This window comes from Nocardiopsis sp. iso_238, from assembly GCF_056173325.1.
In genome coordinates this window covers 4,388,273-5,311,018 of sequence record NZ_CM149668.1, presented here as the reverse complement: position 1 = coordinate 5,311,018, position 922,746 = coordinate 4,388,273, and the positions used below count along the sequence as shown (strand labels likewise).

The following is a 922,746-nucleotide window of genomic DNA, read 5'->3' as shown; positions in this document are numbered from 1 at the left end:
ATCACCGAGGGCATCCCGGTCCACGACACCGCCGCCTTCTGGGCCTACGCCGGCTCCAAGGGCAACAAGACCCGCATCGTCGGCCCGAACTGCCCCGGTCTCATCACCCCGGGCCAGTCCAACGCCGGCATCATCCCGGCCGACATCGCGAAGCCGGGCCGCATCGGCCTGGTCTCGAAGTCGGGCACGCTCACCTACCAGATGATGTACGAGCTGCGCGACATCGGCTTCTCGTCCGCCGTCGGCATCGGTGGCGACCCGATCATCGGCACCACGCACATCGACGCCCTGGCGGCCTTCGAGGCCGACCCGGACACCGACGTGATCGTGATGATCGGTGAGATCGGCGGCGACGCCGAGGAGCGCGCGGCCGACTTCATCAAGGCCAACGTGACCAAGCCGGTCGTCGGCTACGTCGCGGGCTTCACCGCCCCGGAGGGCAAGACCATGGGCCACGCCGGCGCCATCGTCTCCGGCTCCTCCGGCACGGCCGCCGCCAAGAAGGAGGCCCTCGAGGCCGTTGGCGTCAAGGTCGGCAAGACCCCGAGCGAGACCGCTCAGCTGGTGCGCGACCTCTTCTAGGGGACGTGCCCCGCAGGGCGCTCGTTCAGCACGGCTCCGCCCCGCCGCCGGTGACATCCGGTCGGCGGGGCGGAGCCGTTTCGTGTGCGGGGGTCAGCCGTTCCGGTCCCGGCGCCCGCGCCGAGCGACGAGCTGCCCGACGAGGGGGCCGATCACCATGAGGCAGAAGAACCCGAGGAAGACCGTGATGGCGTAGACGTTGCCGCTGACGAAGGAGGGCGTGCCCCACACCAGGAGGAGGAAGCCGCCCCAGCCGAGGAGGCCGCCGACGTTCACTCCCTTGTCCTTCTCGGAGACCTCGGCCGTGTCCTCGTCGGGGACGGCGGGTGAGGCCGGTTCGGGGACGGCGACGGCGTCGGGGGCCAGCCCGGGCGGGAGGTCGTCGAAGAGCGGGACGAGGTCGGCGCTGTTGACGGCCCGGAGGGCGGCGTCCGAGCGCTGTTCGTGCTCCTCGGTGTCCAGCCGCCCCTCCTCGAAGGCCACGCGGAGCTTCCCGAGGGCGTCGTCGCGTTCGGTGTCGGACAACCGGTAGCCGCGGTCGGGTTCGAGCTCTGACATGGGGCGTCCTTCGTGCGGGGGGCGGGCTGTCATCTTACGACGTATCGCGTTTGTCGGGCGTTCCCCCGAGGTGACGCGGGCACGACACGCGCCGCCCGGATACCACGGAGCATTCCGGTCCCTGGCAGCATAAGTCGGGTGAGTACGCCAGGATCTCCCCCCGACCGAGGCCGACAGTCGAAGCGGTCCACGAGCACCAGCGACGGGGCCTCCGAGGGTGTGCCCGCGTCACCGCCGGAGGCGGCGGGCCGTCCGATCTACGCGACCGGCGGGATCGCCGCCGCGTCCGCGGCGGGCATCGGCCTGGCGGTGATCGTCACGCTCACCCTGGCCGGGTGGGTGGCGGCGCCGCACGACACCTTCGGCGAGGACATCGCCGACCTCCTGCGCGGGGCCGTCCTGGCCTGGCTGGTGGGCCACCACGTCTCCTTCTCCTTCGCGGAGGGGCAGATCAGCCTGCTGCCGATGGGCCTGGTCCTGCTGCCGGGGATGCTGCTGTACCGGTTCGGCCGCTGGCTGGCGCGCGGCTGCGTGATCGGGCGGCTCCGGCACGTGCACCGGGCGGCGCTGGCCATCGCCGGTCCCTACGCGGCGATCGCGGGCACGCTCGCGCTCCTGGCCCGCACCGACGAGGCCGTGCCGAGCATGCCGCGCGCGCTCCTCATGGGGTTCGTGATCGCGTTCATCGCGGGCGGGCTGGGGGTGCTGCGCCAGCTCATGCGGGACAAGGGCGTGGCCGCGCGCGACCTGCTCGACCTCATGCCCGCGCGGTCGAGGTCGCTGCTGGTGGGCATGCTCGCGTCCACGGGAACACTGCTGGTCGGGGGGCTGGTGCTGTTCCTGGTGGCGTTGGGGCTGAACCTGCCGGAGGCGGTCGAGATCACGCGGTCGCTGGGGCCGGGGATGGTCGGCGGGACGCTCCTGCTGATCGTGCAGCTGGCGTACCTGCCCAACGCGGTGGTGTTCGCGGTCTGTTACGCGCTCGGTCCGGGGTTCGCGATGGGGGCGTCCACGGTGGTCGCGCCGACCGAGGTGTCGGTGGGCGCGGTTCCGGCGCTGCCGATGCTGGCGGCGCTGCCCTCCAACGGAGCCGCCCCGGTGCTGTCCCTCGGCGCCCTGGTGGTGCCGTTCGTGGCGGGGGCGATCGGCGGGGTGCTGACCCAGCGCAGCGCGCCGGACGTGGTCAGCGAGGCGGCGCCCCTGTGGGGGTTCGTGTGCGGTGTGACGACGGGCTTGCTGTTCGCGGCCCTGGCCGGGGTCGCGGGCGGTTCCCTGGGGGCGCAGCGGCTCAGCGAGGTGGGCCCCTCGGCCTGGCAGGTGGGTGTGGTGGCCGCCCTCGAAGTGGGGGTGGCGGCCGCGGTGGCGGCCTGGATCGCCAACTGGTGGTACACGCGCAGGCAGTCCCGGCGGGTCGCCGCCGAGCGGGGGGAGACCGCCGCGGAGCCGCGCCCCGCACCCGCCGTGCCCGTGGTGGAGCTGCCCGACGACGTGCCGGTCGGCAAGGGGCTGGCCACCGTCACGGCGCTGCGCCCCCGCGAGGAGGAGCGGGTGGTGGAGGAGGTGCCGGAGCCGACCGTCGCCGAGCGCCGGGCGGCGCTGCGCCGTGTACGCCGGGCCCGCGGGCGCGACCGCGTGGTGGAGCGCCGGGCGCGCAGGGACGCCCGCCGGGAGCTGCGGGCGCAGCGCCGCGCGGACCGGCGCGCCGAGGGCGGCTGGTGGCGCCGCGGCCGAGCGGACGAGGAGGCCGAGGAGGAGATGTACGGCATCACCTACGAGGCCGCTCCCGACGAGGTGGAGCGCCGCGACTGAGGTCGGGGGACGAACGTGGGGGCACGGCCGTCGGCCGTGCCCCCACTGTCTCCTCCGGGGAGGTCAGTCGCCCTTGGGGACGACCCTGCGCTTGTCGGGCTCGAAGATGGAGTTGACCAGGTCGGTGCACCACTTGAGGAGTTCGAGGTCGCGCAGCGGCTTGCCGCCGAGCCCGCCCGCCTTCGGGACCGGCACCAGGAGGGTCTTCGCGGACTCCTTCTGGATGGATCTCGGGTACATCCGGCGCAGCCGCAGCTCCTGGGACTCCCTCAGCTCCACCGGGGAGAAGCGGATCTGGTTGCCCTGCATGACCACGTCGGCCAGCCCGGCGGACTTGGCCAGCACCCGGAACCGGGCCACCGCCATGAGGTTGTCCACCTGCTGCGGCGGGGTGCCGTAGCGGTCGGTGAGCTCCTCGTAGGCGGCGAGGATGTCCGCCTCGCTGGTGACGCTGGCGATGCGCTTGTACGACTGGAGGCGCAGGCGTTCGCCCGGCACGTAGTCGTGCGGGATGTGCGCGTTGATCGGCAGCTCCACCTTGGTCTCGACCTCGGCCACCGCCTCCGGGTCGCCCTTGAGCTCGGCGACGGCCTCACCGACCATGCGCACGTAGAGGTCGAAGCCCACACCGGCGATGGTCCCGGACTGCTCCGCGCCCAGGATGTTGCCCGCGCCCCGGATCTCCAGGTCCTTCATGGCCACGTACATGCCGGCGCCGGTCTCGGTGTGCTGGGCGACGGTGGCGAGCCGTTCGTAGGCGGTCTCGGTGAGCGGGCGCTCCGGCGGGTACAGGAAGTACGCGTAGGCGCGCTCGCGGCCGCGCCCCACCCGGCCGCGCAGCTGGTGCAGCTGGGACAGGCCGTAGGTGTCGGCGCGGTCGATGATCAGCGTGTTGGCGTTGGGCACGTCCAGGCCGGACTCGACGATGGTCGTGGAGACCAGCACGTCGAAGTTCTTCTCCCAGAAGTCGACCATGACCTTCTCGAGCTGCTGCTCGTTCATCTGGCCGTGCGCGTAGGCCACCCGGGCCTCGGGGACCAGCCGCTTGATGGAGGCCGCCACCTTGTCGATGGAGGCCACCCGGTTGTGCACGAAGAACACCTGTCCCTCGCGCATGAGCTCGCGGCGGATGGCGGCGGTGATCTGCTTGTCCTCGTAGGGCCCCACGAAGGTGAGCACCGGGTGGCGCTCCTCGGGCGGGGTGAGGATCGTGGTCATCTCGCGGATGCCGGTCAGACCCATCTCCAGGGTGCGCGGGATGGGCGTGGCCGACATCGCCAGCACGTCCACCTGGGTGCGCAGCCGCTTCAGGGCCTCCTTGTGCTCCACACCGAAGCGCTGTTCCTCGTCGATGATGACCAGGCCGAGGTCCTTGAACCGGGTCTCCTGCGACAGCAGGCGGTGGGTGCCGATCACCACGTCGACCTCGCCGGAGCGCAGGCCCTCGCGGGTCAGCTCGACCTCGCCGTCGGTCTGGAACCGCGACATCGGCTTGACCGTGACGGGGAAGGACGCGTAGCGCTCGGTGAAGGTCGACAGGTGCTGCTGGACCAGCAGGGTGGTGGGCACCAGCAGCGCCACCTGCTTGCCGTCCTGGACCGCCTTGAACGCGGCGCGCACCGCCACCTCGGTCTTGCCGTATCCCACGTCGCCGCAGATCAGCCGGTCCATCGGGACCGACTTGGACATGTCCTTCTTGACCTCGTCGATGGCGGCGAGCTGGTCGGGCGTCTCCACGTAGGGGAAGGCGTCCTCCAGCTCGTTCTGCCACGGGGTGTCCGCGCCGAACGCGTGCCCGGGGGAGGCCTGCCGGGCCGAGTACAGGCGGATGAGGTCACCGGCGATCTCGCGGACGACCTTGCGGGCGCGGCTCTTGGCCTTGCTCCACTCGGCGCCGCCCATCTTGGACAGCGTGGGCGCCTCGCCGCCGACGTACCGGGTGACCTCGCTGAGCTGCTCGGTGGGCACGAACAGGCGGTCGCCGGGCTGGCCGCGCTTGGAGGGCGCGTACTCGATGAGCAGGTACTCGCGGGTGGCGCCCTGGATCTGGCGGCTGACCATCTCCAGGTAGCGGCCCACACCGTGCTGTTCGTGCACGACGTAGTCGCCCGGCTTGAGCTGGAGGGGGTCGACCGTGCCCTTGCGGCGGCTGGGCATGCGGCGCATGTCGCGGGTGGAGGACTTCTGCCCCACCAGGTCGGTCTCGGTGAGGACCACCGTGCGTACCGACCGCAGCAGGAAGCCGTGGTCGACCAGACCGGTGGTGACGGTCGCGATCGCCTCCTTGGGCGGAGCGACCAGGTCGGCGGAGAGCGCGGCCCCCAGCCCGGCGTCCCGGAGCATGGCCACCAGGCGTTCGGCGGGACCGTGCCCCTGGGTGACCAGCACGACGCTCCAGTTGTCGTGCAGCCAGCTCTTGACGTCGGCCAGGGCGCGCTCGGTGTCGCCGCGGTAGGAGTCGGCGGGCACCGCGCCCACCACGACCGCGTCGTCCTCCTCACCCGCGTCCTCGCCGGCGCTGAAGGGGGTCAGCCCCCACCAGGGCAGGCCCAGACCGCTGGCGACCGAGCGCAGCTCGGAGATGGACATGTAGGCGGACTCACCGAGGTCGATGGGGGCCTCGCCGCCGGAGGCGGCGTTGATCCATGAGGCGTCCAGGAACTCGGCGCTGGTGGCCTCCAGTTCCACGGCGCGGGTCCGGATGCGCTCGGGGTCGCAGCCCACCACCATGGCGTTCTTCGGCAGGTACTCCAGGAAGGGTTCCATGCGCTCGGCCAGCACCGGGGCGAACGCCTCCATGCCCTCGACCGAGACGCCGTCGGCGATCTTGGTGAGCACCTCGGCCAGCGAGGGGTGCTCGGCGGCCAGGGCGCGGGCCCGCTCACGCACGGTCTCGGTGAGCAGGAGCTCGCGGCAGGGCGGGGCGAACAGGCCGGAGGCGGCCCGGGAGTCGGCGGCCTCCCCGTTCTCACCGGGAGTGATGGAGCGCTGGTCGGCCACCTGGAAGTACCGGATGTCCTCGACGGTGTCGCCCCAGAACTCCAGCCGGAGCGGGTGCTCCTCGGTGGGCGGGAAGACGTCCAGGATGCCGCCGCGCACGGCCATGTCGCCGCGCTTCTCCACCAGGTCGACGCGGGCGTAGCCGGTGTTGGTCAGGGAGCTGACCACGTCCTCCAGGGACGCCTCGTCACCGGGCCGGATACGGACCGGTTCGAGGTCACCGAGCCCGGCGACCAGGGGCTGGAGGACGCTGCGGACCGGGGCCACCACCACACGCAGCGGGGTGGTGAGGGGGTCCGAGGGGTCGGGGTGCGCCAGACGGCGCAGGACCGCCAGACGCTGGCCCACGGTGTCCGAGCGCGGGGAGAGCCGCTCGTGCGGCAGGGTCTCCCAGGCGGGGAAGAGCGCGACGGAGTCCGCGGGCAGCAGTGAGCCGAGCGCGTCGGTCAGGTCGGCGGCCTCCCGCTCGGTGGCGGTGACGGCGAGCACCGGCCGGTTCGCGCCCACGGGGGAGTCGGCGGCGAGCGCCCCCACCATGAAGGGGCGCAGAGCCGCCGGGGCGACGAGGTCGAGATGGGGATCGCGGCCGCTTCGGGCGGTCTCGATCGCACTGTGCAGTGCCGGGTCCGTGGAGACGTCGGCGAGAAGTCCAATGAGGCTCATAGCACCAAAAACTGGAAGTGGTCCGGTTCAGGAGTCGGGTCCTGCCCTGACGCCGACACCCGCGTGCGGCGGGCACGGTTGCCGCCGTCCCGCGAGTCGAGTGGGGACGGTCCGGTGACGGTTGTGGGCGGCCGTGTGTGTGGATGGGCGTGGCCACCCGGCTTCCCTCAGCTTATCCAGTACCACCGTCGCGCGCGGGCCCGGTCGCGAGGTCGGCGGTTCGGTTCCCGCGCGTCCCCGACCTGCCCTCGGCCACGGTGATCCGGAGAGGTCACAAGGAGGAGAACCCGCTCTGAACTGCTGATATTCCGGAGTGACGGGTTCGCCGCCGGGGCGGGCGATCCGCCGGGCATACGCTGGACGCTCGTGGAGGGTTCCGCTGAACGGCCAGAGAAGAGGAAGCGCGTGGTGAGTGCCCACAGACACGGGAGCGGACGGGACGGCGACAGCGGCCGACCGAGTGCCCCGGCCTTCGCACCAGGTCCGGACGGCCTCGCCCACTTGGAGCTCATCCTCAGCGGCGCCTACCCGCTGGCCGGGTTCATGACCCGCGAACAGGCGGAGTCGGTGGCGCTCCGGGGACGTCTGCCCGACGGTCGGCCCTGGCCGGTTCCGGTCACCCTGGAGGTGCCGGAGGAACTGGCGGGACGGGAGCGGCTCACCCTCACCGACCTGGAGGGCGCGCCCCTGGCCGAGCTGGTGGTGAGCGAGAGCTGGGAGTCACCCGGTGAACCTGGCGTGCACCACGTGGCGGGGGACGTCACCCTGCTGCGGCCGCCGACCTACGGGGTCCTGAGGGAACTGCGGTCCACCCCCGCCGAGGTCCGCGCCCAGAGCGGGCTGGAGCCCGACCGCCCCCTGCTGGCCGTGGTCACCGACCGGCCGCTGCACCACCGGGCCCTGCACCAGATCCGGGCCGAGGCCGAGGCGCTGGGGCGGGCCGAGGTCCTGGTCATCCTGGACACCGGCCTGCACGACGCGGGACTGGCCGACGCCGTGCTCGCGGCCGAACCGCTGCTGCCGCCCCGGACGTCGTTCGCCGTCGTCACCCTGCCCCGGTCCCGGGCCCGCGCCACGGGCGCGCTCGGCGGCTCCTGGACCGAGCGGGACGCCGCGCTCGCGGGCCACGTCGCCGCCGCCTACGGCGCCACCCACCTGCTGGTCGAGGCGGGCGGGCACGCGCCCGAGACCGAGCGGGTCATGGCGCAGCGGCCGCCGCTGACCGTCCTGGACCCCGAACCGTGGCGGTACGACGCGAACGAGGCGCTGTGGAAGCCCCTCACCCACGTGGACCCGCGCACCGTCCTCGCGGAGCCGACCGACGAGGAGGTCGCGGCGGAGCTCGCGCACGGCCGCGAACTGCCCGCCTGGTTCACCCCGGCCCGGGTCGGCGCCGAGCTCGCCCGGCTGCGCCCCGCACGCACCCGGCGCGGCCTCACCCTGCTCTTCACCGGCCTGTCCGGTTCGGGCAAGTCCACCATCGCCCGCGGTGTGTGCGACGGCGTCCGCCGCTCCGGCCGCACCGTGAGCCTGCTCGACGGCGACGTGGTGCGGCGCGTGCTCTCCAAGGGGCTCACCTTCTCCCGGCAGGACCGCGAGCTCAACATCCGGCGCATCGGCTACGTGGCCGCCGAGATCACCCGCCACGGCGGGGTGGCGGTCTGCGCGCCGATCGCGCCGTACGCGTCGGGCCGGGCCGAGGTCCGTGCCATGGTGGAGGAGTTCGGGGACTTCTTCCTGGTACACGTGGCCACGCCCCTGGAGGAGTGCGAGGCCCGGGACCGCAAGGGCCTGTACGCCCAGGCCCGCGCGGGGGAGATCCCCGAGTTCACCGGGGTCTCCGACCCCTACGAGGAGCCGACCGACGCCGACCTGGTCGTCGACACCGTGGGCGCGGACCCCTCCGAGTCCGTGGCCCTGGTGCTGGACGCCCTGCGTGCGGGCGGCTGGCTCCCCTCCGACCAGCACGTGAGCGAGGACTGATGACGAGCGACGCCCCGACCCCACCGGTGCCCGGGCACCGGATGCTCCGCCTGGTCGAGGTGATGGAGACGCTGCGCCGGGAGTGCCCGTGGGACAGCACCCAGACCCACGAGTCCCTGGCGAAGTTCCTGATCCAGGAGTCCTACGAGACCCTGGAGACCATCGAGGACGGTGACTACCCGCAGCTGCGCGAGGAGCTGGGGGACGTGCTGCTCCAGGTGGTCTTCCACGCCGCGATCGGCGCCGAGCGCCCCGAGGGGGACCCGGCCCGGTTCACGGTGGACGACGTGGCCGACGCCATCATCGACAAGATGACCCGTCGCCACCCGCACGTGTTCGGCGGCCAGGACGTGTCCGGCACCGACGAGGTGTGGTCGAACTGGGAGGCCATCAAGGCGGCCGAGCGCTCCGCGAAGGCCAAGGCCAGGGGCGGCAGCGGTGAGACCTCGGTACTGGACGGGGTGCCCTTCGCCCAGCCGGCCGTGCTGTTGGCCTACGAGCTCCAGAAGCGGGCCGTGCGCAACGGGTTCCCCGCCGACCTGGTGGGTGACGACGGTTCCGAGGGCGGGGAGCTGTTCGCCGCCGTGGCCGCGGAACGGGACCAGGGCCGTGACCCGGAGAGCGACCTGCGCCTGGCGGCCCGCCGCTTCGACACCCGTGTGCGCGCCGCCGAGGAGGCCGCCCGAGCCGAGGGCCACGAGCCCCGCGAGCTCACCGACGAACAGTGGCGCACGTACTGGTCGAAGACCGGATAGGCGGAGGGTGACGGCCCCGGCGCGGTTTCCCGCCCGGGGCCGGAACGCCACGGAGCGGTCCCGGCCTGCGGCCGACCACGGTGCACGCGACCCGGTGGGAGTCGCGCTCCGCCCCGGCGTCCGGAGCAGCACGATCGTCGCTCCCCGCCCCGTTACGGCGGGTCCACCCGTCGACCGCACCCCGCGAACGGCTGGGCCAGCTCGGAAGAACCTCACATAGGTCAAGTTGATCTTGACTCCCGTGTGACCCGTGCAACACAGTGCTCTCACCTCGGGGCCCGGGGCTCCGGCACCCTCCGCCGCGGTCCGGGCCCCCGTACACGTGGGAGCCCCTCATGCGCCGCTTCGGAAACGCCCTCGCGGCGTTCAGCACCAGATGGGTGCCGGACGCCTTCGTCTTCGCGGTCATCCTGTCCGCCCTCGTCTTCGGGATGGCCCTGTTCCTCACCGACCGAACGCCGATCCAGCTGGTCGGGGACTGGTACGGCGGGTTCTGGGGCCTGCTGGAGTTCGGCATGCAGATGGCCCTGGTCCTGGTCACCGGGTACGCACTGGCGTCCTCGCCCCCGGCGCGGCGGGCGATCCTCCGGGTGGCGGGGCTGGCCCGGGGGCCGCTGACGGCGGTCCTGGTCACGGCCGTGGGCTCCGCGCTCCTGGGCATGGTGCACTGGGGGCTCGGTCTGATCGCCGGTGCCCTGCTGGCCGTGGAGGTGGCCCGCTCCTGCAAGGAGCGCGGGATCAGGGTGCACTTCCCGCTGGTCGTCGCGGGCGGCTACACGGGGCTGATGGTCTGGCACAGCGGCCTGTCCGGTTCGGCGCCCCTGCTGGTCAACACCCCCGGGCACTTCCTGGAGGACCAGATCGGCCTGATCCCGCTCAGCGAGACCGTCTTCCAGCCCTTCAACCTGGTCTTCCTCGCGGCCATGCTGATCGGCGCACCGCTGCTGCTGATGAGCATGACCCCCAAGGCGGAGGAGAGCGAGGAGATCGGTGACACCTCCGACAGCGAGCCGGGCCCCGGTCGGCCCGGCCGCGACGAGCTGCGCGCCCTGTCCCCGGCGCAGCGCCTCATGCACAGCCGGGTGCTGGTGTACGCGGTGGTGGCCGTGGGGCTGGTCCACCTGGTGCCCGCGCTCGTGACCAACGGTGTGGTGGGCATGGACATCAACCTGCTCAACTTCGCGTTCCTCATGGCCGGGCTGGGCCTGCACGGGACGCTGGCGGGCTACTCGGCCGCCGCCGCGGAGGGGGCGCGGAACGCCTCCGCCGTGATCATCCAGTTCCCCTTCTACGCCGGGATCATGGGGATCATGGACACCTCGGGGCTGCTGGAGGTCATCACCCAGTGGTTCATCTCGTTCTCCACCCCGTTCACGTACCCGTTCTGGGCCCTGATCAGCGCGTGCCTGGTCAATCTCGCGGTGCCCTCGGGCGGTGGCCAGTGGGCCGTGCAGGGGCCGGTGGTCATCGGCGCCACCGAGACCCTGGGCATCCGCCCCGGGGTGGGCGTCATGGCCGTGGCCATGGGCGACCAGCTCACCAACGGCATCCAGCCGTTCTGGGCGCTGCCGCTGCTCGCCCTGACCAAGCTCAGGGCGGGCCGCATCCTCGGCTACTCGGCGGTCGTGATGCTCTTCGGCATCCTCGTCGCCTCGCTGTGCATCACGTTCCTGACCTGAGTCAGCGGATGCCGTCGGGCAGGTCGCGCACGTTGATCACCTCGGTCGAGGGGTCGCCGGGCGCCAGCCCCGAACTGAACGACTCCTGCGGTCGGCGGGCGGACTCGCTGATGGTCAGCAACAGACCCACGATCAGCCAGTTGGCCATGAGCGCGGATCCGCCCGCCGACATGAAGGGCGTGGTCATACCGGTGAGCGGGATGATCAGCGTGGCGCCGCCGAGCACGATGAAGACGTCGAACGCGGTGATGAACCCGTAGCCCAGGGCGGTGAGCTTCAGGAACACGTCGCGGCAGCCCAGGGCGATGCGCAGGGCCCGCTGGGCGAACAGCAGCAGCAGGGTCAGCACCGCCATCAGCCCGGTCAGGCCCAGCTTCTCGCCCGTCGACACCAGGATGAGGTCGCTGTCGGCGGCGAACAGGTTCTGCGCGTTGCCGCCGTCGAACCCGGTGCCCAGCAGCCCGCCGTAGGCCAGGGCGATCATGCCCTCCACCACCTGGAAGCTGCCGCCCGCGCTGTGGTACACCTCCGGGTCGAACGCGTTCAGCCAGATCCGCACCCGGTTCTGCACGTGCCCGAACATCAGGTAGGCGACGTACGCCCCGCCGGAGAAGGCCACCAGCCCGATCAGCACCCAGGACTTGCGGGCGGTGGCCGCGTACAGCACCGCCAGGAACGTGCCGAAGAGCAGCAGCGAGGTGCCCAGGTCCTTGGTGCCCACGAGTAGCAGGATCGCCACGCCCCAGCCCACGGCCATCGGGGCCAGGTCCCGGGCGCGCGGCGCGCTGAACACCTTCACCCCGCCGATCCGGAAGGTCCGGGTGACCAGCGCCATCACCTCGCGCTGGCGGCCCAGGTACGAGGCCAGGAAGATCACCAGGAGCACCTTCGCGAACTCCGAGGGCTGCATGGTGAAGGGCCCGATCATGATCCACCGCCGGGCGCCGAGCACCTCGTGGCCCAGCGGCGACAGCGGGAGCAGCAGCAGGACCAGCGCGACCAGGGCGATCAGGTAGGTGTACATCGTGAGGCGGCGCGGCTGCCGGACGAACGCGATGGCGGCGGCGCACAGGACCATGCCGACCAGCGTCCACATCAGCTGCCGGTCGGCCTCGCTGCTGCCGGGCGCCTGGTCCCGTGTCATCTGGAGCGCCCAGATCATGGTGAGCCCGATCCCGCTGAGCGCGGTGGCGACGGGGAGCAGCACGGGGTCGGCGTAGGGCGCCACGAACCGCATCAGCACGTGCAGGGCGAGCGCTCCGGCGCCGAGCACCAGTCCGTAGACCAGGACGCGGTTCTCCACACCTCCGGTGACCGACAGCGACGCGTAGAGCAGGGCCGCGAAGGTCACCCCGATCGAGGCGAGCAGCAACGCCAGCTCGGCGCGTCTCTGTCGTGCGGGGCGCAGGGCCCCGTCCACCGGGTCGGTCTTCGGGTTGGCCATGCTCGTCCTCTACCGTTCACGCGGGGCCGTGGCTGTTCCGGGCACGGATGGGGGGACGGTGGCCCTCAGTGGGAACTATAGACAGGCCCGTGGACCCGGCAAGGGGAACGGCCACTTCCGGGCGGTTCGGTTTAGCCGGTTCTGGGCGGCGCGGGGGCGTCCAGGTCGATCCCCTCGGCGGCGTCGGCCACCCGTGTGTCCAGACCGGACAGCCGGGACAGGAGCCCGCTGAACCTCAGCAGCACGTCGCGCCCGACCAGGCCCAGGCGGGAGCGCGGCGCGAGGAAACCCAGTCCGGTGTCCGCGATGGCCTGGTTGGCCAGGACGTACGGGCGCATCCGGGCCTCGTACGCGTCGAGCGCGACGGCGGGGGCTGCGTGCCGGGACAGCTCCTGGGCCAGCACGTACGCGCCGACCAGCGCCAGAGTGGTGCCCTGGCCGGACATGGGGGAGGGGCCGTACCCGGCGTCTCCCAGCAGCGTCACCCGTCCCCGGGACCACCGGTCCATGCGGATCTGTGTGACCGAGTCGAAGTAGAAGTCGGGGCTGTCGTCCAGCCCGTCCAGGAGTCGCGCGCACTCCCAACCGGACCCGGCGAAGCGTGCGCGCAGGTACGCCTTCTGCTCCTCCTCCGGAGCCCGGTCCACGCCCCGCGGCTCGCGCTCGTGTATGAGGAAGAGGGCCTTGGCCCCCGGGAAGCGGGGGGAGGTGCTGATCCCGGCGGCGCGGCCGGGCTCGTTGTACAGGCGCACCTCCCGGTCCTGGCCGAGGAGGTCGGGGACGGTGGCGATGCTGATCAGGGCGCCCAGGTAGCGGGCGTAGCGCTCCTCGGGGCCGAAGACCAGTCCCCGGGTGCGGGAGTGCAGGCCGTCGGCGCCCACGACCAGGTCGAACACGCGGGGTTCGGTGCGCTCGAAGGTCGCGCGGACCCCGTGCGGGGTCTCCTCCAGAGCGGTGACGGTGTCGTCGTACAGGTACTCCGTGTACGCGGTGGTGGGCTCGTGCAGGATGCGGGTGAGATCGCCGCGCACGACCTCCAGGGACCGGTCGTGGTCGGTGTCCATGGTGGTGCCGATGTCGGCGCGGATCCGGCCGTCCGCGCGGACGAACACGGTGCGGGAGGTCTCGGTCACACGGGCGCGGAGGGCCTCCAGCACTCCCATGCGCCGAGCGACGTCGACGGCGACGCCGCGCACGTCGACGGCGTGCCCGCCGGTGCGGGGAGCGGGGGCCCTCTCCACCACGGTGACGCGGATCCCGTACCGGTGGAGCCAGTGGGCGAGGGCGGGTCCGGCGACGCTGGCCCCGGAGACAAGGACGGTTCGAACAGCGGTCACGGTCGACAACTCCTTGGGTGTCGAGGATCCCTCACGCTAGACCGAGAAGCCTGGGAGGACCAGCGGGGAGGGGCTCCGGGGGCCGATGACCCGTATGGACTAGACCAATGTGGCAGGGCGGACGCCACTGACCGGCTCAGGGGTCGCTAGTCTCGTGTCCGGGTCCGGAACTGTGGGCCCAGACACCGAAGATACGGAGAGATCGTGGCGTCCATCGAGTCAGTCCAGGCGCGGGAGATCCTTGACTCCCGGGGCAACCCGACAGTCGAGGTCGAGGTCCTGCTCGACGACGGGACCATCACCCGAGCTGGTGTCCCCAGCGGTGCCTCCACCGGCAGGTTCGAGGCGGTCGAGCTGCGCGACGGCGGCGACAGGTACGGCGGCAAGGGCGTGACGAAGGCCGTCACCGCCGTCAACGACGAGATCGCGGACGAACTGCTCGGCCACACCCCCGACGAGCAGCGCATCATCGACCGCGCGCTGATCGACCTGGACGGCACCCCGGACAAGTCCCGGATCGGCGCCAACGCCATCCTGGGCACCTCCCTCGCCGTGGCCAAGGCCGCCGCCGAGGAGGCCGGTCTGCCGCTGTTCCGCTACATCGGCGGTCCCAACGCGCACGTCCTGCCCGTGCCGATGATGAACATCCTCAACGGCGGCGCGCACGCCGACAGCAACGTCGACATCCAGGAGTTCATGGTCGCGCCCATCGGCGCCCCGACGTTCTCCGAGGCCCTGCGCTGGGGCACCGAGGTCTACCACTCCCTGAAGGCCGTCCTGAAGTCCCACGGCCTGGGCACCGGCGTCGGTGACGAGGGCGGATTCGCCCCCGACCTGGAGAGCAACCGCGCCGCCCTGGACCTCATCGTCGAGGCGATCGAGAAGGCCGGGTACAAGGTCGGCACCGACATCGCGCTGGCCCTGGACGTGGCCGCCAGCGAGCTGTTCTCCGACGGCGTGTACACCTTCGAGGGCAAGACCCGCACGGCCGAGGAGATGGCCGCCTACTACGCGGAGCTCGTCGACTCCTACCCGCTGGTCTCCATCGAGGACCCCCTCGACGAGGAGGACTGGGACGGCTGGAAGAAGCTCACCGAGCAGCTCGGCGCCAAGGTCCAGCTGGTCGGGGACGACCTGTTCGTCACCAACCCCGAGCGCCTCCAGCGCGGCATCCTCGCGGACACCGCCAACTCGCTCCTGGTGAAGGTCAACCAGATCGGCACCCTCACCGAGACGCTGGACGCGGTCTCCCTCGCCCAGCGCAGCGGCTACACGGCGATGATCAGCCACCGTTCCGGCGAGACCGAGGACACCACCATCGCGGACATCGCGGTGGCCACCAACGCCGGGCAGATCAAGACCGGGGCCCCGGCGCGCAGCGAGCGGGTCGCCAAGTACAACCAGCTTCTGCGCATCGAGGAGGAACTGGACGACGCCGCCGTCTACGCGGGCGTGTCGGCCTTCCCGAGGTTCGCCAGGCGCGGCTAGTCTGCCCCAGTGTCCCGCGAATCCAAGCAGCCGCCCACAAAGGCCAAGAAGGCGACCAAAGCCGACAGGCCTGCGAAGGCCGCTGCCCGGAACGGCGCCAGGCGCGCCGGTGACGCGGGCACGAAGGACTCCGGCGTGGGCCGCACCTCCCGGGTGCGGCCCATGCTCACCAGCCGCGCCGCCATCCTCGCGCTGGTCGTGTGCGTGATCGCGCTGAGCCTCGCCTATCCGCTGCGCGAGTACGTGATGCAGCAGTCGCAGATCGCGCAGCTCAAGGAGGACCGCGCCCGCATGGAGGAGAACGTCGCCGACCTCCAGGAGCGCGAGGAGGCGCTGAGCGACGAGGCGTTCGTGGAGCGCGAGGCCCGCGCCCGGCTCCACTACCAGTACCCCGACGAGACCGCCTACATCGTCATTCGGCCCGAGTCCGAGGCCGAGACGGAGGCTGACCCGGCGGAGCCCACCGAGCCGTGGTTCACCGAGCTGTGGCGCACGGTCGAGGAGGCCGACAGCCCGGACCCCGACGCCGGTCTGTAGGCCCCGCGGACCCGGCCCGTCCGGGTGCGGCGGCAACTATGCTGGGCTGGTCATGACTTCCGCAGATCAGCCCGTTCCGGGGCACACCGATGGCGGTCCCGCGTCCGAACGGGACCTCGCCGCGATCGAACTCCAGTTGGGCCGCCAGCCGCGCGGGGTCCGTGCCGTCGCGCACCGATGCCCCTGTGGCCTCCCCGACGTGGTGAAGACAGCTCCCCGCCTGGAAGACGGCACCCCCTTCCCGACGTTGTACTACCTGACATGCCCGCGAGCCGCCTCCGCGATCGGTCGTCTGGAGAACGAGGGCCGCATGCGCCGGATGCAGGAGCGCCTGGGGGAGGAGCCCGAGCTCCAGGAGGCCTACACCAGGGCCCACGAGTCCTACCTGGAGGAGCGCGCCGAGCAGGCGCGCGCCGACGGGTTGGAGCCGTTGCCCGAGGGCATGCAGAGCACCGGTGGCATGCCGACGAGGGTCAAGTGCCTGCACGCGCTGGTCGGCCACGAGCTGGCCGCGCCGGGCACCAACCCGTTCGGGGCGGAGGCCCTGACCGAGCTTCCCGAGTGGTGGGCCAAGGGCCCGTGCGTGTGCGTGGACGAGAGCGCCCCCGAGGGCGCTGAAGGGACGGACGCTTCATGAGCGGTGTCGCGGCGATCGACTGCGGAACCAACTCGATCAGGCTGCTGATCGCGGACGTGGTGTTCCTGGGCGACGACGAGGTCCAGGTGGTCGATGTCGACCGCCGGATGGAGATCGTGCGGCTGGGTCAGGGGGTCGACGAGACCGGCGCGTTCGCGCCCGAGGCCCTGGAGCGGACCCTGGAGGCGCTGCGCGGCTACGCGGAGACCATCGAGGCGCACGGCATCGAGCTGGGTCCGGACGCGGTGCGCATGGTCGCCACCAGCGCCACCCGGGACGCCAGCAACCGCCAGGAGTTCGTGGACGGTGTCCGCGCGATCCTGGGTGTGGAGCCCGAGGTGGTGACCGGTCTGGACGAGGCCGAGCTCTCGTTCGTGGGCGCCACGGCCGAGCTGGAGGCGCAGGCCGCCGAGGGCGAGGCCAACGTGGACTTCACGCCGCCGTTCCTGGTGGTCGACATCGGCGGGGGCTCCACGGAGTTCGTGCTGGGCGGCCTGGACGACGACGAGGACCTCGTGCGCGCGGCCCTGTCGGTGAACGTCGGCTGCGTGCGCATGTCCGAGCGCCACCTGCGCGACGACCCGCCCACCAGGGAGCAGATCGAGGCGGCCACGGCCGACATCGACGCCGCCCTGGACGAGGTGGAGAAGGTCGTCCCGTTGCGGGAGGCCGGTTCGGTGGTGTGTGTGGCGGGGACCGCGACCACGGTCGCGGGGATCGCGCTGGACCTGCCGGAGTACGACTCGGAGCGGATCCACCACGCACGGGTCTCGGCCGAGGACCTGGAGCGGATCACGGGTGAGCTGCTGGCCTCACGGCACGCGGAGCGCGCGGAGATCGGCGTGATGCACCCGGGCCGCGTGGACGTGATCGCGGCGGGTGCGCTGGTGCTGTCGCGTGTGCTCGCGCGCACCGGCGCGGACCGCTTCACCGCGAGTGAGCACGACATCCTCGACGGTGTCGCGTGGAGTCTCATCGCCCCTGAGTAGAATCAGGGCAAACTGGTACTAAAGAGGACATAGCCTCCTCGAAGGGGACCTTCGGCCGATCCGGAGGGGTCCTTCGAGGGGGGCCCACAGGGCCCCTGGGTGAGACGCGTCACCCGGAAGACTCTTGTGAATGCATTCACAACCCGCCTGACCTGCATAAACGTCGTCGCCTTGCACGTGAGGATGGTGGGAAGGTGGGCGAATGTGAACCTTCCTGCGGGGAGGGGCTTGTGAAAGAATGCACAAGCAGGACGAACCACGGCACCACGGACCCCGGTGCGGGGCACCGAAGACCGTGACAGCCTTCGCGGCCCTTGAGGCAAGGGCGCCAAAGATTAACCGTTAGGGCGGAAATGCGATGACCGAGAGCAGGAACTACCGGCTGGTGCACGGCGGCGGGGACGAGGCGGAGATCCCGCACATCCTCATCGTCGGCGGCGGTTACCTCGGGATGTACACCGCGAGGCGACTGGAGAAGAAGCTCGGGTCCGGTGAAGCCCGCATCACCGTCATCGACCCGAACTCCTACATGACCTACCAGCCGTTCCTGCCCGAGACGGCCGCCGGCAACATCTCCCCGCGCAACGTCGTGGTCCCGCTGCGGAAGGTCTTCGACCGCGTCCGCGTGCTGGGCGGCCGCGTCGTGCGCATCGACCACGCCGACAACACGGTCCGCTACGAGCCCAATGTCGGTGAGCCCCAGACGCTCCACTACGACTACCTCGTGATGGCGGCCGGAGCGGTCTCGCGCACCCTCCCCATCCCCGGCCTGGCCGAGTGGGGCATCGGGATCAAGACCGTCGAAGAGGCGGCCTACCTGCGCAACCACGTGCTCAACCAGCTCACCATCGCCGACTCCACCGACGACGAGGCCGTGCGCGCCAAGGCGCTCAACTTCGTGTTCGTCGGCGGCGGGTTCGCCGGTGCCGAGGCCATCGCGGAGCTGGAGGACATGGTCCGCGACGCGGTCCGCCTCCACCCCTCCATCGACCTCTCCGACGTGAACTTCTACCTCATCGAGGCCGCGGACAAGATCCTGCCCGAGGTCGGCCCGGAGGTCGGCGGCAAGGCGCTCAACCAGCTCCGCCGCCGGGGCATCGACGTCCGCCTCAAGACCTTCCTCGAATCCGCCGTCGACCAGCGCATCAAGCTCAGCGACGGCGCCGAGTTCGACGCGGGCACCCTGGTGTGGACCGCGGGCGTCAAGCCCAGCCCGGTCGTCTCCGCCAGCGACCTGCCGCTCGGCCCCAAGGGCCACGTCGACACCAGCGAGTACCTGACCGTCAACGGCACGGACAACGTCTTCGCCGGCGGTGACAACGCCCAGGTCCCCGACGGCAACGGCGGCTACTACCCGCCCAACGCCCAGAACGCGGTCCGCCAGGCCCCGGTGCTCGCGGACAACGTCATCGCGACCCTGCGCAACGGCAAGCTCAAGGCCTACCAGCACAAGAACCTCGGCGCCGTCGCCGGGCTCGGCCTGCACAAGGGCGCGGCCCAGCTGTTCGGCAAGATCAAGCTCAACGGCCGCCTCGCCTGGTACGCGCACCGCTCGTACCACCTGCTCGCCGTGCCCACCTTCAACCGCAAGCTGCGGGTCCTCTCCGACTGGACTCTCGCCTTCTTCCTGCGCCGCGACTTCGCCGCGCTCCCGGAGATGTCCGAGCCGCGCCAGGCCTTCGAAGAGGCCAGCCAGCCCCAGGTGGAGGACGGCCGCCTGCGCCGCGTGAGCTGACCCCGCGCGACGCCTTCGGCTGCGAACACGAACGAAACGACCGGCTTCCTCGCGAAGCCGGTCGTTTCGTGTCCCCATCCGGCCAAGCCGAACCAAAGTGGGCAATCGGCCCGGCCGGTATGATGGGCCACGCCCTCGTAGCCCAATGGAAGAGGCAGGCCCCCTAAAAGGGTCACAAGTGTCGGTTCGAGTCCGACCGGGGGTACTTTGTCTTCCTGCATCTCCGCTTCGCTGTGGTGCGGGTTCAGGTGTGCTTGCTTCGCTTCGGCCCGTGTTCGGTCACCCCCAGCGGCTGAGGTGCACGGACGGGACTCACAGTTGGGGGTGAGGGCCCGGGTGGGTCTCACGGCCCGTGGTTGAGGAGAACGGTCGGGACCCACGGTTGAGGTGACCAGGTGGGGCTCGCAGGCCGGGCTGGCCGGGGACCCGTGTGCGGATCAGCCCTGTTCCATGAGGAGCTGGAGCTGGGTGAACAGGCGCTCGCCCGGGTCGGAGAGGTCGATCCCGCTCACCGAGGCGGCGCGGCGCACCCGGTACCGGAGCGTGTTCGGGTGGATGTGCAGCCTCTCGGCGGCGGCCCGTGCGTCACCGAAGGCCTCCAGGTAGGCCAGCAGGGAGTGCACGAGGTCGGCGCCGCCCGCCCGGTCGTACTCGATCAGTCGGCTCACCCGGGGGTCGCGGAGCGACGGGTCGGCGCGCAGGTGCGCCAGGGTCTCGCTGATCAGCACCCGGGAGCGCACGTCGGAGATGGTGGCCACCTCCCAGTCCGTGCCGCCGTCCAGGTCGCGGCCCATCGCGTCCAGCACCCGGTCGGCCTCGCCACGGGACTCGGGCACGTCGCGCAGCCGCTCCACCAGTGAACCCACGGCCGCCTGCACGCGCAGGCCCAGGGCGGCCCGTGCGGCGGCCACGGTCTTGCGGGTCAGCGCCAGCACCGACTGCTCCACACCGCGCCAGCCGTCGCCGCCGGGGCCGCGGGCCAGGTCGGGCAGCAGCACGTACACGCGGCCGTCGAGCTCGGTCACCAGGGAACTGCGCCGGTAGGCGGCCGTGTGCACGGACACCAGGTCGATCAGCTGGCGTCGGCGCAGCTCGCGTACGGGCCGGTCCGGGCGCTCACCGTCCGTGCCCTCGGGTTCGGCCTCGGGCTGGCTGAGGGAGAAGGCCGCCACCAGGGCGGCCCGCTCGGTGTGCACCTCGACGGTGTCCGCGAGGGCGCTCGCGTCGATCCGCCCCTCAAGCAGGCTGGACAGCAGGTCCTCGCGCAGCCGGAGCCCGGCGCTGGTCTGGGTACGCTGCCGGATCATCTGGAGCGCGGTCGTCCGGGCGGCGCCGAGCAGGGCCTCCTCGGCGTGCTGGGAGAGGGGCTGTGAACCCTCCTGCACCCAGATGGCGCCCAGCGGTTGGCGTCCGGCGTGGATACCCACCGCGAGGCGGCGGCGGATGCCGAGCTCGGGGTGCTCCTCGATCCGGACCACCTCCTCGCCCGCGCGGAGCTTGGTGAACACGCCCCACTCCCGCAGGAGCGCCAGATAGGACTCGGGCCCCTGGCGGCCGAGCACGGACAGGCGCCGCAGCTCGTCCACCTCGGCGCCGCTGGAGTAGGCCAGGACCCGGCTGGCGGAGTCCTCGATGCTCACCAGCCCGCCGGTGAGCTGGGCGATGGTCTGCGCCATGGAGAACAGGTCGCCGGTGGCCTCGCCCAGATCCTCGGAGGTGGTCAGCCGGGCGTCGTCCACGATGCTCTGGCACACGGACTGGAGCTGGTCCCAGCGCACCTCGGGCCGGACCGCGAGGAGGGCCACGCCGTTCTCCTGGGCCTCGGCGCGCAGGGTCCGCAGCTCGTCGGCGCCGGACCTGGACCGGCGGGACTCGGAGGAGGGCGGGATGGTCTCCTCGGCGGGCGCGTACCCGCCCGCCTTGACCGCGACCGCCGTCGCCCCCTGCGCGGCGAGCGCTCGGACCAGGCGGCGGGCGGCCCCGCCGCGCACACCGATCAGGAGGACCAGGTCCCCCTCGCGGGCCTCCACCCGGTCCTCGGGGTCGATGATCACGACGTTGTCCACCTGAACATCCAGCCCGTCCGGTGCGGCGGCGACGTCCAGAATCGGGTCGCCAAGGGCCAGGAGGAGTCTGCGCAGGGGCAGCCCCGCGCCTTCTTCACTCTGTGATCCTGATTGACCAGGCATCATGTGGTTCCTCACCGGTCGGGTCCGGGAACCGACACTACTGGAGGGGCGAGGGAGCGGCGCCGGGGCGCGTGTGCCTGAGTTTGTTCTGGTGAACAAATAAGGCTGGCAAAGAGTGGCCCGTCCCACAAGGTCGGCGGGGGGCGGTTCTGGGACTGTTGAATCAGTCAACCCTGCTCATTCAGGGACATTCTTTCCAGGGAGGTGCCCATGGACGCCGTGACCAACGTCCCGCAGCCGGTGAACGAACCCGTTCTCACCTACGCGCCCGGGAGCGCGGAGCGCGCCGAGCTCGTAGCCAAGCTCGAGGAGCTCGGTCGCGAGAGCATCGACCTGCCGATGCGCATCAACGGCGAGAGCCGTATGGGTGGCGGCGAGCCGATCGACGCCGTCCAGCCGCACAACCACGCGTCCGTCCTGGGCACCATGCGCAACGCCACCCACCAGGACGCCCGCGACGCCGTCGCCGCCGCGAAGGCCGCCGCCCCCGCCTGGCGCGCCATGTCCTTCGACGACCGCGCCGCGATCATCCTCCGCGCCGCCGAACTGCTCGCCGGCCCTTGGCGCGCCACGATCAACGCGGCCACCATGCTCGGCCAGTCGAAGACCGTCCAGCAGGCGGAGATCGACTCGGCCTGTGAGCTCATCGACTTCTGGCGCTTCAACGTCGCCTACGCCCGCCAGCTCATGGAGCAGCAGCCCCTGAGCGTGCGCGGCGTGTGGAACCGCATGGAGCAGCGTCCGCTGGAGGGGTTCGTCTACGCGATCACCCCCTTCAACTTCACCGCCATCGCGGGCAACCTCCCCACCGCCCCCGCCCTCATGGGCAACGTGGTCGTGTGGAAGCCGTCCCCGACCCAGCAGTTCGCCGCCGAGCTCACCATGCGCCTCCTGGAGGAGGCCGGGATGCCCCCCGGCGTCATCAACATGGTCACCGGTGACGGCCTCGCCGTCTCGGACATCGCGCTCAACGACCCCGAGCTGGCCGGTGTGCACTTCACCGGTTCCACCAAGACCTTCCAGCACCTGTGGAAGAGCGTCGGCGAGAACATCTCCAACTACCGCTCCTACCCGCGCATCGTGGGCGAGACCGGTGGCAAGGACTTCATCGTCGCGCACCCCTCCGCCGACCCGGAGATCCTGCGCACCGCCATCGTGCGCGGCGCCTTCGAGTACCAGGGCCAGAAGTGCTCCGCCGCCTCGCGCGCCTTCGTCGCCCGCTCGGTGTGGGAGAAGATGCGCGACGACCTGGTCGCGGAGACCGAGGCCCTCACCATGGGCGACGTCACCGACCTGTCGAACTTCGTCGGCGCCGTCATCGACCGCCGCTCCTTCGACAAGCTGGCCAAGGTCCTGGAGGACGCCAAGTCCGACCCGACCCTGACCATCGTCGCGGGCGGCACCGTCGACGACTCGGTGGGCTACTTCGTGCGCCCCACCATCATCGAGGGCACCGACCCGACCAACGACGTGTTCCGCACGGAGTACTTCGGTCCGGTCATCGCCGTCCACGTCTACGAGGACGACAAGTTCGAGGACGTCCTCAAGATCGTCGACGAGGGCTCCGCGTACGCCCTGACCGGCGCCATCCTGGCCAACGACCGCGCCGCGGTGGCCAAGGCGACCGAGGCCCTGCGCTTCGCGGCCGGCAACTTCTACATCAACGACCGCCCGACCGGCTCCATCGTCGGTCAGCAGCCCTTCGGCGGCGGTCGCGCCTCCGGCACCAACGACAAGGCCGGTTCCGCCCAGAACCTGTCCCGCTGGGCCAGCCCGCGCGCCATCAAGGAGACGTTCGTCGCGCCGACGGTCTCCTCCTACCCCCACCAGGGGTAGTCACCGGCGGCCGCGCCCCCTCCTTCCGTCCGAAGGGGGCCGCCGCCACCACGGGGCCCGCTCCCCGGTGCCGCGAGCACCGGTGGGCGGGCCCCGGCCCCCCGAGGAACCCACCGCGCGGACGGCACACCGCCCGCGCGCATCGCCCGCGCCAGCCCCTGCGGCTCGCGCACGTCTCTTCGAGGTCACCATGCTTCGTAAGCCCCTGTTGCTCGCCGCCAGGTCCGCCACCTGCCGCAAGATCGTCGAGCGCACTCCCATGACCCGGGCCATGGTCACGCGCTTCGTCGCGGGCTCCAGCCAGGAGGAGGCCCTTCCGGCCGTCCACGAGCTGGCCAAGGACCGCTTCGTCACGCTGGACTTCCTTGGTGAGGACACCACGGACCTGTCCCAGGCCACCGCCACCGTGACCGCCTACCAGGACCTGCTCGCCGCCCTCGGTGAGGCCGGTCTGGGCGACCGCGCCGAGGTCTCCGTCAAGCTGTCGGCCGTCGGCCAGTTCCTGAACCAGGACGGCGAGAAGATCGCGCTGGAGAACGCGCGCCTGATCGCGGAGGCCGCGCAGGCGATCGGCACCACGGTGACCCTCGACATGGAGGACCACACCACCACCGACTCCACGCTGGGCATCCTGCGCGAGCTGCGCGAGGACTTCCCGTTCGTGGGCGCGGTGCTCCAGGCCTACCTGCACCGCACCGTGGCCGACTGCCGCGACCTCAGCGGCGCCGGTTCCCGCGTGCGCCTGTGCAAGGGCGCCTACGACGAGCCCGAGTCGGTGGCGTTCCGCGACAAGCACGAGGTCGACCGGGCCTACGTGCGGGCGCTGAAGGTCCTCATGGAGGGCGACGGCTACCCGATGGTCGCCTCGCACGATCCCCGCATGGTGGCCATCGCCGGTGAGCTGGCCGCCGCCAACGGCCGCGGCGCGGACGACTACGAGTACCAGATGCTCTACGGCATCCGGGACGGCGAGCAGGTCCGCCTGGCCGCCGAGGGCAAGCGCATGCGCGTCTACGTCCCCTACGGCGACGAGTGGTACGGCTACTACATGCGCCGCCTGGCCGAGCGCCCGGCCAACATGCTCTTCCTCGCGCGGTCCCTGGTGACCCGCAACTAGGAGTGGCCGTCGCCACGTGCGACGGCGGCGGGGCCCGCACCGACGTGAGTCGGCGCGGGCCCCGTTTCGCAACGGTGACCTTGGCCCCGGAACCCCTGGTCCGGGCCGTACGTTACTTTGTGGGCAGCAATCCACGCGTGAAAGGCCATTACTAGACATGCGGATGCGGAGTTCCAACCCCGTCCTCAAGCGGGCGCTTCAGCAGCAGTCCGGACCCCAGCAGGGTTACGGACAGCCCGGCTACGGTCAGCAGGGCTACGGGCAGCAGGGTTACGGACAGGCGTACCCGCAGCCCTACGGCCAGCAGGGTTACCCCCAGCAGGGCTACCCGCAGCAGGGCTACCCCCAGCAGGCGCAGGCCGAGCAGCCGATGACGATCGACGACGTCGTCGTGCGCACCGGCATGACCCTCGGCGCCGTCGCGCTCTTCGGCGTCATCAACTACTTCCTCTTCTTCTCGGGCAACCCGGGCCTGGCCATGGGCCTGATGTTCCTGGGCATGATCGGCGGGCTCATCCTGGGCCTGGTGATCGCGTTCAAGCAGATCACCAACCCGGTCGCGATCCTGTCGTACGCGGCCCTGGAGGGCCTGCTCGTCGGCGGTCTGTCGGCCGTGCTCGGCAACATGCTGTCGATGCAGATGGGCGACCCCTCGGCGGGCACCTCTCTGGTCTCCCAGGCCGTGATCGGCACCGTCGCCGTCTTCGGTGTGATGCTCGCGCTGTACAAGTTCCGCATCATCAAGGTGACCGACGGCTTCGTCAAGGCCGTCTCCTACGCCGTGCTCGGTGCGGCCGCGCTGATGCTGGTCAACTTCGTGCTCAGCTTCTTCATCGCGGGCGGCATGGGCCTGCGTGAGCCCACCTGGCTGGGCCTCGGCGTCGGCATCGTGTTCGTCGTCCTGGCCGCGCTCACCCTCGCCATCGAGTTCCGCGGCATCGAGGAGGGCGTCAACGCCGGCATCCCGAACAAGTTCGCCTGGCAGTTCGCCTTCGGCCTGACCGTCTCCGTGGTCTGGCTGTACATCGAGATCCTGCGTCTGCTCTGGTTGATCAAGACGATGTTCGCGGACTAGTAGGCAACGCCGCACGTGACGAGGGGCCGTCGCCCGGGATCTTCCCGGGGGCGGCCCCTCCGCCGTGTCGGCGGGTCAGGCGGACTTCGGGCGGGGCGACGGGATGGAGCGGTTCCGGCGGCGGCGGTCGTACTCGGTGACGATCGCGTGCGCGTAGCCGTGGGTGAGGTCGTACTCGTCGGCGAGCCAGCGCGACCGGTCCGTGGGGCGCAGGAGGCCCGGTCCCTGGTCCAGCGAGTCGAACCACTCGTGGAGTCCTCGGCCGGTCACGACCGGGATGCGTTCGATGAGCTTTGCGTGGATCTCCGGCGAGTGGGTCACCGTCATAGGCACCTCCGCAGCGCGTTGAACGTGTGGCACTTACCTGTGACCCTGCATCAGGATTCCGACGGGGACAAGACCCGGCCACCAGCTTTTACCTTGGCGGAGTGGGAACGTTTGCCCCTGGGACATCCGCAGGCGATACGGGGGCGCCGCGCGGTCCGAGGGCACGGAAAAGGGGCCCCGGACCGGATCCGGGGCCCCTTCCCGCACGCGGCGCGTACTAGCTCAGGCGCTCGAAGACGGCGGCCATGCCCTGGCCACCGCCCACGCACATGGTCTCCAGACCGAAGGTCCTGTCATGGAACTGGAGGCCGTTGATCAGGGTGCCGGTGATGCGGGCGCCGGTGCTGCCGAACGGGTGACCCACGGCGATGCCGCCGCCGTTGACGTTCAGCTGGGAGTCGATGTCGATGCCCAGCTGGTCGGCGGAGGGCAGCACCTGGGCGGCGAAGGCCTCGTTGATCTCGGCCAGGTCGATGTCACCGATGGCCATGTTGGCGCGGGCCAGGGCCTGCCTGGAGGCCTCGACCGGGCCCAGGCCCATGATCTCGGGGCTGAGTCCGGTCACGCCGGTGGAGACGATGCGGGCCAGCGGGGTGATGCCGAGCTGCTTGGCCTTGGTGTCGCTCATGATGACCAGCGCGGAGGCGCCGTCGTTGAGCGGGCAGGCGTTGCCCGCGGTGACGGTGCCGTCGGGGCGGAACACCGGCTTGAGCTGCGAGACCTTCTCGTAGGTGGTGCCGCGGCGGATGCCGTCGTCGGTGCTGACCACGGTGCCGTCGGGCAGGGTGACCGGGGTGATCTCCCGCTCCCAGAAGCCGTTGTCCAGCGACTTCTCGGCGAGGTTCTGCGACCGGACGGCGAACTCGTCCTGGCGCTGGCGCGAGACACCGGTGATCTCCGCGACGTTCTCGGCGGTCTGGCCCATCTCGATGTAGGCGTCGGGCAGCAGGCCGTCCTCGCGCGGGTCGGTCCAGGTGCCCTGGCCGCCCTCCTTGCGCCTCTCGGTGCGGGCCTTGGCGTCGGCGAAGAGGGGGTTCTCGTTCTGGGGGTTGTCGCTGCTGCCGTTGACGAAGCGGCTGACGGTCTCCACGCCCGCGGAGACGAACACGTCGCCCTCGCCCGCCTTGATGGCGTGGTAGGCCATGCGGGTGGTCTGGAGGGAGGAGGAGCAGTACCGGGTGACGGTGGTGCCCGGGACGGTGTCCAGCCCCAGCTGCACGGCGACGATGCGGGCCAGGTTGAAGCCCTGGTCGCCGCCGGGGAGGCCGCAGCCGAGCATGAGGTCGTCGATGCTCTTCGGGTCGAGCTCGGGGACCTTGGCGAGGGCGGCGCCGACGATCTGGGTGGTCAGGTCGTCCGGGCGCAGGTCCTTGAGGGAGCCCTTGAAGGCTCGGCCGATCGGGGAGCGCGCGGTGGCGACGATGACTGCTTCGGGCATGTTCTTCGTCCTTGTTCGGGTCACGGCGAGACTTGTTACTGACCAGTTAACCCGCCGGGCGCCCTCACGCGCCACCCGGGGTCGGCCTTGGCGCGTCCTCCTCCTCGGGGGACTCGGGCGGTGTCGGCCGGGTCCCCGCGCCGAGGCGGAAGGGCCCCCGGACCAGCGCCGTCCACCTGCCGTGGACCCCGCTCGACGTCTGGTCGGCGGCGCGCGTGACCTCCGTGCCGGGGGTCTGCGCGGCCACCACGGCGGCGCGGTCCACCGGCAGGACGCCCTCGGTGCGCCCGGCCTCGTCCAGTTCGGGGAGCAGGCCCAGGGCGGCGCAGGCGGAGGGCAGGACCACGAAGGCCGCCTGCGCGTACCCGCGCGCGGACGGGTGGAACCGGTCCGGCCCGAACATCGAGTGGGGGTCGGTGCGGAAGTCGTCCGCGAGGATGTCGCTCAGGGAGACCGTGCGACCGCCCGCCTCCGTCACCGCGATGGTCTGCGCGGCCGCCAGCTGCCGTGAGGCGCGGCGGGCCACCGACCGCAGCGGCCAGCCGATGGGGCGCACGGTGCCGAGGTCGGGGCAGGTCGCCACCACCACGGGGGTGCCCAGCCCGACCAGCTCGGCGGTGACCTCGCGCAGCGCGGCCACGGCGTCGTTGGGGCGGACCCGGCGGATGACGTCGTTGGCGCCCACGAAGACCACCGCGACGTCGTAGCGCCTGTCCGGCTGGCGGGCCCCGGACCGCTCCACCTGGGAGTCGAGATCGGCGGAGGTGGCACCCGGGCTGGCCGTGCAGCGCAGCCACACCGGGCGGTCGGCGGCGGCGGAGATCCCCGCGGCGAGGAGGGCCCCCGGCGTCTGCCAGGACTCGTCCACCGCGAATCCCGCGGCCGTGGAGTCACCGAGCATCAGCAGGCGCAGCGGCGGCCCCTCACCCTCACCGAAGGTGCCGTTGGCCCTGGGCCGGTCCCACGGGGTGTGGCCGATCGCGTTCTGGGCCAGCCGGGCCTGGAGGTAGAGCAGGGCGACGGTGCCACCGCCCACCAGCGTGAGCCCGCCGCCGCCGAACGCGGTGGCGGCGGCGATGCGCCGGGCTCGCGCGGCTCGCAGCATCGGTACCCCCCGGAAGCGTCCGACCAGCCAGTTCTCCCCACCGACGTTACCGGCGGGCCTCCTCGGGGTCACGTACCCGAAGGGCACACAATCGTGCCCGGGGGTCACCGAAGTCGGTCGCCCCGGTACGGGGTACCGGTCCACTGGTCCGAACCGGTCCACACCGCGCGTCGGCGCCTTGATCCAGGTGAGCGGCGCGAGACCGGTGAAATCGGCCTAGAGTCTGGTGGGGAGCCGGACCGGCCCCATCTGCCTCGGACGTCACCGGGGAAACAACACGGGCGGGCCGAAGACCCGGTCGCCACGATGCGAAGGAGCGAAGTTGCGGGTACACGACTCACTGATCGACCTGGTCGGAGACACCCCCCTGGTCCGTCTTCGGAAGGTCACCGAGGGGTTGGCCCCGACGATCCTGGCCAAGGTCGAGTACTTCAACCCGGGCGGGTCGGTCAAGGACCGCATCGCGCTGCGCATGGTCGAGGCCGCGGAGAAGAGCGGAGAGCTCAGGCCGGGCGGCACGATCGTCGAGCCCACCTCCGGTAACACCGGAATCGGTCTGGCCCTCGTGGCGCAGGAGAAGGGCTACCGCTGCGTCTTCGTCTGCCCCGACAAGGTCGGCCCGGACAAGCTGTCGGTGCTGCGCGCCTACGGGGCCGAGGTCGTGGTGTGCCCGACCACGGTCGCGCCCGAGCACCCCGAGTCCTACTACTCGGTCTCCGACCGCCTCGCCGCCGAGATCCCCGGTGCCTGGAAGCCCAACCAGTACGAGAACGAGAACAACCCGGAGTCCCACTACCACTCCACGGGTCCGGAGATCTGGGACCAGACCGAGGGCCGGATCACCCACTTCGTGGCGGGTATCGGCACCGGCGGGACGATCAGCGGCACCGGCCGGTACCTCAAGGAGGCCTCGAAGGGCTCCGTCCAGGTCGTCGGCGCCGACCCCGAGGGTTCGGTGTACTCGGGCGGCAGCGGCCGTCCGTACCTGGTCGAGGGCGTGGGCGAGGACATCTGGCCCGGTACCTACGACACGGCGATCTGCGACGAGATCGTGCCGGTCAGCGACAAGGACTCCTTCCTCATGACCCGTCGCCTGGCAAAGGAGGAGGGCCTGCTGGTGGGCGGCTCCTGCGGTCTGGCGGTCGAGGCGGCCCTGCGCGTGGCCAAGGACGCCGGTCCGGACGACGTCATCGTGGTGCTGCTGCCCGACGGCGGCCGCGGTTACCTCGGCAAGATCTTCAATGACGAGTGGATGGCCGACTACGGCTTCCTGTCCGCCGAGACCGAGGAGGCCACGGCCGGCCAGGTGCTCGCGGACAAGGAGGGCGAGATGCCCGACTTCGTGCACAGTCACCCGGACGAGACGGTCGGCACCGCCGTGGCGATCATGCGCGAGTACGGCGTCTCCCAGCTGCCGGTGATGAAGGAGGAGCCGCCGGTCATGGCGGCCGAGGTGGTCGGCTCCATCGCGGAGCGGGACCTCCTGGACGCCCTGTTCGACGGTCGGGCCGAGCTGGACGACCTCGTCGAGACGCACATGGGCAAGCCGCTGTCCACGGTGGGCACGGGCACGCCGGTGAGCGACTGCGTGCGTCTGCTGCGCACCTCGGGCGCGCTGGTGGTGCTCCGCGACGGCAAGCCGGTGGGCATCCTCACCCGTCAGGACCTGCTGGCCCACCTGTCCGGCTGATCCCGGCTCCCCGGGGTTCCGAACGAGGTTCGGGCCCCGGGGTTCACGCACCGGACACAGTGCCGCATACTCGGACACTGCTAATGTTCGCGTCAGTATGTACTGGCCGGTAACTAAGTAGGTGCACCCGTGTCGCGGCTCCTCAACTGGATCATCCGCTCCGCCTGGTCGTACGCGCGGAGCCACGGAGAGATCCGAGCCGACTCCAGGGCGGCCCGGAAGTTCGCGCGCTTCGGCGTCGGTTCCGCGATCGCCTTCCCCACGGCCACCCTCTACGGTGAGCCGTGGATCGAGATCGGCGTGCACACCGTCCTGGGCGGGGACATGACCCTCGCGGCCGGGATGGGGCCGGACTACGACCTCGGTGAGGGCACGGTCGTGCGCATCGGGTCGGGCTGCGCCATCGGCCGGGGGTCGCACATCGTGGCGCACCGCTCGGTGGACATCGGGGATCACGTGTACACGGGGCCGTACGTCTACATCACCGACCAGAACCACGCCTACGCCAACACGGAGATCCCCGTGGGCCTCCAGTGGCCCGTGGACGACCCGGTGAGCATCGGGGACGGGAGCTGGCTCGGCGCCAACAGCGTGATCCTGCCCGGGGTGCACCTGGGGCGGAACTCCGTGGTGGCGGCCGGGACCGTCGTGCGGCCGGGCCGGTACCCGGACCACGCGGTGATCGCGGGTGTCCCCGGGAAGGTCGTGCGCACCCACGACCAGGAGCTCGGCTGGGACCCGCCCCTGCGCGAGACGGGGACGCCGACCCGCGTCCCGACCCCGGTCTCCGGGCTGCCCCCCGAGGCACCCACGGAGCCTCCCGAGCCGGGTTCCCCGACCCGCTTCCCCCCGGCCTGACTCACGGCCTGAGAGCGACGCGCAGCCCGGTGGGCGGGTGGGTGACCGGCTCGTCCGACGCGCAGGTGGGGCCGGACCACGCGAGGAGCTCGTCTCCGGCGCGCACGGTGTACCTGCTGGACAGGCAGGGGCCCAGATCGGTGGGGACCCTGAGGGACACGAGGTCGTCCCCGCTACCCGGATGGACGCCCACCGCGGCGTCGCGCACGGACAGGAGCCGGTCCCCGTCCCAGACGGTGAACGCCGGAAGCCCGCCGCGTACCCCGGTCCCGCTGGCCGGGACGAGAAATCCGTGGGGGTCGGTGCGCACCAGGGTCCACTCGCCCTCCGGTCCGGGGTCCCGCCGGTAGAGGCGCGCGGTCAAGGCCTCGGCGAACTCCTTGCTCTCGGTGTTCGCCAGCAGGACCCACAGGGCGCCGTCGGGGTCCGGGGCGACCGCGAGATTGGACCACGGCCCCGGCCCGATCCCTGCGGTGGACAGCCCCCGTGTGCTTCCGTCCACGGGGGAGAACAGCGCGGCCCTGGCCTCTCCCTCCGGGTCGACGCCCACCAGGGCGACTTCGCCTTCCGGGGTGGGCGCGCCGTCGACCACGGTGAAGTCCACCTCCTCCCGTGCCCACGAGTCCGCGGCGACGTCATGGACGAGAACGGTCTCCCGGGCGACCGTGACCATGTGGTCTCCGGCCATGAACGCGGTGAGGGACCCGGTGGAGGCGGGTGCGTCCGAAACGGGGCGCCATCGGTCGGTCCGAGGGTCGTACGCTGCGCCGTCCACGAGGCCGCCCCCTCCCGCCCGCCCCTGGGAGACGATCATCTCCTCGCCCGTCCAGACGGCGGTGTGTCCGTGCCGTCCCCGAAAGCCCTCGGGGCGCGCGATGGCGCGCCACGTGTCCGTCTCCGGCGTGTAGGCGGCACCGTCGTCGAAATCCGTTCCCGCCTGACCTCCCCAGACGATCATTTCGTGCCCGGTCCACACCACGGAGTGTCCGTAGCGTCCCTGGAGCGGAGCGTCCTCGATCAGGGAGGCCGCGGCGTCGACCGGTTCGGGTTCCGGGGAACACGACGTGGTGTACAGGACCGCCAACGCCGTGGCGGCGGCTCTGAGGGGGACGGAACGGCGCATGGACTTCATTTCTATGATGAGAGGGCTTCCGAATTCCTCCGGAAGCCCTCATGCCAAGCTCACAAACTGCTCTGAGGATCTACCAGGGAACCCATCCCAGGTCCCGCCAGAGAATAGTGTCGACGTCGGTCACACCTTGGGGGCCCCGGTGGCGTACCTCGGTCCACGTGTAGTCGGCAAGCTTCGGGACCAACGCCGGACTGGTGGCCTCCAGGAGCATGCCGTAGCTCAAAGTCTTCTGACGGTCCTCTGTTCCGTCGAAGATCTGGCCGAGCTTGCCCTGGGTAGGAACCGCGTCGATCCAGGTGTGTTCGCAGTCGGTGATGGGGAAGGTGAGCGACGCTACCCCGGACCCGATGGTCACCTCGGCTCTGTCCGTGCAGTCGACCTCCATCTCCTTCGGTGCCCATTGGACCATCTCGCTAACGAACCCTTCGTCCCCGTTCCAGGGTTGGGTGCGAGCAGAGAAGTCAATGATCTGAGGTGAAATGGCTGGCCTGTTGTTCGGGATCGCGTTGGTCCACACTGCGGTTCGGTAGTAGCCCCACAATGTGGTTCCCGATTCGGCGAACTTCTCGTAGCAGGTGGTCAGGTGGTGTTTCTGATTGAGTTCGGGAACGCTCTGATCCGGAGCGTACTTGGGTTCGTAGAAGAAGTCGAGGCAGAATCTGTGGTCCAGGTACATGTTCTCAGGATTGGCGACGGATTCGTCGTTGGCCACAGTGCGCATGTCAACGGCGTTAGCATCTTCCTCCACCAGGGCGCCAAAGCCGGTCTGGCCACCGTATTCACCGAAGTCGGCATAGGCGACATCGATCGAAGAAGGCTTGATTCCGACGTCCCAAACTACTTCGATATCACCGCCGCCAGCAGTTGGGTCGGTGATTCGGGCGTAGTTGACATCCTTGGCGGTGGCGTTCCAAGAAGTACGTTCCGGACTGGCCAGAGTGAGCGCTACGGCGTCGATGCTCTCGCTTGGATTGGAAATGACATCGATATCGTCGAATGCGATTCTAGAGCTCGTGATTTCGGCATCCGCCTGGGATGAAGCTTCGGTCATCGCGGAAGCAGGAGCCACTGTCGTCAGCGTGAGAGAGAGTGCGATGGCACTGATCACTGACGTTCTGGCCATGGAATGGCAGAGAGAAGGCATGGGGGTGCTCTTCCTTCGTGGGGGATATTTCGTTTTCAGGTTAGGGAACTCAGTGGCATCGTGTCAATCGCTGGGAGGATGTCGAATCGGTGGGGCCGCTTGGTTTTGCGATTGTCGCTAAGGCTCTAAGCAGGCCATATGGTCCAATGTTGCATTGGTGGAACTTAGGGGCTCAGTATTGGTGTGGAATGCCCCTGTGTCGAGAATTTCGAGAATTCGCAGGTCAGGTCCACGGGCTCCGCGGGAAGCCGCGAGTGGTTCCTGTGTGACGAAGAGCACCCCGCCCGCCGCGACTTGGGTCCGAGGGCCTTCGCCGTGTCGGCTCCAGCCGAGCCGGGCGGTGCCCGGGAAGAGGGTGACCACATCCTGAGATATGCCTGTTGACAAAGGGTTCCGGCGGGGTTCGGGGCACTAGGCTGGACCCATGAAGTTCGACGGTTTTGAAACGCTGGCCATCCACGCGGGGCAGGAGCCGGACGCCGGTACCGGCGCCGTGGTTGTGCCGATCTACCAGACGAGTACCTACGCCCAGGACGGCGTCGGCGGGATGCGACAGGGGTACGAGTACTCCCGCACCAAGAACCCCACGCGCACCGCGCTGGAGGAGTGCCTGGCGGCCCTGGAGTCCGGGGCGCGCGGCCTCGCCTTCGCCTCCGGTATGGCGGCCGAGGACACCCTGCTGCGCGCGGTCCTCTCCCCGGGCGACCACGTCATCATCCCCGGTGACGCCTACGGCGGCACGTTCCGGCTCATCTCCAAGGTGGTCGAGCGCTGGGGCGTCAGCTGGGACGCCGTCGACCAGACCGACGTGGAGGCGGTCCGCGCCGCCATGCGCCCCAACACCAAGGTGGTGTGGACGGAGACGCCCACCAACCCGCTGCTGGGCATCACCGACATCGAGTCGGTCGCGCAGGTCGCCCACGACGCCGGCGCGCTGCACGTCGTGGACAACACCTTCGCCTCCCCCTACCTCCAGCGCCCCCTCACCCTGGGCGCCGACGTGGTCGTGCACTCCACGACCAAGTACATCGGCGGGCACTCCGACGTCGTCGGCGGCGCGCTGGTCGTGGCCGACGCGGAGCTGGGCGAGCGGCTGGCCTTCCACCAGAACACCATGGGCGCCATCCCCGGCCCGTTCGACTCCTGGCTGACCCTGCGCGGGGTCAAGACGCTGGGCGTGCGGATGGACCGCCACAGCGAGAACGCCGAGCGCGTGGTGGCGGCCCTGGAGGGCCACCCGGCGGTGCGCAAGGTCTACTACCCGGGCCTGGACAGCCACCCGGGGCACAAGATCGCCGAGCGGCAGATGCGTTCGTTCGGTGGCATGGTCTCCTTCGCGCTGCGTGACGGGGAGAAGGCCGCCCTGGAGCTGTGCGAGCGGACCCGGGTGTTCACCCTGGGTGAGTCGCTGGGCGGGGTGGAGTCCCTGATCGAGCACCCGGGGCGGATGACGCACGCGTCCACCGCTGGTTCCCCGTTGGAGGTGCCGGCCGACCTGGTCCGGATCTCCGTGGGCATCGAGTCCGGTGACGACCTCGTGGCGGACCTGACGCAGGCCCTGGAGGGCTGATCTCCCGGTTCGGGGTGCCCGCGTCGAGCCGCGCGGGTCCCCCGGCCGTGTGCCGGGCCCGTCGCGGCCTGTGCCTCGGTGGTGCTCCTCGGACGTGGGTCCGGTCAGACGGCGGTGGGGGTACGGCCGCTGTCCGGAAGCTCGCGCCGGTCGTCCCGGAAGCGCAGGCCGACGACGGCCCGGCTCGAACGGGAGAGCGCGCTGTGGTTGCCGTCCTGGCGCAGGGAACGGTAGGTGCCGTTGCGGTCCTGGCGCCGGATGCCGATGGACACGGCGAGAAGGAACCCCGTGGCGAGTCCCAGAAGGAGGAGTCCGGCGAGGATGAGGAGGGCGAAGGCGATCTGCATGGGGAAGTTGTCCTCTGTGTCGGTGGTCGTCAGTTCCTGGTCGGCCCCCTGGTGCACCGGGGGAGAGTAGGGCTGGGGTTCATCGGTCGCGGGTTCCTCTGGCGGTATGGGGCGGGTGGTCCTGGAGGGGGCTGTGCATGCGGGGGATCTCCGATTCGGGGCCGGGGCGCCCTGTACTGAGGGTCACCTTCCTCTAGGATGGGTTCAGGAAAACCAGTGGGACCTGTTCTGCTGGCGTAGCACCTAGCTTGTTGGTACAAGCTGTGTTGTTGGTCTTTTACCCCTCCTAGGGCGGACTTATGCGGGCAGAGAGCAGATATCGACAGATCGCCCGTGTCCTGCGGCGGGAGATCCAGGACGGGAGCCTGCCCCTGGGTGGGCAACTCCCCTCGGAGAAGCAGCTGGAGGAGCGCTTCGAGGCCTCCCGCAACACGATCCGCCTCGCCCTGGGCATGCTGCGCAACCAGGGGCTCATCGTCAGCAGGCCCGGACGCGGGCACTTCGTGCAGGACGTGGTCCCCGAGATCTTCTACGCCACCCGCAAGGCGGGCGGCCCCGACGGGCTCAACGAGTTCAACATGAGCGGACTGACCCTGGAGGAGCTCCAGCTGCTCAGCGCCACCCCCGACATCGCCAGCCGACTCCGCGTCCCGGAGGGCGAGATGACGGTGGTCCGGCGCATGCACCGCTTCTCCGGTGAGCGCTCGGGGTCGATCAGCTCCGCGTACTACCCGGTGGACCTGGTCCAGGGCACCTCACTCATGATCCCCGAGAACGTCGAGAGCGCCCTGTCCGTCCTCCTGGAGCACGGACACCGGCAGGTCGGGTACGTGGACGAGCTGGAGACGCGCATGCCCACCCCCCAGGAGGCCTCGGAGCTCGAACTCCCGCCCGGGGTCCCGGTCCTCAACGTCCACCGCACCGACTACTCCGACGACCGCCCCCTGCGGATGGTGCACACTGTCCACGCGGGGCACAGCATCCGCTACCAGTTCGAGCACGGCAACCTCCAGGCCTACTACCGGGACTGATCCAGCCAATGAGCGCGACGAAGAAGACCGTGGTCGCCGACTACCTGCGCGAGGCCCTGTCCAGGGGCGACTACCGTCCGGGCGACCGGCTCCCCGGTGAGGAGGAGCTCGCGGACGAGCTCGACGTCTCCCGTGCCACCGCGCGCCTGGGGATGCGCATCCTCCAGGACGAGGGCCGCGTCTCCATCCGCGTCGGCCGGGGCGCCTTCGTCTCGGACCACCACCCGGTCATGCACAAGGCCACCCCGGACGGATCCGACGACCCCGCCCGGTTCGACCTCGGCTACCACGACCGGCTACGGCAGGCCGGATACAGCAACATCGACGAGAAGGTCAAGGTCAGCCTGGACACCATGCGGCCGAAGGTGGCCAAGCGGCTGGTCGACGCGGTCGACGGCCAGGCTGCCGGGGGCGGACTGGTCGTGATCCGCTCCTCGGAGTACTACGTGGACGGCGGCCTGTGGCAGTCCCACGTCACCTACTTCCCGTTCGGGATCGCCAACAACACCCCGCTGATGTCGCCCGAGTACCTGGAGAACGGCATCGGCTCGGTCATGCGGGAGCTCGGCTTCCACGAGAACTGGAACTGGGACGTCGTGGGCGCGCGGATGCCCTCCCAGGACGAGGCGGACGCCTTCGGCCTGGGGCCCGGCCTCCCCCTGCTGGTCCAGGAACGGGTGACCTACGAGGGCCAGCGCCCGCTGCGCTACACCCAGACGCTCATGCCCGCCAACCGCCACCAGCTCCTGTACGCGGGCGGCGACGCCCCGGACGACCTGCCGGTCATGGACTCCGACGTCAGCGTCTTCGAGCACTGACCCGTCTTGGGGCACTGACCCGCCTCGGGTACCGACCCGTCCTCGGGCACCGACCCGGCTCAGGGGCGGCGCCGCAGGTACCGGTCGATCACCATCGGCCCCAGGGCCTCCGCGTCCGCGCCCACCACACCCACGCCCCGGCGGCGTTCGAGCAGCCCCCGGAACTCCCGCAGCCGGGGGTCGTCCGCGAGCAGGAAGAACGTGATCCCGGCGCCCTCGGCCAGCGCGGCGTCGAGCTCGGCCGCCGTGAGCTCCACCGTGCGCGGTGCGGGCGGCCAGGCGAACCGGGCGTCCCCGTCCTCGCCCAGGTGCGCGGTGGGCTCTCCGTCGGTGACCACCAGGACCAGGGGGCTCAGCCCCCGGTGGCGGCGCAGGTGCCGCCGGGCCAGGTGCAGCGCGTGCTGGAGGTTGGTGCCGGGGACGCGCCGCCAGTCGTACTCCACGAGTTCGGCGGGGGTCATCTCGCGGGCGCGGTCACCGAACCCGACCAGCAGGACGCGGTCCTCGGGGTACCGGGTGCGCACCAGGGTGTGCAGGGCCAGCGCGGTGCGGGTGGCGGCCTCGTGCAGGCCGCGCGCGGTCATCGAGTGGGACAGGTCCACCAGCAGGCACACGGCGGCTGCCCCCGCCGGTTCGGTCTCCGCGTACCGGACGTCCTCCGCCCGCAGGGGAGCGGCGGACACACCCTCGGCGGCGCGGCGGAGCATGGCCTCACGCAGGGTCGCGACGGCGTCCAGGGCACGGTCGCGGCCGTCGTGGGCGAGCGCGGCACCGGTGGGTTCGCCGCCCGCGCCGTCGCCGCCCCGGTGGCTCCCGGGCGCGGCGCGCCGCGCCGACTCGATCTCGCCCAGCGCCACCTCGCCCAGCCTGTGGAGTTCGCGCGGGGTCAGCCCGTGGTCGGCGGCGTCCAGGCGTTCCAGGAGCCCGGACGCGGCGGCACCCAGGAAGCCCCGCAGAGCCCCGGTGTCCCATCCGGCCAGGGCGTCGCGGTCGCCCTCGGTATAGCGGGTCAGCGCCTCCTCGGCGGCGGTGAGCGCCTCCTGCGGGGCGTCCTCCTCGGAGCGCTCCCCGGCGATCATCTCCAGCAGGCTCTCGGCGGCCCGCACCGCCTCCTCAGGGGGCGGATCGGGCTCGGCCAGGGGGTCGGGGCCACCCATGTACTCCCGGTACCTGAACCTCATCAGAAGCGGTACACACCTCCGTCGGGCACGGTGTCCTTGGACAGCCGCCGTTCCAGGTAGAGCCCCTCCAGCGCGAACTCGACCACGGCGGCGGCCAGCCCCGGCGTGGGCGGCCCGTCGACCGACTCGGGGGCGGCCCGCTCCAGGAGGTCGGACAGCCCGGGCACGGTACCCACCCGGCGCAGCAGCTCGGCGGCGCCCACGAGGTCGCCGCTCTCCACCGTCCCGCCGCCAGTGAACCGGTCGCTGAGCGGTTCCAGGTCCGCCTCACCCAGCCGGGCGCGAAAGGTCTCGGCCACCGCCCGGCGCAGCAGGGTCTCCAGGACCGACGCCTCGCGGCCCTCCGCACCGGTCTCGAACTCCACCTTGCCCAGGAGCGGCTCGGCCACCCCGGACAGGTCGCAGACCCGGGCCACCGGCACCTCCTCCCCGGTCAGGGCGGCCCTTCGCAGCGCCGAGGCGGCCAGTGTCTCGGCGGCGGCCACCGAGAAACGCACGGACACCCCCGAACGCTGGTCCACCCGGTTGGAGGCGCGTACCAGCCTGGTGAAGCGGGCCACGCTCTCCAACAGGTGCGACGGGACGGTCGTGCCCGGGGGCAGGGCCGCCTCCTGCCGGATCAGGGCCAGCTCGTCGTCGAGGCCGGGCGGGTAGTGCGTGCGCACCTGGGCACCGAACCGGTCCTTGAGCGGGGTGACGATGCGGCCCCGGCTCGTGTAGTCCTCGGGGTTGGCGCTGGCCACCAGCAGCAGGTCCAGGGGGAGGCGCAGGGTGTGGCCGCGCACCTGGAGGTCGCGTTCCTCCAGCACGTTGAAGAGGGCCACCTGGGCGCGCGCGGGCAGGTCGGGGAGTTCGTTCACGCAGAACACGCCGCGGTTGGCGCGGGGCAGCAGGCCGTAGTGGATCGTCTCGGGGTCACCGAGGGAGCGCCCCTCGGCCAGCCGGGCCGGGTCCACGTCACCGATCAGTTCCGCGGTGCCGGTGTCGGGCGTGGCCAGCTTCTCGCCGTACCGGGCGTCGCGGTGCCGCCAGGCCACGGGGAGGCCGTCGCCCTCGGCCGCGCTCCGGCGCAGGCAGGCGGGGCAGACCGGGGCGAAGGGGTGGTCGTTGACCGGACACCCCTCCACCACGGGACTCCACTCGTCGAGGAGCCCCGCGACGGTGCGGATCAGCCTGGTCTTGCCCTGGCCGCGCTCACCCAGCAGGACGACGTCGTGCCCGGCGATCAGCGCCCGTTCCAGCTGGGGCAGCACGGAGTCGTCGAATCCGTGCACCCCGGGGAAGCGGGGGCGGCCCGAGGCCATCCGGGCCAGCAGGTTCTCACGCACCTCCGCCGTGGTCGTGCGGAGGACGTGGCCGGACTCGCGCAGCGCGGCACGGGTGCGCGGGAGCCCGCTCGGAGCTTGTGCGGCATGGGTCACAAGGGGAGTGTAGGGCGTGCCCGGCCGGTACCGCCCTCCCCGTAAGGGGGGAAGATCCGGGGCACACACGCCGGGGCCGGGGCGTTTGAGCGGCCACCAGGAGGAAAGCTCCTGTTGGGAGTCCGGATGGAAGAATGAGACGGCAAGGTTCCCAGGGACCGGTCCGCACGACCGGTGAAGGCGGGGGTGGCAGCTGGTGGCTAGGTTCGGCGATGCACTGACGACGGGGGCCGACCTCGTGAACGCGGCCGAGCGCGCCGCGCTTCAGGCCCTGGAGCAGATGGACGGCCCGGCCGACCTGGTCTGCTTCTTCGTCAGCGGGGCGGACCCGGACGAGGTCACGCTCGCCGGCAGGCGGGTCATGGAGCTGACCGGCGACGCGCTCACCCTGGGGTGCAGCGCCACCGGCGTGGTCGGCGGCGGCCGGGGCGTGGAGGGCCAGGGCGCGGTCAGCGTGTGGTGCGCCCGCCTGCCCGGGGTCGAACTGACCCCCTTCCGGCTCGACACCGTCGTGGAGGGCGACCAGCTGGCGGTGGTGGGCATGCGTGAGCCGTCCCCGCGCGACCGGGCCGGAATCCTGCTCACCAACCCCTACGAGTTCCCCACCCAGGCGTTCGTCCGCGAGACCACGGCGGCCCTGGGCGGCCTTCCGCTGGTCGGGGGCATGGCCGACGGGCTGCGCGGCGAGGAGTCCGTGCGGCTGTTCTGCGAGGGCGAGGTGGCCGACAACGGCGCCGTCGGCGTGCTGATCGGCGGCGAGGGGGTGCTGGGCACGGTGGTCAGCCAGGGCTGCCGCCCGGTCGGACCGAGCATGACCATCACCAAGGCCGACGGCAACCTCGTGCTGGAGCTGGCCGGGACCAACGCCTACGAGCGGTTGGAGAGCCTGGTGGAGGAGCTCTCCGAGGAGGACCGCGAGCTGGCCTCGCGCGGGCTGCACATCGGGATCGCGATGGACGAGTACGCCGACCACCACGAACAGGGCGACTTCCTCATCCGCACCCTCAGCGACGTGGACCCGGAGTTCGGGGCGCTGACCATCGACGAGATGGTGGAGGTCGGCCAGACCGTCCGCTTCCAGGTCCGCGACTCCGGCACGGCCGACGAGGACCTCGCCCGCAAGCTGACGGAGTTCGGCGCCGAGCACGCCGTGGGCGCGGGGCTGCTGTTCTCGTGCAACGGCCGGGGCGAGGCGCTGTTCCCGCAGTCCGACCACGACGTCCTCGCGGTCCGGCGCATCCTCGGGGCGGGCCCCGTGGCGGGCTTCTTCGCGGCGGGGGAGATCGGCCCGGTCGCCGGGGTGAACCACGTGCACGGCTTCACGGCCTGCCTGCTGGCCTTCGCCGCCTGAGAGCCGCCAAGTCGGACTTTTACCCTCGGATCACCAACACCCTGACCAACCTGCTTGAGTGCGGGCACACCAGGGTGATTACTAAGAGTGACTAGATTCATCACTTTGCGTGTTTGGTGAGAGAAGGAACGATGGCCGACAACCGGCGCACGACCACGTCCCTCGTTGCCCTCGGGGCGTTCGCCCTCCTGGCTCCGCTGGCGACACCCGGCGCCGCCCTGGCCGAGTCGGCCTGGCTGGAGCAGGACCTGTCCTCGGCGGACCGGATCGGGCTCACCCTGGACGCCGAGGGGCTGCGCCTGAACACCGGGGAGGCGACCGAGCGGCTCGGCGCCTCCCCGCGCCTGGACCCGGCCCAGCGGCGCGCGGGGCTGGCGACCTTCCCCGAACAGGAGCTGGAGGGAGCCACCGACACCCTCGACGTGGCCGTGCGCGTCACCGGGGACGCCGAGGAGGTCCTCACGGAGGCCCGGGGCGTCCGCGCCGACGGCATGTGGACCGAGTGGCACCCGACCGGAACCGGCGGTGGCCGGGTGACGCTGCCGGAGGCGGTCAGCGAGGTCCAGCTGAGGGTCGGGGTGGAGGCGACGGGCGCCTCGGCGTCGCGGGAGCGGGGCGATCGGACCTCGGTCACCGAGGTCAGCGTCCGCGCGGTCGAGGGCACCGGAACCCCTCCGGACCCCCGGACCGGGGATCCGGAGGTCTCCGTCGAGGGCTCCGGCGGCGGAGCGGAGGAGGCACGGGGCGACGACCTTCCGAGGCCGTTCTCCGCACGCCTCTTCGCCACCCGCATCGGCCTGGTCGGCAACAAGACCGCCAACGGCCACACGGTCCGCACCGACGACCAGTTCGCGGCGCTGCCCTCACGGCGGGGCCTGTCCACCCGGGGCGGAGGGGAGTACACCGTCCGGGTGTGCAGCACCGGCGCGCTGGGCCCCGACGCCAGCGGCGACACCGAGAACCACGTCCCCCGCTGTGCCTACCTGCCCGTGTGGGACGTCGGACCGTGGAACATCACCGACGACCACTGGAACGACGACCGCGAGTCCTGGCGGGACCTGGACCGGGGCCGCCCCCAGGCGCAGGCCGCCTACACCGAGAACCACAACAACGGCCTCGACGGTTTCGGTCGCCAGGTGCGCAACCCCGCGGGCATCGACCTCGCGGACGGCGCGTTCCACCAGGGGCTCCAGCTGCCCACCAACGGGTGGGTGCGGGTCGACTACCTGTGGACCGCCGAGTACCGGGCCCGCGCCGAGATCACCACGGCGACCGGCACCGATCCGGTGGTCGTGCGGGAGGGGCCGGGCACGGGGTTCGACACCGTGGGCCTGGCCGCGCACAAGGCCAACGTGGACGTGGCCTGCCGCACCACCGGAGACCGGGCCACCGGACCCACCGGTGTCTCGGACGTCTGGTACCGCATCGGTGAGGGCCACTACGTCCCGGCGGCCTTCGCGGAGGGCGGAACGAACGCCCCCGAGTGCGTCAGGCCCTAGCGGAGGCACGCGGACACACGACAGGGGCGGCCGGAGCCGCCCCTGTCGTACTGCTCATACGCGCCTGGTCCACCCGGTGGCCGTACGGCGGCGTGTCACATGCCGCTGTAGGGAACCGCCTCGATGATCTCGACACCGAGGCTCTTGCCGTTGGGCAGGTTGTAGCTGACGGTCTCGCCGACGGGCTTGCCGTTGATGGCGGAACCGAGCGGGGACTTGGGGGAGTACACGTCGATGGGGGAGCCGCTCTCCTCACGCGAGGCGAGCAGGAAGGTGACCTCCTCCTCGTCGCCGTCGAACTTGACGGTGACGGTCATGCCGGGGCCGACCACGCCTTCGGTGCGGGGCGCTTCGCCGACCCTCGCCGTGCGCAGGATCTCGGTGAGCTGGAGGATGCGGGCCTCCATCTTGCCCTGTTCCTCCTTGGCGGCGTGGTAGCCGCCGTTCTCCTTCAGGTCGCCCTCTTCACGGGCGGCCTCGATCTTCTCCGCGATCTCGATGCGCCCGGGCCCCGACAGGTGGTCCAGCTCTCCCTTGAGCCGGTCATACGCCTCCTGGGTGAGCCAGGTGACGTTGTCATCGCGGGTCTGGGTCACGGGAACTCCTTGTGTACTAGTAGCAATGGCCACCAGGCGGCCAGAGCTGAACTCACGAGAATATCACCGTGCGCGATCGCGCACCGGTGACGCCGTTCTCGGGGGCTCCGTTCCGGTACCTGGGCCGAACAGGGGGAAGGCTCGGTGGATCAGTCTTGCGAACCTTGTTCCCTGCACGAGGCCACTTCTACCGTGGAAGCCTGACGAACCGTTTCAACGGTCTGGCTGACCATTCGGTTCCCGCCCTCCACCTCGACCCGTTCGGTCCCGACCTCGACCATCTGGCTGTCCAGCGCGCGCAGCAGGCACTCGGCCCCGTTCTTGCTGTTCACCTCGAAGTCGATCCGGGCCGCGTCACCGGTGGGCGCGGTCACCGCCACCACCTGGTGGTACACGCCCCCGCTCAGCCCGGTGTAGTTCATGACGGAGTAGCCCCAGCCGACGCTGACGGCCACCGCGAAGACCGTCGCGACGACGAAGAAGACGGGCCCGTTGCCGTGGCGCTTGCGTAGCGCTGGCGCGGTGTCGGCACTGTTCACGGCATCATCTTCCGGGGTCGCTGACATTGGGAATCTCCGAGCGAGGGGACGGTGTTGTCTAAGATATCCCCGACCTGACAGCCCCCCTACGCGGCCCGCACGTGAGTCGTCCACGCCGTGATCCGGGGTGGTGTCGGACAGCCGCGTGCAGTGGCCGTCGACCGAGCCAAGGAGAAGCCTTCGTTGTCCGAGCGCCTGCGGCTTATGGCCGTCCATGCCCATCCCGATGACGAGTCCAGCAAGGGTGCCGCCACCATGGCGCGCTACGCCCGCGAGGGCGCCGAAGTGCTGGTCGTCACCCTCACCGGTGGCGAACGCGGTGACATCCTCAACCCCGCGATGGAGCGCCCCGAGATCCGCGAGAACATCGCGGAGGTACGTCGCGAGGAGATGAACCGCGCCCGCGAGATCCTCGGTGTCGAGCAGGAGTTCGCCGGGTTCGTCGACTCCGGCCTGCCCGAGGGCGACCCGCTGCCCCCGCTCCCCGAGGGCTGCTTCGCGACCCTTCCGGTGGAGGAGGCCGCCGAGCCCCTGGTGGCCGCGATCCGCCGCTTCCGCCCCCACGTCATCCTCACCTATGACGAGAACGGCGGCTACCCGCACCCCGACCACATCATGACCCACAAGGTGTCGATGCACGCGTTCGACGCCGCGGCCGAGCCGAACGCCTACCCGGACGCCGGTGACCCCTGGCAGCCGCTCAAGCTGTACTACTTCGTCTCGTTCCCGCCCGAGCGGTTCGAGGCCCTGGCGAAGATCCTGGCCGAGCGCGGCCTGGACAACCCCTTCGAGGAGTGGATGGAGCGCCTCAAGGACCGCGAGCGCCCGCGCTGGGAGATCACCACCCGCGTCGAGTGCAGCGAGTACTTCGACATCGCGCACGACGCCCTGCGTGCGCACGCCACCCAGATCGACCCGAACGGCTTCTGGTTCGCGGTGCCCAACGAGGTCGTGGCCGAGGCCTGGCCGACCGAGGACTACCACCTGGTCCGCTCGCTCGTGGACACCGAGGTCCCCGAACAGGACCTCTTCGCGGGTGTCCGCGAGGCAATGAGAGTATGAGTGACATGAACACCCTTCTCGCGTCCACCACGGTGCTCGCCCAGGACTTCGCGCTGGACAAGGACACCGTCACACCCGGTGTCCTGGGCTTCCTCGCGGTCTTCGCGATCGGCGTGTGCCTGTACTTCCTGATGCGCAGCCTCGTCGGCAAGCTGCGCGGCGTCTCGGCCCGGGCCGAGACCGAGGAGGCCGAGGAGACGGCGGAGAAGGACGGTCAGGAGGCGACCTCCGGGGTGGAGGCCGCCGCCGGCGGATCCGCCGAGGACTCCTCGACCAGGGCCTGACCCCGCGTCCGCCCCCGCCGCGCACCCGCGGGGGCGGTCCCGGCGGGCGCGTCCCCCGAACGGGGGGAGTGCCTACGATGGGGGGATGCAGCCCGAGCCCTCCCGAACCCCCTCCCTGCGTGACCGGGTCCACGACCGGCTCAGGTCGCGCATCATCGACCTCGAACTGCTCCCGGGGCACCGGATCACCGAGCGGGAGGCGTCGGCCGAGCTCGGCGTCTCACGGGTGCCGCTGCGTGAGGCGCTGCGCCTGCTGGAGGCGGAGGGACTGGTGGTCCTGGTGCCCCGGCAGGGCGCCATGGTGGCCAGCTGGTCCCGTGAGGACGTCGTCCGGCTGTTCGAGGTCCGCGAGGAGCTGGAGACGCTGGCCGCCCGTCTGGCGGCCACCCGGCGCACCGACGCCGACCTGCGCCGGATGCGCGACCTCCTCGACGACGCCGAGCACGCGCTGAAGGCCGGTGACGAGTCCGCCACGGCCGCGGCCAACGCGGGCTTCCACCGGGCGGTGGTCGCCGCCTGCGGCAACCCGCTCCTCCAGCAGATGATGGCCCCGCTGGACTCCCGCGTGCAGTGGCTCTTCCACCTCACCAAGCACCGTGACACCCGCGAGCAGCGCGAGGAGCACGTCCGCCTGCTCGCGCTCGTCGAGGCCGGGGACGGCGACGGCGCCGCCGCGCTCTACCGCGCGCACATCGCGGCCGGACTCGAACCGACCCTGGCCGTGGCCGAGACGTGGGAGCGGTTCGACCCGGTGGACGTCACCCGCACCCGTACCCGGAGGTAGGACCCCGCTCCGTGGGACGCGGCTCCGTGAGGCTCCGCCCGAGGGTGTCCCCGCGTCCCGATTAGTGGTATACCGCTATTGCACGGAAGTGGACCCACGGAGAAGGCACCGATGACGCTCATCCTCACCCGTTCCGAACTCGCCGGTCTCGTCACGCCCCGCCAGGCGGCCGAGGCCGTGGAGACCGCCTTCACCGACCTGGCCGAGGGCCGGGCCGCGCAGCCCCACGCGGAACCCGCGCGCCTGGCCGGAGCCGACCCCCAGTTCGTCCCGATGGTCGGACTCCTCGGCAGCGGCGGCCTCGCCGTCAGCAAGCTCCTCAGCGACATCCCCGGCAACCGCGAGCGGGGGCTCCCCACCCAGCAGTCGGTGGTGGTCCTGGCGGACGCGGAGACCGGCGGACCCCTCGCGATCCTGGACGGCGCGGTCCCCACCCGCCTGCGCACCGCCGCCACCACCCGCGTCGCCACCCGCCACCTGGCCCGCCGGGGCTGGGCCACCCTGGGCGTGGTCGGCGCCGGACCGCTGGCCGCCGCGCACGTCGTCGCCCTCGCCGACGAACGCGACCTGGAACGGGTCCTGGTGTGGTCCCGCTCCAGCGCCACGGTCGAGGCGCTCCGGCGCACGGTGGCCGAGGAGGTCCCCGGGCTGGAGGTGGTCGCCGCCGCCTCCCCCCGCGAGGCCGTGGAGGGCGCCGACGTCATCTGCACGGTGACGCCGTCCCGCGAACCCCTCGTACAGGGGGCCTGGCTGCGCCCCGGGCAGCACCTGAACGCGGTCGGCTCGCCGCCTCGGACCGACCACCGAGAGGTCGACGCCGCCGTCCTCGGCACCGCCCGGGACTCCGGGCTCCCCGTGGTGGACTCCACCCCGGCCGCCCTGCACGAGTCGGGCGACGTCGCGCACGCGGTGGCCGAGGGCGCGATCACCGCCGAGGACTGCTCGCTCGAACTGGCCCGGGTGGTCGGCGGTCGGCATCCCGGACGCACCTCGGACCGGCAGGTCAGCGTGTTCAACTCCGTGGGCATCGGCCTGGAGGACGCCGCTGTCGGCCGACTCCTGCTCGACGCCGCCCGCGAGCGGGGCCTGGGCACGGAGATCACCCTGTCCGCCTGAGACCCGTCCGCCTGAGAACGGGCGCGGGACCGGGCCGCGTGTCCCGGCTCCGGAGTGGCACAGTGGAACCATGCCCAACCGCCTGAGCGACGCGACCAGCCCGTACCTGTTGCAGCACGCCGACAACCCCGTCGAGTGGTGGCCCTGGGGTGAGGAGGCCTTCGCGGAGGCCCGCCGCCGCGGGGTCCCCCTCCTCATCTCCGTCGGCTACGCGGCCTGCCACTGGTGCCACGTCATGGCCCACGAGTCCTTCGAGGACCCCGAGACCGCGACCCGGATGAACGCGCTGTTCGTCAACGTCAAGGTCGACCGCGAGGAACGCCCCGACGTCGACGCCGTGTACATGGAGGCCACCCAGGCCATGACCGGCCAGGGCGGCTGGCCCATGACCGTGTTCGCCACCCCTGACGGCGCACCGTTCTACTGCGGCACCTACTTCCCCCGCGACCACTTCCAGCGCCTGCTCGAAGGCGTCGGCACCGCCTGGCGGGACCAGCGCGCCGACCTCCTCGACCAGGGCCGCCGCGTGGTGGAGGCGCTGGGCGCCCCGCGCCGCCTGGCCAGCTCCCCGCCGCCCACCGCCGACGACCTCGACCTGGCGGTGCAGGCCCTGATCCGCGACTACGACGTCGTCAACGGCGGGTTCGGGGACGAGCCCAAGTTCCCGCCGTCCATGCTGCTGTCCTTCCTCACCGCGCAGCACGAGCGCACCTTCCCGTTCCAGAGCTCCGACGAGCCCACACCCGCCGCGCTCATGGCCGGCGGCACGGCCGTGGCCATGGCCCGGGGCGGCATGTACGACCAGATCGGCGGCGGCTTCGCCCGCTACACCGTCGACGGCGCGTGGGTGGTCCCGCACTTCGAGAAGATGCTCTACGACAACGCGCTGCTGCTGCGCGCCTACACCCGCCTGTCCCGGCGTCCGGTGGGTTCCGACCCCGCTGCGACGGCCGGTCGGGCGCTCATGCTCAGGGTGGTCCAGGAGACCGCCGACTGGATGCTGCGCGACCTGCGCACCCCCGAGGGCGGGTTCGCCTCGGCCCTGGACGCCGACAGCGAGGGGGAGGAGGGCACCTACTACGTGTGGTCCCCCGACCAGCTCACCGAGCTGCTGGGGGAGGAGGACGGGGCCTGGGCCGCCGCGCTCTTCGACGTGACCCCGCAGGGCACCTTCGAGCACGGCACCTCGGTGCTCCAGCTCCGTGAGGACCCCGACGACCCCGAGCGCTACGACCGCGTCCGCGCCGCCCTGCTCGGCGCCCGCGCCGACCGGGTCCCGCCCGCGCGCGACGACAAGGTGGTCGCCGCGTGGAACGGGCTGGCGATCGCCGCCCTGGCGGAGGCGGGCGCGCTCCTGGAACGCCCCGACTGGATCCGGGCCGCCCGTGAGGCGGCCGACCTCGTCCTCGACACCCACCTGGTCCACGGGCGGCTGGTGCGTACCTCGCGGGACGGCCGCCCCGGACCCAGCGCCGGTGTCCTGGAGGACTACGCCGACCTCGCGGAGGGGCTGCTGGCCCTGCACGGCGTGACAGGGGAGGCCCGCTACGTGCGGGAGGCGGGGGACCTGCTCGACACCGTCCTGAACCACTTCGGGGACGAGGACGGCGGGTTCTACGACACCGCCGACGACGCCGAGCGGCTGTTCAGCCGTCCGCAGGACCCCACGGACAACGCCACCCCCTCGGGCCGGTTCGCCGCCGCCTCCGCGCTGCTCTCGTACGCGGCCCTGACCGGAGGGGAACGCTACCGGGCCGCAGCCGAGGGAGCCCTGAACGTGGTTCCCCTGCTGGCGGAGAAGGCCCCGCGCTTCGCCGGTTGGGGCCTGGCCGCGGGCGAGGCCCTGCTGAGCGGGCCCCGCGCGGTCGCCGTCGTGGGCGAGCCGGGCGCCCCGGAGACCGAGGAGCTGGTGCGCACGGTGCTGCGGTCGGCGCCCCTGGGCACGGTGCTCTCACGCGGGGACGGCGAGGACAGCGGGGGAGTTCCGCTCCTCGAACAGCGGGTGCGCGTCGGAGGCCGGGCCACCGCCTATGTCTGCGAGGGCTTCGTCTGCAAACTCCCCGTCACCACCCCGGAGGAACTCCGGGCCCAGCTGACCCTTTAGTCGGCCTCGCCGCATTTGGTTGAAAAATCAACTTCATTCGCCATTGGCCGCCCGGACGGCACCCGTTCTTCGGGTGCTCTCCGAGGCGCTCCCAATGGTCGAACGGCAGGCCACGGCCACAGGGGGGTTATTCGTTCGGGGAGTCCGGCCGTTCCGCCTCGAACACGCGGAACACCGCCGAGGGGAAACGGCGGTCCCGGGTCAGAGGATTTCGATGCCTTCCACGATCTCGTCCACGACGTCGGGACGGTACTCGGGCTGACGGATCTCCAGGTACACGGTGCTGGGGGTGTCCGGCGGGTGCACGGCGACGGAGCTGAACGCCCCGTTGCCGTTGCACTCGGGCCACTCCCAGACCAGGCCCTGCCATTCGTCGTCGTTGATCGCCCGCTCCTCCGGCGGCCCGGGGCACGGCTTGGTGTCCGCGACGGAGTCCAGGTTCGGCGCTCCCGGGACCACCGTCGCGTAGACCCCGTAGGCGGGGACGTCGGTGGAGTGCCAGTCGTCCACGTCCGTCGCGGCCAGCAGGCCCGGTCCGGCGCCGGCCTCGGCGACGGAGTCGCGGGAGTCCTGGTCGGTGTGGAACTCCCGGGCCCACACCGAGGGCACCTTCACGCGGATCTCCAGGGCGGAGTTGCGCACGGTGGTCAACATCATGCCGGGCGAGCCCAGGGAGGAGCTGACCCCCGCCAGGAGGAGGCCGCAGGCCAGGACGAGGGCGCCCGCACGCTGCCAGGGCATCCGGTAGCGCCGCCACCAGGAGGAGTCCTCGGGCACGTTGGGCGCCATACGGATGGCGCGGACCCGGTCGGTGAAGGTCTTGGCGTCGGCGGGGCGGCTCTCCCGGTCCACCGACAGCGCGGACAGGATCAGTTCGTCGAGGGCCGGCGGCAAACCTGGCCGAATCCGGCCAGGCGCGACCTTCACCGGCGGGCGGGACGGCGGCCGTCCGGTGATGAGCTCGTAGGCGACCGCGCCCAGGGAGTACACGTCGGAGCGGACGTCCAGGTCCCCGCCGGGGATGCTCTGCTCGGGGGACATGTACCCGGGGGTCCCGGCGGCGGCGGTGAAGCCGGAGGCCTCGTCGATCGCCTTCGCGAAGCCGAGGTCGGCCACCAGCACCCGCTGGCCCACAGGGGAGGACTGGAGGAGCACGTTCGAGGGCTTGATGTCCCGGTGGATCGTGCCGTGGCCGTGCAGCACGGTGATGCCCTGGCCGATCTCCGTGAGCAGCCGCAGCGCCTCGTCCAGGGGCAGCTGGCCCCGGTGTACGAGGTCGGCCACGCTGCCCTGGTCGGCGTAGGTCATCACCATGTAGGGGCGCCCGTCGGGCAGCACGTCGACGTCGTGCACCGCCACCAGCCACGTGGAGTCGGTCTGGCGCAGGATGCGCGCCTCCTCCAGGAACCGGTGCTGGATGTCCATCTGGTGCGCCCAGTTCTCGGCGAGTACCTTGATGGCCACCGGGTAGTTCAGCAGATCGTCCTGCGCCAGCCAGACTGTGGCGAAGGAACCGGAACCCAGGCGCCTGATGACGCGGTAACGTCCGAAGGCCTCCGGTTGGCTCATCTTCGCCTCGGTCTGTCGGGGGTGAATACGCGGTCGTTGCCCACTAATACACCATCTGCGCCTTCACGTTGACTTCCGTGGATATGATCCCCTCCCCCGGGTATCGTCGACGCCTTCGGGGCATGGAGACTGGAGGTGCCCTTCGAGTTCCGTGCGCCCATGTGCACCGGGGCGGAGATCATGAGGATTCGCGAGGCGGGAGCCGAGCGGGGCTCATAGACGTCCCATTGACGTGTGACCCTCTCATAAGTGGGCGCGTACGCGTTCGTACGGACGATCGGACGTCTGCCGCAAGCCAGGAAGAGAATGAGCCATGCACAGTAGTGACAACTCGGAGAACGAGGAGACCCCCACCCCCCGACGTCGGGTGGCCAGCAACGTCGACGAGGAGCTGGAGGAGCTCGCGCGCCGCGCCAAGCACGGTGACGCTGTGGCCCTGGACGACCTCCTGCGCCGCATCCAGCCCGAGGTGCTGCGCCGCTGCGCCCGGTTCCTTCCCTACCGCCAGGACGCCGAGGAGGCCTGCCAGGACGCGCTCCTGCGGGTCGCCCGCAAGATCGACAGCTTCAAGGGCGACTCCCTCTTCACCACGTGGCTCTACACCGTGGTGTCCAACTCCGCCCGTCAGACCTACCGCTCCATGAAGCGCCGGTCGGCCGAGTTCCCCACCGAGGCCGAGCGCATGCCGCACCAGCGGGACCCGCGCACCACCAGCGTCATCGCCGGTTCGCGGATCGACCTGCTGGAGGCGCTGGACCAGCTGGAGAAGGACCGCCCCAACCTGGTCGCCCCCCTGGTGCTCCGCGACCTGTGCCAGATGGACTACAACGAGATCGCCTCCGAACTGAACCTCGCCCTGGGCACGGTGAAGTCCCGCATCCATCAGGGCCGCAAACACGTGCGCAAATCGCTCGCCGTGACGTGACGCCCACGGGCGAACTACTCTGGAGGCATCCCCGTCGGCACATCCGTCACAGGAGTGCGCCGTCCCAAGATCCAGCTCTGAGAGGTTTCGCCAATGGGGCTCCGTGACCCCCTGTACTGGCTGTACGAGCGGCGTCTCGAACGCGGCCTGACCAGCCAGGAGATTCCCAGGCACGTCGGTGTGGCCATGGACGGCAACCGGCGCTGGGCCAAGAGCAGCGGTCTTCCGGGCGCCGAACAAGGCCACCAGGCCGGGGCGAACAAGATCTTCGAGGTGCTCGGCTGGTGCAACGAGATCGGTGTGCAGGTCGTCACGTTGTGGATGCTGTCCACGGACAACCTCACCCGTGACGAGACCGAGCTCGGTCCCCTCGTGCGCATCATCGAGGAGACCATCGCCCGACTGCGCAAGGAGGGGTGGAACACCCGCCCCGTCGGAGCGCTCGACGTGCTGCCCGATTCCACCGCCCGTGCCCTGAAAGAGGCGGAAGAGGCCACATCCGGCAACCCCGGGCTGGTTGTCAACGTCGCCGTCGGGTATGGAGGTAGACGTGAGATCGCTGATGCGGTTCGGTCCCTCCTCCAGGAGGAGGCGGCCAAGGGCACCGGTATCCAGGAGCTGGCAGAGCGCCTGGACATCGAGGACATCGCTCGGCATCTCTACACGCGCGGACAACCCGATCCGGACCTGCTCATCCGGACCTCCGGCGAGCAGCGCCTCTCGGGTTTCATGCTCTGGCAGAGCGTGCACTCGGAGTTCTACTTCTGCGAGGTCTTCTGGCCCGCGTTCCGCAGAGTGGACTTCCTGCGCGCGCTGCGTGCCTACGGCGCGCGCAACCGGCGCTTCGGCTCCTGACACCCGCACCCTCGTCCCCACCCGCCCCCGTTCCGCGGGGCGCGCCGTGTCTGTCCACGGCGGGTCCGTAACGCGGAGTTCACCGGATGGTGGGCACGGGACCTGGAAAACGGGCTCTCGGCCGCGTAGCGTCGACAACAGCGGATGGCGTTCGCCCATCCGTTCGGGAGGCCCCGTCTCGTTGATCTTCTCCGCCCCGGCGGGATGTCGAAGAGGAGGGCCGGACCCGGCCCTCGTGGGCCTGGTCCCGGTCCTCCATGATCCCGTGACAGCAGGGCACCCACGCGGTGCCCAAGGGGAGAACGAGTGGCTAGTTCCTCGACCGATCACCGCGACACCCAGTCCCCCGCCGCCCCTGAAGCGGAGGTGGGAGAGGGCACGCGCGTCTACGTGCTCGACACCAGCGTCCTGCTCGCCGACCCGATGGCCATGGCCAGGTTCGCCGAACACGAGGTCGTCATCCCCGTGGTGGTGATCACCGAACTGGAGAGCAAGCGTCACCACCCGGAACTCGGGTACTTCGCTCGCAACGCCCTGCGTCGGCTGGACGACCTGAGGGTCGCCCACGGCCGTCTGGACGTGGCCGTCCCGGTGAACGACATGGGCGGCACGCTCCGGGTGGAGCTCAACCACAGCGATCCGACGATCCTGCCCGCGGGTTTCCGGCTCGGTGACAACGACACCCGTATCCTCACGGTCGCCCGCAACCTGCAGGCCGAGCGTGCGGACGAGAACTCCGTCATGCTGGTGAGCAAGGATCTGCCGATGCGGATCAAGGCCTCCTCGATCGGCCTCCCGGCCGACGAGTACCGGGCCGAGCTCGCCATCGAGCACGGGTGGACCGGGATGGCGGAGCTGGACGTGCCCGCCCACAACATCGGCGAACTGTTCTCCGCCGGTGAGAGCGAGATCGAGCAGGCCATGGACCTGCCCTGCCACACCGGTCTGGTCCTGGTCTCCGAGCAGGGCAAGGCGTTGGGGCGGGTGCAGGCCGACAAGTCGGTGAAGGTGGTGCGCGGGGACCGGGACGTGTTCGGTCTGAAGGGGCGCAGCGCGGAACAGCGGGTCGCCCTCGACCTGCTCACGGACCCGGACGTCGGCATCGTCTCCCTGGGCGGCCGCGCGGGCACCGGGAAGTCGGCGCTGGCGCTGTGCGCCGGTCTGGAGGCCGTCCTGGAGCGGGCCCAGCACCGCAAGGTGATGGTGTTCCGCCCGCTGTACGCGGTGGGCGGCCAGGAGCTCGGCTACCTGCCGGGGAGCGAGAACGACAAGATGACGCCCTGGGGTCAGGCGGTGCACGACACGCTGTCCGCCGTGACCAGCGAGGACGTGATCGAGGAGATCGTGGACCGGGGGATGCTGGAGGTCCTGCCGCTCACGCACATCCGGGGCCGCTCGCTGCACGACGCCTTCGTGATCGTCGACGAGGCGCAGTCCCTGGAACGCAACGTGCTGCTGACCGTGCTGTCCCGGTTGGGGGAGAACTCGCGGGTGGTGCTCACCCACGACATCGCCCAGCGCGACAACCTGCGGGTGGGCCGCCACGACGGGGTCGTCGCGGTGATCGAGAAGCTCAAGGGCCACCCGCTGTTCGCCCACGTGACCCTGACCCGCTCCGAGCGCTCACCCATCGCCGCCCTCGTCACCGAGATGCTGGAGGCCTAGGTCTGGGCCCTCGGTTCGGGCCCCGAACCGGGACAGCGTGAGTGCGCCCGCCGCACGAGCCGTGCGGCGGGCGCACCCGTGTGCGCGGCTCGGGCTACCGGAGCCGGGAGAGGTACCGGCCGACCCGCCTGAGGCGGGCGAGGCTGGCCTCGTAGCGGGCGCCCACGAACAGCAGTGCCGCGCCGATCACGGCGAAGGGCAGCCAGTTGGGCGCCAGCTGGCCCAGCTCCCACAGGGGCGGCCCGAAGGCCCGCAGCGACGTGACGAGCAGGGTGAGACCCCCCAGGACCAGGACGGCGAGCAGGCGCTGGCGCAGGCCCCACACGGTGACGGCCAGAGCCGTGGCCAGCACCGCCGGGAGCCGCCAGACCGTGTCGTCCCCCATCAGCACCTCCCACACCGTGGGGCCGAGGAGCAGCGCCAGACCGCCGCCGTAGGCGAGCCAGCTCGACGGAACCTCGGCGGACCGGCGCGACCACTCCCAGCCGATCACCAGGAAGGCGAGCGCGGGCGGGGCGGTGTACGCCTCCGGGACGGTGACCTCCCACGAGGCGAGGGCCGTCCACAGGGCCAGGAACATCAGCACGGCTCCGACCCCGGCGTACCACCGGCGGTGCGGGCGGACGGCGCTGGCCAGGCTGATCACCCCGACCACCGCCAGGGCCGTGGCCACCAGTTCCAGGCGTCCGCCGTGCAGGACGGAGAGCAGCAGGGTGACCCCGGCCCACGCGGCGGCGGGGATCTCGGCCGCCGTCACCAGCGGCTCACGCAGGCGTGGGGCGACCGCCGCCACGGCGGCGACCACGGCGAGCGGGGCGAGGGCCGCGTACTCGACCGGAGCGTCCAGGGCCAGCGGCAGCGCGAGGGCGAAGCCGCCGGTGGCCGCCGTGGACACCGAGGTGGAGGTGATCGCCACGAACCTGGTGCGGGCGAGAGCGGTGACGACGGACAGGAGCGCGGCCGCCGCCATCAGGACCGCCACGGTGGAGTAGCGCTCCGAGAGCGCCCAGCTGAATCCGAGGGCCAGCGAGAACAGGCCGCTCGCCCACGGGATCCAGGAGACCCGGCCGTCGCGGAGCAGCGCGGCCCCGGCGAGCAGCAGGGAGCCGACCACGAGGGTCCACAGCAGGGCCACCAGGAAGGGCAGACCCAGCGCCACCGGCAGCGGGAGCAGGGTCAGGGGCGCCACCAGCGCGCCGACCGGGACCAGCAGGGACCGGTCCACGAGGAGGACGGCGAGCAGCGCCAGCGTCCCCGCGGTGAGCAGCCCCGCCGCGACGGTGAGCGCGCTCAGGGCGTCACTCGGTCCGGGAACACCCACGAACACGTGCGCGGGCTCCAGCAGGGCGGAGAGCGGTGCCCCGCCGAGGACGTGGGACCTGGAGAAGAGGGCCAGGGCCGGGAGCCCGCGCGGGCCCGCCAGCAGCGGGACCAGAGCCATCAGCAGCACGCCCGCGGTGCCGAGGGAGGCCGGGGCGAAGGGTCGTTCCCGCCGCACCGACCGCTCACGGTCCGTGCGGCCCAGCACCAGCGCGGTCGCGCCCAGCACGAGGGCGGCGGCGGCCAGCAGCCACCCGGTGGCCTGACCGGCGGCTCCCACGACGGAGGAGGCGACCAGGAGGGCGAGGCCCGAGGCGAGGGCGAGGGCCCACGCGGTGACGGTCAGCCCGTACACGAACCGCTCGGGGGAGCCCGCCGCGCGCGGATCCAGGTCGTGGCGCAGCCGCGCGGAGACCAGCGCGGCGAGGGCGAGCAGGAGCAGGGCGACCAGCGCGGAGTACTGCTGGGGGAGTGCCCAGACGAGTCCGAGCAGCATCGTGGCCAGACCGCTCACTCCGGGAAGCCAGGGGAGCGGGCCGCGGAGCCGGGAGGTCCAGAGGAACAGGGCCGCGCCGACCAGCGTCGTCCACACGACGGTGGGGAGGAAGGGTGCTCCCACCAGCACGGGCAGCGGGACCAGGGTCGGCGGTACCGTCAGGGCCGCACCGGCCGCGAACCAGCGGCGGTCGACGACGGCCACCAGCCCCAGGACGAGGAGGCCCGCCACGAGCACGCCCAGAACGAAGAGGAGACCTGTCTGGGCGGGCACCCCGAGCACCGCGTGCGCCGGGTCCCACAAGGCCGGGACCGGGGCCGACAGCGGCGCCGTACCGGGGAACGGGGACAGTGCCGGGGAGTCTCCCGGCAGGGCCAGCAGCGGGGCCGCGGGAAGCAGCGCCAGGCCCACCGCGCTGAACAGCCAGCGCGGGTCGGAGGCGGACCGTGCGGCGTCGGCGGTCCCGCTGGGAACCGGGGGCGTGACCCGGCCCAGAGTCAGGGCGGTCGCCCCGGAGAGCAGGGCGGCGGCGGTCAGCAGCCACCAGTGGGCCTGGACCGTGTCGTCCGCGCCCCGGTTCCCGAGCAGGAAGGCGACGCCCACCACCAGGGCCAGGGCCCACAGCAGCGTGGCTCCCATGTGGAGGGTCGCGGCCCGGCCGCCCGGTTCGGGGCGGGCCCCGGTGGAGAACCGGCGGGCACCGACCGCGCAGACCAGCGCCGTGGCGGCCAGCATCAGCACGGCGGCCAGGGTCATGTACCGCTCGGGCAGCGCCCAGACCAGGCCGGTGACCAGGGTGAGCGTCCCGGTCACCACCGGGACCGCGCCGGTCCACCGGCCCAGGAGCACGGAGCCCAGCACCAGGCCGCCGCCGACCAGGAGAGCCCACACCACCGCCACGACCTGGGGAAGCCAGAGGAGCAGCGGGAGCGCCAGCAGCGTGGCGGGGGCGACGAGGGACAGGGCGACCGGCAGGGCGGAGCGGCGCAGCAGCCGGACCGTCCCCACGGCCAGCGCGGCGGCCACCAGGACCCCGGCCAGGTACACGAGGTTCAGCGGGGGCAGCGTGCTCGCCCGGTCCAGCTGGAGGAGCTCCGCGGCCGGGAGGAGCATGGCGGACGGCTCCAGGCTCCACGGAACGGCCGTGAGGCGGGGCAGGACCGGCAGTTCGGCGGGACCGGCCACGAGCGGGGCCAGGGCCAGGGAGCCCAGGCCGACCACCGCGGACGCGGGCCAGGTCCTCGGCGCGGTTCCGGCCCGGGGCCACCGGGCCAGCAGCAGACCGGTGGCCCCGGCCAGGATCAGGGTGGTCGCCATCGACCACCAGCCCACGGGGTCGGTGGAGGCGTGGACGGCCGCGGAGAGGACGGCGACGGCGGTGGCGACGAGGGTGAGTACCCACAGGACCACGGCGGACACCCGCAGCGTGCGGACCGGAATCCCGGGCCGGGGTTCACCGAGGAGCCGCACGGCGACGAGGTCCGCGAGCGCGGTGGCGGTGATCACCGGCAGCACCCAGCCCGGATTGGCGTCGGTCGGCAGCGAGACCACCAGCAGCACCGGCACCGGCTGAGCGAACAGCGCGGCCAGGACACGGGGCGAGCGGAGCGGCACCAGGGCGGGGTAGAGCAGCAGGAGCGCGCTCATGACCGCCAGCGCGGCCGCCGTGTACCCGGGGCCGTTGCTGATCCGGTCGCTCAGCAGCCAGAGGGCGAGCGCGTCCACGCAGAGCAGGCCGGCGGCCACCGATCCGAAGGTCTCGGCGGTGGCGCGCAGCCCGCGCCGGTGCAGCGGCAGGGCCAGCCCGGCGAAGGTCAGGGTGGTCAGACCGAGCACCGCGGCACGGGTGCCGGTGCTCAGGTCGCTCCACGTCCAGATGGCGAAGACCAGGGCGGCGACGCCGATGAGGAGGCCGCCGAGGCCGAGGATGACGTTCTGGGCCGAGCGCTGGCTCACCTCACCGGACCGCTCGGGCCCCGGGGCGGACCGCTGCTGGGCCGTGGCGGGCGGCCCGACAGCCGCCGGGGCCGGGACCGGGGCCGGGGGAGCGGGCACGGGCACCGCACGGCTCGTCAGCGCCACGGACTCGCGCCGCAGACGGCCCAGGACGTGGGGGCGCTCCTGGGAGAGCGCGCGCTCCCGTCCGCGCAGCGTCGCCAGCTCCGTGTCGATCCACCACAGTCGCTGGGCGGTCGGTCCGACGAGGCTGAGCCCGCAGCGCTGGCACGCCTGACCGGCGGTGCCGAGAGGAGCCGCGCAGTCGGGACAGTGGCGTGGGGCGCCGGGGGGTGGCTGGGGGAGTCCGTGGGCGTTCATACCGGCCATGCTCCTCGCGGACCCGGCGCGGCGCATCCGTACGGGTACTCAGTCGCCGGTGCGCGGCCCGGGAAGCCCGGTGACCTCGGTCTCCCCCAGCGACGGTGGAGATGAGTGACACAGGGCCAGGGCGTCGGGGCGCCCCTGACTCTTTGTGTTCCCTTGCAGGTCAGAAGTGCGCAAAGTGCGCACATTCCGTGATGTGAGTCAGGACACGGTAAAACTGGCGTTACTTCACCGTGACGATGATGCAGGCTGAGTGCGCTGCACCGAGAACCCCCTCCCGTGTGGGAGCCCCGCTCCGTGGACGGTCGAACGGCGACTCCGTCCCCTCCACGGCAGACACGACGGGCCACGCGGTCCCATGGCGGCGACCCACACCACGCGAGATCCCAGTCAGGGCACGCGTGCGTCAACGTGAAAGGGCGATCTTGATAGTCAACCGGATCTCGCTGCGCCAGATGAGCGCGGTCGGAGCCGCGGCTCTGGTCGCGGGCGGCATGTTCACCGTCTCGGCCTTCGCACAGACCGGCGATCTCGACCCCGGTCAGGCCGCCTCGGCGGCGACCCCCCAGGAGCAGCCCGAGCCGCCCCGGGAGGAGTTCTTCGCGAGCCCTCCCGCGGTCGACGACGCCGAGCGCGAGACCCAGCGCGAGCAGGGCCGGGACGACGTGCGGACCGCGGCCGAGCAGGCCGTCCAGTCCGCCAGCGGCACCGGCGCCGAGATCGCGGAGCCGGAGCCCGAGCCCGAGGAGGAGGAGACCTCCGACACCGGTTCCTCCGACGGTTCCGGCTCGTCCGGAAACTCCGCCCCCGCCACCCCGGTCCCGGCGGGCTCCGCCAAGGAGATCGCGCTCCAGATGGTCCTCGACCAGGGCTGGGACGCCGACCAGTTCCACAGCTGCCTCGAACCCCTGTGGGAGAAGGAGAGCAACTGGAACCACACGGCGGAGAACCCCAGCTCCGGGGCCTACGGCATCCCGCAGTCCCTGCCCGGGAACAAGATGGCCTCCCACGGCTCGGACTGGCAGACCAACCCGGCCACCCAGATCTCGTGGGGCCTGAGCTACATCAAGGACCGCTACGGGAACCCGTGCGGCGCCTGGTCCCACTCGCAGGCCAACAACTGGTATTAATAGGTTTTTCCCTGCCATTAACCCCCTTTTGGGAAAGGCAATCGTGCTACTCAACCGAATGTCGCTGCGTAGTACCGCGGCGGTCGGTGCGGCGACCCTGGTCGCCGGTGCGACGTTCGCCGTCTCCGCGTTCGCGGACGACGGTGTGGACCCGGACGTGGCGGCCAGCGCCGCCGTGCCGAGGTCCGAGGAACCCGCGGCCGACACCGAGACCGAGGGCGACGAGTTCTTCGCCGCCTCGGAACAGTTGACAGAGGACGAACTCCTGGAGCTCCGCGAGCAAGCGCAGAGCCAGAGGGACGCCGCCAACGGCCAGGGGGTGCAGTCCACCCAGGCCAGCGGTAGCGACATCGAGGAGGAAGAGGAAGAGGAGGAAGAGGAAGCGGACGAGGAGCCGACCTTCTCCGGCGACCCCAAGGGCATCGCCCGCCAGATGGTCGCCGCCGAGGGCTGGGGCGCCGACCAGTTCGACAGTTGCCTCGAGCCCCTGTGGGAGAAGGAGAGCAACTGGAACTACCAGGCGCAGAACCCCAGCTCCGGGGCCTACGGCATCCCGCAGTCGCTTCCCGGCGACAAGATGGCCTCCCACGGCTCGGACTGGCAGACCAACCCGGCCACCCAGATCTCGTGGGGCCTGAGCTACATCAAGGACCGCTACGGCACCCCCTGCGACGCCTGGGCGCACTCCCAGTCCGTCGGCTGGTACTGATCCGGCACCCGGTCCCCCCATCCCCCGAACGACGAGAACGGCCCCGCGCACCCGTGCGCGGGGCCGTTCCCCTGTCCGGCGGTGGTCGCCGTCCGGACCTACTTGTGGGGGGTGAAGGTCTCGATCACGTCCTCGTGGACGTTGTCGAAGTCGTCCGCCTCCGCCAGGGGCACGTTCACGCTCACCAGGTAGAACACCCGGTGGTCGCCCTGCTCCATGATCACCGCGTACGCCCAGAGCCGACGCTCCTGCTGACCCCAGTTGGTGTTGACGAGGTCGGCCTCGACCATGGCGACGTCCAGCCCCGCCAGACCGCCCTCGAAGTCGTCCCGGTCGAAGTTCTCGGAGTCGTGCTGCGCGTAGCCGCTGGTGGCCTCCTCGATGTCGGTGCCACCGCTGGTCTGGGCCAGGAACTGCTCGGCGGTGCCGGTGAACTCGGTCTCCTCCCAGCCCTCCACCACGACCTCGTGCTCCATGCCCGGAGCGACGAACACGGCGATGGACTCGGAGATTCGGCTGTCGTCGGGCGACCAGCCGCCCGGGTAGGCGATCGAGAACCACTCGGAGTCGAAGGTCTGGAGGGCCTCCTCGTCGTACTCGGGGGGAGTCCCGTCCACCCGGATGTCGCTCTCCGGGGTGTCCTCGACCTGTTCGCGGCTCTCCGCTCGTCCGGGCTCGAAGACCTCGGGCTGGGACGCGTCGGGGGGCCCGGAGGGGCGCATGGCCAGGGCCACCACGAGGCCGCCGACCAGCAGCACCGCCAGGACCAGCGTGCCGACCGCCAGCACGGCGCCGAGACCGCACCCGCGCCTGCTCTTGGCCGCCGGGGCCGCCGCTCCGTGCGCCGCGGCCGGCTGGGGGCCGCTGTGGCCGCCCACGCCGTGGCCGCCGTGGTCCCCGTGGCCGCCGTGCCCGACCGAGCCGACCGAGCCGACCGCCTGCGTGTACCGCCCCTGGTCGTGGCCGGGGTAGGAACCCTGCCCGTAGTAGCCGCCGGAGGGGTGCGCGGCCGGATGGGGGGTCTGCGGGCCGCTCACGGCGGTGGCGGCCAACGCCGCACCCGCGGCGCCCGCCGCGGCGGCCGTGCCCGCCGAGGCCGGGCCCTCCCCGTCGCGGCACCGCCGCAGCAGGTCCAGGGCCTGTTCCACCGTGAGCCGCCGGTCCGGGTCGCGGTCCAGCAGACCGGCGATCACCGGCTCCAGCCACGCGGCCCGCGTCATCGGCGGGAGCTGCGCGGAGATCACCGCCGCGATCGCGGCGGTGATGGAGTCGCGGCGGAACGGGGAGCTCCCCTCCACCGCCGCGTACAACGTGACGCCGATGCTCCACAGGTCGCCCCGGTGCTCCGCCGGGCCGCCCTCCAGCCGCTCGGGCGGCATGTACTCGGGTGAACCGATCAGCGCGCCGGTCCGCGTGATGGCCGGACCGCCCTCCATGGTGGCGATCCCGAAGTCGGTGAGGATGACCCGCCCGTCGGCGGACATCATGATGTTGCCCGGCTTGATGTCCCTGTGCAGGACACCCGCCGCGTCCGCCGCGCGCACCGCCTTGAGCAGCGACTCCGCGATGTCCGCGACCTCCTCCGGCGGCAGGGCCCCGGACCTGCCGAGCAGGTCCTGGAGCGAACCGCCCTCGACCAGCTCCATGACCACCCACGGGTCGTCCTCGTACTCGAAGACGTCGTGGATGGTGATGACGGTGGGGTGGTTGATCCGCGCGGCGGACTGGGCCTCGCGGCGCACCCGCGCGTGCGCGTCGGCGCGCTCGGCGTCGGTGAAGTGGCCGGGGAGCAGTACCTGTTTGATCGCCACGACCCGGTCCAGGGCCGTGTCGTGCGCCTCCCAGACGATCCCCATGCCGCCACGGCCCAGCTCACGGAGCAGGACGTAGCGGTTCGCGATGGTCGGCTGGCTGTTACTCGACATCTGTCGCCCTCTCGGAGCGGGCTCTGTGCGTGAAGTTCTGACTACTGGTTCCGATGTCCACGGTAGGGGGATGGTTCCGGCGGCTTGGCCGCCGGTTCCGGATCGGAACGGTGAGGTGACGCACGAGGGGCACCCCGCTTCCGCGAGGTGCCCCGGGGCCCCGTGGACCCGTGTCGACGACTACTGCTGCGAGTTGGTCATCTTGAGGACGTCGAGGGCGGCGTCGAGCTGCTCCTCGGTGAGCTTGCCGTCCCGCACGTAGCCGCGCTCCAGCACGACCTCGCGGATGGTCTTCTTCTCGGCCAGCGACTGCTTGGCGACCTTGGCGGCCTCCTCGTAGCCGATGTACCGGTTGAGCGGGGTGACGATCGACGGGGAGGACTCCGCGTACACGCGGCACTGCTCCTCGTTGGCCCGGATCCCGGCCACGCAGCGGTCCGCGAAGACCGTGGAGACGTTGGCCAGCAGACGGATCGACTCCAGCACGTTGCGCGCGATCATCGGCAGCTGCACGTTGAGCTCGAAGTTGCCGGAGGCGCCGCCGAAGGCCACGGCGGCGTCGTTGCCGACGACCTGCGAGGAGACCTGGAGCATGGCCTCGCACAGGACCGGGTTGACCTTGCCCGGCATGATCGACGAACCCGGCTGGAGGTCCGGGAGGAAGATCTCGGACAGGCCGGTGGTCGGGCCGGAGCCCATCCAGCGGATGTCGTTGGCGATCTTGCAGTAGCCGACCGCGATGGTCCGCAGCTGGCCGGAGAGCTCGACCAGGGCGTCGCGGGCGCCCTGCGCCTCGAAGTGGTCGCGGGCCTCTGTGAGCGGCAGGCCGGTGTTGGCGGCGATCTCCGCGATGACCCGGGCGGAGAAGCCCTCCGGGGTGTTGATGCCGGTGCCGACGGCCGTGCCGCCCAGGGGCAGCTCGGCCACGCGCGGCAGGACGGCCTCCAGGCGCTCCACGCCGTAGCGGACCTGCGCGGCGAACCCGGCGAACTCCTGGCCCAGGGTGACCGGGGTGGCGTCCATCAGGTGGGTGCGGCCGCTCTTGACGATCGAGGCGAACTCGATCGACTTGCGGGTGAGCTCACCCTCCAGGTGGCGCAGCGCCGGGACCAGCTCGTTCTGCACGGCCGAGGTGGCGGCGATGTGGATGGAGGACGGGAACACGTCGTTGGACGACTGCGAGGCGTTCACGTGGTCGTTCGGGTGAACGTCGAGGCCGGTGCGCTCCTTGGCGACGGTGGCCACGACCTCGTTGGTGTTCATGTTGCTGGAGGTGCCCGAACCGGTCTGGAAGACGTCGATCGGGAACTCGTCGTTCCACTTGCCGTCGGCCACCTCGAGGGCGGCCTCACGGACGGCCTTGCCGAGGTCGTCCGAGATCACGCCGAGCTCGGCGTTGACCTTGGCGGCGGCGGCCTTGATCTCGCCGAGCGCGGCGATGTGGGCGTTCTCCAGCCCCTGGCCCGAGATCGGGAAGTTCTCGACGGCACGCTGGGTCTGGGCCCGCCACTTGGCCTTGGCCGGGACCTGGACCTCACCCATCGAGTCGTGCTCGATACGGAACTCACTCATTGCAACCCATCTCTCCTGGGAAAACCTGTGACCTCAAGCCTGCCAGACGCAGGAGGACACAACGCACCTCACCCTGGGTTCCCGGTGTTGCACGTGTCATGTTGACATCAGCGCAGGTCACCACCTTCGCACCGACCCCGCCCGTCAACCGCCGAGCTGGCGGCGGGCCCGGCGGCGGCCGAGGCGGAGGCGGCGCCTGGGCGCGCGGACCCGCACCGTCCCGAACAGGCAGAAGCCGTCGATCTCCAGGACCGGCGGGTGGGACATCGCGCTGCCGCGGGCGTTGGTGCTGCGTCTTCCGAGGAAGGACCACCCGTGGAGCCGGACCTCCACACCCTCGGGGACGTCGATCACGACCCGGCCGAGGAACGTGCTGACCGTCATGCGGTGGTGGTTGTGTGTGAGCAGCGCCTCGCGCATGTCGATCTCGGCGCGCCCGCACACCGCCCCGGCCTGTTCGTCGGGGAGCGCCACCCAGCGCCCCTTCCGCCGGAGGGTGGTGAACCAGCTGACCATGGGTTCCGGGTCCAGTTGGAGCGGCTGCTCCTCGGCGGGCAGCAGGTCGGCGGTGAGCTCCGGCAGTTCCCCCAGGGTCCTGGCCGCCTCGACGCGGTCGAGGCGCTCCTCGAACTCCTCCATGTCGATCCGACCGTCGGTCACAGCGGAGCGCAGGACCTCGCTGACGCGTTCACGGTCACTGTTGGACGCCCTCATCCGGGCGGGGGACACATCCTCACTCACCCCACCGAGCCTAGGCGAGAGGTGGCGTCGGGGCGGTCGCGACGGCGGCGGCCGTGGGGCCGGGCGGACCCGGCCCCACGGACGACCACGGGTCGTGCCTGATCAGAGGCGTGTCAACGCGCGCCGGGCCGGGGTGGCGGCCGAAAGCGGCCGCACCGCGATCCGCACCAGCGCGCGGGCGTTGTCGTCACCCGCGACCCGGTTGGCGCTGAGCTCGCCGCACGCCAGGCAGCGGTGGACGACCAGCCATTCGCCGTCCGGACGGGCACTGACACCGGCGGCCTCCATCCGGCCCCGGCAGTCGGCGGCCCGGTCACCCGGGACCCGGCCGTCCACGTGCAGGCTGGTGAGGCAGTGCGGGCAGTGGTTGCGGTGCGCGGTGCCGGGCGCCCGCAGCGGGACGTCCAGCCGACAGTGGGCGCAGCGGAACGACTCCCCGGCCTGGCCGTGGTGCCGCCCCTGTTCGCCCCGGGCCCGCAGGACGGTCTTCGGGCGCTGCTGTCGGCGCTGGCCGCGCCGCTGGTTGCCGCGACCCACGCTCACACCTCCCCGAACATCTCGAGCGGGAACGGCGGCTCGGCGAGCGGGCGGACGGCGATCCGCATGAGGACCAACGGGTTGTCGTCGGCGGTCACGGCGCTCTCGGAGAGCTCGTCGCAACGCACGCAGCGGTGGACGAGCCGCCATCGGCCGTCACGGGCGACGACGACGGAGATCGGGGTCATGCGGCCCTCGCAGTCGCTGACGCCGTCCTCGACCTGGTCGTGGACGTGGAGCGAGGTCAGACAGCTCGGGCAGTGGTCACGCGGGGTGCCGTCGGGGCCCAGGAGGGCGACGGACAGACCGCAGAGCACGCAGCCGAAGACGGTGCGCGCGGACGCGGTGGTACTTGGGTCGAAATCGTGGTGGGACAACCCGGAGGCTCCTTGCTGGAGTGGTGTGGAGACGACAGCAAGAGCGCCGAGCGGTTCTCGACGGGGAACGGGTCCGTTCAGACGTCCGAAGGGTGTCGGGGCATGAGGAGACCCGCGCGGCTGTGAGGCGCGCTCGGCGCGTTCCGGGGCATGGTCCTCAGTCCTTCTAGGCCTGGGCGCGGCGTGTGCCCCAGACACCGTGATCGGTTCCGACCCCTCAACGGTAGACACGGGCCGGGGCGCGGCGCAACGGGTTTTCCGCGCCTGTGGACGGCCGGGTCGGCGGCGGTGGGAGCCCCCGAACAGCGTCCGGCGCGTGCGGATAAACGATGGATTTTCACCCGGTCCGCTGCCTACCGTGTTCCCATGACCACACCAGAGCCCGGTCGGGCCGTACCGGGGAGCGCCGCCATGAGCTCCCGGGAGGCCTCCGCCGTGCCAGCCCTGAACCTGCGCGGCGTCGTGAAGCGCTTCGGTTCGCTCACAGCCGTCGACGGCCTCGACCTGGAGGTACCCCAGGGGACCGTTCTCGGCCTGCTCGGTCCCAACGGCGCGGGCAAGTCCACCACCATGAAGATGCTCACCGCCCAGTCCATCGCGGACGAGGGCACCATCAGCATCCTCGGCCACGAGATCCCCGCCGAGTCCAAGTGGGCGCGGGCCCGCATGGGCGTCGTCCCCCAGCACGACAACCTCGACGAGGAACTGACGGTCGAGCAGAACCTCCGGATGTTCTCCTTCCTGTACCGGGTCCCGCGTGCCCGCCGCAAGGAGGCCATCGCCCGGACCCTGCGGCTGGCCCAGCTCAGTGATCGGGGCGACACCCCCGTGGACGACCTCTCCGGCGGGATGCGCCGCCGCCTGCTCATCGTCCGCGCGCTCCTGCACCGGCCCGAGCTGGTCCTCATGGACGAGCCCACCGTCGGTCTGGACCCGCAGGTGCGGCAGGAGCTGTGGGGGGTGATCACGGCCCTGCGGGACGAGGGCGCCACCGTCCTGATGTCCACCCACTACATCGAGGAGGCCGAGCGCCTCTCGGACGAGGTCGCCCTCATGGCCAGGGGGAGGGTCGTCGAGCGCGGCGCGCCCGCCGACCTGGTCGCCAAGTACGCGGGGGCCAGCGTCGAGGAGTACACACCCGACGCGGACGGGATGGCCGCACTGGAACGCCTGATCAACGGCTACGGCTTCACCACCCGGCGCACCGGCACCACGCTGTCCGTTCTGCGCGCCGAGGAGCTTCCGGAGTCGGCGCGGGACCAGCTGGGCACCCCCGTCCGGCGGGACAGCAACCTGGAGGACGTGTTCGTGACCCTGACCGGGGAGTCCGTGGAATGAACCTGTCACAGCGTCACGAGGACGCCCGCCCGGAACGGCACGCCCGGCCGGGCCGGTTCGAGGCCGACGCGGTCCGCGGGGTGGTCGCCCGCGAGTGGATCCTCTACGGGCAGTCGTGGCGGGCCACCACCTTCGCGGCGGTGGTCGAACCCACCCTCTACCTGCTCTGCTTCGGGTTCGGCATGGGAGCCCTCATCGGCACCCTCGCCGGGTTCAGCTACATCGACTTCCTCGGCACGGGGATCGTCGCCGTGTCGGTCATGTTCCAGTCGATGATGCCCGCCGTCATCAACACCTTCATCAAGCGCCGCTTCCTGCACACCTACGAGGGCATCCTCGCCGCCCCCGTGGACGTGCGCGAACTCGTCACCGGCGAGGCCCTGTGGCTGGCGCTGCGGTCCGGCGTGTACGGCTGCGTACCGCTGCTGGTGGCGATCGGCTTCGGCCTCCAACCCGGTTTCGGGATGGTGCTGGTGCCGTTCGTCGCCTTCCTCGCCGGGTTCGCCTTCGCGCTCTTCGGCATCTGGATCTCGGCGGTGATCACCTCGGTGCGCTCCATGGACTACGTGTTCAGCGGCCTGTTCACCCCGCTGTTCCTCATGGCGGGCACGTTCTTCCCGCTCACCGAGCTGCCCGACTGGGTCCAGACCGCCGCCATGGTCAACCCCCTGTACCACGCGGTCGAACTCATCCGAGGGGCGGTCTTCGGCGGACTGGACGTCCTCGGGGCCCTCGGCCACGTCGGGGTCCTGCTGGCCTTCGTGGTGCTGATGTGGAACCTGGCCGCCTTCCAGATGCGCCGCCGGGTCGTCAACTAGGCGGTCCTCAACCAGGGGAGCGGCCGCGACGACGACGGCGCGGGAGGGTCGCCCCTCCCGCGCCGTCGTGTCGTTCACGGGTCACCCCGGGGTGATCAGCCCCCGCTGGGCGCCCAGCGCAGTTCGACCACGGCGCGCTGGCCCTCCTCGACCACGCTCACGCCGACGCCGACCGCGCCCCACTCGCCGGGGGCCTTCACCTCACCGCTGACCAGCAGCTCGCGCAGGTCGAAGTACCCGGCGACCACGGCGTCGTCCATCTCCTGCATGGTCTGCTGGAAGACGTCGTCCTCACCGAGCTGGCCGGACCCGGTACCGCCGTGGGTGACCACGACCGTGTCGCCGTCCTGGCTCACCTCGGGCATCACCATGGACGAGTAGGGGCCGCCGAAGGACTCCTCCAGGAAGCCCTCGATCGCCGCCTGGTCGCCGCCGACCGCGTGGTACGCGAAGGACGGCTCCGAGCCGAGGGAGACCTCCTCGAAGCCGGAGAGGCCGACGGCGGTGGAGCCGCCCAGCAGGGAGGTGAAGCCGTCCGGCAGCGGAGCGCCGACCGAGTTGAAGAACGACTCCATCTCGCTGCGGGAACCGTCGTCGAGGAACGGGAGGCCGTCGTTCTCCCAGGCGGTGGCCAGCGCCTGGTCCATGCCGCTCCCGGCGAAGGCCGCCGTGGTGCCGGAGGGCAGGCCGCCCATGGCCTCGACGCTCGCGCCGGGGGCGTCGGCCAGCCAGGTCAGGCCCTCGTTGTCCACCTCGAAGCCGAAGACGTCCATCCGGGCCTCGAGGTAGTCGCCGTCCACCCGCACGGAGGCGGTCATCCGGCCCTCGACGGTGGCGTCCACACCGGTGCCGAGCTCGGCGGCCAGTTCCTGGTCGACCCCGGTCAGGTTCCCGAACGCGCCCAGGTCCATCCAGGCCAGGGCGATGCTGCCGCTCGGCACGTCGGCGAGGTCGCCGCTGTAGGTGTCGTTGGACTCCAGGTCGCCGTGGGCCGACATCTGCTCGTTGTACTCGCTGATCGCCTCCTCGTCATCGGAGATGACGACGAAGTCGTCGACCAGCACGTAGTCCAGGTCGCCGTCCTCACGCAGCCCGTTGAGCGTGGCCTCGGCGGCACCGGCGTCCTTGACGGACAGCGCCATCGCGAGCGCCATGCCGTCGTCCACGATGGCCCCCTCGTTGGCGGCGGGCCAGGCGGCCATCCCGGCCTTCTGCCCGATCCACGCGTCCACCTCGGCCTTGTCGACGTCGAACTCCTCGGCGAAGGCCTCGGCGAAGACACCCGTGGTGTCCTCCTCCACCTCCCCGGTCTCCTCGGTGATCTCGTCCGGGAGCTTCTGGGAGAAGCGGATCAGGTCCATGACCTGGGAACCGTTGATGTCGAGATCGACCTTGCCGAAGGCGACGGAGTTACCGGGCAGGACCGACTCGGGCTGGGGACCGCCGAAGTCGACCAGCGAGACGGCCGCCCACAGGGTGCCGCCCATGACCACGACGGCCACACCGGCCGCCGCGGGGATCAGCCACTTGCGGCCGCCGCGCGAGGGCGGGACCTGGCCGCCCGAGTACTGGCCGCCGTAGGGCGGCTGGCCGGGGCCTCCGGGGCCCATCGGACCGCCGGGACCCATGGGGGCACCGGGACCGCCCGGACCCATGGGGGCGCCGGGGCCCTGCGGGGGCGGGCCGCCGGCGCCCGGGTACTGCTGCCCCGGGAACTGGCCGCCGGGACCGGGCTGCTGGGGCGGGGCGAACTGCGGCTGGCCGGGGCCCTGCTGCTGGGGGAACCCCTGGCCCGGCTGCTGCGGCGGCTGCCACTGGGGCTGCTGTGGGGGATCTGGGTAGGACATCGGACCTCCGACGAGGATGTACGTGGGACAGACGCGGGCGCGGGGCCAACGACGAGTCTGATGCCGGGAAACACCGAGTTGTTCACTCGCACCCGAAACACGAAACCGGCGGTGCCCGTCCAGGTGGACGGGCACCGCCGGTTCGCGGTGACTACTCCGGGGCGGAGGTGAGGTCCACGCCGCTGTAGGCGGACAGTTTGCTCAGACGGTGCTCGCTGCGGACCTGGCGCACGGTGCCGCTGCGGCCGCGCATGACCAGGGAGTCGGTGGTCACACCGGTCGACTCATACCGGACACCGCCCACCAGCTCGCCGTCGGTGATGCCGGTCGCGGCGAAGAACACGTCGTCCGAGGAGACGAGGTCGTCGGTGAGGAGCACGCGGTCCAGGTCGTGGCCCGCGTCGACGGCCTTCTGGCGCTCCTGGTCGTCCTTGGGCCACAGACGGCCCTGGATGACCCCGCCCAGGCACTTCATGGCGCACGCGGTGATGATGCCCTCGGGCGTGCCGCCGATGCCCAGCATCAGGTCCACGCCGGTGCCCCGGCGCGCGGCCATGATGGCGCCCGCGACGTCACCGTCACTGATGAACTTGATCCGGGCGCCCGCGTCGCGCACGTCCTGGACCAGCTGCTTGTGGCGCGGACGGTCCAGGATCACGACCGTCACGTCCTGCGGCGACTTGCCCTTGGCGCGGGCCACGGCGCGGATGTTCTCGGCGGGCGAGGCGGCGATGTCCACCACGTCGGCGGCCTCGGGGCCGGTGGCCAGCTTCTCCATGTAGAACACGGCGGACGGGTCGAACATGGTGTTGCGCGGGCTCATCGCGATCACCGCGATGGCGTTGGGCATGCCCATGGCGGTCAGGGTGGTGCCGTCGATCGGGTCGACCGCGACGTCCCAGTCGGTGCCGCCGCCGTCACCGACCCGCTCGCCGTTGTAGAGCATGGGCGCGTTGTCCTTCTCGCCCTCACCGATCACCACGGTGCCGTTCATCGACACGGTGCTGATCATGTGGCGCATGCCTCGCACGGCCGCACCGTCGGCGCCGAGCTTGTCGCCCTTGCCGACCCAACGGGCCGCGGCGAGCGCGGCGGTCTCGGTGACGCGGACCAGTTCCAGCGCGAGGTTACGGTCGGGCGCCGAGTGCTGCGCGGACGGGCTACTGGACTGCGACATGGACGTGACACCTTCCGTCGGGAACAGGGTGGGGTTCTCTCTTAGGGTAGTCACCCGACGTGACCTCCGTTTATCGCGGACCCCGGGGAGGACGGCGCGCGTGTCGGACGCCACCCGGGACGAGGAGCGCCCGAGCGGGGGCGGATCGTGTGCCAGGTCGGGTGATCCGGGGGCGGGTGGTCGGGTAACGCCGAGCCCGACGCGGCCCGTAACATCGTGGACCTGTACCGGATCGACCACGACGTGGCGGTCCCGGCTGCCGGGAGAGCAGTCGTCAGGCGCGTCTGTCGCGTCAAGCCCGCCGCCACGAGGCAGGGGGGAGTTCCCGTGGTCTCCCAGGGGAACGCTTCAGGTTTGCGGGGACCCGGACAGAAGTGAGGGCGTGACAGTGGACAAGACGGACAGGCCCGCGCGGGTCTCGCCGCGCGGCGCGGCCACCCGCAGTGCCCTGCTGCAGGCGGCGGCCCAGGTGTTCCGCACGGTGGGGTTCGCCAAGGCCGGGGTGAGCGAGGTCGTCTCGGTCGCCGGGGCCAGCGTCGGCAGCCTCTACCACCACTTCACCGGCAAGGCGGACCTGTACGTCGCCCTGTACGAGGAGTTCCAGCAGCGCCAGCAGGAGCGCACCCACCAGGCGGTCCGCGACGCCCGCTCCGAGGGTGAGAGTGATCCCACACGGCTGATGAACATCGCCGCGCACGCCTACCTCCTCGGCTGCATAGAGGAGCGCGACACCGCGCGGCTGTTCTTCAGCGGCGACGGCCCGCCCGGGTTCGACTACCAGCTGCGGTCCCGGCTCACCCAGTGGACCGACCGCAACGTGGCCCTCTTCCGCAAGGCCGACGAGCCCGTCGACGAGGCGCTGCTGATCGTGGTGAGCGGTTCCATGCTGTTGGCCGTGGCCGAGGTCGTGCGGCGCGACGACGCCGACGCCCACCGGCTCGCGGACGAGATCACCGGGCTGCTCACCGAACTCGAACCCCGCCACCGCCAGCGGGACTAGGCCGCCGCGCCGAGCGGGCCGGGTTCGACTGGGTGGAGGTCCCCGCGGCCCGGCACCCTCCCGTCGTACGCCCTGCTCTCGGAACGCGTCGGGCAGCGGCGGGCGCCGCGCCGCCACCGCGCCTGGCTGTCCGACCGGAGGGACGCGGCGCCGACGGCCCGGTGACCGAAGGTTCCCGTCCGGGACGAGTCGCCGCTCACGTGCGCTAACCGCACCCCAGGTCGAAGCGGCCCGGGCGCTGGGGCAAGCTGGTCATGTCATGAGTTCATACAGCCGGGCCAACGCCACCTTCAAGAACTACGCCATCTCCCTCGGGGTCGTCGTCGCGATCATCCTGGTGATGGCGTTCGTGGTCTCCACGCGATCGGGTGAACGCATCCCCGAAGTCCAGTTCCGCCCGGACATCGAGGTGCTCCGGAGCAGCGCCGAGTATCCGGTCACCGCACCCGACGAGAACCTTCCCGAGGGTTGGACGCCCACCAGCTCCACCCTGGACCTGAACGGCCCGGTCGAGTGGACCGTGGGCTTCGCCACTCCGAAGGACAGCCACGCCAGGCTGGTCCAGAGTGACGACGACCCCGACACCGTGGTGCGCGACACCGTCAAGGACGCCGAACCGGTGGGCACCGTCATGGTGGGCGACCGGGAGTGGGAGCACCTGGAGTCCGAGGACTGGGGCGCGCTCGTGCTGCGCGAGGAGGGCTGGACCCTCATCGTCGCGGGCAGCGCCGGTGTCGACGAGTTCGCGGAGCTGGCCGAGCACCTGGAGACCTTCCCGGTCCCGGAGCCCGAGGCCGCCGAGGAGGGCGACGAGGCCGAGCCCTCCGAGGGCGCGGACGCCGACTCCTAGCCCGCCGGGCTCCCCGGTACGTGACGAAGGGCCCCGCCGAACCGTGTGGTTCGGCGGGGCCCTCGACGTTCGGGAGGCGACTACTCGGCGCGCAGGTCCCGGCGGAGCTCCTTGGGCAGCGAGAACGTGAGGGTCTCGTCGGCCGTCGTCACGGGGCTGACCGAACCGAAGCCGTGTCCGGCCAGCTTGTCCAGCAGTTCGCGGACGAGGATGTCGGGCACCGAGGCGCCGCTGGTGACGCCCACGGTGGTGACGCCCTCCAGCCAGGCCTCGTCCATCAGGGTGGCGTTGTCGATCAGGTACGAGGCGTTCGCCCCGGCGTCCAGGGCGACCTCGACCAGGCGGACGGAGTTCGAGGAGTTGTCGGAGCCCACCACGATGACCAGCTCGCACTCCGGAGCCATCGCCTTGACGGCGTCCTGGCGGTTGGAGGTGGCGTAGCAGATGTCGTCGCTGGGCGGGTCGAGCAGGTTCGGGAAGCGCTCGCGGAGGGCGTCGACGGTCTGGTTGGTCTCGTCCACCGAGAGGGTGGTCTGGGACAGCCAGGACACGTTGTCCGGGTCGCGGACCTCGACCTTGTGGACCTCGTCGGGGCTCTCCACGATCTGGATGTGGTCCGGGGCCTCACCGCTGGTGCCCTCGACCTCCTCGTGGCCGATGTGGCCGATGAGGATGATGTCACGGTCCTCGGAGGCGAAGCGCTGGGCTTCCTTGTGCACCTTGGTGACGAGGGGACACGTGGCGTCGATGGTCTTGAGCTGGCGACGCTGGGCCTGCTCGTGGACCGCGGGCGAGACACCGTGAGCGGAGAAGACGACGATGGCGCCCTCGGGCACCTCCTCGGTCTCCTCGACGAAGATCGCGCCCCGCTCCTCCAGGGTGCGCACGACGTGCGTGTTGTGCACGATCTGTTTGCGCACGTAGATCGGGGCACCGTACTGTTCCAGTGCCTTCTCGACGGTGATGACCGCCCGGTCGACTCCGGCGCAGTACCCCCGCGGGTTGGCGAGAAGCACACGGCGTTGGTTCGTGGCAGTCGTCATCGCACTCATGGGACACATCCTAGGTGTGATCCGGCGCCGTGGGTCCGTGTGTGGGATAGGGCACGGAGTGGGTAGGTCCATGGCGGGTCCGCAGGCGGGTGGGGTCGGTGCGACCGAACGCACACGATCCGGCGGCGAAGTGGCGGAATCGTTCACTTCCCGCCCGCTCATGCTGCTACTCCCTCCTCTATCCTGGTTCACCATCGCATCTGTTATGAGGCGGTTCGCCCTCAACTCGGCCTTGCCTTGTTCGCTGGACGCGCGCCGCCGGCCCAACGCCGAGAGCATCAGGAGCCCCCGTCCTATGTCGAACCCGACCATCGTCACGAAGCTGACCACCCTCGTCAGGGGCATCTTCGGGCGCAAGGACCCGGTCATCACGACCGTGCAGGACAAGAAGGACGAGATCCCCGCGCAGGAGAGCGCGGAGAAGGTGGAGACCCCCGCCACCGCGGACGCGGCGTCCGAGGAGAAGGCCGTGAAGGCCGAGCCCGCGACCGAGAAGCCTGAGGTCGAGAAGCCGGAGGAGAAGGCCGAGGAGAAGGCCGAGAAGCCCGAGGCCCCCGCCGAGAGCACCCCCGAGACCGCCCCGCTGGTCGAGGAGCCCAGGGACGAGCCCACCGTCCCGGCCACCGCCGACCTCCCCGAGGACGGCCCCGCCCTGGCCGAGGAGCTCGAGGCCGCCGAGGCCCACACCACGGTCGCCAGCGACGACGTCCTGGAGCGCGTCCGCAAGGAGGCCGCCCCCGCCGCCGAGGACCTGGCCGTCCCCACCTACGACGAGCTCACCCTGCCGTCCATCCGGGCGCGCCTGCGCAAGCTCACCATCGAGCAGGTCCGCGACCTGCGCGCCTACGAGGTCGCGCACCAGGGCCGCCCCGAGTTCATCAAGATGTACGACAACCGGATCGCCAAGCTGGAGTCCGAGGCCTGAGCCCGGACGTGTCCGCGGGCCCGCCCCGGACCGCCCCCGCCGTCGTGCCCGCCCCGGAGGCCGGTGCCCGGACCCCGGTCCGGCACCCCTCCGTCTCCGGGGCCGCGCGGCCGCTCCTTCACAGAACTGTCCTCACCCTGGCCTAGGCTCTGGAGCCATGGGCATGGAGAGTTCGGCGGAGTCACCGCAGCCGGTCAGGACCGTACTCCAGGCGGTCGGCGGCTGGATCGACCGGCTGGGCGCCATCTGGGTCGAGGGGCAGATAGCCGAGCTCAACTCGCGCGGACGCATGTCCTACATGACCCTGCGCGACCCGGTCGCCAACGCCTCCATCCGCGTGCTCTGCGAGACCTCCGTCCTGCGCCGCCAGGAACCGGCCCCCGGCCCCGGCGACCGCGTGGTCATCCACGCCAAACCGGACTTCTACCAGCTCAAGGGCACCTTCTCGCTTCGCGCCCGGGAGATCCGGCACGTCGGGATCGGTGAGCTCCTCGCCCGGCTGGAGCAGCTGCGCCGGACCCTGACCGCCGAGGGCGTCTTCGACCCCGCCCGCAAGCGCCCGCTGCCCTTCCTGCCCAACACCGTCGGCCTGATCTGCGGCCGCGACTCCGCCGCCGAGCGCGACGTGCTGGAGAACGGACGCCGCCGCTGGCCCGCCGTGCGCTTCGAGGTGCGCCAGGTGGCGGTCCAGGGCGACCGGGCCACCCGCGAGGTGATCGAGGCCCTGCACGACCTGGACACCCGCCCCGAGGTCGACGTCATCGTCATCGCCCGGGGCGGCGGCTCCATGGAGGACCTGCTGCCCTTCTCCGACGAGGCCATGGTCAGGGCGGTGGCCGCGGCGGGCACCCCCGTGGTCAGCGCGATCGGCCACGAACAGGACGCGCCGCTGCTGGACCACGTGGCCGACGTGCGCGCCTCCACCCCCACCGACGCCGCCAAGCGGACCGTCCCGGACGTCGGGGAGCAGCTGGAGATCATCCGTCAGCTCCGCGACCGGGCCCGCCGCGTCATCCGGGGCGGGGTCGACCGGGAGCTGGCCTGGCTGGAGAGCGTACGCTCCCGCCCGGTCCTGGCCGATCCGGTCCGGGAGACCGAGCGCCTCACCGAGCAGGTCCTGGAGCTGCGCGACCGCGCCCGCCGGAGCCTCACCGCCGCCCTGGACCGCGCGGCCGACGCCATGGTCCACACCGAGGCCCGTCTGCACGCGCTCTCTCCGGCCACCACGCTGGCGCGCGGCTACGCGATCGTGCAGCGCGAGGACGGATCCGTGGTCCGCTCCGCCGCCGAGCCCGCCGTGGGGGAGACCCTGCGCGTACGGTTCGCCGAGGACGGCCTGAGGGCCACCGTCGACGCCCTGGACGGCGAGGGTGAGTCCGAGCCCCGCCCGGCGGGGAAGAAGGCGGCCACGGGCGGCTCACGCGGCAGGAAGAAGAAGGCGGCGCCCGCCGCCGAGGACACCACGGACAACCCAGCCACCACAGAGGGGGAGTAGGCATGGCCGACCAGAGCGAGGCCCCGGAACTGAGCTACGAGGAGAGCCGGGAGGAGCTGAACAACGTCGTCCGGAGACTGGAGTCGGGCGGCCTCACCCTCCAGGAGTCCCTGGAGCTGTGGGAGCGCGGCGAGAAGCTGGCCCGGGTCTGCGAGCACTGGCTGGAGGGGGCCCGCGCCAAGCTCGCGGCCGCCATGGACGAGCGCCGGGCCGACGAGTCCGGGAACGACGACGCCCCGTTCTGAGGGGGCTGGGTCTTCTTTGCGCCTCCGCTTCGCTTCGGTGCGTGTTCGGCGCCTTTGCAGAGGGATTCTTCATCCTCGTCTACGCCTGGCTCGTTCCTCGCTGGCGGCTTGACTTGTCTTGCAGAACCCTCTCCGGCGCTTTCACGTTCTTTGCGCCTCCGCTTGGCTTCGGTGCGTGTGCGGAGGAACCTTCGGCGCCTTCGGTGTGATGGCTCGTTCCTCGCTGGCGGCTCGCCCCGTCCTGCGCAGCGCCTGCTGGAACCCAGACTCTCCGCTGCGTTGAGACGCGGTCAGCTGGCCGCGTGGGTGTGCCCCGTGACTTCAGCGTCTCGGGGGAGCGCTCGGGTTCTACTTACGGCCGTTGAGCTCGTCACCGAGGTTGCGCAGGTTGCCGGGCAGGCCACGGAAGACCGCGACGACCAGGACCAGCGCCGTGCCCAGGAACAGCCACGGGGCGACCTCGGCCAGGCGCGAGGCCAGGCCGAGGATGAGGACCCGGGCGAACCCCTCGTTGCCCAGGGCCAGGATGCTCTCGGCGGCGACCACCGCGACGAAGTAGGCGATGGGCGGGCTCACCGACAGCGACAGCAGGTCGGCGGGGCGGACCAGGGCCGCCGTCGTCAGGCAGGCCAGGGTGAAGGCCAGCCCGGGAGCGGCCGGGGTCGACGTCAGGTGGGCGATCATGGTCCCGGCGAAACTGAACACGACGATGATCAGCACACCGCCCCGGCCGGTCAGCCGTGGAGGTTGCCAGGCGGGGGCCGCCGCCTTCGGGTGACTGCGCGCTGTCCTGTCCGGGTTCGGGTGGCTGCGCGCGGACCTGTCCGCACCCGCCGCCCCCCGACCGCGACCGTTGGACCGCACGAAGTACGGGGCCTGTCCGGGATCCGGACCGTCCGACTTGCGCGGGGGCATGGTCGTCCGCCTCCCCAGTTTGTTACTCACAGTGTTTAGTGTGTCACTTCTCGTGAAACTTCGGGGGTCATTCCTGGGATCGTGTCGTCATTTCGGCCACTTGCCCCTTCCGGGGCGATCGCGGCTTCCACCCCTTGGACGCCGAGATCTCCCCTCCTGGTTCCGGCTGGTTCCGGGGTCGGGGCCGGTCGGTCACTCGCCGTGAACGGCTCCCCCCGGTTCCATTTGGGTCGAACCGTTGCGGACGTTACTCCCATGCCGAATACTGCCGACATCGGCGGCACCGGCGAGCTTCAGGTCCGACATGTCCGTATCGTGCGCGGACGTCTCCGCCATCCCCGCCGACGTCTCCGCGAGCTCCGGTGCCGCCACCGTACGCGGCCGCTCCTCCACCCCGGAGAGCCGGTCCAGGTCACCGTCGACCAGCCCCAGCTCACCGAAGCGCCGCGCGGTCACCAGCACCCTGCTCTCCAGCGACCCCACGGTCTGGTTGTAGGCGCCCACCGTACGGTTCAGCGCCCGGCCCAGCCCCTCCACGTGGCCGCCCAGCTTCGCCAGCCGCGCGTACAGCTGCTTGCCCAGGTCGAACACCTCGCGGGCGTTCTCGCTCAGCGCCTCCTGCTGCCACGCGTACTGCGCGGTCCGCAGGAGCGAGATCAGCGTCGTCGGCGTCGCGATGTGCACCCGCCGCCCCATCGCGTGCTCCAGCAGCCCGGGGTCGTACTCCAGCGCCGGGGCCAGGAACGCCTCACCCGGGATGAACAGCACCACGAACTCCGGCGCCGGGGTGAACGCCGACCAGTACGACTTCGCCGCCAACTGGTCCACATGGGTGCGCACGTGCTTGGCGTGCGCCCGCAGCCGCTGCTCCGACGCGGCGCCCTCACCGGCCTCCACCGCGTCCAGGTAGGCGGCCAGCGGCACCTTCGAGTCCACCACGATGTTCTTGCCGCCCGCCAGCCGCACCACCATGTCCGGCCGCTGTGCCCCGGACACCGCCTGTTCCTCGAAGTCGCAGTACGCGGACATCCCGGCCAACTCCGCCACCCGGCGCAGCTGGAGCTCGCCCCACCGGCCGCGCGCCTCCGGCCTGCGCAGCGCCGTCACCAGCGACTGCGTCTGGTCCCGGAGCCGCTCCGACCCCACACGCACGTACTCCACCTGCTTGGCGAGCTCCGCGTGCGCGGCGGCGCGACCGGCGTCCACCTCCCGCAGCTGGGTCTCCACCCGGTTCAGGGTCGCCGTCAGGGGCTCCACCATCCGCTCCACGGCGCGGCGCCGCTCGTCCAGGTCGCCCCCGGCCTCCGCGCTGACCGCCCGCAGCCGCCCCTCAGCGAGTTCGAGGAAGCGCTGGTTGGTCTGGTCCAGGGCCTGCGCGGACAGCGCGCGGAACCGGTCCGCGAGCTGCTCCTCCACGTAGGCGGCGCGCTCCTCCGCCGCCCTCGCGTCCGCGCGGGCCTCGGCGTCCCGGCCGCGGGCGAGCAGCCAGCCCACGGCGGCGCCGACGGCCAGACCGATGACGAGTACGAGTACGAGAGCGAGGGCGTCCATGGCGCCATGCTCTCAATCCCCGAGGGTCGCGCGCCCGGCAACGCGCAGGACTCCGCGCGTCGCTCCGCACGGCGGCCCTGACCGGAACCGGCCACGGGCGGGGGTTGCCGCGGCGGAGGCCAACGCCGACGCTTGGAACCCCCGTGACGTCGGGGGCGCGACACCGGTGGAAACCGCGCCCACCACGCGGCGCCCGAGAAAGGTCACCCACATGCGCCTCGCCACCCACACCAGCGGAGCGGGGGACCGCCGCGCCCTCCTCGTCCACGGCGGCGCGTCCCTCCACCGGACCTGGCACGCGGTCGAGGCCGAACTCCTCCGGCGCGGGTACCGGGTGACCGGCGTCGACCTACGGGGACACGGCGCGAGCCCGCGCGGCGCGTACTCGGTCGAGGCGCTGCGCCAGGACCTGGTGGACACCCTCCCTCCCGGCGCCGAGCTGGTCATGGGCCATTCCATCGGCTGCCTCGCGCTGTCCCTGGCCCTGGACCACCTGCGCCCGGAACGGGCCGTCCACGTGGACCCGGCCTTCCGGATCCCGCCCCAGACCGAGGGGGCCAGCGACCGGCTGCGCGCGGCCGTGGCCACCGCCGACGCAGCCCGGGTGCGCGAACTGCACCCCGGTTGGAACGACGAGGACGTACGGATCGAGCTCGCCGGGTTCGCCGCCACCGACCCCGACTTCCACACATGGGTGATCGACCACGTGGCGGGCGTGGACAACTTCCCCAAGACCGCCGAGGTGCCCTCCCTGGCGGTCATCGCGGGAGTGGGCTCCCCGATCGGCCCCGAGGGCGCCCGCACCCTGGCCGAGCGCGGCTTCACCGTCCGCACCGTGGAGGACGCCGGGCACCACGTCCACCGCGACGACCTGCCGGGGCTGCTCGCGGCCCTCGACGGCTGGATCTGACCGGTCGGCGTCAGGGATCCGACGGGCGGCGGCACTCCCCGAGGGCCGCGCGCCACACCGTGACCGAGTCCCAGAAGCCGCTGGGGGGCTCCTCCGGGGCGAACATCCACATCCGCTCCCACGCGGGGGAGGCCCGGCCGGAGATCTCCTCGCGCGCCTCGTAGGGAGGGTCGCCGCTGATCGGGAACCACCGGTACTCCAACGGGTCCATGAGGGCCATCAGCCGCTCCTCCACACCCCGGTCCGGTCGCACCTTGGCCATCACCCAGGGGCGGTACCGGCGCAGCACCTCCAGCCCCCCGGCGACCACGTCCGGCTCGGTTCCGGAGGTGTCGATCTTCACCACCGTCGGGAAGGTCGCGGCCGTCTCGTTCCAGCGGGACAGGGTGGCCGTGCGCACGGTGATGTGGGAGAGCCCCAGCCGCGCCGAGCGCACCAGCCGGTTGCACATGTCGTTGTGCAGGGCGCGGCGCAGGTGCCCGCTGCCGTTGTGGTTGCTCAGGGCCAGGTCCACGACGCTGAACCCGAGGTCGCCCGAGGCGGAGACGGCGCGCGCGGCGGCGGCCAGCTCCGGGGTGGGCTCGAACGCGAAGACCGGCCGTCGGGTGCGCGCGGCAGCGAGCATCGAGTAGACGCCCACCCCCGCTCCGACGTCGAGGACCGAACCGGGAGGGGTGTGGTCGAGGATCGCCATGAAGCTGGCCAGGCTGTCGGGTTCGTGCCTGGACAGGCCGGAGGCGGCGAGGCGGCGCGGAACCGTCAGGTCACCGGACAGCTGGAGGGTGATGGTGTCCGGTCCGACCCGGCGCCGGTCGTCCTCGGGGCGGGGCAGGACCAGGGTGAACCTGCGGTTGCGCGGCGGGACCCGGGCGGGGTCCAGTCCGCCGAGCCTCCTGGGCAGGTGGACGCGGAGCTGTCGGGTGGCGAAGCGCACGAGCGGATACCGGTGTACGAGTGCGCGCAGCTGGTCCTGGACCACAGTGTCTTCCCCCCAAGAGAACGGAGCCGCGGTGACTGCTGCCGGGGGCCGTACGACGCTGTCCTGTCGGCTCGTTCCCTGCTCGTGGTGCCCGGCCGCACCTCGAACCTACTCTTCGTGTCCATGTGAGCGCACTCTGTTTCCATGATTGGCCGCCGGTGTCCGGGTCGGCCCACCCGCCGCTCCGCATAGACTCTGACCTTGTGAGTCTGTCTATCGGGATCGTCGGCCTGCCCAACGTTGGCAAGTCCACCCTCTTCAACGCGCTGACCAAGAACGACGCTCTGGCGGCGAACTACCCGTTCGCCACCATCGAGCCCAATGTCGGAGTCGTGGGCGTGCCCGATGCCCGGCTCGGGAAGCTGGCCGAGATCTTCGGCTCGGCGAAGATCCTGCCCGCCACGGTGGACTTCGTCGACATCGCGGGCATCGTGCGCGGCGCCTCCACCGGTGAGGGCCTGGGCAACAAGTTCCTCGCCAACATCCGCGAGAGCGACGCGATCTGCCAGGTCATCCGGGCCTTCGAGGACGCCGACGTCACCCACGTCGACGGCGACGTCGAGCCCTCCCGCGACATCGAGACCATCAACACCGAGCTGATCCTCGCGGACCTCCAGACCCTGGAGAAGGCGATCCCGCGCCTGGAGAAGGACGCCAAGCGCAACGCCAAGGACAAGGACTCCCAGGAGCTCCTCAAGGCCGCGCGGGCGGCGCAGGAGATCCTCGACGAGGGCGTCTCCCTGTCCCAGGCCAAGGACGTGGACCTGGACCGGCTGCGTGAGCTGAGCCTGCTCACCGTGAAGCCGTTCATCTACGTGTTCAACCTCGACACCGACGAGCTCGCGGACGAGGCCCTGCGCGCCAAGCTCCAGGACCTGGTCGCCCCGGCCGAGGCCATCTTCCTCGACGCCAAGATCGAGGCGGAGCTGGCCGAGCTGGACGACGACGAGGCCCAGGAGCTGCTGGAGTCCCTCGGCCAGACCGAGTCCGGCCTGGCCCAGCTGGCCCGGGTGGGCTTCGCCACCCTCGGCCTCCAGACCTACCTGACCGCCGGGCCCAAGGAGGCCCGCGCCTGGACGATCCGGAAGGGTGACACCGCCCCCGAGGCGGCCGGGGTCATCCACACCGACTTCCAGCGCGGCTTCATCAAGGCCGAGGTCGTCTCCTTCGACGACCTGGTCGCGGCCGGGGACATGCAGTCCGCCCGCGCCGCGGGCAAGGTCCGCATGGAGGGCAAGGAGTACGTGATGGCCGACGGCGACGTGGTGGAGTTCCGCTTCAACGTCTGAGCCACACGCGAACCCACGAGGGCGGGCCGATCCACTCGGCCCGCCCTCCGTCGTCTCCGGGGTCCCCTGGTGCACGCGAACACGCTCCACCCCGCCGCCACGGGGCCGCGGGGTGGAGCCGCCGTCAGCGGTTTCCTGCGGGACGCATCCTCAGAAGACCTCGCGGCCCTGGGCCGCCGAGGTGACGAGGTCGCTCTTGGCCAGGGGCCTACCGGCACGCGACGCGGCTGACCAGGCGTCCACTTCCGCGACGGCGGCCCAGTTCGAGTGAAGCAGGGCCATGAGGGTTTCGTGGACCTGTCGGGCGGACGCCCTGCCCGCGTCATTGGCGATGTCGATCGCGCCGGTCGCGTCGGAGAGGACCTCGACGGCGAAGCCGAGGGGTTCGGCGGAGGCCGCGGAGGAGAGCACGCAGTTGTTCGTCATGTATCCGACGAGGGTGATCGTGTCGACGCCCTGGTCACGCAGCCAAGCAGCGAGATCGGTGCCGTCGAAGACACTGGAGAAGTGCTTGCTGACGCGCTTGGCCGCGCGGTCTTCGAGGGCGGCGATCTCGGAGTGGTTCTGGTAGGTGGCCGAGCCGGAGGCGAAGACCGGAGCCTCGGCGGGGAGTCCGTGCTGGACGAGCACGACCGGAGCGCCGGACTGCTCGGCCACGTCGACCGCGGCCCGGATGCGGGCGATGGACTCGTCACGGTCCGGGTACTGGATCGGGAGGAGGCCGTCGAAGTACTCCTGCTGGGCGTCGATGACGATCAGTGCTCGTTGTGGTGTGGTCATCCCTGATCTCCTGTGGATCGATGGAGCGGTGGCGACGGGGCAGCGGTCGTCCTGAGGACAGTGCCGCCTCGGGCCAGCGCGGACAGTGCGAACGGTGGGGTGCCCGCTGAGCGCCCGGACTACGGGTGAAGCCTCGTGTCTCACGGAAAAAGAACGCCTTAGACGTGATGAGACTGTAGCAGGTGCATCATGGAAAATCATTGGTGTTACCGTGAGGGCGTGATGGAGACCGAACAGATGACCGTGCCGGGCGTCGCGGAGCATCCGTGCCTCGCCCTGGTCAACAGCGTGAGTGAACTGGTCGCCGGAAAAAGGCGTGACGAGCTGGCCACACCCGAGGGCCTGCGGGCCTGGCTGGTCACCCGTGATCTGATCGACCCGGACGCCGTGCTGCACGAGTACTGCCGAGGTCGTGTCACGGCCCTGCGCGACCATGTGCGGGACCTGCTCACCGCGTACACCGGTGGAGACGTCCCCCCACCCGAAGCGGTGCGAGCCGTCAATCAGGCGCTGACCAGTGCTCCGGGGGCCCTGCTCCTGCGCTTCGAGCCGACGACGGGTTTCACCCGAGGCGCCGATCATCCGGTCACGCAGGTCGTCGAGCACGTCATGGCGCTCATCGCGGAGGACGCCGCCGCACTGCTCACCGGTGACGACGCGCCGATGCTGGCGATGTGCGAAGCGAACGGGTGTCAGTGGTTCTTCCTTCGCACGCATGCGCGACGGCAGTGGTGTTCGACCCGCTGCGGAGACCGGACGCGCGCGGCGCGCGCCTACGCCCGTAAACGAGTGCGACGCGGAGCGCACTCCGACTGAGCGGGCCCGCCCTCTCCTGGCTCAGCGGGAGCGGGCGCCCCGCCGTGGCTGACCGCCGCCGCGGTCTGGGGCGCCGCCGGGTGGGCGAGCGTGCCGACGGTGCAGCAGGCGCTCACCCACGACCGGCCGGACCGGGCGATGCCGATCATCGCCTTCCAGATGGCCGCCATGTACCTCGGCTCCGCCGTCGGAGCGGCGCTCGGCAGCGGTCTGATCAGTGCCGGGACCCGCGCCACCGACCTCGCGGGGTGGGCGCTGGTCCCGACCGGGGCGGCGGTCCTGCTCGCGGGGTGGATCAGCGTCACGGCGCTCCGCACGCGGGGCCGGGCACCGACGGAGGAGTGCCGCGTCTGACCGGACGGCCGTCAGGCGGCCGACCCGTACCCCGTCCCCTTCCTGGCCACGGCCGGTTCGGTGGGCCCGTCGCCGCGCGGCCACAGCAGCGGCGCGGCGACGGTGCCCGCCACGGCCAGAACCGCGAGGAGCGACCAGGCCGGGACAGGGCCCGCGGCCGTGCCGAGCCAGCCCGCTATCGGATAGGTGACCAGCCAGGCCAGGTGCGACAGGGAGAACTGGGCCGCGAAGACCTCCGGGATCGCGTTCGGCTCCACCGAGGACCGCAGCACCCTGCCGGTCGGGGTGACGACCAACGCCATCCCCGCGCCGACCACCGTCCACACGGTCGCGGTGCCGGACCAGGTGGCCGCGTCCGCCACGACCATCGCCACCGCACCGAGCGTCCCGGCGACGAGGACCCCGGCGCCGACCACCATGACGGTGCGCTCGGGGACCCGGTCGAGGACCCGGGGCAGCGCGAGGGCGGCCAGCAGCGTTCCGCCCCCGGAGGCGGCGAGCATCCAGGCCACGTCCGACTGCGATCCGCCGAGCTGGTCGCGGACGTGGTTGACGGTGTTGACGACCACGATCGACCCGGCCGCCGCGACCACCAGGTTCAGCGCCATCACGCCGCGCAGCCTCGGGGTCCTGACGAAGGTGCCGATCCCCGAGACCACCCGGTCCCGCAGGTTCGCGTGGGGGCTCGGCCGGGCGTCGGGGACGCGCGTCGACACGACCAGCAGCGCGGAGAGGACGAACCCGGCGGAGGTGCCCAGGAACAGCAGGTCGAAGCTGAGGAAGAGCAGTGCCACGGCGGCCAGGACCGGGCTGAGCAGGCTCTCCATGGTGTAGGCGACCTGCGAGGCGGACAGCGCCCGGGTGTAGGCCGACCTGTCCGTGACGATGTCCGGGATCACGGCCTGGAAGGTCGGGGTGAACGCCGCCGACGCGGCCTGGAGCAGGGCGATCAGGACGTAGACGTGCCACACCTCGGTGACGAAGGGCAGCGCCAGGACCACTCCGGCGCGCACGAGGTCGAGGAGGACCAGGAAGCCCCTGCGGGGCAGCCGGTCGGCGTAGGCGGCGGCGAACGGGGCGACGACCACGTACATGACCATCTTGATGGTGAGGGCGGTGCCGAGGACCGCCCCGGCCCGGGGCCCGGCCAGCTCGTAGGCGAGCAGTCCCAGGGCCACCGTGGTGAGTCCGGTGCCGAACAGGGCGATCACCTGGGCTCCGAACAGGAATCGGTAGTCGCGGATGGCGAACAGGCGCATGGTGTGTTCCTTCCGTGTGCCCGCGCGGGCGGGGCCCGGCTTCGGGGCCGGGTCCCGCGACACGGGACCGGGACGGGGCTACGCACCGGAGTGGGGGCCCGGTGCGGGACCGGCGATCGGGGTGACCGCGCCGGTGCGGGTGTTCGTGGCGGAACGGGCGGTCGGGCTCGGACAGGTCATGGTCGTGCTCCTCCGGGGGCGCGGGTCAGTGGTGGCCGTGCGCGGCGTGCGCCGGGTCGGGGTCGGGGTCCGGGGCGGTGGCCCGCACGGTGAACTCGGCGGTGCGGACGACGCCGTCGTGCCGGAAGTCCAGGAACAGGCGGTAGGTACCCGCCGAGGGGGCGACCGCCACGAAGCTGATTCCGGGACCGGGAGCGGTGACGCCGGGGCCGCCCTCCGGGTGGACGTGCAGGTAGCCGAGGTCACCGACGCGCAGCGCCACCAGGTGCCCGTAGGCGGCCAGGTAGGGCTGGAGGTCGGTGACGGGGCGCCCGCCCCGCTCGACGGTGAGGGTGAGGGCGCGGGCCCGGCCGGAGACCAGGGCTCCGTCGAGGGTGACGGTGTACCCGCCGGTCCGGGCGGTCCGGGTGGCCTCGGGGAGTGGGCGCGGGTCGTAGTGACCGCCCACGGCGACGTCGATCCCCAGGGTCAGGGTTCCGTCGTGGCCGACGGGGTGGACGTCCGCGAGGAACCGCCAGTCACCCGGCTCCAGGGCCACCTCGACACTCCAGACGCCCTTCTCGTCCCGTACCGGGTGCACGTGCTGGAACCCGGCGGTGTCGCGGCGGACGACGACGAGGTGGAGCTCCTTCTCGTGTTCGGGCACGAACCGGGTGACCGGCCGCCCGTCGGGGCCGAGGACGCGGAAGGTGACCGTCCGTCTCCCGGCGGCGAGGAGCGTCGAGTCGAGGTCGAGGGTGTACCCGTGCTCGGAGACCGCGAGCCCGCCCGGGCCGCCGTGGCCGGTCAAGTCGTGTCCGGTGTGGTCGCTCATGGTGCCTCCCGAGGTCTTCCGCCGGTCCCCGTGGTCGGGGGCGACTGCGCCGAACATATACCCCTGGGGGGTATATCTGCAAGAGGGGGATTCCCGGCTCCGGTTCGGACGACGGCGCGACCGTTCGCGCCGGTCAGCGTGGCCGAGGGGCGTTCACACCCCACCGGGAGGGTCGTTCCGGCGCCACGGCGAAGGGGTGGGGGAGAGGGGTATCCGTTCCGTGCCGGAGTCAGACGCCCACGGCATGCCTCTCCGATGCGGCCTCACGGCGGAGGAGGCCCAGGACGATCAGGACCTGGGCGGCGATGTACGTGCTCATCACCAGGAGGTCGCGCTGGGGCAGGTCCAGGCCGGGGACGAAGGCGTTCAGGGCGATCAGGGAGTCCGAGACCAGGAAGAGCGCGCCGCCCGCCGCCACCCACGGGCCCATCCCGGTGGCGAGGACCGCCATCAGACCCAGGATCAGGCCGTAGAGCAGCACGGGAATCAGCAGGGCACCGGCGTGCGGCGCGCAGACCCACACCAGGACGGCCACGTAGGCCGCGTACGGGACGAGGAGGAGGCGCCTCCGGTGCAGGAGACTCCCGGCCCGATGGGGCCAGAAGGCGGCCACGAACACCACCTGCGCGACCAGGAAGAAGCCCACCATCAGCAGGAACGCGGTGTCCCCCGACGCCAGGCCCGGGGCGGAGTCACCGAGCCAGGAGAACCCCAGGGCCACCAGCGCCAGCCCCAACAGCCGACCGCGCGGCCTCCGGGACGCGGCGAGCAGCACCAGGGCCAGCGCGGGCATCAGGAGGACCTGGGTGGGGCGCGACCAGGCCTGGGGCCCCAGCACCTGCACACCGAGGTGGACCAGGGACAGCAGGCCGAGGACCAGCAGCGCGGCCCGCACCAGGGGAGCGTGTGGGATCATCGCGCCATCCTGGGCACCGGCTTCCTCGGAGTCCCGGCCGCCTGTGGGGCCCGAGGGCCGGGAGTGTCTCTGGTTACATCCGGTCAACGGTTTCCTGACCTCTCAGGACACATCTTGCTCACCAAGCGGTGACCAATCCCTTTACGGTCCGGACAGAAATGCCCTGACGTGCACATACGTGAGAAGAGATCAGTGGTGAATTGCCGTACTCTGCACCTTTTAGGTAGATCCTTCGCTCCGGGCAATGTGACCTCGGTCCGGAAACACGGACCCGTCCTGGCCACTCCCAACCCGCACAATGCCTCACTATAGGGATGGGGTAGACAAGGGCATGGCGGAAAGCGTCGGCGACGACGCGCGGAAGACCGGCGTCGGCGCAGCGGCCGACGCGTCACTGTGTGCAGGATCAGGAGGCGGGGATGGCCAAGACGGCGCGGCGCGACACCGCGGTGCGTGACCGGGTGGACGACGTCGAGCACGAGCTCGACGCACCGCGCCCCCGAAGGCCACGCGCCGGTGCGGGCGGGCGCTGGTGGGTCGGCGTCGGACGCGTACTGCTGTGGGCGTTCATCATCGTCGTCATCTTCAACGGCATCTGGTTCCCCATCCGCAACGGTTTCTCCCTTCCCAGCACCGGTGCGGAGCCCGAGGTGAGCGAGACCCTCGACTTCCCCGAGACCTCCGCCGCGGCCTTCGCGCTCCGCTTCGCGGAGACCTACCTCGACACCTCCGACCCCGAGGCCCGGCTCACCTCCCTCGCGGCCTTCGTCCCCGACGGACAGGTCAGCGACCTCAACCTCCCCGCGGACAGCATCTCCGGCGAGAACCTGACCGTGACCGCCGTGGACGTGCGCGACGGGCACAACGCGGTCGTGGCCATCCGCGCCGACGTCAACGACGAGGCCATGAGCCTGGAGGTGCCCGTCTACAGCGACGGCTCCTCACTGGTGCTCTCCGGGCGCCCCGCCCTGCTGGCCGCGCCCAGCCAGGCGGAGCTGCCCGCGGGCCCCTCCTACGACACCGACTCCCAGGCCGCCGAGCAGCTCGAGAGCGTGCTCACCGGCTTCTTCGAGGCCTACGCGGAGGAAGCCGGGCACCTCGACCGCTACGTGGAGCCGGGCGCCTCCGTCACCCCACTTCCGGCGAACAGTGTGGAATTCAGCGAACTGTCCGTTATGCCGGTGCCATCCAAGTCCTCGACCGGGGATGATGACGTACGACAGGTGGCGACCACCGTGGTCTGGGGCCTCCCTTCCGCCGACGCCGGCGACGGTGCGGGGGAAGCCGGACAGCTGGTGCAGAACTACCTGGTCACGGTCGTGAACTCCGGAAACGAGTGGTACGTGCGTGACATCCAGGGCGCCCCGCACTCGTTCGGTGACTGACCGACGACGGGGCCTGTAGGCAAGGAGACGAGACCAACCATGCGCACACCAGTAACGACAGCGGAGGAAGGCGCCTGACATGCTCCCCCTGTTGTCCGCCACGGCCGACACCATGACGGCCCTCGGCGCCGCCGACCCGATCTCCCTCGCGGTCGAGGCCACCCCCGCGCAGAACGCCCCCGACACCGGCGGCCTCGCGGACTTCCTGCGTGGCTTCTTCGGGCCGCTGTTCCTCGTCATCGTGTCCATCGTGGCGATCTTCTTCCTGTTCACCAGGGAGATCACCCGCTTCATGCAGTTCATCATCCTGGCGATCTTCATCGGGATCGTGTTCTACGTGCCCGGCATCATCGAGGTCATCGCGGTGGCGCTCGCCCGAGCGATGGGCGTATCGACGGAATAGGCGAGGGAGGCCGGAAAACGTGGATCTGCCCACGTACACCAACATCTGGCGTATCGAGAAGCGGCTGTACAAGCTCTACGATTTCCGGCTGCCCATGCCGCTCCCGGTGGGGACCTTCGGGGTCGCTCTGGGCGTGTTCGCGCTGTGGGTGGTGCTGCTCAGCATCCTCAACGCCCCGTTCGCCTTCGGTAACGGCTGGCACCTGGTGCTGTGGGTCGTCCCGCCGGGAGTGATCACCGTGCTGGCCACCCGGCCGGTGATCGAGGGCAAGCGCCTCACGGAGCTGCTCATCTCGCAGGCCCGGTTCCTCACCGAGGCCCGTGTGTTCACCCGGCTCGCACCCGAGTACGAGCCCGCCGAGATCAGGGTCTCGGTCCGCGTGTGGCACCGGGACGCCGAGGCCGGGCCGCTGCCCCTGCCCCGGGGTGCCCGAAAGGTCCAGGCCGAACCCGAGACCGAGACCGCCGAGGTCCACGTGCCCGAGGAGGCACCGGCCCTGGAGAGCGGCCGCCGTGCCGCGCCTCCGCTGCGCGGCATGCCCGCGCGCCCGCCCGTCCCCGTCGTCGAGCACGACGACTCCGTCGAGTACACCCCCGCACGGAAGGTGCCGGTCGCCGTCGCCGCGGGAGCCGGAGCAGACCAGGAGGACGACGGCGTGGCGGAGCCCGGGGACCGGTCGGACGACACCACGGAGGAGCCCCGCCCGGGCGTCGGCCGTCGTGTCCTCAACTACTTCGGCTTCGGCCTCCCGGACGCCCAGGAGGAGCGGCGCGAGCCGACCCCCGCCGGTGGGTTCGACGAGCCCCTGTACGTCACCGAGGAGGACGAGCAGCGCGACCGCGACGAGTGGTTCGCGCGGCTGCGCGCCTCCTCCGGGGAGACGCCCCTGGGACTGACCGCCAAGAGCGCCTACTCCGACAGCGACACCGGTGCCATGAGCAACGCCGAACTCAACGAGGCCGTCACCCCCCGGCGCAGGGCCGAGGAGATCATGGCGGCGTCCACGGACGAGGAGTCGCCCGCCGCCCGCCGCCTGCGCGGCCGGACCCAGGGCATCCGGGTGGCCAAGGACCTCGCGGACCGCCGCGAGCACACCTCCGAGCCCGCCCGCGAGCGCGCCCAGCAGGCCCCGCCCGCACGGCCCGCCCGCGCTCGCGGATCCGCCCTCCCGGACACCTCCGAGGACCAGCCGGCGCGGCAGCGTCGCGAGGGTCGGCCCCACGCCACCCCGTGGGCGATCGAGGAGAACCGCACCGAGTACCCGGACCTGTCCGACTACGCCACCCGCTTCGCCGCCGCCACGGGCCGCCCCTCGGCGGTCGGGAACGTGTCGGCCGCCCCCTGGCTGCCCCCGGCCGCCGGGACCCCCGAGGAGCCCGAGGGCACGGACGAGCAGACCGGCCGCTCCGAGGCGGGCCCGCAGGTCTCCCACGCCACCCAGAGTGTGGGTCGTCCGCCAGCCGAGGAGGCGCCCAAGCCGCCGTTGCAGCTGGACCACGGCACCGGAGAGCACGAGGCCATGCCGGTGGAGAAGGGGCACGGCACCCAGTGGAACGAGCACATGTCCGTGCTCGACCGCCACCTGATCAAGGCCGACACCCCGGCTCCGCCCCGGCCGAAGTTCGCCGACGCCGTGCCGAGCGAGGAGCGGGACGGTGAGCACCGCGACCCGGCGGACTGGTTCGACGACGGCAAGCGACGCCACCCGGACCAGCCCAAGGTGGGGGACCGGGACAACCCGGTGATCGTGGTCAGCGAGCTCCGCGAGGAGCGCCGTGCCGCCGCCGAGGCCCGCGAGGAAGCCAAGCGCCAGAAGGCCGAGAAGGCGCCGAGGCCGGAAGCGGTCCAGGACTCGAAGGACACCGGGGCCGAGTCGGTGGCTGCCCAGGGGACCGCGCGGGTCCAGGGCTCGAAGGACGCTGGGGCGAGTACGGAGGCCCCGGAACTCCGGGACCAGGCGTCACTGTCCGGCGAAGGGGCAGAAGACTCCCGCGACACCGTGCAGGTTCACGGTCCGAATACCCAGGACGTCGCGGAGGCCGTGCAGGACCACGAGGCGGCCCACGAGCCGTCAGTCGTCCAAGGTGCCGGAGAGCCTAGCGACAGCGATCGGGTGGAGCGGGCTCACGGCTCGCAGGACGTCCAGGAGGCCACGGAGACCGAGCAGCGGGGTCAGGAAACGGTGGCCGCCCAAGGGTCCGACCACACCGAGCTTGCGGAGGCCCGGGGGCAGATCGCGCAGCCGCACGGGCGCGAGTCGCAGTCGGGCCACGGGGCAGAAGACTCCCGCGACACCGTGCAGGTTCACGGTCCGAATACCCAGGACGTCGCGGAGAGCGTGCAGGGCCACGAGGCGGCCCACGAGCCGCTTTCCACTCAAGGCACCGAAGGGTCCGACCACACCGAGCAGGTTGAGCAGGCTCCTGGCTCGCAGGACGTCCAGGGCGCCACGGAGGCCGAGCAGCGCGGTCACGAAGCAGCCCACGAAACGATGTCCGCCCCGGAGGTCGACGGGTCCGAGACCAGGCGGGCTCAGGGCTCGAAGGCGCCGGAACTCCAGGCGCCGGAGGTGGATGCCGAGGCTGAGACGGTGCAGGAGTCTCCGGACGCGCGCGAGCCTCGCCCCGCTCAGGCGGTGGACAGCGACGAGGCGTCTCCCGAGGCGCAGGCCCAAGGGGACCAGGCGACTCGGGAGTCCGTGGAGGCCGCACGGCTTGAGGCGGTCAGCGAGCCCGACCACGTCGAGGGGCCCAAGCCGCCGACCCAGCTGGACCACGGCACCGGCGAGCTCGTCAGCTTCGCGGAGGTCCGCAAGGAGCCCCGCGCCCCGAAACCCAAGACCCCCGCACCCCGGCCGACGGAGGACCCCGCGCACCGGCCCACCGAGGCCGAACTGGCCGAGGCCGAGGCAGCGGCGCTGCGGGCACGCCAGCCCCGGACCGAGCCGGACCAGGAACCGGAGGCCGCCGCCCGCGAGGGCGGTGACCCGGGCGAGCACGACCCCCACGACGGGGTTTTCCACCGGGTCGCGCAGAACGCGCGCCGGATCGGCCAGCTCTTCGGACAGCCCACCCCGGGGGAGGAGCCGGAACCGCCCGAGACCAGGGCGGACGCCACCAAGCCCGACCTCGAACTGGACCACGGCACGGGTGAACAGGCCCGGCTGGGCGACACCCCCAACGGGGTGCCCTCCCAGCGGCCCGAGCCCGAACCCGCCAGGCCCGAGGAGGAGCCCGACTCGGGAGCCCACTCCGGCGGCACCCGGGGCTGGCGCCGACTGGCCAAGGTCGTCACCGGCGGCGCGGCACCGGTCCGTTCCGACCTGCCCTCCAGCGACATCGAGCGGCTGCGCACCCCGCTGGCCGAACCCCGGTCCCTGGTGGTCCTCGGCTGCACCGGCGGCGCGGGCCAGACGGTCACCGCCCTGATGATCGGCCACACCCTCGCGGCGCACCGCGACGACCGGGTGGTGGCGGTCGACGTCAACCCCGGTCCCAACGGTCTGTCCCGCCGGGTCGGGGCCCAGGCCCCGGAGACGCTGACCGCGCTGCTGGCCAACGCGGACTCCGTCGACGAGTACGAACACATGCGCGCCTACGCGGGCCGTGCCGGGACGGGGCTGGAGGTCGTGCAGACACTCGACGACCCCTACGTCCAGACCCTGGACGACCGCGACTACGGCCAGCTCACCGGGCTGCTCGGCGGGTTCTACGGTGTGACGCTGCTGGACCCGGCCGCCACCGGTGTGGCGCGGGCCCTGCCGGTCACCGACGGCCTCGTCCTGGTGGCCCCGGCGAGCGCCGACGCCGAGCGCGCGGTGTCGATGACCTTCGAGTGGCTGGACGGCAACGGGTACGCGACGCTGCGGGCCAACTCGATCCTGGTCGTCAACGGGGTCAGCAAGCGCAGCCTCCAGGACGTGGACGCCGCCGAGCGGGTCGCGCGCGGCCGCTGCCGGGCGATCGTGCGCATCCCCTGGGACGACCACCTGGGCTCCTCGTACACGAAGATCGACGTCGGCGCGCTCCGTCCGGCCACCAAGCGGGCCCACGGCGCCCTGGGCGGGGTCCTGGTCAACACCCTGGCCCCGGCCTGAGCCACACACTTGTGGCCCGCACCCGGGACCGGGTGCGGGCCACAGTGCTCCTAGCGTCCCGCGGGGGTGGTCTCCCTGGCCGCGAGGAACTCCGGGCGGGCCCGGTTCGCGCTGAACGGCTTCGCGCACGCGTTGTCCACGCTGTTGAACACCACGAACACGTTGGAACGCGGGTAGGGCGTGATGTTGCCGCCCGACCCGTGCATGCAGTTGGAGTCGAACACGGTGACGTCGCCCGCCGAGCCGGTGAGCACGTCGATGCCGTGCCGGTCCGCGATCAGGTTGAGCGACGCCTGGTCGGGTGTGCCCACGTGCTGGCTCTGCAGCGAGGAGCGGTGGTGGTCGTCCGGGGTCTGGCCCACGCAGGAGACGAAGGTGCGGTGGGACCCGGGCATGATCATCAGCGCGCCGTTGTGGGTGTAGTTGTCGGTGAGCGCCACGGAGAAGCTGACCGCCCGCATCCGGGGCATACCGTCCTCGGCGTGCCAGGTCTCGAAGTCCGAGTGCCAGTAGAAGGAGCCGCCGCCGAAGCCGGGCTTGTAGTTCACGCGGCTCTGGTGCACGTACACGTCGGAGCCGAGGATCTGCCGGGCCCGGTCGACGAGCCGGGGGTCGTTCACCAGGTCGTGGAAGACCTGGCTCACCTTGTGCACCTCGAAGACCGAGCGCACCTGGTCGGAGGAGGGTTCGACGACGACGCGTTCGTCGGCCCTCAGCACGGGGTCGGCGCTGAGCCGTCGCAGCTCGGCGCGGTAGGACTCGATCTCCACCGGATTGACGATCGACTCGACCTGCGTGTAACCGCGGCGGTCGTAGCCGTCGAGTTCCTCGGCGGTGAAGGGGCCGTCGGCCGCACCGGGCCAGACGACGGGATCGCGGCGGTAGAGCAACGCGGGCTCGGGCGCCTTACGGGTGGGGTAGTCGTCCGCTGTCGGAAGTTCCATTTGCAGAGTCATGGCGCTCCCCTCGGCGGGGGTGCTCCTCTCGGCTTGGGGTCCTTCTTACGACATGTGAACCTAACAAACCGCGCTTTCACGAATGAGATCGACTTCTTCTCGCCGTGTTTACACGTTCACTATCTGGGTATTACTGGTCTACTATATAGGCGAAAACAGGGAAACCCGAGAGATCTGCTTTCGTGTTCTGATTCGCCGGTTGCTGTTTTTCCGGGTGCTCACCTGCGCGAGGTCCCTCCTGGTCCGTGTCTCGGGTCCCACCCCTTCTGCATCCCTCGTCGTCGCAGCTCATCGCGGTGCGCGGTGAATCGTTCAACCCTGCGCCGGTCCGAGGCGCCGGGATCCTGTGATCTATTTCACGAGCACTTGCCGCAGGGCTCGGTGCAATGAAACACTGCCGCGCTCCAACCGTTATTCCCGAGTGACCTCCGATTCACTCGGAATTCTCGCGTGGGGGCTGGCGTGCGGGCTTTCGTTACCGCACAGTAGTGGGGTCCGGATTTCCTCGACCCGCTCAAGAGGAGAAACACAGTGCCCCCCTTCCCCCGTGTGCTCGCACGCACCGCGGCGACCGTCTCCGCCGCCGCCGTGGCCATGGTCCTCGTCTGGGCCGCCCCCGCCTCGGCCGACCACACCCTGCCCCCGAACATCCCCAGCGAATCCGAGGCCCAGACCCAGCTGAGCTCGCTCACCGTCGCCCCCAAGGGCCCGCAGACCGGCTACGACCGAAGCCTCTTCCCGCACTGGAACGTGGTCGACAGCCCCTGCACCGCCCGCCAGGTGGTGCTCCAGCGCGACGGCCACGACGTGGTCACCGACTCCAACTGCCAGCCCACCTCGGGCAGCTGGTGGAGCGCGTTCGACGACGAGTGGGTGTACGACGTCCCCGGCGACATCAGCGTCGACCACCTGGTCCCGCTCAGCGAGGCCTGGAAGACCGGCGCCGCCGACTGGTCCACCAGCCAGCGCGCCGACTTCGCCAACGACGTCACCAGCTCCCAGCTGTGGCTGGCCACCCCCTCCAGCAACGGTGCCAAGGGCGACAAGGACCCGTCCGAGTGGATGCCCGACAACACGGCCGTCCACTGCGACTACGTCAAGTCCTGGATCAACGTGAAGCACGTCTACGACCTCACGATCACCTCCACGGAGGAGTCCACCCTCCAGAGCACCCTCGACACCGCCTGCTAGCGGCCACGGCGGCTGACCTCCGTGAAGACGACGGAGAGTGACGCGGTCCGGCCCCCGTGAGGGGTCGGGCCGCGCCCGTGTTCCCGGTCGCGCGGTATTTCCGGTTTCTGGCGCACCGACGTCTCGGCTTCTCACCCCCCGGCCTGATGCAGCACTATGGGTGATGGCTACGGGGCGGAACTCGTCAGCGCTGTCACGAGGAAGGGCTAGCAGATGACCGGTACCAGGGGCACCCGGGGCGCGACCCGTCTCGCGGTTCGCTACTTCGACGACCGAGTGCTCTTCAGCGACAACGAGGCCTGGGCCTACTTCCGGCTCCCCACGGTGTCCTACGAGTTCACGACCCCCGAGGAACGCCAGGCGCTGGCCACCAACATCACCATCGCCCTCGCCGCGATCCGGATGAACGACGCCGAGGTGCACCTGCGCGTCGCCCACCGCACCTACCCGGCCGCCCAGTGGGCCACCCGCCTGGACGAGACCGCCGACGCCGGGCCCGGCTGGTACGACTACCTCGAAGAGATGTACCGGCACGTGTGGGCCAAGGACTTCTGGACCAAGGAGGTCTACCTCGGCGTGCGTCTGGGGCTCCGCAACGCCGGTGCGGGCCTGGGCCTGTTCTCCCAGTTCTTCGGCGCCTACCAGCGCACCGAGCAGGTCCTCGGGATCAACGACGACGCGATCGACGACAAGGAGATCGCCCGCTGGACCGACCAGTCCGAGCGCCTGGGACGCGCCCTGGCGGCCAGCTCCCTGCACGCCCGGCACGCCACCTCCGACGAGATCGCGTGGCTCATCCGGCACGCGGTCAGCGGCACCGCCGAGGAGATCCACCCGTCGGCCACCGGCCGCCGCACCTGGGGCCGGGGCGAGATCGAACAGCTCGTGGACGGGGTCATCCACAACGGCCGCTCCACGCTCCGCCTGGAACAGCCCGCGGGCTCCACCCACGTGGCGTTCCTGTCGTTCGCCCGCTTCCCCGACCTCATGCCCTTCCCCGACGGCGAACCGTGGCTGCACCACGCGGACGCGCTGCCGTTCCCGGTGGAGATCTCGCTGCGGATGAAGCTCATCCCGCCGGCGAAGGCCTCCAAGGACGTGGGCCGCAAGCTCGCGCACGCCCGCGACATGGACGCCCACATCCGCGAGGCCGGGGTGGAGGCGCCCATCGCGCTGGCCGAGCAGATCGACGCCGCCCGCATGCTGGAGCACGGCATCACCAAGGAGCGGCTGCCGTTCGTCTACGGATGGCACCGGCTCATGGTGTCCGCGCCCACGGAGCGCCTCCTGGGCCAGCACGTCGAGGCGGTCGTGGAGCACTACCGCGACATCGGCATCGACGTCATCAACTCCACCGGCGACCAGTTCTCCCTGTTCAACGAGTCGCTGCCCGGCGACCGCATCCGACTCAACGCCTACGCCCAGCGCCAGCCGCTGCGCACCATCGCGGGCGGCATGCCCACCGCCACCGTGGAGGTCGGTGACCGCACCGACCACCAGGGCGGCGGCTGGGTCGGCCCCTACGTGGGGGAGACCATCGGCCGGGCCCGGTCCATCGTGCACTTCGACCCCATGGTCGCCGCGGCCCGCAACCGCCCCACCGCCATCGCCATCACCGGCGAGCCCGGCGGCGGCAAGACCACCCTCGCGCTGCTGATGATCTACCAGCTGGCCCTGCGCGGGGTCACCGTCGCCGCCATCGACCCCAAGGGCGACGCCGAGTCCCTCGTGGAGCTGCTCAAGCACCGGGGACGCAAGGCGCGCATCATGTCGCTCGGGTCGGCCCAGCCCGGTCTGCTCGACCCCTTCGCCTTCGGGGACGACCTCGCCGCCAAGAAGACCATGGCCACCGAGACACTGCGGCTCCTGCTGCCCCGCATGAGCGAGGAGCGCGAGTCCGCCATGATCCAGGCGGTCGCCACCGTCGCCAACCAGCCCCAGCCGTCGCTGGCCAAGGTGGTCGACCACCTCGTCTCCGCCGAGGACGCCGCCTCGCGCAACCTGGGTGCGGTGCTGGGCTCCATGGCGGAGATGCGGCTGGCGTCGCTGTGCTTCGACCCGCAGGGGGAGGCGCGCATCGACACCGAGGGGTGGACCACCGTGTTCACCCTGGGCGGGCTCACGCTCCCCGACTCCGGGGTCAACCGCGACGACTACTCCTACGAGCAGCGCCTGTCCGTTGCGCTCCTCTATCTGGTGTCCCAGTTCGCCCGGCGCCTGATGAACGGCCTGGACCGGCGCCTGCCCAAGGCGATCTTCCTCGACGAGGCGTGGGCGGTCACCTCCACCCCCGAGGGCGCCAAGCTCGTCCCCGAGGTCTCCAGGATGGGCCGCTCCCGCAACACCGCGCTCATCCTGGTGTCCCAGAACGCGGGGGACATGCTCAACGAGCAGGTCACCAACTGTCTGTCCTCGGTGTTCGCCTTTCGCTCCAGCGAGGCCCACGAGGTGGCCGACGTGATGGCGCTGCTCGGGGTGGACGTCAACGAGGACCACATGGCGGTGCTGCGCAACCTCGGCAACGGCGAGTGCCTCTTCCGCGACCTCGACGGCCGCTCCGGCCGGATCGGCGTGGACCTGGTCTCCGAGGGACTGCTGCGCTGGCTGGACACCAACCCCACGCGTGAACGGCCCGCCGGCGACCCGCTCGTGTCCGCTAACGGCCGCGACCAGTAACACGCGCTCCGGGGCAGGTCAGCGGCGGCCAGCACGGCCAGGGGCGGACATCGGATGACAAAGGGTGCGGGGAAGTCGGGTTCGGGCATGACGAGGATGGGGATCAAGGAGATTACCCCCAGCCCTCCGAACCCGGCCCGCTGAACCCAGCCTCCCCGCACCCCCCGACCGACACTCACGAGGGACCGCCCATGAGTGAGGACGTCATCCGGCCGCGCCCCGTCGTCGACACCGCCCTGCCCGAGGAACTACGCGAGGACATCCTCCGAGAGGCCAGCGCCCCGGAGCCCGGACGCCCGTGCGACGACGGGGAGGCCCCCGGCCGCGCGCTGCGCCTGCGCGAGGGCGCGGTCCAACTGTTCGGGGTCGGCTTCACACTCGTCCTGGCCATGCTCACCGCCGGGTGGTACCTGGGCATGGTGATCGTCAGCATCGGCCTGGTCGCCTACGTCGGCGCGCTGGCCGTGCGCAGGGAGGCCGACCCGATGGTGCGGGCCGTCGGCGGCGTGATCGGCGCGGGCGCCTTCGCGACCGCGCCCCTGTGGCTGTTCGACTTCCTCCCGCAGGACCCGCCCGTCGGCGTCCCCTGGCTGATGTTCGGCCTCCTGGCGGGCCTGGTCACCGCCGACACGCTCACGGTCCGGGACCACGAACCGACGGAGGAGCGCCACCGCGACCGCGTCCTGCTGCCGGAGGACATCAGCGCGGCCGACCACGGCCTCCTCGTGGCGGTCCAGCAGACCATGGACAGGGTCACCGACGCCCGCGTGGAGCTGGGCTCGTCCGACACCCTGGACACCGCACGGAGCCTCAGCGTCCTTCGGGAACAGGAGTGGCGGATCGCGTCCCTGCTGGCCCGCCAGCGCGAACTGCGCCGGGGGTACGTCCGCCGCTGGCAGCGGGCGTCCTCACCCCGGGTGCGGGAGGTCCTGCGGCCCCAGCGCGAGCACCTCGTCGCTGTGGAGGCGCACATCCGCGCCCGGGTGGACCAGATCGTCGAGTACGGGCGCCTGGTGGACGAGTCGGTCCTGGCCCACCGCGAGTGGGAACAGTGCCAGGAGGCGCTGGCCGCCATGGACGCCTACGCGGACCTGAGAGCCGAGGCCTCCCTGATGTCCGTCCCCTCCCCGGAGGTCGCGGAACTCACCGACACCGCCGAGGTGGCCCGCCGGGTGCGCGACGACAGCGTGGCCCGGGTCCACGCCGCCGCCACCGACCTCGCCGAGCTGCCCGAGCGCCAACCGGGACCGAGGTAGGCGCCGAACTGGCCTCGCGGGCTAGGCTGGTGCTCCCGTCTGCCGCCTGCTTCCCCTCGCCCTCCCCGGCACCGGTGATCGTGCGACGGCCGTCCCGCGTACGCGGAGGCAGCAGGTCCGGCCGACCGGCGCGAACCATCCTCGGACTGCACGGGAACGACTCATGAGCGACACCAGTAGCGGCACCACCGAAACCGAAGAACCCCGCGTGGAACGGACCGTGGCCTTCGTCGCGGACCCCGGGGCGACGACCTTCCTGCTGCGCGCGACCGTCGCCCGCCTGGTGGAGAGCCTGGGTGTCCAACGCGGACTGGTGGACCTGACCACGCTGCCCGGGGTCGCCGTCGCCCTGGCCCTCGAAGGCGAGGGCGTGCCCTACGACCTGCTCGACTTCGGTCAGCTGACCCCGGGCGGGGACCCGAACACCGAGCCCGTTCCGGTACCCGGGGAGGACGTCACCATGGCGGAGGCCCCGCGCCTGCGTGAGGCGGCGGCCGGAACCGTCAGGGTCGAACCCGACCGGATCGGTGCGCTCGACGCCAACCTCATGCTCATCCCGACGGTCCGCGAGGACGGGGCACCGCAGGCCGAGTTCGGCATCGGGACGCTGCCCGGTCTCGTGCTCGACCAGGCCGAACAGCTGGGGCTCCGCATCCTCGTGATGTGCCCTCCCGAACAGGGCGTGCGGCGGTACCAGGACGGCTCCTGGGTGCGTCAGATCATGCACGTGACCACCGAGCGGGAGGCCGCCGAGGCCAACCGGCGGCCCCAGGGCGAAGCGGAGAACGCCTAGGTGGACGCTCCGAGTGTGCGCACCGAACGGTCGTCCTCCTGGTGGGCGATCGGCGCCCAGTGCGCAGCCGGGCTCGCCCTGTACGTCGCCGTCTCGCTCTCGGTGGCGCTTCTCTCGGGCTCCGCGGTCCTCGGCGCCGTCGTCTCCGGTCTACTGACTCTGGGCGCGGTCGTGGCCTGGCGGCGACGGCAGCGCGGCACCTGGGCACCGGGTCCGCTGTCCGCCCGTGCGCAGGATCCCGGGTTCTGGGGGCTGGTCCTCTTCGGCCTGGTGCTGTGCTTCTTCGGAGGCCAGTCGTTGGCCCTCTGGCTCCACGACCGGTACGGCTCCTCGGGCTTCGACTCCGTCCAGGGCGCCCAGAACGCGGTTCCGGTGCTGCTCCTGCTGTTCGCCATGGTCGTGGCGGCCCCGGCGGGGGAGGAGGCGCTCATGCGCGGCCTGGTCTACCCGCTGCTGCGCCGCCGCTGGCCGGTGGTCGTCTCGGCCCTGGTCAGCTCGCTGGTCTTCGCCGTCCTGCACGGCAACCTGGTGCAGATCGCGGTGGCGCTGCCGCTGGGAGTGCTGCTGGCCTTCGTCTACGAGCACGTGAACCGGCTCTGGCCGGTCGTCGTGCTGCACGCGCTGTTCAACCTCGCCTCGGCCCTGGTGCCGGTGTCCCTGATCGAGGTGCTGGCGACCCCGGCCGTGTTCTCGATCGCACTGTTCGGCGCCGCGGCCGTGCTGGCGGCGGTGCACCCGGTGCGTCAGCCGCGCGGGCTCGGGGTCACCAGCTGACGGAGCAGCCGCTCGGCGGGCCCGCGCACCCCGTGGCGTTCCGCCACCCGGCAGAGCAGCACCGTGACCGACCAGACGACGACCGCGACCACCAGCTGCCAGACCAGTGCCAGCGAGTCCACCCCGACCAGACGCAGCACTCCGGCCGTGGACGCCATGAGCACGGTCTGCGCCAGGTAGGCCGACAGGGCACGCTTCCCGGTGGCCGTCAGCGCCCGCCCGAGGAGGCCCGCTCCCACCGTGCGGCAGGAGGCGACCAGGGCGATGACGGCCAGACACGCGGCGCCCGCCAGGACCCCGGCCAGCCCCTGGTGCCAGGCGACCAGCGCACGGGCCAGGATTCCGGTGCCGCCCGTGCCCGCCCAGAGCAGCGGGGTGACGGCGACGGGCACGACGAGCCCGACCAGAACCAGCACGGCCAGCCGTGGCCGGTACCGGTCAGGGCGCTCGATCGGACCGCGCCCGGCCAACCAGGCGCCGAGCAGGACACTCGGCAACACCATGGACGTGAGCACCGTCGCCGGTGCCACGATGATCCACAGCGCGAGGTTGGTGGCGACCCCGAGCAGCCCGTCCTCGAACAGGAGCCGGGCGGCCGAACCGTACCCGCGCGACAGGGCCGCCTCCGGGCCGACCACCAGCAGGAAGATCGTGGAGAGCGCACAGACGACGGCGCCCAGCACCAGGGCCACCCGCCAGCGGCGGGCCGTGACGATCCCGGCGACCAGGATCGCGACGATCCCGTAGACCCCCAGGATGTCCTGTGCGAAGACCAGGGCGTGCGCCCCGCCGAACACCACCAGCCACATCCCCCGCCTGCGCAACAGCGAGACGGTCCTGCGTTCCGCCCCCTCCCGGTCGAGCCCGGAGTCCAGTCCGGCCCGAACCGACCGGCGCGCCAGCATGGCCAGGCCGAAACCGAGCAACAGCGAGAAAAGCGGATAGACCCTCACGTCCACCAGGAGAAACAGGAGCATGGAGAGGAGGTTCTCCAATGCTTCGGACGCCCCGGGATCCTGCCGGAACCAGAAATGCACGTTGCCGACGGCCACGAGCAGCAGTGCCGCTCCGCGTGCCAGATCCGGCACCAGCAGCCGTGAACGGGCGGGGGCCGTTGTGCCCAACGCCGGAGTTTCTTCCCGTCCGTCAGTTCGCATGTCTGGAAACTAGCAGCGGGGAATGGGCCTCATGACAACGGTGCGGTCACCAAAACCCGAGGTGAAGCGGTGGGTCGGGTGCTTCCTCGGCACTTCTCGGTCACTGGTGCGTCGTTGCGGTGCGGGTGACGTCCCGGGGTCTGGGATTCCGGAGTTCATCGCGGTGCGGTAAAACAGAGAGCGTTATGATCCCTGGGTTTCAGCCGAGTTTGAGGAGATCAACCCCGTGACCAGCATTAATCCTCCTGTGCGGCTGGCGGCTGCGAGCCTGGCCGCTGTGTTCGCCCTGACTGCCTGCTCTTCTTCTGAGCCGTCCGAGGGGGCTGGTTCCGCCGATGATCCGGTGGAGTCGGCTGGGGACGCTGAGTCTTCGAACGTGTTCGATTTCACTGAGTTGTCCATGGGCCCGGCTGAGACCATCGAGTTCAGAGTTCCTGATGAGCTACTCGAGATGGATCAGGAGTATTCGCAAAATCGTGTTGTCGATTCCGTGACCCTGACTGCGACCGAAGCCGAAGACCCCTCGCAGTGCGCTGTGAAGTACGACTTCGAATACACCGATGCTGACTTCGCGCGTCTCACCGAGTTCGCTGAGAATCACTACGAAACCAGGCCACCGCAGGAAGCTGCGTTCAACGCCTTTACCAATGAAGCCCCGAATGATACTGACATGGAAGAGGACTACTCCTCGGCGGTGGTCCAGCTGAAGTGTGGCCTCTCGCCGACCGATGACGGTGACACCGCCGAGGTGAGGTTCGTGCGGACCAACGACAAGGGCGGGACCACCTTCTTCATTGGGGCCGAGGTCTCCGTCATGAGTAGTGGTGAACTGTTCGTCCATGGTATTGAGGCGCGTAGCTGGCAGTTGGACAGTAACGGAAGTTGGGTCAAGGGATAGCCTTCGTCCCCCACCGTTCACTTACTCCCCTCCTGTAGCGCCCGAGAGGCCGTGTCTCCCGGGCGCTACCCTTGTACTTGTTCGCTTCATGCCGGCAACCAGGGAAGACAGTAGTCCCAGCGATTCCTCTTCGGTGACGTTGAAAGACCGGGTCATGTCCGGGATAATATGGCATTTGAAGAAATGATCGACTCGAGATGGTGAAGGCAGTGGCTATCTGCGTCAGTGCCCAAACTGGGAGGTCGTGAAGCAGTCAACATGAAAAAATCCACTGTTACGTCAACTTGCTCATCCATAACGAAACGGCCGCACCGTGGAGCCACTACTGGGTCGACTCGCTTGGTCGAAGGGCGCACCAGGCACACGACGACGGTCCATCGCTGAACTGAGGCGGGGCACAAGGGACAAGGAAGGAACTGGCCGTGACGAAGGTGCAGAAGAAGAGGAAGCTGGATACCACCCGGTATCCGGAATCGGTGTCATCGGGTTCGGGCACCAACGGCGGTCCCGGCACTGGTCAACCGACGCAACGTCTCACCAGTAAGGTCGTCCCGCAGCGGCTCCAGCAGAAGGCGTACGACAATGGAGTGGAGCGCAGGCAGAAGAAGGCCAAACGCGACGCCCGTGGACGCAACCCCGACCCGGCGGCCCAACTCCAGGTCGACCTGGACCAGGCACGGTCGAGTTACCTCAGGCAGATGCGGGCCTCGGGCATCACCAGTCCGGGTGAGACCCAGGACGCCCAGCGCCGAAAGATGCGGCGCAAGCACAGCGGCCTCGCGGCGAAGTCGGCGCGCGCCTGCCTCGGCGCCGTCAAGCTCGGCCTCCTCCCCAAACGCATGGTCGCGAAGGTGACCGTGGGAACGGCGATGTGGGCGCTCTCGCCAAAACGTCGCAGCAGAGCGGGTGGTGACCGTCCGGGGGTGCTCGCGGCCGTCACCGACAAGGTCAAGCGCCAGGAGCGGCGCGAGGCCCGGATCGTGGACAAGGGCGCGGTCTCCCGCCAGAAGGAGAGCGAACGCCTCGCCAAGACCGGTGAGGGCCGCGAGAGCATGAGCCGTCGGCACCGCAAGCGGTTGGAGCGTATGGACCGGGTGGAACGCGACAACCGCGACCCGTTCACCGAACACAGCGCGGCACTCACACACGTGGCCATCCTCCAGAACGCCCACGACGAGATGCGCAGGCCCGGCGCCGACCCGGCGAAGGTTAAGCAGCAGTACGAGAGTGCGCTGAACCTGCTCTACAGCGACGCGCAGGCAGACGGGCTGGACCGCGCCGCAGTCGAGCGCAACACGCGCGTCATCGCCGGTCAGCTCATGGAACGCGATCCCGCGCAGGCGGCGACCTTCGCCGAACTGGGGCACGGCAGGCTCGCGAAGTCCGACCCTCAGGCGGTCAGGATGCCCGGTTCCACCGAGACCGCGCAGCTCTGGACCGGCGACTACGACGACGCGTACGGGGGCACCAGGAAGTCGAAGGGGGCGATGACCCCGCGTCGGCCGATGGGCCCCAAGGGGCACAGGACGGCGGTGGCCCGGACCATGTACGGCGAACTCGCCAGTGCGCGGACCCCTGCTGAGTTCAACGAGACCATGAAGCAGTACGCCGCCGGGGCCGACGTCCGCAAGCACCCGGAAATGGCCGAGATGACCGGGGACCCCAAGGCACGCGCGCGCATGGGCCGGTCCGGGGCGATGTTCTCGTCCATGCGCGCCGACGGGCTCACCGACCAGCAGCAGAGGGTCGCCTACATGAGCGGGCTCCAGGAGTCCGTCAGGACGGTGGAGCGGACGCATCCCAAGAAGGCGGCGGAGTTCCGGCGGACCGCCGGGCCCGAATGGGAGCGGGACACGCGGGACCTCGCCGGGAAGTACCGGGCCTCCGGCCAGAAGGCCGCTCGCGAACGCGGACAGCGGGACGAGCCGCTCCTGGCGGGGCCGGACACGGGATCGCTCCCGGAGCCCTACGAGGACTACGTTTCCTACGGCGAGGCGGCCGACGGAAGGACGGGGCAGGGTGGACCCACCCCGCAGGCCGCCCCCAGACAGGCCTCGGCCGACCAGCGGAGCTCCGGGCAGCACCCCGCACCGGCCACCCAGTACCGGAACCCGGGGCCGGAGACGCTGCACAAGCAGGCGTCGGCCAAGGGCGGCGTGCGCAGGAAGCCGTCCCAGGTGGGTGCGGAGCTGCGGAGACTGGCCTCACGTGACCGGTCGCGCGTGCGGACGAACCAGGTCCACGGCGGTGTGCAGGGTCCCGATTACGGCGGCTGAGCGGGCACCACGGCGGGATGACGGCGAACCGAACGGACCGGAGGAAGGCAGAGCATTGGAAGAGCCGAAGGAATCGATCCTGGATGCGATCGACTTCAAAGGACTCCTAGGTTTCGTCCCCGGCGAGGACGACGAGCTCTGGGAGGAAATGGAGGAGTCGCGGCGGGACCGTGAGGCTCGGGGCGGGGGCATCGGCTGGGATGCCCAGCGGTCGGCCGAGACCGACGGGTACCCGGAACAGCGGAACTGACATCCCGGCCCGTCGAACCTCAGGCATCGGTCCGACTCGTGGGAGCGGCAGGGCAGACGAAGGGGTGCACGGGAGGTCCTCCCGCGCACCCCTTCGTGGTGGTCTGGCCTATTCGAAGATGAAGAACAGCACCAGCATGTGGGGGATGGCGATCGCGGAGAAGGCCAGCAGTTGACCGCCCCAGTCGATCCCCAGCGGATCGTTGATCATCGCGATCACGTGCTCGATCGCGGGACCGGCCAGTTCCACCAGCGGGGCGGCCAGTCCGGACTGGAACACCAGCCAGAACAGACCCCACAGCATCGCCACGGCGACGAACGCGCCGAGGAGACGGCGCAGACTGAGTGAGCGCCGCCTGTGCCAGGTGGCTCTGTTCGGGGGCATGAACTCCTCCTCGTGTGCGAGCCGATTCGCGCACTACCTTATGACTTGTCGCTTATTGTGGTGATTCCTCGGTAAAGGGAACTCAATCCTCAAAGGCCTTTCGGCGCGGCCGCACCGACCGCCCTGGAGTCGCTGGAGCGGTGATACGCGCGGAAGTACCGTGAGATCCGGAGAGCGTGCATTCATGGCGAGAGGCCGGTGGACAGCCGATGAGCGACGGTGCGACGGGTGGGCGGCCCACGACCGTCGGAGTGGTGGCCTCACTCGTCGGGGTCACCGTCCGCACACTGCACCACTGGGACGAGATCGGTCTGGCCGGGCCGAGTGAGCGCTCCGCCGCCGGTTACCGGATCTACACGGCCGCGGACATCGCCCGCATCCACCGCGTGATCGTCTACCGGGAGCTCGGGGTCTCCCTGGAGGAGATCGCCCAGCTGTTGGAGGCGGACGCCGAGGAGGCCACGGAGACCCTGCTCCAGCAGCGGGACCGGTTGCGAGAACGCATCCGGAAGCTGGACCGCATGGTGGACGCCCTGGACCGAATGGCCGAGGCTCGGCGGGAGGGGGTCCTGCTGTCAGCGGAGGAGCAGGTCGCCATCTTCGGTGCGGACTGGCAGCCCTCCTGGGCCGCGCAGGCCCGTGAGCGCTGGGGCGACACCCGGCAGTGGGCGCAGTTCGCCGAGCGCGCGGCGGAGCGAACCGCCGAGGACTGGCGACAGGTCGCGAAGGAGGTCACAGCACTCAACGCCGATCTGGCGGACGCGCTGCTAGCCGGAGTCGAGCCGGGGAGCCGAGAGGCGAACGCCCTGGCCGAACGGCACCGGGGGTCGATGGGTGTCTACTTCGACTGCACGCACTCGATGCAGGTCATCCTGGGCCAGACCAACGTGGACGACCCGGGGTTCCGCGCGCACTACGACGGGCTCGCGCCCGGCCTGGCTGTCTGGTTGCGCGACGTCATCAACGCCAACGCCCGGGCCCACGGCGTCGACCCGCGGACCGTTGTGTGGGAGTGAGCGGGGCCTCTGCCCGGCCTGTGAGCAGGGCGGAGCCGGATTTCGTTACCACCTGGCGATTTATAATGTGAAGTGCATCACATGGCCGATTTCGGCCATCCGCCACATTCTTCGCCCGGTGTGTTCCCGCTGTGCGTTTGACCTCGCGCGACACCTGAGGCCGTCCCGGGAACCCCTCTCCGTGTAGTGGAAGTGACAGCCACGGGGCGAGATAAATCCTGTCAAAATGAGAACTGCGGATACGCGCAGCGCAACTCACACCACGCAAGGCGATCTGGCCGTGTGGGCACGAGAGCGGAGAAGCAGACCCGTGAAGTTCGAGTTCACCCCACAAGAGGAGTGGGACTCACCCCCGAACGCGATCCAGTCGACGAGCGTGAACAGCCGAGGGAGAGACCCCCTCCTCCTCAGCGCTGCTCGCTTCGACCGGAGGGTGACTCGATATGCGGGCACGTGCGGACCCCGCCCAACCGAACCGCCGACCGGGTCGAGTCCGCCACACGGTCGACTCCCTACTTCCCGACCACGGGTCGCTCTGGCCCGCTTATCCCGATGAGCAGGGCGTGGAGGTCCTCCCCGAGACCCGTGAAGCCGACCGCGGTCGGCTGACCCCCTGACCGACCGACCCCGACAGTCACCGCCCGGCTGCGGTGCACTGACCAGACCACCGACCGCACGGACCGACGGTGGCGGAGCGCCCCGGCTCTTCGCCGAGCTCCGCTTCCGCAGGCAGCTCGTGTCGGTGGGACGCGCTTGGATGAGTCCGACGGTCGAACCGCGGGCACCTTCCCTTCGCGTTCGCACGGAATTGCTCGACTACGAGTGGAAACGGAGTACGTGGCGTGGCCAAGAGCACCTTCAAGATCCCCACCAGCCTGAACCGGTCCTTCCTGGACCACGAGATCGCGCTGGCCGGCGGCGGGTTCCAGATGCGCCCGGTGCCGACGAAGGTGCTCCTGTTCTGGCTCGCCTCCGTGATGATCCTGTTCTGGGTCTGCACGTCCACGTTCGTGTCCAGCGCCGACGGCTGGCTCATCTTCCTGGTGGCTGTCTGGTGGCTGGCCGCCACCGCCTTCTTCGGCCGGTACTCCAACACCAAGGAGATGCGGTTCACCTCCCTGCCCGCGCTCCTGGAGTACGTGCCCCGCCCCGCTCGCCGTGTCGTCACCCGGCGCGGTTCCGACCCCAGCCCCTTCGCCTCGGTGACGAACATCAGGGGCGTCGACGACAACGGTCGCATCGAATGGGCGGACGGCTCCGTGGGCCAGGCCTACCTGGTGGTCGGTTCCGCCTCGGTACTGGTCTTCGAAGAGGACAAGAAGGCCATCCTCAACCGGGTCGACGCGTTCTGGCGCAAGGTCGACACCAGCGTCGACTACCTCTGGATCACCACCAAGGAACCCCAGCGGGTCTACCGCCAGCTCGGCAACCTCGAACTGCTCAACCAGGGGTTGGAGAACCGCGATCCCGAGTTGTTCGAACTGCTCGACGAGCGGTACTCGATCCTCAAGGACTACGTGGGCGGCCAGTTCAACTCCATCCACCAGTACCTGGTCGTGAAGGCGGACAACCTGGAGGCCCTGCGGCGGGCGCACGCCCTGGTGAAGGCCGAGGTCGAAGGCTCCAGCCTGATGATCAAGCAGGCCTCCATGCTGGGCGCCGACGACCTCTTCGAGATGTTGCGGACCATCTACACCGCCGAAGGGTGAGACGAGCCCGGACATGACGCTGCGCAGAGTATCGGCCGACGAACGCGGAGAAAGTGAAGGGCGCGCATGAGCACCGGAGCACAGTTTCCTGGCGGCGCGTCCGGGCCCCCGCACGGGCAGTGGCCCGGCGGGCGCCCGGACGGTGGTCAGGGCTCGGCGTCCCCGGATCAGGACGCGCTCGCCCAGTGGACCGGTCAGCCGACGAGCGCGAAGGCACCGACCTTCAGCGAGCTCTTCCCCGACCTGGCGGGTAGTGGCCCGAGCGACGATGAACCAAAGGGCGGCAAGCGCAGGGGGGACAAGGGCAAGCGCAAGTCGGGCAAGGCACGCAGGGGCAGGGACGGCCAGCGCGGGGGCACCGAGACGGGCGACCCGGAACAGGCGGACGCCGAGCGGGAACTGACCGACAAGGAGCGCCGCGCCGCCGAGAAGGCCGCGGAGAAGGAGGCGACTCAGCTCTCCGGCACCTTCGACGACTATCCGCACCTGCTCGCGATCAAGCCCAGGGAACGCTACGTCTTCCGCAGCGACTACTTCCGGGTCGACAACCGCTACGCGTGTGTCCTCGGCTTCTTCCACGACGACGGGGCACGTGACGACTTCGGAGCGTTCTGGGGCATCAACCGCATCCCCAACGGGCTGCCCGACGGGGTCACCGTGGTCATGTTTGAGCAGGTCCGCCGTATGGGCGAGAAGTGGATCGAGGAGAAGCTCAAGACGGTCGAGAAGCTCGACCGCATGGAGGAGGGCGAGCAGGCCCAGTCCGGCACCATGACCTCGCGGCGCAAGTCCGCGAAGATCAGCGACGACATGGAGATCGTCGCCGGTGAGATCCAGGACGGCTCCAGCTACCTGCACGTGCACAACCGACTGCTGGTCCGTGGACCCAGCCTGGAGGTCCTCGACGAGGCGGTCGAGCGGATCAGCAGGCTCTACATCGACCGCTTCGGCACCGTCAAGGTGGCCGCCTACCCGGGCGAACAGCGCCAGGAGCTCACCAACCTCTTCGGGAAGAACGAGCGCAAGCGGGGGAAGGGGTTCCACTTCACCAGCGTGGAGTTCGCCGGATCGCACTCCCTGGTCACCAACGGCCTCAACGACCCGGCGGGCGAGTACGTCGGGTCCATGATCGGTGACGTCAACAACTCCGCGGTGCTCTTCGACGTCAACGACTACGAGCACCACGTGGTCGTGGCCGACAACGGCGTCAACCCCGTGCTCAACCGGGCGCACATCCCCGACATGTGGGGGTCGAAGATCTCCCAGTCGGCCCTGCTGTCCAATGCCCGCACCGTGCACATCGTCCTGAACGGGGCGCGCCTCGACGACCTGGGCCCGCGGCTGGACAGGATCACCGCCCGGCTGGACATGAACTCGGGCGACATCAACATGTTCGAGATGTTCGGCAAGACCGAGGACGAGCTGGGGATCTTCCCGGCCCACCTGGAGAAGGTCGTCCTCATGGCCGAACAGGCCTACGAGACCACCGACTCGGACCGCTCCATCATCCGCGGTTCGCTCAAGGAGACCCTCACCCAGTTCTACGTGGACAAGGGCATGTGGGCGCGCAACGCCAAGCACAACCGGGACCGGTTGCGCGTGGTCGGCATCCCGCACACGCAGGTGCCGCGCCTCCAGGACATCGTCACCTACTTCGACACCCAGTACCGGGCGCTGTCCAACTCCAGCGCCCGCGACGACGAGATGCTGCACGCCTACAACATCCTGCGTCTGGTCTTCAAGGACCTGCTGGACAACAACGGCGACCTGTTCAACACCCACACCAACGACGAGATCGACGGGGTGGCCGACGCCCGCCGAGTGCTCTACGACTTCTCCCGGCTGCTCAAGCGCGGCAAGGGCGTGGCGATGGCCCAGTTGGTCAACGTCATCGGCTTTGCCGTGGACAACCTCGGCCTGGGAGACACGGTGATCCTGCACGGTGCCGAGAACATCGACGACCGGATCAAGGGCTACCTCAGCGAGCAGTTCACCCATCTGTTCCTTCGTGGCGGCCGGGTGGCCTACCTGTACAACGACGTGGACAGGATGCTCGCGGACGAGGCGTTCAACCGTTTCGACGCCGCCGACTGGACGATCCTCGGCACGATGCGCGACGCGACCGTCACCAACTACCAGCGCCAACTGCACCAGGACATCCCACCCGACCTGGAACGGTTGGTGACCACACGCGGGGAGAACCTGGCCTACCTGCGCCGGGGGCACACCAACGTCGTCTTCCATATGGACCTGCCGTTGGGAATCAACCCAGCCCGCGCCGAACGCCGAGCCCAGATCCTGGGCGCGGCACAGCGGGGGCACGACGACCGCGTCAGCCCCGAGGAGTCCTCGGCCATAGCGGCGGCCCAAGGCGACATGGCCGAGGAGAGGGCACAGCGTGTGGCGGTGGAGGGTGCCGAAGCACGGTTGGAAGCCGAACAACGTGAGCGTATGAGGCCGAGCCGGAAGAAGCGGAGCGGGAAACCGACCCAGCCACCGAGCAAGGGCAGGCAGGGCCAGAGCCCGTCGAATGAGGGCAACCGCGGAAAGCGGGGCCTCTAGATGGACGTGAGGGAACAGCAGCGACCGGAGGAGCAGGATGCGCTCGGGCGCGGTCAGCGAGGTCCGTCCTCTGGTCATGAGCGGACCAGCGCCTGGCGGCGTCTGGCTGTGTGGTTGCGCCTGGCCGTATTGGCGATGCTGCTCGCCTTCCCGTTGGCCATGCTGCCAAGTGACACGCTGCCCGCGCACGCTGACAGTGACAACGAAGAGGAAGTCCAACAGGACGAGGGAGACGAGGACGAGGAGGAGTCAGCAGACATCGGCGCCAGGGACGGTGGCGCCGGAGGTGGAGACAGCGGTGGTGAAGAAGACGAGCTGGACAGCCTGTCGTTCTACCGGCTCTCCTCGTCAATGACGGCTCTGTTCTCGACGGCCCAGGAGCCGGGCAACACCATCGAGCTCGGGGGTAACTGGGAAGGGCTGATCCAGAATCCGGCCAGTTCCGGATCGATGCTGGGGTACCCCGACGAGCAGTACAACATCCTGCGGGGATGGATCGACTCACGCAATGCTCAGTCCTCCAACGACGTCGGTTACGGTTCGTTGGTGGGAGCCCAAGGGTCGGGCTTTGATCACGCCTCAGGGGCCCGTAACTACGCGCTCTTCGGGGCAAGTCTCAACGGCTTGGGCCTCGACTCCACCAGCTCTGGTCTCGCCCTCGGATTCTCCAGTTGGATGATGGGCGGGATCGTCCTCATCCTGTTCATGGTCGCGGCAGCCATCGACTCCCTTTGGTCGATCATTCTCAGTACTCTGATTCTGCTCAACCCCTTCAGGCTGATCTACGACGGGGTTCAGGCCACCTCCGGTCCAAATTTCGCCGACAATATGACCGGCGGCCAAGGGGGGACCGACACTAATTGGCTAACCGATAACTTCGTTGCCCTGGTCGGTTACGGCTACGGTCTGCTGGTCGGGATTTCATGGGCTGTACTTCTGCCGGTCTTTCTTGGTGTCTTCGTCATGGGTCTCCTGCTGTTCAAGCGAATGGACCGTGGAGCTGCGACGAAGAAATTCCTTATTCGATTCGTCTTCATCTCTGTTGGGGTGCCGATTATCGGCGCTATGTACAGCGGAGTGCTCAACTCGATGCAGGAGGCGACGAACGAGGGAAATTCAGCCGCAACGGAAGTGGTGTTCTCCACGTTCCTCGATTTCGAGTCCTGGGCCATGCGGGAGCGCCTGCGTGTGCCCTCAGGTGCGGTAATCGAATGGGACGTGAAGGATCAAGCGCCATCCGGTGATTCTCAAATAGCTGTTCGCGACACCGCTTTGCTGATCAACGCCAACTCTCTGGGGTTCTCGGAGGGGAGTGTCCGGCTCTCAGGGGAGGAGGCAACCTGGGGTAGCGACATGTTGGCCGGAGACAGCTCGACTTACGAGGATTCGCACTACGCGGCGGTCAGTGACATGCTGAACCGTTACATGAATGTCCATCACGTCAACGCCGCCTCGTTCGAGTCCGAGTCCAAGTCGACCGTGGCCGCCGAGGACATGGAAAACGCGACCAGCTGGTTCGATGAGTATATGGCGCGTCCGTCAAGCCTCCAAGATCTTGAAGACGCCCAGTCGAACCCGTTGCTCTCCGTCGCTCCCGACTCTGGGCTGACTGCAAATCGGGAAATGGCATCGGGAGAAAATAGAAGCGACAAGATCCATTTTAGTAGCGAGCGGGGGACGCAAACGGCGTGTGGGCGCAAGATCGCTGACACGGGAGGTGTACCCGCAGCCTGCAACCTCGCTCCGCTGGCGATGTACAACTACCTCAACACGGATTTCGGGCCGTCCTCCTACACCTCCTACTCCTCTGGCAAGTCCACCAGTGAGGCGACCCGGTACATCCACAATTCGGTGAACCTCGTGGGTACCGGCATCATGAGCTTCATCTACTGGATCCATGCCGTGGTTCTCCTGGGCGCGTTCGTCGTCATCGGGCTCGGCTACTCCCTCGGGCTGTTGATGGCCAACATCCGACGCACTTTCCAGTTGATTGGATCGATCCCGTTCGCGGTGGTGGGCGTGGTCTCGGGCATAGCCAAGTTCATCATCTACACGGTTGCGATGATCATGGAGATCCTGGTCACGATCTTCCTCTACAAGCTGGTGTTGGCGCTTCTGCTCGCGATGCCGGAGATCATCTCGGCCCCGTTCTCCGGAGCCCTGACTGGCAACGAAGCGCCAGCTCCGCCGGAATTCGTGGAATTCCTGAAGGAATCGGGATTCCTGCACATGGTCGTCACCCTCGTGTCGATCGTCGCCGTCATCCTCTTCACGATCATGGCGATGCGTGTGCGCAAGACCCTGGTCAAGGCGGTGGAGGACGGCGTCACCAAGGCTGTCGAGAAGTTCGTCGACAGCAAGGCCCAGACGCCCCCCAACACCATGCGGCCGCACAGGCCCGGCAGCGGGAAGGCTTCGGCTGCGGGCGGCAACCGGTCGATGAACGGTGCCCGAGGGATGAAGAACCCCAAGGGCCTCAAGGGCGCGAACGCGGGCGGGACGAACACCGGTGCCGCCGCAGCAGGTCTCGGAGCCGGAGCGGGTGCGGCCGCAATGACGGCCGACAACAACACCAAGGTGAGTGGCGACGTCGACACCGATGGCAAGTTGGAGACCGACGACCCCGCGATGTCCGGTGGAGGCAGTTCCGGTGCGGGTCTGGAGCCCAGCGCCCAGGAGCGGAACGCCGCAGGGGAGGCCGAGCTCGGCCGCCGGGTCGAGAGGGACGGACTCTCCGACAGCCCGATGAAGGCCACGGGCGAATCTGTCCAACAGTCGGCCGCGGGCTATGTGGAGGCGGACAAACGGCGGCTGGGTCTCGGGGACAAGGCCGGAGCGGTCGAAGCGGCGGGCGGGACCGCGGAGAGGCGCGGTCCGACCATGTCCAGTAACTCCGAGCCTGGCAGGGCCGTGCAACAGGCCGGGAGGCAGCCCTCCCCCGATACTCCGCAGACCACCCCCAGGGTCGACCGGCGGGTCCAGAAGGGCCAGCAGACCTCGGGCACCGGACGCAACGTGTCCGACGTCGCCGGAGCGGTCGGTGGTGTCAGCGGTGGTGCGCCCAAGCCCGCGCAGCCGCAGCCGACCCCGAAGAAGCCGCCGAGTGCGGGTGGGGCCACCCCGCCGCGGAACCGGAGGCGCGGACCCAAGCGAAAGTGATTTTGGTAACCGGGAAAACCTTTGATCACTGAGCGGAAAGGCGGGGGGTGAAGCGGCTTGGTCTCACACATGTTGGCCGGAGTAGGTCAATGTGACGCTGTTCGGAGTTTCCCCTGCTCCAGAGCTAACAATGTGATGGACAAAGTTGCCGCTCGCGACAGCCGACAGTTAGAATCAGCCCTCAGAGAGCCCGCATTGGAATACGGAAGACCCAGGTACTGGCACCCTCATCCGTACCCCAGGCCTGTTGAGCTTTCTGCCCTCACACTCCCTCACAGTCGAACCAGGCCAGGACCAGAGGACAAGGACTACCGAAAATGAACCTGAGCAACCTCCCTTCCGCGTCATGGGACCTCCTCTCATTTCTGGAGAACGCCACCAACTACGTGCGACTGGCTGGCGGATCCGCCCTCGCCCTGATGGGTACCGTCGGCGTTATCTGGGGCGGTGTTCTGCTTATCAAGAAGCTCATGGCCACCCAGCAGGACCAGACCAGCTGGGGCAAGGTCGGCGGGCTGATCCTTGTCGGCGGAGCCCTCATGGTCGGTGGATTCAGCCTTCTCTCCACCATCGCCGCTGGTGGTAGGGCCACCATCGAGGACCTGGGCGGCGGCGCCATGATCCTCATGGGGCTCGTCTAGCCCACGGCGGGGCACCACCGCACCATCGTCCTGAATCATGGTTGTGCATCGGTAGGTACGAATGAGGGTCGGCGGCGCGAGAAGCCGTCGACCCTTCGCGCATTCCACAGGTCAGCCCATGTTCGAGCGACACGGCAGGAGCACGTCACGTGAGTTTGAAGGAAACCATAACGACGTACGCGAAGAAGATGAAACTGGGTCCCCATCACGCCATTGAGCGTTTCGGGGTCATGACCGCCTGTTTCACCGTCACATTCGCCATGCTCCTGACCGGGACCATCGCCTCGGCCGTCGCCAACAACCGGTCCCAACTGAGCGAGACCGCGCTGTACACGGCTTCGTTCACCACCTCCAGGACCGAACTCTCCGGAACCGTCGAGGGGATCTACACCAACGGTGACGGTGACCGCGGACTGGTGCTCATGAAGTTCAGTGACTCCAGCACCGGGTCGTTCTCCGCCGACGCGGCCAACTACCAGGCGTTCCTCACCGGGTCGAACGAGCGCCTCGACACCCAGGCGCTCGGTACGAACATCACCGGCTCCATCATCGTCTTCGGCTCCACCGGATACATCGGGGTGGTACTCGACTCCGACGCCCCGTTCGCCCAACAGATCATGAGCCTGACCCTGCGGGCCAACAGCGAACTCGTCTACACGGAGGACGCGGGCCGCAACCTCAGCGAGGACCTTCGCGACGACGGCAGCTTCGCCGAGTTCGACCAGTGGCGGGTGTTCGTCAACCCCGGAGCCTCCGGCACGGTGGAGGCCGCCTCCCTGGACAGCAACCGGGTCGACCCGGTCGCCATCTACTACGAACTGGTGGTGGCCCAGCAGGAGGAGGAGCTCCGTTCGCAGATGGACGAGCAGCTCCTGCAGATGCGCGCGGTGCTCAACCGCGTCGCCGAGTACGACGGTGAGATGAGCCGGATCAACGTGGACGGCGTGTTCATCGAACCTCCCGAGGTTCCGGTGCAGCTCGCCGGTGACGCAGTCACAGGCGACGAGGCCGAGGGCGAGGACGAGTCCACGTTGGAGCTGGAAACCGAATGGGTGCACCCGCGCGGCTTCGACTTCGACTGGCGTTCGGGTTCGGTCGAGGAGGGCTACCTGGACGCGATCATGCCCTCGGACGAGAGTTCCTACGTCACGTTCCTCAACGAGAAGGCCCGGGCCGAGGAGGGGAGCACCCTGTTCTCCGGCAACGAGATGGAATGGATCCTCACCGACGGCAACGACCTGCAGGAGTACGGGCACTCGAACCAGTCCATGAAGCCTCTGCGGGACATCATGAACAACACGACCCAGGCCTACCAGGAGTACCTGGGCCTGAAGAGCGCCTACCAGGTCGACTCCTACAGCGAACTGCTCGAACTGGAAGTGACGCTGCGCGGTGTCGACTCGGCCGGATCGGTCAACGCGGACGAAGAGGTCCTGCTCACCTACTGACCCCGACCGAGGGCGGGGCGGTTCAGGAAATCCAGACGGTGCGCTGAGGGAAGAGGAGAGGGCGTCATGGTCGGCGGCGAGGACGAGATTCCGCAACTCCCGGGCTCAGGATCGCGAGGCGACCGGACCCGTGGTCTGGGAGCGGCGAGTGACGCCGCCGGTATGGCGTCGGGGGGCAACGTCCCCGGTCTCGGGTCGGGCGGCGGCGGTGTCCCGGGCGTCGGTGGAGAGGACAGCGTCCCCGGTGCCAAACAGGCGGGCAAGCGCATCCTGGGCGCGATGGCCGACGACGGGGGTGACTCGGAGGAGGAGGGCGACCCGTCCAAGAAGGCGGCGGCCGGGGGTGCTGAGTTAGGTGCGGCGGGCACCTCCCCGGCCGCCAAGAGCGACTCCGAGGAGGACAAGGGCAAGGGCGGGGGAGCAGGCAAGGGCGCTGGGGTGGCAGCGGTCGCCCCGGCGGTCAACATGGCCTCCCAGCTCATGGTGCTCCTGAAGTTCCTCAAGTGGCTCAAGGGCATGGTCACCTCGATGGTCGCCTCGGCGATCAACCTGCTGCAGATGGTGGCGTTCTGGGCCACCGTCGCGGTCAAGTTCGCGGTCGGCGCCGCTCTGGTCCTCGGCGGGATCGTCGCGGCGGCCCTGGGCGGAGGCGTGATCGCGGGGGCGATCGTGGGGGTCGGCGCCGTACTCATGGCCTTCGCCGTGATCGCCATGGTCGCGGTGGGTGTCGCCGGGGAGGGCAACACGGCCGCCCAGCACGACGGCAGTGTGGACGACTGCCGCCCCCAGACCGAGGCGGTCGTGAGCGAGATCGACGACAACTACCAGTCCGGGGGCGACAGCGACTCCATGGACGAGATGGCCGAGCAGATCTACGCGGTCCTGTCGGGCATGGGTATGCGGGACGAGAACATCGCGGGGGTCCTCGGCAACTTCGAGCAGGAGTCCTACATCGACCCGACCACCGTCGAGACGATCTACAACGAGCGCTACCGGGTCGGGCCGCGGACGAAGGACGCGGAGGAGAAGGGCTTCAAGGTCGAGCTGATCGACGCCGGCTACGCCGCGGACTGGCCCGCCATCGACCTGGTGGGCATCGGCCTGGGGCAGTGGACCAACGGTCGCAACTCGATGCTCACCGACTACGCCGACAAGGTCGACGGCGAGTGGTACGAGCTCGAGACCCAGCTCAGTTTCATGGTCACCGACGACGACCCCACTCGCGTGCGGTTCGTCAAGGCGTTCATCGAGGACTCCGACAACTCGATCAGGCAGGCCACGGAGGACTGGATGGTGAAATGGGAGGGTCTGACGCTGGACAATTCCGTGAACCAGCCAAGGCTCGAAAGCCGCTACCAGAACTCCCGTGTGTGGTTCTCGAAGATGAAGTCCTGGGAGGCCGACGAGGAGCTCGCGGACTCCATTCTCGAGCAGGCCTCGATGTCGGTGGGCAACGCCAACCAGAACCGTCGCGACGCCGCGATCCAGGAGTGCCGTACCGCCAGCACGGGCGGTGGGAGCGTGGTCCAGGCCGGTGACACGGTGCCCTGCGACTCCCTGGGCCGGATGCACCCGGACGCCTGTGACATGCACAAGGTCCTCCAGGACGAGTTCGGTGGCTTCTTCCTGACCGCTGGCGGCCAACGCAACGAACCGAGCAGCAACCACCACAACGGTCAGGCCATCGACTACATGATGGCTCCGCTCAACAAGGTGCCCTCCGCCGAGATGCGCAGATCGGGGGACACCATCGTCAACTTCGTCATCGCGAATTCCGAGGAACTCAACATCAGCGGAATCCTGTGGAACGAACGCAAGTGGGCGGCCGGAAACGACCCCGTCGGAGAATGGAACGAGGAGAACACCCGGTACGCGGGTGGGCGAGGGAGCAACACCCAGAACCACGTCGACCACGTGCACATCAGTGTGGGGCCGGATCCGTTCAAGTAGCGCCGTGTGGGACCGACTGACAGGCACACGGGAACCAGGAGAGGAGCGCGACGGTGTCCGACGAAGAACACGGGGAACGTGCCGACCGAGCCGAGGACCCGTCGGGTGACGGAGCCTCCACGGAAGGGTCGGAGAAGAAGCCCTGGCACCGGATGAGCCGCGAGGAGGTGATGGAACGCCTCGACCGGTTCGAGGCCAAACAGCGGCCGAACCGCCGGAGGATGACCGGCGACGACGTGGAGGAGATGTTGCGTGAGCGTCGCGCCCGGCGCCAGGGGCGCAGGCGCGAACGCGGGGAGCGTCGCACCGCCTCCCAGCAGGCCGAGCGCGACCTCGGCGGGAGAGTGCGGTTGGGTCTGGGCGGGGCGCTGTTGGTCGGGGCGATGGGCTTCGGGGCCCTGGCCGCGTCCAGCACCGACACCACGGAGGCCCGGGCCCAGGCCAACGAGGAGTCCATCGCCATGCTCAAGGGGGACATCCGGGGTCTGGAGTCCGAGACCTGGGACGAGGACGACGCCGCGGCCTTCGAGGAACAGCTGGAGCAGTCCGTGTCGGAGGCCTGGGAGAAGGGCGGACAGGTCGCCGAGGCACAGAACACCTACCAGGAGATCTTCGCCGACCTCAACGACGAGGAGCTGTCCGGGGACGGGGACGCGGGAGAGATCTACGCCCCGGTGGGCGAACACCGCGAGGAGCTCATCGGCCTCTTCGCGGAGTCGGCGCGGATCATCGAGGACGAGGAGGACTACGCCCCGGGAGCGGACGTGTTCTACGGTCCCGGTGAGATCGACGTGCTCGCCCCCTGGTACACCCGCTACGCCGACGAGGGCCTCACCACCTACGCGGAACCCACGGCGAACTCCTGGGAGCTGGTGGCCGTCACACCTCGGGGCGGATCGTCCCGCACGGTGAACGTGGCCTGGCTCAACCGTGACGCCTCCAGCGGTGACCTGCTCGCCTGGGCCAGGGCCGCCTACAGCTCCGACGCGGGGACGTTCCACAGCCTCTACGTCGGTGAGACCACGATCGGTGAGCGCGCCGCGGGCGGGCCGGACCGGGAGGAGGACTGATGGGGTTCCTGCAACGCAATGCCTTTCCCCTGGTCGGGGCCGGGGTCCTGGTCGTCGCGAGCGTCTCCTTCGCGCTGACGCGTGGCGCCCAGGAGGACGTCCTGGCCGAGCAGGAGCAGCAGATCGTCGAGCTCGACGACCGCAGGGCCGAGCTGGTGGCTGAGCAGGAGGAGAGGGGCCGCCTGGCCGCTGACGACGTGGTGGGCACGAACGTCCACCGGTTGGCCGACGACGAGGCACTCATCGAGGAGGTGCTGGGCACCGCGCTGACGTGGGAGAGCCATGCCGAGTACGAGGCCGCGCGCACCACGATGACGAACGTCCACGGGGTTCCCGAGGACTCGGCGTTCATGACCGAGTTCCTGCCCAGCGCGCCGGTGAACGTCGAAAGCGGGGGAGAGGAACACGCCCTCATCGACCTGCTCGGACTCGACTCGCGGGTGAACAGTTTCCAAACCGACCTGATATCGATTCAGGGCACCGAGTACGCCTATCTGGTGGTGGTCGACGTGCGGACCACCTCCGACGACGGTGAGGCCAGTGCCCTCAGCACCGCGACGGTGCTGTTGACCACCGACGGCAACGGCGGCGTGGCGGAGCTCGAGGGGTACGCCACGACCTCCCGGGTGCGTTCCTCCGGTCCCGACTGATCCGGTTCGGGTGGGTCGGCGCCGGGGTCCACCGGTGCCGGTGGCGCGGAGTTCATCACTATTGTGTGGGTTGAGAGAGCCATTCTGTTTCCGAGAAGAAGTACCTCGTGGTCACTGAGGAGAGGAGGTCAACGTGGCCGATGGTGAAAAAGGGTCCGAAAGGCCCTCGACGTCGCCGTTTGTTTCGACGGCCCCCGCTTCCTCCGCCGAGTCGGACGAAAGCCCCTCACCCCGGCGCGCCAAGGTCGGATGCAGGACCCTGCTGCTGCGCTTCGTTTACTGGTCGGGCACCGCGCTGTTCCTCCTGGGCGGGCTGGTGCTGCTGGTCATCGCGGCCGCGATCAGCTCCCACCACGAGAGCCAACTCCAGGAACAGGCTCAGGACGGCTTCGACGCTCAGCGGAACATCGGCGTCGCCGAGCAGGGGCTGGAGGACCTGCCCGGCGAGGAGGAGGCCAACCGCTGGCTGAGCCAGGCCACCACAGTGGGCGAAACGGTGGCCGAGGCGCAGAACACCTACCTGGAGCACGCCGGGCCGCTGCGCCTGGACGAGCTGCCCGAGAGGACGCCCCGGTTGGGTGAACGGGACGAGTGCGTCTCCTATCTCGACGAGCGGCCCTCCGACCCGCGTGAGTACACCAACGAGGAGCTCACCGCCTGCGCCGAGGGTTTGCGCCAGGAGGGTGTCGGTGGCCTGAGCCGCCATCTGACCCCGCATTTCGCCGCGCACGTGCGCGACGACAGCGGCTTCAACGCGGTGAGCCAGTGGCATTCCGAGGTGGCGGTTCTGGACGCCCTGGAGGACGAGGCCGCCGTCGCCGAGTACACCTGGACCGCTCATGAGGCGAAGGTCTTCGAGCGGGACGGGATGATCCCCATGGTCTGGACCCTGACCCACGAGGAGACCGGCCAGATGGTCGCCTGGATGCACGGGACCTACGACCCGGTGGTCAAGAAGTTCGACCAGATGGTGCTGGGGTCTGTCGCCGTCAGCGACGACGAGGAGGACGCCGACGACGAGAGCGTCGGCACGGACTCCGGTGAGGACACCGGAGACGGTGGGGACGAGGACGGGGGTGACCAGGGATGAGCCTGGCCGAGATCGAGGCCTACGAGCGTGAGCGCGAGCTCCGCCGGAAGAGGATCCGGCTCGTCCTCTCCTGGACGCCCCTGGCCGTGGCCGTGCTCCTGTCGGCGGTCGGCGGGTTGGCCGTGTGGTCCGCCTCCTCCGGACACGACGAGGACCGGGCCGAGGTCGCGACACTGGTGGAGGGGCTCCAGGAGGAGGACGCGCAGGCCCAGGCCGAGTACCGCGCCGGCTGGGTCGAGGCGCTGGAGAGCTCCTCGTCCGTCCGCGTCGAACGCGTGGAGGCCGACAGCGAGTGGATGCGCGAGCTGTTGCTGGAGGTCGTGGAAGCGGAGGGCGACGCCTCGGTCGAGCCGAGGGTGCCCGTCGAGGAGGAGTCCCTGCTCCCGGCCCAGGCACTGGCCGAGGACGGGGTCCCCGGTCTGGGCCCGGACGCGAAGGCCAGCCTGGGGGAGTTCTCCCCGGTCGTGGTCGAGAGCAGGAAGGCCGACTACTCCTACTTCGCCTACGTGGAGGTCTTCGACGCCGACGACGTTCCGGAGGACGGACATGACGAGGAGGACCCGGTACCCCCTGTCGCGACGCTGTCTGTGGCCTGGACGACCGACTACGCGGGTATGGTGACCCACTTCGACGTCCAGTGGACCGACGAGGCCCCCCAGCGCTCCTGAGGCGCCCCGCACACCCGCCCCGCCCCGGGGCACTCCGAGACCTCGACCCCCGTCCCCGCCAGGAGAACCACTCATGAGCCCCGCTCCACCGCCGGCCAGGAAGAAGGCGAAGTCCGCCTCGGTCGTGACGCCCAAACGCGAGAAGAAGCAGCAGGACGAGGAACAGGACAGGAAGGCCCCCGCAGGAGCGACCACCGACTCCGAGCGGCCCGACGGGAACGGCTCGGCACGGCCGCCGCTGGGTGCGCGGATCCGCTCGCGCCTGGGGCGGTCGGGGACGAGGGCGCTGCTGGTGGTCGTGCGCTCCGGCCTCCGGTTCGGAGCGGTCGCGGCCATCTACGTGCTGGGGATGTTCGCCGCGGTGACCGTGGTCCCGAACGTCTTCCTGATGGTGTCGGGCGGGAGCGGTGTCGGTCCGGCGTCACCCCTGGAGATGCAGGTGACGTACTGGCTGGTGCCCGCCCTGTTCCTCATCGGTCTGATCTTCGTCCTGGTGCTGGTCGTGGCCCGGTGGCTCTGGCGTGCCCAGTACCGGCTGGCCGCGAAGGCCCGGCGCTCCCTGCTGGGAGAGGCGACCAGTCGGTGACCCCCGCACCCGAAGAAAGGCGAACGCGTGAAAATCGCACCCCTGAAGCTCACTGACCCGTGGCTCCACCGCCTGGCCCGAGACAGCGAGGCCGACACGGAGACCCTGAGCGCGGTTCCCTGTGAGATCTCCGTGCGCATGGAGACGGTGTCGGTCCTCCACCACGGCGTCGACCAGAACCACCGCCCGTACCTGCACCTGCGCGGGCAGCTCATCCAGGTCCAGCCCGACGTCGCCCTGCCCTACGGCATCACCGCGCTGCCGTTCCGCTCCGGGTCGGAGCCGAACTTCGACGCCTTCTACGAGTTCGGCACCGACCAGCTGCTCGAACTGGTCCGCAAGGGTTACTTCGGTTCCCGTTTCCAGGTACCGGAGTCCATGACCGGGATCATCTGGGAACTGCCCGCCGAAGCCGACTTCCTCCTGGTCGCGCCGGAGCGCATCGATCAGCCGCCGCTGGCCTTCGTGGGCGTACGCAACCAGAACAACACCGAGCTCAACGAGGGGAACAGCGGCTACACCCTCGCTGAGTACTTCCCCGACTACTCGACGGAGGAGCCCGAGTGGGCGGCGGCCGAGAACCAGCCCGCCGTGTCCGAGCGCTCGGAGCAGATCGAGGACCTGTTCGCCGACGAGGAGTTCGACGTGGTCCAACGCGGCCAGACGGGTCCCGGACGCCGTGACGAGGGCTCGGGTCCGAGCGCGGTGAACCAGGTCCCCGGAGGGGTGTTCGACCGTGTCCTGGAGGAGGTGCGGGCCCAGCGCCGCGCGGAGGAGGCCACCCTGCGACCCGGAGTGGACTACGTCGAGGACAGCCCCGAGGGGATGCTGCGGTCGAGGATCCATCCGGGTGTGGCGGCGGCGCTGTCGGGCCCGGAGCGAGGGGCCCCGACCGGCCGGCACGGTGCCGGACACGTCGCCGGGAGCAGTGGCGACCCCGACGGCTTTCTCGACCTGGACGACGACTAGGACCGGTGCCGGGGGGCGAGGACGGGAGAACCGTACGGACTAAGCGCGCGGGGCCGGTCGGCTATCGCGGAATCCGGAACTCGACTCGGCGGTTCCGGGTACGGCCCCGTGCTTTCTTCTCGCGTCTTTCGCGCATGGGTGCGGTCGCCTTCCCCTCCGTTTGGAAGGCGACCCCCGGCGGCATTTACGGTCGCCTCAAACAGGGAATCCCGTTGGTCCTTGTCGGGGTGCTGCGTGCTAGGATATTGCTGATTTATGAGCACAAATTGAGCGGCATCGAGACGAAGCCGTAACCTTCTCTCCCACAGAAGGTGGTGTTGGTTGTTCACCCGGTCCGACGGTTCCCTCGCTGAGGACCTCAACGAGCTCTACCCGAAGCTGGCCAAGTACAGTGATCCACTCAAGGCCGCCGAGCGTGAGATCGTCGGTCGAGAACGTGAGATCTCCCAGCTCATGGCCGCCATGTCCCGCCCCGAATTGTGCAACGCCCTTTTGCTCGCTCCCCCCGGGTCGGGAAAGACCGCCCTGGTCCAGGCGGCCATGACGGCGGACACCAAGCGGCTGTACCTGGAAGTGGATCTGGCCCGGATGATCGCCGGTCTGAGCACCCCCGACGAAATGGCCGCGCTGCTCAAGGGCCTGTTCGACGAGGCCGAGCTGTTCAGCAACGACGAACAGGTCGAGCTGGTGCTGTTCATCGACGAGTTCCACCAGGTGGTGCAGCTGAGCGCGGCCTCCGTCGAGGCGCTCAAGCCGGTGCTGGCGGCCTCGGGTGCGCGCGGTATCCGGGTCATCGCGGCCACGACGTTCGACGAGTTCCACAAGTTCGTGGCGCCGAACCAACCGCTCATGGAACGCCTCCAGCGCATCAACGTGAACCCGCCCGACCAGAGCACCACGGTCCGGATCCTCAAGGGGATGGCCCGGCGGTACGGCGTGGCCAACCAGTTCTACGACGACCACCTCTTCGAGCTGATCTACGAGTACACCAACCGGTACATCCCGGCTTCGACCCAGCCGCGCAAGTCGATCCTCGTGCTCGACTCGATGGTGGGCTGGCACCGGCACAGCGGGCGCCCGATGGACCGCGCCCTGCTGGCCGACGTCCTTATGGAGTCGACCAACGTCAACGTGGCCTTCAGCGTCGACGCGGTGAAGATCAAGCAACAGCTGGACAGTGCGGTCTTCTCCCAGGACTTCGCCACAAGCGTGGTCGCCAAGAGGCTGCAGCTGTGCGTGGCGGACCTGAACGACAAGACCAAGCCGATGTCCTCCTTCCTGCTCACCGGCTCCACCGGTACGGGAAAGACGGAGCTCACGAAGCAGCTGGCGAAGCTGTTGTTCGGTGACGACCAGCGCCACCTCATCCGGTTCGACATGTCCGAGTTCGCCCGCGAGGAGTCCCTGGACCTGTTCCGCTCGGAACTGACCAAACGCGTGTGGGACCTCGGGCACGCGGTCCTGCTCTTCGACGAGATCGAGAAGGCCGCCTCCGCGATCACCCGGGTTCTGCTGCAGGTGCTCGACGACGGCAGGCTGACCAACGACAACGGCCGCCAGGTGTCCTTCCTGAACACCTACATCGTGCTCACCACCAACGCTGGCTCCGAGATCTACGAGACCATCGCCCAGTACAACGAGGACGACACCGGATCGGGAAAGGAGCTGGTGGAGAAGATGAAGGAGATCCGCCGCTCCATCGCCACCACTCAGGGCGACAACAAGTTCCCGCCCGAACTGCTGGGCCGTATCGACGCGATCGTCCCCTTCCAGCCGCTCTCGCGCGAGACCCAGCGCAAGATCGTCAAGAACAGGCTCCGTGAGATGCGGCGCGAGATCATGGTCAAGCACGGGGTCCGGGTCGAGATCGCGGAACGGGTGCTCCAGTACCTGATCGACGACCACGCCGACACCGATTCCAACGCGGGCGGCGCGCGTGCGGCCATCGCGAAGATGACCGACGAGGTCACCATTTCCCTGGCCGCATTCATCAACGCCCACCCCTACGAACGGGTTCTGCGGGTGGACGTGCGCGGCATGATGCGCAGTGAGAACAAGGGACTGCGTAAGAGTGATTCCTATGTCGAGGTGACTGCGGCCCGATAGGAAACGGCCCGGGCTGCGGGGGTTTCCCGCGCCGGAAAGGCCACTGTTTTCACTTGGTTGAAAAAATCGATTCGTTGATTCAGTACAGGAACGGGAGAGGGTGTGCCGATGGGACTCATGGACAACATGCGGCAGCAGGGGGCGGACGACGGCACGTCCTCGGAGAACACGGAGGCGGCCTCCGCTCCGCCGAGCGGTGACGGCAGGAAGCGCCGCAAACGGAGGAAGCCCGAGGAGATGCTGGCCAGCGTGGTGCGGGAGAGCGCCGTCAACGCCGCCGTCGATCTGCTCAGGCAGAACGAACGCTTCTCCCTGCCGGGCAACAACTCCTGGGTGGCCCTCGCCCTGCCGGTGGCCGAGATCGGGGGGTTGAGCAAGAAGCAGCAGCGGGACGAGGCCAAGGGTTCGCTCATCGAGCTCATCAACCACGACCTCATCCAGGCCATCACCACTAGGGCCCTCCTCGACGAGGAGATCCTGGGCATCATCCCCACCCCCCAGACGCTGGAGCGTATGGAGGAGTACTCGCTGCTCACCAACGCCACCTACTTCTGGATGGTGCTGAGCCCGAGCCAGCACGGCACGGAGCTGACGGTCAACCCCGTCAAGGACAAGCCGGTCACCTACGCTGACGCGGTGGCCGTCGCCCACGGCAACCGCAGTATGTCCGAGTACCTGCCGCACGTGTGGGCCTGGACCCAGGCCATCGACGCACCCGCCGACACCGGGGTCGCCCCCATGGGTCCCGCGGGCGCCACCGGGCACGGCACGGGTCCCAACGCCGCACCGGCGTTCGGTACGGGGCCGAATACTGCGCCCGCGTTCGGCACGGGTCCCAACGCCGCTCCTGCGTACGGCACCGGCCCCAACTCCGCGGCGCCCGCGTTCGGCACGGGTCCCAACGCCGCACCGGCGTACGGCACCGGCCCCAACTCCGCGGCGCCCGCGTTCGGCACGGGTCCCAATGCGGCTCCGGCGTACGGCACCGGCCCGAACCCCGCGGCGCCCGCGTTCGGCACGGGTCCCAACGCCGCACCGGCGTACGGCACCGGCCCCAACTCCGCACCCCTCGCCTACAACCCCGCGCCGCCCCCGGCCGCCCCCCAATCTGGCGTGGGCGGCGGCTTCGGAGCACCCGCTCCCACCGGGGCCGGTCCCTTTCCCGGTGCTCTGCCTCCCGAGGCCAACGAGGGCTTCGGCCACCCCCAGCCCGCCGACGGACCCTCCGAGGGCGGTGAGGACTCGCTGATGTTCAGCGAGGAGGCCGACGACGTATTCGCTGAGGAGACCGACGAGGACCTGGGGATACTCGACCCCGAGGACTTCCGCGACGACGACGCGGGAGGGTTCGACGAGGGGTTCGAGTACGAGGAGGAGGTCGAGGAAGAGGAGGACGAGGAGACCGCGACCTGGGAGGAGTACGCCGAACAGCACCGGGACCGGGAGTTCACCGAGGACGAGGTGCGCGCGACGATCGCACGGCGTTTCCTGACCGGGGACCTGGACCTCGACGTCACCCTCGACGAGTTCGAGGCCACCTTCGACACCAAGGCCCCGGCGGTCCTCCTGGACCTGGACGACCCGGTCACGGACAAGCCCACCGACTGGCTCGGTGAACAGGTCCACCAGCTGGCCAAGCAGGCCAACGCCGAACTGGCCAAACTCCACCACAAGCACCGCGGTGAACTGCGCAGGCTCTTCGTCGAGACGATGAGCCTGCACGCCGAGTCGGTCATGCGCGAGGTGGACGAGGAGCGCGAGGGCTCCGTCTACCAGAGGCTCGCGGCCGCCACGGAGCGGGAGTACCGCGAGCTCAAGACCAGGGCCCCCGAGGAGGTCAGCAACCAGCGCTCCGAGATCACCCGGCGCTACGAGGAGGACGCCGACCAGCGGGCCGAGCTCGCTGCGGCCCAGGCCCGGCAGGTGTTCTGGGACCGGGCCCGGCCGGAGTTCGAGCGCAAGATCGCCGACGTCGCTCCCGAGATCGAGCACCGCAACGAGGAGCGCCACGTCCACCAGCGCCAGCTGGTGCTGGAGATGCGCCGCAAGGACGCGCACACGCGGATGCAGCTCGGCGCCACACGCGCCTTCCAGCTGCTCTCCGAGCGCGAGGCCGCCCAGCGCGAGGCCGAGACCGCACTGCTCACCCAGTGGAACGCCAGGCTGACGCGGTACATCGACGACAACCGCAAGCAGGACATCGCCCGTGCCGAGGCCCTGGCCGTGCAGCTGCGGCTGGACAACAGCATCGAGAAGATGCAGTCCTCCAACGCCCAGCGGACGGCGGAGCTCAAGTCCGAGCACGAGGCGCAGACGCGCAGGCTCACCAGCGAACTGAACGCGGTCAAGGCCGAGCTGGAGCGTACCCGCGAGCACGCCGAGGCGCGGATACGGGAGCGCGAGCTCGAGTGGCAGCACAAGGCCGAGACCAACAACCAGATGTACACCGGTCTGGCGGATCGGACCCGCGGCCTCACCGACACCATGCACCAGGAGTACGCCAACCAGTTGATGGCGGTGAACCGCGCCAACCAGGCCAGCATCGAGGAGCTGGACCGCGCCAACCAGGTCCAGCGGCGGGCCAACAAGATCCTCTTCGTGCTCATGGCCGTGGTCTCACTGGCGGCCATCGGCGTGGGAGTCATCCTCGGCTGGTGGATCGGGTTCAACACGTTCGGCAGCAGCGCGATGGCCCTCCCGGTGTGGTTCGACCAGTAGACGCCCGCTTCAACGCCCCACCCGGGCCCGCATGACCGCACGGACCAGGGCCCGCCCCGGGGCCACGTCGAGTGCACGCATCAAGGAAAGGTCGCACCATGGCCAGGAGGAGTTCCAGCCCCAAGGCGGACGCCTGGGACAATCTCTCCTCACGCAAGACCGAGGAGACGATCGCCAACCGCGACGTCTACGAGTCCCAGCAGCTCGAACGATCCAAGATCGAGCACAAGAAGACCCGTACGTCGGGCACCGTCCTCGCCGCCGCGGCGGGCCTGGTCATCGTCGGGCTGGTGTGGTCCCTGTGGTCGGTGGGCGAGTACGCGGTGGACACCGTGAGCAGCACGCTCAACGCTCCGACCGCACCCGAGTACGTCGAGCGCGAACAGGTGTCCACCACCCAGGTCTGCTTCCGGGTGCTGGACGAGGCCGGGGAGGCCCTCCCCGGCCAACCGTGCCACGAGACCCGCGCCGCGGCCGAGGAGGAGACACCCCAGTGGGTGCTCGACGACATGGAGGCGCAGCAGGCGGAGCTCGACGCCGACCGCGCCGGCGTGCCCAGCACCCCCCTGGGCTGGCTGGTCCGCCCGACCCTGCTCAAGCTGAGTGCCGCTCCCGGCGCGGGCCTGCTCGCGTTCGGCCTGGTCTACCTGCTGCTCATGCGCAAACGGGACTCCCAGAACCTGCTGCACGACACCAGCGACATCAACCAGTACACCGGTGACCAGCACATCGCCCTGCCGCAGGAGATCGTGCGCAAGTTCGACTGGTTCCCCGACGCCGGCGCGCACTCGGCGGTGCAGCCCAACTCGATGATCAGTCACGTCATGATGACCAACAAGGGACTCAAGCAGGTCCCGGTCGCCCAGCGCGCCCAGGAGGAGATCCTCGACTCCGACGGGGACATCGAGTACCTCAAGGGCGAGATCCTGCTCGACGACGACGCCCGGGCGATCACCAAGAAGAAGCCGCTCATCGACGAGAGGTTCGGTGAGGACCTCTTCGAGGCCTCGGGCCTGCCGAAGGACAAGTCGCTCCGCAAGCGGTTCGACACGACCGGGATCCCCTACAACCCCGACGGCAAGGACCGCGAGAAGCTCGGTCGGTACAAGACCGTCGCGGACATGATCAACGACGACTGGACCTTCCCCGAGTACGAGGTGCAGCGCCCCGCCGGTGCGTTCATCGTGGACACCGCCCCGGTCAACACCATGGTGCTGGCCATCACCCGGGCCGGTAAGGGCCAGACCTACATCGAGCCGATGGTCGACATGTGGTTGCGGGAAAAGCGCCCCAACAACATGGTCATCAACGACCCCAAGGGCGAGCTGCTGGTCAAGCACTACGTGCGGGCCACCATGCGCGGCTTCCAGGTGGTGCAGTTCAACCTCATCAACGCCATGAAGACGGACATCTACAATCCGCTCGGCATGGCTGCGGAGGCCGCCCGTGAGGGCGACTCCACCAAGTGCGCGATGTACATCGAGAACATCGCCGACGTCTTCTTCCCGCTCGACGGCGGCGAGGACCCGGTGTGGCCCAACGCCGCCAACAACGCCTTCAAGCGCGCCGCCTACGGCCTCATCGACTACTACCTGGAGGAGGAGCGCGAGCTCCGCGACTACGCCGCCCGGGTGAACATGGACCCCAAGGTCCTGGAGACCAAGCTCGACGAGCGGTGGGGCAAGGTCACGCTGTACAACTGCTACCAGCTGTTCGTGCAGCTCTCGGCCAAGAAGGTGAAGAACCCGGTCACCGCGGTCGAGGAGAAGGCGCAGAACGGCGAGTACGGCAGCCCGGACGACGGCACGTTCCGCGAGGAGGAGGCCGTCTCCGAGATGGAGGAGGCCCAGCGCCGCGAGTTCCTGTGGGAGGGCAAGGAGGAGCTGGACATGCTCACCCTGTTCTTCAACGCCACCAACGGACTCCCGCCCAACTCGATGCGCACCCTGGTCGGCAACGCCGACAACGCCCTGCGGGCCATGGGCGCGGCCGAGAAGATGCTCGCGTCCGTGTACGGAATCGCGATCACCGCGATGAGCTTCTTCACCGACCCCACCATCTCCACGCTCACTTCGGGCACCCCCAGCCAGAACACGGACCTGGGCGGGCTGAGCTTCCCCCGGCGGATGGGCGTGCGGTTCGCGACCAACTACCTCAAGCGCGACCACCTGATCGGTGCCCAGGCGAGGTGGGACGCCTTCGCGGACGCCGGGTTCACGGAGTCGCTGGGTCAGGACTTCGAGCACGACGACATCGTCTCCCGTGAGGGCTGGGCCCGCTTCTACTTCCAGGGCAAGTTCCCGAGGGACGTCGCGCACGTGCGGCTGCGGTTGCTGAACCCCCAGACCGGCATGCTGATCCGCACCTTCTACTTCCGGTTCACGAAGGACTACCAGACCTCGCTCAACGGCAGGTTCTTCGTCACCGACCCGGTGACCGGCAAGAAGATCGTCCGCAACGGCATCCTGCTGGAGCTGAAGAGGAACGACGACGGCTCGTTCGCGCCGGGGCGGACCACCTATCCGCAGATGCGGCTGACCAACATCACCGGGGACCTGCCCGAGAAGGAGATGGGCCAGGCCAACGCCATCACGAACACGATGGTGCGCTACTCGGAGCAGCCCAAGGCGGTCTTCCTGGTGACCCCGCCGCACCTGATGAAGTACGCCAAGCTGATCCTGATCCTGATCAAGCAGCTCGTCGACCTCAACTTCGACAAGTCGTACATGACCAAGGAGAACCAGAAGCCGCTGTACAAGACCCGGTTCATGCTCGACGAGCTGGGGAACCTCCAGTCCGAGGGGCACGGCATCTCCGGCTTCGAGACGATGCTGTCCATCGGTCTGGGCCAGGACCAGCAGTTCACGCTCATCCTCCAGACCCTCCAGCAGCTGCGCGAGGTCTACGGCGAGAGCGTGGACAAGATCGTCCAGGGCAACACCTCCAACATCGTCTTCCTCAAGAGCACCGACGACTCGATGCTCGAGACGCTGGAGAAGATGTCGGGCAAGCGCCACACCACCTACATGGACTCCAAGACGGTGACCCAGGACAAGGGGAAGCTGCTCAAGGGTTCGAACGTGGAGGGCAAGGTCTCCTACACCATGGCGACCAAGGAGGAACCGGTCATCTCCTACAACGACCTGGCCTTCATCTCCGAACGGAACTCGATCGTCTTCCGTGCGGGCGACTCGCCGGTGTGGAACCGCAACGAGATGATCCTGCCGATGAGCTGGCGGCTGTTCAGGGACACGATCGTGCACCCCGGCCACGACTACACGCTCCAGACCATCCCCACGCTGTCCAGCGCGCTGGACTTCGACGTGCGGATGAACCAGCCCGACTTCGAGTCGATGCTGGCCAAGCGCATGCAGCAGGCCGAGCTGGCCGTGGCGTGCCGTGAGAAGTACCAGAAGGCACACGGCCTGTCCCCGGTGGACGTCTCCAGGTTGGATCCGGACACCTACGCCAACGAGGTCATGGAGCTGGTGGACGCCGCCCGCGGCGAGGAGTATGCCGAGGAACAGGGCATGGGCGCGTCCGAGGAGGTCAACCCGGAGGACCTCCAGGACGACCTCGGCCTGGACGACCTCGACTGGGAGTTCGACGAGTCCCTGCAGCAGCTCGTCGACATCCAGCAGGCGCGGATGGACGACTTCCGGACGATGCGCTACGCGAACAGGACCGTCAGCCGGGACATGTTGGTCAACTTCTCCTCCGACCCGGAGCGCCCGCACGCGGGGGCGTTGGACGGCACGTTGGACAGTCAGATCATCGAGGCGTACAAGCTGGCGCGGTACTACATGGAGCAGGACGGCGACCACTTCTCGACGGGCCGGGACGGCTCGTTGCGCAGCGCTGACGGCTCGCGGGTCTTCATCTCCCACCAGGACGAGTCGGACGCGATGCGACGGCTCCAGCAGGCCAACGACAACGGTCAGGAGCGGGTGTACGCCGAGGACCCCCAGCAGTTGGCCGACCTGCACGGGTTCCAGGTGCACGGGGCGTTCTACGAGTTCCTCGCGGAGCGGGACAACTGGACGGACCTGGGCCGCGGTGAGTTCGACCGGGCGATGGCCAACGTGATGCGCGAACAGGAATAGGCTCCCGGGGCGGAGGAATCCGCGGAGGAGCGGATGAGGGGCGTGTGGCCGGTCGGCGCACGCCCCTCAGCTGTCGGTTCCGTGCCGTGAGCGGCGCTGGGACACCCTGGCGGGTGCCGGCCCTGGGACGCGGTTCCTACACATCCGGGCCGTCGTCGTCCTCAGGGGTGTCGGTGGACTCGGCCTCGTCGATGATCTTGGCCAGCTTGACGGTGCTCTTGGCCACCGTGGAGCCGCCCTTGGCGAGCGAGAGCAGGCGCTTCCTCGTGGCGGAGCGCCCGGTGCTGGGGGGCGTGGCGGTGGGGGCAGAGCCGCGCGGGGCCTGGGTCATCGCATCCTTCGCCGCACGGGTCGGGTCCGTACCCGCGGTGGCCGCCGGAGCCGGAGGGGTGGCGCGTGCCTTCAGGTCAGCGAAGGACGAGGCCCTCCGTAGCGCCGCTGTCTCCCGGTCCCGCTCGGCGTGCAGTCGGGGCGGGAGCGTGATGCCGTCCAGTCTGTCGGCCAGGGCCCTCGGGCTCGGGCTGCTCGCGCGGTAGTCGTCCAGCGTCACCTGAGCACGTACCGCGTCGTGGGCCAGGAACCGGTTCAGACTCTTCGGTAGGTGCGGTTGCTCGGGGAACTCGGTGACGAACTCGATGTTCTCGAGCCCGACGTTCGGGTTCCGGATGAGAGCGGGCAGCTCGGTCTTCGCGAGGGCGCTTCCCGGGTGTATCTGAGGGGCGAAGACGCGAACCCTTCCCTCGGCTGCCCGGGCCATGGAGGCGGAGAGCTCGGTCCGCGCCTTGTTCCTGCTCGCCGTGGTGACCGTGGTGGGGACTCCGTATTCCGACTTCAGATACTGGACGACATGGTCGTCGTGCAGCCTGTAGCCGTCCAGGCGCCTGCCTGCGGAGGTTTCCGAGAGGACCTGGTAGCCCCGAGTCCTGGCGCAGGCCTTGGCCTGGAAGTGGCTGCCGACGGGGGGACCTGACGCGTCGGGCGAGGATCTGAAGGCCCAGAACGCGAAGTCCTTTCCCCTGGCCCCGTCCACCGGGTTGTTGGCGGCGTAGTCGTTCAGGTACCCCGCGATGTCGGGATTCCCGTGTGTGACGTAGCCAGCCCTGCGGCAGTCACTGACCAGCCTCTCCGCGGCGCGTTCGAGTTCGCCCGAGGAGACGGAGTTGTAGGAGGACTCGATCCTCCGCGCGTCCGCCCACTCCTCGCGGGTCAGCCCTCGCCTTCCAGGGCTAACCATGCGTGTCACCCGACGCCGGAGGGTGGAAGGAGACGTTCAGCAGCGCGGCGGCAAGGTTGTCGGCCTCCCAGGTGAACCGGGGTACCACCAGGGTGAGCAGCACGACGGGACCGCCTCCACCGCGCGGCGGCGACCAGAAGGTGACCCGGAACGGGTTGTCGGAGGAGGATTCGGGCTTCCTCCAGGGGCCGGATACCGGAGAGTCAGGGAAATCGCCGTCCCCCGCACTTCCGGTCCAGGTCGGCTCTCCCCAGACGTGGGAGATGAGCTTGCCGAACCGTTTCCACTCCGTGATGCCCCGCTCCACCACTGCCCTCTTCTCGTGAGCCTCGGACGTCCTGACCTCCGCCGGTGAACAGTCGAATCTCACCGCGTTCACCGGACCCCAGTTTCCGTTGGAGGCCAGCGTGATCTGGCTTCCGTGCCTCGTGACCACCGTGAGTTCCCGCTCGACGGTCTGAGGCCGCCAGTCGTAACGGGAGCACCACGCGTCGAATCCGGGCAGGCCGGGCTCCGGGGGGCCTCGCCAGATGTCAGGCCAGTCCACGCGGGACAGGTCCTTGACGTCCTTCAGAAAGGATTCCAGTGGCAGGGGTTCCTCGGCCTGCATAATACTGATTCCTTTCTGTGGAAATCCACGGCCCCGTGGTCCTTGTCGATATTCAGGGGGATGTTCGCGGCGATGGGCATAGGATCTCTTCGGAGGAATATTATCGTGCCGACGGGCATCCTTCAGTTTTGGCCCTCAAACGAGGGTAGGTCCCATTGTCTTGAGGTGGTTGACCTCGTTGTTCGCGGGGTGGACCTGGCGCCTGGAGAATGCGTGAGGGGGCGTGCGGCCGCTGGCCGTACGCCCCCGGTTACGTGTTGCGGATCAGGCTTCGGAGACCTCAGGGAGGTCGAAGCCCGACTTCCTCAGGTACTCGGCTTCGGGGCTCTTCGGGTCGAACGGGCGGGCCGCGGTCATGATGACCCGGGTGTTCTCCGGGGTGGTGACCTCGACCTCGATCGTGCCCCACGGCATCTGCCGGGGCCCGCTGGTGGAACCGGGACGAAGCTTCTCGCACGCGGCCACGATCCCGTCGATCTGGTTCAGTACACAGGAGAAGGTGACACTCGACGCCTGGGTCTCGGTCGGGCGTTCTCCCGGTACGAGAAGGACGTCCTGGAACGCCCAGCGCCGCAGGTGCGTGACCTGGCCGGGCACAGTGAAGAGGTCGAAGAAGCCGAGCCCTTCGGTCCAGAACTCCGTGGAGGCCGCCAGGTCGCTGGTCGGCGCGGTCACGAACATGGGCATGCCGTAGATGCCCCGGAAGAGTTCCGGAGGCGCGGTGTCGGGCCCGGGCTGCGGGACGGGGCTGATGCTGAAAGCTGTGAAGTTCTCGCTCATGTGGACCATCGTCAAGTCTCACGCCGCGTGAGGGTCAAGCTGAGTCGGAGTCCAGTTCTCCAGGGGGCCCGGTGCTTCAGGGGGCCGGATCCCCGAACCTCGCGTGTGGGAGGTGGGCCGGGGTGGGGGTGGGAAGGGGTGCGAGGCCCTCCGTTTCGGTCCTTCTCCAATAGGGGCTGTGGGTTCTGCGGAAGGCCGGGGCGGTACCGGGTCTCAGTCCGCTTGGTTGTCGTATGTCCACTTTTGACGGCGAAAGGTTCTGTGACGCCCCTCATAGTCCACATCTGGTGAGCAAATTGTGGCCTTGAGGTTTTTGGGTGTTACGGCCCGCCTTGGAAGCCCGTTACCTGCGCAAACGAGGAGAACGCACCCCTTTGGTCACGTGTCTCCGGCCTGTTCCGGGGCACAGACCGAAAAACCGGTCGCGTTGCAGCCATCTCCCAACCCGGTGATGGCGCACCATAGAGGATGGGGTAAAGACATGCGGGGGCCTTGTGGTCGCGCGCGGTCGCCCGCCTGACGGTGCGGCGGTGCGTGCGCGGTCGGGAGGCCCTGGTGTCTGCCAACGATTTTCCCGCACGAACCACGACGCAGGAGCTCAGCAGATGAGGCATCAGCACGTCCACCGGCGGGGTTGGCGACGCATCCTGATGACGTTCCTGATGCTGTGCGGACTCATCCTCATCCCACTGAGCTCCGCACAGGCGAACCCCATGTGCGCGGGTAACCCGGCGCCGCTCCCGGAGTCCGCTGGCAGTGGTTCGGACGGCCTCCTGGTTCCGCCGCAGTCGCAGTCGGCGATCGAGGGCTCCCCTGACGGCATGCCTCCCGACGCGAGCATGTACGGCCAGTACGGGACCGCCGGTCAGCAGTGGCACATGATCACCGAGTCGTGTGTGGACAAGATGGGACTGGGCGCTCAGGCCACCATCGCCAATTCCGCCTGGGACCTGTCGAAGACCATCAACCAGTCCACCATCACCGTCTACCAGGCGGCCACGTCGGACGGACTCCTGTCCAGTTTCACCGAGACCGTTGAAAACGTCATTGTTGCCCTGCGTGAAGGGATCTGGCGTCCGCTCATCCCCACCATCGTGATCCTTGGAGCCATTTGGCTTGGATGGTATGGGCTCATTCGCAAGCGGATGACACTGACAATCGAGTCATCCGTGTGGATGGTCGCGGCAACCGCGCTCGGAATGTGGATCCTCGTCAATCCTTCCCAAGTAATGGGTCTGGGGAGCACGTTGGTCAACTCCGGGACGCAACTGGTGACGAGCGCGGTGGGACAGGTTCCCTATGGTGGAGGCTCGGGTTCCTGTCCCGCCGGTGCTGAGCCTCCGGAACGTGCCAGTTGGGAGTCCGAGGCTGATTTCCAGGTCCGCAGGAACGCGGACATGATGTGGTCGAGCCTGGTGTGTCAGCCGTGGACGGCGGGTCAATTCGGTAGCGGAGAGATCGCGGAGAACGCCGCGATGCACCACGCGGGTGATCTCATCGCCGCACAGGGGATCAGCAGGATCGAGCAGCAGCAGATCGCCGATGGTGACATCGAGGCCAATGCTCTGATCACTGCGAAACAGGAATCCTATGAAGAGATTGCGTCGAGCATTGAAACCTCCTACCCGAGTGTCTACCCGCTGTTCTCTGGCGATGACCAGGGCAGTCGTCTTGGGGTTGCGACTCTGGCACTCTTCGCTTCCCTTTTCGCGGGTGGTCTGATCCTTGCCGGTTCAGTGGCGCTCATTGTATTGAAGATCGGTTTCATGCTGCTCTTCATGCTTTCCCCGGTCTTCCTGCTTATCGGTATCCATCCAGGATATGGGCGGATGGTGCTGCTCAGGTGGGTGGAGCTCATGGTCGGTTTCCTGCTCAAACAGATCTTCGTGGTTCTGTTGATCGCCTTGTTGGTCATGAGCTACGGAATGGTCATGTCGACGCCGCTCGGGTGGGGCTTGCAGATGATCCTGCTCGCCCTGTTCACTCTGGCGCTCTTCATCTACCGGAAGACGTTCGCCTACCTCTTCGCCTCGGTGAACGCGAACACCTTCACTTCGCGCATCGTGACCGACGCCGCTCGCAGCCAGGCGCTGGACAAGAGCGCGATGGTGCTTCCTCCGGTCGCCTACCTCAAGACACAGAACTGGGGCCGTCGCCGGGGCGGCATGATCGCGGGTGCGGCGGCAGGTGTTCCCGCTGGGGGCGGCACGGCTCCGGGGGCCACCGAAGCCCCGGAGGAGGTCCCCGAGGGCGGCAGCGCCCGTGCCGAGGGCGCTCGTGTCCGTGGAGTCGGCGGCTACGGGCGGGTCCGGGGCAACGACAACGCTCCGCCGCTCAACGTCAGTCGGAGTGGTGGGGCTGGTGCTCCGCGCCCGACCACCGGTTCCCGCAACGGTGACCAGGCCCCGAGTCTCTCCGGGAGTGGTGGTGCGGGCGGAGCCGGCAGCGGCGGAGCGATCCCGCCCCGGCCCGCTGGCGGCTACACCGGCACGGGCGACAGCGGATGGGCCGCCGTCTTCGGCACCGGTGGCGGAGGCGGTGGTGCGAACCGCAACGGCGGAGGCGGCTCCGACTCCCGCTCCGGTGGGGGCGTGTTCGGGGGCGGAACGAGCCACTCCCGCGCGGCGAGCGCGGATCGCCCCGAGCCCAGCACCGGGCGAGGAATCTTCAACGGGCGTGAGGACACCCCGGCACAGGGCAACCTCGGCGGCCGGAGTTCGCGCTGGGGCGGCCCGAAGGAGAAGCGCGAGCGCCCCGCCCCACAGCGGCCAGCACGTCCGGCCCCCGCAGATCGCGGCAGGCGGGGCGACGGTGAGGGCGGCTGGCTGACCGGTTCCGGCAAGAGCAAGGACAACGCCCCCATCACCCCGTTCTGGGGGGAAGGCGGCGCGGCCAACACCCGGGATCGTAAGCGTGACGTCCCCTTCTGGCTGAACGACGACCAGTGACCCGGTCACAGAGCAGACGACAAGGCAACCGACCACCATGCCCAACCCTCTCCCCGAACGCACCCAGCGATTGGTCGTCATCGGCCTGATCGCCGCCCTGGCCGGATTCGGGATCTACTTCAGCCTCGGCGGGTTCGGGGACGACCCGGCGGAGGATCCCGGCGGTCCACCCCGTGATCCCGGTTCGGCCCAGGGGGAGCCCCCCTCCTCCAACCCGGGTTCCCTGGCCACCGTCCCGCCCAGCCCGATCCCGACCACCGCCGCCGAGGACCTGGACGTCCTCGGCTGGTTCCCCTTCTCCGAGGAGGAGTTTCAGGCGGCGGGAGCGACCGCACAGGCCTTCGCTGAGGCCTACGGGACCATCGACTACTCGCGGGACCCCGAGGCCTACTACGCCTCCATGGAGGCCCTGGCGACCGACGAGTACGCGGAGGTGCTCTCCGACGCGAACCGGGTCGGTGCCTTCTGGGCGGAGATGAGCGAGGCCGAGGCGGTCGCGGAGGGGCGCGCGGAGGTCCAGGAGATCCGGACCTTCGGCACGGACTCGATCACCTTCGTGGTCACCGCGCAGTCCATCACCGAGACGGGTGCCTCCGAGTTCGACGAGGACCTCGGAGACTTCGCCGTCACCCTCGTCCGCGACGGCGGAACCTGGGCGGTCTTCGACTTCCAACCTGCCGACGCAGGACAGTTCGGGGAGGAGTGAACGCTTGATCTCCGCTCTTCGTACCGCGGCCCCCAACGAACGAACGGGTTCCTGCCTGACCAGAGTCGCCGTCCTGGCGGCCGTCGGTGTGGCCGGTCTGGTCTTCCTGACCCTCATGGTCATCCCGGCGCTCACCACCAGCACCCAGGTGGGTTCCTGGCTGGCCTCCGGAGTGGTGTGCGCGCCCAACGCCGACGCAGACCAACCGGACAGCAGCGCCTACGCGATGGACACCATCCCGGAGAACTACCTGGAGCTGTACAAGGAGGCGGGGGAGGACCGGGGGATCCCGTGGAACATCCTGGCGGGGATCGGCCAGGTGGAGTCCCATCACGGGCGCTGGGAGGGCCCGGGGATCACCGAGGGCCACAACGACTGGGGCGCCTCCGGTCCCATGCAGTTCGGATCGCTGGACGGGTCCGCGGCCGGGAACAGCTGGGGCGGTGAGCCGATCCAGCCGGTCGACGAGCGACCGGAGCTGGGCTACGGAGTGGACGGCAACGACGACGGCATCGTCAACGTCTACGACCCGGCCGACGCCATCCCGGCGGCCGCCGACTACCTCCTGGCGCACGGCCTCGAGGACGACGTCCGGCAGGCGATCTTCGGCTACAACCGCGCCTGGTGGTACGTGGACGACGTGTTGGAGTGGGCGGAGCGGTACGCCGACGGCGACTTCAACACCTCCAACTCCATCCGGACCGCGGTGCTCTGCGAGTTGGACGAGGACGGAGTGCCGATCGGTCAGGCGCCGGACGACCTGACCCAGGCGGTCGTGGACTGGGCCCTCGACCAGCGTGGCAAGCCCTATATCTGGGGCGGGACCGGGCCGGACGGATACGACTGTTCCGGACTGACGATGAAGGCCTACGAAAGCATCGGGGTGACGGTTCCACGGGTTTCCCAGGACCAGTGGAAGTTCGGTCCGGAGGTTCCTCAGGGTGAGGAACAACCGGGTGACCTGGTCTTCTTCGATGTGACCCGCGCCGGAGAACCGCCGGGACCCGGTCATATGGCAATGGTGATCGGGGACGGCCTGATGGTCGAGGCCTGGTGCACCAACTGTGGGCCGATCGCGGTACGCGAGTACGATGACCCCAATCGTGCGGACATCGTGGGGTTCACCCGTCCGCTTGAGCACCCCGAAGTGAAGGCTCAGCTGGAGGCGCAGGCGTAACCGTGGCGGACACCGAGGAAAAGGACGCGAAGCGCGGCAAACCAGCGAAGAAGGGCCTGCACGGTTGGAAGGCGGCCCTCACGGTTTTCGGCTGCGGAACATTCGCCGCCTTCGGCGTTTTCGGTGTGATCGTCGGTGTTCTGGGTCTGGTCATCAACACGGCCGCCACCGGGGTCTCCGGGGGTGCGCGGGAGGAGAGTCCCGTTGAGATGATCGGTGAACCTCAGGCTTCCATCGATCCTGGGGATCTGGATCTGTGTTCAAGGAATCTGACTTCCGCCCCTCAGCTTAATCTGACTCGAACTGACGCGGAAGATGAATACTCGGACTCCGAAGTAGACGGAGAGCGTAGGGTCCGCGACAGTTGCGAGTGGGAAATGGTCAGTGAATACAATGCGACGCAGCGTTGGAACCTCGTCTACTCGTACGACGCCGTCATCGATTCGTCGGAGGGGGATCGAATTGCGGCGGCCTCGCAGGATTTCGAGGATGCGCTGGATGGGATCGGATCGGAATTTGTTCGTGTCGAGGAACAAGGTGTAGCTGGATTCGCTGACCGTTCCGAGTTCGTGTACGGAGAAGTTAGGCCCGGGGTGAGCGGTTACGTTCTTCTCGCGCAAACTCGCAGCGCGGTCTATGAGATTCGCTTGGAAGCAGAGGCGGACTCCACACAAGAGGGTGCCCTGGTTCCCCTGATACCGATGCAGAAGGAGGCCGAGAAGCTGGTCAGGATTTCCGCGATCGAATTCGAACTTTGGATTCCAGGGAAAGACGACTGAGGCTTCGCTCCTACGCCACGCCTGCCATGAAGTGGTGGCGGCACAGGGTCGTGTACGACTCGTTGCCGCCGATGTGGACCTGCTCGCCCTCGTAGATCATGACCCCGTCGACCACGCGGGCGTTGTGCGTGGCGCGGTTCCCGCACCAGCAGCGGGCGTAGACCGGCAGGATCTCTATCTTGTCCGCGAGCTCGACCAGTCTCTTCGACCCCGGGAACAGCGCGCCCTGGAAGTCGGTCAGGATCCCGTAGCAGTACACGTCGATGCCCATGCCGTCCACGACGCCCGCCAGCTGTCCCACCTGCTTGAACGACAGGAACTGGGCCTCGTCGCAGATGACGTAGGAGGCCTTGCGGTCAGCGACGTCGTCGTACAGGTCCAGGGCGTCTCCGACCTCGACCGCCGGTGAGGTCAGGCCCAGCCGCGAGGAGATGATCCCCGAGCCCGCGCGGTCCTGTTTCGTGTACAGGACGCCCTCGCCCCCGCGGGAGTGGTGCTCCTGGAGGGCCATGGTGCTCTTGCCCGAGTTCATCGAACCGGTGAAGTACTTCAGCTCCGCCATGTCTCTTCCTCGGTCGCGGGCGCTGCTTGGGGGAGGCCCGACTGCCGTCGAGGCCAGCAGCGAAGATATCAGCGGGGAGCGGGGCCCGGTCACACCCGTCGGCACCCTCCTGTTCCGGGGCCGCGCGGCGGGGCGAGGGTTCGCGGGCGGTTGCGGGGGTTGGGCGCACCGGGATGGTGTCGGTCCGAAACCGGGTGGGGACGGCGTGTGGGAAGTCGCACGCGCGGATGACCTCCTGCGGTTATGGGTTCGTGACGTACCGGGGGGTAGGGGAGCGTAGCGTCCTGGGGTGCGCGGTTCTCCCGTGGTGCCACCGGATGGTCGCCGTTGGCGCTCCCGGGCGTCCGAGGGTGGGTTGGGAGCGGTTCCGCGCAAAGGATGACGCGCTCGGAGTCGTCCGAAACGGCTTCGATATATTTGTGCGCGCCTTGTCCTCATTCAAGGTGCGGGCGTGAGGGGGAAAGTGACGTTGCGGCGGGATCAGGTCACCCAGATCGTGGAAAGCCGTTGGTTCTCCAACACCATGCTTGCCGTGATTCTGGCCAATGCCGTCATATTGGGCTGGGCGACCTATGGCGGTTCCGCCCTTCCGTATCTGGAAGCCGTCGAGCGGTTCGTGATCGGTCTGTTCGTCGTCGAGATGATCCTCAAGCTGTACGCCTGGCGCGGGGGTTTCTGGCGGGACGGCTGGAACTGGTTCGACTTCGGGGTGGTCGTGGTCTCGCTGATCCCGGCGAGCGGGCCCTTCGCGGTGCTGCGCATCCTCCGTGTCCTGCGGGTGCTGCGTGCGATCACCGCGGTCCCGCAGATGCGCCAGATCATCGGGGCCCTCTTCAAGGCGGTGCCCGGCATGGGCACCGTGATCGGCCTGCTGCTCATCGTGGTCTACACGTCCGCGATCCTCGCGCAGCAGATGTTCGGTGAGAGCGTCCCGGAGTTCTTCGGTGACCTCGGCACCTCCCTGTACACGATGTTCCTCCTCATGACCACGGAGAACTGGCCGGACGTCTCGGACGAGGTTCTGGCGCACCACCCGTACGGCTGGATCTTCTTCGTCGTCTACATCGTGCTCACCGCGTTCATCATCCTGAACCTGGTGATCGGTGTGATCGTCACGTCGATGGAGCAGGAGTACGGCAAGGGTCGCTGGGAGGAGGACCAGGAGCTCGAACTGATCCAGCACAACGCGGTCATGGAGCGGCTGGTGGAGCTGAGCGAACAGGTCCAACGGCTGGAGGGCAGGCTCCCGGCCGAGGGCGCCGCCGAGGCCTCCGTCGTGGGCGGTGAGGCCCGCGAGGCGGAGACCGGAGAGGGCGGGACGAGGGCCCGGGAGTGACGGGCCCCCGAACCCTCAGGCGCTGCGCAGGATGACCAGCCGCTGGGTCGCGCGGGTCATCGCGACGTAGCGGTCGACCGCGCCCTCCACTCCTTCTCCGAAGCGCTCCGGGTCGACGAGGACGACCAGGTCGAACTCGAGGCCCTTGACGAGGTCCGGGGTGAGGGAGCGGACGCGGGGCGTGGCCCGGAACTCCGGATGGCCGATCACACAGGCGGTCCCCTCCGCGTTCTCGGTGATCCAGGAGTCGATGACCTCCCGCAGGTCCGACAACGGTCCGTGCCGCACGGGGATCCCGCTGGCCCGGACGGAGGTCGGCACGTTGGCGTCCGGCAGCTCGGCGCGGATCACCGGCTCGGCCTCCGCCATGACCTCCTCCGGGGTGCGGTAGTTGACGCTGAGGGAGGCGAGGGTGACCCGGTCGAAGCCCACCCGCTCCAGCCGTTCCCGCCACGGCTCGGTGAACCCGTGCCGGGCCTGGGCACGGTCACCGACGACGGTGAAGCTGCGGGACGGGCAGCGGAGCAGCAACATCCGCCACTGGGCGTCGGTCAGCTCCTGGGCCTCGTCGACCACGATGTGCGCGAACGGTCCGGCGAGCAGGTTGGGGTCGGCGGCGGGAAGTCCGCCCCCGTCGACGAGGGTGTCCTGGAGGTCGCGGTGGTGCAGCATCGTCACCAGGCCCTCGCCGTCGTCGTCGGCCTCCAGCAGGTTGTCGATCACGGACGACCGGCGCTCGTGCTCGGCGGCGACGGAGGCCTCGCGGCGGCGTCGGCGTTCGGAGGCCTTCGGGTCGCCCAGCCGCTGGCGGGCGGCGTCGAGGAAGGGCAGGTCGGACACGGTCCAGGCCTCGGGGTCCTCGCGCTGGAGCCGTCGGATCTGGTCGGCCTCCAGCCACGGTGCGCACAGCCGCAGGTAGGCGGGGACGGTCCACAGGTCCCCGACGAGGTCGGTGGGTTCCAGCAGGGGCCAGGCCCGGTGCAGGGTGGTGAGCAGTTCCGCGTCCCGGAGCAGCGTCGCCCTGAGCGTCTGCGGGGTGACGTCCTCGTCGGTCCGGTCGGCCAGCTGGTCGGACAGGATCTCCACCAGCTCGTCGAGGATGGGCTCGCGGGCCTCGTTGTGCGCGGTGCCCGAGTCCACCGACCCGAACGCCTCGGCCCAGTCGGCGGCGCTCAGCCGGAGGTCGCACCAGGGGGTCGGGACCGTCGTCCCCGTCTTTGGCGGTCGCTCGTAGAACCGGACGGCCGGTTCGATCGCGTCCACCAGGTGCGCGGACTCCTTCAGGCGAGCGGCCTCGGGGTCGGCTTCGGCCCTCGTGGTGCCGCCCTCGGGGACCAGGTCGCGCACCGTGCAGGTCTGGACGCCCTCCTCGCCGAGGCTGGGCAGGACGTCCGCGACGTAGGCCAGGTACGGCTGGTGGGGGCCGACGAACAGCACCCCGCCCCGGCGGTGGCCCAGGCGCGAGTCCGAGTAGAGCAGGTGCGCGGTGCGGTGCAGGGCCACCACGGTCTTGCCGGTGCCCGGGCCGCCGTCCACGACGAGGGCGCCGCCGGATCCGGCGCGGACGATGGCGTCCTGGTCGGCCTGGATGGTGCTGAGTACGTCGCGCATCCGGTCCGAGCGGTTGGCGCCCAGGCTGGCGATGAAGGCTGACTGGTCGTCGAGCGCGGCGTGGCCCTCGAAGCCGTCCTCGGTGAAGACCTCGTCCCAGTAGTCGCTGACGCGGCCGAGGTTCCAGCGGTACCGGCGGCGGCTGGCCAGGCCCATGGGGTTGGCGTGGGTGGCCGCGAAGAAGGGTTCGGCCGCAGGGGAGCGCCAGTCGATCAGGAGGCGCCGACCCTCGCGGTCGGTGAGGCCGAGTCGGCCGACGTACACCGGTTCGAGGTCGTCGGCGCCGACCATGCGGCCCAGGCACAGGTCGGAGCCGAAGCGGCGCAGCGTGCGCAGGCGGGCCGACAGCCGGTGCACCTCCATGTCGCGGTCCAGGACCTCGCGCACCTTGCCCGTGGGTGCCCTGCGGCGCTCGTCCAGCCGGGCGGAGAGGTCGCTGATCGACTGTTCGAGGGTGTCCCGGACGGCGGCGAGGTGCCGTTCGTCGTCGGACACCAGGGCCGGGTCGGCCTTGGGAGAGTCCGAAAGCTCGAAGACGCTTCTGGCCTGCTGTTTCACAACGTCCCCCGTGTCGTTGGTTCTGCTCACGGTGGACCATTGTGCGGGGCGAGGGGGGTCTTGCGGCAAGCCCCGGGGTGAGCTATAAGTTAAGAGTGGCGGGGAGTGTCCTGAGACCCCCGCACCCCACCGACCTCCGCCGGGTGCACGGCGTGGCAGGTCGGATCCCTCCTTTCGAAGGTCTCCTCCGGCGTGCCGCGCGGCCCTGACGGGCGGCCCCAGCTCCGGACCGCCCACCCGGACCGAACCCGAAAACGGGCTCACCGAGCGCTCTCGGACAGAGACCGGTGTCGGCGTTCGATGGCCTGTCCGTTTGCGGGGGGAACATCCTCTGTCGCGTCGTGTGTCTGTTTGGTGCCGAGAATGTTCTGGGTCGGCCTCGATCTTGGGTTTTCTCTGTTCTCCGGGCCGAAAGCGTTGTAGGAACGACGGGAAAGCCCAGCGAACGCTGCGTGCCCCCAGCTGAGGAGAGAGCGGACATCGATGGACGTTGAGCCCGAACACGACGGTCGGACCCCCAGACAGCGGGACCGGGACCGCAAGTACCGGGAGCACGTCGCCAGAGTCCAGCGCCGGGACCGGCTCGACAGCTGTGTCACCGACGTGCGACTGATCTACCAGGCTCTGCGGCACCGGGCCGAGCGCGGTTCCCCGGAGTGGAGCGAGTTCGACCGGCTCTGGCGCTACCACGGAGAGGTCGAGAAGACCGTCTCCCAGTTCACCGCCGCCGAGCAGGACCAGATCCTGGACGAGTACCCGAGGCTCGCCGCCCACCTCCGCGCCGAGTACCGGCTCTGAGCCCGACGGGTGCCGTGTCGTCCCCGGAACCGGGGGCCGCGCGTCGGTAGTCTGCCGACCATGACCTTCGCGAACGTCGGCATCCTGGAGACCGCCCCGGGCAGGCGGGACGAGGTCGTGGCCGTCCTGACCCGGCACAACCCCGAACTCGGGGCGGCCGGATGCCTCTCGTACGAGGTGGGCGTCGACGACGCGGCACCCGACACCGTGTTCGTCACCGAACTCTGGGAGTCGCAGGACGCGCACCGGGCCTCCCTGGAACTGCCCGGGGTCCGGGCCTCCATCGTCGAGGCACGGCCCCTGCTCGCCGGGATGGACGGGCGGCGCTTCACCGTGGTCGGCTCTCCCCTGCGGTCCTGATCAGGGTCAGATCCAGGACTGGTTGAGCGCCTGGGGGCCGGTGGGTTCGTCGTTGGGGTCCACTTCGTGGTTGCCTCCGTTTCCGTTGGTCCCGTCCTCGCGCGCGCCGCTGTCGTCGGGGTCGCGGTCGCTCGGTCGGCGCTGCGCCCGGGCCCGGCGTTCGCGCCGCAGCCGTTCCAGCTGACGCAGGCTGGACAGGGTGTCGGGGTGTTCGTGGCCCTGCACGCGGCGGCGGTCCGCCACCAGCTCCTCCAGGGCGCCGACCGCTCCCTCCGTGTCGTGCGCGCGCGCCTGCCAGCAGGCCAGGTTGTGCCTGCTGGTCAGGGTGCCCGGGTGGTCCTCGCCCAGCACCTCCTCCTGGACCGCGACCAGCTCGCGGAGTTCTTCCACCGCGCCCTCGGGGTCTCCGGCGACACCGCGCCAGTGGGCGAGGTTGTGCAGGGTGCTGAGCGTGTTGGGGTGGTCGGGCCCGAGGTGCTCGCGCTGGTCCGCGAGGAGTGCTCGGGAGGCCTGGACCGCCGTGACCAGGTCGCCGGACTCGGCCTGGCACACCGCGAGGTTGCCCCGTGTGCTCAGGGTCTCCACCCGGTCGGCACCCACCACGCGGTCCAGGTCCTCGAGGAGCCGCCGGTAGCGGGTGATCGCCCCCGCGGTGTCGCCCGCCTGCGCGCGGAGGTAGGCCAGCCCGTGCCGGGTGCGCAGCGTGTCCAGGTGGTCGGGGCCCAGCACCCGGAGCTGGCGTTCGTGGAGGTCCTCGAAGGCGCGTTGCGCCTGCGACAGGTCCGCGGCGGCCCCCGTCCAGTACGCGAGGGGGTCCGTGATGACGGGCGCCCCGCCCTGGCCGCCGTGCCGGAAGAAGTGCCCCGTGTGCTCGGCGGGGTGGGCCCCGGGTTCGAGGGTGTGCGCGACCGCCTCGGTCAGCACCTCCCAGTACGTCACGGCCCACTCCACCTGCCGGGACGTGTCGAGGCCGCTCCCGGCGCGGAAGAGCACCGGGTGGATGCCCTCCTCCCACAGCCAGCTCCACACCCGGACCCGGCCCGTGGTGCGTTCGCGCAGCACGGCGGTGTTCGAGCGCAGGCGGCGGCCCAGGGCGGAGTCGCGCGCGGTGTCCGGCCACACGTCCACCAGCCCGTCGGCGATGGCCCGGACCGCCTCCCGGGTGGGCCGGGTGCGGGTGTGTTCGAGGGTGGCGCGCTGGGTGAGGAGGTGGGCGACGATCACCAGCGGGGTGTCCCGGACCACCAGGTTGAGGCGTTCCAGCGAGGCCAGCGCGAGACGGACCTCGTGGCGGGTCAGGGTGCGCGCGGGGAAGGTGCGCCGCCCCAGGTAGGTGCGGATGGGACGGGAGACGGCGACCTGTTCGGGCGTGGCGGCGGAGTCGAGGAGGGCGATCAGCCCCATGAGGGGACGGGCCACCCCCTCGGGTCGGTGGGCGTCGGCGCGTTCCAGGGCCAGTTCCCAGGTGACGGCGACCGGCGAGTCGGTGTCCCAGTGGGGGAAGGACGTGCGGCGCTCGGCGGCACGCCGGTGGAAGAGGGCCAGGTAGGCGGCGGGGGAGAGCTGGAGGTCGGCCATGTACGCGGTCGCCTGCGCGAGGGCCAGGGGCAGGTGGTCGAGGGCGGTGGCGAGCGGGCGCAGGTCGTCGCCGGTGTGCGCGATCCCGGCCTCCACGAGTGAGGCCCGGAGGTAGCCGTGCGCCTCGGCGTCGGAGAACCCGCGGACGATGTGCGGGAGGGGGCCGTGGGGGGAGGGATCGTGGCGGGTGGTGACGATCATCCGGCCGTGGGCGCGTTCCGCGGGCGGCCACAGGTCCTCGACCTCGGTCGGGTCGGTGAGGTCGTCCCACACCACCAGCCAGCGGCGTTCCTCGCCGTCCACGGGTTCGTGCAGCCAGGAGAGGAACTGTCCGGCGGCGAGCTCGGGGTCGTCGGGGACGCGCGCGAAGAGCTGCCGCGCGGCCTGGGCGTAGGCGAACACGACCCCGTCCCGCGTGGCGGCGTCCGCCCACAGCAGGACCTCGGGGCGCTGGGACGGCACGGGGTGGCGGCTGAGGGACCGGACGTGGTGGGCGGCGAGCTGGGTCTTGCCGACCCCGCTCGCCCCGGCCAGCACCTGGTGCGGGGCGGGGGACCCGAACCCGCCCAGGATCGCGTCCAGGGTGTCGGAGAGGGCACGCCGACGGAGGTGTTCCGCGGGTTCGGGTACCAACCCCACGCTGATCGGCCAGTTCACCGGGTTTCGGCCGGTGTGGAAGTCAGTTCCGGGGGCCGGAGTTCCCGTGGGGACGGGGAGTTCGGGGCGCGCGCCGAGGTGGTGGTCCTCGGCGTTCGCGCCGTTGCCGTGTTCGTGGCCAGAGCTCAACAGCCACACCCTTCCCGGGGTCCGAGGGAGTCGCGCGCCCAGCGTGCTTACGTGTCGTATGCCCCGATCGTGACTCGGGAACCCCGGGGGCAAAGGGGTTTCGGTCGATCCAGTTCCCATCACGGAGGGGAGTCAACCCCATCGTTTGCGCAATCCCAGGTCAGTGCTCCGTGGCCGTCGCCCGGCGGTGCCCGGGGCTTCGGAGAACTCTTCGTGAACGAGGGCGTCCGCCCGCCCCCTGAGGGCTCAGCCGCCCCGGAGGACGTCCTCGATCAGGGCGGCGCGTTCACCGGGCGCCTCGGCCCGCAGGGTGCGGGCCACCGTGAACAGCAGTTCCGGGGCGACGGCGCCGCTGGGGTGCACGCTCGCGATGGAACCGTCCTCCAGCCGGGTGCGGACCTCGCTCAGGCGCGGGGTGTGACCGCCGTCCTCCGTGCCGCGGTGCACGACCACCATCGAGTCCTGCACGGAGCACTCGACCCCGGGGAAGCCGCACCCGCCGCGGATGCCCGCGTCCCGTTGTTCCGGGGTCCAGCTCAGCACGTGCAGGGACCCGGGGGCGTTCTCGTCGGACCGGTCCGCGCCCACGCCCGGGCCGGCGGCGACCGCCCTCGTGGCCGGGGGACCGTCGGGGGCGACGCGGTGCGGGGCCGGTTCGGTGCCGTCGGCCCGGGGCGGGACCTTTCGCTCCGGCACCGTGCCGAGGGGGTCGGAGCCCTCCCCGGCGACGTAGGTCATCCGCAGGCCGCCGTGCACCTCGTGGACCCCGACCGGAGCCCACGTGGGATGGTCCAGGACCGCGATCGTGTGCCCGAACTCGCTGATCTGGCTGATCGAGCGCCGCTCGGTGGAGCGGTCGCGCGTGTGCTCGGCGGCCATCGGCAGCATCAGCAGGCCCGCCGCGGCCACCGCCATGCCCGGCAGGACCCCGTGCCGCTCGTGGCGCTGGCCGAACAGGACGCACGCGCCGAGCGCGGCCGTGGCCACGACGGCGCTCACCACGGCGGCGTTCACCGGGGCGTCGCCGGGCACGGGGGAGAAGGTGGGCGACTGCAGGGCCATCACCAGGGGAGTGGCCAGGGAGGTCCCGGCCACCAGACAGGCGCACGAGGCCGGGTGCCGCACCCCGGTGCCCCGGAGCACGAGCGCGGAGAGCAGGACCATCAGGACCGTGCCGCCGACCGCCACCGGGGTGACCAGCAGGGTCTCCAGTTCCGGACGGCCCAGGCCCAGGCCGAGGGCGAGCTCCCACACGGCGGCGGGGAACAGCGACATCAGCGGCGCGCCCACCAGGCACACGACGAGGATCGCGCCGACCGCGGCGACCCGGGGTCGGCCCGTGGTCGTTCGTGTGAGCACGCCGTCCATCAGACCCGAACCATCCTCCTGCGCGGGGACGCCACGTTACGCCTGTCTTCGCCCACACGCCAGGTGCGGGAACCGGGTTCGGTTCCCCAGACGGCCCCGCACGGCCTCAGTGCCCCAGTTTGCGCACGTACGGGCGCCTGGCCTGGTCGAACTGCTGCCACCTGGGGTCCAGCTGGGTGCGCAGCTGCACCTTGCCCTCGGGCCAGTCCTTGAGCATGTCCTCGAACTCGGGCAGCACGCCGGAGTCCGGGTCGAGGTAGTAGACGTACATCCGCTGCCCGGCCACGGTCTGCTGCATGAACAGCGCGCCGTTGTCACCGAGCAGGCCGGACAGACGGGCCTCCAGGTCGGCCAGCGACACGACGGAGGTCTCCTGGGGGAGCCGGTCGGCGTCGGCGTCCGCGTACGGGACGAGGACCTGCACGAACAGGGAGAGCGCGGGGAAGTCCCGGCGGGTCACGGGGTGGCGGACCTGGACCTCGATCGGGCCCTGCAACGGCAGCCTGCCGTGGAGCGTCACCCAGCCGTCGGTCCCGCCGAGGAGGTCACCCATCTGCTTGGCCACGGCCGGCATGGAGGTCGGCGGGAGCGGGTCCATCGGACGCTCGTCCAGCGACGTCACCTTCCCCACCCAGCGCACGAACTGGTCCTCACCCAGGGCCAGGAGGGTGACGTGCTCCGCGACGGCCTGGCGGGTCTCGCCGGACAGGAACATGTTGTCCGGGTGGTAGACGCCCACCTCGATCCGGCTCGTGCCCTGGTTGACGCGCATGGACACGGACACGTGGGACAGGTCCAGCTCGTGGTCGTCCCAGCGCACGGTGTTGCCGAGCTGGTCGTGGTCGGCGGGGCGGACCGGGAGGAACCGCCACTCGGCGTCCTCCGGGGCCGACCGGGACCAGCGCTCGGACTGCACGCGCGCCTCCTCGGAGGCGCCGGGGCGCAGGGTCAGCGCGTAGGAGGGGGCGTCGGTGAACCTGGAGGGGTCGTCCAGGGACGCGAGCTGTTCCAGGAGCTTGGCCGGGTCGACGTCGGCCGACAGGTCGAGGTCCTCCAGGCCGCCCTGCGGCTGGGGTGCGGGTCCCACCTCCCAGTCCAGGTCCGGGTGGATCGCCTTGACCAGCGCGGAGACCCGCTCGGACACCTCGGAGGGGGCCGGGGTGTCGGACTCGACGGACTCGGCCAGGGGCGAGCGCACGGTGGGCCAGGCGTCCCAGAAGGCCGTGACGGCGGCCGTGGACGCGGAGTCGGAGGTGTCGGCGGAGCGGCGACGACGGAACAGAGCCATGCCCATGATTTTCGCAGAACCAGACGACCACCCTCGCCCCGCCCCGGTGCGGGCGCGTCCCGGAGCACACCGCCGGGCGGGCCCGGGCGTGGCCCCCTCCTCCGCGGGGCGCATAGGCTGGGGGACGTTATGACTTTGCGTGTACTGGCCGCCATGTCCGGCGGGGTCGATTCCGCGGTAGCCGCGGCCCGTGTGGCCGAGGCGGGGTACGACGTCACCGGCGTTCACCTGGCCCTCTCCAAGAACCCACAGTCCTACCGCACCGGCGCCCGGGGCTGCTGCACCGTGGAGGACTCCCACGACGCCCGCCGGGCGGCGGACGTCATCGGCATCCCCTTCTACGTGTGGGACATGTCCGAGGAGTTCGACCGCGAGGTGGTCCAGGACTTCGTCGCGGAGTACGAGGCGGGCAACACCCCGAACCCGTGCCTGCGCTGCAACGAGAAGATCAAGTTCGAGGCGGTGCTGGACCGGGCCGTCGCGCTGGGCTTCGACGCGGTCGCCACCGGGCACCACGTCCGCAAGATCGACGGCCGCCTGGTGCGCAGTGTCGACGAGGGCAAGGACCAGTCGTACGTGCTGGGCGTGCTCAACGCCGAACAGCTCGACCACGCGATGTTCCCGCTCGGGGACTGCACCAAGGACGAGGTGCGGGCCGAGGCCGAGCGCCGGGGGCTCTCGGTGGCGGACAAGCCGGACAGCCACGACATCTGCTTCATCGCGGACGGTGACACCGCCGGGTTCCTGAACCGGCGCCTGGGCGAGAAGCCGGGGCCGATCCAGGACGAGGACGGCAACGTGGTGGGCACCCACAAGGGGGCGCACGCGTTCACGATCGGCCAGCGCAAGGGCCTGGGGCTGGGCGGAGCGCCGAACCCGCGCTACGTGCTGTCCATCGAGCCGGTGAACAACACGGTGACCGTGGGCCCGCGCGAGGCCCTGCGGGTGGACGAGATCGTCGGGACGCGGCCGGTGTGGAGCGGCGGCGGTCCGCTGTCCGAGCCCACCGAGTGCCACGTCCAGCTGCGGGCGCACGGCGAGGTGTACGCGGCCACGGTCGTGCAGCGTGAGGCCGAGGACGGGCCGGAGCTGCTGGTCCGGCTGGCGGAGCCCGCGAGCGGCGTCGCCGCCGGTCAGGCCGTGGTGGTCTACGACGGCGACACGGTGCTCGGGTCCGCGACCATCCGTTCGACCGCGCGTTCGGAGGAGGCGCGAGGGGCCGCGTCGGCGTGACGGTCGGTGCCCGAACAGGGGCGAAACCGTCACAGTAGGACACACAACACGCGCTTTCTCGCCCGCGACCCTTGCCGAAGTTAGGTAAGGCAATGCAAAGTTGTGGGGTCAAGGTGTAAGGGGTCCGGTCCATGCCGCAGTTCGCGTTTCTCGAGGGTCAGCCCTTCTGGGTCATCTACTGCACCCTGCTCGTGGTGATCCTGCTGCGCGCCCCCGCGACCTACTGGATCGGCCGGGGCCTGGGGGCCGGGGTCACCCGCAGCCGCATGGGCCGACGCCTCGGGCCGAAGCTGGACTCCGCCAAGCGTCGCATCGACCGCTACGGCGCGCCCGTGGTCACCCTCAGCTTCTTCACCGTGGGCATGCAGACGGCGATCAACCTCTCCGCCGGTGCCGTGCGGATGCGCTTCCCCCGCTACTTCGCCGCCGTGTTCGTCGGCGGTCTGGCCTGGGCGGGCCTGTGGGGCGTGGTGATCGCCGGGCTGGTCGGCACCTGGCTGGAGCTCTTCCTCAAGTCGCCGTGGACGGCGGTGGGCGTGGTCGTGGCCGCCGTCGGGGCGGTGACCGCCCTGGTGGTGCGCGCGCGCCTGGCCGCCCGCTCCCGTGGCGACCGGACACCGGACGCGGAGCCGGCCCGCGTCAGCGAGCCCGCCGAACCCGACGCGCACCGCTCCTGAGGGGCGTGCGTTCCCGGGCTCCCCGAACACTCCGGAGGGGACCGAGCCGCCTCCCGCGCGCCCTCGCCCTCTAGCGTGGGGGCATGCGTATCTCTGTTGACGCCGTCCTCTTCGACATCGACGGCACACTCGTGGACTCCACCGGCGCCGTCGAGCGGACCTGGCGGCTGTGGGGCGAGGCCCACGGCATCGACCCGGAGGAGATCCTGGCGGTCTCCCACGGCAGGCGCTCCGAGGACACCGTCGCGATGTTCCTCCCCGAGGCCCAGGTGGCCGAGGCCACCGCCGAACTGGAGGAGCTGGAACTGGCCGACCTCGACGGCGTGACCGCTCTGCCCGCCGCCCGCGAACTCCTCTCCGCGCTGCCCTCCCGGCGCTGGGCCGCCGTCACCTCGGGCTCACGCAGGCTCATGCGCACCCGCCTGGAGGCCGCCGACCTGCCCGTTCCCGAGGTTCTCGTCACCGCCGACGACGTCACCGAGGGCAAACCCCACCCCCAGGGCTACCTCAGGGCCGCCGCCGCGCTCGGCTTCGACCCCGCCCGCTGCCTGGTCGTCGAGGACGCCCCCGCCGGTGTGCGCGCGGGACTGGCCTGCGGCGCCGCCGTTCTGGCCGTGGCCACCTCCCACAGCCGCACCGACCTGGAGGGTCTCGGCGCCACCGAGCTCGTCGACAACCTCACCTTCTGCACCCTGGAGACGACCCGTGGCGGGCTGGTCCTGAGCACCCCCTGACGCCGCCGACGAGCCGCGCCGGGCCGGTTGCCCTAACCTTGGGCAACGTGAGTCAACAGCAGCCACAACCCTGGCCCGTCGCGTCCGCAACCGGAGTCGGTTCCTGGCCGGGGGAGGACCCCGACGAGGCCATGCGGACCATCGTCGGCGAGCTCCCCGACCTCCCGCACCTGCCCGAGCTCCCCGCACGGGGCGCCGGCGCCGACATGATCGGACGCGCCGCCGGTCTCCTCGTGGACCTCCCCGTCGAGGTCCAGCCCACCGGATGGCGGGTCGTCGACACCCCCGGCCGCGACCTCGCCCGCGCCGGAAGCTTCCTCTCCTACGACATGGACGCGCTCACCGAGCACCTCCACGCCTACGAGGGCCCGCTCAAGGTGCAGGTCGCCGGGCCCTGGACCCTGGCCGCCGCGATCGAGCTCCGCAACGGCCAGCGCGTGGTCTCCGACCCCGGGGCCCACCGCGACCTCGCGGAGTCCCACCTGGAGGGCGTCCTCACGCTCGTCGCGGACGTGCGGCGCCGCGTCCCCGGCGCCCGGGTGATCGTCCAGGTGGACGAGCCCACCCTGCCCGCCGTGCTCCTCGGCCGCCTCCCCACGGCCAGCGGCCTCAGCGTCCTGCCCGCCGTGGACCGGGTACGGGTCGAAGCGGTTCTGCGCACCCTGTTCGCCGCGATCGCGGAGAGCGGCGCCGTGCCCGCCGCGCACTGCTGCGCCGCCGGGGTGCCGGTCGACCTCCTGCGCCGCAGCGGCGCCCGCGCTCTGAGCCTCGACGCGCGCCTGCTCACCCGGGCGCACGACGAGATGGTCGGGAACGCCGTCGAGGCCGGGGTGGGCCTCCTCCTCGGAGTCGTCCCCCCGACCGACCCGCCCGCCCCCACACGGCCCTCCGGAACCGCCGCCGACGCCGCCACGGCCGCCCGAAGGTCCGCCGGAATGTCGGACCCGGCGACTATCGTCGACCCCGTAAGAGAGCTCTGGAACCGGTTGGGATTCAGCCCTGACCTGCTGTCCCAGGTGGTCGTCACCACGCCCGCCTGCGGGTTGGCGGGGGCCTCCCCCCGGCACGCCAGGGCCGCCCTGGAAGCTGCCCGGGGCGGGGCCCGGGTCCTGCGGGACGAGCCCCGCAAGTAGCGACGGCGGACGCGGGGTCCACCCCCGGCCCCCACCCCCCGGTCCCGTCCGACACCCCCGATCCGGCCCCGTGAGAGCGACAAGAAAGGCAGCCGTGAGCGCGCCCGACAACACCACCGTCCCCGACGAGGTACGCGCCCGCCACGCCGAGCTGTGCCGTGAGCTGGACGACCACAGCTACCGGTACTACCTGGGCAAACCGATCGTCTCCGACGCCGAGTACGACCGGCTCATGCTCGAACTGCGCGGCATCGAGGACCGGCACCCGATCCTCGTCAGCCAGGACTCGCCCACGCAGAAAGTCGGCGCGCCCATCAGCGTCGACTTCGCGGAGGTGGAGCACCTCGTCCGGATGGAGAGCCTGGGCAACGCCTTCGACTCCGAGGAGCTCTCCGCCTGGGCCGACCGTGCCTCCGCCGAGGTGCCGGTCGACGCCTACCTGTGCGAACTCAAGATCGACGGCCTGGCGGTCGACCTCGTCTACGAGCGCGGACGCCTGATCCGGGCCGCGACCCGGGGCGACGGCCGCGTCGGTGAGGACATCACGCTCAACGTGCGCACCATCGGGGTGGTCCCCGAACAGCTCGACGAGAGCGTCCGCCCCGCCCCCGAGCTGCTGGAGGTGCGCGGCGAGGTCTTCCTCCCGGTGGAGGACTTCGAGGAGCTCAACCGGCGCATCGCCGCAGACGGCAGCCACGCGCCGTTCGCCAACCCCCGCAACGCCGCCGCCGGTTCGCTGCGGCAGAAGGACCCGAGGGTCACCGCGACCCGGCCGCTGTCGATGATCGTGCACGGCGTCGGCGCGTACACGCCCGCCGCGGGGGAGGAGACCGCCTTCACCAGCCAGTCGCAGGCCTACGCGCTCCTCGGTGAGTGGGGGCTGCCGCTCAGCGACCGCTACCGGGTCGTGGGCACCATGGACGAGGTCCGCGAGTACGTCGCGTACTACCAGGAGCACCGGCACGACCCCGCCTACGAGATCGACGGCATCGTGGTCAAGGTGGACGACATCTCCCTCCAGCGGCGGCTGGGCTCCACCAGCCGCGCGCCCCGGTGGGCGATCGCGTACAAGTACCCGCCGGAGGAGGTCACCACCAAGCTGGTGGACATCAAGGTGGGTGTGGGCCGCACCGGCCGCGTCACCCCCTACGGCGTGATGGAGCCGGTCGTGGTGGCCGGGTCCGAGGTCGAGTTCGCCACCCTGCACAACGCCCAGGAGGTCACCCGCAAGGGCGTCCTCATCGGGGACACCGTCGTCCTGCGCAAGGCGGGCGACGTCATCCCGGAGATCGTCGGTCCGGTGCTCGACCGGCGCGACGGCACCGAACACGAGTTCGTCATGCCCGAGCGCTGCCCCGAGTGCGGCACCGAGCTCGGTCAGCAGAAGGAGGGCGACGTCGACCTGCGCTGCCCCAACGCCCGTTCCTGCCCGGGACAGCTGCGTGAGCGGGTCGCGTTCATCGCCGGTCGCAAGGCCCTCGACATCGAGGCGCTGGGCTACGTCGCGGCCACCGCGCTCACCCAGCCGCTGGAGCCGGTCGAGCCCGCTCTCAGGGACGAGGGCGACCTGTTCGACCTCACCGTCGAGCAGCTGCTGCCGATCCGCACGCACGTTCTGGACCCGGACACCACCGAGCCCAAGACCGACCCGAAGACCGGCGAGCCCAAGGTGGTCTCCTTCTTCGCCAACATGAAGGGCGAACCGAAGAAGACGGTCGAGAAGCTGTTCGAGCAGCTGGAGGAGGCCAAGAACAAGCCCCTCTGGCGCGTGCTGGTCTCGCTGTCCATCCGCCACGTCGGCCCCCGCGCCGCCGAGGACCTGGCCCGCCACTTCCGGTCCATGGACGCGATCCGCGCCGCCTCCGAGGAGGAGCTGGCGTCGGTGGACGGGGTCGGTCCGACCATCGCCCGGTCCATCCACGAGTGGTTCGCCGTGGACTGGCACGCCGAGATCGTCCGAAAGTGGGCGGCCGCGGGTGTCCGTATGGAGGACGAGGGGCAGGAGCCGGGCTCCCGGGTGCTGGAGGGCGTGACCGTCGTGGTCACGGGTTCCCTGGAGGGCTTCACCAGGGACGGCGCCAAGGAGGCCGTCGCGGAGTGCGGCGGCCGGGCCACCGCCTCCGTCTCGAAGAAGACCGGTTTCGTGGTGGTCGGGGACGCCCCCGGCTCCAAGTACGACAAGGCCGTGAAGCTCGGCGTCCCGGTACTCGACGAGGCCGGGTTCCGGGTGCTGCTGGAGGACGGCCCCGAGGCGGCGGAGAAACTGCGCATCAACCCCGTGGAGGAGGCGGCGGAGGAGTAGGCTCCGCCGCACGCCCACGATCGCGAGCGTCCCTCCGGGGCGCGGGCAGGGACCCGAGCCGGGTCCCTGCCCTTTCTGGCTCGCGAATCTCTTCACGGATAGTTCATGTGATGCGACAGTTGGTGACGAAACCCCGTAAGCTGTGCGACAACACCACCGGATACGGACAGAGCCCTATCCGGGATAACGGTCATCAGTCACGAGGTCACCGATGAAGGACCCCATCAGCACCCGGGACATCGGCCCCCGGGTCGGGACACCGCTGTGGCTCTACATGGCGGCCGCCACCGCCGCGGGCGCGGCACTGCTCGGCGTGTCCAGCGTCGAACTCGGTCTCGAACAGCTCACCAACCTGGCCAGGGAGCCGCTGGTCTGGGTGCTGCTGTGCATGGTGATCCTCGGTGAACTCAGACCCATCGCCATGCCCGGCCAGGCGCCGGGCAGCGGTGCGCCCACCTCGCTGCCCTTCACGTTCGCGCTGGTCATCTTCTACGGGCTCCCCGTCGCCGCCCTCCTCCAGTGCGTCGCCACCGTCGTCGCCGGGGTGGCCCGCCGCCACGCGCCGCACCGCACCGCCTTCAACGCCGCCCAGTACGTGCTCTCCCTCGGCGTGGCCGACGCCGTCCTGCGCCTGACGCTCCCCGAGATCGTCACCTCCCCGTGGGTCCCGGCCGGGGGAGAACTGGTCGGGGTCGCCCTCGCCGGAGCCGCCTCGTTCCTGGTCAACCGGGTCCTGGTGCTCTGTGCGGTGGCCATGCACGAACGCGTGCCGCTGCGCCAGGTGATGTTCAAGGGCCTGGGACAGCAGGTGTACGTGAACGCCGTCCTGCTCAGCCTGTCGCCGCTCATCGTCATCGCGATGACCCACTCGGTGCTCTACGTCCCGCTGTTCGCCTTCCCCCTCGGTGCCCTCTACACGAGCGCCCTGCTGCTGGTGAAACGCGACCACCAGGCCAACCACGACGAACTCACCGGGCTGGCCAACCGCAAACTCCTCACCGTCCGCGCCCGGCGGGAGATCGACCAGGCCCACCAGCGCGGCACCCGCGTCGGCCTGCTCCTGCTGGATCTGGACCGGTTCAAGGAGGTCAACGACACCCTCGGCCACCCCACCGGCGACCGCCTCCTCCAGACCCTGGCCCGGCGGCTCATCCACAGCGTGCGCCCGAGCGACCTCGTGGCCCGTCTGGGCGGCGACGAGTTCGCCATCCTGCTCCCGCAGGTGCGCGACGCCGCCACCGCCCGGGAGGTGGCGCTGCGCCTCAAGGGCGCGCTGGCCGAGCCGGTGCGGCTGGACGGCATGGACTTCGACCTCCAGGTCAGCACCGGTATCGCCCTGTACCCGGACGACGCCCCCGACTTCGAACTCCTCATGCAGCGCGCCGACGTCGCCATGTACGTGGCCAAGGCCGACCGCACCGGCGTGGAGTGCTACGACCCCGGCAAGGACCGCAACTCCACCGCCAGGCTGAGCATGTACAGCGAGCTGCGCCGAGGGCTGGCCGAGGGCGCCCTGGAGATGCACTACCAGCCCAAGGTGGACCTGGCCGACGACCGCCCCGTGGGCCTGGAGGCCCTGGCCCGCTGGCGGCACCCGGTGCGGGGCCTGCTCACCCCGGACGAGTTCATGCCGGTGGTCGAGCACTCCAACCTGTTCCGCGCCTTCACGGGGCAGGTCCTCGACATCACCCTGGCCCGGACCGCGCTGTGGCGGAGCCAGGGCCAGCACCTTCCCGTCGCGGTCAACCTGGGCGTGCGCGAACTCCTGGACCCGGACCTGCCGGAGACCGTCGCCTCGGCCCTGCGCGAGCACGGTGTCCCCCCGCACCAGCTGGTCCTGGAGATCAGCGAGCGCACCCTCATCGAGGACCCCGCCGCCGCCACGGCGGCCGTCGGACGCCTGCGCACCCTCGGCGTGGGCCTGGCGCTGGACGACTTCGGCACCGGCCACTTCACCCTCGCCCAGCTGGCCGGGCTGCCACTGGACGAGGTGAAGATCCACGAGTCCTTCACCGCCCGCCTGGTGGACGGCACGGCCAACGGCCACACGGTGGTGCGCGGGGCGATCGCCCTGGTCGGCGCCCTGGGTATGCGGGCCGTCGCCGAAGGCGTGCAGACCCGTGAGCTGGCCGAGGCCGCCCGCGACACCGGCTGCCACTCCGCGCAGGGGCACTACTTCGCCCGCCCGATGATCGCCCGCGACGTGGTCACCTGGGTGGCCGCCCACGACACCGGCACCCCCGTCTAGCGGAGGCTTCATCACTCCTGCCTGGCGGGATCCGAGTTTCGCCACCTGGTCAGGTCTGGCCGAAGGTGGCCATGGGAATGGCAGTGGCCGATTCCGCAGACCAGGCGAGTATTCGCATCCCTGGGCTGCCACCCTCCGTACCTTCGGGGAACGATCTCCGGTGGTGACTGCTAACGTGATTGCCTCATCCATTCCCACGTAGCGACGGAGGGTCCCTTCATGCCTGGACACGAACTTGGCGTCAACGTCCAGGACGCCTTTGGTGCTGGCGTCAACGCGGAAGTCTACGCCGCCTCCTTCGAAGGCCTGCACAGCGACTTCAAGGATCTTCTGGACTCAGCGAAGAACGCCTGTATGGATGAGCCCAGAGTTACTGGCTGGTCGAGCTATGGAGAGGAGCAAGCCGAATCCATTGCTGAGGTTGAGCACCATGGTGTCAGTTTGGCTGAGAATATTCAGAGTGGTGCATCGGAGGCGGCTAACACCGATGATCAGGCCGGTGAGACATTCGGAAATGTGGAGGTTCCTTCAGGGCTTCCTGGGACTTACCACTGACCCTCAGTTTGTGCCCCAGAACTCAGTTTAGAATCCAAATCTGACTCCGAGGTGGACCGTGTACTTCTCCCCCGAGCCCTGTGATGTGGACACCGGAAAGCTGGACCAAGCAGCCGACGATGCACTCAACATAGTTGGCCGCATCACAGGAAAAAGTGGTGATCTCAAATCTCTGTTCGATGACGGAGCTAAAGAATTTTCTGATCTGGTGGCCAGTGATATCCACGCGACTGCAAACGAGAATTCCGGTGCTTGGAACTCTGCTTTGGCCACCTGTTGGCACGTTTGGGGGGTGCTGACAAAGTGGAGTGGAGATGTGGAACGGTACAAGGCGAAAATCGCTGGCTTGCAAGAAGAGTGGGACGCGGCGGTCGCCAGCAATTTCGGATTTGATCTCGATGATGGTGGCGCAGTGGAGGCTCGTAGTGCTCTGGCGGGTGCCCTTAATGATCGTGCAGAGGGATTCTGGTCGACTTTGGAGGAGGAGGCCGACAATAATTCTTCAAATCTGCGGGGTGGGCCAACTGTGTCCAACCTTCGAGAGCTCATCGATGCCGGTGTTCTCGGATTCGCAGTCTACAATGCCACTCGACAGATTCTGTACTATCCATCAACGTTCGACACGGGTGAACGGGATGGCGAGACTCTCCTTCCGTACCTGAACGGGGAGAAAGAGCCCGATGAGGAATACTACCGCCTGATCGAGCAACTCGCGGCGATAAACGCACTTGCCGCAGATGCGAAGCGAAATGAGGATCCACTTCGGGACTTCCAGGTCGAATACCTGGAAGAATTTTATGCCGCCCTGGATGAGGGGTCCGAGAATGGTGTTCCTGGGATCCCTGGTCAGCTTAGTGGCGAAACTCTAAGTAGGCATGAACGTGATAAAGCGTTGTCTGCTCTGGGTGATGGGCTGCTCGTGCTATCGGATGAGAAAGTCGGCGGTGGCTATGAGGTTCTTCCTGAAAGTGTGCGTGCTGTTGCTGAAGGTGCTGACTTCAGTGGAGATAAGTCCGGCCGTGGTGCAGGAAATATCTTTAATTCCTGGATGGACCAGGCTGAGGGTCTGAATGATTTGCTCTCCCACTCAAGTGACGATCTGGAGGGTGGGGCACAGTTCTCCACCACCATGGCAGTTGCTGTAGGTGAAGGAATCGAACGACTCGAACTTCTGGGACGTACTGATGACATTGTGATGTCGGGCTTGTTGGCGACGGCTACACGCAACGAAGACGCCAACTTTGCGCTGCTTACTGGCTCCTATCCGGATGGCGTGGACGCTGAGCTTCCTTGGCCAGGTGAGGGGGAACACGCCGAGCAGAATCGGATCAACACATTGGAGAGTCTGTTCACTCATGACTGGGACGATGAGGGGGAAGCGGCTCGTGGAGTAACCGACTGGATATCAGACGGTCCAGCTGACGGAGAAGAAGACTCTGAAGGGCGGCTTCGGGAGGATGCGCTCATGGGACTTATGGAGCTTATGGATGATGAGGGATTTAAAGATTCCATGTTTAATACAGGGAGTCACGTCACCGACGATGATGGTGACACCTGGCATAATGTTTCAGCTGGTCAATTGAACCCAGAGGTCGCTGACGGGTTCGCTGATATCTTCATTGCTTTTCAAGAGGAATTTTCAAACACTGACGGATTGCCGAACAATCAGGCGCTTGGTCTGGGTGAGGGGCTCGAGTTCACTCCGGAATCCAGAGTTTCATTTGCGCAATTGGCTGTGGGTGATTCGGATGCTGCAGCAAAGATCTACACCGAGTCTCTGCTTAATACTGCGCGTGCAATGGAGGAATATGCAACCAATACCGAAATGAGGACTCAGGCTGGCTCAGTGGAAGCTGGCAGCCTCCAAGGGCTCGTTGAGGTTGCGCTCATGAACGAAAGCATCACGCGAGCGGGGAATGATGAGGAGTTTGTCGAATACAGGGACAAAATCAACTCCTCTGTCATCAATATTTTGGGCGGAAGCGCTGGAGACGGTAGTGCGCCTGGATTAGTGGTGGAGCTGGGAAAGGTGATGGCGCAGGAGGCGCTTGAGGTCTCGGAAAACGCCGCAGAGCCGCATGTGCCGTTGAATGGGGATTGGGTCCAGCCTGAGCGTCTTATGGGATACGCCGTCGGAGTTGCTGCGGAAAATGATTCAGAGCTTATGGAGGAACTTTTGGGTGAGGGGATTGCAAAAAAGGATGACTCAGGGTCCTTGTACGTTTCTCCTGATCACGCTGAGTGGGACAAGAGTGGATCCGATGTGGATCTTCTTGACTTTTATGGAAGGATCGAAGATGGCGAATGGCCGGATGGAGAAAGTTCAACCAAGAACGCCGTTGAAGCCTTCCTTAGGGGATTTGGGAGTGCCTCAGGGAAATGGGAGCATTACCTGGAAGGCTAGTCAGTTAGTGGTGGGGTCGAGGTGTGTCGATTGACGGGTGTACTGAATGTTGTCCAGGAGGAATGAGGAGCCTTGCCTTACTTGCGGCCCATTACTTTTTTGATTTTGGTCTCTATTGTTTCCGGATGCTCGTTTTCTGGTGTTTCCCACGTCGTTCATGAGCTAACAGGGGAGGCCGAAGGGGAAGCGGTGTCGGTCGATGAGTTGTCGTGGACCTGGGATCCGCCTGAGGAGGCCGGAGAGATCGTTGTTCGATCTTTTGACGAAGGTGTCATTGCCCTCGTTGAGGACGGAGTTTTCGCGCTCGCGGGGGAAACAGGGGATGTGCTGTGGTCCTACCGGGATCCGGGGCAGGAGTTTCTGAGTAACGTCACCACCGATGGTGAACACGTGGTGCTCCATGATGAGGAGAGCTCGCGGACGATGCTCCTGGACAGGGATAGCGGGCGGATAACGCATGAGTTCTCCCTGGACATGTCGGAATACGATCACACCTACCGGGTTCGTGATGACCATCTGTCCGACGCGTTGAAGACTGTGTCAGGGAATTCATGGGTGGTCCGTTGGCAGGACACGGTGGCCTCCCACGCGCTGGGGGACGGCGGCACCTCCTGGGTCACTTCAGATGTCGCCGAATGCTCGTTCCAGGGATCGGTCGACAGTATCTCCGTCAGTGAGAACGTAGTGGTCGCGGCCACCACTTGCTATGAACAGCCCCAAGGGCAGGAGTCGGTCGAGTGGAGTGAGGGTTGGGAATTCACTTCCGAGTTCGTAGGGCTTGACCCTGGCACGGGAGAGGAGCTCTGGCGGATCGAACACACTGTTGGCCGGATGCCTCGGGAATCCCTTCAGCGTGAGATGTACGTCTGCTCCGAGGGCCTGCTGTGCGTTGCGTATCTGGACTCCCATGATGAGGAACTGTCCCTGGTGGATCCCGAGTCCCGAAAGGTGACTGATCTGGGGGCGCGGAACCTGTTGTGGATTTCGGATGACGGTGGTCAGCGGGGATTGTGGGACACCGAGACCGGTACGTATCGGATCGAGGATCTTGCGGGGAACGTCGAGCGCGAGTCGGAGCGGGGCCTCGTGCCGATGGACGAGGACATCGTGCAGGACGGCCACAGGGTGGGCTTGGAGGGCGGTGTGCTCTATCTGGAGGAGTCGACGGAGGACGCCTCCGCTCCTGAGGGGTTCGCGCGTTTCGAGGGCTTCGAGGATTCCACGGTGCTTACCTGGGACTCTGAGGAGAGTCTGTCCGTCATCGACGCGATCAGCGTTCCCGGGGCGGTGGCCGTCGCGTACGTGGCCGACGGCCGGGCCGGTGTGATGGGCCTCAGGTGAGGGAGAGCGGCACCGGGACCGGCGGCGGGACAATAGGATTGTCCTGATCACCCGTCCGCCGAAGAAACGGTTCTCACCTGATGACCGCCATCACCCGTGATGAGGTCGCGCACCTCGCCCGGTTGTCGCGGCTGGCGCTCGACGAGAGCGAGCTCGACACGCTCGCCGCCCAGCTCGGTGACATCCTCACCGCCGTGGCCAAGGTGCAGGAGGTCGCCCAGGGCGACATCCCGCCGAGCTCGCACGCCCTGCCGCTGACCAACGTCTACCGCCCCGACGAGGCCCGGACCGGCCTCACCCCCGAGCAGGCCCTGGCCGGAGCCCCCGCGGTGGAGGACCAGCGCTTCCGGGTGCCGCGCATCCTTGGGGAGGAAGAGTAGATGAGCGACGTCATCGGGCTCAGCGCCGCCGACCTCGGCGCGGCCATCAAGGCCGGTGAGGTCTCCTCCGAGGAGGCCACCACCGCCTACCTCGACCGCATCGAGTCGGTCGACGGCGACATCAACGCCTTCCTGCACGTGCGCCGGGAGACCGCGCTCGCCCAGGCCCGCGACGTGGACGCCAGGCGTTCCGCCGGTGCCGACCTCGGCCCCCTCGCGGGCGTGCCGGTCGCGCACAAGGACGTGTTCACCACCAAGGACATGCCCACCACGGCCGCGTCGAAGATCCTGGAGGGCTGGCAGCCCCCCTACGACGCCACCGTCACCGAGCGCCTGCGCGGGGCCGGTCTGGTCATCCTCGGCAAGACCAACATGGACGAGTTCGCCATGGGGTCCTCCACCGAGAACTCGGCTTACCAGATCACCCGCAACCCGTGGGACACCGACCGCATCCCCGGCGGCTCCTCCGGTGGTTCCTCGGCGGCCGTCGCCGCCTTCGAGGCGCCGCTGGCCACCGGCACCGACACCGGCGGATCCATCCGCCAGCCCGCCGCCGTGTGCGGCCTGGTCGGCGGCAAGCCCACCTACGGCGGCTCCTCCCGGTACGGGATGATCGCCTTCGCCTCGTCCCTGGACACCCCGGGCCCGTTCGCGCGCAACGTGCTGGACGCCGCCCTGCTCCAGGAGGCCTTCTCCGGCCACGACCCCCGCGACTCCACCTCGATCGACGCCCCCGTGCCGCCGGTGGTCGACGCCGCCCGGATGGGCGACGTCGAGGGTCTGCGCGTCGGCGTGGTCAAGGAGCTGGACAACGACGGCTTCCAGCCCGGTGTGCGCCAGCGCTTCCGCGAGACCGTGGAGCTGCTGGAGTCCCTGGGCGCCAAGGTCGTCGAGGTGTCCTGCCCGAGCTTCGACGCCGCCCTGTCCGCCTACTACCTCATCGCGCCCAGCGAGGCCTCCTCGAACCTGGCCCGCTTCGACGCCATGCGGTACGGCCTGCGGGTGGGCGACGACGGCACGCGCAGCGCCGAGGAGGTCATGTCGCTGACCCGTGCGCAGGGCTTCGGCCCCGAGGTCAAGCGCCGGATCATGCTGGGCACCTACGCGCTGTCCAGCGGCTACTACGACGCCTACTACGGCAGCGCCCAGCAGGTGCGCACGCTGATCAAGCGCGACTTCGACGCCGCCTTCGAGAACGTGGACGTGCTGGTCTCCCCGACCACCCCGACCACGGCGTTCCCGATCGGTGAGCGCGCCGAGGACCCGATGGCCATGTACCTCGCCGACCTGTGCACGATCCCGTCCAACCTGGCCGGGAACGCGTCGCTGTCGGTGCCGTGCGGCCTGGCCCCGGAGGACGACCTCCCGGTCGGCTTCCAGATCATGGCCCCGCCGCTGGCCGACGACCGCACCTACCGGGTCGCGGCCGCCGTCGAGCGCGCCCTGACCGAGCGGGACGGCGCGCTGATCGCGCGCAGCCCCTACGCGGTCTCCTAGGTCGTACGACGCCCTCCGTTCCCCGGTGGGGAGCGGAGGGCGTTCGCGTGTCAGCCGATCAGCTTCGCGATGTCCTCGTGCAGGTCCTCGGGGACGTCGACGCCCCACCGCCCGGCGGCCTCCCGGGACAGTTCACGGCTCCACGCCCAGCTGTTCTCCAGCGCCCGGCGGACCTCCTCCGGTTCGGCGCTCCCGGTCGTCCCGGTGTGGCGCGCCACGTCCAGGTCGGGCAGGTCCGCCTCCAGGGCCCGACTGGGTGTGAGCCAGTGCGCGGTGGAGCCGCGCAGCAGCCGCACCAGCTTGAGCTGGTGCGGGGAGACCATCGTGGCCAGCGCCGCGTGGGCGCGGGCGGCCTCGCCGCGGGCCAGCACGTGGGCGGTCATGAGCGTCCAGTTGGCCAGCTCTCCCATGAGCTGTTCGGCGGTCGGCACCGGGTCGTGCGCCACGGCCCCGGCGAGCGGGCGCACGGCCTCGGTGAGACGGCCGGTGCGGTCCAGCAGTACGGCTGCGTTCGGGTCGGGCAGGTGGATCATGCCCTTCCAGGTGGCGATCTCCGCGATGGCGGACCCGGGCTCGAAGTGGAACTCGCCGCGCATGAGGTCGTCGAAGACCACGGCGAGGATCCCGAAGAGGTTGGTGTAGGCGAGCCGGACCGGGGCGACGCGGGAGACGAACTCCCGGCCGTCGAGGTCCTCCGCGAGGTACACGTAGGCGTCCAGGTCGGAGAGGGCGTCGGCCTCACCGGTGCTCCAGGACCCGTAGAGCAGGACCGCCTCCACGCGCGGGTCGGCCTGGGCGACCTCGCGCAGGCGCTCGACGCGCTGGGCCAGGGCGGTGGGTGGGGTGCGGTGGTCGTCGTGCACGGATACTCCGTCGTCTCGGGGTGTTCCGGGCAGTACGAAGGCACCGCCCGGGAGGGAAACCGTTCGGGCGGCGGGCCTCCTGACGAGGGTTCCGCCGTCCCTAGGAGGGACGGAGCTCGGTGACCGCGATCGCGCACATGGTGACCATTCTACGGCCGTTGCCCGGTGGACCCGCGGCGCCGGGCGAGGTACAGGGCGGCGCCGCCGCCCGCGAGCGCGACCAGCGCGGCGGCGACCAGGGAGACCACCGCGCCTCCCGTGACGGCCAGCCCTCCGGTTTCGGGCACGGCGGCCCGGTCCGCGACCGGGGAGGTACTGGGCCCGTCGGTGGGGTCGACCACCGGCGGGGTGCCGCCCGCCGCGTCCCAGGCCACCGTGGCGGACTCGGAGACGACGATCTCGCTGTCCTGGGCCGTGATGAGCGTCTGGGTGGGTTCGTCGGGGGCCTCACCCTTGAACAGGCGGCCGATCTCCACGGAGGCGGTGGTCTCCAGCACGAGGGTGGCCTCGCCCGCGTCGGCGTCGGCCGGGACGGAGAAGGCCACGGTGTCGCCGCCGCCGACCTCGTCGAGGCTCCGTCCGGTCCCGGCGTCGACCAGTTCCACGCCGTCGGGGGCCTCCAGGCGCACGGGGACGCTCTCGGCGCTGGTCTCGACGGTGAACGGGCCGATCTCCTCACCGGCCAGTCCCGATCCCCGGGACGGGCTGACGGTGAGCGCCGAACCCGGTTCGTTGGCCAGCTCCTCGGCGCCGTCGACCAGGTGGTCGTACAGGTGGGTGACGTTGCCCGCGTTGACGTTGCCGTCGAGCTCGGGGCTCCGCTCCACCCGTTCCAGGTCCAGTCCGTTGCTGAAGTGCCAGATGGCGGCCTGGGTCGCGGTGAGCGCCTCGGACTCGGTCAGCCGCGCCATCCCGGCCCGCTCCTCCAGCTCCCCGACCCCGACCACCGGGTAGGAGTTCCGCAGGATCCAGTTCACCCGGCCGGGTTCGGCGAAGTCGCCCTGCCCCGGGTAGCTCTCCCACTGGTCCTCGCGGTACCAGGCCTCCTCGACCAGCCCGGTGCGGAAGTCGATGCAGTACGTGGTGAGCGTCTGGTCGCCGTCGTCGAGGCGCACGTTGAAGGTGGCCGTCGTCGTGAAGGGCTCACCCCGCATGGTGACCGCGTGGCCGTGCTCCGCGACGCCCGTGTACTGGCCGCGTACCGACCCCTGGTAGGGAGCGGGTTCGGCGGCCGAGGGGGCCGCGAGCCCCACCATGAGCAGGGCCGCGGCCACGGCGGCGAGGGGTGTACGAGCGCGGAGGGACACGTGCGTCACTTCTCTTCCTGAGGTGTTCCGCCCGACGGCGGGAAACAGCGCGATTCAGGTGGTGAAGAGGCTTTGGGGGTGGTGCGTCCGTCGGACGAGGTTTTCACGGGACCCGCGCACCCCACAACGGAGTCCTTTGTTCTGGCCGATAGCAGCCAAATGCGGGATCACGTGTAAACCGATCGCCGTATTGTGCGTGGTCCGTCGGAAAGGGGACTTCTGTTTTGTCCGCGCATGACAAAGGGCCCGCCCCGCGAGTGGATCGCGGGGCGGGCCCTGAGCGGGCGGACTACCTACGCGTCAGCGTCGGTGTCGGCACCGCTGCTCCGCCGCTTGCGGCTCAGGTAGAGGGCGCCGCCGCCGGCACCCAGGGCGGCCACACCGGCGGCCACCAGGCCGAGCAGCGCGCCACCGGTGACGGGCAGGGTCGGCTTGTCGTCCTCCTTGCCCGGGGCGGGCTTGTCGTCCTCGGAGGGGGACTCGCTCGGGGTGGGCTTGGGCTCCGGCTCGTCGGTCGGCTCCGGGGTCGGCTCCGGGTCCGTCGAGGGCTCCTCGGACGGCTCCGGGGTCGGGGTGGGCTGGTCGGCCTCGGACCACTCGGCGGAGGCGGCGGCGTTGACGGTGACGTCGCTGTCCTCGGCGGTGATCAGGGTCTGGGTCGCCTTCTCGGGGTCCTCACCCTTGAACAGACGGCCCTGCTTGATGGTGGCGTTGGCCTCCAGGCTGAAGGACGCCTCGCCCGCGTCGGAGTCGGCGGGGACGGAGAAGCCGACCTTGTCGCCGTCGGACAGGGTGTCACCGACCGGCTGGCCGGACTCCAGGTCGACCAGCTGGACGCCCTCGGGGGCGGTCAGGTCGACGGGGACGCTGGCCGCGTTGGTCGAGATGACGAACTCGCCGACGGTCTCACCGGCCTTGCCGGCGGCGCTGCCCGGGGTCACGCTCAGGGTCGGCGCGGGCTCCTGGGGCAGCTCCTCGGCGTTGGCCACCAGGTAGTCGTAGATCGCCTTGACGTTGCCCTGGCCGCGGTCGAGGGTGGCGCCGTTGCTGTGGTGCCAGATGGCGGCCTGGGTGGCGGCCAGCGCCTCGGACTCGGTGACGCGGGCGGCGTTGGCGCCCTCGGCGGCCTCGGCCAGGTCCTTGGCGCTGACCGACGGGTAGCCCTGCTGGAGGATCCAGTGGACCTTGCCGGGCTCGGCGAAGGAGCCCTTGCCCGGGTAGTTGGCCCAGCTGTCCTCCTTGTACCAGGCGCTCGAACGGATACCCGTCTCGATGTCGATGCAGTAGGTGATCAGCTCGCTGCCGTCCTCGAGCCGGAGCCTGAAGAGGTTGGTACCGATCCTGCCGGTGCTCATGGTGACGGTGTCGCCGGACTGGTGGTTGCCCACGTACTGGGCGCGCACGGAGCCCTCGTAGGTCTCCAGGGGCTCCGCGGCGGCCGGAGCGGCCAGGCCGAAGGTCAGCAGCGCCGCGGCGGAGACCGCGAGACCCGCGCGACCGGTGCTCCGGAGGTTGGGGGAGTGCTTCACGTCGTGTCCTGTCATGAGGTTCCGCGCCGTACGGCCCCGGGGGCGTGCGGCGGCGGGAGGAGGAAGAGGTGCGCGTCCGGGAGGGGCCGGAGGCGGCTTCGGGCTTCGAGAGAGCCCCGAGGCACAGGGGAAGAAGTTTGTGCCTGTCCGATATTAGCGATCTGTCGGGGTACCTCCAAGCCGAATCAGGGCGATTTCTCGGTGCCACCGGCCTGAACTGCGGCTTCTCCAGGAAAGACGGAGGGCCCGCCCCCGTGATCTCTCACGTGGACGGGCCCTCGCGGGGTTCGCTCCCCTACCGGTCCGTCTCCGGTGTCCGGAATCTCGGCTCGGCCGGGGTCGCGGACCCAGGGAGTGCGTCCCTAGGCGTCGGTGTCCTCACCGTTGGCCGCCTTGCGCTTGCGGCTCAGGTAGAGGGCGGCGCCGCCGGCACCCAGGGCGGCCACACCGGCCGCGACCAGACCCGTGAGCGCGCCACCGGTCACCGGCAGGGTCGGCTTGTCGTCCTCCTTGGGCGGGGTCGGCTTCTCCTCGGCCGGCTCGCTCGGCTTCTCGGCGGGCTCGGAGGGCTCCTCACTGGGGGAGGGGGTCTCGCTGGGCTCCTCGGTCGGCGGGACCGGGGTCTCGGCCTTGGTCCAGGTCGCCGAGGCGGAGGCCGTGGCGGTGGTGGGCTCACCGTCGACGGTGATCAGCGTCTGGGTGGGCTTCTTCGGGTCCTTGCCCTGGAAGAGACGCCCGGTCTCCACGGTGGAGGTGGCCTCCAGGCTGAAGGACGCCTCGCCGTCCTCGGCGTCCTCGGGGACGGCGAAGCCGACCCGGTCGCCGTTCTCGACGGTGGTGACGGCCTCGCCGGACTCCAGGTCGACCAGCTCGACGCCCTCGGGGGCGGTCAGGTCCACGGGGATCTCGGTGGCGTTGGTCTCGATGACGAACTCACCGACGGTCTCACCGGCGGAGCCCTCGGCGGAGGACGGGGTGATGCTCAGCGCCGCGCCGGGCTCCCGCTCGGTCTCCTCGGCGTTCTCGACGAGGTGGGCGTAGACCTTCTCGACGGCCTCGCTGTTGCCCTCGCTGAGGTCCAGGTCGTTGCTGAAGTGCCAGATGGCGGCCTGGGTGGCCGCGAGGGCGTCACCGTTGCTCAGGCCCTCGACACCGGCGGCCTCACCGAGGGCGGCGGCGTCGGTCCGGGGGTAGGAGTTCTGGAGGATCCACAGGACCTTGCCGGGCTGGGCGAAGGAGCCCTCACCGGGGTAGTTGGCCCAGTCGTCCTCCTTGTACTCGGCGCCGCCGACGATCTGGGTGCGGAAGTCGATGCAGTACGTCGTGAGGACGCTGCCGTCGGTCAGCTCCAGGTTGAAGAGGCTGGGCCGGACCTCCTCGCCGTTCATGTGGACGTTCGGGCCGTTCTCGGCGTTGCCGGTGTACCTGCCTTCGAGGGAACCCTCGTAGGTCTCCACCTCGTCGGCGGCCGCGGGGGCGGCCAGACCGAGGGCGAGGAACGCCGCGGCGGTGGCGGCGAGACCAGCGCGTCCGGCGGTGCGGGGGAGGGAGAAGTTGCTCAAGTTGTGTCCCGGTGTCTGCTAGGGGTTACCGGATGGAATCCGCCCAGGTCGATGGGGAGCCGTGTGCGGAGGGCGCGGTCGCCACGGATGGGAGCCCTCGTCGATGAGGGAGGGCTGTCGGGTGCGCCCCCGGGGTGTCGCACGATGTCGGGGGCAGGGGCGCGGTGGCCGTTCAGGCCGGAAGCGGTCCTTCCGATCGGACTCGCTCACGCGGGAGGCGGGCCGCGTGCGCCATGGGAATGGCGACCGCCCGCCCGATACTAGCGATCGGATTCCCCACTTCCAACCCGACTCACTGAAAATGTGACGAATAACGGGCGGCGGAGAATTCCGGCGGGGCGAAGCCGCATTATGTCGCGATGTTATGGAACGCCAGTTCGGAGAAGGACGAGTTCCCTGGTTCTCAGTCGCGTCGTTTTCTGCCCAGAACCAGGATGAGCAGCCCGGACACGACCAGTGCTCCGGCGATCACCAGCAGACCGGACAGCCACGTGCCGGTGAGCGCCAGGCCGCTCCCGGTGTTCCGGTCCTCCGCCACCGCGGTCGGGGTCTCCTCGGGCTCGGGCTCCGGTGAGGGCACCTCCCGGACCTCCGGGGCCTCGGGCTCCACCGTCTCCGGCTCGGGCTCCTCGGTCCGCTCCTGCGGCTCCTCGCCCCGCCAGGTGAACGTCGCGCTGGTCGAGCTCGTCGCCGAACCCGGCTCGGCGGTGATCAGCGGCTGCGTCCGCACCCCCTCGCGGCCGGTGAACAGGCGGCCCTCCTCCAGAGGGACCTCGTCGCCGCGCATGTGGAGGGTGACCACCCCGGCCGGAACGGACGGGTCCACGTCGAGGAACAGCTCGTCCCCGTCGTGGGCCTGGGAGACCTCCTGTCCCGCCGCGTCGACCAGCCACGCCGCCGGGGCGCCGCGCAACGAGAGCCGCACCGGCCCCTCGCCGGCGCTGGAGACGGTCAGGGGGCCCAGCGGCTCCTCGGGGGAGACCGCCTCGACCTGGGCGGGGGAGACCTCCACGGAACGGGCGGTGGTCCCGCCCCCGGCGTCCACGCTGCCCTCCACCAGGTACGTGTAGAGGGCGGTGACGTCCGGATGGTTGGCCTCCGGGTCCGGCTCCACCCCGTCCAGCACGTTCCACAGCGCGGCCTGGGTCGCCGCGATGGCGTGCGCCTCCTCCAGGAACAGCACCCCCGAGGCGGCGCCCAGCAGCGGCAGGGCGACGTTCGGGTAGGAGTTGCTCACCACCCAGTTGGCCCGGTTCGCGGGGGCCGGGGTTCCGGTGGTTCCGGTCCACTCCGGGCGGTCCGCCCACGACGACTCCACGTAGGCGGTGCGCGGCCGCACCTCCTCGTCCACGACCAGCGCGTAGGCGCGCACCGAGTCCTCGTCGGCCACGCGCAGGCTGAACAGCGCCGTGTCCACCTCGTCGCCGTCAGTGAGCACGACGGGCAGACCCGCGACCGGGTCTCGGTCGAGACGGGAGAAGTCGTCGGCCGCTACGGGGGCGGTGGTCAGGGTGCCGATCAGCGCGGAGGCGGAAAGCAGCGCGGCGCACCGAAGCAGGATGCCGGACATGCGCGGGCGCTCCTGTTGGGACGGGCGGAAGGGGGCGAAGGCCCCTACCGGCGAAATCGTGTTCCTGGGCAATCAAGACTAACGGCCCGGCGCCCGTCACCGAGGAGATCGTCTCCACAGCGACCCAATCGTGTGCTTGCCGTGACATCCGTCAGCCGCACCCCACCCGGGGACGGGACCGCCGGACCTCTCAGCCTCGGTAGGCTGACCTGGAAGGTATGTCCTCTACTGAAACGGGTTTGCGGCGATGGCCCACGCGGTGACTCCCAGCTTTGAACAGGCGCTGAACACGTACGAACCCGTGCTCGGCCTGGAGACCCACATCGAGCTGGGTACCGCCTCGAAGATGTTCTGCCCCTGCCCCACCGCGTTCGGCGCCGAGCCCAACACGCAGGTGTGCCCGGTCTGCCTCGCCTTCCCCGGCTCCCTGCCGGTGGTCAACGAGAAGGCCGTCGAGGGCGCGATCCGGCTCGGTCTGGCGCTCGACTGCTCGATCGCCCCGTGGGGGCGGTTCGCGCGGAAGAACTACTTCTACCCGGACATGCCGAAGAACTACCAGATCTCGCAGTACGACGAGCCGATCTGCGTGGACGGGCACCTCGACGTCACGGTCGACACCCCCGAGGGGCCGCGCGTGTTCCGCGTGGAGATCGAGCGCGTCCACATGGAGGAGGACACCGGCAAGTCCTCGCACGTCGGTGGTTCCACCGGTCGTATCCACGGCGCCAGCCACTCCAACGTCGACTACAACCGCGCGGGGATCCCGCTGCTGGAGATCGTCACCAAGCCGATCACCGGCACCGGCGAGCTCGCCCCGCTGGTGGCCCGCGCCTACGCCGCCGAACTGCGCGACCTGGTCCGTTCGCTCGGCATCTCCGACGTGCGCATGGAGGAGGGCTCGATGCGCTGCGACGTGAACGTCTCGATCAACGAGCGCGGCGCCGACAAGTGGGGCACCCGCAGCGAGACCAAGAACGTGAACTCCCTGCGCTCCGTCGAGCGGGCCGTCCGCTCGGAGATCGAGCGCCAGGCCGGCGTCCTCGACGCGGGGGAGCGGGTCGTGCAGGAGACCCGCCACTTCCAGGAGCACCTCGGCCGCAGCACCTCCGGCCGCTCCAAGGAGGAGGCGCAGGACTACCGCTACTTCCCGGACCCCGACCTCGTCCCGGTCGCCCCGTCCGAGGCGTGGATCGAGGAGCTGCGGGCCACCCTGCCCGAGCTCCCCGCCGCCCAGCGGGCCCGGGTCACGGCCGAGTGGAACCTCTCCGACACCGAGCTGCGCGACCTGGTCAACGCCGACGCCATCGGCCTGGTCGAGGCGACCGTCATTGAGGGTGCGCCCTCGGCCGAGGCCCGCAAGCTGTGGCTGAACGAGCTGTCCCGCCGCGCCACCGAGCAGGAGGTCGAGCTCTCCTCCCTGCCGATCACCCCGGCGCAGGTCGCCCGGGTCATCGCGCTCGTCGCGGAGGGCACGCTCACCAACAAGCTGGCACGCCAGGTTGTCGAGGGCGTCCTCGCTGGTGAGGGCGAGCCCGACGCCGTCGTGGAGGCCCGCGGTCTGAAGGTCGTGAGCGACGACGGTGCCCTGGGCGCGGCCGTCGACGAGGCGATCGCCAACAACCCCGACGCCGCCGACAAGGTGCGCGGGGGCAAGGTGGCCGCGGCCGGTGCCCTGGTGGGCGCCGTCATGAAGGCCACCCGGGGCCAGGCCGACGCCGGTCGCGCGCGGGAGCTCATCCTGGAAAGGCTTTCCGCGTAGGAGGAGGCGGGTCGCACCGCCCCTCGGGGCAGGTGTGAGGTAGGGCTCCTCCGTTCGGCCCGGGTGCGCGGAACCGCCACCGGGTCCGGTTCGTTGCCCGGTGCGTGAGCGGCGCCGCGGGGACTCGGTCCCCGCGGCGCCGACGTCCCTTCGGGGGAGGGGAGCACCCGGCTGACGCTTACTCACGGTGATGGTTCTGTCGTCATCTCTCGTCCGCTCCTCAATCGCTGTGTGACCTTGGTTGCGTAGGGTGTCCACGCACGGGGGTGAGTCCGGCCCGCCGGTTCCACCCCGCCGCCGTTCGTCCCGGTCCCGCGAGTACTCCGGGCGGCAACCAGTGGTGCGGCACGGCGCCGCGTCCTGACGCGAGTGATCACGAGGTGGGTGCTCCATGTTCGAGGAGAGAGCGCGACGGCGGCCGGGGGCCGCCCGGGTCGCCGCGCACCCGCTGGGAGGCCGGTGATGGGAACGAGGGCACGCCGCCTGGGACTGTTCGGGTTGGGCGCGCTTTTCCTGCTCTACCTCGCCGGGACCGTCGTCCCGGTGGGGGACGCCACGCTGGCCGCCTCCCTGGGGCAGTGGCCCACCGCCGTGGTGGCCGGTGTCGCGGGCGGTTCGCTGCTCTACGCCCCGCGGCGCTGGGCCCGGACCGGCGCGGACCGGGAGGCCCACGTGGACGGGGCCGACGGCCCCGCCGCGCTGCGCTTCCTCGGACTGGCCGCACTGGCCTGGTGCGCGGGTGGTCTCACTCACGCCATCACGCGTTCCTTCAGCGGGGCGTCGGTCCTTTCGCTCACGCTGGGTGATCTCTTCGCGCTCGCGGCGCTGCCACTCTTCGTGATCGGGTTCACCCGGTTCGCTCCCTGGCCGGGCGGCCTGCGCACGGCCCTGCGGCACATCACCGACAGCTACGTGTGCGCCGCCGCCGTCTTCTCCGTGGTGTGGATCCTGCTGTTCTCCCCGCTCTACGAGGAGCTGGGCGAGGGGGCCGGGTTCCTCGGTTTCGCGCTGGTCTACCCGGTCGCCGACATCGTGGTGCTGTGCCTGCTCATACCGCTGGTGTTCATGTCGCCGCACAGCACCCGGCGCGCGGTGCTGGTGGCGATCGGCGCGCTGGTCGTCATCGCGGGTTCGGACATGGTCGGCGCGGTCACGCGCCTGACCGGTCCGCCGGTGGCGGGCGGCGTCGAGCAGCCCGTGCGCTTCCTCGGCTTCGCCCTGCTGGGCGCGCTGCCGTGGCTGGTGGAGCACCGGCCGGGCGCCGCCCCCCGGAGGATCACCGGTCGGGGGCTGTACCGGTTCGCGCCGGAGATCGCCGCCGTGGCCTCGGTGTTCGTGGCCACGGTGGTGCTCACCGTGGCGGCGCTGCGCCTGCCGGACGTCGCCCCCGTGCTGCCGCTGGCGGCGGGCACGGCGGTGCTGGTCCTGCTGCTGCGGGTCGTCGGGATGCTGGAGGAGAACTCCACGCTCGCCCGCATGGTCCGCAACCGTGAGGGGCACTTCAACGAACTGGCCCGCAACAGCGGCGACGTCATCCTGGTCCTGGACCGCGACGGCGGCGTCCACTACATGAGTCCGGGCACGGCGGAGGCCTTCGGCTACCGGCTGGACGACGTCCTGGCCGCCCCGGTGACCACGCTCATCCACCCCGAGGACCTGGCGCGGACCAAGGCCGTCACGGACCTGTTCACCGAGCGCGCCAGCCAGGGCGTGCACCTGCGCCTGCGGGTGCGCGCGGCGGACGGCACCTGGCGGCACACCTCCTCGACCATCTCCCTGTACGAGCAGCCGGGTGAGCCCGACCGCCTGCTGGTCACGACCAGCGACATCAGCGCCCAGGTCGCCCTCCAGGACGAGGTCCAGCACCTGACCTTCCACGACGGCGTCACGGGCCTGCCCAACCGCGCCTACCTGGAGGAGCGGGCCAGCGACGTGCTGGCGCACCGGGCGATGAGCGAGGACCCCTCGGGGGACGTCGCGGTCATCTTCCTGGACATCGACGGGTTCACGGCGGTCAACGACTCCGCCGGACACGTGCGCGGCGACCACATGCTGGGACAGGCCGCCCGCCGCCTCCGGGGCGAGCTGGGCACCGAGGCCACGCTGGCCCGCTGGGGCGGGGACGAGTTCGCGGTCCTGGTGGAGGACGTGCCGAAGGCGCAGCGGGTGGTCGACCTCGCCGAGCGGCTGGGCCGGGTGATCGCCTCGGAGCCCTTCCAGGTGGCGGACCGGGACATCCTGCTGACCGCCAGTATCGGAGTGGCCTTCGCGGACGCGGCCACCGACAGCGGTGAGCTGCTGCGCAACGCCGACGTCGCGATGACCCGGGCCAAGGAGCGCGGGGCCGGGAACGTGGAGGTCTACGCCGCCCACATGCACGACATGGTCGTGTCCCGGCTGGAGCTCCAGATCCGGCTGCGCCAGGCACTGGCCAACAGCGAGTTCTTTTTGGAGTACCAGCCGGTCGTGGACCTGGGCACCTCGCAGGTGAACGCGGTGGAGGCGCTGGTGCGCTGGGACCGCGACGGCGAGGCGGTGGGCCCGGCCGAGTTCCTGGGCGCCGCCGAGGAGTCGGGCCTGATCGTTCCCCTGGGTGAGTGGATACTGCGGGAGGCCTGCGAGAAGGTCGCCGTGTGGCGGGTCTCCGACTGGGACATCGGCCTGTCCGTGAACCTGTCCGTGAAGCAGGTGCTGTCCCCGAGGTTCGTGGAGACGGTCGAGGGCGTGCTCGCGGAGACCGGTCTGCCCGCCGAGGTGCTCACCCTGGAGGTGGACGAGGAGGTCCTCCTCGACGACGGGGGAGACGCCGTCGCCCGCCTGGGCGAACTCCGGGAGCTCGGCGTGCGCCTGGCCATCGACGACTACGGCATGGGGTACGCCTCGCTGGCCCACCTGCGCGAGCTGAGCGTGGACGCGATCAAGATCGACCCGTCCTTCATCGCGGACCTGGGCCGCGACGACACGGTCACCCTGCTCACGCACACGATCATCCAGCTCGGCCGCGATTTGGGCGTCCAGGTGGTCGCGGAGGGCATCGAGCGCCCCGAACAGCTGGAGCAGCTGCGGGTGATGGGCTGTGACCACGGCCAGGGGTTCCTGGTCGCCCGGCCCATGGCCGCGAGCGGCGTGGAGGCCCTGGTGGGCGGGGAGGCCGGGGCCACCCTGTAGTCCGTCCGGAACCGGGCGACATGCGGTGTTAAGTCCGGCTTACGAAGGAAGTGTCGAGCCCCTGTCGCGTGTTCTGCGTTACACGCGACGGGGGCTTCGTCGTTGTTCGCCCAGGTCAGCGCGGTGGTGCCGGTGTCGGGTCGGCCGCATTCTGACATTTCTGTATCAAATAGTGAGACAAACTTCAGTTCTGGTTGACGCGCGACCGTCCCGTCGGCCAATGTTGTCAACGTGCAGAACAACTCCCTGATTCTCGTACTTGGTCGGCGCGCAGCCCACTGAGCTACTTCTGCTGCGCGCCACCCTCGACCGCCACCCGGCGGTGGGGGTTTTTTTATTGCCGCACCAGGCCGAGAACCAGAACCACCACCGCCAGAGCCGCAGTACCGCTCTGGACCCTCGCTGAAGGATCTTGAGATGACCGAGCAGATGACCGGCGCCCAATCGCTGATCAGGTCGCTGGAGCACGTCGGCGTTGACACTGTCTTCGGGATTCCCGGCGGCGCCATCCTCCCCGCGTACGACCCCCTCTACGACTCGGTGAAGGTGCGCCACATCCTGATGCGCCACGAGCAGGGAGCCGGGCACGCGGCCGAGGGCTACGCCTACGCCACCGGCCGACCCGGAGTGTGCATGGCCACCAGCGGTCCGGGGGCCACCAACCTCGTCACGCCGCTGGCCGACGCCCACATGGACTCGGTCCCGATGGTCGCCATCACCGGTCAGGTCGCCTCCCCGATGATCGGCACCGACGCGTTCCAGGAAGCCGACATCTGCGGCATCACGATGCCGATCACCAAGCACAACTTCCTGGTGAAGGACGTCCGCGACATCCCCCGCACCATCGCGGAGGCCTTCCACATCGCCTCCAGCGGCCGCCCCGGCCCGGTGCTCGTCGACATCTCCAAGGACGCCCTCCAGAACAGCACCGACTTCGTCTGGCCCGAGCGCCTGGACCTGCCCGGCTACCGCCCGGTCACCAAGCCGCACGGCAAGCAGGTCCGCGAGGCCGCCCGCCTGATCGCGGACGCCAAGCGCCCGGTCCTCTACGTCGGCGGCGGGGTCCTGCGCGCCGGAGCCTCCGCCGAGCTGCGCGTCCTGGCGGAGCTCACCGGTGTCCCCGTCGTCACCACGCTGATGGCGCGGGGCGTCTTCCCCGACAGCCACCCGCTGAACGTCGGCATGCCCGGCATGCACGGTGACGTCGCCGCCGTCGGCGCCCTCCAGAAGGCCGACCTCATCGTCGCCCTCGGCGCCCGCTTCGACGACCGCGTCACCGGCCGGCTGGACAGCTTCGCCCCCGACGCGAAGATCGTCCACGCCGACATCGACCCGGCCGAGATCTCCAAGAACCGCCACGCCGACGTGCCCATCGTCGGTGACTGCCGCGAGGTCCTCGCGGACCTGGTCGTGGCGGTCCGCGCCGACCAGGAGAAGGGCCGCCAGGGCGACTACGAGGCCTGGTGGCACCGGCTCAAGCAGCTGCGCACCACCTACCCCAAGGGCTTCGACGCCCCCGACGACGGCACCCTGTCACCGCAGGCGGTCATCCAGCGCCTCGGCCAGGTCGTCGGCCCCGAGGCCACCTACGTGGCGGGCGTCGGCCAGCACCAGATGTGGGCCGCGCAGTTCGTCGACTACGAGCGCCCCGGCTCCTTCGTCAACTCCGGCGGCCTCGGCACCATGGGCTTCTCCGTCCCGGCCGCCCTGGGCGCGAAGGTCGGCGACCCCGACCGCGTCGTCTGGTCCGTGGACGGCGACGGCTGCTTCCAGATGACCAACCAGGAGCTGGCCACCTGCGCGATCGAGGGCATCCCGATCAAGGTCGCCGTGGTCAACAACGGCAACCTGGGCATGGTGCGCCAGTGGCAGACCCTGTTCTACGAGGGCCGCTACTCCAACACCAACCTCCAGACCTCGCCGCTGGACGAGAAGGTCCGCATCCCGGACTTCGTCCGCCTGGCGGAGGCCTACGGCTGCGTCGGCCTGCGGTGCGAGAGCCCCGAGGACATCGACGCGACCATCGAGAAGGCGATGGCGATCAACGACCGCCCCGTCGTCGTCGACTTCACCGTGAACCACGACGCCATGGTCTGGCCCATGGTCGGCCCCGGCGTCAGCAACGACAACATCCAGTACGCGCGCGACATGGCGCCCAACTGGGAACACCAGGACTAGGAGTAGGGCCGAACCACCATGAGCCGTCACACGCTTTCCGTTCTGGTCGAGGACACCCCGGGCATCCTGGCCCGGGCCTCCGCCCTCTTCTCCCGTCGTGGGTTCAACATCGACTCGCTCAGTGTCAGCACCACTGAGTACACCGGACTGTCCCGGATGACGATCGCGGTCAACTGCGACCTCCACCCTTTGGAGCAGGTGACCAAACAGCTCAACAAGCTGGTCAACGTCGTCAAGATCGTGGAGATGGACACCACCGCGTCGGTGCAGCGCGAGCTGCTCCTGGTCAAGGTCAAGGCCGACGCGTCGAGCCGCACCCATGTGCTTCAGACGGCCGAGCTGTTCCGCGCGCACGTCGTGGACGTCAGCCCGGACGTCGTCGTCATCGAGGCCACCGGCGACCCCGAGAAGCTCGATGCCCTGGTCAGGAACCTGGAACCCTTCGGGATCCGGGAACTGGTGAAGTCAGGGCTGGTCGCCCTGGGACGGGGTCCCCGTTCGATCACCGACCGCTCCCTGCGGGCGGTCGACCGCAGCGCCTGAGCCGTCACCGGCGAAACGGCACCCGGCGGAGCCCGAACTGAGAGGCTGTCCGGACACGGCCGGACGGCACCCCGCCCCCAAGAACGTGAGAAACAAGGAGCAACACCAAGTGGCAGCAGAGATGTACTACGACGACGCCGCCGACCTCGCGCTCATCCAGAGCAAGAAGGTCGCCGTGATCGGTTACGGCAGCCAGGGCCACGCCCACGCGCTGTCGCTCCGGGACTCGGGCGTGGACGTCCGGGTCGGCCTGGCCGAGGGCTCCAAGAGCCGTGCCAAGGCCGAGGAGGAGGGCCTGCGGGTCGTCACTCCCGCCGAGGCCACCCGCGAGGCCGACGTGATCATGATCCTGGTCCCGGACCACATCCACCGTGACCTGTACGCGCAGGAGATCGCGCCCAACCTGGAGGCGGGCAACGCCCTCTTCTTCGGGCACGGCTTCAGCATCCGCTACGGCCTGATCGAGGCCCCCGAGGGCGTCGACGTCGCCATGGTCGCCCCCAAGGGCCCGGGCCACCTGGTCCGCCGCCAGTACGAGGCCGGGCGCGGCGTGCCCTGCCTGGTCGCGGTCGAGAAGGACGCCAGCGGCGAGGCGTGGGACCTGGCGCTGTCGTGGGCCAAGGGCATCGGCGGCACCAAGGCGGGTGTCATCAAGACCACCTTCACCGAGGAGACCGAGACCGACCTCTTCGGTGAGCAGGCCGTCCTGTGCGGTGGCACCGAGGAGCTGGTCAAGGCCGGTTTCGCCACCCTGGTCGAGGCGGGCTACCAGCCGGAGATCGCCTACTTCGAGTGCCTGCACGAGCTCAAGCTCATCGTCGACCTCATGTACGAGGGCGGCATCTCCAAGATGAACTGGTCCGTCTCGGACAACGCCGAGTACGGCGGCTACACCCGCGGCCCGCGCCTCGTCACCGAGCAGACCCGCGAGGAGATGCGCAAGATCCTGGGCGAGATCCAGGACGGCTCCTACGCCAAGGAGCTCATGGACGAGTTCGACGCCGGTCAGCCGACGTTCTCCAAGCGCCGTGAGGCCGAGCAGAACGAGCAGATCGAGAAGGTCGGTGCCGAGCTGCGTCCGCTGATGAGCTGGCTCAAGGCGTAGTAGCAGCCGACGTTTGGCGAACTCCCCACCGGGGCGGGGCGGGTGCTCCGCCCCGGTGGCGTTCGCGGGGGAGGGTGACTCTTCTTTCGTCGGAGGTCCCCCCTCCGCCCGACGGGCTTCCCTACCCCGCTAGTAGACTTTTGACCGGCCGTCACACCCGACTCGGGCAGCGCCTCCACCTGCGCGATCGGGTCGCACCACCCGAAAAGGAACAGTTGTGACCAAACCCGTCGTACTCGTCGCGGAAAAGCTCTCGCCCGCCGGAATCGCGCTTCTCGAGGAAGACTTCGAAGTACGCCATGTGGACGGTGCCGACCGGTCCCAGCTGCTTCCCGCCCTGTCCGGCGTCGACGCCCTGATCGTGCGCAGCGCCACCCAGGTGGACGCCGAGGCGGTCGCCGCGGCCAACCGCCTCCAGGTCGTCGCCCGCGCCGGAGTGGGCCTGGACAACGTGGACGTGGACGCCGCCACCAAGGCCGGTGTCCTGGTGGTCAACGCCCCGACCTCCAACATCATCAGCGCCGCCGAGCAGGCCATCAACCTGCTGCTCGCCAGCGCCCGCAACACCGCCCCCGCCCACAACGCCCTCATCAACGGCGAGTGGAAGCGCTCCAAGTACACGGGTGTGGAGCTCTACGAGAAGGTCGTCGGCGTGGTCGGCCTCGGCCGGATCGGCGCCCTGGTCGCCCAGCGCCTGCTGGCCTTCGGTACCCGGGTCATCGCCTTCGACCCCTTCGTGCAGCCCGCCCGCGCCGCCCAGATCGGCGTGGAGATGGTGACCCTGGACGAGCTGCTGGAGCGCTCCGACTTCATCACCATCCACCTGCCCAAGAACAAGGACACGGTGGGCCTGATCGGTGACGAGGCGCTGAGCAAGGTCAAGCCCTCGGTGCGGGTCATCAACGCGGCGCGCGGCGGCATCCTCGACGAGGAGGCCCTCTACCGCGCGCTCAAGGACGGCCGGGTGGCCGGTGCGGGCATCGACGTGTTCGCCAAGGAGCCCACCACGGACAGCCCGCTGTTCGAGTTCGAGAACGTCGTGGTCGCCCCGCACCTGGGCGCGAGCACCGCCGAGGCGCAGGAGAAGGCGGGCACGCAGGTGGCCCGCTCGGTGAAGCTGGCCCTGTCGGGCGAGTTCGTTCCGGACGCGGTGAACGTGCAGGGCACCGGGGTCGCGGAGGAGATCAAGCCGGGTCTGCCGCTCACCGAGAAGCTCGGCCGGGTGTTCACCTCCCTGGCCGGGGCGCTCGCCGCGCGGATCGACGTCGAGGTGCGCGGTGAGATCGCCCAGCACGACGTGAAGGTCCTGGAGCTGGCCGCGCTCAAGGGCGTGTTCACCGACGTGGTCGAGGACACCGTGACCTTCGTGAACGCGCCGCTGCTCGCCAAGGAGCGCGGTGTCGAGGTCAACCTGGTGACCAGTGACGACAACAACGACTGGCGCAACCTGATCTCCGTGCGCGGTGTGCTGGCCGACGGCACCCGGGTGTCGGTCTCGGGCACGCTGACCGGTCCCCGCCAGTCCGAGAAGCTGGTGGAGATCAACAACTACACGATGGAGATCGGCCTCGACGAGCACATGGTGTTCCTCTCCTACGAGGACCGCCCGGGCATCGTCGGCAAGGTCGGCGCGCTGCTCGGCGACGCCGAGGTCAACATCGCGGGCATGCAGGTCATCCGGGACCAGGAGGGCGGCAAGGCGCTGATCGCCCTGACCGTGGACTCCGCGGTGCCGGACGACATCCTGACCTCGATCTCCGCCGAGATCGACGCCGAGATCGCCCGTCAGATCGACCTGGAGGACTGACGGCCCGAGCCGGTCAGAACGGGGCCGTCCCGCCCGGATATCGAAAATTCGACATCCGGGCAGGGCGGTCCCTTTTCGGTGTCCCATGAATTTCCCCTATATGTCCCTATGGCGATTCATTCCATCTTTTGTATTCCGCCTCAAAATGGGCGCAAGGGATTGGCAAACATCGTGGTATGCGTGCCAGCCTGGTTCTTCGTTGCGGTAGTGGCGGTGGAACTGTGGGCTCGGGTGGGTCGTGGGCGCTTCTTCCCTCCGGCTGGCCCTGGGGAAATCCGGTGTTCCGCGCGAATGGGGTTTGAATTGCGATTTCTGCGGCGGCGTCTCGTTCTCATGGCATTTCTTTCGGTGCTCGCGGTCTCCGGGACACTCGGATTCCTGTACCTCCTGGGGCTGATCGACCCGTGGTCTGCCGTGCAGATCACCGCCCTGGCGGTGCTCTGCGGGCTGGTCGCGCTGCTCGTCGTCCAGTCACGACGCACCGCCGCCCAGGTCAGGCAGCTCCGTAAGGGCCTCGACCGGCAGGTGCGGGAGGTGGCCGAGATCGCCGGTGAGAACCGGGCCGAGATGTTCGGCCGCGCCGACGACCTGACCGACCAGCTGGACACCGTGGCCGAGTCGGTGGCCGAACTGCGGACGGAGGTCCGCGGCCGGGTGCCCGACGTGCAGGTGATCAAGGGCGCGCCCGTCCACTCCCGGGCATCCCTGTGAGGGAGGGGCTCCTGGCGGAGGCCCTTCGGGGCCGCGGCTCGGGGCGCCTGCTCCTGTGCCACGTCGGCGCGGGGACCGATCCGGGCCCCGGCGCCCACGGGAGCGGTGTGGAGACCGTCGACCTGCGCGGCGCGGGTGGACGGGCGGTCGAGGGGCCGGTCGAACGCGTCGTGCTCCTCGCGGCGACCACGGCCGACCTGCGAGCGGCGGTCCCCCTGAGCGAGGGGCTGCCCTCGGCGGCCGAGTTCAGGGTGGTGGTCGAGGCCACGGCCCCGCACACCGGCCCGCCCTTCCCCGCGCCGCCCGGCCTGGGGCAGTGGCAGGGCCTGCTCGACTTCCACGTCGGCCGCCTGTCGGACCGGGGGTGGACGTGCTCGTTCGCCTTCACCGACCCGGTCGACACGCGTACGGTCCTGCGCGCGGTGGCCCAGGGGATGGTGGGGGGACGGCGCGGCCAGGCCCCGTCACCGCGCGAGGCCCCGGACACCGCCCCCGCCCCGGCGCCCACCTGGGAGGGGCTGGGCCGCCCCGGAGCGTTGTCCGCCCGCCCCGTGCTGCGCGAACTGTCGGTGGACGACGTGCCGGCGCTGGACGAGCGCGTGGTGAACCCGATGGGCTTCACCCGGGGGTCGAAGTCCCGTGTGGGCAGTCTGGTCTCCCGTGGGGGCCGCTGGGTCCTCATCGCGGGTGGCCGGGTGCTGTGGCGGGTGCCGGAGGACGGCTCCGTGTCGGACGTGGACGTGGTCGGCCTGCGCGACCTGCGCGCGGTGCGCGTGGAGTGGGGTCGGCACAGCGGTCCGCTGGAGGCGGTGCGCGCGGTGGCCGGACTGGCCGCCTCGGGGATCCCGCTGGTGAGCGGGCCGATCCCCGGATGGGCCCGGTGCCTGGGCGGGGAGCTGTCGGACCTCGTCTCCTCCGCCGAGGAGCGGCTGATGGCGGACCCGCAGGCGCGGGAGGAGCACAGTGTCCGGCTGCGGCGGGCCGCCCTGCGCACGCACGGGTCGTACGGGCGGGCGCGGCGTCTCGCGGAGGCGGGCGGATCGCCGGTTCCGGCGGAGCCCTCGGTGTCGGTGGTGCTGTGCACGCGGCGGCCGGAGATGGTGGGCTTCGGTCTGCGCCAGGTGGCCCGCCAACGCGGTGCCGAGGTCCAGGTCGTGCTGGCGCTGCACGGGTTCGGGGTGGAGGCCCCGGGCGTGGCGGCGGCGGTCGCCGAGTACCGGCGGAGCGGGCGTTCGCTCGTGGTGTGGGAGGCCGGGACCGACCTCGTCTTCGGTTCCGTGCTGAACGGGGCGATCGAGCGGGCCAGCGGCACCCTGGTGGCCAAGATGGACGACGACGACTGGTACGGACCCGACCACCTCTCCGACCTCCTGTCGGCCCGCCGGTACTCCGGCGCCGACCTCGTCGGGAGCATCGTCTCCTTCGCCTACCTGGAAGCCCTCGACCGCACGGTACGCCTGGCCGGGAAGACCGAGGCCCTGTGGCACCGGGCGGCCGGCGGCACCCTCATGACCGACCGCAGGACCCTGGAGGAGGCGGGCGGGTTCCCCCTCGTCTCCACCTCCGAGGACACGCACCTGCTCGCGGCGATCGAGCGGATGGGCGGCCGCGTCCACCGCGGGCACGGCTGCAACTACGTGCTGCGGCGCAAAGCGGGGGGTCACACCTGGGGTGTGGGCGCGGGCTACTTCCTGCGCCTGTGCGGGGAGCGACAGCTTCCGGGGTGGCGTCCGAGCGCCCTCCTGGAGCCGGACCCCAGGGACCTGCCGCCCACCGCCCTGGCCGGGACCTGGACGGACCTGGCCGAGTCGGAGGACGAGCGGGTCCGTGCCTCGGGGGCGGCACGGTGATCGAGGCGTTGCTGACCCGTGCGCTGCGTGCGCACGGGGCGCGGACGGTGCTGGTCGGCCACACGGGTCCGGGGAGCGCGGAGACCGCAGGAGTGCTGGCCGGGGGGCCCGGGGCCCGGGTCCTGGACCTGGGCCGAGGCGGTGGGGGCACGGGCCGGAGGGGGAAGGAGCCGGTCGACCTGGTCGCGATCGTCGCCGCCACCTCGGGCGACCTGCGCGCGGCCGTGCCGCGCGCGGAGCGGCTGCCCTCCGCCACCGGGTTCGTGGTCGCGGTCCGGGCCACCGCGCCGGGCCAGCTCCCGCCGGTGGTCGCGCCGCCGGGGCTGGGCGAGTGGGCCGACCTGCTGTACTCGCGGACGCGCCGACTGCCGGACCAGGGCTGGCTGTGGGAGTTCTCCTTCACCGACCCGGTCGAGGCCGCGGTGGTCCTGGCGGCCGTGGCGCGCGGACTGGTGGGCGGCCGCCGGAGCCCGGCCGTCCCGTCCGGCGCGCGGAACCGGCCGGTGGCGGGACCGACCTGGGTACGCCTGGGCGGCCGGGGCGCGGTGTCCCGTGCCGCGCGGGTCTCCCGTCTGTCGGTGGACGACGTTCCGGTGGTGGACGAGCGGGTGGTGAACCCGATGGGGTTCACCCGGACCTCGACCTCCCGTGTGGGCCGACTGGTCTCGCGCGGCGGTCGCTGGGTCCTGCTCGCGGGTGGCCGGGTGCTGTGGCGGGTGCCGGAGGACGGCTCCGTGTCGGACGTGGACGTCGCGGCCCTGCGTGACCTGCGCGCGGTCCGGTTGGAGTGGGGTCGGCACAGCGGTCCGCTGGCGGCGGTGCGCGCGGTGGCCGGACTGGCCGCCGCGGGGATCCCGCTTGTGGGCGCCCGCCCGCCGCTCTGGGCGCGGCCCCTGGGCGAGGAGCTCCACGACCTGCTCGCGTGGTCGTTGGAGGAGGAGCTCGCCGACGAACTGATCCGCGAGGAGCACAGCATCCGGTTGCGGCGCGCGGCCCTGCGCACGCACGGGTCGTACGGGCGGGCGCGGAGTCTCGCGGAGGCGGGCGGATCGCCGGTTCCGGCGGAGCCCTCGGTGTCGGTGGTGCTCTGCACGCGGCGGCCGGAGATGGTGGGTTTCGCGCTGCGCCAGGTGGCCCGTCAGCGGGGCGTCCGGGTGGAGGTCGTGCTGGCGCTGCACGGGTTCGGGGTGGAGGCCCCGGGAGTGGCGGCGGCGATCGCGGAGTACCGGCGGGGCGGGCGTCCGCTGGTGGTGTGGGAACCACCGGGCGACACCGTCTTCGGGTCGGTGGTCAACGGCGCGGTGGCACGGGCCAGCGGCACCCTGGTCGCGAAGATGGACGACGACGACTGGTACGGACCCGACCACCTCTCCGACCTCCTGCTGGCCCGCCGCTACTCCGGCGCCGAACTGGTCGGCGGCGCGACCGAGTACCACCACCTGGAGCACCTGGGCCTGACCGTGCGGCGCCTGGTCCCGTCCGAACGCTTCGCCCAGCACGTCACCGGCGCCGCGATCCTGACCGACCGCACGACCCTGGAGGAGGTGGGCGGCTTCCGGCCCTGGCGGGCCAGCGTGGACGCCGGACTCCTCGACGACGTGCGGGACGCGGGGGGTTCGACCTACCGGACCCACGGACTGGGATGCGTCGTCCGCCGCAGGAGGGTCGGCCACACCTGGAACGAGGACACCGGCTACTTCCTGCGCGAACCCCTGCGCCAGTGGCGCGGATGGCGACCCAGCGCACTGCTGGAGTCCAGCCCCGAGGACGCGCCGGGCCCGGTGCCCGAGACGACCACACCCGACTCTCCGACAGCTGGGAGCGACCGATGACGCTTGTCCAGGGCGGCCCGGCACAGGCCCCGTCGACACTCCGTCCGTTCATCCGCCGCAACGACTACTCGGTGCTGGAACCGCCGCCGCTGGGGGAGTGGGAACCCGCCCTGTCGGTGTGCGTGGTCGTCCCGGCGTACGGGGGGCAGGAACGGCTCGACCTGACGCTGGCGTCGATGGCCGCGCAGAGCTATCCGGCCGCCCTCACGGAGGTCGTGGTGGTGGACGACGGCAGCGAGCCCGCCCTGCGGCTGCCGCCGATCCGCCCCGAGACCACCCGGATCGTGCCCAACGAGCCCGGCGGGTGGGCGCGCGGGCACGCCCTGAACACCGGCGCCGCCTCCACCGACGCCGACGTGCTGCTGTTCTTCGACGCCGACATGATCGCCTTCCGCGAGCACGTCGAGGCGCAGATGCGCTGGCACCACCTGGCCGACTACCTCGCGGTCACCGGCCACCTGCGCTGCGTCGACCACGCGCCCGGGACCCTGTTCCCGGCGGCGGTGCTCGACGCCGTGCGCGGGGGAGAGCCGGAGGCCCTGGTGGCCGGTCCGGGTGAGGAGCTGAAGTGGCTCCAGCGCGCCTACAAGCGCACGAACGGCCTGCGCGAGGCCGGTCACCGGGGGTTCCGCTACTTCATCGGCGGGACCGGATCGGTGCGCCGCGCCTTCTTCGAGGAGTCGGGCGGGGCCGCGTCCGCGCTCGTCCTGGGGGAGGACACCCACCTCGGCTACCGGTTCGCCCAGAACGGGGCGGTCTTCGTGCCCGAGGGGGAGGCCGACAGCTGGCACCTGGGGCTCCCGCAGATGGAGAGCCGCAGGGAGGAAGGCGACCGCTTCCGCCGCCCCTTCGTCGGGACCCGGCTCCCGCTCGTCGACGAGCGTCGGGACCAGCGCGGACGCCAGTGGGAGGTGCCCCGGGTCGACGCGGTGGTCGACACCGGGGAGTCGGGTTTCGACGAGGTGGCGGAGACCGTGGACGCGCTGCTCGCCGGTGACCTGGCCGACGTCCGGATCACGGTGGTGGGCGAGTGGGACCGGGTGACCCCCGGTCGGCACCGGGTGCTGGACGACCCGGCGCTGGACGTGCGGCTCCTCCACGAGCACTACCGGTGCGAGCCGAGGGTGGTCCTGGCCCCGACCGCGCCCGAACCGGACCCGGACGTGCCCTTCGTGCTGCGGGCGGCACCCGGCCAGCCCCTGGTGCGGCGGGCCCTGGACGACATGATCAGGCTGGCGGACGAGACCCAGGCGGGTCTGGTGTGCGCCACCGGGCCCGACGACGACCTGGGCGGCCCCCGCCTCGAACGCGCGGCCGCCTTCGCCCGCGCACGGCGGCTGCGGGCGGCGGAGGAGGACCTCGACGACGTGGTGGACCGGGTGGCCGGTGTGCACTGGGTCGACGGCGCCTCGGTGCTGTCCACGCGGAAGGAACCGGCGGAGGCGCCCCCGGTGAAGGCGGTGGCGGGGCCGCCGGGCGACTGGCGGGAGCGGCTGGCGGAGGCCCAGGCCCTGGCGGAGTCGCAGCGGGTGCGCGCCGAGCGGCTGGAGGGCCGGTTCCACTGGTTGACCAGGAGCCGAACCGGTCGGCTCCTGTACCGGATCATCGGCTGAGGACATGGGACGGCACATGGCGAACGACGGCGCGCGGGGCGCGGAGGCCGATTCCGGAACGGTGCGGGGAGGGGGCCGCGACGGGCGGCCCAGAGTGGTCCGCAACGACTACTCGGTGCTGGAACCGCCGACCCTGGGGGCGTGGGAGCCCGAGCTGACGGTGTGCGTGGTCATCCCGGCGTACGGGGGGCAGGACCGGCTCGACCTGACCCTGGCCGCCCTCACCGCGCAGACCTATCCGGCGGCCCTGACCGAGGTCGTGGTGGTGGACGACGGCAGCGAGCCCGCGCTCCGGCTGCCGTCGATCCGCCCCGGGAACACCCGCCTGCTCGTCGCCCCCGAGCACGGGTGGGGCCCCGGCCACGCGCTCGACGCCGGGATGGCGGCCACCCGGGCGTCCGTCGTGATGCGGTTGGACGCGGACGTGGTGGTCGGCCGCGAGCACGTCGAGGCGCAGATGCGCTGGCACCACCTGGCCGACTACCTCGTCGTCATGGGCGCGGTCGAGTTCGGTGACGGTCCCGACGGCGGGCTCACCCCCGACGAGGTGTACGAACGCGTGCGCGCCGGGAGGTACGCGGACCTCACGGGCGGCGACACGGACACCATGGGGTGGATCACCGAGCTCCTGGAGCGCACCGACGGGCTGCGCACCGCTGGCCACCGGGCCTGGCAGGTGTTCACCGGGGCGACCGCCTCGCTGCCGCGGGCGCTGTACTCGGCCGCCGGAGGATCGGCGTCCGGACTGGTCATGGGCGAGGACAGCGAACTCGGCTACCGGCTCGCCCAGCGGGGCGCGGTGTTCGTCCCCGAGCCCGTGGCCACCGGCCTGCACCTCGGGCGGCCGACGACGGAGCTGCGGGGGCCGGAGGCGGCGCGCTTCCGGCGCCCGTTCATGGAGAACCGCGTGCCCCGGCTGAACTCCCGCCGCGTCGCCCCCGGGCGGACCTGGCAGGTGCCCTTCGTCGACGTGGTGGTCGACACGGCGGGCCGCGGGTTCGACGACGTGACCGCGACGGTGGACGCCCTGCTGGCCGGTGACGTGGCCGACGTGCGGATCACGCTCGTCGGGGAGTGGTCGAGGGTGACACCGGGGCGGCACGCCACCGTCGACGACCCGGCGCTGGAGGTGCGGCTCCTCCACGAGCACTACCGGTGCGAGCCGAGGGTGCGGCTGGCCGAGTCCGAGCCGGAGGCCGACCCCGACGTCCCCTTCCGCCTTCTGCTGTCACCCGGCCTCCGTCCGACGCGGCGGATGGTGCGCGCCCTGACCGGGGCGGCGGACCGGGAGGGTGCCGGGCTCGTCCGGGTGCGCGGCTCCGCGAGGCGCCCCCACTTCCTGAGGCTGGAGCGCACCGCGGCCTTCGCCCGCGCGCGGCACCTGGGGGTGGACGCGGTGGACCGGGACGCGGCCGTGGCCGCCCTGTGGGGCGTCCACCTGCTGGACCGCGCCGGGGTCCTGACCGAGGACGAGGAGGAGGGCGACGGCCCGCCGAAGGACTGGGACAGGAAGATGCGCCGGGCCGAGAAGGAGGCGACCCGCTGGCAGACGGAGGCCGAACGGTGGGAGCGCCGCGTCCGCGCCCTCACCCAGGGGCGCTGCGCCTGGCTCCTGTTCCTGGGGCTCCGTAGGTGAGACCGGGGCCTGAGCCTCGCTCGGAGGTCTTCGAGGTGCGGCCGTGACCTGCCGAAACGCCGAAGCGTCTCACAGTGTGGGAATCTCTGGTCATATAGTTGGACCTCCGATATTCTGACGTCCTAGGAGTCAGTGGTGTCGGCTCCACCGCCGCACACCACGGTCCAGCGCCCATCCGCCGCCCGGGCGCCACCCTTGTCCGGGCGCACCTGACGCGGTGCTCCGCGTACAGGTCGTGTCGGCGCCTCCGGCAGACGATCCCGCCGGGGCGAGCTCCTGTCCCATCTGTCGTGGACAACGTCGCCCACACCGCGCCCGCCCGGGCCGACCCGGCTCCGCCGCCGTCGGGCCCCGGGGCGCACCACCGTCGACCGCCGACGGCCGAGCCGTGCGCTCCCGCCGTCACGCAGAGCCTCCGGAGGATCACATGTACGACCTGATCGAGTACCCGTCCACGCCCGACTCCGACGACGAGATCCACCGCGCGCTCCAGGACGCGATCAACCGCCGCGACTGAGCGGAGCCGAGGTCGGACGGCTGTACCGGTCACCCGGGCCGGTACAGTTGTCTCACCTACTGTTCCCTTGATCTCGCCAGGTGAGACGACCGTGGTGGGGTCACGTCCGAGTTAGAGGCAGTCCAATGGCAGCTCGCACCGTGAAACTGGCCGTCATCCCCGGTGACGGGATCGGCTCCGAGGTGGTCGCCGAGGGTCTCAAGGTGCTGGAGGTCGCGGCCTCCCAGTACGACCTGGCCGTCGAGACCACCGAGTACGAGCTCGGCGCCAGGCTCTGGCACCGCACCGGCGAGACGCTGCCCGACTCGGTCGCCGCCGAACTGCGCGAGCACGAGGCGATCTTCCTGGGGGCCGTCGGTGACCCGTCCGTCCCCAGCGGCGTCCTGGAGCGGGGGCTGCTGCTGCGCCTGCGCTTCGACTTCGACCACTACGTCAACCTGCGCCCCGTGCGCCTCTACCCCGGGGTGGACAGCCCCCTGGCGGGCGTGGCCCCCGAGGACATCGACATGCTCGTCGTCCGTGAGGGCACCGAGGGCCCCTACGCGGGTGCCGGGGGCGTGCTCCGCAAGGGCACCCCGCACGAGATCGCCACCCAGGACAGCGTCAACACCCGCTTCGGTGTCGAGCGCCTGGTCCGCTACGCCTTCGAGAAGGCGGCGAACCGCCCCCGCCGCAAGCTGACCCTGGTGCACAAGGACAACGTCCTCACCTTCGCGGGCGAGCTGTGGCAGCGCACCGTGCGGGAGGTCGGCGCCGAGTACCCGCAGGTGACCGTGGACTACTGCCACGTGGACGCCGCCGCGATGTTCTTCGTCAACCAGCCCGGCCGCTTCGACGTGGTCGTCACCGACAACCTCTTCGGGGACATCATCACGGACATCGGCGCCGCCATCACCGGCGGCATCGGCCTGGCCGCGAGCGGCAACATCAACCCGGACCGCACCTTCCCCAGCATGTTCGAGCCGGTCCACGGCTCCGCGCCGGACATCGCCGGCCAGGGCAAGGCCGACCCGACCGCCACCGTGCTCTCCGCCGCCACCATGCTGGACCACCTGGGCCTGCCCGAGGCCGCGCGCCGGATCGAGGCCGCCGTCTCCGCCGACCTCAAGACCCGCGCCCAGGACGGTGTGGTCCGCACCACCTCCCGGATCGGCGACGACCTCGCCGCGCGAGTAGCCGAGCAGGGCTGACACCATCGGCGTCGGCCCTGCCACTCCTGAGGCGCGGCCGACGAACGAGCCAACCGTGATCGTCAGCGGGCGCGCCGGAGACCCTTCCGCGCGCCCGCTGTCCGTGTGACCCGACCTGGCACCGGGTGCGCTCTTCCGACACACTAGATCCCAGGTCGGCGGCGCTGCCGACCGGTTGCATCCGAGAGGACCACCGACGACATGAACAACAACACCACCACCACTGGGTTGACGTTCGACATCCAGCTCTCCGACCAGCGGAAGACCCCGCAGGAACGGGAGGCACTGCTGGAGAACCCCGGGTTCGGTCAGGTGTTCACCGACCACATGGTGAGCATCCGCTACACAGAGGGCAAGGGCTGGCACGACGCCAAGCTGGAGCCCTACGGTCCGCTGAGCCTGGACCCCGCCACGGCCGCCCTGCACTACGCGCAGGAGATCTTCGAGGGGCTCAAGGCCTACCGCCACCCGGACGGCTCGCTCGCCTCGTTCCGCCCCGAGGCCAACGCCGCCCGCTTCAACAGAAGCGCGGCGCGGATGGCGATGCCCGAGCTGCCCGAGGAGCTCTTCCTCAGGTCCATCGAGCTGCTGCTCGAGCACGACGGCGACTGGGTCCCGTCCAAGGAGTACTTCAGCCTCTACCTGCGCCCGTTCATGGTCGCCACGGACGTGGGCCTGGGCGTCAACAACCCGTCGCGCAGCTACGTCTACCTGCTCATCGCCTCCCCGGTGGGCTCCTACTTCTCCGGCGGCGTCAAGCCGGTGACGGTCTGGCTGTCCAAGGACTTCACCCGCGCCGCCCCCGGCGGTACGGGCGCCGCGAAGTTCGCGGGCAACTACGCCGCGAGCTTCCTGGCCCAGGCCCAGGCCGTGGAGAAGGGCTGCGACCAGGTCGTGTGGCTCGACGCCCGTGAGCACCGCTGGGTCGAGGAGATGGGCGGCATGAACCTGTGGTTCGTGTTCGGTGAGGGCGAGAACGCCCGCCTGCGCACCCCTCCGCTGACCGGCACGCTGCTGCCCGGCATCACCCGTGAGTCGCTGCTCAGCCTCGCCCCGGACCTGGGCATCCCCGCGGAGGAGGAGCCGCTGTCCATCGAGGAGTGGAAGGCGGCCGCCGAGTCCGGCGAGATGACCGAGGTCTTCGCCTGCGGCACCGCCGCCGTGGTCACCCCGGTGGGCCACGTCAAGAGCGACGACGGCGAGTTCACCATCGGTGACGGCCAGCCCGGCCCGGTGACCATGCGCCTGCGCGAGGAGCTCGTGGGCCTCCAGACCGGCCTGCGCGAGGACAGGCACGGCTGGATCACCCGCTTCTAGGAGCGGGGCCCGCCCAGTCCCGACAGGGGCCGCCACCGGACGCCGGGGCGGCCCCTGAGACGTTCCGAGGGTCCTTCGAGGTGTACGCCAGGTGCCCGGAGTGTCCGGAATGAGGATTGTACGTCTCACACAGTGAGACATCTCGGCCCCGAGCTGCGACTCCGCCGGGGTCGTGTGGCACACTGACCACATGCTGTCCCAGGTACTCATTATTTTGGGGCGCGCTGGCTGACGACTTCCCGCGTAGACGCAGGGAAGAAACCGGACCCTGCCAGCGCGCTGACCTCTCGTGTCCACGAGGGGTCTTTTTTGTTGGCCGGGGCCGCCACACACAGCATCGACCGGGAGTTCCACCCATGAGGAACGACAGTTTCCACGTCTTCGACACCACGCTGCGCGACGGAGCCCAGCGCGAGGGGATCAACCTGCGGGTCTCCGACAAGCTGGCCATCGCGAAGCTGCTCGACGACTTCGGGGTCGCGTTCATCGAGGGCGGCTGGCCGGGCTCCAACCCCAAGGACACCGAGTTCTTCCAGCGGGCTTCACGAGAGCTGACGCTGGAGCACGCGCGACTCACCGCGTTCGGCGCGACCCGCCGACCCGGTGTGAGGGCCGCCGACGACCCCCAGGTGGCCGCACTGCGCGACAGCGGCGCGTCGGTCGTCACCCTTGTCGCCAAGAGTGACGACCGGCACGTCGAACGGGCCCTGCGCACGACCCTCGACGAGAACCTCGCCATGGTCGCGGACACCGTGGCGTACCTGCGCGAGCACGGGCAGCGCGTGTTCGTGGACTGCGAGCACTTCTTCGACGGCTACCACCACGATCCGGAGTACGCCCTCTCCGTGGTCCGCGCCGCGTCCGAGGCCGGGGCCGACGTCGTCGTCCTGTGCGACACCAACGGCGGCATGCTCCCCGGCGACGTCACCCGCGTGGTCACGGAGGTGCTGGAGGCCACCGGCGCCCGTCTGGGCATCCACGCCCAGGACGACACCGGCTGCGCGGTGGCCAACACCCTGGCCGCCGTGGACGCGGGAGCCACGCACGTCCAGTGCACGGCCAACGGCTACGGCGAGCGGGTGGGCAACGCCAACCTCTTCTCGGTGGTCGGCGCGCTGGGCCTCAAGCGCGGCATGGAGGTCCTGCCCGAGGGCTGCCTGGCCGAGATGACCCGCGTGTCCACCGCCATCGCGGAGATCGTCAACCTGGCGCCGGACACCCACCAGCCCTACGTGGGGGTGTCGGCCTTCGCGCACAAGGCCGGGCTGCACGCCTCGGCCATCAAGGTCGACCCCGACCTGTACCAGCACACCGACCCCGAGCTGGTCGGCAACCGCATGCGCATGCTCGTCTCCGACATGGCCGGGCGCGCCTCCATCGAGCTCAAGGCGCGGGAGCTGGGCCTGGACCTGTCCGGCGACCGCGAGCTGTCCGGCCGGGTCGTGGAGCGGGTCAAGAGCCTCGAACTGTCCGGGTACAGCTTCGAGGCGGCCGACGCCTCCCTGGAGCTGCTGCTGCGCGAGGAGCTGGGTTCGCCGGTCCGCTACTTCGACACCGAGTCGTGGCGGGTTCTCACCGAGCGCCGCCCGGCCGTGGGGGCCAGCCCGCTGTCCAACGAGTACGAGAGCCTCAGCGAGGCCACCGTCAAGCTCCGGGTCAAGGGCGAGCGGGTCATCGCCACCGCCGAGGGCAACGGTCCGGTCAACGCCCTGGACCGGGCGCTGCGCAGTTCGATGGAGAACGTGTACACCGCGCTGGCCGGGCTGGAGCTGACGGACTACAAGGTCCGCATCCTGGAGGGGACCTCGGGCACCAACGCGATCACCCGCATCCTCGTCAGCTTCAGCGACGGCGCCGAGGAGTGGACGACCGTGGGCGTGGGCCCCAACGTCGTCGACGCCTCGTGGGTGGCGCTGGAGCAGGCCATCACCTACGGGCTGCTGCGGCAGGGTTACCCCCGGGGCTGATCCCGCGCCGGTGTACGGCGACCCCCGCCCGGGTGTCCTCCCGGTGACGTGATCGCCACGGGCGGAACCCCCACGTCACACGACCGCCTGACCTCGAAGGTGGAGGTCAGGCGGTCGAGCCTTACCTGGGGGTAAGACAGACCTGTCCTTGAGGCCATAGCCAGTGTGTCTCCGGTCACTCGATACTGCGGACTTTGACGATGTCCGAAATGTACGAGTGGTGATAGATGCCGGTCATAACCAACGTGCGCGCTTTCGTTGGCGCGCAGTTCGCCCTCCAGCGAACCGCAGGCCACCTGCCCCGTGAAGACTTCGGGTCGTGTCCTCACCCACCATCCGACGGGGCGGGGGGAACGGTGTGACCCACGGTTCGGTGACGGAACGCCGCGCCGCGTCGCCGCCCTCCCCCACGTCCTCGAACAAGCGCGCCCGCCCCGGCCGGGACGCGATCCTCGCCTGGGGCTTCCTCGGCCCCTCCGTGGCGGTCTTCGCGCTCTTCCTGGTCTATCCGCTGGGCCGGACCGTCTACCTGTCGATGCACGGCAACGACATCATCGGCCAGCCCAACCGCTTCGTCGGGCTGAGCCACTTCGCCGAGATGGCCTCGCCCGAGTTCGGGCGGATCCTCCTCACCACCCTGGTGTTCACCCTCGGCGTCGTCGTCCCCGGCGTCGTGGGCGCCCTCGCGGTCGTCCTCCTCCTGGAGGGGGTGCTGCGGGCCCAGCGGTTCCTCCGCGGCGCCTTCGCGCTGCCCTTCGCCTTCTCCGTGGCCAGCGCCTCGGTGATCTTCGCGGTCTTCTACAGCCCCGGGAACAGCGTCCTCAACGGCGTCCTCTACCGGATGGGCCTCGACCAGGTCCCGTGGCTGACCTCCCAGGAGATGGCCCTGTGGTCGGTGGCCCTCACCACGGTGTGGATGAACCTCGGATACGGCGTGCTCGTGCTCGCCGCCGGGGTCGGCTCCATCCCCAAGGAGGTCAACGAGGCCGCCCGCATCGACGGTGCCACCGGGCCGCGCCTGGCCTGGGACGTCACCATCCCGATGCTCGGCCCCCAGCTCTTCTTCCTGATCGTCATCTCCACGATCAACGCGCTCCAGAGCTTCGGCCAGATCCACATCCTCACGGCGGGCGGACCGGTCGGGTCCACGACCACCCTCGTCTACTCCATCTACCAGGACGCCTTCGCCTACGGAACCAGCGACTTCGGTCGGGCCAGCGCCCAGGCGCTCGTGCTCCTCGTCGTGGTCCTGGTGTGCACCGTCGTCCAGTTCGGTGTCATCGAGCGGAAGGTGCACTACTCATGAGCCGGACCTCCGCGACCGCCACCGCCGACCGGATCGCCCGGAACGAACCGGTCCGCGCCCGCCACCGGCACGGGGCCGGCCACGTCGTCGGCCGCGTCCTGCTGTACCTCATGCTGGCGGTGCTGCTCGTCCCGGTGCTGTTCCCCGTCTACTACGTGTTCGTGGGAACCCTCATGGAGCCGGGGGAGCTGTCCACGTTCCCGCCGCGCCTGCTCCCCACCGGTGTGAACCTCGAGAACATCCAGGGCGCGCTCGGCGCCGTCCCGCTCCTGCGCATGTACGCGAACTCGCTGGTCATGGCGGGGATCATCACGGTCTGCCAGCTGGTGACGTCGGCCCTGGCCGCGTACGCGTTCGTCTTCCTGCGGTTCCGGGGCAGCGCCGTCGTCTTCGCCCTGTTCCTGTCCACGCTGATGGTCCCCGCCGAGGCGACCTTCATCCCGAACTACCTCACCCTGACCGGGTGGGGACTGGGCAACACCTACGCCGGTCTGGTCCTGCCCTTCCTGGCCTACGCCTTCGGCACCTTCCTGCTGCGTCAGAGCTTCAGGCAGTTCCCCCGGGAGCTGTACGACGCGGCGCGCATCGACGGCATGGGACACCTCAGGTTCCTGTGGACCATCCTCATGCCGCTCAGCAAGCCGGCCCTGACCGCCGTCGGCATGTACGTGTTCATCACCAGCTGGAACATGTACTTCTGGCCGCTGATCATCACCCGCAGCACCGAGATGCAGACCCTCCAGATCGGCCTGAACAGCCTCAAGGCGGGCGAGGCGGCCAACCCGGGCCTCGTCCTGGCGGGCGCGGCACTGTCCGTCATCCCCACCCTCGCCCTCGTGATCTTCGGACAGCGCTTCATCGTCCGGGGCCTCACCGCGGGCGCGGTCAAGTAGGTCCCGAAACCCAGTGGAGACGAAGAACCCATGACACGTATCCCCCGACGTCGCGGCGTGCAGGCCGCGGCCCTGCTCACCAGCCTCGGCCTCGTCCTCAGCGCGTGTTCCGGCGGAGGAGGCGGCGGTGGCGGCAGCGACCTCACCGCCCCCGGGCCGGAGGTCCTGGACGACCTCGACGAGGCGGTCCAGGTCGAGTTCTGGCACAGCATGGACGCCACCAACGGCCAGGTGCTGGACGGGCTCATCGACGAGTTCAACGCCCAGAACGAGGGCCGGGTGCAGGTCACCGGCTCGTTCCAGGGCCAGTACGACGAGGCCCTGGCCAGCCACCGCGCGGCGATCCAGCAGGGCGACACCGCCGAGATGATCATGATCTTCGACCTCGGCACGCAGTTCATGATCGACTCCGCGCAGACCGTGCCCGCGCAGTCCTTCCTGGACGTGGACGACTACGACACCTCGTCGATCGAGGACGCGCTCCTCAACTACTTCACGGTCGGCGGGGAGCTGCGGTCGTTCCCCTTCAACAACTCGACCCCGCTGATGTACGTCAACCGGGACGCGTTCGAGGAGGCCGGACTCGACCCGGACGCGCCGCCCACCGACCTCGCCGGGATCCGCGAGGCCGCCGAGAAGCTCACCGTCAGGGACGACGACGGCACCGTGGTCCAGTACGGCTTCGGCGCCTCCGTGTACGGGTGGTTCATCGAGCAGTTCATGGCGCGTTCCGCCACCCCGTACTGCGACGCCTCCAACGGCCGTGACGGCCGCGCCTCCGAGGTGCTCTTCGACGACCCGAAGATCGTCGAGCTCGTCGAGTGGTGGGACCAGATGATCGAGGACGACCTGGCGGTCCAGATCGGTCGCAACACCGACGACGGCCAGGCCGCGTTCACCTCCGGCCGCGCCGCGATGACCCTGGAGTCCACCGGCTCCCTGGGCGGCTTCATCGAGCAGTCCGACTTCGAGGTCGGCGCCGGGTACTTCCCGCTGATCAGCGCGGACGACCCGGGCGGCTCGATCATCGGCGGCGCGTCCCTGTGGATCAACGGCGAGGGCCACACCCCCGAGGAGATCCGCGGCTCCTGGGAGTTCGTCCAGTTCCTGCTGACCCCGGAGGCGCAGTCGGTCTGGCACGCGGGAACCGGATACCTCGCGGTCAACACCGAGGGCTACGACGGGCCGGAGGCCTCCGAGCGCGCCGAGGAGTTCCCGCAGTTCTCCGTGGCCGCCTCCCAGCTGGCGGACTCGGAGATCAACGAGAACACGGCGGGCTGCATGATGGGCGTCATGTCCGAGGCCCGCGTCGCCGCCGAGGAGGGCTGGGAGACCGCCCTGACCAGTGACACCTCCGCCGAGCAGGCCATGGCCGACGCGGCGGCGGGCGTGTCCCGCACCATCGGGGAGTACAACGCCTCGGTCGAGGACTGACCCGGGCGGATGACCGGAGGGGCCGCGGTGGTGCCACCACCGCGGCCCCTCGCACGTTCCCTCAGGCGAGGACGATGGAGTCGCCGTCGACCCTGATCCCGACCTCCTCCAGCGGGCTCCGCGCCGGACCCTCGGTCGGGGAGCCGTCCTCGACCGAGAAGCGGCTGCCGTGGCAGGGGCACACGATCTGCCCGTCGACGACCTGGTCGACCGGGCAGCCCTCGTGGGTGCAGGCGGTGGAGAAGGCGCGGAAGACACCCTCCTCGGGCTGGGTGACGACCACCTCGTGCTCGCTGAGGACCGCACCCTCGCCCACGGGGATCTCGTCGGTGGTGGCGATCGGGGCGTCCGTGTCCTGCTCGGCGTCCGTCCCCTGCTCGGCGTAGCCGTCACCGCCTCCGTCCTCGCCGCCTTCGGAGCCGCCGCAGGCGGTCACCACCCCGGCCAGCGCGCCGCCCCCGGCGACACCGAACGCGGAGCGTCTGGTCACCTCGGGTCCGACGGCCTCGGATCGGGCTGCGCGGCAGTCACACATACGGCCTCACTCTCTCGCCCGACGCGGCGCGGGCGGACCCCCGCACGGGGCGCGGACCCCCGTCACGGGCGACGTACGGCCCCAGGGTCGGCGGGGCCAACCCCATCGAACACGGTGCGGCGTCCCCGTGTCCGGGAAACCCGGCAGCTCTTCGCGGGTCTAGGCCGTGTTTTTTGGATGCTTTCGCCGGTGGCGGCGGAGCCGCCATCGATGCGAGCGGCCGTCCAGGCAATCTCTCGCAAGACGATGAGTGAAGGTCAGCCCGGGTTTGGCTGTCCGAACTTCATCGGCGCAGTGAGAGGCAGCCTGGTGGTCGCGAGCGCGGAATGATCCAAAAAACACGGTCTAGGGGTACACCCAGCCGTTGGCCTCGCAACCCTGGAGGCCCAGGGTCTGCTGCTGCATGACCGGGGCGAGCTCCCCCTCGCCCGGGCAGTCCACGTGCCCGTGGCCCAGGGTGTGGCCCACCTCGTGGTTGATCAGGTAGATCCGGTAGGTCTCCAGGTCGTCGCCGAAGTCCTCGACGCCCGACACCCAGCGGTTCTGGTTGATGATGGCGCGGTTGCCGTTGGCGCAGGACACGTACCCGTTGGTGTTCAGCGGCGCGCACAGGCGGTCCACCGTGTCCGGCGCGGCCAGCAGCACCCGGATGTCCGCGTCGTCGCCGTCCACCCGCTGGAGCGAGCGGTCCCCGTCGTTGCCCCAGCTGCGGTCGTCCCCGAGGATCTCCTCGACGGCGTCCGCGAAGTCCCCGGTCCGGCCGGGCAGGCCCTTCTCCACCTCCACGGCGAAGGTGGTGAGCGGGCCGTCTCCCATGACGTCGCCCTCGCCCTTCACCACCTTGAGGTCGCCGTCCGCGGTGTCGACCTCCTCCACCACCGAGCGCAGCAGGAGGGGGAGGTCGTCCTCGTCGGTCGGTGACGCGCTGGGGGAGGGGTCCGCCGCGCCGGATCCGGAGTCCTCGGAGCCGGGGTGTCGGCGGGTGCTGTCCTCGGGCACCCCGTCGCCCACGGGGCCGGTGGCGGAGGTCTCCTCGGGGGAGTCGAGCTCGGATCCGGGCTCGGGCACGCTGACCATCAGCACGGCGGACGCGCCCGAGACCAGGCACAGCCCGAGGGCCAGTCCCATGGGATACCGGCGGCGTCGGCGGTGCTTGGCTCGGGGAGCGGAAGCGGGCACGAGGCTCAACCTCTCGACGGTGGACGGTGGTACCGCCGGGACTCCGGCGGCGTGAGGTGCGGCCTCCCGCGCCGTCCGGCGGTCGTGGGACCGCTCCGACCAGCGCGGTCGGTGGAGACGCCCCACACGGCTGGCCGAATGTCGCGGCGGCCAGCCCGGACGGAGTCACCACGCACACTGGTGGTATCGCCGACCTCCGGAACGACGGTTCCCGGGGGCCTCGGACCACGATCCCAGCATGCCAGAGTTCGCCCCCGGGAAGGGCCAGGTCGCGTTCCGGGAAGGGTGGGTGTGTCACGCCTTCGGGCGTTTGCCTTCATCATATCGTGAACGACTCGTCACTCTGGGTGTCTGGTTCTGGATCGGCTCGGGCCCCGCACACCCGGACGTACCGGGCGCGGTCGCGCCGGGCGCCGCTACGCTTCAAGCGGCAAGAACGAGCAAGAGGGCTGCTGGGAGGCATCAGGTGCGTATCGCACGGTTCGCGGCCGGTGACGAGGTCGGGTTCGGCCTGGTCGAGACGGACACGGACAGCGGAGAGGAGTTCGTGGCCCGGCTGACGGGGCATCCGCTGCTGGGGGACATCAAGCTGACGGGCGAGCGGGCCAGGCTCTCCGACGTGCGCCTGCTGTCGCCGGTGCTGCCCACCAAGGTGGTGTGCATCGGCAAGAACTACGCCGACCACGTGGCGGAGATGAAGGAGGTCACGGGGGAGTCCACCGACGAACCGGTGGTCTTCCTGAAGCCGTCCACCGCCGTCACCGGCCCGTACGACCCCGTCTTCTACCCCTCGGTCTCGGAGTGGGTCAGCTACGAGGGCGAACTGGCCATCGTTATCTCGCGGCCCTGTCGCGAGGTGCCCCGCGAGCGCGCCAAGGACGTCATCTTCGGGTACACGGTGGCCAACGACGTCACCGCCCGTGACCTCCAGAAGACCGACAAGCAGTGGACGCGGGCCAAGGGCTTCGACTCCTTCTGTCCGATCGGGCCGTGGATCACCACCGGCCTGAGCATCGAGGAGGCCCAGGACCTCGCGGTCACCACGACCGTGGACGGCGAGGTCCGCCAGGATGGACGTACGTCACAGTTCATCCACGACATTCCGGGCATCATCTCCTACGTCACCTCCTTCATGACGCTGCTCCCGGGCGACGTGGTCCTGACCGGCACTCCCGCCGGGGTGGGCCCCGTCGAGGTCGGCCAGGAGGTCGCCGTCACCGTGGAGCGCCTGGGCACCATCACCAACAGGGTGGTCACCCGGGACTGATCCCGCACTGCCGGGCGGGGGCGCACCACGGCGCCCCCGCCCGGCGGCGCCCACCGACGCACCGAGCGGAAGGTCCGAACCCCTTGGCACCACGACTGGCACGACGGCCCGGCCTCGGCCGCCCCGCGATCCTCGCCGGGGTCCTCGCCCTGGTCCTGGCGCTGGTGGGGTCCGGCCTGTGGCTGGTCACCCGGCCGGGCCTGGGCGCTCCCGACCCCGCTGACGAGGCCGACCGGGGAGCCTGGTTGGAGGACCGCGCACGGGTGCGCGTGATGCTCGCCGGAGACTCCATGACCCACGGAGCGGGCGGTGACCGGACCTGGCGCTTCCACCTGTGGAACCACCTCGACCTGCACGTGGGGAACCTGGACTTCGTCGGCCCGTACTCCGACCCCGCCACTCCGGAGCAGATCATCCCGCCGGAGCTCTTCGGCGGTGACGGTGACGGGGACGGGGGCCAGGACGGCCTCCTCGGCTCCCTGGAGGGCGGGGAGGCGGCGGAGGAGGGCCCCGAGGCCCCGGCCACCCCGGAGCCCACCGGGTCCCCCGACCCGGACGGCGTCACCTATCGAGACCCGGACTTCGACCAGGACCACAACGCCCGCTGGGGGCGCACCCTGGCCGACGCCCTCACCACCATCGAGGCCGACGTCGCCGCCCACCGGCCGGACGTGCTGTGCGTGATGATCGGCATCAACGACCTGCTGCACCCCATCACGGCCGAGGACATGGAGCAGCGGCTGACCTCCTACGTCCAGGCTGCCCGCGAGGCCAATCCGGAGATCCGCGTCCTGTTCGCCGAGGCGCTCCCCATCACCCTCGCGGACAAGGACCAGGGCTTCGCCCTGCGCGTGTACGTGTACAACGAACTCGTCCGCTCCGTGGCCGCCGACCTGTCCACGGAGGAGTCGCCGGTGGTCAGCTTCGACCTGGCGGCGGCCGAGGCCTGGGACCCCTACACGGACACCTACGACGGCACCCACCCCAACGACGACGGTGAGATGAAGATCGCCGCCGGGTTCGCCGACGCCCTCTCCCGCGAGTTCGGCCTGGGCCCAGTTCACGCCCGACCGCTGCCGATCCGGCCCTGACCGGGACCTCGGCGGCTCCCTCCCCGTCCCGTGGCCCTCTCCGGGACTTCCCACAGGTCATCCCGGGCCACCGATATCCTCGGAAGCGTGACTGAGACTCCGATTCGTACCCGCTTCGCCCCGTCCCCCACGGGCATGTTCCACGTCGGCGGTGCGCGCTCCGCCCTGTTCAACTGGGCCCTGGCCCAGCAGCAGCCCGAGGGCCGCATGGTCCTGCGCATCGAGGACACCGACGCCGCCCGCAACCGTCCCGAGTGGACCGACGGCATCATCCGCGCGATGTCCTGGATCGGCATCGACGAGAGCGACCCGCACTTCGAGGGCCCCTACTTCCAGTCGGCCTACGTCGAGAAACACCGCGAGACCGCGCAGGAGCTGTACCGCTCCGGCCGCGCCTACTACTGCGACTGCACCCGCGAGCAGGTGCAGGAGCGCCGCGACAACCCGAACCTGGGCTACGACGGCTTCTGCCGCGACCGCGGCCTGGAGCCGGGCCCCGGCCGGGCACTGCGCTTCCGCGTGCCCGAGGGCGGCCCCACGGTCGTGCGCGACCAGATCCGCGGCGACGTGGAGTTCGACCACGCCGCCATCGAGGACTTCGTGATCGCCCGTGCCGACGGCTCCCCGCTGTTCGTGCTGGCCAACGTGCTCGACGACGTCGAGATGCGGATCACGCACGTCATCCGCGGCGAGGAGCACCTGTCCAACACCCCCAAGCAGCAGCTGCTGTGGGAGGCCCTGGACCTGACCCCGCCGGTCTGGGCCCACCTGCCCGTCATCGTCAACGAGCAGCGCAAGAAGCTGTCCAAGCGCCGTGACAAGGTCGCCCTGGAGTCCTACCAGGAGGAGGGCTACCTGGCCGAGGCGATGGTCAACTACCTCATGCTGCTGGGCTGGGCGCCGGGTGACGACCGCGAGATCATGCCGTGGTCGGAGATGATGCCGCTCTTCCGCGTCCAGGACGTCAACAGCTCCAGCGCGTTCTTCGACGAGAAGAAGCTGCGCGCGTTCAACGGCGAGTACATCCGCGCGCTGGGCGTCGAGGAGTTCGTCGAGCGCTGCCAGCCCTGGCTCACCGGCGAGGGCACCCCCTGGGACGCCGCCGACTACGACCCCGCGGTCTTCGCCGCCGTCGCCCCGCTGGCCCAGAGCCGCGTGGCGGTGCTCAGCGAGATCGTCCCCAACGTGGACTTCCTGTTCCTGAAGGAGCCCGCCGAGGACGAGAAGAGCTGGAAGAAGGCGATGAAGCCGGGCGTCGGCAAGGAGATGGTGGAGGCCGCCCTGGCGCGCTACGCCGACCCTGGGCTGGAGTGGACGGCCGACGCGCTCAAGGACGCCACCGAGGAGACCGGGACGACGCTCGGCCTGAAGCTGGGCAAGGCCCAGGCCCCGGTGCGCGTGGCGGTCACGGGACGCACGGTGGGCCTGCCGCTGTTCGAGTCCCTGGAGCTGCTGGGCCGTGAGCGGGTCCAGGCGCGTCTGGAGACCGCCCTGGAGCGCCTGCGCGCAGAGGAGAAGGACACCGACGGGAGCTGACCCGCGGGGGTGGTCGGGGCCACAGACCGGCCACCCCGTTTCCGGTTCGCGAGCACTCCGAATGTCCGCTAGAGTTGAACACGTCGCCAAGGGGGACAGGGAAGCGAAAGCGACCAGGTCCTCCGAAAGCAATGGCCTATGGTGTAATCGGCAGCACGACTGATTCTGGTTCAGTTAGTCTAGGTTCGAGTCCTGGTAGGCCAGCGCAGATCATGGTTATCCGTGGTCGGCCCGGGTCCTGTGACCCAAGGTGCGCCCCCGTCGTCTAGTGGCCTAGGACGCCGCCCTCTCAAGGCGGTAACGGCGGTTCGAATCCGCTCGGGGGTACCAACGGCAGGAAGCTTCCACTCGGTGGAGGCCCTCCTGTTGACCGGTGCTTGTCACCGGTGTCCGGTTCGCGTGGGTATCGTAGTACTACGGTTCACCCGGACCAGCGGTCCGCGCGACCGTGTAGGCCCCCGTCGTCTAGTGGCCTAGGACGCCGCCCTCTCAAGGCGGTAACGGCGGTTCGAATCCGCTCGGGGGTACCAACGGAGAAGGCTCCATCCACTGGATGGAGCCTTCCGTCGTTTCCGGGGGACCCCGCGCCTACCCGGCGGGGGCCTCGATCTCCAGCGTGCGGATCACCGTTCCCGCCCTGAGGTCACGCGCGTGCACGGCCACCGCGCCGTCCGCCGCCACCTCGATCCGCAGCCCCTGCGCCGCCGAACCGTCGATCGCGCGCTCCCCGCCCCGGCCGTCCGGGCCGAACAGGGTCTGCACGAACCCCGTGTTGACCACGGCGAACCCGCGCGGGTCCCCGCCGGAGACCACCTTGCGCACCGCCCAGTCGTCGCGCTCCAGCGACCAGTGCGTGTGCCCGGACAGGAAGACCGCGTTGGCGTGCCCGCCGAGGATCTCCAGGAGATCGGTCTCGTCCACGAAGTCCTGGTCGTAGAAGCGGGCCGCGTCGTCGCCGGTGGTGCCGGACACGCTCTCGGGGAGCACGTGGTGGCTGAACACGAACACCGGGCGGCCGGTGCCCGCGTGGTGGGAGAGCCGCTGGTCCAACCAGGAGAGCTGTTCCGCGCCGAGCGTCACGAACGGGCCGCTGGAACCCGCGATGGGCGCTGTGGTGCCGACGGTCAGCAGCGGTACGCCCCCCACCAGCCGTTCCGAGTACACGCCGGGCATCCCCGTGTACTCCAGGAAGCGGTCCACCTGGGTGTCGAAGGGCGCGTCGTTGTACTGCTCGTGGTTGCCGATGGTGCTGACCACCTGCTCCGGGTGCGGGTGCGCGTCCAGGACCTCCCGGTAGGCCTCGTACTCGGACACGTGGCCGTTGGCGACCAGGTCGCCGTTGACCACGAGGGCGTCGGCGGTCCCGAGGGAGTCCAGGTGGTCCAGGACGTGCGCGAGGTCGGCCAGGTCCCCCTGGACGTCCGAGATCACGTCCAGGGTGGTGGCGGCGCCCTCACGGGCCAGCGCGGTGCCAGCGGGCAGGAACGTGAGGCCGGTGGCGGCCGCGGCGGCGCCGGTGAGCGTGGTGAGGAAGCCTCGTCGGTCGGTTCCGGGGTGCGGAGAGCCCGTCATGGGTGTGCCCTTCTACGGCGGGGAGGCGGACGATCCGCACCGTAGGCCCCGGTGGTGGCCCGGGGACGTGGGCCGGGTGTACACGGGGTGACCACTCGTTCCTGGATGTGACGGGCGGGCCCGTCGCCGCTCAGCCCGTGTGGGCGGCCAGGAGCTCCCGTTCCTCCCCGGGGCCCCCGGCGGCGAGCAGCATGGCCGTCAGCTGGTCGAGGAGCCAGTCCGCGAGCTCGTCACGGGACATCTGCCGTTCCCGCAGCCAGGACATCACCGCGGTCTCCACCGCCGACACCCAGCAGCGCAGCGCCAACAGCAACAGGGGCGAGGGGTCGGTGACACCGACCCGTTCCAGGATCAGCGCGCGCACGCCGTCGCGGACGCGGTCGATCTGGGCCTCGGTCTCCTCCGTGGAGACCACCGATCCGCCGTTGAGCAGGGCGGCGTAGGAGGGGGCGTAGGAGTCCGCGAAGTCAACGAAGGTGCGCAGGGCCGCCCGCAGCTGTTCCGCCGGGGGGAGGTCGTCCGGCGGGGCCAGCCGCGACATGAGCTCGGACATCGCCTGTTCCAGCGCGGCCCGCCGCAGCTCGGCCATGTTGGGGAAGTAGCGGTAGACCAGGGCCCGGGAGACGTCGGCCTCCTCGGCGATCTCCTCCGGGGTGACGTCGCCGGGCGGGCGCCGCGCGAACACGCGCAGCGCCGTCCGGATCAGGTCCTCCCGGCGTTCGTGCGGCGCCATGCGGCGTGGCCGCCGCCCGGCCCCGGGTCCGTGGACCGGGGCCGCCGAACCCGTCACCCGCGCCTGGTGACGGTCGGTCCTGTGGGACACCACCGCTGCCGCTACCTCCCGAGCCCTTCGCCCCCGCCCGTCGTCGGGGTCCTCCTCGAAACTACCGCCCCCGGAACCCCCTCACAGGTCGAGCACCAGCCGCTCGCCCTCGTCGGCGCGGGAGACGCACAGGGCGAACTCCGCGCCGCGAGGGGACCCGCCGGTGGGCCGGTCCCGGTTGTCGGGCGTCCCGGACAGCAGCCCCACCCTGCAGGTGCCGCAGAAGCCCTGACGGCAGGAGTAGGCGGTCTCCGGGCGGGTCCGGAGCACCGCGTCCAGCGCGGACTCGTCCTCCGCCACGGCCACCACCGGTCCGGACCGGCCCAGGCGCACCTCGAAGCGGCGGCCGTCCACGACGGGCGGCGGCGAGAAGCGTTCGGAGAAGAACGGGGTGCCCGGGGGCACCCGTCTCCGCGAGGCGTCGATCAGCGGGGCCGGTCCGCACACGTACACGGCCGTGCCCGGGGTGATCCCGGTCAGGAGCGCGTCGGCGTCCGGGCCTCCGTACTCGTCGTCGGGGCGCACCGTCACGTCCGCGTTCGCGGACGGCTCGGGGAGCTCGTCCAGGAAGGGCATGCTCTCCCGGCTCCGGCCGGTGTAGACGAACCGGAACGGGCGGCCGGCGGCGTGCGCGGCCCGGACCATCGGCAGGATCGGGGTGATTCCGATGCCGCCCGCCACGAAGAGGTACCGCTCGGCCCGGGCGAAGGGGAAGGCGTTGCGCGGCCCGCGCAGTGCGAGCGCGTCCCCCTCGGTGAGCGCGTGAGCCAGGCCCGAACCCGTGCCGCCCTCGATCCGGCGCACCGCGATCCGGTAGGCGGAGCGGTCCTCCGGGTCTCCGCACAGGGAGTACTGGCGCACCACCCCGTCACCGAGGACCGCGTCCACGTGGTGGCCGGGCTGCCAGCGGGGCAGCGTCGTCCCGGGCCGGGCGGGGACCAGGGTGAGGGCCGCGACGTCCGGGGCGGGGCGCTCCACCCTGGCGACCCGCACCGGCAGGTCTCCGGTGGGCGCGGGCGGGGGTCGGCCGGGGCGCCAGCGCGAGGTGACCGGTTCGATCCGAGCGGCCAGGCGCTCCAGGGCCAGCATGAACCGGTCCGGGCCCCCGCCCCGGCCGAACAGCGACACGGGGGAGTCCGGGTGCGCGTAGGACTCGGCGCTGTGCGCGATCCTCCGGTCGCCCCGGTCCGGGCCGTCGGCGTGCCGGAGGGATCCGTCCGTCACTGTGGCCCCTCCCCGCGTGCCGCCTCCCGCTCCGCGGCGTCGGCGGCCCGGGCGGCGGGGGAGACCGCCAGGTAGGCGACGGCCTGGCTGGTGGAGCCGTAGTGCGAGGGGTGGTACCTGCGGCGGAGGTACTCGGGGATGGCGCGGGCCAGACGGCTCAGGTGCGGGATCAGGCCGCGTCTTCCGTCCCGCACGGCCCAGGAGGCCCTCGGTCTGCGCCCCTCGATCCTGCCTCGGAGGTAGGGGTCGTTGGTGACCAGGAACCGGACCCCGCGCACCCACAGCGCGGCCAGGGCGAAGGCGGCCACCCCCATGGCGAGGGCGCGGCGCGGGTAGCCGCCGTCCAGGTGCGCGTACAGGTCGTAGGCGACCGCGCGGTGCTCCACCTCCTCCGCTCCGTGCCAGCGCAGCAGGTCCAGCATGGTGGGGTCGGTGCCGACCTCGTCCAGCTTCCGGGCGTCCAGCACCCACTGGCCCAGGACGGCCGTGTAGTGCTCGATCCCGGCGATCACCGCGAGCCGGGTCCGCAGCCACGCGAACTCGCGGTCGCCGGTCAGGTCGCGGTCTCCGAGCACCACCCGGAACATCCAGGCGATCTGTTCCACGTAGGGGCGCGGGTCCAGACCGTGCGCGTCCATGTGGTCGAGGACGCCCGCGTGGGCCTCGGCGTGCACGGCCTCCTGGCCGATGAAACCGAGCACCTGTTCGCGGAGCTCGTCGTCGGTGATGTGCGGGACGGCCTGTTTGAAGACCTCCACGAACCAGCGCTCCCCCTCCGGCAACAGCAGGTGGAGGACGTTGATGACGTGGGTGGCGAAGGGTTCGCCGGGGATCCAGTGCAGGTCCAGTTCGCTCCAGTCGAACCGGACGTCGCGGGCGTGCAGCACGAGCCGGTCGGGCTCGTCCACGCCGGTCGGGGCGGGTGTGGTGGGTGTGAGGGCGTCGTCACCGCTCATGGGCGGCCTCCGTGAGGGGTCGGTGTGGGCGGGGGTCGGCTCAGGACGGTGGGGCCACGCGGGCGTAGGCGCGGACGGCGGCCGGGGAGAGCCGGGACAGGGCCAGGCCGATGTGGGCCTCGGCGGTGACCGGGACGATCTCCGGGCCGGACTCGACGGCGTCCGCGATCCGCCGGGCCGCCCTCTCCGGGGTGTAGCCGCGCAGCCGGTACAGCCGGTTGAGCCGTTCCTTGGCCCGGGAGACCTCGCCCATGCCGGAGAGGCGGGCGTCGGAGATGATCCCGGTGTCGATCAGGCCCGGGCAGACCGCGGTGACGGACACTCCCCGGCCCGCGAGCTCACCGCGCAGGGAACGGCTCAGACCGAGGACCGCCGCCTTGGTGGCCGAGTAGGCGCCGTACAGGCGTGAGGGCAGGTAGGAGGCGGCCGAGGCCGTGTTGACGATCCGGCCGCCGCCCCCGGCCTTCACCATCATCGGCGCGAAGGCGCGGACGCCGTTGACCACGCCCCACAGGTTGACGTCCACGACCCGCTCGAGGTCCTCCCTGCTGGCCTCCAGGAAGGGTCCGGCCACACCGATCCCGGCGTTGTTCACGACCATGTCGGGTACCCCGTACTCGTCGCGCACCCACGCGGCGAGCCCGTCCATGGCGGTGGAGTCGGTGACGTCCACGCGCCGGGCGGCGGAGCCGGGTGTGACCAGGGAGCACAGCGCGGCGGTCCGTTCGGCGGCGGGCCCGTTGACGTCGACCGCGACGACGCGCGCGCCGCGCTCGGCCAGCTCGAAGGCGAGACAGCGCCCGATACCGCTGCCCGCCCCGGTGATCACGGCGACCTGGCCGGCGAACGCGCCGCCGTGGCGGCGGGCCTGCTGGGCGGTGAGGTTGCGGACCGGGCGCGGCGCCCCGGACCCGATCTCGGCCACGAACGCCCTGACGCGGCGGGCGACGGGGGCGGGCCGGGAACGGAGCGACCAGTGCCCGCCCTGGAAGCGGTGGAACCGGAAGTCGTCCGCCCAGCGTCCCGCGTTGGACTGGACCTGGTCGACCATGAACGCGTCGTGGGTGGGGGCCAGGGCCTGCACCGGCACGCTGGTGCGGCGTTCGGTGGGGCGGGTGAAGCGGCGGAGCATGTTGGCACGGTAGAGGGCCAGCCCGTTGAGGTAGTCGCGGGTGGCGCGGCGGGCGGGCACGCGGGGGCCGCCGCCGACGCGTTCCAGACCGGCCAGGGCCAGTCCGCCGATCCCGCTCAGCCAGGCGGCCTCGGGCAGCCCGGGGGTGCCGAAGAACCCGATGTAGCTGGAGCGCACGGCCTGGCGCAGCACGTTGCGGACGCCGTCGGGGGCCTCCCGGAGCCAGTGGCCCGCGTGGTCGAGGTCGGGGCCGGAGATCGAGGTGAAGGACGCGAAGCGGTGGGCGTGCCGGGGCTCGGTGACGGCGTGCCAGGTCTGGATGGAGCCCCAGTCGTGGGCGACCAGGTGCACGGGGTGGTCGGGGCTGACGGAGTCGACCACGGAGCGCAGGTCGTCCGCGAGCTGGTCCAGGAGGTAGCCGGAGCGGTCGTCGGGGGCGGTGGAGCGCCCGGCTCCCCGGACGTCGTAGGTGACGACGTGGTGGTCGGCGGCCAGGTCGGCCACGAGGGCGTCCCAGACGGCGGCGTTGTCCGGGTAGCCGTGGACCAGCACGAGGGTGGGGAGGGCGGGGTCCCCGGCGGAGTAGACAGCCAGGCGCTGGCCGTCGGTGGTGGTGACGCGGTGGTGCGGTCGGGTGCTCATACGGTCACGGTCTCCTCGCTGGTCGCGGCGGGGTCGGGGGACGTCCGGGCCCAGCGGCGGACGTGCGGCAGGTCGTCGTCGAGCCAGTGGGCGCCGTCCTCGGTGACGACGAGGATCTCCTCGAACTTCACCCCGATGTCGCGGAAGCCGATGTGGGGTTCGACCGCCCACATGCCGGGGGTGGCGGGGTGCGCGGAGATGTCGCCGTCCGCCCACAGGGGGGAGCGGTGGTGCAGGCGTTCGACGACGAGGTCACCGACCAGGGTCTGGAGGGAGCGGACGCCGAACCCCGCGACGATCGCCCGGGGCAGCCGGGACTCGACCCTGCCCACCTGGTGGGCGATGACGCGACCGGGATAGACCCGGTGCCGGTTGTCGTAGCCCTGTTCGCGGATGAGGGCGTCCACGGCCCGGTAGACGTCCTGGAGGGTGTCGCCCGCGCCGACCCGCTCGACGATCAGGTCCCGGTGCGCGCGCAGGTCGTCCATGAGGAGGTCGTGCAGGGGGTTCTCACCGAGGTAGCCGGAGTAGCCGATGTCCGCGACGAAGCCGTTCCGGACGGGGGCGCAGTCGAGGATGAAGGGCATGCCCTCCTCCAGTCGGCGTCCGGTCGGGAAGAACTGGAGCGGCACGCGGAAGTTCCGGAAGGCGGTGCGGTCCCCGAACCAGGCGAAGGGGGTGTGGAACCAGTCCTGGACGCCGCGCGCCTCCAGGTTCTGGCGGATGCGCCGGGCGGCCTCGCGTTCGGTCACACCGGGTTCGAGGGCGGCAGCCACGTCGCTGGCGGCCTGGTAGGCGAGCTGTTGCAGCTCACGGAAGGCGTCGAGCTCGGCCCGGGAGGCTGTGTTCCCGGTCACGTTCTTGTGAGACATTCCGTCATGTTAGACAGAGTGTCAATAAGAGTCCAGGGGCGGGGCCGGACTTTCGCGCGGTTCCGTCGCTGACCCGCGGCGGCCCCGCGCGGCCCCGGGCGGACGGGTCCGGGCACGACGGCGGCCGCGCCCGCCGGGGTTCGGCGGACGCGGCCACGGGCGCGTTCCTGTGTACGGGGGAGGGGATCGGGCGGGGTCCGGTCCGGGATGGTGCGGTGGTCGGGGCGCTGCCTAGTGCGAGCCCTCGTAGGTGTGCAGCGACTCGCTGATCTTCTCGGCAGCCGACACGACGGCCTGCGAGTGGATGCGGCCGGGGGAGCGGGTCAGGCGCTCTATGGGGCCGGAGACGGACACCGCCGCGATCACGCGCCCCCCGGGCCCGGACACCGGGGCGGAGACCGAGGCCACGCCCTGCTCGCGTTCCGCGACGCTCTGGGCCCAGCGGCGGCGCCGCACCTGGGCGAGGCTGGCGGCGGTGAAGCGGGCACCCACGAGCGAGCGGCGGATGCGGTCGGAGTCCTCCCAGGCGAGCAGGACCTGGGCGGCCGAACCGGCGTTCATGGGCAGCTCGCTGCCGACCGGGACGGTGTCGCGCAGGCCGCTGCTGCGTTCGGAGGCGGCCACGCACACGCGCAGGTCGCCCTGGCGGCGGTAGAGCTGGGCGCTCTCGCCGGTCAGGTCGCGCAGCTGGACCAGGACCGGCGCGGCCACGGCGAGCAGGCGGTCCTCGCCGGTGGCGATCGACAGCTCTCCCAGGCGCGGCCCGAGCACGAACCTGCCCTGGCTGTCCCTGGTGACCATGCGGTGCCGTTCCAGGGCGACGGCGAGACGGTGGGCGGTGGGGCGGGCCAGACCGGTGATCTGGACCAGCTGGGCCAGCGACGCGGGCCCCGACTCCAGGGCGTCGAGGACGGACATCGTCTTGTCCAGGACACCGACACCGCTGGATGAGCTAGAGTTGTCCATGGCTTGATATTGCCGTCTCGAAATATGGAATGCAAGTCGGCCGCACATCCGTGCGCGAGGCCAGCGGCCCTGGCGAAGCACCCCGTGACGAGGCGAGCACGAGACGCGACACACGAGAGGGGCGATCGCCCATGGCACGCACGATGGCCGAGAAGGTCTGGGAGGAGCACGTCGTCCGGCGTGCCGACGGCGAGCCGGACCTGCTCTACATCGACCTCCACCTCGTCCACGAGGTGACCAGCCCGCAGGCCTTCGAGGGCCTGCGCCTGGCGGGTCGCGGCGTGCGCCGCCCGGACCTGACCATCGCCACCGAGGACCACAACGTCCCGACGATGGACCTCCTGGCCCCCATCGCGGACCCGGTCTCCCGCAAGCAGGTCGAGACCCTGCGCAAGAACTGCTCCGACTTCGGAGTGCGCCTGCACCCCATGGGCGACATCGACCAGGGCGTCGTGCACGTGGTCGGCCCCCAGCTCGGCCTCACCCAGCCCGGCATGACCGTGGTCTGCGGCGACAGCCACACCAGCACCCACGGCGCGTTCGGGGCCCTGGCCTTCGGTATCGGCACCAGCCAGGTCGAGCACGTCCTGGCCACCCAGACCCTGCCGATGCAGCCGTTCAGGACCATGGCCGTCACCGTCAACGGCACGCTCCGGCCCGGGGTGTCCGCCAAGGACATCATCCTCGCCGTGATCGCGAAGATCGGCACCGGCGGCGGCCAGGGCTACGTCATCGAGTACCGGGGCGAGGCCATCGAGGCCCTGTCCATGGAGGCCCGTATGACGGTGTGCAACATGTCCATCGAGGCGGGCGCCCGCGCCGGGATGATCGCCCCGGACCAGACCACCTTCGACTACGTCCAGGGCCGCCCGCACGCGCCCCAGGGTGCGGACTTCGACGCCGCCGTCGAGCACTGGAAGAGCCTGCGCACCGACGAGGGCGCCGAGTTCGACGCCGAGGTGGTCCTGGACGCCGACGAGCTCAGCCCGTTCGTCACCTGGGGCACCAACCCGGGCCAGGGCGTTCCCCTGGACGCCGAGGTGCCCGACCCCGCGTCCTACGAGGACCCCTCCGCGCGCGCCTCCGCCGAGAAGGCCCTCAGGTACATGGACCTGAGCCCCGGGACGCCGATGCGCGAGGTGAGCGTGGACACGGTCTTCCTCGGCTCCTGCACCAACGGCCGGATCGAGGACCTGCGCGCCGCCGCGGAGATCGTGCGCGGCCGCAGGGTCGCGGACGGCGTCCGGATGCTCGTGGTGCCCGGTTCCATGCGGGTCAAGGAGCAGGCCAACGAGGAGGGCCTGGGACAGGTCTTCCTGGACGCGGGCGCCGAGTGGCGCGAGGCGGGCTGCTCGATGTGCCTCGGCATGAACCCGGACCAGCTCAAGCCGGGCGAGCGCAGCGCCTCCACCTCCAACCGCAACTTCGAGGGACGCCAGGGTCGGGGCGGTCGCACCCACCTCGTGTCGCCGCAGGTCGCCGCCGCCACCGCCGTGCGCGGCACCCTGTCCTCGCCCGCCGACCTGGACCCGCAGTAGTCCCCGACCCCGTCAGGAGAGTCCTCCCATGGAGAAGTTCGACGTCCACACCGGTCGGGCCGTCCCGCTGCGCTCCAGCAACGTCGACACCGACCAGATCATCCCCGCCGTCTACCTCAAGCGGGTCAGCCGCACGGGGTTCGAGGACGGCCTGTTCGCGGAGTGGCGCAAGTCCGACCCGGACTTCGTGCTCAACCGCCCCGAGTACGAGGGCGCGTCCGTCCTGGTGGCCGGGCCGGACTTCGGTACCGGCTCCTCCCGTGAGCACGCCGTGTGGGCGCTCCAGGACTACGGCTTCAGGACCGTGCTGTCCTCGCGCTTCGCGGACATCTTCCGGGGCAACTCGCTCAAGGGCGGCCTGCTGACCGTCCTGCTGCCGCAGGAGGTCATCGACCGGCTGTGGGCGGCCGTCGAGGCCGACCCCGCCACGGAGGTGACCGTGGACCTGGTGGCCCGCGAGGTGCGCGCTCCGGGAGCGGACGTGCGGGAGCCCTTCGAGCTCGACGACTACACCCGCTGGCGTCTGCTGGAGGGTCTGGACGACATCGCCCTGACGCTCCGTCACACGGACGAGATCGGTGCGTTCGAGACCACGAGGGAGCCCTGGAAGCCGGTCACGCTCTAGCTTCGGAACGCCTCTCCGACACGGGATCGGGGGTCGCTGTGACTCAGCGCACCCCCGGTCCCGAATAATTTTACCTTTACTTGACGTGAGCGCTCGCTTACGGTCTTTGTGTCCTTAAGCGCGGCGCGGCCGGAGCCCGGAATCCGGTTATACGTAGGCTTTTGAGGCCCACAGAAGGGGGCAAAAGGGGCTGGTTCACCACCCCCGTCCCTTGCTCCCCAACCGTCGCGGAGGGTGACCTCGCAGGTCGGAAGGGGCCCGACACGCCTTGCCCGTGGGCGTTTGTATTTGTGTAAGGGCCTCTGCTTCCCCTAATTTCGTGCGAGCAAGGGGGAACCGGAGGAACCTTATGAACAAGCGTGACCTGATCGACGCGATCTCCGACCGTCTCGGAGACAAGAAGACCGCGACCGAAGCGGTCAACGCTGTGCTTGAGACCATTCAGGCCACCGTGGCGTCGGGCGACAAGGTCGCCATCACGGGCTTCGGCGTTTTCGAGAAGTCCGAGCGTGCGGCTCGTACCGCCCGCAACCCCGCCACGGGTGCCACGATCAACGTCCCCGCGAGCTTCGTTCCGAAGTTCCGCGCTGGCGCTGACTTCAAGGCGCTCGTCAACGGCGACAAGAAGTAGCCTCACCGCCACCAGGCGGTCAGGACGCACCCGCCCGGGTTCCCGTCAGGGGCCCGGGCGGAGTGCTGTCCGGGGGCGGCCCGGGACGCCGCCACCAGGGAGGCGCCCCGTGCCCCGCGCCACCGGGACATGGGCCTCAGGACCGGGCCCGCCCGCGCGTCCGGTCCGGTGGGACGGTCGGGAGGCGCTCCAGCAGCGCACGCGTCCGGGGCCCCACGCCCATCTCCGAGACGGCCGCCAGGTCCTCCGGGGTGTCCACGTCCCGCCGGACCGACCCCACACCGGGGATCAGCAGCTCCCGTGCCCCACCGGCCAGGTGGCGGGCGCGTGAGGCCCCCTCGAAGGCCGGGGCCAGCCGTCCACCGGGCGCCACGGCGAGCAGGGTGGTTCCCACACGGGGCGTGTCGGCCAGGAACGACCGTCCGTGGGCCGAGGCGGCCGCCAGGACCCGCTCCAGCTCCTCCGGGCGCAGCGCGGGCAGGTCGGCCGAGAGGGCGCACACACCGAACCCCGGGAGCCTCCCCGCCGCGACCCGGGCCCCGTGCTCCAGGGCGGGGTTCAGTCCGCCGCCCGGTTCACCGCCGACCACCGCCGCGCCCAGCTCCGTCAGTTCGGCGCGCGCACGGGAGTCCCCGGTGACGGCGAACACCGCCGCCGTCGCCTCGCACGCCAGGGCGGCGGCCACCGTGTCGCAGGCGATCGCGAGCGCCAGCTCCTCCCGCAGGTCCCCGGCGGCCCGGGCCAGTCGTGTCTTGGCCAGACCGAGGTGCTTCACTGGGACGATCAGGGACCAGCGCACTCCGAGGTGCGAGGCCCCGTCACGCTCTCCAAAGCCGGTCACGGTTCCCCCGGGACGTCGATACGGCCACGACAGTGACGAGGGTAGGCCTTCGGGGTACGGCGCGGCGCGGGCGCCCTGGGCGTGTCCGTCCGGGCCGGTGACGGCGTCACCCGGAACTTCGGTACACGTCCTAGACTGAGTCGGTTGAGCTTCCGTGGTCCGGACCGGGCCGGGAGCGAGAAGTGAGGAGTCCCCCGTGGCCAAGCAACGAGAATCGCGATGGGTCAAGTGGGTCGTGTCCCGCATCGTCCGGTTCGTCCTGTGGTTCGTGACCAAGCCCGAGTGGAAGGGCACCGAGAACGTGCCCGCCCAGGGCGGGGTGATCATCGCCGCCAACCACCTGTCGGTGACCGACCCCCTGACCGTCGCGCACTTCCTCTACATCGGTGCCCGCCGCTGGCCGACCTTCACCATGAAGGACGGGGTCATGAAGATCCCCGTGGTCCGCTCGGTGGCCAGGAGCACCGGCCAGATCCCGATCAGGCGCGGCAGCTCCGACGCGGTCAAGGCGCTGGGCGAGGCCGAGAAGGCGCTGGTCCAGGACGGCTCGTCGGTGATCTTCTACCCGGAGGGCACCTGCACCCGCGACCCCGAGCTGTGGCCGATGACCGCCAAGAACGGCGTGGCCCGGCTGGCCCTGACCACCGGTGTCCCGGTCGTCCCGGTCGCGCACTGGGGCGAGCAGAACATCCTCCCCTACGGTGAGAAGAAGCCGCGGCTGCTGCCCCCGCGCAAGCGGATCCAGTTCAGCGCCGGTCCGCCGGTGGACCTGTCCGAGTTCCGGGACCAGCCGCTCACCGCGACCGTCCTCGACGGGGCCACCAGGGCGATCATGGCCGACATCACCGCCCTCCAGGCCGGTATCCGCGGTGAGCAGCCGCCCGCCGAGCCCTTCGACTACCGGAAGGCCCGCCAGCAGGAGGCCGAGACCCGGCGCGCGGAGCGCGGGGAGGCCGCGGACGACACGGGGGGCGCCGGGGACGCGGGCGCCGACACTGACAACGGGAAGAACAGCACGGGGGCATGACCGACCAGATGAGCGCTGAGAACGTGAAGGTCGCGGTTCTGGGCAGCGGGTCCTGGGGGACCACGTTCGCCAACATCGTCGCGGACGCGGCGGACCTGGCGCGCAAGAACGGTGAGGGCCCCGTGGCCGAGGTGGTCCTGTGGGGTCGCCGGGCCGAGGTGGTCGACGCGATCAACGAGTCCTCGGAGAACCCGGACTACTTCCCGGGGGTCACGCTCAACGGGGGACTGCGCGCCACCACCGACCCGGCCGAGGCGCTGACCGGCGCCCGGGTCGTGGTCCTGGCCGTCCCCTCGCAGACCCTGCGGGAGAACCTGGCCGCCTGGCGCGCGCACATCGCGGAGGACGCGGTGGTCGTCAGCCTCATGAAGGGCGTCGAGCTCGGCACCCTCATGCGGATGAGCCAGGTCGTCGGTGAGGTCCTGGGCCTGCCCCGGGAACGGATCGCCGTGGTGTCCGGCCCCAACCTGGCCCGGGAGATCATCGAGCACCAGCCCGCCACCGCCGTGGTGGCCTGCCCGCACGAGGAGACCGCCGTCCACCTCCAGGGGCTCTTCAAGTCCGCGTACTTCCGCCCCTACACCAGCACCGACCTGGTGGGCGTGGAGATCGGCGGCGCGATGAAGAACGTGATCGGCCTGGCGGTCGGCGTCGCGGAGGGCATGGGCTTCGGCGACAACACCAAGGCGTCGCTGATCACCCGGGGCCTGGCCGAGACCACCCGGCTCGCGGTCACCCTCGGCGCGGACGAGCACACCCTGTCCGGGCTGGCCGGGATGGGTGACCTCGTGGCGACATGCTCGTCCCCGCTGTCGCGGAACCGGACCTTCGGTGAGAAACTGGGCGCGGGCAAGACCCTCGAACAGGTCGTCGCGGAGACGAGGCAGACCGCCGAGGGGGTCAAGTCCTCCGAGTCGATCCTCGAGCTCGGGTGGACCCACGGGGTCGACATGCCCATCACCGAGTCCGTCGTCAAGATGATGCACCACGACATGAGTCCGGCCCAGGCGCTGCTGGCGTTCATGTCACGCAGCACCAAGCCCGAGCGCTACGGGGTCTGAGAGCGAGCACGATGACACACACACCCGGTTCCGGGAGCGCGGGGGAGCACACGCGGGCGGTCCGGGCCCCGGCGGCCCCGGTGCCCTCCGAACGCCCCATGCGGATGCCCGTCCACCGCGCCACCACCTACGCGTTCGACACCTCGCAGGGGTTCGCGGACGTGCTGGCCGGTACGCGCGACGGCTACTCCTACGCCCGTATCGACAGCCCCACCGTGGACGCCTTCGCGGACGCGGTCGCGGCGCTGGAGGGCGCGGGGCTCCCGGACCGGGTGCGCGGCCAGGCCTTCGCCTCCGGCATGGCGGCCATCAGCACCGTGCTGCTCGCCCTCACCGAGGCCGGCGCGCACGTGGTGGCCTCCCGTTCGATCTACGGCAACACGTACTCGCTGCTGGACCGGCTGATGCGCCGGTTCGGCGTGCGCACGGACTTCGTGGACATCACCGACCTCGACGCCGTGGCCGCGGCGGTCACCCCCGAGACCCGGGTGGTGTTCACCGAGACGCTGTCCAACCCGGCGATGACCGTCTCCGACCTGCCCGGGCTGGCGCGGATCGCGCGTGCGGCGGGCGCCGCCCTGGTGGTGGACTCCACGTTCGCCTCCCCGGCGGTCTGCCGCCCGCTGGAGTTCGGCGCGGACGTCGTCGTGCACTCGGCCACCAAGTACCTGGGCGGGCACAGCGACACCACCGGCGGCGTGGCGGTGGCCGCGCCCGCCCTGATCGACCGCGTCCGCTCGGCCCGGATCGACCTCGGACCGTGCCTGGCCCCGGACGAGGCCTACCTGCTGCACCGGGGGCTGGAGACCCTGCCGCTGCGGGTCGAGCGCCAGTGCGCGACCGCCGCGGCCTTCGCACTGGCCCTGGAGGGGCACCCTCAGGTGGAGCGGGTCGACCACCCGTCGCTGCCCTCGCACCCCGGGCACGCGCTCGCGGGCAGGCTCTTCGACGAGGGTCGCCACGGTGCAGTGGTCACCGTGCACCCGCGCGGTGGCCGGGCCGAGGGCATGGCCTTCGCGGACCGCCTGGAGGTGGCCACCATCGCGGCCTCGCTCGGCGGCACCCACACGCTGGCCGGGCACGTGGCGTCGACCTCGCACCGGAACATGAGCGAGGCCGAGCTGACCGCCGCCGGCGTCTCCCCGGGCGCGGTCCGGTTCTCCATCGGCCTGGAGGACCCCCGGGACCTCATCGGGGACGCCCTCGCGGCGCTCGACGGGGGCAAGTGACACACGGGTGCTTTTCACCCGTACCGGATTCATCAGCAGGCGAGATAGGGTCAGGCAGCATGTCGTCCGAGCAGCGCAAGATTCGGGTCGCCGTCGTCTTCGGCGGTCGTAGTTCCGAGCACGAGATCTCCTGCGTCACGGCGGGCAGCGTCCTGTCCGTCATCGACCAGGACCGATACGAGGTCGTCCCGGTGGGGATCACGCCCACCGGCAACTGGGTCCTGACCTCGGGCGACCCCGAGAGCCTGCGCATCGACGCGGCGACCAAGGCCCTGCCGACCGTCTCGGAGGAGGGCGTCGAGATCGCGCTGCCCTTCGACGTGGCGGGCCAGCTCATGACCGTCAGCCCCGACGAGGGCACGCGGCGGCTGGCCGAGGTCGACGTGGTCCTGCCGCTGCTGCACGGTCCGTTCGGTGAGGACGGCACCATCCAGGGCCTCTTCGAGATGATGGGCGTGCGTTACGCGGGCGCCGGGGTCTTCTCCAGCGCCGCCGCCATGGACAAGGTCTTCATGAAGGCCCTGCTGGTCGGAAACTCCATCCCCACCAGCGACTACGTGGCGATCACCGAGCGCACCTGGCGGACCGAGCGCAAGAAGGTCCTGGACGACGTCGCGGAGCTGGGCCGGACGGTGTTCGTCAAGCCCGCCCGCGCCGGGAGCAGCGTCGGCATCAGCAAGGTGAAGGACTCCTCGGACACCGACGCCGTGGTCGCGGCCGTCGAGGCCGCCCGCGAGCACGACCCCAAGGTGCTGGTCGAGGCGCAGGTCATCGGCCGCGAGATCGAGTGCGGCGTGCTGGAGTCCGAGGACGGCGGCACCCCCGACGTCTCGTTCCCCGCCGAGGTGCACGTGGCCGAGGGCTTCGACTTCTACGACTTCGAGGCCAAGTACCTGTCCACGAGCGGCCTGACCATCCCCGCCGAGATCCCGGAGGAGGCCGTCGCCCGCCTGCGCGCGATGGCAGCCGACGTCTTCGAGGCCATGGGCTGCGAGGGCCTGGCCCGGGTGGACTTCTTCTACACCGAGGACGGCCGGATCCTCGTGAACGAGCTCAACACGATGCCCGGCTTCACGCCGTCGTCGGCCTTCCCGCAGATGTGGGGCGCCACCGGCCTGGACTACGCGGCGCTCGTCGAGCGCATGATCACCACGGCGCTGCGCCGTGACCCCGGTCTGCGCTGACCGCACGGGAACGAGGGGAGGGGGCGGGCGACCTGGGGTCGTCCGCCCCCTCGCGTGTCCGGGGGTGATTCAGGGGTGCCACGGAGGGCTGAGGCGGCTACTGGGGCCCCTGCGGCGCCTGGGGTGGGGCCGGGTCGGGGTCCGTGGGAGTGCGCGGGTCCTGGGGCGTCTCGGGCAGCAGCTCGCGCGCCAGGATGGTGCCGCCGGCGGTCGCCGCCGGGAACACCGCCACGGCGACGAACGGGATCGCCAGCAGGAAGTACGTGGGGACCGCGAACCCCAGCGCACGCCAGCGCCGGGTCCCCATGAAGCGGCGCCGGTCGCGGACGCGCAGGTGGCCGCGGCGGTCGAAGGCGCTGGCCGTGAGTTCGATGCACAGCAGCCAGCCGCCCATCACGGCGGTCAGGACCGGTCCGATCATCCAGCCGAGAAGGGGGACGAGCCCCAGCAGGAACGCGCAGACGGTCACCACGAGGGATACCAGCACGATCCCCACGGACTGGCGGATCGAGCGGGCCAGCCCGGCGGCCAGGGACTCGTCCTGGCCCTCGGGCGCTCCGCCCAGCTCCTGCTCGACCAGCTCCGCGATCTTGTCGTAGACCGGCGCGCCCAGGGCCAGGGTGACGGTCGTGAACGCCACCACCATGACCAGGACCGCTCCGGCGAGCAGACCCACGGACAGGGCGCCGCGCACCAGCCCCTGCCAGGCGGTGTCCCACTCCCGGGCGAACGGCGTCGCCCACGCCACCAGGCCCTCCAGGTTCACCGCGAGCGCGATCAGCGCCGCCAGGAACAGCAGGGACGTGACGAGTGCGGGCAGCGCGCCCAACAGGAACAGGCGTGGTCGGCGCAGCACGATCGCCAGACCGCGCAGTAGAACACCGAAACCACCGAAGACCTCACGTACGGGATTCACGGGCGAACACTAGCGCCCGGGACGGACCGGTTCCACCCGTGGCCCGCCGCCGCCAGCCTCAACGGTCGCCTACGGTGCGGTACCAGCCCGCCCGTCGCCTGCCACCACCCTCAATGGACGTCTACGGCGCGGTACCGCCCGCCCGTCGCCCGCCACCACCCTCAATTGACGCCTACGGCGCGGTACCAGCCCGCCCGTCGCCCGCCGCCACCCTCAACGGACGCCTACGGCGCGGTACCAGCCCGGCTGCTCCATCAGCTCCGCGTGTGTCCCGGACTGGATCACTCGGCCGTCGCGGACCACGATGACGCGGTCCACCCGGTCCAGCCCGGTGAGGTCGTGGGTGATGAGCAGGGTCGAGAACCCCTCGGCGGCGTCGAGCAGGTCGGCCACCACCGCGTCCCGGGTGTCCGGGTCCAGGTGCGCGGTCGGCTCGTCCAACACCAGCACGCGCGGCGCGGCCAGTACCGCGCGGGCCAGCGCCAGCCGCTGCCGCATCCCGCCGCTCAGCCCCATGCCGTGCGAACCCACCTGGGTGTCCAGACCCTTGGGCATCGCCTCGACCTCACCGGCCAGACGCACCGCGCCCAGCGCCGCCCACAGCTCGTCGTCCCCGGCCCCCGGGCGCGCCAGCCGCAGGTTCTCCCGCAGCGTGGACGCGAACACGTGCGGGTCCTGCGGCACCCCGGACACCACCCGGCGGACCTCGTCGGCCGGGTAGTCGGTGATGTCCACCCCGCCGATCTCCACGCGGCCGCCGTCCGGGTCCCGGAAGCGCAGCAGCACCGAGGCGAGCGTGCTCTTGCCCGCGCCGCTCGGACCGACCACCGCCACCGTCTGCCCGGCGGGGATCTCCAGGTCCACCCCGTCCAGCGCCCACGGTTCCTCGGGGCCGTACCGCACGCGCAGGTCGCGGATCCGCACGGTGGCGTCGGCGTCCGGGTCGATCTCCAGGCCCTCCCTCGCGGGCGGCGCGACCCCGGGCGGCGTGTCCAGGACACCGAACAGCCGCTCGCCGCTGGCGCGGATCGAGCCCAGCCGCGCCGCGACGGCGGGCAGCGGGGCGACGATCTCGAAGGCGGCCAGCGTGGTCAGCACCAGCACCGCCAGCGCGGTCGGGCCGATCGCCCCGTCCTCCACGGCGAGCACGCCCAGGAACAGCGCGCCCCACACGGTCAGCCCGGTGATGAGGGCGGTGGCCCCGGCGCTCAGCCCCAGGGTGGCCGCGTCCCGCCGGGCCACCCGCGTGAGCTCCGCGTCCGCCTCGTTCACCCGGGCCACCTGACGCTCCATGGCCCCGTAGGCGACCAGGTCCGGAGCGCCCTGGAGGGTGTCCACCAGGGCTGTGGAGAGTCGGCCCCGCGCCCGGGCCTCCCGCCGCCCGGGGCCGCGCCCCAACGCGGCGGCGGCCAGCGGCACCGCGAGCCCGGCCAACAGCAGACCCGCGGCGAGCAGCAGGCCCCCGGGGACGTACACCACGGTCAGGAACAGCACCGTCGCCCCACCGGTGACCACCGACACCAGCGGCGGGGTCAGGCCGCGCACCAGCAGGTCGAGGGTGGCCTCGGTGTCGTTGACCAGGCGCGACACCAGGTCGCCGGAGCGGAAGCGGCCGAACGGTTCGGTCCGGGCCAGCCGCTCGTACACCCGGACCCGCACCTCGGCCAGGGTCCGGAACGCGGCGTCGTGGGTGACCAGCCGCTCCAGGTAGCGGGTCACGCCCTTGCTCACCCCCAGCGCCCGGGTGGCGACCACGGCCACGCTCAGCGCGGTGATGGACGGATGGTCGGCGGCGGTCGCCAGCATCCACGCGGCCACGCCCAGCAGGGCCACACCCGACCCGGTGGCGGCGGCGCCGAGCAGCACGCCCAGCGCGAACCGCGCGCTCCTGGGCCGGGCCAGGCCCATCATCCGGCGCAGCGGGTCCCGGCGCCGTTCCCGCTCGTCGACCAGCGGGGCCGTCTCGGAGCTCATCGGCGGGCCTCCTGAGTGAGCAGTGGGAGTGCGGTGGTCCGGAGGCGCACGCCGAGCTCGGACTCGGCCCATCCTGTGTCGTGGGCGACGATCACGGCGGTGCGCCCCTCCAGCAGGCGGGCCACGGCGGTGCGTACCGCCCGGGCGTTCTCGGGGTCCAGGTGCGCGGTGGGCTCGTCCAGCAGGACCAGCGGCGCGTCCCGGCACAGCGCCCGGGCCAGGGCGATCCGCTGCCGCTGCCCGGCGGACAGGCGCGCGCCCCGCTCACCCAGCAGGGTCCCGTACCCCTCGGGGAGCGCGGACACGAACGCGTCGGCCTCGGCCAGCCGGGCCGCCTCCCGCACCCGCTCCATGTCGGCGTCGGGCGCGCCCAGCCGGATGTTGTCGGCGACGGAGACGTCGAACAGGTAGGGGTGCTGGGGGACCCAGGCGACGCCGAGCCGCCAGTCGTCGGCGGGCACGTCGTCCATCGGGGTCCACTCGCCCCCCGGCGCCCGCACGCTGATCCGCCCCTCGGTGGGTTCCCCGAGCCGCAGCAGGAGGGACAGCAGGGTGGTCTTGCCCGAACCGCTGGGGCCGGTGAGCAGCAGGTGTTCGCCGGAGCGGACGGTGAGGTCCAGCCCGGCCAGGGCGGGCACGTCGCGGCCCGGGTAGAGCAGGCCCACCCCCTCGAAGCGGATGTCGCCCGCGGCGGCGGGGGCGGCGACACCGGTCGGAGCCGGGGCGGGCCGCTCCTCGCCGTCCCCGGCCGGAGCCCGCGTCCCGCGCCTGCGGTCCAGTTCGGTGAAGACCTGGTCGGCGGCGGCCACGCCCTCCATGCTCGCGTGGAAGCGGGCGCCCACCTCGCGCAGCGGCAGGTAGGCCTCGGGCGCGAGGATCAGGACCAGGAGGGCGGTCTGGTAGTCCATGTGCCCGCCCAGCAGGCGCAGCCCCACCTCGACGGCGACCAGCGCCACCGCCAGGGTCGCCAGGAGCTCCAGTGCGAAGGCCGACAGGAACGCGATCCGCAGCGTCCCCATGGTCGCGGCCCGGTGGTCCTCCCCGACCTTCCGGATGATCGCCGCCTGCGCCTTGGCGCGGCGGAACACCGCCAGGGTCGGCAGCCCCTCCACCACGTCGAGGAAGTGCCCGCCCAACCGGCTCAGCAGCCGCCACTGGCGTTCGGTGCGCTGCTGGGTGTGCATGCCGATCAAGGCCATGAAGATCGGGATGAGCGGCAGCGTCACCAGGATGACGATCCCGGAGATCCAGTCCGCCCAGAACACGACGGCCAGCACCGCGAACGGCACGATGCAGGCGAGGACGAGCTGGGGCAGGTAGCGGGAGAAGTACTCGTCGAGGGCGTCCAGGCCCCGGGTGGCCAGGGTGACGAGTTCCCCGGCCCGGGGCGACCCGTCCTCCCGGTCACCGCCCTCGGCCAGCCACACCTTGCCCGAATCGGTGACGTGGGCGACCAGCTGGCGCCGCAGCTGCGACTTGGTGCGGGCGGCGCTGTGCAGCGCGGAGGCCTCCGCGAGGTAGGACAGCAGGGCGCGGACGACGGCGACGGCGGCCACCGAGGCGATCATCCATCCCAGGGCGTCCAGTCCCTCCCCGGCCCAGGCCCCGGTGACGACCCGGGCGAGCAGCCAGGCCTGGGCGAGGATCAGGCCGGTGATCAGCACTCCGCTGACGACGGTGACGGCCAGGTGGGTCCGGACCGCGCCCGCGGTGCGCACCAGTCGTGGATCGAGCGGTTTCATCTGCGTGGAACCTCGTGGCGTCGGAGCCCGGCCGGGGCGGTGGGGCCGGTGGGGCGGATGTGTCGGGGACACGGGGCACGGTGCGGTCCGGTCCCAGTATCCAGGGAGGCCTCCGGCGGTGCCGTACCCTCCGCGTCCCGGGGCGACGCGGGAGGCGGAGGGTACGGGGACACGGGCCGCGGCCGGTTCAGGCGGCCTGGTCCGGGCCGCCCCCGCCGGTGGTGGCGGGGGCGGACATGCTGACCTGTTCGCCGGTGACCCGCTTGCGGAACACCCAGTAGCTCCAGGACTGGTAGCCGATCACCAGCGGCAGGAACACCAGGGCCACCCACGACATCACGGTGAGCGTGTAGTCGGCCGAGGAGGCGTTCTCGACGGTGAGGCTGAACGCCGCGTCGGTGGTGGACGGGAGCACGTCGGGGAACAGCGACCCGAACAGCGCGGTCACGGCGGCGAGGATGGTCACCGCCGTGGCCACGAACGACCACCCCTCGCGCCGGTACCAGGCCGCGACCACACCGGCCACCAGGGCCAGGGCGGCGACCAGCACGAGCGGCAGCGTCCACGGCTTGCCGTGGGCGAACTGGGTCCACAGCAGGAACCCGGCTCCCGCGGGGACCGCCACGCAGGCGGCGATCAGCGTGGCCCGGCGGGCGCGGACCCGGACCGGACCGTCGGTCTTGAGGGTCAGGAAGACGGCGCCGTGCAGGGTGAACAGCGACAGGGTGGTCACCCCGCCGAGCAGGGCGTACGGGTTGAGCAGGTCGAGCAGGGACGCGGTCACGATGTGGTCGGAGTCCATCGCCACGCCCCGGACGATGTTGGCGAAGGCCACGCCCCACAGGAACGCGGGGACGGAGCTGCCGAAGAAGATCGCCCGGTCCCACCAGTCCTGCCAGCGGGGGTCGTCGCGCTTGCCCCGGTACTCGAAGGCCACGCCGCGCAGGATGAGCGCGATGAGGATGAGGAACAGCGGCACGTAGAACCCGCTGAACAGGGACGCGTACCAGGCGGGGAAGGCGGCGAACATGGCTCCGCCCGCCGTGAGCAGCCACACCTCGTTGGCGTCCCAGACCGGGCCGATGGAGTTGATGGTGACCCTGCGGTCCACGGAGTTGCGCTTGCCCATGAAGGGCAGCAGGGTGCCGACCCCGAAGTCGAATCCCTCCAGGACGAAGTACCCGATCCACAGGACGGCGATGGCGACGAACCAGATGACGGCCAGTTCCATGGTCGTTGGCTCCTAGTAGCTGAAGTGGGGGATCTGGGACTCGTCCTCGTCGTTCTCCAGATCCGGGACGAGGTGTGAGGGGCCCTTCTTGACGTACTTCCACAGCAGGCCCGCCTCGATGACGAACAGCAGCCCGTACACGGCGGTGAAGATGCCCAGGCTCATGGCGACCGTCCCGAGGCTGACCCCGGGGGAGACGCTGTTCGCGGTGAGCAGTTCGCCGTGGACGGTCCAGGGCTGGCGGCCCATCTCGGTGAGCACCCACCCGAAGATGTTGGCGAGCAGCGCGGCGGGCAGCGCCGCGATCGCGGCGTAGTAGAACCACCTCGTCCTCGGCAGCCGCTCCCGTCCCCGTGTGAGCCACAGCCCGAGCGCGGCCACGGCCACCCCGAACATCCCGAAGCCCATCATGAGGCGGAAGGCCCAGTACACGACGAACACGTTGGGGATGTAGTCGCCCGGGCCGTAGAACTCCTCGTAGGCCTCCTGGAGGTTGTTCATCCCGTGCACCTCGCCGTCGAAGTGCCCGGTGGCCAGGAAGCTCAGGATGTTGGGGACGCCGACGTCGATCGGGTTGTACCGCGCCTCGGTGTCCCCGACCGCGAACGTGGAGAAGGGCGCGCCCTCCTCGGTCTCCCACAGGGCCTCGGCGGCGGCGAGCTTCATGGGTTCGTACTCGGCGGCGAGCTTGGCCTGGTGGTCGCCGGAGACGAACGTGAGCGCCCCGGCCAGGAGGGTGAAGACCAGGCCGACCTTCAGGGTGGAGCGGAAGAGCGCGAAGTCCCGCTTGGGCGGGGTGACGCCGACCTCGCCGGTGTCGCCGTGCCGGGTGTTGCGCCACAGCTTGAAGGCGCTGACCGCGACGACGAAGAGTCCGGCGGTGACGAAGGCGGCCGAGACGGTGTGCAGGTACGTGGACCAGGCCTGGTCGTTGCTGAGCACGGCCCAGATGTCGTTGAGCTCGGCGCGGCCGTTCTCCGGGTTGATCTCGTAGCCGACCGGGCGGCGCATCCAGGCGTTGGCGGCCAGGATGAAGTACGCCGACAGGTTGGTGCCGATCGCGACCATCCAGATACAGGCCAGGTGGAGTCCGCGCGGGAGCCGGTGCCAGCCGAAGATCCACAGTCCGATGAAGGTGGACTCCAGGAAGAAGGCGAGGAGGGCCTCCATCGCCAGGGGCGCCCCGAAGACGTCCCCGACGAAGCGCGAGTACTCGCTCCAGTTCATGCCGAACTGGAACTCCTGCACGATCCCGGTGACCACGCCCATGGCGAAGTTGATCAGGAACAGCTTGCCGAAGAACTGGGTGGCCTGGAGGTACTCGTGCCTTCCGGTGCGGTACCAGAAGGTCTGGAGCACGGCCACGATGAACGACAGCCCGATCGTCAGGGGGACGAAGAGGAAGTGGTAGATCGTGGTGACGCCGAACTGCCACCTCGCCAGGTCTAGTGCTTCCATGCCCGCCTCCCAGTTACCGACCGCCGGTAGTACTACGAACTGTAGTGCTACTGCTTGTCGTATGTGGGGGCACCCCCCTGAGAGACCGGACACGTCGGGATCGGCAGGCGGGCGGGCGCCCCCGGAACGCCCCTGGGTAACACGACGGCGCGCCCCCGCTTCGGGGGCGCGCCGTCGTACTGCCGTGTCTTTGCCCGCCCGGGCGTCCGGCCGGGTCGGGGGCTCGCTGAGCGGAGGCGGGGCTACCGGCGCAGCTCCAGCAGCCGCTCCATGTTGTCCACCTCGGACTGCTGGGCGTTGACCATGCCCTGGGCGAAGGTGGTGACCAGGTCCTCGTCACCGAGCTCCACCTCGGCCTCGGCCATGTCGATCCCGCCGAGGTGGTGGGCGATCATCAGCTCCAGGAAGAGGACCTCGGCCTCCTCGCCCTCGGCGTCGGTGAGCCGCACCATCTCCTCCTCGGTGGCCCAGCCCGGCATGGTCTCGGGCACCACGCCCTCACCGCCGCCGTGGTCGTGGGCGGCCATCCAGGTCATCGGGGGCTCGGAGGCGCGTGCGTTCAGCCCCCACGAGCTCAGCCACCCCTGCATCATCCCGATCTGCGCCTGCTGGGTCCGCGCCATGTCCGTGGCGATCGTGTGCAGCTCGACGTCGTCGGTCTTCTCCATGACGATCAGCGCCATGTCCACGGCCTGGGCGTGGTGCGTGCTCATGTCACGCAGGAAACCGGCGTCGGCGCTGGTGTCCAGCGGGTACGACGGACGGCCCAGAAGCAGCCCTCCGACCAGCGCGAGGGCGACCAACGTCACGGTCATCCAGAGCGGAACCGAGCGTCCCGGTGAGGGGGGAGCGCCGGTGTCCCCCTCGTCCTCCGAGTACGCGTCGGGCTCGGCCGTCCCGTCCTCGCGCGACTCCTCGTCGGCACGGTCGGCCTCGTCGGACGCCGCCCCGGTCACATGCCCCATCTGAACCACCCTGGTCAAATCGCACCACTCTGATGCCAAAGTAGAGGATAGGAAAGTCCCTTTCGACCACATCCAGCCCAGGAGAACCAGTGGCCAAGAAGACGAAGGCGGAGGAGCGTCGAGCTCGCGCCGCCGCCCTGCGGGAAGAGCAGCGCAAGAAGGAACGCCGCGCCAAGATCCTCAAGATCGCAGGGATCAGCGTAGCCTCCGCGGCGGTCCTGGGTCTCCTGGGAACCGCGGTCTTCATGGAGTTCCGCTCCCGCAACATCGCCGGTGTGCAGGAGTACGCCATCGACGAGTACAACCACGTGCCGGACGGGCAGCGCGTGGACTACGAACAGTCCCCGCCGGTCGGCGGCCAGCACTGGAACAGATGGCAGAACTGCGGCGTGTACACCGAGCCGCTGATGCCGGAGTTCGCCGTCCACGCCCTGGAGCACGGCGCGGTCTGGATCACCTACGAACCGGACATCGCGGAGGACCAGATCGAGGCGCTCCAGGGTTTCTACAACCCCGGCGACTACCTGGTCATCAGCCCCTACGAGGGTGACATGGACGCGCCGATCGTCGCCTCCAGCTGGGGCCGCCAGATCACCGCCGACAGCGCGGACGACGAGGACCTGGCCCGCTACATCCAGTACTACGAGCGCGGCCAGGACGTCCCCGAGCCCGGCGCCGCCTGCTCCGGCTCCATCTCGTTCACCGCCGCCGAGATCGAGGCGGAGATCGCCCAGGACGGCCCCGACGCCGAGTCCCTGGAGGGCGCGGACAGCGACGAGTCCGGTTCCGACGCCGACAACGAGGACACCGACGCCGAGGGCACCGACGAGCCCAGCGCGGCCCCCGAAGAGGGCACGGAGTAGGACCGACCCCGAACACACCCCCCAGGACACGAACGTGGGGCCGAAGGCGATCCTCCGCCTCCGGCCCCACACGTGTGTCAGGGGGTGAGCGCCGCTCCGGCGCGGTCACCGACCGCTGTCGGCGCGCTCCTCAAGATGCTCGGAGATCAGGTCGCTCAGCTCGCTGAGGGCCGGAGCCGGGGCGCCGTAGGAGGGCGGCACGCTCAACTCGACGTAGGCCTCGCGCTCGACCGCCGTGTACACGGTGGGGGCGTCCTCGGGTTGGGGAAGCCACGCCACGCCGTTGACCTCCTCCAGGATCGAGTCCATCTCCAGGGAGGAGGGCCGGGGCACGCCGCACCGCAGGCCGATGGGCGGGTCGCCCCAGGCCGCCATGACCTCCGACTCGGGTTGGACCGTCGCGCGGTCGGCGTCGAGCAGGGTGTCCGGGAGGTCCGCGACCAGCGCGGCACAGGCCTCGGCGGTCTGCCCGTCCGTCTCGGGGGGCTGCATCTGCACGGTTTGGCCGCCGCAACCGGCCGTCACCAGGACGACGGCGAGAGCCGCTCCGAAGTAGCGCTTGTGCACGGGCAACCTCGCTCCGTCGACTCGGTCGACCTCAGATGTTGACGATGGGACAGGTCAGGGTACGGGCGATGCCGTCCAGACGCTGGATGCGGGCGACCACGAGGGAACCCAGGGCGTCCATGTCCTCGGCCCGCGCCTGCACGATCACATCGTAGGGACCCGTGACGTCGTTCGCCTGGTCGACCCCCGCGATCCCGCGCACGCGCTCCGCGACCTCGGCGGACTGGCCCACCTCGGTCTGGATCAGGATGTATGCCTGCACCATGTTGACTTCTCCTTCGTGCCGGGCCGGAGGGGGTGGCGAGCGGACGCGGCCCCGGCCGGAGGGCACAGCCGATGACGAACGGATGAAACGTGGGGCCTGACCACGGGGTCTAGACCTCTGCGCCGGAGCGTCACCGTACCCTGATCTGTGTGTTGAGCACCATTGGGGGTCTTGGCGAGTTCGCTCTGATCGAGCGCGTGACGAGCCAATTCCCCAGGACGGACGACGTAATCCTCGGACCCGGCGACGACGCCGCGATCGTGGCCGCGCCCGACGGGCGTACGGTCGCGACCACGGACCTCCTCGTCGAGGGCCGCCACTTCCGACGGGACTGGTCCACCGCCCGCGACGTCGGGCACCGGGCCGTGGCGCAGAACTACGCCGACGTCGCGGCCATGGGCGCACGCCCCACCGGGCTGCTCATCGGCTTCGCCGCGCCCCCGGAACTCCCCCTGGCCTGGGCCGAGGAGTTCACCCTCGGGGTGCGGGACGAGTGCGCCAGGGCCGGGGGAGCGGTGGTGGGCGGGGACACGGTGGGATCGGACACCCTGACCATCGCCGTCACCGCCCTGGGCGACCTGGAGGGGCGCTCCCCGGTCCGCCGTGACGGCGCCAGACCCGGTGACGTGGTCGCCTACACCGGCCGTCTCGGCCTGTCCGCCGCCGGGCTGGCCCTCCTGGAACGGGGCGTCGACGGACCGGCCGAGTGCCTGTCCGAACACCGCAGGCCGAGCCCGCCCTACCTCGCGGGCCCCGAGGCGTCCCGGCTCGGGGCGACCGCCATGCTCGACGTCAGCGACGGGCTCGTCCAGGACCTGGGGCACGTCTGCCGGGCCAGCGGGGTGAGCGTCCGCCTGGAGTCGGAGGGGTTCCGGCCCGAACCCGCACTCCTCGAGGCCGTCCGTGTACTCGGGGCTCCGGCGGGGAAGGCTGAGGAAGCCGCCCGTCGCCTGATGGTGGCCGGCGGCGAGGACCACGCGCTCGCGGCGGTCTTCCCACCGGAGGTCGTGCTCCCGGAGCACTGGCACCGCGTGGGGACCGTGGGCGAGGCGCCGGAGGAGGACGGACGGGCCTCCGTCACGGTGGACGGGAACGTGGTCGAGCGTGGTGGGTGGGATCATTTCCGACGGGACTGAGCCCGTTTGGATTTGTCCCGTTTGGCGATGGCGCTAGGCTTTGCCATCGCGGTCAGCGTTGGTCTACGGACAGTGGTCCGGCCTCGCGGGGCCCGAACCCGCGACGATCCACCGAGGTGAGAACCCTGGTCGGCGCGGCCGTCGGCCCAGGGTGAGCAGGGCGAGCGGAACAACGTCGGAGGGCGGCACATGGGGCGGCATGGCTAGGCGGCACGGCCATCGTCGTGGAGCCCACCGCAGCGAACCGGAGAACGCCGGGGCGCTGCGGCGGATCGGTGGACTCCTGGAGAGCACGGTGCCCAAGCGGGTCGAACCGCCGAGGCTGCTCAACGTGCTGGTCGTCTCCGGGGTGATCCTGGGGCTGCTCCTGTTCGGCTACAGCACCACACAGATCTACCTCCAGTTCGGCGGCCCTCCCGGCGCGACGGAGGCCCCCGGCCCGCAGGACGGGGCCGACCCCACCCAGGACGCCTCCCCGCGCCCCGACCGGGGCGGCGCCTCGTCGGGATCGGGAGAGGGGAACACCGGGCCGCAGACCCAGGCCGGGTCGGAACCCACGGCCGTCTCGTACCAGGTGCTGGAGGCGACGTCGGTCGGCTTCACCAGCAGGGTGACCGTCACCAACATCTCGCGGACCCGGCTCGACGCGTGGGAGCTGGCCCTGGCCTTCGAGAGCGCCGACGTCACCGAGGTCCACGACGCCGACTGGGAACCGCTGGAGGACGGCATCCTGGCCCGCCAGTCCGGGACCGAGGGGCACCTGGATCCCGGTGAGTCGGCCACCCTGACCTTCGACGCGATCGGCGTCTCCCAGAGCCCCGTGCGGTGTTCCCTCAACGGTCACGTGTGTGATCTGTAGCTCCGCTGCGCTGGCTCTGATCGCCACTCGCGTCGCACGCTTCACCCCGGCACCGGTTCCGGACAGCACGAAGGCCCCCCGACCGGAGTCGGAGGGCCCTTCGAGAACTACGGGTGGGAGGAGACCCTAGCGGGTCACCTTGCCAGCCTTGATGCACGAGGTGCACGCGTTCACACGCTTGGGCGTGCCGCCCACGCGGGTGCGAACGGTCTGGATGTTGGGGTTCCAGCGGCGGCGGGTGCGACGGTGCGAGTGGGAAACACTGTTACCGAACCCTGGTCCCTTGCCGCAGACGTCGCAGACGGAAGCCACGGTAACTCCATTCAAGTGCTCGGGATCGCGCACGTCGCCGCACGCGAGAGGTCATCCGGCCAGAGGAGGCCGGGTGGGCAGGCTGGCGAGGACGCCAACCGGGAAAGAGTACACGAAGGACATGCCCGAAGGTGAAATCAGACCACTGGCGGGCGTCCGTACGCGCAACGGCGGGGAACGGCGCGACCGAGGCCTCACACACCCACCGGAGCATCGAGATCAGCCACGCGGGCATGGCGAAAACGCGATGAACTCTGACGAGTATACCCCGGTTGGGACGGCCAAGCGTCAAGCTTGGCTTGACCCCGGTCGTCACACCGGAGGTCTACGGTGACAGGGACGGGCGACCCCACGAGGCCAGGACGGGAACCACAGTGAGCACCTGGGACGAGCCGCTGCGCAAAGGACCGCTCGGCGGCAGGACGGCGAAGGCACTCGCCGACAAACTCGACCTCCACACCCTCGGTGACCTGCTGCGCTACTACCCGCGCAGGTACGACCGCCGGGGTGAACTCACGGACCTCGCGCTCCTGCGCGAGGGTGAGGACGTCACCGTGCAGGCCAAGGTCCTGGACGCCCGGCGGCGCACCATCCCCGCCCGCCAGGGCCGCCGCCGCATGGACATGATGGAGGCCACCGTCACCGACGGCACCGGCCGCCTGCACCTGACCTTCTTCAACCGGGGGTCACACCACCAGAACACCCTGGTCCCCGGGCGGCTGGCCATGTTCTCCGGCCGGGTCTCCACGTTCAAGGGCCGTCGACAGCTCGACCACCCCGAGTACGTGCTCCTGGACGACGAGGGCCTCGAAGGCGAGGCCGCCCGCGCCTACGCCAACGAGCTCATCCCCGTCTACCCGGCGGTCAAGGGGCTGGACTCCGCCACCATCGCCCGGTCGGTCGGGGTCGCCCTGGACTACGCCGTGGACCTCCCCGACCCCCTCCCGCCCGAACTGCGCGACCGCAAGGGGCTCCTCGACGTCCACCGGGCGCTCGTCCGGATCCACCGGCCCGCCGAGTGGGCCGAGGTCGGGGCCGCCAGGCGCCGCCTGAAGTGGGACGAGGCCTTCGTGCTCCAGCTGGCCCTGGCCCAGCGCCGCCAGCAGGCCGAGGAACTGCCCGCCAGGCCGCGGCCCGGCGCGGACGGCGGGATCCTCGACGCCTTCGACGCCCAGCTCCCGTTCACCCTCACCGAGGGCCAGAAGGAGGTCGGTGAGCGGCTGGCCGAACGGCTGGACGCCACCCACCCCATGCACTGTCTCCTCCAGGGCGACGTCGGTGCGGGCAAGACCCTGGTGGCCCTGCGCGCGATGCTGCGGGTGGTGGACTCCGGCGGCCAGGCGGTCATGCTCGCCCCCACGGAGGTCCTGGCCCAGCAGCACCACCGCTCCATCAGCGCGATGCTCGGGGCGCTTGGCCGCGCCGGGCAGATCGACGGAGCCGACACCGCCACCCGCGTCGCCCTGCTCACCGGATCCATGAACACCGCCGCCCGGCGCGAGGCACTGCTGGAGGCCGCCTCGGGTCAGGCGGGGATCGTCGTCGGCACCCACGCCCTGCTCCAGGAGCACGTCTCCTTCGCCGACCTCGGCCTGGTGGTCGTGGACGAGCAGCACCGTTTCGGAGTGGAGCAGCGCGACGCCCTGCGGGAGAAGGCCCGGGACGGCCGCCCGCACGTGCTGGTGATGACCGCCACACCCATTCCGAGGACCGTCGCGATGACGGTCTACGGCGACCTGGACGTGGTGGCCCTCACCCAGCTGCCCCAGGGGCGGGCTCCGATCTCCACCCACGTCGTCCCCGCCCATGAGAAGCCGCACTTCCTCACGCGCGCCTGGGAACGGGTCCGGGAGGAGGTGGGCCAGGGCCGCCAGGCCTTCGTGGTCTGCCCCCGGATCGGGGACGGTTCCGGCGGCGCGGAGGCTGGCGACGAGGTCGACACCCCGCCTGAGGACGCTCCCCCCGGTGCGCGGCCCCCGCTCGCGGTGCTGGACGTGCTGGCCCGCCTTCAGGAGGGGCCGCTGGCGGACGTGCGGGTGGAGGCCCTGCACGGGCGGATGGCCCCGGACGACAAGGAGGCGGTGATGCGCCGCCTGACCTCGGGCCAGACCGACGTGGTCGTGTCGACCACCGTCATCGAGGTGGGCGTGGACGTGCCCAACGCCACGGTCATGGCGATCATGGACGCCGACCGGTTCGGGATCTCGCAGCTGCACCAGCTGCGCGGCCGGGTCGGCCGCGGCCAGCTGCCCGGCCTGTGCCTGCTGGTCACCGAGGCGGAGGAGGGCAGCCCCGCGCGTGAACGGCTGGCCGCCGTCGCCTCGACCACGGACGGGTTCGAGCTGTCGCGCACCGACCTGGAGATGCGCAGGGAGGGCGACGTGCTCGGTGACGCCCAGTCCGGGGCGCGGTCGAGCCTGCGCATGCTCACGCTGGTCAAGGACGAGGAGCTGATCGGGGAGGCCCGTGAGGAGGCCACCCGCCTCGTGAGCGAGGACCCGGGGCTGACGGGCCACCCGCCGCTGGCCGACGCCCTGGCCGCACTGCTCCCCGAGGAACGCGCGGAGTACCTGGACAAGACCTGACCGCGGCTGCCCGCGCCCGTCGTCCACGGGAGGTCCCGGTGACGGACCAGGGTCTCTGACAGGGCGGTCCCCGGCTCGGTGCTCGTGGTGGCGGAGGCATCTCCCGGTCCGGCCCCTGCGGTGCTGTCCGTGCCGCGGCCCCTGTGAAGGGCCGGTGGCCCGTGGGGAGCGGGTGGCTGCGAGCACGAGGTGGCCGCTGGCGGGTCCGTTCTGGGCTCCGTGCTCATGTGACGGGGTCTCCCAGCCCGGCCCTGGGCGCGGGTGCGGTCCGGTGGAGAGCGAGCCGGTGTCCTTGGTCCACTGGAGCGCTCCCGGTTGTCCAGAAGGCTGTCGGATACCCGGCTGTGCACAGGGTGGGGCTCGGTCTCCACCGGCGGGCGGCGGTCCCGGCTCGGCGCTCGCGCGGCGGACTCCCGTTTGTCACTGGGGGTCGAATCCCCGGTTGTCCACAGGCGGGAAGGCCCCCACTGGCGTGCCGAGCCGCCCCGGTGTTGACTCGATATCGGGGGAGCCTCCTCCTCCGCCAGCCTCGGCGTGCCCCGGGGCGCACTACCGTGGGGGCCATGACCCGCATCATCGCCGGGGCGGCGGGCGGACGGCGCATCTCCGCCCCCGACGGCCGCACCACCCGACCCACCAGCGACAGGGCCCGCGAGGCGCTGTTCTCCTCCGTCCAGTCCGACCTCGGCTCCCTCGACGGGCTCCGGGTGATGGACCTCTACGCGGGGTCCGGGGCGATCGGCCTGGAAGCCCTGTCTCGCGGGGCCGCGCACGCCCTGTTGGTGGAGGCCGACCACAAGGCGGCCCGGGTGGTGAGGGAGAACATCGCCACACTGCGGCTCCCCGGGGCGGAGCTCGCCGCCGACCGGGTCGAGCGGGTACTGGCGCGCGGCAACCTCGCCGCCCCCTACGACCTCGTGGTGGCCGACCCCCCGTACGCGGTCACCGACGAGGAGGTCGCCTCGGTGCTGTCGACCCTGGTCGAGCACGGGTGGCTGGCCCCGTCCGCGATGCTCGTGGTGGAGCGGTCCAAGCGCGGTGCCGAACCGGCGTGGCCTCAGGGGATCGAGCTGGACCGCAGCCGCAAGTACGGCGAGGCGATCCTCTGGTACGCCCGCACCACCGAGTAGATATCGGGCATACGCCACGTTTTCCGGCGCCGCGCGGGGGAAGGTTCAGACGACCCGGTGGGCTCGGCCTCCGCCGTGCCCGCGCCGGGTGTGAAAGCGGACACGGGGGACCGCTAAGTGGGAGTTGCCCGAAATGGGACGGGAGTGAGCCCCTACGATCGCTGTACCCGTGAGTAGTACCTGAGAGGGGCGATCCACCGTGCGCCGAGTCGTCTGTCCGGGCTCCTTCGACCCGGTCACCTACGGACACATCGACATCATCGGGCGAGCCGCCAAGCAGTACGACGAGGTCATCGCCGCCGTACTCAACAACGTCAACAAGCGGGGGCTCTTCACCGTCCCCGAGAAGCTCGACATGCTCACCGAGGGCACCGCCGAGTTCGACAACGTCCGGGTCAGCGAGTTCGACGGACTCCTCGTCGACTTCTGCCGCGAGAACGGCATCGAGACCATCGTGCGCAGCCTGCGTTCGGTCAGTGACTTCGACTACGAACTCCAGATCGCGCAGATGAACTACCGGCTCTCCGGCGTGGAGACCGTCTTCATGACGGCCAACCCGCAGTACTCGTTCCTGTCGTCCAGCCTGGTCCGCGAGATCGCCCAGCACCGGGGCGACGTCTCCAGTCTGGTCACGCCCCACGTCCAGGCGCGCCTCAAGGAGAAGTACGCCGAACGCGCCCAGGGATGACCCCCGCCCGCGAGCGGCTTCGGGGGGCTGATTTGGGTGGTCGGGGACATGGTAGGTAGAATCTGGGTTCGACCATGGGCGTCGCCGGTCCTCGGCGTGCGCTCAGGCCGGTCAGCACCACCGCGACAGCCCGATCTGCACCATGTCGGCGGCCCGTGCCCGGCACCCGGAACACTCTCCTGAAAGCGCGATCACCCTGTCTCGTCTAGATGCCCGCGACCCGTACGTGGTCGACACCCGCCAGCTGGGCCGCCAGCCGGGGTCGATGCGTACCGTCAACCGAATCGTGACCGTCCCCGACGCGCTCGAGACGGCGATGGCCAGCGTGCCCAAGGGCCAGGAGATCGAGCTGGACCTGCGCCTGGAGGCGGTGATGGAGGGCGTCCTCGTCACCGGGACCGTCAATGGTCACCTCACGGCGGAGTGCTCCCGCTGCCTCGACCCCATCTCCGAGGAGCTGGAGGCGGGCTTCCAGGAGATGTACCGCTACGCCGCCGACGACGACGATGTGAGCGTCCGAAGCGACGAGGACGCGGACGGCGATGATGAGGACTACTATCTAGAGGGCGATCTGCTCGACCTCGAACCAGTGATCCGAGACGCCGTCGTGCTCGCGCTCCCACTCTCACCGCTGTGCGGCCCGGACTGCCCCGGCCTGTGCGCCGAGTGCGGTGTCAAGCTCGCCGACGCCGGGCCCGACCACGGTCACGGCGACGGTGTCGACCCGCGTTGGGAAGCGCTCCGCGACATCGCGGAGAAGCCCGACCAGCAGTGAGTCAGTGAACCGATCGCGTGTGGTACCCACAGGGAACCGCCGACGACCGGAGCACACCTCCCCGCCACAGCGCGCGGGGTGACCAGATAAGCGACCTCCCGCGACCGCGGGGGTGACCCAGGAGGATTGAAGTGGCCGTCCCGAAGCGGAAGATGTCGCGGAGCAACACCCGGACCCGCCGTTCCCAGTGGAAGGCGTCGCGCCCGGTGCTGGTCAACTGCCCGCGCTGCCGTGACCCGAAGCAGCCCCACATCGCGTGCCCGACCTGCGGCACCTACAACAACCGCCAGGTCACCAACCCGGCCTAACCCGGACGTGCCAGGCTTCGGGCAGCTGCCCGATCCCGTACTCCCGGACATCATCGGGGCGGAACCCTCTGAGGGCTCCGCCCCGAAGTGCTGTCCGGGAACGGCCGTCCTGGGGGCCACTGTCCCCAGGGCTTTGTAGAGTGAACCCGACGGACCGTGGGAACACCCATGTTCCGTGGTGTCCGACACCGGTGATCCCGGTCCCACAGGGGCTCCCGAGATCGTGGTGGCCGCCGGGGGAGTGACCGCTCCCGCGACGATCACCTCGTTTTCGAGCGTCCTGGACGGGTCGGGGGACACCTCCACCTCCGCGCGCCGCCGCCGGCGCGCCCAACAGGGAAGCGAACTCGCGTGGCAAGTCAACTCTCCGTCTCCGAGGCCAGGTCCTTCCACCGTGCGATCGGGGTGGAGGTGGACCCGAAGATCCTGCTCCGGGCCCTGACCCACCGCTCCTTCGCCTACGAGAAGGGCGGTCTGCCCACCAACGAGCGCCTGGAGTTCCTGGGGGACTCCGTGCTCGGCCTCGTGGTCACCGACACCCTCTTCCGCAAGCACCCGGACCTGCCGGAGGGCCAGCTCGCCAAGCTGCGCGCCGCCGTCGTCAACATGCGGGCCCTGGCCGACGTCGCGCGCGGTCTGGGCATCGGTGAGTACATCCGGCTGGGCCGGGGCGAGGAGGGCACCGGAGGGCGCGACAAGTCGTCGATCCTCGCGGACACCCTGGAGGCGATCATCGGCGCGGTCTACCTGGACCGCGGCCTGGACACCGCCTCGGAGTTCGTGCACCGCCTCTTCGACCCGCTGATCGCCACGGCCTCCGGGCTGGGCGCCGGGCTGGACTGGAAGACCTCGCTCCAGGAGCTCACCGCCGCCGAGATGCTGGGCGTGCCCGAGTACCACGTGGACGAGAGCGGCCCCGACCACCAGAAGACCTTCCGCGCCACCGTGCGGGTCGCGGGCGAGAGCTACGGCCTGGGCGAGGGGCGCAGCAAGAAGGAGGCCGAGCAGCAGGCCGCCGAGTCCGCGTGGAAGGCCATCCGGGCCCGCGCGGACCGCGCCGCCGAGGAGGCCAAGGGCGGCTCCAGCGGTAACGGGCGGGGCTGAGCGGTGCCCGAACTCCCCGAGGTCGAGGTGGTCCGGCGCGGCCTGTCCGAGCACGCTGTGGGGCGCCGGATCGGCGCCGTCGAGGTGCTGCACACGCGCTCGGTCCGCCGCCACGTGCCCGGCCCCGCCGACTTCGCGGCACGGCTCGGTGGGCAGACCCCCACGGCGGTGCGCCGTCGCGGCAAGTACATGTGGCTGGTGCTGGACAGCGGCGACATGCTCCTGGCCCACCTGGGCATGAGCGGGCAGATGCTGGTGCAGCCCCAGGGCAAGCCCGACGAGCGGCACCTGCGGGTGCGGATGCCGCTGGACGACGGCAACGAGCTGCGCTTCGTCGACCAGCGCACCTTCGGGCACCTGCTGCTGGACCGCGAGGGTGAGCGCGCCGAGGTGCCGTCGTCGGTGGACCACATCGCGCTGGACCCGCTTGACGCCGCGTTCGTCCCCGAGGCGTTCGTCAGGGCGCTGCGGGCCAAGCGGACCGAGGTGAAGCGGGCGCTGCTGGACCAGTCGTTGATCAGCGGTGTGGGCAACATCTACGCCGACGAGGCGCTGTGGCGGGCCCGGCTGCACTGGTCCCGTTCCACGCGGGGGCTGTCCAACGCCCAGGCGCTGGAGCTGCTCGGCCACGTCACCGACGTGATGACCGAGGCCCTGGAGGTCGGCGGCACCACGTTCGACGGGTTGTACGTGAACGTCAACGGCGAGAGCGGCTACTTCGAGCGGGGGCTCAACGCCTACGGGCGGCGGGACCGGCCGTGCGGCCGCTGCGGCACGCTGATCGTGCGGGAGGCGTTCATGAACCGCTCCTCGTTCAGCTGCCCGAGCTGTCAGCGCACACGTTGACAGAAGCCTCACCGGTGCCCACACGTGCAACGGTCACTCGCGTTCGCACGACTCGCCTCGACTCACTGCCGGGTGCGGACAGTGCCTGAACTCCCTGGAGGCGAGGTTGTGCGCCGGGACTCGCCCCGAAACGCGTACGGCGGCAGCGACCCCTGGCCCTGATCCTGTCGGCGATCGACGCCGCGTCTGCCGAGCGGCCCTCTGTCGGACAGCGCGAACGCTCGATGGGTCGGGCGACCGCACGCCTCCGCCCACGCCGAGCCCGGATCGGCAGGCCACGGCGGGGTGAAAGGGCTCGGACGTTCCGTTCGTCATCGTCGGCCTCTCCTCTCCACCGTGTGCGCGAGTGCCGCCTCCTTGCGTCTGACGCAGAGGGTGACCAGAAGCAGTCCTACCGGTATGGCCGAGATGCTCACCGTGAGCGCGACACCAGGGTGGAACCAAGCGGGGAGGTCGGTGAACATGTCGCCGCCGAAGACGATCCCGCCCGACAGGATCGGTGTCAGCGCGAGCCCGGCCCACATGACGACGAAGCCGCAGCTCGCGAGGACGCTCCAGATTCGGGCGCGGAGCGCGCCGGGGCCCTCGTGCCGGACCGGTGCCAGCGCTCGACGCGCCACCGGTGGCCACCGGGTGACGAGAATGTCGTCGCTGTGGTCCGGGTCGTAGGTGGTGTGCCGGAACTGGACCTCGTGTCCGATGAGGCCGCGACCGCTGCCGGGCGTCGGCAAGGGGCATGAGATCCGCCGGTGGAGGGTTCCATGGCCCGGGACATCGGCACTGATGATCAGTTCGTCGGCCCCTTGCACGTCTTGGCCGGGTGCGTCCTCGATCCGGTCGTCGATCGTCCCGAGGGCGAGATGTCCCACGGCGAGCTCACTCTCGCTCGGCGCTGGGCGCGGCTCCGGTGGTGGAGTGAACTCACTGACGATCGCTTTCCAGACGCGTCGGAGCAGGGCCGGGCGCCCGTTCACTGCTGAGCCCGGTCTCGCCGCGGCGCGTCCTCGTCGACGAACCCGACGAACAAGATGTCATGGAGGTCGTCGGGGTCACCGGTGTTGTGCCGGAAGCGCACTGTTCTTCCTTCCCGTTTCGCGAGTGCCCGCGGCTCGTCTCTCTGGTCGATCTCGCGCAGGAGGGTCGTGCCCTCCGGCAGTTCGGCGCTGACGAGGAGGCGGTGGGTCGTGAGGCCGTCGGCGTCCTGTGGGAGGGCGACGGTCTCGACGACCCGGCCCGGGAAGAGGCGTCCGTCCGCGAACTCGCCCTTCTCGCGGCGATGCTGCGCGATCAGGGCTCGAACCTCCGTTTCGAGTCTTCACGGAGGAAGGGCGATCCCGGCCCTGGTGTGACCGGACCGCTTTCGCCTCCGAGTCGGACGCCGTCGAGCTTGTAGCCGTCGCGCCAGACATCGTCGTGCGCCTCGGTGAGGAAGACGACGGAGTTCGCGAGTCTCGGGTCGCGGAAGGCGTAGACCTGCCAGGTCGTGCCCGGCGTGAACTCGCCCAGCCAGGAGTCGTCGATGAGGTCGGCCAGCTCCGCGTCGTGCTTCTCGCCGTCGACGCCCCGGTAGCGCACAGTGACGCCCTGCCTGCCCTCGGAGTCCTCAGTGTTGAGCGTCACCCGCGCCGACCGTGGCGTCCGGTCCAGTGCCGGGAGCGGCTGTCTCGTCTGTAGCCGCATTCCGAGGGCCGCGATCGCCGTGAAGACCGCTGCTCCGACGCCAGGGACGGCGAAGGACCACTCGGGAAGGGTGTCCGGGCCGAGCCAGAAGACGTAGGGGATGCCCGCGGCCAGTGAGACGGTCATGGCGCTCCACCCGAACGCGGTGAGCGCTTCCCCCACCCACACCGCTGCGGGCTCACCCGCGCGGAGGCTGCGCCACGGGTCGATGGCGAGCCAGACGGTCATGACCAGGCCGAGCCCGAGTCCGAGCCACACCATCGTCAACCGACCCCAGTCGCTCAGTGACAGCACCACCATGCCGCCGACGATGACGATGGAGCCGATCACGATGAGTGCGATGAGATGTTCGAGCCAGAACGGCACCTTGTCGTCCTCGCCGTAGACGACGGTGTGCTCGGAGGAGGTGATCCTGGCTCGCTTGCTCAACGCCTGTCCCTTCCGCGCCGCGAGCGCCGCTTCTTCCTGTCGGGCCAACCGGCGAAGCGCACGTCGTCGACCTCCTCGGGGTCGAGCGTGTTGTGGAGAAACCGCATGCGGTCCCCGACGTGACGCTCGAACCCTTCCCCCTCGACGTGCAATCGACGGCGCAGCGTTGCCCCGTTCGGGAGCTCGGCACTGATCCGGAGGTCGTACCAGGTCTTGTCCTCACCGCTGCCGGGATGTTCGATCGCCCGATCCAGTGTCCCCACGGTCACCCAGCCGTCGGCGAAGCAGGCTTCCTCGCGCCGCCGAGTGGCGATCAGGTCCGCGACGGTCCCGCACGCGGTCACGCCGATCGCGACGCCCCAGATCCACCAGTACGGGTCCGGGCGGTTGTTGTCAGTGGCACTGGACCAGACGGCCACCGCGATCGACGCGAACGATGCCAGGACGATGAGCGCGATGCCCACCAGGATCGTCGTCATGCCGAGGGTCTCGACCTTCGACCAGCGCCGGATGCGTGCGCGAGTCTCGGGCGTGCGCGCCGCGGCCATCCATCCCCGGGTCTGCTCGTCGGTCGTGAACAGGGACTGTAGCGAGACGGTGATCTCACGTGTGATCATGGCGTGCTCCCTCCCGCTTTCCGGCGGAGTCTGCGACGAGTCCTTTCGAGCTTCTTCGGCACGGGGACCGGTGTGACGATCACGTCGCCGTCACCATCCTGCGGCTCGGTGATGAGCATCCACGCGTGATCGGCGGTCGCGCCGGCGGTCGCGGAGACGGGGAGGTGGAGGAGGAAGTAGCCGCCCGCGGCCTCAGCACCGAACAACGTGCTTGAGGAGATCGGACCCGAGCCTGCGGGAGGCAAGCCCGCCCGCGCGATCCACTGCTCGAACGCGGCGTGGATCCGCGCGGCCCGCTGGTCGTCGATGCGGTGGTCGAGGGCGATGTAGGTGGCCCAGCTCGCTTCACCGTCATAGTCGAGGGACGCCCGGTGGATCGAGTGCGCGATCCCGCTCTCGAAGATCCGCTCGTTCTCGACACGCAGGTCCCGCTGAATGCTCAACCGCAGGACAAGCACGCAGACAGCGACGAGCAGCCACATGCCGACGCCGATCCACGCGAGCCACGGCACCCACCCGGGCCAGGAGTCGTGGCTCTCACCGTTGATCGTGATGTTCCAGCCCGCGCCCGTCGGATCCGCGATCGTCTGCTGGATCAGGAACCCGAGCCCGGCGAGGGCGAGCAGTACCCAGAACACCGGCGCGTAGACGAGTTCGACGCGGCGCGAATCCTCGCTGCCCGCCCATGCGGTCACTTCTTCGACCGACTCCGGCTGCGGGACGTCGTCAGGGCGGGCGATCCGCGGACACCGCGACGCCGGAACGCTCGCGCAGATCGCGGATGGATGACCGGAAGACGTGTCAACCCTCCTGCTCTGGTCCATGCCGCCTTCTTTCTCTTCCGGTCAGGGTCGCCACGAATGCAGTTGTCTGTCGTACCGATGCGCATGTGCGGTGAGCCGGGATGCGAACGTCCCTGCTCTCGTTTCCGCATTGTCCCATGTCTGGTGATACCCATCACATCTGGCATTTCGGGGAGACGTCCAGGCAGTACGGGAGCGGGTCATGCTTCTGGGGTGGGATCGACGTCGACGGGGGAGTGGAGGCTTTCCTCGTGCAGCCGGATGTGGAAGCCGTCGGAGTCGGGCAGCAGGATGACCAGGCCTTCGCTGCTCTCGTCGGCGAGGACCGGATCGCTGCCGCCGGTCGACTGCTCATTCGGCTGGCGATGCATGGACGTGTCCATCGTGTCGAGTCAGGATGCTTCGAGCGGGGGCTCAACTCCTACGGGCGGAGGGACCGGCCGTGCGGCCGCTGTGGCACGCTGATCGTGCGCGAGGCGTTCGTGAACCGCTCCTCGTTCAGCTGCCCGAGCTGTCAGCGGGACCCGCGGGTCCTGCGGGCCTGAGCCGGGCGGTCGTCGTGGGCCAGGGGACACGGAACGTAATATTTCGTCCCTTTTTTGGTGCCTTTGTGGTCTCGCGTGGCGTGTCGGTGAGCAAAGTGTCTCCGTGAGGTAAGGGAGAGTTCGGGGCCGTGGGGCAAGAGGGAGAGCCGGTCCGGCTGACCGCGTGGGTACGGGGCCGGGTGCAGGGCGTGGGTTTCCGCTGGTGGACGCGGGCCCGTGGGTTGGAACTCGGTCTCACCGGTGCCGCCACGAACCTCGACGACGGCCGGGTGGAGGTCGTCGCGGAGGGGTCACGGGAGTGCTGCGAGAGGCTGCTGGGACACCTGAGAAGTGGCGAAACCCCCGGAAGAGTGGACTCCGTGGTCGAACGCTGGGCTTCGCCCGGGGGTTCCTTCGACGGTTTCGTCGAGCGGTGAGTATGCTGGAACGGTAACGCGGTTCGAGCAACGACCGTGGGGCGGCGCGACCGGGCAGCAGACGGGCGCCGGGATCCACGGGGACCACCGCGCAAGCCGTTCGAGGCCGTGCGTACCGGCGACACCGCCGGGGGTGGATCACGTTCTGACCGTGCGGTGCCACGTGCCCGGGTGGTTTCGGCCTGGGGTGTGGTCGTTACGGACTGTTGTAATCCAATCTTGACCAGCGGCGCGCGGAGTGAGACTCTGGAAGGCACACCGCGCAACTTCCGCCCGTGGCGGCGGCCCTGAGTAACCGGGTCGACAGGTGCACACGGGGACACGTATGCGCGCATCCAACTGGTCACTCAGTGTGGAGGACCCACATCATGGCGAAGGCTCTGTTTGGCCACGTCGGCGGCTCCGACCCTCGTATGGTCTCGGAGATGCGACGGCTTCAGAAGCGGGTACGCGACCTCGAGGACGAGATCAGCCGTCTTCAGGCGAAGAACGACCAGCTCAGCATGGCCGTCACCGACGTCGCCTCCAGCGCGACCGACCGCGAGCCCGCGCTCGCCTGACACCGTGACGTCGTGAGGGCCGTCCGCGACGGCCCGGAGACGACACACGGAGGATGATCCACTGACGGGGACGCCGAAGCCACTTCCTGGCGTCCCTGGCCGGATCTCCACCGGACAGTCGAGGACTCGACGCCCGATCGGCCGGTACCGGATGCGTTCCGGCGCCGAACGGGAACCCGAAACCACGCTCACTTTCCCTTCCCTTGCGGTTTCCTTTACCGTTGTACCCGGCGGAATCTCCCGCAACCCTCCGTGTTCACGGGACATCCCCGCCTTCCGGCACCTCTCGGGCGTCGGCACCGTCGGAAACGTCACGGTGTCGCAGCTCATCGCCCCCGGGTGCCCCCAACGCCGCACTTCGCGCGCCGCTTCATGGCACCCTTGAGGTCGGCCCCGTGGCGACCGCCCGTGGCGACAACGGTGACCGTCGTGGGAGGCGCGGGTGTACCTCAAGAATCTGACGCTGCGCGGCTTCAAGTCGTTCGCGTCGGCCACCACCCTGCGCTTCGAGCCCGGCATCACCTGTGTGGTGGGACCCAACGGGTCCGGCAAGTCCAACGTCGTCGACGCCCTCTCCTGGGTGATGGGCGAGCAGGGCGCCAAGTCCCTGCGCGGCGGCAAGATGGAGGACGTGATCTTCGCGGGCACCTCCACCCGCCAGGCGCTGGGCCGCGCCGAGGTCAGCCTCACCATCGACAACAACGACGGCGCCCTGCCGATCGACTACACCGAGGTCACCATCAAGCGGACGATGTTCCGCAACGGCGGCTCGGAGTACGCGATCAACGGCGACACCTGCCGTCTGCTCGACATCCAGGACCTGCTCAGCGACTCCGGCATCGGCCGCGAGATGCACGTCATCGTCGGCCAGGGCCAGCTGGACACCGTCCTGCACGCCGGCCCCGAGGAACGCCGTGCCCTCATCGAGGAGGCCGCGGGCATCCTCAAGCACCGCAAGCGCAAAGAGAAGGCGATCCGCAAGCTCAACGCGATGCAGGGCAACCTGGACCGCGTCACCGACCTCACCGCCGAGCTCCGCCGCCAGCTCAAGCCTCTGGGCCGCCAGGCCGAACTCGCCCGCAGAGCCGCCGTCATCCAGGCCGACCTGCGCGACGCCCGGCTGCGCCTGCTCGCGGACGACATCGTCACCCTCACCGAGCAGCTGTCCAAGGAGGAGGCGGACGAGAAGGAGGTCCGCACCCGCCGCGGGGCCGCCGAGACCGCCCTCAACCAGGCCCAGGAGCGCGAGGCCGAGCTGGAGGAGCGCTCCACCGCCGCCGCCCCCGCCCTGGCACGGACCACCGAGACCTACCACGCGCTGTCCCGCCTCACCGAACGCCTCGACGCCGTCCGGGGGCTGGCGACCGAGCGCCACCAGAACCTGGTCGCCGTCCAGGGCGAGGTCGTCCAGCGCCGCGATCCCGAGGAACTGGAGATGGAGGCCGAGGAGGCCGCCGCCCAGGAGGAGGAGCTCCAGACCCGTCTGGAGGAGGCCCGCGAGGTCCTGGAGACCAGCGTCACCGAGCGCGCCGCCGCCGAGGACGCACTGCACCGCGAGGAGCGCCGTCTGGAGGCCGCCTCCCGCGCCTCCGCGGAGCGCCGCGAGGGCATCGTCCGGCTGGCCGCCCGGGTGGAGGGGCTGCGCGGGCGCCTGACCTCCAACGAGGCCGAGATCACGCGGCTGGAGGAGGCCGCCCAGCAGGCCGCCGAGCGGGCCGCGACCGCCCAGTCCGAGTACGAGATGGCCGCCGAGGAGGCCGCCGGACTGGACGAGGGGGACGCCGAACTCGACGAGACCCAGGAGCGGTTCGCCCGCCAGCTGTCCGCCGTGGACGCCGAGCTCAACCAGCTCCGTGACACCGAGCGCTCCGCCGAGGGCGAGCGCGCCGCGCTGGCCGCCCGCAAGGAGGCCCTCGAACTGGGCCTGGCCCACAAGGACGGCGCCGGAACCCTCCTGGAGGCCGGGCTGCCCGGCATGCTCGGCAGTCTTGCCGCCCTCGTCCAGGTCGATCCGGGCCACGAGACCGCCGTCGCCGCCGCCTTCGGGGTGGCCGCGGGTGCGGTCGCCGTCAGCGACGAGGCCAGTGCGGCCGCCGCCCTGGAACTCCTCAAGTCCGAGGACGCGGGCCGGGCCGGGATCGTCGTCGCCCGAGCCGTTCCCTCCGCCGACCGCGCCAGCTGGCCGTCCCTGCCCGGGGGCGTCCGCTACGCCGCCGACGCCGTCACCGCCCCCGAGCACCTGTCCGACGCGGTGACCGCGCTCCTGGACCGGGTGGCCCTGGCCGCCGACGCCCCGGGCGCCCGCGAGCTGGTGTCCGCCCTACCGCAGGTGCGCGCGGTCACCCCGGACGGCGACGTGTTCGCCGCCGCCATGGTCCACGGCGGGACCGCCGCCGCGCCCAGCCTCCTGGAGGTCCAGGCCGCGGTGGACGAGGCCGCCGAACGCCTGGAGGCCGCCACCGAGGCCGCCAAGCGCGTCGCCGTGGAGCTGGACGAGAAGAAGCGCGAGCGCGCCGAGATCGCGGAGGCCGCCGAGGAGGTCACCGCCCGGCGCCGCCAGGGTGACCGCAGGCGCAACGAGTCCGCCCAGCGGCTGGGCAAGCTGGGCGGCCAGGCCCGTTCCGCCGAGGCCGAGTCCGAGCGCTACGCGGCGGCCGCCGCCAAGGCCGCCGCTTCGCGGGGTGAGGACGCGCAGAAGCTGGAGCGTCTGGAGGAGGAGCTCGCGGAGGCCGAGGAGATCGCCGCCGCCGTCGAGGAGGAGGCGCCCGACGCCGACCACCGCGACGAACTCTCCGCGCTGGCCTCCCGCGCCCGCGCCACCGAGATGGAGCGGCGGCTGGCCGTGCGCACCGCTGAGGAGCGGGCCCGTTCGATCGCGGGCCGCGCCGACGCCCTGCTGGCCCAGGCCACCGAGGAGCGCCGGGCGGTGGAGCGCGAGGCCGAACGCCGCCGCAGCCGGGCCGCCCAGGCCACCGTCGCCCAGGCCGTGGTGGAGAGTGCTCGGCTGGCCCTGGAGCGCATCGCCGTGTCCCTGGCCACCGCCGAGACCGAACGCGTGGCCGCCGAGGCAGAGCGCGAGGCCCGCGACGGCGAGCTCAAGACCGTACGTGCCCGGGTCCGCGAGCTCTCCGTGGAGCTGGAGAAGCTGACCAGCTCCGCGCACAGCGGCGAGGTGGCCCGCGCCGAGCGCCGGATGCGTCTGGAGCAGCTGGAGACCAAGGCGCTGGAGGAGCTGGGGGTGGACGTGCCCACTCTCATCGCGGAGTACGGCCCCCGCGTGCCGGTGCCCCCGGCGGCCGACGCCGATGAGACGGCGGTGCCGCTGCCCTATGTCCGCGAGGTGCAGGCCAAGCGGCTCAAGGTGGCCGAGCGCCAGCTCAACCAGCTCGGGAAGATCAACCCGCTGGCGCTGGAGGAGTTCGCCGCCCTGGAGGAGCGGCACGCCTTCCTCAACGCTCAGCTGGAGGATCTCAAGAAGACCCGCCGGGACCTGATGGACATCGTCGCGGAGGTGGACGCCCGGGTGCAGGAGGTGTTCTCCTCGGCCTACCTGGACGTGGAGCGGGAGTTCGCGGCGATCTTCGGCCGTCTGTTCCCCGGCGGTGAGGGCCGTCTGGTGCTGACGACCCCCGAGGACATGCTCACCACGGGTATCGAGGTCGAGGCCCGGCCGCCCGGCAAGAAGGTCAAGCGGCTGTCCCTGTTGTCCGGTGGTGAGCGCTCCCTGACCGCCGTGGCCTTCCTCGCGGCGATCTTCAAGGCCCGTCCGTCGCCGTTCTACGTGATGGACGAGGTCGAGGCGGCCCTGGACGACACCAACCTCCAGCGCCTGCTGGTGATCTTCGAGGAGCTGCGGGAGTCGTCGCAGCTGATCGTGATCACCCACCAGAAGCGCACCATGGAGGCGGCGGACGCCCTGTACGGCGTCACCATGCAGGGTGATGGAATCTCCCAGGTCATCAGCCAGAAGCTCGACCGCCCCGCCTGACGGGGCTCGGGTGACGGAGGTCACTGCCTCCACGGTGTCCCGAAGCGGGCCTCGGACGGGCCGGAGCCCTAGCCTGGCGGTTGCAGTGCCAGCACCAACCCCAACCTTCAGGTCGAAACGGACGCCGTGTTCTTCATCCCCCTCGTGCTGTGGGCCCGACAGCGGATGCGCCACTTCCCAGGCGCGGTCCGCGCCAGTGTGGCGGTCGGGGGTACCGGTGTCTTCACCATGATGCTGCTTCTGGGTACGTCGTACCGGGTGCAGCCGCCGCCCGGCGAGGAGGGCCGGGTGCGTTGTTCCCCAGTTGTGTGGGTGGGGCCCGCCCTGTGGGACGACCGCCGCGACTGGGGTGAGGACATCGAGCAGATGATTCGGCAGGAGTGGGTGGACTCGTCCTGTTCGGAGCGGCAGAAGCGCCGCGCCGCCCTGTCGTTGGCGCTGGCCCTGCCTTCGAGCCTGTGCTTCGCCTACGCCCTCGTGAAACTCCCCAGGGCGAAGGACGGGGATTCCTAGCGGGCCTACGATGGGGAACGAGTGGCTGTACGCGTTCTACGGGCAGCGGAAAGAGCTGAGATGATCGTGGCGAGTATGGGTGAATTGTCTGTTTCTCAACAACTTGCAGATTTGGCGTCTTTCCGCTGACAAACGTGCAGGTCAGTGAGACTGCTCCCCGCGCACGCGGGGATGGACCCTGGCGCTCCTCGACATACACGTCCGAGAACCACTGCTCCCCGCGCACGCGGGGATGGACCGACTGGGGACGTGACCAGGTCGAGCTCGCAGCCGAAGCGGGAGCTGACGTCGTTCTTCTCATTGGGCCAGCTTCGATCGCCAGTGTCTCCTCCGCAGTCGCGGCCGCTCGTCGCCTCGGGGTCGCGCTCACGCTTGACGTTCCACTTGAACGCCTCACCCCTTCATGGCTGCGCGATATGGAACGTACTGGCGTAGACGGCTTCGTCGTCACCACCAACATTGACCTCGGAGTCGGCGGTAACCACCCCCTCGCTCCCGCCAGAATGATTCGGGCATGCAGTCAGCTGCCTGTCGCCATCTCAGGTGGCTTCAGCGCGGCTGACGACGCCTTCGCCAGCAGTCGCGACTGGGATATCGTCATCGTCGGCCGTAGCATCGCCGATGCCGTCGCTCCTTCCGACATGGCACACCAGCTGTCCACCATCGTCCGCAAGATCAACAGATAGGAACTCTGTGATCGTTACCCCCCTTCAACTTGAACATATTGGCGAGGTCCAGCGGCTCATGGAGCTCGGCGGGCCCTACCTCCATGCACGCACCCTCTCCGATTACTGGCTTTACGCAACGCTGTTCTCCTCTACGTGCCCTCTTGCTATCGCCGATGACGGCACCGTCATCGGAGCAGTCATGGCGTTCCGAAGCCAGGACGATCCCGCTGACGTTTACGTCCAGGACGTCATCGCGCATCCGCGACATCGCCGCCGGGGCATTACGCGGTCCCTCCTGCAGAGCGTGCGCTCCCAGGCGCAGGCATGGGGCTGTCGGCGTCTCTATCTAACATCGGAACCTGACAACGAAGCGGCGCACGCCGCCTGGGCGTCCCTCGGCTTCGTGAACGTTGCTGGTGATCACCAAATCAACGGAGTCTCTGTCGTCACCGATTTCAAAGGGCCGGGCCGTAGCCGCGCCGTGTACGAGTTGCCGTTGAGCTGAACTTCGCCAGGTAAGGGCTGATGGGCGAGGGCTGCGGGGGAACGAAGCGCAAACTATCGCGCCTGCACTCACCGATCCTTTTCGGTCGCAGATCGGCCTCATCAGGCTGTAGCGGCGGTAGCTGTGAGGTATCGCGAATTCCCCACGATGAGGAGGAAGGGGACCGTGCGGGCATGAGCGTGATCGAATACGAGGCCAAGGTCCTGGATATCGACTCCGCAAAGGTGGCCGGGCTCATTCTCGACAAGGGTGGTGCTGACCTGGGTGAGGTGCTTCAGCGGCGCTACGTGTACGACATCGAGCCGGGGGACACGTCGCGGTGGGTGCGTCTGCGCGATACCGGGAGCCGGGTCACGCTCACGGTGAAGGAGATCGACTCGGACGCCATCGGCGGTACTCGGGAGACCGAGACGGAGGTCGGTGATTTCGAGACCGCCAACGCGTTGTTGGGCAAGCTCGGTTACACACCCAAGGCCTACCAGGAGAACCGACGGCACAGCTTCACGCTGGATGGCGCCCAGTTGGAGATCGACTCCTGGCCGCGGATCCCCGCGTATCTGGAGATCGAAGCGGACAGCCGCGCCGAGGTGGTGCGGGTGGCCGCGCTGCTCGGCTTCGACGAGGCGGCCCTGACGGGGGAGAACACCACCAAGGTCTACGACCGTTACGGCATCGACTTGTCCGGCATCGCGGATCTGCGCTTCGATGCCTGAGAAGGGTTGATTGATGTCTTCGGCCTTCGTTCTAACGCTTGTCGGCCCGGGACACCTCTCCTGAGCGCAGTGCACGGCCTGCTGCAAATGGGCACTGTCGGGTCCCACCTCGGGTGGAAGCACACCTGCTGCTGTGTCGAGGAGCCCCAGACCCTGAGCGCCTCAGTGAGGTCCCCAGCGGCGGGGTGCCCGTCGAGATCATCGACGAGGTGGAACAGCCGAGGCGCGTGTGTTCGCACGAAGCGACCAAGCCGAGACTGATTCCAGGACACCGGCAGGTCGCAGCGGCCCCTTGGAACGGCCTCCGGGAGCACGGGCGCGCATTTCGACACCAAACGCCCTGAATCCGCGTATACGTTCGACTACGGAAAGATAGCCCGAACGTCGAACAACCCGCCGAGGAGCTTCCCCGGATGAGTGAGAACACCCGGTTCGAGCGCGGACGCCCCGTCGTCCTGCGCGGCGGAACGGTGCTGCCGATGGACGACGCCCGCACCGTCCTGCCCGACACCGACGTGCTCGTGGTCGACGACCGCGTCGCGCGGGTCGGCCGCGACCTGGCCGTGCCCGACGGCGCCGCGGTCGTCGACGCCACTGACGGCATCGTCATGCCGGGAATGGTCGACACCCACCGCCACATGTGGCAGACCGCGATGCGCGGTTACGGGGCCGACTGGACCCTGACCCAGTACTTCGTCTGGTACTACCTGGAGGGCGGCAAGCTCTTCCGCCCCGAGGACGTGCACGCGGGCAACGCACTGGCCGGGGCCGAGGCCCTTGATGCCGGGGTGACCACGGTCGTGGACTGGTCGCACGGACTGAGCACGGTCGACCATGCCGACGCGGCCGTGGACGCCCTGAAATCGGTTCCGGGCCGGTACGTTCTGGCCTACGGCAACATCCAGGCCCAGCCCGGCGAGTGGGCCACCGACCCGGCCTTCCGTGACTTCGTACGCCGCCGCTTCGACGGCGACCGCGACATGCTTGACGTCCAGATCGCCTTCGACGTCACCGGCGACCCGGACTTCCCAGAGAAGCGCGCGTTCGAGGTGGCCCGCGAACTGGGGTTGCCGGTGACCACGCACGCGGGCGTGTGGGGCGCCACCGGCGACGACTCCATCAAGCTCATGCACGAGCACGGGTTCATGACACCGGAGACGGTGTACGTGCACGCCGCCTCGCTGTCCACCGACTCCTACCACCGCATCGCCGCGACCGGCGGCAGCGTCTCGGTCTCCACTGAGAGCGAGCAGAGCGCCGGGCAGGGCTACCCGCCCACCTGGAGGCTGCGCGAACACGGCATCCCGGTGTCGCTGTCGATGGATTCCAGTGCCTGGTGGAGCGGCGATCTGTTCTCGGCCATGCGCACCACCCTGGGCGCCGACCGTTCCCGCGAGCACCTGGAGGCGCACGCACGCGGGGAGACGGTCACGCACGCGTCCCTGCGCGTGGACCAGGTCGTGGAGTGGGCGACTCGCGGTGGCGCCGACGCGCTGGGCCGCGCCGACCTGGGTCGGGTGCGCCCCGGGGCCAAGGCCGACCTGGTGCTGATCAAGAACGAGCACTCCCCGGTCTCGTTCCCGCTGCTCAACCCCTACGGTCACGTGGTCTTTCAGGCTCAGCGCGGTGACGTGCACACGGTCCTGGTCAATGGCAGGGTCGTCAAGCACGAGCACCGCCTGGTCGGTGTCGACCTGGGCACGATCCGCCGGAACGTGGAGTCGACCCTGGACCACCTGCGGGGCGCACTCGGCGGCGAGGAGTGGGTCAAGGGCATGAACCCCGACGTGCCCGAGCCCACCCTGCTCGACAACCCGTACTCCTACACCGACTACAAGAGCTCCTCCACCCACGGTGGCTGAGTTCGCTAGCCCGGTACGGGGGCCTACGAGCGCTTGAACCTACGCGGTGCGCAGAACACCATCCACCCGCACTGCCCTGAGTGGAACGAATCACCCCAAGGGCTACGCGGTGAGCGGGGCCTGACCACGGCTGGGGTTATGAGCCGGTCTGCCGTAGAGGATTCCCGCCACAGCAACTCAAGTCATAGAACGGTGATCGGCGCTCAGCTCTAGCCGGTTCTGCGGTGCAGGTGACACGTTGTCCCAGCCGACGCTTATGTGGACGCTGATTGCGGAACGGAGTAGCCGTGAGCGCCGGGTAGGCGGTAGAAAGAGCAAAGGAGATCGCCACGAGGATGGGTGAAATGTCTGTTTCTCAACAACTTGCAGATTTGGCGTCTTTCCGCTGACAAACGTGCAGGTCAATGAGACTGCTCCCCGCGCACGCGGGGATGGACCCCGCGTCTACGAGGCCACCTACCCCGGGGCGCTCTGCTCCCCGCGCACGCGGGGATGGGTGGGGCCCGACGTCTGCCGGGCCCCACTCACTTGGTGGTTCAGGTCGGGATGCCGATGTTGTGGGTGAGGGTCTGCCCCAGGATCTCCAGGGTGGTCAGGCCCAGGAGGAGCGCGGAGCTCAGAGCGGTGGCGGGCCACCCCCACCAGGGGCGGGGCGCGCGGTGGCGACCTCGGGGGAGGACTGCTTTCGGTTCAGTCCGGGTCGTGGCGGCCTCCCGTGCCTTCCGTTCGCGCTGTTGGCGGGCGACGTGCACCCAGTGCGGGAGGGGTCCGTGTTCGAGCATGTAGGCCACTCGCGGATTGCCCTGCATCTGGCGCAGGAGGCGTTCCTGACGGGCCTGGTGTGACTCTGGGCGGGTCGGGCGGGGGAAGCGGTGGCCTCGGGGTGAGGCCAGGACGGACCGGACTCCGGCGCTGACCTGATGACCGGTCATCGGGCACACCTGCCAGCGACCAGGGCAGGGAGGGTGAACTCGGCCCAGATGACGGTGCCCAGCCCTGCGCAGAACGGGAAGTCCAGCACCGGCCGGAACCCCCACCGCGTGGCGAGGTGGTCGAGTAGGAGCAGGCCGCGTCCGCGTTCGGCGCGCTCCTGCTGCTGCCTGGTGCGCCTGCGCGGGACCTTCGGAACGTTGTCCGTGGTGGTGTTGGTGCGGGTGCCGTCGTCGATGATCGAGATCCGCACCGTTCCTGGACGGGGCAGGTCGAGGGTGCGGACCACCCTGCCGTCGGGGTCTTCTCCGGAGCGGGAGTGTTCGCAGGCGTTGGCGAACATCTCGCTCACGCACAACACCATCTCCTCCTTCACCTCGGCGGTGGGGGAGAGCAGACGGTGGAGGTCGGCGTCCAGGTCTGCTCGGACCTGGCTGGTCTGGGAGAGCTGTCCGGGGTAGACGCGGCATTCCCACCGGGGGGCGTTGTCGGGTGGGCTGTTCGTGTGGTCGAGGGCAGGGGTGTGCGGCACAATGGTCATGTCGGCAATCTCTTCTCTGCAAGGGGTTGGGGTGTCGGCCTGCTCTGGGGGTGTTGGTGCACCCGCCAGAGCTTTTTCGTGGAACGGCTTCGGGCCCACTCAGGCAGCGGGCGGAGGTTCCGGATCGCTCCTGTGAACGCCGAGGTGGCGGTGGGCGAGCAGTCGGAGGAGTTCGGTGCGGTTGGGTGCGGTGATGCGCTCGTAGGGGTCGCCGTCACCGGTCCAGCCCAGGGGGCGGCGGGCCACGAAGGTCTCGTGGGGAACCTGGCCCTCCACGGTCATGTTCCAGTGCTTGTGCAGCAGGGTGCAGAGGACGTGTTCGGGGACCGGGAGCCCGGGATTGGAGTCCTTGTGTTTCGGGGCCGTTCGCGCCACGGGCCTGTTGCCGGGGACCCGCGTGGGTGCGGGGTGGTCGTGGATGGCCTGGTCGATCAACCGGACCGCCAGTTCCCCATCGCTCTCCTCCCGCGCGATCCGTAGGGCTTCCAGGATCACCGGGATGCGGTTGCGCAGGGTGTGGTTGTGCCACACGTCCATCTGCGCGGGAGTCAGATGCGTGGGGGCGGCCAACGCGTCCTCTGCGGTCGCGAGCAGGTCCCTGGTGTCGATGTCCAACATCACTGCTCTCCCTCGATCCGGGTCCACGGGTTGTCGGTGAGGTCGTAGGACAGGTGGAACCAGACCTGCCGGAACTTCGGGTTGCCGTTATCGCCCCACCGGTCCGCCAACGCGTTGACCAGGCCGAGACCCCGGCCGCTGCCCGGACCCGCGTCGGGGGCCAGGGTGGCGAGGTCGGTAGCGGTGAACGGGCCAGGTTCGACGGGGTGCCGGGCGCCCTGGTCCTGGCAGATCAGCGTCATCCCGGTCGCTCCCCGGTCGACGGTGAGTGAGTAGGTCTGGCCGTGCTCACTCGACAGCGAGTGCGCGATCGAGTTATTGGCCAGCTCCGAGCCGAGCAGTGTGAACAGGTACCGGAAGTCGATGGAGCGTTCGGCGGCGCTGGTATCCAGGAACGCCCGCACCAGCGGCATCAGGCTGGGGAGACCGGTGAAGGCGTACTTGCGCTTACGGAACGGCGTGCCCACGGTCCGGGAGAAGTAGTGGGCGTGGAACGGCTTGATGAAACTCGCTAGCGGGACTGTCGCCTCGCGGCTGGTCAGTTCGGGGGAGAACACGCTCACGTGGCCACCGCCAACCGTCGCAGCCCAGACAGGAGGGCACACAGGACCTGCATGGGGGCGGACTCGATCGGCCTTCGGGGCGCGGGGATCAGCGGACCACGGGAACGAGCAGTGGTGCAGCGGGGGTTGGTGGGTACTCGGGTGAACCACCCAGGTCGAGGCGGCAGGCGGTCAGTGCTCATTTTCGTCCAGTTCTCTGTTGAGGGTGTGTTGTGGGTTGGCGACGCGAGGTGTGAGGGGCGGGAGTTCCCGCCGGGAAATGCGGTTCGGCTCCCCTGTGTGGCGGGAGGTGAGGGTGGTGGGTCAGCTGAGGTCGAGGACAACCTCGACGGTGGTCTGCTGGATGCGGTCGCCGTCCCAGGTCCAAGAGGGGGTCCAGGACAGGGAGAGGCGGTTGAGGACCGCCAGTCCGGAGGCGCTTTCTCGGGGGTTGAGCTGCGGGTACTGCGGCCGGATGGTGTCTCGCGGTCCCTGATCAGTGACGTAGAGGTGGGGGAGTAGCGGTCGGGACTGGTCCAGGACCACGCGGACGGTTCCGCCGGGCAGGCCCGACCGGGAGTGCTGGTGGGAGTTGGTGACGAGGATGCGCGTGATGCGGGCCAGACGGGTGCCCTGAACGGGAAGCATGTTTCGACACCAGGCGGAAAGAGCTCGGTACTCGCGAGTGGGTCCGAGCAGGATGCCGTGGCGTGCGGGCTCGGAGAATCGGAGCGCGCGAGGATAGCGCCCGAAATGGGTGTTTGGTGTCCTGGAGTGGTTCTGGGTAGCCCGCATCTGTCTCACCTCGGGTGCTTCGGGGTGGGTCTTGAGCCCAGTCGGCTGCTCTAGACATTGGCCACCGAGATTCCTCTGTGGTCAGGAGATATCCCAGTGAAAGTTGGGGGGATTTGAGATGTCCGTTTAGGCGTAATGAATCCCATGTCGCCCTGAGTTAATCGTTGGGCAGGCTCCGTTGGGATCTCCCTGAAAAGAGACAGGAGTCCTGTGGTGCCTGAACGGAACTCTGCCATCGGGACGACGAGTGTTCCAGATTGATCGCTAAAAACGGTCAAGCTCGTATAGAGTGCGATACAAACAGATAGGCGGGCGATATTGGTGGTGGGGTATGGGATCAAGCGATTCGCCGCAGCAGCGTTTTGGCAGGCTGCTCAGCGGTCATCGCACCGGAGTGGGCATGACTCAGCAGGAGTTGGCGCGTGCGGTGCCGATCGCTCAGAGCACCATTAGCGATCTTGAGGCGGGGAAGAAAGGGACAAGGCGTGGCAAGATCGAGCAAATCGACACAGCGCTAGGGGCGGGCGGGGTGGTTCTGAACTCCTGGGACGCCCTGTTCTCTCCGACGGGGATGATCAGCTACTTCCGAGAAGTCGCTGAGGACGAGCAAGTGGCGTTCGAGATCCGTGAGTACGCGCTCGGTCTTGTGCCAGGCCTGGTGCAGGTCGAACAGTACGCGCGCGCGATCAGCGAACTCGCGTCCCGCTACGCTTCGCCAGGAGAGATCAACCAGATGGTGCAGGCACGGCTCTTCCGGCAGCAGATCCTTGACCGCGATCACCCGCCGGTCATGATCGTGCTGCTGGACGAGTCGGTCCTTCGTCGCCGCTTCTCCGATCCGTCAGTGATGCCAGCCCAGATCGACCACCTGCTGGAGCTCACACATCGCCCCCGCATCACCATCCAGATCATCCCAACCGATACCGAGGACCATGCTGGTCTAAGCGGTTCGTTTAGGCTGAGCACTGCTCCTGACGGCAGCCCTGTCGCCTACGTGGAGGGGCAGGAGTCGGGCATGTTCCTCAAGCAACCCGAGATCGTGGCAAGCTACGAACGAACGTTTGCTGACCTGCAAGGCTCTGCCTTGCCGGTGCCTGCGTCACGATCATGGATGGAAGAGATTCGAGGCAGCGAATGATGACCGATGGTTGGAAGAAGTCCAGCTATAGCAACGGCCAGGGCGGGAACTGCGTGGAGGCTCGCACCACCGAGCAGGGCGCTGCGGTGCGGGACACTCAGAATCGCCACTTGGGCCACCTGAACGCGTCCGCCCGCGAGTGGAAGGCGTTCGTGGAGGCCGTGCGCCTCTGAGACCAAGTGAATCGGACCCCGCCAGTGATGTTGGCGGGGTCCGATTCGTGTTATGCCTGTTCAGGCTACCTGTCGAGGAGAAACAACTCCAGGACCAAAGACCTGAGGAAGCTTTTGCCACAATGGCCCCATCCTCCGCTCTGGTTCGTGACGCTCGACTACCTGCGGAAAAGCTCTTTTCTGGAGAGACCCCGAGGGGATGAGATCGTGGATGTGGCGTTCGAGATGTCGACGCTGTTGGGTGAGATGCGGTCCGGAGGTCGCTTCCTGAGCGCACAGCTGGACCTAAGGAAGAAAGCGGAGGATCCCGATGACAGAGTGGCGCAAGTCTTCGTACAGCACTGCTGGTGAGAACTGCGTAGAGGTGTCGGAAGGCGCCAAAACCTGTGTGCGGGACACCCAGCATCGCCACCTCGGCCAGCTCGACGCGTCCGTTCGTGAGTGGGAGGCGTTCGTGGCGGCCGTGCGCCTCTAGGGCGCAGGACACCCGCGTCGGATCAACCGGGCTCCACCCTCAGTGATCAGTACACCTAGGGCTGGTCGAGGCTTCCGATGAACCGGGACGCCTCGTCCTCAGTCATCCCGGTCTCCTGAGCCACCATCCGGACGGCGTCCGCCACACGGTCCTGCGCTACGAGTTCACGCACCCGGTCGGCCAGGCTCCGGTCCGGAGCGGGCGCCCACCGCCCCGCTTCAATGGCCTCGGAGAGGTTCTTGGCCTCCAGCAGCCCCATGCCCGTGAGCTCCCGGATCCGCTTGATGGCCAGGATCTTGTTGTCGGTCCTCAGGAGATCCAGCACCTCCTCGTACCCCTCCCGGGTGAGCTCCGCGCGTACGGGCTCCGGCTCGGGATTGCGGAAGCGGTCGAAGAATCCGGCCATGGGTCGGTGGGTCCTTTCAGAGCGGGAGAAACGGGGCGATCCGTCCAGGTCCCGCAGTGTACGCCCGGCCGGTGACCCGCCCTTACCCCGCACCCGTACGCGGACGGGGCCGCCCCCCAAAGGGAGACGGCCCCGCGACGTTCACCAGGCTGGATCAGCCCCGGTCGATGGTGATGACCGGGGACGTCCAGGTCTCCCAGTGGTCCGGGTTCTCCGGGTCACCGAGCGCCTTCAGCGCCCGGGCCCGCAGACGGTAGTCCCCGTCACGGACGTCGGTCACCCGGTTCCGCGAGTCCACCACGGTGCCGTCCCAGACGTAGCTGAAGAAGGCGGTGCTGGTGGCGCTGCGGTTGACGTGGTCGACGCCGACAGCCAGGTTGCGGTCCGGGTGGACCGGGCGGCCGGTGCGCTCGTCGACGACGGTCATCTCCAGCCGGGTGACGTGGTGGTCGAAGTGCGCGATCACGTACGGCACGTCCGGCAGACCGTCCACCCAGTCCATCGAGAAGGTGGCGCCGTCCGGCTGGTTCCGGAAGGTACCGCCCCCACTGTCCGCGCACTCCAGGCCGGTGAAGACCTCGCACTGGGAGATGCGGGTCAGCCACGGCAGCTCGTGCACGTTCCCGTTGGCGTCGGTGATCGGGGTCATCGCCTCGATCTCCTGGTAGTCGCCGTTGTAGGCGGCGTACGGAACACGGACGGTGCCGGTCTCCGCCGCGCCACCCACCTCGGTGACCTCGACGTAGCCGCCGTAGAGCATCTGCGCGTACTCACGCGCGGGCGGCGTGACGGTCACCTCGACCTCGGCGGACTCGCCGGGAGCCAGGGTCACCTTGTCCTCGCTGAGATCGGCCCTGGCGTAGGAGTCGTTGAAGGACGGGGCGAAGGTGTCGCCGTGCGTGCCCAGCGCCGGGGTGTGCGCGATCTCGTACGTCGCCTCCTCGTCGCCGTGGTTGGTGACGGTCACGGTCTCGGTGACCGGCCCCTCGGTGGCGCCCAGGGGCAGCTTCGCGGGGGACAGGCCGGTGGTGGTCAGGACCGAACCCGGGACGTCGAGCATGCCCGCGCCCTGGCGGTGGACATTGTCCAGGATCCCCAGGTCCGGGTTGCCCCACCAGGCGGTGGGGTCGGCGGTGTTCTGGAGGACGTCGCGCACGTCGTGCGCGGCCAGGTCCGGACGGGCCTCCAGCAGCAGGGCGACGCCGCCCGCGACGTGCGGGGAGGACATCGAGGTGCCGCTGATGGTGGCGTAGCCGCCCTTGGCCATCGGGTACGTGGAGTTGATCAGGCCGCCGGGCGCGCCCAGGTCCGGCTTGATGTCCAGGTCGGCCGACATGCCGTAGGAGCTGAAGCTGCTGATCAGACCCCCGGTCGGGTTGGGGATCGTGGTCTCCTCGCCGGTCCAGGTGAGGGTGACGGGCTCGCCGCCCTCCAGGAGTTCGCGCAGGTGCGCCCCGGCCTCGTCGGAGACGCCCACCGCGAACGCGCCCTGGTCGACGATGCCGCCGCCCGCGAACATGCCGGGCAGGTTGTTGTGGACCACGACGCCGGTGGCACCCGCTGCCAGCGCGGCGTCGTACTTCTCACTGAAGGCGCACTCGCCCCGGACCATGAGCGCGGTCCGACCCTCGGGGTCGCCCTCCAGCTCGTCGCCCGCAGCGAGACAGCCACGGCCGACGTACACGAGCTCGTCGGTCTCACCGGAGGCGGGCGGCGGAGTCGCGTCGTCCATCTCCATGTAGGCGACGGTCTCGCCGCTCTGGGTGACCTCGGCGGCGTCCGCGCGGATGTGGGTGTTGTCGTAGGCGGCGACACCGATCACGTCGGCGCCCAGACCGGGGGCCCCGGCGGAGTAGAGGCCGGAGGCGCCCTCGTTGCCGATGGAGGCCACGACCACCATGCCCTCGTCGACCAGGTTGTCCGAGGCGACGGCGGTGGGGTACTGCGGCCAGGAGTGGGCCGACCCCACGCTCATGTTGAGCACGTCCATGTCGTCCGCGAGTGCCTGCTCCATGGCGGCGATCATGATGTCGGAGGTGGTGGAGCCCGTGCAGCCGAACACCTTGTAGGCGCCGAAGACGACGTCGGGCGCGACGCCGGTGACCTCGCCCTGGGCGCCGATGATGCCCGCGACGTGGGTGCCGTGGCCGTTGCAGTCCTGCGGGTCGTCGTCGGGGACGGGGTTGTTCTTCGCCGGGACGCTCGCGTTGAAGTCGTCGCCGACGAAGTCGTGTCCGGCGACCACGCGCTCGGACGGGAAGCCGCCCGGCCCACCGAGGTCGGGGTGGGTGTAGTCGACACCGGTGTCCATGACGGCCACGCGCAGGCCCTCACCGGTCAGTCCGAGCTCGCTCTGCGCGATGTCCGCCCCGGTCATGCCGAGCGCGGTGTCCATGTCGGGTGAGCTCTCGTCGTGGTCGGGGAGCTCGTGGCGGACGACCGGGTGGACGGCGGCGACGCCGGGGATCTCCCGGGCCGTGCTCACCTGGGCGTCGTCCATCTCCACGGACAGGCCGTTCCACAGTTCGTTGAAGGACAGCCGCTCGGTGTACTGGAGACCGAACTCGTCGGCCTCGGCGCGGAACTCGGCGTGCTCGTCCTCGACGCGCGCGGAGGCCGTTCCCTCGGAGGTGGGAGGGCTCTCCAGTTCGATGAACCACAGGTCCTGGACCTGGTGGGTCAGTTCGCCGTTCTCCGCGGTGGGCGCCGGGTGCAGTGGTGCGAGTTCCGAACCCTCGTCGGCGCCTGCCGGTGTGACCGCGGCGAGTCCCGCGATCAGTGTCAGCCCGGCGATCGAAGCCAGACGTGACAGGTTGCGTGCCACCTTGTCAACACATCCCTTCTCGTGCGCGCCTCAGGACACAGGGGGAACGGCACCCCGCCGGGTGCGGAGGAACGCGCACGGGGGGATACGCCGCATGTGGTCCGTGATCGGATATTCGACGCGCATGGCAACGAGATCATTGCCTCGTGCGATAGAGGTGTCAATGTGCTGTGAGGATCAATATGGCCACACAATGGATTCATGTGGTTCAAGTTCCTCTGGAGCCTCATCTCCTAATAAAGGGGACATAAAGCGCTTGTGGTACGAAAGGGCGCCATACATTCCGGCGGTGACACTCGGTGCCGAGTTCCGCTGCCCGTACGCTCCCATGAAAAGCACAGGTGAGAGCGGTGCGCGCGCCCAGGCGGAGGTCGCTGAGGTGCCACCGGGGCCCGGGAGTACCGCCGAGTAGAGTGGAGGGGTTGTGCCGCCCTCCGGCGGTGCGACGGGTGTCGAACGAGCGAAGTCCGGTCCCGCGGCCACCACGGCCCGCGCAATCCGGCGCTGCCCCGCAACTGTGATGCCCCGCGCGTGCGCGGGGACGAGCCAGGTCGCCTCCTCGGCACCGACGAACCCCGTCCTCGTGGGAAGGACCGGCCGTCCCCGACCGGGTCGTGCTCTTTCCCCTGCTCACCGAAGGAGCACCGCACCGTGCGGATCGCCCACCAACTCCCCGTCGCACTCCTGGGCGCCACCCTCGCCCTCACCGCCTGCGGCACCACCGAACCCGAGTCCGAGCCCGCGCAGGAGACCGAGACCGCCTCCGCCGAGTGCGGGGCCCCCGAGCCCGCGGCCGACCGCGCGACCGTCGGTGACGGGACCTTCCCCGTCACCGTGACCGACATGGTCGGAGAGGTCACCGTCGACGCCGCCCCCGAGCGCATCGTCTCCCTCTCGCCCAGCAACACCGAGATGCTCTTCGCCATCGGCGCCGGTGACCAGGTCGAGGCGGTCGACGACTACTCCAACTACCCCGACGAGGCCCCCACCACGGACCTCAGCGGCTTCACGCCCAACGTCGAGGCGATCAGCGAGTACGACCCCGACCTGGTGATCCTCGCTGACAGCGCCGTCGAGACCGCCGACCAGCTCGGCGCCGTCGACATCCCCACCCTGGTCCTGCCCGGCGCCGCCGACCTGGAGGACGTCTACGCCCAGATCCGCCTGCTCGGGGACGCCACCGGGAAGACGGAGGAGGCCGACACCGAGGCCGACCGGATCGAGGACGAGTTCAACGGGATCGTCGAGTCCGTCTGCGCCGAGATCGGTGACAGCGAGCTCACCTTCTACCAGGAGCTCGACGACACCCTCTTCTCCGCCACCTCCAGCACCTTCGCCGGACAGATCTACGACTCCTTCGGACTGGTGAACATCGCGGACCAGGCGGACGACGGCGAGAGCGGCGGCTACCCGCAGCTGTCCCCGGAGTTCGTGGTCGAGGAGAACCCCGACCTCATCTTCCTCTCCTACGGTGACGAGTCCGCCGTCGAAGCGGTGGAGGAACGCCCGGCCTACGACACCGTCTCCGCCGTCGAGACCGGCTCGGTCCACCTCCTCGACACCGACATCGCCTCCCGCTGGGGCCCGCGCGTGGTCGACTTCGCCCAGTCCGTGGGCGACGCGGTCATCGAGACCGCCCAGCAGTAGGTCCGGTACCGCCCGGGCCGCGCGCCCGGGCGGACGGGAACGAGAGCAAGGAGAGCTGGACGTGAAGGGCTTCGGGGTTCCCCTGGGCTGGGTGCTGGGCGGCGCGGTCGCCCTGTTCGCCGCCGGGGTCTTCGGCGTCGCGGCGGGCGCCGCCTCGATCTCCGCCGGTGACATCCTCCGCCACCTGCTCAGCCTCCTGCCGTTCGGGGCGGTCGAGACGCCGCTCACCGAACGGCAGGAGGCGCTCCTCATGGAACTGCGCCTGCCGCGCGTGGTGATGGGCGCCGTCGTCGGCGCCCTGCTGGCCACGGCGGGCGGCGCCTACCAGGGCGTCTTCCGCAACCCGCTGGCCGACCCCTTCCTGCTCGGCGCCGCGGCCGGGGCCGGACTGGGCGCCACCATGGTCATGGTCTTCGGCCACGAGGTACTGGCCGACCCGCGCGCCCTCGTCCCGGTGGCCGCCTTCGTCGGAGCGCTGGCCGGTGTGGCCGCCGCCTACCTCCTCGGCGCCACCGCCGGGGGAGGGGGCACCGCCGCGCTGGTCCTGGCCGGGGTGGCGGTCTCCTCGTTCCTGTCCGCCGCCCAGACCCTCGTCCAGCAGATGGGCGTGGACCAGCTCCAACGCATCTACGCGTGGCTGCTGGGCGGGCTCGGCCGGGGCGGCTGGGACGACGTCCGCCTCATCGCCCCGTACGCGATCGTCGCGCTCGTCGTCCTGCTGCTCTGCGGCTACCTGCTGGACATGCTCGCCCTGGGTGACGACAAGGCGGTCAGCCTCGGCCTCAACCCCGCCGCCGTGCGGATGGTCGTGATCGCCGCCGCCTCCCTGGCCACCGCCGCCGCCGTCTCCGTGAGCGGGCTGATCGGGTTCGTCGGCATCGTCGTCCCGCACATCGTGCGCCGCCTCGTGGGCTCCAACTACCGGGCGATCCTGCCCGTCACCGTGCTCATGGGCGGTGCCTTCCTCGTCCTGGTGGACGTCGTCGCGCGCACCATCGTCGCCCCGGCGGAACTCCCCATCGGGGTGGTCACCGCCTTCCTGGGCGCACCCTTCTTCGTCCTCATCCTGCGCACCACGCGACACCGCGGCACCTGAGAGCGCGGCGGCCACCACCGGCATCGTTCCCGGCACGCCACCGGGGCGTGACGCGAACGCGTCGGACACTCTGGGAGACTGGTGAACGCTATGGACATCACCTTGCTCGTAAGCATCATCGTCGTCGTCGCCCTCCTGGTAATCGGCGGGTTCTTCCTGGTCAGGGCCGGACGCTCGGTCAAGCCGGGTGAGGAGGAGACCAAGCCCGAGGTCACCGGGGCGCCCGAGGCCACCGCCCCCGAAGAGGACCGTGAGAAGGACGGGGGAGTCGCACAGACGCCCCCCGCCCACGCGCCCCCGGCCGAGGACGCCGCCGCCACGGCCCCGGCCGAACCCACCGCACCCGAGATCGAGACCCCGCCCCCGTCCGCCGGGCGCATGGTCCGCCTGCGGGCCCGCCTGGCCCGCTCACAGAGCTCCTTCGGCCAGGGGCTGCTCAGCCTGCTCTCCTCCAAGAACCTGGACGAGGACACCTGGGAGGAGATCGAGGACACCCTCATCACCGCCGACATCGGCGTCGCCTCGGCCACCCAGATCGTGGAGAACCTGCGCACCCGCGTCAAGGTGCTCGGCACCCGCGAGACCGACGAGGTCCGCGCCCTGCTCCGCGAGGAACTCCTCAAGCAGATCAACACCGACGCCGACCGCGCCGTGCGCACCGAACCCCACGGTGACCGCCCGGCGGTCATCATGATCGTGGGCGTCAACGGCACCGGCAAGACCACCACCACCGGCAAGCTCGCCCGCGTCCTGGTCGGTGACGGCCGCAGCGTCGTGCTCGGCGCCGCCGACACCTTCCGTGCCGCCGCCACCGAACAGCTCCAGACCTGGGGCAGCCGGGTCGGCGCGCCGGTCGTGCGCAAGGAGGAGGGCGCCGACCCCGCCAGCGTGGCCTTCGACGCCGTCGCCCGGGGCATCGACGACGGCGCGGACACCGTGATCATCGACACCGCCGGGCGCCTGCACACCAAGACCGGCCTGATGGACGAGCTGGGCAAGGTCAAGCGCGTGGTGGAGAAGAAGTCCCAGGTCGACGAGGTCCTGCTCGTCCTGGACGCCACCACCGGCCAGAACGGACTGCGCCAGGCGCGCGTGTTCGCGGAGGTCGTCAACGTCACCGGCATCGCCCTGACCAAGCTCGACGGCACCGCCAAGGGCGGCATCATCGTCCAGGTCCAGCGTGAGCTGGGCGTGCCCGTCAAGCTCGTCGGGCTCGGTGAGGGCCCCGACGACCTCGCCCCCTTCGACCCCGAGGTCTTCGTGGACGCCATCCTCGGCTGACCCGGGGGCACCACGAGCACCCGGAAGCACCACGACCACCAGACGGCCGGACACCCGTGACACGGGGTCCGGCCGTTGGTCGTTCGCCCCTTGAGCACGGTTCGTTCATGACGGCTTAACACCGCGCGCCGCCCTTTTACCCCCGCGCAACACGTCGGGTCCGACCGGGAAACACCCGGGTCGGACAGTGGTCGCCGTGGCCAGCGCATCGGGCCCGAAGACGCGCTCGCTGACCGCCGCATCTCACGACCATCCCCCGTCCGTGCAACGGAGGCGACGACATGATCGACACCGGCAACACCGCGTGGCTGCTGATGAGCGCCGCGCTGGTGATGCTCATGACCCCGGGCCTGGCCTTCTTCTACGGAGGCATGTCGCGGGCCAAGAGCGTCCTCAACATGATGCTGATGAGCTTCGGCAGCATCGCCATCATCAGCGTCCTGTGGGTCCTGGTAGGCCACTCGCTGACCTACGCACCCGGCCACGGAGTCCTGGACCTCTTCATCGGAGGGTTCGACTACGTCGGCCTGAGCAGCATCATGACCGAGGTCGAACCCGTGGACGGCACCGACGGCGGCTACCCGCTGCTGGTCGACGCCGGCTTCCAGCTCATGTTCGCGGTCATCACCGTGGCCCTGATCAGCGGCGCCATCGCCGACCGCGCCAAGTTCGGCGCCTGGCTGCTGTTCGCCCCGATCTGGGCGCTCCTGGTCTACTTCCCCGTGGCCCACTGGGTGTGGGGCGGCGGCTGGATCGCTCGCATGCACGAGTTCACCGGCCTCCCCGAGGTGATCGACTTCGCGGGCGGCACCGCCGTCCACATCAACGCCGGCGCCGCCGCCCTGGCCCTGGTCATCGTCCTCGGCCGCCGCAAGGGCTTCGGCTCCGAGTCGATGCGCCCGCACAACCTGCCGTTCGTCCTGCTGGGCGCCGCCCTGCTGTGGTTCGGCTGGTTCGGCTTCAACGGGGGCTCCGCCTACGCGGCCAACGAGCAGGCCGCCCTGGCCCTGGTCAACACCCAGGTCGCCACCGCCGCCGCGACCGCCGCCTGGATGCTGGTCGAGCGCCTGCGCTACGGGAAGGTCAGCGCCCTGGGCTTCGCCTCCGGTGCCATCGCCGGACTGGTCGCCATCACCCCCTCGGCCGCCAACGTCACCCCGGTCGGCGCCATCGTGGTCGGCGCCCTGTCCGGTGCCGTCTGCGCCTACGCCATCAGCTGGAAGTTCCGCTTCAAGTACGACGACGCCCTGGACGTCGTGGGCATCCACATGGTCGGCGGCATCGTCGGCTGCCTCGCCCTCGGGTTCATCGCCTCCTCCGCCGTGCCCGGCGGCGGCGACGCGGGTCTGCTCTTCGGCGGCGGCCTCGGCCTCCTCGCCGCGCAGGCCGTCTCGGTGATCGGCGTCATGGTCTACACCTTCATCGTCACCTGGGTCATCGCCAAGGTCATCGACCTGCTCATCGGTTTCCGCATCACCGAGGAGGTCGAGACCAACGGCCTGGACCACGAGCTCCACGCGGAGTCGGCCTACGCCTTCGACGAGCTCGACGAAATGGAGGGAGCGACGGCCTCCTCACCGACGCCTCCGGGTGAGGAGGCCGCCCCACCGCGGGTCGGGTCCTAGCACTCAACGTCGAGGCGACCGGTCCCGAACCACCGACACGGTGGGGCGGACACAGGGGCCGACGGGGGATTTCTCCCCGTCGGCCCCGTTCGCGTTCTGGCTGTTCGCCCCGCCCGCGCCCCACGGATTCCGCTGATTTGTGCGTGTTCATGGAGTGGTGTTGGCAGTGGTGCGTGCTCGTGTTCGATACCCTTTCTGGGCGGTGCGGCGGCCAGCCCGGTTCCGGGGGAACGGCGAAGAGCGCCGGATGGGCCGACCCACGGGGGGCCACCGGACGCAACCGGCAGGTTCGCGCCCGCATCCCATGTCGCGGCGAGGCGGGGCGGTGACGACGCCCGGGAAACACCTCCCGACGACTTCCTTCACGCGCATTCGAATCAGCACCCCACAGGTCGGGGTCAGGAGGCAAGATGGCGCCGGTTACTCACAACAGGGGTCGCGGACGCGGACGGTTCGCCCTCGCCGCGGTGGGCACGATCACCGCACTGGGACTGGCCGGATGCGGCTTCGGCGGCGGTGACGACGAGCCCGCCCCCACCGAGGACGCGGCCGAACCGGTCGACGCGGCGCCCCTGCTGGAGAACGCCCTGGCGGACCTGGCCGACTACCCGGCGCTCACGGCGAACGGGCAGGTCGCCCCCAGCGTGGGCGGGGACATCCAGGAGGCCACCGTGACCGTCGCCGACGGCGGCGCGACCAGCGGCACCGTCCGCGCCAACGGGGTCGAGGCGGAGATGATCGCCGCCGACAACAAGATCTTCCTGCGCGCCGGTGAGGAGTTCTGGCTCGACAAGAACGTCTTCGGGCCCGACAGCGACCAGTTCGACGGCGCCTGGGTGCGCTCCTCCACCGCGCAGGCGGGCATCAACCCGCAGAACACCCTGGCCCCGCCCGCGCTGGCGGCGATCCTGGAGGAGATCGGCCTGGAGGGCGACGAGGCCGTCGAGGAGACCCTCGACGACACCCGCGCCTACAAGGTCGACCTCAACGGCGAGCGCAACCAGCTGTGGATCGACGCGGAGACCAACCAGATCCTGCGCGTCGAGGTCGAGGAACTGGTGCCCGAGGGCGGGGAGAAGGGCCCCCAGGTGCGCCTGGACATCGCCCAGGCCGACCAGGCCGCCGCCGAGGAGCTGTACGACAACCTGACGACCGTCACCGAGGAGGAGCTGAACGGCTCCCGCGACGCCCGCATCGAGGTGAGCTGGGACGGGCAGCCCGCCATGGAGTGCGTCGACGGCCCGCACTGCACCTGGTCCGGCACCGTCCGCGACTCCGGGGCCTCGGGCAGCGGCACGGTCCTGGTCCGCATGGACGTCACCTTCAGCCAGGAGCAGATCGGTGACGAGGAGTGCACCGACAGCGGTGCCCTGGAAGCGGGCGGTTCGCTCGATCTGTCCTGTGACGCCAACTACAACATCGTCACCTCCGAGCCCAAGACCTACGAGGACATCCAGGGCGAGGCCCGACTGTCCACCCGTGGCCTGAGCGGTGAACAGCAGGAGGAGATGCTCGCGGCCCTGGCCGAGCAGCGCGAGGCCACCCTCGCGGGCGACACCGAGGAGTCCGAGGGCGCCGAGGAGAGCGACGGCGCCGAGGCGCAGGAGACCGAGGGCGAGTAGCCCCGGACCCCGCACACCCGAACCGGCACCCGTGTGCGGGCTCGGGTACCCGAGGAACGGGAACCGGGCGGGGGCGCGTCCCCCGCCCCTTCCGTGCCGGGAGGCCCCGGCCGGACCTGGGCTTCGTGCCCGGTGACGGCGGGGCGGTAGGCTAGGAAGTCAAACCCGACGACGAAGGACTGGCCAAACTCGTGTTCGAGACGCTTTCCGACCGGCTGACATCGGTCTTCTCCTCGCTGCGCGGCAAGGGGCGGCTGTCCGAGGAGGACATCAACGCGACCGCGCGCGAGATCCGTCTCGCGCTGCTCGAGGCGGACGTGGCGCTGCCCGTGGTCCGTGAGTTCATCTCGCGGATCAAGGAGCGCGCCCGCGGTGAGGAGGTCTCCAAGGCCCTCAACCCCGCCCAGCAGGTCATCAAGATCGTCAACGAGGAACTGGTCGAGATCCTCGGTGGCGAGACCCGGCAGATCCGCTTCGGCAAGACGCCGCCCACCGTGATCATGCTCGCGGGTCTCCAGGGCGCCGGTAAGACCACCCTCGCGGGCAAGCTCGCCAAGTGGCTCGCCGCCGACCGCAACACCCCGCTGCTGGTCGCCGCCGACCTCCAGCGCCCCAACGCCGTCACCCAGCTCCAGGTGGTCGGTGAGCGCGCGGGCACCCCCGTGTTCGCTCCCGAACCCGGCAACGGCGTGGGCGACCCCGTCGACGTGGCCCGCGACTCCATCGAGCACGCGAAGCGCAACAACCACAACGTCGTCATCATCGACACCGCCGGGCGCCTCGGTGTGGACACCGAGATGATGCGGCAGGCCGCGGACATCCGCGACGCGGTCAACCCCGACGAGATCCTCTTCGTCGTCGACGCCATGATCGGTCAGGACGCGGTCAACACCGCCCAGGCCTTCCTGGACGGCGTCGGCTACGACGCGGTCGCGCTCACCAAGCTCGACGGTGACGCCCGCGGCGGTGCGGCCCTGTCCATCCGGCACATCACCGGCCGCCCGATCATGTTCGCCTCCACCGGCGAGAAGCTCGAGGACTTCGACCTCTTCCACCCGGACCGGATGGCCTCGCGCATCCTGGACATGGGTGACGTCCTCACCCTCATCGAACAGGCCCAGCGCACGTTCGACGAGGCCGAGGTCGAGAAGATGGCCTCGACCATGGCCTCGGACGACGACTTCACGCTGGACGACTTCCTCCAGCAGATGGCGATGGTCCGCAAGCTCGGCCCGATCGGCAACCTGCTCGGCATGATGCCCGGCATGGGGCAGATGCGCGAGCAGATCGACGGCATCGACGACAAGGACCTGGACCGCATCCAGGCGATCATCCAGTCGATGACCCCCGGTGAGCGCGCGAACCCGAAGATGATCAACGGCTCCCGCCGACTGCGCATCGCCAACGGTTCCGGTACGCAGGTCAGTGACGTCAACGGCCTGGTCACCCGCTTCTTCGAGGCGCAGAAGATGATGCGCAAGATGAAGAGCGGCGGCGGTATGCCGGGGATGCCCGGGATGCCGGGCGTGGGCGGCAACAAGAAGAAGGCCAAGGCCCAGGCCAAGAAGGCGAAGAAGGGCAAGCAGCGCAGCGGCAACCCGATGAAGGCCCGCCAGCAGGAGGCCGAGCGTGAGGCCGAGCGCAAGCGGCGCCAGGAGGAGGGCGGCCAGGAGATGCCCCAGCTGCCCCCGGGCCTCGGCGGCGGTGGCGGCGGCCAGCCCACCCTCCCGCCCGGTTTCGGCGGACCGAACATGCCGGACCTGTCCAACTTCAAGCTGCCGAAGAAGTAGTCGCGACGGCACGCGACAGTGACACCCACCACGGCCCGCCCGGGGACTTCCCCGGCGGGCCGCGGTCGTTCCCGAACCGGGCCGCGCGCACCGTGGTGTCCTGTCCAAGGAACACGTCCGCGTCTGGCACAATGAGTAGTCGACTAACGGTGGCCGGGTCAGCCCTCTAACTAACCCGCCGCCCACGTCCTGCCTCGACGGGTTCCACAACCCCACGTGGGTCGCCCATCAGGCGCTAACACCGTTATACGGGAGAAGACCACTCCAGTGGCTGTCAAACTGAAGCTCAAGCGTATGGGCAAGATCCGTACGCCCCAGTACCGTGTCATCGTCGCCGACGCCCGCAACAAGCGTGACGGCAAGGCGATCGAGGAGATCGGCAAGTACCACCCCAAGGAGCACCCGAGCCTCATCGAGGTCGACTCCGAGCGGGCCCAGTACTGGCTGTCCGTCGGCGCCCAGCCGACCGACGCGGTGAAGGTCCTCCTGCGCAAGACCGGTGACTGGCAGAAGTTCAAGGGCCTTGCCGCCCCGGCGCCGCTCCAGGTCGCTGAGGCCAAGGACCCCGAGGCCAAGGAAGCCGCCTTCCAGGCCGCGCTGAAGGAGCTCGTCCTTCCCGGCCAGGAGAAGAAGACCAAGAAGGCCGAGAAGAAGACGGACAAGGCGGCCGACAAGCCCGCCGAGACCGCCGAGGCTGAGAAGAAGTCCGAGGGCGAGGCCTAATCGTGCTGGAAGAGGCGCTTGAGCACCTCGTGAAGGGGATCGTCTCGAACTCCGACGACGTCCAGGTGAGAGCCAAGCGGCTCCGCAAGGGCAAGGTCCTGGAGGTCCGGGTCCACCCGGACGACCTCGGCAAGGTCATCGGCCGCAACGGCCGGACCGCCAAGGCGCTCCGGACCGTCGTCGGCTCCCTCGCAGGCGGCCGGTACGTCCGCGTGGACCTGTTGGACCTGAACGAAGTGCGCTGAAGCGCCTCTGGGGGCGCCGACCGCTGACGGTCGGCGCCCCGCACTCGTGCCCGGGGACCGTGTGAACGGCCCCGGGCACGGCTTTCCCCGGGGCCGTTCCCGGTTCGGGGACACCGAGGGGACCCCGGACGCCGGGAGACCCCGTGTGACGTCCGGGAACCGAAGAACGACCCGAAGGAAACACTGCTCATGCGACTCGTGGTGGGCCGGATCGGCCGCGCGCACGGTATCCGCGGCGACGTCGCCGTCGACGTGCGCACCGACGACCCCGACGCCCGGTTCGCCGTCGGCGCCGTCCTCCAGACCGACCCGGCCGCGACCGGCCCGCTGAAGGTGGCCTCGACGCGCCGCCACAGCGGCCGGATGCTCGTCCGCTTCGAGGGCACGGCCGACCGCGACGCCGCCGAGACGCTGCGCGGCACCCTCCTCATGGTGGACTCCGAGGACATCGCCCCCCTGGACGACCCCGACGAGTTCCACGACCACGAACTGATCGGCCTGACCGCCGTCACCACCGAGGGCGCGACCGTGGGCGAGGTCGAGGACGTCCTCCACCACGCGCAGGACGTGCTGGTCATCACCGCCGAGACCGGCGGACACGAGATCCTGGTGCCGTTCGTCGCCGCCCTGGTCCCCGAGGTCGACGTCGCGGGCGGCCGGATCGTGATCGACCCGCCGCCCGGCCTGCTCGACCTCCAGAACACCGACTGAACGAGTACGCAGTGCGCATCGACATCATCAGCATCTTCCCCGACTACTTCGCTCCGCTGGATCTCTCGCTGATCGGTAAGGCGCGCGAGGCGGGCCTGCTCGACGTGCGCGTCCACGACCTGCGCGACTGGACCCACGACCGGCACAACACCGTCGACGACACCCCCTACGGCGGCGGCCCCGGCATGGTGATGAAGCCCGAGCCGTGGGGCGAGGCCCTGGACGCGGTCGTGGCGGAGCGGCCCGCGCGGCTGGTCCTGCCGACCCCGAGCGGACGCCCCTTCACCCAGGCCGACGCCGAGCGGCTCGCGGGTGAGGAGCACCTGGTGTTCGGGTGCGGGCGGTACGAGGGCATCGACTCCCGGGTGGCCGTGGACGCCGCCCTGCGGATGCCGGTCGAGGAGATCAGCATCGGTGACTACGTCCTCAACGGGGGCGAGTCGGCCACGCTGGTGATGGTGGAGGCCATCACCCGGCTGCTGCCCGGTGTGCTCGGCAACCGGGAGTCGCACGTCCAGGACTCCTTCGCCTCGGGTGGGATGGAACACCTGGTGGAGGGGCCGGTGTACACCAAGCCCGGCACGTGGCGCGGCCAGGAGGTGCCCCCGGTGCTGCTCTCCGGCAACCACGGGGCGGTGGACCGCTGGCGCCGTGACCAGGCGCTGCGCAAGACCGCCCGCAACCGGCCCGACCTGGTCGCGGCCACCCCCGCCGACAGCCTCGACAAGCGGGACCGCGAGGTCCTGACCGAGGCGGCCGACCCCGCCGGCGGAGCCGAGTGTGGTGAACGGCCGGTTCGGGACGGCCGGGATCATGTGGCAAACTAGGTGAGTTCCCCCCTGGTGACCCCCAGGCATCCGCATGCCGGCGGTACGACGTCGGCCTCTGTGTCGGTCACCGGGTGGTTCGACTGGTCAGACCCAACAGGGCCTCGCCCGCGCACCCCCTCCCCGGAACAGCCGGGGGGCAGGACGCGGCGCGCTATTGATGAGGATTCGCGAGATGCACACCGCCATTCAGGAGCTTGAGAAGGCTCAGCTTCGCACCGACGTTCCGGAGTTCCGCCCCGGCGACACCCTCAACGTCCACGTCCGCGTGACCGAGGGCACCCGCACCCGTGTCCAGGTCTTCAAGGGCGTCGTCATCCGCCGTCAGGGCTCGGGCAACCGCGAGACCTTCACCATCCGCAAGGTGAGCTACGGCGTGGGCGTGGAGCGTACGTTCCCGATCCACACCCCGGCCGTCGAGAAGTACGAGGTCGCCGCCCGCGGTCGCGTGCGTCGCGCCAAGCTGTACTACCTGCGCGACCTGCGCGGCAAGGCCGCCCGCATCCGCGAGCGCCGCGAGCCCATCAACAAGTAGGTCTGGGCTGATCCGGCCGGAACCACGCCGCCCCACCGGGCGGCAGGATAGGCTTTCGGCCGATGAGCAAAGACGAGAGGGACCTCGGCTCGGACGCGGTCCCGGACGAGGATTCCGCCCGGCCCGGCCCGGAGGAGCACAGCTCCGCCACTGGCTCCCAGACGCATGAGCGCCTGGGAGCCAGTGGTGTATCCGATGCCGCTGGCCAGGGAGCGGAGGAGAGAGCTGACGCCGACATGAGCCAGTCCCAGAGCAGTGCGAAGAAGGGGTCGTTCTGGAAGGAACTCCCCATCCTGGTCGTGATCGCCCTCGTGCTGGCGTTCGTGATCAGGACCTGGGTGATGCAGGCGTTCTACATCCCCTCGTCGTCGATGGAGAACACCCTCCTCGTGGGTGACCGGGTCCTGGTGAACAAGGTGGTGTACGAGATCCGCGACATCGAGCGCGGAGAGGTCATCGTGTTCAACGGCGACGGGTCGTGGGACGACCCGACCGTCGTGCAGCCCCCGGAGTCGACCAACCCGGTCAGCCGCGGTTTCACCTGGGTACAGCAGCAGCTGGGCGCCGCGCCCACGGGCAAGGAGTACATCAAGCGGGTCATCGGCCTGCCCGGTGACACCGTGGAGTGCTGTGACGAGCAGAACCGGGTCCTGGTCAACGGCGTTCCCCTGGAGGAGGACGCCTACCTGTACCCGGGCAGCGTGGAGAGCCACACCGAGTTCGGCCCCATCGAGGTGCCGGAGGGGTACCTGTGGCTGATGGGTGACCACCGGGCCATCTCCTACGACTCCCGCATGAACCAGAACAACCCCGGGGGAGGCGCCGTCCCGATCGACCACGTCGTGGGCCGGGCCTTCGTCATCATCTGGCCGTTCAGCCAGGCCGGGGGACTGGGCGTCCCGGCGACGTTCGACGAGCTGAACGGGTCCGACGGCTGAGTCGGTGACCGAACCGGGCCGATCGGGTTCCGGGTGTCGTCGCAGGTCACGGTGGTGTCCCCGGAGTGGGTGACCGATCCGTCGAAGGAATTCCGCTCGACGGGGCACAAAAGCCCGTTCCGTGACGCATGATGGAACTCGGATCGTATCGGCGTTCCCCGAACGCGTGGGGGCCGTCTCCGGCGGGAACGCGCCGGACGGCGGAGGTGCCCGCGTCAGGGGGACCGGCACATCATGACCGGAGAGTGCTGACGAAAGCGAGCGCGCACATGAGTTCTGAGGACCTGGAGAAGTACGAGGCCGAGATGGAGCTCCAGCTCTATCGCGAGTACCGCGACGTCGTCGGCCTGTTCGGCTACGTGGTGGAGACCGAGCGGCGTTTCTACCTCACCAACCACGTGGACCTCCAGCCCCGCTCGACGGAGAACGGGGAGATGTACTTCGAGGTCGTGATGGAGGACGCCTGGGTCTGGGACATGTACCGCCCGGCCCGGTTCGTGCGCAACGTGCGCGTGGTGACGTTCAAGGACGTGAACGTCGAGGAGATCACCAAGTCCGACCTGGAACTGCCCCCGGCGGACGGCGGCGGACCCGGAGAGTAGCCCCCGCGCGGCGTCCCCTCCCTCCTCCGTGGAGAGGGTTGTCCACAGGAGAAAACTGACCCCTGGCGCGCCCGGCCCCGATCACCGAACGTGGTTGTGGGAGGTGGTCGCCGGTGGATCGGTGGGCCGAGTACCGAAGGAAGCTGGGACGCCGCGGCGAGGAACTCGCCGCGGCGTACCTCGAACGCGCCGGGATGCGGGTGGTGGCCCGTAACTGGCGGGCCCCGCGCGGTGCCGGGGAGATCGACATCGTGGCCCGGGACGGGCCCTTCCTGGTGGTCGCGGAGGTCAAGACCCGTGGTTCGCTGCGGTTCGGCCACCCGGTGGAGGCCATCACCGCCGGGAAGCGGCGCAGGCTGCGTGAACTGGGCCGGTCCTGGGCCCGTCTGCACGGCTGCCCGCCGTGGCCGCTGCGGGTCGACGGGCTCTGCCTGCTGGTCACGGGCGGGCGCGTGTTCGTCTCCCACGAACGGGGGATGGGCTGATGTCGCTCGCCCTCACCCACTGCGTCACGCTGCTGGGCGTGCAGGGACACATCGTCGAGGTGGAGGTGCACCTGGGCGGAGGGGAGCCCGGGGTCACCCTGGTGGGGCTGCCGGACGCCGCCCTGCGGGAGGCCCGGGACCGGATCCGCGCGGCGGTGGCCAACAGCTCCGAGGCCTGGCCCAGCGGGCAGATCACCATCAGCCTGTCCCCGGCCAGCCTGCCCAAGTCCGGCAGCCTCTTCGACCTGGCGATCGCGGGCGCCGTGCTGGCCGCCGCCGGTGAGGTGCCGTCGGACCGGCTGGCGGGGACCGTGCTCCTGGGGGAACTCGGCCTCGACGGCCGGGCCCGCCCGGTGCGCGGGGTGCTCCCCGCGATGGTCTCCGCCGCGGACCAGGGGTTCACCCGGTTCGTGGTGGCGGCGGGCAACCTGGCCGAGGCCCGGCTGGTGCCCGACGTGGCGGTCACGGCCGTGACCGACCTCGCGGAGCTGTGCGGCTGGCTGCGCGGTGAGGAGGAGCCCGAGCCGCCCGACGAGCCACCCGCGTCGGCCGTCGCCCCGGACCAGGGGAGCCCCGACCTCGCGGACGTCCTGGGCCAGCCGGTGGCCCGCCGCGCGGTGGAGATCGCCGCCGCCGGTGGGCACAACCTGATGATGCTGGGCCCGCCGGGCACGGGCAAGAGCCTGCTCGCGGAGCGCCTGCCCACGGTGCTGCCCACGCTCTCCTCCACCGAGGCCCTGGAGGCCACCGCGATCCACTCGGTGGCGGGGCTGCTGCCGCCCGGCGCCCCGCTGGTCACCGTGCCGCCCTTCGCCGCCCCGCACCACACCTCCAGTCGCGCCTCGATCATCGGGGGCGGCCACGGCAACCCGCAGCCGGGCTGGGTCTCCAAGGCACACCACGGGATCCTGTTCGTGGACGAGGCCCCGCAGTTCGGGCGCGGGGTGCTGGACTCCCTGCGCGAACCCCTGGAACGCGGTGAGGTGGTGATCGCCCGCTCCACCTCCACGGTGGCCTTTCCCGCGCGCTTCCAACTGGTGATGGCGGCCAACCCGTGCCCCTGCGCGAAGCCGGGCAGCCTCTGCACCTGCCCGTCCGGCGAGCGACGGCGGTACCTCTCCCGGCTGTCCGGTCCGCTGCTGGACCGGATCGACCTCAAGGTGGAGCTCCAGCCCGTGGCACGGGCCGAGCTCCTGGCCGACCGGGCCTTCGCGGAGTCCTCCGCGACCGTGGCCGCCCGGGTGGCGCGGGCCCGGGAGCGGGCCAGGGAACGGCTGGCGGACACCCCGTGGAGCACCAACGCGGTCATCCCCGGTGCCCGCCTGCGCCGGGACTTCCCGGTGGAACCGGCGGCCCTGCGGGTCCTCGGGCGGGCGATGGACGCCGGGCAGATCAGCGCCCGGGGGGTGGACCGCGCCCTGCGGGTGGCCTGGACGCTGGCCGACCTCGCGGACCGGGACCGCCCCACCGAGGAGGAGACCTCCTACGCCTTCGCCCTGTGGTCCGGAAGGGCGTGGTGAGGGTGGGCGAGGACGACGAGGCACGCGCGCGCGTCGGTCTGACCGCGGTGGCGCCGCCCAGCCACCGCTGGCTGGGACCGCTGGTGAACGAGTGCGGGGCGGCGACCGTCTGGGCGGCCCTGCTGTCGGGGCGGCCGCCCCCGGGGAGCCCGCCCTCGGCCCAGGCGCTCCGGAGTTGGCGGGGCTGGTCGGAGCGGGCCCGGAGGGTGGACCCGGACCGGTTGCTGGACGCCTCGGCGGAGGCGGGGGTCCGGTTCGTCGCCCCGGGCGACCCGGAGTGGCCGGGGCGCCTCGACGAGCTGCCGGTCTGCTACGGGCTGTGGGTGCGCGGCATGGGCGACCTGCGCAATCTGTGCCTGCGGTCGGTGTCGGTGGTGGGCGCGCGCTCCGCCACCTCCTACGGGCTGCACGTGGCCGCCGAGCTCTCCTACGAGCTGGCCGACCGCTCCTTCGCCGTGGTGTCCGGGGGCGCCTACGGGGTGGACGGCGCCGCGCACCGGGCGGCCCTGACCACGGGGAGCACGGTGGTGGTCCTGGCCTGCGGTCTGGACACGGACTACCCGCGCGGTCACGCGGGGCTGTTCGCGGACGTGGCGCGCACCGGGGTGCTGGTCAGCGAGTGGCCGGTGGGTCGGACCCCGCGCACCCCGGACTTCCTGGTGCGCAACCGGCTGATCGCCGCGCTCACCCCCGGAACGGTGGTCGTGGAGGCGGGGGCCCGCAGCGGAGCCCTGAACACCGCCGCCCACGCCACCGATCTCCACCGGGTGCTCATGGCCGTCCCGGGGCCGGTGACCTCCGCGATGTCGGTGGGCTGCCACCGCCTGCTCCGCGAGGGCCGGGCGAGCTGCGTGACCCGCGCGGACGACGTGGTGGAGCTGGTCGTGCCGTTGGGCGAGGCCGTCCCTGAGCAGGCGGGCCCCCTGGTGCCCGAGGCCGAGCTGGACCGGGAGACCGCACGGGTGCTCGCGGCGGTCACCCGCCGTGGAGTGGGCACCGCCGTGGTGGCCACGAACAGCACGGGGAACCTGGAGCGGACGATCCGGGCGCTGGGCCTGCTGGCGGCGGCTGGGCTGGTGGAGCGCTGCGAGGCGGGCTGGCGCCTGCCCTGGCCCCGACGACCCAGACCGCGCTCGGCGGGCCCGTCGCGCCCGCGCGGGTAGTGGGCACCGTGCGGACCGGCACCCGGCTTCCGGAGCGCCCCCGCGCCCGCGCGGGTAGTGGGCGAGTGCGCCGAGACCGCCGACCCCACGGGGGTGTCTCCGGGGCGGGTTCCCCACCCTCCGCAGCGCGTACCCGGGGCCGAGGGCCCGCTGTCCTTCACAGGCCAGGGGCCTCGGAGGCGTCCGCTGTGGTGGCCGGGAGCGCACGCGCGGTCATGCGCGCGTGAGGCCGTGCGGCCTCCCGACAGAGGCGGTAAAACGCGATGTAGTCGAGATGTAACTGCGATTGGCCACAGTGGTGGGTGTCGATTATTCGACGCGTTGTCAAAACTTGGACGAAGAAAGGAGTGAGATCGTATGTCTATCGAGTCCGGTCACCTCTCGGCAAGCCTTGGGGACCTTCCGGTCGAGGAATTCAGTTCGAGTGGCGAGGGGGTCGTCGGCTTCGGCTCCAACCAGCCCGGTGGTATCGAGTCGCTCGGTTCCACGCTGGCGATGATGGAGATCGGCGCCTCCGGCGGCGGCGAGTGCTGCAGCTGCTGCAGCTGCTGCCCGTGCTGCTGCTGCAGCTGAGTCGGTGACCTGGCCGGTCGTCCTGCCGGGTCCACTGGCCGGGCGGCCGGTCATGTCGTTGGGGACTGAGGTCGTGCGGGTCGGTCGGGCGACGGTTCGCGATCGGCCCGCCGACCGCTCCCGGATCCGGTCACCTTTCCTCGGAGCGACCACGGTCGTGAATGTATTCAGGTGCAAACCCGCTGTAGGTGCGCTGTAAGCAACAGCGGGGATGATGGTGCGACGCCGGGGCAGAAGCGCCACGGCGTTCCTACTAAGAAAGGGAGGAGGTTCCCATGTCGATGAAGGCTGACCAGATTTCCGCTGGTCTCGGAGACCTTCCGGTCGAGGAATTCAGCACCAGCAGTGAGGGTGTTCTCGGCTTCGGTTCGGACCAGCCCGGTGGTATCGAGTCGCTCGGCTCCACGCTGGCCATGATGGAGATCGGCGCGTCTGGCAGCGGCGGCGGCTGCTGCAGCTGCTGTAGCTGCTGCCCCTGCTGCTGCTGCAGCTGATCCGGCGGGGCGGGCCCGGTGCGGAATCCCGTGCCGGGGCCGTCCCCTCGTAACGGTGAGAGAGAAGAGAGGGGCGCGGATGCGACCGAAACTCCGGCCAGATGTCTACTACGTCCCGACCGCGGACGGGGCCTTCATCATCGACAGCGCGCGGTCAGTGACGCTGCGCGGTGGATCGATCTATCAGTGGGTGGAACTGCTCGCGCCGAGCCTGGACGGTTCCGTTCCGCTCGAGGACCTGACCTCGGGGTTGTCGCCCGCCCACCAGAAGATGGCCACCGACCTGGTGGGGCTGCTCGAACGCAACGGATTCGTCCGCGACGTCAGTGAGGACCTGTCGCACTCGCTGACCGACGCGGAACTCAAGCGCTACCAGGCGGAGATCGCCTACGTCGACTTCCGGTGCGACTCCGGCCCGGCCCGGTTCCAGACCTGGCGCGGCTCCCGCATGGTGATCGTGGGGGAGGCCCCGCTGGCGGACTCCGCCGCGCGCGCCGCCTGGCACCTGGGCTGTGCCCGCGTGGAGGTCGTCGACCCCACGGGCGACACCGACGCCCGCGCCGCGCGCGCCGCCGACCTCGCGGCGATGAAGGAGGAGGACCCGGCCCTCGAACTCGTCGAGACCCCGGCCGCCGACCTCGCCGCGAGCGTGTCCGCCGCCGACTTCGTGGTCGTGCTGACCGAGGACCCGGCGCTGATCGACACCGTCGCGGACGCCTGCACGGCCCCGCTCCTGCCGGTCCTGGTGACCCGGGACACCGCCTGGGTGGGTCCGATCCCTGGCGGCGCGGCCGGTTGGGCCGACGCCAAGGCGCGCCTGACCGACACCGGCGCACTGCCCGTCGGCCCCTCGACCTGGTTGCGCGGCCCCGCCGTGGGCGTGCCCGCCAACACCGCGCTGTTCGCGGCCTTCCGTGCCGTGACCGGCGCCTACCCCGCGCCGGTCTCCGGTGAGGTGGAGCGCATCGACCTGGAGACCCTGGAGTCCCAGACCGGGCGCGTACTGCCGGTCGGCGGCGGGACGGCCCCCGTCAGCGACCCTCGGGTGGCGATCGACAGCGAGGCGTTCTCCCTCGCCGCCGCCGAACTGTTCGACCCGCTCACCGGTCCCCTCCTGGAGATCGAGGAGCACCCGGAGCAGCTGCCGCTGCGCGTCGCCGTGGCCCGTCTGGCCAAGGGCGGGGAGACCAGCGACGTCCTCGGCGTGGCCGACGCCTTCGTCGAGGCGCGCCACGGCGCCACGCTGGCGGCTCTCGGCCGCCTGGCCGCCGCGCACCCGGCGAGCGGCCCCGCCCGTGACCTCGTCAGCGGTGAGCCCGGCCCGGTGGTCGAACCGGTGGGGATCACCGACCCCCACGTTCCCGGTGTCGGAGCGGCGCTGGACCGTGAGTCCGCGCTCTCCCAGGCGGTGCTGGACTACGCCGCCGAGCGGGTCGTGCCCGTCCCGGAGAGGGCTCCGTTGATCGGTCGCGACGACCTCCCCGACCTCGTCGGGGAGCAGCTGCACCGTCTGGAACTGCTCGTGCGGTCGAGTGTCCGCCTCTTCCAGTTGGACGCCGAGCTGCCCACGGTCCTCGTCGCCTCCGACTCCGGACCGCTGGCCCGCGCCTCCGGCCGGGACCTGGCGTCCGCCGCCTCGTCGGCGGTCATCCGCGCCACGACCTCCGTGCAGTGCGGGGAGGACCCCGTCACCCTGCCCCCGCGACCGGACCGCGTACCCGAGCCCGAGGGTTCGGCCGCCCCGCTGACGGGTCACACGCTGACGTCCGAGGACGCGGTCAAGCTGGTGGCCGCGCGCGGGCACCGCCTCGGGATCGTGGAACTGGACGGCGAGCCCGTCCTGCGCACGGCCACGCCGCACCTGGTCAGGGTGGTGGAGCTGTGACCGAGTCGTTGACGACCGCGCCCACCGTGGTGGGCACCGGCGCCCTGGCCGAGGCCCTCAGGGCCGCGGTCCCCCCGGAGTACACGGTGCTGGTCGGCGAGGACGGTGTCCTCCCGGAGATCCCCGCCGGGAGCGGGCCGGTGCTTCCGGTGCTCGCGCGTCGGGACCGGCTCTACGTCGGGCCGGTGGTGCGCGAGGACCTTCCCGGCTGCCCCGAGTGCCTGGAGTCGCGGCTGCTGCTGGCCCGCGAGTTCCCGGAGCCGATGGCCGAGATCGACCGCCGCGACCCGGAGCGGCTGCGCCGGTGGGCGCCGCCCGCGCTCACCCACCTGCACGCCGAGTTCGCCGCCGAGGTCGCCGGCCGTCTGGTCGAGCTGGACCGGGACCAGGACACGTCCGAGCGGCGATCGGTCATGGTGGTCCGGCTGATCGGCCTCGGCGTGCGGCGCGCGGTGCTCCTGCCCGATCCGTTGTGCGCCGTGTGCGGTGCGCTGCCCGAGGACAACCCCGAGGACACCGAAACGCTCGTGCCGAGCACCTCGCTGTCCCACAAGCCGGGTTCGATGCGGACCAAGTCCCTGGTGGACGACGCGTCCTTCCTCCCGACCTACGTGGACCGGGACGTCGGCCTCGTACGCACCCTCTTCAAGTACGGCGGGGGCGTGTTCCCTAACATGACCGCGCCGCTGGGCCTGCGGAACTCGACCGACATCGAGCAGGGCATCGGCCGCACCCCCTCCTACCGGGAGTCGGGTACCGCCGCCGTCGCGGAGGCGGTCGAGCGCTGGGGCGGGATGAGCCCGTCCGGCCACCGGAGCGTGGTCACGGGCGCCTACAAGGACCTTCCCGAGGCGCTCGACCTGCGGCGGCTCGGCCTGCACGACGAGCACCGCTACGACGAGGAGGGCTTCCCGTGCCAGCGGTGGACGGAGGAGTCGGAGCTGGACTGGGTCTGGGGCCGGTCCCTCACCCATGACCGGCCGGTCCTCGTTCCGGAGACCTACGCCTACTACCGCACCCGGCTGGTCCGCCCGGACCGTCCCCGGTTCCTGTACGAGGTGTCCAACGGCTGCGCGGTCGGCGGATCCATGCCGGAGACGATCCTGCACGGGTTGATGGAGGTCATCGAGCGCGACGCGTTCCTGATGACCTGGTACTCGCGCCGCACTCCGGCCGAGATCGACCTCAGCACAGCCAAGGGGACCACGGTGCCGCTCCTGCTGGAGCGCATCGAGCGCCTGACCGGGTACACGGCGCACGCCTGGGACACCACCACCGAGCACGGGATCCCCAGCGTGTGGGTGGGCGTCGTCGACGAGCGGGAGCGGGACGGCTACGCCCGCTTCCTGTGCGCGGCCGCCTCCCACTTCGACATGGAGGACGCGGTGGCGGCCGGGCTCCTGGAGCTGGCGCCGATCATCGCCCAGCACCAGGACGAGCCCGCCGACGTGCAGGACCTCGCCAGGCGCATGGTCGACGACCCCGACCTGTGCACGTCGATGCTGCACCACAGCCAGCTCAACGGCAGGCCCGAGGCCCAGGACCGGCTGGCGTTCCTGTTCGACGGTCCCAAGCGGGAGATGGCCGAGCCCGACCCGCGCCTGCACGCCGACGGTCCGACCGACCTGGAGGCGCTGCTCAACGACACCGTCGAGCGGCTGCGGCAGCACGGTCTGGAGGTGCTGGTGGTCGACCAGACCACCCCCGAGCACAGGGCCGGCGGTCTGTTCTGCGTGAAGGTGATCGTGCCGGGGATGCTGCCGATGACCTTCGGCAACAGGTTCCGTCGTGTGCGCGGACTCGACCGGGTGTTCGCGGCGGCGGCGGAGCAGGGCTTCGACGACGTGAACCCCGACCCGCACCCGTTCCCATGACGGACACGCACACCGACACGACGGCGGTACCCGTGACCGACGACGATGACGCGACCCTGGTACGGGAGTACCTGTACGACGTGCACTACCGGTGGCAGGCGATCCACGCGGAGGGGCAGGGCGGACTCGACGACCCCGCCCGCCCCCCGCTGTTCACCCGCCCCGCCGTGCCACGGCGCAGGTTCGGACTTCCCTCCGGGCCGCGTCACCGCATCGGTCCGCTCGGGGCCGCGCTCCGGGACGAGCACACGCGTCCCGGAGCCGGCCCCGGCGGGTCCGGCCCCGATCACGGGTCGGACCTGGAGCGGCTGGGCGAGCTGCTGTTCTACGGTTACGGCTTCTCCCGCATGGACATCGGCCCGCAGGTGGAGTGGCCGTGGCACCGGACGGTGGCCTCGGCCCGCTGCTTCTACCCGGTCGAGTTGGCGGTGTGGTCGGACGCGGCGCCGGGAGGCGTCCACCGCTACGACCCGGCCCACCACGAGCTCTCCGAGCTGCGCGACGACGTCGGCCTGTCCGAACTGGCCGCCGCGTCGGCGGCGGAGCTCGACGGCGCGCGCACCGTCCTGATCGTCACCGCGCGGCTGGGCAAGACCGCCTTCCGGTACCGGAACTACGCCTACCGGCTGGTCACCCAGGAGGCCGGGCTGGTCCTCGGCAACCTCCAGGTGGTGGCCTCCGCCCTGGGCCTGGGCGGCCACGCGCGGCTCCGGTTCCTCGACGAGGCCGTCGCCCGCCTGCTCGCGCTGCCGGACGACGACTCCGAGTCGGTGCTGGCGCTCCTGCCCCTCTGGGACGGCGCGGACGTGCCGACGGAGCCCGGTCACCGCACGGCCGCACCGGTACCGCCGAGGCGGACCGTGGTCCCGGTGGCGGGCGGCAACGGCATCGAGCCCGCGCTCAGCTACCGGACCCTGGCCGTGGAGCGGGCCTCCCGGCTGAACGACCCGGTCGAGTTGGAGCCGGTGAAGGCCCCGGCCAGCACCCCGCTGGTCGGCGCCGAACCGGCGGCCCCGGGCTCGCGGTCCGACCTGCCGCTGGCGCCGCTGCGCCGGGAGAGCGGTACGGACACGGGGGCGGCGGTGGTCCGCCGCGACTCCGGGCCGGACGTGTTCCTGCCCACCGCGAAGCCGGTGCCGTTGGGGGTCGTGGCCGACCTCCTGCTCGACGCGGCCCGGCCGACCGCCGACGACCTCTGGCACGAGGCCGCGCCGCCCGAGGTGGGGGTGCACGTGATCGCGGGCGCGGTCACGGACCTGCCGCAGGGGCACTACCGCCTCGTGGACGGCGCGCTGCGGACCGTGAGCCACGGCGACCTGCGCCCCCCGTTCCAGGCCATGGACGTGTGGCGGACGGAGATCAACGCGCGGACCGCACCGCTGATGGTGGCCCTCACCGCGGACACGGAGCGGCTGCTCGAACACCACCCGAGGCGTGCCTTCCGCGCGACCCAGCTGCTCACCGGAGTGGTGGCGCAGCGGGTCTCCCTGGCAGCGGCCGCGCACGGGCTCTCCGCCAGGGTGACCAACAGCTACGACGCCGACGAGTGCGCCCGCCTGCTGGGGATCGACGGCGAACGGGAGATTCCGGTGTTTCTTCTGGTACTGGGCGAGCCCAACGCGCCCTGGCACCTGGGGACGAGGGTGCGGCCTTGATCGTTGCACGTGTAGCGGGCCTGCCCAGCGGCGGCGCGCGGGTCGGAGAGCTGACCGACACCGCCCGCCGCCTCGGTGACCTCGACGCGTTCCGGGACGACCTCGACCGCCGGGGCGGCGAACTGGCGGACCTGATCCACACGGCGGTGGGCGGGTGCGAGGACCGCGCCGTCCGCCGCGCGCTGCTGGCCTGCCGTCGGGCCGTCCACAACGGGCGGGCCCCCAAGGCGCTGTCGGAGGCGGCGCTGGCCCGCCTGTCGGCGCCCGCCCGGGAACTCCACGCCCGGCTGGTCGCCGACCACGAGACGCTGGACCGGGGCTGGGAGGAGGCCCACGAGGCGTTCCGCACCGAGACGTCGGCCGCCGAACAACGCCTGGCCGACCTCGTCCGGGACGAGGACTTCCGGCGCGCGCTCGCCATGGCCAGCGACGCCCTGTTCCCCGACGTCGAGGCCTGGCTCTCCGGGCCGCCGGGCGCCCCCGAGCACCTCAACACCCGCAGACGCGTGGTCAACTACGTCCTGCGGACCGCGCTGAAGACCAGCCCCTTCTCCACCCTGACCACCGCCGGACCGCTCCCCGCCGGGAACGGAGCCGCGCCGGAGGTCGGATCGACGGAGGTCGGATCGGCGGAGGCCGTCCAGGTCCCGGCGCCGGAGGGGCTCTCCCGCCACCTCGAACTCAACGCCGAGGTCGAGTTCCAGCTGGAGCGCCTGCTGGCGACCGCGCACGGGCCGCTGTTCCTGCGGACCAACCCCACCCTGACCGTCATGGGGGAGCGGGTCGTGGTCGTGCACGCGGACGGCCGCTGCGTGGGCGTACCCGCCCGCCCCTGGCTGCTCGCGCTCGCCCGGCGGGCCGAGGACGGCGCCTCCCCGGCCGACCTGGCCGGGTTCCTCACCTCCGAGTCCGGCGCGTCCGCCGCCGAGGCCGAGTCGATGCTCGGGCAGCTGGTGGCGGCCGGACTCCTCCAGAGCGACCTCGGTGTGCCCGACCAGGCACGTGACCGTCTGACCGAGGCGGCAGACCGGCTCGGACTCCCCGAGGAGTCCCACGTCAGGAGGGTCGGCGCGGCGGCGCGCGAGGTCGAGGCCGCCGACGCGCCCGGTGACCGGTGGCTGTCCCTGGGACGCCTGCGGTCGGCGGTCGGCGCGGCCCTGACCGAGGCCGGGGGAGACCCGTCCCTGATCCCGGGCAAGTACCTCTGCTACGAGGACGTCCTCCCCGGATGGTCCACCCCGCCCCGGACCCCCGACTGGTCGGCGCTCGACCGCGACCTGCACCGGGTCCGGCGCCTCGTGTCGGTGTTCGACGGCGCCCTGCCCGGCCGCCTGGCCATCGCGGAACTGCTCGGCCGCCGCTTCGGAACCGGTGCCCGCGTGGGGCTGCTGGAGGCCTGGCTGGCCTGGAACGAGGCCGCCGTGCCCGGGAACGCCGCTGAGGGCGCCCCCGACACCGTTGGCCTCCACGGGCTGCGCGACAACCCCTTCCACCTGGCGGACACCGGGGTACCCCGGATCGAGGAGCTGCGCCGGTTCCAGGCCGGGCTGCTCGGACTCCTCACCCCGCCGGACGGCGGCGGCCCCGCCTTCGACGCGGACACCGACGCCCTGGACCGGCTGCTGGACGCCGGGCCCGCCTGGCTGCCCGACGACCACCCCACCACCCTGTTCCTCCAGCCACTGGCGGACGGGTCCGTGGCCTTCAACGCGGCCGCCCCCGGGCACGAGACGGCGGGCTCACGGGTCCGCCGCTGGTCGGAGCCGCCGGTCCCGCACGACGACGGAGACGGACCCCTCCTCGTCGAGGTGGCGGGCCTGTTCCGCAGCTCCCTCAACCGGGTCGCGCCGTACGCAGGACACGAGCTGGTCTGGCCGGGGTGCGTCCCCTCACGGCCTCCCGAGCGTCGGGTCCGCCCGGCCGACCTCGAAATCCGCATGGACCCGGCCGGACTCCCGACCCTGTGGTGGCGTTCGGCCGACCGCCCGGTGCTGCTCGTCCACCGGGGCACCATGGGCCGCTACTGGTTCCCTCCCGTGCTGCGCTTCCTCCTCGACCTGACCACCCCCATGGCCGAGGCGTGGGCGCTGGTGGGGCGGGCCCGGTCGCTGTACGTCAACCCGAAGCCGTCCGAGATGTCGGTCCTGCCGCGCCTGCGGGTCGGCGGGATCCTCATGGAGCGCCGGAGCTGGATCGTGCCCCGCGCCGAACTGGACCTGTGCGAGGGGGACGACTTCGACCGGTTCACCCGCGTACGCCGCAGGGTCCGGGACCTGGGGCTGCCCGACGTCGTCTTCGCACGGGCCGCCGACGTCGTCGACTCCACCCAACGGGTCATGGAGAAGGCCAAGGACCGCAAACCGCGCCCGCTGGACCTGTGCTCCTGGTGGGGGATCGAGGAGCTGGCCCGGATGTCCAGGGGACGGGACCTGCTGCTGTTCCAGGAGGCCGAGCCGGACGTGTTCGGCACCGACCGGGTCGTGGAGTACGCCGTCGAACTACCGGGGGACCGCGCATGAGCTGGATCACGGCCCACTGCTACTACAACCAGGACCTCGCGGAGGTGGTCACCTCCGTCGTCGCGCCGACCGTGCGGACGCTGGGCGACCGCGCGCCGCGCTGGTTCTACGTCCGCTACTGGACCGGAGGCCCGCACGTCAGGTTCCGCCTGTGGGTGCCCGACCCCGCCGACCGCGAGACCGCGCACGAGGAGGTCCGGAGCCGGTTCGAGGACCTGGTGGCACGACGGCCCTCACGTTCCGCGGCCGACCCGGCCGACTACCAGCGGCTCGCCGGCCTCATCGGGAACCCGGGCGACGAGACCGGCGGCGACCTGCTGCCGGACAACACCCTCACCTGGGAGCCGTACCGGCCCGAGACCGGGATGTACGGCGGTCCCGAGGCGATGGGGCACGTCGAGGAGTTCTTCACCGCGTCCAGCCGCGACGCCCTCGCGTACGTGGGCACCCCCACCGACCCGGTGGCCCGCGCCGTGTGGTGCATGGCCAGCGGCCTGGCGACGGTCGGTGACGCGGGCTGGGTGCACCGGTTCGTGGACCACATGGTCGGCCGCTGGATCGGTGAGCGGATCGGCGCCCAGTGGCAGCGGGTCGTCGACCAGTCCTGGCAGCGGTCCGGGGAACGCGTCCGCCACCTCGTCCGGCACGCCCTGACCACGTCACCGAGCGGCGGCGAGGGCGAGTGGCTGCGCGCCTGCCAGCGGCTTCAGGAGGGGCTCACCGACGTGGAGGCGCGCGGCCTGCTGGAGCCGCCCGAGGGCACGGCGCCGGAGGACGTCGCCCACCTCGACCGGGGGATGGTGACCCTCTCCGCGCTGCACATGCACAACAACCGACTCGGGGTCCACATGGAACGGGAGGCACTGGTGATGGAACTGCTCAGGTTGGCCCTGGCCGAGACCGTGTCGGTGCGGCCGTGACGGCCGCCCGGCGACTCCGGGTCGCCTACCACGACCCCGACCCCGCGCCCCTGCTGCGGGCCGGGGTGCGCCCCCTGCTCGCGGAGCTGGCCGCCGAGGGCCTGTCCGCCCACTGGGCGCGGCACTGGCGGCGCGGCCCGCACCTGCGGATCGTCGTGGACGCCGACGACGCCACGTGGGAGCGGATCGTGCGCCCCGCCGCCGAACGCCACCTGGGCGCCGCCCTGACCGCCCACCCGTCCACCACGGTGATCGACCCCGAACCGCTCCGTGAGACCTACCGGCTGCTGGCAGAGCGCGAACGGGAGTACGGGCCGCTCGAACCTCAGCAGCCCGACAACACCGTCGAGGAGGAGCCGCACGACCCCCGGCTGCACGTGCTCGGCACGCCCGACGCGGTGGCGCTCTTCGAGGGCTTCCACGAACGCACCGCCGACGCCGCGCTCACCATGGCCGTGGGCGAGGGCCCCTCCCTGAGCACCCACGTCGTCGACCTCATGCTGCTCATGGCGCGGGAGGTGGGCGGCTACCTCGAACGCGGGTTCGTCTCCTACCGCTCCCACGCCGAGGCGCACATCATGGGCAGCCCCGACCCCGGGGCCGTCCGCACGCTCTTCGACGAACGCTCCGCGCGGCTGCGGGAACCCCTCGTGCGGCGGGTGCGGGCCCACGCCGAAGGGGCCGCCGAGCACCTGGACGACCTCACCGCCTCCGTGGGCCGCGAACTCGTGCGGGCCGCCGACGCGGCACGGCCGCTGCTCGCGGACGGCCGACTCGACCTCGACGGTCCCCTCGCCGGTGGCGGGGGCGGCGAGGGCGGTGGCGCGACCGAGGAACAGACCCGCCACAGCGCCTTCCACCGGACCCTGCGCGGCTCCGGGGACTTCGAGCGGACCCTGCGCGGGGCCCCCTGGTTCCTCCGCTACCGGGTGGCGCTGAACCTCCTGTACCTGCACCTGGCGCGGATCGGCGTCCGCCCGGTGGACCGATTCCTGTACTGCCACGTCGTCGCTGACGCGGTGGAGCAGGCCCGTGGGGTCGACGCCGTGGCGATGGTGGCCTCGGGCGCGACCGAACTCGTAGAAGGGCACTCATGAGCACGGCCGAGCGCACGACAGCGACCGACGCCGACCGGGACACCGTCCTGGCGTACCTGGCCGACCGCGAACTGCCGCAGGTGTCGGGGGCGTACCAGCTGTACCCGACGCGGGCGGGGCGGCCGGGCGTGGCCGAGCACGCCCTGCCCCGCCCCGGGAGCGGCCCCGACGGGCCGGTCGACCGCATCTCCCGCATGCTGGCCACCGGCAACGGGCTCGCACGGCACCGGTTCCTGACCGTCTCGGGAGCACGGGCCTTCCTGCCCACCGGCGCCCCCGGATGGGGGTTCGACGAGCAGCACGTGATGACCACGCTGCTCCGGCTCGTCGCCAGCGGCGGCGCGGCCTACCCGGTGGACCTGTGGCTGCTCTCGGGAGGGGAGTCCGGGCTGCCGGTCGGCGCCCACCGCTACAACCCGGTCCACCACGGATTGACCCAGGTCACCACCGAGGACCCCCGACCCCGCCTGGCCCGGGCCCTGGGCGGCGCGGTCTCCGACCTGACCATCGTGCTGACGACCCGACTGGAGCGCACCACCGGGCGGTACGGCAAGTTCGCCCACCGGCTGCACCTGCTGGACACCGGCCACACGCTGGCGCAGCTGCTGATCGCGGGACGGAGCCTCGACTGGGAGTGCACGCCCCGGCTGGCCTTCGTCGACGACGAGATCGAGCACATCCTGGACCTGGGCGACGAGACCGAGATCGCCTTCGCGGTCGTCACGGTCGGACCGACCCGCACGGTGACCCCCGCCAGCGACCCCGCCCCCGTCCGGGTCCCGCCGGTCCCGGACCGCTACCCGCAGGACGTCCTGTGCGCGGCCCGCCGGTCCGAGCCCGGTCCGGAGCTGGAGTTCGGGGAGATCACCATGCCGCGCGACCCGGAGCGGGCGATGCTGCGCCGCCGCAGCCCCGTCGGCGGCTTCGTGGCGCCTCCGCCCTCCGCCGAGGACCTGGCTCCCGTGGCGGAGGCGGTCGACTCCGTGCTGGCGCCCCTGGGCGGACACGGCAGGCTGGTCCCGCCCAAGGACCCGAGGGTGGCCACCCGGATCGGGGCCCCGGGGCACAGGCTCAACCTGTCGCTGGCCGGTGTGGTGGTCCCGGTGCTGGAGCTGTCGGAGCTGGTGCGCCGGCACGGTCCGGGCGCCTTCCGGGTGGGTGCCGTGGCGATCGGTGTCTCCCTCCAGGCGGCGGCCCTGGTCGCCGCCGACCGCGGTTTCGGCACCTTCCCGCTCTGCGCCTACGACGGCCCGGGGATCGAGGGCAACCTGGGACTGCCCGACGCCTCCACGATGTGCGTGGCGCCCATCGGCGTGGCCGCCCACGTCGGTGCCTCGCTGGAGGTGCCGCTGTAGGCGGCGCCGTGATACGGCCCGGTCCCGGTGGTGGGGGATGCCGTCGGGACCGGGCGCGCAGGGGGCCGGGCCGGTCGGGAAACCTCCCGACCGGCCCGGCCTTCACGTGTCTGTCTCACGTGTGAGCGTTCCGTGAGCGCTCCTCGGGGGCGGGACCGCCAACCCGTCGCGGGAGAGACGACCGCACGTGTGGGCTGCGCCGCACGCGGACCGCCGCCCGCGCGGCGGGGCTGCGCGGGCGGCGGTCCGACGTACTCCGGTCCTGCGAGGGCGGGGCCGGTCGGAGACGGTCCCGGAGTCCGAGGGGGGTCGGCCTAGACACCCTCGAAGAGGGAACGCACCTGCTCCCTGGTCCTCGGCCGCAGCGGCTCGGACCAGGCGCGCCAGGTCTGCTCGGTCAGCTCCTCGGCGGTGGCATCCAGGCCCAGCTCCTCGAACTCGGTGGGGAAGCCCCACCGGCGAAGGAGGTCGGCCAGCGCGTCCGCGACCTCGACCGGGGTCACCGACCCACCTGTCAGGCCCAGCGCCCGACCGCCCAGCTCCGCGAGCCGGTCCGCGTGACCGGCCAGCTTGTCGCCGTCCACCACCATCCGCGCCCACCGGGTCAACAGGACACCGAGGGCCGGTCCCTTGCGCAGCCCCTGGGCGGTGAGCGTGTTGGTCGGGTACCAGACCCAGAACGAGTGCAGGTGGCGGCCGATCTGGTGCAGCGTGAAGGTACTGACGCTGGCGGCCAGCGCGACGGTGCCGCGCGCCTCCAGGTCGTCGCCGTCCGCGAGCGCCCGTTCGGCGGCCGGGATCACCGCCCTGATCTGGCCGATCGCGACCTCGTCGGGCAGGGCCGTGGTGGGCGGGTCCGACACCATGGGGACCAGGAGCCGCGCGACCGTCTCCAGGGCGCCCTCGGCGGTTAGGGCGGGCGGCAGCGACGTGTGCAGCATCGGGTCGATCACCGCGACCCTGGGGAACAGGGACCAGTGGACCAGGAAACGGCGGTCGGCACCGTCGGCCAGGCTCGCCTTGGCGTTCACCTCGCTGCCCGTCGCGGCCGTGGTCGGCACCGCCACCACGGGCAGACCGCCCCGGGTGACGGGCTCGGGCATGACGAACCCGCCGCCGGGCTTCCAGCCGGTGAGCAGTCCGGGCAGCGCCACGGCCGCGGCCGCCGCCTTGGCCAGGTCCATCACCGTTCCGCCGCCGATCGCGCAGACGGAGCGGACACCCTCCGCGCGCAGACGGTCGGCCAGCTCCGCGGCCTCCTGCCGGGTGGGAGTGGAGGGGGCGCGGCGGACGGTCACCTCGGGGGCGAGCCGTTCCAGCAGGGAGGCGACACCGGGCACGGAGGTCGCGGCGAACTCGTCGACCACGACCGCCACGGGGCGGCCGGTCCGCTCGATCTCCAGCGGCACGTCACGCAGACGGCCCGCGCCGAAGTCGACCCTGGTGGGCACCCACCAGTGGGGGTTGATGGTGGAACCCGTGTCGGTCATCGTGACCTCACCGCCTTCAACGCGCCGGTCAGCCGGGCCGCGATCTCGTCCACTTCGGCGTCCGTGACGACCAGTGGGGGGAACAGGAGCAGGCAACGGCGGCTCAGGTGCACCAGGAGCCCGTTGCGCTGACACAGGTGGCTGATCATCGCCATGTCCATGGGGGAGAGCGGCGCGCGGCTCTCCCCGTCCCGGACCAGTTCGACGGCCAGGGCCAGGCCCTCACCGCGCACCTCACCGACGATGTCGAGTTCGAGGAGCGTGTCCAGGTGCTGCCGCAGCCGGGCCCCGGCCTTGGCGGAGCGCTCCACCAGGTTCTCGTCCTCCATGACGTCCAGGGTGGCGAGGGCGGCGGCGCAGGCGGCGGGGTTCCCGGACTGGGTCTCCCCGTGCGTGAGGTAGGTCCCCGAGGCCTCGTAGGCCTCGAACACCTCGGCGGGGAAGAGCGTGGCGGCCAGCGGGAGGTACCCGCTGTTGATGCCCTTGGACATGGTCACCACGTCGGGCCGGACACCGGTGTGCTCGGTCGCGAACATCCTGCCGGTGCGTCCGAACCCGGTGGCCACCTCGTCGACGATCAGGTGGGCTCCCATGCGCTCGGTGGCCGCGGCGACCTCCTCCAGGAAGCCCTCCGGCGGCATGAGCACGCCGCCCGAGCAGAGGACGGGTTCGACGATGACCGCGGCCACCTGGTCGCCCTCGGTGCGCTCCAGCTCGGCCAGGGCCGCACGGCAGGTCCGCTCGTCGGGGCCCAGCCCGCGCTCGGCGGCGAAGGGGTCTGGGTAGGGGAGCAGCCGGTTCCACCGGCGGTCCACCCCGTACTCGTCCTGGTCGAGGTCCTCCCCGGTCAGGGCCATGGCGCCGATCCCGGTCCCGTGCCAGGAGTGGGCGTCGAAGGAGACCACCAGACGGCGCTCGGGTTGCCCGATCAGGCTCCGGTACCGGCGCAGCACCTTCACGGCCGCCTCGTTTGCGGAGGAACCGGAGGAGGAGAAGTAGACGCGGTCGAAGCGTCCGGGCGCGATCTCCAGCAGCCGGGCGGCGAGGTCGCGGGCGACGTCGTGTCCGTAGCGGAACAGCGTCCCGTAGGAGAACCGGCGCAGCTGATCGGTGACGGCGTCGACGATCCTGGGATGGTTCCAGCCGCAGGTCACGTTCCACAGGCCGGACGTGGCGGACAGGTAGCTGTTCCCGGCCTCGTCCCGGACCCGGACGCCGTCGCCCTCCACGAGGGTCGTCCCGCCCCGCTCGAACATGGACATCGAGGTCATCGGCAGCCACAGGGGCGAGGCTCCCGAAGTTCCCGGTGGAGCGGGGGGTCGCCCGTCAGAGTTCATCTCGCTCTTTCTTGGCAGGCTTCAGTCGACGCTGTCCCCAGCATGCGGGAAGTCGCTTACACCTCGATTACTGTCCGGTTGCGCCGAACAGGTCTTTCGACCTACTTTCAACACGTGCTGAAGGTAACCGCCGGCAATGATTTGCCACCTAAAGTAGTGATAAAGCTGGCCCGTTCCGGACGCACGGAGATGGGTAGAGCACTTCCCGAACAGGAGGCGACGTGATTGAGTTCGGGATTCTGGGACCGCTGGTCATTTATCGGGACGGCGTTCCGGTTGTGCTCAGGGCCCCCATGTTGCGCCGTCTGTTGGCCGTACTGCTGAGCCAGGGAGGGCACCGGCTCTCGCTGGACGAACTGGCGGAGGCCCTCTGGGAGGGAACGCCACCGGACGGGGCCCGCAGCACCTTGCAGGTCTACGTCCACCGGCTGCGGAAGGTGCTGGACGACAGCGGCCGTCTGGTGCGGGACGGCCCGGGATATCGCATGGAGTTGTGTAGCGCGGAGGTCGACGCGAAGAGGTTCGAGTCGACGGTCGTCCTCGCACGGAGGGCGCGCGGCCGGAGCGAGCTCCAGCAGGCCTCCGAAATGTACTGCCACGCCATGGGGCTGTGGCGGGGAAGACCGTATTCGGATATTCCCAACAGCGGAGTGGTGGCGAACGAGATTCGGCGGCTGGAGGAACTCAGGCTGTTGACCAACCAGGAAAGGATCGAGATCGACCTCGACCGGGGGCACCACGCCCGTCTGGTGCCCGAACTCACCGAGCTCGCCGCTCTGCACCCGTACCGGGAGAGACTGCTCGCCCTGTTGATGCTCGCGCTCTACAGGTCGGGCCGCCAGGCCGAGGCGCTGGGAATCTATCGGGGAACCCGGCTCCGCCTCGCCCACGAGCTCGGTGTGGAGCCCACCATGCCGCTGCGGCGACTCCACGAGGCGATCCTGCGGGCCGACGGCCAGCTCCTGCGGATCACCGCTGACGACCTGGACACGCAGTGGGAACCGAGCGCCGCGTAGGAGGGTTCCTTCGGAGGGTCGTCCCGGATCACCTCCGTCAGCAGACCTGACCAGCCACACGGCCGCCACGGGGGCACGGGTCCGACTCCGCGACGGACCCCGTGTCCCCGGGCGCGGTCTGCCGCCCGAGTCACTTCGGGTACTTCCCCTTGGCGCTGTTCACGATGCCCTGAGGGGTGCCGGAGCTCCTGCCTGGGTAGGGTTCGACCATGGCCAGAACGTACAGTGACGCCCTGTTGGCCGACGGTCCGCTCCTCTTCGTCTCCGGTCAGGTCCCGGTGGCCCCCGACGGTGACGTCGCGGGCGACGCGGGCGGACAGACCCGGCAGATCTTCCGCAACATGGAGGCCGTCCTGGCCCGGCACGGGGCCGACCTGACCCACGTGGTGAAGCTGACCTACTACCTCCGGCACATCACCGACCTCGACGAGTTCCGCTCCGCCCTCCTGGACTCCCTGCCCGGAGACCACCGGCCCGCGGCCACCCTGGTCGAGGTGAGCGGCCTGGTGGACCCGCGCTTCCACGTGGAGATCGACGCCGTCGCCTGTCTGCCGAGGGAGCGCGCTTGAGCACCCCCGGCCTCCTGGAGCGCTTCGCCGCGCACCTGTCCGGCGAACTGGGCCGATCCCCGCACACCGTGCGCGGCTACCTGGCCGACCTCACCTCCCTTCTGGAGCACCTCGACGAGAGCGGCCACACCCCGGCCGACCTCGACGTCCCCCTCGTCCGGGGCTGGCTCTCCCGAGCCCGAGCCGCCGGGGCCAGCCGGGCCACCATCGCCCGCCGGGTGGCGGCGGTCCGCGCCCTCACCCGCTACCTGCACCGCGAGGGAATCCTGGCCACCGACCCCGGCCCCCGCCTGGCCACTCCCCGTCAACAGCGCTCCCTCCCCACCGTCCTGGACGAGGAACAAGCCGCCTCCGCCCTGGAGGGCCCCACACCCACCACTCCGGTGGAGCTGCGCCGCCACGCGGTGGTGGAGCTGCTCTACGCCACCGGCATTCGGGTGGCCGAACTCTGCGCCCTGGACCTGACCGACCTCGACCGCTCTCGGAACACCGTCCGGGTCCTGGGCAAGGGCGACAAGGAACGCACGGTCCCGGTGGGCGCCCCGGCCCTGGACGCCGTGGACGCCTGGACCACCCGGGGCCGCCCCGAGTTCGCGTCCCCGACCCCCACCGGAGCCCTCTTCCTGGGCGCCCGGGGCGGCCGCCTGGGCGTCCGCCAGGCACGCGAGGACGTCCACGCCCACCTGCGCGCCGCCGGGGTGGACTCCGCCCCGCACGGCCTGCGCCACACCGCCGCCACCCACCTCCTCAACGGCGGGGCCGACCTGCGCAGCGTCCAGGAGTTCCTCGGCCACTCCAGCCCGCGCAGCACGCAGATCTACACCCACGTCTCCGTGGAGCGCCTGCGGACCGCCTACCAACAGGCCCACCCCCGCGCCTGAGTACGCGCTGCACCGACGGGCCATGGTGGCGCGTCTCCGTCTGTGCCCCCGTTCTTGGGATGCCTGACCGGGGACCCGTCTGTGCCGGTACCCCCCGCCCTTCGGTCGCCCGCCCGAGGTCGCGCCTCCGCCTGTGCTCCCTGCCCTTGGGATGCCTGCCCGGGGCCGTCTGTGCCTGTGCTCCCTGCCCTTGGGATGCCTGACCGGGGACCCGTCTCCGCCCGCCGGGGCCTCCCGGACCCCGGGCCGTGTCAGGTGACGGACCGGTACGCGTCCCCGACGGTCGGTCCGCGACGGCTGGGGCCCGAAGGCCCCCGGCCGCCTGACCGGGAGCGCGGTCCGGCCGCCCGCTCCGCCCCACTCGACCCCTGCCGTCCGGTGCAGGGGCAGGAGGCGGACCTCGCCCCGCCCCAGGAGGCTGAGGGGGTCAAGGTAGTCGGAGGCGCGGAGGAGTCCCCAATGGAGGCAGGGGCGGTCCGGGCAGTGCACGGGCTCGGCGGACAGCGTGCCCAACGGCTCGTCGTCCACCAGGTCGCCCCGGGCGACGGAGGCGTCCACCGGCAGATAGGTGGTGCGCAGGTCCCCGTGGGAGACGCTCACCACTCCCACCCCCGCGATCCGACCGGCGTAGTGCACCAGGCCCGGGCCCGCCGGATGGATCGGCTGCCCCGGCTCGGCGGCCAGGTCCACGCCCCGGTGGCCGGACAGCCAGGGCTGCGCGGGCGGGTCGAAGCCACGCAGGACCTCGGCGGGGGGATCCACCGGCCAGCGCCAGGAGGGCGTGGTCCGGTGGGAGAGCACGGGCAGGAGCAGGAGGGAGAGCGAGAGCAGGAGGTGCCAGAGGCAGCGAGGGCTCATACTTCCAGCGTGCGCTCGGCGGCCCGGATCCGCCACCGCCGATCCGGATCTGTGGACAACTCCCCGGAGGTCCGGGAACCCCTCGTGGAAGGGCCCCGGTGCCCGAGTGATCTGCCTGGGCACGGAGCTGTTCCGGGGTGTGTCCCGCGGAGGATAGAATCATCTGTGGTCCGCTGGACCAACCAACAATACGCACGCCCACACGCCTCCTCCGGGAGGGGCCGCACCCACGGTCCACACCGCTTCGGCGGGGTGGCGGTACGGCCGGGGCGTCAGGATCAACCGACGGCGGAGCACCCCTCCGCCACCGCAAGGAGGACCAGGTCATGGCCACAGTCGTGACGATTCGCCAGCTCCTGGAGAGCGGCGTCCACTTCGGGCACCAGACCCGTCGCTGGAACCCCAAGATGAAGCGCTTCATCTTCACCGAGCGCAACGGCATCTACATCATCGACCTCCAGAAGTCGCTGGCGTACATCGACCGCGCCTACGAGTTCGTCAAGCAGACGGTCGCCCACGGTGGCACCATCCTGTTCGTCGGCACGAAGAAGCAGGCGCAGGAGGCCATCGACGAGCAGGCCCGCCGCGTCGGCATGCCCTTCGTCAACCAGCGCTGGCTGGGCGGCATGCTCACCAACTTCTCCACCGTGCACAAGCGGCTCCAGCGTCTCAAGGAGCTGGAGGAGATCGACTTCGACGACGTCGCCGGCTCCGCGCTCACCAAGAAGGAGCTGCTGAACCTTCGCCGTGAGAAGGACAAGCTCGAGCGCACCCTCGGTGGTATCCGCGATATGTCCCGCGTGCCCAGCGCCGTGTGGATCGTGGACACCAAGAAGGAGCACATCGCGATCAGCGAGGCTCGCAAGCTGAACATCCCGGTCGTCGCGATCCTCGACACCAACTGCGACCCGGACGAGGTCGACTACCCGATCCCGGGTAACGACGACGCCATCCGCAGCGTCAGCCTCCTCACCCGCGTCGTCGCCGACGCCGTCGCCGACGGTCTGCTGGTCCGCTCCGGTGCCTCCGGCGCGACCGAGGAGAAGGCCGCCGAGGAGCCCCTGGCCGAGTGGGAGCGCGAGCTCCTCGAGGGCAAGAGCGAGACGGCCGCCGCCGAGGCCGCCGCCGAGCAGGCCCCGGCCGAGACCCCGACCGTGGCCCCGGCCGACGAGGTCGCCGCCGAGGCTCCGGCCGAGGTCACCTCCGAGGACTCCCCGGTGGACGCCCCCGAGCAGGCCCCCGCTGAGGACAAGACCGCCGAGTAGTCAGCGGTCCCTTCCGGGGACACCGTCTCCCGTGCGCCGCCTCGCCCCTCGTGGGCGGGGCGGCCCGTGCGGTGCTCACCCGGTCACTTCCAGATCCGACTTCACTCCAAGGGAATCCGAGAACAGGCATGGCGAACTTCACCGCCGCGGACGTCAAGAAGCTGCGCGACGCGACCGGCGCCGGCATGATGGACTGCAAGAAGGCCCTGACCGAGGCTGACGGCGACTACGACAAGGCCGTCGAAGCCCTGCGTATCAAGGGCGCCAAGTCCGTCGACAAGCGCGCCGACCGCACCGCCGCCCAGGGCATGGTCGTCCTCAAGCAGGAGAGCGAGGGTAAGGCCACCCTCATCGAGCTCAACTGCGAGACCGACTTCGTCGCCAAGAACGCCGGTTTCATCGAGCTGGCCAACCAGGTCGCCGACTTCGTCGCCGCCCAGGACGGCGACGACATCGCCGCCATCGCCGCCGCCGAGATCGAGCCGGGCAAGAGCCTCCAGGCGTACATCGAGGGCAAGAGCGCGATCATCGGGGAGAAGCTCGAGTTCCGCCGCATCGCGAAGTTCGACGGCGCCTACGTCGCGAGCTACCTGCACAAGTCCGACCCGGACCTGCCCCCGAGCATGGGCGTCCTGGTCGAGCTGGACAAGAAGGACGAAGAGGTCGGCAAGGACCTCGCCCAGCAGATCGCCGCGCTGGCCCCGCAGTACGTCAGCAAGGACGAGGTTCCCGCCGACGTCGTCGCCAACGAGCGCCGCATCGCCGAGGAGACCACCCGCGAGGAGGGCAAGCCCGAGCAAGCGATCCCCAAGATCGTGGAGGGCCGCCTCAACGGTTACTTCAAGGACGTGACGCTGCTCGGCCAGCCGTTCGTCAAGGAGAACAAGAAGACGGTCCAGAAGGTCGTCGACGAGGCCGGAGTCACCGTCAAGCGCTTCGTTCGCTTCAAGGTCGGCCAGGCCTAGGGATTTGTTCGGTGGATCGTTCCGAGAAGGCGTCCACCGCACACACCCTGGGGTTTTGACATGATGGAGGTGCCGGGGAGACTTCTCTCCCCGGCACCTTCTGGTGGATATGGGCGGATTCGGGGCGGCGTTCGCCCCGGCCGCCCGCAGCAGGAGCACTCGGGGGACCCTGTGCCACTCGGGGAGAACAAGGGAGGCCACAGGCCGTGTCGGAGAACGAAGCGATGACCACCGAACCCGCCATGCACGATTCCGGCTGGAAACGTGTGATGCTCAAGCTCTCGGGGGAGGCCTTCGCGGGAGGCGGCGGTCTCGGCATCGAGCCCGAGGTCGTCCAGTACGTGGCGGAGTCCATCGCGGAGGCGGTCTCCGAGGGCATCCAGGTCGCCGTCGTCGTCGGCGGCGGCAACATGTTCCGCGGCGCGCAGCTCACCGAGGGCGGGATCGAGCGCGGCCGCGCCGACTACATGGGGATGCTCGGCACCGTCATCAACTGCCTCGCCCTCCAGGACTTCCTGGAGCGCCTGGGCGTGGACACCCGCGTACAGACCGCGATCCACATGAGCCAGGTCGCCGAGGCCTACATTCCGCGCCGCGCCATCCGCCACCTGGAGAAGGGCCGCGTGGTCATCTTCGGTGCCGGCCTCGGCGCGCCGTTCTTCTCCACCGACACCACCGCCGCCCAGCGCGCGCTGGAGATCGGCGCCCAGGCGGTCCTCAAGGGCACCCAGGTCGACGGCGTCTACGACTCCGACCCGCAGCGCAACCCGGACGCGGTCAAGTTCGACAAGCTCAACTACAACGAGGTCCTCACCCGCGGCCTCAAGGTCATGGACGCCACGGCCGTCAGCCTGTGCATGGACAACGGGCTGCCCATCGTCGTCTTCGACCTCATGAGCCAGGGCAACATCCTGCGCGCCGTCCGCGGTGAGAAGATCGGCACCATCGTCGGCCCCGTCTCCGCCTAGCGGACGGTCCGGCCGCGACCACAAGCCACGAACACCCAGCCGAGAACCCGGGAGCGTCCACAATGACCGAAGAAACCCTCCTTGAGGCCGAGGAGAAGATGGAGAAGGCCGTGGTCGTCGCGAAGGAGGACTTCGCCACGATCCGGACCGGCCGTCCCACCCCGGCCACCTTCAACAAGATCACCGTCGACTACTACGGTGCCCGCACGCCGATCAACCAGCTGGCGTCGTTCTCGGTGCCGGAGCCGCGGATGGTCGTCATCTCCCCGTTCGACGTGAACGCGCGGACCGAGATCATCAACGCGATCCGCAACAGCGACCTCGGCGTCAACCCCTCGGACGACGGCCAGGTCATCCGCGTGGTGTTCCCGGACCTGTCCGAGGAGCGCCGCAAGGAGTACGTGAAGGTCGCGCGCACCAAGGCCGAGGACAGCAAGGTCTCGATCCGCAACGTGCGCCGTCGCGCCAAGGACAGCTTCGAGAAGGCCGTCAAGGCCGGTGACCTCGGTGAGGACGAGGCGCACCGCGCCCAGGCCGAGCTGGACGAGCTCTCCCAGAAGTACGTCGCCGCCATCGACGAGCTGTTGAAGCACAAGGAATCTGATCTTCTCGAGGTTTAGCCGGTGAGCACACCTTCCAAGGGTTCCGGAGGCGATGACCACTCACCGGAGCACAGACCCGACGACATTCCCCCGTCCGGGGCGGGCGACCCCACCTCGGACACGGCCGCCGGGCAGCGCTTCGTGCTGCACAAGCCGGGGGGTGAACCGGTCAAGACCGGTCGCAACCTCCCGGTGGCCATCGCCAGCGGGTGCGCCCTGGGCGCGCTCGTGTTCTTCTCGGTCTTCCCGTGGCCGCAGCTGTTCACGATCATCACCTCGCTCGGGGTGCTGATCGGTCTGCGCGAGCTCAACCGCGCCTTCGGAGGCAAGGGCATGACCCTGGCCGTGGTCCCGTTGGCCGTGGGCGGGGTGGCCATGCAGGCCGGAGCCTACTTCGGCGGCGCGGACTGGCTGGCGGGCATCGCCGCCCTCACGGCGATCTCCTGCCTGGTCTGGCGGCTGAGGGGCGGGGCCGAGGGGTTCGTCGCCGACGCGTCGGCGAACCTGTTCGTCCTGGTGTACCTGCCGTTCATGCTGGCCACGTGGATGCTGCTCATCGCGCATCCCGAGGACGGCCAGTACCGGCTCGTGGTGTTCATCCTCGTGACGATCTCCAGCGACATCGGCGGGTACTTCGCCGGGATCCTGCTGGGGCGGCACAAGATGGCGCCCGTCATCAGCCCGAACAAGACCTGGGAGGGTTTCGGCGGCTCCGTGGTGGGCTGCGCGGTGGCGGGCGCGCTGTGCGTGACCCTGCTGCTGGGCGGCCCCTGGTGGGTCGGCGTGGTCCTGGGCCTGGCCGTGGTGCTGGCGGCCACGGTCGGTGACCTCATCGAGTCGCTCTTCAAGCGCGACCTCGGTGTCAAGGACATGGGCCGGTTCATGCCGGGCCACGGCGGTCTCATGGACCGCATCGACTCGCTGCTCATCGCGGGTCCGGTGGTCTGGATCGTGCTGAGCCTGCTTCTGCCGTAGCGACGGGTCGGGCCCCCGACCTCGTGGCACCCAGCGATGGACTGGGCGCGACGAGACCGGGGGCCTTCGTCGTGCCCGGGGACGACGAAGCGGTGTCGGGTGGATACGCTCGACGGGTGGATGAACCTCTGATCGAACGCATGCGCCAGTACGGTGAGACGATCTTCGCCGAGATGACGCGCCTGGCCGTGGAGACCGAGTCCGTGAACCTCGGGCAGGGTTTCCCCGACACCGACGGTCCGCGCTCCCTCCTGGAGAGCGCCTCCCGCAACATCCTGGCGGGGGTGAACCAGTACCCGCCAGGGCCGGGCCGGGCCGAGCTGCGCGAGGCGGTGAGCCGTTACCGCTCCCGCCACTACGGCCTGGAGTTCGACCCGGAATCCGAGGTGTACGTGACGGTCGGCGCCACGGCCGGGATCGCCGCCTCGATGCTGGCCCTGGTGGAGGCCGGGGACGAGGTGATCGTCTTCGAGCCGATGTACGACTCCTACGCCGCGACGATCTCCCTGGCCGGAGGGGGGCGCCGCCCGGTGACGCTGCGCTGCGACCCGGAGAGCGGACGCTTCACCTTCGACCCGGCCGAGCTCCGCGCGGCGGTGACCCCGCGCACCCGGCTGATCCTGGTCAACACCCCGCACAACCCCACCGGCACGGTGTTCACACCCGCCGAACTGGAGGTGATCGCCGGGGTGTGCCGCGAGCACGACCTGCTCGCGGTCACCGACGAGGTGTACGAGTTCCTCACCTTCGACGACCGCCAGCACGTGCCGCTGGCCACGCTGCCGGGTATGCGGGAGCGGACCCTGTCGATCTCCTCCGTGGGCAAGACGTTCGCCGTCACCGCGTGGAAGACCGGCTGGGTCACGGGCCCGGAACCCCTGGTCCGGGCCGTGCGCACGGTCAACCAGTTCCTCACCTTCTCCGCCAACGGCGCGCTCCAGCTGGCCATCGCGGACGCGTTGGACAACGAGGGGGAGTGGATCGAGCGGCAGCGGCTCGCGCTCCAGGGCAAGCGGGACCGGCTCGCGGCGGGCCTGACCCGGGCCGGGTTCGACGTGAGCGTCTGCGAGGGCACCTACTTCCTGATGACGGACATCCGCCCGCTCGGGTACGCGGACGGCGTGGACGTCGCCCGCTCCCTGCCCCGCCAGGCGGGCGTGGCGGCGGTTCCCGCGAAGGTGTTCTACGACCGCGAGGACGAGGGACGCCACCTGTTGCGCTTCGCCTTCTGCAAGAAGGACGAGGTGCTCGACGAGGCGGTCCGCCGCCTGACCTCCTGGCACGGCTGGGTGAACTGAGCCCGGTCACCCGAGCCTGCGGAACACGGGGCTGGGCGGAGGCAGGAGGTCGGCGCCCCCGCCCAGCTGCGCATTGAGGCGTTCAGCGGCGTCGGGGAGGAAGGGCCGAAGCACCCTGGCCACCTCGCGGCAGGTCTCCACGAGTTCTCGCAGAACACCGTCCAGGGCCGCGGGGTCGGCCCCGGATCGTTCCTCGCGGGCGAGGGCCCACGGTTCGTGGTCGGCCACGTACCGGTTGCCCCCGTCCGCGAGCGCGACGATGGCCCCGGTGGCCGCGCGCAGGTCGTGGGCGCGTACCGCCGCGTCCACCTGCCGCGCGGCCCCGGCACGGGCGTCGGCCAGGGAGGGTCCGCTGTCCACCTGGTGCGGGACCCGCCCGGAGCGGTACCTGGCGACCATGGTGACGGTCCGGTTCACGAGGTTGCCGATGGTGTTGGCCAGATCCTCGTCATGGCGGGTGACCAGGCGTGCCTCGGTGAAGTCCGTGTCGCCCGAGCGGCCGACGTCGCGCAGGAGCCACCAGCGCAGCGCGTCGGTGCCGAAGGCCTCGACCACGGCGACGGGGTCCACGGCGCTCCCGGTCGACTTGCTGATCTTCTCGCCGTCGACGGTCAGGTACTCGTGCACCAGGACCGTCGTGGGCAGCGACAGTCCGGCCGAGAGCAACAGGGCGGGCCAGTAGACGGCGTGGAACCGCAGGATGCCCTTGCCGATCACGTGCACGCGCTGGTCGGCGCCGGTCCACCAGTGGTCGTGCCCTTCGGGGTCGGTGCCGTAGCCGGGGCCGGTGACGTAGTTGGCCAGCGCGTCGTACCAGACGTAGACCACCTGGCTCGGATCGCCTGGGACGGGGATGCCCCAGCCGTGGGCGCGTTCCACGCTCCGGGAGACGCTGAAGTCCTCCAGTCCCGCGTCGATGAAGGACAGCACCTCCCGGCAGCGGAAGTCGGGCTCCACCAGCAGTTCACCCGAGGCCACCAGGTCCCTCAGCCGGTCCTGGTACCCGCTGAGCCTGAAGAACCAGTTCTCCTCCTCGACCCTCTCGGGTGTGATCCGGTGTTCGGGACAACGGCCTTCGGGCAGCTCTCCGGGTGAGTAGAACCGCTCACAGCCCGTGCAGTAGAGCCCGGTGTAGCTCCGGCGGTACAGGTCCCCGCGTTCCAGGCAGACGTTCCACAACCGCTCCACCCCAGGTCGGTGGCGGGGGTCGAAGGCGGTGCGGACGGAGTCGTCGAAGGACAGGCCGAGCGGCCCGGACAGGTCCAGAAAGCGGCGGGAGACCAGGTCGACGTACTCGGCCGTGTCCAGCCCGGCCTCCCGGGCGCTCAGTACGTTCTTCAGGGAGTTGTCGTCGGTTCCGGTCTGCGCCCGGACCTCGTCGCCGATCTCCCGGTGGTACCGGGCGAGGGCGTCGACCTGGACCAGCTCGAGGGCGTGGCCCACGTGCGGAGCGCCGTTGACATAGGGAATTGCGGTGGTCACGTAGTAGCGGCCCATGGTGGGAGCCTTTCCGGCCCCGTCGGGTGCCCGCTGTCGGGAAGGCCCGCTGGGGCCTATCCGCGAACAGGGTCTCAGAGCACGCGAGGAAGGCCGGACGACGTCATCATCCGGCCCGTCATGGTGGCGAAGCACACCCGCGTCATGTCGGGCATGCTACCGCCCCCGGCTCCGCGCTGACAGGCGATTTCCCAGGGGACCGACGGACCGGAGGGGGCGGTACCGGCTGGGGCTCAGGGGGTGGGGGATCTTCGGGCCTCGTCGCGGGCGTCGATGATCTCGATGAGGCGCGCCTCGGCGTCCGGGCCCGGACTGACCCGGGGGAGGCGCCACATCAGGGCGGCGCCGCCGATCCACCAGACCAGGACCATGACCCACTCGTGGGGCCAGCCCAGTGCGGCGGGCATGCCCGGCAGGTAGAGCAGGAAGAGGCCGAAGGCCAGCACGAAGGCGGCGACGCCGGTGGGGGTGCCCGCGCGGACCCGGAACGGGCGCTCCATCTCCGGTTCACGGCGGCGCAGCACCAGGAAGCACACCACCACCGTCAGGTAGGCCACGACGATGTTGAGCCCGCCCGCGTTGACCAGCCAGACGAGCATCGGGCGGCCGAAGAGCGGGGCCAGGACCGAGAGGGCGCCGATGAACAGCACCGCGTTGGCGGGGGTGCGGAAGCGCGGGTGCAGCTCACCGAACCAGGAGGGGAGCATCCGGGACCGGGCCATCGCGTAGATGAGGCGGCTGCCTCCGATGAGGAAGGCGTTCCAGCTGGTGAGCAGACCGGCCACGCCGCCCAGGACGAGGAGGTTGCCCATGGCGGCGCTGTTCCACATGGCGGCCATGGCGTCGGCCGAGGCGAGCTCGGAGCCCAGGAGGTCGGCGGAGGGCATCCCGGCTCCGGCGGTCAGCATCACCATCACGTACCAGGCGGTCGCGCAGAAGACCGAGACCACTAGGAGCGACCCGACCAGGCGGTGGGGCAGTTTGATCTCCGAGGCGGACTGCGGGATGACGTCGAAGCCCACGAACAGGAACGGGACGGCGACCAGCACCACGAACATCCCGGAGACCCCGCCGGTGAAAAGGGGTTCCATGTGCGCGGCGGAACCGCCCACGAAGGCGCCGGTGAGCATCGCCACGCCCGCCGCCAGCAGGAACAGGACGGTGACGCCCTGGAACACGCTGGCCGGTCTGATCCCCACGTAGTTGAGGGCCGTCATGGCCACCGCGCTCAGCACGCCGATGGCCACGAGGCTGGCGTGGACGTCGTACCCGGCGATCGTCCACAGGTGGCCGACCTCGATGTTCGGGAAGAGGTAGACGAGGGTCTGGGGAACGGCGACCGCCTCGAAGGCGACCACCGAGACGTACCCCAGCACCATGGCCCAGGAGGCGACGAAGGCGCCCTTCGGGCCGATGGCGCGCATGGCGTAGTGGTGCTCACCGCCCGCGTGCGGCATGGCGGAGACCAGCTCGGCGTAGGTGAGGCCGACGAGGGCCATCACCACGCCGCCGATCACGAAGGCCAGCGCGGCGCCGCCGCTGCCCGCAGCGTCGATGAAGTCGCCGGTCAGGACGATCCAGCCGAAGCCGATCATCGCGCCGAAGGCCAGGGCGAGGACGTCGGCCCTGCCCAGGACCCTGACGAAACCCGGACTCGTGTTGGACATGGAGGGGGCTCCCAACGGTCGTGCCTGTGTCGGGGGACACACGTGTGGGGGACAAGAGAACACGTGGCGGGCCCGAGGTGAAGTGCCGTGCTGGCCAGGGGCTCCGCCGGGGTTGTACAGAGTGGCCGGTGGTGGGTTGATGGGTTCTCTCAGGAGAACAGGAATCCGGGGCACGCGAAAGCCCCGGGGCGTCGCCTGTGGACGACTCCCCGGGGCCGGTGCGAACGGGTCAGCGCTGGGGCTCGAACCAGACCGCGCCCAGCGGTGGCAGGGTGATCTCGGCCGAGAACGGCTGCCCGTGCCACTCCTGGTGTTCGGCCTCGACGGACGCGGGCGCCTCGTGGCCGGAACCGCCGAAGCGCGGCTCGTCGGAGTTGAGCACCGACGTCCAGCGGCCCTCGGAGGGCAGGCCCACACGCCAGTTCGGGCGGGGCACTGGTGAGAAGTTCACCGCGCACGCCAGCACGGAGCCGTCCTCGCCGTGGCGCAGGTAGCTCAGGGTGTTGCCCTCGTGGTCACCGCCGTCCAGCCAGCGGAAGCCCGCCGGGTCGGTGTCCAGCGACCACAGCGCCGGACGCGGCCGGTAGGCGTCGTTGAGCGCCCTGACCAGCCGCTGCGCCCCCGCGTGGTGCTCGAACTGGAGCAGCCACCACGGCACGCCCTCCTCGTGCGACCACTCGTCCCCCTGGGCGATCTCGCCGCCCATGAACAGCAGCTGCTTGCCCGGGTGCGACCACATGAACGACAGCAGCGCCCGCAGCGTCGCGGCGCGCTGCCACTCGTCACCGGGCGGCTTGTTGAACAGCGCCTGCTTGCCGTGCACCACCTCGTCGTGCGACAGCGGCAGCACGTAGTTCTCGCTGTAGGCGTAGACCATCGAGAAGGTGATGTCGTTGTGGTGGTACTTGCGGTGGACCGGCTCCTTCTTCACGTACTCCAGGGAGTCGTGCATCCAGCCCATGTTCCACTTCAGCCCGAACCCGAGCCCGCCCTGGTCCACGGGCTGGGTCACGCCGGTGTAGGCCGTGGACTCCTCCGCGATCATCGCCACGTTCGGGTTGCGCCGGTAGACCGTGGTGTTGAGCTCCTTGAGGAAGTCGATCGCCTCCAGGTTCTCCCGGCCGCCGAACGCGTTCGGTTCCCACTGACCGGAGTCCCGCGAGTAGTCGAGGTAGATCATCGACGCCACCGCGTCGACCCGGAGGCCGTCGACGTGGAACTCCTCCAGCCAGTACAGGGCGTTGGCGACGAGGAAGTTGCGCACCTCGGTCCGCCCGTAGTTGAAGATCAGCGTTCCCCAGTCGGGGTGCTCGCCGCGCCGGGGGTCCGGGTGCTCGTACAGCGCCGTGCCGTCGAACCGGGCCAGCGCCCACTCGTCCTTGGGGAAGTGCGCGGGCACCCAGTCCAGGAACACCCCGATCCCGGCCCGGTGCAGGGAGTCCACCAGGTGCCGGAACTCGTCGGGGCTCCCGAAGCGCGGCGTCGGCGCGTAGTACGACGTGACCTGGTAGCCCCACGAACCGTCGAACGGGTGCCCCGCCACAGGCAGGAACTCCACGTGGGTGAAGCCGAGGTCGACGACGTACTCCACCAGCTGCTCGGCCAGCTCCCGGTAGTCCAGCCCCGGACGCCAGGAGCCCAGGTGCACCTCGTACACGCTCATCGGAGCGCGGTGCGGCTCCACGCCCTTGCGCTCGGCCATCCACTGCTCGTCGGTCCACACGTGCTCGGAGGTGGTGACCACCGACGCCGTCGCCGGAGGCACCTGGGTGCGGCGCGCCATGGGGTCGGCCTTGTCCCGCCAGTGCCCGTCGGCGCCCAGGACCTGGAACTTGTACAGGTCGCCGTCGCCCATGCCGGGCACGAACAGCTCCCACACGCCGTTGGCGCCCAGGCTGCGCATGGGGTGCGCGATCCCGCTCCAGTAGTTGACGTCCCCGATCACCCGCACGCCCCGGGCGTCGGGCGCCCAGACGGCGAAGCGCGTGCCGGGGATCTCGCCCATGGGGCTCTCGACCGTGGTCGTGTGCGCGCCGAGTGCCCGCCACAGCTCCTCGTGGCGGCCCTCACCGATCAGGTGCAGGTCGAGCTCGCCCAGGGTGGGGCCCGCCCGGTAGGCGTCGGCCTCCACCCGTTCGGGGCCGCCCTCCTCGTAGCGGACGGCGATCCGGTAGTCGGCGGTGCGGGCGGGGAGCCGGGCGGAGAAGACGCCCCGGTGGCGGTGGGTCAGCCCGACCCTGGTGCCGTCGGGCAGGACGGCGTCCACCTCGACCGCTCCGGGGCGTAGGACCCGCAGGTCACGGCCGTGCAGGCCGAGAACCGAGTGCGGGTCGTGGTGCCAGCCGTCCACGACCCGGTCGAGTTCGGCGGCCAGCTCGGCGGAGACCGCGGCGGGTGTGCGGGTCCGCTTGGCCGCGGGCTTCTTCGCGGTCTTCCCCGCGGAGCCCTTCCCTGCCGCACTCTTCGCGGCGGGCTTCTTCCCGGTGCTCCCGGTGGCCGACGCCTTCCGGGCCGCCGGAACCTTCTTCTCGGTGTTCCCGGTGGTGGACTTCCCGGGCGTCGCCTTCGTGCTCCGGGCCGCCGTCTCCTTCTTCGCGGCCGAGGGCTTCGCCTTCGTGTTCCGGGTGGCGGCCTTCTTCGGCGCCTCCGCCGGTTGCTCGTCGGCTGTCGCGGACTTCCTGGTCGTGCGCGGTGACAATTCGACTCCGTGATGACTCGTGGTGGTCGGATGGCGGGAGGCGGTGAAGCGATGGCTCGGGCCGGAACGGCGGACGGGGCGGCCGCCGTTCGCGAACGGCGGCCGCCCCGCTGGTCAGCCGGGCACCCGTGGCGACCCGGCGGCGGTGGCGATGGACTCCAGTGGCACCCGGAGCCAGTTGGGCCGGTTCCGGGCCTCGTACAGCACCTCGTAGACGGCCTTGTCGAACTCGAAGGCCCGCAGCACGGTGAGGTGCTTCTCCGGATCGGCGCCGCCCCCGTCGGCGTAGCCCCGGCAGAAGGCCTCCCTGTTGCGCCGCGCCCAGTCCCGCGCGGCCCACGCGAGGTCGGGGTCGTCGTCCTGTTCGACCAGCAGGAACCCGGCCGCGTAGTCGAAGGAGCGCAGCATCCCGGCCACGTCCCGCAGCGGGCTGGACAGCCGCTGGCGCTCGCGCACCGACACGGTCGGCTCGCCCTCGAAGTCGAGCAGCACCCACCCGGACGCGGGCCGGATGACCTGCCCCAGGTGGTAGTCGCCGTGCACGCGCTGGATCGGCAGCGGTTCGTCCAACCCGGCGAAGTCCGCGTAGGCCTCCATCACCCGGGGAGCGTGCTCCGCCAGCTCGGGGACCTCCGCGCTGGCCATGGCCAGGCGCTCCACCATGGCGTCGGCCAGTTCGCCCGCCGCGTTCGGTGACAGCACGTCGGTGGGCAGTGCTTTGGCGAGGGAGCTGTGCACCGCGGCGGTGGTGCGCCCCAGCCGGGCGGACTCCGCGCTGAAGTCCGCGTTCGCGCCGTCCAGCAGCGTGCGGACGTTGGCCGTGGCCATCACCCACCCGTCCGTGGCGTCCGGGACGAAGGTCTGGAGCAGGGCGAGCGTGGTCGGCGTCGAGTGGCCGGACAGGTCCGCCTCGATCCACCCGCACGGGCGCGCCACGTACGGCGAGCCGGACAGCGCCATGTTGAGTTCCAGGTCCGGGTTGCGGCCCGGCCAGAGTCTGCGGAAGGTCTTGAGGACGTAGTCCCGCCCGTACACCAGGGAGGTGTTGGACTGTTCCCCGGTGAGCAGCCGCCCCGGGCCGATCGCCTCCACGCTGGCGCCAGGCAGGGTACGGAACCGCACCCGGCCGCGCCGCTCCGCGTCCCCGCCGCGGGTGAACCGCTCCAACAGCAGCGCCGTGAGCTGCGGGTCGTGCGCGGCGTCGTACACCACCCGTGGGCGGCCGCCCGAGACCTGGCACACGCCGATGGCGGCGCGGGCCAGGTCGGGCGGCAGGGAGCGGGGCGGGCGCGAGCCGAGCAGCACCTGGTAGCGGGAGTTGAGGCCGCGCTGCCCCGCCTGCACGACGAGGACGTTCAGATCAGGTCCGCCGGGACCGGCCGAGACCAGGGTGTACCTGCTCTCGATCCGGACCCGCTGGATCGGTATCCCCTTACCGGAGAACCATCGTTGCCGGGGAAGCCAGACCGCCAGGAGTTCTTCTAGCTGCGACATCTCAGTAAGGCCCGTGTCCCTTCCCGCCACCGTCCCCGGGTCGCGCGCCGGACGCGGTGGTGGACGCGGTGCGGTGGCCGGTGTCGAAGGCGTTCCGGGCGCTGACCCCCGCCGAGGGCAGGCCGTAGGTGGGGGCCTCCTCACGGTCCCCGGCACCCGGCGCGGCGGCGCGCTCGGCAGGGAGCTGGAACCAGTAGAAGCCGTGGCCGGGGAGGGTGAGCAGGTACGGCAGCTCACCGATCTCCGGGAAGCTCACCCCGCCCACGCACTCGACGGGGCTGACCCCGGCGTACCGGGACAGGTCGAGCTCCACGGGCTGCGGGTGCCGGGACAGGTTGTTCACGCACAGCATCCGGTCGTCGCCGTGTTCCCGGATGAACGCCAGCACGCTGGGGTTCGTGGCGTTCAGTTCGGTGAACTCCCCGGTGCCGAACACGGGGTGGCGCTTGCGGATCTGGATCATCCGGCGCGTCCAGTTCAGCAGCGACCCCGGGTTCTCGCGCTGCGACTCCACGTTGACCGCCTGGTAGCCGTACACCGGGTCCATGATCATCGGGAGGTACAGGCGGGCGGGATCGCTCCGGGAGAACCCGGCGTTGCGGTCGGAGTTCCACTGCATGGGCGTGCGGACGGCGTCCCGGTCGCCCAGCCAGATGTTGTCGCCCATGCCGATCTCGTCGCCGTAGTACAGGACCGGCGACCCGGGCAGGGAGAGCAGCAGCGCGGTGAAGAGCTGGATCTGGTTGCGGTCGTTGTCCAACAGGGGCGCGAGCCGCCGCCGGATCCCCACGTTCGCGCGCATGCGGGGTTCCTTGGCGTACTCGGAGTACATGTAGTCGCGCTCCTCGTCGGTGACCATCTCCAGGGTCAGCTCGTCGTGGTTGCGCAGGAAGATCGCCCACTGGCAGTTGCGGGGGATCTCCGGGGTCTGGGCGAGGATCTCCGAGATCGGGAACCGCTGCTCCTGCCGCACCGCCATGAACATGCGCGGCATCAACGGGAAGTGGAAGTTCATGTGGCACTCGTCGCCGCCGGACTCGAAGTCACCGAAGTAGTCGACGACCTCCGACGGCCACTGGTTGGCCTCGCTCAGCAGCACCCGGTCCGGGTACAGGCGGTCCACCTCGGCGCGCACCCGCTTGAGGAACTCGTGGGTCTCCTTGAGGTTCTCGCAGTTGGTGCCCTCGCGCTCGTACAGGTACGGCACGGCGTCCAGGCGGAACCCGTCGATGCCCAGGTCCAGCCAGTAGCGCAGGACCTCCAGGATCGCCTCCTGCACCGCCGGGTTCTCGAAGTTGAGGTCCGGCTGGTGGGAGAAGAAGCGGTGCCAGTAGTACTGGCCACGGACCTCGTCGTAGGTCCAGTTGGACGTCTCGGTGTCGACGAAGATGATCCGGGCCTCGTCGTAGAGCTCGTCGCTGTCCGACCACACGTAGAAGTCGCCGTAGGGGCCGTCCGGGTCCTCCCGTGAGGCCCGGAACCACGGGTGCTGGTCGCTGGTGTGGTTCATGACCAGGTCGGTGATGACCCGGATGCCTCGGCGGTGGGCCTCGTCCAGGAGCTCCACGAAGTCGGCGGTGTTGCCGAACTCGGGGAGGATCTTGAAGTAGTCCGAGATGTCGTACCCGCCGTCTCGCAGCGGCGACTCGTACATCGGCAGCAGCCACATGCAGTCGATGCCCAGCCACTGGAGGTAGTCCAGCTTCCGCACGAGCCCGGTGAGGTCACCGGTGCCGTCTCCGTTGGAGTCGAAGAACCCGCGCGCGAGTACCTCGTAGAAGACGGCGTGCTTGAACCAGTGGGGATCACTGGTGCCGCCGGTGGACATGAGCGGGCCGGTGGCGGCCCCGGTGGCCGGGGCGAGCGGACCGTGTTCGGCGTGCTCGTGGGCGACGGGTCCGGGCTCGTCGTTGCTCATCTACTGCTCCCCACCAAGAATGTTCGACGTCGGATCAACAGGCTTTTCGCACGATGGAGGGGACGGCACCCGGTCCGGGTGTCCGCCCGCCTCGCCAGGGCCCGTCATCTGCCGTGGACGGTGAACACGTGCGCCGGTCCGGTCGCCGGGTCGAGCCGGACGTAGTTGTCCGCTCGCCAGGTGTACGTTCGGCCGGTCAGTTCGTCGGTCACCCTGAGGTCCTCCTCCCACGTGCGGCCGATCGACGGCAGGTCCAGGTGCACCGTGGCCTCGCGGGCGTGGTGCGGGTCGAGGTTGACGACGGCGATCACGACGTCGTCGGGCTCACCGGGGGCGCCGGTCCGGTGCTTGGAGAAACACACGAGTTCGGGCCGGTCCACCTGGTGGAAGCGCAGGTTGCGGAGCTCGCGCAGGGCGGGGTGGGCCCGGCGCAGCGCGTTCAGCCGGGTGACCAGCGGGGCGATGGTGTCCCCGGAGGCGTCGGCGGCGGCCCAGTCGCGCGGCCGGTACTGGAACTTCTCCGAGTCCAGGTACTCCTCGCTGCCGGGCGCGGCGGGGGTGTTCTCGCACAGTTCGAAGCCCGAGTAGATCCCCCAGGTGGGCGAGAGCAGCGCCGCGAGCACCGCGCGCGCCTCGAAGGCGGGGCGGCCGCCCTCCTGGAGGTACGCGTTGAGGATGTCCGGGGTGTTGGTGAAGAGGTTGGGGCGCAGGTAGTGCGCGGTCTCCTGACTGAGCTCGGTGAGGTAGTCGGTGAGCTCGTCCTTGCCGTTGCGCCAGGTGAAGTAGGTGTATGACTGGTGGAAGCCGACCTTGGCCAGGGTGCGCATCATCGCGGGGCGGGTGAAGGCCTCCGCGAGGAAGAGCACGTCCGGGTCGTGCCTGGCCACGTCGGCCAGCAGCCGCTCCCAGAAGGCGACCGGCTTGGTGTGCGGGTTGTCGACGCGGAAGATCCGCACACCGTGGTCGATCCAGTGCCGGACCACCCGCAGGCACTCCCTGTAGAGGCCCTCGAAGTCGTGGTCGAAGCAGAGCGGGTAGATGTCCTGGTACTTCTTCGGCGGGTTCTCGGCGTAGGCGATGGACCCGTCCGCCCGCCTGCTGAACCACTCCGGGTGCTCGGCCACCCAGGGGTGGTCGGGGGAGCACTGGAGGGCCAGGTCGAGGGCGATCTCCAGACCGTGGTCACGGGCCTCGGCCACGAAGGCGTCGAAGTCGGCCAGGGTGCCCAGGCCCGGGTGGACGGCGTCGTGGCCGCCGTCGGATGAGCCGATCGCCCACACCGAGCCGGGGTCGCCCGGTCCGGGCTGGAGCGTGTTGTTGCGGCCCTTGCGGTGGGAGTCCCCGACGGGGTGGATCGGCGGCAGGTAGACGACGTCGAAGCCCATGTCCGCGATGGCGGGCAGGCGCTTGGCGGCGGTGGCGAAGGTGCCGGAGACCTCCTGGCCGGGGGCGGTGTCGACCTGCGCCCCCTCCGAGCGGGGGAAGAACTCGTACCAGGAACCGAAGAGGGCGCGTTCGCGGTGGACGACGACCTTGGTGCGCTTGGAGCGGGTGACGAGTTCGCGCAGGGGGTTGCGCTCCATCTCCGCGAGGACCTCGTCGGTGACGGCGGCCCCGAAACGCTCCAGAGGGGCACGGGAGGTGTCGCGCAGCGTCCTGGCGGCGTTGTTCAGGGCGGGGGTGCGGGGGGTGCGCCGACCGGCCCGGGCGAGGAGGCGGGCGCCCTCCTCCAGGACCAGCGCGGTGTCGGTGTCCAGGGGGAGCTTCACGCGTGCGACGTGGAGCCAGGTGGCGAAGGGGTCGCTCCACGACTCGACCGAGAAGGACCAGTTCCCCTCACCGGGAAGGCTGATCTCGGCCTCGTACCGGTCGGTGCCGGGGGCCCGCTCACGCATGGGGACCAGCGCCTCGCGGCGGCCCCGGGGGGAGTGGACGACGACGCCCGCGGCGAGGGAGTCGTGGCCCTCGCGGATGACGGTGGCGGACACGGTGAAGCGCTCGCCGGGAACGGCTTTCACGGGCCCCAGGCCGTTGTCTGGAGAGATGTCGAGGATGGGCAGTCGTCCGATCACTGGCTACACCGTCATTGTCGTGGTTCGGGCGTTATGGGATGGCGCGCACAAGGATCCGCGCATAAATAACCGGGAGTTAATCAAAGGAAAGACGGAGTTAACGAAGGCTCGGTTCGGAATCTGTCCGGATTGCGGCTTCGGTGCCCTCCGCTGTCTATCGTCGGCCCTCTAGTGGGGTTTGGCAGAGTGTCGAGGCCGCAGAATTAATGTGATCCTCGCCACTCTAGGCGAGGGCGCAAAGACCTGGTATTTGCCGCGATTCACCTCGGTGAACCTCGCATTGCGGGCATACGACATCAAGCGATTCAGGCGCCTCTGTGGTTGTTTTCGTATTCCCCGTCATGAAAATTCCGAAAATTCAGGTCACATGTTGGCGGAGGGGCGGTGTTGGGTAGGGCTGTTCAAATGTGAGGAAGGGCAGCCGGGCTGCATTCCGGACATTCACGTGTGTCCGACGGGTCCCCTGGGAATCATTCGTCCCATATCCGGACCGCCCGCCTCCTGTCTCTCCGGCCTCCTGCGTCGAATCATCTTGACGTCGAGTAAAGGGATGGTTGGTTTCGGATGATCCATCCGGGCATGCGTGCCATGCACGATCTGCCAGCTTTGCCGTGGATTGAGGAAGGTTTTCGCTAACACGCCTGATTTGACGGACTTCCCTTTGCGTAGCGGCTGCGAGTCTGGGCGTCGCAGTGTTCGTGTCGCGCGGCGAGCGGACAGCACACGGCCGTAGGGGGGCGACGTGACGGAGTCGAACCAGGGAGGTCCGTTCCTGGAGGCGATCCGGGGGTTCCTGAAGCACGACCAGCCGCAGGACCGGCGAGAGGCCCTGCTCAGACTCTCCGGGCTCGGGGCCGTCGCCGGGCTCCTGTCAGCGGCCCTGGTCATGCCCTGGGTGGGCGGTGTCGGACTGGTCGCGCGGGACGCGGCTGCGGGGTTCATGTCCCTGCCCGGCGACCTGGACGTGCCCAGCCTGTCCTCCCGGGTCCTGCTCACCGCCGACGACGGCACCCCCTTCGCGGAGGTCGCCGAACGCGAACGCCGCGTGGTGGGCCTCGACGAGATCAGCCCGTGGGTGGGCACGGCCCTCATGGCGATCGAGGACGACCGTTTCTACGAGCACAAGGGCCTGGACCTGCGCGGTGTGATCCGCGCCGCCGCCCGCACCGCCCAGGGCGACACACAGGGCGGCTCCACCATCACCCAGCAGTACGTGAAGAACCTCCTCATCGAGACCGCCGAGACGGAGGAGGAGGTCGAGGGCGCCAGCGCGCAGAACCTGGGCCGCAAGCTGACCGAACTGCGCTACGCCATCGACGTCGAGGAGCGCCTCACCAAGGACGAGATCCTGGAGGGGTACCTGAACCTGTCCTACTTCGGCGCGGGGGCGCACGGCGTGGAGGTCGCCGCGCAGCGGTACTTCTCCGTCCCCGCCGCCGACCTCGACGCCGGGCAGGCCGCCATGCTGGCCGGTCTGGTGCGCGCCCCCTCCTTCTACGACCCGCTCAACAACCCCGACGAGGCGCTCGAACGCCGCAACCTCGTGTTGGACCGCATGGTGGCCACCGACGCCCTCAGTGCCGACGAGGCCGAGGCACACAAGGAGAAGGGCCTGGGGATCGACTCCAGCCCGCGCGGCGGCAGCTGCGCGGAGAGCGACTACCCGTTCTTCTGCGACTACACGATGCGCTGGCTGCGGAGTTCGGACCTGATCGGGGACACCGTCGAGAAGCGCGAGCAGCGCATCGCCCAGGGCGGGCTGATCGTGCGGACCACGCTCGACACCGCCGCGCAGGACGCGGCCCAGGACGCCGTCGACAAGCGGGTCCCGCACGAGGACTCCACGAAGTTCGCCGCCCAGGCCATGGTCGAGCCCGGTTCCGGGCGCGTGCGCGCGCTCGTGCAGAACCTGCGGTACGGGTTCGACGACGAACGGGTCGGGACGACCTCCCTCAACCTCGCCGTGGACCAGGAGGACGGCGGGTCCCTGGGGTACCAGGCCGGATCCACCTTCAAGACGTACACGCTGGCGGCGGCGCTGGAGAAGGGCCTGGGGTACGGGACCAGCTTCGCCTCGCCCAAGAACCTGTCCGTCAGCGGCATGGCCGACTGCGAGGGCACGAGGATGTCCTCGTGGAGCGTCCGCAACGCGGGGGAGAGCGACGACGGCAGCCACAACATGATCAGCGCGACCAAGGGGTCGGTGAACACCTACTTCGCGCAGCTCCAGAAGCGTGTGGGCCTGTGCGAGACCTCGGAGATGGCGGAGAAGGCCGGGGTGCACCGCGCTGACGGCGGCGATCTCGGGGTCTGGAGCTCCTTCACCCTCGGGGACCAGGAGGTGTCCCCGCTGACCGTGGCCGCCTCCTACGCGACCTTCGCCGCGAGGGGCGAGTACTGCGAGCCGCGCCCGGTGCGCATGGTGACCGAGGAGGGCACCGGCACGGAGTTCAAGACCACCTCGGAGTGTGAGCGCACGGTCCAGCAGAACGCCGCCGACGGGGTCAACCACCTGCTCCAGCAGACCTTCGACGGGGGCACCGCCAAGGGTCTGGACCTGGGGCGTCCGGCCGCGGGCAAGACCGGGACCACGGACGGGGCCGCCTACGCCTGGTTCGCCGGGTACACGCCGAACCTCGCCTCGGCGGTGGTCGTGGGCGACGTGCGCGGCGGTGAGGAGAACCCGCTCCAGGGCGTGACGATCGGCGGGCAGCACTTCGAGATCGTCTACGGCGGGACCCTCCCGGGCCCGATCTGGCAGGAGAGCATGCGCGGCGCCACCAAGCACCTGCCGTCGGACACCTTCGCGGGGTCGCCGGGCGCCTTCGGTGACCCGAAGACCGAGCCGCCCGAGCAGCGGGGCGGCGACGGCGACGACGAGGACGAGGAGGGCGGCGGGGGCTCCGAGGACGCGGAGGACCTCGCGGACGGTACGGGCGACGACGAGGGAACCTAGGGGCGTGTCCCGGGGATCGTTCCCCGGCGCCGCCGCCGGCGGCGAGGCATCCGAACAACACGCCCTGGACGCGCCCCCGGACGCGTCCCTGGGCGGCGCCTCGGCCCGGTGGCCACGGGATACCGGTGACCGCCGGGCCGGGTCGCGGGCCGCCGTCCCGATCCGTACCGTCATCCGGTTCTCACGATCCGTGGTCTGGACCTTGACAGGTCTAGACCACTCTTGCTTAGGTGACGTCACCCCCCGCGGCGCGCGGTCGGACGCAGCGCCGCACCCTAGGAGTGTGATCACGTGATCCGACGTCTCCTGAGTCAGCTCGCCGCGCTCGGCGCGATCGCGGCTGTGCTCGTTACCCTCCCGGTGGCCGCCGCGCAGGCGGCCACCGCCTGCGCCACCGCCTGGAGCTCCTCCTCCGTCTACACCGGCGGCGGCCAGGTCTCCTTCGAAGGCCGCAACTACACCGCCAAGTGGTGGACGCAGAACGAGCGTCCCGGAACCTCGGACGTCTGGGCCGACCAGGGCCCCTGCGGCGACGGCGGAGGCGGTGAGCAGCCGGGCCCGAACGACTTCGTCGTCAGCGAGGCCCAGTTCAACCAGATGTTCCCGAACCGGAACCCCTTCTACACCTACTCGGGCCTCACCACCGCCCTGAGCTCCTACCCGGGCTTCACCAACACCGGCAGCGTCGAGGTGCAGCGACGCGAGGCCGCGGCCTTCCTGGCCAACGTCAGCCACGAGACCGGCGGGCTGGTGTACATCAAGGAGATCAACGAGGACAACTACCCGCACTACTGCGACCTGAGCCAGCCCTTCGGCTGTCCGGCCGGCCAGTCCGCCTACTACGGCAAGGGCCCGATCCAGCTGAGCTGGAACTACAACTACAAGGCCGCCGGTGACGCCCTCGGCATCGACCTGCTGAACAACCCCTACCTGGTCGAGCAGGACGCCTCGATCGCCTGGCGGACCGGACTCTGGTTCTGGAACACCCAGTCCGGTGCCGGGACGATGTCGGGGCACACCGCCATCGTCGACGGTCACGGCTTCGGCGAGTCGATCCGCTCCATCAACGGCTCGATCGAGTGCAACGGCGGCAACCCCGGACAGGTGCAGAGCCGCATCAACACGTTCACCCAGTTCACCCAGATCCTCGGCACCACCACGGGGTCGAACCTGAGCTGCTGAACCCCGGGTGCCGTGAGGCACCCCTGACGGCACCCGAGCGGGGGTGCGACCGGCGACCACCGCCGGGCGCGCCCCCGCTTCTTCGTGTCCCGGAGGAGGGAAGGTCTTCACCGCGCGTCCTGTTTGCCCCATAATGGAGCCAATCCGACAGGGGAGCGCGTGAGCGCTGAGAGTGCGGCACCCGGCCGCAGACCCTTACACACCTGATCTGGGTCATGCCAGCGAAGGAAGTCGTAGGAAACCGCCGTCGTGCGTGCGTCAGCGCGCGCCCGACCGGCGCTCTTGGCCACATGGGCCCTCGTCACCCCGACGAAGGGACACCAACCATCATGAGTACCGAAAACCGCGGGACCGGCACCGGAGCCACCGCCGAACCCGGGGGCCCCGTCCGGGAGGTCCTCGCGAAGGCCCGGAGCTGGCGCACCGTCGACATCGTCGTCGCCGCCGTCATCGGCGTCGCGGTCGGCGTCGTCTTCTGGCTGTGGAACATCGTCTGGTCGGTCACCACACCGCTGTTCGTCGCGTTCCCGCCAGGGCAGGCCGTCGTCTACGGCATGTGGCTGATCTCCGGCGTGCTCGGCGGCCTCATCATCCGCAAGCCCGGCGCGGCCCTGCTCACCTCGATCGCCGCCGCCTCGGTCTCGGCCGTGCTGGGCACCCAGTGGGGGGTCATGGTCGTCGTCGACGGCACCCTCCAGGGGCTGCTGCCCGAACTGGTGTTCCTCGCCTTCGCCTACCGGCGCTGGAACATGGGCGTGGCCGTGCTCGCCGCCGCCGTCGCCGGGCTCTCCCCGGCCATCCGCGACAACATCGCCTACAACGTCACCTGGCCGATCGAGTACCAGCTCACCTACGGCGTGATCGTGGTGCTCAGCGCGGCCGTCATCGCGGGCGTCGGCGCGCGCCTGCTCACCACCGCGCTGGCCAGGTCCGGCGCGCTGGCCCCCTTCCCCTCGGCCAGGGGCTGACCGTGACACGACCCAACGCACGAGGGGCGCGCGTCGAACTCTCCGGCTGGGGATGGAAGCACTCCGGCCGTGACACGTACGCCCTGCGCGGGGTGGACCTCACCGTCGAACCGGGGGAGCGGGTCCTGCTGCTCGGAGCCTCGGGCGCGGGCAAGTCCACCCTGCTGCACTCCCTGGCCGGGCTCACCGGTGAGGACGGCGCGATCAGCGGGGAGCACGAGGGCTCGCTGCTGGTGGACGGAGCACCCGCCGACCGCGGCCGGGGCGGCGTCGGGCTGGTCAGCCAGGACCCCGAGACCCAGCTCGTGATGGCCCGGGCCGGGGACGACGTCGCCTTCGGACTGGAGAACCTGGGGGTGGACCCCGAGCACATCTGGCCCCGGGTCGAGCGCTCCCTGACGGAGGTCGGCTTCCCCTACGGCCTCCGGCACTCCACGGGCGCCCTCTCCGGCGGGGAGAAACAGCGCCTGGTCATCGCCGGCGCGCTGGCCATGCGGCCGCGCCTGCTGCTCCTGGACGAACCCACCGCCAACCTCGACCCCGCCGGGGCGGTGCTCGTCCGCGACCTGCTCTCCCGCCTGCTCCACGAGACCGAGGCCACCCTCGTACTGGTCGAACACCGGGTGGCCGACGTCGTGGACCTGGTGGACCGGGTCGTCGTGGTCGAACCCGGCGGGGGAGTGATCGCGGACGGCACCCCGGAGCGGGTGTTCGCGGAACACGGCCGTTCGCTGGCCGACCAGGGCGTGTGGATCCCCGGGAACGAACCCGCCCCCGAGCTCACACCCGGGCCCGGCGGCGCACCGCTGGTGGAGACCGCCGGCGTCACCGCCCGCACCCCCTTCCAGGTGGGTGTGCGCGCCGCACCTCGGAGGACGGTGCTCGACGACGTAGACGTCACCCTGTCCGCCGGGACCGCCACCGCCCTGACCGGACCCAACGGCGCGGGCAAGTCCACACTCCTGACCATGCTGGCCGGGCTCTCGCGCCCGCACCGGGGCCAGGTCCTGCCGCGCGGTCCCCTGGCCGAGGCCGACCGGCGCCCGCTCGTGCGTTGGCCCGCCCGCCGTCTGGCCCGGCACGTGGGAACGGTCTTCCAACACGCGGAGGACCAGTTCGTCACCGCCACGGTCCGCGACGAACTCCGCTTCGCGCCGCTGCGCGCGGGGATGGGAGAGGCCGAGACCGACTCCTGGGTGGGCGAGCTGATGGAGCGGCTGCGGCTGACCCGGCTGGCCGAGGTGCACCCGTACACGCTCTCCGGCGGGGAGAAACGGCGCCTGTCGGTGGCGACCGCGCTCAGCTCCGGTCCCTCGCACGCCCCGGACCTGCTGGTGCTGGACGAACCCACCTTCGGCCAGGACACCCGAACCTGGACGGAACTGGTGGAGCTGCTCGGCGCCCTGCGTGCCGAGGGGCGGGCCGTGGTCATGGCCACCCATGACGAACTCCTCCTGCGCCGTCTGACGGACGTGGAGGTGCGGGTGGCCGAGGGGCGCGCGGTGCCCGTCGAGGCGGCCCGGTCCGCGACGGCCCGAGAGGGGGACGCGTGAGTTCCCGGAACACGGACCGCGCGGTGCCGCCCCGCGCCCTGGGCGGGGACACCCTCACCCTGGACGTGCCCGAGGGCGGCGGTGCCCGCTACTGGCTGACCGGCCTGAACCCGGCCGCCAAGCTGCTGGCCGCGCTGATGATCGGTATCGGACTGATCCCGGCGGTCGACGCCGTCACCGGCGGCGTCGTGCTGCTCGCGGTGCTGGTCACCGTGCCGTTCAGCGGAGTGGACCGGCGCACCCTGCTGGTCCTGGGCGGGCCCTTCCTGCTCATGGGGCTCAGCAGCGGCGCGGTCAACTACCTGTACGGCGAGCAGGGGCTGGAGGGCGCCGTGGGCGCGGCGGTGCGCCTGCTGGCCATCGCCCTGCCCGGACTGCTCGCGGCGATCAGCAGCGACCCCACGGAGATGTCCGACGGCCTCGTGCAGCGGCTCCGGGTGCCCGAACGCCCCGCCATGGGCGTGCTCGCCGCGCTGCGGCTCATCCCGCTGCTCGCCGACCAGTGGCGGACCATCACCCTGGCCCGTCGGGCGCGGGGCCTGGAAGCCGGACGCAACCCCCTGCGGATCGTCTCGCTGTTCTTCGGGCGGCTGTTCGCGCTGCTGGTGCGGTCCATCCGGACCGGGACCCTGCTGGCCACCGCGATGGACGCGCGGGCCTTCGGCACCGGACCCCGCACCCACGCGCGGTACAGCCGCTGGCGGGCGGCCGACACCCTCCTGCTGGCGGGCACCGTCCTGCTGTTGGTGGCCGCCTACGCCCTGTCGGCCCGCCTGGGGACCCTGGTGCTGCTCTTCCGCTGACGCGGGTGGTTAGGTAAGCAGCGGACACTGACGTCGAAGCGAAGAAGGTGGAGAACGTGAGCGAGTTCGTGCGCGTCGAGGCCGACCCGGAGAACCCCGGTGTGGCCGTCATCCGGATCGACCGGCCCAAGGCGCTGAACGCGCTGAACGGCACGGTCACCCGGGAGATCGCGGAGGCGGCCGCCGCCGTGTCCGCGGACCCCTCCGTGCGCGCGGTGGTGCTCTACGGCGGTGAGCGGGCGTTCGTGGCCGGGGCCGACATCAAGGAGATGGCCGACCTCACCCACGCCGGCATGCTGGAGTACTCGCGGGCGCTCCAGAACGCCCTCACGGCGGTGGCCCGCATCCCCAAGCCCGTGGTCGCGGCGATCAGCGGCTACGCGCTGGGCGGCGGCTGCGAGTTGGCTCTGTGCGCCGACTTCCGGGTGGCGGGCACCAAGGCCCGGCTCGGCCAGCCCGAGATCCAGCTGGGCGTCATCCCGGGCGCGGGCGGCACCCAGCGGCTCCCGCGCCTGATCGGTCCCGCCCGCGCGAAGGACCTGGTGTTCAGCGGACGCCACGTGCGGTCCGACGAGGCCCGGGAGATCGGCCTCGTGGACGAGGTCGTGCCCGACGAGGAGGTCTACTCGGCCGCCGTCGCCCTGGTCGCGAAGTACGTGGACGGTCCCGCCGTGGCGCTGGCCGCCGCGAAGGAGGCGATCGACCGGGGGCTGGAGACCGACCTGGACACCGGCCTGGAGATCGAGCGCCTGCACTTCTCCGGCCTGTTCTCCACCGAGGACCAGAAGGCCGGGATGAAGAGCTTCGTCGAGCAGGGGCCCGGCAAGGCCACCTTCGTCGGACGCTGAGCCCGGCTGTGACCGGCCCCCCCAGTCCGCCTCGGCGCCTGGGGGGTGTCCGCGCAGTTCGGGGCGGGTAGTGTCAGTGCGTCCATCCCGGCGTCCCGCCTCGGGCACCTGCCCCGGCTCGCATCACCTCGTCGCCACTTCGACTCCTCGTCGCGTCGACCGGCGGCGCGGGACCCTGGGAAGACGTCCGGAACCGGCCAACCGGGACGGGGGACGGGGAACCGCCCGCGTGGTTTTTCCGTCATACTCGTCAATGGTCGTCCGAGGACGGACGGTTCGCCCGGAGTCCCCGGTGGCGCGTGTGGCGCCCACACCCCTCCGGCGGGACCGAACAGACCGCAGGCCCCTCGGAGGGGCCACACAAGCCAATGTTGACCCATCCCCCCGGCCGATAAGCTGGACGTGGTGGTATGTGGTCTTTTGAGGGGATGAGTTCTCGATGGCAATGTCGGCAGGTTTCCCCACGGGTGAAGAACTGCCGGAGCGCATCGGCCACTACGTCATCCGCCGCCGCATCGGCGCCGGCGGCATGGGTGTGGTGTACCAGGCCGAGGATCCCCGGACCGACCAGTTCGTCGCGGTGAAGGTCCTCAAGCCCGAGGTCGCCGGTGACCACATCGCACGCGCCCGGCTCGCCCGCGAGGTCGAGACGATGCGCCGTGTGCAGAGCCCCAACGTGGCCGAGGTCATCGACGCGGACACCCAGGCCGAGCTGCCCTGGGTGGTCACCGAGTACATCCCCGGGCCCACCCTGGACGCCACCGTCACCGACCACGGCCCCCTGCGCGGCCGCGCTCTGACCCGCTTCGTCACCGGCATGGCCCGGGCGATCAAGGACATCCACGCGGTGGACGTGATCCACCGCGACCTCAAGCCCGGCAACGTGATCATCTCCAACGGTGAGCCGATCGTCATCGACTTCGGCATCGCGCACGCCGTGGACGGCGCCAAGCTGACCCAGACCGGCACGTTCGTCGGCACGCCCAGCTACCTGTCCCCGGAGGTCATCGAGGGCACGGACCTGGGCCCCGCCACCGACGTGCACGCCTGGGGCGGCACCGTCGCCTTCGCCTCGACCGGACGCCCGCCCTACGGCGCCGGTTCGTTCGAGGTCATCTTCTTCCGCATCCTCAACGGTGAGATCGACATGGACGGGATGCACGAGGCGCTGCGCCCGCTCGTCAACCGCGCGGTCTCCCGCGACATGTCGGCCCGTCCCACCGCCGCCGAACTGGTGGCCGAGACCGGGCGCCTCAACCTCGACCTGCCCTGGACCGAGCCGACCGGCGGCATGCCGTCGGCCGGGCAGACCGGCGGCCACACCGTGCACGCCCCCGCTCCCACCCAGAACCCGGCCGCCTCGGGCGGCCACGGAGGCACGGGGATCGGCGGAGCGGCGGCGGCCGGTGCGGCTGGCGCGGCGCTCGGCGGTGCCGCCGGGTACCTCGCGGGCCGGGCCACCGACGGCTGGGGCCCCGCGCACACCAGCGGCGGCAACCCGACCAACACGGCCAGCGCGTGGGCGAGCCCCTCGGCACCGCAGACCAGTCACGCGCGCTCCGGCGGTTGGACCGCCGACGACGACGCCACGGACGACCTCGGCGGCGGTCGGCCCGCCACGGGTTCGGGCTGGAACACCGACGACGAGGCCACCAACGACCTCAACGGAGCCCGGTCCACCGGCTGGGGCACGGACGCGGAGGCCACGGACGACCTCAGCGGCGGGCGCGCCGCCGCGACGGGCTGGGGGGAGCCGGACGAGGCCACCGACGACCTGTCGTCCCACCTGCCCGGCACCGAGCGGATCACCCCGGGGTCCTCCGACGACCTCCACGACCCGCAGGGGACGGAGCGCATCCGGCCCGGCCGGAACGACATGCAGGGCACCCAGCGCTTCGAGCCGGGGGAACTGGGCCGCCAGGACGACGTGCACGGCACCCAGCGCTTCGAGCCGGGCGAGCTGGCGCGCAGGGACGACCCCGCCGGGACCATGATGATGGGCCAGGCGGAGGCCTCCCCCCAACGGGCCGAGTCGGACGGGGCCCCGCAGACCCAGTTCTTCAACTCCCCGCTGGACCCGAACGCCTTCCAGGACATCCTGACGCCGGTCGGCCAGCAGGGCCGGGCCAACAGCACGCAGGAGTTCGACGAGGAGGAGTTCCAGGAGCGCGGCGGCCTGCTCGGGCGCTTCCGGCGCGGTCGCGGCGACCGGGTCGGGGACTACTTCCGGGGCGACGGCCAGGGCGACGAGTACGACGAGGACGACGAGTACTACGACGAGTACTGGCGGATGCACCCGCTGGTGCTCATCCCGATCATGGTGGCGCTGGCCGGTGTGGCCCTGTGGTTCCCGTGGATCGGCATCATCCTGGGCATCGTGGTCATCGCGGGCCTGGGCGCGCTGGACGTGGTCAAGTCCGAGCACGCGCGGCGCCTCCAGACGCGCGGGCCGCGCAACTCCGACGGCATGGTGGTGGCGCTCAGCTTCCCGTGGGCGTTCGGACGCATGGCGTTGCGCACGGTCGGGTTCGGCCTGATCTACCTGTTGGGCGGCATCCTCGTCGGGATGGTCTACGCGAGGATCATGGACGTGCCGGGGGAGGGCGCCAACTACACGGGTGCCTTCGCGGTCTTCATCATGATCCTGCTGAGCTACATCATGCCCAGCGGGCGTGAGGCTCGTCACCAGGCGGTCTGGCTGGTGGAGCGGGCCCGGTTCGGCAACCTGTACGTCTACGTGGGCGTGGTGGTGGCCATCGTGCTCGTGACCATGTTCATCCTCTCCATCGGGCTGTCCTCGGCGCCGATCTGGACCACGGGGCCGCTCACCGGCCCCTCCGACTGGTTCAGCTAGACGAGGAACAGACCGAGGACGCTCCTTCTCCCCGCCGGGAGGGGGAGCGTCCGTCGTTCGGCGGCGGTGTGCCCGCCAACGGCGTGGAACCGGTCACTAAGGTGGGTGTGGGGGTTCCGCGCTTCGCCGGGGTCGGCACTGGTGACCGCCGTCCGGTGGGGGCCCGGCGACGGTTGTCGTCCGGGTTCTGGTTAGGGTTTCCTAAGTCGAACGTGGGGGCGCGGGTTGGCCTTCAAGCTACTAGCGAGTAACATCTCTGCTATGAGCACACGGGCGGGTCGGATGTAGACGTGTACACCGGACCCGCCGTCGGATGACCGAACGGCATTCGGCATTGTTGGCAGTATCGGGGCGCGCCAGCGTCCACCCGCCTGACGGCGGATATGGGAGTGCAGGGAGGTCGGCCACCGGCCATGAATATTGTCGTTTTGGTCAAGCAGGTCCCGGACACGGCGACCGAACGGAAGCTCAACGCCGATGACAAGACGCTGGACCGCGCAGCGTCCGACGGCGTCATCAACGAGCTCGACGAGTACGCCATCGAAGAGGCGCTCCTCCTCAAGGAGAAGCACGGTGGCGAGGTCACCATCCTGACGATGGGCCCGGACCAGGCCACGGACTCGATCCGCAAGGCCCTGTCCATGGGCGCCGACAAGGCCGTCTTCGTCAACGACGAGGCGCTGCACGGCTCCGACGCGATCCAGACCGCCTACGCGCTCGCGCAGGCCCTGGGCACCCTTGAGTTCGACCTCGTCGTCCTCGGCTCGGAGTCCACCGACGCCCGCACCGGTGTCATCGGTGCCGCGCTCGCCGAGTACCTCGGCCTGCCCCAGCTCACGCTGGCGGGCAAGGTCGACGTCGACGGCGGCGCCATCAAGATCCAGCGTCAGACCGACTACGGCTACGACGTCGTCGAGGCTCAGCTCCCGGCGGTCGTCTCCGTCGTGGAGAAGATCAACGAGCCCCGCTACCCGTCCTTCAAGCTGATCATGCAGGCGAAGAAGAAGCCGGTCGACAAGAAGTCCGCGGCCGACGCGGGCATCGACACCGGCAAGGTCGGTCTGGCCAACGCCACCACCGAGACCGTCGACTTCGCCGCCGCGCCGCCGCGCGCCGCGGGCACGATCGTCAAGGACGAGGGCGACGGCGGTACCAAGGCCGCCGACTTCCTCGCCGAGAAGAAGTTCGTGTAGGTCAGGCGAGAGACTCAGGAAGGTTCAAGGATTATGGCTGAGGTCCTCGTCCTCGTCGACCACGTCGACGGACAGGTCAAGAAGGTCACCACCGAGCTGCTGACCGCTGCGCGCCGCATCGGTGAGCCCGCCGCGGTGTGGGTCGGAGACGGTGTGGAGTCGGGCCGGGCCGCGCTGGCCGAGTTCGGCGCCGAGAAGGTCTACGTGGCTCCGGCCGAGGTGAACGACTACGTCGTCGCGCCCAGGGCCGAGCTGCTCGCCAAGCTCGCGCAGGAGAAGGGCGCCGCCGCCATCCTCGTCTCGGCCACCGCCGAGAACAAGGAGATCGCCGGTCGCACCGCCGTGAAGCTGGGCTCGGGTGTGCTCACCGACGTCGTCGACGTCAACGCCGAGGTCGTCACCGAGCACAGCGTCTTCGGTGGCGCCACCGTCACGCACGCCCGCGTCACCACCGGTGTCCCGGTCGTCGCGGTCCGCCCGAACTCCGTCGTGCCGGAGGCCGCCGCCGGCGCCGCCGCCGAGGAGGCCGTGGCGGTCGAGATCTCCGACGCCGCCAAGACCGCCAAGGTCGTCGAGCGCGTCGTCCAGGAGAAGGGCGCGCGCCCCGAGCTCACCGAGGCCGCCATCGTGGTCTCCGGTGGTCGCGGTGTGGGTTCGGACGACTTCAGCGTCGTCGAGAACCTGGCCGACTCCCTCGGTGCCGCCGTCGGTGCCTCGCGCGCCGTCGTCGACTCCGGCTGGTACCCGAACCAGTTCCAGGTCGGCCAGACCGGTAAGACGGTCAGCCCGAACCTGTACGTCGCCCTGGGCATCTCCGGCGCGATCCAGCACCGGGCGGGTATGCAGACCTCGAAGAACATCGTCGCGGTCAACAAGGACCCCGAGGCGCCGATCTTCGAGCTCGCGGACTTCGGTGTCGTGGGTGACCTGCACACGGTCGCCCCGCAGCTGACCGAGGAGATCAACAAGCGCAAGTAACCGCGCTTCGCGTGTCCAAGCCGACGCCCGGCCGGAGGAGACTCCGACCGGGCGTCGGCTTTTCCCTCAACCCCAGCGGCTGCCCTCGGGCCAGATGCAGGGGGAGGAGACGGTCATCGACAGATACCCCTCGACACTGACCTGGACGTAGAGTCCGAAGTCGTCTTCGGTGTCGGTGACGGAGACGAAGAGTTCATCGGGGCGTTCGTCTGCGGTGATCTCGTAGCCGTTGTCCTGCCAGTGTTGGACGAGGGTGTCGACGTTGGTGTCGTTGTCCTCCTCCGGGAGGGCATCCAGCCAGTAGGACCTCGAGAGGCGGATACGGTCCTCGGAGGACCCGCAGGTTGGTGCGCTGAGCTTGTTGGAGGGGTCGAGTTCGAGCTCGTCGGGGAGGGCGTCCGCGGCGGCGGTCGCGTGTTCTTCGAGTCGTTCCTCGGCCTCGTCGCGGGTGATGCTCGTGCTGGGGGTGCAACCGGCGGCGATCACGGCCAGGGCGGCGGCGAGCGCCACCCGCCACGGTCCTTCGATGGATACGCGCATAAGGGATTCCTAGTTCATGCTCGGTTGCTGTGCGACGATCCTGCCAATCCACCGAGCGGATAGAGAACTTTCGTCGAAGTACTCCGAGTGCGCGTCCCCGAAGGGGATCTTCCCCCACTTCGAACCTTTGGCTGAAGGGAAACCGTTGGCTCCGAAGCCGTCTTCCGTAGGGTCGGGGCCATGCGTGAAGCCGGTCACCCAAGTGATCCGGTCGTTCTTGGCGGTGGTGGTGTGCACGTTCTCCGAGGGCAGACCCAGATGGTCGGCATGGGTGGTTCCGCTTCCAGGGCTTCCGACGAGGACGATCTCGTCCGCGTTCAGTCCCTGCTCGCTCCAAGCCGTGTGACCGACCACGGTGGATCCGTAGCTGTGCCCGATGACCGTGTTGTGCGAAGGGGAAGTGTTCTGGTGAGTGGCGCGTAGACCGTCCTGGAAGGCACCGAGATCGTCGACCGCGTTCTCGGCATGCTCTCTTTCTGCGGCCGCCTTTGGGCCTTGGGGAGCGTCGTAGCCGATCCAGGTGATGACGGAGTGTTTCGAATCCTTGTTCGCGTTATGCGCTTGCACCGCTATCTCGCTCGCGTTCTCGAACTGCCCGTTGACGCTGCGCCAATCGGCGTTGGTACCGGGGACCAGCGTACCGACGTTGTCTGCAGTGTCGGGGTTTCCTTGGGCGACGATCGCGCGTCCCAACTCTTCGGTGTCGAGGGACAGGAGGAACCTGTGCTCGTGGTGTGCCTCCGGATCGCCATCCAGGTCCTTGCCTTCCACGTTGTTGCGCAGTCCTCGAAGGGTGGAGATGTCCTGTGTGAGTTCACTGATGGTCTCGCTGGTCTCCAACCGGGTGAAGGAATTGCCGGGGCCCGGGTTGCTCCTGTGCTCCTCCCGTGCTTCCTCAAGGTCCTCTTCGAGACGTTCGATCTCGTTGTCGAGGTGTTCGCGGTTGAGCTCGTCGCGCACGCTGGCGGGGATACCGTCGAGGTCGCGAAGGAGTTCGGGGTGGTCCTCCATGGCCTCCCGTTGTTCCTCCTCCGTCATGGAGGTCCACCACTGGTTGACGACTGCGGGGGGTTCGTCTCCGGTCAGCTCGTCGGGGACCATGCTCGGGACGGCGTCTCCGAGGTAGGTCAGTTGTGCTCCGGTGAGTAGGCCGGCTTCGATGAGTCGTTCCAGGGTGGCTTCACCGGGGCCGTCGCGCAGGTCCTTCTTGGTCTGGTCGGCTTGCTCCATCAGGGTCTCCCAGCGCCCCGAGTGCTCGGAGAGCAGTTCGATGCGCAGAGTCTCCAGTTCCTCGATCTTGTCTGCCTTGACGGGCGCGGAGGACAGGGAGCCATGCATGTTGGGTTTGGAACTGATATTCGACACGGCCGACTCCGCGTCGGCTTTGGCCTCATCCCATCGTCGCTGGATGCTGGCTCGTTCGGCGCGGTAGGTCCCGATGTCGCTCGCCCACAGGCGCAGGGTCCCCGCCCCGTAGGTCAGGGCCTTGGTGGCCTCTTCCCAAGCCATCAGTTCGGTGGAGGAAGCCGTGACGATGTTCCAGGCGATGAGGTCAGTGAACTCCCCCGACGCGGTGCGGAACTGGGTGTCGGTGGTCTCGGCATCGCCGAGCATGGTCTGGCGGAGTTGAACGAGATCATCGGCACCCGATTCGATGTCGCCGATCTCGGCTTCGATGTCGCTGGGTAGTCCGAGGTGCAGGTCGGCGAAATCGGTCATGGCTGTGTCTGTCTCCGGGGCTCAGGTAGGGGCCTGGCGCTAGTCAGGGGCTCGCGAGCTAGAAGTTGATCTGGATGTCGAGGGCTTCCAAACCCTCTTGGAACTCCTCGGCGTTCTCGTGGTCGGTGTCCGCGATCGCGAGGTCGGCGCCTTGTACGTTCTGGGCCAGATTGATGCCGTTCTGGGCGACCTGGCCCAAGTGGAGGACCGTCTCTTCCTCGTAGTCGCCGATGGCGGAGGACACGTGTTCGGACACGGCGGATCGTAGGTCCGAGGTGATGAGTTCCAGGTCCCTTCCGAGGAACACCATTGCCTCGGCGAGCGCCTCGGCCTGTTCGGCCTCGCTCATCGCCTCGATCGGGTTGACTCCGGCCTCTTCGGACACGATTCACTCCAATCGGGAAAGGGAAGGATGTCGCGATGCTACAGAAAGTGCTTGTTCGCGTGCACGTTCAGAAGCAAGGCCCTCGCGATCTGGCCGGAATCGGCCCCAACAGGCGAGCCAGGTGTGTCAGTTGTTCCATCGCAGCGGTCTCCCTCGGGCCAGATGCAGGGGGAGGAGACGTACAGCGACAGATCCTCTCGACACTGACCTGGACGGAGAGAGCGTCGGGGCGTTCGTCTGTGGTGATCTCGTGGCGGGGTCGGGAGCGTTCGCCAGCGGGTCGTTTCTCCGGGCCCGGAACGCGGGAACGCGCAGGTGGTTTGCGCTATGTGAAACGTTTGGTGTGGTTTTCAGGGGAAGTGTTCGGGTAGATCCCGCGAACGACGACCCTGAGGAGCGTTCATGCGAACGACGGTGCGCGCGGGACGACGCAAGGTGGAGGTCCGCCACTCCGACAAGTCGCTCTTCGGGCCCGGCGGGGCGACCAAGGCCGACCTGGCCGACTACTACGCGCGGATCGCACCGCTCATGCTGCCCTTGGTCAAGGGCCGCCCCGTGGCGTTGGAACGGTACGTCGAGGGGATCGAGTCCCCGGGCTTCCTCGTGCAGCACCCCGCCCACCCCAAGTGGGTCCGCACCCTCTGGACCGCCTCCGGGCGGATGATGGAGTGCCACGAGGCGGCCACCCTCGTGTGGTGCGCGGACCAGGACGCCATCACCCTGCACTCGTGGTCCTCACGCACCCCTCGGCTGGGGGTGCCCGACCGGATGGTCATCGACCTCGACCCCCTGGACGGTTCGGAGGACTCCTTCGACTCCTGCCGTGACGCCGCGTGGAACGTGCGCGAGGTGCTGTCCGACCTCGGCCTGGCCGCCTACGTGATGACCACGGGCTCCCGGGGGCTGCACGTCCACTCGCCGCTGCGGCCCGAGGTGGACGACATGGAGGTCCGGAGGCTGGCCAAGGCGGTCGCGGACCGGGTGGCTGCGCGTGCTCCGGACGAGTGGACCACCCGGGTGCGCAAGGCGGCCCGGCACGGCCGGATGTTCGTGGACTACCTGCGCAACGGGACCGGGCAGCTCGCGGTGGTGCCCTACGCGGTCCGGCCCAAGCCGGGAGCCCCGGTGGCGACCCCGGTGGCCTGGGAGGAACTGGACCGGCTCAGTACGTCGAGGGACTTCACCATCGAGATGGAGCGCGAGGAGTGCCCCTTCGCCGGGATGCGCAGGCACGCGCGGTCCCCGCGCCGGGCGCTCGCGCAGCTGGACCGGAGTGAGGGACGGGTGGTGCCCGGCCCCCGCGCCGGTCAGCGGGGATGACGCCGGTCAGTCGCCAGACGCACGGTGGGGCGGGCAGCCTGAGGTCGATGGGCCCTGGATGCTCTCGCTGAGCGAGAGCACGAAGCTGACTTCCGGTGTCTGGTCACCCTGGGTGAGTGTTATCGGGGTGGGGGTTCTGGGTGCTTTATGGGGTCTGACCTGCTTTCGGGGGTAATGGCCGTAGCTGGCCAGGCATTCAGGACGTTCGCCTCTGATTTCGGAGCGTGATCACGGGCAGGAGTGCGCGTGAGTCCCGAGTACCTTCCCCCATCGAAAGGCCCCGCCATGCGTCTTGCCGTTGACGATCCCGTCTTCCGCAAGTCCACGTACAGCACCACCGCGAAGGAGTGCGTCGAGGTCGCGGTCCTGCGCACCCGTGCTCTCGTCCGCGACACCCAGAACCCGTGGCTCGGGGGCCTGGCCTTCCCGCGCACGGAGTGGGCGGCCCTGCTGGGTACCGCGAGAAGACCGGTCACCGCCTGCGCAGGACGATCAGCAGGTTCCAGGTGACGACCTCGCGCAGCAACGGCACGTGCACGATCGGCCTCGTCCACGTGGGCAGGTAGCGCGGCCGCAGGTCCACGACGTCCACGTCGGTGCGGCCCCGGACCCAGCGGATCATCTCCTTGGCGTGCGCCGCGTACATGGTGCGCCCGAAGTCGTTCTTCGGCCGCCGTCCGTTCCTCCGCGTGAACCGCTCGGCCGCGTACGCGCCGCCAAGGTAGTGCCAGGGTGAGGTCTCGTGCCCTCCCCAGGGCGACAGCCAGAGCGTGTACGAGAGGAACACCAGGCCGCCGGGCCGGGTCACCCGCACCATCTCGTCGGCCATCCGCGTCCGGTCGGGCACGTGCTCCAGCACGTTGGAGGAGAAGCACACGTCCACGGTGCCCGTGCGCAGGGGCAGGTCGAGCGCGCTGCCCTGCACGGCGTTGGCGTCGGCCTCGCGCCCGTGCAGGGTCATCTCGTGCGCGTCCGAGTCCACGCACAGGCAGCGGGCCCCCTCGGCGCGCAGCGCGTCGGCGAAGTAGCCCGGTCCGCCGCCCACGTCGACGACCAGCCTGTCGTCGAGGGGCGTGTAGGAGCGGAGCTGGTCGACGGTGTCCCGGGCCAGCATCCCGTAGAAGAACGCCGGATCGCTCTGCTCCTTGCGGAACGCGGAGAACAGCCGGACGGAGCGGGCCAGGGTGGCGCGGAACGGCGCGGAGGTCATGCCCCGACCTCGATGTAGTGGCGCAGGTGGCGCCAGTGGTCCCCGCCCCAGTACTCGTCGGAGGCGGCGATCCGGTGGGGGAGGAGCTCGGAGATCCGCTCGGTGCGCAGGGTGTGCATCCTCATGGGAGCCGGGTAGCGCAGGATCACCCGCTGGGCCAGGGCCACCAGGGGCCAGGGCGCGTACCGGAACACCAGACCCTTGAAGGTCCGCCGCTCGGACTCGGGGACGCCGACCACCAGGGCCCCGCCGGGGCGCACCACTCGGGCGAACTCACGGAGATAGCCCTCCGCCAGGTCGGTGGGCAGGTGCTGGAGGACGAGGTCCGTGTACACCAGGTCGAAGGAGTCGTCCCCGAACTGGGAGAGGTCAGGCCGCTCGTTCAGCACGAACTCGATCCGGCCCCCGGAGCGGTCCAGGCGGCGTGCCTCGTCGAGCATGGGCGCGGAGATGTCCACGCCGACGACCTGGCGGAAGTGCGCGGCCAGTGCGTTGGAGAGCCGCCCGGCGCCACAGCCGAAGTCGAGGACGCGGTCGCGTTCGGGCGCGAGCCCGAGCTCGTCGAGACGACGGACCGCCGGGTCGATCTCCGCGCGGCCCGAGGCGAGGAACTCGTCGTCGTCCCACCCGCCGTCGCGCTTGTCCGGGTCGACGCAGACCGCCCACAGCGGCTCGGTGGAACCCAGTCGGGTCCAGTCACGGCGGACCTGTTCGAGCCCCACCGGCATCACCTCCACGGCACTGGTGACCACCCAGGAACTGGAGCTTGTTCCTGTTCTGGGTTCGCGGTCCATCAGGACCTGCGACAACGGTCAGGGAAGAAAGTGGAACGTGTTGTATTCTGGCACCCATTTTCCGGGATGGCCAACCTAGGGCGGGGAGAGTACCCATGTCGCCTGATTCCCCCACGGAGCGCGGCGCGGCCCCCAGCGTACGCAGGGCGGAGGAACCGCCCGACGAGGACCCCACGTACGGTGACGTGCTGGGCGAGAGCCTGGCCGGGTTGCGGGGGCTGCGGCGCGACCGGATCCTCCAGGTCGGGCTGCTGGTCGTCCTGGCGTCACTGGTCCTGAAGGCGTACGTCCTCAGCGAGTCGTACTTCGTGGAGGACGACTTCCTGTTCTTCGCCGCCGCGCACGCGCAGGACCTGTCTCCCGAGTACCTGCTGGAGCTGCACAAGGGCCACTTCATGCCGGGGGCCCTGTTCCTGGTGTACGTCCAGACCGCCTTCGGTCCGTTCCACTGGGCGTCGGCGGCGGGCACGATGCTGGTGCTCCAGGCGGTGGCGGTCCTGGCCTTCCTCCGTCTGCTGTGGGAGCTCTTCGGCCGCCGGTGGGCGCTGCTGGTCCCGCTGACGGTGTACGCGCTGGCGCCGTTGACCGTGCCCGTGCTGGGCTGGTGGTCGGCGGCGCTCAACGCGGTGCCCTTCCAGTTGGCGATCGTGTTGGCGCTCCTGTGGACCGTGCGCTACCTGCGCACCGGAAACGTCCTGTTCTCCTGGTGGGCCGTGGGCGCCGTGGTGTTCGGGATGCTGTTCTCGGTCAAGGCGCTCTTCCTGCCCTCGCTGGTGTTCGTGGTCGCGGTGGCCTTCCTGTACCCGGGGAACCTCCTGGAGTCCGTGCGCCACGCCTTCCGGCGCCACCGCGGGCACTGGTCGGCGATGGCGGGGATCAGCGCGGCCTACCTCGTCCTGTACCTGGCGCGGCAGCGGGCCTCCACGAGCGGCGAGGGCGCCTCGGTACCCGAGTCCGAGGTGGTGGCGCAGCTGGTGCGGCGGATGCTGGGCGAGGTCTTCCCGACCGGGGCCCTGGGCGGCCCCTTCGAGTGGGGACCGGTCACCCCGGCGGGCGGGCTGGTGGATCCGCTCGGCCCGGTCCTGGTCGGCGCGTGGGCCGTGTTCGCGGTGATCGTGCTGGTGAGCCTGTGGGTGCGGCGCACGTCCTGGCGGGCCTGGGCGATCCTGGCCGGGTACCTGGTGTTCGTGGACGCCGTGCCCACGGCCATCGCCCGGGGCGGTGTCTACGGTGAGGTGGGGTCGGACCCGCGCTACGTGGCCGACGCGGCCCTGGTGTTCGCCCTGGTGCTGGCCCTGGCCTTCCTCGCGACGAAGGAGGAGCGCGCCCGCGAGTGGGTGGAACGGAGGCGGCGGCGTCCGATCCAGCTGACCGGGCCCTCGCGGACCGTGTGGGTGGCGGCGGTCGCGGTCACCCTCGTCTACGCGGGCTCCGCCTCGTACTCCACGTACACCTACGCCGGGACGCTGAGCGGCGACCGGCAGCGCGAGTACCTGGCCAACGTCCGGGCCTCCCTGGAGGACGTGCCCCGGGGCGCGGGCCTGTACAGCCGGGCCGTCCCCGACGACATCGTCCTGGAGTGGAACGGCCCGCGCAGGCTCAGCTCCTACGTGCTCTCCCCGCTGGCCGACCGCGAGGTGGCCGCCCGGATGTACGCGCCCGAGGAGTCCGACAGCGCCCACGTCTTCGACGACGAGGGGAACCTGGTGGAGGCCGCGCCGACCGCGCGCGCCAACGCCTTCCGCCCTTCGGAGGACGAGGAGTGCATGGCGAGCTGGGACGGCCTGATGTCCTGGAGCGTGTGGGAGGTCGGCGGGATCGAGCAGGTGGCGACCATCGGCTACACCTCCCAGGAGGACGCCGACCTGGTGGTGGTCGTCGGTGAGGAGGAGGTGGAGACCGAGCTCCCCGCCGCTCCCGACGGCGGGTTCTGGTACGTGCCGGTGAGCGAACGGGACACCACGTTCACGCTGTTCACCGACGCCGGAAGGACCTGTGTCACCTGGGCCTCGCTCGGTCAGCTGTTCCCGGCCAGCCAGGTGGCGGAGGAGGACGCGGAGGCCGAGGAGGGCGCCGAGGACGGGGGCTGAGCGCTCTCCCTCAGCGCCTCGCGGTGAAGAACCGCCGTGACCAGCGTCGGCTGGGTTCCTCGACCAGGTGGTAGGTGAGCTTGCCCAACAGCACGCTGCCGATCAGCACCGGGACGATGTCCAGCCAGAACGACCCGGTGAAGATCTCCTGCCCGGTGAAGTCGCGCCACAGGTACAGGACGACGAACTGCCACAGGAACACCCCGTAGCTGATCGGCGCGAAGAACACCATGACGGGGTGGCGCATCAATCCGTCGAGCCAGGCCCCGTCGGTCCACGTGGCGAGCGCGCGCAGCCGTCGGCGCGGGCCCTCGGGCGCGGGCGGGGCCAGGGCCACCGGGGCGACGACGAAGAACGCGAAGCCGATGCTGGTGGTCGACTCGACGACCGACACCCACAGGTTGCCGGGTTCGAAGAACCGGCCCCCGGCGGCGGGGGTGGCCTCCAGGACGTAGAACGTGGCGGCGACCGCCCAGCAGAGCCCCGGCGAGGTGCCGACGGTCCGGCAGAACCGGCGGACCGGGCCGTCGGGGCCGCTCTCCCGCCAGGCCCACTCGGAGAGGGTGGCCAGCGCCATCCCGACCGCGAACATGCCCATACAGCGCGGCAGCCAGGAGTGCATGAGCTCGCGGGGCTCCGGGAAGTACTGCGGGACCAGCGCCAGGTACGACAGCACCGTGATCACGACCAGTCCGCCGATGAGCCTGCGGCCGCGCGCGTCCACGCTCGCCCCGCCCCTGGCCCACAGGCCGAGGAAGACCGCGAAGAGCGGGAGTGTGAGGTAGAAGGCCACCTCGACCGACAGGCTCCACATCTGGCCGAGGCCCTCGGGTCCCGGACCGGCCCAGTGCGGGCTGGTGTTGAAGGGGAAGGTGAGGGTGAGCACCTCGGCCCAGTGCCGGACCGAGGTCAGGTGGTCGCCCGCGTACAGCACGAGGGCGACCGCGGCCACCACCCAGTAGGCGGGGAAGACGCGCATGACACGTCGCCACAGGTAGGCGCGGGTGTTCGGCCCCCGTGTGCCGTCCAGCGCGGCCCGGGCCCAGGGGCGGTACAGCAGCACGCCGGAGAGAGCGAAGAACAGCGGCACCGCCATGGCCGAGGCGCTGAGGAGGGCCCCCACGGGTCCGGGGGCCAGGGCGTCACCGGTCTCCGTGGACACGTGGACCACCAGCACCATGAGGCAGGCCAGCCCGCGGACCCCGTCGAGGGCGTGGTGCCGACCGCTCACCTGCGGCAGCAGGAGCGCGGGGTCGGCGGTGGTGGTTCGGGCGCTGCCGGAGGTGGGGTCCTCGGGCGCGGAGGAAGTGGGCGCCATGGGGCCTTCCAGAACGGGAGGGAGCCGAAACGCGTTCTACTAGAACGTGTTATAAAAATTCAGACACGCCCAGGTGACGTCGTTCACTACTGGGCAGTACTCTACCCGGAACTGAACCTAGTTCCAGCTCTGACTCTCATCCGCCCAGGAGGGCACATGCGCCGTACCGTTGCGGTTGTTCTCATCGCGCTGGGGGTCTTCTGTCTCGCCTTGGCACCCATGATGCGCACGTGGATGTCCAGTTCCCTGATGAAGACTCCACTGGACTACTACAACCCCACCGTCAACGTCGGAGAGGTCACCTACTTCAACATCGAGGACGTCGAGCTCGTCGAGGACGCCGACGTGGAGGCGCACTCGACCATCCGGGCCGACGTGGCCTCCAGCACCGACGACGTGGTGGTGTGGGACCAGTTCACGTGGATCAAGGACGCCGAGACCGACTTCGGCATCAGCTCCACGAACCGCCGCGCCGGGCACGACCGCGTCACCGGTGAACTCGTCGACTGCTGCGACGCCATGATCAACGACGAGGCCGTCCAGCAGTCCGGGCAGGGGTGGAAGTTCCCCTTCTTCACCGAGCAGCGCGACCACGACTTCTTCGAGACCACCGTCCAGGAAGTCGTCCCCATGCAGTTCGAGGGCGTGGAGGAGGTCGACGGCGTCGAGGCCTACAAGTTCGTCCAGACCGTCGAGCCGACCGTCATCGACGAGCGCGAGATCCCGCGTTCGGTCGCCGGGCTGGAGGGCGACGGTGACGTGGTCGGAGACGAGACCTTCTCCATCGTCCGGACCTACTGGATCGAGCCGGTCAGCGGTTCCCCCATCGACATGAGCGAGGAGCACCACCGCGTCGTCGTCGTCGACGGCGAGGAGGTCCTCACCCTGCTCAGCGGTGAGCTCCGGTTCGACGACGCCACCCGCGCCGCCGCGATCGAGAACAGCGAGCAGGCCCGCACCGTCCTGCCGATGCTGCACACCACGCTGCCCATCGGCGCGCTGGTGCTCGGCGCCGGGTTCGTCGGCATCGCGGTCGTCCTGCTGGTCACCGGCCGCCGCACCGAGAACCACGGCTGACACCCCCACGGGAGCGCCCACCCCCCGGGCGCCGACCCCGCGCCGCCTGACCCCGGCGCCCACGGCCCCGCACCGTGACGGCCGCCCCGCGGCCGTACCGCAGGCACCACCGGCCGGACCGCCCACCCCCCTCACGGGCGGTCCGGCCGCCACACTCTTCGCGATCACCAGGAGGGGGCGCGCATGCACCGCACCGGCGCCCTCGTCCGGGCCTGCCGCCCCCGCCAGTGGCTGAAGAACCTGCTGGTGTTCGCCGCCCCCGCCACCGCCGGAGCGCTCGGTGACCCCCGCACCCTGCTGCTCTGCTCGGCCGCCTTCGCCCTCTTCTGCCTGGCCGCCAGCGGCACCTACCTGCTCAACGACGTCCGGGACGCGGCCCGCGACCGCGAGCACCCCCGCAAGCGGGACCGGCCGGTCGCCTCCGGGGACCTCCCGGCCCCGCTCGCCCTGGCCGTCGGGGTGCTGTTCGTGACCGCCGCGCCCCTGGCCTCGCTGGCCCTGGGGAACGCGGGGCTCACCCTGGTGCTCGTCGGGTACGTCCTGCTCACCCTGGCCTACACGCTCCGGCTCAAGGACGTCGTCGTCTGCGACCTGGTCGCGGTCGCCTCCTGCCACATGCTCCGGGCCATGGCGGGCGGGATCGTGGTCGGGGTGCCGCTGACCTCGTGGTTCGTCATTGTGGTGGCGCTCGCCGCGCTGCTGGTGGTGGTCGGCAAGCGCGAGGCGGAGCTGCGCGTCACCGCCGTCCCGGGGGACGGGTCCACCGCGCACCCCACGCGCACGGCGCTGCTCGGCTACACGCCCGGCTACCTGTCCCACATGCGCGTCATGGCCTCCGGTGCCATGATCGTCACCTACTGCCTCTGGGCGCTGGAACAGGGTGGCGGACCGCAGTCCGTGTTCCACGCCGCCAGTATCGTTCCGTTCATCATGTTCGTGCTCCGCTACAACCTTCTCGTGGACCGGGGCGCGGGCGAGGAACCCGAGGAGATCGCGTTGCGGGACCGCCCGCTCCAGCTCGCCCTCGTCGCCCTCGCCCTCCTGGTCGGACTGGGGATCTACCTGTGAGCCGCCCGACCCTCCTCACCGGCTGGGGCCGCACCGCCCCGACCGCCGCGCACGTGGTGCGCCCCCGCACCGCCGAACAGGCCGCCCGGATGCTCGCCGAGGCCGGGCCGCGCGGCGCCCTCGCCCGGGGGCTGGGCCGTTCCTACGGGGACGCCGCCCAGGCCGCGGGCGGAACCGTGCTGGACTGCTCCGAACTGACCGGGCCGCCACGCCTGGACACCGAGAGGCGGGAGCTCACCGCGCCCGCCGGGACCAGCCTGGGACGGATCATCGCGCACCTGCTGCGCCGCGGGTACTTCGTGCCCGTCACCCCCGGGACCAGGCACGTCACCCTCGGCGGAGCGATCGCCGCCGACGTGCACGGCAAGAACCACCACGCGGACTCCTCCCTGGGCGCCCATGTGCGCGCCCTGACCCTGCTCACCCCCACGGGGGAGGCGCACCGGCTCGGCCCCGACGGGCCGGACCCCGACCTGTTCTGGGCCACCGTCGGCGGGATGGGCCTGACCGGGGTGATCACCGAGGCGACCCTCGGCGTGCACCCGGTGGAGACCGCCTACGCCCGGGTGGACACCGACCGCACCCCGGACCTCGACTCCGCGCTGGACCTCATGGCGCGCTCCGACCACGCGTACCGGTACACGGTGTGCTGGGTCGACCTCCTGGCCCGGGGCGGTTCCCTCGGGCGCGGCGTGCTGACCCGCGCCCACCACGCCCTCCGCGCCGACCTGCCCGCGCCCCAGCGCCGCGACCCCCTGCGGCACCGGCTCGGGACCCCGCTGGCGGCACCGCCCTGGGCCCCGCCGAGGCTGCTCAACCGGTGGACGGTGGGCGCCTTCAACGCCGCCTACCACCGCGCCGCGCCTCTGCGGGAACGGGGCCGCGCCCAGCCGCTCGGCGGGTTCTTCCACCCCTTGGACGCGGTGGAGGGCTGGAACCGGATGTACGGGCCGCGCGGGTTCGTCCAGTACCAGTTCGTCGTGCCCTTCGGGGAGGAGGACACCCTGCGCGCCGTGGCGGAGGGGCTGTCCCGGGTGGGCGCTCCCTCGTTCCTGGCCGTCCTCAAACGGATGGGCGCGCCCACCCCCGGGCCGTTGTCGTTCCCGCGCCCCGGCTGGACCCTGGCCCTGGACCTGCCCGCCGAACTCCCCGGGCTGGCGCGCCTCCTGGACGGGTTCGACGAGCGCGTCCTGGCGGCCGGCGGACGCGTGTACCTGGCCAAGGACGGCCGGGCCCGGCCGGAGACCGTGCACGCCATGTACCCCGGCCTGCCCGACTGGCGGGCCACCCGCGCCCGCGTGGACCCGGACGGCGTGCTCGTTTCGGACCTCGCCCGACGCCTGCGACTCGTCTGACCCTCCGCCCGAAGTAGCCACCCGTCCCGGAAGGACCCGCCCATGCGTGACTCGCTGGGAAGCGTACGAACCGTCCTGCTGCTCGGCGGCCGCAGCGAGATCGGCCTGGCCGTCGTGGAACGGCTGGTCCGCGAGGGCGCCCGCGAGGTGGTGCTGGCGGCGCGCGGCGGGGTGGCCGAGCCGCCGGAGGTGTTCGGTTCGCTGGGCGCCACGGCGCACTCCCTGGCGTTCGACGCCGAGGCCCCGGGCACCCACGCCGCCACGGTGGCCGCCGCAGTGGAACTGGTGGGTGACCTGGACGTGGTGGTGGACGCCTTCGGGGTGCTGGGCGACCAGACGGCGTACGAGGCGGACCCGCTCGCCGCCGCCCGCGCGGGCGCAGTGAACTACACCGGGCACGTGTCCGTGGACCTGGCCGTCGCCGCGCGTCTGCGCGAGCAGGGCCACGGGACCCTGGTGGTGCTGTCGTCGGTGGCCGGGGTGCGGGTGCGCCGGGCCAACTTCGTGTACGGCTCCGCCAAGGCCGGGCTCGACGGGTTCGCCCAGGGGCTGGCCGACTCCCTGCACGGCTCGGGCGCCCGGGTCCTGGTGGTCCGGCCCGGCTACGTGGCCACCCGGATGTCGCGGCACGTGGATCCGGCGCCGTTCCCCGCCACCCCGGCACAGGTGGCCGAGTCGGTGTCCCGGGGTCTGCGCGGCAACGCCACCACGGTGTGGGCCCCGCGCGTGCTCCGGCCGCTGTTCACGGGTATGCGGCTGGTGCCCCGCCCGCTGTGGCGCCGCCTGGGCCGCTAGGTCGTGTTTTTTGGATCATTCCGCGCTCGCGACCACCAGGCTGCCTCTCACTGCGCCGATGAAGCTCGGACAGCCAAACCCGGGCTGACCTTCACTCATCGTCTTGCGAGAGATTGCCTGGACGGCCGCTCGCATCGATGGCGGCTCCGCCGCCACCAGCGAAAGCATCCAAAAAACACTCCCTAGATCGTTGATGGGAAATCGCTGAACCTGCTGCGGGCATGACGAAGGGCGTCAAGGATCAGAGTGTGACCAAAGACCTTGACGCCCTTCTGACAGCACTCTACGTCCATCTGGACGATGAGGTGCTCCCTTCAGCGAACCGACCCCGACGGGCGGGGCGGCCCCGCCTGCTCACTGACGCCGAACTGGTCTGTGTGGCCATCGCCCAGGTCCTGCTGCGCCATGATTCCGAGCGGCACTGGATGCGCGCCGCACCAGCACGCATCGGCCATCTCTTCCCGCGTCTGCCCAGCCAGTCCGAGTACAACCGCCACCTGCGTGCGACGGCCCCGGCCCTGCTCCAAGCAGCTCGGTGGCTCGCCCGAGTCGCACCTACCTGGCACGAGAAACTGCGGTTGATGGATGGCACCCCGGTGCGCTGCGGTGCCTCACGAGTGACGGTCAACCGCTCCGGCCTGGGCGAGATCGCTGGCTATGGGATGGACCAGTCCCACCACGCGTTCTACTGGGGCGCCAAGCTCATGCTGATCACCACTGCCGAGGGGTCGGTGTGCGCGTTCTCCCTGGCCCATCCCAAGGAGCTGGACGAGCGCAAGCAGGCGCTGCACCTGCTCCACGTGCAGGGCTGCGCCCCCGGGCCGGGGCCGGTGCCGATCGTGTGCGACAAAGGGTTCGCCGGGGCCGGGATCGAGAAGGCCGCCGCTGGTCTGGGTCACGTTCTGGTCCGCCCCTCGCGCAAGGACGAGCCCGACCACGCTTTCCCGGGGTGGTTGCGTCAGCGGATCGAGGCGGTGATCTGGACGTTGAAGAACCAACTCGGGTTGGAACGCCACCAAGCTCGTACGACCGAAGGGCTCTGGGCCAGGGTGTGCCAGCGCGTCTGCGCGCTGAACGCGGTGATCTGGCACAACTGGCTGATCGGCGCCCCGGTCAAGCGGTCGCTGATCGCTTACGACCACTGACCAGGGCACACACTTTTCACATCAACGATCTAGCGGGCGACGGCGCGCGGTCCGGGGCGGTCAGTCGGTCCCGGCGCGTCGGCCCAGGTAGGCAGCGACGATCCGGCGCAGCTCCGCGCCGTCCTCGGCCGTGTCGAACTCCTCGTCGTCACTGATCAGGTATCCGGCGTCGGTGAGCGCCACGATCCAGCGCGCCGCGCGTCGCGGGTCCACGGGAGTCCGGAAGACACCCGACTCCTGTCCCGCCGCGACGATCTCCGCGAGGCTGGCCCGGGTGCTCTCGTCCTTGGCCACGACCGTGGCGCCGAACTCCGGGTCGCGCTGGGCCAGCTGGATCATGGCCCCGGCCAGGCCGGGGGCGATCGGGTCGCCCAGGTCCGCCGTGAGGAGGTCGAGGACCTCGTCCAGCGCCCGGTCCGGGTCGGTCCGGTCGATCCGTCCCAGACCGGTGGTGACCGTGGCGAGGTCGTCCGTGACGATCGCCAGGAACATGGTGCGCTTGTCCGGGAAGTAGTGGAACAGGGTGCCCGAGCCCACGCCCGCCCGTTTGCAGACCGCCGCGGTGGTGGCGCCGTCGTACCCCCGCTCGGCGAACACCTCGGCCGCAGCGCCGAGGATCGCGGCCCGGCGCGCCGCGTGCTTCTCCGGATCGACCGTCCGCATGTGCGGCTGCTCCGTTCGTCGGGGGCGTTCTGGTCCTGGGCACAGTTAAGCGCCTTATTATTGTAGTGCTTACTCTATTAATGACGTACGCTGACGCCATGAACAGTTCACGGAGGCCGGTGGCGGCCCGGGGGCGGGCGCTCGGACCCGACCTGGCCCGGGGCGCGATGCTGCTGTGCATCGCGCTGGCCAACTCCCACTACTTCGTGCGCGGGGACGCCTACCTCGGCGGGTTCCCGATCGACGGCGGCTCCGTGGACCGCGCGGTCTCCTGGGCGATCGCCACCTTCGCGGACGGTCGCGCCTTCCCCATGTTCGGCCTGCTCTTCGGGTACGGCGTCGCCCTCCTGGTCAGCCGCAACACGAACGGGGACCGGCCCGCCGCACGCAGGCTGCTGTGGCGGCGCGCGGCCGTACTGGTCGCCGTCGGTGTGGTGGACGGCTTCCTGTTCTACGCCGGGGACATCCTCGCGATGTACGGCGTCCTGCTGCTGCTCGGCTCCTTCGCGGTGTTCTGGCGCGACCGCTGGCTGCTGGCCGCGGCCGCCCTGTTCCTCCTGGTCACGTCCCTGCCGGACGCGGGGGTGTTCGGCACCGAGGGGCCGGACCCGGTGCTCCTGCCCCAGGACCCGCTGACCATGCTCACCGACCGCGCGGCGGCGGTGGCGCTGGTGTCGCTGGTCGGGCCGATCGGCTTCGCGGCACCGTTCCTGGTCGGGCTGTGGGCCGGGCGGCGCCGGATGCTGGAGCGGGAGGGGCGGCACCGCTGGCTCCTCGTCACCACGGCGGTGGCGGGACCGGTGATCGCCGTGCTGGGCGCGCAGCCGCTGGCCCTGGCCGTCGCGGGCGTCGTTCCGGTTCCTCCCGTGCAGGACCAGGCGGTCCTGGGCGCCCTGCACGGGGCGAGCGGGGTCGCGGGCGGGTTCGGCTACGCGGCGCTCATCGCGCTGGTGGCGCTGCGGATCGAACGCCGACCGAACCCCGGGCCGGTGGTGACCGCCCTGGCCTCGACCGGTCAGCGCTCCATGACCTGCTACCTCGCGCAGTCGCCGGTGTGGGCGGTGGTCTTCACCCCGTTCCTCCTCGACCTGTCCGGCACCCTCACGGTGGCGTCGACCGCCCTCCTGGCCACCGTGGTCTGGCTGACCACCGTCGTCCTCGCCGACCGGATGCGCCGGGCCGGACGACGGGGGCCGTTCGAGACCCTCGTACGGCGGGTGACCTACGGCCCCGATCGCAGGGTGGAGCCGAAGACCGGCGCGGAACACGGCGCCTAGGAGTCGGAGCCGGACCGCCCGCCGGCGAGGTCGGGGCGGGTGCTGGGCAGGAACATCGCGGGCACCATCGCCGCGGCGGTCAGACCTGTCATCCACCCGAAGGTCGCCTGGAAGGCGGTCTCGGGCCGTACGGTGTCGGAGAGCAGGGACGCGAGCAGGAGCGCCAGCGCGGCGGTGCCGACGGCGGCGCCCAGCCGCTGGGTGACGTTCAGGGCGCTGCTGGCCCGGGGCACCCGGTCCGAGGGCAGGCCCCGGTAGGCGGTGGCCAGCATCGGCACCATCGCCGCACCCAGCCCCAGCCCCCGGACGAACATCGCGGCGGCCAGCAGGGCGGGGGAGGTCTCCGGTCCGGCGAGGACGAACGGGGCGGTGGCGGCCGCGCCCACGAACAGGCCGCCCACCACCAGGTAGCGCGGTCCCACGTTGTCCGTGACCGGCCCCATGAACAGGTTCACCAGGGCCACGCCGGCGGCCATCGGAGCCATGAGCAGACCGGCGGTCATCGCGGAGGTGCCCTGGACCTGCTGGAAGAAGAGCGGCAGCAGGAACATGCCCGCCCACACGCAGATCCCGAAGACGAACATGAGCAGCGCGCCCAGCCGGAACAGCAGGTTCCGGAACAGGCGGAGGTCGATCACGGGCGGCGGGCCGCCGGGCCGCTCACGCAGGGCGTGCACCACGAAGCCGACGATGAGCAGCAGCCCCGCACCGGCGAACAGCGGGGCCAGCGCCGAACTCCCCAGCACCGACAGCCCGTACAGCAGGGTCGCGATGCCGGGGGAGAGCAGGAGCAGCCCCACCACGTCGAGCCGTTCGGTGGCACGGGGGGTGCCCCTGGGCACCCCGCGCACGGCCAGGGCGATGGCGAGCAGGATGAACGGCACGGAGATCACGAAGATCCACCGCCATCCCAGCGTGTCCAGGACGATCCCGCCCAGCACCGGGCCGAGCGCGGGCGCCAGCTGGATGGGCACGCTGATCAGTCCGATCGCCCGGCCGAGGCGCTGGGGTCCGGCGGCCTGCACGAGGATCGTCATGACCAGCGGCAGGACCATGCCGCTACCCAGGCCGGTGAGCACGCGGAAGACGATCAGGCTCTCGATGGACCAGGCGGCGGAGCACAGCAGGGACCCCACGCCGAAGAACACCAGCGCGGTGATCCAGGTGGCCCGTTGGCCGTAGCGGTCGATCGCCCAGCCGGTCACCGGGATCACGGCGGCGGTGGAGAACAGGTAGGCGCTGGCCACCCACTGCGCGGTGGAGACCGGGGCGTCCAGGGCGCGGGAGAGGTGGTCCACGGCCACGTTGACGATGGTGGTGTCCAGGAGGGCGGCCATCGAACCGACCAACAGGACGGCGGCCAGCTTCACCAGCGGCCGGTCGAGCCGGTGGGGCGCCGGGGGAGGACCGACAGAGGGGCGCGCGGGGGGCGGGGAGGTCGGTGCGGGGTCGGCGGACACAGCGGAGGAGGAGTGGGGGTCGTGCTTCGCCATAACAGGTAAACTACACGGTGCAGTTTCGCGGGGGAACGGGGTTCTCCCCGGTCGGCGAGGGCACGAGGACAGAGGGCGAGAGATGACCGACACGTGCGGGGACGGGCGGGAGCGCCGGTCGGCGGTCAAACGCGAGGCCATCACGGAGGCCGCGCTGCGCGTGTTCCTCAGGGAGGGCTACGCGCGGGCCAGCGTCGACGCCATCGCCGCCGACGCGGGCGTGTCCAAGCGCACCATCTACAACCACTTCGAGGACAAGCAGCGGCTGTTCCTCACCATCGTCACCCAGAGCAGCGCCGTCCTGGCCGCCGACCACGCCGAGGCCACCGCCCGCCACCTCGGACCGGCCACCGACGCGCGGGCGGCGCTGGTGGGCTTCGAGGACGAGTGGCTGTCACCGTGGGGGCGCAGGGCCGACCACACGGCCCTGGTCCGGCTGCTGATCGGGGAGGCCACGCACTTCCCCGAGGCGGCGCGCGCCTGGTCCGACAGCGGCTCGGAACTGGTGGTGGGGGCCCTGGCCGCCCACCTGCGCGCCCTGGCCGACCGGGGCCTGCTGGAGATCGCGGAGGGCGGGGAGGAGACCGCCGCCGGGCACTATCTGGCCCTGGTGCGCGGCCCCGCCAACAGCCGTTCGTTCTTCGGGGCGCTGCCGCTGTCGGACGAGGAGCGGATCGCGACGGTCCGCTCCGGGGTGGACGCCTTCCTGCGCATCCACGGTCCCGTCCGGGGCCGGTAGGGGCGGGGGCGGAGGGGGCCGCACCCGCCCCCACCGGCGGGGATCAGCGCTCGGTCGCCTCGGACGCGGCACTCGCGGTCTCGGGTGCCCCGGCAGCGGCGTCCTCGACGGGGACGGAACCGGAGTCCTCGGACACACGAGGAGACGGGGCCAGGGACTGGCCGGGGGCGGGGACCCTCGCGCCGGTCGCGGCGACGTCCCGGGTCAGCATGTCGTGGGGGACCGGGCAGCCCTTCGGGAACGTGCCGATGCGGTCCGGCTCGTAGCCGTCGGGGTAGCTGCGGATGTTGGGGCTCATCCGGGCCCAGCGGGGCTCCTGGCGCGGCTTCATCCGCCGTACGACCCGCGCGCGCAGCCGCAGGGCGAGGTCGCCGCCCCTGCGCCAGAACGCCGAGGGCTCCGGGTAGTCGAAGGCCTTGATCAGCGGCGGGTCCAGCAGGGCCTTGGTGAAGGGGCGCACCAGCGGACGCTGCCAGGCCGGGTAGAAGTCCACCATCAGTCCGAGGGTGGCGTCCGAGACCGCGCGGCCTCCCTCGGTGAAGGCGAAGTGCTCCGCCTCGTAGGAGTCCATCAGCTCGCGGAACTCGGCGTAGGTCTCCGGGATGTCCTTGATCCCCATGTGCCTGCCGAGCTTGCGGTAGTAGTTCGTGCTGGCCGCGATCTCGTGGTCGCTCAGACGGCGCCAGCCGTACCCGTAGTCGTTCAGCCAGCGCACCGGCATGACGACGAACGTGCTCAGCACGTAGCGGTAGTCGTCGTTGCTGATGTCGTACGACCGGTGCATCTGGTTCATCCGGCGCAGCGCGTCACGCCCGCGACCCGGACCGAAACCGTGCTCCATGATGTCGTTGAGGATCAGCGCGGTGTCGTCGTAGCGGTGCTGGGTGCGCGCGGTGAACTCGTGGGTGTCCCCGAGCAGCCGACCGATGGACGGGACCGCGTAGGTCCGGTACAGGGCCAGCCCCAGGGCCTGCTCCAGGTCCCAGGGGAACTCCAGGGTGCCCAGGATCCGGACGATCCTCTCGCAGTCGGCCTCCGCGTCCAGGCCGCGGATCTCGTCTCGCCAATGGAAACGCTGCATGGAACTCCACCTTCGTCCTGGACCTCCCGGGACGTGTGCCCCGGATTCCTCCGAACGCCCGCCGTCGAGGGCACCGCGCTGCCCCGCACTTTACCTGGAACCTACACGTGTACAACGGAAGGGGGGGAGGCCCCGCGCCGTCCGACACACGCGAAGGGGCGGGTGGAGGGGAGTACCCAGCCCCCTCCACCCGCCCCGCGTCGGACCGGCCGCGCCAGCCGTGACCGGCACGGATCAGGCCGCGACCTGCTCCGACACCCGGTTCATGAGCGCCAGCAGCACCTGCTTCGCGGACTCGCGCTCACGGGCGTCGCACAGCGTCACCGGAATGTCCGGGTTCAGGCTCAGCGCCTCACGCACCTCGTCCGGCTCGTACTGGTGCGCCCCGTCGAAGCAGTTCACCGCGACCACGAACGGCACCCCGCGCTGCTCGAAGAAGTCCACCGCGGCGAAACAGGTCTCCAGGCGGCGCGTGTCCGCGATGACGACCGCGCCCAGGGCGCCCTCGGACAGCTCCTCCCACATGAACCAGAAGCGCTCCTGACCCGGCGTGCCGAACAGGTACAGCACCAGGGCGGGGCTGATGGTGATGCGGCCGAAGTCCAGCGCCACCGTGGTGGTGGTCTTGGACTCCACGCCGGAGAGGTCGTCGATGCCGTAACTGGCCTCGGTCATCACCTCCTCGGTGCTCAGGGGGGCGATCTCGCTGACCGCACCGACCAGGGTGGTCTTCCCGGCGCCGAAGCCCCCGGCGACCAGGATCTTGAGTGCCGAGGGGACGGGGGCCTCGGGGCCCGGGTCAGAGTCTCTGGATGCCATCGAGAACCGCCTGGAGTACGTCCCGGCTCACCGGGCTCTTAGCTGTGTAGGGGGCGCGGGCCAGGGCCAGCCCGCGGTTGAGCAGGTCACTGAGCAGGACCTTGACGACGGCCACCGGGATGTCCAGGTGGGCCGACACCTCGGCCACCGACAGGGGACGACGGCACAGCTCCAGGATGCGGAGCTGCTCCGGTTCGAGGGCCATCTCGTCGACCTCGGCCCTCTTGGCCGCGATCACCACGCTGATCATGTCCAGCTGGACGGCGTCGGCGTGGTCGCGTCCCTGCGCGATCACGTACGGCCGGACCAGCGGCCCCGCCTCCTCGCCCTCGGGAGCGTCCGCGTCGAACCCTCCGACGGCGTCGCGGTGCGGCAGGCCGAGCGGGGACTCACCAGGATCGAACTCGCTGTGTGCTTGCATACGAACCCCTATCGCGTGGCTTCCCCGGACGCCTCGGCCGCGCCCTCGTGACGGGGAGCGGAGTCGAGGTAGCGGCCCACCTGCTCGACCAGGACGTTCATCTCGTAGGCGATGAGACCGACGTCGGCGCTCTCCTCCGCCAGGACGGCCAGGCAGGCGCCGCGACCCGCGCCGGTGACGAAGAGGTAGGCGCTCTCCATCTCCACGACGGTCTGGAGGACCTCGCCGCCGCCGAAGTGGCGGCCGGTGCCCCGGGCCAGGCTCTGGAACGCGGAGGCGACCGCGGACAGGTGCTCGGCGTCCTCCTTGACCAGTTCCTTCGAGCGGCCGATCAGCAGGCCGTCAGCGGAGAGGACGATCGCGTGGCGCGAACCCACGGCGCGGTCGAGCAACTCGTCCAGGAGCCAGTCGATGTCCTTCTTGCCCGCGGCGCTTCCGCTGCCGCGCTCAGCGCTTTCGGTACTCGTCACGGTTACGCGTCCTTGTCGGTGTCGTTGGTGTTCTGCTTGCTCTCGCGCCGTCCACGGTCGGTTCCCTGCTGGAACGCGGACATGTTCCGACGCAGGCGCGCCAGCCGTTCGGTGCCTTCCAGGGGGGACTCGGCGGAGGCGGACCGGCCGAAGGTTCCGGACTCGGCGGGGTCGGTCGCCAGCTGCGGCGCCAGGTTCTCCTGCGGCCGCCGCTTGGGCAGCGCGGGACGGCCGCCGCCGGCCTCGACCGTCTCGGGCTCCTCGGCCGTCTCGGCGGGTTCGGGGGTCTCGGGGGGCTCGGGGGTCTTCGGAGCCGCGGGCTCCTTGGCGGGGGCGTCCTTGGCGGCGTCCGGCACCGCGCTGATACGGGACTGGCGGGTGGGCAGGACCGGACGGGACTCGTCCTTCGTGACCGGGGCGCTGAGCAGGTCGCTCTCCGAGGCCTCGGGGGTCTCGGACGACGTCTCCGGCTCCTTCGTGCTCGGGGACGTGGACACCGAGGTCAGCACGGGCTTGCCCGGCCGGGCGGACCGGCTCGCCTCCAGGGCGACCTCGGGCGTGCGGTCGACGATCTCGCGCACCTCCCAGATGTCGCCGGGCTCCTCCGTCGCGGGGAGCGGGGTGCGGTCGCCGGAGATCAGTTCCTGCGGGAGCAGCACGATCGCCTGGACGCCGCCGTACGGCGACGGGCGCAGGTGCACCTTGATCCCGTGACGGTGCGCCAGGTGCGAGACCACGAACAGGCCGAGGCGCATCTTCTCGTTGAGGCGCATGACGTCGAACTCGGGCGGGTCCGCCAGCAGGGCGTTGGTCGAGGTGAACTCGGCCTCCGCCATGCCCAGACCGCGGTCCTCGATCTCGATCGTCACGCCGTTGGGCACGTCGTCGCTGCTCAGGCGCACCTGGGTGTGCGGCGGCGAGAACATGGCGGCGTTGTCCACCAGCTCCGCGACCAGGTGGATGACGTCCGCGACGGCGGGGCCGTTGAGGTTCACCCGGGCGATGCGCTCACGCTTGACCCGCGTGTAGTCGCCGGACTCGGAGATCGCGCCGCGCAGGACGTCGATCAGCGGCATCGGGCGGTGCCAGGTACGGCCCGGGGCCTCACCGCCGAGGATCAGCAGGTTCTCGGCGTTGCGGCGGGAACGGGTGGCCAGGTGGTCCAGCTTGAACAGCTGGGCGAGCTGGTCCGGGTCCTCCTGCTCGCGCTCCATCTTGTCCAGCAGACGGAGCTGGCGGTGCACCAGCGTCTGGCTGCGGTGGGCGATGTTGAGGAAGACGCGGTTGACGCCGTGGCGCAGCTCCGTCTGCTGGACGGCCTCCTCGACGGCGGCGCGCTGGGCGGAGTTGAACGCCTTGGCGACGTCACCGATCTCGTCCTCCTCCGTCCGCAGCTCGGGCAGGGAGGTCGAGGCGTCCACCCGCTCGCCCCGGTGCAGGCGGTCCATGATCTCGGGCAGCTTGTTCTCGGCCAGGTCCTGGGACTCCTCGCGCAGGGTGAGCAGGCGCGAGGTGAGGTTCCGGGAGGACCGACGGGCCAGGGTGAAGGCGATGAGGAGGACGGCCGCGACGCCCAGGCTGCCGCTGACGGCGAGGATCACGGCGCCGTGCGCGTCGCCGCGGGTCACCTCGGCCGCGTACAGCGACTCCTGCGCGCCCAGGTCGGTGAGCTCGGTGATCACGTGCTCGTACGCCGCGTCCCACTCGGCCTGGGAGACCGGCATGGAGAGGTCGTCGACCGTCTCCGGGAGCAGGGTGACGGGGTCGGTGACCGTCGTGGTCTCGACCTGGCGGTCCGTGATCTGGTCCGAGAGTTCGGTGAGGGTGGCGTACTCGGGGCTCTCCCGGACGGCCTCGTACCGGTCGAGGAGGCCGTCGCCCTCCAAGTAGGGGGCGTTGGCGTCCAGGAGGGCCTCGAAGGCGCCCATCATCCTGGTGAACTCGCGCTGGTCCTCGACGGTGAGCTCGCCGGTGGCGAAGGCGCGGGCGATCTGGGCGTCGGCCCGCGCGCCCACGTCCACGGTGCGGAAGAGGTAGATGGCGGTGAAGCCGGGGCTGACCGCGTCCCCCTCGTTGCCCTCACGGCCCTGGCTGTCGAAGCTGTCGGCGCCGTGCAGGACGAGCTCGTTGTAGAAGTCCAGGACGTCGGCACGGGTGGCGTCGCCGTCGTCGACGGACGTACGGACGCCGTCGATCTCCTGGTACATGTCGTACAGCATCTCGATGTGCATGCCGCCGTCGCCGGGAGCGAGGTCCGCGAAGCCCATGAGGTCGTCCACGACGACGCCCAGGGACTCGTCGGTGGCCTGACGGCTCTGCTCCAGCCGCTGGGCCAGCTCGGCGTCGTCGGGGTCCTCGATGTAGGCGATCGTGGCCGAGCGCTCGGACATCGCGGAGACGAGGCCGACGGCGGCGGGGGTGACGAGGTCGTCGGTGGCCTTGGAACGGATCAGCTGGTAGGCAGCGTCGCCGCCGAGGACGAAGGTGAGGATCAACCACAGTGCGAACAGCGCGGTGGTGGGGATCATGACCATGGCGCGAATACGGGCGGCGATGGTCCGCCCACGTTTCTTCGGTACTGCCTGCACGGTTCTCCTGTCGATCCGCGTCAAAGTCTTCTCAGGCACTGTCGGAGCCGAGCGGTCGCCTGGCCGCGTCCAGCGGGCCGGCGCGCGCGGACCTCCCGCCGTGTGGTCCGCGCTCGTCCCTCCAGGGGTCGGGGCTCGCCGGAGAGTCACCACATGCGGGGGTTTTCGGCGTTGGGGATCGTATCTCGCCCGAGAAACGGCGGATTATCCGGGTGGTGCAGGCAGTCTGCCATGAAGTAGTGAATTGTTCACACAAGGCCAGGTATGACGCGTGCGAACCACCACGTGGGGAGCCGCGCGCTCGCCGTGGGACCAACGTCACAGGGGGTTTCGGCGGTGTCGGGAAGGCACGCCTCCGGGCCCGGAGAAGCGCGCCAGCGGAGTGATATCACGGTTCCCTCCCCACACACGTGCGGCCCGTACTAGCCTGGCGCACCGGGAACGAGCAAGGGGAACGCACACGCCATGGGGCAACCGTTCGGCGGAGGTCAGGCCGCCATCGAGGTGGCGGTCGCCGCCATACCGCTGTTGATGGTCACCGCATCCGCCCTCTACCTGCGCGGACAGCACCAGAGGTACGGGCGCCTGGTCGGTTGGCCCGGGCAGCTCACCCTCGCCGCCCTCGTCACCGGGCTCGGACTGGCCGCCTACGCGGTCTGGCCCCTGCCCGCCTCCGCAGACGGGCTGTGCGCCGTCGAACCCGCGCCCGTACCAGCCCTGACCGTGCGCGACGCGGCCCTGGCCCTGGGCGTCTTCCTGCCGGTCGGCCTGCTCGCCCGCTCCCGGTTCCGCCGGGGGCCGGTCACCACGGTCGCCGTCGGAACCGCGCTGGCCCTCGCCGTGGTGGTGGTCCGCGCCACCGGGGTCCTCGGCCTGTACCCCTGCGCCTACAACGCGGTCGGGTTCGGGACCGCCGGGGTCGGCGCCGCCGCGACCCTCCTGGGCTGGCTGCTCGCCCGCTGGGTGCCGACGGTGTGGCCGTTCGGACCGCACCGCTCCTGGCCCGCCGCCGTCCCGGACCGGGTCGCTCCCGACCTCGGTCGGCGGATGCTCGGCACCCTCGTCGACCTGGGCCTGTGGTGGTTCGGCGCGGCCACGGTCGTCGCCCTGGCCGCCGCCTACGGAACGGTCGGCCCCGGCGCGCGGGAGCAGCTCCTCACCGCGACCCTCCTGGTCCTGGCCGTGCTCTTCGGGCTGTTCTCACCCCTGCTCCGCAGCGACCGGTGCACCCCGGGCGCGGCCTCGGCCCGCCTGGCCCTCACGGAGTGGCACCGCCCCCGACCGGCCTCCCGGCTCCGGGTCCTGGCCCGCACCGCGCTGCTGTACGCGCCGGTCGCCGTGCTGGTCGCCCTCGGCCTGCCCTGGTTCTCCCTCGCCGTCCTCGCGCTGCACGCCAGCACCGCCGTGGTCCGCCCGGACGGCGCCGGCCTGGCCGACCTCGTCTGCCGCGTGCGGGTCCGCACCCGGTCCAGCCTCAACGGCGACCTGCCCCGACGCCTGGTCCGCTACGCCCCGCCCCGGGAGACGGAGTCCCCCGCCCCCGTGTGAGCGGCTACTGCTCCCACCAGTGCAGATAGCCCAGGAAGAGGCCGATGAGGACCAGCACGAGGCCCAGCCCGCCGAACATCCCGCGCACCCAGTGGCTCAACCACGGCCCGGAGACGATCCTGGCCCGCTCGGGGACCTCCGGGTCATAGGAGACGGTGACGATCTCCCCGGCACGGGAGGCCATCCACCCGGTGTTCTCGTGCTCGGCGTGGACCTCCTTGCCGTCCTCGGTCTGGAACTGCACGATCATCCGGGAGGCCACCGACGTCTCGTGGTAGCCGATCACCCTCCCCTTGGCGCGAACGCCGTTGCGGACGAGCATCAGCTCTATTCGGGTGTCGCGGGTGACCATCCACAACAGGACGGCACCGACGATCACGGGCAGCAGAGGGTACAGATCGGCCATGGCGGGGGAGTCCTCTCCGGAGTTCTTCTACGGGTGTCAGCGCGGGGAGGCGGGGGAGCCGATGAGTCCGTCGGCCAGATGCGCCAGGGTGGTGTGGATCTCCTCGACGGGACGCTCTGGCTGGAGCGTACGCCAGTCGAGGGCCACGGTCACCACCATGCCGAACAGTGCCGATCCCGCGAGGGCCGTGTCCAGGTCCGGCCGCGTCAACCCGCGTTCCACCATGGCGTCGAGCTGACCGGTGATGACCCCGATCGCCTCCGTGCGGATCTGCCGGATGGTCGCGTACCAGGCCCGGTTGGTGCGCCAGGCCTCCGCCATGAGCAGCCGGGCCATCGCCTCGTGGGTGCTGATGAAGACCACACCCGCACGCAGCACCGTGGCCAGGGTCTCCCGGGGTTCGACCTGCTCAGCGGGGTCGGGCACCGAGCTCCGCAGGGTCTCGGCCAGCCGGGTGATGCCCCACTCCATCAGGGCCGCGTACAGCTCGTTCTTGCCCCCGAAGTTGTAGTAGACGGTGCCCTTCGCGACACCGGCCCGTTCGGCGATCTCGTCGACCGTGGTCGCGCCGTATCCCTGCTCGGAGATCAGCGTGACCGCCGCCTCGAACAGCTTCTGCCGGGTGGCCTCACGGCGCCCGCTGCGGGGCCTGTCGGGGGTGCTCACGTTCATCGGTTCCCTATCCTTTTGCATCTCCGCTTCGCTTCGGCCCGTGTTCGGGCGCCCAAGAAGCCAGGGACTTCTTCATCCTCGTCCACGCCTGGCTCGTTCCTCGCTGGCGGCTTGACTCGTCTTGCAGAACCCTGGCGGCGCCCGAACCGGGCACCCCCTTGTGGTCAAGCTTCGCAGGTGGCCACTTGGTCTTCGATTGTGCGGGCAGTCGGGCGCTCGGCAGGGGCTCCCGGCCGCTCTTCGGTCGAGGGCCGGGTGCCCCCGGTGATCAGACCTTCAGCGCGGGATAGAGCGTGGACATCGTCCACACCCGCTTGCTGTTCACCGCTCTCCAGGTGAGCAGCAGGGGCACCACGAGCCATAGGGCCATCACACCGAACGCCTGCGCGACCAGCATCATGTCCCCGCCGCCGATCAGGTGCCGCATGGCGGTCACCGCCCAGTGCAGGGGCAGGTACGGGCCGATCGCCTGGAAGAACGTCGGGCTCGTCTCGATCGGGTAGGTGCCGCCCGCCGACGTCAGCTGGAGGACCAGCAGCGCCAGCGCCACCACCCGGCCCGCCGCGTTGAACTTCACGTTCAGGTACTGGACGGTCGTGGTGAAGGCGGCGGAGGTGAGCGCCAGGAAGGCGAGCATCAGCGCCCAGTTCTGCGACTGCAGGCCCAGCCCCAGGTGCAGGACGGTCATCATGACCGCCACCTGTGCCCAGCCGAGCAGCAGCGGCACGACGCGACCGGACAGCGCCACCCGCCAGGAGGGCGCTGAGGAGGCCAGGGCCCGGGTGGACAGGGCGGGCAGCACCATGAAGACCACCATGGCGCCCACCCAGAGGGACAGGGGCACGAAGAACGGCGCGAAACCGGTGCCGTAGTTGGGTGCCTCGTTGTCCACCTCGCTGTCCAGGCGGACCGGCTCGCTCATCATGTCGGCGGCGCTGACCCGGCCGTCGTCGGAGTAGGTGGGGATCTCGTCCACACCGTCGGACAGCCCCTCAGCGAGTTCGTCCGAGCCCGAGGCCAGGTCGCCCAGACCGTCGTGGAGGTCTCCGGCGCCGCCGCTGAGCTGGCCCAGCCCGCTGTTGAGCTCCCCGGCGCCCGAGGAGGCCTCGGAGAGGCCGTCGCGGAGCGTGCGGGACCCCTCGGCCAGGGTCTCCAGGCCCTCGGCGAGCTCGTCTGCCTTGGCCCGCGCGTCCTTGGCGTCCTCGACCATCGTGGGCAGGTCCTCGGAGAGGGCCGCCGCCTTCTCGCTGAGCGCGGCGGCCTCCGCGGCGGTCGCGTTGATGTCCTCGCGGTTGTCGTTGACGTATCCGGCCACCGACAGCGCGGTGTCCATGGCCCCCTGGAGGTCGGTCAGCAGCGCGTGCAGGTCGGGCTGTTCCTTCTCCAGCTCGGGATGGTCCTGGAGGTAGGTGGACAGGCGGCCGTCGACCTCGTTCAGGGCGGTGACGTCGATCTCCTGGGGCAGGTCCTCCAGGGCCTCGGACACCCCGGCGGACACCTTGGCGGCCTCACCGGCGCGCTTCTGGATGTCGGGGATGTCCTCCTCCAGCTGCGGCAGCCACTCGTCGGCCAGGTCGTCGAGCTTGTCGACCTGGTCGGAGACCTGCGAGGAGGCGCTCGTGGCACCGGAGGCGAGGGTCTTGGAACCCTCGTGGAGCTCTCCGATACCGCCGCTGAGGGTGCCCGCGCCCTCGTGGGCGCCGTCGACGCCCTCGGAGAGCTCACCGGAGCCGCTCTCGGCGTCCCCGGCACCGGTGGCGATCTGTCCGGCGCCCTCGGCCGCGTCCTCGGTCTGGCCGTGGATCTCGTTGAAGCCCAGGAAGATCTGGTCGAGGTAGTCGCTGATGGCCGAGGAGGCCGCGGCCGAGCGGATCTCGTTGAAGGCGCTGCCCGCGAGCTGGCGCACGACGTAGCTGTTGGAGTCGTTGTAGTTGGCGATCAACAGAGCGGGGACCGGGTCCTCGCGGTCCCGGGAGGGCGAGGTGAGGGCCTCGCTGAAGTACGCGGGGATGGTCAGGGTGACGTAGTACGTACCGTCGTCCAGCCCCCGGGCGGCGTCGGCGCCGTCCACCAGGTGCCAGTCGAGGTCGCCCCGGTCGAGGAGGGTGTCGGCGAGCTCCTCACCCGCGTTGACCTCCTCGTCGTCGACCTCGGCGCCCTCGTCCTCGTTCACCAGGGCTACCGGGAGGTTCTCCATCCGGTCGAAGGGGTCCCAGAACGACCACAGGTACATGCCGGAGTACAGCAGGGGGATGAGCATGAGCGCGGCGAGCGCGGCCGTCGGGAGCGGTGACCGCAGGAAGGACCGCATGGTGAGCAGTCCGAGCCGGGGGACGGACATGAACCGGTAGACGGGTGCGTCCCCGGCGTCCTTCTTCTTCCTGTCACGAAAGCCCACGGTGTCTGCCCCCCTTCCGGGCGGACCCGTCCTCGGACGGCGGATCCGTCTCGGTTCCCTCGTGGAGCAGTTGGTCGATCCCGATCACTTCCTCGGTCGGTTCCTCTCCGGTGTCCGTGTCGCCCTGCCTGATCCGGAGGGGGCCCTGGGTGTCGGGCCCGGCCACGGAGTCGAACTCCTGGGCGTCGGCGCAGGTGGCGATGACGGTCAGCCCCTCGTCGGTGAGGTTCGTCAGGGACCGCCACATGTCGGCCTGGTGTTCGCGGCTGAGCCCGCCGTCCACGTTGTCCACCACGAGCAGGCGCGGTTCGTAGACCAGTGCGAGGGCGACGCCGAGGCGCCGCCGCTCCAGCATGGAGAGCTCCTTGATCATGGTCCGGCGGTCCAGGTCGGCCAGGTCGGCCGCCTCCATCGCCTGGTCGGTCACGGACCGCGCGGCGGGGCGCATACGCAGCAGGCGGGCCTCGGAGAGGTGCTCGCTCACCCGCAGGCGGTCGTCGAGGGCGTTGACGTCGTCCATCAGCCCGAGCGAGCTGATCCGGCGTACCTTCCGTGCCTGCTTGGGCAGTGCGTACCCGTCGACGTGCAGGCTGCCCCCGGTCGGCTTCATCCGGCCGGACAGGGTGAGCAGCAGTGCGCTGCGCCCGCCCCCGGAATCGGCCTGGAAGACGGTGAGCGTTCCCGGCCGGGCGGTGAAGTCGACCCCCGTGTAGACGGGTCCCTCTCGGGTGGTGAGTGTGACGCCCTCGGCGTGCACACGAGCTCCGGTGGCCCGACGCATTCTTGCGGCCTCCCCAATTTTTGAACTGACCGGTCAGTACAAATTCACGGCTCCACGGTACTGCTCCGGGGCGGTGCTCCCGAGCGTTCGGGTCTGTGGCCTCCGGCACAACGCGACGCTCCACAAGGCGTATGAAATTGGGCGGTTCTTTTCTTGGGGGCGGAGTGGTGTACGTTGATACGTAATTACGTAGAAAAATCCCCAGGGAGTCCAGATGCGCGGCATCCTCACGAACCTCGGCGCACCCCTGCTGGTGGTGTACTTCGCCTACGCCGCCGCGGCCATCGCCTTCGGCCTGCCGATGGAACCGCTGCTGCCCCTGCTCGCCGTGGCGGGGGTGTTCCTGTTCGGGCCGCGCCTGTGGACCCGCAAGCCCTCCGAACAGGCCAGGGAGGAGGCGACCGTCACGGTGGCCCCACCGGTCGCGGGCGCGTGGGTGGGGCTCAACAGCCCGGCCGACAGGGTGCCCAGCCACGGCACCCACCAGTACGGGCAGACCTACGCGATCGACGTCTACGTGGACGAGGGCCGCCCCCCGGGCCGCAGCTACTGGTGGCCCCTCTCCCGCCGCCCCGACGACGGCTACCCCGCCTTCGACCGGCCGCTGCTGGCCGTGGCCGACGCCACCGTCGTGCGCGTGCGCGACGGCCAGCGCGACCACCGCAGCCGCGACACCTGGCCCGGGCTCCTGTACCTGCTCCTCGAAGGCACTGTCCGGAGCCTCGGCGGTGCCCGCCGGGTGGTCGGCAACCACGTCGTCCTGGACCTGGGCGACGGCGTGTACGCCGCCTACGCCCACCTGCGGAAGGGATCGGCCGAGGTCCGCGAGGGCGACCGGGTCACCGCCGGACAGCGGATCGGGCGGTGCGGCAACTCCGGCAACTCCAGCGAACCCCACCTGCACTTCCAACTGATGGACCACCCCGACTTCAACCGGGCCATGGGGATCCCCTTCCGCTGGGAGGGGGCCGGGGTGCCCGCCGCCGGGCAGACCTTCACCGGCCTAGACTGCGCCTGAGAGCCCGGACGGGGAGCGGACGAGGGAACCGAGGAACAACACGTGAGCGACGTCGCGCGGCGGGCGGCCCAGGCGCTGGACGACCCGGAGAACTGGCCGAGCGACCCCAAGGAGGCGGTGGCCCGGCAGCGCCTGCTGGCCGACCGGGTCCGCACGGAAACCCTCGACCCGGACGCCGTGCGCTACGTGGCCGGACTCGACGTGAGCTACGGCGTGGGCGACAAGGAGCTGGCGGCGGCCGCCGTGGTTCTGGACGCCCGCACCCTGGAGGTGGTGGACACCTCCCTGGTCGCCGACACCCCGTCCTTCCCCTACATCTCCGGACTGTTCGCCTTCCGGGAACTGCCCCCGGTACTCCGCGCCATCGAGGGCCTGTCCGTCACCCCGGACGTGTTCGTCTGCGACGGCTTCGGCGTGGCCCACCCCCGCCGCTTCGGGATCGCCAGCCATCTGGGCGTCCTCATCGACGCACCGGTGGTCGGGTCCGCCAAGTCCGTGCTCTACGGCCGCAACTCCCCGCCGGGGGAGGAGCGCGGATCGTGGACCCCCATGGTCGCCGGGCGCTCCGAGGTGGTCGAGGACACCGAGACCCTCGCGGCCGAGGGGGCCGAGGTCATCGGCCGGGTCCTGCGTACCCGCGCCCGCACCAAGCCCGTCTACGTCTCCGTGGGCCACCGTGTGGACCTCGCGGGCTCCGCCGAGCTCATCCTGCGGGTCTCGCCCAGGTACCGGGTCCCCGAACCCATCCGGCACGCGGACCGCCTCTGCGGCCGGTACCGCAAGGAACACGAGGCCGGCAGCCGGGAGGACGGCTCCGCCTAGCCGACGGGCACGGAGCCTGGTCCGGGCACACGGAGGGGGAGGGGCCCGAAGACCCCTCCCCCTCACCGTGTTCCGAACGGTCGCCGTCTACCAGCCGTTCTCCACGGGACGACCCTCGTTGTACCCGGCGGCGCTCTGCACGCCGACCACGGCACGCTCGTGGAACTCCGCCAGCGAGGTGGCGCCCGCGTACGTCATGGAGCTGCGCACACCGGCGATGATCTGGTCGATCAGGTCCTCGACCCCGGGACGCTCGGCGTCCAGGTACATCCGGCCGGTCGAGATGCCCTCCTCGAACAGCGCCTTGCGGGCCCGCTCGAACGGGGAGTCCTCGGACGTGCGCAGACGCACCGCGCGCGCCGAGGCCATCCCGAAGCTCTCCTTGTACTGGCGGCCCTGGGCGTCGCGCATGACGTCGCCGGGCGACTCGTAGGTCCCGGCGAACCAGGACCCCACCATCACGTTGGAGGCACCGGCCGCCAGGGCCAGGGCCACGTCGCGCGGGTGGCGCACACCGCCGTCCGCCCACACGTGCTTGCCCAGCTCACGGGCGGCGGCCGCGCACTCCAGCACGGCGGAGAACTGCGGACGGCCCACGGCGGTCATCATCCGGGTGGTGCACATCGCGCCCGGGCCCACGCCGACCTTGACGATGTCGGCCCCGGCCTCGATGAGGTCCCGGGTCCCCTGGGCGGTCACGATGTTGCCCGCGACGATCGGCACGTCCGGCGACAGCGCGCGGACCTTGCGGATCGCGGAGATCATCTTCTCCTGGTGGCCGTGCGCGGTGTCGATCACCAGGGTGTCCACCCCGGCCTCGAGCAGCTCCGCGGCCTTGCCGGACACGTCGCCGTTGATGCCCACGGCGGCGGCGACACGCAGCCGGTTCCGGTCGTCCACGGCGGGCCGGTACAGGGTCGAGCGCAGCGCGCCGGTGCGGCTGAGCACGCCCACCAGGGCGCCGTTCCCGTCGACCACCGGGGCCAGCCGGTGCCGGTTCTCGTGCAGTATCCCGAACGCCGCCTGAGGGTCGGTGCCCTCGGGGATGGTCAGCAGCTCGGCGGACATCACGTCGTGCAGCTGGGCGAACCGGTCCGCGCCCGCGCAGTCCGCCTCGGTGACCACGCCGACGGGGCGGCGCGCGTCGTCGACCACGATGACGGCGTTGTGCGCCCGCTTCGGCAGCAGGTTGAGCGCCTCACCGACGGTGCTGGTCGGGTTCAGGGTGATGGCGGTGTCGTAGACCAGGTCGCGTTGCTTGGTCCAGGCGATGACGTCGGAGACCACCTCGAACGGGATGTCCTGCGGGATGACGGCGATGCCGCCCCGGCGGGCGACCGTCTCGGCCATCCTGCGGCCCGCCACGGCGGTCATGTTCGCGACGACCAGCGGCACGGTGGTGCCGGTGCCGTCCGGGGACGACAGGTCGACGCTGAGCCGGGAGCCCACGGCGGAGCGGCCCGGAACCATGAACACGTCGCTGTAGGTCAGGTCCTGGCTGGGAACCTGGTCGTTGAGAAAACGCAATGCCTCTACCTCGGTCAAGACCGAAGGGGGTGGACCACTCCGCCCGGCTGCGCGCGGGCGGCACCCTGTTGATCCCCCTCTTACCTGTCAAGTATGCCGTCACCGATTAGGTTGGGGGTACCCCCGTCTGGCATGATGACTCGATTCCCGCCTCAACCCAGCCCTCGCCCCTGCCCACAAACGGTGCAGATTCCGCCGCACCGTAGGCGTTCGCGGGTTAACAGGGCCCTCCAGGAGAACCCCGCATGTCGCGTTTCACGCTCGCGCAAGTCAAGGACGAGACCTACAAGGCGAAGGACGCCTGGTGGACCGTCTTCCTGGTTGATCCGCTCGCGGGTCGGATGGTGGTGTGGACGGCGAACCGGACCAACGTCACACCGAACCAGCTCACGCTGGGCGCGGGCGTGCTGGGCCTGCTGTCCGCGATCTGCTTCGCGGCCCCCGTCTGGGCCGGTGACCTGGGTTGGGCCTGGCTGCTGGCGGGCGCCCTGCTGTTCCACCTGAGCTTCGTGCTGGACTGCATGGACGGCAAGATCGCCCGCCTCAAGGGCACCGGGTCGGTCTTCGGGAGCTGGGTCGACTTCGTCTTCGACCGCATCCGCTTCTTCGGCTGCGTGATGGCGCTGCTGGTCGGCCAGTGGCTGGTCACCGGCCAGGCCGCCTACCTGATCGTCGCTCCCGTGGTGGTCTTCTTCGACCTGCTGCGCTACCTCAACGGCTCGCAGGTCGCCAAGACCCGCAAGACCATGAAGCAGGCGCTCGCCGTGGCCTCCGGGGACACCGAGCGGCTGCGCGACGAGGCCACCAACCCGGACGTGTCCGACCCCGAGGACGACGAGGTGTCGGACGCCCCGGCCAACGCGGACGCCCCGGCGCCCCGCGGCCTCTACCCCCGGGTGCGCAACGCCCTCCTCAGGCACCGCGTGCGCCCGCACCTGTTCAGCGGCATCGAGTTCGAGATGTTCCTGTGCGTGGTGGCGCCCGCGACCGTCGTGTTCGCCTTCTTCACCCCGCTGAACAGCCTGATCATCCCCGTGGCGGTCTTCTCCTGCCTCGCGCTGGGCTTCTTCGAGGTGGTCCTGGTGGGTCGCCTGTGGAAGGAGTCCCGCCGCTTCGAGGCGCGCCGCCGGGAGCTGGCCGCCGCGACCCCGGCGAGCGTGGGCGGCAGCTGAGCCCGACCCGGCCCGGAGCCGGGTACCCGAACGAGGGAGGGGGCGTTCCGCACCATGCGGAACGCCCCCTCTTCTTCCCGTCTGTGGACGCGGTCGGCTACACGGAGCTCCGCTCCGCCTCGGCCGTCCGCCTCCTCGCCTCGGCCTCCTCGTGGGCCAGACCCCTGTCGTCCTGGCGCAGGAACCACGTGGGCTGCGGTTCGACCGCCCACCGCATGCACCCGCGCACCCACGGAGTGCACAGCAGGAGGGTGAGCCCCATGCCCAGCGACAGGGTGGTGGCCAGGGCCACCGGGCCGGACATCAGGTCGTACCAGGGGCTGGCCTTGAGCAGGATCAGGAAGACCGAGTGGCCCAGGTACACGTAGAGCGTGTAGGCGCCCAGCGACGTGTACCAGGTCCGCCTCTTCGGGGTGAGCGCCAGGACCGCGACGGTCATGACCAGGGCGATGCCCATGAAGGCCAGCCGGATGCCGATGCTCGGCATCAGCGGGTCGATGGCGCGGTCGGTCAGGCTCTCCTTCCAGAAGAGCCAGTCCCTGCTCATGCGGCCCGAGACCGGCACCGCCAGGACGGCGGTGAGGCCCAGCACCAGCACGGAGGCGATCCGCACCCAGAGCCGGTCCAGGTGGGCGAAGTGCTCGCGGCGCAGGCTCAGGCCCAGCACGAAGAAGGGCAGGAAGCTGAGCACCCGGCCGATCGAGAGGGTGCTGCCCAGGTCCGCCGTGGTGGCGAACAGGGAGATGACCACCGCGATCGCCACGGGCCAGCGCAGCCGCTGCCAGACCGGCACGGTGAGGCGCCACAGGAAGAGGGCGACCAGGAACCACAGGGTCCAGGTCGGCTTCAGCACGGACAGGGTGTCCGGGAGTCCGCCGCGCTCGACCGTGTAGATGGTCTGGTGGATGGTCCAGAAGACCAGGTAGGGGACGGCCAGCGTCAGGACCAGCTTCTCCACCCGCATCGACGAGGAGTCGAAGGAACGGGAGAGGTAGCCGCTGATCATGATGAACGCGGGCATGTGGAAGAAGTAGACCCAGTAGTAGAGGGCACTGGCGGGCCCGTAGTCCGAGAGCGGCTCGATCGCGTGGCCGACGACGACCAGGGCGATGAGGATGAACTTGGCGTTGTCGAGTCGGGCGTCACGGCCCGGCGGTCGCGCTGCCGCCGAGGCCCTTGCTGCGGAGACCGGGTCGGTCGCGCCGTTCCCGTTCTCCGTGGACTGGGGTGCCGGACTGGTCGTGGATGAGGCCACTAGGGACTCCGAGATCACTGATTTCTGGGGCTTGTGTGTCGGTCCCGCGACCCTCTGTGCGGGATGTGGTCGACCGTCGGTCAGGGGCCAGGGGCCGATGGTGTGGTGCCGCGTGGCGCGCGAGGGGGCACCGGCGAATCCGTTGCGCGAACGTAGTTCCGTTACCCTACTGAGACATACTGCGGTATGCCAGTAGTTCGCACAAATCAGGCAAAGGTCCCCAACGCCGTGCCGGGATCCGAGGAACGGGGACCCACGAGGGCACGCGCACCCGAGGACACGGGTGTGGGATGGCTTACCGTGTGCAGACCCTAACCCATGGGCACCACCAGGGGACGCCAAGGCGCACCGCGGCACCAACGTGTCGGTGTGAACGCGCGACGGACACGCCGATAGGCTGCCCCCAGGCGGCGGAACCCCCTGTCAACCTGTCATAGCCCGCCAGACGAGAACGAAGAAGGCGGTGGAAACCGTGCCGCACGCGGTGGACCCCAACCGTGCAGCCCAGCACGGAAGCGTGGTCATGCGACTCCTGGACGAGCTCTTCCCGCTCGTCGAGGGCGTCTACGTCGACCTGCACAAGAACCCGGAGCTCTCCCACTCCGAACAGCGCACCGCCAGCGTCGTCGCGGAATGGCTGAACCGAACCGGCTACGAGGTCCACCGGGGCGTCGGCGGCACCGGTGTGGTCGGCATCCTCCGCAACGGCCCCGGCCCCACGGTGATGCTCCGCGCGGACATGGACGCCCTCCCCCTGGAGGAGAAGACCGGTCTGCCCTACGCGAGCACGGCCAAGGCCCACGGCCCCGACGGCGTCGAGGTCCCCGTCATGCACGCCTGCGGCCACGACGCGCACACCGCCTGCCTGATCGGCGTCGCCGACCTGCTCTCCGAGACCCGCGAGGAGTGGGCCGGGACCATCATGATCGTGGCGCAGCCGGGCGAGGAGACCCTCGACGGCGCCCAGGGGATGATCGACGACGGACTCTACGACCGCTTCGGCCGCCCGGACGTCATCCTCGGCCAGCACCTGGGTCCGCAGCCCGCCGGGCTCATCTCCCACCGGGCCGGGATCATCCTCGGCGCGGCCAGCGCCTACCGGGTGCGGATCTTCGGAGAGGGCGGCCACGCCTCCCAGCCGCACACCACCGTGGACCCGGTCCTCATCGCCGCCAACATCGTCACCCGCCTCCAGGGCGTGGTCTCCCGCGAGATCAGCCCCAGCGAGATGGCGGTGCTCACCGTCGGCAGGATCCAGGCGGGCACCAAGGCCAACATCATCCCCGACGAGGCCTACCTGGAGATCAGCACCCGGGCGCTCAACGAGAACGTCTCGGACCAGCTGGAGCGGGCCATCGAGCGCGTCGTGCGCGCCGAGGCGGCCGCCTCCGGGGCCAGCCGCGAGCCCGAGGTCGAGCGCTTCCAGAGCAGCGGGGTCACCCACAACGACCCGGCCAGCACCGCCGACGTCGCCGCCGCCCACCACGCCTACTTCGGCGGCGACTACGTCATCCACCTGCCCGACCCCTCCCCGGCGACCGAGGACTTCTGCCGCTTCGGACTGCCCGAGGACCCGCAGCCCATCCCGTACGTGTTCTGGTTCGTCGGCGCCACACCGCACGACGTGTGGGACAACGCCCCCGGCGACACCCCCTACGAGAAGATGGGGAACGTCCCGAGCAACCACTCGCCGTTCTTCTCACCCGACCGCGAACCCACCCTGCGGGCCGGGCTCGCGGCGCTCACCATCGCCGCCCTGTCCTACGTGGGCAGCGACAACCCCAACCCCGCCGCCATGGCGTCGCCGCCCGGAGCCGCCCCGATGGGCACGGCCTTCCCGGGCCCGGCGCCCTCCGAGGCGGCGGACACGCGCGGCAACACCGACCCCGGCGCCCACCCGGGGGAGGCCCAGCCCCGCACCGAGGCACCCGCCCCGGTCCACGCCCTCTCCGACCCGCTGACCGGGCCGCGCCCGGCGGAGCCCAGCTTCTCGGACGAGGCCAACGACGCCTACGACAGCGCCTTCCTGGCCGCGTCCTCCGCCTGGCCGGAGGAGCCGGGCAAGGCCACCCACGACACCGACATGCAGTCGATGATGGGCCGCCAGGACCAGGAACGCCGCGACGAGTGGCGCAGTGAGAAGGCCGAGGAGTCGACCCTGTCCGCCGACATGGCCGCGATCATGGACGAGGACGAGGCCCCCGCTCCGCCGCCGTCGGCCCCGCCCGCCGGTCCCGCCTTCGGGGGGCCGCCGCCGATGGGCAGCGCCCACTCCGCGCCCCCGCCCCCCGGCCCGGACGACGACCTCCCCGACGCCCAGTACCGGCTCTGACCGCACGTGGGGGCCATCCTCTGGCGATGGGGTGACCCCCGCGTCCGCCGCTCCCTGCGCCACCACCGGGAGACACCCCTCCTGGTGGGCTGCGTCGCCGTCACCCTGCTCGCCGTCGGGGGCGCCGTCAGCCGTGCGCTCTCCGGCGACCCCAACGAGCCGCTGCTGCTCCTGAGCATCCCCCTGCTGGTCTTCTTCGTGCGCGGACAGCTCTACGCGCGGCAGCGGGTCAACGGTGTGCGCATCACCGAGGCGCAGTTCCCGGACGCGTTCCGGATGGTCCAGGACGCCGCCCGCGCCTTCGGGATGAGCCAGGTCCCCGAGGCGTACATCGTGCTGGGCAACGGCACCATCAACGCGTTCGCCTCCGGGCACGGGTTCCGCCGCTACGTGGCCGTCCACAGCGACCTGTTCGAGGTGGGCGGCCGCCTGGGCGACCCCGACGCGCTGCGCTTCGTGATCGGCCACGAGGTCGGCCACATCGCCGCCGGGCACACCTCGTTCTGGCGCCAGTTCGCCGTCTCCATCGCCCAGGTGATCCCGGGCGTGGGCAGCACCCTGGGCCGCGCCCAGGAGTACACCGCCGACAACCACGCCTACGAGTTCTGCCCCGAGGGTGTGCAGGGCATCCGCGTGCTGGCCGCGGGCAAGTACCTGTACCCGGCCGTGGACTTCGACGACATCGCCGCGCGCGCCCACACCGACACGGGCTTCTTCGTGATGCTGGTCAACCTCCTGTCCAGCCACCCCGTGAACACGTTCCGCTTCGCCGCCCTGGCCGACCGGTCCACCCCCGGAAGGGTGCTCTAGGAGGTAGGGCTTCTTTGGGCCTCCGCTTCGAGGTCGCTGGCCTGGGCCTACCGGTGTCCGGACCCGGCCGGGCGGTGGCCGAGCTGGGCGGGCAGGGGCTCGTGGCGCAGGTAGTCCCGGGTGAACACCCCGGTGCCGTGCGAGACCGAACGCAGCTCCACGGCGTAGCGCAGGATCTCCAGTTCGGGGACCTCAGCGCGGACCACCACCCGGCCGCCCGGCGCGGTCTCGGTGCCCACCACGCGTCCGCGCCGGGCTGCCAGGTCGCTGAGGACCGCGCCCAGGTGGGCGTCGTCGACCTCGACCGTCACCGTGTCAACCGGCTCCAGGACCGACAGCTCCGAGGAGGCGGCGGCATCCCTCAGAGCGAGCCTCCCGGCCTTCTGGAAGGCCATGTCGGAGGAGTCCACCGAGTGCGCCTTGCCGTCGTACAGGGTGACGCGCAGGTCCACCAGCGGGTGCCCGTCGGCCACGCCCTCGGCCATCTGGGCGCGGACGCCCTTCTCCACCGAGGACACGTACTGGCGCGGGACCACACCGCCCACGATCCGGTCCACGAACTCCAGGCCGGCACCGGACGCCAGCGGCTCGACCCGGATCCGGCACACCCCGAACTCCCCGTGCCCACCGCTCTGCTTGACGTTGCGGCCCGTGCCCTGGCAGGGGACGGTGAAGGTCTCCCGCAGCGGGACGAGGACGTCCTCCGTCTCCACGCGCACCCCGTACCGGTGCTCGAGGCGGTCCAGGGAGGAGTCCAGGTGGGCCTCGCCGAGGCTCCACAGGACCATCTGGTGGGTCTCCTCGTTCACCCGCACCCGAAGGGACGGGTCCTCGGCCAGGAGCCGGGCCACCGCCAGGGAGAGCTTGTCCTCGTCGCCGGCGGAGGCCGCGCGGATCGCCACCGGCATGGTGGGGTCCGGGAAACGCCAGGGCGACACCCGGAGCGGCAGCTCGGGCGCGGAGAGCGTGTCCCCGGTCCGGGCCTCGGGAAGCTTCGCCACCAGGCACAGGTCGCCCGCGATCACCTCACCCACCGGACGGGCCCTCGAACCGAGCGGGACGGAGAGGGCCCCCGTGCGCTCGTCGTCCCCGGACCGTTCCCCGTGCAGGTGCACGTCGGCGTCGGGCCGCAGGGTCCCGGAGAAGACCCGGACCAGGCTGACCCGGCCCACGTACGGGTCGGTGGACGTGCTCAGCACCTCCGCGACCAGAGGCCCGTCCGGGTCGCAGGACAGCCCCTCCACCGGTCGGCCGTCGGGGCGGGTCACCGACGGGAACGGGCGCCGGGTCGGGTCCGGGCAGGAGAGCGGGAGCTCGCGCAGGAGCTCGGGGACCCCCACGCCGTGGGTGGGGCTGAGCGCCAGGACGGGGTGGAACCCGCCCGCCGCCACCGCCTCCTTGAGGTCCTTGATGAGCAGGTCCGGGTCGAGCTCACCGCCCTCCATGTAGCGCTCCATGAGCGCCTCGTCCTCGCTCTCGGTGATGACCTCCTCGATCAGCGTCTCCCGCAACGGGCCCGCCTGTTCACGCAGCCAGTCGGGAGCGGAGTCCGGGCCGCCCTCGTCCGAGTAGTCGTGGTAGCGCTCCGAGACCAGTCCCCAGAGCCCCACCAGGGCGCGATGGTCCCCCGAACCCCGCATGGCGGGCACGTAGGCGGGGTGGACACCGGGGCCGAACGCCTCCTGGCAGCGCGCCACCACCGCGTCGAAGTCGGCGCGCGGATGGTCGATCTTGGTGACGGCCACGGCTCGCGGCATGCCGACGGCCGCGCACTCCTCCCACAGCATGCGGGTGCGTCCGTCCACGCCGTCCAGGGCCGAGATCACGAAGAGGGCGGCGTCGGCGCCCCGGAGCCCGGCGCGCATCGCCCCGACGAAGTCGGCGTAGCCGGGGGTGTCCAGCAGGTTGACCCTGACGTCGCCCACCATGATCGGGTTGAGGGTCAGGTGCACCGACCTCCTCTGGCGGACCTCGACCTCGTCGTGGTCGCTGACGGTCGTGCCCTCCTCCACGCTGCCGGGGCGCCTGATCTCCCCGGCGGTGAGGAGCAGCGCCTCGACCAGGGTCGTCTTGCCCGCGCCGGCGGGACCCACCAGCGCGACGTTGCGGATGTCCTGGGGCCCGTCGGCCCCGGGTACGGCTCGATCAACCATCCTCGTCCACCCAACCCTCGGGGTTCCGGGCGGTGGTCGTACGGGACCACCGCTGGTATGACCTGCGACACTCACCACCGTCGCTCTTCGCGGCTCCGACCACAAGGGGTACGCCGGTCCGTATCCGGGACGGGCGCTTCCGTGTCCCTATGACCCGGGTCGTTCTTCTAGGCTGTGCCCGTGCCATGGTCGGAGAGTCTCCCTCAATTCAGTCTCGCCGGGACCCTGCTGACGGTCCTGCTGCTGTTCTTCGCGGCGTTCGGCGAACCCCTGCTCGGACGGCGCGCGTTCGCGTGGCTGTCACGCCGTGAGAACGGCGACGAGCGCGCCCTCGGGCTGCTGTACGCCGTCACGATGGCGATCCACGTGCTGTGGGGCCTGCTGGTCCTCGCCGTGCTCCTGCTGTCGCCCGAGCTGAACCTGGTCGACCTGGGGCTGCGCCTCCCGGACGCCTTCGGCCCGATCGTGGGCGCCGCGATCGGCGGCACCGTCGCGCTGGCCGCCTTCTGGGTGCTGGTCAACGGTCTTCCCACCCGGGGCGCCAAGGGCGGTAAGGGCCGCAAGGGCCACCGGGGACGCCGGGGCGCGGCCAAGCCCATGACCCTGCCCGAACCCGGCCGTCGGCAGTACCTGCTGCTGCCGCGCACCGGCCGTGAGCGGGCGCTGGCGGCCGGGATGGCCGTCACCGGAGGTGTGTTCGGGGAGCTCCTCTACCGGGGTCTGTTCATCACGCTCGTCGCCAGCATGGGTGTCCCGCTGTGGATCGCCGCTGTGCTGTCCGTCCTGCTCTTCTCGCTGGCCCACGCCTACCAGGGCTGGTGGGGTCTGCTCAGCGCGGGCTTCTCGGGCACCCTGTTCACCGTGCTGTACCTGGGAACGGGCAGCCTGGCCGTGCCGGTGCTGGTGCACGTCGCGCTGAACCTGCGTTCGGTCGTCTTCCCCCCGGCCTCGGAGCGGGAGGCGGCGGAGGAGGCCCTGCGCCCGGACGAGGACTACTACGACGACGAGTACCCGGAGGACGAGTACGCGGACGACGGGTACCCGGACGACGAGTACGGTCGCACGGGTGAGTTCGAGGCGGTCGGGGAGGAGACGCCCGCGGGCCGGGCGCACGTCCAGGACACGCCTCCCCACGGTTCCGCGCCGGTCGACCCCCACCCGCAGGCCCCCCAAGGGCCGCCGCAGGGTCAGTTCCAGCAGGGTCGGCCCCCTGGCCAGTACCAGCAGGGCCCATCGCCGGACCAGTACCAGGCGGGACCGCTCCCCGGTCAGTACGCACCGGGACCACCGCCCGACCAGTTCCAGCAGGGTCCGCCGCCCGGCCAGTACCAGCAGGACCCACAGCCGGGGTATCCCGCGCCGAACCCGCAGCGGCCCGCCCCGCCCCAGGGCCTCCCTGACGGCCCGTACCCGGGTCCCCACCCCGGCCACCGGCCCGGGGGCGACACACCGGGGCCGCACTCCCCGTACCGGGACTGATCGTGCACGATGGAGTGGTGTCCGACGCCATTGACCACTCCATCGCCCAGCCCCGGGAGAACCGTTTCTGGCTGACCACCACGGACGGTGTGGGGATCGACGCCGTGCTGCTGCGCGGCTCCGTCCCCCGCACCACCGTGGTGGTCCTCGCCAACGGCTTCACCGGCACCTACCGGAGCCCGCACACGCGTGCCATCGCCCAGGGGCTGCTGTCCGTCGGCGACGTGATGACCTTCGACTTCCGGGGCCACCACGGGTCCGGCGGGCGCAGCACCGTGGGCAACGCCGAGATCCACGACCTCGAAGCGGTCGTCGGCCGCCTGCGCGAACTCGGGTACACCCACATCGCGACCCTGGGCTTCTCCATGGGCGCCGCGGTCGCCATCCGGCACGCCGCCATCTTCGGCGGGGTCTGCGCCGTGGTGTCCGTGAGCGGCCCCAGCCGCTGGTACTACCGGGGCACCCGCTCCATGCGCCTGCTCACCTTCGGCGTGGGCCGCAGCTTCGGACGCGCCTTCCTACGGCGCTTCCGCAAGGTCCGCGTCACCGACCAGCGCTGGAACCCCACCCCGGCCGAACCCCGGGAGGTCGCCGGAGAGGTCGCCCCGGCGCCGCTGCTCGTCGTGCACGGCGACTCCGACAGCTACTTCCCCGTCTCACACGCCACCGCCATCCACGACGCGGCGCGCCAGCCGAAGGACCTGTGGATCGTCCGCGAGATGGGGCACGCCGAGCGGGCGGTCCGCCCCGAGCTCGTGGTCCGCCTGCGGGACTGGCTGGGGGAGCGGCTGCCCCAGCCGGAGCAGCCGGGATAGGGGAGCCGGGCCGTGTCGACAGCCCGCCACGGCTCGGTTAGAAAGGACGGATGATCCCATCTGGCTCCCCGGCCGCAGGTAGCGGTGCCCCCGTGCCCGACGACGACCTTCCCGGACTCCGGGGGCGGGGCTTCGCCCTCCTGATCATGGCCACCGCCGTCGGCCTCTGCGGGTTCGCCGCCGTCCTGCCCCTCGTCCCCCTGTGGGCCAGTCGGGGCGGCGCGGGCGAGTTCGGCGCGGGCGGCACCACCGCCGTCTTCATGCTCACCACGGTCCTCACCCAGCTGGCCATGCCCTGGCTCCTGGACCACGCGGGCGGCTACCGGTGGACCTTTCCCGTGGGCTCCCTCATCATGGGCCTGCCCATGCCGCTGTTCGCCCTCACCACCGACCTCGGCCCCCTGGTGGCCATCTCGGCGGTGCGCGGGATCGGTTTCGGGATGGTGACCGTGGCCGGGACCGCGCTCGCCGCCCGGCTGGTGGCCGCGCACCAGGTCGGCCGGGCCACCGGCTACTACGGACTGGCGATCGGCCTGCCGCAGGTCGTGATCCTGCCCGGCGGGGTGGCGCTGGCGCTCAGCCTCGGGTTCGACACCGCCTTCTGGCTCACCGGGATCTGCGGCGTGGTGGCGGCGGTGCTCGCCTCCGGCATCTGGTTCGCGGACGGCGGCCGCAACCGGGCGGCGCTGCGCGGAGCCGGACACGACGAGGGTGACACGGCGGCCCCCTCGGGCTCCTCGCGCGGACTTCCGCTGATGGTCGCCCTCGCCGCGCCGCTGGTGATCATGCTGGTGGTGGCCTCGGGTGCCAGCGGGGTCGTGACCTTCCTGGCGATCCCGCTCGAACGGGCCGCCTGGCTGGTCGGTACGCTGCTGGCCGCCTACGCCCTCGGCGTCGTCGCCGGGAGGTGGACCGCCGGGATCCTGTACGACCGGCACCGGCGCACCCTCCTGCTGATGCCGGGAACCCTCGCGGCGGCCGCCGGAGCGGGACTGATCACCGCCGGACTGTGGGCCAACGGCGACGCGACGCCCGGCGCGGGCGTGGCCCTGCTGGTCCTCGGCGGGTCGGCGCTGTTCGGCCTGGGGTTCGGCGCGGTGCAGAACGAGACCGTCACGGTGATGCTGGGCCGCGCGGGACCGGCCGGGTACGGCAGGGCCAGCGCGGCCTGGAACATCGGCTTCGACGCGGGCACGGGGGTCGGGGCGGTCGGCCTCGGCCTGCTCATCCAGCTCACCGGATACGGCCCCGCCTTCGCGGTGGTCGCCGTGGCCCTGGTCGCGGTCCTGCCGCTCGCGCGGGCCCGGGCGCCGCGGCCACGGATCAGTACGAGCTGATGTGCACGTGGTCGTAGTGGTTCTGGGTCAGGTCGCCGCGGTCGTTCATCCAGGTCCACTGGCGCGACGTCGACTGCCAGATCTGCTGCTCCCAGATGATGTACTTGATGCCCAGGCGGTCGGCGTTGGCGATGCCGTAGTCGGAGATCTGCTGGCCGAGGGCCTTGTTCGCGGCTGAGGGAGCGGCGCCGTTGGCGCTCATCATGAAGTCGCAGGCGGTACCGGTGCCGTGGTCGTCACTGCTGGGACGCCAGCAGCCCACCGGGTAGGGCGCGCCGAACTGCATGATGATCTCGTCGCGGATGGCCGCCATCCGGGGCGTGGTCTGCTCCCAGCCGCCGCCGCGCGCGCTGTCGGGGATCGAGCCGTTGCCGGGGTTCTCCGGAGCCTCCGGGACCTGCTCCTCCTCGTACTCCTCGATGCGCTTGGTGACCTCCTCGCGCTGCTCCTCCAGGTCGTCGATCAGCTCCGAGGCCTCGGACATCTCGTCCTGGAGCTCGCTGGTGAGCACGGCCTGCTCGTCGCGGAGCGTGATGAGCTCGGCGATCTGCTCGGCCTGGCTCTGTCCCAGGTAGTCGACGGTCGCGGCGTCCGCGAACATGTCCTCGGGCTGGCTGGAGAACACGATCTGGAGGGTCGGGTCGAAGCCGTCGCCCTTGTACTGGGCGGCGGCGATGGCCGACACCCCGCCGCGGGACTGCTCCAGGCGCTCGTCGAGCTCCTCGAGCTCGGCCTCGGCGGTCTCCACCCGGTCCTTGATCTCGGTGTACTGGAGCAGCTCGCCGTCGTAGGTCTCCTCCAGCTCCTCGGCCCGCTGGTTCAGCTCGTCGATGTCGACGTCGTCGTCGGGGTCGGCGTGGGCCGCACCGGGCAGGCCGACGAGGACGAGTGCGGTCACGGCGGCGACGGACGCCGTGAACCGGCCGCGACGAGTGGCGTTACGAGGAGTGGATGTCATTTCTGCTCCGTGGATGATCCGAGAGCATCCGCTGCGCCGAGGGGACGGTTGGGCCGTCACGGGAGGGGAGGTGCTCAGCGGACCATACGAGGTCTCGGTGATACGTGCACAGTGAGTTGACTCGCGTTGCTGTGGGGGTTGAGCGGGGGTCTGTCCAGAAGATACCCGGACCGGGTGACCGCACCGAACGTCTGGGTCAGGCTCTGCCGCCGAACGCGCTGGGCAGGCTGACGGAGGTCGAGGGGGCGGGCGTCTCCGAGGGCAGGAACCAGTCCGAGCGGCGGATGTCACGCAGGGCCTGCTTACGGGTCCCGGCGTCCAGGCGGTCGATGTAGAGCATGCCGTCCAGGTGGTCGGTCTCGTGCTGGAGGCACTGCGCCATCAGGCCGGTGCCCTCGACGGTGACCGGCTCGTTGCGCAGGTCCACGCCCCGGACCACGGCCCGCAGGGCGCGGCGGCTCCTGTACCAGAGGCGCGGGATGGACAGGCAGCCCTCGTCGCAGTCCTGGAGCTCCTCGGAGAGCTCGACGATCTCGGGGTTGATCACATAACCGGTACGGCCCTCGACGTCGTAGCTGAACACGCGCGAGCCGACCCCGATCTGGGTGGCGGCCACCCCGGCGCGCCCGGGGGCGTCCACGGTGTCGAGGAGGTCGCGGACCAGCTTCTCCGTGCGCTGGTCGAAGGTGGTCACGGGTGCGGTCCGGGTCACGAGGACGGGGTCGCCGAAGCGGACGATGGGGCGCATGGTCATGCCCCCAGATTAGTTGCCCGGCCCGGTGGGCGGACCGGTGGCTCAGGTGGCCAGCCCCGGCCGCAGGGACTCGTCCAGGACCATCTCGATGTAGTCGAGGGCGGCGCGGCGGCGGGCCAGGGCGCTCTCGTACAGGGAGGGGGCCTGGACGCCGCGCCGGACACGCAGGCACTCGTTGACGATGCGCTGCCAACGGTCGGGGAAGGCGTGCAGGGCGTACAGGCCGGCCCCGGACTTGGAGGTGATCTCCCCGGTCTTCAGGGTGAAGTGCAGGCGGCTGACGCTGAGCACGCTCCAGGACGGGGCCAGCGAGCCGAGGACGGCCAGGCCGCGCGGGGTGACCAGGCGTCCGGCCTTCTCCCGCCAGCGGCGCCAGTGCTCGTCGAGGGAGCCGAGGGACCAGGTGCGCAGGCTCTCCGGCTCGTCCCACACGTCCAGCTCGGAGGGGTGCGGGCCGCGCACGGTGACGCCCCGGTCGGCCAGGACGTGCCAGGTGACCGGGTTGACGTCGACGGAGGCGCGGTCGCGGAACCGGCCGTTGATGACGGAGGGGACGGGGCCGCAGGCCGAGGGGTCGCGGTTGAGCTCGTCCCAGGTGACGTGGACGCCGTTGAACTGGGGGCGCGGGACCTCGCTCCGGGTGCGCGCGTGCACGCGGCGCAGGGCGTCCAGGTCCTCCCGCTCGGCGCGGCGGTTGGTCACGATGACGAAGTCGACGTCGCTGGTGTGCGGGCGGAAGTCGCCGAGGGCGACCGAACCGGTCAGGTAGAGGCCCTGGACCAGGCCGGGAGACTCCTGGTCGGCGTTGGCGAGGAAAGCCTGGGTCAGCGTCTGCACCCGAGGGTGGACGGCCATGCTCAACTCCAGTCTGGGACGGCTCGGTGGTCTTCGGTGGTGGTCCGTACGGTGGGGCGGGCGGCCCCGTCGCGCTGTGGGGAGGTCCTCCGGTGTGCCGGGGGGACAGCGGGACGCTGGTGGGACCGGAGGTCCCTGCCCATGTGGTTCCCAGTGTGCTGCGGGTGCGGGGGTATCGCAAGTGATCACGCCGGACTCGCACCCTGTCTCCCCACGTCAAGTGGTGTGCGGTTCTGCTGGGGAGGGGGAGTGTGCACCCTTGACAACGGGGCTTCCCGTGTGGCAAAGGGCGGGAGTTCCATTTGCGGTGTGCGGGGCGAACCCGCGCATTCCGTGGCACGTGCATCCGGCCCGTGCATTCGCCTCGGTCATCCATTTACGGCGGATTTCTCTGGAGAGGTCCGGGAAAGGTTGTGAGTGGCGCCCGGGAGTTGGTTGAGAAATCGGGACCCGGTTCCCTTTGGGCGTTCCTCGTCGGCCTATTCGCGTGTCCCACGAGGTCAGTGGGGAGAAAGGGAAAGGCTGCGAGTTCCGAGTCCGCGTTCTGGAGACGCACGCCACTCTCCGGGGAAGTGGACACGCGTCCTCCGGTGGTGGATTGTTATGATTCACCAAGACTTCCCCTGGTGATAACCATCACAGCCATTGTCCACTGTTTTCCTCCGCGTAACACCGGGGCGCATTCACGAAACCCCGCCTCCCTGCGCTCGGTGGACCATGGCTGACGCCTCAGCGATCCCAAGGAGCCGATCATGGTCCCCACGATGGTTCTCGTTGCCGACGACTCGCGAGACGCCCACCGACGCGAGGCCCTGTGCGGGCTGGCCGAAGCGGTGGCCGACCGCGGAGAGGCGCCCGTCTCGGCGGCCTTCGGCAGCCCGGACGAGGTCAGGGCGGCGATCCGCGCCGTCCGCGGCCCCAAGGTGGTGGTTCCGGCCTTCGTCGCGGGGGGCGACGTCGCCAGCGCCCACCTGCTCACCCAACTGGACCTCGGCCGCATGGGGGACTCCTGCCAGACCTCTCCCCTGGGAGCGGTCCCGTCGATCGTCGCGGACCTCGCCGGTCGGCTCGCGGACTCCGGCCGCAGACCGGACGACGGCGTGGTCCTGGCCGCCGACGGCACCACCGGTACCGAGGAGCGCCAGGTGGTCATGGACGTGGCCCGGATGCTGAGCCGACGCCTCTCCTCCCCGGTTCAGGTCGGCTACCTGCGCACCTGGGCGCCCTCCGTCCTCGACGCCGTCGCGCGGCTGCGCCGTGACGGCCAGGACCAGGTCGCCGTGGCCGCCTGGAGGCTGGTCGACGGACCCGACTTCGACCTGCTCCGGCGCCTCGACGCCACCGCGATCACCGCTCCGCTCTGGCCCTCCGAACTGGTCGTGGACACGCTCCTCGCCCAGCACCGGGCGGCCAAGGGGCGCCTCACCTGACGTGCCCGGGCGGTCCCCCTCCGTGGTGGCGCCGCCGCGAACAGCCACGATGCCGTTACCGTCGCCGCGAGGATGGGTATGTGCCCCACGGGCGGGAACTCCCCGCACCCGCGACGCGGCGACGGTGCGGCCACGGCCCCTACGCGAGGTACCCGAACGTCAACCCGGTGCGCGACCCCCTCCACGGCGGGCACCGGCGTGAGCGAACCGAAGGTGGATGTATGAACGACGGAACAGCGCAGTTCGTCGACGACCGGCAGCGCCGCCGCCTGGAACGGCGCTTCGGGGGCCACGTCACCGAGTGGCTCGCCGAGCTGCCCGCGATCGTCGAGAAGCTGGCCTCCGAGTGGGGGCTGACCGTCGAGGGCCCCGCCCCGCACGGGCGCACCTCCGTCGTCCTCTACGTGCGCCGCTCCGACGGCGGCGAGGGGGTCCTCAAGATCTCCCCGGACAGCGGCCTCTCCGTCTCCGAGGCCGACCTCCTGCGCATGTGGGCGCCCTCGCGGCGGGTCCCCGACGTGTGGGGGGTGGACGCCGACCGGGGCGCCTTCCTGATGGAACGGGTCGAGGGGGACACGGTGGCGGCCACCGGCGTGGTCCCCGCCATGGAGACCATCGGCGGCCTCGTCGCGGAACTGCACGCCGTGGAGGTCAGCCCGGCCGAACGCATGGAACTGCGCCCGCTCAGCGCCAGGGTGCAGTTCGTGTTCGAGATGTGGGGCCGTGAACGCGAGGAGGGCGCCGCCGCGGACATCGTCCCGGCCGCCGTGATGCACCGGGGCGCGGCCAACGCCCGCGACCTGGCCCACGGAGACGTCGACGTGGTCCCGCTCCACGGCGACCTGCACCCCGGCAACGTCATCGACGGCGGGGAGCGCGGACTGGTGGTCCTCGACCCGCGCGCCTGCCTGGGTGACGGCGCGGCGGACGCCGTCGACTGGGCCGTGTGGAAGGCCGCCGACGTCACCGAGGTGGAACGGCGCGTGGACGCGCTCGCCCGGGCGATGTCCGTGGACGCGAACCGGCTGATGGAGTGGGTGCGCGCCTTCGCCCCCTGCTTCGCGGTGGCCAAGGCCAACCGGGGACAGACCGACTCCGTGGAGTTCGACCTGATGATGGACCTGTGCGGGGCCGCCGCCCCCTGAGGGGGACGCCCCGGACGGGTGCACCCCGGACCCCGCGCCCCCGGGAAGGGCGCCCGCACCGTCCTCGGGCAGGGGGTCAGCCCTCCCGCTCGAAGCGGTAGCCGCGACCGGCCTCGGTGATGAGGTGGCGCGGGTGGGAGGGGTCGGGTTCGAGCTTGCGGCGCAGCTGGGCCAGGTAGACCCGCAGGTAGTTGGTCTCGTTCTGGTAGTTGGGCCCCCACACGTCGTGCAGGAGCTGGCGCTGGCTCACCAGCTGCCCGGCGTTGCGGGCCAGCAGCTCCAGGATGTGCCACTCCGTGGGGGTGAGCCGCACCTCCTCGCCGTCCCTGGTCACGCGCTTGGCGCCCAGGTCCACGTCGAAGGAGTCGGTGTGCACCACCGGGGCCTCCTCGGTCTGGACCGCGCGGCGCTCGGCGGCCCGCATCCGGGCCAACAGCTCGTCCATCCCGAACGGTTTGGTGACGTAGTCGTCCGCCCCCAGGTCCAGGCAGCGCACCTTCTCCCCGGCGGAGTGCCGGGCCGAGAGCACGATGATCGGCACCTGCGACCAGCCGCGCAGCCGTTGGATGACCTCGACGCCCTCCATGTCCGGAAGTCCGAGGTCCAGCAGCACCACGTGGGGGTGGCGCTCCGAGGCCAGGCGCAGCGCGCTCTCACCGTCCGGGGCGGTGTCCACGTCGTAACCGCGCGCCCTCAGGTTGATCCGCATCGCCCGGATGATCTGCACGTCGTCGTCGACGACCAGGACCCGCATGCCGCTCCTCACTCGTCCGCCTCGTCCACCGCACGCAGGGTGAACACCATGGTCAGTCCGCCGCCCGGGGTGTCCTCGGGGGCCAGGGTCCCGTGCATCGCCTCAACGAAACCACGCGCCACCGCCAGTCCGAGCCCCACCCCGGTGCCCTGGGGGGCGTCCCCCAGGCGTTGGAAGGCCTCGAACATCCGCTGTTTGGCCTCGTCCGAGACGCCCGGCCCCCGGTCCACCACCCGCAGCTGCACGCTGTCGCCGTGCGCGCTGGCGGCCACCAGCACCGGGAAGCGGGGATCGGGGTTGTACCGCACCGCGTTGGTGACCACGTTGGCCACCGCCCGGTCCAGCAGGCCCGCGTCCACGCGTACCCGGGGCAGGCCGTCCGGGACGTCCACCACGACCGCGTCGCCGGGAACGCCCAGCAGCGTCGCCGGGATCACCTCCTCCAGCGCCACCGGCCGCAGTTGCGGCCGCACGCTGTCGGTCTGCACCCGGCTCATGTCCAGCAGGTTCCCGATGAGCCGGTTCAGCCGGTCCGCCGACTCCTCGACGGTCTCCAGCAGCTCCGCGCGGTCCTCCTCGGAGAGCTGGATGTCCGTGGCCCGCAGGCTGGACACGCTCGCCTTGATGGACGTGAGGGGTGTGCGCAGGTCGTGCGAGACCGCCGCCAGCAGCGCGGTGCGTATGCGGTTGCCCGCCACCTGGCCGCGCGCCTCGGCCGCGTCCCAGGCCAGCCGCTGGTGTTCCAGCGCGATCCCCACGTGCGTGGCGAAGGCCTCCATCACGCCCCGGTCGGCGGCGGGCAGCACCCGGCCGCGCAGCGCGAGGGCCACGGTGTCGGAGACCGCCACCAGGGCGTCCGCCTCCTCGGGGGCCTCACAGGCCGGTGCCCCCACACTGTGCACCGGGTACCAGCGGCCGTCGTCCAGGCGCTCCAACAGCGTCGCCGAGCGCTGCCCGAAGGTCTCCCTGATCCGCCGCAGCAGCGCCTGGAGCGGTTCGTTCCCGGACAGCACGCTCGCGGCCAGGAGGGCGACGGCGTCCGCCTCCGCCCGCGCGCGCAGGGCCTGTGACGACCGCCGCGCGGCCATTTCGACCATGGTCGCCACCAACCCGCCCACGAGGATGAACGCCGTCATCGACAGGAAGTTGTCCAGCGACACCGAGGGCCGTCCGTGCAGCGGTGACAGCAGCACCGTGAGCAGGACCGCGCTCCACAGGGCCGAGGCCAGCGCCGGTCGCAGACCCCCGACGGCCGCCGTGGCCACGGTGATCAGCAACAGGAACAACGGGTCCGCCGCCGGTCCCACCTCGGAGAAGACCGGCAGCGCCAGCACCAGGGTGACCAGGGGAGGGGCCATCAGGGACAGCGACCACCCCCACAGCCGCCGGTGCTCGTTCAGGCCCCGGCCCGGCGCGGGCAGCGGCCAGCTCCCCCGACCGACCTCCTCGTGCGTGACGATGTGCACGTCGATGTCGCCGGACTCCCGGGCCACGATCGTGCCCACTCCGGGGCCGAACACGTACTGCCAGGGCCTCCTGCGGGAGGAGCCGAGGACGATCTGGGTGGCGTGGGCGCCGCGCGCGAACTCCAGCAGCGCCGAGGGCACGTCGCCCCCGACCACCTGGTGGTAGGTGCCGCCCAGCTCCGCGAGCAGGTGCCGCTGCCGCAGCAGCTCCCCGGTGGGGCGTTCGCCGATCCCGCTCGGCGGCACCACGTGCACCGCCAGCAGGTGGCTCGGTTGGGGGCGCCCGCCTCGTGAGCGGGCCGCGACCCGGGCGGCGCGGCGGATCAGGGTCTCGCCCTCCGGGCCTCCGGTGAGCGCCACCACGACCCGTTCCCGGGCCTCCCAGGTGTCGCGGATCTCGTGCTCGCCCAGGTAGTGGCTGAGCCCCTCCTCGACCCGGTCGGCGGTCCAGAGCAGGGCGAGTTCACGCAGGGCCGCCAGGTTCCCCTCGCGGTAGTAGTCGGCCAGCGCGGCGTCCACCCGCTCGGCGGGGTGCAGGTCGCCGTGGGCCATCCGGCGGCGCAGTTCCTGGGGGGTGGCGTCGACCAGCTCGATCTCGGCGGCGGCGCGCACCACCCGGTCCGGGACGGTGTACTCGGGCCGGACGCCGGTGATCTGGTGGACGACGTCGTACAGGGAGTCCAGGTGGTGGATGCCCACGGTGGCCAGGACGTCGATCCCCGCCGACAGGAGCTCCTCCACGTCCTGCCAGCGGGTGGGGTTGGGGGAGCCGGGGTCGTTGGGCCGGGCGAGGTCGTCCACCAGGACCAGTCGGGGTGCGCGGGTGATCACGGCGGCGGTGTCCACCGCCCCCGTGGGCAGGGGCGGGACGGTCTCCAGGCCCTCCAGCAGCGCGGAGGTCTGGGCGCGGCGGTGGGTGTGGACCGCGCCGACCACCACGTCGGTCCCGCGTTCGGCACGGCGTCGCGCCTCGGCCAGCGCGTGGTGCGTGCTCCCGACACCGGGGGCCGAGCCCAGGTGGATACGGAGTGTTCCTTTCACGTGTCCCATTGTGGGTGCGCGGAGCCGCGAACGCCTTCGTCCGGGTGTGATCATGGCGACGGTAGGTGACCGAAAGAGGACGCGCGCAGATTCTTCACGTCCTGTGTCCGGTAGAACTTGAAGGGCCCGATTTCGACAGATCAGACCACGAGGTACCCCCATGGGACAGCCCCCGCCCCCGAACGGCCCGCAGGGCCCCTACCCCGGCCAGCCGCCCCAGGGCCCGCCGCCCGGGTACGGGCAGCAGCCGCCCCAGGGTCCTCCCGGCCAGTTCCCCCCGCAGGGGATGCCTCCCCAGGGTCCGCCGCCCGGGTACGGCCACCAGCCGCCCCAGGGCCCGCCCCCGGGTTTCGGTCAGCAACCTCCGCAGGGACCTCCTGGCCAGTTCCCCCCGCAGGGGATGCCTCCCCAGGGTCCGCCGCCCGGCTACGGACCGCAGGGCGCCCCCAAGAAGAAGACCGGTCTGATCGTGGGCGCCGCCATCGGCGCCGTGGTGCTGGTCGCGGCCATCGGCGGCGTGGTGATCGCGCTCAACTCCAGCTCGGTGTACACGGCCATGCCGAACAACTGCGCCGACGCCTTCGACAACCGCGTGATGAGCCCCTTCTTCGAGGGGGACGTCCCCTCGGCGTCCGGCGGCTTCGATCCGGAGGACCGGTCCATCGGAGAGTCGTTCGGCACCCTCTCGTGCTCGATCGAGTCCGACGACGCCTACATCGAGGTCACCGCGGAACTCATCGACCCCGACGACCCGGAGACCCAGCGGGACCTGGACGAGCTGTTCAGCGGGGAAACGATCCGCGACGAGCTGCCTGACTCGCTCCCGCCCGCCGGCGAGATCACGGACACGGAGCACGGGTACGGCGTGACGTCCCAGGTCCTGTGGGATTTCGCCTCCATCGGCACCGAGAGCCTCGTGTTCGCCTCGATGGCCGAGGGCGGCGGCGACATGGTCAGCGCCTCGGCCTCCGGGGGCATGGGAACCTTCCTCACGGACAACATCGTCGGCGTCGTCGCTGTGAGCGGTGCCGGGAGCGATGGTGACGTGCAGGACCTGTTCAACACCGTGGAGTCCGTCAGCAGTGACGTCTCCCGCCAGCTCAAGCGCTCGGCGGAGAAGTAGGCGGTCGCGCCGCCCCCGCACCGGTGACGTGCGGGGGCGGCGCGGGCCGTGACGACCTCCCTCAACGGACATCGGAGCGCAAGGCACCACCATGGGACATCCCCCGCCCCCGAACGGCTCTCCCGACCCCTTCCCGGGGGTGCCCGGGCCGCCTCCCCCTCCCGGCCGACTCCCGGGCTCGGCGCCCCGCCGACGGTGGGGCCCGATCCTCGGCGGGACCGGAGCGGTCCTCCTGCTCCTGGTCTCCACGGGGGTCGTGGTGGCGTCCCTCTCCGGTGGCAACGGCCCCTACGCCTCCCTGCCCGGGTGCGGCACGCTGATGCCGCGCGAACTCCTCCAGGAGATCCCCGGTGTCGGCGCCCCGAGGGCCAGCGGTCAGTACACGGACTACAGGGAGGCGGGGGCGGGCGCCCTCCTCAGGGACGACGACTTCGCCTTCGTCGGCGCCCTGCCCTGCGAAGTGACCGACGGTGGCGAGGTCCTGATGGTCGTCGACATCTCGTTGAGCGAGCCCCGCCCCTCGGATCCGGAGGCCGCCCAGCGGCTCAACGAACACCTCGTCGAGGCGATGGGGGAGCGCCGCGAGCCCTGGGAGAACGGTGACGCGTTCGACTCCGCCCTGGGCCGGGACGTGCGTGAGTGGCGCGAGACCCGGGTCGGGGACGGAGGGACCGTCGCGTTCATGGAGACCTCCGACAACTCCCGCTCACGGGAGGCGGTGATCTTCGAGTTCGTCACCGACAACCTCTGGGTCCGGGCCCTCCACACCCCCGAGGGCACCCCGGAAACGGGGGAGACCCTCGACCGCATGGAGCGGTTCTCCGAGCAGCTGCACCGGCGGATCACCCGGGAGGCGGAACCGGCCGTCTGACCGCGCGGCCGGGCGCGGCCCCCCTCGGAGTCCGCGCCCCGCCCGACCGCTCAGGCCTCCGGGATGAGCTTGCCCGGGTTGAGCACACCCTCCGGGTCCAGCGCCGACTTCACCGCGCGCAGCACGTCGGCGCCCAGCGGGCCCAGCTCGGCCGCCATCCACGGGCGGTGGTCGGTGCCCACGGCGTGGTGGTGTGTGATGGTGCCGCCGTTGGCCACGATCGCGTCCGAGGCCGCCCGCTTGGCGCGGTCCCAGCGCGTGGCCGGGTCCTCGCCCGCGCCCGTGGCCACGGTGAAGTACAGCGAGGCACCGGTGGCGTAGGTGTGCGAGACGTGGCACTGCACCACGGCCCCGCTCTCGTCGTCGTCCAGGGCGCCGGTCAGGGCGCCCGCCACGGCCGTGTACAGGGGCAGCAGGTCGCTCCAGGACGCGGCGGTCTCCAGGGTCTCCGCCAGGATCCCCGCCGACAGCAGGGTGTCGCGCAGGTACGGGGCGTGGAAGCGGGTCTCGCGCCAGTGCGCCACCGGGTCCGGGCCGAGCGGGGTGCCGCCCGCCGCCTCCATGACCTCCCGGACCACGGCCGCGCGCGCCTCGACCTCGGCGTCGGTGCCCTCGAAGCCCAGCACGGCCTGGCAGCCGGGGACGGCCTCGCGCCCGCCGAGGGCCGCGTTCACGAAGGTCTCGGTCTCGTCGGACAGCCGCGCCATGGTGGGCCGGGTGTCCGACTGCGCGAGGGTGCGCAGCGCCTCCACCCCGGTGGCGTAGTCGGGGAAGGACCAGGCCTCGTCCAGGACCCGCTCCGGCCTCGGACGGACGCGGACGGCCACCTCGGTGATGACGCCCAGCGTGCCCTCCGAACCCACGAACAGACGGCGCAGATCGGGTCCGGCGGCGGAGGCCGGCGCGCCGCCCGCGTCCAGGGTGCCGCGCGGTGTGGCGACCCGCAGGCCCACCACCATGTCCTCGAACCGCCCGTACCCGGCGGAGGCCTGGCCGCTGGAGCGGGTGGCGGCGTACCCGCCGATGGTCGCGTACTCGTAGCTCTGCGGCACGTGCCCGAGGGTGAGGCCGTGCTCGGCCAGCATCGCCTCGGCGTGCGGGGTGCGCACGCCCGCGCCGAGGACGGCCGTCAGGGACGTGGCGTCCAGGGAGACCAGCCGGTTCAGGCGGCGCAGGTCGAGGGTGACGACCGCGCGGAAGCCGCCGTCCAGGGGGGAGACCCCGCCCACCACGCTGGTGCCGCCGCCGAAGGGCACCACGGCAACGCGTTCCGCCGAGCAGAGGGCCAGGATCCGCTCCACCTCGTCGTGGTCGGCCGGGTACAGCACGGCGTCGGGGGCGGGGGCCCGACCGGCCCGGCGGGCGAGGAGGTCGGGGGTGCTCTTGCCGCCGGCGTGGACCAGGCGGGTGGCGTCGTCCGCGAGCACGTGCCCGGCGCCGAGGACGTCGGTGAAGGCCGCCAACAGCGGGCCGTCCAGCCGCGAGGGGGACAGTTCCACATCCGACGCGGCCACCGGGGGCATGTCCGCGGTCCTGGTGCGCAGCACCTGGGAGACCAGTTCACGCAGTCCGGGGTCGAGCTCCTTCGCCTTCGCGGGGTCGCCCCAGGCGTACCAGCTCATGTCCGGAGCGGTGGCGGCGGTGTCGGTGAGGCTGACAACGCCGGATTCAGTGCGAGCATCGTGGGTCATGCTCTACAGTTTTACACATGGCGTCAAAACGTAACGTAGAGGACGACATCCTCGACGCGGCGCGCGCATGCGTCGAGGCCTTCGGCGTCCGCCGCACCACTCTGACCGACGTGGCACGGCGCGCGGGGGTCAGCCGCCCCACCGTCTACCGGCGGTGGCCCGACGTGACCGCCCTCGTCGCCGACCTGCTCACCCGCGAGCTCCGGCAGATCCTCGTCGCGGAGGAGGTGGGCCCCGGCGGCACGGAGAGCATCCGCGCGCAGCTGGTACGGCACGCCGCCAGGGTCGCCCGGGCGATGCTCGCCCACCCGCTGGTCACCCGCATCGTGGACACCGAACCCGAGCTCCTGGCCACCTACACCTTCCACCGGCTCGGCAGCAGCCACCGGGCCGCGCTGGAACTCCTCGAACCGGCCGTCGCGCAGGGCCAGGCCGACGGATCGGTGCGCGGGGGAGACCCCGCCGTCCTGGCGCACCTGATCATGGTCACGGTGCAGAACACCGTCACGTCCCACCGCCTCCTCACCGACGTCCTCGACCACGACGGCCTGGTCGACGAGCTGTCCACCCTGCTGGACGGCTACCTCCGGCCCTGATCCACCGCTCCCGGCCCCTGCTCCCCGGCCACCCTCTCTCGGAAAGGACGCCACGATGCGTCAGCAGAACCGGTCCGCATCCCTGAACGCCGCCCGGCGCGCCGCCGACCTCGCTGAACTGGAGGCACGTCCCGAGGTGGACGTCCTGGTGGTCGGCGGGGGAGTCACCGGCGCCGGGGTGGCCCTGGACGCCGCCGCACGCGGTCTGTCCACGGTGCTCGTCGAACGCGAGGACCTGGCGTTCGGCACCAGTCGCTGGAGCTCCAAACTGGTCCACGGGGGGCTGCGCTACCTCGCCAAGGGGCAGGTCGGCATCGCCTACGAGAGCGCCCGCGAGCGCGACGTCCTCATGCGCGTCACCGCCCCCCACCTGGTCCGGCCCATGCCGATGGTGGTCCCGGTCTTCCGCGGGTCCGGTCTGGCCCGCTCCCTCTTCGTCCGCACCGGTATGGGCCTGGGCGACCTCTTGCGCGTGCTGTCCGGCACCCCCTCCTCGGTGCTGCGCGCCCCCCGCCTCCTCAACGCCCGCCAGACCACGCGCCTGTTGCCCGGGGTGCGGACCGAGGGGCTGCTCGGCGGCATCCTCTCCTTCGACGGGCAGCTCGTCGACGACGCCCGCCTGGTGGTGGGCATCGCCCGCACCGCCGCACGCGAGGGCGCCCGGATCATCACCCGCTGCTCCGCCGAGAGCGTCAGCGCGGACGGGGTGGTCCTGCGCGACGAGACCACCGGCCGGATCATCCCGGTCCGGGCGCGCGCGGTGGTCAACGCGACCGGCGTGCACGCCGACGCGCTCGAACCCAGCGTCCGGCTGAGCCCGAGCCGGGGCACCCACCTGGTGCTGGACGGGGCCAGCCTCGGCAACCCCACGGCCGCGCTCACCGTCCCGCTGGAGGGCAGCGTGAGCCGGTTCGTGTTCGCGCTTCCCCAGCCCGACGGCCGGGTCTTCGCCGGGCTCACCGACGAACCCGTGGACGGCCCCGCCGCCCGCGTGCCCGAGGTCCCCGAGGAGGACGTGGACTTCCTGCTCACCCAGTTCAACCGCGCACTGGCGACCCGCCTGACCCGGGCGGACGTCATCGGCTCCTTCGCCGGGCTGCGCCCGCTGCTCCAGGGGGACGGCTCCAGCGCCAACCTCTCCCGCGAGCACTCCGTCTCGGTCGCGCCCAACGGCACGGTGACCGTGGTCGGCGGCAAGCTCACCACCTACCGCGCGATGGCGGAGGAGACCGTGGACGCGCTCGTGGCCGCGCACCGCCTGTCGGCGGGGCCCTGCCGCACCCGCACGATCCCGCTCGTGGGCGCCGCCTCCCACGAGGAGCTCGACGGGTTGGACGCCCCGCGCCACCTGGTGGCCCGGTACGGAACCGAGGCGCTCGACGTGGTCGCCGAGGCTGGCGGAGACCCGGCGGCGCTGACACCGGTGGTCCGGGGCATCACCCCCGCCGAGCTCCGCTTCGGCGTGCGGCACGAGGGCGCTCTGGACGTGGCGGACCTGCTGGAACGCCGGAGCAGGCTGGCCCTGGTCGACGCCGAGCGGGAGCGCGCCGAGGACGCGGCCAAGGAGGCCCTGGCCCTGGCCGAGTGACGGGAGGGGGCGGGAGGGGGGACGGATGCGGCTAATTCGGGAACTCACCACACCGGGCTCCCCTGTTCCGCGACGATGTGATCGCGTAAGGTCATACCGGTTCGAGCCCTCCCTCCCCCCTCGGACACTCCCGCAGCCGCCCCCGTTCCGGCGCGCCCGTCCACTGAGCCGCCCCGCCGAAGGAGTCAGTCATGCCCACGCTCGTTGCCGTGCCCACCCTCACCAGGAACGAGGACGGTGTTCTCGCGAGGGTCCCGGACGAGTACCGGCACTACTTCAACGGCCGTGTCCCGGTCCCGTTCACCAAGCGCCGCTGGGAGTTCGCGGGTGAGCCCGTCAGTGTGCCGATGGTCCGCGCCTTCCTGGACACCTGCGCGGCCGGACGGGACTCGGACTACCGGTACGTCCTCACCCTGCTCGGCGCCGAGCTCGCCACCAACGCGATCCGGCACAGCAGGTCGGGGGAGCCGGGCCAGAGCTTCGTGATCCGGGTGGACCGGGGGCCGAACGGGCTGACGGTCACCTGTAGGGACAACGGAACGCCCCTCAACGCGCTGAGAGACGAGGGGGGCCAGCTGTTCGCGTCGCCCCCCGAGGACCGGCTCACCGCCGAGGACGGGCGGGGGCTGGCGCTGATCGACAGCTTCGCCACCACCTGGGGGGACAACGGGCACCCCAGTATCCGCAAGGTGTGGTTCCACCTGGCCTACGACATGACCGGGAGCTCCTGGCCCGCCGCCTGACCTGGTGCGGAGGGGCCCTTGCCAGTCGGGGTGACGCGTGCCACCATCTCCTACCTGTAGGTAGCCATGTGGCGTGGGTCACGTGTCCACCCCGGCCGCTCCGCCGCCCCCCGCGGCCCTCCCCCCAAGGTGCCCCCATGGACTCCGCCCTCACGACGATCGGTCTGCCGGTCGCCCTCGGCGTCATCATGCTCGGACTGGGCCTGTCCCTGACCGTCCGGGACTTCACCCGGCTGCTCTCCATGCCCTGGACGATCGTCCTGGTGCTGGGCTGCCAGATCGTCCTGCTGCCACTCTTCTGTTTCGGCCTGGTCCTGCTGTTCGTCACCCGCTTCGACCTCTCGCCGCTGCTGGCGGTGGGCATGATGATGATGGCCGCGTCCCCCGGCGGCACCACCGCGAGCCTGTACAGCTACCTGTTCAAGGGGAACGTCGCGCTCAACATCTCGCTGACCGCGATCAACTCGCTCACCGCCATGGTGACCCTTCCGCTGATCACCGGCTTCTCCCTCGGCTACTTCACCGAGGGCGGCTCCATCGGACTCCAGACCGACAAGATGGTGCAGGTCTTCGCGGTCATCCTGGTCCCGGTCGCCCTGGGCATGCTCGTCCGCGCGAAGCTGTCCTCCTTCGCGGAGCGCATGGAGAAGCCGGTCAAGCTCGGCTCCGTCCTCGTGCTGGTCGCCGTCATCGTCGGCGCCATCGCCGCCGAGTGGGCCAACCTGCCGGAGTACATCGTCTCGGTCGGCCTGATGGTCCTGGTCTTCAACGTGGTCAGCCTCGTGATCGGCTACTGGGCGCCGCGCCTGGTCGGTACCGAGCGCCCCGAGGCCGTCGCCTCCTGTATGGAGATCGGCCTGCACAACACCACGCTGTCGCTGACCATCGCCGTGACCGTCCTGAACAGCACCGAGATCGCCATCCCCTCGGCGGTCTACGGCGTGCTGATGTTCTTCACCGCGGCGGCGGCGGGCGCCCTGCTCAACCGTCGCGGTGCCCGTGAGGACCGAGCGGCCCAGGCCGTCTGATCCGTCCCACCCGACCCGGGCGGAGCCGCGCCGTTCCGAGCGGCGCGGCTCCGGCCTCAGGCGCGGTGGCTCAGGTAGGCCAGGACCGCGCGCACCCTGCGGTGGCCGCTGTCCGTGGGGGCCAGGTCCAGTTTCTGGAAGATGTTGCCGATGTGCTTGTGGACCGCGTTGGTGGTGACGACCAGCCGCGTGGCGATCTCACCGTTGTCGTGCCCCTCGGCCATGAGCGCGAGCACCTCGCGCTCCCGGGCGGTCAGGGTCTCCAGCGGGTCCCGTCTGCGCGAGGTCAGCAGCTGCTGCACCACCGACGGGTCCATCACCGTGCCGCCCCCGGCGACCCGGTCCAGCGCCTCCACGAACTCGCTCACCCGGCCCACCCGGTCCTTGAGCAGGTAGCCGACCCCGCCCTGGCCGTCGGAGAGCAGCTCGCCCGCGTAGTCGCGCTCGACGTACTGGGAGAGCACCAGGACGGGTAGTCCCGGGTGGGCGCTCCGGGCGGCGATGGCGGCGTGGATGCCCTCGTCGCGGAAGCTCGGCGGCAGCCGCACGTCCACCAGGGCGAGGTCGGGGCGGTGCTCGTCCACGGCCGCCGCGAAGGCGGGCACGTCCACGGCGACGGCGGCCACCTCGTGCCCCCGGGTGGACAGCAGCAGTTTGAGGCCTTCGGACAACAGCACGTTGTCCTCCGCGATCACGATCCGCACGGCAACTCCACCCTGATCGTCGTCGGTCCCCCGGAGGGGCTGCTCACGGTCACGCTCCCGTCCAGGGCCGCGGCCCTGCGGCGCAGCCCCCGGACCCCGCTTCCGGCGGTCTCGTCCACGCCGCCCCGCCCGTCGTCGGACACCTCGACCCGCAACAGGGCGTCCTCCCGGGTCAGGCGGACGGAGATCGTCTCCGCCCCGCTGTGGCGGACCGCGTTGGTGACGGACTCGGTGACCGCGTAGTAGGCGGCGGTCTCCACCGCCACCGGCAGGGTGCCGGGGTCGGCCACGTCCAGCCGCACCGGCAGGGTGGTGCGTCCGGCGAGCGCGGTGAGCGCGCCGGGCAGGCCCCGGTCGGCGAGGATCGGGGGGTAGATGCCCCGGATGACGTCGCGCAGCTCGGTCATCGCCTCCTCGGTCCCGCTGTGCGCCTGTTCGAGGAGGGCGGCGACCGCCGGGTCGGAGGCGGCCTCCTTCGCCACGCCCAGCTGCATGGCGATCGCCACCAGGCGGGCCTGGGTGCCGTCGTGCAGGTCGCGTTCGATCCGCCTCAGCTCGGCGCCGTGCGCGTCCACCACCCCGGCGCGGGTGCGCTGGAGCTCGTCCACACGGTGCGCGAGCACCTCCTGCTCGGAGGGGGCCAGGGAGCGCACGCACATCCGGGAGTGCGCGTCGGCCATCGGCACCATCGCCCACCTGAGGAAGGCCAGGCCGAACGCGAGCTGGAGGACGGCGGTGACCACCGCGATCCCCCATCCGTCGACGGTGAACCCGAGCTGCGCGAGCCGGTCGTCGGCCGGGAACGCCCACCACAGGAGTGACAGCGCGGAGTTGAGCACCATGCCGGGGCCGAGCAGGGCCAGGCATCCGAGCAGGACGCTCACCAGGGAGAAGAGCGGCATCCACAGGAGTACCCGGTGGGTGGCGGGGGCGCCGACCAGTGCCCGGAGGCCGCTGTCGGCGGGGCCGGGCAGGTCGGGGACGTCGACCCCCAGCCACCGCGCGGCGCGCCGCCGGTGCGAGTCGGCCCACGCGGTCACCAGGCGGACCCACCAAGAGACCAGGAAGGTACCGACCCCGCTGAGGGGGAGGGCCAGCGCCACCACCAGGGTCAGGGGTGCCATGACGAGGGTGAGCAGGCCGGCTCCCAGCGCCGCCAGCAGGAGGCCGCACGCCCGTATCGGCCGATCCCACACCTTCCGCATTCCGTGCTCCTCAGCCGAGTGTCCGTGACGGCGTCGGTCCGCCGTCACGGACCAGTCTGGGGCACCGACGGACCGGGGACACTACAGCTGGCTACCGGAAGGGGGGAGGGTCAGTCGTCGTCCCCGTCGTCCCCGTTGTCGCCGGTGAGGGCGTCCACGGCCACGGCGACCGCGATCACCAGGGCGGGGTCCCCGGCGAGGTCGCGCCGGTGCGTGTTGACGTCCACCGCGTAGGTGTCGCGCATCCGGAACCACTTGCGGGAGACGACCGCGACGGTGCCCTCCTTGTCGCTGATCGAGTACTCCTTGTCGAAGAAGCTCCCGACCACCTCCCAGTCGTGACCGTCCGCGACCTCCACGTTCAGCTTGTCCCGGACGGGGTTGAACAGCCGCTTGCGGACGGTGGCGACGGTGGTGCCGTCGTGCTCCACGCGCATCTGGTCGCGGACCTTGAAGAGCTTCTTGCGGATCACCATGAGGACCTCGCCCTTCGGGTCCTTGAGCTCGAAGGTGGTGCGCAGTCTCAGGGCCTTGCCGTCCACCCAGAACACCTTGGCGCCCTGTTCGTCGGTCACCCAGAAGTCGTCGCCGATGTCGAACACGCGTTCACGTACCAGAAACTTCATGCCCCGACGGTAGGGCATACGCCGGTCTCGGCCACACCTCACCGCTGTGGGCGGGCCGGGTGGCCGTGATCGGGCGTGCCCCCCGCCTCAGCGCCGCGTCCCCTGGCGCTGGGACAGCCAGATCGCCAGGACCACCAGCACGCAGCCGCCCAACTGGACGGGTGTGACCCGCTCGCCCAGGAAGACCGCGCTCATGGCCACCGCGAGCACCGGCGGAAGCACCAGGATCGCCGCCCCCGTGCTCGCGGTCAGCCTGGGCAGCGCCGACCCCACCAGCAGCCAGGTCAGCACCTGCCCGGTCAGCGCCAGCATCGCCAGCCACAGCCACGCCATGGCGTCCAGCGAGGCCAGGTCGATCCCGCTCCACAGCGCGCCCAGCACACCAGCGGCCAGCGCGGCGGAGGCGGTGGAGACGCACACCGGGGTCACCGTGTGCCCCTGGCCGCCGCCGAGCCGGGACAGGAAGAGGTAGCCCGCGTAGGTCACCCCGGCGGCACAGCCGTAGAGCAGGCCGAGCCAGGGGTCGCCCCCGGGGGCGGCGCCCGTGCCCGGACCGACCACCCCGGCGGTCAGGGCCACCCCGGCCAGCATCACGGGGACCGCGAGCAGGAACCGCAGCGGGGCCCGGTCGCCCAGGAACACCCACGCCAACAGCGGGAAGACCACCACCTGGATGTTGAGCAGCACGGTCGCCATCCCCGCGCCCACGTGCTGGATGCTCGCCACCCAGAACACGTAGTCCACACCCAGCAGCAGTCCCGCCACCAGGTCCAGCCCCACCAGGCGGAGCGCCCGGGGGCCCACCCGGCGGACCTCCACCAGGGCCATCGGGACCAGGACGAACAGCGCCAGCGCGCACCGCAGGAAGGCCGCCGTCCCGGTGTTGGCGCCGGACAGCTTCACGAACACCCCCGTGGCGGAGGTGGTGGCCGACCCCACGACGGCCAGGACCACGGGGTTGGCCCGGTCCAGCACCGACCCCTGATCCGTCCGCCTCGTGTCCGTTCCCGCCACTGGTCCCGCGCCCCCTCCGTCACCGCCGACCCGCCGCGCGCGGGCCACAGGTCCAGGGTGACGCCTCCTACCCAGAAACAAAAGCGATGATTTGTCGCAGGTAATCGGTAGTGTTGCTTACGTGTTCAGCTTGGAACGACTCAGGGCGCTGGCCGCCGTGCGCACCCACGGCTCCATCGCGCGCGCCGCACGGGTCCTCCACGTGACGCCGTCGGGCATGTCCCAACAGCTCGCCAAACTGGAGCGGGAGGCCGGGCAGACCCTGCTCGAACCCGAGGGTCGCACCGTGCGGCTCACCCACGCGGGCCGGGTCCTGGCCGCGCACGCCGACCGGGTGCTGGCCCAGGTCAGCGAGGCGCAGACCGACCTCGCCGCCCTCGACCGGCAGATCCTCGGCCCCCTGCGCCTGGGCGGTGTGGGCAGCGCCGTGCGCAACCTGCTCCCCGGCGCGCTGTCCGCACTGCTCACCGCACACCCCCGGCTGGTCCCCACGGTCCGCGACGGCGAGGTGGTCTCCCTGATCCCCCCGCTCCTGCGCGGCGAACTGGACCTGGTCCTGGCCGAGAGCTGGTCCAGCCGCCCGGTCGCGCTGCCCGCCGGGGTCCGTACCGTGGAGCTCCTGGAGGAACGCGTGTGCCTGGCGCTGCCGGGGGGCCACCCCCTCGCGGACCCGGCCCCCGTCGACCTCGCGTCGCTGGCCGCACCCGGCGGCCTGCCCTGGGCCAGCTGCCCGGCGGGCACCGAGCCCTACGAGGCGATCCTCCAGGCCCTGCGCTCCCGAGGCGTCGAACCCGACATCAGGTACACACTCGCCGAGATCCCCTCCCAGCTGGAACTGGTGGCCTCCGGGCTCGCCATGGCACTCGTCCCCGACCTGGGCCGGCGCACCGCACCCGAGGGTGTGCTGTTCCTGCCCACCGACCCGCCCCTGCGTAGGACGATCAAGGCGGTATGGCGGGCCGACGCCGAGACCCCGGCGATCCGCGCCTGCGTCACCGCGCTCACCGAACACACGGTCCCACCCCGCACCGAACCGAGAACACGAGGAAACACGTGAACACTTCCTGGCACACCCGGCCCATGGCCGCCTTCGACGTCGAGACCACCGGCCTGGACGTCGAGGGCGACCGGATCGTCACCGCGGCCCTGTGGCGCATCGACCCCGCCAACCGGACCAAGGACGTCACCACCTGGCTGGCCGACCCCGGGATCGAGATCCCGCTGGAGGCCACCGAGATCCACGGCATCACCACAGAAAGGGCCCGCACCGAGGGGCGCCCCGCCGCCGAGGTGGTCACCGAGATCGCCGCCGCCCTGGAGGCGGTCATCGCGGAGGGTCTGCCCGTCGTGGTCTACAACGCCCCCTACGACTTCACCCTCCTCGACCGCGAGCTCGCGCTCCACCGCCCCGGCCAGCCCCTGGCCGCCCAGCCCCTGGTGGTGGACCCCCTGGTCCTGGACAAGCAGGTGGACACCTTCCGCCGCGGCTCGCGCAAACTGGTCGACGTCTGTGCCCACTACGAGGTCCCCCTCGCCCAGGAGGAGGCGCACGGGGCGGCCGCCGACGCCCTGGCCGCGGCCCGCCTCGCCTGGAAGATCGCGGCCAACCACCCGGAGATCGCGGCGCTGACCGCCGAGGAACTGCACGCCGCCCAGATCACGTGGAAGTCGGAGCAGTCGGCCAGCTTCCAGGAGTACCTGCGCCGCCGGAACCCCGAAGCGGTGGTGGACGGCTCCTGGCCGCTGATCCCCGCCTGAGCGCGCCGTCCCGACCCCGCGAACACGAAAAGACCGGCGGGACAGTGTCTCCGCCGGTCTTTCCTCGCTGTGCCCCCTGGAGGATTCGAACCTCCGCACCCGGCTCCGGAGGCCGGTGCTCTATCCCCTGAGCTAAGGGGGCGCTGCTGCGAGAACAACTGTAGCAGGGGTTCCGGGAGGGTTGACCACCCGAGCGCCGGACCCGCCTCCGGCCCCCCTCAGATACTGGATTCCAGTGGTGCGGCCACGCTCGGCGGCGGTAGTGTCACGGGCGTGAACGCCCTTCCCGCACGGGTTCTCGTCGTCGAGGACGACGAGGTCATCCGCGAACTCATCCGCCTCAACCTCGAACTGGAGGGGTTCGAGGTGTTCACCGCCATGGACGGTCAGGACTGCCTGGACCGGGTCGGCCACGTCGACCCCGACGTCATCACCATGGACGTGATGATGCCCCGCCTCGACGGGTGGTCCACGGTCGAGCGCCTGCGGTCCGACGGTTTCGCGCGCCGCATCGTCATGGTGACCGCCCGCGCGCAGGCGGACGACCGCCGACGCGGAGAGCGGATCGGTGTGGACGACTACCTGACCAAGCCCTTCGACCCCGACGAGCTGGTCGACCTGATCCGGGCGCTCCTCGGGGAGGGTGACGGCGGGATCGGGGGAGCGGCGTGACGCCCCGGAAACTGGAGACCCTCGTCCGCAGGGCCGCCCTGGGCGCCTTCGGGCTCGGCGACGCCGACGTCCCCCACGTGTGGCCGCGCGCCGACCACGCCGCCGAGGGCACCGACGCCGCGATCGCCCTGGCCCCCCGCCTGGTCGGCCGGGTCAGGGACGAGCTCCCCCGCGGCCGTGAGGACTCCCACCGGCTCATGGTGTCCGAACGCATCGTCGCCAGGATCGAGGACATGGCCGACGAGGGCGATCCCGACGCCGGATTCGCGCGCGTCCACGCCGACCGGCGCGGCTTCGCGAACTTCACCTTCACCTGCGAACAGCGCCAGAGCCTCCTCGACGCGGCGGCGGACGGCCCCCGCTACCTCACCGGCCGGGCCTGGACCGGGACGGGGGAGTGGCCCCGCTCCGACCTGCACGAGGCCGGACCCCTCGCCCAGGCCCGCCGCTACGCCCGCGCCGACGCCCGTGCCCGTATCGCCATGGCCGTGGAGGGGAACCCCCCGCCCGGCCCCGAGGGCGAGGTCTCCTGGCGCGACCGCTACCTCGACACCGACCAGTCCGCGCTCTTCACCCCTTCGGGCCGCGCGCTCGGCCGGATCGGTGAGGCCAGCGCCCGCGTGGCCTTCTGCCGGTCGGTCCCCGAACGCCCCAGGGAGAACGAGACCACCGGCCGCGACCTGCCGGTGCTGCCCTCGGCGGAGAACGCCGGATCCTGGGTCCGGCTCACCGACGCCAACCCCGCCTTCCGGCTCCGCTACGCCCACGCCCACGCGCTGACCAGCACGCGCTGGGCGGAGGAACAGCGGGCCGCCACCGGACGGGGTTCCACACGGACGCGCTGCCACCACGCGCACGGCGCGAAGGTGCGCGGACTCCTCTTCGACGGCCCCAGCGTCCTGGACACCGCGGCCCGCCGAGAGGAACCCCATATCCTGGTGAGATACCTGGAGGCACTGACCAGTGCCTACGATGAGTGGCGGACCGGTTCCACCGCCGGGGCCGAACCGGCCTCGGAGCCGGAACCGACCTGGGCCGCGCTCGACCCCGCGCTGCCCGCCGCCGTCGCCGGTGTGGTCGGCACCGGACTCTTCCTGCTCGGAGTGTCAGCGCCCACAAGGCTGTAGACACCCGAGGCCGTGAACCCCCGGTGGGGCCAGCCCAACCCCTGTGTTCCGATCGGCTTGGTGGACAATGGGCGGAGCGACCGCCCCGACCCCCCGCGCCGCACCGAACACAGCACAGCCAAGACGCACCAGCAGTCCCAGCCGAAAGACCGTCATGAGCCGCTACGCCCACCCCGCCGGATCCCGCCACGCGGAGGTCCTGCCGGAGGAGAACCCGCCGCTGCCGCCCGAGGACCTCAACGCCCTCAACCCGCGGATCTGGCCCGCCACGGCGCACCGCTCCGACGGTGAACTCACCGTCGGCGGCGTCGGTGTGCGCGCGCTCGCGGCCGAGTACGGCACCCCGCTCTTCGTCATGGACGAGGAGGACTTCCGCGGCCGTGCCCGCGCCTACTCCACGGCCTTCGCGGACGCCGACGTCTACTACGCGGGCAAGGCCCTGCTGAACAAGGCCGTCGCCCGCTGGGTGGTCGAGGAGGGGCTCAAGCTCGACGTGTGCTCCGGGGGCGAGCTGGCCGTGGCCCTGGCCGCCGGGGTCCCCACCGACCGCGTCGCCATGCACGGCAACAACAAGTCGGTCTCCGAGCTGCGCCGCGCCGTGGAGGCCGGGGTCGGCCGGATCATCCTGGACTCCCTCGACGAGATCGACCGCCTGGAGGCGGTGGCCGCCGAGTCCGGCGCGCACCCCCGGGTGCTCATCCGGGTCACCACCGGCGTGGAGGCGCACACCCACGAGTTCGTCGCCACCGCGCACGACGACCAGAAGTTCGGCTTCGCGCTGAGCACCGGCGCCGCCGCCGAGGCGGTCCGCCGCGTCCTGGCCGCCGACCACCTGGAGCTGGTGGGCCTGCACTCGCACATCGGCTCGCAGATCTTCGACACCTCTGGCTTCGAGGTCGCCGCCCGCCGCGTCACCCGGTTCCTCACCCGGATCCACGAGGAACTGGACATCACCCTGGCGGAGCTCGACCTCGGCGGCGGCCTCGGTATCGCCTACACCGCCGGGGACGACCCGCTCGATCCCAGGACCATCGCCGCCAGCCTCACCGAGATCGTGCGCCGCGAGTGCCAGGACGCGGGTCTGCCCATGCCGCGCATCGCCGTGGAGCCGGGGCGCGCCGTGGCCGGTCCCGCCGGGATCACCGTCTACGAGGTCGGCACCGTCAAGGACGTCGAGGGCATCCGCACCTACGTGAGCGTCGACGGCGGCATGAGCGACAACATCCGCACCGCCCTCTACGGCTCGGAGTACACCAGCCAGCTGGTGTCCAGGGAGAGCGACGCCGAGCCGATGCTCTCCCGCCTGGTCGGCAAGCACTGCGAGAGCGGTGACATCATCGTGCACGACCTCCACCTGCCCGCCGACCTACGGCCGGGCGACCTGGTGGCGGTCGCCGCCACGGGTGCCTACTGCTACTCCATGGCGAGCAACTACAACCACCTGCCCCGCCCCGCCATGGTGGCGGTCCGGGACGCGAACGCACGGGTGATCGTGCGCAGGGAGAACGAGGAGGACCTCCTCCGCCTCGACGTAGGCTGAACAGTCCGCCCTCCGGGCGCCGCACCGGCGCCCGGCTCGGACACGAGAGAAGTGGGAGTCACGCCCAAATGGCGATGAAGGTGGCGCTGCTCGGATGCGGCGTTGTGGGTTCGGAAGTCGTCCGCCTGGTCAACGAGCAGTCCGAGGAACTGGCCGCGCGGATCGGCACGCCGATCGAGATCGGCGGCATCGCGGTCCGTCGGCTGGACCGCGACCGCGGCGTCGACCCGGCGCTGCTGACCACCGACGCCACGGCGCTGGTCACGCGCCCGGACATCGACGTCGTGGTGGAGGTCATCGGCGGGATCGAACCGGCCCGTTCGCTGATGCTCGCCGCGATCAAGTCGGGCAAGTCCGTGGTGACGGCCAACAAGGCCCTGCTCGCCGAGGACGGTCAGACGCTCCACGCGGCTGCCCGCGAGGCCGGGGTCGACCTCTACTACGAGGCGTCCGTGGCCGGGGCGATCCCGCTGCTGCGCCCGCTGCGCGACTCCCTGGCCGGGGACCGGGTGAACCGGGTCCTGGGGATCGTCAACGGGACCACGAACTACGTGCTGGACCGCATGGACTCCCTGGGCTCGGGGTTCACCGAGTCCCTGGAGGAGGCGCAGACCCTCGGTTACGCCGAGGCCGACCCGACCGCCGACGTCGAGGGCTTCGACGCAGCGGCCAAGGCCGCGATCCTGGCCCGGCTGGCCTTCCACACCCAGCGGGTGACCGCCGCCGACGTCCACCGCGAGGGCATCACCGGGGTGTCGGCCGCCGACATCGCCAGCGCCCGCGCGATGGGCTGCGTCGTCAAGCTCCTGGCGATCTGCCAGCGCTCCGAGGACGGGACGTCCGTGGGCGTGCGCGTCCACCCGGTGATGCTGCCGGTCGAACACCCCCTGGCCAGCGTCAAGGAGGCCTACAACGCGGTGTTCGTCGAGGCGGAGTCCGCCGGGCGCCTCATGTTCTACGGGGCCGGTGCCGGGGGGACTCCCACCGCCAGCGCCGTCCTGGGCGACCTGGTGGCGGTGGTCCGCAACCGTTTGGCCGACACGTCCGTCTCCGAGGGCGCGCACGACACGGGCCTCCCGGTGCACGACATGGGCCACACCATCACCAGCTACCACGTCGCGCTCGACGTGGCCGACCGCCCGGGTGTGCTCTCCAAGGTCGCGGAGATCTTCGCGGACCACGGGGTGTCCATCAAGAACGTGCGCCAGGAGGGGACCGGGGACGACGCCCAGCTCGTGCTGGTCAGCCACCCGGCGCCCGACTCCGCCCTGAGCAGCACCGTCGAACAGCTCAGCGCGCACCCGATGGTGCGCGACGTCGCCAGCGTGATGCGCGTGGAGACCTTCCAGGACTAGGCCGTGTTTTTTTGGATCATTCCGCGCTCGCGACCACCAGGCTGCCTCTCGCTGCGCCGATGAAGCTCGGACAGCCAAACCCGGGCTGACCTTCACTCATCGTCTTGCGAGAGATTGCCTGGACGGCCGCTCGCATCGATGGCGGCTCCGCCGCCACCGGCGAAAGCATCCAAAAAACACGGCCTAGGGCGCCGGCCCGGGTCGCACCCGGGCCGGAATGTCCACATCGTGAGAACAGCATTCCCGAGATGCAAGACGGCTCGGGCTTGGTCATAGACTCGTGGCTGGTGGGACGGATCGCTCCGCGACGCCCGCCACATCCCCACGCGCGCCGGTCCGGCCGCGCGTCAACAGAATCCACCCGAAAGGGACACCGTCGTGAGCATGACACGGGCGTGGCGAGGCATCGTCGAGGAGTACCGCGACCGCCTTCCCGTCAACGAGAACACCCCCGTCGTCACCCTCCAGGAGGGCGGCACTCCGCTGCTGCCCGCCACGCGCGTATCCGAGCTCACCGGATGCGAGGTCCTCCTCAAGGTCGAGGGCCTCAACCCCACCGGTTCCTTCAAGGACCGGGGCATGACCATGGCCATCACCAAGGCCGCCGAGGACGGCGCCAAGGCCGTCATCTGCGCCTCCACCGGCAACACCAGCGCCAGCGCCGCCGCCTACGCCATCCGCGCGGGCATGACCTGCGCCGTGCTGGTGCCCCAGGGCAAGATCGCCATGGGCAAGCTCGCCCAGGCCCTCGTGCACGGCGCCCGCCTCCTCCAGGTGGACGGCAACTTCGACGACTGCCTGGAGCTGGCCCGCAAGCTCAGCGTCGACTACCCGGTCGCCCTGGTGAACTCGGTCAACCCCTACCGCCTCCAGGGGCAGAAGACCGCCGCCTTCGAGATCGTGGACGCCCTCGGGGACGCCCCGGACATCCACTGCATCCCGGTCGGCAACGCCGGCAACATCACCGCCTACTGGATGGGCTACACCGAGTACGCCAAGGACGGCGTCTCCACCAAGGCCCCGCGCATGTTCGGCTTCCAGGCCAGCGGTTCGGCGCCCATCGTCGACGGCGCCCCGGTGACCAGCCCGAGCACCATCGCCACCGCGATCCGGATCGGCAACCCCGCCTCCTGGAAGCTCGCCGAGCAGGCCCGCGACGAGTCCGAGGGCCTCATCCACAAGGTCACCGACCGGCAGATCATGGCCGCGTACAAGCTCCTCGCCGCCGAGGAGGGCGTGTTCGTCGAACTCGCCTCCGCCGCCAGCGTGGCCGGGCTCCTCCAGTCCGCCGAGGCCGGACTGGTCCCGAGGGGCAGCCGCATCGTGTGCACGGTGACCGGAAACGGCCTCAAAGACCCGGACTGGGCCCTGGCCGGAGCCTCCTCGGCCACCACCGTGCCCGTGGACGCGCTGGCCGCTGCCAAGGCCCTCAACCTCGCCTAGCCCCGCCCCGGTGCCCGACCGCCCACCCCGGGAACCGACGGGGCGTCTCAGCCACGGCTGGAGGGCCAGACGGGGGGCGCCTCCGCTCCAAGGGGGTGCCCGCCTGCCGTCTCTGGGGCTGTCTGGGTCAGCTGACAGGCGAATCCTGTCTGCTCACCTTCGTTCCGGGTGGGGTGGTGGCCGGGTCTCCTCGGCCACAGCCGTGAGCCCTGCCCGTCCACCCGAGCCCCAGCAGGTGTGCTGGCCGGGCCAGCACAGCCAGAGGTGTGAGTCGGCCCGTCCGCCTCGGCCACAGGTGTGATTCCCGCCCGAACACCCCTGCCGCAGGGGGGTGCCCCGTTCGAGCGCCGGAGAGGGTTCTGCAGGAGGAGTCGAGCCGCTAGCGAGGAACGAGCGTCAGGCGTGGACGACGACGAAGAATCCCTCTGCAAAGGCGCCGAACCCGGGCCGAAGCGAAGCGGAGGCCCAAAGTGGTACAGCCGAACCCCGGGCCGAAGCGAAGCGGAGGCCCAAAGAAAGCAGGAAAAGGAATGACCCCACCACGCGTGTCCGTCCGGGCCCCGGCCACCAGCGCCAACCTCGGTCCGGGCTTCGACGCCCTCGGTCTGGCCGTCCGGCTGTACAACGAGTTCCACGTCGAGCTCCGCACGGACGGCGAGCTGCACATCCGTGTCGAGGGGGAGGGTGCGGGCGAGGTGCCGCTCGACGGACGCCACCTCGTGGTCCGGGCCATGCGGGAGGCCTTCGACCGGGCCGGGGAGAAGCTTCCCGGGCTGGACCTGCACTGCGTGAACGGGATTCCGCACGCGCGCGGGCTGGGGTCCTCCTCGTCGGCGATCGTGGGCGGGGTCGCGGCGGCCTCGGCGCTGCTGGGCCGGTCCGGTCCCGGGGGCGGGCCGGACCGGGAGTGGATCTACCAGGTCGCCGCGGACATCGAGGGCCACCCGGACAACGTGGCGCCGTGTGTCCACGGCGGCTACACGGTCGCCTACCGCGACGGCGGATCCTGGGGCGCCGCCCGGCTGACTCCGGACCCGCGGGTGCTGCCGGTGCTGTGCGTGCCCGGGTGGCGGCTGTCCACCGAACGCGCGCGCGGGCTCCTGCCGGAGTCCGTCTCCCACGCGGACGCCGCCTTCAACGCGGGGCGCGCCGCGCTGATGACCGCGGCCGTTTGTGGCCAGACCGAATCCCTGTACGCGGCCACCGAGGATCGGCTACATGAGGCGTACCGGGCCCCGGAGATGCCGCGTACCCTGGATCTCATCCGTGACCTGCGTGAACACGAGAAACTTCCGGCGGTGGTCTCCGGTGCGGGCCCCACGGTGCTCGTTCTGTGCTCCGTTTCGGAGGGACACGCGCGGGCGGATTCACCGGAAATCACCCGACAGGTTGATTCGATTCGCCTGCGGGCGGGTAATGATTGGGACATACGCCCCCTGCACATCGAGCCGGTGGGGGTGCGGACCCCATCTCCCCATCCGTAGCATCTGTGTCGAGGAATAGCCGTGGCCTCTGGTGATGTTAGGCTTGGTGAAGCACCAGATGCCCCGTTGCGGGGCGTGTGCTCATCCGCCACAACGGCTTCCGCGTCTCATACTCCGGCGGTCCGATCTCTCGACCTGTTGGAAGCGGTGGCCCAAGTGTCGATCCAGCGGATCTCCCGCTGTGCCCACGTCTCCCGAGTACTCTCCTCCGTCATGGTCGAGTGTGTCCTCAGGGTAGACAGGCAGTACCTCCGAGCCACTCGCCCCGACGTCTGGCTGTACCCAGAGCCCGCCGCGATTGGGTAGGGGACCGTCTTCGCCGGTTTCCGACATCCACGTGGGGCACGCCCTACCCGGCCCCTGCCGGTTCGCACCACCGGGCCGGCCGCTCAAGCAATCCGCTGACGGCCGAAGCCCGCTCCTTGGGAAGGACCCTTAGTGAGCGACACCACCGAACTCCGAACGGACGCGGCGGTCGACAGCAAGAAGAGCGCCGACGCCTCCTCGGAGGCCGGCGAAGCCACGACCGCAAGGTCACGCACGGCCTCGCGCGGTACCGGGCTCTCCGCCCAGAAGCTCCCCGAGCTCCAGAAGCTCGCGTCGAGCATGGGTATCACCGGCACGGGGCGCATGCGCAAGAGTGACGTCATCGCCGCGATCGAGGCCAAGCAGGGCGGCCCGGTCGGCGGACCGTCGACGGCCAAATCCGCAAAGAAAGCCGACACCGCCCCCAAGGCCGGTAAGGTCGAATCAACTGACGGCCCGGCCGAAGCCCAGTCTCCCGCCAAGTCGGGCACGGACGAGGCACCGCGCAAGAGCGCCGGTGAGCGGTCGTCCGACCAGGCCGTGACCGAGACCCAGGGTGGGAAGGGCGAAAAGCCCTCCCGTAACCGCCGCTCGTCCCGCAGGCGCGGCGACGAGTCCGGTGACCAGACCCGCTCGGTGGACGGCACCGACTCCTCTACCTCCGCGAGCAGCGTGACCAAGACATCCAGCACCCCCCAGAAGAACGGCCCCGACTCCGAGGACCGTGACACCAGGTCCGGGCAGGGTCGCGAGCGCCAGCGCAACCGTCGCAACCGCAACCGCGGCGGTGACGACCAGAACGCGAACAACAACTCCGAACGCCAGCAGGGCGGCGGCGGTGGCGGCGGCCAGAACCAGGGCGGCCGCGGCAACAGCGGGAACAACAACGACGACGACGACTTCGGTGGCGGTCGCCGCCGCGGGCGCCGTCGGGACCGCCGGGACCGCCGCGGCGGACGCGGAGGCGGCCAGGAGCCGGAGCCGGTCATCGGTGAGGACGACGTCCTGCTGCCGGTCGCGGGCATCCTGGACATCCTGGACAACTACGCCTTCGTCCGCACCACCGGCTACCTGCCCGGGCAGAGCGACGTGTACGTCTCCCTGGCCCAGGTGCGCAAGCACGGACTGCGCAAGGGCGACCACATCATCGGTGCGGTCCGCCAGCCCAAGGACGGCGAGCGCCGCGAGAAGTTCAACGCCCTCGTGCGTCTGGACTCGGTCAACGGCATGTCGCCGGACCAGGCCCGCGGCCGTCAGGAGTTCTCCAAGCTGGTTCCGCTCTACCCCCAGGAGCGTCTGCGCCTGGAGACCGAGCCGAACATCCTGACCACGCGCATCATCGACCTCGTCGCGCCCATCGGTAAGGGCCAGCGCGGTCTGATCGTCTCGCCGCCCAAGGCCGGCAAGACCATGGTGATGCAGTCGATCGCCAACGCGATCACCGAGAACAACCCCGAGTGCTACCTGATGGTGATCCTCGTGGACGAGCGTCCCGAGGAAGTCACCGACATGCAGCGCACGGTCAAGGGCGAGGTCATCCACTCGACCTTCGACCGCCCGGCCGAGGACCACACGGTCGTCGCGGACCTGGCGATCGAGCGGGCCAAGCGGCTCGTGGAGATGGGCATGGACGTGGTCGTCCTGCTCGACTCCATCACCCGTCTGGGCCGCGCCTACAACCTGGCCGCCCCCGCCAGCGGACGCATCATGTCCGGTGGTGTGGACTCCACCGCCCTCTACCCGCCGAAGCGCTTCTTCGGCGCGGCCCGCAACATCGAGGGCGGCGGCTCGCTGACCATCCTGGCGACCGCGCTGGTCGAGACCGGCTCGCGCGCCGACGAGGTGATCTTCGAGGAGTTCAAGGGCACCGGCAACATGGAGCTCAAGCTCAACCGGTCCCTGGCGGACAAGCGGATCTTCCCGGCCGTGGACGTGGACGCCTCCAGCACCCGTAAGGAGGAGATCCTGATGTCGCCGGAGGAACTGAACGTCGTCTGGAAGCTCCGCCGGGTGCTGCACGCCCTGGACACGCAGCAGGCGATCGAGCTGCTCCTGGACAAGATGAAGGAGTCCAAGAGCAACGCCGAGTTCCTCATGCAGATCCAGAAGACCACGGTGGGCCCCGAGCGCTCGTAGCCGCTTCGGAGTCCGTCTCACGAGGGCCCCCTTCCCGGGTTCGGGGAGGGGGCCCTTCGTGTGTCCGGGGTGCCTCCGCAGGGGTGGTTTCCGGAGCGCGGAAGCCGATGATCACCGATGTGTCTCGGATCACAGTGGGGGGCTGGTGGGTGTCGGTCCGCGAACGTAGGGTCACGCGGGCCAGAGTGCACACCCCCTACCAGGGAGCCGCCTGGATGGACAACCTCGCCCTGCTCAGCCTTCTCGCGCTCACCCCGATCCTGGTCGTCGGAGTCCTGCTCGTCGGGTTCCGCCTCCCCGCCATGTACGCGATGCCCACCGGATACGTCGTCGTGGTCACGATCGCCGTCCTCTTCTGGCGGACCGAATGGGCGACCGTCGCCGCCTCCACCCTCCAGGGCCTGATCCTCGCCGCGGGCCTGCTCTACATCATCTTCGGCGCACTGCTCCTGCTCTCGACCCTCACCAGGAGCGGGGCGGTCGCCACCATCCGCCGGACCTTCACCGACATCACCCCCGACCGCCGGATCCAGGCGATCATCATCGGCTGGCTGTTCGGCAGCTTCATCGAGGGCGCCTCCGGGTTCGGCACCCCCGCCGCCGTGGTCGCCCCCCTCATGCTCGCCCTGGGCTTCCCCGCCATGGCCGCGGTCATGGTCGGCATGGTCATCCAGAGCACCTCGGTCAGCTTCGGCGCGGTCGGCACCCCGATCCTCGTCGGCGTCGGCGGCGGACTGGAGGGCGGCGGAGGGGTGGAGGCGCGTGCGTCCGAACTCGGCATGAGCTTCCCCGAGTACGTCACCGAGATCGGCTTCCAGACCGTCCTGCTGCACTCGATCACCGGGACCCTCGTCCCCGTACTGATCTGTTGCATGCTCTGCGGTTTCTACGGCGGGAGGCGGCGCTTCTCCGACGGTCTGGAAGTGTGGCGGTTCGCGCTCTTCAGCGGTTTGGCCCTGACCGTCCCCTCCCTCCTGTACAACTACTTCCTCGGCGTCGAGTTCACCAGCCTCCTCGGCGGACTCACCGGCCTGGTCATCGTCGTGCTCGCCGCCCGTCGGGGCTTCCTCATGCCGAAGCGGGTCTGGGACTTCCCGCCCCGGGAGGACTGGCTGGCCCGCTGGACCGGGCGGATCGAGTCCGGCGGCGCGGACCGGACGGCCGACACCGGCCGACGCGTCGGCTTCCTCAACGCGTGGGCCCCCTACCTCCTGGTCGCCGCCCTGCTCGTGGCCACCCGCACCGTCGAGCCGGTCAAGGACTGGCTGTCCGGCGTCACCGTGGGCGCCACCGACATCCTCGGCACCTCGATCGGGGACTCCGTGGCCCCCCTCTACTCGCCCGGCGCCACCTTCGTCCTCGTCTGCCTCGTCACCTACGGTCTGCACCGGATGCGGCCGCGGGAGATCCTCGACTCCTGGCGGACGGCCGCCTCCCAGCTGGCCGGTGCCGCCGTGGCCCTGCTCTTCGCCGTGCCCCTCGTACGGGTCTTCATCAACACGGGGACCGGGTTCGGCGCGACCGACCTGGAGAGCATGCCGCTCACCCTGGCCACCGGGGCCGCCGAACTCGGCGGCCAGCAGTGGCCACTGCTGGCTCCCTGGATCGGTGCCCTGGGTGCCTTCGTGGCCGGGTCCAACACCGTCTCCAACCTGATGTTCTCCCTGTTCCAGCACTCCACCGCCGAACGCATCGGGGTCCCGCCCGAGAACGTCGTCGCCGCCCAGGCCGCCGGTGGTGCGGCGGGCAACATGATCACCGTGCACAACGTGGTGGCCGCCTCCGCCGTGGTCGGCCTCGCCGGGAGGGAGGGCGACATCCTCCGCCAGACGGTGTTCCCGCTGACCTACTACCTGTTGACGGCGGGTTCCCTGGCCTACCTGTTCATCCACGGGCCCGGTGCCAACGCGGGACTCCTCATGCTCTGCCTCACCCTCGCGGCCACCGGCGGCACCCTGGCGTGGCTGTGGCGCCGCGACCGCCGTGAGTCCGCGGCGGTCGGGACACCGGGCGCGAAGACACCGGAAAGGGGGCGGGAATAGGTACTGGTCCCGGCACGGTTGATGGTCTGGCAAACTGGTATCAGGGAACGGCCGTCCTCCCGAGGGGAGTGCACGCCGCCCTCTTACCTGGATCGCCGCGACACCGGTTCGCGCATGGTCAACGAACGCCGCCCCACCCCCGACGGTGGTGCGGTCGTCATGCGTCCGGCGGTCGCGCACTAGCAAGGAGACACACATGCAGGCCGACATCCACCCCGAGTACGTCCCGACCGAGGTGACCTGCACCTGCGGGGCCCAGTTCGTGACGCGCAGCACGGTTTCCGAGGGCAAGATCCGCGCCGACGTGTGCTCCGCGTGCCACCCCTTCTACACCGGCAAGCAGAAGATCCTCGACACCGGTGGCCGGGTCGCCCGCTTCGAGAAGCGCTTCGGCAAGCGCAAGTAGCGCTGCCCGTCGTCCGGTGGCGCCGCCCCTCCCAGGAGCGGGCGGCACCACCGGGCATCCAGGCGGTTCCCCGTACGGGGGAGACGGACAGGGCGAGCGACAAGACGGGAACGTGGGAAAGTGAAGCTGGACGACCTCCTTGGGGAGTACTACGAGCTGGAACAGCAGCTCGCCGACCCCGAGGTGCACGCCAACCAGGCCAAGGCGCGCACGCTGGGCAAGCGCTACTCACAGCTCACCCCGATCATCGAGGCCTACCGTCAGCTCAAGGAGGTCGAGAACGACATCGACGCCGCCCGTGAGCTGGCCGCCGAGGACTCCTCCTTCGCGGAGGAGGCCGACCGCCTGACCGAGGATGCCGAGCGGCTCACCGAGCGCCTGCGCGTCCTCCTCGTCCCGCGCGACCCGGCCGACGACAAGAACCTCATCATGGAGGTCAAGGCCGGCGAGGGCGGGGAGGAGTCCGCCCTGTTCGCGGGCGACCTCGTCCGCATGTACCTGCGCTACGCCGAGCGGCAGGGGTGGAAGACCGAGGTCATCGACGCCACCCACTCCGACCTGGGCGGGTACAAGGACATCACGATCGCCTTCAAGAACCGGGGCACCCCCGAGCCCGGCACCGGCGTGTGGCCCATGCTCAAGTTCGAGGGCGGCGTCCACCGGGTCCAGCGCGTCCCGGTCACCGAGTCCCAGGGGCGCATCCACACCTCCGCCGCGGGCGTCCTCGTGGTCCCCGAGGCCGAGGAGATCGAGATCGTCATCAACGACAACGATCTGCGCATCGACGTCTACCGCTCCTCCGGGCCCGGCGGTCAGAGCGTCAACACCACCGACTCCGCCGTGCGGATCACCCACCTGCCCACCGGCATCGTGGCCTCCTGCCAGAACGAGAAGAGCCAGCTCCAGAACAAGGAGCAGGCCATGCGCATCCTGCGTGCCCGCATCTTCGCCGAGGCCCAGGCCAGCGCTGACGCCGAGGCGTCCGCCGAGCGCAAGAGCCAGGTCCGCACCGTGGACCGCTCCGAGCGCGTGCGCACCTACAATTTCCCGGAGAACCGTATCTCCGACCATCGCGTCGGCTACAAGGCCTACAACCTCGACCAGGTCCTCGACGGGGAGCTGGACGGGGTCGTCAAGGCCCTGGTGGACGCGGACACCAAGGAGAGGCTCGAAGCCGCCCAATCATGAACTTCCTGCTCGACGAGGTCGCCCGCGCCACACTGAGGCTCGCGGAGGCGGGCGTGGCCTCACCCCGTACGGACGCCGAGGAACTCGCGGCGTTCGTGCACGGTGTCCGTCGAGGGGAACTCCACGCCGTCTCCGACGCCGACTTCGACGCGCGCTACTGGGAGTGCGTCTCCCGCCGCGAGGCGCGCGAACCCCTCCAGCACATCACCGGCCGCGCCTACTTCCGGTACCTGGAACTCCAGGTGGGCCCGGGGGTCTTCGTGCCCCGGCCGGAGACCGAGATCATGGTGGACTGGGCGATCGAGACCCTGCGCTCCATGGACGTCGCGGACCCCCTCGTCGTGGACCTGGGCTCCGGCTCCGGCGCCATCGCGATCTCCATCGCCCAGGAGGTCCCCCGCTCCCGCGTGCACACCGTGGAGATCGACCCCGGCGCCCTGTCCTGGACCCGCCGCAACATCGAGACCACCGGGCACGCCGACCGCGTCACCTCCCACGAGGGCGACATGCGCACCGCCCTGCCCCAGCTCAACGGCCGCGTCGACCTCCTCATCAGCAACCCGCCCTACGTCCCCACCAGCGAGGCCGGGGTGATCCCGCCCGAGGTGCGCGACTACGACCCGGCGCCCGCCCTGTGGTCCGGCGCGGACGGGCTGGACATGATCCGCGAGCTGGAGGCGGTCGGCCGCAGACTCCTCCGCCCCGGCGGCGCCATGGCCGTCGAACACCACGACGGCCAGGGCATCGACATCCCCCGGCTTTTCCCCGAGGACCGCGGCTGGCGCGACGTCCTCAACCGCAAGGACATGGCCCGGCGCGACCGCTTCGTGGTCATGCGCCGCGCCGACGACGACGGTTAGCCGCCCCGTGTCCGCAGAGCCACACCCCCCATCCCCACCGCAGGACCGGCAAGCAGGTCCGGTCGACCGAGATTGAGGTGACGCAGGTGAGCCGCATCTACGACTGCGCGGACGAGACCGCCCGCAAGGACGGCATCGCCGACGCCGCGTCCGCGGTACGCCGAGGCGAACTCGTGGTGCTGCCCACGGACACCGTGTACGGCATCGGCACCGACGCCTTCAGCCCGAAGGCGGTGGCCGGACTCCTGGAGGCCAAGGGCCGCGGGCGGGACATGCCGCCGCCGGTCCTCGTGGGCTCCATGCGCGCCGCCTCCGCGCTCATCGAGGACCTGGGCAACCACGGACGTGACCTAATGGAGGAGTTCTGGCCCGGCCCGCTCACCCTCGTGTGCACCGCCACCCCCAGCCTCTCCTGGGACCTGGGCGACACCAAGGGCACCGTGGCCGTGCGCATGCCGATGGACCCGGTGGCGCTGGAACTGCTCAAGGAGACCGGCCCCATGGCGGTGAGCAGCGCCAACAAGTCCGGTCAGGCCGCCGCGACCACGGCGGAGGAGGCGATCGAACAGCTCGGTGACGACGTCGCCGTGTACCTGGACGGCGGCGAGGCCGAGAGTCCGGTGGCCTCCACGATCGTCGACCTCACGTACGCGGTACCCCGCGTACTGCGCTCCGGAGCGATCTCCATCGAGCAGCTGCGCTCGGTGTGCGGCACCGTGATCGGGGAGCTGCGCAAGGGCCGCACCAAGCCGAAGAAGGCGCAGGAGGAGGGCGAGGCCCCCGCCGAGGCGGCGGCCGAGTCGCCCGAGTCAGCGGAGGCACCCGAGCCCGGGGCCGCCGAGCCAGAGACCCAAGGGTCCAAGGACACCGACCGCTCCGAGAGCTAGAGGGATCAGGCAGTGCGGGAGTACGCGCTCACCTTCGTCATCGCGGCCGCGGTGACCTACCTGCTGGTCCCGCTGGTACGCCGACTGGCCATCGCCTTCGGCGCCGCGCCCCCCGTGCGCGACCGCGACGTGCACACCGAACCGATCCCACGGCTGGGCGGGCTGGCCATCTACGGCGGGTTCGCGGCGGCGCTGCTGATCTCCGCGCAGCTGCCGCACCTCCAGAACGTCTTCGTCGCCAAGACCTGGATCGGTCTGCTGCTGGCGGGCGGGCTCATCACGGTCATCGGCGTCATCGACGACCGGTGGGGGATGGACGCCCTGAGCAAGCTGGCCGGTCAGGTCGCCGCGGCGGGCATCCTCGTGTGGCAGGGCGTCCAGCTGCTGTGGCTGCCGCTGCCCGGAACCCAGCTGTCGCTGGGGCCCTGGCTCGGGGCGATGATCTCCATCCTGCTCATCGTGGTGACCATCAACGCGGTCAACTTCGCGGACGGGCTGGACGGCCTCGCGGCGGGCATCGTCGGCATCTCGTCGCTGGCGTTCTTCGCGTACTACTACGTGGTCGCCGTGGAGCAGGGCTTCGTCCGCCAGTCCTATCCGGCGATGATCGCGATCATCCTGGCCGGAACGTGTGTGGGCTTCCTCTTCCACAACTTCCACCCGGCCCGCGTGTTCATGGGCGACACCGGCTCGATGCTGCTCGGCCTGCTGCTGACCTCCATCACCATCACGGTCACCGGCCAGTTCGACGCCAACACCGCCAGGGAGGAGTTCAACTCCTCCGGTCTGGTCGTCTTCCTCCCGATCGCGCTGCCGCTGCTGGTGATCGCGCTGCCCCTGGCCGACCTGGTCCTGGCGGTCCTGCGCAGGACGCTGGCGGGCAAGTCCCCGTTCGCGCCCGACCGGGGCCACCTCCACCACCGGCTGCTCGACATGGGGCACACCCACACCCGCGCGGTGCTGCTCATGTACCTGTGGGCGGGGATCGTCGCCTTCGCCGCCGTGTCGCTGTCCATCTTCGACTCGGCCCTCATCGTCCTCACGGTCACCGTGTTGGTGGCCACGTGTGCGGTCGGTCTCATCGCGCTGCCGCGTCTGCGCCGCCGCGGACTCCTTCCGTGGGACCGGGGGAGCCGGGCCCCGGAGAGCGCAGATCACCATCGGTCAACCGATGGATAAACGCGGCGTCACGTTCGGGACGGAGGTCCCGCAGTGCGTTCGGAATGTGCGCTGGTGTGAAGCTCGCGGCAAGTGTGGCCAAGGTGACACAAGGGCCGGAGTGGCCGTGGAACGGCGCTTTCGCGAGGCGTTAAGACCGCGTTAAGGGCACCCTGGATATGGCACCAAAAACCTTGTGATAGCTTTCACGAGCAGGTACTCACTGAACCCCACGGAGCTTCGTCATGCAGGAACACGACGCCCGGATTCTCCGCGGCGCCGCGCTTCCGAGCGCCGCGTGCGGGGTCCTGGCCATCGCGGTCTCGGCCCTTCTCGCCGGAGCGGCCGGAGCTCTCAGTTCGGCCCTGGCGGTGGGCATCATCCTCGCCTGTTTCGGACTGGGGCAGTGGGCGGTCATGATGGTCACCCGGAGGAACAGGGACCTGTTCCTCGCCGCGAACCTGCTCGGTTTCGTCGTCAAGATGGCGCTGCTGGGCATTCTGTTGGTGACCCTGGGCCGGAGCCCCCTCGTCACGGACCTCAGTAGCAACGCCTTCGTCTACAGCGCGTTGGCGGTCGTACTGGCCTGGCTGGGTGGGCAGACCTGGGCCACTTCCCGGGCGAAGATCCTTCACGTGGACCCGAGCGAGAGCTCGGAGAACACGTGATGGGGTGCCCCGCCGCGACCCGTGGGAACGGGCGTAATACCCTGTTCCACGGCGGGCGGACGGCCACGGTCCAGTCAAGCCCCACATGCTATATTCCGGAGCGAGATGAGCAGCGAACCAGCCAGGAAGAAGGACTCCAGCGCGCCCCCGGCGCCACGCGAGGCCGACGGCTGGGCACTCTTCTCCACTCTGCTCGCGGGTGTGCTCGTGTGGAGCGCGATCGGCTGGGGCGCGGACCGGCTCCTGGGATTCCAGGCCCTCTTCCTGCCCATCGGGGCCGTTCTGGGCATGGTCGGCGCGATCTATCTGATCGTCGCCAGGACACGCCACCTCTGAGCTCCCCGCAGTTCCGCGTCGCCCACATCGCGACGACGCTAGCAGTCACAACCATCAACGAGGCTTTCTTGCGTCACGACGAAAGGATTCGCCGTGAGTGCTGACGTGCGCATTCTCGCGGCCGAACCGGGTTGCCATCTCTTCGGCGACAACGGTTGCGGGTTCACGGCCCCCACTATCGGGATGTTCTTCCCCGAACCGTGGTTCGCCAATATCCCCGGCAGCGCGGGCATCGACCTGTACCTGGTTCTGTTGCTCGTCGCGGTCGGTGCCGTCCTGCTTCTGTGGTCGTGGTTCAGCAGGAAGCTGAGCCTCGTCCCCGGCCGCAGGCAGAGTGTCGGCGAGCTGCTCATCCTGTTCATCCGGGACAACATCACCCGGCCGACCATGGGTGAGAAGGGTGACAAGTTCATCCCGTTCATGACGGGCATCTTCACCCTCATCCTGGCCATGAACTTCACCGGGCTCATCCCCGGCATGCTCCCGGTCAACAGCAACCTCGCCTTCACGGTGATGTTCGCCCTCACCATCTACGTGATGACGATCGTGATCGGCATCAAGCACCAGGGCGGCTGGGGCTACTTCCGGAACCAGATCTTCCCCCCGGGCATGCCCAAGTGGATCTATGTCCTGGTCACCCCGATCGAGATCCTCTCGGTCTTCCTCATCCGCCCGGTGACGCACGCCCTGCGTCTGTTCGCGACCATGTTCGCGGGCAGCCTGCTGCTGGCCGTGTTCGCCTACGGCGGCTGGTACATGCTCAACCTGACGGCGGAGCCGATGCTCGCCGCGGTCTCCGTGTTCTACTCCGGTGCCGCGCTGCTCGGGTACATCGCCTTCTTCGTCTTCGAGATCGCGATCATGCTGATTCAGGCCTTCGTGTTCACGCTGCTCGCGAGCCTGTACCTCAACCAGTCGCTCGAAGCGGCTCACTAAAGACCCCCTCCACGTTCCCCCGATCCCGTGATCGGACCAGGACACGGAGTGCTGAAGACCCGTCCACACCGGCGAACTGACCAATCGCAGAACGCGACGCCGGACGTCGAGTAAAGGGAAACACCATGGACATCGCTGCGATCACCGGCAACATCAACACCATCGGCTACGGCATCAGCGTCATCGGCGCCGGTATCGGTGTCGGTATCGTGTTCGGTCTCGGTATGCAGGCCATCGCCCGCCAGCCCGAGGCCCGCGGCCCGCTCCAGACCAACATCTACCTCGGCTTCGCCCTCATCGAGGCCCTCGCCATCCTTGGCTTCGTTCTCGCCTTCGCGGCTCCCGGCGCCTAGTCGGATTCGCCAACCGTTTTCTGATGGCAACTGACGCGAAGGAGGGCTGACCATGCTGTTGGAGTTGGCAGCCGAACCGAACATTCTGCGGATCGACTGGGTGAAGTTCACCTTCGGTGCGATCGCGCTCGCCGTGGTCTACTTCTTTGTGGTCCGCAAGTCGGTCCCCAAGGTGATGAAGGTCCTCGACGAGCGTCACGACGCCATCGAGGGCGGCATCGAGCGGGCCAAGAAGGCCGAGGCCGAGGCCGAGGAGATCCGCCAGCAGTACCGCGAGAAGCTCGAAGAGTCGCACCGCGAGTACGCGCAGGAGCTCGAGAAGGCCAAGGAGCAGCGCGCGGCGATCATCGCCGAGGCTCGCGAGGAGGCCCAGGTCGAGGCCCAGCGCATCATCGAGTCCGCCAAGGCGCAGATCGAGGCGGACCGGCAGCAGGCCTTCGTCCAGCTCCGCGGCGAGATCGGCGCCCTGTCCACCGAGCTCGCGAGCCGCATCGTCGGTGAGACGCTCAGTGACGGCGCCGCTCACACCCGTGTGGTGGACCGGTTCCTGGAGGAGCTGGACCAGGACGAGAGCGCGAAGCAAGCCGGGGTGCGCTGATGCGTGGTATCAGCCGTAGCTCCCTGGCTGAGGCGATCCGGCGCCTGGACGAGAACGTCCTGGCGTCGGCCAGCGCCGAGCAGGCGGTCTCGCTGGGTGGCGAGCTCTTCGAGGTCGTCGCCCTGATCAGCGGCGAGCACTCGCTCCGCCGCTGGCTGGCGGACCCGGCCAACGACCCCGAGAAGAAGACCGCGCTGATCGGTCAGATCCTTGAGGGCAAGGTCTCGCCGTCCACGGTCCTCGTGGTCAGCGACGTGGTCTCGCAGCCCTGGTCCACCGGGCGCGACATGCTGGACGCCCTGGAGCGGACGGCGCTCTACGCGACCGTCGCCTCCGTCGAGGGCACCCGGCTGGACGAGCTGGAGGACGAGCTGTTCCGCTTCCAGCGGATCGTCGTCGCCCAGCCCGAGCTGCGTTCGGCCCTCACCCGTGAGGGCGTGGCCGACGCCCACCTGCGCGCGCTGGTCGAGAACCTGCTCTCGGGCAAGGTGAGCACCGCGACGCTGGCCCTGGTCGGCCAGGCGGTCACCCACCCCCGGGGACGTACGCTGGAGCAGGCGCTCGACAACTTCGGACAACTGGTGGCCGAGCGCGCGAAGCGCTTCATCGCCGTCGTCCGTACCGCCCACGCGCTGAACGAGACCCAGCAGACGCGCCTGCGCACCCTGCTGAGCCGCAAGTACGGCCGCGAGATCCACCTGAACATCGAGGTCGCCCCGGAAATCCTGGGTGGACTCTCCATCCAGGTGGGCGACGAGGTCATCGACGGCACGATCGCCGGGCGCATCGCTGAGGTCCAGCGCCGCCTGGCCGGCTGACGCGAAGACAAGCAAGCACGCACGGCGCCGGCCCGGCGCCATTTGAGAGCAAGGACAACGTAGAGATGGCGGAGCTGACGATCCGGCCGGATGAGATCCGGGACGCGCTACAGCGCTTCGTCCAGTCGTACGAGCCTGACGCCACCCGCGCTGAAGAGGTCGGTACCGTCACCTACTCCGGTGACGGCATCGCCCGCGTCGGTGGCCTTCCCTCGGCGATGGCGAACGAGCTGCTGCAGTTCGAGGACGGCACCCTGGGCATGGCCCAGAACCTTGAGATCGGTGAGATCGGTGTCGTGGTGCTGGGTGACTTCACCGGCATCGAGGAGGGGCAGAAGGTGCGTCGCACCGGCAAGCTCCTCTCGGTCCCGGTGGGCGACAACTTCCTCGGCCGTGTGGTGGACCCCCTGGGTAACCCCATCGACGGCAAGGGCGAGATCGAGACGACCGAGACCCGCGAGCTTGAGCTCCAGGCCGCGACGGTCATGGAGCGCCAGCCCGTGGGCGAGCCGCTCCAGACCGGCATCAAGTCGATCGACACGATGACCCCGGTCGGCCGTGGCCAGCGCCAGCTGGTCATCGGTGACCGGCAGACCGGCAAGACCGCGATCGGTATCGACGCGATCATCAACCAGAAGGCGAACTGGGAGACCGGCGACCCCACGAAGCAGGTGCGCTGCATCTACGTCGCGGTGGGTCAGAAGGGCTCGACCATCGCCAGCGTGCGCGGTGCCCTCGAAGAGGCCGGCGCCATGGAGTACACCACCATCGTGGCCTCCCCGGCGTCCGACCCGGCCGGCTTCAAGTACCTCTCCCCGTACACCGGTTCGGCCCTGGGCCAGCACTGGATGTACGAGGGCAAGCACGTCCTCGTCGTCTTCGACGACCTGACCAAGCAGGCCGAGGCCTACCGCGCGGTCTCCCTCCTGCTGCGCCGCCCGCCGGGGCGCGAGGCCTACCCGGGTGACGTCTTCTACCTCCACTCCCGTCTCCTGGAGCGCTGCGCCAAGCTCTCCGACGAGCTGGGCGCGGGCTCGATGACGGCCCTGCCGATCATCGAGACCAAGGCGGGCGACGTCTCGGCGTACATCCCCACCAACGTCATCTCGATCACCGACGGTCAGGTGTTCCTGGACTCGGACCTGTTCAACCAGGGCCAGCGTCCGGCGATCGACGTCGGTGTCTCCGTCTCCCGAGTCGGTGGCGCCGCCCAGACCAAGGCCACCAAGAAGGTCTCCGGCACGCTGCGTCTGGGCCTGGCCCAGTACCGCGAGCTCGAGGCGTTCTCCGCCTTCGGTTCGGACCTGGACGCCGTCTCCAAGCAGCAGCTCGCGCGCGGTGCCCGGATGATGGAGCTCCTCAAGCAGGGGCAGTACTCGCCCTTCTCCATGGAGAAGACGGTCGTCTCGGTCTGGATGGGTAACACCGGCCTGATCGACGAGGTCCCGGTCGAGGACGTCCGCCGCTTCGAGGAGGACCTCCTGTCCTTCCTGGACCGCGAGCACAAGGACGTCCTGGACACCATCCGGGACACCGGCAAGTTCGAGGACGACAGCCAGAAGACCCTCCAGGCCGCCATCGAGAAGTTCAAGCAGAGCTTCCAGACCTCCGCCGGTACCCTCCTGGGCACCGAGGCCGAGGCCGAGGCTCTCGCTGAGGAGAAGGTCGGCCAGGAGACCATCAAGGTCGCCAAGGGCGGGAAGTAACCCATGGGTGCACAGCTTCGCGTCTATCGCCGGAGGATTCGCTCGACGAAGTCGATGGCGAAGATCACCCGCGCGATGGAGCTCATCGCCGCCACGCGCATCACCAAGGCGCAGCGCGCGGCCGAGGCTGCCGGACCCTACGCACGGGAGATCACGCGGGCGGTGTCGGCTCTGGCCAGCCGGGTGACGGATCACCCGCTGCTGACCGAGGCCGAGAACCCCACCCGTGCTGCCGTCCTGGTCGTCACCAGCGACAAGGGTCTGGCCGGCGCCTTCTCGAGCAACGTCATCAAGGAGGCCGAGTCCCTCACCCAGCTCCTCAAGGAGCAGGGCAAGGAGGTCCTCACCTACATGGTGGGCCGCAAGGGCGCCGCCTTCTACAAGTTCCGCGGCCGTGAGGTCGAGGAGTCCTGGGAAGGCTTCACCGAGCGGGTGACCTACGCGCACGCCCAGGAGATCGGCTCCACTCTCATGGAGAGGTTCTCCCAGGACACCGCCGAGGGTGGTGTCGACGAGATCCACGTGGTCTCCACGGAGTTCGTGTCGATGCTGACCCAGCGGGCGGGGGCGGTCCGCGCCCTTCCGCTGGAGGTGGAGGAGGTCGAGGCCGAGGAGCTCGAGGAGAGCGTCGGCGGCGAGGCGTTGCCGCTGTACGAGTTCGAGCCCTCCGCGGAGGAGGTCCTGGACCAGCTGCTTCCGCAGTACGTGGTCAACCGGATCTACGCGTCCCTCCTGGAGTCGGCCGCCTCCCAGCAGGCGTCCCGTCGGGCGGCCATGAAGGCCGCGACCGACAACGCGGAAGAACTCGTCAAGAACCTGACCAGTCTGGCCAACCAGGCTCGTCAGGCCGAGATCACCAATGAGATCAGTGAGATTGTCGGCGGTGCCGATGCGCTCTCTGGGTCCAGCGCGGGAAGTGAGTAACAGAAGTGACTGCGACAGTTGAAGGTACGGCCGGCGCTGGCACCGCCACCGGCCGCATCGCCCGGGTCACCGGCCCGGTCGTCGACGTGGAGTTCCCCGTCGGCTCCCTGCCCGGCATCTACAACGCCCTGCACACCGACGTGAGCATCGGTGGCACGGAGAAGGTCGTGACCCTGGAGGTCGCCCAGCACCTGGGTGACAACCTGGTCCGCGCCATCTCCCTCGCCCCGCAGGACGGCATGGTCCGTGGCGCCGAGGTCCGCGACACCGGCGCGCCCATCAGCGTGCCCGTCGGCGACGTCGTCAAGGGCCACGTGTTCAACACCCTGGGCGAGTCCATGGACGTGCCCACGGCCGAGCTCGGCGTGACCGAGCGCTGGCCGATCCACCGCAAGGCCCCGGCCTTCGACCAGCTCGAGTCCAAGACCGAGATGATGGTCACGGGCATCAAGGTGATCGACCTCCTCACCCCGTACGTGCGCGGTGGGAAGATCGGCCTCTTCGGTGGCGCGGGTGTGGGCAAGACGGTGCTCATCCAGGAGATGATCACCCGTATCGCCCGCAACTTCGGTGGTGTGTCCGTGTTCGCCGGTGTCGGTGAGCGCACCCGTGAGGGTACGGACCTCTTCCTGGAGATGGACGAGATGGGCGTCCTCCCGGACACCGCGCTCGTCTTCGGCCAGATGGACGAGCCCCCGGGCACCCGTCTGCGCGTGGCGCTCTCGGCTCTGACGATGGCGGAGTACTTCCGCGACGTCCAGGGTCAGGACGTGCTGCTCTTCATCGACAACATCTTCCGTTTCACCCAGGCGGGTATGGAGGTCTCCACGCTGCTGGGCCGTATGCCCTCGGCCGTGGGTTACCAGCCCAACCTGGCCGACGAGATGGGTCAGCTCCAGGAGCGGATCACCTCGACGCGTGGTCACTCGATCACCTCGATGCAGGCGATCTACGTCCCCGCGGACGACTACACCGACCCGGCGCCGGCGACCACGTTCGCCCACCTGGACGCGACGACCGAGCTCTCCCGCCCGATCTCGCAGAAGGGTATCTACCCGGCGGTCGACCCGCTGGCCTCCACCTCGCGCATCCTGGACCCGCAGTACGTGGGCGAGGAGCACTACCAGGTGGCCCAGCGCGTCAAGGAGATCCTCCAGCGCAACAACGACCTCCAGGACCAGATCGCCATCCTCGGTATGGACGAGCTGTCCGAAGAGGACAAGATCATCGTCAACCGGGCTCGTCGCCTGGAGCGTTTCCTCTCGCAGAACATGTTCGTGGCCGAGAAGTTCACCGGCACCCCGGGTGTGTTCGTTCCGCTTGAGGAGACCATCGCGTCCTTCAAGGGTCTGTGTGACGGCGAGTACGACCACCTTCCCGAGCAGGCCTTCCTCGATGTCGGCAACATCGACATGGTCGTGGAGAAGGCCAAGAAGCTGCAGGAAGGCTAGTACTGCGCGTCAGTGTCCCCCCGCTCTGGGAGCGGAGGGCGACGGGCGGGGCTAGACCCGAGGCGGGGCCGAGTATCCATTTCGTACTCGGCCCCGCCGAACCCACCCGCTAGCCGAGGAGTTTGTGGCAGTGTCGAAGAAGCTTTTCGTCGAGATCGTCTCTCCGGACCGCGAGGTCTGGGCGGGCGAGGGCGACATGGTCATCGCGAAGACCGTCGAGGGCGAGATCGGCGTCCAGCCCGGGCACGTCCCGGTGCTGTCGCTTCTGGCCGAGGACGCGGTCGTTCGCGTTCTGGGCGCGCGTGAGACCGGTGAGATCCGGGCCGCCGCCCACGGTGGGTTCGTCTCGGTTTCGGGTGAGGGCCGTATCTCCATCCTCGCCGAGACCGCGGAGCTCGCCGAGGACATCGATGTGAACCGTGCGCGTCAGGCGCTGAAGGACGCGGGCGAGTCGGGTGACAACCTGGCCGCCGCCCGTGCCCGCAGCCGCCTGCGCGCTGCTGGCGAGGAAGTCGCCTAGCGAAGCCGGGAGGCGACGAGACGTGGGAGTGGCACCGCTTCAGGGAACACCGTGGTTGGAGTCCTTGTGGTGGGTGGTCCTCGCCATCGTCCTGCTCGTCGTGCTGGTGCTCGGCACCGGCTGGATGCGACGGTTCGTGCTGCTGCGCAGCGGCGGGGCCGTCGAGTGTTACCTGCGCGCGCGTGGGGAGAAGGGGCGTCGGGGATCCTGGCGGATCGGCTTCGGCCGGTACGGATCGGGTGACCTCGGCTGGTTCCCCGTCCTCTCCCTCAGACCGCGGCCGACAGTGCGACTGTCGCGCCGCGGTCTCGTCGTTGTGGGGCGTCGTTCCCCCGGGGCGGGGGACGCGCCCCTGCCCGCCGACGTCACCGTCCTGGAGATCGGTTGGGCCGGGTCGGACGGCAGCGACCCCAGTGCGGCGGCCTTCGAGGTCGCGATGGGCGAGAGCGCGCTCACCGGGTTCCTGTCGTGGATCGAGTCGATGCCCCCGGGTACCCAGTGGCAGGCCTGACCGCCGCGCGGCGGAGCCCCTGAGGTTCACAGGGACGGGGCCCGTGTGTTTGCATGGGCCCATGAGTACCATCGTCGCTTTCTCCGTGTCCCCGCTCGGTACGGGCGAGTCCGTCGCCCCGGCCGTGGCCCGTGCGGTCAGGGTCGTACGCGAGAGCGGGCTGCCCAACGAGACCTCCGCCATGTTCACCACCGTCGAGGGTGAGTGGGACGAGGTGATGGACGTCGTCAAGCGCGCCGTGGAGGCCGCCGGTGAGGGTGCCGCGCGGGTGAGCCTGACCCTGAAGGCCGACGTCCGCGAGGGCGTGACCGACGGACTGCACAGCAAGGTGGAGGCCGTCGAGCGCGAACTCGGCGGCTCCTCCTGATCCTCGTCTCCGGGCCGGGCGGCGGGAGTGCCGGGCGCCTCCGGGGCGCCTAGCGTTCGCCGCCCGGCTTCCACAGGATCTCGTCGCCGTCTCCGGCGACGTGGCGTCCCAGGATGAACAGCAGGTCCGACAGGCGGTTCAGGTACTGCGCCGTGAGCGGGTTGACGCCGTCCCCGTGCTCCTCGATGGCCGCCCACACCGAGCGTTCGGCGCGGCGGACCACGATACGGGCGGTGTGCACCAGGGCGACGGTGGGCGAGCCCCCGGGCAGGATGAAGCTGCGCAGGGTCGGCAGGTCCGCGTTGTAGGTGTCGCAGGCCTCCTCCAGCCGGGTGACGTACTCGGGCAGGACGCGCAGCGGGGGGTACTCCGGGTCGGGCACGATCGGCGTGGACAGGTCCGCGCCCAGGTCGAAGAGCTCGTTCTGGATCCGCAGCAGGAGGACGCGCACGTCTTCGGGGAGGTCTCCCAGGGCGAGCGCGACGCCGATGGCGGCGTTGGCCTCCTCGGTGTCGGCGTAGCCCACCAGGCGGGTGTCGTTCTTGGAGGTGCGGCTCATGTCGCCGAGCGCCGTCGTGCCGGAGTCACCGGTACGCGTGTAGATCTTCGACAGTACGACCGGTTTGTCCGTGTCCCTTGTGCTCATGGCCCCAGCCTAGGGGAGGGCGTGGTCGGGGGCCGGGTCGGGGCTCTGAGCACGGGTGGGTCACGGAGGATAACTGTTCAGTATCAGGGGGTGGTGGTGATGTGGCTCACTGATACCTTGAGGTACGAGGGAGCTACACACCGTAGTTTCCGGCGGTGTTCACGCGCGGACACCCGGGCGAGACTGAGGGGGGTCGCCCGGACGACCGTACGAGGGGGAGACATCGCGAAGGGCGGGCGGCGTGGAACCGGGGGGTTCACGCCACCCGCCCTCCAGCATTCCGGGGTCAGCGGATGTTCACGCGCCTAACGGACCCAGGCGTCGCCCTTGCGGGGCAGGTCCACCGTCACGGAGGACATCGACAGCACGCCGTTGACCGGGAGGGTGCTGTCGGCGAAGAACTCCACGCCGTGCGCGCCCGCCGCCGACAGCTCGGCCACCGAGTCCCAGTTGACGTTCTCCATGGTGTCGTCGGCCGTGTGGTAGTACGGGTCGAACGGCTGGCCGGCGGTACCGCCGTACCACTCGGCCTGCTCCTCCGACTTCACGACGTCGGCGCCGCTGAACAGGCCGCCGGAGGGCACACCCGCCTGCATGAAGGCGAGGTAGTCGCTGCGGCCGCTGAGCACGCCCGGCTCGCTGACCTGGCCCTGCTCCTCGAAGTAGTCCTCGAAGACCTTGGCGATCGCACCGGAGCCGGACGGGGCGCCGCCGGACTCCGGCAGGTCCATGCGGCCGTCGAGCACGAACCGGCCGTAGTTGTGCGAGCCGATCATGTCGAAGTTCAGGTAGAGCGCGAGGTCGTCGAGCTGCCGCTCGTCCAGACCGGCCACGTACTCGCTGGAACCGACCAGGCCGGACTCCTCGGTGCCCCAGAAGGCGAAGCGGACCTGGTTGTTCGGGTCGGCCTGCTCGGCCATCCGGATGGCGGTCTCCAGCAGGAAGGCCGTGCCGCTGCCGTTGTCGTTGATGGCCGGACCCTCCTCGACGCCGTCGAGGTGGGCGCCCACGACCACCACGTTGTCGTCCCTGCCTCCGGGGGTCTCCGCGAGCACGCTGTAGGAGCTCTCCTGGCGCACCTCGGAGTCCACGGTCACCTGGAGCTCCAGGTCCGGGATCGACAGCAGGTCGGCGCCGACCAGACCGGAGACGCCGACGGCCGGGATGGCGGACAGCTCGCCCACGGTGCCGAGGAAGACCTCGTCCTCGTTGTTGACCACGACGGCCGCAGAGGCGCCCGCATCGGCGGAGTTGGTCACCTTGTCCTCGAACGCGCAGCTGCCGCGCACGGTGATGGCGATGGCGCCCTCGGGGAAGTCCGCGAAGTCGTCCGGGGAGCAGCCGCTCGCGGCGCTGTCCGGGGCGACCGCGACGGCGGGGGCGGTGACGTCACCGGAGCCCGAGTAGCTCATGGTGACGTAGTCCTGGTCGAGCTCGTACGCGTGCTGCTTCGGCGCGGACTGCGCCAGCACGGCGGGGGAGTTCTCGCGCCAGGCCTCGAAGTCGTACTCGTGGCGGTAGGGCTCGTATCCGGCCCGCTTGAGCTGGTCCTCGACGTACAGCGCGGCCACGTCGTACCCGGGGGTGCCGCTGGCCCGGTTGCCCCCGTTGTAGCGGGCGATGGTGGCCAGGTTGGCCATGTGGCCCTCGATCGCCTCGGCCGTCACGAGGTCGGGGAGGTCGGCCTGCTCGGCGTGGGCCGGTGAGCCCGCCAGGGTGCCCGCGGTCATCATGAGGGCGGCCAGACCGGCGGTCGCGGCGGTGCGCCGTCTGGAGGAGGGGAGCGCGGCCGCTCTGTCGCGCGGGCTCCCAGGGGTGGTCGGTTGCACGGACTTCCTCCGGTTCGCGGGGGTCCATCGTGCCGTGGTGTGGGGGATGGACGCCTGGGGTGGGCGAGGTACCGGAGAAGCCTCGCAGGAGGTTCCGGTCGCGGCAAGACATGGCACGGGACATTGCCACAATCAGCCACAGACCTTACGAGAAGGTGCGCGCTGTGATTTGATGGACGGCCCGAAAGCCCGGATCGTCGCGTCAGTCGTCGCCCTCGCCGTTCTCCTGGTGCCTGCGCGCGCGGTACGAGACCCCGACCCCGCCCATCAGCGCGATACCCCGGATGTGCACGATCGGGGCGCCCGGCTCCACCACGCTCGGGGTGTCGCCCTCGATCCCGAAGCCGCCCATGACCGGCAGGCCGTGCACGCGCACCTGGATGTCGTCGGGGACGATGATGCCGACCCCGCCCATGACGGCGCCGATCCAGACGGTGGTCTCGCGCTCGGTGAACCGGGCCTCGCGCAGGTCGAGTTCGACTCCTCCCATGGTCGCCACGGCGAAGAACCGGCGAGGGACGACCCAGTTGCCGGAGCGGTCGGCGCCGCCCATGAGGGCGATCGCGCTGTGGCTGGTGGGCGGCTGGTCGACGATCCGACTCGCGCCGTACACCGGGCGCGGGGACCGGAAGTCGGACGGGGCCGGGAGTCGTGCGGACACCGGGTCGGAGCCCGGCAGGTCCTCGGTGAGGGGGACCAGCTCACCGACGGTCTTGGCGCGGTACACCGCGTCCAGCCGGTCGCTGTGCTCGTCGGGGTCCAGGCGCCCCTCGGCGAGGGCCTCCCGGAGCAGGTGCGCGACGGCGTCGCGGTCGGCGTCCGAGGCGCGCATCCGGCCGTTGCCGTCGTCGTGGGGGGTGAGTTGGCTCATCTGTTCCACCATATGCCGATTCTGCCGTCCGCGGAGGTCCACGGGATCGGGGAGAACCCCCGAACCGACCCTGAGAACCGGGCCCCGGGGCTACTTCTCGGGGAGCAGGCCCCGGCGCATCGCCTGGGACACCGCCGAGGTCCGGTCGCCCACCCCCAGCTTCTCGTAGACCCGCATGAGGTGCGTCTTGACCGTCGTGGCGCTGATGTGCAGGGCGCGACCGATCGCCGCGTTGGTGAGCCCGTCCGCGGCCAGCCGCAGCACCTCGACCTCGCGGGGGGAGAGGGCGGGCCCCTCCGGCTCGGTACGCTGTCGCACCCCGGTGAGCAGCTTGCCCGCCAGTCTCCCGCTGAGCACCGTCTCGCCCCGGGCCGCCGAGCGGACCGCGTCGGCCAGCTCCGCCCTCGGAGTGTCCTTGAGCAGGTAGCCGGTGGCGCCCGCCTCGACCGCGCGCAGGATGTCGGTGTCGGTGTCGTAGGTGGTCAGCACCAGGACGTGGACGCCCGGGTGCTCCGCGCGGATGCGTTCGGTGGCCTCGGCGCCGTCCCCGCCGGGCATGCGCAGGTCCATCAGGACCACGTCCGGGACCAGGGACGCCACCCGGGCCACCGCCTCGGGTCCCGAACCGGCGTCACCGACGATGTCCAGGTCGGGTTCGGCGCTGAGCATGCCTCGGATGCCCTCGCGGACCACGGGGTGGTCGTCCACCAGAAGGACACGGATCATGGGACGGCTTCCTCTCCGGGGCGGATCATTCGTCCGCGTCGTCATGGGGGATGGCCAGGCGGATGGTGGTGCCCCGTCCGGGGACGCTCTCCAGGTCGAGCAGGCCGCCCACCGACTCGGCCCGGTGGCGCATGTTGGCCAGGCCGTTGCCGTGGGCGGGCAGGGAGGTGTCGAAGCCGAGTCCGTCGTCCGCCACGGTCAGCCGCACGCCCACGTCGGTGTAGGCGAGGGTGACCGCGGTGGTGCGGGCTCCGGCGTGCTTGCGGACGTTGGCCAGAGCCTCCTGCGCGGTGCGCAGCAGACAGATCTGGAGGTCGTTGGGGAGCTCCTCGGGCTCACCGGTCACCTCCGCGTTCACGGAGATGCCCAGTTCGCGGCCGAGCCGTTCGCAGATGCGCCGGACCGAGGCGTCCAGGCCCTCGTCCTCCAGCCGGAGCGACTGGCGGGCGGCCACCATGGCACGGGTCTCGGCCAGGTTCTCCGAGGCGGTCTCCCGCATCAGCGCCAGGTGGCGGCGGGCGGTCACGGGGTCGCTGTCCAGTTCCGACTCCACCGCCTGGGCCAGGGTGACGATGCTGGTGAACCCCTGGGCGAGGGTGTCGTGCATCTCCCGGGCCAGGTGTTCCCGCTCGGCCAGCGCCCCGGCCTCCTCGGACAGCCGGGACACCTCCTCGCGGCTGCGCCGCAGGGCCTCGATGAGCTCGTACCGCTCGGCGCTCTGCACCACGATCCGCTCGATCCAGGTCCCGAACCACAGGGCGTAGCCCAGGAGCGCCCCGTTGATGAGCAGGCTGACGCCGACCGAGGACCAGGCCTCCCAGCCGAGCAGCCCGCCCAGCACGGTGGGCAGGATCAGGATCACGCCCACCGTCGCCACGGCCAGCACGCTGCCCACCGTCATGAAGCAGACCGGGGCGATCGCGATCAGCGCGAACACCAGGGTCGGGTTGATGATCACGGCGGGGACGCTGGGCAGGAGGAAGAGGCCCATCAGGCCCAGTGCCCTCCGCGTGCTGGGGAAGTCCTTCGCCGGGCTGATCAGCGGACGGGCGAAGACCAGGTAGACGAGCACGACCGCGATCATCAGCGCCGCCGTCAGCCAGCGCCACTCCGGCGGGCCGGTGACCAGGGCCAGCACGGTCACCGCGGCCATCGCGGCGGTGAAGGCCACGTGCCACCAGGTGCCCATGTTCCACGCGTGCCGCTCGTCCCGGTCCGGCGACGGGGCGGAACCGGTCGGGTCCGACCCGGTGGGATCGGACCCCGGCGGCGCCGTCGTCTCCGGCCCCGGGGCCCGGTCCGTCGTCATGTCATCCGTCCTTGCGGGTCTTCCAGCGGAACGTCAGGAGTGTCAGGACCAAGCCCACCACACACCAGCCCCCCAGGACCAGGGCGACCATGGGCAGGTCCCAGGCCCCCGACGCCTCCATGACGGCCATCTCGTCGGGGAAGAACGCGGCGCGCATGCCCTGCGCCATCCACAGCAGGGGGAAGAGCGAGGCGCCGGTCAGGATCCAGTCCGGCATGAGATGGACCGGGACGAAGATCCCGGAGGTGAACTGGAGCAGGAGGAAGGGGATCACGACCACGGCGGAGGCCGTCTGCGCGGTGCGGGCCAGGGAGCTCATGGCGATGCCCAGCAGGGAGCAGCCGACGGTTCCGAGCACGAACACCCAGGCGACGGTGGACCACGCGGCCAGCGTGGACGGCATGGTCCCGCCGAAGAACAGGGCCGCGACCGCCAGGAGGAGGGCCACCTGACCCACGGCGAGGAAGAGCACGAGCAGCGTCTTGCCGACGAAGTAGGCGCTGGGCGGCATGGGCGTCCCGCGCAGACGGCGCAGCGCCCCCTGGTCGCGTTCGACCGCGATCGCGATGCCGAGCGTCTGGAAGCTCACCGACATCAGACCCATCGCGATGAGCCCGGGCAGGTAGTAGTCGACCGCCGCCATCTCCATGTCGAACATGCCGTCGAAGACCGACGCGAACATGACCAGGATCAGCGCGGGCAGCGAGAAGGTGAAGATCAGGCTCTCCCACTCGCGGGAGAAGGTGCGGATCTCCAGCCAGCCGCGGGAGAGGCCCACGCGCACGGCGCCCGGCGGGCGGCCGTGGGCCTCGGGGGCGGGGGAGGCGGGGGCCGCCGTCACGGTGTCGGTGCTCATGCCGCGACCTCCTCGTGGTCCTGGTCGTCCTGGATCATGTCGAGGTAGATGTCCTCCAGGGTGGGGCGGTGCACGCTCAGTTCGGGGATCTCCCCGGGGATGCGCGCGCTCAGCTCGGCCACCAGCCGGGTGGGGGTGTCGGTGCGCGTCTCGTGCCTGCGCCCGTCCTCCGTCCAGGAGACGGTGGCCTGCGCGGAGGCGCGGCCCCCCAGCTGCCCGGGGGCGTCCACCGCGCGGATGCGGCCGTTGGCGATCACGCACACCCGGTCGGCCAGGAACTCGGCCTCCTCCAGGTAGTGCGTGGTGAGCACGATGGTGGTGCCCCGCTGGGCCAGGCCCTGGATGAGCTCCCAGAACTCCCGGCGCGCCCGGGGGTCGAAGCCGGTGGTGGGCTCGTCGAGGAAGAGCAGTTCGGGGCGGCCGACGATACCCAGGGCGACGTCGAGGCGGCGCCGCTGACCGCCGGAGAGCGCGTCGGGCAGGGCTCCGGCCTTCTCGGAGAGGCCGACCATCTCCAGGACCTCGTCGCTGCCGAGAGCCCGGGGGTAGTAGCCCGCGAAGTGCCGGACGACCTCGCGCACCGGCATCTTGGGGACCATGGTCTCCTTCTGCCACACGATCCCGATCCGGGAGCGCCAGACCCGGCTCGCCCGGCCCGGGTCCTCGCCCAGCACGCTGACGTCGCCGCCGCTGCGGGTGCGGAAACCCTCCAGGATCTCCACGGCCGTGGACTTGCCCGCGCCGTTGGGCCCGAGGAAGGAGAAGACCTCTCCCCGGGGGACGCTCAGGTCGATCCCCGCGACCGCGTGGTTGTCGCCGTAGCGCTTGGTGAGGCCCTCGACCTCGATGACTGTTCCGCTCATATGCCCAGCGTTCCGTGAACGGGGCGTGAGGGGTGTCCGCTGGGGGGACCGACCGCTGTCCTCCGAACGGAGGACAGGCGGGGGCGTGCCAGCACGCGGGCCCGCCCCCGGGTGGTCAGAACAGGCGCAGGGTGTCGGGCTCGATGCCGCGCAGTTCGTCGTAGTCGAGGACCACGCAGGCGATGCCCCGGTCCTCCGCGAGGACCTTCGCCTGGGGCTTGATCTCCTGGGCGGCGAACACACCGGTCACCGGGGCCAGGGAGGGGTCCCGGTTGAGCAGTTCGAGGTAGCGGGTGAGCTGCTCCACGCCGTCGATGTCCCCGCGCCGCTTGAGCTCCACCGCGACGGTGTTGCTCTGGCCGTCGCGGCAGAGGATGTCCACGGGGCCGATGGCCGTGGGGTACTCGCGGCGGATGAGGGTGTACCCCTCGCCCAGCGTGGTGATGTGCTCGGCCAACAGCTCCTGGAGGTGGGCCTCCACGCCGTCCTTCTGGAGGCCGGGGTCCTTGCCGAGCTCGTGCGAGGAGTCGTGCATGACCTCCTCGATGGTCAGCACGAGCTTCTCACCGGACTTGCTGTGCGTGACCGTCCACACGTCGGGACCGTCCTCGACCGTCTCCTCGCGGAGCTTGCACGGCGGGTTCATCCAGTTCAGGGGTTTGAACGCCCGGTCGTCGGCGTGGATGGACACGCTCCCGTCGGCCTTGATCAGGATCAGGCGGGGAGCCATGGGCAGGTGGGCGGTGAGTCGGCCGACGTAGTCGACGCTGCACCGCGCGATGACGAGACGCACGGGACGTCACGTTACCGCCTCCGCCGCGCCCGCGAACCCGCTTCCGGGGGAGGGACGCGCGGGGGCGCGCCGGGGGACGGCGCCGACACTCCCTAGGCTGGCGGGATGCTCGTGCGCAATCGTTGGGTCGTCCTGTCGGTCAGCATGGTCGCGCAGGTGGCCAGCGTCTCGGTGATGTTCGGGGTGCCGGTCGTGCTGCCGCAGCTGCGCGAGGCCTTCGGGGTGTCCACGGCGCAGGCGGGGATGCTGGCGGGTCTGCCCTCGTTCGGGCTGCTGGTCACCCTCCTGGCCTGGGGCGTGGTCATCGACCGAGCGGGGGAGCGGGCGACCATGGCGCTGAGCCTGCTCCTCACCGCGGGCGCGCTCGGGCTGCTGTGGACCGTGACGGACCTGTGGGGCGCGGCCGCGGTCCTGCTGCTGGCCGGTGCTGTCGGCGGCCCGGTCAACGCCGCCAGCGGGCGACTGGTCATGACCTGGTTCGCGCGCCGGGAACGGGGGCTGGCCATGGGGATCCGCCAGTCAGCCCTGCCCCTGGGCGTGGGCCTGGCCGCCCTGGTGCTGCCCCGGGCGGCGGACGCGTGGGGGTTCGTCGGGGCGATGACCCTACCGGCGGGGCTCGCCCTGGTGGCCGTCCCGCTGGTGCTGGCGATGGCCTCGGCGCCGCCGGTGGCCGTCCCGGAGACCGACTCCCCGGAGACCGACTCCCCGGCGGTCCCACCCGCACCGGCCCGAGCGGAGTCCCCCTACCGCCAGTGGGCGATCTGGCGGGTGCACGGCGTGAGCATGCTCCTCGGGGTCCCGCAGGTCACGCTGATGGTCTACACGGTCATCTACCTGGTCCAGGAACAGGGGTGGAGCCCGCCCGCCGCCGGAGCGGTGGTCGCCGCCGCGCAGATCCCCGGGGCGGTGGGGCGGCTGCTCCTCGGCGCCTGGTCGGACCGGACCGGCGACCGCATGCGACCGGTCCGCTGGCTGGCCGCGGTCTCCGGGGTGAGCCTGGTCCTGCTCACCTTCCTGCCGAACGTCTGGGGCGGGGCGGCCGTCCCCCTGGTCCTGGTCTGCCTGGTCCTGACCATGTGGCACAACGGCCTCACCTTCCTCTCGGTCGCGGAGATCGCCGGAACCGCCTGGGCCGGACGGGCGCTGGCCGTGCAGAACTGGCTCCAGTCGGTCAGCACCACCCTCACCCCCGTACTGATGGCCGCCGTGATCACGCTCGCGGGGCTGCCCGCCGTGTTCGCGGTGAGCGCCGTGTTCTCCGCGCTGGCCCTCGCCGTGGTGCCGGTTCGGCGCGGGCGTATTACCGAGCAGTAGTAAAGATCTGGTCCCCGTGCGCGGTCGGGACCCCCGGGAGGTCTAGGGTGGGGCCCATGGTGCAGGAATTTGACAAGGTCGGCGTCGTAGGACTGGGCACGATGGGTGCGGGCATCGCTGAGGTGTTCGCCAGGGCCGGGTTCAACGTCGTCGGGGTCGAGATCGACCAGGCCGCCCTCGACCGCGGCCGTGGCCACGTGGACAAGTCCCTCTCGCGCGCGGTGAGCAAGGGCAAGATCACCGAGGAGGAGCGCTCGGAGATCGACGCCCGCCTCACGTTCAGCACGTCCCGCGAGGACCTCGCGGACGCCGACTTCGTCGTCGAAGCCGTTCCCGAGCGCATGGACATCAAGCGCGACGTGTTCGGGGACCTCGACCGGATCTGCCCGCCCGGCACGATCCTGGCGACCAACACCTCCTCGCTGTCGGTCACCGAGATCGCGGCGCTGACCGACCGCCCCGAGAAGGTCGTCGGCCTGCACTTCTTCAACCCGGCCCCGGTCATGAAGCTGGCCGAGGTCATCACCACCGTCTCCACCAGCGCCGAGACCGTCGACATCGTCACCGAGGTCGCCAAGCGCGTCGGCAAGACCCCGATCGCGGTGGGCGACCGCGGCGGCTTCGTCGCCAACGCCCTGCTGGTGCCCTACATCAACGACGCCGCCCGTCTCTACGAGCGCCGGATCGCCACCCGCGAGGAGATCGACGAGTCCGCGAAGAAGGCCGCCGGCCTTCCGATGGGCCCGCTCGCCCTCGCCGACCTCGTCGGCCTGGACGTGTGCCTCGCCGTCATGGACGTCCTCTGGGACGAGTTCCGTGACCCCCGCTACGCCGCCACGCCGCTCATCCGCCGCATGGTCGCCGCGGGCCGCCTGGGCCGCAAGACCGGCCAGGGCTTCTACGGTTCCGGTGACGAGGCACCCGAGCCCCGCCCCACCGGCCGCCTCGCCGAGATGGTCCGCGAGGAGGAGACCCTCGACCTGGGCGAGATGCTCCTCGTGCCGCAGATCGACGACGCCATGCGGATGGTCGGTGACGGCTACGCCTCCGCCAAGGACGTCGACACCGCCATGCGGTTCGGCTGCGGCTACCCGAAGGGTCCCACCGAACTCCTGGAGGAGCGCGGCGCGGAGTCCGTCATCACCACGCTCGTGGCGATGTCGGAGTACAGCCTCACCACCATCGCCGTGCCCGCCCCGCTGCTCATGGACCAGCTCCCCGACGCCGAGGAGGGCGCCGCGCACGGAGGCGGCTGCGCCTGCCACTAGTGTCCTCAGGGACTTCGGCCGCCGTCACACCACGAGATGTGACGGCGGCCACTGTTCGTCCTCTCCTACCCTTGGAGGGTGAGCCCGCGCCGTAACAGCCCCCGCCGCAAGACCGCCCGGGGCAAGAGCACCCCCGGAGGCCCCCCGGACGAGGACGCCCTCATGCTGCGCGTCACCGGAGGACAGCGCCGGGAGACCGGACCCGACGGCGAGTGGGTCACCCGCCGGATCAGCGGCGGCGCCGCGACCAAGGTCTACCGCTGCCCCGGCTGCGCCCAGGAGATCCCCGCCGGAATGCCCCACGTCGTCGCCTGGCGCCCCTACGGCGACGGCGGCGACCGGCGGCACTGGCACACCTCCTGCTGGGACCGGCGCACCCACCGCTCGCCCAGGGCCCCCAGACACTGACCTGACGAAGAGGACCCATGGAGATCCGCGCCACCACGGTGCTGCCCGCCGTCCGACGGCCCATCACCCTGCACACCGCCGACGGACTGGAGCTGGTCGGAGAACTGGCCCTGCCCGAGGGGCGCAGGCCCGTCGCCACCCTCGTCTGTCTGCACCCGCTGCCCACCGCCGAGGGCATGATGGACAGCCACGTCCTGCGCAAGGCGTCCTTCCGCCTGCCCGCGCTGGCCAACGTCGCCGTGCTGCGCTTCAACACGCGCGGCACCACCTCGCGCCACGGCACCAGCCAGGGCGAGTTCGGAGAGGGCGAGACCGAGCAGCACGACGTCATGGCCGCCATCGAGTTCACCGAGTTCGAGGACCTGCCCGAACCCTGGCTGCTGGGCTGGTCGTTCGGCACCGAACTGGCCCTCAAATGGGGCTGCGACCCGCAGGTCCGGGGCGCGCTGCTGCTCTCCCCGCCGCTCCACCGCGCCGACGAGTCCGACATGCGGGTGTGGGCCGACTCCGGCAAGCCGGTGGTGGCCCTGGTCCCCGAACACGACGACTACCTGAGGCCCGACGAGGCCCGTGAGCGCTTCGCGCCCCTCACCCAGGCCGAGATCATCGGCGTCGACGGCGCCAAGCACCTGTGGGTGGGCGAACCCTACGTGCGCCGCGTCCTCGACGAGGTCGTGAAGCGGGTCAACCCGGAGGCGTACCCGCTGCCCACCGAGTGGGACGGGCCGTGGGAGAAGGATTCCGCATAACTTTGGGCCTCCGCTTCGCTTCGGCCCGGGGTTCGGCTGTACCCCTTTGGGCCTCCGCTTCGCTTCGGCCCGGGTTCGGCGCCTTTGCAGAGGGATTCTTCATCCTCGTCCACGCCTGACGCTCGTTCCTCGCTAGCGGCTCGACTCGTCTTGCAGAACCCTCTCCGGCGCTCGAACGGGCAACCCCCTGCGGCGGGGGTGTACGGGCGGGAATCACGCCTGTGGCTGAGGTGAGTGAGCGGCTTTCCTGTGGCTGAGCCCCCGGGCCTGGGTGTTCGGGTGAGAGTCACGTCTGTGGCTGAGAGGGACGGCAGAGCACGCTTCTGGACGGTGGTCGGACACGCGTGTTGGGTACTGAGGCGTGATGCGGACGTGCGAAGGGCCCGGCCCGGGGTGAACCCCCGGGGCCGGGCCCTTCGTCGTGTCAGGACGACTCAGCCGAGGCCGGTCGTTACTCCTGCCACCAGTCCTCGTCGTCGGAGCCCTTGCCGGAGTGGGCGGGCTGCTTCGGCTCCTCCGCCACGGGGGCGGGGGCGGGCGGAGCGGCCGGGGCCTCCTGCTGGATCGCGGCGGGGGCGGGAGCGGCCGGAGCGGCGGGGGCGCCGCCGCCACCGAGCAGCTGACGCAGCTGCTGGAGGTGCGACTGGATGCTGTCCCGCTGGCGGTTGAGCTCGTCGACCTCCTTCTTGGCGGCCGTCATGATCCGGTTGGCCTCGGACTTGGCGTCGCTGAGCTGGTGGTCGGCCTTGGACTTGGCCTCGGTCTCGATCTGACCGGCGTTCTTCTTGGCGTTGCTGACCAGCTGCTTGGCGTGGTTCTCGGCGTCGCGGCGGGTCTGCTCGGCCTGCTGGCTGGCCTTGGTGGCCCGCTGCTCGGCGCTGGAGGCGCGCTCCTCGGCCTCGTTGACCATCTTCTGCGTGGCGGCCTGGGCGGCGGCCAGACGCTCCGCGTCCTGACGCTCGGCCTCGGCGCGGCGGTCGGCCAGCTGGAGCTCGAACTGGTCCTCGGTCTCGGTGCGGCGCGCCTCGGACTCGGCGTAGGCCCGCTCGGCGTTCTTGCGCAGCTCCTCGGCCTGGCTCTTGGCCGACTGGATCGTCTCGTCGCGCTCACGCTTGGCGGCGGCACGGGCCTGGGCGCACTCGCGCTCGGTGGTGGTGCGCAGCTTCGCGATCTCACCCTCGAAGGTGGCGCGCTTCTCCGCGATCTCGTGGTCGACGGCCGAACGCTTCTTCTGCACCTCGCGCTCGGTGGTCGAGGCCAGCTCGTCGGCCTCGCGGCGGGCGGTGGTGCTGATCTCCTCGGCCTCGGTCTCGGCGGCCTGGCGCTGCTCGTCGGCCTCGCGCTGGGCCAGCGTGCGGACCTCGGTGGCCTCCGATTCGGCGGCGGCGCGCATCTCTGCGGCCTCGATCTGGGCGGCCGAGCGGATGTCGTTGGCGTCGATCTGGGCGCTCTGCACCAGCTCGTTGGCCTGCTCCTCAGCGAGGCGGAGCAGTTCCTCGATGCGCGAGCCCAGGCCGGAGTAGGAGGGGCGCTCGCGCTCCTGGAGCTGGCGGTTCTTCGCGTTCAGCTCGGACTTGGCCTTCTCGAGCTGCTTGTTGGACTGCTTGACCTCGTTGCGCAGCCCGTCCAGGTAGTCCTGCACCTGGGTGCGGTCAAAGCCACGCAACACCACGTCGAACTCTGGCGGGGTGTTGTCCTCGTCGAAGATGTTGTTGAGCTGGGTGTCAATGTTGTTTGACGACATGTGGCGGAATCCTGAACGGGTGCGAGACGGCTACTTGCAAACTGCCGGGGGACGACAGGAGGGCTGCTGTGCCCCCGGGGGACGGGTTGTCGCCGGGGTGGCCGGGACGCGGGCGGACCGGTGGACGGGTTCCCGAAATGACCCTGACCGCCTCCGACGGACGCCTGGGTGCTGGTGGACACCCGGATGCGACCGCCCCGGCTCACTGACCGGACTGCAAGACATGGACCAACGCCGGAGGGACATACAAATCCGGCAGCTAGCCGACTTTATCAAGCGTGACACCCCTGGGAAGGGGGTTTCGGGTAACTTCCGGCGGGGTGGGTGGTCAACCGCACCACGGGAGCTCAAGCTGTGATGAGTCCGGAACGTCCCCGTGACGTGAACCGGTCGGTCGGTTCCCTCAGCATGGCGCTAGTGGGCGCTCTGCACCAACTCGGTGAGGACGCCACCGCAGTCCTTCGGGTGCAGGAACACGATCCGCGAACCGGCCGTGCCCGAACGCGGCTCGGCGTCCAGCACGCGCACCCCGCTCTCCCCGATCCCCGCCGCGCTCGCCGCGACGTCGGCGGTGCCGAACGCGATGTGGTGCACGCCCTCGCCGTTGCGGGCCAGGAACTTCGCCACGGGGGAGTCCTCGCGCGTCGGCTCCAGGAGTTGCAGATACGTGGCGCCACCGTCGTTCGTGCCGTTGATTCGGAGCATGGCCTCACGGACCCCCTGCTCCTCGTTGACCTCCTCGTGCTCCACCTCGAAGCCGTAGGTGGTCCGGTAGAACTCGACGGACGCGTCGAGGTCGCGGCAGGCGATCCCCACGTGGTCCAACCGGGTCAGACCGCCGAATGGGCCGGTGGGGCTGGGTGTGTCACTCACTGGCGAACCTCCCGAACGTCGCTGGGACCTGTGTGGGTATCGTTGCAGACCAACTGCGACACTCATCACTTGGAGGCCAGTCAGATGCCCGGTTCCGTCATCGTCGGTGGGGCCCGCACCCCGACCGGCCGTCTCCTCGGCTCCCTCGCCGGGTTCTCCGCCGCCGACCTGGGGGGCTTCGCGATCAAGGCCGCCCTGGAGCGCGCCGGGATCAGTGGTGACCAGGTCGGGTACGTGGTCATGGGACAGGTGCTCCAGGCGGGCGCCGGTCAGATCCCCTCCCGTCAGGCCGCCGTCAAGGCGGGCATCCCCATGGACGTCCCGTCGGTGACCATCAACAAGGTCTGCCTCTCCGGTCTGGACGCCATCGCCCTGGCCGACCAGCTCATCCGCGCGGGCGAGTTCGACGTCGTGGTCGCGGGCGGCATGGAGTCCATGACCAACGCCCCCCACCTGCTGCCCAAGTCCCGCAAGGGCTACAAGTACGGCTCCGTCGAGGTCCTGGACGCGACCGCGCACGACGGCCTCACCGACGCCTTCGAGGGCGACTCGATGGGCGCCTCCACCGAGCGCCACAACGGCAAGCTCGGTATCGAGCGCCCCGAGCAGGACGCCTTCGCGGCCCGGTCCCACCAGCGCGCGGCCGCCGCCGCCGAGCAGGGCCGGTTCGACGCGGAGATCGTCCCCGTGGAGATCCCGCAGCGCAAGGGCGACCCGGTCGTGTTCGCGCACGACGAGGGCGTCCGCCCCGACACCACCGCCGAGAGCCTGGGCAGGCTGCGTCCCGCCTTCGACAGCGACGGCACCATCACCGCCGGGTCCTCCTCGCAGATCTCCGACGGCGCCGCCGCCGTGGTCGTGATGAGCCGGGAGAAGGCCGAGGAGCTCGGCGCCCCGATCCTCGCCGAGATCGGCGCGCACGGGAACGTCGCCGGTCCGGACAACTCCCTGCACTCCCAGCCCTCCAACGCCATCAGGCACGCGCTCACCAAGGCGGGCAAGGAGGTCGCGGACCTGGACCTCATCGAGATCAACGAGGCCTTCGCGGCGGTCGGCATCCAGTCCACCAAGGACCTCGGCGTCTCGGAGGACATCGTCAACGTCAACGGCGGCGCCATCGCGCTCGGTCACCCGATCGGCGCCTCCGGAGCACGCATCGCCCTCCACCTGGTCCACGAGCTGCGCCGTCGCGGCGGCGGGCTCGGCGCGGCCGCCCTGTGCGGCGGCGGTGGCCAGGGCGACGCCCTGCTGTTCACGGTGCCCGGGGAGTAGCGCCGCCCCGGTCCGTGCGCGGGCCGGGCGGGAGTGAGATCGTACGGGGCGGGGGCGTCGGGCCTCCGCCCCGACACATGTCCGCAGGTCGAAGTCGAGGAGTCGCATGAACGCCCCCCAGTTGGTCGAACGGGTTCGCGGGGGTGACCGCCGGGCGCTGGCCCGCGCGATCACCCTGGTCGAGAACGGTGCCGCCGAACTGCGCGAGATCATGGCGGGGCTGGCGCCCCACACCGGCCGGGCCCGCGTGGTCGGGTTCACGGGCTCCCCCGGGGTGGGGAAGTCCACCACCACCAACGCCGTGGTGCGCGCGCTGCGTGCCCGGGACCTGTCGGTCGCGGTCCTGGCGGTGGACCCCTCCTCGCCGTTCACCGGCGGCGCGCTGCTCGGTGACCGGGTACGGATGCAGGAGCACGCCACCGATCCGGGGGTGTACATCAGGTCGGTGGCCAACCGCGGACACCTGGGCGGGCTGTCCTGGGCGACCCCGCACGCCCTGCGGGTGCTGGACGCGGCCGGGTTCGACGTGATCCTCGTGGAGACGGTCGGCGTGGGCCAGGCCGAGGTGGAGATCGCCGGTCTGGCCGACACCACCGTGGTGCTGAGCGCGCCCGGGATGGGCGACGGGGTCCAGGCCGCCAAGGCCGGGGTCCTGGAGGTGGCCGACGTGTTCGCGGTGAACAAGGCGGACCGCGACGGCGCCAAGGTGACCCTGCGGGAGCTGCGCCAGATGATCGCCATGAAGGACCGCTCGGACGACGAGTGGAAGCCGCCGATCGTCATGACGGTGGCGGCGAAGGACGAGGGGATCGACGAGCTCTGGGAGCGGGTCGAGGAACACCACGCGCACCTGGAGGGCTCGGGGGAACTCGTGGCGCGGCGCCGTCGGCGCGCCCGTGACGAGGTGGAGGCCATCGTGCTGGACCTGCTGCGCGCCCGGATGGGCGGTGTGGGCTCGGAGCACGGGCTGGACGAGCTGGCCCGGGAGGTCGCGACCGGTGAGCGCGACCCCTACGCCGCCGCAGACCTGCTCCTGAAGGAGCTCGGCGCCGTCACGGCGGAGTGGACCCCGGTGGGGGACTCCGGGCCCCGGAGATGAGGCGGCCGGGGCGGACCGTCGCACGTCGGTCCGCCCCGGCCTGGCGGCGGTGCTCCCCGGATCAGAGCACCGACGCCGCTGGTTCCCGCCACCGGCCTGGGCCGGAGGCGGGGGTCCTCGGTCCTACCCGCCGAGCGACGAGTCGATGGCGGCCATCAGGCTGCCGTCGGCGTCGTCGCCGTCGATGGACCAGATCATGACGCCGCCGAGGCCGTTCTCCGTCACCCAGTCGGTCTTCTGGGTCATGGCGGTCTCGTCGTCGAACGTCCAGAAGGTCTCGCCGTCGTAGAGCCAGGCCGTGCCGAGGTCGTCGTCACGGAACAGCTCGTACCCGGGGAGGTCCTTGAGGTTGCGGTACTCCTCGCTGCCGTCGGCGTAGGTGCCGGGGGCGGGGCCGGTCGCGGGCTGGAAGAGCCCGTCGCCCTCCGGGCCCGGTTCCACGCCGGTCCAGCCCTGCCCGTAGAAGGGCACGCCCAGGACCAGCTTGTCGGGGTCCACGCCGCGGTCGAGGTAGGCCTGGATGGTGGTCTGCGTGGAGATGACGTCGCCCGGGTCGCGCGGGTCCGGCGCCAGGTTCGACTGGTGGTTGGTGACCGACTCCCAGGTGCCGTGGTAGTCGTAGCCCTGGACGGTCACGAAGTCCATGTTGGGCATGATCTCGTCCAGCTCGAAGCCGGTGTCGATGCGCCACGGCCCGGCGGGCATGAACGAGCTGATCTCGTAGTGGCGGTCGGTCTCCGCGCCGAGCTCGTCCAGCTGGTCGCGGAACTCCTGGACCAGGGCGGTGAAGTTCTCCCGGTCCTCGGGGCGGACCACGTTGTGCGGGTTGCCGTCGGAGGCGGGCCACTCCCAGTCGAGGTCGATGCCGTCGAAGACGCCGTAGCCGACGCCCTCGCCGCCGGCCCCGTCGATGACCGGCAGGTTCCCCTTCAGGTACAGGTCGACGCAGGAGCTGACCAGCCGCTCACGGGACTCGGGGGTGAGCGCGGCGTCGGAGAAGTGCTCCGACCAGTTCCAGCCGCCCAACGAGATGTTGACGATCAGGTTGGGGTACTGCTCCTTCAGCTTGCGGATCTGGTTGAAGTTGCCGCGCAGGGGCTGGCCGGGGCCGTCGGCGGCGCCGTCGACGCTCTCCGAGGCGGGGACGGCGCGGCCGTAGTCGGCGCGGGCGTCGCCCTGCTCGGGCTCGTTGGTCATGAAGCACTCGCCGTCGGGGCCCACGTTGCCGAACGCGTAGTTGATGTGCGTGAGCTTCTCGGCGCTGCCCGAGTCGACGAGGTCGCGGACGGTGTAGTCGCGCTCCTCGACGCCCCACTGGGTGAAGTAGGCGATGCTGCGGCTGCCGTGCTGGGGCCCCTGGTCGGGCTCTCCCGCGCACGGTGCGCCGTTGACGGTGCAGTCGAGGAGGTGGCTGTTGCCGCCGGTGTGGACGCCGTTGAACCCGAACTGGTAGCTGCCGCCGGCGGGGATCGCGGCGCCCCAGCGCGGCGGGGTCACGGTGTAGCCGTCCTGGGAGGTGCCGGCGAGGGAGGCGTTCCACAACTGGTGGACGCTGCTGCCCTCGGGGAGGTCGAACTCCAGCGTCCAGTCGGTCAGCTCCGCCCCGGAGGTGTTGTGGACGGTGATCTCGCCGCTGTAGCCGGTGTTCCACCGGGCCGACTCGACGTAGGTCACCCGGAGGTCGGAGGGCTCGGCGTTCTCGGCGGCCACGGGCGGGACGAAGAGGGCGAGCGGCGCCACCAGCGCGGCGGCGGCCGCCACCGAGAGGTGGTTTCTGAGTCGTCGTGAGCTCACGTCGCGAGTTCTCCTGGGGGGAGGGTGTCAGGGATCTGGGGGCTGCCCGCGTCCCTGACGTGGGGGGATAAATTTTTAGGAAACTTAACTAATAATTACAGTCCCCGTCAACGCCCCGCCGGGAAGTTTTCGCCGACCCGCACCGGATTCCCTGGTCGGCGAGCGGTCGGTTCGACGAATCTGCCGAGTTGGCGGGCCGGACCAGTGGGTCGCGTCGAGAACTGTCCCTTTGTGGCCACGGAAGAGTCTTGACACGTCGTGCGCTGAAAGGGTAGAAGCCCCGGCTGGGACAGTCGGGGCTCCTGTTTCTGATGTGTCGGGAGTGGGGGGCTACTGGGCCAGCGCGGCGTCCACGGCTGCCATCAGGGTGCCGTTCGCGTCGTCACCGTCGATCGACCAGATCATCACCCCGCCCAGCCCCTGGGCCTGCGCCCAGTCGGTCTTCTGGGTCAGCGCGATCTCGTCGTCGTAGGTCCAGAAGGTGGTGCCGTCGTAGAGCCAGGCCGTACCCAGGGCGTCATCCCTGTGCAGGGTGAAGCCCGGCAGGTCCTTGATCACCTTCCAGTCGTCGATGCCCTGCTCATAGGTACCCCGGGCCGGGCCCGTCGCGCTCTGGAAGAGACCGTCCCCGTTCGGCCCGGGAGCGACACCGGTCCAGCCGCGGCTGTAGAAGGGCAGTCCGAGGACCATGTCCGCGGGGTCGACGCCCCGGCTGACGTACTCCTGGACGGCGATCTCGCTGGAGAACCGCCGCGGGCTCGGGTCGTCGGCGTCGAACACCGTGTTGGACTGGTGGGCGGTGGTGTTCTCCCAGGCGCCGTGGAAGTCGTACCCCTGCACCGTGACGAAGTCGAAGTTGGGCATGAGCCGGTCCATCTGGAAACCCGCCTCGACCTTCTCCGGGTCGGCGGGCAGGAAGGCGGTCAGCTCGTAGGGTCGACCGGTCTCGGCGCCCAGGGCGTCCAGCTGGGTGCGGAACTCCTGGACGAGGGCGGTGAAGTTCTCCCGGTCCTCGGGGCGCACCACGTTGTGCTCGTGGCCCGCGCTGCCGGGCCACTCCCAGTCGAGGTCGATGCCGTCGAAGACCCCGGCCGCCGCGCCCGGACCGCCCGCGCCGTCGAACAGGGGCAGGTTGCCGCGCAGGAACTGGTCGACGCACGAGCTGACCATCCGCTGGCGCGACTCGGGGGTCCGGGCCGCGTCCGAGAAGTGCTCGGACCAGGTCCAGCCGCCGAGCGAGATGTGGACCTTCAGGTCGGGGTGCCTCTCCTTGAGCTTGCGCAGCTGGTTGAAGTTCCCGCGCAGGTCCTGGTTCCAGGTGTCCGCGACGCCGTCCACGCTCTCGTCCGCGCGGAAGGAGCGGCCGTAGTCGGCCCAGGCGTCGCCCTGGCCGAGCTGGTTGGCCATGAAGCACTCGCCGTTGGCGTTGACGTTGCCGAACGAGTAGTTGATGTGGGTGAGGTTCGCGGCCGTGCCGGAGGTCTCCAGGTTGCGGACCAGGTAGCCGCGGTCGTAGATGCCCCACTGGGTGAAGTAGGCGACGCGGCGCTCACCGGTCGGTGAGGTGCCTCCCCCCTCCAGTGTGGTGGCGGTGACCGCCGGGCTCTCCGCGCCGCGGTTGTTGGAGGTGTCGAACGCCCGGACCGTGAAGCCGTACCGGGTCAGGGGCGCCAGGCCGCCGACCGTGGCCGTCAGGGCGTCCGCGCCGACCGAGCGCACGACCTGGCCGTCGGAGACGATCTCGTAACCCGCGACGGCGACGTTGTCCGTGGCCGCGTCCCAGGACAGGGCGACGGTGTTCGAGGTGACCTCTCCGACGGTCAGCCCGCCGGGTGCGGAGGGCGCCTCCGTGTCGGGCTCGGCGGGTCCGCCGGAGCAGGAGGCGCCGTTCACCGTGCAGTTGACGGGTGCGGTCTCCGCGCCGCCGTGAGTGCCGTTGAAGCCGATCTGGTACGAACCGTTCGCGGGGACGGTGGCGCCCCAGGACGGCGGGGTGAGGGTGTGCGTGTTGCCGTTCGCGGTGTGGACGGCGTTCCACAGGCTGGTGATCCGGACCCCGGTGGGGGTGTCGAAGCTGACCGTCCAGTCGGTGAGGTCGCTGGCGGTCTCGTTCCGGATCGTGATCTGTCCGCCGTAGCCGCTGTCCCAGCGGGACGTCTCGACGTAGGTGACGGACACCTCGCCCGGCGCGGCGGCCGCCGGGGCGGGGGACAGGAGGGGGACGACCAGCAGTGCCGCGGCCAACGCGGCGAGCCGGGTTCTCAGATGGCGTGCTCTCACGGGGCTCTCCTCATGGGGGAGGGGTGGGGGGACCGCAGGGGAGTGGGGGGCTCCCGGCAGCGGAAGGAGTCCTTGCGGAGTCGGGGTGCGTGGGATCTGAGATGGGAATTCCAAGGACGGTGGCGAGCGAGCCATAGCGCCTCTGAAGTGGGAAAACCAATTTTTAGGAAAGTTAACTAATAGTTTCCCGCGCGTCAATGAGAGTACGCCGACTTTCTTCGCCTTTCGTGGAGTGGGGGCGGGCCCGGACCGCCCCGGACCGGCTTTTCCGAGTTGGGGTACCGGACCAGTGCCGCGTGGCCCTCCTGTCCCCTTCCGGCCAGGGGAACCCCTTGCCCTTCCCCGTCGATCGTGCAGCGGTGCGGGATCGGGGTGAGAGGTGCCGGGTCGCGGCGGGGCGGTGGTCCGGCCCCCCGTGCGCCTCTTCACGGGGGTCGGAGGGCCGGGGAGCACGGTTAGAGTGACGGCGTGGGAAACCCTTTGAACCTTCCGTTCGACCCGATCGAACGCGCTCACGACAACTGGAGTGAGAGATGGGGTGCCTCGCCCGCCATGGCGGCGGTCACCTCCCTCATGCGCGCGCAGCAGATCCTCATCGGTGAGCTGGACGGCACTCTCAAGCCGTTCGGCCTGACCTTCGCCCGGTACGAGGCGCTGGTCCTGCTCACCTTCAGCTCCTCCGGCTCACTGCCGCTGGGCAAGATCGGTGAGCGCCTGATGGTGCATCCCACCAGCGTCACGAACACCATCGACCGGCTGGAGGGGCAGGGCCTGGTGCTCCGCCTCCCCAACCCGAGCGACGGCCGCGGCGTCCTGGCGGAGATCACGGAGGCCGGGCGCGAGGTCACGGAGGAGGCCACCCAGGCGCTCCTCGGAATGGACTTCGGGCTCGGCTGCTACTCCGGTGAGGAGCTGTGGGGCATGCACGAGGCGCTCACCCGGCTCAGGGTGGACTTCGGTGACTTCCCCGCCCCCGTGGCCGAGGCCGCCGAGCAGCGCTGACCGGGCCGGTCACCGGCGCTCGCGCGCCGGAGGCGCCGTGTCTGTACATATATAGTTGGACGTCCTACTATCTTCGTATGGCGAACACCACAGGAGAGCCCACGGGCGGCGGGTCCGACGAGATCGAGGCCGGACGCGACCGCTGGCAGCGCCGCTACGACGCCGCACGCAAGCGCGACGCCGACTTCACCTCGCTGTCCGGCCGCCCCCTCGCACCCGTCTACGGGCCCCGGCCCGGCGCCGAGGTCCCCGGGTTCGAGCGCGTCGGCTGGCCCGGCGAGTACCCCTACACCCGCGGCCTCTACCCCACCGGCTACCGGGGGCGTGCCTGGACCATCCGCCAGTTCGCCGGGTTCGGCAACGCCAGGCAGACCAACGAGCGCTACAAGATGATCCTCGCCCAGGGCGGCGGCGGGCTCTCGGTCGCCTTCGACATGCCGACCCTCATGGGCCACGACTCCGACTCGCCCCACGCCCTCGGAGAGGTCGGGCACTGCGGCGTGGCCATCGACTCGGTCTCCGACATGGACCTGCTCTTCGACGGCATCCCGCTCGGTGAGACCACCACGTCCATGACCATCAGCGGACCGGCCATCCCGGCCTTCTGCATGTACCTGGTCGCGGCCGAACGCCAGGGCGTCGACGTCGGCGGCCTCAACGGGACCCTCCAGACCGACATCTTCAAGGAGTACATCGCCCAGAAGGAGTGGCTGTACCCGCCCGAGCCCCACCTGCGCCTCATCGGTGACCTGATGGAGTACTGCGCGGAGCACATCCCGGCCTTCAAGCCGCTCTCGGTCTCCGGGTACCACATCCGCGAGGCGGGGGCCACGGCCGCGCAGGAGCTGGCCTACACCCTGGCCGACGGGTTCGGCTACGTGGAACTCGGCCTGTCCCGGGGGCTGGACATCGACCGCTTCGCGCCCGGTCTCTCCTTCTTCTTCGACGCCCACATCGACTTCTTCGAGGAGATCGCCAAGTTCCGCGCCGCCCGCCGCATCTGGGCCCGCTGGATCCGCGACACCTACGGCGCGAAGACCGAGAAGGCCCAGTGGCTGCGGTTCCACACCCAGACCGCCGGGGTCTCCCTCACCGCGCAGCAGCCCTACAACAACGTCGTGCGCACCGCCGTCGAGGCGCTGTCCGCCGTGCTCGGCGGCACCAACTCGCTGCACACCAACGCGCTCGACGAGACCCTGGCCCTCCCCACCGAGCAGTCCGCCGAGATCGCCCTGCGCACCCAGCAGGTCCTCATGGAGGAGACCGGCGTGGTCAACGTCGCCGACCCGCTCGGCGGCTCCTGGTACGTGGAGGCCCTCACCGACGAGATCGAGGCCGAGGCCGAGCGGATCTTCGAACAGATCCTCCGCATGGGCGGGGGAGAGGACGCCGAACACGCCATCGGGCCGATGACCTCCGGCATCCTCGCCGGAATCGGGAACGGCTACTTCAGCTCCGAGATCGCGGAGTCCGCCTTCCAGTACCAGCAGGCGCTGGAGAAGGGCGACAAGCGCATCGTCGGCGTGAACTGCCACACCAACACCGTCTCCGGCGAACTCGACATCCTCAAGATCAGCCACGAGGTCGAGCACGAGCAGAAGCGCGCCCTCACCGACCGCCGCGCCCACCGCGACAGGGACGCCGTGGACCGCGCCCTGGCCCGCCTCCTGGAGGGTGTCCGGGCCGACGACGGCAACCTGATCCCGCTCATCATGGACGCCGCCCGAGCCGAGGCCACCCTCGGCGAGATCTGCGCCACGATGGGCGAGGAGTTCGGTACCTACACGGAGGACCCTCGGTTCTGAATTGGGCCTCCGCTTCGCTTCGGCCCGGGCGCCTGAACACGAGCACCCCCTTGCGGCGAAGGCCTGGGGGTGTGGTGGGAGATCCCGGGGCGGTCCTCGAACCGCTCCGGGATGCGGCAGGATAGGGAACATGCAGCCTTCGGACTTTTCACCGAACAGTGCGGTTGACCTCGGGGCGCGCAAGGCGGCCTTGGAGCGTGAGGCCAAGCAGCGTGCCGAGGTGTCGGCCGGTCGAACCAACCCCTATTCCGTCAACGCCGACGAGTCCAACTTCCAGCAGGTGCTGGAGCGGTCGATGGCCGCCCCGGTCGTGATGGCGGTTCTGGCGAGCTGGTCCGAGCAGTCCAAGCAGGTCGAGGCGGTCCTCGACAAGCTCTCCCAGGGCTCCGGCGGGAACTGGCTCCTGGCCAAGATCGACAGTGACGCGAGCCCGCAGCTGGTGCAGGCCCTGCGCGTGTCCGGGACCCCCACGATCATCATCGCGGTCCAGGGGCAGGTGATGCCCCTGATGCAGGGTCCGGCCAACGAGGAGCAGCTGCGCGACGCCCTCACCCAGGTGTTCGGCGCGCTCGCCCAGCAGGGCATGCTGCCCCCCGGCCACCCCGGGACGGTGGACGGCGACCCCTCCGAGATCCCGGAGGAGTCCGAGCCCGCCCCCCAGGAGGACCCTGTGGCAGCGCAGGCCCAGGCCGCTCTGGAGAGCGGGGACTTCGAGGCCGCGGCGGCGGTCTTCGAGAAGGCCCTGGAGGACGACCCGAAGAACGTCGACCTCAGGGCCAACCTCGCCCGGGTCCGGCTGGTCGGCCGTCTCCAGGACGTGGACGGTCCCGCCGTGCGCCGGACGGCGGACGAGGACCCCGCGAACGTGGACGCGCAGATCACCGTCGCGGACATCGACGTGTACGGCGGCGAGTACGAGGCGGCCTTCGACCGGCTCGTCGAGACGGTCCGGCGGACCTCGGACGACGACCGCGACCGGGTGCGCGGGCACCTGATCTCCCTGTTCGACCTGCTTCCCGCGGGTGACCCCCGGGTGAACGCGGCCCGCCGCAAGCTCACCTCGGCCCTGTTCTAGGTCGGTTGCGACCGGCCCCGGGACCCCCGGGGCCGGTTTCTTTATGCGGATTTCCTCCCCGTGTGTCACCAGGAGCGGCAAATCGGTGCGTATTTACCGATTTGAAGATGGGGGGATAGCGCCCCCGCCGCGGGGTAGAAGCTGGGGAGAAGTTCCGTTCGGCGAACCGGGCAGGTGTTCCATGGTGAACAACGACGCTACGGCGCCCGTGGTCACGATCTCCGCGACCTTCGGCGCGGGCGGCAGTGTGGTCGGCCCCGCGGTCGCCGCCCGCCTCCACGTCCCCTTCCTCGACCGCGCGGTCCCGAGTGCGGTGGCGGCCGAGATCGGCTGCTCCCTGGACGAGGTGCTCCAACGCGACGACCGGACCCCCGGCGGGTTCGAGCGGCTGCTCGCCAGCGCCGCGCGCCTGCCCACGGTCACCCTCGGCAGCGTGGACACCGGCTTCATCGGCACCACCAACGAGGAGGGGCGCCTCCTCTACGACCACGAGTTCGTCGAGCAGACCGAACGGGTCATCCGCGACGTCGCCCGCACCGGCGGCGTGGTCCTGGGGAGGGCCGCCGCCGTGGTGCTGGCCGACCACCCCGGTGCGCTCCACGTGCGCCTGGACGGGGAGCGGACGGCCCGCCTGCGCAGGGCACGCGGCCTGTGGGAGAGGGGCGACCCGGGGGAGTTCGGCGGGCGCACCTGGGACCCGAATCCGCCCACGCTCCGGCTCCTGGACGACAACGACCGCGCCCGCGCGGCCTACGTGCGCCGCTTCTACCGCACCGATCCGGCCGACCCCGGCCTCTACCACCTGGTGGTCGACTCCACGGCGCTGTCCACCGACGCCTGCGCGGACGTGGTGGTGCGCGCCGCCGCCGACCGCGCGCGGGGCTGAGATCCCCGAAGATGCTCGGAATTAATGCGATTTTTTCCGAAGGCGTTAATTGTCACCTTGTGCTGACGTTACCCGCTTGACTCGGGTAAGGTGAGGCGACTCGGTTGTGGGATCCCAAGTACCGCCCCCGCCCGGCAACCGAGGCCCGCGCAGGACGCCCGATGACCGGGTGTTCCACGGCGGGACGCGCAACCGTCACGGACCCGGGTCCGATCGGCGCGCAGGCGCCGACGAGGCTCCACCGGGTCCGGCCACGGAGTGCAGGCCGTACGCCCGACCCCCGGTGGAGGAGTCCCGACGTCGGTCCGTACGTCCACGGGAGGGGCCGCCGGTGTGCCCCGCGGACGCATGACATCAGCAAAAGCCAAGGAGCAATACGTGGCCACCCTTCCCAGCGTTTCGTACTCCATCACCGTCCGCCTCGAACTGGACGCCGGAGGCAGCGCGGTCGGCAGCCTCACCAACGCGGTGGAGCAGGTCGGCGGCATGATCACCGCCCTGGACGTGGCGGCCGCTGGGCACGAGCGCATCCGTATCGACGTCACCTGCGCCGCCCGCGACACCGACCACGCCCAGGCCATCGTCGACGCCCTCGGCGGGGTCGAGGGGGTCGTGGTCCACAAGGTCAGCGACCGCACCTTCCTCATGCACCTCGGCGGCAAGATCGAGATGAAGTCCAAGGTCCCGCTGCGCAACCGCGACGAGCTCTCCATGGCCTACACCCCCGGTGTCGCCCGCGTCTCCCAGGCCATCGCCGCCAACAAGGACGACGCCCGCCGCCTGACCATCAAGCGCAACAGCGTCGCCGTGGTCACCGACGGCTCGGCCGTCCTGGGCCTGGGCAACATCGGCCCCGAGGCCGCCATGCCCGTCATGGAGGGCAAGGCCGCCCTGTTCAAACGCTTCGCGGACATCGACGCGTGGCCCATCGCCCTGGACACCCAGGACGTCGACGAGATCGTCCGCACCGTCCAGCTGCTGGCCCCCGGCTTCGGCGGGATCAACCTGGAGGACATCTCCGCCCCCCGCTGCTTCGAGGTCGAGGCCCGCCTGCGCGAGCTCCTCGACATCCCCGTCTTCCACGACGACCAGCACGGCACCGCGATCGTCGTGCTCGCCGCCCTGCGCAACGCCCTGCGCGTGGTCAACAAGAAGCTCTCCGAGGTCCGCATCGCCATGTCCGGCGCGGGCGCGGCCGGTACCGCCATCCTCAAGCTGCTCATGCACGCCGGTGCGCGCGACATCATCGTCAGCGACGTCCACGGCGCCGTGCACGCCGGCCGCGACAACCTGGACAGCAACCTGCGCTGGATCGCGGAGAACACCAACCCCCAGGGCTACAGCGGCGACCTCAAGGGTTCCGTGGCCGGGGCCGACGTCTTCATCGGCGTCTCCGCCCCGAACCTGCTCGGCGGTGACGACATCGCGGAGATGAACGAGGACTCGATCATCTTCGCGCTGGCCAACCCCGACCCCGAGGTCGACCCCGAGGTCGCCCACCTGCACGCGGGCGTGGTGGCCACCGGCCGCAGCGACTACCCGAACCAGATCAACAACGTCCTGGTCTTCCCCGGCTTCTTCCGCGGCCTGCTGGACGCCCAGAGCCACCACGTCACCTCCGACATGATGGTCGCCGCCGCCGAGGCCCTGGCCGACGTGGTCACCGAGGACGAACTGGGCCCGAACTACATCATCCCGAGCGTGTTCCACGCGGACCTGTCCACCCACGTGGCCACCGCCGTGCGCGAGGTGGCCCAGCGCGGCCAGTCCGAGTAGCGATTCGGGGAGTCGGCCCAGCGAGGGGCGACCACCGGGCCGGTTTTCCGGGTAGGTGTGGAGCATGGACCAGTCGACACTGACCGGGCGCCTGCTGGTGGCCGCCCCCCTCCTCCAGGAGGACTCCTTCCGCCGATCGGTGGTCTTCGTCGTGGACGACGCCGACGACGGCACCCTCGGGGTCATCCTCAACCGTCCGCTGGAGCTGCCGGTGGACGAGGTGGTGACGGACTGGGGCGCCTACGCGAGCGCGCCCCGGGTGATGTTCTCGGGCGGGCCGGTCGGCACCGACTCCGGGATCGCCCTCGGCACCGTGCCCCCGGATGAGGCTCCGCCCGGCTGGGCCCCCTTGGAGGGGGTCGGTCCCGGCCCGGAACTGGCCGGGGTGGGGCTGGTGGACCTCGAGGCACCCACCGAGTTCCTGGGCGCGGCACTGGTTTCCCTGCGGGTGTTCGCCGGGTACGCCGGATGGGGTGCCGGGCAGCTGGCGGGGGAGATCGGGGAGGGCGCCTGGTACGTGGTGGACACCCTCGCCGACGACCTCTTCGGAGGTTCCCCGGAGACACTGTGGTCGCGGGTGCTGCGCCGCCAGGGCGGCGAGATGGCCCTGTTGTCCACCTATCCTGACGATCCCACCATGAACTGAGCGGTTCGCCGAGGGCTTCGAAGTGGGGCGCGTCACCCTATACCGTGGTAGACGGACGTTGAAAGGTGTGAGGACGATGTCGATGGATGTCCTGAACAAGGTTCTTCCGGACAGCGAGACCAGGCCGGACATCTCGCACGACGACGGGGACCGGGAACGGTTCGCCCACTACGTGCAGAAGGACAAGATCACCCAGAGCGCGGTGACCGGCGACCCGGTGATCGCGCTGTGCGGCAAGGTCTGGGTGCCCAACCGGGACCCGAAGAAGTTCCCCGTGTGCCCCGACTGCAAGAAGGCGTACGAGGACATGATGAAGTGACGGCCCCTCGTGGCCGGAACGCGGAAGGGCCCTGACCCACCCCGAGGGGTGAGCCGGGGCCCTTCCTGCCGTCCGGGGGCGGGCCCCGGGGATCAGGCCACGGCGCCCGCGCGTCGGCGGGTGGCGACCAGGGCGGTGCCGCCCGCGGCCACCGCGACCCCCGCCGCGACCAGGAGGCCGGTCAGGGCCGCACCGGTGTTGGGCAGGCCGGGCTTGCCGCCGCCCTCACCGGGACCGGGCGTGGGGTCCGGGGTCGGAGCGGTCCCGCCGTCGCCGCCGCCGGTGCCGCCACCGGGAACCCGCACGTCCTCGTCCACGCTCACGGTGAGGCTGATCGGGTCGAGCCGCTCGCCCGCGCCGTAGAAGTCCGCGAAGGCGGGGACGCCGTCGGCGGTCAGGGTGGCCGGGATCGGGTCCCAGGACAGCACGCCCTCGTCCAGACCGTGTCCGACGCCGGACAGGTCCAGGTCCGCGAAGGCCACGTCGTCGTAGGTGACGAGCTCCTCGTCGGTGAGGGACTTGCTGACCACGTCGGCGTAGAGGGTGCCCGTGTCGCCGTCGATCTCGACCCGGGGGTCGGAGACGGTCATGTACAGCAGGGGGTCGGCGTCGCCGTAGACGTGTCCCTCGAAGAGCACGGTCCCGGCGAAGTCGATCTCCGCGACCCCCTCCTCCAGGTTCACGCTGCCCGTGCCGTCGGTGAAGGAGAAGGTGTCGTCCTCGTTGCGGGTGGCGCCGTCCTCGGTGCGGATCGCGCCCTTGGCGATGTTGCCCTCGATGTAGGTGCGGAAGGACTCCTTCACACCCCAGTCGGCGCGGCCGTTGTACACGGTCAGGTCGCCCTCCGGGGTCTGGCCGCCGCCCTCGCCGTCGCCGTCGTCTCCGTCCCCGTTCCCGGCGGCCGTGAAGGTGACGGGGGTCCACACGTCCTGGTCGCGGTTGTCCAGGTCGTGGCGGTCGTTGAACACCGCCACGTAGCACTGGCTCTCCAGGCAGTCGTAGGCCGTGCCGCCCTTCTCGAAGGCGCCGACGACGTCGAGGTCGGTGCTGAACGCGCCGTCCGCGTCGGGCGCGGATCCCTCACGCAGCCACACACCGCTGCCGTACCAGTGCTGCGGGTGCGAGGCGTCCGACCGGGCGATGCCGGTGAGCGCCACGTACACGCCCGACCCGGGCCGGAACCCGGTGCCGTCGACCCGGACGGTCTGGCCCTCGGGGTCCAGCCCGGTGGTCTGGTCGACCCGCACCTCGGGGGAGGGGGCGGGCACCTCGGGGTCGGTGGGGTCGGTCGGGTCGGTGCCCCCGGCCGCCTCGGTGGTGAAGGACAGCGGGTCCATGGTCTCGCCCGCCGAGTAGAAGCTGGCGAACGGTTCCACGGCGTCGGCGTGCAGGGTCCCGGCCTCGGAGGTGAAGGTGATCACGTCACCGTCGACACCGATCTCGGCGCCGGTCAGCTCCGCGACCGCCACCTCGCCGTACTCGACGAGGTCGCCCGGGGGGAGCGCCGGGTTGGCGCCCGCGAACTCGCGGCTGGTCACGTCGGCGTAGACGGTGGCCGCGCCCTGTCCGTCGAACTCCACGCGCGGGTCGTTCACGCGGATCTCCAGGACGGGGCCCTGGCCGTAGTCGTGGCCGCTGAAGACCACCCCGCCGGAGAAGCTCACCGCACCGGAGGAGTCCTCTTTGGAGACCGTGCCCTCGGCGGTGGGGAAGTCGAGGGTGCCGTCGGTGTTGCGGCTGGCGCCGTCGACCGCCTCGTAGCCGCCGTGGGCGATGGGGCCGGACACGTAGTTGCGGAAGGACTGCTTGACGCCCCAGGTGGCGGAGCCCTGGGTGACGGTGACGGGGGCCTCCTCGGCCAGGGCCGGTGCGCCTCCCAGGGTGAGGGAGGCGCCGAGGGCGGCGGCTCCCGCGAGGGAGAGGAGGGCGCGCGGGGAGCGGCGGCGTGGGCCCGCTCCGGCGGCTCTCGTGACGGTGCTGCTCATGGGGACGGGTTCCTATCGACTCGGGGGGTGGACGGGTGCCGGTTCCGGTCGCGCACCGGGTTCCGGGCAGGGGAGTGGGGCAGCGGTCCCGGGGCTGAGCGGGCGCTGGTGGGGCCGCTGAGGGAGAACGTGGTCGGTGGTGCCTAGGCGGTGGTCGGGGCCGGGGTGGCGGCACGGCGGCGCGCGGCGAACAGCGCCACGGCACCGGTGAGCACGGCGACGGCGGCGGCCAGGACCAGGCCGGTCAGGGAGGACCCGGTGGTGGCGAGCGGACCGTTGCCGCTCCCTCCGGAACCGCTGGGGCCCGCGCCACCCGCACCGGACGTCGTGGTGCCGCCGGTGTTCCCGGATCCGGTCGCGCCGTCGCCGGAGGCGCCGCCGTTCCCGCCGGACGCGCCCGGGTCGCCGGTCTGTCCGCTGAACGTCACGGGGACGAACACGTCCTGGCCACGGTCGCTGGAGCGGGTGTGGTCGTTGCGGGTGACGACGGCGCAGTCGGTGGCGGCGGAGAGGCAGTCGGTGTGCTCGTCCGATCCCTTGACGGTGAGCTCGACCGTGAACCCGCCGTCGGTGCCGCCGCCGGTGTAGGGGGTGGCCAGGCCCTCGCCGTAGGGCGGCGGGTTGCTGGAGACCCAGACGGAGGCGCCGCCCTCTCCCTCCATGTCCACGCCGCCGATGCACGGGCTGGGCGCCTGGGTGGAGCTGGCGTTCGCGGTGTCGCACAGGGCGACGTAGACGCCCTTGGAGGTGTCGTAGCCCGTTCCGGTCACGGTCACCTTCTCGCCGGAGGGGTCGAGCCCGCTGGTCCGGGAGACGGTCAGGGCCGGGGTGCCCGGGGTCCGGGGAAGGGTCCGCGGCGCGGACTGGGCCTGGGGAGCAGCGGGCGCCTGGGCGGAGGCGGGGGCCTGGGGCCGGGAACGCGGTGCCGACGGTGCGGCGGGGGCGGCGAAGCTCACCGGGACCACGCCGACGACGGGCGCGCTCCGGGGGCGCGCCGGGGCGGTCACCGGTGCGCTCCGGCCGGGGCCGGGGGCCGAGACGACCTCGGTCCCCTCCACGTCCCGTGCTTCCGGCGCGGTGTCGCCCTCGGGGTCCGGAGAGCCGGGAGCAGTGGGTTCGGGGGTCCCCGGGGTGGTCTCCTCGGGGACGGGAGCCCCGGCGATCTCGGTCAGCACGATCTCGAAGGGGTCCTCGGCCGTGTCGAGCCCGGCCTCGGCAGCGAAGCCGACGCCGGTGACGAGGTCCTCCGTGAACAGGCCGCGCTCGTCCACCTCGACCCGGACGGTGTTCCCGGTGTCCAGGACGGCGGACTCGTCGGAGTCCTCGGCCGACGCGGCCGCGTCGGGCAGCGCCCGGGTGGTGATCTCGATCAGGCTTCCGGGGTCGTGCCCGATCCCGGACACCGTGACGGTGTCGCCCCGGGGGTCGAGCCCCTCGGTGCGGTCGACGACGGTGGTCCGGGGATGGGCGGGGTCTTCGGTCGGGGCGGCGAGCACCGCGTCGGGCAGGGAGGCGGACAGGACCGTCGCGGCCGCCACTGCGGCCAGGGAGGGGAGGAACCCACGGAGGGAAACCGCTGCTTGCATCGGGGGCCTTCGCGTTCGTGCGGGCCGGACGGTGTCCGTCACCCGCGAGACCTGGGGAATGGGGTTTAGGTTATGCTTACCTTGGCAAAGTGAGCCTTACCTAACTTGATCCCGCGCTGGAACAGTGGAACACCACACCTCCACGGTTGTCAAGAAGATGACGACCTGTCATGAAAAAGGCCGCATCGCACCCCCGCTCCCCGGCGACACCCGGCACACGGATCCATCGAAAGCGACCGCCATGCCCCACGCCCTCCCCCGATCCCCCCTGCGCGGACACCCAGGAACAGGACCGGCCGCCGTCCTGCTCGCCGTGGCCTGCGCCCTCGCCCTGACCGCCTGCACCGGATCGCCCGCCCCCGAGGACGCGGCGGCGGGCGAGGGCATCCCCGAGCTCGCGGAGAACCGGCTCCAGGTCCTGGCGGACGCCCCGGACCCCGAACTCCCCGTCACCGTCGACTCGGTGGTCCTCGACCCCTACCGCACCAGCGCCGACCCCCTGGAGTACGAGGAGGTCGAGGTCACCGACGCCAGTCGCGTCCTCCCGCTCACCGGCGGCCTCGCCGAGATCGTCTTCACCCTCGGCCTCGGAGACCGGGTGGTCGGCCGCGACGTCGCCGCCACCTTCGACGAGGCCGCGGACCTGCCCGTGGTCAGCGAGGGCCACGACGTCTCCGCCGAGTCCGTCCTCACGCTCCAGCCCACCGTGGTCCTGGCCGACACCCAGACCGGGCCGCCCGAGGTGATCGAGCAGATCCAGCGCAGCGGGGTCCCCGTGGTCATCGTCGAGGAGGCCTGGTCCTTCGACGAGATGTACCCGCGCTTCGAGCGCGTCGCGGAGGCGCTCGGCGTCCCCGACGCCGGGACCAGCCTGGTCGACCGCACCAGGGAACAGATGGCCGAGGTGCGCGAGACCTCCGTGGAGACCGCCGGCGACCCCCTCGTCGCCTTCCTCTACCTGCGCGGCACCGCCGGGGTCTACCTCCTCGGCGGTCCCGGGTCGGGCGCCGACGCCATGCTCTCCGAGATCGGCGCCCGCGACGCGGGGGTCGAGATGGGCCTGACCACACCGTTCACCCCCATCACCACCGAGGCGCTGATCGAGGCCCAGCCGGACGTCCTCCTCGTCATGACCAAGGGCCTGGAGTCGGTGGGCGGTGTGGAGGGACTCGTCGAGATCCCCGGAGTCGCCCAGACCCCGGCCGGTCGGAACCGGGCCGTCATCGACTTCGAGGACGGCGTGCTGCTCAACTTCGGGCCGCGCACCCCCCAGGTCATCGTGGCCCTGGCCGAGCAACTGGCCGCGCTCCCCGACGACGGGGGCACCGCGTGACCGCCCTGCGCCACCGCGGCGCCACCGCGCCCGGACCCCCGACGGAGGGCGGCGGCCGCGTGCGACGTCGGCTGCGCGCCGGGCTCCTCCTCGGCGGGCTGTCCGCCACCCTCGTGACCGTCGCCGTCGTGGCCGCCGGGGTCGGTGCCTACCCCATCCCGGCGGGACAGGTGGCGGCGTCCCTCCTCCAGGAGGTCGGTCTCGACGTCGGCGCCGAACCCGACCAGATCGCCCGCACCGTCCTGTGGGACGTGCGGCTGCCCCGCGTCGTCCTCGCCGTCATGGTCGGCGCGGCCCTGGGCAGCGCGGGCGCCATCATGCAGGGCGTCTTCGGCAACCCCCTCGCGGAACCCGGCGTGATCGGTGTCTCCGCCGGTGCGGCGGTCGGCGCGATCGCCGTCATCTTCACCGGGATCACCGTGCTCGGACACTGGACCGTCATCGCCTCGTCCTTCGTTTTCGGGCTGGCCACGACCCTGTTCGTGTACGTCTTCGCGCGCTCACGGGGCCGTACCGAGGTGGTCACCCTCCTGCTCACCGGGATCGCGGTCAACGCCATCGCCGGTGCCGCGATCGGTCTGATGACCAACTTCTCCCAGGACGCCGAGATCCAGACCATCACGTTCTGGCAGCTGGGCAGCGTCTCCACCGCCACCTGGTCCAAGGTCGCGGCGATCACGCCCTGCCTGCTCCTGGGGCTGGCGGTCGTCCCCGTGTACGCCCGCCGCCTGGACCTGCTCGCCCTCGGGGAGGGGCCCGCCCGCCACCTGGGCGTGGACGTGGAACGCATGCGCCTGGTCCTCATCGGCGCCATGGCCCTGCTCACGTCGGCGGCGGTCGCCTTCGCCGGGATCGTCGCCTTCGTGGGGCTCGTGGTCCCGCACATCATCCGTATGGTGACCGGACCCGGCCACCGGGTGCTGCTGCCCGCCTCCGCGCTCGGCGGCGGACTGCTGCTGCTCGCCGCCGACCTGCTGGCCCGCACGGTCGCCGCCCCCGCCGAGATCCCGCTCGGCGTGGTCACCGCCGCCCTGGGCGGGCCGTTCTTCTTCTTCCTCCTGTACCGCACCCGCGCCAAACAGGGAGGCTGGTCGTGAGCACCGACACCACGGACACCCCCGGTACCACCAGCACTGACGGCCCCACGGGGCACACCCCACGGCGCTCGGCCCTCGCCCGCGGGTGGGCCGCGGCCGTCGCGCCCCTGACCCGCGCACCGGCCCCGCCCGCGCCCGCCGAACCCGGATCCGTGGTCGTGCGCGCCGAGGGCCTCACCGTCCGCCGGGGCGGCCGCGCCCTGCTCGACGGGGTCGACCTCACCGTCCGCGCCGGTGAACTCCTCGCCCTGGTCGGACCGAACGGCGCGGGCAAGTCCACGCTGCTGTCCGCGCTGTCGGGAGACGTCACCGGCGGCCCGACCAGGGGCGAGCGCGACTCCGGAACGGTGCGCCTGCTCGGCCGCCCGCTGCCGGAGTGGAGCCCGCCCGAACTCGCGCTCCGCCGGGCGGTCCTGCCCCAGGAGGCGGCGGTCAGCTTTCCCTTCTCCGTCACCGAACTCGTCGCCATGGGTCGTGCGCCCTGGGCCGGGCTGAGCTCCCCGGACCGGGACGACGCCCTGGTCCGGGACGCCATGGCGGAGGTCGGCGTCACCCATCTGGCCGACCGCCGCTTCCCCACGCTCTCGGGGGGAGAACGGGCCCGCGTGATGTTCGCCCGCGTCCTGGCCCAGGACACCCACCTGCTCCTCCTCGACGAACCCACCGCGGCGCTGGACATCCGCCACCAGGAACTCGTACTCTCCATCGCGCGCGGCCTCGCGTCCCGCGGTGGGGCGGTTATCGTGGTCCTGCACGATTTGGGGCTTGCGGCCGCGTACGCCCATCGTGTGGCGGTACTCTCCGGAGGACAGGTCGCCGCGCGGGGAACCCCCGCCGACGTGTTCAGCTCGTCGCTCCTCAGCGCTGTGTACCGACACGAGGTCGAAGTTCTGCCGCATCCGCGTACGGGGGTCCCGCTCGTCGTCCCCCTCCGGTCGCCCGGGTGCACACGAAAGCGTCCACAGGAGTAGGTCGTATTGGTGTCCACAACTGAACGGCAGTCCCATGATGAGCCCCACCCCTCGGGCGAGGGGCGTGAGCGGCCCCCACGGGGCCGTCGGCGCCGCCCGCGCAAACGGGCCACCCCGGGCGACGTCGTCCGGGGCATCGTCCGCTTCTTCGGCGAGGTCCTCCTGACCCTGGGTCTGCTGATGCTCTTCTACGCCTCCTACGAGGTGTACGGCTCCCAGTGGGAGACCGACCGGGAGCAGCAGGGGCTGGCCGACGGTCTGGACGAGGCCTGGGCCGCCGCCGACGAGCGCGGCCCGGACTCCGAACCCCTCCCCGGCAGCGCCGACAGCCGCCTGTACGTCCCGAGCCTGGACCTGGACTGGGTGGTGGTCAACGGCACCACCCCCGACGACATCCGGTACAGCCCCGGCCGTTACACGGAGTTCGACAGCGCGCCCGGCGAGCTCGGCAACTACGGCGTCGCCGCGCACCGCACGCCCGGTCTCTTCTGGGACCTGGACCTGCTCGACGACGGCGACGTCATGGTGCTGGAGGACGGCGAGAACTTCCACACCTACGAGGTCTTCCGTGAGGAGACCGTGCTGCCCGAGGACTTCTGGGTGGTCAACCCGGACCCCTTCGAGGAGGCCTCCGAGGAGGACCCCGAGCGGGCACTGCTCACCCTCACCACGTGCGCGCCCAAGCTCAACAACACGCACCGGCTCATCGTCTGGGCCGAACTCACCGAGACCACACCCAAGTCCGAGGGCATGCCCGACAGCATCGCCCACATGGCTCCGGACGCCTAGGGGAAGGGACGCACGAATGTACGGTCTGATCTGGCGCATCCTGCCCGGCCCCTGGGCCTCGAAGTTCATCATGTCGGTGGGCCTCCTGGCGGGCGCGGCCGCCCTGCTGTGGTTCTTCGCCTTCCCGGCGCTCTCCCCGCACATGCCGTTCAACGACGGCGCCGTCGACATGACCGGGGTCGGGGGCGAGGCCCCCGTCGGGGAGGCCGACCCGGCGACCGGTGAGGCGGACCCCGGGGAGACGGAGGTCTCCGGCGAGGGCACGGGGAACTAGGGAGTGTTTTTTGGATGCTTTCGCCGGTGGCGGCGGAGCCGCCATCGATGCGAGCGGCCGTCCAGGCAATCTCTCGCAAGCCGTGGAGCGAAGGTCAGCCCGGGTTTGGCTGTCCGAGCTTCATCGGCGCAGCGAGAGGCAGCCTGGTGGTCGCGAGCGCGGAATGATCCAAAAAACACGACCTAGGGGAGGAGCGTTCCCGAGGGGGATCTCCACACGGATTCGGAACGACGGCGCGGCGCGGTGCGGCAGGCACCGTGCCGCCTTGTCGTGGGGTGCGCGGGAGGCGCGGGGCCCGGCTCCGCGGCCCGATCGCCGGACACGCCCGGGGTGGCCGCTGTGCCCGGCGCCACCGCCGGGGCTCCCGATACGGTCTCCGGCGGCCGCTAACCTCAAGCAGGTGAGTAACGGGGGACGGAACGAATGACGGTGACGCAGACCACGACGGAGAACCGCCTGAGCGGTCTCCGGGCCTGGCAGCGGGAGGCCTTCGAGGAGTACTTCCGCAGGCAGCCACGCGACTTCCTCGCCGTGGCCACGCCCGGGGCGGGCAAGACCACCTTCGCCCTCACACTGGCGAGCGAGCTCCTCCAGCGGCACGCGGTTCGAGCGATCACCATCGTCTGCCCCACCGAGCACCTGAAGAAGCAGTGGGCGGAGGCGGCGGCCCGGTTCGGGATCGCCATCGACCCCGACTTCAAGAACGGGCAGGGCGCCCTCGGCCGCCAGTACGTTGGCGTGGCCGTCACCTACGCGCAGATCGCCGCCCACCCGATGCTGCACCGCAACCGCACCGAGGCGCGCAAGACCCTGGTCATCTTCGACGAGGTCCACCACGCGGGTGACGCCCTCTCCTGGGGCGACGCCGTCCGGGAGGCCTTCGACCCGGCCACGCGGCGGCTCTCGCTCACCGGAACCCCGTTCCGCTCCGACATCAACCCCATCCCGTTCGTGGACTACGTGCAGGACGGGGCGGGTGTGCGCCGCTGCTCGTGGGACTACAGCTACGGGTACGCGCCCGCCCTGGAGGACGGGGTCGTGCGCCCGGTCATCTTCATGGCCTACTCCGGGGAGATGCGGTGGCGGACGCGGGCGGGTGACGAACTCGCCGCCCGCCTCGGCGAACCCCTCACCAAGGACGCGCTGTCCCAGGCGTGGCGGGCCGCGCTCGACCCCAAGGGCGACTGGATCAAGAAGGTCCTCCAGGCGGCCGACCGCAGGCTGACCGAGGTGCGCAAGACCCACGCGGACGCGGGCGGCCTGGTCATCGCGAGCGACCACGAGAACGCCCGCGCCTACTCGCGCATCCTGCGGCAGATCACCGGCAAGGGCGCCACCGTGGTGCTGTCCGACGACCCCACCGCCTCGAAGAAGATCACCCGCTTCTCGAAGAGCGACGACCGCTGGATGGTCGCGGTCCGGATGGTCTCGGAGGGCGTGGACGTGCCCCGCCTGATGGTGGGCGTGTACGCGACCTCCACCAGCACCGCGCTGTTCTTCGCGCAGGCCATCGGCCGTTTCGTGCGGGTGCGCCAGCGGGGCGAGGTGGCGTCGGTGTTCCTGCCGTCGGTGCCGACCCTGCTGGAGTACGCGGGGGAGATGGAGCGCGAGCGCGACCACGTCCTGGACAAGCAGCCCGCGGACGACGAGTACCCCGAAGAGGACCTCCTCAAGGAGGCCAACAAGAAGAAGGACACTCCGGACGCGGGGGAGGAGCTCCCCTTCGAGACCATGGAGTCCGCCGCCGAGTTCGACCGCGCGCTGTACGACGGGCTGGAGTACGGGGGCGGGGCCGCCGGCTCCAGCGAGGAGGAGGACTTCCTCGGGCTGCCCGGACTGCTCGACCCGGACCAGGTCTCCCAGCTGCTGCGCAAGCGCAAGGCGGACATCCACGCGAGCCAGCTCAAGGCCAAGGGGAAGTCCGAGCCGGAGGAGGAGTCGGGGCCCACGCACGAGGTCCTGGCCGAGCTGCGCAAGGACCTGAGTAACCTGGTCGGCGCCTGGCACCACCGCACCGGCAAGCCGCACGGGGTGATCCACAACGAGCTGCGTCGCGCCTGCGGGGGGCCGCCGGTCGCGCAGGCCACGCCGCCGCAGATCCGTGAGCGCATCGCCAAGCTCAGAGCCTGGGCCGTGGGCCAGAAGTAGGTCCGCGGCGGGGAGCGGGGCGTACGGGCGGCGGCCCCGCCCACGGGCCGGGGACGGCAAACACTTCGCAAGGTCGGGCAAGTTCACCAAACGCAGAGCAATCGGACCACTACAGTCCGTGAGGTGATTGGACGAAGCCCGCGCGGAGGCTCAGCCGCGACCTGGACCGGCCTGACCCTGTGCGCACTCGCACTGACCGGTCTGGTGGCGAGCTCGCTGCCAGAACCCGCCCACCCCGAACCACAGCGGGCCGGGGTGACGCTCGCCGCGGACCAGCACTGTCCCCCCGAGGGGGACCGGGTCGACGACGCCGTCGACACCGCCGCCCGGGCGGCCTCCACTAGGGTCGCCGGCCCCGGGGCCGGGACCGCCGAGGTGGAGATCACCCCGGAGAAGGCGGCCGAGTACGAGGAACGGCTCCGCGACGCCCTGGTCGCCGAGCGCGGACGCGAGCTCGCCGCGCCGTACACGGTGCCGGTGGCCGTGCACGTGATCTCCGCCGAGGACGGCCGGGGCGAGGTGACCGACGAACGGATCCAGGAGCAGGTCGACGTCCTCAACAAGGCCTACCAGGGCGGCTACGCGCTCGGCTCCGAAGGCACCGACACCGGTTTCCGCTTCGAGCTCTCGGACGTCACCCGCAACGTGAACGACGCCTGGTTCCGCGACTTCAACCGCTACCGCGACACCATCCGGGCCGACCTGCGCCAGGGCGGTGCCGAGACGCTGAACATCTACACCACCCAGCTCGACTCCGGTCTGCTCGGCTACTCCACCTTCCCCCAGGACTACGCCGCCGACCCGGAACAGGACGGCGTCGTCATCGCGCACGACACCTTCCCGGGCGGGACGCGCGACCGCTTCAACGAGGGCCACACCGGCACCCACGAGGTCGGCCACTGGCTGGGCCTGTTCCACACGTTCCAGAACGGCTGCGAGAGCCCGGGGGACTACGTGGACGACACCCCGTACGAGCGCGAGGCGGCGGCGGGCTGCCCTGAGGGTCGGGACAGCTGCCCCGATCTCCCGGGACTCGACCCCGTCACCAACTTCATGAACTACAGCGACGACGCCTGCATGACCCACTTCACCCCGGGGCAGTCCCAACGCATGGCCGAGCACTGGGAGGCCTTCCGAAGCGGATCGGCCCGGCTCTGACCGGTCCGCTCCCAGGAGGACGGCGCCCCGCCCGGCGGGGCGCCGTCCGCGTGTCCGGGGCCGGGCGGCGTCGATAGGCTGGGAACATGGCAGCGAACACCTATCTGACCGGGATCAAGCCCACCGGCGACTTCCACCTGGGCAACTACATCGGCGCGATCAAGCCCGCCCTGGCGGCGGCGGAGGTCTACGACACCTTCTACTTCATCGCGGACTACCACGCGCTCAACATCATCAAGGACGCGGACGAACTCCGTCAGAGCATCCGGTCGGGCGCTGCCACCTGGCTGGCCTGCGGACTCGACCCCGAGCGCACGGTCTTCTACCGTCAGTCCAGCATCCCCGAGATCTTCGAGCTCACCACGATCCTGAGCACCCTCACCCCCAAGGGGCTCATGAACCGCGCACACGCCTACAAGGCCGCGCGCGACCGCAACACCGAGGCGGGCGTCACCGAGCTCGACGCCGGGGTCAACATGGGGCTGTACAACTACCCCGTGCTCATGGCGGCCGACATCCTCATCATGGAGGGCGAGCGGGTCCCCGTGGGGCGCGACCAGTCCCAGCACATCGAGTACACCGCCGACATCGCCGGGTACTTCAACCACCGGTACGGCGACCGATACAGCTTCCCCCTCCCCAAGGGCGTCATCGACGACAGCGAAGCGAGCATCCTGCCCGGGACCGACGGCCGCAAGATGAGCAAGTCCTACGACAACCACATCCCGCTCTTCCTGCCGGAGAAGAAGCTCCGCAAGGCCATCAACCGCATCCCCACGGACTCCACCCCCGTCGAGGACCCCAAGGACCCGGACACCTCGATCCCGTTCCAGCTGCTCACCCACTTCGCCGACGCCGAGAAGGTGGCCGACGTGCGCGAGCGCCTGGAGGCGGGCGGCATGGGCTGGGGCGACCTCAAGAAGGAGCTCTTCGAGGCGGTCAACACCGAGCTCGGCCCCAAGCGCGAGCGCTACGAGGAGCTCATGGACTCGAAGACCGAGCTCGACGAGATCCTCGACTCCGGCCTCGAACGCGCCCGTTCGCGCGCCCGTCGCGTGCTGGGCGACGTTCGCGCCGCCATCGGCATCGACTAGCGGTACCCGTACACAGACGGGGGCGGTGGTGATCGCTTCACCACCGCCCCCGCCGTCGTTCCGGGCCCCGGACGGGGCCGCCGCCGGGCTCAACCCACCAACGGCTCGCCCTCCAGCTCCACACCGGCACCGCGCAGCCGCTCCAGCGCCGAGTCCACCGTGGGCCTGGCCACCCCCGCCGTCAGACCGAGCAGGACCCGGGTCCGGATCCCCTCGCCGTTGGCGTCCAGAGCGGTCGCCCGCACGCAGTGGTCGGTGGCGACGCCCACCACGTCCACCTCGTCCACCCCGCGCTCGCGCAGCCACGCCGACAGAGTCGTCTCGCCATCCCCGGCCGTGCCCTCGAAACCGCTGTAGGCCGCCTCGTACTGCCCCTTGCTGAAGACCTCCTCGGCCAGCGAGGCGTCGAAGTCGGCGTGGAACTCCGCGCCGGGCGTTCCCGCCACACAGTGCACGGGCCAGCTGTTCACGAAGTCGGGGTCGTCCGAGAAGTGCGCCCCCGGGTCGATGTGGTGGTCACGGGTGGCCACCACGTGGTCGTAGCCGCCGGTCCGCGCGAGCTCGGTGACGGCGGCCGCGGTACGGGCGGCCCCCTTCACGCCCAGGCTGCCGCCCTCGCAGAAGTCGTTCTGAAGGTCCACCACGATGAGTGCCCTGGTCATGTCGGCACCTCACTTCCTTGTCGTCGAGAAGCCGATCGGGATCGGCGGGGTGGCTCGGATCAGTGGAAGACGGTCGCCAGCGCGACGTCGCCGCGGGACATCCTCAGCGCCTGCTCGGGAAGCTCGGCCAACGCCGCGCTGTGGCGTGCCCGAGCCTCGTGCACGCTCTCGTGTCCCACCACTTCGCCGCCGGTGACCAGCGGGCGCAACAGCGGCCGGGTCCCGACCTGGTCGGTCGGCTCGTGCGGGTACACCTCCTCCGCCACGGCGATCCCCTTGTCGTCCAGCCGCCGGACCGCCCACTTGCGGCCGCCCCGGCTCGGCTTGCCGACCGAGCGCTTGGCGACCGGCTCCAGCGGAGCGTCCGGCTCCAGGCCGCGCGCCCGCGCCACCAGCTTGTACACCAGAGACACGGTCGGGGCCCCCGAACCCGTCACCAGGGACGTACCCACTCCGTACCCGTCGACCGGGGCCACCGCCAGCGCCTGGATCGAGTGCTCGTCCAGGTCACCGGTGACCACGATGCGGGTCCCGGTCGCGCCGAGGTCGTCCAGCTGCCGACGCACCCGGGAGGCGGTCGTCCCCAGGTCCCCGGAGTCGATCCGGATGGCGCCGAGCTCGGGTCCGGCCAGCTCCACCGCGTGCCGCACCGCGCGTTCGACGTCGTAGGTGTCCACGAGGAGCGTGGTCCCCGTGCCCATGGACTCCAGCTGGGCCTTGAAGGCGTGCTGTTCGCTGTCGTGCAGCAGGGTGAACGCGTGCGCCGCCGTGCCGCCGGTCGGTACCCCGAAGCTGCGCCCCGCCTCCAGGTTGGAGGAGGTCGAGAACCCGGACACGTAGGCGGCGCGGGCCGCCGCGACGGCCGAGCGCTCGTGGGTGCGCCGGGAGCCCATCTCGATCAGGGGCCGCTCTCCGGCGGCCACGCGCATCCGGGTGGCGGCGGAGGCGATCGCGCTGTCGTGGTTGTACACCGACAGTGCGAGGGTCTCCAGGATCACGGCTTCGGCGAAGGTGCCCTCCACGACCAGGATCGGCGACCCCGGGAAGTAGGCCTCGCCCTCGCCGTAACCCCACACGTCCCCGGAGAAGCGGTACTCCGACAGCCACTTCAGGGTGGTCTCGTCCACGACTCCGTGGTCGGACAGGAAGTCCAGTTCCTCGGAGCCGAAGCGGAAGCGCTCCAACAGGTCCAGGAACCGGCCGGTCCCCGCCACGACGCCGTAGCGTCGGCCCTCCGGCAGGCGTCGGCCGAACATCTCGAACACCGACCGGCGTGCGGCGGCCCCGCTGTGCAGGGCTCCCTGGAGCATCGTCAGTTCGTAGTGGTCGGTGAGCAGCGCGCTGCTGCTGTCCTCGCTCATAGGGGCGAGCCTACGTGTTCCGGTCTGGGCGGGTACGCGCGCCCCACCTGCGCCGGGGTGCTCTCCGGAGTGACCTCCCCCGCATTAATACCCACTTGGTTGGTAGAGAAGCGGATGTGGGTACCCTGGAGCCATGCTGAGGATCGACCGCTCCATCCACGACCAGATCGTCGCCCACGCGCGACGCGACCACCCCGACGAGGCGTGCGGTGTCGTCGCGGGGCCCGAGGGCTCCGACCGCCCGGAGCGGATCATCGAGATGCTGAACGCGGCACGCTCCCCGACGTTCTACGAGTTCGACTCGACCGAGTACAAGAAGGTCTACGACGAGCTGTGGGACCGCGACGAGGAGTTCGTCGTGATCTACCACTCCCACACCGCGACCGAGGCCTACCCCTCGCGCACCGACATCACGTACGCGCAGTGGCCCCAGGCCCACTACGTCCTCGTGTCCACCCGCGAGCCCGACACCGCCGAGTTCCGTTCCTTCCGGATCATCGACGGCGAGGTCACCGAGGAGCCCGTCGAGATCGTCGACGCCGACGGCTCCGGCGCGGACCAGTAGGTACGCGCCCATCGGACGACCCGGCACGACGGCCCACGGAATGCCACCGGCGGGCCGCCTGTTGGACCTGAACGCACAACAACGACCGTTTACGGAGTCACCTTCATGGCCATCGAGGTCCGCATCCCCACCATCCTGCGCAACCTGACCAACGACGCGAAGGTCGTCCAGGGGTCCGGCGAGACCCTCAGTGACCTGGTCACCGACCTGGACCAGCAGTACCCCGGCATCGCGGAGCGCCTGGTGGACGGCGGCAAGCTGCGCCGGTTCATCAACGTCTACCTGAACGACGAGGACGTCCGCTTCGTCGGCGGTCTTGAGGCCAAGCTCTCCGACGGCGACAACGTGACCGTCCTGCCCGCCGTCGCGGGCGGCTCTCGCTGAGGAAGCCATGCGCTACGACTCCCTGCTCGACTCCCTCGGAGGCACGCCGCTGGTCGGCCTGCCTCGGCTCTCGCCCTCGCCGGAGGTCCGGCTGTGGGCGAAGCTGGAGGACCGCAACCCCACCGGCTCGATCAAGGACCGCGCCGCGTTCTTCATGATCGAGCAGGCCGAGAAGGACGGGCTGCTCTCCCCGGGGTGCACCATCCTGGAGCCGACGTCGGGGAACACCGGCATCTCGCTGGCCATGGTCGCGAAGCTGCGCGGCTACCGCATGGTCTGCGTCATGCCGGAGAACACCTCCGACGAACGCAGGAAGCTGCTGGCCATGTGGGGCGCCGAGGTCCACTACTCCGACGCCGCGGGCGGTTCCAACGAGGCCGTCCGGGTCGCCAAGAAGATGGCCGCGGAGAACCCCGACTGGGTGATGCTCTACCAGTACGGCAACCAGGCCAACGCGCGGGCCCACTACGAGACCACCGGGCCCGAGCTGCTGACCGACCTGCCGGAGATCACCCACTTCGTGGCGGGGCTCGGCACCACCGGAACCCTCATGGGTGTCGGCCGGTACCTGCGCGAACGCAAGCCGGACGTGCGGATCGTGGCCGCCGAGCCGAGGTACGGGGAGCTGGTCTACGGGCTGCGCAACCTCGACGAGGGGTTCGTTCCGGAGCTCTACGACGAGTCCGTGCTCACCACGCGCTTCTCCGTCCCCTCGGAGGCGGCGCTCCGGCGGACCCGCGACCTCCTGCACAAGGAGGGCATCTTCGCGGGCATCTCCACGGGCGGAGCGCTGCACGCGGCCCTGGGCATGGCCCGCAAGGCGGAACGGGCGGGCGAGAGCGCCGACATCGCGTTCGTCATCGCGGACGCCGGGTGGAAGTACCTCTCCACCGGCGCCTACGAGGGCACCGTCGAAGAGGCGGAGGAGCGCCTGGACGGCCAGCTCTGGGCCTGACCCGGGCCTGACCCGGGCCCCGCGACGGCGCGGGCCGGGCCGCGTCCGGGGTGGACGGGTCCGGGTGCCCGTCGCAGGGTGCCACGGTGTCACGGAGGCCGGTTTCCCACGGGGAACCGGCCTCCGGTACGTTCCCCCACAGGTCAGTTCCTGTCCTGAACTCGGCCCCGGTGAACCGGTCAAATCTGGTCAATCGGTGTGAAAAATTCACACGTGATGCACGTCGCCTGAGATGCGGGCCACATTTTGTACCACCCAGGCGGTCATTGGGGTACACCCGTAACAACGGGACATCCGCAGAACCAGCCGCCCACCGCTCTCCCCGCACACGTCACCAAGGGGCCACGGAAGCAGTGCGGCCGATCGAAAAGGCGACGACGACGTGCGACTCACGATTATCGGGTCCTCCGGGAGCTTCCCCGGGCCGGACAGTCCGGCCTCCTGTTACCTGGTGGAGGCGGACGGCTTCCGGCTCCTGCTCGACCTGGGCAACGGCGCGCTCGGCGCCCTCCAGCGCCACGCCGACCTCTACTCCGTCGACGCCGTCTACCTCAGCCACCTGCACACCGACCACTGCGCGGACATGTGCGCCTACTGGGTCGCCCGGATGTACTCGCCCGGGGGCGCCAAGCCCCCGATCCCCGTGTACGGCCCCGAGGGCGTCGCGGACCGCCTCGCGGAGATCTACGGACTGGACCCCGACCCCGGCATGACCGAGGTCTTCGACTTCCACGAGCTCACCCCGGGTGAGTTCCGGATCGGTCCCCTGACCGCCCGCGTCGCCCGCGTCAACCACCCCGTCGACGCCTTCGGCATCCGCCTGGAGCACGGCGGCGTCAGCCTCGTCTACTCCGGCGACACCGGCTCCTGCGACTCCCTGGTCGACCTGGCCCGCGACACCGACCTGTTCCTGTGCGAGGCCGCCTTCCACGACCACGTGGAACACCCGAAGGACATGCACCTCACCGGCAGCGAGGCCGGCGACCACGCCACCAGGGCCGGGGCGCGCAAACTGCTGCTGACCCACCTGGTGCCGTGGAACGACGACGACGTCACGCTGGCCGAGGCGCGCGGCACCTACGAGGGGCCCATCGAACTGGCCCGGGGCGGAGAGGTCCGCGAGATCGGCGCCTGACCCCGACCGTTCGGTGAGGCGGTACCCGGACCCGACCGAAACACGGAGGGTCACGGACACACCGGGTCACCGATGAGGTGGGACCGTGTCCGTGTGAGTAGGGGTGGGTGGGGCCCGTGTGGCGCGGGTCCCACCTGACCGGTAGGACCCGGCTCCAGCACAGTGGAACACCGTGCCGATATACGCTCGTGTCCATGGCTCGACCTGACGGACGCGTTCCGACCCAACTCCGCCCTGTGAACATCCACCGCAACTGGCTCCGCCACGCGGAGGGATCCGCCCTCATCGAGTTCGGGGACACCCGCGTGCTCTGCGCGGCCACCGTCGAGGACGGTGTGCCCCGCTGGCGCCGGGGTACCGGCGAGGGCTGGGTCACCGCCGAGTACGCGATGCTCCCGCGCTCCACGGACACCCGAGGCGCCCGTGAGTCGGTGCGCGGCAAGATCGGCGGCCGCACCCACGAGATCTCCCGCCTGATCGGCCGCTCCCTCCGTGCCGTCGTCGACTTCAAGGCGATGGGCGAACACACCATCACCCTCGACTGCGACGTGCTCCAGGCCGACGGCGGCACCCGCACCGCCGCGGTGACCGGCGCCTACGTGGCCCTGGCCGACGCGATGAAGCACCTGCGCAAGCGGCGCAAGCTCAAGAACAACCCGTTGACCGGCTCGGTGGCGGCCGTCAGCGTCGGTGTGGTGCAGGGGCAGCCCCGGCTGGACCTGAACTACCTGGAGGACTCGGTCGCGGACACCGACATGAACGTCGTGCTCACCGGTGACGGGAAGTTCGTGGAGGTGCAGGGCACCGCCGAGGGCCAGGGAGCCGCCTTCGACCGTGAACTGCTGAACAAGCTGCTCGACCTCGCCTCCGGCGGGTGCGAGGAGCTGACCGCCATCCAGAAGAAGGCCCTGTCGGAGTGACTGTCGTGAGCGGGCCGGTCCGGTACCGGCACCGCTCCCCAGGGGGAGGTCCCCTGGGAGGAGTAACGGTGAGAGCGGAGGAGGCACGGTGAAGCTCGTCCTTGCGACGCGCAACGCGAAGAAGGTGCCCGAGATGCGCGCCATCCTGGCCGAGGCCGGGGTGACGGCGGAGGTGCTGGCCCTGGACGCGTTCCCGGACGCGCCCGAGGTCCCCGAGACCGAACCCTCCTTCATCGGCAACGCCCTGCTCAAGGCGCGGGCGATCGCGGCGCACACGGGTCTCCCGGCCGTCGCGGACGACTCGGGTCTGAGCGTGGACGAACTCCGGGGGATGCCCGGGGTGCTGTCCGCGCGCTGGGCCGGGCGCTTCGGTGAGGGCGACCAGGACCGGGCCAACCTGGACCTGGTGCTGGACCAGCTCGCGGACACCCCCGCCGACCGCAGGGGAGCGGAGTTCGTCTGCGCGGCGGTCCTGGTGATGCCGGACGGAACCGAGGCCGTCGCCGAGGGCGTGCTGCGCGGGCGCCTGGTCGGCGAACGCCGTGGGAAGAACGGGTTCGGCTACGACCCGGTCTTCGTCCCCGAAGGGGAGACCCGAACGGCGGCGGAACTGTCGCCCGGGGAGAAGAACGCGATCAGCCATCGAGGCATCGCCTTCCGGCAGCTCGCCCGTGAACTGGCGGAGATGGTCTGAGCCGTCGGCCGGGCCGTCGGACCAGCGACGGTGGGGGCGGGTGCGGGACCCGACCGGGTCCCGCACCCGCCCCCACACGGTTTCCGAGGCCATGGTTCGGAAAAGGATCGCTGACCGGTGTTTGACCGGACCCCGTGCGGGGGAGGACCACCTATGTCTGACAAGCAAGCCACGAGAAGCGCCGGTCTCCGTCTGTGGGACCGAGCCGAACGGGGCGTCGCTCCGCGGACCGGTGAAGGACCCGAGATCACGGGGGCTTCCGGGTCGACGCGGAACGTCCGGGCAGATCGGGGTTCCTCCCACGGTCCGGACGGATTTGACGTCTTCGGACCAGTTACCTAGACTCAGCGAGTCGCTGCGGGACGGCGAGCGGAACCTTCGCGGTTTCGACTCGGAACCGGGCCGCGATCACAGACATCCTCCCGAAGCAGAGTGGTTCGAGCAGTCGCTCGGAGCATGTAGGCTCGGGGAGTTGCTTCAAAAGCCCGGCGGAAACGCAGAGCGGACGAGGCACCGGGAATTCTTTCTCCGGATCAGGTTTGAAAGCGAAAACGCCGATTTGGCGGGGCGCGGAACACCTGATAAAGTAAAGACACAACACAGCGAAGAAGCCGCTAAAGCGGTGGAAACGCAGAGGCCTTCTCCGGAAGAGCAGACGGAGCCTTGAGGTTCTGGCGCTTGTACGGGAAGAGCGATTGTTTCTTGAGAACTCAACAGCGCGTGTTTGATTTTCTTTAAGCCATGTTTGTTTTGGCCCCGACGCACTTCGGTGCGTAGGGTTCCTTTGATTAACCAACGCGAGTTGGTTGGTCAGGATTTCTTCTAGGTTTACTCGCCCCAGGCTGACCTCTGGTCGCCGGGACGGGTTGTTTGACCTTTATGGAGAGTTTGATCCTGGCTCAGGACGAACGCTGGCGGCGTGCTTAACACATGCAAGTCGAGCGGTAAGGCCCTTCGGGGTACACGAGCGGCGAACGGGTGAGTAACACGTGAGCAACCTGCCCCTGACTCCGGGATAAGCGGTGGAAACGCCGTCTAATACCGGATACGACCCGCCACCTCATGGTGGAGGGTGGAAAGTTTTATCGGTCAGGGATGGGCTCGCGGCCTATCAGCTTGTTGGTGGGGTAACGGCCTACCAAGGCGATTACGGGTAGCCGGCCTGAGAGGGCGACCGGCCACACTGGGACTGAGACACGGCCCAGACTCCTGCGGGAGGCAGCAGTGGGGAATATTGCACAATGGGCGAAAGCCTGATGCAGCGACGCCGCGTGGGGGATGACGGCCTTCGGGTTGTAAACCTCTTTTACCACCAACGCAGGCTCCACGTTCTCGTGGGGTTGACGGTAGGTGGGGAATAAGGACCGGCTAACTACGTGCCAGCAGCCGCGGTAATACGTAGGGTCCGAGCGTTGTCCGGAATTATTGGGCGTAAAGAGCTCGTAGGCGGCATGTCGCGTCTGCTGTGAAAGACCGGGGCTTAACTCCGGTTCTGCAGTGGATACGGGCATGCTAGAGGTAGGTAGGGGAGACTGGAATTCCTGGTGTAGCGGTGAAATGCGCAGATATCAGGAGGAACACCGGTGGCGAAGGCGGGTCTCTGGGCCTTACCTGACGCTGAGGAGCGAAAGCATGGGGAGCGAACAGGATTAGATACCCTGGTAGTCCATGCCGTAAACGTTGGGCGCTAGGTGTGGGGACTTTCCACGGTTTCCGCGCCGTAGCTAACGCATTAAGCGCCCCGCCTGGGGAGTACGGCCGCAAGGCTAAAACTCAAAGGAATTGACGGGGGCCCGCACAAGCGGCGGAGCATGTTGCTTAATTCGACGCAACGCGAAGAACCTTACCAAGGTTTGACATCACCCGTGGACCTGTAGAGATACAGGGTCATTTAGTTGGTGGGTGACAGGTGGTGCATGGCTGTCGTCAGCTCGTGTCGTGAGATGTTGGGTTAAGTCCCGCAACGAGCGCAACCCTTGTTCCATGTTGCCAGCACGTAATGGTGGGGACTCATGGGAGACTGCCGGGGTCAACTCGGAGGAAGGTGGGGACGACGTCAAGTCATCATGCCCCTTATGTCTTGGGCTGCAAACATGCTACAATGGCCGGTACAATGGGCGTGCGATACCGTAAGGTGGAGCGAATCCCTTAAAGCCGGTCTCAGTTCGGATTGGGGTCTGCAACTCGACCCCATGAAGGTGGAGTCGCTAGTAATCGCGGATCAGCAACGCCGCGGTGAATACGTTCCCGGGCCTTGTACACACCGCCCGTCACGTCATGAAAGTCGGCAACACCCGAAACTTGTGGCCTAACCCTTCGGGGAGGGAATGAGTGAAGGTGGGGCTGGCGATTGGGACGAAGTCGTAACAAGGTAGCCGTACCGGAAGGTGCGGCTGGATCACCTCCTTTCTAAGGAGTCTTTTGAAGACCAACACCTTTCTATCGTTGGTCGGACTCGAAAGTGGACCTCACACCCTTCGGGGTGATGGGGAGTGGCTCATAGAAAATTGAACTTCACCTCCGGCGACTAGAAGCGTCGGGGGGCGCGCTGTTGGGTATCTGAGGAAGCAATCGCGGCCATCGGCTCTCTTTTTGGGGGGTGGGTGGCCGAGTTGGTTCCCGCTACCACCTCTGAGAACTCCCAGCTGGTCTGGTGTGAGGTATCGGAGTTTGTGGTTGGTGTTTTGATTTGTGAATAGTGTGCGCGAGCATCTTATTATCTGTAGTGGCCAAGTGATAGTGGCACACGGTGGATGCCTTGGCATCAGGCGCCGATGAAGGACGTGGGAGGCCACGATAGGCCGCGGGGAGCTGTCAACCGAGCTTTGATCCGCGGGTGTCCGAATGGGGAAACCTAGCCCGAGTTGTGTCGGGTTGCCGCTACCTGAATGTATAGGGTAGTTGGTGGTGACGCGGGGAAGTGAAACATCTCAGTACCCGTAGGAAGAGTAAACAACAGTGATTCTCCTAGTAGTGGTGAGCGAACGGGGAAGAGGCTAAACCGTGCGCGTGTGATAGACGACAGTCGTTGCGTGTGCGGGGTTGTGGGATGCATCTTTTCAGGTCTGTCGGCCTGGAGCGCTGATGATTTTTCTAGCTGAATCCGTTGGGAAGCGGTACCGGAGTGGGTGAGAGTCCCGTAGGTGAAGGAAGAGTCTAGGTGTTGATGTTCTCCCGAGTAGCGCGGAGCCCGAGAAATTCCGTGTGAATCTGGCAGGACCACCTGCTAAGCCAAAATACGTCCTGATGACCGATAGTGCACTAGTACCGTGAGGGAAAGGTGAAAAGTGCCCCGGTGAGGGGTCGTGAAATAGTACCTGAAACCGTGTGCTGTCAAGCCGTCAGAGCAGTCCTTCGGGGTTGTGATGGCGTGCCTTTTGAAGAATGAGCCTGCGAGTCATGGTGTGTGGCGAGGTTAACCCGGGTGGGGTAGCCGTAGGGAAACCGAGTCTGAATAGGGCGTTTGAGTCGCATGCTGTGGACCCGAAGCGGAGTGATCTACCCATGTCCAGGGTGAAGCGGGGGTAAGACCTCGTGGAGGCCCGAACCCACCAGAGTTGAAAATCTGGGGGATGAGGTGTGGGTAGGGGTGAAAGGCCAATCAAACTCCGTGATAGCTGGTTCTCCCCGAAATGCATTTAGGTGCAGCGTCGCGTGTTTCTTGCTGGAGGTAGAGCTACTGTTTGGCTGATGGGCCCTACAAGGTTACTGACGTCAGACAAACTCCGAATGCCGGTTAAGTGAAGCGTGGCAGTGAGACTGCGGGGGATAAGCTTCGTAGTCGAGAGGGAAACAGCCCAGATCATCAGCTAAGGCCCCTAAGCGTGTGCTAAGTGGGAAAGGTTGTGGAGTTGCCCAGACAACCAGGAGGTTGGCTTAGAAGCAGCCATCCTTTAAAGAGTGCGTAATAGCTCACTGGTCAAGTGGTTCTGCGCCGATAATGTAGCGGGGCTTAAGTACACCGCCGAAGCTGTGAAGTCCAAGTTTATTCTTGGGTTGGTAGGGGAGCGTCGTGCATCCAGTGAAGCTGCCGAGTGATCGAGTGGTGGAGGGTGTGCGAGTGAGAATGCAGGCATGAGTAGCGAAAGCAACGTGAGAAACGTTGCCGCCGATTGACTAAGGGTTCCTGGGGCAGGTTAATCCGCCCAGGGTGAGTCTGGACCTAAGGCGAGGCCGACAGGCGTAGTCGATGGATAACGGGTTGATATTCCCGTACCCGTGCACGAGCGTCCAGTATCGAATCAGGTGATGCTAACCACGCTGGTTCTTGGTGGTCCCTTCGGGGAGTGCCTCTGAACTGGTCTGGGACCCGAGCTTGTAGTAGGTAAGTGATGGGGTGACGCAGGAGGGTAGCTCTACCCGGCGGTGGTTGTCCGGGGGTAAGCGTGTAGGCCGAGGGGTAGGTAAATCCGCCTCTCATGAAGGTTGAGACGTGATGCCGAGCCGTTTTTGGCGAAGTGAGTGATCCCATGCTGTCGAGAAAAGCCTCTAGCGAGTTCGTGTGTGGCCAGTACCCTAAACCGACGCAGGTGGTCAGGTAGAGAATACCGAGGCGTTCGGGTGAACCATGGTTAAGGAACTCGGCAAATTGTCCCCGTAACTTTGGGAGAAGGGGAGCCCTGTCCGGTGAAGAAGCATGCCTTCGGAGCTGGGTGGGGTCGCAGATAGCGGGGGGAAGCGACTGTTTATTAAAAACACAGGTCCGTGCGAAGTCGTAAGACGCTGTATACGGACTGACGCCTGCCCGGTGCTGGAACGTTAAGAGGACTGGTTAGTGGGTTTCGGCCCGCGAAGCTAGGAATCTAAGCGCCAGTAAACGGCGGTGGTAACTATAACCATCCTAAGGTAGCGAAATTCCTTGTCGGGTAAGTTCCGACCTGCACGAATGGCGTAACGACTTCCCCACTGTCTCAACCATGGGCCCGGTGAAATTGCACTACGAGTAAAGATGCTCGTTTCGCGCAGCAGGACGGAAAGACCCCGGGACCTTCACTATAGCTTGACATTGGTGTTTGGGATGGTTTGTGTAGGATAGGTGGGAGCCTGTGAGACTGTCACGCTAGTGGCGGTGGAGGCGTTGGTGAAATACCACTCTGACTGTTTCGGGCATCTAACTTTGGACCGTGATCCGGTTCGGGGACAGTGTCTGGTGGGTAGTTTAACTGGGGCGGTTGCCTCCCAAAGAGTAACGGAGGCGCCCAAAGGTTCCCTCAGCCTGGTTGGTAATCAGGTGTTGAGTGTAAGTGCACAAGGGAGCTTGACTGTGAGACGGACGTGTCGAGCAGGAGCGAAAGCTGGGACTAGTGATCCGGCACCGGCGTGTGGAAGCGGTGTCGCTCAACGGCTAAAAGGTACCCCGGGGATAACAGGCTGATCTTCCCCAAGAGTCCATATCGACGGGATGGTTTGGCACCTCGATGTCGGCTCGTCGCATCCTGGGGCTGGAGTTGGTCCCAAGGGTTGGGCTGTTCGCCCATTAAAGCGGCACGCGAGCTGGGTTTAGAACGTCGTGAGACAGTTCGGTCCCTATCCGCTGTGCGCGTTGGAGACTTGAGAAGGGCTGTCCCTAGTACGAGAGGACCGGGACGGACGAACCTCTGGTGTGCCAGTTGTCCTGCCAAGGGCATGGCTGGTTGGCTACGTTCGGGAGAGATAACCGCTGAAAGCATCTAAGCGGGAAGCTTGCTTCGAGATGAGGTCTCCTGCCTCCTTGAGAGGGTAAGACTCCCTGTAGACGACAGGGTTGATAGGCCGGGTGTGGAAGCCTTGTGAGGGGTGGAGCTGACCGGTACTAATAGGTCGAGGGCTTGTCCGCTGCAGATAATTGGATGTTCGCGCACACTTTGTTCACGAAGCTTGCTCGTGGCTGTCATTCCCTTTCGGGGTTGAGTGGTGGTTGTGGGTGTTGGTTTCCGTGGTGGTTTTGGCAGGAGGGTCACACCCGGTCTCATTCCGAACCCGGTCGTTAAGTCTCCTTGCGCTGATGGTACTGCCCTGTGATGGGGTGGGAGAGTAGGTCGCCGCCACGGTTTTTCTTAGAAGGGGAGGGGAAGGGTTCACGCCTTGGGGTGTGGGTTCTTCTCCTTCTCTTTTTTGTTGCCCTGGTTTGTGCGTTTGTGAAAATGGTGCTGGGCAGGCCTGTGTGGGTGGGGGGTGGCCATGGCGGGTTTGTGGGCCTGCGGACAACCTCCGACAAGGCGATCGTCCGGGGTGCTGGCGGTGCCGTTTTCCCGCGATGGGAGAATTTCCCCATGACGAAGACAATCCCCGAGGACCTGCTGGCGGCCGCTGAGGCGGCGACCGGTTTCATGCCCACTGACGAGGGGACGGCCCTCTTCGAGGCCGCCCTGGAGTACGCGGATCGCGGCCCCGTCGTGGAGATCGGCACCTACTGCGGCAAGTCCACCGTGTTCCTCGGTGCCGCCGCCCGTGTGGGCGGGGCGAAGGTCATCACCGTGGACCACCACCGGGGTTCTGAGGAGCACCAGGAGGGCTGGGAGTACCACGACAGCTCCCTGATCGACCCCGTCACCGGGAGGTTCGACACCCTTCCGCACTTCCGGCACACGATCACGAAGGCGGGCCTGGACGACGAGGTCATCGCGGTCACCGGTGCCTCCGTCGATGTCGCCGCGGTCTGGGGCACGGAGCTGGGCATGCTCTTCATCGACGGCGGGCACAGCGAGACCGCCGCCCAGAACGACTACGAGGGCTGGTCGCCGCACGTGGCCATGGGCGGGGCGCTGGTGATCCACGACGTCTTCCCGAACCCCGAGGACGGGGGTCGGCCGCCCTACAACATCTACTGTCGGGCGCTGGACTCCGGGCAGTTCCGGGAGGTGCGCGTCGTGGGCTCCATGCGGGTCCTGGAACGCGTCCGACACGTCTCCTGAGGCCTGGCGAGGAGGCGTCATTTGTGACGGGGGTCCCTGGAGTCGAATGCGCACGCTCCGTGATTGTTCCTGAGTATGGCAATATTGGTTCAGGAAAGTGAGTGAGCCAACATCCGGACATAGACACGTCTTCGAAGGGTAAGCCTTCGGTAAGAAGTGACCGTGCGGTTACGGATTCGACCTTGACACGGTTACGTGCGGGTATCGTGGCTTCGAGGGTGGAGCGATGATGGTGATTTTCCCCGAAATACCGCTTCAGCCCTGAATCGAACTGAACCGATCAGGGGCACTCGCGCGTCAAACACCAGGACGGCACGGTGCCGGACGTGATTTGCCTTGGGGGCGGGGAGCTGAGCAAGAGCACACACGGCGATGGCGGGACGGACGGACAGCGTCCCGATTCGAACACGCCGGAGACGAACGACACCTCTGCTGAGGAGCTGTCCAGTCCAGCGACCCCCCAGGGTGATGATCTACCCACCAGTGGTGAGGATCAATCCGAAGGGGAGACTTCGGAGTCGGGTACGGAGCCCAACGGCCAACCCGAGCCGGAGTTCATCGCGGGACCCATCGCATTCAAGACGAGCGGCACGTTCCTTCGTGACCGCGTGGCAATGACACTCGCTGAACAGGGCTTCGAGTCCGAGGGGTCGGACTCCGCCGGTGGAGCTGACGACTCCGCCGACGGGTCGGAGCAGGCGGAGACCCAGGTTCCCGAAGAGGTCACCGACGACTCCGCCGCCGAGGCGCCTGTCGCCGGTACGGCCGGGGAGAGTGACGGGGACTCCGCGCGGGCGGCCACCGAGGACGCCGAGCCGGAGGAGAGCCGGACTGAGCAGATCCCGGTTCTGGGGACTGAGGAGACCGACCAGTCCGAGGACACCGTCGAACCGGCGGTGGCTGCCGCGGCCGCCGCTGGCCCCGGGACCCCGTCCGAGCCTGAGGGGGACTCCGCGCTCGAGGCTGACACGGGAAGGGGCTCCGACGAGGAGGCCCGGACCGAGGCCATGCCCGCACCCGCCGCAGGGGCGGTGGCCTTCGCCGCCGCTCCGCCGGAGGGGAACGCCACCGGAGGCGACGGTGCCGAGGGCCCGACCGAGGCCACTCCCGCCGAAAGCGGATCCGGCGAGGGCACCGACCCCGGTGCCTCGGCGGAGGACGCCGCGATGTGGCCGACGCCCCGACGGCTGTCCGACTACGTGTCGGACCAGCCCGGGTCGGAGGGCTCCTCCGGGAGCTCCGACGGTGCGGAGGGTGTCGCGGCGGCCGGTGCCGGCGGTGCCGGGACCCCGGGCGGGCCCGAAGGTCCGACCGACAGCGCCGGGGGCCCGGGTGACGGGTCCGGCAAGAACAAGAAGAAGAAGGCGAAGAAGCCCCTCTGGCTGCGGATCCTCCTGTGGTTCCTCGCCATCACCGGCCTGGGCTTCATCCTGGCCTGCGCCGTCTTCACGTTCTTCTACGTGACCGTCGAGGTCCCGGACGCCGCCAAGGCCGACGCGGTCGAGCAGGGCTCCACCTTCTACTTCGCGGACGGCGAGACGGAGTTCGCCTACCGGGGCACGGACCGCGAGGTCATCGACTACGAGGACATGACGGCCGGCGGCGACCACGTGGTCGAGGCGGTCATCTCCGCCGAGGACCGCGGATTCTGGACCGAGCCCGGTGTCTCGCTGAGCGGCACCATGCGTGCGGCGTGGTCCACCATCACCGGCGAGCAGGTGCAGGGCGGCTCGACCGTCACCCAGCAGATGGTGCGCAACTACTACGAGGGCGTCTCCCTGGAGCAGACCGTGTCCCGCAAGGTCCAGGAGATCATCATCTCCATCAAGGTGGACCAGAGCGAGGACAAGGAGTGGGTGATGGAGCAGTACCTCAATACCATCTACTTCGGTCGCATGTCCTACGGTGTCCAGGCGGCCTCGCAGGCGTACTACCACAAGGACGTCGACGAGCTCACCGCCGAGGAGGCGGCCTTCCTGGCCGCCGCGATCCAGCAGCCGACCCGGTTCGGCCAGGCGGACGTGGAGACCACGCCCGACATGGAGAACCGCTGGCAGTACGTAGTCAACGGCATGGTCACCACCGGGGCGATCACCCAGGCCGAGGCGGACGCCATGGAGTTCCCGGCGCCCGAGCCGGAGAAGACCACGGAGGACCTCAGCGGCTACCGGGGGTACATGCTCCAGGAGGCCATGAGCGAGCTGTCGGACCTCGGCTACACCGAGGACCACATCAACCGCCAGGGCTTCAAGATCGTCACCACGTTCGACAAGGACATGATGGACGCCGCCTACGAGTCGGTGGAGGAGATGGTCGACCCGGAGAGCCTCCCCGAGGGCGTCAACATCGGCCTGACCACCATCGACCCGAAGACCGGTGAGGTGCTGGCCTTCTACGGCGGGCACGACTACCACCTCAACCAGTACGACAGCTCGTTCCTGGGCGCCGCGCAGGCGGGTTCGGCGTTCAAGCCCTACGTGCTGGCCACGGCGTTGGAGCAGGGGTACGGCCTCAACTCCACGGTGGACGGGCGCGGTCCGCAGACCATCCACGGTTCCCGTGTGCAGAACGCGGGCAACGCTCCCGGTGGGGTCATGACGCTCACCCAGGCCACCACGGTGTCCAACAACCTCGGTTTCGTGGAGCTGGCCCAGGAGGTCGGGTTCGAGGAGGTCAGGCAGACCGCCTACGACATGGGCCTGCCTGAGGGGAGCATCGACGACAACCAGCTGGTCCCGGTCATGCCGCTGGGCGCCACGAGCGTCCGCTCGGTCGACCAGGCGAGCGGCTACGCGACCTTCGCCAACGGTGGTGTGCACATGGAGGCGCACGTCATCAAGGAGATCGTCAACCAGGAGGGTGACAACGAGCGGCCGGAGATCGAGGGCGAGCGAGCCCTGGAGGCCTCGACCGCGTCCGACGTCACCTACGCCCTGGAGCAGGCGGTCAGCTCCGGTACCGGTACCGCGGCGCAGCTGTGGGACCACCCGGTGGCGGGCAAGACCGGTACCACCAACGGCAGCGTGGCGGCCTGGTTCGTCGGGTACACCCCGCAGCTGTCCACGGCGATCGGCGTCTACAGCGGGAACAACGAGAGCTTCTACATCCCGGGGCACAACATCTCCGGTGGCGGTCTGCCCGCCCAGATGTGGAAGTCGTACATGAACCGCGCCATGGAGGGCTACGAGCGCGCCTCGTTCCCCGGGCCCGAGTTCGGCGGCACCACGGAGAACTGGGCGCCCGACCCGGCGACCCAGGAGCCGCAGCAGCCGGAGGCACCGGAGGGCGGCGAGCCCGAGGTCCCGGAGGGGCCGGAGACACCCGAGGTGCCGACCGATCCCGAGCCGGAGGTCCCGGACGTTCCGACCTTCCCGGAGAACCCGGAGGGGCCGGGCGAACCGGAGGAGCCGGGGATACCCGAGATACCGCCGGGCCGGGGCGAGGAGACCGGATAGTACGCGAAGGAGGGCCCCACGGGGCCCTCCTCGTGTGTTCAGGCCCCGGTGTGCAGGAAGACCCGCGACCCCGGTGTGGTGCGGGTGAGCGCGTCCACCGCCAGGATGATCGCGGCCGAGGTCCAGGTGCTGCGCTCCACCGGCCAGCGGACCTGCTCCGCGAACTGGTAGCCGGTCCAGTAGACGCCGTCGTCGGCGTCGCGCAGGTGCTGGACGTCCCGCAGGACGCGCACGCCCGTGTCGGTCTCGCCCATGGCGGCCAGCGCCATGACCAGCTCGGAGGACTCCGCCGCCGTCACCCAGGGCTGGTCGCTCACGCAGCGCACACCCAGACCGGGCATGACGAAGGTGTCCCAGCGCTCCGCGATCCGCTCCTTGGCGGCCTCGTCCCGCAGCACGCCGCCGAGGATCGGGTAGAACCAGTCCATCGAGAAGCGGGAACGGTCCGAGAACAGGCCCTCGTCGTGGGTGATCAGCTCGGCCAGCCGGTCCGCCGCCTTGGACCAGTCCGGCCGTTCGCGGCCCAGCCGCGCGCCCAGGGCGGCGCCGCAGCGCAGGGCGTGGTGCACGCTCGCGCACACGGTGAGCAGCGCGTGGTCGCCCGGGGAACCGTCCTCGGAGCGGGCCCACAGGATCTCCCCGTGCTCGCCGCGCAGGCCCAGCACGAACTCCAGTCCGCTCTCCACCACGGGCCACATCCGCTCCGCGAAGGACGCGTCGCCGGTGGTCAGCAGGTGGTGGAGGAGACCCACGGCCGGGTAGGCGGCGTGGTTGGCCTCGCGCAGGGCGGTCACGGGTCGGCCCTGGCGGTACTTGGCGTACCAGCCGCCGTCGGGGTGACGGCTTCCGTCCAACCACAGGTAGGCGCGGCGGGCCGCCTCGGCGTGCTCGGGGACGAGCACACCGGTGACGGTCAGCGCCATGGCGCACTCCACGTGGTCCCACACGTCGGCGTGGCCGCCCGGGAACCACGGGATCACCCCGTCGCCCTCCTGGGTGCGGGCGAGGTAGTCGGCGGACCGGTACAGCTGTTCGGCGCTGAGGACCCCGGGCAGGCGCAGGGCGCCGGGGTCGGACGGTACGGGGGCCATCAGGCGGCCGCGTCGGCGTGCGGCTTGCGCACGTACACGATGACGCTCTTGCCGATGACCGGGTTGAGGAGCCGCTCGGCCACGCGGGTGACCCTGGGGGCCTGGAGCATGTCCCAGACCAGGAGGTCGTGGTAGGCCTTGGCCGCCGGGTGGTCGTTGTTGTCGGTACCCACGGCGCACTTGATCCACCAGTACGGAGCGTGCAGGGCGTGCGCGTGGTGGTGCGGGCCGATCACGAATCCGGTGGCCTTGAGCTTGGCCTCCAGTTCGGCGCGGGTGTAGATGCGGATGTGGCCGCCCTCGTTGGTGTGGTACTCCTCCGAGAGGGCCCAGCAGATGCGCTCGGGCAGGAAACTGGGCACGGTGACGGCCGCGATGCCGCCGGGCCTGAGGACCCGGTAGAGCTCCTTCATGGCGGCGGTGTCGTGCGGCAGGTGCTCGAAGATCTCGGCGGCCACGACGCGGTCGAAGCTGTCGTCGTCGAAGGGCATGTCGAGGGCGTCGCCCTTGACCGTCTCGGCCTTGGCGGAGGAGGGGGCCTCGCCTTCGTGGGCCATGGCCGCGAACATGGTCTCGACGTCGGCGAGGTCGCTCACGTTCTGGTCGAAGGCGACCACGTCGGCGCCGCGGCGGTAGATCTCGAAGGCGTGGCGGCCGCCGCCGCAGCCGAGGTCGAGGACGCGGTGGCCCGGGCCGACGGGGAACAGGTTGAAGTCGACGGTGATCAGTGGAGGCTCCCTAGGGACGGTGCTGCGGGTCGTGCGTGGAGTCAGGCGCCGTTCGCGCGGGCGGCCCGCGCGGGTGCGGGCCGGGTGTCGTCGTCTCCGGTACCGGCGCTGGTCCCCTTGACGGCGTCGATGGTGGTGGCGTAGCGCTGGGCGGTCAGTTCGGCCACGGCCTTCCAGGTGAAACGCTCCTGGACCCGGCGCCAGGCGGCGGCGCCCATGCGCTCGCGTTCGGCGGCGTCGTCGAACAGGGAGGCGAGTTCGGCGGCCAGGAGCTCGGGGTCGCCCGGGGGGATGAGGCGTCCGGCGTCACCGTCGGTGCCGACCACCTCGGGCAGGGCGCCCGCGTGGCTGGCCACGAGGGGGGTGCCGCAGGCCATGGCCTCCACCGCGGGCAGGGAGAAGCCCTCGTAGAAGGAGGGGACGACCGCGACCTCTGCGCTGGAGACGAGTTCTCCCAGCTGCTCGTCGTCGATACCGCTGACGAACTCCACCCGGTCACGCAGGCCGAGTTCGTCGACGAGCTGGTCGGTGGGACCGCCGGGCTTCGGCTTGCTGACGATCCTCAGGGTGGCGTCGCGCTCCGTGGCGAGTTTGGCGGCGGCGCGCAGCAGCACACTGACCCCCTTGAGGGGGCTGTCGGCGCTGGCGGTGCAGACGATCCGGCCGGGGACGCGCTCGACGTCGGGGCGCGGGTGGAAGTACCGGGTGTCCACGCCGAGCGGGGTGACCTCCATGGTGGCGGGGTCGACGCCGAACTCGCGGGCGATGTCGTCGGCGGAGGACTGGGAGGGGACCAGGATCGGGTCGAGGCGGCGGGCCACCCGGGCCTGCATCCTCACGAAGCCGTACCAGCGGCGCTTGGAGAGCTTCTGGAGGCCCCGGGCCTCCTCGATCTCGATCCGGCGGTCCACGCTGATGGGGTGGTGGATGGTAGTGACCAGCGGAAGCCCGGCGGACTTGATGCCGAGCAGGCCCCAGCCGAGGGTCTGGTTGTCGTGGACGACGTCGAACTCACCGAGGCGGCGGCGGAGCTCGCGGTTGGCGCGCAGGGAGTAGGTGAGGGGTTCGGGGAACCCGGCGGTCCACATGGTGGCGACCTCCAGGACGTCGATCCAGTCGCGCCACTCGCGCACGGGGGGCGCGACGAACGGGTTGACGTCGTTGTAGAGGTCGAGGGAGGGGAGCTTCTCCAGGGTGACGCCCTCGTCGAGGACGGGGTAGGGCTGCCCGGAGAAGACGGTGACCTCGTGACCGAGCGCGGCCAGTTCGCGTGACAGGTGGCGGACGTAGACTCCCTGCCCGCCCACGTGCTGTTTGCTGCGGTACGACAGGAGGGCGACGCGCAGGGGGCGGTCGCCGGAGGGCCGTGGGGTCGGTTCCGTGCTGGTGCCCGACTGGGTCAAGAGTCCACCTCTTCGTTGGATCGCGTGCCCGGTCGCCGCCGTTGGTGTCCCGGCCCTGGCCGGAGCCACTGGTGGGCGGCTGCTGGGATGCTGCGCGCCCCCATATGTTACTCGCGAGTTCACTCGGGGTCGGCGCCGGGCATCAGGTACAGGGGATCATATTCGGGGCGTGGTCCCCGGGGTGACGCTGGCCCAGCGGGGGAGGTGTGCGGGTCCCTCGCGGGCGACGCGGCCGCGCTCCTCCAGCAGTCGCAGGTGCGCGGCGGTCTCGGAGGCGGCCATGTGCCGGGCCAGGGGGCGCATGTCCGCCCAGGCGCGCCGCCACTCCAGTCGTGACGTGAGCTCCCAGAGGGTGGTGGGGCCCTGGCCGACCAGACGCACCATGAGGTCCAGCCGCTCCTCGTGGTGGTCGACGATCTCCTCGGCGCGCTCGGTCAGCCCGGAGAAGCGCGTCTCGTGTGAGGGAAGACATAGGAGCCGGTCCGCGCCGGGCAGGCGGCCGATCCGGGCCTGGGAGGCGAGGAAGTCACCGAGGGGGTCGCCCTCGGCCGAGTCCAGGGGGAACTGGCCCACGTGCGGGGTGATGCGCGGCAGGACGTGGTCGCCGGTGAAGAGGAGGTCGCGTCCGGCCAGGTGCAGGCACAGGTGCCCGGGGGTGTGGCCGGGCGTCCACACGGCGCGCAGGTCCAGGCCGGGGAGGTCGACACGCTCGCCGTCGTCGAGGGAGGCGTCGGGGAGCGCGGGCGGCCGGAAGACGGTGGGGGAGTCGCGGAAGGCCTCGACGTCCTGCTGGGGGAAGCCCGCGCGGACCATCTGCTCGATCACGGAGGCGGCGCGTTCGTCGTCGGTGCGCCCCTCCTGGCGGCGCAGGACCTCGGCGTCGGCGGGGTGCATGGCGATCCAGGCGCCGGAGGCCTCTCGTAGGCGGCCGGTGAGCCCGGAGTGGTCGGCGTGGAAGTGGGTCACGACGGCGCCCCGGACCTCATCCACCCGGTGGCCCGCCTGTCGGAGGCCGCAGACCAGGGCGTCCCAGGAGTCGTCGTGGTTCCAGCCGGTGTCGACGAGGACGGGGCCGCCGGGCGTGTCGAGGGCGTAGACGTAGGTGAACCCGATGGGGTTGTGGGGGACCGGCACGGGGATGCTCCACAACCCCTCACCCAGATCCTCCACTGGGGGAACCTCACGCATCCTGGCCCGACCTCTCCACTGGAAACCGAATCTGGTTCGATTCTAGGGAAGCGTCCTTCGGGGCGTGCGGGCGGTGGGTGCCTCCGAGGGCCGGTCGCGGCCCGGACGATTTCGGCCCGACAAAATAGAACATATTCTACAAAGGTCGGGGCGCCTTCCTGAAAGTTGCCGTCAAGCCCTCGTATTGCCTCTGCCACGTCGGGCAATGAGGCGAGGATCATGGGTTCCAGGCGCTGTGATCAAGGGAATTCGTTGGATAACGTGTTCTCGTGAGCCGGGTCGTCGGGCGGGGAGTCCACCCGGTGCGGTCGACCTCGGCGCCGTGGACACGACGGCGACGCGCGGACCGAAGACGAATGGGAGAGACCCTGTGGCGGTGCAGGCACCGATCGGAACGATGACACGGACTCAGACCCAACGTCGTCGGCGCATCGTCCAGACCGCGGCCGCACTGGCCGTGCGCGGGGGCGTGGAGGCGATGCAGATGCGTTCGGTCGCCGAACGCGCGGGGGTCGCCCTCGGCACGCTCTACCGCTACTTCCCCTCCAAGATGGACCTGGTCGTGGCCGTGGTCACCGAGGAGCTCGACCTCCTGGAGGGCGGCATCGTCCGCCGACCGCCCACCGCCGACAGCCCCTCCGGCCGCGCGGTGGACGTCCTGCTCCGCGCCACGCGCGGCCTCATGCGCGAGCCCGAACTGGCCGACGCCCTGGTGCGGTCCCTGATCATGGCCGAGGTCAAGATCGAGCTCGACGTGCGCATCAGCGACCTGGTGTGGCGGGTGGCCACCGGCAACCTGGAGGGCGCGGTCACCACCGACGGGCCCCGGGACGACGAGGCGGAGACCGGCACCGACGTGGACCGCGACAGCACCGGATACGTCCTGGTCGGCGCGCTCACCAGCGTCTGGATCTTCGAGCTGGTGGAGATCCTCAAGGGACGCCGCGACATCGACGAGGTCGAGGGGCGGCTCCAGACCGCCGCGAGCCGCCTGCTCTCCTCCTTCTAGCGGATCCGGCGCCCGGCCGCCCAGGGCTGAGCGGGCTACTCGTCCGGTTGGTCGGCCTCGCTCTGACCGCTCCCGAACAACAGCCCCAGCAGGCCGCCGAGCAGACCGGAGGAACCGTTCCCCGGAGCCGCGCCCCCGTCTCCGGGGGGATCCTCCTCGTCGGCGCCCTGGCCGGGGTCGGGGTCCTGCGCCGGGGGACCCGGCGCGCTCGGCGCCTCCCCCGGGTCGTCGGGTGTGCCGCCGCCGCGTTCGGGCGGCCCCTCGCGCTCCTCGTCCTCCGGCCCGTTCGGGCCGCCGCTGGGATCGTCGTCCGGCGCGTCCGCCCCGGGGCTCTCGGCGCCCGCGTCCCCGGTGACCGTGACCGGGGTCGGCTCGGTCCCCGGCTTGCCGTCGGAGGCGGTGGAGACCGCCTCCGCCTCGGACAGGCCCGGACGCTGGCCCGGCAGTACCGGGCCCGAGTCGATCATGGTGGTGGGGTCGCCCACCGAACTGGCCCACCACCACAGCCCCACCGCCACCGCGACAGTGGCCAGCCCGGAGATCGCGGGCAGCGGCCAGCGCCGACGCCCGGTGTCGGTGACCTCGTCGAGCGGGTCGTGGTCGGGGGAGGGCAGCGGGGAGCGCGCGTCGTCGCGCACGGGGTGGTCGGCGGTGGTCAGGAGGTCGCCGGGCAGGGCACGGGGGAGCGGGACCTCGACGGGCCCGCTCTCTTCGGGGTCCTCGACCACCGGTGCGCCCGGCGGGCGTGAGCGGTGGACCGGGTAGCCGTCGGCCGTGAGCGGCTGCATGGCGGCGGAGATCCGGGAGCGCTCCTCGGCGGCGTCGGGCGCGGTGCAGGTGTGCACGACCCGGTCGCGTAGACCGGGCGGGGCGCCGGGCGGACGCAGCAGGGCCAGCGCGGAGGAGACCTGGTGCACCTGGGTGCGCCAGGTGCCGCTCGGGGTGTCCTCGTCGGGTTCGGGCGCGGGCGCGGGGAGCTCCTCCAGCCCCTCCGCCGCGCGGCGGATCGCGGAGCGGGACAGTTCGCCGCAGATCCTCGGCTCCAGTCCCAGGACCCGGGAGACGGCCGAGGTGGACAGCGCGTGGCGCAGGTTCAGTTCGACCAGTTCGCGGTGGCTGGCGGGCAGGCGCGAGAACATCCGCGCGACCGGGGCCTCGTCGGGCACGGTGGCCAGGCGCGTGTAGGGGCAGGTCGGCGCGAATCCGCGCCGCTGGCAGGCGGCGCGGACGAGGGCGAAGAGCCAGGGGCCCCGGTCGGCGGGGTCGCTGAGTCTGGACTCCAGTCCGATCCCGGCGACGAGGGCCTCGTGGACGGCGTCGGTGACCGGGTCCTCGTCGGGGCGGTCGGCGCCGTCGGTGTACTGGTCGGGATCGCCCAACAGGGACCACGCGTACCGGTAGAGCGGCTGCGCGAACGCGTCGTGCAGCGCCTCGACGGTCTCCGCCTCCGGTACGCCTGTTTCGTTACCTCTGGTCACGATTCTCCCCCCGCTCCTGAGGTGACGCTAGCGAGGGGAGGCGTCTGGTGTGGGCGAATGGATCAGCTGTGGCTGGAAGGTGAGACTTCTGTTACCGTCCAGGCGCGTGCGGCGCCACGCGCACGCGCGCCTCCTCGCCCGACGCGACGGCTACTCGCCGCCCCGTGAGGGCTGTCCGATGGCGACCATCCGCTCCACGGAGCGGCGGGCCCGCTCGGCGGTCCCGGGGTCCACCAGGATCTCGGTGGTGCCGTGCCGGAGCGAGTTCAGCAGCTTGTCGGCGTCGATCATCTTCATGTAGTGGCACTCGGCGCGCGAGTTGACCGCCTCGAACTCCGTGGTGGAGTTGGCGTTGCGCAGCTGGTGGAGCATGCCGGTCTCGGTGGCGATCAGCACCTTCTTGGCGGTGGTGTTCTCCGCGGCGCTGAGCATCCCGCCGGTGGAGAGGACCTTGACCCGCTCCTCGGGGACGGCTCCGCTGCCCACGAGGTAGAGGGCGGAGGTGGCGCAGCCGCACTCGGGGTGGACGTACACCTCGGCGTCGGGCTCGGAGGCGACCCGCTCACGCAGGGTGTGGCCGTCGATCCCGGCGTGCACGTGGCACTCGCCCATCCAGATGTGGATGTTCTCGCGGCCGGTGACCCGCTTGACGTGGGCGCCCAGGAACTGGTCCGGGAGGAAGAGGATCTCCCTGTCCTCCGGGATGGACCGGATGACGTCGGCGGCGTTGGACGAGGTGCAGCAGATGTCGGTCTCGGCCTTGACCGCCGCCGTGGTGTTGACGTAGGCGACCACGACCGCGCCGGGGTGCTGGGCCTTCCAGGCGCGCACGTCCTCGGCGGTGATGGTGTCCGCCAGCGAGCACCCCGCGTTGGGGTCGGGCAGCAGAATGGTCTTCTCCGGCGCGAGGATCTTGGCGGTCTCGGCCATGAAGTGCACGCCGCAGAAGACGATGGTGCCGGCGTCCACGCTCGCGGCGAGCCGGGACAGTGCCAGGGAGTCGCCGGTGTGGTGGGCGACGTCCTGGATTTCCGGGCGCTGGTAGTTGTGCGCGAGGATGACAGCGTCGCGCTCCTCTGCCAGGCGGCGGACCTCGGTGGCCCACTCCTGCCTGGTCATGGTGTCCGCCGTCGCGGTGACCGATGCCATGTCCTACTACTTCCTTGGGGCTGTGGGCACGCCGTGCGGGCGCCGTGCCAGGGGAGATGCGTGCGAAGACCTAGTTTTTGTCTGTCAGGCACAAACCTGGTGAAGCTTAACATGGCGTGGAACGGAAGGGACAGGGTGGATATCCCGGAAGCAAACGGACAGGCCATGGTGGCCGCCGCGGGCCCGACCGCGACGGCCGACCCCGAACGGAGGGGAGGGGCGGCTGTGCTCTCGGCGCACGAGGCCCTCGCGGTCGTCCTCCAGATCCGCGCGGGCGAACTGTGCGTCCTGTTGTGGCGGCGGGCCCTGCCGCCCTGCGAGGGCGAGTGGGCGCTGCCCGGCGGACGGCTCGGCGCCGACGAGAGTCTGGGCGCCTCGATCCGCCGACAGCTCGCCCAGAAGGTCGACGTCCGCGACGTCAGTCACATGGAACAGCTGGAGACCCGCAGCGACCCCCACCGTGATCCCCAGCGCCGCACCCTGGCCACCGCCTACCTGGGCCTGGTCCCGGCGCACATCGACCCGGTGGTTCCGGCCGACACCGGCTGGCACCCCGCCGCGGACCTGCCGCCGATGGCCTTCGACCACGCCTCCATCGTCCGCTCCGGCCGCCGACGGCTGCGCTCCAAGCTGAGCTACACCAACCTGGGGTTCGCCCTGGCTCCCCCGGAGTTCACGATGTCGGAGCTGTCGGCCCACTACCGGGCCGCCCTCGGGCACGACGTGGCCGCCACCAACCTGCGCCGGGTCCTGCTGCGGCGCGGGCAGATCGAGGAGACCGGCCGCTCCGTGCCCTCCGGCCGCTCCGGCGGCCGACCCGCCGCCCTCTTCCGCTTCCGCGCTCGGGAACTGGAGGTCACCGACGCCTTCGCCGTGCTGCGCCCGCCCGGCGCCTGAGCCCTCCTCGGCGCGGGCCCGGCCGCCACGGCCCGGGTCCGCGCCGGTGCACGCCTTGTACACTCCCTAACCGTGGCAATTCGTACTGTGGTGTTCGACGTCGGCGAGACGCTCATCGACGAGACGCGGATCTTCGCGCGCTGGGCGGACCGGTTCGCCATCCCGCACATGGCGTTCTTCGGCACCATCGGCGCGGTGATCGCCTCCGGTGGCACGCTCACCGACGGTTTCCGGCTGCTCGTGCCCGGGTTCGACCTGGAGACCGAGAGTGCCCGCTGGCGCGCCGAGGACCCCGAGGGCGTCCGCGAGCACTTCGACGAGCGCGACCTCTACCCCGACGTCCGCCCCGCCTTCAAGGCCATGAACGCGGCCGGGCTGTCCCTGGTCATCGCGGGCAACCAGCCGCCCGAGGCCGGACCCACCCTGGACGCCATGGGCCTGGGCGTCGACGGCATCGGCATCTCCGACGTGTGGGGCACGCAGAAGCCGCAGCCGGAGTTCTTCGACCGCGTCCTGGAGCTGGCCGACCGCGGCCGCCCCGGCGTCACCGCCGAGGAGATCCTCTACGTGGGTGACCGCGTCGACAACGACGTCCTGCCCGCCCGCCGCGCAGGTATGGGCACCGCCCTGCTGCGCCGGGGCATCTACGGGTACCGGCACGCCGCCACCCCCGACGCCCGGAGGGCCGACGTGATCGTGGACGACCTGCACCAGCTCACCGAATGGATCGCTGCCCGGGGCTGAGCCCGGCCAGCGCGGAACGTGCCCCGATTCATACTCCTGTTCGATTCGGGCGGCGTGTCGTCGTGTCCGCCACCTCCCGGCCTCGGGTACCCTTCCCGGCACGCCCAGGGACCGACCGGGGTCGCGGTCCGGTCACGGTGCCCGCTTCCACCCGTTTGATCCCCGAGCCCAGGGGAAGGCCGTGTACCCGCGCGGCCCCCCGCGGTAACCCAACAGGCCCCCGAACGGAGACGACCCCGCGATGATCACATTCGAGGGCGCCGCCAAGACCTATCCGGACGGCACCGTCGCCGTCGCCAGTCTGGACCTGACCGTGGAGTCCGGCGGGACCACGGTCTTCGTCGGCCCCTCCGGCAGCGGCAAGACCACCTCCCTGCGGATGATCAACCGCATGGTCGAACCCACCGCCGGAACCATCCGCGTCGACGGCGCCGACATCCGCGAGCAGGACCCGGCCCAGCTGCGCCGTTCCATCGGATACGTCATCCAGCAGGCGGGGCTCTTCCCGCACCGCACCGTCCTGGACAACATCGCCACGGTGCCGCTGCTCCTGGGGTGGCGGCGCGCCAAGGCCCGCGCGCGAGCGGCCGAACTCATGGAGCTGGTCGGCCTCGAACCCGCCCAGGCCAAGCGCTACCCCCACCAGCTCTCCGGCGGACAGCAGCAGAGGGTCGGCGTCGCCCGCGCCCTCGCCGCCGACCCGCCGATCCTGCTCATGGACGAGCCCTTCAGCGCCGTCGACCCGGTCGTGCGCACCAGCCTCCAGGACGAGCTGATCCGCCTCCAGCAGGAGCTGCACAAGACCATCGTCTTCGTCACCCACGACATCGACGAGGCGGTGCGCCTCGGTGACCGGATCGCGGTCTTCCGCCCCGGTGGCGAACTCGCCCAGTACGACACCCCGAAACGGCTCCTGGCCGAACCCGTGGACGCGTTCGTGGAGTCGTTCATCGGCTACGACCGGGGTGTGCGCCGCCTCTCCTTCTTCCCCGCCAGCGCGCTCTCCCCGCGTGAGGACGTGGTCTTCGACGACGAGGACCGGGTCGAACGCGCCAAGGACGTCGTCACCGAGGACGGCGAACCGTGGGCGCTCGTGGTGGACGCCGACCGGATGCCCCGGGGGTGGGTCAGCGCCGCACAGCTCGACCGGGCCCCCACCGGCGTGCCGCTCGGCTCACTGGGCCTGGCCCCCTACGGGCACACCTTCGACGTGGGCACCGACTCCCTGCGTGCCGCCCTGGACGCCGCCGTGCTCTCCCCGGCGGGACGGGCGGTCGGCGTGGACGACGAGGGCCGCGTCGTCGGGGTGGTCTCCCAGGACGACCTGGGCGCCGCGATCTGGTCGGTGTCCGAGTGATCGCCGCCGACGGCGGGAACTGGGCCGTGGGCGTCTGGGAGTGGGCCGTCCGGGTCACCGACTGGGGCGTGACCAACTGGAGCTACCCGGGCGAACCCGACCGGGGGATCCTGCCCCGGCTCCTGGAGCACATGCGCCTGGCCTACCTGTCCATCCTCATCGGGCTGGCCGTCGCCGTGCCCCTGGGGCTGGCGTGCGCGCGCTGGCGCGGGGTCTACCCGCCGGTGCTCACCGGCGTGAACGTGCTCTACGCGGTGCCCTCGATCGCCCTGTTCTTCCTCATGCTGCCCTACACGGGGTTCAGTGACTGGACCGCGATCATCCCGCTGTCCCTCTACACCCTGGTGATCCTGCTGCCCAACGTCGTGGACGGGCTCCGCCAGGTCCCCGACCACGTACGCCAGGCGGCGGTCGCGATCGGCTACGGCCCGTTCCGGCGCCTGGTGACCGTGGAGATGCCGGTGGCGGTACCGGTGATCATCGCCGGGCTGCGCGTGGCCTCGGTGGCCACCATCAGCATGGTCAGCGTCGCCTCCCTGGTGGGTCTGGGCGGGCTGGGCCAGCTCATCCTCAGTGACGGGTTCCGCCGTCAGTTCGACGCGCCCATCGTGGTCGGCATCGTGCTGGTGGTCCTGCTGGCGTTCGTCACCGACGCCCTGCTGGTGATCGCCCAGTACCTGCTCACCCCCTGGACGCGCGGCACTGGGCGGAAGGGCACCGGGTTCCGGGCCCGCCCGCGCCGAGGGGCCGCCGCGCCCACCCTGGCGACCGCGGGCACCGCGCCCGCGCACCCGAGCCCAGCCACGGCGGGGGAGTGACCATGGACATCCTGAACGAACTCGTGGCGTGGTTCGCGGACCCCGCGCAGTGGAACGGCTCGGCGGGCATCCCGGCCCGGCTGGGCGAACACGTCTCCTACTCGCTGCTGGGCCTGCTCATCTCGGCCGCCATCGCGGTGCCGATCGGCCTGTTCACCGGGCACACCGGCGTGGGCGGCTTCCTCACCGCGAGTCTGGCCAACTTCGCCCGGGCCCTGCCCACCATCGGCGTCCTCTTCCTGATCGTGCTGGCCGCCGGGATCGGGCTGGTGCCCGTCATCGCGGCCCTGGTGGCACTGGCCGTCCCGCCGATCCTCGTCAACACCCACGAGGGGGTCCGCGGCGTCGAGCCCCGGCTCAGGGACGCCGCCCTGGGCATGGGCATGCGCGGCCGCGAGGTCCTGTTCAAGCTCGAACTCCCGGTGGCCACGCCGCTCATCCTGATCGGAATGCGCACGGCCGCCGTCCAGGTGGTGGCGACCGCCACCATCGCCGCCTACGTGGGAGTGGGCGGTCTGGGCCGCTACATCGTCGACGGGCAGGCCCGCCAGGACCTCACGATGATGCTGGGCGGCTCCGTACTCGTGGTGGCGCTCGCCGTGGTCACCACGCTCCTGTTCGCCGGGCTGCGACGGGTCCTCGTCGCACCCGGACTGCGTGCCGAGTCCGCGGTGGCGCGCTGACCGGGCGGTCTTCGGGCACCGCCCGTCAAGTAGGACTCCCCAGAGAGAAGGTTCGGACATGCACAAGAAGCTCGCCCTCATCGGGCTTCCCCTGGTGTTGCTCCTCAGCGCGTGCGGTGGCAGCGACCCCTACGAGGAGGACGGTGGCGGGGACGCCGCGTCGGGAGCGGTGGTCATCGGCTCGGCCGACTTCCCCGAGAGCACCCTGCTCGCGGAGCTGTACGGCAGAGCCATGGCGGCCGAGGGCGTCGAGGTCGACTACCAGCTCAACATCGGCAGCCGCGAGGTGTACTACTCGCAGATCGAGTCGGGCAACCTCTCCGTCTTCCCCGAGTACAACGGGGCGACCCTGGCCTACCTCGACGACGAGGCGCCCAGCGCCGACGCCGAGGAGACCAACGCCCTGGTCGAGGAGGCCCTGCCGGAGGGGCTGGAGATCCTGGACTCCTCCAGCGCGGAGAACAAGGACTCGATCACCGTCACCAGAGAGGTGGCCGAGGAACACGACCTGGCCAGCCTCACCGACCTGGCCGACGTGGCCGACCAGCTCGTGCTGGGCGGACCGCCCGAGTTCGAGACCCGCCACCAGGGCGTGGTGGGCCTGGAGTCGGTCTACGGGATCGAGTTCTCCGAGTTCCGCTCGCTGGAGGTCGCCCTGCTGACCAAGGCGCTGAAGGACGGCGACATCCAGGCGGCCAACCTGTTCACGACCGACCCGCAGATCGCGGTGGAGGACCTCGTGGTCCTGGAGGACCCGGAGAACCTCTTCGGCTCGCAGAACATCACCCCGCTCATCAACGGCGAGCAGGTCGACGACACCGCGCGTGCGGCCCTCAACGCCGTCTCCGAGGCGCTGACCACGGAGGAGCTCACCCAGCTCAACGAGCGCGTCGTGATCGGCAACGAGAACGCCGCCGACGTCGCCCAGGAGTGGCTGGAGGAGAAGGGCCTGGTCTGACCCGCCCGTCGACGAGGGGCCCCGGAACCGCGTACCGGTTCCGGGGCCCCTCACACGTCCGGCGGGATCAGCCCAGGGAGTGGTACCGGCCGTCCCAGCGGACCATCGCCGGGCCGCGCCGCTCCGCGCCCACCTCGGGCAGGCCCACCACGTCCGCGAAGAACACCGTGTGGTCACCGACCTCCACCCGCTGGCGCACCGAGCACTCCAGCGCGGCCAGGGCGTCGTCCAGCACGATCGCCCCGGTGTGCCCGCCCCGGTGGTGGGACAGGCCCGACACCAGGTGCCGGGCGCTGGGGCGGCCCTCGGCGGCGAACCGTCCCGCCACCGCGCGCTGGTCGGCGGCGAGCACGCTCACCGCGAACGCGCCGACCTCCTCCACGACCTCGGCCACGTAGCCCTCCCCGGCCACGCTCAACATCACCACCGGCGGGTCCGTGGAGATCGACACCAGGGCACTCACCGTCGCCCCGATGTCGTCGCGGCCGTCCGCGACGGTCACCACGGTCACACCGGTCGGCAGCAGCGCCATCGCCTCCAGGTAGGCGCCGCCCGGAACGCTCAACGGATCTCCCACGAGCCGGGCATGCTCAGCGGACCGGAGGCGGGCAGCCCCAGCCGTGCCGCCACGTGCTCCAGCGGCCCCCAGGCGCTCAGGACCGTCTGCGGCTCGGCGGAGGCCACGTCCTCGCTGGACTCGTGCTGGCGGAGCCGGTCCAGCGGGTGCGAGCGCGGGAAGACGCGCACGGGGAGCGCCCCGGCCCCGGCCTTGGCGCGGGCCAGCCGCACCGCCGTCTCGACCCCGCCCAGCTCGTCGACCAGACCGTTCTCCAGGGCGTCCGCCCCGGTCCAGATCCGGCCCTTGGCCACCGCGTGGATCTCGTCCCAGGTACGGCTCCGGGCGGCGGCCGCCTTCGCCACGAAGTCCTCGTAGATGGTGTCCAGCAGCGTGTTGATTCGCTCCCACTCGGAGTCGCTGAACCCCGTCAGGGTGTCGAACATGCCCGCGTGCGGACCCTCGCTCACGGAGTCGGAGGTGATGCCGAACCGCTCACGGAGCGCGCCCAGGACCGGCTTGCCGATCAGTACGCCGATGGACCCGGTGATGGTGGCGGGCTGCGCCACGATCGCGTCGGACCCCAGCGCGACGTAGTAGCCGCCCGAGCCCGCGACGTCGCCCATGGTCGTGATGACCGGCTTGCCGGCCTCACGGGTCAGCTGGCTCTCCCGGCGGATCAGGTCCGAGGCGATGGCCGACCCCCCGGGGCTGTCCACCCGGAACACCACGGCCCGGACCCGGGGGTCCTGTCGGGCGGCGCGGAAGGCGGCGCAGACGGTGTCCGAGCCCATCACGCTGCCGCCCAGCGGGGAGCGGCGGCTCTTTCCCAGGTTGATGCCGCCGTTGGCGGAGATCAGGGCGATGTGGTCGCCGCCGTCCGCGATCCGGGGCCGGGGCGGCGGGACGTGTTTGCGGTGGTAGCGGGTGACGAACTGGAGGGCGGGCTCGGGGGAGTCCTCCCCCTTCCGCGCGCGCACCTCGGCGTTCAGCTCGGCGTACACCTCGTCGCGGTAGGCGAGCTGGTCGACGAGCCCGGCGTCCAGCGCCTCCTGGCCCAGGATCGGCGCGGTCGCGACCAGCTCCCGGACCCTCTCCTCGCTGAGCCCGCGGCTCTTGGCGACCGCCCCGACGATCTGGTCGCTCATGGACGCGACGAGCCGCCCGGCGGCCTCGCGGTGGGCGTCGGTGTACCCCGTCTGGGTGTACGGGTTGATCGCGTTCTTGTACTCGTGCCGGGCCCCGGCCTCGAACTTCACGTCGAGCCGGTCCAGGGCGCCCTTGAGGAAGGTGGTGCGCGACATGAGGCCGCTCAGCCCCACCAGGCCGGTGGGGGACAGGACCACCCGGGAGAAGGCGGTGGCCAGGTAGTAGGGCAGGTTGCCGTCCCCGGCCTCCCCGAAGGTGTCCGCCCAGGCCACGGCGGGCTTGCCGGTGGCACGGAAGTCGGTGACGGTGTCGCGCAGCTCCTGGATCTTCGCGATCCCCAGGGAGCGGGCGTCCACCCGTACGATCAGACCGCCCACGTCCGGGTCGCGGGCGCCTCTGCGAATGCCCTCCAGCACCTCCAGGTAGTGCTGCTTGCGCCTGTTCATGATCTGGCTGAGGGGGTCGCCCGGCGCCTCGTCGGCGACACCCTCCGTGAGGTCCAGCTCCAGGACCAACGGCCCCTTGGGCCGGGGGCCGAACCGGTTGAGGGACAAGGGCTCAGTGATCTTCGCGAGGTCCACCATGGACCCAGAGTAGTGGGGGAGGTGGCCCGGCGCGGAGGGTGTGTCGGGGGCGCTATGGTCGACTGTGCTCCGATCTGTCAGACACGAGGTCGGGGACCGTACGAGAAGGGCGGAACGGACAATGGCGGGCACGACGGACCTGGTTCGGCACCGGCTGGGGGGCGGTCGCGTGGCGGCGGTCGCCGCTGCGGCCCTGCTCGCGCTCACCGCCTGCGGTTCCGACGAGGCCTCGGGCGGAATCGAACTGGAGCGCGGCGAGAGCGGCATGATGCCCGCCGTCGAACCGCCCGGCCCGGAGGGCTTCGACAACGCCGACGTGATGGGCGTGCGGATCGACACCCCCGAGGACTGGGACGTCCAGAACGACGGCTCCCAGCTGTGCATGACCCCGCCCGGACAGAGCTCCTGCGCCTACGGTTCGATCCAGCTCGTCCCCAAGCAGGCCGACCAGCACCCGCAGAGCTGGCCCAAGAAGGACGACGCCTTCCACGACGACGACGGCTGGGCGGACAACACCGACAGCTGCCGCAGCCTCAACACCGCCGCCTCGGGCAACATCGGGGTCGAGGGCGCGAACCTCACCACCGGGCCCGGCAACGTCTTCGAGCACGCGGACGGCCTCAAGTCCCACCACTCGCTGTGGACCGTCACCTGCGACAACGACGACACCTTCGAGGTCCGTATGTGGTTCCTGCCCGAGAGCGACGTGCTCCTCTACGTGTGGTCCGTGGACGCCCAGTACAGCGCCGTCTACGACGAGATCGCCGCGTCGATGGACACCACCGAGTACCGGAACGGATAGAAGCGGGTAGGGCTGTACTTCTTTGGGCCTCCGCTTCGCTTCGGCCCGGGGTCCGGCGCCTTTGCAGAGGGATTCTTCATCGTCGTCTACGCCTGGCTCGTTCCTCGCTGGCGGCTTGACTCCTCTTGCAGAACCCTCTCCGGCGCTCTCACCTTTTTGGGCCTCCGCTTCGCTTCGGCCCGGGGTTCGGCGCCTTTGCAGAGGAACCTTCGGCACCTTCGGTGTGATGGCTCGTTCCTCGCAATCCCACCTGCGGCACCTCCAGAACCCTCTCCGGCGCCGAACGGGCACCCCCTCGTGGCGGCGGTGTGCGGGCGGGACTCACGGCTGTGGCCGGGGTCCTGGGCGGGGCTCAGGGCCCGGTTCCGTGCTCTGCGGTGCGGCCGGGACGGGGGGCAGGTTCGCGTCCGTGGATTGCCCGAATCGTGTGTCCCGGAAGGGGTCCGAGGACATAGGGTCGTGTTCGGTGAAGCAGTCAACGGAACTTGATGGGGTGCATGCGCTGGTGACCACCATGGGAACGGCGGGACGGGTCGAGCAGTACACGCTGGACAACGGACTGCGTCTGGTGACGGCTCCGGCCTCCACCGGCCAGGTCGCCTCGGTCAACCTCTGGTACGGGGTCGGATCTCGGCACGAGGTGACCGGCCGCACCGGGTTCGCGCACCTGTTCGAACACCTGATGTTCCAGGGCAGCGGGAACGTCACCAAGGGCGAGCACTTCGACGTGGTCGAGCGGCTGGGCGGTGACATCAACGCCTCCACCTCGACGGACCGCACCAACTACTTCGAGACGGTGCCCACGCACGCCCTGGACACCGTCCTCTGGCTGGAGTCGGACCGGCTGGCGACCCTGCGCGACGGCATGACCCAGGAGGTCCTGGACAACCAGCGCGACGTCGTCAAGAACGAGCGCCGCCAGCGCTACGACAACCAGCCCTACGGCACGGCCCTGGAGCGCATCCTGCGCCTGGCCTACCCCGAGGGCCACCCATACCACCACTCCACGATCGGCTCCATGGCCGACCTGGACGCCGCCGACCTGGACTACGTCAAGTCGTTCCACAAGGCGCACTACGGCCCCGACAACTGCGTGCTGACCATCGTCAGCGACCTGGCGTCCGAGGACGTCCTGGCCAGGGTCGAGAAGTACTTCGGCGGCATCCCCGCCCGCGAGGAGATCCCCGAGACCCCTGACCCCGCGCTGCGCGCCCCCCTGGGCGGCCCCGTGCGGGACGCCGTCACGGAGACCGTCCCGGCCGCCGGCGTCTTCATCGGCTTCCGCGTCCCCTCCTACGGCGAGCGCGGCCACGACGCCGCCCAGCTGGCCGCCGCCGTCCTCGGCCAGGGACAGGGCAGCCGCCTGTACCGTTCGCTGGTCGTGGACCGGCCCATCGCCGCCGACGACGGCGGCGGTTCCGCCGACATCCTGCCCTTCCGCTACACCGACAGCCTCCTGCTGGTGAACATGCTGGCCCGTGAGGGCGTGGAGGGCGACGTCCTGGAGCAGGCCATCCGCGAGGAGGTCGCCAGGCTCGGCAACGGGATCACCGACGAGGAGCTCGACCGCGCCCGCGCCGTCCTGGAACGCGAGCACCTGCACTCCATCGCCAGCCCCTCCGGTCTGGCCGACACCATCGGCAGCTGCACCCAGCTGCTCGGCGACCCCGAGCTCGCCTTCACCTGGCCCGAGCGCTGGGCGGACATCACCGCCGAGGAGGTCCGCGCCGCCGCTGCGAACCTGCTCGTGGACGACAACATGCTGATCGTCCGGTTCGACCCCGAGCCGGAGACCGCCGCCGAGACGCTCCAGGCGGAAGCCGAGGCCGACGCCGCGGCCCACGCCCAGCAGGCGTAACCGCCCCGTTCCCGCCCAGCCGCAGAAAGAGCCGCAGAGCATGCAGCAGAACCGCCCGGACCTCGGCGCGCCCGCGTCCTTCACGTTTCCCAAGCCCCAGCGCATCACCGTCGGCGGCGGCACCATCGTCGCCCTCGACGTCCCCGGCCAGCAGCTGGCCTCGCTCCGCCTCGTGCACCCCTTCGGCGGTGCCGTCGAACCGCTCGACGCCATGGGCGTCAGCGCCCTGACCAGCGAGGCCCTGGAGGACGGCCCTGGTGGCAACAGCTCCCTGGCCCCGGCCCTGGAGCGCCACGGCGCCGAGTGGATCGCGCGCGTCAACTGGGACGGCTTCATCACCGGCCTGGACGCGCCCACCAACCGCCTCGGTGAGGCCGTCCACCTGTTCGCGGACGCCGTGCGCCGTCCGGCCCTGAACCCCGACGACGTCGTGCGCCGCCGCGAGCAGCTGCTGGAGCGCTTCTGGCTGGACGCCTCCTCCGCCTCCACGCTGGCCATGCGCAGCCTCGGCGGTCAGCTGTTCACCGGCCGCTACGCCACGCCGCTCGCGGGCGGACCGGTCAAGCTGGCCGACATCACCCCCGAGACCGTCGCGCGCTTCCACGCCGACTCGATCGCCTCGGTCGCCGGGACCCTCGTGGTCGTCGGGGACCTCGCCAACGTGGACCTGGAGGAGCTGGGCCGGATCGTGTTCGGCGACGCCGCGCCCGCGCCCGAGCGCCAGACCACCGAGCCCGCCCCGCCGCCCGGCGACCTGCCGCGCGTGCTCATCGTGGACCGGCCCGGCTCCGTGCAGTCGGCCCTGGTCATCGCGCACCGGGCCCCCTCGCGTTCGCAGGTGGACCTGCCGCGCGCCGAGGGCATCGGTGAGATCCTGGGCGGGATGTTCACCTCCCGCCTCAACATGGAACTGCGTGAGCGGCTGGGCTACACCTACGGCGCCGGGAGCCGCTTCGACCTGCGCCGCGACAGCGGTGTGTTCTTCATGAGCACGCAGGTCGAGGCCGGGACCACCGCGCACTCGGTCACCTCCTCCCTGGAGCAGGTGAACAAGCTGCGGGACCAGGGCGTCACCGAGGACGAGCTGTCCACGGTCCGCGAGTCCAACACCGTGGGCCTGCCGGTCACCTACTCCACGGCCCGCGCCATGGCCGGGGCACTGGTCGACATGGTCGTGCACGACCTTCCCGACGACAACGTGGACCGCATCCGCGCCGGGTACGAGAAGCTCACCGCCGAGGACCTGAACTCCGCGGCCGTCGAGTACCTTCGTCCCGAGGAGGCCGTCGTGGTGGTGGTCGGTGACGCCGACAGCCTGCGCGAACCGCTGGCCAAGACCGGCGTCGGGCCGGTCGAGGTACGGACGCCCGAGTCCCTCTGGAGTTGATCCCCCGAAGGCGGTGCCCGCGCGCACGCACGTGCACGTGAGGACCGCCCGGGTCAAGGATTGGTAAGGGAGAGCCTCGTCACGGTATGCGTGGCTCTCCCTCGGACATAACGAAACCGAACCTATGTGTCAGCCATCAGACAACCAGCGGCGTGGCCCCGGCGTCATCCTGGTATAACGAGTGATCCGTGCACCTAAGTGGTGACAGCGACCGCAATGCTCCGCAGGAGGCCACCATGGCCGGTGAATGGACCCGTGGATAACCGTGTCCTCCCTAGAAAACCCGCACACCCAGCGGCCCCAGACGTCGCCCGACGCCGCGCGTCCCGAGGCGGCCGTGGCTGAGCCGGAGGGCGGTGGTCGGCTGCTCAAGGGTCGCTACCAGCTGACCTCCGAGATCGCCCGCGGCGGTGTCGGTACCGTCTGGCGCGCCACCGACCTGGTCATCAAGCGGGAGGTGGCGGTCAAGGAGCTCCGCCTGCCCTCGGACCTGAGCCGGAACGAACGCGAGTCACTGGTCCAGCGCACCACGCGGGAGGCCCGGGTCGCCGGGCGCCTCGTCCACCCCAGCCTCGTCACCGTCCTCGACGTCGTGGACGAGGACGAGCGGCCGTGGATCGTCATGGAGCTGCTGGAGGCCTCCACCCTGGAGGAGATCATCCAGGTGGGCGGCCCGCTGCCGTACCAGCGGGTGGCCGAGATCGGGCTCCAGCTGATCGACGCGCTCAAGGTGGCGCACAACGAGGGCATCGTCCACCGCGACGTCAAGCCCGACAACGTGATGATCAGCGAGGCCGGACGGGTGGTGCTGACCGACTTCGGCCTGGCCGCCTGGAACGGCGAGTCCGCTCTGAGCGCGTCCGGACGCATCATCGGTTCACCCGCCTACATCCCGCCGGAGCGCGCCAAGGCCGGTCCGGTCGGCCCGGAGTCCGACATCTGGTCCCTGGGCGCCACCCTGTACGCGGCGGTCGAGGGCTACCCGCCCTACGACCGCAAGGGCTACATCAAGATCCTGCGCCAGGAGCCGTTGGACGAGCCCAAAGAGGCCACCAACGCCGGTCCGCTCGCTCCGGTGCTCGCCGGGATGCTGCGGGTCGAGCCGGGTGAGCGGCTGCGCGCGGAGAACGCCGCCAAGATGCTGCGGATCGCGGCCCTGGCTCCCTGGGCCCCCGAGCGCACCGACCCGGAGCGGTCCTCCGCGGCCGGGTCCGAGGAGGGGGCCGACGGCGACGAGGAGCCGGAGGAGCGCGAGTCGGCGCGGGAGCACTTCCGCGCGGGCGCGCACGTGCTGGCCGAGTCCATCAGCGAGCGGCTGCGCAACAGCCCCGAGGCGGTCAACTCGATCATGCTCTCCATCCGGGAGTCCACGGAGACGCTGGGGCTGACCAAGTCGGGCAAGCACTCGGAGCGCAGCCACCTGACCGTGGCGGCGGGCGTGGGCCTGGGCGTGGTCGCCCTGCTGGCCCTGGTCGTGTGGGCGCTCTTCGGTCTGTGACCACCGGACACACGAAGAGGCGCGCGAACGGGTTCGCGCGCCTCTCGTCGTTCCTGGTTCCGCCGGGCTCCTCCGAAGGGCTCCCGGGGCGAGTGGGGCCGGCGGGATTCGAACCCGCACTGTACAGCACCTAAAGCTGCCGTCTCCTGCCAGTTGGACTACGGCCCCGACGGGGTCACTCTACCGGGATCGGGGACTCGACCGGCCGTCCGGGGCCCGTGGCCGCCGGACGGCCGGTCGGCGGGCTCAGACGCCCAGTTCCTTCTTGACGCGGTCCACGTGGCCGGTGGCCTTCACGTTGTAGAAGGCCCTGCTCACCTTGCCGTCGGTGCCCACGATGACGGTGGAGCGGATGACGCCCTGGACGACGCGGCCGTAGTTCTTCTTCTCACCGAAGGCGCCGTAGGCGCGGAGGGTGTCCTTCTCCGGGTCACCGAGCAGGGTGAAGGTCAGGCTCTCCTGCTCCCGGAACCGGGCCAGCTTCTCGGACGTGTCCGGGGAGACGCCCAGGACGGTGAACCCGGCACTGGCGAACTCCGCGATGTTGTCGCGGAAGTCGCAGGCCTGCGTGGTGCACCCGGGCGTCATGGCGGCCGGGTAGAAGTACAGGACGACGCTCTTGCCGGTGTCGGCCAGGACCTTGCTCAGGGTGACGGGCTGGCCGTCGGCGTCGCTGAGGGTGAAGTCGGGAGCCTGGTCGCCGGGCTCAAGGCGGATGGGGTCGCTCACGTTGTGTCTTCCTGTCTGCTGCTGGCGGACCGCGTGCGACGGTCCGCGTCGTTCACGCCTCACAGTACGAGATCCGCCTGAGCGGAGGGAGGGCCGGTTCGTCGGCGCTGGTCGTCGGGGCGGATGATCTTCGGTTGCGATTCCGGTTCGGTTCATCCGCTTTGGGATCGACCAACGGTTCGATCACCTATTGTTGACCCTGTGCTATAGGTTGGTCGTCCTCTGGGACATGGCGCAGCGTGCGCGGGTCTCCCGTGACCCGATGGTGTGTCCGACGGCCACGGACCGGGACACATCCGCTTCGCTTTGGGAGTAGTTCGTCACGATGCCTGGATACACACTCGACGAGGTCAGGGCTCGTACCCTCAAGGAACGCGACTCCTGGTTGACGGTGTACCTGGTCGACCCGATCGCGGTCCGGCTCGTGCGACTGTTCGCGAACCGGACGGCCGTCACCCCCAACCAGCTGACCGTCGTCGCCCTCTTCCTCGGCCTGGGCGCGGCCGTGTGCTTCGCGTTCGGCTACTGGCAGCTCCTGCTCCTGGGAGCGCTGCTCTACTACCTCTGCTTCCTCGTGGACTGCACGGACGGCAAGCTGGCCCGCCTCACCGGTTCGGAGTCGCTCTTCGGGGCGTGGATGGACTACGTCTCGGACCGGTTCAGGGTCCTGGTGTGCGTGGTCGCCCTCATGGGCGGCCAGTACCGGGAGACCGGGCACGTGGCGTTCGTCTGGCTGGCGCTGGCCGTGGTCTTCCTGGACATGCTGCGGTACCTGAACGCTCTCCAGGTGTACAAGGTCCGCCGTGAGATGCGCTCGCACCTGGCGGCCGCCCTGGAGCGGGCCCGCGCCACCCTGTCCATGCTGGAGCCGGAGCGCGACGCCACCGGCGACGCGACGGGCGGCGGCGGCCGCACCATGAGCGACGGCGGCGAGCAGGCGGTGCTGCGGCACGGCATCGGCGTCCTGGAACAGATCCTGCGCAGCCAGAACGAGCGGGAGGCCCGCAACCAGCGCACCGCTGGCAAGCAGCCGGACCTGACGCTGCCCAAGGTGGACCTGCACCAGGAGTTCCGTACACGTTTCCCCTGGTACCAGCGGTTCTGGGCGGCCCTCAACGCCCGACGGATCCGGACCCACCTGGTGGGCGGGATCGAGTTCCAGATGGCGGTCTTCGTGGTGTCGCCGGTCGCGGCGGTGGTCTTCGGGCCGCCGGTGATCGGCTGGATCACCGCGTTCGTGGGCGTTTCGCTGCTCGCCTTCGAGATCGCCATCATCTATAAACTGTGGTTGTCCACGCGGGACTTCTTCCGCGTGGTCGACGGAATCGATGGCGCGCTGAGATTCTCCAGTCCGTTCGACGGCGCGGAGGAACAGGGTCGGGACACCGGCTCGGACTCGGGCTCTCAGACAACCGTGCGCTAGTGAAGAGAGGCACCCCATGACGGGACACGAGACCGAACCGCGCCAGACCCCCGCCGAACTCCAGGCCGAGATCACCCGAGAGCAGCGCCGGTTGGCGGAGACGCTGGACGAGCTCAGCGTGCAGGCCCGACCGGCCAACATCGCCCGGCGGCAGATCGACCGGGCCAAGGACCGGGGCACCCGCATCTTCGACGAGGCCCGCGCACTCGTGTTCGGCGGCGGCGCCGTACGCGTGGAGAGCCGCCTGGTGCACCCGGAGGAGGGCAGCATCGTGGTCAAGGGCGACGACAAGGTGGTGACCACCTACCAGTCGCGCGGCCAGCTGCCCCCGGAGGCGCTCCTCCTGATGGCCGGGGTGGGTACGGTCGTCGCGGTGGGCGTCGTCGCCTGGGCGGTCCGCCGCAAGCGGAAGTAGCCGCACCCGGGCCGTTTCCGGCCCACCGAAGGCAGTGAGGGGCCCGCGCGAGAGTTCGCGCGGGCCCCTCGTCGTGTCGGGCGCCGCCGTGGGGGCAGTGGGTCAGAGGAAGGTCCGGCCCTCGCCCCGGTAGGTGGGGACGGAGCCCTCGTAGGTCCCGGTGTCGGAGTCGACGAGGTGCAGGGTGTCGAAGCGTTCGCAGAGTTCCCCGGCCTTGGCGTGGCGCATCCACACGCGGTCACCGACGCGGAGCCCGCGGGCGGCCTCACCGATCAGTGGGGTCTGGACCTCTCCGGCACCCTCGGTGGAGCTGTAGGACAGACCGGCGGGCAGGTGGGGGACCGGGGGGCGGTGGGCGTCGGCGGGCCCCGAGGCCGGGTAGCCGCCGCCGAGGACGGTGGCCACGTTCGGGGCGGGGCGGCGGACGACGGGCAGGGCGAACAGGGCGGCGGGGCGGCCCCGGAACGAGCGGTACTGGTCGAACAGGTGCGGTTGGTAGAGACCCGAACCGGCGGCCAGCTCGGTGACGGCGCGTTCGCGCCCGGTGGTGTGGAGGCTGCCGGTGCCGCCGCCGTTGACGAAGCGCGGTTCGCTGACACCGCGGACGGCGCGGGTGATCGCGGCTCTTCGTCTGGCCAGTTCGACGGCGGAGCGGCGCTGGACGGCGCGCAGGACCCGGCCGTACAGGGGGCGGCCGGGGGGCGCGTCGCCCACTCCGGCGATCTGCCCCTCATAGGCCATGATCCCGTCCAGTTCCAGCTCGGGGCGGCGCACGACGGCGCGGGCGAGCGCGGCCGCCTGCGCGGGGGTGCGGACGGGGGAGCGGTAGGCGCCCACGCGCAGGCCGGAGCCGAGCGGCTGCCAGCTGGTGTCGATGTCCAGGCAGACCCGGATCGGGGGCGCGTCGGGGGCTCGGTCGGCCCGGGCGACCGCGGCACTGATGAGGTCGAGGTGGGCGGTGTCGTCGACCATCAGGGTGATCACGCGGGCGGCGCCGGGTGAGGCGGCGAGTTCGGCCAGGGCGTCGGTGTCCGCCGTGGGGTAGGCGACGAGGATGTCGTCGCTGAGCGGTTCGGTGTCTCCGGTGGCCAGCCAGAGCGCCTCGGGGAGGGTGTAGGCCATGACGCCCTCGTACCCGGGAAGGTCGAGGACGGCGCGGAGGAGGGCCCTGGAGCGCACGGACTTGCTGGCCACCCGGATGGGCCGTCCGTGGGCGCGGCGGGTCAGGTCCGCGGCGTTGGCGCGGAAGGCGGCCAGGTCGACCATGGCGAAGGGGGCCTGGATGTCGCGCGTCGCGGCCTCGTACTTCTCACGCAGTCTCGTCATGTTCCCGAGGATGCCAGAACATGAATGAGCTTCATATTGTCCGGAGGGTCCGATTTCGTGCTTTTCGGGTCAGGCGCGGGTGACGCGGGATACCCGGGCGGCGGCCCCGTGGGTGCCGCACGCTGGATATCCTGGGGCGTCACGGCTGATCAGCCGGTCGACCCCGGGAGTTGTTTCCATTCATGAACGAGCGCGAGTACGTCCTGACCCTCTCCTGCCCCGACAGCCGGGGCATCGTCGCGGCGGTGGCCAACCTGTTGGCCGACCACGGTTGCAACATCACCGAGAGTCAGCAGTACGGTGACCACTTCAGCGGTCGCTTCTTCCTCCGGACGCAGTTCGTGGCCGAGGCGGGGCACGCGGGCGCGGTCAGCGAGGACGTCCTGCGCGGAGCCTTCGCCGCCCTGGCCGGGGGGTTCGGCGGCGGCGACGGCGGCTCGTTCGTGGAGTGGGACCTCCAGGCGCGGGACGTGCGCCCCCGCATGATCGTGATGGTGTCCCGGTTCGGGCACTGCCTCAACGACCTCCTCTACCGCCAGCGCAGCGGTCTGCTGGACATCGACATCGCGGCGGTGGTCTCCAACCACCCCGACCTGGAGTTCCTGGCCGACTCCTACGGCGTGGACTTCCACCACCTGCCGGTCACCCCCGAGAGCAAGGGCGAGCAGGAGGGGCGGGTCCTGGAGCTGGTCGACTCCTACGACGTGGACCTGGTGGTGCTGGCCCGCTACATGCAGGTGCTCTCCGAGCAGCTGTGCACCAAGATGTCCGGGCGCATCATCAACATCCACCACTCCTTCCTCCCCAGCTTCAAGGGCGCCCGTCCCTACCACCAGGCGCACGCGCGCGGAGTGAAGCTGATCGGTGCCACCGCCCACTACGTCACGGCCGACCTGGACGAGGGCCCGATCATCGAGCAGGAGGTCTCGCGGGTCGACCACACCCACAGCCCGGAGCAGCTCACCGCGATCGGCCGGGACCTGGAGTCCGTGGCCCTGGCGCGCGCCGTGAACTGGCACGCCCAGCGGCGGGTCCTGCTCAACGGGGACCGGACGGTCATCTTCGGCTAGGGTCGCCGCCCGGCCCGGCGACGCGGCGGGCACAACACGATTTCGGACGCAGGGGTGCCTACGGGCACCCCTGACGTTTTTCCAGCCCAGCCGGGGTTCCGGATGTGTTTTTGGGGCAAGGATGGAATCACCGTGACCCTTCTGACCTGCAAATCATGACTGCTGGTGTCTTGTTGGCTACATAGAGTGCGTATAAGGTGTGATGAGGCCGAAACCGTTCCGGTCGTCCCGACCCGGGGGCGACACGGGTTTCGGACTGACAACCCTGAGCCGTATCGGCTCTGATCAGGGGGTACTCATGGGCAAGCACTTCGACGACGCGGCCGGTAAGGGCAAGGAAGCCCTCGGCAAGGTCACCGGGGACAAGGGCACCGAGGCCGAGGGCAAGGTCGACCAGGCCAAGGCGGGGGCCAAGGACGCCGCCGACAAGGCCAAGGACAAGGCCGAGGACCTCAAGGACAAGGCCGAGGACAAGATCAAGGGCGTCTTCAAGAAGAAGTAGCGGCGTCCAGGACGGTTTTCGCACTGCGTAGGGGGACCAGTGTCGGACATCAAGACCGAATCGGCGGTACCGAGCGCCCGTGAGTCCAAGGGCGGCGACTCCGCGAGCAGGAACGAGCACGGACACACGCAGATCGCTGACGGCGTCGTGGCCAAGATCGCCGGTATGGCGGCCCGCGAGATCGGCGGCGTCCACGCCATGGGCGGCGGCGCGGCGCGCGTGGTCGGGGCGGTACGCGACGCCGTGAGCGGCGGCAGCTCCTCCGGGTCGGTGGCGCAGGGCGTCTCCGTCGAGGTGGGGGAACGACAGGCCGCCGTCGACATCGACCTGGTCGTCGAGTACGGGGCCGCCATCCAGGACCTCGCCTCCGCCGTGCGGCGCAACGTCACCCACGCGGTCGAGCGGATGACGGGCCTGGAGGTCACCGAGATCAACATCCGGGTGGACGACATCCACCTGCCCGAGGACGACGAGTCCGCCGACGACGGCGGCTCCGAGCCCAGGGTCCAGTAGCCGTGAGCGGCGACGACCGGGGCGCGGTCGCACGGGCCCTCGCGGAGGGCGCACTGCGCTTCTCCGACGTGGTGGAACTGTCCTCCGGATCCTTCGGAACCCTGAGCACCGCGGTGCCCGGGGGCCGTGTCCGGGGGGTGGCAGTGCGGGAGGACCACGTCGAGGTCGGTGTGGTGCTCCGCTACGGGCGTCCGCTGCCGGAGATCGCCGCCGAGATCCGCCGGGGCCTGGCCCCGCTGTCCGGCGGCCGCGCCGTCCACGTGTCCGTGGAGGACGTGGTCGCCGGGCTCGGAGACGGCACACGCACCGCCAGCTAGACCTACAAGCAGGGATTAGAGGGGGTAGCCATGTGGCCCATCGTTGGTCTGTCCTACGGGACGGTGCTCGGGCTCGCTGCGGCGTTCGGCGGGTTCCCCGCCTTCGCGCTGGTACTGGTCCTCGGCCTCGTCGGGTTCGTCGCGGGCCGGGCGATGGAGGGTGAGATCGACCTCGCCGAGATGTTCACACGGCGGTCGGCGTAGACAGGGGTGAGGTCGTGGTCGGGGTTCGCAGTGACACCGTCCCTCGTCAGCGGGGACCCGCCCCCGAGGGGGAGGCCGGGAGGCACGCCCGGGACCGGGACCCCGGAGGCCGCACGGACATCCCCGGGGCCGCCATCGAGAAGGTGGCGGCCAGGGCCGTCGGGGAGGTCGCCGGGGCGCGGGCCGCGCGGTCCCGGGCGGCCCGCGCCAGGGTGAGCGGGGAGATCGTCCTCCTGCGGCTGCGGGTCGGGGTGCGCTACCCGAGGCCCGCGCGCCAGGTTGCCGAGGAGGTGCGCGGCCACGTCAAGGACCGGGTCGAGCGGATCACCGGCAAGCAGGTCCACCACATCGACATCGAGATCGCGGAGCTGGTGCGCTGACATGACCACTGTGGAAGAAGCGCTCGGCCGTCCGAGCCAGGGGATCGACCGCCGCGCCAAGCGGGTCGCCGTCCACACGTTCCGACCGCGCAGGTCATGGCCCGCGGTCCTCACCGGGTTGCTGATCCTGGTGGTGGCCGTGGTCGCCGCCGCCGAGGTCATCGCCGCGCTCGCGGGCAACCCGCTGCGGCTGATCCCGGTCGCTCCGGCGACGGACTACGCCGCGGCCACGACCTGGTCGGAGCCGTCCGTGCAGATCGCCTCGGCGGTCCTGGCGCTGATCGGGCTGGCCCTGATCGTGGTGGCGCTGGCGCCGGGGCGGAGCCGGTGGACCGCGCTGCGCACCGACGACCCGGCGCTGGTCGTCGGCCTGACCCGGCCCGCCCTGCGGCGGGCGGTGGCGGCCGCGGCGCAGGACGTGAGCGGGGTCGACCACGTGCACGTGGCCGTGCGCGGCAACCGGCTCAGGGTCCACGTGCGCACCGGGATGCGTGACTCGCACGGGCTGCCCGCCGAGGTCACCTCGGCCGTGGAACACCGGCTGGAGGAGCTGGCCCCGCTGCGCAGCATGCGGATCGCCACGCACGTTCGATACGCGGAGGGTTGACCATGGCGAGGGACAGGTCTCGAAGGTCGGCCCGGGGCAACCGCCTGGGCCTGGTGATCGTGGGTGTCGTCCTGTTGGCGGCGGGCCTCGCGGCCCTGGCCGCCGGACGGGGCCTCCTCGGCGGCGACCTCGCCGCCACCCCGCTGCTCGGGGACCGGACCAACGAGGTGCTCGCCCAGCAGTGGGTGCCCTACGTGGCGGTGGCCGTCGCGTTCGTGGCCGGATTCCTGGCCCTGCGGTGGCTGATGGTGCAGGGCATGAACGACACGGTGGGCCGCCTGTACCTGGCGCGCGACGAGGCGGGCAACGTGGAGATGTCGGAGAGCGCAGCCCGGGGCGCCCTGGAGCAGGAGGTCGCGGACTATCCGGGTGTGCGACGGGCCCGGGCCCGCCTCACGGAGTCGGGCGACCGCCCCCACCTTCGGCTGGCGCTGACCCTGGAGGACGACGCCGACGTGGCCGGGATCTGGCGGCGCGTCCGCTCGGAGGCCATCACCAACCTGCGCGGCGCCCTCGAACTCGACCAGGTGCCCGCCGTCATCCGGATGTCCATGACCGCCCCCGCCAGGAACCCCCGGCGCAGCCTGGCCTGAGGGACCCCGTGGAACGAGGGAGGGGGCGGCGCGAGAGGCGCCGCCCCCTCCGTGCCACTCACGACTGGTCGGTTTGAGGACCGTCGGGACTCACTGCCAGCGGATGATCGACTCCCCGTACACGGGGGACGGGAAGGCCTCCTCGGGCTCAGCGGAGCCGTCGAGGGGGACGCGGTACCAGCTCTCGTCACCGGTCTCCGGCTTCGAGACGAAGAGGACCTCGGTGCCGTCCGGCGAGACGAAGGGGTAGGTGTTGACCCGGGGGCTCTCCGGAATGAGCGTGTGTGCGGTCGGAAGCGGATCCCATTGGGTGACGGGCTCCTGTTCCCGGTCGCCCGCGTACTCTTCCAGCGTCTCTTCGGTGAACTCCACGACAGACAGGGAGTTGTCCGCGATCAGCAGGGTGTTGTCGTCGACGAACACGGGCAGGCCGTTCGTCTGCAGGTTCACCTCGCGTTCGGTCAGCTCGTGCGCCTGGCCGGTGCCGATCAGCGCCGGGGCGTCCTCGGTGACCGTCTCGAGGCCGAAGAAGCCCAGCTGGAGGCCGCTGCTGTTGCTGTCCGCGTAGATCAGGGTCGTACCGTCCGGAGACTCGAGGAGCTTGCCCTGGCCGACAAGGTCGCTCAGAACCGGGGTTCCGGTCTCGGGCAGAACCTGGAGTTGGCCGCACGTGTCCTCGCAGCTGCCGACGTCACTGACGTCCCCGCTGTACAGGTCCATGGCCTTGACCGCTCCGGTGCGGCGGTTGTCGCCTTCGTACTCCACGTAGAGGATGCGTTCGTTCAGAGCGTCGTAGGTGGGGTGCTCGTAGTTCACGGGGGTCCCGAAGTCGGAGATCTCCTGCTCGGGGGACAACGTGGTGACGCCGTTCTCCGGTGAGAGCACCCCGAAGTTGCTCACGGTGTTGCCGTTGATCTCCTCCTCATAGGACACCAGGAGCAGCTGCTCGTCCGGTGAAAGGTGGATGAGGTTCTTCGAACAGATACTGAGGCCGGTTGGATTCGGGGAGGCCGCTCGGCCGTGGTCGAGTGCCTCCGGGGGATCCGCGGGCTCCGGGCTGTTCTCGAAGGTCACGCTGGTGATCTCGGAACCGTCGTCGGGGGAGTGCAGGGTGAAGACGTTGGTGGTGTTGTCGCAGGCAACGGCGAGCAGACCCGCGTCGGTGATGGAGGGCTGGTTCGCGGCGTCCTCGGCCCCTTCTTCGGTGGAGGCGCCCGCCTGGTTCTCGTCGGAGGATCCACCCTCTCCGTCGGAGCCGCCGCAGGCGGAGAGCAACAGGGCCAACGCGGCCGCGGGGGCGAGCGCGCGGATAACGGGGGAAATGGTTCTGGAGGTCACGGGCGAAATCTATCCCACTCGCGGAGGGTGGGAATTCGGGGAGTTCTGGGAATGACAGTGAGAATGGCCATGCGTTTCCCGCGAGAATCGGCTCGAAACAGGAGTATTCGGAGGCGGCACAGGCCGGAACGACCCACCTGGGGACCGGTGGCCGGTTGTGGCCAGGTGGGTGCCCTCAGGAGTTATCGCCAACCGATGACCGTCGAGACGTTCCCGGGCATCCCGGGCAGCTCCTCCGGTGCGCCGGATCCGTCCGTGGGCACCCTGTACCAGCTGGCCGGACCGCTCTGGGGCTGGTTGCGGAAGAGGATCTCGGCTCCGTCGGGGGAAAGTACGACGTGGGAGTTCTCCCCGTCGCCGTCGGGGGCCAGGGTCCGGTTGACCGGCAGGGGCTCCCACAGATTCCGCGGGGTGGTGGCGTTCTCCTCCTCGTAGCCGGCGAGGGTGCTGTCGGAGAATTCCAGGACGCTCAGCACCTCGTCGTCGAAGAGCAGGGTGTTGGAGTCGAGGGCCTGAACGGTGCCGCTGGCGTCCACGTCCACCTCGGTCGTGCGGTCCCGGTTGAGGAAGTTGAGGGTCAGGTCGACCACGTCGGAGTCGGCCTGGTCCCCGATGTCGAAGAAGGACAGACCCAGGTCGTTGCTCTGGACCACCGTCGAGCCGTCGAGGACCACTGCCATCGGAGTGCTCTGGCCGTCGTCGATGGCGACTCGGTCGAGCCCCGGCATGATCGTGAGGTTCTCGCAGACCTGCTGACCGTCACAGGTACCGAGGTCGGTGAACTCCCCGCTCTCCAGGTCGAGGGCCCGGACGGTGTCCTCGCCCTCGCCGGTCTCCGTCACGAAGACGATCCTGTCCCCTTCCGGATCGGCCACGGGGTGGACGTGGTCGGCCGGGGCGTCGGCCCCGGACTCCTCGTGGTCGGGGCTGAGCGCCGTGAACGTGCCGTCCTCGGCCATGACCCCGAACCCCGTGACGGCGACGCCGTCGACCCTCTCCTCGAAGGTGCCCAGGACGAGGCCGCGTTCGGGGAACAGCGACGGAGCGCCCGTGTCGCACGAGGTCTCCAGGGAGACGCGCCGCGCGTCCACCGCACGGCCGTGGGTGAGGTCGTCCGACTCGGCGTGGACGGCCTCGGCGGTGTCGAACCGGACGCTGGTGATCTCCTGGGCGTCCTCGGCGGAGTGGAGGGTGAACTCCAGCCAGCCGGACTCGGGCTGGCACGCCGCGGTGAGGATGCCGGGGTCGGCCAGGGAGTTCGACCCCGTGGACCTCTCCCTGGAGGGGCCGCCCTCCTCGGTGTCCGGTGCCTCCGTTTCCTCGGAGGCACCCTCCTCGGTCTCCGTGGAGGCGGGTTCCTCCGCCCTGAGAAGGCCGCAGCCGGAGAGCAACAGGGCCAGCGCGGCCGCGGGGGCGAGCGCTCGGACGGCAGGGGGAATGGTTCTGGAGGTCACGGCCGAAATCTATACCACCCTCGCGCCGGGGGAATTGCCGGAGTGCCGAAAATGGCGGTGGGGCCGTCACGTGTTTCTCGCGGGAGCGACCTGGAAGAGGTGGAACGGGTGGTTATCCGGGCTCGAATCGCCGGGTCGTGCTGCGGTGGCCGGAAGTGGCCAGAAAGGGGGCGAGTCTGGTGGCGAGCAGAGCTCAAGCCACCAGACCCGGGGTGACGGCCGACGAGGGCGAGCGGGTGGGAGCTCGAGCCCGGTCGTCGACCGTGCCTTCCGTACAACCAGGGAACGAACCAGGACATTCCCGGCACACGGTCAGCACTCGATCCTTGAGACAGCAGGTCATGACCTGGCCCGTGCGGGGGCGACCCGCTGTGAGAACAGGAGCGGGGCCAGCGCGTCGCGTAGTTCGCTCGTGGTTCGACTGATCTCGTAGTGCAGCCGTGCCTTGTCGTCGAGAGCCCTGAGGGAGTCCCCGATCGACTGTTGGACGCCGTGCGGCGGCAGAGGCGTCGGAAGGGATCGTAGCGTGGTCGCGGTGATCGATCTGACCGTGCTGCCCGAGGTATGCCGACCGATCCAGTCTCGAACGGTGGGAAGCGTCAGATACTGCAGGAGGAAGTCGGGGTCCACCCGGTCGTTCGGTCTCACCCTCAGGAGCTGGGTACTGAAGATAGAGCCCTCGTGGTCGGAGTCGACGAGTGCGAACGCTCCGAGAGTTCCGGTCCGGGTACCCACGATGTCACCGGCCCGAAGCCGGTAGCGGTGGAGCCGCCCGGCCAGTGCGTGGGGCAGCCGTACCAGCCCGGTCGCCGACACTCGTCGTGTGTCGATGTTCCCCGGGCGCACGAGGGGGATCCCCCGTTCGGAGAACTCCCGTGAGGGAAGGCTCGCTCCCGAGGGGCCCGCCTGTACTTCGGACACCTCCTCCAGACGGTGCGCGGTCCAGTCGTCGGGCAGGGGCCCGATCAGGGAGTCCATGGTCCTACCTCTCTCAGGAACTGGTCGGCCCTTTCATCGACTTCGGGGAGCCGGGTCTCCAGGGAGACCAGCTTTCGAAGGAGCGCGTCGATGGTGTCGTCCTGCTGAGTCGGGTTCGCCTGCGCCACTCGGCCGGGGACGTAGATCGAGGGGCGAAGAAGATAGTTTCTGTCGCGGACCTCCTGAACAGTGGCGGCACGGCCGATGCCTGACCCCTCCCCGTCAGGGTCGGTCCCCCTTCCTGCCCGCCAACTCTCCAGCGTGTGCCGGATGAGTCCGGTGTCCTGCTCACGCAGGACCCGGGAGGTACGCGAAGCCATGGTGCCGAGCCCACTGGCGTCGATGAAGAGGATTTCCTCGCATGCCCCCAGGGGGGCTCTCATCAACCAGAGGGTCACCGGGATGGTGGTGTCGGTGAAGAGGTGGTCCGGAAGGGCGATGAGGCACTCCACCACCCCGTCCTCGACCATGTTCTTCCGGATGGCCGCTTCCTTGGCGTTCGTGGACAGCGATGCGCCGTTGGCCATCAGCACACTCGCTCGTCCGTTCGGGGAGAGACGGTCCACCACCAACTGGAGCCAGCGGAAGTTCGCGTTCCCCTTCGGGGGCTCCCCGTACCGGAAGCTCTCGACGCTGGGGTCCCGTTCAGATGGGGATCTCATGTTGAACGGAGGGTTCATGAGAACGAGGTCAGCGGTATCTGGCGTCTTGCCTGTTCCCCATGGAAGGCCCGTGTCGAGCTCGGCCGCAACGTCATGGAGGGCCAGATTCATGCTGGAGAGGTGGAAGTCCCGATCATCGAACGCGGTACCTCCAACTCGTGGAGGAGGGTACGATTCGCGCCCCCGACCTGTTCTGACGGCCTCCGCCAGAAGCTCTCCGGTCCTGCAAAAGGGATCGTAGACACGGTTGAGGTGGTCGACCGGTCCAAGGAGCTCCACCATCGTGCGCACCACCGAACTCGGAGTGCGTAGCCCAGCGCGAACCGAGGTTCGATCCCCTTCCATCAGATCGAGCGCACTGGCGAAGATGTCCAGCAATGGCTTCCGGCCGAGGTCCTGGGTGTCGATCCTGTCGACACCTCGGACCGCCCTGGCGAACACGTCGCCCCTCAGATCTTGGAGGAAGCCGAGAAGGCCGGAAGGGATGACAGCTGTGAGGTCCGTCGCGAACGCGGCCCCGCGTGCGGTCCGGTTCCGGAGAGAGTTCCAGGAATCCGGATCAGCCCCGCGGACGAAGGCGAGCACGGCCACGAGCAGTGCGGAGTCCTGTACTGGGAGCGTTCCCCGCAGGTCGTCCATGATCCGGAAGAAGGCACGGTTCGCGTCGTCGGCCTCGCGGGGCACTCTCGCGGGGGTGCCGGGAACATCGGTCCCGGTTCGAGCTCGAATCCGTTCGGCGTAGGTGGCGTCGACACTTTCGTGGGGCTGCCGTGCGTCCGCCGGGATGACCCGGCTCGACAGCCACTCGACGATCTGGCGCAGGTCGAAGAGCCCGGCGTCTGGGTGCACTGGTTCGGGAAAGTCGGGGTTTCGTCTCTGCCAGGCCGTGACCGCGGCCCGACTGACCTGGGCGTAGCGGGCGACCTGCGCACGCGAGACCAGTTCTGGCGATTCCTCTCCCATCAACGTCCCTTCAGAAACTCGTGGGTGATTCGCCGCGACACACCTGGTCCCTGACCAACAACACCTCGGGGACGCGGTCAAGGGCCCGGATACCGGTCGCGGCCTCGGGGTTCACGTAGGAGAGGACGCGGTAGAGCTTGGCGTGGTCGGCCTCAAGATGACGGTGGTGAATCGGCTCGTGGTGCATGATGCGGTTGCGGAAGAGGCGTAGGGAGTAGAGCTGGTCCTGGAGCACTCGCCGGGAGCCCCCATAACCCGGGAAGGCGCGGTGCAGCACGGGAACCCACAGGGTGCGGTCGTAGCCTCGGGCGACCAAAGAGGTCCAGAACCCCAGGGACAGCTCCGTGACGATGTCGTCGGCCGTCGACGAACGGCGGCATCGGGACTGGGCCTGACGTACCAGTCGTCGTCCGTCACCGTCCAGGGGAGCCACGTCCCACCAGGTGTCCTGCCCGTAGTGTCGGCTCAGATGGTGGTGGACGGAGTTGCGCAGGGCGAGCTCGAAGGTGTGCAGCGGACCGTAGAAGGCCGCCGAGACCATGATGTTCCAGTGGTAGAGGTTCACCGCGCGTGTTGGGTCGCCGCCGCTGCGCCGCAGGTACGGCGCCAGACGTGGGGAGGAGTACACGGACAGCATCCACTCGGGTATGTCGGTGCTCACGACGGCCTTCGATCTATCTCGCCCGGGGTACGAGAGACAGGGGGCGGGGGGTTTGGTATCCTGGCGCGGTATGCCCCGGGTTCGCCTCTGCTTTGCACGCCACCCGGGGCACGGCTTTTTCCGGGGCGCGACAGTAGGGCGTCCTCGATGGGAGCCGGATCGTCGGGATCACCTTTCGCGCACGACGCTACATGCCGCGACTAGCCGCCGCAAGCGCACTCCAGTGCGCATTTTTTGTTAACACGCGCAACGGGTCCCGTCAGCACTCGATGACGTTGACGGCGAGGCCGCCACGGCTGGTCTCCTTGTACTTGTCGTGCATGTCGCGGCCGGTGTCGCGCATGGTCCGGATGACCTTGTCCAGGCTCACGAAGTGGCTGCCGTCGCCGCGCAGGGCCATGCGGGTGGCGCTGATCGCCTTCACGGAGGCGAGCGCGTTGCGTTCGATGCAGGGGATCTGGACGAGGCCGCCGATGGGGTCGCAGGTCAGACCCAGGTTGTGCTCCATGGCGATCTCCGCGGCGTTCTCCACTTGCGCCGGGGACCCGCCCAGGACCTCGGCCAGACCGGCCGCCGCCATGGAGGAGGCCGAACCCACCTCACCCTGGCAGCCCACCTCGGCGCCGGAGATGGACGCGTTCTGCTTGAACAGTATGCCGATGGCCGCCGCCGTCAGCATGAAGCGGACCACGCCGTCGTCGCCCGCGCCCGGGCTGAAGTGCAGGTAGTAGTGCAGGACCGCCGGGACGATACCGGCGGCGCCGTTGGTCGGAGCGGTCACCACACGCCCGCCGGCGGCGTTCTCCTCGTTGACCGCCAGCGCGTACAGCGTGATCCAGTCGCTGCCGCGCATCGGGTCCGGGTCCACGTGGGTGGGGGCGAGCAGCCCCTGCTCGTCGCAGTTGCCGCCCAGCTGGCGGTAGAGCCGGTGCGCGCGGCGGGGCACCTTCAGGCCCCCGGGCAGACTGCCCTCGGTGGACACCCCGCGGCGCACGCACTGGCGCATCGCCGTCCAGATCTCCAGGAGCTCCTCGCGGATCTGGTCCGGGGTGCGTCCGAAGGCCTGCTCGTTGGCGAGCATCAGCGCGCTGATCGACATGCCGGTCTGCTCACACAGCTCCAGCAGCTCCTCGGCGGACGAGAAGGGGTGCGGCAGGACGGTGTCGTCGGCCTTGATCCGGTCGGCGCCCGCGGCCCGTTCGTCCACCACGAAGCCGCCGCCCACCGAGTAGTACACCTTCGCGGCCACCTCGGCGCCGGAGGCCTCCAGCGCCACGAAGCGCATCCCGTTGGGGTGGTCCGGCAGGCTCTCCCTGCGGCGGAAGTCCACGTCGACGGCGGGGTCGAAGTCCACCGCCGGGCCCTCCGGGCCGCCCAGGAGGAGTCTTCGGTCCGACCGCACCCCCTCCACCAGGCGGGGGACGGCGTCCACGTCCACGCCCTCGGGGGTGTGCCCCATCAGCCCCAGGATCACGGCGGTGTCGCTGCCGTGCCCCTTGCCGGTGAGCGCCAGTGAGCCGTACAGCTCCGCCCGCACGTGGGTCACACGCGACAGGAGGTCCTCGGAGCGCAGACCGGACACGAACGTCCGGGCCGCCTTCATCGGGCCGACGGTGTGGGAACTCGACGGTCCGATACCGATCTTGAACAGGTCGAAGACGCTGATGGCCATGGCTGTCCTCCTCGTTGAGCACAGGGGTGGGGCCGTGGTGACCGGCGCCGTGTGGGCCCGCGCGGCCCACACGGCGGGGACTGCTACAGGTTCGGGTAGAGCGGACGCTTGGCGGCCAGAGCGCTGACCCGGTCGCTCAGGGCGGCCTCGTCGAACTCGGGCTTGAGCGCCTCGGCGATGACGTCCGCGACCTCGACGAAGTCACCCTCGTCGAACCCGCGCGTGGCCAGGGCCGGGGTCCCGATCCGCAGTCCCGAGGTCACCATTGGCGGCCGGGGGTCGTTCGGGACCGCGTTGCGGTTGACCGTGATCCCGACCGAGTGCAGCCTGTCCTCGGCCTCCTGCCCGTTGAGCTGGGAGTCGACCAGGTCGACCAGGACCAGGTGGACGTCGGTGCCGCCGGTCAGGACCTTGACTCCGACCTTCGCGGCGTCCGGCTGGGTGAGCCGCTCCGCGAGGATGCGGGCGCCCGCCACCGTACGGCGCTGGCGGTCGGCGAACTCCTCGCTCGCCGCGACCTTGAACGAGACCGCTTTGGCCGCGATCACGTGCTCCAGCGGGCCGCCCTGCATGCCGGGGAAGACCGCGGAGTTGATCTTCTTGGCCAGCTCGGCCTTGGACAGGATCATGCCGCCGCGCGGGCCGCCGAGGGTCTTGTGGGTCGTGGTGGTGACCACGTCCGCGAACGGCACCGGGTTGGGGTGCAGTCCGGCGGCGACCAGACCGGCGAAGTGCGCCATGTCCACCATGAGCAGCGCGCCGACCTCGTCCGCGATCTCGCGGAACTTGGCGAAGTCGAGCTGGCGCGGGTAGGCGGACCAGCCCGCCACGATCATCTTCGGCTGGTGCTCCTTGGCGAGGGCGGCGACCTCGTCGTAGTCGACGGTGCCGTCCTCGTCGCGCACGTGGTACGCCACGGCGTTGAGGATCTTGCCGGAGTAGTTGATCCGCATGCCGTGGGTCAGGTGACCGCCGTGGGCCAGGTCCAGGCCCAGGATGGTGTCACCCGGCTTGAGCAGCGCGAAGTACACGGCCGTGTTGGCCTGCGCGCCCGAGTGCGGCTGCACGTTGGCGTGCTCGGCGCCGAACAGCTCCTTGGCGCGGTCGATCGCCAGCTGCTCGACGACGTCGACGTGCTCGCAGCCGCCGTAGTAGCGACGGCCGGGGTAGCCCTCGGCGTACTTGTTGGTCAGGACCGTGCCCTGGGCCTCCAGGACCGCCTGGGGGGCGAAGTTCTCGGAGGCGATCATCTCCAGGGTGTCGCGCTGGCGCGCCAGTTCGGCGTCGACCGCGGCCGCCACCTCCGGGTCCAGCTCGCCCAGGGTCTGGTTGAGAAGGTTGTCGCTGGTCATGCTAGTTCTCGCCTTCGGTCAGCTCGGTGTACTCCTCGGCGGAGAGCAGGTCGGCGGGCTCCTCGGAGACGCGCACCCTGAACAGCCAGCCACCCTCGAAGGGCTCGGAGTTGATGGTCTCGGGGGCGTCCTCGAGCGCCTCGTTGACCTCCACGACCTCTCCGGTGACGGGGGAGTAGATGTCGCTGACGGACTTGGTGGACTCCACCTCGCCCGCGGTCTCGCCGGCGGTGACCTCGTCACCGACCGCGGGGGTCTCGACGAAGACGATGTCACCCAGCGACTCGGCGGCGAAGGCCGTGATCCCGACGGTGGCGATCCCGTCCCTGACCGCGATCCACTCGTGTTTGGCGGTGTAACCCAGCTCCGTGGGAACGCTCACTTCAACTCTCCTTGGAGGTGTTCCATTTGTCTGCCGTGCGCCCGTACGGCGACCCGGCCCGGCCTACGCCTGGCCACGCCCCGACCGTGCCGGTCCCTCGTGGGGATCCGGCCGCGCGGGGCGTGCAGGTTCTCGGGTCCGCCCGCTGGCGGCCCCGCTTCCTACGACTGCCGCTGGTAGAACGGCAGCTCGACCACGTCGACGTCCTCGCCCCGTCCGCGCACGTCCACGGTGAACGCGCCGGTCGAGGTGTCGAGGTCGCCGTCCACGTAGGCCATGGCGATGGGGCGGCCCAGGGTGGGGGAGGGGGCGCCACTGGTGGTGACTCCGATGACGGTGCCGTCGCGCAGCACGTCCTGGCCCTTGCGGAGCGGACGGCGGCCACGGGAGACGAGGCCGATCAGGCGCCGACCGCGAGCGGTGCGCGAGGCCTCCTCCAGCGCGGCGCGGCCCACGAAGTCGCCCGGCTTGTCGAGCTTGACCACGCGGCCCAGTCCGGCGTCGAAGGGGGTGAGGTCGGCGGAGAGCTCCTGGCCGTAGAGCGGCATCCCGGCCTCCATGCGGAGGGTGTCGCGGGAGGAGAGCCCGGCCGGGACCAGCCCGTGCGGGGCGCCCTCGGCCATGAGGGCGGCCCAGACCTCGGGCGCCCGGTCGGCGGGCCGGACGAAGATCTCGAACCCGTCCTCGCCGGTGTAGCCGGTGCGGGCGAGCAGGACCGGGACCCCGGCCACGGTGTGCTCGTATCCCGCGTAGTAGCGGATGTCGTCCAGGTCGGCGTCGGTGAGCGGGGCGAGGATCTCCACCGCGCGCGGGCCCTGGACGGCGATGAGCGAGTAGTCGGCGGACTCGTCGATCACCTCGACGTCGAAGCCGGACGCGCGCTCGGCCAGGGCGGAGGCGACCACGGGCACGTTGGCCGCGTTGGCCACGACCAGGTACTCGTCCTCACCGAGCCGGTAGACGATGAGGTCGTCCAGGACCCCGCCGTCCTCGGCGGTGATCATGGTGTAGCGGGCGCGGCCCACCCTGACCTTGGACAGGAAGCCGACCAGGGCGTGGTCGAGCGCCTCGGCGGCCTGCGGGCCGGTCAGCCGGATCTCGCCCATGTGGGAGAGGTCGAACAGCCCGGCGGCCTCACGGACGGCCGTGTGCTCGGCGGTCTCGCTGCTGTAGCGGAGGGGCATCAGCCATCCGGCGAAGTCGACGAGTGTCGCCCCGGCCTCTTCGTGGATCTTGTGCAGCGCGGTGAGGCGCGGCGCGGTCGCGGACTCTGACATGGGCACTCCCGAGAGGATGGGTGTCGTGCGTAAGGCGTTGCCATCCTCCCCCTCTGTCATGGGTGCCTGAGAGCTTCACCGCGCGCTCGGCGTGGTTTGCACCTTCGGCGAGGGAACGCGTCCCTGCTTTCCAGAGTGGTCTCGCCCGTACGGTCCGCTGTGCCTGAGAGGTTGTCTTCGGGGAGGGATTGCTCCTTCGGCGGCCCACGCTGGATACGCGGACACTCTCCCGTACGGGGTCAGCAACACGCTCAGCCTAGCAGCGGCGAACTGGGTCGCCCAAGACTGCCCGGGCGGTTGTGGACGACCCCGCCGCCCCGCATCCGACCGGCGGGGACGACCTTCGCGACACGGTCCGCCGAGGTCACGAAGCATGGTGTGTGACCACCGTGCATGCCCTAGCTTTGTTGGTGGACGTTCCTTCGGACAGCCTGTGGAGGAGACGAGTGCGTACCGACACCGAACACGCTCCCGGGAGGCCGGGGCACGCCCCCGGCCGCTTCGCCCTCGGAGCCGCCGGTTGTGCCATCACCCTGTTCAGCGGGGCCGCCTGCGCGACGACGGACGACACGGAGCCCGCGCAGGGAACCGTCGGCAACCCCGTCCAGCTGGGCGACGTGCAGACCGTGGAGCGTGAGGACCTGGAGGCGGTCTTCGCCGAGGCCGGGGTGAACGGGACGTTCGTGCTCTTCGACGCCGGTGACCGGTCCGCCGTCGTGGTGAACCCGGAGCAGGCCGACGAGCGCGCCGTGCCCGCGTCCACCTTCAAGCTGCCCAACACGCTGATCGCCCTCCAGACCGGCGAGGTGTCCGACGTCGACGAGGCGATCTCCCCCGAGTCCGGCGACGAGCTGAGCCTGCGCGAGGCCCTGCCCACCTCCGACGTCCCGGTGCACCAGGAGGTCGCGGACCGGATCGGGTACGAGCGCATGTCCACCTGGGTGGACCGTTTCGACTACGGCAACCGGAACGTGGGCGAGGAGGGGGCGATGGACCGGTTCTGGCTGGAGGGCCCCCTGGAGATCTCCGCGCTGGAGCAGGCCACCTTCGTCGCCGAACTGGCCCGCGAGGAACTGCCCGTGGACGTCCAGCACCAGCGCGCCCTGCGCGACCTGCTGCTGGTCGAGGAGGGGCCGGACCACCAGCTCTTCGGCCGGACCGGCCTGGGCGTGGACGTGGACCCGGTGCCCGGCTGGTGGGTGGGCTGGGTCGAGCGGGGCTCCGACCTGCACACCTTCGCGCTCCGCCTGGAGGTCGAGGACGAGGAGGACGCCGAGCTGCGCGAGTCGCTGGGCCGTGAGCTCCTGGTCGCCCTGGACGTCCTCCCGGCCGCCTAGCGCCCCGGGCCCTACGGGTCGCCGGGGGACCGGAGCTGGACCGGCACCGACCGCACGAAGCGCTGGTCGGCGTCGGTCACCCCGCCCATGAACTTGAACGTGCGCAGCGTCATCCGGCGGTCCGCGATGCGCAGCCCTGGCAGCTCCTCCAGCAACCTGCGCTCCACCCGGGTGAGGTCGGGGGCGTCGCGTAGCCACAGGATGAACAGGGTGTTCTCCGGACCCGCGATGGTCGTGCACAGACGCACCTCGGGGATGCGCTCCCCCAGGTCGGGCACACCGTCCAAGACGCTCGGGTCCACCGTGCCCCACAGGGTTGCGGCGCTCGGCCACCCCATGTGCGCCCGGGAGATGTCGCAGCGCAGCCCGAGGAGGCCGTCGCGCAGCAGTCGGTTGATCCGCCGCGCGGCGGTGGTGGGCGCGACGTCGAGGCGGTCGGCGATGGCCTGGTAGCCCAGCCGCGCGTCCCAGCACAGCAGGTCCACGATGTCCTGGTCGAGCTCGGTGACGCGTTCGTCGCCCACCGGGGCGCGCAGGGTGGGGGAGAGGGCGCGCAGACGGCGCCGCTGCCCGGGTGACAGGGCGCGGACCTGCCACAGGTAGGCCTCCCTGGGTACCTCGGTCACGACGTGCACCCGGTAGGAGACCACGTCGGGGATGCCGCCCACCCAGTTGAGCAGGTAGTCCGCCAGCCCACCGCCGGGCACCACGGTGAGCATGAGCTGGTGGGACCCGGCCACGAACTGGATGCTCAGGGTGTCGCGGTCCTCGGCCAGCGCAGCCGCCACCCGCTCCACCGATCCGTTGCGGCAGCTCAGCTCCACGTAGCTGAGGTGCCGACGGGCCATCACCCGGCGGCGGGGGAACGCCGCTATGCGGGCCAGCCCCTCGTCCTCCAACCTCTTCCAACGGCGGGCGAGCGTGGTGGGGTCCGCGTCCAGCACGGGCCCGAGCTCGGCCCAGGTGGCCCTGGGGGCCAGCTGGAGCGCGTTGATCAGGGACAGGTCGAACTCGTTGGGCATGCTCGATTCCGGCAGAATCCACCTCCTCCATAGCGGTTTCCGGCGATTTCCGAAGGCTACCGGAGCATCCACGTAGGTTTCCGCAAGATCAGAAGCGCGGCTCTGAGCTGCGAGTCCTCGGTTGGATGCGCGCCGTCGCGTCCGGGTGGCCGCGTCGCGGCGCCGGGACCGGGTGCGGGGAGAAAGGTGGCGTCGATGGCCTCGGCTGTCAGGACCCTCGTGGTCCACAACGGAACCGTGATCGACGGGACCGGAGAGGGTCCCCGCCACGACTGGGCACTGGTCCTGCGTGACGGACGGATCGACTGGATCGGCCCCGCCGACCAGGCGCCGCACGTCGGCGAGCCCCACGAGAGGGTCGACGCGGCCGGGGGCACGATCCTCCCGGGCTTCGTCGACACCCACGTGCACATGACCATGTCCGGCGACGGCATGAACCCCGCCGACCTGATCGACCAGCCCCCGCACTACGGCTACTTCACCGCCATCCCGCGCCTGAGGGCCACCCTCGACGCGGGGGTCACCAGCGTCCGCGACCTGGCCGGGCTCGACCAGGCCGTGGTCCGCGCCGTCGACGAGGGCATCGTCCCCGGCCCGCGCGTCACCACCGCCTACCGGGCCCTCGGCCCCACCGGCGGCCACGGCGACTTCCGTACCTGCTGCGGCTTCGACTACGGCACGGTCCTGGGCCCGGACGGGGCCGTCTCGATCAACACCGACGGTCCGGCCGAGGCCCTGCGCGCCACCCGTGAGGTGATGCGCAAGGGCGCCAGGGTCATCAAGGTGATGGCCAGCGGCGGCGTGTGGAGCCCCCAGGACACCCCCTGGCACGACGGCCTCAACGTCGAGGAGATGTCCGTGATCGTGCGCGAGGCGGCCAGCCACGACATCCCGGTGGCCGCGCACGCGCAGAGCGCCCGCAGCATCCGCAACGCCCTCACCGCCGGGGTCACCAGCGTGGAACACGGCTACGAGATCGACGAGCGCGGTATCGAGCTCATGCTGGAGAACGGCGCCTACCTGGTGCCCACCCTGTCCACCGCCACCACCCCGCCCGACCCCGCGAAGTCGGCCGACTACGCGGTGGCCAAGAAGCTCAAGCTCCAGGAACACCTCAGCGAGAACATCACCGCCGCCGTCCGGGCCGGGGTCCGTGTGGCCCTCGGCACCGACTCGGGCATCTGCCAGCACGGCCGCAACCTGCGCGAACTCGCCCTACTGGTGGAGCACGGCATGAGCCCCATGGGCGCCCTGCTCGCCGGAACCCGCGACGCCGCCGCGCTCCTCGGGCTGAGCGGGCAGATCGGCACCCTCGAACCCGGCAAGCGCGCCGACGTCGTCGTCTGCTCGGGGGACCCCCTCGCGGACATCACCCTGCCCGGCGACCCCGACAACGTCACCGTGGTCATCAAGGACGGCGCGGTCCACAAGGACACGGCCCGCACCCGACCGGGCACCGCGAACTGACCCCCGGGACCCACCCCGACCCCTTCATCCCAGAGGTGACCCATGAGCACCCCACGCTCCCACCAGGCCGTCGGCGGCCCCGGCCGCTCCGCGCCCCGCCCCGGGTTCTTCGCCCGCGTGCTGGACGGCATCGAGCGCGTCGGCAACCGGATCCCCGACCCGTTCGTCCTCTTCCTCCTGCTCTTCGCGATCGTCGCCGTGGCGTCCACGGTCATGGCGTCGGTCGGCACCACCTACGAGGTGCCCGGCAGCGACGAGGGCGAACAGGCCATCAACGGTTTCCTCACGTCTGACGGCCTGACCTGGCTGACCACGAACCTGGTCCCCAACTTCATCGGCTTCCCGCCCCTGGGCGTGGTCCTGACCGTCCTGCTCGGTGTCGGCCTCGCCCAGCGGACCGGCCTGCTCAACGCGCTGGTCCGCAGGGCCTTCGCCGGAGCGCCCCAGTGGCTGCTCCCCTACGTGGTCGCTCTGGTCGCGGTCTCCGGCAGCATCATGAGCGACGCCGCGATGGTGGTCATCCCGCCGCTGGCCGCGATGGTGTTCAAGGCGGCGGGCCGCCATCCCGTCGCCGGACTCATGGGCGGCTTCGCGGTGGCCACCGCCGCGTTCAGTTGCAGCCCCTTCATCACCAGCACCGACGCCCTGCTGTCCGGTATCAGCCAGACGGCCGCCGCCTCCGTGGGGATGGGCACGACCGTCACACCGGTCTCCAACCACTTCCTCACGTTCACCATCGCGGTCCTGCTCAGCCTGGTCGGCGGCCTGCTCATCGACAGGGTCCTCGAACCCGCGCTGGAGCGCGGCGGGGTCACCCGCGAACAGGTCGGCGCCGAGGACGCGGGCGACGCGGAGGACCGCCCCGACATGCGGATGGACCCGGTCCTGACGCGTTCCGAGACGCTCGGTCTGCGCTGGTCCGGCGTGGCGCTGCTGGTGACCGTCGCGGCGGTGCTGTCGGTGACCCTGCCCGCGAACGCGCCCCTGCGCAACGGGGACGGCACCTTCCTGCCGGAGTCCCCGCTGCTCAGCTCGGTGGTCTTCCTGGTCTTCCTGACCCTGGCCGTCCCGGCCGTGGTCTACGGCCTGGCCACACGGACCATCAGCAGAGGAGCCGACGTCCCCCGCATGATGGGCCACACGGTCAGGGAGATGTCCGGCTTCATCGTCCTGGCCTTCGTCATGGCCCAGTTCCTGGAGCTGTTCAACTGGACCGGGGTCTCCACCTGGATCGCGATCCGGGGCGCGCAGGGCCTGGAGGCCACGGGTTTCACCGGGTTCGGGGCCATCCTCTGCTTCATCCTGCTGGCGTTCCTGATCAACCTCTTCATCATCTCGGGCTCGGCCCAGTGGGCCCTGTTCGCCGCGGTGTTCGTCCCGATGTTCGCGCTCATCGGCTTCGAGCCCGGATTCGTCCAGGCGGCCTTCCGGATCGGTGACTCCACCTCGAACGTGCTGTCGCCGCTCAGCCCCTACGTGGTGATCATCCTCGGCTTCCTGCGCCAGTACGAGCCCAGGGCGGGCATCGGCACGGTCATCGCGCGTGCCCTTCCCTTCTCCCTGGTCTTCCTGGTGCTGTGGACCGGAGTCCTCGCCGTGTTCTACTTCGGCGGACTGCCCGTCGGCCCCGGCATGTACCCGCACATCTAGGTCGCGGGCCCGGGGGACCGGGCCCGCCTCCCGCACGCACAACGACGCAAGGAGACCGCCCATGACCCGCGCCAGGACCCTCTACCGGGACCTCACCCTCATCGACGGGACCGGAGCCGCACCGGTCACCGACGCCGCCGTGCTGGTCGAGGACGGGCTGATCGCCTACGCGGGGCCCGCCGCCGACGCGCCCGAGCCCCGCCCCGAGGACACCGTGGAGAGCCTGGGCGGCCGCACCCTGCTGCCCGGGTTCATCGACACCCACGTACACTTCGGGTTCTCCGACAGCCGGGCCCTGGCCAGCAACAACGCGACCGTCTCCCGCAGCCTGCACGCCTTCGAGTCCGCCGAGCGGATGCGGGTCACCCTGGAGGCGGGCGTCACCGGCGCCCGCGACCTGGGCGGGGCCGACTCCGGGTTCCGCGTCGCGCAGGAACGCGGGCTGATCCGCGGGCCGCGCCTGAGCATGGCGCTCCGCCTGATGAGCCACACCGGCGGCCACGCCGACTTCACGCTGCCCTCCGGCGCCAACCCGCACGACTGCGAGCACACCGCGGCCGAGATCGCGGACTCCCCGCAGGAGGTCCGGGTGGCCACCCGCAGACTGGTCCGGGACGGCGCCGACGTCATCAAGGTGTGCGCCACCGGCGGGCTCTCCAGCCCCTCGGACGGGCCCACCGACGAGGGGATCACGGAGGAGGAGATCGCCGTGATCGTGGCCGAGACCGCCAAACACGGCGGGCGGCCGGTCGCGGCGCACGCCCAGGGCGCGGCGGGGATCAGGAACGCGGTGCGCGGTGGTGTTGCCAGCGTCGAGCACGGCTACCTGATCGACGACGAGGGCATCGACCTCATGCTGGAGCGCGGCACCTTCCTCGTACCGACCCTGACCACGTTCGACTTCGAGGACCGGGTCCACCTGATGACCCGGAAGGCGATCGACACCAAGCGGGCCCTGGCCGAGGAGACCTACCGCCGGATCTCCCACGCGGTCAGCCGAGGGGTGCGGGTCGCGATGGGTACCGACGCCGGCATCTCCGAGCACGGCCGCAACCTGCGCGAACTCGCCCAGCTGGTGTCCGTGGGACTGTCACCGATGGAGGCGATCCAGGCGGGGACGGGCAACGCCGCCGAACTGGTGGGCACCGCCGACCGGACGGGCACGGTCGAGGCGGGCAAGTTCGCCGACCTCGTGGTGTGCGAGGGCGACCCCCTCGCTGACATCTCACTGCTGGGTGACCGCGCCAACGTGGTGCTGGTCGTCCAGGGCGGCGAGGTCGTCAAGGACACCCGGGCCTGACCCGGGTCCCCGACCGACCCGGGCTCCGTCTCGGGCGGACACCCGGGCCGACGGGACGGGCCCGGCACGCCGTCCTCGTGCCGGGCCCCGCGTACGCCGGGAGTCAGGCGGCGTTCTTGCGGCGCTGGCGGACCGCCTCGGCCAGGTTCTCCAGCACGCCCTCGGTGGTCTCCCAGCTCATGCACTTGTCGGTGATGGACTGGCCGTAGGTGAGCTGGGCCGGGTCACCCAGCTTCTGGGCGCCCTCCTCGATGAAGCTCTCCAGCATGACGCCGACGATCCCCCTCTGGCCCTCGGCCACCTGGGCGGCGATCTCCCGGGCCACACCCGCCTGGCGGACGTGGTCCTTGCCGCTGTTGGCGTGGCTGGCGTCGATCATCAGGCGGCGCGGCAGCTTGGAGCCCTCGAGCACGTCCAGGGCGGAGGCGACCGAGGCGGGGTCGTGGTTGGGGCCGCCGCGCCCGCCGCGCAGGATCACGTGGCAGTCCGGGTTGCCGTCGGTGACCACGACCGAACCGGCGCCGGCCGGGTCCACACCGAAGAACGTGTGGGAGGCGGCGGCGGCGCCCACGGCGTCCACGGCCACCTGCACGTCGCCGTCGGTGCCGTTCTTGAAGCCGACGGGGGTGCTCAGACCGCTGCTGAGCTGGCGGTGCACCTGGCTCTCGGTGGTGCGGGCGCCGATCGCGCCCCAGGAGACCACGTCCGCGATGTACTGCGGGGTGATCGGGTCCAGGAACTCGGTCCCGGCGGGCAGCCCGAGGGCGTTGATGTCGATCAGCAGCTCACGCGCGGTGCGCAGGCCCCGGTGCACGTCGTAGGTGTCGTCCAGACCGGGGTCGTTGATCAGGCCCTTCCAGCCGACCGTGGTGCGCGGCTTCTCGAAGTACACGCGCATGACCACGCACAGCTCGCCGCTGACCGAGGGCACGAGGTCGCGCAGGCGACGCGCGTAGTCCAGGGCCGACTCGGTGTCGTGCACCGAGCAGGGGCCGACGACCACGAGGAGGCGGTCGTCACCGCCGTCCAGGACGCGCTTGACCTCGGCGCGCGAGCTCTCCACGAGGGCGGTGCTCTCCTCGCTCATGGGGAGCTCAGCGAGCAGGTCCTGGGGGGCGATGAGCGGTTTGTAGCTCGCCACCCGTGTGTCGTTGGTGCTCGTCATCGTTTCCCCTGGTCCCATCACGTCGATCGCCTGGCGGCAGATGCTCGTGCCGCACCACGACCGTAGCGCGGTCCGCCGGGGCGGACACGGTCGCGGTGGGAATTGGACCGTGAATCCGGGGATGGGAAAGGCCACACCGACGCATTCCGCGGGAAGACGTCCCAACCCGCGAGACACAATGGCCCGGTCGCCATTTCCGTCGGGCGCCGTACCGCCCCGCGGGGTCAGTCCTTCAGACCCGGGAGGTCCTCCTCCCAGTACTCGCGGGGGTTGCGCACGCCGTCCGCGACCGTGCCGCGCTCCTCCTCGGCACGGCGCAGCCGGACCCGCCGGATCTTGCCCGACACGGTCTTGGGCAGCTCGGTGAACTCCAGGCGGCGGACCCTCTTGTGGGGTGAGAGGCGTTCCCGGGCGTACTCGAGGATGGCGCGGGCGGTGAGGGCGTCGGCCGCCACACCCTCGGCCAGGGTCACGTACGCCTTGGCCACCGACAGCCGCAGCGGGTCCGGCGAGGGCACCACGGCGGCCTCGGCCACGTATTCGTGCTCGAGCAGAACGCTTTCCAGCTCAAATGGTGAGATGCGGTAATCCGAGGCCTTGAACACGTCGTCGGATCGGCCGATATAGGTAATGGAACCGCGCGAATCCCGCTTGGCGATGTCGCCGGTGCGGTACAGCCCGCGCCGCGTCGCCTCCCGTGCGTCGCCGGAGGCGTCGGCGTAGCCGCTCATCACCCCCACGGGGCGGTCGGCCAGGTCCACGCAGATCTCACCGGTGTCCGAGGGCTCCTCCGTCTCCGGGTCGATCAGGACGACGTCGTAGCCGGGCATGGGCCGCCCCATGGACCCCGGAACCACCTCCTGGCCGGGGCCGTTGCCGACGAGCAGGGTGGTCTCGGTCTGCCCGAACCCGTCCCGTACCGAGAGCCCCCACACCTGGCGCACGTACTCCACGATCCGCGGGTTGAGCGGCTCCCCCGCCGCCACGACCTCCCGCAGCGGTACCTTCCAGGCCCCCAGATCCGCCTGGACCAGCATCCGCCACACCGTGGGCGGCGCGCACATCGTGTGCGCCCCGCACCGCACCGCCGCGTCGAGCAGGGTCGCCGGATCGAACCGCTCCTGGTTCACCACCAGCACCGTGGCCTCGGCGTTCCACGGCGCGAAAACACTGCTGTAGGCGTGCTTGGCCCAACCCGGGGCGGACACGTTCAGGTGCACGTCTCCGGGCTGGACCCCCAACCAGTACATGGTGGACAGGTGCCCCACGGGGTAGGAGCTCTGGGTGTGGGTGACCAGCTTCGGGCGGGCCGTGGTGCCGGACGTGAAGTACAGCAGCAGGGGGTCGTCCGGGTCGGTGGGGCTGGGCTGGGTGAAGTCCAGACCCGAGTGCTCCGAGTCCGGGTAGCTGAGCCACCCGTCCATGTAGCCCACGCAGATCCTGGTCCAGTGGCCGCGCAGGAGCTCGAACCGCTCGGTGTGCTCCGGCGAGCAGATCACGTGCGCGACCTCACCCCGCTCCAGCCGGTCCACCAGGTCGGCGTCGGACAGGTTGGTGGCGGTCGGCGTGACCACCGCGCCCAGTTTGACGGCGGCGAGCAGGGTCTCCCACAGCTCGACCTGGTTGCCGAGCATGAGCATGATCCGGTCGCCCGGGTGCACCCCCTGGCCGATCAGCCAGTTCGCCACCTGGTTGGAGCGCTCGGACATCTGGCGGTACGTGTGGTGCGTCTCGGTCCCGTCCGCCTCCACCAGCCACAGCGCGGTGCGGTCCGGTCGGGTGGCGGCGACGTGGTCGAAGTGGTCCAGCGCCCAGTTGAACCGTTCCGGCCGGGGCCACGTGAACTCCCGGTGGGCCGTCTCCTGGTCCTCCCGGTGCTGTAGGAGCAGGTCCCGCGCGGCGCGGAACTCCCGTGCCCCCTCGGACATCTCGTGCGACATCGAAGGCCTCCGGTTCGGGGGCGGCGCGCGGTGCGCACCTCCCACGGGCTCCCGGCCACCGGACGGGTGGCGGGACGAGGTGTGCCCCGGTTCTACCCGGAACCGGACATCCCGACCCATCGTCGCGTCGGTCCCGGCACTGGTCGGGCGCCTTGAGGCGTGGAAACCGGGGATGTCCGCCCGGCACGGGCACCTCTAGGATGGTCTGCCATGGAGGAACTGCACGGACACCACGCCATCTGGCGCTTCGACGAGGAGACGGTGCGGATCGGTTTCGGTACCGGCCGCAAGGTCCCGGCCCTGTTCAAGGCGCTGGGCCACTGCTCCGTACCGCTGAGCGCCGTACGCGACGTGGAGTTCGACCCGGGCGACCGCAAGCAGGGGTGGCGGCTCCGGCTGCGCCTGGTGGAGGGGGCCGACCCCTACGCGCCCCTGGAGACCGCGGGCGGCTCCGGGGCCGCCACGCCCCTGGTCCTGACCGGCCCGCACGAGCGCGAGCTGGTCGCGGAGTACTGCGCCGACCGGATCACCGAGTCGGCCCGCTACGCCCGCGAGACCCGCTCCTCCCCGCTCGACCTGGCGCAGGTCGCCAGGGCCCTCGTGGTGGGGCTGCCCTACCAGGCCCGCACCGGAGAGGGCTCGGTGTCGTTCGACGGCGAACGGGTGCGGCTGGTGTGGGACGGCTGGATGGCCAGTACCGCCAAGGGCCAGGAGAAGTCGCGTGAGTTCCCCTTCTCCGAGATCGACTCCCTCCAGTGGTTCCCCCAGCGCGACTTCGACGAGGGCTTCCTCCGGGTCGTGCTGCGCGGGGTGACCATGCCCGAGGCCTCAGGCCTGGAGAACGACTTCTTCACCCTGGCCTCGCACGGCCTCAAGGGCAGCGAGGAGAGCCTGTTGATGGCCGCCACCGTCAACACCCACATCGCCCTCGCCGGGGAGGAGGCCGCCGACGAACCGTCCGGGGAAGCCCCCGCACTGGAGGCGGCGCCCCCCGCCGAGGGCAGCGACGAGATCTTCGCCAAGATCCGCGAGCTCGGCAGCCTCCACGCCGAGGGGCTGCTGACCGACAGCGAGTTCAGCAGCAAGAAGGCCGAGCTCCTCGACCGGCTCTGACTCCCAGCCACCACCACGAAAGGGCCACGCCTTGCGCACCTTGTACCCGCCCATCGAGCCGTACGACTCGGGCATGCTCGACGCCGGTGACGGACACCGCGTCTACTGGGAGCTGTGCGGAAACCCGACGGGCAAGCCGGTGGTGTTCCTGCACGGCGGCCCGGGCGGCGGCTGCACCCCCGACCACCGTCGGCTCTTCGACCCGGAGAAGTACCGCATCCTCCTGTTCGACCAGCGCAACTGCGGCCGGTCCACCCCGCACGCCAGCCGTATGGACTCCGACCTGTCCACCAACACCACGTGGTCGCTGGTCGAGGACATCGAGCGGCTGCGCGAGATGATCGGCGTGGAGGCCTGGCAGGTCTTCGGCGGTTCCTGGGGCAGCTGCCTGGCCCTGGCCTACGCCCAGAAGCACCCGGACCGCGTCACCGAGCTGATCGTGCGCGGCATCTTCACGCTGCGCGACCAGGAACTGCGCTGGTTCTACCAGGAGGGCGCCTCGAACCTCTTCCCGGACCTGTGGGAGTCCTACCTGGAGCCCATCCCGGAGGAGGAGCGGGACGACCTGATCGGCGCCTACGCCCGCCGCCTGGAGTCCCCGGACCGCGAGGTGCGCCTGGAGGCGGCCCGCGCGTGGAGCGTGTGGGAGGGCTCGACGATCACGCTGCGGCCCAACCCGGCGCTGCGCGAGCACCACGCCGACGAGGACTACGCGCTGGCCTTCGCCCGGATCGAGAACCACTACTTCCACAACAAGGGGTTCCTCACCCCCGAGCAGCTCATCGAGGGCGCCGCGAGCATCCGGCACATCCCCGGCGTGATCATCCAGGGGCGCTACGACGTGTGCACCCCGGTGCGCACCGCCTACGACCTGCACCGTGCCTGGCCGGAGGCGGACTTCCACATCGTCGACGACGCGGGCCACGCCTTCAGCGAGCCCGGCATCCTCGACCTCCTCATCGAGGCCACCGACCGCTTCGCCAAGTAGCGGGTGGGGGTCGCGCCCGACCGGGTACGACCCCTCAGTGGTGTTCCGGAACCGCGCAGTCGGCGCGGTCGGAGGCGGCTCCCCCGAAGTCGTGAGCGGGGCGCGGGCGCGCTCACGGGAGAGGTTCCCGGCACCGGTCTCGTCGGAGTACGACAGGCGCGCGACCGGCCCGCGTCACGCGGGGCCGCCATGTGACGTCGGTCTTTCCCGGGCGGTTGGTGGCTAGGGTGTTGCCACCCGCAGACCCCCAAGGGCCCACGGCCCAGGAGAGAAGGACGACATGCGAGTAGAGGTCGACTACGACCAGTGCGAGAGCAACGCCCTGTGCATGGCCGCCGCCCCCGAGGTGTTCGAGGTCAGGGACGACGACTTCCTGTACCTCCTGACCGAGGAGCCGGGCGAGGAGCTTCGCGAGAAGGTCCTCAAGGCGCAGCGGCTCTGCCCCAAGCAGGCCATCACCGTGACGGGGTGACCCCCGCCGCGGCCAGGGCCTCGTCCCAGGTGGTGGGCTTCTCCAACAGGCCGCGGTAACGCATGGTGCGTGGGGTGGAGCGCAGCCCGAGCACACCGGTGAGCATCCCCCCACGCCCCAGGAACGCGACGAACTTTCGGTCCTCCGGTGACCCGTGCACGAAGGTGACCTGATCGGCGGGCGCGCCCTGTCCCAGGAGCTGGATCTTCTTCCGGTACTGGTCAGACCAGAAATAGGGCACCGGGGTGAACGGCGTCCGCCCCGACCCGGCGAGCAGGTTGCGGGCGGCCGCCTCCCCCTGCTCGCTCGCGTTGGTCCAGTGCTCCAGCCGGATCCGGCCGCCGTAGCGCGGGTGCGGCCAGTTGGCCAGGTCACCGACCGCGTACACGTTCGGCACGGAGGTCTCGGAGTACTCGTCGCACACCACCGACCCGTCGTCGAACAGCTCGACCCCCGAACCGCGCAGCCACTCGGTGTTCAGGTGCACGCCCACACCGGCCACCACCAGGGAGGCGTCGATCGTGGAGCCGTCCGCCAACCGGACCCGCTCCACCCGGCCCGCCCCCTCGAACGCGCGCACACCCACGCCGAGGCGCACGTCCACGCCGTTCTCCCGGTGCAGGTCGGTGAGGATCGCACCGATCCGGGGGTCGACCACCCGGGTCAGCGGGGTGGTCGCCGCCTCGATCAGGGTGACCTCCATGCCCACCGCGCGGGCGCTCGCGGCCACCTCGGCGCCGACGAACCCGGCGCCGACCACCACCAGGTGCCCGGAGGAGTCGAAGGCCGCCCGGACCGCCTCGGCGTCGTCCAGGGTGCGCAGGACGTGCACCCCCGCCAGGTCGGTGTCCGGACGCCGGGCCCGTGCCCCGGTGGCCACGATCAGCCCGTCGTAGCGCAGCGCACCCTCCTCTCCCGGTCCCTGGACGCGCACCTCCCGCGCGGCCGGGTCCAGCCCGACCACCCGGGTGTTGGGGCGAAAGTCCAGGTCGAGGCCGTCGATGACGGAGTCCTCGCGCAGCTGGAGCCCACGGTGCCCGACCAGCCAGCCCGGGCCCCCGTTGGCCGGGTCCAGTCCGACACCGGTCAGCGCCTCCTTGGACAGCGGGGGTCGGGAGTAGGGCCGGTGGGCCTCCTCGCCGACCAGGGTCAGACGCCCCTCGAAGCCCCGCTCCCGCAGGGCCTCGGCGGCATGCAGACCAGCCATGCCCGCACCGGCGATGACGATCTCGTTCAGGGTGTCCGACACCGTTCTCTTCTCTCCTTTAGCCGTCCCGTCGTCACGGGAGACCAGTCACAGTCCACGTCCGTCCCAGTGAACCCGCCGCTGTCCCCAACCAGTCCTGGAACCCCCTACAGGGCCCGGACCTCACCCACCTTCGCCCCGCCACCGTTCACCGGTGTGGTCAGGCGGTCGTTGACCGCGCTGACGTCCACGCCCAGGGCGCGCAGGGCGGTCAGGCCGACCACCACCCGCGAGCGCTCCTCGGCGTCGCCGTCGCTGATCTTGACCGCGACGGTCTCACCGGTGGGGGCGTTGAGCACGAGGACGCCGTCCGCTCCGATCTTGGAGACCAGGCCGGGCATCCGGGTCATGAGGTCGGTGTCGACGCGCTCGGGGCCGGAGACGTACTCGGGGTGCGCGCTCATCGCCTCGACGATCCCGCGCTCGTGGGTGCCCTCGGGGGACAGGCGCATCCCCTGGACGCCGCGGGCCAGACCGGTGAGGGTGACGGCGAGTTGGGGCGCGCCGCAGCCGTCGACGGCGGTGTGGGCGACGGTCTCCCCGCACATGTCCTCGGTGGCCTCGCGTACGAGCAGCTGGAGGGGGTGCTCGGGGTCGAGGTAGTCGTCCGTGCTCCACCCCTGGGCGACGCAGGCGGCGAGCATGCCCGCGTGCTTGCCGGAACAGTTCATGTACCGGGACTCGGGTTCGCGTCCGGCCGCGACGAATGCCCGGCGGGCGGCGGGGGCGCCGGGAACGGCGGGCGGGCACCGGAGGGCGTCGGCGGTGAGCCCCACGGAGGCCAGGATGCTCTCCGCCTCGGCGGCGTGGAACTCCTCGCCGCCGTGGCTGCCCGCGGCGATCGCCAGGGAGGGGCCCTCCAGCCGGGCGCCCGCGCGGAGCATGGCCAGTGCCTGGAAGGGCTTGGCGGAGGAGCGGGGGAACATGGGGTCGTGCACGGGGCCGCGCGCGTAGGCGATCTCACCGTCGGCGGAGAGACCGATCACCGCTCCGTAGTGCACGCCCTCACGCATTCCGGACCGGACGACCTCGGCCAGGGGGGCGTAGCTGGGCAGCGGTGGCTGGTTCATGCGGCTTCTCCTCGCCGTTGAGGCTGTGCGGTTCGTGCCCGTTGGTGCCGGGCACGCGTCAAAACGTACACACACCCCTCCTTCTTCCCGTTCGGCGGTGTGCGGTCCGTGGGGCCGTGTACGCGGGGGCGGCCGGTGTCGGGCACGGGCAGTAAGGTCGTGAGCCGACGTTGATCGACCACAGGGAGTAGGGACAGACGATGGGAACGCTGCGGACGGGCGCACTGACCCGGAGAAGGGTCGGCACGCGGGCGGCGGACCTGGAGTACGCGGTACTCGACGTCGAGACGACCGGGCTGGACCCGCGCGAGGGCGCGCGGTTGGTGGAGATCGCGGTGGTGCGGGTACGCGGGGACGGCACCCTCGTGGAGGAGTTCAGCACCCTGGTGGACCCCCGGGCGCCCCTCAGCGGGCAGGAGTTCCACGGGATCGGGGAGGGCGACGTCATCGGCGCCCCGCGTGCGGAGACGATCGTCCCGCGCGTCTCCCAGCTGCTCTCCGGCGCCGTGGTGGTCTGTCACAACCTGGACTTCGAGGAGCGCTTCCTCACCTCAGAGCTGGTGCCCGCCGGGCTGCCGCGCGGGCTGTCGGGGCTGTGCACGCTGCGCGCGCTCCGTTCCCAGCTGGACCTGCCGCGCTACTCGCTGCCGCGCGCCACCCACCTGCTCAGCGGGGAGTGGCCCACGGGCCAGCACACCGCGCTCGGTGACGCGCGCGCGTGCGCCCGGCTGCTCGTGGAGATGATCGCGAACGCCCCCGGCGAGCTGCGCTACACCGGACCGGAGCCGCGTGTGCTCCGGGCCGACGTGTCGTCGGCGGGGGAGGGGTCGGACGAGCCGGTGCGCTGGAAGCCCCGGACCACGCCCCTGCCCGGCGGCCTGACCCCCCTGAACCCCTGGAACGCGCGCTGGCGCGGGAGCGAGCTGGACGCCGCGCTGTGCGGGGGCGCCTTCCGTGAGACCGAGCGGGCGGTCGCGGAGTCCGCCGCGCGGCGCGGGTCCCGGATGCGGAGCCGGGTGGCCACGGCCGCGGCGGTGACCGGAGGGATCGCGGCCACCGTCGCGGGCGGGCTCCTGGTGCGTCTGGCCGGAGGGCGCGGCGGCCACCGGGGCCGCGCGCGCTGAACCGGCCGGTGCGGACCGGTGCGGTCAGAGACCGGACAGGCTGAGGAAGAACGCCACGATCAGCGCGCTCCCGCCGACCGCGGTGAACAGGGCGCGACCCTGTTCGGTCAGTCGGGCGGAGACCAGGCGCACCCGTGGGGGCACGCTGGTGCGCTGCGCCGTGGCGACCCCACCGGCGGAGCGTGGATCGGGCAGGCGTCCGGGCACGTAGCGGGGCACCTTGTTGAAGAGGGCGAGCGACACCAGGGCGGCGCCGACGGCGATCAGCGTGAGGGACACGAGGAGGAGGGCCTAACGGGTCTCGGCGGCGGTCGGACGGGTACGCCCGGGTGGGGGTCGGGCAGTGCGGGTCGTTCCCCGCTTCCGAAGCCTTCATGCCGCAGGGTGATGGCCGCTAACGGCCACCACCCGGTTAGAACCTGACCCTTATGACTGAGGGTGTTTCAGTTGGAACTCTGTGTGTTCGACTGGGGGTCGGAGGGGAGGATCGTGTCCACGGTTTCGGTCCGCACGCCGAGGGCGCGGAGCACGAAACGGGTCACCAGGGTGTGGGTGCCGTCGATGTCGACCTCGCCGTTGACCAGGGGCAGCCGCTGCGAGCCCACCATGGACAGGGTCAGTCCCGCGACGCGCTCGGCGGGCAGGCGGTCGAACTCCCCGGCGGCGCTGCCCTCCTCCAGGATCTCGGTGAGCAGGCGCTGCATCGGGGCCACGTGCGCGGCCAGCGCCTGGTAGGCGTCGGGTCCCAGGCTGGCGCCCAGCTCGGCGGCGGGCGGGTGCGGGTGCGCGACGATGCCTTCCAGCTGGAGGCGGACGAAGGCTGACAGGCGGCGGGCGGCCGAGACCCCCGAGGGGAGCTCGCGCTTGTAGCGTTCGACGAACGCGTTGCTGACCTGCTCGGTGAAGGCGAGGAGCAGCGCGGGCTTGTCCGGGAAGTAGTTGTACAACGCGGTGCGGGTGATGCCCGCCGCGTTGGCCACGTCGGTCATGGAGATGCGGTCGATCCCCTGTGACCTGGTCAGCTCCTCGACCGCGTCCATGATGCGCTCCCGTGTGCGGGCACGGTGAGCGGCGATGGTCGGAGCCGTGATCTTGGGCATGACTCCTATGGTGGCACGCCAGGGGAGTGCCGGACGTTTTCCCGGGCGTGCGGCAGGGGGAGGCGGGAACGGGTCAGGCGTGGCGCCTGCCGAGGTCCGCGAGCACCTCGGTGTTGAGTTGGTAGGCGAGCCGGGTCTCCCGGAGGAGGAAGTCGGCGGTGCGCTCGTCGAGGTCGAGGGAGTCGAGGCGCTCCCGGTACCCGGTACGGAACTTCGGCAGGCTGCCCAGGGCGTCGAAGACGTAGAAGGCCACGCCCGCGTCGTCGGTGAGGCCGTACGCCCTGGCAGCGATCCGCCGGATGAACTGCCCGCCGGAGACGTCGCCCAGATAGCGGGTGTAGTGGTGTGCCACGAACCCCGCCGGGTGGTCGGCCATCTGCTCGATGCGCGCCACGTAGGTCCGGGTGGCCGGGGTCGGGGAGACGCGGTCGCGCCAGTCGGCGCCGAGCAGGTGGGCGAGGTCGGTCTCCAGTGCGGGGACGCGCTCCAGCTCGGGGTAGCGGAAGCGGCCCGCGACGGGGTCCTCGGCCAGGTCGCGGCCGACCCGCTCCAGGGCCACGTACGCGAAGTAGTGCTGGGCGACCATCGCCGTGTATCCGTCGAGGGGGAGTTCGCCCTCGGTGAGGGCCCTGGTGAAGCCGTGGTGTTCGGCGGCCGCGTGGTCGTTCCAGGTGGCGGCCTTCAGCCGCGCGGAGAACGGTTCGGCCGAGGGGTCGACCGCGGTGGGGGCTTCGGCCGTGGCGCTCATGGTCACCTTCACCTCTCTTTCCGGAATCTTTATGACATGATGTCATTTAGGTGGTTCGGGTTGTCAAGATGGATACGACACTGTGTCAGAAAAAACGTGACACAACGCCCACTCGAAGTGTCCTGTGTCACTGCGTTCACGTGCCTGCGCACGCGCATCTGCACGCGCTGACCACCTGCGCGACCCCTCAGCCACGCCGGGCCCCCTCGCCCGCCCGGCCCCCGCGACACGCGCGAACCAGAGTGGTTCCGCCCCGCGGCGTTGGATGTGTCTCGTCTCGTCTGCTGGTCAACTGGTCGCCGGGGCGTTTATCGTTTGGGTGTCGTGCGGTCCGAACCACAGGTGTGACCCGAGGCGTTCGCCTCGGGTACGCGGCGTGACGGACTCCCACGGCCCCGTGGACCTTGAGGCGATGAGTGGATACCAGGAGAACAGGGCACGATCACATGACAGTGATCGGCGACGACGCGGCCCGAGCCGCCGACGGCGCTGCGACACACGGCAGCGCCGCCCTGGGTGACGACACCGTTCTGGACGACCGGGTGGAGGCTACCGTCGAATCAGTTGACGTCCTGCTGATCGAAGACGACCCCGGGGACGCCTTCCTCGCCGAGGAACTCCTCGCGGACACCGCGCTGACCACCAGGATCACCTGGGTCTCCACGCTGGCGGCCGCCCGCGAGCACCTCACCGGCTTCCGCGGCTGCGTGCTGCTGGACCTCAACCTCCCCGACGGGCACGGCCTCGGTCTCCTGCGCGAGGTCCTTGAGGGCGCGCCCTCCGCCGCCGTCGTCGTCTTCACCGGCCTCGACGACGAACACGAGGGCATCGCCGCGGTCGCTGCGGGAGCCCAGGACTACCTGGTCAAGGGCCAGGTGGACGGCTCCCTGCTGGCCCGCAGCCTGCGCTACTCCCTCGAACGGCGCCGCGCCGACGAGAACGCCCGCCAGCTGCGCGAGGCCCGCATGCGCGCCCGCGAGAACATGCGCCTGGAACGGGGCCTGCTGCCCCAGGTCCTGCTCGACAGCTCGCCCCTGAGCCACCGCGCCTACTACCGCCCCGGCCGCAAGCGCGCGCTGGTCGGCGGCGACTTCTACGACGCGGTCGAGAAGGACGGCACCACCCACGTCATCATCGGTGACGTCAGCGGCCACGGACCCGACGAGGCCGCCCTCGGCGTCAGCCTGCGCATCGCCTGGCGCACCCTGGTCATGAGCGGGGTCGCCGAGAAGCGCGTCCTGCCCAACCTGGAGGACCTCCTGGTGAGCGAGCGCGCCCAGGAGGAGATGTACGCGACGCTGTGCATGATCAGCCTCGACAGCGGCAGCGACCGCGCCCGGGTGCGCGTCCTCGGACACCCGCCGCCCATGATCGTCCGGGACGGCGTCGCGGAGGAGATCCAGGCCGTCCCGCAGCCGCCCCTGGGCGTGTTCCCCGTCGACCAGGACGAGTCGACCGAGGTGGTCCTGCCCGAGGGCTCCAGCATGCTCTTCTACACCGACGGCCTGGTCGACGCCTACGACGGCGGGCCGCCCGCCCGCCTGGAGGTCGCGGGCCTGCGCCGGATGGTGAACGGGGTCCTCAGCCAGGGCGTGGCCCTGTACAACCTGCCCGAACACCTGGTGGACGAGGCCGAACGCAGCAACGGCGGCCCGCTCCAGGACGACGTGGCGATGCTGCTCATCAACCACGGAGAGCCGCAGTGAGCCCCTCCGGGGAGGAACACCGCACCATGGACACCGACTCCCGGACCGGAGACCACGACGGGGAACCGGACGAGGGGGCCCGGACGTCCGTCGGCGGAGCCCCGTTCGTGAACGCCTCCCCGCACGAGCGCGTCCACTCCAGCCGCCACTCCTGGAGCCTGCGCCGCAGGGTCACCAGCCTGCTGACGGTGGTCGCCGTCGTCCTCGTGGTGGCCGTCTCGGTCATCACCCTCGCGGCCTTCCAGGCCAGGGACTCCCTGGTGCTCCAGGTCGATTCCCTGACCCCCGGGCTGAGCACCGTCGAGCAGACCCGCTCGGCCTACCTCAGCCAGGACCACGCCCTGCGCGGCTACATCCTCACCGGCGACCGCGACTTCCTCCAGCCCTTCGTCGAGCAGCGCATGTCGCTCGCGGAGCACCGGAGCGCCCTGGCCACGCTGGCCGAGGAGAACCCGGACATCGCGCCGAAGGTCAACGAGCTCATCGAGGCCGGGGACGTCTGGAGCGAGCAGTTCGCCGAACCCGTCCTGGAGGAGGTCCGCAGCGGCGAGACCCCCACCCAGGAGGACCTCCAGCGCGGACGGGTGCTCTTCCTGGAACTGAACCGGGCCGCCGACGCCACGACCAACCACCTCACCAACGAGATCCAGGAGGCCCAGAGCGGCCTCACCCTGGCCACCCAGCAGGTCGTGGCCCTGCTGGTGCTCGTCGGTCTGGTCGTGGTGTTCCTGTCGGTGTTCCTGTGGGTCATGCTCCAGCAGTGGGTGCTGCGGCCCCTGGAGGAACTGGCCGGGCACATGCGCCAGGTCTCCGAGGGCTACTACGCGCACCGCATCTCGCTGCACGGGCCGCCCGAGATCGTCCAGCTCGGCCACGACGTGGACGCCATGCGCGAGCGCATCGTGCAGGACCTCGACGAGGTCGCCTCCGCGCGCCGCAAGCTCCAGGAGCAGTCCACCCTCCTGGAACACCAGACCGAGGAGCTGCGCCGGTCCAACCTGGAGCTGGAGCAGTTCGCCTACGTCGCCTCGCACGACCTCCAGGAGCCGCTGCGCAAGGTTGCCAGCTTCTGTCAGCTGCTCCAGCGCCGGTACCACGGCCAGCTGGACGAGCGCGCCGACTCCTACATCGACTTCGCGGTCGAGGGCGCCAAGCGCATGCAGACCCTCATCAACGACCTGCTGGCCTTCTCCCGGGTCGGGAGGACGAAGAACTTCGCGCCGGTCGACCTCAACGTGGCCCTGGACGACGCCCTGAGCAGTCTGGAGACGCGTCTGGAGGAGGCGGGCGCCGAGATCTCCGGCGACACCCTGCCCACCGTCCAGGGCGACCGCACCCTGCTCACCCAGGTCTTCTTCAACCTGGTCGGCAACGCCGTCAAGTTCCGAGGCGAGGACGCCCCCGAGGTGCGCCTGAGCGTCGAGCGCCAGGGCGACGAGTGGGTCTTCTGCTGCTCCGACAACGGCATCGGTATCGAACCGCAGTACGCCGAGCGGATCTTCGTCATCTTCCAGCGCCTGCACACCCGGGAGAAGTACACCGGCACCGGCATCGGCCTGGCCATGTGCAAGAAGATCGTGGAGTTCCACGGCGGCCGCATGTGGCTCGACACGGGCGCCGAGAACCCCGAAGGGTCCGAAACCACCGACGACACGGACTCCGGGCGGACCGGAACCCGCATATGCTGGACCCTGCCCGTAGACATCGAGGCGGAGAAGGAAGAGTCGGTTGCCGTGGAGGGAACCGAACCGACCGACGACGTCGATAACGGTGTCGAGGGCACCGAGGTCGCCGAGCCCGCCCCCACGGACGAGGCACCGACGGCCACACGAGAGTCCGGCGGCACCGAGCCGGAGACCGGTTCCCCCACGGGCAGTGACGCCGAGGGGGATCCGAGTCCCCTGCCCGGCGGCGCTGGCGGTACGGTTCCACCCGGTCACGGGGCGGGGCCCGTATAGGGGTCTGGAAGCTTGAGCGAGGTCATGTTGGTGCATCCCATTGAGGTGCTGCTGGTCGAGGACGATCCCGGTGACGTCCTGATGACCAAGGAGGCGTTCGAGGAACACAAGCTGGGCAACCGCCTGCACGTGGTCTCGGACGGCGTCGAGGCGCTCCGCTTCCTGCGTCGCGAGGGCGAGTTCGCCGACGCGCCCCGGCCCCACCTGATCCTTCTCGACCTCAACCTGCCGCGCAAGGACGGCAGGGAGGTCCTGGAGGAGGTCAAGAACGACGACGACCTGGCACACATCCCCGTCGTCGTGCTCACGACCTCGGAGGCCGAGGAGGACGTGCTGCGCAGCTACCGCCTGCACGCCAACGCCTACGTGCCCAAGCCCGTGGACTTCGAGCAGTTCATCAGGGTCGTGCGGCAGATCGACGACTTCTTCGTGACCGTGGTCAGGCTGCCCAAGGGCTGATCCGTGAACGGACCGGGGACGGAACCGTCACTCACCGCGCCGGATCGGGTGGGTGTGGCGGTTTTTCGTTACGGTAAGGGGCATGAGCCTGCCGGAACCGCGTGACCCCACTGGTCCCTACCGTGTCAGCGTCGTGTGCCTGGGCAACATCTGCCGATCGCCCATGGCCGAGAAGGTGCTCACCGCCGACCTCGAACGCGCCGGAATGAACGACCTCGTCCGGGTCGACAGCTCCGGCACGGGCGACTGGCACATCGGGGACGGGATGGACTCCCGCGCCGCCGCCACCCTGCGCGTGCACGGGTACCTCACCCACCACACCGCCCGCCAGTTCCACCCCGAGGACCTGGCCACCCGGGACCTCGTCCTGGCCATGGACCTGGACAACCTCGACGACCTGCGCGGGGTCGTCGACGAACGCGGGCCCGAACTCGGCTTCGACCCCTCCCGACTGTTCCTGTTCCGCTCGTTCGCGCCGGGCGGGGGCCCCAACCCGGAGGTCCCCGACCCCTACTACGGCGGAGACGACGGGTTCACCGCCGTCCTGAACATGGTCGAGGCCGCCTCCAAGGGCCTCACCGGGGAACTCGTCGCCCGGTTGCGGGGCTAGTCGCGTGGACAGGGAGCCGATCGTGCGGTCCTTCGGGGGCACCGGTGACGGACCGGGCAGACCGGGCCGAGACCCGCAGACCGGCACCCTCGCTGACCGGGTCGAGGCGCTGCTGGACACCGAGGTCCGCCGCGCAGCGAAGGCCGGGACCAGCCATGACTGGACCCTGTCCTACGTCGAACTGGCCGACGGTACCCGGCTGTTCGTCAAGTCCCAGACGCGCGGGGCCGAACCGGCCGGGGCCCTGGCCGCCGAGGCGCGCGGCCTGGAGTGGCTCGGCCGGTGCTTCGGCTCCCCGGTGCTCCAACCCCTGGGCTGGGACGAGCGCCTGCTCGTGCTCCCCCTGGTGGAACAGGACGAACCCACACCCGCCGCCGCCGAACGGCTCGGCCGACAGCTCGCCGGAACCCACCTGACCGGAGCGGACGCCTTCGGTGCCGACTGGCCCGGCTACATCGGCCCGCTGCCGATGGACAACACCCCCGCCCGGTACTGGCCGCGCTTCTACGCCGAACAGCGGCTGCGCCCCTACCTGCGCCAGGCCCTGGACCAGGGGGCGCTCACCCCCACCGACGCCCGGGCGATCGAGCGCGTGGTCGACTCGGTCGAGGAACTGGCCGGGGAGCCCGAACCGCCCGCCCGTGTCCACGGGGACCTGTGGAGCGGCAACGTGCTCTGGCGCGCCCGCGACGCCGTGCTCATCGACCCGGCCGCACACGGCGGCCACCGCGAGGCGGACCTGGCGATGCTGGCGCTGTTCGGCCTGCCCCACCTGGACCGGGTCCGCGACGCCTACAACGAGGTCGCCCCGCTCTCCGCCGGGTGGCGCGGCCGGGTGGCGCTGCACCAGCTGCACCCCCTCCTCGTGCACGTGTGCCTGTTCGGCGCCGCCTACCGGACCACCGCGCTGGAGGCGGCGCGGGCCGCCATCCGCTCCACCTGAGTCACCCCTTGACGCTGCCCGCCAGCAGCCCGCGCACGAAGTAGCGCTGGAGCAGGAAGAACACGAGCAGCGGGACGACGATGGACACGAACGCGCCCGCGGTGAGCCGGTGCCAGGCCTCGCCCCGGGTTCCGGCCAGCTCGGCCAGCCGCACGGTGAGCGGGGCCGTGGAGGTGTCGCCCCCGGCGAAGATCAGCGCCACCAGCAGGTCGTTCCACACCCAGAGGAACTGGAAGATGCCCAGGGAGACCAGGGCGGGCGCGATCAACGGGAGCGCCACCTTCCGGAAGATCGTCCCGTGCCCGGCCCCGTCCACGCGGGCCGCCTCGAAGAGCGACCTCGGCAGCTGGGACAGGAAGTTGTGCATCAGGAAGATGCCCAGCGGCAGACCGAAGATGGTGTGCGCGACCCACACGTTGGTGAACGCCATCGCCCCGGTGAGCTCCCACGCGGGCAGCAGCTGCACCTCGCCCACCGACACCCCCTGCGAGAAGAAGCGCAACAGCGGCACCAGGGACATCTGGATCGGCACGACCTGGAGGGCGAAGATCCCCAGGAACACCCAGTCGCGGCCCCGGAAGTCGATCCAGGCCAGCGCGTAGGCGGCGAGCGCCGCGAGGCCCAGCACGAACACGGTCGAGGGCAGGGTGATCACGAAGGAGTTCACGAAGTGGCTGGCCAGACGTCCGTCGTTGGCGCTGCCGAAGAGAACGTCCCGGTAGTTGTCCAGCGTCACCTCGGGGGAGCCGAAGAACGTCCACCAGCCGCTGCCGCGGATCTGGTCGGCGGGCCGGAACGACGAGATGAACAGCCCGGCGGTGGGGAGCGTCCACAGGACGGCGATGACCAGTGCCGCGAGGCTGGCCGCCCCTCCGCTGAGCCGACCGCGTACCCGGGCGGCGGCGCTCCGGTTCCGCGCGACGTGATCGATGCTCATGCCAACTCCCTGGCCTTGCGGTTGCGCCGGATCTGGAGGACGACCAGCGGGACGACCAGGACGAAGAGGACCACCGCCAGGGCGGACCCCTGGCCCGTCTGGCCCTGGGAGAAGGCCTGGCTGTACATCTCGTTGGCGATCACGCTGGTGCCGTAGTTGCCGCCGGTCATGGTGCGGACGATGTCGAAGATCTTGAGGGTCTGCGCCGAGATGGTGATGAGCACGACCACCAGGGTGGGCCACACGGACGGCAGGGTGATGCGGGCGAACAGCTGCCAGGCCCCGGCCCCGTCGATCCGGGCGGCCTCCACCGTCTCGGCGGGGATGGCCTTGATCGCGGCGGACATGACCACCATGGCGAACCCGGCCTGGACCCAGATCAGGACCAGGATCAGCAGGAACGTGTTGAGGGGCTGTTCGAGGAGCCACAGCCGGGGCTCTCCGCCGAACCACACGACGATCTGGTTGAGCAGGCCGTACTGCTCCTGGTCGGCGGGCCGGTAGGCGTACACGAACCGCCAGATGATGCTGGCGCCGACGAAGGAGATCGCCATCGGCATGAACACCATCGACTTGGCCAGGGACTCGAACCGGGACCGGTCGATGAGCACGGCGTAGAGCAGGCCGACGGCGGTGGCCAGGGCGGGGGCGAACAACACCCACAGCAGGGTGTTGGACAGGACCTGGAGGATCTCCGGCCGCTGGAACATCCACTGGTAGTTGGCCAGCCCGACGAACGCGTCCCCGGAGCGGTCGTGGAAGGAGAGCACGGTGGTGCGGACGACGGGGTAGACCAGCCCACCGAGGAGCAGCAGGACGGCCGGGCCGAGGAAGAAGGCCGCCTGCCAGCGGTCCCTCCTGCTCCTGGGGGTGTCGAGCAGGACGAGCATCAGGCCGATGACGCCGAGGAACACGGCGATCCCGATGAGCATCCAGACGAGCTTGGGCAGCTCGTCCAGGAAGGAGAACTCCATGGAAGACCCCTGGTGGTACCTGGAGGTGTGGGGGGGGAGGGCCGGCCGGGGCTCCCGGGCCCCGGCCGGAGGGCCGACCGCGTACGTCAGCCCGAGGGGGCGACCGAACACGGACCGAGGCGAAGCGGTGGCTCAGAGAACTAGGGCCAGGCCGACTCCACGCTCTCCAGGACCGTCGCGGTGTCGGCTCCGGTGACCCAGTCGATCATGCCGCTCCAGAAGACGTTGGTCCCCACGGAGGAGGGCATGGCGTCGCTGCCGTCGAAGTGGAAGACCGTGTCGGGGTCGTTGAGGACCTCGGCGGTGAACTGGTCGGTGGGGTCGGACAGCACGGACAGGTCCAGGTCCTGGTGGGCGGAGACCCAGGAGCCGAGGGAGGCGCGCTGGTTGGCGAACGCGCCCGAGGACAGGTACTCGTGGACGGCGACCACCTCGTCGCGGTCGTCGAAGGCGACGACGAACTCCCCGCCGCCCATGATCGGGACCTCGGAGTCGGCCTCCAGCGGGGGCAGCACGAAACCGTAGACGTCGCCGTCCTCACCGACCTCCACGTCGTTCTCGAACTGGGCGCCGTAGAAGGAACCCATCAGGTACATGGCGCAGCCGCCGTCCAGGAGCGGCATCCCGGCCTCCTGGAAGGAGGTGACGGCGATGCTGTCCACGCCGCCGAAGGTGCCGTTGACGTAGTCCTCGTTGCGGATGACCCCGTCCGCCAGGTCGAAGGCCTCCTCGACCTCGGGGGCGTCGAAGGGGATGTCGTGGGCGATCCAGTCGTGGTAGACGTCCGTGCCCGAGGTGCGCAGGAGCGCGTTCTCGATCCAGTCGGTACCGGGCCAGCCGGTCGCGTCGCCGGACTCGAAGCCCACGCACCAGGGCTTGGTGCCGTCCGCGGCGATGGTGTCGCTGAGCTCGATCATCTCGTCCCAGGTCTCGGGGACCTCGTGGCCGTTCTCGGCGAAGAAGGTGGGGGAGTACCAGACCATCGACTTCATGTTGGCGCCGAGCGGGGAGCCGTACAGGTCACCGTCGACGGTGGCGTAGCCCCGCCAGTCCTCGCTCCACCCGGACTCGACGTTGCTCCGCACGCCGTCCGCGACCGGGACGGCGTGGCCGTCCCGGGCGGCGCGCTCCAGCAGGCCGGGCTGGGGGATGAAGGCCAGGTCGGGTGCGTTGCCGCCATCGAGGCGGACGGGGAGCTGGGCCTCGAACTCGCCGCTGCCCTCGTACTGGACGGTGATGCCGGAGCAGGCCGCGAAGTCCGCCCAGGACTGCTCCAGGCGGTCGCCCTCCTCGTCGCGGATGGAGGCGTAGACGGAGACGGTGCCGCCGGTGCCCTCCCACTGTTCGTAGGGGGAGCAGTCGATGCCGGAGGTGTCGGCGCTGCCGCCGTCGCCCCCGCTCAGGTAGGAGCAGCCGGAGACGAGGAGCACCACGCCTCCGGCGGCCAGGGCGCGTCGAGTGACCGAACTTGGCATGGGGGTCTCACTCCTTCGGCACGCACACCCACCGGGGGCGGGGGTGTGATCCAGGTCATGCGCTTCTCGATGTAAGTCCCATCCGGGGCGAATGTCCATACCTCGCGCAACTTCTTGCGTAACGATCCGAAATATTGCAGGACAACCGTGTGCGCTGCGCCTTTGCCGAGCCGAAGTGGATCCGGCCACCCGTCCGGTCCCGGGGCGGGTGCGCCGTTCGCCCGACGGGTCCGACGGAGCCGTACATTGGGGGCATGGCTGACGCATCCAGCCCTGGTCAGGGCCCACACGACGGACCCGAACTGCACGTGGCCCTGGTCGGCTACGGCAAGGGCGGCGAGGTCTTCCACGCGCCGCTCATCGACGCCGTCCCGGGGCTGCGCCTGTCCGCCGTGGTCACCGCGTCCCCGGAACGCGCGCGGGCCGCACGGCAGCGCTACCCGTGGATCACCGTGTACCCCAGCGTCGCGGAACTGTGGGCCGACGCCGCACGGTACGAGATCGCGGTGGTCAGCACGCCCAACGACACCCACGCGCCGCTCGCACGGGCCGCGCTGGAGTCCGGGCTGGCCGTGGTCGTGGACAAGCCGTTCGCGCTCACCGCCCGCGAGGCCCGGGAGCTCACCGACCTGGCCGACAAGCTGGGCCACGTGCTCACCGTCTACCAGAACCGCCGCTGGGACGCGGACTTCCTCACCCTGTGGCAGCTGATCGAGGAGGGCAGCCTGGGGCGGGTGCACCGCTTCGAGTCGCGGTTCGAGCGCTGGCGGCCCCAGCCCAAGGGGACCTGGCGGGAGACCGGAGGCGTCGACGCCGGAGCCGGGCTGCTGTACGACCTCGGCCCGCACCTGATCGACCAGGCGGTCAACCTGTTCGGCTCGGTGGCCACCGTCTACGCGGAGGTCGACGCCCGCCGCGAGGGGGTGAACGCCGACGACGACGTGTTCCTGTCCCTCGGGCACGTGCGGGGGACCCGCTCCCACCTGTGGATGAGCGCCCTCAGCGCGCAGAACGGACCCCGGTTCCGGGTCCTCGGTGACGAGGCCGCCTTCACCAGCTTCGGCCTGGACGGCCAGGAGGCCCGGCTCACCACGGGCGAGCGACCGGACACCGCCGACTGGGGCGTGGTCCCGCGAGAGGACTGGGGACTCCTCGGCACCGACGGCCACACCGAACCGGTGCCCAGCGCGCGCGGCGCCTACCCGGAGTTCTACGCGGGGGTCCGCGACGCCGTGGGCGAGGGCGAACCCCTGCCGGTGGACCCGCACGAGGTGATCCACGGCCTGGAGGTCATCGAGGCGGCCCGCCGCTCCGCCCGCGCCAACGAGGTCGTGCGGTTGCGCTGATGCCCCGTCGTGATCACGACGAGGGCGCGTCCGCTCCGTCTCCCGCCGTCCCCCGTGTTCCGGCCGTCGCGGCGCGCACGAAGTCGGCGAGGTAGTCGGTCAGCTCCTCGCGCGTCTCCTCTTCTCGGGGGTCGCGGCCCAGGATCATCCGTGACAGCTGTTGCACGATGTTCGGCCACGCGGCCACACCGATGAGGGTGAGTAGCAGCATGCGCGCCCGTTCCGGTGAGGACTCCAGTCCGGCCTCCGCGAGCACGCGGGTCTTCTCGACGTAGAGTGCGCCGCGTTCGGATTCCTCCGGGAGCTCGCGATCGCCGTAGTGCAGCGACTCCCACAGAAGCAGCCGCAGAAGGTCCGGGTTGTCACGGTGGAACTCGTGGACCCTTCTGACGTACTCGACCGGGTCGGTGTCCGCCTGGAGCGGGACGGCCCGGCCGAGGTCGGCGAGGGCCTCGGTGACGACGTGCTGGAAGAGCCGCTCCTTGTCACCGAAGTAGGCGTAGATGCGCTGCTTGTTCACACCGGCCCGTTCAGCGATCCGGTCCACTCGTGCACCCGCGATTCCGTGGTCCGCGAACTCGCGCCGGGCGGCGTTGGCGAGCAGGGAGCGGGTGACCTCGGCCTTCCTCATGGCTTCATCGTAGTCGTGCACCAACCAGTTGGTTGCACGTGGTCCCGAGTCGACGTCGATCGTCTATGTGCCGGGCGTCACCTGGCCGGTTGCGGACGGCGGCTGCGTCGTGTCATTGACAACTAACTGGTTGGTTTTTAAGACTGGAGTCGCACTCGCCGCATCACGTCGGAGGCTCGGAGGGTCGGACCCCGTGCGGCGCCGGAGGGGGAACCCGACTGAAGTGCGCGGTCGTCCTTGATCAGGCGACCAACCCGGTCCGGGGAATTTCATAGGGCCCCAAGATGAGCCCTCCCCCCTAGTGCGGCGTCCCCGCCGCGCTCGGTCGACCGGAGTGCAGGTGGAACTTCGTTCACGAAAGCGTCCGAACCACGGACCCAGCCAGTTGAAAGGCCTGAGGTCACAGTGTCCAACCAGACCATTGCCACACGATGTATCGTTGCCGACCGCTTACGGGACCACCCAGAACTCGGTGCAGCTCAGCGTCACGCTCTACCTCATCGCCTTTTCCGTCGGCCAACTGTTGTACGGACCGCTGTCGGACGCCATCGGCCGAAAGAGGTCCTTGCTGATCGGTGTCACCCTCTACCTGGTCGGCGGGGTGCTCAGTCTGTTCGCGACCACCATCTGGGCATTCGTGGTGGCTCCCCTCCTCCCTCACTCAGCGTGTCAAGTTCCAGACGGCGTCCCTCGGTTCCGTCGCGGCCGCCGCGCTGATGGTGGTCGGCGCTGCTCTCACCGAACCCAACTTGTGGGTGCTCACCGCACCATCCGCCGTCATGGTGTTCTTCGCGGGAGTCCTTTATCCCAACCTCATGGGGGCGGGGGTCTCCCGCTTCCCGGAGATGTCCGGGCTCGCGAGCTCCTGGCTTGGGTTCTGCCTCATGCTCTGCTCCGGCCTCATCATGCTCGGCTCCACCCTGCTGGCGGTGGACAGCCTCCTGCCGATGTCCGTCCTCTTCCTCGCCTGCATGACGGCCTGCCGTCTCCTGGTCATGCGGACCCTTCCTAGCCCGACCAACTCCTGACCGAATCACCAACACACAGAAGACCGGAGCCACAATGCGCACCACCGTTCTCGGCACCGACGGCCCCACTGTCCCCGTTCAGGGGCTCGGCTGCATGGGCATGAGCGAGTTCTACGGGAGCACCGACGAGACCGAGGCCGTCCGCACGCTGCACCATGCCCTCGACATCGGTGTCACGTTCCTGGACACCGCCGACATGTACGGCGGCGGAGCGAACGAGGAACTCCTCGGACGCACGCTGAGGGAACGCCGGGACGAAGTCTTCCTCGCCACCAAATTCGGCATTCTCCGCACGGACGACCCCCACGCCCGACCGGTGCGGGGAGACGCCCCGTACGTGCGGGCGGCCGTCGAGGCCAGCCTGCGCCGCCTGGGCACCGACGTCATCGATCTCTACTACATGCACCGAGTCGACCTCGACGTCCCCGTGGAGGAGACGGTCGGTGCCATGGCCGAACTGGTGGCCGAAGGGAAGGTCCGACACCTGGGTCTGTCCGAGGTGACCGCTGACGAGCTCCGCCGAGCCCACGGAGTCCACCGGATCGCCGCGGTGCAGTCCGAGTGGTCGCTGTGGAGCCGCGACGTGGAGGAGGCGGTCGTTCCGGAGGCTGCCCGGCTCGGCGTCGCCTTCGTGCCCTACTCACCGCTGGGCAGAGGCTTCTTCACCGGCACACTGACCGGCCCAGGCGACCTCTCCGAGGACGATTTCCGGCACCACCAGCCCCGGTTCAGCGCGGAACGCTTCGCCGCCAACAGCCGACTGCTGGAACCCCTGAACCGCATCGCGAGCGCCCACGGGGTCACCCCGGGGCAGGTGGCCCTGGCCTGGGTGCACCACCGGAGCGGCGTGTGGGGCGTGCCGACCATCCCCATCCCCGGTACCCGCAGGGTCCACCGGCTGGACGAGAACGCTGCAGCGGCGGACCTCTCCCTGACCGTGAACGAACTCGCGGAACTCGACACGCTGGCAGAGCGCGTGCAGGGGGACAGGTACGCCGATCTGACCCTCACCTCGGCGGGTCCGCGCTCCCGACTGGGGTAGCGGCCCAACGACCGAGAGGGCCTCCGGGCCCCGGCGCTCCTGTGGACAACGCACTCCACCCCTCCCCTTGGGCCTATGTTGGAAGCAGATAGATCCAACGCCGAAGGAGCAGCGCCGTGGCCCAGGTCCTCGTGGTCGCCGATGACCTCACCGGAGCCAACGCCACGGGCGCGCGGTTCGCCCGCACCGGCATGCGCGTGGCCACGGTGACCCCCGAGCACGTCAGCCGGGTCGCCGGGGACTACGACGTCGTGGTCGCCAACCTGGACAGCAGACACGTCTCGGCTGAGCAGGCGGCCGACCTGGTCACCGACGTCGTCGAGGCGGTCTGGCCGGTCGGGCTGGTGGTCAAGCGCACTGACACCACCCTGCGCGGCAACGTGGGCGCGGAGATCGAGGCCACCTACGACGCCGTTCGCGAGCGACTGCCCGCCGGGACCCGCGTCCGGGTGCTGTTCGCCCCGGCCTTCCCCGGTTCCGGCCGCATCACCGAGGACGGCGTGCAGCTGCTCGACGGGGTGCCGCTGGAGCGCAGCGAGCTCGCCAACGACCCGCTGTGCCCGATGACCACCAGTGTGGTCTCGGACATCCTCGCCGCCCAGACCGACCTCGCCGTGAGACACGTGCCCCTGCGGCGGATCACCCAGGAGATGCTCACCGCCGAGCTGCTCGCCGGTGACGAGCCGATCGTGCTCTGCGACGCCAGTACCGAGCAGCACCTCACCGACATAGCCGAGGCCGCGGCCGCCGCCCACCACGCCGAGGGAATCGTCTGGGTGGCCGTGGACCCCGGTCCCACCGGGGCCCTGCTCGCCTACGCCCTGCGCCTACGCGGCCAGGCCGGTTCACGCGGGCCCCTCCTCGCCGTGGCGGGCAGCACCACCGATCTCACCCGCCGCCAGCTCGCCACGGTCGCCCGCACCGGCGCGGTCCGGTTCGTGGACCTGGACGCTGTGGCCCTCAGCGACCCCGACAGCGACCACCCCGACCAGGTGGCGCGGGAACTCACCGACCACCTGTCCTCCTCGGGCTTCCCCGAGCTCTGCGTGCTGAGAGTGGTCACCACCGCCGAACGCGTCCGCGAACTGCCCGCCCACACGAGGGCCGAGCTGCCGGGCCGCGTCGCCGGTCTCGTGGCCGACGTGGTCAACGACCTGGCCGACACGGTGGGCGCCCAGGCGCTGCCCAGCGGTCTCTACCTGACCGGGGGCGACCTGACCGCCAGCCTCCTGGACGAACTCGACGTGCACGCCTTCGACGTGGGCGGTGAGATCGTCCCGCTGGCCGTACACGGCCACCTGAGCGGGGGCCCGCTCGACGGAACCCCCGTCGTGGCGAAGGGCGGTCTGGTGGGTGACGACATCACGCTGGTCGAGTGCCTGGCCAAACTGCGCCGGTCGGTGCAGGCCCGCCTGCACCAGGTCCACTCCGAGGTGTCCGAACACGTGATCCCCACCGCGACCCGCGATTGAGTCCCGCTGTGTCTCTACTGTCGCGTTTGTCTGACTCTCCACAACTTGCTGATTCCGGTACCGTGCCGGGATAGACGCGCAGGTCAAGGAGAGTGCTCCCCGCGCACGCGGGGATGGTCCTGAATTCCGAGATCGCCGCGAATGCGGCGTCGAGTGCTCCCCGCGCACGCGGGGATGGTGCCGGGGTGACTGAGCTATCGGTCCCCAGTGACAAGAGGAAGGGGCGCGGTGCCACCTCTGCACCGCGCCCCCGTATGTCGGGCCCTACGCCTTCGCGTCCTCGCTGATGTGGTTGGCCGCCAGTTTCCCGACCAGTTCAGCGAGGGTTCCGGGGGCCTCCAGGGGGCCCATGTGGCCGAGACCCGGGATCACCCGGACCTCGACGGGGTCCTGGACCAGCTCACCGATGTGGTGGGCGTGCCACGGGGGAGTCAGCTTGTCCTCGTCACCTCCGACGACGACGGTGGGCACCGCGATCTCCCGCACCGAGTCGTCCAGGTGCAGCCTCGTCATGACCCGGCCCCACTCGCCGCGGGGGATGCTTCCGCACTCGTGCACCAGCCGGGCGCACAGGCGCTTCGCGGCCGGGCTGCTCCCCTTTCCCATGACCAGGTACCGGAGCACGTTGGCGCTTCCGGCGTTGGCCGGGCCCAGGGGCAGCGGCGCGGTCAGGAAGACCTTAGCGCCCAACTTCCCGAGCGGGCCGGGCAGGGGGATCGCGGTCGACCGGTCGGGCAGCTCCGTGCACCCGGTGTTGGTCAGGAGCACCGCGGCCACCTTCTCCTTGAAGGTCGCGCGCGGCCCCGAGGCCATGATGGTCATCCCGCCCATGCTGTGCCCGGCGACCACCGCCTTGTGCCCGGTGGGCACGGTCGCCTCCAGGACGGCGCACAGGTCGTCCGCGAGCTTCTCCGTGCCGTAGCCCGCGCGGGTGAGGGGGGTCTGGCTCCGCCCGTGGCCGCGCTGGTCGTAGAGGACCACCCGGAGGTTCGGGTCGAGGTCCCGCACCACGGGGCCCCAGGAGGCCAGGGACGTGGACCAGCAGTGGGAGAACACCACGGTCGGTCCGTCCGAGGGCCCGCGCACCTCGACGTGCAGCCGGGTGCCGTCGTCGGACCGGACCCGGAGTTCCCGTGCCGGTCCCACGTGTCGTGTCGCCATGGGGGTCTGCCTCTCAGTCGTCGAGGTCGATGCGGGGGACGGCGAAGGGCGGTGTGCCCGACCCGTTCACCGGGAGCCCTCCCCACAGGTTGGGGCCGTCGAGTTCACCGACCCCCTCGTGGCCGTCGGGGGTGCGCACGATGACTGTACGCGCCCCCTCCTCGTAGGCCCTGGTGAGTCCGGGCTCCGGGGCCAGGCGCCCCTTCCAGCGGTAGTCGCCGGTGAGCGGCGAGAAGTGTCCGGCGAAGTGCGCCCGGACCTCGAAACTCTCCGCCGGATCCGTGCCCTCGGAGTGCAGCTGGACCGTCACGGGGCCCTGGTACTCCTCTTCCTCGTCGTCGAAACCGCTCACACGCTCTCTCCTCCGGTCGGTACGGGGCGCCGGCTGCTCGGGGCGCGGCGCAGGTCGTAGTTGTGCGGGTCGAACCAGCGGGTGCGCAGCGCGTAGTTCCAGGTGAAGGTGGGCCACAGCGTGGTGTTGCGGCCCTGCTCGTTCAGGTACCAGCTGTCGCAGCCCCCGGTCACCCACACGGTGCCCCGCATGGACCTGTGGACCATCTCGTTGTAGGCGTGCTGGGCCTCGGGGCGGGGCTCCAGGCGGTCCACCCGGTTGCGGCAGGCGAACTTCAGCGCCTGCATGGTGTACCGGATCTGCGCCTCGATCATGAACACCTGCGAAGTGTGCCCCAGGCCGGTGTTGGGTCCGGCGAGCACGAACGCGTTGGGGAAGCCGCTCACGGTGGTGCCTCGGAAGGCCTGGACGTCGTCCCCCCAGTGCTCGGCGAGCGAACGGCCCCGCGCGTCGTACACGCGGTGCGCGATGGGCGGGTCGGTGACCTGGAAGCCCGTGCCGAGGATGATCGTGTCCACCTCGTGCTCGGTCTCCCGGCCGGAGGAGTCCCGGGTGACGACGGAGTTCGCCCGGACCTCGACGATGCCGTCGGTGACCACGTCCGCGTTGGGCCGGGCCAGCGCGGGGTAGTAGTCGTTGGACATCAGGATGCGCTTGCACCCGGCGCGGAAGGTGGGGGTGAGCTTCCGCCGCAGTTCGGGGTCCTTCACGCTGCGGTTGATGTTCGCCCGGCCGAGCCGTTCCACGATCCCGAGCAGCCTGGGGTTCTTCGCGAACCCGAAGATGTAGGTCTCGCGCCCCCAGTAGATGCTCTTGCGGGCGATCTGCTGGGCGCCCGGGACGTTCCGGTAGAGCCAGCTCTCGGCCTTGGTGATGTCCCGGTCGTGGCGGAACATCACCCACGGGGCGGTGCGCTGGAACAGCGTCAGCCTCTCCACGAGCGGCTGGATCTTCGGCACGAACTGGATCGCGGACGCGCCGGTGCCGATCACCGCCACCCTGCGCCCGGTGAGGTCGTGGTCGTGGTCCCACTCCGCTGAGTGGAAGAGCCTGCCCTCGAAGGAGTCGAGGCCCTTGATGTCCGGGTAGGTGGGGTCGGCCAGCGGACCGGCGCCGCTGACCAGGAACTGCGCGGTGACGGTTCCGCTGGTGGTCTCGATCCGCCAGCGGTTCTCCTCCGGCTCCCAGCGGGCGGCCCGGACGTCGCTGTCGTACCGGACGTGCCGGTCCACGCCGTGCTCCCCGGCGACCCGCTTCATGTACTCCCAGATCTCCGGCTGCGGGGAGAAGGTCCGGCTCCAGCCGGGGTTGAGCGCGAAGGAGAACGAGTACAGGTGGGAGGGGACGTCGCAGGCGGCACCGGGATACGAGTTGTCGCGCCAGGTCCCGCCGATCCCGTCGGCCCGTTCGAGGATGACGAAGTCCCGGAGCCCGGCCTGCGTGAGGCGCACAGCCATGCCGATCCCGGCGAACCCTGAGCCGATGATGGCGACCCGGTGGTGCGGCACTTCTTCGGTCACGATGCTGTTCCCTTCGTACGGGCCCGGTGCGGCCGTGGACGCTGGCGTACCGACCGGCAAGTATGGACCCCCGGGGAACGTGGCGCGTTACGTTCCCCGGGGGAGGGGGGTCGGGGGCTGAGCGCGTGGCGCGTTCGCTCTCAGCCCCCGACGTCTGGGCCGCCGCCGGAAGACGTGGCGCGTTGCGCCTTCCGACGACGGTGTTCCGGGGAGAGGTGGTCCTCTCGGGAGGGGGCTAGGGAGTGTTTTTTGGATGCTTTCGCCGGTGGCGGCGGAGCCGCCATCGATGCGAGCGGCCGTCGCCCCTACTGTGCACTGCTACGCAAGCTCCGCAGCCTCGCACAGCGGGGGCCCGGCAAGCTCTCGCAAGACGATGAGTGAAGCTGCCCCTACTGTGCGCTGCTACGCAAGCTCCGCAGTGTCGCACAGCGGGGGCCCGCCCGGGTTTGGCTGTCCGAGCTTCATCGGCGCAGTGAGAGGCAGCCTGGTGGTCGCGAGCGCGGAATGATCCAAAAAACACGACCTAGCGGCCGAGCAGCCCGGCCTTCTTCCAGAAGTACCGGCCCAGGCCCGTGATCGCACCCGCGGTGTCCAGCGTGTTGACGACCTTGCGGGCGGCCCAGGTCTTGGTCTCCACCCAGTGCGGGTTTCCCCTGGCGACCCGCTGGGCCTCCTTCGGGTCCAGCCCGACCTGTTCGTAGACCTTCGGGTTGATGAGCCGGGTCGCGGAGTAGTAGGTGACCAGGCCCAGCACGATCCGGCTGTAGGCCTTGTTCAGGGCGCCGCGCTCGGGCCAGTCGCGCTGGAACTCCTCACGGGCGTACCGCATGTGGCGCGCCTCCTCGGTCACGTGGATGCGGGCCACCGCGCGCACCAGCGGGAGGATCTGCTCGTCCGGGACGGCCTCGCGCTGGAGCTGGTCCAGGACCTCCTCGACGAAGAGCGCGCCCGCGAAGATCAGCGGGCCGTGCGCGATCGCCTTGAACACACGGCCGAGGTGGAACGTGACCGGGTCCAGCCGGTGCGCCTCCCAGCCCAGCTTCTGCACCATCTTCGCGAACATGACCGTGTGGCGGCACTCGTCGGCGATCTCGGTGTACGCGTACTGGACGTGGAGGGTCGTGGGGTCGTTGTGGTACGCGTGCCGGACCAGCATCTGCATGAGGATCGTCTCGAACCAGATGCCGATGGTGGCGACGCTGGCGACCTCCAGGCGGGAGAGCTCCTTGCGCTTCTCGTCGCTGAGGCGGTCCCACAGGTGGGTGCCGTAGAGGGAGATCCGCTCCGGGCGGATCGCCCACATGTCGGGGTCGACGGGGGCGTCCCAGTCGATCTCGACCAGGGGGTCGAAGGAGGCCTTCGCGGAGCCGCGCAGGAGGCGCTTGGCGATGTCCTCGCGGTCGGTGAGTTTCGGCTTGGCGACGACTTCGGCGGTCATCTCGTTCCTCCTCAGGAGGCGCTGGTCTGGGCGTGCGGGGAACCGTGGCGCGCGTGGAGCCCTCGGGCGATCTCCGCGTCCGCGAAGGCGCCGTCGGTGAGGAGCAGGCCGAGCTGGAGCGACACGATCTGTTCGGTGGTTCCGGGGAAGTGCTTGGTCAGGTGCAGGGCGGCCGTCCCGAACGCCGTGCAGGCGACGTCGCGGGGGGCGCGCCGGGCGCCGGCGGCGCGGACCACCGTCATCACGGTGTCGCGCTCGCTCTCGGCGGGTACCAGGCCGTCGAGTGAGGCGCCGGTGGCGCGGGAGCTCTCGTGGATGGGGGTGTCCACGTAGCCGGGGTAGACCGTGGTCACGCCGACGTGCGTGCCGTACTCGGCGCGCAGGCCGTCCGCGTAGGCGGTCACCGCGCGCTTGGAGACCGTGTAGGCCCCGGCGAGCGGGAGCTGGAGGTTGGCCAGGAGCGACGCGGTGACGATCACGCGGCCGCGGCTCTGGAGCAGGGCGGGCATCGCGGCGGCGGTGACGCGCCAGGTGCCGAGGAGGTTGACCTCCAGCGCCTGGTGGGCGTGGGAGTCGGGCAGGTGGCCGATGTCCACGGAGGGGCCGACCCCGGCGTAGTGGATGAGCAGGTCGAGGCGTCCGCCGAGCTGATCGATCGCCTGGGCGACCCCTGTGCGCACCTGCTCGTCGTCGGTGATGTCGCAGGCGATGACGCCGGGGGCGGGCTTGCGGTCGATCCCGACGACGTTGACGCCGAGGTGGCGCAGGACCGCCACCGTGGCGCTGCCGAACGCACCGGAGGCGCCCGTCACGATGGCGTTCTGGCCGGGCAGCCGACTCAGGTGGCGAGGCAGGGGGGCCGTCATGTGATCTCCTCCACAGTCATTGCGGGAACGTTACAACGAGCATTGTCACAATGCAATGGGTATCAGCCGGAAATTTACTCGCGAGTAAGGTCCGTGTTCCGCTGCTGTGACGCGGTGCTGGCACGAGGACGGGGCCGCGCCCGCGCGCGGCCCCGTCGCTGCGGTCCGTGTCCTACCCGCGCCCGAGCAGCCCGGCCCTGCGCCAGAAGTACCGGCCCAGGCCGGAGATGGCCCCGGCGGTGTCGAGCGTCCTGACCACCTTGCGGGACAGTTCGGTCTTGCTGTCGATGAAGTGCGCGTTGCGCCGGGCGGCCCGCTGGGCCTCACGTGGGTCGAGGCCGATCCGCTCGTAGACCTTCGCGTGGATCAGCCGGGTCGTCGCGTAGTAGGTGACCAGGCCCAGCACGAGCCGCGAGTAGGCCCGGTCCACGGGGCCGCGCCGCACCCAGTCGCGGTGGAACTCCTCGCGGGCGTAGCGGATGTGGCGAGCCTCCTCGATCACGTGGATGCGGGAGGTGGCCCGCACGACGGGCTCGATGCTCCCGTCGTCGATCATCTCCCGCTGGAGCTGGTCGAGGATCTCCTCGACGAAGAGCGCGCCCGCGAAGATCAGCGGTCCGTGCGCGATCGCCTTGAAGAGGTTGCCGAGCACGTGCGCCACCGGGTCCAGGCGGTAGGCGGTGGATCCCAGCTTCTCGATGGCCTTCGCGAACATGACCGTGTGGCGGCACTCGTCGGCGATCTCCGTGTAGGCGTACTGCACGTGGAGGGTGGTGGGGTCGTTGTGGTAGACGTGCCGGACCAGCATCTGCATGAGGATCGTCTCGAACCAGATACCCGTGGCCATGGTGCTGGCCATCTCCAGCCGGGACAGCTCCCGGCGCTCGTCCTCGCTGAGGCGGTCCCACAGGTGGGTGCCGTAGAGGGAGACCCGTTCGGGGCGCATTCCCCACAGGTCCTCCAGCGGAGCCTCCCAGTCGATCTCCACCAGGGGGTCGAAGGAGGCCTTCGCGGAGCCCCGCAGGAGGCGCTTCGCGATGTCCTCGCGTTCGGTGAGCTTCGGTGTCGGCGCGTTTCCCACGGACATGTGTACCTCCAGGGGGTTCCGTGCCGGAGGCGCGCCGAACGGGCGGTTCGAGTGGTGTGACCCCGTTCACTCCGATCACCTGAAACGTTACAATCTCCGTTGTCATCGTTCAACGGCGCCAGGGAGCGGATTTACTGATGAGTACGGCACCACAGGGTCTCTAGGCTGGGTTCCATGGCGGAATACCGTATTGACGAACTCGCCCGGCTCGCCGAAACGACGGTGCGCAACGTGCGGGAGTACCAGGACCGAGGTCTCCTCGCCCCGCCCCGGCGCCAGGGCCGGGTGGGCATCTACTCCGAAGCGCATCTGGCGCGTCTGCGGCTGATCGGCCAGCTCCTCCGGCGCGGCTACACCTTCGCCAACATCGGTGAGATGTTCCAGGTGTGGGAGCGCGGCGGCGACCTGTCCGAGATCCTCGGCTTCGAGTCCGCCGTCGGGGACGCCTGGAGCGACGAGATCGCCGACTACCTCGGCATGGGTGACCTCAAGGACCTGTTCGGCAAGGGGGTGACCCCCAAGACCATAAGGCGCGCCCTGGACCTCGGCGTCCTGGAGCGCGACGGACTGCGCTTCCGGGTCCCCAGTCCGCGCCTGCTGCACGCCGGCGTCGAGCTGGTGAAGCTGGGGATGAGCGTGGGCGCGGTGCTGGACATCGCGGAGAACCTGCGGGACAAGATCGGTGACGTCTCCGAGCACATGGTCCGCCAGGTGTCCGACCACATCATCGCCGAGCACGCCCCCGGCACCGTGATCCAGAGCGAGGAGGTCGCGCAGATCGCGGAACTCATCCGCCGGGTGCGCCCCCTCGCGCAGCAGGCGGTGGACGCGGTCCTGGCCCAGGAGATGGCCCACCACCTCACCAACGTCATGGGCGACCACTTCGCGGACGCCATGGAGCACCTCAGGAGCGAGGACCAGACGACCCAGGACACCGACGGCCCGCACGGGCCCTGAGACGAACGAGGACGCGTCGCACCCGCCGGACCCGCTCTCCGGCCCCCGAACCCCCTGACACCCCCGCCCCCCCGGCCCCCACCGCCCGACCCCCGTACATCCCGGCCCCCGAACACCCGCCCCTCGACACGGACCACGGGCCCGGACACCAGCGCAGGTGTCCGGGCCCGTCCGTCGTCGGGGTCGGTCAGTCGTCGACCTTCGCGGCCCCGTTGGCGGGGGCGGTCGTGCCCTCGACCACGGTCAGCGGCAGCGACGTCGTGAAGCGCAGCTCCGCGAAGGCGCCGCTCGGCACCGCCGGGGCCTTCGGGAAGACCGGCCGGACGCTCCGGTACGCCTCGCCCGGCGCCGGGCGAGCGTCCTCCTCGCCCTTGTTCGGCCACATGGACATCGCCCGTTCGGCCTGGGCGGTGATGGTCAGGGACGGGTTGACGCCCAGGTTCGCGGTGACCGCCGAACCGTCCACCACGTGCAGGCCGGGGTGCCCGTACAGGCGGTGGTAGGGGTCGATCACACCGGTCTCGGGGCTGTCACCGATCGGGCAGCCGCCCAGGAAGTGGGCGGTCATCGGGATGTTGAAGATGTCACCGATCGTGCCGCCCGCGTAGCCGTCGATCCGGTCGGCCAGCCGCGTGGCCACCTCCTGGCCCGCGGGGATCCAGGTGGGGTTGGGCTCGCCGTGTCCCTGTCTGGAGGTGAGCTTCTTCCTGCCGCCCAGCAGCCCGCGCTTCACCGAGGTGGTCAGCGAGTTGTCCAGGGACTGCATGACCAGGCCGATGATGATCCGCTCGGACCAGCGCCGGTTGGAGAAGCTGCGCAGGAACACGGTCGGGTGGCGCGCGGCCAGTCCCAGGAAGCGCAGCCAGCGCGGAATCGAGCCGCCGCCCGGAACCTGGATCGCGGTGAGCAGGCCCATCGCGTTGGAGCCCTTGCCGTAGCGGACGGGTTCGATGTGGGTGTTCTCGTCCGGGTGGATGGAGGACGTGATCGCCACGCCGTGGGTGAGGTCCTCCGGCGGCGGCACCTGCCTGCTCATGGCGCCCACCAGCGCCTCGGAGTTGGTCCGGGTCAGGGTGCCCAGCCTCTCGGACAGCCGTGGCAACAGGCCGTCGGAGCGCATCCGGTGCAGCAGGCTCTGGGTGTTGTAGGTCCCGGCGGCGACCACGACCTGGCGGGCGGTGAACGTGCGGGCGTTGGAGCGGCGCCGGGGCGCGTCGGTGCGCAGGGTGTCCACCGCGAAGCCGCCGCCCTGGGACCCGGGGCGTTCCCGCAGCCGCTCGACGGTGGTCAGCGGGTGCACCTTCGCGCCGCCGCGCTCCGCGAAGTACAGGTAGTTCTCGGTGAGGGTGTTCTTGGCGCCGTGGCGGCAGCCCGTCATGCACTCACCGCACTCCGTGCAGGCCCGGCGCTCCGGGCCCGCGCCGCCGAAGTAGGGGTCCCCGACCGACGCGCCGGGGGCCGCCTTGGAGCCGTCACCGTCCCGCCCGTCGCCGAAGCACACGCCGACCGGGGTGAGGCGGAAGGTGTCACCGACCCCCATCTCGTCGGCCACGGCCTTCAGGTGGACGTCTGAGGGGGTGACGGTGGGGTTGGTGCGGACGCCGAGCATGCGGCGGCCCTGGTCGTAGAAGGGGGCCAGCTCCGACTTCCAGTCGGTGATGTGGCGCCACTGCGGGTCCTCGAAGAACGCGTCCATGGGGTGGTAGAGCGTGTTCGCGTAGTTGAGCGAACCGCCGCCGACACCGGCTCCGGCCAGGATCATCACGTCCCGCAGGAGGTGGATGCGCTGGATGCCGTACAGCCCGGCACCCGGGGCCCAGAGGAAGTTCCGCACGTCCCAGGAGGATGACGGCAGGGTCTCGGGTGTGAAACGTCGGCCCGCCTCCAGGACGCCGACGCGGTAACCCTTCTCTGTGAGGCGTAGGGCGCTGACCGAGCCGCCGAAGCCGGAGCCGATCACTACCACGTCGTAGTCGAAGGGGTCTTGTGTGTGGTGCGGACCTTCGGCGGGGTCTTCCGTGCGCTGAGGGGACATGGTGTGGGTCTCTCTCCAGGTCGGATGCGTGCTCGTCCTGCGCCGGAAACGAGTCCGCAACGATGAATGCGCCATCTAGAAATGTGACATTCGATATTGTAATGTTCGTCACTACCGCCGAGTAAGGTGTGTTCCATATAACACACGAGGCGTGCTTCGGCGCAAGTTTCGCTCCCCCTCGCCGCTCCCCCCAGCGGCGGACCACTGGAGGTTCACATGCCCAAGGCCCCCGAAGAGGTGCCCGAGGCGCCACAGGACGCGCCTGAGCAGCACGAAGGCGGTGGCGGAACGCGCTGGCGCAGGTTCGCACTCGTGGCGGTGCCCGGGTTCCTGGCGGCCGGAGTGCTCGGCGCCATGACCACGCAGGGCCTCCTCGCCGCCTCCTTCGCGGTCTCCGGGGACAGCTTCAAGATGTCCGCGGACTCGCTCTCCGGGACGGGGTTCAGCCAGTACGGCGACGTCGCCAACTCGGTCGACGGCTCCGCCCGCGCGGTCGGCCTGTCCACCGTGAACACCGCCGAACTGGAGAACCTGTGCATGTCCTCCCTGTGGGACCTGCCCATCGGTGAGGCCACCCTCGTCATCAACGCCGGGGCCAGCAGCCCGGTCGAGGGCACCAACCTCGTCATCGACATCGAGCAGCTCCAGGGCAACGCCGAGTTCGGCGCCATCGAGATCGGCCGTGACGCCAGCACCCTGGACAAGGCCGAGGGCGGCCAGGGCCCCGCCGGTGGTTTCGGTCTCCAGGCCGACTCGATCACCGTCTCCGAGATGGAGATGACCACCTGGGCGGTGACCTCGGGCTCGCTGCGCCTGACCGGGCTCAACCTGGCGATCAAGCCGGGCAACCACGAGTGCTTCTGAGCTCATGGCGCACGCACTGACGCCGATCCGATCGGGGTGGAGGTGGTTCCGTGACTGGCGGCGGAACCGGCCGTTCTGGGGCGGCTTCCTCCTCGTCGCGGCCGGGATCGAGCTGCTGGTCGCACCCGCCGCGCAGAGCCTGATCCTGCCGATCGACCTGGTCATCTACGCGGGCATCGCCGGGGTCTACGGGCCCCTCATCGCGCTGCTGCTGATCTCGCTCGGCGTGCTGAGCTGGCTCCAGCCCGCGCAGCACGTGTTCTTCGGCCTGGTCGGGCTCATGCTCGCCCTCGTGTCCTTCCCGACCTCCAACTTCGGCGGATTCGTCATCGGCATGCTGCTCGGCATCGTCGGCGGATCCCTCGTGTTCGCGTGGTCCCCCGAGGTCAGGCGCCGACCCCGTCGGCGCCGCGGGGACCGAAACACAGTCGAGGACACCGAGGACACCGACGGGGAGCCCGATCCCGCTGAAGGGGACGGCGAGACCGAGGGCGCCGGGACGCGTTCCGAGACGCCCGCCGGGGACCACACCCCGACCGAGACCGTCGACCCGCCCGCATCGCGCGGCCCGACCCGTTCCCTGGCCGCCGTCGCCCTGCCGCTCGCCGCCGCCGTCGCCCTCGCCTCCGCGCCCGCCCCCACTCTGGGCTGGCCCTGGGACTGGCTGGTCCCCGGTGACGACAAGGAGCAGAACGAGGAGCGGCCCTCCGAGGAACCGTCGGACGAGCCCACCGAGCGGCCCGGCGGCACCGACCCGGGGAACCCCGAGGACGACCCCACTGAGGACCCGGCCGACGAGGACCCCGACGCGGAGGAACCGGAGGACGAGGAGGAAGAGGAGACCGAGCCGGAGGAGGGCGACGCCGAGGACTGCGAGCTGCGTGTCGGGGAGGCCGCCCTGGTCGAGGACGAGGAGGATCTCCTCGCGGCGGTCCTGGCCTGCCAGGCCGCCCAGGACGAGGGCCTGTACCCGGAGGTCCTGGTCGACTCCGACTACGACTGCTTCCGGGGTTCGGTCCGGGAGTCCGGACTCACCGCCGACAGCCTCGCCATGTACGGCGCCCGCTACCGGGGCGTCGTGGAGTGTCCCACCGAGGACGGTCCCCGGCGCTACATCCGCCTCACCATGAGCAGCGGCGACGTCCGGGGCGGCGAGCTGTGGTTCGACGACCTCGGCACCCGGCGGAGCCTCGGGCTGCCCACCATGAACATGACCGGTGACGTGGAGATGCACGTGACCCGCATGCACGTCCGGCTGCTCGGGATCCCGCTGACCTTCACGCCGGACTTCCCGCCACCGCTCCTGCTCCCGATCATGTACCTCACCGACGTGGACGTGGACAGCCCGATGGCGTACACGGACTCGATGACTATCCCCGACCTGAACGGCCAGTACGGCGACGGCTAGTCGCCCAGGAGCCGCCGTGGCCCCCACGGCACCTGACGGGGACGCCCGGCAAGGGGCGTCCCCGTTCCCGTGCGGACGGGCTCCGGGCACCCAGGCCCGAACACCCTCGCGCCCCAAGCGGGCACCCCGACAGGGCGGGTCGCCCACAGGGGGCGCCCGCCCGGTCAGGACCTCAGCGGCGGTGCGTCAGCGCACCGGGATCACCAGTTCTCCGAGATCAGACGGCTCGGCTGGCCCACGTGCGACACGTACAGGGCGTCGCGGGCCCGGGTGCAGGCCACGAACAGCAGCGTCCGCTCCTGCTGGTGGGCGTGCTCCAGGGCCACCTGGTCGCCGTCGGCGGCCTCCAGCGCGGCCTTGGGCGGCAGCAGGTGGTCACTCACACCGACCAGCGCCACGCAGCGGAACTCCTGGCCCTTCATGCTGTGCATGGTGCCGACCCGGACCGCCGCCGGGTCGGCGGCGCCCTCCACGGGAGTGGTCCGCACACCGAGGGCCTCCAGCTCCTTGGCCACACCGCGCACCACCCAGTGGTTGCGCCCGGCCACCGCGATCTCGGCCGGGTTCACCCCGGCCTCCAGCCACACCCGGACCCACTCGCCCAGGGCGTTGAGCTCCTCGGCACGGCTGTCACAGCCGCGCACCACCGGAGCGGGGCCGCGCAGCAGCGAACGGTAACCGGCCAGGGTGTCCGCGTCGTCGTCCATCCCGAGGGCCGACCTGCGCCCCAGGATCGGCATGCTCCAGTCCAGGATCTCCTGGGTCACCCGGTAGCTGATCCGCAGCCGGTGGCCCCGGCCGCGCACGTTGATCCCCAGCGAGGCCAGCGACACCCGGTTGTCGGACACCCGCTGGTTCGGGTCGCCCACGATGAACAGGTCGTCGGAGCACTCAGGGACGGCGGCGCGCAGCATCCGCCACTGCGTCGGGTGCAGGTCCTGGGCCTCGTCGACCACCACGTGCCGGAACAGCGGACCGGTGCGGCCCAGCAGGCGCGCGGCCTCACCGGCCAGCTGCGGGTGGGACCACAGGCCCTCCACCCGCATCGCGCCCACGTAGCGCCGGACCGTCTCCCACACCTGCCGCCGGTGTTCGGGTGCCAGGTGCTGGACCCGGCCGCTGCGCTCGCAGCGGATGTAGTCGGGCAGCAGCTCCAGACCCTTGGCCAGGATCACCTGCTCCCACTCGTCCACCAGGAAGCGGCCGGAGAAGGGCAGACCGTCCGCGAGCGCGACCGCGCGCCAGCGCTGGGCCAGCTCGTCCCTGCCCACCATGCGCGGGGCGACGCTGGTGTGCGACTGCACGATCGACCGGGCCAGGCTGTCGACGGTGGCCACCCGGACCCGGGAGCGCGTGTCCGGGTCGGGCAGCAGCTGGTCGAGGCGCTCGGACAGGGACTGGGCCAGGGCCCGGTTGTAGGAGGTGAGCAGGATGGACTCGCGGTGGCCACCGGGGTCCTCGGCGGCGTCCAGTTCGGCCAGGTGCGCGGCGCGGTACAGGGCCATCACGGTCTTGCCGGTGCCGGGCCCGCCGGTGACCTGAGCCGATCCCCTGAAAGGCGCCTTGACGACCCGGTGCTGGTCCGGGTGCAGGGTGATCCGCCACTGGGAGAAGGGCGCGCCGAGGGCGCCGGAGAGCTCGGGCGGGCCGACGGGGGTGGGGTCGACGCTCTCGCTCCCGACCTCGGTGAGGGTGTCGGAGGTGCGCGGGCGCAGGCTCCGGGCGTAGCGGAGCGCCTCGTCACGCGGGCGCACGGTGAGCAGCCGGTAGTGCGTGTCGGCGGCGTCGTCCCCGGCCGGTTCGGTTCCGGCGTCGGGGTCGGGGACGATCACGCCGGACCAGTCGGGGGCGATGCTGACGACCCGGACCCGGGGGTCGGCGGCGCCCTCGACGGACTCCGTTCCCGGGTGGTCGCCAGCCTGGTAGGCGCGCATCACGGCCAGGGTGTCGAGCTGGACCTCGGGCGTGAGACGGCTGAAGTCGCTGAGGAAAGTCGGGGCGATCGCAAGGGCTGACACGTGGTGTGTTCCTCCGGTCTTCGACCTGGTGGTGGCTCTGGTGGACGGTCGGATCGGATGTGTCGCGGGAGGAGGCCGACGGGCTTCGCTCCCACCTGAGACATGCTCGCGGCGGAATTTGGGCAAACGCCGCCCGAGGGTGGATTCGCGGCAGGTTTCCGGAGTGTTGGTCTCTTCTTGTCCTTGCAGGTCAGGGTGGTGTTTGCGTAAGGGAGTTCGATGGTGTCCCGGAGGTTCTCCGGGGCCTTCCGAGTGGCCTCTTCTGACCTGCGGTTCCTTGGGGCGGGGAAATGTCCGAAAGTGGGGTTGTGTCGTGGACCGAAACCCGTGAATCGCGCGTGGATCTCGCTGTTCGCGCTGAGAAGCACGGGGGAGGGGAGGGGCGGCAGGCTCGTGGGAACGCGGTGACCGAAACCCGACGTGGGTGCGGGGCGCGGGAGGGGCACGAACATGAGAGGTCACCCGGTCCGGGCTCACACTCTGGCCAGTTTCGGACACGCTCTGTGCGGAAGGCCGCGCGGTGCGAGATCGTGTACGCACCCGGGGCGCATGACGCGTGGTTCAGGACTCTGCCGGGGTCCGTCCTACCCCGGCAGAGTCCTCAACCACCCGGAGGGCGGGGTCGTCGGCCCGCGCGACGAGTGCGGCCGTCGACCGCTCCGGCGTGAGGGGGACCTCGACCACCCTAGAGAAGCGGTACCCCGTCCCCGGCCTCCCCAAAGCCCCGACGCCGCCGAAGCCCCGCGTCGTCGAGGGTCCCGCCCGCCGCGGCGATGTTCCCCCTCGGCCCCGGGGCCCCTTCCGGCAGTGCTCATCGTGTCCCCTCCCTCCCGTGCCGATCCGTCCCGCACCGCTGCGGCTCCCGGGCCGACGCGGCTCCGTCTCCGTCCCGTGTGCTGCCTCAGCGCCACGCCGCACCCTCCTCCCTCCCGCGCCGATCCGGGCCCGGTCGGCGGGCCCCAGGTCGTCGACTCCGGAACGCATCCTGCCGTGTGGGTGCGACAATCGGCCCCGGGGCGTGACGACCGTGGTCGCGGGTGCGGACGCCCGACGTCCGTGGCGGCGCGGACCGGGGGGCATGCTCTAACGTTGGTGAAGACAAACCGGGCGGAAGGAGCGGGACGAGCACGTGGCCCCCAACGACAAGAACCAACTGCGTATCTCGGACACCGAACGCGACCAGGTCGCGGAGATCCTGCGCGAGGCCGCGGGCGAGGGCCGACTGGACCTCGACGAGCTGGACGAACGCCTCGGCGCCGTCTACGCCGCCAAGACCTACGCCGACATCCAGCCCATCGTGGCCGACCTCCCCGCCGGCGCGGGCGGCTTCGGCGGCTCCGCGCCAGCCGGACCGAACCGACCCGGCGGACTCACCCCCCAGGTCCCCAGCCCGGTCTCCTCCGGAGGGCAGACGCTGTACCTCACGGGCCAGGGCGACTCCGTGGTGCGCAAGAAGGAGTGGACCGTCCCGCAGCGGGTCGAGGTGAACGTGCGGTTCGGGGAGGCCAGACTCGACTTCCGCGAGGCCCGCCTGACCGCCCCGGTCACGGAGGTCTGGCTGGACGTCTCCTGGGGCTCCGGCGACCTGATCATCCCCGAGGGAGCCACCGCGGAGGTCAACCTCGAGACCTCGTGGTTCGGCAGCCAGCGTTCGGACGTCGACTCCATCGCCCGCCACGGCGCCCCGCACTTCGTGATCACCGGCAAGAACCAGGGCGGCAGCCTCAAGGTGCGTCACAAGAGGTCAGGCGGCTGGTCCGACCTCTTCGGGTGACCCGGACGGCCCGAGGCCCGGTTCCCCCGCCCCCACCGTGCGCCATGATGGTGTGGCCGCGCGGCAGGGGCCGCACGGGGAGCGGAGGTCTCGGGCTGTGGGTATCTGGATCGCGGCGACGTTCGCGGGCGTGTGCGCCCTCGCACTGGCCCCCTTCGCCTGGACCTACCTCGCCAGCGCGCGCCGTCGCGGCACCGTCGCGTCCGTGCCCCACCGGCCCGTCGCCGTGGTGCTCGGCGCCGCCGCCTGGCACGACGGCCCCTCCCCGCTGCTCGCACGCCGCCTCGACCTCGCCGTCCGGCTGGTGGAGACCGGGAAGGTGGACCGGGTCATCGTCTCCGGGGACAACCGCGAGGTCTCCCGCCGCGAGACCGACACCATGACCGACTACCTCGTGGCCCGCGGCGTCCCCGCCGACCTGGTGACGGCGGACCCGTTCGGCTACCGCACCTGGGACACCTGCGTGCGGATGCGCGGGCTCTACGGGGTGGACGCCGCGACGATGGTCACGCAGTCCTTCCACCTCCCGCGCACCGTCTCCCTGGCACGGGCCGCCGGGATCGACGCGGTGGGGGTGGGCGACCCCAGCCTCGGGGCGCGCCGCCGGTCCACCCTCATCGGCTACGCGCGGGAGGTCGGCGCCGCCGCCAAGGCCCTCAAGGACGCCGTCCTGCGCCCCGAACCCCTCCGAGGGGAACTCACCGACTCGGACTCCTAGGCACCGTCGGGGGTTCCCCCCTCACCGGTGAGAAGCCCGACGCCCGACGCCGATTCGCGTGCGGCCGCCGAGCCGGGATAATCGGCACATGAACGCGACCACGGGAAACGAACCACACGACAACGCGGCGGACACGGACTGGACGGCCCTGATCCCCGAGGGCGGTGAGCGCGTCCCCGAGCTGCTCGAACAGGTCGCGGCCAGCGACAGCGCCCTGTCCGACCTCCACGACCTCATCCACTTCCCCGCCCCGGGCCACCGGGCGGCCCCCAGGGTCGTTGACCGCCTGGTCGACGTCGCCACCGCGGAGGAGACCCTGCCCACCGACCGGTGGCGCCCCCTGAGCCTCCTCCTCGAACTGGTCAGCGCCCACGCCGAGGACCGCTTCCCCCAGCACCGCGACCTCGACCAGTGGCGCGACGAGGTGGCCTGGGCCGTCTCCAACGACGCCGAGAAGGTCCGCGAGCAGTACCGCGCCTGGATGGAGGAGGCCCCCGACGAGCAGCACTTCCACCGGATGCGCAACCGCCTGGCCGTGATGGAGGCCGACGACGGCGCCGAGCTGCTCCAGGCCGAGCTGGACACCTACGAGGCGGTCCTGGCCCGCGTCCCCGACCTGGTCACCCTCCTCCAGGGCGGCGCCAACCGCGGCGGCCTCGACCGCGCGGGGGAGTGGGTCAGCTACCTGCTCGGCTTCCTGCCCTCCGACTCCGAGCGGATCTCCTCCGAGATCACCGGAGCCTCCCAGATGCTCCTCGCCAAGGACCTGCGCTCCGCACCCAAGGCCCCCACCTCCATGCGCGAGATCATGACCCAGGGGCTGGACAGCGGTGAGCCGCTGCCCGCCGAGCTGTTCGCCCTCGGCCAGGTGGCCGACCCCCGGGACGTCGACACCACCATCGGCCTCACCCACCAGATGGCCGGGGGCAACCTCTACAACTCCTTCGCCGCCTCGGTGGCGCTGGTGCTGATCCACGGCGAGAACACCCCGCGCGAGGGGCTGCGCCGGATCGGTCGCGGCGGCGGCACCACCGTGGGATACGAGGGTCTGTTCAACGAGTCGTGGCCGCACTGCGGGCAGCGTTCCCCGCAGGTCCTGGGGTTCCTGGCCCTGGGCCGCGCCGGTGACCGCGCCCGCCGCCTGCGCCTGGACATCCTGCCCGGGCTGATCAAGGGCGAGGACGACTCCCGCGCCCTGGTCACCGGCGCCGGTCTGGAGATGGTCCTGGGCCCCCGCTCCAAGGGGCACACGGTCGAGGAGCACGCCCAGGCCGACTACGACGAGGAGACGTTGAAGGTCCTGTGGGCCATCGCCGAACTGCCCGCCTCCGCGTGGGAGGACGAGGAGTTCAGGGAGACTCTGCGGGCCTGGGCGCTGCCGGACGACGCCGAGGAGTACTGCGCCCTGGTCGGTGTGGAGCCCGAGCCGGAGGCGGAGGAGCCGCAGGAGGCCGCGCCGCAGCAGCCCCAGGAGGCGCCCGCCGGTCTGTTCGGCCGCCTCTTCGGCGGAGGCCGCTGACCCCACCCCCGAACCCGCTCCCCGGCGCCGAGGCCCCGGAGCGGGTTCGCGGTCAGGGGGTGCGTGCGGCGGCGAGGGCGTCGTCCACGCCGGTCTCGTAGTCGCCCAGGAAGTGGGGGTCGGGCCGGAACACCACGGTGCCCAGGGCCGCCACCGCCGCCGGGACCTCACGGGCCCACCCGTAGACCGTGGCGACGGCGCGCTGCTCCATGCTGGCCCCGCCCACCCCGACCGTGTCGATCCCCGCCGCACGGCACAGGCGCACCGCGCGCGGCAGGTGGAACTCCTGGGTGACGACCGTGGCCTCCTCCACGCCGAACACCTCGCTGGCCCTGGCGCACGAGTCCCAGGTGGAGAACCCGGCGTGGTCGCCCACCACCCTGTCCTCGGGGACGCCGGCCTCCACCACGTAGTCGCGCATCGTGTCGGTCTCGTTGTAGTGCTCGGCCCCGTTGTCGCCGGTGACCAGGACCGCCTCGACGCTCCCGGCCTCGTAGAGCTCCACCGCCAGGTCCAGCCGCTGGGCCAGCAGATAGCTGGGCAGGCCGTCGGAGCGGACCCCGGCGCCCAGGACGATGGCCACGGGCCGGTCCGGAACGGAGTCCACGGAGTGCCGCAGGCCTCCGGTGGAGGCCAGCACCCACACGAACGGCGCGCACCCCAGGAGCACCGCGGCCGCGGCCAGCAGGGCCAGACGGCGCCGCGACCACCTCCGGCGGGAGGGTGGCGTGTCGGGGCGGTCGGTGGTCTCGGACCCGGGAACGGATTCCTCGTCGGGGCTCGGTGTCGCTGAGGTCGTCACATCAGGGGAGACGCACGGGGAACGGCCGGAGTTCCGGGCGGGGCGGGCGTCCGCCCCCGGAAACCCACCTGTGTGGCAGGGGTGCCCGGGGCTAGAGTCGGCGCATGTCTGCACAGCCCCACGAATCCGCACGGTCCCCCCACGACGACCTCCCCCCGAGGCTGAGGGCGATCGCCGACCTCATGCCCGGATCCCTGCGCGAGGGCGCGGGAATGCACGAGTACGACGGCAGGGCCGCCGACCTCTCCCCGGAGGGGGTGCGCGCCGCCCTGGCCGGTCTGGGCGGTGAGCCCCTGGACGACCCCCACGACGAGGACCACCTGACCGCCTTCGAGAACGGGCTCCGCCACGAACTGGGCGAACTCCAGACGCACCGGACCAACCCGCTCCACCACGTGGGCGAGATGGACCTGTCCAGCTACGAGCGCGCCTACGCCCCCGAGGCCGAACGCGCCGCCGCGCGGATCGAACACCTGCGGCTCTGGCCCACCCTCGCGGACAACGCGGTCGCCGCGCTGGACCGGCTGAGCGCGCCGGTCGCCCAGTCCCTCCTGGGCGCGGTCCGAGGTCTCGCGGAGGGGCTCCCCGAGGGGCTTCCCGACGACGTGCGCCGCGACGCCCTGGCCGCGCACGCGCGCCTGCTCGCCCACGTCGAGCACGCCGCCGGACACGGCCCGGAGAGCGCCGCACTGGGCGCCGAGGCGCTCAGCCGTCTGATGGGCACCGGAGAGGCCATGGAGGTCGACCTCGACGCCCTCGCGGCCCGCGCCGACGCCGAACGCGACCGCCTGCGCGCCGGACTCGCGGCGGCCACGGCGCGGCTGGCACCCGGGCGGGATCCGATGGAGTTCAGCCGGGAGCTCACCCGCCAGCACCCCGACTCCGAGGGTGTGCTGGACGCCGCCCGCACGTGGACCCGGATCGCCCTCGACTTCACCGAGGAGCGCCAACTGGCCCCCTTCAACGACGGCGAGTGCCGGATCGACGTGCCGCCGCCCGCGCTGCGCTGGGCCACCGCGATGATGGCGTGGTCCGGCCCCTGGGAGGCGGACAACCCGTCCTTCTACTACATCACCCCGCCCGACCCCGAACTGTCTGAGCGGGAGGCCGCCGAGTGGCTGGAGCAGTTCAGCCACACCACCCTCCCGGCGGTGAGCGTCCACGAGGTGGCGCCCGGCCACTTCTCGCACGGGCGGGCCCTGCGCCAGGCGCCCAGCCAGGTGCGCCGGGCCCTGCACTCCATGACCTTCGCCGAGGGGTGGGCCCACTACGCGGAGGAGATGTGCCTGGAGGAGGGGTTCGGCGCCTACGCCGCCGAGCGGCTGGGCGACCCCGACTGGACCGCCGACCACTACGAGATCGGCGTGTGGCTGGAGGCGCTGATCCGCGTGACCCGGCTGTCGGTGGCCATCGGCGTGCACACCGGCACGATGACGGTGGAGCAGGCGGCGGCGCGCTTCTCCGAGGACACCCCGTTGCAGGGTCCGGCGGCGCTCTCCGAGGCCCGGCGCGCCACCTTCGACCCGACGTACGGTCGCTACACCTGGGGGAAGCTGGAGATCCTGGCGCTCCGTGAGCGCGCCAGGGAACAGTGGGGGAGCGCGTTCTCGCTGCCGCGCTTCCACCGCGCGCTCCTCCAGCTGGGCTCGCCGCCCCTGGGCCTGATCGGCGCGGCCCTGGACGACTGACCGGTGGGGCCCGGGGACACCGGCGCGGTGTCCACGGGCCCCTCGTCCCTAGGCCCCGGGGGTCTCCTGACCCGGCAGGCCCAGGTCGGCCAGGGCGGTCCGCACCCGGCCACGGGCCTTCTCCAGGGACCTCGCCGCCGTGACCGCGTCCACCTCGGCCAGCAGCGACACCAGGGCCACACGGGTGTCGCCCTCGGCCTCGGAGAGGGCCTCCGCGCAGACCTCCTCGGTCAGACCGGTGGCCTCCACCAGGATGGTCACCACGCGCCCGCGCAGCTTCCCGTTGGTGGCGTCCACGCCCACCATCAGGTTCGAGTAGGTCCGCCCGATCCGCACCATCACGGCGGTCGAGAAGGCGTTCAGCAGCAGCTTCTGCGCCGTGCCCGCCTTCATCCGGGTGGAACCGGCGATGACCTCGGCTCCCGTGGACACACCCACGTGCACGTCGGCGGCCGAGGCCAGCGGGGCGTCCGGGTTCGCGGTGATCAGCACCGTGGCGGCCGACCTCTCACGGGCCGCCTCCAGGGCACCGCCCACGTACGGGGTCCGGCCGCTGGCGGCCAGGCCGACCACCAGGGCGCCCGGCCCCACGGCGGCGGCGTCGATCCGGCCGGACTCCCAGTCGTCCTCGATCCCCTCGACCGCGCGGACCAGGGCCTCGCCTCCGCCCGCGTGGTGGGCCACCACCCACTCCGGGGGGACCCCGTAGGTCGGCGGCAGCTCGGCCGCGTCCAGCGCCGCGATCCGCCCGGAGGTGCCCGCGCCGAAGTAGTGGATGCCCGCGCCGCGCTCCAGCGCCGCCACACCCAGCTCCACGGCCCGGGCCAGCTCCGGCAGTACCGCGGCGACCGCCGCCGCGACGGTGGTGTCCTCGGCGTTGATCTGCCGCAGCACGTCCAGCGCGGGGAGGAGGTCGATGTCGTAGGTGCCCGAGTTGCGGGCCTCCGTGGGCGCCCGCACGATCACGGCCCCACCGTCGGCCGCTCGCCCGTCTGATCCGTTTCCGGGGTCCTGCTCCGTGCCACCGTGCACTGCGCTCTCCTGTTCGGTCCGCACCCTCGTCCTTCCGCTCGGCCGCGCCCGGCGGGCGGGCGGGTCAGTCGTCGCTTCCGGCGGGGGTGTTCCTCGCGGCGGACGCCTCGTTCCGCCGACGTCTGCGGTCGTCGCTCAGACGGAGACCACGGACCGCCTCGTAGGTGGTCTCCAGAGCGGTCCTGCTGTCCGTGTAGCGGATCTGCGCCAACCCGACGAACAGGCAGTCCACCACGGTCAGCTGGGCCAGCCGGGACGCCGTGGCGCCCGATCGGAACATGGTCTCCCGCGCCGCCGTGGTCAGCACGTGGTCGGCGAACCCGATCGGTGACCGGGGGAAGTTGGTGATCGCCACCGTGCGCGCCCCGCGTCGGCCCGCCTCGGTCAGCGCCTGCACGGTGTCGATGGTGGTTCCGCTGTGCGAGATGCCGATGGCGACGTCGCTCCCCTCAAGGAGGGCGGCGCTGGTCAGCATCACGTGCGCGTCCGACCACGCGAACGAGGTCAGCCCGATCCGGTGCAGCTTCTGCTGGAGGTCGGCGCCGACGAAGGCGCTCGCACCCACCCCGTAGATGTCGACGCGTCGCGCGTTCGACATGGCGTCGATGACCGCGCGCAGCACCTCCACGTCCATGGCGGCGCCGGTCTCCTCGACGGCCCGCGCGTCGGTGTAGGCGATCTTCTGCACGACGGTGACGAGGGTGTCGTCGGGGTTGATGTCACTGGCCAGCTCGGCCGCGTCGCCGCGCGCGCCCCGGGCCTGACCGGCCTCGGTGGCCAGCGCCAGGCGCAGCTCGCGGTAGCCGCTGAAGTCGATGGTGCGGCAGAACCGGATGACCGTGGCCTCGGAGGTCGCGCAGTCCTTGGCCAGCTGGGTGATCGAGGAGGCGGCGGCGCGTTCGGGGTCGTCGACGACCCGCTGGGCCACACGCTGTTCCGCCGGGGCCAGCGAGGGGAGTAACGACCTGATCCGCAGGACCGTCGTGGGGACCGGCGGTGGAGGGACGTCGCCACGGCCGCCAGACGGCTTCGGGATTTGCGCCATGGAGGAAAGTTTCTTTCGGTCGTGGTGCAGAGTCAACGCACTGGCGGGAAAAACCGGGAGATTCAAGGATTTCAAGGGACGGCCCGTGCGGCAAGTGCCCCTGTTCTGATTGCGATATCCCAGCTCAGACGGCACCCTTGGAGGCGAGGCGGCACGTTCCCACCCAACACACCCGTGTCCGCCTCACAGGGGGGATGGAGCCGTGCCGCTGTACGACCCGCCAGAGGTTCGGGGCGCGGCGACCGTCGACGCTGCCGTGACGGCCTCCCAGGGACTCCACGTCGGCCTCCTCGGCCGTTTCGTGGTCCAGGTCGACGGCGTTCCGCTGAGCCTGCGCGGCGACCGCCGCCGCGCGCTCCTGGCCACCCTGATGCTCAACACGGGCCGGACCGTCTCCACCGACGAACTCATCGAGCGCGTCTGGGACACCCCGGGACAGGCGGCCAGGGGAGCGCTCCAGGTCCACGTGGCCCGGGCGCGCGCCCTCCTCGAACGGCACCTGGGGAGTCCGTTGATCCAGGGCGCGGACGGCGGCTACCGGATCGACCTCGACGAGCACCGTTCCGACCTCCTGCTCTTCCGCTCGCTGGCCGAACGGGCCGAGCGCGCCGCCGCCAAGGGGGAGACCGACGAGCACGCCGACCTGCTGCACCGGGCCCTCAACCTGTGGCGCGGCCCCGTCCTGGGCGACGTCACCGCGCCCCTGCTGCACGCCCGGGACGTGGCGCGGCTGAACGAGGAGCTGCTCCGCGTGGCCGAGCGGGGGTTCGACGCGGCCCTGGCCCGTGGGGAGCACCAGCGCGTCGCCGCCCGTATCGGCCCCCTCGTCGTCGACCACCCCGAACACGAACCCCTCATCCGGGCCCAGATGATCGCCCTCTACCGTTCCGGCCGCCAGAGCGAGGCGCTACGCGTCTACGCCAGGACCCGGACCGTGCTCGCCGAGCGCCTGGGGGCCGACCCCGGCCGCGAGCTCCAGGAGACCTTCCACGGCATCCTGCGCGGCGACCTCGACTCCCGCCTCGGTGCCGGTCCCGCCAAGGCGGCTCCCGCCACGGGCGCCCTCGTGCCGCGTCCGCGCACCCACAACGAGACCCGGCCCTGCGCCGCCCGCCGCGCCACGACCCGGCCGGGCAGGGGCCTGGTGCCCGCCGAGCTCCCGTCCGCGCCGCGCACGCTGGTCGGTCGGGCCGAGGCGATGGCCGAGCTCGACCGCCTCGTCGACCCCTGCTCGCCGGTGCCGGGCAGCGTCCTGGTCCGGGGCCCGGCCGGGGCGGGGAGCAGCGCCCTGGCGGTGCGCTGGGCGCACTCGGTGGCCACGCACTTCCCGGACGGCCAGCTGTACGTGAACCTGCGCGGCCCCGACGGCAGCCCGCGCCAGCCGGGGGAGGTACTGCGCCGCCTGGTCCGCTCGCTCTCCGCCGGGGTCGTGGACGCCCGGAACCCGGACGGTCCGCCGACCGAGCCCGACGAGGTGGCCGCCAGGGCCCGTTCCCTGATGGCGGGGCGCCGGGTGCTGATCGTGCTGGACAACGCCGCCACGGCGCACCAGGTACGGCCCCTGCTGCCCGGCGGTCAGGGGAGCTGCGCCGTGGTGACCAGCCGCAACTGGCTGACCGACCTGTTGGTCAGGGACGGGCTGCGTGCCGTGCCGGTGGGCGCCCTGCCCGAGGAGCACGCGGTCACCCTGCTGCGGTCACTGCTGGGCCCGGACCGCTGTCCGCCCGAGTCGCTGCGGCGCGTGGCCGAGCTGGCGGGCTGCCTGCCGCTGTCCCTGCGGATGGCGGTGGCCTGGCTGGACGCCCACCCGGAGCGGTCCGCGTCGGAGCTGGTGGGACTGGTGGAGCGGGAGGACCCGGCGCACGGGGTCTCGCCCACGGCCCGGATGGCCGCGGTCCTGCGCGCCGGGCCCCTGGGGGCGGGCACGGTCGCAGGGAAGTACCGACCGGGTCCGGAACCCCGGGCCTGAGTCTCCGCGATCCGTCTTACGGTCGGCTTTCATCCAGGCGAAGTCCTCGTGTGCGGATGCGGGGGACCGGTGGGCGCCGGAGCCACGGGGGTGACCTGGTTGTTTCGGAAAGTCCGGGTTTTGGTCATCCCAACAGAGGGTTGTGAGATCGACCGGATCTTCCCCAAGGGGTGCTCAGCGGTCAGATGAGTCGCTAGTGTCAAGGCCATGACGCAGAACAACGATCCCAGCATGGACCCGGCGGGAACCACCCAGCACTTCCGCCGTTTCGTCGACGAGAACCCCGAGCCCGAGGAGGCTCCGCGCCGCCCGATCCTGCCGCTGGTGCTCGCCGGCGTCGGTGTCGCCCTGACCGTCGGCATCATCGTCGCCCTGTTCGTGGCCTTCTTCTAAACGGAGCGGTACGAGCCGTGCCCGGTGGGTTCGCCCCTTCCGGGCCAGGGCCGCGATGTGACGGGGCCGACGCGTGGTCGGATCCGAAACCGGTTCGCGGCCACCCCGTGGTCCTGCTAGAGTTAACTCGTTGCCGCAGAGAGCCGGAAGGCGCGAAGCGGAGACCGGCGTCATTAGCTCAGTTGGTTAGAGCAGCTGACTCTTAATCAGCGGGTCCGGGGTTCGAGTCCCTGATGACGCACAGCGAAGGGTCCTGGCGGGTGGAGTTCGTCTCCACCGGCCGGGGCCCTTTTCCGTGTGCCCCGGGGGCCCTGTGGGGCTCCGCGGGGGCCTCCTCCGTGTTCTGGGGCACATCGCCCGTTTCCGGCCCCGGGCGCTCCAAAGTTCGGGTAGAGTTAACTCGTTGCCGCAGAGAGCCGGAAGGCGCGAAGCGGAGACCGGCGTCATTAGCTCAGTTGGTTAGAGCAGCTGACTCTTAATCAGCGGGTCCGGGGTTCGAGTCCCTGATGACGCACAGCGAAGGGTCCCGGCGGGTGGAGTTCGTCTCCACCGGCCGGGACCCTTTTCCGTGTGCCCGACGGCCCGCCTCCGTCCCGGTCGGGCCGAAACCTGCGTAACGAACTCCCGAATCGGTTGAAACCTTCTCGCCGTCGGACGCGTCTGGATAGATACGCCGATACCCCTCCCGAGTCGGTGAGCAACCAGATACCCCGTGGAGTCGTCATGTTGTCCGAAGCGCACCGCCCCCTGCTTGGCCGAATGGCCCTCGTGGCCGTGGCCACCGGTGCCGCCCTGTCCCTGTCCGGGTGTGGCCTGCCGCTGCTGCCGCCCGCCCTCACCGGGGGCGGCGACGAGCCCAGCGAGGAGTACGACCCCGAGGCGGCCGAGGAGACCGAGTACGACGAGGAGAGCGAGCCCGCGGAGGACGTCGACGCGCCCGTCGGTGCCGAGGACCAGGACATCAACGCGCTCGCCGTGGGCGACTGCCTGAACGAGATGTCGACCGAGGTCGACGACTCCGTCAGCTCGGCGCCGATCATCGACTGCTCCGAGCCCCACGACCTGGAGGTCTACCACGGTGGCTTCCTGGACAGCGGCCTCGACTACCCGGGCCGCGAGGAGCTCATCGAGATGGTCGACGAGCAGTGCCTCGGCACCTTCCAGACCTTCGTCGGCACCTCCTACGAGGAGTCGGCCCTGGTCTTCCAGACCCTCTTCCCGATGGAGGAGGGCTGGGAGATGGGTGACCGCGAGTACCTCTGCCTGATCAGCCAGATGGACGGTTCCCAGACCACCGGCACCCTCGCCCAGTCCAACCTGTAGGCGCCACCCGGACGCGCGGCCGTGACCGCGGAACGTGAACGAGGGTCCGCGCCGCGCGAAGGCGCGGGCCCCCGTCCGTTCGCTGGCACCGGAGGCCACTCCGGGTGCGTGTTCCGCCGCGCCCTCCCCGAATGTCGTCACCCCGCGAGATGATCGGTGCGGCCTCGGTTCCTTTCCGCCAGGGGAAGGCCGGGCAATCGCCCGCCACCCGACGGTTCCTTTCGTTTCCCGGATCCTTCCGTCGCCGCTTCCCACCCGGTGGGAAAAGTGCCCCTGGTGAGTGCTGGATGCCATGACTTTCCAGGTCAGGCGTGCTGGATCGCCCTCGTTCGGTCACCTGGAGTATTCATGCGTCACATATTCGTGTTCGCTGGAAAACCAGATTGACATCGCGCTCCACCTGGTGAATTCTTTCATTCTCGCCACCACCGTTCCGGCGAGATTCCCCGCAAGCAAGAAATCCCGGAGTTCCCTCATGTCTTCCCTCTCCCCCGCCGTCCGCGGTGCCGCCCTCACGCTGCTCTCCGCCGGTGCCGTCGTCAGCCTGTCCGCCTGTGGCGTGCTCAACTCCGTCCTCGGAGGGGGCAACGTGATGGAGATCGGGGTCGGTGACTGCTTCACCGAGAGCGAGATGCAGACCGCCCTGGGCGGCGGGGAGGTCGAGGACATCCCCCTCGTCGACTGCTCCGAGTCGCACGACTCCGAGGTCTTCCACGTCGAGGACCTGCCGGAGGGCGACTTCCCGGGCACGGAGTCCGTGAACGCGTCCCTGGACGAGATCTGCGCCGGCAGCGCCTTCACCGAGTTCGTCGGTGTGGATTACGCGGAGTCGGAGCTCTACGCCAGCGGTCTCAGCCCGACCTCCGAGACCTGGGAGATGCTCGACGACCGCGAGATCGTCTGCTACGTCGCCTCCGACGCACCCATCACCGAGAGCCTCGAGGGCGCCAACCGCTGACCCGTCACCGGTCCCTCCGTACGGGAAGGCCCGCGCCGTGCGAACGGCGCGGGCCTTCGTCATGCCGGTGCGACCCTCCCTACCTCAGGGCGGTCGGCGTCAGCCAGGCGTCCGGCTGTTCGACGTCCGTCAGGATGACGTCCGGGGCGGCGTCGAGGGCCGACACCTCCGCGGCGTCCGGTCGGGGGATGCCCCCGCACTCGGTGTCCTCCGGAACCACGCCGTCGATCAGGTAGGCGTCCACGACCTCGTTCACGCAGGGGTAGCCCAGCTCACCGGTGTACGGGTCGGGCATGAGGTAGAACCCGTGGCCGCCCTCGTCCGTGACGGTGAGCAGGGGGCTCTCCAGTCGCTCGGCCATGGCCGGGCCGCCCGCGTAGTGGGTGTTGGCGTCGTGGTCGGCGGCGATCACCAGTGCCTCGGGGTGTCCGTCCCGGACCAGCTCGACCGGCTTCTCGGTCGGCGCGTTCCGGGTGAAGGTGCACGCCTGCGGGGCGGTCCACAGGGCGCCCGTGCTGTACGGGTGCGCGTCCCGGTACTCCCGCGACTGCTGGTGGTACAGGCCGAGCCGGTCGGGCCACTCCGACTCGCAGACCACCGCGGAGAACAGGTCCATGTTCGTGTCGAAGACGGGGTTGATCTCCGGCTGTTCCACCTCCTCGCCCGGGACCGGTTCGCCGTTGACCAGCAACTGGAGGAACCAGGCGTTGGCGTCCCAGTGGCCCTGGGCGCGCGAGGCGCCGAATACCAGGCTGTCGAAGGCGGCTCCGTCGAGCAGTTCGAGGTTGGGGACGTTGTCCCGGGGCTCCTCGTCGAGCCGCGCCGAGGTCTCGTCGAAGAGGGCGACGATCTCCTCGGGGTCGGTACCGAACCCGTACACGTCGTCGTGCTCCGCGAGCCAGGCGGTGTAGCGCTCCAGGTTGGCCGTTCCGGCCGGGGCCTGCCCCAGGAACACGTCCCGCCAGATCTCGGCGGGGTGAACGGACGAGTCCAGGACGCTGCGGTCGAGCCGCTCCGGGAAGAGTGAGCCGTACACCGGGCCCAGGTAGGTGCCGTAGGAGTAGCCGAGGTAGTTGACGGTGTCCTCGCCCGACGCCGCGCGCAGCACGTCCATGTCGCGGGCGGTGTTGGCGGAGGTCATGTGCGGGAACCGGTCGCCCTCGGCGGCGTCGCAGGCCCGGGAGTACCGGATCTTCTCACGCGTGTCCGCCGCGATCTGCGCGTCGCTGGCGCGGAAGCGGATCATCGGGAACTCGACGCCGCAGTCGAGAGGCGAGGAGGCCCCGGTGCCGCGCGGGTCCATGCCGATGAGGTCGTACGCGGCGTGCGCGGACGATCCGGCCAGCGCGGCCGGCATGATGCGGGCCGCTCCGCCGGGACCGCCGGGGTTGATCATGAGGACGCCGCGGCGCTCCTCGGGGTCGGTGGCGGCGGCCCGGCTCGCGGCGACGGTCAGCCGGGTGCCGTCGGGATCGGCGTAGTCGAGCGGGACCTCGAACTCGGTGCACTCCAGGCCGGTGAGTTCGACCTCGGGGCACTCGGCCCAGACGATCTCCTGGTCGTGGAAGGCGGCCAGGGCGGAGTCCTCCACCGGATAGCCGGGGGAGAGGGGAGCCGTGACGGGGTCGGCCGCGGCCGGGGGCGTCGCCGCCAGGGAGAGGGCCAGTCCGGTGGCGGTGGCCACCGCGACGGCGCGGATGGTGTTGCGTGCTCGGGGCACGGGGGGTTCCCTCCGATGTCCTGCCGCCGGGCGGGGGAGCGGGTCCGTTCCGGCAGGCGCGAGTGATGACTCCGTGACAGTACGAAGCGCCCATAGAGCAGCAAAACCATCAAAAGTAGCGTCTTCCCGCTTCTTCGGATGAGTGGCCGGATACGGCCACAAGTTAGTTGGCAATTTGTGGGTCTATGTCATCTTTTGTTCTTTTTGTGATGCCGATCATGTCGCACAAAAGACGCCGTTTGGTCACGAGGGTGGCGTGAGCCACATCGGTGGCGTTACCGTGATGTTCTATTAGGAAAGTTTCCTAATTAATACGTGCCTGCCCCCACCCCCTCCCCCCACCGCCGTGCCCCCTGCTCGAAGGAGCCTCGTGGCCACCGAAATCGCGGCCTCCCCACCACCTCCGGACACGGGTGAACCCGGGCCCGCCGCCCCCCGGACGACCCAACGCCTCCTGAACCGGATCTGGCGCAACTACGTCTTCGTGAAGCTACGCAAGGCCTTCGTCGTGGTCTTCGTGGTCGCCAATGTGACGTTCTTCCTCGGCCGCGCCATGCCGGGCGACCCCATCGACGTCATGGCGGGCCGCCTCACCCAGGGCGGCATGTCGATGAACGAGGCCCGGGCCATCGCGATCCACTCGCTGGCCTACGACCCGGACGCGCCCCTCTTCCGGCAGTGGTGGGAGTTCATCGTCGGGCTGTTCACGCTCGACCTCGGCGGCACCATCAACCGCCCCGGATACAGCGTCACCGAGGCCATCGGCGCCTACCTCCCCTGGACCCTCTTCAGCATCGGCGTCGGCACCCTCGTGGCGATCGCCCTCGGCCTCGCCCTGGGCATGATCATGGCCTACCGCCGCAACCAGGTCCTGGACCACGTGCTCAGCGTCCTGGCCTCGGTCCTCGGTGCGATCCCGAACTACCTCATCGCGATGGTGCTGGTCGTCGGCGGCGGCATGTACCTGGGCTGGTTCAACCCCATCGAACTGCGCGGCACGCTCAGCCCCGGCGTCCAACCCGAGTTCACGCTCAGGTTCGTCGGTGACGCGTTCTTCCACGCCGCCCTGCCGATCGGCACCTACGTACTGGCCATCATCGGCACCTGGATGCTCGTCATGAAGGCCTCCACCACCGAGGTGCTGGGCGAGGACTACGTGACCGTGGCCCGGGCCCGGGGGCTGCGCGACGGCCGCATCGCCACCGCCTACGTCGGCCGCAACGCCGTCCTGCCGCTGGTCGCCCAGATCGCGATCTCCTTCGGCACCCTCGTCGGCGGCGCGATCTTCGTCGAACAGGTCCTCGTCTACAAGGGCGTGGGCGGTCTGCTCCTCGACGCGGTCAACTACCGCGACTACCCGCTCCTCCAGGGGCTGCTCATCATCATCACCTCGTGCGTGGTGATCGCCAACCTCGTCGCGGACCTGCTGTACAGCAGGCTCGACCCGCGCATCCGGAAGTAGGGGGACGCACGCATGGCCGTCACCACCGCACCAGCGTCCGCGGGCGTCTGGGGCACCATCTGGCAGGGCATCACCCGGAGCACGAGCGGCTTCATCGGACTCTGCCTGGTCCTCAGCGTCCTGCTGTTCTCCTTCGTGGGACCGCTGCTGATCGACCACCACAACCCCACGGACGTCAGCAAGATCTGGGGCCCGATGAGCTCCGAGCACTGGCTCGGCACCAACCACGAGGGCAAGGACACCCTCACCCAGCTGATCCTCGGCGGGCGCGAACCCATCCTGGTCGGCCTCATGGCCGCCGTCATCACCGTCGTCATCGCCGTCGCCCTCGGCGCGGTCGCCGGATACGTCCGGGGCCGGATCGACCACTTCCTGCTCCAGCTGACCGACATCACGATGACCATCCCCTTCATCGTCCTGATGCTGGTCATCGCCTCCTTCTACCGGACCTCCTCCCCGCTGGTCGTCTCCTTCATCATCGGGCTGGTCACCTGGCCCTACCTGATGAGGTCGATCCGCGCGCAGGTGCTGACCCTCAAGGAGCGCGAGTTCATCGAGGCCGCCCGCCTCCAGGACCTCGGCACGGCCCGCATCCTCTGCGTCGAGGTGCTGCCCAACATGGCGGGCTACATCTTCATCAACTTCATCATCGCCATCACCAACGCGATCTACGCGGTCGTCGGCATGTACCTGCTCGGCCTGCTCCCCAGCACCGCCGAGAACTGGGGGCTGATGATCCAGCAGGCCTGGGACAACAACGCCTTCCTCCTCCCGCAGGCGGCGCCCTTCCTCGTCGCCCCGATGGTGATGATCATGCTCTTCCAGATCGGTCTGGTCACCATGACCCGGTCCCTGGAACAGGCCCTCAACCCACGACTCCGGGACAGGTGAGCCCCGTGAACGACCTCCCCGCCACCCCGGACGACTCCGGTCCCCTGCTGTCGGTCCGCGGCGTCGACGTCGGCTACCGCACCGGGCGCAGGACCCAGGTCACCGCCGTCCACGACGTCTCCTTCGACCTCCACCCCGGCCAGTCCATGGCCCTGGTCGGTGAGTCCGGCTGCGGCAAGACCACCCTCGGCCTCGGCCTGCTGCGGCTGCTCCCGCGCACCGGCGTCGTCCCCAAGGGCGAGATCCTCTTCCGCCGCAAGGACGGCACCCGCGTGGACGTGCGCACCCTGGAGAAGGAGAAGCTGCGCCGCTTCCGCTGGAACGAGGCGGCCATGGTCTTCCAGGGCGCCATGAACGCGTTCAACCCGGTGCTGCGGATCGAGGAGCACTTCCTCGACACCTTCCGCGCCCACGAACGCGCCGGGCGGCGCCGCCCCCGCAAGGAGATCATCGAACGCTCCGCCGAACTGCTGGAGATGGTGCGGCTCGATCCGGCCCGCGTCCTCGACAGCTACCCGCACGAGCTCTCCGGCGGTATGCGCCAGCGCAGCCTCATCGCCCTGGCCCTCGCGCTCAGGCCCCAGCTGATCATCCTCGACGAGCCCACCACGGCGCTGGACATCCTCACCCAGCGGTCCATCGTGGAACGCCTCGCGGAACTGCGCGAGGAACTGCGGTTCTCGATGGTCTTCATCACCCACGACCTCGGGCTGGCCGCCGAACTCGCGGACCGGGTGGGCACCATGTACGCCGGACGGCTCATCGAGACCGGGACCACCCGGGACATCTTCTACCGCTCCCGGCACCCCTACACCTCGGCGCTGATCAACTCCGTGCCGCCGGTGGTGGGCGACCTCCACATTCCCGAGTCCCTGCCCGGCGGGCCGCCCAGCCTCAACGCACTGCCCCCGGGCTGCGCGTTCGCGCCCCGCTGCGCCCACGCCCTGGACGCCTGCACCACCACGCGTCCCACGCTCGACGTTCTCAAGCACCGTGACGCGGGCCTGAGCCACACGGCGGCCTGCCTCCGCTCCACCGACGCCGAACTCCACGCCGAGGGGGTCTCCCGTGATTGACCGGACCGTCAACCCCGCCCACGCGGAACCGCGTCCCGACGACACCGCGCCGCGTGCCGCCAGCACGGTCGGCCACGCCGGAGCGCCCTCCGACCCGGCTCCCGGCAGCGTGCTCGACGCCGCCGACGCGACCGAGGCGGACGAGCGCCGTGCCCAGCCCCCCGTGCTGACCCTCAGGGGGGCCCAGCAGATCTTCCGGACCTCCCGGGGCGACGTCCCCGCCGTCGCCGGGGTCGACCTCGACGTCCGGCCCGGCCAGGTGCTCTGCCTGGTGGGGGAGTCCGGCTGCGGCAAGACCACCACGGCCCGCATGGCCGCCGCCCTGTCCAGTCCCACGGCCGGTGAGGTCCTGTTCCGGGGCAGGGACGTCGCCACGATGGACCGCAAGGAACGGGCGGCCTTCCGGCGCTCCGTCCAGTACATCCACCAGGACCCCTACGCCTCCCTGAACCCCGTGCGCACCGTCTTCTCCACGGTCTCCGCCGGGCTGCGCCGCCACCGGCTGGTGAAGGACCACCACGAGGCCCGCCGGGTCGCCACCGAGCTGCTGGAGCGGGTCGAGCTCACCCCGGCCGAGGACTACCTGGACAAGTACCCCCACCAGATGTCCGGCGGCCAGCGCCAGCGCGTCGCCGTGGCCCGGGCCCTGGCGATGGACCCCGAGGTGATCATCGCGGACGAGTCCACGTCGATGCTGGACGTGTCGATCCGCGTCAGCCTCCTCAACACCCTCGGAAGGCTCCGCGACGAACTCGGCGTGAGCTTCCTGTTCATCACCCACGACCTCGCCGTGGCCAAGTACTTCGCCTGGCGGGGCGAGATCGCGGTCATGTACCTGGGCAAGGTCGTGGAGCACGGACCCACCCCCCAGGTGGTCAACGATCCCCAGCACCCCTACACGAAGGCGCTCATCTCCGCGGTCTGCGAACCGGACCCGGACCTGGCGCGGAGCAAGGAGCGGGTCCGGCTGCGCAGCTCGGACATCCCCGACCTCACCGACCTGCCTCCCGGGTGCGACTTCCACCCGCGCTGCCCGCTCTACGCCGAGGGCAGCTGCGACACCGAACGGCCGCCGCTGGTCCGCAGCCACGACCGGTTGCTGGCCTGCCACGTCGTGACCCGGGGGTGAGGTGAGCTGCTGCTCCTCATCGGACGCTTCGGCCTGTTCGTCGGAGCGTTCCTCACCCTCGCCTGCACGCTCATGGTCGTGATCACATCCCCCGGCACAGCCGAGTTCGTCATCAGCGTCGTCACCGTCGGTGTCGGCCTGGCCGTTCTCTCCCTCGGTCTGCTCGCCGTCCTCCTGGAAAGGAAGCGTCAAGAATGACCTCCACCCCCTCGCGCAACGCGATCCTGAACGATCTGAGCAGAAGGCGGCTCCTCAAGGCCGTCGGCTTCAGCACGGTCGGGGTGGCCGGCGCGGGTCTTCTGTCCGCCTGCTCCGCAGACGGCGGCGGGAACTCCGACGCCACCCAGTTCACCGGGGTCTTCGACTACGACCTCGACTCCATGACGCGCAACGTCCACCGTGAGGACGGCGCTCTGCTGCTCAACTCGGTCTACAAGGACCTGTTCCTGTGCCCGGGGGGCGTCTACAACTGGGCCGAGCACGAATGGGACTACCTCCTGCTGGAGGGCCACGAGTGGGACGGCGACGACCTCGTCATGACCCTGCGCTCCGGGCTGAAGTGGAGCGACGGCACCGACCTGAACGCGGACGACATGATCCGCAGCTACGCCATGCGCGTCCTGGAGGCCCCGCCGTGGGGCTTCGGCTTCCCCCAGGTGCAGAACCTGGAGAAGCTGGACGACCTCAGTGTGCGGCTCGGGTTCGAGAACCCCTTCCCCAACATCGAGCGCAGCATCGTCAAGCACCGGATCGTCTCCAAGGTCACCTACGAGGAGTTCGGTGAGCGCGCGGTCGAGATGGTCAACGACGGCGTCCGGCAGGGCGACGACGAGCACGCCGAGTGGAACTCCGGGTTCATCGAGTTCAACCCCGACGTGATCGTGTGCAGCGGCCCGTACATGTTCGACGAGGCGCAGATGTCGGACGCGCGCATCACGCTGGTGCGCAACGAGAACGGCTACCAGGGCACCGAGGTGAGGTTCGACGAGGTCGTCGTCCACAAGGGCGACAACCGGCAGTCGGCGCTGCTGGTGCAGCAGGGCGAGGTGGACTACTCCAGTCTGGCCCCCTCCGCCGCCGACCAGCAGGCCTTCCAGAGCGTCGAGGGCTTCCGCTGGGTCGAGCACGCGGGCTACGACGGCTGCGGCATCATGTTCAACCACAAGGCCAAGCCCGAGGTCCAGGACGTGCGCGTGCGCAAGGCGCTGGCCTACGTCCTCGACGGCGACCAGATCGGCCAGGTGGCTCGGGGCGAGGGCTACAGCCGCGTCAACCACTACGCGGGTCTGGCCGACATCCAGGCCGAGGAGATCCTCACCGCGGAGGAACTGGCGGACTTCGAGACCTTCGACCAGGACCTGGACAAGGCCACGGAGCTGCTGGAGGACGCGGGCTGGACCAAGGAGGGCGGCAGGTGGTTGCTCCCTGACGGCGAGGAGGCCAGCTTCGAGGTCATCGGCGTCGCTGGCTGGGGCGACTTCGAGCTGACCGCCTCCCAGGTCGAGGAGGCCTGGAACGCGTTCGGCATCAAGACCGAGGCGCGCAACGTCCCCGAGGACAACCCGTGGGGCATCTGGGGAGCCGGTGACTTCGAGGTGGCCGTGCGCCACTGGGGCAACCCGGAGCAGCCCGACTACTGGGGCGCCTTCCAGATGAACTTCCTGACCGAGAACGCCAGGACCGAGGACTCCCCGGGCCAGGGGTTCGAACTCCAGGTCGAGAGCCCCTCGCAGGGCGACGTGGACATCGAGGAGCTGGTGGACACCGCCCAGCGGGCCGAGACCGAGGAGGAGCAGAAGGAGGCCCTGAAGACGCTCGCGATCGTCTTCAACGAGCTCCTGCCGCGCATCCCGATCTGGACCTACAAGTACCTCGCCCCGGCGGTCGAGGGCGTCCGCGTGAAGGAGTTCCCGACGGACACCCCCACCTCCCAGAACGAGCAGTACCAGGACAACCACGTCATCCTGGCGCTGATCAAGGGCGAGCTGGAGCCGGTCGAGGGTTGAGCGACGGATCCCCGGCGGTGAACCGGGGGTGACCGGGCCGGTCCCGGGCGGGGGCGGGTGCCTTCGGGCCCCGCCCCCGCCGGTGTGCCCGACCCCGCAGGGGGGTTACGGGCATGCGGGAGTTTGTCCTCCGGGGGGCCGTTTGTGCGCGTTCCAAGCGAAGACAGGTAGTCTCCCGTGCATTCGCACGCGCATCTGCGCGGTGCCTCTCCGTTCCCGTCCCCTGTCCCGGCACCCGCCGACCCCCGTTCGCCCCGCCCCCGCCCCGCCTCCCGGCGCCCTGGAAAGGACTGGCACACCGTGACCAAGGACCCGAAGGACCTGTACGACCTCGGTGAGGTACCGCCCCTGGGCCACGTGCCCGAGCGGATGCACGCCTTCACCATCCGGCGGGAGCGCTACGGCGAGCCCCGCGACGCCTTCGCCCACGAGATCGTGCCGGTCCCGGAGCTCCGGCCGGGTCACGTGCTCGTCTACACGATGGCCGCGGGCATCAACTACAACAACATCTGGGCGGCCAAGGGCCACCCCGCCGACGTCATCGCCGCCCGGGAGAAGGCCGGGGCGACGGAGGACTACCACATCGGGGGCTCCGACGGCTCCGGAGTGGTCTGGGCCGTGGGGGAGGGGGTGAGCGGGGTCGAGGTCGGTGACCACGTCATCATCGCCTCCGGCCAGTGGGACGAGGGTTCCGACGACATCCGCATGGGAGGGGACCCCGTCGCCTCCCGGAGCATGCGCGTGTGGGGCTACGAGCACAACTACGGCTCCTTCGGGCAGTTCACCCTCGTGCAGGACGTCCAGTGCCACCGCAAGCCGGAGAACCTGCCCTGGGACGTCGCGGGCGGCTTCCTCGTCAGCGCGGCCACCTCCTACCGGCAGCTCTTCGGCTGGGAGCCCAACGTCGTGCGACCGGGTGACCCGGTGCTGATCTGGGGCGGCGCGGGCGGTCTGGGAACCTCCGCGATCCAGCTCGCCCGCCAGGTGGGCGGAAAACCGATCGCCGTGGTCTCCACCCCGGAGAAGGCCGAGGTGTGCCGCAGGCTGGGGGCGGTCGGCACGATCCTGCGCACCGAGTTCGACCACTGGGGCCGGGTCCCCGACGAGAGCGACACCCAGGCCTTCGCGGCGTGGATGCGCGGGGCGAGGGCGTTCGGCAAGAAGTTCTGGGAGGAGCTGGGGGAGCGGCGGTCGCCCCGGATCGTCTTCGAGCACACGGGGGCGGACACCCTGCCCACCTCGCTCTACCTGTGCGACAACTCCGGGATGGTGGTGATCTGCGGGGCCACCTCGGGTTTCCAGGCCGACGTGGACCTGCGCTTCCTGTGGATGCGGCTCAAGCGCCTCCAGGGCTCGCACTTCGCCTCGCCCGCGCAGTGCCGCATGGTGATCGACCTGGTGGCCGGCGGACAGCTCGACCCCTGTGTGACCAAAACCGTACCGTTCGACGAGATCGGTACCGCGCACCAGCTCCTACGGGACAACAAGCAACCCCCGGGGAACATGGCGGCCCTGGTCAACGCCGCTCCGGGGCAGGTCGGGATCGAACTCTGACGGTCCCTTCCGGGGGTGGTCGCGGGGTCGTCCTCCAAGGAGGTGACACCCGGCAAGAATCAGACATTTCATGACAAAAGCACTACTTTCGGTCTGGTTCGAGCGGCGTATTTTCGGGTGTTCTCGCACGTCACCCGGGTCCTGTCCGGTGCCCCTTCGGCGGATCTTCGATTCTTCTGTCAAGCTGGGCGTCCTTTGTTAGTCTGACGAACCGAACGACGGTTCCCGGTGGAAGTACGGGAATTGTGTGGAGCGTGGACACTTGTCCACCGGATCGGGCCCTCTCCGCCGACCCCGGCCGCGCGCCACGATCCCCTCTCCCGCCAGAACCGTCGAGGCGTCCCCCCGGCGTTCGGGGCGTCTGGTCGTCTCACGGGCCGAAAGGTCCCGAGAAACGATTTCCTCCCTGGTCAGGGCGGTGGTGCGGGGCCACCGCCATCCGCCCACCTGATGCGAGGAGACGAGATTGTGGCACAGGCGTCACCGCAGGAACGCGATGACCACTCCCTGGCCAAGATGATGTCGACGGAGGATGGGCGTGGAGCCAGGCGCGAAGGAAGGTTCCGCCGAGCCATCTCCCGGATGGTCAAGTCCCAGGAACCCCCGTCACCGGAGACCGAGCAAGGAAATCCCGTGCATCAGCCCGTGCATCCGCACTCGCAGAACCCCGACCGAACGTCGGACGGCGAGGAGACAGCCGCGACGGAGCCCCCCACCGGACCCTTCTCCGCGTCCGCCGAGAACGGTTACCGTCCCACCTCCCGGGTGAGCGTCCCCAACCCCTACACGACCCGGAACCTGGAGATCGACGACGTCGACACCGGCGCCAACCAGGTCGGCCAGTGGCGCGGCGTCGGGCTCAACGAGCCGGAACCGCGCAGCCCACACATCCCCGCCACCACGGACACCATGACCGACAGCCCCAAACCTTCAGAGCACACAGAGCGGCCCGAGGCCCCTGTGTCACCCACGGCACCGGCCACGCCGGAAGCCACGGCCGCGCCCCGGCACACGCCGGGCCCGCGCGCCGCCCACGAGACCGCGAGGACGGAACCGCCCAGGGGCGAGTCCGGCGTGCCCGAGGCCGCCGACGCCCAGCGCTTCCCGGCGCCGGCCGAGTCGCGGTGGCCCGCCAACGAACCCGCCGAGCCCCGCGCCCAGTGGACGTCCCCTCTGGGCGACCCCGCGCCCGCGCCGTACGAGCAGCGACGCCCCGCCCCCGCCCGCCCCCAGGGGTCGGAGCCGGGACGGGAGTACCGCCCGACCGGGCAGGACCCCCACGCTCCGTACGGCTACCAGGGCCCCCCGGAGCACAACGGCCACCCGGGCCACCCGGGGGCGCGGAACCACCAGCCCTCCCAGGGCTACCCGGAGCCCTACGGCTACCAGGAGCCCCGCTACCGCCACGACCACGGCGGCTACCAGGAGCGCCCCGGACACCCGGACCAGGGCCCGCAGGGCCCCGGCTACCCGGGGTACGGCTACGGCCGCCCCGAGGCCGTGCCGCCCGGCTACCAGCAGCCGCACGAGGCCCAGGGCCACCCGGCCCCCTACGCCGGGTACGCGGCGCAGCCGCCCGCGCCGCACTACGCGGCCTACCCGCCGCCGCTGCCGTACCAGAGCGCCTACCCGCTGCCCTACCAGCCTCCCGGCTACGTCCTTCCGGGCCAGCCGGTGGTCTACCCGGGCCAGTTCGCGCCCTACGGGCAGATGAACCCCTACGGTCAGCCGGTCCAGCACGTCATCGTGCTCGCCGCCGGTCAGCAGCCGCAGGTGATCACCGCGGAGTCGGCCGCCACGCTCTTCTCCGAGCGCGCGGAGCCGTCCGTCTCCCCGGAGATCGGCCAGGACCGGGCGCTCACCCGCTCCGAGACCGGGACGGACGCGAACACCGCCACCGAACCGGCCAAGGAGACGGCCGAGCCCGAGGCCCCCGCGCGGGGCCGGGACGGTGGGGCCGCCACCGAGGCACCCGTCACGGAGGCCGTCCAGGACGCGCCCGCCGAGTCGGCCGGGGCCACCGCCGCCCCCACCGAGGACGGGCTCCAGGGAGACCTCCTCAACGAGGCGCTGGCCGGTCTGGCCATGCGCGACCTCTCCCTGGTCGACGCGCTCCTCGAGATGGTCGAGGCCCTGGAGACCGGGGCCCAGGACCCGGACCTGCTCGACAAGCTCTTCCAGATCGACAACTTCGCGACCCGTATGCGACGCAACGGCGAGAACTTCCTGGTGCTGACCGGGCACGACGGCGGCGAGTCCGACGCCCACGACGAGATCGTCCCGCTGCTCGACGTCGCCCGCGCCGCGACCTCGGAGATCAAGGACTACCCCAGGGTCAGCCTGGGCAAGATCCCCCAGGCCTCCATCACCGGTCTGGCCGCGGACGACATCAGCCACCTCCTGGCCGAGCTGCTGGACAACGCCACCGCGAACTCGCCCGAGCACTCCCAGGTCGTGATCAGCGCCCGTGAGCTGGACGACGGCCGCCTCATGATCGTCGTCGAGGACGAGGGCGTGGGTATCCCCGAGGCCCAGCTGGTGGAGCTCAACAGCCGTCTGGACGGCGAGCCCGTCCTGGACGACGAGGTGCCCAAGCACATGGGCCTCTACGTAGCGAGCCGGATCGCCCAGAAGCACAACCTGGAGACCAGGCTGGAGTCGCGCTCCTTCCGAGGGGTCAGCGCCTACACCATCGTCCCCAAGGAACTCCTTCGCGTGGCCACGCCCCGGATCCCCGGGCAGACCAGCACCACCACGATTCCCAGCACGAGTGCTCCCGTGACCTCGACCGGACCGATCCCGCAACAGCCCTCCGACGGCCGTGCGGTCAACGGCTCCAGCGGGCCCAAGACCCCGTCGCAGCCCTCTCCCGGAGGGAGCTCCGCGGTCACCTCGGCGGGCCTGCCCCGGCGCAGCGCCACCCCGCACGGCTCGCCGCTGCGGATGATGCCGCACCCCGACGCGCTGTCCGAGAACCCGCCGCCGCCGCCGAAGGGCCGGGACGACACCCCGCCCCGCCTCACCGGTGAGGCCCGTGCGGAGCAGATCCGCGACGAGATCGGTGACTTCCTCGACGGGGAACGCGCCGCCCTCGACGGCGAGGAGCTTGAGGACGACAAGGAATGACCTTCCAAGCGGGGGCCCGAGAGTCCCGTCCGGGCCCCCACACCCCAGACCCCCAGCGAACACGACCTTCGGCCGAGGCAGGTAGAGCACAACCATGACTGAATCCACGAACGACAGCGTTGAGAACTTCTCGTGGCTCATCGACCGGTTCGTCCGGGACGTGCGCGGTGTCGAGCACGCCGTCGTGGTCTCCTCGGACGGCCTGGTGCTGACCCACTCCAGTGACTTCCCCGAGGTGCACGCCGAGCAGCTGGCGGCCATCGCGAGCGGGCTGCACAGCCTGGCGGTCGGCGGTGCCAGCCTGTTCCAGCGGGGGGAGTGCGAGCAGCTCCTGGTGCGCTTCAACCACGGCCACCTGTTCATCATGGCCATCAGTGACGGTTCCTGCATGGCGGTGCTCACCGCACCCGGTACGGAGCTGAAGATCGTCGGTTTCCAGATGGCCAAGCTCGTGGACAACGTCGCCCACGTGCTCACTCCGCAGTTGCGCTCGCAGCTGCGCGAGGTCATCCAGAACTGACGACGGTGACCCGTAACGGTTCGGCAGGAATGAGGTTGCCGCGGCTATGAGCTTCCGCAGGCGAAGGAGTAACCGTGTTCGCCCGTTCACCTTCACAGGTGGGCGGACGCGGTCACGGCATCCGCTGATGGTGCAGACCCTGGTCTCGACGTCCGAGCCCGGGCAGGAACCTCCTGGCACCCTCATGCCGGAGTCGATCAGTATCTACAAACTGTGCCGGGAGACGCGGTCTCTCGCTGAGGTGTCGGCCGAGTTGAACATCCCCCTGGGTGTGACTCAGGTTCTGGTCAGTGACCTGGCCGAGCAGGACCTGGTGTACATCCACCCGACCATCACCGGCAGCAGTCCGTCCGAAAACCAGGTTCTGGAGAGGGCTCTTCGTGGTCTCGAACGACTTTTCCAGTGACAACAGGTCGAATCGCAAGAAGATGTCGAGCAAGATCGTCATCGCCGGTGGCTTCGGTGCCGGCAAGACGACCTTGGTGCGCTCGGTGTCGGAGATTCCGCCGGTCACGACTGAAGCGATCATGACCGAGGCCAGTGTCGGACACGACGACACCTCGGTCACACCCGACAAGACGACGACCACCGTCGCGATGGACTTCGGCCGCATCACCATCGACGACGAACTGGTCATGTACATGTTCGGCACGCCGGGTCAGGCCCGGTTCTGGTTCATGTGGGACGATCTGGTCCGCGGCGCCGTGGGCGCCGTCGTCGTGGTCGACTGCCGAAGGCTCGCGGACTCCTTCGACGCGGTCGACTACTTCGAGACCAACAAGCGGATTCCCTACATCGTGGCGCTGAACAAGTTCGAGGGGCGCTTGGACTACACCGCCGAGCAGGTCCGTGAGGCTCTGGAGGTCAGTCCGGAGGTGCCCATCATCGACTTCGACGCTCGACACAGGACGTCCGGCGGCGACGTGCTCAAGACCCTGTTGCGGTACGCGCTGGAGCACAACCGAGCGAGCGAGCCCGTCGCCTGACGGGCGGGGGCGTTCGGACTCCCTCTGGCCGATCCTCCCCCGCGGCCCCGTAGATTCCCAGGAAAGTTAGCGACACAATGCGCAAGATCCTTATCGTCGGCGCTGGCCACGCCGGCCTGCACCTGGCCCACGGTCTCCTGACCCATGGCTACGACGTCACGGTGATCACGGGGCAGTCCTCGATGGAGATCAGGACCGGGAAGCCCTCCATCTCCCAGTTCACCCTGCCCACGGCCCTGGAGTACGAGCGCAAGTTCGACCTGGACTTCTGGAGCGCGCTCTCCCCGCAGATCCGCGAGCAGAAGCTCATCATGTACGTGGGCGGTCAGAAGGTCACGTCACTCACCGGAAGCTCCCACCCCGGCAACGGGTACACGGTCTCCGTCGACCGGCGGGTGAAGATGGCCGACTGGCTGGAGTCCTTCGAGGACCGGGGCGGCAAGGTGGTCATCCACGGTGTCACCGTCACCGACCTCGACTACTTCTCGCGGATGTTCGACCTGATCATCGTCGCGGTCGGGCACGGGGAGCTGGGTCAGCTCTTCGACCACGACAGCAGTCGGTTCAGCGGGGCGCGGCCGCGCTCGCTGGCGCAGGCCTACATCTACGACGTGTGGCCGGACCCGGAGGAGTCGGAGAACGTCGGCTGGGCGGCCATCACCGAAGAGGCCGGGAACATCATCTTCATCCCCATCCTGAGCCAGGACGGGCCGTGCTACAGCATGTTCATGGTGGACAAGAAGGGCAGCCCCATGGACGCCTGGCCGGACCGGCCGGGGCCGCAGGAGCAGCTGCGCCGGATGAAGGACCTCAGCCGGAAGTACGCCCCGGACGTCTTCGAGCGGGTGCGGGACGCCGAGCTGATCGACGGCCGCAGCACACTGGTGGAGGACCTGACCCCTCAGGTGCGCAACCCGGTGGGCACCCTTCCCTCGGGAGGGAAGGTCCTGGGCATGGCCGACGTGGTCGTGACCATGGACCCCTTCGTCGGTCAGAGCTGGAACAACTCCACCCGCTGCGCCGAGGCGTACCTGGAGAGCATCATCGAACACGGTGACAAGGAGTTCGACGAGAACTTCCTGGTCAGGGCGTTCGACCGCTTCTGGGCCTTCGGCCAGGACAACCAGATGTGGGCCGAGTTCGCGGGGAGTATGTGGGAGCACGACCTGCCCGAACACGTCACCAACGTCATGACGGCGGCCTCCCAGCACCGGGAGATCGCCGACCGCTGGATCCAGGGGTGGGACCTTCCGTCCGACTACAAGAACTGGCTGTTCGACAAGGACGTGGCCCAGGCCTACATCGAGGAGGTCAAGGCGCGGAACGGCGGCTGATCCGCCCGTCTCCCCGGCCCCGACACCTCTGAGGCCCGGCGTCCCACTGGGACGCCGGGCCCTTTGTAGCATGGGTGCAAATTCGGGTAATGAAGGCCCGAATCCTCTGTCCGAAACCCCCCTCCATTGTCAGTGCTTGTGAACTAGCGTTACGCTCTTTCGGGTTGATGCCCGTTAGTCCTGAATGGTCTTTTGTGGGTCGGCGCCGAGAACAACTCGGTCCGCCTCGGTGAAGGTGTGGTAGACGCGTCTCGAAAACAACGTCGGCCTGTGCAGGTGCACGGTCGCTTGTTCATTCCCCGTGTGAGGAACGGACGCCGCCTCTCGCACAAGGGCCGGACATGGCGGACGAGAGTGAGAGGCAGCGATCGTGAGTGGCGAACCAGAGGGAACCCCTGCCCAGGACACCTGGGAGCCGGTCGCCGTCGTCGGGCTCGCCTGTCGGTTGCCCGGTGCCGGTTCCCCCGACGAGTTCTGGCGCCTGCTCTCGGAGGGACGTGAGGCCGTGGGCCCGCCCCCCGAACGGCTCGGGGAGACGGTCACCGAACGCGGCCCCGGCTGGGGCGGTTACCTGGACGACGTGGCCGGGTTCGACGCGGGGTTCTTCGGGGTCTCCCCGCGCGAGGCCGAGACCATGGACCCACAGCAACGGCTGATGCTCGAACTCGGCTGGGAGGCGGTGGAGCGCGCCCGGATCGCCCCGAGCACCCTGAGGGGCGCACGCGTGGGCGTGTTCACCGGAGCCATCGGGTCCGACCACGCCCTCCTCCTGGACCGCGAGGGCCCCGAGGCCCTCACCCGACACAGCCTCACCGGGACGCACCGGAGCCTGATCGCCAACCGCGTCTCGCACACCCTCGGGCTGCGCGGCCCCAGCCTGACCGTGGACGCCGGGCAGGCGTCCTCGCTCGTCAGCGTCCAGATGGCCGTGGAGAGCCTGCGCCGCGGCGAGTCCGAGATGGCGCTCGCGGGAGGGGTCAACCTCATCCTCGTCCCCGAGAGCACCGAGGCCGTCGCCCGGTTCGGCGGGCTCTCCCCGGACGCCCGCTGCCACACCTTCGACGCGCGGGCCAACGGCTACGTGCGCGGTGAGGGCGGCGCCCTGGTCGTGCTCAAACCGCTGGGCCGCGCCCAGGCCGAGGGCGACCGCGTGCTCGCGGTGATCCACGGCGGTGCGGTGAACCACTCGGGGGCGGGCGAGTTCCTGACCCGCCCCACCGCGGGGGGTCAGGCCGCCGCCATCCGCGCCGCACACGAGGACGCGGGCGTACGCCCGGACCGCGTCGGCTACGTCGAACTGCACGGCACGGGCACCCCGGCGGGCGACCCGGTGGAGGCCCGGGCGCTCGGAGAGGTGTTCGGCGCGGACCGGTCCGACCCCCTCCGGGTCGGGTCGGCCAAGACCAACGTCGGTCACCTGGAGGGGGCCGCCGGTATCGTCGGCCTGGTCAAGACGGTGCTCAGCCTGGACCACCAGACCCTGGCGCCCTCGCTCAACTTCGTCCAGCCCCACCCCGACATCGACCTCGCCGGCCTCGGCCTCTCCGTGCAGGCCCGACGCGAACCCTGGCCGGGCCACAGCCCGCTCGCGGGTGTCTCGGCCTTCGCCATGGGCGGCACCAACTGCCACCTGGTGGTGGGCCCCGCCCCGGCCACCGACCAGACCGCGGCCGAACAGGGCGGCGGCTTCGGCGGCTCCCGGGTCCTGGACCCGGTCCCGTGGGTGCTGTCGGCCCGTTCGGAGGCGGCGCTGCGCGAACAGGCCTCCGCCCTGCACGCCCACGTGTCCTCCCGGCAGCGGGACCGGGCCCTGGACGTCGGCCTGTCCCTGGCCACCACCAGGGACGTCTTCGAGCACCGCGCGGTGGTCTTCGCCTCCGGTGAGGACGACACCCGCGAACTGGAGTCGGTCCGCCTCGCGGACACGGGCGGTCCCCTGACCGACCCCCACGGGCCGGTGCTGGTCTTCCCCGGTCAGGGGGGCCAGTGGGTCGGCATGGGGCGCGATCTGCTCACGGGTGACGGGCTCCTGGCCAAGGCGTTCTCCCAGCGGATCCGGGTCTGCGAACGCGCCCTGCGCCCGCACGTGGACTGGTCGCTGTCCGCCGTGCTCCGGGGCGACCCCCAGGCTCCGCCCCTGACGGGGGAGGGGGCCCGGGTCGACGTCGTGCAGCCGGTGCTCTGGGCGGTGATGGTCTCGCTGGCGCAGGTGTGGTCGGTGCTGGGGCTGCGGCCCTCCGCCGTGGTCGGCCACTCCCAGGGGGAGCTGGCCGCGGCCTGCGTGGCCGAGGCCCTGCCCCTGGAGGAGGCCGCGCGGATCGTGGCCCTGCGCAGCCGCGCGCTGACGGCGTTGGCGGGCAGCGGTGCCATGGCGTCCCTGGGCGTCTCGCCGGAGGAGGCGGAGGAACTGGCCGCCTCCCTGCCGGACCTGCACGTCGCCGCGGTCAACGGGCCGCGCGCGGTCGTGGTCTCCGGCGCTCCGGAGTCGGTCCGCGAGGCGGTGCGCGGGTGTGAGGCGCGGGGACTGCACGGCTCCCTGGTGGACGTGGACTACGCGTCCCACTCGGCGCACGTGGAACGTATCCGGGGGCGGTTGCACACCGCCCTGGGCCGGGTGCGCTGGCGCCCCGCGAAGATCCCCTTCTACTCCACCCTGACCGGTACGGAACCGGGCGGGAGCGGCCCGGCCCTGGACGCCGACTACTGGTACGAGGGCCTGCGCAACCAGGTGCGGTTCGCGTCGGCGGTGCGGGCGCTGGCCGCCTCCGGGCGCCGCACCTTCATCGAGGTGGGCCCGCACCCCGTGCTGTCCTACGGTCTGCGGAGCACCCTGGCCGAGGCCGGGGTGCGCGGACACGTGCTGGAGACGCTGCGTCGGGGCGAGGGCGACCAGGCCCGGTTGCTCACCGCCGCGGCGGAGGCCTTCACCGCCGGGGTCGACGTCGACTGGGCGAACCTGTTCGAGGGCACGGGCGCGCGCACCACGGACCTGCCCACCTACCGCTTCCAACGAGAACGGTTCTGGCCCCGTGCCCGGGCCAGGGCACGGGCGGTCGCCCCCGCCGAGCCGTTGGACGAGCGGGGTCTGGAGCTGGTTGACGGGCGCACGGTGTTCGGCGGGCGCTTGGACGACGCCCGCCAGTCGTGGGTGCTCGACCACCGGATGCTCGGCCGTACGGTGCTGCCCGGCGCGGCCGTGGCCGGTCTGCTGTCGCACGCCGGTGAGCGGTCGGGCGCCGCCACCGTCGCGGAACTGACCGTCGAGGAGCCGCTGGTGCTCCCCGGCGGCGGCCGGGAGACCGAGGTGCAGGTGACCGTCGGGCCCGCTGACGAGAGCGGAGCCCGGGACGCGAGCGTGCACACGCGCGGCCCCGGCGAGACCGGGTGGACCAGGCACGCCTCCGGTTCCCTGGAGCCGGGTGGACTCACGTCCGAACCCCTCGTCGGAGCCTGGCCGCCACCGGAGGCGGTCGACGTCGGTCTGGATCCCGAGGACGCCTACCGGCGTCTGTCGCGCCGGGGCTACGCCCTCGGTCGGCTCTTCCGCTGCCTGCGCCAGGTGTGGAGCCTGGGCGACACCCTCCTGGCCAGGGTCGCCCTCCCGCGCGGCCACGGACAGACGCTGACCGGGCTGCACCCCGCGCTCGTCGACTCGGCGCTGCACGCGGCGCTGCTGTTCGGTTCGCGGTCCGAGGACACGACCCTGGTGTCCGCGTCCTGGCGCGGCCTGCGCACACGCGCCGGGGCCGCGCCCACGGAGCTGTGGGTGTCCCTGGAGCCGCTGGGCGCCGACCGCTACCGGGTCAGCGCCCTGGATCCGACCGGCCTCCCGGTCCTGGAGGCCGACGAGGTCGGGTTCCGTTCGGTGGAGCAGGGGGCGCTGCCGCCCGCGCCCGGCGAGGAGCCGGTGCTGTACCAGCTGCGCTGGGACCCGACGACCGTGCCGAGGAGCACCACCGACGCCCCCGCGAACCTGCCCGACCTGGACGACCTGGACCCTGACGGCCCGGTCCCGGACGTGGTCTTCGCCGAGCTTCCGGCCGCCGTCGTCTACGCCGAGGGGGAGAGTGTCCCCGACACCGTGCGGGAGGGGTTGTCGGCGGCGCTGGGGACGGTCCGCTCCTGGTTGCGTGACGAACGCTTCGCTGACTCCACCCTGGCCCTGATGACCTGGCGCTCCGTCTCGGTCGGACCGGACGAGCACATCGGCGGCCTGGCCGCCGCCCCCGTGTGGGGGCTGTTGCGCTCGGTCCAGCGCGAACACCCGGGTCGGCTGCTGCTGGTCGACACCGACGGCTCCGAGCGCTCGCACGGCATACTGCCCTCCGCCGTGCGCTCCGGCCAACCCCAGATGGCGCTGCGCAACGGCGGTGTCCTGGTACCGAGGCTGGTCCCCGTGGCCGACGCCGACCGGTCGGCGTCCGCGGCGCCCGTCTGGCGCCTGGACGCGGACGGCTCCGGTTCCTCACGGGACCCGGACCTGTCGGCGGCCTCGGACGCCACCGCGCCGCTGGTGTCCGGCCAGGTACGGGTCGCCCTGCGCGCCGTGGGCGTGGGCCGCCGCGACGTCTCCACCGTGATCGACGGCGGAGCGGGGCGGCGCGGGGGTCTGGACGGAGCGGGGGTGGTCGTGGAGACCGCCGAGGACGTCACCGACCTGTCCGTGGGGGACCGTGTCACCGGCCTCTTCCCCGGCGCGACCGGCCCGATGGCCGTGGCCGACCGCCGGGTGCTGGCACCCGTCCCCGACACGTGGGGGTGGGCCGAGGCCGCCGCGATCCCCGGGGCCTACCTGGTCGCCTACCACGCGCTGGTCGACGTGGCCGGGCTGCGGCCCGGCGAGAGCGTCCTGGTGCACGCGGCCGCCAGCGGTGTGGGCCTCGCCTCGGTCCAGTTGGCCCGGCACATGGGCGCCAGGGTGTTCGGCACCGCGGACCCGCACCAGTGGCCGGTGCTGGAGGACTACGGCCTCTCCCAGGACCGGCTGGCGCCCTCCCGGACCCTGGACTTCGAGGACGCCCTGCGAGCGGCCAACGGCGGTTCGGGCATGGACGTCATCCTGAACTCCCTCACCGGCCGGTTCGTCGACGCCTCCCTCCGGCTGCTGCGCTCACCCGCCGACGGGCGCGGGGCCGGCGGCCGTTTCGTGGAACTCGGCGGAACCGACGTGCGCTCGGAGGCGGAGGTGGCCGCCGCCCACCCCGGGCGCGGTTACGAGAGCTTCGACCTCCTCGACCTGGCTCCCGAACGCGTCGGGCAGATGCTCACCCGCGTCATGGAGCTGCTGGCGTCCGGGGCCGTGCGGCCGTCGCCGGTGAACGGGCTCGACGTCCGCGACGCCGAGGAGGCGTTCTCCGCGGTGCGTCGCGGGGAGTACATCGGCCGCACCGTCCTGCACCTGCCTGCTCCCTTCCCGCACGGCGCGACGGTCCTGGTCACCGGTGGAACCGGAGAACTCGGCCACCGGGTGGCCCGCCACCTGGTCGCCGGCTACGGGGTGCGCCACCTGACCCTGACGAGCCGTCACGGCGAGTCCGCCCCCGGGCAGGACGAGCGGACCGACGAGCTGCGCCGGATGGGCGCGGAGGTGGTGGTGCGGGCCTGCGACGCCGCTGACCGCCCCTCGTTGGAACGCCTGGTCCGAGGGCTGGACCGGCCGCTCGGCTCCGTGGTGCACGCGGCCGGGACGGTCGACGGATCCCCCGTCCTGGACGGTGACCCGGACCGGTGGGAGGAGACGCTGCGGTCCAAGGTGGACGCGGCCTGGAACCTGCACGAGCTCACGGAGGACCTGCCCCTGGCCTCCTTCGTGCTCTTCTCCTGCGCGGGCGGGGTCGTGGGGTCGCCCGGACACGCCCACCAGGCGGCGGCGGACGTCTTCTGCGAGGCCCTGGCCCACCTCCGCCGCGGCCGGGGCCTGCCCGCGACCTCCCTGGCCTGGGGCCCGTGGCGCGGAGACGACCGACCGGCCGAGGAGGACGACGCCGCCACGGCCGGTGGTGTCCTGTGGCCGATGCCGCCGGACCGGGCCCTGGCCAAACTCGACGCCGCGCTGTTCCTGCGGGGGACCGCGTACGTTCCGGCGCTGCTGGACACCGAGGCCCCGGACCTGCCGGTGCTGGCCGCCGGTGCGCGTACCGAGGCCGCGGCCGCCCGGCCGACGGCGCCCCTCGTGCCCCGACCCGCCGTGGAGCGCGCCGACGAGGAGAGCGCGGCGGAGCCCGGTCCCACCGGGGGTGACTGGACCGGGGTCGACGGCCCCGAGCGCGAACGCCGACTGCTCGCGGAGGTGCGCGCCCACACCGCCGACGTCCTCGGGCTCCGTGGCGGCGCGGCGGTCCCCGCCGACCGGCCCTTCCGCGAGCTCGGACTGGACTCCATGGGCGGGGTCGAGCTGCGCAACCGGCTCTCCGGGGCCACCGGGAGGCGGTTGCCCGCCACGGCGGTGTTCGACCATCCCAACCCGCGTGCCATGACCCTGTTCCTCACGAAACTTCTGGAGACTACTGACGACGCGGCCTCGGTGGCCGCGGACGAGACCGACGACGGGACCAACCGGACCGAGGGGGGCGCCGGCGACGCCGCCGGAGCCAGCGACATCGACCGGATGGACGTGGCGGGCCTGCTCGGCCTGGCACTGGGAGATCAGGGCCGTGACTCGGCCGAGGGGGAGACGGTTGATGGCTACCGATGACGTGGGGAACGCGCAGCTGGTCGAGGCGCTGAGGGCCTCGCTGAAGAAGAACGAGCAGCTGCGCCGCGAGGTCGAGCGGACCTCCGAGCCCATCGCCGTGGTGGGTATGGCCTGTCGGCTGCCCGGCGGTGTGGACACCCCCGAGGACCTGTGGGCCCTGCTGGACAAGGGCGCCGAGGCCGTCGGCCCGCTGCCCGGCGACCGGGGCTGGGACGTGGACGCGCTCCTGGGCCGTGGCGACGGCGGCGCGCGTTCGGCCATGGGCCAGGGGTCCTTCCTGGAGGACGCCGCCGGGTTCGACGCGGGGTTCTTCGGGATCTCCCCGCGCGAGGCCGAGGCCATGGAACCCCAGCAGCGCCTGTTCCTGGAGGTCGCCTGGGAGGCGATCGAGCGGGCGGGCATCCCGCCGACCTCGCTGAACGGCACCGACACCGGTGTCTACGTGGGCGCGATCCCCCAGGAGTACGGTCCGCCCCTCGCCCAGGCCCCCGGCGACGGGTTCGCGATGGCGGGCACCACGACCAGCGTCATCTCCGGCCGTGTGGCCTACACGCTGGGTCTGACCGGGCCCGCGCTGACGGTGGACACCGCCTGCTCCGCCTCGTTGGTGGCCGTGCACCTGGCCGCGCGCGCCCTGCGCGCGGGGGAGTGTGCCCTGGCGGTGGCGGGCGGTACGACGGTCATGTCCGACCCGGGGCTGCTCACCGAGTTCACCCACCTCCGGGGACTGGCCCCCGACGGCCGTTGCAAGGCCTTCGGCGCGGGCGCCGACGGGGCCGGCTTCTCCGAGGGGGCGGGCGCGGTCCTGTTGGAACGGCTCTCCGACGCCCGCCGCAACGGGCATCCGGTGCTCGCGGTGATCCGCGGCTCGGCGGTCAACCAGGACGGTGCCTCCAACGGGCTGACCGCGCCCAACGGGCCCTCCCAGGAACGCGTGATCCGGGCGGCCCTGGCCGACGCCGGGCTCGCACCGGGTGAGGTCGACCTGCTGGAGGCGCATGGGACCGGCACCACGCTCGGTGACCCCATCGAGGCCCAGGCGCTCCTCTCGGCCTACGGCACCGGACGGAACCCGGACCAGCCGCTGTGGCTCGGATCGCTCAAGTCCAACGTGGGCCACACCCAGGCCGCCGCCGGTGTCGCCGGGCTCATGAAGCTCGTGCTGGCACTGCGCCACGGCACCATGCCCCGCACCCTGCACGCCGACGAGCCCAGCGGCCACGTCGACTGGTCCCCGGGAACCCTGCGCCTCCTGAACCGCTCCCGTCCCTGGCCCGAGGGGGACCGTCCCCGCCGGGGCGCGGTGTCCTCGTTCGGGATGAGCGGTACCAACGCGCACGTGGTGGTGGAGGAGCCCCCGGTGGAGGAGCCCTCGGAGCGGCCCCTCGCTCCACCGCACCACGCGGCGCTCGGGAACGGGATCCCGGTGCCCTGGGTGCTGTCCGCCCGCGACGGCGCGGCGCTGGCCGCTCAGGCCTCCCGTCTGCGCCAACACCTCCAGACCCGGCCGGAGGCCGACCCCGTCGACGTCGGCCGGACCCTGGCCGCCGACCGGGACGCCTTCGAACACCGGGCCGTGGTGATCGGCCGCGTTCCCGGTGACCACCTGTACGGGCTCGACGCCCTGGCGGCGGGGCGCCCCGACCCGACGGTGCTCACGGGCCGCGCCCCCGGCGACCGCGGCACCGTCCTGGTCTTCCCCGGTCAGGGCGGCCAGTGGGCGGGCATGGCCGTGGAGCTGCTGAGGTCGTCGCCGCGCTTCGCCGCGCGCATCGCCGACTGCGAGGCCGCCCTGGCCCCGCACGTGGACTGGTCGCTCGGTGCCGTCCTGCGAGGGGAGGAGGGCGCCGCGTCCCTGGACCGGGTCGACGTCGTCCAGCCCGCGCTGTGGGCGGTCATGGTCGCCCTGGCCGACCTGTGGACGGCCCACGGCCTGCGCCCCGACGCGGTCGTCGGCCACTCCCAGGGCGAGGTCGCCGCCGCCTGCGTCGCCGGGGCGCTGTCCCTGGAGGACGGCGCGGCGGTGGTGGCGGTGCGCAGCCGCGCGGTCCTGACCCTGTCCGGCACAGGCGGCATGCTGTCGGTGGCCCGGTCCGAGGAGCAGGTCCTGGCCGACATCGCCGACGAGCCGCTGCACGTGGCCGTGGTCAACAGCGCCTCCGCCACGGTGGTCGCCGGTGACGCGGAGGCGCTGGACCGCCTGGCCGACCGCTACGAGGAACAGGGGGTGCGGGCACGCCGGGTCGCGGTCGACTACGCCTCCCACACCCCGCACGTCCAGCGTCTGCGGGAGACCCTGCTGAGCTCGCTGGCCACGGTGACGTCCCGCCCGGCCGACATCCCCATGTACTCGACCCTCACCGGGCAGCCGGTGCGGGACGGGGAACTGGACGCCCTGTACTGGTACCGCAACCTCTCCGAGCCCGTGAACTTCCAGCGGGTCACCGAGTTCCTGCTGTCCACCGGGCACGGCGTGTTCGTCGAGGTCGGACCGCACCCCGTCCTGAGCATCGCCCTCCAGGAGACCGCCGAGGCCGCCCACTCGGGCGAGACCGCCGTGCTGGCGACCCTGCGCCGCGACGAGGGCGGACCGGACCGTTTCCTCGCCTCGATGGCCGAGGCCCACGCCCACGGCGTGCCCGTCGACTGGTCCACCGTCTTCGGGCCCGGAGCCCGCTCCGCGGACCTGCCCACCTACCCCTTCCAGCGCCGCCGCTACTGGCGCTCCCGTGCCGCGACCCCGGCGGCGCCCACCGCCGTACCGGAGCCCGGAACGGCCGGAGCCGAGCCGGAGCCCGGACCCGCGCGGACGGCGGTCCGTGCGTGGACTCTGCCGGACGGCCTTTCCGACGCCGAGCGCCAGGACGCCGTCATGGGCCTGGTCCGCACCGAGACCGCTGTGGTGCTCGGCCATCCCGGCCCCGAGGAGGTGGAGCTCCGCCGGGGCTTCCTGGACGCCGGAGGCACCTCCCTGGCGGCCGTCACCCTGCGCAACCGGCTCAACGAACTCACCGGGCTGAATCTGCCGGTCACCGTCGTCCTGGACCATCCGACCCCGGTGGAGCTCACCGCCCACCTCCTGGAACGGCTCGCCTCCGACGAGCGGACTCCGGTGGGGTCCCTTCTGGAGGAGCTGGACCGGCTGGAGGCGTCGCTCTCCGCCGCCCCCGTGGAGGCGAACGTCCGCGACGAGGTCGAGGAGCGCCTGCGCGGACTCCTGCGCCGCCTTGGTGAGGGCACGCGGACGGACGGCGGACGGGACCTGGAGGAGGCCTCCGACGATCAGCTGCTCGAACTGATCGACCAGGAGTTCGGGATCTCCTGACCAGAGCGGGAACGTACAGGAAAGTAGCACCGGCATGACTCACGAGAACAAGTTCCGCGACCTGGTCAAGAAGATGGCCGTCGATCTGCGCCAGGCGCGCGCACGCGTCGACGAACTGGAGGAGCGCGACCACGAACCCGTCGCGGTGGTCGGGATCGGCTGCCGCTTCCCCGGCGGGGCGAACACCCCCGAGGCGCTGTGGGACCTGCTCACGGAGGAACGCGAGACCCTCGGCGCGTTCCCCACGGACCGCGACTGGGACCTGGAGGGCCTGTTCGCCCCGGACCCCGACGCCCCCGGGAGCACCTACGTGCGAGCGGCGAGCTTCCTCGACGGAGCCGGAGACTTCGACCCCGCGTTCTTCGGCGTGAACCCGCGCGAGGCATTGGCCATGGACCCCCAGCACCGGCTGGTGCTGGAGACCGCCTGGGAGGGTCTGGAGCGCGCCGGGATCGTCCCGTCCACCCTGCGCTCCACCCCCACCGGAGTGTTCGTGGGCATGGTCGGGCAGACCTACGGCCCGCCCGTCCAGGACTCCACCGCCGAACTCATCGGCTACCGGATGCTCGGCGCGATGCCCGCCGTGGCCGCCGGACGCCTCTCCTACACCCTGGGGCTGGAGGGCCCGGCGGTGACCGTCGACACCGCCTGCTCCTCCTCCCTGGTCGCCCTGAACCTGGCCATGCGCTCCCTGCGCTCCGGTGAGACCGGGCTGGCCCTGGCCGGGGGCGCCACCGTCTTCACCGACACCTCCTCCTGGGTCTCCTTCTCCGGCCACGGCGCGCTCGCCGGGGACGGCCGCTGCAAGGCCTTCTCCGAGCACGCCGACGGCACCGGTTGGGGGGAGGCCGCGGGCATGCTCGTGCTCGAACGCCTCTCCGACGCCCGCCGCAACGGACACCGCGTACTCGCGGTCCTGCGCGGCGGCGCCATCGGTCAGGACGGCGCCAGCAGCGGACTGACCGCCCCCAGCGGGCCCGCCCAGGAACGGGTGATCCGCCAGGCGCTCGCCGACGCCCGTCTGACCCCCGGCGAGGTCGACGCTGTGGAGGCCCACGGCACCGGCACCCGGCTCGGTGACCCGATCGAGGCCAACGCCCTGCTGGCCACCTACGGCCGCGACCGCACCGGCGACCCCCTGTGGCTGGGATCCCTGAAGTCCAACATCGGGCACACCGCGGCCGCCGCCGGGGTGTCCGGGGTGATCAAGATGATCCTGGCGATGCGCGAGGGGATCCTGCCGCGCACCCTCCACGTGGAACGGCCCACCTCCCATGTGGACTGGGCCTCGGGCTCCGTGGAACTGCTCACCGAGGCCCGCTCCTGGCCCGACACCGGACGGCCCCGGCGCGCCGGGGTGTCGTCGTTCGGGGCCAGCGGCACCAACGCCCACGTCATCGTCGAGCAGGCCCCGGATCCCGAACCCGCCCCCGAGACCGACCCCGGCGCGCGGCCGGTCACGCTCTCCCGGCCCACCGGCCCCGCCCCGGTTCCGGCCCCGATCCCGTGGGTGCTCTCCGCGCAGACCCCCGACGCGCTCGACGCCCAGGCCGACGCCCTGCGCGCCCACGTCGAGGCCCACCCGGACCTGGACCCCGCCGACGTCGCCTGGGGCCTGGCCACGGAACGCGAGGCCCTGCCGCACCGCGCCGCCGTGGTCGGCACCGACCGCGCCGCCCTCCTCGGCGGCCTGGCCGCTCTGCGGGAGAACACCAGGGAACCGGGGACCGTACGCGGACGCGCCCACGAGGGCCGCACCGTCTTCGTCTACCCCGGCCAGGGCTCCCAGTGGCCCGCGATGGCACGCGAACTCCTGGACTCCTCTCCGGTCTTCGCTGACCGGATCGCGGACTGCGAACGGGCCCTCAGCCCCCATGTCGACTGGTCGCTGACCGACGTGCTGCTCCAGCGTGACGGCGCGCCGCCGCTGGACCGGGCCGACGTCGTCCCGCAGGCGCTGTGGGCGGTCATGATCGCGCTCACCGCGCTGTGGTCCTCCCACGGCATCCGCCCGGACGCGGTGGTCGGTCACTCCCAGGGCGAGGTCGCCGCCGCCCACGTGGCCGGTGCCCTGTCCCTGGAGGACTCCGCCAAGGTCATCGCCCTGCGCAGCCGCGCCGTCCGCGCGCTGGTCGGCAACGGCGCCATGGCCGTGCTCGCGCAGGGGGAGGAGCGGGTGCGCGACCGCCTCTCCGAGTTCGGTGACCTCCACGTGGCGGTGGTCAACAGCCCCGGGACCACGGTGGTCGGCGGAGACCACGCCGCCGTCGACCGGATCGTCGCCGCCTACGAGGCCGAGGGCGTCCGCGCGCGGGTCTTCTCCGCCGACGTCGTCTCCCACATCCCCCGCACCGAACCGGTCCGCGCCGAACTCCTGGAGTCCCTGGCCGACATCCGGCCGCGGCGCCCGGACATCCCCGTCTACTCGCCCGTCACCGGAGGCCTGCTGGACCGGCCGATGGACGCCGACTACTGGTACGCGGGACTGAGCCGACCGGTGCTCTTCCAGAAGGCCACCGAAGCGCTCCTGGCCACCGGCCACACCGTGTTCGTCGAGGCCAGCGCCCACCCGGTCCTGACCGTGCCGGTCCAGGAGACCGTGGCCGAGTCCGTCGAGCGGGCCACCGCCGTCCCCACCCTGCGCCGCGACGACGGCGGCCCCGAACGGTTCCTGACCTCGCTCGCCCACGCCCACGTCGCCGGGGCCACCCCCGACTGGTCCACCGTCCTCGACGGCCCCCGCGCCCCCGTGGACCTGCCCACCTACCCCTTCCAGCACCAGCGGCTCTGGATCACCGGGGGCCGGAGCGGCGGCGACGTGTCCGCCGCGGGCCTGGAGACCGAGGACCACCCCCTCCTCGGCGCCGCCCTGCCACTGGCGGAGACCGGAACCACCCTGTTCACCGGCCGGGTCTCGCGGCGGAGCCACCCCTGGCTGACCGACCACGCGGCGGGGGACACCGTCCTGCTGCCCGGGACGGCCCTGCTCGAACTGGCCCTGAACGTGGGGGAGCGCCTCGACAGCCCCCACGTCGAGGAGATCGTCGTCCAGGCCCCCCTGATCCTGCCCGCGACCGGCGCGGCGCAGCTCCAGGTGACCGTCGAGGCCGCCGACTCCGAAGGGCGCCGGGCCTTCGCCGTGCACGCCCGCCAGGCCGGTGACCCCAACGCCCCCGACCTGGGGGACCGGCCCTGGACCCGGCACGCGAGCGGCGTCCTGGCTCCCGAACCCGCGCGCGCGGGCGAGGACCTGGTCGCCTGGCCGCCGCCCGGCGCCGACCCCCTGCCCGTCTCCGACCTCTACACCCGCATGGGCGACATCGGCTACACCTACGGCCCCGCCTTCCGCGGGCTCATCGCCGCGTGGCGGCTGGGCGAGGAGGTCTACGCCGAGATCGAACTGCCCGACCCCCAACGGGCCGACGCCGCCCGGTTCGGACTCCACCCCGCCCTGGCCGACGCCGCCCAGCACGCCGTCGCCTGCGCCCCCTGGATGCCCACCGACGGGATCCGCCTGCCCTTCACCTGGAGCGGTGTCACCCTCCACACGGCCGGGGCCACCAGGCTCCGGGTCCGTGTACGGCCCACCGGCACCGACGAGGTCGCCATGGTGCTGGCCGACGGCACCGGCGCGGCCGTGGCCACCGTCGACTCCCTGGTCCTGAGGGCCCCGGCGGACGGCCCCGTCGCCGCCGCCCCGGCCGACGACCTCTTCCACGTCACCTGGACCCCCGCCGCCACCGAACCTGCGGCGGAACACCAGGTGTGGGCGGTGCTCGGGGAGGACATCCTGGACACCGCGGCCGCGCTCACCGCCTCCGGGCACACCGTGCGCGTCCACGCCGACGCCGACGCGCTCACCCGCGCGCTCGACTCCGGTGCTCCGGTCCCCGACCGGATCCTGCTGCCCTACCTGTCCCGCCCCGCCGAACCCGGTCCCGCGCACGTGCACACCGTGCTCAAGCACGTCGTGGCCCAGACCCAGCGCCTGCTCTCCGACGACCGGGCGGCCACCGCCCGCCTGGTGCTGCTCACCCACGGGGCGGTCGCCACCGGCCCGGACGAGGACGTCCCCGACCTCGTGCACGCGCCCCTGTGGGGCTTCGTGCGCTCCGCCGAACACGAGCACCCGGGCCGGTTCGCGATCGTGGACACCGACGACCCGGGCCGCACCGCGCCGCTCCTGGTCAGCGCGCTCACCGGCGGCGCCCACCAGTCGGCCGTCCGCGCCGGGGCCCTCCTCGAACCGCGCCTGGCCCGCACCGAACCGCAGGGTGCCCCGATCGACTTCGGTGACGGGACGGTCCTGGTCACCGGGGCCACCGGCGCCCTGGGCGGGGAGGTCGCGCGCCACCTGGTCGACCGGCACGGCGTCACCGACCTCCTCCTCGTCAGCCGCAGGGGCCCCGACGCCAAGGGCGCCACCGAACTCAGGGAGGACCTGCTGGCGCGCGGGGCCTCGGCCACCCTCACCGCGTGCGACACCGCCGACCGGTCCGGGTTGGCCCAACTGCTCTCCCGGCACCGGGTCTCCGCCGTGGTGCACGTGGCAGCCACCCTGGACGACGGTCTGCTCACCTCACTCACCCCCGAGGGGATCGACCACGTCCTGTACCCCAAGGTCGACGCCGCCTGGAACCTGCACGAACTCACCGACGACCTGTCGGCCTTCGTGCTGTTCTCTTCTGCCGCCGGGACCCTGGGCAGCCCCGGACAGACCGACTACAGCGCCGCCAACGTGTTCGTCGACATGCTCGCCCACCACCGGAGGGCCCACGGCCTGCCCGCCACCTCCCTGTCCTGGGGCATGTGGGAGCGGCGCGGCGAGAACACGGCCAAGCTGGGGGAGAGCGACATCGTCCGCTACGCCCGGCTCGGCATGGCCGGGCCCGTCGCCACCGACCACGGACTGCGGCTGTTCGACGCCGCGCTCGGCAGCGGCCATCCGCACCTGCTGCCCGTCCCCATGGACCTGGCCGGGGCGCGTGCCCGGGCGGCCAGGTCCGGGGAGGTCGCCACGATGCTGCGCGGACTGGTCCGTCCGCCCCGGCGCCGGGCCGGCACGAGCGGCCCCTCCGCAGACGACCTGCGGCGCGCCCTGGCCGCGACCCCGCAGGAACAGCGCCACGGGGTGGTGCTCGACCTGGTCCTGGGCCGTACCACGGAGGTCCTGGGGCAGGGTGCGGCCGAGGCCGTCACCGCGGACTCGCCCTTCCTGGAGATGGGCTTCGACTCGCTGACCGCGATCGAACTGCGCAACCACCTCAGCTCGGCCACCGGGCTGCGGCTGCCCGCCGGGCTGGCCTTCGCACACCCCACCCCGGCCGCGCTGGCCGCGTTCCTGAACGGCGAACTCACCGGCACCGTCGAGGAGGCGCCCCGGGAACGGCGGGACACCTCCGACAGCGCGCTCGTGGACCTGTTCGTGCGGACCTGCGAACAGGGCAAGATCGTCCAGGGGCTGGACCTGATCTGGGCGGCCTCCCAGGTGCGCCCCACGTTCGACGGGCCCGATCAGATCAGCGAACCCCGCGTCCCGGTCCGCCTGTCCAAGGAGGGCGGCGGCGTGCGACTCATCTGCCTGCCGTCGGTCCTGATGATCTCCGGGGTGCAGGAGTACGCCCGGTTCGCGGGCGGTGTGCGCGGACTGCGCGAGGTGGACGTCATCCCGCAGCCCGGGTTCGCCGCCGGGGAACCCCTGCCCGCCTCCATCGAGGCGGTCACCCGGGTCCTGGCCGACGCCGTCGTCGAGTGCGCGGAGGGGCGCCCCTTCGTCCTGGTGGGCCGCTCCTCGGGCGGCTGGGTGTCGCACGCGGTGGTCGAACGCCTCGAACGTCTCGGCCACCCTCCCCGCGCCTCCGCCATGATGGACACGCCCCACCCCAGCGACCTCGCGACCATGCCCACGCTGGAGACCAACGTCGTCGAGCGCGGCGAGATGCTCGGCATCATGGACGGGGTACGGCTCACCGCGATGGGCGCCTACCTGCGCCTGTTCCGGGACTGGCGGCCCGGGCCCGTCCGCACCCCCACGGTGGTCCTGCGGCCGGAGGAACCCACCTTCGACCGCGAGGGCGTGGCGGTGCCGCCGTTCACCTGGGACCTCCCGCACGACGTCCTGCGGGTGCCCGGCGACCACTTCACCATGCTGGAGGGGCACGTGGACGTGGTCGGCCGCGCCCTGCACGACTGGTTGGAGGAGCGCGGCCTGTGAGAGGCGCCGCACCGGAACAACTCCGACATCCCGGGCGTTGCCCCTGAGGCGCGCCCGGGACGTCCCGTCCGGCACGGGCCCGTCCCGCCCAGAACCGTGCCCGCCGGGAAAACCGGTTGCCAGCCCTCCTAACCTTGAGTACTGATGAGCACCACCACGCCCGCGCCCGCCACGGACCAGCTCCGTTCCCGGTTGCGCGACCTCATGCCCGCCGACCGGCACCGTCTGCGTCGCCGTATCGACGGTCTGGCCAGAATCCGTGACGAGCGCCGCCGCGCCTCGGTGACCGCCCAGATCTCGGGCGACATCGACCGCGCGGAACTCCGCGTGGGCCTGCGCCGCGAGGCCGTCCCCGAGCTCAGCTACCCCGAGGACCTGCCGGTCAGCGCCCGGCGCGAGGACATCGCGGAGGCCATCCGCGACAACCAGGTCGTCATCGTCGCCGGAGAGACCGGCTCCGGGAAGACGACCCAGCTCCCGAAGATCTGTCTGGAGCTGGGGCGCGGCGTCATGGGCACCGTGGGCCACACCCAGCCCCGCCGCCTGGCCGCCCGCACCGTCGCGGAGCGCATCGCCGACGAGATCGGCACACCCCTGGGCGAGACGGTCGGCTACAAGGTCCGGTTCACCGACTCCTCGAACGACAGCACGCTGGTCAAGCTGATGACCGACGGCATCCTGCTCGCGGAGATCCAGCACGACCGCATGCTGCGGCAGTACGACACGCTCATCATCGACGAGGCGCACGAGCGCAGCCTCAACATCGACTTCCTGCTCGGCTACCTCAAACAGCTCCTGCCCAAGCGGCCGGACCTGAAGGTCGTCATCACCTCCGCGACCATCGACCCGGAACGGTTCTCCCGCCACTTCGACGACGCCCCCATCGTCGAGGTCTCCGGGCGCACCTACCCGGTCGAGGTCCGCTACCGGCCCATCTCCGAGGACATTCTCGACCCCGAGGAGAAGAACCCCGGCCCGGGAACCGACAAGGACCAGACCCAGGCCATCCTGGACGCCGTCGACGAACTCTCCAACGAGGACCCCGGGGACGTCCTGGTCTTCCTCAGCGGGGAGCGCGAGATCCGCGACACCGCCGAGGCCCTCGAGAAGAAGAAGATCCGGGGCCTGGAGGTACTTCCCCTCTACGCGCGCCTGTCCGTGGCCGAGCAGAAACGCGTGTGGTCCCGGCACGGCGGCCGCCGCGTCGTCCTGGCCACCAACGTGGCCGAGACCTCGTTGACGGTCCCCGGCATCAAGTACGTGATCGACCCCGGCACCGCGCGCATCTCCCGGTACTCGCACCGCACCAAGGTGCAGCGCCTGCCCATCGAGGCGGTCTCACAGGCCTCCGCCAACCAGCGCAAGGGCCGCTGCGGCCGTGTGTCCGAGGGCATCTGCATCCGGCTCTACTCCGAGGAGGACTTCCTCTCCCGCCCGGAGTACACCGACCCGGAGATCCTGCGCACCAACCTCGCCTCGGTCATCCTCCAGATGGCCGCGCTGGGCCTGGGCGACGTCGCCGCCTTCCCGTTCGTGGACGGCCCCGACCACCGGCAGATCAAGGACGGCGTCAACCTGCTGTCCGAACTCGGCGCCCTCCTGCCCGAGAACCGGGACGAACCCCACCGTCAGCGCCGCCTGACCCCGACCGGACGCCGCCTCGCCCAGCTGCCCATCGACCCCCGCCTGGGCCGTATGGTCCTGGAGGCCGAGAAGCGCGACTGTCTGGCCGAGGTCATGGTCATCACCTCGGCCCTGTCCATCCAGGACCCCCGCGAGCGCCCCACCGAGAAACAGCAGCAGGCCCAGCAGGCGCACGCCAGGTTCACGGACAAGGAATCGGACTTCCTCGCCTTCCTCAACCTGTGGAACCACCTGCGCGACAGGCAACAGGAGCTGTCCGGCAACCAGTTCCGCCGGATGTGCCGCGACGAGTTCCTCAACTACCTGCGGGTACGCGAGTGGCAGGACATCCACGGCCAGCTCAAGCAGGTCCTGCGCACGATGGACATCGAGGTCCCGCCGCTGCGCGAGGAGGCCGCCGACCCGCGCTCCGTGCACATGTCGCTGCTGGCCGGTCTGCTCTCGCACGTCGGCCTCAAGGACCCGGACAAGCACGAGTACCTGGGCGGCCGGGGAGCGCGGTTCGCGATCTTCCCCGGCTCCGCGCTGTTCAAGAAGCAGCCCCGCTTCGTGATGGTCGGTGAACTGGTGGAGACCTCCAAGCTCTGGGGCCGCATGGTCGCCAGGATCGAGCCGGAGTGGGCCGAGGAACTCGGCGCGGACATCGTGAAGCGCGGCTACAGCGAACCGCACTGGGAGCGCAAGCGCGGCGCCGTCATGGCCTACGAGCGGGTCACCCTCTACGGGGTGCCCATCGTCGTGCAGCGCAAGGTCTCCTACGGGAGGATCGACCCCGAACTCTCCCGGGAGCTGTTCATCCGCCGTGCCCTCGTCGAGGGCGACTGGGAGACCCGGCACCAGTTCTTCCACGACAACCGCAAGCTGCTCGACGAGGTCGAGGACCTGGAGCACCGCGCCCGCCGCCGCGACATCGTGGTGGACGACGACACGCTGTTCGACTTCTACGACCGTCGCGTGGCGGACAGCGCCGTCTCCGCCGCCCACTTCGACTCGTGGTGGAAGAAGGCACGCCGCACCGAGCCCGCGCTCCTCGACTTCACCCGCGAGGAACTCATCAACGACGGTGTGGAGGGAGTCAGTGAGGACGACTACCCGGACGTGTGGCGCCAGGGCGCGTTCGTCTTCGCGCTCACCTACCAGTTCGAGCCGGGCAGCGACTCCGACGGCGTCACCGCGCACATCCCGGTGAAGTTCCTCAACCAGGTGGAGAACACCGGCTTCGACTGGCAGATCCCCGGCCTGCGCGACGAGCTCATCACCGCGATGATCCGCTCGCTGCCGAAGCCGCTGCGCCGCAACTTCGTCCCCGTCCCGGACAACGCGGCCCGCGCCCGGGGAGGGATCACCCCCTACGAGGGCTCCCTCACCGAGGCGCTGGCCGCCGAACTCACCGTGATGGCGCACGGAGAACGCGTCCGCCCGGAGGACTTCCAGCTGGACCGGGTCCCCGACCACCTGCGGATCACCTTCCGCGCCCTGGACGACCGCGGGCGCACGCTGGCCGAGTCCAAGGACCTCGAACAGCTCCGCGCCAAGCTCAAGCCGCGCCTGCGCGAGGCGATCGCCACCGAGGCCAAGGGCGTGGAGAAGAAGGGGATCACCTCCTGGGACTTCGGTCCGCTGGAGCAGACCCTGGAACGCAAGGCCCTGGGGCCCAAGGTCAAGGGGTATCCCGCTCTGGTCGACGAGGGCGAGAGCGTCGCGATCCGCATCTTCGACACCCGGCCCGAACAGCGCGCGGCCATGCGCGCGGGCACCCGGCGCCTGCTCATGCTCACCATCCCGTCCCCCGCGACGGCGGTCAGCAAGGGCCTGAACAACCCGGACAAGCTCGCCCTGGCGGACAACCCGCACGGGTCGATCCGCAGGATGCTGGAGGACGCCGAGGCCGCCGCCGTCGACCACCTGCTCACCCGCGAGGGCGGGCCGGTGTGGAACGCCGACGACTTCGCCCGGCTCTGCGACCGGGTGCGCGCCGACCTGGGCGACACCCTCGCGGAGATCCTGGACCGCACCGCGCGCGTGCTCGTGCTGTGGCGCAAGGTCAGCAAGAAGGTCAAGGGCACCACCTCCCTGGCGGTCCTGCCGTCCCTCAACGACGTCCAGGGTCAGCTGGGCGACCTCGTGGGCGACGGGTTCGTCACCCGCACGGGGCCGGCCCGCCTGGACGACGTGCACCGGTACCTGCGCGGGATCGAGTACCGGCTGGGCAAGCTCCCCGAGAACCCGCGCCGCGACCAGGTCAACATGTCCAAGGTCGAACAGATGCGCCAGGCCGTGGCGAAGGTCCGCGGGTCGCTCCCGGCGGGCCGGGCCGACGACCCGGACGTGGTGGAACTGCGCTGGATGTTGGAGGAGTACCGGGTCAGCCTCTTCGCCCAGGAACTGCGGACCGCCTACCCGGTCTCGGACAAACGCATCATGAAGGCGATCGAGGCCGTCAAGGACGCGGGCAGGCGGCCCTAGGCGCGGAGGGTCGTCCCACCGGGGCGACCCTCCGCGGCCCCTCCTACCGAGGGCCGGGGCCGGCGGCGGCGTGCCTTCCGGCCTTCGCCGCGAAGAAGTCGCCGCCCTTGCGCAGGGTGTCGTCCGTGCCCCAGGACTCCTCCGCGCCGACCCGGCGCAGGTGCGGGATGTGCTTGCGGCAGTGGATGTAGGCCTCCTCGACCTGCACCATCATCCACATCTGCGCACGCTGCCCCGGAACCTGCGGCAGGGGCAGGCTCGGGACGTGCGGGCGCAGCGTCTCGTCCTCCATGATCTTCACCCGGCCGTTGACGTGCAGGCCGATCCGCTCCCGCTCGAAGTCGAGGAACATCAGCCCGATGTGCGGGTTCTCCAGGATGTTGCCCGCGCTGGCGAACACGCCGTTGCCCCGGTACTCGGGGTAGGCCAGGGTCCGGTCGTCGATGACGTGGACGAACCCGGGCGGCCCGGCCCGGAAACTGGAGTCGCACTCGCCCCGGGCGTCCGCCGTGGCGACGAACAGCATCTCCTGGCGGGCGATGAACTCCTTCATGAGCGGGTTCAGGTGGTCCAGCATCTGGTCGCGGTAGAAGCGGTCGGCCCGTTCGGCGGTGCCCATGACCGCCTGCACGTGGCGTTCTCCCTCGGTCCCGGGCGTACGGTTCTGATGGCTCTGAGTCATGGACGAAGGCTTTCGACGGGGGTGAGAGGAGGTGGGGTGCGGGTCCGCGTCAGCGTCGCCGGTGGGACGTGTGCGCGGGTTGGGGGGCCTGTTCGGCCCCGGCGATCATGTTCGCGGTGATCCACTGGTAGACGAGCACCCAGGCCGAACTCATCGAGGACGACCAGGTGGGGGAGACCTCGCTGACGGCGCGGACCAGGGCGCGCCCGACGTGCGGGTAGTGCTCGGGCAGCACCCCCAGCTCGTCGCGGTGCTGCCGCCCCAGGCTCTGCAGGTAGCGGGCCACGTCGTCGGGGCTGTCGAGGTACCGCACCACGGACAGCAGGGCGTCCGCCATGCGCTGCTGCTGGGGCTTGATGTCCTCGGAGAACATGCTCCGCACCTCGGGGACCATCATGAACAGGTTCTCGTAGAAGGACCGGGCCAGACGCGTGGATCCCTCGGGGATGTCCACACAGGACTGACGGACCAGCTCGATGATCTCCTGGTCGGGCAACGGCACTTCGGACAGTGAGCGATGGGTCAAGACGAATCCAGACGTCGGGTGAGCGGGGAACCACGGAACGCGATGGGGGACCGGTGTACCGAGGCTCGGGTTCCTCTGGCGGTGGTCTTCGTCCGCGGGGTATCACTCGGTCCCGCGGGTGCAGCGCCGAAACGGTATCCGCTCGCGGCCTCGTCGATCCGAGGCCCGGAACCCGAAGACGAACGGGACAGGTCGGAGTGAGGGGGACCTGACCACCGTTAATCGGGCTGTCGAGGAGGAACTGTAACAGAAGGGCTACGTGAGGCAGAGGATTCTCTTGGTGAGCACCAGGTGAGGGCGCTCCGCGCCGTCCTTCCCCGCCGACGACCGGGACGGTAGCATTCCGGCCGTGGTCTGGACCACGATCCTGCCCGAGGCGACGGAAACGAGACACCCTGTGGACACACCACGACGGCTCCTGCTCGTGGGGACCTACACCCCCGACTCCGACCCGCCCGGCAAGGGCGAGGGCGTCCACCGGGTCTGGTTCGACCCGGAGACCGGCGAGCTGAGCTCGGACGGCGTCGCCGCCCGCACCACCGGACCCTCGTTCCTCGCCTTCCGGCCGGACCCGCCCACGGTGTACGCGGTCAACGAGAGGGCCGAGGGCTCACTCACCGCCTTCCGGGTGCACGGGGACGCCACCCTCACCGAACTCGGCTCCGCGCCCACCGGCGGGGGATCGCCCTGCCACGTCCGCTACCTGGGCCCCGAACGGGTCGCGGTGGCCAACTACGCCAACGGTGTGGTGACCCTCCAGCCCACGGGCGAGGACGGCGCGCTCACGGAACCCCGCCGCGAACTCGCGCACCGGGGCCGCGGTCCGGTCACCGACCGCCAGGACGGCCCCCACGCGCACAGCACCGCGGTGGTCCTCGACTCGCACGACCCCCGCCTGCGCTACCTGCTCGCCGCCGACCTCGGCACGGACGAGCTGCGCGTGTACCACTACGCGACCCCGCTCAACGAGGAGAACCAGGGCCCGGCGCCCGACATCGACGAAGGCCTGCTGGGCACCGTCCGACTGCCCTCCGGCACGGGCCCCCGGCACATGGCCGTCAACGGCCGCCACGTCTACGTCATCGGGGAACTGGACTCCCGAGTGCACGTCGTGCGCTGGAACCCCCGCAACGGCACGGGGGAGCACCTGGGGTCCGTCCCCGCCGTGGGCGACCCCCTCCCGGACAACTTCCCGGCCGAGATCGCGCTCCACCGGCTCAAGGTGGAGGGCCGCGAGATCGCCGACGGCGACGCCCTCCCGATGACCACCACCTACGAGGGGCGCGTCTACGTCTCCAACCGCGGCGCGGACGCGGTCTCGACCTTCGCCGTCCGCGACGAGGGCGCCCGCCTGGAGCACCTGGCCGACACCCCCGTGGGCGCCTGGCCCCGCCACTTCACCGTGGTCCGGGGGCACAACGGCCAGCCCGACCACCTGGTCGTGGCCGCCCAGAACGGGGACTCCCTGATGTCGCTGCGCATCGACCCGGACACCGGAATCCCCGCCGACACCGGCCACCGCCTCGACGTCCCGGTCCCCGTCTGCGTGCTGCCGGTCCCCATCAAACGCATCCAGCGCGCCGAGGCCGCCCAGGGCTGAGCCGCGGGCGCGGATCCACCGTTCCCCGGCCCTCCACGACCCGGGTCCCACCGCCGGTGTGACCCGGGTCCTAGGCGAACCCCTACAACAGGCGTGCCGGGGTTCTGTGTGCCCCGCCTCCTGCCGGGCGCCTCCGCATAACGGACAATGGACGGTGATCCGCTCCCGACTCCTCCCCGAAGGGGACCACGCATGCCCACCACCGTGACGGCCCACGTCCGCTACCGGGGCCTCACCGCGCGCGACCTCGCACTCGTCGCCGTGTTCGCGGCGCTGATCGCCGCGCTCAGCGTCACCGTCGCCATCCCCGTCGGCCCGGTCCCGATCACCCTCCAGACCCTGGGCATCATGCTCGCCCCCAGCCTCCTCGGGTGGAAGCGCGGCAGCCTGGCGATCGCCGCCTTCCTGGCCCTCGGCCTGGCCGGGCTCCCCCTCTTCGCGGGCGGGCGCGGCGGCCTCGGCGTCCTGGCCGGGCCCTCGGCCGGGTTCATCGTGAGCTGGATCTTCGCCGCCCTCGTCATCGGCCTCCTCACGGACCTCATGGTGGCGCGCGGGAGGTACGGCTTCTGGCGGGGCCTGCTCATCAACCTGCTGGGCGGGGTCGTCGTCATCTACGCCGTCGGCGTCCCCTGGATGGCGGTGGTCCTCGGGGACGGCGTCCTCGCCGGGGCCCTGTCCATGGCGGTCTTCCTCCCGGGCGACATCGTCAAGGCCGTGGTCACCGCCGCGATCGCCAGCGCCGTCTTCCGCGCCTACCCCATCCCTCCGGCGGGCCGCCCGGTCATCGACGACCGGGTCACCCGGGAGAACGACTGATGCTCCGCCTCGAAGGGGTCTCCCACTCCTACGACGGCCGCGCGGTGCTGCGGGACGTCAGCCTCGACCTCACCGAGCACCGGATCGGCGTGATCGGGGCCAACGGTTCGGGCAAGTCCACCCTGGCCCGCACGCTGAACGGCCTGGTGCTGCCGGACGCGGGCCGGGTCTCGCTGGGGGAGTGGGACACCCGGCGGCACGCCAAGCAGGTCCGGCGCCGGATCGGCTTCGTCTTCTCCGACGCCGCCAACCAGATCATCATGCCGACGGTGGCCGAGGACGTGGAGATCGGGCTGCGCTCCCTGAGACTGGGCAGGGAGGAGACCGCCCGCCGGGTGGACGAGGTCCTGGAGCGCTACGGGCTCGGTGACCACCGGGACCACCCCGGGCACCTGCTCTCCGGCGGCCAGAAGCAGCTGCTCGCGCTGGCCTCCGTTCTGGTCACCGGGCCCGAGATCCTGGTCTGCGACGAACCCACCACCCTGCTCGACCTGCGCAACACCCGCATGGTGCACCGCACGCTGGCCGGGCTCGACCAGCGGGTCGTCCTGTTCACCCACGACCTGGACCTGCTCACCGACTTCGACCGGGTCCTGGTCATGGCCGAGGGTCGGGTGGCCTTCGACGGCGCACCCGAGGACGCGGTGTCCTTCTACACCAAGCTCATGGACCAGGCGGACACCGCGTGAGCGCGATCGGCCTGTACGTCCCCGGCACCGGGCCCCTGCACCGGATCCCCGCCGGGTCCAAACTCCTGGGCCTCCTGGTGGTCGGCGTCGCCCTGCTGGTCGCCGCCGACCCGTGGGTGTCCCTGGGCGTGTTCGTCGCGAGCCTCGTGGTGTACCCCGTGGTCGGCCTGCACCCGCGTCGGGCCCTGGGGGTCCTGCGGGCGCTGTGGCCGTTCCTGTTGGCCATCGGGGTGTTCCAGGCCCTGTTCGGCGCCTGGGAGGAGGGTGTCCGGCTGTGCGCCCAGCTCGCCTCCCTGGTGCTGTTGGCCAACGCCGTCACCCTCACGACCCGGGTCCGGGAGATGCTGGACCTCTTCGAACGCCTCGCCCGTCCGCTGCGCCACGTGGGAGTCAACCCCGACCGGGTCGCGTTGGTGCTCGCCCTGACCGTCCGGTCGATCCCGATGGTCGCCACCGCCTGGCGCGCCGCCCGTGAGGGCTACCGGGCGCGGGGCCTGTCCGGGCGGCCCCACCTGCTGGTCGTGCCGGTGATCGTCCAACTGCTCCGGATGGCCGACGCCACCGGTGAGGCGCTGGTGGCCCGGGGGATCGACGAGGACACCCGCGTGCGCACGGACTGATCCGGCGGTACCGATTCGGCATCGGGTGGGTGATTCGCGCCGATTGTCCGGGGATAATGTTCGGCACCAGTTCCCACGGTGCAGAACCGGTGATCGCGTGACCAGGCGTTCCCCCACCGAAGGGCGGCCCGCGGCCGTCCTCGTCGCCCTCCTGATGGCCGTCTCCCTGCCCGGAGCGCACCCCGCGATCGACGCCGTCCCCGAGGCCGCGCGGATCGCCCACCCGGCCGCCCCACCCGCTGTCACCTCGCGCGGCGGCACGGCCCTGCCTCCGGGGGAGCGGGCCGCCCTGGCCGCACGCGTCGAGGCCCTCGACACCGAGCACCCGGCGGAGTTCGGGATCGCCGTCCAGGACCTGCGGACCGGCACCACCTTCAGCCACGAGGCGGAGCGGCCGTTCCCCACGGCGAGCGTCGCCAAGCTGACCGTCCTCACCATGCTCCTCATGAGTGCCGAGGAGGAGGGCCGCGCGCTCACCGCGAGCGAACGCGAGCGGGCCGAACGCATGATCAGGTACAGCGACAACTCGGTGGTCGACGACCTCTACCTCCGGATGGGGTTCACCGACGGGTTCCGCCGCCACTCGGAGCGCCTCGGGTTCACCGCCACCGAACCCCACCCCGGCGGTAGCTGGGGCTCCACGAGGACCACCGCGGCCGACCAGATCCGCCTGCTGCGCGCGCTGTACACCGACGAGGGACCGCTCACCGAGGACCACCGCGCCGTCGTCCGCGCACTCATGGAGTCGGTCGCCCCCGAACAGGCCTGGGGCGTCTCCGCCGTCGCCGGTCCCCGGGATACCGCGGGGGTCAAGAACGGTTGGACCCCGCGCGAGTCCGACGGCCTGTGGACCGTCAACAGCGTCGGCCACGTCCGGGGCCCCGACCGCGAGTACCTGGTGGCGGTCCTGTCCGACGGACACCCCGACTACGCCTCGGGTGTCGACCTCGTCGAGGAGCTGGTCACCGAGGTCACCGATGCCATCGAGGGTCGACCCCTGCCCCGCGACGACCTCGCCCCGGCGGCGCACACGTTCCCACCGCACTGACCAAAGCGGGGGAACTCCGGTGCGTGGAGGAGTCCTGACCAGCGCGTTGTGTCAGGGTGAGGAGACGAGGGGTAACGATCCACGGGTCCACCACTGGGGAGACGGCGGCACATGGACAGCTACGGGGTGCAGCTCGGGTTGGTTCTGGCCCTCGTCCTGGTCAACGCGCTGTTCTCGGGCAGTGAGATCGCCCTGATCACCCTCCGCGAGGGCCAGGTCAGGCAGTTGGCCGAACGCGGGGCGGGCGGCAAGGCCGTGGCCCGCCTGGCCGGGGACCCCAACCGCTACCTCGCCACCATCCAGATCGGCATCACCCTCGCCGGGTTCCTCGCCTCCGCGACCGCCGCCGTGTCCCTGGCGCGTCCGCTCGTCGAACCCCTGGGCTTCCTCGGCGCGGCGGCGGCCCCGGTGTCGGTCGTCCTCGTCACGGTCGTCCTCACGTTCGTGACGCTCGTGCTGGGGGAGCTCGCCCCCAAACGCGTCGCGATGCAGCGCGCCGAGACCTGGGCGCTGGCCGTCTCCCGCCCCCTCGACCTGATGGCGACGCTGTCCCGTCCGGTCGTGTGGCTGCTGAGCGCGTCCACCGACCTCCTGGTCAGGCTGACCGGCGGTGACCCCGCGGCGGCCCGGGAGGAGATCTCGGAGGAGGAGCTGCGGGACATGCTCGCCTCCCAGCGCGACATCACCCAGGAACAGCGCACCATCATCACGGGCGCGTTCGAGATCGACGACCGGCGGCTGCGTCAGGTGGTGGTGCCGCGCGGAGAGGTGTTCGTCATCCCGGCCGGGACACCGACCGACGACGCCCTGCGGATGCTCGCCGACCACGGCCACTCCAGGGCGCCGGTGGTGGCCGAGGGCGACCTGGACGAGGTCCTCGGCGTGGTGCACTGGTCCGACCTCGTGCGGGGGACCGGAAGCGTGCGGGAGGTCGCGCGCGAGCCGATGCTGCTCCCCGACTCGCTGGTGGTCTCCCTGGCCCTCGAACGGATGACCGAGGAACGCGCGCAGCTCGCCGTGGTGGTCAACGAGATGGGCTGGATCGAGGGGATCGTCAGCCTGGAGGACCTGCTGGAGGAGATCGTCGGGGAGATCTACGACGAGACCGACACCGACGTCCGTGTGGTCCGGCGGCACGAGGACGGTTCGATGTTGCTGCCGGGCACCTACCCGGTCCACGACCTGTCCGACCTCGACCTGGACCTGCCGGACCCGCCCGAGGGCGACTACGTCACCGTGGCCGGGCTGATCCTCGCCGTGCTGGGACACATCCCGCAGAGCGCGGGGGAGCGGGTGGACTTCGGCGGCTGGACGGCCGAGGTGGCGGAGACCAACGGGCGGACCATCACCGAGGTCCTCGTGCGGCCTGGGACGGACGAACAGCCCTCCTGAGACCCCGGTCCCGGAACCCGGTGGCCGGAACCGGCCACCGGGTGCGACGGCGCCCCGCCGGTGCGGGGCGCCGTGCGGGCCGGTCAGTCCAGGGGACCGCCCGCCACGTACAGGACCTGCCCGGACACGAACCCGGCGTCCTCCCCGGTGAAGAAGGCGACGGCGTTGGCGATGTCCTCCGGGTAGCCGACCCGCTGGACCGGGATCTCGGCCGACTTGAACGCCTTCATGTCGTCGTAGTCGACGCCGATCCGCTCGGCGGTGGCCCGGGTCATCGCGGTCTCGACGAACCCGGGGGCGACCGCGTTGCAGGTGACGCCGAACTTGCCCAGCTCGATGGCGAGGGTCTTGGTGAGGCCCTGGAGCCCGGCCTTGGCCGCCGAGTAGTTGGCCTGGCCCCGGTTACCCAGCGCGGAGGAGCTGGACAGGTTGACGATCCGGCCCCACTTGGCCGCGGTCATGTGCGCCTGGGCGGCCCGGCTCATCAGGAACGACCCGCGCAGGTGGACGCCGAGCACCGTGTCCCAGTCGTCGGCGGACATCCTGAACAGCAGGTTGTCGCGGAGCACGCCCGCGTTGTTGACCAGGATCGCGGGCGGGCCGAGCCGTTCGGTGACGGTGTCGACGGCCGAGGCGACCTGGTCCTCGTCGGAGACGTCGCACCCCACCGCGACGGCCGTGCCTCCGGCCTCCGTGATCCGGTCCGCGACCTCCTGGGCGTCGGACTCCCCGAGGTCCAGCACGGCCACGGCGCGGCCCTCACGGGCCAGGCGCTCGGCTGTCGCGGCGCCGATTCCGCGGGCCGCGCCGGTCACGATCGCCACACGAGGCGTTGGGGACATGGTGTTACCTCCGTAATTCGTGTGCTGGACGCGGGGGAATCCTATCCGCATGCCTACCGGTCGGTACGCGCCCGGGTGGTGGTTGCGCCGCACTTGCGAAACGCTCGGGTAACGCTTCCGCGACAGCTGTTCGATACGTCTCACCTGCGCGCAGGTAATCCTTTCGGGTTCGTGTCCGCGTTTGCCTGCACTTTGCCGGGGCGTGGCCTACGATTGCGTGCAACACCGAGATGCACGTGCATTCGGGTCGTGCACCGGCACGGGCCCTCCCTTTCGTCGGCGGCCCGGCGCGCGAAGCGTCAGTGAGGAGTTGAGGGGCATGGAGTGTGCGGAGGCGGTGGCGAAGCCGACCGGCGCCTGGTGGCTCAGGGTCCTGACCCACGGTTCGCGCCGTTGGAACACCCCGGTCTGCGGTGACCGGCACGACGCCGTCACGTGGACCTTCGAGCCCCGTCCCCGGGCGGTGGCCGCCGCTCGTGAGATTTCCGCGGCCCTGCTCCTCGAATGGCGCATGGAGTACTTGTCCGGTGATGTGGCGGTGGTTGTTTCCGAATTGGTCACCAATGCGGTACGCCACGGTGGACCGCTGGCCTTGACCAGGCAGGGCGAAGCCGGTATTCAGCTGTCCCTCATGCGCAGCGGCGGGGAATTCATCTGTGCCGTTCGTGACGGCGGAGATCGCTTGCCCCACAGAAGGGAAGCGGAGCCCAGCATGGAGGGGGGCAGAGGGCTTGCCCTGGTGAGCGCTTTCGCGCGAGAGTGGGGAGTGATTCCCACACCGCCCGGCGGAAAGTTCGTTTGGGCGCAATTCGTGTGAGTCGATGACATGGGCCCCCTTCTCGGGCGGCCGACCGCTTGGCTGGCCCCGGAGGGGGCTCATCCAGCGGTCCGTCGTCCCGGAGGGGTCGACGGGACCGATCCGTGGGTGCCGCGGGGCGCGGGCTATATCGTGTACGTGTAGTGTCCGGACCGCGCGGCAAAGGGGTTCGGCCGACCCGATACCCTTGTTCGGAGAATGACAGAGAGGCGGCGAAGGTGGATATCGCTCAATTGCGTCAGGGGAGTGGACCCACCGTGCGTCGCATGCTCCTCGGGCACCAGCTGAGGAAGCATCGGGAGCGCAGCGGTCTCACACGAGAGGCCGCTGGCGAGAAGATTCGCGCCTCCGCCTCCAAGATCAGCCGCATGGAACTCGGCCGGGTCGGATTCAAGACCCGTGATATCGAGGACCTCCTGAAGTTGTACGGCGTCACGGACCGGAAGCTGCTCAAGCAATTCCGTGAACTGGCCGCCGAATCCAACAAGCCCGGTTGGTGGAAGGAGTACGGCGACGCCCTCCACAAGTGGTTCATCCGCTACGTGGGCTTCGAGGAGGCCGCCGACCAGATCAGGATCTACGAGTCCCAGTTCGTCCCCGGCCTGCTCCAGACCGAGGAGTACGCCCGCGAGATCATCTCGGGTGGCGTGGACACGGACATGGTGACCGAGCAGCGCATCCAGGCCAGACTCACCAGACAGAAGCACCTGGAAGCCGGGAAGAAGATGTGGATCATCCTCGACGAGGCGGCTGTGCGCCGTCCCATCGGGGGCAGGGAGCGCGGGCCGGAGATCATGGGCGGCCAGCTCCGTCACCTGATCCACCTCTGTGAGAACCACGAGAACGTCACCCTCCAGATCATCCCCTTCGAGGTGGGCGCGCACGCCGCGGAGGCCGGTTCCTTCACGCTGCTGCGCTACTCCGAGTTCGAGCTCTCCGACATCGTCTACCTCGAACAGCTCACCGACGGCGAGGTCATCGACAAGCCCGCCACGGTGGAGGCCTACACCAAGGCCATGACGCGGCTCAGCGTCTCCGCGGCCACCCCCGACGAGACCCTCTCCCTGCTCAAGGACATGTTGAAGGACCTCGAAGGCAACTGACACCGGGACCACAGCCGTCCCCCCGACCGCAGCAGGCGCCCCCGCCGGCCGGTCCGCACACGTGTGAAGGGCTCCGTCCACGCCGGACGGAGCCCTTCGGTGTTCATGGAGCCCCTGCGGCCTGGGAGAGAGCAAGGGTGAGGCGAACCAGGCCGTGGTTGACGCACCGCCCCGGGGTGCGCCGATCAGGTGCGGCGGAACACGGCCTAGCTGAGCAGGTTGTCGAAGTCGCCGTCCTTGGCGCCCAGGATGAGGCAGTCGATCTCCTCCTGGGTGTAGACCAGGGCCGGTCCGGTCGGGAAGCGCGAGTTGCGCATGGCGATCGAACCGTCGGTGAGGCGGGCCATCTCCACGCAGGCGCCCTGTGAGTTACTGCGCTTGGCCTTCTGCCAGGAGGCCTCGATCAGCTCGGTCGCGCGGATGCCGTTGTGTGCGGTCATGTTCGTCTAGCTCCTTGGTCTCTCTGAGGGGATGTGCGTGCGGATGCACTGCCAGATGCACGTGCAAAAGCACTGACACTCTTCCGAGCATAGCGTGACCATCGCCACTTGTCCTCGCGTTTGTGAGGATGTAAGCGCCATGTAATCGAGATGCGTTGCGGTTATCCCCTCGACCCCCTTTCGTTGCAGGTCAGGCAGGTTGCGGCGGCAGATCCGGCCCGTTTGTGACGATCAAGGAACCGTTCTTGGAAAGGGCGCTCCGATTCGAATGCCCTGTGGTAGCAAAAGGCCCCGCCGGTCATCCGACGGGGCCTGGTTCGGGGGTCTCTCCACCCCCGGAACTCACTCGCAGGAGAGCGCCGCGGTCAGCGCGTCCAGGTTGCCGAGCATGATCGACGGGTAGTCGTCGCCGGGCGACCGGTCGGTCACGCCCTCCAGCGGATCGAGCACCTCCACCCGTGCGCCGGTCTCGGCGGCGATGGTGTCGGCGGTGGCGGCGGGCATCAGCGGCTCGGTGAAGACCGTCGTGATGTCCCGCTCCCGGACGACGTCGGTGATCGCCGCGATCTGGGCGGGGGAGGGCTCGGTGTCGGGGTCCACACCGCTGACCCCGATCTGCTCCAGGTCGTACCGGTCGGTCAGGTAGCTGAAGGCGGTGTGGCCGACCACCACCTCGCGGTGCTCGCAGGTGGCGAGGCCGGTCTCGTAGGCCTCGCCGAGGGTGGACAGCTCACCGACGACGCGCTCGGCGCCCTCCTGGTAGCGCTCGGCGCCCTCGGGGTCGACCTCGCCCATCCGCTGGGCCAGGGCCTCGGCGGTCTCCTTCATGAGGTCCACGTCCAGCCAGAAGTGCGGGTCGAGGTCGCCGTGGTCGTGCCCGTCGTCCTCGGCGTGCCCGCCCTCCTCCTCGTGGTCATGGTCGTGGTCGTGGTCGTCCTCCGCGTGCTCGTCCTCGCCGCCGGCGGGGCGGAGCTCGACGACGTCGGCCACGTTGAGCGCGGCCCCCTCCGCCTCCTGGCCGATCGCCTCGTCCACGGCGGGCTGGAGGCCCTCGACGTAGAAGGCGATGTCGGCCTCGCTGACCTGGCCGATCTGCCGACCGGTCAACTCCAGGTCGTGGGGTTCGGTGCCCGGCTCGGTGAGCTGAACGACGGCGACGCCGTCACCGCCGATCTCCTGCGCCAGCCACTCCAGCGGGTACACGCCGGTGACGACGGTCAGGTCCGCGTCGGCGGGGGAGATCCCGTTCCCACCGTCCTCACCTCCGCCGGTTCCGCACCCGGTGGCGATCAGGAGTGTGGTGGCGCCGAGGGCGGCGGCTCGCGCGATGGGAGTTCTCATGGACCCATCATCGGGAAAATGAAAACGGTTGTCAATTTGCGCGCTTTGCCGGAACCCTCCCGACCTGCCCGAACCCGGCTCAGGTGGTCTCCGCGAACCGCTCCACGTCGTCGGTGCGCCCCGCCACCACGATCACGTCGCCCTTGTGCAGGACGGTCTCCTGGGTCGCGTAGGTGAAGGAGGCTCCCACCCTCTTCACCGACACCACGGTGATCCCGTACTGCTGGCGCACCCGCGTCTCCCGCAGCGTCCGACCCAGCAGCGACTTCGGCGCCCGGGTCTTGCCCAGCGCGAAGCCCGCGTCCAGCACCACGTAGTCCAGCATCCGCCCGGACAGCAGGTGGGCCACCCGCTCGCCCATGTCGTGCTCGGGCAGCACGACGTGGTCGGCGCCCACCTGTTCCAGGATGCGCCCGTGCCTGCGGTTGGTCGCCTTCGCCCAGATCGAGGGCACGCCCATGTCCACCAGGAGCGAGGTGGCCAGGATGCTCTCCTCCAGGTGGCTGCCGATCGCCACCACGGCCCGCGAGTACTGGGCCGCGCCGATCTGCTTCAGGGCCTCCTCGTCGGTGACGTCGGCGACCACCGTGTGGGTGAGCGCGTCGGCGTAGGTCTGCACCAGACGGGGGTTGGAGTCCAGGCCGAGCACCTCCCACCCGCGGTTGACCAGTTCCAGCGCGAGCGAACTCCCGAACCGGCCGAGGCCGATGACCAGCACGCGTTTGTCGTCGGATCTGTCTCGATGTGGCATGTGCCCTCTCCTCCGGGGAAGTGCTGGGTGCGCCCGCCGCTCAACCGATGATCGGTCGGGCCTCCGCGAGCTCGTATCGGCGGTGCCGGTCGCGGAAGGCCAGGGCCGTCACGAAGGTGACGGGCCCGATCCGCCCGGCGACCATCAGCACCGCCATCAGGTACTGGTTCCACGGCGCGAGCTCGGGTGTGATCCCGGTGGACAGCCCGACCACGCCGAAGGCGGACACCACCTCGAACAGCACCTGCATGAGGTTGAACCGGGTGGCGTACAGCATGAGCACCGTACTCACGGCGACGACGGTCGCGGACAGGAACACCAGGCTCAGGGCCTGGCGGATGACGTCGTAGGGGAGCTGGCGGCCGTAGACGTGCACGCGGTCGTGCGCGCGGACCTCCGCCAGCACCACCAGGAAGATGACGGCGAGGGTGGCGACCTTGATGCCGCCCGCCGTTCCGGCGCTGCCGTTGCCGACGAACATCATCATGACGGTCAGCAGCAGCGTGGAGTCCTGCATCTCGCCGGTGGGCACGGAGTTGAGGCCCCCGCTGCGCGGCATCACCCCGGCGAAGAACCCGTCGGTGATCCTCGCCCACCAGTGCAGCTGCCCGAGGGTGGCGGGGTTGTTCCACTCCATGGTGGTGACCAGCACCGCTCCCACGACGAACAGCAGGCTGGTGGTGGTGACGGTGAGTTTGGTGTGCAGGGTCCAGCGGCGCGGGGTGCGCAGCTGGCGGCGCAGTTCCAGCAGCACGGGGAAGCCGATCCCGCCCAGGATCGAGGAGAGCGCGATGGGGAAGAGGACGAACGCGTCCCCGGAGAACCGGATGAAGCTGTCGGGGTACAGGGACAGCCCGGCGTTGTTGAACGACGAGATGGAGTGGAAGAAGCCGGAGTAGACCGCCTGGCCGAAGGTGAGGTCGTAGCCCAGCCACATACGGGGGGTGATCAGGAGGAAGGTGATCCCCTGGCAGACCAGGAAGATGGTCAGCACCCGGCTCACCAGGCCGCGCACGTCACCGACCCAGAGGGTGCGCACCTCGGCCTGCACGTTGAGCTGCATGCGCAGCCCGAACCGGTGGATCACGGCGGTGCCCAGCAGCGAGGCCAGGGTCATGATGCCCATGCCGCCCGCCTGCATCAGCGCCAGCACCACGCCCTGGCCGAACCCGCTCAGGTCGTCGCCGATCGAGACGACGCTGAGGCCGCACACCGAGAGCGCGGAGGTCGCGGTGAAGAGGGCCTGCTCGAAGGGGAGCCCCCGGCCGTCCGTGGTGGCCCACGGGGTACTGAGGAGGACGGCGCCGACGAGGTCGACGGTCACGAACATCAGCAGGAAGACGCGCGCCGGCTTGAGCCAGACGCGGGACTCGCGCGGCGCGTGCCACTCCGAGCCCCGGTTGCGGTTCCGTGCCGCTCCCCGGAGCGAGCGCAGGCCGCGAACGAGCTGGCGCAGCGCTCTGGGAGGTCGGCGCGCGGGCGGTGGGATCACCGCTGACGTGCCTGGTGGTCGGCGTTGCGTGACACGGACACTCCTCGCTCGGGGACCCGAACAATACTGCCAAAGCCCCCCGCTCCGGGCACGTCGCCCCTCCGTGTGGCGTCGGACCCCTCAGGGGTGCCGGGCGCCCTCGTGGTCGGCGTGGCCGGGCGGTTCCAGCTGGAGGGTGGAGTGCTCCACGTCGAAGTGTCCGGTCAGGCACTCGTGCAGCTCGTCGAGCATTCTCCCGGAGTCGCGCAGGTCGTCCTCCGAGACCACCACGTGCGCGGACATCACGGGGACCCCGGAGGTGATGGTCCAGGCGTGCAGGTCGTGGACGTCGATGACGGAGGGGTGGTTCATGAGGTGTTCGCGGACCTCGCTCAGGTCCATGCCCTTGGGGGTCGCCTCCAGCAGGATGTGGACGGCCTCCTTGAGCAGTGCCCAGGCGCGGGGCACGATGATCGCGGCGATGCCGAGCGAGACCAGGGTGTCCGCCTGCTGCCAGCCGGTGAGCCACACGATCAGGCCGCCCACGATCACGCCGACCGACGCCAGGGCGTCGCTCATGACCTCCAGGTAGGCGCCCTTCACGTTGAGGCTCTCCTTGGCGCCCGAGCGCAGGACGACCATCGCCACGATGTTCATGACCAGGCCGAAGGCGGCGACCACCACCATGCCGAGTCCGGACACCTCGGCGGGGTCGCGGAGCCGGTCGACCGCCTCGACCACGATGAACGCGCACAGGGCGAACAGCACGATCGCGTTGACGGCGGCGGCGAGGATCTCGGCGCGCTGGAATCCGAAGGTGCGTTTGCTGGTGGCCGGGCGTGCGGCGATCCACACGGCGGCCAGGGCCAGGGCGATCCCGAAGGAGTCGGTGACGGTGTGCCCGGCGTCCGCGAGCAGGGCGAGGCTGCCGCTGAAGGCGGCGCCGGTGACCTGAACGACGGCGACGACGAGCATCAGCCCGAGGACCAGCGCCAGCTTCCTGCTGTTGGCGGCCCCGGCGGTGATCGGGCCGTGGTCGTGTCCCGCGCCCATGGGTTCCCTCCTCGGTTCTGCGAACGGTGGTGTCCCCACGCGTCGCGGCGGTCTGCTGCTGCGGGCCCGCGCGCTCGGGCGGTCCCGGGTGTCCGGCCGAACAGTTCAGCCTTCACTGTTTATACAGCGAGGACTGTCTATACAGCAAACGATGTACAATGATTTTCATGTTGACCTCCGAGCAGCGCCTCTCCGCGATCCAGCGTCTCGGCCGCGCCCTGTCCGACCCCACCCGGTGCCGCCTCCTCCTGGCGCTGCTGGAGGGCGCCGACTACCCCGCCGGGCTGGCCGACCGGCTCGGCCTCACCCGGCAGAACGTCTCCAACCACCTCGCCTGCCTGCGGGACTGCGGACTCGTGCGGACCCAGGCGCGCGGTCGCCAGGTCAGCTACGAACTCGTCGACGCGTCCCTGGCCCACGCGTTGGAGGACCTCCTCGGTGTCGTCTGGGGCACCACGCAGCCGCACGCGGCCCTGGACTCCCAGGGAGAACCAGGGGAACAGGCGCCGGTCGCCTGAGTCACCGCGGCGCGCCGTCGGGCGTGCCGGGTGCGGGTGAGTGCGCCTTCGGAGGGTTTCGGGGGGCCGGAACGCGACCTGTGATGTCCGTTACAGGAATCCGTGAGTTCGGAGTGCACGAAGACCCACTTCGGGACGGGCGACCACCGACTTTCTGAGGGTGTCCCTAACTTTGGTCGGACGGGACCCTGACAGAAGGCTGACATGTCCCTGAGAGATCCCTGAACCTCCCGGGTTCCGCCCAACTTCCGATATAACGCGACGTATGGTGAGTGGTGCGCCCGGCGGATGCGCAGCCCTCGCGGGCCCCGTACCAGGCGGACGACACCCGCATCCCCCACACCCACGTCCTCGCGGATCGGCACCGAGACCGCACCGGTGAGCGCGCGCTCGACGAGCGAACGCCGCACACCCGGGTCCGGCCGTCCCACACACGGCGAGCTAGGAGCGAGCACCTCTCATGTCCAGACAGGCCCCAACGGCCCCCGGCGCGGAGCACCCCCTCACCCGGGGCTCCGCCCACCCGGTGGAAGGGACGAACGCGTGAACCGCCTTTCGGTCATGTCGCTCGGCAACCGGGCGCTGGTCCTCCTCATCACCTTGGCCGTCCTGCTCTTCGGCGTCCTCGCGGCGATGTCGTCCAAGCGTGAGCTCTTCCCCGAGATGTCCCTGCCGATGGTGATGGTCTCCGCCCAGTACCAGGGCGCCACACCTCAGGTGGTCGAGGGACAGGTCACCGAACCCCTCGAACAGGCCCTCCAGGGCGTGGAGGGGGTCGACAGCATCACCTCGACCTCCACCACCGGGTCCGCGCAGATCATGGCGGAGTTCGACTACGGCCGCGACCAGGACGCCCTGGTCCGCGAGACCCAGGTCGCCGTCGACCAGATCTCCGGGATGCTCCCCGACGACGTCTCCACCTCCGTCATGGCCCTGAGCATGGACATGATGCCGGTGATGATGCTGGCCGCCAGCACGGAGAGCGGCGACGAGCAGTCGATGGCCTCCTCCATCGAGAACGTGCTCATCCCGGAGCTGGAGTCGGTCCCGGGCGTCCGCTCGGCCAACCTGTCCGGCGTCCCCGACCAGCGCGTGGAGATCACCCCGGACGAGGACGAGCTCGCCGACGCCGGGATCACCACCCAGGACCTGGCCGACGCCCTGGAGTCCAGTGGCCTGCTCATGGCGGGCGGCAGCATCGACGAGGACGGCCGCAGCCTCAGCGTCACCACCGGTGACCAGCTCACCAGCCTCGACGACATCGAGGACGTGTGGGTGCAGCCGTCCCAGGGCGCGGACCCGTCGGGCGCGATGCCCGGCGCCCCGCCCGCCCCGGCGCCCTCGCCCGTGCAGCTCTCCGAGGTGGCCGACGTCGAGATGGTGACCGAGGACGCCTCCTCCATCGCCCGACTGGACGGCAACCCCAGCGTCGCGCTCATGGTCATGGCGACCCCGGACGGCAACACCGTCGAGATCTCCGACGGGGTCCAGAAGGTCCTCGACCAGCAGTCCGACCTGCTCGGTGACGACATCTCCCTGAGCGTCGTCTTCGACCAGGCGCCCTTCATCAACGACTCGATCACCGACATGTTCGAGGCCGGTGCCTACGGCCTGGCCGCATCGGTCATCGTGATCCTGGTCTTCATGCTGTCCATCCGCTCCACGCTCGTGGTGGCGGTGTCCATCCCGGTGTCGGTCCTGGCGGCCTTCATCGGCATGCAGGCGTTCGGGTTCACCCTGAACATGCTCACCCTCGCCGCGATCACCATCGCGATCGGCCGGGTGGTGGACGACTCCATCGTGGTGCTGGAGAACATCCGCAGACACATGGACTACGGCAAGGAACGGATGGCCGCCGTCAAGGACGGTGTCCGCGAGGTCGCCACCGCCGTGGCCTCCTCGTCCTTCGCCACCATCGCCGTGTTCCTCCCGCTGGCCTTCGTCGGCGGCATGGTCGGTGAGATCTTCATGCCGTTCGCGGTGACCAGCAGCCTGGCCCTGGCCGGTTCCCTGCTCGTCGCCCTGACCATCACCCCGGTCCTGTGCTACTGGTTCCTGCGGCCCGCCGAGGTCGGGGACTCCAGCCGCGAGGAGATCGAGCACGCGGCCTACCAGCGCGAGATGCGCACCCCGCTCCAGCGCGCCTACCTGCCGGTCATCCGGTGGATCACCACCAAGCGGAAGGTGGCCACGGTGGTCACGCTCGCCGCCTCGGTGGCGATCTTCGGCGGTACCGCCGTGATGGCCGCCAACTCCGAGACGGACTGGCTGGGCGAGGCCGAGGAGAACACCTACACGGTCATCCAGGAGCTCGAACCGGGCATGTCCCTGGAGGCCGCCGACGCCGAGGCCGTCAAGGTCGAGGAAGCCCTGGCCGGGATGGCCTGGATCGAGACCTACCAGGTCAACGTCGGAGGCAACCCGATGATGGGCGGCGGTGCCGCCGACCAGATCGACTACACCATCACCGCCGACCCCGACACCGACCAGATCCGCAACCGCGACGTCCTGCGGGACACCTTCGCAGGACTCGACACCGAGTACGAGCCGCGCCTGGACTCCACGGGCGGCATGGGCGGATCCGGCATCGAGGTCCGCGTGACCGCCGAGGACCAGGACACCCTGGTCGAGGCGGCCGGGATGATCGAGGACGAACTGCGCGAGATCGACGGCGCGGACGACGTCACCAGCGGTATCTCGGAGTCCCAGCCAGCGCTGGAGGTGCACGTCGACGGCGAGGAGGCCGCAGAGTACGGCCTCAACGAGACCATGGTCGGCCAGACCGTCTCCGCGGCGTTCAACGGCCGTGACGTCGGTGACGCCACCATCGAGCACATCCGCCGCGACGTCGTCGTCCTGGTCCAGGACGCGCCGGGTACCGTGGCCGAGCTCAGGGAGCTGCCGATCACCACGCCCACCGGGCAGGAGATCGAGCTCGGTGACGTGGCCGAGGTCTCCGAGGTCGAGCAGCCGCCGGAGCTCACCCGCATCGACGGTGTCACCAGCACCACGGTGTCGGCCAACCCCACCGCCTCCGACCTCGGCGCGGTCAGCGTCGCGATCACCCAGGCGCTGGACGGCATGGACCTGCCCTCGGGCGCCACCGCCAGCCTCGGCGGGGTCAGCCAGGACCAGACGGAGGGCTTCGCCCAGCTGGGTCTGGCGCTGCTCGCCGCGATCATCATCTGCTACCTGATCATGGTCGCGACGTTCAAGAGCCTGATGCAGCCGCTCATGCTGCTCGTCTCGGTCCCGTTCGCCGCCACCGGCTCGCTGGGCCTGCTGATGCTGACCGGTACCCCGATCGGCGCCGCGGCCCTGATCGGCATGCTGATGCTGATCGGCATCGTGATCACCAACGCCATCGTGCTGATGGACCTGATCAACCAGAACCGGAAGAAGGGGATGGACCTCAGCGAGGCCATCGTCGAGGGCTCCCGGCACCGCCTGCGCCCCATCCTGATGACCGCGGTCGGCACCATCGCCGCGCTCGTCCCGATGGCCACCGGGCTGGCAGGCGGCGGCGCCTTCGTGTCCGCCCCGGTCGCCCTCGTGGTGATCGGCGGCCTGGTCACCTCGACCCTGCTCACCCTGATTCTGGTCCCGGTCCTCTACCAGCTGGTGGAGGTCCGCCGTCAGCGCCGTGAGGCCAGGTCGGCGGCCCGCCAGGAGCGGCGCCGCGCCAAGCGCCGGGCCCGCGCCGAGGACAGGGCGTCCAGCGACGGCCCCACGGCCGAGGGCGACGCGGGCGAGGTCCCGGAGAAGCAGAACACGGCCACCGGAGGCTAGCTCCGGAGCCATAAACCCAGGAGGGTGCCCCGCGCGGTCCACGTGCGGGGCACCCTCCTCCGCGTTCCCTGAGGCTCCGGGACGGCTGGGGGACGCGAGGGGCCCGAAGCCGTCGGCTGAGCGCAAAGCCCTGTGAATCAGGGGATCCAGGGCCCTTCCTCTGTGTCACCGGTATGTCGATTTGTGCTATCTCCCCATAGGGTGCAGAATCCGCAGGTCAGGCCCTTGATGTCGAGCGCTTTGCCATCACGCCGCCATCACTTGGAAGCCCTGCTCCGTGAAGGTCCGGTTGAGGAGCTTGATGGCGTTGCTGGTGGACCCCTGGAGGAGGTGCCAGTAGACACGCTCTGTAGTTGCTGAGTTCTTGTGGCCCAGAATCTTGGCCACCTGGGGGAGCGACAACTGGGCGTCCTGAATCGCCCGTGAAGCGAACGCGTGCCGCAGCCAGTGGAACGTGAACTCGTCCGGAAGCTCGGCCGCTCCAACCCCATCGCGGAAGTCCTGGTAGAACATCGTCAGGTTCGCATACGGTCCGAACTTCCCCGGGCACAGGTACCCGTCCTTGGGGATGCCGTACCGCTCGATGTGCTCGTCCAGCTTCTGCTCCATGTAGTTCGTCACGGGGATGTCGCGGTACTGGTGGGCCTTACGGCGCTTCAACGGGACCAGGGTGTGGACGTTCTTCACCTGCCGGTTGATGCGTAGGACCTTGCCCTCTCCCGTTTCGATGATCTTGGGTCGGGACACCGCCAAGGATTCAGCGATACGGAGTCCCCCTGCGTAGCCGAGGTACACAGCGATCTGCCAGGGCCCGAAGATTCGGCTCGCCAGCGTGTCCACCTGTTCCAGCGTGGGTGACACGAAGACCCGAGACTCCACATGCTCGGGGAGTTGGACACCAGCACAGGGGCTGTGCTCGATGATCTTGCTCGCCTTGAGGTCCTTGAAGACGGCCGCAACAGCGATGTAGATCGAGGCCACCGTGTTAGCCGCGTACCCCTCCTCGATCTTCCCCGCGACGAGGGACTTGACGTTCTCCCGCGTGACTTCCGTCTCCTGAAGCGACCCGAAGGACGTCCCGCCCAGGTCGAAGTCGTAGATATGGGTTCGCAGGTTGCTCCGGTAGCTGATCGTGGTGCTATCCGGACCCACCCGCTGTTCAAGGAACTTCTCGGCGGCCTCCTGGAAGCTTCGGCCCTTCCGTTGGGGAGCCTTCACTACCTCTTGCACCGCGTGGGCGCCCTCGACCTTCGCTGCCCAGCGGTTGGCAGCGCCCCACTGGTCCCCGTCGTACTCCTTCTTCTTGAAGGTCATGGTCTGGAGCTTCGAGCCGCGACCGCCGTTACGCCACTGCACCGTGGCGGAGTGATCGCACTTCTTCCAGAGGCGGATCTTCTTCTTTTCGTCGCTGAGGCCCTTGGCACAGGAGCAGCGCTTGAAAACCGACGCCATCAGACGACCGTGTTCCGGGTGAGGTAGTCCTCCACCGAACGCTCACGGAAGCGCAGGTGCTTGCCAACACGGATTCCCTTGAGTCCCCACGTCTTCCAGCAGGCGTAGACCGTCTTCTTCGGAACGGCGAGGTACTCGGAAACATCCTCTGGGGTCATGAGGCGGTTCGATCCTCCGAGCGACACGGTGTCTCACTTTCTAGTCAGGATGTGGGGCTCCCCCTGGTGGGGGAGGTGTTTGGTTCTTCTCGAACGGTGTTTCGCTGAAATCCTTGAGGTGCCGGACCGCGCTCTCCACGTCGATGTAGGGGGCGATGCCCGCTGGGCGTGAGTGGAGGTGGAAGTCCAGGAGCTGACGTCGCAGCGTCTCCGGGTCTCGGGCGGCCTCCATGGGCCACTGCCCGTCGATCCAGCGCCAGGCGTCATGTGCTGTGACCTCACCGAGGCCCGTCACCTCGACCTCACCTGTAGCCGTTGGCGGGAGCAGAAACGCGCTGGGGGACACCTTCAAGGCCGCGGCCAGGGCCATGAGGTCGTCGGTGTCAACGCGTCGCCTGCCGTGCTCGATTCTGGTGACGGCTCCAGCAGTGAACGGTCGGCCATGTTCCTCGGTGAGTTGTTCGGCCAGCTTGGTGGTGCTGAGACCCCGCGCGGCGCGTAGGCGCTTGAGGTTGGCAGCCACTTGCTGCCCTGTGGGTCCGAGCTCGTTCGCTCGTCGGCCTTGGTTGGTGTTCTCGCTCATCTTGAGAGTGTCCCAGCCCAACATGGTGGCCACGGTGTACCTCCTCTCTTCTCGTTGTTCTTAGTTCATCATGGTTGCATCCTAGCTCATCTTGATAGAAGCTTGACTCAAGAAAGAAGGGGGCGCCGTAGCACCCCCACACCTAACCGACAGCCCCGGCACAGCGCTGCAACGCCGTGCCAGGGCCCACTCGCACCCTGAGATCGCAGGAAACGAGCATGAACAATCGTATCGTCGGTGCTCTCGAAGCAGCCACCACCATCCCCTGGTGGGACCTCATCCCCGTCCTCACCGGGGCAGCACTCATCAGCCTCCTCATCATCCGCGTCATCGCCTCCGCAGTACGAGCCCTGCGCTCCCTGCCCGAGGAACGACGCGACGATCTCGTCCAGCTGCTCCTGACCATCGCCTTCCTGATCGTCGTCGGCGCACTGGTCGCGGAAGGCCTCATCGGCTTCGCCCGCGACGAGATGGGACTCGGCCCCCTGCTCTCCGTCGCCGTGTTCCTCGGCATCGACGGCGTCGCAGCCTTCTTCGCCCACACCGCCTACCGCCTGGCCAAGACCGGCCAGCGCGCCCTGTTTCCCCGGATGATGGTCATCCTCATCATCGCCGCGTCCGCCTGGTTCCAGTGGATTCACGCCGCCGACCTGGCAGCAGCCGCGCAGGTCGCCCGCGCCGGAATGCCGGTGATCGCGGCCCTGCTCTTGGAGACCCTCCTCGCCTCACGCCGACAGGCGTTCCAGCAAGCTCAAACCGACGCCGGAACACGCGTGCCCACCGCCCGGTGGATGTGGGACCCGATCGGTTCAGCGGGCATCACCCGACGCCAGCAGCTCTGGGCGGTCGCGAACTGGGAGGACGCCCTGGAGCTCCACATGATCCGGATGGAAGCGATCCAGAGGCTGCGCCGAGAGTTCGGGTGGAGATGGGCGTGGAGGGTGCCCGCGACGGTGTCAGTGCGCTTGCGGAAGGGCTTCCGTGTTGAGGAAGCCGCCGCGATGGTAGACGACATCATCAGCCACCACCAGCAGGAGCGGGAGGCAGGGGCAACGCTCGCCCCGATGCCACCATCGAAGGACCCGGCCGTGTTCGACAAGGCCGTGGATATGTACGCGCAAGCGATCACCGGGGGAATGTCGCTGCCCTCGGAACGTTCGTTGTGCCGGATGTATGGGGTTCCCACCAGCAACCGTCGTTGGGCACGGGCTGTGAAGAAGGAGGCCGAGCGCCGCGCGGAGGACTCGCAACCGGTTCAGCAGGTGATCGAGCCTGTACCGGTTTGACCCGGAGGCGGGGCCCCGACCGCCGGTCGGGGTCTCCGACCGTTCTCGGTCGGGCTCGACGTTCGCTTGCTGGGCAAGTGACCGTTCCCATGCTTCTCCGCTTGTCGGCGGCGGCGAGCATGGTCGCTCCCGAGAGATCGCTCCTGTGGCGTATGAGTCCGCGAGCGGACGCCGTCCGCTCCGTCTGCCGGGCGGCGTGAGCGAGCGCGGATTCCGGGTCGCGGTGGCGGCGCGAGTTCGAGCCCGCCTCGGTTCTACGGCGCCAGTGCCTGGGTGATGCGCGCCTGGATGTCGTGCGCGATCTCGCTCGGGGTTCGGGCCGACTCCCAGTGGAGTTCGGTGAACGACGCTGTCCCCGGACCGAGCCCGGGTCGCACTGAGAGATCGCGGCTCGAAGGAAGGTTGTCACTCAACGGTCTCTGCCTCCAGGTGTCCGACCTGGGTGCGAAGAAGCGATCACCTACTAGGTTAGTAGGTGGTGTTCCAGCCAGGTGCGCAGGGAACGGCCGCCGAGGCGATGCTCAGTGCTTTTCCGCCTGGCGATGCTCGGACTCCTCCATCGCCTCTGGCGTGTTCCGTGGGGAGGGAACCCAGGTCGCCTCGACCTCGCTCTTCCCACGCTGGATCGCGGCCCCCTCCTCGGTGAGGTACTCCTCCGGGATGTCGAACTCACCGTCACGGGCACCAGGACGAACGCTTCCCACTCGGCGGGGGTGAAGAACAGGGTGCCCTTCTCCGGGGACTTGCCGTCGCGCACCGCGCGGAAGCTGTCGTCGACCTCCGCGATCTCCGCGACCACTTCGGCAAGGAGGACCGCGACCACACCGTCTGCGTGGTGTCTGTGTGTCGGGTGCGTGCGGGGAGACAGGGGGCCGGGGCAGGTAGCGCTGATGCCCCGGAGGCCCGTGCCGGGACGGTGCGGGTCTCCCCGTGTCCACGGCTCCCGGACGCGGGGCCCGTCAGCATCGCCTCCGTGCTCAACCCGTGGCCGGTCCCGGAGCGGGGGTCCACTCATACGGGTTGCGCCAGACGACGACGCCGAGGGCCGCCAGACCGACCGAGAGGATCCATCCGAGGAACAGGGCGATGAACAGCCGTGGCCGCTTGTGCGCGGGATCCGCCGCGAGGGTCAGGGACGCCGGTTCCCCCGGGGCGCGGGGGTCGTAGGCGACGGTCAGTACGTCTCCCTCGGCCGGTTCCTCGGGCAGCCTCCCGAACACCTCGGCGGTGTGGGTCACGCCTCGGACGGTGTAGACGACCTCCGGCACCAAGGTGTCCTGCGCCCCCATCCCCGGTTGCCCGGACCCCGGTATCACTCGCACGTGGGTGACCTCCGCCCTGGCCCGCTCCGAGTAGTCGGGGTACTCCTCCATGTCGGGATGGGCGAACCGCGCCCCGAGGACCGCGGCCAGGACGAACACCACCAGCACCGGTGTCACCGAGAGGACGCGGTCACGCAGACGCGGCCTCCGGGGGCGGGGGGCCGGCGATTCGAGGGGGTCGCTGTCAGCCATACGGCACCACGTGCCCTGAGCCGGGTCTCGGAAACAACGCCCGGCTCGGGTCCGACCTCAGGAGCCGAGCCACGCGGCCGGGTAGGACGGAACGGGCCGACGCTGTTCCAGGGTCGCGCTGAGCCACCAGGGCGCGGCGCACAGGAGTCCCGCCACGACGGTCCATGCGGGGGTCCAGGGCACGAACACTCCGAGAAGGAGGACGACGGGGAAGACCAGTCCGAACAGCCAGCGGGGCCACACGTGTCGGCGCTGGCCCAGGAACGGGGTGACCGTCGCTGCCGTCCTGCGCTTCCACATGGGCCCCAGGATCAGCGGGGTGAACACGAAGGGGAGGACGGACAGGGGGAATTCCTCTCCCTGCTGCCACACCAGTCCCAGCAGGGTCACCGACACGGCGGCGATCCCCGCGGTGAACAGCCCGGTGCCCACGCAGAACAGGACGTAGGACCTGCGCAGCCGCAGCACCAGTTCCCAGTGTTCCCGCCACGCCTGCTCCGCGAGGGGTGTGCCGATCAGGGTCTCCATGCGAGACCACGACGCCACGGCCTGGTTGAGGAGGGGGAGTTGCTGTGGGGGTGTGGTCACGCCGTCTCCGTTCAGAACACCGATGGGACCGGAACACCCTATACGGGGTGGTTTCCCGAACGCCCGGCAACAGGACAGGTTGCACGTGACCACCGACGGCATCGGGACCGCGTGGGGGCGTGCGCTCATTCCCGAGACTGCCACCCTTACCCGCGACACCGACGAGTGACCTGCACACCAACTGCCACAACTGTGTCTATCGGCTCTGCGGGGTGCGGTCCGGCTGCGTCATGCAGTTCGGCGTAGACCGCTGCGGACGGCCGGGACACACGGGACTGAGCGCCGACTCCAAGGCACCGGTCACGGGGCCTCACCCTCGACCGTGTCCCTGATGGCCTCCTCCAGCATTGCGTTGGGCAGGTCGAGATAGACCCTGGGGGACCGGCCCCCGATGTAGGTGGGGCACCGGGCCTCGTCCGGAGTCAGTTCGCCGGAGTCCACGACGGTGCCGGTGCGCAATGCGTAGACGGTGTACTCGTAGGAGACCCGGTACAGCTCCGCAGACCATGTCTCGGCGTCATCGGGAGGCGGGGCGAAGAGGTAGGCGCCCGATTCCTGGTACTCGCAGGTGTCGAGCCTCTCGTCGCCCTCCGACCCGGCAAGGGGGCTGGCACAGACCAGCAGTTCGGCCTCGGCAGGGTCGTCGGGCGCCCACTCCTCGAAGTCGCCGGTGTAGTCGATCAGGGTGAGTGGCTGACCTCCAAGGCCGGTGCCCAGGTCCCAGCCGAACACCACGGTGGGATGGGGGCCCTCACCGGAGTACTCGGCCGTGCCCGGATGGCCGTCGCCGATGTCATGGTCACTCGACTCGAAGCAGTACGTCTTGAGGTCCTCCAATTCTTCGAGCTCCGGCGGCGGCGACGAAGGGGAGGGCGGAGGAGTGCGCTCTACCGCGGCGGAGTTGGGGGGAGCTGGCTCCGGTGCACTACAGCCGCCGATCGCCAGGGCCGTGGCGAGCAGGATGAGTGGAGATGTGTACGGGGTGCGCATGCGCATGATGGGGTTCCTCGGAGGGACGGGGGGAGGCCTGAGGCTACCGCAGAAGGGCCGCACGGTATGGATCCGGCTCCAACGGCCTCTCAGGCGGCCGCAGGCCTGGGGAGGGGCGCGTCCCCCGGGAGAAGGGCCTGAAGCCGGCGCCGTAGGGAGAACCACCCCTATGCGGGGTGATCCTCGCCACCCGCTAGTATCGTCCCTTCGTGCCCGACGACCCCCGGGGAACCAGATGTCCGACCTCGCCCGTGTTCGCGCCGAACTCCTCGATGAGATCCTCCTTCCCACCATCTCCAACGGTGTCCGGGGAGTGGTGGAGAGGGCCCGTGCCCTGGTGGAGAAGCAGGGGTCGGACCCCTGGTCGCACTACCTCCTGGGGCTGGCCCTGGGTATGCGCTACCTGGATGGCGAGGACCCGGAGGACGCGGAGGGCAGCCGTCACCATCTGGAGGAGGCGATCCGTCTGGGCGGGAGTACGGACCCCGATGCCGCGATGTTCCGCCAGCAACTCGCCGGGTCCCTGACAGCCCGATGGGCGAAGACCTTCGCGCGGGATCCGGACGCCGACCCCACGGAACTGGCCGGGGCCCTGGGCCTGGCCCGCGAGGCACTGGAGATGACCGACGCCCACAGTCCGCACCTGCCCGTTCGGCTGGTGCAGGTGGCCGAGTTCCTCGGCCAGGGCGTGGAGGGCCCGGACGGTGTCACCGAGGCCTTGGCCCTGACCGAGCGCGCGCTGGCCGTGGCCCACCCCGATGACCCGCGCCGGTCGAAGTTCGAGCACACCCGCGCCCAGCTGCACTTGCGACGGGCCACACGTGAGGAGAGTCCGTCCGCTGCGGTGGAGGCCGAGAGGTCGGCTGTGCGGGCGGTCCAGCTCGCCCCTGGCTACGACCCGTCACAGATGGCGATCCCCGGTACGTTCAGCAGCGCCCGCGTGCTCGGCAACAGACTGAGATGACGAGCGGATATCCCGGCCGGAGCCACTGATGGGGGTCTGAGTGGCCTTGGCCCACACACGAAGACACCGCCCCGCCCCACCATCACGGTGGGTCGGGGCGGCCCCTGTTCAGTCGGTCGCGCGCTTGCCCTTCACTTCTCCACCGGCAGTACCAACAGCGGCGCCGAGCAAAGCCCCGACCACGATTCCCAACGCCAGGTTGTCGAACGCCGTCCCGAGGGCGATCCCCAGGGCGAGGCCGATCGCCACTCCGGTGCCTGCGCTTGCTCCTTGCTTCCCGGTCACGACGTGCTCCTGTCTGTGGTTCGCACGTTGGACGTTGGACGTTGGACGTCCCGCACACCTGCCGGGTTGCAATCGAGCAGTCAGACACGAAGAAGTGCAGGCGTGCCAATCGTCGTCGCTCTTCAATGCGGCCTGGGTGGTGACCAGTGCGGTCGCTACCCAGGCCAGCCAGAGCACGCCGGTGAGCACCGTGAGCCCGTTGTAGACGGTGGCGACCGCGATCGCGGCCAGGGACAACAGGGTGATGGTCACCTGGGCATGTGCTCGTGTGGGCATCCCCCTTCCTGCCGGGTCCGAGGGGAGGACCAGAAGTAGACCGCAGTCCCCGTCGTCGCCCCGAACGCCAGGGACGGCGGTCTGGCCTGGGGAGGCCTGGCCAGTGCCCGCCAACGGGGCAGGTAGGCAGCCTTCGTGCGCAGCCCGCCCACAAGTGGACGTCAACGCTGCCCGTTCTCCCCAGCTCCGGGCCCGTGGGAGCTCCACCCGGCGTACACCAACTCAGCCAGTTCCCGAGCGTCCTCGAAGAAGGCGTCCACCTCGACCCCGCCGCCCCCACTCCTGGATACAAAGCACTGGAAACCCGCGCCCCGAACCTCGGCCAAGGGCAACCCGTCGCCCGCGGTGGCGTCCACCCGGGAGACCTCGCTCCAGAGCAGCGTGGTGGTGGTCCCCGCCTGCCGATGGACCAGCCCGCGGACGTGCACCCCGATGGTCCGATCCAGGGTGCGGCGCCACTGCACCAGCCGCCACACCCCCAGGCCCAGGATGATCGCTCCGACCCCCAGCAGCATCCCCGCCGCGTACAACCCGTCGTCCGCCCAGCCCTCCATCTCGACGACCACCGCCACACCACCGAGCATCACGGCCGCTCCGACGGCCGCCATGACACCCCCCAACCGCTGGAGCCGCGCGCTGTCAGTGCGGTACTCGCGCAGAAGGTCCCCGAGTTGATCGACGTTGGGTTCCATGGAAGTCCTTTTCTTGCTGAGGGTGGAGGCAAGTTCACATACCTTCCCTGATCCGGCCAAAGCATGCCGGAGGTGGCGGGCGGAGCGCGTCATGTGACCGGATGCGGACAGACAACGAAACCGCCCGCCCCACCCTCGAAGACGTGCGTGGGCGGCGCGGCGCGAGGCCCTACACGCCGTGGCGGACGTCGCCGGTTGCACGGTTCCAGCTAGCTACCACCGCACGCCGCCCGCGAGCGGACCGCGTGCTACCTCTGGCCACCCGCTCTGTCACGGGCGGGCGGCCGCCTCGTGGCCGGATGTTGCCAACCACGCGACACCCCGACCACTCACCGTTACGATCGTGGCGCTCCCGTCTCCCCAGATGGCAACACACCCTCACCCCCCACGGAGGACACGTGACCATCACCCCCGACGCACCCACCAGGGCCCCGGGCTTCATCTGGCTCGACCTCACCCGCAAGTGCCAACTCGCCTGCGCCCACTGCTACAACGAGTCCGGACCATCCGCTGACCACGGCACCATGACCCGGGCCGACTGGCTGCGCACCATCGACCAGGCCGCCGACGCGGGCACCCTCCACGTTCAGCTGATCGGCGGCGAACCGACCCTGCACCCGGACGCGGCCACGATCGCCCAGCACGCTCTCGACCGGGGGTTGAGCGTCGAGGTGTACTCCAACCTCGTCCACGTCACCCCCGAGTGGTGGAGCCTTCTCCAGCGTCCCGGCATGTCGCTCGCCACCTCCTACTACGGGGCCGACGCTAGCAACGCGGCGGCCCGCTCGTGGGCGATTCGAGAGGCTAGGACGCGTCGGCAGTCCGGCGCTCGTAGGCCTCCAGCAAGTCGGGCCGGTTCAGCGGGGAGGGAACCCAGGTCGCCTCGACCTCGCTGTGGCCGCGCTGGATCTTGATCTCCTCCTCGGTGAGGTACTCCTCCGGGATGTCGAACTCACCGTCGCGGGCACCGAGGACGAACGCGTCCCACTCGGCGGGGGTGAAGAACAGGGTGCCCTTCCCCGGGTCCTTGCCGTCCCGGACCGCGCGGAACCCGTCGTCGAACTCCGCGACCTCCACGATCGCCTCGGCCTCCGGGTCGGACAGCGACGAGCGCATCCACAACGCGTCGGTCGTGTCGTGCCACTTGACGTTCCCGTTGGCTTCCGGCGGCAGGTCAGGGGTGGTCTCGGCTTGGTTCGTCACGTTACTCCTTGTGTCGTCATGTGTGAGAGATACCCTAGTCAGGGTCCGGACACGAACCGGCCCCCGCCAGTGAGGATGGCGGGGGCCGATTTCTTTCGTTGCTACTTCGTGCGAACCGCGTCGAGCAGAGCAGTCCACTCACTGGACGGAATGGCTACTTCCCCCGACTCCCGATGCTGGGTGTCTCGGACCCTAGTGATCTTCCCCTCGGCCACCTCGACACACGCGCCCTGGTTTCCGCTGTAGCTGGACTTGTGCCAGTCCTGTGCACGCACGACTACTCCTTCAGTGATGCGATGAAATCGATGCTCTCTGCGGGCGAAAGCGCTAGACCTCGAAGCGCCCCGAACCGCTCCAGACATCGTGCCACGACATCCAAGTCCGCGATGATCTGGCCATCCTCAGGTAGCTCTGCGTACACCAGGCACTCCAGCAGGGTCATCCTGAGAGTGATGAATGCTCCATTCAGGGCGCCATGTGCTCCTCGGTCGAACGGCATCACCTGGAGTTGGATGTGCCTCTTCTGAGCCTGCTCGATCATGTACTCGTACTGTTCGAGCATGACCTCTGAATTCCCCACTGACCTGCGCAGAGCCCCCTCTTCAATGACGAAGTGCACAAGGGGCGGATCCAGTCTGGCGAGGATTTTCTGCCGCGCCAACCGCGAGTTCAAAAGACGATCCTGTTCCTCTGAGGTCAATGGTGGGAACGAGGCACCAAGAACTTCAGCTGCGTAGTCATGGGTCTGGAGCAACCCCGGAACGGCCTGGGGTTGAAACTCTTGGATGACCTGGGCTTTCCCTTCGATGTCGACGTACTTCTGAAACCACCAGGGCTGCGCTCGCTTCGCCCCTGGCCACAACTCCTGGAGGCGTCCGTGGCCGTTCAGGGCCCGGTCGGCGTCTTCCGCGAAGATCTTCGAGGGTCGCCTCTCACCACGTTCGATAGATCCCACCTGCTGTTTTGAGGTAGATGTGAGATCACCGAGCTCCCTCTGACTGAGATCTACCAATTCGCGTAGACGGCGAACTTCCGCCCCAAACTGGTTGATAGCGGCTTGCTCGGCGGGGGAGGTCTTGGGTGGCATAGCCCCAGACTGCCTCAAGCGACCCCGAATGGCTACACGAAGTCCGAATCAGAATGCAGAACGTGCCCACCACTGGTCCGTCTTATCGCTGCTCAGGCATGGTGGCTGCACGAGGTCACGGATGAAAGAAGCCCCGGTGGCCGAAGTAGAGAGCGGCCGCCCGGGGCTGAGACCCCACCCCGACGTACCGAGGTGAAGACGAATGCAGCATACCGCCCTGAAACCCACCCACCCCAGGTGGATCACAGAAGCCTGCGGCCGATTCCCCGGCCAGCACGACCAGGTGCGAGAAGTCCGCACGTGGGCCCGCGAGACGCTCTCCACATGGGGGATCGACGTCCCCGAGGACCTCGCTCTGGTGATCACGGAGCTGGTCACCAACGCGGTGGACCACACGTTCAGCGGGGACGAGGGCGGAATATTCACCGTGCGTCTCTACCTCCACGGAGACCATGTGCGCGTCGTTGTTCGCGACGCTGGTCCCCGGGCGGGACGCACCCCCACCCGCCGAACCCCGGTCCCGACGGCCCTGCACGGCCGCGGGCTCACCCTGGTCGCTGACTGCTCCACCTCCTGGGGTGCCCTGCGGTACGGCACTGGTGTCTTCGCTGAGGTTCCTCGATGAGTGGCCCCCTCCTGTCGATGGTGCCGCTGACCCAGGTCATGCCGCGCCCCACCGGCCACACGCACACCGCCATGGCAGCCATGCAGGCCGTGTTGATCGACCTCGGTTACACACCCCAGGTCGAAGTCGGTGAATGGTCGATCGACGCGCAACTGTACCGAGACCGTTTCTGGGACCGGGGCGGACCCATAGGAATCGGCCCTCTTCGAGCCTTCGCGCTGCGCCTGCACCAGCCCAGCCCGGACCGTTTGTGGTGGCTGGTCGAGTACCCGGCCCGAGGCCCGGACGAATGGACCATGCCGCACTCGGCCAGCAGCACCCGGCGCGTCACCATCCTCGGAGACGCCACGCTCCCGGTCCACGCCCAGGACCTCGGCGTGCTCGACTACCTCACCGAGCGACCGGAGCAGCGATGAGCCGTCGCATCGACCGCAGACCGCAGATCTCCCAACACCGACAGAGCTTCGTGGATCTGCGGTGGAGAGCCGCTGTGGCTGGGTGCAGCCTTTCCCGGCAGGCGCGGTTCCTGGGAGCGATCTACGTGCTCACCACGTTCGACCACCCCGCTGAACTCTTCTACTCCCTGGACGAGGTCGACCAGCACCTCAACCGGCTGGAGCGTACCTTCGCCCCCTGAACCGGTGGACCGCCGACGCACCCCCGCCGCCTCAGCAGCGGTGCCTCCCCAGACCGGGGGTTCCAGCGGTCCGCCTCGCCCGGGGCCTGTTCGACGGAGCAGGCCCCGGGCCCCAACAAACTAGAAGGCCCGCTTGATGACTTCCACAGACCACCCGACCCGCCCCCGGGGCCTCAACGTGCTGCACGTGTACGGGTACGGCTTCGCGATGGTCGCGCTCCTCGTCGTCCTCGCCTGGTTCGCACCCGCAGTGACGAATCTGTCCACCACCCTGCCCACGACCCTGTTGGCCACAACGGTGTGGGGCACCCTCGCGCTTGGTATCGCGCTGCCGCTGACCAACGTCATTATGGGCGACTTCAACTCCGCACCGAGCGGCGCACACGGTGGTGACCGCGACTGGGAGCAGGTGCCCGCACACAAACGCCGGCAGAAGGCCCGCCTGGTCCAAGACTTCATCACCGGGCAGTGGCTGTGGATCAAGGACACCGTGCCGCTCGACACCCTGATCGGACCCTGGGCCGAACAGGTTGAGCAGCGCCGGACGGACCTCGGAGCGGGGTACCGGACCCTCGCAGAGCTCGACTGGGAACAGCGCGGGCGGCCTGGCTCCGGGCTGGTGGGCACCACCGTCACCGCGCAGTCGCTGCCCATCGACCACATCCTCACGGATGACTCTGTCGAGCTCTTGCCGGGCAGCTTCGCGGTGCACCTGAACCCGCACTCCGATCACGGAGTGCTCCACGCTCGCACCCTCATCCACCCCCGGCAGGGGGACCAGTGAACTACGTGCACGGGCGGGCCGCCACCATCCTCCAGGCCCGCACCATCACCGGCGACGTCCATCTCGCCCGCGCCGACCCCACAGCGCTCTCCCACGCCCCGGTGCCCCGCCAGCTCCCCGCACCCAGGCTGTTCGTGGACCGCACCCAGGCGCGCGCCTGGCTCGACCACGCCTGGACCCACCGCCACGGCCCTCTGTGGGTCGGCGTCGAGGGCCCGCCCGGCATCGGGAAGACCGCCTTCATAACCGTGTGGGGCCACGACCACCAGGACCGGTGGCAACACGGCACGCTCTACACCGACCTGAACCGCACCAGCATCGACAGCGCTCTCCGCGGTTGGCTCACCGCGCTGGGACACACCGATTTGCCCGCAGACGAGGACCACCTGCGCGCCTTGTGGCGCTCGGCCACCGCGACCCGGCAGCTCCTCGTGGTGACTGAACACGCGACCTCCGAAGCTGCTCGTTCTCTGCTTCCTGCTGGGCCCGGGTGCGCGGGGATCGTCACCGCCCACCAGGGCCTCGCGGACTTGGTCGCCACCGGAGCCCGGTACGCGCGCCTTCCCGCTCTGGCCCCCGGCGCGGTCAAGGAGATGATCACGCTCCTGACCGAGCAGCCCCTGCCCGAGCCCCTGCTCCAGGACGCGGTGGCCTCAACGCGCGGGGTCCCGCTGGCTGCGGCTCTGACCGCCGCTGTCCTGGCCCGTGACCTGACACCACCACTCACAGAACCAGACGATGAGGAGGACACCGTGCCCGCAAGCATCCAGGCGCTGCTCGACGACCTGCCCGAGGACACCGTCACCACCGCCGCGATGATCGCCGCACACCCCGGACCGTGGGTCACCACCGAACTCGTTGCCCACCTGAACGAGTCCACCACCGACCAGGCCCAGCGGGTCGTGGACGAGCTGGTGGACAACGCGGTCGTGACCGACGCCGGACAGGGCCGCTACACCGTCCACGACCAGGTCCGCGCACCCCTGACCCACCGACTCGCCCCCACCGTCCGCACCCAACTGGCCAACGGCCTGGCAGGCTTCTACCGCCTGCGCCTCGCGGCTGCGGAGAAGGTCCTGAACCCGTGGCGGTGGCGAGCCGACGACGAGGGCGTCGAACTGGCCGCACAGTCCCAACTGGACCAGAAGCCGTGGTTCACCACCCGCGCCCAGACACTGACCTGGCTCGACTCCGAGCTGGCCAACATCGTGGCCGTCACCGGACTCCTCCACGAGCTGGGCCGCCCCGAGGTGTGGATGATCTGCGACCACATCGGCACCTACATCGTGTTGCGCAAGCCCGCCGACGCCCGCTCCCTCTACGAGAAGGGTGTGGAGTCAGCCCGCGCGCACGCTGACGGCAAGGTCGTGGGGCTCATGCTTCAGCGCGTGGGCACCACCATGCCCCAGGATGACCACGAGCTCCTGGACCTCTACACGAAGGCACGCGACTCCTACGAACAGGACGACTTCACCCAGGGGGTGGCCTCGGCCTATGAGGCCATCGGGTCGCTGCTCGGGCGCCTGGGCCGACTGGAGGAGGCCGAGCACGCGCAGGCCCTCAGCCTCCGACTGCACGAAGAGGTCGACAACCTGCGCGGGGCCGCGTTTCAGCAGCGGCGCCTGGGTGAGATCCGCACTCTCCAGGGGAACACGGAGCAGGCCCACCGCGACTTCCTGGCGTCCTACCGCACGCTCATGGAGTTGGACCCCCCGGACCTCTACCAGGCCACCCGCAGCGCCCAGGGAATGATCACCCTCCTCCTTCAGCAGCAAGAGGACCTGCGGGTGGTGGAGATGATCGCGCTCCAGGCGCTGGCCAGCGCCCGGGTGTCCGGGTCTCGGGTCCAGGAAGCGTCGCTCCACCTGGACCTGGCCCGCATCGCCCGAGCCCGCGAGGACTCCACCCAGGAGATCGACCACCTCCAGCGAACCCACGCCCTGGTGGAGGCGGGACACCACGTGGCGAAACAGGCCAGCGCCCGGCTGGAGGAGCTGGAGGGAGACACCCCGTGAGCCTTCCCGAACAGACCAACCACCAGCGCGCAGACCGGCCCACGGCCGTTGTCACGGGCGCGAACCGAGGGATCGGGGAACACATCTGCCGCCGCGTGGTGGCACTCGCCAAAAGGTATTTCTGTGGACCATGTTAAAGATGTGAAAGCGATGTTTGAGGAGTGTGCTGCCTGGAAGGTTGATTAGAAGGCTGGAATGAGAGCGGCAGCGCATATTCGCCCTGCTGCCCTTTTCTATGTCGCAAATAGTCCAGCATTGGGTAATGCCGTGTTGCTTGTGGGTGGGAGTATTTTGGGTTAGCGTTCCCATGGGAAAGTGATTGGTTAAGAGATCTGACCAAGTGATTTCCCGGTTCAGTTAAACTCGTCAATGGAGTTCCATCATGAGCACTGCTACCTCCGAAGCGTCGCCCACTCCGACGCCCTTCGTCCTGGACATCACCCTCGTCGAGGACTCCACCGCGTTCCCCGACAACATCAACCTCACCGACGACGGGTGCGGCTCCTCCTGCCCGAACTCGTGCGTGACAAGCTCCTTCGGAAGCGACTAGATCTGAGACACCCCGGTGCCGCGCTCGCCCTTCCGGGCGCGGCACCCTGGCAGTCGGAGAAACCTGTGCCCTCCATGTGGCATGTCATTGGAACTCCTCTTATCCGATCCACCGGAGAATTCCCCACTGTCCCTGAAGGCCCGGACCTGATCAGCGGAACACCGGAGGACTGGCGTAGCTGGGGGCGAGCCGTGTGGCCCACCCACGGGGCCGCGATCAGCCACGCCTCGCCAGTCCTCACGTCTCGTGCCCACGCCCTTCTTGATGGCACACCGATGGCCACCAAGCGTGCCCGCCGAGTCATCGCCTCCCTGCTGCGGTATCACCTGCGCGCTCTTCATCGGCCGACCCCATTCGGTCTCTTCTCCGGCGTCGCACCGGGGCGATGGGCCCAGACCACCCGGGTGCAGTGGAACGGGCATCGACTGGCCCTCACGCCTTCAGGGGCCTGGGTGGCCGACACCGTCACTCGGATGGAGACCGTCTCCGCCCTCCTCGCCCAGTGCGAAGTCGTCGCGACCCCGCTGGCCGAGGTCAACGCGGACGAGGGCCAGGTGGTCGTTCCCCAGGTTCTCCGGCCTGACAGCGGGCCCCTAGCCACCACGGCTGAAGTCCGCATCGGTTCCACCGCCGTCGTGCGCTCCGTGCTGCGGGCGGCGCATCGTCCGACGTCGTGGGACAGGGTGGTCGAGGCCGTGATTGCCACCCACCCGGGAGGTTCGGTTGGGGATGCCGAGAGCGTTCTCACCCAGCTCGTGCGCGTGGGCGCGTTGGTCACCAACCTGCGACCCCCTTCCATCGGCTCTCCCGTGGACCACCTCGACACCGTTCTCGACCAGGCGGGGGAAGCCGAGCAGGACGAGGGCGAGACCGTGGCCCGGACCCGTCAAGCTCTGGCCACGGTGACCCGGTCCTCGGACTTCACTTCGGCGCTGAGCGCGATCCCCGATCAGCCATCTGCGGACCTTCTGCTGCACGCCGAGATCTCCCTCCCGGTCACCATCCCCCGGGCCGTCACCGAGGCGGTGGAGATGTTGGAGGTTCTCAGCCCCTACCGCGACGGGCTCCCACACTGGAGGGGCTACCGACAGCAGTTCGTGGACCGGTACGGCCCGGACACCCTCGTTCCTGTGCTCGAAGTCCTCGCACACACCGGCCTGGGCTACCCGCCCTGGGGCCAGCCTGCTCCTCTCCCGCCTACCTCCCGTGACGAGTGGCTGCTGGACTGCGCACAGACAGCGGCGATAGACAGCACGGTCGAAGCCGACCCCACGGACCTCCTGGAACTCGTGCGGGACCAGCCCCACCAGCCCACGGTCGATCACACGGAAGTAGCCCTCCGGCTGGACTCCCCGAGCTCGGCCGCGCTCGACTCCGGACGCTTCCGGCTGGAGGTTCTGGGGGTCTCACGTAACGCCGGGACCATGGCTGGCCGGTTCGCTGGGATGACCGGGGGCACCGAGGATCTGCGTCTCGCGCTGGGTTCGAGCGACGCCGTCGCAGTGCAGTTGTCCTTTCCCCCGGTCAAGGCGCGCACCGCACACGTGACGCAGGCCCCGCAGATCCTGGACCGCGTGCTCAGCGTCGGGGAACACCCACCGCCCGGAGCGTTGAGCGTGCACGACCTCGCGGTGGGCAGCGACGAGGAAGGCCTGTTCCTGTGGTCGCACGCCCTCAACCAACGCGTCCGGCCGCAGGTGCTTCACGCCCTCAACCTTCGGTTCGCGCCCAGGATTGCGCGGTTCCTCGCTGAACTCCCGCGATCCGAGCGACGGCACGTCGTCCCCTTCGACTGGGGGATGGCCTCCTCACTTCCGTTCCTGCCCAGGATGCGGACGGGGCGCATCGTTATCAGCCCGGCGCAGTGGCGGGTGCGTCCGCACGACCTCCCACCCGCCTCAGCCACCTGGGCCGAATGGAAGACCGCGTGGTCCGAGTTCGCTCACCGCCGACACATCCCCGCCCGGGTGGACATGGGGGCGGGGGACCAGAGACTGCGCCTGGACGTGAGCGACTCCGATCACCTTTACCTCCTGCGCACCCACTTGCGCACCGTGGGCGCCACCAGGTTGAGGGAAGCGCCGTCGCCCACCGCGTTCGGATGGTGCGGCGGTCGGGCGACCGAGATCCTGGTTCAGCTGACCCACAAGGAGCCGTCATGACGTCCTCCGCTGACAAGGCCGTTGGCATCGCCGCGGCCGTGGCTGACCGTCTCGCCACCCCCGAACAGGGCTACGAGCGGGCTCGTAACCAGTGGTGGCCGCAATCCCTCGCCCAGGGAGCGGCAGGGATCTCGCTGTTGCACATCGAACGGGCTCGCACCGGCCACGCCTCCTGGGAGACCGCTCACCGGTGGCTCAAGGCTGCGGTCCACGATGGCGTCGCCTCCGGGCCAGAAGCCCACCTGTACTTCGGGGCCCCGGCCGTCCTCCTGGCCCTGCACTACGCTCACGAGGGGACCGGCGGGTACAAGGCCGAGGTCGCTGCTCTGGACCGCGTCCTTCACCGCATCGCCGCTCGGCGCCTCGCCGCAGCCCACGAACGTGCCGAACAGGGGAAGCTGCCAGAACTCTGCGAGTTCGACGCGATCCGGGGACTGACCGGTCTCGGGTTGCTCCTGGAGCTGCGCGACCCGGGGTCCGAACGGGCTCGCGAGGTGCTGGAGTACCTCGTGCGCCTGACCGAACCACTGGAGCAGCCAGACGGACGGCGGCTGCCAGGCTGGTGGACTGCGCAGGGCCCAGACGGGACAACCTCACCGCGTTTCCCGGGAGGGCACTCCAACCACGGCATCGCCCACGGCATCGCCGGACCGCTGGCGCTGCTGTCACTGGCCCACCTGGCCGGCACTCGCGTCCCCGGACACGTGGAAGCGATGGCCCGGATCGTTGCGTGGCTGGACACCTGGATGCAGACGAGTGACGAAGGCGCCTGGTGGCCGTACTGGGTCACCACCGCGCAGCACCATGAGCACGAGCTGGTGGTTGGTCCGCAACGGCCTTCCTGGTGCTACGGAGCGGGTGGTCTTGGCCGAGCCCAACAGCTCGCTGCTGAAGCCCTGGCCGACGACGAGCGCTCCGTCGCAGCCCGCGACGCTCTTACCGAGGCCCTCGGCAACCCCACACAACTACGCCGGGTCCGCGACGCCTCGATCTGCCACGGGTGGTCCGGACACACACTCCTGGCCCACACCTCCGGCATCGGCACCCCCTTCGACCTACTGAACCCGCTCTGCTCGTCCCCGACCGGCGAAGAAGCCGCAGACCTCCTCCTCACACCCCACGACGGCAGGAGCGGGATCGGCTTCCTCGAAGGCGGAGCCGGGGCCGCAACCGTCCTTCACACCCTCGGAGCCGGGACCAACAGCACCTGGTTCTCCTTCCTGCTGATCGGAGATCGCCGTGCCTGACGACACGCCCCAGGTCTGGATCAAATGGACGCGGTGGGAGACCGCGAACCAGACCGCCACCGAACTCCTCCCCGCCCTCGAAGAGGGACCGGTGAGCGGCTGGTGGTTCATCCGAAAGCACCCCTGCTGGCGACTGCGGTACTGCGAAGGGCCGGGCGCCCGCGCCCACCTGGACCAGGCGCTCACCGCACTTCGCGACCAAGGGAAGGTGGAGTCGTGGACCCACGATGTCTACGAACCCGAGCAGGGGGCCTTCGGTGGACGCCTCGCGATGGACCTGGCCCACCAGCTCTTCCACAACGAGACCCGACACCTTCTCCACCGCGCCGCACGAACCGGCCACGGAGAACTCGGCAACGCCGAACTCGCCGTGATGATGTCCAGCGTGTTCCTGCGCGCGGTCGGCCTGGACTGGTACGAACAAGGAGACGTCTGGTCCCGGGTCTGCTCGCTGCGCAACCGCCCCGAACCCTTCACCCTGGACCCGGTACACACCCACCAGGTCCGCACCCTGATGACCGTGAACCCCCACCCCCTCACCCAAGAGGCGGGACCACTGCGAAACGAGACCGCTCTGCTCCGGGACCTGACCGACGCCGGTCAAGGGCTGGCCGACCTCCACCGACGAGGAATGCTCACCCGCGGGCTACGTGCGGTGTGCGCGCACCACTTGATCTTCTCCTTCAACCGGTGGGGCCTGTCCCACCGGGAACAGCACATCCTGTCGAACACGGCTAGAGAGATCGTCATGACCGACACCACCACCCCGACCACCGAAGCGATCGACCACGCACGCAACGCTTTGGCCGACCAGCTGCGCAACAACGGCCACATCACCAGCCCGGCCGTGGAGGACGCCTTCCGGACCGTGCCCCGGCACCTGTTCGTGCCCAACGCCAGCCTGGAGGATGCCTACGCCAACCGCACGGTCTCCATCAAGGACGACGAGCAGGGACGATCCCTGAGCTGCGCCTCCCAGCCCAGCATCGTCGCGATGATGCTGGAGCAGGCCCGCATCGAACCGGGGATGCGGGTCCTCGAACTGGGCACCGGCACCGGCTACAACGCTGGGCTGATCGCCCACATCGTGGGCGAGAAGGGCCACGTGGTCACCATCGACGTGGACCAGGACCTCACCGACAACGCCACCGACCGGCTCCGCGAGGCCGCAGTGGACAACGTGGAGGTCGTCCTCGGTGACGGCGCCCTCGGACACGAAGACGGAGCGCCCTACGACCGGATCATCGCCACGGTCGGCTCCCACCAAGTCCCGGCCTCCTGGGTCACCCAGCTCGCTCCGGGGGGCCTGCTCATCGCCCCGGTCCGCATCGCCGGGGACGCCTCCTACAGCATCGTCTTCCAGCGCGACGGCGACAAGCTGATCAGCGTGGACAGTCAGCTGTCCACGTTCATGCCCCTCCGCGACTCCGTAGACGGTGACACCCGCTCCTACATGCCCATCACCGACGACGACACCGTGATGATCCAGGTCAACCGGGACCAGAAGATCACGTCCGCCCAGGTGAAGGGTGTGCTCGACGAGCCCGCGAAGACGGTGTGGACCGGCATCACCATCGGCGGAATGGAGCCCCGCGAAGGGCTGTGGCTGCGCCTGGCCGTGACGCTCGACAACTCCCTCTCCAGGATGCTCACGAAGAGGAGCGCGATCGAGAGCGGGCTCGTCACCCCCGGTCTTCCCTGGGGCGACATGGCCAGCGTCCCCACCCACGGCCGCGGATTGGCCTACCTCACCGGCCGACCCCTCACCACCCCGCAGGGGCAGTGGGAGTTCGGAGTGATCAGCCACAGCCAGGACGGACATGAACTCGCGGACCGGATGGCAGCGGTCATCACCGGATGGGACCGCAAGTCCGAGGCGTCCTTCGAGCTGCACCTCGACAACGGAGAAACGACGCTGAGGACCTTGTGGTACTAACCCCTTCGGAAGGCTGAGATGACCACCCCCCACCTGGTGCGCTACTTCCCCCTGGTGGCACGCCCGCGTCCAGCCTGCCGGTCAGTCGAGGAACGTGTCGGCGAGCTGCTCCAGCTCGCCGACACCGCCCACCACGACCCGGTACGCGCCGCGACCGTCCTCAACCAAGCAGCTCTCCTCGCCTCCGACCTCGGCCTTCCCCAACTAGCCCGCACCTGGTGCCACGAGCACGCCCAAGCCCAGTTCAGCCGTCTCCCGGCCAACGGCAAAGTCACCATCCAGGTCCTGGAGCCCGTCGTCAACCTCGCTCGACTACGCATTCGAGCAGGTGAGGGTGACCGTGCGCTGAACTTGCTGGAGCAACTGTTCGACGCCGTCTGCGAACGCACCGACACCGTGTTGAATGATGGCTTTCGGGTGCCGTGTTCCTCCCTCACCAGCGAGGACGACCACCACCGGGAGGTGGTGCAGTGGGTGTGGAGGGTCCTGCTCGCGGACGGAGCGCGCGCCCTGACCACAGCCGGACGTTGGTCGGACGCTCACGACCTCGTGAGGTCACACCGGGGGGTGGGCAACCGGATGAGCGACGGCCGCCAGATCGCGATGATCGACCATGCCACCTCTGGCGACTTCCACCAGGCACAGAAACTCGTCGAGACCACCGAGCCCGGCGAGCCCTGGGAACAAGCGGTGACCTCGCTCCTCGCTGTCATCAGCGACCCGGCCCCGCAGGAGCACCACATTGACCGAGCCGTCGAGACCTGCGGAGCGATCCCCTGGACCACCTCGACAGCCGTGTTCCACACACGGCTCCTCGTGACCCTCAGAACAATCGTCGGCCCCGGGGACCCGAGAACGGACCCCTTGGTTTCACAGCTCATCGGTCGTGTGCTGGACGACGGGAACGGCTACTGCGCTCGCGACCTTCTCTCCAGCAGTGACGCGGGGAACTACCGATCCGCCCTTGCGGAGACCGTCCGGCGCTGCGGCCTGGAGACAGCCTCACCCGGCGACCTTGAACCCCTGGCCGACGCCGTCCGCGTAGCACTCGAGGCGATCCGTGCTCCCTGAGGCCACAGACGCGTGCCCGCCCACGACAAAAAGGCCCCCGTGCCCTTGCGCAAGCAAGGGCACGGGGGCCTTGGCCCGCTCCAGGGCTTCCCTCCCCGGAGCGAGGACACGTGATCGAAAATAGCACCTCTAGCTGCGAAAATACAATCAGATCGGGAAGCCGACGACGAAGCTGGATGCGGCTGATTCAGGTTCGGGTGGAGGAGCAGACGGCGACACCCTGCTCCACATGGACCTGCGGTCGGACAACATCCTCATCACCCCGGACCAGGAGGTCGAGTTCGTGGACTGGCCGTGGGCAGCCCGTGGCGCCGCCTGGCTGGACATGGTCCAGTTCCTGCCCACTGCCGTACCGGCCGGGCATCCCGCACCTTCGGGACGATGGGTACCGGTGGGGCGAAGCCGCTCTGGACTGGTTGCGCACGCGTTTGTAGGAATTAACGGTATGGACAGCAGAACATCGGGGGAGCCCCCTTGCTCGACCGACTGGGGCAGGCACTCTGTGCGCGCTCGACCTTGAAGGAGCGGGCGCCCAGGAGCGAGAGCGCAAGGCGATCCGAGAAGTCGCCGCGGTCCCGGTCGTGGCCGGTTCCCCCGACTTGGCGTCGGCCTACGAGAGTCTCGGATCCCTCCTCAGCCGGTTTCGAGCTGCGCGATCGAGTGACCGGCTGGTTCCTCACTGCCGTGCTCTCCGCGCGTTGTGGGACGCGGTCGTCGCCGTGTTGATCGTCTACCTGGTCGAGGGAGGCTCCACTATTGACCCCGGGGAGACCTCCGCCAGTGGCAGTTGTCTCGCTTTCGCCCGAGCACCATCACCCACCCATCGGCCGTCGAAGGTGGTAGTCCTTGTCGGTTCGGATGCCGTGAGTAGCCATGGCCGCCCCTCCATGCGGGCTTAAAGTAACCAAGCAATCACTCAAAGCGACCGTATTGCGGAGGGTTGTCTAGTCTCCCCGAAGTAACGGCCAGGGTTCTGAGTCGCTCGTTACCCCTTTCCGTGCATATCTTGTTCGCTCTCATGGGTGAGGCGCTGGCCGGGTGGGGACACTTCCGCGCCCGTACCGCCGCTTGGTGCGTAGCGTGGAGCTCTCCTGCACCCTGAATTCTGAGACAGGCTGAGCCCATGGCGGATCGTGACAGCGACGGCGAAGATCAGATCAACGGTGACCTGGACGTGATCTGGTGTATCCCAGGGATTGTCGCGGGCTTGACCTTGGCAGCGAGTTACGTGCAGTACCTCAAAAGTTCCGGCAATGACGAGACGTGGTTCGCCATTTTCGTCCTGCCCGCGCTGCTCGGCCCAGCAATTGCGCTTATGGCGGTCGCTGGCGTGTTCCGCAAAGAGGTGCAGCTGGGACGCATGTCCTGGGAGGAGTACTGGATCGTGCTGTCGGGCATCTCTGCCGCCGCGTGCGTATTTTTGGGTGTCACAGGAATCGACGACGTCGTCGCGGCATGGGACTACTTATTCCGCTCGGAGTGAACCGTACCGCCTCACTGGCTCGCCCACGCCATAATCGTTCTGGACTGCACGGGTACCCGCCAGACGGATAAGGTCTCCCTCCAGTCTCTGGAGCGCGTCAACTTGGCTCGATTACCCCACCCACGACAAGAGGCCCCGTGCCCTGCTCAAGCAGGGCACGGGGCCTAGGTTCACTCCGGGGCTTCCCACCCCGGGATCCGTACATGGGATCGAAAATAGCATCTCTAGCTGCGGAAACACGATCAGATCGGGAATCCGAAGATGAAGCTGGATGCGGCTGATTCAGGTTCGGGTGGAGGAGCAGACACAGGGCCGATCCAGGGTCCGTTCGACAGCGCCAGATGGGAAAACCACATGGAAGGCGGTCGCTTCCCGGATGCAAGATCCATCGCAGCCCTTGTCTCCGGTCCCGGAATGCCGTCAACCGGGGAGATCCCCCGTGCGGCCTGAAGGCTCTTCACAGCCTCGTAGGTGGCATTCCCGAAGGAACCATCGGCCCCCCACGCCCCCACGTTGTATCCGAGGTCGATGAGTTCGAGCTGGAGCTGACGCACGGGTGTGCCCTGGTCACCCCAGTACAGGGTGGCGCGGGAACGGTACCGGTACCCGGACAGGGAGAGTGTCCCCTCCAGCCGCAGGCCACGGAACGTCCAGTAGTCCAGGACCTCTTCGCTGTGAGCAGCGAACGCCCTCACGGCCAGGTGTGTGGTGACCTGGCGCATCTCGACACGGAGCAGCTGGTCCAGCAGGATTCCAGGACCGACGTGCTCGTGCTGGAGGAGATCGGCGGCAAGATCGCGGGGCTGCGCTCGGACCTGCGCCAACCCCGTCGCTGACTCCCGCAGGAGCAGCCCCGGGCCTCCTGAGTCCGCGATCCAGCGGACCTCGGCCGTCCCGAACCCCGCGCTCTGAAAGGAGGGTGCCCTCATGTACCACCGGGCGGCCCAAGGGGCAGGCGGCAGAGCTACGCGCAGAGCAGGTGTGTCTCCCCGGTGGAACCCCGGTTCGATCCGGAGGCCGCCCGCGCCGTGCACGTCGGCGGAGTCATCGTAGACAGCGCGGTCCGACGAGGCGCGAACGGTCACGGCGCCCGCGCTCGCGCTCGCGGCCAGGGTGGCGTTGCTGACCCTCGTCCCGACCGGACCGGCAAGGGGGTTGTCGATGATGATCAGCGGATCATCACCTGCACCGTCAGGTCAGCCGCCTCGGTCTCCTCGGTCACGCGCACACCGACCGTCAACGCGGTGCGCTCGCTCACCCGAAAGTCGGGGGTGACGAGAGCAGCCCGGTGATCGGCGTCGAGAATCACCTCGGCAGCTACGAGCTCGGCGCCTGTGTCGGTGTCCACCGTCAGCAGGTGCACGATCACTTCACCCTCGGTGAGCGTGACGGCTTCGGCGTGCAAGACGGTGACCGTCTGCCCCCGCCCCTCCAGGTTCACGTACCGGTGCCGGGACGTGCGGGTCTCCAGCTCGTCGGGCATGGACCACAGCATGGGGTGGGCGGTGGCCACAGGTTCGGGCCGGTCCTCGTCCCCGTCCCCCGGCGGGGGGTTGTCTTCCAGGTGAGAGAGACGGGTGTCCAACCTGGCAACGATCGCGGGCCAGTCGGTGGAGGTCAGGACCCAACGGCCCAACGTCAGGCCTTCGGCGTCTCCGTTCTCGGTCTCACCCCGGGGCGCTGGGGCGATGAGTACCCGCTTGGTGTCATCGGGTCCACGGAAGCGAGGGATCAGCCCGTAGTCGGCCGAGACGAGGGTGTCGGTGCTCTGGCTGGTCGAGTCCAGCAGGTCGAGGAGGCGTTCCCCGGTGTCGTGGTCGAACACCCACAGGGCGACGCCGGGCACAAGGAGTGGCTGGTAGCCGATCTCCTCTTCGGTCAGGGGGACCTGTTCGCCGGGGGCGAGGACATAATCGGCGGGGCTGCCACCGAACCAGTACCGCACCGCGCTGCCTTCCTTACTCAACGACGAGGCCGGCCCCCTCGTTGAGGAGACCGGCCACGGACCGGGGGACGGGTGGGGTTCAGGACGTGCGGTCGCCGTCGACCAGGCGGTGGACGTAGGCGGCGACGGCTCCGACTACGGCGGTGCCCGCGGCCACGCCCAGGGTGGCCCAGTCGATGAGATCGCCCGGGGAAACGCTGTCGAGGACGGCACCGGACGCGGCGACGAGGGCGACGGAAACGATCGCGCCCAGGGCGTTCTGGGCGCTGGTGCGCAGGCTGCGGGTGCGGGCGTCGCTGCGGGTGGCGGTGTTGGGCATGAGGGGCCTTTCGGGACGGTCGAAATGGTCGGAGCGGTGAACCATGGCGGTTCTCTTCCGGTGGGTGGGTTCAGCGAATGGGGAGGATCAGGGTGGGGCTTCCATGGCACAGGGCGAGGTCGTTGAGCGTCCACACGGCCAGGCTCACCAGCACACCGAGGGCGAACCCGGTGGCCGCTGCGAGAAGGAAGGGACTTGGGGGCCTTCGGGAGCCGGGGTCACTCACGTGATGGGGGCGGTCCATGCGGCGGTCCAGGTGGCCGGGCCGATGAGGGAGTCGATGGAGAGGGCCTTCTCTGCCTGGAACTGACGTGCCACTCGGGCAGTGCGCGGTCCATACAGGCCGTCGGCGTCGATGGACCAGCCGCGCACCAGCATCTGCTTCTGCCAGCGGCGCAGGTCGGATCGGTGACTGTAGTAGCCGCTCACCGAGGAGTTCGGGCCCTCCTTGGGGCCGAAGAAGGCGCCCTTCGGGAGGGGGAAGGGCGGAACCTTGGAGACGGGGGTGCTGGGGGCGGTGCCACCAGCCGCCTTGTAGGCGGCCTCGGTGGCAGGGCCCCACAGTCCGTCCGTGCTGACGCCGACCTTGGACTGAAGCCACTTCACACCGGCCTCGGTGAGCGGACCCCACAGCCCGTCCACGTCCAGCTTCGGGTTGTAGCGCAGGCCGTTGACGGCGGTCTGCTGGGACCGGATGGAACGCACGGAGGTCATACCGCCACCCCCACCGGCACTGGGGTTGCCGTTGCCCTTCGCGCCGAAGGTGCCATCGGACACGAGCCGGTAGAGAACATCTCCGGGGCAGGAGGTGGCCACGAAGTCGCGGTGACCACGGATCGCGCCGCCGACACCGCGCGCCATGAGGTAGGCACGGAGGTCGAGCACGGCCTGGATGTGTCCCTCGGTGGGCTGCTCGTTGCCACCGAGCATCAGCGTCACCGAGTACCACTGCTGGTTTCCGGCGTTGGTCCCCTGCGCGGCCTGGGCGCGGGAGAGCCCGCGGCCGGTGAACACTTCGCCGTGCCGACATGCTCCCCAGCTGTAGCCCAGGTCCGCCCAGCCGTTGGAGTTCATGTGGTCGCGGCGCACCCGCTTCCAGTAGGCGATGCAGTCCTTGTGGGTGCTCAGACGAGTGGCGGGACCGTTGTAGTGGATGACCAGGCCTCGGGTGGGAGAGGCCCAGGAGGCACCGGAGGCGCCCCACCCGAAGTAGGAACGCGGTCGCAGGATCAAGAAGTGCAGCCCCTTTCTGGGCATGGGTGAGTTCCCGGCACCAGCGGTGACGGGTTCTCGGGTTGAGGTCAGGGGGAGGGTGGGCGGGTGAGCTTCTCGACTTGCCCGGCGAGGTCATCGACCTGGGTAGACAGGCTCTGAACGGCTTCCTCGGTGCGCTTCGAAGCGTCCTTCAACGAGGTGCCGTTGTTGTGCTGGACCTCGTGGCGCACGTCGGCCAGCCCGGTCTCCAGCGAAGCGACCCGGCTCATCAGTCCGGGCCGGGCTGCGTGGCCGGGCCGCCCTGGTTCGCCCATCAGGTCGTCGACCAGGTGACCCACCCGGCGCGCAAGCGTGATGAGCTTGCTCGCGCCGATGGCCACTGCGGTCAGGCCGGTGGTCACGGCAGCACCCGCTCCCACCCACAGGCCGGTCTCCACCAACCAGGAGGGGAGTTCAGACAACGAACGTCACCCCGTCCAGTCCCACCCAGGTGGGGTCATATGCCGTCCACAGCACGAGGTCGCCCGCGTCAGCCACCGATCCGGGGCGGATTTCCAGACGGGAGGTCATACCTCGGGTGGCGGCTGTGCCGCCGTGTCGGGAGGTGGTTGTCACCGCCATCGACACCACGGCTGGAGGGCGGGCCTGGGCGGGCAGTCGGGCAACCCAGGCGCGGTGCGTGATCGGGTTGCCGTTGTTGCGGGCGATCCGTCCGCGCAGGCGCACGGTGTCGTGACTCTCCCACCGCCAGGCGGGTGCCTGGCCATGGGAGGGCTGCCCGTATCCCGACCTGACGGTCAGCGGCTGCCACGGACCGGGGTAGGCAGACGAAGCCACACGTACCCACGAGCCAGCCCACACGGCCAGGCGGCCGGTGTCGGTCTCGTAGATCAACATCCCCTCATGCGGAGAGGCCGGACGCACCCCCGACGTGCAGGGCACGGCTCCCGTGGGCGCGGTGAACTGGCGACGGTCGCTCACGTCGGCGTTGGTGACGACCGCCGAATGGCCCTGGACCCGCAGGTCCGCCAGAGGAAGATCCCAAGTTCCGGCCGCCGAGCGCACCGGGGCCGGGACCGACCCACCGGGGGTCCCCTCGATGATGTGGGGTCCGCACCGCCCCTCGGCGGTCGAAGCGCGCAGCACCAGGAGGTCCCATCGGGCCTGGGCGTGGGTGTTGGGCTCGACCTGCACTGGGACGGAGGTGTCGGTGCGGTAGAACCAGCCGCCGACCAGCGCGAACCCGGGGGCCAGGCTCACGCGGGAGGTGCCATCGGCGATCACCTCCAACGCCTGCGCCGCGTCGGGCCCGTCCGGAACGACTCCGTCCACGCTCCAACGGCGGTGCAGGGCGGCGAGCCCGGTGTCCGTAGCCAGCGGCTGCTCAGCGAACACGCCGAAGCTTTCGGCCACGCTGGTCACCTCCTGGTGAGTAGTTGGTCCACGTCGCGGCGAAGGGCGGCGACGCGCTTGTAGATCTGGGGCTGATCAGGGGGCTCTCCCAACGTGGGGCGCAACCGTTCACCCTGATCGGGGGTTCGGGAGTAGTGGACTTCCCGGATGATGTCGGTGACCTCGCCCAGGTCCAGCTCGGCGGTCACGACGTCGCCTAGGGCGTAGTCGCGACCGAACTGGGTCCCCTCGTTCTCCAAGGGCTCGAAGGTCACCGACGCGGTGGCCGCCCCGTCGCGGAGCCGCTCGGTCGCGCGTTCCCGAGAGGCGACGTCGGGGTCCGTCCACTCCTCGTCCCCCTCACCGGGTTCCTGGGACAGGTCCCGGGCGTCGAGCACCTCCTCGATGACCACCCCCGGCCAGAGGGGGTCCCGTTCCTGGTAGCGGTAGAACCTCCGGTCGGTTCCTTCGCCACCGATGGCGACGATGACGTCGGTGACCTCTGGAGGGGAGGCGCTGTACTCGTAGGAGCCGAGGTTGCCCAGGTAGGGGGAGAACCTCACCCGATCGGAGACATCGCGGGCGGGGTAGACGTGAACGAGGAGGTCGGTTGAGTCGTGGTCCTGGACCAGATGGAACCCGAGTTCACCCGCACCGGCGACGGACCAGGCCGCCTCCAGGAGGTTGTCCAGTCGCAGCTGCGAGGACACCTCGTGCCCCCGTCCTTCGGAAGCGGGTATGCGCAGGCCGGGTAGTGCGCGGTCATCGATTGCATCGGGTCCCGCGTTCGCTGCGATCAGTTCGAGCAGGACGTCCTCGGCTGGGCCGTTGCGGGTCCAGTACTGGGCGCCGTGCTGAACTCCGGCCTCGGTGATGGGGGTGTTGGGGGAGGGGTAGACGATGCGGGCCAGTTGGGCGGTGTCGTCCACACCGCTGAAGGTCAGCGTGTTCTCCGCCCCCGACGTGCGGGTCCGCTCCATCGGGCGTTTGGGGCCGCTCAACAGGACGTGTCCGCTCTCATCGAGGAGAGCGATGCCTTCTCCCGCACGGAGCAGGTCCGCCGAGGGGCTGGAGGCGTCCACGGTGACCCTCCAGGCACCGAGCGCGAGATGGCGTGAAGTCGCGGTGAAGTCGACATCGTCATCAACGATGCCTAGCCAGCGGCGCTGGTGGTCGCGCACCCAGAGTTGCCACTCACCCATGGCGGCCTCGTACCGAGGTGATGTCCAGCGGGGTGAACTCCAACTTCAGGGAGGCTCCTCCGGCCTCGGCTCCCGACAGTTCGACGTCGATGAGGTTTCGTCCGGGGGTGAGCGGCCACAGGCGTGAACCGCGCACCAGGTGCGCGAACTGGTTGACGCCGTCGCCGTCACGCACGCTCTTGCGGCGTGGCCGGGTGTCGATGGTCAAGGACTGCTCACTGTCGAGGGCCAGGTCCACCACCAGGCTCTGAGACAGCGAGTGCGAGCGCATGAGCGTGCCCTCGGCAACGGGGCCGGTGATGGTCCACACTGGCCAGGCCGACGCTGAACCGGGGTTGTCGATGACCATGCCGTCACCGATCAGGTCACTGCCGCGCACCCGCAGGGGCGGGAGGGGGAGCCAGGTGTGGTGGGTGCCCTCGATGCGCCATGTGCGGCGCACCGGCGTCAGCTCCCAGTAGGGCTGCTCGGCCATCAGGGTTACCCCGTAGGTCGCCCAGTAGGCCCCGGCCTGGTCGGTGCCCTCGTCCCCGGCCATGCCCTCGACATAGCGAGCACGAATCCGGCGACGGGTCCCGTCCCGATCAGCCACCTCCAAGACCCCGGCGCCTCCGGTCGGGGGAAGGGGGTTCATGGCCTGGGCCAGCAGCCCACGCCGTTGAACCGCTTCGGCGCGGTCGCGTCCGTGAACGTAGAGCGGTAGGTAGATCTCCCGGGGCAGCGCCCGGCTGCTCGTGACGAGGCTTCCGTCGAGTTCGGAGGATTCAACCTCGTGGTGGGTGTACTCGGGCAACTCCAAGCCGCGAACGCCGGGCATGAGCAGGAACCCGGCCTCATCACTGTTCAGCGCGATGACCTGGCCCCCCGCACCAGTCCAGGTGAGCAACGGCGGGGCGCCCGCATCATCCGTCGCCGGAACGGGCAGACCAGGAGGCCGCGGGCCAGGGGGGAAGTACAGAACTGGCACGCGACCTCCTTGGTTCTCAGCGGGGCGGGTGAAGGGCTTCGTAGTCCCGCAACGCGGTGACGGTGGCCCGCGCGGTGGTGCGTGGGTCTCGTACTTCGTGCAGGTGGAAGGTGTGACCCGCCTCGCCGCCCCGCCCCTGGGAGATACGGACCAGGGCTTCGGACTGGCGGTGGGTGAGCACGGCTTCGGGCTTCCCGGAGGCGTTGCGCACGGCGGTGCGCCCAGGCGGGAGCCAGCCGCCCGAGTCATAGAGGTGCTCGTCCTCGCCCGCGCGCAGCAGTCGGGTCAGCGGATGGGTGATCGCCTCGGAGGTGAACTCCCGGTCCTGCTGCCAGATGCCACCCGATGCCATGCGCTTGGGGCGCATGAACTTTTCTGCGCGAGAGGCGTAGGTGAAGGAACGACGAACCGCGTTACTTTCGTTTCCGCCGATCGTTTTTCCATAGCCCTCGTAGACATTGATATGCCCCCAATTTCCGGGGCCGCGCCCACGGTAAACAGCCAAGTCGCCCGGTCGGGCGTTAGCTGCCCCGCGAACTGATTCCATGGATGAGTCAGCGAACGACGAGACTGCTGCGGAACGGATTCCGTGATAGGCGTCCTGTGCGCGAACCTGTTTGATGATTTCAGACACGAACATGGCGCACCATGGTTGGCCAGCCATGTTAAAAGCTCGCGTGAAATCATTCGGGTTCCCGGACTTGCCGATATGGCCAGCCGCTGCTTCCGCGACCGCTTTCCCGGTGCCGCCCATCTTGGGTCCGATGGTGGTCCGAAGCCATTCCACGAGATGATCGAGGATGGAGCTCGGAACACCGATCATGGCCTGCGCCCACGTGCCCTGGGTGAAGCGTCCCCTCATAGTCTCGACCAGGGGGTCCAGGACCCTGCGTGCTGCTCCGGCCAGGCCGTCGCCATCGAAGATGGAGGAGAGGCCGGAAGCGAACCCGCCGATGGCGTTGAAGATGCCTCCGCTAGAGAACGCCTGGTGAGTCGCACCGCTCATCAGAGAGCGGACACCGGCCGCGCCCCTGCTGCGGGCAACACTGTTCATCATGGCGACGAACTGCGGCCCGACCGCGCGCGTCCACTCCGGACGCATCACCGACTCGCCTCCGGAGAGCTCCAAGAGCCCGCCTGTAGGGGAGGCGAAGAGGTGCACATCGCGCCCGGGTGTGTAGCCCGGCATGATTCCACCAGTCGCAAAAGAATAGCTCGGAAGCGTATTCATATCGACCAGGTCGGCTACGGCGTTCCAGACGCGGCGAATTCCACGGTTATAAACGCTATTGACGATGAATTCGACGGGCTTCCGGGTAATGCTCCGAAGCTGATTCCAGGCCGTCCGGATGCCATTACGGGCGACCTCGAACGCGCGCTTCACATTGTCGACACCCTTGCGCAGAGCATCGAAGCACGGCCGGATTCCGTTCTGCCAGACAGAAGAAATGACCGACCGGATACCGTTCATGACCGGCGTGACGATGTTGTCGCGCAGCCACGTGAAGACCGGGCCTAGGGTTCCGCGAATCCACGACCGGATTCCGTCGAGCGCGGAACGCCAAGCTGAACTCGCTCGGGAGATCGTGTTCGAGACGGTCGTGAAGACCGGCTGGACGACACGATCACGCAGCCACGTGAAGACCGCAGAGAACGCCCCACGGATGAACGCGATCGCGGCTGCGAAGGCCGCCTTCGTGGTGTTCCACCACCACTGGGCTCCCTCAACCAGGAAGCCGAGGACCGGCGAGACCGCAGCCGACCACAGCCACGTGAAGGCCCCGCTCAGCAGGGACAGGCCCGCCTGAACGGCTAGCCAGGTCGGCTGGAGGACCGAGGTCCACAGCCACATCGCCCCGGCAGCGATGCCCTCCCATGCGGGCTGGAATGCGCTTTGCCACAGCCAGGTCGCCGTTGCGGCGACAAGCTGGAAGGCAAGGTAGAGCGGGGTGATGAGTACCGTCGAGATGACGGTGAACAGCAAACGGGAGCCGAACGAAATGGCATCCCATGCCGGGGAGATCGCCTTCTCCCATAACCAGACCGCCGCTTCACCGGCTCCACGGAAGCCGCCCATGATCCCTCCGAGGAGGGGCCCTAGGGCGTTTTCCCACAGCCAGGTTGCGCCGTCTCCGATGAGGGATAGACCATTCCTCAGGGCATCAAACGCAGGCTTGAGTCCCTTCTGCCAGATCGCGGACGCCGCCCCCTTGATGGAAGCGGCGGCAGCATCGACGCGTTCGCGAAATCCGTCAAAGTTCTTGTAGGCATAGATGACGCCAGCGATGAGCGCCGCGATCCCGATAATGAGCAGCGGAATTCCGGTGGCATTCACTGCCGCAGCGAGCCCCCAGGTGACAGCCGCCCAAATGCCCTTGGCAGCGGAAATGGCCACGATCGCAGCAGTGGCCGCACCCAAGGAGACACCGAGGAGGCGCACAACCGCCTCGTTCTCGCCCATCCACGACGCGGCCTCCTTCAGTGCCCGACCCAGTGGATCGAGCACTAGGAGCACGCTGGCAAGGGCGGGGAGGAAGGTCTGGGCGAAGGTCTGCGCAGCTGGGGCCAGCGATGTACCAAACTCGCGAACGCCGACTACGAGGCCGGTGAAACCGTCGATGATTCCCGCGTCGCCCAGGTGCGAGCGCACGTCACCCAGCAGGCCGGGCAAGAGATCGAAGCCGCCTGCGATCGCTCCCGCGATACCCAGCATGGTTGGTGTGAGCTTGTCCACCAGCGGAACGACTTCAGTAGCCAGGCCGTTGACGACCGTGTTCTTGATGGTGGACCAAGCGCCCGAAAAGGTGTTTCCAACATTCTCGGCACCCTCGATCAGAGCTGGGAACCAGGTGCCGTGTTCACCATCGAGTGCCTGAAGTACTTCCTCCAGGCCAATCGCTCCATCAGAGGCCATCTTCTGAGCCTCGGGAATGTCGACCCCGAGCACATCTGAAAGCGCGTCGTAAATCGGAATTCCGGCATCGGAGATCTGATTCAACGTGTCCATTTGGAATGCGCCTGCGTTTACGCCACTTGTCATGGCGGCGAACGCGCGGGACATGCCTTCCGCGCCGGTTCCCGACGCAGTGGTGGCTGCTTCGAGGTTCTCAAGAATGTCCACCGCAGCGGCACCCTGAACGCCCATGTAGGCCAGGGAGGTCGCACCCTCGCGCATGACGGAGAGATCGAGGTGCGAGAACCGCGCGTCCATCTCCGCCATGAGGTCGTTGACCTCCCTGGCACCACCACCAGCCGCGCCGTACAGCGCGAGCAGGGACGCCTGGGTGGTCTGCGCCGAACTCGCCACGCGAGCGACATCGACCGCCAGCGCCCCGAAGCCCAGGGCGGCGATGGCGGCGGCACCGACAGCACCCATGCGGGTGAGAGCACCGCCCAGCCCGGTCACTTCCGAGCGGGCGTTGCGCACCCATCCCGTCATGGACGTGCCGAGGCCGCGCACACCGTCGCCGACAGCGCGAGCCCCGCGGATCGCCCCTTGGAACACACCGCTCGCGGCGGTCCCCAGGCGGTACATGCGGGTGCCCGACTCCGAAGCCGAGACGCCGACCCCGTGCAGCCCGGCTGAGAGAAGCCGTGATCCGTCGCGGGCCATCGTCACCCCGACCTGTGCTGCCAGGCCCATGGAGTTCAGCGCACCGGCCGCACCGGTCGTCTCCAGGTAGGTGCCACGCAGTCCCGCCGTCAAGCCCTTGACCGCACGGTCCAGCGGCCGGATCGAGGAGGCAGCGCGGGCGATCTGCTGGCCGGTGCGGTTGAGCGTGGCGCCCACCCCGCCGAGGGAAGAGGTGAACCCCCGCGAGACCGCCCGCCCCATCTGTCGTCCGCCCTGGGTTCCGGCCTCGGTCAGTCCACGGCGCACCTGGCGTCCCACGCTGCGGTGGAAGTCCGAGAAGCTGGGAACGACCTGCACGAAACCGGTTCCGACCTGCTCCACATCCACCGCCTCTCAAGTCACTGTGCGGAATCGGGGGTGCGCCGCAGTTCGGCCAGGACGCGACGCCGTTCACTGATGCGGTCCAGCAGGTCTGTGTGCCGACGCGCCGAGGCGCGCTCGCGGGCCCGGTCCAGCGCCGTCTCGGGTCGCGGGGCCGGGGGAATCTTCGGAGGGGTCTGACCAGCAGCGGCGATGATGGCGGCCAGGACCTCTCCGAGTCGGTCCAGCAGCTTGTCGAGCCTTCGCGCTTCCGGAGTCTGATCGGTAATCGGAGGCGAGACTTGTTCGTCGAGGTCGCCTTGGGCGAGCAGTTGCTCGGCCAGGTCATCGTCCTGGGCCTGGGCGGCGGCCACGCGTGAGTGGGAGGGGAGGCCGTCGATGTAGCCGAGCAGCTCCAGAGGGCCGATCCGGTCTCGGTAGAAGTCGGCGAGCATCACGCCGTAGTGCTCAGCCAGGTCGCAGCGGATCGCCTCGTGGTAGCGCTCCAGGAGGGCTACGAGGCGTCGGATTCCCCCTGGTCACCCAGGTTGAAGTGGGCCTGGATGTCCTTGATGAGCGGGTTCAGCACGCCCGAGGGTGCCTCTCCGATGGCGTCGATGAACTCCTCGAAGACCTCATCGCCCACCAGGATCTTCAGGCTCGCCTCCACATCGGAGGTGTCGAGCTTGGCGGCCTCGAAGATCCGATCGACGGTTGGCGCGTTGATGGTCAGGACGGTCTCGTCGTCCAGGCGCAGGGGGAAGGGCTCCCGCTTGGCCTCACGGATGTAGGACCGGAGGTCGTAGGTGGGTGGGGACGACTTCCCGTTGCGCTTCTTCTTCGGCATCTACTTGTCCTTCTGTTCGGAGGAGGTGGCGGTCATGGCGACGGGTACGCGGGGTCGCCAGCCGTCAGCGGCGAGGCGCACCCGCTCGGCTGGGGTGCGCGCCAGGCGGAGGCGGCCCTCCTGGGCCGGGTGCCACATCTGGACCGGGGTGAACTCTTCGGTCACTAGCCCTCGCTCTCAAGTTCGAGGTCGATTTGGGCTGGGGAAACAGCGAGGGCTTCGGCCTCAGTCTCGGAGACGGTGACCTCAGCGGTCCCTGACAGCCCGGAGTGTGTGGCGGTGATCTGGCACTGGCCCGCACCCACGGCAAGGACGAGGCCCGAGGCGCTGACCTCGGCGATCGCCTCGTCCGAACTGGCCCATTCGGCGTCTTCGGTCACGTCCTCGGTGCTGTCGTCGCTGAAGCGCAGGGCTGCGCTGCACTGCTGAGTGGGCATCTCTTTCCTTTCACGTCAAAGGGTCTTGAATTGGGTCGGTGCTATCGCGAGAGCTGCAACGAGGAAGGGTTGACCGCCAGCGAGGAAGCGTTCACGCCTTCCCGGGGAATTCCCATCTTCTCCAGTAGGGCAGTCCAGCCGGGGCCCGCGAAGAACCAGCGCTCCGAAAAACCAAGAGAACTGTCGGTGAAGCCCGTTAGTGTCACGGGCCAAGAGAGTGGGTCGTCCCCGCTCTGAAACGCCTGTTGTTCCTTCGCGGTGACCTTGCACCTGGGCAAGTGGCGCGCGATGTAGATTTCTCCCTCGTCGGCCAGATCCACACCTAGGACCAGTGCCCGGTAGTAGCGGGGAGAAGGGCGCGATGGCTTGTCGATGACCACCTCGCCGGACCGGGACGCGCGGATGGAGTCGAGCGCAACTCCGGTGTACAGGCCGATGGTTCGGAGATTAGTCTCCTGAGCGGACACCTGGAGCTGTGTCGAATCGGAAATGATGTCCGACCGCGTCGGTTCCACAGAACCCCACGATGTCACGTCCGAAGTCTCGGTCTCGGCTGTGAACTGAGAGCCGTCTCCGGACAGGTGGCCGAGATCCCCATAATCCTCCGGAGGGGGTTCTAGGAGACCATCCTCCGGGCTTGTCAAGGTGTCGATATGTGGGGCGCTGATGGGAGCTAGAAAAACACTGCCATCCAACATCTTCCGGATGAGCTCGGACTGCTTGTTCTTCAGCTCATCGTAGGAAATACCCAAAAGGGTCCTCCATGGGAAATAAAAAGAGCCCATCCTGGGCGTAATGCCCCGTGGGCTCGAAAAGGAAAAGAGGGAGGGTGTTTAGAGACGGCGGGCGGAGACCCGGTACAGGGCAGCCCAGCGTCGAACCCGGCGCGGATCGGCGGTGGGTTGCTCATGGGGGCCGACCTCGGTGACGACCTGGTCGATGCCGCCGTGGAGCGTTCGATGACGCCCGGGAAGAAGACGGGCACGCGCCCGTTCGGCCAGGCCCAAGGCCTCGGCCCGGGTGGAGGAGTAAACGACGACCTCCACCCGGGCTGTGTCGGTCACCCCATCATCGGACCCCCCGACGCGGGTGACACGGATCAGAGGCAGGTCTATGGGTAGACCATGGACCACCGAGACCACTTCTCGGCCTGGGGTGAGCGGGGCCAGGACCCAGGCCACGGTCTCCTCAGCGTCGGGCCAGGTCACCGGTCCGCCGCCTCGATCGCGTCGACCGCCGCGTGCAGCAGCGGTGCCGGTCCGATCACGTGCGCGGCGGCCCGGTCCGACCAGGAGCCGGTTCCCGAACCACCGTCGCGGGTGGAGATCTCCCCGCGCTGATCTGGCGCCGCCGTGCGTGCGGCGTCCGCACCCGCCTCGGCCCGCAGACGGAGCAGCTTCCGCATCTGCGGAGTGTCGAACAGCGCGGCGGTGCCCTTCTCGTCCATCTCGTAGCGGACCTTGGACATCACACCCCCCGAACCTCGCGCAGACGCGCCTCGATGTGATGCGGGTGGCCAGTCAGGGTGTCCCGTTCGAAGGGACGACCGACCACCCGGAACTCCTCGTCACGGAACACCACGCGTCCGCCTTCATGGACAGGGGCGCCAGGCGGGGCGAACAACCGCGCGGTGACGGTGACCGTGCCCTCCGGAGTCTGGAAGGACTCCTCGGTTGAGAGGAACTGAAGGTGACACCCCGGAACAGCGACGTGCTCGACCTGGTCCAGCGGGTCACCGTGCCGGTCCAGGCGGACCGGCCCCGCGATCAGCACGATGTGCCCGCCCAAGCGGATCATCCGTCCTCCATCAGGCCAGCTTCCACCAGAGCGTCCACGAGGTCCTGGGCGAAGGATTCCGCGTCCGGATCGACCGCGGCTGCTGGGGCGAAGGTACCGGCCGGACCTTCAGGTCCTTCAGGTCCTTCCGGGCCACGAGGACCCTCCGAACCAGCAGGACCACGTTCACCCGGGGGGCCGAGAAGAACCATCAGCTCTACCCAGGCCCCGTTCTGGTTCTGGTGTAGAGCGCCAGAACCGGTGTCGAGGAAGACGTCGCCTGGCATCCCGCCGTCCGGGTCACCGTCACCGGCCAGGAACCTCATGCCGCCTCCACTCGCACCGATCGGGATCGGGTGATTCGGGCCGACCGGGATCGGCCGCCCCTGTTCGTCCAGCACGGAGATCACCGGGCCGGACACATACCTGGTCAACGGGCACCTCCTACGTGGCGGAGACCGGGGTCGGAGACCTCGACGGTGTACGCACTCCGGGCAGGGCAGCGAGCGGTGAGGGCGGCCAGCTCGTGTTCGGACACGAACAGGCCGCCCCGGTCGTCGTAGCTCTCCTGCACATCACCCACACGCCGGGACGTCAGACCACCCGGGTTGGTGTGAGCGCGCCGCGCGACCTTGATCAGGACCGCCCGCGCCACCGCCACGTCGGGCACACACCCGGCTGGCAAAAGCGCCTGGATGAACGCCTGAGCGTCTTCCAACAGCGCCGTGATCTGGTCACGGTTCTCCGCCGTGAGGCCGACCCCGGTACGCCGGGCGAACTCTTCGGCAGTGGCCCACACGGCTACTCCAACACGGTCGCGGAGAACGCGGCGTTGGGCCGTCCGAGGATCGGCAGGCTCACGGCGTTGCTCCTGGTCCAGAGGTTGAGCGGGTCCTGCTGCCGGTAGGTCCCGACCACGATCCCCGGCTCGGCGCCGTCCTCGATGCCGTAATCAGCCGACATCGCCTCCAGAGTCGGGCCCCACAAGGTGTGGCCCAGGTCAGAGTCCGGGAGCATCAGCACCCGGGAGGCGGGCAGCACCTGGTGGGCCTGGCCGTCCACTTCCATCTGCGCGTCGTAGGTCGAGAGGCTCGGCAGCCCGAAGGCGTTCAGGGCGGTGTCGAGTTGGGTGTGGGAGACGAAGCTCGGAGCGCTGTTGACCTGGCCTCCGTAGATCGCTGCCCTGACCTCTTCGTTGCGCAGTAGCAGGCCCATGGAGCGACGTGAGGCGAGCAGGACGCTCGGGGAGGCGCCGTTGATCCGCGCGTAGTCCTCGGCCCAGTCGATTAGGTCCGAGAGCGGCGTTGCCCCCGGCTGGTCCCACGGCGTGCTCGCGGTGGGAGCCATCTCCGCACGGCGACCGAAGTCCACCTCCACACCCAGTTCGCGCAGCCGAACCTTGCCGTGGACCAGGGCATCGGCGCGAGCCAGCTCCACACGGGCTGCCGTCTCGCGCACCAGGGTGATGGTGTCGCGCTGGATGAGCGAGGTGACGCGCTCCTCCTGGCGGCGCTGCATGAGCTGCGCGTACTCGGCCAGCGGGATCTTCCGACTGATCGGCGGGATCTCGCCCATGGCCTTGCGCAGGCCCGCCCGGGAGGTGATCGGAGCTTCGGTGTCCCAGGCCCGGTACTCACCGGCCTTGGTCAGCCCCGCCGTGCTCCCCAGCTCGATCGAGTAGAAGATGTCATCGGTCTCCAGATCCGGAAGGAAGGACCGGAGCCGGAACTGGTTCGCGTCCAGATCAGCCAGAGCCTCGCGGGCGAAGCCCGTCAGCTCGGCCGGGGAGATGAATTCGTGGGTGAGCAACATCAGGCTTCACTCCCGACTCCGGGACGCGTGTAGAAGATGATGCGTCCCTGCACGTGGCTGAAGGCATCCTCAGAGAGTGCGACCGGCAGCCGGTCGGGACGGACCTTGCCGTGCTCGAACAGAGCACCGATGATTGGCTGATCGGATGACTTCGGGCCTGGCAGAGACGACAGCAGGAACCCTGCGAGCACCTCCAGGCCGTTCTCGGCCTCGGGGTCGTACTGCCCGTACAGGCCCGTCGCCGTGACGCGGCCCAGGGGCAGCCCGGAGGGAATCCACACGTGGCGATTACTGGTGGGGATGTGTTCGGGGGAGAGGGTGACGGTGCGCGCGGAGTCGGTGCCGTGCTCGCTGCCGAGCCAGGACTGGTCCTCGGCTCCGTACACCTCAGTCTTGAGGGAAAGGTCCACTAATCTCGCTTCCTATAGGCCGCGTACAGGTCGCGGCCCGCGCTGGTGGTGGGGTTGGTGGAGGGTGGTGTGCGGTAGCCCTGTTCCAGGTCCGGGGCACCTTGTTCCTGCGGTGCGCCCCCTGTCGGGGCGGCGGGCAGGAGGGACTCGACTCGCGCGGTGATCGCGACGGCGTCGGGCTCACCGGCTTCGGTGATGTACCGGTCTAGGCGCAGGTCCTGCACGAGTTCGTCCAGGCCCGGAACGCGCCCTGCGGCCACGGCTCGAAACTCCGCCGCGACCAGCAGGTCGCGGTAGCGGTCCGCGGCGGCCTGCTCGCCCTGAGCGCGCGCCGCTTCCAGAGCCTTCTCCTGGTCGGACAACTGTGCGTTGCGGAGTTCGGTCAGGTCGGTCTCGGCCTGGCGCAGCCGCTTGAGTTCGTCCGCGCTGGGCAGCTTCTTGAGCTGGTCTTCCTTCTTGCGCAGGTGGAACTGGTAGTAGGCAGCCTTCTGGGCCTCGGCCATCTCCGCGACCGGGACACCCTCGGGAAACCCCTTGTTGGGGCTGGTCGACGCCTTGGGATCGTCGTTCCCGGAAGTGGGCTCGGTGTTCTCAGGCATGGTTCTCCCCTGTCGGGATCGGAAGGTGGAGTCCGCGCCCCTGGCGGGTACGGACATGGAAAAGGCCCGCCAGAGCGGGCCATGTCGGGTTCTAAAGTCGATTCATGTCTAGACCTGGGCGTGGCCGGTGTGGTTGTGGTGCCGCACCGTCAGCACGGGCCCGAGTTCACCGTGTTCACGAACGACCACCAGGTCCCGGTAGGTCACGCCGCGCGAGTCTTCCCCCAGGTCGCGGTCGATGGCGTCGTGTACCTGGTCGAGGAGGTCTTGGTCCAGGACCTGCCCGGTCTCGCCCACGACTTCCTCGACCCCGCAGTCGCACCCGGTGTGCAGGGGCATCAGCTCCCTCTTGCCGTACAGCTGGGTTGAGGCGATCAGGCACAGAGCGCAGGTTTCGGACCCTTCGGGTGTGCGCCGGTACCCGGTAACCCGGTCATCAGCTGAGAGAACCGACCGAGCGGCGTGGGTCTTCGTCAGCTGGAGGTCGGTCAACGCGAGGTTCTCCAGCCGGTCCGCGCCGTGCTTGACCGCCGTCTCCAAGGGAATCCCGTGGGACAGGTCCGTCCACACTTGAGCGAAGGGGCGCCGGTACACCTGCTCGGGTGGGACTCCGCGCACTGCGGCCGCGGCTTCGACTCCGATCGCGCGAGGCGATTCACCGAAGCGGTCCGCGATGCGTTGGGAGAGGTAGGCATCGGTCAGCCAGGCCATCGCTTCCTGAGAGCCCAGGATCATTGGCAGAGCCCGGTCAAGGAAGGTGTCCAGGTCCGCCTGCCGCCAGGAACCGGGGCCCAGGAACAGCGGTAGCAGCGCCTCCAGCAGGGCTTCGCGAAGCCGCTTCGTCGTAGAGGTGTACTCCACGCGCAGCGCGGACCGGTCCCGCTCACTCATCCGCCACCATGGTGCTCTCGCCCCGGGGCCGGTTGCCGAGGGCGGCGGCCAGGAGCTGGTCTCCTGCTGACTGTGAGGTGATCCGCTTGACTCGTGCGGGGGGCTCGTCCATATCCTCAGCGATCACCGAGAGCGGGTAACCCAGCGACTTCTTCTTGATCGCGGCGTCCACGACGACGGCCGGGTTGAGTTGGCGCGGGTCGCGCCACCGCACTTCGGCTTCGGTCAGGTCTCGTTCCTCCTGGGCGATGAGACCCGCGAGCCGGTTCACCATCTCCCAGGACTCCCCGAAGTTCGCGATGTGCTCGTTGACCTTCGCGATGTGCTGGAGGTCGAGCGCGGTCACCGTGTCCGCCGAGATGTTCACCAGCGAGGACAGCCAGTAGTAGGCGGGCGTCGAAGTGACCAGGAGCGCCGAGACGATATCGGCCTCGTGCTCCTTCAGGAACATCGTGAGGTCGATCTGGGAGAACTCCCCGAACTCGGTGTCCTTGCCTTCCGAGGCCCACACGGTGTCCGGGCCCGGGGTGAAGGGCTGCTCCACACGGGGCTGCCCGGTCACAGGGTCCAGGACCTCCAGCCCAGTCGCCGGGTCAATCGACCTGGTGAACTTGTGCCCCTTGACCCACTTCTGCTTGTACGCGGAGTAACGGCCGGCCGTCATCCTGTTCAAGATGGACAGGTTCAGCCGCTCCTGGATGCCCATCGCCTGCGCGAACTCCGGCTCCGGGGCCTCCCCGAGCTGGGGCATACAGGAGAACGGCACGATCGTCACCGCACCCCACGGGTTCTCCCGAACCCCGGGGCGGTCGTCGTAGCGGACCCGCCAGGACTCCAGACCCCAGGGCATCTTCTGCCGGGAGGAGAGCGGCTTGCTCGTCTCGTACCGGACGATCCAGTTCGGGGTCTGCACGACCGCGCGGCCCACACCCTCGATGTCGTCGTGCCAGGCTCGCAGCGCCGCGATGACGTCGCCGGTGGCCGGGTCGCGTTCCAGGATGGTGGTGCGCGCGTGGTCCAGAGTGATGAGGGGCCGGCGTTCGTCTTGGGGGTGGGGGCCGACGACGACGTAGGCCACCGACTGCGACAGAGCCGACCGGTACAGCTGCTTCTGCCTCGCGGGGAGCCGGTTCTGCTTCCACCACCGCCATGCCGACTCGTCCAGCTCCCCCTCGGGGGTCGCCAGACCGGTCACGGCCATCCGGTTCACGCTGCTGTTCGTGATCAACTGGCAGATGTTCGTCCGTGCGATCTCCTGGAAACGGCGGTGAGCGTCCTTGAGGCCCTTCGGGGGAACCGGTAGAGGCGCTTCCCCTTGGAAGAAGCTGCGCCACTCACCGAGCTGGCCCTGCCGATCGCGCAGGCGGCGCCCCAGACGAAGAAGCCACCAGTCCGGGGTCAGCGGGGTCTCATCGAGCACGCGAACCCCCTCTCAGAAGGACCAACCGCCCATCGCGGTCGGGGTGGCGTTCACGCCTCGGGCGATGCAGTCCATCCGCGCCGCGTAGGCGAGGATCATCGCGACCAAGGCGTCGATCTTGTTCGAGCTGCCGGAGAACTCCTTGGCGACACTGATCCCGGACTGGCCCAGGACCCTCCGGCGCGCGTTAAGGACATGGCGGGTCAGGGCCAGGTCGCCGTTGTGGGAGACCTCGTGCTGGCGCACGGCCTCCTCGAAGCGGGACACGGCGGCGACCATGAGCCGATGTCGGTTGGTCCACCAGTGGAAGGGGCGATCCGCAGTGGCGCGCACGTGGACCTGGTCGCCGTAGGCGGCGGCCCACCGGTCCACGTAGTCCTGCCAGTGCGCGGGGTCGCAGTACATGGCCGCGACCTCGAACCGGGAGAACGCGGCGGTGACGGCCGCGTTCACCTCGACGCCGGGGACCGACCAGCCTTCCCCTGGGGGGCCTTCCGGCTTCTCCCACAGGCCCAGCAGTTCGGTGTGACCGTCCGAGACCCGGCAGGCCACAAGCGCGGTGCTGTCGTTGCGGATCGCGCCATCGAAGCCGAGCGTGACCATGTCGCCATCAGCAAGAGCACGGTCCTCGCGCTGGCAGGAACCCCATTCGGGTTGCGAGAGGTAGCTCGTCTGGGCGTGGGTGACCTGGTTGAGGAAGTCGGCCCGCGCGGTCTGGGGATCGGTTGAGGAGTCCATGATCGTGCCGATCAGGGCACCAAGGTCCACGTGGCCGCCGTTGACGTCCGCCGAGTCGCCGTACACGTAGGCCAGGGCCTGTCGGAGCTCGTCACGGTCGTAGAGGTTGGTGTCCGCTGGGGCCTCGCGGGTGTCGTAGAACATCCCGCCGTCGAGGGCCTTGCCTTCGAGGATGCGGTGCCAGTCCCGCGCGGACATCTCCGCGACGCTGCCCTCACCAGGGGTGTAGGCGTTGGGGGACTCCAACGTGGTGCCACCGGTCTTCGCGGCGTTGATCCGAATCGTCTCGGCCAACTTGGTGCCACGGTTGGACTTGACCCACTCCTCGGACTGGTCCAGGACCGCGAAAATCGGCCGGTTGCCCTTGATCGTGCGAGCCGAGGAGGTGATCGGCTCGATCCTGCCCGCCCGGGGCAGGTTGACGAACCCCTCCAACGGCTCCAGGCCGGGGTAGGCATCCAGCACCGGTCCCTGGAGCATCTCCAACAAGGGAGACCAGGTGTTCTTCGTTTGCGCCTCAGACACGGCCGCGATCTGCACCAGCGGCGTGCGCACCTCGGACCAGGGCATCCCGACCGGCTGCCCTGCGGCGTCCCACCCGTCCGGGTACACCGGAGCGAGCGCCTCCACGATGGAGATCGCCGCCAACAAGGGGGACTTTCCCCAGCCGCGAGGACGGCAGAGCACCGCACGCCGGTACCGGCGCCTCCCCGTTCGCGGATCGAGCTCGTAGAACCGGAGGACGAACTCCTCCTGCTCCGGATAGAGCTGGAAGGGCTGATACTGGGCTCGATCGGGGGCGGCGAGCATCTCGCTGATCCAGTCGATCACCGCGTACCCCAGGGTCGGAACCTCACCGGGAACAGTGGGCTTCCAGGGAATGGGGCACCCCCTGGTCAGGCTTCGTCGGCGTCCTTCTGCTTCGCGGGCATCTCACGGACAACGCCCATGTGGGCTCCTCGGCGTTCGCGCGCGGACTTGCCCGTGCTGGCGGGGCGTTTGGCGTCAGCCTCGTCGGCCGCAGCGAACTGCATCCTCAGCCTCGCCCTGTCCTCGACCGTCGCGCCGAACTTGGACACCCGCAGCCTCAGCTCGGAAGCCACCGAGGTCTCCCCGGACCAGAGCCGGGCGTGCAGCAGAGCGGTGTCCAGGAGGAACTCCCAGTCCGTGCTGCTGAAGTGCTCGGCCTGGGCGCTTTTACGCCATCGGTCCCACCACTCGCGGGTGCGCTCGGGCCACTGGTACTCGACCAGCTCGTCACCCTCATGGACCCGGAAGTCGGGGAGCTCGGGAGGCTCGGAGTGCTCAGACCGCAACAGCGTCTGGGGAGCGGCCTCGGTGTTGCGTCGTGCTCGACGCCCGGGGCCTTTCGGGGCGGGCCCGCGACCGGCCATGGAGGTCACCTCCCGAAGGTCAGAAGTCGGACGCGCTCAGGTCCGCGAGGATGTTCGGCGCGCTCTGATGGGGGAGCCCGGTCACGGGCGCGACCCGGTCGGCCGCGAGGACCTCGACGTCGAAGCTGGGCCTGCGGGCTCGTCGGGCAGCGATCTCTCCCGTACCCCACACACGGGTCGTGGAGGGAGTCGCCTCGGCGTAGGTGGGAGGGAGCTGGTCCAGGACGAGGTTGGTCTGGCCACGCACGAGCAGGCACACGAAGCCCGAGCCGACGACGAAGCCGAGTTCACCGATCGAGGACCGGCTGGCCTTCGCGTAGGTGGTCCAGGTGCCGGGGGTCGCGGCCCGTCCCTGCGGAGTCATCGCGATGCCCGCTCGGGTCAGGCGAACCCAACGCCGGGCGGCACGCATGGAGGAAGGGATGGGGGAGAGGTCGGCGTCCTTCTTGCGCTGGCGAGCGGCCGCGGCTCGGCAGGCTGGAGAGCAGTAGCGAGCGTGGGCACGGGCAAGAAGAGGGAGCGGGCGAGGGCAGTGGGAACACCGTGGCATGAGTACGCTTTCACGCCGCTGAGCAGCGTGAATATCAACGAGTCAGAGGATGGGGATCTCGGTGAGGGGCTGAGTCGGACCGAGCGGAGAACAACCCGACGAAGTGCGGCAGAAGGGTGCCGGTGGGGCGGTCAGTCGCCCCAAGAAGCACAAGCAGGGCGTCTGACCCCAAAATCCCCAGACTTGTACAAAACGCGAGGCGCCGCACTTTCCCGGGCGGCTGCGAGCCCAGATGGGGGGTGCCCCCGGGTATCTTCAGGAACCATCCCGGCGCTGTAGCCGTCGGAGGGTAAATACTAGGTGCCCGATCTGGGCTGAGGAGGGTCGCTAGCATGGACGGAAAGAATCTCGTTTCCTATGACCCATTTGCTCGCGTTGATTATTCTTTTGATCTTTCCCGGCTGAAGATAGTTCCGCCGATCAGGATCCATGTTGAACCAAATTTAACCCTTGTAATCCTTGATGGTGTAACGTTTGGCCAACTTCATCACGCTTTCAGCTTCAGTGAGGTCTGCAAAGAGGTTTCTGGCTCCAGCGTTGATGGATTCGTGTACACCGCCGAGACCGAAACCGGACCTGAGGTTATCGAGGCTGTTGAGGGCCTGCTGAGCGCGTTCGGGTTTTCGGAATCTGAACGTGATGATCCTCGGTATGGCTCGTACTTCCAGCGTTTCAGGTCATGGATGCAGGACAAGGTGAACTCCCAAGCAGGTGTTGACGCGAGGGAGAAAGCGCAGCGCGCTCTTGAACTTAAGCTCTTGGACAAGGAACAAGCAGGAGTCGACTCTCAGCAGGCCGAGGCCGTCGCACGAGTGATCACCGCACTTGAAAAGACCGAGCGATGTGCCCTACTTGTTGGATCACTCCTGGTCGTTAAGACTCAGGAGGTCCTTGTGGCACGAAACCTCACACAGAGGGAAATGTTGCTACTCAGCATGAACCCTGAGCTCCAGATGCAGCCGGAGAGGCTGTTGGAGTTGCTTCGTCAAGCCCAGAGGGAGAAGGAATGCGAGTCGGTCGCTTCCATGTCTGAGATGGAACGGCACTTCCGAACTGTGATCGAGAAGCGGGCTGGATGACGTGGATGGCAGATTTGTCAGAGCCTCGGTGCAGGGCTCCGCCGGTAGCACTCAGGGGAGCAGCGGAACCAAACAGATCGCCCGTGAGTCTCAGAAGCATGGTCGTTTCCGCTCCCGCTCCGGATCCCGATGATGAACCCGCTGAAGGATCGACAGGTGAAGATGCCCTTGCTGACACCGTCAACCACTACCGGATGTACCTCCAGACCGGCTCAGGCAAGACACTGTCCTTCATCCACACAGCGCTCTGGCTGAGGGGGACGAAAGGGCCTCTGCTACCTCCTCAGCAAGTCGGAACTGTGGATCAACTTGTTGACGAGGCCAGGCGTTCACTACAGGTCGACAGCTCAGGTCAGGAGCTGACACCCATCGAGAGCTTGGAGAAGCAGCGCGAGCTGTTGTCGACGATCGCGGACGAGCTTGTGGGGCAGCGTGAGGATGCTCGGCGAGGTGAAGCGGATGCGCTCGCTCATCAGCGGCGGGCGCTCCGGGTCGCTGCTTGGAGCCTTGGTGTGGCTTCCTTGGCGCTGCTTCCTCCGGTCGTGGAGATCGTGTTGAAGTTGCTCGGGGTGAACCTATAGACGGGGAAGACGTGGCGTCGGGCTGTCCGGCGCCCCACCCTGCCGTTCGTCCTCGAAGAGTCGAAGTCGCCCTTCTGACGGAAGCGTGTCCTCAGAGCTCCGGCGGCCTCCGGTATTATCTATCAACTTCAGTCGCTCCAGTCCCAGGACAACTCAAACCGAAGTGATGATTTTTGTCTAGGTGGCCGAATCGGGCCACATCCTTTCCGGTGGGCCTGTGAGCCTGTTACGTTGATGCTGGTTCTCTGAAATCCTGTGTTCGCGGATTGTTGAGGCTGTGGTCCAGAGCTCCTGTGAAGAGTTTTTAAGGGAAGGTTTTTCTCATGCGGCAATCACTCCCAGGCTTGAGGTACAGGGCGGCAACGGTCTCTTTCGCTGCGGCGCTCGCTGCTCTCATGGCTGTCGCAGTGGGCGCATCACCGGCCTCTGCTGCCCACTGGCGCGGTATCAGTGGCGGAACGTATAGTGACAAGACCTGGTATGTCGGGGCGACTGAGCACATTAAGTCAGGAAATGGAAACATAACGATCCGGTTTTCGCAGATGCCGAGCGGGGGCGGTGGCACGCACGGAATCCGGGCCAGTGTAGCCTTCAATTCCAATGGTCCGTGGATGGCTCCCCAGCACTTCAATGGGAGTGGGGCACTGAATGAGTCCAAGCGCTTGTCCAGTGGAGTTGCCAATGGGACGTCCTTCTGGGTCTCCTACTCACGGCACCACGTCTGCACGTGGTCGTGTAACAACTCCTTCACCGGACAGATCTGGGCTTGACGGTTTTATGGTTCGCGAGATGGTCGGGGCGTAAACCATGACCCGGAACGGCTGATTCTGCCCACGTCCTCACGTAATAGGATTATCTATCAGGATCCGGTGGCCGGATGAATCCAGGATGATCTGCTTGGCCGGGAGAATTGCATGGTTGGAGCAAAAGGTCAACGGGTGAGAAGTCTCTGTCTGGCGTCTCTGTTAGTTCTGCTCTTCGCTGCTTGTGGGCTCGATAAACCCCGCGCCAGCGTTCCCGACCACGGCGAAACGGACTTGTATCTCGACCCGGACGGGGTGGTGGAGGAGTACTTCGACGAGGCTGCGAAATGGGAACTTCCCCCAATGCACGTCTGGCCTGAAGCCCAGGACATCTCTGGCCCACTGATATCGGACGAGCCTGTTTTCTATGAGCAGGGCTACGGCAGGGTTATCGCCGGAAACTTCTGGTTCTGTTCCTGGTCGATTTTTCTGTCCCGGGAGGCCGAAACGGAGGAGGATAGGGCCCTGGCGCTTGACAATCTTCGCGAGGTAGTGGGGTCTTATCGCTACACCGAGGGCATGAGTGCGGATGCCGTTGACTTCACCGACGCCGTGCTGGCTGGTGCCGATGCCGGAGAGAACGACATGCTTGAGAACTTCATTGATCAGAGCTGCAGTTACTGAATGTGCTTCCCCGTGCACGCGGGAACGATCCAGGGTGGGCAGGTACATTGTCGGTCGGATTGTCGGACCTCCGTCGCCATGCCTCCGTGGATTAGAGCAGGCCGGGGTGGGTCTCGCGTGGTCGGCGTGGTGAGAAGCGTGGTTTCGAGGCGTTGGCTTCCTTCGCGGTCTTGCGGTCGTGGTGCCAGGAGCACAGCAACTGCAAGTTTTTCAACCGGTGGTCGTCGCGGTCGCGGATGTGGTCGACGTCCGTGCCGTCCTCCGCGCAGATGCTGCCGTCTCCCATACGCCACTGGCAGAGGCCGTGGTCGCGTTCGATGACCTCGGTGCGCAGGGTGGGCCAGTTCGAGGGGAGGTCCTCACGGCGTCGGGACCCTTCCCAGCCGTTTCCGATGCCTGCCACCCCCGTTGTTGCGTTCTGTAGTTGTGGACTCCTGGGGATTCCGGTACCCCGTCGCGCTGTGTAGTCGGTGCTTAGGAAGAGCGCGCGGTCACCGAGTGGGTGAGACCGACCAGGCCGAGCAGCGAGGCCAGCGCGGACAACGCGGCAGCGCCGACCCATGCCCCGCCGAGCAGGACCAGGTACACGGCCAGCGCGCCGAAGATCAGCGCGACCCCGCTTCCGAGGACCACGGACGGTCCAATCGGCTCGTGGTCCCGCAGGGCCGAGGTGGCGACGCGGATACCGGTCTCGGTCAGGGCGTTGACCGCGCGCTGGCGGGTGAGGGTGTCGGCGTTGGGGACGGTGATGTGCAGGGTGGCCACGAGGGTCTCCAAGGTGGTGGTGTCCTCCGGCGGGCTCAACATCCACACGGGGGAGGGGTGGGGTGGTGGAGCCACACGCCGGAGGACACGTGTGTTGTCCGGCAGGGATCGCAGGCGTTGTGGTGGTGGCGAGAATGCTGCGCCCCACCTGGTGTTGGGTGTTCCTGGTGCCTGCCGGACACGTTTACGGGAGGGCGGAGGCGCGGACGCCGACCGCCCAGAGGAGGTCGCCTTCCCGGAGGAAGGGCAGGGTCTTGGCTTCGTAGTGAGGGTCAAGACGAAGGTCGCCGAGGACGTTGTCGACGGCGGTGTCGAAGCTGTCTTCGGCGTCGATGAGGGACGCGCGGCCTTCCCACCCGGGGGAGTACCAGTGCAGGAGCCGGGTGGGGTCACCGCCGACGCGTACCCCGAGCACGGAGGACGGATTCCCGGCCGCGTTCAGGCCGCGCAGGATCGCGGCGAGCGTCATACCGGAGCCGACCGGGACGACGACCCGTCGTACCCAGGGCAGGCGCGACGCCTGCTCGGACACCTGCTGGAGGTAGGCGGGGTGCTCCATCCCGAAGGGGACGCACGCCCACCCCATCGGGGCGAGGCGCTCGGCGTCGGCCCGGTACCGGGCCCGGATGACGGAGAGCCGTCCGGGACGGTGCCGGAACAGCTCCGCCCCCGCGGCCACGGCCACACTGGTTTCCGGGGTGACCTTGCCCCATCCGGTGTGCAACCGGGCCGGGATGCCCAGGGCGTGGGCGACCAGCGCGGCCCGCTCCAACTGAGGACTGATCCGCGCCCCAGCCGAGAGCAGACCAGCGGCACCATCGGCCACGGAGAACAGGGCGCGCGCCTTCGCCCCCGAAGCACCGCCGCGCGACCAGGCGTCCTCACGCTTGACCAGGACCCCGCCGTGTTCCTCGATCGGAGTGAAGGCGGGGGTGAAGTCGGGGACGGCCTGGGCGCGGGCGAGCAGGGTCGAGGTCATGTCGCTTCCGGGTCGATGATGTGCCGGGTCGCCTTCTTGGCATCGCCCTTGACGAACGTGAGCACATACTGATGGTGGCGGCCCTGCTTCCTGCTCGCCCTCCACTGATTGCCGACGCGCAGGGGGACGGTCCCGAGGACGTTCTGAAGGATCTGGTCGTTGTACAGGTGCATCCCGGCAGCTTCGTGTGCGGCGATCGTCAGCGGGACGAGCCCGCGGATGTTGCCCTTACGGTCGCGCAGGTCGCCCACCACCCAGGTCGCGAACCGGTCATTCTTCAGGGTGCGAGCCGTCTCCGCGATGACGTGGGTGTAGGTGTCCACGAAGTCGTCCCAGTCCATGTTGGACAGGTCGTCGGGGAGATCGGAGTAGACCTCCAGGTCGTGGTACGGCGGGCACGTGAAGGTGTAGTCGAAAGACTCGTCCGGCAGGGTCGGCACGACCTCAGCGGCGTCGCCGGTGATGTACTCGACGGTGCCGTCCTCGATGAAGTTGCGGTCCCGCCAGTCGGTGACCTGGACTTCGTTGGCCTCGACCTGCCGCTGAGACAGGTCCACGCCGAGGTAGTCGTAACCGCCGTGACCGGCGACGAGCCCGCGCACGCTGCCCCCAGCGAACGGGTCGAGGATCTTCCCGTTTGGGGGGACGTACCACTCGTAGCTCACCTCGGCCAGCACAGGGTCGAAGGTGCTCAGGCCGTTGCTGATCTTCATGAGCTGCTGCTTACCGAACGGGGAACTGGTGTCCCAGGTCTTGACGCCCTCGCGTCCGGCCTGGGAATCGAAACCGAGCTCCTGCCAGGCCCTCTTACGGGACTGCCACACGCCTCGGTCGGATCGAAGGATGGAGAAGGGGTAGATGCCGTCCACGTCGATGCGGGGCTTGGCGGTGGTGTCGGGCAGGGTCTGCTGCAAGAAGTGATCCCCCAGGGGAAAGAGGCGTGCGAGGAGAGCGGGTGCCGAGGGGAAGCACCGCAAAGGAGGGTGGGTCAGGCCAGGGCCAGGGGGCGTCGGCGCGCGGCCTGCCGGGTGGCGTGTTCGGCGCGTGCCACGTCCAGGAGACGGAAGCGTGGGCTGCGGCCAACGTAGATGTCGTGGCCGTCCGGGTTCTGAGCGACGGGGAGGTGGCCCCGGTTCTTCCACATGCGCACGGTGGGCACGGTGACTCCGGCTTGTCGTGCTGCCTGCTCGTAGGTCAGTAGCTGGTTGACGTCGAGCAGGTCCACGTGAACACCTCCGCACACGCAAAAACCCCCAACCATTCTGATTGAGGGCATAGTTCGCCTAGACCCCAAACGTAACGCGTTATGCCGTGAGCGCCCAAAGGTGCATGTTCTCTCGGCGTGTCGCGCTTTGGCCCGTGTTTCGAGACTCTGATCCAGGTTCTGGGGCGATTCCGCTGCGAAGGCGGCAGAATCGTTGTATGCGACGCACACAGACGTGGAAAAGCACTGTTTCCGAGCGGGGCGCTCGGGATGCATCCCCGGCGTGCACCGATCACGCCACACGCGTTCAACTCAGGTATCGGTGACCGATGGCCGAGAACCGCGTGAGCGATGTCCGGGGAACCTCCATCCAGGCCCACGTCATCCACGGGCCGGTCACGGTGCACTCCCCGCCCGCCACTTCGGTGCCCGGGTGGGTGGACTCGGCCCTGCCCGTCCACCAGTGTGACGGGGGCGAACTCGGCATCCACAACTCTTTCCCCGGGGCTGATGGCTCGGGGCTGCCTCCCTACGTGACCCGGGAAGTGGACAGAGAACTCGACCGTCGACTGGCCACGGTCGCGGCCTCTTCACGCGGTGGGCTGGTACTGGTGACCGGTGCCTCAACGGCAGGTAAGACCCGTTCACTGGTCGCGGCGCTGGAGCGCACCCTCCCTGACCGGATGTTGGTGGCCCCGCCCGAGGATGCCGATTTGCGCCCCCTCCCTGCCTGGCTCAAAGGCCGGGCCTCTCAGGCACCACAAGGGTGGGTCCTCTGGCTGGACGATTTGGAACGTCACTTGGGTTCCTCGGGGCTCACCTCGTCTCTGGTCACAGAGCTCGGCCAGGTCGGGGCGGTCGTGGCCGCTACTATCCGCCGAAACCACCTAGAGACCCTGCGCCCAAGCACCACAAACCATGCCGTCACCAGGGAATGGGCGGGATACGCGGTACTCAAGACGCAACCGGTTGTTGTCCAACGGCAATGGACTCCACAGGAGCGCGAGTGGGCGCGTGCTAGTGGCGATGATCGTCTGATCCGAGCTGCGGCGGACGAGCAGTTCGGGGTGGCCGAGAAGCTGGCAGCTGGTCCAGCGCTTGAGTCAGTTTGGCTCAGCGGCCCTGAGAGCGGTCACCCGCGCGGCTACGCGCTAGTTGCTGCTGCTGTGAGTCTGTCCGCAGCCGGAGTGCTGAGCCCGTTGACACGAGAGCAGATCCTCGCCTCCCATGGCACCTTTTTGCCCTCCCCCCCGCCTCTACCGGAGAACGTCGAAGATGCCTGGGAGTGGGCCACCCGTCAGCGCAGCGGGCTCGCAGGACTGTTGGTGCCTGCCGACCATGACGGCTACCGCTGGAGAGCATTCGACTACCTCACTACTCAGAGCACCCTGCCCGAAGGGGGGTGGAACGCAGCCTTGAAGACGGCTACTGGCCACGATCGTTTCAACGTCGGAGTCACGGCCTCCAAAGCCGGAAAAATGGACATTGCTGAAGCGGCCTTGAGCCCATTGGCGGAGCAGAGAGACATTCCCGCGATGATCTTCCTTGGCGACGTAATGGAACAGACAGGGCGGTTGGTCGAGGCGGAAACTTGGTATCTAAGGGTTGCTGAGCGGGAGAATGGGCCGGGGATGATCTTCCTCGGACTCCTACTGCGACGTGTCGGGCGGACAGCCGAGGCGGAAGCCTGGTATCTGCGCGCCGTTGAGCTGGGCAGTACCCAAGCGATGTGCCTTCTAGGGGCTTTGGCGATGGAAGTGGGGCGGTCAGCCGAGGCGGAAGCCTGGTATCTGCGCGCCGTTGAACTCGGCAGCAGCAGCGCGATGTTTAGCCTCGGGGTCAAGGAGATGGAAGCGCGGCAGCTACTTGAGGCGGAAACCTGGTTCCTACGCGCTGCCGAACTGGACCACCCCCTGGCGATGTTCAACCTCGGGGTTTTCTCGATGAAGGCAGGGCGGCTGCGGGAGGCGAAATCATGGTACCTGCGCGCAGCCGAGCAAGGGAACACAGCCTCGATGTTCAATCTTGGAGTCCTACTGAAAAGGGCGGGTCGGCTGGTCGAGGCGGAAACATGGTATCTCCGCGCTGCTGAGCAGGGGAGCACAGATGCGATGTTCAACCTTGGGCTGTTGCTCGAAGAAACAAGGCGGTCGAAGGAGGCGGAATCGTGGTTCTTGCGCGCTGCCGAACAGGGGAGTCTCCACGCGATGTGCATTCTTGGGTATCTTTATATACAGGCTGGACGGTTGGTCGACGCGGAAATTTGGTTGCTTCGCGCTGCCGAGCAGGGAAACTCGAATGCGGTGTGTCTTCTCTGGTTCTTGCTGACTGAGCTAGGGCGAGTGGAGGAGGCCAAGACCTGGTTTCCGCAAGCGCTTGAAGAGTGACTTACCCTGGTGTGGCGTGTGGGAAGGCGACCCCCAGTTTCGGGGCGCCAAGGTCGTTCGGCTATGGCACCCCAGCGCCGGTCCTACTTCGGCTGGAACTCTTCCGCGCTCCTGCGGCCCTTCACCTTCGTGTAGCTGATGGTGTCTGTCCACCCGTAGGGGTTATCGGTGAGCCGGTAGATTTTCCTGCCCGGGGTGCCGACGATCGCGCCGATGGTGACGCTCTTCTTGTTGACGCTCTTGACCTCGCACCACGTGGCGCCGATGAGGGCGAAGTCGCCCTTCGTGAAGTCCTCGGGACCGTACAGCTTCGACCCCGCTTCTTGTTGTGCGGCGAGCTGGGTCCGCCAGAACGCGAGTTCCTCTTCCACCTCGGGGCGCTTGGCCAGGAGCTGCTGGCGGTGGTTCTCGTTCCAGGGGTCTTCGATGTCGCGGTCGATGCGGCGCAGTCGAGCTTCGAGGCGGTCGATGCGACGCGCGGTCACGCGCGGGTCGTAGCGCTTGGCCAGGTTCTGTTCCACACCGGCCTTGCGCGAGTTCCAGAAGCCGCTCTTGCGGCCTTCCCGCAGCCCGCGTTCCATCGCGCCATTGATGCGTTCCTGGTCGCGGCGTGCGCGCGGGGCGGAGTGGTGCCCGTTCAGGATCGGCTGGCCGGGCGGGCGGTGCTCGGAGATGTCGGTTCCGCGGTCGAAGGCGGCCCGGGAGCGGCGGCCGGCATTGTTGGCGTAGTCCTCGAAGCGATCGGCGCGCTCCAGGGCGCGGTCGCGTCGCGCTTCTTCACGTTCGGCAAAGGACGGCTGGTCGTTGCTCATCTGGGTGTTCTCCTTGGGTCGTCGGTGAGGGGCGAGTTTCCTGCCCGCCCCGGGGTCGGCTTCTTCAGACCAGGAGCGCTCCGGCTTCGTCTAGCCCTCGTCGGTACTCGATGGCGGCAGTCAGCTCGGCGGACTTGGCCGCGAGGGTCACCGGGAGGTCCTGGTCGTCGGGGGCCCGGTCCATTCGGTCGACGATGCTCTTGATGTGGGTTGCGATGCTGCGGAGGTTCTCCTTGTGGTGGCGTAATGGTCAGAACATGTTTTCTGCGGCTTCGAGTACGTATTCTTCGAGTTCTTTATCGGTGGGGTCCCAGATTTTCGCTTCGTCTACGGGCTCTTCGTCCTCATTGAGGTCGTCTTCGTCGTCGGTGTAGCCGCTGGTCCAGGGAGGGTAGAGTTCTCCGTCTCCGAGGTTGATCTTGTAGCCCTTGGGTGCAATTCGGTTAAATTCGATGGCGAATGCTTCGGTCAGTTCCTTGTCGGGGGTACCTTTGGGGACGAAGATGTCGTTGTTTTCGATGCAGGCATCGATCACGGTGAGGATCGCGTAGCTGATCAGGCCCTCGTCGTAGATGATTCCACTGCGGTTTCGCATATTAGTTCCCTTCTTGGTTATTGCTTCAGCTTGGCTCGGGTGCGGGGGGTGAGCAACCCGAGTCGCTGTGTTTTGGTTAACTCGTTCAGGTGAGTTCGAGGATCATTTCTGATGCGTCTGCGTTGTAGGTGTCGCAGGCGGAAAGGAACGCGAATTCGGCTTCGTGGTAGGCGTCGATGATTGCCAGGCCGTAGGGGGTGCGAAGAAGGTTTCGGCAGGTGCTCAGCTCTTCTCCGAGGAGTACCAGGTGCTGATATTCGTCTTCGGTGAGTTCGTCCAACGTCTTGGAGTCTTCGGTAATCATGTTTCCCCTTCGGTTCGTTCCGTCTGGCTGAGACCTTACGGGAGATATGACCTAGAGCAAGCCGTGGGTATGTGACTTGGATATCTCGGGGAAAGTGGTTCAAAGGGAGTGACGAAGGGGGTGCCGAGGCGCCCCCTTCGTTTCCCTGCTTTAGGGAGTGGGGATAATGATCGGCTGTCCGAGGAATCGGCAGGCGACGATCAGGTTGGCCGTCGTGTGGGCGTAGTGCTCCTGTGCGGCTTCGAGGTCGATGCGCAGGTCGAGGTAGTGAAAGGCTCGTTCCAGCTGTTCCTTGCTGTCCTCGGTGGCGTAGATGGCGGTGTGGGCTCGCTCGGCCTCCTCCTCAAGGTGCATCATTTTGTGCAGGGCGTTCTCGGCGGTGCCGAAGACAGTGGTCTGGGTGATGTCCATGGTGTTTCCTTTTCGTCGTTCGGTGATTCGGGGTTTCCTGCCCCGTGAACTGTCCGACAGCTTAAGTGAAGTAGGACCTAAAGCAAGTCTGATGGGCGGGGTTATCCCAGTTTTAGTGTTGCGATCAAGGGGTATGCGCCGCTCTCGACCCCGGGTGAGGAACTCCTGGGGGAGTGAGGGTCGTCCGCTCCTCTGCGGCGTCAGTCGATTGAACGCACTCGCAGGTCTTCGGCGGGGATGTGGTGGAGCACCCACATGCTCCATTCGTTACGCGAGCCGAGGCACACAAACCGGGGAGTGGGTTCGATGCCCGCCTCTTCGGCCTCCCATTGGTGGATCGTGCAGAGGTCGCACCCGCAGTACTTGAGAACGCCGCCCTTGCGGCCATGGTGGAAGGCGTTGTCGCCCACGTAGGTGATGTGGGTTCCCGGTTTGATGGTCATGACGGTCCCTCGCATGTCGATCTGAGTCGTCGGTGGCGCCCCGGGGTTTCCTGCCCCGGTGGCAGCGCTCAGACCTTAGCTCGGATAGGACCTAAAGCAAGGGGTTGCCGCGTCCTCCGCGAGAGCGGACGATCGCTACGTGCGCGGCCTCTGCCTCGGCCCGCGTCCACCGCTCCTGGCCGTTGACCAATCGCCCGGAGGGCCAAGTTCCCTTCCACCTCCGGTGGTACATCTGCTCGGGCGTGACACCCCCCTTGGTCAGGTAGGAACGCACCTCCTCCCAGGTCAGCAAGTCGTCCGGAGAGCCTTCGAGCTTCGGGAGCCCGAACATCACACGCACAGCCTCGTCCACCTCATCGACGTAGTACGTGTTCGCACGTCCACGCTTCCTCACCGCCTTCGGCCAGGCAGGATGGTGCGACCACTTGCGGCGCACCATTTTCAAAGTGGTGTCGAAACGCTCGGCGACATCAGCGAGAGTCTCAGTCTGTCGGTCCTCTACCATGGGGCTGAAGGCTCCTCGGAGTCGTTCGGTGCGGGGTGGACGGTTTTCCTCACAGGACCCTAGGGTCGGCCGTCCGCCCCCTCACTTTTACCTCGTGGCTCGCAGTGGTCAGCTAGCGTCCCCCTCATTGCGCTGAGCGCATACTTCCGGCTTGGTGGCGCTTAGCTCGGGCGCACCACTCAGTTGATCAACTGCTACTCACGCAACCGGGACACGTGCCTAAAGGGCTCCGCGGTGGTGTGAGCCCATCGACACACTGCCGCGCACGAACACTTGGATGAGCGCCGGCGACTCACGAGCCACCTTGGGATCTCGGAAAGCTAAGGGAAACCCTGAGCGGCAAGGCCCGCACTGCCTACCAAGCAGCGGCACCTCCTCTGGTTGTCCCGACTCATACCGACAGGATTTGGCAACTGCCGGTACTCGTGAAAATGATCATCGCCGACAGCCCATACCTCGACAGGTGTAGGGCTCCAGGTGCCAACGAGCATGCCTCAAGGGCAGAGCCGCTCCCGCCTCGACGTCTGTGGCCAGACACATGTAGGGCGACAAGAGCTCACCTAAGAATGCAGTGAGAATGTTTGTAACACCTCTCAGGCGCAGCTACCGAAGGTTCCCCTCGGCTTTTTGATCTTGGTCTGTTAAGCATGATGCCAGAGTCGCATATAGGACCTTCGATCTTGACTGTTTGGCTGAGGCGTGATTGTGTGGGAGGACCTAATAGCGAATGGATATTCTGGTGCTCAAATCCCCCCGTAGTATCTCTGTGCTTGCCGCTACTTCTCTATTCATCCCCTTGCTGCAAACTCCTGCAATCGCAGAGGAAGGAGTGGCTGGGGTGCAAGGAGTGTCCATTTCTGGAACGGAATCATCTCTCACCCTGTCATGGGAACCTGTTCCTGGTGCGGTGGAGTACGTAGCCTTCGAAGAGCTCCCCAAGCCAGAATACGACAGGGATGCTCTAGAGCCTATATACAGGGGTGGTGATCCGAATTTCACACTTGATGGGCTTGGGGCGAGGGAAGTCTCCCGAATTAGAATCATCGCTGTCGATGAAGATGATCTAGTTCTCGCCAGAACGCTCATTAGAACCAGTACGCATGGGGCCGTCAACCCAGCCCAAGAAGTCAATTGGATCGCTAGCGGAGAGGGTGTGGAGATATTCCTTGGTCAACAAGGAAACGAAATTCCTTTCCTTGAGGCTGGCACAAGCGGGACTTCATCGTCATTGGAATTCAACGAGACTTTCTTTGACGAAGGTTTCAGTGGTGGATCTGAGATCTACGAGTTGTCCACGGAAGAGCTAATCAAGCCAACTTCACTGCAGAACCCAGATTCCCCATTGCCTGAACTAGTGGCTCAGAACCACGTGGTAGAAGTGCCAGAATTTTTGGCTCCTCCCGAGGGTACTCTTGAGGCTGAGATGGAGTCTCTTGAAAAGGTCATGGTCACGCAGACGATGGCAAGAAAATTCGAGTGGGAAGCTTTTATCGAAGACGATTATATACCTGCTCCGGTCTTCTGTGACACTGCGTGGGAAGAGTTGGGAGACATGCGTTTTGGGGGAGATGATCGCGATTTCTCCAGATGGAAGACGGGTCAAACGAATCGGTTTGTGATTTCAGTCCGAGCTGATTTCAACTGGCCTGAATTCGTTGGGTCTCCACCATCGTTTAGAGGCTGGAGAAATCCAGGAACTCTTCCTGTGCGTTCAGTGGGTTCTACCAACCTTTACGTCGAACAGGCGGACGGGTCTATGGAGTTTCGGGAATCCGCAACTGCACCCCGCGATGAGCTGACTATCGATCGTACTTTCGTGAACCGAACTACGGCTGATTTCCACATGACTGCCGACTCGACGAACCCACTGTGTGCGGTGCTGGGCTTCTTTGAAGCTCCAGCAATCAATGTGGCAATGAATGTCATCCTACATGCTGACGGAACGTATAGTTACGCGGGTGCTAGGGATGCTGCGCCGAATCACCAAGCTGTAGTTGACACTTATCGAATTCAGACATATCCGTCACCTTCTTATGCGGAGTACATGGAGAGCTACAACAATTTCCACACGACGTGCGTGCATAAACACACGAACGTTGGGTTTGCTAGTTTGGCTCTCCCGCCGGTCCCTGTGACATTTAACAATAGCAACCATGGGGATCCGTCGGCTAACGGTGACTGTTCCACGGTGGACCCCTAAGGTCGGAGATGCGCATGACCGCAGCTGGAAGCGCCTGCAGGCTTGCTGGTGGTGGAGGGATGCACGCTTCGCTCCTTCTCCTGATCCCATTTGGTATTGACTCAAGAATATCGCCAGGGATTGTTGTTGCGGTCCTAGGTTCTTCCTACTTTATTCTCCAGCTTCTTTCTGTGTCGGCTGGAATGCTTGGCTTCATTGTCTCTGGCTGCTCGAGAGGGTTGGGTGAGCAAAAGAGGGTCCGAATTGCGATTGCCTCCTCGGCCTCCTTGGTTGCTTTTCTCTATGCAGCCTTGCCAGCTTCTCTCGCTTTGACTGAGGGAGTGACAGTCGAAGTGATCTCAGTTTCTACTGTCGCGTTTTTGTTGGGGTTTTTTGTGCACCTGGCTCTGTCGAAGGTTGCCTTCTCAAGAGCGTCCGGAAGGGCCTTCATCTCTGTGGCTGTGTCGCTTCCGTTGCTTTTGGTCTTTGCCTTGGCAATGACCATCTAAGCCTCTGGTGAGGCTGGTGTTCAGCTAGGCTCTTTCGCTGTCGTTCAAGAGTCCGCACTGATTAAGGAACAGGGCCTCCTGGCAGAACGTCAGGAGGCCCTTAAGTGTCTCTGTTTACTTGATCATGACCGCAGTGAGTTGACGGGTCCATTTCATGTATCGCTCAATGTCGGTCACTGCCCGGCACCCAGCGCACCAGACACCGTTGTCCCCGCTCCGGCGCGTGAGCATCATCAGTTCGCAGTGCGGACACGGAACCCCGTCCAGGGTGAGCGTCCGGAGAGTCTGGCCGGTCATAGTCTGCGCGCGTCGGTGCAACCACAACACCTCCCGTCCGGCGTCAACCCCCGCGAGTTCGGGGTAGGCGTCCACGTAGTCAGGGCGTACCACCCCCAGCACGTCCTCGGGCAGGTTCCCCAGGTCCTGAACGGTGAGCGCGCGGCGCATCGGCTCCGCCTCCAAGCTGATCAGGCCCAGCACGAAGCGGGAGAGCAGTTCGCAGGCTCGGCTGATCGCGGCGGGTCGACGTTCCCAGGAGATGTCGGTCGGGGAGGGTTGGAGTCCCGCTGCCGCGCGTACTCGTTCTTCCCATGACAGCAGCACGTCGTGCATGGTCACCATGACTCGGTCCACCTCCAGGTCTAGTGGAGAAGGTGGTTCGGGGCGGCTGGTGTGCACGCGCTCCCCGCCGGGGTGGCGGGTCTTCTCGCGTAGGAGGTGGCTGAGTTCGGTGTAGTGATCGGGGAGCGCGGTGAGGGCGTGGTTGATGTCGGCCACGCAGCCGTCACAGAATGCTCGGGGTGTGAGCGCGGGGCGGGGGCCGTCGTTGGTCATGGTGGCGGTGCGGCAGTGGTGTCCGCGTCCGCACTCGCGGAAGGCGTGGTCGTTCACGTCGGTGTCCTTAGTGGTGAGGGATGGGCAGACCAGCACGGCGCAGTAGAGCTCGGTGGTTTTTGAAGCCGCGGTGGTCCGAGGGGGTGGCCGGGGTGATGATGAAGGGCCCTGTGGGTGGTTTCCATTCCAGGTGACGTGAGCGCTGGCGCACGGACCATCCGTGGGCGAGAGCGATCTTCTTCAGCTCGCGGTAGGGGGCGGGGAGTCGTGTCGGCACTGAGCCTCCAGAGGGTGAGCGCCCGCCCCGTTCTCCGGGGCGGGCTCAGGGGGTCAGGTCAAAAGGCGATGGGGGGGCGTTCTCGGCGTTCGGTCGTGTGGGGTCAGCAGCCATCCGTCGTCGGTGTTGGTGATGGTGGCTGTCCCCTGCGGAGTGCTGACCGCGAACCTGCTAGCCATGGCCACCAGGGGGCGCATCCGCTCCAGCTCCCTGCTCTGTTCGCAGAGCTGGGCACGCGCCTGGGCGAGCTCAACCTCCAGCTCGGCCACGCGGTCGCGGCGCTGCTCGTGCAGGCGCGGCTCTTCCTGGACGACGTGACCGTCAACGGTGGCGCTGGTGTAGTGCCAGGTCACAACGTGCTCGCAGTCGGGCAGTTTGAACCTGTCGTCGTCGGCCTGGGCGATGGCCTCGTCCAGGTCCAGGGCCTGGACCTCGACGGTGTGGTCGAGTTCGGCGGTGAAACGCAGTGTGTAGAGCATCTGGTGTTCCTCACGTGTGGGGCCGCCCCGCCTTTGAGGTGGCCCCGGGGTGGGTGAGTTAGAAGGGCAGGGGGTTCAGCGCGTCGTCGAGCTGGGCGAGCAGCCGCTGGACATCGACGCGGTCGGGGTCACGTTTGGCGTTCATGACCAGGCGGGTTGCCGCGCGGAGGCGCTCCTGCTCGCTGGGCGCCGGTGCGGCTTGCACGCACAGGTACCCGGTGCGCCGAGAGCCGCCGTGCTTGGTCTCGGGGGAGTCGTGGAACTCCTGGCGCAGGATCGAGCGGGGCCGGTCTCCGGTCGTAGCGTCCACGACGTCGACGCGGGTCTCGCTGACATTGGTGACGCGGACGCGGTTGCGCGCGCGTGGGTCGCAGGGCCTCCAGATTTCGTCCACATGCACGGGTGTGCCGGTGAGGTTCACAGGTCTTCCTTCCGTAGCGGGGTACAGGGCCCCGTAGAGTGGGGCGGGCGTTGCTACAGGCCGAGGTCCACGACGGCTGTGGCGTAGTCGAGGCAGATCTGGCAGGGGTGCTCCCGGGTGCTCAAGCAGGCGGGGGAGGCGTGCAGACGCACGGCGCGTTCCGTGATCGCTGCGGTGCGTCGCTCGGCGTCCGCGTCGCGCTTGGCGCGCAAGAGGTTGATCGCCTGGGGGATGAGGCCTTCGAGGTCCTCGCTGTCCAGGGTGACTACCGGGCGGCTGAGCCCCTGGACGTGGAGATGGGCGCTCTCGTTGGAATCCCACACCAGGGCGGTGCCCCCGAGGTAAGGCCACTTCTCGGTCCAGGCGGTGGCCAGGACCTGCTCCGCGTCGGTGGGGGTGTCGTGGAGCGGGATGCGGGTTTCTGTGGCCTCGTGGTCGTCGGCTTCGTGAAGGTGTGCTCTCGTGCACATAGATAGGATCATCGGTTCTTTCCTGGTGATCTCGTCGGTGTGTTCTGTCCTTCGGACAGCAGGACATTAGCGGTGCCTAGTACCGGTCTCAAGCCTTGTTTTTGCTGGTGGGGGCCTCGATGACGCGGCCAATCCAGGATTGATCCTGATACCAGGACGCCAGGGCCTCGTGCGCGCCAGAGGCGGGGATGACGACGACCTTGGGGCTGCCCTGCGTGCGCGTCAGCCCGGGTACCGGGGCCACTTCGCCCGTCTCGGTGTCGAGGACGCCGCCGTTCTTGCGCACCTCGTCGGAGACCCGCTTCGTGAAAGCGTCGCGAACGGTTTCCTCGATCTCGCTCTCCGCGGTGGCTCGTACCCAGTCCAGGTAGGCCTTGCGGTCTGTGATCGTCACCGACACCGGCCCGTCGTCCACACGGATCGTGCCGAGCGAAACGGGACTCCCGTCCGGGCCGGGAACACGCACCGACCTCCGGTCACCCGGAGCCATGGTCTGGGCCAGGTCTTCGACGACGTCGGAGACCAGGGCGGCTCTGCGTGGGGCGTCGGCTGCGCTGACCTGACGTTTGATCAGTGCGGCGGCGATGATGAACACCAGGTCCTCATGCTGCGGCAAGGGACGCCTCCCGCCCGAGCCGGGTGATCAGGTCGCCCAGGGTGCTGGGTGCTTCGGTGGCTGGGTCGATGACCGGAGCTCCAAGCAGGCCACGCCTGCGCCCTTCCGCGAGCAGGTTGCGCAGTGTTCCCACCGTCACGTCGGCCGCGAGCGCCTGGTCCCTCAGGCTGTTCGCTGTGGGGGAGGGGACGCCCTCGTTCACCCACGCCAGGAGTTCCTGAGCGAGCTCCTCCCCGGGGTGGGGGATGATCCGGCTGTCGAGGGCGTGCGCGCGGGCCTTCGTGATCGTCATGGTGTGATCGCGGTCGAGGTCCCCGATCAGCGAGAACTCATACTCCACTCCCTCGCGCTGCTCCGGCTTCAGGCCGATCTTGACGGGGACGGCCTTCCCTGAGCTGTTGGTCTGCACCTCGTAGGCGACCTTGCTGCGCATCGTCACGAGGATGTGCCCCGGATAGCTGGTGATCGCCTCGATCATTGCCATCTCGACGGGCCGAAGGTCCTTCCAGCCCGTGGCGAACTTGTTGCCGCCCTTGCTGAGCTGATCGACCTGTTCGAGGACGCCGCCCGTGCCGTTCCAGAACTTGCTCCAGGTGTCGATGATGAGCGTTCCGAGCCCTGCCTGGTTGGCGGCGGCGATGGCGTGCAGGAGGTCCTGGGGTGCGTAGTGGCGCATCACCAGGTGCTGGAACGCGAACTCACTGCTGTACTCGGCTGCGGAACCGTTCTCGGTGTCGATGACCCCGATGCTCTCTCCGAGGTGGGTGGCGACCTTCAGCGTGGTGTAGGTCTTGCCCGCCCCGGGCGGGCCGGTGAAGGCAGCCCTGACCTTGGTCTGTTCTTTGGTGGCGGGCTCGAAAACGAACTGGTTCACGTGTGTCCTTTCAAGTGGGGCCGCCCCGGGGCGGGGCGGCCTGCGGTGTTATGCCTCGGCGAACAGGACCCGGGCGCAGGCGCGCTCCTGGTCGGCGTGCTCACTGATGGCCTCGTCCACGGCCGCGCCGATCGCCTCGATGTCGAGCCAGGGGCTGTCGTACTCGTCGGCCTCGCCGATCCACGCGCCGCACTCGGGGCACTCGGTGTGTGTGGCGAACCCGTTGGTGCCGCTCACCAGGGAGAAAGCGGTGAGGGTGGCCTCCGCGACCAAGTCGGTGAAGGTGGCCGGGGCGGGCACGAGGATCGACATCGGGGCTCCCATGGGTCGGTACTTCGTACCGGTACTGTGTACCGGTCTTGGGACGTCTGGACCTTAGCTCGGGGTGTGTGGGTCAGCGACTCGTGCGCTGGCCGCCCGGTGCTATAACGGGGGGATGTCCCTGAGTAAGCTCCGAGCCCTGGCCAAGCGGTACCGCCGTGAGGAGGCGGCCCTCGCGAAGACCCGTACCGAGGTCTACGTCGAGATCAACCGGCTCTTGGACTCGGGCGAAGCCACGCCCACCGACGTGAAGAAGGTCGCGCCTGTGGGTGGCAGCATGATCCGCCGTCGTCGGCGCACCCGTCCCTCCACCGAACAGCCGGGGATGGATCAAGCAGGCGCGGAGTAGGGCAGGCGCACGACGACGGCGGAGGCGTTGTCACCGCCGTTGGTGCGGTGCAGGAACTCCTCAATCTCGCGAGCTTCCTCCACAAGTCGACGTGAACACTGCTCGGGGTCGTCGGCGTGCCCGGATACGAGATCGGTGATCTCTGCGTGGGTGAGCACGTCGTGTACGCCATCGGTGGTGAGCACCACGACCTCCGGCGCGGCGGACGAGGTGGTGCCGAACTCTGGTGCGTGGGAGCGTGCGACGCTGGTGGTCACCACGTTGGACTGGTCCTGCGCCAGGTGTCGGGGAACGCCTCCGTCGATCAGCTCCTGGGCGAGGTTGTGGTCGTGGGTGAGCTGCGTCAGTTCACCGGCAGTGAAGGCGTAGACGCGGCAGTCACCCACCCAGGCCACATCGATCGCGTCGTTGGGGTTGTCCTGGCTGACCACCGCCATGACACAGTCGCCGTCGAAGTCGCGGGCGAGTCTCTGGCCGGCCTCGGCCAGGGCGACCTGGGGGTCGTAGGACATGGCGGTGCACGCGGCCGTGATCGCGGCTTCCTCGGCGGCGCCCGCCGCGTCGGCGTGGGGGCCGAAGCCGTCAGCGATGGCCGCTGCCCACTGTTGGGTATCAGGGTCGGCGGTGACGAACGCTGCGTCCTGCTGCTCGTCTCTCTGGCCCTGGTCGTGATGGCTGGCGTGGACGATCATCGGTGCTCCTAGGGTCCGGGGCCGCCCGTCTCGGTGGGCGGCCCCGGTCGGTGTTCAGACCTGGGCGGTGTTCAGGTCGGTGTTCAACTGGGCGAGAGCTGCGGTCGGGTCGTCGGAGTCGGTGACGTGGGACCGGTAGAGGGTCCACAGCCGGACTCGTTCGATGGAGTCCGCCGCGAGTAGACGCTCGATCCACTCCTGGCGCGCGTTCACCGGTAGGCCACGGGGTCGGGCTTACGAAGTGGCCGGTAGTCGCATTCGGCCTCGGCGTAGACGCGCAAGGCTCTGACCTTGGGGCCGCGTGTGTGACGGGGGTCGGGAGCGGTGTCGATCCAGGGGATCGCCCACAGGGAGCCGGTCGCGGTCTCCTGGACGATCAGTTGCCACGCTTCGGCGTTGTTGGGCAGGTAGTCCACGTGCTGGTCGCTGACCTGTGTGAATCCGGCACGCGGGGGGCCGTCCGTTTCGCTGGCCGCGCGCAGCGCCTGGGCCAGGTCCTGGTCGAAGAGCCGTGTGGTCGTCATGTGGGGATCTCCTTCGTGGGGTCAGGGCAGCAGGCGGTAGCCGCTGCGACGGTCCTTGCCTGTCCGGGTTGTGCCGGTGGAATGGAGGTGGGCGGTGTCGATCCACCGGCCTGGCCGGTGGTCTACGCCGACGGTGCGGATGTGAGCGCGGCCGGTCGTGCTGTCGAAGCCGATGACCTCGATGCGTCGGTGCGCTTCCTCGGGGTGGCAGGCCTGGTAGATCTGGCCGATCTCAACGGTGTTCATGAGTTGCTCCAGGGTGTGGGGGACTAGCGCGTTCAGAACGGGGCGGGGCGGGAGGCGGCCCACGGGTCGTCTGCGGGAGGCCCGCTCTGTGGGGCGGTACTGGTTCCGCCGCGTTGCCCGTAGGCGTGTTGCTGATTGGCGCGGTTGGCCTTGGTGATCTGGGCGGTGGCGTTTCGCAGAGCTGGCCCGACCTCCTCGACGTCAATCTCGAAGACCGTTCGCTTCTCGCCCTCGCGGGTCTCGAAGGACCGTTGCTTCAGGCGGCCCTGGACGATTACGCGGACGCCGCGCTGGAGACTCTCGGCTACGTTCTCCGCTTGCTGCCGCCAGGCGGTGCAGGGCAAGAACATGGATTCTCCGTCTTTCCACGCTGATGTGTGGCGGTCGAAGGTGCGGGGGGTGGAGGCAACACGGAAGGTAGCCACAGCGGCCCCTTGGGCCGTGAATCTCAATTCGGGGTCCCCCACGAGGTTGCCCACGAGGGTGATCGGGGTCTCTCCTGCCACGGCTCTCCTTTCTCGGCCCGCCCGTTGGGGCTGGTCATCACCTGGGCGGCTGAGCCGAGAGTACTAGAACTTGGGGCAAGTGGCGACTCACTTGCCCCAAGTTTCAGGGCAGCGTTAAGCGCCCACCGGATTACTCACCGCGGTCCAGGAGCCGCCATCACCAAGGAGCGCCCACACCACGCCCGCGTACAGGACCGGCACCTCGCTAGGAGGAACGAGGCTGAGCTTGGACAGCACCAGGCCGCGCCGCTTCGCCTCAACGATGGCCTCGGCATCGCAGGTGATCAGCCCGTGGCACCCGTCCGTGCCCGTGCCGTGCAACAGCACGAGGTTGCCGGGCAGGTTCAACTCGCGACGTCGAGAGCCGCCCGCGCCCCGGTTGGTGCGGTGGTGGATGCTGTGCCAGGACGGGCTGACTGCCTGCCCACACCACACGCACGCTCCGCCGTCGCGGTCCCACACCATCTCTCGCGTCAGCTTGGTCGGTCCGCTCATGCCGCACGCTCCTGCTGGTCGGTGATCATCGTTCGTCGCTCCTCGGGCACCGTTCCGCCCCACACGCCATACCGTTCGCCTGCGGCCAGGGCGTACTCCAAACAGGCCGCGCGCACCGGGCATCGGGAGCACACCGCCAGGGCAGCCTGCGGGCTCTGCCCCTTCGTTGGGTAGAACGCTTCGGGGTCGGTCTGAGCGCACAGGGCCTCCTCCTGCCAGGACAGGTCAAGGCCGGGCGGGGGAGCCAGCAGCCGCACCAGGTCGGCGAGGTCCATCAGCGCGCCACCTTGCGGCGGTCGGCCCCGCTCATCTCGACCCGGGTCGTCATCTCGATCAACCGAGAGGCCACCCGGTCACCGACCAGTTCCGGCAGCGCGGCGGGGGCCGCGTTGGACGTGAGCAGCATGGGCAAGCACTGGTTGTACCGGTAGTTGACGATCCGGTACGTCACCTCTTCCGTCCAGGCAGACTCCTTCGTGGTGCCGAGGTCGTCCAGGTAGAGCAGCGGAGTACGCATCACCCGGAGCATGGTCCGTTCGCGCTGGGACTCGTCCCCGGCGCCTGGACGGAGCGCGGCGTACAGGTCCGGCCAGGTCGTGGCGACGACGCCGAACTGGCGCGGTCCGGCCTCGGCGACGCGTCGCAGGGCACCGAACATCTCGTGTGTCTTCCCGGTCCCGGTAGGTCCCCACAGCAGAAGCGACTTCGCGGTGGTGGGGTCGGTGCACACGCTGTCAGCCCAAGCACGCACCGCTTCCACACTCACCTGCGCGTGGGTGTAGCGGGGCGGTACGGCTCGGTCGAGTTTGGCGGTGGCAGCGTTGACACGCTGGCGGTGGTGGTACTGCGGGTGGCCGGGCTCGTCCGGGGTGGGCTCGTCTCGAATGGGCCCGGGGGTGGTGTCCAGGCCGCGCCGTTGGACGATGCGGGCCAGGCGGCCGAGCAGGTTCTCGTTGGCCAGGGTGGTCATCAGGTTTCCTCCAAGGGGGTTCAGGCCCAGGGGTCGGCGGAGCCGGAACCGTAGGTGGTCGGGTTGCGGTAGGGCTGGTGGCTTCCTCCCGGACGTGCCGGGTGGAAGTCGGGCTCGTCCTCGTACCGTTCGGACCGCAACCAGGACGCCGGGTATGCGGTGAACCGTGGGTTCTGGTCTTGGCGTTCGCGCGCATAGCGCTCGGTGGCGGCGATGATGGCGCGCGGATTCGCGCCCGCCTTGATCACCTGGCCCCAGGCCTTACGTGCGTCGCCCTTGGCCTTCTTCTTCGGGTAGCGGGACCAAAACTGGTCGAAGAGGTCATCACCGCTCGATGTGGCGGCCCCAGGGAAGAGTGCCCCGTCGTCTTCTTCCTCTCCTGACGGTTCAAGGACGGTTCCGTCCGAAGAATCTTCGGGGGTGGGGCGCAGATTCTTCGCCCCCGAAAATCCTTCGCCCCCCGAAGATGCTTCGGAGTGAGGGCCGTTGACCTGCGTTTTCGCTGACCCCCGTAGATTCTTCGGGGGTGAAGAGTTTTCGCCCCGCAGTTCCTTCGGGGGCGCAGAATCTTCGGGGGTGCGCATGGACAGCGTGTACATGTTGGTGCCGCCCCTGCCAGCGTTCATCTCCACCTGGAGCTCGCCCAGCTCAACGCACTGCTTGATGGCGGTCTGCACCGACCGGTCGGTGAGATTGGTCTTTCGGCAGAGCTCCTTGTTCGAGGGCCATGCGTTGGTGCCGTCGCCCGACGCACAGTCAGCGATGGCCAACAGCACCAGCCGCGCGGCGTTCTTGCTGCGTGAGTGATTCCACACCCACGCCATGACTTCGACAGCCATGGTTCTCCGTTCACGGTGGGGGTGGTTCAGGTGGTCTGGTGAAGACGGTCCTGGTCCGCGAGGGCCGCCGCGACGAGGCGCCCAGCCCGGGTGAGTTCGGCCCTGGTCCCTTTGGTTCGCACTAGGTCCTTGCGAACCAGGCACGCTCCACTACGGCCCAGGGTGGCCCGGGGCCCCTCGGCCAGGTCCAGGAGCTGCTCGCGGGACGTCTCGCTCAACGCGCTTACGCGGACCGATTCGCTGGGGTTGAGCATCACCAGGTCCGTCTCGGTGCGCACACGAAGAAACCGGTCGCGGTTGGTGTCGGCGTAGCTGTCCACGGTCCCGTAGTGGTGCCGTGTGCCCTCTTGGGTTCGCTGAGGTCCGGCCACCCAGGAATTCCGGGGGAATCGGGCATGGACCAGGGCACGCATGGTCTGGACTCGTAGGTGGTCCGGCACCTCCACAGCACGGCCCGCCTCGGTGACGGTGAACCGGTCCGGCCGGTCCGTGTGGTCCGTCGGGTCCAGCCGGGTGATCCACCCGGCCTGCTCGGCGGATCGAAGGGTGGGCCATGTGCCCAGCGTCAGAACACCGGTCTCGGGATCGGCTGAGGTGAGCACCGCCAGCACGGCAGGGGAGGGGGAAGTCATCGCATCTCCGGTCAGGTTGCAAGGGGCCGCCCCGGAGCCGGGGCGGCCGTCATCGGGTGGGCTCTAGCGCAGAAGGGCCTGGGCGGTGCCCACGGTCAGGCGCAGAGTGGCGCGCGCTTCGGACAGCCGGTGCTGGGTGGTGTTCACTCGCTGAGCTACTCCTCCCAGCCCTCGGGCATCGTGCTCGGCGTTGGTGCGCACGTGGTCGATCTCCGCCTCCAGACGGTTCAATTCGCGCTCCAGGTCCTGCTCGTGGCGTGCAACGGTCCAGGAATGAGTGTCGATCAGGTCCATCAGGGCGCGACCTTCAGGGGATAGGGAATTCCGGTCGATCTCACCGAGATTTTCCCTGAGGAGTTCATGGGAATAGTTGCTAGCCATCACAAGCCCTTGCTGTTTCTCCGAGGCTGTTCCTCGGCGCAGGTCAGAGCTTGGGGGAAGGAGTTTGGACAAGCAACACCAGACCGGCGGTGAAACCGGCCGGTTCTGGAGTGGGTCAACGTGGTCCGCGCGGACCAGATAATTGGATCGGTGTGGATTGCCGCGGACCACTTATTTCATTTTCCGGTTCCCTGCCACACAGCGATCTGGTGGCAATGGGTCCCAGGATCGGAGCTGGGTGTCCAGTCCACACGAACGATCTGCCCGCGCCGGGCGGCGGCCATGAAGCGGGGACCGATAGCCGCGCGACGGACCTCGGGCAGCAGGGGCCGAACCTGATTGGCGGAGAACCGTTCGCCCGAGACCGCGAAGAACAGGATGGCCTGATCGATGACGGCCCGGTCCCATAGGTTGTCGTCCACGTGGCTCATGGCTTGTTCGCGTCGGTGCGCGCCTCGCGCCGTTCCGAGCGCTTCGGCCAGTTCGAGTTGACGCATCACGACCCCCAGGTACGTGCGCCCAGGTTCACCTCTGCGCGCAGCCACGCACCGATGCTCTGGGCTGCGCTGAGCTGCGCCCGCAGGCTCGCGATGTGATCGCGGGCAGCTTTGAGTTTCTGCTCGGCCAGTTCCATGTTGAACTGCTCATCGACCACTGCCAGGGTCGCGTGCGCGTCGCGGTCGCGCTGTGTGCCCTTGCCGACGCTGGCGAGCATCGCGCGCGCGTGCGCGGTTCGGTAGCCCTGACGAGCCTCGGCGTACAAGCTGCCCAGGCGCGTGGAGTTATTGCTGGCCTCATCCAGTTGGGCGCAGTAAGTCCGAATATCGCGGATGGTCTCTTCGGGTGTTGGGGGATGCCACATGCCGGGGGCCCTGCTCAATGTCGCCTCGATCCGATTCCGTCACAGGCTGTGACCATCGCTACTTTTGGGGATGTAAACGCCTGTTTCTGCCTGTTCGTCCCTTATGTGTGATTCGGGCTTCAGCTCGTGGAACCCACGGGCGCCGGTGTAGGTGAGCTGCTCACCGACCGGGATGTCGAAGGCTCGACACACATCGACGTAGACAGGGAGGGACAGGTGGCGTTCGCCGCTTTCGATCTTGTACAGGTGCCACGGGCTGCGCCGGGCAACCCGAGCCAGGTGTGGAACCGACAGGCCACGGCGGCGGCGAGCCATGTGAAGCTGCTCTCCGTCCACGCCCTGGGGGACTTGCTTGGTGCGCGCCACCTCAGTGGAGCTGCTGTGCGTCATGCGCCAAGCGTAAGCTCAACTTTGGCCCAAGTCCAATTCTACTTGCCCCAAGTTTCTGGTTGGCGACGTCCTCGCGGTGTCCGTGTAGGGTTCACACCCCTAGTTAGGGCCAAACTTGGCCCAAAGTCGCTACGATGGGGCCATGACCCGCCAAGACGTCCCGCCTCCCTACCGCACATGGGAAGCTCAACGGTTCGACGAGCAGCTAGCTAGAGCCCTGCGTGAGCAGAAGCACGACCTCCAGAGCTTCGCCACCGCGATCGGGCTCAGCGATCAAGCTCTACGCAACATCCGACACGGTGTCAGCAACCCACGGCCCGCCACCATCGAGATCATCGAATACACCGCCGGATGGGAGGCGGGCGGCTTCGACCAGGCCCGACAGGGCAAGAAGCCCACCCCGCGGGCTTCGTCATCACCACTGCCCGAGAAGGACTTGAGGCCCACCCGACTCGGGCACCTCTTCCGGTTGGTTCGCAATGAAGATGGGGCGACACACACCACCGCCCAGGTAGCCGCGTGGCTTCGCGCCAGAGGTACGCGCTTGACTAGCTCCGATGTAGAAAGGCTCACCCGCTCCTGGGCGAAAGCTCCGGAGGGCATAGAGAAAGCCCTCGCGGAGTTTTTCGGCGTACCCGAATCCTATTTCTCTAATGCGGAGGACGTGGGCGACGTAGAGCGCGAGCTAGCGTTGCTGAACGTACTTCGCGACTCCGGTGTCAAGAAACTGGCTTTGCGCGCCGCTGGCCTCTCCCCGAGCAGTCTGGACTCACTGATCCAGATGGTGGAGTCGGCTCGCAAGATTGAGGGCCTCGGGGTGGAATAAACCCGAGACGAATAGTTTACAAAAGCTTGACTGAAGAGTGAAACGTCACCCTCGGCCTGCTCATTGTGGTCCCCCTGAGCTGGCACGATGAGAAAGGGGCGCGTTCGCGGTCGTCGTGACGAACCGACGGGTGTGGCGTGAGTTCAGCCCCTGCTATCAGTCGTGACAAGGCCGCTGATACCTTTGTGTGTACGCCAAAGGGTCAGCGTTTTCCTGTGCCCTTCCCCCAAGTCGGTGGGTGCAGGTTGGGGGTTATTAGCGTGTTCGTTTGGGGTAGAGGGAAACTACCGTCACACCAGGCGCCTGTAGACAAAGAACTCTATGATCAGTGCACTAAAAGGCTTCGAGAGTGCCAATTGGAGCTCCCGTCGTCTCGCTCCTTGAATGACTTCTTGGAAATCTTGGAGCAGCGCCGGGGGAGAAAGATTCATCTGCACGCCTGGCAATCACCGAGTAATCAGCAAGTGTGCGGCGTCTGGATCGGTGACGAAAAAGAGGACCATGTCTTCTATGCTGCTGCGACCTCCAAGGCACACCAGCGCCACATCATCCTTCACGAGATCGCCCACATGCTCTGGGAGCACGATCTACTAGAAAACAGTGACGGACTTGCGGCACTCTTCCCAAACCTCTCCCCTCAGATGGTGCGCCATGCCCTCATGCGAAACCGTTCGCGCTACGACAGCGCCGAAGAACGGCAAGCCGAAATGATGGCGACCATTCTCGGAAAAATGATCGACATTCCAGAGCCGCCCACCCTGCACGGCCCCTTGCGACGACTCCAGAGCACCCTGGGCGGAGAGGAAGAGTAAATGTCCGCGCTCCTACTTCCGATCCTTTTGATCGGCGTCGTCATGTGGCGTGCTCCCAAGGCACGCCAGCACCCCTCCCAACGCCCGCTCGTCTTGGGCTTCGCTCTCCTCGCCGTCGTCACAACCGTCCGAGCGCCACAGGTCGAAGCGTTCCTCCGCGAAGCGGACCTCGTGATGCTGCTGACCGTGCCCAAACACGTTGCTGGTGTACTCATGACCGCCGCCATCCTCGAATTCGTAGCCAGGATGATCGGCCACAGCCAACCCCGCGCACGTCGTGCTCGCCACACCTTCACCGCCGTGATCGTCAGCATCATGCTCGCGGTTCTCCCCTTCGTGCCTCGCGCGGCCGATGGTGACTTCGCTCTAGGCGCGGGAGGCACTGCCCCCGCCCTGATCTACTGGGCCGCCTGGCTCACCCACCTGGGAACGATGCTCGCCCTCGCGAGCAAGATGTTCTTCGGGCAGTCACGTAGGGCCGCAGGACAACGGCGGGCACGGCGGCTTCAACTTGGCCTCGCTCTCAGCGGCACGGGCACATCCATCGGCCTGCTTTACGTCCTCAACAAGACCGCGCTCATGATCGGCACCAGTCCCTGGGGACCGGGCCCACCGCTGAGTCCGGACACCACGGACCTCGTCAACACGCGCCTCATGGAAGCCGCGCTTCTCCTGGTCATCATCGGCACCACCCTGCCCGCCAGGTTCGTTGGAACACTCCTCGACAAGACACGCGACTTGCGAGCCTTGGCCGAACTGCACTCGCTGTGGCGCGACATCAGCGCCCACAACCCCGACGTGGTGCTGGCTCGTGAACCCGTCTCAACTCTGGACACGCGTCTGCGCCTTCATCGGTACGCGGTGGAGATCGAGGACGGCCTGCTCGCTCTGTGCCCACACTTCCAATCTGGAGTGCGAGAGCTCGCTGGCGAGACCTATGTGGGCCCGTCAGACGGCATCCAGGCATTCATCCACGCTTGCGAGGTGCGCGTTGCCCTGCGTGCCAAGGCCGCGGGCCTGCCCGAAGCCGACCACCATGAAGATCACCCAACCGTTCAGGGGGTCGGGGAACCCGGAGGGGACTGGTGGCGCGAAGAAGTCGACAGACTCCGCGCCGTCGCCTGCGCCTACCGTTCCCGGTCAGCGCGCCGTCTCGCGCTGAGCTTCCCGTTGCCTACCACCGAACTCCAGGAGAGCGTCAAACCATGACCACACCGACACCCAACCGGGGCCTTGGCGAGCGCGCCGCACGCCTGGTTACTGAGATCTTCGCCCCTGGCGTCCTGGTCGTCCTCATCCTCCTGGCCGTGGGCTGGTACTCGACCCCCGGCCTGGCCGGGTTGGGCTGGGGGCTGCTGGCAGCCCTGTTCTGCGGCATCGTGCCCTACGGCATCCTGATCGTCGGTGCGCGGCTGAGCTGGTGGAGCGACCACCACGTGGGGGACCGAAAGCAGCGCCTGGTGCCCCTGGCGATCATCATCGCCTTCGTCTCTGCTGGTATCGCGACCCTGGCCCTCTTGGGGGCTCCCCGTCCGCTACTGACCCTGGTCATCACCATGTTGACGACGCTGGTCATCACTCTCGCGATCACGGTCATCGCCCGGTGGAAGGTCTCCGTACATTCCCTGGTCGCGGTGGCCGGAGCTGCCATCGGCACCCTTCTGTACGGGGCGTGGGTAGCCGTGTTCGTCTGGCCTCTCGCTGCTCTCGTTGGGCGGTCCCGCATCCAGCTCAAGGCCCACACACCAGCGCAGGTGCTCGTCGGCGCGCTGCTGGGTGTTCTGGCCGCTGTAGCGTTCGCATGGTTCAGGTGAACCTCCGAGGGTAAGGTCACTTTCAGTGACGCCCTCGGAGGTCGGAGCAGCCGTTGGTCGCAGCTCCCGCCGTCATCACAACTGCCATCACCCCGCCATCACGGGGAGCGGAAGTGACCGGAACCAACGGGGACTCACAGGCATGCCGCTGAGTCCCCGTTGGCGCTAATGTCGCAGATCAGCCGTATATCCGTGGCTAGAAACCCTGCTGTGTAGGACTTTCGGGACTTTCCTCTCTGTCACCGGGCTGTCGATTTGTGCTATCCGCGCAGTCCAGGCAGGCTTCCTCACATGGATGATTCGAAGAAGAGCCTGGACGACCTCGTCCGCGACGAACTCGGTGACGAGCCCTCCCAGGAGGCCAAGGACTACGCGCGCGAACTCTACGAGCGCTACCGGCTGCCCGCCACGGACACCGGTGCGACCCCAGCGGACACCAAGGGGGCCGCTCCGACCACGGCCGAGGAGTAGGACCGCACACGCCCCCGGCACGGCGACGCACGGACCTCACGACCGGAAACGCCCCGCTCCAGACCGCATCGGCCCCCTACCGGGGCTGGTCGGACTCCCGGTCGTCGCCGTCCCACACCAGCTCGAACCACACCTGGCGGCCCCGGCCGTCGTGGCGTGGTTCGGTCCCCCACTTACTGGCGAGTGCCTCCACCAGGTCCAGACCCCGGCCGTGTTCGGCCGTGTCGTAGGGATCCCGGTGCTGGGGCGCGGGCGCCTCCGTCGTGCTGCCGAGGTCGCGGACCTCCACCCGGGCCCACCCGGGCGCGAGCCGCACGCACACCTCGAACTTCCCGGTGGCACGCCCCGAGTCGCTGTGTGTGATGGCGTTGGTGGCGAGCTCACTGGTCAGCAGCGTCGCCGTGGTGACCTCCGGTGAGACCGCCAGCTGGCGCGCGACGAACCTGCGCGCGTAGGCGATCTGGCTGGGCAGACCGGGGAAGCGCCGCCGTGCGGGTCGGCACTCGGTGGTGGACGGGGTGCTGCTGGACTCTTCCATGGGACTGGCCGGGCGTTGGGGACGGTCGAGAGGGGCCGACGCCGTCGGGAGCGGGTGCGTTGGCGCGGAACGAGGGGCTGCGGTCTCACACAAGTGGGTTCACTCCCCGAGGACGTGTGTTCGCGGGCAGGGCCGAACTGGCGCCTGGCCCTGGACGCGTCCATGCCCGGAACGGGTCACGGCGCTGGGTGCAGACACGGGGCGAAGCCCCCGGGGGCAGGGAGGGACACGGCTCGGTGCCGTTGGGGACACGGCACGAGGGCGGCGTGCGACAGGGGAGAAGCCGCGGGGCTTCACACGGGACGGTGGCGTGGCCGGGGGGCTGGCCGTGGAGGATGGTCATGTGTGCGGTGGGGTGTGCCCTACGACACTGAAGGGCCTACTCGCGCTCAGCATACGCTCCGTGCCTCCTTGACGACCCAGCCGACCTGGTCCGGACAGGGTAACCCCCTCTGAGCTGCCCAAAGAGGGTTCCGGTCGGGTTGGTGGGCCCGGCGGGGACCGAATATCGGCGCGGATGCGCGCCCCTGCGCCGATTCAAGGGCGAATAACGATTTGGTGAAGACCTCCCGAATTTTGCTACTTGCTTCGGTCTTGCGCGTGCTGTGGATCACCCGACAGGGTGGGAGTCATGGCCTCGCCCATCCCCGATCCCCTGCCCGTGGGCCTCGGCGTCGAGATCGACCGCGCCGTCCGGCTCACGGACGAGGGCCACGTCCTCGTCGGCGGTTCACCGCCCAGCGCCCTGCGCCTGCCGCCCGAGGGCGTCAGCTCGGTCATCCGCTGGCTCAGCGGGGCCGCGCCCGACCGCCCCGGTGAACGGCGGCTCGCGCGTGCGCTGCTGGCGGCGGGGCTGGCACACCCCCGCCCCGCCCCCGGCGTGCCGGTCCCCGGTGTGCAGGTCGCCGTGGTCGGGGCCGCGGACCACCTCGAACTGGAGGCGACCCTGGACCGGCTCCGGTACGAGTACCCGGACCTGAGGCCGGTGGTGGTCGGAGCGACCTGTCTGGGAGCCCGGGTGGCCCGGACCCGGGGCCTGCACGTGGTGCCCGGCCCCCTGACCGGGGCCGAGGCCCGGGCCGTCGCGCTCAGGGTCTGCGACGCACCGGTCGTCGCCCTGCTGGACGCCGGCGCCCGGCCCGCCCCCGGCTGGCTCGCCACGGCTCTCGGCCACTTCGCCGACCCCGGTGTCGCGGCGGTGGTGCCCCGGGTCCTGCCCGAACGCGTACGGAGTGGCCCCCGGGGGATGCTCGTCGCCTCCCTCAGCGCCCTCCACACCGACCGGGGCCCGGACCCCGCGCCGATCCCGCCCTGGGGCCACGGCTCCGGCGGCCCCGCTCCGACCCGCGGCCCGGGGGTGTCCCCGGAGCCCGTGCCCGCACTGTTCGTGCGCCGGGGCCTGCTCGACCACGACCCCGCCCTGGGCGCGACGGCCGACGTGGACCTGCTGTGGCTCCTGGCCGCGCGGGGGTGGTCGGTGCGGTACGAGCCCCGGTCGAGGGTGCGCACCACACCCCACACGGACCTCCGTTCCTACCTGGGTTCCCGGTTCGAGGCCGGTGCCGTCTCCGGGCCGCTGGCGCGTAGGCACGGTCGGCGGGTGGCCGGCCCCGAGCTGTCCCTGTCCGGCGCGGTCGGCCTGGGCCTGGCCCTGTCCGGTCGGCCCCTGGCGGGCCTGGCCGTGAGTTCCATCGGGGGAGCGGTGACCGCGCGGAGGCTCACACGGGGTGCCGGAGTCCCGGCGCGGGACACGGTACGCCCGGTGGTCGTGGACCTCGCCCACACCGTGCGGTCCGGGGCGCGGCTCGCACGGACCGCGCACTGGCCGCTCGTGGCGGCGGTGGCGGTCGGCGGGGCGGTGCTCTGGTCGCGGGAGCGGTCGGGCGGCGGGCCCGCTCGCGGCCCACGCGCGGCCGGTTCCCCGAGACGCGGGCGTGCGGGCCGTCGGGCCCTGGTGGCGGCCGCGGTGCTGACCGTCCCACACCTGCTCTCCTGGCGGCGCCACCACGGTGTGGCACCGGTGGGCCCCCTGGCGTGGTCCGGCCTGGCCGTCGCCGGTGACGCGGCGCGCTCGCTGGGCACGTGGTGGGGTGTGGTCCGATCCGGTTCCCCGGCTCCGCTGGTACCTCGTGTCCGCCCGGCGGTGTCGGCCACGTCACTTGAATCGTTGCAGGTGGCAGAGGGTCCGGCTGGGTCTGTTCGTAAGGCTGGGCCAGGGGCGATGCTTAGCCCGTGTTAACGCGTGTTACGTAGGGTGACAGAATTCGCGCCCCCGGATTGGCCTCCGAACGCCGGAAATCACGGTTTTTGTGACTCACGGTAATGTTCGACCGGTCTCGTTCGTCGTTGGGGGAAGAACGTGTTTCCAGGGTGTCGCGAACGGCGGCCGTCACGCTGGCGAATCGTCGACCGGGGCCGGTTTTTCGTAAACGTCGTTTACGCCTATGGCCCTCTCGTTTCTCATATGTCCAGTTCAGCGGGCATTTGTGACACACCGGAGTTGGTTCACTGCGTTGCGTGCCACACTTGACAATTGCACGCGAACTTGCTGCCCGCATTGCCACCGTTGTCCTTTCTTGATGTGGCGGTTACCAGCAAGTGTCTAGTGATCCCCCAGAATCTTGACATTCCGGTCACTGACCGTGAACCGGAAGACCGTGTGTTTCGGCAGTCACTGGGGGTGATCCCCGCGGTGTCGGCAGAGCTTGCGCGCTTACCCGGGCTAACCGGCCGGAGCGCACGAACCTTGCCCGACCCGTGTCACTCCCCGTGCCGGCGACTCGCAACAGATCAAGACAGATCAAGCGCCGGGCTCGGCTGTGAGGTTCGGAGATAGTTTTGGGCAAGTTCCTGGCCAGACGGCTGCTGAACTACGTCGTGCTGATTCTTCTCGCGACGAGTTTCGCCTACGTGCTCGCCGCCACCAACCTGTATCCGCGCGGGTACTTCGAGCAGATGCAGCCGCCACCGTCCCCCGAGGCGGTCAACGCCCAGCTCGACGCCCTGAACCTCAACGACCAGACCCCCATCGCGCAGCGGTACGCGACCTGGATCGGTGACGTCTTCACCGGTGACTTCGGCAAGACCATCCAGGGCGGCGACGTCGCCTCCCAGATGTGGATGAAGGCGGGCGTCACCCTCCGCCTCATCACCGTCGCCACCATCCTCGGCAGCTTCCTCGGGATCGCGGTCGGCGCCTACGCCGCCATCCGCCAGTACCGGGCCTTCGACAAGGCCGCCACCGCGGCCTCCTTCTTCGTGCTCTCCGTCCCCACCGTCGTCATCGCGATCGTGGTGCAGGTCGGCGCCGTGAGCATCAACGACCTCCTCGGTTTCCAGTTCCTGCGGTACTCCGGCGAGTACACGGCGGGGTTCACCGGAGAGTGGTACGACCTCCTGCTCAACCGCGTCTACCACGCACTGTTGCCGACGCTCGTGCTGACCGTCGCCCTGTTCGCGGCCTTCGCCCGTTACCAGCGCAACATGATGCTGGACGTGCTCGGCGCGGACTTCGTGCGAACGGCCATGGCGAAGGGACTGACCCGGCGCAGGGCCCTGTTCAAGCACGCCCTGCGCACGGCCCTCATCCCCACGATCACCTACTTCACCTTCACCTTCGGAGCCCTGGTCTCCGGGGCGACCTTCACCGAGAAGATCTACGGCTGGCACGGCATGGGCGCCTGGCTCATCGACTCCATCGCCAGGCAGGACGTCCACGTGGTCGCGGCGGTCTCCTGGTTCATGGCGATCACCATCATGGCCGCGTCCTTCCTCTCGGACATCCTCTACGCCTGGCTCGACCCGAGAGTGCGGGTGTGACCATGACGCACACCCCCGCTCCCGAGGTCACGGGTGCCACCGCGCCCCGCACCACCACGAACCCTCCGCGTCCCGGCGCGGCCGCCCAGCTGGAGACCACGTCATGAGCACGACCGAAGACAGCACGCAGCCCCAGGAGGTCCCCGGGGACCCCGAGGCCACCGAGGCCCCCGTGGTGCCGCCCGCCCCCAGCCGGGCCAAGGACATCGTGCGCCAGCTCCTCGGGACCCGACGGGTCATCGTCGGACTCGTCCTGATCGTCCTGCTGACCGCCCTGGCCTTCATCGGTCCCATGATCAGCCAGTGGGGTGTCAGCGAACGCGACTTCACGGCGCGCCTCGAGGGCATCTCACCCGACCACTGGTTCGGCACCAACCACACGGGCCAGGACATCTTCACCCGGTCCGCCGCCGGTCTCCAGAAGTCCCTGCTCATCGGCTTCCTGGTCGCCATCGGCTCCACAGTGATCGCGGCGCTCATCGGATCGTTCGCCGGATACTTCGGCGGGATCACCGACCGGGTCCTGATGTGGATCGCCGACCTCGCCCTGGTCCTGCCCAGCTTCGTCATCCTGGCCATCCTGTCCAGCCACTTCGTCGGACAGGGCGGCTGGCTGATCCTCGTCATCCTGCTGGCGGCCTTCAGCTGGATGGTCACCTCCAAGATGGTGCGCGGCCTGACCATCTCGCTGCGGGAGCGGGAGTACATCCACGCCGCCCGCTTCATGGGCGTGCCCCCCCACCGGATCATCCTGCGCCACATCCTGCCGAACATGTCGTCGCTGCTCATCGCGGACGCGACCATCATGGTCAGCACCGCGATCATCGGTGAGACCGCGCTGAGCTACTTCGGACTGGGCGTCCAGCCCCCCGAGGTCAGCCTCGGCGTCGTCATCGCGGCCGGAGCCCCGTACGCCACCACCGCGCCCTGGGTCTTCGCGTTCCCGACGATCCTGCTGGTCATCCTGGTCCTGGCCGTCAACATGATCGGGGACGGGCTGCGCGACGCCCTCGACCCGCACTCCAAGTCGCGTCGGTCCTAGGGGAGGGCACACACATGAGCACCAACACAGTCGAGGCCACCGAGGGCCACACCGACGCACCGAGCCCCGGGGCACCGGTCCTGGAGGTCACCGACCTCAACGTCACCTTCCGCGGGCTGGCCGGAAACCCCGACGTCCACGCCGTGCGCGGTGTCAGCTACGCAGTCCGCCGGGGCGAGGTGCTGGGCATCGTCGGTGAGTCGGGCTCCGGCAAGTCCGTCTCCTCCATGGCCGCCATGGGCCTTTTGCCCGACAACGCCAAGGTCACCGGCTCCGTGCGCCTGCACGGCGAGGAGATCCTGGGCCTGGACGACCGCACCATGGCCAGGAAGCGCGGCAAGGTCATCTCCATGGTCTTCCAGGACCCGCTGTCCGGGCTCACCCCCGTGTACACGGTCGGGGACCAGCTCGCCGAGGCCGTCCTGGTCCACGACCCCAGGGCGGGCCGCGCCAAGGCGCACGCCCGGGCCGTGGAACTCCTCGAACTCGTCGGCATCCCCAACGCCGCCCAGCGCTACCGCTCGTTCCCGCACGAGTTCTCCGGCGGTATGCGCCAGCGCGTCATGATCGCCATGGCCATGGCCAACAACCCCGACGTGATCATCTGCGACGAGCCCACCACGGCCCTGGACGTCACCATCCAGGCGCAGATCCTCGACCTGCTGCGCACCGCACAGGACGAGACCGGCGCCGCGATCGTCATGATCACCCACGACCTCGGTGTCGTCGCCGGGTTCGTCGACCGGGTCCTGGTCATGTACGCGGGACGTCCCGTGGAGATCGGCAGCGTCGACGAGATCTACTACAGCAGCCGCATGCCGTACACCATGGGTCTGCTGGGCGCCGTGCCGCGCATGGACCTCGAACGCCAGGGCGCCCTCGTCCCCATCAAGGGCAACCCGCCCTCGCTGAGCGCGCTGCCGCCCGGCTGCCCTTTCGCGCCCCGCTGCCCCATCGCGAAGCCGGAGTGCGACCTCGCGGAACCGGAACTGCTCACCATCGGAGCCCAGCCCTCGACGGAGGAGATCCGCACCCTGGTGTCGGCCCCGGAAACGGAGGGGGACGCCGAGGCGCCCCGGGAACCCGGGCACGAGTCCGTCCAGGACACCGGAGACCGCAGGGTCGCCTGCATCCGGTCCGGTGAGATCGACACCAACGCGTGGACGGCCCGGGACATCTACCCCGTGCCTGAGATCCCCGTGACGGAGGCGGCCTCCGTGCGCCGCGAGGACCGTACGGAGATGCTGAGGGTCGACGACCTGATCAAGCACCACCCGCTGATGAAGGGCGCCGTCTTCAAGCGTCGCGTCGGCACCGTGTACGCGGTCGACGGGGTCAGCTTCGACATCCGTGAGGGCGAGACCCTCGCCCTGGTCGGGGAGTCCGGCTGCGGCAAGTCCTCCACCCTCATGGAGATCATGGGGTTGGAGAAGCCGCAGCGCGGAACGGTCGAGGTCATGGGCCGGGGGACCGCGAAACTCAGCAAGCGCGAGCGCTTCGACCTGCGCCGCGACATGCAGATCGTGTTCCAGGACCCGATGAGCTCCCTGGACCCGCGCATGACGGTCTTCGACATCATCGCGGAACCGCTGCGTGCCCACGGGGTCCCCGCCGCCGAGGCCACCTCGCGCGTCTACGAGCTGATCCGACTGGTCGGCCTCAACGTCGAGCACGCCACCCGGTTCCCCTCCGAGTTCTCCGGGGGCCAGCGTCAGCGCATCGGCATCGCCCGCGCCCTCGCCCTGGAGCCGAAGCTGCTCGTGCTCGACGAGCCGGTGTCCGCCCTGGACGTCTCCATCCAGGCGGGCGTGGTCAACCTTCTGGAGGAACTGCAGGCCAAGCTCGGCCTCGCCTACCTGTTCGTGGCGCACGACCTGTCCGTGGTCCGGCACATCGCCGACCGGGTCGCGGTCATGTACCTGGGCCGGATCGTGGAGATCGGTGACACCCAGTCGATCTACACCCGGCCCGCCCACCCCTACACCCAGGCGCTACTGTCCGCGATCCCGATCCCCGACCCCGAACGGGAACGCGCACGCACGCACATCGTCTTGGACGGTGACCTGCCCAGCCCCGCCAACCCGCCTTCGGGTTGCAGGTTCCGGACCAGGTGCCAGAAGTTCATCACGCTCTCGGAGTCCGACCAGGAGCAGTGCGTGAACGTCGAACCGCAGATCCTGCCGACCAACGGTGGAGACCAGGGAACCGCCTGCCACTTCGCGGAGCGACAGGACGTTCTCTGACGGACCGCCGGTCCGACACGGGCACCAGGCCAGTACCACCCCGCGTGCTGGCCGACACTCACAGAAGGAAGATCCCCATGCGAATCGGGAAGGCGCGGTATCTCGCTCCCGCCGCCGCTCTGGTGCTGCTGGCCAGCGCCTGCGCGAGCAACGACGGCAACAACGAGGACGCCCAGGAGAGGACCGCGGCCCTGGCCGCGGAGGACCTGAACCCGGCGCCCCGCGAGGACCTGCAGGAGGGCGGCACCTTCGTGTGGGCCCTCAACGAGTACGCCGAGCAGCACAACATGGCGCACACGAACGGGAACCTGGCCAACGTGCGCCGTACCGCCGCCGCGGTCCTGCCCCGCACGAGCCGGTACGGTGCCGACGGCACCAACGAGCCCCTCACGGACTACGTCCTCGAATACGGTGTCAGCGACGACGGCCTCGAGGTCAACTACGAGCTGAACCCGGACGCCGTCTGGTCCGACGGTGAGCCCATCACCTGGGAGGACTACGAGGCGAACTGGATGACCCGCTCCGGTCAGCGCGACGGGGACTTCCAGGTCGGCTCCACCGACGGCTACGACCGGGTCCAGGAGTTCGTCGGCGGTGACGACGACTACTCCTTCACTCTGAAGTTCGACGAGCCCTACGCCGAGTGGCCCGGTCTCTTCAGCCCCCTGTACCCCGCGGAGTACATGGAGGACGAGGAGAAGTTCGAGGAGGGCTACAACAAGGCCTACCCCGTCACGGCCGGACCCTTCGGTGACGTGGAGTTCGACGACGTCTCCGAGCGCATCACCATCAAGAAGAACGAGGACTGGTGGGGCACCCCGGCCCTGCTGGACGAGATCATCTTCGACAGCATGGGCAGCGACGCCCAGGCCGGCGCGTTCAACAACGGTGAGGTCGACGGCTTCTACCTGGGCTACGACGCCGCGGGCTACGAGCTGATCAAGGACCGGGAGGGCACCTACCTCACGGAGGCGGTCAACCACGGTCACCGCTTCATCTCGCTGAACGGCGGCAGCCCGCGACTGGAGGACGTCCGCGTCCGTCAGGCGATCTCCCTCGGTATCGACACCGACGTCCTCTCCCAGGTCAGCCTGGAGGCGGTGAACTGGCCCATCACGGGCGAGGTCAACCGTCTGCTGCGTTCCAGCCAGTACGGCTACCAGGACAACAGCGAGGGCTACGGCGAGTACGACCAGGAGTCCGCCGAGGATCTCCTGGACGAGGCCGGGTGGACCCTCGAAGAGGGCGAGACCGTCCGTACCAACGAGGAGGGCGAGTCCCTGACCCTGGACTGGGTCGTCTCCGACGACCTCGCCGTCGCCCAGGACGAGGCCGACATCGCCGGCGAGATGCTGGCCGAGATCGGTGTCGAGGTGGTGACCCAGCAGGTCCCCGGCAACGCGCTCTTCCCCGAGTACGTCATCCCGGGCAACTACGAGATGGCCAGCTACGTCCTGACCGGCACCAACCCCTACGCCGGTGACAGCAAGGGCAACTACGGTATGCCCGACAAGGACGGCGAGTGGGGCAACAACCTCGCCCGGGTCTCCACCGAGGAGATCGACGAGAAGTTCGACGAGCTCATGGCGGAGACCGACCCCGACCGCTACGCCGAGCTGGCCAACGAGATCGACCGCCTGCTGTGGGAGGAGGTCGTGACCATCCCCATGTTCGAGCGTCCCGGTCTCTACGCCCTCGACGAGAACCTGCACAACTGGGGCGAGTTCGGTCTGGCCTCGGACTACGTGTACGAGGACATCGGCTGGGCCAAGGAGTAGTCACTCCAGAGGGTGATCGGAGCTCCCCGCTGTCCGCGCCGGACACCGGGGAGACCGCACCGGCGAGCGTTCGCGAAACGTGACAGTCAGGGCGTCGGCCCCCATCGGACGGGGTCGGCGCCCTGCGCCGTGCCCGGAACCCCGCGGGAGCGCACGGGCGGTGTGTCCGGTGTCTCGTGCCGCCTGAGAGAATCGTCGGAGTCCGACATCTCCCCCCGCCCCGCTCGTTGGAAAGTTCCCGATGCGACTCCACCCTCTCGCCGCCGCGTGCCTGGCGGTCCTCGTGTGTGTGGCCCTCAGCTCCTGCTCCCGCCAGGAGGAGGACACGGACGACACTCTCGAACCCCCCGTCGGTGCCGCCGTGGACCCGGACCCGGGGGAGGCGGACGAGTCCAGTCCGCCCCCGGAGACAGCTGAGGACGAGTGGCCCTTCGGCACCCCGGTGGGCTGGGCGAGCCAGCCCCTGATGCTGCCCGACCCGGAGGACGAGGAGGCCGAGGACGTGGACCCGGAGGACGGGGACGCGGACGCGGAGGACGGGGACACGGACGCGGAGGACGCGCCCGTCGAACACCCCGGAGTGACCGGCGGGGTCGAGGGGGACACCGTGGCCGCGACCGACGCCGACCAGCTCACCGAGTACCTGGAGGCCGAGGAACCCCTGGTGGTGGAGGTGGAGGGCGAGATCGACCTGGACGGTACCGTGCGGGTCGCCTCGGACAAGACCCTCGTGGGCACGGGGGAGGGCGCCGAGCTCACCGGCGGCGGCCTGCTCGTGGACGGCGCGGAGAACGTCGTCCTCGCCAACCTGGGCATGGACTCGGAGGGACCCGCCATCGAGATCCGGGGAGGCGCCCACCACGTGTGGGTGGACGGGTCCACCTTCTCCGGTGGCGGGGACGACTCGCTGATCACCGTGGCCGACGGCGCCGACCACGTCACCCTCTCCTGGAACCACTTCACCGACGCGGAGTCGGCGGTCACCATCGGCGGCGGTGACGAGGAGCCCGGCGCGCTACGGGTGACCGTGCACCACAACTTCTTCGACGGCACCTCCGAGCGTCACCCGAGTGCCCACAACGCCGAGCACGTCCACGTGTTCAACAACTACTTCCGCGCCAACCCGGAGTACGGGGTCCGGTCCGCCCACGGCTCCCAGGTGCTGGTCGAGGGCAACTACTTCGAGAACACCCCGGTCTCGGTGTCCACGGAGCCCGACGAACCCGGGAACGTGGTCACCCGTGACAACCTGCTGGTCGACTCCGACCAGCCCGAACCGCGCGGCACCGTGCCCGACCCTCCCTACACCTACGAACTCGACGACACCGTCAACGTCCCCGAGCTCGTGATGGGCCGCGCCGGAACCGACTGACCCCTGAGGCTCAGGGGTTCCGCCCCCGGGTTGTTGCCCGCGTACCGCGTTCCTGGGTCGGTCCCGCCCGTTCCCGGACCACGCGTCCACAGTCCGCCACCCCCAACGGACACCCCTGGCCCGAGGGCGCCGGACCTGGAGGTCCTGAGGTCCGGGGTCGCCGTCGACCGCGTCCCGGATCTCCAGCACGGCGGGCCCAGCGGTCTGTTCACTCCTCCCACGAGAGTCGCCCGCCACCTCAACGAACGCCCGTGGCCGACGGCCCTGTGCTCGCTTCCGGTGTCCCCTGAACGGCCGCGTGCCGCGCGGGCTCCCGGCGTCGGTACCAGGCGGCCGCTCGCCTCCGGCGCGCCCGCTAGACGGCCATGGGGTGGTAGTCGTAGGTCTCGCCGAACCCGTTCACGGCGGTGTAGCTGAGTCTTCGGGGGTGTCCGGCCTCGTCCACCCAGAGGTCGAACCGGGCCTCGGGGACCGGGAGGAGGCTGTTGCGGCCGACCTCGGACAGGTAGTCTCCCGCCTCCGTCGCGAAGGTGCCCGTGTACCGGTAGGCGGTGTGGGTGCTGGCCGGAACTCCGCGCGTGCTCTCGGGGAGCTCGATCTCCTCCGATCCCACCAGCTCCAGCTCGGCCGCGGTCTCCACTAGGTCCTCCAGAACCGCGAGCACGAACTCCTCCGAGCAGAGGCGGCGGTCGGCCTCCGTGGGCCGGTCCAGCACGGTCATGCCGGGCAGTCCCTTCTCGGCGGTCATCATGAAGCCGGTGCCGGGCAGGTCGTAGCGGTAGACCCGCACCCCCTCGGAGGTCTCGAAGTAGTGCTCGAAGGCGGTGTCGGAGTCGGGTTCGTGGCGGGCCCACCCCCGGGCGGGCTCCGCACCCTCGACGGTCCGGGTGTAGCTCACGTGGAAGGAGGGGGCGTCCCGGACCACCTGGACAGCGGACTCCAGGAACACCTCCGGGTCCGAGGGATCGGCGTCCACGGCCCGCACCAGCGGAGACTCCACCCCGCCCGGATCCACCGCCGGCGGAGCGGCGGTGCCTCCGTCCAGCGTCAACCGGGCCACGGTCCAACCACTGGCGACCACGGCCAGGCTGGCCAGGGCCACCAGCAGGCTCAGCAGCCAGTTGGGCCGTCCGGGGACGGCGTCCTCCAGCTCCTGTTCCGTGGACGGCATCGACGTCGACACTGACAACGCCTCGATTCTGCGGTTCGGTGTTCGGGGGGTGCCGCTTACGCGGAGTACGACGCAGTAACTCACCGCTCTGTTCGGGGGTCGGGTGAACATCATCGCCGCGGCCACTGACGAACGAGGCGCCCGTCACGGTCCCCGGAGCCCGGCGCGGCGGTATCCGATCCACGGATCTCCCTCCGGTCCGGAGCGCGTTCGACCAGGGTGCCGCACGCGCGCGGCGTCGTCGCGCGGGCCAGCACACGGACTCCCACAGGGAGGGCCCTGACACGGTACGGATCCGCCCCGTGGCCGCATGTGGCCGTCCCCGTGAACGCGGAAACGGGCTGTTCGACGGCGAGGACACGCCGTGCCCCGACCCCACTGTGGCGGATGACGGCGGGGGTTGGTTCACCACGAGGGGGCCGAGAGCGAGGTGATGCGAGCCCCGCATACGGCGGGAATCCACGTGACGGGGCCACACGGCGAAGGCCCACGGCGGTGCCCCTTCCCCGGGCCCGTTCCTCGCGTGAGGTCCCCGTGCGGGCGGGGCCGAGCGGCCCGGTGCCGGGCGACCCGCGCACGGCCTGGTCTCAACCCAACTTCGGGGGTCGGCGCTCGACACGGTGGATGGACCGCCACACCCTCACCGTCCGCTCCGGTGTCCCCGACCAGCCCCGGTCGGTGAGCGCCGCCAGGACCTGGCGCAGGAAGCCTGCCGGGCGTGAGCACAGGTCGTACACGCCGATCGAGATCACGATCCACTCCGCCTCCTCCATCGCCCGGTACCGCAGTCGGTCACGGGCCCGGTCGACCGGCAGGGAGTGGTGCTCGGCGCTGTCGTACTCCACCGCCACCCGGTACGCGGGCCAGCCCAGATCGACCCTGAACTCGCCCTCCACGGTGGAGACCCCGCACTGGGGCACGGGCCTGGGCAGGTCCACCTGGTGCAGCAGGACCCGGGTCCAGCTCTCGGCGGGGGACTGGCTGCGCCCGTCAGCGAGCCTCAGCGCACGCCTCAGCTGCCCCTGCGCCCGACGGGGGTGGGTCAGGGCGGCGGCCCGCAACCTGTCCTCGGAGGTGAGACGCAGCGCGAGGAAGCGGTCCAGGGCCGCGGTCGCCGCGTACAGGGAGCCCGACTGCGCCGCGGCGTCCAGCGCGGTCCGTGCCCTCGTCGTCACCCGCACCCCGCCCAACCGCGTGCGTTCGGACTCCGGAACGCACTCACGGTGCGCGACGACCCCGGCCCGGGCGGCTCCCGCGACACCCGGGGGCACCGCCACGTGCAGGCGGTTGCGGGTGACGGAGGTGCCCTGGGGGTACAGGTCGACCCCCCACACGTAGGCGGCGGTCCGACCGAAGGCGACCGCCCGAGGGGACAGCTGGGCCAGCACCGGCCGCAGCGTGCGGAGCAGGAGGTCGTGGTCGGGTGGGGGACCGGCCAGTGGAGAGGGCCGCCCGGGACGTGCGTCGGAGCGGGTGGCCCTGGGGGCCGGCGTGGGTCGGGGGAGGGGGAAGAGCGGGGAGCAACCAGAGGGAGCACGGTGGTCTCGCGTCATGCTTCCAGGTTCGGCCGACGGACCACCCCGGACAAGCCCCGACTCGGATCTGTGGACAACGCACCACGGGGCCCGGCGGAAGCGGGACACACGACCTGGAGAACAGAGTCGCGTGCCCCTCGACCGGAGCCCGCCCGGCGTCCTGGGGCACGGGGAGCTCCGGGCGGTGAACTACCGGAAGGGCGGTGGACCGGCGGAGAGGTGGATGTGGTCCACGTGGTCCAGGGTCGGGTTGTTGTACACCGTGTTCGCCGGACGTCTGACCTCCATCCAGGGCCCGGTGCGATCCTTGCTGGGACTCCAGATGTGGAAGTTGTAAATGATCCCCTTGACGTTGAGATCCTGGGCGTTCGCGATGAGGAAGTCGATCACCTCGATGGCGGTCGCGTCCATCTCCGGGGTCGGAGTCGCACCCAGGTCGGCCATCATGTAGTCCACCGCCTGGCCGAACCCGTGGTCGCTGGTCTTCTCATCCCGGTACCCGCCCGCGCTCAGGTAGAAGCCGGGGAACTCCTGGTTGAGCGCCTCGTGCGCCGCGCACATCTGCGGGTGCAGGCCGCCCAGGGAACCGCAGTCGGTGATCGCCCCTCCGCCGAAGACCGAGTTCGGATCGAACTTGAACCGGCCCTCCTGGTCGATGAGGTGCACGTCGAAGAACTCCCTCGCCTGGTCCTGGTCGGTGACGGCCCGTCCGCCGCACACCAGTCCGTCGGTCTCCCGGCCACACTCGGCCGAGAGGTCGATGATCGCGATCGCGGCCGCGGTGCCCTCGAAGGACCCGGCGTCGTCCTCCTCGCCGTCGCACACCACGTCGTTCCAGGCCCGGGAACCGTCCTCCGTCAGCTCCTTCTGACAGTGCGCCCCGCGCACCTCCACCCGCACGATGTTGCCGAAGCGGCCCATCGCGTTGTCACTGGCCCGGATGTCCGTGAGCACGCCGCCGTTGTTGCGCGCGTACGTCTCGGCGCGGGACTGGGCGATCTCCTCGTCGTACCGGGGCATGGGGTGGACGCCGTCGGCGAGCTGTCGGGCGGCGTGGTCCCGGAGCCCCGCCACCGCCGCCAACACCGAGGCGTCGGCGGCCGTCTGCGCCTGTGAGCGCATGTCGTTGGCCGCGCCGACCCGTACGAACAGCACGGTGAGCGCGAGCAGGCTCAGGGTCAGACCGAACAGGAGGAGGACGTTGGCCTGTCCGTCGTCGCGGCGTCCCAGGAGACGGCGTCTGCGTACCGGGGAGGAGGGGGGCCTTCGCATGGCGGTCCGGGGGTTCGGTCCCCGCGCGGAGAGCGGGGGAGACGGGCTCGGGAGGACTCGGAGGGTCGGGGCGGGGGCCGGGGCGCGTGGACACCGCGAAACCCCTGTCCGGCGCAGCTTAACCCGGGCGGGCGCGGGAGGGAAAGGGAACGCTGAAGGCCCTGTGGACAACCGCCCGGTCACCCCAGGTGACGCCGGTGACACGTCCGGGAACGCGGTCGCGGCCGCCCGTCCCCCGTGGACGGGCGGCCAGGAACCGGCCACCCGCCCGCGGCGGCCTACAACAGGGTCGTCCAGTAGCTCCAGAAGGCCTCAGCGACCGCGCCCGCGATCACCACGCCCCAGACGGTGAGCACCACCGTGTGGTTGCGGGCCAGCACACCGACCGGCCGCCGCAGCGCCACCGGTACCCGGAGGTGACCGGCGCGGAGGTTGTGCAGCGTGACGTACCAGAAGATCGGGATCGTCACCGCCCACACCACCATGCAGTACGGGCACAGCGCCCCGATCCGGTACAGGCTCTGGAAGATCAACCAGTGCACGAACACCGCACCGAACAGGCATCCCGCCTGGAGACCCAGCCAGAACCAGCGCCGGAACCCGGGGTCCGCCCCGGTGCCCGGACCGGTCCGGGCGAGCAGGGCCGCGCCCACGGCCGTGACGGCGGCGAAGCAGGCCACCCCGATGAGCGGGTTGGGCACCCCGAACACCTCGGCCTGCGGGGTCACCATCACCGTCCCGCAGGACAGCACCGGATTGAAGCTGCACGCGGGTACGTGGTCGGGGTCGGCCAGGACCCGGATCCTCTCCACAAGGAGGGCTGCGGCCGCGACCAGGCCGACCAACCCGCCCACCACCAGCAGCCACGGCAGGGCCCGGCTGACGATCGGCACGTCCGCGCCGGGGAACGGGTTCCGGGTGTCGGCGGTTTCGTGGCGTGCGGGGGCGGCCATCACTCCAGCTCCGAGTCGATCATGGCGGACAGGACCTCGTGACTCGGCATGCTCGGCGCGGGACGGCCGTTGACGAAGATGGTCGGGGTGCCCTGCACGCCCAGCAGGAGACCGTCGTCGAAGTCCGCCTGGACCCGCTCCTCGGTCTCCTTGGACTCCATGGCCTCCACGAACTCGTCCATGTCCAGGCCGAGGTCCTCCGCGAAGCCCACGAACACCTCGCTCTGATCCTCCCGGGACTCGCCCCACTCGCCCTGGGTCTCGAACATCCGCTGGTACATCTCGTCCAGGGAGTCCTGCTGCGCGGCGGCCTCCACAGCGGCGGCGGACGGGCCGGAGTTGAGGTGGCCGGGGAGCGGGAAGTAGCGGATCACGACGTTGATCCGGCCATCGTAGTCCTCGCGGATCCGCTCCATCACGGGGTACTGGGCGCGGCAGGCCTCGCACTCGAAGTCGAGGAACTCCACCACCGTGACCTCGGCGCCCTCCACCTGGTCGAGGTGGCGGCTGTTCTCCCGCACGAGCACGTCGGCGGGAGCGGTGGGCTGTTCCTCGGGGGTGGCCCCGGGTGCGGTCGGTCTGGCGGAGCCCCGGGCCGTCGCGGCCTCGTCGTCCCGGTCCAGGTAGACGAGCAGGCCGATCCCGAGGGCGGCGACGACGAGGAGGCAGAGGGTGATGACCAGGTTCTTGCTCATGTGAGGGTTCCAAGGGTCCGAAGCGAACGAGGGCACGCGTGTGAGCCCCGCGAGTGGGTGCGGGGCTCCTCGGTGCTCCTAGACCCGCTGGACGCAGAGGAGGGTGAGCAGGCGGTGGCCGTGGGGGCCGGCGGGGTCCCCGCGCGTGCGGCGCGGAGAGGGTCCGACCCGCGGCGGCACGGGCAGACACAGGACCAGGGCCGCCCCGAGGGCGAGCATCGGCTGCGCGGTCAACAGCCCGCGCTCGTCCGGCGTGGGACAGGCGTGCGGGGAACCGGGGTCCTCGGCGGAGTCGGAGGCCGCGGACCACTCCGCGGCCACGCGGGCACCGCCGCCCGGGGCACCAGCGCCGGGATAGCAGAGCGCGCACAGGAAGCACAGCACGACGACGGCGACGAGGGGCACCACCAGGGTGCCCCACCGCCAGGTCGTGGTGTGACCGCTCATGAGGGGAACTGTAGCGGTGTGTCCACGGTTGTCGAGGCCGGGGTGGCTGACCTGCCCCGACCTCGGCGCTCCGCTCGGGTGTCAGTGGATGCGGCGGTTGATGGCCGCCACCAGGTGGACGTCGGCCACGGTGACCTGGAGGTCTCCCGAACCCGTCGCGGAGACCGTCGCGGAGCGCACGTAGGCGCCGTGGCTCCACCTCCGGGCCGTCTGGTCCGGCACGGCCTTCGCCCCCACCTTGGCCAGGGCCCCGGCCGGTCCCGCCTTCAACCTGAGCTGCCACGAGGTACGCAGCACCGATCCCCGGTGGTCGTCGTGGTCGAGCAACGGCAGGGTCCCCACCAGCCGTCCCTCCTGGCGGCCGGGGTGGGCGGGCATCGCCTCCAGCGGGTACCGCTGCCCCGCCCCGGTGCCCCGTACGACCTCCAGCGCGAAGCTCGTGTCCTCGGGCAGCGGGGTCCCCAGCACCACCTCGAAGTACAACAGGTCGCCGCGGCGGCCCATCGGCCGCGCCCGGACCCGGTCCACCGGGAGCGACGGGGCGAGCGGAGCGGTCAGAAGCCCCAACCGGTCGTTCACCGTGTAGTACGGGCGCACCCTGGTGCCGAGGCCCCGCTCGGGCCGCACCTTCTGGGGCGCGTACTGGATGATCTTCTTGTACCCGACCACCCCGGACAGGTGCCGCCCCACCGTGTACTCGGTGCCGTCCGACAGGATCACCCGCATCTCCCACTTCTCGGAGTCGCCCTCCCGCCCGCGCACCACCAGCTCGGGGTCGATCACGGAGGTGAACTCGCCTCCGGCCGCGACCGCCGAGGGGAACTCCCTACGGGTCTGGGGTGAGGTCCTCAGACGCACCACCAGTCGGGCGCGCGCGTCCGGGCGGTGTCGGCCGAGCACCCGTCCCTGCACCGTGATCAGCCCGTCCGCGACCTCCACGTGGGAGATCTCCGCGTGGTGTTCCGAGCGCCGCACGTGCAGCACCAGGCGTCCCTTCGAGGACCGCGAGGGGATGACGAGCGAGAGCCCCGGGGTCCGCGCGGGCGACAACGGGAAGCCGTGCTGGTGGATCTCCACGTCCCGCACCGGGGCCTCCAGGCCGGCGTCCACCCGGAACACCTGCCACACCCCGGTGACCAGCCCCTTCTGCCGACCGCCGCCCGGTCCCTCCATACCCGTGCGGGAGGCGTCCACCAGGAACCGGCCGTCGGACTCGGGGAGCACCTCGACCCTCCTGCCCGGCTTGGTCAGCACCACCCGCTCGGGAAGGCGTCCCACCACGGCCCCCGCGGCTCCCTCGGGCGGACCGAACGACAGCACCGTCACCCCGTCGGGACCGGCCTCCACCCGACAGGAGGCGGTCGGCTCCGGACGCGGCGCGGGCAGGGCCGACACCGGCGAGGGCGGCATCCCGACCCCGACGAGGTCGAAGAACAGCTCCTCGTGCAGGCGCACCACGTTGACCGGGTCGAAGCGCTCGGAGCCGGTGAGGGCCGCCGCCGACATGCGTCGCCGAAGCGCGTCGTCACCCATGAGCCGCGCCAGGCCCTCAGCGATCCCCGAGGCGGACTTGTTCGGTACCAGCAGCCCGTCCTCCCGGTCCCGGATGATCGACGCGGGCCCGTGGGGGCAGTCGGTGCTCACCACCGGCAGGCCGGACCGCATGGCCTCCACGATGGTCATCCCGAAGGGCTCCTCGCTGGAGGTCACCGCTGCGAACGCCCCCTGCGCCCACGCCTCCTCGACCCTCGGGTGCGGCCCCATCAGCCACACCTGGTCCTGGAGACCCAGGGAACCCACCAGCCTGCCGAGCGCCCCGCGTCGGCTGCCCCGTCCGTAGATCCTCAGCGTCCAGTCCGGGAACTCCTCGCTGATCATCGAGAACGCCTGCACGAGCAGGTCGTGTCGCTTGCTGGGCGCCAGCCTGCCCGCGGAGACGATCGTGCGCGTGTCGTGCCCGTTCACGGTGAAGGGAGGCGCGGGCACCGAGTTGGGGATGGAGAGCAGCCGCACCCCCGGCAGCGGCATCCGCGCCGCGTAGGTGCGCGCGTCCGCCTCCGTCACGGTGACGAAGGCGTCGAGGTTGGGGTACTCGGCCGCCATCACCCGGCGCAGCTCCTCGGAGTGCTGCTCGTAGGTGAGGTGCTCCTGGCCGATCTTGATGATCCTGCCGGGCGCCGCCCGAGCGATCACCACGTTGAGCCCGGGCCGTGTGCCCACGACCACGTCGGCGTCGGTGGTGGCCAGGTACTCCTCCAGCCGGTCGTCGGTGAGGCGGCTGTGTGTGTCCCCACGACCGTCCTCCACGGGGAAGAGCAGCGGGGGGAGCCCGGCCCGTTCCGACCCCTCGTACAGCGGGCGTCCGTCCACACCGGTCGAACGCTCGTCCTGCTGACGGATGTCGACCAGCGGACGGAGGCTGACCTGGGCGGGGACGGGGAGGACGGGTTCGGCGCGGTGCCGGAACACCGAGACGATCTCCACCTCGTGCCGGGCGGACAGGGCCGCCGCCTGGTTGGCGACCGTGCGCACGGTGCCACCGATGCCGTACATGTCGTTGATCAGATAGGCGATCCTCATCGAGCCCCCATGTCCCCGGGGCCGTCCACGCGGTGTGCGTGCGAGGCGGCCCCGGCCCCCGTCCCCCGCACCGAGCCGGGCCCCCGGCCAGGGACTCAGTGGGGATTGAGGGATCAGGCTATGGGCGATATGGCCCTAAAGGTCCGCATCTGTCCCGAGCTGTCCAAAGGTTTGCCGCCACCTGTTGGTGTTTTGCGGCGGATTCACGCGAGCGTGGTGGGAGAGATCCGCTCCCCCGCCCCGCGGCAAGGGGAGCCGTTGGGCGGGGGAGCGGTGGTGGGAGACGGCGCGAGCCGGGTTCCTGGGAAATCCTCGGGCGGGTGCTCGGAGACCCTCCAGGTCCGAGCACCACCCCCGACTGCGGAATCCGACCCGTCCGAGCGGGGCCCGCCCCCCGCTTCGGTCCCGTCTCCTGGTCTGTGGCCCCATCGGTCACCGGGCACGATGGGGATTCGCTGCTTCCAGCGCTACACGCTTGTTTCAACCGAACAACGCTCGGTGGTTGACCCACCGACGACGTCTCGCGGAGAGCAACGCGACGTTGGTTGACAAGGACACTCTGCCGGATCGGACCGCGAAAATCGTGGGTTCTGGCGGACTTCCCGTGGCCGAATCCGGCCACAGCGGGGAAACGCCAGGTCGCACAGGGTGAGAGAGTCCAGGAAGCCACGCCTGGTTCGCGGGCGGGCGTTCGCCTAGTACGTCCCGGTGCTCTGCCAGTACCGCCAGGCCGTACAGGGGGAGCCGTGCGCTTCCTGGATGTGCCCCAGACCCCAGCTGATCTGGGCGGACGCGCTGTCGTCGAACCCCGGGGGCAGCGATCCGTGCTGCGCGGCGTTGAAGCCGACGATCCCGCGCGCACCCGTCGTCGGGTCGACCAACCCCTGGTCCCAGTTGGACATCGCACCCCAGAGGCTGTCCAGGCAGGTCCACTCCTGGTCAGTCCAGTTGTACGGCTCAGCCGCCGCCGCCTGCATACCGAGGTTCTTGTTGTCGCTGGTGTTGGAGTTGCCCGACCCCCACTCGAACTGTTCGGGCTCCTCGGGGCGGTCCTCGTCCACCCAGGTCTGGTCACCGCAGCCGGGACCGTTCACCAGGCACACCATCTGCCGAACGCCCTCGTTGAAGGTGGAGCTCACCCCGGAGGCGTAGACGGTGGTGATGATCAGCCCGGCGAGGATGACCGTCGCCCCCATTTCCACGAAGGCCGCACCCCGGTCCCGCTGACCCCCCGGAGCGGGCCTGGCCCAGCGTGGGAGCCCCGGCCGCCGCACGGACATCCGAGGAGGGCGGTCGCGCCCGTCCGAACGGTTGGGGGGTCGGCTGGAGGAGGGGCGGCGCGTGTCCCCGAGCTCGGGACGGTGGGGGGTGGTCAACTCCGCCTCCAGAAGAGTCCAGGAGCGAACGTGGGGGCAGTTCCCAGGATAGGGGAGTCCCCGGGACCCGACGCGAAGTCCGTTCCCGCCCTGGGAACGGGACGGTGGATCGCGAGGATCAGGAGACGGGGATGTTCTCGATGGCGTCGAATCCCGGGATCTCCAGGTCGATCTCATCCACGTCGGTGGGCACCGAGTACATGGACCAGTAGGCGACCTTCTCACCTGGATCAATGGTGCTCTTGGAGTCCACGTTGATGTTTCCCGAACAGAGACAGTCGCCCTCGCTGTCCATGACCGGGTGGTATCTCTGCCCCTCGTCGGAGGAGGAGACGGTGACCCCCGAGTACGAGTTCGCGTTGTGGTACATGTACGTGGTTCCGTGCGGCCAATCGAAAATGGCCTGCGCGTCTCCCTGGTTTTCCACGCTCCAGGCCACTGACAGCAGATTCCCCGACCCGTTCCGTTCCGCAGAGTGGGCTTCCGCTGTGAGCCCCGAGCTGATCGAGTCATTGGATTCCGCTGTGCCCAGAGAGTCGAGGTTCTCGGTTTGCGGGGCTGGTGCCGCGAGAACGCTCGAAGCCGCCCCGAAGGGGAGGACCAGTACGAGCGGGACGGCCCAGGTCCATCGGAGTCTCAGGTTCATCGCTGCCCCTACTTCTCGAAGGTGACGCTGACTCGGCGGTTACGTTCGCGACCCTCTTCGGTGGAGTTGTCGGCTATGGGATCGGCGGATCCGTGACCCTCGACTTCGAACGTGACTCCCTCTCGGGTGATGAGGTCGTTCAGTGCGGACTCAACGCTTTCGGCGCGTTCCTTGGAGAGGGGCCGGTTCACGCCGTCGCTGCCGGTGTCGTCCGCGTGGCCGTCGACGGACACGACAGCGGAGCTCGCGTCGTCGATCTCCTGGGCCACCTGCTTCAGGATGTCCTGGGCCTCGTCGCTGAGGTCGGAGCTGCCAGTGCCGAAGAGGACGTCGGAGGAGAGAATGATGCTGACTTCGTCGCCGCTCTCGGTCCGTCCGGTCTGGTCCTCTTCAAGGCTGTCGGAGATCAGCGTGAGGTCGAGGATCCGTGCCTCCCCGAGGTTGCTCTGCTCGACTGACTCGGAGACATCGCTGATGGGGATGTCGAAGAACGGTGAAGTCAGCGGAGTCGTGACGGTCATCTGCTCCAAGGATCCCTGGTCGCCGGGGAAGATCACCCAGAGAGTCTCTGTCGTACCACTGCCGAGGGGGCCGTTCAGTGAGTCACAGAAGCAGCTTCCGTCGCTCTGGTCGTAACTCAGGTACCGCTGTTGATTGACGTCGTCAATGAGGCTGATCTTGCTGGCGGTCTGCGCATCGAGTTCCTCGGCGAGCTTGTACCCCAGATCGAAGCTTTCGGAGGAGTTGTTGGTGATGCTCATCCGGAGACGAAGGAGATCGTTGCTCAACCGCTCCAGCGCGATGATGTCGATCTGTAGGTCCGAACCGATGTCTGAAGAGGTGAACTGCGAACTGGCGATGATCGCTTCCTCTTCCCCGGCCTCCTCCGGAGCCGACTGCCCGGGTTCCCCGGTGGCCCCTTCTCCGGGGGCCTCCGGCGACTCCTCCGCCCCCACGACGCACCCTGCGGTGAAGAGGAGAACCAGAGTCGCCGCCAAACCGACCCACCGGTGGCTTCTCTCCTTCAACGGGGAAGGTCTACTTCTGGGGGCCACGTTCTTCCCGTTCCTCTGGCTTCCTGGGGCGTGGAGCGACCTGTGCGGTAGTTCCCTGGCGGTTCCTTCTCCGACTGGACTACGGGGGGCCAGCGAAGATGCCGTCAATGGTGCTGCTGATGCCCTGGGCGATACGGGTCCCGATTCCGGCGTTCATGATCACCACGGCCACGAGTGCGACGAACACCAGGATCGCCCCGTACTCGACGAAGCCAGCGCCTCGGTCGCTGCTCCGCCCGGCCCTGGGCAGGGCGAGGGAGCTGAGCTTGACCCAGACCTGGTGCGTGAGGTTCACGGGGTGACTCCTTGGGGAACAGGGGCTGCGACTTCGATGCTGCTGGGACGTTCGCCTGGTTCGGGGGGCAGGGGAGGGGTGGTGCGGACGGCCCGCTCGTGGGCGGCCGCCTCGAACGTGGTCATCGCGATCACCTCCTCACGGGGTCTGGCGGATCCGGCTGCGCGCATGGCGGTGCCCTGATCCTGTGCCCCTCCACTATCGGACATCTCGCGGTGTCCTACCCCAGAGTCTGGCCGGATGTGGCCAGATCGTTTCCCGGTGCGTTTCGGCCGCTGAGCTCTGCCCACACCCTTTCTGTAGAGGTATTCACAGGTGGGGGGTGATTCCCACGGGTTCTCCCCCATCACTGGGGGCATCGGATTCCACCCTGCGCCTGCCTGCTGCCACTTGACAGCGGATCGCGTCGTGTGTTCCTGCGGCCGAACGCCCAGCGCGGGGGCGAAGGCCCAGGCCAGGGGCCGTGTCCGCGTCATGGTGTTGAATTGTCCAGTTCTCGTACGCGCTGCCCCCGGATCCACCCCCTTACCCCAGAGACCCTCCACCGCCGCACTCCCCGCTCCAGCTGATCCTCCCGGCCGACTCCATCGGTCGGCCTTTCAGAAAGGCCCGAATCTTGGACGCCACGGTGCTCATCCCCCTCCTGGGGGCCCTGCTCGGCCTGGCCATCGGTGTGTTTCCCCTCGTCAAGGTCTTCAACGCGAACCGCTCGATCGGCGCCGCGATCGCGTCCGTCCCCGTCCCGACGCGTCGTCCGAGGCCTGAGGAGCTCACCCCCACCGAACTCGCCTACCTCGTGGGCGGCGCCACCCGCGTGGGTGAGGTCGTGCTCATGGACCTCTTCCTCTCGGGCCGCGTCCGGCGTCAGACCAGGGGCGGGTTCTTCACCCTGGTGGGGCCCTCCAACGCCTATGTCACGGAGAAGGACCAGGTCCGCCGGGACATCGTCAAGGCGTTCAAGGACCGCACCGGCCTGACCGCGCGGGGGATGATCCGGACCGCCACCTTCAGCCGGGGCATCGACCGCGTGCGGGAAAGGCTCGCGGACCGGCGTCTGATCGCCCACTCCGGTGAGCTCACCAGGTCGCTCGCTGACTTCCACGACGCCGGGTGGGTCGCGCAGCGGCTCTCCTTCGTGAGTACGGGGCTGCTGATCGCCGGGCTGGTGCTGGTGACCGCCTACGAACAGAACGGGTGGACGGTGGCGCTGGTCGTGGTCGGCGGGGTCCTCTCAGTGTTGAACGGTCTCTCCTCCGGGCTGTACCTGGGGAGGGGAGGGCGGAACGTCACCACCAGGACCCCCGCCGGTCGGGAACTGCTCGTGGAAGCGGAACAGACCTACTCCGTCGGCCGGATCGAGGGGCGTCCGATGGTGCGCGAGGTGGCGCTCGGCTACACCGCGGTGATCGGGCTCGCCAGGATGGGCCGCGAGGGCGGACAGCGCGGGCGCGGTCGGGACGGTTCCGGGGACGACGCGGTGCGGGTCGTGACGGACTCCGGTTCGGCGCGGCTGGTCGGAGAACCCTCGGAGAGGGTGGGGGAGCAGACCCCGGAGCCCCGGGAGGGGTTCGAGCTCGACTGGGGCAGCCTGTGCGAGTTCGCTGACCTCTGCTCGGTGGGCGGCCACTCCATCAGCTCGGACGGCTCCGGTTCCCAGGGTGCCTCCGGTTCCCACGGTGGTTCCTCCGGCGGCGGCTTCTTCGACGGAGGTTCGGGGGGCGGCTCCGGAGGTGACTCCGGTGGCGGTGACGGAGGCGGCGGTGGCGGAGGGGACTGACTCCGGACCACACCCCCTACACCCCCGGCGGCCGGTCCGCATCCGCTTCCCAGGAAAGGGGTGAACCGCCGGTACGGGTGCTCGGCGTAAGAGAATGCAGGGGGAAGTGAGGTGTGTGGGGTGCCACGACGGTGTGCCCGGCTCGGGGGGCCGAGGGGCGATCCCCGGTGCTCGAAGCGGGGGATCCGCTAGCGAAGCCCCCACACCACGCCGCGATCGTCCCCTGAGCCCGATCCCCGTGCCCCCGGCCCGTTCCCGCCCGGCTGATCCCCGGCGACGGCCTCCGAACCGACCCAGCTCACCCAGAAGGAGTTCCATGACTCCGGAACCAGCGGAACCAGAGGCGGGGGAGTGGTTTCGCCGCTACTTCGCCCCCGAGGAGCTGGACCGGCTCGAACAGTTCCCGGTCCGCATCCCCACAGGCCACGAGTTCGGTCTGCTGGGCCTGCTCGGCGCCTGGCACACGCACGTGCGAAGACTGCGGGAGGACCTGCCCCTTCTGGACGCCGACCCCTCCGCCTGCGGTGTCCACGACCTGGTCACCGCGCTCGTGCTGCGCGACTTCGTGGACCGGGGGGTCGCCACTCTGGGTTCGGAGCGCACCGCCAGCGTGGACTCCGCCCTGGCCGACATCGACGCGCGCTTCCGCTCCCTCACTGAGGAGGACGGCGCCGGGCTGCTGGCCCTGGCCGAACCCGAGGCGCGGGACCGGACCGACGAGCAGTGGTGGTGGCGGCGCATCCCGTCGAGCGGCCCCGCGCGCAGGGAGCTGGACCGCGCGGCCGCCCGTGAACGGGACGGCCGGGTGCGCGCCGAGAAGGGCTAGCCGGACCCGTTCGCGGCCCTGGTCAAGGGCGGCCGGGGTCCCGGACGTGATGCGGGGCGGGGTCCCTGACGACCCCGCCCCACCCCTGTCACCGGAGGAAACGGTTCCGGACCCTGCCTGATCCGGTCCCGCACCCTTGACCAGTACCCCCGGTCAGGGTTCCGTGCCGACCTCAGCCCCCGTTGGGCGCCGCCAGGCCGAACGCGTCGGCCAGCAGCTCGTAGGAGCGGAAGCGGGCGGTCTTGTCGTAGATCATCGAGGAGATCATCAGTTCGTCCGCGCCGGTGTCGGCGACGAACTGGTCGATCCTGCTCCGCACGGTCTCCTGGGAGCCCACGAAGGAGTAGCGGAGCATCGCGCTCGTCTGCTCCTTCTCGCCGGGACGCCACATCGTGTCCATGGCCGAGCTCCGGACCGGGGGCTGGAGCAGTCCGCGCGCGTTGCGCATGATGCCCAGGAAGGCCTGCTGTTGCGAGGTGAACAGGTCCTTCGCTTCCTCGTCCGTGTCCGCGACGATCACGTTGATCCCGGCCATGGCGTAGGGCTTCGAGGCCTGTTCCGAGGGGGTGAAGTCCTCCCGGTAGGCGGCGAGCGCGTCGTGCAGCGCGCTCGGCGCGAAGTGCGAGGCGAAGGCGTACGGCAGCCCCAGGTGCGCGGCGAGCTGGGCGCCGAACAGGCTGGACCCGAGGATCCAGAGGGGCACCCGCAGGCCCTCACCGGGGACGGCGCGCACCGGCTGCCCGGGGCTCGCGGGCTCGAAGAGGGACCGGAGCTCCTGGACGTCCTGCGGGAAGGTCGAGGAGGCGGAGTGGTCACGGCGCATCGCGCGCATGGTGCGCGGGTCCGTTCCCGGGGCGCGCCCCAGACCCAGGTCGATGCGTCCCGGGTAGAGGGACTCCAGGGTGCCGAACTGCTCCGCGATCACCAGCGGGGAGTGGTTCGGGAGCATCACGCCGCCCGAGCCCACCCGGATGGTGGAGGTTCCCTCCGCGATGAAGCCCAGCGAGACCGAGGTGGCGGCGCTGGCGATGGCCCGCATGTTGTGGTGCTCGGACAGCCAGAAACGGGTGTAGCCCCAGCGCTCCAGGTTCTGGGCGAGTTCACGGGCGTCTCGGAGGGCCTCGCCGGGGGTCGAGCCCTCGACGATGCTGGCGTGGTCCAGGACGGACAGGGCGGGCCCCGTCCCCGGTACCCCGGTCTTCGCGGACCCGGTCTTTTCCGTCATCTCAGTTACCCCCACTGGCCTGGATCATTCGATGATCGACGAACATCGAACAGTGACGGTACACTCGCCGCTGAACGCACGCCAAATCCTGTTCGCGGACCGGCTCGGCCACCGGGCGGGGTCGGGTGGGACGGTGGGGCCCTCGGGCGAGCGTGCGGAACGGCCGTATGACAGAGGAAGCGGAGGTGGGGTCTTGGTTCCCAAGGGGACGTCGAAGGGGCACGAGCATCCGGCCCTGTCCGAAGTGGATCTGGTCACGGTGCTGTCCGCGCTGGCCGAACCCACCCGGATGCGGATCGTGTGCATGCTCGCGGAGTTCGAGGGTGAGCGGGCCTGGAAGGACATCGAACTGCCGATCGCGCAGTCGACCCTGAGCCACCACCTGAAGATCCTGCGCAACGCCGGCGTGATCCAGAACCGGACCGAGGGCACGCGCTGCTTCGTCTCGCTGCGGGACCAGGAACTCGACGGGCGGTTCCCCGGGTTGCTGGAGACGGTGCTGAGCTGCCGGGACCCGCACTAGGCCGTGTTTTTTGGATGCTTTCGCCGGTGGCGGCGGAGCCGCCATCGATGCGAGCGGCCGTCCAGGCAATCTCTTGCAAGACGATGAGTGAAGGTCAGCCCGGGTTTGGCTGTCCGAGCTCCATCGGCGCAGCGAGAGGCAGCCTGGCGGACGCGAGCGCGGAATGATCCAAAAAACACGGCCTTGGGTGACCCGGCGGCGCGAACACGTCATATCTTCACTCACGCAGGCGCAACGAAGCCCGATCACGCTGAGTTCCCGCCCGCGACGGGTTTCTGGCGGGACTCTCCCGTGCGCGCAACGGCGACGGCCGTTCGGAACCGGGGCCGTATGCGTGATCCGGGTGAGGGCTCGACACCGGGCCGCGTTCGTGGGATGGGCGCCCCCCCGGGGCGGGTGCGACGGGCCGCGGCCCCGGTCGCGGTCGGCTCGGTGTGAACCGACGCGATCCGGGGCCGCGCCTGAGGTTGGCCTCCGCTCCCGTGTCTCCCCCAGACGCCGGGAATCGGAGAGTGCCCCCCTTTTTTTCCTCATGGTCGGGGCCCGCGAACCCTCTGTTCCCCTTTGCCTCCCGGTGGCCTTGCCGCCCGGCAGTCAGCAGAGGGGTGGGGCCCCTTGGTGGCGAATGGAACATTCACGTGCTCGGTGAACGTGAATTCCCCCGAATCCCATGCCACCCCGACGGGTGGGAGTGCTCTTGGCGGAAGTTCCCCCTAGATCGCAACTTCCACGAAGTCACTCCCCATTGAACCCGCGCCCCTCCCGTGTGACGAACGAGAGAAAGCGAGATCCCGCAGGTGCACTCTATCGCTTCGCGAAACCATTCTGTCCAGGTCCGGGAGCCTCGTTCTGTGGTGAACGTGAACCAACCGGCGGGCCCCGGGAACGAACGGGCGCACGGAACGTCGAGTGCATGGCGCGGGCGCCTGGACACGCGCTGGCTTCGGGCTCGAAGCCTGCGCCGACCGGGCGACCGACGGTCCGAGTATGCCTGAGGAGGAGGGCGCTTCGCAGCCGTTCTACGGCAATTCCTCGAACTGATTCTCGGATGTGGTCGAGTGGCGCACTCGGGGTGGCCAATGGCGGCGTCCGGATTGGTCCGGACCGGAGCCTCGCACCGTCTTTTGTAGGTGGTTTGGTGTCTAAAGTCATCGCTTGGCGGAAACCGGACACCCTCGGGGCAATGGTTTCGGGGGTGGCTGATCCTGAGGGTGTCCGTGCGGGCCCTGTCGGTGTCGTGGCGCCACGGCGGGCCCCTGGGAGTGCCTCGGGGTCGGTGCGGCCGCAGCGGAGGCCCTGGCGGCCCTTGGGGACTCCGGGGCATTCTTCGACCCGAAGTGAGACATCGACTGTTGTCCCATTCGATGGGGCGACTGTCCGGTTTCCCCTCGTGGTGGGCCTGGGGGCGGTCGAGGGGCGGCTGGTCTCTCGGAGGGATCCGGTCATCACATGACATCAGGGCGAGGGTTCGTCACCGGTGAGTGGCGGCGGACTCGATCGGCGGGGTGGCGCCTCCCCTGGGGGGCGAGGACGAATCGGTACGAATGCCAACATCGTGCCTCCGGGGAGAGAAGGTGCCGGGTAAGGGACTTCCGGGGGTTCGGCGGGGTCCCTGGTTGGATGGCGCGGAGGGCGCGCTCAGGTCGGGTTTCCGCAAGGTGTCCCCGTGCTTTCTCCCGGGGGTTTTCCGAGTGAATGCGAATGGACGGTTTTCCAGAATGGGGCGTCGTTCCGCATGGGAAATGCGTGGTCTCGCCGGTCCGACCTGGAGCCGCCGTCGAGGTCGTGGGTGGTGGAAGTGCCGCAGGGGGCGGGTCAGGTGAAGAGGGGAGCTTCCCTCGGGGGCGAAATCATGAGTTCTATGCGAGTCCCGCATGAAGTGGACCCTTCCGGAACCGTCGGCCCCGAATACTCCGGGCGGAGCCCGGCGCTCCGCGGAACGGGCGGGGTGTCGGTCAGGCTCGGATTCGGGTCATCCGGAGGAAGCCACCGCACTGCCCGACGACGAGTCCGAGGTTGGCCAGGGCGTAGACCCACCACAGCGAGGCCAGTCCACCCGCCGAGGCCACGGGGAAGGCGGCCAGGGCCAGCAGCCCGAAACACACCGCGAACGTGTACAGGGTCGGGGTGGTGCGCCTGAGGGCGAGCAGCCCCATTCCGGGCAGGGCCTGCACGCCGTCCGCGAGGACGACCACGAAGACCACCGGTACCAGCACGGTGACCAGTGCGGAGACCGCCGGGTCGGGGGTGAGGACCCCGATGATCGGGCCCGCCGCGACCCAGAGCAGCAGCATGCTCAGCGTGATCACGGGCAGGGCCAGCGCCAGTCCCGCGACCAGTGCCCTGCGGACCTCTCCGAACCCGTTCCCCGAGGCGTCCTCCCCTGGGTCCTCGGCCGTCCGTGCGGCACGGGCCATGAAGGGGACCGCCGCCTGTCCGGCCGCGGTAGCGGGGAGGAAGGCGAAGGTCACCAGGGTCACCATCACCTGGTGGGCGGCGGCCTCGGTGGCACCGACCCGCGCCACCGCCATCGCGAGCAGGCCCAGCACGCCGAACTTGATCAGCATCGTCGACCCCATGGGGAGCCCGACCCGGGCGATGTGCCAGACCCCGGCCCAGTCCGGTGCCCTCGATCCGGGCGGCCGGGAGGTCGGCGCGGTGCCGCGCCGCAGCAGGACGTGGGCCACCGCGGTGGTCGTCAGGGCGGTCAGGAGCATCGCGAGACCGGCGCCGGTGATGTCCAGACCCAGCACCAGGACCAGCGTGGGGATCAGCACCACTGACGACGCCGTTCCGACCAGGCCCACGGCCATCGCCCGCTTCGACCGGCCCAGGCCGATCAGCAGGACGGTGGCGCACGACTGGAAGGCGTTGACGAGGAGGGCGAGCGCCATCAGGTAGGGGAAGGGGCCGAAGGCCGCCACCGTCGCGGCGGGCACCCCGATCAACCGGGCGACCATCGGCACCGCGGCGACCACGGCGCCGCCGACCAGGCCCACGCACAGGGCCAGCCAGAGGGAGTCGCGCAGGACGGGGGCGAGGGCGGCGGGGTCCTCGGAGTTCCGCGCGACGAACGGCATCGAACCGCGCAACGCACCCTGGACCACCATCGAGGCGGGGTTGTACAGGGCGATGGTCAGGGAGTAGGCGGCCAGGACCGCGGTGCCGGTGTGCCCCAGTACCCCCGCCGTGACGACGGTCCCGAACACCGTGGCGACCATGGAGAGGTAGAGGGGGAGGGCCTTTCCCGCGATCGCGCCGAGCAGCCGGAGGAAGGGCGGACGGGGCTTCCGTGGGGGCTCGTTCACGGTCGCGTCCTCCGGGGGAGCGGTTGAGGCCGGGAACGCGTCGCCGGAGGCGGGGGAGGGGTCGGTGCGGTGCCTCGCGGTGTTCCCGGTGTCGTCAGCCATGGTCTTCTCTGTGGGGGGGAAGTCGGGGCCGTCGAAAAGCTATCAGTGGAAGTTCAGGGCGATTTATGGTGATTTTGAACTGGTGTTTGGTCCGTGGTTGGATCGAGGTTTATCGGCCTTTCCTGAACGCGTGCCCCGTAAAGGTTGATATGCGACCAACGTCCGTGGCCAGCCGGGTGCGGACCGCTGTGCGTTCGGGGTCGCGGGTGTGGTGTGGGCCAGGAGCGCGGGCGGGGTTCGGGGGCTGGTGATTGGCCGGACACGGTCAGGGCGGCCCGTCCCCGAGAGTGCCTCTGGGTCGGTGCTCTGGTCGGAGGCGCGTCCGCGCGCCGGGGGTGTCCGGTTCGGCGGGGTCCCACGCTCTCGGCCTGTCGTCAGGATGAGGCCTCTCCCGGCGCCCGGTGGGGTGTGGTTGACGATGGTTTACACCGATTTCCTCTCCTTCCCATAACGTCCTCACCCACCGTGTCCACCGGCGGTGCCCTTCGCGGCGGTCCCCTCGGGCGTCGGGGCGGTGTCACGGGGACCGCCGCGATCCTTGGTGAACAGGGCTAACCGGCCCGCACGCCCGGGCGCGGGCGCACGATCGCGCCGGGGCGGACACGCGCCGCGAATGAGTCCCGTGTGCACGGAAAAAGGGGGGATCGCTGTGTCGGCTCCCTCACGAATTAGGTAGATTCGCAGAACAACGGGATCGAATGTGCTATCCCGGCACAGCCCACCACAACCGTCCCTGATGTGTGGAAAGCTGCCCCCAATGGACTTCTCCCTCCCCGCTCTGCCGCCGAACGTCACCCCCCTGACCGACGGTGACCCGCTCCAGGTGGGCCGCTACCGAATCATCGGACGACTGGGTGCCGACGGTGTGAGCACCCTGTTCGCCGCGGTCTCCCCCGAGCGAGAACCGACCGCCCTCCGGATCGCCGGTCCCGAGTGGGCCGCCGTGGGTGCCACCGGTGCTGAGACCTCGACCGTCGCCCGGAACGACGGCGTGTGCGCGGTGGGCGTTCGGGAACTCGGGACACACGAGGGTCGGCCGTGGTCCGCGATGGGGTACCTCCCCGGTCCCGATCTGCGTGAGCACGTGCGGATGCACGGTCCCGTCGGTGGAGACGCCCTGTTGGCGCTGGCTGCGGGGATGGCCGAGGCGCTCGCCACCACCCACGGCGCGGGTGCCGTGCACGGCGACGTGCGCCCGGAGAGCGTGGTGTCGTCGGCGCGCGGTCCCCGCGTGCTCGACTTCGGGATCGCCCGCCGGATCGACGACACGGCGTCGGTGCAGAGCGGGACGAGTCTGGGCTGGCTGGCCCCCGAGCGCTACGACGGTTCACCCGCCACACAGCGCTCCGACGTGCACGGGTGGGCCTGCCTCGTCGTGTTCGCCGCCACCGGTGAGCCGCCGTTCGGGGCCTCCCCGGCCGGGCACACACCTGGGCGGGTACCGGGGCAGATCCTGTGGGAGATGGCCCGCCGCACCCGCGAGGCGAGAGTCGACCTCAGGGCGCTCCCGGAGGACCTGCGGTCGCTGCTGCTGCGCGCCTTCTCCCCGGACCCGGAACTGCGCCCCTCCGCCGAGGACGCCTACCTGGAGTGCCTGCTCATGCTCGGCATCGACGAACAGTCGACCGCCGACACCTGGCCGGACCAGCTCCGCGCGCTCACCGCGCGACACTGGCCGATCCCGGACCTGGGCTGGCACGACCCGGAACGCTGGGCCCAGGCCGCACACGCCCTGAACCAGCGCCCGCCGGAGCCCGGTGACACGGGAGCGGCGCCCGGGGCGGTCGCGTCGGTCGAAGGCGGCGCCGAGCCGGGGGAGCCCCCAGCCGGCTCCGCCCCCCTCGGAGGCGACACGACCCCCGGGAACACGGGTGCCGGGTCGGGTCCCGACGACGAGGCGTGGGGCCCCGAGGCGGCGGCGGAGGCGTACGGGCACTCCCTCCCCGCACCTGCCGCTGACGGGCACGGTGCCGTGCCCGGAGCTCGCAGCTCCGGCACGGCGGGTCGGGGCGGAGCTGACTACCTGTTCGGACCCTCGCGAACCGGAAGCCACGACCTGTCGGGAGTGGAGAGCGCCGGGATCGACCTCGACGAGGACGACGGCACCGGCTCCCGGGGCAGGGTCGGCCTCTGGCTCGCCGTGGGAGCCGCCGGGATGGTCGCGGTGCTCGGGGGCGGGTACCTGCTCCTCGACGCGCTGGGCGAGTCGCCCGCCGACACCGTCGTCTCGGAGGACGTGGCCGAGGAACCGGCCGGGGCCGAGGACGAGGAGGAGGCCGGAGACGCTGCCGCCCCCTCCGCGCTGCCCTGTGACGACGACGAGCGGAGGGCAGCCCAGAGTGAACACGCCCCCTGGCGCCCCTTCAGCACCGACACCGTCTCCCCGGACGCGTACGCCCCGCTCCTCGTCCCGGGCCCCGAGGGAGAGCCGAACACCAGCCCCGACGTCTGGCCGTTCGTCTCCCCGCTGGACCACGACACGATGGACTTCGGGCTGGTCACGCCCAACCTGGAGGCCTTCCCGGTGATGAGCGTGTGCATGACCGCAGCGCGGGACACCGGCGAGGGGGTCGAGTTCACGGCGGAACTCACCTACCACCCCACCGTCGGCAGCCACCGTGTGTACGAGGAGGACTTCCTGGCGGTGACGCCCCTCGACCCCGAACTGAACGGGGGGATCGACAAGGAGGTTGTCAGGGGCGGGAGCGGCAGCGAGTTGGGACAACCCATGGCCACGCTCACGGAACTGAGCCCGCAGCACCCGTCCGCCGAGGTCACCGTGCTGGTGCCGGGAGCCCCGGAACGGGCGGGGGTCGCCTACCGTCCCTCCGAGTACGCGGGCGCTCTGGTCCACGACCTCAGCGGGCACTGCTACGACGTGGACGGAACGGAGGAGTGGCGGGACGGAAGCCGACTCGGTTCGGGCTACTTCGCCCTGCCGAGCACCGTCCCCGGAGAGAGCGACATGTCCCTGTGCCCGGTGGACGGGTCCCCGGAACAGGGCGGCGCCTGACCTCCCGGGTCCCGACCGCGCCTCAGCGCGGTTCCCGCGAGGAACCCGGCAGACGGGTGCGGGCGTAGGTGAGCCGACGCAACACCACCTCGGCCGGTCCGCGTAGGCCGCGGCGGCGCGAGGCCTCGGCGAGGGCCACGGTCAGCCCCCAGGTGAGGACGGCCACCAGAACGGTGACGGAGGCGCTCGCGGTCGCGCCCAGCCCCAGACCGTAGGGGGCGAACACCACGGTGAACACCACCGCCTGCGCCAGGTAGCAGCTCAGCGAACGCTCTCCCACGGCGGCGATCGCGGTGGCGACCGGCCCCGGAGAGCCGTCGCCACCCCCGCGTGCGGCCCGCTCGGTCAGCCACAGGGCGACCAGAGTGATCAGCGCGGCCCATCCGGGCCCGCCCACCCAGCCCGCGACGTCGTGCACCATCCACAGGGAGACCAGCACCGCGGGCTCGGGCTCCGGCAGGAACTCGGCGGTGACCAGGGCGTCCGGCAGCCCGGCGACGACGGCGACGCCCAGGCCCACGACGGCGGTGCGCACCAACAGGGGAAGGTGTTCCCGAGGGTGTTCCAGGATGCCCCGGCGACCGGCCCACATCCCCACCAACAACGGCGACGTCACCACCAGCAACAGGGTCACCGGTGTGTACAGGGTCCACTCCGCGAACCGTTCGGCGCTGGCGGCGAGGAAGCCCGGCTCCACGAGTGAGGGCGCCGTGGGCGCCGGTTCGGTGTCCCCGGGGGCGGTGTTGAACGCGTTGCCCAGGCTGAGCACGGTGTTCAGTGAGGCGGACGCGAGGGCGACGGCGCCCGCGGTCCACAGCAGCACCGCGTCACGCGCGCGCAGGAAGCCCACGAACAGCAGCAGACCGAGCCCGTACGCCCCGACGATGTCCACCGGCAGCAGCAGGACCCCGTGCGCGAGCCCGATCACCAGCATCCACAGTCCGCGACGGCGCAACACCACGCGGGCGTGCACCCACCCGCCGCCCGCGTCGAGGACCCGGCGCATGATCCACACGGTGCCGTAACCGAAGAGCAGGGAGAACATCGGGATCGCCCGCCCGGTCACCAGCGTGCTCTGGACGAGCAACAACACCTGGTCGGTGAGGGTACGAACGGTCTCGGAGTGGGTGAGGAAGAACTGGGCGTTGACCAGCGCGATGAACAACAGCATGAAGCCGCGCGCGAGGTCGGGGGCTAGGGAGCGCCCGGGCCCGAGCGCGGGCGGGACGCCGGTCGAGGGGGGACGGCGGGGCTTGCTCATGACGGTTCCTTCGTGGGGGGGCGGACACGGGGGACAGGGGCCGGTTCGGGGCCCGTCAACGAAACTACGGAGTCGCGGATCCCGTTCCAATGGGGCCTTCCCGATACTTCGGGTGGGTCCGTCCCCACCCGAACGAGCGCCTATGATGGTGGGGCGTCGCGTGTTCCCGGCCAAAGAGCAGTGGGTCGGCCGGAGTGCATGGAGGCGCCATGACCTTTTCGGGGAGCCAATCGTGAGCACACACTTCGCGTACCGAATCTGAGCGGCTGAGCCGTTCGCGGCGCCGGTGTGACGCGGCCGTCGAGACCGTGCCCCTCGGCCCCGGTGAGAGACCGGGCCCTGTGGAGTCCGACCCGCCACCCCTGGCCCCGCTTCGGCCGTACACCCGCCAGCCCGGTGCCACGGCACCACTTCTCGGCGGACTCCCCGAGCCCTTCCGGCCTGACGGCTGCCCGGTGCCCTGCCCCCCGACCCGCACCCCGGAACCGAGCGCGACACCCGCGCCCTCGGGGACGTCCGCCTCCACGACCAACAGTGAGAGGACCGTCCCTTGACGGAGACCGACAACAAGAAGACGACTGATGAGAACACCGGCGGCCCGGACCGGCCGCCGGCCGGACCCCACCAGCGCCCCGCGCCCTTGGTGAGCCCCTGGAACGAACCGGTGGTCGCGGAGTTCCGCGCCAACGGCGGCCGTGTGGGCGGCCGGTTCGAGGGCGGGGACCTGCTGCTGCTCACGACCACCGGAGCACGCTCGGGCCGCGAGTACACCAACCCGCTCGGCTTCGTACGGATCGACGACCGCGTCTACGTGGTGGGTTCGGCCGGGGGATCCCCGAAGGACCCCGACTGGTACCGCAACCTGCTCGCGCACCCCATGGTGACCGTGGAGCTGCCGGGAGAGGACACCCGCGAGTCCATCGCGGTCCCGCTGGCCGACGACGAGCGCGACCGGACCTTCCAGGAGATCGTCCGCCGCCACCCGGGGTACGGCGACTACCAGGACCAGGTGGAACGCCGGATCCCGGTGGTGGAGCTCCAGCCCTCTCCGGAGTTCGGCCCGGGTGAGGTGGGCAACCTCGCGGACAAGCTGTTCCAGATCCACGCGTGGTTGCGTGGCCAGCTCACCAACGTGCGCGCGGAGGCCGAGCGCTACCTGGCCGGGCGCGACGCCGCGTCGACCGCGCCTCCGGTCGGGCTCAACCTCCAGATCCGCCAGCACTGCCTGGCCTTCTGCGAGTCCCTGCACTTCCACCACACCAGCGAGGACACGATGTTCCCCGGCCTCGCCGAGGGGTTCCCGCACCTGAGGGAGCCGGTCGAGCGCCTGGTGGAGGAGCACCGTGTGGTCGACCGTGTCCGGGGTGAGCTGGAGGGACTGCTCGCTGACGTGCGCACCGCCGACCCGGTGCGGTTCATGGCGGAGCTCGACCGGCTGACCGAGGAGCTGGAGGCCCACCTGGACTTCGAGGAGGAGGCCCTCATCCCGACGCTGTCCGGGATTCCCTTCCCGCCCGCGTAACCCCCTCGGGGGAGAGTGGGGTGCCCCCGGGCCGTTCGTCGGCCCCCGGGGCGCCCCGGGCCAGCCGCGACCCGGTCACGGGGCTCCGGCGGCCTAGCCGCCGAGGAGGGTGCCCAGGTCGATCTCGGTCCCCAGGAACATCGAGCCGATGATGAGGATCAGCAGCCCCGGGAGCAGGGTCGCCGCGGTCACCATCGTCACCCTCGGGTTGAGGCGCTGGGCCTTGCGGCGCATGTACTGGGCGTCGGCCAGGCGCATGTCCTTGCTGATGTCCACCAGGGTGTCGCTCAACGGCGCGCCCAGCTCCTCGGCCTGCTGGATGGCGGTGACGAACTTGCTGAGCGACTCGTTGCGGTTGCGGCGGCGCAGTGACTCGAAGGCCTCCCGGCGGGAGGTGCCCAGCTCCATCTGGTGGAGCGCGATCGTGAACTCGTCCGCCAGGACCCCCGGCATCGACACCGCCACCCGGGCGACGGCGGCGCGGAACGACATGCCCGCGCTCACCGTCACCGCGAGCACGTCCAGGAAGTCCGGCAGCTGCGTCTGCACCTCGTCGGCGCGCTCCTGGGTCTGCACGTACAGGTTCAGGTCGGTCAGCCCCGCGAAGGCCAGCGCCAGGAGGGCGAGCAACGGACTGGAACCGGCCAGCAGCACCACGACCGCGAGGGTCCCGTAGATCGCGACCTCACCGACCTTGCGCCGCACGTACCGTTCCGTGGTCAGGCCGTCCGGTCGCCCCGCCGCCTCGATGCGGGAGGAGACGGACGCCTTCGCCTTCTCGCTCATCGACGCCATCAGCGCCTTGGAGAAGGGGCGTCCGATCCGCTCGGTGATCCGGTGCAGGAAGAAGGTGTCGTCGCTCTTGGTGGTCACCGGGGCGTTGACCGGGTCGTCCACCGCCACCCGGGTCTGCGACTGGGTCAGGTGCAGGCCGTAGACACCGAGCAACACGACCAGGGCCGAGGCGAGGGCGGCCGCCAGGGGGATCAGGAACGGGAGGTTCATGGGGGTGTCCTTCGAGGAGCGGGGCGGGGACCGTGACTGTACGGGGCGCTACATCTTGAACCTGGTGATGCGGGCGACCAGCACGAATCCGGTCGTGTACAGCGCCGCCACGACCAGCAGCACCGCGATCCCGGAGCCGGAGCCGGTCATCGTGCGCATGATCCCCGGCTCGACGCCGTTGATCAGGAACAGGGCGCCCACCGACATGAACCCGAGTGCCCACGCGGTGGAGGTCGTCTCACTGAGGATGGTGCTCACCTCACGTCGCGTCTCCTTGCGGCTCTCCAACGTGGAGGAGATGTTGCGCAGGGCCGTCACCAGGGACCCGCCGGACCTCGACGACACCAGCAGCGTGGACAACAGCACGCCCAGTTCGCGTGAGGGCATGCGCTGGCGGAGGTCCGCGATGGCCTCCTCGAAGCTCGCGCCGAGCTTCATGGACTCCGCCATCCGGCCGAGCTCCTCCCCGGCCGGGCCGTCCAGCTCGTCGGCGGCGATGGCCACCGCCGTCGGCAGCGCCAGCCCGGCGGAGGTCGCGTTGCCCAGCACCCGTGCCAGGTCGGGCAACTGGTTGGTGAACTCCTCCCGCCGCTTGGCCTCGGCCCGGCGCAGGTAGGAGAAGAACAGGAAGCCCACGCCCGCGGCGGCCAGCAGACCGAAGAACGGCGCGAGGACCTGCCACACCACCAGGACCGCCAGCAGCGCCCCGGACACCAGGGCCACGACGAACGTGGCCGGGCGCATGTCCGTGCCCGAACGCGCCATACGGCGTGCCAGCCGCGCACCCCACTGCGTGCGCCGCAACCAGGCGTCGAACCTGGCCATGGGAGTGGACGCGGCGTACTCCGCCTGGTCCAGGGCGCTGCGCGCGGCGATCAACCGCCGCTGCTCGGCGCTGGCCACGAACTCCCACAGCGCCCACAGCATCAGGAACAGAACCAGGGCGAGGCCGCCGAGGATCGCCGGAACCTGCCAGTTCACCCGGACTCCCTTCGGGCCGGTGCCGTCCAGCGGCCCGGTGTCGTACTTCGCGTGGGGTACGTCCTCGCGGACGCGGCGCGGGCCCTCAACGGCTGCCCTGGTCGCGGTCGTCGGTCACGACCCCGAACACGGAGGGGATGCTCTCCCCCACGTGGTAGATCCGACCGGCGACGTGGCGCGGCAGCGGGTGGTGCCGGAACCGCCCCTCGACGGTGCGGTCGGGGTTGGCCGGAAGCGCCGCGAACTCCATGAGCCGGTCCAGCCGGAACTCCTCGCGTCGGCGCGAGGACACCACGGCGATCTCGTTGATCCGCCGCGAGCCGTCCGGCCACCGGCCCAGGTGCACGACCGCGTCCACCGCGTTGTTGATCTGGTCGCGGATCGCGTCGTAGGGGATGTTCCCCTCGCCCAGGGTCGCCAGGGTCTGCAACCGGTGGATGGCGTCGTCGGCGGAGTTGGCGTGCACGGTCACCAAGGAGCCATCGTGGCCGGTGTTCATCGCCTGGAGCATGTCGATGGTCTCCGGGCCGCGGACCTCACCGACGATGATGCGGTCCGGGCGCATCCTCAGCGCGTTGCGGACGAGGTCGCGGATGGCGATCCCGCCCCGGCCCTCGATGTTGGCCGGCCGCGACTCCAGCCGCACCACGTGCTCCTGCATCAGCTGGAGTTCGGCGGAGTCCTCGATCGTGACGATCCGCTCCCGGCTGGGCACGAAGGCCGACAGCGCGTTCAGGAAGGTCGTCTTTCCGGTGCCGGTACCGCCGGACACGACGATGTTGAACCGGGCCCGCACCATCGCGGACAGCAGCACCCCGGTCGCCTGGTCCAGGCTGCCCATCCGCACCAGTTCCTCGATGGGGTAGGGCTTGGGGAAGCGCCGGATGGTCAGGACGGGGCCGGACAGGGACAGCGGCGGGATGATCACGTTAACCCGCTCGCCGCTGGGCAGCCGGGCATCCACCATCGGTGAGGACTCGTCCACGCGCCGGTTGACCAGCGAGACGATCCGGTCGATGGTCTGGTACAGCTGCTCCTCGCCGTTGAAGGCCGCGTCGATCCGCTCCATGCGGCCGCCGCGTTCCACGAACACGTTGTCGGGGCCGTTGACCATGATCTCGGTGATGCTCTCGTCGGCCAGCAGCGGCTCCAGCACGCCCAGCCCCAGCGCCTCGTCCACGACCCGGCGGATCAGCACCGAGCGTTCGCGGTCCGACAGCACCGGGCCCTCGCGGGACAGGATGTGTCCGACGACCCTCTCCAGGCGGACGCGGCGCTGGGCGAGCGTCAGCTGGGTCAGGTCCTCCAGGTTGATCTCCTCCAGGAGGCGCCGCCGCCAGTGCGTCACACTCCCGCGGTCCGCGCGCTCCTCGACGCCGCGGTCCTCCTCCAACCGGTCCTTCAGCCCCATGTCCCTCGTGTCCTCCCTTGCCGGTGCCGTCCTGGTCGCGCGGGTCCCGCCCGCCTCACACGTTCGGCATGTCCACCCGTCGGGTCAGTGTCAGGTTCAGGTCCACCGACGAGAACACGATCGGCAGTGGATGCGAGACCTCCACGAAGTAGCCGTCGCTGTCGTTGGCCCCGCTGGTGACCGTGGCGTCGTCCAACCAGCCGGGCAGGGCGGTGCGGGCGGCGTCCTCGGCCCCGGACAGTTCCTGGGTCCCGGCCGCCCGGGCACCCGCCCTGGCGGCCGACTCGATGCGTTCGACGGCGGTGAAGGCCAGGAAGACCTCCATCGCCACCACCACCGTGAGCAGCAGGACCGGCAGGGTCGCGGCGAACTCCAGGATGGGTCCGCCCCGGTCCGACCGCGGCTGCCCGCCGAACAGCAGCCTCCGGAGGACGGGGGCCCGTGTTCCGGGATCCGTCCCCGCGCCGTGAGTGGCCGGGCGGCCCGTCCCCGGGATCCGGGGCCCACGGGCGCGCTCGGTGGGGGGTGTGCCGCTCAGGGGGACTCCACCCCCTCGGGGTCGGTGGTCCCGCGCGGGCGAACCTCCGTGACCACCTTCGCCTCCCCGGTGATCGGCCACGGAGCCGTCACGCCCGGGAGGAAGACCGGCATGTCCAGGCTCACCCGAGCGAACCGGTCGCCGTCGCGCTCGACGATCTCCGTGGTCAGCACGTCCTCACCGTCCCAGGGCGCCCCCACCCGTTTGCGCGCCTCCTCGTCGATGCGCGCCATGTCGTCCGGCGTGACGGAGGCCTGCCTGGCCGCCTCGGCGGCACCGTGGGAGGCGTACATGGAGGTGACGCCGACCAACAGCACCTGCCACACCAGGGCCAGCGCCAGCATCATGAACGGAACCATGGCCGCGAACTCCACGAAGATCGCGCCGCGGTCGTCCCGGGTGGTCCGTCTCCTCACGGGTCCCCGGTGGTCCTCAGCCACCGATCCCTCCTGAGTGCTGGGGGCCGACCTGACCCCAGGGCGGCCCGACCGGCCGGGACTGGTGACCGGCGGACGGTTCGGGGCCGCCCATGGCGTTGAGGAACCCGGACACGTCCCGGGTGGTGGGGCCGCTCGGCGGCTGGGCACGCGAGGCCAGCCCGGCCAACCCCTGGGGGAGTCCGGCCGAGGGGGTCGTGTGGCCGCCCTGCCCGGTTCCCCCCGAGACGGCGGCGGGCGGAACGAGCAGGTCCAGCTCCGACGCGAGCCGCGCGAAGGCCTTGCGCAGGCCCTCGTCGGTCACCTTCGTGGGGTCCCCGTTGTTCTCCCCGGGCTCCAGCGCCCGGTAGGCCGCGGGGACGGGTGTGCGCAGCACCTTGGTGCCCAGCAACTGCTGGAGGAAGTCCGGCTGGATCTCGTTCTTCCGGCTGTGCCGGTTGACCAGCGAGTAGACGTCCTCGTGCGAGCGGATCTGGAGGCGTTCCCACATGGCCATCAGCCGTTGGGCGCCCCGCAGCGCGGGCACGTCGGGCGTCACCGTCACCACGGACCTGTCGGCCACCTCCACCGCCATCGCGGTCGCCTCGTTCATGGTGGAGCCGCAGTCCACGATCACCAGTTCGTAGCGGGACCGCAGGGCGCTCAGGATACGGCGGGTGGCCCGCGCGGTGACGTCCTCGCCGCGCTCGCCGTGCTGGGGCGCGAGGAGCACGTGGGGGCCGCGCGGGTCCACGTAGAGGGTCTCGGCGAGCATTCCGGGGCTGATGTCGTCGGCGGCGTCCACCAGGTCCGTGATGGACCTGCGGTGCTGGAGGTTGAGGTAGGAGGGCAGGTCACCGGCCTGGAGGTCCAGATCGACCAGGCACACCAGCCGGTCCCGCCGGGCCGCCGCCATCGCCAGGTGCACGGTGCAGGTGGTGGTGCCCACCCCTCCCTTGGCCCCGCTGAGCGTCAGGATCCGGCCGCGCACCCCCGAGGCGGGCAGGTCCAGCGACGCCGACTCCAGGTGTCGGCGCAGGGTCCGCGACCACTCGGCGGCCTTGGCCACCCGGGTCTCCAGTTCGGTGGCACCGGAGTCGGCCGGGACCACGCCCCGTGCTCCCGCCTCCATCGCCGCGGTGAAGGTGTCCGGGTCCATCGACGGCGAGACCAGCAGGATCGCCAACTGCGGATGCCGGTGCGACAGGTCCCGGATCGTGTCGAAGACGGGGGTCGGACCCAGCTCCTGGTGCACGAGGACCACGTCGAGGTCGGGGTACTCTCCCGCCCCGCTGATCAGGTCCGTGCTGGTGAGACGGGACGAGACGAGGTCGGCCCCGGACAGCTCCTCGAAGCGCGCCGCGATCACCATCTCCGTCTCGGAGCTGGGCATCCCCGCCAGGACTCGGAAGTTCACTGGTACTTACCCCTCGTGCGGCGTGCGCCGCTGGTCGCTCTGGTCGTCCTGGCCGGTTCCGCCGGAGGCGTTCTCGAAGATCCCCTCGAAGTCACCGCTGCACACCTGGGTGTCACCTGGGTCTCCGCCGCCAGCCGCGCTCACCAGGGCCATGCGGAGCTTGGTGGCGAACTCCTCGGCGTAGGCGAGCTGGAGCGCGGTCTGCGGGTCGAGCCGGAAGGTCACCGGGACGACGCCGGTCACCCCGCCGGCGTCGGACTCCTGACTGCGCAGTTCCCCGACGTCCAGGACCTCCACCTCGGTGACGATCCGGGTCGCGCAGGCCTCGCCGTGGTCGCGCGGCTGGAAGGTGCCGTAGATGTCCACGACCGAGCCCCGCTGGATCTTGCCCGCCATCCCGGTCTCGGCGTTGACCATGACCGCGATCTCCCGCTCGCCGGCGGTCAGGGTCGGCTGGGGCTTGACCATGCCGTGCTGGAGGATGGCCCCCTCGGTCAGGTGGCTGGCGGCCACCAGCTCCTGACCCTCGGGGGTGTCGATCTCCTCCAGGTCGGAGATGAAGACCTCCGGGTCGAAGTACGACGCGGGCACCTCGATGGAGGTGTACGAGTCCTGGCCCAGCGGCTGGTTGGCGTCGACGTCCTCGACCAGTTTCAGGACGGTGGCGACCCTGCCCCCTTGGTCCTGCTGGCCGTTGACGTAGGTGAAGACGGAGGCGAACACGGCGACGGCGCCGATAGCGGCCACGACCATGAGGAGTACGCCGCGTCGCTGACGGGGGTTCATAGGGGGTGGTATCCGTTTCCGTGTCGTCGGGGGCCGTCCGTCCGGGCGGCGGAGCGGCGGGCCCTAGCGGGAGAAGGTCCTGGGGGATTCCGGGCTCGGCAGGGCGTCCGGGTTCGCGGGGCCCGGTGGCGGGCTCGGCGGGGCGGACGGCCGGTGCCCGTTCGCTGGTACGGGGGGTCTGTCGGGGTGCGGGCCGGAGGAGGGAAGGCCGGTCCCGTGGGGAGGGTTCGGCGCGGCCCGGTGGGGCTGGGCGCCCCACTGCACGACGGTCGGCTGTTGGGCCGGGGCCGCCGGGGCCGCCGGGGCCGCCTGGGGCGCACGAGGGCTGTGGGGGTCGGAGGTCCCGTGGGGTCCCTGGGTTCCGCGCGGTACGGCGTCGACCCGTGACGAGGGGGAGCCGGGCGGGCCCGGCGGTGCCGGGGAGACGGGTGGCCGGGGCCCGGAGGGTGTCCGGGGCGTGCCGGGATCCTGGGTGGCGGTGCCGTAGGACGCGGTGCCGGGCGCGGTCTGGGTGGAGGGGCCGTGGTGCGTCCTGGTGGGGGTACCGCTGCTGACCCCGCCGCAGAACGGGCAGGAGGTGGCGGTGACGGGCTCACCGCACCAGGCGCACTCCGCCGCTCTGAGTGCCCCGGCGGCGTAGGCGAGGGCCTGGGGGTGGGCGCTCAACGCCACGAACTCCACGTACTTGCTGGTGCCCCAGTAGGTGCTGCCGAGCGGTTGGACGGGCAGGGTCCGGGTGGCCACCGGCTGGATCGCCTGGGGCAGGTTCTCGTCGAACACCCGGGTGATGCTCGGGTCCGGGGTGGAGCACAGCAGCTGCACCGGTTGGACCGGACGGAAGGGCAGCTCGCTGATGACGTCGGAGGGTCGCAGGCGCCCCACCTGGGCGGAGGGGGCGCAGTAGGCGAGGAAGGAGACCGTGGGCGCGTACGAACCCATGTGCTGGCGCAGGCTCGTGGGGAGGGTGGACAGCCCGGACACCGTTCTCAGCCAGGCCCCGGCCAACAGGTGTTTGGGCAGTTCCGCGCTGAGCGCCGCCACCATGCCCGGCGGCAGGTAGGGGGCGAGGTAGGCGAGCTGGTCGGCGATGAGGGAGAGGGCGAGGGGGGACAGGTCGACGCTGATCCCCGCGATGTGGTCGGTGCGCAGGGCACCCCGCGCGAAGTTGACCGCCTTCTGGGCGTCGGTGGAGCGCCAGGCGGGGTAGAGGGCCACGACCCGACGACCCGCGCGTACCTCCTCCATGGCGAAGGCGACGAAGGCGGCGCTGCGCGCACCCACGTCGTTGCCGTTCATGGCGAACCGCCGGGCTCCGGTCTCGCCCACGTGGCCCGTGCTGGGGATGTCCGCCAACAGGGCTACGGTCGTCTCCGACCGCGGTAGGGCATTGGACACTGGAAAGGCTCCATCGGTTCTGCGCGCTCGGGCGATGTCGGTTGCTTCGGAGGCGCCCCGCGTCTCAGGTGCCACTCGGACGCATCGTAACGAATGGGTGTGGTGCAGCGGGAGACCCGGTATTCACCACCTTGGGGCACGGGTTGCGCCATGTGGTGGGTTTTCGTCAATGAGGCCAAGGTGACCTGGACAACGGGAAGGGGCGCTGGGGTCGGTCGAGGGGCGGAGGCGGCCAGTCGCGTGTCCGGAGTACTTCGGGTCGGGACGGCCCGTGTGGGGCCGTATGCGGGCGATCCTATGTCTTTCGTGCTCCTCGTCCTCTTCGTTTCCTGGCGTCGTTCCGGCTGGCCGTAGCCGGAACCACCCCCGTCGAGCGGTGTCGCCGCTGATGGGAGGGTGCGTGGTCTGCGTCCGGTGGCTGGGCGACGGTGTGGTGGCGTCGCGCGGCGGTGTGGTGGCGTCGCGCGGCGGTGGGAGGGGCGGGGTGCCGTTCCTTCCAGCATGCCCCTCCCGCTCCGGACCCACCAGTGCCACCGGTCCTCCTGTGGACAACTCGGCGGTTCGGGGAGCCGGTCCGCGGGTGTCGTGTCCGTCTCGTTCGGGGTTGTCGTCCGTGTCAGGGGGAACGAACGAGGGTGACTTCGCGTCATATCTTGAGAAGTCACGTGCCCCCTGAGGAGACGAACACGATGCGCAAGGCAAACCGGGCCGCAGCCGGTGCGGCCGCTTGGCAGGTCATCCAGAACTCGGACAGCAAGGTCTCGCTGTGGGAGCGGACCCGGGCGATCCCGCGCATGCTCGGCGCGAAGCTGCGCGGACGCTACCCGGAGCTCGGCGGCGGCAAGCTCTTCATGATGCTGGTCCTGGTCGGCTACATCATCTCCCCGATCGACTTCGTCCCCGAGCTGATCTTCTCGGTGTTCGGCCTGGTCGACGACGTCGCCGTCGCCGTCTGGCTCACCACCATGGCGTTGGGGGAGAGCGAGCGCTTCGTCGTCTGGGAGCGCGGGCAGCGGGCCCAGGAGGCCTTCGACCGGACCAACCAGCAGGGTCAGTACCCGGGCCAGGGCGCCCAGGGGCAAGGCCCCGGCGAGGGAGGGCACCGGACGCCGGGCCAGTACCCCGGCCCGGAGCAGGAAGCCGCCCACCAGCGACAGCGGCGCTGACCGGAACCCCCGGACCCTCGGACTCCCAGGGCCCGGGAGATCCGAGGCCGCACCACCTTCCCGAAGGACGCCGTGTACACATCCCCCAGAACGCCCGATCACCCCGGGCGCCTCCGGGCCCCGTTGATCATCGGGGCCACGGTCCTCTCGGTCGCCCTGTTCGGCGGCGCTCTCCACTGGGCGCTCCCCGGGCTCGTCGGCCGACCCGAGCCCGAGCCCGCGCACGTGGACGACGACGCGGACACGCCTCCCTACGCGGGCGACTACCTGGTCGGCGAGGCCACCTGGGGTCTGAGGACCTCGCGTCTGGCCCGGACGATCTCCGAGGTGTGGACCGAGGAGATCGACGAGGTCACCTTCTCGGAGCAGGTCGCCAACGACCTGCTCGACCCGGGCGCCGAGTTCCTGGCCCTCGAGCGGGAGATCGACGCGCCCAAGAACGGCGCCGCCTACCGCAACGACGTCGTGCTGACGCACAACACGTGGTACACCCGGCTCCGGGACGGAACCCTCGACGTGCGTGACGGTGACCCCGTCCGGGAACCCGAGAACGTCATGGTCCTGGGCAACGTCTCGCCGAGGACCCTTCAGTACGTCGTCAGGGCCGACTCCGACATCCACACTCTGGAGGATCTGGCCGGTGCCACGGCGCTCATCCCCCGGGAGAACCCCGAGATCCTGGAACTGAGCGACCTGGTCCTGCTCGCGGCGGGACAGGACCCGCTCGCCATGGACGTCGCCTCCGAGGCCGACTTCGAGTCCCGCCACACCTCGCAGCAGCTCCTCATCGACGGTGACGTCGACGTGTACGTCCTCTGGGAGGGGGTCCGCAACGCGGAGCTCGACCACTTCGAGCGGCAGGGGGCGGACCCGCGCGTCCTGGAGATCCCGGAGGAGGTGGTGGCGGCGGTCGGCCGCGTCGACCCCTCCCAAACGAACCTCACCGTCGAGGCGGGGACGCTGCCCGGTCAGGACGGGGACGTCAATCTGATGGCCTCCTGGAAGACCCTCTACGCCCACGCCGACCTCGACGAGGACCTGGCGTACGAGCTGGTCGGCGCCGTGTACGAGGAGCTCGGAGACCGCATACCCGGTGAGGTGACCGCCACCGCGGAAGAGGCGCTGAGCGGGGTCGACCCCGGCTGGGTCCACCCCGGCGCCGCTCGCTACTTCAGCGAGCGGGGCGTGCTCTGAACGGACCCCTCGGCAGCGCGCCGCCGACCCCGGGGTCCTGAGGTCCACGCACTCATGCGCGCAGCACGGTGTGGGCGGCGCGCAGGCGGGCCTCCTCGGTCTCCGAGCCGGTCTCTCCGGATGGCCCGCCCGCGACCTCGTCCGCCCAGGTGAGCAGCTGTCCGAGGGGAGCGCCAGCGTCGCCCGTGGTGACGCGGGTGCGGCCCAGGAACAGCTCACCGCTGGTGCCGTCGACGGTCACGGTCGCGCCTTCGGGTACCCGGTGGCCACCGACGCGGATCGCACCGGGCTCCACGGCCAGGTCCCCCACGCCCACCACCGCCGGAGTGCAGAGGGACCGGGCGACCACGGCGGCGTGGCTGGCCGGGCCGCCCCGTGCGGTGACGATCCCCGCCGAGGCGGCCAGTCCGCGCATGTCCATCGGTGAGGTCTCCGGGCGGAACAGGACCACCGGATCCCGTTCGGCCGTCCGGACCGCCCGCTCCGCGCTGGTCGCCACGCGGCCGACCGCCACGCCCGGGCAGGCGCCCACGCCCCGGGCGAGCGGGGGCCGTCCGTCCGGCGGGACGGCGCGGGCGGTGCGCGCGTGCCGCAGCTGCGGGGGAGCCACCCGCAGCAGGGCCTCCTCGCGGGTGATCGCGCCCGCCTCCGCGAGATCGACCGCCACGCGGACCGCGGCGGCCCCGACCAGGCGGGCGGGGCGCAGCTGGAGCATCCACAGCCGCCCGGACTCGTAGGTGAACTCGACGTAGCAGGCGTCGCGATGGTGCCCCTCCACCCGGTCCAGAGCGGCCAGCAGGTCGGCCCAGACGGCCGGTTCCCGGTCAGCGAGCTCTCCGAGGGGACTGGTCAGCGTGGTGCCCGAGACGACCGCGTCCCCCTGGCGACCGAACAGCACCTCGCCGAAGGGGCCGTGTTCACCGGTGTTGGGGTCGTGGGTGAAGGCGACCCCGCTGCCGCTGTGGTCGTCGCGGTCCCCGCGCACCATCACCTGCACGGTCACGGCGGTGCCGAGGTCGTCGGGCACGCCGTGCAGCGCGCGGTAGGTCCTGGCACGGGGAGTGTTCCAGGAGGAGAACACGTCCGTGATCGCCTGGTGCAGCGCCCCCAGGGGGTCCGCCGTGCCGTCCCGGAAGGTCGGTGGGCCGACGTTGAGGATCGTCGTCATCATGCCGGGCATGGAGGCGCTGGCGCCGGAGCGCACGGACACCGTCAGGGGGTCGCGCGGGTCACCGAACCGGCGTCCGGTCCCGGCCTCCAGCGCTGTGACGGCGGCGGCGACCTCATCGCGCAGGCCGTCGGGATCCCGGCCCTCGCGGAGGAAGGCGCGACAGGCCTCGGTGGTGACGACGAACCCCGCCGGTACCGGCAGGCCCAGGCGTCTCAGGGTCAGGAGCCCGTGGGCCTTGCCGCCCAGCAGGTCCGGGCCGTGCCCGACCCGCGCGGAGAGTGGGTGCGTCCACGTCATCACGACCGCCTTTCCGGGGTCTCCGTCAGTACCGGGGGAGACCGAGGGTCACCAGCAGGTCCTCGTGCAGCTGGGCCCACACCGCGTGATACGAGGCGGTGCCGTCCGCGACCTGGTCGCGGGCCCCCGCCCGGGCCCGGTCGAGGGCGACGGAGAGCCGGGCCCGGTAGCGGCCGAAGCGGACCAGGCGCGCGGACAGGTCGTCGCAGACGGCCGCCAGGCGCCGGTCGAGATCGGAGAACAGCTCCAGGACCCGGGAGTCGTGGTCGGGGTCGGTGTGGTCGTTCACGGTCGGTACGCCGTCCACCGTCCGCAGCTGCCAGGCGGTGCAGAGGTCCAGCAGCTCCGGGTTGAGTTCGAGGAAGCCCTCGTGGGTGTGCTCCACGAGGGGTCGGGCGCCGGTGGCGTCCAGCTCGGCGGTGATCCGCGCGACGCCCGCCGTGCGTCCCGCCTCGCTCAGGCCCCAGCCGCCGAAGTCCCCGGCGGTGCGGGTGACCAGTCCCGCGACGGCGAGGTCGATCAGTTCGGACTCGGCCTGCGCCTCGCTCAGGCCGGTCACCTCGGCCAACCTGGCGGTCCCGGAGAACCCCGCGCAGCGCAGGGCGTGCAGGACCAGCAGGTCCTGATCGGTGGTGTGCGGTGTGCTCGTCGACTCCATGGATCCCCCTCAGCGTTCACCGATCAAGATACTGCAATCATCTGAATGATGGGAACATGCGAAATTGCGGATGGGGGAGTCCTCGCGTTCACGGGCCCGCCCCTCGTGGCGAGCCCGTGAACGGGTTCCGAGGCTCAGAACTCCTTGGCGAGCGGGCCCAGGACCGGGATCCACTCCCGCACCGAGACGTCCGTGACCACGCCCTCCAGGCGGAACGGGTCGGGCTCGGTGTGGGCCAGGGCCTCCTTGGCGGAGTCCGCCCGGAAGAGCAGCAGGGCCCCGGGGGCGTCGTCCGGGCCGAAGGGGCCCGAACAGAGGTTGACGTTCCGCTCGGAGAGTTCGTCCAGGTAGGCGCGGTGCGCCGGGCGGTGCTGGTCGCGTGCCTCGGTGCTGTTCTCCGCGTAGGTGTAGGTGACGGCGTAGACGGCCATGGTGGGTGCCTCCTGTCGAGCTGCCCGGGGGCAGGGGTGGTCGGTCCGGAGCCAGGATGCCAGGTCCCGTGGGGTGGAGAAGGCGCGTGCCCGGTATCGGGGCCCGCCCGGACTCGCGCCGACGCCGGACCGCGGCCCCGCGCGTGCGCGGTACTCCGTTCGATGCGAGACTGACCGGACCGGATGTTCGCCCCCCGCCCGTTCGGGCGCCGGGCGAACACGCGGGGCGAGCTCCGGAGGTGTTCGGGAATGGCCAGGTCCGCGTCGGGGGAGTCCGTGCTCACCCGCACCATGAGGATCCTCCGCGCCTTCAGCACCGTTTCCACCTCGCTCACGGTCTCCGAGATCGCCCGCCACACCGGCCTCCCCAAGGCCACCGCGCACCGCCTGGTGGCGGAGCTCGTCACGCTCGGAGCCCTGGAACGCGAACCCGACAGGCGCGTCCGTGTCGGCTACCAGCTGTGGGAGATGGCCGCGCGTTCCTCACCCGCCCGTGACCTCGGCCGCGCCGCACTGCCCTTCATGGAGGACCTCCAGGCGGTGGTGCGCGAACACACCCAGCTGGGTGTGCTGGAGGGCGACGACGTCCTCTACCTCGAACGCCTCTCCGCGCGGGAGGCCGGGCGCAACGTCGCGGAGATCGCCGGGCGCCTGCCGGTCCACGCCACCTCCACGGGCCTGGTGCTGCTCGCCCACGGCCCCGACGAACTCCGGGAACGGGTCCTCGGCGCAGACCTGCGAGCACACACCCCGCACACCGTCACCGACCCCGTCGAGCTCCGGCGCCTGCTCGCCGCCGTGCGCAGGGACGGGTACGCGGTCGCCCCCGGCATGATCGACCCGGGCGCCGCGGGTCTGGCCGCGCCGGTCCGCGACCGCGACGACCGGGTGGTGGCGGCCCTGTCCGTCGTCGTCCCGTTGCCCGGTGCCACCCCACCGCGCGCGCACCTCCCGGCGCTCGTGGCGGCGGCCTGTGGCGTCTCCCGGGCCATGGGCGCACCGGTCAGGGGAGGGGGCGTGATCCGAACGAGGGGCCGCGCACGGTACCCCTCCCGCTGATCCCCGACGGCGGAAACCGTCCCATTCAACGGAACGGGACTGGTGCCGCCCCCACGACGGATCGCATGCTGTGCCCATGGACACCAACCCCCGCCAGGTCAGGGCCCGCGTGGCCGTCGTCGGCGCCGGGCCCGCGGGCCTGATGCTCTCCCACCTGCTCTCCCTCTCCGGAATCGACTCCGTCGTCATCGACGTGCGCGCACGCGCCGACATCGAGGCGACCATCCGCGCCGGCATCCTGGAACAGGGCACGGTCGACCTCATGACCGGAACCGGGGTGGGCGACCGGCTCCTCACGGAGGGCCAGCGCCACGAGGGCGTCGCGATCCGCTGCCGCGGCGAGTCCCGGCGCATCGACTTCCGCACGCTCACCGGCCGCGCCGTCCACCTCTACCCGCAGCACGAGGTGCTCAAGGACCTCATCGCCGCCCGCCTCGCCGCCGGGGGCGACCTGCGGTTCGGGGTCAGCGACGTCAGCGTCCACGGCGTCACCACGGATGCACCGCTGGTCCGCTTCACCGAGGCGGACGGGACCCGGGTGGAGCTCTCCTGTGCCGTGGTCGCCGGCTGTGACGGCACCCAGGGGGTCTGCCGCGCCGCCGTCCCCCGCCAGGCGCGGACCGACTACTTCCACGCCTACCCGCACGGCTGGTTCGGCATCCTCACTGAGGCGCCACCCAGCTCCCACGAGCTGGTCTACGCCCACTCCGAACGCGGTTTCGCGCTGATCAGCTCCCGTACGCCCACGGTGCAGCGGATGTACTTCCAGTGCGATCCCGCCGAGGACGCGGCGGACTGGAGCGACGAGCGGATCTGGGCCGAACTGCGCGCCCGGGTCAACGGCGGCGGGTTCGAGCTGAAGGAGGGCCCGATCATCCAGCGCGGCGTCATCCCGATGCGCAGTTACGTCGTGGACCCCATGAGCCACGGCCGCCTCTTCCTGGCGGGGGACGCCGCCCACACGGTGCCGCCGACCGGGGCCAAGGGCCTCAACCTCGCCGTCTCCGACGTCGCGGTGCTCTGCCAGGCCCTCGAACGCCACTTCCACCAGGGGGACCCGGGCCTGCTCGACTCCTACGGACGTACCGCCTCGGACCGGGTCTGGCGGGCGCAGCACTTCTCCTGGTGGATGACGTCCATGCTGCACACCGACCCGGCCGCCGACGCCTTCGGCCGCCGTCGCCAACTGGGCGAGATCGATCAGCTCACCGCGTCCGCGGCCGGGAGCACCTATCTGGCGGAGGCCTACACCGGCTGGCCCGTCGCCCGTACCAACCCCGACTCGGTCATCGCCGACACCCTCCGCCGGTCGGCCGAACGCACCCCGTGAGCGCTCAGGAACCGCCCAGGACCTCGTCGATCCGGGAACCCATGTCGTCCGCGAGCAACCGCGCGTAGGTGCCCGTGAGGTGGTGGGAGTCCCGGTAGACCACCACGTTCCCCACCACCGCCGGACAGGTGTCGTCCGTGCAGATCAGGTCGTTGAGGTCGACCATCTCGGCCCCCTCCACCTCCCGGACCGCCAGCTCCTGGGGGTCGTCCCGCTCCAGGGCGTCCGACACCGGCCGATCGCAGGACGAGGGGTCGTCCGCGTTCTTGGCCAGGCAGTCGAGCACGTCCGCCGTGGTGCGCGGCGTGTCCCGGATCGCGACGAGCGGGGTGCCGGACGCGGTGACCTCCTCCCACAGCTCGACCATCCCCTCCGCCATGGCGTCGCGCGCCTCCGGCCCCGACTGGTGGCCGTAGGGGAGCCCGGCCGCCGAGGAACTGCTGACCACCAGGTCCGGTTCCATGTCCTCGATCTCGTCGACCACCGCCTGGTTCCACTCCTGGCACTCCTCGTAGGGTTCGCCCTCACGGCCCACCTCGGCGGCGGTGAACGCGCAGGCGGACTTGTTGAACACCGCGAGCCGCCAGCCCCGGTCCTTCGCGACCTCGTGCAGGGCGGGGAACCACTGTGTGCTGTGCGAGTCCCCGGTGAGCGCCACCGTGGTGTCCGCGTCGTCGGGGCCGTAGAGGCACGGGTCCGAGGGGTCCCGTTTGTCGAAGCCCGCGTGGCAGCCGTCGTCGTACGCCTCGGGGGTGTCGTCCTCCGCGCCGATCGGTGAGGGGTACATCCAGGCACCCTCGGGAGAGGGCAGACCGATCGCCTTCGGCCCCACGTGCAGCTCCGGGTCGAAGTCGCTGGCCTGGAACCGCTCCACCCGCACCAGCGCCGTCGCGGACACGGCGGCCACGGCCAGGACGCCCACCAGGGCCACGGACACCGCGCCGCGCCCGGTACGCACCAGGCCGTGCCGGGCCACCGGGTCCTCCACCCACAGCTTGGTCAGCCACGCCAGCAGGATCGACGTCGCCGCGACGGCCACCGTCCCGAGCGGCCCCAGGGTGTCCCGTTCGAGCAGCACGAGCGCGAACACGATCAGGGGCCAGTGCCACAGGTACAGCGCGTAGGAGATGTCACCGACGAACCTGGCGGGGCCGGTGCTCAGCACCGTGGCGGCGGAGGGACCCTCGGAGCGTTCGGCGGCGATCACCGCGACGCAGCCCAGCACGGGCAGCAGCGCGGCGTACCCCGGGAAGGGGGTGCCGGAGTCGTAGAACACGGCGGAGGCCACGACCGCGGCGAGCCCCGCCCACCCCAACGGCAGGCGCAGTCGGCGCGGCAGCCCCCGGTCGGCCAGGAACACTGCAAGCAGCCCTCCCGCCGCCAGCTCCCAGGCCCGGGTGGTGGGCAGGAAGTACGCGGAGGGATCGCCGCTCCCGGTCAGGACCACCGAACAGGCCAACGACGCGGCGAACACCGACGTCAGGACCACCGTGAGCACACGGAGCCGACCACGCAGGAAGAGCGCCCACAGCACGAACAGCAGCGGCCACAGCAGGTAGAACTGCTCCTCCACCGACAGGGACCAGAAGTGCTGCACCGGGCTCGGAGCGGTCTCCGCCGCCAGGTAGTCCAGCGTCTGGTTGGCCAGGTACAGGTTCTCCACGTACGCGGCCGACGCCAGCATCTGCCAGGCGGTGTCGCCCAGCCGGGTGACCGGTAGCAGCACCAGCGCGGCGGCCCCGGTCATGAGGAGGACCACGGTGGCGGCCGGGAGCAGGCGCCGGACCCGGCGCACGTAGAACCCGGCCAGCGACACCCGGCCGTGCTCCCGCACCTCACGCAGAAGGAGGGAGGTGATGAGGAATCCGGAGATCACGAAGAACACGTCGACGCCCACGTACCCGCCCGGCAGCAGCTCCGGGTTCAGGTGGTAGACGAGCACGAGCAGCACGGCGACGGCGCGCAGCCCCTGTACCTCGGGTCGGAAACGGTTCCCGCGACCCCGGGCCCCGGACCGCTCCGGAGCGGCCTCGGCCTGTGGCGAAGTGAAGTCGGGTGATCGCATGCCGTCATACTGCGCCCCGGCGCGGCCTTTGTGGAGGGAACTCGGAAGACCTTTCGCCAGTGTTTCCTGAGTCTTCGCCCTCCCGAGGGACACCGCTCCACTCACGTGCCCTGGGACCCTCCGGTGGCGGTGCCCCGACGGCGTCGGAGCCGACCCCGGTGGAGAATTTCCCATTTCCCCATGATGGGGCGCCGGGAAACAAGCCCATGGGCCTTTATGAATCAGCTTCCAGGGCACATTATCGGAGTGTTGGAAAAGGCGGGCGGTGGAGATATCGACCGTCATTGCCAATGCTCTAAATGGGCCCATGGAAGTTTGCTTGAATGACGTGTTTCAGCATGGAGGAAATTCTTGAACGGCTGCTTCATCAACTATCGGACCGGCGATGGCGAGCAGGTCGCTACGCATCTTGGGCGAGAGCTTTCCCGGAAGTTCGGTGAGAGTGAGGTGTTCCGAGCCAGTGAGTCGATTCCGGCCGGCGTCGACTTCGAGCGGCGACTTAAAAAGGCGGCACGTGGTTGCGAGGTCCTGTTGGCGGTGATCGGAAACCGCTGGCTGGAGAAGGGGGAGAACGACGGGCCGAGGGCGATCGACGACCCCGACGACTGGACGCGCTGGGAGATCGTGGCGGCTTTCGAGGCCGGGGCGACGGTCATCCCCGTCCTGATCGACTCGACGCCCCGCCTTCGCGCCGACGAGCTTCCTGACGACATCGTTCCCCTGGCCCGCTGCCAGTACCGGCGGCTCCGACACCGGACTGTCGGCCCCGATCTCGACGAGATCGCCGAGGCGGTCCTGATCGCGGCCCCCGAGCTCGAGGAGAGGGTACGTGTGAGGGAGGAGGCCGGTGCGGCGGAAGGGGCGGCATCCGGTCAGGGCAACACCATGGGAAACGTCGAAGGGACCGCGATCCAGGCCAGGGACTTCAGCAACCACGGCGTGGTCGTCAACGGAGACCATACGACCACTAGCACCGGTACCGGTGACATCAACCAGAACTCCACCGTGAACCACGTCGCCGGGGACCAGAACTCGACCGTGAACAACGTGTCAGGGGACCAGAGCATCGAGGGACAGCACTCGGGCCGCGTCGACCGACGGGGGCGTGAGTGACCACTCAGGAGACCGCGCGTCCCTCCGGTTCGCCTGCCACCTCCGTCGCCGGTGACCGGGCCACCACGCATACCGGACCGGGCGATGTCAACCAGGGGTCGACGGTCAACAACGTCAGTGGCGACCAGTACCTGAACCACTACTACCTGAGTGCCTACTCCGAGAGGCTTGGGTCGAATTCCGGGGAAGGTGTCACGCACGTCCAGGACCGTAGGATCGTCGCCGGGGACTGGCTGGCCACCCTGCGCCAACGGTTCGTCGCGCCGCTCAACTTCGATGAGATTCGCTGTCGGACCGTCATCGCCGACCACGGCGCGGTGGTCCTCAGTTCCACGTCGGGCGACGGTGCCAGAACAGCGGCGCTGATGGTTCTGGCGCCTGAGGGTAGGGAGGTGGATGGGGACGTTCAGGACGACCTCGTCCACACCGGTCCCGAAGGTCAGCCAGCCCTCAGCGGAACCTTTCCTGAGGAGGGTGATCGCCTGCTCGTCGACCTCACCAGGGAGAGCGGGATCTCTCTGACTCCCCTGCGCGACGAATTGGAGTGGCTGCGTGTGCGGGCTCATCGCGCCGGAGCCTCCCTGGTGGTGCTGGTCGAACACGGCGACGAGGAGAAGCTCTCCTCGTCACTGCGGGACCTGGTGGTACGCGTCGACCGGCCGGACCCGCTCGCTGTGCTGAACAGGCACCTGGACTCTCGTGGAGTTCCGGACTTCTCGACCTCCCACGCCACACCATGGGTTCGTGTCTGGGCTGCCACCGCCACCATGGGTGAGATCGAGGAGGTGGCGCGGCGTACCTTCACTGCGTGCAGGGAAGCCGGTTATGAGGGGGACATCGAGGACTGGTTGGGCAAGGCGCTGGAATCAGGGGAAGCTGCCCCGCCGGAGGACCTGGAGCTTGTGAAGGGGCGCCCCCGGGCGATCCTGCTCGCCACCTCCCTGATGGAGGGGGTTCCGGTCGAGCACCTGGCCGTCGGCGTGGACCTGCTACTGTCCCAGGTTGCCTTTCCTCACGACGAGACACCTCTGCTCGATCGGCCAGGGTTCCAGGAGGAGCTGCGTCTCTGCGGGATCGAGACACGCTTTGAGCGCAGGGCCTACTTCACACGGGCGGGCCGCGCCAGGATGCTGCGCTCGGCGTTCTGGGATGCACACCCCCGGCTCCACACCTCGTTCGGCCAGTGGGTGGACACACTCATCGCTGATCGGTCGCTGTCGCCCGTGGACCGCGACCGGATCGCGCAACGCTGGGCCGAACAGACGCTGCGGATCGCGGACCTTGACGCGCTCTTCCCACGGGTCGAGGAGTGGTCCAAGCAGCGGAGGTGGACCGCTCCACAGGCGGCCGTGCTGCTGACGAGCGTCCTGCGACACGAACGGTACGGCTGGAACGGTCGCCAGTTCATCTACTCGAAGTCGAAGAACACGACCCTTGCTCCGGGCTTCGGTCAGGTCCTGGTCGCCGTCTGCGCGCAGGAGCTGGCGGCGACGCACCCGGGACAGGCCGTCGTTCGCCTGCACTTGCTAGCCAGGAACAGGGATACGGCCGCAGCCGATGCGGCTCGGGCCGAACTGGCCACCCTGACGACCGCACACCCCCTGTACCTCAGGCTTCTAGTCAGGGTCTGTGACCGGCTTCGGGAGAACTGCCACAAGCCGGGCTGGGACCACGGCACGGAGCGGGACCTGCTCTGGGACCTCACGGCTCCCGACCGGTTGGCCGGTTTCCTTCGGGACCGGTTCGGACGCACAGCCGTGGAGTGGCGACTCAAGTCTGGGTTGGGCGCGCTGTTCCTCCGTGAGCGGGCCCAGACGAGGACCTACGCGGCCCGGTGGATCGGGTCGGGACGGCGGCTGATGGAGGTGCTGCTGACCGCCTCGGTCTCCGCTGGGACGCTCCCCGTCCTCTACACCTCAGGGCTGCGCTGGGCCGACGGGGCGACGACACCGGAACGACGGGAAAGCCGCCGTGCGGACGGGGAACTCCTCGTTCGGATGGTCGACGCCGTCGAGGGCCTGGACGGTCGTGGGTCACCGGTGGCGGACACCTCGACCCCGGCCGGAACACCGAGGAAGGAGCACGGATGAGTCCCGCGCAGCGACGTGTCGTGATGCTCACGGGAGCGTTGGTCTCGTTGGGGGTGGTCCTGTACCTGACCATCAGCTGGTGGGCCCTGGTGCTGGCACCGCCTCTGGCGCTCATCGGGGTGCTCGTCCTCATGCTCAGCAGCACCAAGGCGGCGACCCCCGGGGAGACGGTTCGCCCACCGGACCCGTTCGTGGAGGGCGGACCGAAGAACACCCGGATCAAGGCGGCCCTGGCACCCAGCCGGGACAGGGAGTACCCGTTCGTCCTCTCCGCCATGGTCTGGTGGAAGTGGGTGGGGGAACCGGACCATCGGTTGCGCAACCCCGAAGGCCTAGCCAGACAGGTCATTGTGGAACAGGCTCGACGGGTGAGCGAGGGATACCAGCCCGAGCAGTACGACATGGCGCTACACCAAGTCACAGCCACGCTCGGGGTGGCCTCCCACGGGTTCGGTGGGGTCGTCGAGGTGTGGGCGGAGGACGTCACGCTCTCGCTCTCGGAGGAGGACGAGACTCGGCTGGCCCGTATCGCCAAGGCCCGGAAGGAGAGCGTCCTGTGGGAGGTGGAGCGCTCGGTGGAGTCCGCGAAACGCAGGTACTACGCGGACGACGTGCTGGCGACACCGGGCAGTGCGATCGTGTGGGACCTGGTGCGTGGTGACGCTGACGTCAACCGCACCCATGGACTGATAGAGGTGCTCACCCGGGTTGCAGAGGCCTCCAAAGGCGCCGACCCTGCGGACCTCCTGGATCGGCTGAGGGTGGCTTCGCCCGAGTCGTTCACCTTCCTCAACGGCACCGAACCGGGTGGCCGCTTATCGGACGACTCCGTCTGGAAGTCGCCGGAGGACCGGGTCTGGGTGGATGAGGTGACGATCGGAACGGTCCAGGGTGAGGTGACGAGTGTGGGAGCGGCGAGGGGAGGGATCGACGATGCGGTTGGGGTCCTCATGGAACTGGTCGACGGGATCGAGAGCGAGGACGTTCGAATCCAGCTCGTGGACAGATTGATCAAGGCATTCGAGTTGGGTTCGCTGAACGAGATCTCCGAGCTGATCCGCCGCCGTCACCCGCTGGAGCCCGAGGGCGAAGAGGACGGCGAAGAGGCCCCTGTCGTGGGCCTCACGTACCTCGCGCCGGAGGCGGTTCCCTCGCCCAACGGCAACGGGGCGCCCTTCTGATCACGACTCACCCCTGAACGAGCGCGGGACCGTGCCCGGGGAGCCCCCCGGGCACGGTCTCCGCCCTCTCCTCTCCTCCGCTGGCACGCTCCCCGCCCCGACTCGGGGCGGGGAGCGTGCTGTGTCAGACCGTGCTCAGAGCGGTGAGGAGACGCGGGGAGAGCTCCCGCACGGATCGGTGGCCGTGGTATCGCGCCAGGGTCTGGTGGAGGCGGCGCAGGTCCAAACGGACGGTGGCCGAGTCCATCCTCGGCGCTGCGGTCAGGAGTTCGGTGGCAATGGTGCAGGACTGCTCCACCTCCCCGGACAGGGCGTGCGCGAGCGCGCGGCGCACCCCGAACCGGGTCCGCGCCCGGATCGCGTTCTGGGACAGCGACGCGCACTCTCGGTCCAAAAGTTCGGCAGCCTCCGCAACACGGCCCAGATCGACCAGGCACCAGCCCCGAGTCACCCCCACCGGGTCGCCGACGTGCCGAGATCCCAGAACTTCCGGGTCCCCTTCCCCACCACTCTTGTTTTCCACCTCGTCGGCGGCGAGGTGTTCACGGGATCGCTCCAGGGATCGTTCGCAGGACACCAAGTCACCGATCAGGGCGTGCCCCTGCGCTTCCTGTTGGGCAGCGAGCCCGAGCACACGGAACGACGTCTCAGGCGCGCGCTGGGCGCGCTGGGCCAACGCGACGGTCTGCGGGCCATCATGGGCGTACATGGTCAGTAGAGCCCGGCGCACCAAGGCGTACTCGCCCATCTCGGCGTCGCCACCGGCTCCGGCCAGGGACACGGCGGTGTCGGTCCACCACTGAGCCCAACGGTCAGACCCGCTCTCCTGGGCCATCCATCCGGTGTACTCGGCGAACCGCGCAGCTAGTCGCAGCACCGCGTCGCGTTGACTAGGGGGAGCGGACCTCGCCAGTTGGCGGAGGGCGTTGGTCTGGACTACGGCGATGGGGAACACCATCGACGGGGCGACACGCTGCCCCATGGTCCTGAGTTCGCCCAACTGGGCACGGAAACTGTCGAGTGCGGGTTCGGCGTCGGTGTGCCCTCGCTGGGAGGTGCCACTCGTTCCGGTGGCACCTCCCAGACCCGCTCCCAGCACGGTCAGGGCGCTGAGGGAGAGGGCGGTTCGACGGTCCATTCCGGCGAAACCCGTCTCGCCGTCCGGGGTCATGCTCATGAGCCATACCTCCTGGTCTACCGTGGGAGGCTCCGCCTGGGCGGCTCGTGTCTCGGTGGTTCCGGGGGCGAGTGCTGCGAGCTCTCCGTCTGCTCCGAGAGCCGTGTCGCAGGCCCTTACCAGGTCCTGGGAGGGCTTCTTCGCCCCGGTCTCCACCTTGCTCAGGTGACTCTTGCTGAAGTGAACTCTCCGGTTGAGGTCCTCAAGGGTCATCCCGGCATCCTGCCGACGTCGGCGGAGCTCGGCACCGAACATTCTTGTCACCTCACGGGGGGTTGGGCGGATGTGTTCCGGTGCCAGCCAGCAGTGGCGGAGGGAAACGACCCGACGACACCGGTCGGACACAGGCGTCATATCCGACGGGCCGGGCCGGGAAACAGGTCCCGGGAGGAACTCTGTCCCGAGCGGGGACCGCCGGTCCTGAAAGCGGAGGAGTGGGCCCGAAGCGGGCCTGGGCCGGGCTCCGACTCGGCGTTGGTGACGCGTTCACGCCGGTTCTCGGGCACACTGGCCTGAGGAACCTTCCCGTCCAGCCCCTTGCCCCCGCACGAGGAGACACCCCGTGGCCACCTTCGCCCGTATCCGCCTCGCGGCGGTCATCGTGGTGTTGATCGTCCCCGCGGTGCTGTTTCCGCTGGTCGGGGAATGGACTCTGCTGTGGTTGCCCTTCACGATGGCGCTGTTGGGCGTGGTCCTGGCGCGCCCGGACCTGCTGGTGACGGCGGCGGAGCTGGTGACCGGCCGGGCCGGGGAGGCTGAGCGGCGGGAGGAGACCGACGTGCGAGGCTCTGGGGACGAACTCCGTGACCGCTCGGACCAGGGGGACGAGCCCGCGCCCGTCGAGGCGCCGCGCGGTCAGAGCGGGACCCTCGGTGTCCGCACGCGTCGGATCGATCTCCCGAGCGCGATGGACGACTACGCCTTCGGCTTCTCCGCGCTCGTGCACTGGCGATGGGCCCACCGGGTCGACCTGAGCCTGCGCAACCCGGCGGGCCCGGCGGTCCGCTCGGTCGTGCTGCGGGCCCGCGAACTCCTGCGCGACACGCACCCTGAGGACCGCGCGGTGGCCGAGAGCGAGCTGGAGTCGGCCTTCGCGGTGGAGGAACCGGTCGCCGGGGGCACGATCCAGGTGTGGGCGGAGAACGTCCGTCTGGAGCTGGAGGACGAGGACGAGGAGCGCCTCGGCCGCATGGCCCACCTGCGTAAGGACCGTGCGCTGTGGGCCGCCGAGCACGAGGCCGCGCGGATGCGCGAAGCGATGACCGGCGGCCCCGGCCCCGGGCCTGAGCTCGACCTGGAACCGGAGCCGAGGTTCCCCGTCCCGTCGCACGATCTGTCCGACCTGCTGGAGGAGCCCGAGCCCGTCCCCACCGCCGGCAGCGGGGTGGACGAGGAGGGCTACGAGAGCTACTGGTGGCCCGCCGAGGAGGACGTGGACGAGGGCGGCATGGAGCAGGACGTCCAGGTCGCCATCCTGCGCGGGCTCATCGACTCCGTCGAGGGGGAGAGCGAGCGCGCCGCGTTCGTCCGCGAGCAGGTGGAGATCCTGGAGCGGAGCGGCTTCCCGGACGTCGCCGAGCGCATCCAGTCGGTCTACCCCGAGCAGTAGGTCACCCGCCGAGTTCGAGCGCCAGGACCCCGGCCACGGTCAGCACGACCCCGGCGACCTGGACGCGGGTGATCCGGTCGCGCAGCGCGAACACCCCGATGAGCGTGACGGCCACGATGCCCACGGCCGCCCACACGGCGTAGGCCACGCCCAGCCCGATCCCCTCCTCCAGGGCGAGGGCGAACAGGTAGTAGGCGCCAACGATGGTCACCACGGTGACCGCGGTGGGCGCGGGCCGGGTGAAGCCGTCCGAGTAGCGGCTGGCGATCGCGCCCACGACCTCCAGGGCGATCGTTCCGGCGAGGAAGAGATAGGCGAGGGACACGGGTTCTCCTGAGGTTCTCCGACTCAACAACTTGAACGATGGTTCAAGTAGATCTAGTGTCAGAGTACACACCTATCTGAACGATAGTTCAAGTAGTTGGCCGCGCGGGCGCGGCCGACCGAACGAGGGGAACGAACATGGCCTGGCTCTACCTGGCGGCGGCACTCCTGACCGAGATGGTCGGCGCCACCGCCACCGGCCTCTCCGAGGGATTCACCCACCCGGTCGCGGTCCTGGTGGCCGTCCCGGCCGTCCTGGTCGCCTACTTCATGCTCGCGCTCGCACTCAAGCGGGGCATGGCCGTGGGCGTCGCCTACGGCCTCTGGACGTCCTCCGGGGTGGCGATCGTCGCGGTCATCGGTCTGGTGCTGCTCGGCGACGAACTCACCGCGATACAGGTCGGGGGACTGGCACTCGTGATAGCCGGAGCCCTCGCCCTGGAACTGGGCCGGGCCCGCACGAGCCCGGAGCCCGAGGTCCCCAGGGAGCACAGCCGGGCCTGAACCCGCTGGTATCGTCGCCGCCAGAGCACTGACGGGGGAGATCGTGAGCGGCACGACGGAGCGGGTCGACGGACGACGGGCCCGGGGCGAGCGCAGGCGTGAGGAGATCATCGCCGCGACGCTCCGGGTCGTGGAACGCGACGGCGTCGCCGGGGTCACCCACCGGGCGGTCGCCCGGGAGGCGGACGTCCCGGCCAGCTCCGCCGTCTACTACTTCAAGACCATGGACGACCTGCTGGTCGCCGCGCTGACCGCCGCCTCGGACGCCTACATCGACCAGCTCACGGCCCTCCAGGAGCCCGGACGGGACGCGGCGCGGGCCGTCGCGGGACTGGCCCGGGTGATCTCAGGAGCCGGTGGTGAGGGCCGCGCCCGGGCCCTGGCCGAGCGTGAGCTCAACCTGTTGGCCGCCCGTCGCCCGGCCCTGCGCCCGGTGGCGCGGAGATGGCGCGAGGCGGTGTCGGAGGTGGCCCGGCAACAGGGTGTCGACGAACTGACCGTCCGCCGCTTCGCCGCCACCGCCGACGGCCTGTGCGCCAGGATCCTGCTCGGGGACGAGGACCTCACCGAGGACCGAGTGGCCGAGATCCTCCGCCACGCCCTGCGTGAGGACTGACTCCGGACCCCGGCTCACACGCTGGTGACCTCGGGCGCGTACGCCGAGTGCAGTACCAGCGCGGCCGCGCCGATCGCGCCGACGTCCTCGCCGATGCTCGACGTCTCCACCCGCACCCGCCGCATGGAACGGGCGATCGAGCGCTCCGAGACCGCGTCGAGCAGCGCGGTGCCGTACAGCTCCCCGACGTGCGACATACCCCAGCCGCCGAGCACCACCAACGGCACGTCGACCAGGTTGAGCAGGGTGGTCGCGGCCTGGCCGAGGCGGCGACCGGCGGCGGACACCACTTCCAGGGCCACGGGGTCGCCGGCGTGCGCCTCACGGCACACCCTGCGGTACGCGGCGACCGTACGGGCCTGCCCGCGTTCGAAGTCCGCCGTGCCCTCGCCCCGGCGCCTGGCCGCGTCCGAGGCGACCGCGTGCGGCGCGACGTAGGTCTCCAGGCAGCCCCGGTTCCCGCACGGGCACTCCGGCCCGCGCGGGTCCACCGTCACGTGGCCGATCTCGGCGGCGTTCAGGGTGGCGCCGCGGTAGACCCGGCCGTCCAGGACGAGCCCGCCGCCCACCCCGGTCCCCACGTACACGAGGGCCATGTCCGAGGACCGCTCCTCGCCGCCGGACCAGCGCTCACCGATGGTGGCGGCCGTGGCGTCGTTGTCGAGGACCACCTTCAGGCCGGTGCCCTCCGCCAGTGCCTCACGCAGCGGCACCGATCTCCAGCCGGGCAGGTGGGGCGGGGTGACGGCGCCGCCCTCGGTGTCGAGCGGGCCGGGCGTGGCCACCCCGAGCCCGAGGATGCGGTCGGGGACGTTCGCCTCCGCCACGATGGCGCGCACCGACCTGCTGAGGGCGTCGATCACCCTCTGCGGCCCCTGCGACGTGGGGGTGCGCCGACGGCTCCGCGCCACGACCCGTCCGGCCAGGTCCGTGACGACGAGCGTGGTGGAGGCCGGGTCGATGTGCATCCCGACCGCGTAGTAGGCGCCGGCGTTCAGCCGGAGCACCGTCGCCGGTTTGCCTCCGCGCGAGGTGGCGCGGCCGTCTTCCAGGACCAGCCCGTCCTCCAGGAGCCTGCGCACGATGTTGGACACCGTCTGGGCGGTCAGGCCGGTCTGCTCGGCCAGTTCCACCCGGCTGATCCCGTCGGAGCGGCGCACGGCGTCGAGCACCCTGCTCTGGTTGAGCCCGCCCAGCCACAGCAGGTTGGTGCTTGTGCGCATACGCCGATTCCCTCCGCCCGATCGGGCCGCTGACTGACCACATGAGGGTAACCGCCCCGGAAGAGCCCACTTCACCCATTGTCTTTATCCAAGGTTTTTAGTAAGCAAGTGATGTGAGTCACGTGTCGGGGGCTTCGGGTGCCCGGCACCCCACTTCTGCGCGAGGGGCCACGATGAGGAGAAACCGACGGAACACCATCCGTGCGGCGGTCGCCGTCCCGCTCCTGGCGCTGGTCGCCTCGGGCTGCTCGACCGGCGCCGACCGGGACGAGGACACGGTCCGGGTCGTCTACCAGAAGTTCGGCACCTTCATCGCGATGGACTCGCTGATGCGCCAGGTCAAGGAGGACTTCGAGGACGCCAACCCCGGCGTCACCGTCGAACTCAACGCCATCGAGGCCCAGGCCGAGGACTACCAGACCCAGGTCAACCTCATGAACGGCTCGCCCAGCGAGGCACCGGACCTGATCTACCAGGACACGTTCACCATCAACCAGGACGCCGACGCCGGATACCTGATGCAACTCGACGACCGCTTCGATGCCTGGGACGAACGCGACCAGTACAGCGACCAGGAGGCGGTGGCGGTCACCTCGCTGGACGGACAGCGCTACGGAGTGATGCTCGGCACCGACGTGCGCGGCCTCTGGTACAACACCGAACTGCTCGAACAGGCCGGGGTCGACACCCCCTGGACACCGGCCACCTGGGACGACGTCCTCGACACGGCCCGCACCGTCCGGGCCGAACTCGGAGACGACGTGGTCCCGCTCAACGTCTACTCGGGTACCCCCGCCGGTGAGATGGCCTCCCTCCAGGGCTTCCAGATGCTGCTCAGCGGCACCGAGGGCGCCCTCTTCGACGACGCGTCGGAACAGTGGGTCACCGGCAGCACCGGGTTCACCGACTCCCTCGGGTTCGTCCGGACCCTCTACGAGGAGGACCTCACCCTCGATCCCCAGGACGCCCTGGACGCCAACGTCGGCACGGTCAACAACGAGGAGCGCTTCCCTTCCGGAGGGATGGCGATCAGCCTGGAGGGCTCCTGGGCCACCCAGTCCTGGATCGAGGAGGCCAACCAGCCCTGGCCCGAGTGGGAGGAGGTCATGGAGTTCACCCCGATGCCCACCCAGAACGGTCAGGGAGCCGGGGCCACCAGCATGTCCGGTGGCTGGGCGCTTTCCATGGGCGCCAACGCCACCGACCCCGACCTCGCCTGGGAGGTGATGACGTACGCGCTCAACCAGGAGAACGGCGTCAAGTTCGCTGTGGAGGGCGGTCAGATCCCGGTTCGCGCGGACGTCGCGGAGGACCCGGCCTTCCTGGAGGAGTCCTCGAAGGCCGAGGAGTTCGCCTCCCTGGTCGACATCACCGGCTTCCGCCCCGCCTACAGCGAGTATCCGAGGATCTCGCTGGCCGTCCAGGAGGCCATGGAGAGCGTGATGCTCGACCAGGCCACCCCGGAGGAGGCCGCCGCGGTCTACGCCGAAGAGGTGGAGGGCATCGTCGGTCCCGACAACGTCACGACGGGTTCCTGACCGGTGGCCACCATCGGGTCCCGCCGACCCGTGGCCCGGGCGGCGCGGTGGGCCGTTCCGATGGCCCCGGCCCTGTTCCTGCTCCTGGCCTTCTTCGCGGGGCCCATCCTGTGGACGGTGTGGGCCTCCCTCACCAACGCGGCCCTGACCGGGGCCCAGGCCGCGCAGACCGAGTTCGTGGGGTTCGACAACTTCACCCAGCTGCTGTCCGACCCCCGGTTCCGGGCCGCCACCGTCCTCACCGTCGTCTTCCTGGTGGGCTGCGTGTTCGGGCAGACCGTGCTGGGCCTCACCCTGGCCCTGCTGCTCCAGAACCGCAACGGGGCGGTCCGCGCCACCGTGGGCGCGATCGTGGTGGGCGCGTGGGTGGTTCCGGAGGTCGTGGCCGGGTTCGTCTGGTACGCGTTCCTCGAACGGGAGGGCACCCTCAACACGGTCCTGGGCTGGATCGGTGCCGGGTCCCAGAACTGGCTGTTCGCCGCCCCGCTGCTGGCGGTGGTGCTGGCCAACGTCTGGAAGGGAACCGCCTTCTCGATGATGACCTACTCGGCGGGGCTGTCGGAGGTCCCCGAGGACCTGAAGGAGGCGGCGCGGGTGGATGGAGCCTCCGGCTTCCAGGTGCTGTGGCACGTCGTCATCCCGCTCCTGCGCCGGACCCTGGCCACCACCCTGCTGCTCATCACGCTCCAGACCGTCCAGGTCTTCACCCTGATCTTCGTGATGACCTCCGGCGGTCCGGGCTCCCGGAGCACCACGCTCCCCCTGCTGATGTACCAGGAGGCACTGCGCATGGGAGACCTCGGATACGGCACCGCCATCGCGTTGGCGCTGCTCGTGGTCGCCGGACTGTTCTCGATCGTCTACGTGTGGATGCTCCGGAAGGAGGAGAGCCGGTGAGTGACCATCCCAGCCGTGGCCGAGGGCCCGCGAAGCGGAGCCGGAACACCGGTCGGCGGACGCGCGCCGTGGTCAGTGCCCCGAGCCGGGCCGCGGGCGGCTTCCTCGCCTACCTCGTCCTCGGCGTTCTGGCGGTGCTCTTCCTGGTCCCGATGCTGTGGATGGTCTTCGCGTCGGTGGACCCCGAACCCTCGCTGCGCGCCACCCCGCCCTCGGGGTTCACGCTGGACCACTTCACGGCGATCATGACCCCGGAGGTCGTCTACCTGCCGATCTGGAACAGCATCCTGACCTGCGGGGGAGCCGCGCTCATCACCGCCGTGTGCTCGATGCTGGCCGCCTACCCGCTCTCCCGGTACAACCTCCGGTTCAGGAAGCCGTTCCTGTACACGGTGCTGTTCGCCACCGGACTGCCCGTCACGGCCATCATGGTGCCGGTCTACGGGATGTTCGTGCAGGCCAACCTGTTGAACTCGCTGGTGGCGACGACACTGTTCCTGGCCGCCAGCACACTGCCCTTCGGGATCTGGCTGACCAAGAACTTCATCGACGGCATCCCCCTCGCCCTGGAGGAGGCCGCCTGGGTGGACGGGGCCTCGGCCTGGCAGTCGATCCGCTACCTGGTGGCCCCGCTGCTGGCCCCGGGGCTGGCGGTGGTCGCGATCTTCACGCTCGTCACCACCTGGGGCAACTTCTTCGTCCCGTTCATCCTGCTCACGAGCCCGGACAAGATGCCGGCGGCGGTCCGCGTGTTCACCTTCTTCGGCCAGTACGGATCCGTGCGGTACGGCGAGCTCGCCGCGTACTCACTGCTCTACACGGTTCCCGTCGTCGTGCTGTACATGGCCGTCTCGCGGGCGCTGGGCGGCCGGTTCGCCCTGGGCGGTGCGGTCAAGGGATAGCCGGGTCGGCGTCGGGGGCCGGGGTCCGGACTCGGGACGGCGAGCCCGGACCCCGGGGTCGGGTCAGCGCTCGAAGCGCAGGGTCAGGATCTGGAAGGGCCGCAGTGCGGCCGACACCCGCAGGGTTCCCCGCCCGTCCGGGGCGGTGGTCGTGAGCAGTTCCGGTGCCTCCTCGTACTCCTCCTCCAGCAGGTTCACGGCGCGCACCCCCGAGGCCGGGAAGCCGGTGCTCACCGCCGCCCGCGCACGACCTCCTCGGGCCTCGTACAGGCGCACCACCACGTCGCCGGAGCGGTCGTCGGCGAGCTTGACCGACTCCACCACCACACCGGGGTCGTCCACCGCCACCAACGGCTCGACCACGACGTCTCCGGGCACCTCCCGGACCGGCAGGTTGATCCGGTAGCCCTCACGCACCGCGTCCTCGATCTCCGCTCCCGGGGCCAGGGCGTACCGGAACCGGTGTTCGCCCTGGTCGGTGTCGGGGTCGGGGAAGCGCGGCGCGCGCAGCAGCGACAGCCGGACCGTGGTCGTGGTGCCGCCGTCGCTCCGGACGTCCCGGGTGACGTCGTGCCCGTAGGTGGAGTCGTTGAGCACCGCCACCCCGTAGCCGGGCTCCGCGACGTGTACCCAGCGGTGGGCGCAGATCTCGAACCTGGCCGTGTCCCAGGAGGTGTTGGTGTGCGCGGGACGCCGGACGTGGCCGAACTGGATCTCCGACGACGACTCGTGCGCGCGCACGTCCAACGGGAAGGCGGCCTTGAGGAACTTCTCCCGCTCGTGCCAGTCCACGACCGTCTCCACGTCCAGGCGCCTCGCTCCGGGCGCCAGGGAGATCACCTGGACCACCGAGGAGTCCCCGAAGGAACGGGTGACGCGCAGGGCGGCGACGCCCGAACCGGGCTGTTCGGGTTCGACGGAGTCGGCCCGGGTGAGGTCCTCGGTGGTGTTGCGGTAGAACTCGTCCACGTCCCAGGCGTCCCACTGGTTGGGCAGGTCCTGGTGGACCTGGAGCAGGTTGCCCGGCTGGCCCGGGGCGAGCACCTCCCGTCCCTCCGACTCTCCGACCCTGTCCAGGACCGAGGTGACCAGACCCCGTTCGTCCACCCGGACCGTCAGCAGCCCGTTGTCCAGGACGAACCCGCCCGGAGCCTCCAGGTCCGGGCCGAGTGAGGCGTGGCCGGGGGCCGCCGTCCGCTCCCGGGGGAGGGCGCCCAGGGCCGGAACACCGTCGCGCTCGTGCGGGGTGGGGTTGAAGACCACGCCACCCCCGCCGGTCCCGCCACCGGCCAGGGCCTCCTGCGCTCCCGCGATGATCTCCCGGAGTTCCTCCGCGACCCGCGCGTACGTCTCCGCCGCCTCGCGGTGCACCCAGGCGATGGAGCTGCCGGGCAGGATGTCGTGGAACTGGTTGAGCAGGACCGTCCGCCAGACCTCCTCGATCCGTTCGTGGGGGTAGGGGGCACCCACCCGTACCGAGGCCGTGGCCGCCCACAGCTCGGCCTCACGCAGCAGGTGCTCCGAACGCCGGTTGCCCTGCTTGGTCGCGGTCTGGCTGGTGTACGTGCCCCGGTGGAACTCCAGGTAGAGCTCCCCCCACCACACCGGGGCGTCCGCGTACTCCTCGTGTGCCTTGGCGAAGAACCGCTCCGGGTGCTCGATCTCCACCGTGGGCGAGCCCTCCAGGTCGCGCAGACGCGCCGCGCGGGCCAGCATCTCCCGGGTGGGGCCGCCACCCCCGTCCCCGTGACCGAAGGGCACGAGGGAACGCGACGCGCCCCCCTTGTCCCGGAAGTTGCGAGAGGCGTGCGCGAGCTCGGCGCCGGTGAGCTCGGCGTTGTAGGTGTCCACCGGCGGGAAGTGGGTGAACACGCGGGTGCCGTCCAGCCCCTCCCACCAGAAGGTGTGGTGGGGGAACTGGTTGACCTGGCTCCAGGAGATCTTCTGGGTGAGGAACCAGCGCGACCCGGACAGCCGCACGAGCTGGGGGAGGGCGGCGGAGTAGCCGAAGGAGTCGGGCAGCCACACCTCCTGGGTGTCCACGCCCAGTTCGTCGCGGAAGAAGCGCTTGCCGAAGACGAACTGGCGTGCCAACGCCTCCGACCCGGGCATGTTGGTGTCGGACTCCACCCACATGCCGCCGACCGGGACGAACCGTCCGGCCTCGGCGGCCCGCACCACCCTTGAGAACACCTCCGGGCGGTGCTCCTTGAGCCAGGCCCACTGCTGGGCCTGCGACATCGCGAACACGAACTCCGGGTGGTCGTCCATCAGAGCCACCACGTTCGCACTGGTCCGCACGACCTTGCGGACGGTCTCGCGCAGCGGCCAGAGCCAGGCGGAGTCGATGTGCGCGTGCCCGACCGCGGACACCCGGTGGGCGCTGGCCGAGGCGGGGGAGCGCAGCGCCGGGGCCAGCACGCCCCGCGCCCGCTCCGCCGTGCCGGGGACGTCCTGGAGGTCGAGGGCGTCGAGGGTGCGGCCCAGGGTGCGCAGCAGCTCCCAGCGGCGGGGGTCACCGGTGTCGAGTTCACGCATGAGACCGCCCGCGACCTCCAGGTCGAGGGCGAGCTCCCACACCTGGCGCTCGAAGACGGCCACGTCGGCGCGGACCAGCCGGTACAGGGGGCGGTCTTCGGGGCCGCACCCGGAGCCCAGTTCGGTCCGCTGGAACGGGGGGTCACCGAGGATGACCGGGTTGGCGGCCGCCTCCACGTGGAACTCGACGGTCTCGCCGCCGCTCACGGGGGCGCCGACCGGAATCCAGGCGTTGCGGGGGTTGAGGCCCTTGACCACGGTCCCGTCAGCGAGGTGGACCAGCCCCTCGCACTGGAAACCGGGCATGGCGTCGTCGAAGCCGAGGTCGACCACGGCCTCCACGGTCCTGCCCGCCCACTCGTCGGGGACCCGACCGCGCAGCCGGAACCAGGTGGTGCCCCAGGCCGGGCCCCACGCGTCGCCCACCCGCGCGGGTTCGTGGGGCGCACCGATGCCCTCCTCGGCGGGGACCGGTTCCCCGGGCGCGTCCCAGCGGGCCACCTCCAGGGGGATCGACGTCGTGTACACCGCGGGCCAGACGCGTTCCCTCAGGACGCGGTCCAGTCGTGCCTCGGTCAGCCGCCGGTCGTCGTGCACGGTGGGTCTCCGTTCGGTCGTCCCCTGGCAGATGCCGCGTACATTGCCAGCGCGGCGGCACTTCGTCAATGCTTTGGACGAAGTCCGTTCCGCGGGTGTCGGCCACGGGACCTCGCGGGCGTCGACGCGCCCGTCCAGCGGGCTTCCGGGGGCCGCGGTGGTGCCGATCCGATGATTCGTCGACTGGATCGACTGGTGTCGGCGGGTGTTCCCGTAGCAGCGCGACCCGACTTCCACCCCTGTCGTTGGTCAGGGGGCCACCCCGTCGGTCGTCAGTGTTGGCGCGGGGGTGCCGATTCCTAGCGTGGATTCCGGATGGTTGGACACGTGGGGGAAGGAACCGGATGAGCAGCACGCCGACCGAACGGCGCGACGCGGTACTCCAGGCGAGTGAACTCGTACGGCGGTACGGAGCGGGGGAGGCCGCCGTCACCGCGGTGGCGGGGGTGAGCCTCACCTTCGAGGCCTCACAGTTCACCGCGATCATGGGGCCGTCCGGCTCGGGGAAGTCCACGCTCATGAACCTGTTGGCCGGGCTGGACAGCCCGACTTCGGGACGGGTGCTGGTGGAGGGTCGGGACCTGTCCCGACTCGACGACCGGGGGCTGACCCGGCTACGGCGCGAACGGATCGGTTTCGTCTTCCAGTCCTTCAACCTGTTGCCGGCCCTCACCGCCGAGCAGAACATCCTGCTGCCGCTCAGACTCGCCGGGCGGAGACCGGACCGCACCCACCTGGACGAAGTGGTGCGCACCCTGCGGATCGGCGATCGGCTGCGCCACAGACCGGCGGAGCTCTCCGGCGGGCAACAGCAGCGGGTCGCCATCGCTCGCGCCCTGCTCACCCGGCCCGCGGTGCTCTTCGCCGACGAACCCACGGGTGCCCTGGACGTCAGCACCGGACGGGAACTGCTCGCACTCCTCCGCGCCGCCAGTACCGAACTCGGTCGGACCATCGTCATGGTCACCCACGATCCGATCGCCGCGACCTACGCCGACCGGGTCCTGACGATGTCCGACGGTGTCCTGCGGGACACCCTGGAACGACCCACGACCCCGGAGGTCCTCACCGCCATGGCCCGAACGGAGCACCCGTGTTGAATCTGGCCTGGGCGCAGATCCGCTCCCATCCCGCCCGACTCCTCGCCGTCCTGCTGGCGGTCGTGCTCGGCACCCTGTTCCTGGCGGCCACCGCGGTGTTCTCCTCGACCTCGGCGGCCGGACTGCGTGCGGTGGCCGCCGCTCCGCTGACCGTCGCGGACGTGGTCGTGGACCGGGACCCGGAGGCGGTCGACCCCGGGCCGGACTGGGCCTCGGCCGTCGCGGAGCACCCCCACGTCGAGACCGTCACGGAGGTCCACGCACGAACCGTGCAGGTCGCCACCGACGACCTGCGCGGGACCGCGAACGTCTACGGGCTCGCGGACGATCCGGGTCTGCGCTGGTTCGACCTGGCCGAGGGCGACTGGCCCGTCAGCAGGCACGAGGTCGTGGCCGACACCGACACCCTGGAGTCGCTCGGACTCCGTGTGGGGGACACCGTACGGGTCTCCGGCAACCGGACCAACGGTTCCGAGGGGGACGCGCAGGGCGAGGAGGGGGAACGACCCGCCGGTGAGCACACGGTCACGGTGACGGGCAGCGTCGACCTGGACTTCCAGCCGCTGACCGGTGTGCGGTACACGTTCTACGCCCCCGAGGCGTACTTCGCCGGAGACAGCCCCCTCACGGTGCTGGCCGGTGTGGCCCAGGGGGTCAGCGCGGGGGAGGCGGTGACCTCCCTGACCGCCGCGCTGTCCCCGGAGCTGCACGTGATGACCGCCGAGGAACAGGCCCGGCTGGCCGCCGACCGTTTCGCGGGCGGTTCCCAGCAGCTCGATCTCATCCTGCTCGCGTGCGCGCTCATGGCGCTGCTCGCGGCGGCCATGGTCATCGCCAACACCTTCACGATCCTGCTCTCCCAACGCCGCCGTGACACCGCCCTGCTGCGCCTGGTGGGAGCGGACCACGGACAGGTGCGCGCGCTGGTCGTCGCGGAGGCCCTGATCATCGGATGCGCCGGCTCCCTGATCGGGCTCGGCGCGGGGATCGCGGTCGGGTACACGGGGGCCTCCCTGGCCGGACTGGCCGGGGACGGTCCGCACCTCAGCCCGCTCCTTCTGGCCGGTTGCGTGATCATCGGCGTGGGCACCACCGTGGCCGCGGCCTGGGCCCCGGCACGGGGGGCCGCCGACACCGCCCCGGCCGAGGCCCTGCGGTCGGCACCTCTGGACGGCGCGGTGCGCTTCCGTGCGACACACGCACTGGGAACCGTGCTCGCTCTGTTCGGGGTGGGGGCCATGGTCGCCGGGGCACGGGTGGAGTCCCTGCCCCTGGCCCTCGGCGGGGGCTTCGCCGGAGCGGTCGGCGTCCTCATGGCACTGCGCTATCCGATCTCCCGACTGCTCCGTCTGGCGCATCGGCCGCTGCGGCGGATGGGCGGCGTGGCCGACCTGGCCGGGGCCAACCTCCGGCGCGACACCGGCCGGGCAGCCACCGCCACACTCGCGCTCGTCCTGGGGCTCGGACTGATCTCCGCGCTCACCACGGCCGCGGCCACGGGCCGGGCCACCATCGACGGCGACCTGGACTCCCGCTATCCGGTGGACGTCAGTGCCAGAGTCGACGAAGGGTCGGTGTCCCCGGGCACCGTGGAGCGGGTGCGGGAGATCGAGGGTCTGGAGTACGTGGAGTCCCCTCGGACCGCCCAGTTGGAGATCGAGGGCCTGGACCGGGTCACCGTGGTCGGTGTCTCCCCGCGGCTCGCTGAGGCCACGGGCTCCGAGGCGCTCCTGGATGCCGCCGCGGGCACCGACGCCGGGTTCGGCCCGGGCCAGCACCCGGCCATGTTGGTCTCCGGGGATCAACTGGAGGCGCTTGACGCCACACCGGGGGAGAGCGTCGAACTCGGAGTGGACGGCGCCGCGCGAACCTTCACCGTGTACCCGTCCGCCCTGGCCACCGCCTCCGGCGCGGCCGCCCCGGTGGTGCTGGTGGAGGCCCTGGAGGACATGGCGCGGGGGACCGCCAGGGGCATGGTGTGGGGTGTGTCGGCACCGGGGACGGACCGCGACCACCTCGCTGACCAGATGGACCTGGTCGCCGGGGCCGACCCGGAGGTCTCACTCGGCGGGGCGCTCAGTGAGCGCGGTGACCTCACGGAGGTCCTCGATCTCCTGGTCGCCCTGGCCTTGGTGATGCTGCTGGTCACGGTGGTGATCTCGGCTCTGGGGGTGGCCAACACCCTGAGCCTGTCGGTCCTGGAGAGAACCCGTGAGGTGGCCCTGCTGAGAGCCCTGGGGCTGAGCAGGGCCGGGCTGTGCGGCACGCTCGCCGTCGAGGCCGTGGTGATCTGCCAGCTCGGGGCTGCGCTGGGGGTGATTCTCGGTGTGCCCTTCGGGTTGGCCGGGGTGGACGCGATCGTCGGTGGGACCGCACCCCTGGTGGTGTCCGTTCCCTGGCGCGAACTGGGGCTGGTCCTGGCCGCTGCCCTCGCTATCGGGGTGCTCGCGACCCTGGCCCCCGCTGTCCGTGCCGCACGTGTCGCTCCGGCCGAGGGCCTGACCCGTGAGTGAGCCAGCGACCGAAGGCGGGCGAGGGACCGTGACCACACCGACCCGAAAAGAAGCGGAACTACCCGGAGCCCTCCGGACCGGGCTCCCTCAGACCGGCCTCGTGCGCGACCGCCGCGGCCTCCACCCTGTTGCGTACCCCCAGACGGCGAAGGATGGTGCTCACGTGGCCCTTCACCGTCCCCTCCACCATGTAGAGCCGCCTGCCGATGTCGCCGTTGGAGAGTCCCGTGGTCAGGAGGGCGAGCACCTCGTGCTCCCGAGCGGTCAATCCGGCCAGGCGTTCGCGGGCGCGCAACCGGGCCGTGGAGCGTTCGTGGGTGAGGCCGTCGAGAACCCGGCGGGCCACCTTGGGGGAGAGGAAGGCGCCCCCGTCCGCCACCGCACGCACCCCCAGCAACAGCTCCCGGGGGTCGCCGGTCTTCAGCAGGAACCCGTCCACCCCGCCGTCGAGGGCCCGCACCATGTACTCCTCCTCGCCGAAGGTGGTCAGGATGACCACGCCGACCCCTGGCACGGCTCGGCGGATCTCCTCCGCCACCTCCAGTCCGTTCATCCCCGGCATGCGGATGTCGACCAGAGCCACGTCCGGCCGATGGGACCAGGCCAGCTCCACCCCCTCGCGGCCACTGGCGGCCTCGGCCACCACCTCGATCTCCGGGTCGTTGCCGAGTACCGCCCGCACCCCCGCACGGACCATCGCCTCGTCGTCGACCAACAGAACCCTGATCACACTCCGACCTCCCCGGACTCCTCCGTCACCACGGCAGCAACTCGACCGAGACCAGTGTCTCCGAGTCGAAGCAGAGCCGGTATCTGTCGTCATCACCTGAGACCAGGTCCGAGCTGGAGCGGTAGTAGCGGCACTCCTGCCCCTCGGGCTCCTCGGGCCAGGTATCGGGTGTGAGGGTTCCCGGGTGGACCTCGCGCTCGGGGAGCAGGGCCTCCACCGCGGCCCGTTCCTGACCGGGACGCAACCGCTCGAACACCTTCCGGTCGAGGGTGGAGCTCGCGGCCTCGTGCATGGTGAACGCCAGGAGCAGGCCGTACCCCACCATCGCCATGAGGACCGGAACCATCACGATCGTGCTGATCGCCCACAGGGTGCGGCGACGTATGAGGCGATGCAGGCGTGCCTCTCCCGTGTCGGGGGTGACATCTCCGGGGCCCGCGAAGCGACCCGTTCCCGTGTGGAACGGGACGTCGCCATCCACGAACCCACCCCCGGAATCCGCGCTGTTCCCGTCCCTGGCGTCGTCCGTCCCGTCACCGGTCGGGCCCGCCGCGTGGACTTCACGCCCCGGGAAGGCTCCGTCTCCGGTGACGCCCTCGCCGCCGAGCGGGGTCGGCTCCTCCACCGGCAGTCGGGCCGACACCACCCAGTGGCCGCCCTCGGGGCCGGCCGTCACCTCGCCCCCGGCCAGGCGCACCCGTTCCCGCAGTCCCACCAGGCCACTGCCGGTACCGGGGGCCCGGCGCGGGGTCGTGTCCCTTCGAGGCAGCGGATTGGTCACCGTCACCCGCACACCGCCCCCGTCGGGTGCGTGGTGCAGGACCACCCGTGGGTCCGTGCCGGGGGCGTGCTTGGCGGCGTTGGTCAGCGCCTCCTGCACCACCCGGTACAGCGCCCGGTCCGACATCACGGACAGGTCGGTGCGGCTGCCCTCCCGCTCCAGGGTCACGCGCAGCCCGGCCTCGCGCGAGCGCTCGACCAGTTCGGTGACGCCGTCGCCCAACGGCGCCAGGGGCGCGGACTCGGTGTCGGCGCGCAGGACCCCGACCGCGACCATGAGTTGTTCCGCCGCCCTCCCGGCCGCCTCCCTCAGCTGACCGGCCTGGACCCTGCGCTCCTCCGGCAGGTCCGGCGCCGTCTCCATCGCCCCCGCGCCCAGGGTGAGCAGGCTCAGCTGGTGCCCGACGGCGTCGTGCAGGTCGCGGGCGATCCGTGAGCGCTCGCGCATCCGTGCCCGCTCGGCCATCAGCCGCCATTCCCGGTCCAGGGTCCGAGCCCGTTCCCAACCCGCCCTTTCCAGGGCGGAGGTACTGCGCAGGTACAGGCCCAGCAGCCACGGCAGGACCACGGCGAACGCGGCCAGGACCCCGCCGGTCACCCACATGCCCACGGGGTGGCCGCCGAACACCAGTAGCCCCACCCCGAGCAGGCCCACCACGGTGAACGCGCATCCGGCCACCCGTGGGTCACGGGACAGCCGCCCGGTGAGCAGGGCTGGCGCGGGTACGGCCATCACCAGAAGCGGCCATTTCGGGGTCAGGGCCAGCAGAAGGAGCACGGTGGTCAGGGCCAGGTGACCCACGGGCGCGCGGAGGGGACGGAGACGGAGAGGGCGCATGATTGGGAACGTAACCCGCGGGGCGCGGCCGTGTCCCCTGTCGAAAGTCAGGGTCGCACCATTGCTGGTGGCAGTGCCGGTCCGGTCAGCGCGGCGGGCTCCCTCGTTCGGTCCTCCCCGCAGCTCGACCCACCTCACCCCGGCGCCACCGCGGCCGCCGCGCGGTCGTCCCGTGACCCTCCGTGTCGTACTTCCCACTTCTTCCGTGCGTGCCGGGAGCGGACTTTCGAGGGGATCGGGCCCGGGCGCGTGGCATCCTGGGACGACGCAGTCCGGTCTGGGAGGAACAACAACACATGAGCATCGACGCGTCGCGGGACCGCTCGCGGCCGGTCCTCGGTTCGCTCACGGAGCACGCCAGCCTGCGCGCCCGGGTGACCGACGTCCTGCGTGAGGCCATGATCGCCGGGGAGCTCGAACCCGGTGTCGTCTACTCGGCCCCGGTCCTGGCCGAACGCCTCGGTGTGTCCGCGACCCCGGTACGCGAGGCCATGATGGAGCTGACCCAGGAGGGACTCGTGGAGACCCTCCGGCACCGGGGGTACCGCGTGGTGGAGTTCGGCGACGTCGCGCTGGACGAGCTCATCGAACTCCGCGCGCTCATCGAGGTCCCCACGGTCGGCCGGGTCGCCGCGATCGCCACCGCCGAACAGATCGCCGCGCTGCGTCCGCTCGCGGACCGGTTGACGGAGACCGCCGAGACAGGGCAGCTGCGCGAGTTCATCGCCAACGACATGGCCTTCCACCTCCAGATGCTGTCCATCGCGGGCAACCAGAAGCTGGTGGACGAGGTGCGCAGGCTCCGGGGGATGTCGCGGCTGTCGGCGCTGCGGGGTCTCTACGAGGAGGGTCGTCTGGTCGACACCGCGCAGGAGCACCACGCCTTGCTGGATCGCCTCGAAGCCGGTGACACAGCGGGTTCCGAGGCCCTCATGCGCCACCACCTCGGCCATGTCCGGGGGGTCTGGGCGGGCCGCGCGGAGGTCTGACGCAGGGCGGGGCGGAACACGAACCAGATAGCTGAGCTGCGTCGATTAGGTCACGGGCCTTGATTCGGTGAGGGTGCAATTGTACGTTGCACAAGTTCCCATCTTGAGGCCCCTCTTCGTCGGGCCCTGATCCGAGGAGTTGTGAGTGGCCTCGCAGCACTCGGTGGTCGGTAAACCGGCCACCAACCGCCGTGTACTCTTTGGCAGCCTCAGCGGCAGCGCGATCGAGTGGTTCGATTTCTTCCTCTACGCCACCGCCGCGGCGCTCATCTTCGACAAGCAGTTCTTCCCCAACGACGACCCCGTGATCTCGTTGATGCTGTCGTACCTGACCCTGTCGCTCACCTTCTTCATCCGGCCGTTCGGCGGGATCGTCTTCTCCCACATCGGTGACCGGATCGGGCGCAAGAAGACCCTCGTCATCACCCTGTCGCTCATGGGCGGCGCCACCGTGGCGATCGGCCTGCTGCCCACCTACGACCAGGTCGGCCTCCTCGCCCCCGTCCTGCTGATCCTGTGCCGGATCATCCAGGGCCTCGCGATCGGCGGCGAGTGGGGCGGCGCCCTGCTGCTCGCCTACGAGTACGCCCCGGAGAACCGCCGCGGCTTCTTCGGCTCGGTGCCCCAGACCGGCATCACCATCGGCATGCTCATGTCGACCGTCGCCTTCGGCCTGGTCAGCCTGCTCCCGGACGGTGCCTTCGAGGCCTGGGGCTGGCGTCTCCCGTTCGTCGCCAGCATCGTCCTCGTCTTCGTCGGCCTGTGGATCCGCAAGGGGCTGGCCGAGACCCCCGCCTTCCGTGAGGCCAAGGAGAGCGGCAACGTCGCCAAGCTGCCCATCCGGGACACGCTGCGCGACCACTGGCGCTCCGTCCTCGTGGCCGTCGGCGCCAAGGTCGTCGAGACCGCCCCGTTCTACATCTTCGCGACCTTCGTGGTCAGCTACGCCACCGGAACGCTCGACATCCAGCAGTCCGTGGTCCTCAACGCCGTCAGCGCCGGTGCGCTGGTCAGCACCCTCGGCATCCTGCTCATGGGTGCGCTCTCCGACCGCGTCGGCCGCCCGAAGGTCTACCTCGCGGGCACCCTGCTCATCGCCCTGTTCGCGGCGCCCTTCTTCATGCTGCTCGACCTCCAGATGAGCTGGGCCGTGTACGCGGCCGTCGTCATCGCCCTCGGTGTGGCCTGGCCCCCGGTCACCGCCACCCTCGGCACCCTCACCTCCGAGATCTTCACGACCCGTGTGCGCTACACCGGCGTGACCCTCGGCTACCAGATCGGCGCCGCCCTCGCCGGCGGCACCGCTCCGCTGCTGGCCACCTGGCTGCTGGCCCGCTTCGACGGTGCCTGGTGGCCGATCGCCACCTACCTGGTCGTCCTCGCCGTCATCTCCTTCGTCGCCGTCGCGTGCTCCGGCCTGGTCGTGCGCAAGGAGAGCGCCCTGATCGAGGCCCGTGAAACCGCCGCCAACGAGAACTCCAAGGTGTCCGCATGACCGAAACACACACCGGCCTGCCCTTCGTCAGCGCGGAGGAACTGCGCGAGCGGGTCGGCCCCAAGCGGGCGTTCGAGCTGATCGAGCGCGCCCTGCTCGACGGTTTCGACCCCTCGCGGGACCCGGCGCGGTCCCACGCCGGGGCCGGAGACGGCCACCTGCTGCTCATGCCCTCGACCCTGGGTGACTGGGTCGGCGTGAAGGTCGCGTCCGTGTCCCCGGACAACCCCGCGCGCGACCTGCCGCGCATCCAGGCCGTCTACATGCTGATGGACGCCCGGACCCTCACCCCGAGGGTGTTCGTCGACGGTGTCACTCTGACCTCCCTGCGCACCCCGGCCACCTCCGCCGTGGCGGCCGACCGCCTGGCCGCACCCGAGGCGTCCCGCCTCGTGGTGTTCGGCAGCGGCCCCCAGGCGGTCGAGCACGTCGTCGCGGTGGCGGGCATCCGCGAGCTCACCAGCGTCCGGATGGTCGGCCGTACCCCGCACCGTGTGGACGCCGCCGTCCAGGAGCTCGCTGAGCGCGGAATCACCGCCGAGACCGGCACTGAGGCCGACGTGGCCGAGGCCGACATCGTCGTGTGCGCCACCTCCGCCAAGGACCCGCTGTTCGACGGCTCCCTGGTCCGTGACGGCGCCTGCGTGGTGGCCATCGGATCGCACGAGGCCGACCGCCGCGAACTCGACGCCGCCCTGATGGGCCGTTCCCTCGTGGTGGTCGAGGAGAGCGACGCCGCCCTGCGCGAGTGCGGGGACGTCGTCATCGCCATCGAGGAGGGCACCCTCACCAAGGCGGACCTCGTCGGCATCGCCCCGCTCGTCCGGGGTGAGGTCACCCGCCGCACCGACCGGCCCAACGTCTTCAAGGGCTCCGGCATGTCGTGGGAGGACCTGGCCGTCGCCGTGGGTGTCGCGCCCACGCTCTGACCGGTCCGAGGGCGGACCAGTCGCCCGGGCCGGACCGTCCTGTCGGCCCGTGTGACACCGGGGCTCCGCACCGCGAGGCGACTCGCGGTGCGGAGCCCCTTCTCCATGGAGCACCCCGGCTATGGGACGCTCCGCCGTTCAGTAGCTGCCGTGCCCGACCTCCCACAGCAGGTCCCCGATCTCCCCCACCAGGGACTTCGGCGCCCCCAGCCGGACACCCTCCTCCGTGAAGGAGCGCTCCGCCTCGCGCACCGGTCGATCTGCGGCTCGGCCCGCCACGTGTCCCTGAGCATCCCCGCCGACGCGGGAACCCCCGTGCCGGACCGGGCTCGGATCACGCGGTCGGGGTGGTCTCGCGCTCGGACGGGGCGTCCGGGCGCCTGGCGGCGCGCATCCGTGCCACCACGACGATGCCGACGGCCAGCAGGATGACGGCGTAGATGCCCAGGGTGATGGGACCGGTGAACATGACTCCGACGTCCCCCTGCCCGATCGCCAGTCCGCGACGCAGTTCGGTCTCCGCGAGGGGACCGAGGATGACGGCGATGAGCACCGGGGCGACGGGGATCGCGTACCTGCGCATCATGAACCCCAACAGTCCGAGGAGGATCAGCAGCCACAGGTCGGTGACCGAGTAGGAGGAGGCGTAGACGCCGAGCACCGCGAAGCCGGTGATCCCGGCGTACAGGTACCTCTTGGGGATGAGCAGCAGCTTGGCCCACAGCGGGGCGAAGGGCAGGTTGAGGATCAGCAGCATCACGCTGCCCACGAAGAGGCTGGCCAGGAGCGCCCAGACGAGGTCCGCGTTGCGCTCGAACAGCAGGGGTCCGGGCTGCATGCCGTACTGCTGGAACGCGGCCAGCATGATGGCGGCCGTGGCCGACGTCGGCAGGCCCAGCCCGAGGAGCGCGCCCATGGCGGTGCCCGCGGTCGCGCTGGCGGCGGCCTCCGGAGCCGCCACACCCTCGATGGCGCCCTTGCCGAACTCGTCGGGGCGCTTGCCGCGCCGGGCCCGCAGCTGGGAGAGCTTGCGCTCCGTGCCGTAGGCCAGGAAGGTCGGGATCTCCGAACCCCCGGCCGGGATGGTGCCGAACGGCAGGCCGAAGCCCAGGCCGCGCAACCAGGCGGGGACGGCGCGGCGCAGGTCCCCGCGCTTGAGCCAGAGGGTGCCACCGGTCCTGACCGGCTGAGCGTCGTCCCGCTGCCGGTGGATCCGCGAGGCCACGTGGAGCACCTCGCCCAGGGCCAACAGGCCGACGGTCACCGTGACGATGCCGATCCCCTCGAACAGCGAGGGCACTCCGAGGGTGAACCGCGCCGCGCCGCTCTGCGCGTCGATGCCGACCATCGCGATCGCGAGGCCCAGGGAGAGGGCGATGAGACCGCGGACCATGGACTGGGCGACGACGGCCGAGGTCGCCACGAAGGCGAAGACCGCCAGGGCGAAGTACTCGGCGGGGCCGAACCGCAGGGCGATGTCGATGATGACACCGGAGAAGAACGCCACCACCGCGGTGGAGACCACCGCACCGAGGAAGGCCCCGATGGCGGAGGTTGCCAGCGCCTGGGAGGCCTTGCCGCGCAGCGCCATCCTGTGGCCCTCGATCGCGGTGGCGATCGCCGAGCTGTTGCCCGGCGTGTTCATCAGGATGGACGTGGTGGAGTCACCGAACAGCCCGCCGTAGTAGACGGCGGTGAACATGATGAAGGCGCCCGTGGGGTCGAGCTTGAACGTGACCGGGAGCAGGAGGGCCACGGCCATGGCCGAACCCAGGCCCGGCAGGACCCCGACCGCGGTGCCGAGGACCACGCCGACGAAGGCCCACAGCAGGTTCTCGGGGGTGAGGGCGGAGGCGAAACCGCCGCCGAGGAGTACGAGTGTGTCCATGTCAGAGCACCCCGCCCAGGATCCCCGAGGGGAGGTTCAGGCCCAGGCCCGCGACGAACGCGAGTTGGACGACCGCCGAGTAGACCAGTGCCACCGCCGCCTCGAACAGCGAGCGCCTGCCCCCGAACGCCGTGCTGACGCCGAAGAACAACAGGGCTCCGGACAGCAGCCAGCCGAGGGGTTGCAACAGCAGGGTGAAGACGATGACCGAACCCAGCACCAGGCCGACCGTGCGCCAGTCACTGTGGGTGGCGGTGCGCCGGGCCTCCTGGCCCTCGACCAGGTCACCGACGATCCCGGCGGAGTCCGTGTCCGAGACGCCGTCGGCCGGGGGAACGGCCGGTTCGCGGGCGACCTGGACGATCAGCAGCGCCCCGAGCACCAGCATCAGTCCGGACACCAGACCGGGGAAGAGCTGGGGGCCGGGCCCTGTGGAGGTGTCCGGGACGTGCATGGCCATGGTCTGCGTGGCCAGGAAGGCGCCGACCCCGATGACGAGCAGGCCGACGAAGACCTCGCTGCGTCCCCGGAGCCAGGCCCGGGCCGGGTGGGACGCCCGCGAGGGCGCGGGCGGCGCTGATTCTCTCTGTGGGTTCATGACAGCCCCAGGTCCTTGGTGACGTCGGTGATGCGGGTGATCTCTTCCTTGAGGAAGGCCTCGAACTCCGGACCGGACTGGAAGGTGTCGTCCCACCGGTTGCGTTCGAGGGTGTCCTGCCACTCGGGGGTGGCGACCATCTCCTCGACGATGGCCGTCAGCTCCGCGCGTTCCTCCTCGGTGATCCCGGGCGGCGCCATGAAGCCCCGCCAGTTGGGGAGCACGGCGTCCACGCCCTGTTCGGGGAGGGTGGGGTGGTCCTCCAGACCGGTGACCCGCTCGCGTGCGGAGACGCCGAGGACCCGGAGGCTCCCCGTCTCCACCTGGTCACTGAACTCGTTGTAGCCGGACACGCCGACGTCGATGCTGCCCGAGAGCAGGGAGGTGAGCGCCTGTGCGCCGCCCGCGAACGGGATGTAGTTGACGTCGGTCGGGTCGAGGCCCTGTGACTGGGCGGCGAGCCCGGCCAGCAGGTGGTCGGTGCCTCCGAGCGAACCGCCGCCCACGGCCACCGCGCCCGGGTCGTCCTCCCAGGCCTCGATCAGGTCGTTCATGTCCTGGAGGGGTGAGTCGTCACGGACCACGAAGACCTCGTAGTCGTCCGCCACCCGTGCGATGGGGACGACGTCCTCCAGGGTCTGGGCGGAGTCGTTGACGATGATGCCGCCGATCATGACGGTCCCGGTGGTCATCAGGGTGGTCGCCTCGCCCTCCCGCCGCACCGTCTGCGCGAGACCGATCGTGCCCCCCGCTCCGGGCAGGTTCACGACCTGGGTGTTGGCCACGACGTCGTTCAGACGCATCGCGTGCTGTGCCTCCCGTGCGACGAGGTCCCAGCCACCGCCCGGGTCGGCGGGCACCACGATGTCCACCCGGGCGCGGGCCTCGGCTTCGTGCGTCTGTGAGAGCGCGGCGTTCACCGCGGCGGCACCCACGACGAGGGTCGCGCACACGGCCCCCACCGCACGCAGGGTGCGCTGCTTGTCCATCTTCACTCCCTCTCGACCCCAGTGGTCCACCAGGTGGACCTAATGGGCCGCTGATTGGTTCAGAGAATGATGCAAATCACTCGGAGGTGTGTCAATGCGTCCGGGAAATCTTTCCTTAACGAAGTCGTCACGCCAGCTGGGGTGCGTCATCCCTGGACAGAAGCCCCGTGCCGAGGGGGTCGGCTCGGGGGCCTCTGGCGGTTCCAGCTTCGGTGGGTTAGCCTGACCCCCAGAATGACCATCTAGTAGACCAATGAGTCCACCAGGTGGACCACGATGGGAGGGTGATGGCCGGGGACACCGAAGGGGGAGTGCGCAGCGTGGTGCGCGCGCTCGACCTGTTGGACCTCTACGACGAGAGGAACCAGCGCTACACCACACGCGAGCTGGTGGAACTGACCGGTCTGGCCAAGACCACCGTCCTCCGCCTGGTCGGAACCCTCGAACAACGGGGGCTGCTCTGGTCCGGTTCGGACGGCCGCGTCGGAGCCGGACCGGGGCTGCTCCGCTGGGCGCGCCTGGCCCACGCCGTCTGGCAGGTGCCCGAGTCGATCCGCGTGATCATGCGGGACCTCACCGTCGAGACCTCCGAGACCGTCAACCTCTACGTACGCGCGGACACCGTTCGGGTCTGCGTCGCGCAGGAAGAGGGCCCCCAGCGGCTCCGACACGTCGTGAACACCGGCGACGAGATGCCCCTCTGGGGCGGTGCTGCCAGCAAGGTGCTCCTGGGCGGAGCTCCCGAGTCGGTGGTCCGGAGGGTCGCTGCGGCCTCTCCGCACGGACCGCAGTACGTCGACCGCCTGCTCACCGAGATCGCCGAGGCCCGCGCCCAGGGGTTCGCGGTCAGCCACGGCGAACGCGAACACGGCGCCTCGGGCGTCGCCGCCCCGGTGAACGGTTCCGGTGGAGGTCCCGGACCCGTCGCCGCGCTGGCGGTCGGCGGGCCCACCGCGCGCTTCACCGACGCCTCCGTCCGTGCCTTCAGCGGCGCGGTACGCGAGGCGGCGGAGCGCATCGGCCGGATCGGGTTCGACCCGGGATCGGAGAACGTGGCGACCGAGGACAAGGAGAACAGATGAGCACCGCGACAGCCGCGCGTGACCCCCTCCCCCTGGCGGGGGTCCGCGTCCTGGACCTGACCAACGTGCTGGCCGGGCCCTACGCCGGATACCAGCTCTCCCTGATGGGCGCGGACGTCGTCAAGGTGGAGGTGCCCGGCGCGGGCGACCTCGCACGCCAGCTCGGAGCCTCCTCGGAACTCAACGACCAACGCGTGGGGGCGTCCTTCCTCGCCCAGAACGCGGGCAAGCGGTCGCTGACCCTGAACCTGAAGTCCACCGAGGGGCGCCGGGTCCTGAGAACGCTGGTCAGGGACGCGGACGTGCTGCTGGAGAACTTCCGGCCGGGGGTCATGGAACGCCTGGGCTTCGACTGGGAGACCCTGCGCGGCCTCAACCCGGGCCTGGTGTACTGCGCCGTGTCCGGGTTCGGCTCCGACGGGCCGCTGAGCGACCGGCCCGCCTACGACCAGATCATCCAGGGCCTGTCCGGGATGATGGACGCCACCGGCACGGAGGAGACCGGCGCCCTCCGTGCCGGTTTCCCGATCGCTGACGTCCTGGGCGGGCTGGCCGCCGCGTTCGCTGTCGGAAGCGCTCTCGTGCGGCGTGAACGCACGGGGGAGGGCACACGCCTGGACGTGTCGATGCTGGAGACCGCCATCACCGCCATGGGGTGGGGGGTCTCCAACTACCTCTCGGCGGGCGTGGAGCCCTCCCGTATCGGCAACGAGAACGCCACCGCCGCTCCCTCGGGCACCTTCTCCACCGCCGAGGGCACACTCAACATCGCGGCCAACAAGCAGGAGCAGTTCGAGACCCTCTGCCGCCTCCTCCAGGCCTCGGAGCTCGTGGCCGACCCCCGCTTCGCCACACGGGAGAACCGCAAGGCCCACCGGGTCGCCCTGCGCGACGAACTCGAGGAGCGTCTGGCGAGCCGGAGCGCGGCGGACTGGGAGAGGGTCCTGTCCGAGGCGGGGGTCCCCGCGGCACGGGTGCTCAGTGTCCGCGAGGCCCTCGAACTGGAACACATCGAACACCGGGGCCTGGTCCGCACACTGCCGTTCCCCGGTCGGGACGACCGCGACCTGCGCGTCCTGGGCAGCGGCGTGCACGTGGACGGCGCCTCCCTGGGGCCCGACCGTTCGCCACCCCTCCTGGGTGAACACACCGACCAGATCCTCCAGGAAGCCGGTTACGAGCAGAGCGAGGTCAACGCGCTCAGAGAGGCGGGTGTGGTGTGAGTGATCCCGACGCCCCGACCATGACCCACGAGGAGATCGGTGACTGGTGGTCGACCTCCCTGACACGTATCGCCCCGGGTGAGATCGAACTGCGCGGCTACCCCGTGCAGGACGTCATCGGCCGCCACGGTTTCGTCGAGGTGGTCTGGCTCATGCTCAGGGGCGAACTGCCCGAGCCGGCCCAGGCCCGCATGCTGGAGTCCGCGCTGGTCGCCGGGGTCGACCACGGGCCCCAGGCGCCCTCCATCGCGGCCGCCCGGATGGCCGCCACCTGCGGGCTGGGACTCAACAACGCCGTCGCCAGCGGAGTGAACCTCCTGGGAGACGTGCACGGCGGCGCGGGCCAACAGTGCGTCGCCCTCCTGAACAGGATGGCGGAACTGCGCTCCGACGGCACCGCCGCCGACGACGTGGCCGAGGCGATCGTGGCCGAGTACCGGGAGAGGGGCGGCTACGTCCCCGGGTTCGGGCACCGCTTCCACCCCAGGGACCCCCGCCGCGACCCCCTCCTGGGCATGGTCCGCGAGGCGGTCGGTGCGGGAATCGTCGACGCCGGACCGCTGGAGTCCGCACTCGCCCTGGAGAAGGCTTTGGAGGGACGCCGGGGCAGACCCGTTCCGATGAACATCGACGGGGCCACGGCGACCGTCTACGCCTCCCTCGGCTTCGACGCCGAACTGGCCCGCGGGCTCTTCGTCCTCTCGCGGTCGGTCGGGATCCTGGCCCACGCCTGGGAGGAGAGCAACAGCGGCGCGAGGATCAAGGGTCCCCTCCCGCGTACGGTCCTCGCCGGTTACACCGGCCCGGCGACCCGCCTCCCGGGCGAGGCCCACGACGACTGAGCCGCTCGCGGTGCCCCCGGCCGGTGCGAGCGCGCACCGGCCGGGAGGTGTGGGGACCGTTCCCTCCGGAGGGGATCAGCGGCCGGTCCGGCCGTCGATCCACTCGCGGAGGATGTCGAGGTGCCCGGCGTGACGGCCGGTCTCCTCGATCATGTGCGCCAGGGCCCACCGCATCGACGGCGCGGGCCCGCCGCGGTGGCCGTCATGCGCGGGTCGGCCGAGGTCCTCGCAGGCGGCGATGGCCCTGTTCGCTAGGGCGACGGCGTCGCGGTAGCCCTGGAGCACCTCCTCGGTGCTCTGGTCCGGACCGGCATGGAACGTCGCCGCCCAGTCGGCGGTCTCCTCACCGAGGAACACGCGGCGCTCGACGCGGGTCAGGTGCACGATGAGGCCGAGCAGGTTGGTCCCGGAGGCCACACCAGGGGTGCGTACGTGCTCCTCCGGCGCCCCCTCGACCTTGGCCAGGGCGCCCTGGCGCAGGTAGTCGAGGAATCCGGTGAGGACCTCCTTCTCACCGGGCCCGGTCCTGGGCGGTGGGCGGTCGCGTCGTGTTCGGGCGGACATGGTGCTCCCTCCGTGGGCGGTGTCGGCGTTCTCTGCGGTGCGGGCGTTCAGGCCCGATCGGTCCTCGGAGTCGTCCCCGGACGGCGGCGTGCCGCCACCACGTTGTCGACCACCGTCGCGGAGCGCCCGCCGGGTCCGTGCGCGAGTCGTGTGCGTTGTTCGACCACGGCGGCGGTCCACTCCGGCCCGAGGTCGAGCGAGTGCCACAGGTCGTCCGCGGTCGGATGCTCGTCGTGTCGGTTCCATGACCAGGGCGCGCTCGAACCGTGGTCGACGACGAGCAGGATCCCCTCGTCGCGGACCGACCGCGCGGCCGTGCGCAGGACCGCGTCTCTGTCGAGGCCCGTCGTGGCGTGGAAGTAGGTGGTGTAGACGAGGTCGACCGGGCCGGTGTCGGGCACGGAGGACGCCAGGTCGAGAGCTTCCACGTCGAGGCGTTCCCCGACTCCGGCCAGCCGGGCCCGTTCGGCCAGGACGTCCACCACGTGCTCCGAGACGTCCACCGCCGTGACCCGCCACCCCCGCGCGGCCAGCCACAGGGCGTCCCCGCCGCGCCCGCACGCGAGTTCGAGGCCCCGGGGCGCTCTTCGGCGCGGGGCCGGTACGAGCGCCAGTTCGGCCGCGAGCGCGGCGAAGGCCGTGTTGGGCTGCGGAGGGGGTGTCGAGGGATGTTCGTCGCTGTACTGCTGGCCCCAGAACTCCCGTGCGGGAGAGGGGACCCCGGTTTCGGATCGCATGAGGCCCATGCTGGGCGGTGGCGGCGGGTCCGGGCACGGTTCCGTGCGGATCTGCAACGGCGCGCGCGGGTCCTCAGGACCCGTGCAGGTGGACGCGCTCGCCCTGGGTCCCGAAGATCGCGATGACCTCGGCCACCGCCCGCTCGGCGGGGTTGCCGATCCAGTGCGGGGTCCGGGTGTCGAACTCGGCCGCCTCCCCGGCGTGCAGCTGCACGTCCTGTTCGGAACCGAGGACCAGCCGCACGGTTCCGGTGAGGACGTAGAACCACTCGTGGCCCTCGTGCGTGCGCAGCTCGGGAGCCGGAAGGGTCCGGGACGGCGGGTAGACCACCTTGTACGCCTGGATCCCGCCCGCGCGCCGCGTGAGCGGGACGAAGGTCAGACCGAAGCGGCGCACCGGATGCAGGTGGACGCGCGGGTCACCCACCTTGGGCGCGTCCACGAGCTCGTCGATCGGCACCCGGTGGACGCGGGAGAGCGGGAGCAGCTGCCCGAGGGTGGGCTGGAGCCGTCCGGTCTCCAGGCGCGAGAGCGTGCTCGGTGAGATCCCCGTGCGTTCCGACAGCTCGGCGAGGGTCAGTCCCGCCCGGCCACGCAGACGCCGCAGTCGGACGCCCACGGCTCGGAGCACCCCGGCGTCGGGATCGTTGCCTTCCATGTCCGCAACCTATCTCGTGGTGCGCTCCCGCTCTCGCTCCCGCTGTGGGGAGCGGGGGAGTGGTCGCACGCCTTCGGTTTTCGGTTTGAAACGATCCCTATTTTGGTTGTTGCCGAATGAGTCACGGTGGAAAACGAAGACGATCTCGGCTCCCGGAGCGGCTTCCGGTGGCCCTCGTTTGTCTTGTGGGGTAATGGTGGTTTTGGTCCGCGTATATATCCCCGTTGTTTGTCTGGTGCGGTGTGAATTTGGTAAATTCCTCTTAGTTGAAGGCGTGGCACGATGCCTCGCCGGAATTGCTTTCGGTCATCGTTGGAATGTGTAGGCACCAACCGTAATGCGTCGTACCCTGACCCGCGCGACGGCGGCCTGTGCGACCTACGCCCTGGTTCTCTCGCTGGGGGTGGGTGCACCCGTCGCGGCTGACGAGAAACCCGCCACCGTCAAGGAAAGTGCTCCGGGCTCCGGTCCGGTGGAGGTCTCCCCGGCCACTGGCGGATCGCACGAAGGTCCTGGCGTTCACGCCAGCGATAGCCCTTCCCCGATCCCGCATTACGGCGGTGGCCGAATTCAGTCCGCGAGTTCGCTGTGGGCCCATGTGGACCGCGCGTTTCCGGACCAACCTTCCAACATGGCCGAAATCGGAAGTCTGGGTACGGGTCGCCTCGCATGGGACCGTGTGTACACTCGCAGGGCCCTTTTCCGTTTCCCGGTGGAACTCGGTACCGATTCCGTGGTGGAATCCGCCGTGCTACGGACCGTCGTGGCGTGGTCCTACGACTGTGAAAGCGACTCCGCCGTGGAGTTGCACCGGGTCGACGCGTTCGACGAGGAAACCACCTGGAACGACCAGCCGGAGTCCCTGGGTCTGCTCGACACCCGGAACGTGCGGGGCGGGCACACGGCCTGCCCGCTCCACGGCGGCGTGGAGTTCGACGTGACCGAGGCCTACCAGCGGGCCCTGGACAACGGAGAACACCACCTCCACCTGAGGCTCGGGGCGGCGGACGAGTCCGGGAGCACCGCCTGGCGGCGCTTCGACGTCGAGGACGACCCCCCGGTCCTGGTGGTCGACCACGGCCCCGCCCCGAACAGGTCCGTCGCGCCCTCCGAGAGGGCTGAGCCGCAGGACGACGTCACCCCCCGGGACGACGACCCTCCGAACCACGTCCGACCTCCCGTGGCCCCCGTGCCCGTGGCAACCGGCGACGTCCTCCTCCGGGGTCACGACGACGGCCCGTCCGGGAGCGAGCTGGTCCGATCCCCTTCGGCGGAGGGACCGGACCACGCGATCGCCGCGGACGACCACTGGTGGGCCGGGGAGACGACCCGGGCCCGTGGCCCCCCAGGCAGCTCTTCACTCGACAACTGAACCCTCGGTTGGGCGACCGGGGGAGTCGGTTGGTGAAGGACGACACCCCTCTCCTCCGACGCGTCTTCCGGTCGGGCGGAGGCCCGCGTCGGCGGCCCGTGGGGGAGCACCGTGATGGGGAGGCTCCCCGGCGGCCCAGGAGTCCGTGCCGTCCGCGCACCGGTCACACGGCGCAGTGATCGTTCGCGGCGGACAGCCCGGCTCCACGCCGGTCGGAGAGGTGGTCGTCCCGCAAACCGGACGTGCCCGGGGCAGAGCCAGGTGGGGTTATGCCTCGGGAAGCCGCGGAGGCCCGTTCTCGTCTGTGTGCCTGGGTGCCACACGGACGTGCTTCGGGCCACCGCGGACGTTCGCGTGCCAGGAACCGCGGAGACGGGAGGTGGATCGGGAGCGAGCCGGGTGAACGGCACCAACGGGACACGGGCCCGCCGGACGCCTGACCGGGTCGGTGTTCCATCAGGTCTCGGGCCACGAGGGTGATCCGGGCCCGGAGGAGCCCGTCCGGTGCGGTCACGTCGACCCCCAGGATCCGCACCACCTGGTCGATCCCGCATGTGACAGTGCCAGGGTTGGTGCGGGCCCACGGCGCAAGCACCGAGTTCGACCCCCTCCGCGACGACCAGATCGAGTAGTGCTGCGCGCCGGAGTCTCGGTCGAGGGTGTCGCGGCGGGCGCTCGCTGACTCAGGTGAGTGAGTTGACGCCCTCGTAGTTCGCCAACGGAGCCGCCCCGGAGGTGACGTACTCCAGCAGGACCAGACCGGACGGGGTGTGGTCCCGTCCGACCAGGCGGAACCCGGTGCTCTGCGACGGGTGTGTGAACAGTCGTCGGCCCTCACCGACCACGGTGGGCGCGACCACCAGTCGGAGCGAGTCGACGAGCCCCGAGGACAGGAGGAAGCCGCCGAGCCGCGCGCTGCCGTGGATCTGCACCTCACGCCCGGGCTGGTCCCGCAGGCTGTTCACGGCGTTGACCGGGTCCCCTCCCAACAGGGTGGTGGGATCCCAGGAGCCCTCGGCCAGCGTGGAACTCACGACGTACTTGGGCAGCGAGTTCATCCGCACCGTGAACGGATCGGGCTCCGTGATCCGGGGCCAGTCACGCGCGAAGGCCTCGTAGGTGCGTCGGCCGAACAGCAGGCCGTCCGCGTGGTCCAGCCACTCCGACGCGGTGCTCACGAACGTCGCGTCCATGAAGGGCACGAACCAGCCGCCCCGGGTGAACCCGCCGGAGGTGTCCTCGTCGGCCGAACCGGGACCCTGACTGACGCCGTCGAGCGAGACGAACTGGGTGAGGGTGATCTTCACGCGGGCTCCTCTCCGGCGGTCGCGCCCGGACCGTCGAGGTGGCCCAGTCTCACACGGAGAGGACCACCGTCCCCGTCTCCACGCCGAGAGAGCCGAACTGTCACAGGGGCTCCGTACCGTTCGGGGCATGAGTTCAGGACTGATGGCCTTCAGCGTCGACATCGACCGGATCACCCGCCCCGCCTCCGAGACGGTGCGTTCGCAGTGCGAGATGTACGGCACGTTCCTCGACAACCGCCGCTTCTACCCGGTGAAGTACTGGTGGCTCGGAGAGGTGGACCAGACCCTTTCGGGTCTCGGTGTGCACGCGGTGGGGGTCGAGTACCTGGCGGGCGACCAGGACGACGGCGACTCCTGGTCCGCCAAGTCCGTGGGTCTGGCGGACGAGCAGGCACGCGCGGTCACCCCGGAACAGATCGCGGAGATCGAGGACCCGTACATGCGTGAGGCGGTCACCTCGGTCCTGGGTTGGATCCGCACCGCCGCCAGCCGCGGACACGGAATCATCGGCTTCTTCCACTGACGTCGTGTGTGTCGCCGCGGTGCGCACCATGGGCCTCCGACGCCTGGTCCGCCGCGCGGAGCGAACCTCCGGCTGTTCCGAGGCGGGAAGGCGGACGGGCGGAAGGTTCCACCCGTGTTGATGGCGCCGTTGACAGCGAGTTCCGTTGGTGGGGGTCTCTTTGACTTCCACCAGATCCCCCACCGGTTGAGTGCGTGTTCCTTCCGGGCGAGGCCGGGGCCCGTGCACGTCGATGATCACCCCCTCCACCCCGGCTCGAACCGTCGTGTGCCACGACCCCAGACGGTGCCAGCCCATCCTGACGATCAGCACTCCGACTTCGCGGGTCTGGTTCTCGCCCGGAAATCGCCAAGGGGATGAGTTCGACCGAACGAGGACGTCCCCGCAGATCAGCGGGCCCCCGAGGTCGGTAGAACTGTCGAATGATGGCTGAATTACCGGGTTGAGGCAGCCCCAGCACCGTGTGGCCCCATGGGTTCTTCGGTCAGCGAGAGGAATCGGAGCGGACTTCATGTTCGCTCGTACTTGGAGTAGCAGGGCTGGCGTCCTGAAAATCAGAACTGGGCGAGTGGTACGGTGGATGTGTTTCGCTCAGATTTCACAGAGAAAGAAATATCGATGCCTGACTTTTCTGATGGAATGCTGGATCGCTCCACGCCCATGAGTGTCGTTGTCGACGTGCTGGGTGACTTGGCGAATCGACTGAGCGGGGAGTACATCCACCTGTCCAGGTCAACCTCCTCTCCTGAAGAGGAGGAACGCCTCATTCAGGTGGCTCTCGGCGTCGATGACAGGAAGGATGCCACTGACTTCAGTGACCGAGAAGCCATGGTCGCCAGGATTCGAGAGTTCAAGGCCGAACTCTCGGAACTGAAGGGGAAGTAGGTGAAGGACCGCTATCGGTACACTCTTCGGGATGAGCAGCTGGACGACGGGTTCAGGCTGGCGAAGAGGTTCGTATTCAGGAAACGAAGGAGGGCCGAGGACAGACGTGTACTTGCCCTCGTCGGTGCCCAGCCCGCAGCCGGAAAGACTCAGGCAGCCAATGTCCTGAACGATCGGTATCCGGATCTGGTCCCTGTCATCGGGGATGATCTGAGGCGGTTTCATCCTGACTACTCGAAGGTCATGGATGAGAACCGTCTGCTCATGCCCGATGTGACGGCCAAGGCTTCCGGTCAGTGGGTGGGGAAGAGTCTGGAACATGCCAGGAAGGAGGGTTACAGCGTTCTGCTTGAGGGGACCTTCCGCAACACCGACATGGTGCTCAAGAATGCCGAGGTTTTCGCGAACAACAAGGGCGCCCCCTATAAGGTCGAGGTCTCTGCGCTGGCTGTCAACGCGGACCGTAGCCTTCTTGACTCGGTATCGCGTTACCTGTACTCGGGTGAGGGGCGCTGGACGAGTGCGGCGGCCCATGACGAGGCGTACCAGCGTGTTCCGGAGACGGTCAAGGCGCTGGAAGGATCAGAGAGCATCTCTCGTGTTGTTGTCACGGACAGATCGGGCAAGGATCTTTACGTGAACCAACGTGGTCCTGATGGGAAATTGTCTCGCCCTCGCGGGGCATCGGACTTTCTTGAAAGGCACCGGAGTCAGCCCCTGGGGCAGCAGGAGTCCCGGAAATGGATTTCCAACTACTGGAAGTATTCAAGGGAGATCGTGAAGCGCGGGGAGCTCAACTCTGTGACAGCCCCGACCTTCCTGAGGTTGCACGAGTCGGCAGACAGGATTTTTCAGCAGGCCTATCCCGGCGATCAAGCCAAGCTGAAGGTGCACCAGGCTTACCAGGCCCTACAGAAAACCGTGCTGCATGCGGGTAACAATGGTGCGGACAACTCGAAGCTCCCCAGAAACCCCAAAGAGTATTTCGCTGCCTCGGATGCCAGGAAGGCCGAATTCCATGCGGAGTTCAACAGGGCGAAGAAGGCATCCGAACTCAAGGCCAGGAGTGGAAGCGGGTCCCGCAAGTTCCCATGGCCGACCAGTGGTAGGCCCAAGGGTCCCGCGGTGGGTAGCGACGGACCGACTAGGTGACGTCGACCGACGCTCACCCGCAGAGGCGGCGTTCTCAGGCGGGAGTCGCGAAGGCGCCGCCGTCCTCGGGTAGCACCTGGCCTCCGTCGACGACGATGGCCTGACCGGTGATGAACGAGGCCCCGGGACCGGCCAGGAACAGACAGGTCGCGGCGATGTCCTCAACCTCCCCGACACGTCCGAGGGGGATCGCAGCGCGCATGCGTTCGAGGTAGTCCGGTCCCATGTCGTCCAGACCCTCGGTGCGAATGTTGCCGGGCAGTACGGCGTTGACGGTGACGCCCCGTGGTGCGAGCTCCAGGGCGGCGCTGCGCATGAACCCCAGCTGGGCCGCCTTGGTGGCGCCGTAGTGCGTCCAACCCGCGTATCCGGTCAGCGGTCCGGTGATGGAGGAGGTGATCACCACGCGACCCTGCTCGGAGAGCGTCAGGGCCTCCACCGCCGCCTGGACCGTGAACACGGTGCCCTTGAGGTTGGTGTCGATGGTCCGGTCAAGCTCCTCCGGGGCCATCGACACCAGCGGTGACGAGGGGAAGACACCGGCGTTGGCGCAGACCACGTCCAGGCCGCCGGTGCTCCGCACGGCCTGTTCGACCACGCGCACGCAGTCCTCGGGATCGGCCACGTCCGCGACGGCCCACTCCGCCCCTGGAACGCCATGGGCGGCCTCCCGTGCCCTGGCCTCGTCACGCCCGACGATCAGTACCCGGTCTCCGGCCCTCGCGAACGCCTTGGCGATCCCGAGCCCGATCCCCTTCGTGCCACCGGTCACCAGAACCGATCTGCCCACGGACGCCTCCTGTCGCTGGACCGGTGACGGTCGTACCCTGTCGACGGTCGAGGAACCCCCTGGGAACGTGAAAGGCCCTGATCCTCTGGATCAGGGCCTTTCGACTCTGGGGTGAGTGACGGGACTTGAACCCGCGACTTCTTGGACCACAACCAAGTGCTCTACCGGCTGAGCTACACCCACCACGTGCGCCTGACCTCTCGGCCCTGCGTACGTATGAAATTCTAGCGGACTCCGGGGAGTGCTTCGATCAGTTTTCCGGCTGGGCGGTGTGGAGAGCCGCGTCACGTGCCTTCAGGCCGGTGCCGTCGGCGACGACCTCGGCGGCGATGGCACGGGCCGTGGCCGAGTTCGGGCCGGGTTCCGGGACGAAGGCGGCCGCGCGGAAGTACCGCAGCTCACGGATGCTTTCGGTGATGTCCGCGAGCGCCCGGTGGCCGCCGTTCTTCTCCGGGCTCGCGTAGTAGACGCGCGGGTACCAGCGGCGCAGGAGCTCCTTGATGGAGGACACGTCGACCATCCGGTAGTGCAGGAAATCGTCGATCCGGCGCATGTCCCGGGCGAGGAACGTGCGGTCGGTGGCGATCGAGTTGCCGCACAGGGGCGCCTTGCGGGGCTCGGTCACGTACTGGCGGATGTGCTCCAGCACGCGGTCCTCCGCCTCCTGGAGCGTCACACCCTTGTCCAGCTCGTCCAGGAGCCCGGACGTGGTGTGCATGTTCCGGACGAAGTCGCCCATCCGGTCCAGGGCCTCCTGCGGGGGTTTGATCACGACGTCGACACCCTCGTCGAGGATGTTCAGCTCACCGTCGGTGATCAGACAGGCCACCTCGATCAGCGCGTCGTTCTCGAAGTCGAGGCCGGTCATCTCGCAGTCGATCCACACCAAACTGTCATTCATACCGGTCAGCTTAGGGGTTGTGGAAGCGAACGGGGGCGGTGGGCCGTCGGCCCACCGCCCCCGTGACGGGTTCTCAGTCCCAGATGAACGGGTCGGACTCGCCCTGGGGGAGACCCAGGTCGAAGATGTCGTACATCCAGTCCCACACGTCCCAGAACTGGAGGTAGAGCATCACCAGGATGATCAGGGGGATCAGGACGAAGAAGAAGCAGCCGCAACCGCAGCCGCGCTTCTTCCTGGGCGGCTTGGGTGGCGCAGGCGGCGGGCCGTACGCGTTGGGCGGACCGCCGTAGGGGTTGCCGCCGCGCGGGCCACCGGGAGGCGGACCTCCGGGAGGCGGACCCCAGGGGGCACCTCCGGGCGGCGGGCCACCCGGGCCACCGGGGCCGGGAGGACCGGCCATGGGGCCGCGCGGGCCGCCGGGAGGCGGACCGAACTGCTGGGGCGGCGGACCCTGCGGAGGCATCGGGGGCCGGTTGCCCATCGGCGGCGGGTACCCGCCGGGCGGACCGAACTGCTGGTGCGGGGGGAAGCCCTGCTGGGGACCGGTCGGCGGCTGGGGCGGGCCCGACTGCTGGGGGCCGGTCGGCGGACGGTGCCCGGGGAAGGCACCGGGCTGAGGGCCGGACGGGGGCTGGGCGACGAAGCCGGGCTGCGGACCCGACGGGGGCTGCGGCTGGCCCGGGTTCTGGGGGGTCCAACCGGCGGGGGGCGCACCGGCGTCGGCGGGGTTGGGGGCGGGGTTGGCAGCGGGGGCGTTCCTGGCGGCCTCCTCGACTCGCCTGCGCTCCTCCTCCGCCTGCTTCTGGGTCTCCTCGGCCTGCTTCCTGGCCTCGGCCTCGCGGAGGACCCGCTCCTCCTCGCGCTTCTTGGCGGCCTCCTCCTCGGCGTGGCGGCGCTGCTCCTTACGCTCCTCGGAGAGGTCGGCCCACCCCTCCTTGAGGTTGCCGAGGAATCCCTTGAACTTGCCGCTCCTGGGGTCCTCGTCGGAGCCGCCGGAGAACATCGGGTCGTTCGGGTCGAAGACCGCGGTGCCGCCGGGGGAACCTCCCGGAGTGAACACGGCGGTGCCCGGGGTCTCGCCGACGGTGTTGGGGTCGAACACGGCGGTGCCCGGCGTCTCACCGATGGTGTTGGGGTCGAAGACCGCTGTACGGGGCGCCTCACCGGACAGGTCGGCCGTGGGGATCTCGTCGTTGGTGAGGTCCGCCGTGGGCAGCTCGTCCTCGGAACCGGGAAGGTCGGAGGGGTTCACCCGCATCGTGGCGCCGCCCATGTCGGCGGTCGCCTCGTCGTCCGGGGACCGGGCCCACGAGGGGTCGATGCGCATCGTGCCGGGTTCGTCGCCGACCGGGGTGGGGGAGGGAGGCGACTGGTTGACGCGGACGGTGCTGGGGTCCTCGGGGGGTGCGGGGTCAGGGGTGCGCCGGGCCCACGAGGGGTCGATGCGCATGGTGCTCGGATCGTCGTCGATCGGCGTCGGGGCGCTCGTCCCCAGCCGGACCGTTCCCTCGTCGTCCTCGGAGGGGGAGGGGCCCCCGTCCCGGCCCAGATCGGTGGTGGCGGCTTCCTCGTCGGAGCCGGCCTGGAGCTCGCTCAGTGAACGGGTATGCCTCGTCCACTCGTCACCGTTCCACCATCTGAGCGTCTGCGCGTCGCCCTGTGGGTCGGCGTACCAACCCGGCTCGATAGATCCACCCATGGGCGACAGACTAAGGGGTTGCGGAGCCGTACTTGACCAGTGGTATCCGAATCTCCACGAGGCCTCCGTCTGCGTGTCTACGTGGTCACGGAGGGTCGCGGTTCGAGGGTGAGGGGCTCGGTCAGCACGTGCTCGGGATTCACCCGTCCGGGGGCGGTCGACAGGGATCCCGGGACCTGGTCGTGCCCGAAGTGCCCGCCCTTGGCCCACACGCGGGTCCGTTCCTCAGGCCGGTTCACCGGCCACAGGCCGGGCGGTCCGGCGGGCCAGCTCCTGGGCACGCCCCACGACTCCAGCCACTCCAGGATCGCCCCCAGGCCGAGGAGCGGACCGTCGGTGAACGGCTCCCGTTCCAGTGACACCACGGCGACCACCACGCAGACCCGCCCCTCGTCTCCGTGGTCCAGGAACCGGTCGAACCGGTCGGTGCGGCCCAGGGGGAGGTCGCTGCGCCGGGTGGCGGCCAGGGCCTGGGCCACCGCGCCGGTGCGCGGGTTCCACACCAGGTGGGCGGCCGTGCCCTCCCGGACCAGCCGGACCGCCTCCTCACGCGCCGACCACACGTCCGGGTCCGTTCCGGTCACGGTCCAGACGGCCCGGGGGGCGCCGGTCCCCGCGGCCGTGCGTGCGGGCGCGCCCTCGATCCTCTCGGCACCGGCCATCCACGCCTTCGCCATGGCACTCCCCAATCCGACCGCGGTGGGTCTCCGACCCGTCGATCCGGGCGCAGGAGGCGACGGGTCCCCGAATCCGGGCCCTTCCCGTGGTACGCCACCGGGAGTGGGAAGTCCATAGCGGACGGTGGGTGGACAGGTACATGTCACCTTCCGTTCCGGGCCCTACTCGTCCTCGTCCCCGACGATGCGCAGTGAGAAGGCCTGGAGGAAGATGTCCCCGATCTCGGTCGGGTCCTCGGTCATGTACGCGGCGCCGCCGGTGGCCGCCGCGATCTGCTGGAGCGGCTCCAGGTTCCGCACGTCCGGGCCGAAGGCGATCGTGATGATCGGGATCGGCCGCGAGGGGCTCGACATGGACTCCAGTTGGGACATCAGTTCGTCGAGTTCCATGCCCCCGGGGTTGTCGTCGTCCCCGTCGGTGAGCATGAGGATCACGTTGGTCCGGTCGGGCCGGTAGGTGCGCGACATCTCCTGGTACGCGGCCAGGTAGGTCTCGTACAGCGCGGTGTCGCCCTCGGGCAGCGGCTGCATCCCCTGGAGCGCGGCTCCCAGCACGTCCCGGTGCTCGTTCCCGGAGTCGTCGGTGGCCTGGAGCTCCCGGATCGGGGCGACCTCCTGGTAGTGGAGGTTGTTGTTGACGTTGGTGGAGAACTCCCACAGGCCCAGCTCGGAGCTGTCGGAGAACATCTGGAGGCCCTCGGCGGAGGCGGCCCCGGCCACCTGCATGCGGGTGAGCCCGGTACCGGGCACCTCGGCCAGCATCGACCCCGAGACGTCGACGATGGTCAGCACGCGGGAGTCCATCTTCAGCTGGTTCCAGAAGCGGGTCAGCTCGGTGATGGAGCCCTCGGAGGGCGCGGGCAGTTCCGTGGGCTCCTCCGGGCGGAACCCGGCGTCCCCGGTCAGCACGCCGTCGTCGAGCTGCCCCTCGGGTCCGCGGAACCCCTCGTCGAGGAGGCGTTCGGCCGCCTCTTCGGAGCGCACCGACGCCCGGAACACCTCTGCGGCACGGGTGATCTCGCTGTCCTCGCTCCGCACGATGTAGGGGTAGTCGAGGAAGTAGGTGCCGTCGTCGAGGTAGCTGGGCTGCGCGGCGGCGTCGGCGTGGGCCGTGTTGTACCGCCACACGGACTGTTCGGACATCACCATCACGGGCGGGGCCTCCGCGCTGCCCCCGCTCAGGGCGAGGAAGGCGGAGTCCTCGTCGGCGGAGGCGCCCCGGTGCAGGGACTGGAGCGCGGCGGTCATGTGCGCGTTGAAGGAGTCGGCGTCCGGGCTGGCCTCCTCCAGGGCGCCGTTGAGCAGGTAGAGGGTGGCCAGACCGCTGGAGCTGCGCGTCGGGTCGACCACGCGGACGACCCGGTCGGTCTCCTCGCCCGGGGCGGCGGTGGGGACCACGTCGGTCCAGGTGGTCCCCTCCCTGTCCTCGGCGAACTCCGCGAGTTCGGCCACCACCAGCGGGCTGCGGGCGACGGAGGTGCCGGTCTCGGTGATGACGGCGTCCCCGGCCTGGCTCTGGACCAGGCGCGGCCACACGGAGGAGTCGGGGATCCACACGTGGGAGTCGGTGTCACCGCTGGTGGCGCCGGAGCCGGTGATCTGGAAGGCGACGTCGGCGGAGTCGGCCTCACGCACGCTGGCGCGCACGCAGCGGTTGTCCACGGTGTGCTCTTCGGCGTTGAAGTCGCCGGCGACGTCGGCCAGGGCGGGCGCCAGCTCGGGGCTGACCGCCACGTTCAGTTCGATGTCGGAGCCGCCGCAGCCGTCGCCCTGACCGAACATGTACACACCCGCCACGGCGAGCCCGACCACTATCACCATCGCTGCGGCGAGGGCGGCCACGGCCCCGCCGCGTCCACGGCGGCGTCTGCTCCGGTCGGAGGGTCCTTCTGCGTACTTTCCGCGGTGACGTCCCACAGCTTTCCTCACGAGGTGGTGTACGGACGGGGTGTCGTACAGGGGGATGGGAGTGTCGGGCGCCCGGTGTTCGCGATACGGGCGAATCCGTGTGTACCGGCCGAGTTCCTGTCTTGCGCGACCTTCTGTGTGTTACCGGTGGGAACGTTACTCAACGCCCCGGGCCACGCGAACGGGGCCCGGGGCGGACGGGTCAGTTGTCGCAGTTGGGGACGCACAGACGCCGGGAGATCGAGCTCAGGAAGATGTCGCCGATCTCGTCCGGGTCCTCGGTCACGAAGGACGAACCGCTGGTCGCCCGAGCGATCTCGGCCAGCTCCGGGCCGTCCGCCTGCTCCCCGAAGGCGATGATGAACATCGTGACGGGGCGCTGGGGGTCGAACCGGTCCTGGAGGGCGGCGACCAGCTCCTGGTGGGAGAGGTCGCTGGTTCCCTCGTCCTGTCCCGCGGTCAGCAGGATGACGCTGTTGATCTTGTCCTCGTGGTAGTCGTCCTGGACCTCGTCGTAGGCGGCCAGGATGTTGTCGTACAGGCGCGACCCGCCGCCCTCGACCTCCAGTTCCTCGGCCACCCGCACCAGTTCCTGGCGTCGGGTGACGTCGCCGTCGTCGCCGGCGCCCAGCGGGTGCATGTCCGCCGCCCTGTCGCGGCCCTCGTCACCGAACTCCTCCGACATCAGCCACAGGCCCATGTCCGTCTCGTCGGGGAACAGGCCCAGGCCCATCAGCGCCGCCTGCTGGGCGACCTCGACGCGCCGCGGACCGCCGTTGAGGTCGTCCGCCATGTTCTGGGAGGTGTCGGCCAGCACGAGCGTGCGGGACGGCATGGAGAGCCGGTTCCAGTCGGTGACCGAGGCCAGCAGGGCGTCGCCGGTCAGGTCGTCCCCGACGGGCGGCTGCTCCGCGATGATCCCGGGCCGATCGGCCAGGACCGGGGCGGCCTCGCCGCCGGGGTCGCGGAAGCCCAGTTCGCGCAGGCTCTGCCGGTGTTCGCTGCCCCGGACGACCTCGTACAGGTCCGCCGCCGCGGCCTGGAGCTCCGCGTTCTCCGTGGTGGTCACGTACGGGTAGTCCAGGTTGACCGTGCCCTCGCTGACGTAGTGCGCCTGGAGCGCGGGCGCGGAGTCGGCGCGGCGTTCGTTGTAGTCCACCACGGCCTGCTCGGGGACGGCGATCACCGGGTCCACCCGGTCGTTGGAGGCGGCGGAACCGGTGAAGACGTTGGTGAGGTCGATCTCCCCGAAGGCGCTGTCCAGCTGGACGTCGCGCACGAAGTCGGTCATGGCGGTGTCGGCGGTGTCCCCGGAGCCCAGGTGCTCGCGGATCGCGCGCATCACCGTCATGCCGTCGGCGCCCCGGTTGGGGTCGACCATCACCACAGGGCGGTCCGGCTCGCGTTCGTCGGGCAGCAGCATGCTCCAGCTGGCGTCGTCCTGGTCCGGCATGCCCTCGGTGTCCGGGGGAGCGGCGAGCACGACCGGCGAGCTGGCCAGCGAGGGCGGGTCGGTCTCGATCCCGTGCGCCCCTCCGTCGGAGACCCGGGCCAGCTCGACCCAGGCGGAGGACTCCGGAACCCAGACGTGCGGGGCGATGGTGGAGTCACCGGTCTGGCCGCCGGTCAGGGCCGCCATGATCCGGTGGGGTGCGATCTCGTCGACCTGCGCGAACACGCACGCGTCGCCGTAGCCGGGCCGCTCCGCGTTGAACTCCGTCGCCGCCGCGCGCATCACCGGGGCGACGCTCTGGGTGGTCGAGACGCGCAGGTAGCGGGTCTCGCCGCAGCCCAGGGCGTTCATGGTGACCGGAACGGCGATCGCCGCGACGGCGATGAGGGCGACGACGATCGCGGTGATCCCCAACGGCGACCGCACCACCCTGCGGGTGTTCGCGGCGGTCGGTGAGGGGTGGCGGTGGCGTCCACTGGACACGGGAACTCCGGGGGTGTGGCGGGCTCCGGTCCCGGGGCGGGAGCCTCCCGGGGCCGGTCTTCAGGGGGCGGTCGCGGGGTTCGGCGCCGGCGCCCGCGGTGGGATCTCTGAGAACCATCGCGGGACGGAGGGCGTCACACACTGTGGATGTGATCGACCGACCGATGGCACACGAACGATTCCTCACCAGGACCTTACTCGTTGGTAATGCGGGAGCGGAAGGGGAGGGGTGGTCCGGCTCACAGCGCCCCCGGTGCGGGCCTCCCCGGAGCGCGGGGTGATCGCTTTGTTACGGTGCCCGGCGGGTAGCACTCCTCACTCCCGGCTACGATTGCCCGGTATTCGCTTGACCGATACTTGGCGTCCGTTTGGCCGAGCGCCCCGAGAACGGGGCCTCGCGCGTGGCGGTCGTCCCCCGTGACCAACCAAACCCTGAGGGTTATGGCATGTCCCATTCGCACAGTGACCGTAGGAGCCGAGGCAGTCTCGGCACCGTGCTGCTCGCCGGTGCCTGCTGCACCGGTGCGGTGGCCTACGCCGTGCTGGTCGCCCCCTCGATGCTGCCTCCGCAGGACGTGGAGACCACCAACGTCACGACCCCGGAGGTGCTCGGGAGCGTCATCGAGCCCGAGGAGGACTCGGCCGACCTGGAGGGTCCCGTCGGCCACCTCCGCATCAACGTCAGCGACCGGGGGCTGGCCTGGGTGCAGACCCTCAACTGCACCGGCGACCTGGCCTCCGACCCCGAGCCCTGCGCCGTGATGGCCGAGGCCGCCGCCGAGCTGGCCGGGGATCCGACCGCCGGCGACCCCGAGTCCGGGGCCGGCGAGGAGGAGCCCGACCAGGGGGTCTCCGGCGACCAGCTGTTCACCGAGGTCCGCTCGGGCACCGTCTGCACCGACAAGGTGTACGGCCCGCAGGAGGCGGCGATCGAGGGCACCTGGGAGGGCGAGGAGATCGACACCACACTCTCCCGCAAGGGCTCCTGTGAGGAGGCCCGTTGGCAGCGCCTGCGTGCCGTCACGGAGCAGATCGGCTGACCCACCCGGTCCCGCACGGGATAATCGCTGACCATGGATGTCATCAGGGTCAGTGACCCCGCCGACCCGCGTCTGGCCGACTACACCCGGCTGCGCGACGTCAACCTCCGTCGCCACCTGGAGACCGAGCACGGCCTGTTCATGGCCGAGGGCGACAAGGTGATCCGCCGCGCCGCCACCGCCGGGTTCGTCCCCCGCAGCTTCCTGCTCACCGAGCGTCGGGCCCGCGCCCTCGACGACGTCGTCTCCGGCTCCGGAGCCCCGCTGTACGTGGTGAGCGAGGAGACCGCCGAACGGCTGGTCGGCTTCGACCTGCACCGGGGCGCGCTCGCCGCCTACCACCGCGCCCCCCTGCCCGCGCTCGACGAGGTCCTGTCCGGTGCCCGGAGCATCGTGGTTCTGGAGGACCTGGTGGACCACACCAACGTCGGGGCGATCTTCCGCAGCGCCGCCGGTCTGGGCGTGGACGCCGTGGTGCTGGCGCCGCGCTGCGCGGACCCCCTCTACCGCAGGTCCGTGAAGGTGTCGATGGGCGCCGTCTTCACCCTGCCCTACACCCGCCTCGACGACTGGTACGGCGGCCTGGACACCCTGCGCGAGGCCGGTTTCGACCTGATGGCCCTCACCCCCGGAGAGGGGTCGCTGCCGCTGCGCGAGGCGATGGACGCCCTCGCACCCGACGCCAGGGTGGGGCTGCTGCTCGGTACCGAGGGCGACGGTCTGTCCGCGCGCTGGCTGGAGCGGGCCACCTCCCGCGTCCACATTCCGATGGCCGACCGCGACGTCGACTCGCTCAACGTCACGGCCGCCGCGGCCGTCGCCTGCTACGAGCTCTCGCGCTTCGGCGCCGTGGCGGCGCGGGACCACCGGGTCTGACCGGGAGCCGGGCCGCGCACCCGCCCTCGGCCCCGCACCCGGGCGAGCCCCTAGGGTGTCGGGTGACACGGACCGAGCAGAAGGAGAGCGGGCGACATGGGCGGCCGAGCACTGGTGCAGTGGGAGCAGAACAGGGACAACGCGCCCCGATCGCTCCACGTCGACCTCTACACCGGGGGTCCGGCCCCCGACGAGGGACTGGAGGACGTCACCTTCTACCAGGTGCCCTACGCGCCCTCCACCCAGGGCGTGGACGAACGGCTGGACGTCATCGCGCGCATGCCCGAGCTCAGGGTGGTGCAGCTGGTCTCGGCCGGGTACGAGCAGGTCCTCGACCTCCTGCCGGACCACGTGACCCTGTGCAACGGCCGGGGTCTGCACGACGCCACTACCGCCGAGCACACGCTCGCGCTCATCCTCGCCTCGCAGCGCGACCTGCCCCGGTGGGCGATCGACCAGCGCGAACACCGCTGGGGATCGGTCCCGCAGCGGTCGTTGGCCGACTCCCGGGTGGTCATCGTCGGCTACGGCAGCATCGGGCAGGCCATCGAGCGGCGCCTGATTCCCTTCGAGACCGAGGTGGTCCGGGTGGCCAGCCGTGCCCGACCGGAGGAGGACGTGCACGGGGTGGACGAACTCCCCGACCTGCTGCCGGGCGCGGACGTGGTCGTCCTGGTCACCCCGCTCACCGAGCGGACGAGGGGCCTGTTCGGCGCGGACGAGTTCGCGCTGCTGCGTGACGACGCCCTGGTGGTCAACGTGGGCCGGGGCGCCGTGATGGACACCGGTGCCCTGCTCGCCCAGAACGGCCGGGTCCGGGCGGCCCTGGACGTCACCGACCCCGAACCGCTTCCGGTCGCCCATCCGCTGTGGGACGCCCCCGGCGTGTACCTCACGCCGCACGTGGCGGGCGGTTCCGCCGCCTTCTACCCCCGCGCTCGCGCCTTCATGGACGCACAGCTCGCCCGCTGGGCCTCCGAGGAGCCCCTGGAGAACGTGGTGCGCCCCGGCGGCTAGGGGCCTGTTCCCCGGACGCCGCGCGGGACGGCGGGTACGGAGCGGACCGCGCCCTCCGGCCCGTGCGGCGGCCGCCGTTTGTCGGTCTCCCGGGGGAGACTGGGCCCATGCGGATCGCGGTGGTCGCCGACGGCGAGGGCGGTGGATGGCTGCGTGAGCTCGGGGAGGGCGCCGCGGCCGCTCCGGCACGCCGGGTGGGAGACCTCGCCGCCGCCGTGCGCGCGATCGAGGAGGACCGTTCCGGGAGGGACGGGACGGAGGAACCCGTCGCGGAGAGCGGGGGAGGGGACGGCGGGGTCGTGCCCGTCCGGTGGGTCTGGGCGGACACCGGCGACCTCTACCCCGACCTGGTCCGCGCCGGGGTGCGCGTGGCCCGCTGCCACGACGTCGGCCTGACCGAGGCCCTGTTGCTGGGCCACGGGGCCCGGCACTCCGAACCGCACTCCCTGGGCGCGTCCTGGGCCCGCCTGCACGACCTCCCGGTCCCCGACGACCCGGTGCGGCCGCTGGGCGAGGGGACCGCCGCGCAACCCGCGCTGTTCGAGGCCGACCGCTCCACACTCCCGCCCGGCACGGACCGGCTGGCCGCCCTGGTGGAGGTCCACGACGACCAGCGAAGACGGGTCGCGGCGCTGCCCGAACCGGGGCGGATGGCGCTGCTGGTCGCCGTGGAGTCCGCGGGAGCGTTGGCCGCCGTGGAGATGAGCCACGACGGCCTTCCCTGGCGCCCGGACGTCCACGACCGGGTACTCACCGAGATCCTCGGCCCGCGACCGCGCGCGGGTGAGCGCCCGGCGGTCCTCGCCGACCTGGTCACGCGGATCGGGGAGGTCGTCGGCCACGAGGTCAACCCGGACTCGCCCGCGCAGGTCCTCAGGGCGATGGCGTGGGTCGGCCACCCCGTGGAGTCCACCCGGTCCTGGGTCCTGGAGGAGGTGGACCACCCGCTCGTCCCGCTGCTGCTGCGCTACAAGGAGCTCGCCCGCCTGTACTCCGCCAACGGCTGGTCCTGGCTGGAGACCTGGGTGCGCGAGCTCCCCCGCGAGGACGCCGACGGCCCCCGGCTGGGCCGCTTCCAGCCCGACTACGTGGTGGGCGGGGTGGTCTCCGGGCGGTGGGCCACCCGGGGCGGCGGCGCCCTCCAGATCCCCAAGTCGGTCCGCCGGGCCGTGCGGGCCGACCCGGGCTGGGTCCTGGTCCGCGCCGACGCCGGGCAGCTCGAACCCCGGGTGCTGGCGGCCGTCTCCGGGGACGCCGCCCTTGCCGCCGCCGCGGCCGAGGAGGACCTGTACGCCCGGCTCGCCGTGCACGTGGGCGACGACCGCGAACGCGCGAAGATCGGCCTGCTCGCCGCCATGTACGGGCAGACCTCCGGCGACGCCGCGCCGCTGCTGGCCACGATGCGCCGCCTCTACCCCCGGGCCCTGGAGTACGTGGACTCCGCCGCCCGCACGGGTGAGGGCGGCGGGATCGTCCGTTCCTGGCTGGGCCGCACCTCTCCCGCCCCGCACGACTGGTCGGCGACGGTCGCCGCCACCGACGGTGACCGCCGACGCCGCGCCCACGGCCGGTTCACCCGCAACTTCGTCGTCCAGGCCACCGCCGCCGAGTGGGCGCTGGTCCTGCTCGCCGCGCTCCGCCAGGAACTCCCCTGGGCCCCCGAAGGCGGCGGGATCGTCTTCTTCGTCCATGACGAGGTGGTCCTGCACGTGCCCGAGGAGCGCGCGGAGGAGACCGTCCGCACCATCGACCGCGCCCAGGAACGGACCCGCACCATCCTCTTCGGGGACACTCCGGTCCGCTTTCCCCTCTCCGTTTCGGTTACGGACTGTTATGCGGACCTGTGACGCAACGCCGAAAGACGGGATATCCCCAGGGAACGGACAAGCGGCTGATAGGTGGACGTCCGGTATCGGACGGCGTGGGCGTCTTGCAAACGCGACCAGGTGCACCCATTCTTGGACCCGGACCATGTCATCTAAGGCCGTGCGCCGCAGCGCCTCCCCCCGCCCGCCGCGGTCCCAGAAAGGGTGATCGACCCCCGTGCGGAACCGTCTCAGAACATGTGCGGGTACCACGGCCGCCTTCGCGGTCGCCTTCACGGCCCTCGGGGCCGGGCCCGCCTGGGCCGACCCCGTCGTCCAGGACCGGCCTCCCCTCTCCGAACAGCTCTCCCCCGAGTCCGCCACCCCCAGCGGCTCCGCACCCCGCGCGGCCGAATCCCCGACCGAAACCCCCGACGTCGCGGACGTCGCGGAACTCAGGCGCGACACCTACGTCGCGCCCTTCCGTGAGGCGCGCTCCGTCGAGTACTTCGCGGTGTCCCCCGAACGGCTTCCCCGCGAGGTCGTCGACGCCGTCCGCGACATCGACGGCGTGGACGACGTCCTGACCGTCGACGCCGCACGGGTGGAGGTCGACGGCCAGCCCACCTCGGTGCTGGGCGTCAACCCCTCCAGCTTCCGCAACCACGCCCCCCGGCCCTCCGCCGAGTCCGACGAGATCTGGCAGGGGGTCGCGGAGGGCCACGTCGCGCTGTCCAAGGACGTCGGCACCGAACGCGAACTGGACGTCGGCGGCGAGATCACCCTCGCCGGAGGCAACGGCGAGGTCCCCCTGGAGGTGTGGACGCACGCCACCTCCGGCATCGCCGGGATCGACGCCCTCGTCTCCCGCGAACTCGCCCGTGAACTGGGCATGCCCGAGGGCAACGCCCTGGTCGTCTCCGCCCCCGACGCCGACCTGTGGGACCTGCACGAGGAGATGGAGGAGATCCTCGGGGAGGACGCCTCCCTCCAGCTGGTGGCCGACGCTCCCGAACCCCGGGTCGACGGCGACGCCGTGCCCTCCTCGGTGATCGAACGGATCATCGCCAACGCCGAGACCCAGCTCGGTGTCCCCTACGTGTGGGGCGGGACCACCCCCGACGTCGGCTTCGACTGCTCCGGCCTGCTCCAGTGGGCGTTCCAGGAGGAGGGCGTGTCCATCCCGCGCGTCACCCACGACCAGTGGAACGCGGGCGAGCGCGTGGAGTGGGACGACCTCGAACGCGGTGACCTGTTGTTCTGGCGTTCGGACCCGACCGCGCCGGACTACATCTCGCACGTGGCGATCTACCTCGGTGACGGCCAGATGCTGGAGGCGCCGCGCACCGGTCTGGACGTGCGGGTCACCCCCGTGCGCACCGCCAACTACGCGGGCGCGGTGCGCGTCAGCACCTGATCCCCGGCCCGGACCCCGGAAACGGGAAGGGCCGTGGTGCCACCGGGGCGGTGGCACCACGGCCCTTCCTTCTCCATGTCCGAAAAACCGCCGGGAGGGGAAGGCAGGCCTCGGTTAGGAGGGGGGACAGGGCCGCCGCTGAGGGAGGGGGAGACAGCGGTGGTCGGCCCTTGGGTGGTATGGAGTTGTGGCGGGGATTCCACGACCTCGCAGGCCGGGGTCCCGCCGCACAGGTCTACATAAGCAGTGACCGACCGATTTGGCAAGAGGTCCGGTCAAGCCATGCCACTACCCCCAGGCCGCGACAAAGCCCCCTCCTGTCCAGTCGGAGGGGGCTTCCGTACGTTTTCGTCTGCCCGCCGGTCAGCGCCCGGCGGCGTACCCCTGCGCGCCCCGGGGGTCGGCCGCCGCGCGGAGCTCACCGCTCTCCGGGTCCCGGGCGACCGCCGCCAGACGGCCCAGCGACCACTCCTGGGCGACCTGCACCCGGTGGCCCCGGCGTCGGAGGTCGTCGACGACCCCCTCACCCACGCCCGGCTCCACGACCAGGTCGCCTGGAACGGTCTCGCGGGGGTGGAAGGAGCTGGGGAAGGCGTTGGTGTGGAACATGGGTGTGTCCAGGGCCTCCTGGAGGTCGTCCACGCCGTTGAGCACCCGCACCAGGGCCGTGGTGGTCCACTGGTCCTGCTGGTCACCGCCGGGGGTGCCGATGGCCAGGACCGCCTCGCCGTCCGCACGGGTCACCAGGGTGGGGGAGAGGGTGGTGCGGGGGCGACGGCGCGGTGCCAGCGCGTTGGGCGAGGCCGGGTCGAGCCAGAACATCTGCGCCCGCGTGCCCAGGGGGAACCCGAGTTCGGGGATGAGCGGCGAGCTGCTGAACCAGCCGCCGCTGGGCGTCGCGGAGACCATGTTGCCGTCGGCGTCCACCACGTCCACGTGACAGGTGTCGCCGCGCAGGTCGGTGGGGGTCCGCCCGGCGGCGTCGCGGACGGTGGGCTCGCCGGTGGTGCGGTCGCCCGGGGCCTCCCCGGCCAGGTACACCGGCGCCTCGTAGGGGACGCGGCCGCCGGGCGCACCCGGGTGCGGCTCCAGGTCGGCGCGCCCGTCGCTGATCCCGCGCACCCGCTCGGCGGCGTAGTCGGGGCTGAGCAGGTCCTTCAGCGGGACGTCGACGAACCCGGGGTCGCCGTACCAGCCCTCACGGTCCGCGAAGGCGAGCTTGGCGATCTCGGTGCTCCAGTGCACGAAGTCCGAGCTCACGCCCTGGCGCGCGTCGGTCCCGACCCCGGCCGCCTCGGCCATGCGCAGCTGCTGGAGCATGACGGGTCCCTGGCCCCAGGGTCCCGTCTTGTGCACGGTGTGGGAACCGTAGACGGTGCTGACGGTGTCCTCGTAGGAGGCGCTCCAGTCGGCCATGTCCTGTGCGGTCAGCAGGGCCCGCTGGGGCTCGCCGTGGCCGTTCGGGACGGGACGGGAGAGGAACGCGCCGACCGCCTCCGCGACGAAGCCCTGGTACCAGGAACGGCGTGCCGCCTCGATCTGGGCCTCGCGGTCGCCGCCCGCCGCCTCGGCCTCGGAGACCACGCGCCGGTAGGTGGCGGCGAGCGCCGGGTTGCGCAGCCGCGTTCCGGCGGCGGGGGCGGCGCCGTGCGGCAGGTAGACGGCGGCCGAGCCCGCCCAGTGCCGGGAGAACACCGGGGTGAGCGCCTCCAGCGCGGCGGCGATCCTGCCCAGGACGGGGTAGCCGCGCTCGGCCAGGCCGATGGCGTGGTCCAGGACCTCGCGGACGGACATGGTGCCGTGGTCGCGCAGGAGCTGCATCCAGGCGTCGAAGGCCCCGGGGACGGTGGCGGCGAGGACCCCGCTGCCGGGGACACGGTCGAGCCCCAGCTCCTCGAAGGCCCCGATGGTGGCGGCGGCGGGCGAGACGCCCTGGCCGCAGAGCACGCGCGGGGAGCCGCCCCGGGCCTGGAAGACGACGGGGACCTCGCCGCCGGGGCCGTTCAGGTGGGGTTCGACGACCTGGAGGGTGAAGCCCGCGGCGACCGCCGCGTCGAAGGCGTTGCCACCGCGCTCCAGGACGGACATGCCGGTGGCGCTGGCCAACCAGTGGGTGGAGGCGACCATGCCGAAGTCGCCGCGGAGCTGGGGTCGGGTGGTGAATCCGGACATGATCGCAGTCCTCCTGCGGACGGGGGAGGGCGGGTTCGCCGCCCGTCTGGGGGTGTCGCTCCGGGACGGAGGACGGGGCGCCGACCGGTCCTCGGTGGAAACCGGCCGATCGAGGGTGACGGTACAGCATGGATTGACCCGGATGTCGGGTCATCGGGGGTTCGGGACCTTGGTTGTCGGTCGCGGCCGGGAAGGTGTCGGCGGCACGGGCCCCGGGCATCACCGAAGCCCGGCCGTGAACGCGTTCGGCTTCACGACCGGGCTTCGGTCAACGCAGGTCAGACGGTGAGGTTCAGGAGTTCTCCACCGGGATGGACCACGGCAGGGAGTCCCAGAGTTCCGCCCATTCCTCGGCGCCCACGGGGTCCGTCACCGGACCGGTCCCGGTGGCGTCGTGACTCATCCTCCGGACCTCGTCCATCGAGCTGGACATGCTCCGGTCGTTCTCCTGGGCGAGCTCACCGATGATCCCGGAGACCTCCGCGAGGACCTCCTCGACCTCGGCGGGCTCCATGCCGAACCGCTCCGCGCAGTCGTTGGTGGCGACCGCCCTGTCGCCCTCGTCGCCGTAGTACCAGACCGTGGCCAGCAGACGGTCGCGCTCGGCGTCGTTGAGGTCGGACCCGGACAGCGCCCGCTCGACGAGCGCGCCGCTGGTTCCGGTCATCCGAGCGGTGTCGAGCTCGGACTCGCCGGAGCCGAAGTCGACGAAGTGCTCGGTCAGGCAGGTCTTGACCTCACGCGAGGAGACGTTCTCGGGGAGGCTGGGCTGGTCCGGGGACGCGGCCTCCTCCTGGGTCGGAGCCTCGTCGACGACCGGGGTCGTCTCGGCGGTGGCCTCCTCGACCGGGGCCTCCTCGACCGGGGTGATCTCGTCGAGCTCGGCGCCGTCGACCACCTCCTCGTCCACGGGGGCCTGCTCCTGGGACGGAGCCTCCTCGGCGGGAGCCTCCGCGACGGGGGTCTCCTTCACGGGCGCCTCTTCGACGGGAGCCTCCGCGCCCGGGGCTTCCTCAGCCGGGGCCTCCGCTGCGGGAGTCTCCTCGGCCGGTGCGGCCTCGGCGGGAGCCTCCTCGACCGGAGCCTCCTGAGCCGGAGCCTCCGCAACAGGGGCCTCCTCAGCTGGGGCCTCCTCAGCCGGGGCCTCCGCTGCGGGGGTCTCCTCGGCTGGTGCGGCCTCGGCGGGAGCCTCCTCGGCCGGGGCCTCCTCCACGGGGGCTTCCTCGGTGGTCGCCACGTCGGCGGCCTCCCCGGCCGGGGGGTCCGCCTCGGCCGCGACGGCACTGGCGTCCTCGGCGGCCGGTGCCTCCGTCTCGGCCTGCGGCGCCGTCTCGTCGATGACACCCTCCGCGAGCTTCACCAGCTCCGCGCGCTCCCAGCGCTCCGGCTGGAGGTGCGTGGCGACGGCGACACCCGGGCTCTCCACCCAGAAGAGGTCGCCGGTCTCCTCGGACAGGTACGCGCCGTGCTCGAACGACCCGCCCGCCGGGACCTCCTCCAGGGAGCTGGCCGAAAGGTGGCTGTACCGGGTCTCGCGGACGTCCTCCAGGTCCTGGAGGCGGTCCGAACGCAGGACGGAGACCCGGCCGTACAGCTGGTCCGGTCCCTGCACCCACGAGAGCTGGGACTGGCTGTTGCCCTGACGGTCCGTCGTGGACGTGGCGTTGATGCCGTACCGCTCCAGACCGGCGGGCAGGTAGGTGATCTCGAACCCGTCGATGCTGAAGGTGGACACCCCCTGCCGCACGACCGGCCAGCTGAGCGTCCCCGTGTTCTCGTCGTCCGCCGCCGCGGGTCCGGCGAGGCCGATCAGCCCCGTCGTGGAGATCGCGGCGGCACTGAAGAGCGCGACCCACCTCGTGTGGTGCTTGCGCATGAGAGTTCCTTCCCATCGACTACTACACGTGATGTTTACAGGACTCTCTGTGATTATGGAGGGGGCTTACAGTCAAAAATCGGACATGAAGCGATCAATTGCCTACATGGGGTGAGATTGAAGCGTGGGGTTCCCGTGGCCCGAGGGGCGCGGACCCACCAGAAGATGGGCGTCGGATCACCGGCTGCTCCGCGCGTGGTCACCGTCCGGTCACCAGGCGCACTCACCCTGAGGTAGCAGTCGGCCAGTCCACGCGTACTTGGGAGGCCCGGTGCACCAGCGCATCGGATTCGTAGTCGGAGCCGTATCACTCATGTTGGCCCTGGGATCGAGCCCCGTGCTCGCCGTCCCCGCCACCGCGTCCGCGGAGGCGGTGACGGTCACCAAGGCCGCGACGGCGCAGCGGGTGACCCCCGGCGCCAGTGTTCTTCCGTCCCAGCAGTCGTCACAGAACCGCCCCCTCATCGCCGTCGCCCACCGGGGCGCATCCGGACACGCGCCCGAGAACACCCTCGCGGCGATCGACGAGGCACACCGCCTCGGCGCGGAGACCGTGGAGGTGGACGTCCAGCTCACCTCGGACGACCAGCTGATCCTCATGCACGACACCCGGCTCGACCGCACCACGAACGTCGCCGAGGTCTTCCCGGGCCGCGCGCCCTACGACGTCGGTGACTTCACGCTGGCGGAGATCCGCCGTCTCGACGCCGGTTCGTCCTTCGACGACGCGTTCGCCGGTGAACCCGTTCCGCTCCTCAGCCAGGCCCTGAACCGCCTGAAGAGGCACAGGATGAACCTCCTCCTGGAGGTCAAGGAGCCGTCCCTGTACCCGGGCATCGAGAACCGGATCGCGGACGAACTGGCCCGGCATCCCTACTGGCTGATGCCCAACGGGCCCGACCAGCCCCACCGGCTCGTGGTGCAGAGCTTCGACTGGGAGTCCACGGAGCGCTCGAAGGAGATCCTGCCCGCGCTGCCGCACGCGCTGCTCGGCAAGGTCCCGGAGTCGCGGATCGCCGAGTTCGACTGGGCGCACATGATCAACCCGAACCACACCACGATCGACGCCGCCTACGTCGACCGCGTGCACGACGCGGGCCTGGACATCATGCCCTACACGATCAACGACACCCAGGTGATGGGGCGGGTCCTGGAGATGGGCGTGGACGGCTTCATCACGGACTACCCGGACCGCGGCCAGCAGGCCATCGAGGAGTTCCTCAACGCCTCGGCCTCCGCCAGGGAGCCCGAGGCGGAGCCGGTCGGGGCGCCCGCGGGCGACTGACCCGTACCGACGGACGGACCCGCCCGGCACGCCGGGCGGGTCCCGCCGTGTCCGTACGCGCGAAGCCCACCCGGCGGCGGGTGCCCCGGCACCCCCCGATGGGATGATCGGTGCGAAGACACCCGAACAGGAAGCGGAGGTCACGTGAGCGACCGGCTGTGCATCCCCCAGGAACACGTCGACTGGCGCACCAAGGGCCTGTGGTGGCCGGGCGAGCCCGTCACCCTGGCCGAGTTCGCCGCGCGCGGGGACCACCTGTTCGACGGCCCCTTCACCTGGCCGCTCATGGTGCTCCGCGCCTCCGCGCTGGACCGCAACATCGCCGCGCTGGCCGAGTTCACGCGCGGCCACGGACTCCTGTTCGCCCCCCACGGCAAGACCGCGATGTCCCCCGTGCTCACCCAGCGCCAGCTCGACGCGGGCGCCTGGGGGATCACCGCCGCCACCGCCAACCAGGTCCTGGACTTCCGCCGGTTCGGGGTGGACCGGATCCTGCTGGCCAACGAGCTCCTGGACCCCCGGGTCCTGCGCTGGGCGGCGGCCGAGCAGGACGCCGACCCCGACTTCGCGTTCCTCTTCTACGTGGACTCGCCCGAAGGGGTCGCGGTGGCCTCGGGGGCGGCGGATGAAGCCGACCGCCCCCTCCGGGTGATGGTGGAGCGCGGTACGCCGGGAGGCCGGACGGGCTGCCGCACGCGGGAGGCGGTGCTGGCGGTCGCGCGGGAGGTCGTGCGCGCCCCGGGCCTGGAGCTGGCCGGAGTGGCCGGGTACGAGGGGTCGCTCAGCGACGCGGAGGGGGTCCGGGGCTTCCTGGGCGACCTCCTCGGGGACGCCGCCGCCCTGGCGTCCGAACACGGGCTGGAGCGTCCGGTGCTCTCCGTGGGCGGCAGCGCGTGGTTCGACGTGGTCGCCGAGGAGATCGGCGGCCGAGAGGACGTCGCACCGATCCTGCGCAGCGGGGCCTACGTCGCACACGACGACGGCCTGTACCGGCGGACCACGCCGTACAACCGGCTGCCCGAGGGAGGCGACGCCCTGTCCGGGGCCCTGGAGCTGTGGGCGCAGGTCACCTCCACCCCGGAGGAGGGGCGGGCGATCGCCGGGATGGGCCGCCGCGAGGCCAACTTCGACCAGGGCTTCCCCGTCCCGCGCGTCCTGCGAGGGCGTGACGGCTCGGTGGTCCCGGCCGAGGGGGTCGAGGTCACCGACCTCAACGACCACCACGCCTACCTCGACGTGCCCGAAGGGCTGGGGGTGCGCCCCGGCGACCTGGTCTCCTTCGGTGTCTCCCACCCCTGCACGGCCTTCGACCGCTGGCAGGTCATCCCGGTGGTGGACGACGGGTACCGCGTGGTCGACGCGATCGCCACCTACTTCTGAACCCGTGGACGGCCGTCGGGGCCGGTCCCGCGCGGGACCGGCCCCGACGGGGGGCGACTACGCTCCGGCGTGGCCCTGCTCCGGGGCCTCCTGGCCGGGCTGGTAGCCCCAGCCGTACAGGCCCGGCCGGGTGTGCCAGGCGCGCGGGCCGTCGAGGGGCCGGTACTCCACACCCGCCGCGTCGAGCCTGCGCAGGTGGTGCCGCAGGCGCGGCTCGAACTCGGTGAAGTCGCGCTCCCCCTCGGTCCACACCTTCTCCGCGAAGGCGGTCAGACGCGGGAAGACCATGTAGTCGAGCCTGCGGGCGTTGTCGATGTGCTCGCTCCAGAGGTTGACCTGGCCGCCGAGGACGTGCCGGGCCTCCTCCTCGGTGAGGTCGGCGGGAACCGGCTCGCCCGCGTACACGTCCTCCACGCGGAGCAGCGTGCCGACCGGAACCGGCTCGTCCGGCCGCTCGGACTGCTTGTAGTCCAGGTAGGACGTGGCGGTGGGGGCCATGATCACGTCGTGCCCGGCGCGGGCCGCCGCGATGCCGCCCTCCTCGCCGCGCCACGACATCACCGTCGCGCCCGACGCGAGGCCGCCCTCCAGGATCTCGTCCCAGCCGAGCAGGCGGCGGCCGCGCTTGGTGAGGTGGTCGTCGAGCTGGCGGATGAACCAGCTCTGGAGCTCGTCCTCGTCGGCCAGACCCTCGTCCCTGATCCGCTTCTGGGCGGAGGCGCTGTTCTTCCACTGGGTCTTGGGGACCTCGTCCCCGCCCACGTGGACGTAGGTGCTGGGGAAGAGCTCGATGATCTCGTCGAAGACGTTCTTGTAGAACTCCAGGACGTCGTCGGTGACCGCGAGGATCTCCTCGAAGACGCCCCACTGGGTGCCCACCGGGATCTCCCCGACCTCACCGAGCTCGGGGTAGGCGTGGATGGCCGCCTGGGAGTGGCCGGGGACGTCGATCTCCGGGACCACCGCCACGTGCCGGGCGTCCGCGTAGGCGACGATCTCGCGAATGTCGTCCTGGGTGAGGAAACCGCCGTGCGGGCGGTTGTCGAACGTCGCGGGCTTGGTGGCGCCCAGCTGGCTCTCGGTGCGCCAGGAGGCGACCTCGGTCAGCTTCGGGTAGCGGCGGATCTCGACCCGCCAGCCCTGGTCGTCGGTCAGGTGCAGGTGCAGCACGTTGAGCTTGTGCAGCGCGAGCAGGTCGATGAAGCGCAGGATCTCGCGCTTGGGCTGGAAGTGGCGGGCGATGTCGAGCATCGCGCCGCGCCACTGGAAGCGCGGGGCGTCGGTGATGCTCACCGCGGGCAGGCGCCACTCGGCGCCGCCCAGGGGGCTGGTGCGGTAGGCGTCGGCGGGCAGCAGCTGGCGCAGGGTCTGCACCCCGTAGAACACGCCGGCGGGTTCGTTGCCCACCACGATCGCGCCCTCGGAGTCGATGATCAGGCGGTAGCCCTCCCGGCCGAGTCCCGCTCCCGGGTCGACGCTCAGCCGGATCTGGGCGTCCTCCTCGTCGCCGGTGGCCAGGGGCAGGCCGGTGGCCGCGCCGAGCTCGCGCTGGAGCCAGGCGAGCGTGCCCTGGGCCTCGTGGTCCGCGGACACGCGGGTGGCGGAGGTGAGGGTGAGTCCGCCGGAACCGTCGGTGGTCAGCTCCCGGGGCCGGGGAAGCAGGGAAAGGGGATCGGGGTGGGGATTCTCAGGCACGCGGCACTGCTCCTGTCCGGTCTAGACCAATACCCGGACATAGTGTCACGTCCGGCTACGGCGGCACAGGGGCCCGGGGCAATCGGTCCGGGCGGGCTCCGCCATTCGGGGCCACCCAATACCCACTCTTGACCCGCGAAGACTCTTAACCCTCCGGCTTTTGCGGGAGACGTAGGGGAGAAGGGCCCGGAGCGGTCGGTGCCGAAACCGGGGGCGAACGCCGACACGCTCACGGGTGTGTGCCCGTCCCCGCGAGGTGGGGACGACACTACGAGAAAGACGGGGGGTGGCGTTATCGCCGGAGCACGCCGTCCCTCCGTACTGTGTGGCCCGTACCCGTTTGCGGGCGGTCGCGGGTGAGTACCGAGTGGCGGGGGTTGCGGTGATGCGCGGAGCACCGGAGACGGGTTCGGCCACGACGGGGTGGTGCGCCTGATGCCGTTGCACGTACTCATGGCCGTGGCGGGGGCCTTCGCCTTGGCCCTGGGCTCGGCCCTCCAGGAACGCGACGCGGTACGCGCCCCCGGGCAGAAGGTCGCACCGGCGGGCTTCCTCCTGCACCTGCTGCGCCAGCCCCGCTGGCTCCTCGGTACCGGGGCGGCCGTGCTGGGGGCCTGCCTCCACCTGCTCGCCCTGAGCGGGGCGCCGCTCACCATCATCCAGCCGATCGGCGTCACCGGGCTGCTGTTCGCGATCGTGCTGTCCGCCGTGTTCAACCGCCAGCGGGTCCGCGTCTCGCAGATCCTCGCGGGGATCGCGGTGATGGTCGGGCTGGTCGGCGTCCTGATGACCTTCCCGCACGGTACCGAGCAGCCGGTCATGTCCACCGAGACGGCGCTGTGGCTGTCCGGCGGGATGATCGCCGCGGGCAGCCTGGTCTACGTGTCCGCCCGCTGGCTGCCCAGCGGCGTGCGGGCCCTCCTGCTCGCCGCGGCGGGCGGCGCGGCGCTCGGCACCACCTCGGGTCTGGCCCGGGTGATCACCGCGAACGCGGTGGTGGACCCGGTCAACCTCTTCAGCTGGCTCACCCTCATGGCCGGGGTCACCGCGGTCTTCGGCGCCCTCCTGCTCCAGAACGCCTACCGGACCGGCCACTTCGCCGCCGCCTACGCGACCCTGCTGATCGCCGACCCGGTGGTCGGCGTGGGCATCGGCGCCCTCCTTCTCGGTGAGGGGGCACCGGACACCCCGCTGGAACAGGTCGGGGCGTCGCTCTTCGCCCTGCTGGCCTTCGCGGGCACCGTCACCCTGGCCCGGTCCCGGCACCGCAACCCCGAGGCGGACGGGGGCGCGGCGGGTGACGCCGGGACCTCCGCCTCCTCCAGTAGCCGCACTCGTTGAAACAGGGAGTTCCCAGATGGCACAGCCCAACCGTCCACTGCGCGTCCTGATCGCCTCGGACACCTATCCGCCCGACGTCAACGGTGCCGGCTACTTCACGTTCCGCCTGGCCGAGGGGCTGGCCGAACGCGGGCACCGGGTGCACGTCGTGTGCCCCTCAGAGCGGGGCGAACCCCACGTCACGGTCAACGGGAACGTCACCGAGCACCGACTGCGCTCGGCCCTGATCCCCCTCCAGGCCGAGATGCGGGCGGCCGTCCCCCTTGGGATGGGCGGGCACATCGCCCGGATCGTGCGGCGGCTGGACCCCGACGTCGTCCATGTGCAGAGCCACTTCCCCCTCAGCCGTGCGGCCCTGCGCCGGGGCAGGGCGGAGGGCGTGCCCGTCGTCCTGACCAACCACTTCATGCCGGACAACCTGTACGCGCACGCCCGCGTGCCGCGTCCGATGCAGCGCGCGGCGGGCTCCCTGGCCTGGCGGGACATGGTCCGGGTGGCCGGGGAGGCCGACCACGTGACGACCCCGACCCCGCGCGCGGCCGAGCTCCTGAGGGAGCGGGGGTTCGCCCGGGAGATCGAGGCGATCTCCTGCGGGATCGACCTCGACCGCTTCCACCCCCGGGCCGGGGACCGCGCGGCGGCCAGGGGCAGGTTCGGCCTGCCCGAACGGGACACCGTGGCCTTCGTGGGGCGGCTGGACGAGGAGAAGCGGATCGACGACACGATCCGCGCGCTGGCGATGACCGTCCCCGAGCGGGACGCGCAGCTGGTGCTGGCCGGAACCGGGCAGTGTGAGGCGGAGCTGCGCGCGCTCGCCGCCCGGCTGGGCGTGGCCGACCGGGTGTTCTTCCTGGGTTTCGTGCCGGACGAGGACCTGCCGATGGTCTACGCGGCGGCGGACGTCTTCGCCATCGCGAGCGTGGCGGAGCTCCAGAGCATCGCCACCCTGGAGGCGATGTCCACGGGGCTGCCCGTGGTCGCGGCCGACGCGATGGCGCTGCCGCACCTGGTGGAGGAGGGGCGCAACGGCTTCCTGTTCCCTCCGGGGAACCACGTGCACCTGGCCGACCGCCTGCTGTCGGTGCTCGGTTCGGAGCGGCGGCGCGAGGAGCTCGGGCGGGCGAGCCGGGAGATCGCCCAGGGGCACGACCACCACCGGTCGTTGGAGCGGTTCGAGGCGGTCTACACGCGGCTTCGCGGGCGCGGCCCGGGGCGCCCGGAGTCCGAGCGGGCCATGGTGGCGTAGAGCGGGAACCGTGTCCAGGGGTGCCATCCCAAAAAGTCCACTTTGAACACTTTCTGCATTCTTTGCGTAGCGATCGGTGATCTTGGGCCGCCACAGGAAAGACCAGAACTGTGTGGTTCGAAGGCATCAGCGGACAGGCCGGCGTCAGCCGGATCGCCAGGGGTGGAAACGTCACCGAGGGACTCACGGATCGGCTGGTCAGTGCCGAGCGTGAGGCCGGTTTCCACGAGCGCGACATGTCGTCGTTCGAACGAGAACGCATCGACCTGGAGCACCGGGTGACCCGGATGGAGGCCGAGCTGGACTCCCTGCGCAAAAGAAGACTGGAAGCCTACGCGCGCTGGTGGAACGCCCGCGACGACCGCGACCGTGCTCGCCACGTCTGTCGCAAGCTCCGCCGCAGGATCGACAAGGCGCGCCGACGGAGCAACGACCCGTGACCGGTACCCGAACAGGCCACCGGGAGCGCCCGAGAGAACACCGAACACGGCCCGTCCCCTGAGGGGGCGGGCCGTGTGCGCGCCCGCGGGGACCGCGTCCCCGCGCCGTCACCGGGGTCCCTGGACACGTGGGGAGACCGGGCTGAGCTCCCGTTCCACACTGCGGGCGGCGTCCCGGAGCGCCGACAGGGTCACCTGCACGGCCGGTCGCCGCAGCGAGGCCGGACGCAGCACCGCGTACACGTGCCGCTCCGGTGACGAGGGGAACTTCCGGTACACCAGGCCCGCCGGGGCGCCCACCATGGCCAGCGCCGGGACCGCCGCGATCCCGATGCCCCGCGAGACCAGGCTGAGGATCGTGCCCAGCCCCTCGAACTCCCACGTCGCCGCGGGCAACCCGCCCACCTCGGCGAACAGCTTCTCCGTGCCGTGGCGGGAACGCTCGCCCTCCGGCGCCACGATCCACGACTCGCCCAGCATCTGGTCCAGCACCAGCGGGACCTCCGGGTCGGCCAGCCGGTGGCCCTCCGGTACCGCAAGCACCATCGGGTCCCGCAGCAGGTGCACGTGGCGCAGGCCGCTGTCCGGCCCCCGGCCCGGGTGCTGCCCGGTCCAGTCGTCGACCAGGGCGATGTCCACCTCGCGGGAGCGCACCTTCTGGGTGCCGGTGGCCAGCAGGGTCTGCCTCAGGACCAGCTGCATGCCCTCGTAGCCGCGCAGCGGCGGCGCCAGCAGCGGCGCGAAGGCCACGGCGGCGGTCGGGAAGGCCGTCACCGTCACCACGCCCAGGGCGATGTTCGACTGTTCGGCCAGCACGGACTCGGCCGCCTCGACCAGGGCCAGGATCTCCTCGGCCTGGTTCACCAGCAGCTGTCCGGCGTCGGTCAGTTCGGCGCCGCGCGGGGACCGGTCCAGCAGCGCCACCCCCGTCTCGCGTTCGAGGGTGGCGAGCTGCTGGGAGACCGCCGAAGGCGTGTATCCCAGGGCGTGCGCGGTCGCGGCGATGGTCCCCCGGGTACTGAACTCGCGGAGGAGCTGGAGTCGTCGAAGGTCAAGCATTAGGTCATCTTATGCTCAGCATCGAAAAGACTCGCTTGTACTGATGGCGTGATCTGGGCAGGCTGTGGTGTGAGAGGCCACCAGCTGGACGAGAGCCCAGCTCAACCGGTGGTCAGCGCCTAACGACAAGCCGGAGATGAGTCATCCATGACCGTCACTGTGTCCGCCACCCTCGCCGTGAACGAAGCCCTCAACGACAAGCGCCGCCAAGGGGTGCGCGTGCTTCCGCTCGGGTTCGGTGAGGCCGGTCTGCCGGTGCACCCGGTCATGCGGGACCAGCTCACGGCGAGCAACGCGGCCAACTCCTACGGGCCCGTGGCCGGTTCCAGCGACCTGCGCGAGGCCGCCGCCGGGTACTGGAACCGCCGGGGGCTGCCCACCGACCCCGACCTGGTCATCGCGGGCCCGGGCAGCAAGCCCCTGCTCTACAGCCTGCTCCTGGAGATCGGCGGGGACACCGCCATCGCCGCGCCCAGCTGGGTCAGCTACGCCGCGCAGAGCCGCCTCGTGGGGCAGCGCCCGGTGATGGTGCCGACCGCCACCGGCCAGGGCGGGGTACCGCAGCCCGACCTGCTGCACGCCGCCGTCACCGCCGCCCGTGAACAGGGGCGCACCGTCAACGCGGTGATCGTCACCGTTCCGGACAACCCGACCGGCACCGTCGCGGAGGCGGAGACCGTGCGCCGCCTGGCCGAGGTCGCCCGCGAGCTCGACCTGGTGATCATCTCCGACGAGATCTACCGGGACCTCGTCCACGTGGACGAGCACGGCCGGGAGCGCGCCGAGGTCCACAGCCCGGCCGAGTACGCACCCGAGCGCACCGTCATCTCCACCGGGCTCAGCAAGAACCTGGCCCTCGGCGGCTGGCGGATCGGGGTCCTGCGCCTGCCCGACTCCGAGATCGGCCACCGTCTGCGCGGCGGCCTGCTGGGTGTGGCCAGCGAGATCTGGTCCAGCCCGGCCGCTCCCGTCCAGCAGGCGGCCGCGCACGCCTTCGGTGAGCCGGTCGAGCTGCGTGACCACGTGGACCGCAGCCGCCGACTGCACGGCATCGTGGCCCGCGCCGTCACCGACGTCTTCACCGGGGCCGGCGCCCTCGTCGCGCCCCCGACGGCGGCCTTCTACCTCTACCCGGACTTCGAGCCGGTCCGCGAGCGGCTGTCCGCCCTGCACGGAGTGACCACCGGCCCGGAGCTGACCGGGCACCTCCTGGAGCACTTCGGCATGGGGGTGCTGCCCGCCGTCGAGTTCGGTGAGAGCTCCGCCGCCCTGCGGATGCGGGTGGCCACGAGCCTCCTGTACGGGGACTCCGAGGACAAGCGGTACGCGGCGCTGTCCGCCGAGGACCCGCTGGCCCTGCCGTGGATCCGGGCCCACCTGGACCGGCTCACCGAGGTCCTCGGGTCGCTGCTCTCCGACGGCGCGGGCTCCGACGCCCAGTCGCCCAGCGCGGTGATCCCGGCCCCGACGGCGGTCGCGCAGCCGGTCCACTGACCCCGCGCCCGCACCCGGATCGTGCCCGCCTCTCTTATACGGGGTGAGGCGGTCACCACCGACGGGACCCTCCCTCTCTCTCCCAGGGAGGGTCCCGTCACGCTTCCTCGGGTGGGTCCCGGGCCGGTCACGCGCCCCCGGCCGTCACCCGCTCGCGGCGGGCGGCCAGTTCGTGGCTCGGCGCGATCACCGCGCGGTAGTGCTCCACCAGTTCCGCGTTGACCGACCGCCACGTGCGGTGCGCCACCGAGGGCCGGGCCCCGGCCGCCATCCGGGCCCGCACCTCCGCGTTACGCGTCAGACGGCCCACCGCCACCCGCAGCTCACGGATCGAGTCCGGCCCGTACAGCAGGCCGTTGAGCCCGTCGGCCACCAGGTCCACGGGGCCGCCCGCCTCCGGGGCGACCACCGGAACACCCGAGGCCAACGCCTCCTGCACGGCCTGGCAGAAGGTCTCGTCCGCGCCGGTGTGCACGAACACGTCCAGCGACGCGTAGAGCCGCGACAGGTCGGCCCCGGTCCGCTGCCCCGTGAAGACGGCGTCCGGCAGCAGGCGGCGCAGCCGGGCGCGGTCCGGTCCGTCCCCGACCACCACCAGGCGCATCCCCCGCAACCTCGCCAGGTGCCCCAGCAGGTGCACCCGCTTGTCGCGGGACAGGCGGCCCACGTACCCCACGATCACCTCCCCGTTCGGGGCCAGCCGACGACGCAGCTCCGCCGACCGGTGGTCGGGGGAGAAGCGCGCGGTGTCCACGCCCCGGCGCCACAGGTCCAGCCGGGGGAACCCCCGGCCGGTGAGCGCCTCCATGGTGGCCGAGGACGGCACCAGCGTGCGGTCCACCGCGGAGTGGACGCGGTGGAGCAGCGGCCACAGCGCCTCGGAACCGGGCAGGCCGTAACGTCCGGCGAACCCGGGCAGGTCGGTCTGGAACGCCGCCACGGTGGGCAGCGCCCACCTGCGGGCCACGTCCACCGCCGTCGCGCCGAACAGCGCGGGGGAGGCCAGGTGCAGCACGTCGGGCGCGAACGCGCGGATCGCGGCGGTCATGGTCCGCCGGGCGGGCAGGCCCATGGAGAAGTCGCGGTACACGGGCAGGGGCAGCGCGGGCATCCGTACGACCGGGAAGCCCGCGTACGAGGTCGGGCCGTGGCCCGGGGCCAGCACGAGGGCCTGGTGACCCTCGGCCGCCAGGTGCTCGCTGATCCGGCACACGGAGTTGGTGACCCCGTTGACCTGCGGGAGGAAGGACTCGGTCACGATGGCCACGCGCAGGGGCGGCCGGTGGACGGAGGGCGGGGGTGTGGGGGACATGCGGGGCTCCCAACGCCGAGGTGTCACGCCGAGTGGTGGGTGCCTCCGACGCTAGGGTCGGGGAGTGAACCCGGGTCGCCGGGCGGGAGAACCTCGCCCGAAGCGCCGACACGGGTTGGCCGATCAGGTGGTGACGCCGCCCGCACGGTCGACTGACCGACGGGTGACCCCGGCATGGCCGTGATCGCCGAACGTGACCGACAGAACGCCCGAAGGAGCCGTGTGGTGACACTCGTGGAATGGTCCGAACTGGTCCGAGCGGAACTGGACCTGACCGGGACCGACCCCCTCCGGAAACCGGACGTGGACCGCGTGCTCGACCTCGCGCGCGACGCCGCCCACTCCGTGGCCCGCCCGGCCGCCCCCCTCACGACCTACCTCCTCGGTGTGGCCGTGGGGCAGGGGGCGGACCCGGACGCGGCGGCCGCGCTGCTCAGCAGACTCGCCCTGGCGCAGGTCGAGGGGGAGGCCGGGGAAGGTGGCGAGGGGTAGTCCGGCAGACCGGATCCCGGAGTCGGGACACGCGGAGAAGACACGATCGTAAGCCGTAACACGCATTCTGACCTCGCGTGATTTGTTTGTTACGCGTCAGTGCCATTCTTTCCCGATACCGAACAGTGTCCACCGGTTCCAACGTGTTTCCGAGGGTCCTGGTTCCCCCCCATTGCACCGCTGGTGCCCCCTACCCCGCGTAATCACCGAAAGAGAGGTCCTCCGTGGACCACCTCCTAGAGATGGCCGGCGTTCTGTCGGAGATCATCTGGGGACCGTACGTCCTCATTCCCCTGCTGTTCCTGACGGGTGTCTACCTCACCGTCCGGCTGCGCCTCATCCAGCTGTTCCGGCTGCCGCACGCCCTGTGGCTGGCCTTCGTCCGCCGGAAGGAGGACGAGTCGGTCCAGGGCGACATCTCGCACTATCAGGCGCTGAGCACGGCCCTCGCCGCGACGGTCGGCGTCGGCAACATCGCCGGAGCGGCCCTGGCCATCGGTATCGGTGGTCCCGGAGCGCTGTTCTGGATGTGGGTCATGGGCATCTTCGGGATGGCCACCAAGTACAGCGAAGCCCTGATGGGCGTGAAGTTCCGCCGCACCGACGCCAAGGGCGAGCAGAGCGGCGGCCCGATGTACTACCTGAAGTACGGTGTCGGCGGCCGCTTCGGGGCCTTCCTCGGCATCTCCTTCGCGGTCTTCGGCGCCATCGCCGCGTTCGGCATCGGCAACGGCACCCAGGCCAACACGGTCGCCCAGCAGATGAACAGCGTCACCGGTGTGGAGACGTGGATCATCGGGCTGATCCTGATGATCGCCGCGGGCGCCGTCATCCTCGGCGGTATCAAGAGCATCGGGCGCGTCACCTCCGCCCTCGTGCCCGTCATGATCATCGGCTACGTCGGCATCTGCCTGATCGTGCTCGCCGTCAACTGGCAGTCGCTGCTTCCCGCGCTCCAGCTGGTCGTCACCTCCGCGTTCACGGGGACCGCGGCGACCGGTGGCTTCGCCGGAGCCGGAGTCCTGCTCGCCCTCCAACTGGGCTTCGCGCGCGGCATCTTCTCCAACGAGTCCGGTCTGGGCACGGGCGGTATCGCGGCCGCCGCGGCCAAGACCACCCAGCCGGTCCGTCAGGCCATGGTCTCCATGACCCAGACCTTCATCGACACGATCATCGTGGTCAGCATGACCTGCCTGGTCATCATCGTGACCGGGGTGTGGCAGGTGGAGGGGGCCGAGGACGGCTCGCTGCTCACCTCGCAGGCCATGACGGAGGGGCTGGGCGCGATCAGCCCCTCGATGGGGTCGGCCGGTGCCGTGATCGTGGCGCTCTCCGTCACGGTGTTCGCCTTCAGCACCCTGCTGGGCTGGTCCTACTACGGTGAGCGCTGCGTGGAGTTCCTGGGCGGACGCCGCATGGTCCTGCCCTACCGCCTGCTCTTCATCGTCGTCATCTTCGTGGGCTCGGTGGCCAACCTGGACTCGGTGTGGCTCTTCAGCGACATCGCCAACGGTCTGATGGCGCTGCCCAACCTGGTGGGTCTGATCCTGCTGTCCGGGCTGATCAGCTCGGAGACGCGCAAGTTCTTCAGCCACAAGGACTGGCGGAACCCGGACGTGATCATGGAGGACGTCAGCAAGTAGTGCCCGCTCGGCCGGGGACCTCCCCCGGCCGACGAGAGGGGGGACCGGCCGCCGTGGCCGGTCCCCCCTTCTGTCTGGCGTCGTCCGGTCACCACCAGGCGTGGAAGTGGTGCACCGGTCCCTGGCCGCCGCCCGCGTCGATCTCGTCGGCGCGGCGCAGGGCCTCGGTGAGGTAGGCCTTGGCGTCGGCCACGGCGGCCACGGTGTCCGCTCGCTGGGGGAGCAGCGCGGCGATCGAGGAGGAGAGCGTGCAGCCGGTGCCGTGGGTGTTGCGGGTGGCCACCCGCCCGGCGCGGAACTCGACCGGCTCCGCGACCCCGTCGACCAGCAGGTCGACACTCTCCTCACCAGGCAGGTGCCCGCCCTTGAGCAGGACGCGGCGCGGACCGAGTTCGAGGAGGCGTTCGGCCTGCCCCCGCATCTCCTTGAGGCTGGTGGCCTCGGTCTCGCCGAGCAGGTCGGCGGCCTCGGGAAGGTTGGGGGTGAGCAGGTCGGCGCGCGGCAGCAGGACGGAGCGCAGCGCCTCGATCGCGGACCGCTCCAGGAGGCGGTCCCCGCTCTTGGCGACCATCACCGGGTCCACGACCACGTTCGGCAGCCCGTAGCGGTCCACGGCGGACGCGACGGCCTCGGTGACCTCGGACGTGGACAGCATCCCCACCTTGACCGCGTGCACGGTCGCGTCGGTGAACAGGGTGTCCATCTGGTCGGTGACGAAGGACGCGGGGACACCGTGGACCCCGGTGACCCCGCGTGTGGACTGGGCGGTCAACGCCGTCACCACGGTCATCCCGAAGACTCCGTGGGCGGAGAACGACTTCAGGTCGGCCTGGACGCCGGCGCCCCCGCTGGGGTCGCTTCCGGCGATGGACACGACGTTGTACGCGCTCATTGGCGTTCCTTCGCTAGTACGAACTAGGGCAGGTTCGACGGGTGTGCTCTCAGCCGGGAGGAGTCTCTCCGGCACCCCGCGCCGCCGGGGCCTCGCGGCCCCGGCATCAGTGTTGGTTTGTGGTGGTTCCGACTGTAGTGGACGGCCCGCCGGAGCGGACCGTCCCCTCACGCGGTCAGACGGTGACGTTGTGGCGGGTCTCCACGCGCTCCTGCTGGGCGTGCCTGCGCTGCTCCCAGATGATCATGCCGACGACCACCACGAAGCCGCCGACGGCGAAGGCGAGCGTCACGGGGACGTCGGTCATCGGCAGCAGGTCGCGGTTCTCGTCCTGCCACGGCCACAGGGCGCGCAGCGAACCCGCCATCAGTCCGGTCAGCACCACGAGGGTGATGTGGTGGTGGTTCTCCAGCAGGAACTGGAGCACCTTCACGAACAGGGCCAGACCCGTGATCATGCCGAGCACGAAGACGGTGATGTAGGGGAGGTCCGCCGCGCGCAGGGCCGCCATGGTCGGCTCGTACAGGCCCAGGGTCAGCAGGATGAACGAACCCGACAGGCCCGGCAGCACCAGGGCGCAGATCGCGACGGCCGCCGCGAAGAAGACCACCACCGGGTGCGTGGGCAGGTTGGCGCCGGGCAGGCCGGTGAGCGTGAAGGCGAGCGCGGCGAAGACGAGGGCGACCGCGTAGTGCCAGGCCTTCCACTTCTTGCCCGCGCCGGTGTAGGGGATCCACAGGCAGGCCAGGACCAGGCCGAAGAACAGCGCGTAGGCGTACTGGGCGTGCGCCTCCACCAGCGGTGCGAGGAAGACGGCGGCCAGGACGAGTGCGAGGGCCATGCCGATGAGGGCGGGGACGAGCACCGACCAGTCGACCTGGCGGAACTGCTCCTGGGCACGCTCCTTGCCGCGGCCCCGGGGCACGTCCGTGACGTAGCGCTTGATACCGCTGACCACGTGGCCCGCGCCACCGATGAGCTTGTCGTAGAGGCCGACCATCAGTGCGACCGTGCCGCCGCTGATGCCGGGCAGTGCCTCGGAGGTGCCGACGGCCCCGCCGCGCACCGCGTTGAAGATGTAGGAGCCTACTGACTTGGCCATGTTGTCGGGCGCTGGCCCGGGAGTCTCCCGGGAGAGGGCGCCGTCCTCCGTCCTGATGGGGCCGCCGGTCCCGTGTGCACGGTCGACCGGCGGGTCAAAGGGGTGCTGTACAGCGCGGGTCGCGGGGACGACCTCCACCGGTTCGATACTCCGGCCCGCGCGGATGTTTGCCGCCCGGGCCGTGCGATGGGGGAGGAGAGCCGTCAGGCCCCGGGCCGGGCTGCGCCAATTCTAGCGGCGCCGAACGGGGTGAGGACGTCCGAGAGCCCTGAGAATCGGGGTTTTGGTCAGGTATCAGCCCGCGAGGTCCTTGGTCCGAAAACAGATCGTGACGACGGCGGACCGGAGCACGGTCTCAGGTCCGGTACGAACCGGACAGCGGCGAGGTCGGAACGGCGGGCGCGGCCGGGTCCTCCCCGGCCACCGACGCCGCCCACCGGTAGTCCTGTTTGCCCACCGCCGTACGCCGTACCCGGTCCACGAAGTGCACGGTCCGGGGCACCTTGAACCCGGCCAGACGCACCCGGCAGTGCGCCCGCAGCGCCCCCTCGTCCGGAGCCGAACCGGAGGCCAGCGACACCAGGGCCGTCACCCTCTGCCCCAGCCGCTCGTCCGGGGAGGGCACCACGATCACGTCCTCGACCGAGGGGTGCGCCTTCAGCACGGCCTCCACCTCCTCCGGGTAGACCTTCTCCCCGGCGGTGTTGATCACCACGCTGCCCCGGCCCAGCAGCACGATGGAACCGTCCCCGGCCCGGGTGCCGTAGTCGCCCGACAGCGCCCAGCGCCGCCCCTCACCGTCCGTGGGGAACGTGCGCGCGGTGGCGATCGGATCGTTGTAGTAGCCGAGCGGGATCCGACCGGTCCGGGCGATCCGGCCGACCTCGACCGACCCCGGCGGAAGCGGGCGCAGTGCACCGTCGAGCACCGCGATGCTGCCGCCCATCATGAAGCTGCGCCGGTCCGCGGAGTCCGCGACGCTCGTGTGCTCGTCGGGCGCGGTGGCCGAACCGCACACGCCCGTCTCCGAACCGCCGTAGGCGTCGGCCAGGGCCACGTCCTCACGCCAGGCCCGCCACAGCCCGCGCACCGAGGGGGTGAGCGGGGTGCCGCCGGAGCGCACCGAGGTGAGGTCGGGACACAGGTCGGGTTCGGTCAGCAGGTGCCTGGCCAGCGGGCGGGCCATCGCGTCGCCCACCAGCTGCACCGCGTGCACGCCCTCGCGGTGGGCCAGCTCCAGCACCCGGTCCGCGCGGAAACTGCGGTCCGTGGACAGCACCACGCGTTTGCCGCACAGCAGCATGCTCAGCGCGTTCCACTGCCCGGCGGCGTGCATGAGCGGACCCAGCACCAGCATCCGCAGCGGGAAGCAGCGCGCGGCGCGTTCGGCCACGTCCAGCGGGGTCCCGGCGCGCGGGGCGCCCGGGTCGCGCCGCTCCACGGCCGCGCGGAACACGTCCGCCTGGCGCCACAGCACCCCCTTGGGGTAGCCGGTGGTGCCGCCGGTGTAGAGCAGGTAGTGGTCGTCGCCGCTGGTCACGGGCAGTTCCGCCGCTCCGTGCCCGGCGTCGGGTCCGTGCGCGGCGAGCGCCTCCTCGTAGTCCACGCCGTCCAGCGAGGCGTCGCGCTCGGAACCGTCCTCCAACAGGAGCACGTGCCGCAGGCGCGGCAGGTCGGAGCGGACCGTCGCCACCGTCGTGGCCAGGGAGTCCTCCGCGATCAGGGCCACCGCGTGCGAGTCGGAGAGCACGTGCCGGAGCTCGCCCGCCACGTACCGGTAGTTGACGTTGACCGGCACCGCGCCCGCGCGCAGGACGCCCAGGAAGGCCTCCACCCACTCGGCGCGGTTGAACGACAGGATCGCGACGTTCTCCCCGGGGCGCACACCGGCCGCGGCCAGGTGCCGGGCCAGCCGGGTGGAGCGGTCTTCCAGGGCGCGGTAGGTGAGACGGCGCGCTCCGGCGACCAGCGCGATCCGGTCGGGGACGGCGTCGGTCACCGCCGTCATGAGGTTGGCGAGGGAGAAGGGGCTGTCCGGGGACGCGTGTAGGGGCACGTCGATGACCTCCCTGACGTTCGTGAAAGCCGTCCTCGGCGCGGGGCGCTCGCGGCGGCTGTGGCTCGTTACGAGCGAACGTACCCGTCGGGGCGGCGGCCGATCGCTGTGGAGGCTGTGTACCGCGTCACCTGCGTAACCGTCCCCCGTCACCCCCTTTGGAGGCCCCGCCGGGCCGCTCAAGCTCAGCGGGGGTGCCGGGGCGGGAGGTGCCGGGGTTTCGGGCCCGGGGCCGCGGCCGGTGATCTTCACCACCCCTTGTGGGCTCACCGGATCATCTGCTCAACTCTTGGAGATCCCGCCGCGGGGCTCTACAGGGCCCCACGGTGGGTATCTACTGTCTGACCATCGGTCAAAGGTGATCGGAGCGGCTAGATGACCACCCAGAATCTGGGACAGCAGGACTCCGTCGGAAACCCCGGCGGACAGGGACTCTCCAGCGCGGACCACATCGAACTCGCACAGTCGAGGTCCGCACACAACTACTCACCCCTGCCCGTCGTGATCGCCGAGGGCCGTGGCGCCTGGGTGACCGACGTGGAGGGCAAGCGCTACCTCGACTGTCTGGCCGGATACTCGGCCATGAACTTCGGCCATCACAACCCCGACCTCCTGGCCGCCGCGCACGCCCAGATCGACCGGGTGACGCTGACCAGCCGGGCCTTCTACAACGACCAGTTCGGCCCGTGGGTGAGTTCCCTCGCCGACATGGTCGGCAAGGAGAAGGTCCTGCCGATGAACACCGGTGCCGAGGCGGTGGAGACCGGCATCAAGGTGGCCCGCAAGTGGGGCTACGAGGTCAAGGGCGTCCCGGAGAACCAGGCGACCATCGTCGTGGCCGGGGCCAACTTCCACGGCCGGACCACCACGATCATCTCCTTCTCCTCCGACTCCGAGGCGAAGACGGGTTTCGGCCCCTACACGCCGGGCTTCCGCTCGGTGGCCTACGGTGACGCCCGGGCCGTCGAGGACGCCATCGACGAGACCACCGTGGCGGTGCTCATCGAGCCGGTGCAGGGCGAGGCCGGTGTGATCGTGCCGTCCGCCGACTACCTGCCGCGCATCCGGGAGATCTGCGACGCGAACCGGGTCCTGTTCATCGCGGACGAGGTGCAGTCGGGTCTGGGGCGCACGGGCACGATCCGGGCCTGTGAGCACACCGGCGTCGTCCCGGACGCCTACCTGTTCGGCAAGGCGCTGGGCGGCGGAATCCTGCCGGTGTCCGCGATGGTGGCCGACGAGGACGTCCTCGGGGTCATCCAGCCCGGGCAGCACGGGAGCACCTTCGGCGGGAACCCGCTCGCCGGGGCGGTGGGCCGGACGGTCGTCCGGATGCTGACCGAGGGCCCCTACCTGGAGAACGCCAGGAAACTGGGCGAGGTGCTCCGGCGCAGGTTGGACGCGTTCGTCGGTGACGGTGTGGTGTCGGCGCGCAGCATCGGCCTGTGGGCGGGTGTGGACGTCGACCCCGCGCTGGCCTCGGGCAAGGAGCTGTGCAAGCGGCTCGCGGAGCACGGCGTACTGGTCAAGGACACCCACGGGTCGACCGTGCGGATGTCGCCGCCGCTGGTGATCAGCGAGGACGACCTCAACTGGGGCCTGGACCGGTTCGCCGAGGTCATCGCGGAGCTCAAGGCCGAGCGGGGCTAGGTTCCCCCGCCCCCACGAGGGCGGATCGACGGTGCCCCGTCCCGGACCCCTCCGGGACGGGGCACCGTGGCCTCCGGCCCCGGCCGGGCGAGGTGTTCAGGAACCGGCACCGGCCTCGGCGGTGTCGTCCCCGTCCCCGTCGGCCTCGTCGGGGGCGTCCGTGCCGGGGACCGCGTTGACCGGGTCCAGGGGGCCGCCGAGTTCGGTGTGCAGCACGTCGGCGTCGACCTTGTCCAGGGTCTCCCGGGACGTGAACAGCACCCGCTCGGGCCCCTCCTCGATCTGGAGGCGCACGCGCTCGGCGATGGAGCGCTGGCCCTGGGCGGTGGGGTGGAAGCTCGCCCGGTCCACACGCAGGCCCTCGCCCAGCTGACCGAGGACGATCCCGTTGAGCCAGGCGTCGTCCTCACTGACCTCGTGGCCCTTCAACGCCGTGAAGACGTTGACGAACTCCACGCTGCCCACCTGACGGGAACCGTACACGTCGCCGTCCACCTGGTAGGCGGTGTCCCGGATCCGGTCGTTGAACCGCTGGGCCACCGAGTTCAGCCACAGCTGGTCACTCTGGGAGAGCGTGTAGTACATGCCGGGCGGCTGCTCGGGGAACAGCCTGGGGTAGCCCAGGACCAGCACGCGGGCGTCCGGGGCGCGACCCCGGATCTCGGTGAGCACCTCGGTGAGGGTGTCCTCGAACGCGTCCATCCGCTCGGTGACCTCCTCCTCCTGGTCCGTGCAGGCGGTCCGCTCCAGCAGCGGCATCCGCATGATGCAGGTGCGCAGGACGGGGATGAAACCGAGGTCGTTGCCGCCGATCCCGACCGTGACCAGCGAGGTGTGCTCGGTGACGCGCTCGATCTGCGACTCGGGGGTGCCGACCTGGCTGAGCATGTCGGAGCCCTTGTGGCTGCTGCACGCGTAGAAGCCCAGCGCGCCGTCGAAGGAGAACTCCTGCTCGATGACCCTGGGGTAGGCGTGCTCGGAGCGCCAGCACTCGCCGGGCTCGGCGGTGCCCTCCTCGTACTCGCCCGCGCCGTCACCGGAGGAGTAGGAGTCGCCCAGGGACACGTAGTTGCCCCACAGCGCGGCCTCCTCCGGTTCCATCCGGACCCGCCACTCCTCCTCCTCGTCCTCGGTGATGGGAGGCAGCGGTTCGCCGGGGCACACGCCGCCGGTGGTGTCGCACCACAGGCGCAGGAGGGTGTCGCGGCTGGCGGGCACGGCCAGGACCGCCACGAGGGCCAGGACCAGGACGGACACGGTGACCAGGCTGACGCGGCGGCGACGGACCCGTCGGGCGCGGACCCCCTCGTCGCCCTCGTTCGAGGCGGGGGATCCCTCCCCGGGCTCGGACGCTCCGGACTCCTCCGGCTCGGACGACTCGGCGTCGCTCGTCTCGGGGCCGGTCACGGGCTCGCCGGGGGCGGAGGTCGCGGCGGGGTCCTCCGGGCCCTCCGGTTCCCGGGGCTCCCGGGGGTCACCATCACGCGCTGACACGATCTCCTACCGCCTCCCAGTTCCGCGGGGCGTGTGGGGTGCGTTCGGCCGGCGCACCCCTGATCCAGAGTCAGACTACCCGGGGCGGTTTGTCGCGATGACGTCGAGAACTCGGCGGATATCGGCGTTGTCCAAGGTGGCGCGGGCGGTCAGGCGGAGCCGGGAACGGCCGTCCGGGACCGACGGAGGCCGGAAGCAGCCCACCCGGACGCCCGCCTCGTGGCAGGCGGCCCGCCAGGCGAGCGCCTCCTGTGGCGAGCGGGCCACGACCGACACCACGGCCGCGTCGGGCTCGCTGACCTCCATCCCGCGTTCGCGGAGCCCCTCGGCCAGCTGACGGGCGCGGGCACGGACGGCCTCGGCGCGTTCGGGCTCGGCGCGGAGCACGCGCAGGGCCGCCAGGGCCGCTCCGACCGAGGCGGGGGCCAGTCCGGTGTCGAACACGAACGTGCGCGCCGTCTCCACCAGGTGGCGGATCACCCGCCGCGAGCCCAGGACGGCGCCGCCCTGGGAGCCGAGCGACTTGGACAGGGTCACCGACACGACCACGTCGTCGGCGGCCGCCAGCTCCGTGCCGCCCACGGCGCCGCGTCCGCCCTGGCCGAGCACCCCGAGCCCGTGGGCGTCGTCCAGCAGCAGTGCGGCCCGGTGGTCGCGCGCCGTCGCGGCCAGGGAGGGGAGGTCGGTGAGGTCCCCGTCCACGGAGAACACGGTGTCGCTGAGCAGCAGGCGCCGCCCCGGGGCCTCGGAGAGGAGTTCGGTGGCGTGTCCGGTGTCGCGGTGACGGAAGACCGCGACCCGGGCACCGGCGGCGCGGGCCAGCCGGGTCGCGTCGATGAGGGAGGCGTGGTTGTACTGGTCGCACACCACCAGCGGCGGTTCGACCTCGTCGGCGGCCGGGGCGACCAGCGACGCCACCATCGCGAGGTTGGCCGCGTAGCCGGAGGAGAACACCAGGGCGGCCTCGGCTCCGTGGAAGTCGGCCAGCTCGCGTTCCAGCTCGGCGTGGAGCTCGGTGTCGCCGGTGACCAGCCGTGAACCCCCGGCCCCCGCGCCCCAGGTGTGGACGGCGTCGGCGGCGGCCGCCAGCACGGCGGGGTGCCGCATGAGCCCGAGGTAGTCGTTGCCCGCCAGGTCCAGGAGTCCGTCCGAGGGGGATCGGGGCACCGTCCGGCGGGTGAGCCCGGCGCGGGCCCGGCGCTCGGCGGCCCGGTCCAGCCAGGCGAGGGGGTGGCCCGTGGGCAGCGGTGCCGGGGCGGCGCCCGGACGGGTGGCGCGCAGGGTCCAGGGGCGGCGCGTGGGGCGGACGGCGGTGTGGAGGCGTTCCATGCGGAGGAGTGCTCCTCGGAGATCGGTGGTGGGTGCGGTCGCTGGTGCGGCTCCGTACGTGAGGGGACGGGGGAGGGACCACGGGTGCGAAAAAGCCTTGTGCACGAGGTAAGTGCGCGGGACACGGGGCCGGTGGAGAGGCCTGGGCGGGTCGACCCAGCAGCGGCCAAGCCCGCTGGGGCGACCCGTCCCTCGCTGTGCCAGGGAGGCGTGTACGACTCTGCCGCCTTCCGGCTCCCCGGTCACCGGTGAAAGCCCACAAAGAATCGGTGGGGATTCCTGGCTCACTCGTACGGGGCGCCAGTAGCCGCGCGGGCGGAACAATGGGTCACCATGTCGCGAACCAGCACCGAGACGGCCCACCCCGCCCGGGTCCGCGCCGCCGACAGCGCACACCTGTGGCATCCCTACACGACCGTGCCCGCGGCCGAGACGCCCTACGTGGTGACCGGCGCCCGGGGCGTCCACCTGGACCTGTGGGCCGACGGCCGCCACCATCGCGTCGTCGACGGGATGGCGTCCTGGTGGTCGTCGATCCACGGCTACCGCCACCCGCGACTGGACGCGGCGGTACACGCCCAGGTCGACCGGTTCAGCCACGTGATGTTCGGCGGGCTCACCCACGCGCCCGCCGCCGAGCTGGCCGAGGCGCTCGTCCGGATCACCCCCGAGGGCCTCGACCACGTCTTCCTCGCGGACTCCGGGTCGGTGTCGGTCGAGGTCGCCATGAAGATGTGCCTCCAGTACCACCGGTCCACCGGTTCCCCCGGCCGCCGCCGGTTCCTCACCTGGCGGGGCGGCTACCACGGGGACACCTTCCACGCCATGAGCGTGTGCGACCCCGACGGCGGTATGCACGCGCTGTGGGGGGACGTCCTGCCCGCCCAGGTGCACGCGCCCGAGCCGCCCGCCGGGTTCGACACCCCGCCCGACCCCGGCTACCTCGCGCGGTTCGAGGAGTTGGCCCGCGCACACGCCGGGGAACTGGCCGCGATCATCGTCGAACCCGTCGTCCAGGGCGCGGGCGGGATGCGCTTCCACCACCCCGCCTACCTGAGGGAACTACGCCGGATCGCGGACGCGCACGGGCTGCTGCTGGTCTTCGACGAGATCGCCACCGGGTTCGGCCGCACGGGGGAGATGTTCGCCGCCGACCACGCCGGGGTGGTCCCCGACATCCTGTGCCTGGGCAAGGCGCTGACCGGCGGCTACCTGACCCTGGCCGCCACCCTGTGCACCGGGAGGGTGGCGCGGGGGATCGCCGAGGGGGAGGTTCCCGTGCTCGCGCACGGCCCCACCTTCATGGGCAACCCGCTGGCCTGCGCCACCGCCCTGGCCTCGGTGGAACTCCTCACCGAGGGCGACTGGCGGGGCGACGTGGCGAGGATCGAGGCCGGGCTGCGCAAGGGGCTCGCCCCGGCCGCACGACTGCCGGGCGTACGCGAGGTGCGGGTGCTCGGCGCGATCGGCGTGGTCGAACTGGAGGGTCCGGTGCGCGTGCGCGAGGCCACCCGCGCGGCGCTCGCGGCCGGGGCGTGGCTGCGGCCCTTCCGCCAGCACGTGTACGCGATGCCGCCCTATGTCTGCACGGAGGAGGAGGTCGCGACCATCGCCGCCGCGATGGTGGCGGCGGCCGAGGCCTCACTGGAGGGCGGGACGGCCCCGCCCGGCCCCGAGGAGCCGGAGACCCCGGGGCGGGGCGACGACGAGGAGGGTGGCCGGTGACGACCGTGCTCGTGGTGACCGGCACCGGCACCGAGGTGGGCAAGACCGTGGCCACGGCGGCCGTCGCCGCCCGGGCGGTGGCACGGGGGCGCCGCGTGGCGGTGCTCAAGGCCGCCCAGACCGGGGTGGGCCCCGATGAGGAGGGCGACGCCCGCGCCGTCGCGCGGCTGGTCCCCGGAGTGACCACCGCCGAGACGGCCCGCTTCCCCGAACCGCTCGCCCCCGCCACCGCCGCCGCCCGTGCCGGTCGGGACGGTCCGGCCGCCTGGGAGGTGGCCGACCGTGCCCTCGACCTCGCCCGCGGCCACGACCTCGTGCTGGTGGAGGGCGCCGGGGGGCTCCTGGTCCGGTTGAACAAGGACCGGGAGACCCTGGCCGACGTGGCCGAACTCCTGGCCGCCCCGGTGCTGCTGGTCGCCGACCCCCGGCTGGGCACCCTCAACGCGACCGCCCTGACCGCCGAGGCCCTGCGCTCACGCGGGCTCGTCCCCGCCGGGGTCGTGGTGGGTTCCTGGCCCCGTCGGCCGGACCTGGCCATGCGCTGCAACCTCGTCGACCTGCCCGAGATGGGGGCCGGGCCGCTCTCCGGGGTCCTCCCCTCGGGCATGGGCGCCCTGGCCCCGGACGCGTTCGCCACGGTGGCCGGGAGATCCCTGGGCGTGGGGCTCGGCGGCACCTGGTCCCCTCCGGAACCGGGGTGAGGGCCCCGGCGCGGCCCCCGGAGGCGCCACTCCACTGGCGGACCCCTTCAAGGCCGGGGCCGATTCTTTGTGCCGTTCCACGGCAGACGCACCCCACCGCGCGCCGATACGTTGCCACTGCCAGCCCGAACACCGCCTTCCAGGGGACCCCTTGAACCTGCTCATCACCGGCATCACCACGCAGTCCTCCATCGCCTACGCGATCGCGGAGGAGGCCATGAACCAGGGCCACGAGGTGATCCTGACCAACCCGCCCGGCCGCGCCTTCTCCATCTGCGAGCGCATCGCCAAGCGGCTGCCCAAGGAGCCGGTCGCCGTCCTGCCCATGGACGTCACCGACCCCGCGCAGATCGCCACCACGGCCAAGGCGATCGGTGAGCACTGGGACCACGTGGACGGCCTGCTCCACGCCATCGCCTTCGCGCCCGAGACCGCTCTGGGCGGCAACTTCCTCAACACCGAGTGGGAGGACGTGTCCAAGGCGATCCACATCTCCGGCTACTCGCTGGCCGCCCTCACCGTCGGCATGCGCGACCTCCTCGCCAACGCGCCCGAGGGCGCCGGTGTGGTCTCCCTGACCTTCGACGCCAGCGTCGCCTGGCCGGTCTACGACTGGATGGGTTCGGCCAAGGCGGTCCTGGAGAACTCCGCCCGCTACCTCGCCCGTGACCTGGGCCCGGAGGGGATCCGCGTGAACACCATCTCCGCCGGTCCGATCAAGTCCCTCGCGGGCGGTTCCATCCCGGGCTTCGCGCAGATCGCGGACTCCTGGTCGGGCCACGCCCCGCTGGGCTGGGACACCAAGGACACCACCGTGGTGGCCGGACCCGCGCTCTTCCTGATGTCGCCCGCCGCGCGCGCCGTCACCGGCACGGTCATGCACGTGGACGGCGGCTACCACGCCATGGGTGCCCCGCTCGCCCCTACCCCCGGTCCCGTTTCCGCCTGATCCCGCACCACGAGGGGCGTGCGGGAGGGGTCGACGGGCCCGGTCGTCACCGACGGCCGGGCCCGTTCGTGTGGGCGGGGGCGGTCGCGCACGGGACCTCAGGCGCCACCGGCACGGGCGGGCGTGGGGACTGGGGAGCCCAGGGTGAAGGCCCCCGGGCCGGGGCCCCGGGCGCGCAGGCGAGCCGAGCGCGCCTCCGCCTCCTCCGGGGTGACCGCCGTGGCGGAGCGGGACCACCACAGGGTCCGCTCCACCTCGGGGAACCTCCCGGCCTCCGCTCGGTAGGCGAGCAGGTCCCCGTGGGCCCGCTCCACGAAGGACCGCAGGTCGGCGGGGGAGCGCCAGCGGCTCACCGTGCGCACGGAGGCCCCGTCGTCGGAGAAGTGGACCTCGTCGAGGTGGCCCGGGTGGACCTCGGCACGGGCGCGCAGCGCGGAGGCCAGGGCGGACAGGTGCCGGGGGTCGCCGGTGACCGTGCGGGACTCCACCAGGACCGCCCCCGGAGCCTGCGGGGCCGGGTCCACGCGGTTCCGGCAGGCCCTTCCGCGTGCGGACGCGCGGCGGGCGGTACGGGTGGGAAGGAGGGAACGCATGCGAACTCCCGTCTCAACTGGACCCTGAAGGGGCCGGTCCGGCTCTGGTGGGTTCGGTCGGACTGGTGCCAGTATCGGATTCCGACGCGGACACGAGGAGAGCCAATGGAGCCGAAAATGGACCCCGTTCGACGCACCGACGACCTGGTGGACTCCCTGGGCGCCTGGTTCACCGGGAGCGGGGCCCTCCACCGGCGGTTGTCCGACTCCCTGCGCGGGCTGGTCGACCAGGGCACCCTCGTCCCCGGCGAGCGCCTGCCCTCCGAACGCGGCCTCGCCTCCGCGCTGCGCGTCAGCCGTACCACCGTGGTCTCCGCCTACGACCACCTGCGCGTGGAGGGGGTCCTGGAGAGCCGTCAGGGGAGCGGCACCCGGGTGTGCGGTTCCCGGGCACCGGTCCGCTCGGACGGGTGGAACCCCAACGGCACCGGCAACCCCCTGTACCGCAACCTCCTCCAAGCCGACGAGAACGTCATCTCCGCCTCGTGCCTGCGCACCCCCGGTCTGGCCGGGGTGGAACAGGCCATCCGCGAGGTCACCGCCGAGGACCTGCCCGCCCTCATGGCCGAGGGCAACTACCATCCGCGCGGTCTGCCGGCGCTGCGCGAGGCGATCGCGCGGCACTACGAACGCCAGGGCCTGCCCACCCACCCCGACCAGATCGTGGTCACCACCGGAGCCCACCAGGCGGTCGCCCTGGTCGCCCAGCTCTACCTGCGGCAGGGCTCCCCGGTGGTGACCGAGGACCCGAGCTTCGCGGGCTGCCTCGACCTCTTCCGCGACCGGGGCGCCCGGATCCATCCCGTTCCCCTGGACGACCAGGGGATCGACCCCAACGGCGTGCGCCGCGTCCTCACGGAGACCTCACCGCACCTGCTCTACGTGATGCCCTCGTACCACAACCCCACCGGCACCATGATGTCCACGGCCCGCCGTCGTGAACTGGGAGAACTGTCGGCGCGGCACGGGGTGCCGATCCTGGAGGACAGCGCGTACACGGGCCTGCGCGCCGACGACGAACCCGCGCCCCTGGCGGCCCACGCCCCGCGCGGCGCCGAGGTGGTGACCGTCGACTCCCTGTCCAAGGTGGGTTGGGCGGGCCTGCGCCTGGGCTGGCTGCGGGCGCCCGCCGAGATGGCGCTCCGGCTCAGCCGACGCAAGGTCCTGGCCGACCTCGCCAGCCCTCTGCTCGACCAGGCGGTGGGCGTGCGCCTGCTCGACCGCTACGCCCGGCTCGCGCGGGAGCGCTCCGAACAGCTCCGCGCGGCACTCGACCACATGGAGGGCCTGCTCCGCCGGGACCTGCCCGACTGGAGTTGGCGGACCCCCGAGGGTGGCGCGGCCCTGTGGGTCCACCTGCCCGGGACCAGCGCCCGCGCCTTCGCCCGGGTCGCGCTCGCCCACGACGTCGAGCTGGTGCCCGGCCCCGTCATGTCGGCGTCGGGCGACGACCGCCACGACGAGTTCTTCCGGCTGCCCTTCGCCTACGACCGCGCCACCCGGGAGGAACTGGTGTGGCGCCTGGCCCGCGCCTGGCGTGAACTGGACCGGCACGGCCCCGTGCTGGACCACCCCGACGCCCTGGTGGTCTGACCGGACCTCCGGACCCCGGACGGCAGCGAGGGCGGCACCACACGGTGCCGCCCTCCGCCGTTCCCGCTGCCGGACCGGTCGGTGACCGGCGGAGCGGGCGGGACACTAGGGAGTGTTTTTTGGATGCTTTCGCCGGTGGCGGCGGAGCCGCCATCGATGCGAGCGGCCGTCGCCCCTACTGTGCGCTGCTACGCAAGCTCCGCAGCCTCGCACAGCGGGGGCCCGGCAATCTCTCGCAAGCCGTGGAGTGAAGCTGCCCCTACTGTGCGCTGCTACGCAAGCTCCGCAGTGTCGCACAGCGGGGGCCCGCCCGGGTTTGGCTGTCCGAGCTTCATCGGCGCAGTGAGAGGCAGCCTGGTGGTCGCAAGCGCGGAATGATCCAAAAAACACGACCTAGCCGAGCTGGACCTTGCGGGCCTCGGCGAAGCGCTCCTGGACGTCGGCCCAGTTGACCACGTTCCAGAACGCCTTGACGTACTCGCCCTTGACGTTCTTGTACTGGAGGTAGAAGGCGTGCTCCCACATGTCCAGCATGAGCAGCGGCTGCGTGCCGATGGCGATGTTGGCCTGCTGGTCGAACAGCTGCTCGATGATCAGGCGCTGGCCCAGGGCGTCCCAGGCCAGGATCGCCCAGCCCGAACCCTGGATCGCGGTGGCCGCGGCGTTGAAGTGCGCGCGGAAGGCGTCGAAGGAACCGAACTGGTCGTCGATGGCGGCGCCCAGCTCACCCTCGGGCTTGTCGCCACCCTCGGGGGAGAGGTTCTTCCAGAAGACGGAGTGGTTGACGTGGCCGCCCAGGTGGAACGCGAGGTTCTTCTGGAGCTGGTTCACGGTGCCGAAGTCGCCGGACTCGCGGGCCGCGGCCAGCTGCTCCAGAGCGCCGTTGGCGCCAGCGACGTAGGCGGCGTGGTGCTTGTCGTGGTGCAGCTCCATGATCTGACCGGAGATCCACGGCTCCAGGGCCGCGTAGTCGTAGGGCAGTTCGGGAAGCGAGTATGGCGCAGACATCTCTGACGCACCTTTCCAAATGACGCGATTCTTCGGGCTTACAGCGATGGGATCGCTCTAGTCAGCAAGCTATCAGCCGGGCGGCCGGACACCCGATGTCAGGCTCTTGACACCCGTCTCCGGGAATAAACGGCCACCGGGGCGTCCGCGCTACGGGGCCCGTCCTCGACCGTGACCGGTCACCGGTCCGGCGTCCACGGGGCCCGTGCGCCCTCACCCGCCCAGGCCTTCCCCCAGCCTTCCCGTGCGCCTGTCACACAAACCATCACCCTTGTTCCCGAACCTCCCGAATAACGTCGGAGTCCGGGGCCCGGCGCCCGTTCGACCTACTCTGGCCGGGCTGTCCGAGATCCGCCTGCCGGGTTCCCGGAAAACGTTGTTCGGGCGTTGGCCCGCCATTCACCGGGTGGGCATCGGGAACGGCGAAGATGCAGCGCCGAATTCGAGTGACGGAACCCGTTCAGACGCCTCGTTCGGCGCACAGTCTCCCTAGCACTTCGAGGCCACCGCCGCTCATGTACTCCTCCAATCCGAAGGCCCTCGCCGCGAGGGCCACCTCCGTCCCGTCCGTTCCCGACGACGTGCGCGCCAAGGGCGGCACCGGGGGGTTCCGGCCCGAGATCGAGGGGCTGCGCGCCGTCGCCGTGCTCCTGGTGGCCGTCTACCACATCTGGTTCGGCAGGGTCTCCGGCGGTGTCGACGTCTTCCTGGTGCTCACCGGGTTCCTGATCACCGGATCCCTGGTCCGGAGCGTCGAGCGGGAGGGGCGCGTCCGGTTCGTCGCCTTCTGGACCCGGCTGGTCCGGCGGCTGGTCCCCGCGGTGGCGGTGGTCCTGACGGCGACCATGGCCGCCGTGTACCTGTTGCTGCCCCGCTCACGCTGGGGCGACATCCTGGACGAGGTCCGGGCGGCCGCGCTCTACCACGAGAACTGGGCCCTGGCCCACGCGGCGGTGGACTACCTGGCCAGGGAGGCCGCGCCCAGCCCGGTCCAGCACTTCTGGTCGCTGTCCATCCAGGGGCAGTTCTACCTGCTGTGGCCGGTGCTGATCACACTCGCGGCGCTGGTGGCCACACGGGTGCGGCTGCCGTTCCGCGTGACGGTCCTGGTCCTGGTCACGGCGGTGTTCGCGCTCTCCCTGAGCTACTCGGTCTCGATCACCGCCCGGGACCAGGCCTGGGCCTACTTCGACACCGGGGCGCGCCTCTGGGAGCTGGCCCTGGGAGCCATCCTGGCCCTGGTCATCCACCGCGTGCGCCTGCCCCTGCGGCTGCGTGTGTTCCTGGGCTGGTTCGGCCTGGCCGCCCTGGTCTCCTGCGGGGTGCTCCTCTCGGTCTCCACGCTCTTCCCCGGCTACGTGGCTCTGTGGCCGACCATGGCCGCCGTCCTGGTGCTCCTGGCCGGGACCACGGGCAGCCCGCGCGGCGCCGACCGCCTGCTCACCTGGAAGCCGCTCACCGAGCTCGGCAGGCGCTCCTACGCCCTCTACCTGTGGCACTGGCCGGTCCTGGTCTGCTACCTGGAGGTCACCGGCAGGTCCCTGGCCACGCCGCTCGGCGGACTGGGGGTCCTCGGGGCGTCCCTGGTCCTGGCCTGGCTCACCCACCGGTTCGTGGAGGGCGGCCTGGACCGCCTCACCCGGCCCGCCGCCCGCCGCACCCCCGCGTGGTCGCTGGGGATCGCGGCCGCGCTGATCGTCCCGGTCCTGGCCGCCTCACTGCTGTGGACGGACCGTATCGACCGCGACCGCGCCCAGCGCGCCCAGGAACTGGCCGCCCCCGAGAGCTACCCGGGGGCCGGGGTGGTCGCGGACCCCACCACGGTCCTGGCCGACGTCCCGGTCCGGCCGGACCCGGCCGACGCCAGACAGGACCTGTCCTGGCACCACCAGGAGGGCTGCCACGTCACCCTCACCTCCTCGGAGCTGGTGGTCTGCGACTCCGGACCGGCCGACGCCGAGCACACGCTCGCCCTGGTCGGCGCCTCGCGGGTCGCCCACTGGTATCCGGCCGTGCGGGCCGCGGCCGACGCCCGGGGATGGCGCCTGGTCTCGTTCAGCAAGAGCGGCTGCCAGTTCAGCACCGACACCTCCCACCGCGACGGCGCGGTCTTCGACGAGTGCGAGGAGTGGAAGGCCGAGGCGATGGCCGAACTGGAGGAGCTAAGCCCGGACGCCGTCCTGACCTCCTCCACCCGCGCCACACTCAACGGCGAGCGGGTCCACGACGGCTTCCTCGACATGTGGGAGTGGCTGGACGGGCTGGGCGTCGAGGTGATCGGCCTGCGGGACCTGCCCCGGCTCACCTACCAGGGTGCCGAGTGCGTGGAGTCCGGGCCGGTCGACCGGTGCGTGTCCCCGGTCTCGGCCAGCCAGGAGGAGGTGGACCCCGCCACCAGGGTCGCGCTGCCGCCCAACGTCACCCTGATGGACCTCACCGACCAGGTGTGCCCCGACGGTTACTGCGACGCGGTGGTCGGCAACATCCTGGTGTTCTGGGACCACTCCCACGTCACCGCGACCTACGCGCGCACCCTCGCCCCGGCGATGGAGGAGGCCCTGGTCGAGGCCACCGGCTGGTGAACCCGGCCCGCGGCACGGGGGAATGGTTTCCGCGCGCGGACGGAAAAGTGTCCGGACGGGAAACCGCGGTGATGCGTCGGTGAACGCCGGGGGAATTGATTCCCGTTCGGGTTTCGATTTCCCCGGCGAACAACTCCGCGGGCACTTTGAGGAGTTAGTGTCGAAAGTGTCCGGGACTTTCTCGTAAAAACCCGGACCTCCCCCCTGATCCCGCTGCCACGCGACCCCCGTGGAGGTCCCCCTTGCGCACGCTCCGCCGCCGAGCCAAACCCCTCCTGGCGATCGGTGCCGTCCTCGGCCTGACCGTGCTCGCCCTCCCGGCCGTGCTCGGGGTCCTGGCCGTACTGAGCTGGGCGGAGGCCGTCATCGCCACCGCCGTGCTCCTGCTCGGCGGACTGGTCTGCGCCCTCGGCGCCGGACTGTGGACGCTTCGGCGCTCACTGCGGGCCCTGTCCGCCTCCGTCGACGGACACGGCCAGAGGGTCACCGAGGCGCTCGGCCGGGACCGCCTGGAGATCACCCGCTCCCTGGACGGGGTGGGCGAACGCCTGTCCCGGCTCCAGGACCACGCCCTGCCCCGGGCCAGCCGGGAGATCCAGCGGGCCGTCACCGTGCAGGGCCGCCACGACTACGAACAGCAGGTCGCCTGGGCCGAGCTGCGCGCGTACCTGGACGTCGCCCCCTTCATGCCGCCGCTGCGCGGCTGGGCCGCATCGCCGGACGTCCTGCGCCTGCTCGTACGGCTGATCGACCGCCACCGGCCCGAACTCGTCGTGGAGTGCGGCAGCGGCGCCTCCAGCGTGTGGATCGGCTACGCACTGCGCCGGGCGGGCACCGGCCGCCTGGTCGCGATCGAGCACGAGGAGCGCTACGCCGAGCTCAGCCGGGACCTGGTCGCCGCGCACGGACTCGACGACGTCGTCGAGGTCCGGCACGCCCCGCTCACCGAGGTCAAGCCCGAGCTGGCCGGGGCCGAACCCGACGGCCCGGTCACGTCCCAGCCGCTCTGGTACGACCCCTCCCGGCTGACCGGCCTGGACCGCGTCGGCCTGATGTTCGTGGACGGGCCACCCCAGGCCACCGGTGTCCAGGCCAGGTACCCGGCGGTCCCGGCACTGCTGCCGCACTGCACCGACGACGCCGTGATCGTCCTGGACGACGCCGACCGGCCGGACGAGCGGGCCCTGGGGGACCGCTGGGTCGCCGAGTACCGCCTGCACCGCACCGAGGAACCGTCGGAGAAGGGCGCCCACGTGTTCACCCGCCAGGCTCCCTGACCCGCACCGCACCAGCCCTTCCCCGCCACCGCCCGGCAGCCCGCCCCCAGGCGCCGCCCGACCTCGAAGGCCACCCGATGATCACCACCGTCCTTCGGAACGCCCTGCGCGCTCGCGGCAAGGAACCGGCCGTGCTCTGCCACACCGGCACCGACACCCGGGCCGAGCTGGCCGGCCTGCCCACCGCCCCGGGCGACGTGCTCCTGGACCTGGACGCCCGCCCCCACGGCGGGCCCGTCCTCGACGACGAACGCGTGGCCGGGCTGGTCGCGGTGGTCGCGGCCACCACCACCGACCTCAACCGCGTGCTCACCGCCGCCGTCCACCTGCCCCGGGCCGTGCACGTGGTGGTGGCGCTGGTCGCCACCCCCGGCCACCAGGAGCCTCCGGTCCCGGCGGGCCCCGGCATGGGCCAGTGGCGCGACCTCCAGGAGCTCCGGGTCCGCCGGGTGGGCGGCCGGGGCTGGGTGTGCGAACTGTTCTTCCCCAACGCCATCGAGTCCGCCCCGGTCCTGGACGCGGTCCTGCACGGCACCCGGGGCCGCCGCCGGGGCCCGGCCGTCACGCCCCTGGCCGCCCTGAACGGTGCCGAGGCCGCCCTGTGGCGGCCCGGCGACACGGGCGCCCACGGCGTGCCCCAGGAGGGACCCGTTCCCCTGCGCCGGGTCACCCCGGTGGGCGACATCGCCCTGCGCGTCCACGGTGCCACGGCCCCGCCTGCCTGGACCGACGCGACCGTGCCCGTCCTCGACCGGGCCACCACCGGCACCGACTCCTGGGAGGCGCTGGCCGGACCGGACGGCCACGAGCGGGCGGTCCGCTCCGCCCTCCTGGCCACCGACCGGCCCGGCGCCGACCCCGTCCAGCGGATCGCGCCCATCGACGAGACCACCGTCAACCCCACCGGCTTCAGCAAGGCCGAGAAGGGGCCCCTGGCCGACCTCACGCTGCGCGGCGGCCGCGCCGTCATCGCGGACGGCGGGAAGGACCTGGTCGCGGTCGCCCCGGACGGAACGGTCACGGACGTGGACCTGTCCCGCCTGCGCCACCTGCGCGGCGTGCGGGTGGACTGGTCCGGCCACAGGGGGCCGCACGCCGCCGTGCGCGCCGTCGCCTCCCTCGCCGCCGGTGGCGTCCCGCTGGTCAGCGGCCCGGTCCCCGCCTGGGCCGCCGGACTGGGCGCCCCGCTCACCGCGCTGCTCGACACCGCGGCCGAGGCCGACCTGTCCGACCGGCTGGCCCGCGAGGAGCACAGCGTCCGCCTGCGCCGCGCCGCCCTGTACACGCACGGCCTGCGCTCCCGCTGGCGCGCGCTCGCGGCCGAGGCCGGGGTCCCCGTGCCCCCGGCGCCCCGGGTCTCCGTCATCCTGTGCACCCGCCGCCCCGACATGGTGGGGTTCGCGCTCGCCCAGATCGCCCGTCAGCGCGGGGTGGAGACGGAGACCGTCCTCACCCTGCACGGCTTCCCCGCGTCGCTGCCCGAGGTGCGTTCCGCGATCGACGCGTACCGCTCCACCGGCCTGTCCCTGGTCGTCCACGAGGCGCCCGCCGACCGGATCTTCGGCGCGGTGCTCAACGACTCCGTCGCCCTGGCCTCCGGCGACCTCATCGCCAAGTGGGACGACGACGACTGGTACGGCCCCGAGCACCTGGCCGACCTGGTCCTGGCACGCACCTACTCCGGGGCGGAGCTGGTCGGCACCGGCCAGGACTTCGTCTTCCTCCAGGAGATCGACCTCATGGTCTGGCGCAGCCGGGAGTCGGAGACCGCCACCCGCTTCATCGCCGGGGGCACCATCCTCACCGACCGCGTGGTGCTGGAGGAGACCGGCGGATTCCGCCCGCTGCCCCGCGCCATCGACACCCAGCTGCTCATCGCCGTCACCCGGGGCGGTGGCCGCGTCCACCGCACCCACGGGCTGGGCTACGTGCTGCGCCGCACCGGCGGCGGACACACCTGGTCCGAGGACATGGCCTACTTCCTGCACAACTACGCCCGACAGTGGTCCGGCTGGCGGCCCAGCTCCCTCCTGGAGGGCGCACCCGCCCCGCTGGGGAGCGGCGCCGACGCCGGACGACCGGCCGGGACCACACAGCACACGGGGGGACACCCTTGACCAGTACCGAAGAACACACCGCCCCGGCCGTGAGCCCGGCCCCCGCGGGCCCTGTGGTCGTCCCCGGAGAGCCCCTGCCCCGGGGCACGGTGGACTTCGGCGGCCAGCCCCGGCTGCGCCGCAACGACTACGCCCCGCTGACCCCGCCGCCGCTGGGGGAGTGGACGCCGACGCTGTCGGTGAGCGTGGTGATCCCGGCGCACGGTCAGCCCGAGAAGCTGGCGCTGGTGCTGGCCTCGTTGGCGGGGCAGAGCTATCCGGCCCACCTCATGGAGGTGGTCGTGGTGGACGACGGTTCACCCGAGCCGCTCACCCTGCCCGAGGTGCGTCCCGAGAACACCCGTCTGATCACCTCGGCGCCCGGTGGTTGGGGTTCGGCGCACGCGGTCAACACGGGGGTCGCGGCGTCCTCGGGCCAGGTGATCCTGCGCCTGGACGCCGACATGCTCGTCTACCGCGAGCACGTGGAGTCCCAGATGCGCTGGCACCACCAGATCGACTACGGGGTCGCCCTCGGCCACAAGCTGTTCGTGGACTTCGACCCGGCCGCGATGACCCCGGAGCACGTCCGGGACGAGGTCGCCGCCGGACGCGCCGGGGAGCTCTTCGACGCGGAGAGCGCCGACCCGCACTGGGTCGAGCGGCTGATCAACAAGAACGACCGGCTGCGGACCGCCGGACGCCTGTCGTACAAGGTGTTCATCGGCGCCACCGGATCGCTGCACCGGAGCCTGTTCGACGCGGCGGGCGGCCTGGACGCCGCACTCATCCTCGGCGGCGACACCGAGTTCGCCTACCGGGTGGCCCAGCGCGGCGCGGTGTTCGTCCCGGACCTGGACACCAGCAGCTGGCACCTGGGCCGCTCCCAGATGCAGACCCGGCGCGACGCGGGCACCCGCTACCGCATGCCGTACGTGTCCAACCGCGTCCCCGACTTCCACCTGCGCCGCAAGCAGCCCGAGCGCCAGTGGGAGGTCCCGCTCGTCGACGTCGTGCTGGACGCCGAGGGCCACACCCTGGAGGAGGTCGACACCACCGCCAGGGCGCTGCTGTCCGGCACCACCCCGGACCTGCGCCTCTGGCTGGTGGGGCCCTGGGACTCGCTGGACGAGGGCCGCCGCTCCCCGCTCGACGAGGACGCCCTCGACCTGCGCCTGGTCCGGGAGACCTTCCGGGGCGACCCGCGCGTGCGGTTCGTCGCGACCGTCCCCGACCGCGACCCGTGCGTCACCTTCCGCCTCACCGTGGGCGCCGGAACGGTCCCGGCCGCCGACGCCCTGCGCGACCTGGTCAAGGAGATCGACAAGGAGGGCGCCGGACTGCTCTGCGCCCCCCTGCCCGGCGCCACCCGGGGCGACGGGGTCCTGCGCCTGGAGCGGGCCTCCGCCTACGCCCGCGCCCTGCACCTGGAGCCGGAGGCGACCGGTACCGACCTGGACCGGGTGGTGGAGCGGACCCACGGGACGCACTGGATCCCCGGAGAGGGGTTCGTGGCCGACCCGGAGGCCGGTGACGCCCCCAAGGACAGACCCGAGGTGATCCGGAAGCGGCTGGACCGCGCCCTGGCCGAGGCCGACCGCCTCCGTGCCCGGGCCGAGCGCGCCGAACGCAAGCTGCGCTGGTTCACCCCCGGGCTGACCAGGAGGGTTCTGCGCAAGCTGGCCCGCTAGCGCGCCGCCGGGCGCGCCCCCGGGGTGGTTCTGTCCCCGTGACAGACACGCCGTGACGGTAAGTCACGATGTGTAACCGGAGTGGCTAGGGTGGGCGGCGTGACCGGTCAGGACCGGTTCGCGCCTTCACCCACTCCGAACCCCGGGGTCGCCCGATGATCCACTCAGTCCTACGCCAGGCCTTGCGCACACGCGGTGACGAACCGGCGGTCCTCTGCCACACCGGGGACCACGAGTCGACCCTGAGGGAGCTCTCCGGGTTGCGGCTGCGCTCCGACGACCTCGTGGTCGATCTCGACGCCCACCCGCTCGGGGAACCGTTCGAGGTCGCCCGGGTAGGCGGGGAGGACCAGCCCGAGGCTGTCGGGCTCGTCGCCGTGGTCGCGGCCAGCCTCACCGACCTGCGCCGCAGCCTCATCACCGTCAACGCCCTGCCTCCCACCGTCCACCTCGTCGCGGTGGTCGCCGACACCCCGGGGCACCACGGTCCGCTCGTCCCGTGCCCGCCGGGCATCGACGAGTGGAACGACCTGCTGGAGGTGCGCGTCCGCCGCCTGGGCAAACGCGGCTGGATCTGCGAGCTGTACTTCCCGAACTCCGTCGAGACCGGCCAGGCCCTCGACTGCGTCCTGCACGGGACCACCGGCGGGCGGCGCGGCCTCCGGCCCACACCCCTGGCGGGGGTGCACGGTGCGGCCGGGGCGCGGTGGCGGCCGGGCGACGTCGCCGCCACCGGGGTGAGCGCGACCGGCCCCGTTCCGCTGCGCCGGGTCTCGCCCGTGGTCGACCTCGTGGTCCGCACCTCGGACCGGGAACTCCCGCTGTGGGAGGACGCCGTCGTCCCGCACCTGGACCTCCCGCGCTCCGGGGCCGGGGTCGACGAACCCGACCCCGTCACCTCGCTGGCGCCCGTCGACGAGCAGAGCGTGAACCCCATCGGCTTCACCAAGAAGGCCGGCGGCCCCATGGGCGACCTGTCGGTCCGGGGCGGACGCACCGTCGTCCGCGAGGGGGAGAAGGTCGTGTTCGCCGTTCCCGGGGACGGCACACTCACCGACCTGGACATCGGTCGGGCCCGCTACCTGCGCGGGGTGCGCGTGGACTGGTCCGGGCACGCCAGGTCGGTCACCGTCGTCCGGGCGGTCGTCGCCCTGGCCGCCGGAGGGATTCCCGTGGTCAGCGGGCCGGTACCCGAGTGGGCGGCCGGACTCGGGCCGGAGCTCACCGCCGTGCTCACGGGTCTGGACGCCACGGCGCTGGCCGACCCCCTCAGCAGGGAGGAGCACAGCGTCCGGCTGCGCCGCGCCGCGCTGGGCACCCACGGCCAGCTGGCCCGATGGCGCGCCCTGTCCGAACGGGCGGGGGTCCCGGTGCCGCCGGAACCCCTGGTGTCGGTGATGCTGTGCACCCGGCGGCCGGAACTGGTGGGGTTCGCGCTGGCCCAGGTGGCCCGGCAGCGCGGGGTGCGGTTCGAGCTGGTCCTGGCCCTGCACGGGTTCTCCGCCGAGCGTCCCGAGGTCCGTTCGGCCGTCGCGGAGTTCGCGGCGACGGGCATTCCGATCACCGTGCACGAGGCACCGGCGGACCAGGTGTTCGGCGCGGTGCTCAACGACGCGGTGGACCGCACGTCCGGCAGCGTGATCGCCAAGTGGGACGACGACGACTGGTACGGCCCCGAACATCTCGCGGACATGCTCATGGCCCGCACCTACGCCTGCGCCGACCTGGTCGGCGTCACCCAGGACCTGGTGTACCTGGAGGAACTCGACCTCACGGTGTGGCGGAGCTACCAGACCGAGAAGCCGTCCCCGGACGTGGTGGGCAGCACGATTGTGGTCGACCGCTCCGTGCTGCGCGACGTCGGCGGGTTCCGTCCCCTGCCGCGGGCGATCGACAGCCAGCTGCTGCTGGCGGTCCGCCGGAACAGTGGGCGGATCTACCGGACCCACGGCCTCGGCTACCTGCTGCGGCGGGCCGGTCAGGGGCACACCTGGGGCGCCGACATGGGCTACTTCCTTCGCAGGAGCACCCGGCAGTGGTCCGGCTGGCGGCCGAGTTCCCTGCTGGAGGGCGAACCCGCCCCGCTGGGTCAGCCGGACCCGCGCCCCGCGCGGACTCTGCTCCGGACCACCGAGTACACGGGAGGACAGTCGTGACCAGTGCGGACAACGTCTCGGAACGTCAGTCGGGGGAACGCCCCGACACCCGGGTACGGGTGGGGATGGTCCCGGAACAGAGCCAGCCCCGGGGAGGGAAGCGCATGGTGCGGCAGACGGCGCCACAGGGCCAGCCCCTGGTGTTCCGCAACGACTACGCACGGCTGGAACCGCCCGACAACGGAGCCTGGACGCCGACGCTGTCGGTGAGCGTGGTGATCCCGGCGCACGGTCAGCCCGAGAAGCTGGCGCTGGTGCTGGCCTCGTTGGCGGGGCAGAGCTATCCGGGCCACCTCATGGAGGTGGTCGTGGTGGACGACGGCACGCCCGTGCCCCTCGCGCTGCCGCCCGTACGCCCGGAGAACACCCGCCTGATCACCTCCGACCCCGGTGGCTGGGGATCGGCGCACGCGGTCAACACCGGGGTCGCGGCCTCGACGGGGCAGGTGATCCTGCGCCTGGACGCCGACATGCTCGTCTACCGCGAGCACGTGGAGTCGCAGATGCGCTGGCACCACGTGGTGGACTACGCCGTGGTCATGGGCCACAAGATGTTCGTGGACTTCGACCCGGCCGCGATGACCCCGGAGCACGTCCGGGACGAGGTCGCCGCCGGACGCGCCGACGGCCTCTTCGACCTGGAGAGCGCCGACCCGCACTGGGTCGAGCGGTTCATCGACCGGCACGACCGGCTGCGCTCGGCCCACCACGAGGCCTTCAAGGTGTTCGTCGGTGCGACCGGTTCGCTGCACCGGAGCCTGTTCGACGCGGCGGGCGGCCTGGACCCGGCCATGATCCTGGGCGGTGACAGTGAGTTCGGCCACCGGGTGGCCCAGCGCGGCGCGGTGTTCGTCCCGGACCTGGAGACCAGCAGCTGGCACCTGGGCCGCTCCCAGATGCAGGAGAAGCGGGACGCCGGGACCCGTTACCGGATGCCGTACGTGGCCAACCGCGTCCCCGACTTCCACCTGCGCCGCAAGCAGCCCGAACGCCAGTGGGAGGTGCCGCTGGTCGACGTCGTGCTGGACGTCTCGGGGCACGCCCTGGAGGAGGTCGACACCACCGCCAGGGCGCTGCTGGCCGGGACCACCCCGGACCTGCGCCTGTGGATGGTGGGCCCGTGGAGCGAGCTGCACGAGGAACGCCGCTCCCCGCTGGAGGAGGACGCCCTCGACCTGCGGCTGGCCCACGAGAGCTTCCGGGGCGACCCGCGCGTGCGGTTCGTCGAGAGCGAGCCGGGCACGGACCCGCGCGTGCCCTTCCGGCTGTACCTGGAGGCGGGGTCCGAACCCTTCCCCAAGGCCCTGGCGGAGATGGTCCACGCCTGCGACACCCACGCGGTGGGGCTGCTGTGCGCGCCCATGCCGGGCGCGCTCACGGCGGAGGAGGGGATGCTCCGCCTGGAGCGGACCGCCGCGTTCGCCCGCGCCCGCCACCTCGACCCCGAGGCGAGCGGCCGGGACCTGGACCGTCTGGTGGAGGAGGTCCACGGCATCCACTGGATGCCCGCGACGGACCTGGTCCACGCCACGGACCAGGAGGAGGCCAGGTTGGAGGCCCCGGCGGCCGCGCAGCCGGAGGAGGACACCGAGCGGGACGTGGCCCGGCTCCGCGCCGACCTGGAACAGGCCAGGGCCCGGAGCGACCGCATGCGCCGCAGGGCGGAGCGGGCCGAACGCAAGCTGCGCTGGTTCACCCCGGGGCTGGTCCGCCGTGCCCTGCGGCGCGTGGCCCGCTAGGGCGTCCGGTAGGCGGGGCGGGCTCAGCCGCCGAAGGAGGTGAGGGCTCCCCGGTCGTCGAACCGGGCGCCGGGGGCCCACGCGATCTCCCAGCGGTTGCCCTCCGGGTCCGCGACGTAGGCGGACCGCCCTCCCCAGGGCCGGTCCGTCGGTTCGGCCACGACCTCGGCGCCCGCCCGGACGGCGGAGGCGAACGCCCGGTCGACCTGGGCGCGCTCGTCCACGTTGCAGGCCAGGGTGAACCCGGACCATCCGGTCGGGGCGGGCAGCACACCGTCGGAAGCCTCGGCGGCCAGTTCCGCCACGGGGAACAGGGACAGCAGGACACCGCCCACCAGGAACCCCGTCCACGCGTCGGAACCGGACGACAACTCCTCCCAGCCCAGGGCCAGGTAGAACCGGCGCAGCTCCGGGAGGTCGCGGGCGCCGAGGGTGACCACGGTCAGGCGCGGCGGAAGGTCGTCCATACCGCGAGGGTACGTCGAGGGCCCCTACTAGGGAACCCAGAGGCCCAGGGCCTCCGCGACCAGGGCGGGGCGCTCCTGGCCCTCGATCTCCACGGTGTGCCCGGTGGAGACCAGGTAGCCCTTGGGGGTCCGCCGCACCTCCCCGAGCGTCACCGCGTCCCGCACACGCGAGCCCACCGTGACCGGCTGGAGGAACCGCACCTTGTTGAGGCCGTAGTTGATGGACATCCGCGGCTTCTCGGTGAGGTCGAAAATGCTTTGGGAGAAGTGCGCCAGCAGCGACAGCGACAGGTAGCCGTGCGCGATGGTGGCTCCGAAGGGACCCTCGGCGGCGCGCCCGGCGTCCTGGTGGATCCACTGGTGGTCGTCGGTCGCGTCGGCGAAGAGGTCGACGCGGTCCTGGGTGATGGTCAGCCAGTCGGTACGGCCCAGGTGTTCACCCTGGGCGGCGGCTACCTCATGGACGTCTGCGAATACGCGCACCGCGCCTCCACGTGCGTCGGGGTCCGGTGTCGGGGCCGGACACGGGGAGCGCCAGGATACCTAACGGTGTTCGGTTATGGGGTGGTGCCCGGCGCCCGATCCGAACGCGCGTCCAGCACCAGCGTCCTCGCGGTGTACCCGGACAGCGCCACCCGGTCCACGTCGTGCCCCAGACCGCTCTCGGCGAGCGGCACCGGAACCACGCCGTCGTGCGCGCGCACCGGGGGAGTCACCAGGTCACGGCCGCGCGAAGCGGAACTGGGCATCTCCACGGGCAGGGTCGCGCCGGACAGCGCGCCCAGCGCGACCGTCGCCGCACGGCCCACCCCGGTCACCGCCGAGGAACCGCACCACACCTCCCAGCCCGCGTCCACCGCCCGGTCCACCGCGCGCCGCGCCGCCGTCAACCCGCCCAGCCGGGCCGGGTCCACGTTCACCGCGCGCCCCGCCTCGGCCAGGACCGCCTCGCCCAGGTCCTCCACCGAAGACAGCGACCGGTACAGGGCCACGGGGGTGCGCAGCTCGGCCGTCAGACGCGCGTGCGCGCCCAGGTCACCGGGGGCGAACGGGTCCTCGATCGCCAGCAGCCCGAGCGTGTCCATCGACCGCAGCGCGTCCAGGTCGGCGGGGGACTCCGTGTAGCGCCCGCCCGCGTCCACCTGGAGGACCAGGAACGGGAAACTCGTCTGCGCGGCCCGGATCACGTCGGTGTCCCAGCCCGGCTCGACCTCCAGCCGGATCCGGCGGAACCCCGCCCCGACGCGCCGGTTCACCTCCGTGACCACCGACTCCAGGGTCACCTGCCGGGGCAGGGTCACCCCCGCAGTGAGGGCCGTGCGCTCCCCGCCCAGGGCGTGCGCCAACGGCGTGGAGCGCTGACGGCTCCACAGGTCCCAGCAGGCGGTGTCCAGGGCCCCGGTCAGCGCCGGGTCCCAGGGCAGGTCCGCGAAGGCGTCGGCCACCTCGGTCGGGCGGCGCCAGGCGTGGTCCAGGAGGGCGGGCGCGAAGTCGCGCGAGAGCGCCTCCCACTGCTCCGGGCTGGCGCGGGACACCTCACCCCAGCCGCTCACCCGGCCGTCCGACACCCGGACCAGCACCGGAACGGAGCCGTCGGAGCCTCGCCCGGCCAGGGACGGCCGCAGCCGCACCAGTTCGAGCTCGACGATCCGGGTCACCGTTACCGCTCCGGTGTGTGTCACTACAGTCCCCACCTCATGTGTTCGGGCCCCGGTCACGGGCCCCGCCGTCGGAGGGGCCACCCCTCGACGGTACCCCCGCCCGACCCACCCGACCACCCCGCGCGCAGGCGCGGATCCGACCGGTGACCCCAGGTCGAACGGGTGCGCCGGGCGCCGACACCGAGGAGGGGGCCGCCCGTACGGACGACCCCCTCCCCACACTTCCGCCGACGCGCGCCTAGGAGGCGAGCACCTCGGAGAGCTCGCGGTACTTCATCTCGTGCGCCTCGGCCACCGGGGCGTAGACCAGCTCACCCTCGAAGGTGTTGAGGCCCTCGGCCAGGGCGGGGTCCTCGCGCAGGGCCTGCTTCCACCCCTTCTCCGCCAGGGCCACCGTGTACTTCAGGGTGTCCTTGGTCAGGGCGTGGGTCGAGGTGTTCGGCACCGCTCCCGGCATGTTGGCCACGCAGTAGAACACGGTGTCGTGCACGGCGAAGGTCGGGTCGTCGTGCGTGGTGGGCCGGGAGTCCTCGAAGCAGCCGCCCTGGTCGATGGCGATGTCGACCAGCACCGCGCCCGGACGCATCCGGGACACCAGCTCGTTGGAGATGAGCTTGGGGGCCTTGGCGCCGGGCACCAGGACCGCGCCGATCACCATGTCGGACTCCAGGACGGACAGCTCCAGCTCGAAGGCGTTGGAGACCACCGTCTTGACCTGCCCCCGGTACAGCGAGTCCACGTGGCGCAGCTTGTGGACGTTCAGGTCCAGCACGGTCACGTTCGCGCCCATGCCCACCGCGATCTGGGTGGCGTTGAGCCCGGACACTCCGGCGCCGATCACGGTCACGTTGGCCGGGCGCACCCCCGGCACCCCGCCCATCAGCACGCCCCGGCCGCCGTTGGGGCGCTGGAGCGTCACCGAACCCACCTGCGGGGCGAGCCGACCGGCCACCTCGGACATGGGGGCCAGCAGCGGAAGCGAACCGTCGGGCAGCTGCACGGTCTCGTAGGCGATACCGGTGACCCCGCGCTCCAGCAGCGCGTCCGTGCACTCGCGGGAGGCGGCCAGGTGCAGGTAGGTGAACAGGGTCTGGCCCGCGCGCATGCGGTGGTACTCGGCCGGGACGGGCTCCTTGACCTTGAGGATCAGGTCGCCCGCGGCCCACACCTCGTCGGCGGTGGGCAGGATGGTGGCCCCCGCCGCGAGGTACTCCTCGTTGGTGATGGAGGAACCGAACCCGGCGTCGTGTTCGACGAAGACCTCATGACCCCGGCGGGTCAGTTCGTGGACACCCGCAGGGGTGATCGCCACCCGGTACTCGTGGTTCTTGATCTCGCGGGGCACGCCGATGCGCACGATTCCTCCAACTGGTATCGCCATTGATACCTCCCACTGTGACCTGCGAAGGCGCGTCCACGCTATCGCCAATGTGCATAGCCATCCGTTGCCATGTTGACAGGCTGTAAGCCGGATGTGTGTGGTGTGACACGGGTCTAGTGCTGATGTACTCCGGAGCGGGTCGGTCGCCCCGCCACCCACGTCCTGCGCACCCTCCCGGTGAGGCGCATCCCGGCGTAGGGGCTCGGGTCGGTCGGCGGCACCGCGAGGGTCGTCTGGTCGTCGAAGGCCACCAGGTCGGCCTCGTACCCCTCCTGGACCCGGCCCCGGCCGCCCAGCCCCAGCAGCTCCGCCGGGGCCGACGCGGTCCACCGGGCCAGGTCGGTCAGGGAACGGCCGCGTCTGCGGGCCGCCGTCCAGAGCGCGGACAGGCTCCACTCCAGGGTGAACAGCCCGATGGCGGGCAGGTGGCCCGAGCCGACGGTGCGGATCGGGGAGTCGGGTTCCAACAGGGAGCTCCACAGCGCCTTGCGGTTGGCGTCCGACCGCAACGGGGGACGGCAGGCGTGCGCGGGGGACTCCGGGCCGGGGAACTCCGAGGGAAGGCACAGGTAGTGCGGGCAGGTGTGCGCGGTCAGGCCGACCCCCACCGCGCCCGCGGCGGCCAGCAGGGCCGCGCACTCGGCCGCGGTGAAGGGGGCCACGTGGGTGCGCACGCCCACCACGCGCGCCGCCGCGATCACCCGTTCCAGGCCCCGCCGCTCCGCCCGGGGCGGGCGCTGCTCCGCCGACACCGGCGGGGTGCCGAGTTCGTGGGCGTCCTCGGCGTGCATGACCAACAGACCGTTGAGGGTGGCGATCTCCGCCATGGCCTTGCGCAGCTGCGCGTCGCCCAGGGCGGCCATGTCCGGTGCGCCGCCGTCCGACAGCGACCCCTGGAAGGCCACCACCCCGCCCGCGTGCAGGTCCGCCAGATCCAACGGGCCGGTCCCCTGGGTGACCCCGCCCAGGAAGAGCACCGACACGTCGGCCCCCGCCGCCGCCCGCTGGTGCACCTGGAGGGAGTCGGCGCAGGTGATCGCGGGGCGCGCCGGAGCGGGGGAGACCACCACACAGGTGACGCCGCCGCGCAGGGCGGCGTCACTCACCCTCCGGTAGGAGTCGGGCAGTTCCTCCCCGGGGGCGTGCACCCCGGTGCCGAGGTCGATCGCGCCGGGCAACAGGGCGGTGCGGCCGAGCTCGACCACCTCGCGCGCCGACATCCTGGCCGAGTAGGGGCGGACCGCCTCGATACGGCCGTCCCGAATCCCCACACTGGCCGACCTGATCCCCTCGGGGACCACCGTCCGCATGGAACGGATGACTCTGTCGAACTCGGGCATCGCCCTCCCCCTTCGTACGCTTCTCTGCGTTCGTGGAACTGAGTGGCCGTGGAGGGGGCACGGCGACGAGGGGCGACGGGCACGAGGGGGCGGTCCGCGACCTCCTGTAGGGAGAACGAGCGTATCGCGAAGGCCCTCCGTCGAAGGGGGAAACGTCACTTCTGGTCCCCGTGGACACGCGCGGCGAAAGGGATTTCCGGCACAAGGGGGGTGGGCGAGCGGACCCAAGTCCGACACTGTGTAGTAAACGGACTAACCTTGGTCGAGGTGTCCCCCTCCGCGCCAGGTCCCCGCCGGAGTCCGACGGACGGCAGTGCGGTGGCCATCGCGGCCGAGGGCGCTGACCTGCAAGTTGACCAACTCGACGACGGAGTGGCGCGTGGCTCCTCCCGCCCAGAACGACACATCCCCCAAGGAACAACAGGACCAGGCCCCCGGCACCGAGAACGCCCCCGTCTACGCCCTGATCGCCGTGCTGGTGTGCACGGTGGCCCTGGGCGCCACCCTCATCCTGGGCGGCGCGGTCTTCGCGCAGATCATCCCCGGCATGGAGCGGTTCGACTCCGGCGAGGTGGTCCGCTGGGGCATGCCGATCGCCAAGACGGTCATGGACACGGCCGCGGTGCTGACCATCGGCCTCATGCTCATGGCGGTCGTCCTGCTCGGCTCGGCGAAGGGCCAGCTGTCCGCCCAGGCCGTCGGCTACGTGCGCGCCGGCACCTGGACCGCCCTGGCGTGGGTTCTCGGGGCCGTGGGCACGCTCTACTTCCAGACCGCCGAGTTCCTCGGCAGGCGCGCGGGCCAGGTGACCATCGACGAGGTCAGCTCCTTCGCCGGGTCGGTGGGCTCGGGCGTCTCCCTGATGTTCGTCATCCTCATCACCACCGGCATCGCGCTGTTCGGCCGCACCATCACCACGGCCACCGGCGGCCTCTGGCTGCTGGTCGCGTCCCTGGCGGCGGTCACCCCGCCCGCGCTCACCGGCCACGCCGCCTCCTCGGGGGCGCACGAGCTCGCCGTCACCGGTCTGGCGCTGCACCTGATCTCGATCTGCGCCTGGGTCGGCGGACTGGTCGTGGTCACCTACCACGCCATGCGCAGGGACGCCCAGGAACCGGCCGTCGCCGCCCACCGGTTCAGCCGGATGGCCCTGTGGGCCTACGTCGGAGTGGCGATCAGCGGTGCCGCGAGCGCCATGGCCCGCCTGTACTCCCTGGACGACCTGTTCGGCACCGACTACGGCCGGATCATCCTCGTCAAGATCACGTTGTTCGTCGTGCTGGGCTTCCTCGGGAACGCCCACCGCACCCGGGTGCTGACCCGGATCGACGCCGCTCCCGGAGGGAAGGCGGGCTACTCGTTCCGCCGCCGGAGCTTCCTGCGCCTGGCCGGGGCGGAGGTCATGATCATGGCCGCCGTCATCGGTGTGTCCGTGGGTCTGGGCCGTACGCCTCCGCCGTCACCGCCGGTCGAGACCACCATCGACCCGGCCGCGGCGATCCTCGGCTTCGCCATCCCGCCCGCGATGAGCCTGGAGAACGTCCTCACCCTGTGGCGTCCGGACCTGTTCTTCATCATGTTCGTCGTGGTTGCCGGGTTCCTGTACCTCGGAGGCGTGCGACGGCTGGTCAAGCGCGGTGACAAGTGGCCCGTCGGCCGCACCGCCGCCTTCCTCCTGGGGCTGCTGACCATCGTCGCGGTGCAGCTCAGCGGGTTCGCGACCTACGCGATGATCATGTTCTCCATGCACATGATCCAGCACATGGTGCTGGCCATGGTCACCCCGATCCTCCTGGTGCTGGGGGCACCGGTCACCCTGGCGCTGCGCGCGCTGCGGCCCGCCGAGACCCGAGGCGACCGGGGGCCGCGTGAGTGGCTCAACGCGTTCCTGAACAGCCGCTTCTCCCAGATCGTGACGCATCCGGCCGTCGCTGGGCCGATCTTCGTGTTCAGCCCGTACGCGCTGTACTTCACCCCGCTGTTCCCGACCCTGATGAACGACCACCTCGGTCACCTGTTCATGGGTGTGCACTTCCTGGTCTCGGGCTTCCTCTTCTACTGGGTGATCGTCGGTATCGACCCGGCGCCCAGGAGGGTCCCGTTCCTGCTGCGCATCCTGCTCCTCCTCGTGGCGATGGGCTTCCACGCCTTCTTCGGCATCGCGATCATGGAGCAGGCCACCCCGATGGCCATGCAGTACTACGGGCAGTTCGACATCCCGTGGATGACCGACCAGGCCGCCGACCAGTACGCGGGCGGAGGTATCGCCTGGGCGCTGGGCGAGATCCCCACGGTCATGGTGATGCTGGCGCTGGTGGTGCAGTGGTCGCGTGACGACGAGCGCCAGGAGCGCCGCCGTGAGCGGCACAGCCGTCGCGGTGGTTCCGACGATGCTGACATGGACGACTACAACGCCTACCTGGCCGATCTCGACCGCCGCTCCCGCGCGGCGGCGGGTGGGGCTTCTGCGGGTGGGGGCGGTAAGGAGGTCCCCGCTGGTGAGGCAGCTGGTGAGGCGTCGGAAGGCACCGCCAAGGACTGATCGGCCGCAGGTAGGGCAGTAGGTGGATGGGGGCGTGCCCGACAGGGTACGCCCCCGTTCGTTCGGTCAACGGCCCCCAGCCCCAGCCGGTCATTCGGTATAGGAGACACGTTGTCCTGCTCGCTGCTTGTGAAGGTGCCGATTGCGGAACGGAGTAGTCGTGAGTGCCGGATGGGTGGTAGAAGAGCGGGGGAGCTCGTGAGTGGCGTGGGTGGAATGTCTGTTTCTCAACAACTTGCAGATTTGGTGCTTTGCCGCTGACAAACGTGCAGGTCAAAGAGACTGCTCCCCGCGCACGCGGGGATGGACCCAGCCGTGGCTGTACACGCCCTCGTCGTCGGGGCTGCTCCCCGCGCACGCGGGGATGGACCGGTGGTCACGCCGACCGGTGTCCTGATCCGGCCACTGCTGTTGTCCTTCGGGTGAGGCAGAGGGGGTAGGGAGCAGACCACCGTCACATCGCAGAGGTCCCCATGCCGTTGATGCTGCTGATCGTGGCCGGATGTGCCCTCGCGTGCGCCTGGCCGCTGTGGATCCTGGTCGACTTCTACAACAAGATGATCAGTTCCTCCGAGGAGGAACGCCTGAAGGATCGCAACGACGTACTCGCGCTTGTGGCGGCGGCCGCCGCTGGTGGCAATGTGTCCATGGCCCTGCTCGTTTTCGCGCTCGGGCAGCCGGAGAGTGCGGGTGCGAAGGTCCTCCTGGTGCTGCTGACCGTGCAGGCGCTGGTCTGCGCCGCGTGTGTCTGGTGGACCGACGACTTGGACCAAGCTCGCCACTGGAGTCGCATCCGTGAGCTCCTGACGATCGCCAAGTGGACCGCCATCGCATCCGTGTTCCTGGCCTTGGTCGGAGCCATCGCCCATCCAGACGCTCAGGAGACGGTCGATGGCGTGGTCGACACGGTCGGCACGATTTTCGAGGGTCTGCTGATCCTGGGGGCCATAGTCGTGGCGATCATCGTGGGGGTTGGGTTCGGGGTTCTCATGAGCTGGGAGGACCCGGACACTCCTAAGCGTCCCAAGGGGATGAGTAAACAGGTGTGGAACCGGCAGCAGCGGCAGTGGCGTGAGTACAAGCGCAAACACGGCATCGACCGCAGCGGCGGGGCGGGCTACAGCGGTGACGGGGGTGATGGGGGCGATGGAGGTGGCGGTGGGGACTGAGCTCTGCCAGCAAGCTGACCTGGAGACCATCCGCTCTTCCTCTTGGCCCGTTCCTGTTGCTCCCCGCCCCGTGGGGATCGGGCCGGGCGACGGCCTCGTCGCCCGGCCCGTTTCCTCACCGGGTCAGGCCAGGATGCCGATGGCGTGGGTCAGGTTCCGCCCCACGGCCTCCAGGGTGGTGAGTCCCAGGAAGAGCGTGGAGCTGATGGCGGTGGCGGGCCATCCCCACCACCGGCGGGGTGCGCGGTGGCGGCCCCGGGGGAGGACAGGTTCCGGCTCGGCCCGAGCGGCGGGAACGGCTTCCCTGGCCTCCCTCGCCCTCTGTTCACGCTGGTGGCGAGCCACGAGCATCCAGTGGGGCACCGGACCGTGTTCGAGCATGTAGGTCACTCGGGGGTTGCCCTGCATCTGGCGCAGCAGGCGTGCGTACCTGTCCTGGGGCGCCTCGAGCTGGGATGGCTGCGGGTGCGCAGGTGGCGCCGATGACGCCAGTGACTCCTGTGGATTCGGGACTACCCGCAGCGGACGCGCGGCGGTGCGGGGAAAGCGGTGGCCTCGGGGTGAGGCCAGGACGGACCGGACTCCGGCGCTGACCTGATGACCGGTCATCGGGCACACCTGCCAGCGACCAGGGTGGGGTGGGTGAACTCGGCCCAGATGACGGTGCCGAGCCCCGCACAGAACGGGAAGTCCAGCACGGGACGGAACCCCCACCGGGTGGCGAGGTGGCCAAGCAGCAGCAGGCCCCGGCCGCGTTCGGCCTGATCCCACTCCTTCCGGGTACGCCTGCGCGGGACCTTCGGGGAGGAGTCCGAGGACGCGTCGGTGCGGGTGCCGTCGTCGATGACCGAGATCCGGACCGTCCTCGGGCGAGGCGTGTCCAGGGTGCGGACCACCCTCCCCTCGGGGTCCTGCCCGGAACGGGAGTGGTCGCAGGCGTTGGCGAACATCTCGCTCACGCACAACACCATGCTCTCCCTCACTTCGACCGGCAGGGTGGGCAGGCAGGCGAGGTCGGTGTCCAGGTCGGCGCGGACCTGGCGGGTCTGGGAGAGCTGACCGGGGTAGACGCGGCTCTGCCACCGGTGCTCGTTGTCGGGCCGGTTGATCGTGTGGTCCGGGGCGTGCGTGTGCGGCACAATGGCCATGTCGGCAATCGCTTTCTCTTAGACGGTGGTTGGTTGTCGGCCTGCTCTGGGGGTGTTGCTGCACCCGCCAGAGCTTTTTCGTGGAACGGCTTCGGGGGCTCAGGCAGCGGGCGGAGGTTCCGGATCGCTCCTGTGGACTCCGAGGTGGCGGTGGGCGAGCAGCCTCAGGAGTTCGGTGCGGTTGGTTGCGGTGATGCGTTCGTAGGGGTCGCCGTCGCCGGTCCAGCCCAGGGGGCGGCGGGCCACGAAGGTCTCGTTGGGAACCTGGCCTTCGACGGTCATGTTCCAGTGCTTGTGCAGCAGCGCGCACAGCACGTGTTCGGGGACCGGGAGCCCGGGATTGGAGTCCTTGTGTTTCGGGACTGTCCCCGCCACGGGCCTGTTGCCGGGTACCCGCGTGGGTGCGGGGTGGTCGTGGATGGCCTGGTCGATCAACCGCATCGCTCGTTCCGCATCGCTCTCCTCACGAGCGGTGCGCAGGGCTTCCAGGATCACCGGGATGCGGTTGCGCAGGGTGTGGTTGTGCCACACGTCCACCTGCGCGGGAGTCAGATGGGCGGGGGCGGCCAACGCGTCCTCTGCGGTCGCGAGCAGGTCCCTGGTGTCGATGTCCAGCATCACTGCTCCCCCTTGATCTACGTCCACGGGTTGTGGGTGAGGTCGTAGGAGAGGTGGAACCAGACCTGTCGGAACTTCGGGTTGCCGTTATCTCCCCATCGGTCCGCCAACGCGTTGACCAGCCCCAGACCCCGGCCGCTGCCGGGACCCGCATCGGGGTCGAGAGTGTCCAGGTCAGCCGCGGTGAACGGCCCAGGCTCCATGGGGTACCGGGCGCCCTGGTCCTGGCAGATCAACGTCATCCCGGTCGCACCTCGATCGACGGTGAGCGTGTAGGTACTGCCGTGCTCACTCGACAGAGAGTGCGCGATGGAGTTGTTCGCCAACTCCGACCCCAGCAGCGTGAACACGAACCGGAAGTCGAGGGAGCGTTCAGCGGCGCTGGTGTCCAAGAACGCCCGCACCAGCGGCATGAGGCTGGGGAGTCCGGCGAAGGAGTACCGGCGTTTGCGGAAGGGTGGGCCCTCGGCGCGGGAGAAGTAGTGAGCGTGGAAGGGCTTGATGAAGCTCGCCAACGGGACCATGGCCTCGCGGTGGGCGAGTTCGGGGGAGAAAACGCCGCTCACGTGGCCACCGCCAACCGTCGCAACCCGGCCAGGACGAACCCCAGGACCTGCATGGGGACGGAGTCGATTGGCCGCCGGGGCGAGGGGATCACCGGTTCCTGAGATGACTGAGGGGTGCTGCATCGGGCAGGGCTGTGAGTGTTCGCGGTGAAGGCCTGCACCTGGGTGCACGGATCTGCGGACGCTCGGGTGCGCCGCTCTGGTCGGGGCGACAAGTGGTCAGCGTTCATGTTCGACCAGCTCTCCTGAAGGTTGTCGTGGGTTGATGGCGTGAGCTGAGGGCACGGGCTTCGCACAGGGTGCTCGGCCTTCGGTTCTGTTTCTGGGGGTGCTTTGAGCCAGAGGTGACTCGTGTGTCAGCTGAGGTCGAGGACGACTTCGACGGTGGTCTGCTGGATGCGGTGGCCGTCCCAGGTCCAGGAGGGGGTCCAGGACAGGGCGAGGTGGTTGAGGGCTGCCAGTCCGGACGTGCTTGCGCCGGGGTTCAGTTGCGGGTACTGGAGGGAGCCCGGATTCCGTGGCCCCTGGTCAGTGACGTACAGGTGGGGGAGGAAGGGGCGGGTCTGGTCCAGGACCACGCGGACCGTTCCCCCAGGCAGACCTGAGCGGGAGTGCTGGTGTGCGTTGGTGACGAGGATGCGCGCGATGCGGGCCAGCCGGGTGCCCTCGACCGGCAGCATGTTCCGGCACCAGGCGGAAAGAGCTCGGTATTCGCGGGTGGGTCCGAGCAGGATGCCGTGGCGTGCGGGCTCGGAGAATCCCAACGCACGGGGATAACACCCGAAATGGACGATTGGCGTCCTAGGATAAGTCTTGATAGATCGCATATGTCTCACCTCGGGGGCTTCGGGGTGGGCTCTAACTCCGGGTGGCCACTCTTGGCTTGGGCCGCCGGGGGTTTTGGGATTTCTGGACACCGATTGGCGTCTCGAACCCACCATGAAAGATCGAACACGCTCTGCGCTAGGGACATCACTGAGCGGTCACGATTACGTGAAGTGAGTGGACCTTGGTGAAGACTTCACGCAGAATTGGTGCACCGGGTAGACCTCACGGTGAATCAGGAGTCCAATGTCTCGCTCCCTCAAGCCCGAACTGGTAGAGCTTGGAAGTGTGCTAAAGAAGGTCCGCGCTAATGCCGACGTCAAGCAGAAGGACCTGGCCAGCGCCCTGAACGTCGTCCCCTCCACGCTTTCCTCGTGGGAGAAGGGAACGCGGGCTATGACCGAAACGATGGCTCGAAATATCGACCAAGCTCTTGAAAGCCCGGGTGTAGTGCACCGTGCGTGGAAGGGGGCACACGAAGCAGCAGGCGTTCCCTCGTGGTATCCAGAGGTAGAGCAGCTGGAACGGATGATGACTGAGCTTCGTGAGTACCAGAGCCAGATGATCCCGGGCCTGATCCAGACTGAGGACTATGCGCGTGCCGCGAACCGCGACACGTCTCCAGGTGTCAGTGCAGCGGAGCTGGCGGAGATGGTCAAGGCTCGCATGAGGCGACAGGTGATTCTGGGGAACAATCCGCCTCTGATCTACATGGTTCTTGAAGCAACTGCTGTGACCAGGGTGATTGGGGGCCGCCGAATCCTCTCCGAACAGCTCGCTCGTGTGCTGATGCTGATGGAGAAACGGGTAGTACGACTACAGGTGGTACCACCCAACCCGGGGACTCACCCGGGAGCAGCCGGGCCGTTCCGCGTATATTCCTTCTCGGATAAACCAATGGTGGCATCGGCTGAGTACCAGCAAGGTGAGTATCAGATGGATGACAGCCGCAAGGTCCAGGCCTGTCTGGCAGTGTTCAGCGCTGTCCAGGCTGAGGCCCTGTCCCCGGGGCAGTCCGCAGAGTTCATCAGGAAGGTCAAGGAAGAGCTTGATGAGTAGTACAGAGCAACCGCAGCGTGAGTGGTACAAGAGCAGCTACAGCGCGGCCAACGGGAGTTGTGTTGAGGTGGCGAACGGGAGAACCGTTCTCGTGCGGGACACCGAGAACCGGCCACTGGGGCATCTCGACACCCCATCGGCAGAGTGGACGGCCTTCCTGAAGGCCGCGATCTCCTAGCTGGGCACATAGGCCGGACCTCGCCAGGGTCCGCCCTTCCAGTGTCAGTGTCGGGACCATGGCTGGGAGAGATATGAGGCAGCATCACATGATGACTGATCAGTGGCACAAGTCGAGCTACAGCGACGGTGGCGGCGGCAACTGCGTAGAGGCTCGTGCCAGCGAGCAGGGCGCTGCGGTGCGCGACACCCAGAACCGCAACCTGGGTCACCTGGAGGCGCCTGCTCCTGAGTGGAAGGCGTTCGTGGAGGCTGTGCGCCTCTGAGGCGAAGTGAACCGGACCTCGCCAGGGATATTGGCGAGGTCCGGTTCGTGTTGTGCCTGTTCAGGCTACCTGTAGAGGAAGTGCAACTCCAGGACCAAAGGGCCTGAAAGTATCGTGCACAACAATCACCCCATCTACCTCATCGCCACGGTGCTCAATGGCCTAAGAACTCGCTCTTCCGCAAGTACCTGAAAGGGTGAGATTGTGGTCAAGGCGATCGAGAAGTCGCTGCTGGTCTACTGGGATCCGGGGAGCTCGCTCCCTGGATGCAACGCTGAACTTGATGAGGACGAAAGCGGAGGAATTCCGATGACGGGCTGGTGCAAGTCGACTTACAGCTCAGGTTCCCAGAACTGCGTAGAAGCCCGGGAGCACCAGGGTGGAGCTGCCGTGCGTGACACACAGAACAGGGAACTCGGCCACCTCACCTTTGGTGCCGATGAGTGGTCTGCGCCCCTCGACACGGTGAGCGCCAACTAGAGCCCGCTCTCCGGCCACAACGCTAGACCTGCTGAGGAAGAAGGAGGAGGAATTCCGATGGTCGAGTGGCAAAAGTCGAGCTACAGCGCCAACGGTGCCAACTGCGTGGAGGCCCGTGCCACCGAGGAGGGTGCAGCGGTGCGCGACACACAGAACCGAAACCTGTGTCATCTCGAAGCGTCCGCTGCTGAGTGGAAGGCTTTCGTGGCGGCCGTACGTCTCTGATCGAAGTGACCTGGCCCAACCGACAGTGAGCAGTCGGGGTGGTGCCGATCCTGTGGGGCAGCCAGCACTCTGCGGCGTCAGTGATCGTAGGTACGTGACATCACCGGTCCACTGCTACCGGGCGTGCGGAGGACGGCGAGCTGAGCCGAAGCGCGAGGCCAATTCATCCGAGTGCCCCGTGAACGGCCCCGTTCGCCGGTGCGATCGTGGCCCGACCTACTGGCCGGTCGGCCCTTGGCCCATGGCGGTCGACGGCGTGTGGCCTTCTCCCTCGAACGCCGCAAGCGAGGTGATGAAGCGTTCGGCCGCAGCGTCAACCTCGGAGGTCGGGCTCAGCAGCCTTTGCAGCAGCAGCCCTCGCAGGCATGCGGTCGCGATGATGCTCTGCTGCCTGGCATCGGTCTCCGTGGCTCCGTCGCGCAGCGCCGCCGCTTCGAGAAGACGCTCCAGGTGGTCGATGTCGACGACGAGCTCCTGGAAGGCTTCCCGCTCGTAGACCGCGAGCCCGACCAGGTGGAAGAAAGCGTGGGTCCGGTCCTCGTGCGCCGGGTCCGAGTAGAAGCTCCACACGGCCCTGCACAGGGCCACGAACCCGAGTTCGTCGCCGGTCGCGGCAATGACCAGGTTGTCGCGGCGGCGCGCCTCCAACAGCACGGCACGCAGCAAACCCGGCCGCGACCCGAAGTGGTACGTCAGCAACGTGTGGTGCACGCCGAGCCGCTCCGCCACCTGGCGCATCGACAGGTTCGGGCTGGGGCCGTTCTGGCCGAACTCGTCGAACAGCGCGTCCAGAAGACGCTGCTTCCCTTCCCCCACCGGCGCTCTCACGTTGCCTCCGTTGACAGTTTCACCACTGTTGAGTACGTTATCGCACATCCAATTCACCACTGTTGAGTTCGGCGGTGCGGGGCTTGCGACGGGGCCTCTGGAGACCGACGCGGGTGTCGTTCACCGGCGTCGACTCCGGGACCCTCGGTCCAGGCGAGACGGACGGCAGGACCCGCCTCCACGGCCCCAGGGTGTTCGCTGATCCAGACCTGGCCGCCCTCGTCATCAAGGGCGGCCGCAACATCAAGGGGGAGACTCGATGAGCGAGTTGTTGCACGGCTGCTTGCAGGACACGGAGTACCTGGAGGTCACCGCGAAGTCAGGACGCCGCTACGCCGTCTGGGTGACCACACCCCCCGGCTACGCGGACTCCACGGAACCCCTGCCGCTCATCTACGTGCTGGACGGCAACTGGACCGTCGGCCTGACCGCGCCCCTCATCGTCACCCAGTCGGACCCGTATCTGACCATCGCCCCGTACATCCAGGTCAGCATCGGGTACGCGGGTGAGGAGGCCGCGAACTGGGCGCAGGTTCGCAACCGCGACCTCGTGCCGCCCGGGGAACCCGCCGGAGACACCATGCTGGCCACCCTTGAGTCAGCTCGCGAGTCGGGTGCGATGACCCAGGAGGAGGTGGACGCCTACCTCGCCGAGCTCGCGGAATGCCGCGCCGACCTCTTCCTCGACTTCCTGACCGACGAACTCCACCCTCACCTGCGGTCGAAGCTGCGGGTCAGTGAGTCCGGGCACGGCCTCTTCGGATACTCCTACGGAGGTCTCTTCGCCCTCTACGCGTGGCTGCGCGACACGGGGCTCTTCACGAGCGTCGGCGCGGGCAGCCCGGGTGTGGCCAGCGCGGACAGCCAGATCTTCGCCCTCGTGGACGCCCTGCCGGAACTCGGTGAGGACGCGTCCGCTCCACGGCTGCACGTCACGCTGAACGAAGCCGAACTGCTGGGAGATGTTCCGTTCTACCGAGGGATGGCCCGTCACGTTCTCACGGCGCTGGAACAGCTGCACGCCAAGGGACGTTCGGAGCAGCTGTCGAAGGCGCTGTTGCAGGGGACGCACGTCACCGGGTTGCAGCCGTCGTTCCTCAGCTACCTGAAGACCTCCCACAGGCGCTGATCGCCCGGGTCGCACGCGCACCGAGCGGGAGGGCCCAACGGCATTGTGCCCGGCGGGCGTCAGGTGGGGGTCTGGCGATCCGTTTTTCGTCCGGCGAGCACGGGAGGCTGATGTGTCCCGTACGGAAGATGAGATCAGGAGGTGGGGCGCACGAGGATGTCGTAGGTGTCGGTGGTGCGCTCCAGATTCACCCCGAGGTTGCGGGCCCAGGCGTCGAGGTCTTCCTGGGCGGCCCGGCCGTCCCGGTCGTCATCGACCAGGATCTCCAGTTCCAGGAAGACCCCGGCCTTCTCCACCTCGTCGACGCAGACGGAGACCAGCCCCGCGGTTCCGACACGGCGGGTCTTGGCGATGCGCACGCTGGGCACGTAGCCCAAGCTCATGAGAACGCCGTGCATCGCCTCTCGGTCACCGACGGTCGTCTCATGCTCGATGCACTCCATGGCAGTGGCCATGGGCGTCTTGGTCGTGACGACGTGCTCTCCGTCCTGGGTGCGAAGCCGAGCGAACGTGAATCCCAGCTTGCCCTGTGAGAGGTCCCAGCCCCGGGGAGCGTACGCCAGGTCGTCCTGGTGAACGGGGTCGCTCACACTCACACCGGCCTCCTTGAGCGCCACCAGTAGCGCCTCCAGGTCCCGTACCCGGTACTTCGTTTCGATCTCGCGCATCGGTGGGCCCCCGGTTTCACGCTGTCGTCGCTGCTCCCCGGAGGCTACCGACGTCTCGCCTCACACGGGGTGCATTCACGAATCCCATGTGTTCAGGCGAGGAGGTTCGCTCTCGGCTCGCTTCGCTCGACTAAAGCACCGGACAGGTGAAACCCAGAATCACCGGTCCATCCCCGCGTGCGCGGGGCTCACGAGGACACCCCGCAGGCTCAGCCCCTGAGGGCCGGTCCATCCCCGCGTGCGCGGGGCTCACCCGATGATGATCATGAAGAGCAGCATGTTTGCCGGTCCATCCCCGCGTGCGCGGGGCTCACAGTTCACGACCTGCGGAAACGTGGGTCGTTATCTCCGCTTGACCTTTGAATTGATCCACTCCTGGGCCCAGGATGACAGATAGCGGGGCGCGGCATCAGGTGTCCTGGGAGTTGGTGATCGCGGTGCGGGCCACCTCGACAGCCACCTCACACGCCGCGTCAGCGCTGACCTGCACGTAGAACGAGTGCTCATCGGAAACAGCCACGGTGAGGTTGCAGGAGTCCGGGAACTCCGTGGTTACGCCCGGATACCCCTCCACGCTGACGAACCCCTGGTCGTCGGCCTCAGAGAAAGCAGCGGCAACGGTGTCCTCGACGGCGTCCTTCTCCTCATGAACCTCCACGCGGAGGTCCACGCTGGCATCAACCCGGTTCGTGTAGAAGCAGTTCGCGTCGGACTGGGGGCTGCCCTCGCCCTCCTGGTCCAGGATGCCGAGTTCGACGGCGGCGGCATCGGGGAGCAAAGCACAGGGGTGCGTGTGGGTGGGGTCCAGCGCGGCCACCTCGAACTGCCGGATGGAGTCGCGCTCCTCCAGCTCCACCGCGCATCCACTGAGCAGAAGCGCCGCCACCACGGCGGCCCGTGCACGCATACGCCGCTCCGTTCGCAGGGTGCCGGGACCCGGTGGGGCCCCGGCACGAAGCTACAGAGCGGCGTCTCGGAAGTGGCGCGTGTGGCCGGAAACGGTCAGACGACGAAGGCGGTCACACCCGTGACCAGCAGACCCACGCCCAGACAGATCACCAGCCCGCCGAGCAGCACCGAGGCCGACGGGCGCAGGTCACCCAGACCGGTGCGCCCGCTGACCATGGCCTGACGGCGCGCCAGGACGGGCAGGAGGGCGACGTTGACCGCGTACATCACGGCGGCCACCACGCTCGCGGAGGCGAAGCCCACCCAGAAACCACCGCCGCCGGACATCACGTTGAACGCGGCCAGCGACGGAAGCATCACCAGCAGCAGCACCGATGCGGCACCGAAGGCGGTGAGCAACCGGGGCGAGGACCCGCGCGCGCTCCCTGAGACCACGAGGAGAAGACCGATCAGGGCCGCCACCATGATGGCGCCCCCGATTCCGAACACGGCGATGTTGACCAGCGAATTCACGCTGGTCATTGTCGCACCGACCGGCAGCGGCCCCAACCCGGGGTGGGCTCAGCCGTGGTGCTCCAGTCTGGACCCGCCAGCGGCCTTCACGACACGGAGACGGGTCGTGACGCGTTGGCGGAGGTCCGCGACGTGGCTCACCACCCCGACGGCACGCCCGCCGTCACGAAGCCGGTCCAGTACGTCCAGGACCTCCTCCAGGGTGTCCTCGTCCAGGGTCCCGAAGCCTTCATCCACGAAGAGGGTGTCGATCTCCGTCCCACCCGCCTCGGTGGTGGCCACGTCACCCAGGCCCAACGCCAGGGCGAGGGAACTGAAGAAGGTCTCCCCGCCGGAGAGCGTCGCCGGGTCTCGCTCCACCCCCGTCCAGGCGTCCACCACACGCATGCCCAGACCCCCGGCGGAACGGGCCCTGCCGTCGCCCGCCGCCTTGTCCACCGTGTAGCGCAGCTCGTAGCGGCCGTCCGACATGGTCAGCAACCGGTGGTTGGCCGCCTCCACCACCTGTTCCAGGCGGGCCGCCAGTACGTAGGCGGACAGCCGGACGCTGTCGGTGTTGTCCGGCGAGGTACCCGCCGCCAGGGTGCTCAGCCCCTGAGCCACCGCGTAGCGGCGCAGGACGGGCTCCGAACCGGACAGCTGTCCATCGAGTTCCGCGCGCAGGGTCGCCAGGCGGCGGGCCCGGTCGGAGAGCATCCCCTGCCAGGCCACCGCCCGGTCCGCGGCCCGGTCGGCGGTCTGCGCGGCCGACTCCAGGGCCGTGGGGTCCGGTGCCGGGGCGAGCTCGGCGGCGGCCAGCTCCGGGTCGGCCAGCCGGGCCTCGACCGCCGCCCACTGGTCGTCGAAGTCGCGCGCCCGGGACCTGAGGTCCGCGCGTCCGCGCTCGTCCAGGGCCGCCGCCACCACCTGGGCCTCGTCCTCGAAGCCCACCTCGGCCAGGGACCGCCCGGCCTCGGTGACGGCGGTGCGCAGCTCCTCGGCGGCCCGGCCACGCAGCTCGACGGCGTCGGCCGCGTCGCGCAGCACCTCGGCCTCGCCGCGCAGGCGGGCGATCCGCTCGGCCAGTCCGGCGTCCTCACCGCGTGCCCGGTCCAGCAACGCGGTCAACCGCTCGTGTTCTCTGGTGCCCTCCTCGCGGCGGGCGGCCAGTTCGCTCTCCTCGCGCACCAGCTCGCCCTCGCGCTGGCGGGCCCGCTCCAGGTCCGCCGTGGCCTGGGCCAGCTCCTCCTCCAGCCGGTGCAGCTCACGGGCGGCGGCGCGGGCGTCGGCCAGTTCCCGTTTGCGGGCGGTCACCTCCTCGGCGGCGGCCTCCACGGTGCGGCCCTCGGCCCGCTCGGCGGCGGCCGTGTGCCGCTCCCGCAGCGCCACCAGGGTGTTCTCCGCCTCGGTGCGCCGGGCGGCGGCGGTGTCCGCGGTCTGCTGGGCGGCCCGCTCCTCCTCAGCCGAGACCAGCCCCAGCGCGCTCGGTTCGGCGGGAGAGGGGTGCTCGGTGGACCCGCACACCGTGCAGGGCGTGCCGTCGGCCAGGTCGGCGGCGAGCTCGGCGGCCATGTGCGCGATCCGCCGCTCCCGCAGGTCCTGGGACCGGTCGCGGGCGGCCTGGGCGGTGTCGACCGCGCGCCGCCGCTCCTCCTCGGCCCGCTCCACCCCGTCCGCCAGGCGCCGGTGCTCCTCGGCGGCCGTGCGGCGCCGTTCGGCCAGGTCGAGGGCGGCCTTCGCGGGGTCGGTGAGCCCGGACTGCTCCTGGGCCCGGCGCAGCTCCTCGGTGATGGTCCCGACCCGGGCGGGCAGCGCCGTCACCCGTTCGCGGGCCCGGACCGCCTCGGTGCGCACGGTGGCGATCCGCCGGTCGAGCCCGGCCAGGTCGCGCTGGAGGGAACGGCGGCGTTCGGCGTCCCCGCGCAGGTGGTCCAGGCGGGCGAGCTCGTCGTGGCGGGACCTCTCGGCGGCTCGCAGCGTGGCGGGAAGACCGGTGCTGAGGTCCGCGAGTTCGGCGGCGTCGACGTCCGTGATCCCGCTGACCAGGGCCAGGCGGTCGGTGACGGCCAGCTCGGCCTTGTCCAGTTCGGTGCGGCGGTGGTCGCGGGCGCGCAGCGACGGCAGCACCGCGTCGGCCCGCTCGGCGGCGGCCAGCCGGGTGTCGATCCCGGTCCGCCACTCGCGCCGTTCGGCCAGGTGGGCGCGGTGCTCCCGGGCGCCGGCCAGCCTTTCCCTGCGGGAGAGCAGCTCGCGACCGGCGGCCAGGGCCTCCCTGGCCTCGTCCCGGGCCCGCGTGAACCCGGCGGTGACCGCCTCCGCGTCGCGGGCGGTGGCGGCCTGTACCGAGGCCAACTCGGCGGCCCAGGCGGTGAGCTCCTCCGGGTCCTGCGGGGCGGCGGACCCACCGACCTCCGCGATCCTTCCGGAGACCGCCCGCACCCGCTCGTCGGCGGCGCGCACCTCGCGCTCCAGCTTCCGGGCGTGCCCTCCGAACCACTCCTCCACGTCCCGGAACACCCGGGTGTTGAAGATGCGCTCCAGGGACTTGCGCCGGTCGTCGGACTTGGCCCGCAGGAACCGGGCGAAGTCGCCCTGGGGCAGCATGACGATCTGGCAGAACTGGGTGATGGTGAGCCCGACCAGGTCTCCCACGAACTGCCCGGCCTCGTCCGGGCGGGTGGTCACGCCCTCCCAGCGGTCGCCCCGCCAGTCGAGGACGCGCACCTTCTGGTTCTCCGTGACGGTGCCGCTTCCGCGCTTCTTGGGCCGCTCCCACCGCGGGTTGCGCTCGATCCGCACGCGGCGACCCCGGACGGTGAACTCCAGGGTGACCTCCGGCCGGACCCCGGGCGCGGCGTGGTCGCTCCTGGGGGAGCGGTCCTTGCCGCGCGCACCGGGCACGTCGCCGTAGAGCGCGAAGCAGACCGCGTCCAGCACGGAGGTCTTGCCCGCGCCCGTGGGCCCGTGGATCAGGAACAGCCCGCCCCCGCCGAGCCGGTCGAAGTCGACCGTCTCGGTTCCGGCGAAGGGCCCGAAGGCGGTCATGGTGAGGGTGTGCAGCCGCATCTAGCGAGTCCCTTCCTGGACGCGGACCTCTTCGACCGCGCGGTCCACCAGCGCGCGTTCCTCCGGGGTCGCGGCACTGCCCCGAGCCCACTCGACGAAGTCCGCGACCACCTCGCGTTCGGGCCGGTCCGCGACGGCGACGGTGACCGGCCGCCGCTCCGCGTCCCCGTCGTCGGGGTCGAACTCCAGCATCAGGGTGTGCGGGAAGCGTTCGCGGAGCCGGTCCATGGGCTGGGCGGGGCGCCGGGGGTCGGTGAGGGTGACGTGGAGCCAGTGCCCGGTGTGGCGCTCCCACCGGTCATCGGTGAGCAGGTCGTCGAGGCGGCCCCTGACACGGGAGAGCGGCCGGGGGACCGGGGCGTCGGCGAACTCCGCCCCGGCGAAGCCGTCCGAGTCCAGGTCCACCAACCAGAACCCCTTGCGGTGGTGCTCCTCGGAGAAGGAGTAGGCCAGCGGGCTGCCCGGGTAGCGCACCGACGGCGTGATGGCCTGGCGGCCGTGCAGGTGGCCCAGGGCCACGTAGTCCACACCGTCGTAGACCGAGGCGGGCACGTGCGAGGCGCCGCCCACGGAGATGTCGCGCTCGCTGTCGGAGGGCTCCCCGCCGGTGACGAAGGCGTGCGAGAGCACCACGGAGCGGGTGCCCGGACGCTGGGCGAGATCGGCCCTGACCAGGTCCATCGCGTGGCCGATCGCCGCAGGGTGACCGCGTTCGGGCAGGTCCCAGTGGTGGCGGGCGATCTCCGGTTCCAGGTAGGGGATGCCGTAGAAGGCCACCGGGCCGTGCTCGTCCTCGATCACCACGGGGGTGCCGATCCCGTCCAGGGAACTGCGCAGGTGTACCCCGGAGGCGTCGATCAGGTCGGTGGCGAAGGACATCCGCGCCATGGAGTCGTGGTTGCCGCTGATCAGCACCGCTCTGGCCCCGGTCTCCCGGATGCGGCCGAGGGCGCGGTCGAACAGGCGCACGGCGTCGACCGGCGGCAGGGCGCGGTCGTAGAGGTCACCGGCGACCACCACGACGTCGATCCGTTCCGCGTGGATGGCGTCGACGAGGTGGTCGAGGAAGGCGGCCTGGGCGTCGACGAGGTTCTCCCGGTGGAAGGAGCGACCCAGGTGCCAGTCCGAAGTGTGCAGCAGGCGCATGGAACTGGACATTACCCAAGATCACTCCCTCCCCGCCGGGAGAACCGTGTGGCCTGTGGACAACTCCGGTGGGCGGAGCGGAGGGCTCAGAGCCTGCGGGCCAGTGTCAGGCCGTCTCCGATGGGGAGCAGGACCTGTTCGACGCGGTCGTCCGCGACGAGCCTGTCGTTGAAGTCACGGATGCCCTGGACGTGCGGGGCGGTCTGCTCGGGGTCCACCACCCGCCCGTGGGACAGGGTGTTGTCGGCCAACAGCAGCCCGCCGGGGCGCATGCGGGGGACCAGTTCCTCCCAGTAGTCCACGTAGCCGGTCTTGTCCGCGTCCAGGAAGGCCAGGTCGAACTGGGGTTCCCTCGGCAGTTCCCGCAGAGAGTCCAGCGCCGGACCGATCCGCAGGGTGATCTTCCGCGCGACCCCGGCCCGCTCCCAGTACCTTCTGGCCACCGACGTCCACTCCTCGCTGATGTCCAGCGCGAGCAGGGTGCCGTCCTCGGGCAGGCCCCGGGCGAAGCAGATAGAGGAGTACCCGGTGAAGGTGCCGATCTCCACCGCGTTCCGCGCCCCCGACAGCCGGGTGAGGAGGGTGGAGAAGACGCCCTGTTCGGGGCCGATCTGCATCCCCTGGGACTCGGGGAACAGCTCGGCGGTCTCGGCGGCCAGGTCCGACAGGACCGGGTCCACCGGCTGACTGTGGGCGACGAGGTAGGCGTGCAGTTCGGGGCTGATGCCCTCTGTGGTTCGAGTCACGCCCGCAACCCTAGAAGGCTCCGCCGCTCCGGCCAAGCGTCCCGCCCGCGTGCGAGCGCGGCGGGTGTCGGCCCGCCCGCGGCGGCCGCGACTAGTGGTCGGGGAGCAGGGTGGGCCAGTCGAACAGGTACACCGAGCCGATGATGACGCCGATGGTGAGCAGCGGGGTGACCACCTTCTGCTCCACCGGGCCGTTGGTGACGAAGCCCTGGCCCTGGCCGATGCGCTTCTTCCAGAACGGCCAGAAGATCGGCACGCCCATCTTGGTGATCATGTCCCCGAAGAAGTGCAGGACGATGCCGAAGGCCACCGCCAGACCCAGCCACGTGTAGTTCACACCCACCGAGAACAGGGTGAGGGTGATCGCCGCCGTTCCCAACGCGTTGATGATCCCCGAGGCCGTCCGGTTCTTGTCCATGCCGAATCCCAGCCCCTGGAGAGCGATTCCGACCAGCAGGAACACGAAGATCTGCACGGCCAGTTCCGACCACAGGGCCAGTGCCTGGACCAGGACGCCCATGAGGACCGCGAAGAAGAACGAGTGGGTGCCCATCCGGTGCCCGCCGAAGGCCCAGTTGAGGATGTCACTCAGGATCTCGGTGGCCTTGCCGTAGGTCTTGGTCACCGTCGCGCTCTTGTGGTCCACGTCCGGCAGCAGGGCCGCGCCCGCGCACACCAGGGATCCGGCGATGATCTCACCGGGGCCCAGGTCGAAACTGAGTCCAAGGAATTCCGTGCCCTGGACCAGCGGTACGACCGCCATCCAGCCGACCACGCCACTGAGTGCGTGCGAGTGCCCCATCATGGCGGGAACCGTAGCGGAGTCTGCCAATCGCCGCGAATCAGAGACCGGTTTCGGACAGGGAACAAAAGCCACTTCATCCTCAGGAAACACGAACGCTCCTGACACAGGAGTCGAATGCGTTGCGATATCCCGCCTCACCTCGGAGATCGTTGACGCTCATCGCGCCAAGTTGGTAGACAACCAACAACCCCCAGGTGGCCATGCCACCAACCCCACGAAACCTGACAGGGGCCGTTATGAAAACCCACCATCCTCCCTCCGGCACCCTTCTCCGGCGGACGGCGGCGTCCGGCAGCGCGCTCCTTCTCCTCGGAAGTCTCACGGTGGCCCCCGCGGCCGCCGACGAGGCGAGCGGCAACACCCTCACCGTCGCCATCGCCCAGCAGGTGGACTCCTTCAACCCCTTCACCGCGCAGCTCGCGGTCACCACGAACATCCTCCGGCACGTCTACGACAGCCTCACCACCGTGGACCCCGAGACCGGAGAGCCCGCCCCCTCGCTCGCGGAGAGCTGGGAGACCTCCGACGACGGCCTCACCTGGACCTTCAACCTCCGTGACGACGCCCTCTTCAGCGACGGCGAACAGCTCACCGCCGACGACGTGGCGTGGACGTTCACCACGATGATGGAGAACGACGCCGCCGCCGTCGCCAACGGCAACTACGTCTCCGGGTTCGAGAGCGTCACGGCCGAGGACGACACGACCGTCGTCATCCAGCTGGACGAGCCGCAGGCCACCATGGAGTCCCTGCGCGTGCCGATCGTCCCCCGGCACGTCTGGGAGCCGATCATCGAGGAGGAGGGCGAGGCCTTCTCCGACTACACCGGCGACGACCTCCCCACCGTCGGCAGCGGCCCCTTCGTCCTCACCGAGCACGCGCGCGGCGAGCACATCCGCCTGGCGGCCAACCCCGACCACTGGCGGGGAGCACCCGGCTTCGACGAGCTGTACTTCCGCTACTACTCGGAGAAGGACGCCGCCGTCGAGGCGCTGCGCAGCGGCGAGGTCTCCTTCGTCTACGAGCTCACCGACGCCCAGATCACCTCCCTGGAGACGCTGGACAACGTCGCCGTCAACATCGCGGACGGCAAGCGGTTCCAGGCCTTCAGCATCAACCCCGGCGCCGTCACCCAGGACGGCGAGGAGTTCGGTGACGGGCACCCGGCGCTGAAGGACCGCACCCTGCGCCAGGCCATCGTCATGGGCATCGACAACGAGGAGATCGTCCAACAGGGCGCCAACGGCCAGGCCGTCGCGGCGGGCGGCTACGTCCCGCCCCGCTACACCGACTTCCACTGGGCGCCCGAGGGCGAGGAGGCCATCCTCGACTTCGACCCGGACGCCGCCAACGCGATGCTCGACGAGGCCGGGTACGAGCGGGGCGACGACGGCGTACGCGTCTCGCCCGACGGCGACCGGCTCGAACTGCGCATGCACGTCCACGCCGACCGGCCGGACAACGTCCAGGCCGGACAGGTCATCGACGAGCGACTCGCGGACCTCGGCATCGAGATCGACAACCAGACCGTCGACCCCGGCATCCTGAGCGACGCCCTCTACGACGCCGAGTACGACCTCATCTTCACCGGGTGGACGGTCAACCCGGACCCGGACTACGTGTTCAGCATCCACACCTGTGACGCGCTGCCCACCGAACCCGGCACCATGCAGGGCGACGCCTACTTCTGTGACGAGGAGTACGACGAGCTCTACGCCGCCCAACTGGGCGAGTACGACCGCGAGGCCCGCGCCGAGATCATCCACCAGCTCCAGGAGGTCCTGTACCGGGAGGCCGTGGTCAACGTCCTGACCTACCCGAACATCATGGAGGCCTACCGGACCGACCACGTCGCCAGCCTCCAGCTGGAGCCCGCCGAGGGCGGGAACATCTGGGGCCAGGACGGCTACTGGGCCTGGTGGTCGGCCGAGCCCGCCGAAGGCGCCGCAGGAGGCGGCTCCGGCGTGTCCACCGGGGCGCTCATCGGCATCGGCGCCGGCGTGCTGGTGCTGGTGGTCGCGGGTGCCTTCGTCTTCTTCCGTCGACGCTCCACCGTGGAGGACCGCGAGTGACCATGACGCCCACCGAGGCGGACGAACCGACCGGGGCGGGGACCACCGACGTCCCCGCCCCGGCGGGCCCCACGGGGTTCGGCCGCGTGGCCCCCGTGGCCACCTACGTCCTCGGCCGCCTGACCACAGCCGTGGTCTCCCTGTTCGCCGTGATCGTCGCCGGGTTCTTCCTCTTCCGGATCCTGCCCGGCGACCCCGTCCGAGCCATGACCGAGGGCCGCGAGGTCTCCGCCGAACAGCGCGAGGAGCTGCGCCGCCAGTTCGGCCTCGACCAGCCCCTCTGGCAGCAGTTCCTCGACTACGCCGCCGGACTGGTCCGGATGGACCTCGGGATCTCCTTCCAGTACCGGGAGCCGGTGGTCGACCTCATCCTCGAACGCCTGGGCCCGACGATCCTGCTCGCCGGGACCGGCACGGTCATCGCCGCGCTCCTCGGCCTGTTCCTCGGCGCCCGCGCCGGGTGGCGGCCGGGCGGACGCGGGGACCGGATCAACACGGCGGTGGCGCTGTTCTTCTGGTCGGTGCCCACGTTCTGGCTCGGCCTGCTGCTGATCGTGCTGCTCGCCTCGGGACGCGGGTTCATGCCCGGCCTGTTCCCGACCGGCGGCATGGTCTCGCCCGGCGTCAGCGGCCCGGTGGAGACCGCGCTGAGCACCGCCCGGCACATGGTGCTGCCGGTCCTGACCATGGTCGCGGTGATCTACGCGCAGTACCTCATGATCATGCGTTCCTCGCTGATGGACGAGAAGGGCGCCGACTACCTGGTCACCGCCCGCGCCAAGGGACTGCGCGACGCCCTGGTGCGCCGCAGGCACGCCGTGCCCAACGCACTGCTGCCGACCGTGACACTCATCTTCCTCAACCTCGGGCAGGTCGTCTCCGGGGTGATCCTCGTGGAGACGGTCTTCTCCTGGCCCGGACTCGGACAGCTCTTCTACTCCGGCCTGCGCGTACCCGACCTCGGCCTCGTCCAGGGGCTGTTCGTGGTGTTCGCGGCCTCGGTGATCCTCATGAACCTCCTGGCCGACCTGGTGTATCCGCTGCTCGACCCGAGGGTGCGCCCATGAACACACCCACCGGACCCGCGACGGCCGGACCGTCGGCGGACGGTACGCCGCCGGTCCCGACGCCCTCCCCGAGCGCGCTGGCCCGCAGACGCCGCCGCGAGGCCCTGGTCGGCTTCGCCCGTGAGTACGCGCGCAACCGGGCCGGGCTCCTCGGCCTGGGGCTGCTCCTCACCATCGGCGTGCTCGCCGTGACGGCCCCGCTGTTCATCGACCAGGCCCACCTGACCATCACCGGCGCCCCCGGCGAGTCCCACGAGCCGCCGAGCTGGCAGTTCCCCCTGGGAACCGACAACTTCGGCCGCTCGATCCTCGACCTGGTGATCTGGGGCGCGCGGGTCTCGCTGACGGTCGGCCTGCTGGCCACGTTCGTGTCGGTCACCCTCGGCACCCTGGTGGGCGTCACCGCCGGGCACTTCGGCTCGTCCGGCGGCGTCGGCGGCCGGATCGTGTCCACGGTGCTCATGCGGGTCACCGACTGGTTCCTGGTCCTGCCCACCCTGGTCCTGGCGGTGGCGCTGGCCGCCGTCCTGCCGCGCGGCACCGGCACCATCATCATCGCGATCGGCCTCACCGTCTGGCCGCCCACCGCACGCCTGGTGCGCGCGCAGACCCTGGCCGTGGAGGCACGCCCGTTCGTGGAGCGCGCCCGCGCCCTCGGCGGCGGCCACGCGCACGTGATGGGCTGGCACGTGCTGCCCAACGTCATGCCGGTGGTGCTCGCCCAGACCACGCTGCTGGTGGCCACCTCCATCATCGCGGAGTCCACCCTGGCCTTCCTCGGCATGGGCGACCCCACCACCATCTCCTGGGGCGGGATCCTGGAGGCGGCCCGGACCGCCGGAGCGATCAGCGCCGGTATCTGGTGGTACATCGTCCCGCCCGGCCTGGCCATCGCCGTGGTCGCGCTCTCCTTCACCCTGTGCGGACGCGCGGTCGAGTCCGTCATCAACCCACGGCTCAGGGGGCAGAGTTGACCAGCCTTCTCGACGTCAGCGACCTGCGCGTCACCTACTCCGGCAGCGGCGGCGACGTCCCCGCCGTGCGCGGCGTGAGCCTGTCCCTGGACCCCGGCGACACCCTCGGGGTGGCGGGGGAGTCCGGCAGCGGCAAGTCCACGGTGGCCCTGGCGCTGCTGCGCCTGCTGCCCGCGAGCGCGAAGGTCACCGGAAGCATCCTGCTGGAGGGCGAGGACGTCCTCCGGATGAAGTGGGGCCGCCTGCGCGCCGTGCGCTGGGTGGGCGCCTCGGTGGTCTTCCAGGGCGCCATGCACTCGCTCAACCCGGTGAAGCGGATCGGTGACCAGATCGCCGAGCCGCTGCTCATCCACGAACTGGTCCGACCGGCCCGGGTGGACGCGCGCGTGGCCGAGCTCCTCGAACAGGTGGGACTGCCCGCCTCCCGTCGACGCGACTACCCCCACCAGCTGTCCGGCGGTCAGCGCCAGCGGGTGATGATCGCGATGGCGCTGGCCTGCGAGCCGCGCCTGATCATCGCGGACGAGGCGACCACCGCCCTGGACGTGATGATCCAGGCGCAGATCCTGGGACTGCTGGAACGGCTGGTGGACGAGACCGGGATCGGCATGCTGATGATCAGCCACGACCTGTCCGTCCTCGCGGCCACCTGTGACCGGGTCGCGGTGATGTACGCGGGGCGGATCGTCGAGCAGGGGCCCGCGCGCGAGGTCGTGCACGCCCCGGCGCACCCCTACGCGAGCGCGCTCAGCGCGGCCTTCCCGAAGATCGGTGACCCGGCCTCGCGCCTGGCACCCCGGGGTCTGCCCGGCGACCCGCCCGATCCGGCCGACCCGCCCTCGGGCTGTGTGTTCCGGACGCGCTGTGCCGTGGCGGAGACGGTGTGCGCCTCCGTCGATCCTCCGCTGTGGCCGGTCCGTCCCGACCGCGACGGGCACGCGGACCGGCACGCCGCCTGCGTGCACGTGGGCACGGGACCGGGCCTGGCGGACCGGGGCGGGGCCACGGGAGACGGCGACGCCGGCGGTTCCCACGACACGAGCGGTTCCCACGACACCGAGGAGACGAGCCGTTGAGCGCCGACACCGACTCACGACAGCCCGCCTCCCCTTCCGAACCGAAGGAGGACACCGGGCCGATCCTGCGCGCCGACGACGTGAGGGTGGCCTTCCCCGCCGGGGCCGCCCCGGGCGGCGGCCGGGGCACGGCCCGGGCCGTTGACGGCGTCAACCTCGACGTGGCGGCGGGGGAGATCGTCGCCCTCGTCGGGGAGTCCGGCTGCGGCAAGACCACCCTCGCCCGGGCCCTGCTCGGGCTGGAGCGGCCCACCGGCGGCCGGGTCCTGTTCGAGGGCGCGCCGCTGGGCTACCGCTCGCGTGACCTGCGCTCCTACCGGCGCCGGGTCCAGCTCGTTCAGCAGGACCCGATGGGATCGCTCAACCCCCGACGCACCGTCTACGAGTCCGTCGTTGAGGGGTTGCGCATCCACGAGGGCACGACCGCCGACGAGACCGAACGGGTCTCCCGGGCCCTGTCCCAGGCCGGGCTGCGTCCGCCCGAGCGGTTCTTCGCCCGCTACCCGCACGAGCTCTCCGGCGGCCAGCGCCAGCGCGTGGTGATCGCCGGGGCGCTGGTCCTGGACCCCGAGGTGCTGGTGGCCGACGAGCCGGTGGCGTCCCTGGACGCGTCGGTACGCGGCGAGATCCTGCGGCTGCTGCTGGAGTTGCGCGACGAACTGGGCCTGTCCGCGCTGGTGGCCACGCACGACCTCGGGCTGGCGTGGAACATCGCGGACCGGGTCGCCGTGATGTACCTCGGGCGCGTGGTGGAGCTCGGCACCGTGGAGGAGGTCCTGTCCGCTCCCGCCCACCCGTACACGCGGGCGCTGCTGTCGGTCCTGCCCGACTCCGGGGCGGAGGAGGGGCCCGTGGTGCTCTCCGGCGAGCCGCCGGACCCCAAGCAGGTGCCGACGGGCTGCCGGTTCCACCCGCGCTGCCCGGTGCTGGCCTCGGGCGAGGCCGAGCGGGCCGGGGTGGCCGACCTGTGCACCACGGTGGACCCGGCGGTCCTGGGCGGCGGCGCCGAGCGGCGGGTGGCCTGCCACTGGGCGGCCGAGGACGCGACCGGGCGCCTGCGGGCGGACGGTCCGCCCGGTCCCGTCACCGTGTAGGGGGTAGGGGAGCCCCGGCCGACGCCCGGTCACGGTACGCGCGGTTCCTGGTGACCGAGGAGCCGTGTGTACCCGCTGGTGCGGTTCGTGCCGTGCGTGGGCTGCCACCAGGGACAGGAGTGTCCCCGAGTGACCAGGGGGCCGTGAGTGCTACGCGTGGGTGCCGTGACGGTGCCAACCCGGTTCGTTGTTCACGCGGGGCCGCGTGTGTTCGCCACGTGAGTCCGGAGACCGGAGTGTGCGCGGGTGCCATGCGGATGAAGAGGAGGGCTTCCACACGGGTGACGGAGTCCGCGCGTGGTGCGCGGGTGCAGTGGCGGTGTCAGCTCGGTCCGTTGTCTCACGCGGGGCCGGGTGTGTCCGCAAGGAGCGGTCAGGAGAGTCGGGCACGCGCGGCTGCCAGGGGCCATGTACGCCCCCGCACGGGCCGTCCGGGGCGCGCGTGGTGCGCAGACGCCGTGAGGAGAAGGGCCGCTCGTGGCGCGCGGGTGCCGTTCGGACCACGGCCCCTCGATCGCGGACGCCCCTGAGATCCGTACCAGTTCTCCCCTGCCCCACGGCACCTCCGGGGCGGGGAGAACGGCGCTGGCCACGTGCCGGAACAGTCCCGGCACGGGTGTCGTTGGCACGGACATGTCGACCAACGAACACCCCGCACGGCCCGTCCCCCTGGCGGAACCGGGTCCGGCGCCAGCGCCCGAACCGGCCCTCACCGACCGCGACCTCTGGCACGGCGCCGACCTCGACCTGGACGCCTACCTGGCGCGCCTGGGCCTGTCCGGGGACCTGCCGCCGACCCTGGACACCCTCACCGCCGTGCACCGGGCCCACCTGGCGGCCATCCCCTTCGAGAACCTCCAGCTGCTCCTGGGGCGCCCCGTCCCGCTGGACGTCCCCGCGCTGACGGACAAGATGGTCCACCACCGGCGGGGTGGCTACTGCTACGAGCAGAACCTGCTCCTGGCCGCCGCCCTGGACCGTCTGGGGTTCAGCGTGACCGCCTTCGCCGCCCGGGTTCTGATGGGCGGCGACGGCCGCCCCCGGCCCTCCACGCACGCCCTCCTGCGGGTCCGGGTGGACGGTGAGCCCTGGTTGGCCGACGTCGGCTTCGGCGGCGGGGGCCTCGTGGAACCCCTCCGGTTCGCGGACGGGCAGCAGGTCTCGCAGGGCGGTTGGAACCTGCGGCTGGACCGGGTGTCGGAGATCGGTGACGAGGAGTGGCTGCTGCGCGGATTCGACGGTCGGCGCTGGCGGAACCTGTACTCCTTCGCCGCCGCGGGGGTGCTCCCGCAGGACTACGCGGTGTTCAGCCACTACCTCACGACCCACCCGCGGTCGCCCTTCCGCAACCGTCTGATGGTCGCGCGGACGGTCGGCGGGACCCGGTACGCGCTCAACGACACGACCCTGTCCGTCGAGCGGGTGGACGGCACCGGTGAGACACGGGAGTTGTCCTTGGGAGAGGTGGGAACAGTGTTGCGCGAGGTGTTCGACATCGCCCTTGACCAGGAGGAACGCCAGATCGTTGAAGGTCGGGTGAAGGGGTTCCTGGAGGTCTGAGTCGGGCCCGTGGGCTGTGATCGTCATCACGTTTGATGACGGCGTTGGGGAGGCTCCGTCGCGAACCCCGATGCCAGCGGGTGTGTCATCCACGCGGTGACGCACCCGCGGAACGGGCCCGCGCCGGTCGCCACGATTTGGGGTGATCGCACACGTTCGTGACCGTGAGTGTCGGGGCAGGACCTGTGGGGCGCGACCCAGAGGAGCTGCTCATGGCGCACATGACCACCGAAGACGTCCACGACTACATCAACGGTGTCTGTTTCAAGACCGGACCGCCCGGAAAGGTCGGGGCCGAGACCGAATGGCTCGTCACCGACCCCGAGCACCCCACCGCACCCGTCACCATCGACCGCCTCGCGGAGCTGCTGGAGGCCTGTGGCCCCCCGCCCGCGGGAAGCCGGATCACCTTCGAACCCGGCGGCCAGATCGAGCTCAGCTCGGCGGCCCTTCCCGGCCCGGCGCGCGCCCACGAGGCCCTCGCCCGGGACCTCGACCACATCCGCAAGACCCTCGCGGACGACGGACTGCACCTGGCCGAGACCGCACTCGACCCGGTACGGCCCCCCGTCCGCCAGCTCCGCCTGCCCCGCTACACGGCCATGGCGCGGTTTTTCGCCAACCGCCGCCAGCCCAGCGGGCACACCATGATGTGCAGCACCGCGTCGCTCCAGGTGTGCCTGGACACCGGGGCCGACGCCGCCGACGCCGGAGCCCGCTGGGAACTCGCGCACCGGCTCGGACCCGTCCTGGTGGCGGCCTTCGCCAACTCCGCCGTGTGGCGCGGACGGCCCACCGGCTGGAAGTCCACCCGCTGGGCCATCTGGGCGGCCACCGACGGCACCCGCACCCGCCCGGCCCTGGAGTCCCACACCCACCCCGACCCCGCCACCGCGTGGGCCGAGTACGCCCTCGGCGCCAACCTCCTGGCCGTACCGGAGGTCCCCGGCGGGGGAGGGGAGTGGACGGCGGACCCCGGCATCACCCTGGCCGACTGGATCGACGGGCGCGGAGCCCGCCCCGTCACCCTGGCCGACCTGGAGTTCCACCTGTCCACGCTCTTCCCGCCCGTGCGCCCGCGCGGTTGGTGGGAACTGCGGATGATCGACGCCCTGCCGCTCGACTGGTGGCCGGTGCCGGTTGCGCTCGCCGCCGCGCTGTTCGACGAACCCCGCGCCCGCGCCGTCGCGGAGGAGGCCACCGAGCGCCTGTGCCGGGGCCGCTTCCCCGACCCCGCGCTGTGGCGGCGCTCGGCCAGCCTGGGACCGGCCGACCCCGAGATCGACGCCTGCGCGCGGATCTGCTTCGACGCCGCCGTGGAGGCGCTGCCGAGGATGGGCGCGGCCGGGCTCGCCCACCTGGTGGACGCCTACGCGGACCGGTACGTCCGGCGCGGCCGGTGCCCGGCCGACGGCGCGCTCGGGGCACTGGTGCCCGAACCGCGTACCGAGGCCGGGACCCGGGAAAGCCACGGCGGCGTCCGCGCCGCGCGAGGGGGAGACACGTCATGAGTCGGGAACAGGACCGCGCCAAGGAGCGCATCGCCGCCGAACTGGACCGGAGCAGACGCCGCAGCAACGGGCTGACCCTGGACGCCCTGGACGAGGCGGACCTGCTCGCCCAGCACTCCCCGCTGATGTCCCCGCTGGTGTGGGACCTGGCGCACATCGGCAACTACGAGGAGCAGTGGCTGCTGAGAGCCGCCGGGGGACGCGAGGCGCTGCGCCCCGACATCGACGGCCTGTACGACGCCTTCGAGAACCCCCGGGCCGACCGGGTCGCCCTGCCCCTGCTGCGGCCGGAGGAGGCCCGCCAGTACAACGACCGGGTACGCCGGGAGGTCCTGGACGCCCTCGACTCCGTCGAACTGGAGACGGTCCCCGCTCCCCGGAGCCCGGGGGAGCGGTCCCTGCTGGAGGCGGGGTTCGTGTTCCACATGGTGATCCAGCACGAGCACATGCACGACGAGACCATGCTCGCCACCCACCAGCTCCGCCGGGGCGCCCCCGTACTGCTGGAGGAGGAGAGCGGGACACCGCGGCCGAGCCCGCCCCCGGCCGAGGAGGTCCTGGTCCCGGCCGGGCCCTTCACCATGGGCACCGACGACGACCCCTGGTCCTACGACAACGAGCGCTCCGCCCACACCGTGGACCTGGACGCCTACTGGATCGACACCGACCCGGTCACCAACGGCGCCTACCTGCGGTTCGTCGCGGACGGCGGCTACCAGGACCCCCGCTGGTGGTCCGAGGAGGGATGGGAGTGGCGGCAGCGGCGCGACGCCGTGGCCCCGGCCTTCTGGACGCAGGACGGCGACGGCTGGGCCCGGCGCCGCTTCGGACGGGTCGAGGAGGTCCCGCCGGACCAGCCCGTCCAGCACGTGTCCTTCCACGAGGCCCAGGCGTACGCCCGCTGGGCGGGGAAACGCCTGCCCACCGAGGCCGAGTGGGAGAAGGCCGCCCGCTTCGACCCCGCCAGCGGACGCTCGCGGCGCTTCCCCTGGGGCGACGAGGAGCCCACCGGCGGCCACGCCAACCTCGGCCAGCGGGCGCTCGGCCCGCACCCCGTCGGCAGCCACCCGGAGGGGGTATCGCCCCTGGGGGTGCGGCACCTGATCGGTGACGTGTGGGAGTGGACCTCCACCACCTTCCACGGCTACCCCGGGTTCACCGCGTTCCCCTACCGCGAGTACTCGGAGGTCTTCTTCGACAGCGGGTACAAGGTCCTGCGCGGAGGATCCTGGGCCACCCACCCCACTGCGGTCCGTTCCACCTTCCGCAACTGGGACCACCCGATCCGGCGGCAGATCTTCAGCGGGTTCCGCTGCGCGCGCGACGCGGGCCGCGCCTGATGTGCCGACACCTCGCCTACCTGGGGCCGCCGCGTACGGTGCACGAACTGCTGTACGCGGCGCCCCACTCGCTGCACGTCCAGTCCTGGGCCCCGCGACAGCAGCGGTACGGGACGGTCAACGCCGACGGCTTCGGTGTCGGCTGGTACCCGGAGGGGGCCGAAACCCGACCGCTCCGCTACCGGCGGGCCATGCCGATCTGGGGTGACTCCTCCTTCGCGGACGCGGCCCGGTCCATCAGCTCCGGCTGCGTGGTCGCCGCGGTCCGCGACGCCACCGTCGGCTTCGGGTCGGAGGAGTCCGGGGCGCAGCCCTTCCGCGCCGACCGCCTGCTGTTCAGCCACAACGGGGCCGCCCGGGACGACCAGGCGCTCCTGGCCGGCCTGTCGGCGCCCTTCCCGGCAGACGCCCTGGACGCCCGCGCGCCGGTGGACTCCGCTCCGCTGTTCGCGCACGCCGTCCGGGCCTGGCGGGCTTCCCGGGACCTCGCCGAGGCGCTGGTCTCGGTGGTCCACCGAGCGAGGGAACTCTCCGAGGGGCGGTACAACCTGCTGGCCAGCGACGGCGAGGTGATCGTCGGGACCACGGCGGGGGACACCCTCTACACCCTGCGCCGAGAGGGCGCCTGGCTGGCCTCCGAGCCCTTCGACGACGGGCGCGGCTGGCGGCAGGTCCCGGAGAACTCCGTGGTCGTGGCCACCCGCGAGCGCACCGACATCCACCCGCTCGGCTGATCCCGGGGCGCGCCCCGCTGGTTTCACCCGCCCCGGGTACATCCGTAAGGGACACAGGAGGCACCATGTTCCGGATTGACCGCAACCTGACCGCTGACGAGCTCGACAAGGCGCTGCGCACCGACGTCGCGGAGGGCCTCACCGCGCGGCCCAAACAACTGCCGCCCAAGTGGTTCTACGACGAACGCGGCAGCGGGCTCTTCGAGGACATCACGCGGCTTCCGGAGTACTACCCGACCCGGGCCGAGCGCTCCATCCTGGAGACGCACGCCGACGACATCGCGGAGGCGGCCGGGGCGGTCGCCCTGATCGAGCTCGGATCCGGTTCCGGGGTCAAGACCCGGCTGCTCCTGGACGCCATGCGCCGCCAGGGCGACCTGACCCGGTTCGTGCCCGTGGACGTCAGCGGGGAGTTCCTCGCCGCCTCGGCGCGTCCGGTCGCGGACGACTACCCCGGCCTGGACGTACACGCCGTCGTCGGGGACTTCGAGCACCACCTGGGCCTGCTGCCGGTCAGCGAGAGCGGCCGTCAGCTCCTCGCGGTCCTGGGATCGACCATCGGCAACCAGGAACCCGGACCGCGCGCCTCCTTCCTGCGCGACATCCACGACGTGCTGCACCCGGGGGACTCCCTGCTGCTCGGCGCCGACCTGGTCAAGGACCCGGACCGCCTGGTGGCCGCCTACGACGACTCCCAGGGGGTGACCGCCGCCTTCAACCGCAACGTGCTCTCGGTGATCAACCAGCAGCTGGGCGGTGACTTCGACCCCACCGCCTTCGAGCACCTGGCGGTGTGGAACGCCCGGTGCGAGTGGATCGAGATGCGCCTGCGGGCCCGCTCCGACCAGCACGTGCGCGTCGCGGACCTCGACCTGGAGGTGGACTTCTCCGAGGGCGAGGAGATGCGCACGGAGATCTCCGCCAAGTTCCGCCGTGAAGGACTCTCCGCCGAACTCGACGCCGCGGGGTTCGACCTCACCCACTGGTGGACCGACGCCGAGGGGGACTTCGCGCTCACCCTGGCCACCGTGCGCTGAACGTCAGGCCGCCGCCACGCCGATCAGCGTGCCGACCGTGTACGTCACCAGCATCGCGAACGACCCGCCGAGCACGCACCGCACCGCCGCCCGCACCGGCAGGGCGCCGCCCATCCGCGCGCTGACCGCCCCCAGCAGGCCCGTGGCCACCAGCACCGCGACCACCGTCACCGCCAGACGCCAGGAGTCGGGGCTCAGCAGCATGGCCGACAGCGGGATCATCGCGCCCAGCAGGAAGGAGAACATGCTCGCGAAGGCGGCCTGCCACGGATTGGCCCGGTAGCGGTTCAGACCCAGCTCCACCTCCACGTGGGCGCTGAGGGCGTCGTGTTCGGTGAGCTCCCTGGCGACCTCGCGGGACAGCTTCTCGCTGAGGCCGCGCTCCCGGTACATCCCGGCCAGCTCCTCCAGCTCACCCGCCGGGTCGTCGGAGAGCTCCCGCCGCTCCCTGGCGATCGCCGCCCTCTCGGTGTCCCGTTGCGTGCTCACCGAGACGTACTCGCCCGCCGCCATGGACAGCGCGCCCGCCAGGGTCCCGGCCACACCCGCGACCAGCAGGGTGTCCCGCTCGGGCGTGGCGCCCGCCACGCCCACCACGAGACCCGCAGTGGAGACGATGCCGTCGTTGGCGCCCAGGACCGCCGCCCGGAGCCCGTTCAACAGCGATCCCAGCCGCTTCTGCGAGTGCTCCGAGTTCGGTTCCATGGGGTCAGAGTGACACGTGTGACGCGCCCCGACCCGCCCCACCACGCCGAACTCCGCTACGCTCGTGCCGTGTTCAAGGTAGGAGTTTTCGGCGCCGATGGGCGCATGGGGTCAGAGGTCGTCAAGGCGGTTCAGGCCGCCGACGACATGGAACTCGTCGCGGGCGTGGACAGCGCCGCCGACCGTGATGCGGTGCTGGGGGCCGACTACGTCGTCGACTTCACGCACCCCGACGTGGTGATGGACAACCTCGCGTGGTTGATCGACCACGGGATCCACGCCGTCGTCGGGACGAGCGGTTTCGACGAGGCCCGTCTGGCGAAGGTGCGCGCCCTCCAGGAGGCCAAGCCCGGGGCGAAGGTGCTCATCGCGCCCAACTTCGGCATCGCCGCCGTCCTGATGATGCACTTCGCGAAGAAGGCCGCGCCCTACTTCGACTCCACGGAGATCATCGAGCTGCACCACCCGAACAAGGCCGACGCCCCCAGCGGTACGGCCTACCGGACCGCCGAGCTGGTGGCCGAGGCCCGCCGCGAGGCCGGGACCCAGCCGATGCCCGACGCCACCACCTCGGAGATCCCCGGTGCCCGTGGCGCCGACGTCGAGGGCGTCCGCGTGCACGCGCTGCGCATCCAGGGCCTGATCGCCCACCAGGAAGTGGTGTTCGGCACCGACGGCGAGACCCTGAAGATCCGCCACGACTCCATGAACCGCACCTCGTTCATGCCCGGTGTCCTTCTCGGCGTCCGCAGGACCGCTGATCTTCCCGAGCCCCTCACCCTGGGCCTGGAGCCGCTCCTCGGCCTGGACTAGCCATCTGAGACAACGAGGGGGACCGCCACAAGGCGGTCCCCCTCAGTCATGTCCCATCCCCGCAACGCGGGGGGCACTCTTGACGTTCAGTGGCCGCGCCGGTGGCCTTGGGACCATCCCCGCGTGCGCGGGGAGCACGCGACGAAAAGGCCCTTAAACACAGCGTTCTTGGGACCATCCCCGCGTGCGCGGGGAGCACACGTGAGCCGTAATGCCGTGGCCCCGGAGGGCGGGACCATCCCCGCGTGCGCGGGGAGCACACTTTTTCACCTGGGAACTTACCGGTGGCAAGGGTCCATTTTTCCAACTTCCCGAGAAACGGATATTTCCGGCTAGGCGCCTCGGCGGCAGGTGAGGAAGATCTGCACCTCGGGGTGGGCGCCCTCGGGGTTGTAGGAGACCACGCGCTCGTCCTCGATGATGAGCCCGGCCCGCTCCACGACCTCTCTCAGCTCGTCGCGGGGGTATCCGGACACCCGGATCTCGTTCCCCAGGAAGGAGATGGGCTGGTCGTCCAGGTCCGCCTCGACCATCGACAGGCACACCAGGCCGCCGGGGACCAGCGAGGCGCGTACGCGGCCCAGGGCCTGGGGGATGCGGTCCTTCGGCAGGCACAGCAGGGAGAAGAAGGCCACGATGGCGTCGTACGAGCACTCCACCGGGTCGAGGTCGACGATGTCGGCCTGACGGAACCTCGCCTCCGGGACGTTCTCGCGGGCGAGCGCGATCATCTGCTCGGAGATCTCGAAGCCGGTCACCTGGGCGCCCGAACTGACCAGCTGACGGGCGGTCGGCAGGCCGGTTCCCGAGCCGAGGTCGAGCACCTGTGCGTTCGGTGGCAGCAGGCTCAGCAGCCTGCGAACGCAGTCCTCCTGGCCTTCCTTGTTGGGAAAGGCCTCGTCGTAGCGTTCTCCGATCGTGTCGAACGCGTTCGCCTGGCGGGCGTTGCGTTCGGCCCAGGCCACCGGGTCGGGGGCGAGCTCGAGGGGATCGGTGGGGTGGTCGCTCGGCACGGTTCTCCAAGGGGGTACATAGGCGGGGCAGGCATCGTAACCGGAGCGGCGTCCGCGCTCAGGTCTGCCCAGGCAGGACGGCGTGTCCGTCCTCCAGGTAGACCAGGCCGCCACCCTGGTCGTCCACCGACACGGCCGCCTCCAAACGTCGGGCCGTCCCAGCGGGGAGGTAGTCGGTCAGCCGCGAGGGCGGGACCCATTCCCAGCCGGACAGTTCGTCCGCCTGCAGACGGAAGTCGGTGTGCGGGACCTCCACGCGGAACAGCCACTGGTTGGCGGCCGTGCGGGGCGGTCGGGGCGGTACCCAGTCGACGACGAGCGGGGCCAGCACACGCGCGGTCACACCCAGCTCCTCGGCGATCTCCCGGCGGCAGGCGGCCACGGGGGACTCCTCGGCCTCCATGATCCCGCCGGGGATGCCCCAGGGCCGCTCGGGGTCGTACACGCGCCGTACCAGGAGCACGTCGCCAGCAGCCGAACGGATGAGTCCGCCCGCCGCACCCCGGGTCGCGGGCAGGTTCGCGAAGAAGTCGTCGTCGCTCTGATCCACCCGACGACCCTAACCCGCCTAGCCCAGGGCGAGCGCCACCGAGAACAGCACGCCGAAGGCCATCTGGAGTTTCCCGGTCTCACCCAGGCCCAGCACCAGGTCGCGGCCGACCTGCCCGCCGAGCACCCGGCGCAGCGGGGGCGCCGCCAGAGGCGCGCACAGCAGGACGACCGGCACCCACCAGGACACCGTGGTCAGCACGAGGGCGACCAGGAAGGACGCCACGACCATGCCCGCGTAGAGGCGGCGGGTGCCGGTCTCGCCCAGACGGACGGCCAGGGTGATCTTGCCGGTCTCCCGGTCCGTGGGGATGTCGCGCAGGTTGTTGATCACCAGCACGGAGCAGGAGAGGAGCCCCACCGGCACCGACGCCACCCAGGCCTGCCAGGGCAGCGACCCCATCTGCACGAACACCGTGCCCACCACGGCCACCACGCCGAAGAACACGAACACCGAGACCTCGCCCAGGCCCCGGTACCCGTACGGGGTGTTCCCGCCGGTGTAGTACCAGGCGGCGGCGATGGCGGCCGCGCCGATCAGCAGGAGCCACCACGAGCTGGTCGCCACCAGGACCAGCCCGATGACACCGGCGAACGCGAAACTCCCCAGTGCGGCGGCCAGCACCTGCTTCGGAGCCGCCAGCCCGCTCGCGGTCAGCCGCGTGGGCCCGGTGCGCTCCTCGGTGTCGGTGCCCTTGACCCCGTCGCTGTAGTCGTTGGCGAAGTTCACGCCCACCTGGAGCGCCATGGACACCACCAGGGCCAGCAGCGCCTTCCACCACACGAACCCGTCCAGGGAGAAGGCCAGCGCGGTACCGACCGCCACCGGGACGATCGAGTTCGGAAGCGTGCGGGGGCGCAGCCCCGAGACCCATTCACTGACCGTGGCCACGCGCCGGTCCTCCAGATTCGAGACGGTGGCGCGCCCTGGGGGCGCGCCGGACAACTACCCAACGGTAGTGCCTGGCCGACGCGCCGCCGAACTACTCGGACACGGCCGCGTGCAACCGCACCATCGGAAGCAGGCGACCCATGTCGATCTCCCGCCGGGCACCGTCCGCGCGCCACCCCGAGGCCTCGAAGAACGACCGCAGCGCGTTCTCCTCCTCCGGGACCCACACGTGCACCGTGCCGAACCCGCCCTCCACCAGGTGGTCCACGCACGCGTTCACCAGACGGCTGCCGTGCCCCTCCCGCACCCGCTCCGGGTCCACGTGCAGCGCGAACACCTCCGCGTCCTTGGCGGGCCACAGGTCCGGGTCCCCACCCGGGCCGAACGCCGCGAACCCGACGACCGTGCGCACCCCGCCGTCCTCGTCGGTGGCCACCACCAGCCGGTGCTTCGAGGTGGGCGGCGACTCCAACGCCGCCGTCCACTGCTCACGGAAGCTCTCACGGGCCTGGTCGCCCGAGAGCTCCGCCGCCACCTCCTCGGGCAACAGCTCCCCGTACACCGACCGCCACGACGCGACCTGGAGGTCCACCACCCTGTCCACGTCGGCGGCACGGGCGGGACGGACGAACTGCGCACTGGACACGAGGGGGCCTCTCGGTTGGTTCCGGAACCCGGCGGGCGCGGGTGTGCGACACGCCGGACGCGAAGATCACCCACGCCGGAGTTTCCGGACCTTGCACCGGCATGGGAACATCTACGTTGTGAGCCTCATTATCAGAGTTATCGCGAACGCGCTGGCCCTTTGGGCCGCTGTCCTCCTCGTCGACGGGATCGACGTCACGGCGCAGGACACCGCCGGTCAGATCGTCGTCTACCTCGTGGTCGGCGCGATCTTCGGTGTGGTCAACGCGGTCATCAAACCGATCGTCAAGACGGTCGGCTGCCTGTTCTACGCCCTCACCCTCGGGCTGATCGGGCTCGTGGTGAACGCGCTGCTGTTCATGCTCACCGAGTGGATCGCCGGGCTGTTCAACGTCCCGTTCCACGTGGACGGATTCTGGCCCGCCTTCTGGGGCGCCATCGTCGTCACCATCGTGAGCTGGGTCGTCAGCATGTTCCTGCCCGACGCCAAGGACGACTGAGACACGCCCGAACGACACCCGCGCGCCGTTCTCCGACCACGGTGACACCGGGCCCCGTCCGAGTGACGAGGGCCCGGTGCGGGTAGGTTCACACTTCCGGGCACCGGTCGAGCGCGTAGGCTCCAGGTGACCTGGTCGGTCACACCCGTGACGGTCCCTCACCTCAACCCACGAGGACGGGGACCGAACCGGACCCGCTCCCGCGCACTCACAGGTGCGAGGACACAACAGACTTTCCCGCTTCCGGTGGCCCGCGTTCACCGGTCGCGGCGACGGACGTTCAACGCCGTCTTCACCCGTTGCACGGAGGAAAGCACCCGGCTCGGGACACACACCCGTTTCACGCACATGGAGAGGAGGAAGGGCAACCCAGGGCCCCGACGCCTTCCGGCTGGGGCCCGAGAGCCTTTCACACACGATGGTGGAACCCAAGAACCGCCCGTTCGGCAAGATGCTGACCGCGATGGTCACCCCGATGCTCGAGGACGGGGAACTCGACTACGACGGCGCCGCCCGGCTCGCCACCTACCTGGTGGACGAGCAGCACAACGACGGACTGGTCATCAGCGGCACGACCGGCGAGTCGCCCACGACCAGCGACGACGAGAAGGACCGTCTGCTGCGCTCGGTGGTCGAGGCCGTCGGTGACCGCGCCCAGATCATCGCGGGGGTCGGCACCAACGACACCCGTCACAGCGTCAAGCTGGCCAGGGCCGCCGAGAAGGCGGGCGCGCACGGCCTGCTGGCCGTCACGCCCTACTACAACAAGCCCCCGCAGGAGGGGCTGATCCGGCACTTCACCGAGATCGCCGACACCACCGACCTGCCGGTCATGCTCTACGACATCCCGCACCGCACCGGGACGCCGATCGCCTCCGAGACCCTGGTCCGGCTGGCCGAGCACCCGCGCATCGTCGCCAACAAGGACGCCAAGGACAACGTCGGCGCCAGCTCCTGGGTCATGGAGCGCACCGACCTGGCCTACTACTGCGGCACGGACATCCTGAACCTGCCGCTGCTGTCGGTCGGCGCGGCCGGTTTCGTGAGCGTCGTCGGCCACATCGTCGGCAGCGACCTCAAGGACATGATCGACGCCTTCGAGGCGGGCGAGGTCGGCCAGGCGCTGGCCATCCACCGCCGCCTCACTCCGGTCTACACCGGCATGTTCCGCACCCAGGGCGTCATCACCACCAAGGCGATCCTGAACCTGTTCGGGCTGCCCTCCGGGCCGGTCCGCACTCCGCTCGCGGACGCGTCCTCGGAGCTCCAGGCCCTCCTGCGCGAGGACCTGGCCGCCGCCGGGGTCAAGGGCCCGATCGGGCTCGCCCCGCACCAGGCCGTGCCCGCCAGCGCCGTGCGCGTCGAACGTCTGACGGAGGGTTCCGTATGAGTCACCCGCACCCCGAACTCGGCCCGCCCCCGCCCCAGGGCAAGGGCGTCCTTCGCATCGTCCCGCTCGGCGGACTCGGTGAGATCGGCCGCAACATGACGGTCTTCGAGTACGGCGGCCGTCTGCTCATCGTCGACTGCGGCGTGCTCTTCCCGGAGGAGGAGCAGCCCGGCGTCGACCTGATCCTGCCGGACTTCGACTACATCCGGGACCGTCTCGACGACATCGAGGCGATCGTGCTCACCCACGGGCACGAGGACCACATCGGCGGCGTGCCGTTCCTGTTGCGCGAGCGGGCCGACATCCCGATCGTCGGTTCCAAGCTCACCCTGGCGCTGATCAGCGCCAAGCTCGGAGAGCACCGGATCAAGCCGGAGACCGTCCTGGTGGAGGAGGGGGAGCGCCACGACTTCGGCCCCTTCAACCTGGAGTTCTTCGCGGTCAACCACTCCATCCCGGACGCACTCGCCGTGGGCATCCGCACGCCCGGCGGCACGGTACTGCACACGGGCGACTTCAAGATGGACCAGCTGCCGCTGGACAGCCGCCTCACCGACCTGGCCGGGTTCGCCCGCTTCGGTGACGAGGGCGTGGACATCCTGCTGTCGGACTCCACCAACGCCGAGCAGCCCGGGTTCGTGGTCAACGAGCGCAACCTGACCGAGGCCATCGACAAGGTGTTCCGGCAGGCGAAGAAGCGCATCGTCGTGGCCTGCTTCGCCTCGCACGTGCACCGCGTCCAGCAGGTCATCGACTCCGCGACCGCGCACGGCCGCAAGATCGCGTTCGTGGGCCGCTCCATGGTCCGCAACATGAACATCGCGCGCGACCTGGGCTACCTGAGCATCCCCGGCGACACCATCGTCGACGTCAAGCAGCTCGACAAGATGCCCGCCGACGAGGTCGTGCTGATCTGCACCGGCTCCCAGGGCGAGCCCATGGCGGCGCTGAGCCGCATGGCCAACCGGGACCACCAGATCCGCATCGAGGAGGGCGACACCATCCTGCTCGCCTCGTCGCTCATCCCGGGCAACGAGAACTCGGTCAACCGGGTCATCAACGGCCTGACCCGCTGGGGCGCCAAGGTCGTGCACAAGGGCAACGCGCTCGTGCACGTGTCCGGCCACGCCTCCGCGGGTGAGCTGCTGTACGTGCTCAACATGGTGCGTCCGCGCAACTTCATGCCGGTGCACGGCGAGTGGCGGCACATGCGCGCCCACGCCGACCTGGCCAAGCTCACGGGCGTGCCGAGCGACCGCATCGTCATCGCCGAGGACGGCGTGGTCGTGGACGTCCACAAGAACCGCGCCAAGATCGTCGGCGCGGTGCAGGCCGGGTACGTCTACGTGGACGGCTCCTCGGTCGGGGACGTCACCGACGCCGCACTGAAGGACCGCCGCATCCTGGGCGAGGAGGGCTTCATCTCCGTCGTCGTCGCGGTGGACTCCAACTCCGGGAAGATCCTCGGTGACCCCGAGATCCACACCCGGGGCGCGGGCATGGGCGCCGAGGCCTACGACGACGTCATCGACAAGATCCAGGACGCCCTGGACAAGGCGGCCGCCGACGGCGTCAACGACCCGCACCAGCTGCGTCAGCTCATCCGCCGCAGCACGGGACGCTGGGTCAACGAGACCTACCGCCGACGTCCCATGATCATCCCCGTCCTGGTCGAGGTCTGACCGTAGGGGAAGCAGGGACACGGCCCGGGAACGTACGCGTTCCCGGGCCATATTTTCTTGGGCCTCCGCTTCGCTTCGGCCCGTGTTCGGGCGCCCGGAAGGCCAGGGATTCTTCATCCTCGTCTACGCCTGGCTCGTTCCTCGGTGGCGGCTTGACTCGTCTTGCAGAACCCTGGCGGCGCCCGAACGCAAGCACCCCCCTGGTAGCCAAGGCCCCAGGCGGGACACGATTGGGGCTGGGGCGGAGCGGAAGTGTGGAAAGCCGGGACACGCCGTGCCCCCTGGATGATTCGGGCTGGACGGCTTAGTAGGCTTCCCGCCGTGCCGGGTCGCTGTGCCCGCACCTCGGAATCGACCCCGTCCCCGGTGGAGGTGACCCCCGATGGCCACGCGTGCCTCCTCAGGTGGTGCTGGGCGCAAGAAGCCCGCCGCGCGCAAACCCGCGGCGAAGAAGCGCATGCCCGACGGGCCCATCGCCTACGTGGTCACTCTCTTCGGCCAGTTCCTCCTGGTGATGTGGAAGCTCGTCGCGCACACCGTGGGCGGGGCGGCCCGGGCGGTCGGCCGCAGTGCCCGCGGCCTCGACCCCGACCTGCGGCGCGACGGCGCCGGGTTGATCCTGCTGGCCCTGGGCATCCTGGTCGCCGCAGCGGTGTGGTGGCAGAGCGAGGGCCCCCTCCTGGAGGCCACCCGCTTCGTGGTGGTCGGCGGCGTCGGCACCTTCTCCCCGATCCTGCCGCTGCTCTTCCTGCCCATCGCGGTCAAGCTGATGCGCACCCCGAGCACCAGCAAGGAGGGTGACGCAGGACGGCTGTTCATCGGGGTCACCTCGATCATGCTCGGCCTGCTCGGGCTCATCCACATCGCCCACGGCATCCCGCAGCCCGCGGACGGCATAGAGGGGCTCCAGGAGGCGGGCGGTGTCGTCGGCTTCGTCGCCTCCGGCCCGCTCAGCGCCGTGGTCACCCCCTGGCTCACCGGCCTGCTGCTGGCCCTGATCCTGATCTTCGGCATCCTCGTGGTGACCGCCACCCCCATCCGCCGCATCCCGGACCGCCTCCAGACCCTGTTCGGCGCCCTCATGGAGCGCGACACCGGACCCGACTCCGGGATCGGCCTCCTCGGCGCGGACCCGGAGAAGCCCGCCAAGCCGCGCAAGCGCAGGCCGAAGGCGCGGACCTCCGAGGCCGAGACCGTCGCGGGGGACCACGAGCGTCCCTACGACAGCCCGGTCCTGCCCAGCGAACCCGAGTCGGGGTCGATCGCCCCCGCCCTCACCGACGAGGAGGAGGCGGAGGCCGCGGCGGCGAAGAAGCCCGCCCGCAAGAAGGCCAAGGCCCCGGTCCCCGACCCCACGCCGGCTCCGGTCACCACCGAGCAGCTCTCCATCCCCTCCCGTGTGGTCGAGGGCGACTACGAGCTGCCCGCGCCGACCATGCTCAAGCCGGGCACGCCGGTCAAGCCCCGCACACAGGCCAACGACGACGTCGTCGCGGCCCTGAGCGGGGTCATGGAGCAGTTCAAGATCGACGCCGAGGTCACCGGGTTCACCCGGGGACCGACGGTCACCCGGTACGAGATCGAGCTCGGCCCCGCGGTGAAGGTCGAGAAGGTCACCGCGCTCTCCAAGAACATCTCGCTCGCGGTCAAGAGCGCCGACGTGCGCATCCAGTCGCCCATCCCCGGCAAGTCCGCGATCGGGGTGGAGATCCCCAACACGGACAAGGACATAGTGAGTCTGGGCGACGTCCTGCGCTCCCCGGCGGCCACCTCGGACGACCACCCCATGCTGGTGGGCCTGGGCAAGGACGTCGAGGGCAGCAACGTCGTGGCCAACCTCGCCAAGATGCCGCACGTGCTGGTCGCCGGTGCCACCGGCGCCGGTAAGTCCACCTGCATCAACGGGCTCATCACCTCGTTGATGATGCGTGCCACCCCCGACGAGGTCCGCATGATCCTGGTCGACCCCAAGCGGGTCGAGCTGACCATGTACGAGGGCATCCCCCACCTGATCACGCCCATCATCACCAACCCGAAGAAGGCCGCCGAGGCCCTCCAGTGGGTGGTGGGGGAGATGGACCGGCGCTACGACGACCTCGCCGCCTCCGGGTACCGGCACGTCGACGACTTCAACGCCGCCGTGCGCACCGGGGAGCTCACGGCCCCGCTGGGCAGCGAACGCGTCTACGAGCCCTACCCCTACCTCCTGGTGATCGTCGACGAGCTGGCCGACCTCATGATGGTCGCCCCCCGCGACGTCGAGGACGCGGTCGTGCGCATCACCCAGCTGGCCCGTGCCGCGGGCATCCACCTGGTCCTGGCCACCCAGCGCCCCAGCGTCGACGTGGTCACCGGCCTGATCAAGGCCAACGTTCCCTCCCGGCTGGCCTTCGCGACCTCCAGCCTCGCCGACAGCCGCGTCATCCTCGACCAGCCCGGCGCGGAGAAGCTGGTCGGCAAGGGTGACTCGCTCTTCCTCCCGATGGGCGCGGGCAAGCCCATCCGCCTCCAGAACGCCTGGGTGGGGGAGAAGGAGATCCGGGGGATCGTCGACCACTGCAAGAAGCAGTCCGAGCCCAGCTACCGCGAGGACGTCGCGGTTGTCGACACCAAGAAGAAGGAGATCGACGAGGACATCGGCGACGACATGGACCTGCTGCTCCAGGCGGTCGAGCTGGTCGTCACCACCCAGTTCGGGTCCACGTCGATGCTCCAGCGCAAGCTCAGGGTCGGGTTCGCCAAGGCGGGCCGCCTGATGGACCTCATGGAGAGCCGCGACGTCGTCGGCCCCAGCGAGGGCTCCAAGGCACGCGACGTCCTCGTGCAGCCCGACGAACTCGCCGCCGTACTCACCGACATTCGGGGCGGATGAGACCGACACCACGTCCGTGACGCCCGATTTGGCGCGATCTTGAGCCCTTCATGGGGCGTGGTGACCTGCGTTGTCCGTGTCCTAGTAGCAGAGTGGGTAGACGTAGGCACAGACAGTCGCGGGGGGAGTGCGCATGGCGACGATCGGCCAGACCCTGTCCGCCGCACGGATCGCGGCGGGTTGCTCCTTGGAGAACCTGAGCACACGTACACGCATCCGTATGCAGGTCCTGAGAGGGATCGAGAACGAGGACTTCGTCCCCTGCGGAGGGGACTTCTACGCCCGCGGGCACATCCGGAGGATCTGCAAGCTCTTCGGGTTGGACCCCGCACCGTTGCTGGAGGAGTTCGACAGGGACCACGCCTCGCCTGAGAAGGCCACCTTCATCCCCCCACCCCGGCACCCGTCCGCGAAGCCGAAGGCGGCCAGGGTCGCCGCGGCCCAGGGCGGACGGGCCCACACCAGGACCACCGACGAACACGAGACGCCCCAGGGCGTACCCCGCAGCTTCGGGGACGAGGGAGCCGACCCGGAGCAGCGGGCCGAGAACTGGGGCCACTTCGAACGCAACCAGCGGCTGGCCCGGCCGCCGCAGCGCAACAGACCCCGGGGGGCCCAGTCGGCCGGGGCCAACGCCGGGGCCAACAGAGAGGCCGCCGTGCCGGGACCGCGTCGGCCCGGTCGGCACAGCAGACCGGAGAGCCCGCCGCCGGGCGCCCGGCCGGGCGCGGCCCGAGCCGCCGCGCCCCGCAGCGGGGTCAGCGGCACCAGCACCCGCCGCGCGGAGGCGTTCCGGCGGCACTGGCCCTGGGCCGTGGTCGGACTCATCCTGATCGCCGCCGTGTTCGTGGGCGTACGCACCTGGCAGGGCTGGGACGAGGGCAACCCCGTCCGGACCGCCTTCGAGTCGGCGCGGGCGGGCGGCGAGCAGGGTTCCGACTCGGTGATGCTCCCGGAGGACGCGGCGGTGCCCGTCGAGCGCGCCGAGGCCGTGGAGGAGGACGCCGCCGAGGCGGAGCCGGTCGAGTTCACCGTCTCCATCACCGCCAGCGACCGCAGTTGGATCGAGGTCAGTGAGGCCGACGGCGAGGCGATCTACACCGGGTTCCTCCTGGAGGGCGAGACCCAGGACTACACCACCAGGACGCCGCTGAAACTGTGGGTCGGCAACGCGGGCTCGATCGACGTGGCCGTTGACGGCGAGGACCACGGCCCCAGCGGCGAGATCGGAGAGGTCCGGGAGGTCACCATCGGGGCCGAGGGTCTGGAGGACTGACGGGCTCCCACGGCGCGGCACGGCACCACGTGCGACGAGGCCGGGGTACGGGCGGGTAGGTCATCCACGGTAGTGTGGGGGGCTGCGGGCGGCGACCATCGACGCCTTCGTGCGACAGCACGACCCGACCGGTACCCCGGCCTTCGGCCGCGCCGCGCCCGCTGCACCCGTAGCTCTCCCACACGCTTGGAAGCCATGTCATCGCGCCGTACTGTCTCACTCGTCACCCTGGGGTGTGCGCGTAACGAGGTCGACTCCGAAGAGCTCGCCGGACGCCTTGCCGCTGGCGGCTGGGACCTCGTCGACGACGACACCAAGGCCGACGTGACCGTCGTCAACACCTGCGGGTTCATCGACGCCGCCAAACAGGACTCCATCGAGACCCTGCTGGAGGCGGCCGAGGGCGGCGGAAAGGTCATCGCCGCCGGCTGCATGGCCGAGCGCTACGGCTCCGAGCTGGCCGACGCCCTCCCCGAGGCCAACGTCATCGGGTTCGACGACTACGCCACCATCACCGACCGTCTCGACGACGTCGTCGCCGGCCGCAAGCTGGCCCCGCACGACCCGCGCGACCGCCGGACCCTGCTGCCGATCAGCCCGGCCGAGCGCGACGCCTCCCAGGTCCACGTGCCCGGGCACGCCGCCTTCACCGACTCCGAGGGCGCCGAGGGCACCGAGCTGCCCTACCGTGCGGCCACCCCGCGCCGCCGCCTGACCGGCGGCCCCGTCGCCAACCTCAAGATCGCCTCCGGCTGTGACAGACGGTGCACCTTCTGCGCCATCCCCGCCTTCCGGGGCGCCTACATCTCCCGGCAGCCCGACGAGATCGTCCGCGAGGCCGAGTGGCTGGCCAGCGAGGGCGTGCGCGAGGTCTTCCTCGTCAGTGAGAACTCCACGTCCTACGGCAAGGACCTGGGCGACGTGCGCGCGCTCGAGAAGCTGCTGCCGCGCCTGGCCGCCGTCGAGGGCCTGGAGCGGGTCCGGGTGAGCTACCTCCAGCCCGCCGAGGTCCGCCCCGGGCTGGTGGACGTGCTCACCGACACCCCCGGCGTGGTGCCCTACTTCGACCTCTCCTTCCAGCACGCCAGCGGCCCGCTGCTGCGCCGCATGCGCCGTTTCGGTGACCGCGAGCGTTTCCTGGAGCTGCTGGAGACCGCCCGCAAGGGCGCCCCGGAGGCCGGTGCGCGCTCCAACTTCATCGTCGGCTTCCCCGGCGAGACGGAGGAGGAGTTCCAGGAGCTGGTGGCCTTCCTCAGCGAGGCCCGCCTGGACGCCATCGGCGTGTTCGGCTACTCCGACGAGGACGGCACCGAGGCCCTGACCCACGAGGGCAAGGTGTCCGAGGAGGTCGTCCAGGAGCGCGTGGACACCCTCAACCGCCTGGCCGAGGAGCTCATGGTCCAGCGGGCCGAGGAGCGGATCGGCACCGAGGTGACCGTCCTGGTGGAGACCGTCCTGGAGGACGGTGCCTACGAGGGCCGCGCCGAGCACCAGGCGCCCGAGGTCGACGGCAGCACCATCCTGTACGGCGAGGGCCTGGCCGTCGGTGACCTCGTGCGCGCCACCGTCATCCAGTCGATGGGGGCCGACCTCGTCGCTGAGCAGGACGGGGAAGCCGCCGACAGATGAGCACCAACGACCCCGCGGCCTCGTCCGCCCCCCAAGCTCCACTGTGGAACATCGCGAACATCCTCACGATGAGCCGCCTGGTCATGGTGCCGGTCTTCGTCTGGTTCATGTTCCTGGACGGGCTCGGCTGGCAGCTCGCCGCGTTCTCCGTCTTCGTGATCGCCGCCATCACGGACCGGGTGGACGGTGAGCTGGCCCGCCGCCGGAACCTGGTCACCGACTTCGGCAAGATCGCCGATCCCATCGCGGACAAGGCGCTGACCGGAGCCGCGCTGATCGTGCTCTCCGTCCAGGGCGACCTGTGGTGGTGGGTCACCATCGCGATCCTGCTCCGCGAGTGGGGGATCACCGCCCTGCGCTTCGCGGTGCTGCGCTACGGCGTCATGCCCGCCAGCAGCGGAGGCAAGCTCAAGACCGTCCTCCAGATCGTGGCGATCAGCATCTACCTGTTCCCGCTGGGGCTGCTGCCCTTCACCGGCGTGTTCACCTGGATCGCGCACGGGGTCATGGCGGCCGCCCTGGCCGTCACCCTCTGGACCGGCCTGACCTACGTGGCCGACGCCGTCCGCCTCGTCCGTGCCAAGGGCGCCGACGGCGGGAAGCAGTAGGGCCGTGGGCCAGGCGGGGGACACCCGGATCGGGGGAGAGGCGCTGGAGGCCGCGCAGGCCGCCCACCGCGCCCTCCTGGAGGCCGGGGCCACCGCCGCCACCGCCGAGTCCCTCACCGGCGGGCTCATCGGCGCGCACCTGACCGCCGTCCCCGGTGCCTCCGCCACCTACCGGGGCGGGGCCGTCACCTACGCCACGGACACCAAGTCCTCCGTCCTGGGCGTCCCCGAGGCGCTGCTGGCCGAGCACGGCGCCGTCCACCCCGACGTCGCCGCCCACATGGCGCGCGGGGCGCGCCGACTCACCGGAGCCGACTTCGGGGTCGCGGTCACGGGCGTGGCCGGGCCCGAACCGCAGGACGGACAGCCCGTCGGCACCGTCTACGCGGCGGTCGCGGGACCGGACTCACACACCCGGGTCGTCCGGTTCAGTTTCACCGGGGATCGTTCGGGTATCCGCCTTGACACGGTCACGGGTGCGCTGAGGCTCCTGGGGGCCGCCGTTCGCGGGGACGTGACGGGAAACACCCGGGCCTGATCCCTCCGGCTGGTCCACCTCCCCCCGGGGTGGGGGAACAAAACCACCCCCGGGTGCGGTTCCCCCTCCAGCGAACAGGACGGCAAGAGGTGCCCGAATCGGGCGTGGGGCAGGTACGGTGTTGTATATGAAGGTCGTTACCGGTGGGAGGGAGCGCGAATGATGGTCCTGCTTCGTCACCTACTTGGTGACGTGCTCAGGCGGCTGCGTCAGCGCCAGGGTCGCACCCTCCGCGAGGTGTCGGCCGATGCACGGGTCTCCCTCGGATACCTGTCCGAGGTCGAACGGGGACAGAAGGAAGCATCTTCCGAATTGCTCTCCTCGATCTGTGGGGCTCTCGGGGTCCCGCTCTCGCAGGTCCTCAGGGAGGTCTCCGACCAGCTGGCACTGGCCGAGCTCCAGGAGGCCGCACTGCTGGGCGACGCGGTCACGACCGACCCCGTTCCCGCGCAGGACCTCGGCATCGCGCCCGTTCCGGACCGTGTTCCCCAGGTCGCAGACATGGCCGGTGTGTGACACCCGGCCCCACCCGCACACGTCAGCGTGGACCGTACGAGTCCTCACTCAGGAAGCCGGTCACCCCTCGGGGTGACCGGCTTCCGGTGTTCTGGGCGGAGCCCCGGCGGGGCGTCCGTCAACGGTGGGTGTGGTTGACCCAGGACTCGGGGTCCTCGGCCAGCACACGCACCTGTTCGGGGAGTTCGTTGGTGACCAGGTGCTGGAGGTTGACCCCCTCCAGGATGGAGCGCTCGCTGGCGCGCAGGGCGATCCACACCTGTTGCAGGCTGCGGGCGGCCCCGTCGTAGTCGACGTGTTCGGGGCGTTCCCCGCGCACGTTGGCGAGCGGTCCGTCGACCGCTCGGATGATGTCGGCGAGGGAGATCTCCGCCGCTGGTCGGGCCAGCCAGTAACCACCGACGGGACCCCGTTGGCTGCGTACCAGACCGGCACGGCGTAGCTGGGTGAGGATGTTCTCTAGGAATTTTCCGGGGATGGCCTGCGCGCGTGCGAGCTGCTCGGCCGTCACCGGACCGTCGCTGGCGACAGCGAGCTCTGCGGCCGCGCGAAGCGCGTAGTCGACCCGGGCTGAAAGGCGCATGCTGTGATTATGCCGTGGTTAGAAGGGCGAATGGGGCACCGGGCGCCGACGAGTGTTGCCAGCGGCCGGGATGCTACACGCCAAGGGTACTTCTCCTACCGACTTTCGGGGACATGGGCGGCGTGCGCCCTCGTGTCGGAACCGGAGAACACCCTCGGCCCGGTCCCTGGTGGAGTGGTGGGGACCGGGCCGAGGCGGAGCGTACGGGGTGGGTACGCCCTGGGAGGGGTCGAGGGCGGGTGGCCTACCGGGCGGCCTCCAGCGCGCCCGTGGCGCCCAGGAGCTCCGCGGCGCTGAGTCCGTTGACGTGCGCGGCGCCGTAGGTGCTCACGTAGGCCCCGCAGGCGGGGCGCCAGATGGGCAGGCCCATCTCGACCACCACGGCCTTCGGGTAGGCGCTGAGCAGGGCGTTCACGAACGCCTGGGCGGTCGGGTACCGGTGCGCGTCGCGCACCACGACGACAAGGTCGCGGCCGGAGGCGGCGGCCAGCACGGCGGCGGGCTCGTCGGTCTCGGGGGAGACCCGCACGGTGTCGCTGAACCAGGGGCCCAGACCCCACGGCACGTCACCGACGGCCACCCCGGCGGGGGCGTCCACCTCGATCACGTACGGGTTCTCCAGCGGCGGGAGGTCCCCGTCCACGCGGACGGCGCGGCGGGCCCCGGTGAGGCCGACCTGCTCGGAGTCCTCCGTGGCGGAGCCGCCCTCGGCGGAGTCCTTGATCCACTGACGCAGCCGGGCGTTGCGGTCGGCCGCCTCCTCCAGGCGCTCACCGGCCAGGCGGCCCTCACGGACGGCCTCCACCAGCGCCGTGCGGACCTGGGCGACCTGGTCCGCGTAGACGAACCGGCCCAGGCACAGCAGGTCGCACCCGGCGGCCACCGCGAGCACGCTGGCCTCGGGGATGCCGATCTCGCCGCTGACCCCGCGCATGTCCATGGCGTCGCTCACCACGACCCCGTCGAACCCGAGCTCTCCGCGCAGCAGGTCGTTGAGCACGGCCTGGTTGAGCGTGGCCGGGCCGTCGCCGCCGCCCAGACCGGGCAGCTCGATGTGCGCGGTCAGGATGGAGCGGACCCCGGCGTCGATGGCGGCCCGGAACGGCAGCAGCTCACGGCGGTGCAGCAGCTCGGCGTCGGCCTCCACACGGGGCAGGGTGTGGTGCGAGTCCTGGGAGGTGGCGCCGTGGCCGGGGAAGTGCTTGGCGCACGCGGCCACCCCGGCCTCCTGGAGACCGCGAACGGAGGCGGCGGCGTGGCGGGCGACCAGCTCGGGGTCGGCCCCGAAGGAACGGGTGCCGATCACCGGGTTGTCGTCCGCGACGTTGACGTCCACCGACGGGGCCAGGTCCAGGTTGAAGCCCAGACCGGAGAGCTGGTGGCCGAGCGCGCGCAGGGTGGCCCGGGTGAGTTCGGGGTCGTCCACCGCGCCCAGGGCGGCGTTGCCGGGGTAGTCACTGCCCCGGGCCTGGCCGATGCGGGTGACGTCGCCGCCCTCCTCGTCGAGGGAGATCAGCGGGGTGTCCGTGGCCTCGCACAGGCTCGCGTTGAGCGCGGTGACCTGCTCGGGGCTCTCCAGGTTGTTGTGGAAGAGACAGACGCCGGAGATCCCGTCCGCCAGCCCGTCCAAGATCCATCGGGGGGCCTGGAGGGACTCGAAGGGCACCAGCAGCGTGGCGTTGGCCAGACGCTCCAGTGTCGGGTCGTGCGGCATGACGAACTCCGTTCGGTGAGCAAGGGTGCCCAGGGGAGGGCAGACGCGTGGCGGGGATGGGGTGGTGTGGCGGCCGGTGGTGGCGGGCGGTCAGCCCTTGACGGCCCCCATGGTCAGGCCGGAGACCATGCGGCGCTGGACGAAGAGGAAGAAGAGCATCACCGGGATGGTCAGCAGGGTCGAGGCGGCCATGATCGGACCCCACTCCGTGCCGAAGCGGCCGAAGTAGTAGGAGAGGGTCAGCGGCAGCGTGTAGTTGTCCGTGCTCCGGCCCAGGAAGGTCAGGGCGACGATGAACTCGTTCCACGCCGTGATGAACGCGAAGATGCTGGCCGCCACCAGACCGGGGGCGACGAGCGGCATCAGGATGCGCCAGAAGATGGTCCAGCCGCTGGCACCGTCGATGGCCGCGGCCTCCTCCAGCTCCTTGGGGACGGCGGCGACGAAGCCGCGGAGCATCAGGATGGTGATCGGCAGCGACACGGCGGTGTAGACGATCAGCAGACCGGAGAGGTTGCCGAGCAGCTGCACCCCGGTGGCCTCCGAGAGCGACCGGAAGTTGATGAAGATCGAGATGATCATCGCTTCCATCGGCACCATCTGGATGACGATGAGCAGCATGATGAAGGCCGAGCGGAGCTTGAACCGGAACCTGGCGACGGCGACCGCCGCCAGCAGGGAGAACAGGGCTCCCATGGCCACGGCGCCGAGGGTGACCAGGAGGCTGTTGGCGAGGAAGGTCCCGAAGTTCACCCCCGGGATCAGCTGGCCGTTGATCACCCGGTCGAAGTGTTCGAGCGTGGGCGCCTGGGGGAACAGCCGCTGGTCCCGGGTGAAGATCTCCCCGGTCGGCTTGAAGGCCGTCGAGACCATCCAGTAGACGGGGAAGACCGAGAACAGGAAGACGGCGATCCCGGCCAGGTACAGGGGGAGTTCGCGCAGGCGGCGGAGCGGGCTGCGGCGGTGGACGCGTCGCGGGGTCCCGGTGCCGCCGGAACCACCCGACGCGGAGCCGCGGGCGGCGGCGGTCGAGGTTCGGGCGGTCTTGTCGACGGCGGTCATCGGGTCTCCCCCTGGCGGATCATGATGCGCAGGTAGTACGCGGTGACGGCGAGGATCATGACGGTCATGACCACCGCGATGGCGGAACCCATGCCGTAGTTGGCCGGGCTGGCGCTGAACCCCTGCTGGTAGATGTAGTAGGAGAGCAGGTAGACGTCCTTGTTCTGGAAGCTGTTCGCCAGGATGTACAGCTGGGTGAACACGCGCAGGTCCCAGATGATCTGGAGGACCAGCAGGAGCGCGAACAGCGGCCGCAGCATCGGGAAGGTGACGTTCCAGAACGACTTCCAGGCGTTGGCGCCGTCCATCCGGGCCGCCTCGTAGAGCTCGGACGGGATGCTCTTGAGTCCGGCGAGCACCGACACCGCGACGAACGGGAACGACTGCCAGACGATCACCATGACGAGGATGCTGAACAGCGACAGCGGTTCGAGGAACCAGTTGTACTGGAGCCATCCGTCACCGACGAGCCAGTCCGGCAGGCGGTCGAGGACGACGTTGACGAGGCCGCGCTCGGGCAGGAACAGCCACCGGAAGACCAGGGAGGCGCTCAGGGCCGGGGTCGACCAGGCCAGCATCATGCCGATGGCCACGAAGGTGGAGAACCACTTGGGCAGCTTGTGCAGCAGGATGCCGATCAGCGTCCCGAGCACCATGGTGATGCCGACCATGAGGACGCAGACGACGACCGTGTTGCGCAGGATCGACCAGAACGCGGGGTCGGTGAGCAGGCTCTGGTAGTGAGCGAAGTTGTTCCACTCCGGACCCGGCTGGTTGGGCATCAGGTTGCGGGTGGTGAAACTCGTGAACGAGTACCAGACCATCTGGACGATCGGCCAGAGCAGGACGACCGCCAGCAGGATCACCGACGGGATGATGAGCAGGTACGGGATCGGCTTGGGCCGCCTGGTTCGGGCGGGGGCCTGACCTACGGCGCCGTCCGGTTCGGCTGACGCTTTGTCGACGGTTCTCGGCATGGGCTTCTCAATCAGGGCGGGTTCGACCGGAAGGGGCGGGCGCGGGGTCCGCGCCCGCCCCTCACGGCTGTGCTCAGAAGGGACGGGCTCTTACTCGACCGGCTCGTTGAGGATGGTGGTCAGCTGCTCGTTGGCGCCTTCCATGACCTCTTCGGGGTCGCCGCCCCGCACGATGTCGAGCACGGCGCCGGGCAGGATCTTGTTGTCCAGGTCGGCGGCGTTCCAGCGCGGGGTGCTGGGGAAGAAGCGCGTGTTCTGCATGCTCGTGGCCGCGGCGGCGCGGGCGGGGTCGTTCTGGTACTCGTCCGCCTGGAGCAGCTCCGGGTAGGCCGGGAAGAAGCCCGCGACGTCGGCGTAGGCCTTGCCGCCCTCCTGGTCGCCCAGGATGCCGAGCAGGTCGAAGGCCTGGTCCGGGTACTCGGTGAGGCCGAAGACGGTCAGGGCCGAACCGCCGGCGAAGACCGGGGCCATACCCTCCGAGCCGGGGATCGGGGCGGAGGCGATGTTCTCCAGGACCTCCGGGTCCTCGGCCTGCTCCTCGATGGAGCCCAGGGCCCAGTTGCCGTCGATGTACATGCCGAGCTGGCTGTTGGCGATGTCGGCCAGCGCGACCAGCTCGGTCTCACCGACGTAGCTCTGCGGGGAGACGCCGTCCTCGGTGAGTCCGGCGTAGAACTCGACGGCCTCGACGGTCTCGGGGTCGGTGAGCCGACCGGTCCACTCCTCGCCGTCCTGGACGGCGATCTCGCCGCCGTTGCCCCAGATGAAGCTGGCGATACCGTTGGTGAAGTCGGTGGGCGCGGCGAAACCGGGGACGCCGTACTCCTCCTCGATCGCCTCGGAGACCTCGATCAGCTCGTCCCAGGTCGCGGGCGGCTCGTGGCCGATCTCCTGGAGCCAGTCGGCGCGGTAGTAGAGGGTGCGCACGCCGGAGAACCACGGGACGCCGTACTGGACGCCGTTGTAGGTGCCGTACTCCAGGGCCTCCTGGTCCATGTCGGCGGCGGGGGCCCACTCGCTGACGTGGTCACCGATGTCGAGCAGCGCGCCCTGGGACGCCCAGCTGGAGACCTGGTCGTTGCCGACCTCCAGGACGTCGGGAGCGTCACCGCCCGCGATGGCGTTGGTGATCGACTCCTGGGCGTCGCCCCACGGGATGAACTCGACGTTGACGGCGGTGTCCGGGTACTGCTCCTGGAAGCGGCTCTCCGCGTCGTCGAAGTACGCGACCAGGTTGTCCTGGGAGGTGCCCATGACCCACACGGTCAGGGAATCAGGAGTCTCGCCGGAAGAACTGTCGTCGCCACCGCCGCAGGCGGCCGCGAGCATCACCACGGCCGAGGCCAGAGCGATCTTGGGGAACCTCATGTGAACGTATCTCCCTTCGCACGTCACGCCGGGGCTCGGCGCCTGTGCTCGAAACGACCTGGGATCATGAACGGACCCGGGCGCCTCGACGTCTCTTATGGGGGTGTGCTGGGACAGCACTGGTTGTGACCGCCCCGCCGGCGCGGGTACCGGTGGCCCGAATACAGCCTCGGACCTGCCGGGACGTGACCTCCTGTGAGGTTGTCAGCTAAATTAACAGGAAACTTTCCTAATAAAAACAGGGTGAGGTGTCACGGTTATGTCTCAACGTCCGGGGACTCCCCGGCTGCTGCGCCAGCTCAACGATCGCGCGGCACTGGAACTCCTCTTGTCCGGCGGTCCGCTCACCAGGACCCAACTCGGCACGAGGACGGGCCTGTCCAAGGTGACGGCGTCCCAGCTCCTCTCCCGTCTGGAGGAACGCGACCTCGTCCGGGTCGTCGGCAGCCAGGCGGGGGGCAGGGGACCCAACGCGGCCCTCTACGCGGTCGTCCCGGAGAGCGCCTACGTGGCCGCGCTCGACGTCAGCGCGGGGCGGGTCACGGCCACCATCGCGGACATCACCGGCCGGGTCATCAGCGAGGTGACGGTCGACCCCAGCGCCTCCGACGACCCCGTCGCCCTGGTGCACACCGCCGTGATGCGCCTGGCCGAGACCGCCGAGGTCCCGCTGGACAAGGTCCGCGCCTGCGTGATCGGCACCCCCGGGGTGGTCGATCCGCGCACCGGTGACATCCGGTTCTCCTTCGACCTCATGTCCTGGCACGAGGGCGTCCTGGAGGCCCTGCGCAGCGACCTCAAGCGCTCGGTCATGCTGGAGAACGACGTCAACCTGGCCGCCCTGGCCGAGTACTCCGAGGGCGCGGCCGAGGGCGCGGACGAGTTCGTGCTCATCTGGCTCAGCGCGGCGGGCGGCGTCGGCATGTCCACGATGATCGACGGCCGTATCCTCCGGGGCCGCTCCGGCGGCGCGGGGGAGATCGGCTACCTGCCGGTGCCCGGCGCCCCGATGCCGGTCGACGTCGGCCTGTCCGGGAGCTACGACTCCCACCTGCAGGAGGGCAACCGGGACCTCCCGCACGGTTTCCAGGCGTTGGTCAAGGCCAAGCAGGTGGTCCAGCTCGCCGCCGAGCACGGCATCCCCGGCGACGACGTCACCGAGGTCGTGGCCACCGCCTCCGCCGGTGACAGCCCCGAGAGCGACGCCTTCCTCGACGCCTTCGCCGACCGCCTCGCCCGGGGCGTGGCGGCGGTCAGCGTCATCGTCGACCCGGGTCTGGTGGTCCTGGGCGGCGACGTCGCCAAGGCGGGCGGCCCCAAGCTCGCGGAGCGGGTCCAGGCGGCCACAGCGCGGATAGCACCCAACGTCACCGAGGTGGCCATGGGCACCGTCGAGGGCAGTCCGGTGGTGCGGGGCGCCCTGCTGCACGCCCTGGAACGCGCCCGGGACGAGGTCTTCTCCTCCACGGTCTGAAACCCCCGTCCCCCACCGCCTCCGCGCCCCGGCACCCTCACCCGCCGGGGCGCGGAGGCCGTGGCCTTACGGCGGGGTCAGTCCCCGCCGGTGTCGGGGCCGAAGGAGTCGAGGACGGCCTGGAACTCGTCCTGGTGCGCGTCACGGAGGTCGGCCGGGAAGTTGAAGCTGATCCGGTAGGAGATCCCCCGGGCCTCGTCGGTGATCTCCCGTGTGAACATCCACCGCTCCGGGGACTCGCGCTCCTCGTGGCGGAACAGCACCTCGTAGACGGCGCTCTGGAGGCGGCCCTCCAGCTGCTCGGTCTCCAGCCGCTGCTGCCGGACGTCGCTGAATTCCTCGTCCTCCTGGAGCAGCTGCTCCATCCGCACCATGGCGCCCTCGGCGTCGCGGACCAGGAAGTCGTACTCGGTGGCGACGACCGTGACGGACCCGTCCCCGTCACCGGTGACCAGGTCGTACGAGGACAGCCGGGTGGCCGACTCGCCGCCGCCCTGGAGGTCCCCGTCGCGTACCGTCCAGTCCTCCGGCATGACCAGCCCCACCACGCCGTCGCTCAGGCGGACGTGCCCCTCGGGCGCGTCGTCGTCGGAGAGGGTCTCGGGGAGGGCGTCGGACGATCCCTCGGAGTCGGAGGGGGCACCGCTCGGCTCCGGAATCGGCCCCTCCTCGGTGAGCTGGGCCTCCGCCTCGCTCCAGTCCCCGTCGGCCAGCATGCCGGGGAGGGTGAGCCCGCCCACCACCAGCAGGGCCGCGAGCGCGGCGGCGCCGATCCACAGCGGGACGCGGGAACGCCGGGGCCGGGACGCCGCAGCCGCGGGCGGCGGTACCGGGAACGCCTGAGCCGCCGAGGCGGCGGGAACGGGTGAGTCGAGCAGTTCCAGCGCCCGTTCCGGGAGCAGGCGCCGCCGGGGGTCGCGCACCAGCAGCCCGGCGACCACGGCGGCCACCGGCCCACGGGCGGGCACCGGGGGGACGGGCTGGGTGAGCACCGCCGTGAGGGTCCCTGTGAGCGTGTCCCGCTTGAACGGGGACTCCCCGGCCAGCGCCGCGAACAGGGTGGCGCCCAGGCTCCACAGGTCCGAGACCGCGCTCGTCTCGTCGTCCTCCAACCGCTCGGGAGCCGCGTAGGCGGCCGTGCCGAGGATGGTCCCGGTCCCGGTGAGCGCGGTGCCCTCGTGGTCGGGAAGGTTGGCGATCCCGAAGTCGGTCAGGACCGGTCGGGCGCCGTCCTCGCTCAGCATGATGTTGGCGGGCTTGACGTCGCGGTGGATCACCCCGGCCCGGTGGGCGGCCCACAGGGCGCCCAGCAGCGGGCGTGCGATCCGCTCCACCTCGGCTTCGGACAGGGGCCCGGTACGCCGGAGCCGGTCCCGCAGCGACTCACCGTCCAGCAGCTCCATGACGATGAACGTGACGCCGCCCTCGTCCAGGACGTCGTGCACGGTCACCACCGAGGGGTGGGAGACCCGCGCCGCCGCCTGCGCCTCGCGCACCATCCGGGCCCGGGCGCGTTCGCGCTCACGCGGCGGCATGTCGTGGGGGAGGTGGACCTCCTTGACCGCGACCTCCCGGTTCAGCCCGGTGTCGTGGGCCCGCCACACCGTCCCCATGGCCCCGCTGCCCAGTTCACCGAGGAACGTGTAACGCCCGACCGACCCGCGCGGGGAGGCCTGGCTGAGGTCGGCGGTCGGGCCCGAGGGGTCGGAGGGATCGGTGGGGTGCATACCCCCATACTCTCAACACCCCGAAGCGGGACGAAAGCGAAGGCAGGGATTCGGGGCGGACCGCCCACCGTCAACCGCGCCCGAGCGGCCGCACCATCGCGATCCTGGGCCGGACGAGGATCCCCGCCTCCGCCTCGACCTCCCACTGCCGCTCCAGCTCGTGACCCCACCGTTCCCGCGGCAGCTCCTCGAAGCCCCGGCGCTCGTACCAGGGGCCGTTCCAGGGAAGGTCCCGGAAGGTGGTGAGGGTGACCCGGTCGTGCCCGTCCTCCTCGGCGCGGGAGCTGACGGCCTCCAGCAGCGCCCCGCCGATCCCGCGCCGCCCGTGCTCCGGGTGGACGGCGAGCTGTTCGAGGTGGACGGCGCCGTCCAGGGTGATCGTGGCGGCCAGACCGCACACGCCCCGGTCCGTGACGGCCACGAGGACCCGCTCCACGTGGTCGAGCATCTCCCGGGGGTCGTCCGGCGGGAGTTCCAGCCCGGCCTCGGCGAAGAGCGTGTCCGCGGCAAGGGACACCTCCACCAGCGCGTCGGCGTCCTCCGGCTCCATGGGACGGATCACGAGTGACAAGGCCACCTCCTGTGTACGAGTGCGTGCGGTCGAGGTGATCCTCGCGCACCACGGCGCGGCTCGGCCAGTGGTTTCACGGCCGCACCGCGCTCAGCGGCGCAGGCGCAGCCCCTTCGGGGTGACGTGGAACCCGGCCGAGACCAGCGCGGTGTCCACGGGGGTCCCGAACACCTCCGCGCCGTCCGCGCGCTCCACCGTCAGCGACTCCACCTCGCCCGAGGCCACCAGCCCGGCCACCGCGCGCGCGGCCCGCTCCAGCAGCGCCGGGGTGGAGCCGAAGGTCAGCACCGACCGCCCTCCCCGGCCCACGAACAGGGTCAGGCGCCCGCCGTCCAGCACCACCAGCGCGCCCGCGACCCGCCCCGGACGGTGGGACGCCTCCACGCCCGCCGCGCCCGCGGGCCAGGACAGCGCCGCGCCGAACGGGTTGGCCGGATCCGTGGCGGCCAGCACCACGGGCGGAGTCGGGCCGCCGGGCTCCTCACCGGACAGCGCCCGCAGCCGGTCCACCGCCCCGGGCAGCGCGAACTGCGCCCCGCCCAACCCCTCCACGAAGTAGCCCCGGCGCACCCGCCCCGACTCCTCCATGGACCGCAGCACCCGGTACTCGTCCGACGAGATGCCCCGCCCCTGCTGCCCCTTGAGCAGGATCCCGTCGCGTTCGAGCCGTGCCTCCACCCGCGCCAGCGTGCGCCGGGTCGGGTCCGGATCGGGCACCGGCAGGGCCGACCAGCGGCCCGCCGCCGTGGGCGGACCGGACCGCGTGGGCATCACCGGGCGGCGCCGGGCGCGGGACGAGCCCCGGCGCGTGACGGGCCCCGCCCCGAGCACGGCGCGCATCGGGGCCAGGGTGTCGTTGGTGACGCACCCCGCCCACACCAGCCGCCACACGGCCGCCACCAGGTCCGCGTCGGAGACCACCGCCCCGCCCAGGGCGCGGGCGACGCGGTCGGACACGTCCCGGAAGAACAGGGCACCGCCCTCCCGCAGCACCCCCAGGACGGTCTCGGCCAGGGAACCCTCCTCCGGCGGGACCGGATCGGGCAACAGCAGCGGAGCCTCGCCCGCCGGGGCCAGCGCCAGCCAGCCGTCCTCACCCGGCAGGGCCCCGGTCCCCGCCCACACGACCTCACCGGCCTGGGTGAGCGCGTCCAGGGACACGGGGGAGTAGCCCTCCACCCGGGCGGGCAGCACCGTCGACTCCAACGAGGAGGCGACCAGAGCGGTCCCGCGCAACGACTCCACCGCCTCGAACACCGCGTCGGGGCCGCGCAGCCGCGCGTCCGGGACGGCCCGCTGCCACAGCGGCACGAACCGGGCCAGCGCCCGGGGTTCGACCGGCTCGACCTCCCTGCGCAGCCGGGCGACCGAGCCGCGCCGCAGACGGCGCAGCACGTCGTCGTCACACCACTCGGTACCGCTGCCGCCGGGCCGGAACCCGCCCCTGACCACCCGTCCGCGCCCCGCCAGCTCCCGCAGGGCACCCTCCACCGCGTCACGCCCCAGTCCCAGCCGCCGGGCCGCCTCCGCCGAGGTGAACGGCGCGTGCGTGCGCACGTACCGCGACACCAGGTCGACCAGCGGCTCCTCCACCGGCTCCAGGAACACCTCCGGCACACCGGACGGGGGCTCCGCGCCCAGGGCGTCACGCAGCCGGGCCGTGTCCTCCACCGCGCACCACCGCTCGGCCCCGGCCACCCGCATCCGGACCACGCGGCCCGAACCCTCCAGCCCGGCCAGCCACTCCCGTCGCACACCCCGCTCGGCCGCCTCGGCGGTGGTCAGCGGACCCACCTCCCGCAGCAGGTCGGCGGCGCCCTCCAGGTCCCGCACCGGGGCGGCGGTCCGCTGCAACAGGGCGTCAGTGTGCTCCACCACCTCCGGGTCCAGCAGCTCCCGCAGGTCGGCGCTGCCCAACAGGTCCGCCAACAGCGACGGGTCCAGGGTGAGCGCCTGCGCGCGCAGCTCGGCGGCGGGGGCGTCCCCCTCGTACAGGAACGCCGCCGTGTACTCCATCAGCAGCGACCGGGCGAACGGCGAGGCCTGCGGGGTCTCCACCTCCACCACCCGCACCCGCCGCGCCCGCACGTCGGTGAGCACCTCGGCCAGCGCGGGCACGTCGAACACGTCCCGCAGGCACTCGCGCACCGTCTCCAACACGATCGGGAACGACCCGTACCGGCCCGCCACCGACAACAGGTGCTGGGCCCGCAACCGCTGCTGCCACAGCGGCATCCGCCGGTCCGGGCGCTGGCGGGGCAACAGCAGCGCCCGCGCCGCGCACTCACGGAACCGGGACGCGAACAGCGCCGACCCGGTGAGCTCGTCGGTGACCACGGCCTCCACGGTCTCGGGGTCCAACGACACCAGGTCGGTCAGCTCTCCCGCCCGCAGGAGGCCGCCCGCCTCCACGTCCGGCAGCCGCAGCACGATCCCGTCGTCACCGTGCACCACCTGCGCGTCCGTCCCGAACCGCTCCCGTGCCCGCCCGGCGATCGCCAGCGCCCACGGAGCGTGCACCCGGGCCCCCAGCGGCGAGTGCACCACCGCCCGCCAGTCGCCCACCTGGTCACGGAAGCGCTCGATCACCACCGTGCGGTCGTCGGGCACGCTCCCGGTCGCCTCCCGCTGGTCGGCCACGTACTCCACGAGGTTGTCCGCGGCCCAGCCGTCCAGCCCCGCGTCCGAGGCCAGCTCACGACCGGCCACCTGGTCGCGGTCGGCCAGCTCGCGGGTCATCGCGCCCACCGCCCGGCCCAGCTCCGCCGGACGGCCCAGGGCGTCCGCCTTCCAGAACGGCATCCGGCCCGGCCTGCCAGGGGCGGGGGAGACCATCACGCGGTCGGCGGTGATCGCCTCGATCCGCCACGAGGTCGAACCCAGCACGAACACGTCGCCCACCCGCGACTCGTACACCATCTCCTCGTCCAGCTCACCGACACGGGTCGGCGCCCTGCTCGACGACTCCGAGGCCAGGTGCACGCCGTACATGCCCCGGTCCGGGATGGTGCCGCCGCTGATCACCGCCAGCCGCTGGGCGCCGGGCCGGGCCCGCAGCACGTCCTCCTCGCGGTCCCACACCAGACGCGGTCGCAGCTCGGCGAACTCGTCCGAGGGGTAGCGGCCCGACAACATGTCCAG

The 922,746-nt window shown here is 70.4% G+C and carries 795 protein-coding genes, 9 tRNA genes, 3 rRNA genes, 5 pseudogenes and 3 riboswitches (2 of these 815 only partly in view); of the genes and pseudogenes, 465 read left to right on the top strand and 347 right to left on the bottom strand.

Features of this window, described 5'->3' with window-relative positions; translation table 11 throughout:
* Positions 1-582, top strand: partial view of a succinate--CoA ligase subunit alpha gene (gene sucD / locus AC0VYL_RS23900; protein WP_017545891.1) — the 3' portion only. The gene continues 297 nt to the left of window position 1, outside the view; only the last 582 of its 879 coding nucleotides appear in the window; its start codon lies beyond the left edge, outside the window; its stop codon occupies positions 580-582.
* Positions 583-675: 93 nt separating this feature from the next.
* On the opposite strand, the gene AC0VYL_RS23895 is transcribed toward sucD, so the two are convergent.
* Positions 676-1,140 carry a DUF1707 SHOCT-like domain-containing protein gene (locus AC0VYL_RS23895; RefSeq protein WP_475481565.1) on the bottom strand — a complete coding sequence of 155 codons (465 nt, stop codon included), beginning with the start codon at positions 1,138-1,140 and terminating at the stop codon, positions 676-678.
* Positions 1,141-1,359: 219 nt separating this feature from the next.
* On the opposite strand from AC0VYL_RS23895, the gene AC0VYL_RS23890 reads away from it, so the two are divergent.
* Entirely contained in the window at positions 1,360-2,949 is a 1,590-nt protein-coding gene (locus AC0VYL_RS23890) for a cell division protein PerM (RefSeq protein ID WP_475483571.1), read from the top strand.
* Between the two features lie 63 nt (positions 2,950-3,012).
* On the opposite strand, the gene mfd is transcribed toward AC0VYL_RS23890, so the two are convergent.
* Positions 3,013-6,612 carry a transcription-repair coupling factor gene (gene mfd, locus AC0VYL_RS23885; RefSeq protein ID WP_475481564.1) on the bottom strand — a complete coding sequence of 1,200 codons (3,600 nt, stop codon included), beginning with the start codon at positions 6,610-6,612 and terminating at the stop codon, positions 3,013-3,015.
* A 405-nt stretch (positions 6,613-7,017) separates the two neighbouring features.
* On the opposite strand from mfd, the gene cysC reads away from it, so the two are divergent.
* The 3 genes from cysC (at position 7,018) to AC0VYL_RS23870 (ending at position 11,029) form a co-directional block, all read left to right on the top strand.
* Positions 7,018-8,595 (top strand): adenylyl-sulfate kinase, encoded by a 1,578-nt coding sequence (cysC, locus tag AC0VYL_RS23880; RefSeq protein ID WP_475481563.1) that lies wholly within the window; start codon positions 7,018-7,020, stop codon positions 8,593-8,595.
* Entirely contained in the window at positions 8,595-9,350 is a 756-nt protein-coding gene (locus AC0VYL_RS23875; protein WP_475456153.1) for a MazG family protein, read from the top strand. Before cysC ends, AC0VYL_RS23875 begins: the two co-directional genes overlap by 1 nt.
* Before the next feature lie 335 nt (positions 9,351-9,685).
* Positions 9,686-11,029 (top strand): short-chain fatty acid transporter, encoded by a 1,344-nt coding sequence (locus AC0VYL_RS23870; protein ID WP_475481562.1) that lies wholly within the window; start codon positions 9,686-9,688, stop codon positions 11,027-11,029.
* Between the two features lies 1 nt (position 11,030).
* Here the strand turns inward: AC0VYL_RS23870 and AC0VYL_RS23865 are convergent, their stop codons facing one another.
* Together AC0VYL_RS23865 and AC0VYL_RS23860 are read right to left on the bottom strand one after the other, a co-directional pair.
* Entirely contained in the window at positions 11,031-12,473 is a 1,443-nt protein-coding gene (locus AC0VYL_RS23865; protein WP_475456149.1) for an FtsW/RodA/SpoVE family cell cycle protein, read from the bottom strand.
* A gap of 131 nt (positions 12,474-12,604) precedes the next feature.
* Positions 12,605-13,810 (bottom strand): FAD-dependent monooxygenase, encoded by a 1,206-nt coding sequence (locus AC0VYL_RS23860; RefSeq protein ID WP_475481561.1) that lies wholly within the window; start codon positions 13,808-13,810, stop codon positions 12,605-12,607.
* Positions 13,811-14,014: 204 nt separating this feature from the next.
* Here AC0VYL_RS23860 and eno point away from each other — a divergent pair, with 204 nt between their 5' ends.
* The 6 genes from eno to AC0VYL_RS23830 all read left to right on the top strand — a co-directional run bounded on the left by eno (position 14,015) and on the right by AC0VYL_RS23830 (position 19,401).
* Entirely contained in the window at positions 14,015-15,298 is a 1,284-nt protein-coding gene (gene eno, locus AC0VYL_RS23855) for a phosphopyruvate hydratase (protein ID WP_475456145.1), read from the top strand.
* A gap of 162 nt (positions 15,299-15,460) precedes the next feature.
* Positions 15,461-15,835 carry an FtsB family cell division protein gene (locus tag AC0VYL_RS23850; RefSeq protein WP_475463219.1) on the top strand — a complete coding sequence of 125 codons (375 nt, stop codon included), beginning with the start codon at positions 15,461-15,463 and terminating at the stop codon, positions 15,833-15,835.
* Positions 15,836-15,887: 52 nt separating this feature from the next.
* Positions 15,888-16,472 carry a DUF501 domain-containing protein gene (locus tag AC0VYL_RS23845; protein ID WP_475481560.1) on the top strand — a complete coding sequence of 195 codons (585 nt, stop codon included), beginning with the start codon at positions 15,888-15,890 and terminating at the stop codon, positions 16,470-16,472.
* Entirely contained in the window at positions 16,469-17,461 is a 993-nt protein-coding gene (locus AC0VYL_RS23840) for a Ppx/GppA phosphatase family protein (protein ID WP_475481559.1), read from the top strand. Before AC0VYL_RS23845 ends, AC0VYL_RS23840 begins: the two co-directional genes overlap by 4 nt.
* Positions 17,462-17,819: 358 nt before the next feature.
* The gene (locus AC0VYL_RS23835; protein ID WP_475456139.1) at positions 17,820-19,196 is read left to right on the top strand and encodes an NAD(P)/FAD-dependent oxidoreductase; all 1,377 of its coding nucleotides are present in this window, start codon (positions 17,820-17,822) and stop codon (positions 19,194-19,196) included.
* A 131-nt stretch (positions 19,197-19,327) separates the two neighbouring features.
* Positions 19,328-19,401, top strand: a tRNA-Leu gene (locus AC0VYL_RS23830).
* 232 nt (positions 19,402-19,633) lie between these two features.
* On the opposite strand, the gene AC0VYL_RS23825 is transcribed toward AC0VYL_RS23830, so the two are convergent.
* Positions 19,634-21,385 (bottom strand): helix-turn-helix domain-containing protein, encoded by a 1,752-nt coding sequence (locus AC0VYL_RS23825; RefSeq protein WP_475481558.1) that lies wholly within the window; start codon positions 21,383-21,385, stop codon positions 19,634-19,636.
* 210 nt (positions 21,386-21,595) lie between these two features.
* Here AC0VYL_RS23825 and pruA point away from each other — a divergent pair, with 210 nt between their 5' ends.
* The 3 genes from pruA (at position 21,596) to AC0VYL_RS23810 (ending at position 25,413) form a co-directional block, all read left to right on the top strand.
* On the top strand, positions 21,596-23,221 hold the full coding sequence (pruA, locus tag AC0VYL_RS23820; RefSeq protein WP_475481557.1) for an L-glutamate gamma-semialdehyde dehydrogenase: 1,626 nt from the start codon (positions 21,596-21,598) through the stop codon (positions 23,219-23,221).
* Between the two features lie 190 nt (positions 23,222-23,411).
* Positions 23,412-24,338, top strand: a complete 927-nt coding sequence (locus tag AC0VYL_RS23815; protein ID WP_475456133.1) for a proline dehydrogenase family protein — start codon at positions 23,412-23,414, stop codon at positions 24,336-24,338.
* A 157-nt stretch (positions 24,339-24,495) separates the two neighbouring features.
* Entirely contained in the window at positions 24,496-25,413 is a 918-nt protein-coding gene (locus AC0VYL_RS23810) for a Bax inhibitor-1/YccA family protein (protein WP_475456131.1), read from the top strand.
* A 75-nt stretch (positions 25,414-25,488) separates the two neighbouring features.
* Here AC0VYL_RS23810 and AC0VYL_RS23805 read toward each other — a convergent pair whose 3' ends face one another.
* From AC0VYL_RS23805 to AC0VYL_RS23795, 3 genes are all read right to left on the bottom strand, one after another.
* The gene (locus tag AC0VYL_RS23805; RefSeq protein ID WP_378745326.1) at positions 25,489-25,740 is read right to left on the bottom strand and encodes a DUF4287 domain-containing protein; all 252 of its coding nucleotides are present in this window, start codon (positions 25,738-25,740) and stop codon (positions 25,489-25,491) included.
* A 217-nt stretch (positions 25,741-25,957) separates the two neighbouring features.
* Entirely contained in the window at positions 25,958-27,178 is a 1,221-nt protein-coding gene (locus AC0VYL_RS23800) for an acetyl-CoA C-acetyltransferase (RefSeq protein ID WP_475481556.1), read from the bottom strand.
* 64 nt (positions 27,179-27,242) lie between these two features.
* On the bottom strand, positions 27,243-28,283 hold the full coding sequence (locus AC0VYL_RS23795) for an SGNH/GDSL hydrolase family protein (RefSeq protein ID WP_475481555.1): 1,041 nt from the start codon (positions 28,281-28,283) through the stop codon (positions 27,243-27,245).
* A gap of 322 nt (positions 28,284-28,605) precedes the next feature.
* Between AC0VYL_RS23795 and AC0VYL_RS23790 the strand changes: the two genes are divergently transcribed.
* Both AC0VYL_RS23790 and AC0VYL_RS23785 read left to right on the top strand, forming a co-directional pair.
* Entirely contained in the window at positions 28,606-29,973 is a 1,368-nt protein-coding gene (locus AC0VYL_RS23790; RefSeq protein ID WP_475456124.1) for a cystathionine beta-synthase, read from the top strand.
* Between the two features lie 129 nt (positions 29,974-30,102).
* A complete protein-coding gene (locus AC0VYL_RS23785) occupies positions 30,103-30,831 on the top strand; it encodes an acyltransferase (protein WP_475456122.1) in 729 nt (242 codons plus the stop codon).
* Position 30,832: 1 nt separating this feature from the next.
* Here the strand turns inward: AC0VYL_RS23785 and AC0VYL_RS23780 are convergent, their stop codons facing one another.
* The gene (locus tag AC0VYL_RS23780; protein WP_475481554.1) at positions 30,833-31,954 is read right to left on the bottom strand and encodes a hypothetical protein; all 1,122 of its coding nucleotides are present in this window, start codon (positions 31,952-31,954) and stop codon (positions 30,833-30,835) included.
* A 79-nt stretch (positions 31,955-32,033) separates the two neighbouring features.
* Positions 32,034-33,071: a hypothetical protein gene (locus tag AC0VYL_RS23775; protein WP_475481553.1), complete on the bottom strand. Its 1,038-nt coding sequence runs from the start codon at positions 33,069-33,071 to the stop codon at positions 32,034-32,036.
* A 460-nt stretch (positions 33,072-33,531) separates the two neighbouring features.
* Here AC0VYL_RS23775 and AC0VYL_RS23770 point away from each other — a divergent pair, with 460 nt between their 5' ends.
* On the top strand, positions 33,532-34,677 hold the full coding sequence (locus AC0VYL_RS23770) for a cystathionine gamma-synthase (RefSeq protein WP_475481552.1): 1,146 nt from the start codon (positions 33,532-33,534) through the stop codon (positions 34,675-34,677).
* Positions 34,678-34,781: 104 nt separating this feature from the next.
* On the opposite strand, the gene AC0VYL_RS23765 is transcribed toward AC0VYL_RS23770, so the two are convergent.
* Positions 34,782-35,024, bottom strand: a complete 243-nt coding sequence (locus AC0VYL_RS23765; RefSeq protein WP_475463217.1) for a hypothetical protein — start codon at positions 35,022-35,024, stop codon at positions 34,782-34,784.
* Between the two features lie 299 nt (positions 35,025-35,323).
* Between AC0VYL_RS23765 and AC0VYL_RS23760 the strand changes: the two genes are divergently transcribed.
* Both AC0VYL_RS23760 and AC0VYL_RS23755 read left to right on the top strand, forming a co-directional pair.
* Positions 35,324-36,055, top strand: a complete 732-nt coding sequence (locus AC0VYL_RS23760) for a GntR family transcriptional regulator (protein WP_475456118.1) — start codon at positions 35,324-35,326, stop codon at positions 36,053-36,055.
* An 8-nt stretch (positions 36,056-36,063) separates the two neighbouring features.
* Positions 36,064-36,873 carry a GntR family transcriptional regulator gene (locus tag AC0VYL_RS23755; RefSeq protein ID WP_475456116.1) on the top strand — a complete coding sequence of 270 codons (810 nt, stop codon included), beginning with the start codon at positions 36,064-36,066 and terminating at the stop codon, positions 36,871-36,873.
* 59 nt (positions 36,874-36,932) lie between these two features.
* On the opposite strand, the gene AC0VYL_RS23750 is transcribed toward AC0VYL_RS23755, so the two are convergent.
* Positions 36,933-38,054 (bottom strand): VWA domain-containing protein, encoded by a 1,122-nt coding sequence (locus tag AC0VYL_RS23750; RefSeq protein ID WP_475481551.1) that lies wholly within the window; start codon positions 38,052-38,054, stop codon positions 36,933-36,935.
* Entirely contained in the window at positions 38,054-39,475 is a 1,422-nt protein-coding gene (locus tag AC0VYL_RS23745) for a sigma 54-interacting transcriptional regulator (RefSeq protein ID WP_475456112.1), read from the bottom strand. The genes AC0VYL_RS23750 and AC0VYL_RS23745 overlap by 1 nt, the downstream gene beginning before the upstream one ends.
* 196 nt (positions 39,476-39,671) lie before the next feature.
* Between AC0VYL_RS23745 and AC0VYL_RS23740 the strand changes: the two genes are divergently transcribed.
* Together AC0VYL_RS23740 and AC0VYL_RS23735 are read left to right on the top strand one after the other, a co-directional pair.
* Positions 39,672-40,826 carry an FIST signal transduction protein gene (locus AC0VYL_RS23740; protein WP_475456110.1) on the top strand — a complete coding sequence of 385 codons (1,155 nt, stop codon included), beginning with the start codon at positions 39,672-39,674 and terminating at the stop codon, positions 40,824-40,826.
* Between the two features lie 131 nt (positions 40,827-40,957).
* Positions 40,958-42,325 (top strand): SH3 domain-containing protein, encoded by a 1,368-nt coding sequence (locus AC0VYL_RS23735; protein WP_475481550.1) that lies wholly within the window; start codon positions 40,958-40,960, stop codon positions 42,323-42,325.
* Positions 42,326-42,420: 95 nt separating this feature from the next.
* Here the strand turns inward: AC0VYL_RS23735 and greA are convergent, their stop codons facing one another.
* Both greA and AC0VYL_RS23725 read right to left on the bottom strand, forming a co-directional pair.
* Positions 42,421-42,921 (bottom strand): transcription elongation factor GreA, encoded by a 501-nt coding sequence (greA, locus tag AC0VYL_RS23730; RefSeq protein ID WP_378745420.1) that lies wholly within the window; start codon positions 42,919-42,921, stop codon positions 42,421-42,423.
* Positions 42,922-43,070: 149 nt separating this feature from the next.
* Positions 43,071-43,487 (bottom strand): DUF4307 domain-containing protein, encoded by a 417-nt coding sequence (locus tag AC0VYL_RS23725; RefSeq protein ID WP_475456106.1) that lies wholly within the window; start codon positions 43,485-43,487, stop codon positions 43,071-43,073.
* Positions 43,488-43,643: 156 nt separating this feature from the next.
* Between AC0VYL_RS23725 and mca the strand changes: the two genes are divergently transcribed.
* The 5 genes from mca to AC0VYL_RS23700 all read left to right on the top strand — a co-directional run bounded on the left by mca (position 43,644) and on the right by AC0VYL_RS23700 (position 48,810).
* Entirely contained in the window at positions 43,644-44,522 is an 879-nt protein-coding gene (mca, locus tag AC0VYL_RS23720) for a mycothiol conjugate amidase Mca (RefSeq protein ID WP_475456104.1), read from the top strand.
* Positions 44,523-44,527: 5 nt separating this feature from the next.
* A complete protein-coding gene (locus tag AC0VYL_RS23715; RefSeq protein WP_475456102.1) occupies positions 44,528-44,806 on the top strand; it encodes a hypothetical protein in 279 nt (92 codons plus the stop codon).
* A gap of 85 nt (positions 44,807-44,891) precedes the next feature.
* The gene (locus AC0VYL_RS23710) at positions 44,892-45,590 is read left to right on the top strand and encodes a GntR family transcriptional regulator (protein ID WP_475481549.1); all 699 of its coding nucleotides are present in this window, start codon (positions 44,892-44,894) and stop codon (positions 45,588-45,590) included.
* A 111-nt stretch (positions 45,591-45,701) separates the two neighbouring features.
* Positions 45,702-46,706: an ornithine cyclodeaminase family protein gene (locus AC0VYL_RS23705; RefSeq protein WP_475481548.1), complete on the top strand. Its 1,005-nt coding sequence runs from the start codon at positions 45,702-45,704 to the stop codon at positions 46,704-46,706.
* A 70-nt stretch (positions 46,707-46,776) separates the two neighbouring features.
* Positions 46,777-48,810 (top strand): thioredoxin domain-containing protein, encoded by a 2,034-nt coding sequence (locus AC0VYL_RS23700; protein ID WP_475481547.1) that lies wholly within the window; start codon positions 46,777-46,779, stop codon positions 48,808-48,810.
* Positions 48,811-49,011: 201 nt separating this feature from the next.
* On the opposite strand, the gene AC0VYL_RS23695 is transcribed toward AC0VYL_RS23700, so the two are convergent.
* Positions 49,012-50,379, bottom strand: a complete 1,368-nt coding sequence (locus AC0VYL_RS23695; protein ID WP_475456094.1) for a serine/threonine-protein kinase — start codon at positions 50,377-50,379, stop codon at positions 49,012-49,014.
* A gap of 313 nt (positions 50,380-50,692) precedes the next feature.
* Here AC0VYL_RS23695 and AC0VYL_RS23690 point away from each other — a divergent pair, with 313 nt between their 5' ends.
* The 3 genes from AC0VYL_RS23690 to AC0VYL_RS23680 all read left to right on the top strand — a co-directional run bounded on the left by AC0VYL_RS23690 (position 50,693) and on the right by AC0VYL_RS23680 (position 53,824).
* On the top strand, positions 50,693-51,304 hold the full coding sequence (locus AC0VYL_RS23690) for an RNA polymerase sigma factor (RefSeq protein WP_378745480.1): 612 nt from the start codon (positions 50,693-50,695) through the stop codon (positions 51,302-51,304).
* A gap of 93 nt (positions 51,305-51,397) precedes the next feature.
* The gene (locus AC0VYL_RS23685) at positions 51,398-52,159 is read left to right on the top strand and encodes an isoprenyl transferase (protein WP_475456092.1); all 762 of its coding nucleotides are present in this window, start codon (positions 51,398-51,400) and stop codon (positions 52,157-52,159) included.
* 306 nt (positions 52,160-52,465) lie between these two features.
* Entirely contained in the window at positions 52,466-53,824 is a 1,359-nt protein-coding gene (locus tag AC0VYL_RS23680) for a PhoH family protein (RefSeq protein WP_475456090.1), read from the top strand.
* Positions 53,825-53,918: 94 nt separating this feature from the next.
* On the opposite strand, the gene AC0VYL_RS23675 is transcribed toward AC0VYL_RS23680, so the two are convergent.
* On the bottom strand, positions 53,919-57,956 hold the full coding sequence (locus tag AC0VYL_RS23675; protein WP_475481546.1) for an SCO7613 C-terminal domain-containing membrane protein: 4,038 nt from the start codon (positions 57,954-57,956) through the stop codon (positions 53,919-53,921).
* Positions 57,957-58,387: 431 nt separating this feature from the next.
* Between AC0VYL_RS23675 and AC0VYL_RS23670 the strand changes: the two genes are divergently transcribed.
* Both AC0VYL_RS23670 and AC0VYL_RS23665 read left to right on the top strand, forming a co-directional pair.
* Positions 58,388-59,092, top strand: a complete 705-nt coding sequence (locus tag AC0VYL_RS23670; RefSeq protein WP_475481545.1) for an aggregation-promoting factor C-terminal-like domain-containing protein — start codon at positions 58,388-58,390, stop codon at positions 59,090-59,092.
* A gap of 58 nt (positions 59,093-59,150) precedes the next feature.
* Entirely contained in the window at positions 59,151-59,801 is a 651-nt protein-coding gene (locus AC0VYL_RS23665) for an aggregation-promoting factor C-terminal-like domain-containing protein (RefSeq protein WP_475456084.1), read from the top strand.
* A gap of 98 nt (positions 59,802-59,899) precedes the next feature.
* On the opposite strand, the gene AC0VYL_RS23660 is transcribed toward AC0VYL_RS23665, so the two are convergent.
* The 5 genes from AC0VYL_RS23660 to AC0VYL_RS23640 all read right to left on the bottom strand — a co-directional run bounded on the left by AC0VYL_RS23660 (position 59,900) and on the right by AC0VYL_RS23640 (position 64,953).
* Complete coding sequence (locus AC0VYL_RS23660; RefSeq protein ID WP_475481544.1) at positions 59,900-61,726, bottom strand: serine/threonine-protein kinase; 1,827 nt, start codon at positions 61,724-61,726, stop codon at positions 59,900-59,902.
* A gap of 180 nt (positions 61,727-61,906) precedes the next feature.
* The gene (locus tag AC0VYL_RS23655) at positions 61,907-63,298 is read right to left on the bottom strand and encodes a class II fumarate hydratase (protein WP_475456080.1); all 1,392 of its coding nucleotides are present in this window, start codon (positions 63,296-63,298) and stop codon (positions 61,907-61,909) included.
* A gap of 144 nt (positions 63,299-63,442) precedes the next feature.
* Positions 63,443-64,012: a DUF1707 SHOCT-like domain-containing protein gene (locus AC0VYL_RS23650; protein WP_475483570.1), complete on the bottom strand. Its 570-nt coding sequence runs from the start codon at positions 64,010-64,012 to the stop codon at positions 63,443-63,445.
* 129 nt (positions 64,013-64,141) lie between these two features.
* Positions 64,142-64,582, bottom strand: a complete 441-nt coding sequence (locus AC0VYL_RS23645) for an RNHCP domain-containing protein (protein WP_475456078.1) — start codon at positions 64,580-64,582, stop codon at positions 64,142-64,144.
* Positions 64,579-64,953, bottom strand: a complete 375-nt coding sequence (locus AC0VYL_RS23640; protein WP_475456076.1) for an RNHCP domain-containing protein — start codon at positions 64,951-64,953, stop codon at positions 64,579-64,581. The genes AC0VYL_RS23645 and AC0VYL_RS23640 overlap by 4 nt, the downstream gene beginning before the upstream one ends.
* A 411-nt stretch (positions 64,954-65,364) precedes the next feature.
* Between AC0VYL_RS23640 and AC0VYL_RS23635 the strand changes: the two genes are divergently transcribed.
* Positions 65,365-66,291 (top strand): ABC transporter ATP-binding protein, encoded by a 927-nt coding sequence (locus AC0VYL_RS23635; RefSeq protein ID WP_475463214.1) that lies wholly within the window; start codon positions 65,365-65,367, stop codon positions 66,289-66,291.
* The gene (locus tag AC0VYL_RS23630; protein WP_475456074.1) at positions 66,288-67,109 is read left to right on the top strand and encodes an ABC transporter permease; all 822 of its coding nucleotides are present in this window, start codon (positions 66,288-66,290) and stop codon (positions 67,107-67,109) included. The genes AC0VYL_RS23635 and AC0VYL_RS23630 overlap by 4 nt, the downstream gene beginning before the upstream one ends.
* A 95-nt stretch (positions 67,110-67,204) precedes the next feature.
* Here the strand turns inward: AC0VYL_RS23630 and AC0VYL_RS23625 are convergent, their stop codons facing one another.
* Together AC0VYL_RS23625 and glpX are read right to left on the bottom strand one after the other, a co-directional pair.
* Positions 67,205-68,956, bottom strand: a complete 1,752-nt coding sequence (locus tag AC0VYL_RS23625; protein ID WP_475481543.1) for a hypothetical protein — start codon at positions 68,954-68,956, stop codon at positions 67,205-67,207.
* 151 nt (positions 68,957-69,107) lie between these two features.
* On the bottom strand, positions 69,108-70,133 hold the full coding sequence (gene glpX, locus AC0VYL_RS23620; protein WP_475456070.1) for a class II fructose-bisphosphatase: 1,026 nt from the start codon (positions 70,131-70,133) through the stop codon (positions 69,108-69,110).
* 388 nt (positions 70,134-70,521) lie between these two features.
* Here glpX and AC0VYL_RS23615 point away from each other — a divergent pair, with 388 nt between their 5' ends.
* Complete coding sequence (locus AC0VYL_RS23615; RefSeq protein ID WP_475463212.1) at positions 70,522-71,133, top strand: TetR/AcrR family transcriptional regulator; 612 nt, start codon at positions 70,522-70,524, stop codon at positions 71,131-71,133.
* Positions 71,134-71,392: 259 nt separating this feature from the next.
* Positions 71,393-71,983, top strand: coding sequence for a DUF4245 domain-containing protein (locus tag AC0VYL_RS23610; RefSeq protein WP_475456068.1), 591 nt, complete (start codon positions 71,393-71,395; stop codon positions 71,981-71,983).
* Between the two features lie 80 nt (positions 71,984-72,063).
* Here the strand turns inward: AC0VYL_RS23610 and AC0VYL_RS23605 are convergent, their stop codons facing one another.
* Complete coding sequence (locus tag AC0VYL_RS23605) at positions 72,064-73,035, bottom strand: 4-hydroxy-3-methylbut-2-enyl diphosphate reductase (protein WP_475456066.1); 972 nt, start codon at positions 73,033-73,035, stop codon at positions 72,064-72,066.
* Positions 73,036-73,330: 295 nt separating this feature from the next.
* Here AC0VYL_RS23605 and AC0VYL_RS23600 point away from each other — a divergent pair, with 295 nt between their 5' ends.
* The 3 genes from AC0VYL_RS23600 to AC0VYL_RS23590 all read left to right on the top strand — a co-directional run bounded on the left by AC0VYL_RS23600 (position 73,331) and on the right by AC0VYL_RS23590 (position 75,700).
* A complete protein-coding gene (locus tag AC0VYL_RS23600; protein WP_475481542.1) occupies positions 73,331-73,960 on the top strand; it encodes a DUF8129 domain-containing protein in 630 nt (209 codons plus the stop codon).
* Between the two features lie 157 nt (positions 73,961-74,117).
* Positions 74,118-75,455: an exodeoxyribonuclease VII large subunit gene (gene xseA / locus AC0VYL_RS23595; protein ID WP_475481541.1), complete on the top strand. Its 1,338-nt coding sequence runs from the start codon at positions 74,118-74,120 to the stop codon at positions 75,453-75,455.
* 2 nt (positions 75,456-75,457) lie between these two features.
* Positions 75,458-75,700, top strand: a complete 243-nt coding sequence (locus AC0VYL_RS23590) for an exodeoxyribonuclease VII small subunit (protein WP_475456060.1) — start codon at positions 75,458-75,460, stop codon at positions 75,698-75,700.
* Between the two features lie 348 nt (positions 75,701-76,048).
* Here AC0VYL_RS23590 and AC0VYL_RS23585 read toward each other — a convergent pair whose 3' ends face one another.
* Both AC0VYL_RS23585 and AC0VYL_RS23580 read right to left on the bottom strand, forming a co-directional pair.
* Positions 76,049-76,615: a DUF6542 domain-containing protein gene (locus tag AC0VYL_RS23585; RefSeq protein WP_475463210.1), complete on the bottom strand. Its 567-nt coding sequence runs from the start codon at positions 76,613-76,615 to the stop codon at positions 76,049-76,051.
* 192 nt (positions 76,616-76,807) lie between these two features.
* The gene (locus AC0VYL_RS23580) at positions 76,808-78,166 is read right to left on the bottom strand and encodes a DNA recombination protein RmuC (protein ID WP_475481540.1); all 1,359 of its coding nucleotides are present in this window, start codon (positions 78,164-78,166) and stop codon (positions 76,808-76,810) included.
* Positions 78,167-78,377: 211 nt separating this feature from the next.
* Here AC0VYL_RS23580 and AC0VYL_RS23575 point away from each other — a divergent pair, with 211 nt between their 5' ends.
* Positions 78,378-79,076 (top strand): alpha/beta fold hydrolase, encoded by a 699-nt coding sequence (locus tag AC0VYL_RS23575; RefSeq protein WP_475481539.1) that lies wholly within the window; start codon positions 78,378-78,380, stop codon positions 79,074-79,076.
* A 10-nt stretch (positions 79,077-79,086) separates the two neighbouring features.
* On the opposite strand, the gene AC0VYL_RS23570 is transcribed toward AC0VYL_RS23575, so the two are convergent.
* Positions 79,087-80,055 carry an FkbM family methyltransferase gene (locus tag AC0VYL_RS23570; RefSeq protein ID WP_475456054.1) on the bottom strand — a complete coding sequence of 323 codons (969 nt, stop codon included), beginning with the start codon at positions 80,053-80,055 and terminating at the stop codon, positions 79,087-79,089.
* Positions 80,056-80,258: 203 nt separating this feature from the next.
* On the opposite strand from AC0VYL_RS23570, the gene ychF reads away from it, so the two are divergent.
* Positions 80,259-81,344, top strand: coding sequence for a redox-regulated ATPase YchF (ychF, locus tag AC0VYL_RS23565; protein WP_475456052.1), 1,086 nt, complete (start codon positions 80,259-80,261; stop codon positions 81,342-81,344).
* A 150-nt stretch (positions 81,345-81,494) separates the two neighbouring features.
* On the opposite strand, the gene AC0VYL_RS23560 is transcribed toward ychF, so the two are convergent.
* A complete protein-coding gene (locus AC0VYL_RS23560; RefSeq protein WP_475481538.1) occupies positions 81,495-82,124 on the bottom strand; it encodes an isochorismatase family protein in 630 nt (209 codons plus the stop codon).
* 222 nt (positions 82,125-82,346) lie between these two features.
* Here AC0VYL_RS23560 and AC0VYL_RS23555 point away from each other — a divergent pair, with 222 nt between their 5' ends.
* Both AC0VYL_RS23555 and AC0VYL_RS23550 read left to right on the top strand, forming a co-directional pair.
* On the top strand, positions 82,347-82,940 hold the full coding sequence (locus AC0VYL_RS23555) for a CGNR zinc finger domain-containing protein (RefSeq protein ID WP_475483569.1): 594 nt from the start codon (positions 82,347-82,349) through the stop codon (positions 82,938-82,940).
* A 90-nt stretch (positions 82,941-83,030) separates the two neighbouring features.
* Entirely contained in the window at positions 83,031-83,294 is a 264-nt protein-coding gene (locus tag AC0VYL_RS23550; RefSeq protein WP_475481537.1) for a hypothetical protein, read from the top strand.
* Positions 83,295-83,305: 11 nt separating this feature from the next.
* On the opposite strand, the gene AC0VYL_RS23545 is transcribed toward AC0VYL_RS23550, so the two are convergent.
* From AC0VYL_RS23545 to AC0VYL_RS23535, 3 genes are all read right to left on the bottom strand, one after another.
* Complete coding sequence (locus AC0VYL_RS23545; protein ID WP_475481536.1) at positions 83,306-84,553, bottom strand: MFS transporter; 1,248 nt, start codon at positions 84,551-84,553, stop codon at positions 83,306-83,308.
* Between the two features lie 205 nt (positions 84,554-84,758).
* Positions 84,759-85,547, bottom strand: coding sequence for a hypothetical protein (locus tag AC0VYL_RS23540; RefSeq protein ID WP_475481535.1), 789 nt, complete (start codon positions 85,545-85,547; stop codon positions 84,759-84,761).
* A gap of 229 nt (positions 85,548-85,776) precedes the next feature.
* Entirely contained in the window at positions 85,777-86,463 is a 687-nt protein-coding gene (locus tag AC0VYL_RS23535) for a lysoplasmalogenase (protein WP_475481534.1), read from the bottom strand.
* Positions 86,464-86,882: 419 nt separating this feature from the next.
* On the opposite strand from AC0VYL_RS23535, the gene AC0VYL_RS23530 reads away from it, so the two are divergent.
* The 3 genes from AC0VYL_RS23530 to AC0VYL_RS23520 all read left to right on the top strand — a co-directional run bounded on the left by AC0VYL_RS23530 (position 86,883) and on the right by AC0VYL_RS23520 (position 92,347).
* On the top strand, positions 86,883-87,848 hold the full coding sequence (locus AC0VYL_RS23530; protein WP_475456040.1) for a conjugal transfer protein: 966 nt from the start codon (positions 86,883-86,885) through the stop codon (positions 87,846-87,848).
* 79 nt (positions 87,849-87,927) lie between these two features.
* On the top strand, positions 87,928-88,251 hold the full coding sequence (locus AC0VYL_RS23525; protein ID WP_049568747.1) for a hypothetical protein: 324 nt from the start codon (positions 87,928-87,930) through the stop codon (positions 88,249-88,251).
* Between the two features lie 19 nt (positions 88,252-88,270).
* Positions 88,271-92,347 (top strand): TcpE family conjugal transfer membrane protein, encoded by a 4,077-nt coding sequence (locus tag AC0VYL_RS23520; protein ID WP_475481533.1) that lies wholly within the window; start codon positions 88,271-88,273, stop codon positions 92,345-92,347.
* Positions 92,348-92,397: 50 nt separating this feature from the next.
* Here the strand turns inward: AC0VYL_RS23520 and thpD are convergent, their stop codons facing one another.
* Complete coding sequence (thpD, locus tag AC0VYL_RS23515; protein ID WP_475481532.1) at positions 92,398-93,291, bottom strand: ectoine hydroxylase; 894 nt, start codon at positions 93,289-93,291, stop codon at positions 92,398-92,400.
* 543 nt (positions 93,292-93,834) lie between these two features.
* On the opposite strand from thpD, the gene AC0VYL_RS23510 reads away from it, so the two are divergent.
* The 5 genes from AC0VYL_RS23510 (at position 93,835) to AC0VYL_RS23490 (ending at position 99,993) form a co-directional block, all read left to right on the top strand.
* Positions 93,835-94,494 (top strand): GmrSD restriction endonuclease domain-containing protein, encoded by a 660-nt coding sequence (locus AC0VYL_RS23510; RefSeq protein ID WP_475456034.1) that lies wholly within the window; start codon positions 93,835-93,837, stop codon positions 94,492-94,494.
* A 213-nt stretch (positions 94,495-94,707) separates the two neighbouring features.
* Entirely contained in the window at positions 94,708-97,170 is a 2,463-nt protein-coding gene (locus tag AC0VYL_RS23505) for an ATP-binding protein (protein WP_475456032.1), read from the top strand.
* A gap of 191 nt (positions 97,171-97,361) precedes the next feature.
* Entirely contained in the window at positions 97,362-98,426 is a 1,065-nt protein-coding gene (locus AC0VYL_RS23500) for a hypothetical protein (RefSeq protein ID WP_475481531.1), read from the top strand.
* 163 nt (positions 98,427-98,589) lie between these two features.
* Entirely contained in the window at positions 98,590-99,219 is a 630-nt protein-coding gene (locus tag AC0VYL_RS23495; protein ID WP_475481530.1) for a hypothetical protein, read from the top strand.
* Entirely contained in the window at positions 99,220-99,993 is a 774-nt protein-coding gene (locus AC0VYL_RS23490) for a lysostaphin resistance A-like protein (protein ID WP_475481529.1), read from the top strand. It begins immediately after the preceding gene.
* Here the strand turns inward: AC0VYL_RS23490 and AC0VYL_RS23485 are convergent.
* Complete coding sequence (locus AC0VYL_RS23485; RefSeq protein WP_475481528.1) at positions 99,963-101,117, bottom strand: DUF418 domain-containing protein; 1,155 nt, start codon at positions 101,115-101,117, stop codon at positions 99,963-99,965. The two genes, AC0VYL_RS23490 and AC0VYL_RS23485, sit on opposite strands and share 31 nt — an antisense overlap.
* A gap of 259 nt (positions 101,118-101,376) precedes the next feature.
* On the opposite strand from AC0VYL_RS23485, the gene AC0VYL_RS23480 reads away from it, so the two are divergent.
* The 3 genes from AC0VYL_RS23480 (at position 101,377) to AC0VYL_RS23470 (ending at position 104,574) form a co-directional block, all read left to right on the top strand.
* A complete protein-coding gene (locus tag AC0VYL_RS23480; RefSeq protein WP_475481527.1) occupies positions 101,377-102,048 on the top strand; it encodes a hypothetical protein in 672 nt (223 codons plus the stop codon).
* A 587-nt stretch (positions 102,049-102,635) separates the two neighbouring features.
* Positions 102,636-104,324: a hypothetical protein gene (locus AC0VYL_RS23475; RefSeq protein ID WP_475481526.1), complete on the top strand. Its 1,689-nt coding sequence runs from the start codon at positions 102,636-102,638 to the stop codon at positions 104,322-104,324.
* Between the two features lie 55 nt (positions 104,325-104,379).
* A complete protein-coding gene (locus tag AC0VYL_RS23470; protein ID WP_475481525.1) occupies positions 104,380-104,574 on the top strand; it encodes a hypothetical protein in 195 nt (64 codons plus the stop codon).
* Between the two features lie 108 nt (positions 104,575-104,682).
* Here AC0VYL_RS23470 and AC0VYL_RS23465 read toward each other — a convergent pair whose 3' ends face one another.
* Positions 104,683-104,958, bottom strand: coding sequence for a hypothetical protein (locus AC0VYL_RS23465; protein WP_475481524.1), 276 nt, complete (start codon positions 104,956-104,958; stop codon positions 104,683-104,685).
* Between the two features lie 209 nt (positions 104,959-105,167).
* Here AC0VYL_RS23465 and AC0VYL_RS23460 point away from each other — a divergent pair, with 209 nt between their 5' ends.
* The 16 genes from AC0VYL_RS23460 (at position 105,168) to AC0VYL_RS23385 (ending at position 131,403) form a co-directional block, all read left to right on the top strand.
* On the top strand, positions 105,168-105,974 hold the full coding sequence (locus tag AC0VYL_RS23460) for a MerR family transcriptional regulator (protein WP_475481523.1): 807 nt from the start codon (positions 105,168-105,170) through the stop codon (positions 105,972-105,974).
* An 842-nt stretch (positions 105,975-106,816) separates the two neighbouring features.
* Positions 106,817-107,683: a hypothetical protein gene (locus tag AC0VYL_RS23455; RefSeq protein ID WP_475481522.1), complete on the top strand. Its 867-nt coding sequence runs from the start codon at positions 106,817-106,819 to the stop codon at positions 107,681-107,683.
* A gap of 66 nt (positions 107,684-107,749) precedes the next feature.
* A complete protein-coding gene (locus AC0VYL_RS23450; RefSeq protein ID WP_475481521.1) occupies positions 107,750-110,245 on the top strand; it encodes a hypothetical protein in 2,496 nt (831 codons plus the stop codon).
* Positions 110,246-113,404 (top strand): hypothetical protein, encoded by a 3,159-nt coding sequence (locus AC0VYL_RS23445; RefSeq protein WP_475481520.1) that lies wholly within the window; start codon positions 110,246-110,248, stop codon positions 113,402-113,404.
* A 317-nt stretch (positions 113,405-113,721) separates the two neighbouring features.
* The gene (locus tag AC0VYL_RS23440; RefSeq protein ID WP_475481519.1) at positions 113,722-114,045 is read left to right on the top strand and encodes a hypothetical protein; all 324 of its coding nucleotides are present in this window, start codon (positions 113,722-113,724) and stop codon (positions 114,043-114,045) included.
* Between the two features lie 230 nt (positions 114,046-114,275).
* Positions 114,276-115,493 carry a hypothetical protein gene (locus tag AC0VYL_RS23435; protein ID WP_475481518.1) on the top strand — a complete coding sequence of 406 codons (1,218 nt, stop codon included), beginning with the start codon at positions 114,276-114,278 and terminating at the stop codon, positions 115,491-115,493.
* A gap of 162 nt (positions 115,494-115,655) precedes the next feature.
* A complete protein-coding gene (locus AC0VYL_RS23430) occupies positions 115,656-117,443 on the top strand; it encodes a phage tail tip lysozyme (protein ID WP_475481517.1) in 1,788 nt (595 codons plus the stop codon).
* Between the two features lie 53 nt (positions 117,444-117,496).
* Positions 117,497-118,513, top strand: a complete 1,017-nt coding sequence (locus AC0VYL_RS23425; RefSeq protein ID WP_475481516.1) for a hypothetical protein — start codon at positions 117,497-117,499, stop codon at positions 118,511-118,513.
* On the top strand, positions 118,513-119,163 hold the full coding sequence (locus AC0VYL_RS23420; RefSeq protein ID WP_475481515.1) for a hypothetical protein: 651 nt from the start codon (positions 118,513-118,515) through the stop codon (positions 119,161-119,163). Before AC0VYL_RS23425 ends, AC0VYL_RS23420 begins: the two co-directional genes overlap by 1 nt.
* A 133-nt stretch (positions 119,164-119,296) precedes the next feature.
* A complete protein-coding gene (locus tag AC0VYL_RS23415; protein WP_475481514.1) occupies positions 119,297-120,253 on the top strand; it encodes a hypothetical protein in 957 nt (318 codons plus the stop codon).
* Entirely contained in the window at positions 120,250-120,921 is a 672-nt protein-coding gene (locus AC0VYL_RS23410; protein ID WP_475481513.1) for a hypothetical protein, read from the top strand. Before AC0VYL_RS23415 ends, AC0VYL_RS23410 begins: the two co-directional genes overlap by 4 nt.
* Before the next feature lie 73 nt (positions 120,922-120,994).
* Positions 120,995-121,507: a hypothetical protein gene (locus AC0VYL_RS23405; RefSeq protein WP_475481512.1), complete on the top strand. Its 513-nt coding sequence runs from the start codon at positions 120,995-120,997 to the stop codon at positions 121,505-121,507.
* A gap of 27 nt (positions 121,508-121,534) precedes the next feature.
* On the top strand, positions 121,535-122,476 hold the full coding sequence (locus AC0VYL_RS23400; RefSeq protein ID WP_475481511.1) for an AAA family ATPase: 942 nt from the start codon (positions 121,535-121,537) through the stop codon (positions 122,474-122,476).
* Positions 122,477-122,797: 321 nt separating this feature from the next.
* Entirely contained in the window at positions 122,798-124,582 is a 1,785-nt protein-coding gene (locus AC0VYL_RS23395) for an AAA family ATPase (protein WP_475481510.1), read from the top strand.
* 108 nt (positions 124,583-124,690) lie between these two features.
* The gene (locus tag AC0VYL_RS23390; RefSeq protein WP_475483568.1) at positions 124,691-127,300 is read left to right on the top strand and encodes a hypothetical protein; all 2,610 of its coding nucleotides are present in this window, start codon (positions 124,691-124,693) and stop codon (positions 127,298-127,300) included.
* Positions 127,301-127,398: 98 nt separating this feature from the next.
* Positions 127,399-131,403 carry a type IV secretory system conjugative DNA transfer family protein gene (locus AC0VYL_RS23385; RefSeq protein ID WP_475481509.1) on the top strand — a complete coding sequence of 1,335 codons (4,005 nt, stop codon included), beginning with the start codon at positions 127,399-127,401 and terminating at the stop codon, positions 131,401-131,403.
* 136 nt (positions 131,404-131,539) lie between these two features.
* On the opposite strand, the gene AC0VYL_RS23380 is transcribed toward AC0VYL_RS23385, so the two are convergent.
* From AC0VYL_RS23380 to AC0VYL_RS23370, 3 genes are all read right to left on the bottom strand, one after another.
* Positions 131,540-132,637 (bottom strand): hypothetical protein, encoded by a 1,098-nt coding sequence (locus AC0VYL_RS23380; protein WP_475481508.1) that lies wholly within the window; start codon positions 132,635-132,637, stop codon positions 131,540-131,542.
* Positions 132,630-133,247 carry a hypothetical protein gene (locus tag AC0VYL_RS23375; RefSeq protein WP_475481507.1) on the bottom strand — a complete coding sequence of 206 codons (618 nt, stop codon included), beginning with the start codon at positions 133,245-133,247 and terminating at the stop codon, positions 132,630-132,632. The genes AC0VYL_RS23380 and AC0VYL_RS23375 overlap by 8 nt, the downstream gene beginning before the upstream one ends.
* Before the next feature lie 264 nt (positions 133,248-133,511).
* A complete protein-coding gene (locus tag AC0VYL_RS23370; protein WP_475481506.1) occupies positions 133,512-134,027 on the bottom strand; it encodes a VOC family protein in 516 nt (171 codons plus the stop codon).
* A gap of 605 nt (positions 134,028-134,632) precedes the next feature.
* Between AC0VYL_RS23370 and AC0VYL_RS23365 the strand changes: the two genes are divergently transcribed.
* The 4 genes from AC0VYL_RS23365 to AC0VYL_RS23350 are packed head-to-tail and all read left to right on the top strand — an operon-like array spanning position 134,633 to position 139,637.
* Positions 134,633-136,975: a TrbL/VirB6 family protein gene (locus tag AC0VYL_RS23365; RefSeq protein ID WP_475481505.1), complete on the top strand. Its 2,343-nt coding sequence runs from the start codon at positions 134,633-134,635 to the stop codon at positions 136,973-136,975.
* Positions 136,976-137,012: 37 nt separating this feature from the next.
* Complete coding sequence (locus AC0VYL_RS23360) at positions 137,013-137,681, top strand: hypothetical protein (protein WP_475481504.1); 669 nt, start codon at positions 137,013-137,015, stop codon at positions 137,679-137,681.
* 4 nt (positions 137,682-137,685) lie between these two features.
* A complete protein-coding gene (locus AC0VYL_RS23355) occupies positions 137,686-138,858 on the top strand; it encodes a C40 family peptidase (protein ID WP_475455979.1) in 1,173 nt (390 codons plus the stop codon).
* A 2-nt stretch (positions 138,859-138,860) separates the two neighbouring features.
* Complete coding sequence (locus tag AC0VYL_RS23350) at positions 138,861-139,637, top strand: hypothetical protein (RefSeq protein WP_475481503.1); 777 nt, start codon at positions 138,861-138,863, stop codon at positions 139,635-139,637.
* Between the two features lie 10 nt (positions 139,638-139,647).
* On the opposite strand, the gene AC0VYL_RS23345 is transcribed toward AC0VYL_RS23350, so the two are convergent.
* Entirely contained in the window at positions 139,648-140,199 is a 552-nt protein-coding gene (locus AC0VYL_RS23345) for a thymidine kinase (RefSeq protein ID WP_378748208.1), read from the bottom strand.
* A gap of 523 nt (positions 140,200-140,722) precedes the next feature.
* Between AC0VYL_RS23345 and AC0VYL_RS23340 the strand changes: the two genes are divergently transcribed.
* Positions 140,723-141,535, top strand: coding sequence for an ion transporter (locus AC0VYL_RS23340; protein WP_475455973.1), 813 nt, complete (start codon positions 140,723-140,725; stop codon positions 141,533-141,535).
* A gap of 15 nt (positions 141,536-141,550) precedes the next feature.
* On the opposite strand, the gene helR is transcribed toward AC0VYL_RS23340, so the two are convergent.
* The gene (helR, locus tag AC0VYL_RS23335; RefSeq protein ID WP_475483567.1) at positions 141,551-143,704 is read right to left on the bottom strand and encodes an RNA polymerase recycling motor ATPase HelR; all 2,154 of its coding nucleotides are present in this window, start codon (positions 143,702-143,704) and stop codon (positions 141,551-141,553) included.
* Between the two features lie 483 nt (positions 143,705-144,187).
* Here helR and AC0VYL_RS23330 point away from each other — a divergent pair, with 483 nt between their 5' ends.
* Positions 144,188-144,502: a hypothetical protein gene (locus tag AC0VYL_RS23330; RefSeq protein WP_352388647.1), complete on the top strand. Its 315-nt coding sequence runs from the start codon at positions 144,188-144,190 to the stop codon at positions 144,500-144,502.
* Positions 144,503-144,562: 60 nt separating this feature from the next.
* Positions 144,563-144,862: a putative quinol monooxygenase gene (locus tag AC0VYL_RS23325; RefSeq protein WP_475455971.1), complete on the top strand. Its 300-nt coding sequence runs from the start codon at positions 144,563-144,565 to the stop codon at positions 144,860-144,862.
* 6 nt (positions 144,863-144,868) lie between these two features.
* On the opposite strand, the gene AC0VYL_RS23320 is transcribed toward AC0VYL_RS23325, so the two are convergent.
* The 3 genes from AC0VYL_RS23320 to AC0VYL_RS23310 form a co-directional block, all read right to left on the bottom strand.
* Positions 144,869-147,226: a tetratricopeptide repeat protein gene (locus tag AC0VYL_RS23320; protein ID WP_475455969.1), complete on the bottom strand. Its 2,358-nt coding sequence runs from the start codon at positions 147,224-147,226 to the stop codon at positions 144,869-144,871.
* Positions 147,227-147,472: 246 nt separating this feature from the next.
* Positions 147,473-148,594: a hypothetical protein gene (locus tag AC0VYL_RS23315; protein WP_475455967.1), complete on the bottom strand. Its 1,122-nt coding sequence runs from the start codon at positions 148,592-148,594 to the stop codon at positions 147,473-147,475.
* Between the two features lie 106 nt (positions 148,595-148,700).
* Entirely contained in the window at positions 148,701-149,882 is a 1,182-nt protein-coding gene (locus AC0VYL_RS23310; protein ID WP_475481502.1) for a DUF695 domain-containing protein, read from the bottom strand.
* A 129-nt stretch (positions 149,883-150,011) separates the two neighbouring features.
* Here AC0VYL_RS23310 and mnmA point away from each other — a divergent pair, with 129 nt between their 5' ends.
* The 11 genes from mnmA (at position 150,012) to gatA (ending at position 164,386) form a co-directional block, all read left to right on the top strand.
* Positions 150,012-151,115, top strand: a complete 1,104-nt coding sequence (gene mnmA, locus AC0VYL_RS23305) for a tRNA 2-thiouridine(34) synthase MnmA (RefSeq protein ID WP_475481501.1) — start codon at positions 150,012-150,014, stop codon at positions 151,113-151,115.
* Positions 151,116-151,246: 131 nt separating this feature from the next.
* A complete protein-coding gene (locus AC0VYL_RS23300) occupies positions 151,247-151,792 on the top strand; it encodes a DedA family protein (protein WP_475455961.1) in 546 nt (181 codons plus the stop codon).
* 83 nt (positions 151,793-151,875) lie between these two features.
* Entirely contained in the window at positions 151,876-152,526 is a 651-nt protein-coding gene (locus tag AC0VYL_RS23295) for an HAD family hydrolase (protein ID WP_475481500.1), read from the top strand.
* 47 nt (positions 152,527-152,573) lie between these two features.
* Positions 152,574-153,659 carry a methionine synthase gene (locus AC0VYL_RS23290; RefSeq protein WP_475481499.1) on the top strand — a complete coding sequence of 362 codons (1,086 nt, stop codon included), beginning with the start codon at positions 152,574-152,576 and terminating at the stop codon, positions 153,657-153,659.
* Between the two features lie 94 nt (positions 153,660-153,753).
* Positions 153,754-155,961, top strand: coding sequence for an NAD-dependent DNA ligase LigA (ligA, locus tag AC0VYL_RS23285; RefSeq protein ID WP_475481498.1), 2,208 nt, complete (start codon positions 153,754-153,756; stop codon positions 155,959-155,961).
* 211 nt (positions 155,962-156,172) lie between these two features.
* Positions 156,173-158,209, top strand: a complete 2,037-nt coding sequence (locus AC0VYL_RS23280) for a putative bifunctional diguanylate cyclase/phosphodiesterase (protein ID WP_475455953.1) — start codon at positions 156,173-156,175, stop codon at positions 158,207-158,209.
* Positions 158,210-158,428: 219 nt separating this feature from the next.
* Positions 158,429-158,764, top strand: a complete 336-nt coding sequence (locus AC0VYL_RS23275; protein WP_475481497.1) for a hypothetical protein — start codon at positions 158,429-158,431, stop codon at positions 158,762-158,764.
* A 58-nt stretch (positions 158,765-158,822) separates the two neighbouring features.
* The gene (locus tag AC0VYL_RS23270; protein WP_475481496.1) at positions 158,823-161,168 is read left to right on the top strand and encodes a TPR repeat domain-containing protein; all 2,346 of its coding nucleotides are present in this window, start codon (positions 158,823-158,825) and stop codon (positions 161,166-161,168) included.
* 189 nt (positions 161,169-161,357) lie between these two features.
* Positions 161,358-162,509: an outer membrane protein assembly factor BamB family protein gene (locus AC0VYL_RS23265; protein ID WP_475481495.1), complete on the top strand. Its 1,152-nt coding sequence runs from the start codon at positions 161,358-161,360 to the stop codon at positions 162,507-162,509.
* A gap of 80 nt (positions 162,510-162,589) precedes the next feature.
* On the top strand, positions 162,590-162,889 hold the full coding sequence (gene gatC, locus AC0VYL_RS23260; RefSeq protein ID WP_191274162.1) for an Asp-tRNA(Asn)/Glu-tRNA(Gln) amidotransferase subunit GatC: 300 nt from the start codon (positions 162,590-162,592) through the stop codon (positions 162,887-162,889).
* Positions 162,890-164,386: an Asp-tRNA(Asn)/Glu-tRNA(Gln) amidotransferase subunit GatA gene (gatA, locus tag AC0VYL_RS23255; RefSeq protein WP_475455951.1), complete on the top strand. Its 1,497-nt coding sequence runs from the start codon at positions 162,890-162,892 to the stop codon at positions 164,384-164,386.
* Between the two features lie 50 nt (positions 164,387-164,436).
* Here gatA and AC0VYL_RS23250 read toward each other — a convergent pair whose 3' ends face one another.
* From AC0VYL_RS23250 to AC0VYL_RS23230, 5 genes are all read right to left on the bottom strand, one after another.
* Positions 164,437-165,249: a nucleotidyltransferase domain-containing protein gene (locus AC0VYL_RS23250; RefSeq protein WP_475481494.1), complete on the bottom strand. Its 813-nt coding sequence runs from the start codon at positions 165,247-165,249 to the stop codon at positions 164,437-164,439.
* A gap of 149 nt (positions 165,250-165,398) precedes the next feature.
* Complete coding sequence (locus tag AC0VYL_RS23245; protein ID WP_475481493.1) at positions 165,399-166,565, bottom strand: thioester domain-containing protein; 1,167 nt, start codon at positions 166,563-166,565, stop codon at positions 165,399-165,401.
* 284 nt (positions 166,566-166,849) lie between these two features.
* Complete coding sequence (locus AC0VYL_RS23240; protein WP_475455945.1) at positions 166,850-168,085, bottom strand: Cys-Gln thioester bond-forming surface protein; 1,236 nt, start codon at positions 168,083-168,085, stop codon at positions 166,850-166,852.
* A 362-nt stretch (positions 168,086-168,447) separates the two neighbouring features.
* Complete coding sequence (locus AC0VYL_RS23235) at positions 168,448-169,647, bottom strand: thioester domain-containing protein (protein ID WP_475455943.1); 1,200 nt, start codon at positions 169,645-169,647, stop codon at positions 168,448-168,450.
* A gap of 403 nt (positions 169,648-170,050) precedes the next feature.
* On the bottom strand, positions 170,051-171,217 hold the full coding sequence (locus AC0VYL_RS23230) for a thioester domain-containing protein (protein WP_475481492.1): 1,167 nt from the start codon (positions 171,215-171,217) through the stop codon (positions 170,051-170,053).
* 247 nt (positions 171,218-171,464) lie between these two features.
* Between AC0VYL_RS23230 and gatB the strand changes: the two genes are divergently transcribed.
* The 17 genes from gatB (at position 171,465) to AC0VYL_RS23145 (ending at position 198,043) form a co-directional block, all read left to right on the top strand.
* On the top strand, positions 171,465-172,976 hold the full coding sequence (gene gatB, locus AC0VYL_RS23225) for an Asp-tRNA(Asn)/Glu-tRNA(Gln) amidotransferase subunit GatB (protein WP_475481491.1): 1,512 nt from the start codon (positions 171,465-171,467) through the stop codon (positions 172,974-172,976).
* Positions 172,977-173,438: 462 nt separating this feature from the next.
* Positions 173,439-176,144, top strand: coding sequence for a putative bifunctional diguanylate cyclase/phosphodiesterase (locus AC0VYL_RS23220; protein WP_475481490.1), 2,706 nt, complete (start codon positions 173,439-173,441; stop codon positions 176,142-176,144).
* A 417-nt stretch (positions 176,145-176,561) separates the two neighbouring features.
* Positions 176,562-178,322, top strand: coding sequence for an acetolactate synthase large subunit (locus AC0VYL_RS23215; RefSeq protein ID WP_475455935.1), 1,761 nt, complete (start codon positions 176,562-176,564; stop codon positions 178,320-178,322).
* An 18-nt stretch (positions 178,323-178,340) separates the two neighbouring features.
* Positions 178,341-178,865 carry an acetolactate synthase small subunit gene (gene ilvN / locus AC0VYL_RS23210; protein WP_017547239.1) on the top strand — a complete coding sequence of 175 codons (525 nt, stop codon included), beginning with the start codon at positions 178,341-178,343 and terminating at the stop codon, positions 178,863-178,865.
* Positions 178,866-178,974: 109 nt separating this feature from the next.
* Positions 178,975-179,970, top strand: a complete 996-nt coding sequence (ilvC, locus tag AC0VYL_RS23205) for a ketol-acid reductoisomerase (protein WP_475455933.1) — start codon at positions 178,975-178,977, stop codon at positions 179,968-179,970.
* A gap of 217 nt (positions 179,971-180,187) precedes the next feature.
* Entirely contained in the window at positions 180,188-181,777 is a 1,590-nt protein-coding gene (gene serA, locus AC0VYL_RS23200) for a phosphoglycerate dehydrogenase (RefSeq protein WP_475481489.1), read from the top strand.
* A gap of 333 nt (positions 181,778-182,110) precedes the next feature.
* On the top strand, positions 182,111-182,488 hold the full coding sequence (locus AC0VYL_RS23195; RefSeq protein WP_475455929.1) for a hypothetical protein: 378 nt from the start codon (positions 182,111-182,113) through the stop codon (positions 182,486-182,488).
* Entirely contained in the window at positions 182,485-184,338 is a 1,854-nt protein-coding gene (locus AC0VYL_RS23190) for a glycosyltransferase family 2 protein (RefSeq protein WP_475481488.1), read from the top strand. Before AC0VYL_RS23195 ends, AC0VYL_RS23190 begins: the two co-directional genes overlap by 4 nt.
* A complete protein-coding gene (locus AC0VYL_RS23185) occupies positions 184,335-186,170 on the top strand; it encodes a glycosyltransferase (protein WP_475481487.1) in 1,836 nt (611 codons plus the stop codon). Before AC0VYL_RS23190 ends, AC0VYL_RS23185 begins: the two co-directional genes overlap by 4 nt.
* A complete protein-coding gene (locus AC0VYL_RS23180) occupies positions 186,167-187,783 on the top strand; it encodes a glycosyltransferase family A protein (protein WP_475481486.1) in 1,617 nt (538 codons plus the stop codon). Before AC0VYL_RS23185 ends, AC0VYL_RS23180 begins: the two co-directional genes overlap by 4 nt.
* 4 nt (positions 187,784-187,787) lie before the next feature.
* Entirely contained in the window at positions 187,788-189,419 is a 1,632-nt protein-coding gene (locus AC0VYL_RS23175) for a glycosyltransferase family 2 protein (protein ID WP_475481485.1), read from the top strand.
* A gap of 642 nt (positions 189,420-190,061) precedes the next feature.
* Positions 190,062-191,126 (top strand): 3-isopropylmalate dehydrogenase, encoded by a 1,065-nt coding sequence (locus tag AC0VYL_RS23170; RefSeq protein WP_475455919.1) that lies wholly within the window; start codon positions 190,062-190,064, stop codon positions 191,124-191,126.
* 201 nt (positions 191,127-191,327) lie between these two features.
* On the top strand, positions 191,328-192,443 hold the full coding sequence (locus tag AC0VYL_RS23165) for a branched-chain amino acid aminotransferase (protein WP_475455917.1): 1,116 nt from the start codon (positions 191,328-191,330) through the stop codon (positions 192,441-192,443).
* A 356-nt stretch (positions 192,444-192,799) separates the two neighbouring features.
* Complete coding sequence (gene cimA / locus AC0VYL_RS23160) at positions 192,800-194,410, top strand: citramalate synthase (RefSeq protein WP_475481484.1); 1,611 nt, start codon at positions 192,800-192,802, stop codon at positions 194,408-194,410.
* A gap of 358 nt (positions 194,411-194,768) precedes the next feature.
* Entirely contained in the window at positions 194,769-195,716 is a 948-nt protein-coding gene (locus tag AC0VYL_RS23155; RefSeq protein WP_475463204.1) for a carbohydrate ABC transporter permease, read from the top strand.
* Positions 195,713-196,609 (top strand): carbohydrate ABC transporter permease, encoded by an 897-nt coding sequence (locus tag AC0VYL_RS23150; RefSeq protein WP_475455913.1) that lies wholly within the window; start codon positions 195,713-195,715, stop codon positions 196,607-196,609. The genes AC0VYL_RS23155 and AC0VYL_RS23150 overlap by 4 nt, the downstream gene beginning before the upstream one ends.
* 30 nt (positions 196,610-196,639) lie before the next feature.
* Positions 196,640-198,043, top strand: coding sequence for an ABC transporter substrate-binding protein (locus tag AC0VYL_RS23145; RefSeq protein WP_475481483.1), 1,404 nt, complete (start codon positions 196,640-196,642; stop codon positions 198,041-198,043).
* Positions 198,044-198,104: 61 nt separating this feature from the next.
* On the opposite strand, the gene AC0VYL_RS23140 is transcribed toward AC0VYL_RS23145, so the two are convergent.
* A complete protein-coding gene (locus AC0VYL_RS23140) occupies positions 198,105-198,533 on the bottom strand; it encodes a Rieske (2Fe-2S) protein (protein WP_475481482.1) in 429 nt (142 codons plus the stop codon).
* Positions 198,534-198,923: 390 nt separating this feature from the next.
* The gene (locus AC0VYL_RS23135) at positions 198,924-199,706 is read right to left on the bottom strand and encodes a DUF3152 domain-containing protein (protein WP_475463203.1); all 783 of its coding nucleotides are present in this window, start codon (positions 199,704-199,706) and stop codon (positions 198,924-198,926) included.
* 517 nt (positions 199,707-200,223) lie between these two features.
* On the opposite strand from AC0VYL_RS23135, the gene AC0VYL_RS23130 reads away from it, so the two are divergent.
* The 6 genes from AC0VYL_RS23130 to AC0VYL_RS23105 all read left to right on the top strand — a co-directional run bounded on the left by AC0VYL_RS23130 (position 200,224) and on the right by AC0VYL_RS23105 (position 204,181).
* Positions 200,224-201,024, top strand: coding sequence for a fumarylacetoacetate hydrolase family protein (locus tag AC0VYL_RS23130; protein ID WP_475455907.1), 801 nt, complete (start codon positions 200,224-200,226; stop codon positions 201,022-201,024).
* Positions 201,025-201,107: 83 nt separating this feature from the next.
* Positions 201,108-202,115, top strand: coding sequence for a GDSL-type esterase/lipase family protein (locus tag AC0VYL_RS23125; RefSeq protein ID WP_475481481.1), 1,008 nt, complete (start codon positions 201,108-201,110; stop codon positions 202,113-202,115).
* Positions 202,116-202,202: 87 nt separating this feature from the next.
* Positions 202,203-203,651 (top strand): glutamate--tRNA ligase, encoded by a 1,449-nt coding sequence (gene gltX / locus AC0VYL_RS23120; RefSeq protein ID WP_475455903.1) that lies wholly within the window; start codon positions 202,203-202,205, stop codon positions 203,649-203,651.
* A 132-nt stretch (positions 203,652-203,783) separates the two neighbouring features.
* Positions 203,784-203,855, top strand: a tRNA-Gln gene (locus AC0VYL_RS23115).
* Between the two features lie 50 nt (positions 203,856-203,905).
* A tRNA-Glu gene (locus tag AC0VYL_RS23110) sits at positions 203,906-203,981 on the top strand.
* A gap of 124 nt (positions 203,982-204,105) precedes the next feature.
* Positions 204,106-204,181: transfer RNA gene (locus tag AC0VYL_RS23105), tRNA-Glu, on the top strand.
* Between the two features lie 58 nt (positions 204,182-204,239).
* Here the strand turns inward: AC0VYL_RS23105 and AC0VYL_RS23100 are convergent.
* The 7 genes from AC0VYL_RS23100 to AC0VYL_RS23070 form a co-directional block, all read right to left on the bottom strand.
* A complete protein-coding gene (locus tag AC0VYL_RS23100; protein WP_475481480.1) occupies positions 204,240-205,223 on the bottom strand; it encodes a DUF4073 domain-containing protein in 984 nt (327 codons plus the stop codon).
* Between the two features lie 130 nt (positions 205,224-205,353).
* The gene (locus AC0VYL_RS23095; RefSeq protein WP_475455899.1) at positions 205,354-205,956 is read right to left on the bottom strand and encodes a TetR/AcrR family transcriptional regulator; all 603 of its coding nucleotides are present in this window, start codon (positions 205,954-205,956) and stop codon (positions 205,354-205,356) included.
* A 171-nt stretch (positions 205,957-206,127) separates the two neighbouring features.
* On the bottom strand, positions 206,128-207,135 hold the full coding sequence (locus AC0VYL_RS23090) for a PDR/VanB family oxidoreductase (RefSeq protein WP_475483566.1): 1,008 nt from the start codon (positions 207,133-207,135) through the stop codon (positions 206,128-206,130).
* Between the two features lie 131 nt (positions 207,136-207,266).
* A complete protein-coding gene (locus tag AC0VYL_RS23085; protein ID WP_475481479.1) occupies positions 207,267-208,226 on the bottom strand; it encodes a metal-dependent hydrolase in 960 nt (319 codons plus the stop codon).
* Positions 208,227-208,266: 40 nt separating this feature from the next.
* Positions 208,267-210,000, bottom strand: coding sequence for an SDR family oxidoreductase (locus tag AC0VYL_RS23080; protein WP_475481478.1), 1,734 nt, complete (start codon positions 209,998-210,000; stop codon positions 208,267-208,269).
* Positions 209,997-210,872, bottom strand: coding sequence for a M24 family metallopeptidase (locus AC0VYL_RS23075; RefSeq protein ID WP_475481477.1), 876 nt, complete (start codon positions 210,870-210,872; stop codon positions 209,997-209,999). Before AC0VYL_RS23075 ends, AC0VYL_RS23080 begins: the two co-directional genes overlap by 4 nt.
* Positions 210,873-211,103: 231 nt before the next feature.
* Positions 211,104-211,790, bottom strand: coding sequence for an IclR family transcriptional regulator (locus AC0VYL_RS23070; RefSeq protein ID WP_017545921.1), 687 nt, complete (start codon positions 211,788-211,790; stop codon positions 211,104-211,106).
* Between the two features lie 179 nt (positions 211,791-211,969).
* Between AC0VYL_RS23070 and leuC the strand changes: the two genes are divergently transcribed.
* The 3 genes from leuC to AC0VYL_RS23055 all read left to right on the top strand — a co-directional run bounded on the left by leuC (position 211,970) and on the right by AC0VYL_RS23055 (position 214,632).
* Complete coding sequence (leuC, locus tag AC0VYL_RS23065) at positions 211,970-213,376, top strand: 3-isopropylmalate dehydratase large subunit (protein WP_475455891.1); 1,407 nt, start codon at positions 211,970-211,972, stop codon at positions 213,374-213,376.
* 28 nt (positions 213,377-213,404) lie between these two features.
* Positions 213,405-214,001, top strand: coding sequence for a 3-isopropylmalate dehydratase small subunit (gene leuD / locus AC0VYL_RS23060; RefSeq protein ID WP_475455889.1), 597 nt, complete (start codon positions 213,405-213,407; stop codon positions 213,999-214,001).
* Positions 214,002-214,350: 349 nt separating this feature from the next.
* On the top strand, positions 214,351-214,632 hold the full coding sequence (locus AC0VYL_RS23055) for an HU family DNA-binding protein (protein ID WP_014910144.1): 282 nt from the start codon (positions 214,351-214,353) through the stop codon (positions 214,630-214,632).
* A 136-nt stretch (positions 214,633-214,768) separates the two neighbouring features.
* On the opposite strand, the gene cofC is transcribed toward AC0VYL_RS23055, so the two are convergent.
* Positions 214,769-215,431, bottom strand: coding sequence for a 2-phospho-L-lactate guanylyltransferase (cofC, locus tag AC0VYL_RS23050; protein ID WP_475483565.1), 663 nt, complete (start codon positions 215,429-215,431; stop codon positions 214,769-214,771).
* 238 nt (positions 215,432-215,669) lie between these two features.
* Between cofC and AC0VYL_RS23045 the strand changes: the two genes are divergently transcribed.
* Genes AC0VYL_RS23045 through AC0VYL_RS23030 form a run of 4 tightly spaced genes read left to right on the top strand, consistent with a single transcriptional unit; the run spans position 215,670 to position 219,974 of the window.
* On the top strand, positions 215,670-216,500 hold the full coding sequence (locus AC0VYL_RS23045) for a lysophospholipid acyltransferase family protein (protein ID WP_475455887.1): 831 nt from the start codon (positions 215,670-215,672) through the stop codon (positions 216,498-216,500).
* Positions 216,497-217,561 carry an NAD(P)H-dependent glycerol-3-phosphate dehydrogenase gene (locus AC0VYL_RS23040; protein WP_475481476.1) on the top strand — a complete coding sequence of 355 codons (1,065 nt, stop codon included), beginning with the start codon at positions 216,497-216,499 and terminating at the stop codon, positions 217,559-217,561. Before AC0VYL_RS23045 ends, AC0VYL_RS23040 begins: the two co-directional genes overlap by 4 nt.
* Before the next feature lie 11 nt (positions 217,562-217,572).
* Positions 217,573-218,790, top strand: a complete 1,218-nt coding sequence (locus AC0VYL_RS23035) for a trans-sulfuration enzyme family protein (protein ID WP_475455883.1) — start codon at positions 217,573-217,575, stop codon at positions 218,788-218,790.
* A gap of 59 nt (positions 218,791-218,849) precedes the next feature.
* Positions 218,850-219,974, top strand: coding sequence for a D-alanine--D-alanine ligase family protein (locus tag AC0VYL_RS23030; RefSeq protein WP_475455881.1), 1,125 nt, complete (start codon positions 218,850-218,852; stop codon positions 219,972-219,974).
* Between the two features lie 97 nt (positions 219,975-220,071).
* Here AC0VYL_RS23030 and AC0VYL_RS23025 read toward each other — a convergent pair whose 3' ends face one another.
* From AC0VYL_RS23025 to AC0VYL_RS23000, 6 genes are all read right to left on the bottom strand, one after another.
* Positions 220,072-220,890, bottom strand: coding sequence for an EI24 domain-containing protein (locus AC0VYL_RS23025; protein ID WP_475481475.1), 819 nt, complete (start codon positions 220,888-220,890; stop codon positions 220,072-220,074).
* 213 nt (positions 220,891-221,103) lie between these two features.
* The gene (gene cydC, locus AC0VYL_RS23020) at positions 221,104-222,864 is read right to left on the bottom strand and encodes a thiol reductant ABC exporter subunit CydC (protein WP_475481474.1); all 1,761 of its coding nucleotides are present in this window, start codon (positions 222,862-222,864) and stop codon (positions 221,104-221,106) included.
* Complete coding sequence (gene cydD, locus AC0VYL_RS23015; protein ID WP_475481473.1) at positions 222,861-224,606, bottom strand: thiol reductant ABC exporter subunit CydD; 1,746 nt, start codon at positions 224,604-224,606, stop codon at positions 222,861-222,863. The genes cydC and cydD overlap by 4 nt, the downstream gene beginning before the upstream one ends.
* A gap of 187 nt (positions 224,607-224,793) precedes the next feature.
* On the bottom strand, positions 224,794-225,837 hold the full coding sequence (cydB, locus tag AC0VYL_RS23010; RefSeq protein WP_475455873.1) for a cytochrome d ubiquinol oxidase subunit II: 1,044 nt from the start codon (positions 225,835-225,837) through the stop codon (positions 224,794-224,796).
* Between the two features lie 12 nt (positions 225,838-225,849).
* Positions 225,850-227,295, bottom strand: coding sequence for a cytochrome ubiquinol oxidase subunit I (locus AC0VYL_RS23005; protein ID WP_475455872.1), 1,446 nt, complete (start codon positions 227,293-227,295; stop codon positions 225,850-225,852).
* 242 nt (positions 227,296-227,537) lie between these two features.
* Positions 227,538-228,260, bottom strand: coding sequence for a DUF305 domain-containing protein (locus AC0VYL_RS23000; protein ID WP_475481472.1), 723 nt, complete (start codon positions 228,258-228,260; stop codon positions 227,538-227,540).
* An 89-nt stretch (positions 228,261-228,349) separates the two neighbouring features.
* Here AC0VYL_RS23000 and AC0VYL_RS22995 point away from each other — a divergent pair, with 89 nt between their 5' ends.
* Positions 228,350-229,123 (top strand): DUF3105 domain-containing protein, encoded by a 774-nt coding sequence (locus AC0VYL_RS22995; protein ID WP_475455868.1) that lies wholly within the window; start codon positions 228,350-228,352, stop codon positions 229,121-229,123.
* A gap of 105 nt (positions 229,124-229,228) precedes the next feature.
* Here AC0VYL_RS22995 and AC0VYL_RS22990 read toward each other — a convergent pair whose 3' ends face one another.
* Both AC0VYL_RS22990 and AC0VYL_RS22985 read right to left on the bottom strand, forming a co-directional pair.
* Positions 229,229-229,690, bottom strand: a complete 462-nt coding sequence (locus AC0VYL_RS22990; RefSeq protein ID WP_475463198.1) for a DUF3515 domain-containing protein — start codon at positions 229,688-229,690, stop codon at positions 229,229-229,231.
* 31 nt (positions 229,691-229,721) lie between these two features.
* Positions 229,722-229,955, bottom strand: a complete 234-nt coding sequence (locus tag AC0VYL_RS22985; RefSeq protein WP_378740929.1) for an Lrp/AsnC family transcriptional regulator — start codon at positions 229,953-229,955, stop codon at positions 229,722-229,724.
* Positions 229,956-230,104: 149 nt separating this feature from the next.
* On the opposite strand from AC0VYL_RS22985, the gene AC0VYL_RS22980 reads away from it, so the two are divergent.
* Together AC0VYL_RS22980 and AC0VYL_RS22975 are read left to right on the top strand one after the other, a co-directional pair.
* Positions 230,105-231,091, top strand: a complete 987-nt coding sequence (locus AC0VYL_RS22980; protein WP_475455866.1) for a thiamine-phosphate kinase — start codon at positions 230,105-230,107, stop codon at positions 231,089-231,091.
* Positions 231,092-231,290: 199 nt separating this feature from the next.
* Positions 231,291-231,950: a cellulose binding domain-containing protein gene (locus AC0VYL_RS22975; protein ID WP_475455864.1), complete on the top strand. Its 660-nt coding sequence runs from the start codon at positions 231,291-231,293 to the stop codon at positions 231,948-231,950.
* Positions 231,951-232,076: 126 nt separating this feature from the next.
* Here AC0VYL_RS22975 and rpmB read toward each other — a convergent pair whose 3' ends face one another.
* Complete coding sequence (rpmB, locus tag AC0VYL_RS22970; protein WP_013151263.1) at positions 232,077-232,262, bottom strand: 50S ribosomal protein L28; 186 nt, start codon at positions 232,260-232,262, stop codon at positions 232,077-232,079.
* A gap of 374 nt (positions 232,263-232,636) precedes the next feature.
* Here rpmB and recG point away from each other — a divergent pair, with 374 nt between their 5' ends.
* The 7 genes from recG to mutM all read left to right on the top strand — a co-directional run bounded on the left by recG (position 232,637) and on the right by mutM (position 239,698).
* Positions 232,637-234,847, top strand: coding sequence for an ATP-dependent DNA helicase RecG (gene recG / locus AC0VYL_RS22965; RefSeq protein WP_475481471.1), 2,211 nt, complete (start codon positions 232,637-232,639; stop codon positions 234,845-234,847).
* A gap of 563 nt (positions 234,848-235,410) precedes the next feature.
* Positions 235,411-235,977 carry a 16S rRNA (guanine(966)-N(2))-methyltransferase RsmD gene (gene rsmD / locus AC0VYL_RS22960; RefSeq protein WP_475481470.1) on the top strand — a complete coding sequence of 189 codons (567 nt, stop codon included), beginning with the start codon at positions 235,411-235,413 and terminating at the stop codon, positions 235,975-235,977.
* A 199-nt stretch (positions 235,978-236,176) separates the two neighbouring features.
* A complete protein-coding gene (gene coaD / locus AC0VYL_RS22955) occupies positions 236,177-236,665 on the top strand; it encodes a pantetheine-phosphate adenylyltransferase (RefSeq protein WP_475455858.1) in 489 nt (162 codons plus the stop codon).
* A 226-nt stretch (positions 236,666-236,891) separates the two neighbouring features.
* Entirely contained in the window at positions 236,892-237,440 is a 549-nt protein-coding gene (locus AC0VYL_RS22950; protein WP_475463196.1) for a YceD family protein, read from the top strand.
* Positions 237,441-237,571: 131 nt separating this feature from the next.
* Entirely contained in the window at positions 237,572-237,748 is a 177-nt protein-coding gene (gene rpmF / locus AC0VYL_RS22945; RefSeq protein WP_013151268.1) for a 50S ribosomal protein L32, read from the top strand.
* A 351-nt stretch (positions 237,749-238,099) separates the two neighbouring features.
* Positions 238,100-238,852 carry a ribonuclease III gene (rnc, locus tag AC0VYL_RS22940; protein WP_475455856.1) on the top strand — a complete coding sequence of 251 codons (753 nt, stop codon included), beginning with the start codon at positions 238,100-238,102 and terminating at the stop codon, positions 238,850-238,852.
* A gap of 3 nt (positions 238,853-238,855) precedes the next feature.
* The gene (gene mutM, locus AC0VYL_RS22935; RefSeq protein WP_475481469.1) at positions 238,856-239,698 is read left to right on the top strand and encodes a bifunctional DNA-formamidopyrimidine glycosylase/DNA-(apurinic or apyrimidinic site) lyase; all 843 of its coding nucleotides are present in this window, start codon (positions 238,856-238,858) and stop codon (positions 239,696-239,698) included.
* Positions 239,699-240,009: 311 nt separating this feature from the next.
* Here mutM and AC0VYL_RS22930 read toward each other — a convergent pair whose 3' ends face one another.
* The 5 genes from AC0VYL_RS22930 to AC0VYL_RS22910 all read right to left on the bottom strand — a co-directional run bounded on the left by AC0VYL_RS22930 (position 240,010) and on the right by AC0VYL_RS22910 (position 243,610).
* Positions 240,010-240,567 carry a hypothetical protein gene (locus AC0VYL_RS22930; RefSeq protein ID WP_475481468.1) on the bottom strand — a complete coding sequence of 186 codons (558 nt, stop codon included), beginning with the start codon at positions 240,565-240,567 and terminating at the stop codon, positions 240,010-240,012.
* 418 nt (positions 240,568-240,985) lie between these two features.
* On the bottom strand, positions 240,986-241,807 hold the full coding sequence (locus AC0VYL_RS22925; protein ID WP_475481467.1) for a hypothetical protein: 822 nt from the start codon (positions 241,805-241,807) through the stop codon (positions 240,986-240,988).
* A complete protein-coding gene (locus tag AC0VYL_RS22920; protein WP_475481466.1) occupies positions 241,804-242,424 on the bottom strand; it encodes a hypothetical protein in 621 nt (206 codons plus the stop codon). The genes AC0VYL_RS22925 and AC0VYL_RS22920 overlap by 4 nt, the downstream gene beginning before the upstream one ends.
* A complete protein-coding gene (locus AC0VYL_RS22915; protein ID WP_475481465.1) occupies positions 242,421-243,248 on the bottom strand; it encodes a hypothetical protein in 828 nt (275 codons plus the stop codon). Before AC0VYL_RS22915 ends, AC0VYL_RS22920 begins: the two co-directional genes overlap by 4 nt.
* Before the next feature lie 179 nt (positions 243,249-243,427).
* The gene (locus tag AC0VYL_RS22910; protein ID WP_475483592.1) at positions 243,428-243,610 is read right to left on the bottom strand and encodes a hypothetical protein; all 183 of its coding nucleotides are present in this window, start codon (positions 243,608-243,610) and stop codon (positions 243,428-243,430) included.
* 6 nt (positions 243,611-243,616) lie between these two features.
* On the opposite strand from AC0VYL_RS22910, the pseudogene AC0VYL_RS22905 reads away from it, so the two are divergent.
* The 9 genes and pseudogenes from AC0VYL_RS22905 to AC0VYL_RS22865 all read left to right on the top strand — a co-directional run.
* Positions 243,617-243,772 (top strand): annotated as a pseudogene (locus AC0VYL_RS22905) (zinc finger domain-containing protein); the annotation flags it as partial.
* Positions 243,773-243,900: 128 nt separating this feature from the next.
* Positions 243,901-244,188 (top strand): acylphosphatase, encoded by a 288-nt coding sequence (locus AC0VYL_RS22900; RefSeq protein WP_475455842.1) that lies wholly within the window; start codon positions 243,901-243,903, stop codon positions 244,186-244,188.
* Positions 244,189-244,556: 368 nt separating this feature from the next.
* Positions 244,557-244,748 carry a hypothetical protein gene (locus AC0VYL_RS22895; protein WP_049568596.1) on the top strand — a complete coding sequence of 64 codons (192 nt, stop codon included), beginning with the start codon at positions 244,557-244,559 and terminating at the stop codon, positions 244,746-244,748.
* 442 nt (positions 244,749-245,190) lie between these two features.
* Positions 245,191-248,736: a chromosome segregation protein SMC gene (smc, locus tag AC0VYL_RS22890; protein WP_475481464.1), complete on the top strand. Its 3,546-nt coding sequence runs from the start codon at positions 245,191-245,193 to the stop codon at positions 248,734-248,736.
* 126 nt (positions 248,737-248,862) lie between these two features.
* Positions 248,863-249,249 carry a hypothetical protein gene (locus AC0VYL_RS22885; RefSeq protein ID WP_110049217.1) on the top strand — a complete coding sequence of 129 codons (387 nt, stop codon included), beginning with the start codon at positions 248,863-248,865 and terminating at the stop codon, positions 249,247-249,249.
* A 416-nt stretch (positions 249,250-249,665) separates the two neighbouring features.
* Positions 249,666-249,935, top strand: a complete 270-nt coding sequence (locus AC0VYL_RS22880; protein WP_475481463.1) for a hypothetical protein — start codon at positions 249,666-249,668, stop codon at positions 249,933-249,935.
* Between the two features lie 7 nt (positions 249,936-249,942).
* Positions 249,943-250,422: a GNAT family N-acetyltransferase gene (locus AC0VYL_RS22875; RefSeq protein ID WP_475481462.1), complete on the top strand. Its 480-nt coding sequence runs from the start codon at positions 249,943-249,945 to the stop codon at positions 250,420-250,422.
* Between the two features lie 173 nt (positions 250,423-250,595).
* Positions 250,596-251,135, top strand: a complete 540-nt coding sequence (locus tag AC0VYL_RS22870) for a class IV adenylate cyclase (protein WP_475481461.1) — start codon at positions 250,596-250,598, stop codon at positions 251,133-251,135.
* A 413-nt stretch (positions 251,136-251,548) separates the two neighbouring features.
* Positions 251,549-252,997, top strand: a complete 1,449-nt coding sequence (locus AC0VYL_RS22865; RefSeq protein WP_475481460.1) for an amidohydrolase family protein — start codon at positions 251,549-251,551, stop codon at positions 252,995-252,997.
* A gap of 536 nt (positions 252,998-253,533) precedes the next feature.
* On the opposite strand, the gene AC0VYL_RS22860 is transcribed toward AC0VYL_RS22865, so the two are convergent.
* From AC0VYL_RS22860 to AC0VYL_RS22840, 5 genes are all read right to left on the bottom strand, one after another.
* The gene (locus AC0VYL_RS22860; RefSeq protein WP_475481459.1) at positions 253,534-253,929 is read right to left on the bottom strand and encodes a hypothetical protein; all 396 of its coding nucleotides are present in this window, start codon (positions 253,927-253,929) and stop codon (positions 253,534-253,536) included.
* A complete protein-coding gene (locus AC0VYL_RS22855) occupies positions 253,926-254,468 on the bottom strand; it encodes an ATP-binding protein (protein WP_475481458.1) in 543 nt (180 codons plus the stop codon). The genes AC0VYL_RS22860 and AC0VYL_RS22855 overlap by 4 nt, the downstream gene beginning before the upstream one ends.
* Before the next feature lie 99 nt (positions 254,469-254,567).
* Complete coding sequence (locus AC0VYL_RS22850; RefSeq protein ID WP_475481457.1) at positions 254,568-255,086, bottom strand: hypothetical protein; 519 nt, start codon at positions 255,084-255,086, stop codon at positions 254,568-254,570.
* On the bottom strand, positions 255,086-255,649 hold the full coding sequence (locus AC0VYL_RS22845; protein WP_475481456.1) for an ATP-binding protein: 564 nt from the start codon (positions 255,647-255,649) through the stop codon (positions 255,086-255,088). Before AC0VYL_RS22845 ends, AC0VYL_RS22850 begins: the two co-directional genes overlap by 1 nt.
* Positions 255,650-255,952: 303 nt before the next feature.
* Entirely contained in the window at positions 255,953-256,276 is a 324-nt protein-coding gene (locus AC0VYL_RS22840; RefSeq protein ID WP_475481455.1) for an ATP-binding protein, read from the bottom strand.
* 478 nt (positions 256,277-256,754) lie between these two features.
* On the opposite strand from AC0VYL_RS22840, the gene AC0VYL_RS22835 reads away from it, so the two are divergent.
* From AC0VYL_RS22835 to AC0VYL_RS22820, 4 genes are all read left to right on the top strand, one after another.
* Positions 256,755-257,561, top strand: coding sequence for a helix-turn-helix domain-containing protein (locus AC0VYL_RS22835; RefSeq protein WP_475481454.1), 807 nt, complete (start codon positions 256,755-256,757; stop codon positions 257,559-257,561).
* The gene (locus AC0VYL_RS22830) at positions 257,558-257,734 is read left to right on the top strand and encodes a DUF397 domain-containing protein (RefSeq protein WP_475481453.1); all 177 of its coding nucleotides are present in this window, start codon (positions 257,558-257,560) and stop codon (positions 257,732-257,734) included. Before AC0VYL_RS22835 ends, AC0VYL_RS22830 begins: the two co-directional genes overlap by 4 nt.
* A gap of 147 nt (positions 257,735-257,881) precedes the next feature.
* Positions 257,882-258,085, top strand: coding sequence for a hypothetical protein (locus AC0VYL_RS22825; protein WP_475483591.1), 204 nt, complete (start codon positions 257,882-257,884; stop codon positions 258,083-258,085).
* Positions 258,045-258,209, top strand: coding sequence for a DUF397 domain-containing protein (locus tag AC0VYL_RS22820; protein ID WP_475481452.1), 165 nt, complete (start codon positions 258,045-258,047; stop codon positions 258,207-258,209). The genes AC0VYL_RS22825 and AC0VYL_RS22820 overlap by 41 nt, the downstream gene beginning before the upstream one ends.
* Positions 258,210-258,264: 55 nt before the next feature.
* On the opposite strand, the gene AC0VYL_RS22815 is transcribed toward AC0VYL_RS22820, so the two are convergent.
* The gene (locus AC0VYL_RS22815; RefSeq protein WP_475481451.1) at positions 258,265-258,615 is read right to left on the bottom strand and encodes a ribosomal protein L7/L12; all 351 of its coding nucleotides are present in this window, start codon (positions 258,613-258,615) and stop codon (positions 258,265-258,267) included.
* A 154-nt stretch (positions 258,616-258,769) separates the two neighbouring features.
* Positions 258,770-261,439, bottom strand: a complete 2,670-nt coding sequence (locus AC0VYL_RS22810; protein WP_475481450.1) for a S8 family serine peptidase — start codon at positions 261,437-261,439, stop codon at positions 258,770-258,772.
* 651 nt (positions 261,440-262,090) lie between these two features.
* Here AC0VYL_RS22810 and AC0VYL_RS22805 point away from each other — a divergent pair.
* From AC0VYL_RS22805 to AC0VYL_RS22685, 25 genes are all read left to right on the top strand, one after another.
* Complete coding sequence (locus AC0VYL_RS22805) at positions 262,091-263,086, top strand: ABC transporter substrate-binding protein (RefSeq protein WP_475455812.1); 996 nt, start codon at positions 262,091-262,093, stop codon at positions 263,084-263,086.
* Between the two features lie 61 nt (positions 263,087-263,147).
* Entirely contained in the window at positions 263,148-264,182 is a 1,035-nt protein-coding gene (locus AC0VYL_RS22800; RefSeq protein ID WP_475455810.1) for a FecCD family ABC transporter permease, read from the top strand.
* A 90-nt stretch (positions 264,183-264,272) separates the two neighbouring features.
* Complete coding sequence (gene ftsY, locus AC0VYL_RS22795; RefSeq protein ID WP_475481449.1) at positions 264,273-265,463, top strand: signal recognition particle-docking protein FtsY; 1,191 nt, start codon at positions 264,273-264,275, stop codon at positions 265,461-265,463.
* 281 nt (positions 265,464-265,744) lie between these two features.
* On the top strand, positions 265,745-267,088 hold the full coding sequence (locus tag AC0VYL_RS22790; protein WP_475481448.1) for an ammonium transporter: 1,344 nt from the start codon (positions 265,745-265,747) through the stop codon (positions 267,086-267,088).
* 410 nt (positions 267,089-267,498) lie between these two features.
* Positions 267,499-268,710, top strand: a complete 1,212-nt coding sequence (locus AC0VYL_RS22785) for a hypothetical protein (RefSeq protein WP_475455804.1) — start codon at positions 267,499-267,501, stop codon at positions 268,708-268,710.
* A gap of 191 nt (positions 268,711-268,901) precedes the next feature.
* Complete coding sequence (gene ffh / locus AC0VYL_RS22780; RefSeq protein WP_475455802.1) at positions 268,902-270,500, top strand: signal recognition particle protein; 1,599 nt, start codon at positions 268,902-268,904, stop codon at positions 270,498-270,500.
* 267 nt (positions 270,501-270,767) lie between these two features.
* A complete protein-coding gene (gene rpsP, locus AC0VYL_RS22775) occupies positions 270,768-271,223 on the top strand; it encodes a 30S ribosomal protein S16 (protein ID WP_357767332.1) in 456 nt (151 codons plus the stop codon).
* Positions 271,224-271,225: 2 nt separating this feature from the next.
* Entirely contained in the window at positions 271,226-271,468 is a 243-nt protein-coding gene (locus AC0VYL_RS22770; protein ID WP_378740859.1) for an RNA-binding protein, read from the top strand.
* 189 nt (positions 271,469-271,657) lie between these two features.
* Positions 271,658-272,179 carry a ribosome maturation factor RimM gene (rimM, locus tag AC0VYL_RS22765; RefSeq protein WP_475455800.1) on the top strand — a complete coding sequence of 174 codons (522 nt, stop codon included), beginning with the start codon at positions 271,658-271,660 and terminating at the stop codon, positions 272,177-272,179.
* A gap of 11 nt (positions 272,180-272,190) precedes the next feature.
* Entirely contained in the window at positions 272,191-273,006 is an 816-nt protein-coding gene (gene trmD, locus AC0VYL_RS22760) for a tRNA (guanosine(37)-N1)-methyltransferase TrmD (protein ID WP_475481447.1), read from the top strand.
* 175 nt (positions 273,007-273,181) lie between these two features.
* Positions 273,182-273,541 (top strand): 50S ribosomal protein L19, encoded by a 360-nt coding sequence (gene rplS, locus AC0VYL_RS22755; protein WP_475455796.1) that lies wholly within the window; start codon positions 273,182-273,184, stop codon positions 273,539-273,541.
* Positions 273,542-273,603: 62 nt separating this feature from the next.
* Positions 273,604-274,479 (top strand): signal peptidase I, encoded by an 876-nt coding sequence (lepB, locus tag AC0VYL_RS22750; protein ID WP_475455794.1) that lies wholly within the window; start codon positions 273,604-273,606, stop codon positions 274,477-274,479.
* A 269-nt stretch (positions 274,480-274,748) separates the two neighbouring features.
* The gene (locus AC0VYL_RS22745; protein ID WP_475481446.1) at positions 274,749-275,081 is read left to right on the top strand and encodes a DUF2469 domain-containing protein; all 333 of its coding nucleotides are present in this window, start codon (positions 274,749-274,751) and stop codon (positions 275,079-275,081) included.
* 113 nt (positions 275,082-275,194) lie between these two features.
* Positions 275,195-275,566, top strand: coding sequence for a YraN family protein (locus AC0VYL_RS22740; protein WP_475455790.1), 372 nt, complete (start codon positions 275,195-275,197; stop codon positions 275,564-275,566).
* Entirely contained in the window at positions 275,566-277,086 is a 1,521-nt protein-coding gene (locus tag AC0VYL_RS22735) for a YifB family Mg chelatase-like AAA ATPase (RefSeq protein ID WP_475481445.1), read from the top strand. The genes AC0VYL_RS22740 and AC0VYL_RS22735 overlap by 1 nt, the downstream gene beginning before the upstream one ends.
* Positions 277,083-278,249, top strand: a complete 1,167-nt coding sequence (gene dprA, locus AC0VYL_RS22730) for a DNA-processing protein DprA (RefSeq protein WP_475481444.1) — start codon at positions 277,083-277,085, stop codon at positions 278,247-278,249. The genes AC0VYL_RS22735 and dprA overlap by 4 nt, the downstream gene beginning before the upstream one ends.
* 357 nt (positions 278,250-278,606) lie before the next feature.
* On the top strand, positions 278,607-278,822 hold the full coding sequence (locus tag AC0VYL_RS22725; RefSeq protein ID WP_017545977.1) for a hypothetical protein: 216 nt from the start codon (positions 278,607-278,609) through the stop codon (positions 278,820-278,822).
* Between the two features lie 275 nt (positions 278,823-279,097).
* On the top strand, positions 279,098-279,316 hold the full coding sequence (locus AC0VYL_RS22720; protein ID WP_017545978.1) for a hypothetical protein: 219 nt from the start codon (positions 279,098-279,100) through the stop codon (positions 279,314-279,316).
* Between the two features lie 79 nt (positions 279,317-279,395).
* Complete coding sequence (locus tag AC0VYL_RS22715) at positions 279,396-281,201, top strand: NAD(P)-dependent oxidoreductase (protein ID WP_475481443.1); 1,806 nt, start codon at positions 279,396-279,398, stop codon at positions 281,199-281,201.
* Entirely contained in the window at positions 281,198-283,075 is a 1,878-nt protein-coding gene (locus AC0VYL_RS22710) for a TOMM precursor leader peptide-binding protein (protein WP_475455782.1), read from the top strand. The genes AC0VYL_RS22715 and AC0VYL_RS22710 overlap by 4 nt, the downstream gene beginning before the upstream one ends.
* Positions 283,072-284,730 (top strand): SagB family peptide dehydrogenase, encoded by a 1,659-nt coding sequence (locus tag AC0VYL_RS22705; RefSeq protein ID WP_475481442.1) that lies wholly within the window; start codon positions 283,072-283,074, stop codon positions 284,728-284,730. Before AC0VYL_RS22710 ends, AC0VYL_RS22705 begins: the two co-directional genes overlap by 4 nt.
* Positions 284,727-287,249: a lantibiotic dehydratase gene (locus AC0VYL_RS22700; RefSeq protein ID WP_475481441.1), complete on the top strand. Its 2,523-nt coding sequence runs from the start codon at positions 284,727-284,729 to the stop codon at positions 287,247-287,249. The genes AC0VYL_RS22705 and AC0VYL_RS22700 overlap by 4 nt, the downstream gene beginning before the upstream one ends.
* On the top strand, positions 287,246-288,169 hold the full coding sequence (locus AC0VYL_RS22695; RefSeq protein WP_475481440.1) for a thiopeptide-type bacteriocin biosynthesis protein: 924 nt from the start codon (positions 287,246-287,248) through the stop codon (positions 288,167-288,169). Before AC0VYL_RS22700 ends, AC0VYL_RS22695 begins: the two co-directional genes overlap by 4 nt.
* Positions 288,166-289,266, top strand: a complete 1,101-nt coding sequence (locus tag AC0VYL_RS22690) for a thiopeptide maturation pyridine synthase (protein WP_475481439.1) — start codon at positions 288,166-288,168, stop codon at positions 289,264-289,266. Before AC0VYL_RS22695 ends, AC0VYL_RS22690 begins: the two co-directional genes overlap by 4 nt.
* On the top strand, positions 289,263-290,621 hold the full coding sequence (locus AC0VYL_RS22685; RefSeq protein WP_475455772.1) for a SagB/ThcOx family dehydrogenase: 1,359 nt from the start codon (positions 289,263-289,265) through the stop codon (positions 290,619-290,621). Before AC0VYL_RS22690 ends, AC0VYL_RS22685 begins: the two co-directional genes overlap by 4 nt.
* Before the next feature lie 314 nt (positions 290,622-290,935).
* On the opposite strand, the gene AC0VYL_RS22680 is transcribed toward AC0VYL_RS22685, so the two are convergent.
* Positions 290,936-292,111: an iron-containing alcohol dehydrogenase gene (locus AC0VYL_RS22680; RefSeq protein ID WP_475481438.1), complete on the bottom strand. Its 1,176-nt coding sequence runs from the start codon at positions 292,109-292,111 to the stop codon at positions 290,936-290,938.
* Positions 292,108-293,373 carry an aminotransferase family protein gene (locus AC0VYL_RS22675; RefSeq protein WP_475481437.1) on the bottom strand — a complete coding sequence of 422 codons (1,266 nt, stop codon included), beginning with the start codon at positions 293,371-293,373 and terminating at the stop codon, positions 292,108-292,110. The genes AC0VYL_RS22680 and AC0VYL_RS22675 overlap by 4 nt, the downstream gene beginning before the upstream one ends.
* 368 nt (positions 293,374-293,741) lie before the next feature.
* Between AC0VYL_RS22675 and AC0VYL_RS22670 the strand changes: the two genes are divergently transcribed.
* From AC0VYL_RS22670 to AC0VYL_RS22660, 3 genes are all read left to right on the top strand, one after another.
* Positions 293,742-294,464, top strand: a complete 723-nt coding sequence (locus AC0VYL_RS22670; protein WP_475481436.1) for an AfsR/SARP family transcriptional regulator — start codon at positions 293,742-293,744, stop codon at positions 294,462-294,464.
* Between the two features lie 209 nt (positions 294,465-294,673).
* On the top strand, positions 294,674-295,033 hold the full coding sequence (locus tag AC0VYL_RS22665; protein ID WP_378740808.1) for a RidA family protein: 360 nt from the start codon (positions 294,674-294,676) through the stop codon (positions 295,031-295,033).
* Entirely contained in the window at positions 295,030-295,914 is an 885-nt protein-coding gene (locus AC0VYL_RS22660; RefSeq protein WP_475455764.1) for a tyrosine recombinase XerC, read from the top strand. The genes AC0VYL_RS22665 and AC0VYL_RS22660 overlap by 4 nt, the downstream gene beginning before the upstream one ends.
* Positions 295,915-296,397: 483 nt before the next feature.
* Here AC0VYL_RS22660 and AC0VYL_RS22655 read toward each other — a convergent pair.
* Positions 296,398-296,772: pseudogene (locus AC0VYL_RS22655) on the bottom strand (peptidoglycan DD-metalloendopeptidase family protein); the annotation flags it as partial.
* A 326-nt stretch (positions 296,773-297,098) separates the two neighbouring features.
* On the opposite strand from AC0VYL_RS22655, the gene rpsB reads away from it, so the two are divergent.
* From rpsB to AC0VYL_RS22625, 6 genes are all read left to right on the top strand, one after another.
* Positions 297,099-298,037: a 30S ribosomal protein S2 gene (gene rpsB, locus AC0VYL_RS22650; RefSeq protein WP_378740803.1), complete on the top strand. Its 939-nt coding sequence runs from the start codon at positions 297,099-297,101 to the stop codon at positions 298,035-298,037.
* Positions 298,038-298,165: 128 nt separating this feature from the next.
* Positions 298,166-299,002, top strand: coding sequence for a translation elongation factor Ts (tsf, locus tag AC0VYL_RS22645; RefSeq protein ID WP_475455761.1), 837 nt, complete (start codon positions 298,166-298,168; stop codon positions 299,000-299,002).
* A gap of 224 nt (positions 299,003-299,226) precedes the next feature.
* Positions 299,227-299,970 (top strand): UMP kinase, encoded by a 744-nt coding sequence (pyrH, locus tag AC0VYL_RS22640; RefSeq protein ID WP_040694415.1) that lies wholly within the window; start codon positions 299,227-299,229, stop codon positions 299,968-299,970.
* Between the two features lie 62 nt (positions 299,971-300,032).
* A complete protein-coding gene (gene frr, locus AC0VYL_RS22635; protein ID WP_475455759.1) occupies positions 300,033-300,590 on the top strand; it encodes a ribosome recycling factor in 558 nt (185 codons plus the stop codon).
* Positions 300,591-300,593: 3 nt separating this feature from the next.
* A complete protein-coding gene (locus AC0VYL_RS22630; RefSeq protein ID WP_475455757.1) occupies positions 300,594-301,547 on the top strand; it encodes a phosphatidate cytidylyltransferase in 954 nt (317 codons plus the stop codon).
* Positions 301,548-301,663: 116 nt separating this feature from the next.
* Positions 301,664-302,845 carry a pyridoxal phosphate-dependent aminotransferase gene (locus AC0VYL_RS22625; protein WP_475481435.1) on the top strand — a complete coding sequence of 394 codons (1,182 nt, stop codon included), beginning with the start codon at positions 301,664-301,666 and terminating at the stop codon, positions 302,843-302,845.
* A gap of 6 nt (positions 302,846-302,851) precedes the next feature.
* On the opposite strand, the gene metG is transcribed toward AC0VYL_RS22625, so the two are convergent.
* The 3 genes from metG to glgB all read right to left on the bottom strand — a co-directional run bounded on the left by metG (position 302,852) and on the right by glgB (position 308,359).
* A complete protein-coding gene (gene metG, locus AC0VYL_RS22620) occupies positions 302,852-304,342 on the bottom strand; it encodes a methionine--tRNA ligase (protein WP_475481434.1) in 1,491 nt (496 codons plus the stop codon).
* A 233-nt stretch (positions 304,343-304,575) separates the two neighbouring features.
* A complete protein-coding gene (locus tag AC0VYL_RS22615; protein ID WP_475455754.1) occupies positions 304,576-306,009 on the bottom strand; it encodes an APC family permease in 1,434 nt (477 codons plus the stop codon).
* A gap of 229 nt (positions 306,010-306,238) precedes the next feature.
* A complete protein-coding gene (gene glgB, locus AC0VYL_RS22610) occupies positions 306,239-308,359 on the bottom strand; it encodes a 1,4-alpha-glucan branching protein GlgB (protein WP_475481433.1) in 2,121 nt (706 codons plus the stop codon).
* Between the two features lie 46 nt (positions 308,360-308,405).
* Here glgB and AC0VYL_RS22605 point away from each other — a divergent pair, with 46 nt between their 5' ends.
* On the top strand, positions 308,406-308,720 hold the full coding sequence (locus AC0VYL_RS22605) for a hypothetical protein (protein ID WP_475481432.1): 315 nt from the start codon (positions 308,406-308,408) through the stop codon (positions 308,718-308,720).
* A 101-nt stretch (positions 308,721-308,821) separates the two neighbouring features.
* On the opposite strand, the gene AC0VYL_RS22600 is transcribed toward AC0VYL_RS22605, so the two are convergent.
* From AC0VYL_RS22600 to AC0VYL_RS22590, 3 genes are all read right to left on the bottom strand, one after another.
* Entirely contained in the window at positions 308,822-310,201 is a 1,380-nt protein-coding gene (locus AC0VYL_RS22600; RefSeq protein WP_475455750.1) for a maltokinase N-terminal cap-like domain-containing protein, read from the bottom strand.
* A 1-nt stretch (position 310,202) separates the two neighbouring features.
* Positions 310,203-312,119, bottom strand: a complete 1,917-nt coding sequence (gene treS, locus AC0VYL_RS22595) for a maltose alpha-D-glucosyltransferase (RefSeq protein WP_475481431.1) — start codon at positions 312,117-312,119, stop codon at positions 310,203-310,205.
* A gap of 104 nt (positions 312,120-312,223) precedes the next feature.
* On the bottom strand, positions 312,224-314,191 hold the full coding sequence (locus AC0VYL_RS22590) for an alpha-1,4-glucan--maltose-1-phosphate maltosyltransferase (protein WP_475481430.1): 1,968 nt from the start codon (positions 314,189-314,191) through the stop codon (positions 312,224-312,226).
* A 742-nt stretch (positions 314,192-314,933) separates the two neighbouring features.
* On the opposite strand from AC0VYL_RS22590, the gene AC0VYL_RS22585 reads away from it, so the two are divergent.
* The 9 genes from AC0VYL_RS22585 (at position 314,934) to AC0VYL_RS22545 (ending at position 327,526) form a co-directional block, all read left to right on the top strand.
* Positions 314,934-317,147 carry a transglycosylase domain-containing protein gene (locus AC0VYL_RS22585; RefSeq protein WP_475481429.1) on the top strand — a complete coding sequence of 738 codons (2,214 nt, stop codon included), beginning with the start codon at positions 314,934-314,936 and terminating at the stop codon, positions 317,145-317,147.
* A 291-nt stretch (positions 317,148-317,438) separates the two neighbouring features.
* Positions 317,439-318,329 carry a glycoside hydrolase family 19 protein gene (locus AC0VYL_RS22580; RefSeq protein ID WP_475455742.1) on the top strand — a complete coding sequence of 297 codons (891 nt, stop codon included), beginning with the start codon at positions 317,439-317,441 and terminating at the stop codon, positions 318,327-318,329.
* Between the two features lie 139 nt (positions 318,330-318,468).
* Positions 318,469-318,576: riboswitch (TPP riboswitch) on the top strand.
* An 82-nt stretch (positions 318,577-318,658) separates the two neighbouring features.
* A complete protein-coding gene (locus AC0VYL_RS22575) occupies positions 318,659-319,297 on the top strand; it encodes an ECF transporter S component (protein WP_475455740.1) in 639 nt (212 codons plus the stop codon).
* Positions 319,298-319,299: 2 nt separating this feature from the next.
* Entirely contained in the window at positions 319,300-320,850 is a 1,551-nt protein-coding gene (locus AC0VYL_RS22570; RefSeq protein WP_475481428.1) for an ABC transporter ATP-binding protein, read from the top strand.
* Positions 320,847-321,653: an energy-coupling factor transporter transmembrane component T family protein gene (locus tag AC0VYL_RS22565; protein ID WP_475481427.1), complete on the top strand. Its 807-nt coding sequence runs from the start codon at positions 320,847-320,849 to the stop codon at positions 321,651-321,653. The genes AC0VYL_RS22570 and AC0VYL_RS22565 overlap by 4 nt, the downstream gene beginning before the upstream one ends.
* A 47-nt stretch (positions 321,654-321,700) precedes the next feature.
* Positions 321,701-322,501, top strand: a complete 801-nt coding sequence (locus tag AC0VYL_RS22560; RefSeq protein WP_475455734.1) for an enoyl-CoA hydratase/isomerase family protein — start codon at positions 321,701-321,703, stop codon at positions 322,499-322,501.
* 439 nt (positions 322,502-322,940) lie between these two features.
* The gene (locus tag AC0VYL_RS22555) at positions 322,941-325,355 is read left to right on the top strand and encodes a serine/threonine-protein kinase (protein WP_475481426.1); all 2,415 of its coding nucleotides are present in this window, start codon (positions 322,941-322,943) and stop codon (positions 325,353-325,355) included.
* Between the two features lie 413 nt (positions 325,356-325,768).
* The gene (locus AC0VYL_RS22550; RefSeq protein ID WP_475455730.1) at positions 325,769-326,548 is read left to right on the top strand and encodes an electron transfer flavoprotein subunit beta/FixA family protein; all 780 of its coding nucleotides are present in this window, start codon (positions 325,769-325,771) and stop codon (positions 326,546-326,548) included.
* Between the two features lie 33 nt (positions 326,549-326,581).
* Positions 326,582-327,526, top strand: a complete 945-nt coding sequence (locus AC0VYL_RS22545; RefSeq protein ID WP_475455728.1) for an electron transfer flavoprotein subunit alpha/FixB family protein — start codon at positions 326,582-326,584, stop codon at positions 327,524-327,526.
* Between the two features lie 66 nt (positions 327,527-327,592).
* Here the strand turns inward: AC0VYL_RS22545 and AC0VYL_RS22540 are convergent, their stop codons facing one another.
* From AC0VYL_RS22540 to AC0VYL_RS22530, 3 genes are read right to left on the bottom strand one after another with little or no spacing between them, the layout of a single operon-like run.
* Positions 327,593-328,066: a hypothetical protein gene (locus AC0VYL_RS22540; RefSeq protein WP_475481425.1), complete on the bottom strand. Its 474-nt coding sequence runs from the start codon at positions 328,064-328,066 to the stop codon at positions 327,593-327,595.
* 9 nt (positions 328,067-328,075) lie between these two features.
* Entirely contained in the window at positions 328,076-329,785 is a 1,710-nt protein-coding gene (locus AC0VYL_RS22535) for an alpha/beta hydrolase (RefSeq protein WP_475481424.1), read from the bottom strand.
* Between the two features lie 58 nt (positions 329,786-329,843).
* A complete protein-coding gene (locus tag AC0VYL_RS22530) occupies positions 329,844-330,170 on the bottom strand; it encodes a hypothetical protein (protein ID WP_475455722.1) in 327 nt (108 codons plus the stop codon).
* Between the two features lie 402 nt (positions 330,171-330,572).
* Between AC0VYL_RS22530 and ligD the strand changes: the two genes are divergently transcribed.
* A complete protein-coding gene (ligD, locus tag AC0VYL_RS22525; RefSeq protein ID WP_475481423.1) occupies positions 330,573-331,490 on the top strand; it encodes a non-homologous end-joining DNA ligase in 918 nt (305 codons plus the stop codon).
* A gap of 285 nt (positions 331,491-331,775) precedes the next feature.
* Entirely contained in the window at positions 331,776-332,000 is a 225-nt protein-coding gene (locus tag AC0VYL_RS22520) for a DUF397 domain-containing protein (RefSeq protein WP_475481422.1), read from the top strand.
* Here AC0VYL_RS22520 and AC0VYL_RS22515 read toward each other — a convergent pair.
* Positions 331,963-332,700 carry a class I SAM-dependent methyltransferase gene (locus AC0VYL_RS22515; RefSeq protein ID WP_475481421.1) on the bottom strand — a complete coding sequence of 246 codons (738 nt, stop codon included), beginning with the start codon at positions 332,698-332,700 and terminating at the stop codon, positions 331,963-331,965. The genes AC0VYL_RS22520 and AC0VYL_RS22515 overlap by 38 nt on opposite strands.
* The gene (locus AC0VYL_RS22510) at positions 332,697-333,452 is read right to left on the bottom strand and encodes a class I SAM-dependent methyltransferase (RefSeq protein ID WP_475455712.1); all 756 of its coding nucleotides are present in this window, start codon (positions 333,450-333,452) and stop codon (positions 332,697-332,699) included. Before AC0VYL_RS22510 ends, AC0VYL_RS22515 begins: the two co-directional genes overlap by 4 nt.
* A gap of 137 nt (positions 333,453-333,589) precedes the next feature.
* Here AC0VYL_RS22510 and AC0VYL_RS22505 point away from each other — a divergent pair, with 137 nt between their 5' ends.
* Complete coding sequence (locus AC0VYL_RS22505; RefSeq protein ID WP_475481420.1) at positions 333,590-335,584, top strand: hypothetical protein; 1,995 nt, start codon at positions 333,590-333,592, stop codon at positions 335,582-335,584.
* A 10-nt stretch (positions 335,585-335,594) separates the two neighbouring features.
* Here the strand turns inward: AC0VYL_RS22505 and AC0VYL_RS22500 are convergent, their stop codons facing one another.
* Positions 335,595-336,902, bottom strand: a complete 1,308-nt coding sequence (locus AC0VYL_RS22500; RefSeq protein WP_475481419.1) for an acyltransferase family protein — start codon at positions 336,900-336,902, stop codon at positions 335,595-335,597.
* A gap of 156 nt (positions 336,903-337,058) precedes the next feature.
* Between AC0VYL_RS22500 and pgfA the strand changes: the two genes are divergently transcribed.
* The 5 genes from pgfA to AC0VYL_RS22475 all read left to right on the top strand — a co-directional run bounded on the left by pgfA (position 337,059) and on the right by AC0VYL_RS22475 (position 342,342).
* Positions 337,059-337,979 carry a cell envelope lipid trafficking protein PgfA gene (gene pgfA / locus AC0VYL_RS22495; RefSeq protein ID WP_475455706.1) on the top strand — a complete coding sequence of 307 codons (921 nt, stop codon included), beginning with the start codon at positions 337,059-337,061 and terminating at the stop codon, positions 337,977-337,979.
* A 183-nt stretch (positions 337,980-338,162) separates the two neighbouring features.
* Entirely contained in the window at positions 338,163-339,047 is an 885-nt protein-coding gene (locus AC0VYL_RS22490) for a decaprenyl-phosphate phosphoribosyltransferase (RefSeq protein ID WP_475455704.1), read from the top strand.
* Complete coding sequence (locus tag AC0VYL_RS22485) at positions 339,044-340,402, top strand: FAD-binding oxidoreductase (protein WP_475481418.1); 1,359 nt, start codon at positions 339,044-339,046, stop codon at positions 340,400-340,402. Before AC0VYL_RS22490 ends, AC0VYL_RS22485 begins: the two co-directional genes overlap by 4 nt.
* A gap of 42 nt (positions 340,403-340,444) precedes the next feature.
* Positions 340,445-341,197, top strand: a complete 753-nt coding sequence (locus tag AC0VYL_RS22480; RefSeq protein ID WP_475455700.1) for an SDR family NAD(P)-dependent oxidoreductase — start codon at positions 340,445-340,447, stop codon at positions 341,195-341,197.
* A gap of 248 nt (positions 341,198-341,445) precedes the next feature.
* Entirely contained in the window at positions 341,446-342,342 is an 897-nt protein-coding gene (locus tag AC0VYL_RS22475; protein ID WP_475453480.1) for a transposase, read from the top strand.
* Positions 342,343-342,402: 60 nt separating this feature from the next.
* On the opposite strand, the gene AC0VYL_RS22470 is transcribed toward AC0VYL_RS22475, so the two are convergent.
* Positions 342,403-343,005, bottom strand: a complete 603-nt coding sequence (locus AC0VYL_RS22470; protein ID WP_475481417.1) for a TetR/AcrR family transcriptional regulator — start codon at positions 343,003-343,005, stop codon at positions 342,403-342,405.
* A gap of 98 nt (positions 343,006-343,103) precedes the next feature.
* Here AC0VYL_RS22470 and AC0VYL_RS22465 point away from each other — a divergent pair, with 98 nt between their 5' ends.
* Positions 343,104-344,282 (top strand): DUF418 domain-containing protein, encoded by a 1,179-nt coding sequence (locus tag AC0VYL_RS22465; protein ID WP_475481416.1) that lies wholly within the window; start codon positions 343,104-343,106, stop codon positions 344,280-344,282.
* On the opposite strand, the gene AC0VYL_RS22460 is transcribed toward AC0VYL_RS22465, so the two are convergent.
* Positions 344,279-345,775 carry an MDR family MFS transporter gene (locus AC0VYL_RS22460; RefSeq protein WP_475481415.1) on the bottom strand — a complete coding sequence of 499 codons (1,497 nt, stop codon included), beginning with the start codon at positions 345,773-345,775 and terminating at the stop codon, positions 344,279-344,281. The genes AC0VYL_RS22465 and AC0VYL_RS22460 overlap by 4 nt on opposite strands.
* Before the next feature lie 82 nt (positions 345,776-345,857).
* On the opposite strand from AC0VYL_RS22460, the gene AC0VYL_RS22455 reads away from it, so the two are divergent.
* On the top strand, positions 345,858-346,514 hold the full coding sequence (locus AC0VYL_RS22455) for a TetR/AcrR family transcriptional regulator (protein ID WP_475481414.1): 657 nt from the start codon (positions 345,858-345,860) through the stop codon (positions 346,512-346,514).
* A gap of 43 nt (positions 346,515-346,557) precedes the next feature.
* Here the strand turns inward: AC0VYL_RS22455 and AC0VYL_RS22450 are convergent, their stop codons facing one another.
* The 5 genes from AC0VYL_RS22450 to AC0VYL_RS22430 form a co-directional block, all read right to left on the bottom strand.
* Positions 346,558-347,595, bottom strand: a complete 1,038-nt coding sequence (locus AC0VYL_RS22450; protein WP_475481413.1) for an oxygenase MpaB family protein — start codon at positions 347,593-347,595, stop codon at positions 346,558-346,560.
* A 234-nt stretch (positions 347,596-347,829) separates the two neighbouring features.
* Positions 347,830-348,414: a GTP-binding protein gene (locus tag AC0VYL_RS22445; protein ID WP_475455688.1), complete on the bottom strand. Its 585-nt coding sequence runs from the start codon at positions 348,412-348,414 to the stop codon at positions 347,830-347,832.
* Positions 348,395-348,835: a DUF742 domain-containing protein gene (locus tag AC0VYL_RS22440; protein ID WP_475481412.1), complete on the bottom strand. Its 441-nt coding sequence runs from the start codon at positions 348,833-348,835 to the stop codon at positions 348,395-348,397. Before AC0VYL_RS22440 ends, AC0VYL_RS22445 begins: the two co-directional genes overlap by 20 nt.
* A gap of 8 nt (positions 348,836-348,843) precedes the next feature.
* Positions 348,844-349,305 (bottom strand): roadblock/LC7 domain-containing protein, encoded by a 462-nt coding sequence (locus AC0VYL_RS22435; protein ID WP_475455684.1) that lies wholly within the window; start codon positions 349,303-349,305, stop codon positions 348,844-348,846.
* A gap of 2 nt (positions 349,306-349,307) precedes the next feature.
* Positions 349,308-351,893: a sensor histidine kinase gene (locus AC0VYL_RS22430; RefSeq protein ID WP_475481411.1), complete on the bottom strand. Its 2,586-nt coding sequence runs from the start codon at positions 351,891-351,893 to the stop codon at positions 349,308-349,310.
* Between the two features lie 465 nt (positions 351,894-352,358).
* On the opposite strand from AC0VYL_RS22430, the gene AC0VYL_RS22425 reads away from it, so the two are divergent.
* Positions 352,359-353,441: an antibiotic resistance protein VanZ gene (locus AC0VYL_RS22425; RefSeq protein WP_475481410.1), complete on the top strand. Its 1,083-nt coding sequence runs from the start codon at positions 352,359-352,361 to the stop codon at positions 353,439-353,441.
* Positions 353,442-353,445: 4 nt separating this feature from the next.
* Here the strand turns inward: AC0VYL_RS22425 and AC0VYL_RS22420 are convergent, their stop codons facing one another.
* The 4 genes from AC0VYL_RS22420 to AC0VYL_RS22405 form a co-directional block, all read right to left on the bottom strand.
* Complete coding sequence (locus tag AC0VYL_RS22420) at positions 353,446-353,847, bottom strand: DUF3592 domain-containing protein (protein ID WP_475455678.1); 402 nt, start codon at positions 353,845-353,847, stop codon at positions 353,446-353,448.
* A gap of 36 nt (positions 353,848-353,883) precedes the next feature.
* The gene (locus AC0VYL_RS22415; RefSeq protein ID WP_475481409.1) at positions 353,884-354,519 is read right to left on the bottom strand and encodes a TetR/AcrR family transcriptional regulator; all 636 of its coding nucleotides are present in this window, start codon (positions 354,517-354,519) and stop codon (positions 353,884-353,886) included.
* Positions 354,520-354,787: 268 nt separating this feature from the next.
* Positions 354,788-356,860 (bottom strand): YhgE/Pip family protein, encoded by a 2,073-nt coding sequence (locus AC0VYL_RS22410; RefSeq protein ID WP_475483564.1) that lies wholly within the window; start codon positions 356,858-356,860, stop codon positions 354,788-354,790.
* Positions 356,861-356,903: 43 nt separating this feature from the next.
* Positions 356,904-357,698: an ATP-binding cassette domain-containing protein gene (locus AC0VYL_RS22405; protein ID WP_475455674.1), complete on the bottom strand. Its 795-nt coding sequence runs from the start codon at positions 357,696-357,698 to the stop codon at positions 356,904-356,906.
* A 214-nt stretch (positions 357,699-357,912) separates the two neighbouring features.
* On the opposite strand from AC0VYL_RS22405, the gene AC0VYL_RS22400 reads away from it, so the two are divergent.
* Entirely contained in the window at positions 357,913-358,716 is an 804-nt protein-coding gene (locus tag AC0VYL_RS22400; RefSeq protein WP_475481408.1) for a M23 family metallopeptidase, read from the top strand.
* A 42-nt stretch (positions 358,717-358,758) separates the two neighbouring features.
* Positions 358,759-359,538 carry an endonuclease V gene (locus AC0VYL_RS22395; RefSeq protein ID WP_475455670.1) on the top strand — a complete coding sequence of 260 codons (780 nt, stop codon included), beginning with the start codon at positions 358,759-358,761 and terminating at the stop codon, positions 359,536-359,538.
* A gap of 87 nt (positions 359,539-359,625) precedes the next feature.
* Here AC0VYL_RS22395 and AC0VYL_RS22390 read toward each other — a convergent pair whose 3' ends face one another.
* The gene (locus AC0VYL_RS22390; RefSeq protein WP_475463191.1) at positions 359,626-361,065 is read right to left on the bottom strand and encodes a GuaB1 family IMP dehydrogenase-related protein; all 1,440 of its coding nucleotides are present in this window, start codon (positions 361,063-361,065) and stop codon (positions 359,626-359,628) included.
* 245 nt (positions 361,066-361,310) lie between these two features.
* On the opposite strand from AC0VYL_RS22390, the gene AC0VYL_RS22385 reads away from it, so the two are divergent.
* The gene (locus AC0VYL_RS22385) at positions 361,311-362,237 is read left to right on the top strand and encodes a CDP-alcohol phosphatidyltransferase family protein (protein ID WP_475481407.1); all 927 of its coding nucleotides are present in this window, start codon (positions 361,311-361,313) and stop codon (positions 362,235-362,237) included.
* A gap of 97 nt (positions 362,238-362,334) precedes the next feature.
* Here AC0VYL_RS22385 and AC0VYL_RS22380 read toward each other — a convergent pair whose 3' ends face one another.
* Positions 362,335-363,492 (bottom strand): acyltransferase family protein, encoded by a 1,158-nt coding sequence (locus tag AC0VYL_RS22380; protein WP_475481406.1) that lies wholly within the window; start codon positions 363,490-363,492, stop codon positions 362,335-362,337.
* A 463-nt stretch (positions 363,493-363,955) separates the two neighbouring features.
* Between AC0VYL_RS22380 and AC0VYL_RS22375 the strand changes: the two genes are divergently transcribed.
* A complete protein-coding gene (locus AC0VYL_RS22375) occupies positions 363,956-365,824 on the top strand; it encodes an amidohydrolase (protein WP_475481405.1) in 1,869 nt (622 codons plus the stop codon).
* 54 nt (positions 365,825-365,878) lie between these two features.
* Positions 365,879-366,634, top strand: a complete 756-nt coding sequence (locus tag AC0VYL_RS22370; RefSeq protein WP_475483563.1) for a M48 family metallopeptidase — start codon at positions 365,879-365,881, stop codon at positions 366,632-366,634.
* A 47-nt stretch (positions 366,635-366,681) separates the two neighbouring features.
* Here the strand turns inward: AC0VYL_RS22370 and AC0VYL_RS22365 are convergent, their stop codons facing one another.
* Positions 366,682-368,787, bottom strand: coding sequence for an elongation factor G-like protein EF-G2 (locus tag AC0VYL_RS22365; RefSeq protein WP_475481404.1), 2,106 nt, complete (start codon positions 368,785-368,787; stop codon positions 366,682-366,684).
* A gap of 180 nt (positions 368,788-368,967) precedes the next feature.
* On the opposite strand from AC0VYL_RS22365, the gene AC0VYL_RS22360 reads away from it, so the two are divergent.
* The 3 genes from AC0VYL_RS22360 to AC0VYL_RS22350 are packed head-to-tail and all read left to right on the top strand — an operon-like array spanning position 368,968 to position 372,418.
* Complete coding sequence (locus AC0VYL_RS22360) at positions 368,968-370,266, top strand: CPBP family intramembrane glutamic endopeptidase (protein ID WP_475481403.1); 1,299 nt, start codon at positions 368,968-368,970, stop codon at positions 370,264-370,266.
* 17 nt (positions 370,267-370,283) lie between these two features.
* Positions 370,284-371,081 carry an alpha/beta hydrolase gene (locus tag AC0VYL_RS22355; protein WP_475455660.1) on the top strand — a complete coding sequence of 266 codons (798 nt, stop codon included), beginning with the start codon at positions 370,284-370,286 and terminating at the stop codon, positions 371,079-371,081.
* 50 nt (positions 371,082-371,131) lie between these two features.
* Positions 371,132-372,418 (top strand): MFS transporter, encoded by a 1,287-nt coding sequence (locus tag AC0VYL_RS22350; RefSeq protein WP_475455658.1) that lies wholly within the window; start codon positions 371,132-371,134, stop codon positions 372,416-372,418.
* On the opposite strand, the gene AC0VYL_RS22345 is transcribed toward AC0VYL_RS22350, so the two are convergent.
* The 3 genes from AC0VYL_RS22345 to AC0VYL_RS22335 form a co-directional block, all read right to left on the bottom strand.
* Positions 372,405-373,376: a coiled-coil domain-containing protein gene (locus AC0VYL_RS22345; protein ID WP_475455656.1), complete on the bottom strand. Its 972-nt coding sequence runs from the start codon at positions 373,374-373,376 to the stop codon at positions 372,405-372,407. The genes AC0VYL_RS22350 and AC0VYL_RS22345 overlap by 14 nt on opposite strands.
* Before the next feature lie 196 nt (positions 373,377-373,572).
* A complete protein-coding gene (def, locus tag AC0VYL_RS22340) occupies positions 373,573-374,130 on the bottom strand; it encodes a peptide deformylase (RefSeq protein ID WP_475455654.1) in 558 nt (185 codons plus the stop codon).
* Positions 374,131-374,172: 42 nt separating this feature from the next.
* A complete protein-coding gene (locus AC0VYL_RS22335) occupies positions 374,173-374,985 on the bottom strand; it encodes an aminoglycoside adenylyltransferase domain-containing protein (RefSeq protein ID WP_475455652.1) in 813 nt (270 codons plus the stop codon).
* A gap of 752 nt (positions 374,986-375,737) precedes the next feature.
* Here AC0VYL_RS22335 and AC0VYL_RS22330 point away from each other — a divergent pair.
* Together AC0VYL_RS22330 and AC0VYL_RS22325 are read left to right on the top strand one after the other, a co-directional pair.
* Positions 375,738-376,415 carry a sirohydrochlorin chelatase gene (locus AC0VYL_RS22330; protein WP_475455650.1) on the top strand — a complete coding sequence of 226 codons (678 nt, stop codon included), beginning with the start codon at positions 375,738-375,740 and terminating at the stop codon, positions 376,413-376,415.
* A 221-nt stretch (positions 376,416-376,636) separates the two neighbouring features.
* The gene (locus AC0VYL_RS22325) at positions 376,637-377,560 is read left to right on the top strand and encodes an aminoglycoside phosphotransferase family protein (RefSeq protein WP_475481402.1); all 924 of its coding nucleotides are present in this window, start codon (positions 376,637-376,639) and stop codon (positions 377,558-377,560) included.
* Positions 377,561-377,636: 76 nt separating this feature from the next.
* On the opposite strand, the gene AC0VYL_RS22320 is transcribed toward AC0VYL_RS22325, so the two are convergent.
* On the bottom strand, positions 377,637-378,314 hold the full coding sequence (locus tag AC0VYL_RS22320; RefSeq protein WP_475455646.1) for a response regulator: 678 nt from the start codon (positions 378,312-378,314) through the stop codon (positions 377,637-377,639).
* Positions 378,298-380,830: pseudogene (locus tag AC0VYL_RS22315) on the bottom strand (ATP-binding protein); the annotation flags it as partial. The pseudogene AC0VYL_RS22315 and the gene AC0VYL_RS22320, both read right to left, overlap by 17 nt.
* A gap of 391 nt (positions 380,831-381,221) precedes the next feature.
* Between AC0VYL_RS22315 and AC0VYL_RS22310 the strand changes: the two are divergent.
* On the top strand, positions 381,222-381,944 hold the full coding sequence (locus AC0VYL_RS22310) for a hypothetical protein (protein ID WP_475481401.1): 723 nt from the start codon (positions 381,222-381,224) through the stop codon (positions 381,942-381,944).
* A gap of 91 nt (positions 381,945-382,035) precedes the next feature.
* Positions 382,036-382,815, top strand: a complete 780-nt coding sequence (locus tag AC0VYL_RS22305; RefSeq protein ID WP_475481400.1) for a hypothetical protein — start codon at positions 382,036-382,038, stop codon at positions 382,813-382,815.
* A gap of 50 nt (positions 382,816-382,865) precedes the next feature.
* On the opposite strand, the gene AC0VYL_RS22300 is transcribed toward AC0VYL_RS22305, so the two are convergent.
* Positions 382,866-384,506 (bottom strand): FAD-binding oxidoreductase, encoded by a 1,641-nt coding sequence (locus tag AC0VYL_RS22300; RefSeq protein WP_475481399.1) that lies wholly within the window; start codon positions 384,504-384,506, stop codon positions 382,866-382,868.
* Between the two features lie 17 nt (positions 384,507-384,523).
* Between AC0VYL_RS22300 and AC0VYL_RS22295 the strand changes: the two genes are divergently transcribed.
* From AC0VYL_RS22295 to AC0VYL_RS22280, 4 genes are all read left to right on the top strand, one after another.
* A complete protein-coding gene (locus tag AC0VYL_RS22295) occupies positions 384,524-385,102 on the top strand; it encodes a TetR/AcrR family transcriptional regulator (protein ID WP_475481398.1) in 579 nt (192 codons plus the stop codon).
* Between the two features lie 55 nt (positions 385,103-385,157).
* Positions 385,158-386,690 carry a glycerol-3-phosphate dehydrogenase/oxidase gene (locus AC0VYL_RS22290; RefSeq protein WP_475481397.1) on the top strand — a complete coding sequence of 511 codons (1,533 nt, stop codon included), beginning with the start codon at positions 385,158-385,160 and terminating at the stop codon, positions 386,688-386,690.
* Between the two features lie 191 nt (positions 386,691-386,881).
* Positions 386,882-387,433, top strand: a complete 552-nt coding sequence (locus tag AC0VYL_RS22285) for an ATP-binding protein (protein ID WP_475455635.1) — start codon at positions 386,882-386,884, stop codon at positions 387,431-387,433.
* Between the two features lie 137 nt (positions 387,434-387,570).
* On the top strand, positions 387,571-388,461 hold the full coding sequence (locus AC0VYL_RS22280; RefSeq protein WP_475455633.1) for a bile acid:sodium symporter family protein: 891 nt from the start codon (positions 387,571-387,573) through the stop codon (positions 388,459-388,461).
* Positions 388,462-388,517: 56 nt separating this feature from the next.
* Here the strand turns inward: AC0VYL_RS22280 and AC0VYL_RS22275 are convergent, their stop codons facing one another.
* The 4 genes from AC0VYL_RS22275 to AC0VYL_RS22260 form a co-directional block, all read right to left on the bottom strand.
* A complete protein-coding gene (locus AC0VYL_RS22275) occupies positions 388,518-389,165 on the bottom strand; it encodes a LuxR C-terminal-related transcriptional regulator (RefSeq protein ID WP_475455631.1) in 648 nt (215 codons plus the stop codon).
* Entirely contained in the window at positions 389,153-390,370 is a 1,218-nt protein-coding gene (locus AC0VYL_RS22270; RefSeq protein WP_475481396.1) for a sensor histidine kinase, read from the bottom strand. The genes AC0VYL_RS22275 and AC0VYL_RS22270 overlap by 13 nt, the downstream gene beginning before the upstream one ends.
* Before the next feature lie 110 nt (positions 390,371-390,480).
* Complete coding sequence (locus AC0VYL_RS22265) at positions 390,481-390,996, bottom strand: LURP-one-related/scramblase family protein (RefSeq protein WP_475481395.1); 516 nt, start codon at positions 390,994-390,996, stop codon at positions 390,481-390,483.
* Positions 390,997-391,083: 87 nt separating this feature from the next.
* Positions 391,084-392,010, bottom strand: a complete 927-nt coding sequence (locus tag AC0VYL_RS22260) for a DMT family transporter (RefSeq protein ID WP_475455625.1) — start codon at positions 392,008-392,010, stop codon at positions 391,084-391,086.
* Positions 392,011-392,131: 121 nt separating this feature from the next.
* Here AC0VYL_RS22260 and AC0VYL_RS22255 point away from each other — a divergent pair, with 121 nt between their 5' ends.
* On the top strand, positions 392,132-393,067 hold the full coding sequence (locus tag AC0VYL_RS22255) for a LysR family transcriptional regulator (protein ID WP_475455623.1): 936 nt from the start codon (positions 392,132-392,134) through the stop codon (positions 393,065-393,067).
* The gene (locus tag AC0VYL_RS22250) at positions 393,064-393,768 is read left to right on the top strand and encodes an exonuclease domain-containing protein (protein ID WP_475455621.1); all 705 of its coding nucleotides are present in this window, start codon (positions 393,064-393,066) and stop codon (positions 393,766-393,768) included. The genes AC0VYL_RS22255 and AC0VYL_RS22250 overlap by 4 nt, the downstream gene beginning before the upstream one ends.
* Before the next feature lie 70 nt (positions 393,769-393,838).
* Here AC0VYL_RS22250 and AC0VYL_RS22245 read toward each other — a convergent pair.
* Positions 393,839-393,910: transfer RNA gene (locus tag AC0VYL_RS22245), tRNA-Arg, on the bottom strand.
* Between the two features lie 131 nt (positions 393,911-394,041).
* Here AC0VYL_RS22245 and AC0VYL_RS22240 point away from each other — a divergent pair.
* From AC0VYL_RS22240 to AC0VYL_RS22120, 25 genes are all read left to right on the top strand, one after another.
* On the top strand, positions 394,042-394,440 hold the full coding sequence (locus AC0VYL_RS22240; protein ID WP_378740634.1) for a response regulator transcription factor: 399 nt from the start codon (positions 394,042-394,044) through the stop codon (positions 394,438-394,440).
* Positions 394,437-395,567: a DALR anticodon-binding domain-containing protein gene (locus AC0VYL_RS22235; RefSeq protein WP_475481394.1), complete on the top strand. Its 1,131-nt coding sequence runs from the start codon at positions 394,437-394,439 to the stop codon at positions 395,565-395,567. Before AC0VYL_RS22240 ends, AC0VYL_RS22235 begins: the two co-directional genes overlap by 4 nt.
* Positions 395,568-395,721: 154 nt before the next feature.
* Positions 395,722-397,107 (top strand): diaminopimelate decarboxylase, encoded by a 1,386-nt coding sequence (gene lysA / locus AC0VYL_RS22230; RefSeq protein WP_475455617.1) that lies wholly within the window; start codon positions 395,722-395,724, stop codon positions 397,105-397,107.
* Positions 397,108-397,175: 68 nt separating this feature from the next.
* Positions 397,176-398,462 carry a homoserine dehydrogenase gene (locus AC0VYL_RS22225; RefSeq protein WP_475455615.1) on the top strand — a complete coding sequence of 429 codons (1,287 nt, stop codon included), beginning with the start codon at positions 397,176-397,178 and terminating at the stop codon, positions 398,460-398,462.
* Between the two features lie 384 nt (positions 398,463-398,846).
* The gene (thrC, locus tag AC0VYL_RS22220; RefSeq protein WP_475481393.1) at positions 398,847-399,905 is read left to right on the top strand and encodes a threonine synthase; all 1,059 of its coding nucleotides are present in this window, start codon (positions 398,847-398,849) and stop codon (positions 399,903-399,905) included.
* A 545-nt stretch (positions 399,906-400,450) separates the two neighbouring features.
* Positions 400,451-401,389: a homoserine kinase gene (gene thrB, locus AC0VYL_RS22215; RefSeq protein WP_475483562.1), complete on the top strand. Its 939-nt coding sequence runs from the start codon at positions 400,451-400,453 to the stop codon at positions 401,387-401,389.
* A 438-nt stretch (positions 401,390-401,827) separates the two neighbouring features.
* Positions 401,828-403,831 (top strand): transcription termination factor Rho, encoded by a 2,004-nt coding sequence (gene rho / locus AC0VYL_RS22210; protein ID WP_475455613.1) that lies wholly within the window; start codon positions 401,828-401,830, stop codon positions 403,829-403,831.
* Between the two features lie 215 nt (positions 403,832-404,046).
* A complete protein-coding gene (locus AC0VYL_RS22205) occupies positions 404,047-405,873 on the top strand; it encodes an L-lactate permease (protein ID WP_475483561.1) in 1,827 nt (608 codons plus the stop codon).
* Positions 405,874-406,069: 196 nt separating this feature from the next.
* A complete protein-coding gene (gene rpmE, locus AC0VYL_RS22200) occupies positions 406,070-406,279 on the top strand; it encodes a 50S ribosomal protein L31 (protein ID WP_475455609.1) in 210 nt (69 codons plus the stop codon).
* A 120-nt stretch (positions 406,280-406,399) separates the two neighbouring features.
* A complete protein-coding gene (gene prfA, locus AC0VYL_RS22195; protein WP_475455607.1) occupies positions 406,400-407,467 on the top strand; it encodes a peptide chain release factor 1 in 1,068 nt (355 codons plus the stop codon).
* The gene (gene prmC / locus AC0VYL_RS22190; RefSeq protein ID WP_475481392.1) at positions 407,464-408,327 is read left to right on the top strand and encodes a peptide chain release factor N(5)-glutamine methyltransferase; all 864 of its coding nucleotides are present in this window, start codon (positions 407,464-407,466) and stop codon (positions 408,325-408,327) included. Before prfA ends, prmC begins: the two co-directional genes overlap by 4 nt.
* 86 nt (positions 408,328-408,413) lie before the next feature.
* Positions 408,414-409,214 (top strand): L-threonylcarbamoyladenylate synthase, encoded by an 801-nt coding sequence (locus AC0VYL_RS22185; RefSeq protein ID WP_475481391.1) that lies wholly within the window; start codon positions 408,414-408,416, stop codon positions 409,212-409,214.
* A gap of 12 nt (positions 409,215-409,226) precedes the next feature.
* Positions 409,227-410,393, top strand: coding sequence for an MraY family glycosyltransferase (locus AC0VYL_RS22180; protein ID WP_475455601.1), 1,167 nt, complete (start codon positions 409,227-409,229; stop codon positions 410,391-410,393).
* Positions 410,394-410,617: 224 nt separating this feature from the next.
* Positions 410,618-411,040 carry a hypothetical protein gene (locus AC0VYL_RS22175; RefSeq protein ID WP_475481390.1) on the top strand — a complete coding sequence of 141 codons (423 nt, stop codon included), beginning with the start codon at positions 410,618-410,620 and terminating at the stop codon, positions 411,038-411,040.
* A 105-nt stretch (positions 411,041-411,145) separates the two neighbouring features.
* Positions 411,146-411,376 carry an AtpZ/AtpI family protein gene (locus AC0VYL_RS22170; RefSeq protein ID WP_475481389.1) on the top strand — a complete coding sequence of 77 codons (231 nt, stop codon included), beginning with the start codon at positions 411,146-411,148 and terminating at the stop codon, positions 411,374-411,376.
* A 105-nt stretch (positions 411,377-411,481) separates the two neighbouring features.
* A complete protein-coding gene (gene atpB / locus AC0VYL_RS22165) occupies positions 411,482-412,312 on the top strand; it encodes a F0F1 ATP synthase subunit A (protein ID WP_475483560.1) in 831 nt (276 codons plus the stop codon).
* A gap of 125 nt (positions 412,313-412,437) precedes the next feature.
* The gene (gene atpE, locus AC0VYL_RS22160; RefSeq protein WP_017546078.1) at positions 412,438-412,665 is read left to right on the top strand and encodes an ATP synthase F0 subunit C; all 228 of its coding nucleotides are present in this window, start codon (positions 412,438-412,440) and stop codon (positions 412,663-412,665) included.
* A 52-nt stretch (positions 412,666-412,717) separates the two neighbouring features.
* Positions 412,718-413,263, top strand: a complete 546-nt coding sequence (gene atpF, locus AC0VYL_RS22155; protein ID WP_475481388.1) for a F0F1 ATP synthase subunit B — start codon at positions 412,718-412,720, stop codon at positions 413,261-413,263.
* A complete protein-coding gene (locus tag AC0VYL_RS22150) occupies positions 413,263-414,081 on the top strand; it encodes a F0F1 ATP synthase subunit delta (RefSeq protein WP_475455591.1) in 819 nt (272 codons plus the stop codon). The genes atpF and AC0VYL_RS22150 overlap by 1 nt, the downstream gene beginning before the upstream one ends.
* A gap of 65 nt (positions 414,082-414,146) precedes the next feature.
* Positions 414,147-415,787, top strand: coding sequence for a F0F1 ATP synthase subunit alpha (gene atpA, locus AC0VYL_RS22145; RefSeq protein WP_475481387.1), 1,641 nt, complete (start codon positions 414,147-414,149; stop codon positions 415,785-415,787).
* A 3-nt stretch (positions 415,788-415,790) separates the two neighbouring features.
* Positions 415,791-416,711 (top strand): F0F1 ATP synthase subunit gamma, encoded by a 921-nt coding sequence (locus AC0VYL_RS22140; protein ID WP_475455587.1) that lies wholly within the window; start codon positions 415,791-415,793, stop codon positions 416,709-416,711.
* Positions 416,712-416,716: 5 nt separating this feature from the next.
* Positions 416,717-418,162, top strand: coding sequence for a F0F1 ATP synthase subunit beta (gene atpD, locus AC0VYL_RS22135; RefSeq protein ID WP_017546083.1), 1,446 nt, complete (start codon positions 416,717-416,719; stop codon positions 418,160-418,162).
* Between the two features lie 130 nt (positions 418,163-418,292).
* Positions 418,293-418,682 carry a F0F1 ATP synthase subunit epsilon gene (locus AC0VYL_RS22130; RefSeq protein ID WP_475455585.1) on the top strand — a complete coding sequence of 130 codons (390 nt, stop codon included), beginning with the start codon at positions 418,293-418,295 and terminating at the stop codon, positions 418,680-418,682.
* 55 nt (positions 418,683-418,737) lie between these two features.
* A complete protein-coding gene (locus AC0VYL_RS22125) occupies positions 418,738-419,193 on the top strand; it encodes a DUF2550 domain-containing protein (RefSeq protein WP_475455583.1) in 456 nt (151 codons plus the stop codon).
* Between the two features lie 61 nt (positions 419,194-419,254).
* The gene (locus AC0VYL_RS22120) at positions 419,255-419,560 is read left to right on the top strand and encodes an MTH1187 family thiamine-binding protein (protein ID WP_475455581.1); all 306 of its coding nucleotides are present in this window, start codon (positions 419,255-419,257) and stop codon (positions 419,558-419,560) included.
* 49 nt (positions 419,561-419,609) lie between these two features.
* On the opposite strand, the gene AC0VYL_RS22115 is transcribed toward AC0VYL_RS22120, so the two are convergent.
* The 8 genes from AC0VYL_RS22115 to nucS form a co-directional block, all read right to left on the bottom strand.
* A complete protein-coding gene (locus AC0VYL_RS22115; protein WP_475481386.1) occupies positions 419,610-420,206 on the bottom strand; it encodes a cob(I)yrinic acid a,c-diamide adenosyltransferase in 597 nt (198 codons plus the stop codon).
* A gap of 305 nt (positions 420,207-420,511) precedes the next feature.
* Positions 420,512-422,035, bottom strand: coding sequence for a M28 family peptidase (locus AC0VYL_RS22110; protein WP_475481385.1), 1,524 nt, complete (start codon positions 422,033-422,035; stop codon positions 420,512-420,514).
* A 202-nt stretch (positions 422,036-422,237) separates the two neighbouring features.
* Positions 422,238-422,918: a DUF1707 SHOCT-like domain-containing protein gene (locus tag AC0VYL_RS22105; RefSeq protein WP_475455575.1), complete on the bottom strand. Its 681-nt coding sequence runs from the start codon at positions 422,916-422,918 to the stop codon at positions 422,238-422,240.
* A gap of 78 nt (positions 422,919-422,996) precedes the next feature.
* On the bottom strand, positions 422,997-423,632 hold the full coding sequence (locus AC0VYL_RS22100) for a response regulator (RefSeq protein WP_475455573.1): 636 nt from the start codon (positions 423,630-423,632) through the stop codon (positions 422,997-422,999).
* A 25-nt stretch (positions 423,633-423,657) separates the two neighbouring features.
* Entirely contained in the window at positions 423,658-424,941 is a 1,284-nt protein-coding gene (locus AC0VYL_RS22095; RefSeq protein WP_475481384.1) for a sensor histidine kinase, read from the bottom strand.
* Between the two features lies 1 nt (position 424,942).
* A complete protein-coding gene (locus tag AC0VYL_RS22090; RefSeq protein ID WP_475481383.1) occupies positions 424,943-425,797 on the bottom strand; it encodes an ABC transporter permease in 855 nt (284 codons plus the stop codon).
* Entirely contained in the window at positions 425,794-426,660 is an 867-nt protein-coding gene (locus AC0VYL_RS22085; protein WP_475481382.1) for an ABC transporter ATP-binding protein, read from the bottom strand. Before AC0VYL_RS22085 ends, AC0VYL_RS22090 begins: the two co-directional genes overlap by 4 nt.
* A gap of 115 nt (positions 426,661-426,775) precedes the next feature.
* Positions 426,776-427,453, bottom strand: coding sequence for an endonuclease NucS (gene nucS / locus AC0VYL_RS22080; RefSeq protein WP_475481381.1), 678 nt, complete (start codon positions 427,451-427,453; stop codon positions 426,776-426,778).
* 105 nt (positions 427,454-427,558) lie between these two features.
* Here nucS and AC0VYL_RS22075 point away from each other — a divergent pair, with 105 nt between their 5' ends.
* From AC0VYL_RS22075 to AC0VYL_RS22060, 4 genes are all read left to right on the top strand, one after another.
* Positions 427,559-428,767, top strand: coding sequence for an MFS transporter (locus AC0VYL_RS22075; RefSeq protein WP_475481380.1), 1,209 nt, complete (start codon positions 427,559-427,561; stop codon positions 428,765-428,767).
* Between the two features lie 56 nt (positions 428,768-428,823).
* Entirely contained in the window at positions 428,824-430,035 is a 1,212-nt protein-coding gene (locus AC0VYL_RS22070) for a 3-hydroxyacyl-CoA dehydrogenase (protein WP_475455561.1), read from the top strand.
* 78 nt (positions 430,036-430,113) lie between these two features.
* Positions 430,114-430,443, top strand: coding sequence for an ATP/GTP-binding protein (locus AC0VYL_RS22065; RefSeq protein ID WP_475455559.1), 330 nt, complete (start codon positions 430,114-430,116; stop codon positions 430,441-430,443).
* 17 nt (positions 430,444-430,460) lie between these two features.
* Complete coding sequence (locus AC0VYL_RS22060; RefSeq protein ID WP_475455557.1) at positions 430,461-431,192, top strand: alpha/beta hydrolase; 732 nt, start codon at positions 430,461-430,463, stop codon at positions 431,190-431,192.
* A gap of 451 nt (positions 431,193-431,643) precedes the next feature.
* Here AC0VYL_RS22060 and AC0VYL_RS22055 read toward each other — a convergent pair whose 3' ends face one another.
* Together AC0VYL_RS22055 and mce are read right to left on the bottom strand one after the other, a co-directional pair.
* Positions 431,644-432,936: a DivIVA domain-containing protein gene (locus tag AC0VYL_RS22055; protein ID WP_475481379.1), complete on the bottom strand. Its 1,293-nt coding sequence runs from the start codon at positions 432,934-432,936 to the stop codon at positions 431,644-431,646.
* 414 nt (positions 432,937-433,350) lie between these two features.
* Positions 433,351-433,809 carry a methylmalonyl-CoA epimerase gene (gene mce / locus AC0VYL_RS22050; protein ID WP_475481378.1) on the bottom strand — a complete coding sequence of 153 codons (459 nt, stop codon included), beginning with the start codon at positions 433,807-433,809 and terminating at the stop codon, positions 433,351-433,353.
* 84 nt (positions 433,810-433,893) lie between these two features.
* Between mce and AC0VYL_RS22045 the strand changes: the two genes are divergently transcribed.
* Together AC0VYL_RS22045 and meaB are read left to right on the top strand one after the other, a co-directional pair.
* Positions 433,894-435,081: an acetyl-CoA C-acetyltransferase gene (locus AC0VYL_RS22045; protein WP_475481377.1), complete on the top strand. Its 1,188-nt coding sequence runs from the start codon at positions 433,894-433,896 to the stop codon at positions 435,079-435,081.
* A gap of 106 nt (positions 435,082-435,187) precedes the next feature.
* Positions 435,188-436,180, top strand: a complete 993-nt coding sequence (meaB, locus tag AC0VYL_RS22040) for a methylmalonyl Co-A mutase-associated GTPase MeaB (RefSeq protein WP_475481376.1) — start codon at positions 435,188-435,190, stop codon at positions 436,178-436,180.
* Between the two features lie 123 nt (positions 436,181-436,303).
* Here the strand turns inward: meaB and AC0VYL_RS22035 are convergent, their stop codons facing one another.
* Together AC0VYL_RS22035 and AC0VYL_RS22030 are read right to left on the bottom strand one after the other, a co-directional pair.
* A complete protein-coding gene (locus AC0VYL_RS22035) occupies positions 436,304-437,974 on the bottom strand; it encodes a glycosyl hydrolase family 18 protein (RefSeq protein ID WP_475481375.1) in 1,671 nt (556 codons plus the stop codon).
* Between the two features lie 330 nt (positions 437,975-438,304).
* Positions 438,305-440,254 carry a glycosyl hydrolase family 18 protein gene (locus tag AC0VYL_RS22030; protein WP_475481374.1) on the bottom strand — a complete coding sequence of 650 codons (1,950 nt, stop codon included), beginning with the start codon at positions 440,252-440,254 and terminating at the stop codon, positions 438,305-438,307.
* A gap of 480 nt (positions 440,255-440,734) precedes the next feature.
* On the opposite strand from AC0VYL_RS22030, the gene AC0VYL_RS22025 reads away from it, so the two are divergent.
* The 7 genes from AC0VYL_RS22025 to AC0VYL_RS21995 all read left to right on the top strand — a co-directional run bounded on the left by AC0VYL_RS22025 (position 440,735) and on the right by AC0VYL_RS21995 (position 447,763).
* Positions 440,735-441,256, top strand: a complete 522-nt coding sequence (locus AC0VYL_RS22025; RefSeq protein WP_475463182.1) for a MarR family winged helix-turn-helix transcriptional regulator — start codon at positions 440,735-440,737, stop codon at positions 441,254-441,256.
* A 77-nt stretch (positions 441,257-441,333) separates the two neighbouring features.
* Positions 441,334-443,061: an acyl-CoA mutase large subunit family protein gene (locus tag AC0VYL_RS22020; RefSeq protein WP_475481373.1), complete on the top strand. Its 1,728-nt coding sequence runs from the start codon at positions 441,334-441,336 to the stop codon at positions 443,059-443,061.
* 130 nt (positions 443,062-443,191) lie between these two features.
* Entirely contained in the window at positions 443,192-444,136 is a 945-nt protein-coding gene (locus AC0VYL_RS22015) for a tetratricopeptide repeat protein (RefSeq protein ID WP_475455541.1), read from the top strand.
* Positions 444,137-444,317: 181 nt separating this feature from the next.
* The gene (locus tag AC0VYL_RS22010) at positions 444,318-445,022 is read left to right on the top strand and encodes a cytidylate kinase-like family protein (protein WP_475455539.1); all 705 of its coding nucleotides are present in this window, start codon (positions 444,318-444,320) and stop codon (positions 445,020-445,022) included.
* Positions 445,023-445,400: 378 nt separating this feature from the next.
* A complete protein-coding gene (locus AC0VYL_RS22005) occupies positions 445,401-446,798 on the top strand; it encodes an NAD-dependent malic enzyme (protein ID WP_475455537.1) in 1,398 nt (465 codons plus the stop codon).
* A 64-nt stretch (positions 446,799-446,862) separates the two neighbouring features.
* Positions 446,863-447,444 (top strand): YqgE/AlgH family protein, encoded by a 582-nt coding sequence (locus AC0VYL_RS22000; protein WP_475455535.1) that lies wholly within the window; start codon positions 446,863-446,865, stop codon positions 447,442-447,444.
* Between the two features lie 76 nt (positions 447,445-447,520).
* On the top strand, positions 447,521-447,763 hold the full coding sequence (locus tag AC0VYL_RS21995; protein WP_357758318.1) for a DUF3039 domain-containing protein: 243 nt from the start codon (positions 447,521-447,523) through the stop codon (positions 447,761-447,763).
* Positions 447,764-447,855: 92 nt separating this feature from the next.
* Here AC0VYL_RS21995 and AC0VYL_RS21990 read toward each other — a convergent pair whose 3' ends face one another.
* Positions 447,856-449,748 carry an HtaA domain-containing protein gene (locus AC0VYL_RS21990; RefSeq protein WP_475481372.1) on the bottom strand — a complete coding sequence of 631 codons (1,893 nt, stop codon included), beginning with the start codon at positions 449,746-449,748 and terminating at the stop codon, positions 447,856-447,858.
* Between the two features lie 143 nt (positions 449,749-449,891).
* Positions 449,892-451,334: a cell wall protein gene (locus tag AC0VYL_RS21985; protein ID WP_475481371.1), complete on the bottom strand. Its 1,443-nt coding sequence runs from the start codon at positions 451,332-451,334 to the stop codon at positions 449,892-449,894.
* Between the two features lie 241 nt (positions 451,335-451,575).
* Here AC0VYL_RS21985 and AC0VYL_RS21980 point away from each other — a divergent pair, with 241 nt between their 5' ends.
* From AC0VYL_RS21980 to AC0VYL_RS21945, 8 genes are all read left to right on the top strand, one after another.
* Positions 451,576-452,667, top strand: coding sequence for a heme/hemin ABC transporter substrate-binding protein (locus AC0VYL_RS21980; RefSeq protein ID WP_475481370.1), 1,092 nt, complete (start codon positions 451,576-451,578; stop codon positions 452,665-452,667).
* Entirely contained in the window at positions 452,664-453,764 is a 1,101-nt protein-coding gene (locus tag AC0VYL_RS21975; protein WP_475455526.1) for a FecCD family ABC transporter permease, read from the top strand. The genes AC0VYL_RS21980 and AC0VYL_RS21975 overlap by 4 nt, the downstream gene beginning before the upstream one ends.
* A gap of 107 nt (positions 453,765-453,871) precedes the next feature.
* Positions 453,872-454,735, top strand: coding sequence for a heme ABC transporter ATP-binding protein (locus tag AC0VYL_RS21970; RefSeq protein WP_475463180.1), 864 nt, complete (start codon positions 453,872-453,874; stop codon positions 454,733-454,735).
* Between the two features lie 6 nt (positions 454,736-454,741).
* Positions 454,742-455,524, top strand: coding sequence for a class E sortase (locus AC0VYL_RS21965; protein WP_475455524.1), 783 nt, complete (start codon positions 454,742-454,744; stop codon positions 455,522-455,524).
* A 16-nt stretch (positions 455,525-455,540) separates the two neighbouring features.
* Positions 455,541-455,798, top strand: coding sequence for a hypothetical protein (locus AC0VYL_RS21960; RefSeq protein WP_475455522.1), 258 nt, complete (start codon positions 455,541-455,543; stop codon positions 455,796-455,798).
* Positions 455,799-456,221: 423 nt separating this feature from the next.
* Entirely contained in the window at positions 456,222-457,946 is a 1,725-nt protein-coding gene (locus AC0VYL_RS21955; RefSeq protein WP_475455520.1) for a DEAD/DEAH box helicase, read from the top strand.
* Positions 457,947-458,069: 123 nt separating this feature from the next.
* Positions 458,070-459,104, top strand: a complete 1,035-nt coding sequence (locus tag AC0VYL_RS21950) for a zinc metalloprotease (protein ID WP_475455518.1) — start codon at positions 458,070-458,072, stop codon at positions 459,102-459,104.
* A gap of 86 nt (positions 459,105-459,190) precedes the next feature.
* Positions 459,191-460,198: a tryptophan--tRNA ligase gene (locus AC0VYL_RS21945; RefSeq protein WP_475481369.1), complete on the top strand. Its 1,008-nt coding sequence runs from the start codon at positions 459,191-459,193 to the stop codon at positions 460,196-460,198.
* Positions 460,199-460,287: 89 nt separating this feature from the next.
* Here the strand turns inward: AC0VYL_RS21945 and AC0VYL_RS21940 are convergent, their stop codons facing one another.
* Together AC0VYL_RS21940 and AC0VYL_RS21935 are read right to left on the bottom strand one after the other, a co-directional pair.
* A complete protein-coding gene (locus AC0VYL_RS21940; protein ID WP_475481368.1) occupies positions 460,288-460,860 on the bottom strand; it encodes an isochorismatase family protein in 573 nt (190 codons plus the stop codon).
* Between the two features lie 59 nt (positions 460,861-460,919).
* Entirely contained in the window at positions 460,920-462,221 is a 1,302-nt protein-coding gene (locus AC0VYL_RS21935) for a nicotinate phosphoribosyltransferase (protein WP_475455511.1), read from the bottom strand.
* A gap of 133 nt (positions 462,222-462,354) precedes the next feature.
* Between AC0VYL_RS21935 and AC0VYL_RS21930 the strand changes: the two genes are divergently transcribed.
* The 11 genes from AC0VYL_RS21930 (at position 462,355) to AC0VYL_RS21880 (ending at position 477,222) form a co-directional block, all read left to right on the top strand.
* Positions 462,355-462,786, top strand: a complete 432-nt coding sequence (locus AC0VYL_RS21930; RefSeq protein ID WP_475455509.1) for a M67 family metallopeptidase — start codon at positions 462,355-462,357, stop codon at positions 462,784-462,786.
* 105 nt (positions 462,787-462,891) lie between these two features.
* The gene (locus AC0VYL_RS21925) at positions 462,892-463,170 is read left to right on the top strand and encodes a MoaD family protein (protein ID WP_475455507.1); all 279 of its coding nucleotides are present in this window, start codon (positions 462,892-462,894) and stop codon (positions 463,168-463,170) included.
* Positions 463,171-463,177: 7 nt separating this feature from the next.
* A complete protein-coding gene (locus tag AC0VYL_RS21920) occupies positions 463,178-464,125 on the top strand; it encodes a PLP-dependent cysteine synthase family protein (RefSeq protein WP_475455505.1) in 948 nt (315 codons plus the stop codon).
* 382 nt (positions 464,126-464,507) lie between these two features.
* The gene (locus AC0VYL_RS21915) at positions 464,508-465,260 is read left to right on the top strand and encodes an MBL fold metallo-hydrolase (RefSeq protein WP_475481367.1); all 753 of its coding nucleotides are present in this window, start codon (positions 464,508-464,510) and stop codon (positions 465,258-465,260) included.
* Between the two features lie 194 nt (positions 465,261-465,454).
* Entirely contained in the window at positions 465,455-466,180 is a 726-nt protein-coding gene (gene rph / locus AC0VYL_RS21910) for a ribonuclease PH (protein WP_378740516.1), read from the top strand.
* 88 nt (positions 466,181-466,268) lie between these two features.
* Positions 466,269-466,874, top strand: coding sequence for an RdgB/HAM1 family non-canonical purine NTP pyrophosphatase (rdgB, locus tag AC0VYL_RS21905; protein WP_475481366.1), 606 nt, complete (start codon positions 466,269-466,271; stop codon positions 466,872-466,874).
* Positions 466,875-467,750: 876 nt separating this feature from the next.
* Positions 467,751-469,283 (top strand): 16S ribosomal RNA (locus tag AC0VYL_RS21900).
* Positions 469,284-469,600: 317 nt separating this feature from the next.
* Positions 469,601-472,690, top strand: a 23S ribosomal RNA gene (locus AC0VYL_RS21895).
* 97 nt (positions 472,691-472,787) lie between these two features.
* Positions 472,788-472,903, top strand: a 5S ribosomal RNA gene (gene rrf / locus AC0VYL_RS21890).
* The 16S, 23S and 5S rRNA genes sit together here, the layout of an rRNA operon.
* Positions 472,904-473,125: 222 nt before the next feature.
* Positions 473,126-473,767 (top strand): class I SAM-dependent methyltransferase, encoded by a 642-nt coding sequence (locus tag AC0VYL_RS21885; RefSeq protein WP_475481365.1) that lies wholly within the window; start codon positions 473,126-473,128, stop codon positions 473,765-473,767.
* 608 nt (positions 473,768-474,375) lie between these two features.
* A complete protein-coding gene (locus AC0VYL_RS21880) occupies positions 474,376-477,222 on the top strand; it encodes a transglycosylase domain-containing protein (protein ID WP_475481364.1) in 2,847 nt (948 codons plus the stop codon).
* A gap of 38 nt (positions 477,223-477,260) precedes the next feature.
* On the opposite strand, the gene AC0VYL_RS21875 is transcribed toward AC0VYL_RS21880, so the two are convergent.
* The 4 genes from AC0VYL_RS21875 to AC0VYL_RS21860 form a co-directional block, all read right to left on the bottom strand.
* Positions 477,261-478,313, bottom strand: coding sequence for a prenyltransferase/squalene oxidase repeat-containing protein (locus AC0VYL_RS21875; RefSeq protein ID WP_475481363.1), 1,053 nt, complete (start codon positions 478,311-478,313; stop codon positions 477,261-477,263).
* The gene (locus AC0VYL_RS21870; protein WP_475463179.1) at positions 478,313-479,041 is read right to left on the bottom strand and encodes a class I SAM-dependent methyltransferase; all 729 of its coding nucleotides are present in this window, start codon (positions 479,039-479,041) and stop codon (positions 478,313-478,315) included. Before AC0VYL_RS21870 ends, AC0VYL_RS21875 begins: the two co-directional genes overlap by 1 nt.
* A gap of 41 nt (positions 479,042-479,082) precedes the next feature.
* On the bottom strand, positions 479,083-480,444 hold the full coding sequence (locus tag AC0VYL_RS21865) for a glycosyltransferase family 4 protein (RefSeq protein WP_475481362.1): 1,362 nt from the start codon (positions 480,442-480,444) through the stop codon (positions 479,083-479,085).
* A 156-nt stretch (positions 480,445-480,600) separates the two neighbouring features.
* Positions 480,601-481,632 carry an MBL fold metallo-hydrolase gene (locus AC0VYL_RS21860; protein ID WP_475481361.1) on the bottom strand — a complete coding sequence of 344 codons (1,032 nt, stop codon included), beginning with the start codon at positions 481,630-481,632 and terminating at the stop codon, positions 480,601-480,603.
* A gap of 370 nt (positions 481,633-482,002) precedes the next feature.
* Here AC0VYL_RS21860 and AC0VYL_RS21855 point away from each other — a divergent pair, with 370 nt between their 5' ends.
* The gene (locus AC0VYL_RS21855) at positions 482,003-482,641 is read left to right on the top strand and encodes a TetR family transcriptional regulator (RefSeq protein ID WP_475455489.1); all 639 of its coding nucleotides are present in this window, start codon (positions 482,003-482,005) and stop codon (positions 482,639-482,641) included.
* 35 nt (positions 482,642-482,676) lie between these two features.
* Here AC0VYL_RS21855 and AC0VYL_RS21850 read toward each other — a convergent pair whose 3' ends face one another.
* Entirely contained in the window at positions 482,677-484,119 is a 1,443-nt protein-coding gene (locus tag AC0VYL_RS21850; RefSeq protein WP_475481360.1) for an RNA polymerase sigma factor, read from the bottom strand.
* A gap of 150 nt (positions 484,120-484,269) precedes the next feature.
* Positions 484,270-485,268 carry a quinolinate synthase NadA gene (gene nadA / locus AC0VYL_RS21845; protein ID WP_475455486.1) on the bottom strand — a complete coding sequence of 333 codons (999 nt, stop codon included), beginning with the start codon at positions 485,266-485,268 and terminating at the stop codon, positions 484,270-484,272.
* Between the two features lie 135 nt (positions 485,269-485,403).
* Here nadA and AC0VYL_RS21840 point away from each other — a divergent pair, with 135 nt between their 5' ends.
* From AC0VYL_RS21840 to AC0VYL_RS21815, 6 genes are all read left to right on the top strand, one after another.
* Entirely contained in the window at positions 485,404-486,165 is a 762-nt protein-coding gene (locus AC0VYL_RS21840; RefSeq protein ID WP_475455484.1) for an NUDIX hydrolase, read from the top strand.
* Positions 486,166-486,252: 87 nt separating this feature from the next.
* A complete protein-coding gene (locus AC0VYL_RS21835) occupies positions 486,253-486,909 on the top strand; it encodes an HAD family hydrolase (protein ID WP_475483559.1) in 657 nt (218 codons plus the stop codon).
* 241 nt (positions 486,910-487,150) lie between these two features.
* On the top strand, positions 487,151-488,266 hold the full coding sequence (locus AC0VYL_RS21830; protein ID WP_475481359.1) for an ABC transporter ATP-binding protein: 1,116 nt from the start codon (positions 487,151-487,153) through the stop codon (positions 488,264-488,266).
* A complete protein-coding gene (locus tag AC0VYL_RS21825) occupies positions 488,263-489,084 on the top strand; it encodes an ABC transporter permease (RefSeq protein WP_475455480.1) in 822 nt (273 codons plus the stop codon). Before AC0VYL_RS21830 ends, AC0VYL_RS21825 begins: the two co-directional genes overlap by 4 nt.
* A 2-nt stretch (positions 489,085-489,086) precedes the next feature.
* Complete coding sequence (locus tag AC0VYL_RS21820; protein WP_475481358.1) at positions 489,087-489,767, top strand: ABC transporter permease; 681 nt, start codon at positions 489,087-489,089, stop codon at positions 489,765-489,767.
* A gap of 58 nt (positions 489,768-489,825) precedes the next feature.
* Positions 489,826-490,725 (top strand): ABC transporter substrate-binding protein, encoded by a 900-nt coding sequence (locus tag AC0VYL_RS21815; protein ID WP_475481357.1) that lies wholly within the window; start codon positions 489,826-489,828, stop codon positions 490,723-490,725.
* A gap of 67 nt (positions 490,726-490,792) precedes the next feature.
* Here the strand turns inward: AC0VYL_RS21815 and AC0VYL_RS21810 are convergent, their stop codons facing one another.
* Both AC0VYL_RS21810 and AC0VYL_RS21805 read right to left on the bottom strand, forming a co-directional pair.
* Entirely contained in the window at positions 490,793-491,290 is a 498-nt protein-coding gene (locus AC0VYL_RS21810; RefSeq protein WP_475455474.1) for a flavin reductase family protein, read from the bottom strand.
* Positions 491,287-493,014 carry a S49 family peptidase gene (locus tag AC0VYL_RS21805; protein ID WP_475481356.1) on the bottom strand — a complete coding sequence of 576 codons (1,728 nt, stop codon included), beginning with the start codon at positions 493,012-493,014 and terminating at the stop codon, positions 491,287-491,289. The genes AC0VYL_RS21810 and AC0VYL_RS21805 overlap by 4 nt, the downstream gene beginning before the upstream one ends.
* A gap of 121 nt (positions 493,015-493,135) precedes the next feature.
* Between AC0VYL_RS21805 and AC0VYL_RS21800 the strand changes: the two genes are divergently transcribed.
* The 4 genes from AC0VYL_RS21800 to AC0VYL_RS21785 all read left to right on the top strand — a co-directional run bounded on the left by AC0VYL_RS21800 (position 493,136) and on the right by AC0VYL_RS21785 (position 498,559).
* Positions 493,136-493,816: a hypothetical protein gene (locus AC0VYL_RS21800; RefSeq protein WP_475481355.1), complete on the top strand. Its 681-nt coding sequence runs from the start codon at positions 493,136-493,138 to the stop codon at positions 493,814-493,816.
* 514 nt (positions 493,817-494,330) lie between these two features.
* Positions 494,331-495,674 carry a M16 family metallopeptidase gene (locus tag AC0VYL_RS21795; RefSeq protein ID WP_475483558.1) on the top strand — a complete coding sequence of 448 codons (1,344 nt, stop codon included), beginning with the start codon at positions 494,331-494,333 and terminating at the stop codon, positions 495,672-495,674.
* A 40-nt stretch (positions 495,675-495,714) separates the two neighbouring features.
* The gene (locus AC0VYL_RS21790) at positions 495,715-497,061 is read left to right on the top strand and encodes a M16 family metallopeptidase (protein WP_475455468.1); all 1,347 of its coding nucleotides are present in this window, start codon (positions 495,715-495,717) and stop codon (positions 497,059-497,061) included.
* Positions 497,062-497,398: 337 nt separating this feature from the next.
* The gene (locus AC0VYL_RS21785; protein WP_475463174.1) at positions 497,399-498,559 is read left to right on the top strand and encodes a serine/threonine-protein kinase; all 1,161 of its coding nucleotides are present in this window, start codon (positions 497,399-497,401) and stop codon (positions 498,557-498,559) included.
* A 93-nt stretch (positions 498,560-498,652) separates the two neighbouring features.
* Here the strand turns inward: AC0VYL_RS21785 and AC0VYL_RS21780 are convergent.
* Positions 498,653-498,727: transfer RNA gene (locus AC0VYL_RS21780), tRNA-Leu, on the bottom strand.
* Between the two features lie 78 nt (positions 498,728-498,805).
* Positions 498,806-499,288 carry a thioredoxin-dependent thiol peroxidase gene (gene bcp, locus AC0VYL_RS21775; RefSeq protein ID WP_475455466.1) on the bottom strand — a complete coding sequence of 161 codons (483 nt, stop codon included), beginning with the start codon at positions 499,286-499,288 and terminating at the stop codon, positions 498,806-498,808.
* 325 nt (positions 499,289-499,613) lie between these two features.
* Between bcp and AC0VYL_RS21770 the strand changes: the two genes are divergently transcribed.
* Positions 499,614-500,711 (top strand): CDP-alcohol phosphatidyltransferase family protein, encoded by a 1,098-nt coding sequence (locus tag AC0VYL_RS21770; protein WP_475455464.1) that lies wholly within the window; start codon positions 499,614-499,616, stop codon positions 500,709-500,711.
* Positions 500,712-500,727: 16 nt separating this feature from the next.
* Entirely contained in the window at positions 500,728-501,126 is a 399-nt protein-coding gene (locus AC0VYL_RS21765) for a DUF3618 domain-containing protein (protein ID WP_475455462.1), read from the top strand.
* A 102-nt stretch (positions 501,127-501,228) separates the two neighbouring features.
* Here AC0VYL_RS21765 and AC0VYL_RS21760 read toward each other — a convergent pair whose 3' ends face one another.
* Positions 501,229-502,452, bottom strand: a complete 1,224-nt coding sequence (locus AC0VYL_RS21760) for an alanine racemase (RefSeq protein ID WP_475481354.1) — start codon at positions 502,450-502,452, stop codon at positions 501,229-501,231.
* A gap of 182 nt (positions 502,453-502,634) precedes the next feature.
* Between AC0VYL_RS21760 and purU the strand changes: the two genes are divergently transcribed.
* The 8 genes from purU (at position 502,635) to amaP (ending at position 506,638) form a co-directional block, all read left to right on the top strand.
* Entirely contained in the window at positions 502,635-503,522 is an 888-nt protein-coding gene (gene purU, locus AC0VYL_RS21755; protein ID WP_475455458.1) for a formyltetrahydrofolate deformylase, read from the top strand.
* 298 nt (positions 503,523-503,820) lie between these two features.
* Positions 503,821-504,024 carry a CsbD family protein gene (locus AC0VYL_RS21750; RefSeq protein WP_475455456.1) on the top strand — a complete coding sequence of 68 codons (204 nt, stop codon included), beginning with the start codon at positions 503,821-503,823 and terminating at the stop codon, positions 504,022-504,024.
* A 39-nt stretch (positions 504,025-504,063) separates the two neighbouring features.
* On the top strand, positions 504,064-504,537 hold the full coding sequence (locus AC0VYL_RS21745) for an Asp23/Gls24 family envelope stress response protein (RefSeq protein WP_475455454.1): 474 nt from the start codon (positions 504,064-504,066) through the stop codon (positions 504,535-504,537).
* A gap of 2 nt (positions 504,538-504,539) precedes the next feature.
* Positions 504,540-504,854: an Asp23/Gls24 family envelope stress response protein gene (locus AC0VYL_RS21740; protein WP_475455452.1), complete on the top strand. Its 315-nt coding sequence runs from the start codon at positions 504,540-504,542 to the stop codon at positions 504,852-504,854.
* A gap of 30 nt (positions 504,855-504,884) precedes the next feature.
* Positions 504,885-505,058, top strand: coding sequence for a hypothetical protein (locus AC0VYL_RS21735; protein ID WP_017546417.1), 174 nt, complete (start codon positions 504,885-504,887; stop codon positions 505,056-505,058).
* A 14-nt stretch (positions 505,059-505,072) separates the two neighbouring features.
* Complete coding sequence (locus AC0VYL_RS21730) at positions 505,073-505,438, top strand: Asp23/Gls24 family envelope stress response protein (RefSeq protein WP_475455449.1); 366 nt, start codon at positions 505,073-505,075, stop codon at positions 505,436-505,438.
* A 1-nt stretch (position 505,439) separates the two neighbouring features.
* A complete protein-coding gene (locus AC0VYL_RS21725) occupies positions 505,440-506,045 on the top strand; it encodes a DUF6286 domain-containing protein (RefSeq protein WP_475455447.1) in 606 nt (201 codons plus the stop codon).
* 2 nt (positions 506,046-506,047) lie between these two features.
* Positions 506,048-506,638, top strand: a complete 591-nt coding sequence (gene amaP, locus AC0VYL_RS21720; protein ID WP_475455445.1) for an alkaline shock response membrane anchor protein AmaP — start codon at positions 506,048-506,050, stop codon at positions 506,636-506,638.
* 90 nt (positions 506,639-506,728) lie between these two features.
* On the opposite strand, the gene AC0VYL_RS21715 is transcribed toward amaP, so the two are convergent.
* The 9 genes from AC0VYL_RS21715 to gcvT all read right to left on the bottom strand — a co-directional run bounded on the left by AC0VYL_RS21715 (position 506,729) and on the right by gcvT (position 517,377).
* Positions 506,729-507,976: a hypothetical protein gene (locus AC0VYL_RS21715; protein ID WP_475455443.1), complete on the bottom strand. Its 1,248-nt coding sequence runs from the start codon at positions 507,974-507,976 to the stop codon at positions 506,729-506,731.
* Positions 507,977-508,158: 182 nt separating this feature from the next.
* Entirely contained in the window at positions 508,159-509,430 is a 1,272-nt protein-coding gene (locus tag AC0VYL_RS21710; RefSeq protein WP_475481353.1) for a hypothetical protein, read from the bottom strand.
* A 339-nt stretch (positions 509,431-509,769) separates the two neighbouring features.
* Positions 509,770-510,408 (bottom strand): restriction endonuclease subunit S, encoded by a 639-nt coding sequence (locus tag AC0VYL_RS21705; protein ID WP_475481352.1) that lies wholly within the window; start codon positions 510,406-510,408, stop codon positions 509,770-509,772.
* Positions 510,396-512,033 (bottom strand): N-6 DNA methylase, encoded by a 1,638-nt coding sequence (locus tag AC0VYL_RS21700; RefSeq protein ID WP_475481351.1) that lies wholly within the window; start codon positions 512,031-512,033, stop codon positions 510,396-510,398. Before AC0VYL_RS21700 ends, AC0VYL_RS21705 begins: the two co-directional genes overlap by 13 nt.
* 10 nt (positions 512,034-512,043) lie before the next feature.
* A complete protein-coding gene (locus AC0VYL_RS21695) occupies positions 512,044-512,694 on the bottom strand; it encodes a hypothetical protein (RefSeq protein WP_475481350.1) in 651 nt (216 codons plus the stop codon).
* 259 nt (positions 512,695-512,953) lie between these two features.
* Positions 512,954-514,366 (bottom strand): L-serine ammonia-lyase, encoded by a 1,413-nt coding sequence (locus tag AC0VYL_RS21690; RefSeq protein ID WP_475455439.1) that lies wholly within the window; start codon positions 514,364-514,366, stop codon positions 512,954-512,956.
* Positions 514,367-514,449: 83 nt separating this feature from the next.
* Complete coding sequence (locus AC0VYL_RS21685) at positions 514,450-515,718, bottom strand: serine hydroxymethyltransferase (protein WP_475455437.1); 1,269 nt, start codon at positions 515,716-515,718, stop codon at positions 514,450-514,452.
* Position 515,719: 1 nt separating this feature from the next.
* Positions 515,720-516,100: a glycine cleavage system protein GcvH gene (gene gcvH, locus AC0VYL_RS21680; protein ID WP_475455435.1), complete on the bottom strand. Its 381-nt coding sequence runs from the start codon at positions 516,098-516,100 to the stop codon at positions 515,720-515,722.
* A 161-nt stretch (positions 516,101-516,261) separates the two neighbouring features.
* Positions 516,262-517,377, bottom strand: coding sequence for a glycine cleavage system aminomethyltransferase GcvT (gene gcvT, locus AC0VYL_RS21675; RefSeq protein WP_475455433.1), 1,116 nt, complete (start codon positions 517,375-517,377; stop codon positions 516,262-516,264).
* A 140-nt stretch (positions 517,378-517,517) separates the two neighbouring features.
* Positions 517,518-517,619: riboswitch (glycine riboswitch) on the bottom strand.
* Between the two features lie 204 nt (positions 517,620-517,823).
* On the opposite strand from gcvT, the gene AC0VYL_RS21670 reads away from it, so the two are divergent.
* Entirely contained in the window at positions 517,824-518,714 is an 891-nt protein-coding gene (locus AC0VYL_RS21670) for a penicillin-binding transpeptidase domain-containing protein (RefSeq protein WP_475455431.1), read from the top strand.
* 11 nt (positions 518,715-518,725) lie between these two features.
* On the opposite strand, the gene AC0VYL_RS21665 is transcribed toward AC0VYL_RS21670, so the two are convergent.
* Positions 518,726-519,736, bottom strand: a complete 1,011-nt coding sequence (locus tag AC0VYL_RS21665) for an Lrp/AsnC family transcriptional regulator (protein ID WP_475455429.1) — start codon at positions 519,734-519,736, stop codon at positions 518,726-518,728.
* A gap of 195 nt (positions 519,737-519,931) precedes the next feature.
* Between AC0VYL_RS21665 and AC0VYL_RS21660 the strand changes: the two genes are divergently transcribed.
* From AC0VYL_RS21660 to AC0VYL_RS21650, 3 genes are all read left to right on the top strand, one after another.
* Positions 519,932-521,203 (top strand): metal-dependent hydrolase family protein, encoded by a 1,272-nt coding sequence (locus tag AC0VYL_RS21660; RefSeq protein ID WP_475481349.1) that lies wholly within the window; start codon positions 519,932-519,934, stop codon positions 521,201-521,203.
* A gap of 42 nt (positions 521,204-521,245) precedes the next feature.
* Entirely contained in the window at positions 521,246-522,853 is a 1,608-nt protein-coding gene (locus AC0VYL_RS21655) for an AbgT family transporter (RefSeq protein ID WP_475481348.1), read from the top strand.
* Positions 522,854-522,914: 61 nt separating this feature from the next.
* Positions 522,915-524,153: a metal-dependent hydrolase family protein gene (locus AC0VYL_RS21650; RefSeq protein WP_475481347.1), complete on the top strand. Its 1,239-nt coding sequence runs from the start codon at positions 522,915-522,917 to the stop codon at positions 524,151-524,153.
* Positions 524,154-524,256: 103 nt separating this feature from the next.
* On the opposite strand, the gene AC0VYL_RS21645 is transcribed toward AC0VYL_RS21650, so the two are convergent.
* Both AC0VYL_RS21645 and AC0VYL_RS21640 read right to left on the bottom strand, forming a co-directional pair.
* A complete protein-coding gene (locus AC0VYL_RS21645) occupies positions 524,257-525,318 on the bottom strand; it encodes a 3-deoxy-7-phosphoheptulonate synthase (RefSeq protein ID WP_475481346.1) in 1,062 nt (353 codons plus the stop codon).
* A gap of 224 nt (positions 525,319-525,542) precedes the next feature.
* The gene (locus AC0VYL_RS21640; RefSeq protein WP_475455419.1) at positions 525,543-527,258 is read right to left on the bottom strand and encodes an AMP-binding protein; all 1,716 of its coding nucleotides are present in this window, start codon (positions 527,256-527,258) and stop codon (positions 525,543-525,545) included.
* Between the two features lie 210 nt (positions 527,259-527,468).
* Here AC0VYL_RS21640 and AC0VYL_RS21635 point away from each other — a divergent pair, with 210 nt between their 5' ends.
* The 3 genes from AC0VYL_RS21635 to AC0VYL_RS21625 all read left to right on the top strand — a co-directional run bounded on the left by AC0VYL_RS21635 (position 527,469) and on the right by AC0VYL_RS21625 (position 529,831).
* Positions 527,469-528,371: a DUF4429 domain-containing protein gene (locus AC0VYL_RS21635; RefSeq protein ID WP_475481345.1), complete on the top strand. Its 903-nt coding sequence runs from the start codon at positions 527,469-527,471 to the stop codon at positions 528,369-528,371.
* Positions 528,372-528,402: 31 nt separating this feature from the next.
* On the top strand, positions 528,403-529,359 hold the full coding sequence (pip, locus tag AC0VYL_RS21630) for a prolyl aminopeptidase (RefSeq protein ID WP_475481344.1): 957 nt from the start codon (positions 528,403-528,405) through the stop codon (positions 529,357-529,359).
* Between the two features lie 280 nt (positions 529,360-529,639).
* Entirely contained in the window at positions 529,640-529,831 is a 192-nt protein-coding gene (locus AC0VYL_RS21625) for a ferredoxin (protein WP_475455413.1), read from the top strand.
* Here the strand turns inward: AC0VYL_RS21625 and AC0VYL_RS21620 are convergent.
* Positions 529,815-531,080: an NAD(P)/FAD-dependent oxidoreductase gene (locus tag AC0VYL_RS21620; RefSeq protein WP_475481343.1), complete on the bottom strand. Its 1,266-nt coding sequence runs from the start codon at positions 531,078-531,080 to the stop codon at positions 529,815-529,817. The genes AC0VYL_RS21625 and AC0VYL_RS21620 overlap by 17 nt on opposite strands.
* Before the next feature lie 104 nt (positions 531,081-531,184).
* Entirely contained in the window at positions 531,185-532,147 is a 963-nt protein-coding gene (locus tag AC0VYL_RS21615; protein ID WP_475481342.1) for an asparaginase, read from the bottom strand.
* A gap of 200 nt (positions 532,148-532,347) precedes the next feature.
* Here AC0VYL_RS21615 and AC0VYL_RS21610 point away from each other — a divergent pair, with 200 nt between their 5' ends.
* Entirely contained in the window at positions 532,348-533,271 is a 924-nt protein-coding gene (locus AC0VYL_RS21610; RefSeq protein ID WP_475481341.1) for a 3'-5' exonuclease, read from the top strand.
* 24 nt (positions 533,272-533,295) lie between these two features.
* Here AC0VYL_RS21610 and AC0VYL_RS21605 read toward each other — a convergent pair whose 3' ends face one another.
* The 3 genes from AC0VYL_RS21605 to AC0VYL_RS21595 all read right to left on the bottom strand — a co-directional run bounded on the left by AC0VYL_RS21605 (position 533,296) and on the right by AC0VYL_RS21595 (position 535,119).
* Positions 533,296-533,550 (bottom strand): hypothetical protein, encoded by a 255-nt coding sequence (locus AC0VYL_RS21605; RefSeq protein WP_475455405.1) that lies wholly within the window; start codon positions 533,548-533,550, stop codon positions 533,296-533,298.
* Between the two features lie 164 nt (positions 533,551-533,714).
* The gene (locus AC0VYL_RS21600) at positions 533,715-534,371 is read right to left on the bottom strand and encodes a TetR/AcrR family transcriptional regulator (protein ID WP_475455404.1); all 657 of its coding nucleotides are present in this window, start codon (positions 534,369-534,371) and stop codon (positions 533,715-533,717) included.
* 73 nt (positions 534,372-534,444) lie between these two features.
* Entirely contained in the window at positions 534,445-535,119 is a 675-nt protein-coding gene (locus AC0VYL_RS21595) for a biliverdin-producing heme oxygenase (RefSeq protein WP_475455402.1), read from the bottom strand.
* A 446-nt stretch (positions 535,120-535,565) separates the two neighbouring features.
* Between AC0VYL_RS21595 and AC0VYL_RS21590 the strand changes: the two genes are divergently transcribed.
* From AC0VYL_RS21590 to AC0VYL_RS21570, 5 genes are all read left to right on the top strand, one after another.
* Positions 535,566-536,825 carry a PP2C family protein-serine/threonine phosphatase gene (locus tag AC0VYL_RS21590; RefSeq protein WP_475455400.1) on the top strand — a complete coding sequence of 420 codons (1,260 nt, stop codon included), beginning with the start codon at positions 535,566-535,568 and terminating at the stop codon, positions 536,823-536,825.
* On the top strand, positions 536,822-538,783 hold the full coding sequence (locus AC0VYL_RS21585; protein ID WP_475481340.1) for a sensor histidine kinase: 1,962 nt from the start codon (positions 536,822-536,824) through the stop codon (positions 538,781-538,783). The genes AC0VYL_RS21590 and AC0VYL_RS21585 overlap by 4 nt, the downstream gene beginning before the upstream one ends.
* 24 nt (positions 538,784-538,807) lie before the next feature.
* Positions 538,808-539,242, top strand: a complete 435-nt coding sequence (locus tag AC0VYL_RS21580) for a response regulator (RefSeq protein WP_026129711.1) — start codon at positions 538,808-538,810, stop codon at positions 539,240-539,242.
* A gap of 82 nt (positions 539,243-539,324) precedes the next feature.
* Entirely contained in the window at positions 539,325-539,852 is a 528-nt protein-coding gene (locus AC0VYL_RS21575; protein WP_475481339.1) for a low molecular weight protein-tyrosine-phosphatase, read from the top strand.
* Positions 539,853-539,856: 4 nt separating this feature from the next.
* Entirely contained in the window at positions 539,857-540,795 is a 939-nt protein-coding gene (locus AC0VYL_RS21570; RefSeq protein WP_475481338.1) for a fructosamine kinase family protein, read from the top strand.
* 1 nt (position 540,796) lies between these two features.
* On the opposite strand, the gene AC0VYL_RS21565 is transcribed toward AC0VYL_RS21570, so the two are convergent.
* The 3 genes from AC0VYL_RS21565 to AC0VYL_RS21555 form a co-directional block, all read right to left on the bottom strand.
* Positions 540,797-541,732, bottom strand: coding sequence for a carbohydrate ABC transporter permease (locus tag AC0VYL_RS21565; RefSeq protein ID WP_475481337.1), 936 nt, complete (start codon positions 541,730-541,732; stop codon positions 540,797-540,799).
* Entirely contained in the window at positions 541,729-542,706 is a 978-nt protein-coding gene (locus tag AC0VYL_RS21560) for a carbohydrate ABC transporter permease (protein ID WP_475455390.1), read from the bottom strand. The genes AC0VYL_RS21565 and AC0VYL_RS21560 overlap by 4 nt, the downstream gene beginning before the upstream one ends.
* Before the next feature lie 140 nt (positions 542,707-542,846).
* Positions 542,847-544,181 carry an ABC transporter substrate-binding protein gene (locus AC0VYL_RS21555; protein WP_475481336.1) on the bottom strand — a complete coding sequence of 445 codons (1,335 nt, stop codon included), beginning with the start codon at positions 544,179-544,181 and terminating at the stop codon, positions 542,847-542,849.
* Between the two features lie 254 nt (positions 544,182-544,435).
* Between AC0VYL_RS21555 and AC0VYL_RS21550 the strand changes: the two genes are divergently transcribed.
* Positions 544,436-545,527 (top strand): Gfo/Idh/MocA family oxidoreductase, encoded by a 1,092-nt coding sequence (locus tag AC0VYL_RS21550; RefSeq protein WP_475481335.1) that lies wholly within the window; start codon positions 544,436-544,438, stop codon positions 545,525-545,527.
* Between the two features lie 13 nt (positions 545,528-545,540).
* Here AC0VYL_RS21550 and AC0VYL_RS21545 read toward each other — a convergent pair whose 3' ends face one another.
* Positions 545,541-546,158: a TetR/AcrR family transcriptional regulator gene (locus tag AC0VYL_RS21545; protein WP_475481334.1), complete on the bottom strand. Its 618-nt coding sequence runs from the start codon at positions 546,156-546,158 to the stop codon at positions 545,541-545,543.
* 301 nt (positions 546,159-546,459) lie between these two features.
* Between AC0VYL_RS21545 and AC0VYL_RS21540 the strand changes: the two are divergent.
* The 4 genes and pseudogenes from AC0VYL_RS21540 to AC0VYL_RS21525 form a co-directional block, all read left to right on the top strand.
* A pseudogene (locus tag AC0VYL_RS21540) lies at positions 546,460-546,792 on the top strand (MFS transporter); the annotation flags it as partial.
* Between the two features lie 121 nt (positions 546,793-546,913).
* A complete protein-coding gene (locus AC0VYL_RS21535) occupies positions 546,914-547,186 on the top strand; it encodes a hypothetical protein (protein WP_475483590.1) in 273 nt (90 codons plus the stop codon).
* 34 nt (positions 547,187-547,220) lie between these two features.
* Entirely contained in the window at positions 547,221-548,228 is a 1,008-nt protein-coding gene (locus tag AC0VYL_RS21530; RefSeq protein ID WP_475481333.1) for an aldo/keto reductase, read from the top strand.
* A 116-nt stretch (positions 548,229-548,344) separates the two neighbouring features.
* Positions 548,345-549,700 carry a four-carbon acid sugar kinase family protein gene (locus AC0VYL_RS21525; RefSeq protein ID WP_475481332.1) on the top strand — a complete coding sequence of 452 codons (1,356 nt, stop codon included), beginning with the start codon at positions 548,345-548,347 and terminating at the stop codon, positions 549,698-549,700.
* 264 nt (positions 549,701-549,964) lie between these two features.
* Here AC0VYL_RS21525 and AC0VYL_RS21520 read toward each other — a convergent pair whose 3' ends face one another.
* The 6 genes from AC0VYL_RS21520 to AC0VYL_RS21495 form a co-directional block, all read right to left on the bottom strand.
* A complete protein-coding gene (locus AC0VYL_RS21520) occupies positions 549,965-550,861 on the bottom strand; it encodes an alpha/beta fold hydrolase (protein ID WP_475481331.1) in 897 nt (298 codons plus the stop codon).
* Positions 550,862-550,874: 13 nt separating this feature from the next.
* On the bottom strand, positions 550,875-551,213 hold the full coding sequence (locus AC0VYL_RS21515) for a DUF4873 domain-containing protein (RefSeq protein WP_475455368.1): 339 nt from the start codon (positions 551,211-551,213) through the stop codon (positions 550,875-550,877).
* A complete protein-coding gene (locus tag AC0VYL_RS21510; RefSeq protein ID WP_475481330.1) occupies positions 551,210-552,733 on the bottom strand; it encodes a flavin-containing monooxygenase in 1,524 nt (507 codons plus the stop codon). The genes AC0VYL_RS21515 and AC0VYL_RS21510 overlap by 4 nt, the downstream gene beginning before the upstream one ends.
* Positions 552,734-553,256: 523 nt before the next feature.
* A complete protein-coding gene (locus tag AC0VYL_RS21505; RefSeq protein ID WP_475455364.1) occupies positions 553,257-554,171 on the bottom strand; it encodes an AurF N-oxygenase family protein in 915 nt (304 codons plus the stop codon).
* Positions 554,172-554,182: 11 nt separating this feature from the next.
* Positions 554,183-555,037, bottom strand: coding sequence for an SDR family NAD(P)-dependent oxidoreductase (locus tag AC0VYL_RS21500; protein ID WP_475481329.1), 855 nt, complete (start codon positions 555,035-555,037; stop codon positions 554,183-554,185).
* Positions 555,038-555,209: 172 nt separating this feature from the next.
* Complete coding sequence (locus tag AC0VYL_RS21495) at positions 555,210-556,124, bottom strand: AurF N-oxygenase family protein (protein ID WP_475455360.1); 915 nt, start codon at positions 556,122-556,124, stop codon at positions 555,210-555,212.
* 174 nt (positions 556,125-556,298) lie between these two features.
* Here AC0VYL_RS21495 and AC0VYL_RS21490 point away from each other — a divergent pair, with 174 nt between their 5' ends.
* Positions 556,299-557,081: a MerR family transcriptional regulator gene (locus AC0VYL_RS21490; RefSeq protein WP_475481328.1), complete on the top strand. Its 783-nt coding sequence runs from the start codon at positions 556,299-556,301 to the stop codon at positions 557,079-557,081.
* 187 nt (positions 557,082-557,268) lie between these two features.
* Here AC0VYL_RS21490 and AC0VYL_RS21485 read toward each other — a convergent pair whose 3' ends face one another.
* Positions 557,269-559,116 (bottom strand): GMC oxidoreductase, encoded by a 1,848-nt coding sequence (locus AC0VYL_RS21485; protein ID WP_475481327.1) that lies wholly within the window; start codon positions 559,114-559,116, stop codon positions 557,269-557,271.
* A gap of 216 nt (positions 559,117-559,332) precedes the next feature.
* On the opposite strand from AC0VYL_RS21485, the gene AC0VYL_RS21480 reads away from it, so the two are divergent.
* Positions 559,333-559,980: a DUF6230 family protein gene (locus AC0VYL_RS21480; protein WP_475455354.1), complete on the top strand. Its 648-nt coding sequence runs from the start codon at positions 559,333-559,335 to the stop codon at positions 559,978-559,980.
* Between the two features lie 4 nt (positions 559,981-559,984).
* A complete protein-coding gene (locus AC0VYL_RS21475) occupies positions 559,985-561,388 on the top strand; it encodes a DUF6114 domain-containing protein (protein WP_475481326.1) in 1,404 nt (467 codons plus the stop codon).
* Positions 561,389-561,588: 200 nt separating this feature from the next.
* On the opposite strand, the gene AC0VYL_RS21470 is transcribed toward AC0VYL_RS21475, so the two are convergent.
* Positions 561,589-563,406: a UvrD-helicase domain-containing protein gene (locus AC0VYL_RS21470; RefSeq protein WP_475481325.1), complete on the bottom strand. Its 1,818-nt coding sequence runs from the start codon at positions 563,404-563,406 to the stop codon at positions 561,589-561,591.
* A 1,129-nt stretch (positions 563,407-564,535) separates the two neighbouring features.
* On the opposite strand from AC0VYL_RS21470, the gene AC0VYL_RS21465 reads away from it, so the two are divergent.
* From AC0VYL_RS21465 to AC0VYL_RS21455, 3 genes are all read left to right on the top strand, one after another.
* Positions 564,536-565,180, top strand: a complete 645-nt coding sequence (locus AC0VYL_RS21465; RefSeq protein WP_475455348.1) for a DUF1707 SHOCT-like domain-containing protein — start codon at positions 564,536-564,538, stop codon at positions 565,178-565,180.
* Between the two features lie 97 nt (positions 565,181-565,277).
* On the top strand, positions 565,278-565,898 hold the full coding sequence (locus AC0VYL_RS21460; RefSeq protein ID WP_475481324.1) for a SanA/YdcF family protein: 621 nt from the start codon (positions 565,278-565,280) through the stop codon (positions 565,896-565,898).
* 88 nt (positions 565,899-565,986) lie between these two features.
* Positions 565,987-567,417: a hypothetical protein gene (locus AC0VYL_RS21455; protein WP_475455344.1), complete on the top strand. Its 1,431-nt coding sequence runs from the start codon at positions 565,987-565,989 to the stop codon at positions 567,415-567,417.
* Positions 567,418-567,469: 52 nt separating this feature from the next.
* Here the strand turns inward: AC0VYL_RS21455 and AC0VYL_RS21450 are convergent, their stop codons facing one another.
* Positions 567,470-568,219: a SanA/YdcF family protein gene (locus AC0VYL_RS21450; protein WP_475481323.1), complete on the bottom strand. Its 750-nt coding sequence runs from the start codon at positions 568,217-568,219 to the stop codon at positions 567,470-567,472.
* A gap of 104 nt (positions 568,220-568,323) precedes the next feature.
* Here AC0VYL_RS21450 and AC0VYL_RS21445 point away from each other — a divergent pair, with 104 nt between their 5' ends.
* The gene (locus AC0VYL_RS21445; protein ID WP_475481322.1) at positions 568,324-569,907 is read left to right on the top strand and encodes a DUF885 family protein; all 1,584 of its coding nucleotides are present in this window, start codon (positions 568,324-568,326) and stop codon (positions 569,905-569,907) included.
* Between the two features lie 48 nt (positions 569,908-569,955).
* Here the strand turns inward: AC0VYL_RS21445 and AC0VYL_RS21440 are convergent, their stop codons facing one another.
* Positions 569,956-570,963: an N-acetylmuramic acid 6-phosphate etherase gene (locus tag AC0VYL_RS21440; protein WP_475455338.1), complete on the bottom strand. Its 1,008-nt coding sequence runs from the start codon at positions 570,961-570,963 to the stop codon at positions 569,956-569,958.
* Positions 570,964-571,003: 40 nt separating this feature from the next.
* On the bottom strand, positions 571,004-571,984 hold the full coding sequence (locus tag AC0VYL_RS21435) for a MurR/RpiR family transcriptional regulator (protein WP_475455336.1): 981 nt from the start codon (positions 571,982-571,984) through the stop codon (positions 571,004-571,006).
* A 202-nt stretch (positions 571,985-572,186) separates the two neighbouring features.
* On the opposite strand from AC0VYL_RS21435, the gene AC0VYL_RS21430 reads away from it, so the two are divergent.
* From AC0VYL_RS21430 to AC0VYL_RS21405, 6 genes are all read left to right on the top strand, one after another.
* On the top strand, positions 572,187-573,953 hold the full coding sequence (locus AC0VYL_RS21430) for an AfsR/SARP family transcriptional regulator (protein ID WP_475455334.1): 1,767 nt from the start codon (positions 572,187-572,189) through the stop codon (positions 573,951-573,953).
* A gap of 207 nt (positions 573,954-574,160) precedes the next feature.
* Positions 574,161-574,346 carry a hypothetical protein gene (locus tag AC0VYL_RS21425; protein ID WP_378737445.1) on the top strand — a complete coding sequence of 62 codons (186 nt, stop codon included), beginning with the start codon at positions 574,161-574,163 and terminating at the stop codon, positions 574,344-574,346.
* 167 nt (positions 574,347-574,513) lie between these two features.
* A tRNA-Lys gene (locus tag AC0VYL_RS21420) sits at positions 574,514-574,587 on the top strand.
* 199 nt (positions 574,588-574,786) lie between these two features.
* Positions 574,787-574,860 (top strand) — tRNA-Lys (locus tag AC0VYL_RS21415).
* 209 nt (positions 574,861-575,069) lie between these two features.
* Complete coding sequence (locus AC0VYL_RS21410) at positions 575,070-575,669, top strand: septum formation family protein (protein WP_475455332.1); 600 nt, start codon at positions 575,070-575,072, stop codon at positions 575,667-575,669.
* 475 nt (positions 575,670-576,144) lie between these two features.
* Positions 576,145-576,627 (top strand): septum formation family protein, encoded by a 483-nt coding sequence (locus AC0VYL_RS21405; RefSeq protein WP_475455330.1) that lies wholly within the window; start codon positions 576,145-576,147, stop codon positions 576,625-576,627.
* 79 nt (positions 576,628-576,706) lie between these two features.
* Here the strand turns inward: AC0VYL_RS21405 and AC0VYL_RS21400 are convergent, their stop codons facing one another.
* Positions 576,707-578,347, bottom strand: coding sequence for an alpha/beta fold hydrolase (locus AC0VYL_RS21400; RefSeq protein WP_475481321.1), 1,641 nt, complete (start codon positions 578,345-578,347; stop codon positions 576,707-576,709).
* A gap of 370 nt (positions 578,348-578,717) precedes the next feature.
* Between AC0VYL_RS21400 and AC0VYL_RS21395 the strand changes: the two genes are divergently transcribed.
* From AC0VYL_RS21395 to hrpA, 16 genes are all read left to right on the top strand, one after another.
* Entirely contained in the window at positions 578,718-579,809 is a 1,092-nt protein-coding gene (locus tag AC0VYL_RS21395) for an ABC transporter permease (protein ID WP_475455327.1), read from the top strand.
* A gap of 12 nt (positions 579,810-579,821) precedes the next feature.
* A complete protein-coding gene (locus tag AC0VYL_RS21390) occupies positions 579,822-580,700 on the top strand; it encodes an ABC transporter permease (protein ID WP_475455325.1) in 879 nt (292 codons plus the stop codon).
* A 5-nt stretch (positions 580,701-580,705) separates the two neighbouring features.
* Positions 580,706-581,776 carry an ABC transporter ATP-binding protein gene (locus AC0VYL_RS21385; RefSeq protein WP_475455324.1) on the top strand — a complete coding sequence of 357 codons (1,071 nt, stop codon included), beginning with the start codon at positions 580,706-580,708 and terminating at the stop codon, positions 581,774-581,776.
* On the top strand, positions 581,769-582,905 hold the full coding sequence (locus tag AC0VYL_RS21380; protein ID WP_475481320.1) for an ABC transporter ATP-binding protein: 1,137 nt from the start codon (positions 581,769-581,771) through the stop codon (positions 582,903-582,905). The genes AC0VYL_RS21385 and AC0VYL_RS21380 overlap by 8 nt, the downstream gene beginning before the upstream one ends.
* A 6-nt stretch (positions 582,906-582,911) precedes the next feature.
* Positions 582,912-583,103: a hypothetical protein gene (locus AC0VYL_RS21375; RefSeq protein ID WP_378737636.1), complete on the top strand. Its 192-nt coding sequence runs from the start codon at positions 582,912-582,914 to the stop codon at positions 583,101-583,103.
* A complete protein-coding gene (locus AC0VYL_RS21370) occupies positions 583,100-584,911 on the top strand; it encodes an ABC transporter substrate-binding protein (protein WP_475455320.1) in 1,812 nt (603 codons plus the stop codon). The genes AC0VYL_RS21375 and AC0VYL_RS21370 overlap by 4 nt, the downstream gene beginning before the upstream one ends.
* Before the next feature lie 300 nt (positions 584,912-585,211).
* Positions 585,212-586,465, top strand: a complete 1,254-nt coding sequence (gene ccrA / locus AC0VYL_RS21365; RefSeq protein WP_475481319.1) for a crotonyl-CoA carboxylase/reductase — start codon at positions 585,212-585,214, stop codon at positions 586,463-586,465.
* 633 nt (positions 586,466-587,098) lie between these two features.
* The gene (locus tag AC0VYL_RS21360) at positions 587,099-589,591 is read left to right on the top strand and encodes a sensor histidine kinase (protein ID WP_475481317.1); all 2,493 of its coding nucleotides are present in this window, start codon (positions 587,099-587,101) and stop codon (positions 589,589-589,591) included.
* Positions 589,592-589,685: 94 nt separating this feature from the next.
* The gene (locus AC0VYL_RS21355) at positions 589,686-590,111 is read left to right on the top strand and encodes a roadblock/LC7 domain-containing protein (protein WP_017543700.1); all 426 of its coding nucleotides are present in this window, start codon (positions 589,686-589,688) and stop codon (positions 590,109-590,111) included.
* A gap of 46 nt (positions 590,112-590,157) precedes the next feature.
* Positions 590,158-590,517: a DUF742 domain-containing protein gene (locus tag AC0VYL_RS21350; protein WP_013151545.1), complete on the top strand. Its 360-nt coding sequence runs from the start codon at positions 590,158-590,160 to the stop codon at positions 590,515-590,517.
* Between the two features lie 22 nt (positions 590,518-590,539).
* Complete coding sequence (locus tag AC0VYL_RS21345; RefSeq protein ID WP_049576901.1) at positions 590,540-591,097, top strand: GTP-binding protein; 558 nt, start codon at positions 590,540-590,542, stop codon at positions 591,095-591,097.
* Between the two features lie 77 nt (positions 591,098-591,174).
* Complete coding sequence (locus AC0VYL_RS21340; protein ID WP_475455314.1) at positions 591,175-592,431, top strand: styrene monooxygenase/indole monooxygenase family protein; 1,257 nt, start codon at positions 591,175-591,177, stop codon at positions 592,429-592,431.
* A gap of 370 nt (positions 592,432-592,801) precedes the next feature.
* Positions 592,802-599,125 (top strand): type I polyketide synthase, encoded by a 6,324-nt coding sequence (locus AC0VYL_RS21335; RefSeq protein ID WP_475481316.1) that lies wholly within the window; start codon positions 592,802-592,804, stop codon positions 599,123-599,125.
* Positions 599,112-602,450 carry a type I polyketide synthase gene (locus AC0VYL_RS21330; protein WP_475481315.1) on the top strand — a complete coding sequence of 1,113 codons (3,339 nt, stop codon included), beginning with the start codon at positions 599,112-599,114 and terminating at the stop codon, positions 602,448-602,450. The genes AC0VYL_RS21335 and AC0VYL_RS21330 overlap by 14 nt, the downstream gene beginning before the upstream one ends.
* A gap of 34 nt (positions 602,451-602,484) precedes the next feature.
* On the top strand, positions 602,485-608,664 hold the full coding sequence (locus AC0VYL_RS21325) for a type I polyketide synthase (protein ID WP_475481314.1): 6,180 nt from the start codon (positions 602,485-602,487) through the stop codon (positions 608,662-608,664).
* A 144-nt stretch (positions 608,665-608,808) separates the two neighbouring features.
* The gene (gene hrpA, locus AC0VYL_RS21320; RefSeq protein WP_475481313.1) at positions 608,809-612,774 is read left to right on the top strand and encodes an ATP-dependent RNA helicase HrpA; all 3,966 of its coding nucleotides are present in this window, start codon (positions 608,809-608,811) and stop codon (positions 612,772-612,774) included.
* 43 nt (positions 612,775-612,817) lie between these two features.
* Here the strand turns inward: hrpA and AC0VYL_RS21315 are convergent, their stop codons facing one another.
* Both AC0VYL_RS21315 and AC0VYL_RS21310 read right to left on the bottom strand, forming a co-directional pair.
* Positions 612,818-613,456, bottom strand: coding sequence for a pyridoxamine 5'-phosphate oxidase family protein (locus AC0VYL_RS21315; RefSeq protein ID WP_475455304.1), 639 nt, complete (start codon positions 613,454-613,456; stop codon positions 612,818-612,820).
* Positions 613,457-613,505: 49 nt separating this feature from the next.
* Positions 613,506-613,982, bottom strand: coding sequence for a globin domain-containing protein (locus tag AC0VYL_RS21310; RefSeq protein WP_475455302.1), 477 nt, complete (start codon positions 613,980-613,982; stop codon positions 613,506-613,508).
* Between the two features lie 397 nt (positions 613,983-614,379).
* Between AC0VYL_RS21310 and AC0VYL_RS21305 the strand changes: the two genes are divergently transcribed.
* The 6 genes from AC0VYL_RS21305 (at position 614,380) to AC0VYL_RS21280 (ending at position 620,147) form a co-directional block, all read left to right on the top strand.
* The gene (locus AC0VYL_RS21305; RefSeq protein WP_475483557.1) at positions 614,380-615,582 is read left to right on the top strand and encodes a lactonase family protein; all 1,203 of its coding nucleotides are present in this window, start codon (positions 614,380-614,382) and stop codon (positions 615,580-615,582) included.
* Between the two features lie 192 nt (positions 615,583-615,774).
* On the top strand, positions 615,775-616,398 hold the full coding sequence (locus AC0VYL_RS21300; protein WP_475455283.1) for a biotin transporter BioY: 624 nt from the start codon (positions 615,775-615,777) through the stop codon (positions 616,396-616,398).
* On the top strand, positions 616,398-617,087 hold the full coding sequence (locus AC0VYL_RS21295; protein WP_475481312.1) for an energy-coupling factor ABC transporter ATP-binding protein: 690 nt from the start codon (positions 616,398-616,400) through the stop codon (positions 617,085-617,087). The genes AC0VYL_RS21300 and AC0VYL_RS21295 overlap by 1 nt, the downstream gene beginning before the upstream one ends.
* Positions 617,084-617,707 (top strand): energy-coupling factor transporter transmembrane component T family protein, encoded by a 624-nt coding sequence (locus AC0VYL_RS21290; RefSeq protein ID WP_475481311.1) that lies wholly within the window; start codon positions 617,084-617,086, stop codon positions 617,705-617,707. Before AC0VYL_RS21295 ends, AC0VYL_RS21290 begins: the two co-directional genes overlap by 4 nt.
* Positions 617,708-617,804: 97 nt before the next feature.
* A complete protein-coding gene (locus tag AC0VYL_RS21285; RefSeq protein WP_475481310.1) occupies positions 617,805-618,755 on the top strand; it encodes a serine hydrolase in 951 nt (316 codons plus the stop codon).
* A gap of 111 nt (positions 618,756-618,866) precedes the next feature.
* Complete coding sequence (locus AC0VYL_RS21280; RefSeq protein ID WP_475481309.1) at positions 618,867-620,147, top strand: hemolysin family protein; 1,281 nt, start codon at positions 618,867-618,869, stop codon at positions 620,145-620,147.
* An 83-nt stretch (positions 620,148-620,230) separates the two neighbouring features.
* On the opposite strand, the gene AC0VYL_RS21275 is transcribed toward AC0VYL_RS21280, so the two are convergent.
* On the bottom strand, positions 620,231-620,989 hold the full coding sequence (locus AC0VYL_RS21275) for an SDR family oxidoreductase (RefSeq protein WP_475481308.1): 759 nt from the start codon (positions 620,987-620,989) through the stop codon (positions 620,231-620,233).
* A 319-nt stretch (positions 620,990-621,308) separates the two neighbouring features.
* On the opposite strand from AC0VYL_RS21275, the gene AC0VYL_RS21270 reads away from it, so the two are divergent.
* Positions 621,309-621,806 carry an ATP-binding protein gene (locus tag AC0VYL_RS21270; RefSeq protein ID WP_475455272.1) on the top strand — a complete coding sequence of 166 codons (498 nt, stop codon included), beginning with the start codon at positions 621,309-621,311 and terminating at the stop codon, positions 621,804-621,806.
* 266 nt (positions 621,807-622,072) lie between these two features.
* Complete coding sequence (locus AC0VYL_RS21265) at positions 622,073-622,909, top strand: helix-turn-helix domain-containing protein (RefSeq protein ID WP_475463171.1); 837 nt, start codon at positions 622,073-622,075, stop codon at positions 622,907-622,909.
* A 206-nt stretch (positions 622,910-623,115) separates the two neighbouring features.
* Here AC0VYL_RS21265 and AC0VYL_RS21260 read toward each other — a convergent pair whose 3' ends face one another.
* The 5 genes from AC0VYL_RS21260 to AC0VYL_RS21240 all read right to left on the bottom strand — a co-directional run bounded on the left by AC0VYL_RS21260 (position 623,116) and on the right by AC0VYL_RS21240 (position 627,965).
* Positions 623,116-623,349, bottom strand: coding sequence for a DUF397 domain-containing protein (locus AC0VYL_RS21260; RefSeq protein WP_378737396.1), 234 nt, complete (start codon positions 623,347-623,349; stop codon positions 623,116-623,118).
* Between the two features lie 342 nt (positions 623,350-623,691).
* Positions 623,692-624,690, bottom strand: a complete 999-nt coding sequence (locus AC0VYL_RS21255) for a metal ABC transporter substrate-binding protein (RefSeq protein ID WP_475481307.1) — start codon at positions 624,688-624,690, stop codon at positions 623,692-623,694.
* A 79-nt stretch (positions 624,691-624,769) separates the two neighbouring features.
* Positions 624,770-625,441, bottom strand: a complete 672-nt coding sequence (locus tag AC0VYL_RS21250; protein ID WP_475481306.1) for a potassium channel family protein — start codon at positions 625,439-625,441, stop codon at positions 624,770-624,772.
* Between the two features lie 40 nt (positions 625,442-625,481).
* A complete protein-coding gene (locus AC0VYL_RS21245) occupies positions 625,482-626,876 on the bottom strand; it encodes a TrkH family potassium uptake protein (RefSeq protein ID WP_475483556.1) in 1,395 nt (464 codons plus the stop codon).
* 177 nt (positions 626,877-627,053) lie between these two features.
* Positions 627,054-627,965: a cation diffusion facilitator family transporter gene (locus AC0VYL_RS21240; protein WP_475481305.1), complete on the bottom strand. Its 912-nt coding sequence runs from the start codon at positions 627,963-627,965 to the stop codon at positions 627,054-627,056.
* Between the two features lie 167 nt (positions 627,966-628,132).
* Here AC0VYL_RS21240 and cmtR point away from each other — a divergent pair, with 167 nt between their 5' ends.
* Both cmtR and AC0VYL_RS21230 read left to right on the top strand, forming a co-directional pair.
* Positions 628,133-628,483, top strand: a complete 351-nt coding sequence (cmtR, locus tag AC0VYL_RS21235; RefSeq protein ID WP_475455264.1) for a Cd(II)/Pb(II)-sensing metalloregulatory transcriptional regulator CmtR — start codon at positions 628,133-628,135, stop codon at positions 628,481-628,483.
* A 561-nt stretch (positions 628,484-629,044) separates the two neighbouring features.
* Positions 629,045-632,272: an efflux RND transporter permease subunit gene (locus AC0VYL_RS21230; protein WP_475483555.1), complete on the top strand. Its 3,228-nt coding sequence runs from the start codon at positions 629,045-629,047 to the stop codon at positions 632,270-632,272.
* Between the two features lie 246 nt (positions 632,273-632,518).
* On the opposite strand, the gene AC0VYL_RS21225 is transcribed toward AC0VYL_RS21230, so the two are convergent.
* Genes AC0VYL_RS21225 through AC0VYL_RS21215 form a run of 3 tightly spaced genes read right to left on the bottom strand, consistent with a single transcriptional unit; the run spans position 632,519 to position 634,489 of the window.
* Complete coding sequence (locus AC0VYL_RS21225) at positions 632,519-633,724, bottom strand: tyrosine-type recombinase/integrase (protein ID WP_475481304.1); 1,206 nt, start codon at positions 633,722-633,724, stop codon at positions 632,519-632,521.
* Positions 633,724-633,882 (bottom strand): helix-turn-helix domain-containing protein, encoded by a 159-nt coding sequence (locus AC0VYL_RS21220; protein WP_475481303.1) that lies wholly within the window; start codon positions 633,880-633,882, stop codon positions 633,724-633,726. The genes AC0VYL_RS21225 and AC0VYL_RS21220 overlap by 1 nt, the downstream gene beginning before the upstream one ends.
* A 40-nt stretch (positions 633,883-633,922) precedes the next feature.
* A complete protein-coding gene (locus AC0VYL_RS21215) occupies positions 633,923-634,489 on the bottom strand; it encodes a helix-turn-helix domain-containing protein (protein WP_475483554.1) in 567 nt (188 codons plus the stop codon).
* A gap of 194 nt (positions 634,490-634,683) precedes the next feature.
* Here AC0VYL_RS21215 and AC0VYL_RS21210 point away from each other — a divergent pair, with 194 nt between their 5' ends.
* Positions 634,684-635,751 (top strand): DUF2637 domain-containing protein, encoded by a 1,068-nt coding sequence (locus AC0VYL_RS21210; protein ID WP_475481302.1) that lies wholly within the window; start codon positions 634,684-634,686, stop codon positions 635,749-635,751.
* A 521-nt stretch (positions 635,752-636,272) separates the two neighbouring features.
* On the opposite strand, the pseudogene AC0VYL_RS21205 reads toward AC0VYL_RS21210, so the two are convergent.
* The 4 genes and pseudogenes from AC0VYL_RS21205 to AC0VYL_RS21190 form a co-directional block, all read right to left on the bottom strand.
* Positions 636,273-636,576, bottom strand: a pseudogene (locus AC0VYL_RS21205) (DUF397 domain-containing protein).
* A 152-nt stretch (positions 636,577-636,728) separates the two neighbouring features.
* A complete protein-coding gene (locus AC0VYL_RS21200; RefSeq protein WP_475481301.1) occupies positions 636,729-637,265 on the bottom strand; it encodes a DUF3592 domain-containing protein in 537 nt (178 codons plus the stop codon).
* Positions 637,266-637,322: 57 nt separating this feature from the next.
* Complete coding sequence (locus AC0VYL_RS21195; protein ID WP_475481300.1) at positions 637,323-637,853, bottom strand: hypothetical protein; 531 nt, start codon at positions 637,851-637,853, stop codon at positions 637,323-637,325.
* Positions 637,854-638,153: 300 nt separating this feature from the next.
* Positions 638,154-638,690 carry a hypothetical protein gene (locus AC0VYL_RS21190; RefSeq protein WP_475481299.1) on the bottom strand — a complete coding sequence of 179 codons (537 nt, stop codon included), beginning with the start codon at positions 638,688-638,690 and terminating at the stop codon, positions 638,154-638,156.
* Positions 638,691-639,078: 388 nt separating this feature from the next.
* Here AC0VYL_RS21190 and AC0VYL_RS21185 point away from each other — a divergent pair, with 388 nt between their 5' ends.
* Positions 639,079-639,807, top strand: coding sequence for a hypothetical protein (locus AC0VYL_RS21185; protein ID WP_475481298.1), 729 nt, complete (start codon positions 639,079-639,081; stop codon positions 639,805-639,807).
* Between the two features lie 108 nt (positions 639,808-639,915).
* Here AC0VYL_RS21185 and AC0VYL_RS21180 read toward each other — a convergent pair whose 3' ends face one another.
* Positions 639,916-640,344 carry a glycine zipper domain-containing protein gene (locus AC0VYL_RS21180; protein WP_475481297.1) on the bottom strand — a complete coding sequence of 143 codons (429 nt, stop codon included), beginning with the start codon at positions 640,342-640,344 and terminating at the stop codon, positions 639,916-639,918.
* A gap of 185 nt (positions 640,345-640,529) precedes the next feature.
* Positions 640,530-641,060 carry a hypothetical protein gene (locus AC0VYL_RS21175; RefSeq protein WP_475481296.1) on the bottom strand — a complete coding sequence of 177 codons (531 nt, stop codon included), beginning with the start codon at positions 641,058-641,060 and terminating at the stop codon, positions 640,530-640,532.
* Positions 641,061-641,161: 101 nt separating this feature from the next.
* On the opposite strand from AC0VYL_RS21175, the gene AC0VYL_RS21170 reads away from it, so the two are divergent.
* Positions 641,162-641,974 (top strand): radical SAM protein, encoded by an 813-nt coding sequence (locus tag AC0VYL_RS21170; RefSeq protein ID WP_475481295.1) that lies wholly within the window; start codon positions 641,162-641,164, stop codon positions 641,972-641,974.
* On the opposite strand, the gene AC0VYL_RS21165 is transcribed toward AC0VYL_RS21170, so the two are convergent.
* From AC0VYL_RS21165 to AC0VYL_RS21155, 3 genes are all read right to left on the bottom strand, one after another.
* Positions 641,865-642,263, bottom strand: a complete 399-nt coding sequence (locus AC0VYL_RS21165) for a DUF397 domain-containing protein (protein ID WP_475481294.1) — start codon at positions 642,261-642,263, stop codon at positions 641,865-641,867. The two genes, AC0VYL_RS21170 and AC0VYL_RS21165, sit on opposite strands and share 110 nt — an antisense overlap.
* 101 nt (positions 642,264-642,364) lie before the next feature.
* Entirely contained in the window at positions 642,365-642,625 is a 261-nt protein-coding gene (locus AC0VYL_RS21160; RefSeq protein ID WP_475481293.1) for a DUF397 domain-containing protein, read from the bottom strand.
* On the bottom strand, positions 642,541-643,350 hold the full coding sequence (locus AC0VYL_RS21155) for a helix-turn-helix domain-containing protein (RefSeq protein ID WP_475481292.1): 810 nt from the start codon (positions 643,348-643,350) through the stop codon (positions 642,541-642,543). The genes AC0VYL_RS21160 and AC0VYL_RS21155 overlap by 85 nt, the downstream gene beginning before the upstream one ends.
* A 202-nt stretch (positions 643,351-643,552) precedes the next feature.
* Here AC0VYL_RS21155 and AC0VYL_RS21150 point away from each other — a divergent pair, with 202 nt between their 5' ends.
* The 11 genes from AC0VYL_RS21150 (at position 643,553) to AC0VYL_RS21100 (ending at position 655,860) form a co-directional block, all read left to right on the top strand.
* On the top strand, positions 643,553-643,975 hold the full coding sequence (locus tag AC0VYL_RS21150) for an ATP-binding protein (RefSeq protein WP_475481291.1): 423 nt from the start codon (positions 643,553-643,555) through the stop codon (positions 643,973-643,975).
* Positions 643,972-644,391, top strand: coding sequence for a hypothetical protein (locus tag AC0VYL_RS21145; RefSeq protein WP_475481290.1), 420 nt, complete (start codon positions 643,972-643,974; stop codon positions 644,389-644,391). The genes AC0VYL_RS21150 and AC0VYL_RS21145 overlap by 4 nt, the downstream gene beginning before the upstream one ends.
* A 74-nt stretch (positions 644,392-644,465) precedes the next feature.
* Positions 644,466-644,612, top strand: a complete 147-nt coding sequence (locus tag AC0VYL_RS21140; protein ID WP_475481289.1) for a hypothetical protein — start codon at positions 644,466-644,468, stop codon at positions 644,610-644,612.
* Positions 644,613-644,748: 136 nt separating this feature from the next.
* Entirely contained in the window at positions 644,749-645,396 is a 648-nt protein-coding gene (locus AC0VYL_RS21135) for a hypothetical protein (protein ID WP_475481288.1), read from the top strand.
* Entirely contained in the window at positions 645,393-647,411 is a 2,019-nt protein-coding gene (locus AC0VYL_RS21130; RefSeq protein ID WP_475481287.1) for a hypothetical protein, read from the top strand. Before AC0VYL_RS21135 ends, AC0VYL_RS21130 begins: the two co-directional genes overlap by 4 nt.
* Positions 647,412-647,793: 382 nt before the next feature.
* Entirely contained in the window at positions 647,794-647,961 is a 168-nt protein-coding gene (locus AC0VYL_RS21125; protein WP_475481286.1) for an FxLD family lanthipeptide, read from the top strand.
* 74 nt (positions 647,962-648,035) lie between these two features.
* Positions 648,036-650,123, top strand: coding sequence for a lantibiotic dehydratase family protein (locus tag AC0VYL_RS21120; RefSeq protein ID WP_475481285.1), 2,088 nt, complete (start codon positions 648,036-648,038; stop codon positions 650,121-650,123).
* The gene (locus AC0VYL_RS21115; protein WP_475481284.1) at positions 650,120-651,370 is read left to right on the top strand and encodes a lanthionine synthetase C family protein; all 1,251 of its coding nucleotides are present in this window, start codon (positions 650,120-650,122) and stop codon (positions 651,368-651,370) included. Before AC0VYL_RS21120 ends, AC0VYL_RS21115 begins: the two co-directional genes overlap by 4 nt.
* Positions 651,363-653,306, top strand: coding sequence for a methyltransferase, FxLD system (fxlM, locus tag AC0VYL_RS21110; RefSeq protein WP_475481283.1), 1,944 nt, complete (start codon positions 651,363-651,365; stop codon positions 653,304-653,306). Before AC0VYL_RS21115 ends, fxlM begins: the two co-directional genes overlap by 8 nt.
* Before the next feature lie 18 nt (positions 653,307-653,324).
* Positions 653,325-654,377: a hypothetical protein gene (locus tag AC0VYL_RS21105; protein WP_475481282.1), complete on the top strand. Its 1,053-nt coding sequence runs from the start codon at positions 653,325-653,327 to the stop codon at positions 654,375-654,377.
* Between the two features lie 1,123 nt (positions 654,378-655,500).
* Positions 655,501-655,860 (top strand): hypothetical protein, encoded by a 360-nt coding sequence (locus AC0VYL_RS21100; RefSeq protein WP_475481281.1) that lies wholly within the window; start codon positions 655,501-655,503, stop codon positions 655,858-655,860.
* Between the two features lie 242 nt (positions 655,861-656,102).
* Here the strand turns inward: AC0VYL_RS21100 and AC0VYL_RS21095 are convergent, their stop codons facing one another.
* Positions 656,103-656,555 (bottom strand): peptidoglycan-binding domain-containing protein, encoded by a 453-nt coding sequence (locus AC0VYL_RS21095; RefSeq protein WP_475481280.1) that lies wholly within the window; start codon positions 656,553-656,555, stop codon positions 656,103-656,105.
* On the opposite strand from AC0VYL_RS21095, the gene AC0VYL_RS21090 reads away from it, so the two are divergent.
* Entirely contained in the window at positions 656,535-656,696 is a 162-nt protein-coding gene (locus AC0VYL_RS21090; protein WP_475481279.1) for a hypothetical protein, read from the top strand. The two genes, AC0VYL_RS21095 and AC0VYL_RS21090, sit on opposite strands and share 21 nt — an antisense overlap.
* A 332-nt stretch (positions 656,697-657,028) precedes the next feature.
* On the opposite strand, the gene AC0VYL_RS21085 is transcribed toward AC0VYL_RS21090, so the two are convergent.
* The 25 genes from AC0VYL_RS21085 to AC0VYL_RS20965 form a co-directional block, all read right to left on the bottom strand.
* Positions 657,029-657,826: a hypothetical protein gene (locus AC0VYL_RS21085; RefSeq protein ID WP_475481278.1), complete on the bottom strand. Its 798-nt coding sequence runs from the start codon at positions 657,824-657,826 to the stop codon at positions 657,029-657,031.
* A 58-nt stretch (positions 657,827-657,884) separates the two neighbouring features.
* Positions 657,885-658,124: a hypothetical protein gene (locus AC0VYL_RS21080; protein ID WP_475481277.1), complete on the bottom strand. Its 240-nt coding sequence runs from the start codon at positions 658,122-658,124 to the stop codon at positions 657,885-657,887.
* Positions 658,125-658,346: 222 nt separating this feature from the next.
* Positions 658,347-659,381 carry a peptidoglycan recognition protein family protein gene (locus AC0VYL_RS21075; protein WP_475481276.1) on the bottom strand — a complete coding sequence of 345 codons (1,035 nt, stop codon included), beginning with the start codon at positions 659,379-659,381 and terminating at the stop codon, positions 658,347-658,349.
* 44 nt (positions 659,382-659,425) lie between these two features.
* Positions 659,426-659,740: a hypothetical protein gene (locus tag AC0VYL_RS21070; RefSeq protein WP_475481275.1), complete on the bottom strand. Its 315-nt coding sequence runs from the start codon at positions 659,738-659,740 to the stop codon at positions 659,426-659,428.
* A gap of 52 nt (positions 659,741-659,792) precedes the next feature.
* Positions 659,793-660,752: a hypothetical protein gene (locus AC0VYL_RS21065; protein ID WP_475481274.1), complete on the bottom strand. Its 960-nt coding sequence runs from the start codon at positions 660,750-660,752 to the stop codon at positions 659,793-659,795.
* A gap of 5 nt (positions 660,753-660,757) precedes the next feature.
* A complete protein-coding gene (locus AC0VYL_RS21060; RefSeq protein ID WP_475481273.1) occupies positions 660,758-661,933 on the bottom strand; it encodes a siphovirus ReqiPepy6 Gp37-like family protein in 1,176 nt (391 codons plus the stop codon).
* Positions 661,926-662,819 carry a phage tail family protein gene (locus AC0VYL_RS21055; RefSeq protein ID WP_475481272.1) on the bottom strand — a complete coding sequence of 298 codons (894 nt, stop codon included), beginning with the start codon at positions 662,817-662,819 and terminating at the stop codon, positions 661,926-661,928. Before AC0VYL_RS21055 ends, AC0VYL_RS21060 begins: the two co-directional genes overlap by 8 nt.
* Positions 662,820-662,916: 97 nt before the next feature.
* Positions 662,917-666,861 carry a tape measure protein gene (locus tag AC0VYL_RS21050; protein WP_475481271.1) on the bottom strand — a complete coding sequence of 1,315 codons (3,945 nt, stop codon included), beginning with the start codon at positions 666,859-666,861 and terminating at the stop codon, positions 662,917-662,919.
* A gap of 11 nt (positions 666,862-666,872) precedes the next feature.
* Complete coding sequence (locus AC0VYL_RS21045) at positions 666,873-667,292, bottom strand: hypothetical protein (protein ID WP_475481270.1); 420 nt, start codon at positions 667,290-667,292, stop codon at positions 666,873-666,875.
* Between the two features lie 56 nt (positions 667,293-667,348).
* Positions 667,349-667,681, bottom strand: coding sequence for a hypothetical protein (locus tag AC0VYL_RS21040; RefSeq protein WP_475481269.1), 333 nt, complete (start codon positions 667,679-667,681; stop codon positions 667,349-667,351).
* The gene (locus AC0VYL_RS21035; RefSeq protein ID WP_475481268.1) at positions 667,682-667,846 is read right to left on the bottom strand and encodes a hypothetical protein; all 165 of its coding nucleotides are present in this window, start codon (positions 667,844-667,846) and stop codon (positions 667,682-667,684) included.
* Complete coding sequence (locus AC0VYL_RS21030) at positions 667,846-668,118, bottom strand: Ig-like domain-containing protein (RefSeq protein ID WP_475481267.1); 273 nt, start codon at positions 668,116-668,118, stop codon at positions 667,846-667,848. The genes AC0VYL_RS21035 and AC0VYL_RS21030 overlap by 1 nt, the downstream gene beginning before the upstream one ends.
* Before the next feature lie 41 nt (positions 668,119-668,159).
* Complete coding sequence (locus AC0VYL_RS21025; RefSeq protein ID WP_475481266.1) at positions 668,160-668,870, bottom strand: phage tail tube protein; 711 nt, start codon at positions 668,868-668,870, stop codon at positions 668,160-668,162.
* 81 nt (positions 668,871-668,951) lie between these two features.
* Positions 668,952-669,182, bottom strand: a complete 231-nt coding sequence (locus AC0VYL_RS21020) for a hypothetical protein (RefSeq protein WP_475481265.1) — start codon at positions 669,180-669,182, stop codon at positions 668,952-668,954.
* 140 nt (positions 669,183-669,322) lie between these two features.
* Positions 669,323-669,586, bottom strand: a complete 264-nt coding sequence (locus AC0VYL_RS21015; RefSeq protein ID WP_475481264.1) for a hypothetical protein — start codon at positions 669,584-669,586, stop codon at positions 669,323-669,325.
* Positions 669,586-669,915 (bottom strand): hypothetical protein, encoded by a 330-nt coding sequence (locus AC0VYL_RS21010; protein ID WP_475481263.1) that lies wholly within the window; start codon positions 669,913-669,915, stop codon positions 669,586-669,588. The genes AC0VYL_RS21015 and AC0VYL_RS21010 overlap by 1 nt, the downstream gene beginning before the upstream one ends.
* Positions 669,916-670,324: 409 nt before the next feature.
* Positions 670,325-670,693 carry a hypothetical protein gene (locus tag AC0VYL_RS21005; protein ID WP_475481262.1) on the bottom strand — a complete coding sequence of 123 codons (369 nt, stop codon included), beginning with the start codon at positions 670,691-670,693 and terminating at the stop codon, positions 670,325-670,327.
* A gap of 2 nt (positions 670,694-670,695) precedes the next feature.
* Positions 670,696-671,706 (bottom strand): major capsid protein, encoded by a 1,011-nt coding sequence (locus AC0VYL_RS21000; RefSeq protein WP_475481261.1) that lies wholly within the window; start codon positions 671,704-671,706, stop codon positions 670,696-670,698.
* Positions 671,706-672,116 carry a hypothetical protein gene (locus AC0VYL_RS20995; protein ID WP_475481260.1) on the bottom strand — a complete coding sequence of 137 codons (411 nt, stop codon included), beginning with the start codon at positions 672,114-672,116 and terminating at the stop codon, positions 671,706-671,708. Before AC0VYL_RS20995 ends, AC0VYL_RS21000 begins: the two co-directional genes overlap by 1 nt.
* Complete coding sequence (locus tag AC0VYL_RS20990; RefSeq protein ID WP_475481259.1) at positions 672,116-672,715, bottom strand: hypothetical protein; 600 nt, start codon at positions 672,713-672,715, stop codon at positions 672,116-672,118. The genes AC0VYL_RS20995 and AC0VYL_RS20990 overlap by 1 nt, the downstream gene beginning before the upstream one ends.
* Positions 672,716-672,823: 108 nt before the next feature.
* Positions 672,824-673,606 carry a hypothetical protein gene (locus AC0VYL_RS20985; protein ID WP_475481258.1) on the bottom strand — a complete coding sequence of 261 codons (783 nt, stop codon included), beginning with the start codon at positions 673,604-673,606 and terminating at the stop codon, positions 672,824-672,826.
* Positions 673,599-675,026 carry a phage portal protein gene (locus AC0VYL_RS20980; RefSeq protein WP_475481257.1) on the bottom strand — a complete coding sequence of 476 codons (1,428 nt, stop codon included), beginning with the start codon at positions 675,024-675,026 and terminating at the stop codon, positions 673,599-673,601. Before AC0VYL_RS20980 ends, AC0VYL_RS20985 begins: the two co-directional genes overlap by 8 nt.
* Positions 675,027-675,038: 12 nt before the next feature.
* On the bottom strand, positions 675,039-676,595 hold the full coding sequence (locus tag AC0VYL_RS20975) for a terminase TerL endonuclease subunit (protein ID WP_475481256.1): 1,557 nt from the start codon (positions 676,593-676,595) through the stop codon (positions 675,039-675,041).
* 65 nt (positions 676,596-676,660) lie between these two features.
* On the bottom strand, positions 676,661-677,158 hold the full coding sequence (locus AC0VYL_RS20970; protein WP_475481255.1) for a phage terminase small subunit: 498 nt from the start codon (positions 677,156-677,158) through the stop codon (positions 676,661-676,663).
* Between the two features lie 19 nt (positions 677,159-677,177).
* Positions 677,178-677,522, bottom strand: a complete 345-nt coding sequence (locus tag AC0VYL_RS20965) for a hypothetical protein (protein ID WP_475481254.1) — start codon at positions 677,520-677,522, stop codon at positions 677,178-677,180.
* 518 nt (positions 677,523-678,040) lie between these two features.
* Between AC0VYL_RS20965 and AC0VYL_RS20960 the strand changes: the two genes are divergently transcribed.
* The 3 genes from AC0VYL_RS20960 to AC0VYL_RS20950 all read left to right on the top strand — a co-directional run bounded on the left by AC0VYL_RS20960 (position 678,041) and on the right by AC0VYL_RS20950 (position 680,795).
* Positions 678,041-678,787: a hypothetical protein gene (locus tag AC0VYL_RS20960; protein ID WP_475481253.1), complete on the top strand. Its 747-nt coding sequence runs from the start codon at positions 678,041-678,043 to the stop codon at positions 678,785-678,787.
* A gap of 98 nt (positions 678,788-678,885) precedes the next feature.
* A complete protein-coding gene (locus tag AC0VYL_RS20955; protein ID WP_475481252.1) occupies positions 678,886-679,368 on the top strand; it encodes a hypothetical protein in 483 nt (160 codons plus the stop codon).
* A gap of 938 nt (positions 679,369-680,306) precedes the next feature.
* Positions 680,307-680,795, top strand: a complete 489-nt coding sequence (locus tag AC0VYL_RS20950) for a hypothetical protein (RefSeq protein WP_475481251.1) — start codon at positions 680,307-680,309, stop codon at positions 680,793-680,795.
* Between the two features lie 91 nt (positions 680,796-680,886).
* Here the strand turns inward: AC0VYL_RS20950 and AC0VYL_RS20945 are convergent, their stop codons facing one another.
* The 5 genes from AC0VYL_RS20945 to AC0VYL_RS20925 all read right to left on the bottom strand — a co-directional run bounded on the left by AC0VYL_RS20945 (position 680,887) and on the right by AC0VYL_RS20925 (position 683,764).
* Positions 680,887-681,198 (bottom strand): HNH endonuclease, encoded by a 312-nt coding sequence (locus tag AC0VYL_RS20945; RefSeq protein ID WP_475481250.1) that lies wholly within the window; start codon positions 681,196-681,198, stop codon positions 680,887-680,889.
* Between the two features lie 71 nt (positions 681,199-681,269).
* The gene (locus tag AC0VYL_RS20940) at positions 681,270-681,602 is read right to left on the bottom strand and encodes a hypothetical protein (RefSeq protein ID WP_475481249.1); all 333 of its coding nucleotides are present in this window, start codon (positions 681,600-681,602) and stop codon (positions 681,270-681,272) included.
* A gap of 142 nt (positions 681,603-681,744) precedes the next feature.
* Positions 681,745-682,539, bottom strand: coding sequence for a pyridoxal-phosphate dependent enzyme (locus AC0VYL_RS20935; RefSeq protein ID WP_475481248.1), 795 nt, complete (start codon positions 682,537-682,539; stop codon positions 681,745-681,747).
* Entirely contained in the window at positions 682,536-683,453 is a 918-nt protein-coding gene (locus tag AC0VYL_RS20930; protein ID WP_475481247.1) for a class I SAM-dependent methyltransferase, read from the bottom strand. The genes AC0VYL_RS20935 and AC0VYL_RS20930 overlap by 4 nt, the downstream gene beginning before the upstream one ends.
* Before the next feature lie 74 nt (positions 683,454-683,527).
* Positions 683,528-683,764: a MerR family transcriptional regulator gene (locus AC0VYL_RS20925; RefSeq protein ID WP_475481246.1), complete on the bottom strand. Its 237-nt coding sequence runs from the start codon at positions 683,762-683,764 to the stop codon at positions 683,528-683,530.
* A 308-nt stretch (positions 683,765-684,072) separates the two neighbouring features.
* Between AC0VYL_RS20925 and AC0VYL_RS20920 the strand changes: the two genes are divergently transcribed.
* On the top strand, positions 684,073-686,130 hold the full coding sequence (locus AC0VYL_RS20920; protein ID WP_475481245.1) for an SEL1-like repeat protein: 2,058 nt from the start codon (positions 684,073-684,075) through the stop codon (positions 686,128-686,130).
* Between the two features lie 83 nt (positions 686,131-686,213).
* Here the strand turns inward: AC0VYL_RS20920 and AC0VYL_RS20915 are convergent, their stop codons facing one another.
* The 6 genes from AC0VYL_RS20915 to AC0VYL_RS20890 all read right to left on the bottom strand — a co-directional run bounded on the left by AC0VYL_RS20915 (position 686,214) and on the right by AC0VYL_RS20890 (position 689,200).
* Complete coding sequence (locus tag AC0VYL_RS20915; protein WP_475481244.1) at positions 686,214-686,942, bottom strand: DUF3560 domain-containing protein; 729 nt, start codon at positions 686,940-686,942, stop codon at positions 686,214-686,216.
* Positions 686,943-687,192: 250 nt separating this feature from the next.
* A complete protein-coding gene (locus tag AC0VYL_RS20910; protein WP_475481243.1) occupies positions 687,193-687,537 on the bottom strand; it encodes a hypothetical protein in 345 nt (114 codons plus the stop codon).
* 85 nt (positions 687,538-687,622) lie between these two features.
* Complete coding sequence (locus tag AC0VYL_RS20905) at positions 687,623-687,841, bottom strand: hypothetical protein (RefSeq protein WP_475481242.1); 219 nt, start codon at positions 687,839-687,841, stop codon at positions 687,623-687,625.
* 150 nt (positions 687,842-687,991) lie between these two features.
* Positions 687,992-688,252 carry a hypothetical protein gene (locus AC0VYL_RS20900; protein ID WP_475481241.1) on the bottom strand — a complete coding sequence of 87 codons (261 nt, stop codon included), beginning with the start codon at positions 688,250-688,252 and terminating at the stop codon, positions 687,992-687,994.
* Between the two features lie 200 nt (positions 688,253-688,452).
* Positions 688,453-688,695, bottom strand: coding sequence for a hypothetical protein (locus tag AC0VYL_RS20895; RefSeq protein WP_475481240.1), 243 nt, complete (start codon positions 688,693-688,695; stop codon positions 688,453-688,455).
* Between the two features lie 91 nt (positions 688,696-688,786).
* Complete coding sequence (locus tag AC0VYL_RS20890) at positions 688,787-689,200, bottom strand: hypothetical protein (protein ID WP_475481239.1); 414 nt, start codon at positions 689,198-689,200, stop codon at positions 688,787-688,789.
* A gap of 727 nt (positions 689,201-689,927) precedes the next feature.
* Between AC0VYL_RS20890 and AC0VYL_RS20885 the strand changes: the two genes are divergently transcribed.
* Both AC0VYL_RS20885 and AC0VYL_RS20880 read left to right on the top strand, forming a co-directional pair.
* Positions 689,928-691,400 (top strand): hypothetical protein, encoded by a 1,473-nt coding sequence (locus tag AC0VYL_RS20885; RefSeq protein ID WP_475481238.1) that lies wholly within the window; start codon positions 689,928-689,930, stop codon positions 691,398-691,400.
* A 14-nt stretch (positions 691,401-691,414) separates the two neighbouring features.
* Positions 691,415-691,888: a hypothetical protein gene (locus AC0VYL_RS20880; protein WP_475481237.1), complete on the top strand. Its 474-nt coding sequence runs from the start codon at positions 691,415-691,417 to the stop codon at positions 691,886-691,888.
* A gap of 114 nt (positions 691,889-692,002) precedes the next feature.
* On the opposite strand, the gene AC0VYL_RS20875 is transcribed toward AC0VYL_RS20880, so the two are convergent.
* The 7 genes from AC0VYL_RS20875 to AC0VYL_RS20845 form a co-directional block, all read right to left on the bottom strand.
* Positions 692,003-692,779 (bottom strand): hypothetical protein, encoded by a 777-nt coding sequence (locus tag AC0VYL_RS20875; RefSeq protein ID WP_475481236.1) that lies wholly within the window; start codon positions 692,777-692,779, stop codon positions 692,003-692,005.
* Positions 692,780-693,052: 273 nt separating this feature from the next.
* Entirely contained in the window at positions 693,053-693,478 is a 426-nt protein-coding gene (locus AC0VYL_RS20870; RefSeq protein ID WP_475481235.1) for a hypothetical protein, read from the bottom strand.
* Between the two features lie 58 nt (positions 693,479-693,536).
* Positions 693,537-693,872, bottom strand: a complete 336-nt coding sequence (locus AC0VYL_RS20865) for a hypothetical protein (protein WP_475481234.1) — start codon at positions 693,870-693,872, stop codon at positions 693,537-693,539.
* Between the two features lie 80 nt (positions 693,873-693,952).
* Positions 693,953-694,381 carry a hypothetical protein gene (locus AC0VYL_RS20860; RefSeq protein WP_475481233.1) on the bottom strand — a complete coding sequence of 143 codons (429 nt, stop codon included), beginning with the start codon at positions 694,379-694,381 and terminating at the stop codon, positions 693,953-693,955.
* 76 nt (positions 694,382-694,457) lie between these two features.
* Complete coding sequence (locus AC0VYL_RS20855) at positions 694,458-694,985, bottom strand: hypothetical protein (RefSeq protein WP_475481232.1); 528 nt, start codon at positions 694,983-694,985, stop codon at positions 694,458-694,460.
* Complete coding sequence (locus tag AC0VYL_RS20850) at positions 694,972-695,859, bottom strand: AAA family ATPase (protein WP_475481231.1); 888 nt, start codon at positions 695,857-695,859, stop codon at positions 694,972-694,974. The genes AC0VYL_RS20855 and AC0VYL_RS20850 overlap by 14 nt, the downstream gene beginning before the upstream one ends.
* 48 nt (positions 695,860-695,907) lie before the next feature.
* Entirely contained in the window at positions 695,908-696,171 is a 264-nt protein-coding gene (locus tag AC0VYL_RS20845; RefSeq protein ID WP_475481230.1) for a hypothetical protein, read from the bottom strand.
* A 124-nt stretch (positions 696,172-696,295) separates the two neighbouring features.
* On the opposite strand from AC0VYL_RS20845, the gene AC0VYL_RS20840 reads away from it, so the two are divergent.
* Positions 696,296-696,529 carry a hypothetical protein gene (locus AC0VYL_RS20840; RefSeq protein ID WP_475481229.1) on the top strand — a complete coding sequence of 78 codons (234 nt, stop codon included), beginning with the start codon at positions 696,296-696,298 and terminating at the stop codon, positions 696,527-696,529.
* Here AC0VYL_RS20840 and AC0VYL_RS20835 read toward each other — a convergent pair.
* From AC0VYL_RS20835 to AC0VYL_RS20770, 14 genes are all read right to left on the bottom strand, one after another.
* A complete protein-coding gene (locus AC0VYL_RS20835; protein ID WP_475481228.1) occupies positions 696,511-697,221 on the bottom strand; it encodes a PP2C family protein-serine/threonine phosphatase in 711 nt (236 codons plus the stop codon). The genes AC0VYL_RS20840 and AC0VYL_RS20835 overlap by 19 nt on opposite strands.
* Positions 697,222-697,275: 54 nt before the next feature.
* Positions 697,276-697,434, bottom strand: a complete 159-nt coding sequence (locus tag AC0VYL_RS20830) for a hypothetical protein (protein ID WP_475481227.1) — start codon at positions 697,432-697,434, stop codon at positions 697,276-697,278.
* Positions 697,431-697,745 carry a hypothetical protein gene (locus tag AC0VYL_RS20825; protein WP_475481226.1) on the bottom strand — a complete coding sequence of 105 codons (315 nt, stop codon included), beginning with the start codon at positions 697,743-697,745 and terminating at the stop codon, positions 697,431-697,433. The genes AC0VYL_RS20830 and AC0VYL_RS20825 overlap by 4 nt, the downstream gene beginning before the upstream one ends.
* Before the next feature lie 21 nt (positions 697,746-697,766).
* Complete coding sequence (locus tag AC0VYL_RS20820) at positions 697,767-697,991, bottom strand: hypothetical protein (RefSeq protein WP_475481225.1); 225 nt, start codon at positions 697,989-697,991, stop codon at positions 697,767-697,769.
* A 32-nt stretch (positions 697,992-698,023) separates the two neighbouring features.
* Positions 698,024-698,497 carry a single-stranded DNA-binding protein gene (locus AC0VYL_RS20815; protein WP_475481224.1) on the bottom strand — a complete coding sequence of 158 codons (474 nt, stop codon included), beginning with the start codon at positions 698,495-698,497 and terminating at the stop codon, positions 698,024-698,026.
* A 114-nt stretch (positions 698,498-698,611) separates the two neighbouring features.
* On the bottom strand, positions 698,612-698,992 hold the full coding sequence (locus tag AC0VYL_RS20810; RefSeq protein WP_475481223.1) for an HNH endonuclease: 381 nt from the start codon (positions 698,990-698,992) through the stop codon (positions 698,612-698,614).
* Positions 698,989-699,267, bottom strand: coding sequence for a WhiB family transcriptional regulator (locus AC0VYL_RS20805; protein ID WP_475481222.1), 279 nt, complete (start codon positions 699,265-699,267; stop codon positions 698,989-698,991). Before AC0VYL_RS20805 ends, AC0VYL_RS20810 begins: the two co-directional genes overlap by 4 nt.
* Positions 699,267-699,962 (bottom strand): ATP-binding protein, encoded by a 696-nt coding sequence (locus tag AC0VYL_RS20800; RefSeq protein WP_475481221.1) that lies wholly within the window; start codon positions 699,960-699,962, stop codon positions 699,267-699,269. Before AC0VYL_RS20800 ends, AC0VYL_RS20805 begins: the two co-directional genes overlap by 1 nt.
* A 20-nt stretch (positions 699,963-699,982) precedes the next feature.
* Positions 699,983-700,801 carry a helix-turn-helix domain-containing protein gene (locus AC0VYL_RS20795; RefSeq protein WP_475481220.1) on the bottom strand — a complete coding sequence of 273 codons (819 nt, stop codon included), beginning with the start codon at positions 700,799-700,801 and terminating at the stop codon, positions 699,983-699,985.
* A gap of 26 nt (positions 700,802-700,827) precedes the next feature.
* Positions 700,828-701,433: a hypothetical protein gene (locus AC0VYL_RS20790; protein ID WP_475481219.1), complete on the bottom strand. Its 606-nt coding sequence runs from the start codon at positions 701,431-701,433 to the stop codon at positions 700,828-700,830.
* Positions 701,434-701,496: 63 nt separating this feature from the next.
* On the bottom strand, positions 701,497-701,727 hold the full coding sequence (locus AC0VYL_RS20785) for a hypothetical protein (RefSeq protein WP_475481218.1): 231 nt from the start codon (positions 701,725-701,727) through the stop codon (positions 701,497-701,499).
* A 263-nt stretch (positions 701,728-701,990) separates the two neighbouring features.
* On the bottom strand, positions 701,991-702,311 hold the full coding sequence (locus AC0VYL_RS20780; protein ID WP_475481217.1) for a hypothetical protein: 321 nt from the start codon (positions 702,309-702,311) through the stop codon (positions 701,991-701,993).
* Positions 702,311-702,676 carry a hypothetical protein gene (locus AC0VYL_RS20775; RefSeq protein ID WP_475481216.1) on the bottom strand — a complete coding sequence of 122 codons (366 nt, stop codon included), beginning with the start codon at positions 702,674-702,676 and terminating at the stop codon, positions 702,311-702,313. Before AC0VYL_RS20775 ends, AC0VYL_RS20780 begins: the two co-directional genes overlap by 1 nt.
* A 39-nt stretch (positions 702,677-702,715) precedes the next feature.
* On the bottom strand, positions 702,716-703,066 hold the full coding sequence (locus AC0VYL_RS20770; RefSeq protein WP_475481215.1) for a helix-turn-helix transcriptional regulator: 351 nt from the start codon (positions 703,064-703,066) through the stop codon (positions 702,716-702,718).
* A 142-nt stretch (positions 703,067-703,208) separates the two neighbouring features.
* Between AC0VYL_RS20770 and AC0VYL_RS20765 the strand changes: the two genes are divergently transcribed.
* The 5 genes from AC0VYL_RS20765 (at position 703,209) to AC0VYL_RS20745 (ending at position 706,989) form a co-directional block, all read left to right on the top strand.
* Positions 703,209-703,892: a hypothetical protein gene (locus AC0VYL_RS20765; protein ID WP_475481214.1), complete on the top strand. Its 684-nt coding sequence runs from the start codon at positions 703,209-703,211 to the stop codon at positions 703,890-703,892.
* Between the two features lie 380 nt (positions 703,893-704,272).
* On the top strand, positions 704,273-704,704 hold the full coding sequence (locus tag AC0VYL_RS20760) for a hypothetical protein (protein ID WP_475481213.1): 432 nt from the start codon (positions 704,273-704,275) through the stop codon (positions 704,702-704,704).
* Positions 704,705-705,913 (top strand): MAB_1171c family putative transporter, encoded by a 1,209-nt coding sequence (locus tag AC0VYL_RS20755; protein WP_475481212.1) that lies wholly within the window; start codon positions 704,705-704,707, stop codon positions 705,911-705,913.
* A complete protein-coding gene (locus AC0VYL_RS20750) occupies positions 705,910-706,518 on the top strand; it encodes a hypothetical protein (RefSeq protein ID WP_475481211.1) in 609 nt (202 codons plus the stop codon). Before AC0VYL_RS20755 ends, AC0VYL_RS20750 begins: the two co-directional genes overlap by 4 nt.
* Before the next feature lie 291 nt (positions 706,519-706,809).
* Entirely contained in the window at positions 706,810-706,989 is a 180-nt protein-coding gene (locus AC0VYL_RS20745; protein ID WP_475481210.1) for a hypothetical protein, read from the top strand.
* Positions 706,990-707,065: 76 nt separating this feature from the next.
* On the opposite strand, the gene AC0VYL_RS20740 is transcribed toward AC0VYL_RS20745, so the two are convergent.
* The gene (locus tag AC0VYL_RS20740) at positions 707,066-707,620 is read right to left on the bottom strand and encodes an ATP-binding protein (protein ID WP_475455260.1); all 555 of its coding nucleotides are present in this window, start codon (positions 707,618-707,620) and stop codon (positions 707,066-707,068) included.
* A gap of 538 nt (positions 707,621-708,158) precedes the next feature.
* On the opposite strand from AC0VYL_RS20740, the gene AC0VYL_RS20735 reads away from it, so the two are divergent.
* From AC0VYL_RS20735 to AC0VYL_RS20710, 6 genes are all read left to right on the top strand, one after another.
* On the top strand, positions 708,159-709,766 hold the full coding sequence (locus tag AC0VYL_RS20735) for a family 2 glycosyl transferase (RefSeq protein ID WP_475481209.1): 1,608 nt from the start codon (positions 708,159-708,161) through the stop codon (positions 709,764-709,766).
* A 599-nt stretch (positions 709,767-710,365) separates the two neighbouring features.
* Positions 710,366-711,346 carry an ABC transporter permease gene (locus AC0VYL_RS20730; protein WP_475481208.1) on the top strand — a complete coding sequence of 327 codons (981 nt, stop codon included), beginning with the start codon at positions 710,366-710,368 and terminating at the stop codon, positions 711,344-711,346.
* A gap of 103 nt (positions 711,347-711,449) precedes the next feature.
* Positions 711,450-712,388: an ABC transporter permease gene (locus AC0VYL_RS20725; RefSeq protein WP_475481207.1), complete on the top strand. Its 939-nt coding sequence runs from the start codon at positions 711,450-711,452 to the stop codon at positions 712,386-712,388.
* A gap of 14 nt (positions 712,389-712,402) precedes the next feature.
* Positions 712,403-714,631, top strand: a complete 2,229-nt coding sequence (locus tag AC0VYL_RS20720) for a dipeptide ABC transporter ATP-binding protein (protein WP_475481206.1) — start codon at positions 712,403-712,405, stop codon at positions 714,629-714,631.
* Positions 714,632-714,708: 77 nt separating this feature from the next.
* The gene (locus tag AC0VYL_RS20715; RefSeq protein WP_475481205.1) at positions 714,709-716,409 is read left to right on the top strand and encodes an ABC transporter family substrate-binding protein; all 1,701 of its coding nucleotides are present in this window, start codon (positions 714,709-714,711) and stop codon (positions 716,407-716,409) included.
* A gap of 241 nt (positions 716,410-716,650) precedes the next feature.
* The gene (locus AC0VYL_RS20710; RefSeq protein WP_475481204.1) at positions 716,651-717,781 is read left to right on the top strand and encodes a pectate lyase family protein; all 1,131 of its coding nucleotides are present in this window, start codon (positions 716,651-716,653) and stop codon (positions 717,779-717,781) included.
* 355 nt (positions 717,782-718,136) lie between these two features.
* Here AC0VYL_RS20710 and AC0VYL_RS20705 read toward each other — a convergent pair whose 3' ends face one another.
* The 11 genes from AC0VYL_RS20705 to AC0VYL_RS20655 form a co-directional block, all read right to left on the bottom strand.
* The gene (locus AC0VYL_RS20705) at positions 718,137-718,952 is read right to left on the bottom strand and encodes a hypothetical protein (RefSeq protein WP_475481203.1); all 816 of its coding nucleotides are present in this window, start codon (positions 718,950-718,952) and stop codon (positions 718,137-718,139) included.
* Between the two features lie 587 nt (positions 718,953-719,539).
* Complete coding sequence (locus AC0VYL_RS20700; RefSeq protein WP_475481202.1) at positions 719,540-720,505, bottom strand: endonuclease domain-containing protein; 966 nt, start codon at positions 720,503-720,505, stop codon at positions 719,540-719,542.
* Positions 720,506-720,676: 171 nt separating this feature from the next.
* Complete coding sequence (locus AC0VYL_RS20695; RefSeq protein WP_475481201.1) at positions 720,677-721,759, bottom strand: VldE C-terminal domain-containing protein; 1,083 nt, start codon at positions 721,757-721,759, stop codon at positions 720,677-720,679.
* Positions 721,760-722,037: 278 nt separating this feature from the next.
* Positions 722,038-722,712 (bottom strand): vitamin K epoxide reductase family protein, encoded by a 675-nt coding sequence (locus AC0VYL_RS20690; RefSeq protein WP_475481200.1) that lies wholly within the window; start codon positions 722,710-722,712, stop codon positions 722,038-722,040.
* Positions 722,712-723,407: a DsbA family protein gene (locus AC0VYL_RS20685; RefSeq protein WP_475481199.1), complete on the bottom strand. Its 696-nt coding sequence runs from the start codon at positions 723,405-723,407 to the stop codon at positions 722,712-722,714. The genes AC0VYL_RS20690 and AC0VYL_RS20685 overlap by 1 nt, the downstream gene beginning before the upstream one ends.
* Positions 723,408-723,485: 78 nt before the next feature.
* On the bottom strand, positions 723,486-723,854 hold the full coding sequence (locus AC0VYL_RS20680) for a hypothetical protein (RefSeq protein ID WP_475481198.1): 369 nt from the start codon (positions 723,852-723,854) through the stop codon (positions 723,486-723,488).
* Positions 723,855-723,935: 81 nt separating this feature from the next.
* On the bottom strand, positions 723,936-726,434 hold the full coding sequence (locus AC0VYL_RS20675) for a glycosyltransferase family 4 protein (RefSeq protein WP_475481197.1): 2,499 nt from the start codon (positions 726,432-726,434) through the stop codon (positions 723,936-723,938).
* A 695-nt stretch (positions 726,435-727,129) separates the two neighbouring features.
* A complete protein-coding gene (locus tag AC0VYL_RS20670; protein ID WP_475483553.1) occupies positions 727,130-727,630 on the bottom strand; it encodes an aggregation-promoting factor C-terminal-like domain-containing protein in 501 nt (166 codons plus the stop codon).
* 298 nt (positions 727,631-727,928) lie between these two features.
* Positions 727,929-728,180 carry a hypothetical protein gene (locus AC0VYL_RS20665; protein WP_475455230.1) on the bottom strand — a complete coding sequence of 84 codons (252 nt, stop codon included), beginning with the start codon at positions 728,178-728,180 and terminating at the stop codon, positions 727,929-727,931.
* 284 nt (positions 728,181-728,464) lie between these two features.
* The gene (locus tag AC0VYL_RS20660; RefSeq protein ID WP_475455228.1) at positions 728,465-729,484 is read right to left on the bottom strand and encodes an OmpA family protein; all 1,020 of its coding nucleotides are present in this window, start codon (positions 729,482-729,484) and stop codon (positions 728,465-728,467) included.
* Positions 729,485-729,590: 106 nt separating this feature from the next.
* Positions 729,591-729,806 (bottom strand): hypothetical protein, encoded by a 216-nt coding sequence (locus AC0VYL_RS20655; protein WP_475455226.1) that lies wholly within the window; start codon positions 729,804-729,806, stop codon positions 729,591-729,593.
* Between the two features lie 616 nt (positions 729,807-730,422).
* Here AC0VYL_RS20655 and AC0VYL_RS20650 point away from each other — a divergent pair.
* Both AC0VYL_RS20650 and AC0VYL_RS20645 read left to right on the top strand, forming a co-directional pair.
* Positions 730,423-731,583, top strand: coding sequence for a TIGR04222 domain-containing membrane protein (locus AC0VYL_RS20650; protein ID WP_475481196.1), 1,161 nt, complete (start codon positions 730,423-730,425; stop codon positions 731,581-731,583).
* A gap of 316 nt (positions 731,584-731,899) precedes the next feature.
* Positions 731,900-732,409 (top strand): hypothetical protein, encoded by a 510-nt coding sequence (locus AC0VYL_RS20645; protein ID WP_475455222.1) that lies wholly within the window; start codon positions 731,900-731,902, stop codon positions 732,407-732,409.
* Between the two features lie 172 nt (positions 732,410-732,581).
* Here AC0VYL_RS20645 and AC0VYL_RS20640 read toward each other — a convergent pair whose 3' ends face one another.
* Positions 732,582-733,634, bottom strand: a complete 1,053-nt coding sequence (locus tag AC0VYL_RS20640) for an LLM class flavin-dependent oxidoreductase (protein ID WP_475481195.1) — start codon at positions 733,632-733,634, stop codon at positions 732,582-732,584.
* Positions 733,635-733,878: 244 nt separating this feature from the next.
* Here AC0VYL_RS20640 and AC0VYL_RS20635 point away from each other — a divergent pair, with 244 nt between their 5' ends.
* On the top strand, positions 733,879-734,157 hold the full coding sequence (locus AC0VYL_RS20635) for an ArsR/SmtB family transcription factor (protein WP_475483552.1): 279 nt from the start codon (positions 733,879-733,881) through the stop codon (positions 734,155-734,157).
* Between the two features lie 1,955 nt (positions 734,158-736,112).
* Here the strand turns inward: AC0VYL_RS20635 and AC0VYL_RS20630 are convergent.
* On the bottom strand, positions 736,113-737,567 hold the full coding sequence (locus tag AC0VYL_RS20630) for an MATE family efflux transporter (RefSeq protein WP_475481194.1): 1,455 nt from the start codon (positions 737,565-737,567) through the stop codon (positions 736,113-736,115).
* A gap of 757 nt (positions 737,568-738,324) precedes the next feature.
* Between AC0VYL_RS20630 and AC0VYL_RS20625 the strand changes: the two genes are divergently transcribed.
* Positions 738,325-740,580: a serine/threonine protein kinase gene (locus tag AC0VYL_RS20625; RefSeq protein WP_475481193.1), complete on the top strand. Its 2,256-nt coding sequence runs from the start codon at positions 738,325-738,327 to the stop codon at positions 740,578-740,580.
* Between the two features lie 22 nt (positions 740,581-740,602).
* On the opposite strand, the gene AC0VYL_RS20620 is transcribed toward AC0VYL_RS20625, so the two are convergent.
* A complete protein-coding gene (locus AC0VYL_RS20620) occupies positions 740,603-741,841 on the bottom strand; it encodes a DUF418 domain-containing protein (protein WP_475481192.1) in 1,239 nt (412 codons plus the stop codon).
* Between the two features lie 550 nt (positions 741,842-742,391).
* Between AC0VYL_RS20620 and AC0VYL_RS20615 the strand changes: the two genes are divergently transcribed.
* On the top strand, positions 742,392-743,363 hold the full coding sequence (locus AC0VYL_RS20615; RefSeq protein ID WP_475481191.1) for a nitroreductase/quinone reductase family protein: 972 nt from the start codon (positions 742,392-742,394) through the stop codon (positions 743,361-743,363).
* A gap of 93 nt (positions 743,364-743,456) precedes the next feature.
* Here AC0VYL_RS20615 and AC0VYL_RS20610 read toward each other — a convergent pair whose 3' ends face one another.
* The 8 genes from AC0VYL_RS20610 to AC0VYL_RS20575 all read right to left on the bottom strand — a co-directional run bounded on the left by AC0VYL_RS20610 (position 743,457) and on the right by AC0VYL_RS20575 (position 751,270).
* Complete coding sequence (locus AC0VYL_RS20610; protein WP_475455211.1) at positions 743,457-744,368, bottom strand: type II secretion system F family protein; 912 nt, start codon at positions 744,366-744,368, stop codon at positions 743,457-743,459.
* A gap of 48 nt (positions 744,369-744,416) precedes the next feature.
* The gene (locus AC0VYL_RS20605; RefSeq protein WP_475455209.1) at positions 744,417-745,349 is read right to left on the bottom strand and encodes a type II secretion system F family protein; all 933 of its coding nucleotides are present in this window, start codon (positions 745,347-745,349) and stop codon (positions 744,417-744,419) included.
* An 85-nt stretch (positions 745,350-745,434) separates the two neighbouring features.
* Positions 745,435-746,760: a CpaF family protein gene (locus AC0VYL_RS20600; protein ID WP_475481190.1), complete on the bottom strand. Its 1,326-nt coding sequence runs from the start codon at positions 746,758-746,760 to the stop codon at positions 745,435-745,437.
* 55 nt (positions 746,761-746,815) lie between these two features.
* Positions 746,816-747,181 (bottom strand): TadE/TadG family type IV pilus assembly protein, encoded by a 366-nt coding sequence (locus tag AC0VYL_RS20595; protein WP_475483551.1) that lies wholly within the window; start codon positions 747,179-747,181, stop codon positions 746,816-746,818.
* Positions 747,182-747,294: 113 nt separating this feature from the next.
* Positions 747,295-747,672: a pilus assembly protein gene (locus AC0VYL_RS20590; RefSeq protein WP_475463164.1), complete on the bottom strand. Its 378-nt coding sequence runs from the start codon at positions 747,670-747,672 to the stop codon at positions 747,295-747,297.
* Between the two features lie 58 nt (positions 747,673-747,730).
* A complete protein-coding gene (locus tag AC0VYL_RS20585) occupies positions 747,731-749,131 on the bottom strand; it encodes a CpaE/TadZ family protein (protein WP_475455205.1) in 1,401 nt (466 codons plus the stop codon).
* A 6-nt stretch (positions 749,132-749,137) separates the two neighbouring features.
* On the bottom strand, positions 749,138-749,917 hold the full coding sequence (cpaB, locus tag AC0VYL_RS20580) for a Flp pilus assembly protein CpaB (protein ID WP_475481189.1): 780 nt from the start codon (positions 749,915-749,917) through the stop codon (positions 749,138-749,140).
* Positions 749,918-749,980: 63 nt separating this feature from the next.
* Entirely contained in the window at positions 749,981-751,270 is a 1,290-nt protein-coding gene (locus AC0VYL_RS20575; RefSeq protein WP_475481188.1) for a hypothetical protein, read from the bottom strand.
* Positions 751,271-752,001: 731 nt separating this feature from the next.
* Here AC0VYL_RS20575 and AC0VYL_RS20570 point away from each other — a divergent pair.
* Positions 752,002-752,478 carry a YkvA family protein gene (locus tag AC0VYL_RS20570; protein WP_475455199.1) on the top strand — a complete coding sequence of 159 codons (477 nt, stop codon included), beginning with the start codon at positions 752,002-752,004 and terminating at the stop codon, positions 752,476-752,478.
* A gap of 72 nt (positions 752,479-752,550) precedes the next feature.
* Entirely contained in the window at positions 752,551-753,672 is a 1,122-nt protein-coding gene (locus AC0VYL_RS20565; RefSeq protein WP_475481187.1) for a TAXI family TRAP transporter solute-binding subunit, read from the top strand.
* A 52-nt stretch (positions 753,673-753,724) separates the two neighbouring features.
* On the opposite strand, the gene AC0VYL_RS20560 is transcribed toward AC0VYL_RS20565, so the two are convergent.
* The 3 genes from AC0VYL_RS20560 to AC0VYL_RS20550 form a co-directional block, all read right to left on the bottom strand.
* Complete coding sequence (locus AC0VYL_RS20560; protein ID WP_475481186.1) at positions 753,725-755,140, bottom strand: PEP/pyruvate-binding domain-containing protein; 1,416 nt, start codon at positions 755,138-755,140, stop codon at positions 753,725-753,727.
* Between the two features lie 25 nt (positions 755,141-755,165).
* Entirely contained in the window at positions 755,166-755,798 is a 633-nt protein-coding gene (locus tag AC0VYL_RS20555) for a transcriptional regulator (RefSeq protein ID WP_475455194.1), read from the bottom strand.
* A gap of 134 nt (positions 755,799-755,932) precedes the next feature.
* Entirely contained in the window at positions 755,933-756,229 is a 297-nt protein-coding gene (locus AC0VYL_RS20550; protein ID WP_475481185.1) for a YciI family protein, read from the bottom strand.
* Positions 756,230-756,478: 249 nt separating this feature from the next.
* Here AC0VYL_RS20550 and AC0VYL_RS20545 point away from each other — a divergent pair, with 249 nt between their 5' ends.
* Both AC0VYL_RS20545 and AC0VYL_RS20540 read left to right on the top strand, forming a co-directional pair.
* Positions 756,479-757,288: an IclR family transcriptional regulator gene (locus AC0VYL_RS20545; protein ID WP_475481184.1), complete on the top strand. Its 810-nt coding sequence runs from the start codon at positions 756,479-756,481 to the stop codon at positions 757,286-757,288.
* A gap of 76 nt (positions 757,289-757,364) precedes the next feature.
* Positions 757,365-758,618 (top strand): 4-hydroxybenzoate 3-monooxygenase, encoded by a 1,254-nt coding sequence (locus tag AC0VYL_RS20540; protein ID WP_475481183.1) that lies wholly within the window; start codon positions 757,365-757,367, stop codon positions 758,616-758,618.
* Between the two features lie 4 nt (positions 758,619-758,622).
* Here the strand turns inward: AC0VYL_RS20540 and AC0VYL_RS20535 are convergent, their stop codons facing one another.
* Positions 758,623-760,683, bottom strand: a complete 2,061-nt coding sequence (locus AC0VYL_RS20535; RefSeq protein WP_475481182.1) for an acyltransferase family protein — start codon at positions 760,681-760,683, stop codon at positions 758,623-758,625.
* 351 nt (positions 760,684-761,034) lie between these two features.
* Here AC0VYL_RS20535 and AC0VYL_RS20530 point away from each other — a divergent pair, with 351 nt between their 5' ends.
* The 3 genes from AC0VYL_RS20530 to AC0VYL_RS20520 all read left to right on the top strand — a co-directional run bounded on the left by AC0VYL_RS20530 (position 761,035) and on the right by AC0VYL_RS20520 (position 765,067).
* Entirely contained in the window at positions 761,035-761,796 is a 762-nt protein-coding gene (locus AC0VYL_RS20530) for a toll/interleukin-1 receptor domain-containing protein (RefSeq protein ID WP_475481181.1), read from the top strand.
* Positions 761,793-763,886, top strand: a complete 2,094-nt coding sequence (locus tag AC0VYL_RS20525; protein WP_475481180.1) for a hypothetical protein — start codon at positions 761,793-761,795, stop codon at positions 763,884-763,886. The genes AC0VYL_RS20530 and AC0VYL_RS20525 overlap by 4 nt, the downstream gene beginning before the upstream one ends.
* A 131-nt stretch (positions 763,887-764,017) precedes the next feature.
* Positions 764,018-765,067 carry a hypothetical protein gene (locus AC0VYL_RS20520; protein ID WP_475481179.1) on the top strand — a complete coding sequence of 350 codons (1,050 nt, stop codon included), beginning with the start codon at positions 764,018-764,020 and terminating at the stop codon, positions 765,065-765,067.
* Positions 765,068-765,191: 124 nt separating this feature from the next.
* Here AC0VYL_RS20520 and AC0VYL_RS20515 read toward each other — a convergent pair whose 3' ends face one another.
* Complete coding sequence (locus AC0VYL_RS20515) at positions 765,192-766,499, bottom strand: helix-turn-helix domain-containing protein (RefSeq protein ID WP_475481178.1); 1,308 nt, start codon at positions 766,497-766,499, stop codon at positions 765,192-765,194.
* A gap of 307 nt (positions 766,500-766,806) precedes the next feature.
* Here AC0VYL_RS20515 and AC0VYL_RS20510 point away from each other — a divergent pair, with 307 nt between their 5' ends.
* Positions 766,807-767,853 carry a hypothetical protein gene (locus AC0VYL_RS20510; RefSeq protein ID WP_475481177.1) on the top strand — a complete coding sequence of 349 codons (1,047 nt, stop codon included), beginning with the start codon at positions 766,807-766,809 and terminating at the stop codon, positions 767,851-767,853.
* A gap of 1 nt (position 767,854) precedes the next feature.
* On the opposite strand, the gene AC0VYL_RS20505 is transcribed toward AC0VYL_RS20510, so the two are convergent.
* Positions 767,855-768,178, bottom strand: a complete 324-nt coding sequence (locus AC0VYL_RS20505; RefSeq protein ID WP_475455174.1) for a DMT family transporter — start codon at positions 768,176-768,178, stop codon at positions 767,855-767,857.
* A 137-nt stretch (positions 768,179-768,315) separates the two neighbouring features.
* Here AC0VYL_RS20505 and AC0VYL_RS20500 point away from each other — a divergent pair, with 137 nt between their 5' ends.
* On the top strand, positions 768,316-768,681 hold the full coding sequence (locus tag AC0VYL_RS20500; protein ID WP_475481176.1) for a DMT family transporter: 366 nt from the start codon (positions 768,316-768,318) through the stop codon (positions 768,679-768,681).
* A 43-nt stretch (positions 768,682-768,724) separates the two neighbouring features.
* Entirely contained in the window at positions 768,725-769,297 is a 573-nt protein-coding gene (locus AC0VYL_RS20495; RefSeq protein WP_475481175.1) for a TetR/AcrR family transcriptional regulator, read from the top strand.
* Positions 769,298-769,311: 14 nt separating this feature from the next.
* Here the strand turns inward: AC0VYL_RS20495 and AC0VYL_RS20490 are convergent, their stop codons facing one another.
* Complete coding sequence (locus tag AC0VYL_RS20490; protein WP_475455168.1) at positions 769,312-770,520, bottom strand: ROK family transcriptional regulator; 1,209 nt, start codon at positions 770,518-770,520, stop codon at positions 769,312-769,314.
* 173 nt (positions 770,521-770,693) lie between these two features.
* Here AC0VYL_RS20490 and AC0VYL_RS20485 point away from each other — a divergent pair, with 173 nt between their 5' ends.
* The 3 genes from AC0VYL_RS20485 (at position 770,694) to AC0VYL_RS20475 (ending at position 773,857) form a co-directional block, all read left to right on the top strand.
* The gene (locus AC0VYL_RS20485) at positions 770,694-772,058 is read left to right on the top strand and encodes an extracellular solute-binding protein (protein WP_475481174.1); all 1,365 of its coding nucleotides are present in this window, start codon (positions 770,694-770,696) and stop codon (positions 772,056-772,058) included.
* 60 nt (positions 772,059-772,118) lie between these two features.
* Positions 772,119-772,955, top strand: coding sequence for a carbohydrate ABC transporter permease (locus tag AC0VYL_RS20480; protein ID WP_475481173.1), 837 nt, complete (start codon positions 772,119-772,121; stop codon positions 772,953-772,955).
* A gap of 68 nt (positions 772,956-773,023) precedes the next feature.
* Entirely contained in the window at positions 773,024-773,857 is an 834-nt protein-coding gene (locus AC0VYL_RS20475; protein WP_475483550.1) for a carbohydrate ABC transporter permease, read from the top strand.
* A gap of 63 nt (positions 773,858-773,920) precedes the next feature.
* On the opposite strand, the gene AC0VYL_RS20470 is transcribed toward AC0VYL_RS20475, so the two are convergent.
* Positions 773,921-776,992, bottom strand: a complete 3,072-nt coding sequence (locus AC0VYL_RS20470; protein ID WP_475481172.1) for an alpha-mannosidase — start codon at positions 776,990-776,992, stop codon at positions 773,921-773,923.
* A gap of 344 nt (positions 776,993-777,336) precedes the next feature.
* Here AC0VYL_RS20470 and AC0VYL_RS20465 point away from each other — a divergent pair, with 344 nt between their 5' ends.
* Positions 777,337-778,092 (top strand): ABC transporter ATP-binding protein, encoded by a 756-nt coding sequence (locus tag AC0VYL_RS20465; protein WP_475481171.1) that lies wholly within the window; start codon positions 777,337-777,339, stop codon positions 778,090-778,092.
* Positions 778,086-780,605, top strand: a complete 2,520-nt coding sequence (locus AC0VYL_RS20460; RefSeq protein WP_475481170.1) for an FtsX-like permease family protein — start codon at positions 778,086-778,088, stop codon at positions 780,603-780,605. The genes AC0VYL_RS20465 and AC0VYL_RS20460 overlap by 7 nt, the downstream gene beginning before the upstream one ends.
* A 58-nt stretch (positions 780,606-780,663) precedes the next feature.
* Here AC0VYL_RS20460 and AC0VYL_RS20455 read toward each other — a convergent pair whose 3' ends face one another.
* Together AC0VYL_RS20455 and AC0VYL_RS20450 are read right to left on the bottom strand one after the other, a co-directional pair.
* Positions 780,664-781,335 (bottom strand): response regulator, encoded by a 672-nt coding sequence (locus AC0VYL_RS20455; RefSeq protein WP_475455156.1) that lies wholly within the window; start codon positions 781,333-781,335, stop codon positions 780,664-780,666.
* 25 nt (positions 781,336-781,360) lie between these two features.
* Positions 781,361-782,953 carry a sensor histidine kinase gene (locus AC0VYL_RS20450; RefSeq protein WP_475481169.1) on the bottom strand — a complete coding sequence of 531 codons (1,593 nt, stop codon included), beginning with the start codon at positions 782,951-782,953 and terminating at the stop codon, positions 781,361-781,363.
* Positions 782,954-783,249: 296 nt separating this feature from the next.
* Between AC0VYL_RS20450 and AC0VYL_RS20445 the strand changes: the two genes are divergently transcribed.
* The 3 genes from AC0VYL_RS20445 to AC0VYL_RS20435 all read left to right on the top strand — a co-directional run bounded on the left by AC0VYL_RS20445 (position 783,250) and on the right by AC0VYL_RS20435 (position 786,366).
* Complete coding sequence (locus tag AC0VYL_RS20445; RefSeq protein ID WP_475455152.1) at positions 783,250-783,942, top strand: GntR family transcriptional regulator; 693 nt, start codon at positions 783,250-783,252, stop codon at positions 783,940-783,942.
* A 145-nt stretch (positions 783,943-784,087) separates the two neighbouring features.
* Positions 784,088-785,437, top strand: coding sequence for an MFS transporter (locus AC0VYL_RS20440; RefSeq protein WP_475455150.1), 1,350 nt, complete (start codon positions 784,088-784,090; stop codon positions 785,435-785,437).
* The gene (locus AC0VYL_RS20435) at positions 785,434-786,366 is read left to right on the top strand and encodes an ornithine cyclodeaminase family protein (RefSeq protein WP_475481168.1); all 933 of its coding nucleotides are present in this window, start codon (positions 785,434-785,436) and stop codon (positions 786,364-786,366) included. The genes AC0VYL_RS20440 and AC0VYL_RS20435 overlap by 4 nt, the downstream gene beginning before the upstream one ends.
* Before the next feature lie 334 nt (positions 786,367-786,700).
* Here AC0VYL_RS20435 and AC0VYL_RS20430 read toward each other — a convergent pair whose 3' ends face one another.
* From AC0VYL_RS20430 to AC0VYL_RS20420, 3 genes are read right to left on the bottom strand one after another with little or no spacing between them, the layout of a single operon-like run.
* Positions 786,701-788,254 carry a tripartite tricarboxylate transporter permease gene (locus AC0VYL_RS20430; RefSeq protein WP_475481167.1) on the bottom strand — a complete coding sequence of 518 codons (1,554 nt, stop codon included), beginning with the start codon at positions 788,252-788,254 and terminating at the stop codon, positions 786,701-786,703.
* A gap of 1 nt (position 788,255) precedes the next feature.
* Positions 788,256-788,852 (bottom strand): tripartite tricarboxylate transporter TctB family protein, encoded by a 597-nt coding sequence (locus tag AC0VYL_RS20425; protein ID WP_475455144.1) that lies wholly within the window; start codon positions 788,850-788,852, stop codon positions 788,256-788,258.
* Entirely contained in the window at positions 788,849-789,841 is a 993-nt protein-coding gene (locus AC0VYL_RS20420; protein ID WP_475481166.1) for a Bug family tripartite tricarboxylate transporter substrate binding protein, read from the bottom strand. Before AC0VYL_RS20420 ends, AC0VYL_RS20425 begins: the two co-directional genes overlap by 4 nt.
* Before the next feature lie 266 nt (positions 789,842-790,107).
* Between AC0VYL_RS20420 and AC0VYL_RS20415 the strand changes: the two genes are divergently transcribed.
* From AC0VYL_RS20415 to AC0VYL_RS20405, 3 genes are read left to right on the top strand one after another with little or no spacing between them, the layout of a single operon-like run.
* On the top strand, positions 790,108-790,923 hold the full coding sequence (locus tag AC0VYL_RS20415; RefSeq protein WP_475455140.1) for an IclR family transcriptional regulator: 816 nt from the start codon (positions 790,108-790,110) through the stop codon (positions 790,921-790,923).
* Positions 790,920-792,146, top strand: coding sequence for a CaiB/BaiF CoA transferase family protein (locus AC0VYL_RS20410; RefSeq protein ID WP_475481165.1), 1,227 nt, complete (start codon positions 790,920-790,922; stop codon positions 792,144-792,146). The genes AC0VYL_RS20415 and AC0VYL_RS20410 overlap by 4 nt, the downstream gene beginning before the upstream one ends.
* Positions 792,143-792,988: a citryl-CoA lyase gene (locus tag AC0VYL_RS20405; protein ID WP_475481164.1), complete on the top strand. Its 846-nt coding sequence runs from the start codon at positions 792,143-792,145 to the stop codon at positions 792,986-792,988. The genes AC0VYL_RS20410 and AC0VYL_RS20405 overlap by 4 nt, the downstream gene beginning before the upstream one ends.
* A 75-nt stretch (positions 792,989-793,063) precedes the next feature.
* Here AC0VYL_RS20405 and AC0VYL_RS20400 read toward each other — a convergent pair whose 3' ends face one another.
* From AC0VYL_RS20400 to AC0VYL_RS20390, 3 genes are all read right to left on the bottom strand, one after another.
* Complete coding sequence (locus AC0VYL_RS20400) at positions 793,064-793,552, bottom strand: DinB family protein (protein WP_475481163.1); 489 nt, start codon at positions 793,550-793,552, stop codon at positions 793,064-793,066.
* Positions 793,553-793,599: 47 nt separating this feature from the next.
* Entirely contained in the window at positions 793,600-794,289 is a 690-nt protein-coding gene (locus tag AC0VYL_RS20395) for an SAM-dependent methyltransferase (RefSeq protein ID WP_475481162.1), read from the bottom strand.
* A gap of 73 nt (positions 794,290-794,362) precedes the next feature.
* Complete coding sequence (locus AC0VYL_RS20390; RefSeq protein ID WP_475481161.1) at positions 794,363-794,947, bottom strand: helix-turn-helix domain-containing protein; 585 nt, start codon at positions 794,945-794,947, stop codon at positions 794,363-794,365.
* A gap of 337 nt (positions 794,948-795,284) precedes the next feature.
* Here AC0VYL_RS20390 and AC0VYL_RS20385 point away from each other — a divergent pair, with 337 nt between their 5' ends.
* Entirely contained in the window at positions 795,285-796,319 is a 1,035-nt protein-coding gene (locus tag AC0VYL_RS20385; RefSeq protein ID WP_475481160.1) for a DNRLRE domain-containing protein, read from the top strand.
* A 683-nt stretch (positions 796,320-797,002) separates the two neighbouring features.
* Here the strand turns inward: AC0VYL_RS20385 and AC0VYL_RS20380 are convergent.
* Entirely contained in the window at positions 797,003-797,626 is a 624-nt protein-coding gene (locus tag AC0VYL_RS20380) for a dihydrofolate reductase family protein (protein ID WP_475455124.1), read from the bottom strand.
* Between the two features lie 127 nt (positions 797,627-797,753).
* Here AC0VYL_RS20380 and AC0VYL_RS20375 point away from each other — a divergent pair, with 127 nt between their 5' ends.
* The 3 genes from AC0VYL_RS20375 to AC0VYL_RS20365 all read left to right on the top strand — a co-directional run bounded on the left by AC0VYL_RS20375 (position 797,754) and on the right by AC0VYL_RS20365 (position 800,186).
* Entirely contained in the window at positions 797,754-798,149 is a 396-nt protein-coding gene (locus AC0VYL_RS20375) for a DUF7691 family protein (protein ID WP_475481159.1), read from the top strand.
* A gap of 618 nt (positions 798,150-798,767) precedes the next feature.
* Positions 798,768-799,034 (top strand): hypothetical protein, encoded by a 267-nt coding sequence (locus AC0VYL_RS20370; protein ID WP_475481158.1) that lies wholly within the window; start codon positions 798,768-798,770, stop codon positions 799,032-799,034.
* The gene (locus AC0VYL_RS20365) at positions 799,035-800,186 is read left to right on the top strand and encodes a zeta toxin family protein (RefSeq protein ID WP_475481157.1); all 1,152 of its coding nucleotides are present in this window, start codon (positions 799,035-799,037) and stop codon (positions 800,184-800,186) included.
* A gap of 34 nt (positions 800,187-800,220) precedes the next feature.
* Here the strand turns inward: AC0VYL_RS20365 and fabG are convergent, their stop codons facing one another.
* From fabG to AC0VYL_RS20330, 7 genes are all read right to left on the bottom strand, one after another.
* A complete protein-coding gene (fabG, locus tag AC0VYL_RS20360; protein ID WP_475481156.1) occupies positions 800,221-800,976 on the bottom strand; it encodes a 3-oxoacyl-ACP reductase FabG in 756 nt (251 codons plus the stop codon).
* Positions 800,977-801,083: 107 nt separating this feature from the next.
* Positions 801,084-801,159, bottom strand: a tRNA-His gene (locus AC0VYL_RS20355).
* A 67-nt stretch (positions 801,160-801,226) separates the two neighbouring features.
* Positions 801,227-801,877, bottom strand: a complete 651-nt coding sequence (orn, locus tag AC0VYL_RS20350) for an oligoribonuclease (RefSeq protein ID WP_475481155.1) — start codon at positions 801,875-801,877, stop codon at positions 801,227-801,229.
* 73 nt (positions 801,878-801,950) lie between these two features.
* Positions 801,951-803,579, bottom strand: coding sequence for a DUF2510 domain-containing protein (locus AC0VYL_RS20345; RefSeq protein WP_475481154.1), 1,629 nt, complete (start codon positions 803,577-803,579; stop codon positions 801,951-801,953).
* Between the two features lie 77 nt (positions 803,580-803,656).
* Positions 803,657-804,256 carry a hypothetical protein gene (locus tag AC0VYL_RS20340; RefSeq protein ID WP_475455101.1) on the bottom strand — a complete coding sequence of 200 codons (600 nt, stop codon included), beginning with the start codon at positions 804,254-804,256 and terminating at the stop codon, positions 803,657-803,659.
* 162 nt (positions 804,257-804,418) lie between these two features.
* Positions 804,419-806,173: a substrate-binding domain-containing protein gene (locus AC0VYL_RS20335; RefSeq protein ID WP_475481153.1), complete on the bottom strand. Its 1,755-nt coding sequence runs from the start codon at positions 806,171-806,173 to the stop codon at positions 804,419-804,421.
* A gap of 193 nt (positions 806,174-806,366) precedes the next feature.
* Entirely contained in the window at positions 806,367-808,100 is a 1,734-nt protein-coding gene (locus AC0VYL_RS20330) for a substrate-binding domain-containing protein (protein WP_475481152.1), read from the bottom strand.
* A gap of 446 nt (positions 808,101-808,546) precedes the next feature.
* On the opposite strand from AC0VYL_RS20330, the gene AC0VYL_RS20325 reads away from it, so the two are divergent.
* The 5 genes from AC0VYL_RS20325 to AC0VYL_RS20305 all read left to right on the top strand — a co-directional run bounded on the left by AC0VYL_RS20325 (position 808,547) and on the right by AC0VYL_RS20305 (position 814,255).
* Entirely contained in the window at positions 808,547-809,140 is a 594-nt protein-coding gene (locus AC0VYL_RS20325; protein ID WP_475481151.1) for a hypothetical protein, read from the top strand.
* 33 nt (positions 809,141-809,173) lie between these two features.
* The gene (locus tag AC0VYL_RS20320; protein WP_475481150.1) at positions 809,174-810,016 is read left to right on the top strand and encodes a TrmH family RNA methyltransferase; all 843 of its coding nucleotides are present in this window, start codon (positions 809,174-809,176) and stop codon (positions 810,014-810,016) included.
* A gap of 96 nt (positions 810,017-810,112) precedes the next feature.
* Positions 810,113-811,033 carry a 2-hydroxyacid dehydrogenase gene (locus AC0VYL_RS20315; RefSeq protein ID WP_475481149.1) on the top strand — a complete coding sequence of 307 codons (921 nt, stop codon included), beginning with the start codon at positions 810,113-810,115 and terminating at the stop codon, positions 811,031-811,033.
* A gap of 107 nt (positions 811,034-811,140) precedes the next feature.
* Positions 811,141-812,880 carry a bifunctional 3'-5' exonuclease/DNA polymerase gene (locus tag AC0VYL_RS20310; RefSeq protein WP_475481148.1) on the top strand — a complete coding sequence of 580 codons (1,740 nt, stop codon included), beginning with the start codon at positions 811,141-811,143 and terminating at the stop codon, positions 812,878-812,880.
* A gap of 196 nt (positions 812,881-813,076) precedes the next feature.
* Complete coding sequence (locus AC0VYL_RS20305; RefSeq protein ID WP_475455089.1) at positions 813,077-814,255, top strand: C40 family peptidase; 1,179 nt, start codon at positions 813,077-813,079, stop codon at positions 814,253-814,255.
* 363 nt (positions 814,256-814,618) lie between these two features.
* Here the strand turns inward: AC0VYL_RS20305 and AC0VYL_RS20300 are convergent, their stop codons facing one another.
* Together AC0VYL_RS20300 and AC0VYL_RS20295 are read right to left on the bottom strand one after the other, a co-directional pair.
* A complete protein-coding gene (locus AC0VYL_RS20300; RefSeq protein ID WP_475455087.1) occupies positions 814,619-816,427 on the bottom strand; it encodes a gamma-glutamyltransferase family protein in 1,809 nt (602 codons plus the stop codon).
* 292 nt (positions 816,428-816,719) lie between these two features.
* The gene (locus AC0VYL_RS20295; RefSeq protein WP_475481147.1) at positions 816,720-818,303 is read right to left on the bottom strand and encodes a hypothetical protein; all 1,584 of its coding nucleotides are present in this window, start codon (positions 818,301-818,303) and stop codon (positions 816,720-816,722) included.
* Positions 818,304-818,616: 313 nt separating this feature from the next.
* Here AC0VYL_RS20295 and AC0VYL_RS20290 point away from each other — a divergent pair, with 313 nt between their 5' ends.
* Positions 818,617-819,588: a glycerophosphodiester phosphodiesterase gene (locus AC0VYL_RS20290; RefSeq protein ID WP_475455083.1), complete on the top strand. Its 972-nt coding sequence runs from the start codon at positions 818,617-818,619 to the stop codon at positions 819,586-819,588.
* A 144-nt stretch (positions 819,589-819,732) separates the two neighbouring features.
* Positions 819,733-820,968: an alanine racemase gene (locus tag AC0VYL_RS20285; protein WP_475455081.1), complete on the top strand. Its 1,236-nt coding sequence runs from the start codon at positions 819,733-819,735 to the stop codon at positions 820,966-820,968.
* A gap of 57 nt (positions 820,969-821,025) precedes the next feature.
* On the opposite strand, the gene AC0VYL_RS20280 is transcribed toward AC0VYL_RS20285, so the two are convergent.
* The gene (locus tag AC0VYL_RS20280) at positions 821,026-822,663 is read right to left on the bottom strand and encodes a beta-N-acetylhexosaminidase (RefSeq protein ID WP_475455079.1); all 1,638 of its coding nucleotides are present in this window, start codon (positions 822,661-822,663) and stop codon (positions 821,026-821,028) included.
* Between the two features lie 435 nt (positions 822,664-823,098).
* Here AC0VYL_RS20280 and AC0VYL_RS20275 point away from each other — a divergent pair, with 435 nt between their 5' ends.
* The 3 genes from AC0VYL_RS20275 to AC0VYL_RS20265 all read left to right on the top strand — a co-directional run bounded on the left by AC0VYL_RS20275 (position 823,099) and on the right by AC0VYL_RS20265 (position 825,690).
* Positions 823,099-824,004, top strand: a complete 906-nt coding sequence (locus tag AC0VYL_RS20275; RefSeq protein ID WP_475455077.1) for a DMT family transporter — start codon at positions 823,099-823,101, stop codon at positions 824,002-824,004.
* A 16-nt stretch (positions 824,005-824,020) separates the two neighbouring features.
* On the top strand, positions 824,021-825,250 hold the full coding sequence (locus AC0VYL_RS20270) for a glycosyltransferase (RefSeq protein WP_475481145.1): 1,230 nt from the start codon (positions 824,021-824,023) through the stop codon (positions 825,248-825,250).
* Positions 825,251-825,360: 110 nt separating this feature from the next.
* Entirely contained in the window at positions 825,361-825,690 is a 330-nt protein-coding gene (locus AC0VYL_RS20265) for a hypothetical protein (RefSeq protein WP_475455073.1), read from the top strand.
* Between the two features lie 108 nt (positions 825,691-825,798).
* On the opposite strand, the gene AC0VYL_RS20260 is transcribed toward AC0VYL_RS20265, so the two are convergent.
* The gene (locus AC0VYL_RS20260) at positions 825,799-826,749 is read right to left on the bottom strand and encodes a LysR family transcriptional regulator (RefSeq protein WP_475455071.1); all 951 of its coding nucleotides are present in this window, start codon (positions 826,747-826,749) and stop codon (positions 825,799-825,801) included.
* Between the two features lie 147 nt (positions 826,750-826,896).
* Here AC0VYL_RS20260 and AC0VYL_RS20255 point away from each other — a divergent pair, with 147 nt between their 5' ends.
* Positions 826,897-828,243 (top strand): pyridoxal phosphate-dependent aminotransferase, encoded by a 1,347-nt coding sequence (locus AC0VYL_RS20255; protein WP_475481144.1) that lies wholly within the window; start codon positions 826,897-826,899, stop codon positions 828,241-828,243.
* A 127-nt stretch (positions 828,244-828,370) separates the two neighbouring features.
* Here the strand turns inward: AC0VYL_RS20255 and AC0VYL_RS20250 are convergent, their stop codons facing one another.
* A complete protein-coding gene (locus AC0VYL_RS20250) occupies positions 828,371-829,555 on the bottom strand; it encodes a glycosyltransferase family 4 protein (RefSeq protein WP_475481143.1) in 1,185 nt (394 codons plus the stop codon).
* Positions 829,556-829,780: 225 nt separating this feature from the next.
* On the opposite strand from AC0VYL_RS20250, the gene AC0VYL_RS20245 reads away from it, so the two are divergent.
* Positions 829,781-830,047 carry a DUF6457 domain-containing protein gene (locus tag AC0VYL_RS20245; RefSeq protein WP_475481142.1) on the top strand — a complete coding sequence of 89 codons (267 nt, stop codon included), beginning with the start codon at positions 829,781-829,783 and terminating at the stop codon, positions 830,045-830,047.
* Positions 830,048-830,271: 224 nt separating this feature from the next.
* On the top strand, positions 830,272-831,690 hold the full coding sequence (locus AC0VYL_RS20240; RefSeq protein ID WP_475455063.1) for an alanine/glycine:cation symporter family protein: 1,419 nt from the start codon (positions 830,272-830,274) through the stop codon (positions 831,688-831,690).
* A gap of 88 nt (positions 831,691-831,778) precedes the next feature.
* Here AC0VYL_RS20240 and thiD read toward each other — a convergent pair whose 3' ends face one another.
* The 3 genes from thiD to AC0VYL_RS20225 all read right to left on the bottom strand — a co-directional run bounded on the left by thiD (position 831,779) and on the right by AC0VYL_RS20225 (position 835,740).
* Positions 831,779-832,582, bottom strand: coding sequence for a bifunctional hydroxymethylpyrimidine kinase/phosphomethylpyrimidine kinase (gene thiD, locus AC0VYL_RS20235; RefSeq protein ID WP_475481141.1), 804 nt, complete (start codon positions 832,580-832,582; stop codon positions 831,779-831,781).
* A riboswitch (TPP riboswitch) is annotated at positions 832,571-832,671 on the bottom strand. Its footprint overlaps the gene before it by 12 nt.
* A gap of 86 nt (positions 832,672-832,757) precedes the next feature.
* Positions 832,758-833,684, bottom strand: coding sequence for a DUF368 domain-containing protein (locus AC0VYL_RS20230; RefSeq protein ID WP_475455059.1), 927 nt, complete (start codon positions 833,682-833,684; stop codon positions 832,758-832,760).
* 355 nt (positions 833,685-834,039) lie between these two features.
* Complete coding sequence (locus AC0VYL_RS20225; protein WP_475481140.1) at positions 834,040-835,740, bottom strand: acyl-CoA synthetase; 1,701 nt, start codon at positions 835,738-835,740, stop codon at positions 834,040-834,042.
* Positions 835,741-836,115: 375 nt separating this feature from the next.
* Here AC0VYL_RS20225 and rocD point away from each other — a divergent pair, with 375 nt between their 5' ends.
* Entirely contained in the window at positions 836,116-837,390 is a 1,275-nt protein-coding gene (gene rocD / locus AC0VYL_RS20220; RefSeq protein ID WP_475455055.1) for an ornithine--oxo-acid transaminase, read from the top strand.
* A gap of 96 nt (positions 837,391-837,486) precedes the next feature.
* Here the strand turns inward: rocD and AC0VYL_RS20215 are convergent, their stop codons facing one another.
* Both AC0VYL_RS20215 and AC0VYL_RS20210 read right to left on the bottom strand, forming a co-directional pair.
* On the bottom strand, positions 837,487-838,884 hold the full coding sequence (locus tag AC0VYL_RS20215; protein WP_475481139.1) for an SGNH/GDSL hydrolase family protein: 1,398 nt from the start codon (positions 838,882-838,884) through the stop codon (positions 837,487-837,489).
* A gap of 75 nt (positions 838,885-838,959) precedes the next feature.
* Positions 838,960-840,213 carry an 8-amino-7-oxononanoate synthase gene (locus tag AC0VYL_RS20210; RefSeq protein WP_475481138.1) on the bottom strand — a complete coding sequence of 418 codons (1,254 nt, stop codon included), beginning with the start codon at positions 840,211-840,213 and terminating at the stop codon, positions 838,960-838,962.
* A 333-nt stretch (positions 840,214-840,546) separates the two neighbouring features.
* Between AC0VYL_RS20210 and AC0VYL_RS20205 the strand changes: the two genes are divergently transcribed.
* The 3 genes from AC0VYL_RS20205 to fabI all read left to right on the top strand — a co-directional run bounded on the left by AC0VYL_RS20205 (position 840,547) and on the right by fabI (position 843,588).
* Positions 840,547-841,938, top strand: coding sequence for an adenosylmethionine--8-amino-7-oxononanoate transaminase (locus tag AC0VYL_RS20205; RefSeq protein ID WP_475481137.1), 1,392 nt, complete (start codon positions 840,547-840,549; stop codon positions 841,936-841,938).
* Positions 841,935-842,639 carry a dethiobiotin synthase gene (gene bioD, locus AC0VYL_RS20200; protein WP_475455047.1) on the top strand — a complete coding sequence of 235 codons (705 nt, stop codon included), beginning with the start codon at positions 841,935-841,937 and terminating at the stop codon, positions 842,637-842,639. Before AC0VYL_RS20205 ends, bioD begins: the two co-directional genes overlap by 4 nt.
* A gap of 151 nt (positions 842,640-842,790) precedes the next feature.
* Positions 842,791-843,588, top strand: a complete 798-nt coding sequence (fabI, locus tag AC0VYL_RS20195) for an enoyl-ACP reductase FabI (protein ID WP_475455045.1) — start codon at positions 842,791-842,793, stop codon at positions 843,586-843,588.
* 98 nt (positions 843,589-843,686) lie between these two features.
* On the opposite strand, the gene AC0VYL_RS20190 is transcribed toward fabI, so the two are convergent.
* Positions 843,687-844,181 (bottom strand): DUF3291 domain-containing protein, encoded by a 495-nt coding sequence (locus tag AC0VYL_RS20190; protein WP_475481136.1) that lies wholly within the window; start codon positions 844,179-844,181, stop codon positions 843,687-843,689.
* Between the two features lie 117 nt (positions 844,182-844,298).
* Here AC0VYL_RS20190 and AC0VYL_RS20185 point away from each other — a divergent pair, with 117 nt between their 5' ends.
* Positions 844,299-845,774 (top strand): aminotransferase-like domain-containing protein, encoded by a 1,476-nt coding sequence (locus tag AC0VYL_RS20185; protein ID WP_475483549.1) that lies wholly within the window; start codon positions 844,299-844,301, stop codon positions 845,772-845,774.
* A gap of 393 nt (positions 845,775-846,167) precedes the next feature.
* Here AC0VYL_RS20185 and AC0VYL_RS20180 read toward each other — a convergent pair whose 3' ends face one another.
* Positions 846,168-846,782, bottom strand: a complete 615-nt coding sequence (locus tag AC0VYL_RS20180; RefSeq protein WP_475455041.1) for a superoxide dismutase — start codon at positions 846,780-846,782, stop codon at positions 846,168-846,170.
* Between the two features lie 515 nt (positions 846,783-847,297).
* Here AC0VYL_RS20180 and AC0VYL_RS20175 point away from each other — a divergent pair.
* The 6 genes from AC0VYL_RS20175 to AC0VYL_RS20150 all read left to right on the top strand — a co-directional run bounded on the left by AC0VYL_RS20175 (position 847,298) and on the right by AC0VYL_RS20150 (position 858,323).
* Positions 847,298-849,364, top strand: coding sequence for an acyltransferase family protein (locus AC0VYL_RS20175; protein ID WP_475481135.1), 2,067 nt, complete (start codon positions 847,298-847,300; stop codon positions 849,362-849,364).
* A gap of 242 nt (positions 849,365-849,606) precedes the next feature.
* Positions 849,607-850,641: a class I SAM-dependent methyltransferase gene (locus AC0VYL_RS20170; protein WP_475481134.1), complete on the top strand. Its 1,035-nt coding sequence runs from the start codon at positions 849,607-849,609 to the stop codon at positions 850,639-850,641.
* Between the two features lie 77 nt (positions 850,642-850,718).
* Positions 850,719-852,758 carry a glycosyltransferase family 2 protein gene (locus AC0VYL_RS20165; RefSeq protein WP_475481133.1) on the top strand — a complete coding sequence of 680 codons (2,040 nt, stop codon included), beginning with the start codon at positions 850,719-850,721 and terminating at the stop codon, positions 852,756-852,758.
* Positions 852,755-854,428: a glycosyltransferase family 2 protein gene (locus tag AC0VYL_RS20160; protein ID WP_475481132.1), complete on the top strand. Its 1,674-nt coding sequence runs from the start codon at positions 852,755-852,757 to the stop codon at positions 854,426-854,428. Before AC0VYL_RS20165 ends, AC0VYL_RS20160 begins: the two co-directional genes overlap by 4 nt.
* Positions 854,429-854,583: 155 nt before the next feature.
* Positions 854,584-856,584 carry a glycosyltransferase family 2 protein gene (locus AC0VYL_RS20155; RefSeq protein ID WP_475481131.1) on the top strand — a complete coding sequence of 667 codons (2,001 nt, stop codon included), beginning with the start codon at positions 854,584-854,586 and terminating at the stop codon, positions 856,582-856,584.
* On the top strand, positions 856,581-858,323 hold the full coding sequence (locus AC0VYL_RS20150) for a glycosyltransferase family 2 protein (protein ID WP_475481130.1): 1,743 nt from the start codon (positions 856,581-856,583) through the stop codon (positions 858,321-858,323). Before AC0VYL_RS20155 ends, AC0VYL_RS20150 begins: the two co-directional genes overlap by 4 nt.
* Positions 858,324-858,346: 23 nt before the next feature.
* On the opposite strand, the gene AC0VYL_RS20145 is transcribed toward AC0VYL_RS20150, so the two are convergent.
* The 5 genes from AC0VYL_RS20145 to AC0VYL_RS20125 form a co-directional block, all read right to left on the bottom strand.
* A complete protein-coding gene (locus tag AC0VYL_RS20145) occupies positions 858,347-858,790 on the bottom strand; it encodes a VOC family protein (protein ID WP_475481129.1) in 444 nt (147 codons plus the stop codon).
* Positions 858,791-858,817: 27 nt separating this feature from the next.
* Positions 858,818-859,273, bottom strand: a complete 456-nt coding sequence (locus AC0VYL_RS20140) for a MaoC family dehydratase (RefSeq protein ID WP_475481128.1) — start codon at positions 859,271-859,273, stop codon at positions 858,818-858,820.
* 74 nt (positions 859,274-859,347) lie between these two features.
* Entirely contained in the window at positions 859,348-860,472 is a 1,125-nt protein-coding gene (locus AC0VYL_RS20135) for an enolase C-terminal domain-like protein (RefSeq protein WP_475481127.1), read from the bottom strand.
* Between the two features lie 217 nt (positions 860,473-860,689).
* Positions 860,690-861,808, bottom strand: coding sequence for an alanine dehydrogenase (gene ald, locus AC0VYL_RS20130; protein ID WP_475463158.1), 1,119 nt, complete (start codon positions 861,806-861,808; stop codon positions 860,690-860,692).
* Positions 861,809-861,945: 137 nt separating this feature from the next.
* Entirely contained in the window at positions 861,946-863,172 is a 1,227-nt protein-coding gene (locus AC0VYL_RS20125; RefSeq protein WP_475481126.1) for a dihydroorotase, read from the bottom strand.
* Between the two features lie 379 nt (positions 863,173-863,551).
* Between AC0VYL_RS20125 and AC0VYL_RS20120 the strand changes: the two genes are divergently transcribed.
* A complete protein-coding gene (locus AC0VYL_RS20120; protein ID WP_475481125.1) occupies positions 863,552-865,714 on the top strand; it encodes a bifunctional copper resistance protein CopD/cytochrome c oxidase assembly protein in 2,163 nt (720 codons plus the stop codon).
* Between the two features lie 482 nt (positions 865,715-866,196).
* The gene (locus AC0VYL_RS20115) at positions 866,197-866,883 is read left to right on the top strand and encodes a hypothetical protein (protein ID WP_475481124.1); all 687 of its coding nucleotides are present in this window, start codon (positions 866,197-866,199) and stop codon (positions 866,881-866,883) included.
* A gap of 123 nt (positions 866,884-867,006) precedes the next feature.
* Here AC0VYL_RS20115 and AC0VYL_RS20110 read toward each other — a convergent pair whose 3' ends face one another.
* From AC0VYL_RS20110 to AC0VYL_RS20090, 5 genes are all read right to left on the bottom strand, one after another.
* Positions 867,007-867,291, bottom strand: a complete 285-nt coding sequence (locus AC0VYL_RS20110; protein WP_475481123.1) for a hypothetical protein — start codon at positions 867,289-867,291, stop codon at positions 867,007-867,009.
* A 197-nt stretch (positions 867,292-867,488) separates the two neighbouring features.
* The gene (locus AC0VYL_RS20105) at positions 867,489-868,031 is read right to left on the bottom strand and encodes an ATP-binding protein (RefSeq protein WP_475481122.1); all 543 of its coding nucleotides are present in this window, start codon (positions 868,029-868,031) and stop codon (positions 867,489-867,491) included.
* A gap of 99 nt (positions 868,032-868,130) precedes the next feature.
* The gene (locus AC0VYL_RS20100; RefSeq protein WP_475481121.1) at positions 868,131-868,649 is read right to left on the bottom strand and encodes a hypothetical protein; all 519 of its coding nucleotides are present in this window, start codon (positions 868,647-868,649) and stop codon (positions 868,131-868,133) included.
* A gap of 17 nt (positions 868,650-868,666) precedes the next feature.
* Positions 868,667-869,173, bottom strand: coding sequence for an ATP-binding protein (locus tag AC0VYL_RS20095; protein WP_475483548.1), 507 nt, complete (start codon positions 869,171-869,173; stop codon positions 868,667-868,669).
* A 398-nt stretch (positions 869,174-869,571) separates the two neighbouring features.
* Positions 869,572-869,895 (bottom strand): ATP-binding protein, encoded by a 324-nt coding sequence (locus tag AC0VYL_RS20090; RefSeq protein WP_475481120.1) that lies wholly within the window; start codon positions 869,893-869,895, stop codon positions 869,572-869,574.
* Between the two features lie 391 nt (positions 869,896-870,286).
* Between AC0VYL_RS20090 and AC0VYL_RS20085 the strand changes: the two genes are divergently transcribed.
* The 5 genes from AC0VYL_RS20085 to AC0VYL_RS20065 all read left to right on the top strand — a co-directional run bounded on the left by AC0VYL_RS20085 (position 870,287) and on the right by AC0VYL_RS20065 (position 872,247).
* Complete coding sequence (locus AC0VYL_RS20085; protein ID WP_475455006.1) at positions 870,287-871,099, top strand: helix-turn-helix domain-containing protein; 813 nt, start codon at positions 870,287-870,289, stop codon at positions 871,097-871,099.
* Positions 870,981-871,277, top strand: coding sequence for a DUF397 domain-containing protein (locus AC0VYL_RS20080; protein WP_475455004.1), 297 nt, complete (start codon positions 870,981-870,983; stop codon positions 871,275-871,277). The genes AC0VYL_RS20085 and AC0VYL_RS20080 overlap by 119 nt, the downstream gene beginning before the upstream one ends.
* An 88-nt stretch (positions 871,278-871,365) precedes the next feature.
* Positions 871,366-871,542: a DUF397 domain-containing protein gene (locus tag AC0VYL_RS20075; protein WP_475455002.1), complete on the top strand. Its 177-nt coding sequence runs from the start codon at positions 871,366-871,368 to the stop codon at positions 871,540-871,542.
* A gap of 309 nt (positions 871,543-871,851) precedes the next feature.
* A complete protein-coding gene (locus tag AC0VYL_RS20070) occupies positions 871,852-872,022 on the top strand; it encodes a DUF397 domain-containing protein (RefSeq protein WP_475483547.1) in 171 nt (56 codons plus the stop codon).
* 57 nt (positions 872,023-872,079) lie between these two features.
* Complete coding sequence (locus tag AC0VYL_RS20065; RefSeq protein ID WP_475454998.1) at positions 872,080-872,247, top strand: DUF397 domain-containing protein; 168 nt, start codon at positions 872,080-872,082, stop codon at positions 872,245-872,247.
* Positions 872,248-872,463: 216 nt separating this feature from the next.
* Here the strand turns inward: AC0VYL_RS20065 and AC0VYL_RS20060 are convergent, their stop codons facing one another.
* Positions 872,464-873,075, bottom strand: a complete 612-nt coding sequence (locus tag AC0VYL_RS20060; RefSeq protein WP_475481119.1) for a TetR/AcrR family transcriptional regulator — start codon at positions 873,073-873,075, stop codon at positions 872,464-872,466.
* 113 nt (positions 873,076-873,188) lie between these two features.
* On the opposite strand from AC0VYL_RS20060, the gene AC0VYL_RS20055 reads away from it, so the two are divergent.
* Together AC0VYL_RS20055 and AC0VYL_RS20050 are read left to right on the top strand one after the other, a co-directional pair.
* On the top strand, positions 873,189-873,338 hold the full coding sequence (locus AC0VYL_RS20055; protein ID WP_475481118.1) for a hypothetical protein: 150 nt from the start codon (positions 873,189-873,191) through the stop codon (positions 873,336-873,338).
* The gene (locus AC0VYL_RS20050; RefSeq protein WP_475481117.1) at positions 873,335-874,204 is read left to right on the top strand and encodes an alpha/beta hydrolase; all 870 of its coding nucleotides are present in this window, start codon (positions 873,335-873,337) and stop codon (positions 874,202-874,204) included. Before AC0VYL_RS20055 ends, AC0VYL_RS20050 begins: the two co-directional genes overlap by 4 nt.
* Positions 874,205-874,338: 134 nt before the next feature.
* Here AC0VYL_RS20050 and AC0VYL_RS20045 read toward each other — a convergent pair whose 3' ends face one another.
* The 7 genes from AC0VYL_RS20045 to AC0VYL_RS20015 form a co-directional block, all read right to left on the bottom strand.
* On the bottom strand, positions 874,339-874,872 hold the full coding sequence (locus tag AC0VYL_RS20045; protein WP_475481116.1) for a class IV adenylate cyclase: 534 nt from the start codon (positions 874,870-874,872) through the stop codon (positions 874,339-874,341).
* A gap of 409 nt (positions 874,873-875,281) precedes the next feature.
* The gene (locus AC0VYL_RS20040; RefSeq protein WP_475481115.1) at positions 875,282-875,728 is read right to left on the bottom strand and encodes a DUF3558 family protein; all 447 of its coding nucleotides are present in this window, start codon (positions 875,726-875,728) and stop codon (positions 875,282-875,284) included.
* A gap of 146 nt (positions 875,729-875,874) precedes the next feature.
* Entirely contained in the window at positions 875,875-876,303 is a 429-nt protein-coding gene (locus AC0VYL_RS20035) for a hypothetical protein (protein WP_475454988.1), read from the bottom strand.
* 39 nt (positions 876,304-876,342) lie between these two features.
* On the bottom strand, positions 876,343-879,339 hold the full coding sequence (locus AC0VYL_RS20030) for an AAA family ATPase (RefSeq protein ID WP_475481114.1): 2,997 nt from the start codon (positions 879,337-879,339) through the stop codon (positions 876,343-876,345).
* Positions 879,340-880,497, bottom strand: coding sequence for an exonuclease SbcCD subunit D (locus tag AC0VYL_RS20025; protein ID WP_475481113.1), 1,158 nt, complete (start codon positions 880,495-880,497; stop codon positions 879,340-879,342). It lies immediately after the preceding gene.
* Positions 880,498-880,571: 74 nt separating this feature from the next.
* On the bottom strand, positions 880,572-881,231 hold the full coding sequence (locus AC0VYL_RS20020; RefSeq protein ID WP_475481112.1) for an O-methyltransferase: 660 nt from the start codon (positions 881,229-881,231) through the stop codon (positions 880,572-880,574).
* A gap of 91 nt (positions 881,232-881,322) precedes the next feature.
* The gene (locus AC0VYL_RS20015) at positions 881,323-882,036 is read right to left on the bottom strand and encodes a metal-dependent hydrolase (protein ID WP_475454980.1); all 714 of its coding nucleotides are present in this window, start codon (positions 882,034-882,036) and stop codon (positions 881,323-881,325) included.
* Between the two features lie 236 nt (positions 882,037-882,272).
* Between AC0VYL_RS20015 and AC0VYL_RS20010 the strand changes: the two genes are divergently transcribed.
* The 10 genes from AC0VYL_RS20010 (at position 882,273) to egtD (ending at position 894,501) form a co-directional block, all read left to right on the top strand.
* Positions 882,273-884,108, top strand: coding sequence for an ABC transporter substrate-binding protein (locus tag AC0VYL_RS20010; RefSeq protein WP_475454978.1), 1,836 nt, complete (start codon positions 882,273-882,275; stop codon positions 884,106-884,108).
* A complete protein-coding gene (locus AC0VYL_RS20005; RefSeq protein ID WP_475454976.1) occupies positions 884,105-885,175 on the top strand; it encodes an ABC transporter permease in 1,071 nt (356 codons plus the stop codon). The genes AC0VYL_RS20010 and AC0VYL_RS20005 overlap by 4 nt, the downstream gene beginning before the upstream one ends.
* Complete coding sequence (locus AC0VYL_RS20000) at positions 885,172-886,149, top strand: ABC transporter permease (protein WP_475454974.1); 978 nt, start codon at positions 885,172-885,174, stop codon at positions 886,147-886,149. The genes AC0VYL_RS20005 and AC0VYL_RS20000 overlap by 4 nt, the downstream gene beginning before the upstream one ends.
* On the top strand, positions 886,146-887,225 hold the full coding sequence (locus tag AC0VYL_RS19995; RefSeq protein WP_475481111.1) for an ABC transporter ATP-binding protein: 1,080 nt from the start codon (positions 886,146-886,148) through the stop codon (positions 887,223-887,225). The genes AC0VYL_RS20000 and AC0VYL_RS19995 overlap by 4 nt, the downstream gene beginning before the upstream one ends.
* Positions 887,222-888,319: an ABC transporter ATP-binding protein gene (locus tag AC0VYL_RS19990; RefSeq protein ID WP_475454970.1), complete on the top strand. Its 1,098-nt coding sequence runs from the start codon at positions 887,222-887,224 to the stop codon at positions 888,317-888,319. The genes AC0VYL_RS19995 and AC0VYL_RS19990 overlap by 4 nt, the downstream gene beginning before the upstream one ends.
* A gap of 633 nt (positions 888,320-888,952) precedes the next feature.
* Complete coding sequence (locus AC0VYL_RS19985) at positions 888,953-889,879, top strand: arylamine N-acetyltransferase family protein (protein WP_475481110.1); 927 nt, start codon at positions 888,953-888,955, stop codon at positions 889,877-889,879.
* Between the two features lie 212 nt (positions 889,880-890,091).
* Positions 890,092-891,390 (top strand): ergothioneine biosynthesis glutamate--cysteine ligase EgtA, encoded by a 1,299-nt coding sequence (egtA, locus tag AC0VYL_RS19980; RefSeq protein ID WP_475481109.1) that lies wholly within the window; start codon positions 890,092-890,094, stop codon positions 891,388-891,390.
* The gene (gene egtB, locus AC0VYL_RS19975) at positions 891,387-892,730 is read left to right on the top strand and encodes an ergothioneine biosynthesis protein EgtB (RefSeq protein ID WP_475481108.1); all 1,344 of its coding nucleotides are present in this window, start codon (positions 891,387-891,389) and stop codon (positions 892,728-892,730) included. The genes egtA and egtB overlap by 4 nt, the downstream gene beginning before the upstream one ends.
* Positions 892,730-893,464 carry an ergothioneine biosynthesis protein EgtC gene (gene egtC, locus AC0VYL_RS19970; protein ID WP_475454962.1) on the top strand — a complete coding sequence of 245 codons (735 nt, stop codon included), beginning with the start codon at positions 892,730-892,732 and terminating at the stop codon, positions 893,462-893,464. The genes egtB and egtC overlap by 1 nt, the downstream gene beginning before the upstream one ends.
* A gap of 65 nt (positions 893,465-893,529) precedes the next feature.
* Positions 893,530-894,501 (top strand): L-histidine N(alpha)-methyltransferase, encoded by a 972-nt coding sequence (gene egtD / locus AC0VYL_RS19965; RefSeq protein ID WP_475454960.1) that lies wholly within the window; start codon positions 893,530-893,532, stop codon positions 894,499-894,501.
* A gap of 3 nt (positions 894,502-894,504) precedes the next feature.
* On the opposite strand, the gene AC0VYL_RS19960 is transcribed toward egtD, so the two are convergent.
* Positions 894,505-895,206 (bottom strand): VIT1/CCC1 transporter family protein, encoded by a 702-nt coding sequence (locus tag AC0VYL_RS19960; protein WP_475454958.1) that lies wholly within the window; start codon positions 895,204-895,206, stop codon positions 894,505-894,507.
* Positions 895,207-895,275: 69 nt separating this feature from the next.
* On the opposite strand from AC0VYL_RS19960, the gene dapB reads away from it, so the two are divergent.
* Positions 895,276-896,019, top strand: coding sequence for a 4-hydroxy-tetrahydrodipicolinate reductase (gene dapB, locus AC0VYL_RS19955; protein WP_475483546.1), 744 nt, complete (start codon positions 895,276-895,278; stop codon positions 896,017-896,019).
* 332 nt (positions 896,020-896,351) lie between these two features.
* Here dapB and AC0VYL_RS19950 read toward each other — a convergent pair whose 3' ends face one another.
* The 4 genes from AC0VYL_RS19950 to AC0VYL_RS19935 form a co-directional block, all read right to left on the bottom strand.
* Entirely contained in the window at positions 896,352-897,032 is a 681-nt protein-coding gene (locus AC0VYL_RS19950; RefSeq protein WP_475454954.1) for a class I SAM-dependent DNA methyltransferase, read from the bottom strand.
* 58 nt (positions 897,033-897,090) lie between these two features.
* Positions 897,091-897,582 (bottom strand): NUDIX domain-containing protein, encoded by a 492-nt coding sequence (locus AC0VYL_RS19945; protein WP_475454952.1) that lies wholly within the window; start codon positions 897,580-897,582, stop codon positions 897,091-897,093.
* A gap of 18 nt (positions 897,583-897,600) precedes the next feature.
* Positions 897,601-898,473 carry a 1,4-dihydroxy-2-naphthoate polyprenyltransferase gene (locus AC0VYL_RS19940; protein WP_475481107.1) on the bottom strand — a complete coding sequence of 291 codons (873 nt, stop codon included), beginning with the start codon at positions 898,471-898,473 and terminating at the stop codon, positions 897,601-897,603.
* A gap of 91 nt (positions 898,474-898,564) precedes the next feature.
* Positions 898,565-899,119, bottom strand: a complete 555-nt coding sequence (locus AC0VYL_RS19935; RefSeq protein WP_475454948.1) for an N-acetyltransferase family protein — start codon at positions 899,117-899,119, stop codon at positions 898,565-898,567.
* A gap of 118 nt (positions 899,120-899,237) precedes the next feature.
* Between AC0VYL_RS19935 and AC0VYL_RS19930 the strand changes: the two genes are divergently transcribed.
* The 9 genes from AC0VYL_RS19930 to AC0VYL_RS19890 all read left to right on the top strand — a co-directional run bounded on the left by AC0VYL_RS19930 (position 899,238) and on the right by AC0VYL_RS19890 (position 910,129).
* A complete protein-coding gene (locus AC0VYL_RS19930) occupies positions 899,238-899,618 on the top strand; it encodes a phage holin family protein (RefSeq protein WP_475454946.1) in 381 nt (126 codons plus the stop codon).
* Between the two features lie 418 nt (positions 899,619-900,036).
* A complete protein-coding gene (gene dapA / locus AC0VYL_RS19925) occupies positions 900,037-901,008 on the top strand; it encodes a 4-hydroxy-tetrahydrodipicolinate synthase (protein ID WP_475454944.1) in 972 nt (323 codons plus the stop codon).
* Positions 901,005-902,690 (top strand): ribonuclease J, encoded by a 1,686-nt coding sequence (locus AC0VYL_RS19920; protein WP_475454942.1) that lies wholly within the window; start codon positions 901,005-901,007, stop codon positions 902,688-902,690. The genes dapA and AC0VYL_RS19920 overlap by 4 nt, the downstream gene beginning before the upstream one ends.
* A 382-nt stretch (positions 902,691-903,072) precedes the next feature.
* Positions 903,073-905,562, top strand: a complete 2,490-nt coding sequence (locus AC0VYL_RS19915) for a DNA translocase FtsK (RefSeq protein WP_475454940.1) — start codon at positions 903,073-903,075, stop codon at positions 905,560-905,562.
* Between the two features lie 133 nt (positions 905,563-905,695).
* Positions 905,696-906,838 (top strand): helix-turn-helix domain-containing protein, encoded by a 1,143-nt coding sequence (locus AC0VYL_RS19910; protein WP_475481106.1) that lies wholly within the window; start codon positions 905,696-905,698, stop codon positions 906,836-906,838.
* 195 nt (positions 906,839-907,033) lie between these two features.
* Positions 907,034-908,467, top strand: coding sequence for a 30S ribosomal protein S12 methylthiotransferase RimO (gene rimO / locus AC0VYL_RS19905; protein WP_475454936.1), 1,434 nt, complete (start codon positions 907,034-907,036; stop codon positions 908,465-908,467).
* A complete protein-coding gene (gene pgsA, locus AC0VYL_RS19900) occupies positions 908,464-909,075 on the top strand; it encodes a CDP-diacylglycerol--glycerol-3-phosphate 3-phosphatidyltransferase (protein WP_475454934.1) in 612 nt (203 codons plus the stop codon). Before rimO ends, pgsA begins: the two co-directional genes overlap by 4 nt.
* A 4-nt stretch (positions 909,076-909,079) precedes the next feature.
* On the top strand, positions 909,080-909,613 hold the full coding sequence (locus tag AC0VYL_RS19895) for a CinA family protein (protein ID WP_475481105.1): 534 nt from the start codon (positions 909,080-909,082) through the stop codon (positions 909,611-909,613).
* Positions 909,614-909,772: 159 nt separating this feature from the next.
* On the top strand, positions 909,773-910,129 hold the full coding sequence (locus tag AC0VYL_RS19890; RefSeq protein ID WP_378737065.1) for a helix-turn-helix domain-containing protein: 357 nt from the start codon (positions 909,773-909,775) through the stop codon (positions 910,127-910,129).
* A 118-nt stretch (positions 910,130-910,247) separates the two neighbouring features.
* Here AC0VYL_RS19890 and AC0VYL_RS19885 read toward each other — a convergent pair whose 3' ends face one another.
* The 5 genes from AC0VYL_RS19885 to AC0VYL_RS19865 form a co-directional block, all read right to left on the bottom strand.
* A complete protein-coding gene (locus AC0VYL_RS19885) occupies positions 910,248-910,712 on the bottom strand; it encodes an RrF2 family transcriptional regulator (RefSeq protein WP_026129576.1) in 465 nt (154 codons plus the stop codon).
* A gap of 244 nt (positions 910,713-910,956) precedes the next feature.
* Positions 910,957-912,426 carry a glycoside hydrolase family 3 protein gene (locus AC0VYL_RS19880; protein ID WP_475454929.1) on the bottom strand — a complete coding sequence of 490 codons (1,470 nt, stop codon included), beginning with the start codon at positions 912,424-912,426 and terminating at the stop codon, positions 910,957-910,959.
* A gap of 90 nt (positions 912,427-912,516) precedes the next feature.
* Positions 912,517-913,488 (bottom strand): carbohydrate ABC transporter permease, encoded by a 972-nt coding sequence (locus AC0VYL_RS19875; RefSeq protein WP_475454927.1) that lies wholly within the window; start codon positions 913,486-913,488, stop codon positions 912,517-912,519.
* Positions 913,485-914,465 (bottom strand): carbohydrate ABC transporter permease, encoded by a 981-nt coding sequence (locus AC0VYL_RS19870; protein ID WP_475454925.1) that lies wholly within the window; start codon positions 914,463-914,465, stop codon positions 913,485-913,487. The genes AC0VYL_RS19875 and AC0VYL_RS19870 overlap by 4 nt, the downstream gene beginning before the upstream one ends.
* A gap of 90 nt (positions 914,466-914,555) precedes the next feature.
* Positions 914,556-915,833 (bottom strand): extracellular solute-binding protein, encoded by a 1,278-nt coding sequence (locus AC0VYL_RS19865; RefSeq protein WP_475481104.1) that lies wholly within the window; start codon positions 915,831-915,833, stop codon positions 914,556-914,558.
* Positions 915,834-916,092: 259 nt separating this feature from the next.
* On the opposite strand from AC0VYL_RS19865, the gene AC0VYL_RS19860 reads away from it, so the two are divergent.
* Positions 916,093-917,307, top strand: a complete 1,215-nt coding sequence (locus AC0VYL_RS19860) for an ROK family transcriptional regulator (RefSeq protein WP_475454921.1) — start codon at positions 916,093-916,095, stop codon at positions 917,305-917,307.
* 77 nt (positions 917,308-917,384) lie between these two features.
* On the opposite strand, the gene AC0VYL_RS19855 is transcribed toward AC0VYL_RS19860, so the two are convergent.
* From AC0VYL_RS19855 to AC0VYL_RS19845, 3 genes are all read right to left on the bottom strand, one after another.
* Positions 917,385-919,034 carry a serine/threonine-protein kinase gene (locus AC0VYL_RS19855; protein ID WP_475481103.1) on the bottom strand — a complete coding sequence of 550 codons (1,650 nt, stop codon included), beginning with the start codon at positions 919,032-919,034 and terminating at the stop codon, positions 917,385-917,387.
* 70 nt (positions 919,035-919,104) lie between these two features.
* The gene (locus tag AC0VYL_RS19850) at positions 919,105-919,584 is read right to left on the bottom strand and encodes a GNAT family N-acetyltransferase (protein WP_475463157.1); all 480 of its coding nucleotides are present in this window, start codon (positions 919,582-919,584) and stop codon (positions 919,105-919,107) included.
* A 111-nt stretch (positions 919,585-919,695) separates the two neighbouring features.
* Positions 919,696-922,746, bottom strand: the 3' portion of a protein-coding gene (locus tag AC0VYL_RS19845; RefSeq protein ID WP_475481102.1) for an ATP-dependent helicase. It continues 1,512 nt past the right edge of the window; the window shows 3,051 of its 4,563 coding nt (coding positions 1,513-4,563); its start codon lies off the right edge, out of view; the stop codon is at positions 919,696-919,698.

What these genes read in the sequence shown, in the direction of transcription:
- AC0VYL_RS23895 (WP_475481565.1), bottom strand. Translation starts at nt 1,140, where the DNA reads ATGTCAGAGCTCGAACCCGACCGCGGCTACCGGTTGTCCGACACCGAA.
- mfd (WP_475481564.1), bottom strand. Translation starts at nt 6,612, where the DNA reads ATGAGCCTCATTGGACTTCTCGCCGACGTCTCCACGGACCCGGCACTG.
- AC0VYL_RS23875 (WP_475456153.1), top strand. Translation starts at nt 8,595, where the DNA reads ATGACGAGCGACGCCCCGACCCCACCGGTGCCCGGGCACCGGATGCTC.
- AC0VYL_RS23870 (WP_475481562.1), top strand. Translation starts at nt 9,686, where the DNA reads ATGCGCCGCTTCGGAAACGCCCTCGCGGCGTTCAGCACCAGATGGGTG.
- AC0VYL_RS23865 (WP_475456149.1), bottom strand. Translation starts at nt 12,473, where the DNA reads ATGGCCAACCCGAAGACCGACCCGGTGGACGGGGCCCTGCGCCCCGCA.
- AC0VYL_RS23850 (WP_475463219.1), top strand. Translation starts at nt 15,461, where the DNA reads ATGCTCACCAGCCGCGCCGCCATCCTCGCGCTGGTCGTGTGCGTGATC.
- AC0VYL_RS23845 (WP_475481560.1), top strand. Translation starts at nt 15,888, where the DNA reads ATGACTTCCGCAGATCAGCCCGTTCCGGGGCACACCGATGGCGGTCCC.
- AC0VYL_RS23840 (WP_475481559.1), top strand. Translation starts at nt 16,469, where the DNA reads ATGAGCGGTGTCGCGGCGATCGACTGCGGAACCAACTCGATCAGGCTG.
- AC0VYL_RS23835 (WP_475456139.1), top strand. Translation starts at nt 17,820, where the DNA reads ATGACCGAGAGCAGGAACTACCGGCTGGTGCACGGCGGCGGGGACGAG.
- AC0VYL_RS23825 (WP_475481558.1), bottom strand. Translation starts at nt 21,385, where the DNA reads ATGCCTGGTCAATCAGGATCACAGAGTGAAGAAGGCGCGGGGCTGCCC.
- pruA (WP_475481557.1), top strand. Translation starts at nt 21,596, where the DNA reads ATGGACGCCGTGACCAACGTCCCGCAGCCGGTGAACGAACCCGTTCTC.
- AC0VYL_RS23815 (WP_475456133.1), top strand. Translation starts at nt 23,412, where the DNA reads ATGCTTCGTAAGCCCCTGTTGCTCGCCGCCAGGTCCGCCACCTGCCGC.
- AC0VYL_RS23810 (WP_475456131.1), top strand. Translation starts at nt 24,496, where the DNA reads ATGCGGATGCGGAGTTCCAACCCCGTCCTCAAGCGGGCGCTTCAGCAG.
- AC0VYL_RS23805 (WP_378745326.1), bottom strand. Translation starts at nt 25,740, where the DNA reads ATGACGGTGACCCACTCGCCGGAGATCCACGCAAAGCTCATCGAACGC.
- AC0VYL_RS23800 (WP_475481556.1), bottom strand. Translation starts at nt 27,178, where the DNA reads ATGCCCGAAGCAGTCATCGTCGCCACCGCGCGCTCCCCGATCGGCCGA.
- AC0VYL_RS23795 (WP_475481555.1), bottom strand. Translation starts at nt 28,283, where the DNA reads ATGCTGCGAGCCGCGCGAGCCCGGCGCATCGCCGCCGCCACCGCGTTC.
- AC0VYL_RS23780 (WP_475481554.1), bottom strand. Translation starts at nt 31,954, where the DNA reads ATGCGCCGTTCCGTCCCCCTCAGAGCCGCCGCCACGGCGTTGGCGGTC.
- AC0VYL_RS23770 (WP_475481552.1), top strand. Translation starts at nt 33,532, where the DNA reads ATGAAGTTCGACGGTTTTGAAACGCTGGCCATCCACGCGGGGCAGGAG.
- AC0VYL_RS23765 (WP_475463217.1), bottom strand. Translation starts at nt 35,024, where the DNA reads ATGCAGATCGCCTTCGCCCTCCTCATCCTCGCCGGACTCCTCCTTCTG.
- AC0VYL_RS23760 (WP_475456118.1), top strand. Translation starts at nt 35,324, where the DNA reads ATGCGGGCAGAGAGCAGATATCGACAGATCGCCCGTGTCCTGCGGCGG.
- AC0VYL_RS23755 (WP_475456116.1), top strand. Translation starts at nt 36,064, where the DNA reads ATGAGCGCGACGAAGAAGACCGTGGTCGCCGACTACCTGCGCGAGGCC.
- AC0VYL_RS23750 (WP_475481551.1), bottom strand. Translation starts at nt 38,054, where the DNA reads ATGAGGTTCAGGTACCGGGAGTACATGGGTGGCCCCGACCCCCTGGCC.
- AC0VYL_RS23735 (WP_475481550.1), top strand. Translation starts at nt 40,958, where the DNA reads ATGGCCGACAACCGGCGCACGACCACGTCCCTCGTTGCCCTCGGGGCG.
- AC0VYL_RS23725 (WP_475456106.1), bottom strand. Translation starts at nt 43,487, where the DNA reads ATGTCAGCGACCCCGGAAGATGATGCCGTGAACAGTGCCGACACCGCG.
- AC0VYL_RS23715 (WP_475456102.1), top strand. Translation starts at nt 44,528, where the DNA reads ATGAACACCCTTCTCGCGTCCACCACGGTGCTCGCCCAGGACTTCGCG.
- AC0VYL_RS23710 (WP_475481549.1), top strand. Translation starts at nt 44,892, where the DNA reads ATGCAGCCCGAGCCCTCCCGAACCCCCTCCCTGCGTGACCGGGTCCAC.
- AC0VYL_RS23705 (WP_475481548.1), top strand. Translation starts at nt 45,702, where the DNA reads ATGACGCTCATCCTCACCCGTTCCGAACTCGCCGGTCTCGTCACGCCC.
- AC0VYL_RS23700 (WP_475481547.1), top strand. Translation starts at nt 46,777, where the DNA reads ATGCCCAACCGCCTGAGCGACGCGACCAGCCCGTACCTGTTGCAGCAC.
- AC0VYL_RS23695 (WP_475456094.1), bottom strand. Translation starts at nt 50,379, where the DNA reads ATGAGCCAACCGGAGGCCTTCGGACGTTACCGCGTCATCAGGCGCCTG.
- AC0VYL_RS23690 (WP_378745480.1), top strand. Translation starts at nt 50,693, where the DNA reads ATGCACAGTAGTGACAACTCGGAGAACGAGGAGACCCCCACCCCCCGA.
- AC0VYL_RS23685 (WP_475456092.1), top strand. Translation starts at nt 51,398, where the DNA reads ATGGGGCTCCGTGACCCCCTGTACTGGCTGTACGAGCGGCGTCTCGAA.
- AC0VYL_RS23675 (WP_475481546.1), bottom strand. Translation starts at nt 57,956, where the DNA reads ATGAACGCCCACGGACTCCCCCAGCCACCCCCCGGCGCCCCACGCCAC.
- AC0VYL_RS23665 (WP_475456084.1), top strand. Translation starts at nt 59,151, where the DNA reads ATGTCGCTGCGTAGTACCGCGGCGGTCGGTGCGGCGACCCTGGTCGCC.
- AC0VYL_RS23660 (WP_475481544.1), bottom strand. Translation starts at nt 61,726, where the DNA reads ATGTCGAGTAACAGCCAGCCGACCATCGCGAACCGCTACGTCCTGCTC.
- AC0VYL_RS23655 (WP_475456080.1), bottom strand. Translation starts at nt 63,298, where the DNA reads ATGAGTGAGTTCCGTATCGAGCACGACTCGATGGGTGAGGTCCAGGTC.
- AC0VYL_RS23650 (WP_475483570.1), bottom strand. Translation starts at nt 64,012, where the DNA reads ATGAGGGCGTCCAACAGTGACCGTGAACGCGTCAGCGAGGTCCTGCGC.
- AC0VYL_RS23635 (WP_475463214.1), top strand. Translation starts at nt 65,365, where the DNA reads ATGAGCTCCCGGGAGGCCTCCGCCGTGCCAGCCCTGAACCTGCGCGGC.
- AC0VYL_RS23630 (WP_475456074.1), top strand. Translation starts at nt 66,288, where the DNA reads ATGAACCTGTCACAGCGTCACGAGGACGCCCGCCCGGAACGGCACGCC.
- AC0VYL_RS23625 (WP_475481543.1), bottom strand. Translation starts at nt 68,956, where the DNA reads ATGTCCTACCCAGATCCCCCACAGCAGCCCCAGTGGCAGCCGCCGCAG.
- glpX (WP_475456070.1), bottom strand. Translation starts at nt 70,133, where the DNA reads ATGTCGCAGTCCAGTAGCCCGTCCGCGCAGCACTCGGCGCCCGACCGT.
- AC0VYL_RS23610 (WP_475456068.1), top strand. Translation starts at nt 71,393, where the DNA reads ATGAGTTCATACAGCCGGGCCAACGCCACCTTCAAGAACTACGCCATC.
- AC0VYL_RS23605 (WP_475456066.1), bottom strand. Translation starts at nt 73,035, where the DNA reads ATGAGTGCGATGACGACTGCCACGAACCAACGCCGTGTGCTTCTCGCC.
- AC0VYL_RS23600 (WP_475481542.1), top strand. Translation starts at nt 73,331, where the DNA reads ATGTCGAACCCGACCATCGTCACGAAGCTGACCACCCTCGTCAGGGGC.
- xseA (WP_475481541.1), top strand. Translation starts at nt 74,118, where the DNA reads ATGGGCATGGAGAGTTCGGCGGAGTCACCGCAGCCGGTCAGGACCGTA.
- AC0VYL_RS23590 (WP_475456060.1), top strand. Translation starts at nt 75,458, where the DNA reads ATGGCCGACCAGAGCGAGGCCCCGGAACTGAGCTACGAGGAGAGCCGG.
- AC0VYL_RS23585 (WP_475463210.1), bottom strand. Translation starts at nt 76,615, where the DNA reads ATGCCCCCGCGCAAGTCGGACGGTCCGGATCCCGGACAGGCCCCGTAC.
- AC0VYL_RS23580 (WP_475481540.1), bottom strand. Translation starts at nt 78,166, where the DNA reads ATGGACGCCCTCGCTCTCGTACTCGTACTCGTCATCGGTCTGGCCGTC.
- AC0VYL_RS23575 (WP_475481539.1), top strand. Translation starts at nt 78,378, where the DNA reads ATGCGCCTCGCCACCCACACCAGCGGAGCGGGGGACCGCCGCGCCCTC.
- AC0VYL_RS23560 (WP_475481538.1), bottom strand. Translation starts at nt 82,124, where the DNA reads ATGACCACACCACAACGAGCACTGATCGTCATCGACGCCCAGCAGGAG.
- AC0VYL_RS23555 (WP_475483569.1), top strand. Translation starts at nt 82,347, where the DNA reads ATGGAGACCGAACAGATGACCGTGCCGGGCGTCGCGGAGCATCCGTGC.
- AC0VYL_RS23545 (WP_475481536.1), bottom strand. Translation starts at nt 84,553, where the DNA reads ATGCGCCTGTTCGCCATCCGCGACTACCGATTCCTGTTCGGAGCCCAG.
- AC0VYL_RS23540 (WP_475481535.1), bottom strand. Translation starts at nt 85,547, where the DNA reads ATGAGCGACCACACCGGACACGACTTGACCGGCCACGGCGGCCCGGGC.
- AC0VYL_RS23535 (WP_475481534.1), bottom strand. Translation starts at nt 86,463, where the DNA reads ATGATCCCACACGCTCCCCTGGTGCGGGCCGCGCTGCTGGTCCTCGGC.
- AC0VYL_RS23530 (WP_475456040.1), top strand. Translation starts at nt 86,883, where the DNA reads ATGGCCAAGACGGCGCGGCGCGACACCGCGGTGCGTGACCGGGTGGAC.
- AC0VYL_RS23525 (WP_049568747.1), top strand. Translation starts at nt 87,928, where the DNA reads ATGCTCCCCCTGTTGTCCGCCACGGCCGACACCATGACGGCCCTCGGC.
- thpD (WP_475481532.1), bottom strand. Translation starts at nt 93,291, where the DNA reads ATGGAACTTCCGACAGCGGACGACTACCCCACCCGTAAGGCGCCCGAG.
- AC0VYL_RS23505 (WP_475456032.1), top strand. Translation starts at nt 94,708, where the DNA reads ATGACCGGTACCAGGGGCACCCGGGGCGCGACCCGTCTCGCGGTTCGC.
- AC0VYL_RS23500 (WP_475481531.1), top strand. Translation starts at nt 97,362, where the DNA reads ATGAGTGAGGACGTCATCCGGCCGCGCCCCGTCGTCGACACCGCCCTG.
- AC0VYL_RS23495 (WP_475481530.1), top strand. Translation starts at nt 98,590, where the DNA reads ATGAGCGACACCAGTAGCGGCACCACCGAAACCGAAGAACCCCGCGTG.
- AC0VYL_RS23465 (WP_475481524.1), bottom strand. Translation starts at nt 104,958, where the DNA reads ATGCCCCCGAACAGAGCCACCTGGCACAGGCGGCGCTCACTCAGTCTG.
- AC0VYL_RS23460 (WP_475481523.1), top strand. Translation starts at nt 105,168, where the DNA reads ATGAGCGACGGTGCGACGGGTGGGCGGCCCACGACCGTCGGAGTGGTG.
- AC0VYL_RS23450 (WP_475481521.1), top strand. Translation starts at nt 107,750, where the DNA reads ATGAGCACCGGAGCACAGTTTCCTGGCGGCGCGTCCGGGCCCCCGCAC.
- AC0VYL_RS23445 (WP_475481520.1), top strand. Translation starts at nt 110,246, where the DNA reads ATGGACGTGAGGGAACAGCAGCGACCGGAGGAGCAGGATGCGCTCGGG.
- AC0VYL_RS23440 (WP_475481519.1), top strand. Translation starts at nt 113,722, where the DNA reads ATGAACCTGAGCAACCTCCCTTCCGCGTCATGGGACCTCCTCTCATTT.
- AC0VYL_RS23435 (WP_475481518.1), top strand. Translation starts at nt 114,276, where the DNA reads ATGACCGCCTGTTTCACCGTCACATTCGCCATGCTCCTGACCGGGACC.
- AC0VYL_RS23430 (WP_475481517.1), top strand. Translation starts at nt 115,656, where the DNA reads ATGGCGTCGGGGGGCAACGTCCCCGGTCTCGGGTCGGGCGGCGGCGGT.
- AC0VYL_RS23420 (WP_475481515.1), top strand. Translation starts at nt 118,513, where the DNA reads ATGGGGTTCCTGCAACGCAATGCCTTTCCCCTGGTCGGGGCCGGGGTC.
- AC0VYL_RS23410 (WP_475481513.1), top strand. Translation starts at nt 120,250, where the DNA reads ATGAGCCTGGCCGAGATCGAGGCCTACGAGCGTGAGCGCGAGCTCCGC.
- AC0VYL_RS23405 (WP_475481512.1), top strand. Translation starts at nt 120,995, where the DNA reads ATGAGCCCCGCTCCACCGCCGGCCAGGAAGAAGGCGAAGTCCGCCTCG.
- AC0VYL_RS23390 (WP_475483568.1), top strand. Translation starts at nt 124,691, where the DNA reads ATGGGACTCATGGACAACATGCGGCAGCAGGGGGCGGACGACGGCACG.
- AC0VYL_RS23385 (WP_475481509.1), top strand. Translation starts at nt 127,399, where the DNA reads ATGGCCAGGAGGAGTTCCAGCCCCAAGGCGGACGCCTGGGACAATCTC.
- AC0VYL_RS23380 (WP_475481508.1), bottom strand. Translation starts at nt 132,637, where the DNA reads ATGGTTAGCCCTGGAAGGCGAGGGCTGACCCGCGAGGAGTGGGCGGAC.
- AC0VYL_RS23375 (WP_475481507.1), bottom strand. Translation starts at nt 133,247, where the DNA reads ATGCAGGCCGAGGAACCCCTGCCACTGGAATCCTTTCTGAAGGACGTC.
- AC0VYL_RS23370 (WP_475481506.1), bottom strand. Translation starts at nt 134,027, where the DNA reads ATGAGCGAGAACTTCACAGCTTTCAGCATCAGCCCCGTCCCGCAGCCC.
- AC0VYL_RS23365 (WP_475481505.1), top strand. Translation starts at nt 134,633, where the DNA reads ATGAGGCATCAGCACGTCCACCGGCGGGGTTGGCGACGCATCCTGATG.
- AC0VYL_RS23360 (WP_475481504.1), top strand. Translation starts at nt 137,013, where the DNA reads ATGCCCAACCCTCTCCCCGAACGCACCCAGCGATTGGTCGTCATCGGC.
- AC0VYL_RS23345 (WP_378748208.1), bottom strand. Translation starts at nt 140,199, where the DNA reads ATGGCGGAGCTGAAGTACTTCACCGGTTCGATGAACTCGGGCAAGAGC.
- AC0VYL_RS23340 (WP_475455973.1), top strand. Translation starts at nt 140,723, where the DNA reads ATGCTTGCCGTGATTCTGGCCAATGCCGTCATATTGGGCTGGGCGACC.
- AC0VYL_RS23330 (WP_352388647.1), top strand. Translation starts at nt 144,188, where the DNA reads ATGGACGTTGAGCCCGAACACGACGGTCGGACCCCCAGACAGCGGGAC.
- AC0VYL_RS23325 (WP_475455971.1), top strand. Translation starts at nt 144,563, where the DNA reads ATGACCTTCGCGAACGTCGGCATCCTGGAGACCGCCCCGGGCAGGCGG.
- AC0VYL_RS23315 (WP_475455967.1), bottom strand. Translation starts at nt 148,594, where the DNA reads ATGGACGGCGTGCTCACACGAACGACCACGGGCCGACCCCGGGTCGCC.
- AC0VYL_RS23310 (WP_475481502.1), bottom strand. Translation starts at nt 149,882, where the DNA reads ATGGCTCTGTTCCGTCGTCGCCGCTCCGCCGACACCTCCGACTCCGCG.
- mnmA (WP_475481501.1), top strand. Translation starts at nt 150,012, where the DNA reads ATGACTTTGCGTGTACTGGCCGCCATGTCCGGCGGGGTCGATTCCGCG.
- AC0VYL_RS23300 (WP_475455961.1), top strand. Translation starts at nt 151,247, where the DNA reads ATGCCGCAGTTCGCGTTTCTCGAGGGTCAGCCCTTCTGGGTCATCTAC.
- AC0VYL_RS23295 (WP_475481500.1), top strand. Translation starts at nt 151,876, where the DNA reads ATGCGTATCTCTGTTGACGCCGTCCTCTTCGACATCGACGGCACACTC.
- AC0VYL_RS23280 (WP_475455953.1), top strand. Translation starts at nt 156,173, where the DNA reads ATGAAGGACCCCATCAGCACCCGGGACATCGGCCCCCGGGTCGGGACA.
- AC0VYL_RS23275 (WP_475481497.1), top strand. Translation starts at nt 158,429, where the DNA reads ATGCCTGGACACGAACTTGGCGTCAACGTCCAGGACGCCTTTGGTGCT.
- gatC (WP_191274162.1), top strand. Translation starts at nt 162,590, where the DNA reads ATGACCGCCATCACCCGTGATGAGGTCGCGCACCTCGCCCGGTTGTCG.
- gatA (WP_475455951.1), top strand. Translation starts at nt 162,890, where the DNA reads ATGAGCGACGTCATCGGGCTCAGCGCCGCCGACCTCGGCGCGGCCATC.
- AC0VYL_RS23230 (WP_475481492.1), bottom strand. Translation starts at nt 171,217, where the DNA reads ATGTCCGGCATCCTGCTTCGGTGCGCCGCGCTGCTTTCCGCCTCCGCG.
- gatB (WP_475481491.1), top strand. Translation starts at nt 171,465, where the DNA reads ATGGCCCACGCGGTGACTCCCAGCTTTGAACAGGCGCTGAACACGTAC.
- AC0VYL_RS23220 (WP_475481490.1), top strand. Translation starts at nt 173,439, where the DNA reads ATGGGAACGAGGGCACGCCGCCTGGGACTGTTCGGGTTGGGCGCGCTT.
- AC0VYL_RS23215 (WP_475455935.1), top strand. Translation starts at nt 176,562, where the DNA reads ATGACCGAGCAGATGACCGGCGCCCAATCGCTGATCAGGTCGCTGGAG.
- ilvN (WP_017547239.1), top strand. Translation starts at nt 178,341, where the DNA reads ATGAGCCGTCACACGCTTTCCGTTCTGGTCGAGGACACCCCGGGCATC.
- AC0VYL_RS23195 (WP_475455929.1), top strand. Translation starts at nt 182,111, where the DNA reads ATGGCATTTCTTTCGGTGCTCGCGGTCTCCGGGACACTCGGATTCCTG.
- AC0VYL_RS23180 (WP_475481486.1), top strand. Translation starts at nt 186,167, where the DNA reads ATGACGCTTGTCCAGGGCGGCCCGGCACAGGCCCCGTCGACACTCCGT.
- AC0VYL_RS23175 (WP_475481485.1), top strand. Translation starts at nt 187,788, where the DNA reads ATGGGACGGCACATGGCGAACGACGGCGCGCGGGGCGCGGAGGCCGAT.
- AC0VYL_RS23170 (WP_475455919.1), top strand. Translation starts at nt 190,062, where the DNA reads ATGGCAGCTCGCACCGTGAAACTGGCCGTCATCCCCGGTGACGGGATC.
- AC0VYL_RS23165 (WP_475455917.1), top strand. Translation starts at nt 191,328, where the DNA reads ATGAACAACAACACCACCACCACTGGGTTGACGTTCGACATCCAGCTC.
- cimA (WP_475481484.1), top strand. Translation starts at nt 192,800, where the DNA reads ATGAGGAACGACAGTTTCCACGTCTTCGACACCACGCTGCGCGACGGA.
- AC0VYL_RS23150 (WP_475455913.1), top strand. Translation starts at nt 195,713, where the DNA reads ATGAGCCGGACCTCCGCGACCGCCACCGCCGACCGGATCGCCCGGAAC.
- AC0VYL_RS23145 (WP_475481483.1), top strand. Translation starts at nt 196,640, where the DNA reads ATGACACGTATCCCCCGACGTCGCGGCGTGCAGGCCGCGGCCCTGCTC.
- AC0VYL_RS23135 (WP_475463203.1), bottom strand. Translation starts at nt 199,706, where the DNA reads ATGGGACTGGCCCTCGGGCTGTGCCTGGTCTCGGGCGCGTCCGCCGTG.
- AC0VYL_RS23100 (WP_475481480.1), bottom strand. Translation starts at nt 205,223, where the DNA reads ATGACGGGCTCTCCGCACCCCGGAACCGACCGACGAGGCTTCCTCACC.
- AC0VYL_RS23095 (WP_475455899.1), bottom strand. Translation starts at nt 205,956, where the DNA reads ATGGCGCCGCACGAACGCCGGGAGGACCTGATCCGGACGGCGCTGCGC.
- AC0VYL_RS23090 (WP_475483566.1), bottom strand. Translation starts at nt 207,135, where the DNA reads ATGCTGGCCCTGGAGCGCCTGGCCGCTCGGATCGAACCGGTCACCTCG.
- AC0VYL_RS23085 (WP_475481479.1), bottom strand. Translation starts at nt 208,226, where the DNA reads ATGAGCGGTGACGACGCCCTCACACCCACCACACCCGCCCCGACCGGC.
- AC0VYL_RS23080 (WP_475481478.1), bottom strand. Translation starts at nt 210,000, where the DNA reads ATGAGCACCCGACCGCACCACCGCGTCACCACCACCGACGGCCAGCGC.
- AC0VYL_RS23075 (WP_475481477.1), bottom strand. Translation starts at nt 210,872, where the DNA reads ATGTCTCACAAGAACGTGACCGGGAACACAGCCTCCCGGGCCGAGCTC.
- AC0VYL_RS23070 (WP_017545921.1), bottom strand. Translation starts at nt 211,790, where the DNA reads ATGTCCGTCCTCGACGCCCTGGAGTCGGGGCCCGCGTCGCTGGCCCAG.
- leuC (WP_475455891.1), top strand. Translation starts at nt 211,970, where the DNA reads ATGGCACGCACGATGGCCGAGAAGGTCTGGGAGGAGCACGTCGTCCGG.
- leuD (WP_475455889.1), top strand. Translation starts at nt 213,405, where the DNA reads ATGGAGAAGTTCGACGTCCACACCGGTCGGGCCGTCCCGCTGCGCTCC.
- AC0VYL_RS23055 (WP_014910144.1), top strand. Translation starts at nt 214,351, where the DNA reads ATGAACAAGCGTGACCTGATCGACGCGATCTCCGACCGTCTCGGAGAC.
- AC0VYL_RS23040 (WP_475481476.1), top strand. Translation starts at nt 216,497, where the DNA reads ATGACCGACCAGATGAGCGCTGAGAACGTGAAGGTCGCGGTTCTGGGC.
- AC0VYL_RS23035 (WP_475455883.1), top strand. Translation starts at nt 217,573, where the DNA reads ATGACACACACACCCGGTTCCGGGAGCGCGGGGGAGCACACGCGGGCG.
- AC0VYL_RS23030 (WP_475455881.1), top strand. Translation starts at nt 218,850, where the DNA reads ATGTCGTCCGAGCAGCGCAAGATTCGGGTCGCCGTCGTCTTCGGCGGT.
- cydC (WP_475481474.1), bottom strand. Translation starts at nt 222,864, where the DNA reads ATGAGCTCCGAGACGGCCCCGCTGGTCGACGAGCGGGAACGGCGCCGG.
- cydD (WP_475481473.1), bottom strand. Translation starts at nt 224,606, where the DNA reads ATGAAACCGCTCGATCCACGACTGGTGCGCACCGCGGGCGCGGTCCGG.
- cydB (WP_475455873.1), bottom strand. Translation starts at nt 225,837, where the DNA reads ATGGAACTGGCCGTCATCTGGTTCGTCGCCATCGCCGTCCTGTGGATC.
- AC0VYL_RS23005 (WP_475455872.1), bottom strand. Translation starts at nt 227,295, where the DNA reads ATGGAAGCACTAGACCTGGCGAGGTGGCAGTTCGGCGTCACCACGATC.
- AC0VYL_RS23000 (WP_475481472.1), bottom strand. Translation starts at nt 228,260, where the DNA reads ATGGGGCATGTGACCGGGGCGGCGTCCGACGAGGCCGACCGTGCCGAC.
- AC0VYL_RS22985 (WP_378740929.1), bottom strand. Translation starts at nt 229,955, where the DNA reads ATGGTGCAGGCATACATCCTGATCCAGACCGAGGTGGGCCAGTCCGCC.
- AC0VYL_RS22975 (WP_475455864.1), top strand. Translation starts at nt 231,291, where the DNA reads ATGGCTAGGCGGCACGGCCATCGTCGTGGAGCCCACCGCAGCGAACCG.
- rsmD (WP_475481470.1), top strand. Translation starts at nt 235,411, where the DNA reads ATGACCCGCATCATCGCCGGGGCGGCGGGCGGACGGCGCATCTCCGCC.
- AC0VYL_RS22920 (WP_475481466.1), bottom strand. Translation starts at nt 242,424, where the DNA reads ATGATCACACGTGAGATCACCGTCTCGCTACAGTCCCTGTTCACGACC.
- AC0VYL_RS22915 (WP_475481465.1), bottom strand. Translation starts at nt 243,248, where the DNA reads ATGGACCAGAGCAGGAGGGTTGACACGTCTTCCGGTCATCCATCCGCG.
- AC0VYL_RS22910 (WP_475483592.1), bottom strand. Translation starts at nt 243,610, where the DNA reads ATGGACACGTCCATGCATCGCCAGCCGAATGAGCAGTCGACCGGCGGC.
- AC0VYL_RS22895 (WP_049568596.1), top strand. Translation starts at nt 244,557, where the DNA reads ATGGCGAAGGCTCTGTTTGGCCACGTCGGCGGCTCCGACCCTCGTATG.
- AC0VYL_RS22880 (WP_475481463.1), top strand. Translation starts at nt 249,666, where the DNA reads ATGGAACGTACTGGCGTAGACGGCTTCGTCGTCACCACCAACATTGAC.
- AC0VYL_RS22870 (WP_475481461.1), top strand. Translation starts at nt 250,596, where the DNA reads ATGAGCGTGATCGAATACGAGGCCAAGGTCCTGGATATCGACTCCGCA.
- AC0VYL_RS22865 (WP_475481460.1), top strand. Translation starts at nt 251,549, where the DNA reads ATGAGTGAGAACACCCGGTTCGAGCGCGGACGCCCCGTCGTCCTGCGC.
- AC0VYL_RS22860 (WP_475481459.1), bottom strand. Translation starts at nt 253,929, where the DNA reads ATGACCGGTCATCAGGTCAGCGCCGGAGTCCGGTCCGTCCTGGCCTCA.
- AC0VYL_RS22855 (WP_475481458.1), bottom strand. Translation starts at nt 254,468, where the DNA reads ATGACCATTGTGCCGCACACCCCTGCCCTCGACCACACGAACAGCCCA.
- AC0VYL_RS22850 (WP_475481457.1), bottom strand. Translation starts at nt 255,086, where the DNA reads ATGTTGGACATCGACACCAGGGACCTGCTCGCGACCGCAGAGGACGCG.
- AC0VYL_RS22840 (WP_475481455.1), bottom strand. Translation starts at nt 256,276, where the DNA reads ATGCTTCCCGTTCAGGGCACCCGTCTGGCCCGCATCACGCGCATCCTC.
- AC0VYL_RS22835 (WP_475481454.1), top strand. Translation starts at nt 256,755, where the DNA reads ATGGGATCAAGCGATTCGCCGCAGCAGCGTTTTGGCAGGCTGCTCAGC.
- AC0VYL_RS22830 (WP_475481453.1), top strand. Translation starts at nt 257,558, where the DNA reads ATGATGACCGATGGTTGGAAGAAGTCCAGCTATAGCAACGGCCAGGGC.
- AC0VYL_RS22820 (WP_475481452.1), top strand. Translation starts at nt 258,045, where the DNA reads ATGACAGAGTGGCGCAAGTCTTCGTACAGCACTGCTGGTGAGAACTGC.
- AC0VYL_RS22815 (WP_475481451.1), bottom strand. Translation starts at nt 258,615, where the DNA reads ATGGCCGGATTCTTCGACCGCTTCCGCAATCCCGAGCCGGAGCCCGTA.
- ftsY (WP_475481449.1), top strand. Translation starts at nt 264,273, where the DNA reads ATGGACATCACCTTGCTCGTAAGCATCATCGTCGTCGTCGCCCTCCTG.
- AC0VYL_RS22790 (WP_475481448.1), top strand. Translation starts at nt 265,745, where the DNA reads ATGATCGACACCGGCAACACCGCGTGGCTGCTGATGAGCGCCGCGCTG.
- AC0VYL_RS22785 (WP_475455804.1), top strand. Translation starts at nt 267,499, where the DNA reads ATGGCGCCGGTTACTCACAACAGGGGTCGCGGACGCGGACGGTTCGCC.
- rimM (WP_475455800.1), top strand. Translation starts at nt 271,658, where the DNA reads ATGCGACTCGTGGTGGGCCGGATCGGCCGCGCGCACGGTATCCGCGGC.
- rplS (WP_475455796.1), top strand. Translation starts at nt 273,182, where the DNA reads ATGCACACCGCCATTCAGGAGCTTGAGAAGGCTCAGCTTCGCACCGAC.
- lepB (WP_475455794.1), top strand. Translation starts at nt 273,604, where the DNA reads ATGAGCAAAGACGAGAGGGACCTCGGCTCGGACGCGGTCCCGGACGAG.
- AC0VYL_RS22745 (WP_475481446.1), top strand. Translation starts at nt 274,749, where the DNA reads ATGAGTTCTGAGGACCTGGAGAAGTACGAGGCCGAGATGGAGCTCCAG.
- AC0VYL_RS22735 (WP_475481445.1), top strand. Translation starts at nt 275,566, where the DNA reads ATGTCGCTCGCCCTCACCCACTGCGTCACGCTGCTGGGCGTGCAGGGA.
- AC0VYL_RS22725 (WP_017545977.1), top strand. Translation starts at nt 278,607, where the DNA reads ATGTCTATCGAGTCCGGTCACCTCTCGGCAAGCCTTGGGGACCTTCCG.
- AC0VYL_RS22720 (WP_017545978.1), top strand. Translation starts at nt 279,098, where the DNA reads ATGTCGATGAAGGCTGACCAGATTTCCGCTGGTCTCGGAGACCTTCCG.
- AC0VYL_RS22715 (WP_475481443.1), top strand. Translation starts at nt 279,396, where the DNA reads ATGCGACCGAAACTCCGGCCAGATGTCTACTACGTCCCGACCGCGGAC.
- AC0VYL_RS22705 (WP_475481442.1), top strand. Translation starts at nt 283,072, where the DNA reads ATGACGGACACGCACACCGACACGACGGCGGTACCCGTGACCGACGAC.
- AC0VYL_RS22695 (WP_475481440.1), top strand. Translation starts at nt 287,246, where the DNA reads ATGAGCTGGATCACGGCCCACTGCTACTACAACCAGGACCTCGCGGAG.
- AC0VYL_RS22685 (WP_475455772.1), top strand. Translation starts at nt 289,263, where the DNA reads ATGAGCACGGCCGAGCGCACGACAGCGACCGACGCCGACCGGGACACC.
- AC0VYL_RS22680 (WP_475481438.1), bottom strand. Translation starts at nt 292,111, where the DNA reads ATGACCGACACGGGTTCCACCATCAACCCCCACTGGTGGGTGCCCACC.
- AC0VYL_RS22675 (WP_475481437.1), bottom strand. Translation starts at nt 293,373, where the DNA reads ATGTCCATGTTCGAGCGGGGCGGGACGACCCTCGTGGAGGGCGACGGC.
- AC0VYL_RS22670 (WP_475481436.1), top strand. Translation starts at nt 293,742, where the DNA reads ATGTTGCGCCGTCTGTTGGCCGTACTGCTGAGCCAGGGAGGGCACCGG.
- AC0VYL_RS22665 (WP_378740808.1), top strand. Translation starts at nt 294,674, where the DNA reads ATGGCCAGAACGTACAGTGACGCCCTGTTGGCCGACGGTCCGCTCCTC.
- rpsB (WP_378740803.1), top strand. Translation starts at nt 297,099, where the DNA reads ATGGCCACAGTCGTGACGATTCGCCAGCTCCTGGAGAGCGGCGTCCAC.
- tsf (WP_475455761.1), top strand. Translation starts at nt 298,166, where the DNA reads ATGGCGAACTTCACCGCCGCGGACGTCAAGAAGCTGCGCGACGCGACC.
- pyrH (WP_040694415.1), top strand. Translation starts at nt 299,227, where the DNA reads ATGACCACCGAACCCGCCATGCACGATTCCGGCTGGAAACGTGTGATG.
- frr (WP_475455759.1), top strand. Translation starts at nt 300,033, where the DNA reads ATGACCGAAGAAACCCTCCTTGAGGCCGAGGAGAAGATGGAGAAGGCC.
- metG (WP_475481434.1), bottom strand. Translation starts at nt 304,342, where the DNA reads ATGGGCCGCTACTACGTGACCACCGCAATTCCCTATGTCAACGGCGCT.
- AC0VYL_RS22615 (WP_475455754.1), bottom strand. Translation starts at nt 306,009, where the DNA reads ATGTCCAACACGAGTCCGGGTTTCGTCAGGGTCCTGGGCAGGGCCGAC.
- AC0VYL_RS22600 (WP_475455750.1), bottom strand. Translation starts at nt 310,201, where the DNA reads ATGTCGCAGCTAGAAGAACTCCTGGCGGTCTGGCTTCCCCGGCAACGA.
- treS (WP_475481431.1), bottom strand. Translation starts at nt 312,119, where the DNA reads ATGAGCAACGACGAGCCCGGACCCGTCGCCCACGAGCACGCCGAACAC.
- AC0VYL_RS22575 (WP_475455740.1), top strand. Translation starts at nt 318,659, where the DNA reads ATGAGTACCGAAAACCGCGGGACCGGCACCGGAGCCACCGCCGAACCC.
- AC0VYL_RS22555 (WP_475481426.1), top strand. Translation starts at nt 322,941, where the DNA reads ATGGCAATGTCGGCAGGTTTCCCCACGGGTGAAGAACTGCCGGAGCGC.
- AC0VYL_RS22550 (WP_475455730.1), top strand. Translation starts at nt 325,769, where the DNA reads ATGAATATTGTCGTTTTGGTCAAGCAGGTCCCGGACACGGCGACCGAA.
- AC0VYL_RS22545 (WP_475455728.1), top strand. Translation starts at nt 326,582, where the DNA reads ATGGCTGAGGTCCTCGTCCTCGTCGACCACGTCGACGGACAGGTCAAG.
- AC0VYL_RS22540 (WP_475481425.1), bottom strand. Translation starts at nt 328,066, where the DNA reads ATGCGCGTATCCATCGAAGGACCGTGGCGGGTGGCGCTCGCCGCCGCC.
- AC0VYL_RS22535 (WP_475481424.1), bottom strand. Translation starts at nt 329,785, where the DNA reads ATGACCGATTTCGCCGACCTGCACCTCGGACTACCCAGCGACATCGAA.
- ligD (WP_475481423.1), top strand. Translation starts at nt 330,573, where the DNA reads ATGCGAACGACGGTGCGCGCGGGACGACGCAAGGTGGAGGTCCGCCAC.
- AC0VYL_RS22520 (WP_475481422.1), top strand. Translation starts at nt 331,776, where the DNA reads ATGCGTCTTGCCGTTGACGATCCCGTCTTCCGCAAGTCCACGTACAGC.
- AC0VYL_RS22515 (WP_475481421.1), bottom strand. Translation starts at nt 332,700, where the DNA reads ATGACCTCCGCGCCGTTCCGCGCCACCCTGGCCCGCTCCGTCCGGCTG.
- AC0VYL_RS22505 (WP_475481420.1), top strand. Translation starts at nt 333,590, where the DNA reads ATGTCGCCTGATTCCCCCACGGAGCGCGGCGCGGCCCCCAGCGTACGC.
- AC0VYL_RS22500 (WP_475481419.1), bottom strand. Translation starts at nt 336,902, where the DNA reads ATGGCGCCCACTTCCTCCGCGCCCGAGGACCCCACCTCCGGCAGCGCC.
- pgfA (WP_475455706.1), top strand. Translation starts at nt 337,059, where the DNA reads ATGCGCCGTACCGTTGCGGTTGTTCTCATCGCGCTGGGGGTCTTCTGT.
- AC0VYL_RS22490 (WP_475455704.1), top strand. Translation starts at nt 338,163, where the DNA reads ATGCACCGCACCGGCGCCCTCGTCCGGGCCTGCCGCCCCCGCCAGTGG.
- AC0VYL_RS22480 (WP_475455700.1), top strand. Translation starts at nt 340,445, where the DNA reads ATGCGTGACTCGCTGGGAAGCGTACGAACCGTCCTGCTGCTCGGCGGC.
- AC0VYL_RS22470 (WP_475481417.1), bottom strand. Translation starts at nt 343,005, where the DNA reads ATGCGGACGGTCGATCCGGAGAAGCACGCGGCGCGCCGGGCCGCGATC.
- AC0VYL_RS22465 (WP_475481416.1), top strand. Translation starts at nt 343,104, where the DNA reads ATGAACAGTTCACGGAGGCCGGTGGCGGCCCGGGGGCGGGCGCTCGGA.
- AC0VYL_RS22460 (WP_475481415.1), bottom strand. Translation starts at nt 345,775, where the DNA reads ATGGCGAAGCACGACCCCCACTCCTCCTCCGCTGTGTCCGCCGACCCC.
- AC0VYL_RS22455 (WP_475481414.1), top strand. Translation starts at nt 345,858, where the DNA reads ATGACCGACACGTGCGGGGACGGGCGGGAGCGCCGGTCGGCGGTCAAA.
- AC0VYL_RS22450 (WP_475481413.1), bottom strand. Translation starts at nt 347,595, where the DNA reads ATGCAGCGTTTCCATTGGCGAGACGAGATCCGCGGCCTGGACGCGGAG.
- AC0VYL_RS22445 (WP_475455688.1), bottom strand. Translation starts at nt 348,414, where the DNA reads ATGGCATCCAGAGACTCTGACCCGGGCCCCGAGGCCCCCGTCCCCTCG.
- AC0VYL_RS22440 (WP_475481412.1), bottom strand. Translation starts at nt 348,835, where the DNA reads ATGCAAGCACACAGCGAGTTCGATCCTGGTGAGTCCCCGCTCGGCCTG.
- AC0VYL_RS22425 (WP_475481410.1), top strand. Translation starts at nt 352,359, where the DNA reads ATGGGGCAACCGTTCGGCGGAGGTCAGGCCGCCATCGAGGTGGCGGTC.
- AC0VYL_RS22420 (WP_475455678.1), bottom strand. Translation starts at nt 353,847, where the DNA reads ATGGCCGATCTGTACCCTCTGCTGCCCGTGATCGTCGGTGCCGTCCTG.
- AC0VYL_RS22415 (WP_475481409.1), bottom strand. Translation starts at nt 354,519, where the DNA reads ATGAACGTGAGCACCCCCGACAGGCCCCGCAGCGGGCGCCGTGAGGCC.
- AC0VYL_RS22410 (WP_475483564.1), bottom strand. Translation starts at nt 356,860, where the DNA reads ATGTCCGTCCCCCGGCTCGGACTGCTCACCATGCGGTCCTTCCTGCGG.
- AC0VYL_RS22405 (WP_475455674.1), bottom strand. Translation starts at nt 357,698, where the DNA reads ATGCGTCGGGCCACCGGAGCTCGTGTGCACGCCGAGGGCGTCACACTC.
- AC0VYL_RS22400 (WP_475481408.1), top strand. Translation starts at nt 357,913, where the DNA reads ATGCGCGGCATCCTCACGAACCTCGGCGCACCCCTGCTGGTGGTGTAC.
- AC0VYL_RS22385 (WP_475481407.1), top strand. Translation starts at nt 361,311, where the DNA reads ATGTCGCGTTTCACGCTCGCGCAAGTCAAGGACGAGACCTACAAGGCG.
- AC0VYL_RS22365 (WP_475481404.1), bottom strand. Translation starts at nt 368,787, where the DNA reads ATGGTTGATCGAGCCGTACCCGGGGCCGACGGGCCCCAGGACATCCGC.
- AC0VYL_RS22350 (WP_475455658.1), top strand. Translation starts at nt 371,132, where the DNA reads ATGATCCCATCTGGCTCCCCGGCCGCAGGTAGCGGTGCCCCCGTGCCC.
- AC0VYL_RS22345 (WP_475455656.1), bottom strand. Translation starts at nt 373,376, where the DNA reads ATGACATCCACTCCTCGTAACGCCACTCGTCGCGGCCGGTTCACGGCG.
- def (WP_475455654.1), bottom strand. Translation starts at nt 374,130, where the DNA reads ATGACCATGCGCCCCATCGTCCGCTTCGGCGACCCCGTCCTCGTGACC.
- AC0VYL_RS22335 (WP_475455652.1), bottom strand. Translation starts at nt 374,985, where the DNA reads ATGGCCGTCCACCCTCGGGTGCAGACGCTGACCCAGGCTTTCCTCGCC.
- AC0VYL_RS22330 (WP_475455650.1), top strand. Translation starts at nt 375,738, where the DNA reads ATGGTCCCCACGATGGTTCTCGTTGCCGACGACTCGCGAGACGCCCAC.
- AC0VYL_RS22325 (WP_475481402.1), top strand. Translation starts at nt 376,637, where the DNA reads ATGAACGACGGAACAGCGCAGTTCGTCGACGACCGGCAGCGCCGCCGC.
- AC0VYL_RS22320 (WP_475455646.1), bottom strand. Translation starts at nt 378,314, where the DNA reads ATGCGGGTCCTGGTCGTCGACGACGACGTGCAGATCATCCGGGCGATG.
- AC0VYL_RS22310 (WP_475481401.1), top strand. Translation starts at nt 381,222, where the DNA reads ATGCCTCCCCAGGGTCCGCCGCCCGGCTACGGACCGCAGGGCGCCCCC.
- AC0VYL_RS22305 (WP_475481400.1), top strand. Translation starts at nt 382,036, where the DNA reads ATGGGACATCCCCCGCCCCCGAACGGCTCTCCCGACCCCTTCCCGGGG.
- AC0VYL_RS22300 (WP_475481399.1), bottom strand. Translation starts at nt 384,506, where the DNA reads ATGACCCACGATGCTCGCACTGAATCCGGCGTTGTCAGCCTCACCGAC.
- AC0VYL_RS22295 (WP_475481398.1), top strand. Translation starts at nt 384,524, where the DNA reads ATGGCGTCAAAACGTAACGTAGAGGACGACATCCTCGACGCGGCGCGC.
- AC0VYL_RS22290 (WP_475481397.1), top strand. Translation starts at nt 385,158, where the DNA reads ATGCGTCAGCAGAACCGGTCCGCATCCCTGAACGCCGCCCGGCGCGCC.
- AC0VYL_RS22285 (WP_475455635.1), top strand. Translation starts at nt 386,882, where the DNA reads ATGCCCACGCTCGTTGCCGTGCCCACCCTCACCAGGAACGAGGACGGT.
- AC0VYL_RS22280 (WP_475455633.1), top strand. Translation starts at nt 387,571, where the DNA reads ATGGACTCCGCCCTCACGACGATCGGTCTGCCGGTCGCCCTCGGCGTC.
- AC0VYL_RS22270 (WP_475481396.1), bottom strand. Translation starts at nt 390,370, where the DNA reads ATGCGGAAGGTGTGGGATCGGCCGATACGGGCGTGCGGCCTCCTGCTG.
- AC0VYL_RS22265 (WP_475481395.1), bottom strand. Translation starts at nt 390,996, where the DNA reads ATGAAGTTTCTGGTACGTGAACGCGTGTTCGACATCGGCGACGACTTC.
- lysA (WP_475455617.1), top strand. Translation starts at nt 395,722, where the DNA reads ATGAGCCGCTACGCCCACCCCGCCGGATCCCGCCACGCGGAGGTCCTG.
- AC0VYL_RS22225 (WP_475455615.1), top strand. Translation starts at nt 397,176, where the DNA reads ATGGCGATGAAGGTGGCGCTGCTCGGATGCGGCGTTGTGGGTTCGGAA.
- thrC (WP_475481393.1), top strand. Translation starts at nt 398,847, where the DNA reads ATGACACGGGCGTGGCGAGGCATCGTCGAGGAGTACCGCGACCGCCTT.
- AC0VYL_RS22205 (WP_475483561.1), top strand. Translation starts at nt 404,047, where the DNA reads ATGGACAACCTCGCCCTGCTCAGCCTTCTCGCGCTCACCCCGATCCTG.
- rpmE (WP_475455609.1), top strand. Translation starts at nt 406,070, where the DNA reads ATGCAGGCCGACATCCACCCCGAGTACGTCCCGACCGAGGTGACCTGC.
- prmC (WP_475481392.1), top strand. Translation starts at nt 407,464, where the DNA reads ATGAACTTCCTGCTCGACGAGGTCGCCCGCGCCACACTGAGGCTCGCG.
- AC0VYL_RS22175 (WP_475481390.1), top strand. Translation starts at nt 410,618, where the DNA reads ATGCAGGAACACGACGCCCGGATTCTCCGCGGCGCCGCGCTTCCGAGC.
- AC0VYL_RS22170 (WP_475481389.1), top strand. Translation starts at nt 411,146, where the DNA reads ATGAGCAGCGAACCAGCCAGGAAGAAGGACTCCAGCGCGCCCCCGGCG.
- atpE (WP_017546078.1), top strand. Translation starts at nt 412,438, where the DNA reads ATGGACATCGCTGCGATCACCGGCAACATCAACACCATCGGCTACGGC.
- atpF (WP_475481388.1), top strand. Translation starts at nt 412,718, where the DNA reads ATGCTGTTGGAGTTGGCAGCCGAACCGAACATTCTGCGGATCGACTGG.
- AC0VYL_RS22150 (WP_475455591.1), top strand. Translation starts at nt 413,263, where the DNA reads ATGCGTGGTATCAGCCGTAGCTCCCTGGCTGAGGCGATCCGGCGCCTG.
- atpA (WP_475481387.1), top strand. Translation starts at nt 414,147, where the DNA reads ATGGCGGAGCTGACGATCCGGCCGGATGAGATCCGGGACGCGCTACAG.
- AC0VYL_RS22140 (WP_475455587.1), top strand. Translation starts at nt 415,791, where the DNA reads ATGGGTGCACAGCTTCGCGTCTATCGCCGGAGGATTCGCTCGACGAAG.
- AC0VYL_RS22120 (WP_475455581.1), top strand. Translation starts at nt 419,255, where the DNA reads ATGAGTACCATCGTCGCTTTCTCCGTGTCCCCGCTCGGTACGGGCGAG.
- AC0VYL_RS22115 (WP_475481386.1), bottom strand. Translation starts at nt 420,206, where the DNA reads ATGAGCACAAGGGACACGGACAAACCGGTCGTACTGTCGAAGATCTAC.
- AC0VYL_RS22105 (WP_475455575.1), bottom strand. Translation starts at nt 422,918, where the DNA reads ATGGTGGAACAGATGAGCCAACTCACCCCCCACGACGACGGCAACGGC.
- AC0VYL_RS22100 (WP_475455573.1), bottom strand. Translation starts at nt 423,632, where the DNA reads ATGATCCGTGTCCTTCTGGTGGACGACCACCCCGTGGTCCGCGAGGGC.
- AC0VYL_RS22095 (WP_475481384.1), bottom strand. Translation starts at nt 424,941, where the DNA reads ATGACGACGGACCGGGCCCCGGGGCCGGAGACGACGGCGCCGCCGGGG.
- AC0VYL_RS22090 (WP_475481383.1), bottom strand. Translation starts at nt 425,797, where the DNA reads ATGAGCACCGACACCGTGACGGCGGCCCCCGCCTCCCCCGCCCCCGAG.
- AC0VYL_RS22085 (WP_475481382.1), bottom strand. Translation starts at nt 426,660, where the DNA reads ATGAGCGGAACAGTCATCGAGGTCGAGGGCCTCACCAAGCGCTACGGC.
- AC0VYL_RS22075 (WP_475481380.1), top strand. Translation starts at nt 427,559, where the DNA reads ATGCTCGTGCGCAATCGTTGGGTCGTCCTGTCGGTCAGCATGGTCGCG.
- AC0VYL_RS22070 (WP_475455561.1), top strand. Translation starts at nt 428,824, where the DNA reads ATGGTGCAGGAATTTGACAAGGTCGGCGTCGTAGGACTGGGCACGATG.
- AC0VYL_RS22060 (WP_475455557.1), top strand. Translation starts at nt 430,461, where the DNA reads ATGGAGATCCGCGCCACCACGGTGCTGCCCGCCGTCCGACGGCCCATC.
- AC0VYL_RS22055 (WP_475481379.1), bottom strand. Translation starts at nt 432,936, where the DNA reads ATGTCGTCAAACAACATTGACACCCAGCTCAACAACATCTTCGACGAG.
- AC0VYL_RS22045 (WP_475481377.1), top strand. Translation starts at nt 433,894, where the DNA reads ATGCCCGGTTCCGTCATCGTCGGTGGGGCCCGCACCCCGACCGGCCGT.
- meaB (WP_475481376.1), top strand. Translation starts at nt 435,188, where the DNA reads ATGAACGCCCCCCAGTTGGTCGAACGGGTTCGCGGGGGTGACCGCCGG.
- AC0VYL_RS22020 (WP_475481373.1), top strand. Translation starts at nt 441,334, where the DNA reads ATGGCGAACACCACAGGAGAGCCCACGGGCGGCGGGTCCGACGAGATC.
- AC0VYL_RS22015 (WP_475455541.1), top strand. Translation starts at nt 443,192, where the DNA reads ATGCAGCCTTCGGACTTTTCACCGAACAGTGCGGTTGACCTCGGGGCG.
- AC0VYL_RS22010 (WP_475455539.1), top strand. Translation starts at nt 444,318, where the DNA reads ATGGTGAACAACGACGCTACGGCGCCCGTGGTCACGATCTCCGCGACC.
- AC0VYL_RS22000 (WP_475455535.1), top strand. Translation starts at nt 446,863, where the DNA reads ATGGACCAGTCGACACTGACCGGGCGCCTGCTGGTGGCCGCCCCCCTC.
- AC0VYL_RS21995 (WP_357758318.1), top strand. Translation starts at nt 447,521, where the DNA reads ATGTCGATGGATGTCCTGAACAAGGTTCTTCCGGACAGCGAGACCAGG.
- AC0VYL_RS21990 (WP_475481372.1), bottom strand. Translation starts at nt 449,748, where the DNA reads ATGAGCAGCACCGTCACGAGAGCCGCCGGAGCGGGCCCACGCCGCCGC.
- AC0VYL_RS21985 (WP_475481371.1), bottom strand. Translation starts at nt 451,334, where the DNA reads ATGCAAGCAGCGGTTTCCCTCCGTGGGTTCCTCCCCTCCCTGGCCGCA.
- AC0VYL_RS21980 (WP_475481370.1), top strand. Translation starts at nt 451,576, where the DNA reads ATGCCCCACGCCCTCCCCCGATCCCCCCTGCGCGGACACCCAGGAACA.
- AC0VYL_RS21960 (WP_475455522.1), top strand. Translation starts at nt 455,541, where the DNA reads ATGTACGGTCTGATCTGGCGCATCCTGCCCGGCCCCTGGGCCTCGAAG.
- AC0VYL_RS21955 (WP_475455520.1), top strand. Translation starts at nt 456,222, where the DNA reads ATGACGGTGACGCAGACCACGACGGAGAACCGCCTGAGCGGTCTCCGG.
- AC0VYL_RS21945 (WP_475481369.1), top strand. Translation starts at nt 459,191, where the DNA reads ATGGCAGCGAACACCTATCTGACCGGGATCAAGCCCACCGGCGACTTC.
- AC0VYL_RS21940 (WP_475481368.1), bottom strand. Translation starts at nt 460,860, where the DNA reads ATGACCAGGGCACTCATCGTGGTGGACCTTCAGAACGACTTCTGCGAG.
- AC0VYL_RS21935 (WP_475455511.1), bottom strand. Translation starts at nt 462,221, where the DNA reads ATGAGCGAGGACAGCAGCAGCGCGCTGCTCACCGACCACTACGAACTG.
- AC0VYL_RS21930 (WP_475455509.1), top strand. Translation starts at nt 462,355, where the DNA reads ATGCTGAGGATCGACCGCTCCATCCACGACCAGATCGTCGCCCACGCG.
- AC0VYL_RS21925 (WP_475455507.1), top strand. Translation starts at nt 462,892, where the DNA reads ATGGCCATCGAGGTCCGCATCCCCACCATCCTGCGCAACCTGACCAAC.
- AC0VYL_RS21920 (WP_475455505.1), top strand. Translation starts at nt 463,178, where the DNA reads ATGCGCTACGACTCCCTGCTCGACTCCCTCGGAGGCACGCCGCTGGTC.
- rph (WP_378740516.1), top strand. Translation starts at nt 465,455, where the DNA reads ATGGCTCGACCTGACGGACGCGTTCCGACCCAACTCCGCCCTGTGAAC.
- AC0VYL_RS21885 (WP_475481365.1), top strand. Translation starts at nt 473,126, where the DNA reads ATGACGAAGACAATCCCCGAGGACCTGCTGGCGGCCGCTGAGGCGGCG.
- AC0VYL_RS21875 (WP_475481363.1), bottom strand. Translation starts at nt 478,313, where the DNA reads ATGGCCCCCGTACCGTCCGACCCCGGCGCCCTGCGCCTGCCCGGGGTC.
- AC0VYL_RS21860 (WP_475481361.1), bottom strand. Translation starts at nt 481,632, where the DNA reads ATGCGTGAGGTTCCCCCAGTGGAGGATCTGGGTGAGGGGTTGTGGAGC.
- nadA (WP_475455486.1), bottom strand. Translation starts at nt 485,268, where the DNA reads ATGGCATCGGTCACCGCGACGGCGGACACCATGACCAGGCAGGAGTGG.
- AC0VYL_RS21830 (WP_475481359.1), top strand. Translation starts at nt 487,151, where the DNA reads ATGATCACATTCGAGGGCGCCGCCAAGACCTATCCGGACGGCACCGTC.
- AC0VYL_RS21820 (WP_475481358.1), top strand. Translation starts at nt 489,087, where the DNA reads ATGGACATCCTGAACGAACTCGTGGCGTGGTTCGCGGACCCCGCGCAG.
- AC0VYL_RS21815 (WP_475481357.1), top strand. Translation starts at nt 489,826, where the DNA reads ATGCACAAGAAGCTCGCCCTCATCGGGCTTCCCCTGGTGTTGCTCCTC.
- AC0VYL_RS21805 (WP_475481356.1), bottom strand. Translation starts at nt 493,014, where the DNA reads ATGGTGGACCTCGCGAAGATCACTGAGCCCTTGTCCCTCAACCGGTTC.
- AC0VYL_RS21800 (WP_475481355.1), top strand. Translation starts at nt 493,136, where the DNA reads ATGGCGGGCACGACGGACCTGGTTCGGCACCGGCTGGGGGGCGGTCGC.
- AC0VYL_RS21795 (WP_475483558.1), top strand. Translation starts at nt 494,331, where the DNA reads ATGGGAACGGCGGGACGGGTCGAGCAGTACACGCTGGACAACGGACTG.
- AC0VYL_RS21790 (WP_475455468.1), top strand. Translation starts at nt 495,715, where the DNA reads ATGCAGCAGAACCGCCCGGACCTCGGCGCGCCCGCGTCCTTCACGTTT.
- AC0VYL_RS21770 (WP_475455464.1), top strand. Translation starts at nt 499,614, where the DNA reads ATGCCTGGATACACACTCGACGAGGTCAGGGCTCGTACCCTCAAGGAA.
- AC0VYL_RS21765 (WP_475455462.1), top strand. Translation starts at nt 500,728, where the DNA reads ATGACGGGACACGAGACCGAACCGCGCCAGACCCCCGCCGAACTCCAG.
- AC0VYL_RS21760 (WP_475481354.1), bottom strand. Translation starts at nt 502,452, where the DNA reads ATGACGAGACTGCGTGAGAAGTACGAGGCCGCGACGCGCGACATCCAG.
- purU (WP_475455458.1), top strand. Translation starts at nt 502,635, where the DNA reads ATGAACGAGCGCGAGTACGTCCTGACCCTCTCCTGCCCCGACAGCCGG.
- AC0VYL_RS21750 (WP_475455456.1), top strand. Translation starts at nt 503,821, where the DNA reads ATGGGCAAGCACTTCGACGACGCGGCCGGTAAGGGCAAGGAAGCCCTC.
- AC0VYL_RS21735 (WP_017546417.1), top strand. Translation starts at nt 504,885, where the DNA reads ATGTGGCCCATCGTTGGTCTGTCCTACGGGACGGTGCTCGGGCTCGCT.
- AC0VYL_RS21725 (WP_475455447.1), top strand. Translation starts at nt 505,440, where the DNA reads ATGACCACTGTGGAAGAAGCGCTCGGCCGTCCGAGCCAGGGGATCGAC.
- amaP (WP_475455445.1), top strand. Translation starts at nt 506,048, where the DNA reads ATGGCGAGGGACAGGTCTCGAAGGTCGGCCCGGGGCAACCGCCTGGGC.
- AC0VYL_RS21705 (WP_475481352.1), bottom strand. Translation starts at nt 510,408, where the DNA reads ATGGACTCCCTGATCGGGCCCCTGCCCGACGACTGGACCGCGCACCGT.
- AC0VYL_RS21700 (WP_475481351.1), bottom strand. Translation starts at nt 512,033, where the DNA reads ATGGGAGAGGAATCGCCAGAACTGGTCTCGCGTGCGCAGGTCGCCCGC.
- AC0VYL_RS21690 (WP_475455439.1), bottom strand. Translation starts at nt 514,366, where the DNA reads ATGGCCATCAGCGTCTTCGACCTGTTCAAGATCGGTATCGGACCGTCG.
- AC0VYL_RS21685 (WP_475455437.1), bottom strand. Translation starts at nt 515,718, where the DNA reads ATGACCAGCGACAACCTTCTCAACCAGACCCTGGGCGAGCTGGACCCG.
- gcvT (WP_475455433.1), bottom strand. Translation starts at nt 517,377, where the DNA reads ATGTCAGAGTCCGCGACCGCGCCGCGCCTCACCGCGCTGCACAAGATC.
- AC0VYL_RS21665 (WP_475455429.1), bottom strand. Translation starts at nt 519,736, where the DNA reads ATGCCCAACGAGTTCGACCTGTCCCTGATCAACGCGCTCCAGCTGGCC.
- AC0VYL_RS21660 (WP_475481349.1), top strand. Translation starts at nt 519,932, where the DNA reads ATGGCCTCGGCTGTCAGGACCCTCGTGGTCCACAACGGAACCGTGATC.
- AC0VYL_RS21655 (WP_475481348.1), top strand. Translation starts at nt 521,246, where the DNA reads ATGAGCACCCCACGCTCCCACCAGGCCGTCGGCGGCCCCGGCCGCTCC.
- AC0VYL_RS21650 (WP_475481347.1), top strand. Translation starts at nt 522,915, where the DNA reads ATGACCCGCGCCAGGACCCTCTACCGGGACCTCACCCTCATCGACGGG.
- AC0VYL_RS21645 (WP_475481346.1), bottom strand. Translation starts at nt 525,318, where the DNA reads ATGACGAGCACCAACGACACACGGGTGGCGAGCTACAAACCGCTCATC.
- AC0VYL_RS21640 (WP_475455419.1), bottom strand. Translation starts at nt 527,258, where the DNA reads ATGTCGCACGAGATGTCCGAGGGGGCACGGGAGTTCCGCGCCGCGCGG.
- AC0VYL_RS21635 (WP_475481345.1), top strand. Translation starts at nt 527,469, where the DNA reads ATGGAGGAACTGCACGGACACCACGCCATCTGGCGCTTCGACGAGGAG.
- AC0VYL_RS21625 (WP_475455413.1), top strand. Translation starts at nt 529,640, where the DNA reads ATGCGAGTAGAGGTCGACTACGACCAGTGCGAGAGCAACGCCCTGTGC.
- AC0VYL_RS21615 (WP_475481342.1), bottom strand. Translation starts at nt 532,147, where the DNA reads ATGAACCAGCCACCGCTGCCCAGCTACGCCCCCCTGGCCGAGGTCGTC.
- AC0VYL_RS21610 (WP_475481341.1), top strand. Translation starts at nt 532,348, where the DNA reads ATGGGAACGCTGCGGACGGGCGCACTGACCCGGAGAAGGGTCGGCACG.
- AC0VYL_RS21600 (WP_475455404.1), bottom strand. Translation starts at nt 534,371, where the DNA reads ATGCCCAAGATCACGGCTCCGACCATCGCCGCTCACCGTGCCCGCACA.
- AC0VYL_RS21595 (WP_475455402.1), bottom strand. Translation starts at nt 535,119, where the DNA reads ATGAGCGCCACGGCCGAAGCCCCCACCGCGGTCGACCCCTCGGCCGAA.
- AC0VYL_RS21590 (WP_475455400.1), top strand. Translation starts at nt 535,566, where the DNA reads ATGACAGTGATCGGCGACGACGCGGCCCGAGCCGCCGACGGCGCTGCG.
- AC0VYL_RS21580 (WP_026129711.1), top strand. Translation starts at nt 538,808, where the DNA reads ATGTTGGTGCATCCCATTGAGGTGCTGCTGGTCGAGGACGATCCCGGT.
- AC0VYL_RS21575 (WP_475481339.1), top strand. Translation starts at nt 539,325, where the DNA reads ATGAGCCTGCCGGAACCGCGTGACCCCACTGGTCCCTACCGTGTCAGC.
- AC0VYL_RS21565 (WP_475481337.1), bottom strand. Translation starts at nt 541,732, where the DNA reads ATGAGCATCGATCACGTCGCGCGGAACCGGAGCGCCGCCGCCCGGGTA.
- AC0VYL_RS21560 (WP_475455390.1), bottom strand. Translation starts at nt 542,706, where the DNA reads ATGGAGTTCTCCTTCCTGGACGAGCTGCCCAAGCTCGTCTGGATGCTC.
- AC0VYL_RS21555 (WP_475481336.1), bottom strand. Translation starts at nt 544,181, where the DNA reads ATGCCAAGTTCGGTCACTCGACGCGCCCTGGCCGCCGGAGGCGTGGTG.
- AC0VYL_RS21550 (WP_475481335.1), top strand. Translation starts at nt 544,436, where the DNA reads ATGGCTGACGCATCCAGCCCTGGTCAGGGCCCACACGACGGACCCGAA.
- AC0VYL_RS21545 (WP_475481334.1), bottom strand. Translation starts at nt 546,158, where the DNA reads ATGAGGAAGGCCGAGGTCACCCGCTCCCTGCTCGCCAACGCCGCCCGG.
- AC0VYL_RS21530 (WP_475481333.1), top strand. Translation starts at nt 547,221, where the DNA reads ATGCGCACCACCGTTCTCGGCACCGACGGCCCCACTGTCCCCGTTCAG.
- AC0VYL_RS21520 (WP_475481331.1), bottom strand. Translation starts at nt 550,861, where the DNA reads ATGGCGACACGACACGTGGGACCGGCACGGGAACTCCGGGTCCGGTCC.
- AC0VYL_RS21505 (WP_475455364.1), bottom strand. Translation starts at nt 554,171, where the DNA reads ATGACCGCCGAAGTCGTCGCCAAGCCGAAACTCACCGACCGCGAGGAC.
- AC0VYL_RS21500 (WP_475481329.1), bottom strand. Translation starts at nt 555,037, where the DNA reads ATGACGGCCCCCCTGCCTCGCCACCTGAGTCGGCTGCCCGGCCAGAAC.
- AC0VYL_RS21495 (WP_475455360.1), bottom strand. Translation starts at nt 556,124, where the DNA reads ATGTCCGTGGGAAACGCGCCGACACCGAAGCTCACCGAACGCGAGGAC.
- AC0VYL_RS21490 (WP_475481328.1), top strand. Translation starts at nt 556,299, where the DNA reads ATGGCGGAATACCGTATTGACGAACTCGCCCGGCTCGCCGAAACGACG.
- AC0VYL_RS21485 (WP_475481327.1), bottom strand. Translation starts at nt 559,116, where the DNA reads ATGTCCCCTCAGCGCACGGAAGACCCCGCCGAAGGTCCGCACCACACA.
- AC0VYL_RS21480 (WP_475455354.1), top strand. Translation starts at nt 559,333, where the DNA reads ATGCCCAAGGCCCCCGAAGAGGTGCCCGAGGCGCCACAGGACGCGCCT.
- AC0VYL_RS21475 (WP_475481326.1), top strand. Translation starts at nt 559,985, where the DNA reads ATGGCGCACGCACTGACGCCGATCCGATCGGGGTGGAGGTGGTTCCGT.
- AC0VYL_RS21455 (WP_475455344.1), top strand. Translation starts at nt 565,987, where the DNA reads ATGAACGCGACCACGGGAAACGAACCACACGACAACGCGGCGGACACG.
- AC0VYL_RS21445 (WP_475481322.1), top strand. Translation starts at nt 568,324, where the DNA reads ATGTCTGCACAGCCCCACGAATCCGCACGGTCCCCCCACGACGACCTC.
- AC0VYL_RS21435 (WP_475455336.1), bottom strand. Translation starts at nt 571,984, where the DNA reads ATGGCGCAAATCCCGAAGCCGTCTGGCGGCCGTGGCGACGTCCCTCCA.
- AC0VYL_RS21425 (WP_378737445.1), top strand. Translation starts at nt 574,161, where the DNA reads ATGACGCAGAACAACGATCCCAGCATGGACCCGGCGGGAACCACCCAG.
- AC0VYL_RS21410 (WP_475455332.1), top strand. Translation starts at nt 575,070, where the DNA reads ATGTTGTCCGAAGCGCACCGCCCCCTGCTTGGCCGAATGGCCCTCGTG.
- AC0VYL_RS21405 (WP_475455330.1), top strand. Translation starts at nt 576,145, where the DNA reads ATGTCTTCCCTCTCCCCCGCCGTCCGCGGTGCCGCCCTCACGCTGCTC.
- AC0VYL_RS21390 (WP_475455325.1), top strand. Translation starts at nt 579,822, where the DNA reads ATGGCCGTCACCACCGCACCAGCGTCCGCGGGCGTCTGGGGCACCATC.
- AC0VYL_RS21370 (WP_475455320.1), top strand. Translation starts at nt 583,100, where the DNA reads ATGACCTCCACCCCCTCGCGCAACGCGATCCTGAACGATCTGAGCAGA.
- AC0VYL_RS21355 (WP_017543700.1), top strand. Translation starts at nt 589,686, where the DNA reads ATGACTGAATCCACGAACGACAGCGTTGAGAACTTCTCGTGGCTCATC.
- AC0VYL_RS21350 (WP_013151545.1), top strand. Translation starts at nt 590,158, where the DNA reads ATGAGCTTCCGCAGGCGAAGGAGTAACCGTGTTCGCCCGTTCACCTTC.
- AC0VYL_RS21345 (WP_049576901.1), top strand. Translation starts at nt 590,540, where the DNA reads ATGTCGAGCAAGATCGTCATCGCCGGTGGCTTCGGTGCCGGCAAGACG.
- AC0VYL_RS21340 (WP_475455314.1), top strand. Translation starts at nt 591,175, where the DNA reads ATGCGCAAGATCCTTATCGTCGGCGCTGGCCACGCCGGCCTGCACCTG.
- AC0VYL_RS21330 (WP_475481315.1), top strand. Translation starts at nt 599,112, where the DNA reads ATGGCTACCGATGACGTGGGGAACGCGCAGCTGGTCGAGGCGCTGAGG.
- AC0VYL_RS21325 (WP_475481314.1), top strand. Translation starts at nt 602,485, where the DNA reads ATGACTCACGAGAACAAGTTCCGCGACCTGGTCAAGAAGATGGCCGTC.
- hrpA (WP_475481313.1), top strand. Translation starts at nt 608,809, where the DNA reads ATGAGCACCACCACGCCCGCGCCCGCCACGGACCAGCTCCGTTCCCGG.
- AC0VYL_RS21315 (WP_475455304.1), bottom strand. Translation starts at nt 613,456, where the DNA reads ATGACTCAGAGCCATCAGAACCGTACGCCCGGGACCGAGGGAGAACGC.
- AC0VYL_RS21300 (WP_475455283.1), top strand. Translation starts at nt 615,775, where the DNA reads ATGCCCACCACCGTGACGGCCCACGTCCGCTACCGGGGCCTCACCGCG.
- AC0VYL_RS21295 (WP_475481312.1), top strand. Translation starts at nt 616,398, where the DNA reads ATGCTCCGCCTCGAAGGGGTCTCCCACTCCTACGACGGCCGCGCGGTG.
- AC0VYL_RS21280 (WP_475481309.1), top strand. Translation starts at nt 618,867, where the DNA reads ATGGACAGCTACGGGGTGCAGCTCGGGTTGGTTCTGGCCCTCGTCCTG.
- AC0VYL_RS21275 (WP_475481308.1), bottom strand. Translation starts at nt 620,989, where the DNA reads ATGTCCCCAACGCCTCGTGTGGCGATCGTGACCGGCGCGGCCCGCGGA.
- AC0VYL_RS21270 (WP_475455272.1), top strand. Translation starts at nt 621,309, where the DNA reads ATGGAGTGTGCGGAGGCGGTGGCGAAGCCGACCGGCGCCTGGTGGCTC.
- AC0VYL_RS21265 (WP_475463171.1), top strand. Translation starts at nt 622,073, where the DNA reads ATGCTCCTCGGGCACCAGCTGAGGAAGCATCGGGAGCGCAGCGGTCTC.
- AC0VYL_RS21260 (WP_378737396.1), bottom strand. Translation starts at nt 623,349, where the DNA reads ATGACCGCACACAACGGCATCCGCGCGACCGAGCTGATCGAGGCCTCC.
- AC0VYL_RS21255 (WP_475481307.1), bottom strand. Translation starts at nt 624,690, where the DNA reads ATGAGAACTCCCATCGCGCGAGCCGCCGCCCTCGGCGCCACCACACTC.
- AC0VYL_RS21250 (WP_475481306.1), bottom strand. Translation starts at nt 625,441, where the DNA reads ATGCCACATCGAGACAGATCCGACGACAAACGCGTGCTGGTCATCGGC.
- AC0VYL_RS21240 (WP_475481305.1), bottom strand. Translation starts at nt 627,965, where the DNA reads ATGGGCGCGGGACACGACCACGGCCCGATCACCGCCGGGGCCGCCAAC.
- cmtR (WP_475455264.1), top strand. Translation starts at nt 628,133, where the DNA reads ATGTTGACCTCCGAGCAGCGCCTCTCCGCGATCCAGCGTCTCGGCCGC.
- AC0VYL_RS21230 (WP_475483555.1), top strand. Translation starts at nt 629,045, where the DNA reads ATGTCGCTCGGCAACCGGGCGCTGGTCCTCCTCATCACCTTGGCCGTC.
- AC0VYL_RS21225 (WP_475481304.1), bottom strand. Translation starts at nt 633,724, where the DNA reads ATGGCGTCGGTTTTCAAGCGCTGCTCCTGTGCCAAGGGCCTCAGCGAC.
- AC0VYL_RS21220 (WP_475481303.1), bottom strand. Translation starts at nt 633,882, where the DNA reads ATGACCCCAGAGGATGTTTCCGAGTACCTCGCCGTTCCGAAGAAGACG.
- AC0VYL_RS21215 (WP_475483554.1), bottom strand. Translation starts at nt 634,489, where the DNA reads ATGTTGGGCTGGGACACTCTCAAGATGAGCGAGAACACCAACCAAGGC.
- AC0VYL_RS21210 (WP_475481302.1), top strand. Translation starts at nt 634,684, where the DNA reads ATGAACAATCGTATCGTCGGTGCTCTCGAAGCAGCCACCACCATCCCC.
- AC0VYL_RS21200 (WP_475481301.1), bottom strand. Translation starts at nt 637,265, where the DNA reads ATGGCTGACAGCGACCCCCTCGAATCGCCGGCCCCCCGCCCCCGGAGG.
- AC0VYL_RS21185 (WP_475481298.1), top strand. Translation starts at nt 639,079, where the DNA reads ATGTCCGACCTCGCCCGTGTTCGCGCCGAACTCCTCGATGAGATCCTC.
- AC0VYL_RS21175 (WP_475481296.1), bottom strand. Translation starts at nt 641,060, where the DNA reads ATGGAACCCAACGTCGATCAACTCGGGGACCTTCTGCGCGAGTACCGC.
- AC0VYL_RS21170 (WP_475481295.1), top strand. Translation starts at nt 641,162, where the DNA reads ATGCGGACAGACAACGAAACCGCCCGCCCCACCCTCGAAGACGTGCGT.
- AC0VYL_RS21160 (WP_475481293.1), bottom strand. Translation starts at nt 642,625, where the DNA reads ATGTCTGGAGCGGTTCGGGGCGCTTCGAGGTCTAGCGCTTTCGCCCGC.
- AC0VYL_RS21155 (WP_475481292.1), bottom strand. Translation starts at nt 643,350, where the DNA reads ATGCCACCCAAGACCTCCCCCGCCGAGCAAGCCGCTATCAACCAGTTT.
- AC0VYL_RS21150 (WP_475481291.1), top strand. Translation starts at nt 643,553, where the DNA reads ATGCAGCATACCGCCCTGAAACCCACCCACCCCAGGTGGATCACAGAA.
- AC0VYL_RS21145 (WP_475481290.1), top strand. Translation starts at nt 643,972, where the DNA reads ATGAGTGGCCCCCTCCTGTCGATGGTGCCGCTGACCCAGGTCATGCCG.
- AC0VYL_RS21135 (WP_475481288.1), top strand. Translation starts at nt 644,749, where the DNA reads ATGACTTCCACAGACCACCCGACCCGCCCCCGGGGCCTCAACGTGCTG.
- AC0VYL_RS21125 (WP_475481286.1), top strand. Translation starts at nt 647,794, where the DNA reads ATGAGCACTGCTACCTCCGAAGCGTCGCCCACTCCGACGCCCTTCGTC.
- AC0VYL_RS21120 (WP_475481285.1), top strand. Translation starts at nt 648,036, where the DNA reads ATGTGGCATGTCATTGGAACTCCTCTTATCCGATCCACCGGAGAATTC.
- AC0VYL_RS21115 (WP_475481284.1), top strand. Translation starts at nt 650,120, where the DNA reads ATGACGTCCTCCGCTGACAAGGCCGTTGGCATCGCCGCGGCCGTGGCT.
- AC0VYL_RS21105 (WP_475481282.1), top strand. Translation starts at nt 653,325, where the DNA reads ATGACCACCCCCCACCTGGTGCGCTACTTCCCCCTGGTGGCACGCCCG.
- AC0VYL_RS21100 (WP_475481281.1), top strand. Translation starts at nt 655,501, where the DNA reads ATGGCGGATCGTGACAGCGACGGCGAAGATCAGATCAACGGTGACCTG.
- AC0VYL_RS21080 (WP_475481277.1), bottom strand. Translation starts at nt 658,124, where the DNA reads ATGCCCAACACCGCCACCCGCAGCGACGCCCGCACCCGCAGCCTGCGC.
- AC0VYL_RS21075 (WP_475481276.1), bottom strand. Translation starts at nt 659,381, where the DNA reads ATGCCCAGAAAGGGGCTGCACTTCTTGATCCTGCGACCGCGTTCCTAC.
- AC0VYL_RS21060 (WP_475481273.1), bottom strand. Translation starts at nt 661,933, where the DNA reads ATGGGTGAGTGGCAACTCTGGGTGCGCGACCACCAGCGCCGCTGGCTA.
- AC0VYL_RS21040 (WP_475481269.1), bottom strand. Translation starts at nt 667,681, where the DNA reads ATGCCGAAGAAGAAGCGCAACGGGAAGTCGTCCCCACCCACCTACGAC.
- AC0VYL_RS21030 (WP_475481267.1), bottom strand. Translation starts at nt 668,118, where the DNA reads ATGCCCACTCAGCAGTGCAGCGCAGCCCTGCGCTTCAGCGACGACAGC.
- AC0VYL_RS21015 (WP_475481264.1), bottom strand. Translation starts at nt 669,586, where the DNA reads ATGTCCAAGGTCCGCTACGAGATGGACGAGAAGGGCACCGCCGCGCTG.
- AC0VYL_RS21010 (WP_475481263.1), bottom strand. Translation starts at nt 669,915, where the DNA reads ATGATCCGCTTGGGCGGGCACATCGTGCTGATCGCGGGGCCGGTCCGC.
- AC0VYL_RS21000 (WP_475481261.1), bottom strand. Translation starts at nt 671,706, where the DNA reads ATGTTGCTCACCCACGAATTCATCTCCCCGGCCGAGCTGACGGGCTTC.
- AC0VYL_RS20990 (WP_475481259.1), bottom strand. Translation starts at nt 672,715, where the DNA reads ATGCCTGAGAACACCGAGCCCACTTCCGGGAACGACGATCCCAAGGCG.
- AC0VYL_RS20985 (WP_475481258.1), bottom strand. Translation starts at nt 673,606, where the DNA reads ATGAGTGAGCGGGACCGGTCCGCGCTGCGCGTGGAGTACACCTCTACG.
- AC0VYL_RS20970 (WP_475481255.1), bottom strand. Translation starts at nt 677,158, where the DNA reads ATGGCCGGTCGCGGGCCCGCCCCGAAAGGCCCCGGGCGTCGAGCACGA.
- AC0VYL_RS20965 (WP_475481254.1), bottom strand. Translation starts at nt 677,522, where the DNA reads ATGACTCCGCAGGGACGGGCCGCGACCCCCGGCACCTGGACCACCTAC.
- AC0VYL_RS20960 (WP_475481253.1), top strand. Translation starts at nt 678,041, where the DNA reads ATGGACGGAAAGAATCTCGTTTCCTATGACCCATTTGCTCGCGTTGAT.
- AC0VYL_RS20955 (WP_475481252.1), top strand. Translation starts at nt 678,886, where the DNA reads ATGGTCGTTTCCGCTCCCGCTCCGGATCCCGATGATGAACCCGCTGAA.
- AC0VYL_RS20940 (WP_475481249.1), bottom strand. Translation starts at nt 681,602, where the DNA reads ATGTTGAGCCCGCCGGAGGACACCACCACCTTGGAGACCCTCGTGGCC.
- AC0VYL_RS20935 (WP_475481248.1), bottom strand. Translation starts at nt 682,539, where the DNA reads ATGACCTCGACCCTGCTCGCCCGCGCCCAGGCCGTCCCCGACTTCACC.
- AC0VYL_RS20920 (WP_475481245.1), top strand. Translation starts at nt 684,073, where the DNA reads ATGGCCGAGAACCGCGTGAGCGATGTCCGGGGAACCTCCATCCAGGCC.
- AC0VYL_RS20915 (WP_475481244.1), bottom strand. Translation starts at nt 686,942, where the DNA reads ATGAGCAACGACCAGCCGTCCTTTGCCGAACGTGAAGAAGCGCGACGC.
- AC0VYL_RS20910 (WP_475481243.1), bottom strand. Translation starts at nt 687,537, where the DNA reads ATGCGAAACCGCAGTGGAATCATCTACGACGAGGGCCTGATCAGCTAC.
- AC0VYL_RS20905 (WP_475481242.1), bottom strand. Translation starts at nt 687,841, where the DNA reads ATGATTACCGAAGACTCCAAGACGTTGGACGAACTCACCGAAGACGAA.
- AC0VYL_RS20900 (WP_475481241.1), bottom strand. Translation starts at nt 688,252, where the DNA reads ATGGACATCACCCAGACCACTGTCTTCGGCACCGCCGAGAACGCCCTG.
- AC0VYL_RS20895 (WP_475481240.1), bottom strand. Translation starts at nt 688,695, where the DNA reads ATGACCATCAAACCGGGAACCCACATCACCTACGTGGGCGACAACGCC.
- AC0VYL_RS20890 (WP_475481239.1), bottom strand. Translation starts at nt 689,200, where the DNA reads ATGGTAGAGGACCGACAGACTGAGACTCTCGCTGATGTCGCCGAGCGT.
- AC0VYL_RS20885 (WP_475481238.1), top strand. Translation starts at nt 689,928, where the DNA reads ATGGATATTCTGGTGCTCAAATCCCCCCGTAGTATCTCTGTGCTTGCC.
- AC0VYL_RS20880 (WP_475481237.1), top strand. Translation starts at nt 691,415, where the DNA reads ATGACCGCAGCTGGAAGCGCCTGCAGGCTTGCTGGTGGTGGAGGGATG.
- AC0VYL_RS20870 (WP_475481235.1), bottom strand. Translation starts at nt 693,478, where the DNA reads ATGCTCTACACACTGCGTTTCACCGCCGAACTCGACCACACCGTCGAG.
- AC0VYL_RS20860 (WP_475481233.1), bottom strand. Translation starts at nt 694,381, where the DNA reads ATGATCCTATCTATGTGCACGAGAGCACACCTTCACGAAGCCGACGAC.
- AC0VYL_RS20845 (WP_475481230.1), bottom strand. Translation starts at nt 696,171, where the DNA reads ATGTCGATCCTCGTGCCCGCCCCGGCCACCTTCACCGACTTGGTCGCG.
- AC0VYL_RS20840 (WP_475481229.1), top strand. Translation starts at nt 696,296, where the DNA reads ATGTCCCTGAGTAAGCTCCGAGCCCTGGCCAAGCGGTACCGCCGTGAG.
- AC0VYL_RS20835 (WP_475481228.1), bottom strand. Translation starts at nt 697,221, where the DNA reads ATGATCGTCCACGCCAGCCATCACGACCAGGGCCAGAGAGACGAGCAG.
- AC0VYL_RS20825 (WP_475481226.1), bottom strand. Translation starts at nt 697,745, where the DNA reads ATGACGACCACACGGCTCTTCGACCAGGACCTGGCCCAGGCGCTGCGC.
- AC0VYL_RS20820 (WP_475481225.1), bottom strand. Translation starts at nt 697,991, where the DNA reads ATGAACACCGTTGAGATCGGCCAGATCTACCAGGCCTGCCACCCCGAG.
- AC0VYL_RS20810 (WP_475481223.1), bottom strand. Translation starts at nt 698,992, where the DNA reads ATGAGCGGACCGACCAAGCTGACGCGAGAGATGGTGTGGGACCGCGAC.
- AC0VYL_RS20805 (WP_475481222.1), bottom strand. Translation starts at nt 699,267, where the DNA reads ATGGACCTCGCCGACCTGGTGCGGCTGCTGGCTCCCCCGCCCGGCCTT.
- AC0VYL_RS20800 (WP_475481221.1), bottom strand. Translation starts at nt 699,962, where the DNA reads ATGACCACCCTGGCCAACGAGAACCTGCTCGGCCGCCTGGCCCGCATC.
- AC0VYL_RS20795 (WP_475481220.1), bottom strand. Translation starts at nt 700,801, where the DNA reads ATGGCTGTCGAAGTCATGGCGTGGGTGTGGAATCACTCACGCAGCAAG.
- AC0VYL_RS20790 (WP_475481219.1), bottom strand. Translation starts at nt 701,433, where the DNA reads ATGACTTCCCCCTCCCCTGCCGTGCTGGCGGTGCTCACCTCAGCCGAT.
- AC0VYL_RS20785 (WP_475481218.1), bottom strand. Translation starts at nt 701,727, where the DNA reads ATGGACCTGATCGACACTCATTCCTGGACCGTTGCACGCCACGAGCAG.
- AC0VYL_RS20780 (WP_475481217.1), bottom strand. Translation starts at nt 702,311, where the DNA reads ATGCGTCAACTCGAACTGGCCGAAGCGCTCGGAACGGCGCGAGGCGCG.
- AC0VYL_RS20775 (WP_475481216.1), bottom strand. Translation starts at nt 702,676, where the DNA reads ATGTGGCATCCCCCAACACCCGAAGAGACCATCCGCGATATTCGGACT.
- AC0VYL_RS20770 (WP_475481215.1), bottom strand. Translation starts at nt 703,066, where the DNA reads ATGACGCACAGCAGCTCCACTGAGGTGGCGCGCACCAAGCAAGTCCCC.
- AC0VYL_RS20765 (WP_475481214.1), top strand. Translation starts at nt 703,209, where the DNA reads ATGACCCGCCAAGACGTCCCGCCTCCCTACCGCACATGGGAAGCTCAA.
- AC0VYL_RS20755 (WP_475481212.1), top strand. Translation starts at nt 704,705, where the DNA reads ATGTCCGCGCTCCTACTTCCGATCCTTTTGATCGGCGTCGTCATGTGG.
- AC0VYL_RS20750 (WP_475481211.1), top strand. Translation starts at nt 705,910, where the DNA reads ATGACCACACCGACACCCAACCGGGGCCTTGGCGAGCGCGCCGCACGC.
- AC0VYL_RS20745 (WP_475481210.1), top strand. Translation starts at nt 706,810, where the DNA reads ATGGATGATTCGAAGAAGAGCCTGGACGACCTCGTCCGCGACGAACTC.
- AC0VYL_RS20735 (WP_475481209.1), top strand. Translation starts at nt 708,159, where the DNA reads ATGGCCTCGCCCATCCCCGATCCCCTGCCCGTGGGCCTCGGCGTCGAG.
- AC0VYL_RS20725 (WP_475481207.1), top strand. Translation starts at nt 711,450, where the DNA reads ATGAGCACGACCGAAGACAGCACGCAGCCCCAGGAGGTCCCCGGGGAC.
- AC0VYL_RS20720 (WP_475481206.1), top strand. Translation starts at nt 712,403, where the DNA reads ATGAGCACCAACACAGTCGAGGCCACCGAGGGCCACACCGACGCACCG.
- AC0VYL_RS20715 (WP_475481205.1), top strand. Translation starts at nt 714,709, where the DNA reads ATGCGAATCGGGAAGGCGCGGTATCTCGCTCCCGCCGCCGCTCTGGTG.
- AC0VYL_RS20710 (WP_475481204.1), top strand. Translation starts at nt 716,651, where the DNA reads ATGCGACTCCACCCTCTCGCCGCCGCGTGCCTGGCGGTCCTCGTGTGT.
- AC0VYL_RS20705 (WP_475481203.1), bottom strand. Translation starts at nt 718,952, where the DNA reads ATGCCGTCCACGGAACAGGAGCTGGAGGACGCCGTCCCCGGACGGCCC.
- AC0VYL_RS20700 (WP_475481202.1), bottom strand. Translation starts at nt 720,505, where the DNA reads ATGACGCGAGACCACCGTGCTCCCTCTGGTTGCTCCCCGCTCTTCCCC.
- AC0VYL_RS20695 (WP_475481201.1), bottom strand. Translation starts at nt 721,759, where the DNA reads ATGCGAAGGCCCCCCTCCTCCCCGGTACGCAGACGCCGTCTCCTGGGA.
- AC0VYL_RS20690 (WP_475481200.1), bottom strand. Translation starts at nt 722,712, where the DNA reads ATGGCCGCCCCCGCACGCCACGAAACCGCCGACACCCGGAACCCGTTC.
- AC0VYL_RS20685 (WP_475481199.1), bottom strand. Translation starts at nt 723,407, where the DNA reads ATGAGCAAGAACCTGGTCATCACCCTCTGCCTCCTCGTCGTCGCCGCC.
- AC0VYL_RS20680 (WP_475481198.1), bottom strand. Translation starts at nt 723,854, where the DNA reads ATGAGCGGTCACACCACGACCTGGCGGTGGGGCACCCTGGTGGTGCCC.
- AC0VYL_RS20675 (WP_475481197.1), bottom strand. Translation starts at nt 726,434, where the DNA reads ATGAGGATCGCCTATCTGATCAACGACATGTACGGCATCGGTGGCACC.
- AC0VYL_RS20670 (WP_475483553.1), bottom strand. Translation starts at nt 727,630, where the DNA reads ATGGGGGCGACGGTCATCCTCGCCGGGCTGATCATCACCACCGTCTAC.
- AC0VYL_RS20665 (WP_475455230.1), bottom strand. Translation starts at nt 728,180, where the DNA reads ATGTACCACAACGCGAACTCGTACTCGGGGGTCACCGTCTCCTCCTCC.
- AC0VYL_RS20645 (WP_475455222.1), top strand. Translation starts at nt 731,900, where the DNA reads ATGACTCCGGAACCAGCGGAACCAGAGGCGGGGGAGTGGTTTCGCCGC.
- AC0VYL_RS20640 (WP_475481195.1), bottom strand. Translation starts at nt 733,634, where the DNA reads ATGACGGAAAAGACCGGGTCCGCGAAGACCGGGGTACCGGGGACGGGG.
- AC0VYL_RS20630 (WP_475481194.1), bottom strand. Translation starts at nt 737,567, where the DNA reads ATGGCTGACGACACCGGGAACACCGCGAGGCACCGCACCGACCCCTCC.
- AC0VYL_RS20625 (WP_475481193.1), top strand. Translation starts at nt 738,325, where the DNA reads ATGGACTTCTCCCTCCCCGCTCTGCCGCCGAACGTCACCCCCCTGACC.
- AC0VYL_RS20620 (WP_475481192.1), bottom strand. Translation starts at nt 741,841, where the DNA reads ATGAGCAAGCCCCGCCGTCCCCCCTCGACCGGCGTCCCGCCCGCGCTC.
- AC0VYL_RS20610 (WP_475455211.1), bottom strand. Translation starts at nt 744,368, where the DNA reads ATGAACCTCCCGTTCCTGATCCCCCTGGCGGCCGCCCTCGCCTCGGCC.
- AC0VYL_RS20600 (WP_475481190.1), bottom strand. Translation starts at nt 746,760, where the DNA reads ATGGGGCTGAAGGACCGGTTGGAGGAGGACCGCGGCGTCGAGGAGCGC.
- cpaB (WP_475481189.1), bottom strand. Translation starts at nt 749,917, where the DNA reads ATGAACCCCCGTCAGCGACGCGGCGTACTCCTCATGGTCGTGGCCGCT.
- AC0VYL_RS20570 (WP_475455199.1), top strand. Translation starts at nt 752,002, where the DNA reads ATGCGCAAGGCAAACCGGGCCGCAGCCGGTGCGGCCGCTTGGCAGGTC.
- AC0VYL_RS20560 (WP_475481186.1), bottom strand. Translation starts at nt 755,140, where the DNA reads ATGACGTGGACGCACCCACTCTCCGCGCGGGTCGGGCACGGCCCGGAC.
- AC0VYL_RS20555 (WP_475455194.1), bottom strand. Translation starts at nt 755,798, where the DNA reads ATGGAGTCGACGAGCACACCGCACACCACCGATCAGGACCTGCTGGTC.
- AC0VYL_RS20550 (WP_475481185.1), bottom strand. Translation starts at nt 756,229, where the DNA reads ATGGCCGTCTACGCCGTCACCTACACCTACGCGGAGAACAGCACCGAG.
- AC0VYL_RS20545 (WP_475481184.1), top strand. Translation starts at nt 756,479, where the DNA reads ATGGCCAGGTCCGCGTCGGGGGAGTCCGTGCTCACCCGCACCATGAGG.
- AC0VYL_RS20540 (WP_475481183.1), top strand. Translation starts at nt 757,365, where the DNA reads ATGGACACCAACCCCCGCCAGGTCAGGGCCCGCGTGGCCGTCGTCGGC.
- AC0VYL_RS20535 (WP_475481182.1), bottom strand. Translation starts at nt 760,683, where the DNA reads ATGCGATCACCCGACTTCACTTCGCCACAGGCCGAGGCCGCTCCGGAG.
- AC0VYL_RS20520 (WP_475481179.1), top strand. Translation starts at nt 764,018, where the DNA reads ATGCTCAGCAGCACCAAGGCGGCGACCCCCGGGGAGACGGTTCGCCCA.
- AC0VYL_RS20515 (WP_475481178.1), bottom strand. Translation starts at nt 766,499, where the DNA reads ATGTTCGGTGCCGAGCTCCGCCGACGTCGGCAGGATGCCGGGATGACC.
- AC0VYL_RS20500 (WP_475481176.1), top strand. Translation starts at nt 768,316, where the DNA reads ATGGCCTGGCTCTACCTGGCGGCGGCACTCCTGACCGAGATGGTCGGC.
- AC0VYL_RS20490 (WP_475455168.1), bottom strand. Translation starts at nt 770,520, where the DNA reads ATGCGCACAAGCACCAACCTGCTGTGGCTGGGCGGGCTCAACCAGAGC.
- AC0VYL_RS20485 (WP_475481174.1), top strand. Translation starts at nt 770,694, where the DNA reads ATGAGGAGAAACCGACGGAACACCATCCGTGCGGCGGTCGCCGTCCCG.
- AC0VYL_RS20480 (WP_475481173.1), top strand. Translation starts at nt 772,119, where the DNA reads ATGGCCCCGGCCCTGTTCCTGCTCCTGGCCTTCTTCGCGGGGCCCATC.
- AC0VYL_RS20465 (WP_475481171.1), top strand. Translation starts at nt 777,337, where the DNA reads ATGAGCAGCACGCCGACCGAACGGCGCGACGCGGTACTCCAGGCGAGT.
- AC0VYL_RS20450 (WP_475481169.1), bottom strand. Translation starts at nt 782,953, where the DNA reads ATGCGCCCTCTCCGTCTCCGTCCCCTCCGCGCGCCCGTGGGTCACCTG.
- AC0VYL_RS20445 (WP_475455152.1), top strand. Translation starts at nt 783,250, where the DNA reads ATGAGCATCGACGCGTCGCGGGACCGCTCGCGGCCGGTCCTCGGTTCG.
- AC0VYL_RS20435 (WP_475481168.1), top strand. Translation starts at nt 785,434, where the DNA reads ATGACCGAAACACACACCGGCCTGCCCTTCGTCAGCGCGGAGGAACTG.
- AC0VYL_RS20430 (WP_475481167.1), bottom strand. Translation starts at nt 788,254, where the DNA reads ATGGACACACTCGTACTCCTCGGCGGCGGTTTCGCCTCCGCCCTCACC.
- AC0VYL_RS20425 (WP_475455144.1), bottom strand. Translation starts at nt 788,852, where the DNA reads ATGAACCCACAGAGAGAATCAGCGCCGCCCGCGCCCTCGCGGGCGTCC.
- AC0VYL_RS20420 (WP_475481166.1), bottom strand. Translation starts at nt 789,841, where the DNA reads ATGGACAAGCAGCGCACCCTGCGTGCGGTGGGGGCCGTGTGCGCGACC.
- AC0VYL_RS20410 (WP_475481165.1), top strand. Translation starts at nt 790,920, where the DNA reads ATGAGCACCGCGACAGCCGCGCGTGACCCCCTCCCCCTGGCGGGGGTC.
- AC0VYL_RS20400 (WP_475481163.1), bottom strand. Translation starts at nt 793,552, where the DNA reads ATGTCCGCCCGAACACGACGCGACCGCCCACCGCCCAGGACCGGGCCC.
- AC0VYL_RS20395 (WP_475481162.1), bottom strand. Translation starts at nt 794,289, where the DNA reads ATGCGATCCGAAACCGGGGTCCCCTCTCCCGCACGGGAGTTCTGGGGC.
- AC0VYL_RS20390 (WP_475481161.1), bottom strand. Translation starts at nt 794,947, where the DNA reads ATGGAAGGCAACGATCCCGACGCCGGGGTGCTCCGAGCCGTGGGCGTC.
- AC0VYL_RS20385 (WP_475481160.1), top strand. Translation starts at nt 795,285, where the DNA reads ATGCGTCGTACCCTGACCCGCGCGACGGCGGCCTGTGCGACCTACGCC.
- AC0VYL_RS20375 (WP_475481159.1), top strand. Translation starts at nt 797,754, where the DNA reads ATGAGTTCAGGACTGATGGCCTTCAGCGTCGACATCGACCGGATCACC.
- AC0VYL_RS20370 (WP_475481158.1), top strand. Translation starts at nt 798,768, where the DNA reads ATGCCTGACTTTTCTGATGGAATGCTGGATCGCTCCACGCCCATGAGT.
- orn (WP_475481155.1), bottom strand. Translation starts at nt 801,877, where the DNA reads ATGAATGACAGTTTGGTGTGGATCGACTGCGAGATGACCGGCCTCGAC.
- AC0VYL_RS20345 (WP_475481154.1), bottom strand. Translation starts at nt 803,579, where the DNA reads ATGGGTGGATCTATCGAGCCGGGTTGGTACGCCGACCCACAGGGCGAC.
- AC0VYL_RS20340 (WP_475455101.1), bottom strand. Translation starts at nt 804,256, where the DNA reads ATGGCGAAGGCGTGGATGGCCGGTGCCGAGAGGATCGAGGGCGCGCCC.
- AC0VYL_RS20325 (WP_475481151.1), top strand. Translation starts at nt 808,547, where the DNA reads ATGTCCCATTCGCACAGTGACCGTAGGAGCCGAGGCAGTCTCGGCACC.
- AC0VYL_RS20320 (WP_475481150.1), top strand. Translation starts at nt 809,174, where the DNA reads ATGGATGTCATCAGGGTCAGTGACCCCGCCGACCCGCGTCTGGCCGAC.
- AC0VYL_RS20315 (WP_475481149.1), top strand. Translation starts at nt 810,113, where the DNA reads ATGGGCGGCCGAGCACTGGTGCAGTGGGAGCAGAACAGGGACAACGCG.
- AC0VYL_RS20310 (WP_475481148.1), top strand. Translation starts at nt 811,141, where the DNA reads ATGCGGATCGCGGTGGTCGCCGACGGCGAGGGCGGTGGATGGCTGCGT.
- AC0VYL_RS20300 (WP_475455087.1), bottom strand. Translation starts at nt 816,427, where the DNA reads ATGTCCGGATTCACCACCCGACCCCAGCTCCGCGGCGACTTCGGCATG.
- AC0VYL_RS20295 (WP_475481147.1), bottom strand. Translation starts at nt 818,303, where the DNA reads ATGCGCAAGCACCACACGAGGTGGGTCGCGCTCTTCAGTGCCGCCGCG.
- AC0VYL_RS20290 (WP_475455083.1), top strand. Translation starts at nt 818,617, where the DNA reads ATGTTGGCCCTGGGATCGAGCCCCGTGCTCGCCGTCCCCGCCACCGCG.
- AC0VYL_RS20275 (WP_475455077.1), top strand. Translation starts at nt 823,099, where the DNA reads ATGCCGTTGCACGTACTCATGGCCGTGGCGGGGGCCTTCGCCTTGGCC.
- AC0VYL_RS20270 (WP_475481145.1), top strand. Translation starts at nt 824,021, where the DNA reads ATGGCACAGCCCAACCGTCCACTGCGCGTCCTGATCGCCTCGGACACC.
- AC0VYL_RS20260 (WP_475455071.1), bottom strand. Translation starts at nt 826,749, where the DNA reads ATGCTTGACCTTCGACGACTCCAGCTCCTCCGCGAGTTCAGTACCCGG.
- AC0VYL_RS20255 (WP_475481144.1), top strand. Translation starts at nt 826,897, where the DNA reads ATGACCGTCACTGTGTCCGCCACCCTCGCCGTGAACGAAGCCCTCAAC.
- AC0VYL_RS20250 (WP_475481143.1), bottom strand. Translation starts at nt 829,555, where the DNA reads ATGTCCCCCACACCCCCGCCCTCCGTCCACCGGCCGCCCCTGCGCGTG.
- thiD (WP_475481141.1), bottom strand. Translation starts at nt 832,582, where the DNA reads ATGAGCGCGTACAACGTCGTGTCCATCGCCGGAAGCGACCCCAGCGGG.
- AC0VYL_RS20230 (WP_475455059.1), bottom strand. Translation starts at nt 833,684, where the DNA reads ATGGCCAAGTCAGTAGGCTCCTACATCTTCAACGCGGTGCGCGGCGGG.
- rocD (WP_475455055.1), top strand. Translation starts at nt 836,116, where the DNA reads ATGACCACCCAGAATCTGGGACAGCAGGACTCCGTCGGAAACCCCGGC.
- AC0VYL_RS20210 (WP_475481138.1), bottom strand. Translation starts at nt 840,213, where the DNA reads ATGGAACGCCTCCACACCGCCGTCCGCCCCACGCGCCGCCCCTGGACC.
- AC0VYL_RS20205 (WP_475481137.1), top strand. Translation starts at nt 840,547, where the DNA reads ATGTCGCGAACCAGCACCGAGACGGCCCACCCCGCCCGGGTCCGCGCC.
- AC0VYL_RS20190 (WP_475481136.1), bottom strand. Translation starts at nt 844,181, where the DNA reads ATGCGTTCCCTCCTTCCCACCCGTACCGCCCGCCGCGCGTCCGCACGC.
- AC0VYL_RS20185 (WP_475483549.1), top strand. Translation starts at nt 844,299, where the DNA reads ATGGACCCCGTTCGACGCACCGACGACCTGGTGGACTCCCTGGGCGCC.
- AC0VYL_RS20180 (WP_475455041.1), bottom strand. Translation starts at nt 846,782, where the DNA reads ATGTCTGCGCCATACTCGCTTCCCGAACTGCCCTACGACTACGCGGCC.
- AC0VYL_RS20175 (WP_475481135.1), top strand. Translation starts at nt 847,298, where the DNA reads ATGTACTCCTCCAATCCGAAGGCCCTCGCCGCGAGGGCCACCTCCGTC.
- AC0VYL_RS20165 (WP_475481133.1), top strand. Translation starts at nt 850,719, where the DNA reads ATGATCACCACCGTCCTTCGGAACGCCCTGCGCGCTCGCGGCAAGGAA.
- AC0VYL_RS20155 (WP_475481131.1), top strand. Translation starts at nt 854,584, where the DNA reads ATGATCCACTCAGTCCTACGCCAGGCCTTGCGCACACGCGGTGACGAA.
- AC0VYL_RS20145 (WP_475481129.1), bottom strand. Translation starts at nt 858,790, where the DNA reads ATGGACGACCTTCCGCCGCGCCTGACCGTGGTCACCCTCGGCGCCCGC.
- AC0VYL_RS20125 (WP_475481126.1), bottom strand. Translation starts at nt 863,172, where the DNA reads ATGCCCGAGTTCGACAGAGTCATCCGTTCCATGCGGACGGTGGTCCCC.
- AC0VYL_RS20115 (WP_475481124.1), top strand. Translation starts at nt 866,197, where the DNA reads ATGCTGCTGATCGTGGCCGGATGTGCCCTCGCGTGCGCCTGGCCGCTG.
- AC0VYL_RS20110 (WP_475481123.1), bottom strand. Translation starts at nt 867,291, where the DNA reads ATGCAGGGCAACCCCCGAGTGACCTACATGCTCGAACACGGTCCGGTG.
- AC0VYL_RS20105 (WP_475481122.1), bottom strand. Translation starts at nt 868,031, where the DNA reads ATGGCCATTGTGCCGCACACGCACGCCCCGGACCACACGATCAACCGG.
- AC0VYL_RS20100 (WP_475481121.1), bottom strand. Translation starts at nt 868,649, where the DNA reads ATGCTGGACATCGACACCAGGGACCTGCTCGCGACCGCAGAGGACGCG.
- AC0VYL_RS20095 (WP_475483548.1), bottom strand. Translation starts at nt 869,173, where the DNA reads ATGGTCCCGTTGGCGAGCTTCATCAAGCCCTTCCACGCTCACTACTTC.
- AC0VYL_RS20090 (WP_475481120.1), bottom strand. Translation starts at nt 869,895, where the DNA reads ATGCTGCCGGTCGAGGGCACCCGGCTGGCCCGCATCGCGCGCATCCTC.
- AC0VYL_RS20085 (WP_475455006.1), top strand. Translation starts at nt 870,287, where the DNA reads ATGTCTCGCTCCCTCAAGCCCGAACTGGTAGAGCTTGGAAGTGTGCTA.
- AC0VYL_RS20080 (WP_475455004.1), top strand. Translation starts at nt 870,981, where the DNA reads ATGACAGCCGCAAGGTCCAGGCCTGTCTGGCAGTGTTCAGCGCTGTCC.
- AC0VYL_RS20075 (WP_475455002.1), top strand. Translation starts at nt 871,366, where the DNA reads ATGATGACTGATCAGTGGCACAAGTCGAGCTACAGCGACGGTGGCGGC.
- AC0VYL_RS20070 (WP_475483547.1), top strand. Translation starts at nt 871,852, where the DNA reads ATGACGGGCTGGTGCAAGTCGACTTACAGCTCAGGTTCCCAGAACTGC.
- AC0VYL_RS20065 (WP_475454998.1), top strand. Translation starts at nt 872,080, where the DNA reads ATGGTCGAGTGGCAAAAGTCGAGCTACAGCGCCAACGGTGCCAACTGC.
- AC0VYL_RS20050 (WP_475481117.1), top strand. Translation starts at nt 873,335, where the DNA reads ATGAGCGAGTTGTTGCACGGCTGCTTGCAGGACACGGAGTACCTGGAG.
- AC0VYL_RS20045 (WP_475481116.1), bottom strand. Translation starts at nt 874,872, where the DNA reads ATGCGCGAGATCGAAACGAAGTACCGGGTACGGGACCTGGAGGCGCTA.
- AC0VYL_RS20035 (WP_475454988.1), bottom strand. Translation starts at nt 876,303, where the DNA reads ATGACCAGCGTGAATTCGCTGGTCAACATCGCCGTGTTCGGAATCGGG.
- AC0VYL_RS20030 (WP_475481114.1), bottom strand. Translation starts at nt 879,339, where the DNA reads ATGCGGCTGCACACCCTCACCATGACCGCCTTCGGGCCCTTCGCCGGA.
- AC0VYL_RS20025 (WP_475481113.1), bottom strand. Translation starts at nt 880,497, where the DNA reads ATGTCCAGTTCCATGCGCCTGCTGCACACTTCGGACTGGCACCTGGGT.
- AC0VYL_RS20015 (WP_475454980.1), bottom strand. Translation starts at nt 882,036, where the DNA reads ATGATGGGGCACTCGCACGCACTCAGTGGCGTGGTCGGCTGGATGGCG.
- AC0VYL_RS20010 (WP_475454978.1), top strand. Translation starts at nt 882,273, where the DNA reads ATGAAAACCCACCATCCTCCCTCCGGCACCCTTCTCCGGCGGACGGCG.
- AC0VYL_RS20000 (WP_475454974.1), top strand. Translation starts at nt 885,172, where the DNA reads ATGAACACACCCACCGGACCCGCGACGGCCGGACCGTCGGCGGACGGT.
- AC0VYL_RS19985 (WP_475481110.1), top strand. Translation starts at nt 888,953, where the DNA reads ATGTCGACCAACGAACACCCCGCACGGCCCGTCCCCCTGGCGGAACCG.
- egtA (WP_475481109.1), top strand. Translation starts at nt 890,092, where the DNA reads ATGGCGCACATGACCACCGAAGACGTCCACGACTACATCAACGGTGTC.
- egtB (WP_475481108.1), top strand. Translation starts at nt 891,387, where the DNA reads ATGAGTCGGGAACAGGACCGCGCCAAGGAGCGCATCGCCGCCGAACTG.
- egtC (WP_475454962.1), top strand. Translation starts at nt 892,730, where the DNA reads ATGTGCCGACACCTCGCCTACCTGGGGCCGCCGCGTACGGTGCACGAA.
- egtD (WP_475454960.1), top strand. Translation starts at nt 893,530, where the DNA reads ATGTTCCGGATTGACCGCAACCTGACCGCTGACGAGCTCGACAAGGCG.
- AC0VYL_RS19960 (WP_475454958.1), bottom strand. Translation starts at nt 895,206, where the DNA reads ATGGAACCGAACTCGGAGCACTCGCAGAAGCGGCTGGGATCGCTGTTG.
- dapA (WP_475454944.1), top strand. Translation starts at nt 900,037, where the DNA reads ATGGTGGAACCCAAGAACCGCCCGTTCGGCAAGATGCTGACCGCGATG.
- AC0VYL_RS19920 (WP_475454942.1), top strand. Translation starts at nt 901,005, where the DNA reads ATGAGTCACCCGCACCCCGAACTCGGCCCGCCCCCGCCCCAGGGCAAG.
- AC0VYL_RS19915 (WP_475454940.1), top strand. Translation starts at nt 903,073, where the DNA reads ATGGCCACGCGTGCCTCCTCAGGTGGTGCTGGGCGCAAGAAGCCCGCC.
- AC0VYL_RS19910 (WP_475481106.1), top strand. Translation starts at nt 905,696, where the DNA reads ATGGCGACGATCGGCCAGACCCTGTCCGCCGCACGGATCGCGGCGGGT.
- rimO (WP_475454936.1), top strand. Translation starts at nt 907,034, where the DNA reads ATGTCATCGCGCCGTACTGTCTCACTCGTCACCCTGGGGTGTGCGCGT.
- pgsA (WP_475454934.1), top strand. Translation starts at nt 908,464, where the DNA reads ATGAGCACCAACGACCCCGCGGCCTCGTCCGCCCCCCAAGCTCCACTG.
- AC0VYL_RS19890 (WP_378737065.1), top strand. Translation starts at nt 909,773, where the DNA reads ATGATGGTCCTGCTTCGTCACCTACTTGGTGACGTGCTCAGGCGGCTG.
- AC0VYL_RS19885 (WP_026129576.1), bottom strand. Translation starts at nt 910,712, where the DNA reads ATGCGCCTTTCAGCCCGGGTCGACTACGCGCTTCGCGCGGCCGCAGAG.
- AC0VYL_RS19880 (WP_475454929.1), bottom strand. Translation starts at nt 912,426, where the DNA reads ATGCCGCACGACCCGACACTGGAGCGTCTGGCCAACGCCACGCTGCTG.
- AC0VYL_RS19875 (WP_475454927.1), bottom strand. Translation starts at nt 913,488, where the DNA reads ATGACCGCCGTCGACAAGACCGCCCGAACCTCGACCGCCGCCGCCCGC.
- AC0VYL_RS19870 (WP_475454925.1), bottom strand. Translation starts at nt 914,465, where the DNA reads ATGCCGAGAACCGTCGACAAAGCGTCAGCCGAACCGGACGGCGCCGTA.
- AC0VYL_RS19865 (WP_475481104.1), bottom strand. Translation starts at nt 915,833, where the DNA reads ATGAGGTTCCCCAAGATCGCTCTGGCCTCGGCCGTGGTGATGCTCGCG.
- AC0VYL_RS19860 (WP_475454921.1), top strand. Translation starts at nt 916,093, where the DNA reads ATGTCTCAACGTCCGGGGACTCCCCGGCTGCTGCGCCAGCTCAACGAT.
- AC0VYL_RS19855 (WP_475481103.1), bottom strand. Translation starts at nt 919,034, where the DNA reads ATGCACCCCACCGATCCCTCCGACCCCTCGGGCCCGACCGCCGACCTC.
- AC0VYL_RS19850 (WP_475463157.1), bottom strand. Translation starts at nt 919,584, where the DNA reads ATGGAGCCGGAGGACGCCGACGCGCTGGTGGAGGTGTCCCTTGCCGCG.